Source organism: Streptomyces sp. NBC_00012 (genome assembly GCF_045040875.1).
GTDB lineage: Bacteria > Actinomycetota > Actinomycetes > Streptomycetales > Streptomycetaceae > Streptomyces.
This window is the reverse complement of the sequence record NZ_CP108309.1, coordinates 6,636,006-7,558,751: the sequence shown is the minus strand read 5'-3', so window position 1 is coordinate 7,558,751 and position 922,746 is coordinate 6,636,006. Positions and strand designations below refer to the sequence as shown.

General features: G+C 70.9%; 745 protein-coding genes, 8 tRNA genes, 6 rRNA genes, 21 pseudogenes and 3 riboswitches (2 of these 783 running past the window's edge). Of the genes and pseudogenes, 287 read left to right on the top strand and 493 right to left on the bottom strand.

Features of this window, described 5'->3' with window-relative positions; genetic code table 11:
- A protein-coding gene (locus OHA19_RS34265) for an amino acid adenylation domain-containing protein (RefSeq protein WP_405752751.1) crosses the window boundary here: on the top strand, positions 1-6,969 show its 3' portion. The gene continues 915 nt to the left of window position 1, outside the view; only the last 6,969 of its 7,884 coding nucleotides appear in the window; the start codon falls outside the window, past its left edge; its stop codon occupies positions 6,967-6,969.
- The gene (locus tag OHA19_RS34260) at positions 6,966-10,955 is read left to right on the top strand and encodes an amino acid adenylation domain-containing protein (RefSeq protein ID WP_405710249.1); all 3,990 of its coding nucleotides are present in this window, start codon (positions 6,966-6,968) and stop codon (positions 10,953-10,955) included. The genes OHA19_RS34265 and OHA19_RS34260 overlap by 4 nt, the downstream gene beginning before the upstream one ends.
- Before the next feature lie 294 nt (positions 10,956-11,249).
- Here the strand turns inward: OHA19_RS34260 and sbnB are convergent, their stop codons facing one another.
- From sbnB to OHA19_RS34230, 6 genes are all read right to left on the bottom strand, one after another.
- Complete coding sequence (gene sbnB / locus OHA19_RS34255) at positions 11,250-12,257, bottom strand: 2,3-diaminopropionate biosynthesis protein SbnB (RefSeq protein ID WP_405710252.1); 1,008 nt, start codon at positions 12,255-12,257, stop codon at positions 11,250-11,252.
- 40 nt (positions 12,258-12,297) lie between these two features.
- Complete coding sequence (gene sbnA, locus OHA19_RS34250) at positions 12,298-13,245, bottom strand: 2,3-diaminopropionate biosynthesis protein SbnA (RefSeq protein ID WP_329831196.1); 948 nt, start codon at positions 13,243-13,245, stop codon at positions 12,298-12,300.
- Positions 13,242-14,462, bottom strand: coding sequence for a glutamate synthase-related protein (locus tag OHA19_RS34245; RefSeq protein ID WP_405710256.1), 1,221 nt, complete (start codon positions 14,460-14,462; stop codon positions 13,242-13,244). Before OHA19_RS34245 ends, sbnA begins: the two co-directional genes overlap by 4 nt.
- Positions 14,459-15,475 (bottom strand): asparagine synthetase A, encoded by a 1,017-nt coding sequence (locus OHA19_RS34240; RefSeq protein WP_229846290.1) that lies wholly within the window; start codon positions 15,473-15,475, stop codon positions 14,459-14,461. The genes OHA19_RS34245 and OHA19_RS34240 overlap by 4 nt, the downstream gene beginning before the upstream one ends.
- 72 nt (positions 15,476-15,547) lie before the next feature.
- Positions 15,548-16,861, bottom strand: coding sequence for a methylaspartate mutase (locus tag OHA19_RS34235; RefSeq protein ID WP_405710259.1), 1,314 nt, complete (start codon positions 16,859-16,861; stop codon positions 15,548-15,550).
- Positions 16,848-17,318, bottom strand: coding sequence for a cobalamin B12-binding domain-containing protein (locus tag OHA19_RS34230; protein ID WP_405710262.1), 471 nt, complete (start codon positions 17,316-17,318; stop codon positions 16,848-16,850). The genes OHA19_RS34235 and OHA19_RS34230 overlap by 14 nt, the downstream gene beginning before the upstream one ends.
- 356 nt (positions 17,319-17,674) lie before the next feature.
- Between OHA19_RS34230 and OHA19_RS34225 the strand changes: the two genes are divergently transcribed.
- Entirely contained in the window at positions 17,675-26,503 is an 8,829-nt protein-coding gene (locus OHA19_RS34225) for an amino acid adenylation domain-containing protein (RefSeq protein WP_405752749.1), read from the top strand.
- Positions 26,504-26,562: 59 nt separating this feature from the next.
- Here OHA19_RS34225 and OHA19_RS34220 read toward each other — a convergent pair whose 3' ends face one another.
- A complete protein-coding gene (locus OHA19_RS34220; protein ID WP_405710267.1) occupies positions 26,563-27,558 on the bottom strand; it encodes a LuxR C-terminal-related transcriptional regulator in 996 nt (331 codons plus the stop codon).
- Between the two features lie 309 nt (positions 27,559-27,867).
- On the opposite strand from OHA19_RS34220, the gene OHA19_RS34215 reads away from it, so the two are divergent.
- The 4 genes from OHA19_RS34215 (at position 27,868) to OHA19_RS34200 (ending at position 35,335) form a co-directional block, all read left to right on the top strand.
- Positions 27,868-28,608, top strand: a complete 741-nt coding sequence (locus OHA19_RS34215; RefSeq protein ID WP_189280782.1) for a peptidase E — start codon at positions 27,868-27,870, stop codon at positions 28,606-28,608.
- 249 nt (positions 28,609-28,857) lie between these two features.
- Positions 28,858-31,977 (top strand): type 2 lanthipeptide synthetase LanM family protein, encoded by a 3,120-nt coding sequence (locus OHA19_RS34210; RefSeq protein WP_405710270.1) that lies wholly within the window; start codon positions 28,858-28,860, stop codon positions 31,975-31,977.
- A 110-nt stretch (positions 31,978-32,087) separates the two neighbouring features.
- Positions 32,088-32,321: a hypothetical protein gene (locus OHA19_RS34205; RefSeq protein WP_405752746.1), complete on the top strand. Its 234-nt coding sequence runs from the start codon at positions 32,088-32,090 to the stop codon at positions 32,319-32,321.
- 101 nt (positions 32,322-32,422) lie between these two features.
- Positions 32,423-35,335, top strand: coding sequence for an AAA family ATPase (locus OHA19_RS34200; protein WP_405752743.1), 2,913 nt, complete (start codon positions 32,423-32,425; stop codon positions 35,333-35,335).
- A 188-nt stretch (positions 35,336-35,523) separates the two neighbouring features.
- Here the strand turns inward: OHA19_RS34200 and OHA19_RS34195 are convergent.
- The 23 genes and pseudogenes from OHA19_RS34195 to OHA19_RS34085 form a co-directional block, all read right to left on the bottom strand.
- Positions 35,524-35,595 (bottom strand): annotated as a pseudogene (locus OHA19_RS34195) (hypothetical protein); the annotation flags it as partial.
- 529 nt (positions 35,596-36,124) lie between these two features.
- Positions 36,125-36,553, bottom strand: coding sequence for an SsgA family sporulation/cell division regulator (locus OHA19_RS34190; RefSeq protein WP_405752740.1), 429 nt, complete (start codon positions 36,551-36,553; stop codon positions 36,125-36,127).
- Between the two features lie 97 nt (positions 36,554-36,650).
- Positions 36,651-37,385, bottom strand: coding sequence for an alpha/beta fold hydrolase (locus OHA19_RS34185; RefSeq protein ID WP_405752737.1), 735 nt, complete (start codon positions 37,383-37,385; stop codon positions 36,651-36,653).
- A gap of 198 nt (positions 37,386-37,583) precedes the next feature.
- A complete protein-coding gene (locus OHA19_RS34180) occupies positions 37,584-37,781 on the bottom strand; it encodes an AraC family transcriptional regulator (protein WP_405752734.1) in 198 nt (65 codons plus the stop codon).
- A gap of 679 nt (positions 37,782-38,460) precedes the next feature.
- Positions 38,461-39,318, bottom strand: a complete 858-nt coding sequence (locus OHA19_RS34175; protein ID WP_405752732.1) for an alpha/beta fold hydrolase — start codon at positions 39,316-39,318, stop codon at positions 38,461-38,463.
- 155 nt (positions 39,319-39,473) lie between these two features.
- Entirely contained in the window at positions 39,474-40,721 is a 1,248-nt protein-coding gene (locus OHA19_RS34170; RefSeq protein ID WP_405752729.1) for a PucR family transcriptional regulator, read from the bottom strand.
- Between the two features lie 142 nt (positions 40,722-40,863).
- Positions 40,864-43,713, bottom strand: a complete 2,850-nt coding sequence (locus tag OHA19_RS34165; RefSeq protein WP_405752727.1) for an ATP-binding protein — start codon at positions 43,711-43,713, stop codon at positions 40,864-40,866.
- Between the two features lie 106 nt (positions 43,714-43,819).
- A complete protein-coding gene (locus OHA19_RS34160) occupies positions 43,820-44,434 on the bottom strand; it encodes an FMN reductase (protein WP_405752724.1) in 615 nt (204 codons plus the stop codon).
- Entirely contained in the window at positions 44,431-45,528 is a 1,098-nt protein-coding gene (locus OHA19_RS34155) for an LLM class flavin-dependent oxidoreductase (protein ID WP_405752722.1), read from the bottom strand. The genes OHA19_RS34160 and OHA19_RS34155 overlap by 4 nt, the downstream gene beginning before the upstream one ends.
- A gap of 68 nt (positions 45,529-45,596) precedes the next feature.
- The gene (locus tag OHA19_RS34150) at positions 45,597-46,433 is read right to left on the bottom strand and encodes an alpha/beta fold hydrolase (protein WP_405752719.1); all 837 of its coding nucleotides are present in this window, start codon (positions 46,431-46,433) and stop codon (positions 45,597-45,599) included.
- 139 nt (positions 46,434-46,572) lie between these two features.
- Positions 46,573-49,341, bottom strand: coding sequence for an ATP-binding protein (locus OHA19_RS34145; protein WP_405752716.1), 2,769 nt, complete (start codon positions 49,339-49,341; stop codon positions 46,573-46,575).
- Complete coding sequence (locus OHA19_RS34140; RefSeq protein WP_405752713.1) at positions 49,338-50,225, bottom strand: carbohydrate ABC transporter permease; 888 nt, start codon at positions 50,223-50,225, stop codon at positions 49,338-49,340. Before OHA19_RS34140 ends, OHA19_RS34145 begins: the two co-directional genes overlap by 4 nt.
- On the bottom strand, positions 50,222-51,187 hold the full coding sequence (locus OHA19_RS34135; protein WP_405752710.1) for a carbohydrate ABC transporter permease: 966 nt from the start codon (positions 51,185-51,187) through the stop codon (positions 50,222-50,224). Before OHA19_RS34135 ends, OHA19_RS34140 begins: the two co-directional genes overlap by 4 nt.
- The gene (locus OHA19_RS34130; protein ID WP_405752707.1) at positions 51,187-52,515 is read right to left on the bottom strand and encodes an ABC transporter substrate-binding protein; all 1,329 of its coding nucleotides are present in this window, start codon (positions 52,513-52,515) and stop codon (positions 51,187-51,189) included. The genes OHA19_RS34135 and OHA19_RS34130 overlap by 1 nt, the downstream gene beginning before the upstream one ends.
- Positions 52,516-52,652: 137 nt before the next feature.
- Positions 52,653-53,378 (bottom strand): alpha/beta fold hydrolase, encoded by a 726-nt coding sequence (locus OHA19_RS34125; protein ID WP_405752705.1) that lies wholly within the window; start codon positions 53,376-53,378, stop codon positions 52,653-52,655.
- A 55-nt stretch (positions 53,379-53,433) separates the two neighbouring features.
- Entirely contained in the window at positions 53,434-53,748 is a 315-nt protein-coding gene (locus OHA19_RS34120; protein WP_405752702.1) for a GNAT family N-acetyltransferase, read from the bottom strand.
- Positions 53,749-53,793: 45 nt separating this feature from the next.
- Positions 53,794-54,534 (bottom strand): acetate uptake transporter family protein, encoded by a 741-nt coding sequence (locus tag OHA19_RS34115; protein WP_405752699.1) that lies wholly within the window; start codon positions 54,532-54,534, stop codon positions 53,794-53,796.
- Positions 54,535-54,550: 16 nt separating this feature from the next.
- On the bottom strand, positions 54,551-56,416 hold the full coding sequence (locus OHA19_RS34110) for an amidohydrolase (protein ID WP_405753345.1): 1,866 nt from the start codon (positions 56,414-56,416) through the stop codon (positions 54,551-54,553).
- A 17-nt stretch (positions 56,417-56,433) separates the two neighbouring features.
- Positions 56,434-57,387, bottom strand: a complete 954-nt coding sequence (locus OHA19_RS34105; RefSeq protein WP_405752696.1) for an alpha/beta hydrolase — start codon at positions 57,385-57,387, stop codon at positions 56,434-56,436.
- Between the two features lie 72 nt (positions 57,388-57,459).
- Positions 57,460-57,687: pseudogene (locus OHA19_RS34100) on the bottom strand (DNA starvation/stationary phase protection protein); the annotation flags it as partial.
- An 84-nt stretch (positions 57,688-57,771) separates the two neighbouring features.
- Complete coding sequence (locus OHA19_RS34095) at positions 57,772-58,293, bottom strand: DoxX family membrane protein (RefSeq protein WP_405752693.1); 522 nt, start codon at positions 58,291-58,293, stop codon at positions 57,772-57,774.
- A 5-nt stretch (positions 58,294-58,298) separates the two neighbouring features.
- Positions 58,299-58,961, bottom strand: coding sequence for a hydrolase (locus tag OHA19_RS34090; protein ID WP_405752690.1), 663 nt, complete (start codon positions 58,959-58,961; stop codon positions 58,299-58,301).
- Positions 58,962-59,126: 165 nt separating this feature from the next.
- Positions 59,127-59,399 carry a hypothetical protein gene (locus tag OHA19_RS34085; protein ID WP_405752687.1) on the bottom strand — a complete coding sequence of 91 codons (273 nt, stop codon included), beginning with the start codon at positions 59,397-59,399 and terminating at the stop codon, positions 59,127-59,129.
- 662 nt (positions 59,400-60,061) lie between these two features.
- Between OHA19_RS34085 and OHA19_RS34080 the strand changes: the two genes are divergently transcribed.
- From OHA19_RS34080 to OHA19_RS34020, 13 genes and pseudogenes are all read left to right on the top strand, one after another.
- A complete protein-coding gene (locus OHA19_RS34080; RefSeq protein WP_405752685.1) occupies positions 60,062-61,312 on the top strand; it encodes a PucR family transcriptional regulator in 1,251 nt (416 codons plus the stop codon).
- Between the two features lie 227 nt (positions 61,313-61,539).
- Entirely contained in the window at positions 61,540-62,391 is an 852-nt protein-coding gene (locus tag OHA19_RS34075; RefSeq protein ID WP_405752682.1) for an alpha/beta fold hydrolase, read from the top strand.
- Between the two features lie 193 nt (positions 62,392-62,584).
- Entirely contained in the window at positions 62,585-63,313 is a 729-nt protein-coding gene (locus tag OHA19_RS34070; RefSeq protein WP_405752679.1) for a helix-turn-helix domain-containing protein, read from the top strand.
- A gap of 190 nt (positions 63,314-63,503) precedes the next feature.
- A complete protein-coding gene (locus OHA19_RS34065) occupies positions 63,504-64,475 on the top strand; it encodes an alpha/beta hydrolase (protein WP_405752677.1) in 972 nt (323 codons plus the stop codon).
- Between the two features lie 17 nt (positions 64,476-64,492).
- Positions 64,493-65,215, top strand: a complete 723-nt coding sequence (locus tag OHA19_RS34060) for an alpha/beta fold hydrolase (protein WP_405752675.1) — start codon at positions 64,493-64,495, stop codon at positions 65,213-65,215.
- A 359-nt stretch (positions 65,216-65,574) separates the two neighbouring features.
- Positions 65,575-66,450 carry an alpha/beta fold hydrolase gene (locus OHA19_RS34055; RefSeq protein WP_405752673.1) on the top strand — a complete coding sequence of 292 codons (876 nt, stop codon included), beginning with the start codon at positions 65,575-65,577 and terminating at the stop codon, positions 66,448-66,450.
- 399 nt (positions 66,451-66,849) lie between these two features.
- Positions 66,850-67,575, top strand: a complete 726-nt coding sequence (locus OHA19_RS34050; protein ID WP_405752670.1) for an alpha/beta fold hydrolase — start codon at positions 66,850-66,852, stop codon at positions 67,573-67,575.
- An 82-nt stretch (positions 67,576-67,657) separates the two neighbouring features.
- Positions 67,658-68,521 (top strand): alpha/beta fold hydrolase, encoded by an 864-nt coding sequence (locus tag OHA19_RS34045; RefSeq protein ID WP_405752668.1) that lies wholly within the window; start codon positions 67,658-67,660, stop codon positions 68,519-68,521.
- A 168-nt stretch (positions 68,522-68,689) separates the two neighbouring features.
- Positions 68,690-68,902, top strand: a complete 213-nt coding sequence (locus tag OHA19_RS34040; RefSeq protein ID WP_405752665.1) for a hypothetical protein — start codon at positions 68,690-68,692, stop codon at positions 68,900-68,902.
- A gap of 117 nt (positions 68,903-69,019) precedes the next feature.
- Positions 69,020-69,994, top strand: coding sequence for a hypothetical protein (locus OHA19_RS34035; protein ID WP_405752663.1), 975 nt, complete (start codon positions 69,020-69,022; stop codon positions 69,992-69,994).
- A 206-nt stretch (positions 69,995-70,200) separates the two neighbouring features.
- A pseudogene (locus tag OHA19_RS34030) lies at positions 70,201-70,344 on the top strand (dehydratase); the annotation flags it as partial.
- Between the two features lie 100 nt (positions 70,345-70,444).
- Positions 70,445-70,645 carry a hypothetical protein gene (locus OHA19_RS34025; RefSeq protein ID WP_405752660.1) on the top strand — a complete coding sequence of 67 codons (201 nt, stop codon included), beginning with the start codon at positions 70,445-70,447 and terminating at the stop codon, positions 70,643-70,645.
- A 190-nt stretch (positions 70,646-70,835) separates the two neighbouring features.
- Positions 70,836-71,321, top strand: coding sequence for a DUF4232 domain-containing protein (locus OHA19_RS34020; RefSeq protein ID WP_405752658.1), 486 nt, complete (start codon positions 70,836-70,838; stop codon positions 71,319-71,321).
- A gap of 351 nt (positions 71,322-71,672) precedes the next feature.
- Here the strand turns inward: OHA19_RS34020 and OHA19_RS34015 are convergent.
- From OHA19_RS34015 to OHA19_RS34005, 3 pseudogenes are all read right to left on the bottom strand, one after another.
- Positions 71,673-71,982 (bottom strand): annotated as a pseudogene (locus tag OHA19_RS34015) (GNAT family N-acetyltransferase).
- A 46-nt stretch (positions 71,983-72,028) separates the two neighbouring features.
- Positions 72,029-72,599, bottom strand: a pseudogene (locus tag OHA19_RS34010) (pirin family protein); the annotation flags it as partial.
- Positions 72,600-72,623: 24 nt separating this feature from the next.
- Positions 72,624-72,779: pseudogene (locus OHA19_RS34005) on the bottom strand (hypothetical protein); the annotation flags it as partial.
- 255 nt (positions 72,780-73,034) lie between these two features.
- On the opposite strand from OHA19_RS34005, the pseudogene OHA19_RS34000 reads away from it, so the two are divergent.
- Positions 73,035-73,082: pseudogene (locus OHA19_RS34000) on the top strand (hypothetical protein); the annotation flags it as partial.
- A 20-nt stretch (positions 73,083-73,102) separates the two neighbouring features.
- Here the strand turns inward: OHA19_RS34000 and OHA19_RS33995 are convergent.
- Positions 73,103-74,842, bottom strand: coding sequence for an MFS transporter (locus tag OHA19_RS33995; protein WP_405752655.1), 1,740 nt, complete (start codon positions 74,840-74,842; stop codon positions 73,103-73,105).
- A gap of 184 nt (positions 74,843-75,026) precedes the next feature.
- Positions 75,027-75,335, bottom strand: coding sequence for a hypothetical protein (locus OHA19_RS33990; RefSeq protein WP_405752653.1), 309 nt, complete (start codon positions 75,333-75,335; stop codon positions 75,027-75,029).
- 526 nt (positions 75,336-75,861) lie between these two features.
- On the opposite strand from OHA19_RS33990, the pseudogene OHA19_RS33985 reads away from it, so the two are divergent.
- Positions 75,862-75,999: pseudogene (locus OHA19_RS33985) on the top strand (alpha/beta hydrolase); the annotation flags it as partial.
- A 93-nt stretch (positions 76,000-76,092) separates the two neighbouring features.
- Here the strand turns inward: OHA19_RS33985 and OHA19_RS33980 are convergent.
- Both OHA19_RS33980 and OHA19_RS33975 read right to left on the bottom strand, forming a co-directional pair.
- Complete coding sequence (locus OHA19_RS33980; RefSeq protein WP_405752650.1) at positions 76,093-77,235, bottom strand: low temperature requirement protein A; 1,143 nt, start codon at positions 77,233-77,235, stop codon at positions 76,093-76,095.
- A 50-nt stretch (positions 77,236-77,285) separates the two neighbouring features.
- Positions 77,286-78,653, bottom strand: a complete 1,368-nt coding sequence (locus OHA19_RS33975; RefSeq protein WP_405752647.1) for a dihydrolipoyl dehydrogenase family protein — start codon at positions 78,651-78,653, stop codon at positions 77,286-77,288.
- 242 nt (positions 78,654-78,895) lie between these two features.
- Here OHA19_RS33975 and OHA19_RS33970 point away from each other — a divergent pair, with 242 nt between their 5' ends.
- Together OHA19_RS33970 and OHA19_RS33965 are read left to right on the top strand one after the other, a co-directional pair.
- Positions 78,896-79,474 (top strand): Dps family protein, encoded by a 579-nt coding sequence (locus OHA19_RS33970; RefSeq protein ID WP_392188338.1) that lies wholly within the window; start codon positions 78,896-78,898, stop codon positions 79,472-79,474.
- Positions 79,475-79,626: 152 nt separating this feature from the next.
- On the top strand, positions 79,627-80,193 hold the full coding sequence (locus tag OHA19_RS33965) for a LysR family transcriptional regulator (RefSeq protein WP_405753343.1): 567 nt from the start codon (positions 79,627-79,629) through the stop codon (positions 80,191-80,193).
- On the opposite strand, the pseudogene OHA19_RS33960 reads toward OHA19_RS33965, so the two are convergent.
- Positions 80,133-80,528 (bottom strand): annotated as a pseudogene (locus OHA19_RS33960) (HEAT repeat domain-containing protein); the annotation flags it as partial. The gene OHA19_RS33965 and the pseudogene OHA19_RS33960 overlap by 61 nt on opposite strands.
- Positions 80,529-80,721: 193 nt before the next feature.
- Here OHA19_RS33960 and OHA19_RS33955 point away from each other — a divergent pair.
- Positions 80,722-80,880, top strand: a pseudogene (locus tag OHA19_RS33955) (IS5/IS1182 family transposase); the annotation flags it as partial.
- 500 nt (positions 80,881-81,380) lie between these two features.
- On the opposite strand, the gene OHA19_RS33950 reads toward OHA19_RS33955, so the two are convergent.
- From OHA19_RS33950 to OHA19_RS33870, 17 genes are all read right to left on the bottom strand, one after another.
- Positions 81,381-81,506, bottom strand: coding sequence for a hypothetical protein (locus OHA19_RS33950; RefSeq protein WP_351073232.1), 126 nt, complete (start codon positions 81,504-81,506; stop codon positions 81,381-81,383).
- An 87-nt stretch (positions 81,507-81,593) separates the two neighbouring features.
- On the bottom strand, positions 81,594-82,598 hold the full coding sequence (gene ilvC / locus OHA19_RS33945; RefSeq protein WP_405710279.1) for a ketol-acid reductoisomerase: 1,005 nt from the start codon (positions 82,596-82,598) through the stop codon (positions 81,594-81,596).
- A gap of 152 nt (positions 82,599-82,750) precedes the next feature.
- Positions 82,751-83,323, bottom strand: a complete 573-nt coding sequence (gene ilvN, locus OHA19_RS33940; protein WP_405710282.1) for an acetolactate synthase small subunit — start codon at positions 83,321-83,323, stop codon at positions 82,751-82,753.
- 14 nt (positions 83,324-83,337) lie between these two features.
- Positions 83,338-85,242 carry an acetolactate synthase large subunit gene (locus tag OHA19_RS33935; protein WP_405710284.1) on the bottom strand — a complete coding sequence of 635 codons (1,905 nt, stop codon included), beginning with the start codon at positions 85,240-85,242 and terminating at the stop codon, positions 83,338-83,340.
- 136 nt (positions 85,243-85,378) lie between these two features.
- Complete coding sequence (locus OHA19_RS33930; protein WP_405710287.1) at positions 85,379-86,155, bottom strand: 4'-phosphopantetheinyl transferase family protein; 777 nt, start codon at positions 86,153-86,155, stop codon at positions 85,379-85,381.
- 43 nt (positions 86,156-86,198) lie between these two features.
- Positions 86,199-87,491 (bottom strand): MFS transporter, encoded by a 1,293-nt coding sequence (locus OHA19_RS33925; RefSeq protein ID WP_405710290.1) that lies wholly within the window; start codon positions 87,489-87,491, stop codon positions 86,199-86,201.
- Positions 87,476-88,954, bottom strand: a complete 1,479-nt coding sequence (gene argH, locus OHA19_RS33920; protein ID WP_405710292.1) for an argininosuccinate lyase — start codon at positions 88,952-88,954, stop codon at positions 87,476-87,478. The genes OHA19_RS33925 and argH (OHA19_RS33920) overlap by 16 nt, the downstream gene beginning before the upstream one ends.
- The gene (locus OHA19_RS33915) at positions 88,951-90,216 is read right to left on the bottom strand and encodes an ATP-grasp domain-containing protein (protein WP_405710295.1); all 1,266 of its coding nucleotides are present in this window, start codon (positions 90,214-90,216) and stop codon (positions 88,951-88,953) included. Before OHA19_RS33915 ends, argH (OHA19_RS33920) begins: the two co-directional genes overlap by 4 nt.
- Positions 90,213-91,259, bottom strand: coding sequence for a PLP-dependent cysteine synthase family protein (locus OHA19_RS33910; protein WP_405710298.1), 1,047 nt, complete (start codon positions 91,257-91,259; stop codon positions 90,213-90,215). The genes OHA19_RS33915 and OHA19_RS33910 overlap by 4 nt, the downstream gene beginning before the upstream one ends.
- A 1-nt stretch (position 91,260) precedes the next feature.
- Complete coding sequence (locus tag OHA19_RS33905) at positions 91,261-92,178, bottom strand: kinase (RefSeq protein WP_405710301.1); 918 nt, start codon at positions 92,176-92,178, stop codon at positions 91,261-91,263.
- Between the two features lie 186 nt (positions 92,179-92,364).
- Complete coding sequence (locus OHA19_RS33900; protein ID WP_405752643.1) at positions 92,365-99,450, bottom strand: amino acid adenylation domain-containing protein; 7,086 nt, start codon at positions 99,448-99,450, stop codon at positions 92,365-92,367.
- Entirely contained in the window at positions 99,447-101,042 is a 1,596-nt protein-coding gene (locus OHA19_RS33895) for an amino acid adenylation domain-containing protein (RefSeq protein ID WP_405752641.1), read from the bottom strand. Before OHA19_RS33895 ends, OHA19_RS33900 begins: the two co-directional genes overlap by 4 nt.
- On the bottom strand, positions 101,009-110,794 hold the full coding sequence (locus tag OHA19_RS33890) for an amino acid adenylation domain-containing protein (protein WP_405752638.1): 9,786 nt from the start codon (positions 110,792-110,794) through the stop codon (positions 101,009-101,011). The genes OHA19_RS33895 and OHA19_RS33890 overlap by 34 nt, the downstream gene beginning before the upstream one ends.
- A 113-nt stretch (positions 110,795-110,907) precedes the next feature.
- Entirely contained in the window at positions 110,908-112,176 is a 1,269-nt protein-coding gene (locus OHA19_RS33885) for a glutamate synthase-related protein (RefSeq protein ID WP_405710307.1), read from the bottom strand.
- Positions 112,173-113,189 (bottom strand): asparagine synthetase A, encoded by a 1,017-nt coding sequence (locus OHA19_RS33880; protein ID WP_405710309.1) that lies wholly within the window; start codon positions 113,187-113,189, stop codon positions 112,173-112,175. The genes OHA19_RS33885 and OHA19_RS33880 overlap by 4 nt, the downstream gene beginning before the upstream one ends.
- Positions 113,186-114,592 carry a methylaspartate mutase gene (locus OHA19_RS33875; protein ID WP_405752635.1) on the bottom strand — a complete coding sequence of 469 codons (1,407 nt, stop codon included), beginning with the start codon at positions 114,590-114,592 and terminating at the stop codon, positions 113,186-113,188. The genes OHA19_RS33880 and OHA19_RS33875 overlap by 4 nt, the downstream gene beginning before the upstream one ends.
- The gene (locus OHA19_RS33870; RefSeq protein WP_405710315.1) at positions 114,589-115,041 is read right to left on the bottom strand and encodes a cobalamin B12-binding domain-containing protein; all 453 of its coding nucleotides are present in this window, start codon (positions 115,039-115,041) and stop codon (positions 114,589-114,591) included. The genes OHA19_RS33875 and OHA19_RS33870 overlap by 4 nt, the downstream gene beginning before the upstream one ends.
- A gap of 261 nt (positions 115,042-115,302) precedes the next feature.
- Between OHA19_RS33870 and OHA19_RS33865 the strand changes: the two genes are divergently transcribed.
- Both OHA19_RS33865 and OHA19_RS33860 read left to right on the top strand, forming a co-directional pair.
- The gene (locus tag OHA19_RS33865; RefSeq protein ID WP_405710318.1) at positions 115,303-115,584 is read left to right on the top strand and encodes a hypothetical protein; all 282 of its coding nucleotides are present in this window, start codon (positions 115,303-115,305) and stop codon (positions 115,582-115,584) included.
- A 141-nt stretch (positions 115,585-115,725) separates the two neighbouring features.
- Positions 115,726-115,938 (top strand): MbtH family NRPS accessory protein, encoded by a 213-nt coding sequence (locus tag OHA19_RS33860; protein WP_093549323.1) that lies wholly within the window; start codon positions 115,726-115,728, stop codon positions 115,936-115,938.
- Between the two features lie 235 nt (positions 115,939-116,173).
- On the opposite strand, the gene OHA19_RS33855 is transcribed toward OHA19_RS33860, so the two are convergent.
- Together OHA19_RS33855 and OHA19_RS33850 are read right to left on the bottom strand one after the other, a co-directional pair.
- Complete coding sequence (locus OHA19_RS33855) at positions 116,174-117,100, bottom strand: ornithine carbamoyltransferase (protein WP_405710322.1); 927 nt, start codon at positions 117,098-117,100, stop codon at positions 116,174-116,176.
- Between the two features lie 79 nt (positions 117,101-117,179).
- A complete protein-coding gene (locus OHA19_RS33850) occupies positions 117,180-118,541 on the bottom strand; it encodes a helix-turn-helix domain-containing protein (RefSeq protein WP_405710325.1) in 1,362 nt (453 codons plus the stop codon).
- A gap of 601 nt (positions 118,542-119,142) precedes the next feature.
- On the opposite strand from OHA19_RS33850, the gene OHA19_RS33845 reads away from it, so the two are divergent.
- Positions 119,143-121,833 (top strand): BTAD domain-containing putative transcriptional regulator, encoded by a 2,691-nt coding sequence (locus OHA19_RS33845; RefSeq protein WP_405710328.1) that lies wholly within the window; start codon positions 119,143-119,145, stop codon positions 121,831-121,833.
- Between the two features lie 124 nt (positions 121,834-121,957).
- On the opposite strand, the gene OHA19_RS33840 is transcribed toward OHA19_RS33845, so the two are convergent.
- Together OHA19_RS33840 and OHA19_RS33835 are read right to left on the bottom strand one after the other, a co-directional pair.
- Positions 121,958-122,317, bottom strand: coding sequence for a hypothetical protein (locus OHA19_RS33840; RefSeq protein WP_405752633.1), 360 nt, complete (start codon positions 122,315-122,317; stop codon positions 121,958-121,960).
- 150 nt (positions 122,318-122,467) lie between these two features.
- The gene (locus tag OHA19_RS33835) at positions 122,468-122,854 is read right to left on the bottom strand and encodes a hypothetical protein (RefSeq protein WP_405710333.1); all 387 of its coding nucleotides are present in this window, start codon (positions 122,852-122,854) and stop codon (positions 122,468-122,470) included.
- Between the two features lie 321 nt (positions 122,855-123,175).
- On the opposite strand from OHA19_RS33835, the gene OHA19_RS33830 reads away from it, so the two are divergent.
- Genes OHA19_RS33830 through OHA19_RS33800 form a run of 7 tightly spaced genes read left to right on the top strand, consistent with a single transcriptional unit; the run spans position 123,176 to position 143,118 of the window.
- Entirely contained in the window at positions 123,176-124,522 is a 1,347-nt protein-coding gene (locus OHA19_RS33830) for an MFS transporter (protein ID WP_405710336.1), read from the top strand.
- Positions 124,506-128,036 carry an amino acid adenylation domain-containing protein gene (locus OHA19_RS33825; protein ID WP_405752630.1) on the top strand — a complete coding sequence of 1,177 codons (3,531 nt, stop codon included), beginning with the start codon at positions 124,506-124,508 and terminating at the stop codon, positions 128,034-128,036. The genes OHA19_RS33830 and OHA19_RS33825 overlap by 17 nt, the downstream gene beginning before the upstream one ends.
- A complete protein-coding gene (locus tag OHA19_RS33820) occupies positions 128,021-129,073 on the top strand; it encodes a MupA/Atu3671 family FMN-dependent luciferase-like monooxygenase (protein ID WP_405710342.1) in 1,053 nt (350 codons plus the stop codon). Before OHA19_RS33825 ends, OHA19_RS33820 begins: the two co-directional genes overlap by 16 nt.
- Positions 129,073-133,809, top strand: a complete 4,737-nt coding sequence (locus tag OHA19_RS33815) for an amino acid adenylation domain-containing protein (protein ID WP_405710345.1) — start codon at positions 129,073-129,075, stop codon at positions 133,807-133,809. The genes OHA19_RS33820 and OHA19_RS33815 overlap by 1 nt, the downstream gene beginning before the upstream one ends.
- Positions 133,806-137,768 (top strand): non-ribosomal peptide synthetase, encoded by a 3,963-nt coding sequence (locus tag OHA19_RS33810; RefSeq protein WP_405752627.1) that lies wholly within the window; start codon positions 133,806-133,808, stop codon positions 137,766-137,768. The genes OHA19_RS33815 and OHA19_RS33810 overlap by 4 nt, the downstream gene beginning before the upstream one ends.
- Positions 137,769-137,773: 5 nt before the next feature.
- Positions 137,774-141,073 carry a non-ribosomal peptide synthetase gene (locus tag OHA19_RS33805; RefSeq protein WP_405752625.1) on the top strand — a complete coding sequence of 1,100 codons (3,300 nt, stop codon included), beginning with the start codon at positions 137,774-137,776 and terminating at the stop codon, positions 141,071-141,073.
- Complete coding sequence (locus OHA19_RS33800) at positions 141,070-143,118, top strand: beta-ketoacyl synthase N-terminal-like domain-containing protein (protein ID WP_405710354.1); 2,049 nt, start codon at positions 141,070-141,072, stop codon at positions 143,116-143,118. Before OHA19_RS33805 ends, OHA19_RS33800 begins: the two co-directional genes overlap by 4 nt.
- Before the next feature lie 89 nt (positions 143,119-143,207).
- Here OHA19_RS33800 and OHA19_RS33795 read toward each other — a convergent pair whose 3' ends face one another.
- From OHA19_RS33795 to OHA19_RS33785, 3 genes are read right to left on the bottom strand one after another with little or no spacing between them, the layout of a single operon-like run.
- Positions 143,208-143,960 carry a thioesterase II family protein gene (locus OHA19_RS33795; protein WP_405710357.1) on the bottom strand — a complete coding sequence of 251 codons (753 nt, stop codon included), beginning with the start codon at positions 143,958-143,960 and terminating at the stop codon, positions 143,208-143,210.
- Between the two features lie 60 nt (positions 143,961-144,020).
- The gene (locus OHA19_RS33790; protein WP_405710360.1) at positions 144,021-144,509 is read right to left on the bottom strand and encodes a hypothetical protein; all 489 of its coding nucleotides are present in this window, start codon (positions 144,507-144,509) and stop codon (positions 144,021-144,023) included.
- 19 nt (positions 144,510-144,528) lie between these two features.
- A complete protein-coding gene (locus OHA19_RS33785; RefSeq protein WP_405710362.1) occupies positions 144,529-144,762 on the bottom strand; it encodes a hypothetical protein in 234 nt (77 codons plus the stop codon).
- Positions 144,763-144,942: 180 nt separating this feature from the next.
- On the opposite strand from OHA19_RS33785, the gene OHA19_RS33780 reads away from it, so the two are divergent.
- Both OHA19_RS33780 and OHA19_RS33775 read left to right on the top strand, forming a co-directional pair.
- Complete coding sequence (locus tag OHA19_RS33780; RefSeq protein ID WP_405710365.1) at positions 144,943-145,644, top strand: TetR/AcrR family transcriptional regulator; 702 nt, start codon at positions 144,943-144,945, stop codon at positions 145,642-145,644.
- Between the two features lie 101 nt (positions 145,645-145,745).
- Positions 145,746-146,195: a hypothetical protein gene (locus OHA19_RS33775; protein WP_405752623.1), complete on the top strand. Its 450-nt coding sequence runs from the start codon at positions 145,746-145,748 to the stop codon at positions 146,193-146,195.
- A gap of 48 nt (positions 146,196-146,243) precedes the next feature.
- Here OHA19_RS33775 and OHA19_RS33770 read toward each other — a convergent pair whose 3' ends face one another.
- Positions 146,244-146,624, bottom strand: coding sequence for a hypothetical protein (locus OHA19_RS33770; RefSeq protein ID WP_405710370.1), 381 nt, complete (start codon positions 146,622-146,624; stop codon positions 146,244-146,246).
- Positions 146,625-146,704: 80 nt separating this feature from the next.
- Here OHA19_RS33770 and OHA19_RS33765 point away from each other — a divergent pair, with 80 nt between their 5' ends.
- The gene (locus tag OHA19_RS33765; RefSeq protein ID WP_405710373.1) at positions 146,705-148,924 is read left to right on the top strand and encodes a prolyl oligopeptidase family serine peptidase; all 2,220 of its coding nucleotides are present in this window, start codon (positions 146,705-146,707) and stop codon (positions 148,922-148,924) included.
- A gap of 54 nt (positions 148,925-148,978) precedes the next feature.
- Positions 148,979-149,431, top strand: a complete 453-nt coding sequence (locus OHA19_RS33760; RefSeq protein WP_405710376.1) for a Rieske (2Fe-2S) protein — start codon at positions 148,979-148,981, stop codon at positions 149,429-149,431.
- 42 nt (positions 149,432-149,473) lie between these two features.
- Here the strand turns inward: OHA19_RS33760 and OHA19_RS33755 are convergent, their stop codons facing one another.
- The gene (locus OHA19_RS33755; RefSeq protein ID WP_405710379.1) at positions 149,474-150,127 is read right to left on the bottom strand and encodes a cysteine hydrolase; all 654 of its coding nucleotides are present in this window, start codon (positions 150,125-150,127) and stop codon (positions 149,474-149,476) included.
- A gap of 114 nt (positions 150,128-150,241) precedes the next feature.
- On the opposite strand from OHA19_RS33755, the gene OHA19_RS33750 reads away from it, so the two are divergent.
- The gene (locus OHA19_RS33750) at positions 150,242-150,718 is read left to right on the top strand and encodes a pyridoxamine 5'-phosphate oxidase family protein (RefSeq protein ID WP_405710382.1); all 477 of its coding nucleotides are present in this window, start codon (positions 150,242-150,244) and stop codon (positions 150,716-150,718) included.
- Positions 150,719-150,778: 60 nt separating this feature from the next.
- Here OHA19_RS33750 and OHA19_RS33745 read toward each other — a convergent pair whose 3' ends face one another.
- The 4 genes from OHA19_RS33745 to OHA19_RS33730 form a co-directional block, all read right to left on the bottom strand.
- The gene (locus OHA19_RS33745; protein ID WP_405710385.1) at positions 150,779-151,417 is read right to left on the bottom strand and encodes a response regulator; all 639 of its coding nucleotides are present in this window, start codon (positions 151,415-151,417) and stop codon (positions 150,779-150,781) included.
- Positions 151,414-152,646 carry a sensor histidine kinase gene (locus OHA19_RS33740; RefSeq protein ID WP_405710388.1) on the bottom strand — a complete coding sequence of 411 codons (1,233 nt, stop codon included), beginning with the start codon at positions 152,644-152,646 and terminating at the stop codon, positions 151,414-151,416. Before OHA19_RS33740 ends, OHA19_RS33745 begins: the two co-directional genes overlap by 4 nt.
- Before the next feature lie 5 nt (positions 152,647-152,651).
- A complete protein-coding gene (locus OHA19_RS33735) occupies positions 152,652-154,841 on the bottom strand; it encodes an MMPL family transporter (protein ID WP_405752621.1) in 2,190 nt (729 codons plus the stop codon).
- 123 nt (positions 154,842-154,964) lie between these two features.
- The gene (locus OHA19_RS33730; RefSeq protein ID WP_405710394.1) at positions 154,965-155,873 is read right to left on the bottom strand and encodes a LysR family transcriptional regulator; all 909 of its coding nucleotides are present in this window, start codon (positions 155,871-155,873) and stop codon (positions 154,965-154,967) included.
- A 74-nt stretch (positions 155,874-155,947) separates the two neighbouring features.
- On the opposite strand from OHA19_RS33730, the gene OHA19_RS33725 reads away from it, so the two are divergent.
- The gene (locus tag OHA19_RS33725; protein ID WP_405752618.1) at positions 155,948-157,207 is read left to right on the top strand and encodes a DMT family transporter; all 1,260 of its coding nucleotides are present in this window, start codon (positions 155,948-155,950) and stop codon (positions 157,205-157,207) included.
- Here the strand turns inward: OHA19_RS33725 and OHA19_RS33720 are convergent.
- Entirely contained in the window at positions 157,198-158,529 is a 1,332-nt protein-coding gene (locus OHA19_RS33720; RefSeq protein ID WP_405710400.1) for an aminotransferase class I/II-fold pyridoxal phosphate-dependent enzyme, read from the bottom strand. The genes OHA19_RS33725 and OHA19_RS33720 overlap by 10 nt on opposite strands.
- Before the next feature lie 35 nt (positions 158,530-158,564).
- Between OHA19_RS33720 and OHA19_RS33715 the strand changes: the two genes are divergently transcribed.
- Positions 158,565-159,263, top strand: a complete 699-nt coding sequence (locus tag OHA19_RS33715; RefSeq protein ID WP_405710403.1) for a pyridoxamine 5'-phosphate oxidase family protein — start codon at positions 158,565-158,567, stop codon at positions 159,261-159,263.
- Between the two features lie 152 nt (positions 159,264-159,415).
- Here the strand turns inward: OHA19_RS33715 and OHA19_RS33710 are convergent, their stop codons facing one another.
- Together OHA19_RS33710 and OHA19_RS33705 are read right to left on the bottom strand one after the other, a co-directional pair.
- A complete protein-coding gene (locus OHA19_RS33710) occupies positions 159,416-160,444 on the bottom strand; it encodes an EamA family transporter (protein WP_405752616.1) in 1,029 nt (342 codons plus the stop codon).
- A 115-nt stretch (positions 160,445-160,559) separates the two neighbouring features.
- The gene (locus OHA19_RS33705; protein WP_405710408.1) at positions 160,560-161,150 is read right to left on the bottom strand and encodes a Clp protease N-terminal domain-containing protein; all 591 of its coding nucleotides are present in this window, start codon (positions 161,148-161,150) and stop codon (positions 160,560-160,562) included.
- Positions 161,151-161,394: 244 nt separating this feature from the next.
- Here OHA19_RS33705 and OHA19_RS33700 point away from each other — a divergent pair, with 244 nt between their 5' ends.
- Together OHA19_RS33700 and OHA19_RS33695 are read left to right on the top strand one after the other, a co-directional pair.
- Complete coding sequence (locus tag OHA19_RS33700) at positions 161,395-161,616, top strand: hypothetical protein (protein ID WP_405752613.1); 222 nt, start codon at positions 161,395-161,397, stop codon at positions 161,614-161,616.
- A gap of 61 nt (positions 161,617-161,677) precedes the next feature.
- Positions 161,678-162,109: an SRPBCC family protein gene (locus tag OHA19_RS33695; protein WP_405710413.1), complete on the top strand. Its 432-nt coding sequence runs from the start codon at positions 161,678-161,680 to the stop codon at positions 162,107-162,109.
- Positions 162,110-162,192: 83 nt separating this feature from the next.
- Here OHA19_RS33695 and OHA19_RS33690 read toward each other — a convergent pair whose 3' ends face one another.
- On the bottom strand, positions 162,193-162,801 hold the full coding sequence (locus OHA19_RS33690) for a PadR family transcriptional regulator (RefSeq protein ID WP_405752610.1): 609 nt from the start codon (positions 162,799-162,801) through the stop codon (positions 162,193-162,195).
- Positions 162,802-163,106: 305 nt separating this feature from the next.
- Here OHA19_RS33690 and OHA19_RS33685 point away from each other — a divergent pair, with 305 nt between their 5' ends.
- The 3 genes from OHA19_RS33685 to OHA19_RS33675 all read left to right on the top strand — a co-directional run bounded on the left by OHA19_RS33685 (position 163,107) and on the right by OHA19_RS33675 (position 165,152).
- Positions 163,107-163,712 (top strand): DUF6188 family protein, encoded by a 606-nt coding sequence (locus OHA19_RS33685; protein WP_405710419.1) that lies wholly within the window; start codon positions 163,107-163,109, stop codon positions 163,710-163,712.
- Positions 163,606-163,965, top strand: a complete 360-nt coding sequence (locus OHA19_RS33680) for a nuclear transport factor 2 family protein (protein WP_405710422.1) — start codon at positions 163,606-163,608, stop codon at positions 163,963-163,965. The genes OHA19_RS33685 and OHA19_RS33680 overlap by 107 nt, the downstream gene beginning before the upstream one ends.
- Before the next feature lie 269 nt (positions 163,966-164,234).
- Positions 164,235-165,152 carry an aminoglycoside phosphotransferase family protein gene (locus tag OHA19_RS33675; RefSeq protein WP_405710425.1) on the top strand — a complete coding sequence of 306 codons (918 nt, stop codon included), beginning with the start codon at positions 164,235-164,237 and terminating at the stop codon, positions 165,150-165,152.
- Between the two features lie 119 nt (positions 165,153-165,271).
- On the opposite strand, the gene OHA19_RS33670 is transcribed toward OHA19_RS33675, so the two are convergent.
- The gene (locus OHA19_RS33670; protein WP_405753341.1) at positions 165,272-165,676 is read right to left on the bottom strand and encodes a GNAT family N-acetyltransferase; all 405 of its coding nucleotides are present in this window, start codon (positions 165,674-165,676) and stop codon (positions 165,272-165,274) included.
- A gap of 350 nt (positions 165,677-166,026) precedes the next feature.
- Positions 166,027-166,881 carry a hypothetical protein gene (locus OHA19_RS33665; protein ID WP_405752608.1) on the bottom strand — a complete coding sequence of 285 codons (855 nt, stop codon included), beginning with the start codon at positions 166,879-166,881 and terminating at the stop codon, positions 166,027-166,029.
- A 144-nt stretch (positions 166,882-167,025) separates the two neighbouring features.
- Here OHA19_RS33665 and OHA19_RS33660 point away from each other — a divergent pair, with 144 nt between their 5' ends.
- Both OHA19_RS33660 and OHA19_RS33655 read left to right on the top strand, forming a co-directional pair.
- Positions 167,026-167,403, top strand: a complete 378-nt coding sequence (locus OHA19_RS33660; protein ID WP_189280303.1) for a nuclear transport factor 2 family protein — start codon at positions 167,026-167,028, stop codon at positions 167,401-167,403.
- Positions 167,404-167,478: 75 nt separating this feature from the next.
- On the top strand, positions 167,479-168,450 hold the full coding sequence (locus OHA19_RS33655) for a transposase family protein (RefSeq protein ID WP_405752605.1): 972 nt from the start codon (positions 167,479-167,481) through the stop codon (positions 168,448-168,450).
- Between the two features lie 201 nt (positions 168,451-168,651).
- Here the strand turns inward: OHA19_RS33655 and OHA19_RS33650 are convergent, their stop codons facing one another.
- Positions 168,652-169,308, bottom strand: a complete 657-nt coding sequence (locus OHA19_RS33650; RefSeq protein ID WP_405753339.1) for a maleylpyruvate isomerase N-terminal domain-containing protein — start codon at positions 169,306-169,308, stop codon at positions 168,652-168,654.
- Positions 169,309-169,488: 180 nt separating this feature from the next.
- On the opposite strand from OHA19_RS33650, the gene OHA19_RS33645 reads away from it, so the two are divergent.
- Positions 169,489-170,310 carry a PhzF family phenazine biosynthesis protein gene (locus tag OHA19_RS33645; RefSeq protein WP_405710436.1) on the top strand — a complete coding sequence of 274 codons (822 nt, stop codon included), beginning with the start codon at positions 169,489-169,491 and terminating at the stop codon, positions 170,308-170,310.
- Positions 170,311-170,396: 86 nt separating this feature from the next.
- On the opposite strand, the gene OHA19_RS33640 is transcribed toward OHA19_RS33645, so the two are convergent.
- Positions 170,397-171,176, bottom strand: coding sequence for a CPBP family intramembrane glutamic endopeptidase (locus OHA19_RS33640; protein WP_405710439.1), 780 nt, complete (start codon positions 171,174-171,176; stop codon positions 170,397-170,399).
- 184 nt (positions 171,177-171,360) lie between these two features.
- Here OHA19_RS33640 and OHA19_RS33635 point away from each other — a divergent pair, with 184 nt between their 5' ends.
- Positions 171,361-173,151 (top strand): substrate-binding and VWA domain-containing protein, encoded by a 1,791-nt coding sequence (locus tag OHA19_RS33635; RefSeq protein ID WP_405710442.1) that lies wholly within the window; start codon positions 171,361-171,363, stop codon positions 173,149-173,151.
- 72 nt (positions 173,152-173,223) lie between these two features.
- Here the strand turns inward: OHA19_RS33635 and OHA19_RS33630 are convergent, their stop codons facing one another.
- Positions 173,224-174,729, bottom strand: coding sequence for a glutamate-cysteine ligase family protein (locus OHA19_RS33630; RefSeq protein ID WP_405710445.1), 1,506 nt, complete (start codon positions 174,727-174,729; stop codon positions 173,224-173,226).
- A gap of 482 nt (positions 174,730-175,211) precedes the next feature.
- Here OHA19_RS33630 and OHA19_RS33625 point away from each other — a divergent pair, with 482 nt between their 5' ends.
- Both OHA19_RS33625 and OHA19_RS33620 read left to right on the top strand, forming a co-directional pair.
- The gene (locus OHA19_RS33625) at positions 175,212-175,805 is read left to right on the top strand and encodes a hypothetical protein (RefSeq protein ID WP_405710448.1); all 594 of its coding nucleotides are present in this window, start codon (positions 175,212-175,214) and stop codon (positions 175,803-175,805) included.
- A 320-nt stretch (positions 175,806-176,125) separates the two neighbouring features.
- A complete protein-coding gene (locus OHA19_RS33620; protein ID WP_311203086.1) occupies positions 176,126-176,332 on the top strand; it encodes a DUF5999 family protein in 207 nt (68 codons plus the stop codon).
- An 87-nt stretch (positions 176,333-176,419) separates the two neighbouring features.
- Here the strand turns inward: OHA19_RS33620 and gcvP are convergent, their stop codons facing one another.
- Positions 176,420-179,305, bottom strand: a complete 2,886-nt coding sequence (gene gcvP / locus OHA19_RS33615) for an aminomethyl-transferring glycine dehydrogenase (RefSeq protein WP_405752602.1) — start codon at positions 179,303-179,305, stop codon at positions 176,420-176,422.
- Between the two features lie 194 nt (positions 179,306-179,499).
- Positions 179,500-179,596: riboswitch (glycine riboswitch) on the bottom strand.
- A 113-nt stretch (positions 179,597-179,709) separates the two neighbouring features.
- Here gcvP and OHA19_RS33610 point away from each other — a divergent pair.
- Positions 179,710-180,078 (top strand): PRC-barrel domain-containing protein, encoded by a 369-nt coding sequence (locus OHA19_RS33610; protein ID WP_351264653.1) that lies wholly within the window; start codon positions 179,710-179,712, stop codon positions 180,076-180,078.
- Here OHA19_RS33610 and OHA19_RS33605 read toward each other — a convergent pair.
- The 13 genes from OHA19_RS33605 to OHA19_RS33545 form a co-directional block, all read right to left on the bottom strand.
- Positions 180,003-181,487, bottom strand: coding sequence for a DNA polymerase IV (locus OHA19_RS33605; RefSeq protein ID WP_405710456.1), 1,485 nt, complete (start codon positions 181,485-181,487; stop codon positions 180,003-180,005). The two genes, OHA19_RS33610 and OHA19_RS33605, sit on opposite strands and share 76 nt — an antisense overlap.
- A 57-nt stretch (positions 181,488-181,544) precedes the next feature.
- Complete coding sequence (locus tag OHA19_RS33600; RefSeq protein ID WP_405710459.1) at positions 181,545-182,162, bottom strand: MerR family transcriptional regulator; 618 nt, start codon at positions 182,160-182,162, stop codon at positions 181,545-181,547.
- A gap of 168 nt (positions 182,163-182,330) precedes the next feature.
- The gene (locus tag OHA19_RS33595) at positions 182,331-182,804 is read right to left on the bottom strand and encodes a bifunctional nuclease family protein (protein ID WP_006123076.1); all 474 of its coding nucleotides are present in this window, start codon (positions 182,802-182,804) and stop codon (positions 182,331-182,333) included.
- A 53-nt stretch (positions 182,805-182,857) separates the two neighbouring features.
- Positions 182,858-183,601 (bottom strand): MerR family transcriptional regulator, encoded by a 744-nt coding sequence (locus OHA19_RS33590; protein ID WP_405710462.1) that lies wholly within the window; start codon positions 183,599-183,601, stop codon positions 182,858-182,860.
- 17 nt (positions 183,602-183,618) lie between these two features.
- A complete protein-coding gene (locus OHA19_RS33585) occupies positions 183,619-184,407 on the bottom strand; it encodes an FHA domain-containing protein (protein WP_405710465.1) in 789 nt (262 codons plus the stop codon).
- Positions 184,408-184,597: 190 nt separating this feature from the next.
- Positions 184,598-185,386, bottom strand: coding sequence for a DUF881 domain-containing protein (locus tag OHA19_RS33580; protein ID WP_405710468.1), 789 nt, complete (start codon positions 185,384-185,386; stop codon positions 184,598-184,600).
- Between the two features lie 5 nt (positions 185,387-185,391).
- Positions 185,392-185,724, bottom strand: coding sequence for a small basic family protein (locus OHA19_RS33575; protein WP_003970459.1), 333 nt, complete (start codon positions 185,722-185,724; stop codon positions 185,392-185,394).
- Positions 185,721-186,644: a DUF881 domain-containing protein gene (locus OHA19_RS33570; protein WP_405710471.1), complete on the bottom strand. Its 924-nt coding sequence runs from the start codon at positions 186,642-186,644 to the stop codon at positions 185,721-185,723. The genes OHA19_RS33575 and OHA19_RS33570 overlap by 4 nt, the downstream gene beginning before the upstream one ends.
- Positions 186,645-186,742: 98 nt before the next feature.
- Positions 186,743-189,238 carry a sugar phosphate nucleotidyltransferase gene (locus tag OHA19_RS33565; RefSeq protein WP_405710473.1) on the bottom strand — a complete coding sequence of 832 codons (2,496 nt, stop codon included), beginning with the start codon at positions 189,236-189,238 and terminating at the stop codon, positions 186,743-186,745.
- A gap of 113 nt (positions 189,239-189,351) precedes the next feature.
- Positions 189,352-189,960, bottom strand: coding sequence for a CDP-alcohol phosphatidyltransferase family protein (locus tag OHA19_RS33560; protein WP_405710475.1), 609 nt, complete (start codon positions 189,958-189,960; stop codon positions 189,352-189,354).
- Positions 189,961-190,107: 147 nt separating this feature from the next.
- Positions 190,108-190,224 (bottom strand): 5S ribosomal RNA (gene rrf, locus OHA19_RS33555).
- Positions 190,225-190,300: 76 nt separating this feature from the next.
- A 23S ribosomal RNA gene (locus tag OHA19_RS33550) occupies positions 190,301-193,425 on the bottom strand.
- Positions 193,426-193,723: 298 nt separating this feature from the next.
- A 16S ribosomal RNA gene (locus tag OHA19_RS33545) occupies positions 193,724-195,249 on the bottom strand.
- Together the 16S, 23S and 5S rRNA genes form the textbook arrangement of a ribosomal RNA operon.
- 680 nt (positions 195,250-195,929) lie before the next feature.
- On the opposite strand from OHA19_RS33545, the gene OHA19_RS33540 reads away from it, so the two are divergent.
- Positions 195,930-196,379: a PTS glucose transporter subunit IIA gene (locus OHA19_RS33540; RefSeq protein WP_405710478.1), complete on the top strand. Its 450-nt coding sequence runs from the start codon at positions 195,930-195,932 to the stop codon at positions 196,377-196,379.
- A 76-nt stretch (positions 196,380-196,455) separates the two neighbouring features.
- A complete protein-coding gene (gene ptsP, locus OHA19_RS33535; RefSeq protein ID WP_405752599.1) occupies positions 196,456-198,126 on the top strand; it encodes a phosphoenolpyruvate--protein phosphotransferase in 1,671 nt (556 codons plus the stop codon).
- 65 nt (positions 198,127-198,191) lie between these two features.
- On the opposite strand, the gene OHA19_RS33530 is transcribed toward ptsP, so the two are convergent.
- Together OHA19_RS33530 and OHA19_RS33525 are read right to left on the bottom strand one after the other, a co-directional pair.
- Positions 198,192-199,127, bottom strand: a complete 936-nt coding sequence (locus OHA19_RS33530) for a hypothetical protein (protein WP_405710484.1) — start codon at positions 199,125-199,127, stop codon at positions 198,192-198,194.
- A 68-nt stretch (positions 199,128-199,195) separates the two neighbouring features.
- Positions 199,196-201,172 (bottom strand): acetoacetate--CoA ligase, encoded by a 1,977-nt coding sequence (locus OHA19_RS33525; RefSeq protein WP_405710487.1) that lies wholly within the window; start codon positions 201,170-201,172, stop codon positions 199,196-199,198.
- A gap of 222 nt (positions 201,173-201,394) precedes the next feature.
- Between OHA19_RS33525 and OHA19_RS33520 the strand changes: the two genes are divergently transcribed.
- The gene (locus tag OHA19_RS33520) at positions 201,395-203,755 is read left to right on the top strand and encodes a glycoside hydrolase family 31 protein (RefSeq protein WP_405710490.1); all 2,361 of its coding nucleotides are present in this window, start codon (positions 201,395-201,397) and stop codon (positions 203,753-203,755) included.
- 117 nt (positions 203,756-203,872) lie between these two features.
- Here OHA19_RS33520 and OHA19_RS33515 read toward each other — a convergent pair whose 3' ends face one another.
- Complete coding sequence (locus OHA19_RS33515) at positions 203,873-204,406, bottom strand: NUDIX domain-containing protein (RefSeq protein ID WP_405710493.1); 534 nt, start codon at positions 204,404-204,406, stop codon at positions 203,873-203,875.
- A 57-nt stretch (positions 204,407-204,463) separates the two neighbouring features.
- On the opposite strand from OHA19_RS33515, the gene OHA19_RS33510 reads away from it, so the two are divergent.
- The gene (locus OHA19_RS33510; RefSeq protein ID WP_405710496.1) at positions 204,464-205,270 is read left to right on the top strand and encodes a M15 family metallopeptidase; all 807 of its coding nucleotides are present in this window, start codon (positions 204,464-204,466) and stop codon (positions 205,268-205,270) included.
- A 171-nt stretch (positions 205,271-205,441) separates the two neighbouring features.
- A pseudogene (locus OHA19_RS33505) lies at positions 205,442-205,803 on the top strand (Mpo1-like protein).
- 104 nt (positions 205,804-205,907) lie between these two features.
- On the opposite strand, the gene OHA19_RS33500 reads toward OHA19_RS33505, so the two are convergent.
- Genes OHA19_RS33500 through OHA19_RS33485 form a run of 4 tightly spaced genes read right to left on the bottom strand, consistent with a single transcriptional unit; the run spans position 205,908 to position 210,192 of the window.
- Positions 205,908-206,513: a GTP-binding protein gene (locus OHA19_RS33500; RefSeq protein ID WP_405710501.1), complete on the bottom strand. Its 606-nt coding sequence runs from the start codon at positions 206,511-206,513 to the stop codon at positions 205,908-205,910.
- A complete protein-coding gene (locus OHA19_RS33495) occupies positions 206,494-206,916 on the bottom strand; it encodes a DUF742 domain-containing protein (RefSeq protein ID WP_405710504.1) in 423 nt (140 codons plus the stop codon). The genes OHA19_RS33500 and OHA19_RS33495 overlap by 20 nt, the downstream gene beginning before the upstream one ends.
- A gap of 7 nt (positions 206,917-206,923) precedes the next feature.
- A complete protein-coding gene (locus OHA19_RS33490) occupies positions 206,924-207,367 on the bottom strand; it encodes a roadblock/LC7 domain-containing protein (protein ID WP_405710506.1) in 444 nt (147 codons plus the stop codon).
- The gene (locus OHA19_RS33485) at positions 207,364-210,192 is read right to left on the bottom strand and encodes a nitrate- and nitrite sensing domain-containing protein (protein WP_405710509.1); all 2,829 of its coding nucleotides are present in this window, start codon (positions 210,190-210,192) and stop codon (positions 207,364-207,366) included. The genes OHA19_RS33490 and OHA19_RS33485 overlap by 4 nt, the downstream gene beginning before the upstream one ends.
- A gap of 478 nt (positions 210,193-210,670) precedes the next feature.
- Here OHA19_RS33485 and OHA19_RS33480 point away from each other — a divergent pair, with 478 nt between their 5' ends.
- Complete coding sequence (locus OHA19_RS33480) at positions 210,671-211,141, top strand: hypothetical protein (protein WP_405710512.1); 471 nt, start codon at positions 210,671-210,673, stop codon at positions 211,139-211,141.
- A 108-nt stretch (positions 211,142-211,249) separates the two neighbouring features.
- Here the strand turns inward: OHA19_RS33480 and OHA19_RS33475 are convergent, their stop codons facing one another.
- From OHA19_RS33475 to OHA19_RS33440, 8 genes are all read right to left on the bottom strand, one after another.
- A complete protein-coding gene (locus OHA19_RS33475) occupies positions 211,250-216,061 on the bottom strand; it encodes a hypothetical protein (protein WP_405752596.1) in 4,812 nt (1,603 codons plus the stop codon).
- A gap of 109 nt (positions 216,062-216,170) precedes the next feature.
- The gene (locus OHA19_RS33470) at positions 216,171-217,100 is read right to left on the bottom strand and encodes a hypothetical protein (RefSeq protein WP_405710518.1); all 930 of its coding nucleotides are present in this window, start codon (positions 217,098-217,100) and stop codon (positions 216,171-216,173) included.
- Positions 217,097-217,264: a hypothetical protein gene (locus OHA19_RS33465; RefSeq protein ID WP_405752594.1), complete on the bottom strand. Its 168-nt coding sequence runs from the start codon at positions 217,262-217,264 to the stop codon at positions 217,097-217,099. The genes OHA19_RS33470 and OHA19_RS33465 overlap by 4 nt, the downstream gene beginning before the upstream one ends.
- Complete coding sequence (locus tag OHA19_RS33460) at positions 217,261-218,787, bottom strand: hypothetical protein (protein ID WP_405710521.1); 1,527 nt, start codon at positions 218,785-218,787, stop codon at positions 217,261-217,263. Before OHA19_RS33460 ends, OHA19_RS33465 begins: the two co-directional genes overlap by 4 nt.
- Positions 218,788-218,916: 129 nt before the next feature.
- A complete protein-coding gene (locus OHA19_RS33455; RefSeq protein ID WP_405710524.1) occupies positions 218,917-222,594 on the bottom strand; it encodes a hydantoinase B/oxoprolinase family protein in 3,678 nt (1,225 codons plus the stop codon).
- Positions 222,591-223,787 carry a glycosyltransferase gene (locus OHA19_RS33450; protein ID WP_405752591.1) on the bottom strand — a complete coding sequence of 399 codons (1,197 nt, stop codon included), beginning with the start codon at positions 223,785-223,787 and terminating at the stop codon, positions 222,591-222,593. Before OHA19_RS33450 ends, OHA19_RS33455 begins: the two co-directional genes overlap by 4 nt.
- A 146-nt stretch (positions 223,788-223,933) precedes the next feature.
- Positions 223,934-225,352, bottom strand: a complete 1,419-nt coding sequence (locus OHA19_RS33445) for a HEAT repeat domain-containing protein (protein ID WP_405710527.1) — start codon at positions 225,350-225,352, stop codon at positions 223,934-223,936.
- Positions 225,353-225,572: 220 nt separating this feature from the next.
- Complete coding sequence (locus tag OHA19_RS33440) at positions 225,573-225,965, bottom strand: ankyrin repeat domain-containing protein (RefSeq protein WP_405710530.1); 393 nt, start codon at positions 225,963-225,965, stop codon at positions 225,573-225,575.
- 314 nt (positions 225,966-226,279) lie between these two features.
- Here OHA19_RS33440 and OHA19_RS33435 point away from each other — a divergent pair, with 314 nt between their 5' ends.
- Together OHA19_RS33435 and OHA19_RS33430 are read left to right on the top strand one after the other, a co-directional pair.
- Positions 226,280-226,474, top strand: a complete 195-nt coding sequence (locus tag OHA19_RS33435) for a hypothetical protein (RefSeq protein WP_018103962.1) — start codon at positions 226,280-226,282, stop codon at positions 226,472-226,474.
- A 37-nt stretch (positions 226,475-226,511) separates the two neighbouring features.
- Positions 226,512-228,134 (top strand): hypothetical protein, encoded by a 1,623-nt coding sequence (locus OHA19_RS33430; protein ID WP_405752588.1) that lies wholly within the window; start codon positions 226,512-226,514, stop codon positions 228,132-228,134.
- Between the two features lie 57 nt (positions 228,135-228,191).
- Here the strand turns inward: OHA19_RS33430 and OHA19_RS33425 are convergent, their stop codons facing one another.
- Positions 228,192-229,691 (bottom strand): PLP-dependent aminotransferase family protein, encoded by a 1,500-nt coding sequence (locus OHA19_RS33425; protein WP_405710536.1) that lies wholly within the window; start codon positions 229,689-229,691, stop codon positions 228,192-228,194.
- Between the two features lie 102 nt (positions 229,692-229,793).
- Between OHA19_RS33425 and OHA19_RS33420 the strand changes: the two genes are divergently transcribed.
- The 4 genes from OHA19_RS33420 (at position 229,794) to OHA19_RS33405 (ending at position 233,359) form a co-directional block, all read left to right on the top strand.
- Positions 229,794-230,528, top strand: a complete 735-nt coding sequence (locus OHA19_RS33420; RefSeq protein ID WP_405710538.1) for a YitT family protein — start codon at positions 229,794-229,796, stop codon at positions 230,526-230,528.
- Complete coding sequence (locus OHA19_RS33415) at positions 230,525-231,289, top strand: glycerophosphodiester phosphodiesterase (RefSeq protein WP_405710541.1); 765 nt, start codon at positions 230,525-230,527, stop codon at positions 231,287-231,289. Before OHA19_RS33420 ends, OHA19_RS33415 begins: the two co-directional genes overlap by 4 nt.
- 46 nt (positions 231,290-231,335) lie before the next feature.
- Complete coding sequence (locus tag OHA19_RS33410; protein WP_405710543.1) at positions 231,336-232,709, top strand: MFS transporter; 1,374 nt, start codon at positions 231,336-231,338, stop codon at positions 232,707-232,709.
- 275 nt (positions 232,710-232,984) lie between these two features.
- On the top strand, positions 232,985-233,359 hold the full coding sequence (locus tag OHA19_RS33405) for an RNA polymerase-binding protein RbpA (RefSeq protein WP_405710545.1): 375 nt from the start codon (positions 232,985-232,987) through the stop codon (positions 233,357-233,359).
- A gap of 126 nt (positions 233,360-233,485) precedes the next feature.
- Here the strand turns inward: OHA19_RS33405 and fxsA (OHA19_RS33400) are convergent, their stop codons facing one another.
- The 4 genes from fxsA (OHA19_RS33400) to OHA19_RS33385 form a co-directional block, all read right to left on the bottom strand.
- Entirely contained in the window at positions 233,486-234,076 is a 591-nt protein-coding gene (gene fxsA, locus OHA19_RS33400; protein WP_405710546.1) for an FxsA family membrane protein, read from the bottom strand.
- Between the two features lie 98 nt (positions 234,077-234,174).
- Positions 234,175-234,942: a polyprenol monophosphomannose synthase gene (locus OHA19_RS33395; RefSeq protein WP_405710548.1), complete on the bottom strand. Its 768-nt coding sequence runs from the start codon at positions 234,940-234,942 to the stop codon at positions 234,175-234,177.
- 551 nt (positions 234,943-235,493) lie between these two features.
- Positions 235,494-237,140 (bottom strand): amidohydrolase, encoded by a 1,647-nt coding sequence (locus OHA19_RS33390; RefSeq protein ID WP_405710550.1) that lies wholly within the window; start codon positions 237,138-237,140, stop codon positions 235,494-235,496.
- Between the two features lie 46 nt (positions 237,141-237,186).
- Positions 237,187-237,627: an Lrp/AsnC family transcriptional regulator gene (locus OHA19_RS33385; protein WP_266735596.1), complete on the bottom strand. Its 441-nt coding sequence runs from the start codon at positions 237,625-237,627 to the stop codon at positions 237,187-237,189.
- A 204-nt stretch (positions 237,628-237,831) separates the two neighbouring features.
- On the opposite strand from OHA19_RS33385, the gene OHA19_RS33380 reads away from it, so the two are divergent.
- Complete coding sequence (locus OHA19_RS33380; RefSeq protein ID WP_405710551.1) at positions 237,832-238,239, top strand: hypothetical protein; 408 nt, start codon at positions 237,832-237,834, stop codon at positions 238,237-238,239.
- A gap of 422 nt (positions 238,240-238,661) precedes the next feature.
- Here OHA19_RS33380 and OHA19_RS33375 read toward each other — a convergent pair whose 3' ends face one another.
- Positions 238,662-239,834 (bottom strand): acyl-CoA dehydrogenase family protein, encoded by a 1,173-nt coding sequence (locus OHA19_RS33375; protein ID WP_405710553.1) that lies wholly within the window; start codon positions 239,832-239,834, stop codon positions 238,662-238,664.
- A 375-nt stretch (positions 239,835-240,209) separates the two neighbouring features.
- On the opposite strand from OHA19_RS33375, the gene OHA19_RS33370 reads away from it, so the two are divergent.
- The 3 genes from OHA19_RS33370 (at position 240,210) to OHA19_RS33360 (ending at position 246,321) form a co-directional block, all read left to right on the top strand.
- Positions 240,210-241,475, top strand: coding sequence for a glycoside hydrolase family 18 protein (locus tag OHA19_RS33370; protein WP_405752585.1), 1,266 nt, complete (start codon positions 240,210-240,212; stop codon positions 241,473-241,475).
- 287 nt (positions 241,476-241,762) lie between these two features.
- Complete coding sequence (locus tag OHA19_RS33365) at positions 241,763-245,086, top strand: right-handed parallel beta-helix repeat-containing protein (RefSeq protein ID WP_405710557.1); 3,324 nt, start codon at positions 241,763-241,765, stop codon at positions 245,084-245,086.
- A complete protein-coding gene (locus OHA19_RS33360; protein WP_405710558.1) occupies positions 245,083-246,321 on the top strand; it encodes a S8 family serine peptidase in 1,239 nt (412 codons plus the stop codon). The genes OHA19_RS33365 and OHA19_RS33360 overlap by 4 nt, the downstream gene beginning before the upstream one ends.
- A 71-nt stretch (positions 246,322-246,392) precedes the next feature.
- Here OHA19_RS33360 and eccCa read toward each other — a convergent pair whose 3' ends face one another.
- Positions 246,393-250,337 (bottom strand): type VII secretion protein EccCa, encoded by a 3,945-nt coding sequence (gene eccCa / locus OHA19_RS33355; RefSeq protein WP_405721261.1) that lies wholly within the window; start codon positions 250,335-250,337, stop codon positions 246,393-246,395.
- A gap of 296 nt (positions 250,338-250,633) precedes the next feature.
- On the opposite strand from eccCa, the gene eccD reads away from it, so the two are divergent.
- The 16 genes and pseudogenes from eccD to OHA19_RS33275 all read left to right on the top strand — a co-directional run bounded on the left by eccD (position 250,634) and on the right by OHA19_RS33275 (position 278,317).
- Positions 250,634-252,034 carry a type VII secretion integral membrane protein EccD gene (gene eccD / locus OHA19_RS33350; RefSeq protein ID WP_405753337.1) on the top strand — a complete coding sequence of 467 codons (1,401 nt, stop codon included), beginning with the start codon at positions 250,634-250,636 and terminating at the stop codon, positions 252,032-252,034.
- An 18-nt stretch (positions 252,035-252,052) separates the two neighbouring features.
- Positions 252,053-253,606: a type VII secretion protein EccB gene (eccB, locus tag OHA19_RS33345; protein ID WP_405710560.1), complete on the top strand. Its 1,554-nt coding sequence runs from the start codon at positions 252,053-252,055 to the stop codon at positions 253,604-253,606.
- Between the two features lie 102 nt (positions 253,607-253,708).
- Positions 253,709-254,074: a hypothetical protein gene (locus OHA19_RS33340; protein ID WP_329814344.1), complete on the top strand. Its 366-nt coding sequence runs from the start codon at positions 253,709-253,711 to the stop codon at positions 254,072-254,074.
- A 109-nt stretch (positions 254,075-254,183) separates the two neighbouring features.
- Positions 254,184-254,507, top strand: a complete 324-nt coding sequence (locus OHA19_RS33335) for a WXG100 family type VII secretion target (protein WP_329814345.1) — start codon at positions 254,184-254,186, stop codon at positions 254,505-254,507.
- Between the two features lie 13 nt (positions 254,508-254,520).
- The gene (locus OHA19_RS33330; RefSeq protein WP_405710562.1) at positions 254,521-254,964 is read left to right on the top strand and encodes a type VII secretion system-associated protein; all 444 of its coding nucleotides are present in this window, start codon (positions 254,521-254,523) and stop codon (positions 254,962-254,964) included.
- Positions 254,965-255,130: 166 nt separating this feature from the next.
- The gene (locus OHA19_RS33325) at positions 255,131-257,773 is read left to right on the top strand and encodes an AAWKG family protein (RefSeq protein ID WP_405752583.1); all 2,643 of its coding nucleotides are present in this window, start codon (positions 255,131-255,133) and stop codon (positions 257,771-257,773) included.
- An 8-nt stretch (positions 257,774-257,781) separates the two neighbouring features.
- Positions 257,782-258,276 (top strand): YbaB/EbfC family nucleoid-associated protein, encoded by a 495-nt coding sequence (locus tag OHA19_RS33320; protein WP_405710566.1) that lies wholly within the window; start codon positions 257,782-257,784, stop codon positions 258,274-258,276.
- Between the two features lie 7 nt (positions 258,277-258,283).
- The gene (locus tag OHA19_RS33315; RefSeq protein ID WP_405710568.1) at positions 258,284-258,628 is read left to right on the top strand and encodes a hypothetical protein; all 345 of its coding nucleotides are present in this window, start codon (positions 258,284-258,286) and stop codon (positions 258,626-258,628) included.
- A gap of 19 nt (positions 258,629-258,647) precedes the next feature.
- Positions 258,648-271,322, top strand: coding sequence for a hypothetical protein (locus OHA19_RS33310; RefSeq protein ID WP_405752580.1), 12,675 nt, complete (start codon positions 258,648-258,650; stop codon positions 271,320-271,322).
- Between the two features lie 65 nt (positions 271,323-271,387).
- Entirely contained in the window at positions 271,388-272,005 is a 618-nt protein-coding gene (locus OHA19_RS33305; protein ID WP_405710572.1) for a type VII secretion system-associated protein, read from the top strand.
- The gene (locus tag OHA19_RS33300) at positions 272,002-273,468 is read left to right on the top strand and encodes a hypothetical protein (RefSeq protein ID WP_405752577.1); all 1,467 of its coding nucleotides are present in this window, start codon (positions 272,002-272,004) and stop codon (positions 273,466-273,468) included. Before OHA19_RS33305 ends, OHA19_RS33300 begins: the two co-directional genes overlap by 4 nt.
- A gap of 132 nt (positions 273,469-273,600) precedes the next feature.
- Positions 273,601-275,049, top strand: coding sequence for an argininosuccinate synthase (argG, locus tag OHA19_RS33295; protein ID WP_365476827.1), 1,449 nt, complete (start codon positions 273,601-273,603; stop codon positions 275,047-275,049).
- Positions 275,050-275,262: 213 nt separating this feature from the next.
- Positions 275,263-276,636 (top strand): alkaline phosphatase, encoded by a 1,374-nt coding sequence (locus OHA19_RS33290; protein ID WP_405710576.1) that lies wholly within the window; start codon positions 275,263-275,265, stop codon positions 276,634-276,636.
- A 131-nt stretch (positions 276,637-276,767) separates the two neighbouring features.
- Positions 276,768-277,454 (top strand): annotated as a pseudogene (locus tag OHA19_RS33285) (oleate hydratase); the annotation flags it as partial.
- Positions 277,450-277,980, top strand: coding sequence for an oleate hydratase (locus OHA19_RS33280; protein ID WP_405710578.1), 531 nt, complete (start codon positions 277,450-277,452; stop codon positions 277,978-277,980). The pseudogene OHA19_RS33285 and the gene OHA19_RS33280, both read left to right, overlap by 5 nt.
- Complete coding sequence (locus OHA19_RS33275; RefSeq protein WP_405752575.1) at positions 277,907-278,317, top strand: oleate hydratase; 411 nt, start codon at positions 277,907-277,909, stop codon at positions 278,315-278,317. Before OHA19_RS33280 ends, OHA19_RS33275 begins: the two co-directional genes overlap by 74 nt.
- Positions 278,318-278,517: 200 nt before the next feature.
- Here the strand turns inward: OHA19_RS33275 and OHA19_RS33270 are convergent, their stop codons facing one another.
- The 3 genes from OHA19_RS33270 to OHA19_RS33260 form a co-directional block, all read right to left on the bottom strand.
- Positions 278,518-279,399 (bottom strand): geranyl diphosphate 2-C-methyltransferase, encoded by an 882-nt coding sequence (locus tag OHA19_RS33270; protein ID WP_405710580.1) that lies wholly within the window; start codon positions 279,397-279,399, stop codon positions 278,518-278,520.
- Positions 279,400-279,415: 16 nt separating this feature from the next.
- Complete coding sequence (locus OHA19_RS33265; protein ID WP_405710582.1) at positions 279,416-280,726, bottom strand: family 2 encapsulin nanocompartment cargo protein terpene cyclase; 1,311 nt, start codon at positions 280,724-280,726, stop codon at positions 279,416-279,418.
- Positions 280,727-280,830: 104 nt separating this feature from the next.
- Positions 280,831-282,243 (bottom strand): family 2B encapsulin nanocompartment shell protein, encoded by a 1,413-nt coding sequence (locus OHA19_RS33260; protein WP_405710584.1) that lies wholly within the window; start codon positions 282,241-282,243, stop codon positions 280,831-280,833.
- A gap of 994 nt (positions 282,244-283,237) precedes the next feature.
- Between OHA19_RS33260 and OHA19_RS33255 the strand changes: the two genes are divergently transcribed.
- Positions 283,238-283,447 (top strand): hypothetical protein, encoded by a 210-nt coding sequence (locus OHA19_RS33255; RefSeq protein ID WP_405710586.1) that lies wholly within the window; start codon positions 283,238-283,240, stop codon positions 283,445-283,447.
- Here OHA19_RS33255 and OHA19_RS33250 read toward each other — a convergent pair.
- From OHA19_RS33250 to OHA19_RS33240, 3 genes are all read right to left on the bottom strand, one after another.
- The gene (locus tag OHA19_RS33250) at positions 283,434-283,973 is read right to left on the bottom strand and encodes a DOMON-like domain-containing protein (protein WP_405752572.1); all 540 of its coding nucleotides are present in this window, start codon (positions 283,971-283,973) and stop codon (positions 283,434-283,436) included. The genes OHA19_RS33255 and OHA19_RS33250 overlap by 14 nt on opposite strands.
- A gap of 282 nt (positions 283,974-284,255) precedes the next feature.
- Positions 284,256-285,074 (bottom strand): inositol monophosphatase family protein, encoded by an 819-nt coding sequence (locus tag OHA19_RS33245; RefSeq protein ID WP_405752569.1) that lies wholly within the window; start codon positions 285,072-285,074, stop codon positions 284,256-284,258.
- A complete protein-coding gene (locus tag OHA19_RS33240) occupies positions 285,071-285,469 on the bottom strand; it encodes an NUDIX hydrolase (RefSeq protein WP_405710592.1) in 399 nt (132 codons plus the stop codon). The genes OHA19_RS33245 and OHA19_RS33240 overlap by 4 nt, the downstream gene beginning before the upstream one ends.
- Positions 285,470-285,919: 450 nt before the next feature.
- Here OHA19_RS33240 and OHA19_RS33235 point away from each other — a divergent pair, with 450 nt between their 5' ends.
- Both OHA19_RS33235 and OHA19_RS33230 read left to right on the top strand, forming a co-directional pair.
- A complete protein-coding gene (locus OHA19_RS33235; protein ID WP_405752567.1) occupies positions 285,920-286,900 on the top strand; it encodes a diiron oxygenase in 981 nt (326 codons plus the stop codon).
- Complete coding sequence (locus OHA19_RS33230; protein WP_405752564.1) at positions 286,866-288,119, top strand: MFS transporter; 1,254 nt, start codon at positions 286,866-286,868, stop codon at positions 288,117-288,119. The genes OHA19_RS33235 and OHA19_RS33230 overlap by 35 nt, the downstream gene beginning before the upstream one ends.
- Before the next feature lie 52 nt (positions 288,120-288,171).
- On the opposite strand, the gene OHA19_RS33225 is transcribed toward OHA19_RS33230, so the two are convergent.
- Together OHA19_RS33225 and OHA19_RS33220 are read right to left on the bottom strand one after the other, a co-directional pair.
- The gene (locus tag OHA19_RS33225) at positions 288,172-289,083 is read right to left on the bottom strand and encodes an ArsR/SmtB family transcription factor (protein ID WP_405710597.1); all 912 of its coding nucleotides are present in this window, start codon (positions 289,081-289,083) and stop codon (positions 288,172-288,174) included.
- A gap of 10 nt (positions 289,084-289,093) precedes the next feature.
- Positions 289,094-289,879: a hypothetical protein gene (locus tag OHA19_RS33220; RefSeq protein WP_405710599.1), complete on the bottom strand. Its 786-nt coding sequence runs from the start codon at positions 289,877-289,879 to the stop codon at positions 289,094-289,096.
- A gap of 784 nt (positions 289,880-290,663) precedes the next feature.
- Here OHA19_RS33220 and OHA19_RS33215 point away from each other — a divergent pair.
- Genes OHA19_RS33215 through OHA19_RS33200 form a run of 4 tightly spaced genes read left to right on the top strand, consistent with a single transcriptional unit; the run spans position 290,664 to position 294,118 of the window.
- The gene (locus OHA19_RS33215; protein WP_405710600.1) at positions 290,664-291,890 is read left to right on the top strand and encodes an aspartate aminotransferase family protein; all 1,227 of its coding nucleotides are present in this window, start codon (positions 290,664-290,666) and stop codon (positions 291,888-291,890) included.
- Positions 291,891-291,930: 40 nt separating this feature from the next.
- Entirely contained in the window at positions 291,931-292,632 is a 702-nt protein-coding gene (locus OHA19_RS33210) for a hypothetical protein (protein ID WP_405710602.1), read from the top strand.
- A 6-nt stretch (positions 292,633-292,638) separates the two neighbouring features.
- Entirely contained in the window at positions 292,639-293,571 is a 933-nt protein-coding gene (locus tag OHA19_RS33205; protein ID WP_405710604.1) for a nucleoside-diphosphate kinase, read from the top strand.
- A gap of 4 nt (positions 293,572-293,575) precedes the next feature.
- Positions 293,576-294,118, top strand: a complete 543-nt coding sequence (locus OHA19_RS33200) for a tyrosine-type recombinase/integrase (RefSeq protein WP_405752562.1) — start codon at positions 293,576-293,578, stop codon at positions 294,116-294,118.
- Here OHA19_RS33200 and OHA19_RS33195 read toward each other — a convergent pair.
- Positions 294,066-295,436 carry a peptidase C39 family protein gene (locus tag OHA19_RS33195; protein WP_405710607.1) on the bottom strand — a complete coding sequence of 457 codons (1,371 nt, stop codon included), beginning with the start codon at positions 295,434-295,436 and terminating at the stop codon, positions 294,066-294,068. The two genes, OHA19_RS33200 and OHA19_RS33195, sit on opposite strands and share 53 nt — an antisense overlap.
- A 222-nt stretch (positions 295,437-295,658) precedes the next feature.
- On the opposite strand from OHA19_RS33195, the gene OHA19_RS33190 reads away from it, so the two are divergent.
- Positions 295,659-296,288, top strand: coding sequence for a hypothetical protein (locus tag OHA19_RS33190; protein ID WP_405752559.1), 630 nt, complete (start codon positions 295,659-295,661; stop codon positions 296,286-296,288).
- Between the two features lie 361 nt (positions 296,289-296,649).
- Positions 296,650-298,563, top strand: coding sequence for an AAA family ATPase (locus tag OHA19_RS33185; RefSeq protein WP_405710610.1), 1,914 nt, complete (start codon positions 296,650-296,652; stop codon positions 298,561-298,563).
- Positions 298,564-298,668: 105 nt separating this feature from the next.
- Here OHA19_RS33185 and OHA19_RS33180 read toward each other — a convergent pair whose 3' ends face one another.
- The 10 genes from OHA19_RS33180 to ribD all read right to left on the bottom strand — a co-directional run bounded on the left by OHA19_RS33180 (position 298,669) and on the right by ribD (position 307,195).
- Complete coding sequence (locus OHA19_RS33180) at positions 298,669-299,775, bottom strand: hemolysin family protein (RefSeq protein WP_405710612.1); 1,107 nt, start codon at positions 299,773-299,775, stop codon at positions 298,669-298,671.
- On the bottom strand, positions 299,772-301,121 hold the full coding sequence (locus OHA19_RS33175) for a hemolysin family protein (RefSeq protein ID WP_405710613.1): 1,350 nt from the start codon (positions 301,119-301,121) through the stop codon (positions 299,772-299,774). Before OHA19_RS33175 ends, OHA19_RS33180 begins: the two co-directional genes overlap by 4 nt.
- A 185-nt stretch (positions 301,122-301,306) precedes the next feature.
- Positions 301,307-301,771 (bottom strand): PH domain-containing protein, encoded by a 465-nt coding sequence (locus OHA19_RS33170; RefSeq protein ID WP_405710615.1) that lies wholly within the window; start codon positions 301,769-301,771, stop codon positions 301,307-301,309.
- 35 nt (positions 301,772-301,806) lie between these two features.
- Positions 301,807-302,655 (bottom strand): ATP phosphoribosyltransferase, encoded by an 849-nt coding sequence (gene hisG, locus OHA19_RS33165; RefSeq protein ID WP_266917320.1) that lies wholly within the window; start codon positions 302,653-302,655, stop codon positions 301,807-301,809.
- A gap of 63 nt (positions 302,656-302,718) precedes the next feature.
- Entirely contained in the window at positions 302,719-302,991 is a 273-nt protein-coding gene (locus OHA19_RS33160) for a phosphoribosyl-ATP diphosphatase (protein WP_018524273.1), read from the bottom strand.
- 34 nt (positions 302,992-303,025) lie between these two features.
- The gene (ribH, locus tag OHA19_RS33155) at positions 303,026-303,511 is read right to left on the bottom strand and encodes a 6,7-dimethyl-8-ribityllumazine synthase (protein ID WP_266745064.1); all 486 of its coding nucleotides are present in this window, start codon (positions 303,509-303,511) and stop codon (positions 303,026-303,028) included.
- A gap of 29 nt (positions 303,512-303,540) precedes the next feature.
- Positions 303,541-304,839 (bottom strand): bifunctional 3,4-dihydroxy-2-butanone-4-phosphate synthase/GTP cyclohydrolase II, encoded by a 1,299-nt coding sequence (locus OHA19_RS33150; RefSeq protein WP_405710617.1) that lies wholly within the window; start codon positions 304,837-304,839, stop codon positions 303,541-303,543.
- Positions 304,836-305,480, bottom strand: coding sequence for a nicotinamide mononucleotide transporter family protein (locus OHA19_RS33145; RefSeq protein ID WP_326764489.1), 645 nt, complete (start codon positions 305,478-305,480; stop codon positions 304,836-304,838). The genes OHA19_RS33150 and OHA19_RS33145 overlap by 4 nt, the downstream gene beginning before the upstream one ends.
- Positions 305,477-306,094 carry a riboflavin synthase gene (locus OHA19_RS33140; RefSeq protein WP_405710619.1) on the bottom strand — a complete coding sequence of 206 codons (618 nt, stop codon included), beginning with the start codon at positions 306,092-306,094 and terminating at the stop codon, positions 305,477-305,479. Before OHA19_RS33140 ends, OHA19_RS33145 begins: the two co-directional genes overlap by 4 nt.
- Entirely contained in the window at positions 306,095-307,195 is a 1,101-nt protein-coding gene (ribD, locus tag OHA19_RS33135; RefSeq protein WP_405710621.1) for a bifunctional diaminohydroxyphosphoribosylaminopyrimidine deaminase/5-amino-6-(5-phosphoribosylamino)uracil reductase RibD, read from the bottom strand.
- Positions 307,196-307,354: 159 nt separating this feature from the next.
- Positions 307,355-307,485, bottom strand: a riboswitch (FMN riboswitch).
- A 268-nt stretch (positions 307,486-307,753) separates the two neighbouring features.
- On the opposite strand from ribD, the gene OHA19_RS33130 reads away from it, so the two are divergent.
- Positions 307,754-310,078 (top strand): chitinase C-terminal domain-containing protein, encoded by a 2,325-nt coding sequence (locus OHA19_RS33130; protein WP_405752556.1) that lies wholly within the window; start codon positions 307,754-307,756, stop codon positions 310,076-310,078.
- 89 nt (positions 310,079-310,167) lie between these two features.
- Here the strand turns inward: OHA19_RS33130 and OHA19_RS33125 are convergent, their stop codons facing one another.
- On the bottom strand, positions 310,168-310,908 hold the full coding sequence (locus OHA19_RS33125; protein WP_405710625.1) for a hypothetical protein: 741 nt from the start codon (positions 310,906-310,908) through the stop codon (positions 310,168-310,170).
- A gap of 230 nt (positions 310,909-311,138) precedes the next feature.
- A complete protein-coding gene (locus OHA19_RS33120) occupies positions 311,139-312,638 on the bottom strand; it encodes a DUF4246 domain-containing protein (protein WP_405710627.1) in 1,500 nt (499 codons plus the stop codon).
- Between the two features lie 230 nt (positions 312,639-312,868).
- Between OHA19_RS33120 and OHA19_RS33115 the strand changes: the two genes are divergently transcribed.
- Positions 312,869-313,918 (top strand): aldo/keto reductase, encoded by a 1,050-nt coding sequence (locus OHA19_RS33115; protein WP_405710629.1) that lies wholly within the window; start codon positions 312,869-312,871, stop codon positions 313,916-313,918.
- A 97-nt stretch (positions 313,919-314,015) separates the two neighbouring features.
- On the opposite strand, the gene OHA19_RS33110 is transcribed toward OHA19_RS33115, so the two are convergent.
- Complete coding sequence (locus OHA19_RS33110) at positions 314,016-315,206, bottom strand: ROK family protein (RefSeq protein WP_405710631.1); 1,191 nt, start codon at positions 315,204-315,206, stop codon at positions 314,016-314,018.
- Between the two features lie 157 nt (positions 315,207-315,363).
- On the opposite strand from OHA19_RS33110, the gene OHA19_RS33105 reads away from it, so the two are divergent.
- On the top strand, positions 315,364-316,596 hold the full coding sequence (locus tag OHA19_RS33105) for an MFS transporter (protein WP_405710633.1): 1,233 nt from the start codon (positions 315,364-315,366) through the stop codon (positions 316,594-316,596).
- 310 nt (positions 316,597-316,906) lie between these two features.
- Positions 316,907-318,292, top strand: a complete 1,386-nt coding sequence (locus OHA19_RS33100; RefSeq protein ID WP_405710635.1) for a uracil-xanthine permease family protein — start codon at positions 316,907-316,909, stop codon at positions 318,290-318,292.
- A gap of 218 nt (positions 318,293-318,510) precedes the next feature.
- Here OHA19_RS33100 and OHA19_RS33095 read toward each other — a convergent pair whose 3' ends face one another.
- The gene (locus tag OHA19_RS33095; RefSeq protein ID WP_405710636.1) at positions 318,511-318,807 is read right to left on the bottom strand and encodes a hypothetical protein; all 297 of its coding nucleotides are present in this window, start codon (positions 318,805-318,807) and stop codon (positions 318,511-318,513) included.
- A gap of 516 nt (positions 318,808-319,323) precedes the next feature.
- Here OHA19_RS33095 and OHA19_RS33090 point away from each other — a divergent pair.
- Positions 319,324-319,473: pseudogene (locus tag OHA19_RS33090) on the top strand (hypothetical protein); the annotation flags it as partial.
- Positions 319,474-319,547: 74 nt separating this feature from the next.
- On the opposite strand, the gene OHA19_RS33085 reads toward OHA19_RS33090, so the two are convergent.
- The 15 genes from OHA19_RS33085 to OHA19_RS33015 all read right to left on the bottom strand — a co-directional run bounded on the left by OHA19_RS33085 (position 319,548) and on the right by OHA19_RS33015 (position 344,183).
- A complete protein-coding gene (locus tag OHA19_RS33085) occupies positions 319,548-320,282 on the bottom strand; it encodes a thioesterase II family protein (protein WP_405710639.1) in 735 nt (244 codons plus the stop codon).
- 1 nt (position 320,283) lies between these two features.
- Positions 320,284-322,125: an asparagine synthase (glutamine-hydrolyzing) gene (gene asnB / locus OHA19_RS33080; RefSeq protein ID WP_405710640.1), complete on the bottom strand. Its 1,842-nt coding sequence runs from the start codon at positions 322,123-322,125 to the stop codon at positions 320,284-320,286.
- A 37-nt stretch (positions 322,126-322,162) separates the two neighbouring features.
- On the bottom strand, positions 322,163-322,906 hold the full coding sequence (locus tag OHA19_RS33075; protein ID WP_405710642.1) for a methyltransferase domain-containing protein: 744 nt from the start codon (positions 322,904-322,906) through the stop codon (positions 322,163-322,165).
- A gap of 44 nt (positions 322,907-322,950) precedes the next feature.
- On the bottom strand, positions 322,951-323,736 hold the full coding sequence (locus tag OHA19_RS33070) for a class I SAM-dependent methyltransferase (protein WP_405710644.1): 786 nt from the start codon (positions 323,734-323,736) through the stop codon (positions 322,951-322,953).
- A gap of 68 nt (positions 323,737-323,804) precedes the next feature.
- Positions 323,805-325,070, bottom strand: coding sequence for an MFS transporter (locus tag OHA19_RS33065; protein WP_405710646.1), 1,266 nt, complete (start codon positions 325,068-325,070; stop codon positions 323,805-323,807).
- Positions 325,071-325,092: 22 nt separating this feature from the next.
- On the bottom strand, positions 325,093-326,913 hold the full coding sequence (gene asnB, locus OHA19_RS33060; RefSeq protein WP_405752553.1) for an asparagine synthase (glutamine-hydrolyzing): 1,821 nt from the start codon (positions 326,911-326,913) through the stop codon (positions 325,093-325,095).
- Positions 326,913-328,064: a GNAT family N-acetyltransferase gene (locus tag OHA19_RS33055; protein ID WP_405752550.1), complete on the bottom strand. Its 1,152-nt coding sequence runs from the start codon at positions 328,062-328,064 to the stop codon at positions 326,913-326,915. Before OHA19_RS33055 ends, asnB (OHA19_RS33060) begins: the two co-directional genes overlap by 1 nt.
- A complete protein-coding gene (gene panD, locus OHA19_RS33050) occupies positions 328,061-328,480 on the bottom strand; it encodes an aspartate 1-decarboxylase (RefSeq protein WP_405710650.1) in 420 nt (139 codons plus the stop codon). Before panD ends, OHA19_RS33055 begins: the two co-directional genes overlap by 4 nt.
- 49 nt (positions 328,481-328,529) lie before the next feature.
- Positions 328,530-333,533: an amino acid adenylation domain-containing protein gene (locus tag OHA19_RS33045; protein ID WP_405752547.1), complete on the bottom strand. Its 5,004-nt coding sequence runs from the start codon at positions 333,531-333,533 to the stop codon at positions 328,530-328,532.
- Positions 333,530-338,122, bottom strand: coding sequence for an amino acid adenylation domain-containing protein (locus OHA19_RS33040; RefSeq protein WP_405752545.1), 4,593 nt, complete (start codon positions 338,120-338,122; stop codon positions 333,530-333,532). Before OHA19_RS33040 ends, OHA19_RS33045 begins: the two co-directional genes overlap by 4 nt.
- 94 nt (positions 338,123-338,216) lie before the next feature.
- A complete protein-coding gene (locus OHA19_RS33035) occupies positions 338,217-339,992 on the bottom strand; it encodes a non-ribosomal peptide synthetase (protein ID WP_405710655.1) in 1,776 nt (591 codons plus the stop codon).
- Positions 339,989-341,206, bottom strand: a complete 1,218-nt coding sequence (locus OHA19_RS33030) for an aminotransferase class V-fold PLP-dependent enzyme (protein ID WP_405710657.1) — start codon at positions 341,204-341,206, stop codon at positions 339,989-339,991. The genes OHA19_RS33035 and OHA19_RS33030 overlap by 4 nt, the downstream gene beginning before the upstream one ends.
- Positions 341,203-342,525 (bottom strand): phenylacetate--CoA ligase family protein, encoded by a 1,323-nt coding sequence (locus tag OHA19_RS33025; protein WP_405752542.1) that lies wholly within the window; start codon positions 342,523-342,525, stop codon positions 341,203-341,205. Before OHA19_RS33025 ends, OHA19_RS33030 begins: the two co-directional genes overlap by 4 nt.
- A 58-nt stretch (positions 342,526-342,583) precedes the next feature.
- Entirely contained in the window at positions 342,584-342,775 is a 192-nt protein-coding gene (locus tag OHA19_RS33020; protein WP_405710661.1) for an MbtH family protein, read from the bottom strand.
- Positions 342,762-344,183 carry a class I SAM-dependent methyltransferase gene (locus OHA19_RS33015; RefSeq protein ID WP_405752540.1) on the bottom strand — a complete coding sequence of 474 codons (1,422 nt, stop codon included), beginning with the start codon at positions 344,181-344,183 and terminating at the stop codon, positions 342,762-342,764. The genes OHA19_RS33020 and OHA19_RS33015 overlap by 14 nt, the downstream gene beginning before the upstream one ends.
- 410 nt (positions 344,184-344,593) lie before the next feature.
- On the opposite strand from OHA19_RS33015, the gene OHA19_RS33010 reads away from it, so the two are divergent.
- The 4 genes from OHA19_RS33010 to OHA19_RS32995 are packed head-to-tail and all read left to right on the top strand — an operon-like array spanning position 344,594 to position 349,808.
- A complete protein-coding gene (locus tag OHA19_RS33010) occupies positions 344,594-345,637 on the top strand; it encodes a MupA/Atu3671 family FMN-dependent luciferase-like monooxygenase (RefSeq protein ID WP_405710665.1) in 1,044 nt (347 codons plus the stop codon).
- Positions 345,637-346,749, top strand: a complete 1,113-nt coding sequence (locus tag OHA19_RS33005; RefSeq protein WP_405710667.1) for a hypothetical protein — start codon at positions 345,637-345,639, stop codon at positions 346,747-346,749. The genes OHA19_RS33010 and OHA19_RS33005 overlap by 1 nt, the downstream gene beginning before the upstream one ends.
- Positions 346,750-346,770: 21 nt before the next feature.
- Positions 346,771-348,150 (top strand): DUF6002 family protein, encoded by a 1,380-nt coding sequence (locus OHA19_RS33000; RefSeq protein WP_405710669.1) that lies wholly within the window; start codon positions 346,771-346,773, stop codon positions 348,148-348,150.
- A complete protein-coding gene (locus tag OHA19_RS32995; protein WP_405752538.1) occupies positions 348,150-349,808 on the top strand; it encodes a DUF885 family protein in 1,659 nt (552 codons plus the stop codon). Before OHA19_RS33000 ends, OHA19_RS32995 begins: the two co-directional genes overlap by 1 nt.
- 251 nt (positions 349,809-350,059) lie before the next feature.
- Here the strand turns inward: OHA19_RS32995 and OHA19_RS32990 are convergent, their stop codons facing one another.
- From OHA19_RS32990 to OHA19_RS32965, 6 genes are all read right to left on the bottom strand, one after another.
- Positions 350,060-350,992, bottom strand: coding sequence for a GNAT family N-acetyltransferase (locus OHA19_RS32990; RefSeq protein WP_405752535.1), 933 nt, complete (start codon positions 350,990-350,992; stop codon positions 350,060-350,062).
- Entirely contained in the window at positions 350,989-353,148 is a 2,160-nt protein-coding gene (locus tag OHA19_RS32985) for a peptidase C14 (protein ID WP_405752533.1), read from the bottom strand. The genes OHA19_RS32990 and OHA19_RS32985 overlap by 4 nt, the downstream gene beginning before the upstream one ends.
- Before the next feature lie 63 nt (positions 353,149-353,211).
- Positions 353,212-354,051 (bottom strand): SDR family NAD(P)-dependent oxidoreductase, encoded by an 840-nt coding sequence (locus OHA19_RS32980; RefSeq protein ID WP_405710674.1) that lies wholly within the window; start codon positions 354,049-354,051, stop codon positions 353,212-353,214.
- A gap of 188 nt (positions 354,052-354,239) precedes the next feature.
- Positions 354,240-355,085 carry an amidohydrolase family protein gene (locus OHA19_RS32975; RefSeq protein ID WP_405710675.1) on the bottom strand — a complete coding sequence of 282 codons (846 nt, stop codon included), beginning with the start codon at positions 355,083-355,085 and terminating at the stop codon, positions 354,240-354,242.
- Positions 355,082-356,269 carry a mandelate racemase/muconate lactonizing enzyme family protein gene (locus tag OHA19_RS32970; RefSeq protein ID WP_405710677.1) on the bottom strand — a complete coding sequence of 396 codons (1,188 nt, stop codon included), beginning with the start codon at positions 356,267-356,269 and terminating at the stop codon, positions 355,082-355,084. The genes OHA19_RS32975 and OHA19_RS32970 overlap by 4 nt, the downstream gene beginning before the upstream one ends.
- A complete protein-coding gene (locus tag OHA19_RS32965; protein ID WP_124718885.1) occupies positions 356,269-357,639 on the bottom strand; it encodes an aspartate aminotransferase family protein in 1,371 nt (456 codons plus the stop codon). The genes OHA19_RS32970 and OHA19_RS32965 overlap by 1 nt, the downstream gene beginning before the upstream one ends.
- Positions 357,640-357,930: 291 nt before the next feature.
- Between OHA19_RS32965 and OHA19_RS32960 the strand changes: the two genes are divergently transcribed.
- The 10 genes from OHA19_RS32960 to OHA19_RS32915 all read left to right on the top strand — a co-directional run bounded on the left by OHA19_RS32960 (position 357,931) and on the right by OHA19_RS32915 (position 369,766).
- Positions 357,931-358,788, top strand: coding sequence for an IclR family transcriptional regulator (locus tag OHA19_RS32960; protein WP_405710679.1), 858 nt, complete (start codon positions 357,931-357,933; stop codon positions 358,786-358,788).
- Positions 358,789-358,995: 207 nt separating this feature from the next.
- Entirely contained in the window at positions 358,996-361,143 is a 2,148-nt protein-coding gene (locus tag OHA19_RS32955) for a peptidase C14 (protein ID WP_405710681.1), read from the top strand.
- Positions 361,144-361,170: 27 nt separating this feature from the next.
- Positions 361,171-362,427, top strand: coding sequence for a Gfo/Idh/MocA family protein (locus tag OHA19_RS32950; protein WP_405710683.1), 1,257 nt, complete (start codon positions 361,171-361,173; stop codon positions 362,425-362,427).
- Between the two features lie 83 nt (positions 362,428-362,510).
- Positions 362,511-363,773 carry an extracellular solute-binding protein gene (locus OHA19_RS32945; RefSeq protein WP_405752530.1) on the top strand — a complete coding sequence of 421 codons (1,263 nt, stop codon included), beginning with the start codon at positions 362,511-362,513 and terminating at the stop codon, positions 363,771-363,773.
- Positions 363,774-363,887: 114 nt separating this feature from the next.
- Positions 363,888-364,793 carry a carbohydrate ABC transporter permease gene (locus tag OHA19_RS32940; protein WP_405710687.1) on the top strand — a complete coding sequence of 302 codons (906 nt, stop codon included), beginning with the start codon at positions 363,888-363,890 and terminating at the stop codon, positions 364,791-364,793.
- 2 nt (positions 364,794-364,795) lie between these two features.
- Positions 364,796-365,755, top strand: a complete 960-nt coding sequence (locus OHA19_RS32935) for a carbohydrate ABC transporter permease (protein WP_331749745.1) — start codon at positions 364,796-364,798, stop codon at positions 365,753-365,755.
- 6 nt (positions 365,756-365,761) lie between these two features.
- Positions 365,762-366,790, top strand: coding sequence for an NAD-dependent epimerase/dehydratase family protein (locus OHA19_RS32930; RefSeq protein WP_405710689.1), 1,029 nt, complete (start codon positions 365,762-365,764; stop codon positions 366,788-366,790).
- An 8-nt stretch (positions 366,791-366,798) separates the two neighbouring features.
- Positions 366,799-367,854: a dihydrodipicolinate synthase family protein gene (locus OHA19_RS32925; RefSeq protein WP_405710691.1), complete on the top strand. Its 1,056-nt coding sequence runs from the start codon at positions 366,799-366,801 to the stop codon at positions 367,852-367,854.
- Positions 367,838-368,860: a hydroxyacid dehydrogenase gene (locus OHA19_RS32920; protein WP_405710693.1), complete on the top strand. Its 1,023-nt coding sequence runs from the start codon at positions 367,838-367,840 to the stop codon at positions 368,858-368,860. Before OHA19_RS32925 ends, OHA19_RS32920 begins: the two co-directional genes overlap by 17 nt.
- A 57-nt stretch (positions 368,861-368,917) precedes the next feature.
- The gene (locus OHA19_RS32915) at positions 368,918-369,766 is read left to right on the top strand and encodes a fumarylacetoacetate hydrolase family protein (protein WP_405710695.1); all 849 of its coding nucleotides are present in this window, start codon (positions 368,918-368,920) and stop codon (positions 369,764-369,766) included.
- 19 nt (positions 369,767-369,785) lie between these two features.
- Here OHA19_RS32915 and OHA19_RS32910 read toward each other — a convergent pair whose 3' ends face one another.
- The 5 genes from OHA19_RS32910 to OHA19_RS32890 all read right to left on the bottom strand — a co-directional run bounded on the left by OHA19_RS32910 (position 369,786) and on the right by OHA19_RS32890 (position 376,199).
- Positions 369,786-371,477, bottom strand: a complete 1,692-nt coding sequence (locus OHA19_RS32910) for a flavin monoamine oxidase family protein (protein ID WP_405752528.1) — start codon at positions 371,475-371,477, stop codon at positions 369,786-369,788.
- A 47-nt stretch (positions 371,478-371,524) separates the two neighbouring features.
- The gene (locus tag OHA19_RS32905) at positions 371,525-372,322 is read right to left on the bottom strand and encodes a carbon-nitrogen hydrolase family protein (protein WP_405710699.1); all 798 of its coding nucleotides are present in this window, start codon (positions 372,320-372,322) and stop codon (positions 371,525-371,527) included.
- A gap of 197 nt (positions 372,323-372,519) precedes the next feature.
- A complete protein-coding gene (locus OHA19_RS32900; protein WP_405710701.1) occupies positions 372,520-372,975 on the bottom strand; it encodes an Lrp/AsnC family transcriptional regulator in 456 nt (151 codons plus the stop codon).
- Positions 372,976-373,086: 111 nt separating this feature from the next.
- Entirely contained in the window at positions 373,087-374,544 is a 1,458-nt protein-coding gene (locus tag OHA19_RS32895) for an aldehyde dehydrogenase family protein (protein ID WP_405710703.1), read from the bottom strand.
- A 188-nt stretch (positions 374,545-374,732) separates the two neighbouring features.
- Positions 374,733-376,199 carry a GuaB1 family IMP dehydrogenase-related protein gene (locus OHA19_RS32890; protein ID WP_405710704.1) on the bottom strand — a complete coding sequence of 489 codons (1,467 nt, stop codon included), beginning with the start codon at positions 376,197-376,199 and terminating at the stop codon, positions 374,733-374,735.
- 307 nt (positions 376,200-376,506) lie between these two features.
- Between OHA19_RS32890 and OHA19_RS32885 the strand changes: the two genes are divergently transcribed.
- Entirely contained in the window at positions 376,507-377,529 is a 1,023-nt protein-coding gene (locus OHA19_RS32885; protein ID WP_405752525.1) for a terpene cyclase, read from the top strand.
- A gap of 96 nt (positions 377,530-377,625) precedes the next feature.
- On the opposite strand, the gene OHA19_RS32880 is transcribed toward OHA19_RS32885, so the two are convergent.
- The 4 genes from OHA19_RS32880 to fmt all read right to left on the bottom strand — a co-directional run bounded on the left by OHA19_RS32880 (position 377,626) and on the right by fmt (position 382,115).
- A complete protein-coding gene (locus OHA19_RS32880) occupies positions 377,626-378,642 on the bottom strand; it encodes a sugar-binding transcriptional regulator (protein ID WP_405721270.1) in 1,017 nt (338 codons plus the stop codon).
- 152 nt (positions 378,643-378,794) lie between these two features.
- A complete protein-coding gene (rpe, locus tag OHA19_RS32875) occupies positions 378,795-379,478 on the bottom strand; it encodes a ribulose-phosphate 3-epimerase (RefSeq protein ID WP_405710707.1) in 684 nt (227 codons plus the stop codon).
- 198 nt (positions 379,479-379,676) lie between these two features.
- Positions 379,677-381,110, bottom strand: a complete 1,434-nt coding sequence (locus tag OHA19_RS32870; protein ID WP_405752522.1) for an RsmB/NOP family class I SAM-dependent RNA methyltransferase — start codon at positions 381,108-381,110, stop codon at positions 379,677-379,679.
- Between the two features lie 72 nt (positions 381,111-381,182).
- Positions 381,183-382,115 (bottom strand): methionyl-tRNA formyltransferase, encoded by a 933-nt coding sequence (fmt, locus tag OHA19_RS32865; RefSeq protein WP_405710711.1) that lies wholly within the window; start codon positions 382,113-382,115, stop codon positions 381,183-381,185.
- Positions 382,116-382,344: 229 nt separating this feature from the next.
- On the opposite strand from fmt, the gene OHA19_RS32860 reads away from it, so the two are divergent.
- Positions 382,345-382,893 carry a hypothetical protein gene (locus OHA19_RS32860; RefSeq protein WP_405710713.1) on the top strand — a complete coding sequence of 183 codons (549 nt, stop codon included), beginning with the start codon at positions 382,345-382,347 and terminating at the stop codon, positions 382,891-382,893.
- Positions 382,894-383,045: 152 nt separating this feature from the next.
- Here the strand turns inward: OHA19_RS32860 and OHA19_RS32855 are convergent, their stop codons facing one another.
- The 14 genes from OHA19_RS32855 to pyrR form a co-directional block, all read right to left on the bottom strand.
- Positions 383,046-385,190, bottom strand: coding sequence for a primosomal protein N' (locus OHA19_RS32855; RefSeq protein WP_405710715.1), 2,145 nt, complete (start codon positions 385,188-385,190; stop codon positions 383,046-383,048).
- A gap of 123 nt (positions 385,191-385,313) precedes the next feature.
- Positions 385,314-386,522: a methionine adenosyltransferase gene (gene metK, locus OHA19_RS32850; protein ID WP_405710717.1), complete on the bottom strand. Its 1,209-nt coding sequence runs from the start codon at positions 386,520-386,522 to the stop codon at positions 385,314-385,316.
- Positions 386,523-386,765: 243 nt separating this feature from the next.
- On the bottom strand, positions 386,766-387,968 hold the full coding sequence (gene coaBC, locus OHA19_RS32845) for a bifunctional phosphopantothenoylcysteine decarboxylase/phosphopantothenate--cysteine ligase CoaBC (protein WP_405710719.1): 1,203 nt from the start codon (positions 387,966-387,968) through the stop codon (positions 386,766-386,768).
- A 132-nt stretch (positions 387,969-388,100) separates the two neighbouring features.
- Positions 388,101-388,373: a DNA-directed RNA polymerase subunit omega gene (gene rpoZ / locus OHA19_RS32840; protein ID WP_003970369.1), complete on the bottom strand. Its 273-nt coding sequence runs from the start codon at positions 388,371-388,373 to the stop codon at positions 388,101-388,103.
- Between the two features lie 78 nt (positions 388,374-388,451).
- Positions 388,452-389,069, bottom strand: a complete 618-nt coding sequence (gmk, locus tag OHA19_RS32835) for a guanylate kinase (protein ID WP_405752520.1) — start codon at positions 389,067-389,069, stop codon at positions 388,452-388,454.
- A 38-nt stretch (positions 389,070-389,107) separates the two neighbouring features.
- Positions 389,108-389,431 (bottom strand): integration host factor, encoded by a 324-nt coding sequence (locus tag OHA19_RS32830; RefSeq protein WP_014157387.1) that lies wholly within the window; start codon positions 389,429-389,431, stop codon positions 389,108-389,110.
- 244 nt (positions 389,432-389,675) lie between these two features.
- Positions 389,676-390,515, bottom strand: coding sequence for an orotidine-5'-phosphate decarboxylase (gene pyrF, locus OHA19_RS32825; protein ID WP_405710723.1), 840 nt, complete (start codon positions 390,513-390,515; stop codon positions 389,676-389,678).
- The gene (locus OHA19_RS32820) at positions 390,512-391,621 is read right to left on the bottom strand and encodes a quinone-dependent dihydroorotate dehydrogenase (protein WP_405710725.1); all 1,110 of its coding nucleotides are present in this window, start codon (positions 391,619-391,621) and stop codon (positions 390,512-390,514) included. Before OHA19_RS32820 ends, pyrF begins: the two co-directional genes overlap by 4 nt.
- Positions 391,622-391,684: 63 nt before the next feature.
- Entirely contained in the window at positions 391,685-394,993 is a 3,309-nt protein-coding gene (carB, locus tag OHA19_RS32815) for a carbamoyl-phosphate synthase large subunit (protein WP_405710727.1), read from the bottom strand.
- The gene (gene carA / locus OHA19_RS32810; protein WP_405710728.1) at positions 394,986-396,128 is read right to left on the bottom strand and encodes a glutamine-hydrolyzing carbamoyl-phosphate synthase small subunit; all 1,143 of its coding nucleotides are present in this window, start codon (positions 396,126-396,128) and stop codon (positions 394,986-394,988) included. The genes carB and carA overlap by 8 nt, the downstream gene beginning before the upstream one ends.
- Positions 396,125-396,703 (bottom strand): hypothetical protein, encoded by a 579-nt coding sequence (locus OHA19_RS32805; protein ID WP_405710730.1) that lies wholly within the window; start codon positions 396,701-396,703, stop codon positions 396,125-396,127. Before OHA19_RS32805 ends, carA begins: the two co-directional genes overlap by 4 nt.
- On the bottom strand, positions 396,700-397,986 hold the full coding sequence (locus tag OHA19_RS32800) for a dihydroorotase (protein WP_405752517.1): 1,287 nt from the start codon (positions 397,984-397,986) through the stop codon (positions 396,700-396,702). Before OHA19_RS32800 ends, OHA19_RS32805 begins: the two co-directional genes overlap by 4 nt.
- A 2-nt stretch (positions 397,987-397,988) precedes the next feature.
- On the bottom strand, positions 397,989-398,975 hold the full coding sequence (locus tag OHA19_RS32795; protein WP_405721273.1) for an aspartate carbamoyltransferase catalytic subunit: 987 nt from the start codon (positions 398,973-398,975) through the stop codon (positions 397,989-397,991).
- A gap of 93 nt (positions 398,976-399,068) precedes the next feature.
- Positions 399,069-399,653: a bifunctional pyr operon transcriptional regulator/uracil phosphoribosyltransferase PyrR gene (pyrR, locus tag OHA19_RS32790; RefSeq protein WP_405710733.1), complete on the bottom strand. Its 585-nt coding sequence runs from the start codon at positions 399,651-399,653 to the stop codon at positions 399,069-399,071.
- Between the two features lie 221 nt (positions 399,654-399,874).
- On the opposite strand from pyrR, the gene bldD reads away from it, so the two are divergent.
- Positions 399,875-400,375: a transcriptional regulator BldD gene (bldD, locus tag OHA19_RS32785; RefSeq protein WP_014044812.1), complete on the top strand. Its 501-nt coding sequence runs from the start codon at positions 399,875-399,877 to the stop codon at positions 400,373-400,375.
- A gap of 193 nt (positions 400,376-400,568) precedes the next feature.
- Here bldD and nusB read toward each other — a convergent pair whose 3' ends face one another.
- The 13 genes from nusB to OHA19_RS32720 all read right to left on the bottom strand — a co-directional run bounded on the left by nusB (position 400,569) and on the right by OHA19_RS32720 (position 413,773).
- On the bottom strand, positions 400,569-401,000 hold the full coding sequence (gene nusB / locus OHA19_RS32780; protein ID WP_072484538.1) for a transcription antitermination factor NusB: 432 nt from the start codon (positions 400,998-401,000) through the stop codon (positions 400,569-400,571).
- A 2-nt stretch (positions 401,001-401,002) separates the two neighbouring features.
- Entirely contained in the window at positions 401,003-401,569 is a 567-nt protein-coding gene (efp, locus tag OHA19_RS32775) for an elongation factor P (protein ID WP_405710735.1), read from the bottom strand.
- A 50-nt stretch (positions 401,570-401,619) separates the two neighbouring features.
- Entirely contained in the window at positions 401,620-402,726 is a 1,107-nt protein-coding gene (locus OHA19_RS32770) for an aminopeptidase P family protein (RefSeq protein ID WP_405710737.1), read from the bottom strand.
- A gap of 93 nt (positions 402,727-402,819) precedes the next feature.
- Positions 402,820-403,641: a Pro-rich N-terminal domain-containing protein gene (locus OHA19_RS32765; protein WP_405710739.1), complete on the bottom strand. Its 822-nt coding sequence runs from the start codon at positions 403,639-403,641 to the stop codon at positions 402,820-402,822.
- A 126-nt stretch (positions 403,642-403,767) separates the two neighbouring features.
- Complete coding sequence (gene aroQ / locus OHA19_RS32760; protein ID WP_405710741.1) at positions 403,768-404,208, bottom strand: type II 3-dehydroquinate dehydratase; 441 nt, start codon at positions 404,206-404,208, stop codon at positions 403,768-403,770.
- A complete protein-coding gene (gene aroB / locus OHA19_RS32755; RefSeq protein WP_405710743.1) occupies positions 404,205-405,851 on the bottom strand; it encodes a 3-dehydroquinate synthase in 1,647 nt (548 codons plus the stop codon). Before aroB ends, aroQ begins: the two co-directional genes overlap by 4 nt.
- Positions 405,848-407,032: a chorismate synthase gene (aroC, locus tag OHA19_RS32750; RefSeq protein ID WP_405710744.1), complete on the bottom strand. Its 1,185-nt coding sequence runs from the start codon at positions 407,030-407,032 to the stop codon at positions 405,848-405,850. Before aroC ends, aroB begins: the two co-directional genes overlap by 4 nt.
- A gap of 145 nt (positions 407,033-407,177) precedes the next feature.
- Positions 407,178-408,014 (bottom strand): shikimate dehydrogenase, encoded by an 837-nt coding sequence (locus OHA19_RS32745; protein WP_405710745.1) that lies wholly within the window; start codon positions 408,012-408,014, stop codon positions 407,178-407,180.
- A complete protein-coding gene (gene mltG, locus OHA19_RS32740; RefSeq protein WP_405752514.1) occupies positions 408,001-409,719 on the bottom strand; it encodes an endolytic transglycosylase MltG in 1,719 nt (572 codons plus the stop codon). Before mltG ends, OHA19_RS32745 begins: the two co-directional genes overlap by 14 nt.
- Before the next feature lie 95 nt (positions 409,720-409,814).
- Positions 409,815-410,300, bottom strand: a complete 486-nt coding sequence (gene ruvX / locus OHA19_RS32735) for a Holliday junction resolvase RuvX (RefSeq protein ID WP_405752511.1) — start codon at positions 410,298-410,300, stop codon at positions 409,815-409,817.
- Positions 410,297-412,966, bottom strand: coding sequence for an alanine--tRNA ligase (gene alaS / locus OHA19_RS32730; RefSeq protein WP_405710750.1), 2,670 nt, complete (start codon positions 412,964-412,966; stop codon positions 410,297-410,299). The genes ruvX and alaS overlap by 4 nt, the downstream gene beginning before the upstream one ends.
- The gene (locus tag OHA19_RS32725) at positions 412,966-413,328 is read right to left on the bottom strand and encodes a DUF6167 family protein (protein WP_405752508.1); all 363 of its coding nucleotides are present in this window, start codon (positions 413,326-413,328) and stop codon (positions 412,966-412,968) included. Before OHA19_RS32725 ends, alaS begins: the two co-directional genes overlap by 1 nt.
- 7 nt (positions 413,329-413,335) lie before the next feature.
- Positions 413,336-413,773, bottom strand: a complete 438-nt coding sequence (locus OHA19_RS32720) for a DUF948 domain-containing protein (RefSeq protein WP_405710754.1) — start codon at positions 413,771-413,773, stop codon at positions 413,336-413,338.
- Between the two features lie 206 nt (positions 413,774-413,979).
- Here OHA19_RS32720 and OHA19_RS32715 point away from each other — a divergent pair.
- A pseudogene (locus OHA19_RS32715) lies at positions 413,980-416,182 on the top strand (ATP-binding protein).
- Positions 416,183-416,199: 17 nt separating this feature from the next.
- Here the strand turns inward: OHA19_RS32715 and rpsD are convergent.
- On the bottom strand, positions 416,200-416,814 hold the full coding sequence (gene rpsD, locus OHA19_RS32710; protein WP_093541052.1) for a 30S ribosomal protein S4: 615 nt from the start codon (positions 416,812-416,814) through the stop codon (positions 416,200-416,202).
- A 188-nt stretch (positions 416,815-417,002) separates the two neighbouring features.
- Here rpsD and OHA19_RS32705 point away from each other — a divergent pair, with 188 nt between their 5' ends.
- Entirely contained in the window at positions 417,003-417,704 is a 702-nt protein-coding gene (locus OHA19_RS32705) for a DUF2470 domain-containing protein (RefSeq protein ID WP_405710756.1), read from the top strand.
- A 24-nt stretch (positions 417,705-417,728) separates the two neighbouring features.
- On the opposite strand, the gene OHA19_RS32700 is transcribed toward OHA19_RS32705, so the two are convergent.
- The 4 genes from OHA19_RS32700 to OHA19_RS32685 form a co-directional block, all read right to left on the bottom strand.
- Entirely contained in the window at positions 417,729-419,108 is a 1,380-nt protein-coding gene (locus OHA19_RS32700) for a replication-associated recombination protein A (RefSeq protein WP_405710758.1), read from the bottom strand.
- Positions 419,109-419,177: 69 nt separating this feature from the next.
- Positions 419,178-419,813, bottom strand: a complete 636-nt coding sequence (locus OHA19_RS32695; RefSeq protein ID WP_405710760.1) for a vitamin K epoxide reductase family protein — start codon at positions 419,811-419,813, stop codon at positions 419,178-419,180.
- 511 nt (positions 419,814-420,324) lie between these two features.
- Positions 420,325-421,587 carry a histidine--tRNA ligase gene (hisS, locus tag OHA19_RS32690; protein ID WP_405710762.1) on the bottom strand — a complete coding sequence of 421 codons (1,263 nt, stop codon included), beginning with the start codon at positions 421,585-421,587 and terminating at the stop codon, positions 420,325-420,327.
- A 13-nt stretch (positions 421,588-421,600) separates the two neighbouring features.
- Complete coding sequence (locus tag OHA19_RS32685) at positions 421,601-422,287, bottom strand: MBL fold metallo-hydrolase (RefSeq protein WP_266917225.1); 687 nt, start codon at positions 422,285-422,287, stop codon at positions 421,601-421,603.
- A 150-nt stretch (positions 422,288-422,437) separates the two neighbouring features.
- Between OHA19_RS32685 and OHA19_RS32680 the strand changes: the two genes are divergently transcribed.
- The 3 genes from OHA19_RS32680 to OHA19_RS32670 all read left to right on the top strand — a co-directional run bounded on the left by OHA19_RS32680 (position 422,438) and on the right by OHA19_RS32670 (position 425,548).
- On the top strand, positions 422,438-423,229 hold the full coding sequence (locus tag OHA19_RS32680; protein WP_405710765.1) for a peptidylprolyl isomerase: 792 nt from the start codon (positions 422,438-422,440) through the stop codon (positions 423,227-423,229).
- Between the two features lie 184 nt (positions 423,230-423,413).
- Positions 423,414-424,643: a DUF349 domain-containing protein gene (locus OHA19_RS32675; RefSeq protein WP_405710767.1), complete on the top strand. Its 1,230-nt coding sequence runs from the start codon at positions 423,414-423,416 to the stop codon at positions 424,641-424,643.
- A gap of 299 nt (positions 424,644-424,942) precedes the next feature.
- A complete protein-coding gene (locus OHA19_RS32670) occupies positions 424,943-425,548 on the top strand; it encodes an ALF repeat-containing protein (RefSeq protein WP_405752506.1) in 606 nt (201 codons plus the stop codon).
- 61 nt (positions 425,549-425,609) lie between these two features.
- On the opposite strand, the gene OHA19_RS32665 is transcribed toward OHA19_RS32670, so the two are convergent.
- The 15 genes from OHA19_RS32665 to pgsA all read right to left on the bottom strand — a co-directional run bounded on the left by OHA19_RS32665 (position 425,610) and on the right by pgsA (position 440,928).
- Entirely contained in the window at positions 425,610-428,189 is a 2,580-nt protein-coding gene (locus OHA19_RS32665; RefSeq protein ID WP_405752503.1) for a RelA/SpoT family protein, read from the bottom strand.
- A 168-nt stretch (positions 428,190-428,357) separates the two neighbouring features.
- Positions 428,358-428,909: an adenine phosphoribosyltransferase gene (locus OHA19_RS32660; RefSeq protein ID WP_405752500.1), complete on the bottom strand. Its 552-nt coding sequence runs from the start codon at positions 428,907-428,909 to the stop codon at positions 428,358-428,360.
- Positions 428,909-430,012, bottom strand: coding sequence for a protein translocase subunit SecF (secF, locus tag OHA19_RS32655; protein WP_405752498.1), 1,104 nt, complete (start codon positions 430,010-430,012; stop codon positions 428,909-428,911). Before secF ends, OHA19_RS32660 begins: the two co-directional genes overlap by 1 nt.
- Before the next feature lies 1 nt (position 430,013).
- Positions 430,014-431,768: a protein translocase subunit SecD gene (secD, locus tag OHA19_RS32650; protein WP_405752496.1), complete on the bottom strand. Its 1,755-nt coding sequence runs from the start codon at positions 431,766-431,768 to the stop codon at positions 430,014-430,016.
- Positions 431,769-431,914: 146 nt separating this feature from the next.
- Positions 431,915-432,394 carry a preprotein translocase subunit YajC gene (gene yajC, locus OHA19_RS32645; protein WP_405752493.1) on the bottom strand — a complete coding sequence of 160 codons (480 nt, stop codon included), beginning with the start codon at positions 432,392-432,394 and terminating at the stop codon, positions 431,915-431,917.
- 165 nt (positions 432,395-432,559) lie between these two features.
- A complete protein-coding gene (ruvB, locus tag OHA19_RS32640) occupies positions 432,560-433,633 on the bottom strand; it encodes a Holliday junction branch migration DNA helicase RuvB (protein ID WP_405710781.1) in 1,074 nt (357 codons plus the stop codon).
- 85 nt (positions 433,634-433,718) lie between these two features.
- Positions 433,719-434,345, bottom strand: a complete 627-nt coding sequence (gene ruvA, locus OHA19_RS32635; RefSeq protein WP_405710783.1) for a Holliday junction branch migration protein RuvA — start codon at positions 434,343-434,345, stop codon at positions 433,719-433,721.
- Complete coding sequence (gene ruvC / locus OHA19_RS32630; RefSeq protein ID WP_405710785.1) at positions 434,342-434,914, bottom strand: crossover junction endodeoxyribonuclease RuvC; 573 nt, start codon at positions 434,912-434,914, stop codon at positions 434,342-434,344. The genes ruvA and ruvC overlap by 4 nt, the downstream gene beginning before the upstream one ends.
- Before the next feature lie 124 nt (positions 434,915-435,038).
- Positions 435,039-435,791 (bottom strand): YebC/PmpR family DNA-binding transcriptional regulator, encoded by a 753-nt coding sequence (locus OHA19_RS32625; protein ID WP_405710787.1) that lies wholly within the window; start codon positions 435,789-435,791, stop codon positions 435,039-435,041.
- Positions 435,792-435,852: 61 nt separating this feature from the next.
- On the bottom strand, positions 435,853-436,446 hold the full coding sequence (pdxT, locus tag OHA19_RS32620) for a pyridoxal 5'-phosphate synthase glutaminase subunit PdxT (RefSeq protein WP_405710789.1): 594 nt from the start codon (positions 436,444-436,446) through the stop codon (positions 435,853-435,855).
- A 6-nt stretch (positions 436,447-436,452) separates the two neighbouring features.
- A complete protein-coding gene (gene pdxS / locus OHA19_RS32615; RefSeq protein WP_405710791.1) occupies positions 436,453-437,373 on the bottom strand; it encodes a pyridoxal 5'-phosphate synthase lyase subunit PdxS in 921 nt (306 codons plus the stop codon).
- 169 nt (positions 437,374-437,542) lie between these two features.
- On the bottom strand, positions 437,543-438,040 hold the full coding sequence (locus OHA19_RS32610) for a hypothetical protein (protein WP_124719377.1): 498 nt from the start codon (positions 438,038-438,040) through the stop codon (positions 437,543-437,545).
- Between the two features lie 124 nt (positions 438,041-438,164).
- Positions 438,165-439,325 (bottom strand): glycosyltransferase family 4 protein, encoded by a 1,161-nt coding sequence (locus OHA19_RS32605; protein WP_405710793.1) that lies wholly within the window; start codon positions 439,323-439,325, stop codon positions 438,165-438,167.
- Positions 439,322-440,257, bottom strand: a complete 936-nt coding sequence (locus OHA19_RS32600) for a phosphatidylinositol mannoside acyltransferase (RefSeq protein WP_405710795.1) — start codon at positions 440,255-440,257, stop codon at positions 439,322-439,324. The genes OHA19_RS32605 and OHA19_RS32600 overlap by 4 nt, the downstream gene beginning before the upstream one ends.
- Positions 440,254-440,928, bottom strand: a complete 675-nt coding sequence (pgsA, locus tag OHA19_RS32595) for a phosphatidylinositol phosphate synthase (protein ID WP_405710797.1) — start codon at positions 440,926-440,928, stop codon at positions 440,254-440,256. The genes OHA19_RS32600 and pgsA overlap by 4 nt, the downstream gene beginning before the upstream one ends.
- A 265-nt stretch (positions 440,929-441,193) precedes the next feature.
- On the opposite strand from pgsA, the gene OHA19_RS32590 reads away from it, so the two are divergent.
- Both OHA19_RS32590 and OHA19_RS32585 read left to right on the top strand, forming a co-directional pair.
- A complete protein-coding gene (locus OHA19_RS32590; protein ID WP_405710799.1) occupies positions 441,194-443,419 on the top strand; it encodes an elongation factor G-like protein EF-G2 in 2,226 nt (741 codons plus the stop codon).
- Positions 443,420-443,566: 147 nt separating this feature from the next.
- Positions 443,567-445,237, top strand: a complete 1,671-nt coding sequence (locus tag OHA19_RS32585; protein ID WP_405710801.1) for a hypothetical protein — start codon at positions 443,567-443,569, stop codon at positions 445,235-445,237.
- A gap of 77 nt (positions 445,238-445,314) precedes the next feature.
- Here the strand turns inward: OHA19_RS32585 and OHA19_RS32580 are convergent, their stop codons facing one another.
- Positions 445,315-445,875: an HIT family protein gene (locus OHA19_RS32580; protein WP_405710803.1), complete on the bottom strand. Its 561-nt coding sequence runs from the start codon at positions 445,873-445,875 to the stop codon at positions 445,315-445,317.
- Positions 445,876-445,941: 66 nt separating this feature from the next.
- Here OHA19_RS32580 and OHA19_RS32575 point away from each other — a divergent pair, with 66 nt between their 5' ends.
- Positions 445,942-446,619 carry a potassium channel family protein gene (locus tag OHA19_RS32575; RefSeq protein WP_405752490.1) on the top strand — a complete coding sequence of 226 codons (678 nt, stop codon included), beginning with the start codon at positions 445,942-445,944 and terminating at the stop codon, positions 446,617-446,619.
- A gap of 33 nt (positions 446,620-446,652) precedes the next feature.
- Here the strand turns inward: OHA19_RS32575 and thrS are convergent, their stop codons facing one another.
- The 3 genes from thrS to OHA19_RS32560 form a co-directional block, all read right to left on the bottom strand.
- The gene (gene thrS, locus OHA19_RS32570) at positions 446,653-448,629 is read right to left on the bottom strand and encodes a threonine--tRNA ligase (protein WP_405710807.1); all 1,977 of its coding nucleotides are present in this window, start codon (positions 448,627-448,629) and stop codon (positions 446,653-446,655) included.
- A gap of 148 nt (positions 448,630-448,777) precedes the next feature.
- Positions 448,778-450,043, bottom strand: a complete 1,266-nt coding sequence (locus OHA19_RS32565; protein WP_405710809.1) for a hypothetical protein — start codon at positions 450,041-450,043, stop codon at positions 448,778-448,780.
- Complete coding sequence (locus OHA19_RS32560; RefSeq protein WP_124718814.1) at positions 450,043-450,609, bottom strand: DUF4365 domain-containing protein; 567 nt, start codon at positions 450,607-450,609, stop codon at positions 450,043-450,045. The genes OHA19_RS32565 and OHA19_RS32560 overlap by 1 nt, the downstream gene beginning before the upstream one ends.
- A 189-nt stretch (positions 450,610-450,798) precedes the next feature.
- Between OHA19_RS32560 and OHA19_RS32555 the strand changes: the two genes are divergently transcribed.
- Positions 450,799-451,524 carry a 3'-5' exonuclease gene (locus tag OHA19_RS32555; RefSeq protein WP_405752488.1) on the top strand — a complete coding sequence of 242 codons (726 nt, stop codon included), beginning with the start codon at positions 450,799-450,801 and terminating at the stop codon, positions 451,522-451,524.
- A gap of 79 nt (positions 451,525-451,603) precedes the next feature.
- Here the strand turns inward: OHA19_RS32555 and OHA19_RS32550 are convergent.
- A tRNA-Val gene (locus OHA19_RS32550) sits at positions 451,604-451,675 on the bottom strand.
- Between the two features lie 39 nt (positions 451,676-451,714).
- Positions 451,715-452,161, bottom strand: coding sequence for an SRPBCC family protein (locus OHA19_RS32545; protein ID WP_405710813.1), 447 nt, complete (start codon positions 452,159-452,161; stop codon positions 451,715-451,717).
- Between the two features lie 83 nt (positions 452,162-452,244).
- Between OHA19_RS32545 and OHA19_RS32540 the strand changes: the two genes are divergently transcribed.
- Positions 452,245-454,800 (top strand): SCO7613 C-terminal domain-containing membrane protein, encoded by a 2,556-nt coding sequence (locus tag OHA19_RS32540; RefSeq protein ID WP_405752486.1) that lies wholly within the window; start codon positions 452,245-452,247, stop codon positions 454,798-454,800.
- A 363-nt stretch (positions 454,801-455,163) separates the two neighbouring features.
- Here the strand turns inward: OHA19_RS32540 and OHA19_RS32535 are convergent.
- Both OHA19_RS32535 and OHA19_RS32530 read right to left on the bottom strand, forming a co-directional pair.
- Positions 455,164-455,235, bottom strand: a tRNA-Val gene (locus OHA19_RS32535).
- Between the two features lie 54 nt (positions 455,236-455,289).
- Complete coding sequence (locus OHA19_RS32530) at positions 455,290-455,781, bottom strand: TIGR02611 family protein (RefSeq protein WP_405710817.1); 492 nt, start codon at positions 455,779-455,781, stop codon at positions 455,290-455,292.
- A gap of 190 nt (positions 455,782-455,971) precedes the next feature.
- Here OHA19_RS32530 and OHA19_RS32525 point away from each other — a divergent pair, with 190 nt between their 5' ends.
- Positions 455,972-456,385: an SsgA family sporulation/cell division regulator gene (locus OHA19_RS32525; RefSeq protein WP_003959770.1), complete on the top strand. Its 414-nt coding sequence runs from the start codon at positions 455,972-455,974 to the stop codon at positions 456,383-456,385.
- A gap of 309 nt (positions 456,386-456,694) precedes the next feature.
- Positions 456,695-457,282: a CGNR zinc finger domain-containing protein gene (locus OHA19_RS32520; RefSeq protein ID WP_405710819.1), complete on the top strand. Its 588-nt coding sequence runs from the start codon at positions 456,695-456,697 to the stop codon at positions 457,280-457,282.
- A gap of 4 nt (positions 457,283-457,286) precedes the next feature.
- Here OHA19_RS32520 and OHA19_RS32515 read toward each other — a convergent pair whose 3' ends face one another.
- The 3 genes from OHA19_RS32515 to OHA19_RS32505 all read right to left on the bottom strand — a co-directional run bounded on the left by OHA19_RS32515 (position 457,287) and on the right by OHA19_RS32505 (position 459,335).
- Positions 457,287-457,442, bottom strand: a complete 156-nt coding sequence (locus OHA19_RS32515; protein WP_389868185.1) for a hypothetical protein — start codon at positions 457,440-457,442, stop codon at positions 457,287-457,289.
- A gap of 282 nt (positions 457,443-457,724) precedes the next feature.
- Positions 457,725-458,744 (bottom strand): LacI family DNA-binding transcriptional regulator, encoded by a 1,020-nt coding sequence (locus tag OHA19_RS32510; protein ID WP_405710821.1) that lies wholly within the window; start codon positions 458,742-458,744, stop codon positions 457,725-457,727.
- A gap of 135 nt (positions 458,745-458,879) precedes the next feature.
- Entirely contained in the window at positions 458,880-459,335 is a 456-nt protein-coding gene (locus OHA19_RS32505) for a hypothetical protein (protein ID WP_405710823.1), read from the bottom strand.
- Between the two features lie 202 nt (positions 459,336-459,537).
- Between OHA19_RS32505 and OHA19_RS32500 the strand changes: the two genes are divergently transcribed.
- Complete coding sequence (locus tag OHA19_RS32500) at positions 459,538-460,053, top strand: DsbA family protein (protein WP_405752483.1); 516 nt, start codon at positions 459,538-459,540, stop codon at positions 460,051-460,053.
- 12 nt (positions 460,054-460,065) lie between these two features.
- On the opposite strand, the gene OHA19_RS32495 is transcribed toward OHA19_RS32500, so the two are convergent.
- The 3 genes from OHA19_RS32495 to OHA19_RS32485 are packed head-to-tail and all read right to left on the bottom strand — an operon-like array spanning position 460,066 to position 462,807.
- Positions 460,066-460,899: a GNAT family N-acetyltransferase gene (locus tag OHA19_RS32495; RefSeq protein ID WP_405752480.1), complete on the bottom strand. Its 834-nt coding sequence runs from the start codon at positions 460,897-460,899 to the stop codon at positions 460,066-460,068.
- Positions 460,900-460,951: 52 nt separating this feature from the next.
- Complete coding sequence (locus OHA19_RS32490) at positions 460,952-461,773, bottom strand: aminotransferase class IV (RefSeq protein WP_405710829.1); 822 nt, start codon at positions 461,771-461,773, stop codon at positions 460,952-460,954.
- Complete coding sequence (locus tag OHA19_RS32485) at positions 461,773-462,807, bottom strand: chorismate-binding protein (protein ID WP_405721276.1); 1,035 nt, start codon at positions 462,805-462,807, stop codon at positions 461,773-461,775. Before OHA19_RS32485 ends, OHA19_RS32490 begins: the two co-directional genes overlap by 1 nt.
- Before the next feature lie 163 nt (positions 462,808-462,970).
- Between OHA19_RS32485 and OHA19_RS32480 the strand changes: the two genes are divergently transcribed.
- The 5 genes from OHA19_RS32480 (at position 462,971) to OHA19_RS32460 (ending at position 463,415) form a co-directional block, all read left to right on the top strand.
- Positions 462,971-463,043, top strand: a tRNA-Gly gene (locus tag OHA19_RS32480).
- Between the two features lie 37 nt (positions 463,044-463,080).
- A tRNA-Cys gene (locus OHA19_RS32475) sits at positions 463,081-463,154 on the top strand.
- Between the two features lies 1 nt (position 463,155).
- A tRNA-Val gene (locus OHA19_RS32470) sits at positions 463,156-463,227 on the top strand.
- Between the two features lie 18 nt (positions 463,228-463,245).
- Positions 463,246-463,317: transfer RNA gene (locus OHA19_RS32465), tRNA-Val, on the top strand.
- A gap of 23 nt (positions 463,318-463,340) precedes the next feature.
- Positions 463,341-463,415, top strand: a tRNA-Val gene (locus tag OHA19_RS32460).
- 147 nt (positions 463,416-463,562) lie between these two features.
- On the opposite strand, the gene OHA19_RS32455 is transcribed toward OHA19_RS32460, so the two are convergent.
- From OHA19_RS32455 to OHA19_RS32445, 3 genes are all read right to left on the bottom strand, one after another.
- Entirely contained in the window at positions 463,563-463,835 is a 273-nt protein-coding gene (locus OHA19_RS32455; RefSeq protein WP_388587924.1) for a zf-TFIIB domain-containing protein, read from the bottom strand.
- A 68-nt stretch (positions 463,836-463,903) separates the two neighbouring features.
- On the bottom strand, positions 463,904-464,875 hold the full coding sequence (locus OHA19_RS32450) for a phosphotransferase family protein (protein ID WP_405752478.1): 972 nt from the start codon (positions 464,873-464,875) through the stop codon (positions 463,904-463,906).
- A 251-nt stretch (positions 464,876-465,126) separates the two neighbouring features.
- Entirely contained in the window at positions 465,127-465,333 is a 207-nt protein-coding gene (locus OHA19_RS32445; protein ID WP_405710833.1) for a hypothetical protein, read from the bottom strand.
- A 613-nt stretch (positions 465,334-465,946) separates the two neighbouring features.
- Between OHA19_RS32445 and OHA19_RS32440 the strand changes: the two genes are divergently transcribed.
- Positions 465,947-467,269 (top strand): serine/threonine-protein kinase, encoded by a 1,323-nt coding sequence (locus tag OHA19_RS32440; RefSeq protein WP_405710835.1) that lies wholly within the window; start codon positions 465,947-465,949, stop codon positions 467,267-467,269.
- Positions 467,270-467,381: 112 nt separating this feature from the next.
- Here OHA19_RS32440 and OHA19_RS32435 read toward each other — a convergent pair whose 3' ends face one another.
- The 11 genes from OHA19_RS32435 to OHA19_RS32385 all read right to left on the bottom strand — a co-directional run bounded on the left by OHA19_RS32435 (position 467,382) and on the right by OHA19_RS32385 (position 480,585).
- Entirely contained in the window at positions 467,382-468,056 is a 675-nt protein-coding gene (locus OHA19_RS32435; RefSeq protein WP_405752475.1) for an aspartate/glutamate racemase family protein, read from the bottom strand.
- Entirely contained in the window at positions 468,053-468,397 is a 345-nt protein-coding gene (locus OHA19_RS32430) for an MFS transporter (RefSeq protein WP_405753335.1), read from the bottom strand. Before OHA19_RS32430 ends, OHA19_RS32435 begins: the two co-directional genes overlap by 4 nt.
- A 236-nt stretch (positions 468,398-468,633) precedes the next feature.
- Positions 468,634-469,203, bottom strand: coding sequence for a heme-binding protein (locus tag OHA19_RS32425; protein WP_405752473.1), 570 nt, complete (start codon positions 469,201-469,203; stop codon positions 468,634-468,636).
- A gap of 346 nt (positions 469,204-469,549) precedes the next feature.
- A complete protein-coding gene (locus OHA19_RS32420; RefSeq protein ID WP_405752470.1) occupies positions 469,550-470,437 on the bottom strand; it encodes a TrmH family RNA methyltransferase in 888 nt (295 codons plus the stop codon).
- Positions 470,438-470,502: 65 nt separating this feature from the next.
- Complete coding sequence (cobA, locus tag OHA19_RS32415) at positions 470,503-471,759, bottom strand: uroporphyrinogen-III C-methyltransferase (RefSeq protein ID WP_405710841.1); 1,257 nt, start codon at positions 471,757-471,759, stop codon at positions 470,503-470,505.
- Positions 471,760-471,951: 192 nt separating this feature from the next.
- A complete protein-coding gene (cobT, locus tag OHA19_RS32410) occupies positions 471,952-475,425 on the bottom strand; it encodes a nicotinate-nucleotide--dimethylbenzimidazole phosphoribosyltransferase (protein WP_405752467.1) in 3,474 nt (1,157 codons plus the stop codon).
- Between the two features lie 333 nt (positions 475,426-475,758).
- On the bottom strand, positions 475,759-476,997 hold the full coding sequence (gene cbiE, locus OHA19_RS32405; RefSeq protein WP_405710845.1) for a precorrin-6y C5,15-methyltransferase (decarboxylating) subunit CbiE: 1,239 nt from the start codon (positions 476,995-476,997) through the stop codon (positions 475,759-475,761).
- 108 nt (positions 476,998-477,105) lie between these two features.
- A complete protein-coding gene (locus OHA19_RS32400; RefSeq protein ID WP_405710847.1) occupies positions 477,106-477,753 on the bottom strand; it encodes a GNAT family N-acetyltransferase in 648 nt (215 codons plus the stop codon).
- Between the two features lie 138 nt (positions 477,754-477,891).
- The gene (locus OHA19_RS32395) at positions 477,892-478,758 is read right to left on the bottom strand and encodes a MetQ/NlpA family ABC transporter substrate-binding protein (protein ID WP_405710850.1); all 867 of its coding nucleotides are present in this window, start codon (positions 478,756-478,758) and stop codon (positions 477,892-477,894) included.
- A gap of 97 nt (positions 478,759-478,855) precedes the next feature.
- Complete coding sequence (locus OHA19_RS32390) at positions 478,856-479,527, bottom strand: methionine ABC transporter permease (RefSeq protein WP_405710852.1); 672 nt, start codon at positions 479,525-479,527, stop codon at positions 478,856-478,858.
- Positions 479,524-480,585 carry a methionine ABC transporter ATP-binding protein gene (locus OHA19_RS32385; protein ID WP_405710853.1) on the bottom strand — a complete coding sequence of 354 codons (1,062 nt, stop codon included), beginning with the start codon at positions 480,583-480,585 and terminating at the stop codon, positions 479,524-479,526. Before OHA19_RS32385 ends, OHA19_RS32390 begins: the two co-directional genes overlap by 4 nt.
- A 646-nt stretch (positions 480,586-481,231) precedes the next feature.
- Here OHA19_RS32385 and OHA19_RS32380 point away from each other — a divergent pair.
- A complete protein-coding gene (locus OHA19_RS32380) occupies positions 481,232-481,591 on the top strand; it encodes a hypothetical protein (RefSeq protein WP_405710855.1) in 360 nt (119 codons plus the stop codon).
- Positions 481,592-481,593: 2 nt separating this feature from the next.
- Positions 481,594-482,031 carry a hypothetical protein gene (locus OHA19_RS32375; RefSeq protein WP_405710857.1) on the top strand — a complete coding sequence of 146 codons (438 nt, stop codon included), beginning with the start codon at positions 481,594-481,596 and terminating at the stop codon, positions 482,029-482,031.
- Between the two features lie 45 nt (positions 482,032-482,076).
- On the opposite strand, the gene OHA19_RS32370 is transcribed toward OHA19_RS32375, so the two are convergent.
- The 3 genes from OHA19_RS32370 to OHA19_RS32360 all read right to left on the bottom strand — a co-directional run bounded on the left by OHA19_RS32370 (position 482,077) and on the right by OHA19_RS32360 (position 484,456).
- Positions 482,077-482,580 carry a GNAT family N-acetyltransferase gene (locus OHA19_RS32370; RefSeq protein ID WP_351252418.1) on the bottom strand — a complete coding sequence of 168 codons (504 nt, stop codon included), beginning with the start codon at positions 482,578-482,580 and terminating at the stop codon, positions 482,077-482,079.
- Positions 482,581-482,616: 36 nt separating this feature from the next.
- Positions 482,617-483,183, bottom strand: coding sequence for a sigma-70 family RNA polymerase sigma factor (locus tag OHA19_RS32365; RefSeq protein ID WP_405710859.1), 567 nt, complete (start codon positions 483,181-483,183; stop codon positions 482,617-482,619).
- Between the two features lie 94 nt (positions 483,184-483,277).
- Complete coding sequence (locus OHA19_RS32360; RefSeq protein ID WP_405710861.1) at positions 483,278-484,456, bottom strand: glycerophosphodiester phosphodiesterase; 1,179 nt, start codon at positions 484,454-484,456, stop codon at positions 483,278-483,280.
- Between the two features lie 234 nt (positions 484,457-484,690).
- On the opposite strand from OHA19_RS32360, the gene OHA19_RS32355 reads away from it, so the two are divergent.
- A complete protein-coding gene (locus OHA19_RS32355) occupies positions 484,691-485,362 on the top strand; it encodes a lysophospholipid acyltransferase family protein (RefSeq protein ID WP_385326612.1) in 672 nt (223 codons plus the stop codon).
- A gap of 96 nt (positions 485,363-485,458) precedes the next feature.
- Here the strand turns inward: OHA19_RS32355 and OHA19_RS32350 are convergent, their stop codons facing one another.
- The 5 genes from OHA19_RS32350 to argH (OHA19_RS32330) all read right to left on the bottom strand — a co-directional run bounded on the left by OHA19_RS32350 (position 485,459) and on the right by argH (OHA19_RS32330) (position 491,156).
- A complete protein-coding gene (locus tag OHA19_RS32350; protein ID WP_405710862.1) occupies positions 485,459-487,003 on the bottom strand; it encodes an MFS transporter in 1,545 nt (514 codons plus the stop codon).
- Positions 487,000-487,551, bottom strand: coding sequence for a TetR/AcrR family transcriptional regulator (locus OHA19_RS32345; RefSeq protein ID WP_405710864.1), 552 nt, complete (start codon positions 487,549-487,551; stop codon positions 487,000-487,002). The genes OHA19_RS32350 and OHA19_RS32345 overlap by 4 nt, the downstream gene beginning before the upstream one ends.
- 111 nt (positions 487,552-487,662) lie before the next feature.
- Complete coding sequence (locus tag OHA19_RS32340) at positions 487,663-488,556, bottom strand: sigma-70 family RNA polymerase sigma factor (protein ID WP_405752465.1); 894 nt, start codon at positions 488,554-488,556, stop codon at positions 487,663-487,665.
- Positions 488,557-488,640: 84 nt separating this feature from the next.
- Complete coding sequence (locus tag OHA19_RS32335; protein ID WP_405710867.1) at positions 488,641-489,612, bottom strand: aldo/keto reductase; 972 nt, start codon at positions 489,610-489,612, stop codon at positions 488,641-488,643.
- Between the two features lie 110 nt (positions 489,613-489,722).
- On the bottom strand, positions 489,723-491,156 hold the full coding sequence (argH, locus tag OHA19_RS32330; protein WP_405710869.1) for an argininosuccinate lyase: 1,434 nt from the start codon (positions 491,154-491,156) through the stop codon (positions 489,723-489,725).
- Positions 491,157-491,421: 265 nt separating this feature from the next.
- Here argH (OHA19_RS32330) and OHA19_RS32325 point away from each other — a divergent pair, with 265 nt between their 5' ends.
- Together OHA19_RS32325 and OHA19_RS32320 are read left to right on the top strand one after the other, a co-directional pair.
- Positions 491,422-492,024 (top strand): pyridoxamine 5'-phosphate oxidase family protein, encoded by a 603-nt coding sequence (locus OHA19_RS32325; RefSeq protein ID WP_405710871.1) that lies wholly within the window; start codon positions 491,422-491,424, stop codon positions 492,022-492,024.
- 55 nt (positions 492,025-492,079) lie between these two features.
- On the top strand, positions 492,080-492,781 hold the full coding sequence (locus tag OHA19_RS32320) for a L,D-transpeptidase (RefSeq protein WP_405710873.1): 702 nt from the start codon (positions 492,080-492,082) through the stop codon (positions 492,779-492,781).
- 25 nt (positions 492,782-492,806) lie between these two features.
- Here the strand turns inward: OHA19_RS32320 and OHA19_RS32315 are convergent, their stop codons facing one another.
- The 5 genes from OHA19_RS32315 to argC are packed head-to-tail and all read right to left on the bottom strand — an operon-like array spanning position 492,807 to position 497,625.
- Entirely contained in the window at positions 492,807-493,343 is a 537-nt protein-coding gene (locus OHA19_RS32315) for an arginine repressor (RefSeq protein ID WP_405710875.1), read from the bottom strand.
- Between the two features lie 10 nt (positions 493,344-493,353).
- Positions 493,354-494,550 carry an acetylornithine transaminase gene (locus OHA19_RS32310; protein ID WP_405710877.1) on the bottom strand — a complete coding sequence of 399 codons (1,197 nt, stop codon included), beginning with the start codon at positions 494,548-494,550 and terminating at the stop codon, positions 493,354-493,356.
- Positions 494,547-495,449, bottom strand: coding sequence for an acetylglutamate kinase (gene argB, locus OHA19_RS32305; RefSeq protein WP_405710878.1), 903 nt, complete (start codon positions 495,447-495,449; stop codon positions 494,547-494,549). The genes OHA19_RS32310 and argB overlap by 4 nt, the downstream gene beginning before the upstream one ends.
- Entirely contained in the window at positions 495,446-496,600 is a 1,155-nt protein-coding gene (gene argJ / locus OHA19_RS32300) for a bifunctional glutamate N-acetyltransferase/amino-acid acetyltransferase ArgJ (RefSeq protein WP_405710880.1), read from the bottom strand. The genes argB and argJ overlap by 4 nt, the downstream gene beginning before the upstream one ends.
- Positions 496,597-497,625, bottom strand: a complete 1,029-nt coding sequence (gene argC / locus OHA19_RS32295) for an N-acetyl-gamma-glutamyl-phosphate reductase (RefSeq protein WP_405710882.1) — start codon at positions 497,623-497,625, stop codon at positions 496,597-496,599. Before argC ends, argJ begins: the two co-directional genes overlap by 4 nt.
- A 193-nt stretch (positions 497,626-497,818) precedes the next feature.
- On the opposite strand from argC, the gene OHA19_RS32290 reads away from it, so the two are divergent.
- The 4 genes from OHA19_RS32290 to OHA19_RS32275 all read left to right on the top strand — a co-directional run bounded on the left by OHA19_RS32290 (position 497,819) and on the right by OHA19_RS32275 (position 500,426).
- Positions 497,819-498,340 carry an ATP-binding protein gene (locus OHA19_RS32290; RefSeq protein WP_405710884.1) on the top strand — a complete coding sequence of 174 codons (522 nt, stop codon included), beginning with the start codon at positions 497,819-497,821 and terminating at the stop codon, positions 498,338-498,340.
- Positions 498,341-498,486: 146 nt separating this feature from the next.
- Positions 498,487-498,984, top strand: a complete 498-nt coding sequence (locus OHA19_RS32285; protein WP_405710885.1) for a peptidylprolyl isomerase — start codon at positions 498,487-498,489, stop codon at positions 498,982-498,984.
- Positions 498,985-499,094: 110 nt separating this feature from the next.
- Positions 499,095-499,604: a hypothetical protein gene (locus tag OHA19_RS32280; RefSeq protein WP_405752463.1), complete on the top strand. Its 510-nt coding sequence runs from the start codon at positions 499,095-499,097 to the stop codon at positions 499,602-499,604.
- 78 nt (positions 499,605-499,682) lie between these two features.
- On the top strand, positions 499,683-500,426 hold the full coding sequence (locus OHA19_RS32275; RefSeq protein WP_405752461.1) for a Clp protease N-terminal domain-containing protein: 744 nt from the start codon (positions 499,683-499,685) through the stop codon (positions 500,424-500,426).
- A gap of 255 nt (positions 500,427-500,681) precedes the next feature.
- Here the strand turns inward: OHA19_RS32275 and OHA19_RS32270 are convergent, their stop codons facing one another.
- Together OHA19_RS32270 and OHA19_RS32265 are read right to left on the bottom strand one after the other, a co-directional pair.
- Entirely contained in the window at positions 500,682-501,257 is a 576-nt protein-coding gene (locus tag OHA19_RS32270) for a histidine phosphatase family protein (RefSeq protein ID WP_405710891.1), read from the bottom strand.
- 145 nt (positions 501,258-501,402) lie between these two features.
- The gene (locus OHA19_RS32265; protein WP_405752458.1) at positions 501,403-502,872 is read right to left on the bottom strand and encodes a PLP-dependent aminotransferase family protein; all 1,470 of its coding nucleotides are present in this window, start codon (positions 502,870-502,872) and stop codon (positions 501,403-501,405) included.
- On the opposite strand from OHA19_RS32265, the gene OHA19_RS32260 reads away from it, so the two are divergent.
- Positions 502,871-503,929 carry a DMT family transporter gene (locus tag OHA19_RS32260; protein ID WP_405752455.1) on the top strand — a complete coding sequence of 353 codons (1,059 nt, stop codon included), beginning with the start codon at positions 502,871-502,873 and terminating at the stop codon, positions 503,927-503,929. The genes OHA19_RS32265 and OHA19_RS32260 overlap by 2 nt on opposite strands.
- A gap of 14 nt (positions 503,930-503,943) precedes the next feature.
- Positions 503,944-504,156 carry a DUF1918 domain-containing protein gene (locus OHA19_RS32255; RefSeq protein ID WP_405710897.1) on the top strand — a complete coding sequence of 71 codons (213 nt, stop codon included), beginning with the start codon at positions 503,944-503,946 and terminating at the stop codon, positions 504,154-504,156.
- A gap of 103 nt (positions 504,157-504,259) precedes the next feature.
- On the opposite strand, the gene OHA19_RS32250 is transcribed toward OHA19_RS32255, so the two are convergent.
- Positions 504,260-505,540, bottom strand: a complete 1,281-nt coding sequence (locus OHA19_RS32250) for a glycoside hydrolase family 10 protein (RefSeq protein WP_405710899.1) — start codon at positions 505,538-505,540, stop codon at positions 504,260-504,262.
- Positions 505,541-505,739: 199 nt separating this feature from the next.
- Between OHA19_RS32250 and OHA19_RS32245 the strand changes: the two genes are divergently transcribed.
- Positions 505,740-506,600 carry a 3-hydroxybutyryl-CoA dehydrogenase gene (locus OHA19_RS32245; protein WP_072484448.1) on the top strand — a complete coding sequence of 287 codons (861 nt, stop codon included), beginning with the start codon at positions 505,740-505,742 and terminating at the stop codon, positions 506,598-506,600.
- Between the two features lie 72 nt (positions 506,601-506,672).
- On the opposite strand, the gene OHA19_RS32240 is transcribed toward OHA19_RS32245, so the two are convergent.
- The 9 genes from OHA19_RS32240 to infC form a co-directional block, all read right to left on the bottom strand.
- Positions 506,673-507,203, bottom strand: coding sequence for an NUDIX domain-containing protein (locus tag OHA19_RS32240; protein WP_405710901.1), 531 nt, complete (start codon positions 507,201-507,203; stop codon positions 506,673-506,675).
- 114 nt (positions 507,204-507,317) lie between these two features.
- On the bottom strand, positions 507,318-508,667 hold the full coding sequence (locus OHA19_RS32235; RefSeq protein WP_405752452.1) for a transcriptional regulator: 1,350 nt from the start codon (positions 508,665-508,667) through the stop codon (positions 507,318-507,320).
- 422 nt (positions 508,668-509,089) lie between these two features.
- On the bottom strand, positions 509,090-511,603 hold the full coding sequence (gene pheT, locus OHA19_RS32230; protein ID WP_405710905.1) for a phenylalanine--tRNA ligase subunit beta: 2,514 nt from the start codon (positions 511,601-511,603) through the stop codon (positions 509,090-509,092).
- The gene (gene pheS, locus OHA19_RS32225; protein ID WP_405710907.1) at positions 511,603-512,730 is read right to left on the bottom strand and encodes a phenylalanine--tRNA ligase subunit alpha; all 1,128 of its coding nucleotides are present in this window, start codon (positions 512,728-512,730) and stop codon (positions 511,603-511,605) included. The genes pheT and pheS overlap by 1 nt, the downstream gene beginning before the upstream one ends.
- A 198-nt stretch (positions 512,731-512,928) precedes the next feature.
- Positions 512,929-514,089 (bottom strand): ATP-binding protein, encoded by a 1,161-nt coding sequence (locus tag OHA19_RS32220; RefSeq protein ID WP_405710909.1) that lies wholly within the window; start codon positions 514,087-514,089, stop codon positions 512,929-512,931.
- Positions 514,090-514,178: 89 nt separating this feature from the next.
- Positions 514,179-515,009 (bottom strand): TrmH family RNA methyltransferase, encoded by an 831-nt coding sequence (locus OHA19_RS32215; RefSeq protein WP_405710911.1) that lies wholly within the window; start codon positions 515,007-515,009, stop codon positions 514,179-514,181.
- Positions 515,010-515,131: 122 nt separating this feature from the next.
- Entirely contained in the window at positions 515,132-515,515 is a 384-nt protein-coding gene (gene rplT / locus OHA19_RS32210) for a 50S ribosomal protein L20 (RefSeq protein ID WP_072484442.1), read from the bottom strand.
- A 109-nt stretch (positions 515,516-515,624) separates the two neighbouring features.
- Entirely contained in the window at positions 515,625-515,819 is a 195-nt protein-coding gene (gene rpmI, locus OHA19_RS32205; protein ID WP_072484441.1) for a 50S ribosomal protein L35, read from the bottom strand.
- Positions 515,820-515,940: 121 nt separating this feature from the next.
- Complete coding sequence (gene infC / locus OHA19_RS32200; protein ID WP_405710915.1) at positions 515,941-516,639, bottom strand: translation initiation factor IF-3; 699 nt, start codon at positions 516,637-516,639, stop codon at positions 515,941-515,943.
- A 342-nt stretch (positions 516,640-516,981) separates the two neighbouring features.
- Here infC and OHA19_RS32195 point away from each other — a divergent pair, with 342 nt between their 5' ends.
- Complete coding sequence (locus OHA19_RS32195) at positions 516,982-517,344, top strand: DUF1844 domain-containing protein (RefSeq protein ID WP_405710917.1); 363 nt, start codon at positions 516,982-516,984, stop codon at positions 517,342-517,344.
- 76 nt (positions 517,345-517,420) lie between these two features.
- Here OHA19_RS32195 and OHA19_RS32190 read toward each other — a convergent pair whose 3' ends face one another.
- The 3 genes from OHA19_RS32190 to OHA19_RS32180 all read right to left on the bottom strand — a co-directional run bounded on the left by OHA19_RS32190 (position 517,421) and on the right by OHA19_RS32180 (position 520,378).
- On the bottom strand, positions 517,421-518,197 hold the full coding sequence (locus OHA19_RS32190; protein WP_405710919.1) for an SseB family protein: 777 nt from the start codon (positions 518,195-518,197) through the stop codon (positions 517,421-517,423).
- Between the two features lie 70 nt (positions 518,198-518,267).
- Positions 518,268-519,458 carry a type VII secretion-associated serine protease mycosin gene (mycP, locus tag OHA19_RS32185; RefSeq protein WP_405710921.1) on the bottom strand — a complete coding sequence of 397 codons (1,191 nt, stop codon included), beginning with the start codon at positions 519,456-519,458 and terminating at the stop codon, positions 518,268-518,270.
- Complete coding sequence (locus tag OHA19_RS32180) at positions 519,455-520,378, bottom strand: hypothetical protein (protein ID WP_405721282.1); 924 nt, start codon at positions 520,376-520,378, stop codon at positions 519,455-519,457. The genes mycP and OHA19_RS32180 overlap by 4 nt, the downstream gene beginning before the upstream one ends.
- A gap of 514 nt (positions 520,379-520,892) precedes the next feature.
- On the opposite strand from OHA19_RS32180, the gene OHA19_RS32175 reads away from it, so the two are divergent.
- Complete coding sequence (locus OHA19_RS32175; protein ID WP_405710923.1) at positions 520,893-522,095, top strand: amino acid deaminase/aldolase; 1,203 nt, start codon at positions 520,893-520,895, stop codon at positions 522,093-522,095.
- 15 nt (positions 522,096-522,110) lie between these two features.
- Here OHA19_RS32175 and OHA19_RS32170 read toward each other — a convergent pair whose 3' ends face one another.
- Positions 522,111-523,043, bottom strand: coding sequence for a DUF2510 domain-containing protein (locus OHA19_RS32170; protein WP_405710925.1), 933 nt, complete (start codon positions 523,041-523,043; stop codon positions 522,111-522,113).
- Positions 523,044-523,267: 224 nt separating this feature from the next.
- Between OHA19_RS32170 and OHA19_RS32165 the strand changes: the two genes are divergently transcribed.
- A complete protein-coding gene (locus tag OHA19_RS32165; protein ID WP_405710927.1) occupies positions 523,268-523,996 on the top strand; it encodes a FadR/GntR family transcriptional regulator in 729 nt (242 codons plus the stop codon).
- Positions 523,997-524,183: 187 nt separating this feature from the next.
- Here OHA19_RS32165 and OHA19_RS32160 read toward each other — a convergent pair whose 3' ends face one another.
- A complete protein-coding gene (locus OHA19_RS32160; protein WP_405710929.1) occupies positions 524,184-525,140 on the bottom strand; it encodes a phosphotransferase family protein in 957 nt (318 codons plus the stop codon).
- A 69-nt stretch (positions 525,141-525,209) separates the two neighbouring features.
- A complete protein-coding gene (locus OHA19_RS32155) occupies positions 525,210-526,133 on the bottom strand; it encodes a LysR family transcriptional regulator (RefSeq protein WP_405710931.1) in 924 nt (307 codons plus the stop codon).
- Between the two features lie 70 nt (positions 526,134-526,203).
- On the opposite strand from OHA19_RS32155, the gene OHA19_RS32150 reads away from it, so the two are divergent.
- The gene (locus OHA19_RS32150) at positions 526,204-527,364 is read left to right on the top strand and encodes a TDT family transporter (RefSeq protein WP_405710933.1); all 1,161 of its coding nucleotides are present in this window, start codon (positions 526,204-526,206) and stop codon (positions 527,362-527,364) included.
- On the opposite strand, the gene OHA19_RS32145 is transcribed toward OHA19_RS32150, so the two are convergent.
- From OHA19_RS32145 to OHA19_RS32130, 4 genes are all read right to left on the bottom strand, one after another.
- Complete coding sequence (locus tag OHA19_RS32145; RefSeq protein ID WP_405710935.1) at positions 527,303-528,010, bottom strand: helical backbone metal receptor; 708 nt, start codon at positions 528,008-528,010, stop codon at positions 527,303-527,305. The two genes, OHA19_RS32150 and OHA19_RS32145, sit on opposite strands and share 62 nt — an antisense overlap.
- A gap of 11 nt (positions 528,011-528,021) precedes the next feature.
- Positions 528,022-528,567: a helix-turn-helix domain-containing protein gene (locus tag OHA19_RS32140; RefSeq protein ID WP_405710937.1), complete on the bottom strand. Its 546-nt coding sequence runs from the start codon at positions 528,565-528,567 to the stop codon at positions 528,022-528,024.
- A gap of 160 nt (positions 528,568-528,727) precedes the next feature.
- Positions 528,728-531,370, bottom strand: a complete 2,643-nt coding sequence (locus tag OHA19_RS32135; RefSeq protein ID WP_405710939.1) for an ABC transporter permease/substrate binding protein — start codon at positions 531,368-531,370, stop codon at positions 528,728-528,730.
- Complete coding sequence (locus tag OHA19_RS32130) at positions 531,363-532,436, bottom strand: glycine betaine/L-proline ABC transporter ATP-binding protein (RefSeq protein ID WP_405710941.1); 1,074 nt, start codon at positions 532,434-532,436, stop codon at positions 531,363-531,365. The genes OHA19_RS32135 and OHA19_RS32130 overlap by 8 nt, the downstream gene beginning before the upstream one ends.
- Before the next feature lie 334 nt (positions 532,437-532,770).
- Here OHA19_RS32130 and OHA19_RS32125 point away from each other — a divergent pair, with 334 nt between their 5' ends.
- Together OHA19_RS32125 and OHA19_RS32120 are read left to right on the top strand one after the other, a co-directional pair.
- Positions 532,771-533,679, top strand: a complete 909-nt coding sequence (locus OHA19_RS32125; RefSeq protein WP_405721285.1) for a 5'-3' exonuclease H3TH domain-containing protein — start codon at positions 532,771-532,773, stop codon at positions 533,677-533,679.
- A gap of 46 nt (positions 533,680-533,725) precedes the next feature.
- Positions 533,726-534,568: a siderophore-interacting protein gene (locus OHA19_RS32120; protein WP_405710943.1), complete on the top strand. Its 843-nt coding sequence runs from the start codon at positions 533,726-533,728 to the stop codon at positions 534,566-534,568.
- A gap of 63 nt (positions 534,569-534,631) precedes the next feature.
- On the opposite strand, the gene OHA19_RS32115 is transcribed toward OHA19_RS32120, so the two are convergent.
- Positions 534,632-535,372 carry a MerR family transcriptional regulator gene (locus tag OHA19_RS32115; RefSeq protein WP_405710945.1) on the bottom strand — a complete coding sequence of 247 codons (741 nt, stop codon included), beginning with the start codon at positions 535,370-535,372 and terminating at the stop codon, positions 534,632-534,634.
- Positions 535,373-535,526: 154 nt separating this feature from the next.
- On the opposite strand from OHA19_RS32115, the gene OHA19_RS32110 reads away from it, so the two are divergent.
- Both OHA19_RS32110 and OHA19_RS32105 read left to right on the top strand, forming a co-directional pair.
- A complete protein-coding gene (locus OHA19_RS32110; protein ID WP_405721288.1) occupies positions 535,527-536,456 on the top strand; it encodes a hypothetical protein in 930 nt (309 codons plus the stop codon).
- Positions 536,453-536,923 (top strand): ABA4-like family protein, encoded by a 471-nt coding sequence (locus tag OHA19_RS32105; protein WP_405710947.1) that lies wholly within the window; start codon positions 536,453-536,455, stop codon positions 536,921-536,923. The genes OHA19_RS32110 and OHA19_RS32105 overlap by 4 nt, the downstream gene beginning before the upstream one ends.
- Positions 536,924-536,932: 9 nt before the next feature.
- Here OHA19_RS32105 and OHA19_RS32100 read toward each other — a convergent pair whose 3' ends face one another.
- From OHA19_RS32100 to OHA19_RS32090, 3 genes are all read right to left on the bottom strand, one after another.
- Positions 536,933-537,712: an ABC transporter permease gene (locus tag OHA19_RS32100; protein WP_405710949.1), complete on the bottom strand. Its 780-nt coding sequence runs from the start codon at positions 537,710-537,712 to the stop codon at positions 536,933-536,935.
- Positions 537,709-538,758 (bottom strand): ATP-binding cassette domain-containing protein, encoded by a 1,050-nt coding sequence (locus OHA19_RS32095; RefSeq protein ID WP_405710951.1) that lies wholly within the window; start codon positions 538,756-538,758, stop codon positions 537,709-537,711. The genes OHA19_RS32100 and OHA19_RS32095 overlap by 4 nt, the downstream gene beginning before the upstream one ends.
- Positions 538,759-538,956: 198 nt before the next feature.
- Positions 538,957-539,637, bottom strand: a complete 681-nt coding sequence (locus OHA19_RS32090; RefSeq protein ID WP_405710953.1) for a PadR family transcriptional regulator — start codon at positions 539,635-539,637, stop codon at positions 538,957-538,959.
- Positions 539,638-539,861: 224 nt separating this feature from the next.
- Here OHA19_RS32090 and sigK point away from each other — a divergent pair, with 224 nt between their 5' ends.
- The 5 genes from sigK to OHA19_RS32065 all read left to right on the top strand — a co-directional run bounded on the left by sigK (position 539,862) and on the right by OHA19_RS32065 (position 545,217).
- A complete protein-coding gene (gene sigK / locus OHA19_RS32085) occupies positions 539,862-540,446 on the top strand; it encodes an ECF RNA polymerase sigma factor SigK (protein WP_405752449.1) in 585 nt (194 codons plus the stop codon).
- A gap of 152 nt (positions 540,447-540,598) precedes the next feature.
- Positions 540,599-542,029 (top strand): cryptochrome/photolyase family protein, encoded by a 1,431-nt coding sequence (locus tag OHA19_RS32080; RefSeq protein WP_405752446.1) that lies wholly within the window; start codon positions 540,599-540,601, stop codon positions 542,027-542,029.
- Positions 542,022-543,644, top strand: a complete 1,623-nt coding sequence (locus OHA19_RS32075; protein WP_405752443.1) for a molybdopterin-dependent oxidoreductase — start codon at positions 542,022-542,024, stop codon at positions 543,642-543,644. Before OHA19_RS32080 ends, OHA19_RS32075 begins: the two co-directional genes overlap by 8 nt.
- A 49-nt stretch (positions 543,645-543,693) precedes the next feature.
- Positions 543,694-544,674, top strand: coding sequence for an ADP-ribosylglycohydrolase family protein (locus OHA19_RS32070; protein WP_405752441.1), 981 nt, complete (start codon positions 543,694-543,696; stop codon positions 544,672-544,674).
- Between the two features lie 99 nt (positions 544,675-544,773).
- Positions 544,774-545,217: an SPW repeat protein gene (locus OHA19_RS32065; RefSeq protein WP_405710966.1), complete on the top strand. Its 444-nt coding sequence runs from the start codon at positions 544,774-544,776 to the stop codon at positions 545,215-545,217.
- An 88-nt stretch (positions 545,218-545,305) separates the two neighbouring features.
- Here OHA19_RS32065 and OHA19_RS32060 read toward each other — a convergent pair whose 3' ends face one another.
- From OHA19_RS32060 to OHA19_RS32040, 5 genes are all read right to left on the bottom strand, one after another.
- A complete protein-coding gene (locus OHA19_RS32060) occupies positions 545,306-546,379 on the bottom strand; it encodes a DUF917 domain-containing protein (protein WP_405710968.1) in 1,074 nt (357 codons plus the stop codon).
- Positions 546,372-547,967: a hydantoinase/oxoprolinase N-terminal domain-containing protein gene (locus OHA19_RS32055; RefSeq protein WP_405710970.1), complete on the bottom strand. Its 1,596-nt coding sequence runs from the start codon at positions 547,965-547,967 to the stop codon at positions 546,372-546,374. The genes OHA19_RS32060 and OHA19_RS32055 overlap by 8 nt, the downstream gene beginning before the upstream one ends.
- A gap of 49 nt (positions 547,968-548,016) precedes the next feature.
- The gene (locus tag OHA19_RS32050; RefSeq protein WP_405710972.1) at positions 548,017-549,450 is read right to left on the bottom strand and encodes a purine-cytosine permease family protein; all 1,434 of its coding nucleotides are present in this window, start codon (positions 549,448-549,450) and stop codon (positions 548,017-548,019) included.
- A gap of 87 nt (positions 549,451-549,537) precedes the next feature.
- On the bottom strand, positions 549,538-550,878 hold the full coding sequence (locus tag OHA19_RS32045) for a hydantoinase/oxoprolinase N-terminal domain-containing protein (protein WP_405710974.1): 1,341 nt from the start codon (positions 550,876-550,878) through the stop codon (positions 549,538-549,540).
- Positions 550,875-551,921, bottom strand: a complete 1,047-nt coding sequence (locus OHA19_RS32040; RefSeq protein WP_405710976.1) for a DUF917 domain-containing protein — start codon at positions 551,919-551,921, stop codon at positions 550,875-550,877. Before OHA19_RS32040 ends, OHA19_RS32045 begins: the two co-directional genes overlap by 4 nt.
- A 100-nt stretch (positions 551,922-552,021) precedes the next feature.
- Here OHA19_RS32040 and OHA19_RS32035 point away from each other — a divergent pair, with 100 nt between their 5' ends.
- Together OHA19_RS32035 and OHA19_RS32030 are read left to right on the top strand one after the other, a co-directional pair.
- Positions 552,022-553,587 (top strand): PucR family transcriptional regulator, encoded by a 1,566-nt coding sequence (locus OHA19_RS32035; protein WP_405710978.1) that lies wholly within the window; start codon positions 552,022-552,024, stop codon positions 553,585-553,587.
- Between the two features lie 67 nt (positions 553,588-553,654).
- Positions 553,655-554,920, top strand: a pseudogene (locus tag OHA19_RS32030) (allophanate hydrolase); the annotation flags it as partial.
- A gap of 257 nt (positions 554,921-555,177) precedes the next feature.
- Here the strand turns inward: OHA19_RS32030 and OHA19_RS32025 are convergent.
- The 12 genes from OHA19_RS32025 to OHA19_RS31970 form a co-directional block, all read right to left on the bottom strand.
- On the bottom strand, positions 555,178-558,012 hold the full coding sequence (locus tag OHA19_RS32025; protein ID WP_405710980.1) for a DEAD/DEAH box helicase: 2,835 nt from the start codon (positions 558,010-558,012) through the stop codon (positions 555,178-555,180).
- A gap of 45 nt (positions 558,013-558,057) precedes the next feature.
- Positions 558,058-558,966, bottom strand: coding sequence for a diacylglycerol kinase (locus OHA19_RS32020; protein ID WP_405752439.1), 909 nt, complete (start codon positions 558,964-558,966; stop codon positions 558,058-558,060).
- Positions 558,967-558,983: 17 nt separating this feature from the next.
- A complete protein-coding gene (gene tatC, locus OHA19_RS32015; RefSeq protein ID WP_405721291.1) occupies positions 558,984-559,874 on the bottom strand; it encodes a twin-arginine translocase subunit TatC in 891 nt (296 codons plus the stop codon).
- Between the two features lie 110 nt (positions 559,875-559,984).
- Positions 559,985-560,278 (bottom strand): Sec-independent protein translocase subunit TatA, encoded by a 294-nt coding sequence (gene tatA, locus OHA19_RS32010; RefSeq protein ID WP_405710984.1) that lies wholly within the window; start codon positions 560,276-560,278, stop codon positions 559,985-559,987.
- Positions 560,279-560,539: 261 nt separating this feature from the next.
- Positions 560,540-560,737 (bottom strand): hypothetical protein, encoded by a 198-nt coding sequence (locus OHA19_RS32005; protein WP_093541254.1) that lies wholly within the window; start codon positions 560,735-560,737, stop codon positions 560,540-560,542.
- A gap of 100 nt (positions 560,738-560,837) precedes the next feature.
- Entirely contained in the window at positions 560,838-561,113 is a 276-nt protein-coding gene (locus OHA19_RS32000; RefSeq protein ID WP_405710986.1) for a hypothetical protein, read from the bottom strand.
- A gap of 19 nt (positions 561,114-561,132) precedes the next feature.
- Positions 561,133-562,089, bottom strand: a complete 957-nt coding sequence (locus tag OHA19_RS31995; RefSeq protein ID WP_404171907.1) for a helix-turn-helix transcriptional regulator — start codon at positions 562,087-562,089, stop codon at positions 561,133-561,135.
- 17 nt (positions 562,090-562,106) lie between these two features.
- The gene (locus OHA19_RS31990; RefSeq protein ID WP_405710989.1) at positions 562,107-563,060 is read right to left on the bottom strand and encodes a helix-turn-helix transcriptional regulator; all 954 of its coding nucleotides are present in this window, start codon (positions 563,058-563,060) and stop codon (positions 562,107-562,109) included.
- A 113-nt stretch (positions 563,061-563,173) separates the two neighbouring features.
- Positions 563,174-563,548 (bottom strand): FKBP-type peptidyl-prolyl cis-trans isomerase, encoded by a 375-nt coding sequence (locus OHA19_RS31985; protein WP_405710991.1) that lies wholly within the window; start codon positions 563,546-563,548, stop codon positions 563,174-563,176.
- 43 nt (positions 563,549-563,591) lie between these two features.
- Positions 563,592-564,539 (bottom strand): FKBP-type peptidyl-prolyl cis-trans isomerase, encoded by a 948-nt coding sequence (locus OHA19_RS31980; RefSeq protein WP_405710993.1) that lies wholly within the window; start codon positions 564,537-564,539, stop codon positions 563,592-563,594.
- Positions 564,540-564,665: 126 nt separating this feature from the next.
- Positions 564,666-566,027, bottom strand: coding sequence for a Pup--protein ligase (gene pafA, locus OHA19_RS31975; RefSeq protein WP_093894153.1), 1,362 nt, complete (start codon positions 566,025-566,027; stop codon positions 564,666-564,668).
- A 9-nt stretch (positions 566,028-566,036) separates the two neighbouring features.
- Entirely contained in the window at positions 566,037-567,296 is a 1,260-nt protein-coding gene (locus OHA19_RS31970; RefSeq protein WP_405710994.1) for an MFS transporter, read from the bottom strand.
- Positions 567,297-567,433: 137 nt separating this feature from the next.
- Between OHA19_RS31970 and OHA19_RS31965 the strand changes: the two genes are divergently transcribed.
- Positions 567,434-568,474 (top strand): LacI family DNA-binding transcriptional regulator, encoded by a 1,041-nt coding sequence (locus OHA19_RS31965; protein WP_405710996.1) that lies wholly within the window; start codon positions 567,434-567,436, stop codon positions 568,472-568,474.
- 68 nt (positions 568,475-568,542) lie between these two features.
- On the opposite strand, the gene prcA is transcribed toward OHA19_RS31965, so the two are convergent.
- From prcA to arc, 6 genes and pseudogenes are all read right to left on the bottom strand, one after another.
- Entirely contained in the window at positions 568,543-569,355 is an 813-nt protein-coding gene (gene prcA / locus OHA19_RS31960; RefSeq protein WP_405710998.1) for a proteasome subunit alpha, read from the bottom strand.
- Positions 569,356-569,413: 58 nt separating this feature from the next.
- Positions 569,414-570,259 (bottom strand): proteasome subunit beta, encoded by an 846-nt coding sequence (prcB, locus tag OHA19_RS31955; protein ID WP_405711000.1) that lies wholly within the window; start codon positions 570,257-570,259, stop codon positions 569,414-569,416.
- A pseudogene (locus tag OHA19_RS31950) lies at positions 570,211-570,401 on the bottom strand (endonuclease domain-containing protein); the annotation flags it as partial. The pseudogene OHA19_RS31950 and the gene prcB, both read right to left, overlap by 49 nt.
- A gap of 101 nt (positions 570,402-570,502) precedes the next feature.
- A complete protein-coding gene (locus OHA19_RS31945; RefSeq protein WP_124718707.1) occupies positions 570,503-570,721 on the bottom strand; it encodes a ubiquitin-like protein Pup in 219 nt (72 codons plus the stop codon).
- Between the two features lie 121 nt (positions 570,722-570,842).
- Complete coding sequence (dop, locus tag OHA19_RS31940) at positions 570,843-572,354, bottom strand: depupylase/deamidase Dop (protein ID WP_405711003.1); 1,512 nt, start codon at positions 572,352-572,354, stop codon at positions 570,843-570,845.
- Between the two features lie 234 nt (positions 572,355-572,588).
- Entirely contained in the window at positions 572,589-574,355 is a 1,767-nt protein-coding gene (gene arc, locus OHA19_RS31935; RefSeq protein WP_384755825.1) for a proteasome ATPase, read from the bottom strand.
- A 241-nt stretch (positions 574,356-574,596) separates the two neighbouring features.
- Here arc and OHA19_RS31930 point away from each other — a divergent pair, with 241 nt between their 5' ends.
- Positions 574,597-574,908: a ferredoxin gene (locus tag OHA19_RS31930; protein ID WP_405711005.1), complete on the top strand. Its 312-nt coding sequence runs from the start codon at positions 574,597-574,599 to the stop codon at positions 574,906-574,908.
- 39 nt (positions 574,909-574,947) lie between these two features.
- Here OHA19_RS31930 and OHA19_RS31925 read toward each other — a convergent pair whose 3' ends face one another.
- The 3 genes from OHA19_RS31925 to OHA19_RS31915 form a co-directional block, all read right to left on the bottom strand.
- Positions 574,948-575,526, bottom strand: coding sequence for a hypothetical protein (locus tag OHA19_RS31925; protein WP_405711007.1), 579 nt, complete (start codon positions 575,524-575,526; stop codon positions 574,948-574,950).
- 247 nt (positions 575,527-575,773) lie between these two features.
- Complete coding sequence (locus tag OHA19_RS31920) at positions 575,774-576,679, bottom strand: tRNA (adenine-N1)-methyltransferase (RefSeq protein ID WP_124718703.1); 906 nt, start codon at positions 576,677-576,679, stop codon at positions 575,774-575,776.
- A 62-nt stretch (positions 576,680-576,741) separates the two neighbouring features.
- Positions 576,742-577,992, bottom strand: coding sequence for a site-2 protease family protein (locus tag OHA19_RS31915; RefSeq protein WP_405711010.1), 1,251 nt, complete (start codon positions 577,990-577,992; stop codon positions 576,742-576,744).
- Between the two features lie 171 nt (positions 577,993-578,163).
- Here OHA19_RS31915 and OHA19_RS31910 point away from each other — a divergent pair, with 171 nt between their 5' ends.
- Together OHA19_RS31910 and OHA19_RS31905 are read left to right on the top strand one after the other, a co-directional pair.
- Positions 578,164-579,009, top strand: coding sequence for a PD-(D/E)XK nuclease family protein (locus OHA19_RS31910; RefSeq protein ID WP_241196458.1), 846 nt, complete (start codon positions 578,164-578,166; stop codon positions 579,007-579,009).
- Between the two features lie 10 nt (positions 579,010-579,019).
- A complete protein-coding gene (locus OHA19_RS31905) occupies positions 579,020-579,691 on the top strand; it encodes a response regulator transcription factor (protein ID WP_327276133.1) in 672 nt (223 codons plus the stop codon).
- Between the two features lie 48 nt (positions 579,692-579,739).
- On the opposite strand, the pseudogene OHA19_RS31900 reads toward OHA19_RS31905, so the two are convergent.
- The 3 genes and pseudogenes from OHA19_RS31900 to metH form a co-directional block, all read right to left on the bottom strand.
- Positions 579,740-581,342, bottom strand: a pseudogene (locus OHA19_RS31900) (ABC transporter substrate-binding protein).
- A 364-nt stretch (positions 581,343-581,706) separates the two neighbouring features.
- Complete coding sequence (locus OHA19_RS31895; protein WP_405711012.1) at positions 581,707-582,408, bottom strand: HAD family hydrolase; 702 nt, start codon at positions 582,406-582,408, stop codon at positions 581,707-581,709.
- Between the two features lie 120 nt (positions 582,409-582,528).
- A complete protein-coding gene (metH, locus tag OHA19_RS31890; protein WP_405711014.1) occupies positions 582,529-586,041 on the bottom strand; it encodes a methionine synthase in 3,513 nt (1,170 codons plus the stop codon).
- 239 nt (positions 586,042-586,280) lie between these two features.
- On the opposite strand from metH, the gene OHA19_RS31885 reads away from it, so the two are divergent.
- From OHA19_RS31885 to OHA19_RS31865, 5 genes are all read left to right on the top strand, one after another.
- Positions 586,281-587,045: an IclR family transcriptional regulator gene (locus OHA19_RS31885; RefSeq protein WP_405711016.1), complete on the top strand. Its 765-nt coding sequence runs from the start codon at positions 586,281-586,283 to the stop codon at positions 587,043-587,045.
- A 236-nt stretch (positions 587,046-587,281) separates the two neighbouring features.
- A complete protein-coding gene (locus OHA19_RS31880) occupies positions 587,282-588,073 on the top strand; it encodes an MIP/aquaporin family protein (protein WP_405711018.1) in 792 nt (263 codons plus the stop codon).
- A gap of 56 nt (positions 588,074-588,129) precedes the next feature.
- On the top strand, positions 588,130-589,656 hold the full coding sequence (glpK, locus tag OHA19_RS31875; protein WP_405711019.1) for a glycerol kinase GlpK: 1,527 nt from the start codon (positions 588,130-588,132) through the stop codon (positions 589,654-589,656).
- A gap of 6 nt (positions 589,657-589,662) precedes the next feature.
- Positions 589,663-591,273 carry an FAD-dependent oxidoreductase gene (locus OHA19_RS31870; RefSeq protein WP_405711021.1) on the top strand — a complete coding sequence of 537 codons (1,611 nt, stop codon included), beginning with the start codon at positions 589,663-589,665 and terminating at the stop codon, positions 591,271-591,273.
- Between the two features lie 248 nt (positions 591,274-591,521).
- The gene (locus OHA19_RS31865; RefSeq protein ID WP_037700470.1) at positions 591,522-592,193 is read left to right on the top strand and encodes a FadR/GntR family transcriptional regulator; all 672 of its coding nucleotides are present in this window, start codon (positions 591,522-591,524) and stop codon (positions 592,191-592,193) included.
- A gap of 57 nt (positions 592,194-592,250) precedes the next feature.
- On the opposite strand, the gene OHA19_RS31860 is transcribed toward OHA19_RS31865, so the two are convergent.
- From OHA19_RS31860 to OHA19_RS31840, 5 genes are all read right to left on the bottom strand, one after another.
- Positions 592,251-593,303, bottom strand: coding sequence for an ABC transporter permease (locus OHA19_RS31860; protein ID WP_405711023.1), 1,053 nt, complete (start codon positions 593,301-593,303; stop codon positions 592,251-592,253).
- Positions 593,300-594,820, bottom strand: coding sequence for a sugar ABC transporter ATP-binding protein (locus tag OHA19_RS31855; RefSeq protein ID WP_405711025.1), 1,521 nt, complete (start codon positions 594,818-594,820; stop codon positions 593,300-593,302). Before OHA19_RS31855 ends, OHA19_RS31860 begins: the two co-directional genes overlap by 4 nt.
- Positions 594,821-594,822: 2 nt before the next feature.
- Positions 594,823-595,863 (bottom strand): sugar ABC transporter substrate-binding protein, encoded by a 1,041-nt coding sequence (locus OHA19_RS31850; protein ID WP_405711027.1) that lies wholly within the window; start codon positions 595,861-595,863, stop codon positions 594,823-594,825.
- 142 nt (positions 595,864-596,005) lie between these two features.
- Positions 596,006-596,785: an SDR family NAD(P)-dependent oxidoreductase gene (locus OHA19_RS31845; protein WP_405752436.1), complete on the bottom strand. Its 780-nt coding sequence runs from the start codon at positions 596,783-596,785 to the stop codon at positions 596,006-596,008.
- Positions 596,782-598,137: an L-fuconate dehydratase gene (locus OHA19_RS31840; protein ID WP_405711031.1), complete on the bottom strand. Its 1,356-nt coding sequence runs from the start codon at positions 598,135-598,137 to the stop codon at positions 596,782-596,784. The genes OHA19_RS31845 and OHA19_RS31840 overlap by 4 nt, the downstream gene beginning before the upstream one ends.
- Before the next feature lie 256 nt (positions 598,138-598,393).
- On the opposite strand from OHA19_RS31840, the gene OHA19_RS31835 reads away from it, so the two are divergent.
- Positions 598,394-599,464 (top strand): PAC2 family protein, encoded by a 1,071-nt coding sequence (locus tag OHA19_RS31835; RefSeq protein WP_405711033.1) that lies wholly within the window; start codon positions 598,394-598,396, stop codon positions 599,462-599,464.
- A gap of 63 nt (positions 599,465-599,527) precedes the next feature.
- On the opposite strand, the gene OHA19_RS31830 is transcribed toward OHA19_RS31835, so the two are convergent.
- From OHA19_RS31830 to OHA19_RS31810, 5 genes are all read right to left on the bottom strand, one after another.
- A complete protein-coding gene (locus OHA19_RS31830; RefSeq protein WP_405711035.1) occupies positions 599,528-602,572 on the bottom strand; it encodes an NPCBM/NEW2 domain-containing protein in 3,045 nt (1,014 codons plus the stop codon).
- Between the two features lie 134 nt (positions 602,573-602,706).
- Positions 602,707-603,936 (bottom strand): cysteine--1-D-myo-inosityl 2-amino-2-deoxy-alpha-D-glucopyranoside ligase, encoded by a 1,230-nt coding sequence (gene mshC, locus OHA19_RS31825; protein WP_405711037.1) that lies wholly within the window; start codon positions 603,934-603,936, stop codon positions 602,707-602,709.
- A gap of 154 nt (positions 603,937-604,090) precedes the next feature.
- Entirely contained in the window at positions 604,091-604,954 is an 864-nt protein-coding gene (locus OHA19_RS31820; protein WP_405711039.1) for an SCO1664 family protein, read from the bottom strand.
- Positions 604,918-605,508, bottom strand: coding sequence for a DUF3090 domain-containing protein (locus OHA19_RS31815; protein ID WP_405711041.1), 591 nt, complete (start codon positions 605,506-605,508; stop codon positions 604,918-604,920). Before OHA19_RS31815 ends, OHA19_RS31820 begins: the two co-directional genes overlap by 37 nt.
- 104 nt (positions 605,509-605,612) lie before the next feature.
- A complete protein-coding gene (locus tag OHA19_RS31810; protein ID WP_405711043.1) occupies positions 605,613-606,311 on the bottom strand; it encodes a histidine phosphatase family protein in 699 nt (232 codons plus the stop codon).
- Positions 606,312-606,370: 59 nt separating this feature from the next.
- On the opposite strand from OHA19_RS31810, the gene corA reads away from it, so the two are divergent.
- Positions 606,371-607,366: a magnesium/cobalt transporter CorA gene (corA, locus tag OHA19_RS31805; RefSeq protein ID WP_405711045.1), complete on the top strand. Its 996-nt coding sequence runs from the start codon at positions 606,371-606,373 to the stop codon at positions 607,364-607,366.
- 23 nt (positions 607,367-607,389) lie between these two features.
- Here the strand turns inward: corA and OHA19_RS31800 are convergent, their stop codons facing one another.
- Both OHA19_RS31800 and OHA19_RS31795 read right to left on the bottom strand, forming a co-directional pair.
- A complete protein-coding gene (locus OHA19_RS31800) occupies positions 607,390-608,178 on the bottom strand; it encodes a ferritin-like domain-containing protein (RefSeq protein ID WP_405711047.1) in 789 nt (262 codons plus the stop codon).
- Positions 608,179-608,438: 260 nt separating this feature from the next.
- Positions 608,439-609,488: an LLM class F420-dependent oxidoreductase gene (locus OHA19_RS31795; protein WP_405711050.1), complete on the bottom strand. Its 1,050-nt coding sequence runs from the start codon at positions 609,486-609,488 to the stop codon at positions 608,439-608,441.
- Positions 609,489-609,628: 140 nt separating this feature from the next.
- Here OHA19_RS31795 and OHA19_RS31790 point away from each other — a divergent pair, with 140 nt between their 5' ends.
- Together OHA19_RS31790 and OHA19_RS31785 are read left to right on the top strand one after the other, a co-directional pair.
- On the top strand, positions 609,629-610,612 hold the full coding sequence (locus tag OHA19_RS31790; RefSeq protein WP_405711052.1) for an aldo/keto reductase: 984 nt from the start codon (positions 609,629-609,631) through the stop codon (positions 610,610-610,612).
- Positions 610,609-613,080 carry an ATP-dependent RecD-like DNA helicase gene (locus tag OHA19_RS31785; protein ID WP_405752433.1) on the top strand — a complete coding sequence of 824 codons (2,472 nt, stop codon included), beginning with the start codon at positions 610,609-610,611 and terminating at the stop codon, positions 613,078-613,080. Before OHA19_RS31790 ends, OHA19_RS31785 begins: the two co-directional genes overlap by 4 nt.
- Positions 613,081-613,179: 99 nt before the next feature.
- Here the strand turns inward: OHA19_RS31785 and OHA19_RS31780 are convergent, their stop codons facing one another.
- A complete protein-coding gene (locus OHA19_RS31780; RefSeq protein WP_405711056.1) occupies positions 613,180-613,830 on the bottom strand; it encodes a hypothetical protein in 651 nt (216 codons plus the stop codon).
- 47 nt (positions 613,831-613,877) lie between these two features.
- Between OHA19_RS31780 and OHA19_RS31775 the strand changes: the two genes are divergently transcribed.
- Entirely contained in the window at positions 613,878-614,066 is a 189-nt protein-coding gene (locus tag OHA19_RS31775) for a DUF5703 family protein (RefSeq protein ID WP_030918345.1), read from the top strand.
- Positions 614,067-614,132: 66 nt separating this feature from the next.
- Here OHA19_RS31775 and OHA19_RS31770 read toward each other — a convergent pair whose 3' ends face one another.
- From OHA19_RS31770 to OHA19_RS31760, 3 genes are all read right to left on the bottom strand, one after another.
- Entirely contained in the window at positions 614,133-614,864 is a 732-nt protein-coding gene (locus OHA19_RS31770) for a chaplin (RefSeq protein ID WP_405711058.1), read from the bottom strand.
- Positions 614,865-615,002: 138 nt separating this feature from the next.
- Positions 615,003-615,236: a chaplin ChpH gene (gene chpH, locus OHA19_RS31765; RefSeq protein WP_405711060.1), complete on the bottom strand. Its 234-nt coding sequence runs from the start codon at positions 615,234-615,236 to the stop codon at positions 615,003-615,005.
- A gap of 164 nt (positions 615,237-615,400) precedes the next feature.
- Positions 615,401-616,726 (bottom strand): M20/M25/M40 family metallo-hydrolase, encoded by a 1,326-nt coding sequence (locus OHA19_RS31760; protein ID WP_405711062.1) that lies wholly within the window; start codon positions 616,724-616,726, stop codon positions 615,401-615,403.
- Between the two features lie 184 nt (positions 616,727-616,910).
- On the opposite strand from OHA19_RS31760, the gene OHA19_RS31755 reads away from it, so the two are divergent.
- From OHA19_RS31755 to OHA19_RS31735, 5 genes are all read left to right on the top strand, one after another.
- Positions 616,911-616,995: transfer RNA gene (locus tag OHA19_RS31755), tRNA-Leu, on the top strand.
- Between the two features lie 174 nt (positions 616,996-617,169).
- Positions 617,170-620,055 (top strand): glycoside hydrolase family 2 TIM barrel-domain containing protein, encoded by a 2,886-nt coding sequence (locus OHA19_RS31750; RefSeq protein ID WP_405752431.1) that lies wholly within the window; start codon positions 617,170-617,172, stop codon positions 620,053-620,055.
- 88 nt (positions 620,056-620,143) lie between these two features.
- A complete protein-coding gene (locus OHA19_RS31745) occupies positions 620,144-621,211 on the top strand; it encodes a hypothetical protein (protein WP_405752428.1) in 1,068 nt (355 codons plus the stop codon).
- Positions 621,212-621,255: 44 nt separating this feature from the next.
- The gene (locus tag OHA19_RS31740; RefSeq protein ID WP_405752425.1) at positions 621,256-622,425 is read left to right on the top strand and encodes a hypothetical protein; all 1,170 of its coding nucleotides are present in this window, start codon (positions 621,256-621,258) and stop codon (positions 622,423-622,425) included.
- A 99-nt stretch (positions 622,426-622,524) separates the two neighbouring features.
- Positions 622,525-623,460, top strand: coding sequence for a pseudouridine synthase (locus tag OHA19_RS31735; RefSeq protein WP_405752423.1), 936 nt, complete (start codon positions 622,525-622,527; stop codon positions 623,458-623,460).
- A 13-nt stretch (positions 623,461-623,473) separates the two neighbouring features.
- Here the strand turns inward: OHA19_RS31735 and OHA19_RS31730 are convergent, their stop codons facing one another.
- Together OHA19_RS31730 and OHA19_RS31725 are read right to left on the bottom strand one after the other, a co-directional pair.
- Positions 623,474-624,103 carry an MBL fold metallo-hydrolase gene (locus tag OHA19_RS31730; RefSeq protein WP_405711071.1) on the bottom strand — a complete coding sequence of 210 codons (630 nt, stop codon included), beginning with the start codon at positions 624,101-624,103 and terminating at the stop codon, positions 623,474-623,476.
- Positions 624,103-625,188, bottom strand: coding sequence for an S-(hydroxymethyl)mycothiol dehydrogenase (locus OHA19_RS31725; RefSeq protein WP_405711072.1), 1,086 nt, complete (start codon positions 625,186-625,188; stop codon positions 624,103-624,105). The genes OHA19_RS31730 and OHA19_RS31725 overlap by 1 nt, the downstream gene beginning before the upstream one ends.
- 364 nt (positions 625,189-625,552) lie before the next feature.
- On the opposite strand from OHA19_RS31725, the gene phsA reads away from it, so the two are divergent.
- Positions 625,553-627,376 carry an O-aminophenol oxidase PhsA gene (gene phsA, locus OHA19_RS31720; RefSeq protein WP_405753333.1) on the top strand — a complete coding sequence of 608 codons (1,824 nt, stop codon included), beginning with the start codon at positions 625,553-625,555 and terminating at the stop codon, positions 627,374-627,376.
- 83 nt (positions 627,377-627,459) lie between these two features.
- On the opposite strand, the gene OHA19_RS31715 is transcribed toward phsA, so the two are convergent.
- Positions 627,460-628,161, bottom strand: a complete 702-nt coding sequence (locus OHA19_RS31715) for a FadR/GntR family transcriptional regulator (protein WP_405711076.1) — start codon at positions 628,159-628,161, stop codon at positions 627,460-627,462.
- A 144-nt stretch (positions 628,162-628,305) separates the two neighbouring features.
- On the opposite strand from OHA19_RS31715, the gene OHA19_RS31710 reads away from it, so the two are divergent.
- Positions 628,306-628,815, top strand: coding sequence for a gluconokinase (locus OHA19_RS31710; RefSeq protein WP_405711078.1), 510 nt, complete (start codon positions 628,306-628,308; stop codon positions 628,813-628,815).
- An 8-nt stretch (positions 628,816-628,823) separates the two neighbouring features.
- Entirely contained in the window at positions 628,824-630,221 is a 1,398-nt protein-coding gene (locus tag OHA19_RS31705; RefSeq protein ID WP_405752420.1) for a gluconate:H+ symporter, read from the top strand.
- Here the strand turns inward: OHA19_RS31705 and OHA19_RS31700 are convergent.
- Positions 630,210-630,887 (bottom strand): cytochrome b/b6 domain-containing protein, encoded by a 678-nt coding sequence (locus OHA19_RS31700; protein ID WP_405711082.1) that lies wholly within the window; start codon positions 630,885-630,887, stop codon positions 630,210-630,212. The genes OHA19_RS31705 and OHA19_RS31700 overlap by 12 nt on opposite strands.
- Positions 630,829-631,494: a molybdopterin-dependent oxidoreductase gene (locus OHA19_RS31695; protein ID WP_405721295.1), complete on the bottom strand. Its 666-nt coding sequence runs from the start codon at positions 631,492-631,494 to the stop codon at positions 630,829-630,831. Before OHA19_RS31695 ends, OHA19_RS31700 begins: the two co-directional genes overlap by 59 nt.
- Positions 631,495-631,710: 216 nt before the next feature.
- On the opposite strand from OHA19_RS31695, the gene OHA19_RS31690 reads away from it, so the two are divergent.
- Entirely contained in the window at positions 631,711-632,160 is a 450-nt protein-coding gene (locus OHA19_RS31690; protein ID WP_405711084.1) for an ASCH domain-containing protein, read from the top strand.
- Between the two features lie 181 nt (positions 632,161-632,341).
- On the opposite strand, the gene OHA19_RS31685 is transcribed toward OHA19_RS31690, so the two are convergent.
- The gene (locus OHA19_RS31685; RefSeq protein WP_405752417.1) at positions 632,342-633,997 is read right to left on the bottom strand and encodes an FAD-binding dehydrogenase; all 1,656 of its coding nucleotides are present in this window, start codon (positions 633,995-633,997) and stop codon (positions 632,342-632,344) included.
- 202 nt (positions 633,998-634,199) lie between these two features.
- Here OHA19_RS31685 and OHA19_RS31680 point away from each other — a divergent pair, with 202 nt between their 5' ends.
- The 6 genes and pseudogenes from OHA19_RS31680 to OHA19_RS31655 all read left to right on the top strand — a co-directional run bounded on the left by OHA19_RS31680 (position 634,200) and on the right by OHA19_RS31655 (position 637,971).
- Positions 634,200-635,093 carry a DMT family transporter gene (locus OHA19_RS31680; protein ID WP_405711088.1) on the top strand — a complete coding sequence of 298 codons (894 nt, stop codon included), beginning with the start codon at positions 634,200-634,202 and terminating at the stop codon, positions 635,091-635,093.
- Between the two features lie 67 nt (positions 635,094-635,160).
- Complete coding sequence (locus OHA19_RS31675) at positions 635,161-635,790, top strand: TetR/AcrR family transcriptional regulator (RefSeq protein ID WP_405711090.1); 630 nt, start codon at positions 635,161-635,163, stop codon at positions 635,788-635,790.
- 75 nt (positions 635,791-635,865) lie between these two features.
- Positions 635,866-636,639, top strand: a complete 774-nt coding sequence (locus OHA19_RS31670; protein ID WP_405711092.1) for a glucose 1-dehydrogenase — start codon at positions 635,866-635,868, stop codon at positions 636,637-636,639.
- Positions 636,640-636,673: 34 nt separating this feature from the next.
- Positions 636,674-637,191: pseudogene (locus OHA19_RS31665) on the top strand (NUDIX domain-containing protein).
- A gap of 76 nt (positions 637,192-637,267) precedes the next feature.
- On the top strand, positions 637,268-637,663 hold the full coding sequence (locus OHA19_RS31660; protein ID WP_405711096.1) for a YidH family protein: 396 nt from the start codon (positions 637,268-637,270) through the stop codon (positions 637,661-637,663).
- A complete protein-coding gene (locus OHA19_RS31655) occupies positions 637,660-637,971 on the top strand; it encodes a DUF202 domain-containing protein (RefSeq protein ID WP_405711098.1) in 312 nt (103 codons plus the stop codon). Before OHA19_RS31660 ends, OHA19_RS31655 begins: the two co-directional genes overlap by 4 nt.
- 28 nt (positions 637,972-637,999) lie before the next feature.
- Here OHA19_RS31655 and OHA19_RS31650 read toward each other — a convergent pair whose 3' ends face one another.
- Both OHA19_RS31650 and OHA19_RS31645 read right to left on the bottom strand, forming a co-directional pair.
- A complete protein-coding gene (locus OHA19_RS31650; protein ID WP_405711100.1) occupies positions 638,000-638,944 on the bottom strand; it encodes an NADP-dependent oxidoreductase in 945 nt (314 codons plus the stop codon).
- 83 nt (positions 638,945-639,027) lie between these two features.
- Positions 639,028-640,317, bottom strand: coding sequence for a glucarate dehydratase family protein (locus tag OHA19_RS31645; RefSeq protein WP_405752414.1), 1,290 nt, complete (start codon positions 640,315-640,317; stop codon positions 639,028-639,030).
- A gap of 152 nt (positions 640,318-640,469) precedes the next feature.
- On the opposite strand from OHA19_RS31645, the gene OHA19_RS31640 reads away from it, so the two are divergent.
- A complete protein-coding gene (locus OHA19_RS31640; RefSeq protein ID WP_405711103.1) occupies positions 640,470-641,492 on the top strand; it encodes a phosphotransferase family protein in 1,023 nt (340 codons plus the stop codon).
- Positions 641,493-641,500: 8 nt separating this feature from the next.
- The gene (locus tag OHA19_RS31635) at positions 641,501-642,715 is read left to right on the top strand and encodes an acyl-CoA dehydrogenase family protein (protein WP_405711105.1); all 1,215 of its coding nucleotides are present in this window, start codon (positions 641,501-641,503) and stop codon (positions 642,713-642,715) included.
- 21 nt (positions 642,716-642,736) lie between these two features.
- Here the strand turns inward: OHA19_RS31635 and OHA19_RS31630 are convergent, their stop codons facing one another.
- On the bottom strand, positions 642,737-647,350 hold the full coding sequence (locus tag OHA19_RS31630; RefSeq protein ID WP_405711107.1) for a HEAT repeat domain-containing protein: 4,614 nt from the start codon (positions 647,348-647,350) through the stop codon (positions 642,737-642,739).
- A gap of 61 nt (positions 647,351-647,411) precedes the next feature.
- Positions 647,412-647,576, bottom strand: coding sequence for a hypothetical protein (locus OHA19_RS31625; RefSeq protein WP_405711109.1), 165 nt, complete (start codon positions 647,574-647,576; stop codon positions 647,412-647,414).
- Positions 647,577-647,650: 74 nt separating this feature from the next.
- Here OHA19_RS31625 and OHA19_RS31620 point away from each other — a divergent pair, with 74 nt between their 5' ends.
- Positions 647,651-648,541: a LysR family transcriptional regulator gene (locus tag OHA19_RS31620; RefSeq protein ID WP_405711111.1), complete on the top strand. Its 891-nt coding sequence runs from the start codon at positions 647,651-647,653 to the stop codon at positions 648,539-648,541.
- A 32-nt stretch (positions 648,542-648,573) separates the two neighbouring features.
- Here the strand turns inward: OHA19_RS31620 and OHA19_RS31615 are convergent, their stop codons facing one another.
- The 3 genes from OHA19_RS31615 to OHA19_RS31605 are packed head-to-tail and all read right to left on the bottom strand — an operon-like array spanning position 648,574 to position 651,616.
- A complete protein-coding gene (locus OHA19_RS31615; protein ID WP_093541408.1) occupies positions 648,574-649,167 on the bottom strand; it encodes a TetR/AcrR family transcriptional regulator in 594 nt (197 codons plus the stop codon).
- Positions 649,168-649,196: 29 nt separating this feature from the next.
- Complete coding sequence (locus OHA19_RS31610) at positions 649,197-650,855, bottom strand: class I adenylate-forming enzyme family protein (protein WP_405752411.1); 1,659 nt, start codon at positions 650,853-650,855, stop codon at positions 649,197-649,199.
- The gene (locus OHA19_RS31605) at positions 650,852-651,616 is read right to left on the bottom strand and encodes an SDR family oxidoreductase (RefSeq protein ID WP_405711115.1); all 765 of its coding nucleotides are present in this window, start codon (positions 651,614-651,616) and stop codon (positions 650,852-650,854) included. Before OHA19_RS31605 ends, OHA19_RS31610 begins: the two co-directional genes overlap by 4 nt.
- Before the next feature lie 185 nt (positions 651,617-651,801).
- Between OHA19_RS31605 and OHA19_RS31600 the strand changes: the two genes are divergently transcribed.
- Complete coding sequence (locus OHA19_RS31600) at positions 651,802-653,067, top strand: exo-beta-N-acetylmuramidase NamZ domain-containing protein (RefSeq protein WP_405711117.1); 1,266 nt, start codon at positions 651,802-651,804, stop codon at positions 653,065-653,067.
- Positions 653,068-653,124: 57 nt separating this feature from the next.
- On the opposite strand, the gene OHA19_RS31595 is transcribed toward OHA19_RS31600, so the two are convergent.
- On the bottom strand, positions 653,125-655,947 hold the full coding sequence (locus tag OHA19_RS31595; RefSeq protein ID WP_405711118.1) for a penicillin acylase family protein: 2,823 nt from the start codon (positions 655,945-655,947) through the stop codon (positions 653,125-653,127).
- Between the two features lie 229 nt (positions 655,948-656,176).
- Between OHA19_RS31595 and OHA19_RS31590 the strand changes: the two genes are divergently transcribed.
- Positions 656,177-656,788: a hypothetical protein gene (locus OHA19_RS31590; RefSeq protein ID WP_405711119.1), complete on the top strand. Its 612-nt coding sequence runs from the start codon at positions 656,177-656,179 to the stop codon at positions 656,786-656,788.
- 73 nt (positions 656,789-656,861) lie between these two features.
- Here the strand turns inward: OHA19_RS31590 and soxR are convergent, their stop codons facing one another.
- The gene (gene soxR, locus OHA19_RS31585) at positions 656,862-657,341 is read right to left on the bottom strand and encodes a redox-sensitive transcriptional activator SoxR (RefSeq protein ID WP_405711121.1); all 480 of its coding nucleotides are present in this window, start codon (positions 657,339-657,341) and stop codon (positions 656,862-656,864) included.
- Positions 657,342-657,473: 132 nt separating this feature from the next.
- On the opposite strand from soxR, the gene OHA19_RS31580 reads away from it, so the two are divergent.
- Entirely contained in the window at positions 657,474-657,935 is a 462-nt protein-coding gene (locus tag OHA19_RS31580) for a MaoC family dehydratase (RefSeq protein ID WP_405711123.1), read from the top strand.
- Between the two features lie 43 nt (positions 657,936-657,978).
- Here the strand turns inward: OHA19_RS31580 and OHA19_RS31575 are convergent, their stop codons facing one another.
- From OHA19_RS31575 to OHA19_RS31565, 3 genes are all read right to left on the bottom strand, one after another.
- Complete coding sequence (locus tag OHA19_RS31575) at positions 657,979-658,602, bottom strand: TetR/AcrR family transcriptional regulator (protein WP_405711124.1); 624 nt, start codon at positions 658,600-658,602, stop codon at positions 657,979-657,981.
- Positions 658,603-658,683: 81 nt separating this feature from the next.
- Complete coding sequence (locus tag OHA19_RS31570; RefSeq protein WP_405711126.1) at positions 658,684-658,974, bottom strand: YiaA/YiaB family inner membrane protein; 291 nt, start codon at positions 658,972-658,974, stop codon at positions 658,684-658,686.
- A 91-nt stretch (positions 658,975-659,065) separates the two neighbouring features.
- Complete coding sequence (locus OHA19_RS31565) at positions 659,066-660,217, bottom strand: acyl-CoA dehydrogenase family protein (RefSeq protein WP_405711128.1); 1,152 nt, start codon at positions 660,215-660,217, stop codon at positions 659,066-659,068.
- Between the two features lie 65 nt (positions 660,218-660,282).
- Here OHA19_RS31565 and OHA19_RS31560 point away from each other — a divergent pair, with 65 nt between their 5' ends.
- From OHA19_RS31560 to ppk2, 4 genes are read left to right on the top strand one after another with little or no spacing between them, the layout of a single operon-like run.
- On the top strand, positions 660,283-660,957 hold the full coding sequence (locus OHA19_RS31560) for a TetR/AcrR family transcriptional regulator (protein WP_405711130.1): 675 nt from the start codon (positions 660,283-660,285) through the stop codon (positions 660,955-660,957).
- A 24-nt stretch (positions 660,958-660,981) separates the two neighbouring features.
- Positions 660,982-661,695, top strand: a complete 714-nt coding sequence (locus OHA19_RS31555; protein ID WP_405721297.1) for an ArsR/SmtB family transcription factor — start codon at positions 660,982-660,984, stop codon at positions 661,693-661,695.
- A 33-nt stretch (positions 661,696-661,728) separates the two neighbouring features.
- Positions 661,729-662,706 (top strand): DMT family transporter, encoded by a 978-nt coding sequence (locus tag OHA19_RS31550; protein ID WP_405711132.1) that lies wholly within the window; start codon positions 661,729-661,731, stop codon positions 662,704-662,706.
- Positions 662,672-663,724: a polyphosphate kinase 2 gene (gene ppk2, locus OHA19_RS31545; RefSeq protein ID WP_405752408.1), complete on the top strand. Its 1,053-nt coding sequence runs from the start codon at positions 662,672-662,674 to the stop codon at positions 663,722-663,724. The genes OHA19_RS31550 and ppk2 overlap by 35 nt, the downstream gene beginning before the upstream one ends.
- 31 nt (positions 663,725-663,755) lie before the next feature.
- Here ppk2 and OHA19_RS31540 read toward each other — a convergent pair whose 3' ends face one another.
- Both OHA19_RS31540 and OHA19_RS31535 read right to left on the bottom strand, forming a co-directional pair.
- On the bottom strand, positions 663,756-664,838 hold the full coding sequence (locus tag OHA19_RS31540; protein ID WP_405711135.1) for a Zn-dependent alcohol dehydrogenase: 1,083 nt from the start codon (positions 664,836-664,838) through the stop codon (positions 663,756-663,758).
- Positions 664,839-664,889: 51 nt separating this feature from the next.
- Positions 664,890-666,278 carry an aldehyde dehydrogenase family protein gene (locus OHA19_RS31535; RefSeq protein WP_405752405.1) on the bottom strand — a complete coding sequence of 463 codons (1,389 nt, stop codon included), beginning with the start codon at positions 666,276-666,278 and terminating at the stop codon, positions 664,890-664,892.
- A 157-nt stretch (positions 666,279-666,435) separates the two neighbouring features.
- On the opposite strand from OHA19_RS31535, the gene OHA19_RS31530 reads away from it, so the two are divergent.
- Positions 666,436-666,603 (top strand): hypothetical protein, encoded by a 168-nt coding sequence (locus OHA19_RS31530; protein ID WP_405711139.1) that lies wholly within the window; start codon positions 666,436-666,438, stop codon positions 666,601-666,603.
- Positions 666,604-666,625: 22 nt separating this feature from the next.
- Here OHA19_RS31530 and OHA19_RS31525 read toward each other — a convergent pair whose 3' ends face one another.
- From OHA19_RS31525 to OHA19_RS31490, 8 genes are all read right to left on the bottom strand, one after another.
- The gene (locus tag OHA19_RS31525) at positions 666,626-668,512 is read right to left on the bottom strand and encodes an ABC transporter ATP-binding protein (protein ID WP_405711141.1); all 1,887 of its coding nucleotides are present in this window, start codon (positions 668,510-668,512) and stop codon (positions 666,626-666,628) included.
- A gap of 81 nt (positions 668,513-668,593) precedes the next feature.
- A complete protein-coding gene (locus OHA19_RS31520; RefSeq protein WP_405752402.1) occupies positions 668,594-669,850 on the bottom strand; it encodes an MFS transporter in 1,257 nt (418 codons plus the stop codon).
- A gap of 2 nt (positions 669,851-669,852) precedes the next feature.
- Positions 669,853-671,292, bottom strand: coding sequence for a CitMHS family transporter (locus OHA19_RS31515; protein ID WP_405711143.1), 1,440 nt, complete (start codon positions 671,290-671,292; stop codon positions 669,853-669,855).
- 132 nt (positions 671,293-671,424) lie between these two features.
- On the bottom strand, positions 671,425-673,734 hold the full coding sequence (locus OHA19_RS31510) for a molybdopterin-dependent oxidoreductase (RefSeq protein ID WP_405752399.1): 2,310 nt from the start codon (positions 673,732-673,734) through the stop codon (positions 671,425-671,427).
- A 217-nt stretch (positions 673,735-673,951) separates the two neighbouring features.
- Positions 673,952-674,572, bottom strand: a complete 621-nt coding sequence (locus OHA19_RS31505) for a TetR family transcriptional regulator (protein ID WP_405711147.1) — start codon at positions 674,570-674,572, stop codon at positions 673,952-673,954.
- 51 nt (positions 674,573-674,623) lie between these two features.
- Positions 674,624-675,907 carry a hypothetical protein gene (locus OHA19_RS31500; protein ID WP_405752397.1) on the bottom strand — a complete coding sequence of 428 codons (1,284 nt, stop codon included), beginning with the start codon at positions 675,905-675,907 and terminating at the stop codon, positions 674,624-674,626.
- A complete protein-coding gene (locus OHA19_RS31495; RefSeq protein ID WP_405752394.1) occupies positions 675,904-676,716 on the bottom strand; it encodes a hypothetical protein in 813 nt (270 codons plus the stop codon). The genes OHA19_RS31500 and OHA19_RS31495 overlap by 4 nt, the downstream gene beginning before the upstream one ends.
- A 128-nt stretch (positions 676,717-676,844) precedes the next feature.
- Positions 676,845-679,088: a right-handed parallel beta-helix repeat-containing protein gene (locus tag OHA19_RS31490; RefSeq protein WP_405752391.1), complete on the bottom strand. Its 2,244-nt coding sequence runs from the start codon at positions 679,086-679,088 to the stop codon at positions 676,845-676,847.
- Positions 679,089-679,242: 154 nt separating this feature from the next.
- Between OHA19_RS31490 and hmgA the strand changes: the two genes are divergently transcribed.
- Genes hmgA through OHA19_RS31475 form a run of 3 tightly spaced genes read left to right on the top strand, consistent with a single transcriptional unit; the run spans position 679,243 to position 682,721 of the window.
- Positions 679,243-680,571: a homogentisate 1,2-dioxygenase gene (gene hmgA / locus OHA19_RS31485; RefSeq protein WP_405752388.1), complete on the top strand. Its 1,329-nt coding sequence runs from the start codon at positions 679,243-679,245 to the stop codon at positions 680,569-680,571.
- Positions 680,572-680,620: 49 nt separating this feature from the next.
- Positions 680,621-681,397: a GntR family transcriptional regulator gene (locus OHA19_RS31480; RefSeq protein WP_405752386.1), complete on the top strand. Its 777-nt coding sequence runs from the start codon at positions 680,621-680,623 to the stop codon at positions 681,395-681,397.
- A gap of 49 nt (positions 681,398-681,446) precedes the next feature.
- Positions 681,447-682,721 carry a type ISP restriction/modification enzyme gene (locus OHA19_RS31475; protein ID WP_405711155.1) on the top strand — a complete coding sequence of 425 codons (1,275 nt, stop codon included), beginning with the start codon at positions 681,447-681,449 and terminating at the stop codon, positions 682,719-682,721.
- Positions 682,722-682,738: 17 nt separating this feature from the next.
- Here the strand turns inward: OHA19_RS31475 and OHA19_RS31470 are convergent, their stop codons facing one another.
- A complete protein-coding gene (locus OHA19_RS31470; protein ID WP_405711157.1) occupies positions 682,739-683,446 on the bottom strand; it encodes a TetR/AcrR family transcriptional regulator in 708 nt (235 codons plus the stop codon).
- A 64-nt stretch (positions 683,447-683,510) separates the two neighbouring features.
- On the opposite strand from OHA19_RS31470, the gene OHA19_RS31465 reads away from it, so the two are divergent.
- On the top strand, positions 683,511-684,488 hold the full coding sequence (locus tag OHA19_RS31465) for an ATP-binding cassette domain-containing protein (RefSeq protein ID WP_405711159.1): 978 nt from the start codon (positions 683,511-683,513) through the stop codon (positions 684,486-684,488).
- Between the two features lie 71 nt (positions 684,489-684,559).
- Positions 684,560-685,312 (top strand): ABC transporter permease, encoded by a 753-nt coding sequence (locus OHA19_RS31460; protein WP_405721303.1) that lies wholly within the window; start codon positions 684,560-684,562, stop codon positions 685,310-685,312.
- Positions 685,313-685,675: 363 nt separating this feature from the next.
- On the opposite strand, the gene OHA19_RS31455 is transcribed toward OHA19_RS31460, so the two are convergent.
- Positions 685,676-685,939: a hypothetical protein gene (locus OHA19_RS31455; protein ID WP_405711161.1), complete on the bottom strand. Its 264-nt coding sequence runs from the start codon at positions 685,937-685,939 to the stop codon at positions 685,676-685,678.
- Positions 685,940-686,238: 299 nt separating this feature from the next.
- Positions 686,239-687,048, bottom strand: coding sequence for an SGNH/GDSL hydrolase family protein (locus OHA19_RS31450; protein ID WP_405711163.1), 810 nt, complete (start codon positions 687,046-687,048; stop codon positions 686,239-686,241).
- A 261-nt stretch (positions 687,049-687,309) separates the two neighbouring features.
- Here OHA19_RS31450 and OHA19_RS31445 point away from each other — a divergent pair, with 261 nt between their 5' ends.
- On the top strand, positions 687,310-688,404 hold the full coding sequence (locus OHA19_RS31445) for a DUF5925 domain-containing protein (protein WP_405711165.1): 1,095 nt from the start codon (positions 687,310-687,312) through the stop codon (positions 688,402-688,404).
- A 23-nt stretch (positions 688,405-688,427) separates the two neighbouring features.
- Here the strand turns inward: OHA19_RS31445 and OHA19_RS31440 are convergent, their stop codons facing one another.
- Complete coding sequence (locus OHA19_RS31440; protein WP_405711167.1) at positions 688,428-688,805, bottom strand: GntR family transcriptional regulator; 378 nt, start codon at positions 688,803-688,805, stop codon at positions 688,428-688,430.
- Positions 688,806-688,885: 80 nt separating this feature from the next.
- On the opposite strand from OHA19_RS31440, the gene OHA19_RS31435 reads away from it, so the two are divergent.
- On the top strand, positions 688,886-689,806 hold the full coding sequence (locus tag OHA19_RS31435) for a GNAT family N-acetyltransferase (RefSeq protein WP_405711168.1): 921 nt from the start codon (positions 688,886-688,888) through the stop codon (positions 689,804-689,806).
- Positions 689,787-690,284, top strand: a complete 498-nt coding sequence (locus OHA19_RS31430) for a DUF402 domain-containing protein (RefSeq protein ID WP_405711170.1) — start codon at positions 689,787-689,789, stop codon at positions 690,282-690,284. Before OHA19_RS31435 ends, OHA19_RS31430 begins: the two co-directional genes overlap by 20 nt.
- Before the next feature lie 136 nt (positions 690,285-690,420).
- Here OHA19_RS31430 and OHA19_RS31425 read toward each other — a convergent pair whose 3' ends face one another.
- The 5 genes and pseudogenes from OHA19_RS31425 to OHA19_RS31405 all read right to left on the bottom strand — a co-directional run bounded on the left by OHA19_RS31425 (position 690,421) and on the right by OHA19_RS31405 (position 695,607).
- Complete coding sequence (locus OHA19_RS31425; protein ID WP_405752383.1) at positions 690,421-691,962, bottom strand: trifunctional class I SAM-dependent methyltransferase/NUDIX hydrolase/VOC family protein; 1,542 nt, start codon at positions 691,960-691,962, stop codon at positions 690,421-690,423.
- A 118-nt stretch (positions 691,963-692,080) separates the two neighbouring features.
- Entirely contained in the window at positions 692,081-692,974 is an 894-nt protein-coding gene (locus tag OHA19_RS31420; RefSeq protein ID WP_405711173.1) for an esterase/lipase family protein, read from the bottom strand.
- A 127-nt stretch (positions 692,975-693,101) separates the two neighbouring features.
- A pseudogene (locus tag OHA19_RS31415) lies at positions 693,102-693,430 on the bottom strand (hypothetical protein); the annotation flags it as partial.
- A gap of 28 nt (positions 693,431-693,458) precedes the next feature.
- Positions 693,459-694,580, bottom strand: a complete 1,122-nt coding sequence (locus OHA19_RS31410; protein ID WP_405711174.1) for an FAD-dependent oxidoreductase — start codon at positions 694,578-694,580, stop codon at positions 693,459-693,461.
- Positions 694,581-694,635: 55 nt separating this feature from the next.
- Positions 694,636-695,607 carry a Clp protease N-terminal domain-containing protein gene (locus OHA19_RS31405; protein WP_405752380.1) on the bottom strand — a complete coding sequence of 324 codons (972 nt, stop codon included), beginning with the start codon at positions 695,605-695,607 and terminating at the stop codon, positions 694,636-694,638.
- 68 nt (positions 695,608-695,675) lie between these two features.
- Here OHA19_RS31405 and OHA19_RS31400 point away from each other — a divergent pair, with 68 nt between their 5' ends.
- Positions 695,676-696,035: an excisionase gene (locus OHA19_RS31400; protein WP_405711178.1), complete on the top strand. Its 360-nt coding sequence runs from the start codon at positions 695,676-695,678 to the stop codon at positions 696,033-696,035.
- Positions 696,036-696,044: 9 nt separating this feature from the next.
- Here OHA19_RS31400 and OHA19_RS31395 read toward each other — a convergent pair.
- The 3 genes and pseudogenes from OHA19_RS31395 to OHA19_RS31385 form a co-directional block, all read right to left on the bottom strand.
- Positions 696,045-696,134 (bottom strand): annotated as a pseudogene (locus OHA19_RS31395) (IS5/IS1182 family transposase); the annotation flags it as partial.
- 49 nt (positions 696,135-696,183) lie between these two features.
- On the bottom strand, positions 696,184-697,152 hold the full coding sequence (locus OHA19_RS31390; protein WP_405711180.1) for a hypothetical protein: 969 nt from the start codon (positions 697,150-697,152) through the stop codon (positions 696,184-696,186).
- Between the two features lie 5 nt (positions 697,153-697,157).
- Positions 697,158-700,673, bottom strand: a complete 3,516-nt coding sequence (locus tag OHA19_RS31385; protein ID WP_405752378.1) for a DNA polymerase III subunit alpha — start codon at positions 700,671-700,673, stop codon at positions 697,158-697,160.
- A 181-nt stretch (positions 700,674-700,854) separates the two neighbouring features.
- Between OHA19_RS31385 and OHA19_RS31380 the strand changes: the two genes are divergently transcribed.
- Positions 700,855-701,895, top strand: coding sequence for a DUF3533 domain-containing protein (locus tag OHA19_RS31380; protein ID WP_405711184.1), 1,041 nt, complete (start codon positions 700,855-700,857; stop codon positions 701,893-701,895).
- A 125-nt stretch (positions 701,896-702,020) separates the two neighbouring features.
- Here the strand turns inward: OHA19_RS31380 and OHA19_RS31375 are convergent, their stop codons facing one another.
- Positions 702,021-703,058: a hypothetical protein gene (locus tag OHA19_RS31375; protein WP_405752375.1), complete on the bottom strand. Its 1,038-nt coding sequence runs from the start codon at positions 703,056-703,058 to the stop codon at positions 702,021-702,023.
- Between the two features lie 180 nt (positions 703,059-703,238).
- On the opposite strand from OHA19_RS31375, the gene OHA19_RS31370 reads away from it, so the two are divergent.
- The 6 genes from OHA19_RS31370 to OHA19_RS31345 all read left to right on the top strand — a co-directional run bounded on the left by OHA19_RS31370 (position 703,239) and on the right by OHA19_RS31345 (position 709,768).
- Entirely contained in the window at positions 703,239-704,645 is a 1,407-nt protein-coding gene (locus OHA19_RS31370; protein ID WP_405752373.1) for a hypothetical protein, read from the top strand.
- Between the two features lie 54 nt (positions 704,646-704,699).
- Positions 704,700-705,974 carry an AAA family ATPase gene (locus OHA19_RS31365; RefSeq protein ID WP_405752371.1) on the top strand — a complete coding sequence of 425 codons (1,275 nt, stop codon included), beginning with the start codon at positions 704,700-704,702 and terminating at the stop codon, positions 705,972-705,974.
- Positions 705,971-707,215, top strand: coding sequence for a DUF2201 family putative metallopeptidase (locus OHA19_RS31360; protein ID WP_405711191.1), 1,245 nt, complete (start codon positions 705,971-705,973; stop codon positions 707,213-707,215). Before OHA19_RS31365 ends, OHA19_RS31360 begins: the two co-directional genes overlap by 4 nt.
- Before the next feature lie 146 nt (positions 707,216-707,361).
- Positions 707,362-707,874, top strand: coding sequence for a hypothetical protein (locus OHA19_RS31355; RefSeq protein ID WP_405711193.1), 513 nt, complete (start codon positions 707,362-707,364; stop codon positions 707,872-707,874).
- A 251-nt stretch (positions 707,875-708,125) separates the two neighbouring features.
- Positions 708,126-708,623, top strand: coding sequence for a phospholipase (locus OHA19_RS31350; RefSeq protein ID WP_405711195.1), 498 nt, complete (start codon positions 708,126-708,128; stop codon positions 708,621-708,623).
- A 269-nt stretch (positions 708,624-708,892) separates the two neighbouring features.
- A complete protein-coding gene (locus OHA19_RS31345; protein WP_405711197.1) occupies positions 708,893-709,768 on the top strand; it encodes an alpha/beta fold hydrolase in 876 nt (291 codons plus the stop codon).
- 54 nt (positions 709,769-709,822) lie between these two features.
- Here the strand turns inward: OHA19_RS31345 and fxsT are convergent, their stop codons facing one another.
- The 4 genes from fxsT to fxsA (OHA19_RS31325) all read right to left on the bottom strand — a co-directional run bounded on the left by fxsT (position 709,823) and on the right by fxsA (OHA19_RS31325) (position 717,779).
- Positions 709,823-713,752, bottom strand: a complete 3,930-nt coding sequence (fxsT, locus tag OHA19_RS31340; RefSeq protein WP_405711199.1) for an FxSxx-COOH system tetratricopeptide repeat protein — start codon at positions 713,750-713,752, stop codon at positions 709,823-709,825.
- Complete coding sequence (gene fsxC, locus OHA19_RS31335; protein ID WP_405711201.1) at positions 713,736-715,097, bottom strand: FxsC protein; 1,362 nt, start codon at positions 715,095-715,097, stop codon at positions 713,736-713,738. Before fsxC ends, fxsT begins: the two co-directional genes overlap by 17 nt.
- A 203-nt stretch (positions 715,098-715,300) precedes the next feature.
- Positions 715,301-717,547, bottom strand: coding sequence for a radical SAM/SPASM protein FxsBH, inactivated beta-hydroxylase extension form (gene fxsBH, locus OHA19_RS31330; RefSeq protein WP_405711203.1), 2,247 nt, complete (start codon positions 717,545-717,547; stop codon positions 715,301-715,303).
- Between the two features lie 67 nt (positions 717,548-717,614).
- Positions 717,615-717,779: an FxSxx-COOH cyclophane-containing RiPP peptide gene (gene fxsA / locus OHA19_RS31325; protein WP_405711204.1), complete on the bottom strand. Its 165-nt coding sequence runs from the start codon at positions 717,777-717,779 to the stop codon at positions 717,615-717,617.
- Positions 717,780-718,035: 256 nt separating this feature from the next.
- On the opposite strand from fxsA (OHA19_RS31325), the gene OHA19_RS31320 reads away from it, so the two are divergent.
- Entirely contained in the window at positions 718,036-718,932 is an 897-nt protein-coding gene (locus OHA19_RS31320) for a DUF4231 domain-containing protein (RefSeq protein ID WP_405721306.1), read from the top strand.
- Positions 718,933-718,968: 36 nt separating this feature from the next.
- On the opposite strand, the gene OHA19_RS31315 is transcribed toward OHA19_RS31320, so the two are convergent.
- From OHA19_RS31315 to OHA19_RS31280, 8 genes are all read right to left on the bottom strand, one after another.
- Positions 718,969-719,448 carry a hypothetical protein gene (locus OHA19_RS31315; RefSeq protein WP_405711206.1) on the bottom strand — a complete coding sequence of 160 codons (480 nt, stop codon included), beginning with the start codon at positions 719,446-719,448 and terminating at the stop codon, positions 718,969-718,971.
- Positions 719,449-719,659: 211 nt separating this feature from the next.
- On the bottom strand, positions 719,660-720,559 hold the full coding sequence (locus OHA19_RS31310; RefSeq protein ID WP_405711208.1) for a S1 family peptidase: 900 nt from the start codon (positions 720,557-720,559) through the stop codon (positions 719,660-719,662).
- 253 nt (positions 720,560-720,812) lie between these two features.
- Positions 720,813-721,628 (bottom strand): DUF1684 domain-containing protein, encoded by an 816-nt coding sequence (locus OHA19_RS31305; protein WP_405711210.1) that lies wholly within the window; start codon positions 721,626-721,628, stop codon positions 720,813-720,815.
- Positions 721,629-721,632: 4 nt separating this feature from the next.
- Positions 721,633-722,913 (bottom strand): NtaA/DmoA family FMN-dependent monooxygenase, encoded by a 1,281-nt coding sequence (locus OHA19_RS31300; protein WP_405721308.1) that lies wholly within the window; start codon positions 722,911-722,913, stop codon positions 721,633-721,635.
- A gap of 17 nt (positions 722,914-722,930) precedes the next feature.
- On the bottom strand, positions 722,931-723,998 hold the full coding sequence (locus OHA19_RS31295) for an LLM class flavin-dependent oxidoreductase (protein WP_405711212.1): 1,068 nt from the start codon (positions 723,996-723,998) through the stop codon (positions 722,931-722,933).
- Positions 723,999-724,344: 346 nt separating this feature from the next.
- Positions 724,345-725,097 carry an amino acid ABC transporter ATP-binding protein gene (locus OHA19_RS31290; RefSeq protein ID WP_405721310.1) on the bottom strand — a complete coding sequence of 251 codons (753 nt, stop codon included), beginning with the start codon at positions 725,095-725,097 and terminating at the stop codon, positions 724,345-724,347.
- Positions 725,098-725,280: 183 nt separating this feature from the next.
- Entirely contained in the window at positions 725,281-727,125 is a 1,845-nt protein-coding gene (locus tag OHA19_RS31285; RefSeq protein WP_405711214.1) for an FAD/NAD(P)-binding protein, read from the bottom strand.
- Positions 727,122-727,988 (bottom strand): amino acid ABC transporter permease, encoded by an 867-nt coding sequence (locus tag OHA19_RS31280; RefSeq protein ID WP_405711216.1) that lies wholly within the window; start codon positions 727,986-727,988, stop codon positions 727,122-727,124. Before OHA19_RS31280 ends, OHA19_RS31285 begins: the two co-directional genes overlap by 4 nt.
- Positions 727,989-728,478: 490 nt before the next feature.
- Between OHA19_RS31280 and OHA19_RS31275 the strand changes: the two genes are divergently transcribed.
- Positions 728,479-729,414, top strand: coding sequence for an ABC transporter substrate-binding protein (locus tag OHA19_RS31275; protein WP_405711218.1), 936 nt, complete (start codon positions 728,479-728,481; stop codon positions 729,412-729,414).
- A gap of 15 nt (positions 729,415-729,429) precedes the next feature.
- On the opposite strand, the gene OHA19_RS31270 is transcribed toward OHA19_RS31275, so the two are convergent.
- Entirely contained in the window at positions 729,430-730,665 is a 1,236-nt protein-coding gene (locus OHA19_RS31270; protein WP_405721312.1) for a DUF5685 family protein, read from the bottom strand.
- Positions 730,666-730,973: 308 nt separating this feature from the next.
- Here OHA19_RS31270 and OHA19_RS31265 point away from each other — a divergent pair, with 308 nt between their 5' ends.
- Positions 730,974-731,414 carry a cell division protein SepF gene (locus OHA19_RS31265; RefSeq protein ID WP_266736239.1) on the top strand — a complete coding sequence of 147 codons (441 nt, stop codon included), beginning with the start codon at positions 730,974-730,976 and terminating at the stop codon, positions 731,412-731,414.
- Between the two features lie 21 nt (positions 731,415-731,435).
- On the opposite strand, the gene OHA19_RS31260 is transcribed toward OHA19_RS31265, so the two are convergent.
- Both OHA19_RS31260 and OHA19_RS31255 read right to left on the bottom strand, forming a co-directional pair.
- Positions 731,436-732,632 (bottom strand): acyl-CoA dehydrogenase family protein, encoded by a 1,197-nt coding sequence (locus OHA19_RS31260; protein ID WP_405711220.1) that lies wholly within the window; start codon positions 732,630-732,632, stop codon positions 731,436-731,438.
- Positions 732,633-732,705: 73 nt separating this feature from the next.
- Positions 732,706-734,409, bottom strand: coding sequence for an MFS transporter (locus OHA19_RS31255; RefSeq protein WP_405711222.1), 1,704 nt, complete (start codon positions 734,407-734,409; stop codon positions 732,706-732,708).
- A gap of 533 nt (positions 734,410-734,942) precedes the next feature.
- Here OHA19_RS31255 and OHA19_RS31250 point away from each other — a divergent pair.
- Positions 734,943-735,950, top strand: coding sequence for a phosphatase PAP2 family protein (locus OHA19_RS31250; RefSeq protein WP_405711223.1), 1,008 nt, complete (start codon positions 734,943-734,945; stop codon positions 735,948-735,950).
- 114 nt (positions 735,951-736,064) lie between these two features.
- On the opposite strand, the gene OHA19_RS31245 is transcribed toward OHA19_RS31250, so the two are convergent.
- The 4 genes from OHA19_RS31245 to OHA19_RS31230 form a co-directional block, all read right to left on the bottom strand.
- Positions 736,065-736,280: an I78 family peptidase inhibitor gene (locus OHA19_RS31245; RefSeq protein WP_405711225.1), complete on the bottom strand. Its 216-nt coding sequence runs from the start codon at positions 736,278-736,280 to the stop codon at positions 736,065-736,067.
- Between the two features lie 411 nt (positions 736,281-736,691).
- Positions 736,692-737,651: a helix-turn-helix transcriptional regulator gene (locus OHA19_RS31240; RefSeq protein ID WP_405711227.1), complete on the bottom strand. Its 960-nt coding sequence runs from the start codon at positions 737,649-737,651 to the stop codon at positions 736,692-736,694.
- A gap of 58 nt (positions 737,652-737,709) precedes the next feature.
- Positions 737,710-738,552, bottom strand: a complete 843-nt coding sequence (locus OHA19_RS31235; RefSeq protein ID WP_405711229.1) for a transferase — start codon at positions 738,550-738,552, stop codon at positions 737,710-737,712.
- Positions 738,549-739,832 carry a glycosyltransferase family 4 protein gene (locus tag OHA19_RS31230; RefSeq protein WP_405711231.1) on the bottom strand — a complete coding sequence of 428 codons (1,284 nt, stop codon included), beginning with the start codon at positions 739,830-739,832 and terminating at the stop codon, positions 738,549-738,551. The genes OHA19_RS31235 and OHA19_RS31230 overlap by 4 nt, the downstream gene beginning before the upstream one ends.
- 365 nt (positions 739,833-740,197) lie before the next feature.
- Between OHA19_RS31230 and OHA19_RS31225 the strand changes: the two genes are divergently transcribed.
- Together OHA19_RS31225 and OHA19_RS31220 are read left to right on the top strand one after the other, a co-directional pair.
- Complete coding sequence (locus tag OHA19_RS31225; protein WP_405711233.1) at positions 740,198-741,001, top strand: hypothetical protein; 804 nt, start codon at positions 740,198-740,200, stop codon at positions 740,999-741,001.
- A 137-nt stretch (positions 741,002-741,138) separates the two neighbouring features.
- Positions 741,139-741,486, top strand: coding sequence for a hypothetical protein (locus tag OHA19_RS31220; protein ID WP_405711234.1), 348 nt, complete (start codon positions 741,139-741,141; stop codon positions 741,484-741,486).
- Between the two features lie 86 nt (positions 741,487-741,572).
- On the opposite strand, the gene der is transcribed toward OHA19_RS31220, so the two are convergent.
- The 6 genes from der to OHA19_RS31190 all read right to left on the bottom strand — a co-directional run bounded on the left by der (position 741,573) and on the right by OHA19_RS31190 (position 746,692).
- Positions 741,573-743,042, bottom strand: coding sequence for a ribosome biogenesis GTPase Der (der, locus tag OHA19_RS31215; protein WP_072484253.1), 1,470 nt, complete (start codon positions 743,040-743,042; stop codon positions 741,573-741,575).
- Between the two features lie 67 nt (positions 743,043-743,109).
- Positions 743,110-743,766: a lysophospholipid acyltransferase family protein gene (locus OHA19_RS31210; RefSeq protein ID WP_405711236.1), complete on the bottom strand. Its 657-nt coding sequence runs from the start codon at positions 743,764-743,766 to the stop codon at positions 743,110-743,112.
- The gene (gene cmk, locus OHA19_RS31205) at positions 743,763-744,464 is read right to left on the bottom strand and encodes a (d)CMP kinase (protein ID WP_405711238.1); all 702 of its coding nucleotides are present in this window, start codon (positions 744,462-744,464) and stop codon (positions 743,763-743,765) included. The genes OHA19_RS31210 and cmk overlap by 4 nt, the downstream gene beginning before the upstream one ends.
- Positions 744,465-744,591: 127 nt before the next feature.
- Positions 744,592-745,677 (bottom strand): prephenate dehydrogenase, encoded by a 1,086-nt coding sequence (locus OHA19_RS31200; RefSeq protein ID WP_405752369.1) that lies wholly within the window; start codon positions 745,675-745,677, stop codon positions 744,592-744,594.
- Positions 745,674-746,036 carry a chorismate mutase gene (gene aroH / locus OHA19_RS31195; protein ID WP_266736258.1) on the bottom strand — a complete coding sequence of 121 codons (363 nt, stop codon included), beginning with the start codon at positions 746,034-746,036 and terminating at the stop codon, positions 745,674-745,676. Before aroH ends, OHA19_RS31200 begins: the two co-directional genes overlap by 4 nt.
- A 212-nt stretch (positions 746,037-746,248) precedes the next feature.
- A complete protein-coding gene (locus OHA19_RS31190; RefSeq protein ID WP_405752367.1) occupies positions 746,249-746,692 on the bottom strand; it encodes a YidB family protein in 444 nt (147 codons plus the stop codon).
- A 144-nt stretch (positions 746,693-746,836) separates the two neighbouring features.
- On the opposite strand from OHA19_RS31190, the gene OHA19_RS31185 reads away from it, so the two are divergent.
- Entirely contained in the window at positions 746,837-747,532 is a 696-nt protein-coding gene (locus tag OHA19_RS31185; protein WP_405752364.1) for a DNA polymerase beta superfamily protein, read from the top strand.
- A 71-nt stretch (positions 747,533-747,603) separates the two neighbouring features.
- On the opposite strand, the gene OHA19_RS31180 is transcribed toward OHA19_RS31185, so the two are convergent.
- The 14 genes from OHA19_RS31180 to OHA19_RS31115 form a co-directional block, all read right to left on the bottom strand.
- The gene (locus OHA19_RS31180) at positions 747,604-748,446 is read right to left on the bottom strand and encodes a DNA polymerase beta superfamily protein (protein ID WP_405711246.1); all 843 of its coding nucleotides are present in this window, start codon (positions 748,444-748,446) and stop codon (positions 747,604-747,606) included.
- Between the two features lie 3 nt (positions 748,447-748,449).
- A complete protein-coding gene (locus OHA19_RS31175) occupies positions 748,450-749,472 on the bottom strand; it encodes an ADP-ribosylglycohydrolase family protein (RefSeq protein ID WP_405711248.1) in 1,023 nt (340 codons plus the stop codon).
- Positions 749,469-750,203 (bottom strand): NUDIX hydrolase, encoded by a 735-nt coding sequence (locus tag OHA19_RS31170; RefSeq protein WP_405711250.1) that lies wholly within the window; start codon positions 750,201-750,203, stop codon positions 749,469-749,471. The genes OHA19_RS31175 and OHA19_RS31170 overlap by 4 nt, the downstream gene beginning before the upstream one ends.
- Positions 750,200-751,279 (bottom strand): AAA family ATPase, encoded by a 1,080-nt coding sequence (locus OHA19_RS31165; protein ID WP_405752361.1) that lies wholly within the window; start codon positions 751,277-751,279, stop codon positions 750,200-750,202. Before OHA19_RS31165 ends, OHA19_RS31170 begins: the two co-directional genes overlap by 4 nt.
- Entirely contained in the window at positions 751,276-751,929 is a 654-nt protein-coding gene (gene pnuC, locus OHA19_RS31160; protein WP_405752358.1) for a nicotinamide riboside transporter PnuC, read from the bottom strand. Before pnuC ends, OHA19_RS31165 begins: the two co-directional genes overlap by 4 nt.
- A gap of 127 nt (positions 751,930-752,056) precedes the next feature.
- Complete coding sequence (locus OHA19_RS31155; RefSeq protein ID WP_405752356.1) at positions 752,057-753,175, bottom strand: pseudouridine synthase; 1,119 nt, start codon at positions 753,173-753,175, stop codon at positions 752,057-752,059.
- Positions 753,175-753,822 carry an SMC-Scp complex subunit ScpB gene (gene scpB, locus OHA19_RS31150; RefSeq protein WP_405711257.1) on the bottom strand — a complete coding sequence of 216 codons (648 nt, stop codon included), beginning with the start codon at positions 753,820-753,822 and terminating at the stop codon, positions 753,175-753,177. The genes OHA19_RS31155 and scpB overlap by 1 nt, the downstream gene beginning before the upstream one ends.
- Positions 753,819-754,877: a segregation and condensation protein A gene (locus OHA19_RS31145; RefSeq protein ID WP_405752354.1), complete on the bottom strand. Its 1,059-nt coding sequence runs from the start codon at positions 754,875-754,877 to the stop codon at positions 753,819-753,821. Before OHA19_RS31145 ends, scpB begins: the two co-directional genes overlap by 4 nt.
- A gap of 108 nt (positions 754,878-754,985) precedes the next feature.
- Complete coding sequence (locus OHA19_RS31140; protein WP_405753332.1) at positions 754,986-755,606, bottom strand: hypothetical protein; 621 nt, start codon at positions 755,604-755,606, stop codon at positions 754,986-754,988.
- Positions 755,603-756,721, bottom strand: a complete 1,119-nt coding sequence (locus OHA19_RS31135; protein WP_371094705.1) for a ParA family protein — start codon at positions 756,719-756,721, stop codon at positions 755,603-755,605. The genes OHA19_RS31140 and OHA19_RS31135 overlap by 4 nt, the downstream gene beginning before the upstream one ends.
- Before the next feature lie 369 nt (positions 756,722-757,090).
- Positions 757,091-758,206 (bottom strand): alanine dehydrogenase, encoded by a 1,116-nt coding sequence (ald, locus tag OHA19_RS31130; protein ID WP_405721318.1) that lies wholly within the window; start codon positions 758,204-758,206, stop codon positions 757,091-757,093.
- A 143-nt stretch (positions 758,207-758,349) separates the two neighbouring features.
- On the bottom strand, positions 758,350-760,413 hold the full coding sequence (locus OHA19_RS31125) for a tetratricopeptide repeat protein (protein ID WP_405711261.1): 2,064 nt from the start codon (positions 760,411-760,413) through the stop codon (positions 758,350-758,352).
- Positions 760,414-760,663: 250 nt separating this feature from the next.
- Positions 760,664-761,290, bottom strand: coding sequence for an NUDIX domain-containing protein (locus tag OHA19_RS31120; protein WP_405711263.1), 627 nt, complete (start codon positions 761,288-761,290; stop codon positions 760,664-760,666).
- Positions 761,291-761,379: 89 nt separating this feature from the next.
- Complete coding sequence (locus tag OHA19_RS31115; protein ID WP_266736283.1) at positions 761,380-763,065, bottom strand: CTP synthase; 1,686 nt, start codon at positions 763,063-763,065, stop codon at positions 761,380-761,382.
- Positions 763,066-763,446: 381 nt separating this feature from the next.
- Here OHA19_RS31115 and OHA19_RS31110 point away from each other — a divergent pair, with 381 nt between their 5' ends.
- Positions 763,447-765,273 carry a glycoside hydrolase family 15 protein gene (locus OHA19_RS31110; RefSeq protein WP_405711265.1) on the top strand — a complete coding sequence of 609 codons (1,827 nt, stop codon included), beginning with the start codon at positions 763,447-763,449 and terminating at the stop codon, positions 765,271-765,273.
- Positions 765,274-765,280: 7 nt separating this feature from the next.
- Here the strand turns inward: OHA19_RS31110 and OHA19_RS31105 are convergent, their stop codons facing one another.
- Positions 765,281-766,162 carry a sulfurtransferase gene (locus tag OHA19_RS31105; protein ID WP_405711267.1) on the bottom strand — a complete coding sequence of 294 codons (882 nt, stop codon included), beginning with the start codon at positions 766,160-766,162 and terminating at the stop codon, positions 765,281-765,283.
- Positions 766,163-766,376: 214 nt separating this feature from the next.
- On the opposite strand from OHA19_RS31105, the gene OHA19_RS31100 reads away from it, so the two are divergent.
- Complete coding sequence (locus OHA19_RS31100) at positions 766,377-768,002, top strand: PucR family transcriptional regulator (RefSeq protein ID WP_405711269.1); 1,626 nt, start codon at positions 766,377-766,379, stop codon at positions 768,000-768,002.
- 42 nt (positions 768,003-768,044) lie between these two features.
- On the opposite strand, the gene OHA19_RS31095 is transcribed toward OHA19_RS31100, so the two are convergent.
- From OHA19_RS31095 to OHA19_RS31070, 6 genes are all read right to left on the bottom strand, one after another.
- A complete protein-coding gene (locus OHA19_RS31095) occupies positions 768,045-769,139 on the bottom strand; it encodes a glycosyltransferase family 4 protein (RefSeq protein ID WP_405711271.1) in 1,095 nt (364 codons plus the stop codon).
- 187 nt (positions 769,140-769,326) lie between these two features.
- Positions 769,327-770,094, bottom strand: a complete 768-nt coding sequence (locus OHA19_RS31090) for a hypothetical protein (RefSeq protein WP_405752351.1) — start codon at positions 770,092-770,094, stop codon at positions 769,327-769,329.
- Between the two features lie 149 nt (positions 770,095-770,243).
- A complete protein-coding gene (recN, locus tag OHA19_RS31085) occupies positions 770,244-771,989 on the bottom strand; it encodes a DNA repair protein RecN (RefSeq protein WP_405711275.1) in 1,746 nt (581 codons plus the stop codon).
- 108 nt (positions 771,990-772,097) lie between these two features.
- On the bottom strand, positions 772,098-773,003 hold the full coding sequence (locus OHA19_RS31080) for an NAD kinase (protein WP_405711277.1): 906 nt from the start codon (positions 773,001-773,003) through the stop codon (positions 772,098-772,100).
- The gene (locus OHA19_RS31075; RefSeq protein WP_405711279.1) at positions 773,000-773,815 is read right to left on the bottom strand and encodes a TlyA family RNA methyltransferase; all 816 of its coding nucleotides are present in this window, start codon (positions 773,813-773,815) and stop codon (positions 773,000-773,002) included. The genes OHA19_RS31080 and OHA19_RS31075 overlap by 4 nt, the downstream gene beginning before the upstream one ends.
- 7 nt (positions 773,816-773,822) lie before the next feature.
- Complete coding sequence (locus tag OHA19_RS31070; RefSeq protein ID WP_405752348.1) at positions 773,823-774,161, bottom strand: hypothetical protein; 339 nt, start codon at positions 774,159-774,161, stop codon at positions 773,823-773,825.
- Between the two features lie 43 nt (positions 774,162-774,204).
- Here OHA19_RS31070 and OHA19_RS31065 point away from each other — a divergent pair, with 43 nt between their 5' ends.
- The gene (locus OHA19_RS31065; RefSeq protein WP_388592412.1) at positions 774,205-774,552 is read left to right on the top strand and encodes an SCP2 sterol-binding domain-containing protein; all 348 of its coding nucleotides are present in this window, start codon (positions 774,205-774,207) and stop codon (positions 774,550-774,552) included.
- A 53-nt stretch (positions 774,553-774,605) separates the two neighbouring features.
- Here the strand turns inward: OHA19_RS31065 and OHA19_RS31060 are convergent, their stop codons facing one another.
- On the bottom strand, positions 774,606-775,448 hold the full coding sequence (locus OHA19_RS31060) for an ABC transporter ATP-binding protein (RefSeq protein WP_405752345.1): 843 nt from the start codon (positions 775,446-775,448) through the stop codon (positions 774,606-774,608).
- A gap of 150 nt (positions 775,449-775,598) precedes the next feature.
- Complete coding sequence (locus OHA19_RS31055; protein ID WP_405752342.1) at positions 775,599-776,627, bottom strand: HAD hydrolase-like protein; 1,029 nt, start codon at positions 776,625-776,627, stop codon at positions 775,599-775,601.
- A gap of 72 nt (positions 776,628-776,699) precedes the next feature.
- On the opposite strand from OHA19_RS31055, the gene OHA19_RS31050 reads away from it, so the two are divergent.
- Complete coding sequence (locus OHA19_RS31050) at positions 776,700-777,977, top strand: DUF1015 family protein (RefSeq protein ID WP_405711287.1); 1,278 nt, start codon at positions 776,700-776,702, stop codon at positions 777,975-777,977.
- Between the two features lie 58 nt (positions 777,978-778,035).
- Here the strand turns inward: OHA19_RS31050 and OHA19_RS31045 are convergent, their stop codons facing one another.
- The 6 genes from OHA19_RS31045 to OHA19_RS31020 form a co-directional block, all read right to left on the bottom strand.
- Positions 778,036-778,779, bottom strand: coding sequence for a tetratricopeptide repeat protein (locus tag OHA19_RS31045; protein ID WP_405711289.1), 744 nt, complete (start codon positions 778,777-778,779; stop codon positions 778,036-778,038).
- On the bottom strand, positions 778,764-780,050 hold the full coding sequence (locus OHA19_RS31040; protein WP_405752339.1) for a hypothetical protein: 1,287 nt from the start codon (positions 780,048-780,050) through the stop codon (positions 778,764-778,766). Before OHA19_RS31040 ends, OHA19_RS31045 begins: the two co-directional genes overlap by 16 nt.
- Positions 780,051-780,271: 221 nt before the next feature.
- Positions 780,272-780,388: ribosomal RNA gene (rrf, locus tag OHA19_RS31035) — 5S ribosomal RNA — on the bottom strand.
- Between the two features lie 133 nt (positions 780,389-780,521).
- Positions 780,522-783,646, bottom strand: a 23S ribosomal RNA gene (locus tag OHA19_RS31030).
- A gap of 309 nt (positions 783,647-783,955) precedes the next feature.
- Positions 783,956-785,481 (bottom strand): 16S ribosomal RNA (locus OHA19_RS31025).
- A gap of 662 nt (positions 785,482-786,143) precedes the next feature.
- Complete coding sequence (locus OHA19_RS31020) at positions 786,144-786,785, bottom strand: DNA-3-methyladenine glycosylase (protein WP_405711292.1); 642 nt, start codon at positions 786,783-786,785, stop codon at positions 786,144-786,146.
- 73 nt (positions 786,786-786,858) lie between these two features.
- Between OHA19_RS31020 and OHA19_RS31015 the strand changes: the two genes are divergently transcribed.
- The 3 genes from OHA19_RS31015 to OHA19_RS31005 all read left to right on the top strand — a co-directional run bounded on the left by OHA19_RS31015 (position 786,859) and on the right by OHA19_RS31005 (position 788,898).
- Complete coding sequence (locus OHA19_RS31015; protein ID WP_405711294.1) at positions 786,859-787,641, top strand: sporulation protein; 783 nt, start codon at positions 786,859-786,861, stop codon at positions 787,639-787,641.
- Positions 787,642-787,693: 52 nt separating this feature from the next.
- Positions 787,694-788,224 (top strand): YbhB/YbcL family Raf kinase inhibitor-like protein, encoded by a 531-nt coding sequence (locus OHA19_RS31010; RefSeq protein ID WP_405752336.1) that lies wholly within the window; start codon positions 787,694-787,696, stop codon positions 788,222-788,224.
- Positions 788,225-788,391: 167 nt separating this feature from the next.
- Positions 788,392-788,898, top strand: a complete 507-nt coding sequence (locus OHA19_RS31005; RefSeq protein ID WP_266421215.1) for an HNH endonuclease — start codon at positions 788,392-788,394, stop codon at positions 788,896-788,898.
- Positions 788,899-788,958: 60 nt separating this feature from the next.
- Here OHA19_RS31005 and OHA19_RS31000 read toward each other — a convergent pair whose 3' ends face one another.
- From OHA19_RS31000 to OHA19_RS30985, 4 genes are all read right to left on the bottom strand, one after another.
- The gene (locus tag OHA19_RS31000) at positions 788,959-789,726 is read right to left on the bottom strand and encodes a sulfite exporter TauE/SafE family protein (RefSeq protein WP_405711299.1); all 768 of its coding nucleotides are present in this window, start codon (positions 789,724-789,726) and stop codon (positions 788,959-788,961) included.
- A gap of 61 nt (positions 789,727-789,787) precedes the next feature.
- Entirely contained in the window at positions 789,788-790,717 is a 930-nt protein-coding gene (locus OHA19_RS30995; protein ID WP_093895790.1) for an SPFH domain-containing protein, read from the bottom strand.
- 146 nt (positions 790,718-790,863) lie between these two features.
- Complete coding sequence (locus tag OHA19_RS30990; RefSeq protein ID WP_405752333.1) at positions 790,864-791,292, bottom strand: NfeD family protein; 429 nt, start codon at positions 791,290-791,292, stop codon at positions 790,864-790,866.
- 99 nt (positions 791,293-791,391) lie between these two features.
- A complete protein-coding gene (locus tag OHA19_RS30985; RefSeq protein ID WP_405711303.1) occupies positions 791,392-792,189 on the bottom strand; it encodes an ABC transporter ATP-binding protein in 798 nt (265 codons plus the stop codon).
- A gap of 142 nt (positions 792,190-792,331) precedes the next feature.
- On the opposite strand from OHA19_RS30985, the gene OHA19_RS30980 reads away from it, so the two are divergent.
- Positions 792,332-793,117, top strand: coding sequence for a hypothetical protein (locus OHA19_RS30980; RefSeq protein WP_405711305.1), 786 nt, complete (start codon positions 792,332-792,334; stop codon positions 793,115-793,117).
- A gap of 95 nt (positions 793,118-793,212) precedes the next feature.
- On the opposite strand, the gene OHA19_RS30975 is transcribed toward OHA19_RS30980, so the two are convergent.
- From OHA19_RS30975 to OHA19_RS30965, 3 genes are all read right to left on the bottom strand, one after another.
- A complete protein-coding gene (locus OHA19_RS30975; protein ID WP_326764833.1) occupies positions 793,213-793,461 on the bottom strand; it encodes a chaplin in 249 nt (82 codons plus the stop codon).
- 209 nt (positions 793,462-793,670) lie between these two features.
- Positions 793,671-794,315, bottom strand: coding sequence for a response regulator (locus OHA19_RS30970; protein WP_405711307.1), 645 nt, complete (start codon positions 794,313-794,315; stop codon positions 793,671-793,673).
- Positions 794,308-795,453 (bottom strand): GAF domain-containing sensor histidine kinase, encoded by a 1,146-nt coding sequence (locus OHA19_RS30965; RefSeq protein WP_405711309.1) that lies wholly within the window; start codon positions 795,451-795,453, stop codon positions 794,308-794,310. Before OHA19_RS30965 ends, OHA19_RS30970 begins: the two co-directional genes overlap by 8 nt.
- Before the next feature lie 597 nt (positions 795,454-796,050).
- Between OHA19_RS30965 and OHA19_RS30960 the strand changes: the two genes are divergently transcribed.
- Complete coding sequence (locus tag OHA19_RS30960) at positions 796,051-796,821, top strand: transglycosylase SLT domain-containing protein (RefSeq protein ID WP_405711311.1); 771 nt, start codon at positions 796,051-796,053, stop codon at positions 796,819-796,821.
- 95 nt (positions 796,822-796,916) lie between these two features.
- On the opposite strand, the gene OHA19_RS30955 is transcribed toward OHA19_RS30960, so the two are convergent.
- On the bottom strand, positions 796,917-799,481 hold the full coding sequence (locus OHA19_RS30955; RefSeq protein ID WP_405711312.1) for an FHA domain-containing protein: 2,565 nt from the start codon (positions 799,479-799,481) through the stop codon (positions 796,917-796,919).
- Between the two features lie 421 nt (positions 799,482-799,902).
- On the opposite strand from OHA19_RS30955, the gene serB reads away from it, so the two are divergent.
- A complete protein-coding gene (serB, locus tag OHA19_RS30950) occupies positions 799,903-801,180 on the top strand; it encodes a phosphoserine phosphatase SerB (protein ID WP_405711313.1) in 1,278 nt (425 codons plus the stop codon).
- Between the two features lie 226 nt (positions 801,181-801,406).
- Here serB and OHA19_RS30945 read toward each other — a convergent pair whose 3' ends face one another.
- From OHA19_RS30945 to OHA19_RS30930, 4 genes are all read right to left on the bottom strand, one after another.
- Entirely contained in the window at positions 801,407-801,925 is a 519-nt protein-coding gene (locus tag OHA19_RS30945) for a histidine phosphatase family protein (protein ID WP_365464445.1), read from the bottom strand.
- A 74-nt stretch (positions 801,926-801,999) separates the two neighbouring features.
- Complete coding sequence (locus tag OHA19_RS30940; protein WP_405711315.1) at positions 802,000-802,206, bottom strand: hypothetical protein; 207 nt, start codon at positions 802,204-802,206, stop codon at positions 802,000-802,002.
- A 152-nt stretch (positions 802,207-802,358) separates the two neighbouring features.
- Entirely contained in the window at positions 802,359-802,469 is a 111-nt protein-coding gene (locus OHA19_RS30935) for an SGM_5486 family transporter-associated protein (RefSeq protein WP_093539771.1), read from the bottom strand.
- A 26-nt stretch (positions 802,470-802,495) separates the two neighbouring features.
- On the bottom strand, positions 802,496-803,797 hold the full coding sequence (locus tag OHA19_RS30930; protein ID WP_405711317.1) for a CynX/NimT family MFS transporter: 1,302 nt from the start codon (positions 803,795-803,797) through the stop codon (positions 802,496-802,498).
- A gap of 157 nt (positions 803,798-803,954) precedes the next feature.
- Here OHA19_RS30930 and OHA19_RS30925 point away from each other — a divergent pair, with 157 nt between their 5' ends.
- Positions 803,955-804,629 (top strand): FadR/GntR family transcriptional regulator, encoded by a 675-nt coding sequence (locus OHA19_RS30925; protein WP_405711319.1) that lies wholly within the window; start codon positions 803,955-803,957, stop codon positions 804,627-804,629.
- A 259-nt stretch (positions 804,630-804,888) separates the two neighbouring features.
- Here OHA19_RS30925 and OHA19_RS30920 read toward each other — a convergent pair.
- The 4 genes and pseudogenes from OHA19_RS30920 to fabG all read right to left on the bottom strand — a co-directional run.
- Positions 804,889-806,088 (bottom strand): annotated as a pseudogene (locus OHA19_RS30920) (IS4 family transposase); the annotation flags it as partial.
- A 98-nt stretch (positions 806,089-806,186) separates the two neighbouring features.
- Complete coding sequence (locus tag OHA19_RS30915; protein WP_405711321.1) at positions 806,187-806,597, bottom strand: hypothetical protein; 411 nt, start codon at positions 806,595-806,597, stop codon at positions 806,187-806,189.
- A 167-nt stretch (positions 806,598-806,764) separates the two neighbouring features.
- A complete protein-coding gene (fabI, locus tag OHA19_RS30910) occupies positions 806,765-807,532 on the bottom strand; it encodes an enoyl-ACP reductase FabI (protein WP_405711323.1) in 768 nt (255 codons plus the stop codon).
- 5 nt (positions 807,533-807,537) lie between these two features.
- Positions 807,538-808,257 (bottom strand): 3-oxoacyl-[acyl-carrier-protein] reductase, encoded by a 720-nt coding sequence (gene fabG, locus OHA19_RS30905; RefSeq protein ID WP_266736337.1) that lies wholly within the window; start codon positions 808,255-808,257, stop codon positions 807,538-807,540.
- Positions 808,258-808,488: 231 nt separating this feature from the next.
- Here fabG and OHA19_RS30900 point away from each other — a divergent pair, with 231 nt between their 5' ends.
- From OHA19_RS30900 to tyrS, 3 genes are read left to right on the top strand one after another with little or no spacing between them, the layout of a single operon-like run.
- Positions 808,489-810,012, top strand: coding sequence for a TldD/PmbA family protein (locus tag OHA19_RS30900; protein WP_405752330.1), 1,524 nt, complete (start codon positions 808,489-808,491; stop codon positions 810,010-810,012).
- Positions 810,009-811,403 carry a metallopeptidase TldD-related protein gene (locus OHA19_RS30895; protein ID WP_405711327.1) on the top strand — a complete coding sequence of 465 codons (1,395 nt, stop codon included), beginning with the start codon at positions 810,009-810,011 and terminating at the stop codon, positions 811,401-811,403. The genes OHA19_RS30900 and OHA19_RS30895 overlap by 4 nt, the downstream gene beginning before the upstream one ends.
- 58 nt (positions 811,404-811,461) lie before the next feature.
- Positions 811,462-812,727, top strand: coding sequence for a tyrosine--tRNA ligase (gene tyrS / locus OHA19_RS30890; protein WP_405711329.1), 1,266 nt, complete (start codon positions 811,462-811,464; stop codon positions 812,725-812,727).
- A 75-nt stretch (positions 812,728-812,802) separates the two neighbouring features.
- Here the strand turns inward: tyrS and OHA19_RS30885 are convergent, their stop codons facing one another.
- Positions 812,803-813,078 carry a GlsB/YeaQ/YmgE family stress response membrane protein gene (locus tag OHA19_RS30885; RefSeq protein ID WP_405711331.1) on the bottom strand — a complete coding sequence of 92 codons (276 nt, stop codon included), beginning with the start codon at positions 813,076-813,078 and terminating at the stop codon, positions 812,803-812,805.
- A 245-nt stretch (positions 813,079-813,323) separates the two neighbouring features.
- Between OHA19_RS30885 and OHA19_RS30880 the strand changes: the two genes are divergently transcribed.
- On the top strand, positions 813,324-813,689 hold the full coding sequence (locus OHA19_RS30880; RefSeq protein WP_405752328.1) for a DUF3099 domain-containing protein: 366 nt from the start codon (positions 813,324-813,326) through the stop codon (positions 813,687-813,689).
- Positions 813,690-813,936: 247 nt separating this feature from the next.
- Positions 813,937-814,203 (top strand): hypothetical protein, encoded by a 267-nt coding sequence (locus OHA19_RS30875; protein WP_405711335.1) that lies wholly within the window; start codon positions 813,937-813,939, stop codon positions 814,201-814,203.
- A gap of 15 nt (positions 814,204-814,218) precedes the next feature.
- Here OHA19_RS30875 and moaA read toward each other — a convergent pair whose 3' ends face one another.
- From moaA to OHA19_RS30860, 3 genes are all read right to left on the bottom strand, one after another.
- On the bottom strand, positions 814,219-815,208 hold the full coding sequence (gene moaA, locus OHA19_RS30870) for a GTP 3',8-cyclase MoaA (RefSeq protein ID WP_405711337.1): 990 nt from the start codon (positions 815,206-815,208) through the stop codon (positions 814,219-814,221).
- Positions 815,209-815,399: 191 nt separating this feature from the next.
- The gene (locus OHA19_RS30865) at positions 815,400-817,040 is read right to left on the bottom strand and encodes a cation acetate symporter (RefSeq protein WP_405711338.1); all 1,641 of its coding nucleotides are present in this window, start codon (positions 817,038-817,040) and stop codon (positions 815,400-815,402) included.
- Positions 817,037-817,402, bottom strand: coding sequence for a DUF485 domain-containing protein (locus OHA19_RS30860; RefSeq protein WP_405711340.1), 366 nt, complete (start codon positions 817,400-817,402; stop codon positions 817,037-817,039). The genes OHA19_RS30865 and OHA19_RS30860 overlap by 4 nt, the downstream gene beginning before the upstream one ends.
- Positions 817,403-817,693: 291 nt before the next feature.
- Here OHA19_RS30860 and OHA19_RS30855 point away from each other — a divergent pair, with 291 nt between their 5' ends.
- Entirely contained in the window at positions 817,694-819,229 is a 1,536-nt protein-coding gene (locus tag OHA19_RS30855) for a S8 family peptidase (protein ID WP_405711342.1), read from the top strand.
- Positions 819,230-819,370: 141 nt separating this feature from the next.
- On the top strand, positions 819,371-820,819 hold the full coding sequence (locus tag OHA19_RS30850) for a CoA transferase (protein ID WP_405711343.1): 1,449 nt from the start codon (positions 819,371-819,373) through the stop codon (positions 820,817-820,819).
- Here the strand turns inward: OHA19_RS30850 and OHA19_RS30845 are convergent.
- From OHA19_RS30845 to OHA19_RS30835, 3 genes are read right to left on the bottom strand one after another with little or no spacing between them, the layout of a single operon-like run.
- Positions 820,809-821,852: a zinc-dependent alcohol dehydrogenase family protein gene (locus OHA19_RS30845; protein ID WP_405711344.1), complete on the bottom strand. Its 1,044-nt coding sequence runs from the start codon at positions 821,850-821,852 to the stop codon at positions 820,809-820,811. The two genes, OHA19_RS30850 and OHA19_RS30845, sit on opposite strands and share 11 nt — an antisense overlap.
- Before the next feature lie 21 nt (positions 821,853-821,873).
- Entirely contained in the window at positions 821,874-822,563 is a 690-nt protein-coding gene (locus OHA19_RS30840; protein WP_405711346.1) for a lysoplasmalogenase, read from the bottom strand.
- Positions 822,560-823,438 (bottom strand): sterol desaturase family protein, encoded by an 879-nt coding sequence (locus OHA19_RS30835; protein WP_405711348.1) that lies wholly within the window; start codon positions 823,436-823,438, stop codon positions 822,560-822,562. The genes OHA19_RS30840 and OHA19_RS30835 overlap by 4 nt, the downstream gene beginning before the upstream one ends.
- A gap of 149 nt (positions 823,439-823,587) precedes the next feature.
- Here OHA19_RS30835 and OHA19_RS30830 point away from each other — a divergent pair, with 149 nt between their 5' ends.
- Positions 823,588-826,683: an NACHT domain-containing protein gene (locus OHA19_RS30830; RefSeq protein ID WP_405752326.1), complete on the top strand. Its 3,096-nt coding sequence runs from the start codon at positions 823,588-823,590 to the stop codon at positions 826,681-826,683.
- Positions 826,684-826,688: 5 nt separating this feature from the next.
- Here OHA19_RS30830 and OHA19_RS30825 read toward each other — a convergent pair whose 3' ends face one another.
- From OHA19_RS30825 to OHA19_RS30790, 8 genes are all read right to left on the bottom strand, one after another.
- On the bottom strand, positions 826,689-827,402 hold the full coding sequence (locus tag OHA19_RS30825) for a VIT family protein (RefSeq protein ID WP_405711353.1): 714 nt from the start codon (positions 827,400-827,402) through the stop codon (positions 826,689-826,691).
- Positions 827,403-827,453: 51 nt separating this feature from the next.
- Positions 827,454-828,068, bottom strand: a complete 615-nt coding sequence (locus OHA19_RS30820; RefSeq protein ID WP_405711355.1) for a hypothetical protein — start codon at positions 828,066-828,068, stop codon at positions 827,454-827,456.
- On the bottom strand, positions 828,065-828,385 hold the full coding sequence (locus tag OHA19_RS30815) for a hypothetical protein (protein WP_405711357.1): 321 nt from the start codon (positions 828,383-828,385) through the stop codon (positions 828,065-828,067). Before OHA19_RS30815 ends, OHA19_RS30820 begins: the two co-directional genes overlap by 4 nt.
- Positions 828,364-833,559, bottom strand: coding sequence for a caspase family protein (locus tag OHA19_RS30810; protein ID WP_405711359.1), 5,196 nt, complete (start codon positions 833,557-833,559; stop codon positions 828,364-828,366). The genes OHA19_RS30815 and OHA19_RS30810 overlap by 22 nt, the downstream gene beginning before the upstream one ends.
- Before the next feature lie 87 nt (positions 833,560-833,646).
- Positions 833,647-834,876 (bottom strand): amidohydrolase family protein, encoded by a 1,230-nt coding sequence (locus OHA19_RS30805; protein WP_405711362.1) that lies wholly within the window; start codon positions 834,874-834,876, stop codon positions 833,647-833,649.
- A complete protein-coding gene (locus OHA19_RS30800; RefSeq protein ID WP_405711364.1) occupies positions 834,876-836,153 on the bottom strand; it encodes an amidohydrolase family protein in 1,278 nt (425 codons plus the stop codon). Before OHA19_RS30800 ends, OHA19_RS30805 begins: the two co-directional genes overlap by 1 nt.
- A gap of 10 nt (positions 836,154-836,163) precedes the next feature.
- On the bottom strand, positions 836,164-837,048 hold the full coding sequence (locus tag OHA19_RS30795) for an SDR family NAD(P)-dependent oxidoreductase (RefSeq protein ID WP_405711366.1): 885 nt from the start codon (positions 837,046-837,048) through the stop codon (positions 836,164-836,166).
- On the bottom strand, positions 837,045-837,845 hold the full coding sequence (locus OHA19_RS30790; RefSeq protein ID WP_405711368.1) for an acetoacetate decarboxylase family protein: 801 nt from the start codon (positions 837,843-837,845) through the stop codon (positions 837,045-837,047). Before OHA19_RS30790 ends, OHA19_RS30795 begins: the two co-directional genes overlap by 4 nt.
- 134 nt (positions 837,846-837,979) lie before the next feature.
- On the opposite strand from OHA19_RS30790, the gene OHA19_RS30785 reads away from it, so the two are divergent.
- The 6 genes from OHA19_RS30785 (at position 837,980) to OHA19_RS30760 (ending at position 843,523) form a co-directional block, all read left to right on the top strand.
- A complete protein-coding gene (locus OHA19_RS30785) occupies positions 837,980-838,651 on the top strand; it encodes a TetR/AcrR family transcriptional regulator (RefSeq protein WP_405711370.1) in 672 nt (223 codons plus the stop codon).
- 29 nt (positions 838,652-838,680) lie between these two features.
- Positions 838,681-839,679 carry a DEDDh family exonuclease gene (locus OHA19_RS30780; protein WP_405711372.1) on the top strand — a complete coding sequence of 333 codons (999 nt, stop codon included), beginning with the start codon at positions 838,681-838,683 and terminating at the stop codon, positions 839,677-839,679.
- A gap of 63 nt (positions 839,680-839,742) precedes the next feature.
- The gene (locus OHA19_RS30775) at positions 839,743-839,976 is read left to right on the top strand and encodes a hypothetical protein (RefSeq protein WP_388581272.1); all 234 of its coding nucleotides are present in this window, start codon (positions 839,743-839,745) and stop codon (positions 839,974-839,976) included.
- A gap of 71 nt (positions 839,977-840,047) precedes the next feature.
- Positions 840,048-840,863: an SURF1 family protein gene (locus OHA19_RS30770; RefSeq protein WP_405711374.1), complete on the top strand. Its 816-nt coding sequence runs from the start codon at positions 840,048-840,050 to the stop codon at positions 840,861-840,863.
- Positions 840,864-840,962: 99 nt separating this feature from the next.
- Positions 840,963-842,762, top strand: a complete 1,800-nt coding sequence (locus tag OHA19_RS30765; RefSeq protein WP_405711376.1) for a glycoside hydrolase family 15 protein — start codon at positions 840,963-840,965, stop codon at positions 842,760-842,762.
- A gap of 5 nt (positions 842,763-842,767) precedes the next feature.
- Positions 842,768-843,523 (top strand): SDR family oxidoreductase, encoded by a 756-nt coding sequence (locus tag OHA19_RS30760; RefSeq protein ID WP_405711378.1) that lies wholly within the window; start codon positions 842,768-842,770, stop codon positions 843,521-843,523.
- A 49-nt stretch (positions 843,524-843,572) separates the two neighbouring features.
- On the opposite strand, the gene amaP is transcribed toward OHA19_RS30760, so the two are convergent.
- From amaP to OHA19_RS30735, 5 genes are read right to left on the bottom strand one after another with little or no spacing between them, the layout of a single operon-like run.
- Positions 843,573-844,151: an alkaline shock response membrane anchor protein AmaP gene (gene amaP, locus OHA19_RS30755; protein WP_405753330.1), complete on the bottom strand. Its 579-nt coding sequence runs from the start codon at positions 844,149-844,151 to the stop codon at positions 843,573-843,575.
- A 5-nt stretch (positions 844,152-844,156) separates the two neighbouring features.
- A complete protein-coding gene (locus OHA19_RS30750) occupies positions 844,157-844,843 on the bottom strand; it encodes a DUF6286 domain-containing protein (RefSeq protein ID WP_405752323.1) in 687 nt (228 codons plus the stop codon).
- On the bottom strand, positions 844,840-845,193 hold the full coding sequence (locus tag OHA19_RS30745; protein ID WP_405721324.1) for a hypothetical protein: 354 nt from the start codon (positions 845,191-845,193) through the stop codon (positions 844,840-844,842). Before OHA19_RS30745 ends, OHA19_RS30750 begins: the two co-directional genes overlap by 4 nt.
- 2 nt (positions 845,194-845,195) lie before the next feature.
- Positions 845,196-845,387 (bottom strand): hypothetical protein, encoded by a 192-nt coding sequence (locus OHA19_RS30740; protein ID WP_405711381.1) that lies wholly within the window; start codon positions 845,385-845,387, stop codon positions 845,196-845,198.
- Positions 845,388-845,419: 32 nt separating this feature from the next.
- Positions 845,420-845,896, bottom strand: a complete 477-nt coding sequence (locus tag OHA19_RS30735; RefSeq protein WP_405711383.1) for an Asp23/Gls24 family envelope stress response protein — start codon at positions 845,894-845,896, stop codon at positions 845,420-845,422.
- 92 nt (positions 845,897-845,988) lie between these two features.
- On the opposite strand from OHA19_RS30735, the gene OHA19_RS30730 reads away from it, so the two are divergent.
- The gene (locus OHA19_RS30730) at positions 845,989-846,690 is read left to right on the top strand and encodes a hypothetical protein (RefSeq protein WP_405711385.1); all 702 of its coding nucleotides are present in this window, start codon (positions 845,989-845,991) and stop codon (positions 846,688-846,690) included.
- A 173-nt stretch (positions 846,691-846,863) separates the two neighbouring features.
- Here OHA19_RS30730 and OHA19_RS30725 read toward each other — a convergent pair whose 3' ends face one another.
- The 3 genes from OHA19_RS30725 to OHA19_RS30715 all read right to left on the bottom strand — a co-directional run bounded on the left by OHA19_RS30725 (position 846,864) and on the right by OHA19_RS30715 (position 849,967).
- On the bottom strand, positions 846,864-847,655 hold the full coding sequence (locus OHA19_RS30725; protein WP_405711387.1) for an enoyl-CoA hydratase/isomerase family protein: 792 nt from the start codon (positions 847,653-847,655) through the stop codon (positions 846,864-846,866).
- Between the two features lie 150 nt (positions 847,656-847,805).
- Positions 847,806-848,027, bottom strand: coding sequence for a helix-turn-helix domain-containing protein (locus OHA19_RS30720; protein WP_018518904.1), 222 nt, complete (start codon positions 848,025-848,027; stop codon positions 847,806-847,808).
- Positions 848,028-848,368: 341 nt separating this feature from the next.
- The gene (locus tag OHA19_RS30715; protein ID WP_405711389.1) at positions 848,369-849,967 is read right to left on the bottom strand and encodes an ABC-F family ATP-binding cassette domain-containing protein; all 1,599 of its coding nucleotides are present in this window, start codon (positions 849,965-849,967) and stop codon (positions 848,369-848,371) included.
- A 276-nt stretch (positions 849,968-850,243) separates the two neighbouring features.
- Between OHA19_RS30715 and OHA19_RS30710 the strand changes: the two genes are divergently transcribed.
- The gene (locus OHA19_RS30710; RefSeq protein ID WP_405711391.1) at positions 850,244-851,134 is read left to right on the top strand and encodes a neutral zinc metallopeptidase; all 891 of its coding nucleotides are present in this window, start codon (positions 850,244-850,246) and stop codon (positions 851,132-851,134) included.
- 139 nt (positions 851,135-851,273) lie between these two features.
- Positions 851,274-851,687, top strand: a complete 414-nt coding sequence (locus tag OHA19_RS30705) for a VOC family protein (protein WP_405711393.1) — start codon at positions 851,274-851,276, stop codon at positions 851,685-851,687.
- A gap of 42 nt (positions 851,688-851,729) precedes the next feature.
- On the opposite strand, the gene OHA19_RS30700 is transcribed toward OHA19_RS30705, so the two are convergent.
- The 3 genes from OHA19_RS30700 to OHA19_RS30690 all read right to left on the bottom strand — a co-directional run bounded on the left by OHA19_RS30700 (position 851,730) and on the right by OHA19_RS30690 (position 855,108).
- Entirely contained in the window at positions 851,730-853,040 is a 1,311-nt protein-coding gene (locus OHA19_RS30700) for a hypothetical protein (protein WP_405721327.1), read from the bottom strand.
- 184 nt (positions 853,041-853,224) lie between these two features.
- Positions 853,225-854,352, bottom strand: a complete 1,128-nt coding sequence (locus OHA19_RS30695; RefSeq protein ID WP_405711395.1) for an alpha/beta hydrolase — start codon at positions 854,350-854,352, stop codon at positions 853,225-853,227.
- A 96-nt stretch (positions 854,353-854,448) separates the two neighbouring features.
- Positions 854,449-855,108, bottom strand: a complete 660-nt coding sequence (locus OHA19_RS30690) for a class II aldolase/adducin family protein (protein ID WP_405711397.1) — start codon at positions 855,106-855,108, stop codon at positions 854,449-854,451.
- A 209-nt stretch (positions 855,109-855,317) separates the two neighbouring features.
- Here OHA19_RS30690 and OHA19_RS30685 point away from each other — a divergent pair, with 209 nt between their 5' ends.
- The 7 genes from OHA19_RS30685 to OHA19_RS30655 all read left to right on the top strand — a co-directional run bounded on the left by OHA19_RS30685 (position 855,318) and on the right by OHA19_RS30655 (position 863,869).
- Positions 855,318-856,583 (top strand): anion permease, encoded by a 1,266-nt coding sequence (locus OHA19_RS30685; protein WP_405711399.1) that lies wholly within the window; start codon positions 855,318-855,320, stop codon positions 856,581-856,583.
- Positions 856,584-856,605: 22 nt separating this feature from the next.
- Positions 856,606-856,836 carry a hypothetical protein gene (locus OHA19_RS30680; RefSeq protein WP_124718378.1) on the top strand — a complete coding sequence of 77 codons (231 nt, stop codon included), beginning with the start codon at positions 856,606-856,608 and terminating at the stop codon, positions 856,834-856,836.
- A 151-nt stretch (positions 856,837-856,987) separates the two neighbouring features.
- Positions 856,988-857,119, top strand: a riboswitch (cobalamin riboswitch).
- 144 nt (positions 857,120-857,263) lie between these two features.
- Complete coding sequence (locus tag OHA19_RS30675) at positions 857,264-858,292, top strand: cobalamin biosynthesis protein (RefSeq protein ID WP_405711401.1); 1,029 nt, start codon at positions 857,264-857,266, stop codon at positions 858,290-858,292.
- Positions 858,289-859,806 carry a cobyric acid synthase gene (locus OHA19_RS30670; protein WP_405711403.1) on the top strand — a complete coding sequence of 506 codons (1,518 nt, stop codon included), beginning with the start codon at positions 858,289-858,291 and terminating at the stop codon, positions 859,804-859,806. The genes OHA19_RS30675 and OHA19_RS30670 overlap by 4 nt, the downstream gene beginning before the upstream one ends.
- A gap of 58 nt (positions 859,807-859,864) precedes the next feature.
- Positions 859,865-861,880, top strand: a complete 2,016-nt coding sequence (locus OHA19_RS30665; protein ID WP_405711405.1) for a putative cobaltochelatase — start codon at positions 859,865-859,867, stop codon at positions 861,878-861,880.
- Positions 861,880-862,479 (top strand): cob(I)yrinic acid a,c-diamide adenosyltransferase, encoded by a 600-nt coding sequence (gene cobO / locus OHA19_RS30660; RefSeq protein ID WP_266916730.1) that lies wholly within the window; start codon positions 861,880-861,882, stop codon positions 862,477-862,479. The genes OHA19_RS30665 and cobO overlap by 1 nt, the downstream gene beginning before the upstream one ends.
- Before the next feature lie 10 nt (positions 862,480-862,489).
- Entirely contained in the window at positions 862,490-863,869 is a 1,380-nt protein-coding gene (locus OHA19_RS30655) for a cobyrinate a,c-diamide synthase (RefSeq protein ID WP_405711407.1), read from the top strand.
- A gap of 84 nt (positions 863,870-863,953) precedes the next feature.
- Here OHA19_RS30655 and OHA19_RS30650 read toward each other — a convergent pair whose 3' ends face one another.
- Positions 863,954-864,676, bottom strand: a complete 723-nt coding sequence (locus OHA19_RS30650) for a ZIP family metal transporter (protein ID WP_405711409.1) — start codon at positions 864,674-864,676, stop codon at positions 863,954-863,956.
- 80 nt (positions 864,677-864,756) lie between these two features.
- Here OHA19_RS30650 and cobC point away from each other — a divergent pair, with 80 nt between their 5' ends.
- Positions 864,757-866,442: an Rv2231c family pyridoxal phosphate-dependent protein CobC gene (gene cobC / locus OHA19_RS30645; protein ID WP_405711411.1), complete on the top strand. Its 1,686-nt coding sequence runs from the start codon at positions 864,757-864,759 to the stop codon at positions 866,440-866,442.
- Positions 866,443-866,608: 166 nt separating this feature from the next.
- On the opposite strand, the gene OHA19_RS30640 is transcribed toward cobC, so the two are convergent.
- Positions 866,609-867,715 (bottom strand): SCO1860 family LAETG-anchored protein, encoded by a 1,107-nt coding sequence (locus tag OHA19_RS30640; RefSeq protein ID WP_405711413.1) that lies wholly within the window; start codon positions 867,713-867,715, stop codon positions 866,609-866,611.
- Between the two features lie 324 nt (positions 867,716-868,039).
- On the bottom strand, positions 868,040-869,116 hold the full coding sequence (locus OHA19_RS30635; RefSeq protein ID WP_405721330.1) for an amidohydrolase family protein: 1,077 nt from the start codon (positions 869,114-869,116) through the stop codon (positions 868,040-868,042).
- A 134-nt stretch (positions 869,117-869,250) separates the two neighbouring features.
- On the opposite strand from OHA19_RS30635, the gene OHA19_RS30630 reads away from it, so the two are divergent.
- The 6 genes from OHA19_RS30630 (at position 869,251) to OHA19_RS30605 (ending at position 875,088) form a co-directional block, all read left to right on the top strand.
- Complete coding sequence (locus OHA19_RS30630; protein ID WP_405711415.1) at positions 869,251-870,357, top strand: pyridoxal-phosphate-dependent aminotransferase family protein; 1,107 nt, start codon at positions 869,251-869,253, stop codon at positions 870,355-870,357.
- Positions 870,358-870,761: 404 nt separating this feature from the next.
- A complete protein-coding gene (gene ectA / locus OHA19_RS30625) occupies positions 870,762-871,226 on the top strand; it encodes a diaminobutyrate acetyltransferase (RefSeq protein ID WP_405721332.1) in 465 nt (154 codons plus the stop codon).
- A 110-nt stretch (positions 871,227-871,336) separates the two neighbouring features.
- On the top strand, positions 871,337-872,605 hold the full coding sequence (ectB, locus tag OHA19_RS30620; RefSeq protein WP_405711416.1) for a diaminobutyrate--2-oxoglutarate transaminase: 1,269 nt from the start codon (positions 871,337-871,339) through the stop codon (positions 872,603-872,605).
- Positions 872,606-872,672: 67 nt separating this feature from the next.
- A complete protein-coding gene (locus OHA19_RS30615; protein WP_093539722.1) occupies positions 872,673-873,071 on the top strand; it encodes an ectoine synthase in 399 nt (132 codons plus the stop codon).
- 3 nt (positions 873,072-873,074) lie between these two features.
- Entirely contained in the window at positions 873,075-873,968 is an 894-nt protein-coding gene (thpD, locus tag OHA19_RS30610) for an ectoine hydroxylase (protein ID WP_405711419.1), read from the top strand.
- 103 nt (positions 873,969-874,071) lie between these two features.
- Positions 874,072-875,088: a VOC family protein gene (locus tag OHA19_RS30605; RefSeq protein WP_405711421.1), complete on the top strand. Its 1,017-nt coding sequence runs from the start codon at positions 874,072-874,074 to the stop codon at positions 875,086-875,088.
- 1 nt (position 875,089) lies between these two features.
- Here OHA19_RS30605 and OHA19_RS30600 read toward each other — a convergent pair whose 3' ends face one another.
- Positions 875,090-876,166: an alkene reductase gene (locus OHA19_RS30600; RefSeq protein WP_405711423.1), complete on the bottom strand. Its 1,077-nt coding sequence runs from the start codon at positions 876,164-876,166 to the stop codon at positions 875,090-875,092.
- Between the two features lie 154 nt (positions 876,167-876,320).
- Between OHA19_RS30600 and OHA19_RS30595 the strand changes: the two genes are divergently transcribed.
- Positions 876,321-876,824 carry a MarR family winged helix-turn-helix transcriptional regulator gene (locus tag OHA19_RS30595; RefSeq protein WP_405752320.1) on the top strand — a complete coding sequence of 168 codons (504 nt, stop codon included), beginning with the start codon at positions 876,321-876,323 and terminating at the stop codon, positions 876,822-876,824.
- A 16-nt stretch (positions 876,825-876,840) separates the two neighbouring features.
- Here OHA19_RS30595 and OHA19_RS30590 read toward each other — a convergent pair whose 3' ends face one another.
- The 5 genes from OHA19_RS30590 to OHA19_RS30570 all read right to left on the bottom strand — a co-directional run bounded on the left by OHA19_RS30590 (position 876,841) and on the right by OHA19_RS30570 (position 881,449).
- Positions 876,841-877,902 carry an aminotransferase class V-fold PLP-dependent enzyme gene (locus OHA19_RS30590; protein WP_405711427.1) on the bottom strand — a complete coding sequence of 354 codons (1,062 nt, stop codon included), beginning with the start codon at positions 877,900-877,902 and terminating at the stop codon, positions 876,841-876,843.
- Positions 877,903-877,995: 93 nt separating this feature from the next.
- Positions 877,996-878,715 carry a DsbA family oxidoreductase gene (locus tag OHA19_RS30585; RefSeq protein WP_405711429.1) on the bottom strand — a complete coding sequence of 240 codons (720 nt, stop codon included), beginning with the start codon at positions 878,713-878,715 and terminating at the stop codon, positions 877,996-877,998.
- 90 nt (positions 878,716-878,805) lie between these two features.
- Positions 878,806-879,321, bottom strand: coding sequence for a hypothetical protein (locus tag OHA19_RS30580; RefSeq protein ID WP_405711431.1), 516 nt, complete (start codon positions 879,319-879,321; stop codon positions 878,806-878,808).
- On the bottom strand, positions 879,321-879,926 hold the full coding sequence (locus OHA19_RS30575) for a DUF1349 domain-containing protein (protein WP_405721335.1): 606 nt from the start codon (positions 879,924-879,926) through the stop codon (positions 879,321-879,323). The genes OHA19_RS30580 and OHA19_RS30575 overlap by 1 nt, the downstream gene beginning before the upstream one ends.
- A 2-nt stretch (positions 879,927-879,928) precedes the next feature.
- The gene (locus OHA19_RS30570) at positions 879,929-881,449 is read right to left on the bottom strand and encodes an aldehyde dehydrogenase (NADP(+)) (protein WP_405711433.1); all 1,521 of its coding nucleotides are present in this window, start codon (positions 881,447-881,449) and stop codon (positions 879,929-879,931) included.
- 205 nt (positions 881,450-881,654) lie between these two features.
- On the opposite strand from OHA19_RS30570, the gene OHA19_RS30565 reads away from it, so the two are divergent.
- From OHA19_RS30565 to OHA19_RS30540, 6 genes are all read left to right on the top strand, one after another.
- Positions 881,655-882,425, top strand: coding sequence for an IclR family transcriptional regulator (locus OHA19_RS30565; RefSeq protein WP_405711435.1), 771 nt, complete (start codon positions 881,655-881,657; stop codon positions 882,423-882,425).
- A 2-nt stretch (positions 882,426-882,427) separates the two neighbouring features.
- On the top strand, positions 882,428-882,901 hold the full coding sequence (locus OHA19_RS30560; RefSeq protein ID WP_405711437.1) for a GNAT family N-acetyltransferase: 474 nt from the start codon (positions 882,428-882,430) through the stop codon (positions 882,899-882,901).
- A gap of 90 nt (positions 882,902-882,991) precedes the next feature.
- The gene (locus OHA19_RS30555; RefSeq protein ID WP_405711438.1) at positions 882,992-884,032 is read left to right on the top strand and encodes a hypothetical protein; all 1,041 of its coding nucleotides are present in this window, start codon (positions 882,992-882,994) and stop codon (positions 884,030-884,032) included.
- The gene (locus OHA19_RS30550) at positions 884,029-885,282 is read left to right on the top strand and encodes a sensor histidine kinase (RefSeq protein WP_405711440.1); all 1,254 of its coding nucleotides are present in this window, start codon (positions 884,029-884,031) and stop codon (positions 885,280-885,282) included. The genes OHA19_RS30555 and OHA19_RS30550 overlap by 4 nt, the downstream gene beginning before the upstream one ends.
- On the top strand, positions 885,279-885,950 hold the full coding sequence (locus OHA19_RS30545; protein WP_405711442.1) for a response regulator: 672 nt from the start codon (positions 885,279-885,281) through the stop codon (positions 885,948-885,950). Before OHA19_RS30550 ends, OHA19_RS30545 begins: the two co-directional genes overlap by 4 nt.
- A gap of 64 nt (positions 885,951-886,014) precedes the next feature.
- Positions 886,015-887,466 carry a peptidoglycan D,D-transpeptidase FtsI family protein gene (locus tag OHA19_RS30540; protein ID WP_405711444.1) on the top strand — a complete coding sequence of 484 codons (1,452 nt, stop codon included), beginning with the start codon at positions 886,015-886,017 and terminating at the stop codon, positions 887,464-887,466.
- A 320-nt stretch (positions 887,467-887,786) separates the two neighbouring features.
- Here OHA19_RS30540 and OHA19_RS30535 read toward each other — a convergent pair whose 3' ends face one another.
- Together OHA19_RS30535 and OHA19_RS30530 are read right to left on the bottom strand one after the other, a co-directional pair.
- Positions 887,787-888,971 (bottom strand): hypothetical protein, encoded by a 1,185-nt coding sequence (locus tag OHA19_RS30535; RefSeq protein WP_405711445.1) that lies wholly within the window; start codon positions 888,969-888,971, stop codon positions 887,787-887,789.
- Positions 888,968-889,927: a 5-dehydro-4-deoxyglucarate dehydratase gene (locus OHA19_RS30530; RefSeq protein ID WP_405711447.1), complete on the bottom strand. Its 960-nt coding sequence runs from the start codon at positions 889,925-889,927 to the stop codon at positions 888,968-888,970. Before OHA19_RS30530 ends, OHA19_RS30535 begins: the two co-directional genes overlap by 4 nt.
- Positions 889,928-890,270: 343 nt before the next feature.
- Here OHA19_RS30530 and OHA19_RS30525 point away from each other — a divergent pair, with 343 nt between their 5' ends.
- The 3 genes from OHA19_RS30525 to OHA19_RS30515 all read left to right on the top strand — a co-directional run bounded on the left by OHA19_RS30525 (position 890,271) and on the right by OHA19_RS30515 (position 892,657).
- A complete protein-coding gene (locus OHA19_RS30525; RefSeq protein WP_405711449.1) occupies positions 890,271-891,080 on the top strand; it encodes an NAD-dependent epimerase/dehydratase family protein in 810 nt (269 codons plus the stop codon).
- 64 nt (positions 891,081-891,144) lie between these two features.
- Complete coding sequence (locus OHA19_RS30520) at positions 891,145-891,363, top strand: hypothetical protein (protein WP_405711451.1); 219 nt, start codon at positions 891,145-891,147, stop codon at positions 891,361-891,363.
- A 76-nt stretch (positions 891,364-891,439) separates the two neighbouring features.
- Positions 891,440-892,657, top strand: coding sequence for a TerD family protein (locus OHA19_RS30515; protein ID WP_405752317.1), 1,218 nt, complete (start codon positions 891,440-891,442; stop codon positions 892,655-892,657).
- Positions 892,658-892,771: 114 nt separating this feature from the next.
- Here OHA19_RS30515 and OHA19_RS30510 read toward each other — a convergent pair whose 3' ends face one another.
- The 4 genes from OHA19_RS30510 to OHA19_RS30495 all read right to left on the bottom strand — a co-directional run bounded on the left by OHA19_RS30510 (position 892,772) and on the right by OHA19_RS30495 (position 898,279).
- Positions 892,772-893,002 (bottom strand): hypothetical protein, encoded by a 231-nt coding sequence (locus tag OHA19_RS30510; RefSeq protein WP_037711258.1) that lies wholly within the window; start codon positions 893,000-893,002, stop codon positions 892,772-892,774.
- 78 nt (positions 893,003-893,080) lie between these two features.
- Entirely contained in the window at positions 893,081-894,661 is a 1,581-nt protein-coding gene (locus OHA19_RS30505) for a TROVE domain-containing protein (RefSeq protein ID WP_405711455.1), read from the bottom strand.
- A 497-nt stretch (positions 894,662-895,158) separates the two neighbouring features.
- Positions 895,159-896,625, bottom strand: a complete 1,467-nt coding sequence (locus OHA19_RS30500) for an alkaline phosphatase PhoX (RefSeq protein WP_405711457.1) — start codon at positions 896,623-896,625, stop codon at positions 895,159-895,161.
- A gap of 190 nt (positions 896,626-896,815) precedes the next feature.
- Positions 896,816-898,279 (bottom strand): hypothetical protein, encoded by a 1,464-nt coding sequence (locus tag OHA19_RS30495; protein WP_405752314.1) that lies wholly within the window; start codon positions 898,277-898,279, stop codon positions 896,816-896,818.
- 252 nt (positions 898,280-898,531) lie between these two features.
- On the opposite strand from OHA19_RS30495, the gene OHA19_RS30490 reads away from it, so the two are divergent.
- On the top strand, positions 898,532-900,388 hold the full coding sequence (locus OHA19_RS30490) for an endonuclease/exonuclease/phosphatase family protein (protein WP_405752311.1): 1,857 nt from the start codon (positions 898,532-898,534) through the stop codon (positions 900,386-900,388).
- Positions 900,389-900,393: 5 nt separating this feature from the next.
- On the opposite strand, the gene OHA19_RS30485 is transcribed toward OHA19_RS30490, so the two are convergent.
- Positions 900,394-901,107 (bottom strand): antibiotic biosynthesis monooxygenase, encoded by a 714-nt coding sequence (locus OHA19_RS30485; RefSeq protein WP_405711461.1) that lies wholly within the window; start codon positions 901,105-901,107, stop codon positions 900,394-900,396.
- A 138-nt stretch (positions 901,108-901,245) separates the two neighbouring features.
- Between OHA19_RS30485 and OHA19_RS30480 the strand changes: the two genes are divergently transcribed.
- Entirely contained in the window at positions 901,246-902,379 is a 1,134-nt protein-coding gene (locus tag OHA19_RS30480) for a lipid II:glycine glycyltransferase FemX (protein WP_405711462.1), read from the top strand.
- A 181-nt stretch (positions 902,380-902,560) separates the two neighbouring features.
- On the opposite strand, the gene OHA19_RS30475 is transcribed toward OHA19_RS30480, so the two are convergent.
- Positions 902,561-903,238 (bottom strand): DUF4232 domain-containing protein, encoded by a 678-nt coding sequence (locus OHA19_RS30475; protein ID WP_405753329.1) that lies wholly within the window; start codon positions 903,236-903,238, stop codon positions 902,561-902,563.
- Between the two features lie 153 nt (positions 903,239-903,391).
- On the opposite strand from OHA19_RS30475, the gene dapA reads away from it, so the two are divergent.
- Positions 903,392-904,276 carry a 4-hydroxy-tetrahydrodipicolinate synthase gene (dapA, locus tag OHA19_RS30470; protein WP_405752308.1) on the top strand — a complete coding sequence of 295 codons (885 nt, stop codon included), beginning with the start codon at positions 903,392-903,394 and terminating at the stop codon, positions 904,274-904,276.
- On the opposite strand, the gene dapD is transcribed toward dapA, so the two are convergent.
- Positions 904,273-905,262, bottom strand: coding sequence for a 2,3,4,5-tetrahydropyridine-2,6-dicarboxylate N-succinyltransferase (gene dapD / locus OHA19_RS30465; RefSeq protein WP_405752305.1), 990 nt, complete (start codon positions 905,260-905,262; stop codon positions 904,273-904,275). The two genes, dapA and dapD, sit on opposite strands and share 4 nt — an antisense overlap.
- Positions 905,263-905,593: 331 nt before the next feature.
- Here dapD and OHA19_RS30460 point away from each other — a divergent pair, with 331 nt between their 5' ends.
- Entirely contained in the window at positions 905,594-906,481 is an 888-nt protein-coding gene (locus tag OHA19_RS30460) for a winged helix-turn-helix transcriptional regulator (RefSeq protein ID WP_405711467.1), read from the top strand.
- A gap of 88 nt (positions 906,482-906,569) precedes the next feature.
- Here OHA19_RS30460 and OHA19_RS30455 read toward each other — a convergent pair whose 3' ends face one another.
- Both OHA19_RS30455 and OHA19_RS30450 read right to left on the bottom strand, forming a co-directional pair.
- Positions 906,570-907,106 (bottom strand): TetR/AcrR family transcriptional regulator, encoded by a 537-nt coding sequence (locus OHA19_RS30455; RefSeq protein WP_405711469.1) that lies wholly within the window; start codon positions 907,104-907,106, stop codon positions 906,570-906,572.
- A complete protein-coding gene (locus OHA19_RS30450) occupies positions 907,106-907,426 on the bottom strand; it encodes a DMT family transporter (protein ID WP_405711471.1) in 321 nt (106 codons plus the stop codon). The genes OHA19_RS30455 and OHA19_RS30450 overlap by 1 nt, the downstream gene beginning before the upstream one ends.
- A gap of 112 nt (positions 907,427-907,538) precedes the next feature.
- Between OHA19_RS30450 and OHA19_RS30445 the strand changes: the two genes are divergently transcribed.
- The gene (locus OHA19_RS30445) at positions 907,539-908,633 is read left to right on the top strand and encodes a hypothetical protein (RefSeq protein WP_405711473.1); all 1,095 of its coding nucleotides are present in this window, start codon (positions 907,539-907,541) and stop codon (positions 908,631-908,633) included.
- Between the two features lie 31 nt (positions 908,634-908,664).
- Here the strand turns inward: OHA19_RS30445 and OHA19_RS30440 are convergent, their stop codons facing one another.
- From OHA19_RS30440 to OHA19_RS30400, 9 genes are all read right to left on the bottom strand, one after another.
- Positions 908,665-910,059: a DUF3616 domain-containing protein gene (locus OHA19_RS30440; RefSeq protein ID WP_405711475.1), complete on the bottom strand. Its 1,395-nt coding sequence runs from the start codon at positions 910,057-910,059 to the stop codon at positions 908,665-908,667.
- A 146-nt stretch (positions 910,060-910,205) separates the two neighbouring features.
- Positions 910,206-910,544 carry a metal-sulfur cluster assembly factor gene (locus OHA19_RS30435; RefSeq protein ID WP_093539690.1) on the bottom strand — a complete coding sequence of 113 codons (339 nt, stop codon included), beginning with the start codon at positions 910,542-910,544 and terminating at the stop codon, positions 910,206-910,208.
- Positions 910,541-910,996 (bottom strand): Fe-S cluster assembly sulfur transfer protein SufU, encoded by a 456-nt coding sequence (gene sufU, locus OHA19_RS30430; RefSeq protein WP_072483050.1) that lies wholly within the window; start codon positions 910,994-910,996, stop codon positions 910,541-910,543. Before sufU ends, OHA19_RS30435 begins: the two co-directional genes overlap by 4 nt.
- Before the next feature lie 25 nt (positions 910,997-911,021).
- Complete coding sequence (locus OHA19_RS30425) at positions 911,022-912,278, bottom strand: cysteine desulfurase (RefSeq protein WP_266420966.1); 1,257 nt, start codon at positions 912,276-912,278, stop codon at positions 911,022-911,024.
- Positions 912,275-913,039, bottom strand: coding sequence for a Fe-S cluster assembly ATPase SufC (gene sufC / locus OHA19_RS30420; protein ID WP_326764929.1), 765 nt, complete (start codon positions 913,037-913,039; stop codon positions 912,275-912,277). Before sufC ends, OHA19_RS30425 begins: the two co-directional genes overlap by 4 nt.
- A 7-nt stretch (positions 913,040-913,046) precedes the next feature.
- Positions 913,047-913,364 (bottom strand): bifunctional 3-phenylpropionate/cinnamic acid dioxygenase ferredoxin subunit, encoded by a 318-nt coding sequence (locus tag OHA19_RS30415; protein WP_093539686.1) that lies wholly within the window; start codon positions 913,362-913,364, stop codon positions 913,047-913,049.
- The gene (gene sufD / locus OHA19_RS30410; RefSeq protein ID WP_405711478.1) at positions 913,364-914,545 is read right to left on the bottom strand and encodes a Fe-S cluster assembly protein SufD; all 1,182 of its coding nucleotides are present in this window, start codon (positions 914,543-914,545) and stop codon (positions 913,364-913,366) included. The genes OHA19_RS30415 and sufD overlap by 1 nt, the downstream gene beginning before the upstream one ends.
- A 56-nt stretch (positions 914,546-914,601) precedes the next feature.
- The gene (sufB, locus tag OHA19_RS30405; RefSeq protein ID WP_405711480.1) at positions 914,602-916,023 is read right to left on the bottom strand and encodes a Fe-S cluster assembly protein SufB; all 1,422 of its coding nucleotides are present in this window, start codon (positions 916,021-916,023) and stop codon (positions 914,602-914,604) included.
- Complete coding sequence (locus OHA19_RS30400; protein WP_405711482.1) at positions 916,020-916,760, bottom strand: helix-turn-helix transcriptional regulator; 741 nt, start codon at positions 916,758-916,760, stop codon at positions 916,020-916,022. The genes sufB and OHA19_RS30400 overlap by 4 nt, the downstream gene beginning before the upstream one ends.
- 137 nt (positions 916,761-916,897) lie before the next feature.
- On the opposite strand from OHA19_RS30400, the gene OHA19_RS30395 reads away from it, so the two are divergent.
- From OHA19_RS30395 to OHA19_RS30385, 3 genes are all read left to right on the top strand, one after another.
- Positions 916,898-917,824, top strand: coding sequence for an ABC transporter ATP-binding protein (locus OHA19_RS30395; protein ID WP_405752303.1), 927 nt, complete (start codon positions 916,898-916,900; stop codon positions 917,822-917,824).
- Positions 917,821-918,588, top strand: a complete 768-nt coding sequence (locus OHA19_RS30390; protein ID WP_405752300.1) for an ABC transporter permease — start codon at positions 917,821-917,823, stop codon at positions 918,586-918,588. The genes OHA19_RS30395 and OHA19_RS30390 overlap by 4 nt, the downstream gene beginning before the upstream one ends.
- Before the next feature lie 118 nt (positions 918,589-918,706).
- Complete coding sequence (locus OHA19_RS30385) at positions 918,707-919,720, top strand: COX15/CtaA family protein (protein ID WP_405752298.1); 1,014 nt, start codon at positions 918,707-918,709, stop codon at positions 919,718-919,720.
- Positions 919,721-919,818: 98 nt separating this feature from the next.
- Here the strand turns inward: OHA19_RS30385 and OHA19_RS30380 are convergent, their stop codons facing one another.
- Positions 919,819-920,175, bottom strand: a complete 357-nt coding sequence (locus OHA19_RS30380; RefSeq protein WP_405711490.1) for a hypothetical protein — start codon at positions 920,173-920,175, stop codon at positions 919,819-919,821.
- A gap of 110 nt (positions 920,176-920,285) precedes the next feature.
- Positions 920,286-921,239, bottom strand: coding sequence for a heme o synthase (locus OHA19_RS30375; protein ID WP_405711491.1), 954 nt, complete (start codon positions 921,237-921,239; stop codon positions 920,286-920,288).
- A 450-nt stretch (positions 921,240-921,689) separates the two neighbouring features.
- Here OHA19_RS30375 and tkt point away from each other — a divergent pair, with 450 nt between their 5' ends.
- Positions 921,690-922,746, top strand: partial view of a transketolase gene (gene tkt, locus OHA19_RS30370; protein WP_405752295.1) — the 5' portion only. The gene runs 1,031 nt beyond the window's last position; 1,057 of the gene's 2,088 nt are visible here — the first part of the coding sequence; it begins with the start codon at positions 921,690-921,692; its stop codon lies beyond the right edge, outside the window.

Genomic DNA, 922,746 nt, shown 5'->3' with positions numbered 1-922,746 from the left:
ACCCCGATCGCGGGCCGCAACCGGGCCGAGATCGAGGATGTCGTCGGCTTCTTCGTCAACACATTGGTGATGCGGACCGACCTGTCCGGTGACCCGACCTTCGGCGAGCTGATCGACCGCGTCAAGGACACGGCCCTGGGGGCTTTCGACCACCAGGACCTGCCGTTCGAGCGGCTGGTGGAGGAGCTGGCGCCGGAACGGGATCTGTCGCGCAACCCGTTGTTCCAGACCATGTTCGTCCTTCAGGCGCCGGGGAGCGCGGACGGCGAGGCATGGCAGCTGGCGGGCGTGGACGTCGAGCCGGTCGAGATCGAGCGGGGTGTGGCCAAGTTCGACCTGACGCTGACCGTTGTCGAGTCGTCGGACGGCCTCCGAGCTGTGTTGGAGTATCGGACGGATCTGTTCGATCGGGCGAGGATCGAGCGGATGGCCGGCCATCTGGCCACACTCGCCGCCTCTGTGGCAGCTGCCCCTGACGCACGGTTGTCCGAGTTGAACATGCTGACGGCGCGGGAGCGGCAGGAGATCCTGGTCGACTGGAACGGGAGCACCGGCCCTTACCCCGACACGGCGACCATCCACTCACTCATCGAGGACCGCGTCACTACCGACCCGGATTCCATCGCCGTCACCCACGGCGCCGAGCAGTGGACCTACGCCCAGCTCAACGCCCGCGCCAACCAGCTCGCCCACCACCTGCGCACCACGGGCATCACCCCCGACACACTGATCGCGGTCTGCCTCGACCGCTCCCCCGAACTGATCGCCACCCTCCTCGGCATCCTCAAGGCCGGGGCAGCATTCGTACCCCTCGACCCGGACTACCCCACCGACCGCATCACCTACATGGTCGAAGACGCAGACGCACCCCTGATCATCACCAGTACACAGCACAGTGACCGCCTTCCGACCGGCACCCCGCGTCTTCTCGTCGACACCGAATGGCCCGACGCACCCATAGACAATCCCGTCCCGCTCGCCACACCCGACGACCTCGCCTACATCATCTACACCTCCGGCTCGACGGGCAGGCCGAAAGGTGTGGCCCTGGAACACCGGGGCGTCGTCAACTACCTCCACTGGTGCGACCAGAACTACCCCGTCGAGGAACCGGGCGGCATCGGCACCATCCTCTACTCCTCGGTCACCTTCGACCTCACCATCACCGCCCTCTTCCTCCCCCTCATCCAAGGCACCCAACTCGCCATCCCCCACACCCAGCCCGATCAGACCGCCTTCGACGCCGCCATCGACCTCATCCTCACCAACACCCCGATCAGCTTCCTCAAAGCAACCCCCTCCCACCTCGAAATCCTCGCCACCCACCTCAACACCCAAAACGCCACCCACCACATCACCACCATCGTCGCCGGCGGCGAAAACCTCACCCCCACCCTCGCCGCCCAACTCCTCGACACCAGCACCACCACAACCACCATCAGCAACGAATACGGCGCCACCGAAGGCTCCGTCGCCAACGTCATGAGCCTCACCACCACACCCGACCCCAACGGCCACACCACCACCCTCGGCCGCCCCATCACCAACACCACCACCTACGTCCTCGACCACCACAACCAACCCGCACCCATCGGCATCCCCGGACACGCCCTCCTCGGCGGCATCTGCCTCGCCCGCAACTACCACAACCGCACCGACCTCACCACCCAACGCTTCACCCCCAACCCCCTCCACACCCCCAACGACCCCCGCACCTACCACACCGGCGACCTCCTCACCTGGCGCCCCGACGGCACCCTCGAATTCATCGGCCGCATCGACAACCAAATCAAACTCCGCGGCTACCGCATCGAACTCGGCGAAATCGAAAACGCCCTCAACACCCACCCCCACATCCACACCACCACCATCACCCTCCGCGAAGACACCCCCGGCGACAAACGACTCACCGCCTACATCACCACCACCCCCGGAAGCAATCCGAACTCCGACGAACTACGCACCCACCTCCAACACCAGCTCCCCGACTACATGATCCCCGCCACCTACGTGACGCTGGACCAGCTACCCCTCACCCCCAACGGCAAAGTCGACACCAAAGCCCTCCCCGCCCCCGGAACACACCGCCCCGACCTCGCCACCACCTACACCACCCCCCGCACCAACACCGAACACGTCATCACCACCATCTGGTCCGACATCCTCGGCATCGACACCATCGGCATCCACGACAACTTCTTCGAGCTCGGCGGGCATTCGCTGCTCGCGATACGGGTGACGTCCCGGCTGCGGCAGCAGCTCGGCATCGACGTGCCGGTGCGCACTCTCTTCACCTCACCCACCCCGGCGACTCTGGCCGCGGCCATGCGCGAGCTGGCAACGGCCGATGAGGCGCCGCTCGTACCGGTCGACCGTACCGAAGGCTCTCTGCCGTTGTCCTTCGCCCAGCAACGGCTCTGGTTCCTCGATCAGTTGACGCCTGAAAGCGCCGAGTACCTGGTGCCCTTCGGCCTGCGCATCCGGGGTGAGCTGAACGTCGGCGCCTTGGGTGCAGCGTTCACGGCTCTGGTGGCCCGGCACGAGATCCTGCGGACCCGGTTCGTCACCGACGATTCCGGTCGCCCTTCGCAGATCGTGGACGCGCCGTGGTCGGTCACCCCGGTAGTGCACGATGTCCGGACCGTCGCCGCCCTTGAGGACAGGGAGCGCACCGCACAGGAGATCATGGGAGCGGAGGCGCGTCGCCCGTTCGAGCTGGACGGAGGACGGCTGCTGCGCGTGGACCTGGTGCGAGTCGCGGAGGACGACCAGTACCTCTTGATCACGCTGCACCACATCGTGTCGGACGGCTGGTCCTCCGGCATCCTGGCGCGCGAGCTGCGTGAACACTACGCGGCGGCCCTGGCCGGGCGCGAGGTGGCACTCCCGGTACTCACGGTGCAGTACGCGGACTTCGCCGTCTGGCAGCGGGAACAGCTCACCGGCGACTTCCTGGACGAGCAGTTGGCGTACTGGCGGGAGCGCCTGACCGGCGTTCCGGTGCTGGAACTGCCCACGGACCACGGGCGTCCTACCGAGCGCGAGGGCGCCGCGGGAGACAGTGTGCACTTCACCCTGCCGGCCGAGGTGGCGGAGCAGCTGCGGTCGACGGCGGGACGGCAGGGTGCGAGCCTGTTCATGGCGCTGCTGTCCCTGTTCCAGATCGTGCTGGCCCGCTACGGCCGCCAGGACGACATCGCGGTGGGCACCCCCATCGCGGGCCGCAACCGCGCCGAGACCGAAGACCTCATCGGCTTCTTCGTCAACACACTGGTGATGCGGACCGACCTGTCCGGTGACCCGACCTTCGGCGAGCTGATCGACCGCGTCAAGGACACGGCCCTGGGCGCGTACGACCACCAGGACCTGCCCTTCGAGCGGCTCGTCGACGAACTGGCCCCGAACCGCGACCTGTCCCGCAACCCGCTCTTCCAGACCTTGTTCGTTTTCCAGAACACTCCGGACGGGGACGCATGGAGCCTGCCCGACCTCGAAGTCGAGCAGGTCGGGGTGGGCGGCCAGGACGCGAAGTTCGACCTTCAGCTGACGGCGGCGGAGTCGGACGGTGAGGTGCTGGCGGCGCTGGAGTATCGGACGGATCTGTTCGATCGGGCGAGGATCGAGCGGATGGCCGGCCATCTGGCCACACTCGCCGCCTCTGTGGCAGCTGCCCCTGAAGCACGGTTGTCCGAGTTGAACATGCTGACGGCGCGGGAGCGGCAGGAGATCCTGGTCGACTGGAACGGGAGCACCGGCCCTTACCCCGACACGGCGACCATCCACTCACTCATCGAGGACCGCGTCACTACCGACCCGGATTCCATCGCCGTCACCCACGGCGCCGAGCAGTGGACCTACGCCCAGCTCAACGCCCGCGCCAACCAGCTCGCCCACCACCTGCGCACCACGGGCATCACCCCCGACACACTGATCGCGGTCTGCCTCGACCGCTCCCCCGAACTGATCGCCACCCTCCTCGGCATCCTCAAGGCCGGGGCAGCATTCGTACCCCTCGACCCGGACTACCCCACCGACCGCATCACCTACATGGTCGAAGACGCAGACGCACCCCTGATCATCACCAGTACACAGCACAGTGACCGCCTTCCGACCGGCACCCCGCGTCTTCTCGTCGACACCGAATGGCCCGACGCACCCATAGACAATCCCGTCCCGCTCGCCACACCCGACGACCTCGCCTACATCATCTACACCTCCGGCTCGACGGGCAGGCCGAAAGGTGTGGCCCTGGAACACCGGGGCGTCGTCAACTACCTCCACTGGTGCGACCAGAACTACCCCGTCGAGGAACCGGGCGGCATCGGCACCATCCTCTACTCCTCGGTCACCTTCGACCTCACCATCACCGCCCTCTTCCTCCCCCTCATCCAAGGCACCCAACTCGCCATCCCCCACACCCAGCCCGATCAGACCGCCTTCGACGCCGCCATCGACCTCATCCTCACCAACACCCCGATCAGCTTCCTCAAAGCAACCCCCTCCCACCTCGAAATCCTCGCCACCCACCTCAACACCCAAAACGCCACCCACCACATCACCACCATCGTCGCCGGCGGCGAAAACCTCACCCCCACCCTCGCCGCCCAACTCCTCGACACCAGCACCACCACAACCACCATCAGCAACGAATACGGCGCCACCGAAGGCTCCGTCGCCAACGTCATGAGCCTCACCACCACACCCGACCCCAACGGCCACACCACCACCCTCGGCCGCCCCATCACCAACACCACCACCTACGTCCTCGACCACCACAACCAACCCGCACCCATCGGCATCCCCGGACACGCCCTCCTCGGCGGCATCTGCCTCGCCCGCAACTACCACAACCGCACCGACCTCACCACCCAACGCTTCACCCCCAACCCCCTCCACACCCCCAACGACCCCCGCACCTACCACACCGGCGACCTCCTCACCTGGCGCCCCGACGGCACCCTCGAATTCATCGGCCGCATCGACAACCAAATCAAACTCCGCGGCTACCGCATCGAACTCGGCGAAATCGAAAACGCCCTCAACACCCACCCCCACATCCACACCACCACCATCACCCTCCGCGAAGACACCCCCGGCGACAAACGACTCACCGCCTACATCACCACCACCCCCGGGGCCACCACCCCCACCACACACGAACTACGCACCCACCTCCAACACCAGCTCCCCAACTACATGATCCCCGCCACCTACGTGACGCTGGACCAGCTACCCCTCACCCCCAACGGCAAAGTCGACACCAAAGCCCTCCCCGCCCCCGGAACACACCGCCCCGACCTCGCCACCACCTACACCACCCCCCGCACCAACACCGAACGCACCCTCGCTTCGGTGTGGGGCGACATCCTCGGTATCGAGACCGTCGGTATCCACGACAACTTCTTCGAGCTCGGCGGCGACTCGATCATCAGTATCCAGATGATCGCCAGGGCGAAGAAGTTCGGCCTGCACCTCACCCCTCGCCTGATCTTCAAGCATCAGACCATCGCCGAGATCGCGGTCCACGCCGGCGCGACCACTCCGGTCGACGCGGAGCAGGGCCGCGTGGTGGGTGACGTGCCTCTGACGCCGATCCAGCACTGGTTCTTCGAGAAGGAACTGCCGGCCTTCGACCACTTCAACCAGGCCGAGCTGCTGGCCACCGACGCTTTGGACCCCGATGTTCTCCGGCTGGCGCTCGCTGACCTGATCGAGCATCACGACGCCTTGCGTTTGCGGTGCGAAAGCGGTGAGGACGGCTGGCGACAGTATCTGGACGAGCCGGTGGACACCGGAATCCTCGACGTCCATGACCTGTCCGATGTCTCCGACAGCGACCTCGGCGCGGTGTCGCTCGGTATCGCGGAGGAGACGCAGCAGGGCCTCGACCTGGCAAAGGGACCGCTGATGCGGTGCGCCCTGCTGGAGCTGGGAGCGGCGCGGGGGCAGCGGTTGCTCATCGCCGTACACCACTTGGCGGTCGACGGGGTCTCCTGGCGGATCCTCCTGGAGGACCTGGGGAGTTGCTACGAGCAGCGCGCCGTCGGCGGGGCACCACGTCTCCCCGCGAAGACGACATCCTTCCGGGCCTGGGCGGAACGGCTGCGCGGGTTCGCGACGTCGGACGCGGCAGATGCCGAGTTCGCGTACTGGGCGGAGGCGAAGCCCGGCGGGCGGGTTCCGCGCGACCGGGACGGACGGAACGACCTGGGCTCGGCGTCCACCGTCGCTGTGGCCCTCACCCCTGAGGAGACGCGCGCCCTGCTGCGGGACGTGCCCCGCGCCTTCAACACGCGGATCAACGACGCGCTCCTCACCGCTCTCGCCCACGCGCTGAGAGACTGGACCGGTGACGACGAGACGCTGATCGGTCTGGAGGGGCACGGCCGCGAGGATCTCTTCCCCGACGTGGACGTGTCGCGAACCGTCGGGTGGTTCACGTCCGTGTTCCCCGTCGCGCTGCGGCTGGCGCCCGGCGCCGAACCGCTCGCTTCGCTCGACTCCGTCAAGGAGCAGTTGGGCCGGATCCCGAACAACGGCGTCGGCTACGGCATCCTGCGCTACCTCGGGGCGCCCGAGGTGGCGTCCGTTCTGGGCGAACAGCCGGTCCCTGAGGTCAACTTCAATTACCTGGGACAGTTCGCCCGGGACCTTCCGGGCATCGGGCAGTACGCCCCTGCGAACGAGCCCAAGGGACACTCGATCAGCCCTGACGGCATGCGCTGGAACGTCCTCGACGTGACCGCGGCCGTCGAGGGCGACACGTTCGGGGTGTACATCGGCTATTCGGCCGCGCTGCACGACCGGCAGACCGTCGAGCGACTGGGTGACGGAATGATCAACCACCTGCGCGGGCTGATCGCCGGCAGCGCCGAAGGCCCCGCCGACTCCCGGACCACCCCGGGCATCCCCCTCACCGACGTCGGTGACACCGACATGGCCGCGATCCTGAAGAGGTTCTCGATATGAGCACGCACAACGTGGAAGACGTCTACGGGCTCTCGCCCCTGCAGTTCGGGATGCTCTTCCACTCACTGGAGGACACGTCCGACACCCGGCCGTACATGGTGCAGATGACGGAAGAGGTCGAAGGTGCCTTCGACGAAGCGCTGTTCGCACAGGCGTGGCAGCAACTCGTCGACCGGCACTCGATCCTGCGCAGCGCGTTCGTGTGGGAGGGCGTGTCGGAACCCGTGCAGGTGGTGCAGCGCAAGGCCCCCGTTCCGTTCGCGGTGCGGGACCTGCGCGGCCTGCCCGACCAGGAACAGCGGCTGGATGCCTTCCTGGCGGAGGACTGGGAGCGCGGCTTCGACCTTTCCCGGGCGCCGCTGGTGCGGGTGACTGTGCTGCGGACGGCGGAGGAACGGCGCTTCGTCGTGTGGTCGTTCCACCACATCCTGCTGGACGGATGGAGCGTGCAGATCCTCCAGAAGGAGTTGTTCGCCCTCTACCGCAGGCTGCTCGACGGTACACCGGCCGCGCTGCCGCCGACCGTGCCGTACCGTCGCTACATCGAGTGGCTCAATGCCCAACGGGGCGATGCCTCGGCGGACTTCTGGACGAACTATCTGGCGGGGATCACCGAGCCGACCGACCTGCACGTGGACCGGGACACCGGGGACACAGGTGTCGGGGAGTTCGAGGTGCACGCCTCCCCCGACCTGTTCGCGCAGGCTCGCGACTACGCCAGGTCCCAGCGGATCACGATGAACACTCTGGTGCAGGGGCTGTGGTCGATCCTGCTCTCCCGGTACAGCCGCCGCGACGAGGTACTGTTCGGCTCGACCATCTCGGGCCGCTCGATCGCGCTGCCGGGCGTGGACTCGATGATGGGGTTGTTCATCAACACGCTTCCGGTGCGAGGCCGGCTCACGGGTGAGCTGGGGGTCTCGGACTGGCTGCGGGATCTTCAGGACGAGCAGTTGGAGATGCGGCAGTGGGAGTACTGCCACCTGGTCGATGTACAGAAGAACAGCAGCATCCCCCGGGGGGAGCCGCTGTTCCGGTCCATCCTGGTCTTCGAGAACTACCCGGTGGTCCAGAAGCCGTCGGACTTCCCCGAGGGGCTGACCCGGCGCCTGGTCAACTGCGTGGAGCGCACGGGCTATCCGCTCACGCTGGTCGCTTCGGCGGGGCGTGCCCTGGAGTTCCGGTTCGTGTACGACCGGAACCGGTTCGACGCGGCGACGATCGAGCGGATGGCCGGCCACCTCCGGACCCTGCTGGAGTCCGTCGTAGCAGCTCCCGAAGGGCGTATCGGCGAGTTGAACATGCTGACGGCGCGGGAGCGGCAGGAGATCCTGGTCGACTGGAACGGGAGCACCGGCCCTTACCCCGACACGGCGACCATCCACTCACTCATCGAGGACCGCGTCACTACCGACCCGGATTCCATCGCCGTCACCCACGGCGCCGAGCAGTGGACCTACGCCCAGCTCAACGCCCGCGCCAACCAGCTCGCCCACCACCTGCGCACCACGGGCATCACCCCCGACACACTGATCGCGGTCTGCCTCGACCGCTCCCCCGAACTGATCGCCACCCTCCTCGGCATCCTCAAGGCCGGGGCAGCATTCGTACCCCTCGACCCGGACTACCCCACCGACCGCATCACCTACATGGTCGAAGACGCAGACGCACCCCTGATCATCACCAGTACACAGCACAGTGACCGCCTTCCGACCGGCACCCCGCGTCTTCTCGTCGACACCGAATGGCCCGACGCACCCATAGACAATCCCGTCCCGCTCGCCACACCCGACGACCTCGCCTACATCATCTACACCTCCGGCTCGACGGGCAGGCCGAAAGGTGTGGCCCTGGAACACCGGGGCGTCGTCAACTACCTCCACTGGTGCGACCAGAACTACCCCGTCGAGGAACCGGGCGGCATCGGCACCATCCTCTACTCCTCGGTCACCTTCGACCTCACCATCACCGCCCTCTTCCTCCCCCTCATCCAAGGCACCCAACTCGCCATCCCCCACACCCAGCCCGATCAGACCGCCTTCGACGCCGCCATCGACCTCATCCTCACCAACACCCCGATCAGCTTCCTCAAAGCAACCCCCTCCCACCTCGAAATCCTCGCCACCCACCTCAACACCCAAAACGCCACCCACCACATCACCACCATCGTCGCCGGCGGCGAAAACCTCACCCCCACCCTCGCCGCCCAACTCCTCGACACCAGCACCACCACAACCACCATCAGCAACGAATACGGCGCCACCGAAGGCTCCGTCGCCAACGTCATGAGCCTCACCACCACACCCGACCCCAACGGCCACACCACCACCCTCGGCCGCCCCATCACCAACACCACCACCTACGTCCTCGACCACCACAACCAACCCGCACCCATCGGCATCCCCGGACACGCCCTCCTCGGCGGCATCTGCCTCGCCCGCAACTACCACAACCGCACCGACCTCACCACCCAACGCTTCACCCCCAACCCCCTCCACACCCCCAACGACCCCCGCACCTACCACACCGGCGACCTCCTCACCTGGCGCCCCGACGGCACCCTCGAATTCATCGGCCGCATCGACAACCAAATCAAACTCCGCGGCTACCGCATCGAACTCGGCGAAATCGAAAACGCCCTCAACACCCACCCCCACATCCACACCACCACCATCACCCTCCGCGAAGACACCCCCGGCGACAAACGACTCACCGCCTACATCACCACCACCCCCGGAAGCAATCCGAACTCCGACGAACTACGCACCCACCTCCAACACCAGCTCCCCGACTACATGATCCCCGCCACCTACGTGACGCTGGACCAGCTACCCCTCACCCCCAACGGCAAAGTCGACACCAAAGCCCTCCCCGCCCCCGGAACGCACCGCCCCGACCTCGCCACCACCTACACCACCCCCCGCACCAACACCGAACACGTCATCACCACCATCTGGTCCGACATCCTCGGCATCGACACCATCGGCATCCACGACAACTTCTTCGAGCTCGGCGGGCAGTCCATCAGCGCGGTGCGCGTGGCCTCCCGGGTCCGGGAGGCGGGTCTGCCGATCGCCCTTCAGCAGATCATGCGGCATCCCACGGTGGCCGAACTGGCCGCCGTGCTGGACGCCCCGGAGACCGGGGCCGCCGGCGGACTGGTCGTACTCCTCTCGTCCGAAGCCGACCCCACTCTGCCCCGGCTGTTCTGCGTACACCCGGGCGGCGGGAGCACGCATCCGTACAAGGCGCTCGCCCAGCGCCTGGCCGGGGCGTTCACCGTGTACGGCATTCAGGCGCCGGGGCTGGACGCGAGCGAGTCGCCGCTCCTCGGCTTCGAGGCCATCGCGGACCGCTACTGGCGGGAGATCCGCCGGGTGCAGCCGGAGGGCCCGTGCACGATCCTCGGGTGGTCGACCGGTGCCGTGATCGCGCACGCGATGGGGGTGCGGGCCCCGCAGGCGGTGGCCGCGCTTCTCCTGCTGGAGCCGGCGGTGACCGGCGACGACCAGCAGGACCGGTTCCAGCGGCACGCAGAGGTGTACCGCCGGGTGAACGCCTTGTGGCAGCGGGGTCAGGACGAGTCCGGTGTCCAGCGCGCGTGTACCGAAGGGGAGATGAAGCGCCTGGCCCCGGAAATGAATATCGAGGAAGCCGCGATCACGCTGGACGAGTGGTTGCCCTACTCGGTGCTGGAGACCGAGGTGCGCTCGCTCGCCGCCTACCGGCCCGTGAGGTCGGCGGCCCCGGCAACGCTGTTTGTCAGCGACACTGTGCGCGAAGGCAGCGGCGACGAGGTGCCGCAGGCGCGGTACATCACGCACTGGCGCGAGCTCTACCCGATGGGTCTGGACATCCGTCCGATGCCGGGTCGCCACATGGAGATGGTCAAGGGTGAGGAGCAACTGTCCGTGCTGGTCGCCGTGGTGCGAGAGGTCGTGACGGACGGCTTCGGCCGGGAGGCGGGGCTACTGCTGCCGGTCTGACGGCTATCACGCCGCCCGAAACCGCCCTCCGCTCGTGCGGGGGGCGGCTGCCCGTTGTCAGGGGCGACGCCGACGGTTTCCGGTGAGGGGCCTGCCGAACGCGGCAGGCCCCTCACCATTGCAGGCCTCCTCATCGGGTGCGGGCCCGTGTTCGTGTGCAGGCCCCTCACCCGATGCCGTCCGCGCCGCCGGCGGCGCGGCCCATACCGAACGCACCGGCCCCGGGCTCCCTCCGCGTACTGCGGGAGGAGCCCGGGGCCGGGGCGAGACGTCGACTGCGACGGTCTGGTCAGCTCACCACCGTGTCAGCTCCGGGAAGAAGCCGGGAACTTCGGTGGCACGGCCGCTTTCCAGGGCTGTCCGGTAGATGTGGCAGCCGACCGCCAGGTCCAGGACGCCGAGGCCGAACGGCGAGAAGACGATGGGGCGGTCCCGGTCGAGGATGACCTTGCCGCGCAGGACGTCGGCGAGGGTGCCGTCGATGAAGTCGCGGGTACCGTACTCCGTCTCGGTGAGGTGGGGTGAGGTCTGAGCGGTGAGGCAGTGGTCGATGTCGTCGAGGACGTTGTGGCACTTGATCATGACTGTGGGGTGGATGTCGCGCAGGGACAGGTTCAGGATGAGCTGGTCCGGAAGCAGGGGCTGGCCGTCCGCCAGCCACGGCGCCGGCGCGGTGGTCGCGAGGACCACCAGGTCGGCGGTGGCCAGGGCCGCGTCGATCTCGGAGACCGCTCTGGTCTGCCACCCGTGGGCTTCGGCCGCGTAGGTGGCGAACTTCTCGGCGTACGAGTCCACATGGTCGTGGACGAGACACTCGCCGACGTTGAGTCCACGGGCCGCGAGGAAGTCGGAGACCGTACGGCCGATGACGCCGGCGCCGACGAAGAGCACCGTGCGGGGCGCGTCGTCGGGGGCCAGGGTCTCCACGGCGAGTGCGGCGGAGGCCGCCGTACGGGCGGCGCTGATGCGGGACGCCTCCAGGCAGGCGAACGGGTATCCGGTCTCGGCGTCGTTGAGGAGCAGGACCGCGGAGGCGCGGGGCAGGTTCTGCCGTACGTTCTCCGGGTAGCTGGCGATCCACTTCAGGCCGGAGACCGGTGCCTCGCCGCCCAGGTGGGCGGGGAGGGCGATGATGCGGGCGCCGGGGTTCTCGGGGAAACGCAGGAAGTAGCTGTCGGGGTTCACGGTGTCGCCGCGGCTGTGCTGGAGGTAGGTGTCCCGCACGATCTCCAGGATCTCGGACGGTGCGGAGGTGATGACGTCTCGGGCGACGGCGCCATCTATCACATGAAAAGCAGACATCGGCATTCCCTTTCGCGGGCGGGGCGCGGGGCGGTGGTGGTCACGCGAGGACACCGAGGTGTTCTTCCACCCAGGCGTCGTTGTAGACCGTGCCGAGGTAGCGCTCGCCCAGGTCGGGTGAGATCGCGGCGATACGGGAGCCGGCGGGGAACGCGTCGGCGTACTGGCGGATCGCGGCCAGGACGGATCCGGTGGAGCCTCCGACCAGGAGGCCGTGAGTGCGGGCGAGCAGTCGGCACTCGTGGACCGCGTTCTCCTCGGCGACGAGCACGACGTCGTCGGCAAGGCCGGGTTCGAAGAGCTCGGGGACGCGGCTGGCGCCGATTCCGGGGATGAGGCGGGGTCCGGGCGGTGCCCCGAAGATGACAGAGCCGACGGCGTCCACGGCGACGATCCGGGTGTCCGGGGAGAACTCGCGCAGGTACCGCGAGCAGCCGACGAACGTGCCGGTGGAGCCCGCGCCGACGAACAGGTAGTCGATCTGCTGGAGCTCCTTGAGCAGGGCGCGCGCGGTCTGCTCGTAGTGGGCGCGGGGGTTGGCCGGGTTGGCGTACTGGTTGAGCCACACCATGGCGGGGTCGGCCTCGACGCGGCGCCGGATGTGGGCGATGCGGGACTGGAGGAAGCCGCCGTTGGCGTCGACGGTGTCCACGACGACGACCTCGGCGCCGAGGGCGCGCATGTGGTCGATGCTGGTTGCGTTGGTGTTGGGGTCGACCACGCAGGTGAAGGCGTATCCCTTGGTGGCGCAGATGGAGCTGAGGGCGATGCCGAGGTTCCCGGAGGATGATTCGATGACGCGGGCTCCGGGGGTGAGTACGCCACGGTGCTCGGCGGTCTCGACCAGGCTCAGTGCCGTCTTGAGCTTGACGGAGCCGGCCGGGTTGAGCCCCTCGATCTTGAGGAAGACCTCGGCGCCCGGTGCCATCCGTGGCAGGCGGACGAAGAGGTCGTCGGTGACTATCTCGTACGTGTGCTCGTAGATCACGACTCGGGCCTCCACAGGTCCTCGGGGCCGGTCTCGTCCGCCGCGTATCTGCCGAGGGAGCTGACGGCCATGCGCATCTCCAGGGCCATGGCGTCCAGGAGGCGTTCGAGTCCGTGTACGGGGTCCTCGTCGGCGGCTACCAGCGCGGCGCGGCCGAGGCCGACGGCGCGGGCGCCGAGGGCGAGCAGTTTCACGGCGCGGATACCGTCCCAGACGCGTCCGCTGGCGAGCAGGGTGCGGCCGGCGGGTTCGACGCGGCGCAGGCACTCGGCCAGCGGCAGTCCGACATGGCCCAGGAAGCCGGTGGGGGCCCACCCGGTGCCGCCCTCGGCTCCGTCGACGGTGACGGCGTGGGCACCCGAATCCCAGGCGATGTCGGCGGCGTGGCCGACGTCCCTGCCGGGGAAGAGCTTCACCCAGCAGCGGGCGCGCGGGTAGTTGTTGCGCATGAGCTGGATCTGCCGGCGGAAGATCTCGTCGGTGAAGGTACCGGGGCTGGAGCAGCGCAGGACCGCTCCGCCGTCTGTGAGGCGTTCGACGGCGTACTGTCCTTCGAGGTCGGCGGCGACCGCCTCGCTGACCATGGTGAGGCCGCCGAGTCCTGGCTTGGCGCCCTGACCGACCTTCATCTCGAAGCCGAGGCGGCCCGAGGCGAGGAGTCCTGAAACGGCGGAGTCGCTGTAGACGTGGTTCCAGACCTCGGAGTCGGCGTCCTCGGTGCTCTGCTGGACGCAGAGGCCGCCGACGCCGTCGGGCAGTTCCTCGCAGTAGGCGAGGATGCGTTCCAGCAGTCCCTTGCGGTGGTCGTCGCCGCTGCTGCGGAAGCCGTTCATCGGGGCGACGTTCTCCCCGATGACCATGGGGATGCCGAGGCGCCCGGCCTGGCGGCTGAGGGCGAGGCTGGTACCGGCGACGCGGGTGGAGCCAAGGGCCGACACGTACACCGGCAGCGGGGCGTCGAAGCCGCCGAGGCCGGTGGTGAGGCGGACGTCGGAGTAGAGGGGCTCGCGCCCGAGTTCGACGAGCTGGGCGAGGCGGCCGGGCATGAAGACAGGCGGCGCCAGGCGCAGGGCGTCGATCTCGTCGCCCGGCTCGCGCGTCCCGCCGAAGACGGCGGTGCCGTAGCTGTCGAGGGGCGGGAAGACGGCGGCGGATCCGTCGCGGGCACGGGCGCGGATGGCGTCCTCGGGCAGGCCGGGTGCGGTCAGGTACGTCACGGGGACACGACCCCCGCGAGCTTGGGGAAGGCGGTCGCCTGCCATACGGAGTCGAGGCCGGCGACCCAGCGGGTGAGGCGTTCCAGGCCGATGCCGAAGCCCCCGCTCCGGGGAATGCCGTGCCGGGCGACATCGAGGTACCAGGCGTACTTGGCGGGGTTCTCGCCGGTCTCCCGCATCCGGGTGACCAGGGCGGCGTATTCACTCTCGCGCTCGCTGCCGCTGCACAGTTCACCGCAGGACTCGGGTGCGATCAGGTCGAAGTTGAGCAGGGTGCCGGGCTCGGCCGGGCTCTCCTTGTCGTAGAAGCCGCGAGAGCCCTTGGGGTAGCCGACGACGAAGAACGGGGCTTCGGCCTGGCGGGAGACGCGCTCCTCGGCCTCCCACTCGATCTCCGTGCCTTCGGCCTGCGGGTAGCCGTCGCGGCGCAGCCGCTCGACGACCTCGCCGTGCGGCACACGGGCGAACGGCCGGGCGACGAACCGGCGCAGGGTGTCGGGATCGCGGCCCAGTACGGCGAGTTCGGCGCCGCACTCGTCGGCGACGGTGGTGACCGCATGGCGGACGAGACCCTCGGCGATGTCCATGGCGTCGTCGCGGGTGGCGCCCGCGTACTCGACGTCGATCTGCCGGAACTCGGCGAGGTGACGGTTGGTCGTGCTGGTCTCCACCGGTTCCAGGCGGACGTTGGGCGCGATGAGGAAGATGCGGTCGTACGCCAGCAGGGACGCCTGCTTGTAGAGGATGGCGCTGGTCATCAGCTTGTAGCGGTGGCCGTAGAAGTCGACGTCGACCTGCTTGGCGCCGCGCGAGCCGGGGTCGGTGACGGGACCGATGATCGGGTGGGCCATTTCCACCGCGTCATCGGCACGCAGGTAGGCGCGGGCACCCGCGACCAGGGCCTGCTGGACGCGTAGGGCCGCCCTGGTGCGCGGGTCACGCAGGTGTTCCAGCGGCGAGGGCAGGGCGGGAGCGGCGGCGAACGCCAGGGAATGATCGATCTGGAGTGTCATGTCGGTCCTTGTCCGGTCGACGTACGGTTCACTGGCCCGAGAAGGGCTTCGGAGGGGGAGGGTGACGAGCGGTCAGCTCGCTCGGGCGAGCGAGACGGCGGGCGCGTCGTAGCGGGTCTTGACGTGCTGGAGCGCGTACATCAGTCCCGACGAGGTCAGGCGGCGGGAGCTGTGCACGGCGGCGGTGGGGCCGAGCGGCAAGGAGCCGGTACGGGACCACTCCAGCCGGCCCTGCTCGGAGATGACGCTGCGGGTGCGGCCCGCGTTGTCGGGGTGCAGGCAGAAGGGGACGTCGAGGTAGCCACGGGCGAAGGCCCGGATCAGGGCCTGCCCGAGGTCGTCGTGCAGGCCGAGGACGGCCTCCACGAGAGCGCGGGCCTCCTCCTCGACGCCGGTGGACGGCGGTGGTGCGGTGCGCCGCACGGACCGCGCGGCGTTCGTGGCCGTCTCCAGCGCCGTGACGTTCTCGGCGACCGACGGAATACGGGCGGCCTCGGCGGCCGTCTTGACGATGAGGCGCGCGGCTCCGGTCCGTACCGCGAGCCGGGCGGCGTCCGCGACGAGGGCCAGCGCGCCGGGCCTGGTCTCCGGATAGACGCCCATGTAGGCGTAGACGACCACGTGCCAGGAGGTGTCCGGGAGATGGTCGGCGGCCAGGGCGCGCAGCGCGTGGACGGCTTCCTCGTCCTGCTCCGGGCTGGTCTGCTGGGCGTAGCTCAGGGAGACGCTGCGCAGGCCGTGCTGCCGGAAGAACATCCCTTCCAGTACGGAGAGGGCGATGAGCAGCGAGGGCGGGCAGAGCTGGCCCAGCATGCAGCCGCCGAAGCTCTCCAGGTGCGGTTCGACGCCGGACACCCGGAGCGCGGCCAGCGTGCGGCACGCCTCGCGCCATGCCCGTACGGACGTGGCCAGCGAGGTACGCCCGTAGGGCAGGCAGTAGGAGACGGGGCCGCCCTCGGTGGCGTCGAGCCCGGCGTCGATCAGTGCCTCGACGATGCGGCCGGGCCGCGCGGAGCCGTGCCGCACCTGGACGGGGAAGTCCTCGCCATGGACGCCGTCGAGCAGCCCGGTGGTGGTGGCGACGGGCATGCTCACGAGCGGGTATCCGTTGAGCGGGTGCCCCTGGGCAGCGGCGCGGGCGGCGGCGGCGTAGTCGCCGACGCGGGTGAAGCTGTCGAGGGTGAGGGTGCCGACGGTGGTGGCGGCGGCGCCACGGGTGGCGAGCAGTCCCGTGCGCATCCTGGCGGGGTCGGCGAACCCCATACGGGGCTGGACGACGAGCGTGCCGGAGCGTGCGGCGTCGGCCATGAAGCGGTGGAAGGCCCCACCGTGGGCGGGGCCGGGGCGCGGCGTCGCGCTGCCGCGGGCGGGATCAGCGGACGGCATCGGCGTAGGCCCTTCCGTGTCCGCGCTGCGAAAGGGAGTCGAGCAGGGCAAGCAGGCGCGGCACGGCGTTCGGCCCGATCAGGACGGCATCGAAGCCGGCCTCGGTGAGCGCGGGATGGGCGTCAGGGTCGACGGACCCCTCGGTGTCGAGCTTGCCGCCGATGACGAGCGGCACCCGTACCAGGGCGGGCACGGCACGCACCGCGCGGGCCAGGGCCGGGGCCTCCTCGGCGCCGTGGCCGTTGACGGTGCTCACGACGATGAGGTCGGGGGGCCGTGCGGCGGACTCGGTGACCAGGGTGTCGACCGGGACGCAGGCACCGAGGTTGCTGACCTCCCATCCCTGTTCCTCCAGCAGGAGGTGGAGGAACAGCAGGTTCCAGGTGTGCGCGTCCGAGGGGATGGTGCTCAGGACCACGCGGGGCGGGCTCTCCGGGGGCTGGTGACGCTGGTACACGAACGGCTTTCCTCTCGACACCGTAGGGGCCGCGATCACTGCGATCGGGCCAGTCATCCGGGGCATGCCCTGCCCTGATCGATTCTCCGAAGTCCCTTCCGTCTTGCGGACGTTCGGCGGCACTTCGGGGAGTCGGCTCCGGACGTCCGGGCTGTCGGCGGGTGACGTCGTCCATCGTGGCCAGCGGTGTTCCCCCGCGGCACTGGGCACTTGTGGCCAGCCGCCGGGGCGTCACTTGTGCCCACTGGGGGCGCCCGTGCCCGCGTCCTAACGTGCTCACCGCGGACGTCCTTCCGGCGCCGAACCGCTTGTACCGCTTGTACCGCTGACAACGTGCTGACGATGGGGAGTGAACGGTGGCTGATCACCAGGTGGAGGAGTGGCGGCACGCGCTGGCGGGCCTGGAGCCGCTGGAACTGCCGGCGGACCGGCGCCCGTCGGACGGCGGGCCGGGTCCCTCGGACCGGGTCGTCTTCGACGTACCCGCCGTGACGGCAAAGGCGCTGTCCGCGACGGCGCACGAGCGGGGAACGGATCTGCCGACGGCCCTGCTGACGGTGTTCCAGGCACTGGTCGCACGGCACTCCGGCCGGGGCGATGTCCCGGTGGTCGTGTGGGGTGACGACGGACGGGTACGGGCCGTACGGGGCCCGGACGGCGACCCGCTGTTCGAGGACGCGCTGACACACGTCGCGACGGCCCTGCGTGCGCGGCGTGGCCTGCCCTACGCGCGGCTCACGGAGGCGGCCGGCGGTGCGCTGGACGATGCCCCGTGCTTCGCGTGGCACACGGCAGGCGAGGCTCCGGCCATGCTCGCGCCCACGGCGCAGGTCACCCTGGAACTCGCCGCCGACGGCGACGCGCTGCGTGGTGTCCTGGGCTACCGCACGGACCTGTTCGACCGGGCCACGGCGGAGCGCCTGGCGGACCACTTCGGCGTCCTCGCCCGGTCCGCCGCCGAGGCACCGGGGACGCGGCAGGCCGCGCTGGAGATGCTGACGGCGACTGAGCGGACGCGGATCCTCACCGAGTGGAACGGCGCCCGCTCCGCGTTCCCGGACACGTCGACCGTCCACCGGCTGGTCGAGGAGCGGGCCACCCGGCAGCCGAACGCGGTCGCCCTGGAGCATGGCGGGCAGCTGCTGACCTACCGTGCGCTGGACGAGCGGGCGAACCGGCTCGCGCGCCGTCTCGGCGAGCGGGGCGTCGGACCCGGCGCGCTGGTCGCGGTGTGCCTGGACCACGGCGCCGATCTGGTGTGCGCCCTGCTCGGGGTACTCAAGTCCGGTGCCGCGTATGTGCCGTTGGACCCGTCTTACCCGGCCGAGCGGCTGCGCTACATGGTCGGTGACAGTGCGGCGCCCGTGGTGGTCACGCAGTCCGCACACGCCTCCCTGTTCGCGCCGGGACCCGAACTGCTGCTCACCGACAGTGGCTGGCCGGACGGCGACAGCTCGGCCCCGGTGGTCGAAGCAAGCGCCGACGACCTGGCCTACGTCATCTACACCTCGGGCTCGACGGGCCGTCCCAAGGGCGTCCGTGTGGCGCACCGGGGTGTCGTCAACTACCTGCACTGGTGCGACCGCAACTATCCGGCCGCGCCCGGTGCCGAAATCGGCTCGTTGCTGTGCTCGTCGGCGGCCTTCGACCTGACGGTCACCGCGCTGTTCCTCCCGCTGGTGCAGGGGCTGCGCCTGACGATACCGGTCCCAGGTCCTGGGCAGACCGTGTTCGACGCGGCCTTGGATCTCGTGGCGTGCGGCGCGCGGATCAGCTTCCTCAAGGCGACGCCCTCCCATCTGGAACTGTTGGCCGCCCGGCTGGAGCGGGGCGGGTTGCGGCACGGCATCGCGACGGTGGTGGCGGGCGGCGAGGACCTGACACCGGCGCTGACCCACCGGGTGCTGGTGAGCGGCGCGGACGACACGGCCGTCGTCAACGAGTACGGGCCGACCGAGGCGACCGTGGGCAACGTGGTCAGCCGGACGGTGTCGGTGGACCCCGCGGCGGAGCACGTGCCGATGGGCCGCGCGATCGACAACACCGAAGTCTTCGTGGTCGGCGCGCACGGCGAGGTCCAGCCGGCGGGCGTGCCGGGCGAGTTGCTGATCGGCGGGGTGAACGTGGCCCTCGGCTATCTGGGGCGGCCCGATCTGACGGCGGAGCGGTTCGTGCCCCACCCGTTCTCGGCGGATCCGGACGCCCGGGTGTACCGCACCGGGGACCTGGTGAAGTGGCTGCCGGACGGGCGACTGGTCTACCTCGGCCGGATCGACGACCAGGTCAAGCTGCGCGGCCACCGGGTGGAACTGGGCGAGATCGAGAACGCCCTGCTCGCCCGGCCGGGTGTGGCGGCGGCGACCGTCGTGGTCCGCGAGGACGTCCCGGGCGACAAGCGCCTGGTGGCGTATCTGGTGGCGGCGGGCGATGCCGGTCCGGCGGCGTCCGGTCTGCGCCGGGCCCTGGCGCGGGTTCTGCCGGAGCACATGGTGCCCGCCCGGTACGTGACGCTGGAGCGGCTTCCTCTGACGCCGAACGGCAAGGTGGACCGTAAGGCGCTGCCTGCGCCGCAGGGCCACCGCCCGGAGCTGCCCGTGGCGTACACGGCGCCCAGCACAGCGACGCAGGTGGCGGTCGTCGGTATCTGGGCCGAGTTGCTGGGCGTAGACCCGGTGGGCATCGACGACGACTTCTTCGAGCTGGGCGGGCACTCTCTGCTGGCCGCCCGGGTCGCTTCCCGGCTGCGCCGGGACCTGGGCGTGGACGTGTCCCACCGCACCCTGTTCGAGGCGTCGACCCCCGCGCTGCTGGCGACCGCCCTCGACGCGCTCGCCCCGGGCACGGTGACGGCGATGCCGCGCGCGGACCGGCCGGCGGGGCCGCTGCCACTGTCATTCGCCCAGCAACGGCTGTGGTTCCTGGACCAGTTGGAGCCGGGACGAGCGGAGTACGTCGTCCCTGCCGGGCTGCGGGTCACGGGCCGCTTCGCACCGGACGTGTTCGGAGCCGCGCTGACGGCGCTGGTGGCCCGGCACGAGATCCTGCGGACCCGGTTCGTGGCGGACGGCACAGGCCGTCCGGTCCAGATCGTCGAGGCGCCGCGAGAAGTGGCCGTCGAGGTGCGCGACGCACGGGGCCTCGGTGGCGACGCGGCGCTCGGCATCCTGCGCGAGGCGGCGGGAATGCCGTTCGACCTGGCGGCGGGGCCGCTGCTGCGAGCGGTGGCGGTGCGTGTCGCCGAGGAGGAGTGGCTGCTGCTGATCGCGCTGCACCACATCGTCTCCGACGGCTGGTCGGAGGGTGTCCTGGCACGGGAGCTGCGGGAACTGTACGGGGCGGCGGTCGCGGGCCGTGAAGCCGGTCTCGTACCGCTGGAGCTCCAGTACGCGGACTTCGCGGCCTGGCAGCGGGAGGCCCTGGACGGGCCGGCGTTGGACGGACAGGCAGCGTACTGGCGCGACCGGCTCGCCGGCCTCCAGCCGCTGGAGCTGCCGACCGACCACCGCCGTCCGGCCGAGCGGTCGGGCCGCGGTGACGCGGTCGCCTTCACCGTGCCCGCCGACGTGGTCGAAGTGGCCCGGCGGACGGCGGCGGGGCACGGCGCCAGCCTGTTCATGTCCCTGCTGGCGGTGTTCCAGCTGCTCATGGCGGAGTACAGCGGGCAGGAGGACATCGCGGTCGGCAGCCCGGTCGCCGGTCGCAGCCGGGCCGAGACCGAGGAGCTGATCGGCTTCTTCGTCAACACCCTCGTGATGCGCACCGACCTGTCCGGCGATCCGACCTTCGGTGATCTGCTCGACCGGGTCAGGGACACCGCACTCGGTGCGTACGACCACCAGGAGCTGCCGTTCGAGCGGCTGGTGGAGGAACTGGCGCCGGAGCGGGATCTGTCGCGCACCCCGCTGTTCCAGACCATGTTCGTGCTCCAGAACACACCGGACGGGAACGCGTGGGAGCTACCGGGTCTTGAGGTGGAGCCGTTCGCGGTGCGGACGGAGGAGGCCAAGTTCGACCTGACGCTGTTCCTGACCGAACGGCCCGACGGTTCGCTCGACGGAAATCTCGTGTTCGCCGTGGACCTGTTCGAACGCGCGACGGCGAGACGGCTGGCCGGTCACTTCACCACGCTGCTCGAAGCGGCGGTCTCGGGCCGGAGGCAGCGGCTGTCGGAGCTGGAGGTGCTGGTCGGCGCCGAGCGCCGGCGCGTGCTGACCGAGTGGTCCGGGACGTCGTCCCTCTCCCCGGACACCGCCACGACGGCGCACCGGCTCGTCGAGGAGCGCGCCGCGCAACTGCCCGGTACGGCAGCGGTACGGTCGGAGACCGGGGAGCTGACGTACCGGGAGCTGAACGAGCGTGCCAATCGGCTCGCCCGGCACCTGCGGTCGCTCGGTGCCGGGCCCGGCCGGGTGGTCGCCGTCTGCCTGGAGCGCGGGCCCGACCAGATCACCGCGCTGCTCGCGGCGCTGAAGTCGGGGGCCGCGTACGTGCCCCTTGACCCGGAGCTGCCGGCGGACCGGCTCGCGTTCATGATCGAGGACTCCGGAGCTGCGCACGTGGTGACCGACGCCGCGCACACGGCCCGGCTGCCCCGCACACCCCATCGCTTCCTCACCGACCGGGACTGGCCGCGCATCCAGGATCTGGCGCCGCACGACCCGGAACCCGCCGCCGCCCCGCACGACCTGGCCTATCTGATCTACACCAGCGGCTCCACCGGCCGCCCCAAGGGGGTACAGATCGAGCACCGAAGCCTGGTCAACCTGATCCACTGGACGGTGGAGAGCTTCGGCGCGGCGCCGGGCCGCCGGGTCGCGCATCTCGCGGGAATCGGCTTCGACGCGGCGGCGTGGGAGCTGTGGCCCGCGCTGGCGGCCGGTGCCACCGTGTGCGTCCCCGACGACACGGTGCGGCGCACGCCTGAGCTGCTCCAGCGCTGGCTGGCCGGGCGGCGGGTGCACGGCACATTTCTCTCCACACCCATGCTGGAGGCGCTGGCCGCGCTGGACTGGCCGGAGACGACCTCACTGGCGTACGTCCTCACCGGCGGTGATGCGCTGCGTCTGCCGACCGGGCTGCGGCTGCCGTTCCGCGTCGTCAACAATTACGGGCCGACCGAGTCGACGGTGGTCACAACATCCGCCGAGGTGGTGCCGGGGGTACCGGTGCCGCCGATCGGCCGGCCGGTACGCAACACCGTCGTCCATGTCGTCGACCGGCACGACCGGCCGGTGCCGATCGGAGTCCCGGGTGAACTCCTGATCGGTGGTGCCGGGTTGGCACGCGGCTACCAGGGGTTGCCGCAGCAGACGGCGGAGCGGTTCATCACCGTGGACATCGACGGCACACCCCGGCGGGTCTACCGCACCGGGGACCGGGTGCGGTGGCTGCCCGACGGGCAGCTGGAGTTCCTGGGACGGCTCGACGACCAGGTGAAGCTGCGCGGTCACCGCATCGAACCGGGCGAGATCGAATCGGTGCTGCTGGCCGGTCCCGACGTCACGGGCGCGACCGTCGTCCTGCGTGAGGACATCCCGGGAGACAAGCGCCTGGTGGCGTACGTCGTCCCGGACGGGCCGGCACCGACCACCGAGGGACTGCGCGCCCGGTTGCGCCGCGATCTGCCCGACTACATGGTGCCGTCCGCCTTCGTGGTGCTGGACCGGCTGCCGCTCACCGCGAACGGCAAGGTGGACCGGCGTGCGCTGCCCGCGCCCGGGCCCCGCTCGCCCGGGGAGAACGTCGCGCCGCGCACACCGGCCGAGCGCGCGGTGGCGGCGGCCTGGTCACAGGTGCTGGACACGGACGTCACCAGTGTCGACGACAACTTCTTCGAGCTGGGAGGCCATTCGCTGCTGGCCACGCAGGTCACCTCGCGGCTGCGGACCGCACTCGGCGTGGAGGTGCCGGTACGGGCCGTGTTCGCGGCGCCGACGGTCGCCGCGCTGGCGGCCGTCGTGGCGGAGCTCGACACGGACGATGCGGATCGCATCACGCCCGCTTCCCGGACCGGCGGTCCGCTGCCACTGAGCTCCGCCCAGCAGCGGCTGTGGTTCCTGGACCAGCTGGAGCCGGGACGCGCCGAGTACGTCGTACCGTTCGCGCTGCACGTCCGTGGCGTACTGGATGTGACGGCGCTGGACGCGGCGCTCACCGGAATGGTGGCACGGCACGAGATCCTGCGGACCCGGTTCGTCCCCCAGGACGGTGAGCCGGGGCAGGTCATCGACCCCCCGACGCCGGTGGAAGCAACCGTCCACGACCTGCGCCACGTCGTCGATCCGGAGGAAAGGAGCTCGGCGGCACGGCGGTTCGCGGAGACCGAGGCGGGTCAGCCGTTCGATCTGGCAACGGGTCCGCTACTGCGCGCCCGTCTGGTGCGGCTCGCCGACAACGAGGCGTACCTCCTGCTGACGGTGCACCACATCGCCGCCGATGGATGGTCGGAGGGAGTCATGGCGCGGGAGCTGCGCGAGAGGTACCAGGCGGCGGTATCGGGGGTGGCGCCAACCGGTCTGCCCGAACTGCCGCTTCAGTACGCGGACTTCTCCGTGTGGCAACGAGAGCGACTGGCCGGTGGCGTGCTGGAGGAGCAACTGGCGTACTGGCGGGACCGGCTCACCGGGCTGGAGCCGCTGGAGCTGCCGAGCGACCACCGCCGTCCGGCGGGGCCGCCCGAAGGCGGCTCCACCGTGGCGTTCGAGGTCCCGGCGGGGGTCGCCACGCGACTGCGGGCGGCGGCGACGGCGAACGACGCGAGCCTGTACATGGTGCTCCTGGCGGCGTTCCAGGTGCTTCTGGCCAAGTACAGCATGCAGGACGACATCGCGGTCGGCAGCCCGATCGCCGGCCGCAACCGGGCCGAGACCGAGGAGCTGATCGGCTTCTTCGTCAACACCCTGGTGATGCGCACCGACCTGTCCGGCGACCCCGCCTTCACCGAGCTCATCGACCGGGTCAAGGACACCGCGCTCGGCGCGTACGATCACCAGGATCTCCCCTTCGAACGACTGGTGGAGGAGCTGGCGCCCGACCGCGACCCGTCGCGAAACCCACTGTTCCAGATCTTGTTCGCTCTGCAGAACACGCCGGACGGCCACACGTGGAGCCTGCCGGGGCTGGAGGTGGAGCCGTTCGCGGTGACACTGCCGGACGCCAAGTTCGACCTGAGTCTGATGATGTCCGAGGGCCCGGCCGGCAGCCTGCGCGGGACCCTGGAGTACCGCACCGACCTCTTCGAACGGGACACCGTCGACCGGCTGGCCGGCCACTTGGGCACGCTGCTGGAGGCGGTCGCCGATGCCCCCGGGGCCCGGCTGTCGCAGCTGTGCATGCTCACCCCTGCCGAGCGGCGGAAATCACTCATCGAGTGGAACGACACCGCCGCCGCCTGTCCGGACACGGCCACCCTGCACGGCCTCTTCGAGGAGCGGGCGGCCCAGCAGCCGGACACCGTGGCCGTCGAGTGGCCGCAGGCCACATTGACTTACGGCGAGCTGAACGCGCGCGCCAACCGGATCGCCCACCACCTGCGGACCCGGTACGGGGCGCGGCCGGACATGCCGGTGGCGGTGTGTCTGGGCCGCGGGGCCGATCTGGTGACGGCGGAGCTGGCGGTACTGAAGGCCGGGGCGGCGTACGTGCCGCTGGACCCGGAGTACCCCGTCGAGCGGCTGGCGTACATGGTGCGGGACACGCAGACCCCGGTCGTCCTCACCCACGCCGCGTATGCGGACCGGATCCCGTCCGGCGTCCCCCTGCTGCTGCTCGACGAGTGCGACGCCGAAGGGGGCCCGCTGGACGGCGATCCGGTCACCGACCCGGAGCCGGCCGCCGCCTCTCACAACCTGGCCTATCTCATCTACACCAGCGGCTCCACCGGCCGGCCCAAGGGTGTCCAGGTCGAGCACCGCAGCCTGATCAATCTGGTCCACTGGACGGCGGGCGAGTACGGCCTTGAGCCGGGGCAGCGGATCGCACTGCTCGCGGGGATCGCATTCGACGCGGCGGCGTGGGAGCTGTGGCTCGGCCTCACCAGGGGTGCGACCTGCTGCGTCGCCGCCGAGAAGGTCCGGCTCGCCCCGCAGCTGCTGCGGGACTGGCTGGGCGAGCAGGGCGTCCACGCCACGTTCCTGTCCACGCCGATGCTGGAGTCGTTGTCGGCGCTCCACTGGGGCCCGGACAGCACCCTCGACTACGTACTGACCGGCGGCGACCGGCTGCGCATGCCACCGCGCGCCCGGCTGCCGTTCCGCGTGATCAACAACTACGGCCCCACGGAGACCACGGTCGTCGCCACCTCCACCGTATGCGTCCCCGGGGACGCCGTTCCGCCGATCGGCAGGCCGGTCGCCAACACCCGGTGCTTCGTGGTGAACCAGCACGGCACTCCGCAGCCGGTCGGCGTTCCCGGTGAACTCCTCGTCGGTGGCCTGCAGGTGGCGCGCGGATACCTGGGGCGCCGCGATCTGACGCGGGAGCGGTTCGTCCCGTTCGAGGCCGAGGAGGTGGGCGGGCGGGTGTACCGCACCGGCGACCTGGTCCGGTGGCGGCCGGACGGACAGCTGGAGTTCCTGCGCAGGATCGACCACCAGGTCAAGATCCGCGGCAACCGCATCGAACTGGGCGAGATCGAGGCCAACTTGATCAACCATCCCGGTGTCGGCGAGGTCGCCGTGATCGTCCGCGAGGACACGGCCGGCGACAAGCGGCTGGTGGCCTACCTGGTGGCCGCGGGAGCGGACGCTCCGAGCATCGCGGAACTGCATGCACACCTCGGGTGCCATCTGCCCGACTACATGGTCCCGGCGGCGTTCATGGTGCTGGAGCGGCTGCCGCTGACCGCGAACGGCAAGGTGGACCGGGCGGCGCTGCCGGTCCCGGACGGCAGGCGGCCGGACCTCGGAACGTCCTACACGGCGCCGCGCAACACCGTCGAGCGGCACATCACGGCCGTCTGGACGGAGCTCCTGGGCATCGAACGCATCGGCGTCCACGACAACTTCTTCCAGCTGGGCGGGCATTCGCTGCTCGCCACTCAGGTCGCGTCAAGGCTGCGGAAGGCATTGCGGGTCGACGTACCGGTACGGGCGGTGTTCGACCACCCGACCCCCGCCGAACTGGCGCAGAACATCGCGGACCTGATGATGGCGGCGATCAACGCACAGTTCGCGCCGGCCGGATGACGGCGTACGCCCCCACCGCGTCGGCGACGGTGGGGGCGTACGGTCACGCACAGGACGCGTCAGACCATGTCCTCGACCTGGATACCACCCTGGGCGATGGCCAGTGCGCCGAGCTGGAAGCGGCTCTGCGCACCGAAGCGATCGGTCAGCTTCTCGGAGAGCCGGCGGACCGTGCGCAGCGAGACGTCCATCCTGCGGGCGGCGGCGGCGTCGGTGAGGCCCTGTGCCCAGAGTCGCAGCACGTGCTGCTCCTGGAGGGAGAGACCGCCTCGGGTACGCGGGCGCGCCTCGGCCAGCGGCAGCGCCTCCTGCCAGAGGCGGGTGAACAGGGCGGCGAACGCCTCGGTGACCGACTCGACGCCGCACACCATGGCGCCGACGATGGACCGGGCGCTGACGACCGGAACCACGGCGTGGGTGCGGTCGCAGAGGATCATCCACGCGGGCAGCGACGGCAGCGTACGGATCGAACCGATGCTGTCGTCCTTCCCCCGCACGCGGCCCATCGCCTCGGGATCGTTGCGGACGCTCTCCAGGACGATGGTACGGGCCGCCGTGCCGCGCCGTCGCAGTATCTCGTCGATGGGCCGGGCGGACTCGGCGACGGGCACGGCGAGCCGCTCGGTGGGGCCGACGGTCAGCCACTCCTGCTCGCACCCTTCGGCGAGTTCCGCGACGCGCCGCCACACGGCGTCCGCACCGGCCAGCCACTCGACACCCGGCATGCTGTCCCGGCTGCCGCGGGCGTGCTCGGACAGCAACCGGGTCACTTCCAGCCGGCTGTCCTCCACCTGGAGCCGATGGCGGGCGAGTTCGTCCTGCTGCCGGGCGAGCATCGCTGCCAGGCCCACCCCCGGGTCGACCGGCCGCAAACCGGTGGCGGTGTCGCCGGGGACCACGAGCAGGAGGGCGGACAACCGCTCCAGCCGCTCTCTGACCGTGTCCTCGGCCTCCTTCAGCTGCTCCGCCAGCTCGGTGACTCCGGCGCCGGGCAGGTCGACCATGGCGAGATAGACGCTCCGTGCGAGGGAGTCGATACCCAGAGAGGTCCGCATGTCCTTCACTCCTGTTGTCTCGGCCGTACGGCACCTGTTGGTCACGAATCGAATCGGACGACGCTCCACGGTCCAGGGCGGAACGGTCCCATGCCGCTGCGGGAGTCCGTCGGCCAGGCATCAGTAGACGGGAGGCCGGGCGGCGGCGGATGCGGGCGGACCACCCACGTTGTGGCGGATGCTCCCCACAACGTGCGGCCGGTAAGGGCGGGGCGCCGCGCAAGGGCAGGCGGCCCGCCCGTCCGCGGCGTGCGGTCCCCGGTACCTTGCGGCGCTCACCCGTTCGCGGCAGGGGCTACGATCGCGCGCATGCCTGCCTCGCAGCCGACCGTCCTGGCCACCTCCGGAGGGCATCGCGCCGGTCCCCGTGCGCGGGTGCTGTTCGACTCCCTGGTCCACCACGCGGTCGACCTGTCAGGGGTGGACGGCCGCCGTCCGCGCATCCTGTACCTGGGCACGGCGGTGGGGGACGCGGAGCACGTCACCGCGCGCATGCACGAGGCGGCCAGGGTGGCGGGTTTCGACCTGACGCCGCTGCACCTGTTCCCCATGCCGAACGTGGACGACGTGGAAGGCACGCTCCTCGACCACGACGTCGTGTGGGTCATGGGCGGGTCGGTGGCGAATCTCCTGGCGGTGTGGCGAGTGCACGGCCTGGACCGGGCGCTGCGGCGCGCCTGGCAGGCGGGAGTCGTGCTGAGCGGGGTGAGCGCCGGGTCGATCTGCTGGTTCGAGGGCGGCGCGACCGACTCGTACGGACCGGATCTGCGGCCGGTGGTGGACGCGCTCGGCTTCCTGCCATACGGCAACGGTGTCCATTACGACTCCGACCCGGGCCGCCGTCCGCTGATCCACCGGATGGTCGCGGACGGCACCCTGCCGACGGCGCACTGCACCGACGACGGAGTGGGACTCATCTATCACGGCACCCGGCTCGTCGAGGCGGTCACGGAATCGGCGGGCAAAGGGGCATACGTGGTGACGTGCGAGGGTGACGGGGTGCGGGAGGAGCGTCTGGAGCCGCGCCTGCTGCCGCCGACCCGGTACTGACTCCTTCCGCGCGGGCGGCCCCGCAGCGGTGGGGCCCTACCGCCGGGACGGGCGTTCCGGCGGGCCGTACGAAGCACAGGCACGGGGGTACGGGCCGTGACCTGCGGGTTCGGCCTCCGGCACCGGGAACACAGGCCACATGCCCGCAGGTTCGCCGGCTCGGCCCCCACCCACCGGCGGGGGGCCATCGGAGAACATGGGGGACACACCCCCATGCGAAGGCCGCGCGGTATCTGCGACGTTCTTCCTGTGACCGAATCAGCCGCACCCACGATGCCCCGAAGCGCGCACCTGCCGCTCGCCTGGTGGGCCCCAGCGCTCTCCCTCGCCGAGCGCGTCGGCGCCCCCGGCCGTCCCGCGGCGTCACCCATGACCGCCACGTCCGGCCGTGCCCCGTGGGCCGCCGGGGACACGGTGGGCTTCGCGGCGCGGCTGGCCCACCTGGGTCTCGACGAACTTGCCGTGTGGGCCCTCGTCGGCGAGGCGCCGGAACATCTGGCGGACCGCGCCGGCACTCCACGCTGGGCCGGTTACGTCGAAGAGGCCCTGGATCGTGCCGAGGCCCTGGATCGCGCTCACGACGCCGCCCGGCCGGTGCCGGGTGGCGACGCCACCGGGCCCGAGGTGTTCGCACCGGTCGTGGCACCTCTGGTGGTGCCGGCCTCGGACGCCCTCGACCAGCAGCTGGCGCTGCTTCCTTCAGCAGAACGGAAGATTCTGCGCGCCTCGTTCGAGCAATGGCTGCTGAACCGGATGTCCCGGCAAGCGGCCCGCACACTCGTCCGCGAGCTGGACGGCGCCCGGCGCGCCGGACGGCTTCCCGGGGCCACGCCTCGTGATCGCTTCGCCTCCTTCCTCGCCGCCAGCAGCAGCGCGGACGGCCTGCGGGCGCTGTTCACCGCCTATCCGGTGCTGGCCCGGATGCTGGGCCGGACTGCACTGGACGCGGCCGACGCGGTCGCCGAACTGGGCCTGCGGCTGCACACGGACCGCGAGGAACTGGTGAGCGTCCTTCTCGACGGACGCGATCCCGGCCCGCTCACCCGCATCGAACTGGGCCGTGGCGACGCCCACCGCGGGGGGCGCTCGGTAGCGGTGCTGGAGTTCACGGACGGATCACGGGTGGTGTACAAGCCGCGTCCGTTGGGGCACCACGCCCTGCTGGACGACCTGACCCACTGGCTCGCCGGCCGGGTCGACGGCCTTGAGCTGTGCACCCCGCGCACTGTTCGGCGGCAGGAGCACGGCTGGCTGGAGTTCATCGAGCACCGCTTGTGCGCCTCGGTGACCGAGGCGGACGCCTTCTACCGGCGCCAAGGCGCACTGCTGGCTCTGCTGTACGCGGTGGACGGCGCGGACGTGCACTACGAAAACCTCATCGCCGCCGGTGGCCAGCCGGTTCTGGTGGACGCCGAAACCCTGCTGCACACCGGGCTGCCGCAGGCCACCACGACCGAGGCCGACCCGGCCGCCGACGCCCTCCAGGCTTCCGTGTACCGAACGTGCCTGCTGCCCTATCTGCTGATCGGTGAGCACGGCGCGCTGGACATCTCCGCGCTGGGACGAGCCGAGGAAGGCACGTACCCGAGCGAGGGCCTGCGCTGGGAGGACAGCGGACTGGACACCATGCGAGTCGTACGAGGTCCAGTGGTCAGTCCGGCCGCACAGAACCAGCCGCTGCCCGACGGGCACCGCCTCCAGGGCGCCGATCACCGCGCCGCGCTGCTGGACGGATTTCGCACCACGTACACCGCGATCCGTGCGCACGGCGGGGAACTCACCGAGCCGGGCGCCCTGTTGGCCCGTCACGCGGACAGCCCCGCACGGCTGATCGTCCGCTCCACCCGGCTGTACTCGACCCTGCTGGAGGAATCCACCCACCCTGCGCTGCTCGGCGACGCGCTCGCCCGGGACGCCGCGTTCGCGGTGCTGTGGACCGAGTCGGCGCACGACCCGGCACGCGGCCGGCTGGTGGAGCACGAGACCGAGGACCTGTGGCGCGGGGACATCCCCCTCTTCGTCCACCTGCCGTCCGGCTCGGGGGTGCGGACGGCCGGAGGGACCTGGGTGGCGGACCTGCTGCCGGTGGCGAGCCTGAGCGCGGTCCGCGCCAAGATCGCCCGGATGGACGAGGTCGACTGCCGGGACCAGGAATGGATCGTCTCGGCCGCGCTGGCCGCACGCGCGGCTGGCTCCCCGTTGGTCCGGCCGCGCTCCGAGCTGGTGCCGGCTCCCATGCCGGCGGTGGTGCCGGAGCCGTCACGGCTGCTCGCCGCGGCCTGCGGGATCGCCGACGAGATCGCCGCCCGCGCCGTGCGGTCCGGCGGCCGGACCAACTGGATCGGCCTGGAACGCCTGCCGGGCGGGCACTGGTCGGTCCTCCCGATGGGCGCCGGACTCGCCCAGGGATACACCGGAGTCGCGCTCTTCCTGGCCCAGGCCGGACTGCTCGCGGGCGCCGACCGCTACACGGCGCTCGCCCACGAGGCGGTACGGCCGCTGCCGGCCCTGCTGAAGATGCTGGCCACCGACCCCGAACTGTGCGTCGCGGTCGGACCGGGAGCGTACAACGGGCTCGGCGGCATCCTGTACGGCCTGGTACGGCTGTCGACCCTCCTCGACGCCGACCTGGCGGACTCGCTGCCCGACGCGCTCACCGCACTCGAACACGCCGTGGCGGGCTGCGTGGACCCCGGGTTCGCGGACGGTGCGGCCGGCGCCCTGGCGGCGGCGGTCGCCGCCCACGACGCGACGGGCTCCCGCCGGACCCTGGAACTGGCCGACGCGGTGGCGGACGCCCTGGCCCCCGCGGCCGCGCAGGGCGGTGGCACCGCAGAGTTCGCCGAGGGCGCCGCGGGCATCGGCTGGGCGCTGTGGCACCACGCGGACCACCGGGCGGACGGAAAGGGACACCCGGAGGTGGCGGCCGGGCTGCTGCGCTCGGCCAACGCCGCGCCTGACGCCGCCGCGCACAGCCCGTCGTGGACCACCGGCCTGCCCGGGATCGCCGCCGCCACGGCGCATCTGCCGGAGCGCGGCGACCTCGCCGCCCGGCTGGCCGCCCTCGGCGACGGCCCCGACCTCAGCGCGGGCCACGGCGCCTTCGGCGCCCTGGAGGCCCTGTCGGTCCTGGCCGACCGGGGCGACGCCACGGCGTCCGACGCTCTGACCCGCACCGCCGGCCGGGTGCTCGCGACCGTCGAGGCGCAGCAGCACCGCTGCGCCACCCCCGATCAGGTGTCCTCTCCCGGAATGCTGACGGGCCTCGCCGGCATCGGCTACGGGCTGCTCCGTCTCTGCTCCCCCGCCCGTGTCCCGTCCGTGCTCCTGCTGGAGCACTCCTGCCCGAGCCCCCTGCCCGTCTGTTGAGTGCGAGCGCCCCCGGTCAGCCGGACCCGGCTCTCTTTCCGCTCCTCTCCGCCCTCTCGTAGTCTCCCCTTCCTCTCATCCACGCACTTCCACACGAAGGAGCTCTCCCCATGAACCAGCACTTCAGCCGCGCCGCGTCCGTATCCGCCGCCCACGTGACCGACGCCGCCGACACCGATGCCCTCACGTCTGCCGCCGAGGAGCAGGACGTGGCCGGCGGCATCACCCTCTCGGGCCGCAACCGCGCTTGCGCGCGCGCCCGTATTCTGGCCGGAATGGTTCTCACCAGCGGCATCGTCATCACGCTGAGCTCGATCGACACCTCGGTGTCCGCGCCCCAGTAGCCGCCCCCGGACCGGCCCCCGGCCGGCTCGGCGGGCCGGGGGGAATCGAAATCCGAACGGCACGATACAATTCCAGAATTTCTGATTTATGCTTCGAGATCATGCGCTCCCAAGCACCTTCCCTCATCGGCCGAGATGCCCAACTGGGGCTGCTCGGGCGCGCGTTGTCCGACGCCCAGCAAGGGCGCGGTGGAGTGGTCTTCCTGGTGGGTGAAGCCGGAGCCGGCAAGTCCCGGCTGGCGGCCGAGGCCGTGGGCAGCGCGCTCGGGGTCGGAATGGGCGTCCTGCGGGGACGCAGCAGCACCACCGGCCCAGTGGTGCCCTTCCGGCCACTGACCGAGGCGCTGATGTCGCTGTTCCGCACCGGTGAACCGCTGGACGAACTGCCCCTGGGGCCGTACAGACCGGTGCTGGGACGACTGATCCCCGACTGGAACACCGGCGCAGGCGACAGCAGTTCGATGGTGATCCTGGGCGAGGCCGTGCTGCGCCTGCTCATGGCCACCGACAACGGCCGGGGCCGGCTCCTGGTGCTGGAGGATCTGCACGACGCCGACCCCGAGACACTGGGTGTCCTGGAATATCTCGTGGACAATCTGGAGTACAGCCCGGTCCTGCTGCTCGCCACCGTCCGCACGGACTTCAGCGACGCCCTGGATCTCGCACAGTCGGCCCGCCGACGCGGCGTGGCCTCGGTCGTGGAACTGCCGCCACTGACCCGCCCCCAGGTACGCGAACTGGTGGCGGGTCAGTTGGGCACCTCCCCGGAGGAGGTGCCCACACCCGTGCTGGAGCGGTTGTGGGAGGGCAGCGCAGGCAGCCCCTACCTGGTCGAGGAGCTGCTCCAGTCGATGATCAGCGCGGGCACCCTGGTGCAGGGACCGGACGGCTGGCGAACGGTCGGTGACCCGCGTGGCGATGTCTCCTCCGCTCTGGCCCGGGGAATCCTGCGCCGCATCGACCGGCTGGGCGCGGAGGGCCTGACGCTGCTGTCGGCGGCGGCCGTACTGGGCAGACGGTTCCCGCTGACCGTGCTCCAACGGATGACGGGAGTCGACGACCGGGCACTCCTCAGCCATCTGCACGCCGGAGTCGCCGCTCGCCTGGTGGTCCCGGACGAGCCCGCTCCCGACTGGTACTCCTTTCGCCATTCACCCACCGTGGAGGCCCTGTTCACCCAGCTGACGCCCAGCCAGCGTGCGGAACTGGCGCGTCAGGGCGCGGAAGCGGTGGAGAAGCTGCACCCTCAGTTACCCGGCGAGTGGTGCGCGCTCGCGGCGGGGCTGCGGTCCGAGGCGGGCGAGGACGCGGCGGCCGGCAAGCTGTTCACGGAGGCGGGGCGGCGGGCCCTGACGGCGGGAGCGCTCGGTTCGGCGGTGACCTTGCTCAGCCAGGCCGAAACCCTGCTGGCGCGGGCCGGCGACCCGCAGGAGCGGGCGGGCGCGCTGGAGCACCTGCTGCCCGCGCTGGCCGAGTCCGGCGACTTCGACCGGGCCTTGGGCCTGGTCGAGCATCTGCACGCCCTGGACAGCGCAGGGCTGGGTGCGTCACGTCTGGCAGTCCTGCACACCCGGTTGGCCAAGGTGGCGCACACGGCGGGGCGCTGGAGCGACGGGAACCGGCAGATCGACCGGGCCCGCGAGGTGCTGGGGGCGAACCCGGACGGTGCGGCGACAGCGGCCGTCGACGTCACCGCCGCCTATCTCGCGCTGGACACCCCGGGCACCGACCGCATCCAGCACGCGGAGAAGCTCGCCCGCTCGGCGGCCGACGCCGCCGAGCGCTACGCGCTGCCCTCGGTCGCCTGCCAGGCGTGGGAGCTGCTGGCGACCGTGGCCCGCGAGCGGGACCCGTCCGAGTCCCGGGCCATGCTCGAAAAGGCCCTGTCGACGGCGGAACGGCACCAGCTCCCACTGCGGCGGATGTACGCGGCGACCCGTATCGGCGGCAACGACTGGCTGGCGGAAGGTGACACCGCCGGGCTGCTGTCCGCCCGGGAGGAGGCTCTGCGGCTGGGCTCGATCAACATCGTGCACACCGTGGACGGCATCCTCGTCCTGGACGGGGTGATGCGGGGCGCGCGCGAGGCGACGCGGCAAACCGCCACCGAGGGTCTGACGATCGTGCGCAGGCTCGGGCTCGCCCCGGCCGTCCGGTACCTCCTGATGTCACTGGCCTCGCTGGAGGCGCACCAGGGCGACCGGCAGGCGATGGAGGCCGCTCTCGACTCGTTCGCCGAATGGGAGGGGGCGGGCTCGCAGGAGGAGCCGCTCACGCTGGGCATGGCCCGTGCCTTTTGCGCCCTGATGGAGGAGGACCGGGACCTGGCACGGGCGGAGCTTGGGGCTGTGTCGGCGCTGGAGCGGCACAACCCCACCACTTACCACCTGAGCGGCACGCACGGGGTGGGGCTGCTGCTGGACGTGCTGGCCGGTGACGCGGACCGCGCCCGGCAAGAGAGGGTAGCCGCCACGGCGGTCGGACGAATGCGGTGGAACCGCCAGTTCGTCACGCTCGCGGATGCCGTCCTGCTCGGCCGGCAGGGGCAGGGCGAACGGGCGGCCGAGCGCATCGGTGCAGCGCTGCGCGATGCCGCCGCGTACCCGGCCGCCCTGCACCTGGGCCTGCGGCTGGTCGCGGACGCGGCGCACGAGGACGGCTGGGGTGAGCCGGTCGCCTGGCTCAGACGGGCCGAACACCACTTCCACGAGCAGGGGGTGCCCGCCGTCACGAATGCCTGCCGGGCCGCCCTGCGACGGCTGGGTGCCCCCGTGCACCAGCACCGCAGCGGCACAGACGGCATCCCCGAACAACTGCGGGCCCTCGGCGTCACCGTGCGGGAGTACGAAGCGTTCCGGCTCCTCGCCGACCGGCTGAGCAACAAGGACATCGCCGACCGGCTGTTCATCTCCCCCCGCACGGTCGAGAAGCACATCGCCAGTCTGATGAACAAGACGGGCGCGGCCGACCGCGCGGACCTGTGTGCGCGGTCGACCCGACTGACGAAGTCGTGATGCAAGTCTTGGCCTGTTTCGCTCAGGGTGCGGCTGAGATTCGGGTAGAAACGCAAAGATGCCTTCCCGCGCCGGGACGAGGGACCTTTCCAGGGGTTCCGTCGTCGCCGGAGGAAGGCACTTTCTGCATGAAGGATGGGGTCGAGGAAGGTCAGCCGGATCAGGTCGCGCTCGGCCGAGGGCTGGACGCCGAAGTCCGTCAGCAGCGCGGCAGCCGCCCGGTTCCAAGCCAGGACGTCCGTGCCGCGGTGCAGCACCATGGCGGGGACGTCGCGCATGGTGTCGAGCAACTGCCGCAGCAGTGGGGCGACTCCAGGCCGACCTGGCTGTCGCGGCGCGAAGGGCGATCCCCGCAGGGGCGCCCGGATCATCGTGCGCCTGGCCACCGATCCGGCTTTCGCCGACACCAGCGGAGGCTACTTCTCCGTGCGCGACGCCAAGGCGCTGCAGTGCCCCGAACCCGGCCGCAGCGAGCGCGTGCAGCGGGAGCTGTGGGTGCAGACGGTGGCGCTGCTCGCCGGCCTCGGCGCTCCGTAACGGAAGTCGGGGCCGAGGCCGGACAATGAGACCCTGACCAGGCAATATGCCCCCGCCCCTGGATAGGGTGGCACGCCCTGCACGCAATCACATCTCACCATTTCTCACGCGCTTGGGCCAAAACCCCGTGCAGGCCCTCCCACGTCGTGGCGGCTCTGCGGAAATCCTCTACGTCGGCGGGGCCGGAGCACGAGCATCGGCCCATGGCGCGGGAGGCGGGGGGGGTTCCTCCTGGACGAGGGCCTCTACCCACTATGAATCCGCATTCTTGACGCCCGCCGGAAGGAGCTCCGTCAACATCCGATCGAGTGCGGTGTCGATCTCCTCGCCGCAGTACTCCTCGGCTGACCGCGTCCTGACCACGAAGTCACGCACATCGGCCGATGCCATCCTGACGACACACCAGGCCCGTCCCGAGATGAGTTCGACGTCCGTCTCGTCCTCACCATGCGGACGGACTCGCACATCACCCTCGCCCGACGGAAGGATGAGCCCAGTGGCAAGCAGATCCCGACCGAACACCCAGGTGGCGACCGGCGGCTCGTTCTCGGTCACGTGGAAATCCATCCGAATCGCCAGCGGATCGTCCGGAAAGTGTCGCATAAGCAGGGGCACTTCATGCCATTCACCCACCACCGACTGTACTGTCACGTTGATTCTCTTCTCAACGGGGAGTCTCATGCCAATTCCTTTCGCCACACTCGAAACTACGGGTTCTCCGGATGGCGGCGAGCCTCCCCAAGCACGCGATCTTGACCTCGTGCGCACACCTTGGAGATCAGGGCCGGCCCGGTCGGCTCGTCGCCCGTACCGCGTCCCGGATCAGGTCGGCAACCTGCTTGGGTTCGGACAGGGCGACGGCGTGGGAGGCGTCCGGGAGCTCGACGACGACGGCCCCGGCGCGCTCAGCGCCGAAGCGCTGAACATTGGGGTTGATCGCGCGGTCAGCCCCGGCCACCAGGGCCCAGGACGGCTTCGTCCGCCACGCGGCCACAGAGGCCGTCTCGGTGAAGGCCACAGCGGCGAGCGGGCGTTGGGCAGCTGCCAGGACCCTGGTGACGTCCTCGGCCACATCCGCGGCGAAGACGGAGGGGAAGGCCGCCTCGTCGATGGTGACCTCAACGGCTGAGTCGCCGTCGAGGTAGGGGTACGTCCACTTCTTCAAGTTGCTCGCCAGCAGGGAATCGGGGAAACGCCCCTGCAGCTCGCCGAGGCTCTCGCCCTCATGCGGTATGTACGCGGCGACGTACACGAGCCCGACGACGTTCTCCGCGGCGCCGGCCACGGTGATCAGCGCGCCGCCGTAGGAGTGACCGACGAGTATGACGGGGCTGTCGATCTGGGAGACGACGTAGGCGACGTAGGCGGCGTCGGAGGCGAGGCCGCGCAGTGGGTTCGGCGGCGCGATCACCGGGATGCCGCGGCTCCGCAGTTCCGAGATGACGCCTATCCATGCTGCCGCGTCGGCGAAGGCGCCGTGCACGAGGACGACAGTGGGGGTGGGGGTGGTCATGGGGAGATTCTCTTCTCGGTGTCAGGTCGCGTGTGGGGCGTCGCGCAGTATGCCGAAGGCGCCCACGGTAGAGCCGAGGGGACGACATCCCTTGCGCACCGGCGCATCACCGCTGTCATGACAGCGCACTGACCCCACGCATTCCCCCCAGGCGATGCGGGGCCATGGAGAGTCGGTGCGGGGGGCTCCTACGGTGGCTCAGGCAGGAGTCGGGCCGAGGACTCCTGCAGCGGTGTGCGAGACCGGCGACGGTGAACGGGGAACGCGGGCGCCGGTGACCGTCGCGGCGAAGAACGAGGTCGCCGGCGATTGCCATTCGCTGGGGGACATGCCGTACGCGCCCCTGAAGGTGCGGCTGAAGTGCGAGGGGCTGCTGAAGCCCCAACGGTGTGCCACCGCGTCCACGGTGAATCTCCGGTTTGACCGGGCTCAACTCGACCTGCAGGACTCGAGCCTGCGTCGCCGTACCCATTGGCTCACCGTGATGCCGTCGTGCTGGAAGCAGCTTGTGCAGATACCGGACGGAGATGTGGTGGGCACGTGCGATCGACTCCGGTGAGAGGTCCGGGTCCATCAGATGCTCTTCGATAAAGGCCTGGATCCGGGACAGCATCTCCGCCACGCGACCCGTCGGCCGCCTCGTCCGCCGTGCTCGTCTCCAGGAGTTCCATGACCAGTACGGAGAGGAGGTGAACGGCCGTCCGGGAGAGCCGGTCCCCGATCGTGGACCGGCGGAACTCCGCCTTGGCGGCGAGCGAGGACAGGAAGTCCGACACCAGCGTGCCCGGCCCCTCTCCGCCGCGCACGGGCACACCCACCACCTGGTCCAGTTCCGACTCCGTGACTCCCAGATAGCAGAAGGGTATCCGGAAGAAGGTCATCCGGCTGTCGTCGCGGACCTCACCAGGTGACGCCGGGCCGGGTCATAGAGGACCAGGTCGTTCGGCTCCAAGACGCCCTTGGCGCTATCGCGGACAATCGTGACCGGCCCGCGGACATGCATGCCGAGGTAAAGGAATTTCCTTCCTGTCCCCCTCGCCCGGCATTCCGGAAAGACTCTGAACAAGGGATCGGGTCACCGGAACTCCACACCGTATGGTTCCTCGGCCAGGAACTTCTCGACCACTGCGTTGAACGCGGCCGGGTTTTCGAGGAAGGGGAAGTGCGAGCTCGCCACGTCGAAGGGGAAGACGTGCAGTCGCGCATCGGGAATCTGCTCGGCGATAAAGCGCTGCGAATCGGGGTGCACATGGCTTCCCTCACAGCCGATCACCAGGGTTGGCACATCGACCCGGGGAAGCACGTCGCGCCAGTCCTGAGCGCAGTGGTCGAACAGCAGAGGTACGCCAGCGTAGGCGGGTGTCGCGGTGATCTGCTCGGCGACGAAGGCGAGCATCTCCGGGTCGGGCTCGCCGGAGAACATGCCGCGTACGAAATCGGCACGCACTTTGTCGCCGCCCGGCGCCGCGAGTGCGGCGCCCAGAGCGAGAAGCGCCGACACGTCGAAGATGGCGCCGGAGTCCTGCTGCTCCCGCTTGGTCATCCAAGGAACGGCGGCGACGGCTGCCGGCTGGTCCACGGCGACGAAGCGCCGGATCCGTCCGGTGCCGTACTGGTCGATGAAGCTCCACCACACCGAGACGCCCATGGACCAGCCCAGCGCGTCGAACCGCTCCAGCCGGAGATGGTCGACGAGTTCGAGCACGTCGCGCGAGAGGCGAGCGATGCGATAGCCGTGATGCGGCTTGTCGGACAGCCCGTGGCCGCGCAGGTCGATGGTGACGACGCGACGGCCGGGGGACAGATCCGCGACCTGGTGGCGGAACATCTCCTGCGTCTGGCCCCAGCCGTGCAGCATGACCAGGGGCACGCCCTCTCCACCACCGTCTCGGTACGCGAGCCGTGTCCCGTCCGTCGTGATCAGTTCTCTCATGGCATCTCTCCTGGCCGCGGTCTGGCTGTCGAGCCCGCCTCGTCCCCACAGTGTCGGATGCGGCGCGGCGCCGTTGCCACCGCGTGCTGTAGGAACCGGGCGGGAGGTCATTCGCATTTCGTTGAAGCGGTGCCGGCCACGAGACCGGGCGGGGATCACGCGCCCCCGTCGTCGCCCGTGGGGAGGAGTTCCTCGATCTTGAGCCCCAGGTGCAGAGTGAGCCGGTGTGTACCGTCGTCCAGGTCGAGTCCGGTGATCTTCTCGATCTGGCGCAGGCGGTAGTAGAGCGACGTGCGGTGAAGTCTCAGCGCGTCCGCGGTCTTGGGGATCGAGCCGGCGTGTTCGAGGAAGCACCGCAGAGTGTCCCGCAGCCGGTCGCCGCCGTTGGTCTCGTTCAGGGTGCGGAGCGGCTTCGGGACGAGGGACTCGTTCAGGGCGTGCTCCGGGAGTTGGAGGAGCACGGCGAACTCCCCGAGCAGGTCCCAGTCGCCCATGCTCTTCAGGGAAGGCAGCCGGCGCGCAGCGCGAGCCGCCACGAGCGACTGCTCGTACGACCTCCACGCGTCGTGCACGCCCAGGTGCCGCCCGCCGGCGCCAATCACGGGGGCCGCCGAGGGGTCCAGGAACGTGGTGAGTTCCTCAAGGATGCGGGCGGACTGGGCGGCGACCTCGGCCGGACCGGAAGCCCGGTCGCTCAGCTGGACCAGGATCGCCCGCTCCTGGTCGATCGCGATGAAGCCCTGCGCCGATCGTGTCTGCCGGAAGCCTTCCAACGTCCCCCACAGGGCTGCCTCGGCCTGCCGCACGGGCTCCGTGCCGCGGCACAGCTGGACGACGGTGACCAGGACGTGCTCGGCATCCCCGAGCAGCCCGGACTCCATCGCCCGCCGGCGTGCGGCGGTAGACGTGGCGACGTTGGTGTCGATCAGCTCCAACACCAGGGTCCGCTCGTCGGACTTCTGGGTGTCGGCGGCGAGGTGTTCCGCGTACATCTGTGCGGCCATGGCCTCGGCCGCCCGCGCAATGGCTTCGGTCTCCTGCTCCGCGAGCGCCTTTTCCGGCGCGACCACCATCAGAAGCCCGAGGAGGTACCCGCGCTCTCGCAGCGGCACGACATAGCGGGGAAGCAGTCCGAGATCGTCCCGGCCCTCGATGAATCCGGGCTTCGGCCACTGGGCCACGCCCTGGGCCAGGACGTATCGGACGGTCGCGTTGTCGGCGCGGCCCTGCAGTAGTGTGCCGATGCGCACCGGGTCCTCGTCACCGAAGTGGCGGCTCGTGCAGATCACGCGAACCAGCGGGTCATCGACCGCGACGGACCGGCCCAGCTTCTCGGCGAGTTCGTCGACAAGCACCTGAAGCCCGGGGCTGCCAGGACGGGCCCGCTGAGGCCTTCCGGTCATGCACTGTTCCTCTCTTGACCACCTGTGACCTGCGGATCTTTTCTCCTTTCCGCAGCTCTAGATCATTCTGAGGAAGCGACGACGTCAGCACATCGCACGAATCGTCCACGGGGGCACGACATCGACAGGGGATACGAAGCAATTACTCTCCGCTGTCGCGAGTCCCTACCAGCCGTGCCAACTCCGTTCGCGAGGTGATGTCGAGCTTGGTGAAGGCGCGGCGCAGGTGCGAACTCACCGTGTGCGGCGAGAGGGAGAGCCTCTCGGCCACCTGAAGGTTCGTCAGTCCTTGGGCCACGAGCCGTGCCACACGGACCTCGGACGCCGTCAGCTCGGGCCATTCCTTGATGTATCCGGCCGACGAGGGCGGCCTGCGCACGCCCGCGGCCCGCAGACGTCGACGGACGCGTGCGACGTCCCGCTCGGCGCCTGCTTGCGTGTAAAGGGCGAGGGCCTTGTCCAGGTACGGCACCGCTTCGGAGACACGGGTGGCGGCGAGCCTGCGGCCGGCGTCCTCCAACGCCGACGCCCGGGCGATCGGCCGGGGGCAGTCCTCGTGCAACCGGACCGCGCGCAGGAGGTGACCGAAGTCGTTGTCGTGCAGCCCGCGGGCGTGCGCGGCCGTGGCGGCGAGGATCGTGACGTCGGGGTTGCGCGCGGCCCGTCGCTCGGCCACCGCGACCGCGAGCGCGGCCCGCTCGCGTGCGCCGGCCCGGAGCGCCATGCGGACGAGGACGGGGGCGTCTGCGGGGTCGACCGGGCCGACGAGGGAAGGCCGATCCTCGGCGAGCGCCGCCATCACGTCGTCGAGTGCGGCCATGGCGTGGCCGGGCCGGCCTTCGCAGTCCGCCAGCAGGGCCAGCATCCAGGAGCCCATGTTGCGGACGAGCGGTGCACTGTCGCTTCGCATCCGCCGCGCATCGGCCGCGTACCCTCGTACGGCCTCCTGGTCGCCGGTGTGGAGTGCGACGCGCATCAGCGTGTACGAGAGCGTGAGGTCGGCGAGGTTGCCCATGCCGAGTTCGTCCGCCATCGCGGACGCGGCTTCCGCCTCGGCCCGGGCGTCCGTCAGCCGTCCGGCGTCGAGGAGGACTCGGGTACGGATCATGAGCCACATGCGTGTGGCGGCCGCATGGCCCACTTTCCGGGTGTTCCAAAGGCCGGCCTGCGCGACGGCCAGCGCCTCCGCGGAGCGGCCGGCCGCGTTCAGCAGGAAACCCTGCCACAGGGCCTCCGGAACCCACCCGGAAGGCACGATCCCCATCTCGGCAACCCGGTCCACCTGACGGAACGCCTCGTTCCAGTCCATCCGGTGGAAGCTGATGATCGAGTCGACCACCCTGAAGGTGGCCTCGGCGGCCCGGTCCCCGGCCGCTTCGACGGTCTCCAGCGCCTCGGCCACGGCCTGCTCGGCCGCCTCGTTGTCGCCCGACATCGACAGGCTGAGACAGAGCAGCGCGAGCAGTCGGGCACGCAGGGCCGCCGGGATCCCGGGCAGTGCCGCCCCGGCACGGGCCTGCCGGACCGCCTCGGAGAAGTCCAGCTCGCACGACAGGCGCGCCAGGCCGAGACGTATCCGTGCCTCGTCCTCGGGCCTGAGGCCACCGGCCGACAGAGCCGAGGTCCCCAGGTGACGGGCCCGGGCCCGCTGCCCCGTCTGCCAGAGCAACGGGATCGTCTCGGCGATGACCGTCGGCCGTTCTGGAGCGTCCGCCGCGGTGAGTTCCAGCGCTCTGATGCTGAGGTCCGCGGCTGATCCGGGAGCGGTGGCCGCGAGTTCCGCCGCAGCGGTGCGCAACCGGTCGACGGCCGCCCGATCACCGTCCGCGCCGCCGACCGGTGGCGTAGGGGGGTCGACCTGGAGTGTCGCGCTCTCCAGTAGCGCCTCGGCCTGACGGCGCAGGGTTCGGCGCACGGAGAGTGGAAGACCGGCTTCCAACGCCTCGCGGATCAGCTCGTGGCGGAATTCCAGATGATCGCCCGTTTCGGTCAGCAGATCGGAATCGAGGGATTCCCGCACTGCGGTGATCAGTGCCGCCGACGACCTGCCGAGCAGTTCGGCAAGGAGGCCCACGGTGACCGGGCGGCCCGCGACGGCTGCCGTTTCCACGAGTTCGCGAGCCGCGTCGGACAGCAGATCGAGGCGGCGCCCGACGGAGGGCAAGGAGCGGATGGGGAATGCGCGGGCGGGGAGGATTCCGGCCGACAGCCGGGCCGTGCCGTTGTCGACTGTCACCACCCCCTCGTCCCGCAGCCCGCCGAGCAGCTCGGTCAGCAGCTGCGGAACGCCGTCGGCGCGGCGGGCGACGCGGAGGACGTCCGGGTCGGGAACCGCACCCAGGACGTCCTGCGCGATCTGCGCGACCGCCTGGTCCGCGAGCGGGCCCAAGGCTACTTCGTGCGCGCCCGCCTGCTGGATCCTGTCCAGTGTCGTACGCACGCCCGGCGGCACGACGCTTCCGCTGCGCACGGCCACCAGCCACAGGATCGCGTGCGGCGAGAGTCGGGCCGCCAGGGTGTGAAGGGTGAGGAGCGTCAGGTCATCACACCACTGGAGGTCGTCGAGGATGATGAGCAGGGGCTCGCCCCGCGCCGCCTCCCGCAAGCGGTCCATCAGTTCCTGGAGCAGCCAGAACCGCTGGCTGGGCACCGTGGCAAGCTCCCGGAGCCGGGCGGCGTCCGGCAGCGGCTTCTCCCCGGAGATCAGCCCGTCCAGCAGCGGGGCGAGCGGCACGAACTGGTCGTCGGGGTCCGCTCCCCCGTGGAACACCCGCATCCCACGCCCCTTCGCGGATGCCGAAGCCTCCGCAAGGATCGTGGTCTTGCCACTGCCCGCGGGGCCTTCGACACGGACGATCCCGCCTTCGCGGCGGGCCAGCGAGTCAAGCCGCTCCTCGATGAACCCCACCTCCGTCTCCCTGCCGCGGACCGCCGCGCCCACGCCGCCGAGGTGCTCGGGAAATGGCCATGTTGTCAATCGGGTCACTCTCATTCCGCCGCCCGGGGCCGCACCGGATGGGACTCGGTTCCGGGTGCGGTAACGGCGGATCAGTATGAAGCATGGGACCGGCCCGATCTCCCCGAGGGTGTCCCCGGCCTCAGTCGAAGCGCAGGTCGGCGAGTTGCCGTTCGAGCGCGGTGACGTCGTCCTCGGGCTCGGCACGGGCCGGGCGGGCGGCCATGAGCGCGGCCAGCTCGCCGCCAGCCCGCCGGATGCGCGCGGGAAGACCGTCGGTGTACTCGTCTCCCCCTGATCCCCAGTCCTCGGACGCCGCGTACACCGCCGTGGGGACGACGGCGGCGCGCAGATAGGCGAAGAGCGGGCGCAGGGCGTGCTCCAGGACCAGGGAGTGACGGGCGGTACCACCCGTCGCCGCGATCACGACCGGTTTCCCGGTGAGAGCGTCCGGGTCGATCAGGTCGAAGAAGGACTTGAACAGCCCGCTGTAGGAAGCCGTGAACACGGGAGTCACGACGATCAGGCCATCGGCCTCCGTCACCGCGTCGATCGCCGCGGCCAGTCGGGACGGTGGGAAGCCGGTTACAAGGTGGTTGGCGACGTCGCGGGCCAGTTCGCGCAACTCGATGACCTCGGTCGGCACGGTATGCCCCTGGGCCGCGAGTTCGCCGCGGGCGGACTCGATGAGTCGGTCCGCGAGCAGGCGGGTGGAGGAGGGGGTGCTCAGCCCCGCGGAGACGGCGATCAGCTTCATGCGGCGCTCACTTCCCGCGTCGTCGCGGTGGCGGCGCCCCGTGCCGGGTGCGTCGGTGCGTTCGGCACGTCGGCCGGGCGTCCGTTCGCGAACTCCTTGCGCAGCACGGGCACGACCTCTTCGCCGAGGATGTCGAGCTGTTCCAGGACGGTCTTCAGGGGCAGGCCCGCGTGATCCATCAGGAAGAGCTGGCGCTGGTAGTCACCGACGCTCTCCCGGAAAGTCAGGGTCCGCTCGATGACCTGCTGGGGAGAGCCCACGGTCAGCGGGGTCTGCTCGGTGAATTCCTCCAGCGACGGGCCGTGGCCGTACACGGGAGCGTTGTCGAAGTACGGGCGGAACTCCCGTACGGCGTCCTGGGAGTTCTTCCGCATGAAGACCTGTCCGCCGAGACCCACGATGGCGTCCTCCGGACGGCCGTGGCCGTGGTGAGCGTACCGGCGCCGGTACAGCTGGACCATGCGCCTGGTGTGGTCCGCCGGCCAGAAGATGTTGTTGTGGAAGAAGCCGTCGCCGTAGAACGCGGCCTGCTCCGCGATCTCCGGGGACCTGATGGATCCGTGCCAGACGAATGGCGCGGCGCCGTCCAGCGGCCGGGGTGTCGAGGTGAAGGCCTGCAGGGGCGTACGGAACGTGCCCTCCCAGTCCACGATGTCCTCGCGCCACAGCCGCCGCAGCAGCGCGTAGTTTTCCTTGGCGAGGTTGATGCCCTGGCGGATGTCCTGCCCGAACCACGGGTACACGGGCCCGGTGTTGCCACGCCCCAGCATGAGGTCGACCCGGCCGTCGGCCAGGTGCTGGAGCGTCGCGTAGTCCTCCGCGATCTTCACCGGGTCGTTGGTGGTGATCAGCGTCGTGGCGGTGGACAGGATCAGCTTCTCGGTGCGGGCGGCGATGTAGCCGAGCATGGTGGTCGGGGACGACGGTACGAACGGCGGGTTGTGATGCTCGCCGGTCGCGAAGACGTCCAGGCCGACCTCCTCGGCCTTGAGCGCGATGGCGATCATCGCCTTGATGCGCTCGTGCTCCGACGGCGTGCGGCCGGTGGTGGGGTCGGGTGTCACGTCCCCGACGGTGAAGATGCCGAACTGCATGGGGTCTCTGCCCTCCTGGATCTGCCTGGGTCCTGCGGATGCGGGCCGTGGAAGCGGCGGGTGCGGCGTCACTTCGACAGGAAGGCGAGGAGGGCCGTGTTGACCTCCTCCGCATGGGTCCACAGGAGGCCGTGCGGGGCGCCTTCGATCTCCACGTAGTCGGCGGACGGGAGCATCTGGTGGAACGGGCGCGCCGTTCCCTCGGCCGGGAGGATCCGGTCGGCCGTGCCGTGCAGGATGAGCGCCGGGACGTCGATGGCGGGGATGTCGGCGCGGAAGTCGGTGTACCAGGTGGAGGGCGCGGCCGCGGCTGCGAAGGAACCGCCGCCTGCCGCGACGTTCCAGCTGTTGCTCACCGCTTCGGCGCTGATCCTGGTGCCGAGGTTCTCGTCGAGGTTGTAGAAGTCGTTGAAGAAGGCCGTGTAGTAGGCGTACCGGTCGGCCTTGACGGCGGCGACGACTCCGTCGAAGAACTCCTTGGGGGCGACACCGCCCGGGTTGTCGTCGTTCTTGAGCAGGAAGGGCTCAAGCGAGGCCAGGAAGGCGACCTTGGCGACCCGGCCGGAGCCGTACGCGGACACATAGCGGGCGACCTCACCGGTGCCCATGGAGAACCCGACCAGGACGGCGTCGCGAAGGTCGAGGGTCTCCATCACGGTGTTCAGGTCGGCGGCGAAGGTGTCGTAGTCGTACCCGGCCGTCGGCTGGCCGGACTGCCCGAATCCGCGGCGGTCGTAGGTGATCACGCGGTAGCCGGCATCGAGCAGGGCAGCGCTCTGCCGCTCCCAGGAGTGTCCGTCGAGCGGGAAGCCGTGGATGAGGACGACCGGCTGACCGGCGCCGTGGTCCTCGTAGTACAGGTCGATTGCGGTGGAGTTCTCCTGGCCCACGGTGATGTACGGCATGGGGTGCTTCCTCGATTCGGGTCGGCTGGTCCGCGCATCGGTGCGGCGCGGACTGCCGTCACGCTACGGTCGGCACGGCGCCGCCTGTTGTCGCGTGACGCACCACGCCTTGCCCAGGTGCGCAGAGTTCCGCCCGGAATCAACCGGCGTCGGCCGGCTCGACGTCGGCTCCCGCCAGCACGAGCCGGGTCAACTGGACCCTGGAGCTGACCGAGAGCTTGCGGAAGATCGACGCCAGATGGGTGTTCACCGTGTGCGGGGAGACGAACAGAGCGGCGGCGGCCGACCGGTTGGTGTGCCCCGCGGCGACCAGCCGGGCGACCTTGCGTTCCGAGGCGGTGAGCGCGGCCCAGCCCTGGGTGGGACGCGGCCGAGCCGCGGTGCGCCGGTTGGAACGGATCATGGCTTGGTCCAGGACCGCCCGGACCCGGTTGGCCTCGGAGCTGGCTCCCGCCTGCGTGTACGCCTCGTACGCCCTGGTCAGCGCAGGTATCGCGGCGCCGTCGCCGGTGGTCAGCAGAGCGCGCCCGAGGTCGGCGGAGGCGGCTGCGAGGTGCAGGGGGCGGGGTCCGGCCCGGAGAATCCGGACGGCCTGCTCCAGGAGTGCGTCGTCGGAATTCACCAGGGCGGTCGTGTGGGCGGCGATTCCGTTCGGGGTCGGCACGGAAGGGTTACGGGAGGCGTGCTCGGCCGCTTGGGCCGCGAGGTCCTCGGCCAGGGACCGGTCTCCGGCACGCAGGGCGATCTGCACGGCTTCGACGAACCGTGTGCGCAGAAGCCGCCATCGGACGAACGGGCTGTCCCGCTGGGCGGACCAGAGCAGCGCGGCCGCCGCCGCATGGTCGCCGTCGGCGTCCGCGAGAACGGCCTCAAGGTACTGATGAGCGGCGTGGTTGCCCATGTTCGGCCGGTCGGCCACGGCTGCCCTGACCACGCCGACGTGTTCCTCGGCGGCTTCGCGGTCGCCGCGCAGCATCGCAAGCCGGCCCCGGTTGACACGTATGTTGACGAGGTTGCCGGGCACGCGGATGTCCGCTTCCAGCCGTTCGGCGGTAATGAAGTCGGCTTCCGCGTCGTCGAGCCGCCCAAGTTCCAGGTTCAGGCTTCCTTGGGCCCACATCAGCATCGCGGGGCGCAGGGGTTCGCCGTCCGCCGTCCTCAGCAGCTGCCGGGCGCAGTCGAATTCGTCCATGTGAACCCGTGCGACGACCTCCTCGGGCAGAAAGGCCGCGTCGAACGCGCTCAACGCCATGTGATGGTCGACGGCGGCGGCGCATTCGCCCGCGTTGAGCGCGATCTCGCCGAGGCCCCACAGCGCGACGACGCGGGCCTCTCGGTCACCCGCGCGCTCCGCCTCGGCGAGCGCCCGCTCTCCGGTCCTGCGAGCGGCCGCGAGGTCGCGTCCGCGTGACTGGGCCAGTGCCTGCCGCGCGGTCAGACGAGCCGATGTCACCGGGTCGGTGACGACGGCCAGCGCCGCCGTCGACCGGCGGGCCAGCTCGGGGATGTCGTCGAGGTGCCACAGTGTGTCGCCGAGTACGGACTGCAGCCGGGCGTAGACCCCCAGGGGCGGCAGTCGGGCCAGCAGCACGTCGCCGGTCTCCCGTGCCTGGGTGTACCGGCCCGCGCGGGTCAGTGCGGTGATGGCCTGCTCTCCCGCTCCGAACGCCACGGGGTCGTTGGGCGGCACCAGTTCCAGGGCACGCAGCGCCAGGTCGGCGGCGAGGTCGGGCATGACGGCGAGTACGTCCGCGGCGGCTCTGCCGAGCAGCCCGACCGCCTCGTGATCACCGGGTTCGGCGCTCTTCAGCAAGTGCGGGACCGCGTCGACCGAGGTCCGCCCCGCCGCGACGAGCCGGCTCGCCGCCTCCCGGTGCAGTGCCCTTCGTACCGAGGGAACGAGGTCGCTGTACACGGCCTGGCGGAGCAAATCGTGGCGGAACACGAGGCGTTCGCCGTCGTCATCGAGGAGCCCGGCGGCGATCGCCTCCTGCAGTTCGCCGATGAGGCCGGTCGCGCTCCGGCCGCACAGGGCCGCGGCGTCGGCGAGCTGGAACGAGCGTCCCAGGACCGAGCCGATCCGCAGGAAATCGAGCGTGCCCGGCCGGAGCCCGGCCAGCCTGCCGCGTACGCCGAGCACCAGCCGCTCCGGCGGCTCCGTCCCGTCCGCGCCCGACGCCGCGATGCCCATGAGCATCTCGGCAGCGAGGAGCGGGTTGCCGCCCGACCCGTCGAGGAGATCCGTGACCTTCTCCGGTACGTCCCCGCCGAGCACGTCGCATGCCAGCTCGGCGAGGGCCTCGCCGGACAGCGGACGCAGGGGGAACGTCGTCGTCCGCGGTCCGTTCCCGCGCAGGTCCGGGTCCTCCCTGCCCGCGAGCAGCCACAGGACCGGGGAGGTGAGCAGTCGTGCCGGCATGACGTTCAGCGCGAACCGGCTCAGCGGATCGGTCCACTGCACATCGTCGATCGCGATCAGTACGGGCGTGCCCGCCGAGCGCTCCTCGATCAGCTGGGCCAGCCGTTCGACGAGCCAGATGCGCTGATCGTGGTGGCCCGCGAGATGCGCGAAGTCCTCGGCGGACACCAGGGGCGGGTCGCCGTGCAGGAGGCCCGAGGTCAGCGAGGCGAGCGGTGCCAGCTCATGCAGTTCCTCGGCGTGTCCCTGGCTGACGACGAAGCCGTGGGCCCGTGCGATCGAGACCGTCTCCTCCAGCAGTACGGTCTTCCCGATCCCCGGCTCCCCCACGAGCAGAGCGATCGCGCCGCCGTCACCGTCACGCACGGCCCCGACCAGGGCACGCAGCTGCTCCAGCTCGGCTTCCCGGCCTCGCAGCCCGGGCCGGCTCAGCCTCGTGCCCGTGGTCTCCTCGTCCCCTCCTGATGCGGACGTCTCCACCGCGGTCATCCCTTGACGGAGCCCGCGAGCAAACCCCGGGCGAAGTGCCGCTGGAGAGAGAAGAACACCAGCACCGGGACGAACGCCGACACGAACGCTCCTGCCGTGAGCCGCTGCCACTCGTTGCCACGCGTCCCGGCCAGTCCGGCCAGTCGCACCGTCACCGGCGCGGTCTCGGCCGTCCCGCCCGACAGCGCCAGCGCCACCAGCAGGTCGTTCCACACCCAGACGAACTGGATGATCGCGAATGTGACCAGGGCCGGGCGGGCCAGCGGCAGGACGATCCGGAGCAGAAGCATCGCGTGCGACGCGCCGTCGACCCGGGCGGATTCGATCAGGTCTCGCGGCAATCCGGCCAGGTAGTTGTGCAGAAGGAACACCGCGAACGGCAGGGCGAAGACCGTGTGGGCGAACCAGACGTGGCTGAACCGGGCCGGTCCGGTGAGGTCCCAGGCAGGCAGGAACAGCCATCCCTGGGAAAAGAGCTTCAGCAGGGGGACGAGCGCCATCTGGAGGGGCACGATCTGGAGCGCGAAGATGCCGACGACGAGTGCGTCGCGTCCCTTGAAGTCGATCCATGCCAGGGCGTAGGCGGCGAAAAAGGCCAGGACCAGGGGAAACAGCACCGACGGGAGGGCGATGACGATCGAGTTGACGAGGTGGTCGGCGAGCTGCCCCGACGCGTTCCCGCCTCCGAACAGCACCTCGCCATAGTTGTCGAGCGTGACCTGAGGCGAGCCGAGCATGGTCCACCAGCCCGTCGTCTTGATCTCGTCCTCGGGACGGAACGAGGAGAGGAAGAGACCGAGGGTCGGCGTCGTCCAGAGGACCGCGATCACCACGGCGGTCAGCGAGAAGGCGCGGGAGACGAGGCGCTCCCGGACACGGCTCATCGCGCGCTCCGCTGCGCTCGGACCTTGTAGGCGACGGCCGGGGTGACCAGGGCGAAGAGGAGCACGGCGAGAGCCGCGCCGCGGCCTGTCTGGCCGTAGCGGAAGGCCTGGTCGTACATCTCGTGGGCGATGACACCCGTGTCGAACTGACCGGCGGTCATGGTTCTGACGATGTCAAAGGCCTTGAAGGTGCCGATCAGCTCGGCGAGGACCACGACGAGCAGCGTGGGTCTGATCAACGGCAGAGTGATGTGCCAGAAGATCCGCCGGGGTGACGCGCCGTCCAGTCGGGCCGCCTCGGTGATCTCGCCGGGAACCGCCGTGATCGCGCCCGCCAGCAGGACGGCCGCGAAGCCCGCCTGTGTCCACACCATGGCCACGATGAGGAACAGGACGTTCCAGGGAGAGTCCACGAGCCACTGTCTCGGCGTGCCGCCGAACGCCACGACGAGCTGGTTCAGCAGTCCGATCTGGTCCGCCCCGGCAGGCCGGTAGGCGTAGACGAACTTCCAGACGAGGCCGGCGCCGACGAACGAGATCGCCATCGGCAGCAGGACGAGGGACAGGGCGGGTGCCCGGAACCGCGACCGTACGACGGCCGCCGCGTAGAGAAGTCCGACCGCCGTCACCAGCAGGGGCACCAGCACTACCCAGAGCAGGGTGTTGCGCAGCGCGACAAGCGCCTCGGGATCGGTGAACATCCACGCGTAGTTGTCGAGTCCGACCCATGCGTCCCCCTCCCCGTCCATGAACGACAGCAGCAGGGTGCGCAGACCGGGAAGGAGGAGACCGACCGTCAACAACAGCAGCGCGGGAGCCAGCAGCAGGAAGGCCGGCCCCCGCCGCCGCATCGGCCTCTGGTGCACAACAAGGAGGATCAGACAGACGACCGCTGTGAACGCGCCTGTGCCCTGGAGAAGGTGCAGCAGCTTGGGCTGCTGTGCGACAACATCGAACGACATCAGGGGCGCGGCCAGGACCGTTCGACGGAGTCGGCCATCGCCTTGGTGCTCTCTCCGCCGATCCAGTCGACGGCGCCCTTCCAGAACGTCCCGGCACCCACCGCCGCGGGCATCAGGTCCGAACCGTCGAACCGGAACTGCGTCCGGGGATCCTGGAGCAGCTGGATCGACAGCTTGTCGACCGGACCGGCGGCGTCGGCCGGATCCACGCCCTTGCGCGCCGAGACGAAGGGACCCCTCTTCATGCGCGCGTTGGCGAAGTCCGCGGTCGCCAGGTACTCCTGGAAGGCCCGGACCTCGGGGCGGTCGGAGAACGCGGCGGTGAACACCCCGCCGCCGAGCACCGGCCGGCTGGTCCTGTCCGTTCCCGGCAGGAGGAAGGCGAACACGTCCTTGTCCGGCCCGATCTCGGTACCGTCCGGCCAGTGCTCGGCGTAGAACGAAGCCTGGCGGTGCATCGCGCAGTCGCCGGACAGGATCGGCGTGCCGCCCTCCTGGTAGGCGATCGAGGCCATCGACCGCGCCGGACCGTACCCGCCGTTGGCGTACCGGTCGTTCTTGAGGACGGATCCCACCGTGTCGATGGCCCGGATCACTCTGGGGTCGTTGAACGGAATCTCGTGAGCGACCCACTGGTCGTAGACGTCCGGCCCGAGCTGGCGCAGCAGGACGTCCTCGATCCAGTCCGTCAGGGGCCAGCCGGTCGCCTCACCGGATTCGATGCCCGCGCACCACGGCTTGCCCCCCGATGCCGCGACCTTCTCCGTCACGTCCATCAGCTCGGACCAGGTGCGGGGAACGCTCAGTCCCCTGTCCCGGAAGAACTTCGGCGAGTACCAGACGAACGACTTCACGTTCGCGACCAGCGGAGTGCCGTAGAGGGTGCCGTCCACGGTCGCGTAACTGTTCCAGTCCGCCGACCAGCCCTGCTTCGCCAGGGACGCGAGCCCCGCACTCGCGGGCTTGAGCTTCCCCGCGCGCGCGAAGCGTTCCAACAGCCCCGGCTGCGGGAAGAACGCCACATCGGGCGCGTTCCCGCCCTCGACCCGGATCTGGATCTGGGCCTCGAACTCCCCGTCTCCCTCGTACGCGACGTCGATCCCTGTGCACTTCGCGAAGTCCGCCCAGGTCTCTTCGAACAGATCCGCTTCCCTGTCCCGATTCTCCGCGTAAACGGTGACCTGCGTGCCGGGGTGCTTGCCATATCGTGCGTACAGTCCGCAGTCCTTGCCCTCGTGAGGCTGAGAACCGCTCTTCGGCGCACCGCAGGCGGTGACCGTGACTGCGAGGGTTGTGACGGCGAGCGCGAGTCTCGCGCCGAACCTCATGGGTGTACTTCCTCCGATCGCCCACCAGGTGTTTCTTGGTGGGCGACCGGAGGCTACCAGCGCTCGGACATCATCGCCCAATCGTTCGAGCCCACCCCGAGGGGTGGGCTCGAACGGGCCCTGAGCCGGAGCGCGCGTCAGGCAGCGGTGGACCGGACCGCGTCCTGGATCAGCTCGGCCACGCGCTTGGGCTGGGCGAGCATGACCAGGTGCGAGGAGTCGACCTCGATGATGGTCATGCCGGCACGCTCGTAGCCGTAGCGCTCCACATCGGGGTTGATGGTCCGGTCGGAGGTGGCGATCAGGCCCCACGCGGGCTTACTCTTCCACGCTGCGGCCGGCGCCGTCTCCGTGAAGGCGCGCGCGGCCAGAGGGCGCTGGGAGACGGCGAGCACCGCGGCGAACTCGGGGTCGACATCCGCGGCGAAGAGAGCGGGGAACCTCTCGGCCTCCACCGAGACGTCGGTGCCGGTCTCGTCCGATCCCGCCACGGGGAGCGGCGTGTGGACGAGCGCGTCGGCGAGGCCGGAGTCGGGGAAGCGTCCTTGCAGCTCGCCGAGGCTCTCGCCCTCCTCCAACGCGTATCCGGCCAGGTAGACCAGTGCCCGGACGTTGTCCTCCATACCGGCGACGGTGATGACGGCGCCGCCGTAGGAGTGCCCCACCAGGATCACGGGGCCGGGGATGGCACGTACTACGGAGGCGATGTACGCGGCGTCGTCGACCAGGCTGCGGTTGGGCACGGCCGGAGCCACCACCTTCAGACCGGCGGCGGTCAGTTCGGGAATGACACGGGCGTAGCCGGAGGCGTCAGCGAAGGCGCCGTGGACCAGCACGACGGTGGGGCTGACGGGTCGGGACATGAGTGAACTCCTCGGTGCGTGGGCTGTGGTGTGGAAGGTCGGGCGTCGGCGTGCTTCAGAGGCCGAAATGTGCGCGGCGCGCCTCAGGCACCAGGTCGGCGTACTCGGGGTGCTTGCCGATCCACCCCCGGATGAAGGGGCAGTACGGCAGGACGTGCAGCTCGCGTGCCCGGGCGTCGTCGAGAGCGCCCCGGGCGAGCAGCCCGCCCAGGCCCCGGCCGGCGAACCCGGGATCGGTCTCGGTGTGGATGAAGGCGATCTCGTTCTCCGAGAGGTGGTACTCGGCGAAGCCCGCGGTCTCGGTGCCGTCGTCGCCGGCGAGGATCTCGTACCGGGACTTCTCGGGGCGGTCCACTACCTGCGGTTCCATGGGTGCTCCTGTGTGGTTGCGGTGTTCGTGCGGCGGCGTGTGCGTTCAGAGCGTGCGGCGCACGCCCGCCTGGCGTTCCAGGTTGCGGAGCTGGACCGCGAGGTCGCCCTCGACGGCGGCGTGGGCCGGGCCACTGCGGCCGATGGGCAGCACCTCCTCGCTGCGCATGTCCTCCAGCATCAGGGCGAACGCCGCATACATCGCGACGAGCGCCACCACGAGGCCGAGGGCCCCGGACGTGCGCGTGAGCCATTCGGCGCCGGTCAGCCCCGACAGACCGGTGGCTGCCCAGCGGGGCACGGAAACCACGAGGACGAACCACAGGGCGCGCTTCGGCCGCGTCACGGCGGTCATCAGTGCCCCGAAGCAGAGGAGCGCCAGATTGAAGACGCCCAGCACGCGGAGGCTCTCTGCTGCGCCGCTGAACATGACGAGCGCGTAGGCCAGCCAGCTGCTGGCGAACGTGCCCATGAGCGTCGCAGCGATCACGTCCCGGGCTCCGAAGGCCAGGATGCTCACCAGGAATTGCAAGGCGAAGGCGGGTAGCACGCACAGGGCGACGGCCCTTCGGGCTTCGGTCTCGAAGAGCCCGAGCTGCAGGCATCCCGTCATCACTGAGGCGATCGCCACCGTGAAGAAGCCCAGCGGCATGGGTGAGGCGATGGGGTGCAGGTTGATCCGGGTCATCGACCGGAGGTCCGGTTCGAAGCGGCGTCCCGGTGGTGTGTCCGGCTGGTTGCCCGGCGCGTCGTCGGTGCCGGCAGCGGAGGCGGAAGCGGTACTCATCTGGTGGTTTCCTCGTTCAGTGCTCGAAGCAGGGGTCGTAGAACGGCAGAGGCGCTTCGGGAGCGGAGCCACGTGCGACGCGCCACTGGCGGTGCTGCTCGGACTCGGCGACGGCCTCGGCCACGAGCGACGCCTGGCGAGCACCGCCCTGGTAGCCGCCGAAGTGGGCCACCGGGCTCCACGCCGGATTGACCGGCGGGAGGGCCTCGTCGAGCCCCTCGTACTCCGCGCTCGCGTAGACGATGCGGCCGCCGACGACGGTGAGCACGGACTCGATGTCGGGGATAGCAGCCTCGGGCACGGTGAGGTAGTCGTCGGACAGGATCGCGAGGTCGCCGTAGCAGCCTTCCCGCAGGACTCCCTTGACGTCCTGCTCACCGGTGAGTCGCGCCCCTCCGCGGGTGTAGAGGCCGAGGGCGGTCTCCCTGCTGATCAGGTTCTCGGCCGGGTAGAGCGCCGTGCCGCCGACGGTGCGCCCGGTCACCAGCCAGTGGAGCGCGACCCATGGGTTGTAGGAGGAGACGCGGGTGGCGTCGGTTCCGGCGGCCACGGTCAGGCCCCGGTCGAGCATCGCCCGGACCGGCGGGGTGTGTGCGGCGGCCTCGGCGCCGTAGCGGTCGCGGAAGGCGGTGCCCTGGAAGGACATGCGGTTCTGGACGGACAGGGCGCCGCCGAGGGCCGCGATCCGGTCCAGGCTGTCGGCCGAGACGGTCTCCGCGTGATCGAAGAGCCAGCGGTTGCCGCCGGGGAAGAGTCCTTCCGCCGCGAGCTTCTCGAAGACGGCCAGATCGCGCCGGATCGTCTCGTCGTAGGTCGCGTGGAGCCGGAAGCCCCAGCCGTTCTCCATCAGGAGCCGGACGGCCCGCTCGAACTCGGCCTCGTACCCCGCGGCGAGTTCGGGCCGGGGTTCGGAGAAGTTCTCGAAGTCGGCGGCGGCCCAGGTCAGGTTCTCGCCCGCGCCGTTCAGCCGGAGCCACTCGTCCCCGTCCTCGGGTTTCACCATCTCGGTCCAGCGCTTCAGGTCGGCGAGCTCCTGGCCGGCTGTCTGCGGGAACAGGTGATAGGCGATGCGCAGGGAGAGTTCCCCCGACCGGGCGAGGTCGACGACCGTGGCGTAGTTGTCGGGGAAGTTCTGGAATCCGCCGGCGGCGTCGACCGCGGAGGTCAGTCCGAAGCGGTTGAGCTCGCGCAGGAAGTGTCGCGTCGACGTCCGCTTGTCGGCCTCGTCGAGGGCCGGCGCTTTGGCCAGGGTCGAGTACAGGATGAGGGCGCCCGGAGCGGCGAGGAGGACCCCGTTGGGTTCGCCGTCCCGGCCCCGTACGATCTGCCCCCCGCGCGGGTCGGGGGTCTCTCGGGTGAATCCGGCGGCCCGCACCGCTGCCCGGTTCATCAGGGCCGACTGGTACAGGTGCAGGACGAATACCGGGGTGTCGGGGGCGGCGGCGTTCAGCTCGGCGACGGTGGGCATCCTGCGCTCGGCGAACTGTTCGGCGGTCCAGCCGCCGACGACCCGGATCCACTGCCCCTTGGGGGTGCGGCCAGCCTGCTCGCGCAGCATGGCGAGGGCCTGCCGGAGGCTGCGCACCCCGTCCCAGCGCAGTTCCAGGACGTAGTTCAGGCCGCCCCGGATGACGTGCAGGTGCGAGTCGTTCAGGCCGGGGATCACCCGGCGCCCTAGGGCGTCGACGACCCTGGTTCCCGGGCCGACGAGGTGGGCGAGGTCGTGGTCGTCGCCGAGGGCCGCGACCCGGCCGTCGCGGATCGCGACGGCGCGGGCCTCGGGGCGGTCGGGGTCACCGGTGAACACCTTCGCGTTGCGGACGAGGAGGTCGGCCTGCGGGTGTTCCTGCCGCGGGCCGGGCACGAGGCCCGCCACAGGCATGCTCATCGACGGCCCCATCACGCCAGGGCCTTGCGCAGGGTGTCGATCGCGACACCGATGGCGAGTTCCGCGGCCTGCGTCTCGCGCAGCGCGTTCAGCATGACGAAGTCGTGGATGACCCCCTGTACGCGCAGGGCGGTGACGGGGACTCCGGCGGCGCGGAGCTTCGCCGCGTACGCCTCGCCCTCGTCGCGCAGAACATCGGCTTCGGCGGTGATGACCAGGGCGGGCGGCAGGCCGGTCAGCTGCTCGGTGGTGGCGCGCAGCGGCGAGGCGGTGATCTGGGCGCGCTCGGCCTCGTCGGTCGTGTACTGGTCCCAGAACCACTGCATGCCGTCGCGGCGCAGGAAGTAGCCGGTGGCGAACTGGTGGTAGGAGCCGGTGTCGAAGCTCGCGTCGGTGACCGGGTAGAAGAGGACCTGGTGGGCGATGCGGACGTCGCCGCGCTGCTTGGCCATGAGGGTGAGGGCAGCAGTCATGTTGCCGCCGACCGAGTCGCCGGCGACGGCGATCCGGGTGCCGTCGAGCTCCTTGTGGTGTCCCTCGCGGGCGATCCACTGGGCGACGCTGTAGTTCTGCTCGATGGCGACCGGGTAGCGGGCCTCGGGCGAGAGGTCGTACTCGGGGAAGACGACGGCCGCCCCGGTGCCGACGGAGAGTTCGCGGACGAGCCGGTCGTGGGTGTGGGCGTTGCCGAAGACCCAGCCCGCACCGTGGATGTAGAGGATGACGGGCAGGGGGCCGGTGGCACCGCGCGGGCGCACGATCCGCGCGCGGATGTCGCCGGTCGGACCGCCGTGGACAGTGATCCATTCCTCGTCGACGGCGGGCAACAGGACGCCTTCACCGCTCTGGACGTCGTCCACGGCCTTGCGGCCCTCCGCCACGGGAATCTGGTAGAGGAACGGCGGCTGGGCGGTGGCCTCGGCGAACGCCTGGGCGGCGGGTTCGAGGGTCGGCCGGTTCGGCATGAGGGGTTCTCCTTCGGAGGGTGTGCGGAATGGGACGGGCGTTCAGCGGGTGCCGCGCCCGGCATCGAGCAAGGTCGCCCCGCGCATGAGCCAGTGGTGCTTCTTGTAAAGGGAGTACCGGATCCGCGTGTCGGCGAGTACGCGGTTCAGCCGCTGGCAGGCGTACATGCGGGTGTCGTGGCCGAGGCCGATCGGCAGCTGCTTGAGCGTGCCGACCGCCTGGGTTTCGGCGCCCTTCTGGTGCAGCAGCGGTCGGCCGCCACCGCGCGGGGGATGCGGTGAGTCGGCGGTTTCCTTCAGGTGCTCCTGGTCGGATGAGTGGGAGGGCCCGGCCCCCCGCGCGGGGGACGCGGGGCGGCCGGGCCCGGTCAGCGCGGCTCGCGCTCAGCGCCCACCGTGGGCGGCAGCCTGCGGCGCCGCCGGGGCCGGCCGATGCAGTACAAGCCGGGTGAGCAGCCCGCTGCCGAGACCCGCCACGAGAGCGACGCCCGCCCACCACAGCGGATACGGCGTGAGGCCGAGGGCCGCGTCGAGCGACCAAGCGCCTGGTCCGGTGGCAGCGAGAGCGGCGGCGGTACCGATGAGGACGAGCGGGTACTCGTACCCGTCGTTCTGCACCCAGAGGCCGTTGTGCCATTTCACGGTGAGAGCGACCGTCATGACTCCAATGGCCCCGGTCGCCGCGAGCGGGGTCAGGAGGCCGGCGGCGAGCAGCAGACCCGATCCGATCTGGCCACCGCCCGCCGCCAGGGCGGTAAAGGCTCCGCCGCGGAAACCGTCGGCACGGAACTCCTCCGTTCCGCCCTCGAGTCCCCTGCCGCCCAGGTGCGAGCTGATCTTCTGCACCCCATGGCCGGCGACGAGCAGGCCTACCAGCAGACGCAGGATCAGAATGCCGGTGTCCAAGGAGATCAGCCGGCCGCGTGCGCGCCGATGACGCTCTGCGCGTACACGACACCCAGGCCGTACGCGCCCGCGTGGGCCTTGACGATCTCCATGACCGCGCCGTACGTCTCCTGACGCGCCCAGTCACGCTGCAGCTCCAGCAGCACCTGCACCCAGGTCACCGGCACCGCGCCGGCGGCGATCATCCGCTGCAGCGCGTGCTCGTGGGCGGCCGGGCTGACGCCGCCGGAGGCGTCGGAGACCACGTACACCTCGTAACCCTGCTCCAGCGCGGACAGCGCGGGCAGCACCAAGCAGACCTCGGTCCACAGGCCCGCCAGGATGATCTTCTTGCGCCCGGTCGCCTTGACCGCCGCCACGAGCGCCTCGTCCTCCCAGGCGTTCATGGTCGTGCGGTCGATGACCTCGTGCTCGGGAAACACCTCGGCAAGCTGCGGCAGCAGGGGGCCGGAGAACGACTCGGCTGCGACCGTTGTCAGGACGGCCGGCACATCGAACGCCTGAGCCGCCTTGGCGAGACCCACGGTGCTGTTGATGATCGCGGCGCGGTCGCCGCTCCCGGTGCCGAAGAACATCTGCGGCTGGTGGTCCACGAAAAGCATGACCGCGTTGTCGGGCGTGAGCAGGTCCGCGCTGGGGGCAGCCTGCACCTTGTTGATGTCGAACATGAGGGGTCCCTTCGGAACAGTCGGTATCGCGCCCGCCGCGTTCCTGCGGCTCGGCACACCCCAAAGCTATGACCGGCCCGACCAACCGACTTTTCTCCCTGCGCCCAGGAGTTGGCACGACAGTGCACTACCCGCTAAGGACCGGGACCACCGTCCACTCCTCGATCACGCCACGTGCGCCATCGCCCTGCTGTCGCCGCCTGCCTCGACCGGATAGACATCGAGGTCGATCTCCTCCGCCGCATGGAAGCGGAAGGTCGCAAGCACCTCGTCTACCGGCCGGACCCGCAGCTCAGCGCACTCGGCGTCAGCCAAGCGGGTACTCGGCAGCAGCGAGCCGGAGCAGAACGGTGCCCGCACCGGATGCGGCACCCGTCGTAGCCCGAAGAGTGCAGAAGGCGGCGCACCGGTCCGCGGACCGCGGTTGTTGGCCTTCACGAGCGGGACGGCCGTGGTCGGCGTCGCCCTGGGTGGAGTCGCCGCGTGGCAGGACTGTGATGAGTCACGTCGAGATGGCGGACAAACTGCTGATCGAGCCAACGGGTGGACCTGGCCGAAGCCGACGTCCGGGAGACATATCGGGGGCACGGCAGTCTCTGACGAGCCGCCAATTACCTTGTGGCTCATGCCGGAACGCCGGCGCCGAGCCTGGCAGCAGCCCAACCCGGGCCGCAGCTCGGCCGTCAGCGCCATAAGCAGGCCGGCGCCGAGTGGGAACCCTGTTCCGGACTGCCGGCTCCGCGTTCGCCACCCTCGCCCACCCGGCGTCCCCGGTGCTCTGCCTTGCCCGACGACGGGCCGATGCCTCCTTCGCCATGCTCCGCGACAGAACGTTCTGTACCAGCGGCTCAGCCAGGAGGACACAGGGCCCGTGCGAAGCCGCGCCGCCATGCTGCCCGGCTCCACGCCCCGACGCGGCTCGCTGTCCCTTGGCCAGAACCCGGTCGGTATCCGCACGGCCCTCCACACCAGCCCCCTATGGCTGTCCACGGCCGCAAATCGGACACGGCGGGACGAGCTGCGTGCCGCACCTCACACTGTCGAAAATTTGGAGTCCCGGATTCACGCCTTGTAGAAAGAGGGTCAAGGGAAGGATCACCATGGCCGAACGGCTGCAACGGGCTCGGGTGGGCAGCGACGCACTGCAGGAACTCGTAGAGGAGCTGGCCGAGAGGCTGCAGCGTTCCGTGGTCCTCGACGACCCGCTCGTCAGGTTCATCTGCTCCAGCAGGCACTTTGAGGACGCGGATCCGGTACGCGTCCGCAGCCTGCTGCAGGGCCTCGCGGACAGCGAGATCATCCGGTACGTACTCGACCAGGGCGTTGCCCAGTGGGCGAAGCCGGGGTATATCGAAGGCCGAGACGACCTGGGACTGCTTCCCCGCTACTGCGTGCCGCTGCGAGAACGCGGACATCTTCTCGGCCTGCTCATGGTCATCTCCGCTGACAAGAACCTGACAGCGGACGAGACGGCCGCCATCGCCAAGTCGGCCCAGGTCATCGCGGCCCAGATGTACGCGGAACATGTGGCCGACCATGCCGAGGAGAGCGGCGCGCAGGAACTGCCCTGGGCCCTGCTCAACTCGAGCCCCGCCGCGCGCGGTGCCGCCCAGCAGCAGATCCTGGACACCGGCGTGCTCCCGAACGCCCCGCACGCCGTGGTCAGCGTCGTTCAGGTGGCTCGGTCCCACGAGCCACCCGGGCAGGTCGAGAACGCGCTGCGTGGTGCGCTGGAGAGTTTCCGCCGCACACGGTCGGCGCACGGCGCCGTCGCGGTCACCACCGACCGCGCGGTCCTGCTCCAGCTGAGCGAGCAGTCGCTGGATCCGCGGGAACTGAAGGAGCAGTCCCGTCGGATCATCGAAGCCCTCGACACCTTCCTGGACTCCACCGCCGCTCCTGTGCTCGGCATCGGAGGGCGTCAGACCGGCCTGGCCGACGCGTGGGTCTCCTACGAGCAAGCACTCGTGGCAGCCCGCGCGGCCCGACGGATGCCCCACTCCGAGCGCGTCGGCGACTGGGAGGAACTGCGGGAGTTCACGGTCCTCCTGCAGCTTCCGGATCATGCCCTGAACGCATCCCTGCTGCCCAAGCCGCTGCGCGCCCTGCTCGCGGCCGCCGGGGGACATCGTCTTGAGGAGACCCTGCGGTCCTTCCTGGAGCACGCCGGCTCGGTTCCGAGGACCGCGGAAGCGCTGCAGATCCACCGCACCTCGCTGTACTACCGGTTGCGGCAGATCCAGGAGATCACCGGGCTGGACCTGGACAGCGGCCCGGACCGGCTGGTCCTGCACCTTGGCCTGCGTATCCGGGAACTGCTGCAACCGGACGGGCACGCCACCACCGACTGAACGGACCGACCGCCACCCCCTGCCCCGCCTGTCGGTTCCACTGCTACGAAGTGACGTGGTTTTCGTCGGCCAATCCCTACGGAGCGCGGTGGTGGCGACGGACCTGCTCGAACGACAATGGGTTCAGGCGCGAGCCGACTACGACGTCGGCCGGCCATCGCATGGGTTGCCGACACGGCGATGCAAGGTACGCCGTGAAGGCTTGGCAGGAGAGTGAGGCAGGGACCATGGGCGAGCTGACGACGAACGACCGCGTGCGGCTGACCTACCGGGACAGCGGGGGCGAGGGCGTTCCCCTGGTCATGCTGCATGGCTGGGGACAGACCCAGGCGATGTTCCGACACCAGATGGACGGTCTCACTCCGGCCCGCCGCGTCATCACACTGGACCTCAGGGGCCACGGGCTCTCGGATAAACCGCGGCACGGCTACCGCATTGCCCGGTTGGCCCGTGACGTCCTCGAACTCGTCGATCACCTCGACCTCGATCGTTTCGACGCGCTCGGCTGGTCGATGGGTGCCTCGGTGTGGTGGAGCTTCATCGACCAGTACGGCACCAGCCGGATCCGCCGGTTCGTCGCCGTGGACCAGCCCGCGGCCGTGGCGGCCGTTCCCTGGCTGACCCCTGAGGAGCAGCGGGACTCCGGCGCCATCTTCGATGTGGCCGGGCTACTGGAACTCGGCGCCGCACTGGCGGGCCCGGACGGCGAGCAGGTGCGTGACGACTTCGTGCGCGGCATGTTCTCCGGTGACCCCGACCGCGACCTCATCGCGTTCGTCGCCGAACAGATCAAGTCGACCCCGTCCTACGCCGGGGTGCCCCTGCTCTACGACCACTGCGCGCAGGACTGGCGCGACGTCCTTCCCCTAGTGGACGTGCCGACCCTGGTGATCGGCTGCGAGGGAAGCCATGTGAGCCCAGCCTCGCAGCAGTTCATCGCCGGCCGGATCCCTGACGCGCGGCTCCATGTCTTCCCGGCCAGTGTGGCCAACTCCCACTTCCCCTTCCTCGAAAACCCGCCTGCCTTCAACGCGGTGGTCGACACCTTCCTTTCCGAAGTGGCGGACGCGATCCCGTAAATCCCGCGCAGTACGCGGGCACTTCACCTCACATTGACGAACGACGGCACGACTGGAGCTCATAGTGACCAGGTCGGTCATTTCACGCATGCCGAAAAACGCAGAAAAGCACACTACTCAAATACCCCAAGGCGCAGATTCCGGACACTGCAGAACTCTTCCCTGGGCATCGCAGAAAGGAGATGACGCATGCTTGTACCTAGGACTCAAACGCCTCTCACCGGAGACGTTTCCTCATAGGGAGGCTCAGCCCTCCCCGGCGGCCGGTGACCTTGTTCTCCTCGACGCCCTGCGCCCCGAGCACCTGGTACGCGGCAATGAATTCGTGTTCTTCCGCATCCCCTGCTGCTATCTGGGGATCGCACAGGCCGAGGTGCGGCACCTGACGGGCCTCCAGGTCAGCGGAGCCGGCGGTGTCGCGGCACTGGTGTCGAAGTTCCTGGCCGCGCTGATCGGCGAGGACGGGCTGTGGAACTCGATGAACGGCAAGCGGCTCGCCCTCAACGCCGTGGACGTCATCGCCCTGCTCGTTGCCGAACTCCTCGCGCCCTACCGGTCCGATTCCACCGAGAACGGCAGCGAGATGCTGGCCCGCATACGGTCGTACATCGAAGAGAACCTGATGGACCCAGACCTGTCACCGGAGTCGATCGCGCGCGCCCACCACATATCCGTCCGCTACCTGCACAAACTGTTCCAGGGCGACGGTACGACGGTGAGTACGCATGTACGGCAGCGCAGGCTCGCCGCCTGCCGCCTCGACCTCGGCCGGCTGCCGAACCGCAGGCGCTCCGTGGCCGCGGTCGCGCAGAGCTGGGGCTTCGCCAGCCCCTCCCACTTCAGCCGTCTCTTCCGCCAGACCTACGGCGAGTCACCCAGCGAATGGCAGGTCTCGGCTTCCGTCCAGGAACGGAATCTCTGACACCTGCGTCCGGCACCGCCGACGGGCCACTTGAGTGCGCTACGGCGCCAGCACTGGTGCGCGGGCGCGTCATCCGAGGAGCCACGGCGTCTTAGCGTGGCGCCGTGAGCCGCGAGACGCTCCGTCGCGCGCGGCCCTTCCCCCTTCCTGCCGGCAGGTCCGGCACACCATCGGAAACAAGGAGTTCGGTATGTCCCACACTGTCGAGCCGGTGCAGCCGGTGCTGGAGACGGCGGCAGCTGCTTTCGCCGAAGCGACCGCCAATCCGCCCTATCTGTTCGACCTGCCGCCCGCCGAGGGCCGTAAGGCAGTCGACGAGGTGCAGTCCGGCGAGATCGACAAGCCGCAGATCGACGAGGAATGGATCACCGTCCCGGGCGGTCCGACGGGCAGTGTCCGCGCACGCATCGTGCGCCCCGCCGGCGTGGAAGGGGCCCTGCCGGTGATCCTCTACATCCACGGCGCGGGCTGGGTGTTCGGCAACGCCCACACTCACGACCGCCTGGTACGCGAACTCGCCGTCGGCGCGAACGCCGCCGTGGTCTTCCCCGAGTACGACCTCTCCCCCGAGGCCCGCTACCCGGTCGCCATCGAGCAGAACTACACGGTGGCCCAGTGGGTCGTGACCCAGGGCGCGGCCAGGGGACTGGACGGTTCGCGGCTGGCCGTGGCCGGTGACTCCGTCGGCGGCAACATGACCGCTGCCCTCACCCTCATGGCCAAGCAGCGCGGCGACGTCCGCATCGCCCACCAGGTCCTCTTCTACCCGGTCACCGACGCGAGCTTCGACACCGGCTCCTACCACCAGTTCGCCACCGGCTACTTCCTGCGCCGCGACGGCATGCAGTGGTTCTGGGACCAGTACACGACCGACGAGGCCGAGCGCGCCCAGATCACCGCTTCCCCGCTGCGCGCCACCACCGAGCCGCTCACCGGCCTGCCCCCGGCCCTGGTCATCACCGCCGAAGCCGACGTCCTGCGCGACGAGGGCGAGGCCTACGCCAACAAGCTCCGCGAAGCCGGCGTGCCCGTCACCGCCGTCCGATTCCAGGGCATCATCCACGACTTCGTCATGCTCAACGCCCTGCGCGAGACCCACGCCGCCCAAGCCGCCATCACGCTGGCCGCCGACAACCTGCTCACCGCGCTGAACACGGTGTGAGAAGAGAGAGTCCACACATGTCTCCTGCTCCTCCCACGGTCGTCCTCGTGCACGGCGCCTTCACCGACGCGGCGGGCTGGCTCGGCGTGATCGACGAACTCCAGCGCGACGGCATCGCGGTCCTCGCGGTGGCCAACCCACTGCGCGGCCTGACCTGCGACGCCGCCTACCTGGCCTCTGTGGTCTCCCAGATCGACGGTCCGGTCATCCTGGTCGGCCACTCCTACGGCGGTGCGCTGATCACCGTGGCGGGCACTGCGGACAACGTCGTCGGACTCGTCTACGTTGCTGCCTACGCCCTCGAAGAGGGCGAGAGCCTCAGCGAGTTGCAGGACCGCTTTCCCGCTTCTCCGCTCGTCGGCAGCCTGAAGCAGTGGACCTACCCGGCCGACGGAGGGAAGATCGCCACCGAGGTCAGCATCGCCCCGGAGGCATTCCCCTCAGTCTTCGCCGCCGACGTCTCCCCGTCCATCGTCAGGGTGCTGGCTGCTACCCAACGTCCGCTGGCCACCTCGACGTTCACCGAGGCGGCCTCTGCGGCGGCCTGGCGGACGAAGCCTTGCTGGGCGCTCGTGGCCGGCGCGGACCAGGCGATCAATCCCGAGGTCGAACGCTTCGGAGCCAAGCGGGCCGGGGCGACAACCGTCGAACTGGAAGGCGCTTCCCACGCGGTCGCCGTCTCCCGGCCGACGGCGGTGGCGGACCTGATCCGCGATGCCGTTCGCGCGACGAGTGGTTGATGCACGCGGCCGCAGGACGTGAGAGGGCAAGGCAAGTACCTCACGTTCTGGAGGAGTTCACCGCAGGCCTCGCCCGGTAGACGGCGTACCCCCATTCGCCTGGCACGGCTCCACTCCACTTACCGGAGATCGCCAATCAGGCCGCGCACCACAGCGACGGCTTCTTCCACCACTCTCTGGTCGGCCGACCACACCAATTGCGGACGTCCAGGCAGGCCGGAACGAGCGGAAGGCCGGGGAACCGGCACGCATGAGTGAACCGTCGACGGCCGAAAGCACCGCCTCGCCGCATTGCGGCCCACCGAGTGAGAGGCCGGGCCCCGCCCGGCATGCCCATCCCCCGACCCGAGTGGACACGCATGGCAGACCTGACAGGCATGACACATCACACCGCCGTACTCAACGGGATCAAGCAGCACTGGGTGAGCGCGGGACAGGGCCCGCCGGTCTACCTGCTGCACGGCTTCCCCGAGACCTGGTACGGCTGGCGGAAGCAAATACCCGCACTGGCCGAGCGGTCCACCGTGATCGCACCGGACCTTCGCGGCTACGGAGACACGGAAAAGCCTGCCTCCGGCTACGACAAGCGGACCATGGCCAACGACATCGTCGCGCTGATGGACCATCTCGGCCACGAGCGGATCGCCCTCGTCGGCCACGACCGCGGGGCACGCGTCGGCACCCGGTTCGCCAAGGACCACCCAGAACGCATCGACCGTTTCGTGGCCATGGACAACATCCCCACCCGGGTCATCGCCGAGACCTATGACGTGAACCTCGCCCGGCAGGGCTACTGGTTCTTCACCTTCCTCGGCGTACCCGACCTCCCCGAGGCTCTGATCGCGGGCCGCGAGGAAATCTGGCTCACACACTTCTACCGCAGCTGGTCGTACGACCCCGACATGCTCACTCCCGAGGAGATCGCGGTCTACGTGCGCGCCTATCAGCAGCCCGGCGCTGTGCGGGGATCCTGCATGGACTACCGCGCGGCGCCCCAGGACGTCGCCCAGGACCAGGAGGACGCCGACCAGCTCATCGACTGCCCCGTACTGACCATGTGGGGCGAGGACTTCAGCGCCGTCGGACAGGCATACGACGTCCTGGACGTATGGAAGGGAATCGCCCGCGATGTCCGCGGCGCGCCCATCGCCCGGTGCGGGCACCTTTGCCAGGAGGAACGCCCCGACGTCGTCAACCGGGAACTCCTCGACTTCCTCGCGGACTGGAACGGCTGACCGGGGCGCCGCAGCCCGAACTCGGGGAACAGCTCAGCGGAGCGTGGGCCGGGGCCGATTGCGGCCCCGGCCCACTTCCGTGCCAGAGCAACGCCGCCCAGCCTGTGCCCGCCCGACAACGTGGGCACGCACAGGCCACAGCCAGGGCGCGGACAGGACAAACACGCCGCCCGGCGGTCCCTAGAGTTACTCACGTGTCAGCGATCTCCCGCTCGACAAGACCGCAACGCGGAGTCCGACGGGAACCCTCCGACTGAGTCCACCGCCGCCCGGTCAGTGCACACCGCAACCGATCCCGAGGCCGGCCCGCGACATCTCACGGCAAAGGGCCACCACGGTAGCCCCGACTCGGCCGACAGACCGCGCGACAGCCCACCCCATTGATGAGGGAGTTTCCCCATGCCCCGTTCCGACAAGCCGACCGTCGTCCTCGTGCACGGCGCCTTCGCCGACGCCTCCAGCTACGCCCAGGTCATCCCGCGGCTGATCGCACGCGGCCTGGACGTGGTCGCCCCGGCCGTGCCCAACCGGAGCCTGATAGGGGACGCCGCCTACGTCGCCTCCATCGTCCGGCAGATACCCGGTCCGGTCGTCCTGGTGGGCCACTCCTACGGTGGCGCGATCATCACGGTCGCCGGCACCGAGGACAACGTCAAGGCACTGGTCTACCTGGCCGGTTACGCCTTGGAGAAGGGCGAGAGCCTCGGCGAACTGCAGGGCCGCTTCCCGGACAGCGACCTTGCCGCCGCACTCGTCTACACCCCCTTCCCGATCGAGGGTTCGGCCACGCCCGGCACCGACGTGTCGGTCCGGACCGACAAGTTCCCGGCCATCTTCGCCGCCGACGTCGACCTGCGGCTCGCCGCCGTCCTCGCCGTATCCCAGCGCCCGCTGGCCGCGCAGGCCTTCGCCGACGCGGCCCCGGCCGCGGCTTGGAAGACCAAGCCTTCCTGGGGCCTGGTCGCCTCGTCCGACCACACCATCAACCCCGACGTGGAGCGCTACGGCTACCAGCGGGCCGGCATGACCACCGTCGAGGTCGACTCCTCCCACCTGGTGATGCTCGCCCACCCCGAGCGCGTCGTCGACCTGATCGAGGAAGCCGTACGGGCCACCTCCGACTGACCCCATGCGCACCCGCTCGCGCCCGTCCGACCGACCGGCCGTCACGCCACGGCCGTCTCCACCCCTTCGCAGAGAGCAAACGATGAACCCACCGATCTCACGGCGCACCGTGACCGTGTCCCTCCTGGCCGGCGCAGCCGCCCTGGGTACCGCCGGTGTCGCGCATGCCGCGCATCCCGTGCAGCCGGCGCCGGCCGACCGTTCGGCCGAACGGCACGGGCGCCCGGCCGCGCCCACCATTATCCTGATACACGGCGCGTTCGCCGACGCCTCCAGCTGGAGCGCGGTCGTCGAACGCCTGCAACGACAGGGCCACCGTGTACTGGCACCGGCCCTGCCACTGCGCGGACTGGCAAGCGACTCCGCCTACATTCGCAGCGTTCTGGACAGCGTGACCGGACCGATCGTGCTGGTGGGGCACTCCTACGGCGGAGCGGTCATCAGCCAGGCCGCGGCCGACGCCCCGCAGGTCAAGGCACTCGTTTACATAGCCGCCTTCGTTCCCGACATCGGGGAGAGCGCGCTCCAGCTCACCGACAAGTTCCCCGGCAGCACCCTGGGACAGGCCACCGCCACCCAGTACTACCCGATGCCCGACGGCGGACAGGGGGAGGAACTGGTCATCAAGAAGGACCTGTTCCGCAAACAGTTCGCGGCCGGTGTCCCCCGAGCGACCGCCCAGGTCATGGCCGCGGGACAGCGTCCGATCACCCTGGCAGCTCTCCAGGAGCCGGCCACCGCGGCCGCGTGGAAGAGGATCCCCAGCTGGTACCTCGTGGCCACCGAGGACCGCAACATCCCGCCGGCCGCCGAGCGCTGGATGGCCGAGCGCGCCCGCGCCCGCACGGTCACTGTCCGCGCCCCGCACGCAGCCTCCGTGAGCGATCCCGGCCCTGTCACCGGCCTGATCCTGCGGGCGGTCCGTTCCGTCCGCTCCGGCCACTGACCGGACGCATTCCTCGCCCACGTCGGCAACATTCCGCAAGAGGACATGGTGCCGGGACCGTGGCCGTCCGGCCGCGGTCCTCCTCCTCGCTTCCTCATGGCCGGCCTCACCTCGCGACGTGCCGCACGCGTTGCCGACCGAACACTTTGCAATGGAACGGAGAGCCGTATGGCACTGCTCGGTCCAAAACCGGGAAAGCTGCGCCCGCGGCAGACCCAGGGCCCAGCTACCGACCGGGTGCCCGACGAGCGGGCGTCCGGTACTCCCAATGCCCTGCGGGAGGACCTCGGCCGCGCACCTCAGCGCTGGCTGGCCGTCGGCGACGAGCTCGTCAGCTCCGTCCAGGGCATCGGCGAACTGCGACAACCGTTCGTCGGCTGACCTCTACAAGGTCCGCGACGCGCGGCAACTGACGTCTCAAGCGTCCCGCGCACCAGCGGCCCCAGCGGCGAAATCCCACAGCCCCCTGCAATCAGAGAGAAAGAGAAGAGAGCCCACATGCCCAGATTCCTGACAGGGACGCGCACCGGCCTCCTGGCCTCGGCCGTGGCGGCGGCCCTCGCCATGACCGCGGCCGGCCCGACGACCGCGGCCACCGCCGCCCCGACGCCGGACGTGCGCTTCGTGGCACACCTGGACATCGCCGATGGACAGCGACCGGAGAACATCACCCTGGAGCCTGGCGGCAGCGCCGTCGTCACCTTCGCCTACAGCCGCCAGGTGGCCCGCATCCACCCCGACGGCCGGGTGCACGTCCTCGCCACTCTGCCCCAGCCTCAGGCCGGCGCCGACACCCCTGCCCTCTCCTCGCCCTTCCTCGGCGGAATCGTCCGTGCCCACGACGGGACGCTGTACTTCTTGTACGCCACCGGCAGCAGCGACCTGACCGGCCTGTGGCGCCTACGCCCCGGCGGCGCCCCGCAGCGCATCGCCGCGCTCCCGGCCGACGGCCTGCCCAACGGCCTGGCCCTCGACCGGCACGAAGGCCAGCTGTACGTGGCCGACTCGGTCCTCGGCACGGTTTGGCGAGTGCCCGTGACCGGGGGCACGCCCACCCGGTGGGCCACCGCGCCCGAACTGGCAGCCGCCGGATTCCTCGGAGCCAACGGCATCAAAATCCACAACGGGGCGGTCTGGGTATCCAACCTGGACAAGGGCACCGTGCTGCGTATCCCGGTCACCCGGTACGGCATCGCCGGCCCCGTCGAGACCCGGGCCACCGGCCTGATCAACATCGACGACTTCGCGTTCACCGGCCACGGCGACACCCTCCTGGCCGCGATCAACGCGGACAACGAGGTGGCCCTGGTCAGGCCGGGCGGCAGCCACACCGTCGTGATGACCGGCGCCGACGGGCTGGAGAACCCGACCTCGCTCGCCGTACGCGGCAACACGGCCTATATCGCCAGCGGCGCCTACTTCACCAACAACGACCCCAACCTCCTGGCCGCCCGGATCAACCCCGCCCAATAAGCCGGCCCCGCGCCCGTGCCGCCGCACATGCCCGGTGCGGCGGTACGGGGCCCGTAGGCCATCAGATCTGCCGTACGACGAGCGGGTGGAGCGGCGGCCGCACGCGGCAGCACCCAACACCGCAGAAGAGGACAGAGTTGATGGACCAGTAGGACACGCAGCAGGCGGCAGCCGCCGCACCGCCCGCGTTCGACCCCGCCGCATTCCTGGTCGTCCCGGCCAGAACCTTCGAGGACCTACGCATCGGCGAAGTCTTCCGAGCCCCCAGCCGCACCCTGACAGACGCCCACGCCGCGGCCTTCCAGACAGTCTCCGCAGACAACCACCCGGTGCATTACGACGCCGAATGGGCACGCAGGCACGGCCACTCAGCACCGGTGGTGCACGGCCTGCAGGTGCTCGCCTTCACCGCGCCGGGCGCCACCCTGTTCCCCCCACTTCATCGGAGAGGTGTTCATCAGCTTCCTCGAACTGTCCTGCACCTTCCTGGCCGAAGTGCACTCCGGAGACACCCTGTACCCGGCGCTCACCATCACCGGCCTGGAGCCTCAGGGCGACAACGGTGTCGTGGTCACTGCGGCCACCATCCACAACCACCGCGGCGAACTTGTGCTGTCCGGCCAGCACAAGTACCTCCTGCGGCGTCAGTGAATCCTGAGGAAACAACGTGACACACCGTAGAACCCTCCTTGCCGCGCTCGTCTGTTGTGCCGCGCTGACCGGGTGCACGAGCCACACACCGGGCGGCGGCCCGCCTGAGGTTGGCTCCACGTCCCCGACGTCGTCCGTAGTCAGCCCAGGATCCGTCGACGGCGGCACCTCCGGTTCCTCCAGCGAGCCGATGGCGACGCCGCCCGCGTCCGGCGGCACGGGGACGACGGTGCCATCTCCGACCGAACCGACGGTGAGACGCTGTCATACTTCCGAATTGAAGGCGTCCGTCGGCCCCAACCGTCCCGGAGCCGGGCAGTCAAGCTTCGCTATCGTTTTGACCAATGGATCCCGCCGCACCTGCACGCTGTACGGCGTCCCGGGCGTGGCGTTCGTCAATGGCGCCGGTGAGGCCGTCACCCCGGACCCCGAGCGATCCACCGGTCAGCAGGGACAGGCTGTGACGCTCAGCCCGGGAGACAGCGCTTGGTCGACGCTGGCATACACCAATCCAGCGATTACTGGCGCCACCGCTGTCACCCCGGCGGCGCTGCTCGTCACCCCGCCCGACGAGACTGCTCCGATCTCAATCCGCTGGACCGGGGGCAAGGTCTCCAACACAGGGAAGGCGTCGGTGCCCCGGGTGAGCCCCCTCATGCCAGGCAATGGCGCCTGACTGCGCCGAGCGCGGGAGCGGCTCCCGCAATCGGTGGTGCCGAAGCGTGGACCAGGGGCGTCCATGCGAGACGTCAACTCCCATGTGGAGACCGTACTTTCGGCAGCGTCGACTGCGCATCCGCGCCGAACCGAACCGCGGCACCGAACGTAGTCCGGTCACCGGCCGTGGCTTGAGCACATGAAACGGTCCCGTCCCCGGCAGAGCGTACGGCGGGGACGGGACCGGAACTGCCGGTGCCGGCGGTCCATGCTCATGCGGTGCTCCCGCCTTGATGTCACCGATCCCGCTCCGCCTCCGAGCCGCCGGTCCGGACGTACCGGGGCTCGGAGAAGGTGGCGGCACGGGGCGTCAGTGCTGCAGCACGGTGTCCAGCCACTTCAGGACCTCGAGGGTCACCGGTCGGTGATGCCGGCGAACTCGTCATGCTTCTTGAGCGACTTCGCCACGTAGGGGCAGACCGGCACAATGCGCTTCCCCGAGATGCGTACGTCGTTCAAGGGCCTGCCTGCTGTACGAGTATCGAGGCCAAGCCCTGTCCGGCGAAGACGTCGTCGATTTCGGTGTGGTAGAAAACGCGCTGGTCGTCGCGGTACCAGTACGCGGTGAAGCCTGCAGTTTTGCCGTCGACCAGGATTTCGTAACGGTGTTTGGGGTCCACTCACTGGACAGTCGGAGCGGCGGCAGGCTGCGTCAGCGTATACCTTTCATTGGCACGTCGGGTTCTTGCGCGGTGCGATGGTGGCGTTGGGAAGGACAGGCGCGGGAAGACGGTCGCAGTCATAACCATCGACCTTTCCGAAGCGGTCGGATGCGCTCTGCCACGCTTCCCTGGCCTCGACGATGTCTTCGTGGCTCCGGCCGATGAAATTCCACCACATGACGATCTGTTCCTCGAACGGCGTCCCGCCGAGCAGGACCACCCTCGCAGCGGTATCCGTCTCGTTCGCCAGCGTCAGTGTGTCGCTTCCCGAACCGAGGTAGCCCAACTCCGGCGGGCGCAGGATTGTTCCAGCGATACGGACATCCCCGTGGTCGACGAGTAGACCGTGCTCGAAGCCGGTGTCGATGGCGAGCGTGGTCGTCGAGCCCGGCTCAAGGATGAGTTCGGCACCGAGCAGCGGCGTGAAGGTCCGCACCGGAGAGGTGTCACCTGCCAGCGTCCCCAGGAACACCCTGACTTCGGCACCGTCCACCCGGAACGTAGTGCTGGAAGTCACGGCCGGTGTGCCGGTGTTCTTCGGGCAGCGCCAGGTGGAAGCCGATGGTGCGGGGAGACAGGTAGAGCCGGGCACCGATGTCCCGGTTGGTCAGTCCCTCTGCAGCGAGTTGGGCGATCTGCAGTTCTTGCGGCGTCAGGTCGGCCACGGCTTCGGGCGCTGCCGAAGGCGCCACGGCCACGCCCGCCGAGCGGAGTTCGGCACTCGCCTCCGAGACGGCGTTCCAGCAGCCGCGCATCGGCGACCGGCTCGGATCGCACCGACGCCTCAGGCGTCGGTGCGCAGACGCTTTCACAATCCGGACCTTCATCGAACTGCATCTGGCTGATCCGGATCTGTCGCCGGAGTCGATCGCACTCGCCCACCACATCCCCGTCCGCTATCTGCACAAGCTCTTCCAGAGCGAGGGCACGACAGTGAATCAGTTGATACGGCTGCGCCGGCTCGCAGCCTGCGGTACGAACTCGGCCGGGCACCGGATCGCAGGCTCGCCGTGGCTGCCGCGGCGCACCGTTGGGGTTTCGCCAGCGCGTCACACTTCAGCCGGGTCTTCCGGGCCGCCTACGGCATGTCGCCCAGTGAGTGGCAGGCTTCGGCGTGGGCTGACTCGGACGCGCCCGTTCCTGGCCGTTCTCCCGGTGGGCATCGACGCCCCGGGGTTGTCATCGTGTCGCCCGTCTCGGGCACCACGGGTCCTGCGGCGGCGTCGAAGGCATGGGTCACCTCCGGTGTGGTGCCCTCGACGAGCAGTCGGCGGGCCCTCTCCTCGTGACGGCGGTCGGTGGCCGTGAGCCGGCTGTGGTGCTGGGCGAGATGCTCCGACCAGGACGCGACCAGGTAGTTCTCGACGAATCGGCCCGGATCGCTGCCGTCCTGGTAGAGGCCCCAGGTGAGGGCTCCTGTGCGTCGGCGTGAACGGGCCACATGGTCCATGCAGTCGATGAAGGCGGCCCTGTTCGCGGCCACGATCCGGTACACGACGGAGACCAGCACGGGGCCGTCGGCCGGTTCGGGCTCGAACACCAGGGGTGGAACGGGCCAGTGGTCGGACGGGGACGGGTCGATGCCGTCCGTGCCGTGCAGCGGCCAGCGGCGCACACTCACCGCGCCGAGCAGCAGCAGACCGCTGCCGGCCAGAAGGGAGACGGTCAACCCCGGCCCGTCGGCCAGCGCACCCCACAGAGGTGCCGCCAGCGCCTGCCCGCCCTGGAAGACCAGGAGATAGACGGCGAGTCCCCGGGCCCTGACCCAGCCGGGCAGCCGTGCCTGGACAGCCGCGTTGAGGGTGGACAGCACGCCGATCCAGGCCAGACCGGCGGGCAGCAGCACGACCGCCGCGAGCCACGGGACCCGGACTGTGGCCAGTACCGCCAGGACTCCGGCGAAGACGAGGGCCCCTGCGGCCAGAGTGCCGTTGACGCCCAGAGCGCGGCGGATCGCGGGCAGCGCGAAGGCCCCGCCCACAGCACCGGCTCCGACCGCACCGAGCAACACCCCGTACCCGCCCGATCCCAGGCCGAGGGAGCGGCTCGCGACCAGTGGAAGCAGCGACCACAGCGCGGCCCCTCCGGGGATGAACAGCACCGTGCGCAGCAGGACTCGGCGGACGCCGGGCGCGTTCCACACGTAGCGGCGGCCGGCGTGCAGAGCCGTCAGGAGCTTCTCGCTCTGAGCAGTCGGCGGTTCCGCCCCGGGCCGTCTCCACAGTGCGAGAACGGCCGCGGTGCCGAGGTAGGAGGCGGCGTTGAAGGCGAAGACCCAGCCCGCGCCCGCTGCCGCGACCACCGCTCCCCCGAGTGCCGGGCCGAGGGCGCGAGCGAGGTTCATGTTCACGGCGCCGAGCGCGGCCGCCTGTCCCAACTGGCGGCGTTCCACGAGTTCCGGCTGGATGGCCTGCCAGGCCGGGCCCATCAGAGCGGTACCGCATCCCAGCAGGAAGGTGAGACCGAGCAGCAAAGCCGGAGTGAGCGCGTCCGCGAACGCCAGAACCGACAGCGCGGTGGAGGCGGCGAGCATGGCGAACTGAGCGGCCAGCAGCACCGTACGGCGGTCGAAACGGTCGGCCAGCACGCCAGAAGGCAGAGCCAGCAGCACGACGGGAAGACTGGACGCGGTCTGCACGAGCGTCACCAGGGCGGCGTCCTGGCCGATCAGCAGCCACTGGGCGCCCACGGTCTGCATCCAACTACCGATGTTGGAAACCAGTTGTGCGATCCACAGCGCCCGGAAGACACTCGCCGCGAGCGGGGCCCAGGCTGAATCGGACTCCGGGAAGTCTTTCGGTGGCAGTGCGGTGTTCACATCGGTCCCTAGCGGTATGGGGCACGGACACCTTTCTTCCGGCGGTGTCCCGGGTGCCGTGCGGGCGCGGCCGAGGGTGGCTGCGAGGACGGTCGCGGGTGCCCGTCGGCTGGGAGTGCAGCGTCTGTGGTCCCACGGCTCACTGACGAGGGCGTCGGCCCCTCCTGCGGGGTCGGCGCCGAGTTCACGCCTGCGGCTTGACCCGGGGGCCGTCGGAGGCCGAGAGGCGACGGGCAGCCGCGGACGTCACCACGAGCAGCACCAACGTCAGGACCAGGACCAGGACGAGTCCGGTGTGTGCCAGAAGCGCGGCGCCGGCGAGGGCTCCGAGGAATATGGCCAGTACGGACAGGATCCGCGGGCCGGACCGGAGTGCGGCCCCGCCGGCAAGCGCGCCGACGAGGAACGCGGCCATCGACACGACAGAGGCGAGCACGGGCAGGCCGTCGGCACCTGCCAGGGCGAACCCAGGGAACACCACGTTGCCGATCACGCTGGCTCCGCGGGGTTGTCGGTGGCGCTGGGCACCAGCCCACCGACCGGCATCGTAAACACCTTTCGACAACCTCCTGCGGTATGAACAGCGTCGATTTCCATCTGCATCGGCTTCCAACTGCAGCGACAGCGGCGGGCAGAGAGAGTCGGGAGAACACGCAACAATGCGTCTACGCTCAACCGAAGAGAATTCCGGGTGGGCCTTCTGTGCGATGCACAGCACCAACTCCGGCAACCTGCAACTGCTTCGCCACCAGGCTATTTCGAGCCGAAGCATCCATGTGTCCCGGCAGTGCACAGCATTCGTTCCGACAGTGCACTGCGTCTCCTGTCCATGCACTGTGGGGTCAACTCCGGTGCACCGACGGTCAATCTCCGCCGCCTTCAGGGTTTTAGTGGCGATCGAACAGCCTCGCAGATCTCCATATCTGGCATAGAGTCGCCCCGCCGGAGGGACCAGCACATCGCATGAAACTCAGGAGACTCACAGGCTTCGGCCGCCGCGTGGAGGACCAGGCGATCAACCCGAGGTCGAGCGCTTCGGAGCCAAGCGGGCCGGGGCGACGACCGTCGAGATCGAGGACGCCTCGCACGCCGTGGCCGTGTCCCGGCCCAAGGAGGTCGCCGAACTGATCCGCGATGCGGTACGCGCGACGAGCTGACGAGGCGGCGGGCGGTAAGGCGGCCGCGCGGCGGCACTCATCACACGGTGAGTGCCGCCGCGCGGCCCTTCGGTCCCGGCACAGGGTGAGATCTCACCGCGGGCTTCTGCACCGCTGATCCACCGTGACCACCACGACCAGGACCGCCAGCAGCGCACCGGCGGCGAGGGCAGGTGCCGGAAGGAAAGCGGCCAGCAGGACGCCGACGGCCGCGACGGGATACGGAATCCACTCGGCCACGGTTCCTTGATGGGGCTGGAGGTGTACGGCCCAGACGGTGATCAGGAAGACGGCCGCGGGGACGGTGACCGCCGCGCCCGCGGCCAACGGCGAGGCGTCCGTGCGTCGCGTGACGTGATCGGCGTACGCGGCCAGGCCGGCTCCCTCGGCGGTCGCCGAAGCGAAGATCAAGTAGTGGCCGTAGGCCCAGGTGAATCTCTTGCGGTGGGCCTGGTGCGTCGTGGCAAGCAGGGCGTGCGCGGATCTTGCGAAGTACAGCCACCACATGGCGTAGGCCATGAACAGGCCACCGGCCGCCACCGCGTACAGCGAACCGGTGCCCTGGTGCCGGTCGAAGGCGCCCCGGACGGCGACGGTGGCCGCCGCGACGGACTCTCCGAGGACGATGAGGGTGAAGAGTTCGTAGCGCTCGGCAATGTGGCGCGGATGCCATGGGGTCATCCCGGCGGACTGCGCCCACACCGGGACGGAGACCTCGGCGATGATCAGCACCACAATGCCCGGCAGCCGCGCCGATGCCGGGAGACCGAGCAACCCGACCCACCCGATCTGGCATACCGTCACCCCAACGGCGAAGCGCAGTGGGGTCGGCCGCCGAGCGGGGTCGGACCACGCGGCGCGCAGCCACAGGGCGGCCAGCGCCGTGCGCAGCACGACGTATCCGATGGTGATGACCCGCAGGTCACCCTCCTCGAACGCGCGGGGAACGCCTGCGGCGAGCACGAGCGACCCCGTGATCTGGACCAACACCGTCAACCGGTACGGGACGTCGTCCGTGTCGTAGGCGGAAGCGAACCAGGTGAAGTTCATCCACGCCCACCAGATGGTGAAGAAGACCAGCGCGAAGCGCAGGACACCGGTGGCGTACTCCCCGCCGGTCAGCGCCTCGTGCAGACTCCCGGACGCCTGCGCCACCGCGATCACGAAACACAGGTCGAAGAGAAGCTCCAGCGAGGTGGCGGCCCTGTGCGGCTCGCCGGGGTCGCGGCCCGGCATGGTGCGCCATCGCCTGGGCGCCGGGGCCGCGTGGGCGATCGAGGGGCGGCTCAGCGGAGGGCTCCGAGCGCGGCCTCGACCGTCCGGTGGAAGGTGGGATACGTGTAAATCATGTGCTGGAGCCGGTCGACGGGTATCTCGGCGTGGACGGCCACGTTCAGTCCGTAGAGCACCTCGCCTCCCGCCGGCCCCGCCGACGTCGCGCCGATCAACACGCCCCGGTCCGCGTCCTCCACAAGCTTGATGAGCCCCTCGTTGCCCGGCCCGTGGATCCAGCCTCGCATGGAGAAGGCGATGGGCAGCACACTGGTGCGTACCCGCAGACCCCGCTTACGCGCCTGCCGCTCCGTCAACCCGACGGCCCCGATCTCCGGATCGGTGAAGGTGACGCGGGGCAGCGCCCGGTAGTCGGCGTCGGGACCGGGCTGCCCGAGGATGTCCCGGACGGCGATCTGCGCCTGGTACATCGACACATGGGTGAAGGCGCCTCGGCCTGTGATGTCGCCGACCGCCCACAGCCCCTCCCCCGCCCGCATCTGCCCGTCCGTGTTCACGGCTCCCGCCGTTGGATCCAGCCCCATCGTGTCGACCGCCAGCGCGGCCAGGTCGGTGTGGCGCCCGGTGGCGACCAGAAGCCGTTCGGCACGAAGCGGCTCCCCGTCACCCTCAAGGCGGACGGTGAACTCGGTGCCGTCATGGCTGACCTGCCGTGCCCGAGCACCCGTGAGTACGGTGACTCCGTCCGCCCGCAGTACCTCCGCGGCCAGCTCCCCGGCTTCCGGTTCCTCCTGCGACAGCAGCCGGTCCTGCCCCTCGATCACCGTGACCGCGCACTTGAAGCGGGCGAAGACCTGGGCGAGTTCGACACCGATGGCGCCCCCGCCGAGCACGACCATCGACTCCGGCAGCTCCTTGGCCGCCATGGCATCCCTGTTGGTCCAGTACGGCGTTGCCTCGAGGCCCGGCACCGGGGGGATCCGGGGCCGCGTGCCGGTGGCCAGCACGACACCGCGCCGGGCTTCGAACGTGCGGTCGCCGACCGCCACCCGGCGCGGCCCGGAGAGACGGCCCGTCCCCCGGACGAGCCGGCCGCCCTTGGCCGCGAGACGGCCGGCAGCGGCCTGGTCGTTCCAGTCGTCAGTGGCCTCGCCGCGGATACGCCCGGCGACCCTGCCCCAGTCCGGAGTCACGACCGCTTCGCCGGCGAGGGCGGGCACCCGGCCCGCCTCGGCGAGCAGATTCCCAGCCCGGATCATCATCTTGCTGGGCACGCACCCCCAGTACGGACACTCGCCCCCGACGAGTTCCGCCTCGACCCCCACCACGTCCAGTCCAGCTTCGGCCAGCGTGCCCGCGACGTACTCACCACCCGGCCCCAGCCCGACGACCACCACATCCGCCTGCTCGTTCGCGCTCATGCCTGCCTCTCCTCGTTCCTCGGGCTCCACGAACGTGGGCCGTCCTGCCGAGGCTAGATCGGCCGGCCGAAGGCCCGTGCCCGACAGCGCACGGGGGCTTGCCCGAAAGCGAACGCTTGGCACGGGACACCGCGCACTGTGCACTGGCGGACACCACCGCATGCGCTCCCGGTCAATGCGCCTTCGTCGGGGCACCTAGCGTCACTCGGGTACGCACAGCACGGCACCACAGGAGGCGAACCATGACCACCAGTACCAAGCCCGTGAGCAGCAGCCAGCCGTGGCTGCACCAGAGGGGCGAGGTGATCCAGGAGTTCGGCACCGTCAAGCAGTTCCCGATCGGTCTGTCCTACGAGGCGCGGATGTACTCCTGCCAGCGCCTGAACAAGGTCCTGGCGGACACTCAGATCCTCTACGGCCTCTACAAGAAGCATCACTGGCTGATGCGCGGCGCGACCTTCTACCAACTGCACCTGGTCCTCGACAAGCACGCGGGGGAGCAGCTGGAAATCGTCGATACCATCGCCGAACGCGTCCAGTCCCTGGGCGGCGTCGCGGTGGGCGACCCCAGGCACGTCGCGGAGATCACATCGATCCCGCGGCCTCCGGACGGAGTGGAGGAAGTGCCGGCGATGCTGTCACGGCTGCTGGAAGCCCACGAGACCATCCTCGTCGAGGCCCACGACGCCGCCGCCCGGACCGGTGAGCTGGGTGACGACGGCACCAACGATCTCCTGGTCTCACAGGTGATCAGGACCGGGGAACTGCAGACCTGGTTCCTGGCCGAGCATCTGGTCGACACCCCGCTCGTCCGCGCCTGAAGGATCCCGCCGGCCCGCGTCCGAAGGTGCCGGAGCGCGTGCCTGAAGGAACATAAGTCGGCCCCGGACGACGACATCGTCCGCATACGACGCAGCAAGGATCGTACATCGTCGTCTCTGTATTGGACGGAGTGCTGTTCGACCGGGAGCGGATGATGGATCTCCGGCAGATGAAGGTCGTCGTCGCGGTGGCGGATGCGGGCAGGTTCACGGCGGCGGCAAGGCGGCTGCACGTGGTCCAGTCCGCCGTGTCCAGCACGGTCCGGGGCCTCGAACGTGAGCTGGGCACGCCGTTGTTCGACCGCACGACGCACCGCGTCGCCCTGACACCGGCCGGCGAGGCGTTCGTCCCCGCCGCACGCGCGGCGCTCCGCGCCGCCGAACTGGCACGGGAGGCGGTCGACGCCGTACAGGGACAGCTGCGCGGGCGGGTGACGGTCGGCACAATGCAGGGGGTCTGGGCGGGTCTCCACCACGCCCTGGCCGCGCTGCGGGCGGAGCACCCAGGTGTGGTGGTCCAACTGAGGCAGGCGGCGGTGGCCGACATCCGGCAGGCGCTGCGCGAGGGCACGGTGGATCTGGCCGTGGTGGCGCTCGACCGCCAGCACCTGCCCGATGGCTGGACCGACTCGTGCCCGACCTGGATGTCGAGGTCGTTCTCGTCCTCGGGTACGAGGACGACCGCGACGCGCCACGCGGTCCGCGCGACCTCGTCGTAGGCGTCGCGCAGCATGTCGCGCGTGATCCAGGTCCACGCGCTCTTGTCGCCGACCTTGGAGAGCGTATGCAATGCCTGGCTGCGGGCCTGAGTGCGCTCAGAGTCGAGTTCCTGGCGAATTCGGGGCAGCGTGGTCTCCGGCAAGAGGCGAGTCAGCGCCCAGGGCAACATGTCTCGCACGAAGAAGTCCGGCCCGACCGCGCACCGCTCGACGAGCGTCTCCAGGAAGCCGGGGTCGGGGTTCGAGCCGACCGCGAGGGCCGCATGAAGCCGTACCGAAGAGTCCTCGGCGCTTAAAAGGTCGTTTTCACCTTGGATGCCCGTGTATCTATCGATTTTCGGAGTGCGGGATCGTGGCGCTGGTGAGGCTACAGGTGTGGTTGAGGCCTGTTGGCCAGGTGGGGTGACAGTAGGGGCGGGAGGCGGTCCGCGCCTGTCGCATCCCATGATGTCCAGTCTTCGGGGGTGTGCTTCCGTCGCCGTTGCCGTGCGCCTGGGCGCACTCGGTCCGGAGCGGTACGCCAGGAGCATGCCTGCGCGACGTCCGTACCCGAGTGATCTTTCCGATGTTCGCTCGGAGTTGATCGAGCCGGTCCTTGCCGCCTTGCGATTCGAGCGCCGGGGCAGGGCCGTAGACTTCGGCCGACCACCCGAGCACGACCTGCGCGACATCCTGGACGCGATCTTGCGGACCGCACAGGCGTGCAGCGGCGCTACGTCGCGTTCTCCCACAGGCGTATCACCAACACCGTCGATGCACGTGGACAACAACGCCGCCACCTGCACAAACGGCCTCGCCCTAGACCACATGGACGCCTTAAGCCCCTTCGGACAACCTGTGCCAGGTGGGACCGGTCACGGCCCAGGGCGGACAGCCGTCTCGCTATCAGTGGCCGGACGCAGCGCCTTCGAAGGGACGGGTACGCACAGGGCGGAGATCTTGGAGCCGAGATCACCCCTGGGATGCCGGCTGAGCGCCCGCTACAGTCACTCAGCGTGCCTGCGACAGCGCCAAGTTTCGTCTTCCGCCGTCCGTCACGGCAGCCCTCCTTGGGGAGAATCTGGGGAGGATCAGCGCTGATGGGGAGCGTCTGGGGAGAATCGACTACATGAGACGGCACGCCCCTGAAAGACCCTGAAAGATTCATCTGCGCTGGTCAGAGGCGGCTGAAGCTGCATCGCTCCAGGTCAGCGCGACGTGGTAGACAACTTCATGACATAGGTTCCGAGGTCGTCGGCCTCGACGATCCCGGGCAGCGATCCGCCCTCCCGCAGGGGCGTGACGTAGCGGGTCGCTGTGACTTCGGTGAGCATTGGCCCAGGCTATCCGGCGCACGGCGCGGCGCCCGGTCCCCGTGGGCGCCTTCGCGCACCGGGGGCCGGACGTCCGGGGCGTCGGTGTTACGCGTCCTCGTCGTTGACCCAGCTCATGAGCTTGCGCAGCTCGCGGCCGGTGGTCTCCAGGAGGTGGTCGCTGTCGGCCTTCTTGTACTCGTTGTACTTGGGCAGACCGTTGTGGTACTCGGCCATCCAGTTCTTGGCGAAGGTGCCGTCCTGGATCTCCGCGAGGATCTTCTTCATCTCGGCCTTGGTGGCGTCGGTGATGATCCGCGGGCCGGTGACGTAGTCGCCCCACTCGGCGGTCTCCGAGATCGACCAGCGCATCTTCTCCAGGCCGCCCTCGTACATCAGGTCCACGATGAGCTTCAGCTCGTGCAGGCACTCGAAGTAAGCGATCTCCGGCTGGTAACCGGCCTCGGTCAGCGTCTCGAAACCGGCCTTCACCAGAGCGGCGGTGCCACCGCAGAGCACGGCCTGCTCACCGAACAGGTCGGTCTCGGTCTCCTCGGTGAACGTCGTCTTGATGACGCCGGCGCGGGTGCCCCCGATGCCCTTCGCGTACGACAGGGCGAGCGCCAGGCCGTTGCCCGAGGGGTCCTGCTCGACGGCCACGATGCACGGAACGCCGCGGCCCTCCTCGTACTGACGGCGGACCAGGTGGCCCGGGCCCTTCGGGGCGACCATGCAGACGTCGACATTGGCCGGCGGCTTGATGAAGTCGAAGCGGATGTTCAGGCCATGGCCGAAGAACAGCGCGTCGCCGTCCTTGAGGTTGTCCTTGACGGACTCCTCGTAGACCTGGGCCTGGATCGGGTCCGGGACCAGGATCATGATGACGTCGGCCTCGGCCGCGGCCTCGGACGGCGTCACCACGCGCAGGCCCTGCTCCTCGGCCTTCGCCCTGGACTTCGACCCCTCGTGCAGGCCGACCCGGACGTCGACACCCGAGTCACGCAGCGACAGCGCGTGGGCGTGGCCCTGGCTGCCGTAGCCGATGACCGCGACCTTGCGGCCCTGGATGATGGACAGGTCGGCATCGTCGTCGTAGAACAACTCGGCGGGCATGGTGCTTCTCCTTGATTCCTGGAACGTGAGGGTGTGCGGACGGGAAAGAGAAAGGTGGTGGTCTGTACCGAGCGCTGCTAGGGCCTCTCGTTTGGATCATGCCGGGCTCGCGTGCCCCGGTGCCTGATCCGGCCTGATCCAAACGAAAGACCCTAGGCGCTCCGCGCGCCCGCCGTATCCTCGGTGGCCGCCGGGGTCAGTCGGATCGGCCGGGCCTCGCGGGCGGCGCGGTCGGCCAGGGCCCGGGAGCCGCGGCCGATCGCGATCGCGCCGGACTGGACGAGTTCCTTGATGCCGAAGGTGGCGAGCATCCGGAGCATCGCGTCGAGCTTGTCGCCGGAGCCGGTCGCTTCGAGGGTGACGGCGTCGGGCGAGACGTCGACGGTTCTGGCCCGGAACAGTTCGGCGATCTGGATGATCTGGGCCCGGGTGCCGTTGCCGGCGCTCACCTTGACCAGGACCAGTTCGCGCTGGACGGCGGAGTCCGCCTCCAGTTCGACGATCTTCAGGACGTTGACCAGCTTGTTGAGCTGCTTGGTGACCTGTTCCAGGGCCAGTTGGTGGTCGACCCGGACGACGATGGTGATGCGGGAGAGCTCGGGATGCTCGGTGGTGCCGACCGCGAGCGAGTCGATGTTGAAGCCGCGACGCGAGAACAGGGCGGCGACACGGGCGAGGATGCCGGGCGTGTCCTCGACCAGGACGGAGAGCGTGTGCTGGGACATGTCAGAGGGTCCTCTCAGTCGTCCGCGCAGTCGCCGAAGTCGGGGCGTACGTCGCGTGCGGCCATGATGTCGTCGTTGGAGGTGCCGGCAGGGACCATCGGCCACACCATCGCGTCCTCGTGGACGATGAAGTCCACCACGACGGGGCGGTCGTTGATCGCGTTGGCCTTGTCGATGATCGCGTCGAGCTCGTACGGGTTCTCGCAGCGCAGGCCCACACAGCCCATCGCCTCGGAGAGCTGTACGAAGTCCGGGACCCGGGTGCCGTGGTTGGTGGCGGATCCCACTCCTCGGGTCGATCCGGTGGTGGCGTTGGTGGCGCCGTCGTGCAGCACGGTGTTGGAGAACCGCGCACCGTAGAACAGGTTCTGCCACTGGCGGACCATCCCGAGCGCGCCGTTGTTGATGACCGCGACCTTGATCGGGATGTTGTTGAGTGCGCAGGTGACGAGCTCCTGGTTGGTCATCTGGAAACAGCCGTCGCCGTCGATCGCCCAGACCGTCCGCTCGGGGCGGCCGGCCTTGGCGCCCATCGCGGCCGGCACCGCATATCCCATCGTTCCGGCGCCGCCCGAGTTGAACCAGGTGCCCGGTTCCTCGTGCGGGAGGAACTGCGCCGCCCACATCTGGTGCTGGCCCACCCCGGAGGCGAACAGCGTTCCCTCCGGGGCCAGTCGGCCGATCCGCTCGATGACCTGCTGCGGGGAGAGCAGCCCGGGGTCGGCGGGCAGTTCGTAGCCGCGACGGTACGTGGCCCGCCAGTGGTTCAGCTCCCGCCACCAGGCCGGATATCGCGTCCGGGCGGCCTCGCCGACCCGCTCCTCCTCCCGTTCACCGCGCACGGCGGCGGTCAGGGCGGCCAGGACCTCGCGGGCGTCCCCGACGATCGGCACATCGGCGACCCGGTTCTTGCCGATCTCCGCAGGGTCGATGTCGGCGTGGACGACCTTGGCGTACGGGGCGAAGCTGTCCAGCCTGCCGGTGACGCGGTCGTCGAAACGGGCTCCGAGGGCGACGATCAGATCGGCCTTCTGGAGCGCGGCGACCGCCGCGACGTCCCCGTGCATTCCGGGCATGCCCACGTGCTGCGGGTGGCTGCCGGGGAAGGCGCCCAGCGCCATCAGAGTGGTGACCACGGGTGCCCCGGTCAGCTCGGCCAGGGTGCGCAGTTCGGCCGTGGCCCGTGCCTTGATGACTCCCCCGCCGACGTAGAGGACCGGGCGGCTCGACGCGCTGATGAGGCGGGCGGCCTCGCGGATCTGTTTGGCGTGCGGCTTGGTGACCGGACGGTAGCCGGGCAGGTCCGTCGTCGTCGGCCAGCGGAAGGTGGTGGCTGCCTGGAGGGCGTCCTTGGTGATGTCGATGAGCACCGGTCCGGGGCGGCCGGTCGAGGCGATGCGGAAGGCCTCGGCGACCGTGCGCGGGATGTGGTCGGCGTTCGTGACCAGGAAGTTGTGCTTGGTGATCGGCATAGTGATGCCGACGATGTCCGCCTCCTGGAAGGCGTCCGTGCCGATCGCCCTGGAGGAGACCTGACCGGTGATGGCGACCAACGGCACCGAGTCCATGTGCGCGTCCGCGATCGGGGTCACCAGGTTGGTGGCGCCCGGACCCGAGGTCGCCATGCAGACCCCCACCTTGCCTGTGGCCTGTGCGTAGCCGGTGGCCGCGTGCCCGGCGCCCTGCTCGTGGCGGACCAGGACGTGGCGGACCCGGGTCGAGTCCATCATCGGGTCGTAGGCGGGCAGGATCGATCCACCGGGAATGCCGAACACGGTTTCCGCGCCGGCCTCTTCGAGCGAGCGGATGAGCGACTGGGCGCCCGTCACGTGCTCGGCGCCGGTGTCGGGCTGCCCGGTGGTGCGGGGCAGCACTTGCGGGAGGAGGGCCGCGGGGGCCTGCTGCACAGCGTTTGACATCGTCAGTTCCAAAAGTCCGTAGGGATGTTGGCGAGGACGGATCGGTGATCGGCAGCCGCGGCGGGAGCGGCCGGGTGGTGCGTGCCCGCCGCCGGGTGATCACCGAATCGGTGCACCCGGCGGACCCGGCGGGTGGTCAGGGCGGGGTTCTTGCCGTCTGGAGCGCGTCGCAGGTGTGCCGTACGAGGTCGAGGCCGGCGAGCCTGCGGACGAGCGGACCTTCCACGGTCAGCTCGCCGCGTACCGCCACGGCCGCCGCATAGCCCCGGTCCACGGGTACGTCGAGCAGGGTCCAGCCGGACGGCGGGTACGGGCCCTCGGGGCGTCCCGAGCCGACGTAGTCGAGGGCGGGGTCGCGGCCGAGTCCTGTGCCGAGGCCCTTGAGGTAGGCCTCCTTGCGGGTCCACAGCCGGGCCAGGGCCCGGGGCCGGGCCGGCGGGCTCAGCGCCGACAGCTCGGCCTGCTCGTCCACGTGCAGCATCGCCGCGAGGTCGGCGGTGCCGTCCTCGTCCGGCACCAGTTCCACATCGACCCCGATGGGGGCCGCCGCGGTTCCGACGACGGCGAGATCGCCGCGGTGGGACAGCGAGAAGAACAGCCGGTCGTCGGCGTCGAGCACGGTGGGCCGGCCGTGCGGTCCGCCGCAGCAGGGGCAGGTGTCCCGGCCGAGGTGGACCTCCTCGGGGCGCAGGCTCAGGTACGAGCCGAGCAGCCGGCGAAGGGCGACATGCGCGGCCGTGAACCGGGTCCGGTCGGCGGCGTGCATGAGGGTGGCGGCACGTTGACGCTCGGTCGCGTCGAGTACCTGTTCGTCCAGGATGCCGATGGGGACATCCGAGACCCTCAGAAGCCAGAGGTCGAGCGAGCCGGGGGGTGGCAGCTCACGGACGACCCACGGCAGGGTTTGTTCCACGGGGTCTCTCCTGTTCGTACGAGAGTGACAGGCGAGTCGGGTCTCACGACGTGGCCGGCGCGACCGGCAGGTCCCGCCTCCGGCGCAGTGGTCCGATCAGGAGGAGCAGCGGGGTCAGGGCGAGTCCCGCGGTGAGCAGCCACAGGGTGGACCGCAGGCCGAGGGCCGTGCCGAGGATCCCGCCGAGCAGCGAACCGAAGGGAATGGCTCCGAAGTTCGCGACCGAGACACTGGCCGAGACGCGGCCGAGGAGCTGGGGCGGACAGTAGCGCTGGCGGAACGCACCCTGGATCACGTTGGCGAGTACGACGCCGAGCGAGAGGACCGCGCTCCCGACCACCAGTGCGGACAGGGTCCAGCCCATCCTGGTCAGGGGGATGAGCAGGGCGAACGGGGCGCTGGCAATGGTGGCCACCAGCAGTCCGCGGGCCGATCCGAACCGTGCGATCAGGCGTTTCGCGGTGGTGGCTCCGAGGATCCCGCCGATGCTGCTCGACGCGAGGAGCCAGCCGGTGGCGCCTTCGGGTACCCCTAGCTCACGGATGATGAAGACCGGCAGGATCGCCGCCTCGGCCGTCAGCAGCAGGTTGGTGGCGGTGCCGTACAGGGTGAGGACGCGTAGGTACGGGTCCTTGAAGGTGTAGTGCAGGCCCTCCTTGATGTCCTGTCGCAGGGCCCGGTGCCGCTCGGGTTTCTCCGGGAGCTGTTCCTTGCTCCGGATGCCGAGCAGGCACAGCGCGGAGACGAGGAACGTCGCCGAGTTGACGAGGAGACCGGAGGTGGCGCCGAAGGCCTGGGCGAGCAGTCCGCCACCGCCCAGCCCCGCGACCTGGGCCACCGATTCACTGCCCTGGAGCTTGGCGTTGGCCTCCTGGAGGTCCTCGGGTCCGACGATGGAGGGCAGGTAGACCTTGTACGAGATCCCGAAGAACACCGCGGCGAAGCCGTTGACCAGTGCCACGGCCAGCAACTGGGTCATCGTCAGGACCCCGAGCCAGCCCGCCACCGGAACACTGGCGAGCAGCACGAGCGGGACCACGTTGCAGATCAGCATGATCGGCCGGCGTCGCAGCCGGTCCACCCAGGCGCCGGCGGGCAGGCCGATGAGCAGCCAGGGCAGCCAGGGAGCGGCCGCCAGCGCACTCACCCACAGGGTGCTCGCGTCGAGCGTCACCACGGCCACCAGGGGCATGGCGACCCCGGTGATGTTGATGCCGACGCGGTTGGTCGTCTCGCCGGTCCACAGCAGCCGGAAGTCGCGGTGGCGGAGCAGTCCGCTGCGCGGCGCTTCCCGGTGTTCGGTGCCCGGTGCGCGTTCGGTCAGGCGGGCCGACATGACGTCACCGCCTCGGTAACGGCCTGCGACAGCAGCCTGCCTGCGTCGGACCAGCGGGTGCGCCGCTCGGCCGACTCAGCCTCGAGCGCGTCCCGTCGGGTGTTCAGGGCGCGGATCCCGTCGGCCGTGGAGCCGGGGCCGCCACCGTGGGCGCACGCCGCGGCCACCCGGTCGGGGGCCAGCCCGCCGTCGTCGACGGCGGCGAAGCGGGCCGCGTCCACCAGCGAGCGGCCGGATTCCAGAGCGCCGAGCACGGTCTCGCCGACCAGATGGTGCGCGGCCCGGAACGGCGTTCCGTCCAGGACGAGCCGTTCCGCCAGGTACGTGGCGGAGGTGAAGCCGTCCACGGCCCGGTCCGTCATGCGTTCGCGCTCCGGTTCGGTGCCCGCCACCACCAGGCTCAGCAGCGTCACCGCGTCGGTGGTGCTGCTCAGTCCGGGCCAGAGGTGCCGTACGGCCTCGGTGCCGACCGCGATGGCGTTGGTGTAGCCGCCGGTGGTCATCGCGGACGCCGCGCCGACGAAGGCGCCGAGGCTCGCGGTGGACCTGCCCTGGATGTGTTCGAGCAGGAACGGATTGCGCTTCTGCGGCATCATCGAGCTGGAGCCGACGAGGGTGTCCCCCACCCTCAGCAGCCCGAACTCCTCCGAGGTCCAGGTGCTCAGGTCCCGCCCGGCGCGGGCCAGTGAGACACCGAGGACGGCGCAGGCGGACAGCAGGTCCAGCACGAAGTCCCGGGAGGCCACCGCGTCCACCGAGTTGGGGGCGGCGGAGACGAAGCCGAGCAGTTCGGCGGTGCGCCGGGGGTCGATGGGTACGGAGGTCCCGCCGATCGCGCCGGCGCCCAGCGGGTTGACATCGAGCTGGCGTCCGGCGTCCAGCAGCGACTCGTGAGCGCGCAGCACCGCACCGGCGACGCCGGCCAGGTAGTGGCCATAGCTGATCGGCACGGCCGGCTGGCCGTGGGTGTAGGCGGGCATGATCACGTCGCGGTACTCCTCGGCCTTCGCCAGGAGCACCCCCGCGAGCCGGTCGACCGCGTCGAGCAGGGCCAGATAGGGACCGCGCGTCTTCAGCCGGGTGGTGGTGGCGTTGAGGTCGTTGCGGGACCGCCCGGTGTGCAGGATGCCGCCGGTCTCGTCGCCCAGCTTCCCGATGAGGTGTCCCTCGTAGGCGAGGTAGACGCCGCGCGGCATCGGGGTGGCCCGGACCGGTGCGAAGTCCTGTCCGCGCAGTTCCTCGACGGCACGAAGCAGGGCGGCGGCCCGGCCTGCGTCCACGATGCCGCGCTCGGTGAGCATGATCAGGTGGGCGCGGTCGACCTCGCTGATGCAGCGCAGCTCCTCGCCGAGCCCGTCCGCGGTGTCCGGCAGGTACTGGTCGTAGACGATGCGGTGCGCCTCGGCGTCGAGCGCGGCCTTGAGCCGGCCGGTGTCGACGCCGTGCGCCGTCGCTGCGGTCATGCGAATGCCTCCTCTGTGTGCAGGTCCGCGTAGGTCACGGCCTCGCCGAGCAGCGCCACGGCCCGGTCGGCGGCCTCGGCGGCCCGTACCGAGCGGTCGGCGACGGCGATGGCGTGGCCGACGCGGCCCCGGAAGTCCTCGGCGGGACCGACGGGTTCGCCCGGGGCGCGGTAGAGCACCGCCTCGACGGTGCCCGGGACCGTCCGGGCCCTGGCCACGGCTTCCGTCAGTGCGGCGGGCCGGGCGACGATGCCGTCCTGTTCCGCGGTGAGGAACCGGATCGAGGCGCGGGCGTATCCGGTGCGTTCCAGCTCGGGAGCGGTACCGAGGGCGGCCAGCACCTGGGCGCGGACCAGGTCGATCCCGCAGGCCCTGCGGACCAGTTCGGGGATCATGCCGCCGGCCAGCCTGGGGTTGACCTCGATGACCTGGGCGGTCCGGGGCCCGGTCAGGCGCAGTTCCACATGGGCGGCTCCCCAGCCGAGGCCGAGCGCCCGCACGGCGCGCACCGCGGACTCGCGCAGGGCGATCTCCTGTTCGCCGGGGAGCGCGGCGGGCACGTCGTGGCCGATCTCGACGAAGACCGGCAGCGCGCCGACGTGCTTGGCGACGGTGACGACGGCGTCGGTGCCGAACACCTCGACGGAGTACTCCGGTCCGGTCAGGTACTCCTCGACCAGGATCCGGCTCGGTGCGGCGATGCCCCGTTCGTTCACGGTGGCGGCGAGCAGCGTCCCGGCGTGCTCGGCGACCTGGTCGAGGTCGGTGCAGAGCCGTACGCCCAGACTCCCCGAACCCTGCACCGGTTTGACCACCACGGGCAGTCCGATGGAGCGGGCCGCGGCGAGTGCGTCGGGGACCTCGGAGACGACGGCGAAGCCCGGCGAGCCGACGTCCGCGTCGGTGAGCATCCGGCGCTGTTCGGCCTTGTCACGGCAGGCGCGTACGGCTTCGGCCGACGGGCCGGGCAGGCCGAGCCGGTAGGCCAGGGCGGCGGCGGCCGGCACGTAGTACTCGGAGCTGGTCAGGACGCCCGCGACGGTGGCCTCGTCCTCCAGCGCACGGACCGCCGCCCACAGTGCGGCCTCGTCGGAGGTGTCCACGACGACCGTCCGCAGCCGGTCCTCGGCGGCGTACGGGTAGCGGTCCGGGTCCGCGCACAGCAGCACGGGCACGACACCCAGTTCGGCTGCTCGCCGTGCGAACAGCCGTCCCGTACCGGTGGTGTTGCTCTCCACCAGGAGCAGCAGACGCTCGCTCATGAGCCGACCACCGGCATCACCACGTCGTCGAAGCCGCGGCGGGCCCACAGCAGCCGGGACCAGGCGGCGGTGGCGTCCAGCGGGTGCTCGACGGTGAGCGGGCCGTCGACGGCGGGGGCGGGGACGATCCCCTGCTCGCGCAGCCAGTTGTCGTTGTAGACCGTGGACTGGTAGCGGTACCCCTCGTCCGGGAGCACCATCACGACGGTGCTTCCCGGGTTCTGCTGGGCCCACCACGATGCCACCTGGAAGGAGGCGCCGCTGGTCGGGCCCATGAACAGGCCGTGTGCGCGGTAGAGCTCGTGGGTGGCGTGGAACGCCTCGGGTGCCGTCACCCAGTGGACCTCGTCGTACGCCGCGTGCTTGACGTTGCCCGGGTGGATGCTGCTGCCGAGCCCGCGCAGCATGCGGGGCCCGTCCGGGCTGCCGAAGATGATGCTGCCCTGGGTGTCCACGCCGACCAGGTGCAGTGCGGGGCCGGTCTGGCGCAGCGCTGCGGCGAGTCCGCCGGTGGAGCCGCCGGACCCGACCGGGCCCACCAGGCAGTCCACGGTGCCGACGGTGTTGCCGATCAAGTCGGCGACGACGCCGTACGCGCCCGGGTTGTCGGGGTTGTCGTACTGGCCGGGGACGAAGGCGTCCGGGTGCTGCCGGCGCAGCTCGGCCACGCGGGCGAGCCGTGCGCCCTGGATGCCGCCGGGCTGGCCGGTGTGCTCGACGATCTCCACCGTCGTGCCGAGCATTTCGAGCCGAGTGCGCAGGTCCCGGTCGATCGCCGAGTCGCCGACGATGGTCAGCGGGTAGCCGCGCAGCCGGCAGACCATGGCCAGGCCGAGGGCGAAGGTGCCGGAGGAGGTCTCGATGATCCGGGTGCCCGGGGAGATCAGGCCGGCGGCCTCGGCGCGGTCGAGTATGTAGCGGGCGGGCAGCAGCTTCATCAGGCTGAAGGCCGCCGCGTAGAGGTTGTCGGTCACCTTGATGATGCGTGGCAGCTCCGTCGCCTCCACGATCGAGGAGTGAGCCTTGGGGAGAGTCGTCGTCATGTCAGTCACCCGTTGTGTAGTTCCACTGCTCGTGAATTCCGAGCTCTTGCAGGAGGTCCTGGGCCAGGCCGGTCCGCGCCTCGGCCTCGGGGTCGTCCCGGTCGAAGAGGAGTCCGGCGATGTCCCCGCTGTGTGCCGCCTGTACGCCGACGGCTCCGGTGGTCCGCGCGATGTCCTGGATTCGGTCGAGGTCCGGGATCGGCAGATGACGCTGGTTGATCTCCGTGCTGGCCGTGGCCACCGAGCCGAGCAGGGCCACGTCCTTCATCTGGATGGCCTCCCGGAGCATGGCCTGCAGCCGGGTGAAGAGGTCGATCTCGTCCTGCCCGTAGCGGGCCGGTGAGAGGGTCAGGGTGTCCACGCCACGCCCCCCGCTCTCGGGACGTGAGCCGAAGCCGAGGACCCGCAGGGCCGGCATCCGGTAGCCGAAGTCCTCGATGACCGTGCCCTCGCGCTGAGCGAAGAGGACGGTGGACTCCTCGAACATGAGCGAGTCGGAGGCGGTCTCCGCGCGTACCGCGATCCGGGCGACGTCCTGCGGCGGCAGCGGGCTGACGAACGCGTCCTTCACCGCCCAGATCGCCGCGAGCACATCGCTCGTGGAGGAACCGAAGCCCCGGCACAGCGGTACGTCGCCGGTGAGGTCGAGGTGACCGCCCGGCAGTTCGGCGCCCGGCGGCGTCACGGCGCGCACCGCGAGCTCGGCCGCGCGCCGGGCCTTGCCCTTCCAGTCCGGCGTCACGGTGACCTCGGCGCCGGGAGCGGGGATGAAGGTGGCGCGGGTCGCGTGAATGGTGCAGGGAAGTGTGACGAGGCCTCGGGTGAGCCCGCCGTCACCGGTGAACACGCCTTGCAGGATCTCGCCGTGGTGGACGGGGGCTGAAGCTACCCCGACACGCCAGCCGGAATGATCAACCATTTCCTTGACTTTCTGTTGCCGGGAGCCGTGGCCTGCGGATGGCTTCACGCTATGCAGGCCGGAACCCGTCGCCCGGCGGCATGAGCGGCAGCCCGCGGGCAATTGGGCGCCCGGGGGCGGCGACGCACGCGAAGGTGCCCGGGACCGCCGTGGTGGCGGGCCCGGGCACCTGGGTGCGGCTCCGAGTCAGTGACGCGCTCCTCGCAACTCCTCGGCCAGCACCTTTCCGATCTCGCGCAGCGGCTCGGCCGTGGTCATGTCCCAGTGCTCGCAGTCGATGTCGTGCTCCTCGACCCGGCCCGTGACATGGGGTGCCCAGGCGTCGGCGCCGCCGGTCGCGGCCGGTGTGCGGGCGGCGTCGAAGAACACCGCGTCGCCGCCGAACCGCCGCCGGGGAACGTATCGATAGCGCATCTCCAGGTTGCCCGCCGTGGCGGTCACCACGGCCGCGGCCTGGGCCGGTTCCAGTGCGCCCAGGATCGCGTCCTCGGCGCGCAGCACGGCGGCCAGTTCCTCGGCGTCCGGGGCGGTGTCGGCGCAGCGCACGTCGAGTTCGGCGCCGCGGCCGCCGAGCAGGGCGGTCAGCACCTCCCGGCCGGTGATGGCGGGTGGCCGGAATCCGTCGGGCAGCGGGTAGGAGTCGAGCAGTGCCAGGAGGGCCACCTCCTCGCCCTGCTCCTCCAGGCGGGCGGCGATCGCGTGGGCCACCAGCCCGCCGAACGACCAGCCCAGCAGGTGGTACGGGCCGTGGGCCTGGACCGAGCGGATCTCGGCCACGTAGCCGTCCGCCATCTCCTCGATGCCGGCCGGCCGGTCCGACGGGCTGGTCAACTCCTTTGCCTGCAGCCCGATCAGCGGCCGCCGTCCGCCGATGTGCCGGAGCAGTCCGGCGTACGACCAGCTCATCCCGGAGATCGCGTGGACGCAGAACAGCGGGGCACCGGTGTCCGTGGCGCTCGCGGCCCGAATCGGCAGCAGCGTCTCCATGGGGTCGCCGCCCGTGTTCGTGGCGATGTGTTCGGCGAGGAGTACGGGGGTCGGGTACTGGAACAGGTCCCGGATGGTGACGCGGGTGTCCCAGATGGAGCGGATCCGGCCGATCAGCCGGGTGGCGAGCAGGGAGTGGCCGCCGAGTTGGAAGAAATGGTCGTCGATGGTGACCGACGTCAGCCCCAGGGCCTCCGCGAAGAGCCCGCACAGGACCTCTTCCGCCGGGGTGCGGGGCTCCCGGCCGCCGGTGGTGCCGGCCTGCGGCGGTTCGGGCAGCGCACAGCGGTCGAGCTTGCCGTTGACCGTCAGGGGCAGCGCCTCCAGCGGTACGAACATGGCCGGAACCATGTACTCGGGCAGGGCCGCCACCGCGTGCCGGCGCAGCTCGGGAAGGTCCGGCCGGCTGCCTTCGGTGGGCACCACGTACGCCACCAGCCGTTTGTCACCGGGCCGGTCCTCGCGGATCAGCACCGCCACCTGGGCGAGGGTGGGGTGCCGCAGCAGCGCCGATTCGATCTCACCCGGCTCGATGCGGAAGCCCCGCAACTTGATCTGCTGGTCGGCCCGGCCGAAATACTCCAGCTCACCGTCCTGGTTCCAGCGGGCCAGGTCACCGGTCCGGTACATCCGCGAGCCGGGTGCGCCGTGGGGATCGGCGACGAATCGTTCGGCGCTCAGTGCGGGCTGTCCGATGTAGCCGTGGGCGAGGCCGTGTCCGGCGACGTAGAGCTCGCCGGGGACGCCCGGCGGCAGCATCCGGAGGTTCTCGTCCAGGACGTAGGCGTGCTTGCCGGCGATCGGCCGTCCGATCGGGATGGCGGGCGCCGCTCCGGTGAGGGTGTGGGTGGTGGTGAAGCCCATGCTCTCGGCCGGTCCGTAGCCGTTGACGAGGTGGAGGTGGGGGTGGTCGGCCAGTGCCTTGGCGGTGTGGGCGGGTGAGGCCGCCTCACCGGCGGTCATGGCCTCCTTGACCCGGGAGAAGACCGCCGGGTGCTCGTCGAGCATGTGGTTGAACAGGCTCGCCGACATCTGCAGGGTCGTGATGGCGTGCCGCTCGACCAGCTCCGCGATCTGGTGCGGGTCGGTGTGCTGTCCGGGCTGAAGGACGCAGACGCCGCCGTGCAGGAGCGGTCCGAAGACCTCCAGGGCGAAGGCGTCCCAGGACACCGGCGAGCTCTGCAGATAGGTCTGGCCGGGTCCGAAGTCCAGGTAGTCGGGGCCGATGAACGTGGCGGCCAGCGCCCGGTGCGAGGCCGCGACGCCCTTGGGGACTCCGGTCGATCCGGAGGTGAACATCACGCAGGCGATGGACTCCGGGTGCCCGCCCGTCTCCACGGGTGTCCCCGGCAGGGTGCTGATCGCGGGTATCTCCGCGGTGAGGTCGATCAGGGTGGCCGGGGTCGACAGGGCGGTCAGGTGGGCCTGGGTGACCAGTGCCGCCGGGTCGGTCTGCCCGAGCACGGTGTTCAGCCGGCCGGCCGGGAACTGCGGGTCGAGCAGGGTGTACCCGGCCCCTGCCTTCAGTGCGGCGAGCAGGGTGGCGATGAGCTGCGGGGAACGCTCCAGGTGGATGGCGACGATGCTGCCCCTGGTGACGCCGCGCGCGGTCAGGTGGCGGGCCAGCCGGTTGGACCAGATGTCCAGCTCCTGGTACGTCACCCGCTGTTCCTCGTGTACCAGCGCCACCTCGTGCGGCGTGCGGGCGGCCTGCGCCGTGAACAGCGCGTCGAGTCCGAGGCCGGGCGCCGAGGACTGTGCCCCGCTCCACTCCCGCAGCTGCGCCCGCTCGTGCCCGGAGACCATCTCCAGCTCCGCGAGGGGCAGATCGGGGGTGGCGACCGCGCCGGTGAGGAGTCGGGCCAGACGGTCCGCGGTGGCCTCGATGGTGCGTGCGTCGTACAGGTCGGTGGTGTACTCGATCAAGATGTCGAGGCCGTCGGGCCGGCCGTCCGCGGCGCGGTTCTCGGCGAACGCGAAGGTGAGGTCGAACTTCGCGACGGCGACCGGCGGGATGGCGAACTCGCTCTCCAGTCCGGCGAGTCGGGGGGCGTCGTCGCTGGTGTCGCCGACGGTGAGCATGACCTGGAAGAGGGGGTGCCGGGCGGTGGTGCGCTCGGGGTTGAGGGCCTCGACCAGCCGGTCGAACGGCAGGTCCTGGTGGCTCCAGGCCGCGAGGTCGGTCTCCCGGACCCGGGTCAGCAGCTCACGGAAGCTCGGGTCGCCGCTGGTGTCGGTGCGCAGGACGAGGGTGTTGACGAAGAAGCCGACGAGGTCGTCCAGCTTCTGGTCGGTTCGGCCCGCGACGGGTGAGCCGAGCGGGATGTCGTGCCCGGCGCCGGAGCGGGACAGCAGGGTCGCCACGGCCGCCTGGGCCACCATGAACAGGGTGGTCCCGGTGTCCTGGGCCAGCGACATCAGGGCGGTGTGCAGCTCGGCGGGGCAGTGCACGGCGTGTGTACGGCCCTGGTTGGAGGCGACGGCGGGGCGGGCGTGGTCGGCGGGCAGGGTGACTTCCTCCGGCAGGTCGGCGAGCACCCCGCGCCAGTGGTCGAGCCGGCGTTCCTCGTCCCGCTCCAGGATTCGTTGCTGCCAGAGGGAGTAGTCGGCGTACTGGACCGGCAGCGGCTCCCACGCGGGGGCGGTGCCCTCGGTGCGGGCCTCGTAGGCGGTGGCCAGGTCACGGAAGAGCGGTCCGTTGGACCAGCCGTCGGAGGCGATGTGGTGGATCACCAGCATGAGGACGTGGTCCTCGGCCCCGAGCTCCAACAGCTGTGCCCGGACGGGGATTTCGGACGCCAGGTCGAAGGTCCGGCCGGCCTGGGCGGCCAGTCGGGCGGTGAGTTCCTCCTCGGTGGTGGTGATCAGGGGGAGGTCGATGGTGGTCGGGGGCAGGATCTGCTGGTGGGGGGTGCCCTCGTGGGTGGGGAAGACGGTCCGCAGGCCCTCGTGACGGGTGGTGATGTCGGTGAGGGCGGCCTGAAGGGCCTGGCAGTCGAGCCGGCCCTTGAGCCGCAGGGCGAGCGGGATGTTGTAGGTGGCGGACGGGCCCTCCATCTGGTCGAGGAACCACAGCCGCTGCTGCGCGGACGACAGCGGGACGATCTCCGGCCGCTCCTCCGCCAGCAACGCCGGCCGCCGCTCGCCACTGCCCTCGGCCGCGATCCGCTCGGCCAGCTGCGCGACCGTCGCGTACTGGAACAGGTCCCGGATGGTGATCTCGGTCTCCCATACGGCCCGGATGCGGCTGATGAGGCGGGTTGCGAGCAGGGAGTGCCCGCCGCGCCGGAAGAAATGGTCGTCGATGGTGACCGACGGCAGTCCGAGAACGGCCGCGAAGAGACCGCACAGGACTTCCTCGGCGGGCGTCCGGGGCGCGCGGCCGCCGGTGTCGGCGCTCTGCTGGGGTGCGGGCAGGGCGCGTCGGTCGACCTTGCCGTTGACGGTCAGGGGAATCTCGTCGAGCACGACGAAGGCGGACGGGACCATGTACTCGGGGAGCGCGCCGGAGATCTCGCGGTGCACCGCGTCGGTGTCGATCCGGGCGCCTTCGGCGGCGACGAGGTAGGCGGCGAGGCGTTTGTCGCCCGGCCGGTCCTCCCGGACCACGACCGTCGCCTGCCCCACCGCTTCCTGAGCGGTCAACGCGCTCTCGATCTCGCCGAGTTCGATGCGGAAGCCGCGGAGCTTGACCTGCTGGTCGGCACGGCCCAGGTACTCGAGGGAACCTTCGAGGTTCCACCGCACCAGGTCACCGGTCCGGTACATCCGCGCACCGGCCGGACCGTACGGGTCCGCGACGAAGCGCTCCGCGGTCAGCGAGGCGCGGTTGAGGTAGCCCTGTGCCAGACCGGCCCCGGCGATGTACAGCTCGCCGGGAGCACCCGGCGGGACCAGCCGCAGTGCGGCGTCGAGTACGTACGGGCGGTGGTTGTCGAGCGGCTCACCGATCGGGATGGCGCCCGCGTGGTCGAGCGGACGGAGGATGTGGTGGGTGGTGGCGAAGGTCGTGGTCTCCGTCGGACCGTAACCGTTGACGACCGTGATGTCCGGGCAGCGGTCCATGACCCGGCGCACCGCCTCCGGCGCAACCACATCACCACCCGCCCACACCTCACGCACCCCGGCGAACGCCCCCGGCGCCTCCTCCGCCATGACGCGGAACAGACCGGCCGTCATCCAGAGCGCGGTGACCCGGTGCTCGGCCAGCAGCCGTTGGTAGTCGGTGGGGGCGAGATGGCCTCGCGGTGCCACCACGACCGTGCCGCCGTTCAGCCACGGCACCCAGATCTCGTACGTCGACGCGTCGAAGGCGGCCGGCGAGTGGAACAGCACCCGGGTGTGGTTGCCATTGGCGTACATGGTCTGCGCCGCCAGGTCCGCAACGTTGCGATGGGTGACCGCGACACCCTTCGGCACACCCGTCGAACCTGAGGTGAACATCGCGTACACCGGCTGGTCGGGGTGGATGGTGTGGGCGGGGGCGGCGGCGGGCAGCCCGGCGAGGTCGGTGGTGTCGCCCAGGACGATGATCCGCGCGTCGGCGTCCAGGACGACCTGGTGGTCGGCGAGGGCCGGGTCGGTGAGGAGGACGGGTGCCCGGGTGTCGGCCAGGATCTGGACGAGGCGGCTGTCCGGGTCGGTGGTGTTGAGCGGGGCGTACACGGCACCGGCCTTGACCACGGCGAGCAGCGCGGTGAGCAGGTCGGTCGAGCGCTCCATGAGGACGGCGACCACGTCGTGCTGCTTGACTCCGGCGTCGATGAGGTGGTGGGCCAGCCGGTTGGTGATCTCATCGAGTTCGGCGAACGTCAGATCGCGGTCCTCGTCCACCAGCGCTGTCGCGTCCGGGGTACGGGCCGCCTGCGCGGCGAACAGCTCCGCCAGGCTCGTGCCGGAGGTGCCGGTCGCGGTGCCGCTCCGCTCCTCCAGGAGCAGCCGCCGCTCGTGCTCGCCGAGCAGGTCGAGGACCGAAAGCGGGGTGTCGGGCGAGGTGACCACGGCCTCCAGCAGCCGGTTCAGCCGCGCCATGAGGGCGTCGATCGTCCGGGCGTCGTAGAGGTCGGTGGCGTACTCGATGGTGATGTCCAGGCCGTCCGGACGGCCGTCGCGGGTGCGGTGCTCGGCGAAGCCGAAGGTCAGGTCGAACTTGGCGATCTGCAGGGCGCTGTACTCGGTACGGGCGTCGAGCCCCGGGAACCCGACGACGTCCGAGCCGGCCTCGCCCATGGTGAGCATCACCTGGAAGAGCGGGTGGCGGGAGGCCGAGCGCTCGGGGTTCAGCACCTCGACCAGCCGGTCGAAAGGCAGGTCCTGGTTGTCCCAGGCCGCCAGGTCCGTCCCGCGGACCCGGGAGAGCAGGTCACGGAAGCTCGGGTCGCCGCTCAGGTCGGTGCGCAGCACCAGGGTGTTGACGAAGAAGCCGACCAGGCCGTCGAGCGCCTCGTCGATGCGGCCCGACACCGGGGAGCCGATCGGGATGTCGAGGCCGGCGCCGGAGCGGGACAGGGCGGTCGCCACTGCGGCCTGGACCGCCATGAACAGGGTGGCACCGGATTCCCGCGCGAGGTGGGTCAGACCGATGTGGATCTCGGCGGGCAGGTGGACGTCGCAGGTGGCGCCGATGTACGAGGCGGAGGCCGGGCGCGGCCGGTCGGCCGGCAGGGTGGCCTCCTCCGGCAGCTCGGCCAACGCCTTGCGCCAGAAGTCCAGTTGCCGGGATCCGGCGCTCTCCGGGTCGTCACCCTCGCCGAGCAGTTCCTGCTGCCAGAGGGTGTAGTCGGCGTACTGGACCGGGAGCGGTTCCCAGCCGGGCACGGCACCCCGGGCGCGTGCCTCGTAGGCGGTGGCGAGGTCCCGGAGCAGGGGCGCGGTCGAGCCGCCGTCCGACACGATGTGGTGCATCACGATGAGCAGGACGTGCTCCTGCTCGCCGAGCGTGATCAGGCGGGCCCGGATCGGCAGGTCCACCGCCAGGTGGAAGACCTGGGCGGACTCCTCGGCGAGAACGCCGGGCAGCGTCGCGGCGTCGGCCGGGACGACCGGGAGCGGGAGCTCCACGTCCTCCTCGGCGAGGATGTGCTGGTACGGGGTGCCGTCCTGGTCGGGGAAGAGGGTGCGCAGGCTCTCGTGTCTGGCGACCAGGTCCAGAAGTGCCGAGTGAAGTACCGGGCGGTCGAGTTCACCGCTGAGCCGTACGGCGAGCGGGATGTTGTAGGTGGTCGACGGCCCTTCCATCTGGGCGATGAACCACAGCCGCTGCTGGGCGAATGACAGGGGAATCACTTGGTCACTCCCATCCGGCGCATCGGCCGAAGTCTGGGCCGTGCGGCCCCGGCGCCGTCGAGCTTCTCGACGAGCGTGGCCACGATCGGGCTTTCGAAGAGGGTCGCCACGGAGAGTTCGACCCTGAGTACGGTGCGGATCCGGCCGACGAGCCGGGTGGCGAGGAGCGAGTGCCCGCCGAGGTTGAAGAAGTGGTCGTCGATGGTGACCGACGGCAGTCCCAGGATCTCCGCGAAGAGTCCGCAAAGGACTTCTTCCTTTGCGGTGCGCGGTGCGCGCCCGGTGGCTTCGTTGCCGAACTGCGGTGCGGGCAGGGCGCGTCGGTCGACCTTGCCGTTGACGGTGAGCGGGATCTCGTCGAGCACCACGAAGGCGGACGGGACCATGTAGTCGGGAAGCAGCCCGGACACCTGCTTCTGTACGTCCCCGGGTTCGATCCGGGAGCCTTCCTCCGCGGTGATGTAGGCGGCGAGGCGTTTGTCGCCCGGCCGGTCCTCCCGGACCACGACGGTGGCCTGGGCCACGCCGGGCCGGCCGGCGAGAACGGTCTCGATCTCCCCGAGTTCGATGCGGAAGCCGCGGAGCTTGACCTGCTGGTCGGCACGGCCCAGGTACTCGAGCGAACCTTCGAGATTCCACCGCACCAGGTCACCGGTCCGGTACATCCGCGCACCGGCCGGACCGTACGGGTCCGCCACGAACCGGTCCGCGGTCAGCACCGGACGGTCCAGATACCCCTGCGCCAGACCAGCACCCGCGATGTACAGCTCACCCGGTGTGCCCGGCGCGACCAGCCGCAGACCCTCGTCCAGGACGTAGAGCCGATGGTTGTCGAGCGCCTCACCGATCGGGATCGCACCCGCGTAGTCCAGCGGACGGTGAAGGCGATGGGTGGAGGCGAAGGTCGTGGTCTCCGTCGGACCATAGCCATTCACCACGGTCAGGTCCGGGCAGCGGTCCATGACCCGGCGCACCGCCTCCGGCGCAACCACATCACCCCCCGCCCACACCTCACGCACCCCGGCGAACGCCCCCGGCGCCTCCTCCGCCATCACCCGGAACAGACCCGCCGTCAACCACAGCGAGCTGATCCGGTGCTCGGCCAGCAGCCGCTGGTAGTCGGCCGGGGCCAGATGCCCTGCGGGGGCTACGACGAGGGTTCCGCCGTTCAGCCACGGGACCCACATCTCGTACGTCGACGCGTCGAACGCCATCGCCGAGTGGAACAACACCCGGGAGTGGTTGCCGTTCGCGTACATCGTCTGCGCCGCCAGATCCGCCACGTTGCGGTGCGTGACCGCAACACCCTTCGGCACACCCGTCGAACCCGACGTGAACATCGCGTACACCGGCTGATCCGGATGCACCGAGACACCGGGGTCCGACTCCGACGCATCAACGCCGGACAACGAATCCAGCACCCGCACACCCTCCGGCAACACCAACGAACCCGGATCCCGGTCCATCACCAGATGCGTGACCCCCGACTCCCCCACGATCAACTCGACCCGATCCGCCGGATACCGCGTATCCAACGGCACATACACCGCACCCGCCTTCACCACACCCAACGTGGCAACCACCGCACCCACCGAACGCTCCTGGAACAACGCCACCCGGCCGCCCGGACACACCCCTCAGCAATCAGCCGACGCGCCACACCATTGGCCAGCCCATCCAGCTCCCGATACGAAAGCTCACGCCCCTCACCCACCACCGCAACCGCATCCGGCGTCCGCGCCACCTGCGCCCCGAACAACCGCCCAAGACCCGCGTCCGGACCACCCGTCACCGCACCGGCCCACTCCCCCAACAACAACCCACGCTCACCAACCGACAACAACTCCAACTCACCCACCGGCACATCCGGCGCCGACGCCGCAGCACCCAACAACCGCACCAGACGCTCACCCGCCAACTCCACCGAACGAGCGTCATACAGATCCGTCGCATACTCGATCGTGATGTCCAACCCACCCGGCCGACCATCCACCGAACGATGCTCCGCGAAGCCGAAGGTCAGATCGAACTTGGCGATCTCCACCTTCGAGAACTCGTACGCCGTTTCCAACTCAGGGAGTTCGGGAGCGTCGGCGAACATGTCGCCGACGGTGAGCATGACCTGGAAGAGGGGGTGCCGGGCGGTGGTGCGCTCGGGGTTGAGGGCCTCGACCAACCGGTCGAACGGCAGGTCCTGGTGACTCCAGGCCGCGAGGTCGGCCTCCCGGACCCGGGTCAGCAGCTCACGGAAGCTCGGGTCGCCGCTCAGATCCGTCCGCAGCACCAGAGTGTTGACGAAGAAGCCCACCAGGTCGTCGAGCGCAGGGTCGGTTCGGCCCGCGACGGGTGAGCCGAGCGGGATGTCGTGGCCGGCGCCCGAACGGGACAACAGGGTCGACACCGCTGCCTGGGCCACCATGAAGAGTGTGCTGCCGGTGTCCTGGGCCAGCGAGGTGAGCGAGTCGTGCAGGTCGGTCGAGCAGTGCACGGTGTGTGTGGTGCCCCGGTTGGACGCGGTTGCCGGCCTGGGCCGGTCGGCCGGGAGCGTGACCTCCTCCGGAAGGTCCGCCAATGCAGCGTGCCAGTAGTCGAGTTGGCGTTCCTCGTCGCTCCCCAGGAGCCGTTGCTGCCAGAGGGAGTAGTCGGCGTACTGGACCGGCAGCGGCTCCCACGCGGGGGCGCTGCCCCCGGTGCGGGCCTCGTAGGCGGTGGCCAGGTCGCGGAAGAGCGGTCCGTTGGACCAGCCGTCGGAGGCGATGTGGTGGATGACCACCAGCAGGATGTGCTCCTGTTCGCCGAGTGACAGCAGGTGAGTGCGGATCGGTGACTGGACGGCCAGGTCGAAGGCGGCCGAGGAGAGCTCGGCCAGTCGGGCGGTGAGTTCCACCTCGGTGGTGGTGATCAGGGGGAGGTCGATGGTGGTCGGGGGCAGGATCTGCTGGTGGGGGGTGCCCTCGTGGGTGGGGAAGACGGTCCGCAGGCCCTCGTGACGGGTGGTGATGTCGGTGAGGGCGGCCTGAAGGGCCTGGCAGTCGAGCCGGCCCTTGAGCCGCAGGGCGAGCGGGATGTTGTAGGTGGCGGACGGGCCCTCCATCTGGTCGAGGAACCACAGCCGCTGCTGCGCGGACGACAGCGGGACGATCTCCGGCCGCTCCTCCGCCAGCAACGCCGGCCGAGGCAGTTCGCCGCTGCCCGCGGTGACGCACTCCGAGAGAGCGAGCACCGTGGGGTTCCGGAACAGGTCCTTCACCCCGAGTTGCACCCCGAACGCCCGCCGGATGCGGCTGATCAGCCGGGTGCCGAGCACGGAGTGGCCGCCGCGGTGGAAGAAGTGGTCGTCGATGGTGACGGACGGCAGTCCGAGAACGGCCGCGAAGAGGCCACAGAGCACCTCTTCCTGCGGTGTGCGCGGGGCACGCCCATTGGTGGTGTGGGAGATCTGGGGTGCGGGCAGGGCGCGTCGGTCGACCTTGCCGTTGACGGTGAGCGGGATCTCGTCCAGGACGACGAAGGCGGACGGGACCATGTACTCGGGCAGGGCGTCCGCGGCATGACCGCGCAGCTCGGCCACATCGATCCGGGCACCGTCCGCGGCGACGAGGTAGGCGACGAGGCGTTTGTCGCCCGGCCGGTCCTCCCGGACCACGACCGTCGCCTGCCCCACCGCTTCCTGAGCGGTCAACGCGCTCTCGACCTCGCCGAGTTCGATGCGGAAGCCGCGGAGCTTGACCTGCTGGTCGGCACGGCCCAGGTACTCGAGCGAGCCTTCGAGATTCCACCGCACCAGGTCGCCCGTCCGGTACATCCGCGCACCGGCCCGGCCGTACGGGTCCGCCACGAAGCGCTCCGCCGTCATGCCCGGGCGGCCGAGGTAGCCGCGGGCGAGACCGGCACCGGCGATGTACAGCTCGCCGGGGGTGCCCGGCGCGACCAGCCGCAGACCCTCGTCCAGGACGTAGAGCCGGTGGTTGTCGAGCGGCTCACCGATCGGGATGGCGCCCGCGTAGTCCAGCGGACGGTGGATGCGGTGGGTGGTGGCGAAGGTGGTGGTCTCCGTCGGACCATAGCCGTTCACCACGGTCAGGTCCGGGCAGCGGTCCATGACCCGGCGCACCGCCTCCGGCGCAACCACATCACCACCGGCCCACACCTCACGCACCCCGGAGAACGCCTCCGGAACCTCCTCGGCCATCACCCGGAACAGACCGGCCGTCAACCACAGCGAGCTGATCCCGCGCTCGGTCAGCAGCCCACCCAGGGTCCCGGGGTCGAGGTACCCGGGGGGTGCCACCACGACCGTGCCGCCGTTCAGCCAGGGCACCCAGATCTCGTGCGTCGACGCGTCGAAGGTGTGCGGCGAGTGGAACAGCACCCGGGTGTGGTTGCCGTTGGCGTACATGGTCTGCGCCGCCAGGTCCGCCACATTGCGATGGGTGACCGCGACCCCCTTCGGCACACCCGTCGAACCCGACGTGAACATCACGTACAGCCACTGGTCGGGGTGGGCGTCGGGCGCCGGGGGCGTCGACGGGAGGTGGGCGAATCCGGTGGTGCCGTCGAGCACGACGGTCTCGGCGGCGGTCCGGGCCACGATCGGGTGATCGGCGAGCGCCCGGTCGGTGAGCAGGACCGGCGCCCCGGTCTCCGCGAGAATCCGGAGCAGACGGGTGTCAGGGTCCGCGGTGTTGAGCGGGGCGTAAACGCCTCCGGCCTTGACCACCGCGAGCAGCCCGGTGAGCAGCTCCGCCGACCGCTCCATCAGAACGGCGACGACGCTCTCCGGCCGGACCCCGAGGCCCACGAGGTGGTGGGCCAGCCGGTTGGTGTCCTCGTCCAGTTCCGCGTAGGTCAGCTCCCGGTCGCCGTCGACCAGGGCGATCGCGTCCGGGGTGCGCGCGGCCTGCGCGGCGAACAGCTCCGCGAGACCCGCGCCGGAGGAAGCGGTGACCGCACCGTTCCACTGCTCCAGGAGCTGGTGACGCTCGTGCGCACCGATGAACTCCAGCTCGCCCACCGGGATTTCGGGACGTTCGACGGCATCTCCCAGCAGTCGTACCAGCCGGGCGGTGACTGCCTCGACGGTGCCGGCGTCGTACAGGTCGGTGGCGTACTCGACCCTGATGTCCAGTCCGCCGGGGCGGCCGTCGTCCGTGCGGTGTTCGTGGAAGGAGAAGGTGAGGTCGAATTTGGAGATGTCCAGCGTCGTGAAGCCCGACTCGGCTGTGATTCCCGGGAGTTCGAGGGTGGGAGTGACGGCTTCCTGGAGGGTGAGAACGACTTGGAAGAGGGGGTGGCGGGCGGTGGAACGCTCGGGGTTGAGGGTCTCCACCAGCCGGTCGAAGGGCAGATCCTGGTGGGCCCATGCCGCCAGGTCGGCGTCCCGGACCCGGGTCAGCAGCTCACGGAAGCTCGGGTCACCCGTCAGATCCGTGCGCAGCACCAGGGTGTTGACGAAGAAGCCCACCAGGTCGTCGAGGGCCTGCTCCGAGCGGCCCGCGATCGGGGCGCCGATCGGGATGTCCTCCCCCGCACCGGAACGGGACAGCGTGGTGGCGACGGCGGCCTGGGCCACCATGAACAGCGTGCTGCCGGTCTCCCGGGCCAGCCGCGTCAGCCCGTCGTGCAGTTGGGCGGGGACGTGGACGCTGTGGGTGTTGCCGCGGTAGGTGGCGACCGCCGGGCGCGGACGGTCGGCCGGCAGGGTGGCCTCGTCGGGCAGACCGTCCAGGGTGTCGCGCCAGAACTCGGACTGCCGTTCCCCGTCCGCGGCGAGCAGTTCCCGCTGCCAGAGGGTGTAGTCGGCGTACTGGACCGGCAGCGGCTCCCACGCGGGGGCGGTGCCCTCGGCGCGGGCGGTGCAGGCGGTGGACAGGTCCCGCAGCAACGGGGTGGTGGACCAGCCGTCGGAGGCGATGTGGTGCATCACCACCAGCAGGACGTGCTCCTGGTCCCCGAGCGCGAACAGGACTGCGCGGAGCGGCAGTTCTGATTCCAGATCGAAGCTGCGGGCGGCGTGCACCCCGAGTTCCGCCTCCAGAGTGGCCTCGGTCGCCGCGACGACCGGCAGCTCCACCCGGACCTCGGCCGCCGGGAGCTGCCACTGGTAGGCGGCGTCGTCCGCCATCCCGAAGAGGGTGCGCAGCGATTCGTGGCGCACCACGAGGTCGGTGAGCGCGAGCCGGAGGACCTCCGGGTCGAGTGCGCCGGTGAGGCGCAGGGCGAGTGGGATGTTGTACGTCGCCGACGGCCCCTCCAAGTGGTGCAGGAACCAGAGGCGCTGCTGGGCCGAGGAGAGCGGCACCCGGTCGGGCCTGACCGCCTCCCGGAGCGCGGGCCGCCGCACGGCTTCGCCGCCCGCTTCCACGTACTCGGCCAGCCCGGCCACCGTGGGGCCCTGGAAGAGGTCCCGGACGGTGATCTGGACGCCGAAGGTCTGCCGGATGCGGCTGATGAGGCGGGTGGCGAGGAGCGAGTGCCCGCCGAGGTTGAAGAAGTGGTCGTCGATGGTGGCCGACGGCAGTCCCAGGACTTCCGCGAAGAGGCCGCACAGGACCTCCTCGACCGGCCCCCGGGGCGCGCGCCCGGCCGTGTCGGCGCTCTGCTGGGGTGCGGGCAGGGCGCGTCGGTCGACCTTGCCGTTGACGGTGAGCGGGATCTCGTCGAGCACCACGAAGGCGGACGGGACCATGTAGTCGGGAAGCGTGCCGGCGATCTCGCGGCGCACCTCGTCGGTATCGATCCGGGCGCCTTCGGCGGCGACGAGGTAGGCGACGAGGCGTTTGTCGCCCGGCCGGTCCTCCCGGACCACGACCGTCGCCTGCCCCACCGCTTCCTGAGCGGTCAACGCGCTCTCGACCTCGCCGAGTTCGATGCGGAAGCCGCGGAGCTTGACCTGCTGGTCGGCACGGCCCAGGTACTCGAGCGAACCTTCGAGATTCCACCGCACCAGGTCACCGGTCCGGTACATCCGCGCACCGGCCGGACCGTACGGGTCCGCCACGAACCGGTCCGCGGTCAGCACCGGACGGTCCAGATACCCCTGCGCCAGACCAGCACCCGCGATGTACAGCTCACCCGGTGTGCCCGGCGCGACCAGCCGCAGACCCTCGTCCAGGACGTAGAGCCGATGGTTGTCGAGCGCCTCACCGATCGGGATCGCACCCGCGTAGTCCAGCGGACGGTGAAGGCGATGGGTGGAGGCGAAGGTCGTGGTCTCCGTCGGACCATAGCCATTCACCACGGTCAGGTCCGGGCAGCGGTCCATGACCCGGCGCACCGCCTCCGGCGCAACCACATCACCCCCCGCCCACACCTCACGCACCCCGGCGAACGCCCCCGGCGCCTCCTCCGCCATCACCCGGAACAGACCCGCCGTCAACCACAGCGAGCTGATCCGGTGCTCGGCCAGCAGCCGCTGGTAGTCGGCCGGGGCCAGATGCCCTGCGGGGGCTACGACGAGGGTTCCGCCGTTCAGCCACGGGACCCACATCTCGTACGTCGACGCGTCGAACGCCATCGCCGAGTGGAACAACACCCGGGAGTGGTTGCCGTTCGCGTACACCGTCTGCGCCGCCAGATCCGCCACGTTGCGGTGCGTGACCGCAACACCCTTCGGCACACCCGTCGAACCCGACGTGAACATCGCGTACACCGGCTGATCCGGATGCACCGAGACACCGGGGTCCGACTCCGACGCATCAACGCCGGACAACGAATCCAGCACCCGCACACCCTCCGGCAACACCAACGAACCCGGATCCCGGTCCGTCACCAGATGCGTGACCCCCGACTCCCCCACGATCAACTCGACCCGATCCGCCGGATACCGCGTATCCAACGGCACATACACCGCACCCGCCTTCACCACACCCAACGTGGCAACCACCGCACCCACCGAACGCTCCTGGAACAACGCCACCCGGCCGCCCGGACACACCCCTTCAGCAATCAGCCGACGCGCCACACCATTGGCCAGCCCATCCAGCTCCCGATACGAAAGCTCACGCCCCTCACCCACCACCGCAACCGCATCCGGCGTCCGCGCCACCTGCGCCCCGAACAACCGCCCAAGACCCGCGTCCGGACCACCCGTCACCGCACCGGCCCACTCCCCCAACAACAACCCACGCTCACCAACCGACAACAACTCCAACTCACCCACCGGCACATCCGGCGCCGACGCCGCAGCACCCAACAACCGCACCAGACGCTCACCCGCCAACTCCACCGAACGAGCGTCATACAGATCCGTCGCATACTCGATCGTGATGTCCAACCCACCCGGCCGACCATCCACTGAACGATGCTCCGCGAACGAGAACGTCAGATCGAACTTGGCGAACCGCAGCCAGGTGAACTCCGACTCGGTGTCCAGCTCCTCGGCGACGAGCGTCGGTGTGGCCGCGTCGGTCAGTGTCAGCATCACCTGGAAGAGGGGGTGCCGGGCGGCGGAGCGGTCGGGGTTGAGGGCCTCGACCAACCGGTCGAACGGCAGGTCCTGGTGGCTCCAGGCCGCGAGGTCGGCCTCCCGAACACGGGTCAGCAGCTCACGGAAGCTCGGGTCGCCGCTCAGATCCGTCCGCAGCACCAGGGTGTTGACGAAGAAGCCCACCAGGTCGTCGAGGGCCTGGTCCGTCCGGCCGGCGATCGGTGAGCCGAGCGGGATGTCGTGGCCGGCGCCCGAACGGGACAGCAGGGTCGACACGGCCGCCTGGGCCACCATGAACACCGAGGCGCCGGACTCGCGCGCCAGCTCCGCGAGCGAGGAGTGGATCTCCTCGGAGCAGTGCACGGTGTGGGTGGCGCCGCGGTAGGACGCGACGGCCGGCCGCTGCCGCACGGCGGGCAGGTTGACCTCGTCCGGAAGGTCGGCCAAGGTCCGGCGCCAGTAGTCGAGTTGGCGGGAGGCGACGCTCTCCTCGTCCGCCGGGTCACCGAGCAAGCCGCGGTGCCAGAGCGCGTAGTCGGCGTACTGGGCGGGCAACGGCTCCCAGGCGGGGCGCTCACCGCGTGAGCGGGTCGCGTAGGCGGTGCTCAGGTCGCGCATCAGCGGCTGGTAGGACCAGCCGTCGGAGACGATGTGGTGCATGACAACGAGAAGTACGTGGTCGCGCTCGTCGAGGCTGAACAGCCTTGCGCGGAACGGCAGATCGGCCGCCAGGTCGAAGATGCGCTCGGACTCGGCAGTGAGCAGTGCGGCAACCTCCTCCTCGGTCGCCGGGGTGACCGGCAGCTCCACCCGGACGCTGTCGGCGGGCAGGATCCGCTGGTACGTCTGTCCTTCTGCCTGGCCGAAGACGGTGCGCAGGCTCTCGTGGCGTCCCGCGACATCGGTGAAAGCCGACTCCAGGGCGGCTACGTCGAGTTCGCCGCGGACCCGGACGGAGAGAGGGATGTTGTATGTCGCCGAGGGGCCCTCCAACTGGTCGAGGAACCAGAGCCGTTGCTGGGCCGCCGAGAGCGGCAGCGGCTCCGGGCGCTCCTGGGCGGTCAGGGCCGGGCGGGCGGACTCGCCGCCGCCGGTGGCGACGTACTCGGCAAGCAGCGCGACGGTCGGGTAGTCGAAGAACTGCCGCAGCGTCAGCTGGACGTCGAGGGTGGTGCGCACCCGGCTGACCAGCCGGGTCGCCAGCAGCGAGTGGCCGCCGGAGGTGAAGAAGTCGTCGTCGATGCCGATCGACGGCAGGCCGAGGGAGTGGGCGAAGAGTCCGCAGAGGACTTCCTCGACCGGGTTGCGCGGGGCCCGGCCGCCCGGTGCCGCGACGACCCGGGGGGCGGGCAGAGCGCGCCGGTCCAGCTTTCCGTTCGGGGTCAGCGGCAGGGTTCCCATCGGGACGACCGCCGAGGGCACCATGTACTCGACGAGCTGTTCGGCGGCGTACCGGAGGAGTTCCGCTCCGTCCAGGACGCCTTCCTCGGCGGGTACGGCGTAGGCGACCAGGCGCTTGTCGCCGGGCCGGTCCTCGCGGACGATGATCGCGGCCTGGGCCACGGAGGGGTGGCGGACCAGCACGGTCTCGATCTCGCCGAGCTCGATGCGGTTGCCGCGCAGCTTGACCTGCTGGTCGGCTCGGCCGAGGAAGACGACCTCGCCGTGTTCGTTCCAGGCGGCCAGGTCGCCGGTGCGGTACATGCGGCCGCCGGCCGGTCCGTACGGGTCGGCGGTGAACCGCTCGGCGGTCAGGGCGGGCAGCCGGGCGTAGCCCTGGGCGAGGTGCGGACCCGCGACGTAGAGCTCGCCGGTCTCGCCCGGGGCGGTGTGGCGCAGTTCGCCGTCCAGGACGTACATGGCGGTGTTCACCATCGGGATGCCGAGGTGCAGCCGGTCGAGGGTGCGGACCTCGGGGGTGAATGCCTGGTAGCTGCAGAAGACGGTCGCCTCCGTGGGACCGTAGACGTGCACGATCGTGGTGTCCGGGCAGTGGTCGAGGGCCCGTTGGAGGGCGGTGGCGGACAGCACGTCGCCGCCGGTCCAGATCTCGCGCAGCTGCCCCAGGGCGTCGATCGCCTCGCTGGCCATGGCGTCGAAGAGGGCGGTGGTGAAGTAGGCGGCGGTCGCCCGGTAGCGGGTGATGGCGTCGGCGAGCTCGCCGATGTCGATCTTCGGGGCGGACAGCACGACGGCGAGTCCGCCGCGCAGCAGCGGTACCCACAGCTCGTAGGTGGAGGAGTCGAAGGGCAGCGGCGAGTAGGCGAGCACCCGCTCGTGGGCGGCGGCGCCGAAGCCCGGGTCCAGGGCCAGTTCGACGACGTTGCGGTGGGTGTTCACGACGCCCTTGGGGGTGCCGCTGGAGCCGGAGGTGAACATCATGTACAGCGGTTGGTCCGGGTGGACCGTGACCTCGGGCCCGGTGGTGGCCGTGCCGGCCGTGGCGCCGGTGTCGTCGAGCCGCAGGGCGGGCAGGCCGTCCGCGAAGCCGGTTTCCCCGGCCGGGCGGTCGGTCACCAGGAGGGTGGCCCCGGTGTTGGAGAGGATCCAGGCGAGGCGTTCCTCGGGCTGGCGGGGGTCGAGGGGTACGTACACGCCGCCGCTCTTGAGCACGGCGAGAACCGTGATGACGTAGGCGAAGGAGCGGTCGAAGAGGAGGCCGACGGCGTCGCCGGGCCGGACGCCCCGGGCGACGAGGCGGTGTGCGAGGGCGTTGGCCGCGCCGTCCAGCTCCCGGTAGGTGAGACCGCGGTCCTCGCGGACGAGAGCGACGGCCCGCGGGGTGCGGGCGGCCTGCGCGGCGAAGAGAGTGTGCAGCGCACCCTCGGGGAGGTTCTCGGCAGTGTCGTTGTACGCGGCGACGTGCGCGGGGACGACGCCGAGGGAGAGAGCTGGATCTGCTTGCGGCTGGGACATCTCGACACCTTCTCGGTAGCTCGGATCTCGTGGTCTCGCGGCGTGCCGGGAGACCGACGGAGCCACGGTGGATGACGTGCGGTTGGTGCGAAGCGGGGCGGTGGGGCGGGGAATCAGCCGGTACGGGGGGCCGCAGCGGCGTCGTTCGGCAGCAGGACGTCGTCCGCTTCCAGGGCGTTCGCGTGGTACTTGCCGACGGAGCTGATCAGCAGCCGGAGTTCCAGGGCGATGGACTCGACCAGCCGGACCAGGCCGGCTTCGGCGTCCTCGTCCACGGCGAGCAGTGCGGCCCGGCCGAGGCCGACGGCGCGGGCGCCGAGCGCCAGTGCCTTCGCGGCCCTGCCGCCCTCCCAGATGCGCCCGCTGGCGAGCAGGCAGTGGTCGGTGCGGCCGATGCGGGTGAGGCACTCGCCGAGCGGGAGCCCCACCTGGCCGAGGAAGGCGGTCGGCGCCCATGCGGTGCCGCCCTCGGCGCCGTCCACGGTGACGGAGTCCGCGCCGGCCGCCCAGGCGGTCGCCGCGGCGTGGGCCACGTCGCGGCCGGGGTGCAGCTTCACCCACACCTTCGCGCGGGGGAAGTTGTTCCGCATGAGCCGGATCTGCTGGCGCAGGATCTCCTCGGTGAAGGTGCCGGGGCTGCTGATCCGCAGCACCGAGTCGCTGTCGGCGCCGAACACCGGGTCCATGGCGTACTGTTCGGCGACCCTGCCGCCGGCCTCGCGGCCGAGGACCGTGAGACCGCCGAGGCCGGGCTTGGCGCCCTGGCCGACCTTCAGCTCGAAGGCGAGCCGGCCGGTGGCGAGCAGCGGCTCGGACACCGGGTCGCTGTAGACCAGGTTCCACACCTCGGCGTCGGCGTCCTCGGTGGACTGCTGCACCACCACGCCGCCGTGCTCGCCGTCGGCGGCGGCCGTGTAGGCGGCGATCCGGCCGAGCAGTGGGGAGACCCCGGAGTCGGCGGCGGCGCGGTAGCCGTTGACCGGGACCACGTTCTCGCCGATGACCATCGGGATGCCGAGTTGTCCGGCCTGCCGTCCGGCCGCCTCGCCCAGGTCGTGGCTGGCGACCTGCGTCGAGCCGAACGCGGACACGTAGAGCGGCAGCCTGGAGGCGAACCCGCCGATCAGCGTGTCCAGTTCGACGTCCGTGTACAGCGGCTCACGGGCCAGGTCGATGAGCTTCTTCAGCCGCTCCGGCATGAACACCGGGGGCACGATCCTGGCGCGCTCCAGCAGGTCGTACGGGTCCTGGCCGGCCGGGATCGCGCCCAGCAGGCCGCTGCCGTAGGACTCCAGCACGGGGAAGGCCCCGGCCGCTCCGGCCCTGGCCCGGTGCCGCACCTGTTCCTCGGGGAAGCCCGCAGCGCTCAGTACGGCGCTCATGCGGACACCACGCCGGGGAGCTTCGGGTAGGCGCTGGCCTCCCAGGCCGCGGTGCGGCCGGTGACGTACCGGGTGAAGCGCTCCAGGCCGATGCCGAAGCCGGAGCTGGCGGGGATGCCGCGGCGGGCCAGGTCGAGGTACCAGCCGTACTTCGCGGGGTTCTCGCCGGTCTCGCGCATCCGGGTGACCAGGGCCGCGTAGTCGTGCTCGCGTTCGCTGCCGCTGGCCAGTTCGCCGTAGCCCTCGGGGGCGATGAGGTCGAAGTTACGAAGGACGCCGGGGCGGTCGGCGTCCTCCTGGTCGTAGAAGCCCCGCGAACCCTTGGGGTAGTCGACGACGAAGAACGGACGGCTGGTCTTCGCGGAGAGGATCTCCTCGCCCTCCCAGTCGATCTCGGCGCCGGGGTCCTGCGGGTGTCCGAGCGCCACCAGGTCCGCGGTGGCCTCCTTGTGCGTGGTGCGGTCGAACGCTCCACGGACCACCTCGCGGAAGGCGTCCCGGTCCCGGCCGAGGAGCTCCAGGTCCGCGGGCATCTCGCGGACGACCTCGTCGACGACATGGGCGACGAGCCGCTCGGCGAGCTCCATCGCGTCCTCGCGGCGGGCGTCGCGGATCTCCACGTCGATCTGGTGGAACTCGGCGAGGTGGCGGTGCGTGACGGCCGTCTCCAGCGGTTCCAGGCGGACGTTGGGCGCGATGTAGAAGATCTTGTCGAAAGCCAGCAGCGACGCCTGCTTGTAGAGGATGGCGCTGGTCATCAGCTTGTACTTGTGGCCGTAGAAGTCGACGTCCACCTGCTTGGAGCCCCTGATGCCCGGGTCGGTGACCGGTCCGATGACCGGGGGCAGCAGCTCCTGGAACCCCTGCGCGGTCAGGAACGCGCGGGTCGCCGCGAGCATGCGGCTCTGCACCCGCAGCGTGGCGCGGGTCGGCTCGGCGATCAGGTGCTGGTCGGGAGAGGACGGGAACGAGGGTGCGACGCGGCCGTCGGACTCGGCGATGGTGCTGGTCATGGTGCTACCTCCTGGGTGTGCTGCCGATGGGCTGCCGGGCGACGGGCCGCCGGGGGAAGCGGGGAGCGGGATGCGTGCTGGGGAAGGGCGCGGTCGTGGCGGCGCTGTACGAACGAGAGGGCGTCGAACAGCCCGGCGGCGGTGAGCCGCCGGCCGCGGTCGCGGACGGGCCCGAGGGGCATCGCCCCGATCTCGGACCAGGTCAGGCGGCCGGACCCGTCGATGTGACTCCGGGTGCGGCCCGCGTTGTCGGGGTGCAGGCAGTAGGGGACGTCGAGGTATCCGCGGGCGAAGGCCTTCAGCAGGGCCTGGCCCAGGTCCTCGTCGAGATCCAGTACCGCGTCGACCAGGGCACGGGCCTCGGCGTACACGGCGTTGTCCGCCGCGTCGGTGTACGGGGCGGGGGTGTTTTGGGGGTGTGCGCCGGTCGCCGTGCGGTGCCGGGCGGCGGCCCGTGCGGCGACCCGCAGGGCCTCGACGTTCTCCGCCACGGTCGGGATGCGGTGCGCCTCGGCCGCCGTCTTCACGATCAGCCGGGCCGCCCCGGTCTCCACGGCCAGTTCGGCCGAGCGCTCCAGGAGGTCCAGGGAGCCGTGCCGGGTCTGCGGGTAGAGGCCCATGTAGGTGTAGAGGACTATGTGCCAGTCGGTGTCCGGCAGGAACTCGCCCGCCAGCCGGTGCAGCGCGTGCATCGCGTCACGGTCCTGGTCCGCGTTGGTCTGCTGGGCGTAGCTGAGCGAGATGCTGCGCAGCCCCGCCCGGTGGAAGAAGAGGGCCTCCAGCGCGCTGATCGCGACGAGCAGTCCGGGCGGGCACAGCTGACCGAGCATGCAGCCGCCGAAGGTCTCCAGGTGCGGTTCCGCCCCGGTGCCGCGCAGTCCGGCCAGGAAGTCGCAGCTCTCCTGCCAGTTGCGTACGGAGTCCAGGAGCGGGGTGCGTCCGTAGGGCAGGCAGTAGGAGACCGGGCCGCCCTCCGTGGCGTCCAGGCCCAGTTGGGCCAGGGCGGCGACGATGCGCTGGGGGCGGGCCGAGCCGTGCCGGATCTGCACCGGGAAGTCGGCGTCGCAAACACCTTCGAGGACCCAGCGCGAGGTGTGCGGGCTGTAGGAGGTGATGGGGAATCCGTTGAGGGGGACGCCGCCGTTCAGTGCGCGGGCCGCGGACGCCTCGTCGTTGACCCGGGTGTAGCTGTCGATCGTCATGGTGCCGACGACCGCGTCGGCGGCCCCCTTGGTGGCCAGCAGGCCGGCCCGCATCAGCGCGGGGTCGGAGAAACCCATGCGGGGCTGCACCACGAGGGTGCCGCTGGCCTGCGCCCCGGCGACGAACCGGCCGAAGGAGAGCGGTCGCCGGTGCACGGTGGTGCGGTGTTCGGCGGGCGCCTCCTGGACCGGCGCGGTCATCGTTCCACCTCCATGGGCAGTGAGCCGACGTAGGACTCGAAGGCGGCGATGTCGACGCCGTCCTGGAAGACCGCGTCGAATCCGGCTCTCATCAGGGCGTCGGCCTCTTCCTCCCCGTCCCCGGACACGCCGAGCTTGCCGCCGATGACCGCGGGCAGGCCGGTCAGCTCCCAGCGCGAGCGGATGGCCCCGATCAGCGGTTCGGCGTCGTTGAAGCCGTGCCCGTTGACGCTGCTGACGACCAGGAGGTCGGGCTGGAACTTGCAGCAGGACTCGACGATCTCGTCCTCGGGTACGCAGGAACCCAGATTGACGACCTTGTGCCCGAGATCTTCGAGCAGCAGTTGGATGTAGATGAGATTCCAGGTGTGCGCATCGGATTGCAGTCCGGTGACAACAACGTCCAGCGGCCCGGATCGATGACGAGCCGCCCATTCCGCAGGCTTCATTGTTCGCTTCGTCCACATCATTGGATGACAAGGGGAGAAAGAGGTCCGGGCTGCCCCGGAACTTCCTTTCGGCCATAACCGTAGATTCGCTCCGGAGGCGTTTCCGGCGTGAGCGGCGGCAACTGGGCGGCAGCAGAGGAGCAGTTGACCGATTGCCCGGTGCCGGGCGGACGGCAGGACGTGAGACTGGCCGCACTGCACCCGCAGAATTCAGCGCCCGGCCCGTTGCACACCGCCGGCGAACGACCGAGGAGTCATGACATGGCAGAGACCGGCCACAGCGACCGTGCGGCGGACGTGCTCGCGGACGTGCTGGCGGAGGTACGGGAACGGGTCGACCGGCGGGAAGCGCTCGGCGAGGCCCAGGTCGCTGTGCTGGAAGCCGCGGTGAACATTGTCCGCGCAGGTCAGCCAGGGATCGAGGTGATGCCGGTGGAGCGTTCGGAGCTGGTGCGCGAGGCGCTCGGCGCGGTGCGCGCGGCCACCGTGGCGACCGGGGTCGCCCTCACGTACGCGCATCGCACGGCCCGGGTGCCCGCCTGATCGCGCGGTCCGTGGTGCCGCCGATCTGCCTGGGCTTCTGCCCGGCGCGCCGTTCCGCGGCTCCTAGTCTTTGATGCAGCCGAAAAACTCAGGCACACCTGACGACTTCACGAATAACTTCGTCCAACCGAGGTGGAAATCATGGCAACCAACCCGTTCGAGGACTCCCAGGGCCGCTATGTAGTGCTGGCCAACGAAGAGGGTCAGTATTCGCTGTGGCCGGCCCGGATCCAGCAGCCGGCGGGCTGGGAACTGGTGAAGGACGAGGGCAGCAAGCAGGAATGCGGCGAATTCATCGAGGCGAACTGGACCGACATGCGGCCGCGTTCCGTGGTTGCGGCCATGGGTGGCTGAACCCATCGGTTCTCCCGTTCCGGAAGGGCGGGTGCGAGGCGCGAGGCGCGCCCGCACCCGCCCTTTTCGCACGCTGACCGGCGCAGAGCAGAAGGAACTCCCGGCGGTCATGGGGCGTGGGCCCATGACCGCCGGGAGCCGGGTGGGGTCGGGTCGGGTCGGGTCGGGTGGAGACGGGTGGAGTGGGGTCGGGTCGCGTGGGGGCGGGTCGCGTGGGGTCGGGTCGGGCAGGCGGTCAGCTCTGGATGCCGCGCACGCACCATTCCAGTACCGCCGCGGCGGCGGTCATCTTGTGGTGGGCCTGGCGCCAGGCCCGGCTGGACGCGCCGTCGAGCACCTCGTCGGTGACCTCCTCGCCCCGGACCGCGGGCAGGTCGTGCAGGACGACGGTGCGCGGGCCGGCGAAACGGTCCAGGAACGCGCGGTTGATCTGGAAGCCGTCGAAGTCCTTGAGCCAGTCGGGGTTCTCCTTCGTCACCCCCATGGTCTGCCACCGGCTGGTGTACACCGCGTCCACCGGGCCTCTGACCTCGTCGGCCGTCACGACCTGGCTCACCAGGGCCTTGCCGCCGCTGAGTTCGGCCGCCAGGTCCAGGGTCTCCTTGGGCACCTCGTACCCCTGCGGGCACAGCAGGGTGAGGCGCAGGCCGGGGGTGAGGGCGGCGGCGAGGGCGAGGGCGGCGCCCGAGCTGTTGCCCTCGCCGACGGCGAGCAGGTGCAGACCGTCGAGCGAGCCGAACTCCTCCGCCAGCGTGGCGAGATCGGCGATGGCCTGGGTCGGGTGCTCGTCCAGGCTCAGGGCGTTGACGACGGCCAGGTTCGCGCTGCTTCCGAGCCTGCGGATCTCCTCCACGTCGCCGTTGGTGCGTACGACCAGGGCGTCCAGGTACTGGCCCAGGACCCGGGCGGTGTCCTCGACCGTCTCTCCGGTGCTGAGCTGCAGCTCGTTCGGGCCGAAGGTGATCACGTCGGCGCCCAGGCGGGTCGCCGCGCTCCAGAAGGAAGTACGGGTCCGGGTCGAGGACTTGCGGAAGTACAGACCGACCTGTCGTCCGGCCAGCGGCTTCGGCACGATGCCGTCCCGGCCGAACGAGACGGCGCGCCGGACGAGGTGGTCCAGCTCGGCGGGCGTCAGGTCGGCGAGGGAGATCAGGTTGCGCATGGGTGCGGTGCCTTTCATGAGGGCGGGAACGGGGTGGAGCGAGGAACGGGGAACGGGGTGATGTGTGCGGTGGTGGTACTCACTCGCTCAGGGCGGCGGCGAGAGCTGCGGGCGCCGTCTCCCGCTCCGCGTCGAGCGCCGCGCGGACCAGGTTGAGCACGGTGAAGCCGACCGGGTCGCCCGCCGTCGTGGGGAGCCGGCGGATCAGGCCGCGGACCAGCAGGGCGTGTACGTCGCGGGCGGCTTCGGCCAGCGAGGTGCCGCAGGCACGCGCGGCATCGTCCACCGCCCACGGGTCCTCCAGCGTCGCCAGCGTGCGCAGCAGCTCGGCGGCCTGCGGGTCGAGCCCGGTCACGGCTGCGGTGAGCCGCTCGCCCAGGGTGGGGCCGGCGGCGGGATCGGCCGGGGTGACCCCGTCGAGCAGCACCAGCGGTGTGGTGCGGGCGATGTCCAGAAGTTGTTGCGGGGAGTACAGCAGCAGCCACGAGGCCGCGGCTTCCAGCGCCTGCGGCATTCCGTCCAGGGCCCGGCAGATGTGGGCAACGGTGGTGACGACGGAGTCGGTGGGAAGGAAGTCGGGCCGCATATAACTGACATGGGAGAGCGTCAGCTCGATGGCATGGCGGTCCGCCACGAGGGAGCCGCCCACCGCCTCGGCGGCGAGATCGGCAACGGTCGGCACCGGGAGCGGGGCCAGCGGCAGCAGCCGTCCACCGGGCAGCTGGACCGGCCGGTTGGTGGTGGTGAGTATTTTCAGGCGCTCGCAGGCCCGCAGCAGACTCAGCAGCCGAGGGGTGACAGATGGTGACGCATCGTAGCCATCCAGGACGATCAAGGTGGCCTTGGACCCTATGAGCGCGGCCAGTTCCTCGAATTCCTCGCCGTCGCGGACAAGTGCGCGCACCCATCCGGTCACGGTCGATTGCGGAGTACCGGGGGCCGCTCCGGTGGTTTCCGCCGCATCGTCCAGGGATACCCACAGCACCGGAACCCGGTCTCGGGTGTGGATCACGGATGCGGCCTCCTGGGCGAGCCGTGTCTTTCCGACTCCCGGCAGCCCGACAAGGGTCAGCAGGCGCTCGTGATCCGTGCGCAACCGGGCCGTCAGCGCCTCCAGTTCCGGACGCCGCCCGATCAGCGGGCGCAGCGGAGGGGGCGGCGTGGCCAGGCCGACTCCGTAGATGTCCTGGAAGACGCGCCCCACCGCCTTCGCGTCGACGGCGAGTTCGAGCTCGACACGTCGCGCGTCGCTCAGCCGCATGGCATTGGCGAGGAGCTTCAGCGTTTCCCTGCGCGGGTGCTGAACCCGGCCGAGTTCCAAATCACGAATGGCCCGCACGCTCACGGTGGAAAGGCCGGCGAGCTGTTCCTGCGTCAGTCCCGCCCGCCTGCGCGCATTCTGCAGCAGAACGTCGAGCCCGGGCGCGGGCTGGGAATTCATCATTGTCTCCTCGGTCTCCACATGCTCGGAAAACGCAATGGCCGGTTACCCGGCCGCCCAGGACTGTCCGGAACACACAGCGCGGCGAAGGATCTTTCCCGGTCCGCTCACGCTCCGTTCGCTCCGTACTCTCCGTGGCAGCGAAGGCCTGCCGTCGATGAACAGCATTCATCGAGCCATTCCCGAAATCTTCCCGGTGCGGTACCGCGAGTTCCTCGTGGCAGGGACTACGATCGCCTCGCGCTGGGGAAGCGCTGCGGGTGCGCAGAGCTGAGGGGGAGGATGCGTGTCATCTACGGAAGAGTTTCGGCTGCGCTTCAACATTCTTGGCCCGATTGAGGGTTGGTCCAACGGGACGCGCCTCCGGCTGGGCGGAGTCATACAGGAGCGAGTTCTGGCCACACTGCTCCTGGAGCCCGGAAAAGTGCTTCCGGTATCCCGTCTGGTCGAGGCGGCCTGGGACGAGGAACCGCCCACGACGGCTCCGCACCAAGTGCGCAAGGCAGTCGCGGATCTCCGAAGACGGATACCCGGGGGCGCCGGCGTTCTCCTCACCGACGGCCCCGGGTATCGCGTCGCCCACGAACAATGTGAAATCGACGTGGCCGAATTTGGCCTACTGATACGCAAAGCGAAGCTCGCGGCTTCCGACGGCCGCACAGCCGAAGCCGCGGAGATATTGCGCGGAGCCCTGGCGCTCTGGCGAGGACCCGTTCTGTCGGGGAGCGGCGGCCCGGTCATCGAGGCGGCGTCGACATCCATCGAGGAGCGCCGGCTGACCGCGGCGGAACAGCTCTTCGAACTCCACCTCGCACTCGGCGATTCGGCCGAACTCGTCGTCGAGCTGCGGGAGCTGGTCCAGCAGCATCCCCTGCGCGAGTCCCTGCGCGGCCAGTTGATGATCGCCCTGTACCGGTCCGGGCGGCAGGCCGAGGCCCTGGACGAGTACGGCAAGGTACGCGGACTCCTCGCCGAGGAACTCGGCATCGACCCCGGCCCCAACCTCACCAAGCTGTACGAGGGAATCCTGCGGGAGAGCCCCGAACTGGCCGGCCCCGAGCCGGCCGCCGCCCCGGTGGTGACCGTGGCGCTGCCGGCGGAACCCCCCAGCACCCTCCCGTACGACCTCGCGGACTTCACCGGACGGGACCGGGAGTTGGCCGAAATCCTGCGTGGTGCCGAGGCCGGCGGCGAGCAGGGTCCCCAGATCGTGGCCATCGACGGCATGGGCGGCTGCGGCAAGACCTCGCTCGCGGTACGGGCCGCGCACCGGCTCGCCCCCGAGTACCCGGACGGGCAGCTCCACATAGACCTGCGCGGACACACGCCGGGCGACCAGCCGGTGACCGCGGGCATCGCGCTCGACAGCCTGCTGCGTGCCGTCGGTGTCCCGGGCAACCTCATCCCCGACGACGTGCCCGCCCGCACTGCGCTGTGGCGCGCCACCCTGGTCGGCAAGCGGCTGCTGATCCTCTTCGACAACGCGGCCGACGCCGCCGCCATCCGCCCGCTGCTGCCCGTCTCCCCCGGCAGCCTCGTCATGGTCACCAGCCGGGCCCGGCTGGTCGATCTGGACGGCGCCCGGTGGATCTCGATCGGGGTGATGCCGCCCGAGGACAGTGCGATGCTGGTGGCCGAGACGCTCGGCGCCCAGCGCGTCGCCGCCGAGCCCGAGGCCGCCGCGGAGATCGCCCGGCTCTGCGGCCATCTCCCCCTCGCCCTGCGGATCGCCACCGCCCGGCTGCGCAACCGCCCGCGCTGGACCCTTCAGTACCTGGCGGAGCGGCTGCGCGACGAGACCCGGAGGCTCGACGAGCTCAGCTCGGGCGCCCGCAGCGTCTCCGCCACCCTGCGCCTGTCCTACCAGGCCCTGGACGAGGAGTGCCGGAACGCGTTCTCGACGCTGGCCCTGCACCCGGGCAGCGACATGGACATCCACGCCGCCGGTGCGCTGCTGGGTTCGGGCGCCCGGGACGCGGAGGACCTGCTGGAGATGCTGCTCGACGTGCACCTCGTGCAGCAGCCGGAGATCGGTCTCTACACCTTCCACGATCTGGTCCGCAGCTTCGCGCACAGCCTGCTCGTAGAGTCCCCCGAGGACTCCGTGGCGGTGGAGCGGCTGCTGGGCTATTACCTCACCGCCACCGAGGTGGCGTGCGATCTCCTCTATTCCGGGCGGCGTCGGCGCAGTACCGGCATCGAGCCCTCCAAGGCCGAACTGCCCGACCTCAACACCCCCGAGGCGGCGCGGAAGTGGTTCCTGCGCGAGCAGAGCTCGCTCCTCGCGGCGGTCACGCTCGCCGAGCGCCGGGGGTACGACCGCTATGTGGTGTGCCTGGCACGCAATCTCGTCTTCCAGCTCAACGACCTGGGGCTGCTGGAGGAGTTCGGTGAGCTGAGCCGGGTCGCGGTCACCGCTGCCGGCCGGCTCCAGGACCTGGCGCTGCTGGGGGTGAGCCTGTCCAACCTGGGCGTCGCCTGCTGGAAGCTCGGCCGTCTCTCCGAGGGGCTCGAAGCCGCCCGGGAGAGCCGGGACGTCGCGATCCGTCTCGGTGATCTGCACACCCAGGCGCACAGCGAGAGCATCCTCGGCCAGTTCAACAGTCTGCTCGGTGACTTCTCCGCGGCCCTGGGTCATATGGAGACGGCGATCGCGCACGAACGCGACCTGGACATGCCGCGCGCGGAGGCCGAGAGCCTGACCATGCTCAGCACTCTGTACGAGCAGTGGGGACGGTACGAGGAAGCGCGGGACGCGGCCCGGCGCTCGGCCGAACTGAGCCGCCAGCTGGGGCAGCACGAGGGGCTTCCCGGCGCCATCACCGACCTCGCCTTCGCCCATGTCGGCCTGGGGGCGTACGAGGAGGCCGACCGCTGCCTGGCGGAGGCCCGCGCACTGTACGGGGACGCCGGCAACGAGGTGAACCTCGCCCTGACCCTGGCGTTGTCCGCCGATGTGGAGAACCGGCTGGGCATGCCGCCGCGTGTCCCGGACCAGGCGGAGCTCGCCCTCGACATGATGCGGACGAATCCCTCGCCGCTGCGCCGGGCCAAGGTGGAGAACATCGTGGGCCGGCTGCGCAGGCGGCAGGGCGATGCCGCGGCGGCCCTCGCGCTGCACACCCATGCCCATGAGCTCGCCTCGTCCCTCAGTTACCGCATCGAGCAGGCCTACGCCCTCGCGGGCATGTCCGACGCCCTCGGCGACACGCCGGAGTCGGATCGGTACCGGACGGAGGCCGAGCGGCTCTTCGACGGGATGGGCGTTCCGGCGGATCACCGGCGCAGCTGACGACCGGCCGCCATCGCAGGAGGCGTCGCCGTCGCCGTACGGGACAGCCCTTGCTCCTGGACGGACAGCGACGAGCCCCGCACCGTGGTCCGGTGCGGGGCTCGTGTGTCGAGGCGGGGTGGGCTCACATGACGGGGGAGGTCGGGCCCTTGTCGTCGTCGGTGCCCGTGGTACCGATCACCGTCGGACCCTTGTCGTCGTCCGTGCCGGTGGTACCGATCACCGTCGGACCCTTGTCGTCCGTGATCGTCCGAGCGATGACGGTCGGGCCCTTGTCGTCGGCGAGCACATGGGTCCCGATGACCGTCGGACCCTTGTCGTCGTCGGTGCCCGTGGTGCCGATGATCGTCGGGCCCTTGTCGTCGGCGAGAACCTGCTGAATGCCCCGGGCTTCGTGCGCCTGCCCCGCCTCGACCACCGTGCCGATACCGAAGGCCAGCGTCGCCGCGATGATCCCGAAGAGTCCAGCAAGCTTGCGTCCCATTGTCCCGCCCCTAAGTGGTGTTTGTGAGGTTCTGCGGTGTTCCGCTTCCCGACACCACTGATGTTGCTGATCGGCGTTCCCGGTCCGTTCCTGCCCCGATCCCGCCTCCGGGAACTGCCGCGGGAACGGGACCGGAAGCCGCCTGTTCCGCTATTCCACGTCGAGCTGGCAGGCGGCGACGCGGGGGCCGAGTGGAGTGAGGACCACGCGCGTACGGGCCGTTCCCGACTCGTGGCCGGCCAGGTCGAGCAGCGATCTCACCAGGGAGCGGAGCACCGCACGCTCCGACTCGTCCAGGACCGCCGGACCGGCACCGTTCCCGGGTGGCCACGTGACGATCCGGGCCACCATGTGCATGCCGTTCTCGGTTCTGGTCTCGACGCTGAGCTGGGGCCCCTCCCAGGACTCCGGCGCGGTGTACGGATGGGACCTGACACCGGACGCCACACGCTCGGCCCACCGTTCCACGGTGGACAGGTCCTGGAGGGCCTGGCGCAGTTCCGTCCCGTCGGGCGAACGATCCCTGGGGTCCTTCACGTGAGTACTCCTTCTGCAGACAACTACGCGACGACCCTTGCCTTCCCGGCTCCCGCATCCCTCCCGATCCGTTCCCTCTTCCTTCCCGTTCCCGCGTTCGCGAAGGGAACGCAGCGGTAATCGGCCGCCGCATGATGACCCCGTTCGATTCGGACAGGGATCCGTGGTGATCCGCAGAGGACGCGACATCCTGGGGGATTGAGGCGTGGCAACCACACCGTTCGACGGCTCCGGCACCGTGTGCCGGATGTCGGTGCACAAGGGATCCGGTTCCTGATGGGCACCCGGATATCAACTGACATTCCCGGCCGATTCTCGGGAATGGGCCCCTTTCTCCTCGTCTGGTCCGGTCAGGCGGTGTCCCTGGCGGGCAGCGCGGCGGTCCGGTTCGCCTTCATCGTCGAGGTCTGGTCGGCCGGCGGGCAGGCGACCGCCGTCACCATCCTGTCGTTGTGCGCGATGCTGCCACAAGCCGTTTTCAGTCCGATTGCGGGCGCAATCATCGACCGTATACCCAAGCGCTCCGCGCTCCGGATCGCCGATGCCGGGGGACTCCTCGTCGTGGGCACCCTGGCCCTGTTCCACTACCTCGGCGCCTTCCAGGCCTGGCAGGTCTATCCGGCCACCGTTCTGCTCGGCGTCTGCGCCGCCTTCCAGTTCCCGGCCCTGTCCTCGGCCGTTCCCCTTCTGGTCCGCAAGGACCAACTGGACCGCACCAACGGGCTGTTGGCCGGTGCGAAGAGTGCCGCCGGGATCGGCGGCCCCGCTCTGGGCGGTCTGCTCGTCGCGCTCTTCGGGATCGGCCCCACGCTCCTGGTCGACCTGGCCAGCTACGCGTTCGCCCTGATCGGCATCCAGATCGTGCGCTTCAAGGGCGACCGGGTGACGAAGAATCCCGACGCACCGCGCCGCCGGATCACCGCCGATGCCGTCGAAGGGCTGCGCTACCTGTTCCGGGTGCCCAGCCTGCGCGACTTGATCGTCAACTTCTGTGTCGTCAACCTCGTGATGGTCTTCGGCTTCGCCCTCATCTCACCGATGGTGCTGCTCCGGGCCGGCAACGGAGCACTCGCCGCGGTCAACACCTCGGTCGGCATCGGCGGAGTGGCCGGTGCCCTGCTCATGGCCGCCTGGGGCGGACCCGCGAACCGGGGCCGGGGCATGATGCTCGGCGTGGTCGGCATGTGCCTGTCCGCCCTGGTGGTGATGGGCCTGGTGGGCAATGTGACCGGCTGGTGCCTGGCCATCCTGGTCGGTGCCCTGCTCATGACGGTGGTCAATGCCTCGATGCAGACGATCGTGCAGACCAAGGTGCCCCACGAATGGCAGGGCCGGGTCTTCGGCGCGGTGATGTTCCTGTCGCAGATCTCCGTGCCGCTGGCCATGGCGGTCTCCGGTCCCCTCGCCGATCACGTCTTCGAACCGCTGGCCGCCCGGGGCTCCGGGCTCTTCACCGTGCTCGGCCCCCTGGTCGGCGACGGTCCGGGCAGCGGCATGGCCGCCATGTTGTTCCTGGCCGGTATCGGCGGGACCGGGGTCGCCCTCTGGGGACTCGCCAGCCGCTCGATCAGGGACATCGACACCCTGCTGCCCGACCTCGACGCACCGCAGGACCAGGTCGAGCAGAGCGAGCCACTGGGAGGTGAGCGCGATGAGGTGCGTGCATGAACTGTTCGAGGAGCAGGCGGCGCGGACACCCGGCGCCACGGCGCTGATCGACGGCGGCGAGCGGGTCGACTACGCCGGACTAGACGACCGGGCGGACCGGTTGGCGGGCCTGCTGGCCACGCGGGGCATCCGGCCCGGCGACACGGTCGGCGTGTACCTGGAGCGCTCCACCGCACTCGTCGTGACGATCCTCGGCATCCTCAAGGCCGGGGCGGGCTACGTGATGCTGGACCCCGGGTTCCCCGCCGAACGGCTGCGGGCGATGGCCGAGGACGCGGGGGCCGCCGTGGTCGTCACGGCCCGCGACGCCGCGCCCGGGATGCTCGACGTGGCCCGGGTGCACATCGAGGACGCCGCCGGGGCCCGGCCGCTGCCGCGCGGCGCCGTCCCGGCCCGGCCCGACGACATCGCCTGCGTGATGTTCACCTCCGGATCGACCGGCCGGCCCAAGGGCATCGCCGCGCCGCACCATACGATCACGGCCACCCTCACCGGGCAGAGCTTCGCGTCCTTCGGCCCCGGCGCGGTCTGGCTCCAGTGCGCGCCACTGTCCTGGGACGCGTTCGCCCTGGAGCTGTGGGGGCCGCTCATGAACGGCGGGACCTGCGTCCTGCACCCCGGGCAGCGGCCCGAGCCCTTCCTGATGGCCCGGCTCGTCGCCGAGCACGGCATCACCTCCATGTACCTGTCGGCCTCCCTCTTCAACGTCGTCGTGGACGAGTACCCGCAGGTGATGGACGGGTTGCGGGAACTCGTGGTGGGCGGCGAGGCCATGTCGGTGCCGCACGCGGCCCGCGCGCTGGAGCACCGGCCGGAGCTGCGGCTGAGCAACGGATACGGCCCCGTCGAGTGCATGGTGTTCCTCACCGTCCACCCGGTGAGCGCCGCCGAACTCGCAGCGGGCCCGGTGCCGATCGGCCGTCCGCTGGCGGGCAAGCGGCTGTACGTCCTCGACGAAGAGCTCCGTCCGGTGCCGGACGGGCGGACCGGTGAGATCTACGCCGCCGGGGCGGGCATCGCCCGTGACTACTGCGGACGGCCCGTGCTGACCGCCGAACGCTTCGTCGCCTCCCCCTCCGGTGAACGCGTCTACCGCACCGGTGACCTCGGACGGCGGCGTGCCGACGGCGTCCTGGAGTATCAGGGCCGGGCCGACAGCCAGGTGAAGATCCGGGGCTTCCGGGTGGAGCCGGGCGAGGTCGAGAGCGTACTGACCCGGCACCCCGGCATCGACCGGGCCGCGGTCGTCGCCCATGAGCACCCGGCGGGCGACCGCCAGCTCATCGCGTACGTCGTACCGAGCGGCGGCGCCCGACAGGGCTTCCGGGAAGCGGAGTTGCGTGCCTACGCCCGCGGTGTGCTGGCCGACTACCTGGTCCCGGCGGTCTTCGTTCCGCTGGACGAGCTGCCGCTGACCCCCAGCGGAAAGCTCGACCGGGCCGCCCTGCCGGAGCCCGGAACCGCTACGGCCGCCGTCGGCCGGGCGGCGCCGGGCGGCACCGTGGCCACGCTGTGCGAGCTCTTCGCCCAGATGCTGCACACCGACCGCGCCGGCCCGGACGACGACTTCTTCGCACGCGGCGGCCACTCCCTGCTCGCCGCCCGGCTGCTGGGCCGGATCCGTGGCGTGCTCGGCGTCGAGATCGACATCCGCGGGCTCTTCGAGGCGCCCACCCCGGCGCTCCTCGCCCCGTTCGTCGACACCGCTCCCCCGGTGCGCCCCTCGTCGAGTGCTGTGCCCGGCGACGCCTCCGGGGCACTCCCGGTGTCGCACGCGCAGCACCGGCTGTGGTTCCTGGACCGGATCGGGGCCGGCGCCGCGTACAACCTGCCGATGCTGGTCCGACTGCGGGGCCCGGTCGACGCGGCCGCGCTGGACGACGCGCTGGCCCGGGTCGCCGAGCGTCACGAGGTGCTCCGGACCGTCTTCGAGGAGTCCGACGGCTCCCCCGTACGCCGGGTGCTGAGCGGGGCGGCCGCCCGGCCTCCGTTCCGGCAGCTTCGTACCACCGGGGACTCGATGGACCGGGAGATCGAGCGGGAGGCCGGTCACCGCTTCGATCTGCGTACCGAACTCCCGATGAGGGCGACGCTGTTCACCTCGTCGGAGCGGCCGGACGAGCACGCGCTGCTGGTGCTGGTCCATCACATCGCCGGGGACGGGTGGTCGCTGCGGCCGCTCTTCCGCGATCTTTCCCGCGCCTACGAGGCACGGGTCCGGGGCGCGGACCCGGCAGGGCTTCCCCCGCTCGCCCTCCAGTACGCGGAGCACGCCCGTCACCAGCTGGACCGGCTCGGCTCGCCGTCCGATCCGCACGCATTGGCCGCCCGTCAGCTCACGTACTGGCGCAAGGAACTGGACGGGCTGCCGGCCGATGGTCCGCTGCTGCCCCGCCGCGCCGGACGCCCCGCCGTACCCGGTCCGGCCGCCCGGGTGGTGGTGCGCCGGCTCGACGCGGCGGCGCACGCCCGGGTAGTCGAATCGGCCCGCGTCCGGGGCGCCACGCTCTTCATGGCCCTGCACGCGGCGCTGGCCACCGTGCTGGCACGGGCCGGCGCGGGCGAGGACCTGGCGATCGGCGCCCCGGTGGCCGGGCGCGCCGGGGACGGCAGCGTCGAGGACGTGGTCGGGTTCTTCGTCAACATGCTGGTGCTGCGCACCGATCTGTCCGGCGACCCCACCACGGCCGAAGTGCTCGCCCGGGTGCGGGAGACGGACCTCGCCGCGTTCAGCCACCAGGACGTGCCGTTCGAGGACGTGGTGGGCGCGCTCAACCCGCCGCGTCCCCCGGGCCGTCAGCCGTTCACCGATGTGGTCCTGGCGCTCCAGAACAACGCGCGGGCCGAGGTCACGCTGCCCGGCGCCGAGCACGGCGTCGAGGTCGTGCGCACCGGCGCAGCCCGGTTCGAACTCCTGGTGGACGTCACCGACTCCACCTCGGACCGGGGCGCGCCGGACGGGCTGACGCTGACGTTCGAGTACCGCGGGCAGGCGCTGGAGGCGGAGTTCGTCCAGTGGCTCGCGGACGCCCTCTCCGAGGCCCTGGAGGCTGCCGCGGCCGCGCCCGACACCCCCTTGTCGCGGCTGGGCCTGCCCGCCCCGCCGCGACTGGCCGGCGAGAGCGACCGGATCGCGGCACCGGACCGGCGCCGGTCCGTCACCGAGCGCCCGATGACGGCTCTGGAACAGGAGATCGCCGCCGTGTGGTGCGAGGTCCTCGGAGTGCCGGGCGCCGGCCCGGACGACGACTTCTTCGCACTCGGCGGCAACTCGCTGCGCGCCGTGCGCGTCGTGGCCCGGCTCGGTGCCGGGCGGCAGTTGACCGTGGCCCAGCTGTTCGCGGCGCCCACGGTCGCCGCCTTCGCCGTCGAGCTGGAACGTGCGGCCGCCCTGCCCGCGCCCGCGTCCGCCTCCCCCATCCCGCGCCGCCCCCGGGTGCCGCGCCGCCCGCAACCCCAGACCCAGCCCCAGACCGGAAGAAAGCAGGAGGAGTGGCAGTGGACCTCAGTGTGATGTTCTTCGGTGCGGACAGCACCACCGCCGGCGAGGCCCGGCACACCGAGACGTACGAGGACATCCTCGCCGTGGCCCGGACCGCCGACCGGCTCGGCTTCCACGCCGTCTGGACCCCCGAGCGCCACTTCCAGCAGGTGGGGCAGGTCTTCCCGAGCCCGCCGGTGCTCAGCGCGGCACTCGCCGTCGCCACCGAGCGGATCGGGATCCGCGCGGGCAGCGTCGTCCTGCCGCTGCACCACCCGCTGAGCGTGGCGGAGGACTGGGCCGTCGTGGACAACCTCTCGCACGGGCGGGTGGGCCTGTCCGTCGCCACCGGCTGGCACTCCAAGGACTTCACGCTGGCCCCCGAGAGTTACTCGGACCGCCGGCGGACCGCCCTGGAGACGATCCCGCGGCTGCGGTCGTTGTGGGCGGGCGAGCCCGCCGAGTACCCCGACGGCACGGGCACCCCGGTCTCCGTCACACCCCAGCCCCGCCCGGTGCAGGACACCCTGCCGCTGTGGATCACCACGTCCGGCAACCCGGAGACCTGGGAGGCCGCCGGACGGCTGCGCGCCGGAGTGCTGGGTGCGACCGTGGGACAGAGCCGGGACGAGCTGGCCGAGAAGATCGCCCGCTACCGCGCCGCCTGCGCAGAGGCCCCCGACCAGCGGGGCACCGACGCCCACGGGCGGGTCACGCTGATGGCCCACACCTACGTCGGCACCGATGACGCGGAGGTCCGCCGGATGGCGGGCGCCCCGCTCAAGACCTATCTCGCCTCGTACGTGCGCCAGACCGCGGCGAACCGCTCCGCGGACGCCACGACCGCGAGCCTCACCGAGGAACAGACCACGATGCTGGCCGACTTCGCATTCGAGCGCTATCTGAGCTGGGGCAGCCTGCTCGGCTCCCCCGGTCACTGCGCCAAGATGCTCGCCGATCTGGCGGAGCTGGGCGTCGACGAGGTCGCCTGCTTCATCGACTTCGGCATCGGACGGGACGACGTACTGGCCGGGCTGCACCGGTTGGCCGAACTGAAAGAGAACCTGTGATGAGCGCCCCCACCGTCTCGCGCACCGCCCCGGTCGCGGCATTCCCCTCCATGGCCGACCGGTTCGTCGCACTCGGCCGGGAACAGCGGGTCCGGCTGATGCGCCGCCTGCTGGAGGCGGGTCGGGCCCGCGAGATACCCGCCGTCATACCGCCGCGCGACCCGGCCCGCCGGGTGCCGCTCAGCCCCGCGCAGCACGACCTGTGGGTGTACGACTCGCTGTATCCCGGTACCCCCGCGCTCAACCTGTGCGCCGCCTACCACTTCGAGCGGCCCGTGGACCCGGCACATCTGGAGGCGGCGCTGACGCTGATGCAGCGTCACCACGACATCCTGCGGACCCGGATCGTGACGGACCCGTCGGGCGAACTGCACGTCGAATTCCCGGACGACGGGACCTTCGACCTGGAGCGCGAGGATCTGCCGGGCACCGGCGGGACGATCGACGCGGCCTTCGAGACCTTCCGCAGCCGCCCCTTCGACCTCGGCCGGGACAAGCTGATCCGGGCCCGGTTCGTCCGGGTCGACGAACGGCGCTCCACACTGATGCTGAGTCTGCACCACACCATCAGCGACTGGTGGTCGTTCGACGTGCTGCAGAACGAGTTCGCGCAGGCGTACGGCGCGCTGCGCGACGGCCTGGAACCGCCCCTGACCCGCCCGGCCGCGCAGTACGCCGATTTCTCCTCCTGGCAGAGCGAGTTGGCGGAGTCCGGGGTCTTCGCGAGCCGGCTCGACTTCTGGCGGCGCTATCTCGCCGACCCGCCCGGCCCGCTGACCGTGCCCGGCAGCACCGGCGTCACCGGGGACGAAGGCATCGCGCAGGTGCCCTTCCACATCGACGCAACCACCACCGCCGCCGTGCGGGCCCTGGCCCGGGAGCGCGGCGCCTCGGTCTACGTCGTCCTCATGGCCGCCTTCGCCGTCCTGGCGCACCGGGTCAGCGGCGCCGACGACCTGGTGATCGGTACTCCCATTGCCAACCGCGCGGCCAAGGGCCTCGACCGGGTCATCGGCTATGTCATGAATGCCGTGCCGACCCGCTGGAAGGTGGATCCGGACCGGTCCTTCGCCGATCTGCTCGCCGGGTTCGCGGTCGACTTCCCGGATCTGATGGCCAACGCGGACGTGCCCGTGGGCCGGATCGTTTCGGCCGCCGCGCCCGAGCGCAGCGCGGGCCGTGCCCCGCTGTACCAGTGGGTGTTCATGCACCTGACGCAGCAGCCGAGCGTCTCGGTGATGAAGGAGTTCGCGGAGCCCGAGCGGATCCACACGGGCGGCGAGCACGACCTGGTCGGCGTGGTGAAGGACAGCGGTGACGGCATGGAGGGCAGCTTCGGGCTGCGCACCGATGTCTTCGACCCCGCGACGGTGGCCCGCTGGACGCAGTGCTACGTCGAGCTGCTGAAGCGGATCACCGCCGACCCGACCGCGCTCGTCGGGGACATCGACCTGGTCCCGTCGGCGATGCGCGGTGAGCTGCTCGCCGGTTCCGCCGGGCCCGTCGTCCCCGCCCCCGTCCCGCTGCCGGAGCTGGTCACCCGGCAGGCGGCCCGCACGCCGGACGCGCCGGCCGTCGAGTCCCCCGCGTACACCCTGAGTTATGCCCAACTGGACGACCGGGTGGCCCGGTTGGCCGGGCATCTGGTGAGCCGGGGGGCCGGCCCCGGGCGGATCGTGGCGCTCGCCCTCGCCCGTGGCAGCGACTGGCCGGTGGCCGCACTGGCCGTGCAGCGGGCCGGCGCCGCCTATCTGCCCCTCGACCCCGCCCATCCGGCCGAGCGCATCCGCCGGGTGCTCGCCGAGGCCGCGCCGGTGCTGCTGGTCACCGAACCCGGCGCCGCGCCCCTGGACACCGGTCTGCCGACCCTGGTCCTCGACGAGCACGCCTGGGCCGGGGAGCCGCTGCCGCCGGGTGGTCCGCAGCCGCACGACACCGCCCATGTCATCCACACCTCCGGCTCGACCGGCACCCCCAAGGGTGTGGTGGTCGACCACGCCGGGGTGGCCGCGCTGACCCGGAGCCTGGTGGAGGGCATCGCGCTGGACGCGGACAGCCGGGTGCTCCAGCTGGGGCCGCCCTCCTTCGACATCTCCGTCGGCGAACTGTGCATGGCCTTCGGCTCCGGCGGAACGCTGGTGCTGCCGCCCCGCGGTCCGCTCGTGGGCGAGGATCTGGGAACGGTACTGACCGAGCGGCGGATCTCCTGCGCGTTCATTCCGCCGTCGGTGCTCGCGACCGTGCCGGCCGGGCCGCATCCGCAGCTGCGCGCCCTCGTCGTCGGCGCCGAGGCATGCCCGCCGGAGCTGGTGGCCCGCTGGGCCGTCTCGGGGCGGCGCTTCCACAACGCGTACGGGCCCACCGAGTCGACCGTGGTCGCCACCGTCTCCGGACCGTTGGAGGCCGACGGGACGGCGCCGCCGATCGGCACACCGGTGGCGGGCACCACCGCCTACGTCCTGGACGAACGGCTCCGGCCCGTACCCGCCGGGGCGGGCGGTGAGCTGTATCTGGCGGGTGCGGCGCTCGCCCGGGGCTACCTGGGCCGTGCCGCGCTCACCGCCGAGCGGTTCGTCGCCGATCCCTACGGTCCGCCCGGAAGCCGCATGTACCGCACCGGCGACCTCGCCCACCGCGACGACCACGGGAACACGTACTACCTCGGGCGCGGTGACGAACAGGTGAAGCTGCGCGGGCTGCGCATCGAGCCCGGTGAGGTCGCCGCCGCACTCGCCGAACACCCCACCGTGGAACGGGCGGTGGCCGTCGTACGGCACGACCGGGGCGGCACGGCACAGCTCGTCGCGTACGTGGTGCCCACGCCGGGAGCGGCGATCGACGAGAACGGGCTGCTGCTGCACGCCTCCGGGCGGCTGCCCGCGGCCATGGTTCCGGCCGCCGTGGTGGCGCTGGACGCGCTACCGTTGTCCTCGCACGGCAAGCTCGACCGGGCCGCCCTGCCCGCGCCCGCCACCCGGACCACGGACATCGCCCGGCTCCCCGGGTCGGCGCGCGAGGAGGTCCTCTGCGGACTCTTCGCGGAGCTGCTGGACGTCGAACAGGCCGGTGCCGACGACGACTTCTTCCGGCTCGGCGGCGACAGCATCATGGCGATCCAGCTCGCCGCGCGGGCCCGGGCGGCCGGTCTGGTGCTCTCGCCGCACGATGTGTTCACGGTACGCACCCCGGCCCGGCTGGCCGTGCTGGCCCGTACGCCCGACGGCGACGCCCCCGAGGAGGAGGACACCGGGGGCGGGCGGCTGCCTCTCACCCCGGTGATGCACTGGTGGCGCGAACAGGTCCGGGACACCGCCGCGTTCACCCAGTCCATGCTGTTCCCCCTGGCGGCCGGCACCCGGCTCGCCGCGATCGAGGGGGCCGTCTCCGTACTGACCGCGCGCCACGCCGCGCTGCGGATGCGCCTGGTGTGCGAGGACGACACCGGCTGGGAACTTCACGTGCCCGAGAAGGGCGGCCCCCGCGGTGCGCGGGCCTTCCGGGTGGCCGTGCCCGCGGACGCCGATCTGCACTCCCGGGCGACGGAGCTCGCGCGCACCATCACCCTGCGCCCCGAGGAGGGCGAAATGGTGCGGGCGGTGTGGCTCGACCCCGGCCCGGACCGGGCCGGTGCCCTGCTGCTGACCGTGCACCACCTGGCCGTGGACGGCTTCTCCTGGCGGGTGCTCGGGCAGGAGCTCGCCGCGGCGCTGGACGGCGGCCCCGAGGGTGACACCGCGCCCGCGAGGACGGCCTCGTTCACCCGGTGGTCCCGGCTGCTCTCCCAGGAGGCAGGGCTGAGGATCGGCGAACTCCCCTGGTGGAAGGCACAGCTGGCGGACGACACGGCCCGGCTCACCGACGGCCGTCGGGCGGGTGGCCGGCGGGAGACCCTCACCTTCGATCTCGACCCCGGGCTCACCCGCAGCGTGCTGATCACCTTGCCGGGCACCTTCAACTGCCGCCCCGACGCGGTGATGCTGACCGCCCTGACCGCCGCGGCCGTCCAGCGGCGCGGCAACGGGTCCTCGCTCGTCGTCCATCTGGAGGGCCACGGGCGCGAGGCCGTCTCCGCCCCGGTCGACGTGTCCGGCACGGTCGGCTGGTTCACCACACAGTACCCGGTCCGCCTGGACATCGGCGCGGCGTCGGTGGCTCCCGGCGGCCGGCCGGGAGAGGCCCTGAAGTGCGTCAAGGAGCAGCTGCGTGCGGTGCCCTCGGGCGGGCTCGGCTGGGGGCTGCTGCGCTACCTCCACCCGGAGACCGGCCCGGCACTCGCCGCGCTCCCCGCACCCGATGTCCGCTTCAACTATCTGGGCCGGTTCGCCGCTGCCGACGCGGCGGGCGGGCGGCTGCTCGAACCCGGCCCGGACGCCGTGCCGCTGGCGCACAGCCTGGAAGTGGATGTGCTGGCCCGGGAGGAGAACGGCGAGCCCGTGCTGGAGGCGAGCTTCTCCTACCCGTCCGGAGCGTTCACCGAGGACGAGGTACGCGCACTGGCCGGGGCGTGGTCCGAGGCGCTCGGCGTCCTCGCCGAGCACTGCGGGCCGGACGGCGGGGCCGGCCATGCCCCGTCCGACTTCCCGCTCGTCGACCTGACCGGGGACCAGCTCGAACTGCTCACGCAGGAGATGGACTTCGGCGACCTCGACACCGACCTCGACACCGGACTGGACGCCGGACTCGGCTCCGGACTCGACGACACCGGCCGCACCGGCCGCGAAGGGGAGCGACGATGAACGCGCGCATCGCGGACGTGCTGCCGCTCTCCCCGCTGCAGGAGGGCCTGCTCTTCCACTCCGCCCGGCAGACCGAGGGCCCGGACCCCTATCTGGTGCAGGCCCGCTTCCTGATCGGCCCCGCGATCACCGGAGACGCGGTACGGGCCGCGGTCGCCGCGCTCCTGGACCGGCATCCGAACCTGCGCGCCTGCTTCCGGCACGAGCGCCTCGACCGTCCGGTCCAGGTCGTGCCCAAGGCGATCAGGGTCCCGTGGGCCGAGGTGGACCTGACGGGTCTCGCCCCCGACGAGGCAGACGCGCGGACCGAGGAGGTGCTGCGGAAGGACGCGGCGCTCCGCTTCGACGTGGCCCGCCCGCCCCTGGTCCGTGCGACGTTCCTGCGGCTCGACTCGGGTGCCGAACTGATCGTGTCCTTCCACCACATCCTGCTGGACGGCTGGTCGATGCCGGTCGTCGAGCGGGACCTCGCCGCCCTCGTGGCGGGCCGGCCGCTGCCGCCCGCCGCACCCTACCGGGACTACCTGGTGTGGCTGGGCGGTCAGGACCGGCACAAGGCCGAGGCCGCCTGGTGCGAGTCGCTGGAGGGCGTGCAACGGCCCGCGCTGCTGGCCCCGGCCGGACCCGACACGGTGCCCGACCGTTCGCGGCTGTGGCTGGCCACCGACCTCACCGAGAGGCTGGTCCGGCGGGCCGCCACGGCGGGCGTCACCCTCAACACCCTGGTCCAGGTCTCCTGGGCGCTGGTCCTGGCCCGGCTGACCGGATCGCGTGACCCGGTCTTCGGCGCCGTCGTCTCGGGCCGCCCGCACGACCTGCCCGGCGTCGAGTCCATGGTGGGCCTGTTCATCAACACCCTGCCGGTACGGGTGCGGCTGCGGGACGGCGAGCGGGTGGACGAGCTGCTCCGCCGGATCCAGGACGAGCAGTCCCGGCTGCTGGAACACCACCACGCCCGCGCCGCCGAGGTGCAGCGCGCCGTGGGGGCCGGTGAGCTCTTCGACTCGGTCATCGCCTTCGAGAACTTCCCGCGCGGTTCCGGCAGCGACGACGGTCCCGACACCGTCCGCCTGGCGAAGGTGAAGGACGCGACGCACTACCCGGTCACGATCGCGGCGGTCGCCGAGGACCGGCTGCTGCTGTCGGTGAGCTGCCGCCGGGGCATCTCGGCGACCGCGGTCACCGAGCGCCTCGCGCACGTGCTGGAGCAGCTGGCCGACTCGCCGCAGACGCCGGTGGAGGACATCGACGCCCTGCCCGTGGCGGAGCGGCACCACCTGCTGGCCCTGGCCGACGGCCCGGCCCGCGCACTCACCGGACCCGCCACCCTGACCGGGCGGTTCGCCGACCGGGTGGCCCGCACCCCGGACGCACCGGCTGTCGACACCGACGGCGAGACGCTCAGCTACGCCGGGCTCGACGCCGCGTCGGACCGGCTGGCCGGCCGCCTGGTCCGGGCCGGGGTGGCGCCCGGCGACACCGTGGCCCTGCTGCTGCCCCGCTCGGCGTCCCTGGTCGTGGCACAGCTCGCGGTCCTCAAGGCGGGCGCCTGCTGGCTCCCCCTGGACCCGGCGCACCCGGCACAGCGGCTGGCCCGGCTGCTGGCAGCGGCAGGACCCGCCCTGGTGCTCACCGGGGGGACCGACCCGGCCGCCGCCCGGCTGCCCGCCGGTGTCTCGGTGCTGGACATCACCGAGACGTCCGGGCCCATCCCCTTCGACCGGGTCGACACCCATCCCGGGTCCGCCGCCTGTGCGATCTACACCTCCGGCTCCACCGGTGAGCCCAAGGGGGTGGTCGTCCCGCAGCGGGCCATCACCGAACTCGCCGCCGACGGCCGCTTCGCGGGCGGTGCCCACGACCGGGTGCTGCTGCACAATCCGTACACGTTCGACGCCTCGACCTACGAGGTGTGGGTCCCGCTCCTGAACGGCGGGGCCGTGGTCGTGGCCCCCGCCGAGGCGGTCACCCCCGAACTGCTGGAGCGGGTGGTGCGCGAACGGCGGGTCACCGCGCTCATGCTCACCCCCGAACTGCTGCGCACCGTCGCGGAGATCGCGCCCGGCGCGCTGTCCGGGCTGCGTGAGGTGTGGTCCGGCGGGGACGTCCTGGCGCCCGGCACCGTGCTCCGGATCCGGGAGCACTGCCCGGACACCGTGGTCGTCAACGGCTACGGACCCACCGAGACGACGGTGTTCGCCACCGCGCACACCGCCGGACGGTCCGCGGACCGTCCGGGGGCCGTCCCCATCGGGCGCCCCCTGGACAACACCCGCGCCCATGTCCTGGACGCCCGGCTGCGCCCCGTCCCGGTGGGCGCCGCCGGTGAGCTCTACCTCGGCGGCAGCGGTCTCGCGCAGGGCTACCTCGGGCGGCCGGCGGCCACCGCGGAGCGGTTCGTCGCCGATCCGTACGGACCGCCCGGCAGCCGCATGTACCGCACCGGGGACCTGGCCCGCTGGACGCCGGACGGCGTCCTGGAGTTCGCGGGCCGGGCCGACGACCAGGTCAAGGTGCGCGGCTTCCGCGTGGAGCCCGCCGAGGTCGAGGCCGCGCTGGCGGGCTGCCCCGGCGTGGCACGTGCCGTGGTCGGCGCCCGGCGGGACGCGGCGGGCGGCAAGCTGCTGGCCGCCTGGCTGGTGCCGGCCGGGGGCGGGGGCGGGGGCGGGGAGGAGCAGTGGCAGCGGACCCTCGCCGCGGTGCGGGCGCGTGCCGCCCGGCAGTTGCCCGCGCACCTGGTGCCGACCCTGTGGGCCCGGATCGACGAGGTGCCGCTCACCCGGCACGGGAAGGCCGACCGGGCCGCGCTCCCCGACCCCGGACCCACCGGGGAACCGGTGGCCCGGCGGGCGCCGCGCACTGCGCGCGAGCGGGAGCTGTGCGCGCTGTTCGGCACGGTGCTCGGTGTCCCCGCCGTCGGGCCCGACACCGACTTCTTCCAGGCGGGCGGCCATTCGCTGACCGCGCTGCGCCTGAAGTCGAAGATCGAGACGGTGCTCGGCGTACGCATCCCGGTGTCCGCCCTGTTCGACGCTCCGACCCCGGCCGGTCTCGCCGCCCGGCTCGACGCCCCGCCGTCCACCGCCAGCCCCGTCGCGCGGACACCGCTGCGCCCCACCCGCGAACGCCCCCGGTCCGCGACCGCGCCGGACGACCCGCACCACAACGGCCTGGAGCATGTGCTCACCCTGCGGACCGGTGGCGACCGCACCCCTCTCATCTGCGTGCACCCGGGGCTCGGTCTCAGCTGGTCGTACGTGAATCTGCTGCCGCACCTGGCTCCGGACCGTCCGGTGCACACCCTGCAGAGCCCGGCGCTGCTGACCGGTGCCGCCGGACTCCCGGCCACCATCGGCGAGATGGCCGACCTGTATCTGCGCAGCGTCCGTGAACTCCGGCCGCGGGGACCGTATCTGCTGCTCGGCCGGTCCTTCGGCGGTCCACTCGCCCATGAACTGGCGGTGCGGCTGCGCCGGGCCGGCGAGGAGGTCGGGATGCTCGCGGTGGTGGACGCCATACCGATGCCGGAAGCGATCAGGGGCACCCCACTGGACCCCGCCGCCGTCGAGGAGGAGATGCTGCGCATCCTGCTCCACTCCCATGCGCCGCAACTTCCGTTGCCGGACAGGCCGTTGGAGCGTTCCACCTTGTTCGCCCGGGCCCGCGAGGGCGCCTTCGACGGCCTCTCGGAGGCGCAGCTCCACACCCTCGTCGACACCGGGGCGCATCACACGCGGCTCGTACGGAACTGGCACCCGTCCCCCTACGACGGCGCGACGACGCTCTTCTCCGCGACGCACGACGACTGGCCCACGACGGCCGAGAAGACCGAGGCCTGGCAGCGCGTGACCGCCGCGCTCGACGTGCACGAACTGGACTGCGGTCACAGCGACGTACTCACTCCGGGCCCGGCGGCCGAGATCGCCGCGGTCCTCGAAACCGCCCTCCGAGGGGACTGAGAACCATGACCGTCGACGCCATCGAGCTCATCGACCTCTATGCCGGGGAGGGCGGCGGGGACGAGGAGTACGAGTTCCCCGCCTCCGACGCCCAGAGCCGCCTGCTGGTCCTCGACCAGCTGAACCCGGGCTCCCCCCAGTACAACGTGCCGGTCGCCTTCGCGGTGCACGGGCCCTTGGACACCGACGCGTTCGGCCGCGCGCTGGATGCGCTGGTCGCCCGTCACGAAGCGCTGCGGACCGTCTTCCGGACCGCAGACGACGGCACCCCGGCGCAGCGCGTCTCGGCCCTCGGGCGGGTGCCGCTCACGGTCCGGCGGGGCGTGTCCGCCGCCGGTGCGGACGCCCTGGTGCGCGCCGATGCCGCCCTCCCCTTCGACACCGCCGCCGGGCCGCTGCTGCGCTGCACCGTGTACGCCGTCGACGACGGCAGCCACCGGGTGCTCCTCGTCGCCCATCACCTGGTCTGCGACGGCTGGTCGCTCGGGCTGATCCTGGACGAGCTGTCCGAGGGGTACCGGCACGAGGCCCAGGGACTGGCGTACCGGCCGGCCGAACTCCCGCTCCAGTTCCCCGACTACGCGGCCTGGCAGCGGGAGCGTGCCGCGGACGGCGCGTTCGAGACCTCCGTGGAGCACTGGGCCGACCGGCTGCGCGGCGCGCCCACCGCCATGGAGCTGCCGCTGGACCGCCCGCGCCCGCCGGTGCGCACCGCCGCGGGCGGCACCGAGCGATTCCTGCTCGGCACCGAGGTCAGGGAACGCCTGGCCGAGGTGGCCGCGGTCCAGGGCGCCACCCCGTTCATGACGATGCTCGCCGCGTACACCGCGTTCCTCTCCCGGCTCTCGGGCGGCGAGGACCTGGTCGTCGGCTACCCGTCGTCGGGGCGCGAGCGGCCCGAGCTCCAGGAGATGGTCGGGATGCTGACCAACACCCTGGCGATGCGGGTGGACCTGTCCGGCGACCCGTCCCTCGACGAGCTCACCCGCCGCGTCCGGGCCTCGGTGCTGGCGGCGCAGCCCTATCAGGACGCGCCCTTCGAGGCGGTGGTCGACACCCTTGCCCCGGTCCGCGAGACCAGCCACGACCCGGTGGTGCAGGTGGCTCTCAGCTACGACGACGAGGCCACGTCCCAGCTGCGGCTGACCGGCGCCACCACCGAACGGCTCGCGCTGACGCTGGACACCGCGAAGTTCGACTTCCACCTGTTCGTGGAGCGGTGGGGCGCCGGACTCGCCGCCCAGTTCATCTACCGCAGCGACCTGTTCGACGCCGCGACGGTCCGCCGCTGGACGGACAACTTCCGCACGTTGCTGGCCGGTCTCCTCGCCGACCCGTCCGCACCGCTGTCCTCCGTGGACCTGGTGCCGGCCGACGAGCGCCGTCGCACCATCGCAGGCGCCGACCGCCTCACGGAGGCCGCGCCGCTCGACCGCCTGGTGCCCGACCTCATCGCCGACCGGGCGGCCGAACGCCCGGATGCCACCGCCCTGGTCTGTGGCGGACTCCGCCTCAGCTACGCCGAACTGCTCACGCGGGCCGACGCGCTCGCCGCCCGGCTGCGCGCCGCCGGGGTGCGGCCCGGCTTCCGGGTCGGTCTGCTCCTGCCCCGCTCGGCCGACCAGGGCATCGCGGCCCTCGCCGTGCTGCGCGCGGGTGGGGCGTACGTACCGCTGGACCAGGCCCAACCGGAGGCCAGGCTCCGGCACATGGTGGACAGTTCGGGCACCGGGCTCCTACTGGCCTCCCGGGAGACCGCGGAGAAGGCGGCGGGCCTGGAGGTGCCGTGCATCCGGGTCGACCGTCCGGCCGTCACGGACCCCGTCACACCGGGTCCGCCCACGGCGAGCGGCACCGCACCGGCCCCCGAGGACCTCGCCTACGTCCTGTTCACCTCGGGCTCCACCGGCATCCCCAAGGGCGTCGCCGTCGAGCACCGGGCACTGGTCAACCTCACCCGGGCGGTCCGGCACTCCTTCCCGGTCGATGCCGGCGACCGGGTGCTGCAGTTCGTGTCGTTCGGCTTCGACGTCGCCGTGTCCGACCTCTTCTTCCCCTGGGTGGCCGGAGCGGAGCTGCACGTCCCTAGCGAGGACGAGCGGATCGGCGAGGCGCTGCTGGAGCGGCTGCGGGACTCCCGCATCACCTATGTGTTCCTGCCGCCGTCCGCCGCGATGCTGCTCCCCGACCTGACCGGACAGCTGCCCGAGCTGCGGACCGTCGCGGTCGGCGGCGAGGCGTGCCCGGCCGAACTGGTGGAGCGGCTCAGCGCGCCGGGGCGGCGGATCGTGAACGCGTACGGCCCCAGCGAGGTGACCGTCTACGCGACCACCGGGGACCTCTCCCCCGGTGAGCCCGTGGTGCTCGGCGGCGCCGTGCCCGGGGCCCGGGTCTACGTGCTCGACGAGCTGCTCCGGCCGGTCCCCGCCGGGGTCGCCGGTGAGATCTACGTGGTCGGCGCCTCGCTGGGGCGCGGCTACATCGGCCGGCCCGCCCTGACCGCCGAACGGTTCGTCGCCGACCCGCACGGCGCACCGGGCACCCGGATGTACCGCACCGGCGACCTCGGCCGGATCGACGCGAAGGGGCTCATCCACTACCTCGGGCGCTCCGACCTCCAGGTCAAGCTGCGCGGCGTACGCGTCGAGCTCGGCGAGATCGAGACCCTGCTGGCCGGTGCGCCGGGCGTCGCCCTGGCGGCGGCCACCGTCCGCGGCACGGGCACCGCGCAGCGGCTCGTGGCGTACGTCGTGGGCCGGGACGGGACGGCGCCCCCGGACGCGGAGCTGCGCGCCCATCTCGCCCGGCGGCTGCCGGGGTCGATGGTGCCCGAGGTGTTCGTGCGCCTGGACGAGATGCCGCTCAGCAGCAACGGCAAGATCGACCGGGCCCGGCTTCCGGAACCCGCCACCGTGCGATGCCGGCCGGACGGTTCGACCACCGTCGCGGGCACCGCGACCGAGCAGCTGGTGGCCGGCCTGTGGGCCCGGGTGCTCAACCTCGAACTCGTCGCCGTCACCGACCACTTCTTCGACCTGGGCGGCAATTCGATCCGGCTGCTGAGCGTCCTGTCCGCCCTGCGCGAGCTGGGTACGTACGGCGAACTCGGCCTGGTCGACCTGTTCCGTCACCCCACCGTCAGCGCCCTGGCCGCCCACCTCGACCGGGCGTCCCTCGGGGCCGCTGCCGGATCTCCCGCCACCGTTCCCCCCGCCGACACGGCCGCCGCGCGCGGCGGTGACCGGCACGCACGACGCACCGCCGCCGCCCGACGACTCAACTCCCGGAAAGGCTCCACACGATGACCGAGAACGCAAGCGCCGCAGAGCCCCTCGCAGCCGACTCCGCGATCGCGGTCGTCGGGATGAGCGGCCGCTTCCCCGGCGCCCCCGACCTGGACACCTACTGGGAGAACCTGCTCGGCGGGCTCTGCTCGGTGACCGATTTCACCGAGGACGAGCTGATCGCCGACGGCGCCGATCCGCAGGAGGTGCGCCGTCGCGACCACGTACCGGCCAAGGGCCATCTCGCGGACGCGGACCGCTTCGACGCGGAGCTGTTCGGTTTCAACCGCACCGAGGCCGCGGCCCTGGACCCCCAGCACCGGCTGCTCCTCCAGACGGCCTGGGCAGCGCTGGAGGACGCCGGCCGCAGCCCGCTGGGCGGGTCGGCACGTACCGGCGTGTACGTCGGCGGCGGCCCCACCGAGCACATGCTGGCCGCGCAGACCGACCCTCGGCTCGCCGCGTCCGTCGGGGCGCTCCAGGTGCGGATCCTCACCGACCGCGAGTTCCTCGCCCCCTGGGTCTCCTACCGGCTGGGCCTGGAGGGCCCGAGCCTGACGGTGCAGACGGCCTGCTCGACCTCGCTGACGGCGGTGCACCTCGCGGTGCAGTCCCTGCTGCTCGGCGAGTGCGACACGGCGCTGGCCGGGGGCGTCGCCGTGGACACGGTGCGCAAGCGGGGCTACGTCCACCAGCAGGGCGGCATCTACTCGCCGGACGGCCGCTGCCGGCCCTTCGACGAGCGGGCCGGCGGGACCGTTCCCGGCAATGGAGTGGGCGTGGTGGTACTGCGCCGGCTGTCCGACGCGCTCGCCGACAACGACCCGATCAGGGCGGTCGTCCGGGGCAGCGCCGTCACCAACGACGGAGCCACCAAGGTCGGGTTCACCGCGCCCGGCGTCGACCAGCAGACCGCCGCGATCGTGGAGGCTTGGGCGGCGGCCGGTCTCGACCCGGCCGACGCCCAGTACCTGGAGGCGCACGGCACGGCCACCGCGCTCGGTGACCGTATCGAGGCGGCGGCGGCGACCGCCGCGTTCAAGGGGGCGCTGGGCACCGGGCGGATCGGGATCGGCTCGGTGAAGTCGAACATCGGTCACCTGGACGCGGCGGCGGGCGTGGCCGCGCTGATCAAATCGGTACTCATGCTGGAGCACGCGACGCTGGTGCCGAACGCCGACGCCGGCCGCCCGCACCCCGAACTGGGCTTCGACGACTCACCGTTCCACCTGGTCGGGCGGGCGACCCCCTGGCCTGAGCCCGAGCACGGCCCCCGGCGGTCCGGGGTGAGCTCGGTCGGCATCGGCGGCACGAATGTGCACGTGGTCCTGGAGGAGGCGCCCCCGCGTACCGATGCCAAACAGCCGGAGACCGAGCGCGCGCCGGAGGTCCTGCTGCTGTCCGCCCGTACCCGGGAGGGCCTCACCTCGGTGGCCGGCCGGCTGGCCGGGGCGTTGCGGGCCCCGGGCGCCCCGTCCCTCGCCGACACCGCGCACACGCTCCACGTGGGCCGTGCCCCGATGGCCGTGCGCGGCTATGTGCGGGCCGGAAACCTGGCCGAGGCGGCGGACCTGCTGGCCGAGCTGGCCTCGGGCGGTGCGGTGGGGCTCGGCGGGCCCGATCCGCTCGGCGATGCCTGGCTGGCGGGCGAGCAGGTGGAGCGGGAGGGGGCCGGCCGGCGGGTCGCGCTTCCGACGTACCCCTTCGCCGGTGAGAGCCACGGCGCGTACCGCCTCGTGCCCGTCGCACCGGTCGCACCCGGCGGGGAGCAGCCGGGGCAGGGCGGCCAGTGTGCCGACCTGGAGCGGGACATCCGCGCGCTGATCGCCGAGGCGCTGGGGCTGGAGGACGCCGACGACCCGGAGATGACGTACTTCGCGGCCGGCGGCGACTCCCTGACCGCGGTCCATCTGGTCGGCTGTCTCCGGGACGACTTCGACCTCGATGTCCCGATCACGCTGTTCCTGGAGCAGCTGACGCTGCACGAGATGGCCCGCCGGATCGTCACTGCGCAGGACGGGGACGACTCCCTCGACGCCCTGCTCTCGGAGTTCGAGGCGGAGTGAGCGACGAGGCACAGGGCTTGGGCCCCGCCCCGGAAGGGTCGGGGCCCAAGCCCTGTGCGCCGTGCTGTGCTGTGTCGCGCTGTGCTGTGTCAGACGCCCGTACGCACCGTTCGTCCGGGCACGTGCGCGGCAATGAGCTCCGCGACGCGGGGCAGGTGGTCGCCCAGGAAGAAGTGGCCGCCGGGCAGTACGTGCCGCTCGAAGGGCCCCTCGGTCTCCCGCTCCCACGCCTGTACGGCCTCGACGGCGACCCGGGGGTCGTTGTCGCCGGTCAGTGCGACGACCGGGCAGCGCAACGGCGGCCCGGGGACATGGACGCTGCGGAACAGCATGGCGTAGTCGGCGCGCAGCGGCGGCAGTGCGAGTGCGAGGATCTCCGGTTGGGCCAGCAGCTCTTCGTCCGTGCCGGACAGCAACCGCATCTCCCTGATCAGTTCGTCGTCGCTGGGCAGTTCGGGCAGCCGCCCGCGCCGCGGCAGCGACGGGCCCCCGCAGCCCGAGACGAACAGCGCCGCGGGCTCCCGTCCCACTGCCGCAAGGCGCCGTGCGGTCTCGTACGCCAGGAACGCGCCCATGCTGTGGCCGAACAGAATCAGCGGCCGGCCCCCGCTCGCGGGGAGCGAGGACAGTACCCCGTGCACGACCTCGCCGAACCGTTCGGCGAACGGTTCGGCGACGCGGTCGTGCCGTCCGGGGTACTGCACGACCAATGCTTCCGCGGTCCCCGCGACCTGCGTCGACAGCGGGACGTAGCCGCTGGCCGAACCACCTGCGTGCGGGAAGCACAGCAACTGTGCCGCGGCGTCGGGGGCCGGGCGGAAACACCGTATCCAGTTGTCCACGACATCCCTTCTCTCATGTTCTCGGTCCGGCCGTCGACCGGCTCCGTGAACGGTATCGGCTCATTGCGCGGCGGCGGTCCAGTTCTCCAGTTGTTCACGGGTGGTCGCCGGGTCCGCGACGAGAACGGCGAGTTCGTCGTCGCGGGGTTCCAGTGTCGTCAGGGCCGGGCAGCGGTGGCAGGCCTCGACACCGACCTGGTTCCACCACTTGCAGTGCGGGCGGAGGTGGCACCGTGGCACCGCGGCCGGGCCGGGCTCGGCCGGCACGGTGGTGATGCGTTCGATCAGCCCGCAGGCCTCGCCGACCCGGTTCGCGCAGTCCGACACGCAGTGCGAGGCGAACCGGAGCACCCGGTTGGGGGCGATCCCCTCCGGGATACTGCCGAGAACATCGGCGGCGGGTACGGGTTCGGCCAGGTAGGCGACCTGGTCCCGCTCCCCGGACCGCACGCCGAGAACAACGCTCTCCGGGCGGCTCGCATCGCCGCTCGGACACCATCTGAGGGGGCTTTCCCGCCCGTCCCGGGCAGGGTCCGCAGTGCTGTCCACGGTGCTCACCTCCGATTCGTCAGCAGGAACGCGGGCCGGTCGAGTTGAGCACCATGCCGCCGATGACACCATCGGTGACGGCACCCTTCTCCTGCTCGGCCGCGACCGCCTGGGCGATGCTTCTGGCGAGCTGCTCCTGGCCGGTGATCCGCGCCGGACGCTCGGCAGCGGCGGCACCGGTGGTACCGCCCACCGTGACGAGACCGGCAACGAGGGCTGCGGCAGCGGCCGCGGTGCGCATGCTGTTGTTCATCCCTGTCCTCCAAGGCATCGGTGATGGCTTGCAGGAACCGACGCTAGGGTCCGCTGCGCGCCGCGATCGGCAGTTACGGCGGCGACTTGGAGGCGCGGGGGCTCGGGGGCTCGTTCCGCCGCCGGGCACAGGTCCACCCGCCGGTTGCTCATTGGTCGCGCCGCCAATAGTATCGCCGGTATGTCGTCAAGCCCTCAGCGGAAGCGGATCCGGAAGTCCCCGGCGGACCGGCGTGCGGAAATCGTCGACGCGGCGGCGGCCATCGCCCTGACCGAAGGGCTGGAGTGCATCACGCTGCGCCGGATCGGCGAACAGCTCGGCGTCCGCCCCGGTCTCATCAGCCACTATTTCCCGGCGGTCGAGGACCTCGTGGCCGAGGCGTTCGGCACCGCCGCCGGCGCCGAACTGAACACGCTGCTCCCGGCGGCCCCGACCGCACAGTCGCCCACGGACCGGCTCGCCCGCTTCTTCGCGCTCGCGACGGGCGCCGCGTACGACGACATCAGCCGGCTGTGGATCAACGCCCGGCACCTCAGCCGCTACCGCCCCGCCCTGCGCGACCGGGTCGGCCGCCAGGAGGCGCTGTGGCGGGGCCGCCTGGAGGACCTCGTCCGGGACGGCGTCGCCGTCGGCGAGTTCCGCACCGCCGATCCGTATGTGGCGACCATCCAGATCCTGGTCGTCATCGACGGCCTCGGCGCACACGCCAACACCGAGGCGGCGGAACGCCCCGAGGCGGTCACACGGATGGCCGTCGGCACGGCCGAACGCGAACTCGGCCTGGAGAGCGGCACGCTCACCAGGCGCAGTGCCGCGCTCGACGTCGCCCGCGGCGACGCACTCGCGCCGTCCGCCGCCAACGGCACCCCGGACACGGCCTGAGAGCTGTCCCGCCCTCAGCCGGCGTCAGCCAGTGGCGGAGCCACGACCGCCGGAACCCGCGTACGGGTATCGATATCGGAGGCGGCTCATAGAGTCCTGCCATGAGCGACCCGGTCAACAGAACACTCCTCGAGACCGTCACTCCCGCCCCCGTCGCACGCTCCGCGGTGGAGGGCGGGCCGCTGCCCATCGACATGGCGGCCGTCCGCCGGGGCGCGGAGGCGATGCGCGCGACCCTGTCCGAAGCCTGCCGGGCCGCCGGGACTCCCGACGACAGCGGCTGGCTGACGGAGTTCACCCGGCCGGACTTCGGCAGCTTCCAGGACCTCGTCGCCGAAGTGCGTACCGACCCCGATCCCGACCACGTGCCGCTGATACCGCGGTTGTGCGGCCGGCTGCTCGGCGACGACGCCCGTACGAACCGCTCGCTGATCGGCGGCCAGGAGATCCGCGAGCCGTTCTTCCACCATGGCGACCTGCTGGTGAAGGGGCACCTCGATGTGGTGGCCCCTTCGTGGTCACCGGTTCGCTCTTCGTCGAGGGCTGTCTGACCGACTGCGGCCCCGACTAGCGGACCGGACGCCGCGGCGCACCGACCCCTACCGGTGCAGCTCCGCCAGGACTCTGCCGCGCAGCAGCTCGTACTCCTCACGGAGCCGCACGATCTCCGCCGGCCGTACGATCACCTCCCCGCCGACGACGATCTCCTCCGGGCTGAACTGCTCGCGGGTGAGATCGACTTCGACGCCCATGCCCAGCCGGTTCCACCAGTGGTAGTCCACCCGCCGGCCGTCCACATGGACCTCGCCGCGGATCAGATCGCCGCCCAGGAGGTCGTGCACCACGAGTGCGGTCACTCCGCACTGATCGCGCGCCGGATTGTCCGGGGTCCACTCCGCCCGGTGTGCCGGTGTCGTGGTGTCCGCGCCCCAACTCCTGCGAACGGCCTGCTCGAGGTCGCTGAAACTGCTCAGTGTCATACCCCTCAGCGTGGCAGACACCTCTGACAGTCCATGCCCCTCGCTCCGTCGCCGGGAGAACCACCTGTCATGGTGTCGCCATGATTCCGACAAGCGGTGCCGCGACCGATGACACGACGAACGACACCCATCGGTTCCCGGAGCAGTTCGGGCGAACCCACCGGTTCTCGCTCGGGGTACCCCGAGCCTTCACCGTCTCACCGGACGGCGCACGGGTGCTCTTCGTACGTTCCACGTCCGGTACGGACCAGGTCAGCCGGCTCTGGCTGTTCGAGGACGGGAAGGAGCGGCTGCTCGCCGATCCGCTCGGGGCCGGGCACGGCGGTACGGCGGGCGGTCGGGTACCGCCTGAGGAACAGGCCCGCCGCGAACGGGCTCGCGAGACGTCGTCCGGTGTGGTGTCCTACGCGACCGACGCACAGGTGCGGCTCGCGGCCTTCGCACTCGACGGCGAGCTCTGGGTCGTACGGACCGACGGGAGCGCTCCGCGCCGGATCCGGACCGCCGGTCCGGTGGTCGATCCCCGTCCCTCGCCGGACGGCACGCTGGTCGCGTACGTGTCCGGTGGCACGCTGCGGACCGTCACGACGCAGGGGGCGGACGACCGGGTGCTCGCCGCCCCGGACGGCCACCGGGTGACGTACGGGCTGTCCGACCACGTGTCGGCCGAGTCGATCCACCGCCCGCGCGGCTACTGGTGGTCGCCCCGGGGCGATGCGCTGCTGGTGGCGCGGGTGGACACCTCGATGGTGCGGCGCCGGTACATCAGCGATCCGGCCCATCCGGAGCGGCCCCCGCGCGAGATGGCGTACCCGGCGGCGGGCACGGCGAACGCGGAGGTCTCGCTCCACCTGGTGCGGGTGTCCGGGGAGCGGCTCGCGGTCCGGCTGCCGCGCGAGGCGGACGCGGACCACCCCGAGGGGGCGTGGACGGACCGGTCGTTCGAGTACGTGGTGTCGGCGGCGTGGGACGGGCACGGGCCGCTGGTCTCCGTGCAGACGCGTGACCAGCGTTCGGTGCACGTGCTCGCGGTGGATCCGGGCACGGGAGGGACGAGCGTCCTGAGCCGTGCCCACGACCGGGCGTGGGTCGCGCTGCGGCCCGGGACGCCGTCGCGGCTCCCCTCCGGTGCGCTCGTCGTTCCCGCGCGGCCGGGCGGCGACACCCAGGGGCTGGAGATAGGCGGGCTGCCGACGCCCCCGGGGCTGGAGGTCCGCGAGGTGGTCGGATCCAGCGGCGACCGGCTGTTCTTCACCGCGAGCGAGGAACCGACCGAGATCCATGTCTGGTCGTACGGGGCGGCGGCCCGCGGTGACGGCGCCGGCGTTCCCGTGCGGGTCAGCGAGGCCCCCGGCGTGCACACGGCCGCGGTCGGCGGTCCCACCGTGGTGCTGGACAGCAGGACCCCGGACGGTCAGACGGTGACCGTGCTGCGGAACGGAACGCCCGTGGGCCGGATCGCGGTCCTCGCCGAGACTCCGCTGGTCGTCCCGCGGCCCGCGGCGCTGAGCCTGGGGAAGCGGGAGCTGCGCAGCCGGCTGTATCTGCCGTCGTGGCACCGGCCGGGCGACGGCCCGCTGCCGGTGCTGCTCAGCCCGTACGCCGGCCACGGCATGCAGGTCGTCCTCAAGGTGCGTTCCTGGTTCGTGGCGGTCGCCCAGTGGTTCGCGGAGCAGGGTTTCGCGGTGCTGGTGACGGACGGCCGGGGCACTCCGGGACGTGGTGAGGCCTGGGAGAAGTCGGTGCACGGAGACCGGCTGACGGCTGTGCTCGACGACCAGATCGACGCGCTGCACGCGGCCGCCGCGCGGTGTTCCGCGCTGGACCCGACCCGGGTCGCCATGCGCGGCTGGTCGTTCAGCGGGTATCTCGCCGCTGCCGCCGTGCTGCGGCATCCGGACGTCTTCCACGCCGCGGTGGCCGGTGCCGCACCGGCCGACCGGCGGCTCTACGACACCCACTGGGAGGAACGGTTCCTGGGCCACCCGGACGTTCTGCCGGAGAACTACGAGCGCAACTCGCTGCTCTCGGAGGCGGCCGGGCTGACCCGCCCGCTCATGCTGGTGCACGGACTTGCCGATGACAATGTGGCCGTCGCCCACATGCTGCGGTTCTCCGCGGCGCTGCTGGCCGCGGGCCGGCCGCACACGGTGCTGCCGCTGTCCGGGGCCGGTCACCTGGTCACCCGGGAGGCGGCGGGCAACCTGTTGCTGCTGGAGCGGGACTTCCTCGGGAAGTCCCTGGGTGTTGAACACGGGGGTCCCGCCGCGCGTACCCCTGGTCGTACACCGAAGTCGTGAACACCTGAGTCGTGAACACCTGAGTCGTGAACACCGTGGAAGGGAAGAGCCATCATGAGCACAGCGCAGAACCACGAGGGCCGTCCAGGGCGGCGGGCCGTTGTCGCCGCCGGCGGAGCCCTCCCCGTCGCTGCCGTACTCACCGCCTGCGGCAACCAGAAGGAATCGGGCGGTTCGGATGTGGTCCAGCCCGCCGACAGCGGATCGGACGGCGGTGACGCCGCCCTGGCGCGGACGGCCGACATCCCCGAGGGCGGCGGAAAGGTCTTCGCCGACCGGGGTGTCGTGGTGACGCAGCCGAAGGCGGGCGAGTTCAAGGCGTTCTCGTCGAAGTGCACCCACCAGGGGTGCGCGGTGTCGCGCGTCGCGGACGGCACCATCGACTGCCCTTGTCACGGCAGCAGGTTCGACGCGTCGACGGGCGCCGTGGCACACGGCCCCGCCACCGAACCGCTGCCCGCCATGACGATCGCGGTCTCGGGCGGCTCGATCAGGCTCACATCCTGATCGTCCCGGCTGGCGGCACCGGCAGCACGAGGATCCCGTCCCTCAGGAACCGGCGCTGCGGGACGTGCGGTTCGGCCAGCAGCCCAGCACCTCGTCGGTGGTCGTGATCGTGGCGACGAGGGCGAGCGTGTTGCGGATCATCGCGGGGGTGTAGTCGGCAGGTACCCCCGCGATGGCGTCGGACGGCACCACGGCGGTGTAGCCGAGGTTCACCGCGTCGAACACGGCGTTGGGGACGGCGACGTTGGCCGAGACCCCGGTGACGACGAGGGTCCGGCAGCCGAGGTTGCGCAGCAGCGCGTCCACATCGGTGCCGGCGATGGGCGAGAGGCCGTGCAGCCTGCGTACGACGAGGTCCTCGTCGGCCACTTCGATCGGTTCGGCGATCCGTACCGCCGTGGTGCCGCGGTGCTGTTGCACGGGCAGCCGGCCGGCGGCCCGGAAGAGCCGGGCGTTGCTGTTGGCGCCCCGCCCGTCGGGGCGGCGTTCGGCCACCGCGTGCAGCACCTGGACGCCGGACTCGTGCGCGGCCGCCACCAGCCGGGCGACGCGGTGCAGGGCGCCGGAGGAGCGGGCCTCGTCGGCCAGTTCGGGCAGTGCGCTCCCCGGACCCACGACCCCCTGCTGGCACTCGACCGTCAGGAGCACGGTGGTGGCCGGATCGAGCTGCTCGACGAGCCGGTTCTTCGACGGCACGGCTGACCCCTTTCTGCTGCGGACGGGGCGCGCGAGGCTAACCGCCATTGCGCGATGAGGGAAGAGACCCCATGATTTCTGACACACAGTCAGACAATGGGAGGGGGCGCCCACATGGCCGCCATTCAGCGACGGGGCCGTCGGATCATGATGACGGACGCCGACCGCGACGCCTATCTCGCCGAGCAGCGCACCTGCCGGGTCGCCACCGTGTCCGCGGACGGCCGCCCGCACGTCGGCGCCCTCTGGTTCACCTGGGACGGAACCTCGCTCTGGCTGTACTCGATCACCCGCAGCCTGCGCTGGTCCCAGCTGCGCCAGGACCCGAGGATCGCGGTGGTCGTGGACGACGGGGTGGAGTACGGGGAGCTGCGCGGCGTCGAACTCTCCGGCGAGGCCGTACCCGTGGCCGAGGCCCCCCGCACCGGCGAACCGTGCCCCGAACTCACCGTTCCGGAGCGACTGTTCGCGGCGAAGTACTTCGCAATGGACACCATGCCGCACGACGGCCGCCACGCCTGGCTGCGGCTGACGCCGCAGGCCATCACCTCCTGGGACTTCCGGAAGCTCGCCGGCCCGCCCACGGCGTGAGAGCGGCCCTCCCGCGACCGCACCCGCGGTCCCGCGCGTCGGGCCCGCTCCGCGGCATCTTCAGGGACGCCTCAGCAGCCCCCGTTCCATGGCCACCACCACCGCCCGCGTCCGGTCGCTCACGTCGAGCTTGGCGAACAGGCGCAGGAGATGGGTCTTGACCGTGGCCTCCGCGATGACGAGGCGTCTGCCGATCTCGGCGTTGGTCAGGCCGTCGGCCACCGCGTCGAGCACATCGGTCTCGCGGGCGGTGAGCGGCTCCTGGGCCGGGCGCCGCATCCGCGCGAACAGCTTCTCGGCCACCCGGGGCGCGAGGACGGTCTCGCCACGCGCCGCGGAGCGGATCGCGTCGGCGAGCTGTTCGCGGGTGGCGTCCTTCAGGAGGTAGCCGATGGCGCCCGCCTCGACCCCGCGCTCGATGTCCTGATCGGTGTCGTACGTCGTCAGGATCAGCACCCGGGTGCGCGGGTACCGGGCGACGATCCCGCTGGTCGCCCCTACCCCGTCCAGCACCGGCATCCGCAGGTCGACCAGGGCCACGTCGGGGTCGTGCCGTGCCACCAGGTCGAGGGCCGCCCTGCCGTCCCCCGCCTCCCCGACGATCTCGATGCCGTCCTCACCGGCGAGCAGGGCGACGACACCCGCCCGCATGACGGTGTGGTCGTCCACCACGACCACCCTGATTCGTCCGCCGGTCATCGCGTCCCCTCTCCTTCCGCATCGTTCCCCGGATCGCCGTCCCCGGGCACCGGCTCCAGAGGGATCACCCCCAGGACCCTGGTGCCGTCGCCGACCGAGCTGGTGACCGTGAACCGGCCGCCCAGTTCCGCCAGTCGTTTGCGCATCCCGTCGAGCCCGAATCCCTTCGACTCCTCCGGCACGAATCCGACGCCGTCGTCGGTGACCTCCAGCTCCGCCCCATGCGGCCCGCGGGTCAGCAGCACGCCGACCGTGGAGGCGCACGCGTGTTTGCGCACGTTGGCCAGGGACTCCTGCGTACAGCGCAGCAGCGCGATCCGGGTCTGCTGGTCGCACTCCACGTCCGCCAGATCGCCGGCCACCGTGAGTCCCGTGTCCTCCGCGAAACGGTCCAGGATGCGGCGCAGGGTCTGCGCCACCGACCCGGCCGCAGCCACGCCCCGCTGCTGGGCCGAGCCGACCAGTTCCCGGGCCTCGGCGAGGTTCTCCCGGGCCGTCGACTCGATCGAGCGGAGCTGCTGGGCGCTCCGGACCGGCTCCGCGTCGAGTCCCGCCCGCGCCGCCTCCGCCAGTACGACGATCGACGCGAGGCCCTGCGCGAGGGTGTCGTGGATGTCCCGCGCCATCCGTTCCCGTTCGTCGGCCGCGCCCTGGCGCTGGTGCGCCTCGGACAGCTCCGCCTGGGTCCGTTCCAACTCGACGATCAGCCGGGCGCGTTCGGCGCTCTGCGCGACCACCGAGTGCGCCCACAGTCCGATCAGGACCCCCACGGCGACGACGATCAGGGTGGACACCATGGTCTCGCCGAAGAACTGCAGCGACGAGCCCTCCCGGAACCAGCTCCCCGTCAGCGTCGCCGCCGTCGCCAGCCCCAGGAACCCCATCGAGGTCCTGGGGGTCCGTCCGAACATCCAGTAGTGCGGCAGCGTCACCATGAACAGCGCCGCGTAACTGCCGCCCAGATGGGCGAGCCCGCCGAGCGCGAGCACCAGCACGGAGAGGTAGCCGTGCGGGCGGACGACGGGATTGCCGGGGAAACGGTCGAGCAGCGTGTAGCAGAGCACCACGCAGCCGAGCAGCGCGAGCGCCGCGTACCGGTCCCGGACGGACCCGTCCATGGCGGCGAGCCCGGCGGCCATCGCGACGAACAGCACCCAGCACACGGCGTTCCAGCGGCGCAGCGATGTGGTCCACAGGGCGTCGGCCGAGGGCCCGGCGAGAACGGTCATGCCGATCAACGTACTTCGGCCAGTGACTCGTCGCGGACGGTCCGGTCCGATTCGGCCGGGGCGGGGCGCGACGGCCACCAGGTCGCCTCGCCCAGCAGGAGCAGTGCCGCCGGCAGGATCATGATGCGGACGACGAAGGCGTCGAGCAGCACGGCCGCCGCGAGCACGAAACCGATCTGCTTCATCTCGATGATGTGCAGCAGGACGAAGCTCACGAAGACGGTCGTCATCACGACCGCGGCGCTGGTGACCACGCTCGCCGACGTACGGATCCCGTCCAGGACCGCCTGCCGCGTGGGGACACCGGCGAGCACGGCCTCCCGGATCCGGCTCACCACGAACACCTGGTAGTCCATGGAGAGTCCGAAGAGGATCACGAAGAGAAAGAGCGGGACGCGGGAGCCGATCGAGCCGGTGGAGTCGAAGCCCAGCAGTCCCTCGGCCCAGGTGCCCTGGAAGACGAGGACGAGCAGTCCGAGCGCGGCCGCGGCGGAGAGCAGGTTGAGTACCACCCCGATCAGGCCGAGCACCACGGAACGGAAGGCGTACACGGTCATCGCGAAGGTCACCAGCAGCAGCGCCCCGAGGACGAGCGGGATCCTGCCGTTCTGATGGGCCGGGTAGTCGGCGTACCGGGCGACGTCCCCGCTGACGCCGTACTCCGCGCCCGGGACCCGTCCGACGGTGGCGGGCAGGTACTCGTCGCGCAGGTGGTCGAGGGAGTCGCGGGCAGGGGCCGAATCGCCGAGGTGCGGCACCTTCAGCCGCAGCACGCCGATCCGGTGATCGGCCGAGGCTTCGACGCGCGGACCACCGGCGAACAGCGGGTCCTTGTCCGCGAGCCGCGCCAGTTCACGCAGCGCGCCGGTGACCTCCCGGCTGCGCGAGGCGTCGGCGCGCACGACGACATCGTGCGTCACCCGCTGCCCGGGGAACGCCTCGTTGAGACGGTCGTACACCCGCATCGCGGGAATCTCGCGGGAGTGGGTGTCCCGGCTCATCTCCGTGATGTTCAGTCCGGCCAGTGGCAGGGCGAGCGCGAGCAGGGCGAGGACCGGGACGCAGAGCGTGGCGAGGGGGTGCCGGGCGGCGGGCCGCAGCAGTGCCGTCCAGATCCGGCCCGCACCCTCGCGGCGGGGGCGCGGGGCGGGCTTCCCGTGCTCCGCCCGGCGCCGTGCCCGTCGTTCCGCCCGCTTCCCGAGCACGGTCAGCAGCGCGGGCAGCGCCGTCAGGGAACTGGCCACGGCAACCAGCGTGACCACGATGGTGCCGGTGGCGAGCGAGGAGAAGATCACGTCGGAGGCCAGATACAGCGTCGCGGTGGAGATGACGACCGCCAGCCCCGACACCACGACCGCCCGGCCCGACGTGGCCGCGGCCAGTTCCACCAGCGCCTCGGTGCTCAGCCGGCCACCGCTGCGGGCCCGTTCCTCGCGCTCCCGTTTGAGGTAGAAGAGCGTGTAGTCGACCCCGACGGCAAGACCGATCATCAGGATGACGTTCGTGCCGACCCCGGCGTCGGGAGAGAGGTGCGAGACCACCATCGACAGTCCGATGGCCGCCGCGATCGACGAGAGTGCGAGCAGCAGCGGCACCGCAGCCATGACGACCGATCCGAAGACGACCAGCAAGGTGACCAGGGTGACGGGAAGGGTGATCTTCTCGGACAGGGCCAGGTCGTCTCCGCGCTGCCGGTCGACCCCCTTGCTGATGGAAGGGCTTCCCGTCTCCTCCAGCAGCAGCCCGGGGCGGGACTCCTGAACGGCCGAGGTCTGTGCCGCGACCGCGTCGACCTTGTCCTTCGCGTCCCGCTCCTCGCCCTTCAGCGCCACCTCGACCATGAGGATCCGGCCGTCGCCGGACCAGAGTGGCGCGGCCACGTCCGCGACCTCCGGCAGCTTCTTCATCCGGGCCGTGAGATCACGCGCGGCCGCCTCGGTGGCCCGGGTGTCGGGGGCGCCCGACCGGGTGGAGATCAGCACCTGCTCGGTGGAACGGCGCTCCAGGTGTCCCTCGGCCGCCATGGCCTCGGCCCGGCCCGCCTCGCCGACACGGTAGTCGGCCGTCTTCGCGTTGTTGGTGCCGACGGCTCCGCCGACGACCAGGCAGAGCGCCACGAACACCAGCCAGCCGACGACCGCCCGCCAGGGGTGCCGCGCGCTTCGGCGCGCCATGCGCACAGTGAATGAATTCATGCCCGAAAGCCTTGCTGAACAGGGCAGTTGACGGACAGAGGTGTCAGGTTGAACCTGCCGTCCACCGATCGGTGGACCCCGGTGCTGGGGGAAACCCCCGCACGCCGCGCCGGTGCCCCCGGCTCACGGCGCGTCCAGCTCCCGGCCCGCCGCGCGCAGGGCGGCCACCGCGGCCCTGATCGACGGACGCCGGTCCGCGTCGGTACGCCAGACGGCGTGGACGTGACGTCGCATCTTCTGCCGTACGGGCACGAGCCGCACCCCGTCGGGTACCGGTCCGCGGCCCAGCCTCGGCGCCACACAGACGCCCATCCCGGCGGCGATCAGGGCGAGTTGGGTGTGGTGCTCGCCCGCCAGGTGCGCGATGCGCGGTTCGATGCCCTTGGAGCGGAGGGTGAACATCAGCCAGTCGTAACAGAATTCGCCCTCGGGCCAGGACACCCAGTCGTCGTCGGCGAAGTCCTCCAGGTCCACCTCGTCCCGGTCGGCGAGCCGGTGGCCGGCCGGCATCGCGATATCCGGCGCGTCGTCCAGGAGTTCGGCCTTGGCCAGGCCGGCGGGCACGGGCAGCCGCTTGTTGCTCCAGTCCAGCACCACCGCGAGGTCGGTGTCACCTCTGATCACCGCACGGATTCCGTCCTCGGGCTCCAGTTCCCAGGTACGCACGCGCAGCTCGGGGTGGTCCCCGCGCAGCGCGCGGAGCGCCGCGGGGAAGAGGCCGCGCGCCGCGGTCGGAAAGGCGGAGAGCCGGATCTCGCCCACCACCGCACCGCGCTGTGCCTCGATGTCGGACTGGGCCAGCTCGACCTGGGACAGGATCCGGGCCGCGTGGTCGGCGAGCAGCCGGCCGGCGTCGGTGAGCCGGACCCCGCGACCGTTCCTGGCCAGCAGCTGCTGCCCCACTTCGCGCTCCAGCTTCGCCATCTGCTGGGAGACCGCCGACGTGGTCACGTGCAGCCCCTCGGCGGCGCCGCCCACGGAACCGTGCCGGGCCAGTGCGTCCAGGGTACGCAAGCGCTCCAGATTCAACATGTAAGCAATGCTACGCAGACCCTCGTACAAAGTCTCGCTTGTCCTACGGGGTCGGGGCCGCCATCGTTGACTCCATGAGCGCCACCGCCGCACCCGGAACCACGCCTCCCACCGAGTCCGACACCCCGCCCACGCCCACGCCCACGAGTACGACGAGCTGGACGAGCACGGCCGGCGAGACGGCAGGGACGGGCGGGACGGCGGGGGCGACCGCACCGGCCGGGGCCACGCCCCCGAGCCCGGCCCCGGCGCCTGCCGCCCGTCCGGCGCTGGACTGGCGGCTCCGCTTCGGCGCGCTCTCGCTCATCTGGGGCTTCAGCTTTCTGCTGATCAAGGTAGGTACCGAGGGATACGCCCCGTTCCAGGTCACCCTGGGCCGTCTGCTGTCCGGCACCGCGGTGCTGGCCGTCGCGATGGCGGTCCGGCGTGAGCGGCTGCCCCGGGGTGCCCGCACATGGGGGCACCTGGCCGTCGCCGCGTTCTTCCTGAACGCGCTTCCGTTCTCGCTCTTCGCCTATGCCGAGCTGACTATTCCGTCGACCCTGGCAGGCATCTGCAACGCGACATCGCCCCTGTGGGGCATGGCTCTGTCGCTCGTCGCGCTCTCCGAGGACCGGCCGACCCGCCGCCGGGTCGCGGGACTCGGGCTCGGCTTCCTCGGCGTGCTGACCGTACTGGGTGCCTGGCAGGGCTTCTCCGGCTTGGACTTCACCGGGACCGCGATGGCCCTGCTCGCCTCCCTCAGCTATCCGATCGGCTGGATCTACGTCCGCAGGACCCTGGCGGGCAGCGGCTCGTCGACGCTGGCGCTCACCGGCAGCCAGCTCTTCCTGGGTACGGCGCAGATCGCCCTGGTGACCCCGCTGTTCACCTCGGCCCCCGACGGATTCCCGCTGCTCCCGACCCTGGCCGTGGTCGCCCTCGGGGCGCTCGGCACCGGCCTCGCGGTCCTGTTGCAGTACGGCCTGGTGGCGGAGGTCGGGCCGACGACCGCGCAGATGGTCACCTACTTCATCCCGGTCATCGCCACCGCCGCCGGGGTGATCGTGCTCGGCGAGCAGCTGAGCTGGAACACACCGGTGGGCGCCCTCGTGGTCCTGGCGGGCGCCGCCCTCACCCAGAGCCGGGCCCGGAGCGGCCGGCCGTCCGCCGGCCGGTCACACAATGCCGGAGCCGCGACCGGGGTGGAGACCGGAGCCGGGGAGAACGCCGGGACCGGGGCCAGGGAGAAGGCCGCGACCGGGACCGAGACCGGGGCCATGGAGAAGGCCGCGACCGGGGCCGGGACCGGGGCCAGGACAAAGGCCGCGACCGGGGCCGGGGATCACCCGTAGGTCAGCGGCTTCACCGGCCCCGCCGCTGCCGCCACCGCATCCGCCAGTGATCCGATCTCGTCCTCCGCCAGCGACGAGACGGTGAGCCGGATCCCCTGGGGCGCGGCCAGCCGGAACCGCGCCCCGGGCGCCACGGCCCAGCCGGCGTGCAGCAGCCTTGCCACGGCACCGGTCTCGTCGCCGACCGGCACCCACACATTCATCCCGCTGCGTCCGTGGGCCGCCACGCCCCGCTCCGCCAGCGCCCGCACGAGACCGTCCCGCCGTTTCGCGTACGCCCTCGCCACCTCCCCCGGATCGACGGCGCCGGAGATCCACAGGTGCACCACGGCCCGTTGCAGCAGCCTGCTGACCCAGCCGGGGCCCAGCCGCTGGCGCCCCGCCACCCGGTCGGCCGTGACCGGGTCGCCGGTCAGTACGGCGACCCGCAGATCCGGTCCGTACGCCTTGGCGACGGACCGCACGAAGGCCCAGCGGTCCGTGGCGCCCGCCAGGGTATGGAGCGGCAGATCGACGATGCCGTGCCCGTGATCGTCCTCGATCAGGAGGACACCGCGGTGGCCGGCGAGGACTCCGCGCAGCTCGAAGGCGCGTCCGGCGGTGACGGCCGCGCCGGTCGGATTCTGCGCGCGGCCGGTGACCACGAGCGCGCGGGCACCGGCCTTCAGCGCGTTCTCGACGGCGTCGGGCACCGGGCCCTCGTCGTCGACCGCGACCGGCACAGGACGCAGCCCCAGCGCCGGTACGAGATCCAGCATGCTGCCCCAGCCGGGGTCCTCGACGGCCACCGCGTCGCCGGCCCTGAGGTGCGCGACGAGAACGCGCTCGATCGCATCCAGCGATCCGGAGGTCGCGACCACGGGCCCGGCCGGCACCCCGTCCGCGTCGAGCGCGGCACGGGCGAGCGCGGCGAACTCCGGGTCCACCGGCGCCTGCCCGTACATCCCGGGCTGCCGCGCGTACTCCTGCGCGACCGCCGCGAAGGCATCCCCCAGCGCGGGCAGCAGCACCGGATCGGGGTTGCCCGCGCCCAGATCCCGCACGCCCTCCGGCGCCTCGACCCGGAGCGAACCCCGCGCCGTACTCGCGGGGCGCGGCCGCACCCTGCTGCCCCGGCGCCCCGCAGTCTCGATCACCCCGCGCTCGCGGAGCGTCCGGTACGCGGCCGCCACCGTATTCGGGTTCACCCCCAGATGATCCGCCAACTCCCTCATAGGAGGCAGCACTTGACCGGGTTCGAGCTCACCGGAACCGACCCCGCGCTCCACACTGGCGGCAATCTCCGATGCGCGCCGCCCAACAATCCGATACTCTCCTAGCACAAACAAGATTATGCACTAGTGCAATGGAGTACGCAATGTCGGACACCGCATCGCCGCAGACCACGGCCTCGGACGCCGCAGCAGCCGGATACGAGCCGACCGAGCGCACCATCCCGACCCGTTCCCGCGAACGGGCGGCATACGACCGGGAGGTGGTCCACTCGATACTCGACGAGGCATACCTCTGCCACCTCGGCTTCGTCCGTGACGGCGCACCCGTCGTCCTGCCGACACTCTTCGGCCGGATCGGCGACCGGCTCTACGTACACGGCTCGACGGGCTCCCGTCCGCTGCGCGAGGCGGGCCGGACCGATCCCGGTCTGCCCGTGTGCCTCACGGTGACGCATGTCGACGGGCTGGTGCTCGCCCGCTCCGCCTTCCACCACTCGGTCAACTACCGCTCCGTGGTGGTCCACGGCGTCGCGCACACGGTCACCGATCCCCAGGAGCGGCGGACCGCCCTAGACGCCATCGTCGACCATGTGGTGCCCGGCCGGTCCGCCGATTCCCGGCCCGCCGACGAGAAGGAGCTGGCCGCGACCGCGGTGATCCGGCTGGACCTGCGGGAGGTGTCCGCCAAGATCCGCACGGGTGGCCCCAACGACGAGCCCCGCGACCTCGCGCTCCCCCACTGGGCAGGTGTCGTCCCACTCGCCCGCGGCTACGCGACGCCGCTGCCCTCGGACGACCTCGACCCCACGATCGGCGTGCCGGACTACATCACCGAACTCTGACGCGCACCAGCCGACGGGCCCGCCACCGGCCGACGGGCCCGCCCGCGTCGCGGCAGAACATTGCACCGGCCGACAAGCATCCCGTCCGAAACGGGCCGGAGGCGGGCGCCGGCAGCTACCGATCAGCGCATCTCACCTGTGGGATCGCCGCATCACGTGGCGGCACGACCGGCGGACAGCTCCCCCTCGGCAGCGGCCCGGCCGCTGTCCGGTCCCTCGGCAATCCCCGCACCCGGTCCGGACACGACGGGACCCGAGGGCGTCCGCGGCATCGACGACTGGGCGATGAAGGCACCGATCAGGACCATGGCGCCGCCGACGAGCTGGGGCGCCGAAAGGTGCTCGCCGAGCATCACCCAGGCGAGCACTGTGGCGATGACCGCCTCGAGACAGGCGACCACACCCGCCACCGCGGGAGAGAGCAGCCGCACCGAGATCACCCCGGTGACGTACGCGATCACGGTCGCCAGCAGCACGATCCAGACGAGCAGCAGCCAGGCCGGAACATCCGTGCCGTCCATGCCGGCCGTGCCGCTCAGGACCGACCAGTCCATCCCCCAGGGCTGTGCGACCACGGTGAGAACGGCCGCGCCGATCAGCAGCCCGTAGGCGATGACCCCGACCGGATGCGGCGGTTCGACACCGTCCGCGCCGTCCGCACTCCCCTGGTCCGACAGAACGAAGTAGCCGACCTGACAGCAGGCGGCACCGAGCGCCAGCAGCAGTCCGACCACGTCGAAGCTCAGCCCCGACCAGACCTCGACGACGCACGCCAGTCCGCCGACGGCGAGCACCACGCCGACCGCGGCCCGCCGGGTGACCGGCCTGCGCTGGACGAACCGGACCCACCCGAGCACGAGCGCGGGCGCCAGGTACTCGACGAGAAGCGCGACCCCGACGGGGATCCTGGAGATCGCGGCGAAGTAGAAGGCCTGCACACCCGCGACGGCGAGCAGCCCGAAGCCGAGCAGCAGAACCGGCCGGCTGCGCACCAGATCCCGGTGGCGCCAGGCCACCGGCAGCATGACCAGCGCCGCGCCCGCCACCCGCAGCCACACCACATGGAGCGGATCGAGCCCTGCCTCGATCATCGGCTTGGCCGCCACCCCTGAACCACCGAATGCGAACGCCGAGGCCAGGGCTAGTCCCAGGCTGGCGCTTCTCCCCTGAGACGCGTACATCGGCCCATCATGACAGCTGCGGTCAGGGGCGTCACCCCCGGTCACCCCTGACATGCCCACCGTCGGGCGGGCGGCTCCACACCGACCGTCCCCGCCGGCCGCCGGGACCGGACGCTCAGCCTCCGCCCTCCGGCACACCCTGCCCGGCGACATCCGCGACCCGGCCGGCGAGCCGGTCCGCGTCGACCCCACCCCGTACCAGCACCTCCACGGCCCGGCACTCGTGATCGGTGGCCAGTGCCGCGAGCAGATCGAGCCCTCCGGCCCGTGCGTCGCCGCGCGAATCCGCCCGGTCGAGCGCGCCGGCCATCGCAGAGGCCGCCGCGGGCGACCAGCTCTCCATCCCCATGTCCCGCACGACGGAACCGGGGGCCGGGACGACGGAACCCGGGGCCGGGACGACCGGCACGGTGCCGGAGTCCTCGACCGAACCCTGCCAGCGAAGCCCGTATCCGATACTGCGCTGGACGAGGTAGCCGAGCACCCTGGCCAGTTGGGGCCCGCCCTCGAAGGCCGCCCGCACCGCTGGGTCCGATTCGATGAGGGAGTGCAGCAGATGCGCCGTGTCGATCTGCCGGTCACCGTCGCGCAGCGCACGCCTGCGGGCGCCCGTCACCACGGCGGCCAGCTCCACGGTGAGTCTGGCGTCGAGCTCGGCGCGGTTCGTTACGGGCTGCTGAGGGATCCGCGGCGTCCGGTTCTGCACATCTCTCACCCCATCAGTTCCGCAGCGCGAATACATCCCCGGATGGGCCCATCCAGGCATCCCACGCAAGTTGGGCACACCCGAACGATTTCTCCTCCTTGCGGATGAGATCTCGCCATCTCTGGATCCGATCGGAGAAAAGGGCGCGCGCCGCCTTGCCACGCGCCCCCCGGGCAACCGGGAGTCGCCTCCGGACGTCCCACAGGCCATACCCCATGCGACAGCCGGAAGGGAGCCCGCGGACGTGTCCTGGTTGGTCGCCCTGCCGGCACTCGACGGACGGGAGTACGTGTACCGGGTCCACGCCCCGGCCGACGCACTGCGCGCCGACCTCTTCTGGGCCGCGTTCCACTGCCACGACGACGGTCCACACCCCCGCGCCTTCGACCGGTTCGACGCCGCTCTGATCTGGCGCGCGGGAGCGGAAGGAAACGATCAAATAGATCTGACAGTTCATCAGTATTGAATGTTCTGGCCGCTGCGGCTACGTTCCGCGACACCGTAACCCGCCGAGAAGGGGTGGTCGCATGGCCGAAGTCAGTGCAGAGGCGCGCATCGAAGCACCGGCCGAGAAGGTGTGGGCCCAGCTGACGGACTTCACCGCGTACGGCCAGTGGAACGCCACCCACACCAGCTTCCCCAAGGGCGGTCCGGCGACACTCGAACTCGCCGCCACCTACGAGGAGAACATGAAGCTCATGGGCTTCCCGGCCGAGGTGACCTGGACGGTGGCGGAACTGGAGACCGCTCGCCTGCTGACCACCAAGGGCAAGGGCCCGATGGGCGTCAATCTGGCCATGCGCTACTCGCTGACCCCCGACGGGGATGCGACCACGGTCCGCATCGACGGGGAGTTCACCGGCGCCGCGGTCTCCCTGATGGCCGGAAAGCTCAAGGACTCGGCGACGGCCGCGCTCGTCGAGTCACTGCGCAAACTGGGCGGGCTCATCGCCGCCTGACACCGCCGGGCCGTCGGAAAGGGCCCCGCGGCTCGGCCGCGAGGCCCTTGACGCCCCGCCCACGGGCAATCGCACCCACAGGCTCAGTGCTCGTCGGCAAGAATCAGGTACAGCTTCTTACGGGCGTCGTTGATGACCGCGAGGGCCTTCTGCCGCTGGCCGACCGAGCCGGTCTTCCAGACCTGCCCGAACGCCTCCATCAGGCCGAACCCGGCCTGCCGGATCTCATTGGCGCTCTCCCAGTCGACACCGCGCCCGACTTCCTCCCAGGGCGCCTCGGGCCCCGACTCCGCCTCGGTGCGGCCGGCGTCGGTGAGCGTGAACAGCTTCTTGCCGCCCTCGCTCGCGCTGACGATCAGGCCCTCGTCCTCCAGCAGCTGAAGGGTCGGGTAGACCGAGCCCGGACTGGGCCGCCAGGCCCCGCCGCTGCGCTCACCGATCTCCTGGATCATCTCGTACCCATGCATCGACCGGCCCTTCAGCAGCGCCAGGATCGAAGCACGTACGTCACCACGCCGCGCCCTCCCCCGACCGCCACCCCGACCGCGCCCGCCCCCGAAGGGGCCACCCCCGAACGGCGGCCCGAACTGCCCGAAGGCCGCACGCCGCCCCTCGAAGTCACCACGCCCCTGACCCGGCCCGCAGTGACCATGCCCATGCCCGAACTCTTGCCCGTGTCCATGTGAACGCATCGCTCTGCCCTTCCTATCGTTGATCTGTCGCGATGCTTCAACGATATATCGGAACCGATCGCCTGACAATCCTGAGGGAAACGTGGGCCTGTCCCGTCTCACTCAATCGAGTCGCCTTCTCGACGAACCGAGTCGTTCGGGCTTCTGTCTCAGCGAACCCAGGCGCGCGGCTGAGTGCGCTGGGGTGCCGGGTGGCTGTACCGGCTGGGACCATGGCCTCATCCGGAGTGAGCTCGATAGTGATCTGCTCGTTGTCCACAGCCGGAACGTACTTCTAGCCATGCCGCCCTGGCTCCGAAAATCCCATGGCTCTCGACTGTCCGATCAGCCAAGGTGCAGTGGTGAGCGCTGAAAGGACTCCCGTCGAACACGAGGACCGGTGGGCCCTGCCCCTTCGCGGGATGAAACTCACCGAGATCACCGTGGACTTCCGACTCGTGCTGGTCCTCGACTCGGACGGGGCAGTCGCACTGGAAGCACCCGTCGACCTCTCGCACCGGACACCCCACGCCAACCCGTCCGTGCTCCTGAAGCCGGAATCACAGGACGTCGCAGCGGCCCTCGCGCTCTTCGGAGCGAAGGTCCTGTCGGCGGTCGCGGACCGAGCCGTTCGGGCTTCCGTCTCGGCGAACCTGGTCGCATTGAGTGGGCATCGATTCACTCCACGGACGTTGACCGCACTTCGGGCCGTCCCTACGGTGAGTTGGCCAACAAGTGTTGAACGAATGGAATGGCCCCTGTGTCGCATCTGGATACACCTGCCGCTCGCACCCTCGCGAGGTGCTGACCTGCTATCACCAGGCCATGCTCGACAAGTCCCCGGACGATCTCGCCGATCTCTATGCCGTGGACGCGGTGCACGAATTCCCGTTCACCTCCCCCGGTTTCCCCCCGCGCTACGAGGGGCGTGAGGCCGTGCGCGCCGGATACCGGGCGGCCTGGGGCGCCAGCCCCGCCCAGATGCTGGAGGTCAGGAAGATCGCGACCTACGAGACAGACGATCCGGAAGTGATCATCGCCGAGCACGTCGTGGTGGGAACGGTGGCGGCCAAGCCCACCGAGTTCGCCGTCCCCGGCCTCTTGATTCTCCATGTCCGCAACGGACTGATCACGCGAGTCCGCGACTACATGGACGGCTTGGGAGTCGTCGGCGCCAGAGAATGAGGGGCCGGACCGGTGCGGCGGTAACCCGGCTCGGGCTCGGGCCGGAACGGCACTCAGTTTGTTCCGGCCCCGACCCGCGAGTTCTTCTCGACGAACCAAGCCCCTGCGTCTCACCCGATCCGGTCCACTCAGGTCGGCGCGGGCGCGAACGACCGAATTCGTCGAGGTCAGGACGCAGGCCCTGTCCTGAGTCCGTTCCATCGAGGTTCGGGGGCACGGAGTGCCGTGCGTCACAAGCGGTCGGCCACTGTCCCACTACCGTGGCTCGTATGACTCACTCCGAGATCGAGATCACCGCGGATCTGGTGCTGGACCTGCTGCACGACCAGCACCCCGACCTGACCGATCGCCCAGTGCGGCTCGGCGCGCTCGGCTGGGACAACCAACTGTGGCGGCTCGGCGACGACCTCGCTGTCCGGTTGCCCTGGGCGACGCAGTCGGCGGACGAGCTGCTGCGCAAGGAGTACGACTGGCTGCCCGGCCTCGCCCCGCACCTTCCCCTTCCGGTCCCCGTCCCACAGCGCATCGGCGAACCCTCCGAGCGCTTTCCGCGGCCCTGGATCGTCACCACCTGGGTGCCGGGCACGCCCGCCGACCGCGCCCCGGCCACCCGCGCCGCGGAATCGGCCGATGCCCTGGCCGCCTTCCTGACGGCCCTTCACCGGCCCGCCCCCGACGAGGCTCCGACCGGCCGTGACCGCGGAGGACCGCTGGCCGACCACGCCGAACAGTTCACCCAGCAACTCACCTCGGCCACCGAGCAGGGGCTGATCCCCGACCCCGACGCCGTCCGCGCGGTCTGGGAGGACGCCGCCGCCGCGCCCGACTGGTCGGGCCCGCCACTGTGGCTCCACGGCGACCTGCATCCCGCCAACGTCCTTACCGAGGACGGGACTTTCTGCGGTGTGATCGACTTCGGCGACCTCTTCGCGGGCGACCCGGCCTGCGACCTCGCCGCTTCCTGGATGCTGCTGCCGGACGACGCCGTCGACCGCTTCCATGCCGCCTACCGACCGGCCCCGGACCCCGCCACCGTGCGTCGCGCCCGGGGCTGGGCAGTGATCAAAGCGCTCGTCTGCATCCTCATCGGAGAGGCAGGCGTCCACGGCCGCCCCGGCGGCAAACCCACCTGGGGCCCGCCCGGACACTCCTCGCTGAGACGCCTCATCGCAACGGCCCGCCGCTGATCACGCGCCACCTGCCGTGCCGACGTCCATGGCACGCACGGCTCCGGCAGGGGGCCGGCCGCTCGTCATGACGGCCCTGATCGCCCGGCCCGGCGAGCCTGCGCGGTCACCACACCAGGTCATTCCGTCCGGAAGTCCGTGGCAGCAGCGATCTCGATGCTGAGTTGGGAGCCCAGCTCCTCGAAGCCCAACGCGGCCGCAACCCGCCGTGAGGCGGGAGGGCGCGCCCTCCATTGCGGCAGCAGCCCGACAGCCAGGGCATGCGCGACCGCCGCGGAGCCTGTCACCCGCGCCAGTCCGCGCCCTCGCGCCTCCGGCGCTGTCAGTACGCCGATATGAGCCGTCCGACGCGGCCAGGCCCGGTATCCCGCAGCGGCGAGCACCCGGCCACGCTCGCGAACCACGAACCCGGGCATCGTGCCAGTCGGAGCGAGCCACTGCCCCCACTGTCCCGGAAACGACTCTGCCGGATCTGCGTCAAGGACGTGATGCCGACTACGCCCCACACCCGCGAGCCGTACCATCCGCAGAGCCCGTCCCATGAAATGACCGACCGACGCCCATGACCGCCGACTCGCCCTTGACCGGACGCACATGGATCTTCCAGATTGTCGCCGGACATCCCAACTCCGCGATCACGCAGGGCTCATGACCGCAAATGCCCATCGACGGCGCACCGGCCGGCCGGGACCGTCGATGGGCAACTCGGAGTTGACGGTGGTCTTCCGCATGGCCGGCCGGGCGCACCGGGGACGCGAGAGGGAACACAGTGAGTACGACGACGGACCTGGCCCTGGCCTACAACCCCGCCTTCCTGGGCCTTCGCTTCCTGCTGGAGGTCTTCGCACTCTTCTGCTTCGGACTGTCTCGCTTGTCAGGGAGCGGCGACGAGTTCGCCGAGTCGCACGGCGAGCCACGGCCTGCGTCCGCCTGCCCGCATCCGGCCGCAGGCGATCGCCTTCCAGATCGGCGTGCGCCGGAAGGAGACCAGCAGGAACGTGACCGGCGCCGCCGTGATCGTGCAGTCGTACGCGCGCGGCGGGGCGTCGCGGGTCACCGTCATCGTCCCGTCCTCGACGACGACCGCCAACCGCAAACCGCCCTTGATCCTCAGGTCGAACGCGATGCTGACGCCCCGCGCCTTCGCCGTGTCCAGGGCCGGAGTCATCATCGCCGGCATCGACTGTCCGAGCACCAGGCGCGCCTCGTCCGGTCCGATCTCCCAGGCGAGTCCGGCTCCGCGCGCGATGTCCAGGCCGTGCACAAGGCTCTCGCTGAGCATCAGACCGGTCACCGTGGCCAACGTGGTCGTCGTCCCCTGCCCGTACCAGGGCGCGATGACGGGTGTGCCGGGGGCGAGGCCCTCGGTGATCCGCAGGAACATCTCGCCCCGCTCGGCGACGAAGTCGCCGGGACAGGCGTGCCCGTCGCCTCCGAAGAGGTCGATGGACTTGGCGTTCATGGCCGCGATCCGCTCGACGAACAGCGAGTCGTCCGACGGCAGGACCGTGTCCCACTCCACGGAACCGTCGGAGACGATGGAGCAGTACGCGAGATGCACGGCCGCGAGATGCGTACCGACGTCGCCCACCGTCCGCACCGGAACACCGGAGGACGCTTCCGGATCAGGGACGTCGCCCAGCCGAACCAGTCGCGGGACCACGGCACGCAGCGCGGAGCGGGTCTTCTCGTGCTCGGTGACGGGATCGAATCCCGGGACGGTGCCCATGCCACTCCCCCATGCTGTGGACGGGTCCGCAGATTACGACATTGGGATCTATTAGCGGCAGAGCGGCTGCTTGAGGGGCGATGTGCCGGGTCGCCTCTGGGCTCCCAGGGCCGGGGTGTCAGTGGTTCATGCAAGGGTGCCCCCATGGAACCTTCGGGAGTGATTGAGGCATTGTGGGATCGGATCCAGGCGCGCGATTGGTCAGGTGTCGCCGACTTGGTCGCAGAGGACGTCGTGGTCGAGTGGCCGGTCAGCGCGGAGCGCATCGTTGGCAACAAGAACTTCGTCGCGGTGAACAGCGAATACCCGGGGGGCTGGTCGATTCGGGTGCTGCGGATCGTGGCTGACGGCAGCGAGGTGGTCTCCGAAGTCGAGGTGCCGCATGATGAGTTCGGCGTGTTCCGCGTGGCCTCGTTCTGGACCATCCAGCAGGGACGGATCGTGCGTGGCCGGGAGTACTGGACGAGTGTTGGGGCTGATCCGCGCCCGGAGTGGCGGGCGGCTCTGGTTGAGCCCATGTGAAGCGGTTGCCGCTCGCAGCGACGTTCCGGCTGATTTGGTCGTGCCGTAGCAAGGGCCGTGCGGGTTAGGTGAGTTGTGAAGCTGACCTGGGCCCGCGCGGCCTGCTCCCATCCTGCCCTGTCTGGTGTCTCCCGCGCACACTTCGGCGAGTTGTTCGCCGAACTCGCCGCCCCGTGGGAGGCCGCGCGGCAGTCCGGACTTCGCGAAGCCCGAGGTGGGGAACGCCGCAGGGCGGCCGGCGCCGGGCGCAAGCCGAAGCTGGTCTTCTGCGACCGGCTGCTTCTTGCCCTGGTGCACCTGCGCCATCAACTGCCGCACGAGGTCCTGGCCGAGCTGTACGGCGTCGACCGCTCGACCGTCTCGACGGCGATTCGGCAGGTGCGGCCGTTGCTTGCGGCCCGGGGCTTCGCAGTGCCCGACCGGCCTGGAGTGCGGCTACGGACACTGGAGGACGTCTTCGCCTACGCCGAGGACGTCGAGCTTCGGCTCGACGGCGCCGAGACCCAGGTCAGATGCCCGCGGGCGGGCCGACCCGGGCGGCGGGCCTTCGTCTCGGGCAAGCGCCGACAGAACACGATCAAGACCACCACGTTCAGCGACAGGCAGGGCCGCATGCTGCTGTCCGGGGTGGTCCGGCCCGGCCGGATGCACGACCAGACGGCCCTGCGCACCAAGGGCTTCGCCGAACAGCTCCGACTCCACCCCTCGGTGATGTCCCAGGTCGACGCCGGGTACGCGGGGCTGGCCAAGGAGTTCCCCCGCCAGGCTACCGCCCCGCCCAAGAAGCCGAAGAACGACGCGTGCGACGGTGACAAGCGGGCCTGGCACGAGGCGCGGCGGCACCAGTCCTCAGCCCGGATCTGTGTCGAGCACACCAACGCCGAGCTGCGGCAGTGGGCACCCCTGCGGCGCTTTACCGGACGCCGTGAAATCTTCGAGGAGACCAACCTGGCGATCGCTGGCCTGGTCTCCGACCGCTCCGCACAGCGGCCCACCCGGCGCCGGACGAGCACCGCACTCATCCTCGTCCGCAACGACGCCTGCTGATCACACCAGCCGAACCGCCAGGCCAGCACGTCCCGACCTCATTTTCCCCCGAGGTCGTTACCGCCGGGTAGGTCGGTTACGACAGGACTCCCACGAACCCGGAGCCACCGTGCCGTCACTGCCGCGCTGCGACGGCCGGGCCCTCAAGGCACGGAAGAACCTCGGCCAGGCCGGGGAGATGCGATTCGGTCTGCCTGCACGTCATCCGAGAAAGAGCGGGAACCGGGCGGCCTGCCCGCCCAGCGCCGCCTTCTCCGCGCCCGTCGCGGTACGCCGCCCCGTACCGACCAGCAGCGCGTCCTTGTCGGAGAACGACGTGGGGAACGCCACCCCGGCCATGCTCTCCAGCATCTCGCGGGACCGGGCGAGCCCCTCCGCAGGCGGTTCGGCCGCGCCCGGAATATGCGCGACGAGGTCGAGGTGGTGCAGCGTCCACTCCAGGACGTACGCGCGGAGGTAGTCGCCCGCGGTGAGGACCACGTCGCGGGTGCCGACCCGGAGGTCCGGGTCGGCGAGCACGGCGGCGCGGCCTGCGGCGGAGCCGACATCGTCGAGGTGGAACCTGAGCAGGCGCGGCTCCTCGTACGCCGCGGCCAGCCGGACGATCAGCGCATCCAGCGGGTCGTCTCCGGTCGGCGGCGTCTTTGAGACGTTCCAGTAGGTCACCGCGTCGTGGGTGGGTTCCGTTCCGGCTGGGGTCACAAGGGTGATCAGGACGTCCTGGGCATCGATGACCAGATGACACACCAGGTCCCTCACGAGCCAGCCGGCACAGCCTGACGGTCGCTCGAAGTCCTCGTCAGGAAGCTCGGCGACCGCCGTGCGCAACGCCGTCCAGGAGGGTGAGAAGAGATCCACATCGGCAAGGTAGTGCGGTTCGGCGAGAGGGGACAAGCACATCGGAACGGCCGCCACCGTCGACGCTCCGGCACCGGGCACCACTTGAGGGCTGTCGGCAATCAGGTCCGGTCCCGCAGAGGTCCAGTGACACGCAATTGGACTTGGCGCACGGCTTCGCACCGTACGTATGGTCACGGCATGAGGATTCGAATCGTCGACACGTTCACCGACCGCCCCTTCACTGGCAATCCGGCGGGAGTCCTGGTCCTGGATTCCGACCACTTCGCCGACGACGATCGTCTCCTGCGGGTCGCCATGGAAGTGAACCTCTCCGAGACCGCCTTCGCCCATCCGCTGCCCCCGGGCGGCGAGGCCGACTGGGCGCTTCGCTGGTTCACCCCGACCACGGAGGTCGACATGTGCGGGCACGCCACCCTCGCCACCGCACACGTCCTGCACACCACCGGGACCGCGAGCGGCACAGTGCGCTTCGCGGCCCGGTGCGGGATCCTCACCGCGACCGCCCGCCCGGACGGCGCGATCACCCTCGACTTCCCCACATCCCCGTTGGCGCCCGAGGCCACCCCAGCCGGGCTGGCCGCCGCCCTGGGCGCGGAACCACTGTCCGTGCACGACACCGGCCCGCACATCGGCGACCTGCTCGTCGAACTGCTCGACGAGGCGACCGTACGAGGGCTGACCCCCGATATCGCCAGGCTGGCCGATGTCTCCCGGCGGGGCGTCATCGTCACGGCCGCCGCGGAGGACCCGGCCCGCGGCTACGACTTCGTCTCGCGCGGCTTCTTCCCGCGCGTCGGGATCGACGAGGACCCCGTGACCGGCAGCGCACACACCGCGCTGGCACCCTTCTGGTCGGCCCGCCTCGGCCGGGACGAACTGACCGGGCTGCAGGCCTCCGCCCGTTCCGGCCTGGTACGGACCACATTGCGCGGCGACCGTACGCTGCTTACGGGCGATGCCGTGACGGTCATCGACGGCGAACTGCTCACATCACTCTGACCCCGGACGAGGGTGCGGGGCCCTGCGGACCGCTCCGCCACTCCCCCGACTCCACTGCCCGCACCCGTCCCGTGACCTCACAGCCTTTACGGCGTGGGCAACCAGCCCACCTTGCCCGCCAGCAGCGCGTATCCGACGAACGCCCCGATATCCAGCAGCGCATGTGCCGCGACCAGCGGCCCGACCCGCCCCCAACGCCGGTACAGCAGCACGAAGACGACGCCCATCACCATGTTCCCGATGAAGCCGCCGATCCCCTGATACAGGTGGTACGAGCCGCGCAGCACCGAACTGGCGACCAGGGCCGCCACCGGCGTCCACCCCAACTGCCCCAGTCTGCGCAGCAGATACCCGACGACGATCACTTCCTCCACGACGGAGTTCTGGATCGCGGAGAGGATCAGGACCGGAAATTTCCACCACACGTCGGGCAGTGACTCCGGGACCACGGTCAGGTTGAATCCGGCGGCCCTGGCCACCAGGTAGAAGGCGAGTCCGGCGCTTCCGATCCCCGCCGCGATCATCGTGCCGCGTCCCAGGTCCGGCCACGGCCTGGTGCGGTCGAACCCGATGGCCCGCAGACCGGCGCCTTCCCTGATCAGCAGATGCGCCACCAGGGCGACGGGCACCAGCGCCGTCGTGATGCCGAAGAGTTGCCAGGCGAGATCCAGCCATGGGCGCCCTGGAGCGTACGAGCTGTTGAGCGTTGCCGCCTGATCCTTCAAACCCCCTGGTTTCGTCAGCGATCCGACAAAACTGATCAGGGCAGACACCCCGCTGGCACCCAACGAGAGAGCCAGCACGAGAACCGTCTCGGACCGCAGGATTCGTCGCGAGAAAGCCTCCTTGGGGAAAGAATCAGCCATAAGCCCCGCCTCCACCTGTACACCTGCCTTGAGTTGTGCATTCATGCCTCATCCTGCTCCCCCTCCGGCTAGGGTCTCGAATGCAGGTACGAAGATCATGCGCGACAAGCCGGGGGACAACCACCATTGCCGATGGTGTGGTCCCCCTTTTCCTTGTTCATCCTCAAGGAGGGGCACCACCGACATGGGACGTCACAGCTTGCCCGACGACTACGCCGGAGACGGAAGCGGGGACGGATCACCGCCGCGCCGTCGGCGAACCGTCGCGATCGCCACCATGCTCGTCGTCGCGGTGGCTGCGGGAACGGCGGTAGCGGCGCAGGGCGGACTTCTGTCGTTCTCGAAGAGCTGCGAGGACTCCGCCGTACGTCTGTCCATGATGGCCTCCCCGGACATCGCCCCCGCCGTTCGCGCCATCGCCGACAAGGCGCGCAAGGACGAGGTGCGTTCCGACGGCCGCTGTCTGTACGTGACGGTGGTCGCCCGCGACTCCTACAAGGTCGCCGACGCCCTCACCAGCGACACCCGTACCCCGGACTTCCAGGTCTGGCTGCCCGACTCCGACCTCTGGCTCGACCGGGCCAAGGGCACCGGCGACGGCGTTCCGATCACACCGGGCGACTCCATCGCGTCCTCCCCCGTGGCCCTGGCCATGGTCCCGTCCGCGGCCAAGCGCCTCGGCTGGCCGAAGAAGAAGTACTCCTGGGCGGAGCTGACGGCCGCGGCCATGGATTCGGACAAGGTGCGCCTCGGCTCGGCCGACCCCGCACGCAGTGCCACCGCTCTGCTGGCGCTCGCCGGCATCGGCGCGTCCTCCGAGAAGCAGGGCGGAGACAGCGACACCAGGGTCGCGGCGACCGCCAAGCTGCTCGCGCAGCGCATGTCGGACGGTGACACCCAGGTGCTGGAGACACTGGCACAGAGCGATTCGGGCGCCGAACAGGGCAACCCGGAACGCAACCAGGCCGTGCTCCTGTCCGAGCAGGCCGCGTTCGCCCACAACGCGGAGGCGTCCGGCGGCGGAAAGCTCGACCTCTTCTACCCCGAGGACGGCACGCCGCTGCTCGACTATCCCTACACACTGGTCAACGAGACCAGGATGAGCACGTCCGAGAGCCGGGCGGCGCTGCGGTTCAGGACGCTGCTGGACGAACCCGCCTCGCAGGCCACGCTGGAGAAGCACGGTTTCAGGGACGTCGACGGCACGGCCGACGAGGCGGTGGTCGCTCCGGCGGGTGGCAGGAAGCCCCAGCCGTACGCCACCGCGGCCGCCGCCGCGCCGACCGCCGAGGAGCTCCAGCAGACCCTCGGCATGTGGACGATCACGGTGCAGAGCGCCCGGCTGACCACGGTCGTCGACGCATCCGGGTCCATGGCCACGATCGTCCCGGGGCGCAACCAGTCCCGGATGGACGTCACCAAGGCGTCCCTGATCCAGGCCCTCAACCAGTTCACCCCGAACGACGAGATCGGCCTCTGGGAGTTCGCCACCGCGCTCGACGGCGACAAGGACTACCGCAAACTGGTGCCGGCCACCCGGCTGGGCGATCCCGCGAAGGGCGGCGGCACCCACCGCGAGAAGCTCTCCGCGGCCTTCGCGGCTCTGAAGCCCGTACCGGGCGGCGCGACCGGTCTCTACGACACCATGCTGGCCGCCTACAAGGACGCCCAGGCGACCTATGTGAAGGGCAAGTTCAACGCGGTCGTGATCCTCACCGACGGCTCGAACCAGGACAGCCTCTCCATCTCCCGCAGTGCCCTGATCGCGGAACTGAAGCGGATCGCCGATCCGCAGCGTCCGGTGCCGCTGCTCGCCATCGCGGTCGGTCCCGAGGCCGACCGCGAGGAGGTCAACGAGATAGCGAAGGTGACCGGCGGCGGTGGCTACCAGGTCATCGACCCGGCCGAGATCCAGACGGTGATCCTGCAGGCCATCATGACGGCCGGCCAGAGCACTCACACCGTCCAGGAGTAGCCCCGGGCACGGCCGGTCCGGGACCGGCCCCACCGCACGGGAAGCCGGGCGACGGCATCCGCGGTCCCGGGGTCATGGCCTGGGAACACCCGTCGGCCAGCTGTGCACCGGCTCCCCGCTGTGCATCAGCTCGGCGTACCGCCGGGTCGTCGCGGCCAGCGCCGCGTGCCGGTCGAGCCCGGCCTCCCGTGCCCGGTGGTAGGTGTCCGTCTGCCAGGACGCTCCGTTCACCCGTCGCTTGCAGCGCTCCTCGATGACCCCGAGGTAGCGGTCACGGTCGGCGGGCTCGATGTTCCAGGCATCGAGCCCCGCCGCGGCCAGCGGCAGCAGCTCGTCCCGTACGAGCTTGACGGCGGGCACCCGGGTGAGCCCGCCCGCACGGCCGGGACGCGGCCAGATCAGCTCCGCGTCGATGCCCCGGCGGCACGCGGTGTCGAAGTTCTCCGCCGCGGCGGAGAACGGCAACCGCGTCCACACCGGACGGGACTCCTCGGCGAGCGCCCGCACGAGCCCGTAGTACAGAGCCGCATTGGCGATCAGGTCGGTGACCGTGGGCCCGGCGGGCAGGACCCTGTTCTCCACCCGCAGGTGGGGTACGCCGTCGGCCAGCCCGTACACGGGCCGGTTCCAGCGGTAGACCGTGCCGTTGTGGAGCACCAGTTCCTGCAACCGCGGCACCCCGCCCTCGTCCAGGACCCGCAGCGGCTGCTCCTCGTCGCAGATCGGGAGCAGCGGCGGGAAGTAGCGCAGGTTCTCCTCGAAGAGCTCGTACGCCGAGCCGATCCACCGCTCGCCGAACCAGGTCCTGGGCCGCACTCCCTGGTTCTGGAGTTCGGGCGGCCGGGTGTCGGTGGCCTGTTGGAAGAGCGGCGGCCGCGATTCCCGCCACAGCTCCCTGCCGAACAGGAACGGCGAGTTGGCGCCCAGTGCGATCTGCACCCCGGCAACGGCCTGGGCGGCGTTCCACACGGCTGCGAATCGCCCCGGTGTCACCTGCAGATGGAGCTGGACGGAGGTGCAGGCGGCCTCCGGTGTGATCGAGGCGGAGGTGGACACCAATCGCTCCACGCCCTGGATATCGAGGGAGAAATCCTCGCCCCGGGCGGCCACCATTTGATCGTTGAGCAGTGTGTAGCGGTCCGCGTCCGAGAGGTTCGCCGCGACGAGGTCCTCACGGCGCAGGGTGGGCAGAATACCGATCATCATGATCCCGGCATCGACCTCGCCCGCCTTCCGGTGGGCATATCCGAGCCCGGCCCTGAGCTCTTCGGCCAACTGGTCGAAAACCCGCCCGTCCAGTCGGTGCGGGACTATGTTCACTTCCAAATTGAACATCCCGAGTTCCATCTGGAAATCTCGGCTCGCGATGCGCGGGAGGACCTCCCCATTCGTCATCTTCGGCATGCCGTCGGCGCCCGCGAGATTCAGCTCGATCTCCACGCCCATGAGGTTGCGCGGCCGGTCGAACCTCCGCTCCGCCAGCAGCCGCTCCAGTCCCTCCAAGCACTGGTGGAGCTTTCTCCGGTACCCCTGCCGATCGGACAGGTCATAGGCGCCGGCCACGACCTTCTCCCCCATCGGAGCGTCCCTCCCTCAAGTGGGCGGCCCGCGGCCCAGGCCGCTCGCGTCACGATCGATAATGCCCAGGCCGGGTGATCCATAACGCCCCCTCGAACGCCGCAGACCCAGTAATCTGAGTGCGCCCGCCCGAGGCACATTCCATGGGCATGATGCAGCACGGGTTTCCCCGCCCGGCGCATGGTGAATACCCCGTCAGGTTTCAGCCGTCCCCGCCGGGGGAAAAACCCCAGACGGCGGCTGCGCCGCTGACGCGGAATCAGCAGATTCTCCGCATAATAAAGTCCCGATACCGACTTGTCGGCAATATCTGCGACGGCTAGTGGAATCACCGCGTGAACACGTGTCGTATAAACTCCGCGGACGAGGCAGAGAGTTGACGCACCGGCCCAGTCACCGGCCTCCTCTGGCCCCGCATGCCGACAGCGCCGTCTGCACCCGCCCACGCACCACCGTGTCTCCGAAGTGAGAGGCGACCCACTATGCCGCTGCATGTTCCCCCGGCTCCCGCGCCCGCTCTGCGCAGCGTTCTCGCGGCACTCGGTTCACCCACCGCAGTCCGCGAGGCCCGCACTCCAGCCCTCCGATCCGCCGAGGGACCGCTGAGCCCCGAACTCCCGCTCCCCGTCCATGTACTGGACCGGATCGGGCCGGGCGGACTCGCTCCCGCCACCAGGCTCGCCGCATGGCGGTTCCTGATCAGCAGCTCGGAGCAGCCCGTCGCCGCCGCGGACACCATGCTCACTCCGGACGGCTGGACCTTCTCGCACTTCTTCGAGGGCCCCTACATCGCCTCGACCGAACTCGCCCTGCGCCAGGCCGAGACAGTCACCAGCCACTACCAGCCACGGCTGCTGTCCATCCCGGAGCTGTACATGCTCGCGCTGTGGCTGCACGGCGACGCCGAGGCCGACGCCGCCGGCGGGGCGCTCGCCCCCGCCGATCTCCTGGTCCCGCTGGCTCCGGCCCCACCGGGCATCGCGGCTCATCGCCCGCACCGGGTCGCCGATCTGCTCCGCGTGATGACCCTGCGCATCACCCCCGGCCCCGGCCCCCTGCTCGGATCACCTGCCTGAGAACCGGACCCCCGTACGAGAACGCTGTGCCCCGCCACCGTCCCTGGTGGCGGGGCACGGCGCTGAAGGGGCGCACTTCGATGCCCGTCCGGACTAGCCCGGTCCGGTCACCCCGAACCACCCGAAGTGACAGTGCAGTTGCGGTGAACCGTCCGTGCGGGTGACGCGTCCTTCGAGTAAGGAGAAGTGCTGCTGCGAAATCCCTGCGGAATGACGCCCGTGGGGCAACACTGGGACCGGACCGATCGATACGGGGGGCGGCTATGAACACCTCATCCAGCCGCAGGACATTCACTACAACGCAGCGAAAGAACCCAGCCATGTGCCAGCACCAGCCACCATGCCCGACCGCCGACTCAGCCGACCGGGAAGCCGCCCGTCTGACGGCCCACCACCCGGAGCAGGGCTGGAGCCTGCTGTGCAACGGAGTCCTGCTCTTCGAGGACACCGGTGAGCTGCTCCCCGACGGCCAGATCATCGCTCCGCACCGGCCCCTGGGGACCGACCGGGTGATGAGGGCCGCCTGACCGCGGCCGGTAAGAGCTGGGGCCGGCCCGGAGAATCCTCCGAACCGGCCCCGACGCATGTCCGCGTCACTCCTCCGCGCTCACGACTCAGTTGTCGTACTCGTCCAGCGGCGGGCAGGAGCAGACGAGGTTACGGTCACCGAAGGCGCCGTCGATCCGGCGCACCGGCGGCCAGTACTTGTCGGCGGCCGAGACCCCGGCCGGGAAGACCGCCACCTCACGGCTGTACCCGTGCTTCCACTCCCCGCCCAGCATCGCCGCGGTGTGCGGAGCGTTGTGCAGCGGGTTGTCCTCCGCGCTCCACTCGCCGGAGGCCACCTTCTCGACCTCGCCACGAATGGCGATCATCGTGTCGCAGAACCGGTCGAGCTCCGCGAGGTTCTCGCTCTCGGTCGGCTCGATCATCAGCGTCCCGGCAACCGGGAACGACATGGTCGGCGAGTGGAAGCCGTAGTCGATCAGACGCTTGGCGATGTCGTCAACGCTGACGCCGGTGGACTTGGAGATCGGCCGCAGGTCCACGATGCACTCGTGCGCGACCAGACCGGCCGGGCCGTTGTACAGGATCGGGTAGTGCGGCTCCAGACGCTTGGCGATGTAGTTGGCCGCGAGCACGGCGACCTGCGTCGCGCGCTTCAGGCCCTCCCCGCCCATCAGGCGTACGTACGCCCAGGAGATGGGGAGGATGCCGGCCGAGCCCCACGGGGCGGCCGAGATCGGTCCGACACCGGTCTCGGGGCCGGCGGCAGGCTGCAGCGGGTGGTTCGGCAGGTACGGGGCGAGGTGCGCGCGCACCCCGACCGGGCCGACGCCGGGGCCGCCACCGCCGTGCGGGATGCAGAAGGTCTTGTGCAGGTTCAGGTGCGAGACGTCGCCGCCGAACCGGCCCGGCTTGGCGAGGCCCACCAGCGCGTTGAGGTTGGCGCCGTCGACGTACACCTGGCCGCCGGCGTCGTGCACCTCGGCGCAGATGTCGGCGACGTGCTCCTCGAACACGCCGTGCGTCGACGGGTACGTGATCATGAGTACGGCGAGCTCGTCGCGGTGCTTCTCGATCTTGGCGCGGAGGTCCTCGATGTCCACCTCACCGTCGTCGGCGGTCTTCACCACGACGACCTTCATGCCGGCCATGACGGCGCTGGCCGCGTTGGTGCCGTGCGCGGAGGACGGGATGAGGCAGACGATGCGCTGGTCGTCACCGTTGGCCCGGTGGTACGCCCGCACGGCCAGCAGGCCCGCGAACTCGCCCTGCGACCCCGCGTTCGGCTGGATGGAGACCGCGTCGTAGCCGGTGACCTCGGCGAGGCGCTCCTCCAGCTCGCGGATGAGGGTGAGGAAGCCCTGCGCCTGCTCGGCCGGCGCGAAGGGGTGCAGCGCGCCGAACTCGGGCCAGGTGATCGACTCCATCTCGGTGGTCGCGTTCAGCTTCATGGTGCAGGAGCCGAGCGGGATCATGCCGCGGTCCAGCGCGTAGTCCCGGTCGGCGAGCTTGCGCAGGTAGCGCAGCATCGCGGTCTCGGAGCGGTGCTGGTGGAAGACCGGGTGGGTGAGGATCTCGTCGGTGCGCAGCAGCGCCTCGGGCAGCGTGTCGGCGGTGGTGGCGTCCAGCGCCTCTATGTCCCCGTCGGCGCCGAAGGCGGCCCAGACGGCGGCGATCTGCGTACGGGTCGTGGTCTCGTCGCAGGCGAGGGAGACCAGGTCGGCGTCGACGAACCGCAGGTTGACCCCGCGCTCGCGGGCGGCGACGACGGTCTCGGCAGCCCGGCCCGGGACGCGCACGGTGAGGGTGTCGAAGAAGGCGCCGGTCACGACGTCGACCCCGGCGGCGCGCAGGCCCTCGGCCAGGATCGTCGCGTAGCGGTGGGTGCGCCCCGCGATCGTCCGCAGCCCGTCCGGGCCGTGGTACACCGCGTACATTCCGGCCATGACGGCGAGCAGCACCTGGGCGGTACAGATGTTGCTGGTGGCCTTCTCGCGGCGGATGTGCTGCTCGCGGGTCTGCAGGGCCAGCCGGTAGGCCTTGTTGCCGTCCGCGTCGACGGAGACACCGACGAGGCGGCCTGGAAGGCTGCGGGCGAACTTCTCACGCACGGCCATGAATCCGGCGTGCGGTCCGCCGAAGCCCATCGGCACACCGAAGCGCTGCGTGGTGCCGACCGCGATGTCCGCGCCCAGGTCACCGGGCGAGGTGAGCAGGGTCAGGGCGAGCAGATCGGCGGCGACCGTGACGATCGCACCCAGCTCGTGGGCCTGGTCCATGACGGGCTTGATGTCCCGGACGGCTCCGGAGGCACCCGGGTACTGCACCAGCACGCCGAAGACACCGCGCTCGGCGATCTCCACCGGGATGCCCTCGGACAGGTCGGCGACGACGACCTCGACACCGGTCGGCTCGGCGCGGGTCTCGATGACCGCGATCGTCTGCGGCAGGGCGTCGGCGTCGACCAGGAAGACACCGTTCTTCACCTTGCCGACACGCCTGGAGAGAGCCATGGCCTCGGCGGCCGCGGTGCCCTCGTCGAGCAGCGAGGCGCCGGAGGTCGGCAGCCCGGTCAGCTCGGCGACCATCGTCTGGAAGTTGAGCAGCGCCTCCAGCCGGCCCTGCGAGATCTCCGGCTGGTACGGCGTGTAGGCCGTGTACCAGGCGGGGTTCTCCATGACGTTGCGCAGGATCACCGGCGGGGTGAAGGTGCCGTAGTAGCCGAGCCCGATCATCGGGGCCAGCACCTGGTTGCGGTCCGCGAGCTCGCGGAGCTCGGCGAGGACCTCGGCCTCGGTGCGCGCGGCCGGCAATCCGAGCGCCTCGGCGCTCTTGATGACGTCGGGCACCGCTGCAGCGGTGAGTTCGTCCAGCGAGCCGTAACCGACCTGGGCGAGCATCTTCGACTGCGCCTCGGCATCGGGTCCGATGTGGCGCTGCTCGAACGGAATGCCCTGCTCCAGCTGGGAGAGCGGAGTGCGACGGGGGGTCATGGTGGAGGCCTCCTGGTCTGTCACGACCTGCGAGGGGCACCACGGCGTGGGTGCCCGAACGGCCTCCCCCTCTGTCATCTCAACCTGAGAGCTTCACCGGCGCGCGCTGCGGCGTACCGGCTTTCACCGTCGGTGAGGAAGGGACTCGCACCGGCACTCGGCCGCACGAAACCCGCCCTGCTTTCCAGAGTGACCTCGTCCGTGCGGTACGGGGGCCTGAGAGATTCCGGGGAGGATTTGCTCCTTCGGCGCCTTCGGATCAGCTCCGGAGGACTCTCCCGCACGGGGTCAGCAGCCATGACCAGCCTACCAGCGGGGTTCGTGGCTGATTTCTCGAGTGGCCAACCACCCGGATCTGCCTTTTTGTAGTGCTTGTGGAGTAGCCGCGACCAGTGGGAGGGACCGTGCAGACCGACATCGATCCGCGCCGCCTGATCGGCCGCAAGGCGTTCGACCGCAAGGGCACCAAGATCGGGACCGTGGACGAGGTGTACCTCGACGACGCGACCGGTGTGCCCGAGTGGGCAGCCGTACGTACCGGACTCTTCAGCCGGGACGCGTTCGTCCCGCTGGAACCCAGCGAATTCGTGGAGGACACGCTCCGCATCCCCTTCGACCGTGCACTGATCAAAGACGCACCGGACTTCGGTGTCGGCCGCCATCTCTCGCCGGAACAGGAGCTACAGCTCTACCGGCACTACGGTCTGGACTCCCCGCCCGAGGAGATCGGCCCGGACAGGGACTTCGGCAGGCTGGCAGGCCAGGACGAGTAGTCCACCGGGTCCCGCACCAGAGGCAGCGGGTCGGCGGGCCGCAGTTCCGGGTCGTCGATCCGGAACGTTCGCACCCGGCCGGGCTCCGATCCGGGCTCCTCGAACCGCACCGTCACCCGGCCGACACCACTGCCCTGCACCCAGCCATGGCCGTACGCCTCATGGTGTACGTCGTGGCCGGCGGGCCAGCGCCGTGCGGCGCGCTGCTCGGCGGTCTCCGGGGCATCCGCCCCGGGGTCGCCCGGCGGCTCGCCCCCGTCGTCCCCCGCCGGTGCCGCCCCCTCCGCCGATTCCTCGGCCGATTGCCTGGCGGCCTCCTCTGCCGCGGTCCGCTCACCGGCGGCCTGGGCGAAGAGATCCTCCTGGGTGTAGTCGGCAAGCCCCGTCACGCCCACTCCCAGGAGCCGGACTCCCCCGGTGGTGTCAACGGCCTCCAGGAGCCGTGCGGCGGCCTCACGGACCACTGTGGGGTCGTCCGTGGGCCCACGGAGGGTCTCGGACCTCGTGAGGGTGGAGAAGTCGTACCGGCGCACCTTCAGCACCACGGTGCGCCCGGACCTCCCCGCGCCCCGCAGCCGCTCGACGCACCGGTCGGCCAGCCGCTCGACCTCCGTCCTGATCCGCACCCGGTCGTGCAGGTCGGCGTCGAAGGTGTCCTCGACGGATACCGATTTCGCGTCCCGCTCAGCGACCACCGGCCGGTCGTCGTACCCGAACGCCATGCGGTGCAGCGAGCCGCCGTGCGCCTTACCCAGCAGGCGTACGAGTTCGTCCTCGCCCGCCTCTACCAGATCGTCGACCGTCGTCATCCCCGCACGGCGCAGATGATCCGCCGTCGCCGGCCCGACACCGGGAAGGGTCCGCACCGACATGGGCGCGAGCAGCTCCCGCTCCGTGCCCGGCTCTATGAGCAGCAGGCCGTCCGGCTTCGCCTCCTCCGAAGCGATCTTGGCCAGCATCTTGGAGCCGGCGAGCCCGACCGAGCCGGTGAGCCCGGTGACCGCCTTGATGGCCGTACGCAGCTGCTCGCCGATCTCCAGCGCCGAAGCCGCGTCATCGGCCGTCCCCCCGGCCTCCAGGTCCACGAAGGCCTCGTCGAGGCTGAGGGGCTCCACCAGCGGTGAGAGCCGGGCGAGCAGCTCCATCACCTGGTCGCTCACAGTCCGGTACAGCTGGAAGCGCGGCACCAGATAGGCCGCGTTGGGCGCCAGCCGCCGCGCCTGCGCCGTGGGCATCGCCGAGTGCACCCCGAAGCGACGAGCCTCGTACGACGCGGTGGCGACGACTCCGCGCGGCCCGAGCCCGCCCACCACGACCGGCTTTCCGAGCAGGCTGGGCTTCGCCGCCTGCTCGGCAGAGGCGTAGAAGGCATCCATGTCCAGATGCAGGATGGTGGGCGCGGCTCTCACATCAATCGATGCTGCCCTACGGCACTGACAATCGCCTCGCCCGAACCAGGTGCCGCGTCAGCCGGCGCGGTTGCGCCGCCGCGCGAGCTCATCGGTGGGGTTGTTCCCGATGAGGGTCTCACCGGTGTCCACCCGCTCCCCGTGCAGCTGCGAGAGGGCGGCGTCGACGTCCTGCCACACCACACCCACCGCGATGCCGAAGACCCCCTGCCCGCCCTGGAGCAGGCTGACGACCTCGTCGGGCGAGGAGCACTCGTAGACCGTCGCCCCGTCACTCATCAGCGTCATCCGCTCGAGATCCTGGAATCCGCGGGCCCGTAGATGCTGAACCGTGGTGCGGATGTTCTGGAGTGCCACGCCGGTGTCCAGGAAACGCTTCACGATCTTCAACAGGACGACGTCCCGGAAGCTGTAGAGCCGCTGCGTGCCGGAGCCGTACGCCGGACGCACGCTCGGCTCCACCAGCCCCGTGCGCGCCCAGTAGTCGAGCTGCCGGTAGGTGATCCCGGCTGCCGCGCAGGCGGTCGGCCCGCGGTAGCCGATGTCGTTGGCCGAAGCCGCTCCTTCCCCCGCCACCGCCGCCGGTTGAACCGGTTGCACGATGGTGTGGTCGGCTGTACTCCCCTGCTGCGGATACGGCCCACCCGCTGCCGTACCGTCGCCGCTGCTTCTCACGCCGACCTCCGTCCTTGACCTGCCATCTCGAAGGTAGGCAGTCACTCGGGGTGCGTCAACGATCGCCACACTCGGCACGCCGAGTGATAATCACCCTGAGGGTGGTTTCCCGTGTCTCTCGAGCGGGAAAGGCTTGCCGGATGCGCTGACGGTGACCCCGAAGAACGGTCACTGACTGTTGGTGCCGAAATCCTCCGGGGAGATCTGATCGAGGAACTCGCGGAACTTCTCCACCTCATCCTCCTGCTCGTCCGGGATGGCGATGCCGGCGTCGTCCAGCACTCCGTCACTGCCGTAGATCGGCGTTCCGGTGCGCAATGCGAGCGCTATGGCGTCGGACGGCCGGGCGCTCACCTCGACCCCGCTGGCGAAGACCAGCTCCGCGTAGAAGACCCCTTCCCGAAGGTCCGTGATGCGGACCTCGGTGAGCTCCTGGCCGACGGCCTCGAGCACGTCCTTGAAGAGATCATGGGTCAGCGGCCTGGCCGGAGCCATGCCCTGCTGGGCGAAGGCGATCGCGGTCGCCTCACCAGGACCGATCCAAATGGGGAGGTACCGGTCGCCTCCCACTTCACGCAGGAGCACGATCGGTTGGTTGGAGGGCATTTCCACCCGGACACCCACAACGTCGAGCTCGTTCACACAGCAACCCTAGGACGTGCCCGGCAGGTTTGGGTAGTCGGGCACCCGCTCGATCAGTGGAGCCGGATGTGCAGGGCGCTCTGCACAAGGGCCGAATGAAGCCTCACGGACAGCTCCGCAAGTTCTTTCGCGGTGGCCTCCGCATGGGCTCTGGTCTGCGGATTCCGGTGCAGCCGCAAGGGTGCGACCACCTGCTCGATGAGCCCGACCTCGCGATCCGCAGCAGCTCGCATGGCACGCAGGTGACGCGGCTCCAGGCCGAACCTGCCCAGATCCGCCACAAGCTTGGCCACGGTGACCATCTCGGCGTCGTAACCGCCCTCGGCGGTCGGAACCACCAGGCCGTACGACTCCCACTCGTCGAGGTCGCTCTCGGTGGCCTCGGCGGCCGCCAGCAGCTCCGCACGGCCGATCCGGGCCGCGGTGGCCCGTCCCGCCTCCGCGTCCCAGCCGCCGTCGACCAGATCCCGCGGGCCGCCCCCGGAAGGCAGGGCGGCCCGTTCACCACGGGCGAGGGCATCCAGATGCTCACGGATGACCTTCAGCGGGAGGTAGTGGTCCCGCTGCATGCGCAGCACCTGAGCCAGCCGCTCCACGTCGGCGCCGCGGAACTTGCGATAGCCGGAAGGGGTCCGTTGCGGCTCGACGAGCCCCTCGGCCTCCAGGAATCGAATCTTCGAGATCGTGACCTCGGGGAACTCGTCCCGTAGCCGCAGGAGCACCGCGCCGATACTCATCGGACGGTCGTCGGCGGAGGCGGTGCCGGCCACGGCACCGCCCGTCGGTGTTCTCAGCATGGACCTTCCCTGACGGGTCAGATACCGCGCTGGCTCGCGTAGAAGACCAGCCGGTACTTACCGATCTGCACTTCGTCGCCATTGGACAGGGCAACGGAGTCGATGCGCTCACGGTTGACGTAGGTGCCGTTCAGGCTGCCCACGTCCCCGACCGTGAAGCTGCCGTCGGGGCTCCTGCGAAACTCCACGTGCCGCCGCGACACTGTCACGTCGTCGAGGAAGATGTCGCTCTGCGGGTGGCGGCCGGCCGTGGTCAGCTCACCGTCCAGCAGGAAGCGGCTGCCGGAGTTCGGACCACGACGCACCACCAGGAGCGCGGAGCCGAGCGGAAGGGCGTCTACGGCCGCCTGCGCCTCGGGCGAGAGGGACGGGACGGCCGTCTGCCCGGTGGCCTCAGCCTCGTATGCCTCGAGACCGGAGATGGAGATGGTCGACGTCGTCTCCGAGGCACGCTCGGGGACCCCGCCCCGCAGCGGCGCACCGCAATTGGAGCAGAAACGGCTGGCCTCGGCATTGCGATGCCCGCACCTCGTACAGACCGGCATGGACGAACCCTCCTGCCTGGGGGCGAACTCTCCACCCGTACTCGAGGTCGACGATTCCCCGAAACCTATGCGGCCGGGACCAGCAGGGTCAACAGACGACGCGCCGGATGCTCCCGAATTGTCACTGTCCGTACCCGACACCTGATCACGGAAGAGCGGGCGCTCCGTGCCCTGCTCCTCCGGCTGGCCATGACGCGGCGCGCGATGGCGGGCGGCCTCGTCGCGAGCGCTCTTGCCGAACAACTTCCCAAACAACTTCACGGGCGATTCCCCTTGACCGAAATAGACCCGCCCGTGGGGCAGGACGAACCCTGAATGAACACACCTGCCGACCCGGACATCTTCACAACGTCCGTATCCACTCGACAGTTTCCACCACGCACCACCAATACGATGCGGCGACCCCCCGCAACCTTGCGCCCGTCTCTTCCGCCCCTTCCACGCCGCCGCCTCACGGGGACGACGACCGAGCGTAGTCAGGCTGCTTCGCCGGTCGCAAGGCGTCCACGACGATGTCCTCGGCCTGCTCCACCTGCGCGGTGGCCTGCTCCTTCTCCAGCGTCTGCACCACGCCGCCGGGGATGTTCAGCGCCGGCTCCAGATCCTGGGGCTTGCCGATCACCTTGAAGACGTACGGCGCGGTGATCTTACGGTCGTCAACCCTGACGTTGCCGCCGTCACCGGAGAAGTACGTATTGGCCACCACACGCACTCCGTTGACCTCGATCGCCTCGGCGCCCGCCGCCCGCAGCTCCTGGAGCGCGTCGAGCAGCATGTCCGCCTTCACCCCGTCCCCGGGGTCGTTGACGGTGAGCGTGATCCCGGGCCCGTGTGCCGCCACGGTGCCCGCGAGAACACCGAGTTGCCGCTCCTTCTCCACCGTCTGCTTACGCGCCTCCTCAGCCTGGTCGGAGCTGTTCTCCAGCTCCGTGCGCTGAGCGCCCAACCGCTGCTTCTCGTCCTCCAGACGCTGGGTCCGGTCGTCCAGCTCGTCGAGGATCCGGACCAGGTCTTCCTGCCGGGCACCCCGCAGCGCGCTGTTGTCACTGTTGGACCGCACCTGAATGGCCAGGCCGAGACCGAGCACGAACAGCAGTACCGCGACGATGAGTTGGGCCCTTGTCACCCGCGGGGGCCAGAGTCCGGCGATGAGCCGCTGACGACCGGTGAGCTGGTTGGCGGGGCCTGCCGCGCGCTCTGCGGCGTGCTCCGTCTCGTCGGGAAGTTCTTCGTTACTCATCGGCCTCAGGCCCGGAAGACGTGCCGGCGGATGGCCGCGGCGTTGGAGAAGATCCGGATCCCGAGCACGACCACCACACCGGTGGACAGCTGCGCACCGACGCCCAGCTTGTCGCCCAGGAACACGATCAGCGCGGCCACCACGACGTTCGAGAGGAACGACACGACGAACACCTTGTCGACGAAGATCCCGTCGAGCATGGCGCGCAGACCACCGAAGACTGCGTCGAGAGCAGCCACGACGGCGATCGGGAGATAGGGCTCGACCACCGCCGGCACTTCGGGCCGGACCAACAGTCCGACCACGACTCCCACGACGAGGCCCAGTACGGCGATCACGATGTGCCCTTCCCTGTGTCTGCCGCACCACTGCCGGTGTCTGCGGCCTTGTAAGGCTCTGCTGTACGTACGATCAGGCTCGGCGCGACCGGAAGGCTCACCTTCTGCTGCACGGACATGCTCGTCCGGATGCTGAAGGTGTCCTTGAGCGCCTGAAGATACTGGCCGTCGGCACTGTCCTGGAACTCGGTGCCGAGTTGCTTCCCGTTCCCCACCGCAAGCACCGTGTAAGGCGGGACGAGCGGCCTGTTGTCGACCAGTATGGCGTCGCCCGCCGCTCGGATCGCCGACAGGGCCGTCAGACGCTGCCCGTTGATCGCGATCGCCTCGGCGCCGGACTGCCACAGGCCGTTGACCACCCTCTGGAGGTCCCGGTCGCGGACCCGTCCGGTGTCGGCGAACCCGCTGCTCTCCCTCGGCCCGCCGCCGCCCTGATCCGTGTCCTTGGCGTCGTCGACGACGAGCTTCACGCCGGGCCCCTCCACCGGGGTCGCCCCGGCGAGGAGTGCGACCCGCTCCCCCTGATCCCCGCCGTGCTTCTCCAGCGCCTTGCGCTGACGCCTGCCCACGTCGCCCCGGAGCTTGTCCACCTGCGACTCCAGGCTGTCGGCCGCCGCCGTCTCGTCATCGATGCGGTCGATCAGCTCCTGGCGCTCCTTGGCGAGGACCGGCGCCGACACGCGAGCCTCCGCGGCCCCGAGCGTGACGACGAGGGCGGCCAGCACCAGGCACGCGGCAAGGCCGAGCTTCGACTTGAGCGTACGGGGCAGGCCCGCGCTCCCGTCAGCCTTGCGACGCGCCGAGGCCTCGGCGTATCCGTCGTCCAGGCTGTGGTCCATCACATTGGTCAGCAGCGACATGGATGCGTCGGGACGCGCGGGAGGCGAGGCGGTGCTCCGATCGGGGGACTGCTGCGACATGCCGCACATCGTCGCACGTCGCCACGGCTAGCGCCGAATGGCCCCACCGGTGTGCCCGCAGACGCCGACGGGCACCCCCGGACACACCGGAAGAACCGTCACTGACCTGCGCTGTCCACGACTGACGCCCATTCGTCCAGCAACGCCTGCGCGGAGGCGTCGTCCGGACCTTCGGCCCACAGATGGGTGACCGCTTCGGCCCGGTCCGGCAGCACCATCACCCACCGTCCGTCGGCCTCGACCACCCGCACCCCGTCCGTGGTATCGACACTACGGTCACCCGCGGCCTCCACGACCCGTCGCATGACCAGACCCTTGACGGCCCAGGGGGTGGCGAGATCACGGCGCAGGACATGGGCGCGCGGGATGCGGGCATCGATCTGACTCAGGGTGAGCTGGGTCCTGGCCACCAGGCCGAGGAGCCGCACGAACGCAGCCGACCCGTCGAAAACGCTGCTGAATTCGGGAACGATGAAGCCCCCACGCCCGTCTCCACCGAAGATGGTGCCTTCCTCACGCGCCACGCGGGTCAGATCGTCGGGCGATGTCGTCGTCCATTCGACCTGCGTGCCGTGGTACGCCGCGACCTGCTCGGCGACTCGTGTCGTGGTGACCGGCAACGCCACCCGCCCGCTGCGCCGCTCGGCCGCCACGAGGTCGAGCATCACGAGGAGCGCCCGGTCGTCCTCGACGATCCGGCCCTGCTCGTCGACCAGGGAGAGCCGCTCACCGACCGGGTCGAACCGCACGCCGAACGCGGCCCGCGCCGAGGAGACGATCTCGCCGAGCCGTACGAGTCCGGCGCGCCGGGTCTCGGCTGACTCGGTGGGTCGTGATTCGTCGAGGCCGGGATTGATGGTCAGCGCGTCGACACCGAGGCGTCCCAGCAGACTGGGCAGTACGAGCCCGGCACTCCCGTTGGAGGCATCGACGACCACCTTGAGACCCGCTTCGGCGACCCCCGCGGTGTCCACGTTCCGCAGCAGCGATCCGGTGTACGAGTCGAAGACGCTGGACGGGAAGTACAGATCGCCGATCTCGCCCGGGAAGGCACGCCGGTATTCCTGACGTGCGTAGACCCGGTCGAGTTTCCGCTGCCGTGCCTGCGACAGGTCCGCTCCGCGCTCGTCGATGAACATGATGTCGACCGAGTCGGGCACGCCGGGAGACGTACGGATCATGATCCCGCCGGCGCTGCCCCGCGCGGTCTGCTGGCGCGCGACGGGCAGCGGTACGTTCTCCAGGTCCCGGACGTCAATGGCGCTGGCCTGAAGGGCCGAGATCACGGCTCGCTTGAGGGCACGGGCACCGCGGGAGTGGTCACGCGCGGTGGTGACCGTCGAGCCCTTCTTCAGGGTCGTGGCATAGGCACCGGCGAGCCGGACCGCCAGTTCCGGCGTGATCTCGACGTTCAGGATCCCGGACACGCCACGGGCGCCGAAGAGATGAGCCTGTCCGCGCGATTCCCAGATGACCGAGGTGTTGACGAAGGCGCCGGCCTCGATGGTCTTGAACGGGTACACACGGACATTGCCCTGAATGATCGACTCCTCACCGATCAGGCATTCGTCCCCGATGACCGCGCCGTCCTCGATGCGTGCCGCCCGCATGACGTCGGTGTTCTTGCCGATCACGCAGCCACGCAAATTACTGTGCTGCCCGATGTAGACGTTGTCGTGCACCACGGCCTTGTGCAGGAATGCACCGCTCTTGACGACGACGTTCGATCCGATGACCGTGTGCTCGCGAATCTCCGCATCGGCTTCCACCTTTGCGTAGTCCCCGATGTAGAGAGGTCCTCGGAGAACCGCGTCGGGATGTACCTCCGCGCCTTCCGCGACCCATACGCCGGGAGAGATCTCGAAGCCGTCGATGTCAACATCGACCTTGCGTTCAAGGACGTCGGCCTGTGCCTTCACATAGCTCTCGTGGGTGCCGACATCCTCCCAGTAGCCCTCGGCGACATAGCCGTAGATGGGCTTGCCTTCCTTCATGAGCTGCGGGAAGACATCGCCGGACCAGTCCACCGAGACGTCGGCTTCGACGTAGTCGAATACCTCGGGCTCCATGACGTAGATGCCGGTGTTGACGGTGTCCGAGAAGACCTGCCCCCAGGTGGGCTTCTCCAGGAAGCGTTCGACCTGGCCGCCCTCGTCCACAATCGTGATGCCGAATTCCAGAGGGTTCGGCACACGGGTCAGACACACCGTGACCAGACCGCCCTTTTCCTTGTGGAAGGCGATCAGATCACTGAGATCGAAATCGGTGAGAGCGTCGCCCGAAATTACGAGGAAGGTGTCGTCCTTCAGTGCTTCCTCGGCGTTCTTCACACTCCCCGCAGTACCGAGGGGTTTCTCCTCGTTGGCGTAGCTGAGCTCCATCCCGAGCTCTTCGCCGTCCCCGAAGTAGTTCTTGACCAGCGAGGCGAGAAACTGGACCGTTACGACGGTCTCATTCAGCCCGTGCCGCTTGAGCAGCCGAAGCACGTGCTCCATGATCGGCCGATTGGCGACGGGCAGAAGCGGCTTGGGCATGCTCGAGGTCATGGGGCGAAGGCGTGTGCCTTCGCCGCCAGCCATCACGACGGCCTTCATGTCGGAAACGTCCTCCTTGAAGAGACGACGGTCTAGCCGACTTCGCCCGTCAGGGCACCATCCGGGTCATCAGCGGCGGGCCGGCCACACTGCACGGCACCGCATCAACGAGCTCAATCGGCTGCTGCATCCGCCTTGACGAGGCGGCGTACCTGAACCACGTAGAGGATCCCTGCCCACCAATAGAGCGTTGTACCCCAACCTGCGAACGCCCATCCGAAAACAGCGGCCAGCGATGCAAGCCAACCACTTCCATCGCTGAGCAGCAACAAGGGAAACGCGTACATCAGGTTGAACGTGGCCGCCTTGCCCAGGAAGTTCACCTGGGGCGGCGGATAGCCGTGACGCCGCAGGATTCCCACCATCACGAGGAGCATCAGCTCACGTGCAACAAGTGCTGCAGTGAGCCACAGCGGCAGGATCTCCCGCCAGGTGAGGCCGACGAGGGTCGAAAGAATGTAGAGGCGATCCGCAGCAGGATCAAGGAGCCGGCCGAGGCTGCTGATCTGGTTCCACCGGCGAGCGAGCTTGCCGTCGAGGTAATCGCTGATACCGCTGAGCATCAACACCAGCAGGGCCCAGCTGTCGCTCTGAGGTCCGCCGAACACGGGGCGAAGAATCAGCCACAGGAAGAGCGGAACCCCGACAAGGCGAGCCATGCTGAGGATGTTGGGGATGGTGAGTACCCGGTCCGTCTGAACCCGAGTCTCCTGGACCTCCACCCGGGGGCCTCCTGTGAAGAAAGTGCCAATGATGCCCCCTGACCTTACCCTCAGCCACCGTTCCCGGGTGCACAGGGGTGAGGCAAGGGCCTCGTAAACGCAGAAAAGCCCCGTGCCACAAAGGGCACGGGGCTTTCTACAATGATTGTTCGGCGGCGTCCTACTCTCCCACAGGGTCCCCCCTGCAGTACCATCGGCGCTGAAAGGCTTAGCTTCCGGGTTCGGAATGTAACCGGGCGTTTCCCTAACGCAATGACCACCGAAACACTATGAAATAAACAACACCGGAACAACACGGCCGTTCGTTATTTCAGAACTAACACAGTGGACGCGAGCAACTGAGGACAAGCCCTCGGCCTATTAGTACCAGTCAGCTCCACCCGTTACCAGGCTTCCACATCTGGCCTATCAACCCAGTCGTCTACTGGGAGCCTTAACCAATCAAGTTGGTGGGAATACTCATCTCGAAGCAGGCTTCCCGCTTAGATGCTTTCAGCGGTTATCCTTTCCGAACGTAGCCAACCAGCCATGCCCTTGGCAGAACAACTGGCACACCAGAGGTTCGTCCGTCCCGGTCCTCTCGTACTAGGGACAGCCCTTCTCAATATTCCTACGCGCACAGCGGATAGGGACCGAACTGTCTCACGACGTTCTAAACCCAGCTCGCGTACCGCTTTAATGGGCGAACAGCCCAACCCTTGGGACCGACTCCAGCCCCAGGATGCGACGAGCCGACATCGAGGTGCCAAACCATCCCGTCGATATGGACTCTTGGGGAAGATCAGCCTGTTATCCCCGGGGTACCTTTTATCCGTTGAGCGACAGCGCTTCCACAAGCCACTGCCGGATCACTAGTCCCGACTTTCGTCCCTGCTCGACCCGTCGGTCTCACAGTCAAGCTCCCTTGTGCACTTACACTCAACACCTGATTGCCAACCAGGCTGAGGGAACCTTTGGGCGCCTCCGTTACTCTTTAGGAGGCAACCGCCCCAGTTAAACTACCCATCAGACACTGTCCCTGATCCGGATCACGGACCCAGGTTAGACATCCAGCACGACCAGAGTGGTATTTCAACGGCGACTCCACAACCACTGGCGTGGCTGCTTCAAAGTCTCCCACCTATCCTACACAAGCCGAACCGAACACCAATATCAAACTGTAGTAAAGGTCCCGGGGTCTTTCCGTCCTGCTGCGCGAAACGAGCATCTTTACTCGTAGTGCAATTTCACCGGGCCTATGGTTGAGACAGTCGAGAAGTCGTTACGCCATTCGTGCAGGTCGGAACTTACCCGACAAGGAATTTCGCTACCTTAGGATGGTTATAGTTACCACCGCCGTTTACTGGCGCTTAAGTTCTCAGCTTCGCCGACCCGAAAGTCAGCTAACCGGTCCCCTTAACGTTCCAGCACCGGGCAGGCGTCAGTCCGTATACATCGCCTTACGGCTTCGCACGGACCTGTGTTTTTAGTAAACAGTCGCTTCTCGCTGGTCTCTGCGGCCACCCCCAGCTCATGGAGTAAATCCAATCACCAGTGATGGCCCCCCTTCTCCCGAAGTTACGGGGGCATTTTGCCGAGTTCCTTAACCATAGTTCACCCGAACGCCTCGGTATTCTCTACCTGACCACCTGAGTCGGTTTAGGGTACGGGCCGCCATGAAACTCGCTAGAGGCTTTTCTCGACAGCATAGGATCATCCACTTCACCACAATCGGCTCGGCATCAGGTCTCAGACTATATGCACGACGGATTTGCCTACCGTGCGTCCTACACCCTTACCCCGGGACAACCACCGCCCGGGCTGGACTACCTTCCTGCGTCACCCCATCGCTTACCTACTACCACCTTGGTTCATCGGCTCCACCACTACCCTCAACTCCGAAGAGATCGGGCCGGCTTCACGGACTTAGCATTAATGGGCTCAGTACTGGGCGTTTCAAAGCGGGTACCGGAATATCAACCGGTTGTCCATCGACTACGCCTGTCGGCCTCGCCTTAGGTCCCGACTTACCCTGGGCAGATCAGCTTGACCCAGGAACCCTTAGTCAATCGGCGCACACGTTTCTCACGTGTGTATCGCTACTCATGCCTGCATTCTCACTCGTGAACCGTCCACAACTCGCTTCCGCGGCTGCTTCACCCGGCACACGACGCTCCCCTACCCATCCGTACTCCCGTTGGGGATTAATGTACGAATGACACGACTTCGGCGGTACGCTTGAGCCCCGCTACATTGTCGGCGCGGAATCACTTGACCAGTGAGCTATTACGCACTCTTTCAAGGGTGGCTGCTTCTAAGCCAACCTCCTGGTTGTCTCTGCGACTCCACATCCTTTCCCACTTAGCGTACGCTTAGGGGCCTTAGTCGATGCTCTGGGCTGTTTCCCTCTCGACCATGGAGCTTATCCCCCACAGTCTCACTGCCGTGCTCTCACTTACCGGCATTCGGAGTTTGGCTAAGGTCAGTAACCCGGTAGGGCCCATCGCCTATCCAGTGCTCTACCTCCGGCAAGAAACACACGACGCTGCACCTAAATGCATTTCGGGGAGAACCAGCTATCACGGAGTTTGATTGGCCTTTCACCCCTAACCACAGGTCATCCCCCAGGTTTTCAACCCTGGTGGGTTCGGTCCTCCACGAAGTCTTACCTCCGCTTCAACCTGCCCATGGCTAGATCACTCCGCTTCGGGTCTTGAGCGTGCTACTGAAACGCCCTATTCGGACTCGCTTTCGCTACGGCTTCCCCACACGGGTTAACCTCGCAACACACCGCAAACTCGCAGGCTCATTCTTCAAAAGGCACGCAGTCACGACTGCATGTGCAAGCACATACAGCGACGCTCCCACGGCTTGTAGGCACACGGTTTCAGGTACTATTTCACTCCGCTCCCGCGGTACTTTTCACCATTCCCTCACGGTACTATCCGCTATCGGTCACCAGGGAATATTTAGGCTTAGCGGGTGGTCCCGCCAGATTCACACGGGATTTCTCGGGCCCCGTGCTACTTGGGTGTCTCTCAAACGAGCCGTCAATGTTTCAGCTACGGGGGTCTTACCCTCTACGCCGGACCTTTCGCATGTCCTTCGCCTACATCAACGGTTTCTGACTCGTCCCACGGCCGGCAGACCGCAGAAGAGAGATCCCACAACCCCGCATGCGCAACCCCTGCCGGGTATCACACGCATACGGTTTGGCCTCATCCAGTTTCGCTCGCCACTACTCCCGGAATCACGGTTGTTTTCTCTTCCTGAGGGTACTGAGATGTTTCACTTCCCCTCGTTCCCTCCACACTGCCTATGTGTTCAGCAGCGGGTGACAGCCCATGACGACTGCCGGGTTTCCCCATTCGGACACCCCCGGATCAAAGCTCGGTTGACAGCTCCCCGGGGCCTATCGTGGCCTCCCACGTCCTTCATCGGTTCCTGGTGCCAAGGCATCCACCGTGCGCCCTTAAAAACTTGGCCACAGATGCTCGCGTCCACTGTGCAGTTCTCAAACAACGACCAGCCACCCATCACCCCGCTCCGAAGAACAGGTTCACTGGGGCCGGCAACTGAAGGCGACCATACGGCCGTACCCTCAGATACCCAACAACGTGCCCGACCCGACCTGCCGTCCCCCACGTTCCACGCCGAAGCAGTACTAGTGAAAAACAACCTGTCGTGCCGAATAGTCAACGTTCCACCCATGAGCAACCACCGTCGAACATTTGCCGACGTAGTGGCCTCTGACCAGGCAAGCCCGGTAAGAAGTGCTCCTTAGAAAGGAGGTGATCCAGCCGCACCTTCCGGTACGGCTACCTTGTTACGACTTCGTCCCAATCGCCAGTCCCACCTTCGACAGCTCCCTCCCACAAGGGGTTGGGCCACCGGCTTCGGGTGTTACCGACTTTCGTGACGTGACGGGCGGTGTGTACAAGGCCCGGGAACGTATTCACCGCAGCAATGCTGATCTGCGATTACTAGCAACTCCGACTTCATGGGGTCGAGTTGCAGACCCCAATCCGAACTGAGACCGGCTTTTTGAGATTCGCTCCGCCTCGCGGCATCGCAGCTCATTGTACCGGCCATTGTAGCACGTGTGCAGCCCAAGACATAAGGGGCATGATGACTTGACGTCGTCCCCACCTTCCTCCGAGTTGACCCCGGCAGTCTCCTGTGAGTCCCCATCACCCCGAAGGGCATGCTGGCAACACAGAACAAGGGTTGCGCTCGTTGCGGGACTTAACCCAACATCTCACGACACGAGCTGACGACAGCCATGCACCACCTGTACACCGACCACAAGGGGGGCACCATCTCTGATGCTTTCCGGTGTATGTCAAGCCTTGGTAAGGTTCTTCGCGTTGCGTCGAATTAAGCCACATGCTCCGCTGCTTGTGCGGGCCCCCGTCAATTCCTTTGAGTTTTAGCCTTGCGGCCGTACTCCCCAGGCGGGGAACTTAATGCGTTAGCTGCGGCACCGACGACGTGGAATGTCGCCAACACCTAGTTCCCAACGTTTACGGCGTGGACTACCAGGGTATCTAATCCTGTTCGCTCCCCACGCTTTCGCTCCTCAGCGTCAGTAATGGCCCAGAGATCCGCCTTCGCCACCGGTGTTCCTCCTGATATCTGCGCATTTCACCGCTACACCAGGAATTCCGATCTCCCCTACCACACTCTAGCCTGCCCGTATCGAATGCAGACCCGGGGTTAAGCCCCGGGCTTTCACATCCGACGTGACAAGCCGCCTACGAGCTCTTTACGCCCAATAATTCCGGACAACGCTTGCGCCCTACGTATTACCGCGGCTGCTGGCACGTAGTTAGCCGGCGCTTCTTCTGCAGGTACCGTCACTCTCGCTTCTTCCCTGCTGAAAGAGGTTTACAACCCGAAGGCCGTCATCCCTCACGCGGCGTCGCTGCATCAGGCTTTCGCCCATTGTGCAATATTCCCCACTGCTGCCTCCCGTAGGAGTCTGGGCCGTGTCTCAGTCCCAGTGTGGCCGGTCGCCCTCTCAGGCCGGCTACCCGTCGTCGCCTTGGTAGGCCATCACCCCACCAACAAGCTGATAGGCCGCGGGCTCATCCTTCACCGCCGGAGCTTTCAACCCCGTCCCATGCGGGACAGAGTGTTATCCGGTATTAGACCCCGTTTCCAGGGCTTGTCCCAGAGTGAAGGGCAGATTGCCCACGTGTTACTCACCCGTTCGCCACTAATCCACCCCGAAGGGCTTCATCGTTCGACTTGCATGTGTTAAGCACGCCGCCAGCGTTCGTCCTGAGCCAGGATCAAACTCTCCGTGAATGTTTTCCCGTGATCGGGACAACACAACACGAGAGCGGAACGACCGGACGGAATAAGACCGGTCGTTCACAGCGTCCTCGCTGTGTAATTGCCTACCGGGTCAGTGACCCCGTAGGACTTTCAAAGGAACCACCAACCTGCCGAAGCAGGCCGGGGTATCAACATATCTGGCGTTGACTTTTGGCACGCTGTTGAGTTCTCAAGGAACGGACGCTTCCTTTGTACTCACCCTCTCGGGCTTTCCTCCGGGCTTTTCCCTTCGGTCTTGCGTTTCCGACTCTATCAGACTCTTTCGTGTCCGATTCCCGGTCGAAGCGGGCCCTGCTTTCGCTTTCCAGTTCTTCGCTTTCGCGTTTCCCTTTCCGGCGAGTCCGACTCTATCAGTCCTTTTCGCTTTCCCTGACCAGCTCCTGCAGACATGCAGGTGCCGAGTTTGGGTTAGAGTCAGGGCTTAAAAATCGCCGCCGACCCCCGACTCAAAGTCGTGTTGGGGCCAGGCAGGAGTACGACAGTACAGGCCGCCGGGAGTCGAGGCAAATCGTTTCCGGTGTGCCCCTAAGGCCGCGAACCACTATGACTCGGGCGGAACCGGGACTTCTTATGACTTACGCTGCTGAGCAGCACGCCGTCGCCCGCAGGTTGTGACGGCGCCGATCAAGCTCCACCCCTGGGAGGCCCCTATGACCACTGTGACGTCCCCTCTCGCCGGACGTGCCATCGGACTCGCTGCGGTACCGGACCCGGTCTTCTCCGGCGCGATGGTGGGTCCTGGAACCGCCATCGACCCCGTGCGCGAACCGTCCGAGGCGGTGTCGCCGGTCGACGGCATCCTTGTCTCCCTGCACCCGCACGCCTTCGTCGTCGTCGACGACAGCGGGCACGGAGTGCTCACGCACCTCGGCATCGACACCGTTCAGCTCAACGGCGAAGGGTTCGAGCTGCTCGTGAACAAGGGGGACAGGGTCACGCGCGGCCAGGGCATCGTGCGCTGGGACCCCGCGAGCGTCGAGGCGGCCGGCAAGTCGCCCGTGTGCCCGGTCGTCGCGCTGGAAGCCACCGCCGAATCCCTCTCCGACGTCCGTGAGGACGGCGACGTGAAGGTCGGCGACACCTTGTTCGGTTGGCAGTGACGGACTCGGCTCGATGACGGCCGACTGGATATCCACCGCGGCGGCACGGACCACCGCACGACCGGAGACGGGTGAAATGGAGACAACGCTGCGAGGCGTCGGTGTGAGCCACGGAGTGGCGATCGGCGAGGTGCGTCATATGGGTACGGCGGTGCTCGAACCGCCGGCCAGGCAGATCCCCGCCGAGGAGGCCGAGCGCGAACAGGGGCGTGCTCGCCAGGCCGTGGAGGCTGTGGCAGCCGACCTGATCGCGCGCGGCAACCTGGCCGGTGGCGAGGCTCAGCACGTGCTCGAGGCCCAGGCCATGATGGCGCAGGACCCCGAGCTGATGGCCGATGTGGAACGGCGCATCGCCGTCGGCAGCACCGCCGAGCGTGGCGTCTACGACGCGTTCGCCGCCTACCGGGCGCTGCTCGCCAACGCCGGGGAGTACCTGGCGGGGCGCGTTGCCGACCTCGACGACGTGCGCAACCGGATCGTGGCGCGGCTGCTCGGTGTGCCGATGCCCGGTGTGCCGGACAGCGACGAACCCTATGTGCTGATCGCGCGGGACCTGGCGCCCGCGGACACGGCGTTGCTCGACCCGGCTCTGGTGCTCGGTTTCGTGACCGAGGAGGGCGGACCGACCAGCCACAGCGCGATCCTGGCCCGCGCGCTCGGGGTGCCCGCCGTGGTGGCGCTCCCCGGTGCCGGTGAGCTGGCCGAGGGCACGGTCATCGCCGTGGACGGCAGTACCGGTGAGATCTTCGTCGAGCCGAGCGCCGAGAAGCGTGCGGAGATGGAGAGTGCCGCCGCGGCGCGCAAGGCCGCACTGTCGGCTTCGTCCGGTCCGGGTGCGACCTCCGACGGCCACAAGGTCCCGCTGCTCGCCAACGTCGGCGGCCCCGGAGATGTACCGGCGGCGGTCGAGGCCGGTGCGGAGGGCGTGGGGCTGTTCCGTACCGAGTTCCTGTTCCTGGACGACAGCAAGCAGGCACCGTCCGAGGAGAAGCAGGTCGCGGCGTACCTGGCGGTGCTGGAGGCGTTCCCCGAGGGGCGTGTCGTCGTGCGGGTGCTGGATGCCGGGGCCGACAAGCCGCTGGACTTCCTGACGCCGGCGGACGAGCCGAACCCGGCGCTGGGTGTGCGCGGGCTGCGGAGCCTGCTGGACCACCCCGACGTGTTGCGTACCCAGCTGACCGCGCTGTCGAAGGCGGCCCAGGGGCTGCCCGTACACCTTGAGGTCATGGCGCCGATGGTGGCGGACCGTGCGGATGCCAAGGCCTTCGCCGACGCCTGCCGCGAGGCCGGACTGCAGGCGAAGTTCGGCGCGATGGTGGAGATTCCGTCCGCCGCGCTGCGGGCGCGTTCGATCCTGCGGGAGGTGGAGTTTCTTTCGCTGGGGACCAACGACCTGGCGCAGTACACCTTCGCCGCCGACCGTCAGGTGGGTGCGGTGTCGCGGTTGCAGGACCCGTGGCAGCCCGCGCTGCTCGATCTGGTGGCGCTGTCGGCGGAGGCGGCCAGGGCCGAGGGCAAGAGCTGTGGTGTCTGTGGTGAGGCCGCCTCCGATCCGCTGCTGGCCTGTGTCCTGACGGGGCTGGGTGTGACGTCGCTGTCGATGGGTGCCGCGTCCATTCCCTACGTCCGCGTGGCGCTGGCGAAGTACACGCTCGCGCAGTGCGAGCGTGCCGCTGCCGCCGCTCGTGCGGCGGACTCCGCCGAGGAGGCGCGGGTCGCGGCTCAGGTGGTGCTGTCGGGCGAGTAGTTCCTGCGGCGTTCTGTGGTGAAGGGGCTCCCCGCCCGATGGTGGCTGGGAGCCCCTTCGGCCTGTCAGTGGTGCGATTCCGGTTCGTCGGCGCCGAGGTCGAAGCCGGCGCAGTACTCCACGTGGGGCTCCGGGGCGACCGGTTCGCCGGTGTCGGCGTCGGTGCAGTAGGCGCTGAAGACCTCGCCCGCGCTGAGCGGGACCAGATTGCCGCGGGCCAGACGCCAGCCGTGCACCCGGTCCTGGGCTCCGGAACGGGTCGTTCGGAGTACGACTCCCCCGGGCCTTTCGAGGGCGATGCCCACGGCCAGCACCGTGACGAACTCTGCTCCTTCATCGGTTTCGAGCCGAGCGGGCCCGGTGCTGTCCCGCTCGGTGTGCAGGACAGCGAGCAGGTGCTCGTTGTCGGTGGGGGTGCTGCAGACCAGGTGATGGGTGCCGGCGCCTGCCGTCTCCAGGATGCGGAGCAGCAGGTGCGAGGCCCGGTCGAAGGCCGCATGGCCGACGTCCTTGCCGCAGTCCGCGCATTCGCCGAGGCCGGCCAGGATCATCGTGGCGTACTCCCAGGTGGCCCGGCGGACGGCCCGGCTGACCAGGAGCGGGATCAGGGCGTCGATGGGTTGTCCGGTGTAGGCGACGGTGGCGCCGGCCGAGGCGATTTCGGCCGTGAAGCGGCTGCGGCTGGCCGGGGCGTCGGGAACGAGTCCCGACTCGGCGCAGTACTCCGCGTACTCCTCCGGGTCGAAGAGCGCGACCGTGGCGTGCATGCCCTGTGCCGAGAGTGACCTCAGCAGCGTTTCGACCTGCTGGAGATAGATGGTGTGGTCGTCGAAGGTGAAGGTGCGGTAGCGCCGCATCGCCGCGAAGTCCTGCTCGTCGGCCAGGAGGCCGATGGTGCTGGGTGCTTCGCGGCGCAGCGTGCGTCGCATGGATTCGCCGGACCGGCGGTACCCGGCGGTCCGGCCGTACTCGCTGTCCCCGTTGTTCCTGATGTGCGCCATGACTCCCCCAAGTGCACTGTCGATCATTGCTCACTCAGAGTAATCATGGTCACTGACAACGGAGACGGTCAGTGACGCTTGCGGGCGAGGTCCTCGTAGAAGTGGAGGAGTTCGAGGTTGTCGATCGAGCCGGGGTTGACCGCCTTGGCCAGGGCCGTGCCCTGCAGGAGGCGCTTGACCGGGACCTCGATGCGCTTGCCGGTGAGGGTGTGCGGGATGCCGGGTACTTCGATGACCTCGTCCGGGACATGGCGCGGGGAGAGGTTCTCCCGGATGGTCCGCTTGATGCTGTCGCGCAACGCGTCGTCGAGCCGCGCGCCCTCGGCGAGGTGGACGAAGAGCGGCATCCAGTAGCCGCCGCCGGGCTCTTCGAGGCCGATGACGAGGGATTCACGGATCTCGGGGAGCCGTTCGACGGCCTCGTAGATGTCGGCGGATCCCATCCGTACGCCCTGGCGGTTCAACGTGGAGTCGGAGCGGCCGTGGATGACGACCGAGCCGTGTTCGGTGATCGTGATCCAGTCCCCGTGGCGCCAGACGCCGGGGTACATGTCGAAGTAGCTGTCGTGGTAGCGGCTGCCGTCGGGGTCGTTCCAGAACCGGATGGGCATGGACGGCATGGGTGCGGTGACGACGAGTTCGCCGACCTCGCCGATGAGCGGTTTGCCCGCGGGGTCCCAGGACCGGAGGTCCGTGCCGAGGCAGGGGGCCTGGAGTTCGCCGATGTGGACGGGAAGGGTCGGGACCGCGCCGGCGAAGCAGCTGCACACGTCCGTGCCGCCGCTGACCGAGGCGATCCACAGATCGTCGTCCACCTCGTCGTGGAGCCAGCGGAAGCCGTCGGGCGGGAGCGGGGAACCGGTGGTGGCGACGCACTGGACGCGGGAGAGGTCGAGGTCGCGGCCGGGATGGATGCCGGCTTTCCGGCAGGCCATGACGTAGGCGGCCGAGGTGCCGAAGAGGGTCGCTCCGGTCTGTTCGGCGACGCGCCACTGGGCACTGACGTCCGGGTAGCCGGGGCTACCGTCGTACAGCACGAGGGTGGTTCCGGTGAGGAGGCCGGAGACGAGGAAGTTCCACATCATCCAGCCGGTGGAGGTGTACCAGAAGAAACGGTCTTCGGGGCCGAGGTCGCAGTGCAGGCCGATCTGCTTGAAGTGTTCCAGCAGGATGCCGCCCTGGGACTGGACGATCGCCTTGGGGAGCCCGGTGGTGCCGGAGGAGTAGAGCACCCAGAGCGGGTGGTCGAAGGGGAGCTGCTCGAAGACGGGCTCGGTGTCGGCGGAGGTGAGGGCGGACCATTCGAGGGCACCCTCGGGAGCCGCCGTGCCCAGCAGCGGGATGTGGACGACGGCGCGCAGGGTGGGCAGTTCGCGGCGCAGCTCGGCGACCGTGTCGGCGCGGTGGTGTTCCTTGCCTCCGTAGCGGTAGCCGTCGACCGTGAAGAGGACGACGGGTTCGACCTGCTGGAAGCGGTCGAGGACGCTGCGGGCGCCGAAGTCCGGTGCGCAGGACGTCCAGACGCCGCCGACGGCCGCTGTGGCGAGGAAGGCGACGACGGCCTCGGGGATGTTGGGGAGGTAGCCGCTGACACGGTCGCCGGGGGTGACACCGAGGGCACGGAGTTCGGCGGCGAGGGAACCGACCCGGCGGCGGAGTTCGGACCAGGAGACGGGGATCTGGGTGTGGGTCTCGTCGACGTGGAGCAGGGCCGGGGCGTCCGCGCGCAGGGGGTCCTCGGCGGTGCGCAGCGCGTGCTCGGCGTAGTTGAGGGTGGCGCCGGGGAACCATTGGGCGCCGGGCATGGTGCGGTCGGCGATGACGGTCTCGTACGGGGTGGAGAACCGCACGTCGAACCAGTCGGCGACGGCCCGCCAGAAGGTGTCGAGTTCGTCGACGGACCACTGGTGCAGCGCCGGGTAGCCGCCCTCGGCGGGTGCTCCGTAGTGCTGGGACGCCCAGCTCTGGAAGCGGGTGACGGCTGCGGCCGCGATGCGGTCGGGGCCGGGCTGCCAGAGGGGGGACTCGTTGGCTGCTGCGGTCATGGGGCGGCTCCCTGGCTGTACGGGTACGCGGGATGGGCGTGGGCCCGCGCACACGTGCTGGGGTGTGCGCGTGAGGCGGCTTTTACGGACGATGCCATGTGATCGTCTTTCGCACCAGGGTTCCCCGCCCATGGCCGAGTGTCCGGACATGTGGTCCGGCCATGGGTGAACGGAAGTTGAACGGAGCCCGCGCCCGCCCCGCCGGATGGCAGGCTGAGCTGCATGGACGGTCGTGACCTGGTGCGCTCGGTGAAGATGGTCGGTTCGGTGCGGGGGCTGAGCGCGGTGCGCTCGGCCTGGCGGCGCCGCAGTGCGGATGCGCGGGCGCTGCCCCGGCGCGGCGCGGAGCGCGCGCGGGTGCCCGGCCTCGTGGTGGGCGCGGAGCCGGAGCCTGGCGGGGGTGTGGTGCGGTTCGCCCGTTCGGAGTTGCGGGTGCGGGTGGCGGTGGGCGGTGCGGTGTTCTGGGGCTGGGACGGGGCGGAGCCGTTGCCGTCGTACGCGCTGCCCGGTGCGGCGCCCGAGCCGGATCCGCGGGCCGAGCTGGAGCCGGACAAGGACGGCGGCTGGCAGGTGGTGTCGGAACGGCTGACCGTCGCGGTGTCGCGGCACGGGGCCGTGGAGCTGCGTACTCCGGGCGGGGTTGTGCTCCGGCGGGAGCTGCCGCCGCGCTGGTGGGAGCCGGTGGCGGGGGGCGATGCCCGGTGGGTGCAGCGTTCCGAGCTCCCGGCGGACGCACGGTTCTTCGGGCTCGGGGGCCGGGCGTCGGGGCCGCGGCTGCGGGACGGTGTGTACGGCTTGTGGAACACCGATCCCGGCGGGCGCTTCGAGCCCGGTGACGATCCGCTGTATCTGACGATGCCGGTGCAGCTCGTGGTCTGTGACGCCGGGACGCATCTGGTGTTCCACGACAACACCTGGTCGGGGCGGGTGACTCTGCGCGAGGGCGAGGAGGGGGCGGGCTCCGGCCATGACCGGCCCGGGATGTGCGAGGTGCGGATGGACGGGGGGCCGTTGCGCTGCTGGGTGGTGGCGGGTACGCCGGCCCGGGTGCTGCAGGGCTGGACGGCTCTCACGGGTGCTCCGGCGGTGCCGCCGTCCTGGGCGCTGGGTCCGCAGCATGCCCGGTGGGGGTTCGGGAGTGAGCGGGAGGTGCGCCGGGTCGTTGCCGGCTACCGGGAGCGGGGGCTGCCGCTGTCCGTGCTGCATCTGGACATCGACCACTACGACGCGCACCGGGTGTTCACCGTCGATCAGGGGCGTTTTCCCGATCTGCCGGGTCTGGCGAAGGAGTTGCGGGAGGAGGGCGTGCGGCTGGTGTCCATCGTCGATCCCGCGGTGAAGACGGAGCCGGGGAACGCGGTGTTCGACGCGGGGGCGGCGGTCGGGGACCTCGGCGCGTTCGTCCGGGACGCGCGGGGGCGGGTGGTGCGCGGGGAGGTGTGGCCGGGCGAGTGCGTGTTCCCGGACTTCACCGATCCGCGGGTGCGGGAGTGGTGGGGCGGTCTTTACGAGGAGCGGCTGGCGCAGGGGTTCTCGGGTGTGTGGCACGACATGAACGAGCCGGTGTCGTTCGCGGCGTTCGGGGATCCGTCGCTGCCGCGGTCGGCTCGGCACTCGCTGGAGGGTGTCGGGGGCGATCACCGCGAGGCCCACAACGTCTACGCGCTGGCGATGGCGCGTGCCGGGTACGAAGGGCTGCGCCGGCTGCGGCCCGAGGAGCGTCCCTTCCTGTTCTCGCGTTCCGGCTGGGCGGGGATGCAGCGTTACGGGGGCACCTGGTCCGGTGACGTGGCGACCGGCTGGCCGGGGCTGCGTGCCTCGTTGGCGCTGGTCCTCGGGCTGGGGCTGTGCGGGGTGCCGTACTCGGGGCCCGATGTGGGCGGGTTCGACGGGTCGCCCTCGCCGGAGCTGTATCTGCGGTGGTTCCAGCTCGGTGCGTATCTGCCGTTGTTCCGTACCCATGCGGCAATCGACGCGGGGCGGCGTGAGCCGTGGGAGTTCGGGCCCCAGGTGCTGGAGCACGCGCGGGCGGCGCTGGCGGAGCGAGAGCGGCTGCACCCGTACTTCGTGACCCTTTCGCGGCTGGCCGGGCTGACCGGTGCCCCGTACGTGCGGCCGCTGTGGTGGCGTGCGCCCGGGGACCGGGCGTTGCGGGAGTGCGAGGACGCGTTCCTGCTGGGAGACGCGCTGCTGGTGGCTCCGGTGCTGGAGCGCGGCGCGGATCGACGGGCGGTGCGGTTGCCGCGGGGGCGTTGGTACGACACGGCGACCGGTGAGGTGTACGAGGGGCCGGGGCAGGTGCTGATCGACGCGCCGCTGTCGCGGGTGCCGGTGCTGGCGCGGGCGGGTTCGGTGCTGCCGGTGCGGGGTGCGGACGGTGGGGTGGAGCTGGAGGTGTGGGCTCCGGCGGCGGGGCGCAGCGGGAGCGGGCTGGTGGTGCGGGACGCGGGGGACGGCTGGGAGAGGGCGGAGGTCGAGCGGTACACGTCGCGGCTGGCGGGCGGGCGGGTCGTGGTCGAACGGGAGGGCTGGGAGGGTGAGGAGGGGGCGGTGGGGTATCCGGTGCGGGTGCGCGGTCTGTAGCGACCGTCAGGGAAAGCGACCGTCCGGGAAGGAGTGCCCTCGGGCCGGGGTGCCCGTCGACCGGGGTTCCCTTCGGCGGGCTCTGCCCTCACTGCCGGGCGGGGTCCGTGGTGCCGGTCAGCGGTAGGCGCCGTCGAACCAGTTGCGGACGGCGCGGGTGTGCAGGGGGAAGGCCAGCTCGGCGGGTGCGCGGAGCAGTCGGAAGCCGGACGTCTCGCCGGTGGGCCTGGAGGGCGGGAGCTCGGTCGCGGGGCGTTCCGGGAGGAGGCCGAAGAGGAGCAGGTGGCCGTCCGGGGCGCTGAGGGCGTCGGCGAGGCGGACCTCCCGTTCGTCGGCCACGATGCCGGTCTCCTCGCCCAGTTCCCGTACGACCGCGTGCTGCCAGTCCTCGTCGTGGTCGATGTAGCCGCCGGGGAGGGCTAGGCCGCCCGGGTGGGGCGGGATGGTGCGGGTGATCACGACGAGTCCGGCGCCGTCCCGGCCAGTGACGGGGAGGAGGGCCACGGCGACCGGCAGTGGGTTGCGGTAGGCGGTGCTGCCGCAGGCGGTGCAGGTGCGGGGCCAGGGGGCGGATTCGGCCCAGAGTGCTCCGCAGCTGTCGCAGTGCGAGTCCTTGGCCGGCTTCTCGGGGTTGCTCCTGGGTGCGGACACGCGCGGACTGTACCGGATCCTCCGGCGGACTCCCCCGTACTACTGGATTATGTGCCCATGACAGGTCTCGCTTCCGCTTTCCGTGCCCTGACGGCCGCTGCCGCCGCCCTGCTCACCGTCACCGCCGCCGCGCCCACGGCCCGGGCCAGGCCCGAGCCGAAGGCACCCGAGGAGTTCGTCGCGCTGAGCTCGGTGGATCCGACGATCATCCAGGAGATGCGCTACCCCACCGCCCACAACTTCATGGGTGTCGCGGTGGACGGCTACCGCAATCCGCTCTGCATCCTGACCCGGCCCGCGGCCCGGGCGCTGCACGACGCGCAGGCCCGGCTGCTGCGCCGGGGCTACTCGCTGAAGGTGTACGACTGCTACCGGCCGCAGCGAGCGGTCGACCACTTCGTACGGTGGGCGAAGGACCTAGACGACGAGACCATGAAGGGCGAGTTCTACCCCCGGGTCGACAAGACACGGCTGTTCGCGGACGGTTACATCGCGGAGAAGTCCGGGCACAGCCGCGGCAGCACGGTGGACCTGACGCTGGTGAAGCTGCCCGCCGCGCCGACCCCGCCGCACCTGCCGGGTGACCGGCAGGTGCCCTGCTACGCGCCCGCGGCCGAGCGGTTCCCGGACAGTTCCGTGGACATGGGCACCGGCTTCGACTGCTTCGACACGCTTTCCCACACCGACGATCCGCGCGTCCAGGGGGCGCAGCGCGCCAATCGGCAGTTCCTGAAGAAGACGCTCACGGACGCCGGTTTCGTGAATCTGGCCGAGGAATGGTGGCACTACACCTTCAAGCCCGAGCTGTTCCCGGACACCTATTTCGACTTCCCGGTGGCCCGGCGGTCCGTCGCCGGGCACTGACGCGTTCACGCGGAAGCGGACGGCCGGGGCCACCCCCGTGGGTCCCGGCCGTCCGCTTCTTCCTCTCCGACGCGGATCGGCCGTTTCCGGTTGCGGTCCGGGACCGTCCCGTAAACCCTGTCGTACGCCCTCGGGGATTGCGGGACGGCCCTGAGTAACTACGGTGCCCGTATGTCACAGCAGACGTTCGATTCGTACGAGGAGTTCTGGCCCTACTACGTGGCGATGCACTCCAGGGCCGCGACCCGGTGGGTCCATCTGACCGGCACCCTGACCGGGCTCGCGGTCTCCGCCTACGGTCTGGCACGGGGGCGCAAACGGTACCTGGCCGCGTTGCCGCTGATCGGGTACGGGACCGCCTGGCCCGCGCATTTCCTGATCGAGAAGAACAATCCGGCCACGTTCGGGCATCCCGCCTGGTCGCTCCGTGGCGACGTGCAGATGATCCGGATGATCTGGCGGGCCGCGACCGGGAGCTGGCTGAGACCGCCGCCAAGTGGCTCGCCGACAACGAGTGCTGCCAGGAATGTTGACGGCCTGTCGTCGCGGGAGAAAACTCCTCGCTCAGTGAGGCGACGACGCACGGCCCGTACCCCGGTCGGCGGGGGTACGGGCCGTGTCGTTCACAGAACGGGCGTCACGTGGCGGCGGGCTCACGGACGCGTTCCGCGCGGGCCACGGCGTGTTCGACGACGCCGACCAGTACGTCCCGTACGGAGCCTCGGTCGCGCGCGTCGCACATGAGCACGGGCACCTCCGGGTCCAGGTCCAGCGCCGCCTGCACCGTCTCGACGGGGAACTCGTCGGCCCCCTCGAAGCAGTTGACGGCGACAGTGAACGGAATGGCTCTGCGTTCGAAGTAGTCGACCGCGGCGAAGCAGTCCTCCAGCCGACGGGTGTCGGCGAGCACGACGGCCCCGAGCGCGCCCTGGGCCAGCTCGTCCCACAGGAACCAGAAGCGGTCCTGCCCCGGGGTGCCGAAGAGGTACAGCACCAGGTCCTCGCGCAGCGTGATCCGGCCGAAGTCCATGGCCACCGTGGTGGTGGTCTTGGCCTCCACGCCCGCCAGGTCGTCCACCGGACGGCCCGCCTCGCTGAGTCTCTCCTCCGTGCGCAGCGGCCTGATCTCGCTCACCGCGCCCACCAGGGTCGTCTTGCCCACTCCGAAGCCGCCCGCCACCAGGATTTTCAGGGTAACGGGCTCAACGGGCCGCTTCTTGCGGCTAGAGCGCCCGAAGGCCATTGATCACCTCGCGAAGAATGTTCACGTCCGGCAGCTCGGCCGGCGGAACGGGACGGGTCACATGCACCAGCTCGTCCTCGACGAGGTCGCCGACCAGTACCCGGACCACCCCGACCGGGAGGTCCAGGCCGGCCGCGAGCTCCGCGATCGACTGGGGCATGCCACTGCAGAGTTCGACGATCTCCACGTGTTCCGGGGAGAGCGTCTGGTCCCGGCCGGGGTCGTCGGCCTCGGGTTCGGGGACGACGATCGCGATCAGGTCGAGCCGATGACGGGAGGCGCTGCTGGTTCGGCCCCGGGTCATCGCGTACGGACGGACCACCGGTCCCGCATCGGCGTCGTACCAACGCGAGGCCTGCGGGTCGGCGGGCGTCGCCGGAGATTGGGTGGAGTCAGCGCTCACCGTCCACTCACCCCCCGGCGGACAGACCGGTCGTCCGGGGGGCGTTGGCCAGGTGGGCACCGACGCGCTTGACCATCAGAGTCATCTCGTAGGCGACCTGGCCGACGTCCGAGTCGGCGTCGGCCAGCACCGCGAGACAACTGCCGTCACCGGCCGCCGTGACGAAGAGGAACGCCTCGTCGAGTTCGACGACGGTCTGGCGGACCCGGCCCACTTCGAAGTGCCGTCCGACGCCCTTGGCGAGGCTGTGGAATCCGGAGGCGACGGCCGCCAGATGTTCGCTGTCCTCGCGGGTCAGCTCCTTCGACGTGCCGGTGGCGAGGCCGTCGCTGGAGAGCACCAGCGCCTTGTGGATGCTGGCGACGCGTTCGACGAGTTCGTCGAGGAGCCAGTTGAGCTGGCCGGAGCCCTGTCGTGCGGCGTTGGTTGCTGCGACGTTCGGTGCGGTCATCGACCGTCCCCTCCCGGAGTGGTTCCTTGTGCTGTCTCACCGGGGCCGGTCACGTCCTCGGCGTTCTGCCGACGGCCGCGCTGCCAGCCGCGTTGGAGCGAAGCCATCCGGCTGCGCACCTCTTCCGCATCACGTTCGAAGTCCTGGTCCGGTTCCGTCCGCGCCGGTTCGGGATCGCGGACGGCCGCTTCCTCGCGCAGTTGCGGGGCGAGACTGGCCTGCCGGACACGGCGGGGCAGACCGCCCACGGTCTCCCGGGGGCCCGGGGCCACGGGGGACGCGGGCTGCTCGGATGTGGCGGGCCCGGTGGGCTTCCGGAAGCCGGTGGGCTGCCGGGGTTCGGTGGGCGTGGCGCCGGATCGGGGCCCGCCCGCGTCGGTGGCGCCGGGCTTGACGTCCCGCCCGGCGGTCGTGGGATGGGCGCGGCCCGCCTCGTCGACCCGGCGGCCGTTGTCGGTGACCAGGGTCGGCGGCTTGCGGCGGGGCAGAGGCACCGGACCGCCGGGACGCATCGGCCGTACGCCGGCCGGCGACTGCGACTCCTGGTCCGTGGCCTGCTGGTGCTGTTCTCGGTCGGCTTCGCGCCGGAGATCACGGGAGCGGAAGATGCCGCCGCGTTCGCTCTCGGTGTCGTCGAGGTCGGAGGCACCGCCCAGCAGGGGTTCGAGCAGCGGGTCGAGCACGGGGTCGCTCTCGAAGCCCAGTGTTCCGACGGGGCCTTCGAGCTCGACCGGCCCGTCCAGGAGTGCCGGGTCGACCAGGCCGGTCGGAACGGGGGCGAGGCCGGAGGGCCTGCCGGTGGCCCGGCGGTCCGGTGCGCCGTCCCTGCGGTCCTGGCCGCTGCCGGACGCGTCACCGGCTGCCCGGCTACCGCTGCCGATCGCCCGCTCGGCCCGGCGGTCGAGACGGAACCCGGTGCCGTGGGTCTCCGGGGCGTCGGTGAGCAGTGCCGCCGGGATGAAGACGACGGCGGTCGTGCCACCGTACGGAGAGGTCTGCAGCGAGACGCGGACGTTCTGGCGCTGGGCGAGACGGCTGACCACGAACAGGCCGAGCCGGTCGGTGTCGGACAGTTCGAACTCGGGGGTCTCGGCGAGCCTGAGGTTGGCGTCCAGGAGGATGTCGGGTGCCATGCCGAGGCCGCGGTCGTGGATTTCGAGCGTGAAGCCGTTGGCCACGCGTTCGCCGAGCACCTGGACCGCGGTGTGCGGGGGCGAGAACACGGTCGCGTTCTCCAGGAGTTCGGCGATCAGGTGGGTGAGGTCGGCGACGGCGGGGCCGCCCACCCCGATCCGGGCCAGCCGGCGGACCTCGATCCGTTCGTAGTCCTCGACCTCGGCGACCGCCGCCCGCACCACGTCCATCAGCTGGATCGGCTTGCGCCACTGGCGGGACGGGGCCGCCCCGGAGAGGATCACCAGACCCTCGGCGTGACGTCGCATGCGGGTGGTCAGATGGTCGAGGCGGAAGAGGTCGGCGAGTTCATCGGTGTTCTCGGTACGGCGCTCCATGGCGTCCAGGAGCGTCAGCTGCCGGTGCAGCAGCACCTGGTTGCGGCGGGCGAGGTTGACGAAGACCTCCGACACGCCGCGCCGCATGTCGGCCTGCTTGACGGCGGCCTCGACGGCCGCCCGCTGCAGGGTGTTGAGGGCCTGGCCGACCTGACCGATCTCGTCCCGTTCGTACTGGAGGTGCGGGGCTTCGGTCTCGACGTCGACCTGTTCCCCGGCGGCGAGCCGGCGCATCACGCTCGGCAGGCGTACGCCGGAGACCTCATGGGCATCCTTGCGGAGCCGGGAGAGGTCCCGGATCAGTTCACGGCCGATGCGTACGGAGACGAACACCGAGGCGATCAGGGCGAGGAACCCGAGGACGCCCGCGATACCGGCCTTGATCAGGATGCTGTAGCCGGCGGGCTTGCCGCGGTCCTTGAAACGGTTGTTCATCTCCGTGGAGTCGTTGGCCAGCCGGTCCAGGACCGGTGGGGCCGCCTCCTGCCAGCGCTCGGCGTCGACGGCGCGCGGGTCCTGGGTGGGGCCGACCTCGATGAGGGTCTTCTCCGCCGTCCGCAGCGGTTCGCTGTCCGGGCTCGCCCAGTACTGCTCCACGCGTTGGCGCTCCGAGGCGGGAAGCGCGTCGACGTTGATCTCGTAGAGCAGCTTGCGGTTGGCCACGAGGTCGGATATCTGGCGCAGTTCGGCTGCGGTGAGCCGTCCGGCTATGAGGGACGAGGCGACCAGGGCGTCTTCGCGCGAGAGCATTTCGCGGGCTCGCGAGATGCCGACCAGCCCACGGACCTGCTTGTCCATCGACACGTTCTCCATCGTGCGGAGACCGGTGAGGAAGCGATAGCAGGGGTCTATGAGCCGGCCGTAGAACTCCATCGCCTTGGAGCGGTCGATGGAGCGCCGGTCGACCGAATCACGCAGCGCGCCGAGTCCTTCGACCGTGCCGAGGATCGAATTCAGCTGGGCGTCGTCGTCGGAGCTCAGCGCGTCGCGGATGTCCTTCTGCCGGGCGCCGTCCTTGACACTGTTCAGGACGCGGTCGGTGGCCGCTCGTTGGCGTTGCAGGAGCGGGAGGGCGTTGGAGGCCCTGGGGTCGGCGAGGAAGACAAGGGTCTGGCGGCGCTCGTCCTGAATGGCCCGGACGGTGTCCTCCAGCGGATGGCCGACCTTCTCCACCAGGGTGCCTGCGCTCAGCAGGTTGCCGGCCTCGCGTCCCGTCAGAAAGGTGGCGAATCCCCAGAGTGCGATGAGGGAGATGAGCGGCACCAGCAGCAACGCCACGATCTTCCTGCGGATGGACTTTCCGCGAAAGCGCATGGACTCCCCCAGCTCGACCCCGCGGGGCGAGGGTCGTGTTCCGTCAATAAACGGCGCGAGCCTACTACTGACGGGGTAACAACTCGAAGAGACATCCGGACGATTTTCGGCCGCACTGTCTGGTGTTGATCGTGGGTTGTCCTGGTATTCCCGGCAATGAAATTCGCGAAAGCGGCAGAAGAGACCCGCCAGGGCTTCATGCCGCTCGGTGAGGCAGTTGGCTGGAATCCTTCGCTTCACACCGGTTCGGGGGAATCTTCACGGCCGTTCACTCGTCTCTCTGTACGGGGCAGGGGTAACACGGGGAGAGCCGGGGCCGGTCAGGCGGGATCATGGTCCGGGGGGCGCCATGCGCGTTCCGCCGGGCACACTGCGCGGGGCAGGGGTTGCAAGGCAGGGCGGTCCGATCCTCCCGCGTAGAAACGGCGCATGCCGGGCAGCAACCCTGAAGTGGGACAGTGGTGGGGAGTTGAGAGCCTTGAAGACGGAACAACGTCGGGGCACGGTGTCGCCGGCACCGGCCGCGACGGCGAACTCGGCGGTGGGCGGGGCGAAGATCCCGCGCCAGCAGTTGTGGGTGGAAGAACCCGCGCCCCGGAGGCGGATGCCGGACCCGGTCCGCAGGTCCGCCGTGCGCGCCGTTCTCATCATGTCGCTGACGATCATCCAGGCCATGGTGGCGTTCCTGTGCACGCTGGCCGGGTCCTGGCCGGCCTTTCCGATGGTGCTGAGCAGTGTGGGCAGCACCGTGGTCGCGACCTGGTCGGTGCTGGACGTATGGGTGACCAGGCAGGTCTGGAATCAGCGCAACGGCGTGGTTTCGGTGCCGAGCAGTTCGGCGCGGCAGTTGCGCCGTGAGCGTCGCAGAGCACGGCGAGCGGCGCGGGCCGCGCAGCGGGACGAGGCGCGGATACGCCGCCGGGGCGCGGAAGGCCTCTCCCAAGCCTGAGCGCCCTCGGGCCGCGGGCGTGCCGGCGCTGCCGGCCCGTCCCGCCCATCCCCTTCTCGTCCGGTCCTGCCGCAGGAACGCCCTCGCGCGTTCCTGCGGGTCCCGCCCCTACTCGTCGGAGGAAGCCGCAGCGGGGGCCGGGGCGGTGTCGGGAGATGTGGTGGCGCGCTTGAACATGCGGGTGGCGGTGATCTCGCCGTGCACCGTCTCGCCGTTCGGGTCCTGCTGCGGCAGTCCGGGGCGCAGGTGCTCCTCCACGCTGATGTATTTCAGCCCGGCGCGCAGGTCCGCGTCGTTGCGCAGCCGGATGACCAAAGGGAATTCGGCGAGCGCGGTGGTGTCGAACAGCCCGGTCGTGTAGAGGAGTTGTACGCCCAGGGCATCCGACACCGCACGCTGGAGCTCCAGCAGATAGGTGGCGTTGGCCCGGCCGATGGGGTTGTCCAGGAAGAGCGTGCCCGCGTGCCGGTGCTGGTGCCGGTCACGGCCCCGGTCGTTGCTGCGCAGCGCGGCCATCGTGCAGTACAGGGCGATGGCGGCGGTGAGGAGCTGGCCACCGGAGAAGACGTCGCCCATCTGCCCGACCGGGACGCGCTCGGCGCGCAGCACCGCGTCCGGCTTGAGGATCTCCACGGCGATGCCCTTGGGCTCCAGCGCCGCCTGCACCCCGCGCAGCAGCAGGGACATGCCGTCCCTGCGCAGGTCCGAGTTCTTCTTCAGCGCGGCGCGGGTCGCCTCGTCGACGACCTCGCCGAGCCGCTCGGCGAGCGTCGCCTGGTCGGGTTCCTCGAAGCGGATGCGGAGGAATTCCTGGCCCGACCACTCCCCCAGTCCCTCCGGGAGCCGGGAGAGCCGCTGGGCGGAGCGAAGGGTGGTGAGCGCGGATTCCACGAGGCCGCGGAGCCGGTCAACGATGGAGTCGCGGTTGCGCTCCAGCTGGGCCAGCTCGTCGGTGAGTACCCGGAGCCGGGGCGCGAAGGCGGCGGCCCACTTCTCGGCGTGCTCCGGCAGCGCCGCGGCCGGCAGCTCGCGGATCTGCTGGCGAGCGGGGGTGCGGACCTGTTCGTAACGCGTGGAGTTGGCGTGCCGTACGAGGACGTCGCTCGCTTCCCGTACGGCGCTCTCGGCGGCGGACAGGTCGGTGGCGCAGCCGCGCAGTGAGCGACGGGCCTCAGCGGCGGACTGCCGGGCCTCGTCGAGGCTGCCCGGGTACGGCTCCGGGGCCTCGGTTTCGTCGTCCGCGCCGTGGTCCCGGAGCAGGTCGCGCAGGAGTGCCGCCGTCTCGTCGAAACCGCCTGCCGAGTCCTCGGCGGTGCGGTGGGCGTGCAGCAGTTCGGCGTGGGCGGCGCGGGCGGTGTCCAGGGTCGCGGTGGCGGCGGCGAGTTCGGCCGTGGCGGTGCGCAGGAGGGCTTGGGCCCGGTCGGCGTCAGCGGGTACCAGCTCGTCGGGGAGCTCGGTGTGGTGGGACTCGCCTTCGGCCGGGGCCAGGCGCTCGGCCTCGCCACGGAGCCGGCCCAGCTGCTCGCTCGCCGTGGAGGCCCTGGTCTCCAAGAGCTGGACGAGGGACTCGGCACGGGCGGCGGCCGCCTGCCGGGACGGGCCGTCCGCGCCGTCGGTGCCTTCGAGGAGCTGGGCGGCGCGGGTGCGGACCTTGTTGGTGAGCCGGTCCAGTTCGGCGAGGGCGGCGCTCTCGTCGCTCTCCGCGCGGGCCTGTTCGGCGCGCAGATCGGCGCCGACGCCGACCTTCTCGTACAGCTGGGACGCTGCCCGGTACGCCTCGCGCAGCGCGGGGAGTGCGGGGCGCGGGCTGTCGTCCCCGGGCTCCGGGAGGTGCTCCGGGGCGCCCGCGATCTCCGCCCGTTCGGCACGCAGGGCGCGGGCGGTACGGCGGGCGTCGTCGGCGGCGCGCTGGGCGGCCCGGCGGTCCTCGTCGGCGGCGCGGGCCCGCTCCAGGCAGACGGTGGCCCGGGCTTCGGACTCGGCCGCCTCGTCGACGAGTTCACGGAGCTTCACCTGCCAGCCCGCGCGTTCGCGGAGCCGGTACGCGAGGCCCGCGAGGGCGTCGGCGGCGCGGCGGGCCCGCTGGGCGGCCTCCTGGCGCTCCTCGCGGACGCGGGCGGTGTCAGCGGCGGCCTCGTCCGCCTCGGCGCGCACCGTGCGGGCCTCGGCGAGCTCGGCCTCGGCGGTCTCCGCCGCCGTCCGGGCGGTACGAGCGGCCTCGGCGAGCTCGGCGAGCATGCCGGGCGGGCAGTCGGCCCGCCAGGAGCCGATGCGGGCGGCGAGGGAACGGTCGGCGGTGAGGCGGGCCGCGAGGGTACGGATGTCCTCGTCACGGGCCGCGGCCCGGCTCCTGAGGGCCTGGCGCTCCTCGTCGGCCGCGTGCTCGTCGTGCATCGCCGGGTTCGGCGGGACGAGGAAGACCCCTTCCGTGCTCGCCGCCGAGCCCGTGCCAGCGGCCGGGACGGGGGCGAGCAGCGCGGCGGCGGTGCCGACGGCGACCGCGGAACGCGGCAGCAGTGCGGCACCGCTGAGGACCTCGCGGGCTCGGGCGTGCGAGTCGGGGTCGGTGATGACGACGCCGTCGACGAGTTCGGGGCGGGCGGCGAGTACGGCCGCGTGGTCGGCGGGGTCGACGGCCTGGGCGAGGTAGCGCCAGCCGGGCAGGGCGGGGATGCCGTGCTCCCCGAGGTATTCGACGGTGGCGAGGACGTCGGGGCCGGGCGGCAGCAGTCCGCCGTCGCCGAGTGCGCCGAGGATGCGGGAGTCGTCGGCGGCCGCGGTGCGCAGTTCGAAGAGGCGGCGCTCGGCGGAGGAGATGCCCTGGTCGAGCAGCTCGCGCAGTTCCTCGGCGCTGCGGTCGAATTCCTGCGCGGTGAGCGGCTGTTCGGGGGCGATGACCGGTTCGGCCATGACGGTGTGGGTGCCCTGTGGCGCGTGGGCGGGCCAAGTCGCCTCGCCCGTCCGGCCGGTCGCGTCCTCGGCGGTCCGTCGGTCGGCGGTGTCCGCTCCGTGCGGGGCGTCCGGGTCCGTTCCGGCCGCGCCCCGGCGGGGCCCGGGCACGCCGGCGCCGTGGCCGGTGGGCAGGCCCAGCAGGTCGGCCAGCCGGTGGTCGGCGGCGATCGACTCGGCGGCCCTGAACTCGGCCTCGTAGGACTGTTCCGCGGCCTGGGCGGCGTCGGCGGCGCGCGCCGCCGCGAGCTCGGCGCGGCTCTCGGCGGCCGCGGCCTCCCTGGCCGTGTCGGCCGTCGAGCGGGCGGCCTCCCTGGCCGTGTCCCACGCGGCGACGGCGGAGGTCTCGGCGTCGCTGGCGGCGAGGGCGGCGCGTGCCGGGTCGGCGTCCGGCGCGGTGTCGTCGAGCCAGCCGGCCCGCACCGCCTGTGCAGTCTCCTGCTCGACCTCGGCGAGGCGCTGGCGCAGATGTCCGGCCTCGCTGCGGGCGCGCTGGGCCTCGGTGGCGGCGGTGGTGGCGTCCCGGTGAGCGGTCTCGCCCGCGTGCTGGAGGGTGTCGGAGCGCCCCTCCTCCTCGTTGGCGACGGCTTCGCCCGCCTCGGCGGCGGTGTGCAGCGCCTGTACGAGGTCGGCGGCGGTCTTGGCGCGGGCGGCGAGCGCGGGCGCGGCGTCCCGCTCGGCCTCGCGGATGGCGACGGCCACCCGTGCGGAGCGGTCGGCTGCGGCGCGGTGGCGCAGGACGGCCTCGGCGGCCTGCCAGGCGGAGTACAGGGTGCGGGCGTCGACCAGTTCACGGCGCTGGGCGGCGGCGCCCTTCTCCGCCGCGGTCAGGGCCAGCGAGGCGTGCCGGTAGGCCAGTTCGGCGGCGATCAGGGCGCTGTGGCCACGCGCCTGTTCGGCCGTGGTGACGGTGTGCGCGGCGCCCGTCACCTGCTGGGCCAGCTCGGCGGTCCGGCCGCGTTCCTCCCGGGCGCGGGCGGAGAGCCTGTGGGCGAGCGTGCGGGTGCGGCGCTCGGCGCCCGCGTGGACGTCCCGGGCACGGGAACGGGTACCGGCGGCCTCCACGATCCGGCCGAGCAGGTCGACCGAGCCCGCGGTGAAGTCGCGCTCCGCGGTCAGTTCGGCGCGGCGGCCCAGCTTGTTGCCGAAGCCGCTCACCAGATCGGCGAGGCCGTCGGTGTCGCGGGTGTCGGTGACGGCGCGGAGCAGCAGGTCGGTGAAGTCGGAGTCCTTCTTGACCGCGAAGAGGCCTGCCGCCTCGCCCTCGTCGGCGTTCATCTCGCGCTGGTAGCGGAAGAGTTCGGGGTCGAGCCCGAGATCCCCGAGGTGCTCGTTCCAACGGTCGTGGATCTCTTCCCAGTGCACATCGAGGTGCTGGTAGAACTTGCCCGCCTCGGTCAGGGCGTCACGGAAGCCCTTCATCGTGCGCCGTCTGCCCCGGGCGCCGGAAACGCCTTCGGCGGGCCGGCGCACGGAGGTGGCCTCGGCGACCGGCAGGGAGTCCAGGCTGAGGCCGGGTCCGGGGCGGAAGGAGTACCAGGCCTCGGCGAACTTCCGGGGGTCGTTGGAGACCTGCCTGCCGCGCCATTCGCTGACCTTGCCGACGACCACGCACTCGCCGGTGAGGGTGTGCTGCCACTCCAGGGCGACATGCCCGCAGTCGTCGGCGAGCAGGAACTTGCGCAGCACGCCGGAGCTGGCGCCGCCGAGGGTGTTGCGGTGGCCGGGCAGCATCACCGAGAAGATCAGCTTCAGCAGCACCGACTTGCCGCCGCCGTTCTCCAGGAAGAGCACACCGGCGGGGGCGGGGCGGCGCGGCGGGCCGACCGGCTCCTCCTCGAAGAACTCCGCCTGGGCCGGCGCGGGGTTGGGCACGGGCTCGCCCACTCCGCGCAGGTCGAGCACGGTGTCGGCGTAGCGCGCGCCGGCAGGCCCGATGGAGTAGAGGCGGACCCGGGACAGCTCGTACATGGCGGCGGACTCTCGTCGTTCAGGCAGCGGGAGGGAGACGGCGGTGGTGGTGGGGCGGGCCGGTCAGGCGCCGTAGGGCGGACCGGCCGGACGTGGCTGGGCGGGCCGGTCAGGCGTGGAAGGGCAGACCGGCGTCGGCGGCCAGCTCCAGGTCGTCGGCGTCGGGTGGCGGCAGCAGCGTCGCCGTGCCGTCGGTGACCGGTACGACGCCGAGTTCCAGCAGTTCGGCCATGGCGGCGCCGCCGGCCATGTCGCGGACCTGGAGCTGGTAGCGGGCGGTGGTACGGAAGGCGCCGCCGGCGTCGTCGCCGGTGCGCTGGAGGAAGCCGGAGTCGGTGAGGAAGGCGACGGCCTTGCCGACGATGCCGGTGGTGGAGCCGGCCAGGCGGCGGGCGTCCTTGGTGGCGCCGGTGGAGCTGCGCCGGGCGTAGATCCGCCAGGCCGCTTCGAGTCCGGGGGCGTCGGTGGCCGGGTCGGTGTTGTCGCCGTGCTCCTCGGCGCGTTCCTCCAGGCGGTGGCACGCCTGACGTACGAAGGAGTCGACGCCGTTGACCGTGATCCGGCCGATGTACGCGTCGTCGGCGAGGTCCTCGGGCCGGGGGAAGGCCATCGCGGCGACGGCCAGGTGTGCGAGCCCGTGCAGGAAGCGGTCGGCGGAGTCGGAGGAGGCGCGGCGGGCGTAGTCGCCCATGCGGACGGCGAAGACCGATTCCTCGCCGGCGGTCACGGCCATGCCCGCGCGGGTGGAAACCTCCAGGACGACCAGGCCGAGTCCGGTCGCCACGGCGTCGGCGAGCCGGGCGAAGGCGGGCTCCTCCCGGTAGCGGCGGAGCAGTTCGGCGTATTCGGCGTCGCGGGCGGGCAGCAGCTTGGGCTGGAGGCCGAAGGCCACGAGCCGGGCGGCGTCGGCCGCGTCGGCCGGGGTGACGGAAGGCGTGGCCGCGGGAGCCACAGGGGCGGCGGGGCCGGTGCCCTCGGTCGCGTCCGCGGCGGTCGGCTCGCTCCACGCGTCGGCGTGCTGTGCGCGGTGGTCGCTCACGACTGTCGCTCCTTGCTGCGGAAACTCTTCGGTACGGGGTGGACGGCGCCGGTTGTCGCGGTGGTGGTCCCGGGCGGCACGGTCCGATCCGTGCCCGTCGCGCGGGTGCCGGCGCCGGCCTGCCGCGCCGGCGCGCGGTGTGCCGCGCACGCCAGGCCGGTCATGACGCCTCCGTGCGGTCGGCTGCCATTCCGGCCGCGTCCAGCAGGGCCGTGCCGACGATCAGGTCCGCGCCGCCGAACTCCGGGTCGTCGAGCTGCGTGCCGTCGTCGACGGAGAACAGCAGCCGCTGTTCTCCCTGGCGGTAGGCGGTGCCGACCGGCGGGCTCGCGGCGTGCACCGCGAGCAGGGCGACCAGGTAGGGCAGTTCGGGATCGAGGCGCCGGGCCTCGGCGAGGAGTCCGGAGAGCCGTCGCGGGGCGTCGTGCTCCAGGTCCAGGAGCTCCATGGCGCTCGCGAGCTGCTCCTCGCTGAACCTGCTGTCGTCGGGGGTGGCGATCAGATCGGGCTCGGGCATCTCGGCGCCCAGGTGTTCCCGCTCCAGGGGCGGGGTGAGCAGCATGTCGACCAGGTCGCCGACCCGGACCGAGGTGGGGGTGCGCAGTCCGGTGCCGTGGGCGAAGTAGGCGTCGGTGACGCGGATCGCCTGTTCGACGGGGAGCGGCAGCAGCGGGGCGACCAGCTGGCCGTACAGGTCGAGGCCGGTGCGGGCGGTGGGGGTGGCGAACGCCTGCCGGTCCTGCTCGGCACGGAACAGCGGTCCGGCTTCCAGCAGGCGGGACTGGAGCTGGGTGTGGCGGCGGATGCAGTCCTTGACGATGTCGACGAGCTCGGCGGCACGGCGTTTGTGCTCGGGCTCCTCCGCCTCGTCGCGCGCCCTGCGGATGTTGGTGAGGATCGCGTTCTCGTGGCGGTAGCGGTCGGCGACGTGGTCCAGCGCTTCGGCGATCATGTCGGGCACCGCGTTGAGCCAGTCGACGGCGCGGACGTTGCGCCGGGTGGCCTCCAGGGTCTTGCGGAGGGTCTCCGCGTACTGCACGGTGCGGTAGCGGGCCTGCTCGGCGGCGAGCTGGGCGTCCGCGAGGCGGCCCCGGCTGATGAGGACCTCCAGCTTCACCTCGGCGGCGATCTGGGCGCTGGTCACGTCCGTGTCGAGGGCGCCCACCAGTACGTTGACCGCTTCGTCGGTGGCCCGGAGGTAGACCGTGCCGCCGTATCCCGGGACCTCTTCGATCAGCTTGAAGTCGTAGTCGCGGCGGACGTACACCCCGTCGGGGCCGAAGGTGCCGTACACCGCGCGGAATCCGCGGTCCACGCTGCCGACGTTGATCAGGTTCTCCAGCACCCAGCGGGCGACCCGCTCGTGCTCGGCCACCGGGCGGCGCGGGGCCTGGGCGGCGACGCGGGGCAGCAGTCTCGTCACTATCTGGTCGTGGTCGGCACCCGTGTCGAAGTCCATGTTGAGGGTGACGAGGTCGATCGCGGCGAGCGCGACCTCGGCCATCGCGTAGACCGTGTACTCACCGGCCAGATTCGCCTTGCGCACATCGAGATCGTGCAGCGGCGCCGTGCAGGCGAGCGCGCGCAGCCGCCGCGAGAGCCCCTCGTCGGCGGCCGGGCCCGGGGCGGGCCGCGGCCCCGCGCTGAGCTGGGGCGCAGCGTTGTCCGTGTAGGCAGGCGAAGTCACGGTGCACAGATTAGGTCCTCGGACTGACAACGGTCGAAACGGCGCAGAAGCGACCCCTGGCCCCGGGCCTCCCGGCCGTGGCGCCGCAGCCCGCTCCGCACCGTCGCCGCAGGCCGGCCGGCAGTGGTGTCAAGGCCGTTCCACGCCGCCCTCCGCACCGCTTTCCGCACCGTCGTCGCCGCCCGGCTCCGGGGTTCCGTAGCCCCCGCCGCCCGGTGTGCGCAGCACCAGTACGTCTCCGGGCTCCAGCTCGGCGGTGTCGCAGCCGCGCAGCGGGGTGGCCTCGCGGTCGTCCGGGTGCTCGATGTGCTGGTCGCCCGGTGCACCGGGCCCGCCGCCCGCCATGCCGTACGGCCGGACCCGGCGGTGGCTGGAGAGCAGCGCCACGGTGACGGGCTCCAGGAAGCGGATCCGGCGCTCCACGCCGCGCCCGCCGTGCCAGCGCCCGCTGCCGCCGCTGCCCTCGCGCACCCGGAAGCTCTCCAGCAGGACGGGGTAGCGCCATTCCAGGACTTCGGGGTCGGTGAGGCGGGAGTTGGTCATGTGGGTCTGTACGGCGTCGGCGCCGTCGAAGCCGTCGCCCGCGCCGGAGCCGCTCGCCACGGTCTCGTAGTACTGGACGCGTTCGTTGCCGAAGGTGAGGTTGTTCATGGTGCCCGAGCCCTCGGCCTGGATGCCGAGGGCCGCGTACAGCGCGCCGGTGACGGCCTGGGACGTCTCCACGTTTCCCGCGACGGTGGCCGCCGGGTGTACGGGCGCCAGCATGGAGCCTTCCGGGATCCGGACCTCCACGGGTTCGAGGCAGCCGCTGTTGAGGGGGATGTCTTCGTCGACCAGGGTCCGGAAGACGTACAGCACGGCCGCCATGACCACGGATCTCGGCGCGTTGAAGTTGCCGGGCTGCTGCGGTGAGGTGCCGGTGAAGTCGACGACCGCGCTGCGGGCGGCCCGGTCCACGGTGACGGCGACCTCGATGACCGCGCCGTTGTCGGTCTCGTAGCGGTAGGCGCCGTCGCGCAGTCCGGCGATGATCCGGCGGACGGACTCCTCGGCGTTGTCCTGCACGTGCCGCATGTACGCGGCGACGGCGTCGGGCCCGAACTGTTCGGTCATGCGGCGGAGTTCGGCGATGCCCTTCTCGTTGGCGGCGATCTGGGCACGCAGGTCGGCGAGGTTGGCCTCCGGGTCGCGGGAGGGGTACGCGGCGGTGGTGAGCAGTTCGCGCGTCTCGTCCTCACGGAGCCTGCCGTCACGTACCAGCAGCCAGTTGTCGAACAGCACCCCCTCCTCGTGGATGGTCCGGCTGAAGGCGGGCATGGAGCCGGGAGTGATGCCGCCGATCTCGGCGTGGTGTCCGCGTGAGGCCACGAGGAAACGGAGCTCCGGCCGCTCGCCGTCGGCCCTGCCGGCCCCGTCGAACACCGGTGTCACCACGGTCACGTCGGGCAGGTGGGTTCCCCCGTGGTACGGATCGTTGATGGCGTACACGTCGCCGGGACGCATCGTGCCGCCGTTGCGCCGCAGCACCTCCTTGATGGACTCCCCCATCGAGCCGAGGTGGACGGGGATGTGCGGGGCGTTGGCGATCAGGTTGCCGTCCGCGTCGAAGAGCGCGCAGGAGAAGTCGAGCCGCTCCTTGATGTTGACGGAGTGGGCCGTGTTCTCCAGGCGCACGCCCATCTGCTCGGCGATCGACATGAAGAGGTTGTTGAACACCTCCAGCATGACGGGGTCGACCCGGGTGCCGACGGCGGTGCGGTCCGGGCGCGGGCGGGCCCTGGTGAGCAGCAGATGGCCGGTGCCGTCGAGAGCGGCCTGCCAGCCCGGATCGACGACGGTGGTGGCGTCCGCCTCGGCGATCACTGCGGGGCCGGTCACGGTGTCGCCCGGGCTGAGGTCCTCGCGGTGGTGGAGCGGGGTGTCCTGCCATCGGCCGTCGGCGAACATCCGCACGGTGTCGCGCGGTCCTGGCCGAGCGTCCGGGCCGGGTGTGCGGCCGGCCGGGCGTGGCCGGTGCCGGCCCGCCGTTCCGGTCGCCTCGACCGACACCGCCTCGACGACCAGGGGCTTGTCCATGGTGAACGCATAGCGCGCCCGGTGCTCGGCAGCGAACGCCTCGGCCATGGCGGAGGCGGTGTCCAGGTCGACGGGGAGGCTGGAATCCGTACCGGCGTAGCGCAGCAGCACCCGGGCGTGGGTACTGATCGCACTGTCGGGGACGGCGTCGGCGCGCAGTTCGGCGCGGGTCCGGGCGGCCAGTTCGTCGCAGAGTCCGCCGAGCTCGCTCCGGGTCTCCTCGTTCAGCTCCGCCTCCACCGACTGCTCGCGCATCGCGGTGGCGTCGGCGAGGCCGATTCCGTACGCGGACAGCACGCCCGCCAGCGGCGGTACGAGGACCGTGTCGATGCCCAGCGAGTCGGCGACGGCACAGACGTGCTGGCCGCCGGCGCCGCCGAAGCCGGTCAGGGCGTAGCGGGTGATGTCGCGCCCGCGCTGCACGGAGATCTTCTTGACCGCGTTCGCCATGTTGAGGACGGCGATCTCCAGGAATCCGGCGGCGGTCTCGGCGGTCGAGCGCCGGGTCCCGGTGGCGCGTGCGACGTCCTCGGCGAGCGTGTCGAAGCGTTCGCGGACCAGGTCCGCGTCGAGCGGGAGGTCTCCGTCGGGTCCGAACACGGCCGGGAAGTGCGCGGGCTGGATCCGGCCGAGCATCACGTTGGCGTCGGTGACGGTCAGCGGACCGCCGCGGCGGTAGCAGGCCGGGCCGGGGATCGCGCCCGCCGAGTCGGGGCCGACCCGGTAGCGCCGGCCGTCGAAGTGCAGCACGGAGCCGCCGCCGGCCGCGACGGTGTGGATGCTCATCATCGGGGCGCGCATCCGTACCCCGGCGACCTGGGTGCCGAGTTCGCGCTCGAACTCGCCCGCGTAGTGCGAGACGTCCGTGGACGTGCCGCCCATGTCGAAGCCGATGACCCGGTCGAATCCGGCCTGTTCGGAGGTGCGGGCCATGCCGACGACGCCGCCGGCGGGCCCGGAGAGCACCGCGTCCTTGCCGCGGAAGTGGGAGGCCTCGCGCAGTCCGCCGTTGGACTGCATGAACATCAGCCGGATGCCGCGGAGTTCACCGGCGACCTCGTCGACGTACCGGCGCAGGATCGGCGAGAGGTAGGCGTCGACGACGGTGGTGTCGCCGCGCGGTACGAGCTTGATCAGCGGGCTCACCTCGTGCGAGCAGCTGACCTGGGTGAAGCCCGCCTCGCGGGCCGCGTCGGCCACGGCGCTCTCGTGTCCGGTGTGACGGTATCCGTGCATCAGGACGACGGCCGCGCTGCGCAGTCCGTCGGCGCGGGCCGCCCTCAGCCGTTCGGTGACCGCTTCCCGGTCCAGTGGGGTGACGATCCGGCCTCGGGCGTCGATCCGCTCGGGGACCTCGATCACCCGCTCGTAGACGGCCTCGGGCAGCAGGATGCGGCGGTCGAAGAGGTGCGGCCGGTTCTGGTACGCGATGCGCAGGGCGTCCCGGAAGCCCTCCGTGATGACCAGGACGGTCGGCTCGCCGTGCCGCTCCAGCAGGGCGTTGGTGGCGACCGTGGTGCCGATCCGCACGGCGGCGACCCGGTCGGCGGGGACCGGGTCGGTGGGTCCGAGGCCGAGCAGCACCCGGATTCCGGCCACGGCGGCGTCACGGTAGCGGTCCGGGTCGTGGGAGAGCAGCTTCCGGGTGACCAGGTGCCCGTCCGGATCCCGCCCCACGACATCGGTGAACGTCCCGCCTCGGTCGATCCAGAACTCCCAGCGTCCGGTCATCCCTCCATACTGGCCCGCGGCATGGACAACGGCCCAGAGGGCACGGCCCGTTTCGGCTGTACGGCGTCCAGTGCGCTGCGCAGCGCCTCCTCGGCCCGTCGGTCGAGGCGAGCGCTGGTCCCGCACGCCCGGTGCCGCAGCTCGGCCCCGGCCAGGCAGAGCAGCTGGGGCAGCAGATCGGTGCTCCGGCGGGCCAGCCAGCCGGAGCCGGCGACGGCCGGCCGGAGCCATGAGTCGAGGCGGCTCGGGGGCGGCTGCCGGGGGTCGAGCCCGGGGGCGGCGCCGAGGGCCAGGCCCCGGGCGGCCAGCAGCCGGTGGAAACCCGCCGCGACGATACGGTGCCCGCGCTCGGCCGGATGGAGCCGGTCGGGGCTCCACAGCGAGCGGTCGTCGACCCAGGTCCGGTCCGCCATGTGCAGATGGACGGCGTCGTAGCGTTCGGACAGGGCGTGGACCACGCCGTTCACCGCGTCCTGTCGCCGGGCCAGTGGTCTGCCCAGCGGTGCGGGGAGCCCGAGCACGGCGCCGGAGTCGGGCAGCGCGCAGGCCCCTGCGAGGAGTTCGACGTGCTTCTCCGGGGCGAGCCGCCCGACGTACCCGACGATCGTCTCCCCGCCGGGCGCAAGCCGGCGGCGCAGCGGCTCGTCCCGCAGTGCGGGTTGGAATCGCGCGGTGTCGACACCTCGTGGCCAGAGCCGCACCCGGGGCACGCCGTGCCCGGTGAGGTCGCGCAGCGCGGCGGTGGACGGGGCGAGGGTGCGGTCGGCGTTCTCGCCGGTGCCGAGATAGGTGCGGGCGTAGCCGGCCAGATCGGTCTGGTAGACGGCCACGGCCGGCAGCCCGAGCCGGGCGGCGGCCGCCATGCCCCGTGCGCCGAGCACGAACGGGCCGGCGAGGTGGACGAGTTCGGCGCGGTGGGCGGTGAGGGCGGCGGTCAGCCGTCTGCTCGGGAGCGCGATCCGGACCTGGGGGTAGCCGGGCAGGGGGAGGGACGGGACGCGCACCACGGGGCAGGGGGTGTCGGCGTCGAAGGCGTCGGAGGGGTCCGGGCGGGACGTGGTCGTCGCGGCGGCCGGGGCTATGACGAGCGGTTCGTGGCCTCGGGCGACGAGGTGACGGGCCGTCTGCAGGGTGCAGTGGACGACGCCGTTGACATCGGGCGGGAAGGATTCGGTGACGATGACGACACGCATATCCGTGTTGTCGCCACGCCGGGCGTGACCGGCCGACTTGGATCTTTCCGCCCGGGGAACGTCCCGTGAGCGTTTGAGCCGGGGCGCGTGCGCCGCCCGCCCGTTCACGCCGCGCGCCCCCCGACGCGCGTCGCTGTACCGCTCGGTCAGACCGTCGGGGTGTCGGGCCCGATCCTGCTGCGTACCGCCGTCTGCACCTCGGCTTCTTCGGCCGGGTCGGCGGCGAGGCGGCGGAGTCGCTCGGCGACCCTGATGTCGCCGGTCTCCGCGTGGAGTGCGGCCACCTCGCGGGTGGTCTCCTCGCAGTCCCACAGGCACTCGACGGCGAAGCCGGTGGCGAAGGACGGGTCGGTGGCGGCCAGGGCACGGGCCGCCCGGCCGCGCAGATGTGACGAGGAGGTCTCCCGGTAGATGTGACGCAGTACGGGTGCGGCACAGCCGATGCCGAGCCGTCCCGCGCCGTCGACGAGGGTCCACAGCCGTGGTGCGTCCGGTCCGTCGCCCCGTACGGCCTCGCGGAGTGCGCCGAGGACGAGTGGGGCGTCCTGGGCGCCGCCCCGGCAGGCGAGCACACCGGCCGCGGAGGCGCCGAGCGCGTCGGGCCGCCGGGCCCAGCTCCGGGCGCGGTCCACCGCCGCGTCGCCGCACATCCGCTCGAAGGCGGCGACGGCCGCGTCGGCGACGGTGCGCGAGGCGCCGGCCGCTCCGGCCTCGATCAGGTCGAGCACGGCCGGGTCCCTGGCCTCGGCCAGGTAGTGCAGGGCGGCACAGCGTGCGCCCTCCGGGCCGCTGCGGGCGGCCTCGACGATCGTGGGCCGGTCCTCGGGGCCCGCGACGGCGGTGAGGCAGCGGGCGGCCGGCACATGGAGGGTGCTGCCGCGTTCGAGTCCCTGCTGGGCCCAGTCGAAGACCGCCTGGACGCTCCAGCCCGGGCGGGGGCCGCCGGGGCGCATCTGGCGCTGCCAGCGGTCGAACGAGCCCTGTTCCGAGGCTGCCCTGATCCTGGCGCCGACCGCGTCGCGCGGGTCGTCCGCCCAGAGCCGCCAGGGGCGGGGTTCGTAGGCGTCCCGTACGGCGGCGGCCAGCTCGGCGGCGCCGTCCTCGGTGGCCGGGAACCGGCCGAGCACGGGGACGGCGAGGGATCGGAGCCCCGCGTCGTCGTCGCGCAGGGCGAGCTCGTCGAGGGCCCAGGCCCAGTTGGCACCGGTCGCGGCGTACCGCCGCAGCAGGGCCAGGGCGTCGCCGCGTCCGTACGAGGCGAGGTGGCCGAGCACGGCGAGGGCAAGCCCGGTGCGCGAGTCGTCGGTGTCGAGGTGGTCGTCGGGATCGCACAGGTGCCGCTCGATCTCTTCGATGCCGCCGTCGAGGTCGAGATAGAGGCGTGCGTAGTAGAGGGAGCGGTTCTCCACCTGCCAGTCGTGACGCGGATCGCTCAGGACGCAGTGGTTGAGAGCCGCCAGGGCCTCGGGGCGTGGTGCGGCGAGCGCGTGGAGCGTGCCGTCGCCACGGCCCCTCTGCAGCAGGCCGAGCAGGGTGCCGCTCGGCGCTATGAACGGATCAAACATGGGAAAAAGCCTCACATCAAGCTGTCGACGCAACCGGGACTGTGCAGTTCCAAGTGCCGGGTGGGCACTACGCCGCGCAGCAACATGATCGGCCGACCGCCGTCTTCTGCTTGGTGTAGACCATCTTCCTCTGCCTCTCGTCGGTGGCCCGGAGCCGGGCCCGCGACGTCATGATGACCCAGCCATTTCGCCACCGCGACCACATTTACGGCGTACCCGGTCAGCGGGAGCCGAAGAGTTCCAGCAGGTCGGCCTTGCCGAACATGCGGGCCGTGTCCAGGGCGGAGGGCGTTCCGGCGGCCGGATCGGCCCCTGCCGAGAGCAGCGCCTCGATCACCGCGTCCTCACCCTTGAAAACGGCCCCGGCGAGCGGCGTCTGGCCGCGGTCGTTGGCCCGGTCCGGGTCGGCGCCCCGGCCGACGAGGGCCGTGACGACGGCGGCGTGGCCGTGGTAGGCGGCGAGCATCAGCAGCGAGTCGCCCCGGTCGTTGGTGAGGTTGACGGGGACGCCCGCGTCGACGTACGCGGCGAGCGCGTCGGCCTCACCGCGGCGAGCGAGGTCGAAGACCTTCGTCGCCAGCTCGACCACCTCGGGATCGGGTGTTTCGCTCATCGGACGGACCGCCTTCCATTAACCGGTTTCACCGCTGTCGACCTGCCGGGGCGTACGCCGTGGGGGCCGTACGAGTGAATCGACAGGGTACTGCCCGGCCGGGCACATGACCCGGCCCACCCGTGGCAAAGGATCACGAATGGTGCGCCGGAACAGTACGCGACATCGAACGTTCCGCCCCACCGGGACCACCTTGGCGGCCATTCAAGTGAAAATAATGACTTTTCACCCAAATGCAGCTTTTATCGTATAGATACTTCCGGTGAACCTGGAAGGACTCATGGTGACTGTCCCCCCAACCAGGAGAACCACTCATGATCCTGTCCATGTCAGGCGTCGTCATCCTCGGCATCATCGTCTTCCTGTTCTTCAGGAAGGACGGCCTCAAGGCCTCGCACGCCCTCGTCACCGCCCTGTTCGGCTTCTATCTGGCGGGCACCGCCATCGCACCGAGCATCACCGCGGGAGGCGCGAGTCTCGCCGGCCTCCTGGGCGGGATCAAGTTCTGACCCTCCGCGACCGCTCCCACCCCTTCAGGAGACCGACGTGGCCCGGCGACCACTCCCCCGCATTCTGAGCAGCGGCAGCGCCTCGATCACTCGCAGTCGCGAGTTCGCGCGCACGGCCGCCGACAACGCCACGGACGTCCTCCATCCGCTGATCACGATCACCCGTGGTCTGCGGCTGCTGGCCGCAGCCGGACGGCAGAAGTGGGCCGCGACGCCCAAGGACAAGCGTGGCCCCACGCTGTGCCTCGTCGCGGCCTGCGTCCTCGCGTTCGCGCTCATGCCGTACGGGGGCCTGATCGCCCTGGTCACGGTGATGGGCGCCGCCGCCTGGGCGGGGCGGGAGCGGACCCCTGCGAAGACCGGCCCCGACGAGGCGGAGACCGCGCGGCTGCGGTCCCTGTACGAGGCGCTCGTGCCGTACTTCTCGGTGGCCGACGACCCCGGTCCGCTGTTCTCCCACGGCGGCGACTGGGAGAAGGCCTTCAGTGGGTACGAGTTCGACACCGACGGGCGGCTGACCCGTCTCCAGGTGACGTACCCCGCCTACTTCACCGACAGCGAGGCCGCCTCCCGGGCCCGGATCGAACGGCTGCTGCACGCCAAGTCCGGCCGCGGCCGCGAATACCACTTCGCCTGGGACGAGGAGGGCAACCGGCTCGTCATGAGCGTCCTCGGCGCCCTGCCCACCTCGGTCTGCGCCCAGCGCTTCGTCACCGCGCCCGGCGAGACCGTACTGGGCTTCACCGACGGCGACGCGGTGCAGCGCACGGTCCCGGTCCACGACGGCGATGCCACCCGCGACGCCCCTCCGGTCGTCTGGCGGACCGGCGCCCGCTCCACCGAGCCGCATCTGCTGGTGATCGGGCAGCCCGGCAGCGGCACCACGACCCTGCTCCGCTCCATCGCCCTGCAGGCGCTCCAGCACGGCGACATCCTGATCGTCGAAGGCAGCGGAACCGGCGAATACGCGTTCCTGACCGGGCGCGACGGCGTACTGGCCGTGGAGTGCGGGCTCGCCGGCGCACTGGCGACGCTGGAGTGGGCGGCCCACGAGACGGAGCGCAGGCTGATCGCCGCGAACCGGGCCCGGCAGTCCGGCCACCCCACGCCCGACGACACCCGACGCCCGCTCTGGATCCTGCTGGACCGCCCCGGCACCCTCGGCCACCTGGCCGCCGCCGACGGCGGGCCCGATCCTCGGGAGCTGCTCCAGGTGCCGCTGCGGCACGGCAGGGCGGCCAACGTGACCGTCGTCCTGTCCGATCAGTTCGACGGCCTGGACGCCCTCGGCGAGACCGTACGCACGCACTGCCGGGCCCGGGTGGTGCTCGGCAACTGCTCCCGCGAGCAGGTGGAGTCGGTGCTCGGGACCGAGCCGCACACCACCCCCGCCCCCGATGTCCCGCCCGGCCGTGGCTACGCGCGGCTCGGCACCGGTCCGGTGCTCCGGCTCCAGGTCCCGGCCACGCCCGATCCGTACGACGAGGCGACCGGCGAGGCGCAACGGCAGGCGGTCCTCGGGCTGCTGCCCGAACGGCAGGCCCCCGTCGAGGCGGCCGTGCCGGCCGAGACCCCCGTGCCGGCCGGGACGGGCGCGCCGGAGCCGGTGCTGCCGCGCACCGTGGCCGTGGCCGCCGACAGCATGGCGGTCACCGACTGACCCGGCCCGCCCGGGGGTGACGGACCGGCGGTCCGTCACCCCCCGTCCGTTCCCGGATCAGGCGACGAACGTACGCGGCGTCTCGACCCCCGCGCCCGCCCCCGATCCGACCAGCTGCGCCGCCGCCGCGAGCCGTACCGCCGCCTCGTCCGCGACCGGCCCCGCGACCGTGAACGGCAGCCGCACGTACCCCTCGAAGGCGCCGTCGACCCCGAACCGGGGGCCGGACGGAACGCGTACCCCGACCCGCTCCCCGGCCACTGCCAGCCGGGAGCCGGAGAGGCCGCCGGTCCGCACCCAGAGCGTCAGGCCGCCGCGCGGCACCGAGAACTCCCAGTCGGGCAGCTCCCGGCGGACCGCGGCGACGAGCGCGTCCCGGTTCTCCCGCGCCTGTTCGCGCCTGACCTGCACGGCCTCCTCCCAGCCGCCGGTGCGCATCAGCCAGTTCAGAGCGAGCTGTTCGAGGACGGGGGTGCCCATGTCGGCGTAGGCGCGGGCGGCCACCAGGCTGCGGATCACGTCCGGGGCGGCGCGCACCCAGCCGATCCGCAGGCCCGCCCAGAAGGCCTTGCTCGCCGATCCGACGGTGATCACGGTGGAGCCTGCGGGATCGAAGGCACAGACCCGGCGGGGCATCCGCACATCGGGATCGAGGCAGAGCTCGTTCATGGTCTCGTCGACGACCAGGACCGTACCGGCGGAACGGGCCGCCTCCACCAGGTCACGCCGCTGGTCCTCACCCGCCAGCGCGCCGGTGGGGTTGTGGAAGTCGGCGACGACATAGGCGAGCCGCGGTGCCGCGTCCCGCAGCACCTGCCGCCACCGGTTCATGTCCCAGCCGCCGAGCCCCTCCTCCATCGCCACCGGCACCAGGCGGGCGCCCGCCTCCCGCATCAGCTGAAGAATGTTGGCGTAGCTCGGGGACTCCACCGCGATCCGCTCGCCCCGGCCCGCGAAGAGGTGGCAGATCGCGTCGATCGCCCCCATCGCACCGGTGGTGACCATGATCTGTTCGGGCATGGTCGGGATGCCGCGTCCGCTGTAGCGGTCGGCGATCATCTGCCGCAGCGCGGGCAGCCCCGCCGGGTAGTCGCCGTGGGTGTGGGCGTACGGCGCGAGCTCCTCGATGGCGCCCTGGACCGCCCGGGTCAGCCACGGTTCGGGCGCCGGCAGCGAGGCGCAGCCCAGGTCGATCATCGAGCCGAGCGACTCCGGGGGCAGCGGTTCCAGTCCGCGTGCGGGCAGCGGATTCCCGGCGGGCACGGCGGTCCAGCTGCCGGCTCCCCGGCGGGACTCCAGGAACCCCTCGGTCCGCAGCGCCTCGTACGCTGCGGCGACGGTGGTGCGGCTGACGGAGAGGGCGAGCGCCAGTTCGCGTTCGGCGGGGAGCCTGGCGGCGACGGGCACCCGGCCTTCGAGGACGAGCAGACGGATCCCGTCGGCCAGCGCACGATAGGCGGGCGGCCTGCGGGCGCCCGGTCCGGCGGGCCGGGGCTGCTGGGCCCGGAGCTGCCGGGCGAGCTGGGCTGCGCCCACTGCCGAAGTCCACTGAGCCATGGAAATCAGTCCACCTTCCTCGGATTGGCCATAGTTGGCAGCCAATCCCCTGCCACAGAGTGACATGCGGCAGTCCACCATCACCACACCAGGGGGCACCCCTTGACCATCACAGCCGTCCCTCGCGGGGCGCACCTCACCCGACGGCTGATCCAGCTGTACGCCGGTCTCGCGCTGTACGGGGCGAGTTCGGCGCTGCTGGTCCGCGCCGGTCTGGGGCTCGAGCCCTGGGGCGTGCTGCATCAGGGGCTGGCCGAGCGCACCGATCTGTCCATCGGGGTCGTCTCGATCATCGTCGGCGCGGCCGTGCTGCTGCTGTGGATCCCGATCAGGCAGCGTCCGGGCCTGGGCACCGTCTCCAATGTCTTCGCGGTGGGCATAGCCATGGACGGCACGCTGGTGCTGGTGCCCGATGTGCACGGCCTCGCCGCGCAGATCGCCGTGATGGTCGCGGGGGTCGTGGTCAACGGCGTCGCCACGGGGCTGTACATCGCGGCGCGGTTCGGGCCCGGTCCGCGTGACGGGCTCATGACCGGGCTGCATCTGCGTACCGGCCGCTCCATCCGGCTGGTGCGGACGCTGATCGAGGTGGCGGTCGTGGTGACCGGCTTCCTGCTCGGTGGCACCCTCGGCGCGGGCACGGTCGTGTACGCCCTGGCCATCGGCCCGCTCGCCCAGTTCTTCCTGCGGCTCTTCACGGTCGGCGGGAAGCCGGTGGCGCGGAGCAGCGACGGAGAAGAACCCGGGGCCGGCGGGGAGGAGGCCGTCGCACCCGCGCCGGACAGCGACACCGCCGTCACCGCCCGGACACCGGAGCAGTCCATACTTCCGAAGTGACCTCAGTACGCCACCCCTATCTGGACCATCCCGCGACGATCCCCTTCGCCCATCGCGGCGGTGCGGCGGACGGGATCGAGAACACCACCGCAGCGTTCCGCCGGGCGGCCGATGCCGGGTACCGCTACTTCGAGACCGATGTGCACACCACGTCGGACGGCCGCCTGGTGGCCTTCCACGACTCCACCCTGGACCGGGTGACGGACGCCCGGGGCCGGATAGCCGAGCTCCCGTGGAGCGAGGTGCGGCAGGCCAGGGTGGCGGGCCGGGAGCCGCTCCCCCTCTTCGAGGAACTCCTGGAGACGTTCCCCGGGGCCCGCTGGAACGTCGACATCAAGGCCGGGCCCGCCCTGGCCCCGCTGATCGAACTGATCCGCCGGACGAACGCCTGGGACCGGGTGTGCGTCGGCTCCTTCTCGGAGGCCCGGGTCGCCAGGGCCCACCGGCTGGCGGGCCCCCGGCTCGCGACCTCCTACGGCGTCCGCGGCGTGCTGGGCCTGCGGCTCCGCTCGTACGGAATACCGGCGGCGCTGCGGGCGGGCGCGGTGTGCGCCCAGGTGCCGGAGAGCCAGAACGGCGTCCGGGTGGTCGACCGGCGCTTCGTGCGCGAGGCGCACGCGCGCGGGCTCCAGGTGCACGTCTGGACCGTGAACGAACCCGATCGGATGGCAGCGCTCCTCGACCTCGGTGTGGATGGCATCATGACCGATCACATCGAGACGCTGCGCACGGTGCTGAGCGAGCGGGGAGCCTGGGCCTGATGCCGGCCGTGCGACGTCTTCACGGGGAGAGACGAGGGGGTGCGGGTTGAGCGCCGAGACCGCGGAAACCGCTGGGCCGACGGAACCGACAGCGGATTCCGACGATGCCGCGAGCCGCAGACGTGAACAACGCGGCTGGTATTTCTACGACTTCGCCTGCTCGGTCTACTCGACGAGTGTCCTGACGGTCTTCATCGGCCCCTATCTCACCTCGATAGCCAAGGCGGCCGCCGACGCCGACGGCTTCGTGCACCCGCTCGGCATTCCGGTCCGCGCCGGGTCGCTCTTCGCCTACGCGGTCTCGGTGTCCGTCGTGGTCGCAGTGATCGTGATGCCGATCGTGGGCGCCGCCGCGGACCGTACCGGGCGCAAGAAGCCGCTGCTCGCGGCCGCCGCCTACACGGGGGCCGCCGCCACCACCGGCATGTTCTTCCTGGACGGTCACCGCTATCTGCTGGGCGCCTTCCTGCTGATCGTGGCGAACTCCGCGATCTCGGTGTCGATGGTGCTCTACAACGCGTATCTGCCGCAGATCGCCGGACCGGAGGAACGGGACGCGGTCTCCTCGCGGGGCTGGGCCTTCGGATACACCTCGGGCGCGCTCGTCCTGGTCCTGAACCTGGTCCTGTACACGGGCCACGACTCCTTCGGCCTGTCCGAATCCGACTCGGTACGCATCTGCCTCGCGTCGGCGGGCCTGTGGTGGGGTGCCTTCACCATCGTGCCGCTGCGCAGGCTGCGCGACCGGCATGTGGCGCCGGGCGGCGAGGGGACGGTCGGTTCGGGGTGGCGGCAGCTGATGGCCACGCTGCGCGACATGCGCCGCCATCCGTTGACGCTCTCCTTCCTGCTGGCGTACCTGGTCTACAACGACGGTGTGCAGACGGTGATCTCCCAGGCGTCGGTGTACGGCTCGGAGGAGTTGGGCCTCGATCAGACGACCCTGATCACGGCGGTGCTGCTGGTGCAGGTGCTCGCGGTGGCCGGAGCCCTGGGGATGGGCCGGCTGGCCCGGACGTACGGCGCGAAGCACACGATCCTCGGCTCGCTCGTCGTCTGGACGCTGATTCTCGTCGCCGGATATTTCCTCCCCGCCGGGGCGCCGGCCTACTTCTATGTACTGGCGTCGGCGATCGGCCTGGTCCTGGGCGGCAGCCAGGCGCTGTCGCGCTCACTGTTCTCCCACCTGGTACCGCGCGGCAAGGAGGCCGAGTACTTCTCCGCCTACGAGATGAGCGACCGCGGACTGAGCTGGCTGGGGCCGCTGGTGTTCGGGCTCGCGTACCAGCTGACCGGCAGCTACCGGGACGCGATCATCTCGTTGGTGATCTTCTTCGTGGTCGGTTCCGTGCTGCTCGCGAGGGTGCCGGTCCGGCGGGCCGTGGCGGCCGCGGGCAATCCCGTTCCGGAACTCATTTAGACGTTGAAGTGAAAGGCCGGTAGTGTACGCCTTTGGCCTGCCCGGAGGACCGTTACTGCGGGCGGAAGAAGCCGAACTGTTGGGTGACAACTTCCGCCAGATGTGACAAACCGGGCATCGCTGGGTACTTGAAACCCTGGGAAACCTGAAATAGCAGCGGCACGACGGGCGACACATGACCGGCAACGGGAATCTTTACCGCCGACCGGACGTTGACCGGATGACGACGACAGCGACACCTGTCCTGTGGGCGACAAGCCCGGGAGGCACGATTCATGAGTGAGCGAGCTCTCCGCGGCACGCGACTCGTGGTTACCAGCTACGAGACGGACCGCGGCATCGATCTGGCCCCGCGCCAGGCGGTGGAGTACGCATGCCAGAACGGACATCAATTTGAGATGCCGTTCTCGGTAGAGGCGGAAATTCCGCCGGAGTGGGAGTGCAAGGCGTGCGGCGCCATGGCACTCCTGGTGGACGGGGATGGCCCCGAGGAGAAGAAGGGCAAGCCTGCGCGCACGCACTGGGACATGCTCATGGAGCGGCGCACACGCGAGGAGCTGGAGGAAGTGCTCGCCGAGAGGCTGGCGGTTCTGCGCTCCGGAGCCATGAACATCGCCGTACATCCGCGGGACAGCAGGAAGTCTGCCTGACCGCGTAACACCTCGGTACGACAGAGCCGCGGGCCGTGACACGCAATGTGTGTCACGGCCCGCGGCTCTGTCGTACCCGGAATCCGTCCGGCGGCCGTGTCCTGCCTCGGCCGCCGGACGTCCGGCTCAGGGGGTCAGTGGCGGCCGGGGACCCTCGTCGGGGCGTGCGCCCGGTCCTGTGCCGTCCTCGCGGATGACCTCACCCTGGACGATCTTTCCGTCCGGCCGGTGAATGCGGGCCTGCTGGAAGGCGTCGGAAAGGCTGCCGGGGGTCGCGGCGCGCATCCGGCGCTCCAGCGACCGCTCCGTGTACCGGCCCAGCCGGGAACGGACCGGCGGCACCAGCAGCAGGAGTCCCGCCACGTCCGAAACGATGCCGGGGATCATCAGCAGCAGGCCGCCGAGCATCAGGAAGCCGTTGCCGCTGCCGCCCGAACCGTCGGCCGGCGGGGCAGCGGCGGCGCCGGACTGCCCCGGCATCTGCTGGAGTGTCTGGGTGAGATTGCGGAAGGCCCGGCGGCCGGCCCGCTTCATCACGGCGGCACCCAGCACGATCCCCGCCACCAGGAGCAGCAGCACGGTGAAACCGCCCGCCGCGTCGGCCACGACGGTGAGCAGCCAGATCTCCAGCACCGCCCAGGCGGCGATGGCAAGGGGGACGAGGGTTCGGGCGCGAGAGCGCTTGGGGGCGGTCGGGGGCGGTGTGCCGGTCGTCATGGTCCCCAGTGTGCCCGTACGGGCGTCCGAACGGCACAAGGGGGTGATCATGGGCGCCGGACCTTGTGCCCGCCGCCGGGCGCGGCGGGCGCGGCGGATCAGATCGCCTTGCGGCCCAGCACCCGGTTCGTACGGGAGGTGACGCCCCAGGAAGTGACCCGCCAGAGGGCCTCGACCAGAATGTCACGGCTCATCTTCGAGTCGCCGATCTCCCGGTCGACGAAGGTGATCGGCACCTCGACGACGTGGTAGCCGGCCTCGATGGCCCGGCGGGCCAGGTCGACCTGGAAGCAGTAGCCCTGCGAGGCGACCTGGTCGAGGCCGATGCCCTCCAGGGTCTCGGCGCGGAAGGCCCGGTAGCCGCCGGTGACGTCCCTGGTCCGCAGCCCGAGAAGGAGCCGGGAGTAGGTGCTGCCGCCGCGGGAGATCATTTCGCGGGACTTGGGCCAGTTGACCACGCGTCCGCCCGGCACCCAGCGCGATCCGAGCACCAGGTCGGCGCCCTTGAGCGCGGTGAGCAGCCTGGGCAGCTCCTCGGGCTGGTGGGAGCCGTCGGCATCCATCTCCACGAGCACGCCGTAGCCGTTCTCGGTGCCCCAGCGGAAGCCCGCGAGATAGGCCGCGCCCAGCCCTTCCTTGCCCTTGCGGTGCAGCACCTGGACCTGGCTGTCCTCGGCGGCGATCTCGTCGGCGACCTTGCCGGTGCCGTCCGGGCTGTTGTCGTCGGCGACCAGGATGTCGGCGTCCGGCACAGCGGCGCGCACCCGGCTGACGATCGGCTTGATGTTCTCGGCCTCGTTGTAGGTCGGAATGATCACCAGGATTCTGCCGAGCGGGCCGTACCGCCGCTGACCGCCGTCGTTCACTTACTGCCCCTTAAGTCCGTACGCAGATGCACACCATATCCAGCGGGCGGGGGCCGCTCTCCGACGCGGTCGGGCGGGGGTGGGCACCGCCGGGGACAGAAGGACGGAAGTACGGACAGAAACCCGGGTACGAGCGCGGACGGAAACTACGGATGGGGGCCCGGCGCCCTTCGGGCCGACCTGGGACCCGCTGGCTGCGGGTCGACCTAGAGCCGTTGTCTACTGAACGTCCGGGCCCCACCCGGGTCGCACCGCCGTCCGGATGAAACCTTCCCTCGCCCCCGAGGCGCGGGCGCTGAACCTGGCTGTCAGTGGTGGTGCGCCGGTGCGGCACACCGCCCCATGACCCAGCGGCGTTCGACGACTGCGTGGAGGTTTAACCGGTCGGACGTCCTGTGGTGGACCCGGCCGAACCTACCGGCCGGTGGGCGCGTTCTGTCAATAGCCGTCTGACCTGCAATATTTACGAAACTTGCCTGGTCAGTAGCGAAGATCCGCAGGTCGCGGCGGAACGGGGACCACCACGGGTGACGATGCGAAACGGCCGGACGTCACTCGTTCGGCCGCTCGTAGACAGTTCGTCCGAAGACCACGGTCCGCAGGCAGACCGGCAGATCGACGCCGGGGGTGAGATCCGGCAGGCCCGGCGTGCCCGAGCGGGGGTCGGTCGACCAGCGGGCGACCCGGTCGTCCGGGGCCTGGACCACCAGGTCAGCGGTGCGCCAGACCGCGTAGTCGGCCGGGGCGCCGGGCACCAGGGTCCCCGCGTCGTCCCGGCCGACGGCCCGCCAGCCGCCCCGGGTGTGGGCGGTGAAGCCGGCCCGTACGGAGATCCGGTGCTCGGACGTGCGGTGGAAGGCGGCGGCCCGTACGGTGCCCCACGGGTCGAGCGGGGTCACCGGGCTGTCGGAGCCGAAGGCGAGGGGCACACCGGCCCGCAGGAGTGCCGCGTACGGGTTGAGGGTCCTGGCCCGCTCGGCGCCGAGCCGCTGGGCGTACATGCCCTCCTCGCCGCCCCAGGCGGCGTCGAAGGCGGGCTGGACGGAGGCGGTCAGCCCCAGCTCCGCGAACGCGGCCACGGTCTCGGGGGTGAGCATCTCGGCGTGCTCGACACGGTGCCTGGCGCCCCGGATCCGGGGCAGTCCGAGCGTCTCGGCGGCGGCCCTGACCCCGTCCACCACGGCGGAGAGCGCCGCGTCCCCGATGGCGTGGAAACCGGCCTGGAGCCCCGCCTCGGTGCACGCGGTGACATGGGCGGCGATCTGCGCCGCGTCCAGATGCGCGGTGCCGGTACCGCCGGCCGGGCCGTCGGCGTAGGGCTCGTGCAGGCAGGCGGTGTGCGAGCCGAGCGAGCCGTCCACGAAGAGGTCCCCGGCCGCTCCGACGGCGCCGAGTTCCCGGATCCGGCGGGCGTCCTTCTCGTCGGCGACCTGCTCGGCCCAGTAGCCGAAGACCCGCGGCCCGCGCTCCGCGGCGGCGAGCCCGAGCAGGCCGGCGAAGTCCTCCTCGTCGGAGATGTGGGGGCCGCCGCACTCGTGGACGGTGCCGATGCCGAGCGACGCGGCGCGGAGCAGTGCGGCGCGCTGTGCGTCGGCGCGCTGCCGCGGCGAGAGGGCGCCGTGGGCCGCGGAGCGGACCGCGTGGTGCGCGGCACCGGTCAGCGGGGCGTCGGGGTGGTAGCCGGTCAGCCCGGTGACGCCCTGGACCAGGTCGAGCAGGGCGGTGGTGACGACCGCGGAGTGCACATCGACACGGGGCAGGTAGACCGGGCGCCCGCCGGCCGCCGCGTCGAGCTCCCCGCGCGACGGGGGGCGCTGCTCCGGCCAGCGGGTGGCGTCCCATCCGTGGCCGAGGACGACCCGGTCCTCGGGGTGCGCGGCCACATGGGCGCGCAGCAGGCCGAGCGCCTCGTCGAGGGTCCGGGCACCGGACAGGTCGAGGCCGGTCAGGGCCAGGCCGGTCGACGTGGTGTGGACGTGGGCGTCGGTGAACGCCGGGGTCACCAGCGCACCGTCGAGGTCGACCACTTCGTCGACGCCGCTCGCGAAGGCGTCGGCGGCCCCTTCCGAACCCACCCAGGCGACGTGGCCGCGTTCGACCACCATGGCGGTGGCGAAGGGGTCGGCGGGGCTGTGGACGTCTCCACCGCGCAACAGCACGGTGCGGTGTTCGCTCTGGGGGGCGGTGCTCTGGGTCATGGGACCAGTCTGGCGCCTGCCGGGAGCCGCGCCGCCCGCGACCCCCTCAGATCCGCGGCGGCCGTGCCTCGTACGGCGTGGACAGGACGACCGTGGTGCGGGTGGAGACACCGGCCAGCGAACGGATCCGGGTGAGCAGGTGCTCCAGCTCCAGTGGTGTCGCGACGCGCACCTTGAGGATGTAGTTCTCGTCGCCCGCGACGCTGTGGCACGCCTCCAGCTCCGGGACGTCGGCGAGCCGCTCGGAGATGTCGTCCGGCGCGCTCGGGTCGAAGGGCTTCACCGAGATGAACGCGGTGAGCGGCAGGCCGACGGCCTCGGGGTCCACGACCGCGGCGTAGCCCCGGATCACCCCGCGCTGCTCCAGCCTGCGGACACGCTGATGAACGGCCGATGTGGACAGGCCCGTGGCCTTGCCCAGGTCGGTGTAGCTCATCCGCCCGTCCTTGACGAGCAACTCCACGATCTGTCGGTCCAGCTCCTCCATACGGATCAACCTATTGCCCCAGGTCCCTCCAGGCACAGCGGCGGGGGCCCCGGAAGGGGCACCTGCGGCGAGCATGTGACGAATGCCACAGGTTTACGGGGCGGTAGCCGACCCCCTCGCGGTTACGGCCGACGCGCGACGGGAAGTGCTTGCAGTGGTCGAGGCCGTGTCACCTGGTCGGCCCACCTGAGGGGGGAATTTCCCATGCAGAGCCTGAAGCTCACCGGACGTACCGAACCGGATCCCGTCGAGGACGTCGCTGCCGTCGAGGACATCGCTCCCGACGCGTACGACACCTTCGAGATGTACCGGGTGATCTGCCCGGACTGCGCACAGCCGATCGCGCTGCTGGCGGACGAGGACGTACTGCCGGAGCACGCGCTGTGCCCGACACCGTGGAATCCGTTCGTGCTGACCGTGTGCGCCGGTACCGGCCGCGCGGCGGCGCAGGCGCGGCCGGCCGACGAGTCGCTCGACGTCCAGGAGCAGGAGACGGGCCTGCTGTTGACGCTCCCTCAGGGGCTCGACTGGAGAATGCAGCCGTTCTCGCACGCCTGCGGTCCCGGCTCTCGCCCGCTGCGGGTGCCGCAGATGCGGCGTCACGCAGCCTGACGGCAGCCCCCGCACGCGACCGGCCCGGACACGTGCGGGCCCGCCCGGCATTTCTGCGCCGCACCACGACGGCCCGGCCGACGTGGTGCCCGCGGTGAGAACGTCCGCCGCCCGGGGACGGGACGAACGGGCTCTCGAATCGGCCGGACAGTGACCGGGGCCCGCCCCGCACCGTTGGCCAGCTATGACCCTGCTGCATTCACCGGCCGGTCCCGGCCGCCGCCGTCTCGCCGCTCCCACCGCCGAAGAATCGGTTCCGCAGCCCGTGGCTCCCCGGTCGGTTCCGCACTCCACCGATCCGCCCATCTACCGGGCCCTGCTGCGTCATTGGGAGGGTGCGGACCGCACCCTGCCGGGCCGCCATGACCAGGAGTGGAACCGGATCACGGCGACGCCCGTGTGGTCGGACCGGCCGCTGCGGGTCAGCGCGTCTCAGGACCCGCGAGGTGGCGTGCGATGACCATCCGCTGGATCTGATTGGTGCCCTCGACGATCTGCAGCACCTTCGCCTCGCGCATCAGCCGCTCGACGGGGAAGTCGAGGGTGTAGCCGTATCCGCCGAGCACCTGGACGGCGTCCACGGTGACCCGCATGGCGAGGTCCGTGCAGAACAGCTTGGCCATGGCCGCCTGGCGCGAGAAGGGCTTGCCCTCGTCGCGGAGCCGGGCCGCCTCCAGGTAGAGCGCCCGGCCGGCCTCGATCTGGGTGGCCATGTCGGCGAGCATGAAGCGCAGCCCCTGGAAGTCCGCGATCGGGCGGCCGAACTGCTGCCGTCCGGTGGCATAGCCGACGGCCTCGCTCAGGGCCGCCTGGGCGACGCCGATGGCGCAGGCGGCGATGCCCAGGCGCCCGGAGTCGAGTGCGGACAGGGCGATCGCGAAGCCCTGGCCCTCCTCGCCGATCCGGCGCGCGTCGGCGACCCGTACGCCGTCGAAGTTCAGCTGGGCCGTGGGCGAGCCCTTCATGCCCATCTTCTTCTCGGGGGCGGCCGCGTTGAGCCCCTCGGCGTCCCCGGGGACCAGGAACGCGGTGATGCCGCGGGGGCCCTCGACCCCGGTGCGGGCCAGGACCGTGTAGAAGTCGGCGATGCCGCCGTGGGTGATCCACGCCTTGGTGCCGGTGATGACCCAGTCGTCGCCGTCCCGTACGGCCTTCGTGCGGAGCGATGCGGCATCGGAGCCGGAGGCGGGCTCGGAGAGGCAGTAGGCGCCCAGCAGGCCGCCTCCCAGCATCGCCGGGAGGTGTTCGGCCCGCTGCTCCTTGGTGCCGTATCCGGCGACCGCGTGGCAGGCCAGGGAGTGGACGCTGACGCCGAGGCCGACGGTCAGCCGGGCGGCCGCGAGCTCTTCGAGGACCTGGAGGTAGACCTCGTACGGCTGGTCGCCACCGCCATGGGCGGAGTCGTAGGGCAGTCCCAGCAGTCCCGACTCGGAGAGCAGCGAGAAGACCTCGCGCGGGAACCGGCCCGCTTCCTCCTCCTCCGCCGCCCTGGGCGCGATCTCTCGCTGGGCGATGTCGCGGACGAGCGCGACGAGCTGCCTGGACTCCTCGGTAGGCAGACGGCGTTCCACCAAATACGGGGCACGGTCGGACATGACGGCGCTCTCCTCCCTGTCGGGCGTTGCGACGGTCGCGCGCGAGGGGTGTGGGCGGCGCCGCCGGGGGCTTCCGGGCCCTGGCCCGGACAAGCACTGCTACCCAGCCGACGCCGGCTCCCTCGGATTACGAGAGCTGCTGGCCAGCGGCTGTGGCGGCTCGAGTATGCCCGATCGGACGATATCCGTCACTGGGCCACCGGGCGACTCGGCGCCGGGCACGACGATCACCGGAAATGGTCCGAACCATTGACCTCACTGGTCTAGTCCATCTACGGTCCCAGAGGAAACGGCCTTTGCACGTTCATGCCAAGTCCATGAGATGGCCGACTGACAGCCCCCACAAGCGAGTTCCCTCCCCCACGAGGAGACAAGATGTTCGGTACGCACCGTCCCCGCGCCCGCCTCCGGGCGTTCGCCGCAGCCGCCTGTACCGCCGCCCTCGGCGCCACCCTGCTGGGTGTCGCGGGCACCGCGTCGGCCGGCACACCCCCCACCACGCGGGCAGCGGCCCCCGTCGACGCAGCCCCCACGGCGGACGGCGACAAGGTGGTCGGATACTTCACCAACTGGGGTGTCTACGGCCGCAATTACCACGTCAGGAACATCGAGACGTCCGGCTCGGCCGACAAGCTCACGCACATCAACTACGCCTTCGGCAACGTCACCGGAGGCAAGTGCGCGATCGGCGACTCCTACGCCGACTACGAGAAGGCGTACACCGCCGACCAGTCCGTCGACGGCGTCGCCGACACCTGGGACCAGGACCTGCGTGGCAGCTTCAACCAGCTGCGCAAGCTGAAGAAGCTCCACCCGGACCTGAAGATCATCTGGTCGTTCGGCGGCTGGACCTGGTCCGGCGGCTTCGGTGACGCCGCGAAGAACCCGGCCGCGTTCGCCGAGTCCTGCTACAACCTGGTGGAGGACCCGCGCTGGGCCGATGTCTTCGACGGCATCGACATCGACTGGGAGTACCCCAACGCCTGCGGCCTGACCTGTGACACCAGCGGCCCGGCCGCGCTGAAGGGCCTCACCTCGGCGCTGCGTTCCAAGTTCGGCAAGGACTACCTGGTGACGGCCGCCATCACGGCCGACGGCTCCGAGGGCGGCAAGATCGACCTCGCCGACTACGCCGGCGCCGCCCAGTCCCTGGACTGGTACAACGTGATGACGTACGACTTCTTCGGCGCCTGGGACGCCAAGGGCCCGACCGCCCCGCACTCCCCGCTCACCTCGTACAACGGCATCCCGAAGGCCGGCTTCAACTCCGCCGACGCCATCGCCAAGCTGAAGGCCCAGGGCGTCCCCGCGTCCAAGCTGCTGCTCGGCATCGGCTTCTACGGCCGCGGCTGGACCGGCGTCACCCAGGACGCCCCCGGCGGCACCGCCACCGGCGCCGCACCCGGCACCTACGAGGCCGGCATCGAGGACTACAAGGTCCTCAAGAACAGCTGCCCCGCCACCGGCACCGTCGCCGGCACCGCCTACGCCCACTGCGGCACCAACTGGTGGAGCTACGACACCCCGGCCACCATCGCCACCAAGATGAACTGGAAGAACCAGCAGGGTCTCGGCGGCACCTTCTTCTGGGAGCTGAGCGGTGACACCGCCGAGGGAGAGCTGATCAAGGCGATCAACTAGGGTCTTTCGTTCGGATCGGGCCGGATCAGGCACCGGGGCACGCGAGCCCGGCGTGATCCAAACGAGAGGCCCTGGTCACAGCACCGAGGACGGGGCGGGGGCAGTCGGCCCTCCGCCCCGTTTCCTCCGTGATGGGGTGATCCGGGCCCGGGTCAACAGGGCGTGGTTCACGCGGCGTTCCCGCTCCGGCCGAAGCTCTCGCGGATCACTCCGGCATGATGGAGCCGCACCCGCTCCGACAATGTGTTCCCAGGACCGCGGTGTGGCCCCAAGGAGGAGGATTCCGCTTGTCACGCCAGGTTCTGACGGTCTGTCCCGAGCGGCCCGACGGCTTTCGAACGATCGGTGAGGCGCTGGCCAGGGCCCGCAACGGCGCTGTGATCAGCGTCCGTTCCGGCACCTACGCCGAGAGTCTGGTCATCACCGTCCCCGTCACCGTCGTCGCCGAACAGTCCCGCGGCAGCGTCGAGATATGCCCGCCCCACGGCAGTGCGGTGGTTCTCCAGGCCGAAGCCGTGATGCTCACCGACCTGGTGCTGCGCGGCCGCGACGAGGAGCTGCCGGTCGTGGACGCGCCGCGCGGCCAGATCGCGATGGACGGCTGCGACATCACCGGTGCGTCGTGGACCGCCCTGCTGGCCCGCGGGTCCGGCTCGGTGGCGCTGCGGGACTGCCGGGTGCGCAACCCACGCGGCGCCGGGCTGGTGGTGACCTCGGCGGTGGAGAGTTCCGCCGAGTCCTGCACGGTCGAGCACCTGGGCACCTCGGGCGTGGTGATCGGCGAACGCGGCCGGATCACGCTGCGCGGCTGCACCATTCGCGACGCCCGCGCCAACGGGGTGCTCGCCAACGGCGAGGGACAGGGCTCGGTCGAGGAGTGCGACATCTCCTCCACCGACAAGCCGTCCATCGCGCTGGAGGAGCAGAGCACCACCCAGGTCCTGCGGACCGTGGTCCACGACACCGGCGTCGGCATCCACCTCTCGTCGTCGGCCCGGACGGTCCTGGAGGACATCCGGGTGACCGGCACGAGCGGGCCGGGCATCGTCCTGTCCGGCGGCACCGATCCGCTGCTGCGCCGTTGCCGCACCGCTCGCACGAAAGGTCCCGGCCTGCTCGTCTCGGACCGGTCCCGGGGCACCTTCGAGGACTGCTGGCTGGATTCGGCCGAGGACGCCGCGCTGCACGTCCGGGGCTCGGCCTCCCCGGTGCTGATCGGGCTGACCGTCCGGGACAGCGTGCAGACGGGTGTGCTGCTGGAGGAGGAGTCGGTCGCCGAGCTGGACCGCCTCGAAGTGCTCGACGCGGGCGACGTGGGCGTATGCATACGCAGCGGCGCCAATCCGCTGGTGCGCCGGGCCAGGATCGGCGCTGCCAAGGGGCACGGAGTGGAGGTCGTCAAGGACGGCCGGGGCCGGCTGGAGGACTGCGAGATCGAACGGCCCGGCAGCGCCGGGATCCGGGTCGCCGACAACGGCAACGTCTACGTCGGCGGGGGCGCCGTCCACGGTGCCGCGCACGGCATGTCCGTGGCGGCAGGCGGCAGCGTCGCCGTCCGGGACTGGGACGTCCGGGAGTCCACGGACACGGGGGTGGTGGTCGAGGACGGCGGTGAGCTGACCGCGACCCGGCTGCGGATCGCCGCCGCCGCGGGGCACGGAGTGCTGCTGGCCCAGGGCGGCCGGGGCGCCTTCACCGCCTGCGAGGTGAGCGGCTCGGGCCGGGACGGCTTCCGGGTGGAGACCACGGCCGCGGTGTCGGTGGTCAACTGCACCGCGCGGGACAACGAGGGCGGCGGTCTGGTGCAGGCCCTGCCGGGCGAGCGGCTGGCGGTGGAGAACCTGACCAGTACGGACAACGGCAAACGGGACGCCTGGGGGCTCGGCGAGGCAGAGGGGACCGATCCGGCCGGTACGGGCGCCTCCGGCGACGGCTCCGGCGCGCCGCGCGAGGACGGCCCGCTGGCCGAACTGGACGCACTGATCGGCCTGGAGAACGTCAAGCACCAGGTGCGGACACTGGTCAATCTGATCCAGCTCGCCCAGCGGCGTGCCCGCCTCGGTCTGCCGGCCCCGCCGATGAGCCGGCACCTGGTCTTCTCCGGGCCGCCCGGCACCGGCAAGACCACGGTCGCCCGGCTCTACGGGGCGATCCTCGCCGAACTGGGCGCGCTGCCCTCCGGCCATCTGGTGGAGGTGTCGCGCGCGGACCTGGTGGCGCAGATCGTCGGCGGCACCGCCATCAAGACCACCGAGACCTTCAAGCGTGCGCTGGGCGGGGTGCTGTTCATCGACGAGGCGTACAGCCTGCTGTCGGACGGGCGGGGCTCCGGCGCCGACTTCGGCCGCGAGGCCGTCGACACACTGCTGAAGCTGATGGAGGACCACCGCGAGGACGTCGTCGTGGTCGCCGCCGGGTACGCGGACGAGATGCGTGACTTCCTCGGCTCCAACCCGGGTCTCGCCTCGCGCTTCTCCCGAACGGTCGAGTTCGAGAACTACGCCGTGCCCGAACTCGTCGCGATCATCGAGAGCATGTGTGCCCATCACCGCTACGAGCTCGACGAGTCGACGCTCGGCGCACTCGCGGCGCACTTCGAGCGGATGCCCCGGGACGCCGGCTTTGGCAACGGCCGGGCCGCCCGGCAGGTTTTCGAGGAGATGGTGGACCGTCAGGCGTACCGGCTGGCCGCGCTCCCCGACGCCGACGAGCAGGATCTCACCCGGCTGCTGCCCGAGGACGTCGGCGAGGAGGCCGCGGCGTCCGGACAGCCGGCCGACGGCGGGGCGGAGAGCGACCCGCTGGCCCGGCTCGGCGACATGGTGGGTCTGGCCGCCGTCAAGCGTGACGTCACCGACCTGGTCAATCTGCTGGCCACCGCGAAGAAACGCGAGGCGGCCGGGCTGCCCGCGCCGCGGATCAGCCACCATCTGGTCTTCACCGGGCCGCCCGGCACCGGCAAGACCACGGTCGCCCGGCTCTACGGCGAGCTGCTGAAGTCGCTGGGTGTGCTGCCGCGCGGCCAGCTCGTCGAGGTGGCCAGGGCGGACCTGGTCGGCCGGTACGTGGGACACACCGCCCAGCTCACCCGGGAGATGTTCGACCGGGCCAGGGGCGGGGTGCTGTTCGTCGACGAGGCGTACGCCCTGACTCCGGAAGGGTCCTCGGGCAGCAGCGACTTCGGGCGCGAGGCGGTGGACACGCTGCTGAAGCTCATGGAGGACCACCGCGACGAGGTGGTGGTGATCGTCGCCGGCTACACCGGCGAGATGGAGCGCTTCCTCGCCTCCAACCCCGGTCTCTCGTCGCGGTTCTCGCGGCGGGTGGAGTTCGCCGACTACTCCTCGGACGAGCTGGTCACCATCGTCCGCCAGCACGCGGCCGCGTCGGGATACGAGTGCGGGCCGGGTGCCGGTGCGGTCATGCGGGAGTACTTCGACGCACTGCCCAGGGACCGTTCGTTCGGCAACGCGCGGCTCGCCCGGCAGGTCCTGGAGGGCATGATGACCCGTCAGGCGGGTCGGCTGAGCGCCATGGCGGCGCCCGGTCTGGACGATCTGCGGCTGCTGCTGCCGGAAGATGTAGTGCGCCCGCAGGCGGTGCCCGAATGACGCCGGGCGGCGGTGTGCGACGCGGTTTCGGACGCCGCACCGGACGGGTTCCCGCCGCGGCGTTCCTGGCCGCGGCGATGGTGCTGCCGGTGGCCGGCGCGGCCGCCGCGGCCGACGGCGAGAAGGTCAGGCTGCCGGTGATGCCCGCGCGTCTCGATGCCGGTGATCCGTGCACTGGCGGTTCGAAGGCGCGGGCCACGGCGGTGCCGTGGGAGCAGCAGAACCTCCAGCTCGCCCGTACCTGGGAGTTCGGCCGGGGGGCGGGGGTGAAGGTCGCGGTGGTGGACACCGGGGTCTCGGCACAGGCGCCGACGCTCGCGGGCCGGGTCTCGGCCGTGGGCTCGGCCGGGGAGGACTGCGTGGGCCACGGGACGTTCGTGGCCGGGCTGATCGCGGCGGCGCCCGCGAAGAACGTGCGCGTCGCGGGGGTCGCCCAGGAGTCCCGGATCATCGCGGTACGGGGCACGGACGAGCGCGGGACGGCGACCGCGTCCTCGGTCGCCGACGGGATCCGGGCGGCCGCCGACGCGGGGGCGAAGGTCATCCAGGTCTCCCCCGCGCTGGCCGCCGACTCGGCCGGGCTCCGTTCGGCCGTGAAGTACGCGGCCTCCCGCGACGCGCTGATCGTGGCCGCCGCGACCCCCGACCCGGCGGGTCCGTCGCCGGGCCGGGAGCCCGAACCGCCGCGCGACTATTGGCCCGCCTCGGCGCCCGGGGTCCTCTCCGTCATCGACATGGACGCGCGGGGCACCCGCCCGGACACCGCGCCGGCCACCCGCGGCGCGGATCTCGCCGCCCCCGGCGACGGGGTCGTGGGCGTGGGGCCGCGCGGAACGGGGCACTTCATCGGGTCGGGGGCCTCGTTCGCCGCCGCCTACGCGGCGGGCGCCGCCGCGCTCGTACGGTCGGCGTATCCGGACCTGTCGGCCGCCGGGACGGCGGAGCGGCTGACCCGTACCGCCTATCCGGCGGATGTGCCGCGCCTGGATCCGTACGCGGCCGTCACCTCCGTGCAGGACCCGGCGGCGCGCCCCCGGGTGGAGCGGGACGACTCCGTGGCGCTGCCGCCGGGCAACGGCAGCGGGGGCGCGACCCGCAGGGCGGTGTGGATCGCGGTGGCGGGCGGCTCGCTCGCTCTGCTGGTCGCGTGGGTGGCGCTGGTCGCACCCCGCGGCCGTTCGCGCGGCTGGCGCCCCGCGGAGCGCCGTCGGGTGGCGGCCGCGCCGGGCGACTGAGCGCCCGTACGCGACGGCGAAGGGCCCCGGGGCCACGGCATCCGCCGTACCCCGGGGCCCTTCGCCGTCGCTCAGCCCGCGAGCGGCTCCCCGGCCTCCCCGGCCAGTGCGGTCTGCACGAGGGTGGGCTTGCGCCGGACGATGTACTGGGCGCGGCCCGGCGGCAGGTTGCGCGGCTTCACATTGCCGAACACATAGCCCTCGGACGGCGGGCAGGACAGCAGCATGCCGGGCGTATTGACCTCATCCAGGCGGCGCAGCAACTGGTCGTTGAGGCCGCGGCCCGCGCCGGTGGCCGAGCGGATCGCCACCACGTGCAGACCGACCTCGTAGCCGAGCGCGAGATGGTCCAGCAGCGGGGCGAACGGGTGGTCGTAGGAGCCGGTGCCGCTGACCATGTCGTAGTCGTCGACCAGGACGAACAGGCGCGGCCCGGTCCACCAGTCGCACTGCCGCATCCGGGACGGGGCGATGTCCGGACCGGGGAGCCTGGTCTTGATCGCGCGGGCCGCGCCGCCGACCAGTTCGCGCAGCGAGTCGATGGCGACGACGTGTCCGAGGCGGTATTCCTCGGGTACGGCGTCGACCAGTTCGCGACGGTAGTCCACCACCAGGATGCGAGCCTCGGCCGCGGTGTACCGGGCGGTGATGGAACGGACCAGCAGACGCAGCAGGTTGGTCTTGCCGCTCTCGCTGTCGCCGATGCCGATCAGGTGCGGGTTGCGGCCGAAGTCGTGCCAGACCGGCGAGAGGGTCTCCTCGTCCAGGCCGATCGGGACGCGCAACCCCTCGGTGCGCTCGGGCTCGGGGAGTTCCGCGGCCGGGAGGCGGTGCGGCAGCATCCGTACCGGAGGGGCCGGCGGGCCCTGCCAGTGTTCGGCGATCCGGCCGACCAGGTCGGCGACGCCTTCGGCGAGGTCGTCGGCGCTGTCCCGCCCGTCGATGCGGGGCAGGGCGGTCAGGAAGTGGAGCTTGCCCTCCATGGTCAGGCCGCGTCCGGCGCCGCGCGGCACGGTGGCTGCCTTGCGGATGTCGATCATCGAGTCCATCGGGTCGCCGAGCTTGAGTTCCAGCCGGGTCAGGGCCTGGTCGCGGACCTGGGCGGGGAGCTCGATCCAGCGGGAGGTGGTGACGACGATGTGGACGCCGTAGTTGAGGCCGCGGGCGGCGATCTGGTGGAAGGTGGGGATCAGCGAGTCGAAGTCCTGCTTGACCGTGGCCCAGCCGTCGACGACCAGGAAGACGTCGCCGTGCGGCTCCTCGGGGAACTCTCCGGCGGCCCGGCGGCGCCGGTAGGAGGCCATCGAGTCGATGCCCCGGTCCTGGAAGAACTGCTCACGTTCGTTGAGCACCGCGGTCACCTCGGCCACCGTACGGCTGATCCGTTCGGTGTCGAGCCGTCCGGCGACACCGCCGACGTGCGGCAGTCCCGAGAGTGCGGAGAGCGCGCCACCTCCGAAGTCCAGGCAGTAGAACTGCACTTCGCGCGGGGTGTGGGTGAGGGCGAGCGCGCTGATCAGGGTCCGTACGGCGGTCGACTTGCCGCTCTGCGAACCGCCCGCGATCGCGACATGGCCGCCGGCGGCGGAGAGGTCCACCGTCAGCGGGTCGCGCCGCTGCTCGAACGGCATGTCGACCAGCCCCAGGGGCACCTTGAGCGTGCCCGGCCCCGACGTTCCCGCCGGGGTGAGGCCCCGTGCCGGGTCGGGCTCGGGCGACGGCAGCAGCAGGTCGAGCGCGGGCGGCAGGTCCAGCGGCGGCAGCCACACCTGGTGGGCGGCCGGTCCGGAGTCGCGCAGCCGTTCCAGGGCGACGGAGAGCAGTGTGTCGCCGGTGCCGGGCTCCTCGGGCGCGGCGGCGGGTTCGGGGTCCGGGGTGCGTGCGGGGGCTCGCGGCACGACCCAGTCGGTGGTCCAGGGCATCACCTGACTGGCGACCCTGGCCTGGACGGCGGCGCCACGGCGCTTGCGGTACGGGCCGGAGACGTAGGCCGCCCGGAACCGGGTCAGCGCCTCGACCCCGCTCTTGAGGAAGCCGCTGCCGGGCTGGGAAGGCAGCTGGTAGGCGTCGGGGACGCCGAGCACGCCTCGTGACTCCATGGCGGAGAAGGTGCGCAGCCCCACCCGGTAGGAGAGGTGGCTCTCCAGCTGGTGCATGCGGCCCTCGTCCAGACGCTGGGAGGCGAGCAGCAGATGGACGCCGAGCGACCGGCCGAGCCGCCCGATCATCACGAAGAGGTCCATGAACTCGCGGTGCGCGGAGAGCAGTTCGCTGAACTCGTCGACGACGACGAAGAGACTCGGCAGCGGTTCGAGGTCGGCCCCGGCCGCGCGGGCCTTCTCGTACTCCAGCGCGGAGGTGTGATTGCCGGCGCTGCGCAGCAGCTCCTGGCGGCGGATGAGTTCACCGTGCAGGGCGTCCTGCATGCGCTCCACGAGGGCGACTTCGTCGGCCAGGTTGGTGATCACCGCCGAGGTGTGCGGGAGTTCGTCGAGTCCGAGGAAGGTGGCACCGCCCTTGAAGTCCACCAGGATGAAATTGAGTGTTTCGGAAGAGTTCGTGAGAGCGAGGCCGAGCACCAGGGTGCGCAGCAACTCGCTCTTGCCCGAACCGGTGGCGCCGATCAGCATGCCGTGCGGGCCCATCCCGCCCTGCGCGGACTCCTTGATGTCCAGCTCCACCGGGACTCCGTCGGCGCCGACCGCGACCGGGACGCGCAGCCGCGCCGAACCGGTGGAGCGTTCCCAGAGGGTGGCCGGCTCGTGCCGGTACAGATCGGGAATGCCCAGCAGGGCGGTGAGTTCGACGTCGGTGTCCAGTGGCTGCGCGGCGTCCGACGACAGGCTCATCCGGTACGGCGCGAGCAGCCTGGCCAGTGCTTCCGCGGAGCCGGGTCCCATGACGTCGGGGCGGCCGAGGAGGGTGGTCTGTTCCTTGCGGCTGCGGTCGGTGCGGACCAGGTGCAGGCTGTCCGGCTGGACGTCGAGGCGCAGCGTGGTGCGCCCGGGACGCCAGCTGAGGGCGCCGGACAGGTCGAGAACGACGGCGTTGCGCAGGCCGGGTCCGTCGAGGCGGTGGCCCGCTGGCACGGTGGTGCCGTCGACGACGATCACGGTGAAGGGTTCGTCGCGGCCCGGCACGGCCTCGGGGTCGAATACGGGCCGCTCGGAGAATTCCGCGCCGAGGATTTCCTCCAGGTCACGGAAGGTGGACGCGACCAGCCTGGAGGGGCCGGCGCCGTCCTGTTCCTGGGCGTGCTGGCTGTGCGGGAGCCATTTGACCCACTCCCATTCGGCGCGCTTCTCGTCGGCGACGCAGAGCGCGATCCAGAGCTCCTCCGGCGGGTGGAAGAAGGCGAGCTGGGACAGGACCGCACGGACGGTGTCCCGTACCGCCCGGTCGTCGCCGCGGAACAGGATCCGGGTCCAGGACCGCAGATAGAGACCGGTGGGCTGGTCGGGAACGACTCCGTACGCCTTGATGAAGCGGCGCAGCGCGTGGGCGCAGAGCGGTTCGAGGTCCTCGACCGGTTTGGTCGCCGTGGGGGTGAGGCGCAGCGCGAGCTGCTGGTCGCCGACGGCTATCCGCACCTCGGCGAAGTCGTCGTCGGAGACCCGGCGTTCCCACAGCCGGGTGGAGCGCACCATGGTGCGCAGCACCCTGGGTTCGGGGTGTCGCCAGGCGAGGGCCTCCTGCTGGTCGCTGACCGCCTCGTGGACGCTGCGCCGGATCTGGGACAGATAGCGCAGGTAGTCCCGGCGTTCGCCGCGGAGCCGCTGCTTGCGCTCGCCGCCCTTGCGCATCATCTGACCGACGAGCATGGCGGCCGAGGCGGTGACCATCATGCCGAGTGCCAGGTAGGTGAAGACGCTGCTGCCGCCGCCCGGACGCATGAACATCAGCATCATGGACACCGACATCATGGCCATCGGCAGATAGGTCCAGATCGCCGAGGAGTCAGGAACCGTCTCCGGCAGGGTCGGTGGCTCCTGGAGGTTCAGCTCTCCTTCGGGCATGTCCGGGCCGCGACGGCGGGCTGGGCGGCGGAAGAGGACCACACTCAACGAACAGACTCCTTCGACGACGGCGACGGAAGGCCGCGGACAGCGGCGGACCGCCCGCCGTGACGGGTGGACCGGACCGGTGGGGCGCACGGGAGTGCCGACGGGCGCACAAGCCGGACGGTTACGGACCAACAGGGACTCGGATGAGGTCCGTTGACGTGGTCCGGATGATGATCAGTAGTCTGCATCCGATCACCAAGCGCGTCCACGTCGCATCCGACAAGTCCCCGAGAACGCGAGCCCTGACCTTGACCGACAGCTCCGTGGCGGGCCTGTGCCGCCTCACCATACGTGCCCCCGAAAAGACCATTGACCTTGCGGTGCCCGCCGATGTCCCGGTGGCCGATCTCCTTCCCACCGTGCTGCGTTACGCGGGTGAGGAACTGGAGGAGAACGGCCTGGACCACAGCGGCTGGGTGCTGCAACGGCTGGGCGGACCGGCCCTGGACGACGAGGGAACCCTGGAGACCCTGGGCCTCAAGGACGGCGAGGTGCTGTATCTGCGCCCGCACACCGACGCCCTGCCCGAAGTACGGCTGGACGACCTGGTCGACGGCATCGCCAGTGTGGTGCGCGACCGGCTGCAGGGCTGGAACGCCGATTCCAGCAGGCGGCTGCTGCGCGCCCTGTGCGTGCTGACACTGCTGGCCGGACTGGCCCTGCTGGCCTGGCCGGGGGGCCCGGTCGGTGTACGTGCCGCCGGGGCGGGCGCGGTGGGGGCGCTGTTGCTGGCCGGGGCCGCCTCGGCGAGCCGCGCGGTGGGCGACGCGGCGGCCGCCTCGGTGTTCGGGTCGATGGCGAGTCCGTATCTGGCGCTGGCGGGCTGGCTGCTGCCGGGTGGCGATCTGGGCGGCCCCGACGTGCATCAGGTGCTCGGCGCACGGCTGTTGGCTGCGGGGGCCGCCGGTGCCGGCGGTGCGGTGCTGGGGCTCGCGCTCGCGGCCGTGTCCGTGCCGTTCTTCCTGGCGACGGCGGTGTTCTGGTGCGCCGTCGCGCTGGGCGGGGCGCTCGCCGGGCCCGCCGGTCTGACGATGGACGGTGCGGCGACGGTGCTCGCCGCGCTGGCCGTGGTGCTGGGCGGTTTCGTACCGGCTCTGGCGTTCAAGCTGGCGGGGATGCGGATGCCGGCGCTGCCGACCAACTCCCAGCAGTTGCAGGAGGGCATCGAGCCCTACGCCGGTGGTGACGTGACCACCCGTACGGAACTGGCGAGCGGCTGGATGACCGCGCTCTACGGAGCGGCGGGCACCGTCTGCGCGGCCTGTCTCCTGGTGCTGGCCGACGGCCCGAACCTGCCGGAGACCCTCACCGCTTCGGTGCTCTCGCTGCTTCTGCTGCTGCACGGACGCGGCATGGTCAATGTGCCGCAGCGTCTCGCGCTGCTGCTGCCCGGGGTCTGGGGTGCGCTGCTGCTGACCGTGGCGCTGGCCGCGTCCCTGTCTCCCGACGAGCGGCCGCTGCTGGTGGCGGGGCTGGTGGCCTGTACCGCACTGCTGGCGATCGTGTCGTGGACGGTGCCGGGGCGGCGGCTGGTGCCGTACTGGGGCCGCGCGGCCGAACTGCTGCACTCGGCACTGGCGATCAGCCTGCTGCCGCTCGCGCTCTGGGTGCTCGGCGTGTTCGCCGCACTCCGGGCGATCAACGGCTGACCCGGAAGGTATTGCCACATGCAGTCCAAGCGTGACCAGGTCCAGGCCCACACCTTCGTGATGGGCCGGCTGACCTCGGGGATGCTGCTCGCCGACCCGGACGCCCCGGAGAGCCCGCTGGGGCGGACCACTCGCGGGGTGCTGATCGGTGTGGTGATCACCGTGCTGGTGGCCGCCGGTTCACTGGTGTACGGCTTCATGTCCCCCGGTGGCAACGACGCGTGGCGGGCGTCGGGGACCCTGGTGGTGAACCGGGACACGGGAGCCCGTTACGTGTACGTGGCGGGCCGGCTGCGTCCGGTGCGCAACTACGCCTCCGCGCTGCTCGTCGGCGACGGCAAACTGAAGTCCGAGGATGTGAGCACCGCGTCGCTGAAGGGCACGGCGGTGGGCGCCCCGGTCGGGATACCGGGCGCGCCGGACTCCGTACCGGGCGTGGCGGACCTGGAGAAGGATCCGTGGCAGGTGTGCTCGGTGCTCGCCTCGGAGGCCGGCGCGGAAGACTCCGGCGGCTCCGCGCATCCGACCGGTGCCTTCACCGCGCTGGTGGCCGGTGCGCCCGTCGAAGGGCGGGGCATGGGTGCGGGGCAGGGTCTGGTGGTGTCGGGTCCGGACCGGGCACGGTATCTGGTCTGGCAGGGCAGCCGGTTGCGGCTGGACCGGAGCGGGAACGCCGCGGTGTCGCTGGGGTACGGGTCGGTGACGCCCCGGCCGGTGTCCGCCGCGTTCCTGGACGCGTTGGTGCAGGGTCCGGATCTGGTTCCGCCCGCCGTGCCCGGCCGCGGTGGGGCGGGGCCGTCGTTGGGCGGGCGTCCCTCGAAGCTCGGGCAGGTGTTCCAGTCGCGTACGCCGGGGGCGACGCGCCAGTACTACCTGCTGCGCAAGGAGGGCCTGGTGCCACTGACGGAGACCGGGGCCGCGCTGGCCCTGGGTTCCGCCGAGACCAAGGACGACGCGTACGGCGGTGCGGCGCCCGCCGCGGCGGTGATCGGTGCGGCCGAGGTGAAGGCCCGGCTGGCACCCGGCACGGAGGGCAGCGAGCCCGTTCCGGCCGGCCTGCCGCGGACGCCGCCGCGCGCCGAGCCCGTACCGGCGGGCTGGGCGGCCTGTGCCCGGGTACGGCCCGACCGCGGGGACGGCACGCGGGTGACCGGTGCGCTGGTTCCGCTCACCGCGCTGCCCCCGGCCTCCGCGGCATCGCCCGAGAACATCGCCCCGGCCTGTCTGCCAGTGGACGCGACGGTCGTACGGCCGGGGCACGGCGCGCTGGTCAAGGCGCTCGGCGCGGGCGGCACCGATGTCGGCTCCACCACCTACTTCGTCGCCGACAACGGGGTGAAGTACCGGCTGCTCTCCCAGGCGGCGCAGAAGGCGCTGGGGTACGACGGTGCCTCGGCCCAGGCACTTCCGTCCCCGCTCCTGGCGATGCTGCCGTCCGGCCCCGATCTGAGCCCGGAAGCGGCCACGGCGGGACGCACCGTGGGCACGACGGCACCCTCGTGCCCGCAGGTGGCGGGGGAAACGGGCGGCCGTGAGGACAACGGGACCTTGCCGTCGGGTAAAAGAAGTTGACTGATCCTCAGGAAAAGCTCAGATGCGGCCAACGATCATTGAGCACGCCACGGATCTGATCATAGGATCACGGCCATCCAGCAGTTGAGCATGGGAGACACCGTGGCAGACGCAGACGCGCAGGCGGGACCGGGCGGCAACCTCCAGCAGTCGAGCGAGAGCTCGACCCGGAACGGCATTCAGGCACTTGAGGCCGCCTACAGCGGAATCCTCAAGTCCCGCCAGGACGTCGACGACACCCGCAACAACCTGAGCAAGGGCTACCAGGGCAGCGACGGCGGCCAGTACGGGGTCCTGCTGAAGCAGTGGGACGACCAGGTCAACATCATCCTCCGCAACCTGGAGGACATGGTCGACAAGCTCAACACGAGCCTGGTGGAGCACGGCAAGACGCAGGGATCGTCCAACGACGCGATCAACCAGGCCTACAGCGCCTCGCAGAAGGCGTTCGACGACCTCATGGCGTAGGACCGCCCCGGACGGCGTCATCGCACCGTCCATCCCGCCGGCCGTCCGGCACCCCTCGCCGCCCCTGCGGCGAGGCATCCTTCCCAGGCAGCGAAGCGAGGTCTCCCCGATGCCCGACAACCTGACAGACGGCTACATCCTGGTCGACTACGGCCACATGAACAACGCCGGCGACGACATGGTCCGCCAGACCCAGGCGATCGCCCGGACGCTCGCGTCCCTGGAGGCGGAGCTCGCCGAGCTGCGCAAGACGTGGTACGGCTCCGACGCCGACACCTACCGTCAGAAGCAGGCCGCCTGGGACCAGGCGGTGCGGAACATGGAGACGCTGCTGAATTCGCACGCGGCCCTGCTGACCGACATCTCGGGCAACTACAAGTACAGCGAGAACTCGCTGTCGCAGATGTGGTCCGAGATCTCCATCGGCCGCTGAGCGAGGGCATCCGATGGCCGATCTGACCCACCTCGACGGCAAGACCCTCAAGTCGTTCGCGGAGAACGACGTCACGGATTTCCAGACGGCACTGGACAAGATCCGCAAGGACGATCCCAACGGCCTCAAGGCGCTCAAGAGCATCCTCGACGGACGCACCTCGCCCACCACGCTCCAGCAGGACCCGGCGCTGGCCATCGGCCTGCTGGGGACGGACGACAGTGTGCACGGCCAGTCCCTGGTGAAGGCGGTCAAGGCGGCGGCGGGTTCGGTCGACGACATCTTCGAGAATCAGCAGACGCTCTTCAAACACATCAAGAGCGACCTGCTGACGACCATCGAGAAACTGCTCAGCACCCAGGGCAAGAGCCTCGAATCGATCGACGGTGCCGCGCTGCTCGACATCTTCTCGGACGTGGACAAGGACCTGAGCCCGACCACCACGACCGGCGCCTGAGAGGCTGCCGGGCGACCTCCGACAGCCTCTGCCCCGGCCTCCCCCTCGGGGGCGGCCCGTCCCCGGCGATCGCCCGGGCCGCTCCCGGCGGTCCGGGCCGACCCTTCTCCGTACAGACTCCACTCCGCCCGCCCCGACCCTCTTCCTCGCCTCCGGAGCGTTCCGCATGTCGACCCCGACTTCACAGAGCTACGACGCCGACGACTACTGGGGGCAGGCCGTCACCAAGCTGACCGGCTATCCGATGCCCAGCCGGAAGGGCCTGTTCACCGGCCTGAGCAGCAAGGAGAAGAGCCCGCTCTTCCGGATGAGCCTGGACAAGATCGGTGTCCAGTCGGTGGTGAACGCGGCGACGCAGGGATCGCTGAAGAGCTCGGGCCAGGACTACGACCTGTACTTCTACTCCAACAGGAACGGCCACGTGGAGATGTACCACGCCCGGCTGGTCTTCATCGGCTCCTTCATGTCGGAGAACGGGCGCAGCCGGGGGCTGGAGGCCAACGAGTCCCTGAGCGGTGGCAAGTACAAGGGAAAGTACGGCGACGACTTCGACATCGGCCCCCTGGGGCAGTACATGGGAGGGCCGGGGGCGGCGCTGGGCGCTCTGATCGGCTCGAAGACCACGCAGGGCGCTTCCTTCAACGGCGCCTCGGTTCCGGACGCCAACGTGGTGGATCTCAATTCCTTCCAGAACACCGCTCAGGCCTTCGACCGGGCCGCCCAGTTCTTCGTGGACCAGACGGAGATCCTCGCGGCGTGGGAGAAGTCGCTGGGAAGCGAGCAGTCCTCCTGGAAGGGCCAGGCAGCGGGAATTTTCTGGCAGCTGGTCCATCAGCTCCACGGAAACTACGACAACTACAAGGAGCAGCTCGGCGCGGGCGGCACGTTCGACGCCGTCGGGGAACCCGCGTTCACTCCGAAGTCCAATCATTCCAAACAGCTGATGGCGGCCCAGCAGACGCTGCTGACCCAGGGGAAGTCCCTGCAGACGGCGTGGAACGCGTGGATGGGGCGCAACGAGCACGACCCGCACTACTTCCTGATCAAGGTCCTGGACGACATCCTGACCTGGCTGACGGCGCACAACATCCCGTTCATCTCTGCGACGACCACCCAGGGGAACGTCATCAACCCCAACTCCACCACGACGTACTCCACCAAGGACGGTTTCCAGGAAGCCCACCCGAGCTACGGCGACCTGACCGACATCCAGAACTGGGCCAAGGTGGGCGAGGAAGCCGTACGGCAGTGGAACGAGTTCATCGAAACGCCCCACCCGGACATCGCGGGGCTCGAACTCGGCCTGAACGGAACGGCGCAGCAGGTGCTGTCCGACCTCAACAACAACTGGATCGACGCCACCACGCCGTTCGAGTCGCCGCTCACCACCAAGAACACCGGGTCGCTGACGGAGTTCTACACCAAGGAGAAGACCGACAAGGCCAAGGAGGACGCGGACAAGAACAGCAAGGATCTCAACACGGCGCTGGACAACCTCAACAAGGGCATCGGTGACATGGGGAACAACGTCACCAAGTCCCTGAACGACTTCGGGGGCGGCGGGCCCGGCGGCATCAAGGACCTGCTCGGCAACAACGAGACGAAGGATCTCAACCCCGGGTCGGGCAACGGTCTCGACGACAAGCTCGGCAAGGACCTGACCAGCGATCTCAACAACATCGACAAGCCGGGCAACGAGGACTTGACCCAGGGCAACGGGAACTCCACGCACACCGGCCCGTTGAATCCGCTGCTCCCCCCGCCCAAGCTCCCCGGCAACACGGTCCTGGGGCCCGGCGGCGGGACCACCTCCCTCGACAAGAACCGCAGCCTGGTCACGACGTACCCCAATGGCGACCGGGTCACGTACGACCCGAAGACCGGCAAGTACACCGTCACCCCCCACCAGGGGAAGACCACGGTGCAGGACCTCAACCCGGGCCAGAGCGTGACCAACCCGGACGGCAGTGTCACCAAGCTGAACAAGGACGGCACACTCACCACCACGTTCAAGGACGGCAGCCGGCAGGTCGTCGATCCGGAGACCGGCAAGGTCACCACCATCGACAAGAACGGCAAGGAGACGGTCAGCGACCTCAACCCCAAAACCGAGCTCGAGTGGCCGCCGAACCGCAACAACCACCTCCCTCCGCCGCCGACCCATCAGGACCTCAACCAGGACCTCAACAGGGACCTCAACCGTGACCTCAACAGGGATTTCCGGAGCGACCTCGACCGGGATCTCAACTCCCTCGGCGGGAACTCCCACACCTCGTTGAACGACTCCACCTCGGGCGGCGGTCAGAACCGGTCCGGCGGGGGCGACTACGAGGAGTACGACAGCACGTTCCACCCGGGCGGAACGCTCGGTGCGCCGCCCGGCACCTCGGACACCCTGTCGACAGGCACGGGGACGGGCACGGGCACGGGCGCGTCGTCGGACGGCTCCACCCCGCTCAACCCCATGATGCCGATGGGCGGCATGGGCGGGATGGGAGGGATGGGCGCCGGCGGGCAGGCGGGCGGTTCGTCGGGCGAACGCGTCCGCAACGTCCTGACGGAGAGCAGCCCCGGTACTCGCGGCGGGACGTCGCGTACGGGCGGCCGACGCGGCGCCGACGAGGAGCGCAGCGCCCGCAGGACCCGCACCGCCACCAGCTCCACGGCCGTCGCAGGCGGGGCTGCGGGCGGCACCCAGGGCGGGCAGGCGACCGGCAGCGGTGAGCGCGACCGGGTGCACTGGGTGGCCGAGGACGAGGACGTGTGGGGCGCGGAGGAGGGCGGCACGCCCACGGTGATCGGACGGTGAGCGGCGCGATGAACGAGGCGTCGGAGGACTCGGGACGCGGCGAGGTCTCGCCGTACGCCCGGTCCGTGGAGGCGCGGCTCGCCGCGGCGATGGCCGAGCTGGAGGCCACCGAGAAGGGCGTGGCGAAGGCCGAGGCCGAACTCCGGCAGGCGACACGCACCGTACGGTCGGCGGACCGGTCGGTGGAGGTGACGGTCGGGCCCCAGGGCGAGCTGACCGCGCTGCGCTTCCTGGAACAGAAGTACCGGACCATGTCGCCGGGTGAACTGTCCGGGGCGGTGCTGGAGGCATTCGGGCGGGCCCGCGCGGAGATGGCCCGGCAGGTGATGGAGACCTTCGAGCCGTTCACCCGGCCGAGCACCGGGGCACCCGAGTTGACGGGTGTGGACATCGACTGGGCGCGGATATTCGGGCCCGAGGTGCTCCAGGACCCGGACGAGCGGGCCCGGCAGGACTCGGGACGTCGGCTGCGTGACGAGATCGACGAGGACGAGGAGCGCTGAACACAGCATGAGCGACGGTTACTACGCCGAACCCGCCCGTATCCAGGCCGGGTTGCGGCAGATGTTCTCGATCAGCACCTCGATCGGCTCGATGGTGGACGACTTCGTCATGGATGTGCGGGCGACGAGCGACTGGCCGGGCCAGGACGACAGCTTCGCCAAGGAGGTCATCCCGCAGGAACAGAAGGAGCGGGAGAGCAGCAGCGGGACCGCGATCGCCCTGTCCGACGCGGTGAACGGCGTGGCACACGGGACCTCGGTCAACCTGGCCTCGATCAAGTCCAACCAGAACAACATCCTGGACGCCATCCGCGACCACCGGATCAAGCCCAACACCAGCGGAAAGCGCTGACGGCAGAGAGCACGGCCCCATGTCGATCAAGGCGACGCCCGAGCTGAACAATCTGCTGTTCGTCCTCATCGGCGAACGGCTGTTGCAGGCTGACGAAGACCTGGCGTACGCCAGCCGGCGGCCGTACCACCGGCTCGCCGACCGTCTCACCGACCTGTCCGGTGAGATCGAGCAGTCGGTCGTCGGGATCAGCAGGTCGCTCCCGCCCAAGGTGGGCGCGAACTACCTCCAGTCGATGAAGCTCTTCATCGACAACGGGGGTACCAACCATCTCCGGGACTTCTCCGACCAGCTGAAGACCATCGGTGACGGGCGCACCGAGACGTCGATGAACATCACCGAGTCCAAGTGGCAGATCATCGCCGAGCTGATCCGGCTGATGATCGAGCTGCTGATCATCGCTGTGCTGGCGTTCTTCTCGGGCGGGGCCTCGGCGAGCGACACCGCAGTGGCGAAGGCGCGCAGCCGGGTGGTGCTGCTGACGGTGCTGGACACACTGCTGCAGCGTACGCATCTGATGCCGAGCCTGAGCGAGGCGTTCCAGGAGGCGTTCCAGACCTTCGCGGTGCGTCTCGCCATGATGCTGGCGGGGCCCGACGGGCGACGGCCCAAGGGTTTCGACTGGAAGGCCATCGCGCAGGACGGTGTCTTCGGCGCGTTCGCGGGGTTCTTCCACGGTGTGTTCTCGTCCGGGCTCGGCAAGCTGCTCAAGAATTTCACGGGCTCGGGCCCGGTCAAGAACCTCACCAAGGACGTGACCGACAAGGCTCCTCGGCCGAAGACCTTCTCCGCGAAGAACCTGGGCAACACCGCACTGAACGACACAAAGGACTTCCTGACCTCCGGTGGCTCGGAGGCCGTCGCAGAGGTCGTGGCCGGTGGCCTCATGACCGGGAACTGGACGACCAGCTGGGACACCTTCCTGGGATCGGGGATCAGCAGCAAGGCCGAGTCCCTGCTCGGGAGCGGCGCGTCCAAGCCCGGTACCTGGGTGAAGAACAATTTCGCCGGGACGAACGTGCCGACGTCGAGCCAGGCGGACGACGAAGGCACGGGGACGAAGTCCGGGAACGGAACGGACTCCGGTGCCGGAAGCGGGAGCGGAGCCGGCAGCGGGAGCGGGAACACGAGCACGACGGGGAAGGGATCGACGACCGGGACCGGCGGGGCCTCGGGAGGCGGGAAGAACAACAGCACGACGAACGGCTCCGGTTCCCAGGACCAGACGGACTCGACCGAACAGACGGGGCAGAAGGAACAGCCCGAACAGACGGGGAACAACGACGAGGAGACCGGACCCGAGTCGACGTCCCCGTCGAAGGGCACCACGGGCCCGTCCGGACCGGCCACCAAGGGGTCGGTCAACACCTCCAGCAACGCCGACAACACCGACAGCACGAACAATACGGTCGACACAGACGCCACAGACGCCACGGACGAGGAGACCCAGCAGCCCTCCGACGAGCGCACGGTGCCCCCCACGGGATCCGATGCGCACACCGGTCCGTCCCACACGTCCAACACCCCCCACACCGGCAACAACTCCTCCGACAACGCGCGCGGCGGCCCGATCCGGAACAACGTCCCCGACACATCGCAGGACGAGCAGACGCCGAACGCGCAGTCGGACACGGAGAACGGTTCGGACCAGGACCCGAAGAACGGTTCGGACCGGAGTTCCGAGCACGACTCGGAGAAGGAGCCCGCAGCACCGACCACGCCGACGGACGCGGAGAACGACGACCCGGAGAACGACACCGAGCCCAGCACGGGCCTGCTCACCGAGGACGGCACCTCCGACACCGACGCGTCCCTGTCCGAAACGCAGGCCCCGTCCCAGTCGCAGGCCACCCCCCACGCCGTCACGGTGCCGGAGCATCAGCTGTGGACGCGGCTCCTCGGCACCCCCGGCAACCCGCCGCAGCAGCTGCTCGACGAGATCGCCGCCCACCGTCGGGGGAACGCGCCGTCACCACAGGAGATCGACCTCCGCAGAGAGCTGCACGAGAAGCTGAACGGTGCCGGGGGCGGTGTCACGATCTACGTCGACGACGCGGCCAACTTCGGCCATCAGGCTGCCGCCACGATGCTGATGGACTCCCTCGACGAACTGGGCTACAAGGGGCCCATCACCGCGATCGCTCCCGAGAGCGTCCAGCAGAAACTCAAGCTCCTGCTGAGTGACGACCTCAATGCCCGCGTCAACTGGCAGACCCGGACGTTCGACCCGCACCAGCGTGCGACCGACCCCCGGGCGTCCGGGAAGCCGGGGGCCCAAGGCCTGGTCATGGTCGCGGCGAGTGACCGGCTCGACGACGACGCAGAGGCGGCGGAGCGGTTCCTGAACTTCCTGGGAACCGACCGGGCGATCGTACTCAAGCCCTATGCCTGGGACACCTCGCACCGCTATCTGTACAGCAGGCCGTCCGCGAACGACGCAGTCGAGATCAGGGATCTGGAGAGCACCGAGCCGTCCGAGGACGCGGGAAACGCCCTGGCTTCGGACGCTCTGTTCAACTTCCACACCCCGCTCCTCACCCTGGACGAGCTCACGGACCTGATCGACCGACGCGTCACCGACCCGGCCGTAGCCGCCGGACTCAAAGCGGTCGCCCGTGCCGTTCACGAGAACGGCACCGAGGTCATGCCGGTCTACGGCCTGCACAACGTGACCGACTCGGGCCGGGTGTCGGCGCTCAGCTCCCTGGCCGCCGGGATCACCAGGGCCGGGATCGACAAGCCATCCGTGATTCTGTCGTTCGGCCGCACCACGGTCGACTTCGCCCCCGCCCACACCGATGCTCACCTGAGCCGGACCGAGATCGACGCCGGCGACCTCGACCAGCAACTCGCCCGGCTCGGGCCGGGCGACGTCCTCATCGTGCAGTCTCCGGGCCTCCCCCAGGACGTGTTCCGGCAGGTCTTCCAGCTCGGCACGCTTCCGGCGGTGCTGGAAGGCGCCAACACCACGAACCTGATGCAGTTGCTGGGCCGCCCGTATTTCTCGGCCCTGACCCATCACACCCCGTACGACAGGCTCGACCCGGTCGCGGCAGATCATCTCGGCCAGGTGACCAAGGCCATCACCCACCCCAGCCAGTGGGGCCGCAAGGCCGCGAAGCTGACGAGCGAGCAGCCGACGCCCGAATGGGAGGCGTTCAACAACGTGCGCATGGCCCAGTCCGTGATGCCGTCGCTGCCCCAGGACGGGGAAGGACGAGTCCTGACGCGGGACGAGATGAACCGCCTCCTGGCGAAGGGGGTGCTGAGCACCAAGGACCTGGAGTCGCTGCTCGGTGACGGCGACGACGTCAAGGCCGTGGTGAAGGACCCGTACACCGGCCTCGGAGTGACCATCACCAAGGATCAGTACGCCTCGGTCCTGACCCGGCTGCAGAAACGCCGGGACGAGCATGTCGTCAAGGTCCGCAGCACCATGGACCTCTTGTCCGTCGTTCCGGAGGAGAGTGCGACCGAGGTCATCGCGGAGGCCATCGGTGAGCTGATGCGGCCCGGCTCCCGGCTGCACACCTATTTCGGGAACCTCCGGGCCAAGGCACACGAACCACACAACGACCAGACGCTGCAGGCCCTTCGTCTGGCCCTCACCGATCGTCCGGCGTTGCCCCGGACCGAGTCTCTCGACCATGACGAGAGCCACGAAGACGACGAATCGCAGGAAGAGCCGCGCTGGCGGACCGACTGGGACCGGCGGGAGGAGTCCGACGACGAATCCGACGACGACCGTTCATCGAGCTCCGGCAGCATCCGGACGCGGACCGTCAGCCGGCAGGAGAGCACGGCCGAGGAGCAGAGCGAGGACGAGGGCGGGGAATCCAGGGCCACGGTTTCCCCGGCCGAGATCGCCGACGACGGCTCCGAAATCGACGTCAGTCTGGGCCTGTTCGGCGACACCACCACCACGCCAAAATCCGACGACGAATCCGAAATCGACATCAGCCTCGGCCTGTTCGGCGACACCACCACCACGCCAAAATCCGACGACGAATCCGAAATCGACATCAGCCTCGGCCTCTTCGGCGACACCACCACCACGCCGAAAACCGACGACGAATCCGAAATCGACATCAGCCTCGGCCTCTTCGGCGACACCACCACCGAGTCGGTGTCGGAGATCTCCCCGGCCGTCGATACAGCCGCCGTCAGTTCCGCCACGCCACCTCCCCGGCTCCTGCTCAGGTCCGCCCGCTCGGCCGGTGACCACACAGTCGACTCGGACGAAATCGTCCGGCAGACGGTCGCGAACGACACATCCGACTCGTCGGTCCTGGCCTCGTACACGCAGGCGGACTGGGCGCAGCGGAGTGGGCGTTTCAACACCGTCATCGCCTCCACGACCTTCCAGGACCACCATCACCAGGAATCGTCCATGTACCGCCGGCCGCGCCGACTGCCCTGGGGCGGCCAGAAGGTGTCCTTCTTCGCGGCGCACGGCACTCCCACACGGGTGACGCTGACGCGGGAGGACGGGACGACCGTGGTGATCAGCGGCCGGGAGCTCGGTCGCTACCTGGAGCACTCCGCCGACCTCGGTCCGAAGGACCGTCCCATCGTGCTGTACGCCTGCTCCACCGGCGCCTCACCCACGCACGGCGGGCTGTCCGTCGCCCAGCACGTCGCCAATGTGACGGGCCGGCCGGTGTACGCACCCACCACGACGGCGGGTACGGCGATCGGCTCCGATCAGCAGATACGCCCGGTGCTCTTCCGGGACAGCGACGAGAACCCCGGTCACTGGATCTCCTACGCTCCCGAGCCGGCCGGCGCCGAACTCACCGCGCTCGCCCGCACAGCCGGACTGCATCCTCCGGCGGACACCACGAACACCTCGGACGCCGCAGGCGTCGGGAACTCCACCGGAGCCACGCCCTCCGAGGACGCCCCCGACGTCTGGGCCACGATGCGCACGCTCCAGCTGGTGCGCACCCTGCGCGGCACCTTCGGTACGCAGATCGCGCAGTCCCCCGATCACGACTCGTTGCTGGCGGCACTCGGCGCACTGGACAAGGAACGTTTCGGCGGTAACGACAGCGTCTGGGAGCCGTACCGTGACGGGCGGATGACACCCGATCTGCTGCGCCGCATCACCGAAGGTCTGTCAGGGACCGACACCCCGGGCCTGAACCGGTACTCCGCTCTGTTCGACCGGGTCGGCGAGGCATCCGCCGAGACCGGACCGGCCGCCGCCGAGCGGCAGGACGACCTCCGCTCCCCATCCCACGACATCACGCAGGACGCGCTCGACCCGCCGCAGACACAACAAGAATCACAACAGGCGAACCAGCAAGAGAACCAGCCGCTGGTACCGGCGTCCCCCACGCAGACCAACACCTCCGCCGACGCCGTCCAGCTCGTCGTGGCCGAGCTCGCCGAACAGCGCCCGGCCACCGTCGACAACCAGATGGTGGTGGCACCGCGCGAGGGCGCGGTCCAGCAGTTCCCGGGCGGCCTGAGCCTTCCCACGTACATCACCGGAGACGGCAGGAACGCCGATTCGGCCTTCACCTACGGTGAGAGCCAGGTGATCCAGCGCGGTGTCGACAACGTGCTCACCCGTATAGCCACCTCGGCACTTCCCGTCCCTGCCAGACGCCCCGGTGCCGTCGGGAACAACCCGCTCGGCGAACTGGAACAGGCCCTGAAGCAGATGCCCCATCTGTTCCACGGGGACGGCTGGCTCTCCACCCCGTTCAAGGACACCACCGGACGCGTCCGCCAGCTGCGGGTCTCCCAGCGCCCGCAGGCCCCCTGGTCCGTGATCACCAACGAGAAGGGCGCGCCGATCACGCTGGACCCGGTCAAGGTGGACCAGATCCATCGCAGTCAGATCACCTCCGGGAAGTCCGAGACGGCCAGTTCTTCGCGGCAGTTCGGCGTGTCCGTCCCGCTCGGCCCACCGATCGGCCCGGCGAACATGTTCGGGCGGGTGGGCCTCACCCTGGGCTTCACGAAGTCCGTCGACTTCAACCTCCAGGACCAGACCCTGAGCCAGGTCGAGAGCCGTCACTCCGACGAATCGCATCTGTACCTGGGCGATGTGATGTACACCGTCGAGTTGACGGACCCGGCGCCCGAGAAGCACGGGAAACTGAAGAGGATCACCGAGCGGTTCAACCGGCCGGGGACCCGACCCGCGGTACAGACCCAGGACGGGTCGGCCGCCAGGATCACGTTCGGTGTGAAGGACGGGCTGTTGCTGCGTCTCCCCGACAACTTGACCGCCGAACACAACCGTGAGCACGCGCCTCATGAGATGACGCTCAACGAGCACAGTGACTACCGCACGGTGCACACCGAGGGATACGGCTCCGTCGCGGACATCCACACATGGGCGGTGGGCAACGCCGGAGCCGTCGTCGGATCGGCGATGCACGCGGAGATCACCCGGTTCTTCAGCTCGGAGAACTTCATCCGGACCGCGGACCGGATGACGCACGGTCCGGTCACCAGCCAACCCCTGTTCACGGATTCCGGCGAACCCGCCGGCGTCTTCGTCGTGGACAAGATCGTGCCGGGCAGGGCCACCCACCTCTCGGGAACGACCGCGGCCGAACTGCGGAACGCGATTCAGCGGGTCATCAAGAACGACCGCAGTACGTCCACCGCGTACAGCCAGGACCTCCAGTTCACCGTCGGCCCCAGCTTCTCCTTCGACGAGTACGCGACAAGCGCGGTCCAGCCACGCGTGCAGGCGGCGGGCTTCGCGCAGTTCGGCAACCGCTCCACTCGGACCACCGGATTCGGCGGTTCGGGCAGCCGCAAGATCGTCGGACGTGCCAAGAAGGTCCGCACCGAGCTGTACCTCGTGGAGAAGGAGGTCCACGTCCGCAGATCCGGGGGGAAAGGCAGCCAGACGTTCACCGTGCGGACCCTCGACCGGATGACCCGCGCGGAGGCGCGCCGCCTCGCCGGATGGGACGACGGCACGACCCTGCGCACCCGCTCGGCCCAGCTCTCGGCCGGCAATACCTCCGTGGCCGAGGGGAGCAACAACAACAGCGACGTCATCACGTCCGTGACTCCCCACACGGGCGAGCCGCTGCCTCCGGTCTATCTGCCCGAGGACCGTCCGACACTGCTCGGCATGGCGAGGCTGGAGGCGTTCCTTCCCGACAGCGACAACGGCAACGACGACCGCAACGACGAGGAGGGCAACGAGGAGGGCAACGAGGAGGACGCCGCCCAGGGCGCGTCCACGACGCCCGCGCCCCCGCCCCCCGCCTCGTTCCTCACCGAGCTGACGAACAGTGTGATCGCGGCCGTCGCCGAACAGCACCCCGGTCTCGTCGCCCCGCTCGCCGACTTCACGGATCCTGCGGACAAGACGAAGGGATGGCGGGGCAGGAACCACTTCAACGCCGCCCTGCAGAACACCCTGAGTGTCATGGACGCCCTCAGCCATCACAGCGTGGCGGGACAACTGGAGTCCTTCGCCGCCGACGGGCTGCGTATCCGGCTGGTCGACATCACCGGAACCAAGCGGAAATACCGCTGGATCCAGGTCAAGGGCGACCTGACCGGACGCCGCTACGAGGGCACACGCAACGAGCTGATCCTTCGAAGCAGCACACCCGGCACTCAGCGACTGGACAGCTCCGGCACGGTCTCCCACACCAGGGAGTTCGGGATCGACGTCGGAGTATCGGCGCGCGAGAGCAACGCCGACTCCTTCAAGCAGCCGATCAACAGCGGTGTGCTCACCCCGGCGGGCCGGTTCGCCTGGCAGAAGGCCCGGAAGACCGGCTCCGGTGCCACGGTTTCGTACGAACCCCTGCACGCCACGTCGGGCCCGTCCCATGTGTTCAGCTACCAGCTGTCGGTGACCGTCACCAGCGGTGGGTACTGGCGGTTCCGCGAACCGCTGCGGTTCCTCGGCGTGCTCGGTACGGGGCTCTCCGTCGGGCGCAATGCGGAGACCGACCTCATCGGCGGCACGGCACGCCGTCCGGCGGTGACCGGGCGGATCCTGCTCGACGTTCCCGATGAGCACATTCCACCGAACCCGCTGAACCCGCAGCAGAACCAGGAACAGGGCCAGGAACAGGAACAGGAACAGGAACAGAATCCGAGCCGTCCCGCCCCCGTCCCCACCCTCCTGAGCACCAAGGAGGTCCAGGATCTGCTGGACGGTGACACGGACGACACGGCGGAAACGGACGAGAACACGAACAGTGGCGCGGGCGCCGACGGCGACGCCGACGTCCACGAACTCACGGAACTGCCCGGCCCTCTGACTCCGTTCGACGATCTGCCCCACCAGGTCATCGCCGTCGCCGGCAGCTCCGAGCTGAGCCAGGCTGTCGAGACGACACTCAAGGACGGCTCCGGCAACGCCTGGCAGTTCAGCCTGTACGGAGCCGCACCGCACGATGCGGTGATACGTCAGTTCCAGCCGCAGGTCCTCGCATCGTTCCTGGACCAGTCGGTCACCCGCGCGGGCATGCGCATGGTCGAGTTGTTCGGCGCCGGCCCGTACGTCAATCGGATCGGCCGGCTCGTCCACCGGGTCTCGTTCCGGAATCCGGTCGTGCAGTCGAAACCCGTAGCGGTGGAGACCGAGTTGACGCTCGGTGCCGAGACCCAGGTCTCCCATGCGAAGACATCGGTCACGGTGGCCAAGCTGAATCTCGGATTCGCCTACGCGCGCAGCCACGACCAGGGGCCTTCACTGGTCGGTACGTACGGACTGATCCTGAACGGGGCTTGGGCCAAGGGCCGCACCGCGACGGTCACGAACACGGTCTCGGTGGAGAACGACCGGGACGACGAGAACCTCAAATACCTGGTCACCGCCGACATCCAGCACGAGGTCGGCTTCACGACAAAGTCCAACGGGCTGGCCGGCCCCCTGCGCACACTGCTGCCGATACTGAACTCGCACTACGCGGGATTCAAGCTGAACGTACCCGGCGGATGGCTCGGCCACATCCCGGAGAAAACCGCACACCGTCTCGGACTGGTCGGCCAGGGGCTTCCTCCTGTCCCCCTCTACAAGGAGAACTCCTGGTCACCTGCGCCCTGGCTGAAGGACACACCGTTCGGTTCGTTCCCGGTCAACTCCCTGGACTCCTCCCGGGCCGCGCGGGACTTCGCCGAACTCCTCAAGTCGCAGGGGGTCGACGACGCCGGGCGGGACCACATCCTGGACCTGGTGTCGCCGCGCGCACTGCTCGCCCTCCGGCAGCAGATGGCCGCCGCCCGGAGCGGGGTCACAGCGGTGACCCGCACCGCCTGGACCAAGCTCGGCCAGGTGTCCATCGGCTCGCAGCGTGCCACGGTGCGCATCGAACTCACGCAGGAGAAGACCGAGTTCGACGGGATCGATCACAGCGTCACGTTCCAGGAGACGCTGGGCATGACCGAGACCGTGGAAGTGAACGGCGTCAAGGCCGTCACCACGACAACCGGTTTCTCCGTCACCGAAGCGGTGCGGACCCAGAACACCGCCGCCCCCACCGCCGGGCCGAGCCTCTCCGAGTCGCTCGCCGTCACCCAGCAGAAGACGGTCACCACGTCGGCGAGCCGTATGAAGAACTACACGTTCTACCCCAACGAGCCGTTCGCCGACTTCCTCACCACGTACCGGCTCCGCATGGTGCTGGTGAACTCCGACGGAACGGAACTCACGTCGGGGGACCTCCCGATCGGCACACTGCGGGAGCAGCTGCCGCTCAGCCTGGCCATGCCGGACATGAACGACGACGCCGTGCAGCACAACGTCGCGTCCTCGACCCAGCACAACGTCGCGTCCTCGACCCAGCAGAACACCTCGGTCTCGCAGCAGGAGATCACCGTCGAGGAAACACAGCCGCTGGAGAACACCGACAGCAATCCGCTGGAGGAGCAGGACCCGGCTCCCCGGATCACGCTCCGGCGGCCCGGACAGCTCACGACCGAGGACATCGAGAACTGGCGGCGAGAGGGTGGGACGGAGGTGTTCACCATGCCCTCCAACGGCTTCATGCCCCGCCGGATCGCCGGCACCGACACGGCGCTGGACGCCGCGCACCTCGCCATGGCCAAGGCGTTCAACACCAAGCTCCCGCACCTGCCCAAGTCCACCGGCCCCGTGGAGCTCACCGGCCCTCAGTTGACGGAGGCCGCGGCCAAGGCCCGGAGGTCGGGCCTCGCCCCCCAGGGACTGGCCTCGGGGCAGGCCCTGGCCGACGGGCTCGCGAGCACCCAGACGTCAGCCTTCTTCGCCAACACCGCGACGTCCAACGGCTATCTGGCGGCCACGATGCACGATGCCGGTATCGCCCTGGACACCCAGGGCAGCTACCGGCTCTTCTCCCGCCCCCAGCTGAATCAGGCGGTACTGCTGAGCGTGGCCGCGGATGCCACGATGGAGAGCCCCGAGCGGCAGACAGCGAGTTCGGACGTATCGATCACGGAGACGGGCGGGCAGAGCACGACGCTCGGAGCGTCCGTCGGCACATCCGTACCGTCGGTCGGCACCGTCTCGCCCGCGCCGACGGGCAGCGGGGGGAACACCGGCGAGTCCGGGACCCTCAAGATCGCCTCGGCCGACGGCACCCAGCAGAACATCAAGCCCAAGACGGGCCGGGCGTTGCTGTTCTCGATTCCCACGGACTGGCTGGGCGAGGCAACGATCGCCCACGGCAAGCTCGCCAGTGTCTTCGTCCAGGGAAGCAAGTCGCAGGTCGTCGAGTACCGGACCAATGTCATGGCCTGGGTACGGGAGGACGTGGCCCGCGAACTCGGACTGATCGACGACACGACCTTCCCTGCCGATGTCACCGCCGCCTGGACAGCGGTGGCCGCGGCGAGCAAGGCATGGGTGGACGCGGACAAGGCGTACTGGAAGGTCCGGCGCGCAGCCACCGAGTCGACGGGGGACGATCAGGCCGCAGCCGAGCGGCTGGAACAGATGGAGCAGCTGGCCGCCCGCTCGCGCGACGCGATGCGGGAGTTCCGCCGGGTGCGGGCGGAGACGGATCGCCTCACCCAGTGGTTCCACAGCGCACCGCGCCGCGGCCCCCAGCCTCCCCCGGTGGAGTTCACGGCCCCCGGGTCGCCGAGCCCTGAGACCCCCAAATTCACCGTCCCGGACACGACGCAGGACTCCTCCGACGCCGTGCAGACGCTCGTCTCCCCGGAGGGTGACACCTACACGCTGCAGGACGTGCCCAAGGACGGCGCCGCCTTCTTCCACGCGCTCGGGACAGGACTCCGACACACCGGCACACCGTTGCCGGTCCCGGACGGCAACTCCGAGAACACCGCGACATCCCCCGCCGGGCTGCTCGGACGGATGACAGACACCCTGACGAACGACTCGGGCGATCTGCTGGACTTCACGACCCCGGACCTCCTCGACACATTCGACCCGCAGGAGCTGGACGGCGGCGGCCCCACGTTCACCGAAGGGTCTCCCGAGGCCCGCGAGTTCGCGGATCCCGCACGCACCCTGCCGCTGTACGCGCGGCTGTCGCCCGACGAGCGCAGGGCACTCGCGCTGGCGCAGCTGCGGCGCCCCGGCGACTCACCCGACGACACCGGCTGGGACCACGGGGCCGCGGACCTGCTGCCCGCGCTCGCCGCCCGGACCTTCGGCGTCAGGGTGACGGTCGTCCGGGACGACGGCACGTTCCAGGATTTCGATCCCGGTACCGCCGACGAGCCCACGCGTCGTGTCGTGCTGTACCTGAAGGACCGCCACTACCAGGCGGCACTGTCCCCTGTGCTCACGGAGTCCGAGTCGGACACGGAGGACGACAGCTCAGGAGAGAACAGCTCAAGGGACGACGACCAGCACAACGACCAACAGGACAACGGCGAACAGGACAACCAACACGACGAGCAACAGAACAACCAGCAGAACAACCATCAGGACGACCAGCACGACAACGGGCACAACGACACGAACATGCCGGTGTCCGAGACCACCACGGACAACGACAGCGACGCGTCGGAGTCCGGCTACTTCGCGGACGTCGAGTCGAGCGCCCCGTCGCACACGCAGCAGGACACACTCCGATCACCAACACCCCACCCCGTCGTCGAGCCCACCGCCGACGACGTGGAGGAGGACCCTTCGGAGACGGACTACTACGCGGACAGCGAGTCGAGCACGCCCCCGCGGGCGCGACGGCGCGCACCCCGACGGTCCGCATCCCGGCCGTTCGTCGAACCGACCACGAACCGCGGCCGGAACCCTTCGGAGACGAGCTACTACGCGGACAGCGAGTCGAGCACCCCGCCACGGACACGGCAGCACACGCCTCAGCGGTCCCCGTCCCCATCCGTGGTCGAGCCCGCCACGGACGAGGCATCGGCACCGCCGCTTCCCCCCGCGGCCACAAGCGACGCCGACAACACCGAAGGGGACTCGGACAATTCCTCCGCCGACGTCCTCGCCCGTGTCCTCGACGACCACGGGGTGCGGGACATCGTCGTACGGCAGGTGAATCTGCGCCCTCTCAATGACCCGCTCAAATCCGCGATGGCCTCGCTGGACCTCGCACCCCAGGGGCTGTCCATGCGTGCCTTGGAGCTGACCGACATTCAGATGCTGAGAGTGCTCGCCCACCACCGTCATCTGTCCCCGGAGGCAGTACAGGAACTGCTCAAGTACCCGCCGTACGCGGCGATCCTCCAGCACGACGACGAGGATGCTCAGGCGTCGGCACCCATCACCACGACGTCATGACGGACACGAACCGAGGCACACAGATGCAGCACACCGACGGGCCGGCCGGTAAGGAACTTCCGCCCGTGCCCGACCACATCCGCGAAGCCGCGCGGGAGGCGCCGGACCACTGGATCGGCGTCGTCGACCCCGCCTGGACGGACGATGCCGCCCCGCCGCCCTGGGCAGTGGCCGGGGAGTGGCGGTCCGGGCTCGACGGCGAGGTCGTGGAGTGGCAGTCCAACGACGACTACCGGCCGTCCCCGATCGCCCTGGGCTGGCCCGAGCCGACCGATCCGGTCGATGCCGCCGTGCAGCTGGCCGTCACCGGGTACGGCCCGCTGAGCGATGCCGTCGAGGCGCTGGCAGGCGCGGAGGCGGCGGTGCTTCGGGCACCGGACGGAGGCCCGTTGACAGTCGCCGGTGCCGACGGTTCACCCGCGATCCCGCTCTTCACCGCCGTGCCCCACCAGCCGTTCGAGGGCGCCCTGGCGCACGACACGGTCGCCGTCGCCGATCTGGTGCGCGGCCTCGCAACGGACCAGGTACGCCTCTCGGTCAACCCGGCAGGCCCGGCACGCATCCTGCTGGACGCGCGTCAGGTACTCGACGCCGTCCGGCCCACCGTCCCCACACCTGCCACCGCTTCCACCGATTCGCCCCACCAGCTCCCCACCAGTCCCGTCACCCAGAGGACCCCATGACCACGTCCAGGAACGAAGAAACCGCGGCCGCCTCCGAGCCGGAGCCCCACGCCACCTCGGAGGCCGCCACGGGCGAGACCTCGGTACGGACCGCTCGCGCGGCGTCCGGCGAGGGCAGTGGCACGGCGGGGGCGGCGGAGCCGTTCGCCGCTCCGGAAGAGACGGCCGGAGCGGCGCCGAAGAAGCCCGCCGAGGCATCCGGCGAGGCGTCCGGCGAGGTGTCTTCCACGGAGGAGAAGGGCGCCGCGCCCGTACCCGCGGGAGCGGCGACACGAAGCTCCGGGGCGGCGGCACAACCCGGGCGGAAGAATGCGCAGGAAGAAGAGACGGAGAGCGGGGGCGCCACCACCGCCACCGGGGGCGCGACCACCACTGCCACCGCCGAGGGCGGGGCCGCGACCGCCGAGGCAGAAGCGGAGGCGGAGGCCACCGCGACCATGACCGCCACCACCACGGCCGACGCTCCCGAGAAGACGGGGCGTCCGAACAAGGCGCTCCTCGCGGGCGCCGCCATCGCCGGTGTCCTGCTGGTGACGGTCCCCTTCCTGGTACATGTCGGAGGTGGCAACGACGGCAAGCGCTCGGCAGGCGGCGGCGAGGCCCCCGGCACCATGCTGGGTTCCGGCAAGGGGGACATACCCGGCGCATTCGCGTCCGCGGCGCCCTCCCCCCGCAAGGTCGACGGCAAGCAGGTTCCGGGCGGCAAGGACAGCGAGAACACCAAGGGCGGCGGCCCTTTCGCCGACGGCGCGCACGGCTCCACCCCGCTCAACGAGGGCGGCGGCTCCACGGGCGGGAGCACCGCGCACGGCGACAACTCCGCGCGGAAGTCCGGTGACGGCACGAAGACCACGGCCGGGAAGACCACGACGAACAAGACCGGCACGGGCGGCGCGGCGGGCGGTTCGGGCGCCACCACGGAGAAGTCCGCCCCCCAGTCGACCGTGGTCTACACCGGCGTCGCCGGTCCCGGCTGCGCCACTCCGGCCGGTGGCGGTTACCAGCAGGACGGCTACTTCTCCGACGGCAGCGCCGGCTGGTACACCCGGTCGTCCGGCGGCTGGTCGGGCAACGGCTGCAACGGCCGCTACGTCGCCGTCCCCATGTCCGGGGACACCGGCGTCGACGCGAAGAGCCGCGTCAAGTGGTGGTGGAAGCCCGGCACCCAGGCTCGCACCTGCCAGATCTCGGTATACATCCCGAACAGCAACACCTCGCTGTACGTGGGCGGGCACCCCACGAAGTACCACGTGCTGGTGAACGCCAACGACCGCTCGACCATGTACAGCAGCTTCACGATCAACCAGGTCGCCCACCGCGGCCAGTGGGTCGACGCGGGCACCTTCGCCCTGAAGGGCTCCACGATCGGGGTGAAGCTGCTCGACCGTGGCGACGACTGGTCCAAGGGGTGGGAGAAGGCGCACCACGCCGCCGCCCAGATAAAGGTCACCTGCCGCTCCTGACGATCCGCCGCTCCGGGCGGCGTGTCGCTTCGGGCGGTGGATCACGGCGGGCCGGCCCCGGCCGGGGCCGGCCCGCCGTGATCCACGACGCCGGATGTTGCATGATCATGCGAAGCGGTGCATAATCTTGCCATGTCCAAAGTCCTCACCTCACTCCCCACCGGCGAGCGCGTCGGCATCGCCTTCTCCGGCGGGCTCGACACCTCCGTAGCCGTCGCCTGGATGCGCGACAAGGGCGCCGTCCCCTGCACGTACACCGCCGACATCGGCCAGTACGACGAGCCCGACATCGCGTCCGTGCCCGGCCGCGCCTCCGCGTACGGCGCCGAGATCACCCGGCTCGTCGACTGCCGTGCCGCCCTGGTCGAGGAAGGGCTTGCGGCGCTGTCCTGCGGCGCGTTCCACATCAGGTCGGGCGGCCGTCCGTACTTCAACACCACGCCGCTGGGGCGCGCCGTGACCGGCACGCTGCTGGTACGGGCCATGCTCGAGGACGGGGTGCAGATCTGGGGCGACGGCTCCACGTTCAAGGGCAACGACATCGAGCGGTTCTACCGCTACGGCCTGCTCGCCAACCCCCACCTGCGGATCTACAAGCCCTGGCTCGACGCGGACTTCGTCACGGAGCTGGGCGGCCGCAAGGAGATGTCCGAGTGGCTGCTCGCACACGGGCTGCCGTACCGGGACTCGACGGAGAAGGCGTACTCCACGGACGCCAACATCTGGGGCGCCACGCACGAGGCCAAGACCCTGGAGCACCTCGACACCGGCGTCGAGACGGTCGACCCGATCATGGGCGTGCGGTTCTGGGACCCGTCGGTCGAGATCGCCACCGAGGACGTCACCGTCGGATTCGACCAGGGCCGCCCGGTCACCGTCAACGGCAAGGAATTCGCCTCCCCGGTCGACCTGGTCATGGAGGCCAACGCGATCGGCGGCCGCCACGGTCTCGGCATGTCCGACCAGATCGAGAACCGGATCATCGAGGCCAAGAGCCGCGGCATCTACGAGGCCCCCGGCATGGCGCTGCTGCACATCGCCTACGAGCGCCTGGTCAACGCGATCCACAACGAGGACACCCTGGCCGCCTATCACAACGAGGGCCGGCGACTCGGCCGGCTGATGTACGAGGGCCGCTGGCTGGACCCGCAGGCGCTGATGATCCGCGAGTCGCTCCAGCGCTGGGTCGGCGCGGCCGTCACCGGCGAGGTGACGCTGCGGCTGCGGCGCGGCGAGGACTACTCGATCCTCGACACCACGGGCCCGGCGTTCAGCTACCACCCTGACAAGCTCTCCATGGAGCGGACCGAGGACTCGGCGTTCGGCCCCGTGGACCGGATCGGCCAGCTCACCATGCGGAACCTGGACATCGCCGACTCCCGTGCCCGGCTGGAGCAGTACGCGGGCCTGGGCCTGGTCGGCGGCGGCCACCCGACGCCGATCGGCGCCGCACAGGCCGCCTCGACCGGTCTGATCGGCGCCATGGACCAGGGCGGCGCCCAGGCGATCGCCTCCCGGGGCGAGGCCACGGACGAGGAGACGATGCTGGACCGCGCCGCGATGGAGTCCGGCACCGACTGACACCGGACCCCGGCCACCGGCCGCACGTATCCGGGCAGCGGGCCCCGGCGGATTCCCTTCCGCCGGGGCCCGTCGGCGTACGGCGAGCGGACACACGCTCCTGATGCCATGTCCCGGCAGGACCGAAGCGGCTTCCACGTCACCGGTGGTTCACCCGCCGCTGATGAGGTGATCCCCGTCGGTGCTCCCCGCCGTCCGGATCAAGGAGATTCCATGCCCAGTCAGCGCCTGTCCCGCAGCCACCTGATAGCCACCGGTGCGGTCCTCGCCGCCACCGCCACCGCCGCGGTCGCCCTCACGGCGACGGCCGGTGCGTCCGGCACGAAGGAACACGCGAAGGACGCCGTCAAGGGCGGCAAGGCGAAGAACGTCATCCTGCTCATCGGTGACGGCATGGGCGACTCGGAGATCACCCTCGCCCGCGACTACACGGTGGGCGCGGCCGGCCGCCTCGACATGGACAGGTTTCCGCTGACCGGCGCGTACACGACCTACGCCGTGCACGCGGACGGTACTCCGGACTACGTCACCGACTCCGCGGCCAGCGGCACCGGCTGGGCGACCGGCGTGAAGACCGTCAACGGCCGGATCTCCAAGACGCCGGGCACCGACAAGGCCGTGCCGACCATTCTGGAACTGGCGCAGAAGGGCGGGTACGCGACCGGCTCGGTGACCACCGCCGAACTGACCGACGCCACCCCGGCCGTCCTCGCCTCGCACGCCACCGACCGCTCATGCCAGGGCCCCGCCGACATGGCGAAGTGCCCCACCGACACCATCGCCGAGGGCGGCCCCGGTTCCATCGCCGAGCAGAGCGTGAACCACAAGGTCGACGTCCTCCTCGGCGGCGGCAAGCAGCGCTTCGACCAGAAGGTGACCGAGGGCCGGTACAAGGGCCTGACCGTCACCGAGCAGGCCCGGAAGCTGGGCTACCAGGTCGTCACCGACAACGCTTCCCTGAAGGCGGTCAAGGGCGGCAAGCCGGTGCTCGGGCTCTTCGCGCCCGGCAACGTTCCCACCGAGTGGACCGGCAAGGCCGCCGCGGTCGGCGGGACCGACCCGCAGCGCTGTGTCACCTCCAACCCGAACCGTCCCGCCGGCACCCCGAACCTCGCCGACCAGACCACCAAGGCCATCCAGCTCCTGGAGGCGAAGCAGAAGCGCGACCACGGCAAGAAGGGCTTCTTCCTCCAGGTCGAGGGCGCGTCGATCGACAAGCAGGACCACGCGGCCGACCCGTGCGGCCAGATCGGCGAGACCGCCGCGTTCGACCGCGCGGTGAAGACGGCGCGCGCGTACGCCGCCAAGCACCCCGACACCCTGGTCGTCACCACCGCCGACCACGGCCACAGCAGCCAGATCGTGCCCCTGGAGGCCCAGCCGCCCGGTCTGACCTCCACGCTGATCACCGACGAGGGCCAGCAGATCAAGGTCAACTACTCCACCAACACGCCCGGCCAGTCGCAGGAGCACACCGGTACCGAGGTCCGGATCGCGGCGCAGGGCCCGCAGGCCTACCGGGTCCTGGGCGTCACCGACCAGACCGACCTGTTCACCACGCTCCGCGAGGCACTCCGGGTCCGCTGACCCCCGGGGAACCGCCCCGGCCCCGTCGGTGCATGCGTCATGCCGACGGGGCCGGGGCGGCGCCGTGACCGGCCCGGGCCACCGGGTACGGCCGCGGCGCCGCGCTCCGGGTCTACCTCGTCGGAGGCGGCGTGGCCTCGCTCGCCGCAGCCGCCTTCCTCGTACGGGACGCCGCAGTGCCCGGCGAGAACGTGCACATTCTTGAGCAGCTGCCGATCCTCGGCGGATCGATGGACGGAGCCCCCGCCCCGACCTCCGAGGGCGGATACGTCACCCGTGGCGGCCGGATGTTCGAGGAAGAGCACTACGTGTGCCTCTGGAACCTCCTGGAGACCATCCCGACCCTGGGCGATCCGGCGATCTCGGTACGGCAGGAGATGCTCGCCTTCAACATCGAGCACCCCACGAACGCCAAGGCCCGGATCATCAATGGCGACCGCACCATCGCCGACGCTTCCCAACTCGGTCTGGACACCCGGGATCGCGTCGACATGACCCGGCTCCTCGCGCTGCCCGAGCGGGTGATCGGTGCGCGTCGTATCGACGACTTCTTCCAGCCGCACTTCTTCGCCACGAACTTCTGGTGCATGTGGCGCACGACGTTCGCGTTCCAGACCTGGCACTCGGCGATCGAGCTGAAGCGTTACTTCCTCGCCTTCGTCCAGGAATTCGACCGCATCCACACGCTGTCCGGGGTGCGGCGCAGCAAGTACAACCAGTACGACTCCGTCATCCGTCCGATCCAGGAGTGGCTCACCGCCCGGGGCGTGCGGACCGAGTTCGGGGTGACCGTCGCCGACGTCGACTTCTCCGATGCCGCGGCCCGCAGGGCCTCCCGGCTCCACCTGGAGCGCGACGGCGCCGAGGCGGGTGCGATCCGAGCTGGGCAAGGACGACTACGCGTTCCTGACGATCGGGTCGATGACGGCCGACACCACGTACGGCGACCGCACCACCGTTCCCGAGCTGATCCGCGACAAGCGGGACGGTTCCTGGCGGCTGTGGGAGTCGATCGCCAAGAAGGCCCCGGACTTCGGCCGCCCGACCGCTTTCTGCGGCAATATCGACGAGACCAAGTGGGAGTCCTTCACCCTCACCATGACCGGCAGCACTCTCCTGGACCGCATCCAGGAGTACACCGGCAACGTCCCCGGCGAAGGCGCCCTGATGACCTGGAAGGACTCCAGCTGGCTCCTTTCGGTCGTCGTGCCGGCCCAGGCCGCACTTCCGGGACCAGCCGGAGGACACGTACACGCTGTGGGGATATTCCTTGTTCGGCGACGTCCCCGGCGACCATGTGCCGAAGAAGATGGACGACTGCACAGGCACCGAGATCCTCGATGAACTCCTCGGCCACCTCGGTTTCGACGACATCGCGGACGAGGTCCGGGCCACCACCAAGGTGACCACGGTCCAGATGCCCTACATCGACGCTCAGTTCCAGCGTCGCACTGTCGCCGACCGGCCTCTGGTCGTCCCCGACGGCGCGGAGAACTTCGCGTTCCTGGGCCAGTTCGTCGAGATCCCCGAGGACGTCGTCTTCACGGTCGAGTACTCGGTCCGCGCGGCCATGCTCGCGGTCCACCACCACTTCGGCGTCGACAAGAAGATCCCGGCGATGTACCACGGCCTCTCCGACCCGAAGATCGCCTGGTCCGCGCTGAGAACGGCCCTCGCCTGATACGGATGCCGGGGTCGCCGGGCCGTCCGCCGCAGACAGCGATCACCACTCGGCGGGCATTCCCCGCCTCCGGACCTTGTTCACGGAAGCTGGGCAATCCCGCCGAGGGTTCCCCTCCGCAGGCCGAACTCCTGCGGAGGGGAACCCTCATGGCCCCACGGTGTCAGGACACCGGGCCCCTGAGTTCGGCCGGCAAGCGGTCAGACGCGGTCGGCTGCGATGAGGAGGTACTGGAAGGACCCGTCCTTGTAGGAGTTGATGAACGCGTCCTCGATTCCCGTGACCAGCGAAGACGTGGCCCGCAGCTCCCAGTAGGGCAAGGTGTCGGGGGTGAGGTCGATGACGGCCTGCGGCACGAGGCGATTGTCGGCCATGGCACGCAGGTACTCCCGGCGCGAGTGGATGTTGCACTCGAAGTGTGCGTTGATCTGCGAGACCCACTTCGAGGGCTGACCGTACCGCGGGTTCCAGCAGCCGGTGACCGTCACGTAGCGACCGCCGACCGTGAGGACGCGGGAGTGTTCGGCGAAGAGGTCGTGCAGGTCGACGTACATGCTCGACTCGTTGTTCCACGAAGCCGCGGCCGACCCGGTCTCGAAGGGCGTGGCGAGCATGTTGCAGACGCGGGCGCGGACGTGGTCCTCGAAGCCAAGTTCACGGGCACGTCCGTTGGCGAAGTCGGCCTGCTTGGCCGACAGTGTGACACCTTCGACCTTGCATCCGAAGCGCTGGTGCGCCATCACCATCGTGCCGCCGCGACCGCAGCCCGCGTCCACCAGGGTGTCGTCACGCCCGATGTCGCCGAGCTGCCCCAGGAGGAACTCGGCCTGCGCCGACTCCAGTCGGTGGAGCTCGGAGATCAGCTTCTTCTCCCGCTCACTGTCCTCGGGGGCGCCGAGTGCGGTGTGGTCGACCTCACCGATGCCGTAGTGGTGGTGGTAGAGGCCGTCGACAGCGCCGAGACGCAGGTTCACGGGCCTGGCCTCCCCGTCCCAGTAGCGGGCGATGTCCCCCTGGTAGGGCGTCGCCGGGTGAGGGATGCGCGGGGAGGTGGCGGTGGCGGTGAGCTCGGTGTTGGGCACAGGTGAATCCATTCTCTTACCAGAAATCGGGCAGGCTGTAGCGATAGGTATTGGACTGGTGCCAGTGGTGGTTGCCGTCGACCCATGCGGCCACGCCCCGCAGGAAGCGCTGCACGTTCGGGGCGGGGCAGGCGGCGGCCAGGGCCGAGGCCTCGGTCTCGAAGTCGTGCATGAGGTCGTTGTGGACCTCGATCGACTTCAGATATGCCTCCCGGTCGGAGAGACCCTCACGCTCGGCGATCACGACGGGCAGGTTCAGGTGCTGCCCTGGAGCGTCGAGTTCCTTGGTGTACGAGTACAGGTCGTTCACGATGGTCGTCGCGTTTCCCGCGAGAGCGATGACCTTCTGCATGGCGGCCTGGGCGTGCAGGTCCGCCGGCAGTTCGTAGCCGCCGACGGTGTCGGTGATGGTGGGGCAGGGCCGGAAGTTGTTGAACTGGCGCATCGCCAGGTACTCCCACACCTCCGGGACATGGTCCAGCTGGGCCCAGGCCGCTTCGGCGAGGTACCCCATGTGCAACCGGGCCATGTCGTGCCGGAGCCGGTCCGCCTGGGAAGGGCTGGCCGCGCGGACGAAGTACTCCATGGCGGAGCGGTAGGCGCGCCGCGGCGCGTCCGCGTGGAGCGACTTCGCCCACTGCGGCTGGTACTCCTCCGTCGTGTACAGGGGGTCGAGGGCGGTGTGCGCCAGCAGAAGGCGCTCACCGAGGCCGACGGGCGAGCCCCCGTGATCCTCGCAGTAGCAGTCGTCCACCGCGTTCTCGGCCACCATCAGGCGCGTGGCGAGCATCAGGTGGTCGACGGTGGGGGCGTCCGGATGGCAGCCGACCATGTAGCGACCCACGGAGAAGCCGTCGAACTGCTCCTCCCAGTCCTCGGGATACAGGGCGACCTCGTCCAACGCCCAGGACTTGATCCTTCGGCTGACCTCCTCGACCCGCACCGGGTCGGGCTCGGGCACCGGGTGGTAGTAGAGGCCCGGGACCGGCACGCCTTCCGTCGTTCCTGCCGCCGGGGCCGAAGGCGTCGGCAGCTCCTCCCGCGGGACCATGCGCAGGCCCGCCGTGCCCAGACCGCTGGGGCCGCGCAGGATCCGGTCCAGGTCGGCGGCCGGTGCCGGCGCCCCGGCTGCCGGGGTGCCGAGGGGAGGCGCGGAGGGCGCGGAAAGCGCAGGTGCGGCGGGCAGGGAAGGCGCGGCGGGCAGGCCGCCGACGGCGGCCTCGATATCGCAGGCGCGGGCCGCGGCGGCAGCCAGTACGTGCGCCCCGAAGCGGGAAGCGGCCTCGGGCAGGCTCGACTGCGGCGGTGGCAGCTCAGGCACGGGCATCCATGGCTCCTCGGTGGGTGGGCGGCTGTCCCGAAGCCCTCGGGCACGCCCGACCTCTCCGGAGGATCCGGGGTGTCGCACACATGCCTTCCGGGCCGGGGCCGTTACTTGGGCCAGCGCGCGATCTGCACGTTCTCCAGCACGCCGACCGCATCCGGCACGAGGATCGCTGCGGAGTAGTAGGTGCTGACGAGGTAGGAGATGATCGCCTTCTCGTCGATGCCCATGAAGCGGACCGACAGACCCGGTTCGTACTCGTCCGGCAGTCCTGTCTGGTGCAGTCCGACGACGCCCTGGTTGTCCTCGCCGGTACGCATGACGAGGATCGAGCTGGTCTTCTCCGGCGTGACGGGGATCTTGTTGCAGGGGAGGATCGGGACCCCGCGCCAGGCCGGGACCTGCTGGCCCCCGAGATCGGTGTGGTCGGGATAGATCCCGCGCGCGTTGAACTCACGCCCGATCGCCGCGATCGTCCGGGGGTGCGCGAGGAAGAACTTGGAACCGCGGCGTCGGCAGAGCAGTTCGTCCATGTCGTCCGGGGTCGGCGGGCCGGAGTGCGTCTGGATGCGCTGCTTGAAGTCGGCGTTGTGGAGCAGGCCGAACTCCCGGTTGTTGATCAGCTCGTGCTCCTGGCGCTCACGCAACGCCTCGATCGTGAGCCTGAGTTGCTCCTTGGTCTGGTTCATCGGCTCGTTGTAGAGGTCGGCGACCCTCGTATGGACCCGCAGAACGGTCTGGGCGACCGAGAGTTCGTACTCGCGCGGATGCAGTTCGTAGTCGACGAACGCGCCGGGCAGCTCGTGCTCTCCGACGTGGCCGGCCGACATCGCGATCTCCGCCTCGCCGCGATGGTTCTGCCGCCGGTGGGAGAGCGACGAGAACTCTTCGACATGGGCCCGGAGGCCCGGCGCCGTGGACAGCACTGCCGCGAAGTCGGCGCGTGACAACGTGAGCAGCGTGCCCGAGGTCTCGGCGGTGACCGTGCGCTCCCACCGGGCGTCCTCGTCCAGGAGGGTGTCCTCCCCGAACCGGTCGCCGTCGGCGAGTACGTCCAGAGCGACCTCGTCACCGTAATTGCCGACGGAGGTCTGGTTGACGCGGCCGTGGGCGATCAGGTGGAGCTTGTCCGCGGGCGTCCCGCGCTCGACCAGCGTCTCGCCCGCCCGGAAGTCGTGCTGGATGCAGCGGCCGGCGAGTGCGGTCAGCACCTCCACGTCGTCGAAGCCGCGCAGCAGGGCCAGTTCACCGAGCTCACGGGGGATCACCCTGACGTGGGCGCCGTCCTGCACGAACTCCACACTCCCGTCGCCGACGGTGTAGGACAGGCGACGGTTCACCCGGTAGGCCCCGCCCCGGGCCTCCACCCAGGGGAGCATCCGCAGCAGCCAGCGGGAGGTGATCTCCTGCATCTGCGGGGCCGATTTGGTCGTGGTGGCGAGGTTGCGGGCAGCCGCCGTGCCCAGGCTGGATTGCCGGGGCGGTTCCGGTCGTGCTTCCGGGCTCGAGTCAACAGTCATCGGGCGAGCGCTCCTTGGGAAGGGCGGTGACACGCGTATGTGGACGCCATCGGGCAACAGCTGACGAAAGGGGTATGTGAACGGGAATCCGTCCAGATCCAGGGGAACCCTAGTAGCCGCTTCGCTCCCCCCAGCAAGGAAAGCCGCCGACATTAACTCGATACGATGATCGTGTCTGCACGATGTTTGCCTGGGTACCGACCTGATTCGGCCGCAATCGTCGGCGCGTCCCGGCCAGCAGCCGATTCGGACCCGGCGATGCGGTACCGACGGCCCCGCGTAGCCTCAGCCCCGAAGCGGCCGGGAACAGCCCGATCCCGGCCCGACGTCCCGGAGAAGTCCATGAGATGCTGCCGCGCCCCGCTGCCCGGCATCTCCCAGCCGGCCGTCAGCCCGTGACCGATGGTGCAATCCCTGATGCCTCAAACCCCTGAGTGCGCTCCTGGCCACCGTGCGGTGCCACCGTGTGACGTTTCCGCTGATCAGAATAGGTGCACCGGGTTGGGCCGCGCCCTTCCGTGCTGCACTGTCCAGAGACGTCCGTCCACCGGCCGTCCACCGACGCGCATCGCCGCTCAGCACGTAGTGACCATGCGGTGGCTTGCCGACACCACAGACGCTCATCCGGCCACCCGGCCCTGTGCCCTTGTAAGGATTCGACAGGCCCTGTGGGTCGGCGTCTCACCGGAGGCCGTGCCTTCTTTCTGACGGCCCGCCCTGATCGTCCAGCACCGCCCCAGCCCTCGGCGTGCCGCTGTACCAGCGTGCCCAAACCCAGAAGGAGCTGGGCACATAGAAGGTTTTCGTAGCTGGTGACCGCTTGGGCCGGGAGCGTGACCTGGTGCCTTTACGGCGAGATGCTGGGGTATGCCGAACGAGGTCTTGGCCTCCTGTTCCAGCAACTCGTCTGCGTAATAGTCGAGTTGGCCGTCGCTGTCGACGGCGTCGCGGTGGTCGCCGCGCGTGCCCGGGACGGGCCGACATCTCGTGCGGGATGTGGGCGCACATCCGTGTGGCCGCCCAGCAGGGCATGGCCCTGACAGGCAAGGCAGGCTCCCGCCTGCTGCACCACCTGCATCAGGCACTGAGCTGGGCCACGCCGCTCAACTGTGTGATGAGGGTGCCCGATCCACCGCTGCCCGGGCTGAGAGTGCTCGCCGTCGACGACTTCGCGCTGCGGCGACCGATCGTCACATGGCGATGAAACTGTCCGGATGATGGAAATCGGGTTTCGGCGAGACGTGCTTCAGAGCCCAACGGCTGAGATCGCCGTTGTCGTCCTCGACTACGGCAGAAAGGGCCATGCGGCGGGCGTGCGGTAGGCCATGCATATCCAGTCGTACGTCCAAATGCAGCCGATCCGGCTCCCTGGTGAAGTGCACCCGGGGAGGCGTGGACAGATGCACCTGCGCCCCGTTCTGGTGGTAGTCGTCGAACGTATAGAGAGCCCATTCAGTGGACGGCGAGACGTTGAGCTCGTAGTAGGCCAGGGAGTCGGGCCACTTGCGCACGAACATCTCGAAGCAGGTGTGCTTCCACAGTTCGTCTGTATGACGCGGACTGCGCGTGGCGGGGATACGCAGGCGGGAGAGGTCCGCGTACAGCGTGTACCGCAGGGTGAACGTTCCCTGTACCGGTTCCTCCACCTGCACGTCGAGCGCCCGCACGATGCCGAAACCGGAAGGTGTGAAGGGCCTCAGGGAGAACCTGCGCGGAAGGCGTGAGGTCATGTAGTCCCATTCTGGAGAACTTCAGGAGGAAACGAGTCAATCCTCGGAAAGGATTTCTTCTGCGGAATCGAGGATGATCGCGACCGCCTCGTAGCCGGGCAGGATGAAACGGGTCTCCGCCTGCGCCTCGATCCCGCCTTCCAAGACGGAAGCAAATCTTTCCCATTGGGCCGCCAGGGGTTCGCAGCGGGATGCGACTCTACTGGCGGTCTGCGCGGCGGTGCTGGAACTTGGGGACTCCAGTTCGGGCGGCCGGGGATGCGCATTTCCCGCAACAGGGAATTACGTTCGCGTGATATCGATGACAGTCCTGTGGAAATCGGGGGCGCAGGCCAGCATCGAGTACACCTGCGTGACCTTTGTCAGGGGGTTCCGGTAATCCGGAACGTCGCCCTCCATCGTGGAGAACGTTCCACCGGCTTCCTGGATGATGACGTGTGGGGCGACGCAGTCCCAGATGCGGTTGCGGCGGTGCATGGAAGCCGCGTACACACCCTTTGCGACCATCATGCAATCGAATATGCTGTTACTCATGCGGATCCCTCGGCAGCGGGATGCGATGCTCGCCATTGTTCGGTAGTCGAGTTCCGTCTCCGGCGGATGAAAATCCATGCCGTAGGCGACCAGTTGTTCTGCCATGTCGCCCCCGGCTTTGAGTTCGAGTTCATTTCCATTCACGTAGGCGCCGTGCCCGACCGCGGCGACATATGTCTCGGAGAGAGCGGGAAGACTCACCCCGCCTGCCACCGGCCTGCCGTGCTCAAGAATCCCGACCATGATACCGAACAGAGGGCTTCCCGCAGCGAAATTGGAGGTTCCGTCGATGGGGTCGATCACCCATGTGATGGCAGAGGTCCCCCTTACCGTGCCCCACTCCTCATCGATCTTGCTGTCATGCGGGAACCGTTCATGGATCCGGCTTTTGAGTTTTTGTCCGATGGCCAGGTCGGCGTCTGTCACGACCTGGTTCGGATCGGCGTCCTTGATGCGGAAAGCCAGGCCTCGCGGGAAAGATAGGGCTATTTCGGCTGCTTCCCGGAGCAAAGATTCCAGGAAGGTCAGATACTCCTGCAGGGGGGGTCGGGAGGCGGTGGAGGTCACCGGGAGACGCTCGCGAATCTGGTGTAGTGTTCCAAAATTGGCACTTCCGGTGCGATCAGGTCGGCCGGCAAGTCACTTGTGACGAAAAGTCTTGCCTCAGAAACTTCCGAGGGATCCTGCTTGAGGTGCGACCAGTCTCGAGCTGTGGCTGTGTAGACCGCGGTCAAATTGAAGACCCGATCCCCGTTGGGATACTGGTAGTACTGTTCTGGCCCGGAGAAGACGTTCATCAGTTTCAGCTCGTCAACCTCCAGTCCGACCTCCTCCATAACCTCTCGCCGCGCGGTCTCCTCCAGGGACTCTCCCGGATCCATAAATCCTCCCGGCAGTCCCCATCCTCCGGTGTCGGCGCGCTCCATCAGCAAGACTCGGCCGCCGGAATCCACGACGATCACGGCAGCTCCGGGCAGAATAAGTGGACGCGTGCCCACACATGCGCGCAATTCTGAAATATAGCTCAATTCGAGATCCTTTGAAATTTATAGACACCTTCGCGATGAGTCACCAGGGTAACTACCCGCATACGGCGAAGCACAGCGATTCGTCATCCACCGAATCTCCCGATTTGTAGATGCTCCGCGTCGAGGAGACACTCCGTCCTGCCCGTGGCTGATCACACCCACTTTGACCTGCGCAAATCTGGCGCGCGGGAGGTTCGTTCGGTCGCATCGCGATCAGGAATGCCGAACGGTGTTTGCCTGGACGCCTTGACAGTTCGCCGACCTCCTTCAATCATGAGCGGACTTGCAAGGCATACCTGACCCGACGGGCTCGGCCCTCTGGAGACCTTGAGCCGGAGTCAGGCGGCAGCCAATTTTCCGCACATCCGAGAAGGGCGCACTTTCATGAGCGATGTCCATTCCCAGGAGCTCGGGATCGAGAACATTGAATCCGAGCCGCATGTGGGCCCGAGCACTCTAAAGCGCCTCATTGTCTCCTGGCCGCGACGGGCCAGCATCCGCACGGACATGTCCGCCTTCATGAAATCCGAAAACGTTGCATCGGATGTACTGGACTATCCGGTACACCTCATTCCCTTCGCCGAGCACCCGCGCTTCCTCGATGCTCCGGAGGCGTCGCGCCGGCTCGTGAACACGTTGGCGTGGCAGGCCTACAACGCCCGGGTGATCGCGGCTGAGGAGAACGTCGCCAATCCCACCTTCGAGATGCTCGCGCGCGGAGTGTTCCCCGGCATCGATCGGTACGAGGCCAAGGAGGCAGTCCAGCAGTCGCACATCGACGAGGTGTGGCACACCTATATGCACATGACGGCGATGCAGCGTACGAAGGAGGCTCGCAACCTGACCCTGGAGCCGGACTACTCCCATCCGGTGACGAACAGGCGTCTGTTCGAGCTCACCGCGCAGCGGAGTGAGAAATGGGAGCAGGACATCCTGTTCCTGGTTTGGACGGTGGTTGGCGAACTCCACATCAACAACTTCCTGGAGTTACTCGCACAGGACAAGACGATTCATCCGATGCATTCGCTCGTGACGCGCCTTCATGCCAGGGACGAGGCGGCGCATGGGCCGATCGTGGCCGAACTGATGAAGGACGTCTTCGTCCACCTCACCAAGGAGCAGCGCGACCTCTTCACCGGTTCTGTCGGGGACGCGATCCGGGCCCTGGCGGCACAGGACTACGAGCTGTGGTCTGAGATTCTCCAGTTCGTCAGGATCCCCGGCGCGGTTGAGATCATCGCCGACACGCACGGCCTGCCGGGCACGGACATGATGTTCACCGACTTTTCCACGGTGGAGCGTCTCGTCCGCGAGTTGGAGATCGAGGAGCGTGTCGACTACGACTTCTCGAGGACGGCACAGTAGCGTGGTTCAGCCCATCGAAGCGCATCAGCCACTCGATCGGCTCTGGTCCCGGGATTTCACGCTCTTCTTCGCGGGCCGGACCGTATCGGTCTTCGGCGACCAGATGCTTCTTCCGACCACGATCACGGTGGCGGTACTGCAGGCCGGGTACGGGGTCACCGGAGTGGGCTACGCGCTCGCCGCCTATACCGCTCCGCTGGCCATCTTCGTCATCTTCGGCGGTGTCATCGTCGACCGGTTCACTCCGGTGCGCGTGATGGTCGCCGCAGACGTAGCTCGGCTGATTATTCACAGCGCTCTCGCGGTGGCATTCGCGGTCGGCAGGCCCACCCTCTGGCTGATCCTCATGATCCTTGCGCTGAGCGGGTGCGCCGCGGCGGCCTTTCAGCCCGGTTTCGGCAGCGTCATTCCGCGGATCGCCCGTGACGTCCAGAAGGCCAACGCGGCGATTCGCGTCACGGAATCGCTGGCGACAGTGGCCGGACCCGCCGCGGCCGGGCTGCTTCTCGTCCTCGCGTCCATTCCGGTCGTCATGGCGATCGACGCCGCGACGTTCGGTGTCAGCGCCGTCTGTCTGCTCGCCGTGCGGCTGAGGACCCCGCGCGTGCAGCGACGGACGTCCCTCCGGCGCGACCTCGTCCAGGGGTGGCAGGAGTTTCGAGCGCGTACGTGGCTCTGGAGCGTGATCGTGGTCTTCATGCTCTTCCAAGTGACCGTGAACGGTCCCTTCTTGACCCTCGGGCCGAGTCTCATCACCATCGAGCACGGAGAGAAAGCCCTCGGTCTCATCATGTCGATGTTCGGGGTAGGCGCCGTTCTGGGTGGTCTGGTCGCCGCTCGCCTCAAGCCGCGATATCCCTTGCGGGCCGGTGCTGTCGGTCTGGCCGTCGGCACCCTTGCCATCTTGGTGGTCGCCATGCAGCTGTCCCCGCCGTTGCTTGCCGGCGGATATCTCCTGGACGGTGCGGGCTCCGCGTTCTGGCTGGTCATGTTCCACACGAGCGTGCAGACGAAAATACCCTCCGACATCCTGGGAAGAGTGCACGCCTATGATGTCGCCGGATCCGTGATCATGCGACCGATCGGACAGGTCGCCGCCGGACTGGTAGCCCTCTCGCTCGGCGCGGCGCAAGTGCTGTACTTCTCCGCGGCGATGCTGATGGTCACCGCCTGCCTGCTGCTCGCCATTCCAGTGGTCCGCAACCTGCCCAGGGACTGACCGGGTCAGCTGCCTGACGTGCGCTTCTCACTTCAGGCCGTCGGCACAGGACTCAGCCGCCGAGTTGGGCGAGCAGGACGGCACCGGAGTCCGCCAACTCGTAGAGCACGCGCGGGCCTATGCGATGGCGCCCTACGAGGCCCGCCGAGTGGAGCACGGCCAGGTGCTGGGACACGGTGCTCGGCGCCAGGCCGGTGGAGCTGGCCAGTGCCATGGTCGTGGCCGGTGTATGCAGACCGCGCAGGACTGACGCCCGTCCGCGCCCAAGAATGGTTGTCAGCCTGTCGTTCTGGCGCACCTCGTCGGCGGGCCTGCCCGCGGCGCCGGCAGGCCCGCGGAGAATCGCGGCGTTCTGTGCCTGATAGGAGAACGCAACCGTGTCGCGCAGGGTTGAGAAGATCCTCGTGCCGCGCGCGAACAGCACGGGAACAATGATCAAGCGGCCGTCCGTCATGCACCAGTCCAGATCGGCCTGGTGCGGAACGCTCAACTCGGGGCGTTCCCAACGAACCCGTCCTCCTAATTCGTGCAGCATCATGGCCGCGCCCCCGGTTACCAGGGTACGGCCGCGCACCAGGATCTCTTCTTCCAACGCGCCCCGCATATCGGGCCAGTAGGCCGCGATCGCAGCGCTCCAGTAGTCCCCTGTGAGCTCGGCGAACCTGTTGTGTCCCGAGGCTCGAAGAACCTCCAGTTCGTCCTCGATCGAGGACGAGGAGCAGTGGGGGATCGGCGTGAGAGAGGACGACAGGCCCACCTGGTGCACTCGCACCATGCCGACCAGCTCTTTGTGCAGCGCGGGCGAAACCTGACGCCGTGCGGTCGCGAGCCACTTCGCGTAAGGGTGTGGAATCTCGCTGCGATATCGAATGGTCAACGCCAGGCTGGAAACGGCCTCCCACAACGGGCTGATAGCGATACGTACCCGTCCGAGAGTTAGCTCATCGAGCTGTATCCGGATCACGAGGCGTCGCTCAGACCTCTATCTTGAGCGACAGGTCCTGACACAGGGCAAGAACCTCGTTGATCCACCTCGACGGGTCGGCGGGATCAAAGCCCTGCATCGTCTCGAGTTCCCAGTACTTGTCAAAGCTGAGCGCCGTGGGCTTGGCCTCTCGGAAGCGGCGTGACCGCCACTTGATCAGGTGGCTTCCGAACTGCCCCTGCTCCTCCAGCAACGCGTCGACTGTGTAGCCGAGGGCTTGCCGCGCCGAGAGCACGGCACTGTTCAGATCGCCGCCCTCCAACTGCCCGAGGCTGTCTTCGATGGCCCGGTCCGCTTCGCCGAGGGACCGGGTGACGAGGATGGACTGAAAGGCGGAAGCCTCTAGTTCGGCGCGACGCCGCAGCACCCAGTCCTCACCGTACAACGGCCGACACGTCGCCAGTCGTCCGAGGAGCACTTCCTCCCGCGGCGGCAGCATGTCACCGCTGTTGGCGCGGACCTGGTCGAAGCCGGTCCAGGAGAGCTTGGCGAGCAACTGGTCGAACTGGGTGTCCACCCAGTAAGCGAGATCCCAGTCGCGGTTGTCGGAGTGGAAGGTGTGCCACTGCACGACCGAGGGCTCGAGGAGCACCGAGGTCTCGACACAGTCCGGGCCCGTCCACGGTTCCGTGCTCACCATGCAGATGTCGAAATCGCTCTTGTCGTTGCCCCAGCCGTTGGCGGACGACCCGACGAGAAAGGACGCCTGGCAGCTTTCCGGCACCAACTGCCGTTCGATCAATGTATCCCAAATCCGGGCAACATCTACCTGCATCTGGATCTCCGTTGGAATGAGTGAATACGGACAACTGAAACTGGCGGCCAGGCTAACGACGCCGCGTAACGGTGTACATCGATTCGTCGCGGGCCGAATCGATCCCATTCGCGGCCCTGTTCGCCGCAGCGTGTGTGGGCGGGCGGGGGATCCGCTTCGCGGGATGGGGTCTTTACAGCGAATGGCCGGGCGGCCCCGGGCGTCTCAGCCCGGGGCTCCCACAGAGTGAACCGCCGGCGAGGTACTTCGGGCTGAGGTCCTTTCCCGACGGGTGCAGCTCGATGCTCATACGAGATTTTCATAGCCGGTGATCGCCCAGAGGCTGTCGGTGGCGGGTTGTCGGGGGCTTCGGCGGGAGTGGGCGACGAGGATGACGCTTGTGGAGCAGCCGGATGCCGACCCATCCCGGGTACGCGCGGCGACCACCGCGACGCCGTCGACTACGACGTCCAACTCGGGGCCTTTTTAGGCCAGTTGATGGAGCACGTGATCACCAATGGTCTAGATCTTTCACTGCCGGACAGCCATAATCCCTGGGCGCGAACGCACCGACCACGACTACGCCGGCGTCGTCGAGCGTGCAGCCGCAACTTCGAGGCCTGGCACGCCATTTTTCGACCCCTCTGCCCATATGACCGTCCGCTAACGCCCGTTGTCTTCGAAGGCTTGCCTTGCCATCCGTCTCGGCTCACGGCCCGACGGTCGCCCTGTGCCTGCCCGGGAAGACCTACAGCAACCGGAAGTGATCGTGTATCGCGACGATTCGAGCGCCGTCTACTACCCCGTGTCAGACCTCAGAATCACCAGCGGCAGTGGCGTCCACATCAGAGACTCCGACGGCCGCGAGTACATCGACTGCGCGTCCGCCACCTTCAACCTCAGCCTGGGATACGGGCATCCAGCTGTCGTCAACGCGATGAAGGAGCAGGCCGACCACCTGGTCCACGCCACGTCCAGCTTCCAGACGGATGTGATCAACCGGCTCTCCGCCCGTCTGGTGTCACTCGCACCCAAGCGACTTTCCAAGGCCCACCTCAAGGTGTCCGGCGGCTCCACGGCCAACGAGGGGGCCATCAAAATGGCGCAGCACGCCACCGGGCGGCGCGACGTCGTTACCCTTTTCCGTAGCCATGTGGGCCAGACCATGGCCATGGCTGCGCTATCCGGGAATGCCTTCCGCAGGAAGTCCTTACCACTGGTGGGTATCGGCGGCCTCCAGGTGCCCGACCCGTACTGTCTGCGTTGCTTCTACGGACAGCAGCGCGACAGTTGCGGACTGATGTGTGTGGATCGGCTGGCCGACTTCCTGGAGTACGCGAGCAGCGGAAGCGTCGCGGCTGTCCTCGTCGAGCCCATTTCCGGCAACGGCGGCAACATCGTGCCCCCCGACGGCTACTTCGCCAGGCTGCGCGAGCTGTGCGACACGTACGGCATCAAGCTGATCCTCGACGAGATCCAGACCGGCATCGGACGCACAGGCCACATGTTCGCCGCGGAACACTTCGGCGTGGAGCCCGACGCCATGACCGTCGGGAAGGGGCTCGGGGGCTCCGGCGCGCAGGTCGCGGGCATCCTCGCCAGCGACGAGCTGAGTGGCCTTCCGGCTAACGACCACTCGTTCACGTACGGGGCGAACCTGATGTCCGCGGCCGCTGCCCTCGCCACGCTCGACGTCATCGACGACCCCGCCTTCCTCGCCAACGTCCGGGCCACCGGATCACTGATCCAGGAACGCCTGAAAGCCGTCCAGCCCTCGCTGCCGTGCGTCGCGGAGGTGCGTGGCGTCGGTCTGATGATCGGCGTGGAGATCGTGGACACGGACGGCGCTCCCAGCGCCGTCCTCACCAACTTCCTCGCAAACAAGGCGATGGAGTACGGACTGATAGTCCGCACCTCCCGCTACGGACACGGCAATGTGCTGAAGATCCGGCCTCCGCTGATTCTCAGCATGGACGAGGCTCACTTGATCTGTGACCGGTTCGAAGCGCTGCTGCGCGCCCATGGTCACTGAGCCTCTTTCCCGCACCTCATTCCCGCAAGGAGAAACTCCGATGGATAAGAACTTGGGCTTCCGGGACTTCGGCGTCGACGTCGTGGTCAAGCTGGGAGGCAGCCTCCTGGCCGACTTCGACCGGGCCCGCGAGCTGGGCGAGACCCTGTCGCGGCTGGCTGCCACACACCGGGTGGTCGTCTTTCCCGGTGGTGGCCCCATCGACAACTACATCGAAGACGTGGACCGCACACTCCACTTCCCCGCGGATATCCACCATCAGCTCTGCGCCCGTGCCCAGGACCAGACCGGATTGATCTTCTCGACCCTCTGCCCCGGCTCGAAGGTCTTCACCCGGCCCGTCGAGGTCTCCTCCGTCCTCGATGAGAAGCGTGTGGCGATCATGCTGCCGATGGAGCAGATCATCGGCCTCGATGTCTTCGAACGGTCCTGGGTCATCACCTCCGACTCGATGGCCGCATGGTTCGCTCGCTTCTTCGGTGCGCGGAGGTTCGCCATCCTCACCGACGTCCCGGGAATCCGGCGCCCGGAGGGCGACGGCACCTACCTGGAGCGCCTGTCGACGGTGGACGCGGCGGCCATGGGGCGGACCAGCATCGACGAGTGTCTGCCACCCTTCCTTGAGGCCAACGGCATGTCCTGCACGGTCCTGAACGGGCAGGACCATGCATCCGTCGAGAACTGGTTCCAGGGCATGCCCGCTCCGGGAACCGAGGTGTACCCGGCGGGCGTGGGGAACTGAGTCGGCATGAACGTCGTACACACGGGCGTCGGGCCCTTCGTGCCTGAGCGGAACTCCGGCTTCGTCCTCTTCTCCCCCGACGCGACCGGTTCGGGACGGCAGTGGCCTGCCCTGCGCTACCTCGACACCCTGGGCATCCGCATCAAGGGCGTCGCCCTGCCGCGGCCCACCTCGGAGCAGATCGCGGCGCTGTACGGGAAGAACCGCAGAGACCGGGCACCGGAAGCTGAGGATCTGCTGGTCGACCGGCTCTTCGCGGCCGGGCCGAGTCTCGCCTGCTGGCTCGTCTCCGACCACCTCGACACGCCTTCCTTGACCGACACGCTGCGCGCCTTGAAGGGGCCTTCGGACCCGGCGGCTTGCCATCCCGGGCATCTCCGCCATGTTCTCGGCGCCGAGAATCGGCTCATGAACGGGGTGCACTCCAGTGACTCCCTGGAAGAGGCCCTGGCCGAGCTCGATGCTCTGGGGGTCACGGAGTTCGAGGCGTTCCCCGGCCCCGGTGACGAGGCCGCCGGCACGCGCCCGGCCAGTGCGCTGGCCGTGGCCTGTCACGTTCGGCGCCGTATCCTGGATGCCGCCCTCGACGTCCCCGTACCCGAGGCACATTCCCTGCAGAATCAGGCGGAGGAGCTGGCCGGGCGGCGGATCAAACCGGCTGGGGTCCTGACGTCTCTCAGTGCGCTGTGGGACCGCCAGCACGCGGCGGTCGAGGCCACCGGGGTGGGGAACAGGCGGGCGGTCATCGACTGCCTTGCCCAGGTCACGGAGGCCTGCTCAGTACGGTTCGACGCGGACATCCTGACGGCCGCGGCAGCCCCTTACGGTGTCACCCCGTCCGGCTGGGAGGACCTGGTTCTTCGTTGCCAGGCGACCACCGGGGTTCCGGCGAGCTGGCACAGCCCCGCCGAGCCCCCGGACCTGCCGGCCACGCTCTGAACCTTTGTCCCGCATCACGGCCCGGGACCGCTCGACGAGCGGTCCCGGGCCGTTTTACGGCCCTGTCGGCGTCGGCGACCTCCAGCACGTGATCGGACTGACCGAGACCGACATGGTCAACCGTCTCGGCACACTGGCGCGGCGCAGGTTGGTCGACTGGTGCCGGGACAACGACGAGAGGTCCGCGTGGGCGGAGAAGACCACCTGGCCGACCGCCGACCGCGCAGCACGAATACAGGAAGCGCGCCGCGATCTCCTGCGCAAGTCGTGGGGCCGCGCCATCAGGCGGCTCGATCTGCCCGTATACAACCCGCACGACTTGCGGCACAAATGGACCACCGTGGCCCTGACGAACGGTGTGTCCGTCCACAAGGTGTCCCGCCGGCTCGGACATCGCTCGATCGAGGTCACGGTGGACCGGTACGGCCACCTCACGCAGGACGGCCAGGAGCGCTGCCGTCAGGTCGTCGAGACGGCCGTGGGGCCGTACATGCTCACAGCAGGCCGAGCGACCGCAGTGCGCGGTGCTGGCTCGGTGCCGGCCTAGCAGGCCAGTAGACGTAGCAGACCCCGCCCGTACCGCTCCTGACCTTGCCGTTCGCGTCGTAGCGCTTGGTGCGGAGCCAGATGTTCTCCCACTCCCGGCGCCGGTAGATCCGACGCACCGCCTCATTGTCCGGCGAGGCCGGGTCGTTCGCGATCACGTCGCCGTCGGCGGTGAAGCCGATCACGGTCATCAGGTGGCCGGAGGTCCCGTACCCGGCGCCGGTCAGCTCCTCCTTGAGGAAGGACTGTGACGTTATGACCGGGATGCCCGCGCAGACCAGCGTCTCCAGGTCCTGGAGCGAGTCCAGCCGGGTCACCACCGAGCTCATCTCGTCGTACGTCGCGGCGTACGCGGCGTTGAACGGCCAGTTGCCGCAGCCCTCGTACTGGTAGTCGTAGGTGAACCGGGCGGCGTGGCAGACCTGCGGGTCGGCCAGGCCGGGCTTGACCCAGGCGAGGTCCTCGGCGGTCGGCCGGCGCCCCCAGTACTCGATGATCATCTGCGAGGAGGTGGGGCTGCACCATGCCTCGCCGCCGTTGTCGTACTCGGGGTACTGGCCCGCGTGGACGTTCTGCGAGTAGCGCGGCACCCGCAGCTCGCGGACGAGGCCGGGGGTGCTGGCCGGCACGGTGAAGCGGTCCGGGATGTCGGAGGCCATCGCGCCGAGCCGCCGGACCGTGGGCGTCAGGCCGGTGCCCGGGGTGCGGTGGAGGGTGAGTCGCAGCCGGTAGGAGACCAGTCGCAGTCCGCTCGCCGGGTCGTCCATCGAGAAGGTGTCGGTCCAGATGGAGCTCTTGCCGTCGCTCTGGTCGTCCACGGAGGTACGGCGGATGTCGCCGTCGCCCGCGGCCCAGCGCCCCATCACGTACCAAGGGCTCGGGGTGCCGTCCGAGTAACGGCCCTGGAGCTCGATCTGGATCCAGGTACCGGCCGGGGTCTCCGCGTTCCAGGAGGCGATCACCTCGGTCGCCGGGACCGAGGACCGGTGGAGCGGGGAGGTCCAGGTCGCGTACTCCCAGCTGGCGGTCGTACCGGTGTGCGGGTCCGTGTAGTCGGTGCGCCCCGCGGCGTGGTCGATCACCAGCCCGGGGCGGCGTCCGGCGACAGCGCGCGTCCCGGCTCCGGAACCGGCGCGCCAGTCGGTGTAGGTGTGCCAGAAACGGTTGTCCACGGCAGGCGCCTCGACCGAAGGAGCATAGGGCGGGGCGGCGGAAGGGGCGGCGGCGGTCGCGGAGCCGGCGGACGACACCGCCCCGGCGGTGGCCGCTGCCGCGAGCGCGGCGGTCAGCACGGTTCGGCGTGAGGTCGGTCTGTTCATGGGCGAGACCCCCGGTCGTAAGCGGAATGGGGCTGCAAGGTGCACGACAGTGCGCCAACTATTGCGGGTCGTGGCAGGATCCGGCCAGCGATTCGGCTCGCACCGATGAACCAATATTGGTCTGGTCCACTGGCGCGACCTGCGACTGATCCACTGGCGTGACCTGCGGCTGCCGCGGACAGGACCGTCGCCCGCCCGGGACCGGCTCGTAGGCTGGTGGCCATGAACGACCTCTCGCTCCTCGCCGGACGGCTGCGCACCCTGGCACCGTCGTGCGGACCGGTCCGGCTGATCGCCGTCGACGGCCACGCGGGCTCGGGAAAGAGCACCTTCGCCGCCCGCCTGGCCGCCGCGCTCGGCGGCGCCCCCGTCCTGCACCTGGACGACATGGCCACGCACGAGTCCTTCTTCACCTGGGTGGACCGGCTGCACGATCAGGTACTCGTACCCCTGGAGCGCGGCGAGTGTGCGCGGTACGCGCCGTACGACTGGACCGCGCGGAGCTTCGGAACGCCGCGCGGCCTGGAGCCCGAGCCGGTGGTCCTGATCGAGGGGGTCGGGGCCGGCCGCCGGGCGCTGCGGCCGCGGCTGGCCCGGCTGCTGTGGATGGACCTCCCCGCCGCACAGTCCTGGGAGCGCGGCCGCCACAGGGACGGTCCCGCGCTCTCGGGCTTCTGGGACGGGTGGACGGCGGCCGAGGCACAGCACTTCTCGGCCGACCCTTCCCGGCCCCACGCGGACACTCTGGTAAGGCAGTTGCCTGTGGGGTACGAGTTGCTGGAGAGGCCCGGCGCAGCAGCAGGAACGAACCATTCCGTCACGGACCGTGAGCACATTGCGCCGTCGTGCTGAATGGTGAGAAATCGCCCCGGAAGTGCCCCAACTCCGCTTGACCCGGGGGCGGTACAGGTCTTACGTTCTCAATGTGCGGCTTTTCGGAGCCCCCACGAACGCGAAGCCCCCGATTGTTCCCCCGTGATCGGGGGCTTCGTTCTGCCCTCGCATCCCCTCCCCCACACCGGCCCGACGAATTCCGCTCACCCTGGGTCACGGCTCCCCTTCGGCCTGCGGCGCTCTTAGTCGCACACTCCCTGCGCAGGTACGATGCCTCTCGGTGCGGTCAATTCCCGTCCGTGGCAAAGTGATTCGGCGCGCCCGGATGGGCAGAATCGTGCGGCGGGACATCCTGGGGGCACGGTTTGTGGGGGACCAGATGGACATCGGCACGCAGGGCGCACAGGCCCCGGCCGACCTCGCCTGGCTGCGCGGCGTGGACGCCTACACCATGGGCGCCTACCCACAGGCCGAAGAGGAGTTCAGGGCCGCGGTCCGGCTCGATCCCGGCATGGCGGACGGCTGGCTCGGCCTCCATGCGCTGAGGGTCGACACGACGACGGCGCTGCTGCGCATGTACCGCCATCGCGAGCGCTTCGGTGAGCAGCGCACCCGCCACAGGCGCACGCTCAACTCCTGGTACTGGCTGGGCTGGTGGGTGCAGCCGGTACTGGAGAGCGCACGCGACCTGCTGCTGGCGCACGCCTCGCACTGGCTGGACGGCCGCCACGTCCCCGAGCTGGACCGTGCCCTCGCGGGCCTGCCGCCGGTGGACGCGGACCCGCAGGTGCGTTTCCTGCACGCCTGCCGCTCGTACCTGGTCAAGGACTGGGAGCTGCTCGTGCGGAACACCGAGCAGTTGGTGGACGATCCGCTGCTCGGCATCGAGGCGGGGCTGTTCGGCGGCATGGCCCGGGTGCGTCTGGAGATGTACGGGCAGGCCGAGCCGCTGCTGTCCACCGCGCTGATGCGCTGCCGCAGCGAGCAGCCGCAGCGCAAGGAGCTGCGCTACTGGCTGGCCCGCGCGCACGAGGGCACCGGTCGCAGCGCCGCCGCCCTGCCGCTGTACCGGGCGGTGCACCGCATCGACCCGGCGTTCATGGACACCTCGGCGCGGCTCGCCGCGATCGCGGACTACGACGGCCTGGAGGGATCCGACGAGGCCGCGGGCCTGGCCGCCGTGTCCCTGGCCGGGCTCGGCACGGACGGCACCGCCTCGGAGGCACAGCCGGAGGCGGATCCGCTGCTCGGCGCCGATCCGGTGGACGGCCGGGAGCTGCGGCCCGGCGGTGAGGCGTCCGGCCCTCCGGGCGTCGTGATGCCGCCGCCGTCCGGCGGGGCGCGGCGCCGGGGGGCGGCGCCCGGACAGCCGCTGTCCCCGTTCCCGGCGGGGCCCAGCGATCCGGTGCTGCTTGCCGAGGCGCTGGCCGAGCTGGAGCGGATGGTGGGCCTGGAGCCGGTGAAGCGCCAGGTCAAGGCGTTGTCCGCGCAGCTGAACATGGCGCGGCTGCGGGCCGGTCAGGGGCTGCCCGTGCAGCCGCCGAAGCGCCACTTCGTCTTCTCGGGCCCGTCCGGGACCGGCAAGACCACGGTGGCCCGCATCCTGGGCCGGGTCTTCTACGCGCTGGGGCTGCTCGGCGGTGACCATCTGGTCGAGGCACAACGGGCGGATCTGGTGGGCGAATTCCTCGGCCAGACCGCGGTCAAGGCCAATGAGCTGATCGACTCGGCGCTCGGCGGGGTGCTCTTCGTCGACGAGGCGTACAGCCTCGCCAACAGCGGCTACAGCAAGGGCGACGCGTACGGCGACGAGGCACTGCAGGTCCTCCTCAAGCGCGCGGAGGACAACCGGGACCATCTCGTGGTCATCCTCGCGGGCTACCCGGAGGGCATGGACAGGCTGCTGGCCACCAACCCTGGGCTCTCCTCGCGCTTCACCACCCGGGTGGACTTCCCGAGCTACCGGCCGCTGGAGCTCACCTCGATCGGCGAAGTGCTGGCGGCGGATAACGGCGACGTGTGGGACGAGGAGTCCCTGGACGAGCTGCGTTCCATCAGCGGCCATGTCGTCGAGCAGGGCTGGATCGACGAGCTGGGCAACGGCCGGTTCCTGCGCACCCTGTACGAGAAGAGCTGCGCCTACCGCGATCTGCGGCTCTCCGGCTACGCGGGCGTACCGAGCCGGGACGATCTGGCCACCCTGCGGCTGCCGGACCTGATGCAGGCGTACGGCGAGGTGCTGTCCGGCCGGGGTCCGGTGGACCGGGGGCAGCAGGAACCGCCGGCCCTGTGAGCCACGGTCTGCCGGAGGGGCCGGGCGACGGCCCCTCCGGCAGCCGATCGATACGCCTAGGGCCTCTCGTTTGGATCATGCCGGGCTCGATCCAAACGAAAGACCCTAGCGAACCGCCGCGGTGAGTTCCCCGTAGCCGGTCGTCGTGCCCGCGGGTTCCGCCGCCCGGCGTGGTACCGCGATCCGGTGGGCCGGGTCGCGTACCTCGCCGACGAGCATCTCCAGGACGTCCTCCATGGCGACCAGGCCGAGGATCCGGCCGGAGGCGTCGGCGACCTGTGCCAGGTGCGTGGCCGCCCTGCGCATCACGGTCAGGGCGTCGTCCAGGGGCAGCTCGGCCCGTACGGTCGCCATCGGGCGCCACACGTGCTGGGGGACGGCCCGCTCGCCGTCCTCCAGGTCCAGCACGTCCTTGACGTGGAGATAGCCCATGAACGGACCGCCGCCCTCCGCGCACACCGGGAACCGCGAGTAGCCCGTGCGTACGGTCAGCTCCTCGATGCGGTGCGGGGTGACGGACGGGTCCACGGTCACCAGGGAGGCCCGGCGGAGCAGCACATCGGTGACGGGCCGGCTGCCCAGCTCCAGTGCGTCCTCCAGCCGCTCCTGCGCCTCCGGTTCCAGCAGTCCGGCCTGGCCGGAGTCCTCCACCAGCCGGTTGAGCTGCTCGCTGGTGAAGACGGCCTCCACCTCGTCCTTCGGTTCGACGCCGAAGATCCGCAGCACCAGCCGGGCACAGGCCCCCAGTGCGGCGGTGACCGGGCGGCAGAGCCGGGCGAAGCCCACGAGGCCGGGGCTGAGCCAGAGCGCGGTCTTCTCCGGCGCCGCCATCGCGAGGTTCTTCGGGACCATCTCGCCGATGACGAGGTGGAGGAAGACCACGAAGACGAGTGCCAGGACGTAGCCGAGCGGGTGGACGAGGCCCTCGGGCAGGTGGATCGCCTGGAAGACCGGCTCCAGCAGATGGGCGATCGTCGGTTCGGCGACGGCGCCGAGGGTCAGTGAGCAGACGGTGATTCCGAACTGGGCGGCGGCCATCATCTGCGGCAGGTTCTCCAGGCCGTACAGCACCTGGCGGGCCCGGGCCGAGCCGGCCGCCGCGAGGGGCTCGACCTGGCTGCGCCGTACGGAGACGAGGGCGAACTCGGCGCCGACGAAGAAGCCGTTCGCCAGCACGAGGAGTGCGGCGAAGAGCAGTTGGACCAGGCTCATCGCACGGCCTCCAGGACATCCTGGGCCACCGGGGCCTCGGCGGTGCGGACGAAGCGGACCTTCTCGGCGCGGTAGTGGCCGACCTGGCGGACGGAGATCCGCCAGCCGGGCAGCTCGGCCCGGTCGCCGGGGGCGGGGATGCGTCCCAGCAGATCGGCGACGAGTCCGGCCACGGTCTCGTACGGTCCGTCGGGGACGTCGAGTCCTATCCGGCGCAGGGTGAGGACCCGGCAGCTGCCTTCGGCGTCCCAGGCCGGGCGGCCGTCCTCCGGGGCGGCGGGGGCCAGCTCGGGCCGGTCGGCGCCCTCGGCGTCGTGCTCGTCCCTGACCTCGCCGACGAGCTCCTCGATGATGTCCTCCAGGGTGACCACTCCGGCGGTGCCGCCGTACTCGTCGACCACCACGGCGATCGGCTGCTCGTTGCGCAGCCGCTGGAGCAGCTGTTCCACGGGCAGCGTCTCCGGGACCAGCAGCGGCGGTACGGCGATCCGTCCGGCGGAGGTCCGCAGCCGGTCCTGGGCGGGCACGGCGAGCGCGTCCTTGAGGTGGATCATGCCGACGACCTCATCGATCCGCTCCCGGTAGACGGGGAAGCGGGAGAGGCCGGTCGCGCGGGTGAGGTTGAGGACGTCCTGTGCGGTCGCCGAGGACTGCAGGGCGCTGACCTTCACCCGTGGGGTCATGACGTGCTGGGCGGTGAGTCCGGCGAGCGACAGGGTCCGTACGAAGAGATCCGCGGTGTCCTGTTCGAGGGTGCCGGCCTCGGCCGAGTGCCGGGCCAGGGAGACCAGCTCCCCGGGGGTACGGGCGGAGGCCAGCTCGTCGGTGGGTTCGACGCCCAGCAGCCGCACCAGCCTGTTGGCCACGGTGTTCAGCAGGCTGATCACCGGCCGGAACGCGGCGGAGAAACGGTGCTGGGGGCCGGCGACGAACCGGGCGACCTGGAGCGGCCGGGAGACCGCCCAGTTCTTGGGCACGAGTTCACCGATCACCATCTGGACGGCGGAGGCCGCCATCATCCCGATCACCACGCTGACGCCGGGGACGGCACCGTCGGGCAGACCGGTCGCGGTGAGCGGGCCGTCCAGCAGCTGGGCGAGTGCCGGTTCGGCGAGCATGCCGACGACCAGTGAGGTGATGGTGATGCCCAGCTGGGTGCCGGAGAGCTGAAAGGAGAGTTCACGCAGGGCTTCGACGACGGTACGGGCCCGCCGGTCGCCCTCGGCGGCGGCGCGCTCGGCGTCCGGCCGCTCCACCGTGACGAGCCCGAATTCGGCTGCCACGAAGAATCCGTTGGCGAGGATGAGAAGGAATGCCGCGCTGAGAAGCAGCAGGGGGGTGGTCATGCCGCCGCCTCCGGGGAAGGGGCGGCGCAGGTACTACCGGACGATCCGTCCATTGCTGGAAGGAGTCACTCCTTGGGTCGCAGGAAAGCCCCGCCGGTCTCATGGACCTCTGGGTGCGGGGCGGGGGCGCAGGGGCACCGCCGCCCCCCAGAGTAATCAAGAAGAGGCCGTACGGGGCAGGGGGCTCAGCCGATGTCCGTTCCGGTGCCGTGGCTCTCGGCGAGGGCACGCAGCGTACGGGCGTCGCGGATGGCCTGCTGCTTGGCGATTCCCGGCTGGATGCCGAGGGCGGGCATGCTGGTCCCGTCGCTGAGGTCGAGAAAGACCCAGGGGTCGCCGACGCGCAGGTTGACCCGGAGGATCTCCGCCCAGGACAGCCGGCGCGTCCGGGTGAGATTGACCACCGTCACCCCGTCCTCGTTCGCGACGACCTTCGGGCGGCTGAGCAGCGCGAGCACTGCGAAGAACAGCAGCGCCGTGAAGACGAAGCTGGCCCGCTCCCCCGGACTCAGCTGCTCCAGGGTCAGCGCTACGGCGGTGATGACGACGAACATCACCGCCCCCACGGTCAGCAGGACCACCCGGGTTCGGGTCGGCCGGAACGTGACCGGGAGAGTGGGGAGTTCGGGCCGGGGTGCGGGGGCGGACATGGTGTTCTTCTGTCTTCCGGGTGATCGCCCGGCCGTCAGAGGCGGCAGGCGTGGATGGCGGTGGTGAGGATGGCGCGGGCGCCGAGGTCGTACAGGTCGTCCATGATCCGCTGGGCCTCCCGGGCGGCGACCATGGAGCGGACGGCGACCCAGCCCTCGTGGTGCAGCGGCGAGATGGTCGGCGACTCCAGGCCCGGGGTGAGGGCGACCGCGCGCTCCAGGTGCTCGACGCGGCAGTCGTAGTCCATCATCACGTAGGAGCGGGCGACCAGGACGCCCTGGAGGCGGCGGAGGAACTGCTGCACCTTGGGGTCGTCGTCCGGTGCGCCGGTGCGGCGGATGACGACGGCCTCCGACTTCATGATCGGCTCGCCGATCACTTCGAGTCCGGCGTTGCGCAGGCTGGTGCCGGTCTCCACGACGTCGGCGATGACCTGGGCGACACCGAGCTCGATGGCGGTCTCGACCGCGCCGTCGAGGTGGACGACGGAGGCGTTGACGCCGACGTCGGCGAGGTGCTTGGCGACGATGCCCTCGTAGGAGGTGGCGATCGTCATGCCGTCGAAGTCCTGCGGGCCCTCGGCCGAGCCGGGCTTGGTGGCGTAGCGGAAGGTGGAGCGGGCGAAGCCGAGCTGGAGGATCTCCTCGGAGTCCGCGCCGGAGTCCAGCAGCAGGTCGCGGCCGGTGATGCCGATGTCGAGCCGGCCGGAGCTGACGTAGATCGCGATGTCGCGCGGCCGCAGGTAGAAGAACTCGACCTCGTTCTCGGGGTCGACGAGGACGAGCTCCTTGGACTCCTTGCGCTGCTGGTAGCCGGCCTCATGGAGCATCGCCATCGCAGGCCCGGAGAGTGAACCCTTGTTGGGGACGGCGATGCGCAGCATGAGGTCAGGTTTCCTTTGCGAGGAGGGAGTCTTCTGCGGATGTACGTGGTGCGAGGGTGGTGCTCAGAGGTGGGCGTAGACGTCGTCGAGCGAGATTCCGCGGGCGACCATCATCACCTGGACGTGGTACAGCAGCTGGGAGATCTCCTCGGCGGCCGCGTCCTTGCTCTCGTGCTCGGCGGCCATCCAGACTTCGGCGGCCTCCTCGACGACCTTCTTGCCGATGGCATGGACGCCCTTGTCCACGAGCTCGGCGGTACGGGAGGTGGAGGGGTCGCCGTTGGCGGCCTTGAGCTGCAGCTCGGCGAAGAGCTCTTCGAAGGTTTTGTTCGCCATGATGGTCTTAGAGTACGGGGTCGTCACCCTGTGCTCAGCGCCAGGGCTCGCTGACCGTGCGCAGCGTGGCGGCGGTGGCGACCGCCGCGGTGACCGCTTCATGCCCCTTGTCCTCGTTGGACCCTTCGAGACCGGCCCGGTCGAGCGCCTGCTCCTCGGTGTCGCACGTGAGTACGCCGAAGCCGACCGGTACTCCGGTGTCGACGGCGACCTGGGTGAGGCCGTTGGTGACGCCGTGGGACACGTACTCGAAGTGCGGGGTGCCGCCGCGGATGATCACGCCGAGCGCCACGATCGCGTCGTAGCCGCGGCCCGCGAGGACCTTGGCGACGACCGGGAGCTCGAAGCTGCCGGGCACCCGGAGCAGGGTCGGCTCGTCGATGCCGAGCTCGTGCAGGGCGCGCAGGGCGCCGTCGACGAGGCCGTCCATGATCTTCTCGTGCCACTGCGCGGCGACGACCGCCACGCGCAGGTCACCGCAGTTGCGTACGGACAGTTCGGGTGCGCCCTTGCCGCTCATGTCTCTCCTGTCGCTCGTTTCCGTGATCGTTACTGGTTGCCGCAGGTCGACGCCGTGGCGGTGTCGAGCCAGGGCAGGTCGTGCCCCATGCGGTCGCGCTTGGTGCGCAGGTAGCGCAGATTGTGTTCGCCGGCCTGGACGGGCATCGGCTCGCGGCCGGTGACGGCGAGCCCGTGGCGCAGGATCGCGGCCGTCTTGTCGGGGTTGTTGGTCATCAGCCTGAGGCTGTGGACGCCGAGGTCCTTGAGGATCTGGGCGCCGGCCGCGTAGTCGCGGGCGTCGGCGGGCAGGCCGAGCTCCAGGTTGGCGTCGAGGGTGTCGATGCCGCGCTCCTGGAGTTCGTAGGCGCGCAGCTTGGAGAGCAGGCCGATGCCGCGGCCCTCGTGGCCGCGCAGGTAGACGACGATGCCGCGGCCCTCGTCGGTGATCCGGCGCATGGAGGCGTGCAGCTGGGGTCCGCAGTCGCAGCGCTGGGACTGGAAGATGTCGCCGGTCAGGCACTCGGAGTGGACCCGGACCAGGACGTCGTCGCCGTCGCCGAGGTCGCCGTGGACGAGCGCGACGTGCTCGACGCCGTCGCTGGTGGAGCGGTAGCCGTACGCGGTGAACGCGCCGAAGGCCGTCGGCAGCCGCACCTCGGCCTCGCGGCGGACGGTCGGCTCCGAGCTGCGGCGGTAGGCGATCAGGTCCTCGATGGAGATGATCGTGAGGCCGTGCTTGCGGGCGAACGGGACGAGCTGGGGCAACCGCAGCATCACACCGTCCTCGCCGGCGATCTCCACGATGGCCCCGGCGGGCCGCAGCCCGGCGAGCCGGGCGAGGTCGACGGCGGCCTCGGTGTGGCCGTTGCGGACCAGTACGCCGCCGGAGCGGGCGCGGAGCGGAAAGATGTGGCCGGGCCGTACGAAGTCGCCGGGACCGGCCTCGCCGCCCGCCAGCAGCCGGAGCGTGGTGGCCCGGTCGGCGGCAGAGATGCCGGTGGTGACGCCGTGGGTGCCGGACGCGTCGACGGAGACGGTGAATGCGGTGCGCATCGACTCGGTGTTGTGGTCGACCATCTGCGGGAGTTCGAGCCGTTCCAGCTCGTCGTTCTCCATGGGTGCGCAGATCAGCCCGCGGCATTCGCTCATCATGAACGCGACGATCTCGGGGGTGGCCTTCTCGGCGGCGATGACGAGGTCGCCCTCGTTCTCCCGGTCCTCGTCGTCGACGACCACGACGGGCCGTCCGGCGGCGATGTCCCGGATCGCCTGCTCGACGGGGTCGAGGCGGAGGTCCTCGGCGCCGCCTCGGTGTTCCGGGTGCAACCAGGTGGGCTGGGCAGTCATGCCGTGGCTCCTTCCAGAGCGGGTGTCCGCGAACGCAGCCACCAGTCGCGCATGCCCCACAGGACCAGGGCGCCGTACACGACGTAGATGAGACCGGAGAAGGCGAGCCCGCTGTGGAAGTTCAGCGGTACGCCGACCAGGTCGACCAGCAGCCAGGCGAACCAGAACTCGACCATGCCGCGGGCCTGGGCGAGCATCGCGACGAGCGTTCCGGCGAATATGTACGCGTCCGCCCACGGGCTCCAGGAGAGCGAGGGGAACGCGGTGAACAGGCCGCCGACCGCGAGGGTGCCGACCGCGGCACCGCCCAACAGGTAGCCGCGCTCGCGCCAGGTGGCGAACCGTACGGCGATGGAGCCGTCCTGGGCCTGCTGCCTGCCCCGGGTCCACTGCTGCCAGCCCCAGACGGCCACGGCGATGACGACCAGCTGCTTGCCGACGCTGCCCGCCTGGTGCACGGAGGCGTTGGCCGCGACCAGGACGACGCCGGACAGCAGCTGGGCGGGCCAGGTCCAGATCGAGCGGAGCCAGCCCAGGGTCAGCGCGATCAGACCGACGGTGTTGCCGATCATGTCGGACCAGATGATGTGCTGTCCGAAGACGGTGAACGCCTCCGAGTTCAGCCAGTTCAGGGCGGTCACTTCGCCGGCTCCTCGGGTTCCTGCGCGGGGTTGCCGAGCAGTCGCTCGACGTACTTCGCGATGATGTCCACTTCGAGATTGACCGGGTCGCCGGGCTCCTTGATGCCGAGCGTGGTCAGGGCGAGCGTGGTGGGGATGAGGCTGATGGTGAAGTAGTCGGGTCCGGCGTCCACGACGGTGAGGCTGACGCCGTCGACGGTGATCGAACCCTTCTCCACCACGTAGCGGCTCAGGTGCGCGGGGAGGGAGACCTTCACGATCTCCCAGTTCTCGGAGATCCTGCGCTCGACGATGTGCCCGGTGCCGTCGACATGGCCCTGGACGATGTGTCCGCCGAGCCGGCCGCCGACCGCCATGGGGCGCTCCAGGTTGACCCGGGAGCCGGTGTCCAGGGCGCCCAGGCTGGACCGGTCGAGGGTCTCGGCCATCACGTCGGCGGTGAATTCGCCGTCGCCGAGGTCGACGACGGTGAGGCAGACGCCGTTGACGGCGATGGAGTCGCCGTGCTTGGCACCTTCGGTGACCACGGGACCGCGCAGGCGGAAGCGGGAGGCGTCGGCGAGCTTCTCGACGGCGGTGACTTCACCCAGTTCTTCGACAATTCCGGTGAACACTCAGTTTCCCTTCCGGGCAGGGCCGGGGACGGCGGTGATGCGCAGATCGGGGCCGATGCGGACGGTCTCGGTCACATCGAGGCGCAACGCCTCGGCGATGGTGGAGATTCCGGCGTCGGCGAGGGCCGCGGGGCCCTCGCCCAGCAGTACGGGGGCGAGATAGCCGACGACCTTGTCGACCGTTCCCGCGGCGACGAAGGCCCCGGCCAGGGTCGGGCCGCCTTCGAGGAGTACGGAGCGGATGCCGCGCCCGTGCAGGGCACGGAGCAGTGCGGGGATGTCCAGGCCAGGGCCGGTGGCGGCGCGCGGCAGCCGCAGGACGGCGGCTTCGGGCAGGTGCCCGGCGTCGGCGTCCTCGGCGACGGCGATCAGGGTGGGCGCGGTGCCGTCGAGGACCCGGGCGCCGGGGCGTACGGCGGTGGCGCCGGTGTCGACGACCACTCGCAGCGGCTGCGCGGCGCCCTCGATACCGCGTACGCCGAGCTGCGGGTCGTCCGCGCGGGCGGTGCCGGAGCCGACCACCACGGCGTCGGCCTCGGCACGCAGCCGGTGGACGTCGGCGCGGGACTCGGCGGAGGTGATCCAGCGGCTGGTGGCGTCGGCGGCCGCGATCCGGCCGTCGAGGGTCGCCGCGTACTTCCACAGGACGTACGGGCGGCCCAGGCGCACCGAGGTGAGCCAGGCCGCGTTGCCCGCCTCGGCCTCGTCGGCGAGGAGCCCCTGCTCTGCCTTGATCCCGGCCGCGCGCAGGGTGTCGCCACCACCGGTGGCCTGCGGGTCCGGGTCGCCCACGGCGTAGACGACGCGGGCGACCCCGGCCTCGATGAGCGCCTGGGCGCAGGGGCCGGTGCGGCCGGTGTGGTTGCAGGGTTCGAGGGTGACGTAGGCGGTGCCGCCCCGGGCCCGGTCGCCCGCCTCGCGCAGGGCGTGTATCTCGGCGTGCGGTCCGCCGGCCCTCTGGTGGAAGCCTTCCCCGGCCGGGCGGCCCGCGGCGTCGAGGATGACGCAGCCGACCACGGGGTTGGGGCTGGTGAAGCCGAGAGCGCGGGCGGCGAGCGTGATCGCACGGCGCATTGCGGTGATGTCGGCTGCGGTGTCCACCGGGTCCTCCTGCCTCTTCGGGCACGGACTCCGGGGCCTGTCGATGACGACAGATGAAGCGGGAACGCCACGGGGGAACGCCGGAAATGCCGGAAAACACGGATGGATCGGTCGCCCGAAATCCATCCGCCGACGGCGGCGTACCCGCGAAACGGCCCGCCGCGCACTGCCTCCCATCCGGACTTTAACCGTCGGTCCAGGAATCCCACCTGGTCAACCGGCCGCTGGATGCGGACGGGTCGCGGACTATAACCGCCGGTTCGGAATTGCACCGACCCCGGAGTGCGCTGCTGCTGGTACACGATCAGTGTGCCACGCCGCGCGGTGGGCCATGCGGGTGAGTATCTGTGGACTGGCTCACAGGACGCCCGTGCCGGACGGCACGGCGAAAGAAGTTGACCCTTAAAGGTCCAGACCTATTGACGCACTGGTCTAGTCCTTTTAATCTCTGCGTCACCTCCGAGGAGCGGTCCCGCGGTGTGCGCACACTCGGGGCACCAACACGACCCACCCCTTTGCCAGTTGTGTTCTGCCGAACCTCCCCGGGAGGAACCGAACGTGCTGTCCCCCACTCGTGCGAGAGCCACCCTGCTCGCAGCCGGCGCGGCCGTAGCCGCGCTGCTGATGGGCTCGCTCGCCGCCACCCCGTCGGCCGCCGCCGACCAGGAGTCCTGTCGCCCCGACGGGCGCTACGCGACGCCCGGTGTCGCCGTCCCCTACTGCTCCGTCTACGACACCGAGGGCCGCGAGAGGATGGGCGCCGACCACCAGCGCCGGGTCATCGGATACTTCACGAACTGGCGGACCGGCAAGAATGGCAAACCCGCCTATCTCGTCCCCGACATCCCCTGGGGCAAAGTCACCCATTTGAATTACGCGTTCGCCCATGTCGACGGCACCAACAAGCTCTCGGTCGGCGCCGACGGGCCGGACAACGCCTCGACCGGCATGACCTGGCCGGGTGTCGCGGGCGCCGAGATGGACCCTGACCTCCCGTACAAGGGCCATTTCAATCTGCTCAACAAGTTCAAGAAGAAGCACCCGAACGTGAAGACCATGGTGTCGGTGGGCGGCTGGGCCGAGACCGGCGGCTACTTCGACGACAGCGGCGGGCGGGTGGACTCCGGCGGCTTCTACTCGATGGCCACCAACGCCGACGGCTCGGTCAACCAGGCGGGCATCGACACCTTCGCCGACTCGGCTGTCGCGTTCGTCAAGAAGTACAGCTTCAACGGCGTCGACATCGACTACGAGTACCCGACGACCATGAAGGACGCGGGCAACCCGCTGGACTGGACGCTGTCCAACGCGCGCCGGGCCGGTCTGGTCAAGGGCTACGCCGCACTGATGAAGACGCTGCGCGAGAAGCTCGACCGGGCATCCGCCGCCGACGGCACCCACTACCTGCTGAGCGTGGCCGCACCCTCGTCCGGCTATCTGCTGCGCGGGATGGAGACCTTCCAGGTCCAGAAGTACCTGGACTACGTCAACATCATGTCGTACGACCTGCACGGCGCCTGGAACGAGTACGTCGGCCCCAACGCCGCGCTCTTCGACGACGGCAAGGACGCCGAACTCGCCCAGGCGGGCGTCTACTCGACCTCGCAGTACGGCGGCACCGGCTATCTCAACACCGACTGGGCGTACCACTACTTCCGCGGTTCGATGCCGTCCGGCCGGATCAACATCGGCCTGCCGTACTACACCCGCGGTTTCAAGAACGTGCAGGGCGGCACGGACGGGCTGTGGGGGCGCGCCGCCACCACCGACTGCCCGGCCGGCGCGGGCCTGACCAAGTGCGGTGACGGTGCCGTCGGCATCGACAACCTCTGGCACGACCAGGACGCCGACGGCAAGGAGTCACCGGCCGGTTCCAACCCGATGTGGCACGCGAAGAACCTGGAGAAGGGCATCGTCGGCGACTACGTCACCGACTACGGATTCCCGGCCGGCACCACGCTCACCGGCACCTATGCCCGCAAGTACGACTCGACGCTGGTCGCGCCCTGGCTCTGGAACGCCGAGAAGAAGATCTTCCTGTCCACCGAGGACGAGCAGTCGGTCGCCGCGAAGGCGGACTACGTCGTCGACAAGGGCATCGGCGGCACCATGATCTGGGAGCTCGCGGGTGACTACGGCTGGGACGCCGGGAAGGGGCAGTACGGGCCGGGCTCCACGCTGACCTCGACGATGTACGACACGTTCAAGTCGGCCACCCCGTACGGCGCGAAGCGGTCCACCGTCGATCTGCCCACCCAGGCGCTCGACATCGATGTGTCCTTCGACCAGTTCCCGCTCGGTGACTCCAACTACCCGATCAGCCCCAAGCTCAAGATCACCAACAACACGAAGGCGCCCCTGCCCGGCGGCACGGAGTTCCAGTTCGACTACGCGACGTCCGCCCCGGCCAACGCCAAGGACCAGTCGGGCTTCGGCACGACGATCGTGCGCAGCGACCACACCGCCGTCGGCAACGTCGGCGGACTCAAGGGCGACTACAACCGTGTCTCGCTGAAGCTGCCGGGCTGGCAGAGGCTGGCTCCCGGTGCGTCGGTCCAGGTCGACTTCGTCTACTACCTGCCCGCCTCCACACCGTCGAACTGGACGGTGACCTTCGGCGGGAAGTCGTACGCCCTCGCCGCCGACCTGGCTCGCGGCACCACCTTGGTCGACCCCGGCACGGGCACGTCGACGGCGTCGCCGGACCCGACGCCCGGTGGCGGCGGCTGCACCGCGCCCGCCTGGAGCGCGGGCTCCGAGTACGGCGCCGGTACGGCGGTCGCCCACGGCACCCGCCAGTGGAAGGCCAAGTGGTGGACAAAGGGCGACGAGCCCGGCTCCACCGGTGACTGGGGTGTCTGGCAGGACCTCGGGGCCTGCTGACCCTCCCCCGTACCGCTCGGCGGTGACCGGATCGCCCCCGGTCACCGCCGGGCCGATCCACCCGGGCCGGCCCCGGCCCGGCGGACGGCTCAGGAGTGACAGAGCAGGTCGAGGACGACGGCCTCGGCGTCGAGGTTGTCGAGATAGCGGTTGGCCCGATCCCAGTAGCCGTCGGTGCCCGCGTCCGTCCACGAACCGTCGAGGGTGATCAGTGCGAAGCCGGGCACGGCGCACCGGACCGACCACAGCCGGGTCTCCTCGAATTCTTGCGCGAAGTACGCGACCGGGTCGTTGAGCAGGAACGACGTGTCGAAGTGCGGGTCTCCTGCGACGGCCCGCCGTGCCACGTCCTGCACCAGCGGCTGGGCCAGATGCTCCCTCTTCGCGTCGGCCAGGGAGTACTGGTCCGGATCGGCCTCGTGCTGTGCGACGAAGTCGGTGAGCGGGCGAGCCGGGGGGTGCACCGCGGTCAGCCCGTTCCAAGCGGCGAGCAGCGCTTCGTACTTGTGGGACGCCCGTTTCCGCATGCCCTCGAAATCGAGCAGACCCCGAGGTCCGCCGTAGCACTCCAGGGGCCCGAGGTGATCGAGCTCGGCCTTCCTGCGCGGCACGGTCGAGGCCGTGACGAGCCTGCGGTCGCCATCGTGCCGGGGCAACACGAGGTAGGCGTTGCCCGCACCGGAGTGGATGGCCCACCCGTCCCACTGGCCCACCGGGTTCCAGTCCTCGGTGAGGTTGATGTCGTAGGGCGCCATGGTGGCGGCCACCGCCCGTGGAACCTTCCGTGGGGCGGTGGGAGGCAGGCACACAGTGGCGAAGAACTTGGTCATGGCCGGGAGCCTAGGACCTGTCCCCGCAGGTGATCGACGGGATTCCGCACCGCGTGCGGAAACGTGCCGACGACGGCACCGCGGCGCCGTCATCGGCTGTCGCCGGTCTCATGCCCGAGCGCACCACCGCTGACCGCGAAGACGCCCCGGGCCCCAAGCTGCCCGTCGCCCTCGGCATGCCGGGCGAGGTTCCGCCGGAGCTGGTGACAGGGAGTGGCGATGGCGATGGCTCAGTGCTCACACAGGGAGAACTCTCGCTCGTAGAGCTGCTCGTTGTGTTCGTCGATGAAGAATTTGCGTTCCTGCATGAGTTGTTCGCGGTATTTCATGGCCTGCTCCAGTGTCATGGTCGATGTGGCAGACCATGGCTGTTGCGGCGGTACATCGGATGTCGAGACAATCGTTTCCGACGGATCGACCAGGAAGAACGCAAGGATTTTGCGATGTCCCGGCAGGGTGGGATCCGTGAGGCGAAATGAGCCGACGCGGTGTTGCAGGATGTTCGGGAATGCCAGGCAGCGGCCCGCCGGGGTCGATGCCGACCCCAGTACCTGGTTCAGTGGGTCCTCGTTGTCCAGCCCATAGACCTCGCTCACACCGGTGTCGTCGTTCTGTTCGTAGTCCGGGTCGTCGAGTGCCGCCCGGAAACTCAGCCGACTTTCGGTGATGTTCTCGCTGTCCCAGTAGTAGATTCCGGTCGAGACGATCCGCTCGTTCATCATCCCCTCGACATGCCAGGAACCGCCGGGGTACTCGGGCTTGTCCGGGGTGAGATGAATAGTGGCGAGCTTGACGATGACCTGGAGACGACGGCCGCGCAGGTCGACGCGGGCGGAGTCGTCGGGCAGCGCGGGCGGGACGAAGACCGGGGCGTCCGGGACGACCGGGCGGCGGTCGTCCCACCAGTTTTCCTCGGCCTTCTCCCAGGCAGCGTAGGCGTCACTGTCATTGTCGTCGGAGGGTTCGACCGGCTTGCCCGGGGCCTCGTCGTACCACGTGTAAGGATCGGCCTCGATCCGCAGGGGCCGCGGATGGCGCAGATCGGTGAGCACGTTCTCCAGCAGCGGGCGCAGGCGCGCGAACAGGACCGGCAGGGCGGAGGCGAGTTCGCGATGAGCCACGGGGTGGACATTGTTGACGTACGAACGGAAGACGGCGTCGCCGTCGTCGCCAACCTCGGCATCCGTGGGCAGCCACTGGAATTTCTCCGAGAATTCGTACCGCGATCGGCCGGCTTCCGGGCTCCGCCATGCCCGCTCGGGTGCTCCGCTCACCTCTCGCACGAGGCAGAACAGTGAGGGATGAACCAGATCCAGCACCTGGCCATTGGATCCCGGATGCCAATCCTGTTCCGCTTCGGGGACCTGCTCCAGAACCCGAACCGCCTCGCGCAGCCTGGACCTGAGCTCTTCGTCGACCAGTGTGTCCGACTGCCACACCCCGTCGACGGCGGACACCTCGATTCCGGATCGCCCGTCCCGCAGCCGGGCGTAGTGCGCCAGTTCGGCAAGTACATAATTGATCTGAGCTTCGTTCAGGCCCTGAGCCACCGCTTCTCGCGTCCACCTGGCGACGATTTCTGGGTCGTTCATCTTGTCGAACCACCCTGGCTTCGCCCGAATATGGGCGCTGCACTGCATCATCTGAAGTTCCCGAAGTGTTCGGGGCTTCGCGAACGATATTGCGCGGGAAGCAACAAAGGGCAGTGGGAAAGCAGACAGGTCAGTCAATTCTCTCGGTCCTCCCGGTCGGTGTGCGGCGGCGGGAAGGATACTTCAGCGGACTGACACGGCAGCCGCGGTCCTGGCCGTGACCCTGCACAACGCCTGCCCGCGCGCTCCCACCACTCGCCATGGCGTGCCCCTCGACGCTGAACTCCGGCCTCTTGACTTCGAGTCCGCTCCAGCTCATAGGCTCCGCCGGACGATCCGCAGCCCGCACCACCAGCCCAGGAGTCCTCTTGCGATATCGCATGCTCGGCAGAACCGGCATCGAGGTCAGCGTCCACTGCCTCGGCACGATGATGTTCGGCGCAATCGGCAACCCCGACCACGACGACAGCGCCCGGGTGATCCACACCGCCCTCGACGCCGGCATCAACTTCGTCGACACCGCCGACATGTACTCCGCGGGCGAGAGCGAGGAGATCGTCGGCAAGGCTCTCAAGGGCCGCCGCGACGACGTCGTGCTCGCCACCAAGGTGCACTTCCCGATGGGCGAGGGCCGCAACCGCGGCGGCAACTCCCGGCGCTGGATCATCCAGGCGGTGGAGAACAGCCTGCGACGCCTGCAGACCGACTGGATCGACCTCTACCAGGTCCATCGCCCCGACGAGAACACGGACATCGAAGAGACGCTGTCGGCGCTGAGCGATCTGGTCCACCAGGGCAAGATCCGCGCCTTCGGTTGCTCGACCTTCCCCGCCGAGGACCTGGTCGAGGCCCACCACGTCGCCGAGAAGCGCGGCCTGCTGCGCCTGCGCACCGAGCAGCCGCCGTACTCGATCCTGGCCCGCGGCATCGAACGTTCGCTGCTGCCGGTCTGCGAGCGCTACGGCATGGGCGTGCTGACCTGGAGCCCGCTCGCCGCCGGCTTCCTGTCGGGCAAGTACCGCAGAACGCAGCCGGTCGACATGACCACCGGCCGCGCCGCCCGGCAACCGTTCCGCTTCGACCCCGAGCTCCCGCAGAACGCCGCCAAGTACGAGGCCGTGGAGCAACTGGCCGAGCTGGCGGCCGACCTCGGCTGCTCGCTGCCCGAACTGGCCGTCGCCTTCGCCGCGACACACCCCGCCGTCACCTCGGTGATCATCGGCCCGCGCACGCCGGACCAGCTCGAGGGCCTGTTGAAGGGCGCACAGCTCACTCTCGACGACGCGACCCTGGACCGCATCGACGAGATCGTCCCGCCAGGAACGGACATCTACCGCGCGGACGCCGTCTGGACCCCGCTGTCCCTGGCCGACCCGGCACGCCGGCGCCGACCCCTCACGGAGCGTTCCGCACATTGACCGGTTCGATCGGGTTCGGAGCCGGACGGTGAAGGCCGCGGCGGTTGCGGGGCGACCCTAGCCGGACGGTGAAGGCCACGGCGGTTGCGGAGCGGCCCTAACCGGCCGGTGTGAACAGCTCGTCCTGGGCCGCGTCCCGGGCGGCGAGCAGCGCACCGCGCAGTACCGCCGCGCCGCCCAGCCGACCGGCCCTGACCTCGGTGCGCAGCGGTGACATCAGGGCCAGCCGCTCCTCGACCCGTTCCGCGAGCGCGGCACCGCCCGCGTGGCCGACCTCGCCCGCCAGCAGCACACAGCCGGGGTCGAGGACCGAGGCGATGGCGGCGGCGCCCAGCGCGAGCCGCTCGGCGAGGGTGTCCAGGAACGCCTCGTGCTCGCCCTCCCCCGCCAGGGCCGCCCGGACGGCCGCCGCTGCTCCCGGTTCCTTGTCTCCCTCGGCCTCGCCCGCGGGCACGGCGATGCCGTGGGCGGCGGCCAGTTCGCAGACCGGGGCGGAGCCGACCAGTGAGTGGAAGCCGCCGTCGCAGTTGAGCGCCGACGGCGTAGCGGCCGTGCCGGGCACCGGCAGGAAGCCGATCTCGCCCGCTCCGCCGGAGGCTCCCCGGCGGAGCTTCCCGTCCAGCATGACGGCGGCGCCGACGCCGTGGCCGAGCCAGAGGAGCACGAAGGTGTCGCGGTCGGCGGCCGCGCCGCCGCGGTGTTCGGCGACGGCGGCGAGATTGGTCTCGTTCTCGACCAGTACGGTCGCGGGCAGCCGTTGCTGGAGCACCCGCACCAGTCGCCGGTGCCAGGCCGGCAGCCCGCTGGTGTCGCGCAGCTCGCCGGTGACCGGGTCGATCAGCCCGGGTGCGCCGATGCCGACGCTGTGCAGCGGGCCGGCGCCTGCCTCACGCGCGGTGCGCTCCAGGAGTGCGGCGGCCTGTTCGGCGGCTGCCTCGGTGTCGGTGTCGCTGCCGATGGGCAGGGTCGCCTCGGCGAGCGTCGTGCCGAGGAGGTCGGCGACGACCACGGCGACGCTGCGGGTGCGTACGTCGAGTGCGGCGAGATGGGCGCGGTCGGCGGCGATCCCGTACAGCCGGGCGTTGGGGCCGCGGCGCTCGGCACCGGCCTCGCCCACGACCCGGATCAGACCGGCCCCCTGCAACCGTTCGACGAGGTCGGCGACGGTGGGCCGGGAGAGGCCGGTCAGGGTCTTCAGCTGTGCGGCCGTCAACGGGCCGTCCTGCTGGAGCAGGCGCAGGGCGAGCCGGTCGTTGATGGCCCGTGCGGTGCTCGGTGATGCGGGCATGCCGGGATCCTTCCAGATCGCTGACGTACTGGACGCACAGGCGCACTATTTATCAGGCAGGGTTCCTGATAGTTTACTGCGCGCACCGTGGAGACGGGCACCGGGATCACCGGAGACAGCGGGTTCCAAGAGAATTTCCAAGGGAGGGCACGGAGGTATGACAGCGGATTCCACAGAAGCGGGCTTCGGCATGGCGCAGGTGAGGCGGGCCAGGTTCGCCGTCGCCGCGGTCTTCACCGTGCACGGCGCGGTGACCGGCAGCTTCGCCACCCGGGTGCCCTGGATCCAGGACCACGCCGGGGTCAGCGCCGGCCAGCTCGGTCTGGCTCTCGCCTTCCCGGCGATCGGCGCCTCACTCGCGATGCCGCTGGCCAGTGCGATCAGCCACCGCTTCGGCGCCAAGGCCGCGCTGCGCGGACTGCTCGCCCTGTGGACGCTGGCGCTGATCCTGCCCGCGCTGGCACCCAACCTGCTGACGCTGTGCGCGGCGCTCTTCGTGTACGGGGCCTCGGCCGGCATGTCGGACGTGGCGATGAACGCCCTCGGCGTCGAGGTGGAGAACCGCCTCGACAAGTCGATCATGTCCGGGCTGCACGGGATGTGGAGCGTGGGCGCCCTGATCGGTTCGGCCGCGGGCACGGTGGCCGCGCATCTGGGCACCGACGCCCGGCTGCACCACGTGCTGGCCGCGCTCGTGCTCACCGCACTCGGCCTGATCGCCTGCCGGGACGTACTGGATCTGCGCAGCGAGCCGGACGAGGAGCCGCCGCCGCGCTTCACGCTGCCGCCGAAGTCGGCCCTGATCATCGGCGCGGTGGGCTTCTGCGCGGTGTTCGCGGAGGGGGCCAGCCTGGACTGGTCGGCGGTCTATCTCCGGGACATCATGGACACCTCCGCCGGACTCGCCGCGGCGTCCACGACGGCGTTCGCGCTGACCATGGCGGTCGCCCGGATCGCCGGTGACAAGGTCGTCGACCGCTTCGGCGCGGTCAGGACCGTACGGTTCGGCGGTGTCCTCGCCACGGTCGGCGGACTGCTCGTGGTCACGTCGCCGAACGCGGTTCTGGCGATGAGCGGCTTCGGGCTCCTCGGCCTCGGTGTGGCCGTGGTCGTCCCGCTCGCCTTCGCGGCGGCCGGGCGCAGCGGGCCGAACCCGAGCCAGGCGATCGCCGGCGTCGCCACCATCACGTACACCTCGGGACTGATCGCTCCGTCCGCGATCGGAACGCTCGCCGAGGCGACCTCGCTGGTCGTGTCGTTCGGCCTGGTGACGGTGCTGGCGTTCGGCCTGGTCCTGGGGGCCGGGGTGCTGCGGGCGGGCGACCGCAGGCCGGTGCCGCCCTCGGACGCAGGCGCCCCGAGCTCGGCTGCCGCCGAGCCGCGTCCCTGACCCCTCGGACCGGCGGACGGCACCTCCCGCTCCCCGCCTCACCTGCGTCGTCAGGAGTGTCACAGCCCGGCCGCGAGCACTCCGCGGCCGGGCATTACCATGTCGCTGATCATTTCCGCGGCAGCGACGTGCCAGGCGAAGGCCGCAGAATCCGAAGACGCAGGTCGAATCCCCACCTTCACGGCCAGTCCTGTCGGCATGCGCCTGAACCGCGTGTTCCGCTGACCCTGCACGAGGTCGTCAGTCTCGAGCCCCCGGTCCGGCCGGCGGATCTCGGGACCATCCCAGCAACACATCGAGGAGCAAGACCATGGCGGGCTTCGGCTGGAAGCTGCACGGCGACGGCAAGAGCCTCTCGCCCGGTGAGGTCGTGAGACCGGACGAGCGACTCACCTGGGGGCGCACCGTCGGTCTCGGCGCCCAGCACGTGGTCTCCATGATCGGAGCCTGCTTCGTCGCCCCCGTCCTGATGGGGCTCGACCCCAACCTCGCCGTGATGGCCTCCGGCGTGGCCACCATTCTCTTCCTGCTGATCACCCGCGGTCATATCCCGAGCTACCTGGGCAGCAGTCTGTCGTTCATCGGTGTCGCCGCCGTCATCAGCACACAGGGGGGTGACGCGGCGACCCTCACCGGCGCGCTGCTGGTCGTCGGCGCGGTCCTCTTCCTGTGCGGGGCGGTCGTTCGTGCTCTGGGCGCCCGCATCATCCACGCCGTCCTGCCTCCGGTGGTCACCGGTGCGGTGGTCATGCTCATCGGGTTCAACCTGGCTCCGGTCACCGCCGGTACCTACTGGCCCCAGGATCAGTGGACAGCACTTCTGACCATGCTGTTCACGGGTTTCGCCCTGGTTGTGCTGCGCGGCTTCTGGTCCCGTATCGCGATCTTCCTCGGGCTGGCCTTCGGGTACGCCGTCTCGTGGGTCTTCGACCGCGCGTTCGGCAAGATCCACTCCCCCGCGGGCGGCGCCGAGTCCGTCGACCACTGGCGCCTCGACCTCTCGGGCGTGTCCAAGGCGGACTGGATCGGCCTGCCCGCCTTCCATGCCCCGAGCTTCTCGCTCTCGGCCGTTCTGGTCGCCCTGCCCGTCGTCATCGCCCTCGTCGCCGAGAACGCCGGACACGTCAAGGCCGTCGGTGAGATGACGGGCGAACCGCTCGACGACAGGCTCGGCACCGCGATCATGGCCGACGGTGCGGCGACCGTGCTGTCGACGTCCGTGGGCGGCCCTGCCACGACCACGTACGCCGAGAACATCGGTGTCATGGCCGCCACACGTGTCTACTCGACCGCCGCCTACTGGTGCGCCGCCGGCTTCGCGATCCTGTTCGGGCTCTGCCCCAAGTTCGGTGCCGTCGTGGCCGCCATTCCCGGCGGTGTCCTCGGCGGGATCACGGTCATCCTCTACGGCATGATCGGCCTGCTGGGTGCCCAGATCTGGGTTCGTTCCCGCGTCGACCTCTCCAATCCCCTGCACCTGGTGCCGGTGGCCGCGGGTCTCATCGTCGGCATCGGCAATGTGAACCTGAAGCTCACGGACAACTTCCAGCTCAGTGGCATCGCGTTGGGGACGCTGGTCGTCCTCATCGGCTACCACGTCCTGCGCGTCATGGCTCCCGCCCACGCGAGGGACGAGCCACCGTTGCAGGAGCCGGGCAACCCGGGCTACGACCGGGGCTTCCCGGACGGATCGTGACCGCAGGCGGCGCTGGTGAGCCGCAGCGGAAACGGCCCGAACACCCGCCGACGGACTCGTTGCGTCAGCGGCTCCGAGTGCCCGGACGGTGAGACCGTTCCAACAGGAAGCGGCCTCACCGGTCCGGGCGCCACAGGGCAGGTCACGATCTGTCTGGATCCGCTCCGTCACCATCGACAACATCGTGGAGTCGCTCATCGCGTCCGGGCCCGAGGGGTTCAGACGTCGACTGACACGTACTCCTTGCCCTTGTCGTTCTCGATCACGACCTTCTGCACGTCGTCCATGGGGACGGCCGCCGAGCCGTCGAGGTCCACGCCCTTCTCCTCATCGGCGACGAGCCGGCTGCCCGCGATCTCGCGGCTGCCGTCCTTCGCGACGACCACCACGCGGCAGCGCTCGCCCGCCGGGATGCCCGCGACCGAGGCGTTGAGGCGGATCCAGTCGACGGCCGGGGTCAACCGGAGCCTCATCTCGCTGCCGGTCGAGGCGCTGCGTCCCTCGAGGACCTTCATGCTGCCCGGCTGCGACGGTGGCAGGGTCGCCGCGACCGAGGGGGTCGGCGGGTTCGCCTCCGGGGTGCGATCGCCCGTGTTCTGGCCGATCAGGACGCCGCCGCCGAGGACGGCTGCCGCCGCGACCGCCGCGACCGCGCCCAGGACCGCTCTTCGCCGCAGCGTCTGCCCGGCGCGTTCGCCAAGGAATCCCTGGTCTTCTCCGGGAGCCCCGGCAGGTCCTCGGTGATCCGCGTCTTCAGGGCGTCCATCGCCTGGCCCTTGCCCCGGCGCAGCGCCCCGTCGTCGCGCCGCGGCTCGACCGCCTCGTCCGCCCCGTCGCCCAGCTCCTGATAGGTCCTGGCCAGTGTTCTGATGGCCTCCGGGTCCCGGGGGTCGGATCCTCCCCGAACCCGAGCACCTCCCAGCCCGTGGTGTGCCGACGCGCCATGTCCAACTCATCTCGGCTACACGCCCGTTCGGCACCTCCTGACGGGGCGTCCCACGTTTTGGTCCGACCCGAAGCTGATCAGCCCGTACACCCGCCCCGACGGCACGAAGCAGCTCACCATCGACTGCTGGCCGCTCTACTGGTTCACCGGCGACAAGAAGCCCGGCGACACCAACGGCCAGGGCGTGAACGGTACTTGGTTCACCGTGCGGCCCGACGGCAAGCTGGCCAAGTAGTCGCGCCGGACCGGGGAGGGGACCGGGGCTTCCCGGGCGGGCCGTGATCAAGGGCGGCGGCCCGGTCCCCCGGCTCAGGACACCCGGTCGTCCTGGGCGCGGTCGGCCAGAAGCGCGCCGAGTTCCCCGGCCAGCCGGTCGGTGTGGGTCATGTAGAAGTAGTGGCCGCCCGGAACGAGACGGAGCGTGAAGGAGACCGACGTGTGCGCGCCCCAGTCCGAGAGTTCCGGGACCGTCACCCCCGGATCGTCCGTGCCCTGGTAGGCGATGACCGGCACGGGGAGCGGGCCCCGGGGCTCGTGGACGTACTTCAGGCCGAGCTCGTTGTCGCGGCGCGTCTGGCGCAGCAGGATGGCGTGCAGTGCCGCGGGCATGCTCTCCCAGTCGAGTTCCGGCGGCCAGAAGCGGCGCATCCCGTCGAGAACCTCTTCGTCCGAGAGCTTGTCCAGGGCCTCGAAGGCCGGGGCCACGTCGGGGGGCTGCCGGCCCGAGACCAGGAGCGCGCGGGTCGGCGGAAGACCTCGTTCCAGGAGCTGCCAGACGAGTTCCAGGCCCACGATGGTGCTGAAGCAGGTCGCGAACACGGCGTACGGGCGCCCGGCGATGCGCGGTTCGAGCTCGGCCGCCAGCTCGGCGGCGAGGCCCGGCACGGTGAGCTCGCGCGGTGCCCGCGTGCGGCGGCCCCGGCCCGGCAGGTCGGGAACCACCAGGCCGGTGCCGGCGGGCAGGGCCTTGCGCAGCTGGGCGAACATGCCCGCGCCGCCACCGCCCGCCGGAAGCGCCACGACCAGCGAGGTCTCCTCGGACACGTCAGATGTCGAGGGCGACATCGTAGGTTTCGAGCCAGTTGTTGATCTCAATGAGACCCTCCAGAACGATGCGTCCCCCCGCGAGGGAGTCCTGTCCGTCGGAGCCCAGCTCCGCGACCGCCGCCGGGTTGAGCAGCGCGGTGAGGGGCGCTTCCGGCCGCCCGGCGATCTTGCCGAACTCGGCGATGACCGAGGCGTCGTAAGCGGGATCCTGGGTGCGCGGGAAGTGGCTCTTGCGCCGGTCGAGCACGGTGCCCGGCAGTAGATCGCGGGCGGCTGCCCGGAGCAGGCTCTTCTCGTGCCCGTCGAAGGACTTGAAGCTCCACGGCACGTTGTACACGTACTCGATGAGCCGGTGGTCGCAGAACGGGACGCGGACCTGGAGGCCGGATGCCATGCTCATGCGGTCCCGCCGGTCGAGCAGGATCTGGGAGAAGCGCGTGAGGTTGAGGTAGGTGATCTCGCGCATCCGCCGCTCCAGGCGGCTCTCCCCCGCCAGGACGGGCACCTCGGCCAGGGCCTCCTGGTAACGGCGGGCGTGGTAGCCGGTGATGTCCAGCTCCGCGTAGAGGGCGGGGTCCATCAGGCCCGCGCCGGAGGCATCGTCCTCGGAGTGCCGGGCCAGCCACGGGAAGGTGTCGGCCTCGACGACGGCGGGGTCCTGGAACCAGCTGTACCCGCCGAAGAGTTCGTCGGCCGACTCGCCCGACAGGACCACCGAGCTGTGTTCGCGGACCGCTCGGAAGAGCAGGTATCCGGAGGTGCTGAGGTCGCCCATGCCCGCGGGCAGGTCCATCGCCCGCAGTACGCCCGTGCGCGCGTCGGCGTCGGTCAGCTCGGAGCTGTCGAGCACCAGGGTGGCGTGTTCGGTTCCGCAGTGGTCCACGACGTCCCGGATGAACGGTCCGTCGGGTGTGGCCCGCATGTGACTGGCGCGGAAGTGGTCGGCGTACCCGACGAAGTCCACGGAGAACGTGGCGAAGCGGCCCCCGCCGTGCTCTGCGGTCCAGGAGGAGGCCAGCGCGGTGAGCGTACTGGAGTCCAGTCCGCCGGAGAGCAGCGAGCAGACCGGGCTGTCGGCCACCAGTTGCTCGCCGACCGCGTCGGCGAGCAACCGGCGCACGGTCCGGACGGTGGTGTCCAGGTCGTCACCGTGCTCCGCGGCGGTCAACTGCCAGTAGCGGCGGATCCGGACGCCGTCCCGGCCGATGCGCAGCACATGGCCGGGACGCAGTTCGTTGAGTCCGTCCATGACGGCGTGGCCGGGGGTCTTGCCGGAGGAGATGATCTCCCGGAGCCCGTCGGTGGTGAGCCGCCGCTCCAGTTGCCCTTGTTCGAACAGCGCCTTGGGCTCCGATCCGAAAAGCAGGAAGGAAGCGCCCCGGTGATAGTAGAGCGGCTCCACCCCCATGCGGTCGCGGACCAGCAGCAGCTCCTCGGTACGCAGGTCCCAGAGCGCGATCGCGTACATGCCGACCAGACGGTCGACGAAGGCCTCGCCCCACTCCAGGTAGGCACGGGCCAGGAGTTCGGCGGCGCCCTCGGTACGCAGCCGGTGTCCGCGGCCCTTCAGTTCGGCCCGCAGGTCACCGGCGTTGAAGACGGTCCCCGTGCAGACGGCTGCCACCAGCGGGACACCGTCCTCGGCGACGACGGACACCTCGCCCGTTCCGCCCGGGTCGGCGGCTGCGAGCCGGGTCTGGCCCAGCGCCGCATGGCGGGTGGTCCAGTGGCCGACGCCGTCCGGGCCGCGGTGGGTCAGGCTCTGTGTCATCCGCCGGACGGTGCCGTCCTCGGCGATGAGGTCGCGGGTGAAGTCCACCCAGCCGGTGATGCCGCTCATCTGGTTCCCTCTGCAGTGTCGAAATCGGATCCGTGTGTCACTTGAGCGCCAGGAATCCCTCGAAGCAGACGTACTTCTGGACGGTCATCACATCGACGAATCCGGCCCGGGAGAGCAGATCGAGGTTGCCCTGCGTGGAGAAGGGTTCAAGGACCCGCTTCAGGCTGCGGCTCTTGCCGACGATGTCGTCCGGGGTGTAACCCTGTTCGAGTTTGTACTCGGTGTAGAGCTGGGTCATCACGTCCTGGAAGCGGGCATCGGGGCCGCGGACCTTCTCGAACATCAGGAGTGCGCCGCCCCAGTTGAGGGCCTGGTAGATCTCGTCGAGCACGGTCTGGCGGAACTTGGGCGGCACGAACTGCAGCGTGTAGTACATGACGACGAGGTCGGCCTTCTCCCAGGTGACCTGGGAGAGGTCCTGGTGCTGGATCTCGATGCTGTCGATGTCGCGGCACTTGCGCCGGGCGATGGTCACCATGTCCTGCTCGCAGTCGACGCCGATGATGCGCGGCGACTTGTCCGCGTGCCTGCGGGCGAGCCGCTCGGTGAGGCTGCCGGTGGAGCAGCCCAGGTCGTAGACGGTGCTGTCGGGGCCGACGAAGAAGTCGGAGAGCCGCTCCACGAGTTCGTGGCCGGTCTCGTACAGCGGAACGCTCTTGGAGACGTGCCCGTCGAAGTTCTTGCTCGCCTCGCCCGCGAAGTTCCAGCCGGCGTTGGACGCCTGTATGCCGTCGCCCACGACGGCCGCGGCGGGTCCGGTCAGTTCGGTCGGTGCGGTCATTTCGGTGCCTTCCTCGATATGGATGGAGCGGAACGTGCGGAGACTCAGTCCTCCTTCGTCGCGACCCAGACGAGGTGGTTGGAGGCGGACCCGAAGGGCCGCTTGTCGTAGCCGCCGTAGGTGTGTTCCAGACGGAAGCCCGCCTGCTCGATCAGCCGGCGCAGTTCGGCGGGGTGGCGGTAGTAGAGCGTCTGCGTGGAGTGCCGCCGCTCCAGTACCAGGCCTTCTTCGTCGAGCGTCTCCGTGATCCGTCGCCTGGTGGCGATCTGCCGGACCTCGTCGATGCTGGAGGCGTCCCAGATCGCCACGCGCTGCCCGCTGACGGGGTGACGCACCTCGCAGGTGAAGTGGAGCCTGTTCTGCATGTCGGCGGCGGCCGGTGCCCGCAGTACGGGCACCCCCGCCGCCCAGCGGCCGCCGGGGGCGACATGGGCGCGGACGGTCTCCAGGGCCGCGCTCAGCGCGTCGTCGTCCTTGAGGAAGAACAGCGGCTGACCGCCCATCATCACGAGCGGGAACTCCCGGTCCAGGCGCGCCGTGCACATGTCGCCCTCGACGAACGACACGGCTCCCTCGAGGCCTTCGTCCTTGGCCTTGGCCCGCGCCCTGTCGAGCATCGCGGGGGCCAGGTCGATGCCGACCGCCTCGCCCGCCGCCCGGGCGACGGGCAGGGTGATCCGGCCGGTGCCGCAGGCGAGTTCGAGGACCGGGCCACCGGTCTCCTCGGCCAGGTCGGCGAAGAACCCGACGTCGGGCTGGCCGACGCGGAAGGGCAGTACGTCGTAGACCTCCGCCTCCAGGGCGAATGCCGCAATCATGTCCGAGCTCATGGTTCTTCGTTCCTCCGGGTTTCGGTGCGTTCGTGGCAGGGGCTTCCGGGCGGCCGGCGCCGCACGGGTCACGCCTGGGCGGGCATCTTCCGCAGGCCGCGCAGCGGCGACAACGAGCTCCAGACGACGGCGGTCATGGACCCGATCGCGCCGACGAGGAGGGTGGTGCGCAGGCTGGTCGCCTCGCCGAGCAGGCCGCCGGCGAAGATTCCGACCGCCACCAGGCCGTAGCCCAGGAAGCGGTACGTGGCGTTCACCCGTGCCAGGAATGCTCTGGGGGTGTAGGCCTGCCGGACGCTGGTGATCATGATGCCGCCGATGGTCCAGCCGTACCCGGCTACCGCGAAGCACGCGATGAGCCAGGGAATCGCGATGGCGTGGCGCTCCGGGCTGAACGCGACCATCGTGAACGGGATCGAGGCGATCACCGACGAGGCGATGATGACGCGCCCCGGTCCGATGCGCTCGCTCAGCCGGCCCACGGTCATCGAGCCCACGAGTCCGCCGACCGCGGCGGCGGAGACGATGCCGCCCATCAGCCCGGCGCTGAGGCCGAGTTCCCGGATGGCGAACAGCGGGAACATGGCGACGACCCACTGGCTGAACATGTTGAAGAGCGCGCCAATGCCCACCAGCGAGCGCAGCACGGGATCCCCGAGGGCCGTCTGGAGCCCCTCCTTGAGGGAGGTGAGGCCGCTCGGCCTGTGCTCTGGCTGCTCGGGAACCTTCTCGTCGATCCGGATCGCGGCCAGGCAGCCGCCCGAGACGAGGAAGCTGAGCGCCTGTCCGAGCAGGGTGATCGGCGCGGTGAGCCACTGCACGAGCACACCGGCGAGGCCGGGGCCGCCGACCTGGGCCACCGAACCCGAGGCCTGGAGCCACCCGTTGGCCTTCACCAGCTGTTCCTGCGGTACGAGGCTGGGAAGCACGGTGGTGTAGCTGATGTCGAACAGCACCGTGCCCGCGCCGAGCAGGAAGACCGCGGCGACCAGTACGGGCAGCGTGAGCAGGTCCGCCAGCGCGAGCGACACCACGGCGATCATCAGCGCCGCGCGCGTCAGGTCCGCCCCGATCATCACGGGTATCCGCCGGCGCCGTTCGATCCAGACGCCGGCCCACAGCGAGAAGAGCAGGAACGGCAGCCAGCGCGCCGCACCGATGATGCCGAGTTCCCCCGCGTCGGTGTCCAGGACCAGGATGGCCAGGAGCGGGAGCGCCATTTCGCTGATCTCGTAACCGATGAGCGCCGCAGACTGCCCGGTCCAGAGCTTCACGAAGTTGCCCTGCCGGGTCAGCGGCGGGTGGGTCGGTTCGATGCTCTTCTCTTCTTGCACTGCTGTGGCTCCAGATGGATGGTCAGTCGGTGAATGAGACGTTGTACGTACGCAGCCACCGGTCGACCTCGATGAGCGGCAGCAGGAAGTGCAGATTGTCGGCCATGGTCAGCATCTTGGTGTCCCCGTAGGCGAGTTCGCGCACCTTGGCACCGTCCAGCATTCCCGCCAGGGGCGAATCGCGGTCCGCCACGAGCGCGTCGAGAGCGGCGCGCTGTGCCTCGGCGTGGGCCGGGGCGAAGGTCGCCGGGTAGCCGCTCTTGCGCCGCGTCAGAACCGACTGCGGCAGCAGGTCCTCGGTGGCAGACCGCAGCAGGCTCTTCTCGCGCCCGTCGGAGACCTTCATCTTCCAGGGGACGTTCCACACGTATTCCAGGAGCGTGTGGTCGCAGAACGGGACCCGCACCTCCAGGCCGACGGCCATGCTCATCCGGTCCTTGCGGTCCAGGAGGTAGAGCAGCGGGCCCTGCAGGCTGAGGTGGAGGACCTCGCGCATCCGCGCCTGAAGGCCCGACTCCCCCGGGAGTCTCGGCACCCGGGCCAGCAGGGTGCGGTAGCGGTCCTGTTCGTCGTCCTGCGGGCGGATCCGCGCCTGCACGCCGGGGGCGAGGCAGTCGGTGAGCCTGGGCGCGTTGCCGAGCCAGGGGAAGGTGTCGCCGAAGACGCTCGCGCGGTCGAAGAACCACGGGTAGCCGCCGAACACCTCGTCGCCCGCCTCGCCGGACAGGGCGACCGTGGAGGTCTTCCGGATCTCCTGGAAGAGCAGATACATGGAGGTGTCGAACTGACCGAGGCTGGGCATGTCGCGTGCCGCCAGCGTGGCGGGCACGTACTCGGGGAGGATCGCGGGGTCCAGCGTCACCATGGTGTGGTCGACGCCCAGGTGGCGGGCGGCGGCCAGCGCGAAGGGGGTGTCCCGTTCGGGGCGCAGGGCGGTGGCGCGGAAGTCCTCCTCGGCGCCCTCGAAGTCGACCGAGTACGACCGCAGCGCGTGCGGCTGGTTGCGGGCGGCGAGCGCGGTGATGGCGCTGGAGTCCAGGCCGCCGGAGAGCAGGGAGCACAGGGGCACGTCGGCCACCATCTGGTGGGCGACGACGTCCTCCATGATCTCGCGCACCCGGCGCACGGTGGTGGGGTAGTCGTCCCGGTGCTCGCGGCTGACCAGCCGCCAGTACGGGGTCTCGTGCGCCCCGGAGCGGTCGACGCGCACGAGGTGGCCCGGCTGGACCTGCCGCATGTCCGTGAACGGCGTCTCCCAGGGCATCGCCAGGCGCGGGTTGAACAGGATGGGCAGCTTCGCCTCGCTGGTGCGGGCGGTGAAGAGCGGGTTCGCGAGGATCGCCTTGGGCTCGGAGCCGAAGAGCAGCCCGCCCCGGTAGGCGTGGTAATAGAGCGGCTTCACACCGAGCCGGTCGCGGACGAGGATCAGCTCTTCGCGCCAGGCGTCCCAGATGGCGAACGCGTAGATGCCCTGGAGCCGGTCCACGAAGCCGGCCCCCCATTCCAGGTAGGCGCGCAGCACGACCTCGGTGTCGGAGGAGGTGCGGAAGTGGTGGTTGCGGCCCTTCAGTTCGGTCCGCAGCTCACGGAAGTTGTAGAGCTCGCCGCTGTAGGTCAGCACGACGGGCGCGTCGGAGCCCCGGCGCTGCGTCTCCATCGGTTGCGCGCCGCCCGCCGGATCGACGACCGCGAGCCGGCGGTGGCCCAGTGCCACATGGGGGCCGAGCCAGATTCCGGAGTCGTCGGGGCCCCGCCGGTGCATCGAGCCGGTCATGGCCTCCACGGTCGTGTGCTCAAGACCGAGATTCCGGTTGAAGTCGATCCAGCCGGTAATGCCGCACATCACAGACCCCCTTCGCTGCGTTTGAGTACGTAATCGCTCTGCCGGGCCGGCAGCCCGGCGAGGAAGGCGTCGAGATCGATGAGGCGCTGGCCGTCGACGCCGGGGCACTGCCAGCGCAGGTCGAGCCGTGGCGGCCGGTCGGCGTCGTGGAAGTGGACGGCCCACAGGGCGCCGTCGTCGTCGAGGGTGAGCATGGGGTTGGCGACCAGGAAGTCGCGCACCTGCGGACTGTCACGCAGGACCCGTACCAGCAGCCGCCGGTCGTGGAAGTGGTTGGGCGGCAGCGAGATGTGCGGATGCATCTTCCGCTTGAACTGGAAGGTGCCCTTGCTGAGGAACGGCTCGCCGCCGGACAGGTCGACCCGGGTGAAGCCCTGCTCGGCGGCCCACTGGAGGATCAGGATGAACAGCGCCATGTAGGTGCCGGAGCGGTACGCCTCCTCGCCGCCGCCGTCGACCCCGGCGAGCCGGATGACGAGGGTGCGCCCCTCCAGCCGGCACAGCATGCCGGCCACCCGGCGGCCGGACTCGCACAGGAAGAACATCGCGCCGTGCCGGAAGATGCACGCCCGGGCGCTCTCCTTGGCCTCCGAGCGGGCGGCGTCCCCGTGCCGGCGGCCCATGGTCGGCACGTGCATGTGGTCGTAGAAGGAGTCGAAGTCGGCTTCGTTCCGCGAGACTTCGAGGGTGCGGACCCGGGAGCGCAGCTCACGGGCGTGCTGCTGACGGGCCTTGCGGGAGATCCGCCGGAGCACGGCGGCAGCGGGGTCGTCGGCGGCCTCCAGGGGCACGGTCAGCGTGATGCGGAACGGCAGCAGCAGGCTGTGCCGGGGCAGCGGGTCGGGCACCCTGCTCCGCCGGTGGCCGACGGCGAGGATGTCCGTGTCCGCGGCGGCCCGGCCACCGGCCAGTTCCGCCCAGGAGGTAGTGGTCCGGGTGCGGACCGAAGGGGTTCCACGCCGCTGCTCCAGGAAGGGCAGTACGTACGTCAGCTCATGATCCAGGCCCGCGTACGCCAGCACCGGGCCCTGGCCCTGGGGCACCGACCGGGTGAGCCGGGGCCGGGCCAGCGCCTCGGCCGCGCCCCGGGCCCCGAGGACGAGCGCGCCGCCACTGTTGTTCCAGGCGTACCGCCAGGACCGTGGGATCACCGACTCTCCACTGCGTCGCCCGGCGTCAGACCGTGGCCCTGCGGCACCCCGGACAGGGACGGGTCGAGGGAGTCGACCCGGTTGTCGGCGTCCACGAAGACGACGCCGGGCTTCATCGAGCGGGCTTCCTCGTCCGTGACCTGGGCGTACGAGATGATGATGACGAGGTCGCCCTTCTGCACGAGCCGGGCCGCCGCGCCATTGACCCCGATGACGCCGCTGCCGCGCTCGCCCTCGATGACGTACGTCTCCAGGCGGCTGCCGTTGTTGATGTCCACCAGGTGGATGAGTTCGCCGGGCAGCAGGTCGGCGGCGTCCATGAGGTCGGCGTCGATGGTGAGCGAGCCGACGTAGTTGAGGTCGCACTGGGTGACCGTTGCTCTGTGGATCTTCGACTTCAGCATCGTCCGGAACAAGACAGGCGTCCTCTCGAATTCACTGCGGTTTCCATGGGATTGGGCCGTGTCACTCGGTTGCCAGCAGCAGCCGCACCTCTTCGTCCGACATGCTCAGGATCTCCAGCGCCGCCGCTGCCCGCCCCTTCAGGTAGCCGCGCGGCGCGAGTGCCTCCAGCGCGGTGGCCACGCCCCTGGGGGTGGGGTCGGAGTACAGCGCCCGCAGTGGCAGGGTCACCGCGAGCAACCGGTTGATCCGGACCAGGAGTCGGGCCGCGAGCAGCGAATGGCCGCCGAGAGCGAAGAAGCTGTCCCCGGTGCCGACCGGGCGGGCCGGGGAGAGTACGTCGGTCCAGAGCGTGACGAGCAGCTCTTCCAGGGCGTCGCCGGGCGGCGGGCCGCCCGGCGCGGCGCCGGTCCCGGTGTCCGCGGGGGCCGGCAGCATCCGGACGTCGACCTTGCCGTTGACGGTCAGGGGCAGCGCGTCCAGGGCGACCAGCGCGGACGGCACCATGTAGTCGGGCAGCCAGGAGTGCAGCTCGCGCAGCAGGCCCTCCTCGGACGGTGCGGGGTCCGCCGGGGTGTAGTAGCCCACCAGGCGTTTGTCGCCGGGCACGTCCTCGCGTACGACGACCGCACAGCCGGCCACGCCCGGCCGGCGGGCCAGGGCGGCCTGGACCTCGCCGAGTTCCACCCGGAAGCCCCGCAGTTTGACCTGGTGGTCGCCGCGGCCGAGGAAGAGCAGCTCCCCGTCCGGCAGCATCCGTACCTGGTCGCCGGTGCGGTAGAGCCGTCCGCCGACGGCACCGCTGAGGGTGTCGGGAACGAACTTCTCGGCCGTCTGTTCCGGACGTGCCAGGTAGCCGCGGGAGAGGGCCTGCCCGCCGAGGAGCAGTTCCCCGGCGACACCGACCGGGACGGGCCGCAACGCCTCGTCGACGACGTACACCGGGCAGCCCGGAAGCGGGCGGCCGATGGTGGGCGGTCCGTCGCCGGTGATGGGGCGGCCGGTGACATTGTTCGTCTCGGTGGGTCCGTACACGTTGAACGCCCGCCAGGGGCCGGCGCCGAGGCTGCGCCACAGGCTCTCCGACACCGCCTCGCCCGCGACGATCACCCGCATCGGGTGCGGGACCCGGCCGAGGCCGTCGGCGAGGACGAGCAGCTCGGCGTGCGACGGTGTGCAGTCGAGGATGTCGATGTGCTCGCGGGCGAGCAGTTCCACGAAGCGGTCCGGGTCCTCACGGACCTCGTCCGGGACGATGACCAGCGTGGCGCCGCGGAACATCCAGCCCAGCTGCTGCACCGAACCGTCGAAGAACACGGGCGCGTTCATCGTCACCCGGCGCGGCGGTTCGGCGTCCCGGCCCAGCAGCGTGCCCAGGGCGCGGAACATCCGGGCCTGGGCGCGGTGGCCCATGGCGACACCCTTGGGGGTACCGGTGGAACCCGAGGTGTAGATCACGTACAGCAGCTGGTCGGGGGTGGCACGGCGGCCGGGGCGCGTGGGCGGGTACGCCGCGACACTCTCGCCGGCGTCCAGGCGCAGCTCGGGGCAGTGGCCGGCGAACCGGCCCTCGTGCCGGGCCTGCGTCAGGACGGCGGTGGCCTGCGCGTCCTTGAGCATGAAGCTCAGCCGGTCGGTCGGCAGAGCCGGGTCCAGCGGCAGATAGGCGCCGCCCGCCTTGAGCACGGCGAGGAGGCCCACGATCATCTCCACCGACCGCTCCAGGCAGAGCGCGACGACGCTCTCGGGTCCGGTTCCGCGCTCGACCAGCCAGCCGGCCACCCGGTTGGCGCGTTCCTCGAGCTCCCGGAAGGTCAGCGTGTCCGTTCCGCAGACCACGGCGACCGCCTCCGGTGTGCGATCGGCCTGCTCCTCGAACAGCTCGTGCACGCACTTGTCCTCGGCCAGGTCGAGGTCGTCGGCGTTCCACTCCACCAGGAGCCGTTGGCGTTCGTCGGTGCCGAGCATGTCCAGTTCCGGCAGCGGCGTGTCCAGGTCGTCGGCCAGCGCTTCGAGGAGGCGGATGTAGTGCCCGGCCATCCGGCGTGCGGTCGCGGCGTCGAACAGGTCCGTGCTGTGGTTGAGCGCGCCCCTGACCCGGCCCCCCTCCTCCTTGATGTCGAGGGTGAGGTCGAAACGAGCTGTGCGGGGACGGACGTCGAGGACGTCGAGGGTCAGGCCGGCGCCCTGCGCGGAGGACGGGGGCAGGTTCTCGAAGTCGAACATCACCTGGAACAGGGGGGTGCGGCTGAGGTCCCGCTCCGGCTGGAGTTCCTCCACCAGCCGGTCGAAGGGGACGTCCTGGTGGTCGTACGCGCCCAGGCAGCTCTCCTTGACCCGGGCGAGGAAGGAGCGGGCCGTGGGGGCGCCGGTCAGGTCGGCGCGCAGCACCAGGGTGTTGACGTAGAAGCCGATGAGGGGGTCCAGTTCGCTGCGCGAGCGGTTCGCCACCGGGGTCCCGACCACCAGGTCGTTCTGTCCGGAGTACCGGGCGAGCAGGATCTCGAAGCCGGCGAGCAGGACCATGAAGAGGGTCAGCCCTTCGGACCGGCAGATCTCCCGCAGCCGGTCGGCCAGTCCGGGCGGCAGGTCGAACTCCTCGTCACGGCCGTGGAAGCCGGGCTCGGCGGGACGCGGCCGGTCGGTGGGGAGATCCAGCAGCGGCGGAACTCCGGCGAGCCGCTCACGCCAGTAGTCGAGCTGGGCGGCGACCTGCGCGGAACCCTGCCGGTCCGCTTCCCACAGGGCGTGGTCGGCGCATTGCACGGGCAGTGCGGGCAGTGCCGTGCCGCCCGCGTAGAGGTGCGCGAGTTCCTGGACCAGGATCCGTACCGACCAGCTGTCGAAGACGATGTGGTGGACGGTGAGCAGCAGTACGTGCTCGGCTGCGCCGGCCCGGAGCAACCGGGCGCGCAGCAGCGGTCCTTCGGCCAGGTCGATGGGGTCGAGCACGGCCGCGTCCACCCGGCGGCTCAGCTCCGCCTCGTCCAGGTCCGGTACGTCCTCGACGGGCAGCGGCACCGGAGCCGGGTCGGTGACGACCTGGTGCGGGGTGCCGTCCGCCGCCGGGAACACGGTCCGCAGGACCTCGTGCCGCGCGACGATCTCCGACAGGGCGGTGCGTAGGGCCTCCGGGTCCAGTGTGCCGCGCAGCCGGATCGTCAGGGGCAGGCGGTAGGCGGGGCTTTCGGGCTGGAGCTGGTCCAGGAACCACAGCCGTTCCTGGTTCGCCGTCAGGGGCACCGACCCGGTGCCGGTGCGCGGCAGAACGGGTTGCGTGGCGGCGGAGCCGGCGGAGTGGACGAGGGCCGCGAGGTCCCCGATGCGGGGGGTTTCCAGCACCGTGCGCGGTGTGGTTTCGGCGCCGAACTCGCCGCGGATGCGGGCGGCCAGCCGCATCGCCAGGAGCGAGTCGCCGCCGAGGGCGAAGAAGTCGTCGTCGGGTCCGATGTGCGGGACGTCCAGGAGTTCGGCGACCATCGCGGCAAGCCGCTCATGGGCCGGGTCGGCGAAGCCGGGCCGGTTCTGGCCCACCGGCCTGCCCGGGGCGGCGTCGGGGGCGGGCAGGCGGTCACGGTCGATCTTGCCGATGCCCGGATGCCGCGGCATGGCGTCCAGGGTCACCACCGTCGCGGGGATCATGTAGGCAGGCAGCCGGCCGGCGAGCGCCGTCCTGATCTCCTCGGCCCGTGCCGGTGTGCCGTCGGTGGTGACATAGGCGGTCAGCCGCGCCGCGCCCGCGTCGCCGTGTGCGACGACCGCTGCCTCGTCGATGTGCGGCAGGTGGCTGAGGGCGTGCTCGATCTCGCCGAGCTCGATGCGGTAGCCGCGGATCTTCACCTGCCGGTCCAGGCGGCCCTCGAACTCGATGGCGCCGTCCTCGCGCAGGTGGACCAGGTCCCCGGTCCGGTACAGGCGCGCGCCCGCCTCGCCGCTGAACGGATCGGGCACGAAGCGCTCGGCGGTGAGGGCGGGGCGGCCCGCGTACCCCCGGGCGAGCCCGGTGCCGCCGATCAGCAGCTCGCCGTGACCGCCAGGGGCCACCCGGCGCATGTCCTCGTCGACCACGTAGGTCCGTACGTTCGTGATCGGCTCACCGATGGGCACGGACGGGCCGTCGCCCGGGCGGTCGGCCGCGTACGAGGTGGCGTTGACCGTGGCCTCGGTGGGTCCGTACACGTTGTGGAACGCGATGCCGGGCAGCGCCTCGCGGCACCGCAGGACGAGTTCGTCGCGCAGTACCTCGCCGCCGGTGAGGATCCACCGCATCGCGGTCCCGTCGAACTGCCCGGTGTCGAGCAGGGTGGAGACCACCTGCGGGGTGAGGTTGACCGCCTCGACCCCATGGGCGAGCAGCAGGTCCCGCAGCTCGAGTCCGGCCGCGGTCAGGTCCGGCGGTGCCATGACCACGGCGCCGCCGCTCGCCAGTGGGGCGTACAGGTCGATCATCGACGCGTCGAACGCCGCGGAGACGCCCTGCAGGAATCGGACCGGGTGACCGGCCAGAAGCTCGGTGGTGATCCAGCCCACTTGGTTGACGATCGCCTCGTGGGTCACCATCACCCCCTTCGGGACGCCGGTGGACCCCGAGGTGTAGATCAGGTACGCGAGCGAACCGGGCAGCGCGTCGCCGGCGCACCGGCCGGCGGATCCGGCGTCCGGCAGCGGCTCGTCCTGGTCCATGCAGATCACGGCCGGTGCGCCGAGGCCCTCGGCGAGGCCCTGCCGGGTCACCACGAGCCGTGCCCCGGCGTCCGCGAACACGAAGGCGGTCCGGTCGGTCGGCGTGAGCAGCGGATCGACCGGCAGGTACGCGGCCCCGGCCTTGAGAATGCCGAGCATCGCGACGACCAGGTCCAGCGACCGTTCCAGGCACAGGCCGACGACGTTCTCCCGGCCTATGCCCTGCCGGCGCAGCCGGTGGGCCAGCCGGTTGGCACGTTGCTCCAGTTCCCGGTAGGTCAGCTTCTCCTCGTCGCAGATGACGGCGACGGAGTCGGGCGTGCGATCGGCCTGGCGCTCGAAGAGTTCGTGCAGACAGCCGGCGGCGGGGCGTTCGTCGGTCACCGCGATATTCCGTTCAGCCGGGAGAGGGGTGCGTCCGGGGCCCGCAGCATCTCCGTGATGATCTGGGCGTAGTCGGCCAGCAGACGCCGGGCCGTGGCCGGTTCGAAGAGGTCCGTGCAGTACTCCAGCGCCAGGACGATCACGTCGTCCCGCTCCTTGACGAGCAGGGACAGGTCGAAGCGGGCCACGCCCTGTTCGGCGTCGAACTGATCGACGGTGAGCCCGCTCAGCTCCGGTTCGTGGTCAGGGGTGTTGGCGAGGGCGAACATGACCTGGACGAGCGGGGAGCGGCTGGGGTCGCGCGGCGGTCGCAGTTCCTTGACGAGTTCCGCGTACGGCATGTCCTGGTTGGCGTACGCGCCGATCGCCGTGTCACGCACCCGGTCCAGGACATCGAGGACCGAGGGGTCGCCGCTCAAGTCGGTGCGCAGCACGAGGGTGTTGACGAAGAAGCCGATCAGCGACTCGATCTCGACGCGGTTGCGGTTGGCGACCGGGGTGCCGACGACCACGTCCTCCTGGCCGCTGTAGCGGGCGAGCAGGATCTTGAAGGCGGTCAGCAGGACCATGAACATGGTGACCTCCTCCCGCTTGCACAACTCCCGCAGCCCCTCCGTGAGCTCCGCGGACAGCACGGTCGCCTCGTGCACGCCCCGGTGCGACTGGACGGCGGGGCGGGGGTGGTCGGTGGGCAGTTCCAGGACCGGCGGCGCACCGTCCAGGGCCTCGCGCCAGTAGTCGGCCAGGTCCTCCAGCACCCCGTCGGCGAGCCAGTCCCGCTGCCATACGGCGTAGTCCCCGTACTGCACCGGAAGGTCGGGGAGCTTCGGGCTGCGGCCCTCGGTGCGGGCCGCGAAGCACTCGGCGAGCTCGCGCAGGAAGACGCCGAGCGACCAGCCGTCGAAGACGGCGTGGTGGATCGTCAGGACCAGGACGTGGTCCTGCGGCGCGACCCGGAGCAGGCAGGCCCGCACCAGCGGCCCCTTGGCCAGGTCGAAGGGGGCCCGGGTCTCCTGTTCGGCGCGGGCGACCAGCGCCTCCCGGTCCGCGCCCGGCATGTCCTCCTCGAACCAGGGCAGCACGAAGGCCTCGTCGACCGACTGGCGGGGCCTGCCTCCCACCGAGGGGAACGAGGAGCGCAGCGCCTCGTGCCGGGCGACGACGTCCTCCACCGCGGCACGCAGCAGCCCGGCGTCGAGGGCGCCGCCGAGGCGCAGGACCAACGGCTCGTTGTAGGCAACCGTGCCGGGGCGCAGCTTCTCGAAGAACCACAGGCGTTCCTGGGCGATGGCCAGTGGCAGCGGCGCGTCGCGCGGGGCCCGCGGAATGGCGAAGAAGTCGAACTCCTCGGGGCTGTCGGAGCCCTCGCTCTCCACGGGCCGGCCGGCCAGCACGACGGGCAGGAACGCGGCGACGGTGCGCGCGGTGAACAGGGCGCTCAGCGGCAGCTCGACCCCGAACGTGGAGCAGACCCGGGAGATCAGCGCGACGGCGAGCAGCGACTGCCCGCCGAGTGCGAAGAAGTCGTCGTGGATGCCGATCCGCTCCGCGGGCAGGTCCAGCACGCCGGCGAACAGGTCGACGAGCTGCTGCTCCTGGCCGGAGCGGGGTGCGACGTAGGAGTCGTCGGAGCCGGAGCGGTGGTCGCCGGGCGCGGGCAGCGCGTTCCGGTCGATCTTGCCGTTGGCGGTCTGGGGCAGTTGCTCGAGCTGGACCAGCAGCGCGGGGACCATGTACTCCGGCAGCCGTTCGGTCAGCCACTGCCGCAGGTCCGATGTGCGGAGCTCGGGCTCGGGGGCCGTGAAGTAGCCGATGATCCGGGCGTCGCCGGGTCGGTCCTCGCGCAGCACCGCGACGGCGCTGTCGACATCGGGGTGCTGGAGCAGCACGTTCTGGATCTCGTTGAGCTCGATCCGGAAGCCGCGCAGTTTGACCTGGTGGTCGGAGCGGCCGAGGAACTCCAGGCGGCCGTCCGCGCGGTACCGCACGATGTCGCCGGTCCGGTAGAGCCTGCCGCCGTCGCCGCCGTACGGGTCGGGCACGAAGCGCTCGGCGGTCAGGGCGGGCAGGTTGACGTAGCCGCGGGCGACGCCCCGGCCGCCGATGCACAGTTCGCCGGGCACGCCCAGGGGAACGAGCTCCATGGCCCGGTCGACGACGTAGACCCGGGTGTTGGCGACCGGCCTGCCGATCGGGACGGTGCCCTGGCCGCCGGAGGCCCGGTCCAGGGCGGTGGCCAGGGACCACACCGTGGTCTCGGTCGGCCCGTAGACGTTGTGGACCCCGGCGACGAGCGGCAGCAGCCGGTCCAGCAGTTCCGGCGGTAGGGCCTCACCGCCGCACAGCACCCGCACCTTCCGGTCGCCGGCCCAGCCGCTGTCCAGGAGCATCCGCCACAGCGAGGGGGTCGCCTGCATGGCGGTGGCACCGCAGGCGGTGATGAGGGGGCCGAGGAGGCGGCCGTCCGAGACGGTCTCTCGGTCGGTGAGGACGACGGTCGCCCCGCGGGCGAGCGGGCCGAGCAGTTCGAGCGCGGCGATGTCGAAGGCCGGGGTGGTGACGGCGAGCAGCCGGTCGCCGGGGCCGAGGCCGATCTCGTCGCAGAGGCCCTGGATCAGGTTGACGACGGCCCGGTGCTCGATCGCGACGCCCTTGGGCACACCGGTGGAACCGGAGGTGTAGATGACGTACGCGAGGGAGCCGGCGCCCGCCGTGGCGGCGGGGGGACCCGCCGGCGTCGGGCCCGCGTCCGTCCGGTCGACGCCGAGCGTCGCTGTTCCTTCGGGGAGCCGGGCGGCGAGCCGGTCCTGGGTGAGGACGAGGCGGGTGCCGGAGTCGTGCAGCATGTGTGCGAGGCGGGGCTGCGGCTGGGCGGGATCCAGCGGGAGGTAGGCCGCACCGGCCTTGAGGACGGCCAGCAGGCCGGTGATCAGCTCGGGGCCGCGGTCGCAGTACAGGCCGACGACGGACTCGGGGCCCACGCCCCGCTCGGACAGCCGGTGGGCGAGCCGGTCCGCGGCGGCGTCGAGCTCCCGGTAGGTGAGGCGGGCCTCGCCGTGGACGACGGCGGTGGCGTCCGGCGTACGGGCGGCCTGAGCCTCGAACAGACCGTGCAGGGTCTCCGGAGCACCGGGCCAGGAGCGCTCGGTGGCGTTCCACCCTTCGGCCAGCAGACGCCGCTCCTGGGCGGGGATCAGCTCGAGGGAGGAGATCCGCTCGCCCGGCCCGGCGTCGACCATGGACCGCAGCAGCACCAGGTAGTGGTCCCAGAACCGCAGGACCGTCTCGCGGTCGAACAGGTCGGTGGCGTATTCCAGGCCGCCGACGACCTCGTCGCCCTCCTCCCGCAGGAACGCGGAGAGGTCGAACTTGGCGACGCCGGGCTCGACGGAGAGCGGCCGGACGGTGAGTCCGGGCAGCTCCGGTTCGTGCTCGGGGGTGTTGGCCAGGGCGAACATGACCTGGACCAGCGGCGAGCGGCTGAGGTCGCGCTCCGGGCGCAGCTCTTCCACCAGCCGGGCGAACGGCAGGTTCTCGTTGGCGTACGCGCTGATCGCGCTGGAGCGCACCCGGCTCAGCAGTTCGCTGACGGTGGGGTCGCCGCTGATGTCCGTGCGCAGCACGAGGGTGTTGACGAAGAAGCCGATCAGCGGCTCGGTCTCGGCGCGGTTGCGGTTGGCGATCGGGGTGCCGACGACGACGTCCTCCTGGCCGCTGTAGCGGGCGAGCAGTACGTCGAAGGCGGCCAGCAGGACCATGAACAGGGTCACGTCCTCGCGGGCGCAGACCACCCGGAGCCCGCTGACGAGGTCGGCGGGCACGGCCACCAGCTCATGGGTGCCCCGATGGGTCTCCACGGCCGGGCGGGGGCGGTCGGCGGGCAGTTCGAGGACGGGCGGCGCGCCGTCCAGGGCCTGCCGCCAGTGGTCGAGCAGCTCCCCGAGGACGTCGCCGTCCAGCCAGTCGCGGTGCCACTCGGCGAAGTCACCGAACTGGATGGGGAGTTCGGCGAGGGCCGGCGGCCGGCCCTCGGTGCGGGCCGTGAAGCACTCCGACAGCTCGCGGTTGAACACGCCCACCGACCAGCCGTCGAAGACGATGTGGTGGAAGGTCAGGACCAGGAGGTGGTCGTCCGCCCCCGAGCGCAGCAGGCAGGCTCGCACCAGCGGCCCCTTCGCCAGGTCGAAGGAGGTGCGCGACTCCTCCTCCGCCCGGGCGAGCACGTCCTCCTCGCTCAGCCCCGCCACGTCCCGAACGGCCCACGGCAACTCGGCCTCGTCGCGGATCACTTGGCGCGGGCGCCCGGCCACCGAGGGGAACACCGACCGCAGCGCCGCGTGTCGCGCCACGACGTCGCCCAGCGCGGCGCGCAGCACCTCCGTGTCCAGGGCGCCGCTCAGGCGGAGGGCCAGCGGCACATGGTAGGTGGGCTGGCCGGGGTGCAGCTGCTCCAGGAACCACATCCGTTCCTGCGCGAGGGAGAGCCGGCTCTCGCTCCTCGCGGACTTTTCGATCGGCGCGTCGCCGGGCCGGTCGAGCCCGCGGCTGCGGAGCAGCTGCAGAAAGAGTGCGTCGCGGTCCTGGGACATGGCCAGGGCTCCTTTCACATTGCGCGGATGGACCGGGCCGGCCCGTTCTTCGGGAACGGGCCGCCAGGGCGGGGACGGACGGGACGGACGGGGCTCAGTCCGCCGTCTCTTCCCCCAGCGCCGCAGTCGCCAGGGCCACGACGGTCCTGACGGTCGGCTCCTCGAAGAACTCGCCCAGGGACACCTCGATGCCCAGGTGCTCGCCGACCGCGCTGACCATCTCGACGGCGAGCAGCGAGTGCCCGCCGAGCTCGAAGAAGCTCTCGTCCGGACCGAACTCGTCGATGTCCAGACAGCTGCGCCAGAGCCCCGTGATGAACGGTTCGACGCCGTCCTGCACCGTGGCGGGTTCCTCGCGCCGGGAGCCCTTGGCTCCGCGTTCCCGGAGGACGAGCTCGCGGACGGCGGCCCGGTCGGTCTTGCCGCTGGGCAGGAGCGGCGGGCGCTCGCCCAGGAAGACCTGGTCCGGCACGAGGGCCGCGGGCAGCCTGCGCTGGGCGGCCCCGCGCACCTTGGCCGGGTCGACCACCGCGCCCTGTGCCGGGAAGACCATCGCGACCAGCGCCGGGCTGTCGTCCCCGACGACCGCGGCGACCGCGGCGACGACGTCGTCGTCCAGGGCCAGGACGCTCTCGACCTCTTCGAGTTCGACCCGGATGCCGCGCAGGTTCACCTGGAGGTCCGCACGGCCGCGGAACTCCAGGGCTCCGTCGCCGCGCCGTACGACGAGGTCGCCGGTGCGGTACATGCGCGCGCCCGGCACGCCGCGATACGGATCGGGCAGGAACCGCTCGGCGGTGAGGCCGGGCCGTCCGAGGTATCCGGTCGCCACGCCAGGACCGGAGATGAAGAGCTCCCCCTCGGTGCCGTCCGGCACCACGGCGAGCTCTTCGTCGAGCACGTACAGCCGGGTGTCGTCGATCGCCGTGCCGATGGGTACGGGGCCGGCGGCATCGTCCGCCTCGTAACGGTGGAACGTCGAGTCCACGCAGGTCTCGGTGGGGCCGTACTGGTTGTAGAGGGTGGCGTCCGAGAGCGAACGGAACCGCCGTGCCAAGTCGTTCGTGAGGGTCTCGCCGCCGGAGAAGAGGACACGGAGCGTGTCGCAGCCGGCGAAGGCCTCACGGCCGACGACCCCGGCGAGCACGGACGGCACGAAGTGCGCGTGGGTGATCCGCAACCGCTTGATCGATTCGGCCAGCTCGTGGAAGTCCGGGTAGTTGGCCGGCTCCGGCGCGACCAGGGTGGCGCCGTGGGCGAGGGTGGCGAAGACCTCCCACGCGGAGAAGTCGTAGATGTAGCGGGTGTGGTGCAGGACGCGGTCTCCGGCGCCGAGCGGGTAGACCCGCCGGCCCCAGGCGATGCGGTTGGCCAGGGCCCGGTGAGGGATCAGGACGCCCTTGGGCCGGCCGGTGGAGCCCGAGGTGTAGATCACCGAGACCGGGGATTCGGCCGGAACGGGAACCGGGGGGTGCGGGGTGTCGTGCGCGGAGGCATCGAGCACGGGCATGGCAGGTACGCCGAGCGTGGCGAGAGGGGCGGCGGCCCCGGTGTGCACCACCAGCCGCGCGCCGGAGTCCTCGACCATGGCCCGCAGTCGGTCGCCGGGCAGCGAGGGGCACAGGGGTACGTAGGCGGCTCCGGCCATCGCGACGGCGACGAGCGCGATGACGCCTTCCTGCGAGGGGCTCGCCAGAACGCCGACCGGTGCTCCGGTGACGACGCCGCGGGCGCGGAGCCGGGCGGCGAGTGCCTCGGCCCGGCGGCCGAACTCGCCGTAGTCGAGGGTGCCTGCCGGGCCCTCGATCGCCGTGTCCCCGGGGGACTCGGCGATCGTCCTGCGTATCAGGTCCAGGACGGATCCGCTCATCGCTGCCCCCGCACGTAGTCGAGGACGTCGTCCAGGGCGGCGAACAGCACGTCGATGTCATCCCTGTCGTTGTAGAGATATCCGGAGACCCGCAGTACCTCGTCGTCGGTGAACCGGTCGACGAAGGGCTGGGCACACAGGTGGCCGGTCCGGCACAGCACCCCGTAGGAGTCGCTGAGGATCTTCGCGATCTCCTTGAGGTTGTGGACGCCGTCGATGGCGAAGCTCAGGATCGCGGCGCGGTCGGCCGGCTCGCTCGGGCCGAGTATGCGCAGGTGGGGACGTTTGAGCGTCTCGCCCAGCATGGCATCGGCGAGTTCGGCGTCGTGCCGGGCGAGTTCATCGAAGCCGATGCCGCTCAGATAGTCGATGGCGGCGTGCAGCCCGTACGCCTCGGCGATGGCCGGGGTGCCGGCTTCCAGGGAGTGCGGGACCTTGCGGATCGTGTGGCTCTCGGCGTCCACCCAGTCGACGACTCCTCCGCCCAGGGCGGTCGGGCGCAGCCGCTGGAGGTGCTCGTGACGTCCGCAGAGCACGCCGATGCCGGTCGGGCCGAGCATCTTGTGCGCGGAGAAGGCCAGGAAGTCGATGTTCTCGCCGCCGACCCGGCGGTGCCCGGCGGACTGCGCCGCGTCGACGACGGTGAGCGCGCCGGCCTCCTTGGCCATCGCCGCCATCTCGGCGACGGGGGCGTAGACACCGGAGACGTTCGAGCAGTGGGTGAGTACGACGACGGCGGGGCGGGCCCGCAGGAGTTCGGCGTACTGGTCGAGGTCGACGGCCCCTGACCCGTCGACGGGTATGGAGCGGACATCGGCCACGCGCCGCCAGGGAAGCAGGGCCGAGTGGTGGGCGTCGAACGGGACGAGAACGATGTCGTCGCGAGTCAGCCCGAGGCCCGAGGCCACCGTGTTGATGGACGCGGTGGTGTTGGCGGTGAAGACGACCTCGCTGCTGAGGAAGCCGGTGAACTGGGCGGTCCGGGTCCGGGCGGCCTCGAAGTCGTCCGAGGCCTGCTCGGAGAGGAAGTGCTTGCCGCGGTGGATGTTCGCGCCGACCTCGTGGTAGTAGCGGACCATCTCGTCCGTCACCTGGCGGGGCGTCAAGCTGGTGGCGGCGCTGTCCAGGTAGACGATCCGCCGGCCGTCGATGGTCTGCCGAAGAAGCGGGAAGTCGTCACGACATCGCTCGGCAAGCGTGGGCTCGATGCTCATTGTTCTCCCCCGTTGGAACCCGGCTGAGTGGCCTCTGAGACGCAGGAGGCGAATTTGCCCGTGCGGGCCGCCGGAATGTACGGCACGGACTCGATCGCGAGGGACGTCGCCGTGCCCAGCGTGTCCAGGAGGCGGTCGCGCAGCGCCTTCTCGTCGACGCGTGCCCCGGCACTCGGGATGTACCGGAGCTCCATCGCGCCGTTCGCCGGCTGACGCAGCTGGTACACGTCGATCGGCAGGTCGGCGCCGACGGCGCGGTCCACGTCCCGTGGGCTGATCAGGGCCGAGGCGCCGTCCTTGACCACCTTGATCATGGAGGTCCGGCGTCCCTCGTGCGTGGCCTGCGGCAGGTCGCTGCCGCAGACGCAGGGCTCTTCGCCGAGTGAGTAGATGTCGCCGGTGCGGTAGCGCAGGTGCGGGGAGATCCGGTCGCCGAGACTGGTGGCGACGAGCTCGGCGCGCTCGCCCGGCCCGGCCGGCCGGTCGCCCACCAGGAACTCGGCGAAGAACGCACGGTTGTTGACGTGCATGCGCCCGGCCGGGCACTCGATCGCCACCCAGCCGAGTTCGGTCATCGACACGATCTCCGCCATCGGCATGTCCGCACCGAAGAACTCCTGGAGCTGGCGGCGCGCGACACCGGTGACCAGGGTGTAGGTCAGGGCGACGGCCGAGACCTGCGGCGGCTTGAGCCCACGGTCCTTCAACTGACGTACCAGGAAGGCCAGGTGGGTCGCGTCCGCGTAGAACCAGTGCGGATCGAACTCCTCGATCTCGTCGATGGCCTGCTGCACCAGCTGGTCCGGGGTGGCGAGCACATCGTGCGACACCGGCAGGACCAGCGTCCCGTCCGGCAGCGTGCGGTCCTGGATCGTGGTGAAAGGGGTCGCACATTCGACATCCGAGCAGTTCGGTGCCGCGTAGCGGATCGGGCGGTGCGAGCGGCAGCGCGCCAGGGCCTCGCCCAGCTCCTTATTGGCGGAGAGCGTTGCCCGCATGCGCTCGGCCAGCGCATACGTATGGGTAATCGTGGTCAGTCGTTCACCGCCAGTACCGGAGCTCTGGCTCTTCAAGGTCAGCGGGTCCCTGAGGGTCTTGCCGCGGGCGAGTACGCCCTGGGGGAAGTTCCGCCGGTAATCGATCTTCTGCGTGGTCGGAATCCGGCGAAAGTCGTCCGCTGTCCGAACATCCGCCAGCCGGATGCCCGACTCATCCAGGTGTCCGGCGAAGAAGGGAACCTGCTCGTAGGCGAACGAGACCTCCGCCAACGCCTTCTTGAAACTGCTCGACCGAAATCCGAAGTCCGTCACTGATGCCAAAGCCGTGCTCCCACTCCTGAAAGCCCACTGATGTCAGGTCGTCCGGCACCGGCCGGCGTCACTCGCCCATCTGCCTGATCAGGCTCAGCGGGCGAAGGTCGGTCCAGGTCTCGCCGATGTGGGCGAGGCACTCGTCCTTGGTGCCGTGCGTGCCCTCGTCGGACCAGCCCGGTGCGAGTTCCCGGCCGACGGGCCAGATGCTGTACTGCTGCTCGTGGTTCACGACCACTCGGTGATCAGCCCCGGTCATCAGCAAGTTCCTCCGTTATCACAAATGTGGTCTGGGGAAGCGGGATGTTCTCGAACATCTTGGCCAGATATGCCTGGAGCGATGCCGCGAATACGGCGGTGCTCTCGCTGTCGAGGGCAGCGACGCTCCGCTCGGGAGACGGCCCGGAATCGACAGCGGCGGGACTCAGGGAAAAATGCGTGTCCGCCGGAATTCGGGAAGGCAGCGCGAAGGCTGCATCGAAGTCCCCGTCCGAATTTTCGGCCGACCAGGTTGTCCGCACCTCATATCCGAGGCGCTTCCCCAGCATATGACATTCTTCCGGGTCGAGTCCGGATTCCGGTACACCGATATCGCGCAGTATTTCCATGACAGAACTCATGGGTGCGCCCTCTTCGAGAGCCCGCAGCGCGCCGGACTCGTTCCTGACCCGGGTATTGGGTATGCCGTTCAGACGCAGTACGGCGGGATTCTCCCCGGCGAGGAAATCTTCCAGTGCGGCGATTTCACCGATCTCGGCTCCCCAGCCCAGCCGGACCGAATCTTCGAGCGGAAGTGTCCGGGCCGGGTTGCGGCCGATCAAAACATCGTATCGATAGCGCGTCAGTTCATTGTGATGGATTCCACGGCGCAGCCGGACATCGATCAGGGAGATGCCCTCGATCCGTGCCGGTAATCCGGTGAAGAACTCCGGGTCGAGAAGAAGCTCGCGTTCCTTCAGCAACTGCTGTTCGATGGAGCGCCCGACACTCGCGGCGGTGGCTCCGGGATCCGACCGGTAAAGCTCGGCGGCGGCGTAGAGGCTGCGCCGCAAGCGGCGGTTCCTGATGTCGCCCAGCAGGATGAACCCGCCGGGGGCGAGGGCGGCGAGAGCGCCCTCGATCACATCGGCGAGGTAGTCCGCGTCGGGGAAGTACTGGACGACCGAATTGAGGATGACGGTGTCGAAGTAGCCGGATGGCAGGCCCGTGAAGTCGTGCGCCGACTGGTTCCTCACCTCGACCACGCCGCTGAGCTGCGGGTTTCTCCCCACAGCACGGGCCAGGATGTCCACCGCGTCGCGGCTGAGGTCAGTGGCCCAGTAGCTCTCGCACCGGGGGGCCACCCGGGAGAGGATCAGCCCCGAGCCGGCGCCTATCTCCAGGATCCGGCGGGGCCGCATCCCCAGAACGGTGTCGACCGTGCCGGTGCGCCACTCTTCCATCTCCGCGCGGGCTATGGGTTGCCGATCGTAACTGCTGGTCCATTCGGAGAAGTTCTCGCCGAATTCCTGAGAATCCGGCTGGGCCTCATAGACCGAACCATAGATCATACGCCATTCGTCGAGACGACGTTCCTGGGCGGATTTACGCATGGATTGCAGTGCGCGTTCGGCTGGGACCACGGTTACTTCAAGGCTCTGATTTCCCCCGTCGTCCGGCCGTTCCACGATGGCCACCTTCGCGACGCCTGCATGCCGTAAAAGAGCCGATCTAATATTCCGAGGATCAAACCCTAAGCGGGTGCGACTCCCCCGACCTACGCGACCATCCCCACTCAAGCTCGCCCCCAGTTACTCAAGCTTTCACGAAGTTGAAACAAACGTGGGGCCAGTGTTACTTCGGGCCAGAAGCCCTGTCAAGCATCGACCTGTCACACCGGCACACACCCACCACGTAAGCGGAACGGAACCTTCATTTCCACTTCAACCGGTACGTCCTTCTTCATCCATTTTCACCCATTTGGGACCTCCTACGGAAAACCCTTGACGTGCCACTACGAACTACGCCAAGATCTTTCTCCGTTACGGAGAATGTCCCACATCCGCGCTGCAGCGGCACAGTCGCAAGGAACGGCCTAATGGACTTCAGCCTCTTCTATTTCTCAGCTGATAGCGCCGGAAGCGAACAAGACCGCTACGAGTTACTCCGTGAAGGTGCCCGGTTCGCCGACACACACGACTTCTCGGCAGTGTGGACACCGGAACGTCACTTCCATCAATTCGGCGGGCTCTACCCGAACCCGGCGGTGACGGGCGCGGCCGTCGCCGCCATGACCGAACGGATCGGGATCCGGGCCGGCAGCGTCGTGGCCCCGACCCATGAACCCGCCCGCATCGCCGAGGACTGGTCGGTGGTCGACAACCTCTCCCGCGGCCGGGTCGGTGTCTCCTTCGCCTCCGGCTGGAGCGCGATCGACTTCGCCTTCACGCCCGACAACTATCCGCGGCGCAAGGACTTGATGTTCGAGTACGCCGAGGAGGTCCGCCGCCTGTGGCGCGGCGAACCGCTGTACGTACTCGACGGGGCCGGCGACCCCACCGAGGTGAAGGTGTTCCCGCCGCCCGTCCAGCCGGAGCTTCCGGTCTGGATCACCAGCAGCGGAGACGTGGACACCTTCCGGCGCGCGGGGCGGATCGGTGCGGGACTGCTCACGCATCTCCTGGGCCAGGATCCCGACGAACTGCGCGTCAAGGTCGAGGAGTACCGCTCCGCGTTCCGTGAGGCCACCGGCGGCGGCCGCGGCCACGTGGCCCTGATGGTGCACACCTTCCTCGGCAATGACGAGGACGCGATCCGGGAGAAGGTCCGGGGCCCGCTCTCCGACTACCTGCGCTCGTCCCTCGACCTGTTCGTGGGCTCCCGAAGCGCCGCCGCCCTCAAGCTCGACCCGTCGGGCATCCGGGCGGCCGATACCGACTTCCTCGTCGAGCGGGCCTTCGAACGGTACTTCGACGAGAGCGGCCTGCTCGGCAGCGTGCCGAAGGCCCGGCGCATCGTCGAACGACTACGCGGGGCCGGGGTGGACGAAGTGGCTTGCCTGATCGATTTCGGGCTGCCCAACTCCGAGGTCCTCGACGGTCTCAAGCACCTGGACCAGCTCCGGCTGGAATGTAGCGCCTGATGCGCGCCCACGGAGAGACGTCGCCGCACGGGCCGATCATCGCCGTCATCGGGACCGGCGGCCTGGCCCGCGCGGTCTGTTACGCGCTCGCCGCCGCCACACAGCCCGTCCGAGTCCTGGTACTGGGCCGCGACCCGGTGAAGACCGCCGAGATCTGCTGGATCAGCGGCGCCCGCGCGATCGGCACCAGCGACGCCCCGCCCGCGGTCACCTTTCAGCCGGTGACCGTCGACCTGGCCGCCGCCGGTGCCCTGGCCGAAGCCCTCGCCGAGGCCCGCCCCACGGCCGTTCTGGTGGCGGCCTCCCGGCAGTCCCCCTGGGAGCGGATCAACGCCCCGTCCGCCTGGACCGCGCTGATCCAGCGGGCCGGCTTCGGGCTGACCCTGCCGCTCCAGGCGGTGTTCGCCCGAGAGGCGGGCCGGGCACTCGCCGAGCACCACCCCTCCGGATGGCTGCTCAACGGCTGCTTCCCCGACGCCGTGAACCCGGCCCTGGCCGGCCTCGGCGTGGCCCCGCTGTGCGGGATCGGCAACGTGGCACTCACCGCCACCGGCCTCCAGTCGGCCCTCTCCCTCCCACAGCAGCACCGGCTGCAGGTCCTGGCCCACCACCTGCACCTGCACTCACCGCCGCCCGGCGTCGAGGAGGTACGGGCCTGGATCGACGGACAGCCCGTGCCCGGGGTCGGCGATCTGCTCGGCCGGCAGCGCGCGGCCTCGCGCGCGGAGCTCAACCACGTCACCGGATTCGTCGCCGCCCGGCTGCTGACCGAACTGCTCGCCGGGCGCGAGGTCCGGGCGAACCTGCCCGGCCCGCTGGGTCTGCCCGGCGGCTACCCGGTGCGGATCACGGCCGACGGCCCCACCCCGCGCGTCGAGCTGAACCTTCCGGAACAGCTGAGCCGCGCCGAGGCCGTCGCGTACAACGAGCACGCCGCCCGCCACGACGGCGTCGTCATCGAGGACGGCCGTATCCACTTCACCCGTACCGCACCTGGTGACCTGCCCTCCGAGTTGTCCGGCGGATTCCCCGTCACCGACCTGGCGGAAGCCGCCCATTGCCTGGCCGCATTCCGGGACCACCTGCGCGACCGCGCCCAAGGGGTCCCGTAAACCACCTACCTAGGAGCCACCATGTCTGTGACCAGCTTCGACGGGGCCTCATCCGCACGGTCGGCCAACCTCATCCTCGACTACTACGACCAGGTCGAACGGACGATCCCCGGGATCGCCAGCGACATCGGCCCGGCGCGCGACGACGACGCCGCGTTCAAGCCGGGCTTCCGACTGCCCGAGCTCGACGACGGCCTGCGGCGCTTCTTCGCCGCTGCCACCGTCGAGTGGCGCGAGCTCGGCGGCTACGGAGAGCACCGCCTGCACCTGATGGACCTGACCGGCAACCCCGGTACGGGCACCACCAAGACGTTCCCGTCCCTGCTCATGGTGGCGCGCGCGGTCGAGTACATCCGCCGCTACGACGAGAGCGTCACCATCTTCTCGCCGACGTCGGCCAACAAGGGCACCGCACTGCGCGACGCGGTACTGCGGGCCATCGATGCCGGTCTGGTCACGCCGGAACAGCTGCGCGTGGTGATCATCGCCCCGGCTGCCTGCCGGTCGAAGCTGCGCGACAGCCGGCTGTCGCAGGACCCGACGCTGCGCGCGCTGAACCCGATGTTCCTCTACACCGGGCAGGAGTCCGAGCAGGTCAAGGCCGTCGGCCGTGAGTTCATCGACATGTACGCCACCGAGGCGTCCAAGCGCCTCAACACCCGCCTCTGGTACACCCTGGAACTCTCCAACTACCTGATCGCCGACACCGCACGCGCCTTCTTCGAGCAGCAGGCCCTCCCGGACGGCGGGGCCGGCCGGGTCCACGCGCACGCCGTGTCCAGCGCCTTCGGCCTGCTCGGCTACCACGAGGGCCGCGCCGCCCTCGAACGGGCCGGACTGGCCGGCGAGGACGCCCGGCCGGAGAGCCTGCTCGTCCAGCACCTGGGCACCCCGGACATGGTGCTGAACCTGGCGCACGGCGACTTCAGCCGCGACGGCATGCCGGCGTACGAGCTCGGGGACGGCCTGTACCACCAGTGCGCCGACCCGCGCTTCCCGCAGGTCACCGCCGACCCCGGCGAGGTGCTCGACCCGACCTTCTACACCCACCGCCCGGTCACCTCACCCGCCATGAACGAGCTGATCCGCCGGTACGGCGGCAACGGCATCGTGGTCTCCGGCGAGGAGTGCCGGCAGCGCTACGAAGGGCTGCGGGACCGGCTCGCCGGCACCGGCTGCGCACTGCCCGCGGACCCCGCGTCGCTGCGCGAGTGGTCACTGGTCATGGGCCTGACCGGAGTGATGAACGCCGTCGACCGCGGCCTGATCGGCGGCACCGGCAAGGACATAGTCGTGCACGGATCGGGTGCCTACAGCACGTCCGACTACCAGCCGCTGGAGCACTTCACCGAGATCTCCGGCCCGCAGGACATCGCGTCCGCCCTCTACGGCCGTTCGTGATGTCGCGAACGTCGGACGAACTCCAGTTCCTGGCCGCGGAGTTCTGGAACTGGCGGGCGGCGACCGCTCCCGACTCCGGCGACGACCTGCCTCGTCTGGAGCGCCCGCCCGGCTGGGCACCCGACTGGTCGGCGGGCTCCGTCGCGGCCCGCCGACGGCGCATGGAGCAGTGGTACGAGCGCCACCGCCGCCTGGACGTCGCCGATGAACCGGTCTCCGTACAGGTCGACTTCCGCCTCCTGGGATGCGCGCTCGACCGGGTGCACTGGGAGCTGGAACTCCTGCGCGGCTGGCAGCGCAACCCCTGCTTCTACATCGACCAGAGCCTGGTCCCGGTCTACAACCTGCTGCTGGTCTCCACTCCGTTCACGGCCAGCCGGGCGGACGACGTCGTCCGGCTGCTGCACCACGTACCGCAGGTGCTGCGCCAGGCACGGGAGAACCTCGCGGACACCGCGGCCGAGCCGTTCGCCGTGTCCGCCCTGCGCAAACTCGAGGACGCCGGCACCCAGCTCACCGACGCGATGAGCGCACTGGTCCCGTACCTGCCGGCAGCGCAGGCGGCCGAACTGCCCGCCGCCGCCGAGCGGGCCGCCACGGCGGTGGGAGAGTTCGCGGACTGGCTGCGCGCGGCACTTGCGGGGTTCCATGCCGACGGTGCGGCGGGGAGCGCGGCCATGGAGTTCCTGCTGCACCGCGTGTCGCTGCTGCCGTACGGCGCGGACCGGCTGCGTGAGCAGGCCAAGCAGGAGTGGACCCGGGCGGTCGCGACGGAGGCCGTCCTGCGGCAGCGGCTGCGGGGCCACGCCGGAACCGAGAAGCAGCACAGCGCGGCCGAGCAGCTCGATCTGGCGCGAACCCAGGAGCACGAGATGCGCCGCTTCTACCGCGAGCGCGGACTCCTGGGCCAGCCCGAGTCGCTGCGCCACTACCGCTTCGCGGTCTGCCCTCCGTACCTGGCCCCCCTCACCTGGCTCGGCATCCCCGACGACCTCACCTCACCGTCCCGCGCCCATGAGGACGCGGTGCGTTACGTTCCCGCCGACACGGACGCGGAACTGCCGTACTTCGAACGGGCCGCGGCGATCGATCCGCGGACGGCGATCGTCCACGAGGGCGTCCACGCCCAGCAGTTGGCCCTCTCGTGGGACCACCCGAATCCGGCTCGCCGAAACTTCTACGACTCCGTTCCCAACGAGGGGATCGCTTTCTACAACGAGGAGTTGATGCTGATCTCGGGCGCCTGCGACTCCAGCCCCACCGGCACCGAGTTCATCGTCAACGCCATGCGCCTGCGTGCCCTGCGGGTCGAGATCGACCTCGACCTCGCCCTGGGCGTACTCACCGTCGACGAGGCCGTCGGCCTGCTGTGCCGGCTGGTGCCGATGGACGAGGCGACGGCCTGGGCCGAGGCGGTGTTCTTCCTCGGCAACCCGGGGCAGGGGCTGAGCTACCAGACGGGAAAGCTGCAACTCCTGGAGCTGCTCGCGGAGGCGGCGGGCCGGGGTGGCTTCGACCTCGAAGCGTTCCACGACCGGCTGTGGCGGGAGGGGAACACCCCCTTCGCACTCCAGCGCTGGGAGCTGCTCGGCCTGCGGGACCAACTCGACGCGGCGGACCGCCACGCGGGCGCCGCCGGTGACGGACAGGGGGCCTAGGGCCGTTTGGATCATGCCGGGCTCGCGTGCCCCGGTGCCGCACCTCGCCGCGTTGTCGTCAGTCACCGACGCTCCGCGTCGACTCCCTCCTCCGCCTTGCGACGCACGGCACCGGACCCCGCTCCCCGATCCGGCCCGATCCAAACGGAAGACCCTGGGCCGGCGGCTCCCTCCGCGCCCTGCTCGAACGCGGCCGAGAGCTCGCGGAAGCGGCTGTCGTCGCACGCCCGCCAGGGATTGCGGGACGGCCCTCAGAAGCAGTCGCCGTACCAGTGGACCGCACCGGGCGCCGTGACCGTGGCCCGCACCGACTCCTCGGTGGCGAGCAGCGGGCGTGCCATGCCCACGTGCTCCGTCACCTGCCGGGCGTCCGCCAGCAGGGCCGGCAGCGCGGCCCGGGCCCCGGGGCCGTCGGGGAGCCGGACCCGGGCCCGGCTCAGTCCGGCCGCCCGGCCCCGTTCGCCGGCGGCGGCGTACAACTGGCCCAGGCACTCGGCGGCGCCCGCGAACTCCCGCACCTCCAGGTACTCCCCCTCGTGCTGGGCCACGAGCATGCCGGCGAGCGCCCCCGACGCCGGGTCCTGCGCAACCAGCCACCGCTCCGCCGGGCCGTACCAGGCGGGCACCCGCACCGCCCAGTCCTCCGCCGCCCGCACCGAGCTGAGCGGCCGGTCCGCGTTGTACGCGTGGTGCAGCGCGGCCAGCTCCGCGGCGTCCTGCGCGGTGGCGGCACGGATCCGGAACCGCCCGGCGGCGGGTGCGGGCGAGAGCCGCCCCTCGGTGTACGTACTGCCGAACTCCTGCCATCCCGAGCCCCGGTAGACGCCCGGCGTCCCGGTGAACAGCAATGACCAGGCGCACCGTTCGGCCGTCATGGTGTGCTCCGCCGCCACCAGCAGCCGCCGCACCAGGCCCTGGCCGCGGGCCTCGGGACGGGTCGCGACGCTGCCGATGCCACCGACCCGTTGCGGGATGCCGTGCGCGTCGCGGATCAGCCTCGGTACGTAGACGACGACGGCGTCGATCCCGTCACCGGCGGCGTTCTGCGCGACGAAGGTGTGCCGGTGGCGGTCCGGGTCGAGGGCGTGCAGGGCGGTGATCTGCGGTGCGTCGAAGCAGCGCCGCCACAGGGCGGCGAGCGCCGGGTCGTCGGCCGGGGTGGCGGTGCGGATCGTGGCGGTCACAGGGTCAGGTTCCCGTCCGTGCGCACCTTGTCGCCGTTCGCGGGCATGGCGGTGCGCTTCGTGCCGTGCTCCACGCAGGTGGTGTGCAGGAGGGAGTCCAGGGCGTCCGGGGCGAGGTGGAGCGTGCCGCCGGTGAAGCGGCTGCCGGTCGCCGCGTAGTGGTTGGTTCCGTCGGCGATGCGGACATGGGCGGTGTCCTGGCCGGTGGTGGAGCTGCTGAGACCCTCGATGTCCCAGGTGAGTCTCCCGGCGCCGGCGGCCCGGCCGAGCAGCGCCTTGGCCTTGTTGCTGCCGGTGAGGCGGGCGCCGCCGGTGACGGTGATCCGCTGGTCGCGCACGGCGCTGAGCTCGATGCCGGTGTTGTCGTATCTGCCGCCGTCGATCCGGAGCTCCGCCGATCCGACCGAGAGCGGGGCCGCGTTCTCGGCGCCGGTGACCGTGCAGTCGGTGAAGTGGACGGGCCCCGCCCCGCGCAGGATCGCGCCGTCGACGCCCGTGAACGTGCAGCGTACGAAGTGCACGGGCGCGGTGACCGGGGTCTGGACGAGGACGGCTCCGGCGGCCGGCTCGAAGGAGCAGTCGCTGATGGTGGTCGGCCGGGTGGAGCGGGCGGACCGCTGGGCGACGGCGAAGGTCTTCGCAGTGCAGCCGCGCACCTGTGCGCCGTCGGCGTTGACGGTGAGGGTACCGGCCTGGTCGAAGGTGGGGCGGGCGATCACCGTGATGTCCTCCAGGGTCAGATCGGTGATCTTGGTGTTGGCGGTGAACCAGGAGCAGACATGTCTGCGGACGGTGATCCGTTTCGCCGAAATCCCCCACTGCGCCCCGGAGTTGGCGATGTCCATCAGCCCGGAGTTGCCGTCGAAGAGCAGATCGTGCTCGTACTGCCCGTGCGTCGTGAAGGGGTTGCCGCCCGCGTCGTCGCCGTCGCCGTGGCAGTTCACGACGGTGCAGTAGGCGGAGGCGGTGAGGTCGTTGAGGTGGCGGACATTGCTGGTCGTGCAGTCCGCGACCCGCCCGTACAGGCAGTAGATCTGCTGGGTGAGGTAGCCCGCGCCGCCGTACTCGACGGTGGGCGGGTTCTTCAGGGAGCAGTCCTCGGTGCGGAAGCGGGTGCACCAGCGGCGCATGATGACCGGCCAGAAGGTGCCGGTGGCGTGGATCCCGGAGACGTCGCAGCCCACGGCGTACTCGAAGCTGACCGGGTGGGAGCCGGTGTACTCGTCGGGCCCCGCGCCCTCGAAGACCATGTTGCGGATGTGGGTGCCCTGGACCGGTTCGACACGGGTCCAGGTGAGCTTGCGGCCCGCGGCGAGTTCCCAGCCGTTGAGGTAGCCGATCCGGATGTGTCCGGCGTCGACGATCTCAGTGATCTCGACCAGCTTCTGCAGCTCGCGTTCGTCACCACCGCCGCCCGCGACGGGGGCCACCTGCACGGCCCACCACTGGCCGACCCCGAACGCCTTGGCGTCGGGTACCGGGAAGGTGTCGGTGAGCTCGATGACCTTCCCGGAGAGCGCGTGTTCGACGGTGGTGTCGGTGACGGTGCCGCGGAAGGAGAGGACGGCGCCGAAGGGGTTGTCGTGGGTGTTCTTCTCGATGCCTTCGGTGCGTATGCGGTGGCCGCCGAAGTCGAGTTCGATGTTGGAGCGGTTCCAGAGGTGGCGTTGGGTGAAGAGGAGGTCGGTGTGGGCTTCGATGCGGTGGACGCTCTTGTCGGCGATCATCGTGTCGAGTGCGGCGTCGGCGGGGGTCTTCGCGTCGAAGTGGCCGAAGGTGCGGAAGTCGAGGGTTCCGGTGTGGAGCTGGTGCCAGCGGCCGGTGCCGGTCTTCGCGGGGGCTATGACGGTGCCGCCGTTGTGTGCGGCTTCGGACTTCCTGTCCCATCGCACGGCCATGGAGCCGCCGTCGCCGGGGGTGTGGTATCCGGCGATCAGGACCTGGGTGCCGTCGTCGAGCGGCTTGGTGTTCAGCGCCCGGAGTCCGGCGACGGTGTCGACACGGAGCACGTCACCGGTGGGGGCGGGTGCGGCCTGGGCGGAGCCGGCGGCCACGGCCGAACCGGCCATGACCAGACCGGCCAGACCCGAAGCCCGCAACAGATTCCGGCGGGACGAGGCGGAGGACGGAGCGGGGGACGAAGCATTGACGGACATGACGGAGGTGCTCCTCGCGTTGTCGATGCGTGCTCGGTGGGACCGACTGCCGGTCGGTCGCGGTCAGATCGTGTTGCGGTACTGCGGCATGAAGCGCATACGCGGCATCTGGTCGGCCAGCACTCCCCCGTCGACGACGATGCGCGCCCCGGTGAGATACGCCCCGGCGTCCGAGGCCAGCAGCAGCAGCGCGCCCACGCATTCGTCGGGCTGGGCGTACCTGCCGAGCGGGATGCGCTCGCGGTACGCGGCTTCGAAGGCCTCCCGGTCGAAGGGGAATTCGCCGTCGATGGGGGTCTCGACCATGCCGGGGGCGAGGGTGTTGGCGGTGATGCCGTGCGGGGCGAGTTCGACCGCCAGGGTCTCGGTGAGCAGTTGGGCGGCGGCCTTGGAGGCGTTGTAGTGGGCCAGGCCGGCCTCCGCCACCAGGGCGTTCTTCGAGGTGATGGTGATGATGCGGCCCGCGACCGAGTCCGCCGTCATGTGTTCGGCGATGCGCTGGCTGAGGAAGAACACGGCGTCGACGTTGACCCGCATGATGTGCGACCAGCTCGCGGGGGTGATCTCGTTGAAGCGTTCCAGCGCCGCCGTGCCCGCGTTGTTGACCAGGATGTGCAGCGGTCCCGCCTCGGCACGTACGGCGTCGACGAAGCCGGGCAGCGCGTCGATGTCCGCGAGATCCTGGCCGTACGTCCGGCAGCCACGGCCGAGTGACTCGATCGCCGCCGCGGTCTCGGCGACACCCTCGGCACCGGGCAGGTCGACGAGGACCAGATCGGCGCCCGCCTCCGCCAGACCGACGGCGAAGGACCGGCCCAGGCCCCGGGCGGCGCCGGTCACGACCGCGGTGCGGCCGGTCAGATCGAAGCGGTCGGTTCCGCGGGGCGGGACGGCTGCGGTCATGGCGGGGTTCCTCCAGGCGGAGCGGTACGGAGAGGGGTGGGTCGGGTCCGGTACTGATCGCCGGAGGGGTCCGGGCCGCCGCGCTGGGACACTTGGGTGATGGGCGCGGCGGCCCGGCTGCCGGTCGGTACCGGGCGACAGGGGGATGACCCCGGCACCGTACCGGCAGGTTCGGAGGAACGGCCGGATCAGCCGTTCAGTCCCAGCAGGTCCAGCGACGGCCGGTGGATGATCTCCTCCACGGCGTCCACGTCCAGCGGCGGCAGCCCGGGGATGCCGGGGATGCGGGCGATCTCCCGCAGCCCCTTCACCGAGTCGTCGACCGTCGTGAACGGATAGTCGCTGCCGAACATCAGCTTGTCGAAGACCCCGTAGTCCTGGACGAGCCGGAGGCTGTGCCAGAGCTGGAAGGGCCGGTAGTGCAGGGCGCTGATGTCCGCGTACACATGCGGGTGCTTGCGGATGACCGCGATGCACTCGCCCTCGAAGGGGTGGCCGAGGTGGGCGAGGACCATCCGTAGTTCCGGATGGCGGATGGCGACCGCGTCCAGGTGGCGGGGCATCGCCCACTCCAGCGGCGCGCTCGACACGAAGGTCGTGCCGGTGTGCACCAGGAGCGGGAGTCCGTGCCGCTCGGCGTAGGTGTACAGCTCGTCGTACTCCTCGGCGGCCGGGTCGAAGCCCGCGTACATCGGCATCAGCTTGATGCCGCGCAGGCCCAGTTCCTGGTGGCCGTGGCGCAGCTCGTCCTGCCAGCCGGGCTGGGTGGGGTCGAGCGAGAGGTAGCCGATGAGCCGGTCGGGGTGTGCTCCGGCGTACGAGGCGACGGCGGCGTCGTCGACCCAGAGGCCGCTGCGCCGCGCCTTGCCGCCGACGACGATCGTGCGGGTGCCCTCGGGTGCGGTGGCGGCGTACTCCTCCCACTTCACCGTGAGGTCGACCTCGCCCGCGTGGGCGCGGGCGGAGTCGGACCTGAACGGGTCGGTGAAGTCGTGGCTGTGCCGGAAGAGGTGCGAGTGGACGTCGACGATCATGTCCGGTTCCGCTTCTCCCAGCCGTCCGCGAACATGTTCCAGAAGCGGTGGCTGGGCGGGTGCTCCTCGAAGACCTCGTCGACGAGCTCGACACCGAGACCCGGTGCGGTCGGCAGGCCGATGCGGCCGTCGACGATCGGGAGGGTGCCCTTGAGTGCGTCGAAGACGTAGTCCTCCAGGAGTCCGTCGAAGGTTTCGAGGATCTTGAAGTTGGGGATCCCGAGCGTCGCGTGCACCGAGACGGTGGTGCAGAGCGGCGAGTTCGAGTTGTGCGGGGCGACGAGCATGCCATGGGTATCGGCGATCGCGGCGAGTTTCCTGACCTCGGTGAAGCCGCCGGCCATGGAGAGGTCGGGCTGGATGATGTCGACGGCGTTCGTCGCGAAGAGCTGCTTGTACTCGTAGCGGTTGTGGAAGTGCTCACCGCCGGAGATCGGGAACGCGGCGCGCTGTCGCAGCTCCGCGTAGCGCTCGATGTGCGTCCACGGCATCGGCTCCTCGAACCAGCCGATGTCGAAGGGCTCCAGCTCGCGCACCAGCCGGGCCGCGGTCGGCATGGCGAATCGGGCGTGGCCCTCGATGAAGAGGTCGACGTCCGGTCCGATGGCCTCGCGGACGGCGGCCACCAGGTCGACGGAGCGGCGCAGTTCGGCGCGCTCCAGGTCATGGAGGCCGGGGCCGAACGGGTCGAATTTGAGGGCGGTGAAGCCCTTCGCCACGGTCTCCTTCGCCTTGGCCGCGAAGGTCTCGGGCTCACGCTCGCCGGTGTACCAGCCGTTGGCGTACACGCGTACGTCGTCGCGGCAGGCACCACCGGTCAGCCGGTAGGCGGGGACGCCGAGCGCCTTGCCCATCAGGTCGTACATGGCCTGGTCGAGGCCGGACAGGGCGATGCCGCCCATGTCGCCGCCGCGCAGGAAGTCGCCCTGGTAGACGCGGAGCCAGAGCTCCTCGATGTCGAAGGGGTCGGCTCCGATGAGGTGTCGCTGTGCCAGTGCCTCGGTGAGGGCGCAGACCTCGCGGACCCGGTAGGGGTGGGTGATCTCGCCGATGCCGCTCAGGCCCTCGTCGGTGTGGACCCGGACATAGCCGAAGTCGCGCCAGGAGGTGCCGAGCATCAGGGTCTCGACGCGGGTGATCCGGCCCGCGGGGCCCGCCGGACGGGTACGGTTTACGGTCAGCATCAGCGGGTCGCCCCGCCCATGGTGGAGGTGTTCTCCAGGTCGCGGGCGCCGCCGTCGGCGAGCACGGCCTTGACCGCGGCCTCGGTGCCCTCGATGAGACGGTCCACGTCGGCGTCGGTGTGGGCGTAGCTGATGTGGCTGCGCTTGAGGTTGAGCGGCAGCTCGAACAGACCGTGGTCGAGGAGCTTGCGGCGGTAGCCGACGAAGAGCGAGGCGTCGTTGTTCAGCAGGTCCGCGTAGGTGCGGGGGGCCTCGCCCGGCATGAAGTAGCTGACGAAGACGGAGCCGTAGCCGGTGACGACGGCGGGGACGCCGAGACGCTCGTACAGTCCGGTCAGTTCGGTGCGGACGCGCTCACCGAGCCGGAAGACGTGCTCGTGGACCGGCTCCTCGCGGAGCTTGCGCAGGGTGGCGAGGGCCGCGGCGACGACGGACGGGTGTCCGTTGTACGTGCCGGCGAAGAAGGCGGGGGCGCCGGGGCGGGTGGAGAAGAGGTCCATCAGGTCGGCGCGGCCGCCGATCGCGCCGACCGGGGCACCGTTGGCGATGGCCTTGCCGAGGGTGGTGAGGTCGGGGGTGACGCCGGAGATCTTCTGCCAGCCGCCGATGTCGTGGCGGAAGCCGGTGATGACCTCGTCGAAGATCAGGATGCTGCCGGCCTTCGTGGTCTCCTCGCGCAGCGTGGTGAGGAACTCCTGGTACGGCAGGAGCGCGCCGACGTTGTGCGGGACGGGCTCGACGATCACGGCGGCGATGTCGGAGCCGTGCTCGGCGAAGGTGCGGCGGACGGCCTCGCTGTCGTTGAACGGCAGGACGAGGGTGGCTTCGAGGACCTCGGGCAGGATGCCGGTCGAGATCGGGTCGTGGCCGCCGACCTTCTCGGGTGCGGAGATGACGTTGAGGCTGACCGCGTCGTGCCAGCCGTGGTAGCAGCCCTGGAACTTGACGACCAGGCGGCGGCCGGTGGCGGCGCGGGAGACGCGCAGCGCGTGGAACGTGGCCTCGCTGCCGGTGCTGGTGAGCAGCACCTTCTCGATCGAGGGGATCAGCTCGGTGAGCTGTTCGGCGAGGAGGACCTCGCCCTCGGTGACACCGACGCCCATGTGGCCGAGGGTGGCGCCGGCCTCCGCGGTGGCGCGGGCCACGTCGGGGTCGTTGTGGCCGAGCAGGGGCGGCCCGAACGCCGAGTGGAAGTCGGTGTACTCGCGTCCGTCGGCGGTACGGAACCGCGCGCCGTCCGTACCCGTGACGACCAGGTCGGTCAGTCCGGGAACGCTGCGCTGACCGCTGTTCACGCCGCCGGGTACGACCTGGCGGGCGCGCTCGGCGAGTCGGGCTCCGGATTCGTTGCCCACCGGGCCTGAACTCATATCGCTTGCTCCTTGCGTCGAGAGTCGTCGGTCTTCGCAGGCCCTGCCCGGCCCGTGAATCCCTGGCGCCATCCGCCCGGCAGTCGCCGCAGGAAGGGGATGATCCGTGGTGCTTGGGGTGGTGCGTTTCGCTTTTTCCGAACGCTGTTCTGTAGAGCAGAACAGTGCCTGGATATTACGTCCGGCCTCGGGGCCGGTCAAGACCTTTCCGGGCCCCAGAAGGCCCGTTTCCGCGCCTTCTTCACAGAGAACGCGCATTCCGGCCCCCCTGAGGGACTAGGCTGTTCTGCTATGACGAACAGTGCTGCCCCAGAAGAACCGAAGTACTGGGTCAAGAGCGTGGCCAGGGCAGCGGACATCCTCGAGGCGCTCGCCGCCCCCGCGCAGGGGAACGGCCTGAGCGTCACGGAGGTCGGCCAGGCCTGCTCCATCTCCAAGAGCGCCGCCTTCGGCATGCTCCAGACCCTGCGCGCCTACGGCCTCGTCTCGGACGACGGCGAGGGCATGAACCGCCGCTACCGGCTCGGCATGAGCCTGGCCCGGCTCGGCGACCGGGCCCGCTCCCAGGTGTCGCTGCGCGGCGTCGCCCACCCGGTGCTGCGCGAGCTGACCCGGACCACCGGAATGGCATCCAGGCTCGCCGTCCCCGAGGACGGCCACGCGGTCGTGGTGGACCAGGTGGAGCTCGACCAGCGCGTCCGGCTCGATCTGCGGATGGGGCAGCGCGAGCTGCCGCACTGCACGGGCCTGGGCAAGGCGCTGCTCTCCGCCGTGCCGCCGAGCGAGGCGGCCGCGGTCGTCGAGCGGTTCGGGCTGCCGCGGCGCACCTCCCGCACGATCACCGACCCGGCGACCTTCCTGTCGCATCTGCGCGACATAGCCCGGGTCGGTTACGCCCTGGACGACGAGGAGGACGCCGAGGGCATCATCTGCATCGGCGCGCCGGTCTTCGACGACCGTTCGGTGTGTGCCGGGGCCGTCTCCATCACCGGCCTGAAGCTCGGCCTGCCGGCCTGGCGCTACCAGGAACTGGGCGGCCAGGTGCGGGACGCGGCCCGCCGGATCAGCGTCTCGCTCGGCTGGGTCGACGACGCGGACGGGGCCGAATCGGACACCGACGCGTCGCATTCCGACGAATTCGGGTCTTGACCAAACGGCTCAACCCGCCGTAGGTTCCCTGCCAACCGCGATGACACTCCATGGTCACCGGCGATTTACCCCTTCCGACCCGGTTCCGGCGCCTGCCCATCGCACCTGAACATCCAACGGCCGGACCCTTTTCAGCCATCCGCCTCATGGCAGTCCCCCGCAGGAACGCTCCCTCACTTGTCGCACTTCTCGGAAGGCGAAGTCCGCATGAGCGTTCCGCACCACCACACCTCCGCCTCGTCCCGCCGGAATCTGTTGCGGGCTTCGGGTCTGGCCGGTCTGGTCATGGCCGGTTCGGCCGTGGCCGCCGGCTCCGCCCAGGCCGCACCCGCCCCCACCGGTGACGTGCTCCGTGTCGACACCGTCGCCGGACTCCGGGCGCTGAACACCAAGCCGCTCGACGACGGCACCCAGGTCCTGATCGCCGGATACCACACCCCCGGCGACGGCGGCTCCATGGCCGTGCGATGGGACAGGAAGTCCGAAGCCGCACACAACGGCGGCACCGTCATAGCCCCCGCGAAGACCGGCACCGGCCGCTGGCACCAGCTCCACACCGGAACCCTCGACTTCCGCACCTTCGGCCACTTCGACGCGAAGACCCCCGCCGACGCCGCACTCGACACGATGATCGCCGACAAGAGCGTCCACCGCATCGAAGCCCACACCGACCTCCTCTTCACCCAACGCCACCTCTGGAACCGCTCCAACATCGAACTCGACTTCGGCGGCCACCGCATACGCACCGAAGGCATCGAGAAGAACACCCACGACAACCCCTTCGGCGCCGTCCTCTCCTTCCGCGGCACCGTCACCGACACCACCGTCGAACACGCGCTGAGCGCCGCGATGCCGGACCTCTCGGACCTCTTCGAGGTCGGCGACTCGTCGAAGTTCGCCGTCGGCCAGTGGTGGGCCGTGGAGATCGACGCCCTGGCGGGCAAGTACGAGAAGGAGATCCAGCGTCTCGTCCAGATCACCGACGTCGTGGACTCGACGCACGTCCGGGTCAACTACCAGATCGGCTGGGACCTGGCCGCGGGCCGCAAGCTGAGCTGGACCCGCATCGAGCCCGTCGACCGCGCCCACGTCCGCAACATGGTCTTCGAGGGCTGGGGCGAGGACGAGATGACCGGCTCGCACCCGGTCGCGTACGAGTACGCGGTGCGCTGCGACGTCTCCGGGATCGAGGCCATCGGTACCTTCTGGCCGGTCGTGATGCGCCGCTGGTGCACGTACTACCGCACCGAGCAGTGCTCGCTGACCAACCCGAAGTCCGTCACCTACGGCGGCGCGGGCTACCTCACCCAGCAGATCTACTGCCTGTACGGACACGTGGAGGACTGTCACACCTCCAACGCCCGTCACCTCAACGACTTCACGGCCTCCGCCTACTGCTACGTCACCAACTGCCACGGCGACGGTGACGACGAGGGCCCGTTCGTGACGCACGGTCAGTTCGAGCACGACCTCGTCTACACCGGCAACTCCGGGCTGATGACCTTCGCCAACTCCGGTGCCGCCTGGGGCGGCAGGGCCAAGCGGATCACCGTACGCCGGCACGCCTGCTCCTGGTTCGTGGCCCGGGTCAAGATCACCGATCTGACCCTGGAGGACGTCCTGGTCATCGGCAAGAAGTCGCTCGCCGGCTCCGGAATGCTCTGGGTCAACGCCGACGGTGTGCAGATGCGCGGCTGTACGGCCACCGGTCCGCTGATCGTCTCCCGGGCCTCGGACCTCTCCGCCCGGCCCAATGTGATCGCCGACTCCTCGTTCGCGTTCGCGGCGGGCGCGGAGATCACCCAGGCCAACGTCACCGCCCCGCTCACCATCCAGCGCAGCGTCCTGAAGGGCGTCGACGGCGCGGTCCTCAACGGCACCGGCCCGCTCACCCTGGACCAGTGCACGCTGACCGGGTCCAAGGACACCGCCCCCGTCTCGCTCGCGCACGCCGACATCACCGTGCTCGGCGGCGAGCTCCGCGACACCGGGCTGAAGCTGACCTCGGCGAAGGACCAGCGGCTGCGCGTCGACGGCACCCGGCTGAGCGGCACCAACAAGGACGGCGCCCTGCTCGCCCGCACCGGCTCCGGGCGGACCGTCGACTGGCAGCTCACCGGCCTCGACTCGACCGCGCCCAAGGGCACCGCCCATGTTCTGGTCACCGAGGGCCCCAACCGCTACCGGGCCACCGGCTCCACCTTCACCGGCGGCCGGCTCGAACTGCGGCCCGCGGCGTTCACCGGCGACAGCCACCTGCTGCACACCGGCTGCGTCGAGGACGGCACCGAGCGCACCGCACTGCCGGACGAGGGCGAGCGCGTCGCCCACACCGCGGCCACGCTGCGCATCTGATCACCCCATCGAGCACCAGGGATTCCCGTGTCCACGCATACCCCGATCACCGGCCGGCCCGTACGGGTCGCGCTCGTCGGCGCCGGCAACCGCGGTCTGACGTACGCCGAGTGGATCAAGGCGCACCCCGAGCGCGCCGAGCTCGTCGCCGTCGCCGATCCGCGCCCCGCGGCGCGGGCCGCGGCCGGCGCACCCGTCGAGTTCGACGACTGGCGTCCGCTGGTCGAGAACCGCATCGCCGACGCCGTCGTCGTCGCCACCCAGGACCGCTTCCATGTGGAACCGGTGCTGGCGCTGGCCGAGGCCGGTTACGCGATCCTCGCCGAGAAGCCCCTCGCCCCGACCGAGGAGGAGACCCGGCGGATCGTCGAGGGCGTGGAGCGGGCCGGAGTCCTGTTCGCGGTGTGCCACGTCATGCGGTACACCCCGTACACCGACCTGGTGAAGGAGGTCGTGGACTCCGGAGTGCTCGGTCAGCTGGTCTCCCTCGACCATCTGGAGCCGGTCGGCTGGTGGCACTACGCCCACAGCTATGTGCGCGGGCCGTGGCGCAGCGAGAAGGACTCCTCCCCGATGCTGCTCGCCAAGTCGTGCCACGACCTGGACTGGATCACATACGTGATGGGCGGCCGGATCGAGCAGGTCTCCAGCTTCGGCGGGCTGAAGCACTTCCAGCCTTCGAACGCCCCGGCCGGGTCCGCCGAGCGCTGCCTCGACTGTGCGGTCGAGCCCGACTGCCCGTACAGCGCGCTGAAGCTCTACATGCCGACGCTGCGCGAGAAGGGCGCGGTCTGGCCGGTCACCCATGTCACCGAGGCGAAGGACGAGGCCGGTCTCGTGCAGGCGCTGCGCGAGGGCCCGTACGGCGTCTGCGTGTACCGGAGCGACAACGACGTGGTCGACCACCAGGTCCTGGCCATGCAGCTGACGGACGGGGTGACCGCGACCTTCCAGATGGTGGCGTTCACCGAGCAGACGCACCGCCAGACCCGGATCTTCGGCTCGCACGGCTGGCTGATCGGCGACGGCGAGCGGGTCACGGTGCAGGACTTCCGTACCGGCGAGACCACCGTCCATGAACTCGGCGCGTCCGGTTCGAACGCGGCCGACGGGCACGGCGGCGGGGACGCCGCGCTCGTCGAGGCGTTCGTCACCGCCGTCGCCACGGGTGACGCCGGGGCGGTCCGCTCCGGTCCCGCCACCTCGCTCGGCAGTCATCTCGCGGCGTTCGCCGCCGAACGTGCCCGGCACACCGGCACCGTCCAGACGGTTCCGGCGCAGTGACTCCCCCTGAAGGGCCGGTCGTTCGGACCGGACCGGGCTCGCCCTCTTCCCGCCCCACCCTCACGTCCTCGGAGGACCACCTCATGTCCCGTCTCCTCACCCGCCGTTCCAGAGTCCGCGCCGTCGCCGCCCCCGTGGTGGCCACCGCGCTCGCCGCCGGTGTGCTGGCCGGCTGTTCCGGCAGCGGCAGCGGCAGCGACGACAACACCGTCACCATGTGGACCTACCCGGTCATCTTCGACGAGGCCAAGAACAAGGCTTACTGGGACGGCCTGGTCAAGGCGTTCGAGAAGGAGCACTCCGGCGTCAAGGTGAAGGTGGAGACCTTCCCGTGGGCCAACCGCGACACCGCGCTGGCCACCGCGATCGCCTCCGGCAAGGGCCCGGACGCGGTCTACCTGATCCCCGACCAGCTCCCGAAGTACGCCAAGAGCATCGTTCCGGCCGACGACTACATGCCGGCCGACGCCAAGTCGGACTACACCGACTTCGCGCTGAAGTCCGTCACGGTCGACGGCAAGGCGCTCGGCACCCCGGTCCTGACCAGCGCCAACCCGCTGATCTGCGACAAGCGGGTGTTCGCCGCGATCGGTGAGAAGAGCTACCCGACGAGCTGGGCGGAGCTGGAGGCACTGGCCCCGAAGCTGAAGGAGAAGGGCTACTACGCCACCAGCTACAGCGGTGACACCCAGCAGACCCTGAACATGACCTTCTACCCGCTGCTGTGGCAGGCCGGCGGCGACGTGTTCTCCGAGGACGGCAAGAACGTCACCTTCAACGACGCGGCCGGCGTCAAGGCGCTGACGTACCTGAAGAAGCTGGTCGACGGCGGCTACACCGACAAGGACCTGGTCACCACCACGCCCAAGCTGGAGCAGACCCCGACCGCCAAGGGCAAGGTGGCCTGCACCTGGCAGAACACCCCGGCGGACGTGGAGCCGTTCTGGGGCAAGGAGAACATCGTCGTCCAGCCTCCGCTGAAGGACGCGAAGTCGGTCGGCTACGGCACCGTCGGCGCGCTGTCGATGCTGAAGGGCGCCGACAAGAAGAACACCGGCGACTGGCTGAACTTCGTCGCCGAGTCCAAGAACGCGGCCGGCCTGCAGAAGGGTGCGGGCTACTTCCCGGCCCGCAAGTCCGGCGGCGACCTGTACCCGGGCGACGCCCTCCAGACCGCGGTCGGCGCCACGCTGCCGACCATGGACGTGGGTCCGCTCCAGGACAAGGCACGTGAGGTCCAGGGCGTGCTCGCGCCGGAGATCCAGGCGGCGCTGCTGGGCAAGAAGAGCCCGCAGGAGGCGCTGAACGCCGCGCAGAAGGCCGCACAGGCGATGCTCGGCCGCTGACCGGGCGCGGTGCCCGGGTCAGGCCGCACCCCGACCCGGGCACCGTTCCCTCCTCCCGGGGGGGCACTCCCCCCCCGACCCCCCGCAATTCCCCCGTACCGCAAGGAGATCCCCGTGGCAGTCGTCGCGGAACCAACCCGCCGGGGCCGTCGCAGCGGGCCGCAGGCGCGCCGCGAGGCCCGGATCGGCCTGCTCTTCGTCCTTCCGTGCTTCCTGCTCTTCCTGGCGTTCCGGTTCGGTCCGGGCATCGCCGGGGTGCTGATGAGCTTCACCGACTACTCCCTGACGGGCGGTGGCAGTTTCATCGGGCTGGACAACTTCACCCGCCTGTGGGACGACCCGCTGTTCTGGCAGGCGCTGAAGGTGACGGTCCTCTACACCGTGCTCGCGGTGCCGGGCACGCTGATCGCGTCGGTGTCCCTGGCGCTGATCACCCGCCGCGCGTTCCGCGGCGCCAAGTTCTTCCGTTCGGTGTTCTTCCTGCCGGTCGTCACCTCGCTGGTGCTGGCCGCCACCGTCTTCGTCTGGATCTTCTCGACCGGTGGGCCGTGGTCCACCCTGATGAGCTGGTTCGGGATGTCCGAGGGCTCCTGGCTCTCCGACGACGTGCTGGTGCTGCCCGCGCTCGCGATCATCGGCGTCTGGTCCCGCTTCGGATACGGGATGCTCATCCTGCTGGCCCGGATGCAGGACATCCCCCGCGAGCTGGAGGAGGCGGCGCTCACCGACGGCGCGGGCCCCTGGCAGCGGTTCCGGTACATCGTGCTGCCGCAGCTCAAGCCCGCCCTGTTCTTCCTCGCCGTGATCGAGACGACGGCCTCGTTCCAGGTCTTCGACGCGGTCTACACCATGACCGGCGGCGGCCCCGCCAACGCCAGCTACACGCTCGTCTTCCAGCTCTACGACGCGGGCTTCAAGTACTTCGACCTGGGTTACGCCTCCGCCATCGGCGTCGCGCTCTTCGCGCTGACCGTGGTGGTCGCGGTGATCCAGCGGCTCGTGATCGGGAAGGACCAGTGACCATGACCGCAGCACCCGCCCAGACCGAGACCCCGCCCGGGACCCCGCCCGCGCCGAAGGCCCCCGCGACCCCCGACCGGGCCGCCCGCCGCGCCGAACGCAAGCTGCGCAAACTCTCCGAGCAGGACACCGTCCCGTACGGCATGCGGCCCACCCGGGCCGGCCGGATCGGCCGCGCCGTCCTGCTGACGGTGGCCGCGATCGTGACGATCTTCCCGTTCTACGCGATGGTCGTGCTCTCCCTGAAGCCGTCCGCAGCGGTCGAGTTCCCCGGCAGCCTGCTGCCGTGGCCGCTGACCGGCGAGGCGTACGACACCGTCATGAACGCCCAGGACGTACCGCGCTGGCTGTTCAACACACTGATCTACTCGGTCGTCTCCGTCGTCGGCGTGCTGCTGCTCGCCTCGCTCGCCGGGTACGCCTTCGCCAAGAAGCGCTTCCCCGGCCGGGAGACGATGTTCTGGTCGTTCCTGTCGATGGTGATGGTCCCCTACCACGTCACGATGATCCCGACCTTCGCGATGATCGCGAAGCTGGGCGGCGTGGACACGTACTGGGGTCTGATCGTGCCGACCCTGGCCAACGCCCAGGCGGTGTTCCTGATGCGGCAGTTCATCCAGGGACTGCCGGACGAACTCTTCGAGGCGGCCCGGCTGGACGGCTGCAACGAGTGGCAGATCTTCTACCGGATCGTGCTGCCGCTGCTGAAGCCGATCCTGGCCACCCTCGGAGTCTTCGTCTTCCTGTGGCACTGGAACGACTTCCTGTGGCCACTGGTCATCGGCCAGTCCACCGACATGCGCACCCTCACCGTCGGCATCGCCTCGCTCCAGCAGCAGAACGTGCCGCTCAACGTGGTGCTCTCCGGCTCCGTCATCGCGTTCGTGCCCATCTTCGCCGCGTACATGGTGGGCCAGCGCTACTTCACCGAGGGCGTCACCGCGTCCGGAATCAAGGGATAGCTACGAATGTTCACCGATGAGGCCGCGCTCGAAGAGCGGCTCGCCACCCCCTCCCCCGCGCTCGTCGCCGATCTCGGCCGTCTCGAAGGCGATCTGCTGGTGCTCGGCGCCGGCGGCAAGATGGGCCCCAGCCTGTGCCGGCTCGCCCGCCGCGCGCTGGACGCCGCGGGCCGCCAGGACGTCACCGTGTACGCGGTCTCCCGCTGGTCCGACAAGTCCGCCGCCGACGAGCTGGAGGCCGCCGGGGTCTCCACCGTGGCCTTCGACCTGATGGACCCGGCCGCCGATCTGGCAGAGCTGCCGGACGCCGGGAACGTCGTCTTCATGGTCGGCGCCAAGTTCGGCTCCGCCGGGGCCCCTTCGCACGCCTGGGCGGTGAACGCCGCGATGCCGGACCGGGTGGCGCGCCGCTGGTCGCAGGCGCGGATCGCCGCGTTCTCCACCGGCAATGTGTACCCGCTGGTACCGGTCTCCTCCGGCGGCTGCACCGAGAGCGACCCGGTCGGTCCGGTCGGCGAGTACGCCATGTCGTGCCTGGGCCGGGAGCGGATCTTCGGCCACGCGGCACTGACCCGTGGCACCAGGGTCGCCAACATCCGCCTCAACTACGCGGTCGACCTGCGCTACGGCGTCCTCGCCGACATCGCGTACCGCGTACAGGCCGGCGAGCCCGTCGATGTGACGACCGGTCACGCCAATGTGGTCTGGCAGGGGTACGCCAACGAGGTCGCGCTGCGCTCGCTGCTGCACGCCACCGACGGCGAGGCGTTCACCCTCAACCTCACCGGCCCCGAGACCGCCTCCGTACGGCGGCTCGCGCACTGGTTCGGTCAGGAGTTCGGCAAGGAGCCGGTGTTCGCCGGCGAGGAGGCGCCCACCGCGCTGCTCTCCGACGCGAGCCGCTGCCACGCGCTGTTCGGCTACCCGGACGTCACGCTGCGCACCCTCGTCGAGTGGCAGGCCGACTGGCTGCGCCGCGGGCTGCCGCTGTCCGGCAAGCCCACCAAGTTCCAGGTCCGTGACGGAAGGTTCTGATCCACTCCATGTCCACTCCCTCCCCGGTGTCGACCCCCGCCCTGGACGCGCTCGCCCACGGTGCGGTGATCCCCGCGCATCCGCTCGCCCTGCACGACGACGGCTCCTTCGACGAGCGCCGGCAGCGTGCGCTGACCCGCTACTACCTCGCCTCGGGCGCGGGCGGCGTCGCCGTCGCCGTGCACACCACCCAGTTCGAGATCCGCGAACCGGAGGTCGGCCTGTTCCGGCCGGTCCTGGAGCTCGCCGCCGAGACGATCGACGCCGAGGCCGGCCGTCCGTTCATCAAGGTCGCCGGTGCCTGCGGCTACACGGCGCAGGCCGTGTCGGAGGCCGAGACCGCCGCCGAGCTCGGCTACGACGCGGTGCTGCTCAGCCCCGCCGTGCCCGGCGCGGACGAGAAGGGGCTGCTGGAGCGGGCGCGGGCGGTCGGCGAAGTCCTGCCGGTGATCGGCTTCTACCTCCAGGAGGCGGTCGGCGGACGCTATCTGTCGCCGCACTTCTGGTCCTCGTTCACCGATCTGCCGAACACGGCCGCGGTGAAGATCGCCCCGTTCGACCGCTACCGCACCGCCGATGTCATACGGGCCGTGGCCGCCGCCGACCGGGCCGACGAGGTGGCGCTGTACACCGGCAACGACGACGACATCATCGGTGATCTGCTCACCCCGTACGAGACGGCGGCCGGCCGGCCGCGCTGGTTCGCGGGCGGGCTGCTCGGCCAGTGGGCCGTGTGGACCGGCTCCGCGGTGACGCTCCTGGACGATGTCCGAAAGGCCCGCGGCGGGGACCACGAGGCGATGGTGCGCTGCCTGGCCCGCCGCCCCGAGCTGACCGATGCCAACAGCGCGGTCTTCGATGTGCGCGGCGCGTTCCGCGGCTGCATCGCCGGGGTCCACGAAGTGCTGCGCCGCCAGGGCCTGTTGGCGAACATCCGGTGTCTGGACCCGGCCGAGACGCTCTCCCCCGGACAGGCCGAGGAGATCAGCCGGGTGGCCGCGGCCTACCCTTGGCTGACCGATGACGCCTTCGTTGCGGAGCACCTCGATGCCTGGCTCTCCTGATCCTGACGGCCGCTCCCGGGTGGTCGTCGCCGTACCGCCGGGCCTGCGCGCCCAGTTCTTCACCGCCGAGGTGTGGCGGGAGCTGGAGCGGGCGGCCGAACTCATCGTCGTCGACGACCACCGCGCACGGGCGGCGGTCGCGGCCGCGCTGCCCGGCGCCCGTGCGCTGATCACCTCGTGGCGGGCGCCGAAGGTGGACGCCGGGCTGCTGGAGCATGCGGACCGGCTGGAACTGGTGGCGCACACCGGTTCGGCGGTCGCCCCCTATGTCACCGAGGACGTGTTCCGGCGCGGCATCCTGGTCACCCAGGCCGGTGACGAGATGGCCCGCCCGGTCGCCGAGGTGGCGCTCGCGTTCACGCTCTCGCTGCTCCACCGCGTCCACCGCTTCGACCATGCCCTGCGCGGCGGGCAGGAGTGGGCGGCGGCGAGCGAGGCCCCGCCGCGCCACGAGATCCACGGCAGCGACATCGGCGTGATCGGCGCCTCCCGCACCGGGCGCGCCTACATCGCCCTGGTGCGGGCGATGGGGGCACGGGTGAGCGTCACCGACCCGTACCTGTCCGCCGCCGACGCCGAGGCACTCGGTGTGGAGTCCGTACCCCTCCAAACGCTGCTCTCGCGCAGCAGGGTCGTGGCCGTGCACGCGCCGGTCACCGAGGAGACCCACCGGATGATCGGCGCCGAGCAGCTGGCGCTGATGCCGGACGGGGCGGGTCTGGTGAACACCGCCAGGTCGTGGCTGGTCGACGAGGACGCGCTCCTCGCCGAGCTGGCCACGGGCCGGCTGGACGCGGCGATCGACGTCTTCGACGCCGAGCCGCTGCCCGTGGACCACCCGTTCCGTGCCCTGCCGAACGTGCTGCTCACCCCGCACCAGGCGGCGGGCAGCGTCGAGTGCCGGCAGCGGCTGGGCGCCAGCGCCGTCAACGAGGTGCTGCGGCTGCTCGCCGGGCGCCCCCCGGTGCACGCCGTCACCGCCGACGCCCTCGCCCGTCTGCACTGAGAGCAGTACAAGGGCCGAGCGCCCTCAACACCCGTACCGTTCAGGAGATCTCACCACATGCGACTGATGCGCATCGGCGAGCCGGGCCACGAGCGCCCGGTCCTCGTCTGTCCCGAGGGCCGTCACTACGACCTGTCCGGCATCACCGACGACATCGACGGCGCGTTCCTCGCCGCGCTCGCCGACAACCCGCACCTGATGCCCGCCGAGCCGGTGCTCCCGGAGACCGACATCACCGGTCAACGGATCGGAGCCCCCGTGGCCCGGCCCTCCGCGCTGCTCTGCATCGGCCAGAACTACGCGGCCCACGCGGCGGAGTCGGGGGCCGAGCCGCCCGAGCAGCCGATCCTCTTCTACAAGTCGCCGAACACCGTCGTCGGCCCGTACGACGACGTGCTGATCCCGCGCGGCTCGAAGAAGACGGACTGGGAGGTGGAGCTGGCCGTCGTCATCGGCCGCCGCGCCTCCTACCTCGACTCCCCCGCCGACGCCGCCGCGCACATCGCGGGCTACGCCGTCAGCAACGACGTGTCCGAACGGACCTTCCAGCTGGAGGAGTCGGGCGGGCAGTGGTCCAAGGGCAAGAGCTGCGCGACGTTCAACCCGCTGGGCCCGGTGCTGGTGACGGCCGACGAGGCCGGCGACCCGCAGCAGCTGCGGCTGCGCAGCTACGTCAACGGTGAGTCCCGGCAGGACTCCTCCACCGCGGACATGATCTTCAGCGTGGCGCACCTGGTGCACCACCTGTCGCAGTATCTGGTGCTGGAGCCCGGCGACATCATCAACACCGGAACCCCGCAGGGCGTGGCGCTGTCCGGCCGCTTCCCCTACCTGGGCCCGGGCGATGTGATGGAGGTCGAGATCGCGGGCCTCGGCCGGCAGCGCAGCGTCTGCCGGCCCGCTTGACGGAAGGCCGTAACGCCTCTCAGTCCTCCGGGAGCTCGACCGGGGCGATGTCGTCGAAGACGTCGCCCGGGCCGGGGTTCGTCGCATCGGTCGCGCCGCCGAACCGGGTCATCACACCCCACACGGCGTTGAGCGCGGTCTGTACGGCGCCCTCGGCCCAGCCGGCCGTCCAGGAGATGTCGTCGCCCGCGAGGAACAGGCCCCGGCGGTCGGCGGGCAGCCGGTCCTGCATGAAGTGGGTGAACAGCCGCCGCTGGTAGCGGTAGTGGCCCGGCAGGTTGGCCTTGAACGCGCCCATGAACCACGGCTCGTTCTCCCAGGACACCGTCACCGGGTTGCCGATGATGTGCTTCCTGATGTCGACGTCCGGGTAGATCTCGCCGAGCGACTTGAGCATGACGTCCATGCGCTCGTTCGGGGAGAGCGGCAGCCACTTCAGGCTGTCGTCGCACCAGGTGTACGAGAGGCAGATGACGGCGGGCTTGTCCGGGCCGTCGTCCAGGAGGTACGTCCCCCGGGTCATCCGGTCGGTGAGCGTCATCGACATGGTGTCCCGCCCCGTGGCCTCGTCCTTGTCGAGCCAGAACGGCCGGTCGACGGGGACGAAGAGCTTGGACGACTCCATGTAGTGGGTGCGCTCCATCGCCGTCCAGTGGTCGATCGGGAAGAGCGCGTCGTCGCAGTCGATCTTCGATAGCAACAGCCAGGACTGCCCGGTGAAGATCGCGGCCGGGTAGGTGCGGATGTCGCCGGTGGCATCGGTGACGGTGATCCGGTTGCCGGCGGTGCGGTTCAGCCGGGTCACGGCGGGGCGCGGCTCGCCGTTGTGCAGCGAGGACAGCGATGTGCCGAGCGGCCAGTGGACGATCTTCTGCGGCTCGCGGTCCCAGAGCCGCAGCGGGAGCTGCTGGCTGCCGCCGACGATGCCCCGGTGGTGGTCGTCCGCCTCGGTGTAGACGACGCGGAGGATCTCCAGGATGGAGTTGGGGAAGTCGGTGTCCCAGCCGCCGGTGCCGAAGCCGACCTGGCCGAAGATCTCCCGGTGCCGGAACGACTTGAAGGAGTCGGAGTCGCAGAGGAATCCGTAGAAGGTCTGGTTGTCGAGCTTCTGGACGAGCTTCGCCCAGATCTCCCGGATGCGCGGCACATCGCGCTCACGCATCGCGCGGTTCATGTCGGAGAAGTCCGCGCCCTCCTCCAGGCAGCGGTTCCAGGCGTCCATCACATCGCGGTAGACCTGCGGCAGGTCGTCGATGGTCCGGGCGTAGTGGGACTCGCCCTTGAGGTCGACGACGGTCGAGGGGGTGGCCGGGGAGAGCGGGTTGGGGAACGGCCTCGTCTCCAGGCCGACCAGGTCGATGTAGTGCTGGAGCGCGGTGGAGGACGGCGGGAAACGCATCGCGCCCATCTCGGCGGTGAGTTCCGGGTCACAGCCGTCGAAGCCGACGGTGCGCAGCCGGCCGCCGATCTCGTCCGCCTCGTAGACGACGGGCTTGAGCCCCATCTTCATCAGCTCGTACGCGGCGACGATGCCGGAGAGACCGCCGCCGATGACGGCGACCTCGGTGCCGTGCTCGGTCGCGGGTATCTGCCCGATGCCCGCGGGGTGCGCCAGGAAGTCGTCGTACGCGTAGGGGAAGTCCGGCCCGAACATGGTGATCGGCTCGGCGGCGTCGGTGTGCTGGACGGCGTTGGGCACCGTGGACGTCATGGGGTAGGGACTCCTTGCGCGAATGACAGTGGAACGGTGGGGCGGGCTCAGACGAGGGAGCCGTACAGGCCGGGGCGGCGGTCGCGCAGATACGGGTTCGCGGTCCGCGAGGCGCTCAGCAGCGCGGGGTCCACCTCGCCGACGACCAGTTCCTTCCCGCGGCCGGCCCGGCTGCGGACGGCGCCGTCGGGACCGGCCAGGCAGCTCAGCCCGACGAACTCGAACTCGCCCTCCGGACCGGTCCTGTTGACGTACGCCACGTACATCTGGTTCTCGAAGGCGCGGACCGGCACGAGGGACTCGGCGACGAACTGGAAGGGGTGCATCTGCGCGGTGGGCACCAGGAGCAGATCGGTGCCGGCCAGTGCGTGGGCGCGGACGTTCTCCGGGAACTCGACGTCGTAGCAGATCATGATCCCGATGCGTACGCCGTCCAGCTCTGCCTGGACCACCGTCTGCTCGCCCGGGGTGAACCACTCGTGCTCGAAGGAGCCGAAGAGATGGGTCTTGCGGTAGTTGGCGAGCGGCGTCCCGTCAGGGCCGATGAGCTGTGCGGCGTTGAAGACCCGCTCGCCCGCGCGCTCCGGGTACCCGTAGAGGACGGCGAGTCCGTGCCGGGCGGCGATCTCACCGACGGCCAGGGCGGACGGCCCGTCGGCCGGCTCGGCCAGCCGGGGCACCTCGGCCCCGATCGCGTAGCCGGTCAGGAACAGCTCGGGGCAGACCAGGAGCCGCGCTCCGGCGTCCGCGGCCCGCCGCGCCGCTCCGTCGAGCACCTCGATGTTCTCGGCCACGTGCCCGGGGAGTCCGGAGTTCTGGAGCAGGGCGGTGCGCAACGGCGGCATGGCTGACCTCGGACGGTGCGGGCTGGCGGGGACGTATCGAAGGTACGGTCCGCCGCTCGTGGGGGACAAGGCGCGAGTGTTGCGCGTGCACCGTCGATCCATTGCGTGCCCGGGGCCACCGGCGGCGATTCATTGCGTGGGGCGTCTTCGCAGGTCAAAAGGGTGACGTGGGTCTCATGCGGCCCGGCGCGCGGAACCTACTCCGGCGCGCCCGACGAGTACCGCCGCAGCAGCGGCGACAGCACCAGGACGGACTTCGTCCGCTCCACGTACGGCTCGCCCGCGATCCGCTCCAGGACCTGCTCGAAGTGGCGCATGTCGGCGGCGAAGACCTGCACGATCGCGTCGGCCTCCCCCGTCACCGTGGAGGCCGACGCGATCTCCGGATAGCGCGCGAGCCCCAGCTTGATCGCCTCCGGCGAGGTGTTGCGGCTGCAGTAGATCTCGATGAACCCCTCGGTCTCCCAGCCCAGCGCGGCCGGGTCGACCCGGACCGTGAAACCGGTGATGGCGCCCTCGGCGCGCAGCCGGTCCACCCGGCGTTTCACGGCGGGCGCGGACAGGCCGATCATCGCGCCGATGTCCGCGTAGGAGCGCCGGGCGTCTTCGGCGAGGGCGTGGACGATGCGTTCGTCGAGGTCGTTCAGGCGCACTTCGGGCGGTTCACTTCTCTGCGATGGCCGGTGTCGGGGGCGGCACGGGCCGCCCCCGAAGTAGACCATGACGGCGCCCGCCCGGGCGCGCTCACGGCGGTGTGCGACCGGTCAGAACGGGAACCGCGAACGGCCGTGCTGCACCGAGATCCACTTCTGGGTGGTGAAGGCCTCGATCATGGCCTCGCCGTTCAGCCGGCCGAGGCCGGAGCTCTTCTCGCCGCCGAAGGGGACGATGGGCTCGTCGTGGACCGTGCCGTCGTTGATGTGGATCATGCCGGTGTGGATGCGCTGCCCGACCCGTACACCGCGCTCGATGTCGCCGGTGTGCACCGCGCCGCTCAGGCCGTACGGGGTGTCGTTGGCGATTCGTACGGCCTCGTCCTCGCCGTCGAACGGGACGATGAGCGCGACCGGCCCGAAGATCTCCTGGGACAGGACGGGGGAATCGGCGGCCAGTCCGGTCAGCACGGACGGGCTCACCAGATTGCCGTCGGCCCGGCCGTGCAGCAGGGCCGTCGCACCGGCCGCCACGGTCTGGTCGACGAGCGAGGAAATGGCCTCGGCCTGCGAGGAGTTGATCAGCGGGCCGATCACGGTGTCCGGCTCGGCCGGGTCCCCGACCTTGAGCGAGGCGACCTTGGCGACGAACTTCTCGGTGAACTCCTTCTCCACCGCCCGGTCGACCAGGATCCGGTTGGCGGCCATGCAGACCTGGCCCTGGTGCACGTACCGGCTGAAGACGGCCGCGTCCACGGCGTAGTCGAGATCGGCGTCGTCGAGGACGATCAGCGCGCTGTTGCCGCCGAGTTCGAGCACGGCGCGCTTGAGGTTCGCCGCGCAGACCGTGGCGACGTGCCGCCCCACCTTGTCCGAGCCGGTGAAGGAGATGACCTGCGGTACGGGGTGCTCCAGCAGGGCGTCGCCGATCTCCGCGATGTCGGTGACCACGACGTTCAGCAGGCCGGCCGGCAGCCCGGCCTCCTCGAACACCTTCGCCACCAGTGTGCCGCCGCAGACCGGGGTGTTCTGGTGCGGCTTGAGCACCACCGCGTTGCCGAGCGCCAGGGCGGGGGCGACCGACTTCAGGGACAGCAGGAATGGGAAGTTGAAGGGGCTGATGACGCCCACGACACCGACGGGCACGCGGTAGACGCGGTTTTCCTTGCCCTCGGTCGGCGAAGGCAGTATCTGCCCGGAGGGCCGCAGCGCGAGCTGGACCGACTCCCGCAGGAACTCCTTGGCGAGGTGCAGCTCGAAGGCGGCCTTCAGCCGCGTGCCGCCCAGCTCCGCGACGATCGCGTCACCGATCTCGGACTCGCGCTCCTCGACGACCCGCAGTGCCCGCTCCAGCACGGCCCGCCGGGCGTACGGGTTGGTGTCGCCCCAGGCCCGCTGGGCGTCCTGCGCGGACCGGTACGCCCGGTCGACCTCGTCGGCCGTGGCGACCGTGATCGAGGCGAGCTTCTCACCGTTGTACGGGTTGAAGTCGATGATGTCCCAGGACCCCTTGCCCGGCCTCCACTCTCCGTCGATGTACTGATGGGCCAGGTCGGTGAAGAAGGACATGAGATCCCTTACCACTGAGGAACGAGCGGCTGATTGGGCTTCATGTTACTTAGTCCGAACGGCAATTGGGGCGGCGTCGGACGACCGGAAGCGGTCATCCGCACAGCCCGTCGCAGAAGCCCGGAAACGCAGGTGCCCCTCCGGGCCGGAGCGGCCGGGAGGGGCACCTGTGTCATCGCGCCGCGGGATCAGTTCCAGCTGGCGTGCAGCGGCTTGCCCTCGGCGTATCCGGCGGCGCTCTGCACCCCGACGACCGCCTTCTCCGCGAACTCCGCGAGGGAGGCCGCACCGGCGTAGGTGCAGGAGGAGCGGACACCCGCGATGATCGAGTCGATCAGGTCCTCGACGCCGGGCCTGGCCGGGTCGAGGAACATCCGCGAGGTGGAGATGCCCTCCTCGAAGAGCGCCTTGCGGGCCCGGTCGTAGGAGGACTCCTCCGACGTACGGTTCTTCACGGCGCGCGCGGACGCCATGCCGAAGGACTCCTTGTAGAAGCGGCCGTCGGCGGACTGCTGGAGATCGCCGGGCGACTCGTACGTACCGGCGAACCAGGAGCCGATCATCACGTTGGACGCGCCGGCGGCGAGCGCCATGGCGACATCGCGCGGGTGCCGGACGCCGCCGTCCGCCCAGACGTGCTTGCCGTACTTCTTCGCCTCGGCGGCGCACTCCAGTACGGCGGAGAACTGCGGCCGGCCCACACCGGTCATCATCCGGGTGGTGCACATGGCGCCGGGTCCGACACCGACCTTGATGATGTCCGCGCCGGCCTCGATGAGGTCGCGCACGCCCTCGGCGGCGACGATGTTGCCCGCGACGATCGGGACCTGCGGGTCGAGCCCGCGGACGGCCCGGACCGCGTTGATCATGGACTCCTGGTGGCCGTGGGCGGTGTCCACGACGAGCGTGTCGACACCCGCGTCGAGGAGCAGCTTGGCCTTGCCCGCGACATCGCCGTTGATCCCGACGGCGGCGGCGATCCGCAGCCGGCCGTCCGCGTCGGTGGCGGGGGTGTACAGCGTGGCGCGCAGAGCGGCCTTGCGGGTGAGGATGCCGACGAGCCGGCCGTCCGCGTCGACCGCGGGGGCGAGCTTGCGGTTGGCACCGTCCAGCTTGTTGAACGCGTCACGCGGGTCGATGTCCGCGTCGAGCAGCACCAGGTCCTTGGACATGACCTCGGAGAGCTGGGTGAAGCGGTCGACGCCGGTCAGGTCGTGCTCGGTGACGACACCGAGCGGCCGCTGTTCCTCGTCGACGACGACGCCCGCGCCGTGCGCGCGCTTGGGCAGCAGCGAAAGGGCGTCGGCGACCGTCTGGCCCGGGGTCAGCACGATCGGCGTGTCGAGCACCAGGTGTCGCGTTTTCACCCAGGAGATGACGTCGGTGACGACCTCGATCGGGATGTCCTGCGGGATGACGACGATGCCGCCGCGGCGGGCGATCGTTTCGGCCATCCGGCGGCCCGCGATGGCCGTCATGTTCGCGACGACGAGGGGGATGGTGGTGCCGGTGCCGTCGGGCGAGGAGAGATCGACACCCTGGCGGGAACCGACTGCCGAACGGCCCGGGACCATGAAGACGTCGTCGTACGTGAGGTCGTACGGGACCGAGGGGGACTCTGTGTAACGACCAGTACCGGGCTCAAGAAAACGCATAACGCTCATTTTTTCATATGAAACGGAGCAGGTCGCTTCCACGAAGACACAACAAAGGGCACCCGCGTTCATATGTTCCTCCGAGGAAACCGGGCGGGCGTCCCGGGCAAGTGGAACCTGCCTTGCCGGCGGACCCTACCCGAAAGGCATTCGAATCATTCGCGATCATCTTCCCTGGACCTGGTGACAAGGGGTCGGGTAGCTTCAAACCCGCAGGTCCCGTGGGTCTCGACTACGCCCCGGAGGAACAGCCGGAAGGGTCACAACTTCCGGTACCCGTACGACCGGAGAGGATCACGACCCACCCGTGGAGAGCGAACTGCCGGACATCTACTGCCCGTTCCCCCAGCGCACCAACCCGCATGTCGGAGCCACCCGGGCCCATCTCGGCGAGTGGACCCGCAACACCGGTCTGGTGCACCGTGATTCGGCCAGGGACCGCTTCGTGCAGGCGGACTTCGGTTCCTTCGTCGGCATGGTGTACCCGACCGCCGACAGCAAGAATCTCGACCTCGTCGCGGACTGGTTCGTATGGCTGTTTCTCGTCGACGACCAGCTCGACGACGGCCATCTCGGCCGCAGCCCGGAGCGCGTGCGGGACGTGGTCGAGCTGATGCGGACCGTGATCGAGGGCGGCGCTCCGGCCCCACTGCCGGACGGGCGGCTGCCCGCCGCCGTGGTCGCCCTGGCCGACCTGTGGGAACGGACGACGCCGACAGCGGCCCCGCACTGGCGCACCCGGTTCGGATGGCACCTGACCACGTATCTCACGACGACCACCACCTGGGAGGCGGGGAACCGGGCCGCCGGGGTGGTGCCGTCCGAGGAGACGTACATCGCCAAGCGGCGCCACACCGGCGCGATACATGTCTGCATGGACCTGATAGAGATCGTGGCCGGGATCGAGGCTCCCGAGTCGATCCACAACGACTCCCGGTTCATCACCGCGCTGGAGGCCTCCTGCAACGTCGTGTGCTGGGCCAACGACGTGTACTCGTACGAGAAGGAGCAGGTGCTCGGCGAGATCCACAATCTCGTCCATCTGGTCCGGCACCATCGCGGCTACGGCGAGCGGCAGGCGCTCGGACACGTCTGCGCCGAGATCACGACGGAGACGGAGCGCTTCCTCACCGCCCAGGCCGAGCTGCTGGGGGCGTACCCGCAGCTGTCCTGGATGCTCACTCCGTACCTGGAAGGCATGCAGAGCTGGATGCGCGGCAACCTCGACTGGTCGCGGCAGACCCCGCGCTACAACCCGGCCGATGTGAGCCAGTACGAGGAGCCGGAGGAGTACCTGGAGGCGACGGTCCTGGGCATGGCCCGGGACTGAGCCGCCGGACAGGGCGATGCCCGGACGACGCGCGCGTCGTCCGGGCATCGCCCTGTCCGCGACCGGTGGGGGCGGCGGGGGCCGCCCCCATGTCGCTCAGACGCCGTCCGGGTCGGCCCGCTCCAGCGCCGGCCGCTGCGGTGCCGCCGACTCCGTCAGCAGGTAGTCGGCCGCCGCCGTGTCCGTCACCAGGCTGGTGACCAGGCCCGACCTCAGCACCGCTCCGATCGCCGCGGCCTTGCGCTGGCCGCCCGCGATCGCCACCACCTCCGGGATCCGGCGCAGCCGGTCGGCCTCGACCGTGATGCACCGCTCCCCCAGGTCCCGGCCGACCCGCCGTCCCTCGGTGTCGAAGAGGTGCGCCGACATCTCCGCGGCGACGCCGAGCGAGGCGTAGTGCGCCCGCTCCTCGTCGCTGAGCATGTCGTGCACGGTCGAGATGCCCGGCTCCCAGGAGCCGATGGAGACCGCCGCGACGGTCACCTTGTCGAAGTACTCGAAGGCGCGGGCGATCCCGGTCTGGTGTCGCAGCGCGGCCGCCGTCGCCGGGTCGGGCAGCAGCATCGGCGCGTAGATGGGGTGGGCCTCGCCGCCCGACACCTGGGCCGCGCGCCGGACCGCCTCGACGGAGCCGCGCTCGGCCGTCCCCGCGTCGTACACCCCGGTGAGCTGGACGACCGTGCACGGCGGCAGCCGGTCGAGCGCCGCGGCCATGTGGATGGTGGATCGGCCCCAGGCCAGCCCGAGCACATCGCCCTCGTTCACCAGTTCGCCGAGGAGATCGGCCGCGACCTCGCCCAGGTTCTCCGGGTCCGGTGCGTCGTCCTGTTCCTCGGCCGGTGACTCGACGACGACCGCGTGGCGCAGCCCGTAGCGGGCGCGGAGCGCGTCGGAACGCTCGGCGTCCAGTTCGGCGGGGACGCGGATCTCGATCCGTACGAGGTCGCGCTCGAGAGCCGTCTCCAGAACCCGGGCCACCTTGAAGCGGCTGACGCCGAACTCCTCGGCGATCTGGATCTTCGACTTTCCCTCGAGGTAGAAGCGACGGGCCATGGCCGCCGCCTGCACCAGCTCCGCGGGCCCCATCCGCAGGGCGGACCGGCCCGCCGACATTGCAGACACCGCGATCTCCTCACTGCTGTTCACACTCTCGATACGCCGTTCATCCTGTCAGATCCGGCGTTCCTTGATCGGTCCCGTCGGACCGAGTTCATCTGTCCTTGGCCGGGCCGTCCCGAAATCGGGTACGGGAGCCGGTTCCGGTGTCAGTGACCGCACGCCCAGGCCGCCGAGGCGGTGGCCCCGTCGGCCTGGGCACGCAGGGCCCGCACGGCTTCGGACGGGTCCGTCGCCCCGTACACCGCCGAACCCGCGACGAAGACGTCCGCGCCTGCCTCGGCACACCGCTCGATGGTGGAGGCGGAGACGCCGCCGTCGACCTGGAGCCACAGTTCGAGGCCGTGCTTGGAGATCAGCTCACGGGTGCGGCGGATCTTCGGCAGCATGATGTCCAGGAAGGCCTGGCCGCCGAAGCCCGGCTCCACCGTCATGATCAGCAGCATGTCGAGCTCGGGGAGCAGGTCCTCGTACGGCTCGATGGGCGTCGCGGGCTTGAGCGCCATGGAGGCGCGGGCGCCCTTGGCCCGGATCTCCCGCGCCAGCCGTACGGGGGCCGCCGCGGCCTCCGCGTGGAAGGTGACGGAACCCGCGCCGGCCTCGACGTACCGGGGCGCCCAGCGGTCCGGGTCCTCGATCATCAGATGGCAGTCCAGCGGGGTGTCCGTGGCCCGGCTGAGCGATTCGACGATGGGCACGCCGAGGGTCAGATTGGGCACGAAGTGGTTGTCCATCACATCGACGTGGAGCCAGTCGGCCCCTTCGACCGCCTTCGCCTCCTCGGCGAGACGTGCGAAGTCGGCGGACAGGATGCTGGGGTTGATCTGGGCCATGCCCCCAGCCTGCCATGTTCCGCGCCACTTCCCCGCCCCGGTGCGGGCCAAAGCCTCACGGGATCATTACAGTTCGCGCGATCCGGCTGCCCCCGGCCGCACGATCCGGGCGTTTCGGTCCCGGGCGGGCGGTTCGGGGGCCCGCCGCCGCCGGAACGCGCGGGAACGGGCACGGGCCCCCGAGGCCCGTCGAAGGGGTCAGGCGGTACGTCGCAGCAGTGCCAGGTACATCGCGTCGGTGCCGTGCAGATGCGGCCACAGCTGGACGTCGGGGCCGTCACCCAGCGCGGGCACGCCCGGCATCAGCGGGCGCGCGTCCACCCACTCGGCCGCCACGGGCTCACCGCCGCGCCCCTTGAGCACGTCCTCGACGACCACCCGGGTCTCCGCGAGGTGCGGCGAGCAGGTCGCGTATCCGACGACGCCGCCGACCCGCACCGCCTTCAACGCCTCGCGCAGCAGTCCGCGTTGGAGCGGGGCGAAGTTCTCCAGGTCCTCCTTGCGGCGGCGCCAGCGCGCCTCCGGGCGGCGGCGCAGGGCGCCGAGGCCCGAGCACGGCACGTCCATGAGGACCCGGTCGAAGCTGCCGGGCCGCCACGGCGGGCGGGTGCCATCGGCGGTGATCACCTGGTACGGGCCGGGGTTGCCGGCCAGCGCGCGCTCGACGAGACGGGCCCGGTGCGGCTGCTTCTCGGCTGCGAGCAGGGCGGCGCCCCGTCCGGCGGCGAGCGCGGCGAGCAGGGCGGCCTTGCCGCCGGGGCCCGCACAGCCGTCGAGCCAGCGGCTGTCGCCGCCCTCCACGGGTGCGTCGGCGAGGGCGGCGGCCACCAGCTGGCTGCCCTCGTCCTGAACCCCGGCCCGGCCCTCCTGGACGGCGGTCAGCGCGCCGGGCTCGCCGCCCTCCGCCATCCGTACCGCGTACGGGGACCAGCGGCCCGGCAGGCCGTTCTCGTCGCCGAGGGCGGTGAGCAGCTCATCGGTGGTGGAGCGGCCGGGCCGGGCGACCAGGGTGACCTCGGGCCGCTCGTTGTCCGCTTCGAGCAGGTCCTCGATCCCGGCGCGGCCACCGCCCAGCGCGTCCCACAGCGCGGAGACGATCCACCGCGGGTGCGAGTGCACGACCGCGAGGTGGTCCTCGGGGTCCTCCTCGTACGAGGGGGCCACCTTGGCCACCCAGCCGTCGAGATCGTCCGCGGAGACCTTGCGCAGCACGGCGTTGACGAACTTGGCCCGCCCCTCGCCGAGCACCACCCGGGCCAGCTCCACGCTGGCGGAGACCGCGGCGTGGGTGGGGATCCGGGTGCCGAGCAGCTGGTGCACGCCCATGTCGATCACGTCCAGGACCGGCGGGTCGACCTCGCGCAGCGGCCGGTCGATACAGGCCGCGACGATCGCGTCGTACGTGCCCTGGCGGCGCAGCGTCCCGTAGACCAGCTCGGTCGCCAGCGCCGCGTCCCGGTTGTCGAAGTCACCCTTGGCGCGTGCCTTCTTCAGCAGCGGGGGCAGGACGAGGTTGGCGTACGCGTCCCGTTCGTCGACGGCCCTGAGGGCTTCGAAGGCGAGGAACCGGACGGGATCCTTCTTGGGGCGGCGATGCGGCTTGGCGGGACGGCGACGCTGCTGGTCGTTCACGTGAAAGGTGCTCCGCTGATGGTGAGAGGACGAACCCTCCCAGCCTACGTCGCCGCCCCGGCCCCGGAGGGCTCAGCTGCCCAGCAGCTCGCCGTGGGCGATCCGTACCCCGCGGGCCCAGTCGGCGGCCCGCATCGGCTTCTTGCCCTGGGGCTGGACCCAGAGCAGCTCGACCGCGTGCGATCCGGTGCCCACGTACACGTTGTTCTTGGCCGCCGACAGCTCGCCGGGCGCCAGATCCGCACGGTCCAGCACGGGCACCGCCTGGATCAGCTTCAGCCGCTCCCCCCGGAACAGCGTCCACGCGCCGGGCGCGGGGGTGCAGCCGCGCACCACACGGTCGACCCGCAGGGCCGGGGCGGACCAGTCCACCTGGGCGTCCTCGACCGTGATCTTCGGTGCGAGGGTGATCCCGTCTGCGGGCTGCGGCACGGCGTGCAGGGTGCCGTCCTCGATGCCGTCCATCGTGGCGACGAGCAGCCCCGCACCGGCGAACGCCAGCCGGGTCAGCAGGTCGCCGCTGGTGTCGGTGGGACGCACCTCCTCGGTGAGCACGCCGTACACCGGGCCGGAGTCGAGCCCCTCCTCGATCAGGAAGGTCGACGCGCCGGTCACCTCGTCCCCGGCCATGACCGCGTGCTGAACGGGGGCCGCGCCGCGCCAGGCGGGCAGCAGCGAGAAGTGGAGGTTGACCCAGCCCCGGGCGGGGACGGTGAGCGTCTCCTTGGGGAGCAGCGCACCATAGGCGACGACCGGGCAGCAGTCAGGGGCGATCTCCCGCAGCCGGGCGAGGAAGTCCTCGTCGCGCGGCCGGGCGGGCTTGAGCACCTCGATGCCGGCCTCCTCGGCGCGCTCGGCGACGGGGCTGGCGACCAGCCGGCGGCCGCGCCCGGCGGGGGCGTCGGGCCGGGTCACGACGGCGGCCACCTCGTGCCGGTCGGAGGCGATCAGGGCGTCCAGGGCGGGTACGGCTACCTCGGGGGTGCCTGCGAAGACGAGCTTCATGGGTGGCTGACTGCCTCTCGGGCCGGAACGTACGGTGACGAGCAACGCACCAGTCTATTGGCCCGGCGGCCGGGGGGCGTACGCATGGTCGCGCGCCCCTCTGAAGGGCGTACGCGCCCCTGAAGCGTGACCAGATCCACAGCTGAGGCGTTGGTCAAGAGAGATTGACCGAAGCGAGCCGCCACGGTGCGGCCCGATCCCTTTCAACGCCGGTTCGAGAGGCTTCTTCATGGCCGACCACGCAACCCACGACGCCCAAGCGAGGGCCACTCTGCATCTGTTGGTGCGGGACATCGAGCGGGTCCGGCGGCAGGTGGACGCGCTGCGCACGCTCACCGCCCAACTGGGCAACGTCTACCGTCCGCGCCGCTCCGGCCCGTCCACGGGCTTCGTCGTCTACGGCAGGGCCCCGGCCCCCACTGTCAGGCTGGCCCAGGAGCTGCGCGACAGCGTCGAGACCCTGGTCACCGCCGCGGTCGACTTCGACCGCTCGCTGGGCTTCTCCTGGGACGCGGTGGGCTCCGCACTCGGGGTCACCAAGCAGGCGGTGCACCGCCGCTACGGCGCACGCCGCAACGCCCGCCAGCCGGGAGCGGCCGAATCCGGCGCGGAGACCGCGGTGCCGCGTCCCCTGCCGGGCTCCCCCAACAACCCGGCCGCGCTGCCGCCCGTCGTACCTGCCGCGCGCTCCATGCCGCCGCAGCCGTCGGCGGAGCGCCCGTCACCACTGCGCGAGGACCTGCGCCCCGGTGTCTTCCCCGGCCCGCGCAACGGCTGACCGCTCCGCCCACTGCCCCGCCGCGCGCGACGCCCGGCGGGGCAGCCATATGTACCCGCACCCGAGCACCGGACGGCCCGGGCGCCGGGCACTTCGCCGGACATCCGGTGCCCGCCGGGCCGCCGCTCCGCGGGGCCGCCCGGCCCGCCGTCTCACCCGATGTCCGGCGGGTCCACCCTGATCCGGACCTGCTCGCCGCTCCCCCGGGACATCCGGGCCGCCTGTGCGGCCTTCAACGCGGCAGCCAGTGCCGCCCCGCTGCCCGGAGGCACCCTGAGCAGCGCCCGCTCCCAGGACTCCCCCCCGGGTGCGTCACCGGGTCTGCGGGGCCTGCCCGGTCCGGGGACCGGCATCGGGACCGGGCCCAGCACCTCGACGTCCGGCGGCAGCTCGGCCGCCGCGAGGAACGCGGCCAGCGCCTCGGGCGTACCGGTCACCGCGGCCATCCGGGACACCGGGGGGAAGCCGAGCTCGGCCCGCTCCGCCAGCTCACGGCGGGCATGGCCGACCGGGTCCCAGCGCACCAGGGCCTGCACCGGCCGCAGCGTCGGCTCCGCGACGACCACCACCGTGCCGCCCTCCGGCTGCCCGCGCACCAGCGAGGCCGCGGCCGTCCAGCGGCGCAGCGCTTCCTCGCCGGCCCGCAGGTCGGGGCGGCCGACCATCGCCCAGCCGTCCAGCAGCAGCGCGGCCGCGTAGCCGCCCTCGGCCACGGGCTCGGCGCCCGGGGTGCTGACGACCAGCGCGGGCACGCCCGGCACCGAGTCGAGGACGTGGTCACGGCCGGAGGTCCGCACCGGCACGGCAGGGAACGCCCGGCCGAGCTCCTCGGCCGTCCGGCGGGCGCCGACGATCTGGGCCCGCAGCCGGTTGGAACCGCAGGCGACGCAGTGCCAGGCGGTCTCGGCCCGTCCGCACCAGGCGCAGTCGAGCCCCTGCTGGTCCGGTGCCTCCAGCGGCCCCTGGCAATGCCGGCACCGGGCGGGCTCGCGGCAGCGCTCGCAGGCCAGCCGGGGCGCGTACCCCCGGCGCGGCACCTGGACCAGGACGGGGCCGCTGCGCAGCCCGTCCCGTACCGTCTGCCAGGCCAGGCTGGGCAGCCGGGCGGCCCGCGCGGCGCCGTCCCGCGCCAGCTCGCCGTCGCCGACCGTACGGACCAGGGGCGCCGCGGTCCGCAGCTGTTCCCGGTCCGCGCGCAGCGGCAGCGCCCAGCCGCTCTCCACCAGCTGGGCGGCCTCCACCGTGCAGCTCGTGGAGCCGAGCAGGAACGCGCAGCGGCCGTGCGCGGCCCGCAGTTCGAGCACCTCACGGACGTGCGGGAAGGGGGCGTTGTCGTCGCTGTGGCTGGAGTCCCCGTCGTCCCAGACCGCGACCAGGCCGAGGTCTGCAACCGGGGCGAACATCGCCGCTCTCGTCCCGACCACCGCCCGTACCGAGCCGCGCCGCACGGCGAGCCACTCGCGGTACCGCTTCTCCGGTCCGGAGTCGGCGGTCAGCAGTGCGTGGCGCCCCGGGCCGAGCAGCCCGGTGAGCGCGGCATCCACCCGCCCGGCGGTCCGGCCGTCGGGGACGACGACGAGGGCACCGCGCCCGGACGCGAGGGTCGCGGCCATGGCCCTGGCGATCTCCTCGGGCCAGTGGGGCCCGGGCAGCGCGGTCCAGACGGCCCGGGGCGCACCGCCCTCGGCGAGCGCCCGCAGGAACGCGGGCCCCTGCGCGTACCGCTCCCAGCTCCCCGCCGACGGCGCGGGCGGCGGTGGGAGGGGCTCCGGCGAGGGCCTGGACTCGGCCCTGCCGTTCCGGGGCGGCACGGCGAGCTGGAGCACATCGGCGAGGCTGCCCGCGTAGCGGTCGGCGACGGCCCGCGAAAGCGCGAGCAGTTCGGGGCCCAGCACCGGTTCGGGCGATACGACGTAGGCGAGCGCGGCTAGGGCGCCCGTGTAGTCCGACTCGGCCAGCCGCTCGACGAGGAAGCCGTCGATCAGCCCGCCGCCTTCGCGCCGGCCGCCGCGCACATTGCGTCCCCCGGCCCCGAAGCGGACCCGCACCCGCACTCCGGGCCGGGCCTCGGCGTCGAGCTCCTCGGGCACCGCGTAGTCGAAGTACTGGTCGAGGTGGAGCACGCCCTTGTTGACCAGCACCCGGGCCACGGGCAGTTCCTTGGCGAGCGCGGCGCCGCGCCAGGTCCTCGGCTTGGCCCGCGGCACCTTGGCCTTGCGCACCGTCTCCCGGATCAGCGCAAGCTGCTCCGGGGGCCCGTCGCCGGGGTCCGCGGGTCGCTCGTTGTCGCTGCTCACAGCCAAATTCCTACCAGACACGACTGACAGCGGCCCCGTCGAGGCGCCGAGGCCCGACGCGCCGGGGCCCGGACACCATGTGCGGTGTCCGGGCCCCGGCGCAGCGACGGTGAGCCGGCCGGCCTACAGCCCGGCCGCCGCGCGCAGCGCGTCCACGCGGTCGGTGCGCTCCCAGGTGAAGTCGGGCAGCTCACGGCCGAAGTGGCCGTAGGCCGCGGTCTGGGCGTAGATCGGACGGAGCAGGTCGAGGTCGCGGATGATCGCGGCCGGGCGGAGGTCGAAGACCTCGCCGATGGCGTGCTCGATCTTCTCGGTGTCGACGACGGCGGTGCCGAAGGTCTCGACGAACAGGCCGACCGGCTCGGCCTTGCCGATGGCGTAGGCGACCTGCACCTCGCAACGGGCGGCGAGGCCCGCGGCGACGACGTTCTTGGCGACCCAGCGCATGGCGTAGGCGGCCGAGCGGTCCACCTTCGACGGGTCCTTGCCCGAGAAGGCACCGCCGCCGTGGCGGGCCATGCCGCCGTAGGTGTCGATGATGATCTTGCGGCCGGTCAGGCCGGCGTCGCCCATCGGGCCGCCGATCTCGAAGCGGCCGGTCGGGTTGACCAGGAGGCGGTAGCCGTCGGTGTCCAGCTTGATGCCGTCCTCGATCAGCTGCCCGAGCACGTGCTCGACGACGAACTCGCGGATGTCGGGCGCGAGCAGCGAGTCGAGGTCGATGTCGCTGGCGTGCTGCGAGGAGACGACGACCGTGTCGAGACGGACGGCCTTGTCACCGTCGTACTCGATGGTGACCTGGGTCTTGCCGTCGGGGCGCAGGTACGGGATCGTCCCGTTCTTGCGGACCTCGGAGAGCCGGCGGGAGAGCCGGTGCGCGAGGTGGATCGGCAGCGGCATCAGCTCGGGCGTCTCGTCGCACGCGTAGCCGAACATCAGACCCTGGTCGCCCGCGCCCTGCTTGTCGAGCTCGTCCTCATCGCCCTCGACCCGCTTCTCGTACGCGGTGTCGACGCCCTGCGCGATGTCCGGGGACTGCGCCCCGATGGACACCGAGACACCGCAGGAGGCGCCGTCGAAGCCCTTCTTCGAGGAGTCGTAGCCGATCTCGAGGACCTTGTTGCGTACGAGGGTCGGAATGTCGGCGTAGGCCTTGGTCGTGACCTCACCCGCAACATGCACCAGACCGGTGGTGATCAAGGTCTCGACGGCGACGCGGGACCGGGGGTCCTCGTGGAGCAGCGCGTCGAGAATGGTGTCGCTGATCTGGTCAGCGATCTTGTCGGGGTGACCCTCGGTGACGGACTCCGAGGTGAAGAGACGGCGGGACACATCGCTCCCTGGGGTTGCAGCGGCTGCTGGCTGATCATTTGGCGGACGGCCGGGAGCTGCGCCCGGCACGGTCCGGGGTCAGTTTATCGGTCGCCCCCGTCCGGCGGACAACATGTCTCGCCCTTTGGGAGTTCTGTGACCTGCGGCACGGCCTTGAGGAGCGGGCCGATTCCCCTCGGGCGACGCCATTTCCGCCGATATTCCAAGGGATTTCGGCCCGGCCACGGGCGCGTCACAGGATTTTCATCCGAGACGTGAAGACACGAGATCCCAGACCGTGTCGGCGAGCGCCTCCTTGGGCCCGTACGGCACCTGGGTCTCGCCTCCGTCGGCGGCGAGCACCACGGCCTCGTTCTCCTCCGAACCGAAGGTCCGGCGCTCGCCCACCTCGTTGACGACGAGGAGGTCGCAGCCCTTGCGGCGGAGCTTCTCCCGGCCGTTGGCGAGGACGTTGTCGGTCTCGGCGGCGAATCCGACGACGATCTGCTCCGGCCGGGCGCGTTCGCCGGCCACCTCGGCGAGGATGTCGGGGTTACGGACCAGCGTGATGGGCGCGGGCTCCTGGCCGTCCTTCTTCTTGATCTTCCCCGTGGCGTACTCGGCGGGGCGGAAGTCGGCGACCGCCGCCGCCATCACGACCACGTCGGCGTCCGCCGCGGCTTTCAGCACGGCCTCGCGGAGCTGCACGGCGGTCCCCGCGTGCAGGACGTCGGCGCCGGCCGGGTCGGGCAGTCCGGTGTTGGCCTCGACGAGGGTGACCCGGGCGCCGCGGGCGACGGCGGTGCGGGCCAGGGCGTAGCCCTGCTTGCCGGAGGAGCGGTTGCCGAGGTAGCGCACCGGGTCGAGCGGCTCGCGCGTACCGCCCGCGCTGATCACCACATGGCGGCCGGCCAGGTCGGGCTCGACGGGCCCGCGGGCCAGTACCCGGCGGCAGACCTCGAAGATCTCCCCGGGGTCGGGCAGCCGGCCCTTGCCGGTGTCGACACCGGTCAGCCGTCCGACGGCGGGCTCGATCACGACGGCGCCCCGGCGGCGCAGCGTGGCGACGTTCTCCTGGGTGGCGGGGTGCTCCCACATCTCGGTGTGCATGGCGGGTGCGAAGACGACGGGACAGCGGGCGGTGAGCAGCGTGTTGGTGAGCAGGTCGTCGGCGAGGCCATGGGCCGCCCTGGCGAGCATGTCGGCGGTGGCGGGGGCGACGACCACCAGATCGGCGCCCTGCCCGATCCTGACGTGCGGCACCTCGTGGACGTCGTTCCAGACCTCGGTGGATACCGGGTGGCCGGAGAGCGCGGACCATGTGGCGGCTCCCACGAAGTGCAGCGACGACTCGGTCGGTACCACGCGCACGTCGTGACCGGACTCGGTCAGCCGGCGCAGCAGTTCGCACGCCTTGTACGCGGCGATGCCTCCGCTGACCCCCAGAACGACCTTCGGCTTGTCCACTGCGTCTCCCCGCACTCGGATACGAACACCCCCATGCTGCCTCACCGCGCCCGGTCCGACGCTGTCGCCCCGGACACACCTCAGGCCCGGCGGTTGTGGCCGCCGGGCCTGAGGTGAAGGAGCAATTCCTGCTTACTGCGCGGGGCCCTCGATGGCCTCGGAGGTGAGCAGGCCCGCGTTGATCTCGCGGAGCGCGATCGAGAGCGGCTTCTCGTGCACGTGGGTGTCGACGAGCGGACCGACGTACTCCAGGAGACCCTCGCCGAGCTGCGAGTAGTACGCGTTGATCTGGCGCGCGCGCTTGGCGGCGTAGATCACGAGGCTGTACTTCGAGTCGGTGGCCTCGAGGAGCTCATCAATCGGCGGGTTGATGATGCCCTCGGGCGTGGTGATGGAAGAGGACACTCTCTGCCTTCCGAAGGGGGTAAAGATCAAAGAGATCTTTGACGGTGCGGAGTTCCGCGGTGGCGCGTACCGACTTCGTCAGTCGCTGTCGGCACGGTGGCCGAAAACCTCCAGCATCAAGGCTAGCAGCTCACGGGCCACGTCCTCGACGGAGGTGTTGACCAGTGTGGTGTCGAACTCGGACTCGGCGGCCAGTTCGATCTTGGCGGCGGCGAGCCTGCGCTCGATCACCTCGGGCGCCTCGGTCCCGCGGCCGGTGAGCCGGCGGACCAGCTCCTCCCAGCTCGGCGGGGCCAGGAAGACCAGCTGTGCGTCCGGCATCGACTGCCGGACCAGCCGGGCACCCTGGAGATCGATCTCCAGCAGCACCGGCTCGCCCGCCTCCAGGCGGTCGAGCACGGCGCGGCGGGGCGTGCCGTAGCGGTTGCCCGCGAATTCGGCCCACTCCAGCAGTTCGCCGTTGGCGATCAGCTTGTCGAACTCCTCGTTGTCCACGAAGAAGTAGTGGACACCGTTGCGCTCGCCGGGGCGCGGCTTGCGGGTCGTCGCCGACACCGAGAGCCAGACCTCGGGGTGAACCTTGCGCATATGAGCGACGACCGTGCTCTTACCGACCCCGGAGGGGCCGGAGAGCACGGTCAGCCGCGGACGTACGTCCGGGGGTACGGGGGACGTCCCCCGGGATGTTGCAGCCATGGAGCGATTATCCAGGTTCTCAGGAGTGCCTGAGAACCTCAGGCGGCGCTGCCGCCGAACTCACGCTCCAGGGATGCGATCTGGTTGGACCCGAGACCCCGGACCCGGCGGCTCTCGGAGATGCCGAGCCGCTCCATGATCTGCTTGGCGCGGACCTTGCCCACGCCCGGCAGGGACTCCAGAAGGGCGGAGACCTTCATCTTGCCGATGACGTCGTTCTCCTGGCCCTGCTTGATGACCTCGTGGAGGGAGGCGCCGGAGTGCTTGAGTCGATTCTTGACCTCGGCCCGCTCCCGGCGAGCCGCGGCGGCCTTTTCGAGCGCGGCTGCGCGCTGTTCAGGGGTAAGGGGCGGAAGAGCCACGCCTACGTCACCTCGGATGTCGATCTGTCGGATACGGACCGGTGAGGAAGCTGAGCGCTCCACACCAGGTGAGCGACGGACAACTTGTGTACGTCGGCTCTCGACGGAGACTAGCGGCCAAGGCCGCCGGAGTCAGCGAGAACCAACGAAAAGTCCTGGTCAGCCTTGGCCGACCAGGACATTCCAGGCATAACAACCGAGTTTTTTGGTCAGGAAAGAGTCAACACCCGGTTACGTGGCATGGTCAGCTACCCGCCACGGCTTCCCGGATCTCGTCCGTGAGCCGTTCGGCGGCCTCCCGCAGCCCCGCCGTCTCCGGTCCCCGGCTCAGTACGGCGCGGCTCACGCTGGGCACCACATTGCCCACCGACGCGCCGAACACGCCGGGCAGATCCGCGGGCGTCGCGCCCTGCGCCCCGATCCCGGGGGCGAGCAGCGGGCCGTTGATCGCCAGGTCCGCCCCCGCGTCACCGAGCGTGGCTCCGACCACCGCGCCCACGGAGCCGAGCGGGGTCATCCCCACGTTCTCGGCGGCCATGTGGTCGAGCATGACCTGGGCCAGCGAACGGCCGTCGGCGGCGGTGGCGCGCTGCACCTCGGCGCCCTCCGGGTTGGAGGTGAGGGCCAGCACGAAGACGCCCGCGCCGGAGAGGACCGCCGCGTCGAGCGCCGGACGCAGCGAGCCGAAGCCGAGGTACGGCGAGACGGTGACCGCGTCCGAGAACAGCGGCGAGTCCTTCTCCAGGTAGGTCGCCGCGTAGGCGCCCATGGTGGAGCCGATGTCGCCGCGCTTGGCGTCCATCAGCACCAGCGCGCCGGCCGCCCGCGCCTCCTGGACCGCCTTCTCCAGGACGGCGATGCCGCGCGAACCGAAGCGCTCGAAGAACGCGGACTGCGGCTTGAGCACGGCGACCCGGTCGGCCAGTGCCTCCACGACGGTGCGCGTGAAGCGTTCGAGCCCGGCGACGTCGTCGCTCAGGCCCCAGGCGGTGAGCAGCGAGGCGTGCGGGTCGATGCCGACGCACAGCGGGCCGCGGGTGTCCATGGCGTGGCGCAGGCGCGCGCCGAATGGTTCGGGGCTCATGCGGTGGCCTTCCTGGTCTCTGCGCCGACGGCCTCGGCGAGGGTGGCGTACGGAGAGGCGGCCAGGCGCGCGGCCAGGCCCTTGTGGATGGCGCGGGCGTAGAACGGGCCCTCGTAGATGAAGGCGCTGTAGCCCTGGACCAGCGTGGCGCCGGCCAGGATGCGCTGCCAGGCGTCCTCGGCGTTCTCGATGCCCCCGACGCCGACCAGGGTGATCCGGTCGCCGACACGGGCGTAGAGGCGGCTCAGCACCTCCAGGGAACGGGCCTTGAGGGGGGCACCGGAGAGCCCGCCGGTCTCCTGGACGAGGGACGGCGAGGACTTCAGGCCGAGGCCCTCGCGGGCGATGGTGGTGTTGGTGGCGATGATGCCGTCCAGGCCCAGCTCGACCGCGAGGTCGGCGACCGCGTCGACGTCCTCGTCCGCGAGGTCCGGGGCGATCTTGACGAGCAGCGGGACCCGCCGTCCGGTGACGGTCCGGTCGGCCGCCTCGCGCACGGCGCTGAGCAGGGGCCTCAGCGCCTCGGTGGCCTGGAGGTTGCGCAGCCCCGGGGTGTTGGGCGAGGAGACGTTCACGACGAGGTAGTCGGCGTGGGCGGCGAGCCGCTCGGTGGACTTCACGTAGTCGCCGACCGCTTCGGCCTCCGGCACGACCTTCGTCTTGCCGATGTTGACGCCGACCGTGGTCCGGAAGACCGGCCTGCGGGCGGCCAGGCGGGCGGCGACGGCGGCCGAGCCCTCGTTGTTGAAGCCCATGCGGTTGATCAGCGCGCGGTCCGCGACGAGGCGGAAGAGGCGCTTCTTGGGGTTGCCGGGCTGCGGCTCGCCGGTGACCGTACCGATCTCGATGTGGTCGAAGCCGAGCATCGACATGCCGTCGATCGCCACGGCGTTCTTGTCGAAGCCGGCGGCGAGGCCGAACGGGCCGTGCATCCGCAGGCCGAGGGCCTCGGTGCGCAGCTCCTTGTGACGGGGCGCGAGCGCGGCGGCGACGAAGGTGCGCAGCACGGGGGTCCGGGCGGTGAGACGGATCCACCGGAAGGCCAGGTGGTGGGCCTGCTCCGGGTCCATCCGCTTGAAGACCAGGCGGAAGAAGAACTTGTACATCGGGGTGTCCTCGGTGTCCTCACGGAGAGGGGGACACCGTTTCCGGTGTCCCCCTGTCGGCTGCTAGTCGCGGGCCGCGGTCAGATGCTCGGCGTGTTCCTGGAGGGAACGGACGCCGACGCCCCCGTGGGTCAGTGCGTCGATGCCCTGGACGGCGGCGGCGAGCGCCTGGACCGTCGTCAGGCACGGCACGGACCGGGCCACGGCCGCGGTACGGATCTCGTAGCCGTCGAGGCGGCCGCCCGTTCCGTACGGCGTGTTGACGATGAGGTCGACCTCGCCGTCGTGGATCAGCTGGACGATGGTCTTCTCGCCCTGCGGGCCCACGCCCTCGGACTGCTTGCGCACGACCGTGGCGTTGATGCCGTTGCGCTTGAGGACCTCGGCGGTGCCGGAGGTGGCGAGCAGCTCGAAGCCGTGGGCGACGAGTTCGCGCGCCGGGAAGATCATCGAGCGCTTGTCCCGGTTGGCGACCGAGATGAAGGCGCGGCCCTTGGTGGGCAGCGGTCCGTACGCTCCGGCCTGCGACTTGGCGTACGCCGTGCCGAAGACCGAGTCGATGCCCATGACCTCACCGGTGGAGCGCATCTCCGGGCCGAGGACGGTGTCGACGCCGCGGCCGTGGATGTCGCGGAAGCGCGACCACGGCATGACGGCCTCCTTGACGGAGATCGGCGCGTCGAGCGGCAGGGTGCCACCGTCGCCGCTGGCCGGGAGCAGGCCCTCGGCGCGCAGCTCTGCGACGGTCGCGCCCAGCGAGATGCGGGCGGCGGCCTTGGCGAGCGGGACCGCGGTCGCCTTCGAGGTGAAGGGGACGGTGCGGGAGGCGCGCGGGTTGGCCTCCAGGACGTAGAGGATGTCGCCGGAGAGCGCGAACTGGATGTTGATCAGTCCGCGTACGCCGACGCCCTTGGCGATGCCCTCGGTGGAGGCCCGCAGCCGCTTGATGTCGTAGCCGCCGAGCGTGATCGGGGGCAGCGCGCAGGCGGAGTCGCCGGAGTGGATGCCGGCCTCCTCGATGTGCTCCATGACGCCGCCGAGGTAGAGCTCGGTGCCGTCGTAGAGCGCGTCGACGTCGATCTCGATGGCGTCGTCGAGGAAGCGGTCGACCAGGACCGGCCGGGTGGGGCTGATCTCGGTGGACTCGGCGATGTACGAGGAGAGCCGCGCCTCGTCGTACACGATCTCCATGCCGCGGCCGCCGAGCACGTAGCTGGGGCGGACGAGGACGGGGTAGCCGATCTCGTCGGCGATGGCCTTGGCCTCGTCGAAGGTGGTGGCCGTGCCGTGCTTCGGGGCCGGGAGCCCGGCCTCGGCCAGGACGCGGCCGAAGGCGCCGCGGTCCTCGGCTGCGTGGATGGCCTCCGGGGACGTGCCGACGACCGGCACGCCGTTGTCCTTGAGCGCCTGCGACAGGCCCAGCGGGGTCTGGCCGCCGAGCTGGACGATGACACCGGCGACCGGCCCGGCGAGGGTCTCCGCGTGCACGATCTCCAGCACGTCTTCCAGCGTCAGCGGCTCGAAGTACAGGCGGTCGGAGGTGTCGTAGTCGGTGGAGACGGTCTCCGGGTTGCAGTTGACCATCACGGTCTCGTAGCCCGCGTCGCTCAGCGCGAAGGAGGCGTGGACGCAGGAGTAGTCGAACTCGATGCCCTGGCCGATGCGGTTGGGGCCGGAGCCGAGGATGATCACCGCTGGCTTGGTGCGGGACGCGACCTCGTTCTCCTCGTCGTAGGAGGAGTAGAAGTACGGCGTCTTCGCGGCGAACTCGGCGGCGCAGGTGTCGACCGTCTTGTAGACCGGGCGGATGCCCAGCGCGTGCCGCACCTCGCGCACCACGTCCTCGCGCAGGCTGCGGATCTCGGCGATCTGCGCGTCGGAGAAGCCGTGCCGCTTGGCCTCGGCGAGCAGTTCGGGGCCCAGCTCGTCGGCGGCGGCGAGCTCGTCGGCGATCTCCTTGATCAGGAAGAGCTGGTCGACGAACCAGGGGTCGATCCTCGTGGCGTCGAAGACCTCTTCCTGGGTGGCGCCGGCCCTGATCGCCTGCATGACGGTGTTGATCCGGCCGTCGGTCGGGCGGACCGCCTCGGCCAGCAGTTCGGCCTTGTCGCCGGGCTCACCGACGAAGGAGAACTGCGAGCCCTTCTTCTCCAGGGAGCGGAGCGCCTTCTGGAGCGCCTCGGTGAAGTTCCGGCCGATCGCCATGGCCTCGCCCACCGACTTCATGGTGGTGGTGAGGGTGGAGTCGGCCGAGGGGAACTTCTCGAAGGCGAACCGCGGGGCCTTGACGACGACGTAGTCGAGGGTCGGCTCGAAGGAGGCCGGTGTCTTCTCGGTGATGTCGTTGGGGATCTCGTCGAGCGTGTAGCCGACGGCCAGCTTGGCGGCGATCTTGGCGATCGGGAAGCCGGTGGCCTTCGAGGCGAGCGCGGAGGAGCGGGAGACGCGCGGGTTCATCTCGATCACGATGACCCGGCCGTCGGTCGGGTCGATGGCGAACTGGATGTTGCAGCCGCCGGTGTCGACGCCGACCTCGCGGATGATCGCGATGCCGATGTCGCGCAGCCGCTGGTACTCGCGGTCGGTGAGCGTCATCGCCGGGGCGACGGTGATCGAGTCACCGGTGTGGACGCCCATCGGGTCGAAGTTCTCGATGGAGCAGACGACCACGACGTTGTCGTTCTTGTCGCGCATCAGCTCCAGCTCGTACTCCTTCCAGCCGAGGATGGACTCCTCCAGGAGCACCTCGGTGGTCGGCGAGAGCGTGAGGCCCTGTCCGGCGATGCGGCGCAGCTCGTCCTCGTCGTGGGCGAAGCCGGAGCCGGCGCCGCCCATGGTGAAGGAGGGGCGGACGACGACGGGGTAGCCGCCGAGCGTCTCGACGCCCTTGAGGACGTCGTCCATGGAGTGGCAGATGACCGAGCGGGCGGACTCGCCGTAGCCGATCTTCGCCTTGACGGCCTCGACGACGCCCTTGAAGAGGTCGCGGTCCTCGCCCTTGTTGATGGCCTCGACGTTGGCGCCGATGAGCTCGACGCCGTACTTCTCCAGGACACCGTTCTCGTGCATGGAGATCGCGGTGTTGAGCGCGGTCTGGCCGCCCAGGGTGGGCAGCAGCGCGTCGGGGCGCTCCTTGGCGATGATCTTCTCGACGAACTCGGGGGTGATCGGCTCGACGTACGTGGCGTCGGCGATCTCCGGGTCGGTCATGATCGTCGCCGGGTTGGAGTTCACCAGGATGACGCGCAGGCCCTCGGCCTTGAGGACACGGCAGGCCTGGGTCCCGGAGTAGTCGAACTCGGCGGCCTGGCCGATGACGATCGGGCCGGAGCCGATGACCAGGACGGACTGGATATCGGAGCGCTTAGGCACGCTGGCCCTCCATCAGGGAGACGAAACGGTCGAAGAGGTACGCGGCGTCGTGCGGGCCGGCGGCTGCTTCGGGGTGGTACTGGACGCTGAAGGCCGGCTGGTCGAGGAGCTGGAGCCCCTCGACGACCTGGTCGTTCAGGCAGACGTGGGAGACCTCGGCGCGGCCGAACTTGGTGTCGGACACCTTGTCGAGCGGGGCGTCGACGGCGAAGCCGTGGTTGTGCGCGGTGACCTCGACCTTGCCGGTCGTGCGGTCCTGCACGGGCTGGTTGATGCCGCGGTGGCCGTACTTCAGCTTGTAGGTGCCGAAGCCGAGTGCGCGGCCCAGGATCTGGTTGCCGAAGCAGATGCCGAAGAGCGGGGTCTTGCGCTCCAGGACGCCCTGCATGACGGAGACCGGGTGGTCGGCGGTGGCCGGGTCGCCGGGGCCGTTGGAGAAGAACACGCCGTCGGGCTGCACCGCGTACACGTCTTCCAGGGTGGCGGTGGCGGGCAGCACGTGCACCTCGATGCCGCGTTCGGCCATCCGGTGCGGGGTCATGCCCTTGATGCCGAGGTCGATCGCGGCGACGGTGAACTTCTTGGTGCCGATCGCGGGGACGACGTACGTCTCCTTGGTGGCGACCTCGGCGGAAAGGTCGGCGCCGACCATCTCGGGGGCCCGCAGGACCCGGGCCAGCAGCGTGGCCTCGTCGGCTACGGCGTCACCGGAGAAGATGCCGACGCGCATGGCGCCGCGCTCGCGCAGGTGGCGGGTGAGCGCGCGGGTGTCGATGCCGCTGATGCCGACGACGCCCTGGCGCTCCAGCTCCTCGTCGAGCGAGCGCTGCGAGCGCCAGTTGGAGGGGACCCGGGCGGGGTCACGGACGACGTAGCCGGAGACCCAGATCCGTCCGGACTCCGGGTCCTCGTCGTTCACCCCGGTGTTCCCGACGTGCGGGGCGGTCATCACGACGACCTGGCGGTGGTACGAGGGGTCGGTCAGCGTCTCCTGGTAGCCGGTCATGCCGGTGGAGAAAACCGCCTCGCCGAAGGTCTCCCCCACGGCCCCGTAGGCGCGGCCGCGGAAGGCGCGGCCGTCCTCCAGGACGAGTACGGCGGGAGCTTTCGCGGCTCCCCGGGTGGAGATCGTCATCGTGCGGTGCCTTCCGTAGTGCTGGTGAGTTGGTCGATGGCCTCGACCCAGGCCGGATGTTCGGCGGAGCGGTCGGAGCGGAATCCGGAGTCGATCAGCTTGTCGCCGTGCGCCCAGGTGATGATCAGCAGGCCGCCCTCGGGGAGGACCTTGCCGGCGATGCCCTTGTCGAGCCGGGCCTCGCGCAAGGCTGCGGCCGGCACGAAGAAGTCGGCGGCCCCGGGCCGTACGACGTCGAGGCCCTGTTCGGTCAGGGTGAGCTCGACGCGGCTGCGGGTGCCGAGGCCATGGGCGACGATCCGGTCGAGCCACTGCCCGGCGGTGGTCGAGGCGTGGTACCGGCCGGTCAGTGTGAGCAGCTTCTCGCCGTCCGCGAACCCCTCCGGGGTGGCGGCGAGCTCCGGCAGGCCGGACTGGAGGCTGCCCCGCCACTTCCATCCCTGGCGCATCAGCCAGTAGACGAAGGCGATGAGGACGATCAGTCCGATGACCCAGCTGATCCGGGCGGACCAGTCGGTCACCTCGGCCGACTTCCGGTCGGCGGCGAGCTGGTACAGGGGGGTGAGTGATGTCACGCGAGTTTCCCGTCGACGACCGTGGCACGGCCCCGCAGGAAGGTGTGGGTGACTCGGCCCGGCAGCTCGCGCCCCTCGTACGGAGTGTTGCGGCTGCGGGAGGCGAAGCCCGCGGGGTCCACGACACCACGGTAAGCCGGATCGACCAGGGTGAGGTTGGCGGGTTCGCCCGCCGAGACGGGCCGGCCGTGTCCGTCGAGCCGTCCGATGGCGGCCGGGCGGAACGACATCCGGTCGGCGACACCCGCCCAGTCGATCAGCCCGGTCTCGACCATCGTCTGCTGGACGACGCAGAGCGCGGTCTCCAGGCCCACCATGCCCATGGCGGCGGCGGCCCACTCGCAGTCCTTGTCCTCGTGCGGGTGCGGGGCGTGGTCGGTGGCGACGCAGTCGATGGTGCCGTCGGCGAGCGCCTCGCGCAGGGCCATGACGTCGGCCTCGGTGCGCAGCGGCGGGTTCACCTTGTAGACCGGGTCGTAGGACCGTACGAGCTCGTCGGTGAGGAGCAGGTGGTGCGGGGTGACCTCGGCGGTGACGTTCCAGCCCTTGGACTTGGCCCAGCGGACGATCTCGACGGAGCCGGCGGTCGACAGGTGGCAGATGTGCACCCGGGAGCCGACGTGGGCGGCGAGCAGCACGTCGCGGGCGATGATCGACTCCTCGGCGACGGCGGGCCAGCCGCCGAGACCGAGTTCGGCGGAGACGACGCCCTCGTTCATCTGGGCGCCCTCGGTGAGGCGCGGCTCCTGGGCGTGCTGGGCGACGACGCCGTCGAAGGCCTTCACGTACTCCAGCGCGCGGCGCATGATCACCGCGTCGTCGACGCACTTGCCGTCGTCGGAGAAGACCTTCACCCCGGCGGCCGAATCGTGCATGGCGCCGAGCTCGGCGAGCTTCTTGCCCTCCAGGCCGACGGTGACGGCGCCGATCGGCTGCACGTCGCAGTAGCCGGACTCCTTGCCGAGCCGCCAGACCTGCTCGACGACACCGGCGGTGTCGGCGACCGGGAAGGTGTTGGCCATGGCGTGCACGGCGGTGAAGCCGCCGACGGCCGCGGCCTTGGTGCCGGTGAGGACGGTCTCGGAGTCCTCGCGGCCGGGCTCGCGCAGGTGGGTGTGGAGGTCGACCAGGCCGGGCAGGAGGATCTGTCCCGCGGCCTCGACGACGGTCGCGTCGCCGGCCTCGATGCCGGTGCCGACCTCGGCGATGGTCTCGCCGTCGATCAGGACGTCCTGGGGTTCGCCGCCGAGGACCTTCGCGCCGCGGATAAGGATCTTGCTCATGGTTACTTGTTCTCCTCGGTACGGGACGGGGCGGCGGGGGCGGCGGATTCGTACCCGCCCAGCAGCAGGTACAGGACGGCCATGCGGATCGAGACACCGTTGGCGACCTGCTCGACGACCGTGCACCGGTCGGAGTCGGCGACCTCGGCGGTGATCTCCATGCCGCGCACCATCGGGCCGGGGTGCATGACGATGGCGTGCCCGGGCATCCGCGCCATGCGGTCGGCGTCGAGGCCGTAGCGGCGGGAGTACTCGCGCTCGGTCGGGAAGTACGCGGCGTTCATCCGTTCACGCTGCACACGCAGCATCATCACCGCGTCGGACTTCGGCAGCACCTCGTCGAGGCTGTAGCTGATGTCGCACGGCCACCGCTCGACGCCGACCGGGACGAGGGTCGGCGGGGCCACCAGGGTGACGTGCGCGCCGAGCGTGTTCAGCAGGTGGACGTTGGAGCGGGCCACCCGGCTGTGCAGGATGTCGCCGACGATGGTGATCCGGCGGCCTTCGAGGTCCCGGCCGAGACCGCTGTCGGTACCGACCAGGCGGCGGCGCATCGTGAAGGCGTCCAGGAGGGCCTGGGTGGGGTGCTCGTGGGTGCCGTCACCGGCGTTGACGACGGCGCCGTCGATCCAGCCGGAGGTGGCGAGGCGGTACGGGGCGCCGGAGGCGCCGTGCCGGATGACGACGGCGTCGGCACCCATCGCCTCCAGGGTCAGCGCGGTGTCCTTGAGCGACTCGCCCTTGGAGACGGACGATCCCTTCGCGGAGAAGTTGATGACGTCGGCGGAGAGGCGCTTGGCGGCGGCCTCGAAGGAGATGCGGGTGCGCGTCGAGTCCTCGAAGAAGAGGTTGACGACGGTACGGCCGCGCAGGGTGGGGAGCTTCTTGATCGGCCGGTCCGCGACCCTGGCCATCTCCTCGGCGGTGTCGAGGATCAGGACGGCGTCGTCGCGGGTGAGATCGGCGGCCGAGATGAGGTGGCGCTTCATCTGGGTGTTCTCCGGGTGGCTGGAGGATTCAGGCATGCGGGCGTGCGGAAGCAGCCGTACGGGCTCGTGGTACGCCGTACGGGTGTGGAGGGGCTACTGCTCGCCCGTCGCGGCGGTCCGCTCGACACCGAGCAGCACGGCGTCCCGGCCGTCCTCCTCGGCGAGCTGGACCTTGACCGTCTCCCGCAGCGACGTGGGGAGGTTCTTGCCGACGTAGTCGGCGCGGATCGGGAGTTCGCGGTGACCGCGGTCGACGAGGACCGCGAGCTGCACCGCGCGGGGCCGGCCGATGTCGCCCAGAGCGTCGAGGGCGGCGCGGATCGTGCGTCCCGAGAAGAGGACGTCGTCGACGAGCACGACCAGGCGGCCCTCGATGCCCTCGCCGGGGATGTCGGTGCGGGCCAGGGCGCGCGCCGGGCGCAGCCGCAGGTCGTCGCGGTACATGGTGATGTCGAGGGAGCCGACCGGCATCTTTCCGCCGGTGATCTCTTCGAGCTTCTCGGCGAGCCGGCGGGCGAGGAACACGCCTCGCGTCGGGATGCCGAGGAGGACCACGTCGTCGGCACCCTTGGCGCGTTCGACGATCTCGTGGGCGATCCGGGTCAGTACCCGGGCGATGTCGGGAGCCTCCAGAACGGGGCGTGCCGCATTGCCGGTGGCTTCGTGCTGTGCGTCCATAAGAAACGGACCTCCTTCTCCGTCTCACGGGACGGACCTTAAAGGACGTCGAAATTGCGTCAACCACGTTACCAGGGCTTGCGCCGGCCCCCGCCCCCACCCCTGGGGGGTGCCGGTCCGGACCATTCGGCTTGACGCATCCAAGTAACGCTGCGTAACCTCACAGTGAGTTACCAGCAACGCGGCGGAGCCGCGAAATGTCCCAGCGTCCGGGGAGCCTTATGTCCAGCGAATACGCAAAACAGCTCGGGGCCAAACTCCGTGCCATCCGCACCCAGCAGGGCCTCTCCCTCCATGGCGTGGAGGAGAAGTCCCAGGGCCGCTGGAAGGCCGTGGTGGTCGGTTCGTACGAGCGCGGCGACCGTGCCGTGACCGTACAGCGCCTCGCTGAGCTCGCGGACTTCTACGGGGTTCCGGTCCAGGAGCTCCTGCCCGGTACGACGCCCGGCGGTGCCGCCGAGCCGCCGCCGAAGCTCGTCCTGGACCTGGAGCGTCTCGCCCACGTCCCGCCGGAGAAGGCCGGTCCGCTGCAGCGCTACGCGGCGACGATCCAGAGCCAGCGCGGTGACTACAACGGCAAGGTGCTCTCGATCCGCCAGGACGACCTGCGCACACTGGCCGTGATCTACGACCAGTCGCCGTCCGTGCTCACGGAGCAGCTGATCAGCTGGGGTGTGCTGGACGCGGACGCGCGTCGCGCCGTGGCCCACGAAGAGGGCTGACGCCCCACTGCTGACGCCCCACTGAAGAAACGTACCGCCGTGTCGGCGCGGTTCACCCCAACGGGTGCTCGCGCCGACACGGCTTTTTCGTGCGTGAGGTGCGTGTGCGGTGGCCCGCGCGTGACGGGCCACCGCACGCCGAAGGGCCCACGATCGCTCGACCGTGGGCCCTTCGTTGGCTGAACGCCGCCGGCTACTGCTCCCGGCGGAGGTTCGGCTTGAGGTCCTTGAAGCGGGCCAGCAGCCCGTTCACGAAGGACGGGGAGTCGTCGGTGGAGAACTCCTTGGCGAGCTGGACCGCCTCGTCGATCACCACTGCGTCCGGGGTGCCGTCCACCCAGATCAGCTCGTAGGCACCGAGCCGCAGGATGTTCCGGTCGACGACCGGCATGCGGTCGATCTCCCAGTCCACCGCGTAGGTCACGATGAGGTCGTCGATCCGGTCCGCGTACTGCGCGTACCCCTCGACGAGCTCCATCGTGTACTCGGTGACCGGCGGCTGACGGTTGTCGGCCCGCGAGTGCCGCACCCAGTCCGCGAGGACCGTCTGCACGGACTCGCCGCGCTGGTCGGCCTCGAAGAGGATCTGGAAGGCGCGCTTGCGGGCCTTGTTCCGGGCAGCCACGGTTAGCTGTTCACCCGGCCGAGGTAGTCGCTGGTGCGGGTGTCGACCTTGACCTTCTCACCGGTGGTGATGAAGAGCGGCACCTGGATCTGGTAGCCGGTCTCCAGGGTGGCGGGCTTGGTGCCACCGGTGGAGCGGTCGCCCTGGACGCCCGGCTCGGTCTCCTGGATGACGAGCTCGACGGCGGCCGGGAGCTCGACGTAGAGCACCTCGCCCTCGTGCTGCGCCACGGAGGCGGTGAAGCCCTCGATCAGGAAGTTGGCGGCGCTGCCGACGGCCTTGCGGTCGACCATGAGCTGGTCGTAGGTGTCCATGTCCATGAAGACGAAGTACTCGCCGTCCATGTACGAGAACTGCATGTCGCGACGGTCGATGGTGGCCGTCTCGACCTTCACACCGGCGTTGAACGTCTTGTCGACGACCTTGCCGGAGAGCACGTTCTTGAGCTTGGTGCGCACGAAGGCCGGGCCCTTGCCGGGCTTGACGTGCTGGAACTCGACGACGGACCAGAGCTGGCCTCCGTCGAGCTTGAGCACCAGGCCGTTCTTGAGGTCGTTCGTGGAAGCCACGGTTGCGGAATCTCCTGGACTGAAGCTGGTGGAACGACCGAGGATGCGCGCTAGAGCGCGAGCAGCTCCTTGGTCGTAATGGTGAGTAGCTCGGGTCCGCCGTCCGCCTCGGGGCGCACGACGAGCGTGTCATCGATCCGGACTCCGCCCCGGCCCGGGAGGTGGACCCCCGGTTCGACGGTGACCGGCACACAAGCGTCCAGTTTACCCATGGCCGCAGGTGCCAACTGCGGGTCCTCGTCGATTTCCAGTCCCACCCCGTGCCCGGTCCAGGGCGCCAGGCCCCCGCCGTGCCCCGCCGAGTCCAGGAGATACCGGGCCGCGCGGTCCACGTCGCGGTAGGCGGCGCCCGGTACGAGGGCCTCGCGCCCGGCCCGCTGAGCGGCGAAAACCAGGTCGTAGAGCTCGATCTGCCAGTCGGCGGGCGCCGTCCCGATGACGAACGTTCGGCCGATCTCGCAGCGGTAGCCGCGATAGTTGGCACCGAGGCAGACGGAGAGGAAATCTCCTTCCTCCACCCGCCGGTCCGAGGGGCGGTGGCGGCCCTGCCCCGAGTTCGGGCCGGTGGCGACGGAGGTGGCGAAGGCGGGGCCGTCGGCGCCGTGGTCCACCAGACGGCGCTCCAGCTCCAGGGCGAGATGCCGTTCGGTGCGGCCCACCAGAATGGATTCGAGGAGTTCGCCCAGGGCCTGGTCGGTGATCTCGGCGGCGATCCGCAGGCAGGCGATCTCCTCCTCGTCCTTGACCACCCGCAGCTGCTCGACGGTGGCCCCGAGATCGGCCAGCCGCAGCCGCGGGGCGACCGAGCCCATGGCCCGGTGGCGGGCCACCGTCAGATGGTGCTCCTCGACAGCCAGCGAATCCGCGCCCGAGGAACCGGCCAGATCGGCGGCCGCGACCGCCGGATCGCCGTCGGAGGGGGGCAGCAGGGAGACCCGCAGCTGATCGTCGGTGCGCCCGTCGGCCGGGTCGCCGCCCGTGGCCCGGGGCGAGATCAGGACGTCCCCGCCGGGTCCGAGCAGCAGCACGGCGCCCGGGGGCGCGCCGCCCGCGAGATAGCGGACGTTGGCGGGGCGGGAGACCAGAGCGGCCGCGGATCCGACGGCGGCGCACCGGTCGCGAAGCAGCCCGCGGCGGACGGCGTACACCTCTGACATGTCACGAGCCTACGAGCGGTGGCGCGGGCCTGCTCGGTCAGCGCACCCGACCGGGGAGGCGGCCGCGCAACTGGAGCAGTGCCCGGTGACGGTTCACCAGGTGGGCGGGCTGGCTATGGAGCGGGCGAGTATGTCGTCCAGAACGCGGGCGGTGGTCTCCACGTCGTACGTCGAGTTGTCGATGATCGGCAGGCCGGAGCCGTACCAGCCGGCCATCCGGCCATGAATCCTGGCGACCTCCTCGTCCGAGAGGCGGCGGTTCCCGCTGCGGGCGGCGTTGCGCTCCAGCACGATCTCCAGGCCGGGCAGCAGGACGACGGGCAGGAGTCCGGGGCCGACGTGGCGCTTCCAGCCGCCGAGTCCGACGACCGGCCGGTCGGGGAAGACGGCGTCGTCGAGGATGCAGGAGATGCCGTTGGCGAGGAAGTTGCGGGCGGCGAAGCCGCAGGTACGGCGGGCCAGGCGGTACTGGGCCTCGGAGTGGTCGTTCCACCCGGCCTGCGGGTCGGCGAAACCGGAGCAGACCCATTCACGGACGTCATCGAGGCTGACATGGGCGGTGGGCACCCGGCGGCGGCTGGCCCAGAGCTTGGCCACGGTGGTCTTGCCGGCGCCCGCGGGGCCGATCAGGAGGACCGCGAGGGTCGCGCTGCCGGTGCCGGGCTCTGCGGCCGGCGCGGGAAGCGGGACCGGGCCGCCGGGCGGCAGCTGGACGTGTCCCGTGGTCTCCCTGGCGGGCGGACCCGGGGCGTGGTGCGGGGCGGGCCCGCTCCACCCGCCCGGCGCGGGCGGGGTGATGGGCGGCGGCCCCGGCGGACCGGGGTGGCCGGGGTGCTGGGCCTGGTGCGACCAGCCGACAGGTCCGCTTCCGGGTCCTTGGGGCGGCGGCAGCGGGGCCCCCACTGCGTGCTGCATCCGGTGCCACTCCGTCTCGTACAGGCAACTGGCGCTGGTGGAACGGCAACCGTACCGTCCCCGGCCGCCGCTGGGACAACGGCCGGGGACGCGCAACAGTGCCCGGATGGCCGGGAAACCGGTCCGTCAGCCGGCCAGCTCGTCCGCGAGGGCGCGCAGGGCGAGGCGGTAGGAGCCGATGCCGAATCCGGCCACGGTCCCCGTGGCGACCGGCGCGACCACGGAGTTGTGCCGGAATTCCTCCCGCGCGTACGGGTTCGAGATGTGCACCTCGATCAGCGGGGCGGTGCGCTGGGCCGCCGCGTCCCGCATCCCGTACGAGTAGTGGGTGAAGGCACCCGGGTTGAGAACGACCGGAATTGAACCGTCCGCGGCCTCGTGGAGCCAGCGGATCAGCTCGCCCTCGTCGTTGGTCTCTCGGACGTCGACGTCGAAGCCGAGCTCCTTGCCGAGCGCCTGGCAGGTGTCGACGAGTCCGGCGTAGGACGTGGCACCGTACACATCGGGCTCGCGGGAGCCGAGCCGGCCGAGGTTCGGGCCGTTGAGGACGAGTACCCGGCGGGTCACGCCGACACCTCCCCGTAGGCGGCCAGCAGCACGGCCGGGTCGGGGCCCTCCAGGACGGTGGGCTTGCCGAGGCCGTCCAGGACGATGAAGCGCAGCAGGTCGCCGCGGGACTTCTTGTCGACCTTCATGTTCTCCAGCAGCTTGGGCCACTGGTCGCTGCGGTAGGTGAGCGGCAGTCCGACGGACTCCAGGACGGCGCGGTGCCGCTCGGCGGTGGCGTCGTCGAGGCGGCCGGCCAGCCGGCCCAGCTCGGCGGCGAAGACCATGCCGACCGAGACGGCCGCGCCGTGCCGCCACTTGTAGCGCTCGTTCTTCTCGATGGCGTGGGCCAGGGTGTGGCCGTAGTTGAGGATCTCCCGCAGCCCGGATTCCTTCAGGTCACCGGAGACGACCTCGGCCTTGACCCTGATGGCTCGTTCGACCAGCTCGGCGGTGTGCGGTCCGGTCGGCGTCCGGGCGCCTTCCGGGTCCGCCTCGACGAGGTCGAGGATGACCGGGTCGGCGATGAAACCGGCCTTGATGACCTCGGCCATGCCGCTGACGTAGTCGTTCACGGGCAGCGAGTCCAGCGCCGCGAGGTCACAGAGGACCCCGGCCGGCGGGTGGAAGGCGCCGACGAGGTTCTTGCCCTCGGCGGTGTTGATGCCGGTCTTGCCGCCGACGGCCGCGTCGACCATGCCGAGCACGGTCGTCGGTACGGCGACCCAGCGCACCCCGCGCAGCCAGGAGGCGGCGACGAAGCCCGCGACGTCCGTGGTGGCGCCGCCACCGATGCCGACGATGACATCGGTGCGGGTGAAGCCGGTCTGGCCCAGCGCCTTCCAGCAGTAGGCCGCGACCTCGACGGTCTTGGCCTCCTCCGCGTTGGGCAGCTGGATCGCGATGGCCTCGTAGCCCTGGCCGGCGAGGTCCTGACGGACCGCCTCGCCGGTCTCGGCGAGCGCCTCGGGGTGCAGCACCGCGACGCGCTTGGCACGGTCGCCGATGAGCGCGGGCAGCTCGCCCAGCAGTTGCCGGCCGACCAGCACCTCGTACGGGTCGGTGCCCGCGCTGCCTGCGATCGGGATACGGGTGGGGCCCTGCTCGGTCATACGTGTGTTCTCCCGGCCGGGGGTGACGGGGTCGCCCGTGCGCTCCGGCAGTTCCAGTGCGTCGAGGACCGCCTGGGCGACCTCTTCGGGGGTCCGCTCGTCGGTGGCGACGGTCGCCCGGGCCACCTCGGTGTACAGGTGGCGGCGGGCGTCCATCAGCTCGCGCCACTGACGACGCGGGTTGACGGCGAGCAGCGGGCGCGCGGTGTTCAGCCCGACCCGCCTGACGGCCTCCTCCACGTCCATCGAGAGATAGACGACGGGGCGGCCGGCGAGCAGCGCGCGCGTCGTCGCGTCGAGCACCGCGCCGCCGCCGAGGGAGAGGACGCCCGTGTGCTCGGAGACCGCAATGTGCACCGCGCGCCGCTCCAGCTCGCGGAAGTGCTCCTCGCCCTCGTCGTAGAAGATCTCCGGGATCGGCTTGCCGGCCGTGGCCACGACGTCCGCGTCGGTGTCCCGGTAGGTGGTGCCGAGCCGGTCGGCGAGCAGCTCACCGACCGTGGACTTGCCGACTCCCATCGGGCCGACGAGGACGATCAGCGGGCCGCTCATCGGATCTGGAGGTGGTCGAGGTACGACTGCACGTTGCGGTGGGTCTCGGCGACGCTGTCGCCGCCGAACTTCTCCGCGACGGCGTCGGCCAGGACCAGGGCGACCATCGCCTCGGCGACGATGCCCGCGGCCGGAACGGCACAGACATCGGAGCGCTGGTGGTGGGCCTTGGCCGGCTCTCCGGTGACGACGTCGACGGTGGCGAGCGCGCGCGGCACGGTCGCGATGGGCTTCATCGCGGCACGGACCCGCAGCAGCTCGCCGGTGGTCAGACCGCCCTCGGTGCCGCCGGAGCGGCCGGAGGCGCGCTTGATGCCGTCCTCGGTGACCAGGATCTCGTCGTGCGCCTTGGAGCCGGGGACCCGCGCCAGGTCGAAGCCGTCACCGACCTCGACCCCCTTGATGGCCTGGATGCCCATGAGGGCCGCGGCGAGCCGGGCGTCGAGACGGCGGTCCCAGTGGACGTGCGAGCCGAGGCCGACGGGCACCCCGTACGCCAGCACCTCGACGACGCCGCCGAGGGTGTCGCCGTCCTTGTGGGCCTGGTCGATCTCCGCGACCATTTCCTTGCTCGCGTCGGCGTCCAGGCAGCGCACCGGGTCGGCGTCGAGCTTCTCGACGTCGGCGGGCGTCGGGTAGACGCCGTACGGCGCCTTGGCCGCAGCCAGCTCGACGACGTGGCTGACGATCTCGATGCCGGCGGTCTCCTTGAGGTACGACCGGGCTACGGCGCCGAGCGCGACGCGGGCCGCCGTCTCCCGGGCGCTGGCGCGCTCCAGAATCGGCCGGGCCTCGTCGAATCCGTACTTCTGCATGCCTGCGAGGTCGGCGTGGCCGGGCCTCGGACGGGTCAGCGGGGCATTGCGGGCCAGCGCGGCCAGCTCCTCGGGGTCGACCGGGTCGGCCGACATGACCTGCTCCCACTTGGGCCACTCGGTGTTGCCCACCATCACGGCGACCGGGGAGCCCATGGTGAGACCGTGGCGCACCCCGCCGAGGAAGGTGACCTCGTCCTTCTCGAACTTCATCCGCGCACCGCGGCCATAACCGAGCCGCCGCCGGGCCAGTGCGTCCGCCACCATCTCCGTGGTGATCGGGACACCGGCGGGAAGACCCTCCAGCGTCGCCACGAGTGCGGGGCCGTGCGACTCCCCCGCGGTCAGCCAGCGCAACCTGCTCAACGGTGCTCCTCATGCTCGCGCCTGGAACTGCGACGGCGCGACCGGGTGCGCGGCCCTGGCCCGCCGCCCTCGATCCTCCCACGGTCCGGGGCCCCGGCCCGCCGCCGGTCCATCAGACGGACGGATCAGCGGGTCGGAAGGACGGTCAGCGGGCGGCCAGCGCCTGCTCGCCGGCCCGGCGCATCGCGGCCAGCGGCGCCGGGGAACGGCCCGTCATCTGCTCGACCTGGAGAACGGCCTGGTGCACCAGGAGATCGAGACCTCCGATGACTGGGCCGCCATGAGCCGCCCAGGCGGACGCGAGTCCGGTGGGCCAGGGCTCGTACAGCACGTCGAAGAGCGTGCCGGGACGCTCCGGCACGTCATCCATCAGCCCGTCGGTGGCCCCGGCCGGGGTCGTCGCGACGACCAGCGGGGCGCGCAGCGACTGTGCGGCCTCCGCCCAGTCGGCGATCCGTACATCGACCCCGAGCCGCTCTCCCCAGCCGCGCATCTCGTCACCGCGCTCGCGGCTGCGGACGTAGGCCGTGACCGGTCCCGTGCAGATCTGCGAGAGCGCCGCGAGCGCGGACGAGGCGGTGGCTCCGGCGCCGAGCACGGCGGCGGACTCGGTCTTCTCGACGCCGCGCTCGCGCAGGGCGGCGATCATGCCGGGGATATCCGTGTTGTCGCCGACGCGTCGGCCGTCCTCGGTGAACACCAGCGTGTTGACGGCCTCGACCGAGGAAGCGGTCGCACTGATCTCGTCCAGCAGCGGGATGACCGCGCGCTTGAGCGGCATGGTCAGCGCGAACCCGGCCCACGTGTTGTCCAGGCCCTCGATGAAGCCGGGCAGCGCCTGCTCGTCGACCTCGAACCGGTCGTACGACCAGCCGTCGAGGCCGAGTTCGGCGTAAGCGGCCCGGTGCAGGACCGGGGAGAGCGAGTGGGCGATCGGGGAGCCGAGAACGGCGGCCCGGTGGCGCCCGTCAGCCGAGGCCATGCTTTTCCTTGAACTTGTCGTTGAGCTTCTCGTGCTCGGCGGCCGTCTTGGTGAACTGGGTCTTCTTGCCGTCGAGCGAGATGAAGTACATCCACCCGTTACCGGTGGGACTGAGCGTGGCCCGCAGGGCTTCATCGCCCGGATTGCTGATCGGACCCGGCGGAAGTCCCGCGTGGTAATAGGTGTTGTAGGGGTCCGGGTTGGTCAGGATCTCATTCGAACTGATCTTGATCTTGCTCTGCTTCTTGAGGTAATTGAAAGCGGAGTCGAATTGGAGCTTGCGGTTCGTGGCAGTGTTGTCGGGCTTCAAGCGGTTGTAGACGACTTCGGCCATCTTGCGGAAGTCGTCGTGCGTGAGCCCCTCCGCCTGAACCAGGCTGGCGACCGTGAGGACCTGCCAAGGGCCGTCCAACTTGTACTTCTTGGCGGTTCCTTCGAGGTCGAGCTTCTCGTACTCCTCGTTGGACCGCGAGACCATCTTCTTGAGGATCGCCTCCGGCTTGGTTTCCTTCGTGACCGGATACGCGGCCGGGTAGAGGAATCCTTCGAGCGGGTCCTTGATGTCCTTGTTGTCGCTCGCCCAGTCCGGCAGACCGAGGTCGGACGCATCGGACTTGGCGATCCCCTTGGTCGTTCCCTTCTTGAGGCCCAGCTTCTTGTCGACCAGGTCGTAGACGGCGACATTGCGGAACCCCTCGGGAATCACGAGAAGGTTCTGGCTCTTCGGGTCGACCATCATCTTCACGGCCTCGGCCGCCGACATCTTCTCGTGAAGGAGATACACCCCGGCCTGGATCGACTTCCCCTTGGGGTTCTCGGTCTGCGCGGAGACGAACGCGTCGACACTCTTGACCACACCCTGCTTCTTCAGGATGTTGCCGATGTCGGACCCGAACGCGCCCTTGGGGATCTCCACCTCGACCGACCCCGAGCCGCTGCCCGCGTAGTCGGGCGCCGCGCCGAACTTGTCCTTCCAGTACGAGTAGCCGAAGTAGCCCACCCCGCCGAGGCCGCCGACCAGGACCAGCGAGACGACCAGGCAGGCACAGCCGCTGCGGCTCTTCTTCTTGCCCTTGCCACGGCGCTCGTTGCCGCCGCGGCTGCCGCGGCGCGACTCACGCGGGTCGTCGTCGTAGTCGTCGTCCTTGCCGTCGCCGTTGTCATCGCGGTCGCGGTTGTCGTCGGCGCCCGTGAAGAACGGGTGGGTCTCCTCCGGCTGGACCTCCGGGTCCCAGTCGGGAGTCTGCGTCGGGGCCTGCTGGGGAGCGGCCTCACGACGGCCCGGGGGCTGCGGCGGCGGATAGGCCTCCGGCGTGCCGTAGTAGTCGTGCGTCTCGCTGTAGCCGCCCTGTCCCTGTCCCCCGCCGTACGGGTCGGCCGCCGGCTGGGGGTCGTACGGCACCGCGGCGGGCTGCTGCCCCGTGTCCCAGCCACCGTTGTCGTACTGCGGCTGCTGCGGCTGCTGCGCGTATGGGTCCTGCGGGACTCCGTAGCCGGGCTGCTGCTGGTAGTGCTGCTGCGCGTACGGGTCCTGAGGTTGTTGCGGCTGCTGCTGCCCGTACGGATCGTGAGGGTAGGGCTGCTGCTGTCCGCCGTACTGGTTCTGGCCGTGGGCAGACTGCTGTCCTCCCCATCCCTGGTCCCCGTACAAGGGGTCCTCGGGATGCCACGGTTCGGAGCCGGGGCCCCGGCCATACTCAGTCATCGATCCCCTAGAGCCGCGAGACGACGTTCCGTCTCTTGCTGTGCGGTGTTTGTTCGAAGCACCGCCGCATCGCGCGGAACGTTACCGTATCGCGATCAGGCAACCACTTCGACGCCTTCGCCCGGGGCCCGGCCCGACGCGCGTTCGGACTCCAGAGCGTTCTGAAGGATCACCACAGCGGCAGCTTGATCGATGACGGATCGGCCTTTCTTGGACTTCACGCCCGAAGCGCGCAGCCCCTGACTGGCCGTAACTGTGGTCATCCTCTCGTCCACCAGTCGCACCGGAATGGGTGCGACCGCGCGGGCGACCTCCTGGGCGAAGACCCGGATCTTGGCGGCGGCGGGTCCCTCACCGCCGCCGAGGGACCGCGGCAGGCCGATGATGATCTCGATCGGCTCGTACTCCTCGACGATCTGTCCGAGCCGCCGGTGGGCCGCCGGGACATCACGTCCCGGAACGGTCTCCACCGGCGTGGCGAGAATCCCGTCGGGGTCGCACGAGGCGACCCCGATCCGGGCGTCCCCGACGTCGATCGCGACACGACGACCGCGGCGCATCTGCGTCATTCCCGTCGTCACGCCGTCTCGGTGACGAGGCGTTCGACGGCGGACACCGCGGCGCCGATGGCCTCCGGGTCCTGGCCGCCGCCCTGGGCGACGTCCGGCTTGCCGCCACCGCCGCCGCCGAGGGTCTTGGCCGCGGTACGGACCAGGTCTCCGGCCTTGAGACCACGCTCGCGGGCGGCCTCATTGGTGGCGATGACGGTCAGCGGGCGGCCGTTGGCCGTGGTGAACAGGGCCACGACGGCCGGACGGCCGCCCTGGATGCGGCCCCGGACATCGAGGACGAGCTTGCGGAGATCGTCGGCCGTCGTGCCGTCGGGGACCTGGCCGGTGACCAGGGCGACGCCGCGTACGTCCTTGGCGGACTCCACCAGTCCGGCGGCGGCCTGGAGGACCTTCTCCGCGCGGAACTTCTCGATCTCCTTCTCGGCGTCCTTCAGCTTGCCGAGCATTCCGGCGATCTTCTCCGGGAGCTCCTCGGGACGCCCCTTGACCAGCTCCTGGAGCTGGGCGACGACCGTGTGCTCCTTGGCGAGGAAGTTGTACGCGTCGACGCCGACGAGGGCCTCGATGCGACGCACACCGGATCCGATGGACGATTCGCCGAGCAGCTTCACCAGGCCCAGCTGGGCGGTGTTGTGGACGTGCGTACCGCCGCAGAGCTCCTTGGAGAAGTCGCCGATGGTGACGACCCGGACGCGCTCCCCGTACTTCTCGCCGAACTCGGCGATGGCGCCCTGCTTCTTGGCCTCGTCGATCGACATGACCTCGGCCTGGACGTCGAGTTCGCGCGAGAGCACGTCGTTGATCTTCTGCTCGACGTCGGTCATGACCGAGCCGGGAACGGCGTTCGGCGAGCCGAAGTCGAAGCGGAAGCGGCCGGGCTGGTTCTCGGAACCGGCCTGGGCGGCCGTCGGGCCGAGTGCGTCACGCAGGGCCTGGTGCGTGAGGTGCGTGGCGGAGTGGGCGCGGGCGATGGCACGGCGGCGCTTGACGTCGATCGAGGCGAGGACCGGAGCGCCGACGGTGACCTCGCCGACCTGGACGACACCCTTGTGGACGTGGACGCCGGGAACCGGCTTCTGGACGTCGCGGACCTCGATGACGGCGCCGGTGTCGAGCCTGATCCGGCCCTGGTCGGCGATCTGGCCGCCGCCCTCGGCGTAGAACGGGGTGCGGTCGAGGACCACCTCGACCTCGTCACCCTCGGACGCGGCCGGGGAGGACACACCGTCGACGAGGAGGCCGACGATGGTCGACTCCCCCTCGGTGGCGGTGTAGCCGGTGAAGTCGGTGGCGCCGGAGCTGTCGGCGACCTCGCGGTAGGCGGACAGGTCGGCGTGGCCGGTCTTCTTGGCGCGGGCGTCCGCCTTGGCGCGGTCCCGCTGCTCCTTCATCAGGCGGCGGAAGCCCTCCTCGTCCACCGAGAGGCCCTGTTCGGCGGCCATCTCCAGGGTGAGGTCGATCGGGAAGCCCCAGGTGTCGTGGAGCAGGAACGCCTTGTCGCCGGCGAGGACCCTGCCGCCGGCGGCCTTGGTCTCGGTGACGGCGGTGTCGAGGATGTTGGTGCCGCCCTTGAGGGCCTTGAGGAAGGCGGCCTCCTCGGCGAGGGCGACGGTCTCGATGCGCTTGCGGTCGGTGATGAGCTCCGGGTACTGCTGCCCCATCGTCTCGATCACGACGTCGACCAGGTCCTTGACGACCGGTCCGGTGGCGCCCAGCAGCCGCATGTTGCGGATGGCCCGGCGCATGATCCGGCGCAACACGTAGCCGCGGCCCTCGTTGCCCGGCGTGACGCCGTCGCCGATGAGCATCACGGAGGTACGGATGTGGTCGGCGACCACGCGGAGCGAGACGTCCGAGCCGTGGTCCGCGCCGTACCGGACGCCGGTCAGCTCGGTGGCCCGGTCCATGACGACGCGCAGGGTGTCGGTCTCGTACATGTTCTGTACGCCCTGCAGGATCATGGCGAGGCGTTCCAGGCCCAGACCCGTGTCGATGTTCTTCGACGGCAGGTCGCCGAGGATCGGGAAGTCCTCCTTGCCGTCACCGGCGCCGCGCTCGTACTGCATGAAGACCAGGTTCCAGATCTCCACGTACCGCTCGTCGTTGACGGCCGGGCCGCCCTCGACGCCGAACTCGGGGCCGCGGTCGTAGTTGATCTCGGAACAGGGGCCGCAGGGTCCGGGGACGCCCATGGACCAGAAGTTGTCCTTCTTGCCCAGCCGCTGGATGCGCTCGGCCGGCACACCGATCTTGTCCCGCCAGATGGCCTCGGCCTCGTCGTCGTCGAGGTAGACCGTGATCCACAGCCGCTCGGGGTCCAGGCCGAAGCCGCCGTCCGCCACGGAGCTCGTCAGAGCCTCCCAGGCGTAGCCGATGGCGCCTTCCTTGAAGTAGTCGCCGAAGGAGAAGTTGCCGCACATCTGGAAGAACGTGCCGTGCCGGGTGGTCTTGCCGACCTCTTCGATGTCCGGCGTACGGACGCACTTCTGCACGCTGGTGACGCGCGGGGCGGGCGGCTTGACCTCGCCGAGGAAGTACGGCTTGAACGGAACCATGCCCGCGGGGACCAGCAGCAGAGTCGGGTCGTCCGCGATGAGCGACGCCGAAGGGACGACGGTGTGACCGCGCTCCTCGAAGAAGCTCAGCCAGCGGCGACGAATTTCAGCCGACTCCATCAGTGGTCCTCATTCCGGTTGTACGACTTGTAGGGGAGCTTGCGGTGTTCGGTGGCCCCGAGGGACCTTTCGGGTCCGACGGGCTCGGACGCCTCGACGACGTAGTGCCGCCGGATCGGGAGGTCCTGGTCGACCGGCGCCTCCAGGCCCAGCACCTCGCCCAGTTCGGCTTCGCGGCGGGCCATGGACTCGCGGACGTCCAGGGCGAAGTCCTTGAGCTTGTGCCCCGTCTCGATCGCCCGGTCCGCGGCCTGCGCCGCGAGGCTCTCGGGGGTCAGCTGCTTGAGCTTCCGGTTGACCTTGGCGGTGGCCCAGACACCGGCGGCGGCGCCTGCGGTGAACCAGAACGTACGGCGGAACATGGCTGCGTCAGTCCTTCGATCCGCGGGAGTTTCTGCCGTTGCGCTTCCGTCCGCGCGCGGACGGCACGGTGCGGCCGACGACCACCGCGCGGCGGGCGGGTTCCGGTTCGGGGTCGGCCCTGCGGCCGATCGCCCGCCGCACCCCGTAACCGAAGGCGGCGACCTTGACGAGCGGGCCGCCGAAGGTCGAGGCGACGGTGGTGGAGAGCGCGGAGGCGTTCGAGGTGACTTCCTGCACGTCCGTCGCGATCGCGTCGACCTTGTCGAGCTGGGTCTGCGCGGAACGCACGGTCGCGGAGGCGTCGGCCAGCAGCGGGACGGCCTGCTCGGTCACGTCCGCCACGAGCTTGGTGGTCGCCCTGAGCGTCTGGGCCAGCCTCACCAGCACGACGGCGAGGAACGAAACCAGGATCGCCCAGAAGACGGCCACCAGGATCCCGGCCACCTCTCCACCGGACACAGTGCACCGCTCTCTAGCTTGTCGCTGTCTCTGTCTGTCTCTCCGGCGACGGCCGTCGCAGCGGCCGGTCGTCGTCCCCCGAGCCTATCGCGCCGGTGGTCGCACCCCGTACCGCATTACCCGCGGAAAAGACGGGCGTTGCCATAAGGAGATTGTACGGAGAGCTTTCGGGCCAGTACTCTGCGTGTCTCATGCGACGCCCCCAGCGCTCCGTTCCGTCCCCCCACGATCCGAGTGCCCCCACCGCGCCCGGACATCTCCCGGCGGAACTGAACAGATTCGTGGGACGGGAGAACGAACTCGTCCGTCTCGCTCAGCTCCTGGACGAGTCCAGGCTCGTCACCATGGTCGGCGTGGGCGGCGTGGGCAAGACCCGCTGCGCCGCCCGGATCGCCGCACTTCTGGAGAAACGGTACTGCGACGGTGTCCGGATGGCCGAGCTCTCCGCCGTCCACGACCCCGAACTGCTGGAACACGCTCTGGTCGACGCCCTGGGCCTGACCGACCACACCAGCAGACCGCCCCGCACGACCCTCGTCGAGCACCTGGCCGGGCGTCGGCTCCTCCTGGTGATCGATGGCTTCGAGCACCTGGTGGACGCCTGCGCCGAACTCGTACGCGTACTTCTGCGCCGGGCTCCGCACCTGCGAGTGCTGGCCGCCGGGCGGCTGCCGCTGGAGCTGGGCGGGGAGGTCGTGTTTCCGCTCCCGCCGATGACGGACGAGGACGCGATGCTGCTCTTCGCCGAGCGGGCCGTCGACGTACGGCCGGACTTCCGGCTGACCGACGAGAACCGCTCGACCACGCTGGAGCTGTGCCGCCGCCTGGACGGCATCCCGCTCGCGCTGGAGCTGGCCGCCGGACGGCTGCGCGCCCTGTCCACCGTCCAGGTCCTGCAACGCCTGGACGACCGCTTCCGGCTGCTGACCGGTTCGAGCCGCAGCGCGCCGGCACGCCACCAGACGCTCCGCACGGCCATCGGCTGGAGCCATGAACTCTGCGCTCCGGAGCAGCGGTTGCTCTGGGCGCGGCTCTCGGTCTTCGCCGGACAGTTCGACCTGGAGGCCGTCGAGTACATCTGCACCGGCGCCGATCTGCCGGCCGAGTCGGTGCTCGACGTGCTCTCCGGGCTGCTGGCGCAGTCCGTCGTGCTGCGCGAGGACTCGGCACACGGCACCCGCTACCGGATGCTGGACACGGTGCGGGAGTACGGCGCCGAGTGGCTGGCGGCCACCGATGACACGGACCGGCTGCGGCGCCGGCACCGGGACTGGTTCCTGGGGCTGGCGACCTGGTGCGAGCTCGACTGGTTCAGCCCGCGCCAGGGCGAGGTGGCCGCCCGGGCCGAGAGCGAGCTGCCGAATCTGCGTCAGGCGATGGAGTGTTCGCTGGAGATCCCGGGCGAGGCCCATCTCGCGCAGTATCTGGCGGGCACCCTGTGGTTCCTCTGGGTGGGCTGCGGGCGGCTCTCGGAAGGCCGCCGCTGGCTGGACCACGTACTGGAGGAGGACACCCCGTACGACTCCTCGCGGCTGAAGGCTCTGTGGGTGCTCGGGTACGTGGCCGTGCTGCAGGGCGATCCGGTCGGTGCGGTCTCCGCGCTGCAGGAGTGCCGGGACGAGGCGGAGCGGGCCGGTGACTCCACGGCGCTCGCGTACGCGGTGCACCGGACGGGATGCCTGGCGCTCGTCACCGACGACATGGCCAGGGCCCAGGAGCTGCTGGACGACGCGCTGCGCCGCTACCGGGAGCTCGGCGAGCTGAACAGCAATGTGCTGATGGCCCAGATCGAACTCGCGATGGCGGTCGGCTTCCAGGGCGATCTGGACGGGGCGGCCGCCATCTGCGACGAGGTGAGGGAGATCTGCGAGGACCACGGGGAGCGGTGGGCCCTGTCGTACGCGCTGTATGTGCTGGCCTTCGCGGCGTTGCAGCGCGACCGGCCGAAGCGGGCCCGGGAACTGCTCGGCCAGTCGCTGGCGATCAGTCACGCCTTCCACGATCTGCTCGGCTCGACGCTCGCCCTGGAGCTGCTGGCACTGATCACCGCCGTCGAGGGCGATCCGGCGGAGGCCGCGGTTCTCCAGGGAGCCGCCGACCGGATCTGGCCATCGGTGGGGCTGCCACTGTTCGGATCGGTGCACTACGGGCAGCCCCGGGCGCGCTGCGAGGAGCTGGCCCGGCGGGAGCTGGGCGACAGCCGGTACGAGGCGGGGCTGCGCGCGGGCGGGCTGCTGGATCCGGACGCGGCGGTGGCCAGGGCTCTGGCGAACGGCCCCGCGGGCCGCGCGGACACTCCGGAGCGGCTGCCCGGGACGCTGCCGGGTCCACGGGAAAACGCTCAGGCCCGCCGCCTCCCGTACATCCGGGAGGGGCGGGCCTGAGCGCTGGTGAGAGCGGCTACGCCTGGATCAGCGGGCGTAGTACTCGACGACGAGCTGCTCGTCGCAGATCACGGGGATTTCCTTGCGGTTCGGGTCCCGGTCAAGGCGGAAGGCCAGGGCCTTCAGGTTCACCTGCAGGTAGCGCGGGGTCTCACCGTCGGTGTCGTAGCCACCCTCGCGGGCCACCTGGAAGGGGTGCTTGTCGCGGCTGCGCTCGCGGACCATCACGATGTCGTCGGGACGGACGCGGAACGACGGCTTGTCGACCTTGCCACCGTTGACCTCGATGTGACCGTGCACGACCATCTGACGGGCCTGGTAGATGGTGCGGGCGATGCCCGAACGCAGGACCAGCGCGTCGAGACGGCGCTCGAGCTCGACGACCAGCGCCTCGCCCGTCTTGCCCTCGGCCTTCTTGGCGCGGTCGTACGCGCGCGCCATCTGACGCTCGCTGATGTCGTACTGGGCACGCAGACGCTGCTTCTCCAGCAGACGGACCTTGTAGTCCGAGTTCTGCTTGCGCCCACGGCCGTGCTCGCCCGGCGGGTAGGGGCGGGCCTCGAAGTACTTGACGGCCTTCGGCGTCAGCGCGATGCCGAGCGCGCGGCTCTTCTTGACCTTGGGACGCGACTGGTTAGGCACGTTCTCCAGACCTCCGTTGTAGGTTAGGTTAGGCTCACCTTACTTGAGGAGATCGCATGTCTCGCCCGGGGAACACCAGTCACATCACGGACAGCACTGACAGCGTCGACACCTCTCGGGGTGCCGATACGACGGAGGACCGATCAGATCGTGGTCAGCCGCGTCCCAGCGGGCTTGAAAACACTCGGATGCCGTCAGCAGCCGAGCGCACACGAACTCTCGTACAGAGTACCTGCTCGTCGGTACTGCTCATCCCCGGGCCGGCGACGGCGGCCTCGGATCAGCTGATGCCGCTCGCCACGAGCGTCGGCCCCGACGGCGATCTGTTCCTCGAGCTCCCCGCCGATTCCCCGGCCGTACGGACCGCGACGCACGCCGAGGACGACGAGCTGACGGCCGTGCTGGAGATCACGGACGTCGCCCCGGTCTCCGTCCCGCACCGGATCCGCGGCCGCGCGTGGGTCTCGGGGCGGCTCACCGCCGTACCCGGCCTGTCGGGGCCCGGCCGGATGACGCTTCGGCTGGAGACGGGCGAGGCGTACGTCGACGATCTGTGGGGCGCCGAAGAGGTCGGGCCGGAGGCATTCCGGGACGCGGCACCCGATCCGCTGATCGGGTACGAGGCGGAGCTGCTGCAGCATCTGCACACGGCGCACGGCGAGCAGCTGGCTTCGCTGTGCGGGCTGCTGGGCGAACGGACGAAGGGCCGCTGCCCGGCCCACCTGCCTTCCGTCGTACCGCTCGCGCTGGACCGGCACGGGCTGCGGCTGCGGCTGTGCGAGGACCGGGGGCAGTGCTACGACGTCCGCTTCGAGTTCCCCGCGCCGGTGCGGGACGCCGACGAACTGCGCGACGCCATGTACACGCTCTTCGAGGCCGCGGCGCACTGAACGGGGGCGCCGCCCCGTGCGGCCTCAGCCCGCGGACGGGCCGGTGCCGTCGCCGGCCGTGCGGCCGAGCCGCTCACGGACCCGCTCCACCACATCCGCGTAGCGTGCCTCCGCGCCGTAGCGCGTGGGACGGTAGTAGTGCTTGTCGCGCACCGCGTCCGGTGCGTACTGCTGGGTGGCGATGCCGCCGGGGACATCGTGCGGATACACATAGCCCTGGGCGTGGCCCAGCTTGGCGGCGCCCTTGTAGTGGCCGTCGCGCAGATGGGCCGGGACAGGCCCCGCCAGGCCGTTGCGCACGTCCTCCTGGGCGGCGGAGATCGCCAGCGTCGCCGCGTTGGACTTGGGGGCGAGAGCCAGGGCGATGGTGGCATGGCTCAGGATGAGCGCCGCCTCCGGGAAACCGATCATGGCGACCGCCTGGGCGGCCGCGACGGCGGTGGGCAGCGCCGTGGGGTCGGCGAGGCCGATGTCCTCGCTGGCCGAGATCATCAGCCGTCGCCCGATGAACCGGGGGTCCTCCCCCGCCTCGATCATCCGGGCCAGGTAGTGCAGCGCGGCATCCACGTCGGAGCCGCGGATCGACTTGATGAGCGCGCTCGCCACGTCGTAGTGCTGGTCGCCGTCCCGGTCGTACTTGACGGCCGCGCGGTCGACGGTCTCCTCCAGGGTCAGGAGGCTGATCTCCTTCTCCTGCTTGGCCAGCGCGGCACCGGCCGCGGCCTCCAGTGCGGTCAGCGCCCGGCGGGCGTCGCCGCCCGCGATCCGCAGCAGATGTGCCTCGGCCTCCTCCGGCAGCGTCACCGCGCCGCCGAGCCCCCGCTCGTCGGCCAGGGCGCGCCCGAGCAGCCCGCGCAGATCGTCGTCGGTGAGCGATTCGAGGGTGAGCAGCAGCGAACGGGACAGCAGCGGCGAGATGATCGAGAAGTACGGATTCTCGGTGGTCGCCGCGATCAGCGTCACCCAGCGGTTCTCCACCGCCGGCAGCAGGGAGTCCTGCTGTGCCTTGGAGAAGCGGTGGATCTCGTCGAGGAAGAGGACGGTCTCCTTGCCGTAGCCGCCGGTGGCCCTGCGGGCGCCCTCGATGACGGCGCGCACTTCCTTGACGCCCGCGGTGATCGCGGAGAGCTCGACGAAGCGCTTGTTGGTGGCCTTGCTGACCACGTACGCCAGAGTCGTCTTCCCGATGCCGGGCGGGCCCCAGAGGATCACCGACGACGGGCCTGCCGGCCCGCCGTTCCCCTCGCCGACCAGGCGGCGCAGTGGCGAGCCCGGCTTGAGCAGATGCTGCTGGCCGACGACCTCGTCGAGGGTGCGGGGGCGCATCCGGACAGCCAGTGGGCTGCTGGACGGGTCCTTCTCCTGGCGGTCTTCGGCTGCTGCGGTAAAGAGGTCGGGCTCCACGTTTTGAAGCCTATGCCACGACACTGACATCCCCGCCGGGCCGGTCGCCCGGCAGAGCCCTGGGGTCCGTCAGCTGGTCCAGAAGTCCCACCAGCGGGTCAGGATCAGCATGCCGATGACGCCGACCCACAGGACCGGCGGCACCCAGTGGAACTCCGTCAGACCATTGCGCAGCCAGTTCGGCGCGGGAATGATCCGGTGCTTGATGTTGTGCGTGGTGACGTAGCAGAACATGAAGATCGTGGCGACCCAGGCCAGGCAGCACCAGAGGCAGAGCGAGTTGATGTTGTAGAGCGACTGGTACTGGAGCCAGGTGCAGAAGCCGACGCCGAACAGGGTGCCGGCGTTCATCCCGAGCCAGTACCAGCTGCGGAAGCGGGCGCCCGCGAGCAGTGCCAGCCCGATTCCGATGATCACGGGGTAGGTGGCCATGCCGAGCATCGGGTTCGGGAAGCCGAAGGCGGCCGCCTGCTCGCTCTTCATGATGTTGCCGCAAGCGACGACCGGGTTGAGGCTGCAGCCCGGTGTGAAGTTGGGGTCCTCCAGCAACTTGAACTTGTCGATGGTGATGACCCAGGCGGCGAGGAGTCCGGCGGCACCCGTGATCACCAGCAGCAGTGCGAGCGCCCGACTGCCGCCGATCGTCTTCTTCCCGCCGTCCTCGTCCTGTTCGGAGGAGGGATGGTCAACCGCTGCAGTCGTCATATCGCCGTTCCATCAGTGAGTGGCCTGCTGGGCACGGTCATTGTGCCGTACCACGGCACAGATCTTCTGTTCGATGGACATAAAGGTGTACCCGAAGGTCTGCGCACGACCGGCGCGGAACGCGGAGGTCTGCGCCGGCTCCGCGCCATGACCGAATTCGCGGTGGAGGTACGCGGACCGGGGAAGCGCTACGCCGAACCGACCGCCACGGACGGCCCGGACCTGGGGATCCGGCCGGGCGAGGGCTTCGGGAGCCCCGGGCCGAACGGGGCGGGAAGATCACGACCGGGGACCCGCAGGGCCGTCGCAGCCGTGACGAAGAGTCCGTCACAGCGCTCGGCGTCGATCCGGCCCGTACCGACCGACGTTGGTGTTCCCGGGCCGGCATCGCCTGCCAGGATGAATCCGCACCCGCCGAGTTGACGGTACGTGAGGCGGTGGCGCGCTTCCCCGCTACCGCCCGAGGTCGGGGGGCCGACGGAAGGATCCCGCCGGCCACCCCGACGACGCCTCAGGCCAGGCGCTCGCGGACCGCCTCGACCGCGCCGGACAGCGGCACGGCCGTCTGCTCGCCGGACTCCATGTCCTTGAGCTGGACGACTCCCTCGGCCAGGTCACGCTCGCCCGCGACGATCGTGAAGCGGGCCCCCGAGCGGTTCGCGCTCTTCATCGCGCCCTTGAGGCCCCGGTTCCCGTACGCGAAGTCCGCCGCCACACCCTCGCGGCGCAGCTGCGTCACGACGCCGAAGAGCACCCGGCGGGCCTCCTCGCCGAGCGGTACCGCGAAGACGCTTGTGGCGGCGGGCAGTTCGAGCTCGATGCCCTCCGCCTCCAGCGCGAGCACCGTACGGTCCACGCCGAGCGCCCAGCCGACCGACGGGAGCGCCGGTCCGCCGATCATCTCGGACAGACCGTCGTAGCGACCGCCGCCGCCCACCGCGGACTGCGAGCCGAGCCCGTCGTGGACGAACTCGAAGGTGGTGCGGGTGTAGTAGTCGAGGCCGCGGACGAGCTTCTCGTCGTCCTCGTAGACCACACCCGCCGCGGAGAGCAGGTCGCGCACCTCCTCGTGGTACGCCTTGCAGGCGTCGCACAGGTAGTCGCGCAGCACCGGAGCACCGGTCAGCTGCTTCTGCACCTCGGGCCGCTTGTCGTCGAGAACCCTCAGCGGGTTGATCTCGATGCGGCGGCGGGTCTCCTCGTCCAGGTCGAGCTCGCGCAGGAAGCCCTGGAGCGCGTCCCGGTAGACGGGGCGGCACTCCTTGTCGCCCAGCGAGTTGAGCAGGATGCGGAAGTCACGCAGACCGAGCGCGCGGTACGCCTGGTCGGCCAGGATGATCAGCTCGGCGTCCAGCACCGGGTCCTCGGCACCGATCGCCTCGGCACCGACCTGCGAGAAGTGGCGGTAGCGCCCCTTCTGCGGCCGCTCGTATCGGTAGTACGAGCCGGAGTACCAGAGCTTCACGGGGAGATTGCCGAGCTTGTGGAGGTTGGCCTCCAGTGCGGCTCGGAGCACGGAGGCGGTGCCCTCGGGGCGCAGGGCCAGCTGGGAGCCGCCCTTGGTGGTGAGGGTGTACATCTCCTTGGTCACGATGTCGGTGGACTCACCGACACCGCGGGAGAAGAGCGCGACGTCCTCGAAGCCGGGTGTCTCGATGTAGCCGTAGCCGGAGTTCTTCAGGGGTGCGGCGATCGCCTCGCGCACCGCAAGGTACTTGGCGGAGTCGGGCGGAGTCAGGTCGTACGTGCCCTTGGGGGCCTTGAAAGTGCTCACGGGAATTCTCTCGTCACATTCCTCGTCGGGGCGCGTCCATGCCGTTCAGGAACGGATTCGAGGCGCGCTCACGGCCGATGGTCGTCTGGGGTCCGTGGCCCGACAGCACCACGGTCGAGTCGTCGAGCGGCAGGCACACACGGGCCAGCGACTCGAGCAGCTCGGCGTGGTCGCCGCCGGGCAGGTCGGTGCGTCCGACGGAGCCGGCGAAGAGCAGGTCGCCCGAGAAGAGGATCTGCGGAACATCCGCGGCCTCGGGCATCCTGAACGTCACCGACCCCTTGGTATGGCCGGGCGCATGCGCGACACCGAACTCCAGACCGGCCAGCTTCAGCAGAGCACCGTCGCTCAGCTCCTTGACGTCGTCCGGCTCCCCGATCGTCAGCTCGCCCATGAGCGGCATCCCGATGGAGCGGCCGAGGGCCTTCTCCGGGTCACTCATCATGTAGCGGTCCTCGGGGTGGATCCAGGCGGGGACGTCGTGCGCGCCGCACACGGGGACGACCGAGGCGACGTGGTCGATGTGGCCGTGGGTCAGTACGACGGCGACGGGCTTCAGCCGATGCTTCTTCAGTGCTTCCTCGACTCCGGCCGCGGCCTGGTGGCCCGGGTCGATGATCACGCACTCCTCGCCTGCGGCCGGGGCGACCAGATAACAGTTGGTCCCCCAGGCCCCTGCGGGGAACCCGGCAATGAGCACGATCGTCCTTAAATGGTCGTCCGACGGCGGATGGCGACTGAGAAGGTCGCGGCAGTTCAGAGCCTACCGGCGCTCCTCATTCCACAGCTAACCCATATACGGTACGGGGCAGCCAAGGCCCCATCACACGACCTACAAGGAGATCACCCGGTGGTCAGCAGCGATCAGCGGCGGCGGCAGCTCGCCAGGGAGAAGTTCGAGCGGCAGCAGCAGCGCCGGGAGGAGGCCCGCCGCAGGACGAGGCGGCTGACGGTCGTCATCGCGTCCGCGGTGGCCGTGGTGGCGGTCGTGGGCGTGGGCTCGTACCTCGCCCTCGGCGACGACGACAAGAAGGACAAGGCGGACGCCGCCGCGAGCGCGAGCCCGTCGGCCGAGGCGTCGCCGGCACCGAGCGAGAGCAAGGCGCCCGAGCCCGCGATGAAGATCGACAAGAAGGCCGAGTACAAGATGTCGCTCGGGACGAGCCAGGGCGACATCGCGTTCACGATGGACGCGGCGAAGACCCCGCACACCGCCAACTCCTTCAAGTCGCTGGCCGACAAGGGCTTCTTCGACGGCACCAAGTGTCACCGGCTGACCACGCAGGGCATCTTCGTCCTGCAGTGCGGTGACCCCAAGGGCGACGGCACGGGCGGTCCCGGCTACACCATCCCCGACGAGAACCTGACCGGGCTGGGCAAGCCGGCCAAGGACGGCATGGTGACCTATCCGGCGGGCACGGTGGCGATGGCGAACGCCGGCCCGCAGACCGGCGGCAGCCAGTTCTTCCTGGTGTACAAGGACAGCAAGCTTCCGCCCAACTACACCCCGTTCGGCACGATGGACGACGCCTCGCTCAAGGCCGTCAAGGACATCGGCGCGGCGGGCGCGGCCGGCGGTGTCCCCGACGGTGCGCCGAAGAAGGAAGTGAAGATCACCAAGGCGGCTGTCGACAAGTCGTGACCGGCCGGCCGACCGGTGGCGGCGAGCGCGGGACGGATTTATTTCGGCCGCGCTGAGTGCGGACAGCCGGGCGGCCGGTCGCCTAGATTGGGCGTTGTGCAGGGCGGGCGCTGCCCGCCCCAGGAAACTGTGGACGATGCCAGGGGGGCGAACCCTCTCGCGGGCATCAGGTGGAGGAGGCGCTGTGAGCAGCGACCCGTGGGGCCGTGTCGATGAGACCGGCACCGTGTACGTGCGGACAGCCGACGGCGAGCAGGTCGTCGGATCGTGGCAGGCGGGTTCCCCCGAGGAGGCTCTGGCCTACTTCGAGCGCAAGTACGAGGGCATTGTGGTCGAGATCGGCCTCCTCGAACGGCGGGTGAAGACCACCGACCTGTCGGCGAAGGACGCGACGACCGCCATCGAGCACTTGCGTCTGCAGGTGGACGAGCATCACGCCGTCGGTGACCTCGACGCGCTGCGCAAGCGGCTCGACGCACTCGTCGCGACGGTCGACTCGCGGCGCGAGGAGCGCAAGGCCCAGAAGGCGAAGCAGACCGACGAGGCGAAGCACGCCAAGGAGGCTCTGGTCGCCGAGGCCGAGGAGCTGGCGCAGAGCGAGCAGTGGCGCTCCGCGGGCGAGCGGCTCCGTGCGCTCGTCGACACGTGGAAGGGCCTGCCGAGGCTCGACCGCAAGTCCGACGACGAGCTGTGGCACCGCTTCTCGCACGCCCGCTCGGCGTTCTCCAAGCGCCGCAAGGCACACTTCGCATCGCTGGACGCCCAGCGCGAGGAGGCCCGCAAGGCCAAGGAGAAGCTGGTCGTCGAGGCGGAGTCGCTCTCCGGGTCCACCGACTGGGGGACCACGGCCGCCCGCTACCGCGACCTGATGACGGAGTGGAAGGCGGCGGGCCGCGCCCAGCGCGAGGCCGAGGACGATCTGTGGAACCGCTTCCGCGGTGCCCAGGACGTCTTCTTCGCCGCCCGCGGCGAGGTCTTCGCCGAGCGGGACGCGGAGCAGGGCGAGAACCTCAAGCTGAAGGAGGAGCTCGCGGTCGAGGCCGAGCGGCTGGTGCCGGTGAAGGACCTGAAGGCGGCCAGGGCCGCGTTCCGGGCCATCAACGAGCGCTGGGAGGCCATCGGCCACGTACCGCGTGACGCCCGCCCGAAGGTGGAGGGGCGGATGCACGCGGTGGAGCGGGCGCTCCAGGAGGCCGAGGAGTCGGAGTGGCGGCGGACGAACCCGGAGGCGCGTGCGCGCGCCGCGGGTCTGACCGGTCAGCTGCAGGCCGCCGTGGACAAGCTGCGTTCGCAGATCGACACGGCCCGCGCCTCGGGCAACAACGCCCGCGCCGACAAGCTCGCCAAGGAGCTGGAGGGCCGGCAGGCGCTGCTGGACCAGGCTCTGAAGGGCCTTGAGGAGTTCGGCGGCTGACACCTCCTGACTCTTCGCCCGAGGGGCTTCCCTGCGTTCGCGCGGGGAAGCCCCTCTCGCGTGCCCGGGCCGTACGCGGCGTTCACCGGTCCCGCCGTGGTGTCGTCACAGCGCGACTGCCGCACGGCGTGGCCCCGGCCGCGACCCGCTGTGCGCGGTCGGCAGCGAGGAGTCGTGGTCACTGCCGGAACCAGGCAGTGATCCGCAGCCGGGGCAGGGACGACAATCACCGCACCGGCGCGCTTCGTGCGGCTGCCGGAATCCTCCGAGATCACCACGTCCTTGAGGCAGGTCCACAGATGAGACTGACCCGTGCCGCTCTGACCGTCGCGGCCACCGCTCTGGCCCCGGCGCTTCTGCTGACCGGCCCGGCCTTCGCCGCCGGGAAAGCTTCCCCGTCCACCGCGTTGTCCACGGCACCGGCGGCCGACGGCTCCGGCACACCGGTGGGTGAGATGTCCGACGACGACCTCCGGATCGCGATCCTGCGCATCCTGGCGGACGAGGACAGCGGCAGGAGGGTCGTCCGGGAGGCCAACGAAGCCCTGGACATCGGCACCACGGAAGCCATGCGGTACTTCCTGGAGACCGGCTACCCCCTGGCCCAGGCCGAGGACGACCAGGTCGCCCTCTTCCGCATCCTCGCCGACCCGGACTCGGGCAAGCGGGTCACCAAGGAAATCAACCAGCTCCTCGACAGCGGGGCCCCGCAGGACATACGGCAGTGGCTGGAGACCAGCTACCGCCTCGCCCAGGCCGAGGACGACCGCGTCGCCCTCTTCCGCATCCTGGCCCGCCCCGACATCAGCGAAGCACTTCGCGCGGCGGTCGGCGAGGCGATCGACGGCACGCCGGAGGAGATGCGGTACTTCCTGGAGTACGGCCAGTACGAGGTCGACGCGTAGCCGGGCACCGTCCGCCGGCGGCGGAGGCCGGAGCCTCACCGCCGGCGGGTGCCGGTCCGTGCTACGGCCTGCGGGCCGAGGTCACCCGGTAGACGTCGTAGACGCCCTCCACGCCGCGTACCGCCTTCAGTACGTGGCCGAGGTGCTTCGGGTCGCCCATCTCGAAGGTGAAGCGCGAGGTGGCCACCCGGTCCCGGGAGGTCTGCACGGCCGCCGACAGGATGTTGACATGCTGGTCGGACAGGACGCGGGTGACGTCCGAGAGCAGCCGGGACCGGTCGAGGGCCTCGACCTGGATGGCGACCAGGAAGACCGAGGACTGGGTCGGCGCCCACTCGACCTCCAGGATCCGTTCCGGCTGCTGCGACAGCGAGTCGACGTTGACGCAGTCGGCACGGTGCACGGAGACGCCGCTGCCCCGGGTGACGAAACCGATGATCGGGTCGCCGGGGACGGGCGTGCAGCAGCGGGCCAGTTTGACCCAGACGTCGTCGACGCCCTTGACGACCACGCCCGGATCGGCGTTGGAGCGGCGCTTGTTGCGGCTGCGCGAGGGCGGCGAGCTCTCGGCGATGTCCTCGTTGGCCTCGTCCTCGCCGCCGAGCGCCTGGACCAGCTTCTGCACGACCCCGGCGGCCGCGACATGTCCCTCTCCGATCGCCGCGTACAGCGACGAGATGTCGGGGTAGCGCATCTCGTGGGCCAGGGTGACCAGGGAGTCGCCGGTCAGGATGCGCTGGATCGGCAGGTTCTGCTTGCGCATGGCACGCGCGATGGCGTCCTTGCCCTGCTCGATCGCCTCGTCGCGGCGCTCCTTGGAGAACCAGGCCCGGATCTTGTTGCGGGCGCGGGGCGACTTGACGAAGCCCAGCCAGTCCCGGGAGGGTCCGGCGCCGGCCGCCTTGGAGGTGAAGACCTCCACCAGGTCGCCGTTGTCGAGCGTCGATTCGAGCGGCACGAGCCGCCCGTTGACCCGTGCTCCTATCGTCCGGTGGCCGACCTCCGTGTGCACCGCGTACGCGAAGTCGACCGGCGTCGCACCCGCGGGCAGCGCTATGACGTCGCCCTTGGGTGTGAAGACGAAGACCTCGTTGCGGGAGAGGTCGAAGCGCAGCGACTCCAGGAACTCGCTGGGGTCCTCGGTCTCCTTCTGCCAGTCCAGGAGCTGGCGCAGCCACGCCATGTCGTTGACGGTGTCCTGGCTCCGGCCGCCGCCCGTGTTCTTGGGGACGTCGGTGCGCACCTTGGAGGCGCCCGCGACGGCCTCCTGCTTGTACTTCCAGTGCGCGGCGATGCCGTACTCGGCGCGGCGGTGCATGTCGAAGGTGCGGATCTGGAGTTCGACGGGCTTGCCGCTGGGACCGATCACCGTGGTGTGCAGCGACTGGTACATGTTGAACTTGGGCATCGCGATGTAGTCCTTGAACCGGCCGGGAACCGGATTCCATCGCGCGTGGACGGTGCCGAGCGCCGCGTAGCAGTCGCGGACCGTGTCGACAAGTACCCGAATTCCCACCAGGTCGTAGATCTCGGCGAAGTCCCTGCCCCGCACGATCATCTTCTGATAGACGCTGTAGTAGTGCTTCGGCCGCCCGGTGACGGTGGCCTTGATCCGGGCGGCGCGCAGGTCGGCCTGGACCTCGTCGGTCACTATGGCGAGGTATTCGTCGCGCTTGGGGGCCCGCTCGGCGACGAGACGGACGATCTCGTCGTACATCTTGGGGTAGAGGATCGCGAAGGCGAGGTCCTCCAGCTCCCACTTGATGGTGTTCATGCCCAGGCGGTGCGCCAGCGGGGCGTAGATCTCAAGCGTCTCGCGGGCCTTCTTCTCCTGCTTCTCCCGCTTGAGGTAGCGCATGGTGCGCATGTTGTGCAGCCGGTCGGCGAGCTTGATGACCAGGACCCGGGGGTCCTTGGCCATGGCGACGACCATCTTGCGCACGGTCTCGGCCTGGGCGGCCTCGCCGAACTTGACCTTGTCCAGCTTGGTGACGCCGTCGACGAGCAGGGCCACCTGGTCACCGAAGTCGCGGCGCAGGGTGTCCAGGCCGTATTCGGTGTCCTCGACCGTGTCGTGCAGCAGCCCGGCCATCAGCGTGGCCGGGTCCATGCCCAGCTCGGCGAGGATCGTCGTGACGGCGAGCGGATGGGTGATGTACGGGTCGCCGCTCTTGCGCTTCTGGCCGCGGTGCCAGCGCTCGGCGACCTGGTAGGCGCGCTCGATCTGACGCAGCGTGGACGTCTCGATCTTGGGGTCGTTGCTGCGGACCGCGCGCAGCAGCGGTTCGAGGACCGGGTTGTACGGGCTGGAACGCTGCACGCCGAGACGGGCCAGCCTGGCCCGCACCCGGCTGGACGAGCCGCCGGAGCGGGTCGCGGAGGCGCTCGGCGGGACCGGTCTGGCCGCGGGCTTCGCGGGGGGCTTCGGGGCGGACGCGGCCGGGGAGACGGGTGCGGTCGGCTGGACGGGGGAAGCGGGCGCGGCCCCGGGCGCCGGGCCGCTCGCCCGGTCCGGGCCCGAACCGGGCTCGGGGGCCGGGGGCTTCGGCTTGTCCGCGGGCTGCTTCTTCCCGGGCGTGGCTGAGGCCGCCGCGGGCTTGTCGGGCTGCGGGGCGGCGACTGGCTGGGCCTCGTCTGGCAAGAGCGCTCCTCGTGCGGATCCGGGTACCCGGAGAGGCCATCGTATCGACCCTGCGGCCGGTCCTCCCCCGCGGACCGTGAGACTCCTGACAACGCGGGACGGGCACCCGGTTGTTCCCGGGTGCCCGTCCTGTTCGCACGATCCGCTGCCGCGTACGGTCGGTGCTGCTCAGACCGTGATCAGAACCTCCAGCGGCGCGCCCCGCAGGCCCTGCTCCAGCCGGGCCCGGCCGGGGAGGAAACCGAGCTCCATGAGCACCGCGACGCCCGCGACCTCGGCGCCGGCCCGCCGGATCAGCTCCAGCGAGGCCTCGGCGGTGCCGCCGGTGGCGAGGATGTCGTCGATGACCATGATCCGGTCGTCGGCGGACAGGTCCTCCGCGTGGATCTCGATCTCGGCGGTGCCGTACTCCAGCTCGTACGCCTGGCTGAGCGTGGCTCCGGGCAGCTTCCCCGCCTTGCGGACGGGTACGAAGCCGAGCCCGGCCCGGACCGCGACCGGGGCGGCCAGGATGAAGCCGCGTGCCTCCAGGCCGACGACCTTCGTGGCGCCGTGCCGTACGCACAGCTCCGCGAGGGTGCCGGTGAGGGCCGCGAACGCCGTCGGGTCCGCGAGCAGCGGGGTGATGTCCTTGAACAGCACACCCGGCTTCGGGTAGTCCGGGACGTCGCGGATCCGGCTGAGCAGGAGCTCGCGGGTGCTCTCGGTGGTACTGGTCATCAACGCTTCCCCGGGGTCCGGCCGTGGCCCCTGGGGGGCTGCTGGCGCTGGCCGACGACCGCGGCGGCGGGGGCGGCGTCCCGCGGGTGGTCACCGTCCGACTGCTCGTCCTCGGCGGACTCGCCCTTGGCGGCGGCAGCCGCGCGCTTGGCGAGGACCCGCTTCTTCAGAGCCTTCATCTGCGGGTCGCGTTCCTTGAGGTCGGCGACGAGCGGGGTGGCGATGAAGATCGAGGAGTACGCGCCGGCCGCGAGGCCGACGAACAGCGACAGCGAGATGTCGTTCAGCATGCCGGCGCCGAGGACGCCACCACCGATGAAGAGCAGACCGGCGACGGGGAGCAGGGCCACGACGGTGGTGTTGATGGAACGGACCAGCGTGCCGTTGATGGAGCGGTTGGCGATCTCACTGTACGTCCAGCGGGTCTGCTTGGTGATGTCCCCCGTGCTCTCCCTGAGGCTGTCGAAGACGACGACCGTGTCGTAGAGGGAGTAGCCGAGGATGGTCAGCAGACCGATCACGGTGCCCGGGGTGACTTCGAAGCCGACCAGGGCGTAGATGCCGACCGTGATGGTGATGTCGTGGATCAGCGCGACCAGGGCCGCGATGGCCATGCGCCACTCGAAGGCGATGGCCAGGTAGATCACGACGAGGACCATGAAGATGCCGAGGCCCGTCCAGGCCTTGTTGGCGATCTGCTCACCCCAGCTGGGGCCGACCAGGTCGGCGGCGATCTTCTCCGTCGGGATGTCGAGGTCCTTGGAGAGCTGGTCCTTGATCTGGTCGGACTTCGCGGTGTCGACTCCGCTGACCTGAATACGCAGACCACCGCTGTTGCCGAGCTTCTGGACGATCGCCTGGTGACCGGATGCCTCCGTCGCCAGATCCTCCGCCTCGGAGACGCTGACGCTTGTCTTCGGGGTGGTGAAGACCGCGCCGCCCTTGAACTCGATGCCCATGTTCAGGCCGCTGACCGCCAGGCCGACGATGGCCGTGATGGTGATCAGGATCGAGATCCCGTACCAGATCTTGCGCTTGCCGATGAAGTCGTAGCCGACTTCGCCGCGGTAGAGACGGGCGCCGAGACTGCCGAGTCGCGACATCTCACGCCTCCTTCGGGTGGTCGGTGGGGGCGTTGACACGGCGCGAGCGGCGCAGCGGCGGCTTGGCGCCGAGCCGCTTCGGGTCCAGACCGGACCACGGGTGACCGCTGGAGAAGAACTTCGTACGAGCCATCAGCGTCATGACGGGCTTGGTGAAGAGGAACACCACGACCACGTCGAGCAGGGTGGTGAGTCCCAGCGTAAAGGCGAAGCCCTGGACCTTGCCGACGGTGACGACGAAGAGCACCGCGGCGGCGAGGAACGACACGAAGTCGGAGACCAGGATGGTGCGCCGGGCGCGCGGCCAGGCACGCTCGACGGCCGGGCGGAGCGTACGGCCCTCGCGGATCTCGTCGCGGATCCGTTCGAAGTACACGATGAAGGAGTCCGCGGTGATACCGATGGCCACGATGGCGCCGCAGACCGCCGGGAGGTTCAGCGCGAAGCCGATGGCCGGGCCGAGCAGCGACATGATCGTGTAGGTCAGGATGCCGGAGACCAGGAGGCTCAGGAGCGCGATGAACGCGAGGCCCCGGTAGTAGGCCACCAGGTAGATGACCACCAGGGCCAGACCGATGGCACCGGCGATCAGACCGGCCTGGAGCTGCTCACCGCCGAGCGCGGCGGTGACCGTGGTGACGCTCTGCTCCTTGAACGAGAGCGGGAGCGCACCGTAGGAGAGCACGTTGGCCAGGTCCTCGGCGGACTGCTGGGTGAAGCTGCCGGAGATCTCGGCGCTGCCGCTCAGTGTCGTGCGCACGGAGGGCGCGGAGACGACCTCGCCGTCCAGGGCGATGGCGAACTGGTTCTGCGGGGGCTGCTGCGCGGAGAGCTTCTTGGTGATCGTCTGGAACTGCTTGGAGCCCTTCTTGGTGAACTCCATGTTGACGACCCACATGCCGCGCTGGTCGAAGCCGGCCTTGGCGTTGTCGACCTCGGTGCCCGACACCTCGGACGGGCCGAGGACGTACTTCGCGTCACCCTCGGAGCTGCATGCGACGACCGTGTCGGTGGGCTTGGCGCCCCGTGCGGCCTCGGCGCGGGACGCCTTGCTGGAGCAGTCGAGCGCCGCGAACTTCTTCTGCAGCTCGGCGGCGGCCTGGTCGGCGGCGGACGCCGACGGCGTGGCGTCGGCCTTGGGCGTGGCGTCCGCCTTCGGCGTGGTGCTCGCCTTCGGCGTGGGCGTGGAGTCGGCCTTGAGGGCGCCGGTGACCGCGCGGCCCTGGGTGGTGGCGCTCGCGCTCGGGGTCGACGAGGCCTTCCCCTTGTCCGCGGTGGGGGCGCTCGGGCTGCCGGACGGGGTGGGCTTGCCGGACGACGAGGCGCTGGGCTTCGGGGTGGGCGTGCCCTGGGCGACGGTCAGCACCGGCCGGAAGTAGAGCTTGGCCGTGGTGCCGACCTGCTCCCGGGCCTGGGCGGAGTTCGTGCCCTTGGGGATGTTGACGATGATGTTGCGATCGCCCTGTGTCTGGACCTCGGCCTCGGAGACGCCAAGACCATTGACACGGCGCTCCATGATCTGGACGGCCGTGTCCATGTTGGTCTTGTTGATCGCCGATTCCTGGCCCGGCTCGCTCTTCGCCTCCAGCGTGATGGACGTGCCGCCCGCCAGGTCGATGCCCAGCCGTGGGGTCGGCTGATCGGCCAGGAACATCCCGCCGGTGAGCGCGACCATGGCGATCAGGATCAGAGCCAGGGAACGCCCCGGCCTGCCCTGACCGCCGGCCGGCGCTCGCCTCTTCTTCGGTGCTGCCACCTTCTCGTTTCTCCCTGTCCAACCGCCCCGCGCCGGGTACGCGCCCGAGCGGCCACGAAGTGTAGTGGGGACCCGCCCCCGCAGAAGATCGCACGGACCGGGGAACGCCGGACGCCGGTGGGCTCACGGCATTCCCCGGGCGTGGCTTACTTCGCGTCGGCCTCGCCGTCGTCCTTGCCCTCGGACTTCTTGCCGGACTCCGCGTCCTTCGGCTCGGCGTCGTCGGCCTTCTTGCCGAGGTCGATGCGCGCGTCGTCCGGGGCGTCCTTGTCGGCATCGGCCTCGGTCAGCGAGGAGGCGTCGTCCGGGACGACGGTGCCGTCGAGGTCGAGGCCGCTCTCGTCGTCGCCGTGGACGATGCGGTTGTACTCCGCGTCGTCGAGGACGGCGCCGATGGCGTTCTTGGCGTAGATGGCGTGGACGCCGGGCGCGATCTCAAGGAGAACCGTGTCGTCGTGCAGCTCCTTGACTGTGGCGTACATGCCCCCGATCGTCCGGACGCCGGTGCCGGGCTGCATCTCGTTGCGCATCTGGGCGGCGGCCGCCTGCTTCTTCTTGGCGGACCGCGTCATCAGGAACATGGCCCCGATGAGCACGATGAAGGGGAGGAGAGTCACGGGATTCACGGGACGAGTTTCCTTCGCACGACCGCGCTGGAAGGCGGCCTGTATCTACGGGGGTGGGTACACCGACCTGTAAGGGCGGCATCGGCGGAGTCTAAGCGAGTCCGCATCGATGGAACAACGCCCGGAGTCGCCCGGCGGTTCCTGCGCCGGTCAACCTGTGACAGATCACGCCCCGAACAGGCCCTGTTGTCCCTTTCCGCCTTGCGGCGGAGGCACCAGACCCAAATGGGCCCAGGCGGCGGGGGTCGCGACCCGCCCCCGCGGCGTCCTGGCCAGCAGTCCCTCCCGGACCAGGAAGGGTTCCGCGACCTCCTCGACGGTCTCGCGCTCCTCCCCCACGGCGACCGCGAGAGTGGACAGCCCGACTGGTCCGCCGCCGAAGAGCTTCAGCAGGGCACCGAGCACCGCACGGTCGAGCCGGTCGAGGCCTCGGGCATCGACCTCGTACACCCCGAGGGCGGTGGCGGCGACCGGACGGTCGATCTTTCCGTCGGCCTTGACCTGGGCGTAGTCCCGGACGCGGCGCAGCAGCCGGTTGGCGATCCGGGGGGTGCCGCGGGAACGGCCGGCGATCTCGGCGGCGCCGTCCGCGTCTATCTCCACGTCGAGGAGGCGGGCGGAGCGGTGGATGACGCGTTCCAGCTCGGTGGGTGCGTAGAACTCCATGTGGCCGGTGAAACCGAAGCGGTCGCGCAGCGGCGGCGGCAGCAGTCCGGCCCGGGTGGTCGCGCCGACCAGGGTGAAGGGCGGCAGTTCCAGCGGGATCGCGGTGGCTCCGGGGCCCTTGCCGACGATGACGTCGACCCGGAAGTCCTCCATCGCCATGTAAAGCATCTCCTCGGCCGGCCGCGACATGCGGTGGATCTCGTCGAGGAAGAGGACCTCGCCCTCCTGGAGGGAGGAGAGGATCGCGGCGAGATCGCCCGCGTGCTGGATGGCCGGGCCGGAGGTGATCCGGATCGGGGCGCCCATCTCGGCCGCGATGATCATGGAGAGGGTGGTCTTGCCGAGGCCGGGGGCGCCGGAGAGCAGGACGTGGTCGGCGGTGGCGCCACGGGCCCGGGCCGCCTTGAGGACCAGGTCGAGCTGTTCGCGCACCTTCTCCTGGCCGACGAATTCGTCCAGGTCCTTCGGTCGCAGTGCCGCTTCGACCGCGGTGTCCTCACCGTCCGCGTCGGCGTGGACGAGGCGCTCGTCGAGCCGCTCGTCGGTGTCGGGTCCGGTCTCGTCCCAGTTCATTCAGTCTGTCCCGCCTCGGGTGTTTCGGTGCCGTGCGGTGCCCGGCCCGGCGTCGGGGGTGGTCCCCGGGGGTGTGGCGCTCCGGTCAGCGCGCGCGGTTGAGGGTCTGGAGCGCGGCGCGCAGCAGCTGCGGCACGGGGGCCCGTCCGCCCTCGGCGATGGCCGCCTCGGCCTGGGGCGCGACGGCGGTGACCGCCTCGTCGGCCTCGCGGGTGGCGTAGCCGAGGCCGATCAGGGCGGCCTGGAGCTGATCGCGCCAGGAGGTGGTGACGGCGGTGCCGATGCCCTGGCGGCCGATGTGGGCGCCGACGGGCTCGCCGAGTCTGTCCTTCAGTTCGAGGAGGAGTTTCTGCGCGCCCTTCTTGCCGATGCCGGACACGGCGGTCAGCGCCTTCTCGTCGCCGGTGGCGACCGCGGTGCGCAGGGCGTCCGGGCTGTGGGTGGCGAGCATGGCCTGGGCGAGCCGGGGCCCTACCCCGCTGGCGGTCTGGAGCAGCTCGAAGACCTGCCGCTCGTCGTCGTCGGCGAAGCCGTAGAGGGTGAGGGAGTCCTCCCGTACGACGAGGGAGGTGGCGAGCCTGGCCTCCTGGCCGATCCGGAGGGCGGCGAGGGTGTTCGGCGCGCACTGGACGGCCATGCCGATGCCGCCGACCTCGATCACGGCCGTGGTCGGGGCGAGCGCGGCGACGGGGCCGCTGACGAAGGCGATCATCGGGGGACCTTCCGGACGGGGACTGCGGGTGTACGGGGGACGCGCGGGGCGCGGGCCGCGGCGGCTGCCGCGTGGGCCTGCTGGAGGCGGTTGACGGCGGGGGCACGCCAGATGTGACAGATGGCGAGGGCGAGGGCGTCGGCCGCGTCGGCCGGTTTCGGCGGGGCGTCGAGCCGCAGCAGCCGGGTGACCATCGCACCGATCTGTGCCTTGTCGGCGCGGCCGCTGCCCGTGACGGCCGCCTTGACCTCGCTGGGGGTGTGCAGGGCGACGGGGATGCCGCGGCGCGACGCGCAGAGCATGGCGACGGCGCTGGCCTGGGCGGTGCCCATGACCGTACGGACGTTGTGCTGGCTGAACACCCGCTCCACGGCGACGAATTCGGGCCGGTGCTCGTCGAGCCATTCCTCGATGCCGCGCTCGATGGCGACCAGCCGGTGGCCGAGCTCCGCGTCGGCCGGGGTGCGCACGACCCCGACGCCGAGCATCGTCAGGGGGCGGCCGGCGACGCCTTCGACGACGCCGACACCGCACCGGGTCAGCCCCGGGTCCACACCCAGCACCCGCATGGAAGGCCCCCTCCGTACCGATCGGTCAACTGTTCCCGCAGGCTATCGGCTCGCACTGACAATGCGACGGGCCGACGGGGTGTGTCCCCGTCGGCCCGTCGCTGAAGGCTGCGCAGAGCGCGGCTCAGGCGTCGACCTTCTCCATGACCTCGTCCGAGACGTCGAAGTTGGCGAAGACGTTCTGCACGTCGTCGCTGTCCTCCAGCGCGTCGATCAGCTTGAAGATCTTGCGCGCGCCTTCCTCGTCCAGCTCGACCTGCATGGTGGGCAGGAAGTTGGCCTCGGCGGAGTCGTAGTCGATGCCGGCCTCCTGGAGCGCGGTACGGACCGCGACCATGTCGGTGGCCTCGCTGACGACCTCGTACGTGTCACCGAGGTCGTTGACCTCCTCGGCGCCCGCGTCGAGGACCGCGTCGAGGACATCGTCCTCGGTCAGCTCGCCCTTGGGAACGATGACGACGCCCTTGCGGTTGAAGAGGTACGAGACCGAACCCGGGTCGGCCATCGAGCCGCCGTTGCGGGTCATCGCCACACGCACGTCGGAGGCGGCACGGTTGCGGTTGTCGGTGAGGCACTCGATGAGCACCGCGACACCGTTCGGGCCATAACCCTCGTACATGATCGTCTGGTAATCGACGCCGCCCGCTTCGAGACCGCCACCGCGCTTGACCGCGGAGTCGATGTTCTTGTTCGGTACGGAGCTCTTCTTCGCCTTCTGGATCGCGTCCACGAGGGTCGGATTTCCCTCGGGGTCCACACCGCCGGTGCGGGCCGCGACCTCGATGTTCTTGATCAGCTTCGCGAAGAGCTTGCCGCGCTTGGCATCAATCACGGCCTTCTTGTGCTTCGTCGTAGCCCATTTAGAGTGGCCGGACATCTGCCTTCTCCTTCGCGTCACCAAAAACGATTCGAACCCGAGAGATCCTACCGGGATCGAATCAGCCGACTGCGCGCACCATGTCCACGAACAGCGCGTGAACGCGGTGGTCTCCGGTCAATTCCGGGTGGAAAGACGTGGCCAGGGCGTTTCCCTGACGTACGGCGACGATATGGCCGCCGTGCTCCGCCACCACCTTGGCCTGCGCGCCGACCGACTCCACCCAAGGGGCGCGGATGAACACGCCCTCCACGGGTCCGTCCTCGATGCCGGCGACCTCGACGGCCGCCTCGAAGGACTCGTTCTGCCGCCCGAAGGCGTTGCGGCGCACGATCATGTCGATCCCGCCGACCGTCTCCTGGCCCGAGCGCGGGTCGAGGATCTTGTCGGCGAGCAGGATCATTCCGGCGCAGGTGCCGTAGACGGGCATGCCGTCCCGTACCCGCTCGCGCAGCGGTTCCAGCATGCCGAACAGGGCGGCCAGCTTGGACATCGTGGTGGACTCGCCGCCGGGGATGACCAGGCCGTCGACCTCGGCGAGTTCCTCGGGACGCCGGACCGGCCTGGCCAGGGCGTCAGCCGAGGCCAGGGCGATCAGGTGTTCCCGTACGTCGCCCTGGAGAGCCAGGACTCCGATCACAGGGGTGTCGCTCATCAGTGATTACCAGCCACGGTTGGCGTAGCGCTCGGCCTCGGGCAGGGTGTCGCAGTTGATGCCGACCATGGCCTCGCCCAGGTTCCGGGAGGCGTCCGCGATGATCTTCGGGTCGTCGTAGAAGGTGGTGGCCTTCACGATCGCGGCGGCGCGCTTGGCCGGGTCGCCGGACTTGAAGATGCCGGAGCCGACGAAGACGCCCTCGGCACCGAGCTGGCGCATCAGCGCGGCGTCGGCGGGGGTGGCGACACCGCCCGCGGAGAACAGCACGACGGGCAGCTTGCCGAGCTCCGAGACCTCCTTGACCAGCTCGTACGGGGCACGGAGCTCCTTGGCGGCGGCATACAGCTCGTTGTTGTCGTAACCGCGCAGACGGGCGATCTCGTTCTTGATCTGGCGCAGGTGGCGGACCGCCTCGACGACGTTCCCGGTGCCGGCCTCGCCCTTCGAGCGGATCATGGCCGCACCCTCGGCGATCCGGCGCAGGGCCTCGCCCAGGTTGGTCGCGCCGCAGACGAACGGGGTGGTGAAGGCGAACTTGTCGCTGTGGTTGACCTCGTCGGCCGGGGTGAGGACCTCGGACTCGTCGATGTAGTCGACGCCGAGGGACTGAAGGACCTGGGCCTCGACGAAGTGACCGATACGCGACTTCGCCATCACCGGGATGGAGACGGCCTCGATGATCTCCTCGATCATGTTCGGGTCCGACATCCGGGCCACGCCGCCGTCCTTGCGGATGTCGGCCGGAACCCGCTCCAGGGCCATGACGGCCACGGCGCCCGCGTCCTCGGCGATCTTCGCCTGCTCGGCGTTGACGACGTCCATGATCACGCCGCCCTTGAGCTGCTCGGCCATGCCGCGCTTGACGCGCGCGGTGCCGGTGGCCGGGGAGTCTGCGGGCTGCGGGGTGGTGGGAAGCGTGGACATGGATCGACCTCACTCGGAGAAAAAGTTGCTGAAAAGCGCTGCTTCGCGCAGTCCTGAGCAAACTCTCCGGGAGCAGTCCACTGCAAGGGCCAATGGCAGGCCGGTGGATCGTTTTGAACGCGTACGGGACGACATGTGGCCCCCGTCACGCCCGAATGCGGCGGTCCGGTCAGCTGACGGGGCGGTCCGCAAGGGCCACCGGCGGTTCGTCGTCCATCTCGAAGGCCAGCGGGAAGGGGGCGTGTCCGGCCAGCCGGAACCACCGCACCTTGCGGTGCCGGCGCAGCGCGCGGGCCGCGCGCACCGCGTCGTTGTGGAACCGCCGGGCCATCGGGACGCGGCGCACGGCGGCGGCGAGTTCGAGCGCCGCCTCCTCACCGCCGGGGATCTCCTTCACGGCCTCCACCTGCGCCGGCTCGCCGAAGACCGCCCGCAGCGCGGTGCTCAGTTCGCTCTCCGCGACCTCGCGGTGTTCCTCCTCCGCCTGGCGGGCGGCGTGCGCGGCCTCGTACAGGACGATGGAGGCGGCCGGATCGAGGACACCGGACGTGGCGAGTTCCTGGGTGACCGACGCACGGCGCAGGAGTTGCGCGTCGAGGGCGGCCCGGGCGGCGTCGATGCGGGTGTGCAGCCGGTCCAGCCGTCCGGCGGTCCAGCTGAGGTACATACCGATCGCGACGACCGCGACGGCGATCCAGATGAGGGTTTCGATCACGGGCGGCAAGGCTACCGGTGGGGCACGGACGGCGTGGCCGCCCGGCCCCGGATCCCCGGCCCCCGGTCGGCGGCCCTCACTCCCGCGCCAGTCCGAACCGGGCGCGCAGCCCCGTGCGCTCGTCGGCCGCCACCGAGGCCGCGCCGTCCGTCACCGTCTCGTACACCGCCAGGATGTCCGCCCCGACCGTCGACCAGTCGAACCGGCGCACATGCGCGGTGCCCCGCTCGCGCAGCTCCGCACGCCGCTCCGGGTCCCCGAGCAGCCGGATCGCCGCCGCGGCCAGCGCGTCCGCGTCCTCGTTGGTGAAGAGTTCGCCCGCCGCGCCCAGATCCAGCACCTGGGCGAAGGCGTCCAGGTCGCTGGCCAGGACCGGGGCACCGGCCGACATGGCCTCGACCAGGATGATCCCGAAGCTCTCGCCCCCGGTGTTGGGTGCCACGTACACGTCGACGCTGCGCAGCAGCCGCGCCTTGTCCTCGTCGCTCACCATGCCGAGGAACTCGACCCGCTCGCGCATCGCCTCGGGCAGTGCGGCGACGGCCTCCTCCTCGTCGCCCCGGCCGGCCACCAGCAGCCGGGTGTCCGGGCGGGCGGCGAGAATCGCGGGAAGCGCCCGCATCAGGACCGGCAGGCCCTTGCGGGGCTCGTCGATGCGCCCGATGAAGCCGATCGTGCCTCCCTGCCACTCGGCCCTGGGCTCGGCGGCGGCGAAGAAGCCGACATCGACGCCGTTCGGGATGACGACCGCGTCCCCGCCCAGGTGCTCGACCAGGGTGCGGCGCGCGTACTCGCTCACCGCGATGCGCGCGCTGATCTTCTCCAGTGCCGGCTGGAGGATCGGGTACGCCGCGATCATGGCCCGGGAGCGCGGGTTGGACGTGTGGAACGTGGCGACGATCGGCCCCTGCGCGGCCCAGCAGGCCAGCAGCCCCAGCGACGGCGAGGTCGGCTCGTGGATGTGGATCACGTCGAAGGTGCCGTCGTGCAGCCAGCGGCGCACCCGGGCGGCCGAGAGGAAGCCGAAGTTCAACCGGGCGACGGAGCCGTTGTACGGGACGGGCACGGCCCTGCCCGCCGTCACCACGTACGGCGGCAGCGGCGTCTCGTCGTCGGCGGGCGCCAGCACCGACACCTGGTGGCCCAGCCGGATCAGGTGTTCGGCCAGGTCGCGGATGTGGAACTGCACACCGCCCGGTACGTCCCAGGAGTACGGGCACACGATGCCGATCTTCACGTCCGGTCCTCCCGGGGCTCCAGATCGGCGAGCCAGAGCCGTTGCAGCATGTGCCAGTCCTCCGGATGGTCGGCGATTCCGACGGCGAAGGCATCGGCCAGCGCCTGTGTCATCGAGGACGTCTTCTCCGTACGGTCACCTGACTCGGGCGGCTCGACCGGCGCATGGATCCGCGCCTTCATCACGGGCGTGTCGTCGTAACTAAGTGTAACCGGAAGCAGCAGCGCCCCGGTCTGCTGGGCCAGCAGCGCGGGCCCGGCGGGCATCCGCGCGGTGTCGCCGAAGAAGGTCACCTCGACGCCGGAGGCGGACAGATCGCGGTCGGCGACCAGGCAGACCAGCCCGCCCGCGCGCAGCCGCCTCGCCAGGGTGCCGAACGCCGCCCCGCCGCTGTGCGGCAGTACCTCCATGCCGAGACCCTCGCGGTAGGCCACGAACCGGTCGTACAGCGTCTCGGGCTTGAGGCGCTCGGCGACCGTGGTGAAGGGCACCTTGAGATCGGTGGTGACCCAGGCTCCCGCCAGGTCCCAGTTCCCCAGGTGCGGCAGGGCGAGGATGACGCCGCGGCCGGTGTCGAGGCCGTCGGTCAGCCGGTGCGCGTCGGTCACGTCTATGGACGCCTTGATCCGTGCCGGACTCCAGGTTGGCAGCCGGAACGACTCCATCCAGTAGCGCATGTACGAGCGCATCCCGGCCCTGGAGAGTTCGGCCAGCCGGGCGGGTGACGCCCCGGGCACGACCCGTGCCAGATTCGACTCCAGCCGCAGCACGCTCTTGCCGCGCCGCTTCCACACCTGGTCGGCGATGGTGCGGAAGAGAGCCCGGGCGACCGGCTCGGGGAGCTTCTTGACGGCGCTCCAGCCGAGGCCGTACAGCCCGTCGGTCAGCCGGTCCCGCAGACCGTTGCGCGGCTGGGCCGGATCGTCGCTCACTGTGCGGTCCCGCTCCCCGGCCGCGCGGCGGCGGCCTCGGCCGCGTCGGCCTCCGCGGACTCTCGGCGCACGGTCACGACCCGCTGCACCAGCGTGATCAGGCTGCCCACGGCGACGATCCACAGCGCGATCGGCAGCAGGACCTGGATGCCCGGGACACCGAACTTGTGCAGGCCCGCGAATCCGGCCGCGACCAGCGAGATCACCAGCCGCTCGGCGCGCTCCACGAGACCGTTGACCGCGACCGGCAACCCGATCGACTCGCCGCGCGCCTTCGTGTACGAGACCACCTGGCCGCTGGCCAGACAGAAGATCGCCACCGCGCAGAGCACGTTGTCGTCGCCGTTGCCCGCGTACCAGAGCGCGAATCCGCCGAAGATCGCCCCGTCGGCGACCCGGTCCAGCGTCGAGTCCAGGAACGCGCCCCAGCGGCTGGAGATGCCGGCCTGCCGGGCCATGTTGCCGTCGACGAGGTCGGAGAAGACGAAGATCGTGATGACGATCGTGCCCCAGAAGAACTCCCCCATCGGGAAGAAGACCAGCGCACCTGCCACCACCCCGGCCGTACCGATCAGAGTGACCGCGTCGGGGCTCACGCCCAGACGGAGCAGCAGTGCGGCGAACGGTGTGAGGACACGCGTAAAAAATGCACGCGCGTACTTGTTCAGCATGGCCTTCCCGAGGGTCGGTGGGCCGAGCGGCCCCTACGGCCACCGGCTGGCCCATCGTAGTCACGCCCGCCGGACTCCACCGTCCGGGCACCCGGCGTCGCGCGGCGGCGTGCCATGTATGGACGCGGCCCGGCACGAGTGGAAAGCTCGAATTACCGCGGGCGTCGCCGTAGCCGCCGCGGCGGCTCCCCAGTGCCCGTGCAGCTCTCCCCACACCGCGTCGGTATTCCCTCCGCATCGCACCACTACCTGGGAGGCACGCATCATGGGCGACAAGGCACACGCACACACCGGGGCCGCCGGCAGGGCAGCGACGGCCGGCCGGCCCTCATCCGTACGGAATGTCGTGCTGGTCGGTCACAGCGGCTCCGGAAAGACCACGCTCGTCGAGGCCCTCGCACTGACTGCGGGCGCGGTCAACCGGGCCGGACGGGTCGAGGACGGCACCACCGTCTCCGACTACGACGAGATCGAGCACCGCCAGCAGCGTTCCGTACAGCTCTCCCTGGTCCCCGTCGAATGGGGCGGGTACCGGATCAATCTTCTGGACACCCCCGGCTACGCCGATTTCGTCGGCGAGCTCAGGGCCGGTCTGCGTGCGGCGGACGCGGCCCTTTTCGTTGTGTCCGCCGCCCAGGAGGCCGACGCGGTGGCCGGCACCACCCGCGCCGTCTGGGAGGAGTGCGCGGCCGTCGGCATGCCGCGCGCCATCGTCGTCACCCACCTGGACACGGCACGCACCTCGTTCGACGAGATGACCCGGATCTGCGGCGAGATCTTCGGCGGCGACGACCCCGATGCCGTGATCCCGCTCCATCTGCCCGTCCACGGCACCGAGGGCGCCGACGGGCACGCCCCGCTCACCGGGCTCACCGGACTCCTCACCCAGCGGATCTTCGACTACTCCTCGGGCGAGCGGCAGGAGAACGCGCCCGCCGAGGAACAGCGGCCGGCGCTCCAGGAGGCCCGCAACCGGCTGGTCGAGGGGATCATCGCCGAGAGCGAGGACGAGACCCTGATGGACCGCTACCTGGACGGGGCCGAGGTCGATGTCAAGACACTCGTCGACGATCTGGAGCGCGCCGTGGCCCGGGGCTCCTTCCACCCCGTCCTCACCGCTGCCCCCGCCGCCCCGGGTGCCCGCCAGGGCGTCGGCACCGTCGAGCTGCTGGACCTGATCACCGGCGGATTCCCGACCCCGCTGGAGCGCCCCGTCCCCGACGTCACTCCCCTGCACGGGGCGTCACGGCCGGTCGTGACCTGCGACCCGGACGGCCCGCTCGTCGCCGAGGTCGTCAAGACGGCCTCCGACCCGTACGTCGGCCGGGTCTCGCTGGTACGCGTCTTCTCCGGCACCCTGCGTCCCGACGAGACCGTCCACGTCTTCGGCCACGGCCTCACCGACCCAGGCCACGAGCCCCGCCCCTTCCACGAGGCCGAGGTACGCGTCGGCGCGCTCTCCTCCCCGTTCGGCAAGCAGCAGCGCCCGCTCACCGCGTGCGCCGCGGGGGATCTGGTCAGCGTCGCCAAGCTGGGCGGCGCCGAGACCGGGGACACGCTCTCCGACCCGGACCTGCCGCTGCTGCTGGACCCCTGGGCCACGCCGGACCCGCTGCTGCCGCTCGCCATAGAGGCGCACAGCAAGGCGGACGAGGACAAGCTCTCCCAGGGACTCGCCCGGCTGGTCGCCGAGGACCCGACCATGCGCCTCGAACAGAACCAGGACACCCACCAGGTGGTGCTGTGGTGCCTGGGCGAGGTCCACCAGGACGTGGCGCTGGACCGGCTGCGCAGCCGGTACGGCGTCCAGGTCGACGCCGTACCGCACAAGGTGTCGCTCCGCGAGACCTTCGCCGCACCGTCGACCGGGCGAGGCCGTCATGTGAAGCAGTCCGGCGGCCACGGCCAGTACGCCATCTGCGAGATCGACGTGGAGCCGCTGCCCGCGGGTTCGGGCATCGAGTTCGTCGACAAGGTGGTCGGCGGAGCGGTGCCCCGTCAGTTCGTACCGTCCGTAGAGAAAGGTGTGCGCGCACAGGCCGCCCGCGGGGTCGCGGCCGGCCATCCGCTCGTCGACGTGCGCATCACGCTGCGGGACGGCAAGTCGCACTCGGTGGACTCCTCCGACGCGGCGTTCCAGACCGCGGGCGCGCTGGCCCTGCGCGAGGCCGCGGCGGACACTCGCATCCAGCTCCTCGAACCCGTCGCCGAGATCCGGGTCCTGGTCCCCGACGACTATGTCGGGCCGGTGATGAGCGATCTGTCCGGGCGGCGCGGCAGAGTGATCGGAACCGAGCAGTCCGGCGCCGGCCGCACCCTCGTACGGGCCGAGGTGCCCGAACTGGAGATCGGCAGGTACGCGGTCGACCTGCGGTCCCTCTCCCATGGCGCCGGCCGGTTCGACCGGGCGTACGCCCGGCACGAAGCAATGCCCCCGCAGCTCGCCGAACGCCTCCGGGGACAGCAGGAGAACAACCCGAACGACTCGTGATCAGCCATGCCGCCCGTCTTTGTCCACAGGGGCGGGCGGCGCAGCGATCCGGACGATACGCTTTGGTCCCAGCTCAGAAGGTGTGCCGGGCACGGCAGTTGGGAAACAGCCGCAGGAGCAATTCCTCGGCGGCGAGTGGGGGCGACAGTGGCCAGCGACGGATTCGATTTCTCTCCCGGAGCACAGATCCCGCTCCAGGGTTCGGGCGGACAGGCGGTGGCGACGAACGCCCTCGCCTCCGCCGCATACCGCGACAGTCCGGTGGAGAAGATCCTTGACGCCAACAGCGAGTGGCACAAGTCCGAAGTCAAGGTGGGCCGTTCCAAGCTCTTCAAGTCCGACTATTTCAAGCCCAATCTGGGCGAGGCGTTCTCCCGCGCCGTCCAGGAACGCATGCTGGGCGGCGCCCGCAAGGCCCTCATCCAGTCCTTCGGGACGGACCCGCAGACCGTCGTCGAGCACTGTCTGTCCGCGTCCCGCCTCCGCAAGAGCCGCGACACCAAACTCACCGCCGTCACGGCCCTGTTCGGCTTCCTCTTCCTGCCCGGCATGATCCTGTGGGTCCTCGCGTTCCGACTGCGCGACTACCTCGGCAACACCAAGGACAAGGCGCTCTCCGCCCTGGGCGGCGCGCTGCTCCCGGTCATAGGCATCGTGGCGCTGGTCTTCCTGGTCGGCCTGCCGCTCACCGGGTTCCTGGCGCTCTACGTCCGCGCGATGATCATCGCCCCCGTCATCGGCTGGTTCATCGCCAAGCGGATCGCCGAGACCTCCGCCAAGGACATGCGCGCCCGTTGGGAAGGGCTGCTCTCCGGCGGCGGCGTCAGCGCCAAGATCCCCGAGGCCGTGCCGAAGAACCCCAACGAGACCTCCCGCGAGGCGCTCCGCCAGGGCCTGGAGAAGCTCACCGCCGAGCAGCAGTCCAACTCGGTCTTCTATGCGGGACCCAAGGGAATCCTCGGCATGGGCACCCGCTGGGGCAGCTGGCAGCTCGCCGAGGAGCTCGTCTCCAAAGACCCCGGCAAAGAGTTCCACCAGTTCCGCAGCTGGGACCTGATCCGGGCCATCCACGACCAGCTCAAGGTGCTGGAGCGCGGCCCGCTGAACACCGGGGGGTTCCCCACCCCGTCGGTCACCCACTGGATCGTGTCCCCCGTCGGGGAGAACGCCGACTCCGTCTCCCGCCCCGCAGGCGAGGACGTCGCCACCTTCCAGGTCAAGCCGCACGAGATACAGCGGATCTGCAACCACCAGCAGTTCGGCGGTGGTGACCGGCACTATCTGGGTGTCCAGTTCACCCTCTGGGACGGCCAGTTGGTCATCACGATGATGATCACGGTCACGGTGCTCTACGAAACCCTGCGCATCGAGGTCACCGGGCATGCGCTCGGCCCGGTCCACTCGCTCTTCACCAGCAAGCCCGCGGCCAAGACCAAGACGGTCAACAAGACCGTCCGGTTCTGGGAGACCCGCGACATCACTCTCCCGCTGGTCGAATCCAGCGAGGTCGTCCGGCTCGCCCTGCGCGCCCCGTTCACCTGGTACCCGCCGCTGCTGGACTACCTGGGCGGCAAGATCGCCCTGCCCGAGCCGTTCGGCCTGCGGCACGCCTGGGCCGAGAAGCCGTGGCGCCATCGCTTCATGGCGGACGACGCGATGCGGGCCGCGACGCCGGTCCTGCGCGCCGTCCACAACGCCGCCCTGCGCGTCCTCGCCGAGAACGGCGTCGATACCGAGCGCTTCGACAACCGCTCGATGATACTGAGCGGCGCGGTCCAGGACCCGACCCCGCGCAAGGCCGATCTGTACGACGCGTAGCCGCGCACCCCGACGCGCGAGGGCCGCCCCGGCAGGAACTGCGGCCGGGGCGGCCCTCGCGGAAGCAACTGCCGGGATCAGCCGGCCGGCCAGGCGTCGGCCAGCATCTTGCGCGTATCGGCGAGCAACTGCGGCAGCACCTTCGTGTGGCCGACCACCGGCATGAAGTTGGTGTCACCACCCCAGCGCGGCACCAGATGCTGGTGCAGGTGCGCCGCGATACCGGCACCCGCCACCGAACCCTGGTTCATGCCGATATTGAATCCGTGTGCCCCCGAAGCCGTCCGCAGGGCCACCATCGCCCGCTTGGTGAAATCGGCCAGCTCCATGGTCTCCGGGCCGTCCAGCTCCGTGTAGTCCGCGACATGCCGGTACGGCACCACCATCAGATGGCCGCCGTTGTACGGATACAGGTTCAGCACGGCGTACACGTGCTTGCCGCGGGCGACGACGAGCCCGTCCTCGTCCGAACTCGACGGGATCCCGCAGAACGGACAGCCGTCGCCGGCCTCCGGACCGGTCGGCTTGTTCTCACCCTGGATGTACGCCATCCGGTGGGGCGTCCACAGGCGCTGGAACGCGTCGGGCGTTCCCACTCCGATCTGCTGCTCCGGCTCACTCGTCATGGCGATCAGCATATTGCTTCACTCCCGGGGTGCGTGTCGCCGGGGCCACACCCGTCGGCGTACGGCGATGCTGAGGCGATGAGTGACCGGGCCGCCGACTCCACCCCTCCTCGCCTCCGGCGCTGGGAGCAGCGCACGGAAGTGCCGCTCCTCGGAGTCTCCCTGCTCTTCCTGCTCGGCTACGCGGTCCGCGTCCTCGCCCCCGAGGACATCGGGCCCTGGCGGGACCTCGCCCTCCTCCTGGTCGGCACCACCTGGCTGGTCTTCGCGGCCGACTACCTCGTGCGGTTCCTGCTCAGCGGCCTCGGTCACCGCTTCTTCCGGGTGCACTGGCTGGACACTGTGGTGCTGCTGCTTCCGCTGCTGCGGCCGCTGCGGCTGATCCGGGTCTACTCCGCCGTCCAGCAGCGCCGGGAGCAGCCGCGGCTGAGCCTGTACGCCCGCGTGATCAGCTACGCCGGAGCGTCCGCCCTGCTGCTCGGCTTCTCCGCGTCGCTCGCGGTCTACCACCAGGAGCACAAGGTCCCGGACTCCACGATCCACACCTTCGGCGACGCGGTGTGGTGGGCGTGCGAGACGCTCACCACGGTGGGGTACGGGGACGCGGTGCCGGTCACGCCGGGCGGCCGGGTCGTCGCCGCGGGTCTGATGGTCTGCGGGCTGGCGCTGCTGGGGGCGGTGACGGGGTCGTTCTCGTCGTGGCTGCTCCAGGTCTTCCGGCGGGAGGACGAAAAGAAGCCCCCGGAGAGCGGGTAGCTCTCCGGGGGCCTCTCACCCGCAAGGTGTCCGTCAGACCTGGACGCGGTCCTCGACGGCCTTCTGGATCTTGGCGATGGCGTCCTCGACCGGGATGCCGTTCTCCTGCGATCCGTCGCGGTAGCGGAAGGAGACGGCGCCGTTGGCCATGTCCTCGTCGCCCGCGATGATCATGAAGGGCACCTTGGCCTTCTGCTGGTTGCGGATCTTCTTCTGCATCCGGTCCGAGGAGGCGTCCACCTCGACCCGCAGCCCCTTCTTCCGAGCCTTGGCCGCGAACTCCTGGAGGTACGGGATGTGCGTGTCGCCGATCGGGATGCCCACTGCCTGGACCGGGGCCAGCCACACCGGGAACGCGCCCGCGTAGTGCTCCAGCAGCACCGCGAAGAAGCGCTCGATGGAGCCGAACAGGGCGCGGTGGATCATGACCGGGCGCTGCTTGGTCCCGTCCGGGCCGGTGTACTCCAGGTCGAAGCGCTCCGGCAGGTTGAAGTCGAGCTGCACGGTCGACATCTGCCAGGTACGGCCGATGGCGTCCTTGCACTGCACGGAGATCTTCGGGCCGTAGAACGCGGCGCCGCCCGGGTCCGGGACCAGCGGCAGACCCTGCTTCTCGGCGACCTGGCGCAGCGTCTCGGTGGCCTCTTCCCAGATCTCGTCGGAGCCGACGAACTTCTCCGGGTCCTTGGTGGAGAGCTCCAGGTAGAAGTCGGTCAGACCGTAGTCACGGAGCAGGTTCAGGACGAAGGTGAGCGTCCGGTCGAGCTCCTCCGCCATCTGCTCCTTGGTGCAGTAGATGTGCGCGTCGTCCTGCGTGAAGCCGCGCGAGCGGGTCAGACCGTGCACCACGCCGGACTTCTCGTACCGGTACACCGTGCCGAACTCGAAGAGGCGCAGCGGCAGTTCGCGGTAGGAGCGGCCGCGCGCGTCGAAGATCAGGTTGTGCATCGGGCAGTTCATCGGCTTGAGGTAGTAGTCCACCCCGTCGTCGAGCTGCATGGGCGGGTACATGCCGTCGGCGTACCAGTCCAGGTGGCCGGACTTCTCGAAGAGCTTGCCCTTGGTGGCGTGCGGGGAGTAGACGAACTCGTAGCCCTCCTCCTCGTGCCGGCGGCGCGAGTAGTCCTCCATGGCGCGGCGGATGATGCCGCCCTTGGGGTGGAAGACCGCGAGACCGGGGCCGATCTCGTCCGGGAAGGAGAAGAGGTCCAGCTCGTTGCCGAGCTTGCGGTGGTCGCGCTTGGCGGCCTCCTCCAGGAACTCCAGGTGTGCCTTGAGCTCGTCCTTGGTGGGCCACGCGGTGCCGTAGATGCGCTGGAGCATCGGGTTCTTCTCGCTGCCCCGCCAGTACGCCGCGGCGTTGCGCATCAGCTTGAACGCCGGGATGAAACGGGTGGTCGGCAGGTGCGGGCCCCGGCAGAGGTCCTTCCAGCACAGATCGCCGGTCTTCGGGTCGAGGTTGTCGTAGATGGTCAGCTCGCCGCCGCCCACCTCGACGTCGGCGCCGTCGTCCGAGGACGCGGAGCCCTTGATGCCGATGAGCTCCAGCTTGTACGGCTCGTCCGCCAGCTCCTCGCGGGCGGCCTCGTCCGTCACGACCCGGCGGGAGAACTTCTGGCCCCGCTTCTGGATCTCCTGCATCTTCTTCTCGATGGCCTTGAGGTCCTCGGGAGTGAAGGGCTTCTCGACGTCGAAGTCGTAGTAGAAGCCGTCCTTGACCGGCGGACCGATGCCGAGCTTGGCCTCGGGGAAGAGCTGCTGCACGGCCTGCGCCATGACGTGCGCGGTGGAGTGCCGCAGGATGTTCAGGCCGTCCTCGGAGGAGATCTCGACGGGCTCGACGACCTCGCCGTCGGCGACGGCGTACGCGAGGTCCTTCAGCTCGCCGGCGACCCGGGCGGCGACCACGGTGCGCTCGCCGGGAAAGAGCTCGGCTGCCGTAGTGCCCGTCGTCACCACGCGCTCTTCCCGCTCGGAATCGCGTTGGATGATCACACGGACGTCTGACACCGGTCTCTCCTGACTCAGGGGGAACGCACGCGTTCGTAGTGCGCGTGCGATACGAATCGTACCGAGCCGCGGGCCCCCTCTGCGAAACGGTTTGGGCAGCCGGCCCCACGGCTACCCCGCGGGGCCCTCCCGGACAGGCCCCAGGGCCCTATTCGCTGGTGCACGCCTCCTCGAAAAGGTCGACGTTCTCCTGGAGCGACTTCATCAGCCGGTCCCGTTCCGCCTCGTCGACCTGCACGGGCACGACGTGCGAGGTCCTGGTCAGCCGCCGGAAGCCGCCGCGGCTCTCCAGCCGCCCCTCCACCCGGATCGGCAGCCCCACCAGATGGGCGTGGCCGGCGATCCGGTACGCCTCCTCGTCCAGCTCCAGCCGTACGTGCGGCACCTCGGCGCCCGCCAGCACCCGCAGCCGCACGATCCCGGGGCCCCGCGGAGCCGAGCGGCGCATCCGGACGACCGCGCCGGTGATCCGTACCGTCACGGCCGGCTCGTCGTGGAGGTAACGGGCGCCCGCCCGGCGCAGGGCCGGCAGATCGCCCGGTGAGAATTCCACCGGCTCGGGCCGGGCCGGGCAGCCCTCCGGGGTACCGGCGGCGGGCGCCCACTCCAGGGCGATCCCGGCCCCTTCCGAGCCCCGGACGAGTGCGATGACGGCCTCGGTCAGCTCCCGGCTGACGCCCGCCTCGACGGCGGTGTCGAAGGCTTCGTAGCCGCCGGTGGCCCGTTGGTAGTCCACGGCCTCCCGGGTGGCGTGCAGCGCCTGGTAGAGCCGTACGGCGACGGCACGGCCCGGTTCGACCGGCACGAACGCGGCGAGCTCCCGGCCGCCGGGCGCGGGCCCGACGAGGATGCCTTCGAGCGCGGCCCGGGCCCTGCGGCGGTGACGTGCGCCGTGGTAGCCGGTGTTCGCGCGTACGGCGAGGGCTCCGGCGAGCAGTATCTGCCGGGCGGCGGTGTGCAGCCGCTCGGCCCCGGCCCAGCCCGTGGCGCCCGCGACCGCCTCGGGGATCTCGCGCCACCAGCGGATCTCGTCGCTGGGCACGGCGAGGGAGACCAGCACCTCGCGGGCGGAGGGCGCGGCGCTGCGGGCGAGCGCGGTCAGCGCCTCGGCGAGGAGGTCCTCGCTGTCGGGGAAGGCGGTGGTGTCGGGGACCAGGAGGCTCGTCCCGCCGCCGGGCGGGGCCGGCGGGCCCGGTGGGGTCCACCGGCTGTAGTGCCCGGCCGCCCCGCCCCGGCGCTCCCAGCCGTGCCGCCCGAGCAGGGCGCCGAGGACCGCGGGGTCGACACGGGCCGGGTCCGGGACGTCGCCCGGGAGCCGGGCAGCATCGGGCCACGGCCCCGCGGACTCGGCGGGGTGCGGGCGGGTGGCTGACGGGATCGCTCCGTCGGCGTACTCGTCCATCGGCCGGTGCATCAAGGTCTCCCTCCCGCCCCTACGCGGGTCATGATCTCGCAGAGCGCCCGGTCGTCGAAGATGCGCGAGGTGGGGATCCGCACGGTGGTCCGGTGCCGGCCGGTCACCGCGTGACCGGCCAGGTTGGTCCAGTAGCAGCAGTGCCGCAGGTCGAGCCGGTCGTGCCCGGCGCGCAGCCAGTCGTCCTGGCTGCGCGGCACGATCATCACGACGAGGATCTTGTGCACCGACACGGGTGTCCGGGCGAGCTTGACGAGGTGGGCGTTGTCGAGCGTGAAGGCGAACGTCGGTCCCGGCGGGTTCGGCGGGATCTGGTACGTGCACTTGAGCTGAACTTTTATGGTCACTTCGTCGTCCACGGCATGGCCTGGGGCGCCGTGGCTGACGTGCCAGTCGATTCCGTTGTCGGGGAAGGGCTGCGACAGGGAGCACCCCGCCGCGGCCGCGACCGCGTGCAGATAGCCCACCTGGAGCGTCTCCATGCAGGCGGTGGTTGCGAGTGTGCCGCGCAGCGGTTCGATCCGCTGGGACAGCAGCCCGCTCGGTTCGGGCTGCGCGAGCGCCATGGCTGCGTGTGCCTTCCGGGCTGTGCCGATCGGTTCTCCGGGCGGGGCGACGGCCAACTACCGTTCTCCCCACCTGTGTTGTCACCGCACGGGACGGCCCGCAAACGGCGTATCAGGCAATGGGTGCGGGTATCACCGGACCGGGCAGAGGAATCACACATCTGCCGTTCGGGCACGAGGAGTTCGGGGATGACTCACTGGTACGAGGGGCCGCTGGCCGCTTTTGACACCGAGACAACAGGAGTCGACGTCGAGGGGGACCGGATCGTCTCGGCCGCCCTGGTCGTCCAGGACGCCGCGGGCGGGCGGACGCGCGTCACCCGCTGGCTGGTGAATCCGGGGATACCGGTGCCCGTGGGGGCGACCGAGATCCACGGCCTGACCGACGATCACCTTCAGCGCCACGGCCGCTGGCCGGCGCCGGTGGTGGAGGAGATAGCCCGCGCGCTGGCCGAGCAGTGCGCGGCCGGGCGCCCGCTGGTCGTGATGAACGCGCCATTCGACCTGACGCTGCTGGACCGCGAGCTGAGGCGTCACCGCGCCTCGTCGCTCGGGACGTATCTGCAGAACTCCCCCCTGTGCGTGCTGGATCCGCGCGTGCTCGACAAACATCTGGACCGCTACCGCAAGGGGCGCCGGACCCTCACCGATCTCTGCGAGCTGTACGGAGTGGTGCTCGACGGCGCCCATGACGCGGCGGCCGACGCGGCGGCCTCGCTGGAGCTGGTACGTGCGGTGGGGCGGCGGTTCTCGTCCCGGCTGGAACGGCTGACCCCGCCGGAGCTGCACACCCTGCAGGCCGTGTGGCATGCGGCGCAGGCGCGTGGACTGCAGGCGTGGTTCGCGAAGAACGGCACGGCGGAGGCGGTGGATCCGGCCTGGCCGCTGCGTCCGGAGCTGCCAGCCGCTGCGTGACCGGGCGCCCGGACGCCCCCGCTCGTGCACACGCAGAAGCCGGTCCGTCGATTCTGCTGACGGACCGGCTTCTTCCGGGTGGGCGATACTGGGTTCGAACCAGTGACCTCTTCGGTGTGAACGAAGCGCTCTCCCACTGAGCTAATCGCCCCGGAACGGGTTGAACCATACAGGGCTCTGCGGGTCCGGTTCAAACTGCTTCCAGCCTGGCCGTGAGGCCCCGCCGCCCGGCACGCATCATCAGGGCGTGATTGGCCCGGAACACCGGGCGTCCGGGCACCGCCAGCAGCCGCATCAGCCGCCGGCGCACCTCGACCTCCTGCTCGTAGACGGCCCGGCTGCCACCGCCGCACGCGGTGACCGTCCAGCGGACCCAGCCGTCCAGATCGCCGCTGAGCGTCGCCTCGATGACCCTGGCCCGGGGGTCGCGGCGGCGTTCGCGGACGGTCATGACGAGGTCGTACGGGAGGAGCGAGCGGATGCGGGTGGTGCCGGTGGTGCCGTCGACCGGGGTGACCTCACGGACCTGCGGCCACCAGCGCGGATAGTCATCGGCTCGTTCGAGGATCCCGTACACGGCGTCGGGCGGGGCGGGAAGGTCCCAGATACTCACAAATCGGTAGTGGCTCCAGTCCATGGGCCCAGTCTGCGCGTACTCAGCCGGGCAACTGAGTATCCGAGCGCATGTCCGAACCTGTGGCTCGCGCCACACTCGCGTCCATGGAACATGTGCCGCCACCCGCCGAGGAATTGGCGCTCCTCGATCGCGAACTGGCCCGGCTGGACGCCCGCCGGTCCCAGTTGCTGGTTCGCCGTGCCTGGCTGCTGAGCGTGCTGACGCCACCCGCCGGACCTTCCGCCATGCCGCCGGCTCCGCAGTTCGCCGGCCCGTTCGGGCCGCCTCCGACGGCTCGGCCCTCGGCGCCTTTCGCGGCTCCGTCCGGGCCTCCCGCATCACAGGCCGGACCGCGCAGCGCGCAGAATGTGCTGCTCACCCTGGGCGGTCTGCTGCTGACGATCGCGGCGATCGCCTTCACCCTGGTCAGCTGGGGCCACATGGGGATCGGCGGCCGTTCGGCGGTGCTCGCCGTGGTGACGCTCGCGGCGCTCGCCGCCCCCGCCGTGCTGCTGCGTCGCGGGCTGTCCGCGACGGCCGAGTCGCTGGCTGCCCTGGCGTCCGTGCTGATGATCCTCGACGCCTACGCGCTGCACCGGGTCGCGATGCCGGATGCCGACGGGCCCGGTTTCGCCGCGGCCGCCTCGGCGGTACTGGCGGTGCTGTGGGGCGGGTACGGGCTGCTGCTCGGCCGGCTGCGGCTGCCACTGCCCCTGGCAGTGGTGAGCGCTCAGCTGCCGCTGCTGCTGTGGGCCTGGTCGGCGGGTGCGGGTGCCACGGCGTTCGGCTGGGCGCTGCTGCTGACGGCGGCGCTGGACTGCGCGATCGCGGTGCGGGGGCCGGGCCTCGCGGTCCGGGTGACGGCCTGTGTCGGCTGCTGGACGACGGGCCTGCTGGGACTGCTGGTGGCCCTGACGCAGTCGGTGTCCGCCGACGTGGCGTCGGGCGCGGTGGCGCCGGCCGTGCTGCTGCTCGCGGGCGCGGCACTCGCGCTGTTCGGGGCGTGGCGCGCGCCCAGGGGTCTCGCGGTGGCCGGCGGTGTGCTGGCCGGGCTGTCCGGGGTGGCCGCGGTGGGTGGCGTGCTGCGTGCCGGGGTGGACTGGAACTGGTCGGTGCCGGTGTATCTGCTGTGCGGTGCGGTGCTGCTGGCAGCCGTGCGCGCACCGCTGCCCCGTCCGGTCGGGCAGGGGCTGGTGTGGGCCTCGTCGACGGTGACTGTGGCATCGGTGCTGGCTTCGGCGCCGCCGGTCGGCATGTCGCTGATGGGTACGGCGTCGCAGCTGGCCCGCGTGTGGTCCGGCGCTCCGGACGCTGGCGTCCGGGCCGCCCTGGGCACGGAGGGACTGGCGTGGTCCCAGCTGACCGCGGCCCCGGTGGTGCTGCTGGTGGTGGCCGGCCTGCTCGGGGCGGCGCACCGGTCGTGGGACCGGCTGGTACGGGCGGCCGGTCCGGTGGTCTCGCCGGGTCCGGCCTGGCGGAACGCGGCGGGGGCCACGGCGACGGCGCTCTGCTGGGCGGGGCTCACCGCGCTGCCCGCGGTGCTGGGGCTGTCGTACGCGGCGGCCGTGTCGGCGCAGTCGGTGCTGACCGCCGCGGCGTTCGCGGTGGCGGTACGGGCGCTGCGCCGCGGGACGGGCGCCGTGGGGACGACCGCGCTGGTGTGCGGACTGGCCGGTGCGGTGAGCGCGGGTCTCCTCTCGCTCGCGGCACAGGCCGCGACGTACGCGGTGTTCGCGGTGCTGCTGCTGGTGCTCGGGGCCGTCGCGGTGCTGCTCGACGGCGCGGCGATGCCGACGCGGCAGTTGCCGGACGCTCGGGCGGTACGTGCGGCGGCGGCCCTGCGGATCACACAGGCGGTACCGGCGTGCGGGGCCGTGGTGTGCGCGATGGTGCTGGCCCGTGCGGCCGGGGCGTCGCTGGGACTTGCCGGATATCAGGCGGCGCCGCTGATGCTGGCCGTTCCCGGGGTGACGGTGCTGCTCGGGGCCCGGCTGCGAAACCGCCCTTCGGCGCTTCCGGTCGAGCTGACCGGCGCCCTGTCGGCCGTGGTGGCGGTGATCATGGCGGTGCCGGACCGGCCGTTCCTGGCGCTGGTGCTGGCGCTGAGCGGAGTGCTGGCGGCGGGCACGGCCGTACGGGCCGAGCGGCGGCCGGTGGCCGGGTACCTGGCGGTGGCGCTGTTCGTCCTGGCGACCTGGGTGCGGCTCTCGGCCTCGGGGGTGTCGGAGCCGGAGGCGTACACGCTGCCGGTCACGGTGCCCGCCCTGGCCGTCGGCGTGCTGCGCCGGCGTCGCGACCCGGAGGCGTCGTCATGGACGGCGTACGGGGCGGGTCTCACGGCGACGCTGGTCCCGAGCCTCTTCGCGGCGTGGGTCGATCCACACTGGCTGCGCCCGCTGCTGCTCGGTGTGGCGGCCCTGGTGATCACCCTGGCGGGTGCCCGGCTGAGGCTCCAGGCACTGCTGCTGGTCGGTGGCGCGGTGCTGGCCCTGGACGCCGTGCACGAACTGGCTCCGTACGTGGTCCAGGTGGTCGGCGCGCTGCCGCGCTGGCTGCCTCCCGCTCTCGCCGGGCTGCTGTTGCTGGTGGTCGGTGCGACGTACGAGCAGCGCCTGCGCGATGCGCGGCGGCTCAAGGAGACCGTGGGCCGGATGCGCTGACGGTACGTCGCACGGGAAGCGGCGGCGCGAACTCGCCCGTGAAATCGAGCAGTTCGCGCCCGCCGTCACCGCTGCGGGAATTCCGGCGGAGTTCTCGAATCGTCCTGGGCATTGCTCACGGATGCCGGGGGCCGAACTCTTTCCGGGAATTCCCGTGGCCGCGGGAGCGCTCCGACCGCGATATCCGGATAGCTCTCCTCGATTTACGGACCCGGACCGTCCGCCACCGCATGGATTGAATCGTTCACGTAAGCGCTTGTGAATCGTTCCGAAGGCATCCGCGAGGCCCCTGCGGGCCGGCCGGGAACGGCAAACGCAGAGGGCCCGTGAGACTCTCTGGTCTCACGGGCCCTCTGTCCGGGGTGGGCGATACTGGGTTCGAACCAGTGACCTCTTCGGTGTGAACGAAGCGCTCTCCCACTGAGCTAATCGCCCGGGCGCAGGCCAAACATTACCCCATGTCAGCGGCGCCCCATGACCACCCCCGGGTCACTCGTGGATCTTCCACGGCATGGTGATGCCGAACTTCCAGACGTAGATCCCCACCAGCACCGCGATGATCACCAGGCCGATCGACGTGAGGATGATGTTGCGCCGCCGGACCTTGGGGTCGAGCGCCCGCTGGGCCGCCTCGGTCACCTTCCGCCTGGTCCAGCGGAGCACCAGCTGCGCCCAGACGAACTCGGTCGCCCAGATCGCCATGCCGCCGAAGATCACCAGCCAGCCGGGGCCGGGCAGCGGAAGCATGATGATGCCCGCCACGACCACGGCGAGGCCGACGATGAAGACACCGACCTGCCAGCTCAGGTGCAGCGTCCTGGACGCCTTGATGAACCCGGGCGCCCGGGAGCCGAGATCCCGCTCCTTGGTCACACCCTCGGTGACTTCACCCGTCACGCCGTCCGCCCTGTCCCCCGCACCGGACACCGGTGCCGCCGACTCGGCGTCCCCGTTGTTCCGCACGTCACGCTCCGCATTCATGACAGCCAACCTACCGGAACGGCCTTCGTCACCGGAATGGCCGCATAACCGAAAGTTACACACCGCCGTACGAGCTACCTGAAGGAACACAAAAAGGTCAGAGGGGTTTACAACGCCACCGTAGGTGGCATGTCGATTTCGCCGACGTGCGAATCCCCGAGCGCACACTGAGCGAAAGGCCCTGGCGCTTATGAACACCACGGTCAGCTGCGAGCTGCACCTGCGCCTCGTTGTGTCGAGCGAGTCCTCACTGCCTGTTCCCGCGGGCCTGCGGTATGACACGGCCGATCCGTATGCCGTGCACGCCACCTTCCACACCGGAGCGGAGGAGACGGTCGAATGGGTATTCGCCCGCGACCTCCTTGCCGAGGGGCTGCACCGGCCCACCGGCACCGGAGACGTCCGCGTCTGGCCATCCCGTAGCCACGGCCAGGGCGTCGTCTGTATCGCGCTGAGCTCCCCAGAGGGCGAAGCCCTGCTCGAAGCCCCGGCGAGAGCCCTGGAGTCGTTCCTGAAGCGGACCGACGCCGCGGTTCCACCAGGCACCGAGCATCGTCACTTCGACCTCGATACGGAGCTCTCACACATCCTGGCCGAGAGCTGAGCCAGGCCGAGAGCTGCGCGGCGCCGTCCGACTCGGGGAGACGGCGCCGCGCGGAAAACTTCATATGGCTGACACCGGCGCCGTCATCACGGAATCCACCGTGGTGACGGCGCCGGTGCGCGCCCAGGACTCATGGCGCCCGCCTCACGCCCCGGACGGACACTCACCGGCTTGAAATACGCATCCATGGCCGGTATCCGCTCCACGCGCCCCCCACAGGCCCTCTCGGGCCGCTGTGCGCCGCGGCCGAGCCAGTAGAGTCAGCCCGCATCGGCGGACACCCGCCCGCCGCAGGCAGGGAGCTGAAGCGTGCTGATCCCCCACGACACCCGGAGCGCCCTCGACACGGTGGTCGAACTGATGAACACCGCACCCGAGAGCGAACCACCGGCGAGCGGGCAGCCGGAGGACGAGCGGAGCGACGGCCTCGCCGACATCGCGGCGCTCTACGACTTCGCGCGGCGCCATCGCATCAGCGGCGTCGGCGAGCTCCACGAGAAGGACCTGCGAGCCGTACGGGACGTACGGGCACGCTTCGCCGAGATCTTCGCGACGGACGACGCGCAGACCGCCGCCTCACTCGTCAACGCGCTCGTCGCCGCCGCCGGCACCACGCCGCAGCTCAGCAATCACGACGGCTACGACTGGCATGTGCACTACTTCGCCCCGGACGCGTCGATCGCCGACCACCTCGCGGCCGACTGCGGCATGGCACTGGCCTTCATCGTGGTGGCGGGCGAGCAGGAACGGCTGCGGCGGTGCGAGGCACCGGACTGCCGGCACGCCTTCGTCGATCTGTCCCGCAATCGCTCCCGCCGCTACTGCTCCAGCCGCACCTGCGGCAACCGTCTGCATGTCGCCGCGTACCGGGCACGCCGCAAGGAAGCGGCCGGCTGACCGTTCACAGCATGAAGAGATCGTGCACCGCGGCCATCAGCAACAGGCTGCCGACCACCGCGAGGAAGATCATCAAAGGGGGCTGGGAAAGCGCGAAGAGGCAGCCGCGCGGCTCTTCGGCAGGGCTTGCGGGGACATCGCCCCGGGTGGTGTCGACCATCTCAGGACGATCATGACTCAGTCCGGCCCCCGTTGGCGATCAACACGCCTTTTCGTACCGGGAGTTCACCCACCCCGGACGGGTCGGGATTCGCTCCGGCGTCCGATCTCCCGCCACACATTCGGTGCCGCATCGGGAGCGCCCCGTCCCCAACTCCCCCGAACAGAACCCGAGGACACCGACCGACACCGGGCGCGGCGGGCCCGGACGGTCAACGCCGCCTCGTACACGGCGAATTCTGGATACGGCCGCACACACCCCAGCGGTCCGCGCCCCGCGGCCTCAGCACGGCGTCGAGCTGGAGGCCCGCACCACGAGCTCCGGCTGGAGCACCACACTGCGGTGTTCGTGAGTACCGTCCACGTCGTCCGACTCCTCCAGCAGGAGTTCCGCGGCCATCCTGCCCATCACGACCGCGGGCTGGCGGACCGAGGTGAGCGGCACGGCAGCGGCGGCGGCGAACTCGATGTCGTCGTACCCGACGATGGCGATGTCCTGCGGCACCCTGACGCCCGCCGCGTACAGCGCCTGGAGCACCCCCAGCGCGAGCAGGTCGTTGGCGCAGAACACCGCGGTCGGCCGGGGAACGAGGCCGAGCAGCCGGGCCCCGGCATCGCGGCCCGCCGCCACGTCCAGCCGGCCTGAAGGAATCTCGACGAGCGCCTCGGGCGGCAGCCCGGCGTCCGCGAGGGCCGCCAGGGCGCCTTCGCGCCGGTCCCTGATCTGATGGAGGTCGCCCGGGCCGCTGACGTACGCCACCGAGCGGTGACCGGCCGAGACCAGATGGCCGACGGCGAGGGCGCCGCCGCGGACATCGTCGACGGAGACCGCGCAGGTCCCCGTGCCGGACGCCACCCGGTCCACCAGCACATAGGGGATCCGGTGCCTGCCGAACGCCTCCAGGTTCCGGCCGGTCGGGTCGGCCGGGGTGACCAGGACGCCGCAGACCCGCTGTTCGGCGAAGAGCCCGAGGTACTCGGCCTCCTCCGCCGGACTCTGGTCGCTGTTGCACACCATGACGCCGAGACCGGCCTCCCGGGCGGCGCGCTCGGCGCCGCGGGCCACGTCCACGAAGAACGGGTTGCCCATGTCGAGGACGAGCAGGGCCATGATCCGGCTGCGGCCCGCCCTGAGCTGGCGCGCCGACTCGCTGCGTACGTAACCGAGTTCCTCGATGGCTGCGAGCACCCGGGCGCGGGTCTCCGGCAGCACCGCCTCGGGCCGGTTGATCACGTTGGACACGGTGCCCACGGAGACTCCGGCCCGCCGGGCCACATCCTTGATCCCTGCCACACGCGCCACTTGCCCTGCCCCACTGATGCCTTCGGCCGCACCGGACCGCGGCGTGTCCCCATCGTACGGACGGCGTCGCGGGCCGCTCCGCTCCCGTACCCCACGAATCCGCCGCCCCTGCCCTCCCGAGGGCCGGGGCGGGGGTCAGATGCCGTGCTTCTTCAGGATGGCCTCGATGTCGCTGAAGTCCTCGCCCGGAGCGGCGGACTGCTGCCGGGACTTCGCCTTCGGCTGCGTCCCCGTCCCCGGGAGCCCCGCCCCCAGGGACGGCGCCGAGGCCGCGGGGGCGACCGCTTCGCCCTGCGCCGCCCGCGCAGCGGCCCTGCGCTCCTTGCGGGTGCCGCCGCCGCGCCGCTCGACCGCCCGAGTCGTCGTGAACAGCAGCCAGGCCACCGCGAGCAGCCCGAAGCCGAGCCAGACGCTCGGCTTGAAGGCGATCCCGGCGACCCAGTCCACGATCCCGGTCAGGACCAGGGCGATCGGGACCAGGGAGTAGGCGGCGATCCGGGTCGCGGCGAGGAAGCGCTTTCGCCAGGCGGTGACGGCGGCGATGCCCAGGCCCGCCGCGGACACCGCGGAGCAGATGGTCTCGGCAAGCATCGGAGCCTCCAGGCGCACGGGGAAACGTCCCTTCCATCCTGCACCGATGACCGGCCCGGTGGCCACGATCCCGGACCGCATCAGGGACATTTCAGGGCCGGGATCCTCCCCAGGTGCCGATCCGCGGCGCACCGGACGCCCGGAGCCCGGCCGGACCGGGTGCCGATTGGGAGGCTCGCGCGGGCCCTGGGAGACTGGCCGCATGAGCGATTCCACCCCTGCGGCCCCCGTCGTCCTCGACGTCTGGTGCGAGCTCCAGTGCCCCGACTGTCACCAGGCCCTCACCGATGTGCACGCCCTGCGGGCCAAGTACGGCGACCGGCTGGAGGTGCGGCTGCGGCACTTCCCGCTGGAGAAGCACAAGCACGCCCACGCCGCCGCACAGGCCGCCGAGGAGGCGGCGGCCCAGGGGAAGGACTGGCCGTACGTCGAGGCGGTCCTCGCCCGTACCGCCGATCTCGGCCGCACCGGCGAGCCGCTGCTCATCGAGGTGGCACGGGAACTCGGCCTGGACGCCGAGGAGATGGACACCGCCCTGATCGACGGACGCCACATGCTGATCGTCGACGCCGACCAGGCCGAGGGCAAGGCGATCGGGGTAACCGGCACCCCGACGTATGTGATCGGCGACGAGCGGCTGGACGGCGGCAAGAGCCAGGACGGCCTGCGCGAACGGATCGAGGAGATCGCCGACCGGCTGCTCGCCGAGCGGGGCTGAGCGGGCCCGCCCTCAGAGGTTCTTGGCCAGGTTGTACTGAGTCGTCCGGTATCCGAGCGACTCGTACAGCCGCAGGGCGGGTGTGTTGGCGGCGAACACATGCAGACCCAGCCGGCGGGCGCCCGCGGCCAGCGTGATGTGCTCCGCCTCCTGCATCAGGGCACGCCCGTGGCCGCGCCCCCGGTGCTCCTCGCCCACCTCGACGTCGAAGACGAAGCCGGTCGCCTCGCCGCCGGCCTCGCTCACCGACACCCACACATGGCCGACGACCGTGTCCCCGGCGACCAGGACGTGGAAGTGCATGCCCGCGCTGTCCAGGCCGTCCGGCAGGTTGCGGGCGTGGTCGGCCCGGGACTTCTGCATGGCCTGCTCGGCCGGGATGCCCTCGTCGATCCAGGACTGCGCGTACGTGTCGATGCTGGTGCGCCGCCAGACCATGAATTCCTCGGCTGTCATCTCCCTGGCCACGACCCCGTCCGGGAGTGCGGGAGCCGCCGGGCCGAGGTCCTTGAGCATGTTGCGGCTGCGGTCGGTGTAGCCGAGTGCGGCCGCCAGGCGTCGGGCCCCCTCGTTGCCCTCCGGGACGGACAGGCGCACCAGGCCGCAGCCCCAGCCGCGCAACACCTCCTCGGCGGCGAGCGCGGCAATGGTGCCGCGGCCCCGCCGTCGGCTCGGTTCGTCGATGTTCAGGGAGAGCAGCACGCCCGTGGACGCGCCGAACGCCGCGTCGGTGCCGATCTCGACGGAACCGACGGGCCGTCCGTTGTCGCACACGTCGTACGCGCTGTTCTTCGCACCGTCGGTGCCTTGCTGGAGCGGCCGGGTCGGCCGAAGGGTCGTGGTCATCGGAGATGTTCTATCCGCTGGGGCCCGGCCCGTCACCCCGATTTCGGGCGCTCTACGGGTCGAGGTCGTTCCCGGCCCGCTCGTCGAAGATCCGCATGGCCTTGGCGGTCACCGGTCCGGGCGCGCCGGGCAGCTCACGACCGTCCACCCGGTGGACGGCCTGCACATCGCGCAGGGTGGAGGTGAGGAAGATCTCTTCGGCCCGCTCCAGGATGTCGAACGGCAGCTCGGTCTCCTGCGCGCCCGCCCACTCCACGGCCAGCGCACGGGTGATTCCGGCCAGACAGCCGGAGGCGACCGGCGGGGTGTGCAGCTGCCCGTCGAGGACGACGAAGACATTGGAGCCGGTGCCCTCGCAGAGCTGGCCGACGGTGTTGGCGAAGAGCGCCTCCGTGGCGCCGTGCTGGTGGGCGCGTGCCAGGGCCACGACGTTCTCGGCGTACGACGTGGTCTTGAGGCCGGTGAGCGCACCGCGCTCGTTGCGTGTCCAGGGGACGGTGATCACGGCGGTGGTGTCGGGGCGGCGGGTCGCCTGACCGAGGGCGACGACGAGGCCGGGTCCGGCGTCGCCGCGGTCGGAGCCGAGCGGGGACAGCCCTCCGGTGTAGGTGATGCGAAGCCTGCCGAGTGCCATCGGATTGGCGTCGATGACTTCGGCGCAGGCCCGGCGGACCTCGTCGAGGTCGGGGTCGGGAAGTCCGAGGCCGCGGGCCGAGCGGGTCAGCCGGTCGAGGTGGCGGGTGAGGGCGAAGGGCCTGCCGTCGATGGTCCTGACCGTCTCGAAGATGCCGTCCCCCACGGTGAGCCCGTGGTCGAGCACGGACACCCTGGCGTCTTCGGCGTCGCGCAGTTCACCGTTGACCCAAATCCTCATCACGCGGTCCTTCCGGTTGTTTCGTGAGCGCCCGACGCTACAGCGAGCAGTCTGGACGCCTTGAGCTCGGTCTCGTCCCACTCGCGTTCCGGGTCGGAGCCCCAGGTGATGCCGGCCCCGGTGCCGAAGCGGAGGACCGGGGCGGGACCGGTCCGGTCGGTCCAGAAGGTGCGTATGCCGACGGCGAGCGAGGCGGTACGGCGGTCGGCGTCGACCCAGCCGATGCCTCCGCAGTAGGGCCCGCGCGGTGCGGTCTCCAGCTCCTCGATGATCCGCAGGGCGCTGGATTTGGGTGCCCCGGTGACGGAGCCGGGCGGGAACGCGGCGCCGAGGAGCTCGGGCCAGCCGGCACCCTCGGCGAGTTCCCCGCGCACGGTCGAGACGAGGTGGACCAGGCCGGGATGCTTCTCGACCACGCAGAGATCGGGAACGGTGACCGATCCGGTGGCGCAGACCCGGCCCAGGTCGTTGCGGACCAGGTCGACGATCATCACGTTCTCGGCGTGGTCCTTCTCCAGCAGATCGCCCTCGGTCCGCCCGGTGCCCTTGATCGGTCCCGACTCGACGGTCCGCCCGTCCCGCTTCAGGAAGAGCTCGGGGGACGCGGTGGCGATCTCCACGCCGTGCGCGGGCAGCCGAATCGTTCCTGCGTACGGGGCGGGATTACCGCGTGCCAGCAGCGCCGTCAGCGCGTCCACGTCCGCCGCGCCCGGATCGGGCAGTGGCGCGGTCAGCACCCGGCAGAGGTTGGCCTGGTACACCTCGCCCGCCGCGATGTACTCGCGGATCCGCCGTACGCCCGCGATGTACGCGGCGCGGTCCAGGGACGAGGTCCAGTCACCGGCCGCGGGCCCGCGCCAGGCGCCCCGCACGGGAGCGGGCACCGCCCGCGTACGTACGGAGCCGAAGCGGGCGCAGACGAGGCGGCCCTCGAAATCGGCGGATACGGCCCAGAAGCCGGAGGATTCTAGGGCTGCGGGATCATTGGTCACGTCCCGCAGATCGGACGCGACGAGGCCGCCGAAGCGGGCCATTGGAGCGAGGTCGTGCACGTCGTCGAGTCTAGGGCGGCGCGTGATGACCTGCGCCGGGGCAAGCGCACCTCAGCACGCTGCACAAACGCGTTTTTGTACTGGCCCGGGAATCCGCTAGAGTTCAACACGTCGCCGGGACGCGCAAGCGGACCGGGAAAGACAAGCGGACGTAGCTCAGTTGGTAGAGCGCAACCTTGCCAAGGTTGAGGTCGCCAGTTCGAACCTGGTCGTCCGCTCGCATAAAGTGGGGGATCTTCCCGAACCCCCACTCGTGGTGGAGTGGCCGAGAGGCGAGGCAACGGCCTGCAAAGCCGTCTACACGGGTTCAAATCCCGTCTCCACCTCCAAGGACGATTAGCTCAGCGGGAGAGCGCTTCCCTGACACGGAAGAGGTCACTGGTTCAATCCCAGTATCGTCCACTGATCCGCAAGGATCCCGCGCGATTAGCTCAGCGGGAGAGCGCTTCCCTGACACGGAAGAGGTCACTGGTTCAATCCCAGTATCGCGCACGCAGTACACGCAGGTTCACCCTGCGCGATTAGCTCAGCGGGAGAGCGCTTCCCTGACACGGAAGAGGTCACTGGTTCAATCCCAGTATCGCGCACCAGCAGAAGCCCCGGCCGTTCCGACGACCGGGGCTTCTTCGTTTCCGGAGGTCGTCGGCTCCGGCGTACGCCTACCGGTGCGGACGCACTGCGGGCCCGGACGAGACGCGTCCGGGCCCGCGGTCAGGCACTCGGCGGTGGTGCCCCGTTCAGGACGAGAAGAGCATGCGGCCGAAGCTCTTGTGCCGGTAGTGACCGCCGTGGTGCTGCGGGGCACCCCAGGCGGGTGCCGGGGCGGACGGGTACGCCTGCGGGGCCGGCGGTGCGGGCGGGGCCTGCTGCGTCCACTGCGCCTCGATGCGGGTGAGGGACTCCAGCTCGCCGTAGTCGAGGAAGATTCCCCGGCAGCCGCTGCACTGCTCGATCTGTATGCCGTTGCGGTTGTACGTGTGCATCTGTGCGTGGCACTTGGGACACTGCATGGTTCGGCTCACTCCTCGCCGTCGGGTCGCCGTCGCCGGAATTCATGCCCGTCGACGGTCGGTTCAGCCTACGACGAGTGTTCGGCGCCCAACTCGGGCGGGAGAGATGCAATTCGGGCGCAGGCGTCGATCATTGTCTGTTCCACCTCATCCGGAGTCCGGTCTTCCACGGCGGACTTGGCGAAGGCCAGCGCGGCGGCCTGGACGGTCAGCGCGCGGGCCGGGACGTCGAGGTCCGGCCAGGGATCGCCCTCGGCGCGGACGGCGGGGCCGCCCGCCGCCCGGTAGGCGTCCAGGAAGCGGAGCCAGACCTCGGGGGGCAGGATCCCGGCCGCGTACCAGGCGGCGGGGCGGGCCAGGTCCCAGGCGGGATCGCCGAGACCGGCGTCGTCGACGTCGATGAGCAGCCAGGGTCCGTGCGGGGCCGGATGGCGGACGAGCTGGCCGAGGTGCAGATCGCCGTGGCAGAGGAAGCGCGAGCGGTGCGGGGGTGCGGCGGCCTCGTCGCGGGCCCAGGCCGGCAGACGGTGCCAGGATTCGAGTACGGGAGCGGTGGCCGGGTCGCCGGGCCGGGCAGCGCGCATCCGGGCGACGGCGAGCGCGGTCTTCGCGGGGCCCCGCATGGGCGGGAGCGCCAGGGTGGGCGGGGCCGGGGTCCGGTGCAGCCCGGCCAGCAGAACGGCGGCCTCCTCCCAGGGGGCGGCGCCGGGGTCGACGGGGTCGACGGGCCGGCCGTGGGGCCAGAGCGTGACGGGGCGGCCGTGGATGGTGGCGGGCGGCTTCGAAGGGCCGGGGATCAGCGGGGCGAGCAGGATGCCGGTGAGACGCGGGTCGTTCGCGAGGGTGAGACGGGTGAGCAGGCCGGGGGTGTCCGTGCCGGGGGCGTGGGCCTTGGCGACGACGGCCCCGCTGCGGACCACCGTGCCGTCCTCGCGGTCCGCGAGCACCGCCGGGGGCGGGCAGGCGCAGGGTTCCCCGGGCTGTTCATGGGCGGCACGGTGGGCGAGATCGCCCAGCGCGCGTACGACTGCGGTGGTCACGGTCTCCCCCGGTGGCGAACTGGTACGGGCGGGCCCGGTGCGGACCGGGCCCGCCGATGAGCGTACGCGCGCCGGGAGGAGTCGCGGGCGGCGGCGACCGCCGCCGCGTCGGGGACGCCCCCGGAAAGCGCGATGTCCGGTCAGCTCCCCAGCTGACCGGACAAACGCTGCCGTCCGCCGCACCCCCGTCCCCACGGGGTTGTTGGCCGGATGTCCCGGTCCGGACCGCTCTTCCGGACCCGGGGCGCCGCTCAGCGCCCCAGCATCACGCCCACGGACGACGCCTGTGTGACCACTGCGTCCCAGCCGCCGAAGACGACCACGAGCAGGGCCGCCAGAGGAAGAACCATCGCCGTTGCCACGAGTGGGTGGCGCGTACCGGAGGACGGGCGGCCGCCGAACGAGGCATGGGCCCTGCGTCCTGCGCGGGTCATGGTCCGCGTTGCCGTGTCCGCCATGGTTCCTCTCCTGACTTGATGTGGGGCGGCGGGCGTGTGACCTCGGGGGACGAGTATTGCGCCCGCCGCTTGACCTCAACATTAAGGACGCACGGCGCTGCGGGCGTCATGCCCGCGTACCGATTGCCGGGCCTCCCGGAGGATGAGCCCCGGACCGTCGTTGTACTCCCCTGGGTGGAGACCGGGCGCCCGGCCCTGGGGACATCCCGGAGGGGTGACCGCACGGGCGGCGAACTTCGCGCGGCGCCGGAGTCGTTGGACAGGGCGTCCCACCGGTACGCACGGCGACGCTCACCGTGACTTCACTCACCCTTGCCTCCCCCGGTTCCCGACGGCCGGGCCGCCCGCCCCGACGGAGGCCGCGAGCCCCGTCCGGGCCGAGGCCGACGCCGTACGGCGGATGCCCGGGCACGGCTCCAACCGCCCTTCCCCGAAACCGCCTTGGGCCCGGGTCCGTCCGGCACGGGACGCGCCCCGGCCCCATGTCCCGTCAGGGAGCGTGCCGCGCAACGACAATCGATCGACCGGTGAGGGCGCGGCCTCTGAGCGCCCCGGGCGCCGGGTACGTAAGCTGTGCCTCGTCAGGCGGACCAGGCAGCGGGGATGGGCAGACATGGCGATGATGCGGCTCCGGCGCGAGGACCCGCGTGTCGTCGGCTCGTTCAGACTGCACCGGCGGCTCGGGGCGGGCGGCATGGGTGTCGTCTACCTGGGTTCGGACCGGCGGGGCCAGCGGGTGGCGCTGAAGGTGATCCGCCCGGATCTCGCGGAGGACCAGGAGTTCCGCTCCCGTTTCGCGCGCGAGGTGTCCGCCGCACGGCGGATCCGTGGCGGCTGCACGGCGCGCCTGGTGGCCGCCGACCTGGAGGCGGACCGTCCGTGGTTCGCCACGCAGTACGTTCCGGGGCCCTCGCTGCACGACAAGGTGGCCGAGGAGGGCCCGCTGTCGGCGGCCGAGGTGGCCTCGATCGGCGCCGCGCTCTCCGAGGGGCTCGTCGCGGTGCACGAGGCCGGGGTCGTCCACCGCGACCTGAAGCCGTCGAACATCCTCCTCTCGCCCAAGGGCCCCCGGATCATCGACTTCGGGATCGCCTGGGCGACCGGGGCCTCCACCCTCACCCACGTCGGTACGGCGGTGGGCTCGCCCGGGTTCCTCGCACCCGAGCAGGTGCGCGGCGCGGCCGTGACACCCGCGACCGATGTGTTCTCGCTCGGTGCCACGCTGGCGTACGCGGCCATGGCCGACTCGCCCTTCGGGCACGGCAGTTCCGAGGTGATGCTGTATCGCGTGGTGCACGAGGAGGCTCAGCTGCACGATGTGCACGACGCACTCGCACCGCTGGTGAGCGCCTGCCTGGCGAAGGATCCGGAGGAGCGGCCGAGCACGCTCCAACTCTCCATGCGGCTCAAGGAGATCGCGGCGCGGGAGGCACAGGGGCTGCACGAGAGCCGGCCGCCCGTGCAGCGTTCGGCACAGGAACTGGACCGGCCGACCGGCCGTCTCGACGGCCCGTACACCGAGCAGCAGACGCGGCGTGCGGCTCCTCCCGCGCCCCGTCAGCAGAAACAGAAGCAGCCGCAGGGCAGCAGACCGCCCTCGTCGTCGCGGGCCGGGTCGCCGCGGACCGGTGGTTCGCGCTCCCAGCAGCATCAGCCGTCGCGCAACACCACCCGGTCCGGGCGGCGCCCGCAGGGTACGAACGGTGCGAAGGGCCGGCCGGGAACGCGGCCCGGGACCCGTACGACTTCGACGGGGCTGCGTCCCGCCAATCCGCGGCTGCTGCGGCAGCGGCTCGTCGTCTTCGTCGTGGTGACGCTGCTGGTGGCGCTCGGCATCGCGGCGGCCCAGGGCTGCCAGGGGCCGACCCGGGGGCTGGGTACCGATCAGGGCGACGGCCGGACGCAGAGTCAGAGCCTGGTGCCTGCCGGGCCCTGATCCGGTGGACGGGCCCTCGGGCGTGCCCGGTGCGGCCGGTCCGTGACGGCCGGGGGCGCCCCCGGCCGTCACGGCCTCCTTCGGCGTCCTCCGCTGCCGGGAACGCCCCGCCTCAGCTGCGTTCGAGCACCCGCCGTACCTCCCGGCAGGCGGCCGGGACCGGCCCGATGACCGGCACCGGGAAGCGCCCTTGCACGGCTTCGGCCGCCTCCCCCAGCGGACCTCCGCCGATGATCACGGCCTCGGCCCCGTCCTCGGCGATGCAGGCACCGACCGCGTCGGCCAGCCGCTCCCGCATCACCTCGGGGGCGGCGGCCAGCTCCAGGGGGTCACCCGGCGTGAGGCGGATGCCGGTGTACTGGGAGGAGCGGCCCAGGCGGTCGACCCGCGCGGCGATGGCGGCGGCCAGTCCCGGCGTGGTCGTGGCGATGCCGAACCGACGGCCGCCCGCCGCGGCCTCCGCCATGGCGGCCTCGGCGATGCCCACGACGGGCACATCGGCCCACGCACGCAGTTCCTCGATGCCGGGATCACCGAACGCGCCGACCACCAGGGCCTTGACGCGCTCGCCCTCCGGCCCGGCGAGGGTGGACCGCGCCGCGGCGAGGACCTGCGGCCCGGCAGCCCGCAGTACGTCCTCGTCCACCAGCATCGTGGGGCCGTCGGCCACGGTGACTCCGAGGACCTCGTAGCCGTCGTCGGAGCGCAGGGTCCGCCTGGCGATGGCCGCCATCATCTCGGTGGTGGCCACCGAGGTGTTGGGATTGATCAGGGCCACGACGGTCACCGGGTGCTTCCCGTCGTATCGTCCGCGGGCTGCCCCGTCGGTGCCGGGACTGACTGTTCCGCCGTCTCCTCCATGGACCGGCCGAAGGTCTCCGGCGGGAATTGGACGGACACGGCGAGGCCCACGAAGAGGATGCCGATCAGGGTGAACATCCCGGCCATCCCGTACGCGTCGAAGGCGGCGCCCGCGAGCATCGGCGTCAGCCCGCCCGCCAGGGAGCCGAGGGCCAGGATGATCGACGTGCCGAACGCCCGCACCCTGGTGGGGAACCGCTCGGGCGCGAAGATCCAGATCGTGGTGTTCAGCGTGATGATGCAGCAGTTGACTGCCGCGCCGAGGATGAGGATCAGGGCGACGCCGTTGGCCAGGAAGCCGAAGCAGAAGGCCTGTTGCAGGGCGGCGGAGCTGCTCGTACGCCTCGCAGTGGAGCGCTCCGCCGGCGTGCGGCGGCGTCTCCGGGTCGGCCTGCGACGTGCGCAACCGGCCCGGCCCGCACGGAAATCGACGAGGCCGTTGCCCCGCGTCCGTCAACGCTGGGCAACGGCCTCGGCCGGTATTGCGGAACCTCCGCTCCGTGCTACTTGTCCAGGGCCGCCGCGCCGGCCCTGGCGAACTTCTCGTCCAGGTCACCGGACGGGGCTCCTGCGACACCGATGCCCGCGATCGGCGCGCCCTCCGCGTCGACCGGCACGCCGCCACCGAGGAACAGGGTGCCGGGGATGTCCTTCAGCGTCGGGGTGTTCTCCAGGCGCTTGACCAGCTCGGAGGTGGGGGCGTTCCAGGAGACGGCGGTGAACGCCTTCTTCTCGGCCGCCTCGTAGGACTGCGAGCCGGCACCGTCGCCGCGCAGGGTGACGACGGCGTTGCCGTTGCGGTCGGCGACGGCGACGGCGACGGCGACGGCGACACGCTGGTTCTCCTTCGCGGCAGCGTCGAGAACGGCCTGTGCGGCCCGGCAGGCCGCGTCGATGCTCAGGTGCGTGGACCGGGCCAGGTTCTCGCCCGCCGCCTCCGACCGGGCGGCAGCGCTCGGGGACGACCCCGCGTTGGCCGAGACCACGGCGAACGTGCCGAGAGCGGCGGCGCCGGCCAACGTACCGCCGATGACGAGGCGCATACGCTTCGTGGTCTTCCTGGCGTGCTTCATTCCGGTCACTCCTGTGATGGATGAGGGGTGCGGCTCCGTCCGCTCGGGGGAATCCGGCGTTCGGGCCCGCCGGCTCCTGCCGTCCCGTTCTGATCAAGGTTGCGGCCGGACACACGCCCACTCCGTCGACGTACCGGCTCCATGTGACGAGCGGGAAGGCTGACACCGGGGTCATCTGATCGGTGACCCCGGCCCGACCGGCTCGGGCAGGCGGACAGACGGACAGGCAGGAGGAGGGGAGGAAGGAGAAGCGGGCGCATGCCGGAGGGGGTGGGGCCGGGCGCAATGGCCCGCCGTCCGGGGCGGACGGGGCGGCTCCGGGCGCCGGACGGGAGGTGCGCCGGAGTCAGGCCGCACCCGGCCGGGTGGCGTAGAAGGCGACGGCCGAGGCGGCTGCCACGTTGAGCGAGTCGACACCGGCGTCCATCGGGATGCGGACGTGCTCGTCGACCGCGGCGAGGGTACCGGGGGCGAGGCCGGCTCCTTCCGTGCCGAAGACCAGCGCGAGCTTCTCGTCCTTGCGCGCGGCGAGTTCGTCGAGGGTGATCGCTCGTTCGCTCAGGCAGAGGGCGGCGAGCGTGAACCCCGCGGAACGCAGGACCTCGACATCCTTCGGCCAGGACTCCAGCCGGGTCCACGGCACCTGGAGGACCGCCCCCATCGAGACCTTCACGGACCTCCGGTAGAACGGGTCGGCGCAGCGAGGGGTGAGAAGGACCGCGTCGATGCCGAGAGCGGCGGCGTTCCTGAACGCGGCGCCCAGGTTGGCGTGATCGACGATGTCCTCGAACACGGCGATACGCCGCACCGCGCGCTCGCGCCTGCCCGACGGCGGCACTGCTCCCGGGTCGGTGCGGTCGTCGGCTGCCGCCGCACCGAGGGTCGCGCCCAGCAGTTCGTCGGCCGTCGGCAGCGGCTTGCGCTGCATCGAGGCGAGCGCGCCTCGATGCACGTGGTAGCCGGTGACCCGCTCGGCGATTTCGGGACTGACCGCGTACACCGGGGCCGGGACCTCGTCGATGACGTCCCGCATCAGGTCGACCCACTTCGCCGAGAGCAGCATCGAGCGCATCTCGTACCCGGCGTGCCTGGCCCGCCTGATGACTTTCTCGCCCTCGGCGATGAAGAGCCCTTCGGCGGGCTCCCGCCGGCGCCGGAGTTCGACATCGGTCAGTCCGGTGTAGTCGTGCAGTCGGGGGTCGTCGGGGTCGTCGACGGTGATGAGATCAGCCACGGGTTCGATACTGCCTTGTCCGGTGTGTGGTGCCAACGGCTCGGAAGAAGATCCGTTACCGCCGGTTACTCGGTGGGGAGCGGTGCCGCGCCCGTGCCGACCCCGACGACGTCGCCGATGACGATGACGGCCGGGGGACGTACTTCCTCGGCGGCGGCACGTTCGGCGACGGTCGCCAGGGTCGCGTCGACGCGGCGCTGGGATGCCGTGGTGCCCTCCTGGACCAGGGCGACCGGGGTGTCCGGGGACTTGCCGTGGGCGACGAGGGCCTCGGCGATGACGCCGATCTTGTCGACGGCCATCAGCAGCACCAGGGTGCCGCGCAGCTGTGCGAGCGCCGCCCAGTCGACCAGCGAACGCTCGTCGTCGGGGGCGACATGGCCGCTGACGACGGTGAACTCATGGGCGACCCCGCGGTGGGTGACGGGGATTCCGGCCGCGCCGGGCACGGAGATCGAGCTGGAGATGCCGGGGACGACGGTGCACGGGATGCCTTCGGCGGCGAGCGCCTGGGCCTCCTCCATGCCCCGGCCGAAGACGAACGGGTCGCCGCCCTTGAGCCGTACGACGGCCTTGCCGGCCTTGGCGTGCTCGATGAGCGCCTGGTTGATCGCCTCCTGCGCCATGAAGCGGCCGTACGGGATCTTCGCCGCGTCGATCACCTGGACGTGCGGCGGCAGTTCGTCGAGCAGGTCGCGCGGGCCGAGCCGGTCCGCGATGACCACATCGGCCTCGGCGAGGAGGCGCCGGCCGCGCACGGTGATCAGGTCGGGGTCGCCGGGGCCGCCGCCGACCAGCGAGACGCCGGGGGTGGGCCGGGTGCGGTGGTGCGGGGCGGCGAGCGTGCCGTCGCGCAGCCCCTCGACGATGGCGTCGCGGACTGCGGCGGAGTGGCGCGGGTCGCGTCCCTGGGCGTCGGTGGACAGGACGGCGACGGTCACCCCCTCGCTGCGGCCGGTGGCCGGGGTCCAGGCGGTGGCCACATCGGCGTTGTCGCTGCGCACGCACCAGGTGCGGGTGCGCTCGGCCTCGGCGGACGCGGCGTCGTTCGCGGCGTCGTCGTCGGAGGCGATCAGCGCGTACCAGGTGTCGGTCAGGTCGCCGTCCTCGTACCGGCGGCGCTCCCAGCGGATCTCGCCGGCGTCGGCCATCGCCTCGACGGCCGGGGTCGCGGACGGCGATACGAGGGTGATGTCGGCGCCGGCCGCGATGAGCGTGGGGAGGCGGCGCTGCGCGACCTGGCCGCCGCCTACGACGACGACGCGGCGCCCGCTCAGGCGGAGTCCGACGGGGTACGCGGGGTGATCGGCGTGCTCGGCCATGGCGGTGCGGACTCCTCGTGCGGTGCGGGGTGCGGGCCGCTGCGACGGTGGAGCGGCTGTGACGTGCGGTTTCGTGGGTGTGGGTCCACGATACGGGGTGCGGGGGGGCGCGGTCGGGGCCTGTCCCCGCCCGGTATCAATGGCTCCGGCCCGGCGCGCGGGGCGCCGGGCCGGTTCGGCCGTGGCCGCGTACTACTTCTCGGTGACGCCTGCCGAGTCGAACGTCGCGACTTCGTGCATCGCCCTCGCCGCGCTCTGCACGATCGGCAGCGCCAGCAGCGCTCCGGTGCCCTCGCCGAGGCGGAGGTCGAGGTCGACCAGCGGGCGCAGGCCCAGCTTGTTGAGAGCGGCGACGTGGCCGGGCTCGGCGCTGCGGTGGCCCGCGATGCAGGCGGCGAGGGCCTCCGGGGCGATCGCCCTCGCGACCAGGGCCGCGGCACCCGCGCTGACGCCGTCCAGGATGACGGGCGTACGGAGCGAGGCGCCGCCCAGCAGGAAGCCCGCCATCGCGGCGTGCTCCAGGCCGCCGACCGCGGCGAGCACCCCGATCGGGTCGGCCGGGTCGGGCTGGTGGAGTTCGAGGGCGCGGCGGACGACGTCCACCTTGCGGGCGTGCATCTCGTCGTTGATACCGGTACCGCGACCGGTCACCTCGGCCGGGTCCATGCCCGTGTACACGCAGATCAACGCGGCCGACGCCGTGGTGTTGGCGATCCCCATCTCACCGGTGAGCAGGCCCTTGTTGCCTGCCGCGACCAGATCGCGGGCGGTCTCGATGCCGACCTCGATCGCCGCGAGCACCTCTTCGCGGGTGAGCGCGGGGCCGGTGGTGAAGTCGGCCGTTCCGGCGCGCACCTTGCGGGGCAGGAGACCGGGCGTCGCGGGCAGCTCCATGGCCACGCCGACGTCGACCACACACACCTCGGCGCCCACCTGGGCCGCGAACGCGTTGCAGACCGCGCCGCCGCCGAGGAAGTTGGCGACCATCTGGCCGGTGACCTCCTGCGGCCAGGCCGTGACGCCCTGGGCGTGCACCCCGTGGTCACCCGCGAAGATCGCGACGGCCGCGGGCTCCGGGATCGGCGGCGGGCACATCCGGGAGAGTCCGGACAGCTGCGCCGCGATGATCTCCAGCATGCCGAGTGCGCCGGCGGGCTTGGTCATCCGCTTCTGGCGTTCCCACGCCTCGCCGAGCGCCTTGGCGTCCAGCGGGCGGATGTTGGAGATGGTCTCCTGGAGCAGGTCGTGCGGCTCCTCGCCGGGCAGGGCACGGCGGCCGTAGGTCTCCTCGTGGACGACCCAGGACAGCGGGCGGCGCTTGGACCAGCCCGCCTGCATGAGCTCGGGTTCCTCGGGGAACTCGTCGACGTAACCGACGCACAGGTACGCCACGACTTCGAGGTGCTCCGGCAGGCCGAGGGCCCGGACCATCTCACGCTCGTCGAAGAAGCTGACCCAGCCGACGCCGAGCCCCTCGGCGCGCGCGGCGAGCCACAGGTTCTCGACGGCGAGCGCGGAGGAGTACGGGGCCATCTGCGGCTGGGTGTGCCGGCCGAGGGTGTGGCGGCCGCCGCGGGTGGGATCCGCGGTGACGACGATGTTCACCGGGGTGTCGAGGATGGCCTCGATCTTCAGTTCCTTGAACTGCTTGGCCCGGCCCTTGGGCAGCGACTTGGCGTAGGCGTCCCGCTGACGCTGTGCCAGTTCGTGCATGGAGCGACGGGTCTCCGCGGAGCGGATGACGACGAAGTCCCAGGGCTGCGAGTGACCGACGCTGGGCGCCGTGTGCGCGGCTTCGAGGACGCGGAGCAGGACCTCGTGCGGGATGGGGTCGCTGCGGAAACCGTTGCGGATGTCGCGGCGCTCACGCATGACGCGGAGCACCGCCTCGCGCTCGGCGTCGTCGTAGCCGGGGGCCGGCGGACCGGCCGGAAGCGCGGCCTCGTCGGACTCGGACGCCTCCGGGTTCTCAGGGGCCTCGGCTTCGGCGGCTCCGGCGGTTTCCGGCTCGGGAGCAGGGGCCGGGGCCGCCTCGGCGGTCTCCTGGGCCGGGGCTTCGGTGGGCAGGGCCTCGGGCTGCACGGAGTCCGGGTGGCCGGTCTCCACCTGGCCGGTCTCCGCGGCGGCCGTGGCCTCCGCCGTCTCCATGGCCTCCGTCGTCGCTGCGGGCTCCGCGAGGGGGACGGCCTCCACGGTGTCCGTGGGGGGCGTGATGTCCGGGGTCTCGATGACCTCCGGACCCTGTTCGGGCTCCGGCTCGGACACCGTCAGAATCTCGGCCTCGGGGGCGGGGACGGGCTCGGCGGCCTCGGCGATCGCCACGGGCTCGACCTGCTGCACGGGCTCGACCGGCCCGGCGTTCGCAGCGGGCTCGGAAGGCTCGACGGCTGCCTCCGCCACGACGGGCGCCACCGGCGTCACGGGCCCCATGGCGATCGGCACGCGCTCGGGCTCGGCCTCGGGTGCGGCCTCGGCCACCGGCTCCGCCTCGGCGCTCTCCTCGACCACGGGGGTCGGGGCCAGGTGCGGAGTCGTCGGCACCGAACCCTCCACGGGCACGAACTGCCCCATGGGGACGGCCTCCGCGATGTCCTGCGGCGCGATCGCTTCGGCGGGGATCTCGGCCGGGCTCTCGGTCGGGGTCTCGGCGGGCGGCTCGACCGCGACCGGCACCGGTGCCGGTACCGGTACCGGTTCGGCGGCGGGAGCGGCCACGGCCTCCGGTGCCACGACCGCCGCGGCCTGAACCGGCTGCGCCGCAGGCGCCTGCACCGACTCGGCGACCGGCTCGGCAACGGGCTCGGCGACCGGCGCCGGAACGACCTGCTCCGGGGCCACCTGCTCCGGAACGACCGATTCTGCTGCCGCCGGCTGGGGATCCTGGGCCCCCCACGGGCTACCGCCCTGCGGCAGGATCTCGCCGAGCTGCGGGCCCGGCAGAGCCGACGCGTCGTCACCCGGCAGTTCGAAGTACTCCGGGCCCGTGGTCGGCGGTCCGGCGTGCCGCGTGGGGGCCTGGGTACGGGCCTGCGGCTGGGGAGCGCCCGCGGGGCCGCGGTCGGCGAGCGAACGCACCACTCCCCCGGTCGGAGTCCCGCCGTAGGACGGTGTGCCGTCGGGCGCGACCGGGCCGCGGTGCAGCGGCCGGCGTACCGGTGTCTGGGGCTGGGCCTGGGCGGCCGGAGCCGGGGTGGGCGACGGGATGCGTACACCCGTCAGGTCGACCGAACCGGAGTCGCGGCCACCGGACTCGTGCGTCCCCGGGCCGGTGGCGGGCAGCGGTTCCGCGACGGCCTGCTGGGCGGCGTACACCTCGGCGGCCTGGGCCAGGACGGGCTCCTGCACCTGGACCTGGACGGGGCCCTGCGGCTGCGCCGGGGTCTCGCCGGCCGACTGGGCGTAGGGCGGCTGGGCCTGGTAGGCAGCCTGAGCGGGCAGCGGTGCCTGGACGGCGACGCCCTCGGGGTACTGGCCCGGGGCCGGTACGGCCTGCGGGTCGCTCCAGGCTCCCTGCGGGCTCGGCATCAGGAGGAGGTCGTCGTCCTCGGAGACATGCTCGGAGGGAGCGAGGTAGGTGTAGGCATCCGGGGCGGCGACGCCCGGCTGCTCCACCGTGCCTGCGTTCTCCGGCAGTCCCTCACCCGGGATCTGGCCGGTGTCACTCATGCGTACCCCTCGCCCATCGTCAGTGCTCCTTCGGCCCTTCGCCCGGGACGCCCGAACACGGCACGCCGGCGCTCGTCAACAAGAACGAGCGGGCTCGCCGCGCGGCACGAGTCGGTCGCGGACATACTGCATTCTCGCGGCCGTTCGCCGCCGCGGCAGCTCATTTCGCCACGGCCCGCTGTGGACTGCGCCACGTCGCGCGTCCCCCGGTTCTGCCGTACCACAACGGGGGCCAAAACGGTCCCCCTTTCCGGACATTGACGAACGAAGCGACGAACGTCCGGGCGCGGTGCAACGATCGGCCAGCCTACCTCTCGCTGTACGCCGACCGGGTCACGGGGCGAGGTCGGAACGCAGTGCCGACAAGAGAAACACGACCGAGCGTTCGCGCTCCGACCATGCTGCCGTGTCGAGTTCGACGGACTGGAGCAGCGAGCACCGGACCGTGTATCCGTTTCCGCCCAGGGCGGCGCCGAGCGCCTCGGCCTCGTCCCGCGTCGACGCATGGGTCACGATGCGTTCCGGCCGCCGTTCGGTGACGGCGGTGACGACGGGGACTCCGCCGCCGCCGATCCGAACGACATCGGGTTCCGGCAGCCGTTCCAGCACATGGGGGGCGCGGCCCTCGACCACCTGGAGCTGCACTCCGAACGCCCGTGCCGCCGCGGCGGTCCGGGCGCAGGCGGCCGGGTCGCTGTCGACCGCGAGGACCGCCGCACCGAAGCGGGCGGCCTCCACGGCCAGGGCACCGCTGCCGGAGCCGATGTCCCAGAGGAGGTCGCCGGTCCGGGGGCCGAGGCGGGCCAGCTGGGCGGCGCGCAGCCCCGGGGACTCGCCCTCGCCGCTCTCCGCGCCGGTCCCGGTGGCCTCGCCCGCGTACGCCTCGGCGGGCAGTGCCCAGCCGCGTACGTCGTGGGGGTGTGCGGAAAGGCCGCCCGCGATCCAGGCTCCGGCGGCCTGCGGTTCGGGTCCGCCGCCGATGACGACGACCACGTTGGGGTCACGCCAGACGTGGTCGGCGGCCTTGTCGGAGGTGACGACGGTGACCTGTTCGCGGCTGGTGCCGAGCTCCTCGCAGATGACGAAGGTGCGGTGGACGCCTTCGAGGAGCAGGGCGAGTTCGGCGGGGCCGGCGCCGGGCGAGGTGAGGACGGCGACCTTGTGGTGGGCTCGGCAGACGTTCACGGCGCGGCGCAGTGTGCGGGGGTGGGCCACGACCGTCCGGGCGTCCTCCCACGGCATTCCCGCGCGGGCGAAGGCGGCGGCGACCGAGGACACGGCCGGGACCACCTCGACCTCCAGCCCGTGTTCGGGTGCGCGGAGGTTGCGTACGACGCCGAAGAATCCCGGGTCCCCGTCGGCGAGGACCACGGCGCTGCCCCGGTGGCCGGCGATCCGGCGGGCGGCCAGGTCGATCGAGCCCAGGCGGATGCGTTCGGCGTTCGCCGGGACTTCGGGAAGTGCGAGGTGGTGGGCGGCTCCGGCGACGAGCGTGGCGGCCGAGAGGGCGGCCGTGGCCGCTCCGGTCAGTGGCGAGCCGTCCCAGCCGATCACGGTGACCCGATCGGCCATCTGTCGTCAGTCTCCTGGAGTCGTCGCAGGTTGGATGGTGGTGCTGGGTGGGCGCAGGGTGAGAGTACCCGGTCCGTACGAGCGTGGTGTCGGGGCCCCTTCGCGGGGTCAGTTCCAGTCGTTGTAGGCGCCGTAGCCGCCCGCGTCGGCGAGCTGTTCGGCGACGCCTTCGAGGTCCTCGGGAAGCAGGCCCCAGACGATCAGGTCGGTCCGGATGTCGGTCCAGCCCCCGTCCGTGCCGTTGTCGGTCCGGGTGCGCGCTATCCGGGCGTTGCGCAGGACGCCCTCGCTGATGCAGCCGAGCTTCTGGGCGACCTGCTGGGAGGCGGTGTTGTCGGCGGCGGTGCGCAGTTCGATGCGTTCGAAGCCCTGGTCGCGGAAGAGCCACTGGGCCAGGGCCAGCACGGATTCGGTGGCGTATCCCTCGCCGCGGGCCCAGGGGGCGGTGATGTAGGCGGCTTCGGTGGCGCGGGTGCGCCAGTCGGTGTTGCGGAGCCGGACCGAGCCGACCAGCCGCTGGGTGAGGAATTCGGTGACGGCGAGGACGATGCCGTCGCCCGTGGTGCGCTGGGCGGGTGCGATCCTGCGGATCCAGCGTTCGGCGTCGACCTGGGTGTAGGGGTGCGGGGCTTCGGTCCAGGCGATGACGAGTTCGTCGTTCATCATCTCGATGTATGCGGGGGCGTCCGCCATGTCGAAGGGGCGCAGCACCAACCGGTCCGTGCTGATGGAGATGTCCGGAAAGGTGGAAGTCATGCGCAGCTCCATACCGAAGACCGTTAAAGGCACAGCATGCAGCATCGGGCCGGTGCCGCGCATGGGCGGGTCCGCACGGCGGAGCCCCGCGCCCCCTTGTGGGTGCGCGGGGCTCGTCGGACAAATGCCCTGCCGGTGTCAGGACTTGGCGGCGGTGCCGAAGGCCGGGACGACCGAACCCTGGTAGGTGTCCTCGATGAACTTCTTGACCTCGTCGGAGTGCAGGAGCTTCACGAGCTTCTGGACGCGGGGGTCCTGCTCGTTGCCCTTCTTCACGGCGATGATGTTGGCGTAGGGGTTGCCGTCGGCCTTTTCGAGCGCCAGGGAGTCCTTGGCGGGCTTCAGGTCGGCCTCGATCGCGTAGTTGCCGTTGATGACGGCGGCATCGACGTCGTTCAGGGCGCGGGGCACGGTGGCGGCCTCCAGCTCCTTGAACTCCAGGCCCTTCTTGTCGGTGATGTCGCTCAGCTTGGCGCTGGTGCCGACGCCGTCCTTGAGGGTGATGAGGCCGTTCTCGGCGAGCAGCTGAAGCGCGCGGCCCTCGTTGGTGGTGTCGTTGGGGACGGCGATGGTCTGGCCGGCCTTGATGCCCTTGAGGTCCTTGACCTTCTTGGAGTAGAGGCCGAGGGGCTCCAGGTGGACGGTGCCGACGGAGACCAGGTGGGTGCTCTTCTTCTTGTTGAAGTCGTCCAGGTACGGCTGGTGCTGGAAGAAGTTGGCGTCGACCTGGCCGGTCTCGGTGGCGGTGTTCGGCAGGACGTAGTCCGTGAACTCCTTGACCTCCAGCTTGAGACCGGCCTTCTCGGCCAGGTTCTTCTTGACGAAGTCAAGGATGTCGGCGTGCGGCGTCGGGGACGCGGCGACGACGAGCGCCTTGGAGGTGTCGGCCTTGGCAGCGGTCTCGCTCTTGGCGCCCGGGTCGGACGAGGTGCCGCAGGCGGTGAGGCCGAGGGCGATGGCGGCGGTGGCGGCGGCAGCCGCGGTGATCTTGATGTTCTTACGCACGAAAAGTGCCTCTTTCTGGTGGTGATGGTGGTGCGCCCGGACAAGGAGTTCGGGCTTGTGAGCGGAGTGGAAGTCTCAGAGGCTGCCCGGCAGCCGCTCAGGTGGCGGCGCGGCCCCGGCGGGCCAGCAGGCGTATGGCCAGGTCGCCGATCAGCTGGATCACGGTCACGATGACGATCAGCACCGCGACGGTGATGAGCATGAACCGGTTGTCGAAGCGCTGGAATCCGTAGGTGACGGCCTTGGAGCCGAGCCCTTCGCCGCCGACCGCGCCGGCCATCGCGGAGTAACCGATGAGCACGATGACGGTGGTGGTGACGCCGGAGACGAGCGAGGGCAGCGCCTGCGGCAGCAGGACCTTGCGGACGATCGTCGGGATGGATCCGCCCATCGACTGGACGGCCTCGACGAGTCCGTGGTCGACCTCGCGGACGGCGGTCTCGACGAGCCGGGCGAAGAACGGGATGGCGCCGACGGAGAGCGGCACGATCATCGCGGACGGGCCGATGAAGGTGCCGACGACCCAGGTGGTGAAGGGGATCAGGGCGATCAGCAGGATGATGAACGGCAGCGAGCGGCCGATGTTCACGATCACGCCGATGACCTTGTTCACCGGGGCGTTCCGGAGCAGTCCGCCCTTGTCGGTGAGGACCAGCAGGACGCCGAGCGGCAGCCCCACGAGCACGGTGACGACCGTGGACCAGAGCACCATGTAGAGGGTGTCGATGGTCCCCTGGGTGAGCAGCGGCTGCATTTCGGACCAGGTCACTTCGCCACCTCCTTGGTGAGCGGGGCGGGGGTCTGTACGGGGATGGCGGGGCTGTCGTGCTCCACGACCTCGGCCTGGAGGCCCTGCTCGCGCAGGAAGCCGATCGGGACGACGTTCTCCTCGAAGCGGCCTGGCAGCTCGATGCGCATCCGGCCGATCTGCTTGCCGCCGACGGTGTCCATCGCGGCGCCCAGGATCGAGATGTCGATGTTGTACGTGCGGGAGAGCTGGGAGATCACCGGCCGGCCGGCGGCGTCGCCGTGGAAGGTGACGTCGACGACCGTGCTGTCGGGGCCGGAGGCCGCGCCGCCGACGGGGAACAGTTCGTGGGCCAGTTCGGAGCCGGGGGTGGCGAGCAGTTCGCCGACGGTGCCGGACTCGACGACGCGGCCCTTCTGCATCAGCGCGGCGGAGTCGCAGATCGTCTTGACGACGTCCATCTCGTGCGTGATGAGCAGGACGGTCAGGCCGAGCTGCTGGTTGAGGTCGCGCAGCAGCTGGAGGATGGAGCGGGTGGTCTCGGGGTCGAGTGCCGAGGTCGCCTCGTCGGAGAGCAGGACCTTGGGGTCCCCGGCGAGGGCGCGGGCGATGCCGACGCGCTGCTTCTGGCCGCCGGAGAGCTGGCCCGGGTACGCCTTGGCCTTGTCGGCGAGGCCGACCAGGTCGAGGAGTTCGAGGGCCTTGCGGGAGCGGTCCCGGCCCGGGACGCCGAGGATCTCCAGCGGGAGTTCGACGTTGGCCTGGACGGTGCGGGAGGCCAGCAGGTTGAAGTGCTGGAAGACCATGCCGATGCGGCTGCGCGCCTCGCGCAGCTCCTTGCCGGCCCGGTGGCCGCGCCCGGCGAGTGCGGTGAGGTCCTGGCCGGCCACGGTCACGGTGCCGGAGGTGGGGCGCTCCAGGAGGTTGATGCAGCGGATCAGGGAGGACTTGCCGGCGCCGCTCTGTCCGATGACGCCGTACACCTCGCCCTCGCGGACGTGCAGGTCGACGCCGTCCAGGGCGGTGACCTCACGGCCGCGCGACTGGTAGACCTTCGTGAGGCCCGAAGTGGTGATCACAGGGGTTTCCGTCACTGTCGAGTGCGCGGCGCGGTGGCCGCCGGGCACGGGGCATTCGTCTGATGAGCCTGTTTGGACGTTTCGATCGGACGTTCCAAGCTGGGGTCTCGGCACGGCTCCGGGCGGCGGGTGGCCGGGCAGCGGTGCTGGGGCAGGCTCGTTCCGCTGGATGCGGACGGCTCGGCTCGGTCTCGCTTCGGGGCGCGAGGATCGGGCGGGGGCCCTCAGAAGGTGCGCATTCGACACATACAACGAGCACCGGGCGTCGTGATCGCCTCGGTCGCAAGGATGCGGTTGCTCGTCGTGGTCATGGGCCAAGTAAAACAGACGTAACGTTCCGCCCGACCAGCCTGTCCGAATAGCGGACAGACGTGGATGGTGCGGTGAGACGGCTCCGCCGGTCGCCTTGGTTCCCGCTCCCACGGCCGTGACCTGCGCCGACAGGGTGGGGCGGCCGAGGAGAGGCGATCGGCGACGGCATCCGCGACCGGCCCGGAACGGTCACGCGCTGTGGCCAAGGCCACGACCCCCGCCCCGGGCACCGGTCCGCCCCGCACCGCTCCGGGGGCAGGGGCGCGGGGTGCGCTCGGGGAACAGGGACGGGGGCGCACGCAGGGGGCCGTTTGGTCCGTAATACCCTCACCACATGCTTGACGCCCTGACGGTCGCGGTCGCCGTGACCGCGCTCGCCCTCACCGCCTGGTGCGGATTCGCCGCATACCGGGACCAGCCGACCAAGGACTGGCACTTCATCGGGATGGCCGTGGTCTCGCTGCTGGCGCTGGCCCAGCTGGTGGTGGGAATCGTGCAGCTGTCCCGGGGCGAACGGCCCGATCAGGGCATGACGATCTTCATCGCGTATCTGATCGGGGCCTTCCTCGCGGTGCCCGCGGCCGGATTCCTCTCGCTGACCGAGCGGACCCGGTGGGGTTCGGTGACGGTGGCGGCGGGCGCGATCGTGCTGGCCGTACTCGAGGTACGGCTCTACGACATCTGGGGAAACTGACCGTGACCGACACCGATCGAACCCCCGCCGCGGCCACCGGCGAGAAGCAGCCCTTCGACCTCGGTACGGGTCCGGGCCGGGTACTGGTCTGGTTCTACGGGGTGTTCACCGTCGCCGCCGCCTCCCGCTCGATCGTCCAGATGATCCTGGACTTCGGCAAGGCACCGCTCGCCTATGTGCTGTCGGCCGTCGCCGCGCTGGTGTACGGGTTCATCACGTACTCGCTGGTGCGCGGGGGCGAGAAGGCGCGCAGGACAGCGCTGGTGTGCTGCGCGGCGGAGCTGCTGGGCGTGCTGGTCGTCGGGACCTGGACGATGGTGGAGCCCTCGGCGTTCGCGGACGCCACCGTCTGGTCCGACTTCGGCATGGGCTACCTGTTCATCCCGGTGATCCTGCCGATCACCGGGATGATGTGGCTGCGCCGGGCCAGGAACGCGTAGCCGGGGCCGGGGAGCTCGCCGCCGGCCGAGAAGCGCGTGGCCGGCTCAGGCGCTGGCGACGTACGCCGGTTTCGTGGCGTCCTTCTCCAGCAGGATCATCAGGACGCCGTCCCGGCCGGTCTCGTTGCCCACCGGGGCGTATCCCGCCCGCCGGTAGAGCCGCAGATTGCTCTCGCTGCGGTGGCCGGTGTGCAGCCGGAACAGGGTGGCCGACCGCTCGTCCGCGAGTCCCGCCTCCGCCGCCCGCAGCAGTCGGGCGCCGAGACCGTGCCCCTGGAGCCGGGGGTGGACGCAGAGCCTGCCGATCTCCCCCGCGCCGTCCTCGCCGACGGCCCCCCGGACCGAGCCCACCACCTCGTCGCCCAGCCGCGCCACGAACACCAGGTTCGTGGCGATCTCGGCGTGCAACGAGTCGAGGGTCTGGACGAGCGGGTCGATCCGGTAGTTCCCGTACAGCTCCGCCTCGCTCTGGAAGCAGAGGTACTGGAGTTTCAAGATCTGTTCGGCGTCCTGTGCCGTCGCCGCCGAGATGATCACGCTCATGCCCATCCGCGCATGCCTCCGCCCACCTGATCCACCGGTTGTCTAACGCTCCTTTCCCCGCAGTTCAGGAGCAGCAACCTCCGCCGCGAGCATTCTGCGCAGACATCCAAGGCAACGGGAACGGATCGGACCCAAACTCCCCTGTGACATACCCAACTTCCCTGCGATTTCCCGGTAGGTGGGATCGCCGGGCGCGAGCATCGCCCCCAGCAGCCGGGCGCACCTGCCGGGCAGCCGGTCCACCGCCGCGCGCAGCGCCCGGCGTTCGTCGGCACCGAGGGCGAGCCGCTCGGGGCAGCCGGCCGGATCGGCGGTGGTCTCGTCGCGGTAAGGGCGTTCGTGCCGGGTGGTGCGTCGGGCCCTGCGGGCCTCCGCCCGTACCGCGTCCCGCACCCAGCGCGCCGGGTCCACCGGTGGCCCCTCCCCCGCGAGCCGCTCCAGCAGCCGCAGCCAGACGGCCTGTTCGAGGTCGGCCGGTTCGACCGCCGCACCCGTCATCGAGGCTGCCGCCTCGGCCCTGGCCTCGGCGCTCACCAGCGGGTACAGCGCACGGACAACGGTCACGGGGGCGGGGGCGGGTCCCGCCGGAGCAAGATCGAGAAGCGTCATGCCCCGGCCGACGCGCCCGTGGCGGCGGCCGGTTGCCGTACCCGGCGAGCACCACCCGACCGGGGCAAGCCCCGGCCGGGTGCTGACGCGGGGGTCACTTCGCGTTGTGGTCCGCCGCGGCGAGCAGGGCGGTGTCCGGGTTGTCGGAGAAGATTCCGTCGATGCCCGTCGCGAAGTACGCCTGGAACGCGCCGAACGCGTCGCCGTAGGCGTTCGGGTCCGTGCCGCGCCGGAAGTCGGCGGGCAGGAAGCTGTTCTCGTTGCGCATGGTGTAGGGGTGCAGGACCAGGCCCTGCGCGTGCGCGTCCTTGACCAGGGTGGTCGGTGCGGTGAGCCGCCCCGAGGCGTCCTTGGGGATGACCAGGTCCAGGGTGGGGCCGATGCCCTGGGCGAAGGAGGCCATCCACTTCAGCCCCTCGGGCTTCACCAGGTCGGCGACGGTGCGCGGGTCGCCGGAGGTCACGAAGTCCCAGGGGCGCTCGCCCGCGCCGGAGAGCAGTACGACGCGCGGGGTCGCGACGAGCCGGGACAGCCGCTGGATGCTGCCGGGCTCGAAGGACTGGAGGATGAGCGGCGACTGCTGACGGTGCCGGTTGTAGCGGCGCAGCAGCTTGGCGAGCGGCTCTTCGAGGCCGAGGCCGAGGCCGCGGAAGTAGGTGGGGTGCTTGGTCTCGACGTACAGCCAGACGGGCTTTTGGCGCCTGCGGCCCTCCCGGTCGGCCCAGCGCAGCACCTCCTCGAAGGTGGGGATCTCCCAGCGGCCGTCGTAGAGCGTGTTCTTCTGACGGGTGCCGGGGATGCGCTCCTTGGCCCGCAGCGTCTTGAGTTCGGCGAGGGTGAAGTCCTCGGTGAACCAGCCGGTGAGGGAGACACCGTCGACCTTCTTGGTGGTCCTGCGGTTCGCGAACTCGGGGTGGTCGGCGACATCGGTGGTGGCGGTGATGTCGTTCTCGTGACGGCATACGAGATGGCCGTCACGGGTCGGCACCAGGTCCTGCTCGACTATGTGCGCGCCCATGTCGAGCGCCAGCTGGTAGGAGCCGAGGGTGTGCTCGGGCCGGTAGCCGCTGGTGCCGCGGTGTCCGATGACGGTGGGCACCGGCAGGTCGAGGCGGAAGCCGTGGCCGCCACGCCGTTCGGAGACACGGCCCGCGGTGCGGTCCGCGGCGTCGGCCGGGCCGCCGGCCAGTCCGAGGGTGGCGGTGCCCAGTACGGCGGCTCCCGCTCCCAGCATGGTTCTGCGACCGGGACCGGTCTGCGCGCGCTCAGTCATGAATGCTCCTCGCGTGTGATGTCAGGCACCTGTCGGACGGGGCCCGAGCGTAAGCAGCAGTACCGTCGTGGAGGCAGCCCCTGGACGAACATGGCGGAAACTCACGTCAACGCCACGTATCCGCTCCGTGAACCCGATGTGCGATCTGTGAGCGGCCGCGAGTATCGTCCTCACCTGCATGGACCGTCACGCTCCCGTACCTCGGCCGGCCCGGCCACTACACCGGAGGACCCGTTGTCCCGACACGCACTCATCAAGGCAGTGCTCGGACCGATCTTGCGCCTGATGTTCCGCCCCCAGGTGGAAGGTGTGGAGAACATTCCCGGGGACGGTCCGGTGATCCTCGCGGGCAACCATCTGACGTTCATCGATTCGATGATCATGCCGATCTGCTGCGACCGGCCGGTGTTCTACATCGGCAAGGACGAGTACGTGACGGGCAAGGGGATCAAGGGCCGGGCGATGGCCTGGTTCTTCACCGGCTGCGGCATGATCCCGGTGGACCGGGACGGCGGGCGCGGCGGTGTCGCGGCGCTGATGACGGGCCGTCGGGTGCTGGAGGAGGGCAAGGCGTTCGCCATCTACCCCGAGGGCACCCGCTCCCCCGACGGCCGCCTGTACCGGGGTCGTACGGGCATCGCCCGGCTGACGCTGATGACGGGCGCGCCGGTGGTGCCGTTCGCGATGATCGGCACGGACAAGCTCCAGCCCGGCGGGGCCGGCCTGCCGCGTCCCGGCAAGGTGACGGTCCGATTCGGTGAGCCGATGGAGTTCTCCCGGTACGAGGGCATGGACCGCGACCGCTATGTGCTGCGGGCGGTGACCGACTCCGTGATGGCCGAGGTGATGCGGCTGTCCGGTCAGGAGTACGTCGACATGTACGCCACGAAGGCCAAGGCCGCGTGAGCTGAGGCGCGACGCGCCGACAGCAGAACATGCGGAAGGGCCCGTACCACCGGGAAACCGGGGTACGGGCCCTTCCACGTGTCCGGGTCGCGGCGGCTACTGGTGCACGATGCCGTCCTCCAGCTTCTGACCGCGCAACAGGAACCAGGCGGCCGCGGCCGTCGCCAGCAGGACCGCCGCGCCGACACCCGCGGCGAGCCCCAGCCCCTCGACGAACGACTCCTGCGCCGCGGAGATCAGCGACTGTCCCTGCTGGGCCGGCAGTCCGTGGGCCGCCTCGACGGCGCCGCCGAGCGATTCGTGGGCCGCGGCCGAGGGGCCTGACGGGACCCCCTGGGGTGTGTCGAACTCCTGGTAGACACCGGTGACGATGGAGCCGAGCAGGGCGATACCGAGGGCCGCGCCGAGTTCGTACGCCGTCTCGGAGACCGCGCCGGCGGAGCCCGCCTGCTCCTTCGGGACGCTGGAGAGGATCACGTCGGAGGTGACGGTGAAGGCGAAGCCCGCGCCCACGCCGACGACGAGCAGCACCGCGCCGATGAGCGGGTAGGAGGTCTCCTTGTGGATCAGGGTGACCGCGGCGAGCGCCAGGCCGATCGCCGCGAGTCCGCCGCTCACCACCGAACGGACCGAGAAGCGGCGGGCCACCCGGCCCGCGATCAGACCGGCGACGACCGCGCCGACGGCCGCGGGCAGTTCGGCCAGCCCGGCCTCCAGCGGCCCGCGCCCCTGCACCAGTTGGAGGAACTGGGACAGGAAGAAGACCAGTCCGGACAGGCCGAGGATGGTCAGCAGGTCGGCGAGGACGGCGCCGGAGAAGCCCCGGTGGTGGAAGAGCCGCATGTCCAGCAGGGGCGCGGGCAGCGTGAGTTGCCTGCGTACGAACCAGCAGAGTGCTGCCACACCGCCGATGCCGGCGGCGATGTTCCCCGCGCTCGGGCCGTGCGCCGCCAGCTCCTTGATGGCGTACACGACGCCGATCATGCCGACGAAGGAGAGCGCGACGCTGGCCAGGTCCCAGGGGCCGTGGGCCGGGTTCCTGGACTCGGGGATCATCTTCGCGCCGACGACCACGAGGACCGCCATGACCGGCAGGTTGATCAGGAAGACCGAGCCCCACCAGAAGTGCTCCAGCAGCAGTCCACCGACCACGGGGCCGACGGCCGCTCCGGCGGAGGCCATCGCTCCCCAGATCCCGATGGCGAGGCTGCGCTCGCGCGGGTCGTGGAAGAGGTTCCGGATCAGGGCGAGCGTGGACGGCATCAGGGTGGCGCCCGCGACACCGAGCAGTGCCCTCGCCAGGATCATCATCTCGGGGGTGTGCGCGTAGGCATTGAGCACGGAGACCGCGCCGAACGCCGTCGCGCCGCACAGCAGCAGCTTCTTGCGGCCGATGCGGTCGCCGAGGCTGCCCATCGAGACCAGGAGGCCGGCGATGACGAAGGAGTAGACGTCGCCGATCCACAGCAGCTGAGTACCGGTCGGTTCGAGGTCCTCGGTGAGGAACGGGGTCGCCAGGCCGAGGACGGTGGCGTCGATCGCCACGAGCAGCACCGCGAGGACGAGCACGGCCAGGGCGATCCACCGCCCGGGACGGTGCAGTTCGTCCGGGGATGCCACGCGCTGTTCGATACGGCTCATTGCTCCACGCTCCGGCGTGCACCGCCGAGCAGCAACTCGACGATCATGTACTGGAAGTCCTGACTCGCGACCCGGCCGTCCTGGACTGCCCAGGCGCCGCTGGAGATGAGGCCGTAGAGCGCCTCGGTCAGCCAGGCGGGGGTGAGATCGATGCGGAACTCGCCGCGCTCCTGGCCCCGTCTGAACAAGGCGGAGACCCGGGCGTCGAGGCGGTTCCAGCCCTCGTTGACCTCTTCGCCCTCGAAGAGCTGGTTCTCGGTGACGAGGAAGGAGAGCAGGCCGGCGCTCGGCTCGACCGCCGCGACCAGACGGCGCAGTGCCTCCGGCGCGGCGCCCTCGTCGAGGGCGGCGGCGTCCAGAGCCGCTTCGAACTCCTGGATGCCCAGGTTCTCCAACGCTCTGACCAGGGCGTCCCGTCCGGCGAAGTGCCGGTGCAGGGTGGCGCGGCCGATGCCTGCGGCCTTGGCGACCTCGTCCATGGTGGCGGTGGATTTGCGGGTCAGCAGAGCGGCGGCGCTGCGCAGCACCTGTTCACGATCGAGACTCATGAGACAATTGTAGACCACATGAGACATGAATGTCTCAACTATCAACCGCAGGCCGGCGGTCGCGGCGCGGTGCGAACCGCTGCCCGCGCCGCGAGCCCCCGGCCGGCCCCGTCAGTCGCCGAGGACCGTCAGATCGAGGCCGGGCAGGCGGGACGGGTCGTCGATCACGGACATCTCGACGATTTTCCCCCGGGCGACCGTGAAGACCATGACCGCGAACCGCCGACCCTCGTGCGCGGCGATGACGGCCGGTTCGCCGTCGACCAGCGCATGCTGCGCCGACCGCGCGAACGGCGCGAACATCATCGCCTGACGGGCCACGGCCGCGGCACCACGCACCAGGCCCGGGGCACCGTCGGCACCGGCGTCGGACCGCACCACCACATCCGGATCGAGCACGGCCAGGAGGGCCTCGAATTCACCGTCACGGGCGGCCGCCAGGAAAGCGTTGACGACCTCGCGCTTACGGGCGAGGTCCGGGTCCGTAACCGGGCCCGCGCCCTGCACCCGGCGCCGTGCCCGGCTGGCGAGCTGCCGGGCCGCGGCCGGGGTGCGGTCCACGACACCGGCGATCTCGTCGAACGGCACGGCGAACATGTCGTGCAGCACGAAGGCGAGCCGCTCGGCGGGGTCGAGCGTTTCGAGCACCACGAGCATCGCGAGACCGACCGAGTCGGCCGTCAATGCCTGCTGCTCGGGGTCGGCCCCCGGCCGGCCACCGAGGTCCGGGCCGGGGGCCGGCTCCTCGGGCGCCCCCGTGCCGAGGGGCTCCTCACGGCGGGAGCGGCGGGAGCGGAGCAGGTCCAGGCACACCCGCCCGACGACCGTCGTCAGCCAGCCGCCCAGGTTCTCGATCGCCCGGTCGTCCGAACGGCTGAGCCGGATCCACGCCTCCTGGACGGCGTCCTCCGCCTCACTCGCCGAGCCGAGCATCCGGTAGGCCACGGCCTTCAGCCGGCCCCGGTTCTCCTCGAACCGCTCCGCCAGGAACTCATGTCCGTCCACAGTCACATTCCTCCGTCGTGTTCCGTCACAGCACTGACGGACGGAACCCCGCCGATGTGACGGACGGCCCGCGCCGCTCTCCGGTCAGCTCCAGGGCAGCCCGGCGCGGTGCCGCCAGTACGCCTCGGGCTCCTCCACCAGCGCGTCGAGCCGGGCGCGCCGCTCCTCGTCGAGATCGACGACGGCCGCGTGCAGGTTCCCGGCGAGCTGGCCGACGGTCGCCGCGCCGGAGAGCACCACCCCGGCCCAGGGCTGGTGCAGCACCAGGGCCAGGGCGACCGCGTCGCTGCCGAGACCGGCGTCGCCGGCGATCTCCCGGACCACGGCGGGGGCCTGGGTCCCGGCGAGCCGTCCGTTGGCCATGGCCTCCTTGACGATCACGGTGAGTCCGGCCGCATGGGCCTCGGCGAGCGCCGTGCCGGCCGAGGTCTCCAGGGCGTTGTAGGTCGCCTGCACCGTACGGAAGAGCGGCTCGCCGTCCACGGTGACGGTGAGGGCGGCCCGGATGGCGTCCGCCTGGGCGGGCCCGCTGGTGGAGAGGCCGACGCTGACCCCTTCGGCGGCGAGCGCGGCCAGCCGGGCGTGCAGTTCCTTGTCGGTGAGCGCCGGGCTGTCGGCGGTGACCGAGTGGATCTGGTACAGGTCGAGGCGGTCGCCGAGCAGCGCGTCGGTCTCGGCCCGCTGGCGCAGGAAGGCGGCGAGGCTGTGGTCCTTGACCTCGTGTGCCTCGGCGTCGACGCTCCAGCCGGCCGTGTAGGTGTAGCCCCACTTGCTGCCGATGACGACATCGTCCACCTCGGGGCGGGCCGTCAGCCACTCGGCCAGGAACTCCTCCGAGCGGCCGTAGGAGCGGGCCGCGTCGAAGTAGCGGACGCCCTGCGCGTAGGCGGCGTCGAGCAGCTCGTGGGTGCGTGCGCGCATCGCCTCGACGCTGCGGTCCCCGGGCAGATCGCGGTCGCGGTGGAGATTGATGTAGCCGGGCCTGCCGACCGCCGCCAGGCCGAGCCCGATGTGGGCGGTCGGAGTCGTCGCTGTGGCCAGCCGGGCGAAAGGCATCGTGGGCTCCTCCTCGGTCGGTGCGCTCCCGTCAACGTAACCCAGCGCACGGAAACCGGAAGGCGGGGAGCGTACGTACGCCCCCCGCCCGGGTGCCGCCCTCGTCGCGGTCAGTTCTTCGCGGTGGCCCACGCCTGCTGGACGTCGAGGTCGGCCTTCACCTCGGCGAGCTGGACGGCCACGGCCGACGGGGCCGTACCGCCGCGGCCGCTGCGGGACGCGAGCGCACCGGCCACGTCGAGGACCGTGCGGACCTCGGGGGTGAGGTGCTCGGAGATCTTGGCGAACTGCTCGTCGGTCAGCTCGTCGAGCTCGATGCCGTGCTGCTCGCACTCCTTGACGCACTCACCGGCGACCTCGTGGGCGACGCGGAACGGCACGCCCTGCTTGACCAGCCACTCGGCGATGTCGGTGGCGAGCGAGAAGCCGGCCGGGGCCAGCTCCTCCATGCGCGCGCGGTTCACGGTGAGCGTGGCCATCATGCCGGTGAAGGCGGGCAGCAGGACTTCCAGCTGGTCGCAGGAGTCGAAGACCGGCTCCTTGTCCTCCTGGAGGTCGCGGTTGTACGCGAGCGGGAGGGCCTTCAGCGTGGCCATCAGACCGGTCAGGTTGCCGATCAGCCGGCCGGACTTGCCACGGGCCAGCTCGGCGATGTCCGGGTTCTTCTTCTGCGGCATGATCGAGGAGCCGGTGGAGAAGGCGTCGTGCAGGGTGACGAAGGAGAACTCCTTCGTGTTCCAGATGATGATCTCCTCCGCGATCCTGGAGAGGTTCACACCGATCATCGCGGTGACGAAGGCGAACTCGGCGACGAAGTCGCGGGAGGCCGTTCCGTCGATGGAGTTGCCGACGGAGCCGTGCTCGAAGCCGAGGTCGGCGGCGACCGCCTCCGGGTCGAGACCGAGCGACGACCCGGCCAGCGCGCCGGAGCCGTACGGCGAGACGGCGGTCCGCTCGTCCCATTGGCGCAGCCGCTCCGCGTCTCGGGACAGGGACTGCGCGTGGGCCAGGACGTGGTGGGCGAAGAGCACCGGCTGGGCGTGCTGGAGGTGCGTACGGCCGGGCATCGCGACGTCCGGGTGCGCCTCGGCGAGGCCGACCAGCGCGCCCTGGAGGTCGGCGATCAGGCCGCCGATGATCCGGGCGTGGTCGCGCAGGTACATCCGGAAGAGCGTGGCGATCTGGTCGTTGCGGGACCGGCCGGCCCGCAGCTTGCCGCCGAGGTCGGGGCCGAGGCGTTCCAGCAGCCCGCGCTCCAGCGCGGTGTGGACGTCCTCGTCGGCGATGGTGCCGGTGAAGGAGCCGTCGGCGACATCGGCTTCGAGCTGGTCGAGGCCGGCGATCATGCGGCTCAGCTCGTCCTCGGTGAGCAGGCCCGCCTTGTTCAGCACGCGCGCGTGGGCGCGGGAACCGGCGATGTCGTACGGCGCGAGCCGCCAGTCGAAGTGGACGGAGGCGGACAGCTTGGCCAGCGCCTCGGCCGGACCGTCGGCGAAGCGGGCGCCCCAGAGACGTACGTCGCTGTTGCCGTTGCCGTTGCTCACTGCGTGCTCCTCGGAAGAACAGGGTGATGGGTGTGCGACCGCCTCCCCGCGCGGAGGGCCGGAGAGGCGGTGGCGTAACTACCGGGGGTCGGGCGAGGTCACGCTTCGCCGTCGCGCCGCCCGAGTGTTGGGTATAACTATGCAGAGCTCCGTATGTTTTGTCAAAGCTATGCGACCCTCCCCCACCGGCCCGCCGGCCGTCCCGGGTGTCCCATGGGCTGAAATCACCTCGTCGGCACCGGAGTCGGCAACGACAATGACACCCATGGGTAAAACGTATGAACGTATCGACGGTCGGCTCAGGACCTTCATCGAAGAGCAGCACATCTTCTTCACGGCGACGGCGCCCCTGGACGGCGAGGGCACGGTCAACCTCTCCCCCAAGGGCGTCAGCGGCTCGTTCGCCGTGATCGACGAGCTGACCGTGGCCTATCTGGACTTCGCGGGAAGCAATGCCGAGACCGTCGCCCACCTCCGCGAGAACGGCCGCATCACACTGATGTGGTGCGCCTTCCAGGGGCCGCCGAACATCGTGCGGGTGCACGGCCGCGGTGAGCCGGTGTTCCGGGACGACCCGCGGTTCGGCCCGCTGCTCACCCACTTCCCGGACGTGGACCCCGCCCTCCACGGGCTGCGCGCCGTCATCGTGGTGCGGGCCGAACTGATCCGGGACACCTGCGGCTACGCGGTGCCGTTCATGTCGTACGACGAGGACCGGTCGCTGCACGCCCGGCGCTTCGCCCGCGAGGACGACGCCTCGCTCGGCGCCTACTTCGAGAAGAAGGACCACATCGCGTCGAGCATCGACGGGCTGCCGGGGCTGCCGCTCCCGCTGCCGGCCATGCCGCCGCGGGCGGGGCGCGATTGAGCCGTACGGAGCAGATCCGCGGGTGGCGTCCGGCCAAAGGGTCTACCGTCCGGGCATGCGCAGATCCCTGGTGACCTTCTCGGTACTGCTCGCGCTGACGGGCTCCGTCGCGGCCCGGCCCGCAGCCGCGCCCCCGCTCCCGGACCGGATGGCCGACACCGGCGGCGGCACCCAGCTGATCACGGCCGAGGCCCCGGCCGAGGGCTCCACCACGGGCACCGTGACGTGGTGGAACCTGCGCCGGGGCACCTGGGTGAAAGGCGGGTCCGCACCGGCCCGCTTCGGCGCCAACGGCCTGGCCGAGGGGGCGTCGCGCAAGCAGGGCACGAACACCACCCCCACCGGCCTGTACGACCTGCCGTACGCCTTCGGCGTCAAGCCCGCCCCGGCCGGCACCGTCCACCCCTACCGTCGGGTCAGCGACCGGTCGTGGTGGTGCCAGGACAACGCGGCACGGGCCTACAACCGCTGGGTGGAGCCACGGCCCCAGGACTGCCGGGCGGGCGAGGCGGAGCATCTGATCGCGTACCCGACGCAGTACGCCCGCGCGCTCGTCATCGGGTTCAACTACGAGCGGCCGGTGCGGGGTCGCGGCGCTGGGATCTTCCTCCACGTCAACGGGCGTGGCGCGACCGCCGGTTGCGTCTCCGTACCGGCGGCCGCGATGGACCGGATCCTGGACTGGGTGAACCCGGCCCGCCGTCCGCACATCGCGATCGGGACCAGGTCCGGCCCGACCGCGATCACCCGCTACTGACGCGGCCCGGCCGACACCGGTCCGCTCAGCGCTCGTTCTGCGCCAGTCGCAGCAGATGGTCGGCGAGCGCCTGGCCGCCCGACGGGTCGCGGCTGATCAGCATCAGGGTGTCGTCACCCGCGATGGTGCCGAGGATGTCGTGCAGTTCGGCCTGGTCGATGGCCGAGGCGAGGAACTGGGCCGCGCCCGGCGGTGTGCGCAGCACCACGAGGTTGGCCGAAGCCTCCGCGGAGATGAGCAGTTCGGCGGAGAGCCGCCGCATCCGCTCCTCCTTCGCGGACCCGCCCAACGGCGCCTGCGGGGTACGGAATCCGCCCTCGCTCGGCACCGCGTAGATCAGCTCGCCGCCGGTGTTGCGGATCTTCACCGCGCCCAGCTCGTCCAGATCGCGGGAGAGCGTCGCCTGGGTGACGCTCAGCCCGTCGTCGGCGAGGAGCTTGGCCAACTGGCTCTGCGAGCGCACCGGTTGCCGGTTCAGGATGTCCACGATCCGGCGGTGGCGTGCGGTGCGGGTCTGCGGCACGGACGGCCCGCCGTACTCGGTTTCCTGCGCCTCGGTCATCGTCGTCGCCTCATTCTCCGGATCGTCCGTCCCCTTGTGCCGCGTCGAGAGCGCCGGGCAGTGCCCGGAGCAGCGCGTCCACTTCCGCGTCGCCGATGATCAGCGGCGGCATGAGCCGCAGGACATCGGGGGCGGGCGCGTTCACCAGGATTCCGGCGCTCTGAGCCGCCTGCTGCACCTGGGGCGCGAGGGGCTCGGTGAGCACGATACCCAGCAGCAGTCCGGAGCCCCTGACGTGGGAGACCAGCGGGTGGCCGAGACCCTCCACGCCGTCCCGGATCTTCTCGCCGAGCCGCTTGACCCGGTCCAGGACGCCGTCGGCGGCCAGGGTGTCCAGGACGGCGAGACCGGCGGCGCAGGCGATCGGGTTGCCGCCGAACGTCGTGCCGTGCTGGCCCGGCTTCAGCAGATCGGCGGCCGGGCCGAAGGCCACGGTCGCGCCGATCGGCAGTCCGCCGCCCAGACCCTTGGCGAGAGTGACGACATCGGGCTCGATGCCCTGGTGGGCCTGGTGCTCGAACCACTGGCCGCAGCGGCCGATACCGGTCTGCACCTCGTCGAGCACCAGCAGGGTGCCGGTGGCGCGGGTGATCTCCCGGGCGGCCTCCAGATACCCGGCGGGCGGTACGACCACACCGTTCTCGCCCTGGACCGGCTCGATGATCACCAGCGCGGTCTCGGTGGTGACGGCGGCCCGCAGGGCCTCCGCGTCGCCGTACGGGACGTGCGTGACGTCACCGGGCAGCGGGAGGAACGGTTCGCGCTTCTTGGGCTGGCCGGTCAGTGCGAGCGCGCCCATGGTCCGGCCGTGGAAGCCGCCGTCGGTGGCGACCATGTGGGTCCGCCCGGTCAGCCGGCCGATCTTGAAGGCTGCCTCGTTGGCCTCGGCACCCGAGTTGGAGAAGTAGACGCGGCCGCTCCGGCCGAAGAGCTGGAGCAGCCGTTCGGCGAGCAGGACGGGCGGCTCGGCGATGAAGAGGTTGGAGACATGGCCGAGGGAGGCGATCTGGGTGGAGACGGCCTCGACCACGGCGGGGTGGGCGTGCCCCAGCGCGTTCACCGCGATACCGCCGACGAAGTCGAGGTACTCGGTGCCGTCGGCGTCCCACACCCGGGCGCCGTCGCCCCGGACCAGGGACAGCTGCGGGGTCCCGTAGTTGTCCATCAGCGCCTTGCCCCAGCGCTGTGCGAGTTCCTGGTTGCTCATGACTCCCCCTGCGCGTCGGGCACGACCATCGTGCCGATTCCTTCGTCGGTGAAGATCTCCAGCAGGATCGAGTGCTGGACCCGGCCGTCGATCACACGGGCGGTCTCGACGCCGTTGCGCACGGCGTGCAGGCAGCCCTGCATCTTCGGCACCATGCCGCTGGAGAGTTCCGGCAGCAGCTTCTCCAGCTCGGCCGCGGTGAGCCGGCTGATCACGTCGTCGCTGTTGGGCCAGTCCTCGTAGAGGCCCTCGACATCGGTGAGGACCATCAGCGTCTCGGCGTTCAGCGCGGCGGCGAGCGCGGCAGCCGCGGTGTCGGCGTTGACGTTGTAGACGTGGTTGTCGTCGGCGGAGCGGGCGATGGAGGAGATGACCGGGATCCGGCCGTCGTCCAGCAGCGCCTGGATCGCCCCGGTGTCGATGGCGGTGATCTCGCCGACCCGGCCGATGTCGACGATCTCGCCGTCGATGGTGGGCCGGTGCTGGGTGGCGGTGATCGTGTGGGCGTCCTCGCCGGTCATGCCGACGGCGAGCGGGCCGTGCTGGTTGAGCAGGCCGACGAGTTCGCGCTGGACCTGGCCGGCCAGCACCATCCGTACGACGTCCATCGCCTCGGGCGTGGTGACGCGCAGGCCTGCCTTGAACTCGCTGACCAGGCCCTGCTTGTCGAGCTGGGCGCTGATCTGCGGGCCGCCGCCGTGCACGACGACGGGCTTGAGGCCGGCGTGCCGCAGGAACACCACGTCCTGGGCGAAGGCCGCCTTCAGCTCGTCGTCGATCATGGCGTTGCCGCCGAACTTGATGACGACGGTCTTGCCGTTGTGCCGGGTCAGCCAGGGCAGCGCCTCGATGAGGATCTGTGCCTTCGGGAGTGCGGTGTGTTTCCGCGCCGCGCTCATGAGCTGTACGCGCTGTTCTCGTGGACGTAGTCCGCGGTGAGGTCGTTGGCCCAGATGACGGCGGACTCGGTGCCGGCGGCGAGGTCGGCGGTGATCCCGACCTCCCGGTAGCGCATGTCGACCAGGTCGCGGTCCTCGCCGACGCCGCCGTTCTTGCAGACCCAGACGCCGTTGATGGCGACGTTCAGCTGGTCGGGCTCGAAGGCGGCCTTCGTGGTGCCGATCGCGGAGAGCACCCGGCCCCAGTTGGGGTCCTCGCCGTGGATGGCGCACTTGAGCAGGTTGTTACGGGCGATGGAGCGGCCCACCTCGACGGCGTCGTCCTCGGTCGCGGCGTTGATGACCTCGATCCGGATGTCCTTGGAGGCGCCCTCGGCGTCACCGATGAGCTGGCGGGCCAGGTCCGCGCAGACGGTCCGTACCGCCTCGGCGAACTCGCCCTCCTCCGGGGTGATTCCGCTCGCCCCCGAGGCCAGCAGCAGCACGGTGTCGTTGGTCGACATGCAGCCGTCGGAGTCGACCCGGTCGAAGGTGGTGCGGGTGGCGGCGCGCAGCGCGGTGTCGAGTCCGGCGGCGTCCACGTCGGCGTCGGTGGTGAGGACGACCAGCATGGTGGCGAGGCCCGGGGCGAGCATTCCCGCGCCCTTGGCCATGCCGCCGACGGTCCAGCCCTCGCCGCCCGCGACCGCGGTCTTGTGGACGGTGTCGGTGGTCTTGATCGCGATGGCGGCCTTCTCGCCGCCGTGCTCGCTGAGGGCGGCGGCGGCCTGCTCGATGCCGGGCAGCAGCTTGTCCATCGGGAGCAGTGTGCCGATCAGCCCGGTCGAGGCGACCGCGATCTCACCGGCGTTGTGGCCGGTGAGCACCTCGGCGGCCTTCTCTGCGGTGGCATGGGTGTCCTGGAAGCCCTTGGGTCCCGTACAGGCGTTGGCGCCACCGGAGTTGAGGACGACGGCGGTGACCTCGCCACCCTTGAGCACCTGCTCCGACCAGAGGACGGGGGCGGCCTTGACGCGGTTGGAGGTGAAGACGCCCGCGGCGGCACGACGCGGACCGTGGTTGACCACGAGGGCCAGGTCCGGGTTACCGCTCTCCTTGATTCCCGCGGCGATGCCCGCCGCGGAGAACCCCTGTGCTGCCGTGACGCTCACGGTGCGACTCCGATCGTGGAAAGACCTGTGTCCTCGGGAAGTCCGAGGGCGATGTTCATGCTCTGCAGGGCGCCGCCGGCGGTGCCCTTGGCGAGGTTGTCGATGGCGCTGATCACGATGATCCGGCCCGCCGCCTCGTCAAGAACAACCTGGATCTGTACGGCGTTGGAACCGTGGACGGACGACGTGGCGGGCCACTGCCCCTCGGGGAGCAGTTCGACGAAGGGCTCGTCGGCGAACGCCTTCTCGTACACGTCACGGACCGACTCGGCACTCACGCCGGGCTTCGCCTTCGCACTGCAGGTGGCGAGGATGCCGCGGGGCATCGGCGCCAGGGTCGGCGTGAAGGAGACCGTGACCGGTTCGCCGGCCGCCGCACTGAGGTTCTGGATCATCTCCGGGGTGTGCCGGTGGCCCCCGCCGACGCCGTACGGCGACATGTTGCCCATCACCTCGGAGCCGAGCAGATGCGGCTTGGCCGCCTTGCCCGCCCCGGAGGTGCCGGACGCGGCGACGATCACGGCCTCGGGCTCGGCCAGCTGGGCCGCGTACGCCGGGAAGAGCGCGAGCGAGACGGCGGTCGGGTAGCAGCCGGGCACCGCGATACGCTTGGACCCCGCCAGCGCAGAGCGTCCGCCCGGCAGTTCCGGCAGACCGTAGGGCCAGGTACCCGCGTGCGCCGAGCCGTAGAACTTCTCCCAGTCACCGGCGTCCTTGAGCCGGAAGTCGGCCCCCATGTCGACGACCAGCACCTCGTCGCCGAGCTGCTCGGCGACGGCGGCCGACTGTCCGTGCGGGAGGGCGAGGAAGACGACGTCGTGCCCGGCGAGGACCTCGGGAGTGGTCGGCTGAAGCACCCGGCCGGCGAGCGGCCGCAGGTGCGGTTGCAGCGTGCCGAGCTTCTGTCCCGCGTTGGAGTTGGCGGTGAGCGCCCCGATCTCGACCTGGGGGTGAACCAGCAGGAGACGGAGCAGCTCCCCACCGGCGTATCCGCTCGCCCCTGCCACTGCCGCACGTACCACCATCGAAATCCTCCTCGTCGATGGCATGACTATACGCATGCCCGCACTTTTATGCAAAGCTTTCGGGGTGTCGCCCGGCGATCGCCACATCGGCCGGAGAGCCGATACGCGATCCTCGCGGCCGGTACCGCCCCGAGGTGCACCGGATCCCCGCCCCGCCCGTTCGCACGAGCCGCGAGGCGATAACGTCGAACCCATGATCGTATGGCTCAACGGCACCCACGGCGCCGGCAAGACGACGACCAGTGCACTCGTGCAGCAACTGATCCCGGATTCACGGGTGTTCGACGCCGAGAAGGTCGGCGTGACACTCATGGACATCACACCGGGGCTGCCCTGGACGGGCAACTTCCAGCACTGGCCGCCGTGGCGGCAGCTCGTGGTCGAGACCGCCCGCCACGTACTCGACTACACCGGTGGCACCCTGGTGATGCCCATGACCGTCCTGGTCGAGGAGTACTGGCGCGAGATCAGCACGGGCCTCGCCCAGCACGCCATTCCCGTACGGCACTTCGTCCTCCACGCCGACCAGGACACGCTCCGCGGGCGCATCGAGGGGGACACCGTCATGGGCCCCTCCTCGTTCCGTCTCGAATACCTCGAGCCCTACGCCGAGGCGGCCCGCACCTGGCTGCACGGTGAGGCGGAGGTCGTAGACACCACACACCTCACACCCGCCCAGGCCGCCCTGCGGATCTCGGAGGCCGTCAGGAGCTGAGGCCCGATCGCCACGCGGAGGCCGCGCCGCGGTGTCATCCACCCCGTGGGCCGGAACGGTCCGGCGGGCCCCGGCACCGCCCCCCGGCGGGGCTGCGACCCGTGCCCGCCCGTCGACGCCGGAGGCGTCGATGTCAGGATGGTTCCATGACGAGCAAGGTTTACTTCGACATCACCATCAACGACGAGCCCGCAGGGCGGATCACTTTCAAGCTGTTCGACGACATCGTTCCCAAGACGGCGGAGAACTTCCGCGCGCTGGCGACCGGCGAGAAGGGCTTCGGTTACAAGGGGTCCTCGTTCCACCGCATCATCCCCGCCTTCATGCTGCAGGGCGGCGACTTCACCGCGGGCAACGGCACCGGCGGCAAGAGCATCTACGGCGCCAAGTTCCCGGACGAGAACTTCAAGCTGTCGCACACCAAGCCGGGCCAGCTGTCCATGGCCAACAGCGGCCCCGACTCCAACGGCTCGCAGTTCTTCATCACGACGATCGTGACGTCGTGGCTGGACGGCAAGCACGTGGTGTTCGGCGAGGTCGACGACGAGGCCGGACTGGACCTGGTCAAGAAGATCGAGGCCCTCGGCACGCAGAGCGGCCGCCCGCAGGCGAAGATAACCATCGCGGACAGCGGCGTCCTCTGAGCCGCACCCGCAACCGCTGAATCGAGCGCGCCGCCCGGCAGTCCCGCCGGGCGGCGCGCTCAGTCGTACCGGCGGCCGGACCGCCTCGGCCCCCTCGGTACGGTGCCGGGATGGGGAACACATTCCACGGCGGGGGCCGCAGCCTGTCCATGTCCAACGGAGGCACGGACGTCTTCGTCGACGTGCTCGTGTTGGCCGTGTCCGATCTCGCCGAGAGCGTCTGGCAGTACCGCTTCGCCACCCTGCTGACCTTGCAGGACCAGGGCGCCATGGGGCGCGGGGTGGTCGGATTCGACCTGGAGGAGATCGACTGGGGCAGCTCCACCGATGAGCGGGCCACGGCGAAGGACTTCATCCTGCGAGTGATCGATCTGGCGCTGCGCAGGCACCGGTGGGACGAGCTGGGCTACGAGCCGCCCTTCGCCGAGGGATATCTGCGGCAGTACCGGGAGATGGTCGTGACGTTCGACCCCGCCGGCGCCGAGCGGCAGAGCGGCAGGTTCCCCTTCCCCGGCCCGGAGGAGGCCGCCATGGCCTCGTGCGTACGGCACCGCGTGCTGTGCGCGCCGGCGTACTGGGACGCATGCGTCTTCTGCAACCGATCCATGGCGCCCCGCTGATTCCGTGGCGCATCGCCCCACCGACCTCACCGTCAACCAATGGTTGACACCTCGCCACTGTCAACCTAAGGTTGACGCATGGTGAATCCCGTACGCCCGACGCATCCCGTGCGCCTCGACGACCTGATCGAGGCCATCAAGAAGGTTCACACCGACGCCCTCGACCAGCTCTCGGACGCGGTGATCGCCGCGGACCACCTCGGTGACGTGGCCGACCACCTGATCGGACACTTCGTGGACCAGGCCCGCCGCTCCGGCGCCTCCTGGACCGACATCGGCAGGAGCATGGGGGTGACCAGGCAGGCCGCCCAGAAGCGGTTCGTGGCCAAGGACCCCGGCGAGGTGTCCGATCTCGACCCCAGTCAGGGGTTCAGCCGCTTCACCCCGCGGGCCAGGAACGTCGTGATGGCCGCACAGAACGAGGCCCGCTCGGCGCGCAACGACGAGGTGGGCACCGTGCACCTGGTGCTGGGGCTGCTCAGCGAGCCGGAAGGACTGGCTGCGGCGTTCGTCAAGGCCCAGGGCATCACCCTGGAGGACGTCCGCCGGGCCGCGACCGAGGCGCTGCCGCCGGCCGCGGCCGGCGAGCTGCCGGAGATGGTCCCGTACGACGCCGGGGCCCGCAAGGCGCTGGAACTGACGTTCCGGGAGGCCCTTCGGATGGGCCACAACTACATCGGCACCGAGCACATCCTGCTCGCGCTGCTGGAACAGGAGGACGGTACGGGAGTGCTGACAGGCCTCGGCATCGACAAGGCGGCCGCCGAGGCGGACATCGCCGAGGCCCTCGCCCTGCTCACCGCCCCGAAGGAGGACGGCTGAGCGGGGCGGCACCGGCCGCCGTGTGACGGACGGCGGCCGGTGCGCGGTCCCCGCCGGCCGCGGCGAATTCCGGCCAGCGCGCGACGACCGGGGCACCGCGACCGTGGTGGCCCCGGTCGACGCGGGCACGGCGCACTGAGCGGGCGGCTCTCGTCCGCGGGCCGTGCGCCGACCAGGGATTCCGGCTCCCGTCGGCCGGGCTCCCGCTCCCCGGAGGCCGCGCGGGCCCGGGGCGCCGGCCGTCGCGGCGGGCGGTCAGCGGACTCCCGCTTCGAGCCGGAGGCTCCAGCGGCCCGGCACTCCGGTGAGAGTGACCGTGGAGAGCGGCCCGACATCCACGTTCCAGTACGTGGACGGCGGGGCCTTGAGCGCGTACACGAGCGCGGCCCGGACGACCGCCGGTTCGGCGACGGCGACGATGGCTCCGTCGCATGCGGGGCGGGTGTCCAGCCAGCCCCCTATCCGCGAGATGAAGGCGAGCAGCGGTTCGCCGCCGTGGGGAGCGGAGCGCGGGTCAGCGAGCCAGGCGTCGACGCCCGCGGGTTCGCACGCCGTGACATCGGCGAGGGTGCAGCCCCGCCAGCGGCCCATGTCGCAGTCGCGCAGGGCCGGCTGGACGAGCGGGGCGAAGCCGAGTGCGTCGCCGGTGGCACGGCTGCGCGGCGTCGGTGAGCAGTAGCGCAGCTCGGCGGCGCCCAGCGGCATGAGGGCGGGCGCGGCGAGCCGTATCTCGTACAGCCCGGTGTGGTCGAGCGGCCGGTCGTCGTCGAAGCGCTCGGCGAGCAGGGTGGAGCTGCGAGCCGCGGCGACCAACGAGACTCTGGAAGTCATGGCGGTGATCGTGGATCCGAACACTCTTCCGGTCAAGAGGGCCTTCACAAGTCCGTGCGCCGCGGTCGAGGTGAGGCGGATCCCGCGGCACCCGCCCCCGATTGGCTGGAACCGCCCTTCTCATGGGGCGTGCGGGCATCCCCGGTCAGGGCCGGCGACCACCGCCGGAACCGCTCAGGACTTCGTCGCAGGCGGTGCGCAGCCGGCGGATCCCCTCGGCGATCTCGGCCGCCCCGGCGGCCGCGGCAAAGCTCAGCCGGATCTGCGGGGACGGGGGCTCGGCGCAGAAGTACGGGCGGCCGGGGGCGATGGCGACACCTGCGCGCAGGGCCGCCGACACCACCGCGGACTCGTCCGTACCGGCCTCCGACTCGGGCAGGCGCAGCCACAGACTGCCGCCTCCGGCGGGGATGTGCGCGAGCGTGAGGTCGGGCAGCTCCAGGCTCAGGGCCGTTGTCATGGCGGTGCGGCGGTTCCGCAGCCCGGCCGACACGGAACGCAGGTGGTGACCCCACGCCGGGGATCCGACGAGTTCGAGCGCGGCCTCCTGGAGCGGCCGGGGGACGAAGAAGCTGTCGACGACCTGGATGGCACGCAGCCGGCCCAGCACGGGCCCGCGGGCGGCGAGCGCCCCCACCCGCAGGCTCGGCGAGGCGATCTTGGTGAGGGAGCGGACATGGACGACCACCCCGTCCGGGTCGTCGGCGGCCAGCGGTGCGGGCAGCGGCCCGGCGTCGTCGTGGACGAGCCGGCGCGCGAAGTCGTCCTCGACGACGAAGGCGCCCGCCGCACGGGCGATCCGGACGACCTCCGCGCGCCGTCCGGGGGCGAGGACCGCGCCGGTCGGGTTCTGGAAGAGCGGCTGGCAGACGAAGACGCGGGCGCCGGTGGCCCGGAACGCCGCGGCCAGCAGCTCCGGCCGTACGCCGTCGGCGTCCACGGGCACCGGCACGGGCCGCAGTCCGGCGGCGCGGGCGACCGCCAGCATGCCGGGGTAGGTGGGCGACTCGACCAGCAGCGGGGCGCCGGGCGGGGCCAGCGCGCGCAGCGCGGTGGCCAGGGCGCTCTGGCCACCCGCGGTGATCAGCACGTCGGCGGCGGTGAGCGCGGGCCCGATCTCGCGGGCGAACCAGGCACGCAGTTCGGTCAGGCCGTCGGTGGGCGGCCGGTCCCAGGCGCCGGGGCGGCGGCCGGCCCGGGCGAGGGCGGCGGCGAGCGCCCGCTCCGGCTGGAGGGAGGAGTGGAGGTAGCCGCCGTTCAGCTCGATGACTCCGGGCGGCGGTGCGGCGAGCGTGACCAAAACCCCGGAGGCGTCGACGGTGCGCGGCACCGCTTCGGGCCCGCCGTCGCCGCTGAGGGAGACCTCCTGCCAGGAGGTGTCGCCCGGCGGGGGTACGTCGGTACGGGGCTGCGCCCGGAAGGCACCGGAGCCGGGCCTGGTGACCACGAGGCCCTCGGCGACGAGCTGTGCGATGGCCCGGGAGACGGTGACGGGGCTGACCCGGAAACGCTCGACGAAAGCTCGACTGGACGGCAGCTTTCCCCCGGGTGAGTAGCGGTTCAGTTCACTCCTGAGAGATCCGACGAGGTCGGCGACGCTGCTACGCTCGTGCATGAGAGCCAAGAGTAGCGCTATCGACCAAAGCTCGATAGCGGTCGATCCATCGCCCGATATCGACCTCGCCACCGGAACCAGTACCGGCAGCAGCACCGCCACCGGCCACAATCCGCAGCGCGGCGGTCTCGTGCTCGCCGGGCTCGGCGTCTTCACCTTCTCGCTGACCTTTCCCGCCACCGCCTGGGGCCTGGAGAGCTTCGGCCCCTGGTCGCTGGTGGCGCTGCGCACCCTCCTCGGCGCGGTGATCGCGGGCGGCGCGCTGCTCCTGGGGCGCGTCGCGATGCCGGACCGCCGGCACCGGGCCGGCCTCGTCGTCGTCGCCGCGGGCGGGGTGGTCGGCTTCCCGCTGCTGACCACGCTGGCGCTCGAGACCTCGACGACCTCGCACGCGGCCGTGGTCGTGGGGCTGCTGCCGCTGACCACCGCGGTGTTCTCCTCGCTGCGGACCGGAGCACGGCCGCCCCGCGCCTTCTGGATCGCGGCGCTGGCCGGGGCGGCCGTGGTGATCGTGTTCACCGTGCAGCAGAGCGGGGGCGCGCTTTCCGGTGGCGATCTCTGTGTCTTCGGCGCGCTGCTGATCTGTGCGGCCGGGTACACGGAGGGGGGCAGGCTGGCGCGGGTGATGCCGGGCTGGCAGGTGGCCGCCTGGTCGCTGGTCCTCTGCCTGCCGCTCGCGGTGGTGGGGGTGGCGGTCGCGTTGCCGGCCGAGCCGGTGCGGCTGACCGCGCACGGGGTGATCGGTCTGGTCTGGGTGGCGGCCGGTTCGGCCTTCCTCGGTCTGTACGTCTGGTACCGCGGGATGGCGGAGATCGGGGTGCCCCGGGCCAGCCAGCTCCAGCTCGGGCAGCCCCTGCTGACCCTGCTGTGGTCGTTCCTCCTGCTCGGCGAGACGGTTCCGGCAGCGGCGCCGGTGGCCGCTGTCGCGGTGCTCGTCTGCATCGCGGCCACCCAGCGGGCGGGGCGTGACGGGCGTCCGCGGCGAGCGGCCCGTACTCCCCACCGGGCGAAGTCGGCTCCGGGCCATAGACTTGTCGACATGGACCGCCACCCGTGAGGAGGTCAGTCCCGATGGAGGCACACACGGGCGACCAGCTGCTGATACACGGCAGGACCGTGGGGCAGCACGACAAGGTCGCAGAGATCGTCGAAGTGCTCGGGGCCGGGGGCACTCCCCCGTACCGCGTCCGCTTCGAGGACGGACACGAACACCTGGTTTCACCCGGTCCCGACAGCGTCGTACAGCACGCCGACACCCGGAAGCAGGCCCCGGAGACTCCGTAGCGGCCTCCGGCGGTCGGCACTGCTCCTCGCCCCCGGGCCGGGGGCGGGCCGGTCGGTTCCCGAGCCCGCCCCGATCATCCGTTGCGTCCACTCCGCCCTTCGGTCAGCGGGGTGGGCGCACCCTGTTGCGGTAGTGGTCGCCGACCACCCGGTCCATGGCCCCGATCCGGTCCCGGACCACGTCCTTCCCGGAGAAGTAGACGTGACCGCGCACCTGGTCGTACCCGGCGGCGAAGTCGATGTGCCGGGAGAGTTCGGCGGGGTCCTGCCAGGCGGCGGGCTGGGCCGGGTCACCGGCCTTGTAGAGCGCCTCCCCCACGAACAGGTCGACGCCCGTTCCGCGTACCACCTCGTCCCACCAGGGCAGCAGCTTGGCGTAGTCGGCGGCGGCGAAGCCGATGTTCCAGTAGATCTGCGGGCAGATGTAGTCGATCCAGCCCTTCCTGACCCAGCCGCGGGTGTCGGCGTGCAGGTCGTCGTAGGTCTGCACCCCCGCCTTGGTGTCGGAGCCGAGCGGATCGGTCGAGGCGTTGCGCCACACCCCGAACGGACTGATCCCGAACTGGACGTTCTTCTTGATCTTCTTGATCCGCTCGGCGGTCTCGCGCACCAGCTTGTCGGTGTTGTCGCGCCGCCAGGCGGCCTTGTCCGGGAAACCCGCGCCGTACTTGCGGTACGTGGCGTCGTCGTCGAAGACCTGCCCGGCCACGGGGTACGGATAGAAGTAGTCGTCCCAGTGCACGGCGTCGATGTCGTAGCGGCGGACGGCGTCCAGCATCGCGTCCTGGACGAAGCGGCGGACCTCCGGGATCCCGGGGTTGTAGTAGAGCTTCCCGCCGTACGGCAGGACCCAGTCGGGGTGCACCCGGGCCGGGTGGGTGGCGGCCAGCCGGGACGGGTCGGTGTGGTTGGCGACCCGGTACGGGTTGAACCAGGCGTGCAGTTCCAGGCCGCGGCGGTGCGCCTCGCGGACGGCGGTGCCCAGCGGGTCCCAGCCGGGGTCCTTGCCCTGGACGCCGGTGAGGTATTGGGCCCACGGCTCGTAGGGCGAGGGCCACAGCGCGTCGGCGGTCGGCCGGACCTGGAGGATGACGGTGTTCAGCCGCCGCTCGACGGCCTCGTCGAGGTACGCGATCAGTTCGGCCTGCTGCGCGGCCGCAGTCAGGCCGGGCTTCGAGGGCCAGTCGAGATTGGCCACGGTGGCGACCCACATGCCGCGCAGTTCGCGCCGGACGACACGACGGTGGTCGCCGGAGCGCTCCGGCACTCCGGTCCGCCGGGCCGGATCCGCGACGGCCTCACCCGCCATGGTGACGGTGCTCACCACCCCCGCGACCAACCCGGCCGCCCCCGCCACAAAGCTCCTTCGGGCCATTTGCCGCATTTCTCTGCACCTGCCGTCTCTCTGTCATCGTCGTCAACGGTTCGTAGCCCCTGTATTCAGGCGTAACGCAGAGCATGCCCGCCCCGGCCCACGATGACCCGTAGGCCGCGGAGTAACGTCGGGGGGTCGGGGCGGGCACCGGAATCAGACGGGAACCTGCGACACGCAGAACAGCGAAAGGCACGAGGTGACGGACTCTATGGCCGACATTGCACGCGTCGGAGTGGTGGGCTGTGGCCAGATGGGCGCGGGTATCGCGGAGGTGTGCGCGCGCAGCGGTCTCGAGGTCATGGTGGCCGAGACCACCGGCGAGGCACTGGAGATCGGCCGCACCCGGCTGCACAACTCCCTCTCGAAGGCCGCCGAGCGCGGCAAGATCACTGCCGAGGAGCGCGACGAGACGCTCGCCCGGCTGAGCTTCACCACGGACCTGGGCGAGTTCGCCGACCGCGACCTCGTGATCGAGGCCGTCGTGGAGAACGAGCAGGTCAAGACCGAGATCTTCCAGGTGCTCGACCAGGTGGTGACCCGGCAGGACGCGATCCTCGCCTCGAACACCTCCTCCATCCCGCTGGTGAAGCTGGCCGTGGCGACCTCCCGCCCGGACCAGGTCATCGGCATCCACTTCTTCAACCCGGCCCCGGTGCAGAAGCTCGTCGAGCTGATCCCCGCGCTGACGACGTCCGACGAGACGGTGAAGCGCTCCGAGGCCCTGGTGCAGGACGTGCTGGGCAAGCACCCGATCCGCGCCCAGGACCGCTCCGGTTTCGTCGTCAACGCGCTGCTGATCCCGTATCTGCTCTCCGCGATCCGGATGTTCGAGTCGGGGATCGCCAGCCGTGAGGACATCGACAACGGCATGGAGCTCGGCTGCGCCCACCCCATGGGCCCGCTCAAGCTCTCCGACCTGATCGGTCTCGACACGGTGGCCTCGGTCGCCGACTCGATGTACGCGGAGTTCAAGGAGCCGCTGTACGCCGCTCCGCCGCTGCTCCAGCGCATGGTGGACGCGGGCAGGCTCGGCCGCAAGACGGGCTCGGGCTTCTACCCGTACTCCTGATCCTTCCTTCGTGCCCGTACGGGGCCGGTCCGGGCGATCCCCGGCCGGCCCCGTACGCGGTTGTGCGGTGCCTCACCCCAGCCGTAAGTGACGGAGCATCATCAGCCCGGCGGCCATTCCGGCGGCCGGTACCTCGCCACGGGCGATCAGGTCGGGCATCTGCTTGAGCGGTATCCACTCGCGGCGCGAGGACTCGAAGGCGTCGCTGGGCGGGCCGGTCCAGTCGGCCCGTTCGGACCAGTAGAGGTGGTGACGGGCGTCGATGAGGCCGTTCGACGGCTCCACGGTCAGCAGCGGGCGCAGCGGACCGGGGCGCCAGCCGGTCTCCTCCTCCATCTCCCGGGCGGCGGCCGCCGCGCTGTCCTCGCCGTCCTCGACGACGCCCGCTGCGAGCTCCCAGCCCCAGCTGTCCGTGATGAACCGGTGCCGCCAGAGCAGCAGCACCTCATCGGCCTCGTTGACGACGGTGGCCGCCGCGACGGGGCGGAGGCGGATGAGGTAGTGGTCGAGATGGCGGCCGTCAGGGATGACCACGTCCGCCAGATTGACTCGGAACCAGCGGTTCTCATACACAGTTTGTTCGTTCAGGTTCGTCCATTGCACGGTTCTGCCACCTTTCGACAAGTAGGTGGCAACATCGCAGCAGGAGCAGGAACGGAAGGGAACATACCGGTACCTGCGGGTCCGCACTCCCTGATGCCCGCTCCGGCTCCGCGCTCACAGCGGTACGCGCAACGCCCCGTCGATCAGTTCGGCGGCCCGCCCCGCGTCGGCGCAGCCACTCGCGACCAGGTCCTCGCGCACGGCACGCAGCCGGTCGCGCAGCCGTCGCGACTCCATGCCCCCGGCCTGCTCCGCCATCTCCACGGCGGTGGCCGCCGCCCGGTCCGCCTCGCCCTGACGCAGCTCGATATGGGTCAGCATGGCCAGCCGGTGCACCCGGCCCCGGTCGTGCGCCGGGATCCGTACCGCCTTCGCCGCGTGCTCCCGGGCACCCGGCAGATCACCGATGCCGAGCAGCGCCTCGGCCACCTGCACATCGACCAGTCCCGGCTGGACGTACCCCGTCTCGTCCGGCTCCTGGCCCGGCCTGATGCGCCCGGCCTCCGACTCGGCGCGCCGGATGCACTCCCGGGCCCCGCTCGCGTCGCCGAGGCGGGCGTACGCCTTGGCCTGCATCGCGTACAGGTCGGCGGCGAGCGCCGGGCTGATGTGTCCGGTGGCGGCCCGCAGCGCCGCCTGGGCGAAGGCCACGGACTGCCGGTAGTCGGCGAGGAAGAGCGACTGGTTGACCAGCAGGGCGATCACATAGCCGCCGAGCCCCCGGTCCCCGCTCGCCTTGGCAAGCCGCAGCGCCTGGTGGAAGTAGCGCTGGGCGAGCCCGTGCGCGTCGGAGTCGTACGCGCAGATCCCCGCGACCGCCACCAGACCGCCCGCCGCCCGGTACAGCCTGCGGCCCATCGCGTCGCTGTAGCCGCCGCGCAGCAACGGGGCGGCCTCGGCGTTGAGGAAGCCCACGATGCGGGACCGGGTCGCGATTCCGCCTGCCCGGCGGTACATCAGTTCGTAGTGGGTACGGGCCGCGCGCAGGGTCACTATGTCGGCCGTGGAGACCCGGGTCGTCCCGTCGCGGGAGACATCGGTGTCCTCCGGCGGGTTCTCCCACTCCCAGACCGGCATCACCGCCGTGGTGCCCGTGACGGCGGCCGGGGCGAAGGCGTGCGGGCGCTGCGCCTCGTCGGAGCGCCACAGCGCGGTGGCCCGCTCGACGAAGCCGGGGAGCGAGGAGCCGGGCACGGGCGATCCGGTGCCCGGGGCCGCCATGCCGATGTCGTCCAGCGAGACGGGCCTGCTCAGCCGGTTGCCGAGCACTTCGCAGACCAGGTCGGGCACCTGGCCGCGCGGGCGCTGGCCCTTCAACCAGCGGGCCACCGCGGTGTGTTCGTACCGCAGGCGCAGTCCGCGGGAGCGGCCGGCCCGGTTGATGTGCGCGGCGAGACCCGCCCTGGAGACGCCCGCCTCCTCGATCAGGGCAGCCAGCAGAATGTTGGGCTCCGTTGCCCCCATGTGCCCCTCCGGTGGTTCGGCACGCCTAGGCGTGTCGCACCAGTGGAGCACGATTCACACGGGGTGTGAACGCAATGCCCGAACCGTCCCGCTGCGCACCCTGTTGCGCCGGCGCGCGGATCGGTTGAATCAGTCGTCTCGCAAGAGGCGGACGGGTCGTCTGCTCCCCCTCGTACAGCACGACGACCCGCACCGCGCCGTCCGCTCTGCCGACCTGCCCGACACTCCGTGGCAGCGCGGACGGCGCCGGACCGCACGGCCCACTGCCCACGGATCGGAGGGTTGCTGCGGGATCGGCCCGGAGCCGGGTTCCCCCGGGCCGCGCCGGGGCCCGCGTGCGGTCCACGCCGTTCGGCGAGCATGGCAGGAGGGGCGCATCCGGTGACCGGATGCGCCCCTCCTCGCCGTCTGTGTACGGAACGCTACGCGCCCCGCAGCACCGCGCCCGTCCGCTCGGCGGCCAGGGCCACCGCCGCGTCGCGCGCGGCCGAGGCCTCGTCCACGGTCAGCGTGCGGTCCGCCGCGCGGAAGCGCAGCGCGTACGCGAGCGACTTGCGGCCCGCACCGATCTGCTCACCGGTGAAGACATCAAACAGCCGCACCGATTCGAGCAGTTCGCCCGCACCCTCGCGCAGCGCCCGCTCCACATCGGCGGCCGGGACGTTCTCCGCGACGATCAGCGCGACGTCCTGGGTCGCCACCGGGAAGGTGGAGATCCGTGGCGCCTGGAGCGCGCCGTCGACGGCCTGCTCCAGGACGTCGAGCTCGACCTCCATGGCGCAGGTGCGCTCGGGCAGGTGGAGGTCCTTGACGACCCGCGGGTGCAGCTCACCGGCGTGCCCGAACAGGGTCTCCTCGCCGTTCACCATGACGTACAGCGCGGCGCAGCGGCCCGGGTGCCAGGGAGCGTGCCGGTCGCTGCGCACGGTCACCTCGACACCGGCCTCGTGGGCGATCGTGCGGGCGGCCTCGATGGCGTCCGCCCAGTCGGCCGGGCGGCCCTTGCCCCACCAGCCGGCCTGCTCACGGGCGCCCGCGAGGACGGCCGCGGCGCGGCGCGGCTGGCGCGGCAGCGCGGCGTCGAGCGAGGCGATCTCCTCGTCGGTGGGACGCCGGTCGACGGGCAGCCGGACGGGCTTGGTCTCGTTGCCGGTCGGCCGGAAGACCAGGCCGGTCTCGAAGAGAGCGAGGTCGTGGCTGCCGCGGCCGTCGTTGCGCCGCAGTGCGCCGAGCAGGCCCGGCAGCAGCGTGGTGCGCAGCGCCGGCTCCTCGTCGGAGAGCGGGTTGACGAGCTTGACGGTACGGCGGCGGGCATCCTCGGCGTCGAGCCCGAGCTGGTCGAGCACGGCCTCGCCGATGAACGGGTAGTTCAGTGCCTCGACGTAGCCGGCTCCGGCGAGCGCCCGGCCGACCCTGCGGTACAGCCGCTGGCGGTCGGTGAGCCCGCGGCCCGACGGCGGGGTCGGGAGGGTGGACGGGAGGTTCTCGTAACCCTCCAGCCTGATGACCTCTTCGGCCAGGTCGTTCGGCTCGCTGAGGTCGGGACGCCAGGACGGCACGGTGACGATCAGCTCGTCCTGCCCGTAGACGTCGCAGCCGACCTCCTGGAGGCGGCGTACGACGGTCTCGCGGCCGTAGTCGACGCCGGCCACCTTGTCGGGATGGTTCGCGGGCATCGCGATGGTGCGGGGCGCCGACGGTGCGGTGACCTCGGTGACCCCGGCCTCGGCGGTGCCGCCGGCCAGCAGCACCAGCAGGTCGACGGTGCGCTGCGCGGCGGCCGCGGCGGCCTGCGGGTCGGAGCCGCGCTCGAAGCGCTTGGACGCCTCGGAGGACAGCTTGTGGCGGCGCGCGGTCCGGGCGATCGCGATCGCGTCGAAGTGCGCGGCCTCGATGACGACCTCGGTGCTGCGGTGCTCGCCGTCCTGGACGTCCGCGATCTCGGTGTTGGCACCGCCCATGACGCCCGCGAGGCCGATCGGCCCGCGATTGTCCGTGATGACCAGGTCCTCGGCGTCCAGGACGCGGACCGTGCCGTCGAGGGTGGTGAGCTTCTCGCCCTGCTGGGCGCGGCGCACCCCGATCGGCCCGTCGACACGGGTGCGGTCGTAGGCGTGCAACGGCTGGCCGAGTTCCAGCATCACGTAGTTGGTGATGTCGACGGCGAGCGAGATCGGGCGCATCCCGGCCTTCTGCAGCCGGCGCTGCAGCCAGATCGGGGAGCGGGCCTCGGGCTGGAGGCCGACCACGGTGCGCGCGGTGAACCGGTCGCAACCGATCGGGTCGGCGACCTTGACCGGGTAGCCGTACGCGTTCGGCGCGGGCACGTCCAGCAGGGCCGGGTCACGCAGCGGCAGCCCGTACGCGATGGCGGTCTCGCGGGCGACGCCGCGCATGGAGAGGCAGTAGCCGCGGTCGGGCGTGACGGCGATGTCCAGGACCTCGTCGACGAGCTGGAGCAGCTCGATCGCGTCGGTGCCCGCCTCGTGCTCCGGCGGCAGCACGATGATGCCGTGCGTGCCGTCGTCGCCCATGCCGAGCTCGTCGGTGGAGCAGATCATGCCGTGCGAGGTCTTGCCGTACGTCTTGCGGGCGGCGATCGCGAAGTCACCGGGCAGCACGGCGCCCGGGAGGACCACGACGACCTTGTCGCCGACGGAGAAGTTGCGGGCGCCGCAGACGATCTCCTGCGGCTCGCCGGTGCCGTTGGCGCTGCCGACGTCGACCGTGCAGAAGCGGATGGGCTTCTTGAAGCCCTCCAGCTCCTCGATGGTCAGTACCTGTCCGACGACCAGCGGGCCCTTGAGGCCGGCGCCGATCTGCTCGACGGTCTCGACCTCCAGACCCACGGCGACGAGCTTGGCCTGTACGTCACGGCCGGTCTCCGTCGCCGGCAGGTCGACGTACTCCCGCAGCCAGGAAAGCGGGACGCGCATCAGATCTCCATCCCGAACGGCCGGGTGAACCGGACGTCACCCTCGACCATGTCTCGCATGTCTTCTACGTTGTGGCGGAACATCAGCATCCGCTCGATGCCGAACCCGAAGGCGAATCCGCTGTACTTCTGGGGATCGACACCGCAGGCGATGAGCACCTTGGGGTTGACCATGCCGCAGCCGCCGAGCTCGATCCAGCCCTCGCTGCCGCAGGTGCGGCAGGGGCGGTCCGGGTTGCCGACGGACGCGCCGCGACAGACGTAGCAGACCATGTCCATCTCGGCGGACGGCTCGGTGAACGGGAAGAAGTTCGGCCGCAGCCGGGTCTTCATGTCCGGGCCGAAGAGTGCCTGGACCATGTGGTCGAGGGTGCCCTTGAGGTCGGCCATGGTGAGGCCCTCGTCGACGGCCAGCAGCTCGATCTGGTGGAAGACCGGGGTGTGCGTCGCGTCGAGCTCGTCGGTGCGGTAGACGCGACCGGGGCAGACGACGTAGACCGGCGGTTCCCGGTCGAGCAGGGAGCGGGCCTGGACCGGCGAGGTGTGGGTGCGCAGCACGACCCCGGACTCGTCGTTCCTTGCGCCGTCGGGGCCCTGGACGAAGAAGGTGTCCTGCATCTGCCGGGCCGGGTGGTCGGGCACGAAGTTCAGGGCGTCGAAGTTGAACCACTCCGCCTCGGCCTCGGGGCCCTCGGCGACCTCGTAGCCCATGGCCACGAAGACGTCCGCGACGCGCTCCATGATGGTCGTCAGCGGGTGGCGGGCGCCGGCCGGGGTGCGGTCGTAGGGCAGTGTGACGTCCACCGCCTCCTCGACCAGCACGCGGGCGTCCCGCTCGGCCTCCAGCTCCGCCTGGCGGGCGGCGAGGGCCTTGGAGACGGCGCCGCGGGCCTGGCCCACGCGCTTGCCCGCCTCGGCCTTGGCCTGCGGCGGCAGTGCGCCGATCTCGCGGTTGGCGAGCGACAGCGGTGAGGTACCCCCGGCGTGCGCGGTCTTCGCCTGGGCGAGCGCGTCGAGGTCGCCGGCGGCGGCGAAGGCGGCGAACGCCTCGTCCCGCATGCGCTCGATCTCTTCCGGTTTCAGTGCCTCGACCTCGACTGGGTCGTACGACTTGTTCGGTGCCGACATCTCTTCCCGTGCTTCCGATTGGCTGATACTGCGCTTACCGGGGAAGGCCCCGGACCCCCATGGCCCCGATCGACGACTGGAGGACGCAAAGGTGCCAAAGGTCGAGTCTAAGGGCCACAGGACGTGTGGGAGGTCCGTGGGCCGCTCGGGCCCGCCCGTCGCCCGCCACCACCCTGCCCGATTGCTCCGCAAACGCCTCTAGTTCATATAGGCCGGCGTGCTCACGGGCAGAATAAATCGGAATTCCGCGCCGCCGCCGGGGCCGCGGCCGACCGTGATCGTGCCGCCGTGCGCCTCGACGATGCCTTTGACGATGTAGAGGCCCAGGCCCGTGCCGCCGCGCTTGCTCCCCCGCCAGAAGCGGGTGAAGACACGGCCCATCGACTCCTCGGGGATGCCGGGGCCTTCGTCGCTCACGGTGACCGCCGTTCCCTTCTCGTCGCTCTTCGCGGGTGCGGGTGCGACTTCAATGGTGACGGTTCCCTCGCCGTGGCGCACCGCGTTTTCCAGGAGGTTGCCGAGCACCTGGTCGACCTTGTCCGGGTCGGCCCAGACCGCGGGCAGCGGCTGGCAGGTGCGGACCAGGAAGCGGTCGGGGTTCTGGCCGGTCGCGGTGAGGGCCTGTACATGACGCTCGACGGCGATGGAGAGGTCCACCGGCTGGCGCCGCAGCTCCAGGCGTCCGGAGTCGATCCGGGAGATGTCGAGCAGCTCGGCGATGAGCCGGGTGACGCGGCCGGCGTCGGCGTCGACCGTCTCCAGCATCAGGCGCTTCTGGTCGTCGGTGAACCGCTCCCACTTGGCGAGGAGGGTCGCGGTGAAGCCCTTCACGGAAGTCAGCGGGGAGCGCAGCTCATGGGCGACCGTGGCGATCAGCTCGGCGTGGCTGCGTTCGTTGCGGCGGCGGGCCTCGGTGCCGCGCAGCGAGACCACCACCCGGCGCACCGGTCCCCTCGGGTGCTCGCGCACGTAGCGGGCGGAGACCAGGACCTCCCGGCCGCCGGGCAGCAGCAGATTGCGTTCGGGCTGGCCGACCCGGGTGGCGAGGCCGCCGTAGGGATCGGTCAGGGCCCACCAGCGGCGGCCCTTGAGGTCTTCCAGCGGCAGCGCGTGCTCCAGGGAGCGGCCGAGGGCGGCGGCACGGGGCATCGCGGTGATCCGGGCGGCCGCGGCGTTGAAGCAGACGATCCGGCCGGTCTCGTCGGCAATGACCAGGCCGTCGGGCAGGTGGTCGGGATCGATCCCCAGGTCGACGGCTCCCGGCTCGGGGCTCCCGGCCGCGTCGTCCGCCTCGTCGGCGGATTCGGCGCACACGACGGCCGCATGTGTCTCGCGCGGCGTGCTCATGCCGACAGCCATATCCCGTACCCCACCTCTCGAACCGGCGCAGTGGGCCCCCGAGTTCGCCACCCTACTAGTCGTCGGTGACGCGGCGACACCCTGCGGTGTCACCGCGGGCGCTGGGCCCTCGCGGAGGCGTACAGACAGACGGCCGCCGCCGTCGCGAGGTTGAGGCTCTCCGCCCTGCCGTGGATGGGCACCCGCACGACCGCGTCGGCCAGTGCCCGGGTCTCCTCCGGCAGGCCCCAGGCCTCGTTGCCGAAGACCCAGGCGGTCGGCCCGCCCATGGTGCCCGCGTCGAGCTCGTCGTCGAGGTCGTCGTCGCCCGCACCGTCGGCGGCGAGAATCCGTACGCCCGCTGCCCGCAGCCCCTGCACGGCCTGTTCGACCGGGACGCCGACGGCGACCGGCAGGTGGAAGAGCGAACCGACCGAGGCCCGGACGGACTTGGGGTTGTAGAGGTCCACCGACGCGTCGGTGAGCACGACGGCGTCGGCGCCCGCCGCGTCGGCGCAGCGCAGCACCGTCCCGGCGTTCCCGGGGTCGCGTACGTGGGCGAGGACGGCGACCAGCTTCGGCTTCGCGGCGAGGATCGCGTCGAACGGGGAGTCGAGGAAGCGGCAGACACCGATCAGCCCCTGCGGGGTGACGGTCTGCGAGACGTCGGCGAGCACGTCGCTGTCGGCGAGGTGCACCCGGGCGCCGGCCGCGTGGGCGGCGGCGACGATGTCGGCGTACCGCTCGGCGGCCTCGACGGTGGCGAACAGCTCGATCAGGGTCGGCTCGCCGTCGCTGCCGCGGTGCTCGGCGGCCTCGCGCACGGCCTGCGGCCCCTCGGCGATGAACCTGCGCTCCTTGCCGCGGAAGTTGCGCTTGGCCAGCCGCCGGGCGGCGGTGACGCGCGGCGATCGCGGGGAGATCAGTTCGGGGGTGCCCATGGTCGGCGGCGAGCCTCTCTGCGTACGGAGGTGGCGGACGTACGGAATGTGCCGTGCAACGCACCGGACCCGCAGACGGCGAGCGCCTGCGGGTCCGGAACGGAAAGACAGTGCGACCTGGATCAGGCGGCCTTCGGGGCGTTGACGTCGCTCGGGAGGGCCTTCTGGGCAACCTCGACGAGGGCGGCGAACGCGTTGCTGTCGTTGACCGCGAGCTCGGCCAGGATCTTGCGGTCCACCTCGATGTTGGCGGCCTTCAGACCCTGGATGAGGCGGTTGTACGTCATGCCGTTCTGGCGGGCAGCGGCGTTGATGCGCTGGATCCACAGCTGACGGAAGTCGCCCTTGCGCTTCTTGCGGTCGTTGTAGTTGTAAACGAGGGAGTGGGTGACCTGCTCCTTCGCCTTGCGGTACAGGCGGGAGCGCTGACCGCGGTAGCCGCTGGCCTGCTCGAGGATTGCCCGGCGCTTCTTGTGAGCGTTTACTGCCCGCTTGACGCGTGCCACTTTTTAACTCCTTGTAGCGGGGCCGTGGTTGGACTCACACGGCCCGGAAACGAATTGGTCCCGGTCTCAGTCGAGTTCGCCGCCCACGGGTTCACCGCGGGCCGCGGACTCACTTGCCGAGAAGCTTCTTGATCTTCTTGGCGTCGGACGGAGCCACTACGACCGTGCCGGTCAGCGAGCGGGTCTTCTTGGACGACTTGTGCTCAAGAAGGTGGCGCTTGCCTGCGCGCTCACGGAGCACCTTGCCGGAGCCGGTGATCTTGAAGCGCTTGCTGGCACCGCTGTGCGTCTTGTTCTTCGGCATCGCGCCGTTCTCTCCTCGTCAGTGGCGCCCCTCGCGGTGCGGGCACCGGGCAGCAGGGGCGTCAGGTCTTGGTGGGAATTCCGGGGAGACCCGGGGCCGCCTGGATGGCGGCCCCCTGAGGTCAGGCCTCGGAAGGTGTCTCGGCCGGAGCCTCGGGCTGCGCTTCGACAGCCTCGTCCGCGGCCTCGGCGTCGGGGGTGGAACCCTGACGCTCCGCCTTGCGGGCGGCCTGGGCCTCGCGGGCCTCGGCCATGGCTTCGGTCTTCTTCTTGTGCGGGCCCAGAACCATGATCATGTTCCGGCCGTCCTGCTTCGGGTTGGACTCGATGAAGCCGAGTTCCTCCACGTCCGAAGCCAGACGCTGGAGCAGTCGGAAGCCCAGCTCGGGGCGGGACTGCTCACGACCACGGAACATGATCGTGATCTTGACCTTGTCGCCCTGCTTGAGGAACCGGACGACGTGACCCTTCTTGGTGTCATAGTCGTGCGGGTCGATCTTCGGCCGGAGCTTCATCTCCTTGATGACCGTGTGCGCCTGGTTCTTGCGCGCCTCACGGGCCTTCATGGCCGACTCGTACTTGAACTTCCCGTAGTCCATGAGCTTGCACACGGGCGGACGGGCGGTCGCCGCCACCTCGACCAGGTCGAGGTCGTACTCCTGTGCGAGTTCCAGGGCCTTGGCAAGCGGAACAATCCCGACCTGCTCGCCGCTGGGACCGACAAGTCGCACCTCGGGAACGCGAATCCGGTCGTTGATGCGGGGCTCGGCGCTGATGGATCCTCCTCGGTAGCACCACGCGGCCGCCTGGCGGACAGCCACGTAACGTCTCTCTCATGAGACCAACCGCACAGGGGAAAGAAAAATGCCCCGGACGGGACACAGGCGGGGCTCCTGGAACAACCGGAACCACCGCGGTCAACCGCGGGGCGCATCGGGCGGTCCCATCGTCCGTACGGAACGATGGCCACCGCCTGACCGGATGACCCGCCGCCCCGGAGGACGGTCAGGTGGGAGATCGGAGCCTCCACTTGTGGGCTGGGCACATGGTTGCCCAGCCGGTCGTTACACAAGGTTAGCAGCTCCCCCGGGCGGACGCTAACCGGCGCTCGCCCACCGCTCCCGCGGACGGGACGGCAGTGGCGTGGGCCTATCGTATGGCGCATGAGTGACGCGACCCCCACCAGTGATTCCCCCGGCTTCGACGACATGACCCGCGACATCGCGGAGGTGCCCGCGGTCGAGGTGATCGTGACGGTCGCGGTCAATCTGATGAGCGCCGCCGCCGTGAAGCTCGGACTGACCGAGGACGGCGACGAGCACAAGGACCTCGACGAGGCCCGCAAGCTGGTGCACGCGCTGGCCGGGCTGCTGGACGCCAGCGCCACCGAGATCAGCTCCTTCCACGCGGCCCCGCTGCGGGACGGCCTGAAGTCACTGCAGCTCGCGTTCCGCGAGGCTTCGCTCGTACCGGACGAGCCCGGTCACGGCCCCGGCGAGAAGTACACCGGCCCCGTCTTCGGCTGAGCCCCTTTCCTGTTCCCGCGACGCAATCGAGTCCCCTGCCCACCCGGGCAGGGGACTCGATTGCGTCCTACCGCGATCAGCGCGTGAAGAGCGGCTCGCCCGGTGCCGCGGCGTCGGCCGGCAACAGCGCCAGGTCCAGGCCGCGCACCAGGCGGGCGCGCAGGACCTCGTCGGCCGCCAGCACCTGCGCGACGCGGCGGGCCGCTTCGGCGGGGTCTGCGCCGGGTTCGAGGACCAGGGCGAGGGTGCCGTCGGCCCGGCCGGGTCCGAGGTGGGCCCGGAGCACCGAGGGCTCGGCGGCGACCGCGTCACGCACCGCCGAGGTGACGGCGGGGTCGTCCAGCGGGTCGGCGCTGGTGCGGCCCTCGGCGAGGGCGAGCAGCGCGGGGCCGGTCAGCTCGAACGCGACCGGGCCGGCGAGATCGAGGACCACCGTGTCCGCCTTCTCGTGCGCGGCGGCCTGCAGCGCCTGGTGCAGGGGTACGGCGACGGGGCGTGCCTGCGGATCCCAGCGGGCCAGCGAGTCGGTCGAGGTGAAGGCGGGCAGGGCCCGGCGGTCCCCGGCCTGGAGGGTGGGGACGGCCATGTCACTGGTCTTCTCGCGACGCAGCCCGCTCGCCCGGCTGCCACCACTGCCCTTGCCGGACGCTGCGCGGCTCGCCTCATCGTCCTCTTCCACCTCCCCGAGCACGGCGACGACCGGGACGAGGAGCCGGGCGCCCTTCAGGGCTTCGAGTACCGGGCCGAGGGCCTTGCGGTTCTCGGACCAGGCGGCCAGAGCCGCCGCCAGTGCCGGGTCGGCCGTGCCGTCGTCGTCGGAGTATCCGGGGTCCGGAATGTTCTTCTGCGCCACGGGGCGAGCCTAGTGCCTGGGCCGTGCCGCCCTGCCGACAGGTCCGTACGGGGCCGCTGAGCCGGGGCGGTCAGCCCCGTACGGCGAAGGGGCCTCGGCCCCTGTCGCGCCAGAGCACCACTGCCAGGGCCAGCAGGACCGCGCCGAGGCCGCCCGCGCCGGCCGCGAGCCAGCCCGCGCGGCCGCTGCCGTGCTGCTCGGGGGTGGGACCGGAGCCGAAGTAGCGCTTCCGGTAACCGGTCTCGGTGGTTTCGGCGCGCAGACCGGCGGGGCGGACATCGGCGCCGGCCTCGATCGCCGCTGCCGGGTCGACGATGCCGTACCCCCGGGCGTCGTCCCGGCCGGACGCCGGGGCGCCGCGGGCCGTGTCCGCGAGGAGCTTCTTGATCTGGGCGGGCGTCAGCCCCGGGTGCGCGGCGCGGACCAGTGCGACGGCGCCGGAGACGAACGCGGAGGCGGCGGAGGTGCCCCACTCCACGTAGTACTGCTCGTCGGGCGCGGCGACGACGATGTCGACACCGGGTGCGCTGACGGTGGCGTACCAACGGCGGGTGGAGAACGCGGCATGGGTGCCGTACCGGTCGACGGCGGCGACCGCGATCACACCGGGGTAGGCGGCGGGGTACGAGATGTGGTCGCCCTTCTCGCCGCCATTGCCCGCGGAGGCGACGACGACCGCCCCCTTCTTCAGCGCGTACTGGATGGCGGCGTCCTCGCCCGGGTCGGGGTGCGCGGACTTGCTGTCGTCGCCGAGCGAGAGGTTGATGACGTCGGCGCCGTGGTCGGCGGCCCAGCGGATGCCGTCGGCGAGGGCCGTGCCGCGTGACTCCCGGGCCTTGGCGCGGGCCGGGTCGGAGGCTTCGAGGATCACCCGGACCGGGAGGATCTTCGCCTCCGGCGCGATGCCGAGCACTCCGTCGGTGCGCCCCGTCCCATGGCCGTGACCTGCGATGATGCCTGCCATCGCGGTGCCGTGGCGAGCCCAGGAGCGGTCACCGCGGCCGGCGCCGAAGCCGATCATGTCCTTGCCGGGCAGTACTTGGCCGGACAGATCGGGCAGGTTGCCGTCGACCCCGGTGTCGACTACGGCGACGGTGATTCCCTTCCCCTTGGTGGTCCGCCACGCCTGGTCGGTGTGGAGTGCCTGGAGGCCCCACTGCTGGTCCCGGATGGCATCGGCCCTGGCCGGTACCGCGGGCAGGAGCGCGAACGCGGTGGCGGCGCAGACCGCGCCCAGGGCACGGCGGGTGCGGCGGCTCATTCCGATTTCTCCGTGAGGTCGGTGACGGTCCCGCGCAGACCACGCTCGATCCGGTCGGCGATGCCCTTGGCCTCGTGGCCGAGCCCGGCCTGGGCGGCGGCCGTCGTGGCGTTCGCGGCCATGGCCCTGTCGACGGGCTGCGGGTCGGCGACGGTGCGCCCGTCGGCGAAGCCGGACACGGCGAACACGACGACGGGCACCTCGGTCAGCACGTGGACGGTCCAGCTGGCGCGCTGCCGGTCGCCGAATCCGGCGGCGACGGTGCCCTCGACGGGGTAGGTGCGGGGCATCAGGTCGGTGCGCCGGCCGAGGTGCTGGCCGGTGAAGCGGGTGCTCAGCGCCTTCATCGCCGCCTCGTCGCCCTCGGTGAAGATCACCCCGACCGTGGTGACACTGCTGGCGGTGGCGTCGGTGTAGGTGGCGCGGAGCATGCGCTCGCAGCCGACCGGGCCGAGGGTCCGGGCCAGCAGCGGGTCCAGGGCCGCCCGGCAGCCGCTGTCCGGGGCGACGGCGATCCGGGTCCAGACCCGGTCGGCGCCGCCGGGGCCCGCGCCGTCACCGGTCAGGGTGCGGGGGAAGAGGGTGTCGACGGGGACGTTGTGCCAGGCGGTGCGGCCCACGGTGTAGGCGCTGCGGGCGGCGGCGTCGGCCGAGGAGTCGCTGGTGAGCCAGGCGCCGGTGGCCGCGCCGCCGATCAGCCCGAGCCCGAGCACGACGCAGGCGGCGGCCGTCGCAGTCCTGGCGGGGTGCCGGGTACGGATCGGGCGCAGCCGGGTGGTGGTCTCGGCGGGCGTCTCGGGGTGGGGGACGCGGTACGGGTACGAGTACGAGTACGGGTACGGCTGCGGCTGCGGCTGCGGGAAGACGTGGGCCGACCCGTTCGGTGGCGGAACCGCTCCCGGGCGCGGGGTGAGGTCCACGGCGCCGACGGGCCGCCGTCGCGTCACGGCGGGCGGCTGGTCGCGGCGTGGCGGGGCGGTCATGGGCGGGGCCGCGACAGGCGGGGCGGGGCGCGGCGGAGTGGCGGGCACTTCTGCTGCGGGGGCCGGGGGCACCGGCCTCAGCCGGGCCGTGGTCTCCACGGGCGGGACGGCGGCCTCGGGAGGGCCAGCGGCCACGGCCGGAGGTGTGTTCCGGTCCGTCGGAACGGGTGCGTCCGTGGCGGCCGTCGCGGGGGCCTGCGTCGGGGGCGTCGGGGGCGGGGTCGTGGGGCGGGGCGGGACAGGAACGCGCTGCGCCTCGGTACTCATCCGCCCCCCTGGTCCCGTTCCGTACCGCGCGCGGATCGACTTCACAGGCAGGCCCGTTGATTGCCGCGTGCCGTCACTCTACGGGGTGCGACGGCCCCGGCGGGAGCGGGCGACTCCCCGCCCCGGACGATCTGCGCAGATCATCCCCCTACCCAGCGGTACGGACGTCTGGCAAGCTGCGGCCATGACTGCCCGTGCCGCTGACCGGACCCGTTACAACCGGGCCACCGCCCATCTGGACGCCCCGATCGCCATTGTCGATCTCGACGCGTTCGACGCCAATGCCGACGATCTCGTCCGCCGGGCGGCAGGGAAGCCGATCCGGGTGGCGAGCAAGTCGGTGCGCTGCCGGACCCTGCTGGAACGGGTGCTCGCGCGCCCCGGTTTCGCCGGGATCATGTCGTTCACGCTGGCGGAGTCGCTGTGGCTGGCGCGGGCCGGGTTCGAGGACGTGCTGCTGGCCTATCCGACGGCCGACCGGGCCGCCCTCGCCGAGCTGGCCGCCGATCCGAAACTGGCCGCCGCGGTGACGCTGATGGTCGACGACCACGCGCAGTTGGAGCTGATCGACGCGGCGCGGGCGGGTGGCCGCGAGGAGATCCGGGTCTGCCTGGAACTGGACACCTCGCTCCAGCTGCTCGGCGGCCGGGTCAGGATCGGAGCCCTGCGTTCGCCGCTGCGCTCCCCCGCCCAACTGGCGGAGCTGGCACGCTCGGTGGCGCGGCGGCCGGGATTCCGGCTGGTGGGCCTGATGGCGTACGAGGGCCATATCGCCGGGGTCGGGGATTCCGTCGCGGGGAAGCCGCTGCGCTCCCGCGCGGTCCGGCTGATGCAGGCCGCGGGCCGCAGGGAGCTGGCTGTCCGGCGGGCCGAGGTGGTGCGCGCGGTACGGGCGGTGGCGCCGGACCTGGAGTTCGTGAACGGCGGTGGCACGGGCAGTGTGCAGCACACGGCGGCCGAGCGCGCCGTGACCGAGATCGCGGCCGGGTCGGGGCTCTACGTACCGAGGCTGTTCGACAACTACACGTCGTTCACGGCCCGTCCGGCGGCGCTGTTCGCCCAGCCCGTGGTGCGCCGGCCCGGTGTGGGGGTGGTGACGGTCCTCGGTGGCGGCTATCCGGCGTCCGGCCCGGCCGGCCCGGACCGGCTGCCCGTCCCGTACCTGCCGGAGGGGCTTCGCTACGACCCGCAGGAGGGGCCCGGCGAGGTGCAGACCCCGCTGCTCGGTGCGCCGGCCGACGATCTGCTGATCGGCGACAAGGTGTGGTTCCGGCACGCGAAGGCCGGTGAACTGTGCGAGCGCTTCGACGAGTTGCAGCTGATAGAGGGCGACCGGATCACCGCGACGGTGCCGACGTACCGGGGCGAGGGCCGTACATTCCTCTGAGCCTCACGGCCCGGCTCAGTGCTCGATCGCGCTGCCCACGCCGCCGCTCGTCGCGCTGTCGCCGATCGGCCGGATCGCCTTGGTGATGGTGTCCATGAGCGAGAGCGGCGGTCCGTCGGGGCCCGCGTCGAAGGCGTAGCGCACGATGATCAGCGACTCGCTGCCGATCGCGGACGGGAAGACGAGCGACTGCACGTAACCGCCGGGCCCCTTGGCCGTGTTGACCCGCCAGCGCACCTGGTAGCCGGCCCGTCCGGCGACGCTCACGGACGCGGAGTCGAGTACCTCGTGGGAGGTGATGCCGCCGTGGATCCGGTCACCGACGATGTTCTTCTCGTAGGCGCCGTCGGCGGCGGTGGCGATGTCCTGCTCGGCGAGCTTCTCGGCGGAGGTGATGTCGGTGGCGCTCGCGACGCGGCTGGTCACCGTGCCGTGGTAGCAGAAGTCGGAGGAACTGCCGGGGCAGGCGTAGGAGTCGACGGTGCGCATGGTGAGGACCTGTTCGGCGGTCCTGACGGGCTTCTCCCAGCCGTCGGGGATCGGCAGGGTGATGCCGTTGAGCTGGTCGACGAGGACCTTCGGGTCGCCTTCGGCCGGTGAGCCGCTGGGTGACGGGGTGTCCGTGGCCGTGGTGGGCGGCGGTACGGAGACGCTCGGCCCGGCCTCGGGCCGCGTGCCGTCGTCGTCCCTGCCGAGCAGGACGGCGCCGGTGACGGCGGCGCCCACGACGATCAGCCCGGCCACGGCGAGCGCGACGACGCGGGTGCCGCCCCGGCCGGGTGCGGTGACGCCGTTGCCGGGTGCGGTGGCGACCGGCTCGGGCGGGCCGAACGCCTGCGGAGCGGCGGCGGGGCGGGTGTGCGCGGTCCACGCCGCGCCGTCCCACCAGCGGTCGGTGCCCGGTGCCGCGGCGTCCGGATACCAGCCGGGCGGTGTCGCGTTGGTCATCCACACACTCTAGGGTTCGGCCACCGGCACCGACCGATGATTGTCCGACTGTCCGATTCATCCGTGGTGCCGGCCGGTCCACGAGCGGTAGCCGGTCCCACGGCGGGCGCCCCGCACCCGGCCGACCGGCCGGAAGACCTAAGCTGTGAAACTTAAGGTGTGAGGCTCAACCATTACTGGCCGGCCGCCGACGGTCGGCCACTGGCCCGGAAGGGGAACGGGGCATGGCCGGGGAAAGCGAGTTCATCGACCGCCTGATGCCCGTACTGCGGCCCGTCCGGGCGGGGAACGGCTTCGAGGAGGCGCTGGAACAGATACTCCAGGTGATCAGGCTCGGGCTGGTGCCGGGCGGCGGCCGACTGCCGGCCGAGCGCGATCTCGCCGAGCTGCTGGGGATCAGCCGGGTCACCCTGCGCGAGGTGCTGAAGGTCCTCCAGGACCAGGGCCTGGTGGAGAGCAGGCGCGGCCGGTACGGCGGTACGTTCGTGCTGCGGCGCGCCGGCAGCCCCGGCGAGGACGAGCTGCGGCGGCGGATCGCGTCCGTCGACATCGAGGACGTGCTGCGCTTCCGTGAGGCGCTGGAGGCCGGGGCGGCCGAGCTCTGCGCCGCGCAGGGGCTCGACGACGAGGGCGCGGACCGGCTGCGTGCCGCCCTGACGGCGACGCACGAAGCGCCGCTGCAGGACTACCGCAGGCGCGACACCCTGCTCCATCTGACCCTGGCCGAACTGTCCGGGTCCGCGTCGCTGACCACTCAGTACGCGGCCGTCCGCGCCACCCTGAACGACCTGCTGGACTGCATACCGCTGCTGGTGCGGAACCTGGAGCATTCGCAGCACCAGCACACCAGCCTCGTCGAGGCGGTCCTCGACGGGGACGGGGAGGGCGCGCGCGCGGTCATGCGCGAGCACTGCGCGGGTACGGCCGCGCTGTTGCGCGGGTTCCTGACCTGAGTCGCGGATCCCTGACCCAAGTCGCGGATTCCTGATCCGAGCCGGGGGGCCTGATCCGAGTCGGGGATTCCCGGCCCGAGTCGCGGATTCCCGACCCGCGCGGGGTAAGCGCGCCGTCTTCCTCCGGTGCGGCGCCGGGGAGGACGTAAAGGTATCCACGCTCACCATTGGAGCCGCGGGAGCCGCCTCAAGGAGCGGTGTGCCCGAGCCTGCCGCGCAGCCACCGCAGCGCCGCCGCGCCCTGGGCTCCCTGGAAGGCCCGCAGCGTCGGGAGGCCGGGTGGGGCCGGTTTCAGTGCAGCCGCCACGAAGTAGCCGGTCAGCGCGGTGAGTACCGCTGTCACTCCCGCCGGGTCGGCGTCCCGGCCCAGCGGGTGGGTGGTGAAGACGGTCTCCGGGTCGGGGCCGCCCTGCGCCGCCACGCACGGCAGCATTGTCAGCAGGTCGAACCAGGGGGCGGCCCTCAGCGCGTGGGGCCAGTCGACGAAGACCACCCGGTCGTCGGTGAGCAGGATGTTGTCGGCTCGCAGGTCGCTGTGGGCGAGGCTGTCCCCCGTGGCCGGTTCCGCCCAGCCCGACTCCAGCTCCGCGAGCAGGCCGAGGTTGCGCGCCGCCCACGGATCGAGCCGGCCGGTGTCCCCGTCGGCCAGCAGGGTGCGCCAGCCACTGAACATCCCGGCCTTGCGGTCGGCCGCGGCGGGCGCGTCGATCGGTGCCGGGGTCAGTGCCGCGCCCAGCTCGCCGACCGCCGTCAGGACCCGGTCCAGTTCGGCGGCGTCCCAGGGGACACGGGGCTGGCGGCCGTCGATGTCCTGGAGGACGAGGGCAACCCGGGTGCCGTCGTCGTACGAGCCGAGCAGCCGGGGCGCCGGGATGCCGGGCGGGAGCGCCGCGGTGAGGCGGGCCTCGGCGCGGTGCAGGTCCGGGCTGCCGGGGTTCGTCTCGGCGCTCACCGCCTTGACGAACGCGCGCCGTCCGTCCGCGAGCCGGACGCGGGCGGCGACCCCCGGCGAGAACCCGCCGCTCTGGCTGCGCGCCTCGACGATCCGGCCGCCGAGGATGTCCTCGACGGCGTCACGGACGGGCGCGGGGAGGTCGGCCCAGTGATGCCGGACGCCGGTGGCGGGTGGAGCGATCACGTTCATCCGCGCATTCTTCGCCACGCGGCGGGGCGCCCGCCAGCGCTTTCGCCCGGGTGGGCGGGACCCGGGGCGTCAGGTGTCCCGTCCCGTCAGTGACAGCAGGTCACGGGCCGGGCCCGTTGGACGGTGACCCGAGGGCCAGACCGCGCGCAGCTGGCGCCGCAGGCGTACTCCGGCGACCGGGACCTTGACGAGCCGGCGCGAGGACAGTTCCTCGCCGAGGGCCAGTTCGCTCAGGACGCACGGCCCGGCGCCGCTCTCCGCCGCTCCCTTCACCGCGGTCGTGGAGGAGAGTTCGAGCAACGGCTGGGCGAGGCCGCCGTGCACGGCGAGGGCCGCGTCCAGGACCTGGCGGGTGCCGGAGCCGTGTTCACGCAGGATCAGCGGGGTCACGGCCAGTTCCTGTGGGGTGAGGGGGGCCAGGCGGCGGGCCCAGGCGTGTGACGGCGCGACCACGACGACGAGGCGGTCATGGGCGATGACCGTGCCGTCGAGCCCTTCCGGCGCGGACAGGCCCTCCACGAATCCGAGGTCCGCCTCGCCGGCCAGCAGCCGGCCCGCCACCGCCGCCGAGTTTCCGGCCAGCAGCGAGACCGCCGTGTCCGGCCGTTCCGCGCGCAGCGCTATCAGCCATCCGGGCAGCAGGTATTCGGCGATGGTCATGGAGGCGGCGACCCGCAGCCTGGAGTCCCGCCGGTCGCGCAGCGCCTGCGCGCCCGCGTCGAACGCCTCGGCCGCCTCGATGATCCTGCGCGCCCAGTCGGTGACCAGTGCACCGGCGTCGGTGAGCCGGGAGCCGCGCGGCGAACGGTCCAGCAGGGCCACGCCGAGCTGGCGTTCCATGGACCGGATCCGGCTGCTGGCGGCGGGCTGGGTGACGCCGACGTCGCGGGCCGCGCGTCCCAGGCTGCCGTGCCGGGCGACGGCGAGCAGGAGTTCCAGCGCCCCGAGGTCGGGGATGCGGTGGGAGAGAGGAACATGCGCTTCGCCGGTCATAAAGCCACCTTATGACCTCATAGATACGGACTCCCTGGTGGAGCCCGGCCCTCGCCGGGAAAATCGTGGCATGGCCATCTTTCCGCAGACGCAGCAGGCACAACAGCCCTCGGCCCCGTTTCCGACCGCCGAGCGGCTGCCCGCCCTGCGGTACCTCGGCCCCAACTGGTACGCGGCCGTGATGGGCACCTCGATCGTCGCGAGCGCGGGCGTCGCGCTGCCGGTGCACGTGCCAGGGCTGCGGGCCGCCTGCACGGTGGTGTGGGCGCTCGCGGCGGTCGCGCTCGCCGCGGTGCTCGCGGCCCGGACCGGGCACTGGATCGCCCACCGCGACCAGGCCCGCAGCCATCTCCTCGACCCGGCCGTCGCCCCGTTCTACGGCTGTCTGTCGATGGCTCTGCTCGCGGTCGGCGGTTCGACGATGGTGGTCGGGCAGGACGTGATCGGGCACCGGGCGGCGCTCGCCCTGGACGTGGTGCTGTACTCGGCGGGCACGCTGATCGGGCTGGCCGCCGCGGTCGCGATCCCGTACCTGATGGTCGTACGCCACCGGATCGAGCCGGGCACCGCGTCACCGGTCTGGCTGCTGCCGGTGGTGGCGCCGATGGTCTCCGCGGCTCTCGGTCCGCTGCTGGTGCCGGAGCTGCCGGCCGGACAGTGGCGGGAGGCGATGCTGCTGGCCTGCTACGCGATGTTCGGTCTGAGCCTGCTGGCCACGCTGGTGATGCTGCCGCTGATCTTCGCCCGGCTGGTCCACCAGGGGCCGCTGCCGCTCGCGCTGACGCCCACGCTGTTCCTGGTCCTCGGCCCGCTCGGCCAGTCGACGACCGCGGTCAACCAGCTCGCCGATGTGGGACAGGGTGCGATCGGGGCACCGTACGCCTCGGGGCTCGGGGTGTTCGCCGTGCTGTACGGGGTGCCCGTGATGGGGTTCGCGCTGCTGTGGCTGGCGCTGGCCATCGCCATGGTGATGCGGGCCGCACGCAATGGCATGACCTTCGGCATGACGTGGTGGGGCTTCACCTTCCCCGTCGGTACGTGTGTCACCGGCGCCGCCGGTCTGGCCCGGCACACCGGGCTCACGGCGTACACCTGGCTGGCCGTCGCGCTGTACGTGCTGCTGGTGGCGGCCTGGGCGGTGGCCGGGGTGCGGACGCTGCGCGGGCTGTTCAGCGGAGCGCTGCTCGCAGCACCGCAGGCGCCCGCACCAGTGACGGCCCGTACCACGTGAGGTACCGCCCGTCGACGAGTGCGGCGGGCAGCACGGGGAAGGCCTCGGGCCCGTCGTCGGCGGTGAAGCGGTACGGCTCGTCGGGCAGGACGACCAGGTCGGCTCCCGCCGCGTTGAGCACGTCGAGCGGGATGCGGGGGTAGCGCTCGACATGGCCGGCGTACACGTTCTCGACGCCGAGCCGGGCCAGCAGGTCCCCGGCGAAGGTGTCACGGCCCAGCACCATCCAGGGCCTGCGCCAGATCGGCACGATCGCGCGGCGGGGCGCACGGGGCGGCGGCAGCGCGGCCCAGGCCGCCTCGGCCTCGTCCAGCCAGCGCGGCCTGGCCAGCCCGCAGGCGGTGACCAGGACCCTGTCCAGCTCCTCGAAGGCCTGGTCGAGGGTGCGGATCTCCGTGACGAGCACCTCGGTCCCGGCGGCCCGGAGCGCCGCGAGGTCGGGCTCGCGGTTCTCCTCCTCGTTGGCGACGACCAGATCGGGCCGGAGCGCGAGGACCGCCGCCACATCGGGATTCTTGGTGCCGCCGATCCGGGCCGCGGCCAGCCCGGCCGGATGGGTGCACCAGTCGGTGGCGCCGGCCAGCAGACCGGGCGCCGTGACGGCGAGGGCCTCGGTGAGCGAGGGGACCAGGGAGACGACGCGCACGAAGGCCCCGCTCAGCGGCGCGGGTCGTAGGTGGCGTCGATGTGCTCGGCGACCGCGACGACCAGCAGCCTCGTGCCGGGCACGGTGGCCCGCCAGCGGTGCCGCACCCCGCCGGACAGGAAGAGGGTGTCGCCCTGCTCCAGCCGGTAGGCCTGCCCCTCGGCCTCCACCTCGGCGGCGCCCCGCACCACGTACATCACCTCGTCGTTGCGGTGCTGGAACTCGCGCCCGAGGTCGAGTTCGCCGGTGAACTCCAGGGCGCTGAGCTGATGGCGTCCGCGCACCACCCTGCGTACGCCGTCGTCCTCGGCCCCCCGTACGACATCGACGGCGCGTGCCGAGTCCGCTGCGGCGCGCAGCCGTGCCGTGGTGGTCTCCAGGGCTTCGGCGACCCGGTCCAGCGACCGGGCGCTGGGCCTGGCCCGCTCGTTCTCGATCTGGCTGAGGAACGGCACGGACAGACCACTGCGGCCGGCGACCGCGGCCAGCGTGAGCCCCAGGGTCCTGCGCCTTCGGCGGACCGCGGCGCCCACGCGGAGTGCTTCCTTCTCGTCCATGTCCGGCTCCCTCCCGACTCGCCATCCTTCCGGCTGCCAGCACATTACGCATACGGTTGCGCAAGGTCGGCCGGATGGCGATCCTCCGAAAACCCCGAAAGGGCGGGCCCGCCGTCGGCGGTGCCCACCCTTTCCGGTGCTTCGGAGCCTGCGGGAAGCCCTACTGGGGAGCCATCGTGTCCGCGATGCCCGGGTTCTTCTCCATCCAGGCCTTCACGGCCTCCTCCTCGTGCCCCGCGCCGCGCTTCTGGATCTGGTTCTCCAGACCGGCGAGCTGGTCCTCGCTCAGCTTGAAGTCCTTGAACCACTTCGTCAGCTGCGGGTAGTTCTTCGGGAAGTCCTTGGACGCGATGGTGTGCAGCCGGTCACCGTTGCCGAAGGCCTTCTCGGGGTCCTTCAGCTTGGTCATGCCGTACTCGCTGTACGCCCAGTGCGGGGTCCAGAGCAGCACCGCGATGGGCTCCTTCTTGGCGTACGCGCGCTTCAGCTCGGCGAGCATGCCGGGCGTCGAGGAGTCGAGGACCTTGTACTCCTTGTCCAGGCCGTACGCCGGCAGCACGTTCTTCTTGAGGTTCTCCATCGTGGCGGTGCCCGGCTCGATGCCGACGATCCGGCCCTTGAACTGCGAGCCCTTGCCCTTGAGGTCGGCGAGGGACTTGACGTCCTTCACGTAGGAGGGCACCGCGACCTCGATGGACGTCGGGCCGTACCACGACCCGAGATCGCTCAGCTGTGAGCCGTACTTCTGCCAGTAGTTCTTCTGCGTGTACGGCAGCCAGCCGTCGAACTGCACGTCGATCTGGCCGCGCGACATCGCGGCGTACATCGGGCCGACCTCGAACTGCTTGAGGTTGATCCTGTAGCCGCGCTCCTCCAGGACCGCCTTCCACAGGTACGTGGCGGCGATGTCCTCCTCCCAGGGGAACCAGGCCATCTCGACGGCGCGGTCGCGCTCGTCCTTGCCGTTCGTGCCCTTGGCCTTGGCCTTGGCGGCACCGTCGACCGGGGTCCACTTGTCGGCGACGCCCGGGTTGGCCTTCAGCCAGACGCGGACGGCCTCCTGCTCCTTGCCGGAGCCGGACTTCTGGATCTGCGCCTCGAGGCTGGTGAGCTGGTCCTCGGTCATCTTGAAGTTCTTGAGCCAGCTGCCGACCTCGGGGTTGTCGGCGGAGAAGCCCTTGCGGGCCAGGGTGTGGATGCCGTCGCCCTTGCCCCAGAGGTTCTTGGGGTCCTTGAGCTTGGTGAGCTCGAACTGGTTGTAGGCCCAGTGCGGCGACCAGAGCGGAACGACGATCGGTTCCTTCTTGGCGTACGAGCGCTTCAGCTCGGCCAGCATCGACGGCGTGGAGCCGTCGACGACCTTGTACTCCTTGTCCAGGCCGTAGCCCGGCAGGATCTTGTCCTTGAGCAGGCCCGTCTCACCGGCGCTCGGCTCGATGCCGACGATCCGGCCCTTGAACTGCGAGCCCTTGCCCTTGAGGTCGTCCAGCGACTGGACGTCCTTCATGTACGAGGGGACGGCCAGCTCCAGGGAGGTGGGGCCGAACCAGGAGCCCATGTCCTCCAGGCGGTCCTTGTACGTCTTCCAGTAGCTGGCGTGGGTGACCGGGAGCCAGGAGTCGGTCTCGAAGTCGATCTGGCCGTTGGCCATACCGGTGTAGAGCGCGCCGGCCTCGTACTGCTTGGCGTCGACCTCGAAGCCGCGCCGTTCCAGCATCTCCTTCCAGAGGAAGGTGGAGGCGATGCCCTCGTCCCACGGGATGTAGCCCATGCTGATCTTCTTGCCCGCGCCGATGTCCGAACCGTCGGCGGTGTTCTTCTTCTCGTCCGAGCCGGAGGAGCCGAAGATGCCCAGGGCGCCCGCGACGAGCGCGAGGACGACGACCCCGGAGATCGCGACGACGGGCTGCGGGCGGTGGTTCCAGATCTTGAAGCCGCCGGCCATCGCCTGCGCCCTGGCGAGCGCGCGGCGGGCGAGCGGGGAGACCTCGCGGCCGAGGGCGCCGGTCATCCGGTCCAGGTACATCGCCACGATGACGATGGAGATGCCCGCCTCGAAGCCGAGGCCGACGTCCACGTTGCCGATGGCGCGGTAGACGGCGCCGCCGAGGCCGCCGCCGCCGACCATGCCGGCGATGACCACCATGGACAGACCCAGCATGATGACCTGGTTGATGCCCGCCATGATCGTGGGCAGCGCGAGCGGCAGCTGGACCCGCAGCAGGGTGTTGCGCTTGGTGGTGCCGAAGGCCTCGGCGGCCTCGACGAGCTCGCCGTCGACCTGGCGGATGCCGAGCTCGGTCATCCGGACGCCCGGAGGCAGCGAGAAGATGATGGTGGCGATGATTCCGGGCACCACGCCGACGCCGAAGAAGATGACGCCGGGGATCAGATAGACCATGGCGGGCATGGTCTGCATGAAGTCCAGGACCGGCCGGGTCACCGCGCTGACTGTCTTGGAGCGGGACGCCCAGATGCCCAGCGGTACGGCCAGCACCAGCGCGATGATGGTGGCGACGAGCACCAGGGTGAGGGTGTCCATCGCTTCGTCCCACAGCTCGACGGAGTCGATGACGGCGAAGCCCACGAAGGCGAGCACACCGGCGAGCAGGCCGCGCAGCCACCAGGCGATGACCGCGACGATGCCCGCGAAGAGCAGCGGCGCGGGGGCGGAGAGAACGGCGGCTATGCCGTCGAACATGTTGCTGACTATGGAGCTGATCGCGTCGAACAGCCAGGCGAGATGGCTCTGCAGCCAGTCGACGGCGGAGTCGACCCAGTCACCGAGCGGAAGCCTAAACACTGGCCACCTTCTTCGTGACGGTCGTGCCCGCCGGGACGTCCTGCGGAGCCTCGGCGGGGGTCATCGGTTCACCGAGGACGGCGAGCAGCCGGGCGCGCGGGACGACGCCGACGAGCTTGCCCTCGGCGTCGGTCACGGCGACCGCGACCCCGCTCTGCGAGCAGGGCGTGAAGAGCTCGATGATCGGCGTGGACTCGGTGACGGTGGCCGGGGCGGCCGCGAGCACGTCGGCGGCGGTGCGCAGCTCCTTGCCGTCGTCCGTGCTGGTGCCCATGACGGTGTGCGGCTCGGCCATGATGGCGCCCGCGGTCAGCACCCGGGTCCGGTCGACGTCCTGGGTGAAGGAGGCGACGTAGTCGTTGGCCGGGGTGACGAGGATGTCCTCGGCGGTGCCGAGCTGGACGATCTTCCCGTCGCGCATCACGGCGATGCGGTCGCCGAGGCGCATGGCCTCGTTGAGGTCGTGGGTGATGAAGACGATGGTCTTCTTCAGCCGCTTCTGCAGTTCGAGCAGCTGGTCCTGCATGTCGCGGCGGATCAGCGGGTCGAGTGCGCTGAAGGACTCGTCCATCAGCAGCAGGTCGGCGTCGGTGGCCAGGGCGCGGGCCAGGCCGACACGCTGCTGCATGCCGCCGGACAGCTCGTCGGGCCAGGACTTCTCCCAGCCGGCCAGGCCGGTCATCTCCAGCGCCTCGGTGGCGCGCTTCTCGCGCTCGGCGCGCGGTACGCCCTGCACTTCCAGGCCGTACGCGGCGTTCTCCAGCACACTGCGGTGAGGGAAGAGCGCGAAGTGCTGGAACACCATGCTGATCTTGGTGGAACGGACATGGCGCAGCTCGGCGGGGCTCAGGGCGGTCAGGTCCTGGCCGTCGAAGAGCACGCGTCCGGCCGTGGGCTCCAGAAGTCCGTTGAGCATGCGCAGCAACGTGGACTTTCCGGACCCGGACAGACCCATCACGACGAAGATCTGTCCCGGCTCGACGGTGAACGAGGCGTCGATCACCGCTGCGGTCGTTCCGTCGGCGCGCAGCTCGTCGCGGTCTGCGCCGCCTTCGAGCTTCTGCACGGCTTGATCGGGTCGTCTGCCGAACACTTTGTACAAGCGTTCAGCTTGCAGCCTTGACACATACACCTCGCGGGTTGAACCGAAAAACGGTCTGCCACCCCCTCCGGCAGACCGTGGAGCGGCGCGGATTCGGCCCGCATGGCACGTGCACTAATTGAAACTGGTACGTGATCCGCTCCGGCTGCGCGCCTGCCCCCGCTTACAGAACCCAAACACAAGAGTGACCCAGGTCACACATGAACGATTGATTGCGGCCACCTGTCGCCCTTGCTTCCGCGCCCCTGCGGCCGGTGTCGGTGGGGTGCGGCATCATCGGGGGGTGACGCGACGCCTGATGCTCCTCGACACCGCCTCCCTCTACTACCGCGCCTACTTCGGGGTCCCCGACTCGGTACGCGCCCCGGACGGGACACCGGTCAACGCCGTGCGCGGGCTGCTCGACTTCATCGGGCGCCTGGTGCAGGACCACCGGCCGGACGACCTGGTCGCCTGCATGGACGCGGACTGGCGGCCCCACTGGCGGGTCGAGCTGATCCCGTCGTACAAGGCACACCGGGTCGCGGTGGAGACCGCCGAGGGGCTGCCGGACGAGGAGGAGACCCCCGACACCCTGGCCCCGCAGGTGCCGGTCATCGAGGACGTGCTCGACGCGCTCGGCATCGCCCGGGTCGGTGTCGCGGGCTACGAGGCGGACGACGTGATCGGCACGCTCGCCGGCCTGGCCACCGGCCCCGTGGACATCGTCACCGGCGACCGGGACCTCTACCAGCTGGTCGACGACGCACGCGGGGTCCGGGTGCTCTACCCGCTGAAGGGCGTCGGCTCGCTCCAGCTGACGGACGAGGCGTGGTTGCGGGAGAAGTACGGCGTGGACGGCTCCGGCTACGCCGATCTCGCCCTGCTGCGCGGTGACCCGAGCGACGGACTGCCGGGCGTCCCGGGCATCGGCGAGAAGACCGCGGCCAAGTTGCTGGACACCTTCGGCGATCTGGCCGGGATCATGGCCGCCGTCGACGACCCGAAGTCCAAGCTGACGCCGTCGCAGCGCAAGCGGCTCGACGAGGCGCGGGCGTACGTCGCCGTCGCGCCGAAGGTGGTCCGGGTCGCCGGTGACGTACCGCTGCCGGAATTCGCCCCCGCGCTGCCCGCCGGGCCGCGCGATCCCGCCACCCTGGAAACCCTCGCCAAGCGATGGGGGCTGGGTGGTGCGGTGCAGCGCCTGCTCTCCACTCTGCAAAGCTGAGGTGTTAGCTTAGGTAAGCCTAAGCAATCGGAGCAGGGAGAACCTCGTGGCAGAACGACCGGCGCGGCAGGCACCCCGGGCACAGGGGGCCGAGGTGCTGCGCACCGAGCGGATCACCCCGCACATGGTGCGCGTGGTGCTCGGCGGCGAGGGCCTCGCCGGCTTCGAGCTCGCCGGCTTCACGGACCACTACGTCAAACTCTGCTTCGCCCCCGAGGGTGCCGACTATGCGCACCCCTTCGACATGGCCCGCATCCGCGAGGAGCAGCCCCGCGAGCTGTGGCCCACGACCCGTACGTACACGGTGCGCTCCTGGGATCCGGCCACCCGTGAGCTGGCGATCGACTTCGTGGTCCACGGCGACGAGGGCCTCGCCGGGCCCTGGGCGCTGCGGGCGGCCCCGGGCGACCAGGTGACCTTCCTGGGTCCGGGCGGGGGCTACGGCCCGGCCGCCTCGGCGGACTGGCACCTGCTGGTGGGCGACGAGAGCGCGCTGCCGGCCATCGCGGCGGCCCTGGAACAGATGCCCGCGGGTGCGGTGGTACGCGCGTTCGTCGAGGTGGCGGACGCCGCCGAGGAGCAGAAGATCGTGACGCCGGACAGCATCGGGGTGACCTGGCTGCACCGCGGGGACCGCCCGGTCGGCGAGGCGCTGACCGCCGCCGTGAAGGGGCTCGATTTCCCCGCGGGCGAGGTCCAGGCGTTCGTCCACGGCGAGGCGGGCTTCGTGAAGGAGATCCGCCGCCATCTGCGCCTGGACCGCGGGATCCCGCTCCCCCGGCTGTCGATCTCGGGCTACTGGCGGCTCGGCCAGAACGACGACGCCTGGCGCTCGGTCAAGCGCGAGTGGAACGCCCAGGTGGAGCGCGAGCAGGAGAGCGCCGCGTAACACCGGATCGCCCAGGTACGCCCCGGCCCCCGGCCGGGGCGTACCCGCGTCCGGGCCACCGGCTCACCCATCGGCACCCGGCACCCTCGCGCTTTCCGCACCCTCGTCGGCCGGACCGCCCGCCGCGTCACCGTCCGGGCCGACCGCCCCCTCGCTGCCCCGACCGCCCGCCCCTTCGTCGCCGTCGTAGGCACGCGCGGACGCGTCCACATGCGCGAGCCGTCTCAGCGCACTGAACATGGCCTCGCCCAGCACCGTGCCCACCACCACGCTCTCCACCAGTTCCTCGCGCGCCACCCGCCGTCCCACATAGTCGAGGTCGGCCCGCGCGACCGGTTCGGCGGCGGCCGCGTAGTCGTCGAGCAGTTCGACGAAGCCTCCGTGCCCGGCCCTGCGGAGCGCGACGATCACCCCGGCCAGGGACTCGCCCGCCGGGCCGTGCGCCTCGACCCGCCAGCCCCGCCGCTCCACCAGTTCCGCCACCTCGTCGCGGGCGTCATCCAGTTCGGGCCCCACCTCGCCCTCGTGCGACGGGGTGAGGCGCTTCGCCGCGGCACTCAGCACCTTGTGCACCGGCTGCGCCGGGTCCTCGACCACCCGCAGCACATCGCCGATGGCGGCCAGCGAGAGCCCCCCGACATCCAGCAGGGCGCGGATCAGACGCAGCCTGCGCTCGTGCCCGGAGTCGTAGCTCGCCTGGTTCGGGCTGGTCAACCGCCCTGCCGGCAACAGCCCTTCACGTACATAGAACTTGATCGTCGGCACCGGGACCCCGGACCTGCTGCTCAACTCGCCGATGCGCACCGCGTGTTCTTCCTTCCGCGCTTGCCAATCCCCCGACCATCATAGATAGTTCCGCTATCGGATAGCAGCAAGTGCCACTATCCATAATCTCTGAGGGGTCCTCATGTCTTCCTGGCGTTCCTGGCATCGCCCGTTAGTCCTCTTCGCCGCGGCGATGGCCGTCATGACGGTCGTCTCGGGCATCGGCCTCATAGCCGACGACCGGGTCCTGGCAGGCGCGCCGATATGGTTCAAACCGTTCAAGTTCGCGGTCTCGTTCGTCGTGTACGCACTCGCCCTCGCCTGGATGCTGACGCTGGTCACCCGTGGCCGACGAATCGGCTGGTGGGCCGGGACCGTGGTGGCGCTGTCCAGCCTGGCCGAGATGGCGATCATCACCGGACAGGTGATCCGCGGGAAGCGGAGCCACTTCAACCACGCCACACCGTTCGACGAGACGCTGTTCAGCGCGATGGCCGTCACCGTCGTCATCCTGTGGACCAGCACCCTGGTCATCGCGGTCCTGCTGCTGCGCGCCCGGATCGCCGACCGCGCCTCCGCCTGGGCGATTCGCTCGGGTGTGCTGCTCGCCCTGGTGGGCGCCGGATTCGGTTTCCTGATGACGCAGCCCACCCCCGAGCAGCGGGCGGCCGGGAACCTGGACACCGCCGATGTGATCGGCGCGCACTCCGTCGGCGTACCGGACGGCGGCCCGTCGATGCCGCTGACCGGCTGGTCCACGACCGGCGGCGATCTGCGCATCCCGCACTTCGTGGGAATGCACGCGCTCCAGCTGCTGCCGCTCTTCCTGCTCGCGCTGGTCGCCCTGGCCCCGCGCTTCCCGCGGCTGCGCGACCCGCGGGTCCGGCTGCGGCTGGTGCTGGTGGCTTCGGGGGCGTACGCGGCGGTCGTCGCGCTGGTCACCTGGCAGGCGCTGCGCGGCCAGCCGCTGAACCACCCGGACGGTGCGACGCTCGGTGCCGCCGCGCTGATCCTGGTCGCGAGCGCCGTCGGCGCCCTGGGGGCGCTGAGGCCGGCTCCCGCTGGGCAGCAAACAGGCACCAGCCCTGAATCCGCTTCCACCCAGAAGGAGTTCGCGTCATGACCGGTGCGCTCTTCGAGATCTCGTTCTTCCTGGCAGCACCGTTCTGGCTGCTCATGATCCTGGCGCCCAACTGGCCTCCCACGGCACGCCTCGCCGCCTCACCGCTCACCGTCCTGCCGGTGCTGACGCTCTACCTGATCATGGCCGTGCCCGTCTTTCCCGAGCTCTGGGACGCGGTGCGCAGCCCCGACATCGACACCTTCCGCGACCTGACGGCGCTGGCGAACGGGGCCGGGGCGATCTGGGCGCAGGTGATCGCCTGGGATCTGCTGCTGGGCCAGTGGATGTACCTGGAAGGGCGCCGGCTGGGGATCTCGCCGCTGGTGATGGGGCCGTTGCTGGTGCTGACGATCGTGCTGTCACCGTTCGGACTGCTGGTCTTCCTCGCGATGAGGGCGGTGCTGAAGCCGAGGGCCCGGCCCGGGAACGCGGTCCCGGACCGGGCCGGCGGTACGACTCCGTCGTAGGCGCGCCCGTCAGACGGACTTCTGGTACGAGCGGAACGTGCGGGTCGACAGCCCGACCGCCACCACCGCGAGGAACAGAAGGGCTCCCCCGCGGCTGAGGACCACGTCCCGGTCCGGGGCGGCGGTCAGCGCGGAACGGCCCGCCACCATCGCCCAGTCGACCGGGTTGAAGTCGGCGATGTGCCGCATCCAGGACGGCATCTGGCTCGGGGCCATGAAGGAGGAGGAGAGGAAGGTCAGCGGCAGCAGCAGAAAGGTGTTGATGCCGATGATCGACTCACGCCGCCGGACCAGCATGCCCAGGGCGTTGGAGAGCGCGCCGAAGACCGTACCGAGCAGGACCGAGGCGACGACCAGGATCAGCAGTCCGCCCACGCCGCCCGGGTAGGAGGCCCCGGCGGCCCAGCCGAGCAGCACGATGATGACGGACTGCGCGGCGGTGCCGATGCCGTTCTGCACGACGTTGGCGTTCATCAGCGCGTTGCGGCTGACCGGCGTGGTCAGAAAACGGTTGAGGGTGCCCCGCTCGATCTCCTCCAGGGTGCCCATCCCGGACCACATGCTCGATCCGAGCGCGCTCATCACCACGATGCCCGGGATCAGGTAGTCCAGGTACGACGTGGTGCCGAAGCCGCCGAGCTCGACGACCTTCTTGAAGAGGTTGCCGAACAGGAACAGCCAGATCACCGGCTGGATCAGGGAGATCGCCAGGAAGACCGGCTGCCGGATGATCCCCATGAGCTGGCGCTGCGTCATGTACCAGGTCTGGGCGAGTGCCCGACCGCTCATCGGTTGCCTCCGGCGTGGGTGGGGACGGGGGCCCGCCGGGCGTCCGCGCCCTCGGCTTCGGCCTCGGCGAAGCGGCGACCGGCGTAGCGCAGATAGACGTCGTCGAGGGAGGGGCGGGCCACGGTGGCGGCGGCGACCGCCGCACCGGCCCGCTCCAGGGCGGCGAGCAGGACGGGGACGGCCGCGGCGCCGTCCCCGGCACGTACGCTCACCCGGCGGCCGTCGACCAGCACCTCGTGCACGCCGGGCAGCCGGCCGAGCGCGAGGGTGATCACCGCGGTGTCGCCGTCGGCACGCAGCTCCATGTGGACGGCGTCGCCCCGGAGTTCGCCCTTGAGCTCGTCGGGGGTGCCTTCGACGACGATCCGGCCGCGGTCGACGATCGCGATGCGCTCGGCGAGCCGGTCGGCCTCGTCCAGGTAGTGCGTGGTGAGGACGATGGTCAGCCCGTCGTCGCCCGCCAGCCGGGCGATCTCGTCCCACATCGCGGTGCGGGCCTCGGGGTCGAGTCCGGTGGTGGGTTCGTCGAGGAAGAGCACCTCGGGACGGTGGACCAGGCCGAGCGCCACGTCGAGGCGGCGCTGCATCCCCCCGGAGTACCCCTGGACCCGGCGGTCGGCCGCTCCGGCGAGGTCGAAGCGGCCCAGCAGCTCATCGGCGCGGCGCCGGACGTCCGCGCCCCGCATCCCGTACAGCCTGCCCTGGAGCAGGAGGTTCTCCCGGCCGGTGGCGACCGGGTCGGCGCCGGACTTCTGGGCGACGACTCCGATGGCGCGGCGGACCCGGTCGGGGTGGCGCAGGACGTCGTGTCCGGCGACGGTCGCGGTGCCGGAGTCGGGGCGGGCCAGGGTGGTGAGGACCTTCACGGTGGTGGACTTTCCGGCGCCGTTGGGGCCGAGCAGTCCGAAGACCGTGCCGGCCTCGATGCCGAGGTCCATGCCGCGCAGGGCGGTGACATCGCCGGGATAGGTCTTGATCAGGTTTCGCGCCGCTACCGCGGGCGCACGGGTGCTGTTCCGCGCCGCTGCGGGCGCACGGGTGCTCATGACAGAGCTCTCCTGTGGGTCGGCGGGGTGCTCGGGGGCACCGAGCACTCGGGTATACCGAGCCGGATCCGCGTGAAGAGCGCCGGGCTATCCTTGGTGTGCCGCACCTCGATCGCCCGGTTCGCCTTCACGGCGTGACCGGTCCGGGGTTCGGGACCCCGGCGGTCGCTGCTCCAACAGCTCCCGTCGGGGTCCTTCTCACTCCGGGTCCTGCGTTGGGCCCTTGCTCTCCGGGTCCAGGACGATCTCCTCCGCGTCCAGGTCCTGCCAGTCCTGCGGGACCTGGCCGGTCTCGTGGAAGGACTTCCACTCCTCGATGCCGCTGATCGTCTCTTCGGTCAGCTCGTCGCGGAAATTCTTGATCCACTCCAGCTGCGCGTCGATCATGTGGAGCTGGTACTCGGTCTCGATGACGAAGACGCGGGGCAGCTTCTCCCCCAGCCGGCCGAGGACACCCCGCAGGGCCGCCGACCGGATCGCCAGCGCCGACCCCCGGGTCTCCATCAGCTCCGCCACTTCCTGCGGCGGCAGTACCGGCAGCAGCGCCAGCGCCGTCTCGAAGACCGGGTACTCGGCGGCGGGGACGGCGAGCAGATCGGAGAGCCAGTCCAGCATCTCCGCGCGCCCGGCGTCGGTGATGCCGTAGAGCGTGCGCTCGGGGCGGTTGCCCTGCCGCTGGACGCCGGCCACCTCCACGTACCCGTGCTTCTCCAGGTTCTGGACGACGGTGTAGAGGGAGCCGAAATTGATCTTGACGCTGTGTTCCTTGCCGCGTCGCCGAAGCGTCTGGGCGATTTCGTACGGATGCATGGAGCGCTCGGCGAGCAGCACCATGACCGTGAGCGCCAGCGGATTGCTGAGCTTGCGCCGCTTGGCCACCGCCCCCACCTTCCCTGCCTGGACTTAACTCGTCATCGAATACTCGTGGGCGAACATATCGCGTTCACCCAGACGCGTCAACCAAGATGTATCGCGAGTTCCGGGAGACGTGGAAGGATCTCGCGCACCGATCCGGCCCGGCCCGGCCCGCATCGACCGATCCGCGCTGCCGTCGGTTCCCGGTCCTGTCGGGCAGCCGATGCGCGACCAGAGAGGAAGCCCGCGTGAAGGAAGCCGTGCACATCGGCGGAGCGCCGTCGGCGGGGCCCGATCTCCAGGAGCTGCTGGGGCTGGTCGCCCGGGGTGACCAGGAAGCCTTCGCCGCGGTGTACGCCGCGGTCAGCGGGCCCGTCCTCGCGCTGGTACGGAACGTGCTGCGCGATCCGGCCCAGTCCGAGGAGGTCGCACAGGAGGTCCTGGTCGAGGTGTGGCGGTCGGCGGCCCGCTTCCGGCCCGCCCGCGGCAGCGCGATGAACTGGGTGCTGACCCTTGCGCATCGCCGGGCCGTGGACCGGGTGCGCTCGGCCGAGGCGTCGGCGGCCCGTGAGCGCGCGGCGGCGCTGCTGGACCGTACGCCCGCCTACGACCAGGTCACCGAGCAGGTGGAGACCCGGCTGGAGCACGAACAGGTCCGCCGCTGCGTGGGGCGGCTCTCCGAGGTGCAGCGCCAGTCCGTGACCCTCGCCTACTACCGGGGGTTGAGCCACCGCGAGGTGTCGGAGCTGCTCTCCGTGCCGCTCGGGACGGTCAAGACACGGCTGCGCGACGGACTGATCCGGCTGCGCGACGGCCTCGGGACGAGCACCTGAGCGGCGCCGCCGGACTCGCCGGCCGCGTGACCGGGGCCGACTCCCGGCCCCGTCAGGCGAACCGCGCCCGCCGCAGGGCGCCGTGACAGCCCGTCGCGCGGCGACGGCACGACCGGCACCCGCATGACCAGCACCGGAAAGGACACACCGCCATGACTGTCTCCGTCGCACTGTTCACCTCCGACCTGCGGGTGCACGACAACCCGGTGCTGCGGGCCGCGGTACGGGAGGCGGATGCCGTCGTTCCGCTGTTCGTGCGGGACCGGGGCATCCAGCGGACCGGCTTCGACGCGCCGAACCGGCGGGCCTTCCTCGCCGACTGCCTCGCCGACCTCGACGCGGCTCTGCGCGACCGCGGCGGACGGCTCGTCGTCCGGGACGGCGACGTGGTGGCCGTCGCCCGTGCCGTGGCCGTGGAGACCGGTGCGCGGAGTCTGCACGTCGCCGGCGGAGTGAGCGGGTACGCGACGCACCGCGAGAGCGGGCTCCGTACGGCCCTGGCGGCGGTCGGATGCGCCCTGCACGTCCACGACGCGGTGGTCACCGCGGTCGCCCCGGGCCGCGTCGTCCCGGCGGGCCGCGATCACTACGCGGTGTTCACCCCGTACTTGCGCCGTTGGCAGGAGGCGGGGGTACGGGGAACGCTGGCCGCGCCACGCGCGGTGCGGCTGCCGGACGGAGTGGAGCCGGGACCGTTGCCGGAGCGGGCGGCGGTGGCCGGCGTCTCCCCCGGGCTCGCCAGGGGCGGCGAGTCGGCCGGACGCCGGTTGCTGTCGTCCTGGCTGCACGGCCCGCTGGCCGGCTACGAGAACGGCCACGACGATCTGGCCGGTGACGCGACCTCCAGGGTCTCCCCCCACCTCCACTTCGGCTGTCTCTCGGCGGCCGAAGTGATCAACCGGGCGAGGCAGCGGGGCGGGCCGGGCGCCGACGCGTTCGTACGGCAGCTGGCGTGGCGGGACTTCCACCACCAGGTGCTCGCCGCACGGCCGGACGCCGCCCGGGAGGACTACCGCACCCGGCACGACCGCTGGCGGCACGACGAGGACGAGATCGAGGCCTGGCGCACGGGGCGCACCGGCTACCCGCTGGTCGACGCTGCGATGCGGCAACTGGCGCACGAGGGCTGGATGCACAACCGGGGCCGGATGCTCGTGGCCGGCTTCCTCACCAAGACGCTGTACGCGGACTGGCGGGTGGGTGCCCGGCACTTCCTCGACCTGCTGGCCGACGGCGACCTGGCGAACAATCAGCTCAACTGGCAGTGGATGGCGGGCACCGGCACCGACACCCGGCCCAACCGGGTCCTGAATCCGGTGGTCCAGGGCAAGCGGTTCGATCCGCGCGGCGTCTACGTGCGCCGCTGGGTGCCGGAGCTCGCGGAGCTGGCGGACTGCGAGATCCATGAGCCGTGGAAGCTCACCGGGCCGCGCCGGGCCGCGATCGAGTACCCGGATCCGCTCGTCGGCCTGTCGGAGGCACGGGCCCGGTTCGAGCGGGCACGCGGCCTGGACCGACGCGCACCCGATCGGGTGAGGGACCAATCCGCCCGGCGCGGGGCGACGAATCCCGGTCGTGAGTGAAGACCGAGACGATGCACAGCGGACCGGGACAGCCAGACCCCGGCGACCGGGCGCGACGCGCGCCGCCCTCGCCGCGCTCAGCGGTCTGATCGCCGGGTTCTGCGCCCTGGCGGTCGCCGAGCTGGCCGCGGCTCTCGTACGTCCCGAGGCGGGCCCGGTCACGGCGGTGGGCAGTGCGGTGATCGACCGTACTCCCCCGGCCGTGCGGGACTTCGCCGTACGGAACTTCGGCACCGCCGACAAGCTGGTGCTCCAGCTCGGCATCCTGGTACTCCTGGCGCTCTTCGCCATGGCGATCGGGGTGCTGGCGCTGCGGCACCGGCGGATGGGGTCGGCCGCCGTCCTGGTGTTCGGCCTGGTCGGGGCCGTGGCGGCGGCAGGGCGGCCGGAGGGCATGCCGGCCGACGCGCTGCCTTCGGTGGTGGGTGCCGCGGTGGCGGTGGCGGTGCTGTACCTCCTGGCCGGACGGCTCGTATCATCGCCCGGTCCCGCGGCCGGCGAGCGGGACGAAGGAGCGAACGGCGGCTTCGACCGCCGCGGCTTCGTGGTCGCGGCCACCGCCACGGCGGCGGCCTCCGCCGGCGTGGGACTCCTGGGCCGGCGGCTCACCTCCTCCGTCCAGGCAGGAGCCTCCGCCTCACGTCATGACCTGGTCCTCCCGGCCCCGCGTTCCGCCGCACCGGCGGTGCCGGCCGGCGCCGATCTGAGGATCCGGGGGCTGAGCCCGTTCATCACCCCGAACCAGGACTTCTACCGGGTGGACACGGCTCTGGTCGTGCCACGCGTCGACGCCGGCACCTGGCGGCTGCGGATCCATGGCAGGGGTGTGGCCCGGCCCGTCACCGTCGGCCTCCACGACCTGCTGCGAAGGGAGGCCCTGGAACGCGACATCACCTTGACCTGCGTGTCCAACGAGGTCGGCGGACCCCTGGTCGGCAACGCCAGGTGGCTCGGGGTGCGACTGGCCGGCCTGTTGCGCGACGCGGGAGTACGCCCCCCGTCGGAGGGCGGCCCCGCCGACCAGATCGTGGCGCGTTCCGTGGACGGCATGACGATCGGTACACCGGTCGAGGCGGTCATGGACGGGCGCGACGCGATGCTCGCCTTCGGCATGAACGGCGAACCGCTGCCCTTCGAGCACGGCTTCCCGGTCCGGATGGTCGTACCCGGCCTGTACGGATACGTGTCGGCCTGCAAGTGGATCGAGGACATCGAGCTGACCACGTTCGCCGCCTACGACGCCTACTGGGTCCGGCGGAGCTGGGCCCAGCAGGCACCGGTCAAGACCGAGTCACGGATCGACACCCCCCGCCCGCTCGCCTCCCCGAAGGCCGGCACCGTACCGGTGGCCGGGGTGGCCTGGGCCCAGCACCGCGGCATCTCCGGGGTCGAGGTCCGGGTGGACGGCGGGAAGTGGCACCCGGCACGGCTGGCCGCCGCGGACACCCGGGACACCTGGCGCCAGTGGGTGTGGGAGTGGCCCGCCACATCCGGCCGTCACACCCTGGAGGTCCGCGCCACCGACGGAACCGGCGCCACCCAGACCGGCGTTCGCACGGGCACGGTGCCCGACGGTGCGACCGGCTGGCACTCGGTGACGGTCGACGTGCGATGAACCCGCGTACGGCGGGAGGCCGTCCTGGGGCAGCCCGTACGCTGACCGGATGAATCCTCCAGGCCCCGTGGAACGCCAGGACCGGGTGGCGGGCGCCGTCGTCGGTTCGGCGGTGGGTGACGCGCTGGGCGCACCCTTCGAGTTCGGGCCCGCCGGTGTGTACACCGCCCGCTTCCCGGACGGCGTCGGCACGATGTGCGGGGGCGGCGGCTGGGATCCGGGGGAAGCCACGGACGACACGCAGATGGCCGTGCTGGTCGCGGAATCGCTGCTGGAACGGGGCGGTCTCGACCTTCCCGACATGTTCGGCCGGTTCCGCCGCTGGGCGGCGGGCAACCCGAAGGACATCGGGCTGCAGACCGAGGACGTCCTGACGAGCGGTGCGCAGTGGGACCTCGCGGCGGCGCTGCACTTCCAGGTCAACGGGCGCGCGGCGGGCAACGGTTCGCTGATGCGGGCGGCCACCTCCGCCGTGTATTTCGCGGCGCGGGGCCGTCCGGCGACCATGGACGCCGCCCGCCGGATCGCCTCCCTCACCCATGGCGACCGGGCCGCCTGGGAGGGCACCGCCGTGCTCCACGAGCTGATCCGGGTGGCGCTGGACGGCGGTGATCCGCTCTCCGCCGTCCCGGACGCCCTGGCGGACGTGCACGAGGATCACCGCGAGCGCTGGGCCGGCGTCCTCGCGCCCGACTGGCGCCCGGAGGCCGCGACGGAGTTCAACGGTGCGGTCTGGCCGTGCCTGGGCACCGCGCTGTGGGCGCTGCGCACCACGGATTCGTACGAGAACGCCCTGGCCACCGCCGTGGACGTGGGCGGGGACACCGACACGGTGGCCGCCGTGACCGGCGCCCTGGCGGGTGCGGTGTACGGCTTCGAAGCGATCCCCGGGCGCTGGACGGAGCCGCTGCACGTGCCGCTGCCGGGGTACGGGGACCGGGTGCTGCGTACGCCCGGCCTGGTGGAGCTGGCCCGGCGGCTGGGCGGTGCATCACCGCGTGCGGTTCGTACGGATTCTCGCGAGCCCTGAATCTACACATAAGGGAGATATAAGCGCAGAATGGCATAGCAGGCCGCTTGTCGCAGACAGAAAACGGGTCGGTCTGCAGGAGCGAAGGAGACGAACCCCATGTCAAACATCTCGCACACCGGCCGTGACATGGCCAGTCACCCCGATGTCTCCGAAATGCGCGATCGCTATGCCCGCATGCTCGGTGGCCGCGATGTGGCCCTGGTGGACGCACCGGTGTTCCTCGTCGGTCTCTACTGCGCCGTCTCGCCGTGGGTGCTGCACTTCACGGCAAGTCAGTCCACACTCGCGACGCACAACCTGATCATGGGTATCGCGATCGCCGCGCTGGGCCTCGGGTTCACCGTGATGCCGGAGCGCATGTACGGCCTGAGCTGGGCCATCTGCGCGATGGGGATCTGGACGATCCTCTCGACGTGGATCGTCGGCAGCAGCCCCGACCTCGGCATCGTCCTCAACAACGTCATCATCGGCGGCCTGACCATACTGCTGGGCCTGGCCTGCGTCGCCGTGTCCATGAAGAGCGGCAAGCGGGCGGTCTGAGACAAGGGATCACTCGGCGGAAGGGATGCCCCGGCCGGTCCGCTCCGCGCGGACCGGCCGGGGCCGTCGCGGCCGGCCGGCCCGTGGGTCAGCTCTCCCGGAACGGCAGGTAGTCCACGTCGTACCCGAAGTAGCGCGGCCCGGCGAGCGCCAGGCCGCCCGGGGTGGTCCAGCGCGGGTCGCAGGGCGCCGCGAGGACGCTGACGCGCAGGCCGTAGCGCAGTCCCTCCGTGGTCACCGGATCGCCGGTGTCGGTGTCCAGCACGCAGATCAGGTCGGGCGTGGTGGCGACCGTCTCACCGTCCCGGGTGGCGAGCAGGTGCTCGTTCTGGAAGCCGAGTTCGAGCACCCGGCCCGCGTCGTCGCCGATGCCCTCGATCCGGGCGCTGCCCCGGGCGAAGCCGCCCTCGGTGCGGCGGCCGACGTCGATCACCTTGCCGGTCAGCAGATGGGTGCCGGACAGCATGGTGCGGGCCGCGAGCACCGGATCGGTGTGCGCCGCGCGCGCCTCGCGCACCGCCGCGCCGAGCCGCTCGGCGAGCGTCAGCGTGGCGGGGACGAGCCCGTCGGCGAGCTGGTCGCCGCGCATCACGGTGTCGGCGCTGGAGATCTGGCAGCCGAGCTCCACGCAGACCGCCCTGGCGATGCGCTCGGCGGCGTGGTTGGAGACGGCGTCGACGATGATGCTGTTGCCCTTGTCGTCGGCGAGCGCCATCGGGGTGTTGGCCACCCCGATCAGTCCGGGCAGCACCATCTGTGCCTCGGGGAAGGCACGGCCCATGGCGTCGCCGTCGACCAGCGGCAGCCCCGCCTCCGCGGCGCAGGCGATGGGCAGCATGGAGTTGACGCCGCCGACCTCGATCGGCGCGATGTGGGTGGCGGCCCGGCCGATGTGCTTCTCCAGGGCGCGCAGCGCGGCCACCTCCTCGCCACCGGCGGGGACGCGTTCCAGCAGCACCGTCGGTGCCCCCATCCCGGAGACGGGAACCACCGTCGCGTCGTCCGGCACCTCGTCGAAGGCGACGAGCCGGACCGGGCCGTACTTGCGGATGGCCTCACGGGCCAGGAGCTTGCCGATGTACGGGTCGCCGCCCCCGCCGGTGCCGAGGATGCCCGCGCCGCGCGCGATGTCGTCCAGGTTGTCGAGGTTGATCTCACGCATGTGACGCTGCTCCATGGGTGTCGCGCGCCCCGGCCGGGGCGTGGGTGGTGCCGATGCCGTTCAGGTCGAGGTCGCCGACCGCCTTGACGCGGATACGGGTCGCGCCGCCGGGCAGGTAGGCCAGCGGGACCTCCTCCACGTCGACGATGCGGACCGTGCCGGGCCTGGCGCCGGCGCTCTCGGCCCGGCCCACGGCCTCCTCGCGGGCCTCGGCGAGCACGGCGTCCCTGCGCCCCTCCGGGACCTGGAAGACCCGGTCGACCTCTCCGCCGACCTGGGCGATGGCGGCGCCCACCGCGTTGGCGACGTCGAAGTGGCCGGGGCGGCGCACATCGTCGAAGCCGGGCAGGGCCGCGGGCACCAGCACGCTGCCGCCGCCGACCGCCACGACCGGCAGTGGCCCCGCCGAGGTGCGCATCCGGTCGACGGTCTCCGCCAGCCGCTCCGCGATCCGGTCGAGCGCGCGGGCGGTGAACTCCGGATCCAGGTGGGCGACCCGGGAGCGGTCGCCGATGTCGGCGCGGCCCGCGGCGACCGCGAGATCGGTGGCCGTCAGGGTGTCGCCGCCGAAGACCAGTGCCTCCTCGGTGAGCCGGAAACCGACCGATCGGGGACCGGTCTCGCCGTCGGGCGACACCAGGGAGCCACCGCCTATGCCGAGCGAGAGGACGTCGGGGATACGGAAGTTGGTCCGGATGCCCGCGGCCTCGCTCTCGCCCGCCGCCTCGCGTGGGAAGCCGCCGGCCAGGATGCCGACGTCCGCGGTGGTGCCGCCGACGTCGACGACCGCGCAGTCCCCGAGACCGGACAGGAAGGCGGCGCCGCGCATCGAGTTGGTGGGCCCGGAGGCGAAGGTGGCCACCGGGTAGGCGCGGGCGAAGTCCACGTCCATCAGCGTGCCGTCGTTCTGCGACAGGAAGAACGGGGCGGTCAGCGACACCTCGGCGAGCGACTTGGCGAACGACTCCACGATCGCGGCCGCCAGGTCGCGCAGCGCCGCGTTGATGATCGTGGCGTTCTCACGGGCCAGCAGTCCGACCCGGCCGAGTTCGTGCGAGAGCGAGAAGTGCACGCCGGGGCCCAGTTCGGCGCCGAGGATCTCGGCGGCCCGGCGCTCGTCCTCCTCGGCGACCGGGGAGAACACCGACGAGACGGCCACCGAGGTCAGTCCGCGCGCGGCGATGTCGGCGGCGGTGCGCTTCAGCTCCTCGGGGTCGAGCGGCGACAGCGGCCGTCCGTCGAACTCCCGCCCGCCGTGGCAGAGATAGCCGTGCCCGCCGACGGCCGCCCGCTGCCGCCGCGGCCAGTCGGTCATCGGCGGCAGAGCGGCGGTGGCGGGCAGACCGAGGCGTACCGCGGCGACGGGGGCGAGCCGGGCGCCCTCGATCAGCGCGTTGAGGAAGTGGGTCGTACCGATCATCACGGCGGTGACGGATTCCATCGGCGGGTCGAGGGCCCGGATCGCCGCGGTCACGCCGGAGGTGATGTCGGAGGTGGTGGGGGTCTTCGCGGTGGCGATGATCCGGTCGTCGTCCCCCAGGAGGGCGGCGTCGGTGTTGGTGCCTCCGACGTCGATTCCGATGCGCATGGTGTGTCTGTCTTTCGTAGGGGGTGGGGTGTTCGGGTGGGTGTGCGGGTCAGGCAATGGCCTTCGGCGACCAGGCCGTGCCGGATTCCGCCTCGATCGCCGCCGCGGGACGTACGGGCTGTTCGAACGGCAGGTCACGGGCGCCGCGCACCAGGCCGAGCTTGCCGAGGACGACATAGCCGAGCCCGGCCAGCAGCAGGGAGTTGAGCGCCGGGATGCCCCACCACTGGTAGTGGTCGCCGAGCCAGCCGAACAGGGAGGCGGCGGCCCACAGGGCGATCGTGGCGGGCACCCAGCTGGGTTCGGTCTCGGGCAGCCGTCCGGCAGCGCGCGAGGCGTCCAGCTGCGGGCGCCACTTCTTCACCACGAAGTACTCGGCGACCATGATCCCGGCGACGGGCGGGGTGAGGACGCCGAGCACCGTGAGGAAGTCCGTGAACCGGTCCAGGATTCCGGCGGCCGCGGCGAGGCTGCCGAGGACACCGATCGTGACGGTGGTGCCGACCCGGTTGAGCCGGACCTTGAAGAGCGCTTCGACCGCGCCGATCAGGCCGAGCGACGACGAGTACAGATTCCAGTTGTTGATCTTCACGGTGGCGGAGACCAGGACGATGACGCCGATGACACCGCAGGAGGACGTGATGATCGCGATCAGGTCGGAGGACTTCACCGCGTAGGCGAGCAGCACCCCGCCCAGGACCAGGACGTACTCGCCGAGGCTGATGCCCACGACCGTCTGCTTGACGACGTCGCCGGTGTTGCGGTTGAAGCGGGTCATGTCGGGGGTGGTGACCGCGCCGACAATGTACGAGCCGGCGACGATGGTCGCGCCGGTGGCGATGGACATGTGGGCGCCGAACGGCGCCGAGGCCACCATGTCACCGACGTTGTGCCGGGAGAACTCGACCGTCATCGCCCAGCCCGCGAGGCCGAGGAAGGCGGGAACGGTGACGAAGGCGGTCCAGCCCATGGCGCGGAAGCCGCGCAGGACGAGCGCGGTGACACCGAGCCCGCAGATCAGGCACCAGGCCCAGACCGGCAGCGCGGGGACGATGGAGTGCAGCCCGGCCGCGAACACCGCCGTCTGCACACCGAACCAGCCGAACAGGCTGACCGCGATGACGAGTCCGATGAGGGTGGAGCCGTAACGGCCGAAGCCGGTCCAGCGGACCATCATCGAGGTGGACAGGCCCTCCCGCATACCGGCGATGCCGACGAATATGCAGACGATCTCCAGGATCACCGAGCCGAGCGTGAACGCCCAGAAGGCGCCCCAGAAGGAGAGTCCGGCGCCGAGCGCGGCACCGAGCAGGAACTGCGTCAGGTCGGAGAGCTGGCCGAAGCGCTGCACGGCGACGTTGAACCAGGAGTAGCGGGCCGCGCGCGGCACCCGCTCCAGCGGGTAGTCCTCGTCCTGCTGCGCCTGGGGCCGGGCCTGGGCCGGTGGGGATGGCTCTTGGTGCACATCGAACTGCTGGGTCATGGGGACGGGTCCTCGGGATGCGCGGGCGGGCAGGAGGGGGCAGCAGCACGGCGCCGGGCCTGCTGCGGTGGGGCGGGGAACGGGGGTTCAGAGCGGGAGGGGCGGTCCGACGGCGCGGGCCCGCAGGAGCACCGCCCCGGGCAGGTACGGCACCGGAAGGTCCGGTTCCGAGTGGGTGCGTACGCGCCTGGGATCGGCCCCGGCCCGTACGGCGCCGGCCCGGGCCAGGTCGCGTACTTCGTCCCGTACCGCGTCGAGCCGTCGGCCGGGTCCCCGGCGGACGATGCGGTCGTACTGGCCACCGACCGGGCTGGCCGCCGCGCCGAACGCCCCGGCGACGCCGCCGTGTCCGGGCCGTACGACGTCGAACCCGGCCAGCACCTCGGCGGGTACGCCGCCCGCACCGCCGCCGACCAGGATCAGCGGGAGGAGCCCGGCGGCGGGGCGCATCCGGTCGGCGGCCTCGGCGAGTTCGCGGTGGGCGTCGGCACGGACGGTGATCAGGTCGGGGAAGCGCACGCTGACCGGGACGCCGCCGATGCGTTCGCCGGGGCCGGCCTCCTGGGGGTAGCCGCCGGTCAGCGCCCCTACCCTGGCACGGCGTTCACCGATGTCGGCGACCACGGCGTCCCGGAGCCCGGCCAGGAGCCCGGCGCCGCGGATGGTGCAGGCGGGTCCGCTGCCCAGGCTGAGTCCGGGCTGACGGCGCAGGTACTCCAGGCTCATCAGCGTGCCGTCGCTGCGGGTGACGAGGACGGCGGCGCCGGGGGCGAGGCCGAGCCGGGGCAGTGTGGCGGTCAGCTCGTCGGCGACCCGGGCCACGAGTACGGACAGGGCCGCGTCGAGGACCGTGGCGTTCTCACGGGCCAGCAGATCGAGGGTGCCGACGTCGCTGGAGAGCAGGACGGTCGTGTCGGGCCCCGTCTCGGCGCGCAGGATCTCGGCGGCCTCCCGCTCCTGGCCGCCGTCGACCGGCGAGAACACGGCGGTCACGGCGAACGCCTCGGCGCGTCCGGCCAGCGAGGCACCGAACCGGGCGACGGCGTCCCGGTCGAGCGGCGTGGTGTCACGGGGCGCCAGACCACCCCCGCCCCGCACGTTCGCGGTGCCGGCGCACACGGCGTCGCGCAGCGCCTCGGGCCAGCCGAAGAGCGGCCGCACGGCGTCGGCGGCCGCACCACCGACCCGCAGCACCCCGACCCGGGCGAGCCCGTGCCGCTCCCTGACCGCGCGGGCGGCGACCCGCAGGCCCACGGCGAGCTGGGTGGCCCGGCCGCGCAGCTCGGCGGGGAGCGCGCGGACGGCGGCGGCGAGCGATCCGACGGCGTCCCCCGCCACCGAGGGCACCTTGACGGCCCGCACCGCCCGGTCGCCGTCGAGGAGCACGGCATCGGTGTTGGTGGGCCCGACATCCACACCGAGGATCATGAGGTGCCTCCCTGGGCCCGGCGCTCGACCGCGGCACCCGCGAGGCCGGCCAGACCGAAGGCCGACGGCCCGGCGAGCCGCAGCCCCCCGGGGGTGTACCAGGCGGGGTCCGAGGGGAGCGTGACGAGGTGGACGCGCAGTCCGTAACGGACCTCCTCGACCGGGACGGCCCAGCCGGTCGCCACGTCGACCAGGGCGATCACGTCCGGTACGACGGCGAGCGGTGTGCCGTCCTCCAGGGCCGCGACGAATTCGCTGCGGGCCTCGACGAGCACCAGCCGGCCCGCGTCGGGGCCGCCGCCCTCCAGCAGCACGCCTGTGGCGTCGTCACCGTCGGCGCCCTCGGTGGCGTACCTCCGGACGGAGGAGACCTTGCCGGTCAGCAGCGGGGCCGGTCCTTCGCCGCGGCCGAGGGCCAGGGCGCGCGTGACCGATCCGGCGACGGCGTGCCGGGCCGCCTGCCCGGCGGTGAGGGGGTAGTCGGTGGACGCGGCGCGCCCGCCGAAGGCGACGACGGCGGCGCGGGCGAACTGTTCGAGGTGCGCGCCGTCCACATCGTCGACCACGACGGTGTGGCCGTGCTCGTCGGCGAGGACGGCCGGCCCCGGGCGCAGCCCGGCCAGCTCCAGGACGTTCTGGTCCATCCGGGGAAAGGCCCGGCCCATCGAATCGGCGTCGAGCAGTGGCAGCCCCAGCCGGGCCGCCCAGGCGACGGAGACGCAGCCGTTGAGGCCGCCGATCTCACTGCTCATCACGGCGGCGACCGGGGCGCCGTGCAGCGCCTCGAAGCGGTCCCGCAGCCGTGCGGGCTCGTCCCTGCCGCCGATCCGTTCGGCGGCGACGGCGGGCGATCCCACCAGCCCCACCGGCATGACCAGTGCCTCGGCGGGCAGCGCCGCCGGGTCGACGACGGGCACCGGACCGCACTCCTCGATCGCCTGTCCGGCGACGGGAAGGGCCACATCGGCGGGTCCGCCGCCCCCTGATCCCAGGACGGCACAGCCCCGCGCGAAGTCGGCGAGTGCTCCGGCGTCCACGTGCATGAATCCCAGCGTACGGAGACGGATCGCGCCCCCCATGGGCCATCGGCCCGTGATTCGACGACCAGGTGTGCTCATGGCACATCGGCGGCACACTGGGGGGATGGCGAACATCCTGGAACTCCTCTCCTCCCCCGGGCTCGAAGCGGTCCGCCCACTGGTGGGCCCGCTCGACGCGGTGGAGGTCACGGGAGTGCGGCTGGAGCCGCGCCCGGACCGGCTCGCCGCCATCCCCGCCGGGACGGTCGCCGTGCTGCTGGCCCCGGTGCCGGGGCATCTGCTGGACGTGGCGGTGCGGGACGCGGCCGCGGCGGGGGCCGCCGCACTGGTCCTGACGGGCGTGGCCGAGGCTCCGCGCGGACTGCCCGCCGAGGTGACGGCCACGGCGCGGGCGCTCGCCGAGCGGGGCCGGGTCGCGGTGCTGTACGCGGAGGAGGACCTCGCGGCTCTCGTGGTGGCCGTGGAGCGGGCGGTGGCCGGGTCCGCGGCGGACGCGCTGGCCCGGGTCGCGGCCGCGGCACGGGAGGTGACGGCGGTCGCGGGCGACCCCGACCGGGTGGCCGCGGCGGCCGGCCGCACTCTGGGCGTACCCGTGGAGCTGCGCGCCGCCGGTCCGGGCGAGGAGGGCGCGGCCGCCGCGGGCCCGGACGGCGAGATCCGGCTGGCGGCCCCGGCCCGCCCGGGTCACGCGGGTACGGCGGTGCGCTCGGTCCTCGCGCTGGCGGCGCTCGCCGCGGCGGGCGGCGGGCACGGCGACGTACCGGTGCGCTCCCGGGGCCGGCTGCTCGCCGAACTGCTCGTGGTCCCGCAGGACCAGGCCGCCCGGCTGGCCGCCCGGGGCCGGGCGCTCGCACTGCCGGTGGACGGCTGGCACATCGCGCTGCGGGTCGAGGCGGGCGGCCTGGACGCCTCGAACCGCCCCAAGGCCCTGGACGCGGTCATGTCCCAGGCGTTGACCCTGCTGCGGGCCTGGGACGGGGCGGCGGCCCCCGGCAGCGCCGCCGTCGCCCCGTCCGCCTCGTCCCCGCAGTCCGCCGACTCCGTCCAGTGGAACGCCGCGCTGGTCGACGACGCCCTCGTCCTGCTCAGCACCTGGCCCGCGGACCCGGGGACGCACGGGCGGCGCACCACCCTGGCCCGCGCCCGCCGGGTGGTGGACCGGCTGGCCGCACTGCGCCCGGAGGCCGGTCTGCGGTGCGGCGTGGGCGCACCGCACCGGGGCCCGCTGGGCATCCGTACCTCCGCCCGGGAGGCCCGTGCCGCGGTGCCGCGCGGTGCGGGGCCCGCGGTGGCGGCGCACGACGCGGTGGGCCTGGACCGGATGCTGCTGGAGTGGTACGCCTCCGACACGGCACGCGAAGCGGTCAGCGAACTCCTCGCCCCGGTACTGGCGTTGGGACCGGAACGCGCCGAACCACTGCTGCGCACGCTCCAGGGTTATCTGGACCACAACAACTCGCCCGCCCGTGCCGCGGACGCGCTCCATCTGCACCGGAACGCGGTGGGCGCCCGCATCCGCAAGATCGTCCAGCTGACGGGCGCCGACCTGAACGAGCCGGATGTCCGCCTCGCACTCCAACTGGCCTGCCGTGCGGGCCTGTCCGCTCCCCCCAACGAGCCGGCCACCCCCGCCGACGGCCCGACGACCGGACGCGATGGCGCCCCATGACGCATGGCCCCGCCCCACGGACAAGGGCCCGAGGCAATAGGACAGGACAAGAATCCGAGGACCGACCATGGCGACAACCTCCCTCGTCCTCAACCGAGTCCGGGACGCCCATGCCCGTATCGACGCGGTGCGGCGCCCCGAGCTCTGGATCGGTCTGCGCCCCCGGCACGACGTGGAGGCGGAGGCCGCGCGGCTCGACGCCCGCCTGGCCTCGGGCGAGCGGCTCCCCCTCGCGGGCCGGCTGCTGGCCGTCAAGGGAAACATCGACGTGGCCGGCCTCCCCACGACCGCGGGCTGCCCTTCGTACGCGTACGAACCGGGCTCCGACGCCCCGGCGGTGGCCCGGCTGCGCGCCGCCGGTGCCCTGGTGATCGGCACGACCAACATGGACCAGTTCGCCACGGGCCTGACCGGCACCTGTTCCCCGTACGGCGCGGTGGCCTGCGCGTACGATCCCGACCGGATCGGCGGCGGCTCCAGCTCCGGTTCGGCGGTCGCCGTGGCCCTGGGCATCGCGGATCTCGCCCTGGGCACCGACACCGCGGGCTCCGGCCGCGTCCCCGCCGCGTTCAACGGCGTCTTCGGCCTGAAGCCGACCCGCGGTCTCGTACCGACGGACGGTGTGGTCCCCGCCTGCGCGAGCCTGGACTGCGTCACCGTCTTCGCCCGTACGCTCCCCGAGGCCGAGCGGGCGATGACCCTGATGGCCACCCCGGCCCCGCACCCCGACCGCTTCCGTGTCCCGGGCCCCTGGCGGATCGCCGTCCCGCCCACCGGGCAGCTGGGCGCTGCCCCGGGCTGGACGGCGGCGTACGAGTCGACGGCCGCCCGGCTCCGCGCGGCGGGCGCGGTGCTCCGGACAGTCGATCCGACGCCGTTCACCGAGGCAGCCGCGATGCTGTACGACTCCGCGTTCGTCGCCGAGCGTTACACCGCGGTCGGCGCGTTCATCGACTCCATGCCCGACGCTCCCGGCCTGGACCCCACGGTGGCGGGGATCATCGCCGGGGCCCGTGACATCCCGGCACATCGTCTCTTCGCCGATCAGGCCCGGCTGGCCGGGCTCCGTGCCGACGCGACGGCCGCGCTCGGAAACGCGGACGCCCTCCTGCTGCCCACCGTGCCGGAACACCCCACGCTCGCCGAGGCCGTGGCGGACCCGTCGGCCGTCAACGCCCGTCTCGCCCGGTTCGCCGGCTCCACCAACCTGTTCGACCAGTGCGCGGTGGCGGCCCCCGCCGGTGAAGCGGACGGCCTGCCGTACGGCGTGATGCTGATCGGCCCGGCACACACCGACGAACGCCTGGCCCGCATCACCGAACTCACCGGACCAGCCCCGCCCATCACCCCCGCATCCAGCCCCTCCGACGCCCCATAGCCAGCCCCTCCAGCGCCCCGCATTCAGCCTCTCCGACGCTCCGTAACTAACCAGCCCCTCCGGCCCCATATTCAGCCCCTCCGGCGCTTGAGGAGCGGGGGTCCGGGGGCAGAGCCCCCGGTCACGGGAAGGGGCGGGCAGGGGAACGACCCTCAGCAGGCCCACCCCCGCCCCCGTACCCAGCACCGACGGCACCGCACCCCGCACGAACCTCACCCCACGGAGCTGTACGCCACAACCCCCCGCAACACCGCGTCCACCGCCTTGTGCGCATTCCGAGCCACGGAACTCCCGTCCCGCGGCGCCGCGGCGGCAATCTGCCCCAGCACGTCGATCACCTGCTTGCACCACCGTACGAAGTCCCCGGCCGGCATCTCCGCCTCGCCCAGCACCTCGTCCAGCGTCCGCCCCGACGCCCACATGTAGACCGCCCAGGCGAAGCCCAGATCGGGTTCGCGCTGCCCGACACCCTCCGCCTGGTTGATCTTGAAGTCCTCTTCCAGGGCATCGAGCCGGCCCCAGATCCGGACCATCTCGCCCATCGCGGTCTTCGCGGGCCCCGACGGCAGCTTCGGCGCCACCGCGTCATCCGCCTGCCGCGCCTCGTACACCAACGCCGAGACGCAGGCCGCGAGTTCGGCAGGGTTCAGCCCCTCCCACACACCCGCCCGCAGGCATTCGCTCGCCAGCAGATCGAGCTCGCCGTAGAGCCGCGCCAGCCGGCGCCCGTGCTCGGTGACCTCGTTGCCCCGCAGATAGTCGAGCTCGGTGAGCAGCGCGACGATCCGGTCGAAGGTGCGGGCGATCGTGTTCGTCCGCCCCTCGATACGCCGCTCCAGCTGCCTCGTGTCGCGCTGCAGCCGGTGATACCGCTCGGCCCACCGCGCGTGGTCCTCGCGCTCGTCGCACCCGTGGCAAGGGTGCGCGCGCAGCTCCGCCCGGTAGCGGGCGATCGCCCGGTCGTCGGCCGCGACGGACCGCCCCTTGCGGTGCCGCTCCGGAACTATGTGCCCGGCCTTGGTCCGCAGCGCGGAGGCCAGGTCGCGGCGCGACTGCGGGGAGCGCGGGTTGAACGACTTCGGCACCCGCATTCGCTCCAGCGCCTCCACCGGAACCGGGAAGTCGATCGAGGCGAGCCGCTTGACCTGGCGCTCGGCCGTGAGCACCAACGGCCGTGGCCCGTCGTGGTATTCGAGCCCGCGATGGCCGTGCCCATTGGTCCGCCCGGCGGGCAGCCCCGGGTCGAGCACCAGCGCCAGCCCGGCGAACTTGCCGGTGGGCACATGGATGACATCGCCGGGCTTGAGCCTCTCCAGGGACGCCGCGGCCTCGGCCCGCCGCTGTGTCGCGCCCTGCTTGGCCAGATCGGTCTCACGGTCCTTGAGGTCGCGGCGCAGCCGCGCGTACTCCTCGAAGTCACCGAGGTGGCAGGTCATGCCCTCCCGGTAGCCCTCCAGCCCCTCTTCGTTCTTCTGGACCTGCCGGGAGATGCCGACCACCGACCGGTCCGCCTGGAACTGCGCGAAGGAGGTCTCCAGCAGCTCGCGCGAACGGTGCCGCCCGAACTGCTGCACCAGGTTGACGGCCATGTTGTACGAGGGCCGGAAGCTGGACCGCAGCGGATACGTACGCGTACCCGCGAGTCCGGCCAGCGCCCCCGGATCCATGCCGCGCTGCCACAGCACCACCGCGTGGCCCTCGATGTCGATGCCACGCCGTCCGGCCCGCCCGGTCAGCTGGGTGTACTCGCCGGGGGTGATGTCGGCGTGCTGCTCGCCGTTCCACTTGACGAGCTTCTCCAACACCACCGAGCGCGCGGGCATGTTGATGCCGAGGGCGAGCGTCTCCGTCGCGAAGACGGCCTTGACGAGCCCGCGCACGAACAGCTCCTCGACGACCTCCTTGAACGTCGGCAGCATGCCCGCGTGGTGCGCGGCGATGCCCCGCTCTAGCCCTTCGAGCCACTCGTAGTAGCCCAGGACATGGAGATCCTCGCCGGGAATGGACGCGGTCCGCTCCTCGACGATCTCGCGGACCAGGCGCCGCTTCTCCTCGTCGTTGAGCCGCAGTCCGGCGTGCAGGCACTGCTGCACGGCGGCCTCGCAGCCGGCCCGGCTGAAGATGAACGTGATGGCGGGGAGCAGCCCTTCGGCGTCCAGCCGGTCGATGACCTCGGGCCTGGCCGGGGTCCAGATCCGGCTGCGCTGACGCCGCTCGCGCTCCCGGTCCGCCTCGCGGACCATCTTGCCGCGGCGGCGCTCACGCGGGTTGTACCCCCGCTGGTTCTCCATCCGGGCGAGCCGGACGAGGTCGGGGTTGACCTCGCGGCGTCCGGCGCCGCGGCCGCCGTGGTCGGTCTCCTCCTCGAAGAGGTCGTACATCCGGCGGCCGGCCAGGACGTGCTGCCAGAGCGGCACGGGCCGGCTCTCGGAGACGATCACTTCGGTGTCACCGCGGACGGTGTCCAGCCAGTCGCCGAACTCCTCCGCGTTGGACACGGTCGCCGACAGCGACACGAGTGTCACGGAGTCCGGGAGGTGAATGATCACTTCCTCCCAGACGGCGCCCCGGAAGCGGTCGGAGAGGTAGTGCACCTCGTCCATCACCACATGACCGAGACCCCGCAGCGCCTGCGAGCCCGCGTACAGCATGTTCCGCAGCACCTCGGTGGTCATGACGACCACCGGGGCATCGGCGTTGACGCTGTTGTCGCCGGTCAGCAGGCCGACCTTATCCGGCCCGTAACGCTTGACCAGGTCGGTGAACTTCTGGTTGGACAGGGCCTTGATGGGCGTGGTGTAGAAGCACTTGCGGCCCTGTTCGAGTGCGAGGTGCACGGCGAACTCGCCGACGATCGTCTTGCCCGAGCCGGTCGGGGCGGCGACGAGCACTCCCTTGCCTGCCTCCAGGGCCTCACAGGCCTCGATCTGGTAGGGGTCCAGATCGAATTCGTACAGCTCGCGGAAGGGCGCGAGTGCGGTGGCCTGCTCGGTGGCACGGGCCCGAGAAGCCTGGTATCGCTCAGCTGGTGAGAGGTCCTCTGTCATCGTGCTTTCGAGCCTACCCGCCACCTCTGACAGCAGGCGCGATCTTTAAATCCCGCCGGAAGAACCCGGTGCGAGCACCCGCACCGCACCGGGCACGCAGCGCGCGGTGAGCGGCAGGGCCCCGAGCGGTTCACCGTCCGCGTACGCGGTGACACCCGCTGCGACCAGCTCGATCGAGGAAACCCGGTGCACGGTGACCTTGGGGTGGCTGAGGTGCGTTCCCTTGTAGACGCGGGGGAAGACCTTGAGCAGGGTGGCCCGGCTGCAATCCCCGACAACGGTCACGTCGAACAGCCCGTCGTCCATGACGGCGTCCGCGCAGATCCGCATGCCTCCGCCGTACGTCGACCCGTTGCCGACCGCGATGAGCGTCGCCTCGGTCTCCCTGACCGGTCCGTCGTCCAGCCTGACGCGGTACGGAATGGGCTTGAACGCGGCGAGTTCGGCGAGGATCGCGAGGTCGTACTTGAACCGTCCGCCGACCCAGCGCATCCGGTTCCCGCGGTCGTTGACCCGGGAGTCGAAGCCGGAGGCGAGCACCGACCCGAACCACCGCTCACCGACCCGGCCGAGGTCGATCTCGCGGACGCCGCCGCCCTTGAGCGCCTCGGCGGCCAGCCGTCCGGCGGCGGCCGGATCCCGTATCGGCAGCCCGAGCGCGCGGGCGAAGTCGTTGCCGGTGCCGACGGCGACGACCCCGAGCGGGGTCATCGTTCCCGCGACGGCCTGCAGGGCGAGGGACATCATGCCGTCCCCGCCCACGGCTATCAGCGCACCGGTCCCGCCCGCGACGGCCTCACGGGCCCGCCGCAGGGCATCGTCGGCATCCTCACCGAGAACCGTACGCACGGAGAATCCGGCGTCCCGCAACGCGGACGCGGCCGGCTGCGCGGCGTGCGCGCCCCGGCCGCGTCCTGCGGTGGGATTGACGAAAAGGGTGATCTCGCTGGTCACCCGGGGACCCTACAAGGTCAGGTGATGTCGTCGTAACCGTTCACGCGGTCCCGGTCCGAACTCGCCTGTGCGGGCAACGCCCGGGAGGACGAGACCGATTCGATCCCACCGACGTCCTCGGGGGTGAGATCCAGCTCCGATGCCTCGTCGTCGTCCAGTTCGGCGTCGGGATCGGCACGGCGTCGCCGCTTGTCGTTCAGCAGGGAGAAGCCGACAGCCATGAAGTACAGGACCACGATCGGACCCGCGAGCGCGATCATCCCCACGGGGTCGGTGGTAGGAGTCGCCACTGCCCCGAAGACGAACACCCCCATGACCACACCGCGCCACCAGCCGAGCATGCGACGCCCGGTCACTATGCCCGTGAGGTTCAACATGATCAGGAGCAGCGGCAGCTCGAAAGCCGCTCCGAAGATGAGCACCATCCGGACCGTGAAGTCGAGGATCTTGTCCATCGGGAGGATGTTCGCCGACCCGTCGGGCGTGATGCCCAACAGGACACGCATGCTGATCGGCAGGATCGTGTAGGCGAGCGCGGCACCACCGAGGAACAGCGGCACTGCGGCCGCCACGAAGGCGTAGGTGTATTTCCGCTCGTGCTTGTGGAGCCCGGGCGCCACGAACGCCCACAGCTGGTACAGCCAGATCGGGCTGGCGATGATGACGCCGGCCATGAGGCTGACCTTCACCGTCGTCGTGAAGGGGGAGAGAAGGTCGGTGTACGCGATGACCGCGCACGCGCCCCCCGTCGTCTCGCCCAGCCCCTTCTCGCAACGGGGCACGGGAGCAGAGAGGAACTCCATCAGCGCCTGGCTGTAGAAGGCTGCGGCGATCGTCACGACGACGATGGCCAGCATGCCCTTCGCCAGCCGGTTACGCAGCTCACGCAGGTGCTCCACCAAGGGCATGCGGCCCTCTGGGTCCGTCTCCTGCTTGCGGGCAGACTTGAGCAACCCACGTCCTCATCTCGTGCAGCAGGCCCTCACTGATCAGGGCGCCTGCGTCGGCCCGGTTCTTGTCAGCGCTTGGTCGAGTCGGTCGGCTCCGCGACCGGACGCGAGCTGCTCACGTCTCCGGGGGCGGCCTTGATGGTGCGCTGGGCGGCCTGGTCCTGGGCGGCGTCGTTGGCGGCCGGCTCGGCCGGGGTCGCCGACGGACCACCCTCGGACTTCATGGCCTTGGCCTCGCTCTTGAGGATGCGGGCCGACTTGCCGAGCGAACGAGCCATGTCAGGAAGCTTCTTCGCGCCGAACAGCAGAACAATGACGACGAGGATCAGGATGATCTCGGGAGCGCCGAGCCTTCCGAACATATGTGTGTACCTTCTCACCGAGGCAGCAGGGGTGGGGCGGATCGAACCTCGGACGGACGTCCGACCTTCGTACTGTCAGCGATCGTATCCCGCAGGAGTAAACGCAGGGCAATACCCACGCATCCTTGCGATTACGGCCCACGCCTCGCTCTCCGGGCCGCCTTCAGCAGCGTACCCCTCGAACCCGGGAAACTGGAGGCCGTGCCCGCTCCGATCGATCAGCCCTGCTCACAGCGTGGATCGGGTGGAGAAGCGGTACGGCTAACGCAGCGCCTCGCCGGTGGCGGCGAGGTCCGTCGCCGCCCTTTCGAGGTCCTCCGCGGCCCGGTTGATGCGCTGGGTGGTACGTGTCACCTGATGCCCGAGCCGCTGGGCCTCGATGAAGACCTTGACGGCCAGCACACCGAGAACGGCGATCCCGAGGAACCCCAGGGCGATGGCGAGCATGGGCCAGAACATGCGCAGAGCCTCGATGTGTCTAGGTGTCAGAAGTGCTCGGCACCGGCGGGCGGGAGCGTTCCGGAAGCGGGTGAGGAAGAGAAGGGGACGACGGCCGGGGTCAGCACTGGAGGCCGGCGTGCAGGCGCAGCGTCCGCACCCCGCCCCTGGTGAGGAGCTCTACTATCCGCTCCCCCGCGGGCTTGCGGACGGACGCACCGCACTGCGGGCAGGTGAAGGAGTAGAACGTCGTCCGGCGGCTCGCGCCCACCGCGAGGCGAATGGCGCCCGCGGCCAGTTCGAACCGTTCATGGCAGTCCGGGCAGGCGGCCTTGAACCGGACGGACTCGGGCACCACCACGGTCGGAACACCTGACACCACAGACATATTGCTCATATCTCCCTCAGGTTTCCGCTCAGGCCGGTTCGTCGTACGCGGCGAGCGCCGCACGGGCCGCCTGCTGTGCGCTTCGCGCCAGCTCCGGCGGGGAGACGATGCGGCCTTCGCCGCCCAGCCGCAGCGCGAGCCTGCGCAGCGAGGCCGGGTCGGGGGTGCGCAGGGTGATCCGCAGCCCGCCGTCGGGCAGCTCCCGTGCGCTGTCGTGCGGGTAGTACTCGGCGACCCAGCGCCCGCCGGGGCCCACCTCGACGACGACTTCCGGGTCCTCGGCGGCCGGCTGGACGAGCCCCTCGGACAGGTCCCGCAGTTCCAGCTCGGGCGGTGCGGCGGGCTCGTCCAGCAGCCGGATCTCGGCGACCCGGTCGAGCCGGAAGGTACGCCGGTCCTCGGACGACCTGCACCAGGCCTCCATGTACGTGTGGCCCACGGCGAACAGCCGGATCGGGTCCACCTCGCGCTCGGTGAGTTCGTCGCGCGCGGGCGAGTAGTAGCGCAGCCAGAGCCGGCGCCGCTCGGAGATCGCCCGGTCCACATCGGCGAAGACGCCGCCCTCGGACTCGAAGGTGACCGAGAGCCGCGAGCTCGCCGCCCCCACCTCACCGGCCGCGGTCTCCAGCTTCGCGGTGGCCCGCAGCAGCGCCTGCCGGTCGCTCTCGCGCAGCCCCGGCAGCGTGGCCACGGCACGGGCGGCGACCAGCAGGGCCGTCGCCTCGTCGGCGGCGAGCCGCAGCGGCTCGGCGACGTCGTCCGGGTTGTGCCACCAGATGCGGTCACCGTCGGTGTCGATGTCCAGCAGGTCGCCGCCGCGGAAGCTCGTCCCGCACATGGGCAGCACGTCAAGGTCCGAGATCAGCTCGTCCTCGGTGATCCCGAAGGCGCGGGCGACGTCCTGGACATGGGCGCCGGGGCGCTCACGCAGATACGTCACCAGGGAGAGCATCCGGCGGGTCTGGTCGATCGCGTTCGTGGCCATGGGTTGCCGTACCTCTCTCAGTCCTTGGCCACGGCGCGCAGCCGGTCCATCACATCGGCCCGCAGATCGGCGGGTTCCTGTACGACGACGTCCGGGCCGAACTCGACGAGCCAGGCATCCAGGCCGTGACCGTACGGAATCTCCAACTCGTCCCACCCGTTCCCGAGTTCCCGGACCGACACGGCGCGCGAGCGCAGCGGGTAGCCGGCCCCGGTGCGCAGCCTGATCAGCGCGGTCCGGGTCGCCGTCTCCCCCGCCCAGCTCTCGACCGTCTCGCGTACCGTCACGACGTCGGGCACCTCGGTGGTGAACGCCCCGGCCCTGGAGCGGACCCGGCCGGTGATCCGGGAGAGCCGGAAGACCCGCTCGGCGCCGCGGTCCCGGTCCCAGCCGGCCAGGTACCAGTGTCCGCGCCAGCACTCCAGGGTCCATGGCTCGACCTGGCGCTGTTCCGGCGTGGCGGCGTTGCCCTTGCGGTAGTCGAAGGTGACCGGGCGGCGGTCGCGGCAGGCCAGCATCAACGGCTCGAACGCCGCCTCGTGGACGGGGATGCGCGGTTCGAGAGCGCTGTGCACCTCGTACGCGTCCTCGGCCTCCGGCATGCCGGCGGCCCGCAGCTTCTGGAGCGCGCCGCTGGCCGCACCGGCCAGCCGCGCCTGCTGCCAGACCTTGGCGGCCAGCCCGAGCGCGGCGGCCTCCTCGGCGTCCAGCGTGATCGGGGGCAGCCGGTTCCTGTCACGGCGGGCGAGATATCCCGTGTCGCCGTCCAGGTTCTCCACGGTCTCGATGATCAGACCGAGCTCGCGCAGATCGTCCTTGTCGCGCTCGAACATCCGGTTGAAGGCGTCGTCGGAGCCCGCCTCCAGATAGGCCTCGATGGAGCCGCGCAGCTCGCGCTTGCTGAGCGGGCGGCGGGTCCCCAGCAGACACAGCGCCAGGTTCATCAGCCGCTCGGCCTTGGCAATCGCCATCGATGCCCTTTCTGTTTCGCTCTACGACGCTCGACCGTACCGCTACGCGGTGTCGGGACAAAAGCGAGGGCCCGTGCCTGGCGGCACGGGCCCTCGTATCGCACGGACGCGGATCAGACGGCGACCAGGTCGCAGACGAAGATCAGCGTCTCGCCGGGCGCGATGCGGCCGCCACCGGCACCGCGGTCGCCGTACGCGAGGTGCGCGGGGATGGTCAGCCGGCGACGGCCGCCGACCTTCATGCCCTGGACGCCCTGGTCCCAGCCTGCGATGACCTGGCCGGCGCCGAGCTGGAACTGCAGCGGGTTGCCGCGGTTCCAGGAGGCGTCGAACTCCTCGCCGGTGGAGAAGGCCACACCGACGTAGTGAACGGAGACGAAGTCGCCCGCCTTGGCGACCGGGCCGTCGCCCTCCCAGAGGTCCTTGATCTCCAGGTCGGACGGCGCCTCGCCTTCCGGGAAGTCGATCTCGGGCTTCTCGATGCTCACTGACTTGCTCCTCTTGATGATGAACTGGGCAACCGGGACAGTCTTACATCTTCGCCAGGAGGTCCACGGCGAAGACCAGCGTGGACTTGGCGGGGATGGACTGCTGCGCCTTGTCACCGAAGCCCTGGTCCGGCGGGATGACGAGGAGCACCCGGCTGCCGATCTTCTTGCCGACCAGACCGTTCTTCAGGCCCTTCAGCGTCACCTGGGCGAGCGGGAAGGTCTGCGTCTTGCCCGCGGCGTAGGTGCTGTCGAAGGTCTTGCCGTCCTTCCACGTCATTCCGACGTAGTTCACGACGACGCTGTCGGTGTCCTTCACGACGTCGCCCTTGGACTCCAGGATGTAGTTGGAGACGAGCTTCGCCGGCGGGTCGCTCTTGGTCGGAATGGTGACCTTGGGGGCCTTGCCGTCCGTGTTGGTGCCGACCTTCGGCAGGTCGATGTTGTCCTGGGCGACCTCGGTGCCCTTGGCCGAGGCCGGGATCTGCGTCGCCTTCAGTACGTCGACGACGAAGACGAGCGTGGCCTTGGGCTTGATGTCGCCCTGGCCCTGGTCGCCGTATGCGAGATCCGGCGGGATGACCAGCTGGACCCTGCTGCCGACCTTCTGGCCGACGAGGCCCTTGTCCCAGCCCTGGATGACCATGCCGGCGCCGAGGGTCAGATCGAACGGCTGCTTGCGGTCGAAGCTGTTGTCGAACGGCTTGTCGGAATCCCAGGACTGACCGAGGTAGTTGACCTGGATGGCGTCGCCGTTCTTGAGCGTGGCGCCGTCTCCCTGGCTGACGACTCTGGTCTTCAGCTCCTTGGGCGGGTTCCCCATGCCCTTGGCCAGGGTCGGCTTCTCACCGAATTTCGCGCCCGCGGTGATCGCGGGGAACCCGTCCTTCGTCGCGGGGGAAGCGGAAACGGAATCGGAGCCCTTTTCGTCGCCGCAAGCCGCTGTCAGCAGCAACAGGGGGACGACGAGAAGGCCGGCAAGTCGGCGCACTTGTTCCTCAGATCTCAGACGGCACAGTTGGTTGAGTCCCCGACACTCTAGGGCGTACGCAGGGCCCCGTACGAGGAACGTACGGGGCCCGCGTCGCGTCGGTGGCCGGGATCCTGCCGTGCCGGCTCACATACCCGCGATCAATTTCTCCACCCGGTCGTCCACCGAACGGAACGGGTCCTTGCACAACACGGTGCGCTGCGCCTGGTCGTTGAGCTTGAGGTGGACCCAGTCGACGGTGAAGTCCCGCCGCTGCTCCTGCGCCCTGCGGATGAAGTCGCCGCGCAGCCGCGCCCTGGTGGTCTGCGGGGGCACGGACTTGCCCTCGAAGATCTTCAGGTCGTTGCAGACACGGGCGGCCTGTCCCTTGCGCTCCAGCAGGTAGTACAGGCCGCGACGACGGTGGATGTCGTGGTACGCGAGGTCTATCTGGGCGACCCGCGGATGCGACATGGTCATGTTGTGCTTGGCCCGGTACCGCTCGATGAGCTTGTACTTCATCACCCAGTCGATCTCGGTCTCGATCCGGTCGAGGTCCTCGGCCTCGACCGCGTCGAGCGTACGGCCCCAGAGCTCCAGGACCTGGGCGACGGTTCCGGTGCGGATGCCACGGCGGTCGACGAAGTCGACGGCCTTCTCGTAGTACTCGCGCTGCACCTCGATGGCGGACGCCTCACGGCCACTGGCCAGGCGCACCTTGCGCTGTCCGGTGGTGTCATGGCTGACCTCGCGGATCGCCCGGATCGGGTTCTCCAGCGTCAGATCCCGCATCACCGTGCCCGCTTCGATCATGCGGAGCACCAGGTCGGTCGCGCCGACCTTCAGCAGCATGGTCGTCTCGGACATGTTGGAGTCACCGACGATGACGTGGAGCCGGCGGTACCGCTCCGCGTCCGCGTGCGGTTCGTCACGCGTGTTGATGATCGGGCGGGAACGCGTGGTCGCGGAACTGACGCCCTCCCAGATGTGCTCGGCACGCTGGCTGACGCAGTAGACGGCGCCCCTGGGGGTCTGCAGCACCTTGCCCGCGCCGCAGATCAGTTGCCTCGTGACGAGGAAAGGAATGAGGATGTCCGCGAGCCGGGAGAATTCTCCGTGCCGTGCCACGAGGTAGTTCTCATGACATCCGTAGGAGTTTCCCGCCGAGTCGGTGTTGTTCTTGAAGAGATAGACGTCGCCCGCGATTCCCTCCTCGTGCAGGCGGCGTTCGGCGTCGACGAGCAGGCCTTCGAGAATGCGCTCGCCGGCCTTGTCGTGGGTGACCAGTTCGGTCAGGTTGTCGCATTCGGGGGTTGCATATTCCGGATGCGATCCCACGTCGAGGTAGAGGCGGGCGCCGTTCCGCAGAAAGACATTGCTGCTGCGGCCCCATGACACAACACGGCGGAAGAGGTAGCGCGCCACTTCATCAGGGGACAGTCGGCGCTGTCCCCTGAACGTGCACGTGACGCCGTACTCGTTCTCCAGCCCGAAAATGCGGCGGTCCATGACTGAACATTACGCCTGATGGCCTGAGCTGAAACCGGGTTCGACAGCACCGTTTCGATCATTTTCCGATCCCCGTACGGAAACGGCCGTACGCCCGGGAACTGCGAGTACCCTTCCCGTCGCCAGCAGAACGAGCAGCGCCGCCACCCCACCGGCCCCCGCCACGGCGAAGCTCCACGAGGTGCCGCCCAGCTCGACGGCCGGGCCCGCCACGGCCGTTCCCGCCGCCGCGCCCACCCCGAAGGTCGTCACCAGCCAGGAGAACGCCTCGGTCACGGTGCCCCGCGGCGCGTGCCGGTCGACCACGATGAAGGAGCAGGCGATCGCGGGCGCCAGAAAGACTCCGGCCACTGCCGCCAGTGCGGTCATGGCGACCACTCCGGGGGTCAGCATCAGCGGCAGATAGCCCAGCGCCAGCAGCGCGACGATGACCCGCAGCCGGCGCTCCGGCGCCCCGGCCCACTGCCGCGCCCCGTAGACCGCGCCGCCGGTCAGCGCGCCCAGGCCGAGCGCGGCCATCAGCCAGCCGTACACCGACTCCCGGCCGTGGTCGTCGGCGTAGGCCACACCGGCCACCGTGATCGAACCCAGCGCGAGCCCGACGAAGAAGAACGACCCGAGCAGCGCCAGCAGCCCCGGCGAGCGCAGCGCACCCAGCCAGTGCGCCTCGCGGGGTGCGGAGCGCCAGGTCCGGGAGGGCTCGGAGAGGACGACGGAGAGCGCCCCCAGGACGCCCAACGCGTTGATGACCAGCAGTGCGGCCGCGGGCGACCACAGGGAGACCAGCACCGTCACCAGCAAGGGGCCCACGGTGAACATGACCTCCTGGGCGACGGCGTCCATGGCGTACGCCCGGTGCACCCGCTCCTGGCCGCCCAGCACGCTCGGCCACAGGGCCCGCAGGCCGCCCTCCAGCGGCGGTGTGAAGACTCCTGCCACCGCCACGGCCCCGTAGGCCAGCGGGAGCGATCCCAGGCCCACCAGGGCCAGCAGGGCCATGCCCAACGCCGACACCACGGCGGCCGGGAACTGGACACGCGGCTGGCCGTACAGGTCCACGGCGCGGCCCAGCAGCGGCTGGCCGACCGCGGTGGCCAGCCCGTACACGGCCGCGAGCGCTCCGGCGAGGGCGTAGCTGCCGCCCTCGGCGCGGGTGAACAGCACGATCGCGACGGGGGCGGTGCCGTTGGGCAGCCTCCCCACCAGGGTTCCCGCCAGCAGGCGGGCGGCATGCCGCGCCCGGAGGATGTCCAGATATCCCGCGGCCATGTCCTGTCGCCCCTCTCCCTCCGGCACCCTTCCGGCGCCCAGAGGTTTTACGTATAACGTCGAAGTTCATACGTACCATGTGCCCAGTCCGCAGGTCCACTTCACGGCGCCTGCCCCCGACCGGCCCGGAGGCCCGAGTGACCAGCGCACCACAGCCTGCCCCGACCCGGCCCACCAGCCGCGATGTCGCGCGGGCCGCAGGCGTCTCGCAGGCCACCGTCTCCCTCGTGCTCGGCGGCAAATGGCCGGGCAGGGTCTCCGAGGCCACCGCCGAACGCGTCCGGCACGCCGCCCACGGCCTCGGCTACCGGCCCAATCTCGCCGCCCGCAACCTGCGCCTCGGCCGTACCCGGACCGCGCTCCTGGTCGTCCCCGCGCTGACCAACGAGTTCTTCGCACGCGTCTACACCGGCGCCGCCGAGGTCGCCGCCGAGCACGGCTTCGGCGTCGTCCTCTACCCGTCCCCCGAGGGCACCGGGCCGGCCCGGGACCCCTTCGCCTCGGCGAGCGCCTCCCTGGACGGCGTGATCGCCTCCTCCATGGCCGCCGGAGCTCTCGACGCGCTGCGCGGCGCGGGGCTGCCGCTGGTCATGCTCGACAGCGATCCCGCGGACACGGGGGTCGCGGCCCGTGTCAATCTGGACATCGCCGACGGAATGCGGCAGGTCGCGGAGCACCTCCTGGCCCTCGGCCACCGTCGCTTCGTCCACCTGGCGTCGGCCGTCGGCTCCTGGACGTTCGCGGTGCGCGGCCGGGCACTGCACGAGGCACTGCGGACGGTGCCCGGCACCTCCCTGCGGACCGTCGCGGCGGCGCTCGACGTCCACGCGGGCCGCGTCGCGGCGGAGCACACTCTCACCGCCCCGGGGCCCCGGCCCACCGCTCTCGTCTGCGACGACGACATCCTCGCCGCGGGTGCCTGCAAGGCCGCCCGCAGACTGGGCCTCCGGGTGCCCGACGACCTGTCCGTCACCGGGTTCGACGATCTGGCCCTGGCCACGGCCGTCGAACCGGAGCTCACCACCGTGCGACTGCCCGCCGAGCAGGTCGGGGAGCGTGGCATGGCCGCCCTGCTCGCGGCCCTGGACGACCGGCCGGCCGAGCCCGGCAGCCTCCCCGTGCACCTGGTGGTCCGCGGCTCCTCGGCGCCCCCGCCCCCGGACGCTCCGCAGGCATGACCGTGCCCCGGCCCGCCGGGAACGGCGTACCGGGGCACGGTCACAGCGGTGGACCGTCCTTCGACGGACTACTCCACGTCACCACCGGAGTCGGCGGAGCCGGTCGCGTCCGGAGCGGCGGCGGATCCGGTGCCCTCGCCCTCCTCGGTGTCGGACGGGGCATCCGTCGGCGCGGAGCCACCGTCCGCCTCCAGCAGCCGCGCCAGCTGCCTGCCGACGATCCGCTTGAACTTCCGCTGCTGGGGCCGCGTACGGTCCAGGACCGCGACCTCCAGCCGCTCGGCGGGGATCTCCCGCTCGCTGCCGTTGGGATCGCGCGACAACGCCTGCACCGCCAGCTTGAGCGCCTCGGCGAGCGTCATCCCGTCGCGGTGCCGCTGGTCCAGGAAGGTGCTGATCTGCTCGGCGTTGCCGCCGACCGCGACCGAGCCGTGCTCGTCGACGATCGAGCCGTCGTGCGGCAGCCGGTAGATCTGGTCGCCCTCCGGGTCGGTGCCCACTTCGGCGACCACCAGCTCCACCTCGTACGGCTTCTCGGCCGCACTGGAGAAGATGGTGCCCAGCGTCTGCGCGTACACGTTGGCCAGCCCACGGGCCGTCACATCGTCACGGTCGTAGGTGTATCCCCGCAGATCGGCGTAGCGCACGCCGCCGATACGGAGATTCTCGTACTCGTTGTACTTACCGGCGGCAGCGAAACCGATCCGGTCGTAGATCTCGCTGAACTTGTGCAGCGCACGGGACGGGTTCTCGCCGACGAACACAATGCCGTCGGCATACTGCAGCACAACCAGGCTGCGACCACGGGCGATGCCCTTCCGGGCGTATTCCGCCCGGTCGGCCATGGCCTGCTGAGGTGAGACATAGAACGGCGTCGACACCGGTTATCCGTCCCTTTCTGTCAGTGACGAGAGCATCGAAGAAGCAGCGGAACGGAGGTCAGAGCAGCGCGGCGCGCGGGCCGTCGGGCTGCTCCAGCCGGCGCTCCAGGACCGAGCGCGCGATCTCGGAGGACTCCGCCTCGTCCAGCCTCCGGAAGCCTTCGTCGGTGATGACGGTGACGATCGGGTAGATCCGCCGGGCCACATCGGGTCCGCCGGTCGCCGAGTCGTCGTCCGCGGCGTCGTACAGCGCCTGTACGACCAGGGTGAGCGCCTCCTGCTCCGTCAGCTCCCCGCGGTAGAGCTTCTTCATCGAGCTCCGGGCGAAGACCGAACCGGAGCCGGTGGCCGCGTACCCGTGCTCCTCGGAACGGCCGCCGGTGACGTCGTACGAGAAGATCCGGCCCTTCTCACGGTCGACGTCGAAGCCGGCGAAGAGCGGCACGACGGCGAGGCCCTGCATGGCCATCGCCAGATTGCTGCGGATCATCGTGGAGAGCCGGTTCGCCTTGCCCTCCAGGGAGAGCTGGGCGCCCTCGACCTTCTCGAAGTGCTCCAGCTCCAGCTGGAAGAGCTTGACCATCTCCACGGCCAGTCCGGCCGTGCCGGCGATGCCCACCGCCGAGTACTCGTCGGCCGGGAAGACCTTCTCGATGTCGCGCTGGGCGATCACATTGCCCATGGTCGCGCGCCGGTCACCGGCCAGCACCACACCGCCGGCGAACGTCACCGCGACGATCGTCGTCCCGTGCGGCGCCTCGATGGCCCCCTGGAGGGGCGGCAGGTTCCGGTTGCCCGGGAGCATCCCGGGCGACTGGTCGGACAGGAAATCCATGAACGAAGAGGATCCCGGCGTCAGGAAGGCAGCTGGTAGACGCCCGGTGCTACGAGTGTTGGCTTCCACGCGTTTCCCTCCAGGTAAGCGACGGCCCTGAGCAAGGCGTCAGGATCGTCTCCCAACTTGCCGATGGCCGAATTGCAGTTGATGCGGTTACGCCACGGACCCTACCCGTCCGGCGGCGGTGATCCACATGAACGGCGGGGGCGGCTGCACGGCTCGCGATGCCGCTTGCGCCCGCGCGGTACGGGCCGGACCGGCCCGTACCGCGCGCACTGCTCTCCATGCCCCCGCGTTCACACTCGCGAACTACTGTCCACCCTTTTGAACGAAGGACCGCACGAAGTCCTCCGCGTTCTCTTCCAGCACGTCATCGATCTCGTCCAGAACCGAGTCGACGTCGTCGCTCAGCTTCTCCTGGCGGTCCTTGAGGTCCTCGGAGACCTGCGCGTCCTGCGCCTGCTCCTCGACCTCCTCGGTGGAACGAGTCGCCTTCTGCTGTCCGCCGCCGGTGTCCTTGGTCGCCATATAGCTCACCCCGCTCGGTTCGAAGCACTTGATCAGACCCTACCCACGGGCTCCGACATCGGCCCGGTACTTTCTCTCAACGTCCGGGGGTCATCCCGATGATTCCCCGATCCCGGCCCTTTCAGCCGCCCGACAGGACCTGGACCAGCTCCTCCGCCGTGCGGCAGCGGTCCAGCAGCTCCTTGACGTGATCGCGGGTACCGCGCAGCGGTTCCAGGGTGGGTACCCGTTGCAGCGAGTCATGACCCGGCAGGTCGAAAATGACCGAATCCCAGGAGGCCGCCGCGACGTCGTCGGCGTACTGCTCCAGGCAGCGGCCGCGGAAGTAGGCCCTGGTGTCCTCCGGAGGCCTCGTACGGGCCTGCTCGACCTCGTTCTCGTCCAGCAGCCGCTTCATCTTCCCGCGGGCCGCCAGACGGTTGTACAGGCCCTTCTCGGCCCGCACGTCGGCATACTGCAGATCCACCAGGTGCAGCCGCGCCGCGTCCCAGTCCAGGCTGTCACGGCGGCGGTAGCCCTCCATGAGTTCCCGCTTGGCGATCCAGTCGAGCTCGCCGGACAGACTCATCGGGTCGTTCTCCAGCCGGTTGAGGGTGTCCTCCCAGCGGATCAGGACGTCCTTGGTCTGCTCGTCGGCATCCGCCCCGTAACGCTCCTCGACGTACTTGCGGCCCAGCTCGAAGTACTCCATCTGCAGCTGCACCGCGGTGAGGGTACGGCCGCTGCGCAGCGTGATGAGGTGCTTCAGGGTCGGGTCGTGGGAGACGTGGTGCAGGGTGCGCACCGGCTGGTCGACCGCGAGATCGACGTTGATGAAGCCGTCCTCGATCATGGAGAGGATCAGGGCGGTGGTGCCGAGCTTGAGATAGGTGGAGATCTCCGAGAGGTTCGCGTCCCCGATGATCACATGGAGCCGGCGGTACTTCTCCGCGTCGGAATGGGGTTCGTCGCGGGTGTTGATGATGGGGCGCTTGAGCGTGGTCTCCAGCCCGACCTCGACCTCGAAGTAATCGGCGCGCTGGCTGATCTGGAAGCCGTGCTCGTGGCCGTCCTGGCCGATCCCCACGCGTCCCGCCCCGGTGACCACCTGGCGGGAGACGAAGAACGGGGTCAGATGGCGCACGATGTCGGAGAACGGGGTTTCCCGCTTCATCAGGTAGTTCTCGTGCGTGCCGTACGAGGCGCCCTTGTTGTCGGTGTTGTTCTTGTAGAGGTGGATCGGCTGGGCGCCGGGGAGCTGGGCCGCGCGCTCGGCGGCCTCGGCCATGATGCGTTCGCCGGCCTTGTCCCAGAGGACCGCGTCCCGCGGATTGGTGACCTCCGGGGAGCTGTACTCCGGGTGTGCGTGGTCGACGTAGAGGCGGGCCCCGTTGGTGAGGATGACATTGGCGAGGCCGATGTCCTCGTCGGTGAGCTGGCTGGAGTCCGCGGTCTCGCGGGCGAGGTCGAAACCTCGCGCGTCCCGCAGCGGATTCTCCTCCTCGAAGTCCCAGCGGGCGCGGCGCGCCCGGTGCATCGCCGCTGCGTAGGCGTTGACGATCTGGGACGAGGTGAGCATGGCATTGGCGTTGGGGTGGCCGGGGACGGAGATCCCGTACTCCGTCTCGATGCCCATTACTCGCCGTACGGTCATGCGGCCCTCCTTGCCCGGCGGCGCTCCCTTGAGGGGCGGCGCTCAAGTACCGCTGCTTGTCGGTGCGCGTGCACTGCCCGTCCACACACTGCGCGACCGGGCGGTACGCAAGAGCCTAGAGCGCCTCTGTGCTGGTGGGGAGATCAATTACGTCATTGCTGCGGTGTCGCGTGAACGGGACCGAAAGCAACCGGCTGCGGATGCCCGGCCGGGCATCCGCAGCCTGACTGCGTTCTACAGGTACTGCCCGGTGTTCGCCACCGTGTCGATGGAGCGACCGGTGTCCGCGCCCTGCTTTCCGGTGACGAGCGTGCGGATGAAGACGATCCGCTCGCCCTTCTTGCCGGAGATCCGGGCCCAGTCGTCCGGGTTGGTGGTGTTCGGAAGGTCCTCGTTCTCCTTGAACTCGTCCACGCACGCCTGGAGGAGGTGGGAGACGCGAAGGCCCTTCTGGCCCTGGTCGAGGAATGCCTTGATGGCCATCTTCTTGGCCCGGTCGACGATGTTCTGGATCATCGCGCCGGAGTTGAAGTCCTTGAAATACAGGACTTCCTTGTCGCCGTTTGCGTACGTCACCTCGAGGAAGCGGTTCTCCTCGGATTCGGTGTACATCCGCTCGACGACCGACTGGATCATGGCGTGCGCAGCGGCTTCCTTGGAGCCGGTGTGCTCCGCGAGGTCGTCGGCGTGCAGCGGCAGCGAAGGCGTGAGGTACTTCGCGAAGATGTCCTTCGCGGCCTCCGCGTCCGGGCGCTCGATCTTGATCTTCACATCGAGACGGCCGGGTCGCAGGATCGCGGGGTCGATCATGTCCTCGCGGTTGGAGGCGCCGATGACGATGACGTTCTCCAGGCCCTCGACGCCATCGATCTCGGCGAGCAGCTGGGGGACGATGGTGTTCTCCACGTCCGAGCTGACACCGGATCCCCGGGTACGGAAGAGGGACTCCATCTCGTCGAAGAAGACGATGACGGGCGTGCCCTCGCTCGCCTTCTCACGGGCACGCTGGAAGACCAGGCGGATGTGCCGCTCGGTCTCGCCGACGTACTTGTTGAGGAGCTCCGGGCCCTTGATGTTGAGGAAGTAGCTCTTGCCCGTGGGCTGGCCGGTGACCTCGGCGACCTTCTTGGCAAGGGAATTGGCGACGGCCTTGGCGATGAGCGTCTTGCCGCAGCCGGGGGGACCGTAGAGCAGGATGCCCTTCGGCGGACGCAGTTCGTGTTCCTTGAAGAGGTCGGGGTGGAGGTAGGGAAGTTCGACCGCGTCCCGGATCAGTTCGATCTGGTCGCCCAGGCCGCCGATCTTGTCGTAGTCGATGTCCGGTACCTCTTCGAGGACGAGCTCTTCGACCTCGCTCTTGGGAACCACTTCGTAGACGTAGCCGGACCTCGGTTCGAGCAGGAGGGCGTCGCCGGGGCGGATGGTGATGTCCAGCAGCGGCTCGGCGAGCCTCACCACCCGTTCCTCGTCGGTGTGCCCGATGACCAGGGCCCGCTCGCCGTCCTCAAGGATTTCCTTGAGGGTGACGATGTCCCCGGCCCGCTCGAATTCCATGGCGTCGACCACGTTGAGCGCTTCGTTGAGCATGACTTCCTGGCCGCGCCGGAGGTCTTCGAGCTCGACACTCGGGCTGACGTTCACCCGGAGCTTTCGGCCCCCGGTGAAGATGTCGCAGGTGCCGTCCTCATTGCCCTGCAAAAACACACCGAAACCGGCCGGCGGCTGTGCGAGCCGGTCGACTTCTTCCTTGAGGGCCACGATCTGGTCGCGGGCCTCGCGCAGTGTGTTGGCGAGCCGCTCATTCTGTGCGGACACGCCTGCCAGGTTGGTCTGCAACTCGACGATCCGCTCTTCGAGAATCCTCGTATGGCGCGGAGAGTCGGCGAGCTTACGTCGCAGGACGGCGATTTCCTGCTCGAGATAGGCGACCTGGCCGGCTGGGTCTTCGGACCCCCGCCCGGGCCGGATGCCGCGGTTGATGTCGTCGTCGTGGGCTGCCACGGTCCTCACCTCCTCCAAGGGGAGCTGGACGCTTCCTGACCCTACCTGGGTGGGTGATGATTGAAACCCCTAGATCACAAAGACTGCGGGGCGTGTCCGATCTTCACCCGTGCGTTCCCGCTCGTGTCAGGGGAATACCCACCCTTCAACATCGGAAAGCGGCCGGTTGTATCGTCGAACCGTTCAACACCCGTCAGGGCTGGCATCTTTTGGTTCGGATACGCAGGGAACGGCAGGAGAAATGACCGTGCAGCAGGACGCTCCCATCGGTGGCGACACGCAGGACCTGGAGGTCTGGATCGACCAGGACCTCTGCACGGGCGACGGTATCTGCGTCCAGTACGCACCCGAGGTGTTCGAGCTGGACATCGATGGTCTGGCCTATGTGAAGAGCGCCGACGACGAGCTGCTGCAGGACCCGGGCGCGACGACGCCCGTTCCGCTGCCGCTCCTGCAGGACGTGGTCGATTCGGCCAAGGAGTGCCCGGGCGACTGCATCCACGTCCGTCGCGTCTCGGACAACGTCGAGGTGTACGGCCCCGAGGCCGCCTGATCCGGTGGTCGCGGGTCTCCGGTCACGCGCGGTGACCGGTCAGGCGTTGCCCGGGGCAGCCTGGGTGGCGCGGACGAACGCGCCGCCCCGCCACTGCCAGGTGACCCGCTCCTGCTGGTCGGGGCAGCAGCGCGCCACCTCGTCGGAGGAGTAGCCGAGCAGGGTGGCCGAAATGACTCCGTCACGCACTGCGAAATCGCCGATGCTCATCGCCTGGGCGGGGTCCACCAGGGTCGCCACGACCCGCGGTGCGGCCCCGCTTCCGCGTGTGAGGACGTAGACCCCGCTGGGCGGGGTGCCGGAGCCGGCCGCGCAGTGGACCACCGCGACGGTCTCGGGCCGGCCGTCACCGTCGAGGTCGCCGGTGGCCTGCTTGGCCACGGTGCTCTCGACTCCGCCGCACTCCAGGGGGAAGTCCGCCCGTGCCGGGTCGGGGGCGGCGACGGTCGTGGTGCCGTGCTGCGCCGTGGTGCGGTGGGGGGTGGAGGCCGAGGCCGTGGGGTCCGGCTGGAGCAGGCCGGCGGCCGCGACCACGGCGGCCATGGCCGCCGCTGTGGCGAGCCAGTGCAGCGGCTTGGTGTCGGTGTGCGCGAGGTCCGGGAGCTCGGAGGTCTGCACGCGGGATGTCTCCTGTGGTTCCTGTGGATCGAGGACGCCCGGGTGGGCGGCGCCACCGGTGGGACTGCCGCGGCGGCATGGGGTGGCCAGCATCGTGCCACACCTCACGGACCAGCGGAACGGTGGGGTCGGCACGGATTGCGGGGCCGCCGAGGACGGTGTCCCCGTAGCGGCAACGAAAGGGCGCCGCCGCCGAGTTCCCGGGTCGGTCCGGGAACTCGGCGGCGGCGCCGGTGCGTTGCGCGGGTCAGCCGCGGGAGGAGCCGCTCTGGCTGCCGGGACCGTCGTAGTCCTCGCCGTAGGCGCCCTTGGCGGGGCGGCGGCGGCGCAGCGGGGCCTCCACGCCGTCGGCCAGGCGGCGGGCGGTGACGAGGAAGCCGGTGTGGCCGATCATGCGGTGGTCCGGGCGGACGGCCAGGCCCTCGACGTGCCAGTTGCGGATCATCGACTCCCAGGGCTGCGGCTCGGCGAAGCAGCCGATCTCACGGATGGACTCGACGGTCCGCGCGAGCTGGGTGGTGGTGGCGACGTACGCGCAGAGGATGCCGCCGGGCACCAGAGCCTTGGAGACGGCCTCCAGGCACTCCCAGGGGGCGAGCATGTCGAGGACGACCCGGTCGACATCGGTGTCCGACAGGTTGTCCTGGAGGTCGCCGACGGTGAGCTGCCAGGCCGGGTGCGGTTCGCCGAAGTAGCGTTCCACGTTCTGCTGGGCGATCTCGGCGAAGTCCTCGCGGCGCTCGTAGGAGTGCAGCATGCCCTGGTCACCGATGGCGCGCAGCAGGAAGGTGGAGAGCGAGCCGGAGCCGACGCCGGCCTCCACGACGCGGGCGCCGGGGAAGATGTCGGCGAAGGCCAGGATCTGCCCCGCGTCCTTGGGGTAGACCACGGCGGCGCCGCGGGGCATGGACAGGACGTAGTCGGGGAGCAGGGGGCGCAGCGCGAGATAGGCGACGTTTCCCGTGGTTCGGACAACACTGCCCTCGGGGGCACCGATCAGCTCGTCGTGCGGGAAAGAACCCTTGTGGGTGTGGAAGTTCTTTCCGGCTTCGAGCGTGAAGGTGTAGTGGCGTCCCTTGGGATCGGTGAGCTGGACCTGGTCCCCGACCTTGAAGGGCCCGCGTCGGCGGGCGGCACCGGTCGGTTCAGACATGTGACCAGCCTACCGGTGATTCCCCCGGCTCCGACCGCGAGCCCGGGGCGGGGGCGGGGCGGTCAGGCGGCCGGCCTGGCCAGAGCCGCGACGAACGCGCGTTCGACGTCGGCGGTGGAGAGGACGCCGTAGATCTCACCGCTTTCTTCCAGGACCAGGTACTCGGTGGCCGGGCTGGCCTTGAGCCTGTCCAGGAGCGCTTCGCCCGACAACTCGGCGGAGACCTTCATGCCTTCGGTGAGGTCCTGGGCGAGGCCGCTGACGGCGACCCAGGGGCGGCGGTGCTCCGGCACGGCCACGATGGCCGTCTCCCGGACGATGCCCTTCGGTTCGCCGTGGCCGTCGACGACGACGAGGGCGCGGGCGCCCGCCTCGTTGGCCCGGCGCAGCGCCTCGGAGAGCGGGGTGGCGGACTCCACGGGGACGGCGCGCCGGGTGAGCGTGCGGGCGCGCAGCTCGGGGAGGTGTTCGCGCAGCCGGGCCATGCGCAGGCTGTTGCCCGCCCCGGTCCAGATGATCGCGGCGAGGATGGCGGCGAGCAGCGCGTCGGTGATGGTGTCCATGCCGCTGAGGTCGCCGGGGTCGTTGCCGAAGGTCCCGGTGTGGGTGAGCAGCGGCAGGCCGATCAGGGTGATGACGGCGAGGGCGCGGCCGACCCAGGCGGCGGCGACGGTGCCGCTCATCGGCTTGCCGGTGATCTTCCAGACGACGGCGCGGAGCATGCGCCCGCCGTCCAGCGGGAGGCCCGGGAGGAGGTTGAAGGCGGCCACCAGGAGGTTGGAGATCATCAGGCCGGCGAGCAGGACCCCGGGCACGGTGCCGGGCGCGACGAACATCATCCCGATGTAGAAGACGCCCGCGAGCACCAGGGAGAGCAGCGGTCCGACGAAGGCGAGCACGAACTCGCGGCCCGGGGTCTCGGACTCCTTCTCGATCTCGGAGACACCGCCGAAGAACTGGAGCTGGATGCGGCGCACCGGCAGCTTGTAGCGCAGTGCCACGACGGTGTGGGCGAGTTCGTGGACGAGCACGGAGGCGTAGAAGGCGATCGCGAAGAAGAGGGAGACCAGGTAGCGCGCCGTGCCGAGCTCGGGCAGCACCCGGTCGAGCTGGCCGCCGAAGACCCAGGTGATCAGCGCGGCCACGAGGAACCAGCTGGGCGCGACGTACACCGGCACGCCGAAGGGGCGGCCCATGAGAATGCCGCCTCCGGGCTCTTCGGGGCGCTGCGGCCCACCCTTTCCGGGGCCGGTTCCGGGGGTCGTTCCCCCTGCACCGGGCTGCGGCCGCCCGCTGTCGCCGCTCTCGTCCACGGGGTCCCTTCGGTCGGTGCCCTACGGCACGATCATGCAGTGTTCGAGGCTGTGTGGTCGATGGTATGCCGCCCGCTGTCAGTGGCGGGCCGTAGGGTCTTCGACATGACCTCCCTGCCGCGGCCCGCTCAGCCGCCCTCGTCCCTGTCGCCGTCGCGGGCGAGCGATTTCATGCAGTGTCCGCTGCTGTACCGCTTCCGGGTCATCGACAAGCTGCCTGAGAAGCCCAGCGAGGCGGCTACCCGGGGCACGCTGGTCCATGCGGTGCTGGAGCGACTGTTCGACAACCCCGCGGTGGAGCGCACGGCGGGCCGGGCCACGGCGCTGATCCCCGCCCAGTGGGACCGGCTGCTGGAATCCAGGCCGGAGCTGTCGGAGCTGTTCGCCGAGGATGCCGGGGGCGAACGGCTGGCGCGCTGGCTCTCGGAGGCGGAGAGCCTGGTGGAGCGGTGGTTCTCGCTGGAGGATCCGACGCGTCTGGAGCCCGCCGAGCGGGAGCTGTTCGTCGAGACGGAGCTGGAGTCGGGGCTGCGGCTGCGAGGGGTGATCGACCGGATCGACGTGGCGCCGACGGGCGAGGTCCGGATCGTCGACTACAAGACGGGGAAGGCGCCGCGCCCGGAGTACGCGGAGGGCGCACTCTTCCAGATGAAGTTCTACGCCCTGGTGATCTGGCGGCTCAAGGGTGTGGTGCCGCGCCGGCTCCAGCTCGTCTACCTCGGCAGCGGGGACATCCTCACGTACGACCCGGTGGTGGCGGATCTGGAGCGGGTCGAGCGCAAGCTGCTCGCGTTGTGGGACGCGATCCGGCTGGCCACGGAGACGGGTGAGTGGCGGCCCCGGCCGACGAAGCTCTGCGGCTGGTGCGACCACCGGTCGGTCTGTCCCGAATTCGGTGGCACTCCCCCGGTCTATCCGTTGACGGCCCGCCCGGCCGAGGCGGAGCAGGATGTGCAGGGCAGAATGGATCCGGTCCGTGCTGAGGCCGGCCGGCCTGTGGCCCTCGAAGGACCTTGAAGGAGACCCTGTGGCTATCCGCGTCCTACTGGTCGACGACCAACCGCTGCTGCGCACCGGCTTCCGGATGATCCTGGAGGCGGAAGGCGATCTCGCGGTGGTGGGTGAGGCCGGTGACGGCCTCCAGGCTCTCGACCAGGTGCGGGCGTTGCAGCCCGATGTGGTGCTGATGGACATCCGGATGCCGCGGATGGACGGCGTCGAGGCGACCCGCCAGATCACCGGACCGGGCCGCGACGGCCCGGCGAAGGTGCTGGTGCTGACCACGTTCGATCTCGACGAGTACGTGGTGGAGGCGCTGCGCGCCGGTGCCAGCGGCTTCCTGCTGAAGGACGCTCCGGCCAATGAGCTGGTGCAGGCCATCCGGGTGGTCGCGGCGGGCGAGGCGATGCTCGCCCCGAGCGTCACCCGTCGGCTCCTCGACAAGTACGCGGACCACCTGCCGTCCGGCGAGGAGCCGGTGCCCGACACCCTGCACACGCTGACCGACCGCGAGGTCGAGGTGCTGAAGCTGGTGGCCCGCGGCCTGTCGAACGCGGAGATCGCCGCGGATCTGTTCGTCAGCGAGACGACGGTCAAGACGCATGTCGGCCATGTGCTGACCAAGCTCGGGCTGCGCGACCGGGTGCAGGCCGCGGTGTACGCGTACGAGAGCGGTCTGGTGCGCCCCGGCGCCCAGTGACCCGCGCGGTGGGTGTCCCGGCCGGGCAGTGCCGGGGCACCCCCTGGCTCAGCGCGGGTCCTTCGCCAGCTCCCACAGCTGGAGTTCGGCGGAGGCGTCGACCGCCCATTCGACGCCGGTGAGACCCTCGCGCGAGGCGACGTACTGCTTGCCCTGCCAGATCGGCAGTACGGGCACGTCGGTGGCGACGGACCTCCTGGAGCCGCTGGAAGGTCTTGGCCGCGGCGCTGCGGTCGGTCTCGCGGCGGGACTGCGGGATGAGCGTCTTCTGCGCCAGGACCGACTTGTACGACGAGTTGAGGAAGTTGTTCCGGCCGAGGAACGGCGCCATGAAGTTGTCGGGGTCCGGGAAGTCGGGGAACCAGCCCATGCCGTAGATGGCGTAGTCGCCGCGGACCTGAGCGGGGCGGAATTTCTCCCAGGCGGTTCCCTTGACGGTGACGTCGAACAGCCCGGTGTCGTCGAACTGCTTCTTCAGGGCCTGGAATTCGGCGGCGGTACCGGCGCCGAAGTGATCGGTCGTGTAGTGCAGGGTGAGCTTCACCGGAGTGCGGATGCCCGCCGAGCGCAGGATCGCCGCGGCCTTCGTGGTGCTGGGATCGCCGTACTTGTTGTAGAACGAGTTGGTGTGCCCGGTGATGCTGGAGGGGATCAGCGAGTACAGCGGTTCGGCCGTGGCGCCGTACACCTTGCTCGCGATCTCTCCGCGGTCGATGACCTGGGCCATGGCCTGACGGACCGCCTTGTCCTTGACGGCCGGGTCCTTGGTGTCGAAGCCGAGATAGCGGATGGCGAGGCCGGGCATCTCGGTGAGCTTGACACCGCTCTCGGGCTTCTCCAGCAGTCCCTGGGCCTGTGCGGGCGTCATGGTGCGGCTCATCATGTCGATCTTCTTGCTGTCGAGCGCCTTCCCCATCGCGGTCGCGTCGGAGAACAGGTCCAGCTCGACCTTGTCGTTCCGCACCTTCAGATCCCCCTTGTAGTGGGGGTTCCTGGTGAAGCGGATCTTGACGACCTTGTGGTGCCGGGTCTCCGCCTTCATCGTGTACGGACCGGAGCCGTCCACCCGGAATCCGGTCCGCGCGGACTTCGCCGGGTACACGCTCCGCGGCACGATCCCGGCGACGGGGGTGGCGAGCTTGTACGGGAACGTGGCGTCCGGTGTACGCAGGTGGAAGACGACCTCCCGTTCACCCTTCGTCTCGATCGTGTCGATGTTGTCGAGCAGGGCGACCGGCCCGTTGGCGGCATGGATGCCGATGACCCGGTCCAGGGAGTACTTCACGTCGTCGGCGATGACCGGCCTGCCGTCGGCGAACTTCAGGCCGCTGCGCAGTTTGCAGCGATAGCTCTCGTTCTGGGTGTCCGTGAAGACGCAGCTCTCGGCCGCTTCGGGCACCGGCCGGCCGCCGCCACGCGGCACACGCATCAGGGTCTGCACGGTCTGCCGGAGCACGTTCCACACGCCGGCTTCGTAGCCCATGGCGGGATCGAGCGGCGCGGGGTTGTCCTTGGAGGCGACGATCTGGTCCGTGGCGCCGACGACGATGGTGTCCTTGCCATCGCCCCCGTCCCCCGACGCACCGCAGGCGGCGAGTACGGGCGCGAGCAGGCCGATGACGGCCGGCAACACCAGAGTCTTGCGGTTCATCTTGGACGCTCTCCCTCATCCGGGCATTGAGAAAGCGACATTAGTAGGCATCGTCAGCAATGCCGGACCGGAGAACTGAGGGCGTGTAATCGGATGGTGATGGGAATTAACGGCGAGCCATTTTCCCGCGCCAGGATCGTTTCGCAGATATCCGTACGAAGTGGGGCATCCAAGCGCACCAAAACGGACACCTCGGGGGATCTTGAGAATCACCCCGACCGATTTCGGGTGACAAGGCTCACGCCCGGGACCGCGCGAATCCTTTATTGGATCACCGGCTTGCCCACGTGCGTGCGACAGGAAATGCACCATCCACCGCCGAGAGTTTTTCTATTCATTCACAGAAATACTCTCGGTATGCGGATCAACGCTTTCCCGTGACCAGGCCCCGGAGAAAGGCGAGGTCGACTTCTTCGAGCGACCGTACGACCACCCGGCCGGACGCGGGGGCGATGGGGGCCACGGACGGCACGGCGACCACCCGGCAGCCCGCCGCCTCGGCGGCCGCGACACCGGTCGCGGTGTCCTCGATGACCGCACAGAACTCGGGATCCGCGCCGAAGCCGGAAGCGGCGGTGAGATACGGCTCCGGGTGCGGCTTCGTACGGGAGACCTCGTCGCCCGCGACGGTGAGGGCGAAGTGGTGACGGCCCACCGACTCCAGCACCCGGTCGATGATCCGCCGGTGCGAGGCGGAGACCAGGGCCGTGGGAATCTCGTGCCTGGCCAGTTCGGCCAGCAGCCGGGCCGCGCCCGGCATCAGCGGCACACCGCGGCCGATGCGCTTCTCGAAGCGGTCGTTGAGCAGCACGGTCAGCTCGTCCAGGGTGATGTCCGCACCGGTGACGTCCACGAGGTAGCCGGCACTGCGGGTCATCGGCCCGCCGACCACCACGTCCCGCCAGGCTTCGTCGAGCTGGTGTCCGAGCTCGGCGAAGACCTCCACCTCCGCGTCCCACCAGAACCCCTCGGTGTCGACGAGGGTGCCGTCCATGTCGAGGAGGACGGCCTGGAGCGCGGCACCTTCGGCCGTGCGGGTCAAGGACGCGGGGATCGTGCTGGTCATCCGGCACACCTTCCGTGAGGGACGAGAAGGCCGGCCGCCATTTCCCGTGGGAAGGGCGACCGGCCTGCACTGGGCCGACAAGTGTACGACTTGTACTGCCACCTCGCGTTGAACGGCGTCTTACCGCGCGTTGAAGTACTTCGCCTCGGGGTGGTGGATGACGATCGCGTCGGTGGACTGTTCCGGGTGCAGCTGGAATTCCTCCGAGAGATGCACCCCGATCCGCTCGGGCTGGAGCAGCTCGGCGATCTTCGCCCGGTCCTCCAGATCGGGGCAGGCGCCGTAGCCGAGGGAGAAGCGCGCGCCCCGGTACTTCAGCGCGAACATGTCCTCGACATCGGACGGGTCCTCGCCGCCGAAGCCCAGCTCCGAGCGGACCCGGGCGTGCCAGTACTCGGCGAGGGCCTCGGCCAGCTGTACGGACAGGCCGTGCAGCTCCAGGTAGTCACGGTAGGAGTTGGCCTCGAAGAGCTTCGCGGTCTCGCCGCCGATCTTCGAGCCGACGGTGACGACCTGGAGACCGATCACGTCCGTCTCGCCGGACTCCTCGGGGCGGAAGAAGTCCGCGAGGCAGAGACGGCGGCCGCGGCGCTGGCGGGGAAAGGTGAAGCGGGTCCGCTCGGAGCCGTCCTCGTGGAGCAGGATCAGGTCGTCGCCCTTGGACACGCACGGGAAGTAGCCGTGGACGACGGCGGCTTCCAGGAGGTTCTCGGTGTGGAGCTTGTCGAGCCAGCCGCGCAGGTGCGGGCGGCCCTCGGTCTCGACGAGCTCCTCGTAGGTGGGTCCGTCGCCGGTGCGGGCCTGCTTGAGTCCCCACTGGCCCTTGAACAGGGCGCCCTCGTCGAGCCAGGACGCGTATTCCTTGAGCTGGATTCCCTTGACGACGCGGGTGCCCCAGAAGGGGGGCGTGGGGATCGGGTTGTCGACGGCGACGTCGGAGCGTACGCCCTCCTCCGGCTCCGCCACTTCCAGGACCGCGGTGTCACGCTTGGGCACCCGGCGCTGCTTGAGTTCGGGCAGGACCGCTCCGGGGACCCCGCGCTTGACCGCGACCAGCGCGTCCATCAGCCGCAGGCCCTCGAACGCGTCACGGGCGTAGCGGACCTCGCCCTCGTAGATCTCGTGGAGGTCCTGTTCGACGTAGGCCCTGGTCAGGGCCGCGCCGCCGAGGATGACGGGGTACTCGGCGGCCAGCTTGCGCTGGTTCAGCTCCTGGAGGTTCTCCTTCATGATCACGGTGGACTTCACCAGGAGGCCGGACATGCCGATGACATCGGCCCGGTGCTCCTGTGCGGCCTCCAGGATCGCGGAGACGGGCTGCTTGATCCCCAGGTTGACCACGTTGAAGCCGTTGTTCGACAGGATGATGTCGACGAGGTTCTTCCCGATGTCGTGGACATCCCCGCGGACGGTGGCCAGGACGATGGTGCCCTTGCCCTCGGCGTCCGACTTCTCCATGTGCGGCTCCAGATGAGCCACCGCGGTCTTCATCACCTCGGCCGACTGGAGCACGAACGGCAGCTGCATCTGCCCGGAGCCGAACAGCTCACCGACGACCTTCATGCCCTCCAGGAGGGTGTTGTTCACGATGTCGAGAGCGGGCGTACCGGTGAGCGCCTCGTCGAGGTCGGCCTCCAGGCCGTTCTTCTCGCCGTCGATGATGCGGCGCTGGAGCCGCTCGTCCAGCGGCAGGGCCAGCAGCTCCTCGGCCTTGCCGGCCTTCATCGACTTCGTGCTGACGCCCTCGAACAGCTCCATGAGCTTCTGGAGCGGGTCGTACCCCTCGGCGCGGCGGTCATAGATCAGGTCGAGGGCGACCTTGACCTGCTCCTCCTCCAGACGCGCGATCGGCAGGATCTTCGAGGCGTGCACGATCGCCGAATCCAGGCCGGCCTTCACGCACTCGTCCAGGAAGACCGAGTTCAGCACGACCCGGGCGGCCGGGTTGAGACCGAAGGAGATGTTCGACAGACCCAGTGTGGTCTGCACTTCGGGGTGCCGCTTCTTCAGCTCACGGATCGCCCCGATCGTGGCGATGCCGTCCCCCCGGGACTCCTCCTGACCGGTGCAGATGGTGAAGGTCAGGGTGTCGATGAGGATGTCCGACTCATGGATGCCCCAGTTGCCGGTCAGGTCCGCGATCAGCCGTTCGGCGACAGCGACCTTGTGCTCGACGGTGCGGGCCTGGCCCTCCTCGTCGATCGTCAGCGCGATCAGCGCGGCACCGTGCTCCGCGGCCAGCGCCGTGACCTTGGCGAACCGCGACTCGGGGCCGTCCCCGTCCTCGTAGTTGACGGAGTTCAGAACAGCCCGGCCACCCAGCTTCTCCAGACCGGCCCGCAGGACCGGCAGCTCGGTGGAGTCGAGCACGATCGGGAGCGTGGAGGCGGTGGCGAAGCGCCCGGCCAGCTCCTCCATGTCCGCGACACCGTCCCGGCCGACGTAGTCGACGCAGAGGTCGAGCATGTGCGCGCCCTCGCGGATCTGGTCCCGCGCCATCTCCACACAGTCGTCCCAGCGGGCCTCCAGCATCGCCTCACGGAACTTCTTCGACCCGTTGGCGTTCGTACGCTCACCGATCGCCAGGTACGACGTGTCCTGGCGGAACGGCACGGTCTGGTACAGGGAGGCGGCGCCCGGCTCCGGACGGGGCGCGCGGGGGGTGAGCTCGGAGCCGCGGACGCGCTCGACGAGCTGACGCAGGTGCTCGGGGGTCGTGCCGCAGCAGCCGCCGACCAGCGAGAGGCCGTACTCCTGGACGAACGTCTCCTGGGCGTCGGCGAGCCCCTCGGGACCGAGCGGGAAGTGCGCCCCGTCCTTGGTGAGCACCGGCAGTCCGGCATTCGGCATGCAGAGCAGCGGGATCCGGGAGTGGCGCGTGAGGTAGCGCAGGTGCTCGCTCATCTCGGCGGGGCCGGTCGAGCAGTTCAGACCGATCATGTCGACGCCGAGCGGTTCCAGCGCGGTCAGCGCGGCCCCGATCTCGGAGCCGAGCAGCATGGTTCCGGTGGTCTCGAACGCCAGCGAACACAGCACCAGGAGGTCGCTGCCCATCGCCTCCAGTGCGCGCCGTGCGCCCAGTACGGCGGCCTTGGTCTGCAGCAGGTCCTGCGTCGTCTCGATGATGAGCGCGTCCGCGCCGCCGGCGATCAGGCCCTCGGCGTTCTGCTGGAAGCCGTCCCGCAGCACGGTGTAGGGAGCGTGGCCCAGCGTCGGCAGCTTCGTACCCGGGCCCATCGATCCGAGCACCCACCGCTGCTGCCCCGTCGACGCGGTGAACTCGTCGGCGACCTCGCGGGCGATGCGCGCGCCGGACTCGGAGAGCTCCTGGATCCGCTCGGCGACGTCGTACTCGCCCAGGGCGGAGGCGTTGGCCCCGAAGGTGTTCGTCTCGACGCAGTCCACGCCGACCGCGAAGTACTCCTCGTGCACCGAACGCACGATGTCGGGGCGGGTGACGTTCAGGATCTCGTTGCAGCCCTCGAGGTCCTGGAAGTCCTCGAGGGTCGGGTCCTGTGCCTGGAGCATGGTGCCCATGGCACCGTCGGCCACCACCACTCGGGTGGCGAGCGCCTCGCGGAGGGCTTCGGCTCGGTTCCGGCTGTCGGCGGAAGGGGTCGGCGACGAGGCCATGGATGTACTCCCTGGGATGCGACGGCTGTCGGCTTTGCGTCTTCGGTGGAAGGCGCACCAGGCCAGCCTAGCCGGGCGGCGCCCGGGGCCGTCACTCCGTCCCACGGAGCGGACTGCATGCTGTGCGGGGGGATGTCCCGATCGGAGCGGTGTCGCGGTTTCGGCACACGATCGAGCAATGGTCGGCATCGACCGATAGTGTTCAGCATTGTCGAACCGAGGTGGAGGAGTACGGCGCGATGGCCAAGAACATCCAGTCGCTGGAGCGGGCGGCGGCGATGCTGCGTCTGCTGGCAGGTGGCGAGCGTCGGCTGGGGCTCTCCGACATCGCCTCTTCACTGGGCCTGGCCAAGGGCACCGCGCACGGCATCCTGCGCACGCTCCAGCACGAGGGCTTCGTCGAGCAGGACACCGCGTCCGGCCGCTATCAGCTGGGCGCCGAGCTGCTGCGCCTGGGCAACAGCTATCTGGACGTGCACGAGCTGCGGGCCCGCGCACTCGTGTGGACGGACGACCTGGCCCGCTCCAGCGGCGAGAGCGCCCATCTGGGCGTGCTGCACCAGCAGGGCGTCCTCATCGTCCACCACGTGTTCCGCCCCGACGACAGCCGGCAGGTCCTGGAGGTCGGGGCCATGCAGCCGCTGCACTCCACGGCACTGGGCAAGGTGCTCGCCGCGTACGACCCGGTGGCGCACACCGAGGCGATGGAGGCCGAGCGGCAGCCCTTCACACCGCGCACCGTCACCGATGCGGAGGAGTTCGAGGCGATGCTCGACCTGATCCGGGCGCGCGGCTGGGCGGCCGACGTGGAGGAGACCTGGGAGGGCGTGGCCGCGGTGGCCGCCCCGATCCACGACCGGCGGCGGATGCCGGTCGGCGCGGTGGCCGTGACCGGTGCCGTGGAGCGGGTCTGCGCGGACGGGGAGCTGCGCCCCGAACTGATCGCCGCGGTGCGCGACTGCGCCCGGGCGGTCTCCCGGGACCTGGGCGCCGGGCGCTTCTGAGCGCTGCGGCGGCCCGCCACCCGGTAACGATCGAGTTATAGGCCACACAACCCTTGACGCCCGATTCACCTGGGGGAAGCATTGCCGTTCATCGGTCGGCATTGTCGAACACCAAACGGAAACAAGCGTTAGGGTGTGACAGCGCCAAGGGCCGGAAAACGCCCTCCCACGAGGGCGCGGACCACCGGAGGGACCCGGGGTTCGGCTTCCCTGGACGAAGGACAAAGGAGTCGCGGGTGTCCAGCTCCGACATCTTCATCGGCGAGACCATAGGTACCGCCGTGCTCATCCTGCTCGGCGGCGGTGTCTGCGCAGCCGTCACTCTCAAGCGCTCCAAGGCGCAGAACGCCGGCTGGCTGGCCATCACCTTCGGGTGGGGTTTCGCCGTGCTGACCGGCGCTTATCTGGCCGGTGGCGTTTCCGGCGCGCACCTCAACCCGGCGGTCACCATCGGTCTCGCGATCGAGGGCGGCACCAAGTGGAGCGACGTTCCGCTGTATCTCGTCTCCCAGCTGTTCGGCGCGATGATCGGCGCGGTGCTGGTCTGGCTGACGTACTACGGGCAGTTCCGGGCGCACCTCACGGATCCGGAGATCGTGGGCGCCCAGACGGGTGAAGAAGGCATGGTCGACAAGGCCGCCGCCCCGAAGGCCGGCCCGGTCCTGGGCATCTTCTCCACCGGCCCCGAGATCCGGCACGCCGTGCAGAACCTGGTCACGGAGATCATCGCCACCGTCGTGCTCGTCCTGGCGATCCTCACCCAGGGCCTGAACAACGAGGGCAACGGTCTGGGCACGCTCGGCGCGATGGTCACCGCTCTGGTGGTCGTCGGTATCGGCCTCTCGCTCGGCGGCCCGACGGGCTACGCGATCAACCCGGTTCGCGACCTCGGTCCGCGTATCGTGCACGCGCTGCTGCCGTTGCCGAACAAGGGCGGTTCCGACTGGGGCTACGCGTGGATCCCGGTCGCCGGACCGCTCATCGGCGGCGCGATCGCGGGCGGGCTCTACAACGTCGCCTTCGCCTGAGCCGTGGCGCACAGAGCCCCGACCCTCACGACCACACAGACCTCCGGGAGCACACCGTGACCGACGCACACACCACCGGCCCGTTCATCGCGGCCATCGACCAGGGCACCACCTCCAGCCGCTGCATCGTCTTCGACAAGGACGGCCGGATCGTCTCCGTCGACCAGAAGGAGCACGAGCAGATCTTCCCGAAGCCGGGCTGGGTCGAGCACGACGCGACCGAGATCTGGGAGAACGTCCAGGAGGTCGTGGCCGGTGCCATCGTCAAGGCGGGCATCACCGCCGCCGACGTGAAGGCGATCGGCATCACCAACCAGCGCGAGACCACGCTGCTCTGGGACAAGAACACCGGTGAGCCGGTCCACAACGCCCTCGTCTGGCAGGACACCCGGACGGACGCGCTCTGCAAGGAGCTCGGCCGCAACGTCGGGCAGGACCGTTTCCGCCGTGAGACCGGGCTGCCGCTCGCCTCGTACTTCGCCGGCCCCAAGGTCCGCTGGCTGCTCGACAACGTCGAGGGGCTGCGCGAGCGCGCCGAGCGCGGCGACATCCTCTTCGGCACCATGGACTCCTGGGTCATCTGGAACCTGACCGGCGGCACCGACGGCGGCGTCCACGTCACCGATGTCACCAACGCCTCGCGCACCCTCCTGATGAACCTGCACGAGATGCAGTGGGACGAGCGGATCCTCCAGTCGATGGAGATCCCGGCCGCGGTGCTCCCCGAGATCCGTTCCTCCGCCGAGGTGTACGGCAGCGCCAAGGGCGGCGTGCTCGACGGGGTCCCGGTGGCGTCCGCGCTCGGTGACCAGCAGGCGGCCCTCTTCGGCCAGACCTGCTTCTCCGAGGGCGAGGCCAAGTCCACATACGGCACCGGCACCTTCATGCTGATGAACACCGGTGAGACGCCCGTCAACTCGTACAACGGGCTGCTGACGACCGTGGGGTACCGGATCGGCGACCAGAAGCCGGTCTACGCCCTGGAGGGCTCCATCGCCGTCACCGGTTCGCTGGTGCAGTGGATGCGCGACCAGATGGGCCTGATCAAGTCCGCGGCCGAGATCGAGACCCTGGCCTCCTCGGTCGAGGACAACGGCGGCGCGTACTTCGTGCCCGCGTTCTCCGGTCTGTTCGCGCCGTACTGGCGCTCCGACGCCCGCGGTGTCATCGCCGGTCTGACCAGGTACGTCACCAAGGCGCACATCGCCCGTGCCGTCCTGGAGGCCACCGCCTGGCAGACCCGCGAGATCACCGACGCCATGACCAAGGACTCGGGGGTCGAACTGACGGCCCTGAAGGTCGACGGCGGCATGACCTCCAACAACCTGCTGATGCAGACGCTCGCCGACTTCCTGGACGCACCCGTGGTGCGGCCCATGGTCGCCGAGACGACCTGCCTCGGCGCCGCCTACGCCGCCGGTCTCGCCGTCGGCTTCTGGCCGGACACCGACGCGCTGCGCGCCAACTGGCGCCGGGCCGCCGAGTGGACCCCCCGCATGGACGCGGACACCCGCGAACGTGAGTACAAGAGCTGGCTCAAGGCCGTGGAACGGACCATGGGCTGGCTCGAAGACGAGGAGTAATCAACCATGACCACCCTGCAGAGTGTCCCGGCCCTCGGGACCCACCTGGCCTCCGGCTCCCTCCCGAGCCGTGCCGAAACCCGGGAGCAGCTGTCCAAGGCGGCGTACGACCTCCTGGTGATCGGTGGCGGCATCCTGGGCATCTCCACCGCCTGGCACGCCGCGCAGTCCGGGCTGCGGGTGGCGCTGGTGGACGCCGGCGATTTCGCCGGCGCCACCTCCTCCGCCTCCTCCAAGCTGCTCCACGGCGGTCTGCGCTACCTGCAGACCGGCGCGGTGAAGCTGGTCGCGGAGAACCACTTCGAGCGCCGTGCGGTGTCCCGCCAGGTGGCCCCCCACCTGGCCAATCCGCTCACCTTCTACCTGCCGGTCTACAAGGGCGGCCCGCACGGCGCGGCCAAGCTCGGCGCGGGGGTGTTCGCCTACTCGGCGCTCTCCGCGTTCGGTGACGGGGTCGGGCACGTGATCAGCCCGGCGAAGGCCAGGCGCGATGTGCCCGAGCTGCGTACGGACAACCTGAAGGCCGTCGCGGTCTATGGCGACGACCAGATGAACGACGCCCGGATGGCGCTGATGACGGTGCGCGCGGCCGTCGACGCGGGTGCGGTCGTCCTCAACCACGCGGCGGTGACGGGGCTGCGGTTCACCAAGGGCCGGGTGACCGGCGCCGAGCTCGAGGACCGTCTGGACGGCACGGAGTTCGGCGTCAACGCCCGTCTCGTGCTGAACGCCACCGGGCCGTGGGTCGACCACCTGCGCAGGATGGAGAACCCGGACGCGGCGCCCTCCATACGCCTGTCCAAGGGCGCGCACCTCGTACTGAAGCGCACCCGCCCGTGGAAGGCCGCGCTGGCCACCCCGATCGACAAGTACCGCATCACGTTCGCCCTGCCGTGGGAGGACATGCTGCTGCTCGGCACGACGGACGAGGCGTACGAGGGCGATCCCGCGGATGTCGCGGTCAACGAGAAGGACACCGCGCAGATCCTCGACGAGGCGGCGTTCTCCATCCGGGACCAGCAGCTCTCGCGCGATCTGATCACGTACTCCTTCGCCGGTCTGCGGGTGCTGCCGGGCGGCCCCGGCGACACGTCCAAGGCCAAGCGCGAGACAGTCGTGACGGAGGGCCGCGGCGGGATGCTGTCGGTCGCGGGCGGCAAGTGGACGACGTTCCGCCACATCGGCCGTACGGTGATGAACAAGCTGGCCGCGCTCCCCGGCCACCCGCTCGCACAGGACATGGAGCCGATCTCGCACCTGCCGAAGAAGCTCCCGCTGCCCGGCATCGCCAACCCGAACGCGGTGGCGCACCGGCTGCTGATCGACGGCGGCACACCGGGTCCCCGGATGTCGGCCGACACCGCGCGGCACCTCGCCACGCACTACGGTTCGCTCTCCTTCGACATCGCCCGGATGGCGAACGAGAACCCGGCGCTGGCCGAGCGCATCCACCCGGACGCGCCGGAGATCTGGGCGCAGGTCGCCTACGCCCGTGACCACGAGTGGGCCGAGACCGCGGACGACGTGCTGCGCCGCCGGACGACTCTGACGATCCGTGGCCTGGCGACGGACGAGATCCGGGCCGGCGTCGAGTCCATGCTCGGCGACCGGGGCTGACCGCTGCGGACACGCGGCGAGGGGCGGCTCCCGCGGGGGAGCCGCCCCTCGCCGCGTGTCCGCAGCGGCACGGTCGGTATGTCCGCAGCGGCACGACCGGCCGACGCACCACCCGGCCGCCGGCTGCCCGTGCCCCGGACGACCTGCGGCAGACCTGGTTCATCCGCCTCTTCCGACCCGCATAATGAAGAGATACATCGGATGTCTGAACCCAGTTCTGATTCCAGTCCCGATCCAGGAGGACCGTCATGGCTGTCACCGACGAGGCGATCGAGAAGATCAAGGGAATGATCGTCTCGGGTGCGCTGCGCCCCGGCGACCGGCTCCCCAAGGAGAGCGAACTCGCCGCGGAGCTCGGGCTCTCGCGCAACTCGCTCAGGGAGGCGGTGCGGGCCCTCTCACTGATCCGCATCCTCGATGTGCGCCAGGGCGACGGCACCTATGTGACCAGCCTCGATCCGCAGTTGCTCCTGGAGGCGCTGAGCTTCGTGGTGGACTTCCACCGCGACGACACGGTGCTGGAGTTCCTCGCGGTCCGCAGGATCCTGGAGCCCGCAGCGACGGCGATGGCCGCCACCCGGATCAGCGAGGCTCAACTGGACGTGCTCAGCTCGCAGTTGGATGCGTTGGGAGCGCAGCCCTCGGTGGAGGAGCTGGTCGCCTGCGATCTGGAGTTCCACCGCGGCATCGTGCAGTCGTCCGGGAATTCGGTGCTCTGCTCGCTGCTCGACGGGCTGTCGGGGCCGACCACCCGGGCCCGGGTCTGGCGCGGTCTGACGCAGGAGGACGCGGTCAGCCGCACCCTCCATGAGCACCGGGCGATCGTGTCGGCGCTGCGGGACCGCGACGCGGAGGCCGCGCGTGCCTGGGCGACGGTCCATGTGGCGAGCGTGGAGCAATGGCTGCGGTCGACGCTGTAGCGCGGAACGGGGCGGGTGGGGACTCCTCCCCCACCCGCCCCGTCCGGGAAGCGGGCGTCAGTCCTGCCTCTCGCCGCTCGCGAAGCGCGAGATGACCAGGGCGACGATGATGATCGCGCCGTTGAGGAACTGGTTCCACAGCGCCGGGACACCGCCGAGGGTCATCACATTGACCACCAGCTGAAGTGTCAGCACACCGGTCAGCGCGCCGAACAGCGTGCCGCGACCGCCCTTGAGGCTGATGCCGCCGATGACCGCGGCGGCGAACACCTGGAAGATCCAGCCGTTGCCCTGAGTCGCCGCGACCGATCCGTAGTGACCGGTGTAGAGGATGCCCGCGAAGGCCGCGAGCAGGCCGCCGACGGCCAGCACGATCCAGGTGACCCGGTCCACCCTGATGCCCGCGGCGCGCGCCGCCTCCGGGTTGCCGCCGATGGCGTACAGCGAGCGGCCGTGGCGCAGCCAGGCCAGCGCGGCGCCGCCGACGGCGAACAGCGCGAGGCAGATCCAGACCGCGGCCGGCGCGCCGAGCCACTCGCTCTTGCCGAGGTAGCGGAAGGACTCCGGAACGTCGGTGATGGACTTGCCCTCGGTGATCCCGATGTGCAGGCCGCGCAGCATGGTGAGCATGCCGAGCGTGGCGATGAAGCCGTTGACCCTCAGCTTCAGCATCAGGAAGCCGTTGACCGCGCCGATGGCCAGGCCCACCAGCAGGCAGAGCGGGATCGCCGACCAGGTGGGCAGCAGACCCAGGCCCGCGAAGCGGCCGCCCTCGGCGGGCAGCACCAGCCACATCGCGACGACCGGCGCGATGCCGATCGTCGACTCCAGCGACAGGTCCATCCGCCCGCAGATCAGGATCAGCGCCTGGCCCAGCACCAGCAGGCTCAGCTCGGAGGACTGCTGGACGACGCTGATCAGGTTCTCGGAGGTCAGGAACACCGGCGAGACGATGAAGCCGATCACCATCAGCACCAGGATCACCGGTACCAGGGAGAAGTCGCTCCACCTGATCAGCTTCAGCCGGTCCAGCGGCCTTTCGCCGGTCAGGTAGCCCTTCGGCCCGCTGTCGATGCCGTCGGCCGCCAGGGGCCGTACTGTGCCGGTCATTCCCTGTCCCCCACACCTTCCATGGCGGCGACGAGCTCCCCGTCGTTCCACCCGCTTGCGAATGTCGCGACCACGCGTCCGTGGAACAGGGCCAGCACCCGGTCACAGACCCGCAGATCGTCCAGCTCGTCCGAGATGATCACTGCGGCGTTCCCTTCGTCGGCGACCCGTCGCACGACTCCGAGCAGCGAGTCCTTGGACTTGATGTCCACGCCCGCGGTGGGCCGGACCGCCACCAGCACGCTGGGTTCACGGGCCAGCGCCCTGGCCACCACCACCTTCTGCTGGTTGCCGCCGGAGAGCCCGGAGACGGGCTGCTCGGGCCCCTGCGTCTTGATGTCCAGCGAGGCGATCATGGAGCGTGCGAACTCCCTGGTACGGGAGGGCAGTACGGTCCCCCACGGGCCCAGCTGGTCGGTGACGGTGAGCGTGGCGTTCTCGGCGACGCTGCGTTCCAGGACGAGGCCCTGGTCGTGCCGGTCCTCCGGGATGTAGCCGATCCCGGCGTCCAGCGCGTGCGGCACGCTGCCGGAGCGCACAGCCCTGCCGTGCACCCGGACGGTGCCGCCGCCCGCCTTCCGCATGCCGGCCAGGGTCTCCCCCAGGGCCGTGTTGCCGCTCGCCGCGGAGCCGGCCAGGCCGAGCACCTCGCCGGGGCGGACCTCCAGGTCCAGCGGTTCGAACTGGCCCTGAACGGTGAGTCCTTCGGTACGCAGCACGGGGGCGGCCGCCCCGTCCCGCGCCGCGGACCCGGTACTGCCCGCGTGCCAGGCGGTGGCACCGGCGGACTGCTCGCCGGTCATCGCCGCCACCAGCTCCGCCTTGGCGATGCCGGCGACCGGGGCGGTCAGGACATGGCGGGCGTCACGGTAGACGGTGACCGCCGTGCACAGCTCGTACACCTCCTGGAGGTGGTGGGAGATGAAGAGGAACGCCACTCCCTGGCTCTGCAGTTCCCGCAGCTTGTCGAAGAGCCGCCCGATGCCCCGGGCGTCGAGCTGAGCGGTCGGCTCGTCCAGGACGATCAGCCGGGCGCCGAAGGACAGCGCCCTGGCGATCTCGACGAACTGCCTCTGTTCCACGGCGAGATCGCGCGCCCGGGTGTTGGGGTCGACCTGGACGCCGTATTCGGCCAGCAGCCGCTCGGCGCGTCTGCGGAGCTTCCCCCAGCTGATCCAGCGGGCGTTGTCGTCGAAGCGGTTGAGGAAGAGGTTCTCCGCGACGGTCAGGTCCGGGACGACCATGGACTTCTGGTAGACGCAGGCGATCTTCGACTGCCAGGCCGTGGTGTCCCCGAAGGCGGGCGTGGGCTCCCCGCCGAACGTGACCGTGCCCGCGTCCGCCTTGTGGAGTCCGGTCAGGACACTGACCAGCGTCGACTTGCCGGCGCCGTTGCGGCCGACCAGGGCGTGCGACTCACCGGGCTGCACGGTGAGCCGGACCCCGTCGAGCGCCACGGTGGGCCCGAAGCGTTTGACAACGCCTTCCGCCTGTACGGCAGGTGGTGCCTGGTCCATGGCTAGCTCTTCTTCTCCAGCTGGTTGGCCCACAGCTTCGGGTCGTCGACGTTGTCCTTGGTCACCAGCGGCGCGGGGAGCTGGTCCTCGAAGCCGTTCGGGATCTTGATGATGTTGGAGTCGTGGTCGGTGGGGCCTTCCTTGAAGGTCTTGCCGTCCAGAGCCGCCTTGGCGTAGTACAGCGCGTACTTCGCGTAGAGGTCGGCGGGCTGGGAGATCGTGGCGTCGATCTTCCCGGCCTTGATGGCGTCGAACTCCTCCGGGATGCCGTCGTTGGAGATGATCGTGATGTGTCCCGGCGTACCGGCCGGCTTCAGCAGCTTCTTCTGCTCCAGGAGGGCGAGGGTGGGCTGCAGGAAGACCCCGCCGGCCTGCATGTAGATGCCGTTGATGTCGGGGTTGGCGGCCAGGGTGGACTGGAGCTTGGCGGAGGCGACGTCGCCCTTCCAGTCGGTGGCCAGCTCGAAGACCTTGATGCCGGGGAAGTCCTTGTCCATGCAGGCCTTGAACGCCTCGGAACGGTCGCGGCCGTTGATCGAGGAGAGGTCGCCCTGGAACTCGACGACCTTGCCCTTGCCCTTCAGCTGCTCGCCGAGGTACTTGCAGGCGTTGGTGCCGTACGCCTTGTTGTCGGCACGCACCACCATGTAGATGTTGCCCTTGTCGGGGCGGGTGTCGACGCTGACGACCGGGATCTTCTTCTCGTTCAGCGTGTTGAGCGACTCGGCGATCGCGCCGGTGTCCTGCGGCGCCATCACGACGGCCTTGGCGCCCTGGTCGGTGAAGGTCTGGACGTTGGCGACCAGCTTGCCGATGTCGTTCTGCGAGTTGGTCAGCGGCAGCGCCTTGACCTCGCCCTCCTTGACGCCCTTCTCCACGTAGTTCTGGTACGAGTTCCAGAAGTCGCTGTCACTGCGCGGCAGGTCGATCCCGACCTTCCCGCCGCCCGCGCCGTCGTCGGTGGACTCGCGGTTGCAGCCCGCGAGGGCGGTGACTGCCAGCAGTACGGCGCAGGCCGCCGCACTCGTCGTACGCACTCTCATTGGTGTCCCGTTCCTTTGTGAGTACCGGCTCGGAGCTCTGTCGGCAAAGCGGAGGTGCATCGTGAGCGGAGGTGCATCGTGGCGGAGGTGCATCGTGCGCGGGGACACGGCCCGTGACGCGGCTCGAGCCGCGCTCCCCCGGTCAGCTCTCGGCGGGACGCAGGCGCAGTCCCTGCATGCCGCCGTCGACGGCCAGTGCCGTGCCGGTGACCGAGGCGGCGGTCGGGCTCGCGAGGTAGACGATCGCGGCGGCCACCTCGTCGGCCGACACCAGCCGCCCCAGCGGCTGGCGGGCGTTGAGCGCGGCCCGCTCGGCGGCCGGGTCGTCGGCCTGACCGAGGAGCCGGCCGATCCACGGGGTGTCCGCCGTACCGGGGTTGACGCAGTTGACCCGGATGCCCTCGCGGACGTGGTCGGCGGCCATCGCCAGCGTCAGCGAGAGCACCGCGCCCTTGCTCGCGCTGTACAGAGCACGCTGCGGCAGCCCGGCGGTCGCCGCGATGGAGCAGGTCTGGGTGATCGACACGGCGCCTGGGCGGTCGGCCGCCGCGCGCCGCAGATGGGGCATGGCGTGCCGGGCGGTTCGGACCATGCCGAGGACGTTGATGTCCAGGACCCGGGTCCACTCCTCGTCGGCGTTGTCCTCGACGGTGCCGACGGATCCGATGCCGGCGTTGGAGACGACGGTGTGCAGCGCGCCCAGTTCGGCGGCGGCCCGGTCGACCGCCTCGCGCACCGCGTCGTCGTCGGTGACGTCGGCCTTGACGGCGAGGACGCCCTCGGGGGCGCCCGCGGTCTCCCGGTCCAGTACGGCGACCCGGGCGCCGCGCGCCAGCAGCATGGTCGCGACGGCGGCCCCGATGCCGGAGGCACCGCCGGTGACCAGGGCTCCCATTCCCTCGAAGTCTCTCGTCGCGGTCATCGGCCGGCCTCCTCGGTGGTGCGGCGGGACTGCCATACGGCGCCCTCCGGATAGCGGTGTGCGTCGATCGACTCGGGGAGCATCCGGGCGGAGAAGCCCGGGGCGCTCGGCGCGGTGTAGCGGCCCGACTCGATCACGGTGGGATCGGCGAAGTGTTCGTGGAGATGGTCGACGTACTCGATCACGCGGTTGTCCCGACTCCCGGAGACCGCCACGTAGTCGAACATCGAGAGGTGCTGCACCAGCTCGCAGAGTCCTACCCCGCCCGCGTGCGGGCAGACCGGTACGCCGTACTTGGCGGCGAGCAGCAGGATCGCCAGGTTCTCGTTGACGCCCGCGACCCGGGCCGCGTCGATCTGGACGAAGTCGACGGCCCCGGCCTGGAGCAGTTGCTTGAACACGACCCGGTTGGCGACGTGTTCGCCGGTGGCGACCTTGACCGGCTGGCCCGCGCGGACGGCGGCGTGGCCGAGGATGTCGTCGGGGCTGGTCGGTTCCTCGATCCAGTGCGGGTCGTACGGGGCGAGCGCGGTCATCCATTCGACCGCGTCCGAGACGTCCCAGCGCTGGTTGGCGTCGACGGCGATCCGGATGTCCGGCCCGACGGCCTCGCGGGCCAGGGCGAGTCTGCGGACGTCGTCGCTCAGGCTGCCGCCGACCTTCAGCTTGATCTGGGTGAAGCCGTCGGCGACGGCCTCCTTCGCGAGCCCGACCAGCTTGTCGTCGCTGTAGCCCAGCCACCCGGGCGAGGTGGTGTACGCCGGGTACCCCTCGGCGCGCAGCCGCTGGGCGCGTTCGGCCCGGCCGGGTTCGGCGGCCCGCAGGATCTCCAGGGCCTCGTCGGGGGTGAGGGCGTCGGTGAGGTAGCGGAAGTCGACGAGGGAGACGAGCTCCTCGGGCGTCATGCCGGCGAGGAACTCCCAGACCGGCCTGCCCGCGAGCTTGGCGGCCAGGTCCCAGGCGGCGTTGACGACCGCACCGGCCGCCATGTGCATCACGCCCTTCTCCGGGCCGAGCCAGCGCAGTTGCGAGTCGTGGGTGAGCTCGCGGTGCAGTGCGGCGAGATCGGCCGCGGTGCGGGGCGCCGGACGCCCCACCAGGTAGGGGCGCAGCGTGTCGATGGCGGCGGCCATCACCTCGTTGCCGCGCCCGATGGTGAAGCAGAAGCCATGTCCCTCGATGCCGCCACTGCCAGTGTCCGGTCCGTCCGTGCGGTCCGGGACATCGGTGCGCAGTACGACGTAGGCAGCCGAGTAGTCGGGATCGGGGTTCATGGCGTCCGAGCCGTCCAGTTGTTCCGAGGTCGGAAAACGGATGTCGTGGACCTCGAAATCCGTGACGGTCTGACTCATGTGCGCCCCCAGGGGAATAACATCGGACCTCTGTTCTGGTCATCCGATGTATAGCGCCACGAAGACCCCAGCGTCCAGCGCCTGAACGAAATCTACGCATCACAGCTCGGATGTATCCCGTATCTGATGCCCCGATTCGACCGGTGATACGCCCGTGCGGGCCGGGTTCGCCCGGCTGTGCACGGAGGCTGCGGCGCAAGTGGCCGGAAGCCGTAAGGTTGATGGGTACACAAGGGAACTTCGGAAGGAGGCCTGGGTGATCGAGCTCGAGGGGGTTCCCGAGCTGATCGACCCGGTCATGGTGGCCGCGTTCGAGGGATGGAACGACGCAGGGGACGCCGCCTCCACGGCGGTCGCGCACCTGGACCGGGAGTGGAAGGGCGAGGTGTTCGCGGCGCTGGACGCCGAGGACTACTACGACTTCCAGGTCAACCGGCCGACGCTCTGGCTGGACGGCGGGGTGCGCAAGATCACCTGGCCGACCACCCGGCTCTCCGTGGTCCGCGTCGGCGGGGAGAAGCCCCGCGATCTCGTCCTGGTCCGCGGTATCGAACCATCCATGCGCTGGCGCTCGTTCTGCAACGAGATCCTGGGTTTCGCCCATGAGCTGGGCGTGGAGATGGTGGTGATCCTGGGCGCCCTGCTCGGCGACACCCCGCACACCCGGCCGGTTCCGGTCAGCGGAGTCACCTCCGATCCGGATCTGGCGCGGACCATGGACCTGGAGGAGACCAAGTACGAGGGGCCGACGGGCATCGTCGGCATCCTCCAGGAGGCCTGCACGCACGCGGGTGTGCCCGCGGTGAGCCTGTGGGCGGCGGTGCCGCACTACGTGTCGCAGCCGCCCAACCCGAAGGCCACGCTCGCGCTGCTGAACCGCCTGGAGGACCTCATCGGTCTGCGCATCCCACTGGGCGAACTGCCCGAGGACGCGCGCGCCTGGCAGCTCGGCGTCGACCAACTGGCCGCCGAGGACAGCGAGGTGGCCGAGTACGTGCAGACGCTGGAGGAGGCCCGGGACACCGCCGAGCTGCCCGAGGCGAGCGGCGAGGCCATCGCCCGGGAGTTCGAGCGCTATCTGCGCCGCAGGGACCCTGGTCCGGGCCAGGCGCCGGGCGGGCACGCGACGGACAGCGGCGACGCCACGTACCTGCGTGACACCTCCAGCGGCCGTACCCGTCCGCCGAAGCCGGTCCGCCCCGAGGCCGGGGGCGATACGGGACCCGGCGCGCCGCCCGCGGACGGTCCCGGCCGCGAGGGCGACGTCGACGGGGACCGGGACGGCGAGGGACCGCAGGGTCCGCCGGAGGACTCCCCGGAGGACTGACGGGACCGGTGGAGCGCCGGGCGGGTACGTGACCGCCCGGCGCTCCCGTGCTGTCCGGGACATTCAGGAACAGGTGAACCGGGCCCCGGCCCAGTCCCCGTGGTCACCGGTCTTGGAGCCGTTGGTGTCCGTGACCTTCAGGTGCACATGGCGCGCACCGTCGAGCTTCACGTCGACCGGCACGGTCGCCGAGGCTCCGGTCACCTTCGGGGAGGTCCACAGCACCTTGCCGTCCGCCTCGACGGAGAAGGCCACTTCGCCGTAGCCGTTGATCTCGTCGTCGATCCCCGCGTCCGCGGTGAACGCGGTGCAGCGCCCGCCGAGGTAGACCTCGATGTCGGAGTCGGCGTGGGTGCCGATCCCCTTCTCGTACGTCTTCCCGGCCAGGGTCAGCGGGTGCCCGTCGGTGGCGCCCGACTCGCCGTTGCTGCGGTCGCGTTCGGCCGGTCCGTAGCCGTTGGTGGACTTCAGCCACACCAGGTCGCTCGCCCAGGCCTCGCCGGTGGGCGGCGGTGGCATCACCCCGGCGGCGAACCGCTGGGTGGCGGTGCGGGATTCGCCGGCCGACCGGTAGCGGACGAGGGCGGTGATCCGCGCCTCGCCCGCCGTGGCGACCTTCGCGGGGGTGACGGAGACCTCGACCCGACGGGTGGTGCCCGCCGGGATCCGGTCCACCTTCGCGGGCGCCGCGACCTGCCAGCCCTCGGGGACGTCCAGGCCGACCTCGGCGTCCGTGACATCGGCCCGGCCCGCGGTGACGTCGACGAGGACGGTGCCCTCGGCCCCGGCGCCGACCTCCTGCCCGGACGGCGCGGAGACCCCGGCGTTCGCCGCGGCGGTCCGCCCGCCGACGGCGCTGGTGTTCTTCAGCTTCACGGAGAATGCCTCGGCGGTGGAGAGCGGCGCGGTCTTGATCTTCACGACGCCGCCGCGGTCGTCCCGGTCGTACCACCAGCCCTGCTTCGCGGCCTTGTACGCGGCGGCGGAGTCCAGCCGGGGCAGCTTCCCGTCGAGCTCGACCGCGCTCGGGGCTGAGCCGGTGTGCACGCTGAACTCGTACGGGCGCTTGCCCTGCTTGCCGGTGAACTCCCCCTTGCTCGCGCCGATCCGTACGGTCACGTCGCCCGCGCCCCGGACCGGTGCGTCCACGTCGGCCCGCTGGGTGGCGTACTTGCCGTCGCGGTGCTGCCGGGTGACGCCGTCGTCCTCGTACAGCGTGAAGGACGACTTGCCCTGCGGGTAGACGTCCCAGGCGAGCGCGGAGCCTGCGGTGCGGTCCTTGTACGAGCGGATGCCCGGCCACATCGGCACACTGGCACCGCCCCTGACGAACAGCGGCAGGGTGTCGAGCGGGGCGCTGTAGTCGTCGAGAGTGACCGGCCCCTCGTAGGTCCGCCCGCTCCAGTAGTCGGTCCAGGTGCCCTTCGGCAGGTAGATGCCGTCGCGTTCGGTGCTGTCCTGGTAGACCGGGGCGACGAGGAAGTCCTCGCCGGACATGAACTCGTACTTCGCCGCGTCCGTCGCCGCCTTCGGGTCGTCCGGGTATTCGAGTACGAGCGGGCGGACCATGCCGACGCCGGTCTTCGTCGCCTCGTGCGCGTAGGAGTACTGGTAGGGCAGCAGCGACTCCTTGAGCTTGAGGTAGTCGCGGTTGACGGTGGTGTACGGCTCCCCGTACCGGAAGGGCTGCTTGTCGCTGGCCGCCCAGCCGTCCATCGTCATCGTGGTCCCCAGGAACATCTTCCACTGGAGGTCACGGGTGTAGGTCTTGGCGCTGCCGCCGAAGATGCCGTCGACGTCGCCGGTGGTGTAGGCGAGACCGGACATCGTGGCGCCCGCGTAGGTCGGGATCTGCCAGCGGATGTAGTCCCAGGTGCCGTACTGGTCGCCGGACCACTGCACTCCGCAGCGCTGGGCGCCCGACCAGCTCTCGGGGGCGTAGGTGAAGCCGCGGGCGTCGCTGTTGTCCTCGATGCCCTTGTACGCGTCCTTGCAGCCGTCCAGGGCGAACTTGTAGCCGGCGCCGATCCAGGCGACGTCCAGCTTGGCGACCCGCTGGCCGGCCTTGACCTGCTCGGCGAGCTTGTCGATGCCGTCCTGGGTCCACAGGCCGAGCTGCATGTCGCGGTTTTGGAGGCCCTTCGCGGTCTCGGCGAGGTCCTCGTATCCGCAGCCGTAGCCGTCGTTGACGAGCATCCAGCCGTTCGGCATGTCGTTCTCGACGTAGCCGTCGGCGACCTTCAGGGCGTCCAGGGTGTGGCGCTCACCGCGGTTGGCGTTGTGGAGGTAGCAGTCGGCGTCGCCGATCTCCATCCCGTACACGGGCGGCAGGAACGGCTTTCCGGTGAGCTTCGTGTACTGCCCGATGACGTCCTTGGCGCTGTCGCCCGCGAAGTAGTACGCGTCGAAGCGCTGCTCCTTCGCGCTGGTGGTCACCGGGTCGGTGAAGGCGTAGGTGTTCGGCGCGTAGGTGTTGCGGAAGACGCCGTAGCCGGCCGAGGAGAGGTAGAACGGCACCGAGTTGGGGTGGCCGCCGTCGTCCCAGTCGTAGTCGACGCCGACCTCGACGGTCTTGTCGCGGTGCGAGGTGTTGCCCCGGCCGTTCTGCATGCCTGCGCCGTAGAACTGCTCGTCCGCGCCGCGGGCCAGCGTCTGGGTGGTCCTCTCGCCGTCCCAGCTCAGCCCCTTGGCCTCGGACCAGACCTGGCTGCCGTCCGCCCGGTACAGGGCGAACCGCAGGGGCGACTTGTAGGCGCGCAGGGTGACGCGGCCGGTGGAGAGTTCGTAGCGGTCGCCCCGCTCCTTCCACCGGGTGCGCGGCGGGGTGCCCTGCGGCAGGACGATGTCGTCGCCCGTCGGGTCCGAGAACGTGCCGCCCGGAGCGAGTTCGATGCGGAAGGTCTCGTCGGAGACGAAGCTGACCCGGGCCTCGGCGGCACCGGCCTTCAGGTGGTAGACGGATCCGTCGGCGGAGAATTTGGTGAGGTCGCCGACCGTGGTGTCCGGCTCGGCGGCGCCGGCCTGGGCCGCACCGGGGCCCGAAAGGACGGCGATCAACCCCAGCAAGGCTGCAACTGCCGCCGCTCTGATGCGCGTTGATGATTGCATAGAGCGCTTTTAGCGCAGCATCGAGCACTTGACCATGGACAAAACGGAACCGGCCCTGAACTTCGTCGAGAAGTCCAAGGCCGGTTCGTCCGGAACGTCCGGTGGATATCAGCGGGTTGCCACCCTGTGCGGCGCTACAGGGCGACGCCCAGCAGCGCGTCGACGGTGCGCGACACGAGGCCGGGCGCGCCCTCGTCCGTACCGCCCTCGGCGTTCTGACGCTCGGCCCAGCGGTCCACGGCGGCCAGTGCGGCCGGCGCGTCCAGGTCGTCGGCGAGGGCCTCGCGGACCTCCTCGACCAGGGCCTCGGCGGGCAGTCCGTCGGGCCGGGAGACGGCGGCGCGCCACCGGGCCAGGCGCTCCACCGCGTCGGCGAGCACCTGGTCCGTCCACTCCCAGTCGGACCGGTAGTGGTGCGACAGCAGCGCCAGCCGGATCGCCGCCGGGTCCACGCCGTCGCGGCGCAGCCGCGAGACGAAGACCAGATTGCCCCTGGACTTGGACATCTTCTCGCCGTCCAGGCCGACCATTCCGGCGTGCACATAGGCCTGGGCGAAGGGGTGTTCGCCGGTCAGCACCTGGGCGTGCGAGGCGCCCATCTCGTGATGCGGGAAGGCGAGGTCGGACCCGCCGCCCTGGACGTCGAAGCCCATGCCGAGGTGGTCCAGGGCGATGGCGACGCACTCGATGTGCCAGCCGGGCCGGCCGGGGCCGAGCGAGCCGCCGTCCCAGCTCGGCTCGCCCTCGCGGGCGGCCATCCAGAGCATCGGGTCGAGCGGGTTCTTCTTGCCGGGGCGCTCCGGGTCGCCACCGCGCTCGGCGGAGAGCAGCCGCATCGCCTCGGCGTCGAGGTTCGAGACCTCGCCGAAGTGCGGGTCGGCCTCGACGGAGAAGTACACGTCGCCGTCGAGCTCGTAGGCGGCGCCTGCGTCGCGAAGCCGTTCCACCAGCGGAACGATGCCGGGTATCGCCTCCACGGCACCGATGTAGTGCTTCGGCGGAAGCATGCGCAGGGCAGTCATGTCCTCGCGGAACAGGGCCGTCTCGCGCTCGGCGAGCTCGGTCCAGTCCTGGCCGTCGCGCACGGCCCGCTCCAGGAGCGGGTCGTCCACGTCGGTCACGTTCTGGACATAGTGAACCTGCCGCTTGGTGTCGAGCCACACGCGCTGAACGAGGTCGAACGCGTTGTAGGTCGCCGCATGACCCATGTGGGTCGCGTCGTACGGCGTGATGCCGCAGACGTAGATGCGGGCGACGGGACCGGGGTCAAGGGTGATCCGTCCGCCGGTCGCGGTGTCGTGGATCCGAAGGTCGCGGCCCTTGCCAGGCAGGGCGGGGACCTCAGAAGCGGGCCAGGCATGCATGCCACGAGCGTAACCGGATGCATGTTCCGGATACGAACCGGATGCCGGATCTTGACCGAAGAGGCGCTCTTGCGCCGGGCGTCGCCATCTGCTTCGGGAGGCGGTCCCGGCACCCCGGTCCGCGCCGCCTGCCGCCGCGTACCCGCTGCTCCGCTCAGACCGGAGGCCAGGGGATCGACGGCCATTCCCCGCTCGGCACCGGGTGCCTGCCGGTGGCCCTGAGCCCCGCCACACGACCCCGCAACGCCTCGATCTCGACCTCGGTGATCAGCTCGGCCAGCCGGGTGACGAGCGGGGTTCCCGGCGCGAGTTCCGCGCCCAGCCGCTCGACGACCTCGACGGCCTCGGCCGTCAGCGGCTCTCCCGCCCAGCCCCAGAGCAGCGTGCGCAGCTTGTCGTCGGCGTTGAATGTCACACCGTGGTCGATGCCGTAGAGCCGGCCGCCGGAGGCGGGCAGCAGATGGCCGCCCTTGCGGTCGCCGTTGTTGATCACTGCGTCGAGGACGGCGAGCCGCCGCAGCCTGGCATCGTCCGCGTGGACCAGCAGGGCCGTCCTGCCCTCACCGACCTCGGCCTGGGCGACGGCCTTCCAGCCCTCCCCCGGCTCCTCGTCCTCGACGAGCGCGAGCAGCGGCGGCTCGCCCGACTCGCCCTCCTCGCCGTCCGCGTCCGTGCGGGGTGTCGCGTCGATCCACAGCTGGCACATGCCCTCGCCGTACGGACCGTCCCTCAGCACGGTGGGCGGCACCAGGCCCCAGCCGGTCGCCTCGGACATCTCGTACGCGGCCACCTCGCGCCGGGCGAGCGTGCCGTCCGGGAAGTCCCACAGGGGCTGCTCACCGGCCACCGGCTTGTAGACGCAAGGAGCCTCCTCGCCATCACGCGAGACCGTGCAGTAGAGCACCGCGTTGGACGCGCCGCGGATCTGTCCGAGGACGGTGAGCTCCCCCTCGGTGAGCAGATCGATCAGTTCGGTGCCGGTCAGGCTCCGCGACGGTATCCGTTCTGGCGCGGGCATACGTGTCCTTCCGGGTCGAGCGGCAGGCTGCACAGCGGGCACGGCGGACGTCCGGCGTTCACGACGTCCAGGGCGCGCTTGGCGAAGGCCCGGGCCTTCGCGCCGCTGAGACGGACCCGGAGCATCGGCGGGCCGTTCTCCTCGTCCTGGAGCAGCCGTTCCTCGGCCTCGGCGAGATCCTCGTCGGACTCCACGTCCAGCTCGACCAGCGCCTGCGCCTCGACGATCATGCGCTGTTCCTCGCCGTCCCAGGCGAGCGCCATCGTGCCGACCCGGAACTCCTCCTCGACGGGGACGTCCAGGGGCGCGGTGTCGGTGACGTCCATCGGCGCCACGGCGGGCACCGGGGAGTTCCCGCCGGTCCGCCGCACCACCTCGTCGAGCAGCTCGTCGATCCGCTCGGCGAGCGCGGCGACCTGGGTCTTCTCCAGGGCCACGCTGGTGACACGTCCGCCTGAGGATGCCTGCAGGAAGAACGTACGACGTCCAGGCAGCCCGACCGTACCGGCCACGAAACGGTCCGGGGGGTCGTAGAGGAACACCTGACGGGACACGTCCTGTCTCCCTTGAACTCGACGGTGGATGAGGGGCGGCCGGGGCCCGGGGCATTCCCCGGGGCAAGGCGCCTACGGAGCGTCCACCCTACTGCGCGAAGCGATCAGGGCGCCCCAGCGCCGCCCCCGACCGCCGCGTCCGCGTCCGAGTCCGCCGGGAGCGGGTGTTCGCGCGGCGCCAGCGGGGCGAGATCCCCGGTGTCGCCGAGCCGCAGCAGGAAGGGCCGCAGCCTGGTGTAGCGGATCGCGGTGACCGAACAGGGGTCGGCCTGGATCCGCTGGAAGAGGTCGAGGTGCATGCCGAGCGCGTCGGCGACCAGGGCCTTGATGATGTCGCCGTGCGAGCACATCACGTAAACGGCGTCGTCACCGTGCGCGGCCTCGACGCGGGCGTTCCAGTCCCGTACCGCGTCGACCGCGCGCGCCTGCATGCCGCGCATCGACTCGCCGCCGGGGAACGCCGCCGCCGACGGATGCTGCTGCACGACGCCCATCAGCGGTTCGTCGGCGAGCTCCGCGAGCTTGCGCCCCGACCAGTCGCCGTAGTCGCACTCGCTGATCCGGTCCTCGGTGTGCAGCTCCAGCCCGGGCCGGGCGGCGAGCAGCGGCCGCAGGGTCTCCCGGCAGCGCTGGAGCGGGCTGCTGACGGCGGCGGCCAGCGGCAGTCCGGCCAGCCGTCCGGGCAGGGCCGCGGCCTGCTCGGCACCGCGCTCGTCGAGCGCGATCCCGGGGGTGCGGCCCGCGAGCACCCCGGCGGTGTTGGCGGTGGAGCGTCCGTGGCGTACGAGGATCAGGGTGGGCATACGGGCCAGCGTAGGCCGCCGCCGCCGACGAGGTGCGCCCAGGACCGCGGCAGGGAAGAATGCGCGCCGTGATCGTGGACTGTGCCATCTACCGGGACGGGCGCCGCACCGAGGGCCCCGCCGACCTCTCCGAGGCCCTCGACGAGGCTCGGGCCGCCGGTGACGCGTTCCTCTGGATCGGGCTGCACGAGCCGACGGAGAAGGAGTTCGACCTCGTCAGCAGCGAGTTCGGCCTGCATCCGCTGGCGGTGGAGGACGCCCTGAGCGCGCACCAGCGCCCCAAGCTGGAGGTGTACGACGACTCGCTCTTCGCGGTCATCAAGCCGGTGGTGTACGAGCCGAGCAGCGACACCGTCACCACCGACGAGCTCATGGCCTTCATAGGCGATTCGTTCGTCGTGACGGTCCGGCACGGGGAGGGCGCGCCGCTCGCCGCGGTGCGCCGCCGCCTGGAGGCCGAACCGGAGGTGCTCAAGCACGGGCCGACCGCGGTGCTGTACGCGATCAGCGACGCGGTCGTCGACCACTACATCGAGGTCGCGGGCGAGCTCCAGGTCGACCTGGAGGAGCTGGAGACCGAGGTGTTCGCGCCGACCGGCGTCGGTGACACGAAGAGCACCGCGGCCCGCATCTACACCTTCAAGCGGCAGATCCTGGAGTTCCGCCGGGCCGCGGGGCCGCTGAGCTCCCCCATGGCCCGGCTGGCGAGCGCGGACGTGCCGTTCGTCCACGAACACTCGCAGCCGTTCTTCCGGGACGTCAGCGACCATCTGACGCGCGCCAACGAGTACGTGGAGGGGCTGGACCGGCTGCTCTCCGACATCCTCTCGGCCCATCTGGCCCAGGTGGGCGTGCGGCAGAACGACGACATGCGCAAGATCTCGGCCTGGGCGGCGATGGCCGCCGTACCGACGATGGTGGCGGGGATCTACGGCATGAACTTCGAGCACATGCCCGAGCTCCGCTGGGTGTGGGCCTATCCGGCGGTGATCGCGCTGATGGCCGCGGCGGTCTTCGCGCTGTACCGGCAGTTCAAGCGCCGCGGCTGGCTCTGAACCGGTCCGGGCCCCGCACCGGTTCAGGCGAACCCGGGCTCCGGCGCCGCCGGACCACCCAGCGCGTCGCGCCGCTCGGGCTGCTCCAGGCGCACCATGCGCCGCCACCCGGCGAATCGTTCGTACGCGTAGACGGCGTGGATCCCGGCGGCCAGCACCGCCGATTTGGCCCGGGGCCAGCCAAGGATGCGGCCCATGTGGTCCATCACGGCGAGGCTGACGTCGCGGTACACCCGGATCTCGGCGAGCGCGCACTCGCGCAGGGTGCGCTGGATGGTGCGGCCGTGTCCGGCCCGGGCCAGGCGGAGCAGTTCCTCGTGGCAGTACGCCAGGTGGTTGTCCTCGTCGTTCGAGATCATCTTCACGGCGCGGCCGAGGTCGGGGTGGTCGGCGAAGTGCTTGCGCAGCAGGGCCATCTGTTCGGAGGCCCGTTGCTCGGTGACCCGGCTGTGGGCGAGGTAGGTGATGATGTCGCGCTCGGAGAGCCGTTCCTCGCCCCGCAGCTGCTCATGGGCCAGGCCGATGCCGTGCTTCTCCAGCAGCATCGTGTAGTCGGTCTCGTGCGGGACCTCCGCCGGCTGGAGCCCGCGCTTCCTGAGCAACGCGTTGAAGATCCGGCCGTGTTTGTCCTCGTCGGCACCGTGCCGTGCGATCTTGGGCGCCAGGGCGCGCTGGCTCTCGGGCACCAGGACGGCGATACGGCCGTTCTCCCAGCCGCCCTGGGACTCCCCGCCGGCCGCGATGGAACAGAACAGCCGGAACGACTCGTCGTCGTCGAGAATCTCCTGGAACAGGTTCCTTGCCGAGAGCATCACTGCCACCTCCGTGCCGCATCCGCCGAGCCACAGTCAAGTGCGGCACACCCACCCGGGCAACAGGAACGAGCCCGGGCTGCGCCGGATGGGGCGCTTCCCGGCGTAACCGCCCGGCCGCGCGCGCGTTGATACGCGTAACGGCCGTGGCGGGGAGACCCCGAGCCCCCACCACGGCCGTAGTGCTGCTCCCGGACCCCCGGGAGGACCCCGCGACGGACGGCAGTTCGACGACAGGACCCAGCTACGGGACAGAGCCCTTAGGCGAGCCCGGAGCGCTCCAGCGCGTCCGTACCGGCCCTCAGGGCCGTGAGCCGCTCCTCCAGCGTGAATCCGGCCGGGGCGAGGGTCAGGGTCGTGACACCCGCGGCGGCGTAGGCCTGCATCCGCTCGGCGATCCGCTCGACCGGACCGAGCAGCGTGGTCTGGTCGATCAGCTGGTGCGGTACGGCGGCGGCTGCGCCGTTCTTGTCGCCGGACAGGTACTTGTCCTGGATCTCGGCGGCTTCCTTCTCGTAGCCCATGCGCTGCGCGAGCTGGTTGTAGAAGTTCTGCTTCCGGCTGCCCATGCCGCCCACGTACAGGGCGGTGTACGGACGGAACACGTCCGCGAGGCCGTTGACGTCGTCGCCGACGGCGAGCGGCAGGGTCGGGCAGACGTCGAAGCCCTCCATGGTCAGACCGGCCTTCTCCCGGCCCGCCCGCAGGTACTTCACCGCGGTGTCCTCCAGGTGCTCGGCGGAGGGGAAGATCAGCAGCGCGCCGTCGGCGATCTCGCCGGTCTGTTCCAGGTTCTTGGGGCCGATCGCGGCGATGTAGAGCGGGATGTGCTCGCGCTGCGGATGGACGGTCAGCTTGAGGGGCTTGCCCGGACCGTCCGGCAGCGGCAGCGTCCAGTGCTGTCCCTCGTACGAGAGCCGCTCGCGGGACATGGCCCTGCGGACGATCTCGACGTACTCCCGGGTGCGGGCCAGCGGCTTGTCGAACTTGACGCCGTACCAGCCTTCGGAGACCTGCGGTCCCGACACGCCGAGGCCGAGCCGGAACCGGCCGCCGGAGAGCGAGTCGAGGGTGGCGGCGGTCATCGCCGTCATGGCCGGCTGGCGAGCCGGGATCTGCATGATCGCGGAGCCGACGTCGATGGACTCGGTCCGGGCGGCGACCCAGGACAGCACGGTCGGCGCGTCGGAGCCGTACGCCTCGGCCGCCCAGCAGACGTCGTACCCGAGCCGGTCGGCCTCCTGGGCGACGGCGAGATTGTCGCCGTCCATTCCCGCGCCCCAGTAACCGAGATTGATGCCGAGCCGCATAGCCGCTCCCCTTACCGATCAGTAACGTCTCTGGGTTCCGGACTCTAGCGCGCGACGGCGCGATCCGGCAGGGGCGACTTGACGCCGCGCTGTCCACAGGCTTCCGCCGAGTGGGGTTCTGGCCAGTAATCTCAGCGCCCATGGAGCAGAGGCATCTCGGCCGCACCGGCCTTCGAGTGTCCCGGATCGGGCTCGGCACCCTCACCTGGGGCCGGGACACCGATGAGCACGACGCTGCCGAACAGCTGAAAGCCTTCTGGGAGGCGGGCGGCACGCTGGTCGACACGGCCGATGTGTACGGCGGTGGGGAGGCCGAATATCTGCTCGGGCAGCTCATCGGCGGCCTGGTGCCACGGCACGATCTGGTCATCGCGACGAAGGCCGGCAGCGTGGCCGACCCCTACCACCGGTTCGACGGATCGCGCGGGCATCTGCTGGCCGCGCTGGACGCCTCCCTGGAACGGCTCGGCACGGACCACGTGGATCTGTGGCAGATCCACGCCTTCGACCCGGTGACCCCGCTGGACGAGACGCTCCAGGCGCTGGATCTGGCGGTGTCCAGCGGGCGCGCCCGGTACGCGGGGGTGTCGAACTTCTGCGGCTGGCAGCTGGCCAAGGCAGCGACCTGGCAGCTCGCCTCGCCCGGGGTGCGCACCCGGCTGGCGAGCACGCAGATGGAGTACTCGCTGCTGCAGCGGGGGGTGGAGCGCGAGGTGCTGCCCGCCGCCCTCGATCTCGGTGTCGGGCTGCTGCCCTCCTCCCCGCTGGGTCGCGGGGTCCTCACCGGGAAGTACCGGTCGGGCACTCCGGTGGACTCGCGCGGTGCCTCGGAGCTGCTGGCCCCGTTCGTCGAGCCGTATCTCGACGATGCCGCGAGCCGCGTGGTGGACGCGGTGGCGACGGCGGCGGACGGGCTGGCCACGACGCCGCTCCAGGTGGCTCTCGCCTGGGTGCGGGACCGGCCCGGCGTGGTGGCCCCGATCGTCGGCGCGCGCAACGCGCGGCAGCTCACGGAGGCGTTGTCAGTGGAGGCGCTTAGTCTTCCTGACGAGATCTGCCAGGCGCTCGACGATGTGTCGGCGCCCGTGCACCGCTATCCCGACCAGGACTGGAGCACGCTGTGACTGCGCTTCCCCGGGGGGAAACCCCCGGCTCCCCGGCCGCCGACGACGACACCGTCGTCGCGCCGCCCTCCGCCGTGCCCGCCCCGTCCGCCGGGGACGGGACGGGGACGGACGGCGGCGCCCCCGGGCCCACCGGGGCGGGCGACACGGAGCCGGCCCCCGGGACCGGCGAACCGGCCGGAGCGACGGACGGTGGGACCGACGGCGGAACCGACGCTGCGCCGGAGGGCGAACCGGACGGAGCCAAGGACGACGTGACGGACGCGGCCGACGGCTCCGGAAGCGGGACGACGGACGACGAGCCGGCCGGAGCCACGGACGGTGGGACCGACGGCGGAACCGACGCTGCGACGGACGGTGAACCGGACGGAGCCGAGGACGACGCTGCGGGCAGCGGGCCGGACGCGGCAGGCGGGACCGGGGCGGACGCCCCCGCGCCGCTCTCCGAGGCCGAGACCGAGCTCGCCGCCCAGCGTGAGCTCCGGGAGCGGATCGAGAAGCGCAAGGCCGAGAAGGACGGCCCCATCGCCGCCGGGGGGAAGCTGAGCGGCAAGGCGGCCGACCTGTTGGCGGCCGTACGGGCGGTGGAGAGCGGCGAGCAGTCCGCCACCTCGTTCTTCGACTCGCCCGCACCCGCCGCCCCCCGCCGGACCGCGCCCGAGCCCGCTCCGGTCCGCCCCCGCGCCCCCGAACCGGTGCGGGCGCCGCAGAGCGCCTCGCCGGAGGCCGTCGCCACGACCGCCGCCGTGCTGGCCGAGGGCGGGGCTCCGGCCGCGCTGGCGGGACCGGCGGCCGAGGCCCTCGGGGCACATGCGGCCGAGGTCCTGCGCGCGGACCCCTGGCAGCTGCTGGCCGTGCCGGGAGTCAGGCCCGAGCAGGCGGACGGGTTCGCGCGTGCCCTGATCGGTGCCGAGTGCGGTCCGGACGACGGGCGGCGGACCGCCGCCCTGGTCGGCTGGCTGCTGGAGCGGGCCGCGCTCCGGGGCCACACCGCGCTGGACGCGTCGGAGGTACGGGCCGCGCTCGCCGAGCGTTCGGTGACCGATCCCGGCGCGGCCGTGCAGCACGCCATCGCCGAGGGAGTCGTCCTGGTCTTCCAGGACGACGAGGAGGACGAGCAGGACCACGGCGAGCAGGGGGCCGGGGCAGCCGTGGAACCCGGCGAGGACTCCGGCGCGAGCACCGAGCCTGCCGGGCAGGAGCCGGTGCAGGTGCTGCTGGGCCTCGACCGCTACGCACTCGCCGAGGAGAGCCTCGCCGACGGCCTGGCCCGGCTGGTCAACGCTTGCGAGAAGGACGCCGACTGGACGCAGGCGGCCTCGGCCGCGAGCTCTCCCTCCGCTGCCGAGCTCATCCGTGCGGTCGCGGCACACGGCCTCGTGGCACACACCGGTGGCGAGGCCGCCCGGGCCGAGCCCGCCGCCCTGATCACCGCGGCCCGCGCCCTCGGGCTGCGCGCCCTGGGCACCACCCACAGCTCCGACGGCAGGCGCCGGCTGGCCGCGGCGACCGGCGCCCCGGAGACGGCCGTCACCCTCGCCGGTCTGCTCTCGGGCGAGCAGGGCCCGGGGCGCGACGAGGAGGGGGCCGTCGCCGTCGACCTGCTCGTCGTGCTGGACGCCCCGCAGCTGGACGTGGAGACCGCCGCCATCCTGGTCGAGTCGCTGGCCGACGGCACCCGCCTGGTGCTCAGCGGCGATCCCGGTGTGCTGGGATCGGCCGGTGCGGGGCGGGTGTTCGCGGATGTGCTGGCGGCCCGCGCGTGCCCGCAGATCGTCTCCCGTACGCCCGATCCGGGACCGATCGGCGAGCTGGTCTCCGGCATCGGCATCGGCGAGCTGAACCAGGTCGAGGCACCCGGCAAGGAGGTGGTGATCGTCCCCGTGCGCGATGCGGGCGAGGCGGTGCACCGCACCGTGCAGCTGGTGGCCGACTCGGTGCCGCGCGCCATCGGCGTACCGTCGTCCGACACCCAGGTGATCACCGTCGGCCACGGCGGCTCGGCGGGCACCCGGGCGCTGAACGCGGCGCTGAAGCAGCGGCTCAATCCCGGACCCGGCCGGTTCGGCGGCTTCGACCCGGGCGACCGCGTCGTCCACATCCCGGCGCCCGGCAGGGCCGAGCCCGCGGTGGTCGTCTCGGCGGACGCCGAGGGCCTGCATCTGGACTGCGCGGGCACGGAGGTCGTCGTGGCCCAGGAGCGGGTGGAGTCCTCCGTGCGCCATGGCTGGGCCCTCAGCGCCCACCAGGCGGCCGGAACGAGGTGGCCCGCGGTGGTCGTCGTGCTGCCGGGCGACGCGGCGCAGGGGCTGAGCCGCTCCTGGGTGTACACCGCCTTCAGCCGCGGCGAGCGGCATCTGTCCGTGGTGCACGGAGTGGATCAGGCGCTCCCGCGCGCGGTCGCCCAGCCGCCGTCCCAGGACCGCACGACGCGGCTGCGCCCCCTGCTGGAGACCCCGCCCCGCTGACCGGGCCCCGGGAACACCCGGGCCGGACGGGCGGGCTCGGCGCCGAGCCCGCCCGTCCGGCCGACGGATCACAGACTGTCCGCCGCCGGGCGGCTCGGGTCAGACAGGGTCCAGGCGGGCCGGTTCCTCGTCCGGCTCGTCCTCGTCGAAGACGGCGCTGACGTCGAAGCGGCAGACCACCAGTTGCGGATCCGCGTCGTCGAACGGCGCGCCGAGCCACTCCCCCGCCTCGGGGAGCTCCTCGGCAGCCGTGACCCAGAGCGTGGAGTCCCCCTCCTCCAGCCCGAACTCCGTGTGCCGGGAAGCGATCTCGTCGGGTTCGTACTCCCCGAAGAGCACACCGAGCGCCGCGTGGACGCTGGAGCCGACCACCGCGGCGCTGCCACCGCGTTCGTCCGGGTCGAGGTCGGCGATCCGCTGGGCCTGAGCGAGCAGCCTCGGCGGCTCCACCACCGCGTAGTCGCGCCGGATCAGCACACTGAGTGCGTTCGGCTCCTCGGGGCCGGTGTACGGCGGCAGCGAATCCTCCCCACCCGGGATCTCGAAGGGAGTGACTTCGTCGTATCGGTCGTAGAGCAGCTCGTCGTAGAACTCGGCGGCAGCGGCCAGTGCGTTGAACGCGTCATAGACGGCCACGTCGTCGTCCCCGGTCCGGCGTTCGACGGCCGCGAGGTGGTGGTCGAGCGCGGCTTTGACCGCCTCGGCGGCGGCGCGTACCTCGGCAGCCGTGGGCTGCGCAGCATCAGACATAGTGCAGACGCTATCCGTACACGGGCTCTGCCCGCACAATAGATGCGATGCCGGAATACGAATTTGTCGATGTGTACGTACCGCGCGGGGTGTCCCGGAAGGAGACCGCCCGTCTGCTGACCGACCATGCCGAGTACGGTCACTGGGAGTTGGACCGACTGACGCTGCGTCGCGACGGCAGCCGGAGGGTGCGCCTGCGGCGGCGGATCATCCGCCAGCTCCGGGCCACCTGGTAAGCCGGAGCGGGCCCGGCATCCGCGGGCCCGCTCCCTTCGTCCTGCTCGCGTCGCCGTGCCGGTCCGCTAGGCGGAGGCCCGGGCGCGGCGGTAGAGCACCGTGCCCGCACCCGCCAGCAACAGGCCCGCGCTCGCCGGGATCAGCAGGTCGAGCCCGCCCGCTCCGGTGTGTGCGAGCTGTGCGACGTTCTGGGTCCCGGGCACGTTCGGTACGGTCCGCGGTCCGGGAGCCGGGGGTTCGGTGACCGGGGTGACCGGGGGCGGGGTGCCGATGGGCGGCGTGACGGCGTCCGGGCCGTTTTCGCAGTCGTTGCCGAAGGTTGGGTTGAGCAGACCGCCGATGGTGATGCTGTTCCCACAGGCGTTCACGGGGATGTCGATGGGCGCCTGGATGCTGTTGCCGGACAACACCCCCGGCGAGCCCGTCGCGACGCCCTGGGCCGTCGCCCCGCCGCCGATCGGGGCCCGGTGCTTGCCCGTACCGGGCCGGCTCGCCTGGGTGAGGTCGCCGGAGACGTGGCTGCCGGAGACGTGCTTGCCCTGGGAGTCGTCCTGCGAACCGTTTCCGCAGGTGTTTCCGAACGCCGGGTTGAGCAGCGCCACGACGTCCACGGAATTGCCGCACACGTTGACCGGCACGTGGACCGGAATCTGTACCGAATTCCCTGACAGCACCCCCGGGGAATTCGCCGCCTCGCCGGACGCTCCCGCGTCCGCGTGTGCGTAGCCGCCGCTCAGCGCGAGCGCACCGCCCGCTGCCGCCATGGTGATCAGGCCTTTGCGCGTGACCTGTCGCATAACTTGTTTCCTGCCTTCTGCCTTCCGGAAAACCCCCGGACTTGACCGTGCGGGGGCCGAGTACCCAGCGGCCCCGGAGTGCGTGGTGCGCACTCCGGGGCCGACCGGATTCAAACCCTTGCGGGTTGACGCACGACGTCAGGCGTTGGTGCAGGTGTTGCCGAAGGCGGGGTTCAGCAGCCCGATCACGGAGACCGTGTTGCCGCACACGTTCACCGGCACGTGGATGGGCACCTGGATGTTGTTGCCCGAGAGCACGCCGGGACTGCCGACTGCGGCGCCCTGGGCACCGGAGTCCGCGACGGCCATGCCCGCACCCGCGAGCACCAGACCACCAGTGACAGCCGCAGCAGCGACGACCTTCTTGATCATTATTCCTCCTAGTTGGCAATGCGGTCCCAGCCGCGGACCGCATCACCTGTAACGAGGAAGAGGTAATCGAGCTACGAGCGTACGGCCCCTTTCACTCGTTCCGGTCAAATGCGCACACGCTGACGATTGTTGGTGCGGGAAGTCGGCGGAAATCCGGCAAGGCGTCAGGAGTTGTCGATGAAACGGTCGAGCACCCGCACCCCGAACTTCAGACCGTCCACCGGCACACGCTCGTCGACACCGTGGAACATGCCCGCGAAGTCGAGCTCCGGGGGCAGCTTCAGCGGGGCGAATCCGAAGCAGCGGATACCCAGGTCGTCGAAGGACTTGGCGTCGGTGCCGCCGGAGAGCATGTATGGCACGGCACGGGCGATCGGGTCCTCCGCCTTCAGGGCGATCTGCATCGCGTCGACGAGCGAGCCGTCGAAGCTGGTCTCCAGCGCCTTGTCGCCGTGCACGTCCTCGCGCTTCACACGCGGGCCGAGGATCCGGTCCAGATCGGCCAGGAACTCGTCCTCGAAGCCGGGCAGGAAACGGCCGTCGACATGGGCGACGGCCTGGCCGGGGATGACGTTCACCTTGTAACCGGCGCCCAGCATGGTGGGAGCGGCGGAGTTGCGGAGCGTGGCGCCGACCATCTTGGCGATGCCGCCCAGCTTGGCGAGCGTGGCCTCCATGTCCTCCGGGTCGAGCGGGGTGCCGAGCGCGTCGGACAGCTCGTCCAGGAAGGACCGTACGGTCTTGGTCACCCGGACCGGCCACTTGTGCCGCCCGAGCCGCCCGACCGCCTCGCAGAGCTCGGTGATCGCGTTGTCGTCGTTGGTCATCGAGCCGTGGCCGGCGGTGCCGTCCACGGTGAGCCGCATCCAGTGCATGCCCTTCTGGGCCGTCTCGACGAGGTAGAGCCGCAGCTTCTCGTTCACCGTGAAGGAGAAGCCGCCGACCTCGCCGATCGCCTCGGTGACCCCCTCGAAGAGGTCGGGGTGCTTGTCCACGAGGTACCGCGCACCGTACGTGCCGCCCGCCTCCTCGTCCGCGAGGAAGGCCAGCACGATGTCGCGCGGGGGCTTGCGGCCGCTGCGCATCCGGTCGCGGACGACCGCGAGGGTCATCGCGTCCATGTCCTTCATGTCGACCGCACCGCGGCCCCACACGCAGCCGTCCGCGACCTCGCCCGAGAACGGGTGGTGCGTCCAGTCGTGGGCATTGGCCGGAACCACGTCGGTGTGACCGTGGATGAGCAGCGCGGGCCTGGACGGGTCCTCGCCCTCGATCCGCGCCACGGTCGAGGCGCGGCCCTTGTGGGACTCGAAGATCTGCGGCTCCAGCCCGACCTCGGCGAGCTTCTCGGCGACGTACTCGGCCGCGCCCCGCTCCCCCGGTCCCGAATGGTCCCCGTAGTTGCTGGTGTCGATCCGGATCAGCTCACGACAGAGGTCCACGACCTCGTCCTCGCCGGAGCCGGTCCGAGCCGTGTTGGTCTCGCTCACGCTGCTTCCTTCCACCGTCGCTGGGGTGCTCCCCCTCATCCTCCCGCGCCCGGCCCGCACACCCAAGGGCACCCAGCCCTCGTCGTGCGCCCTTCACACGGTCCGGGGCGTGATCGAGCACCCCCGAATGTTTGCTATTGTTTTCCACGTCGGAACGGGCCGGAGCCCGCGAGACAAACACCCGGTCCGGGTGGCGGAATGGCAGACGCGCTAGCTTGAGGTGCTAGTGCCCTTTATCGGGCGTGGGGGTTCAAGTCCCCCCTCGGACACAGAGCACGTGCCGGTCAGGAGCGATCCTGACCGGCACTTCTGCGTTGCGCCGACGCGGTCACGCGGGGGCCGGGCAGGGGCCCGCGGTCGGACACCCTTGTTGCATCGGTTCATCAGTCGCTAGCGTCCGGAGCGCCGGCCGCACGGAGGGCCTTCACCGAGCGAGGAGTCCCATGAACCGCACACATCCCCCTGCCCTGCCCTGGTACGAGGACATCGGTCCCGGATCGGGCGGGCTGGAGCCGCGGGCCTGGTACGCGGGGTCGGACGCCGGGCGGATGTCGCTGAACGGGGAGTGGCTGTTCCGGCTCTCGCCGGGCGCCGACGGCCTGGACGAGTCGTTCGCGCGTCCCGGGTTCGACGCCTCGGGGTGGGCGACGGTCGCGGTTCCCGGGCACTGGGTGCTCCAGCGGGCCGGTGGGGCTCCCGCGTACACGAACGTGGTGTACCCCTTCCCGGTCGATCCGCCGAGGGTGCCGGACGAGAACCCGACCGGTGATCATCTGCGGAGCTTCGATCTGCCGGCCGGGTGGCCCGGGGACGGGGAGGTGGTGCTCCGTTTCGACGGGGTGGAGTCCTGCGCCCGGGTCTGGCTCAACGGCCGGGAGCTGGGCGATTTCAAGGGATCACGGCTGCCGCACGAGTTCGCCGTCGGCGGGCTGCTGCGGCCCGAGGGCAATGTGCTGGCCGTGCGGGTGCACCAGTGGTCGTCGGGGAGCTATCTGGAGGACCAGGACCAGTGGTGGCTGCCCGGGATCTTCCGGGACGTGACCCTGCTGGAGCGGCCGCGGGGTGCGCCCCGGGACTTCTTCGTGCACGCCGGGTACGACCACCGCGACGGGTCCGGGACCCTGCGGGTGGAGTGCGAGGGGACCGACGGGCGGGTCCTCGTGCCCGAGCTGGGGATCGATGTCGCGACGGGTGAGGCGGTGACCCTCGCGGTCGAGCCGTGGACGGCCGAGACGCCCCGGCTGTACGACGGGGAGCTGGTGACCTCCGGTGAACGGATCGGGCTGCGGGTGGGGTTCCGGAGTGTCGTGGTCGAGGACGGGCTCGTCCGGGTCAACGGGCGGCGGGTGCTGTTCCGAGGGGTGAACCGGCACGAGTTCCACCCGGAGACCGGGCGGACCGTGGACGCGGCGACCATGCGGCGCGACCTGGTGCTGATGAAGCGGCACAACATCAACGCCGTGCGGACCAGCCACTACCCGCCGCATCCCGCCTTTCTCGATCTCTGCGACGAGCTGGGGCTCTGGGTGATCGACGAATGCGATCTGGAGACGCACGGCTTCGCCGGCCTGGAGTGGCGCGGCAACCCGGTGGACGACGGGCGGTGGACCCCGGCGCTGCTCGACCGCGCCGCGCGGATGGTGGAGCGCGACAAGAACCACGCCTCGGTGATCATCTGGTCGCTCGGCAACGAGTGCGGGACGGGGCGCGGGCTCAGCGCGATGGCCGGGTGGATCCGGGCGCGCGATCCTGAGCGGCTGGTGCACTACGAGGGCGATCTCTCCTGCCGGGACGTCGACCTGTACTCGCGGATGTACCCGACGCACGCCGAGGTCGAGCTGATCGGCCGCCGGGCGGAAGAGCCGTTGCCCGACCCGGAGGCGGACGCGCGACGGCGTGCGATGCCGTTCCTGATGTGCGAGTACGCGCATGCGATGGGCAACGGTCCGGGCGGACTCTCCGAGTACCAGCGGCTGTTCGAGCGGTACGAGCGCTGTCAGGGCGGATTCGTCTGGGAGTGGATCGATCACGGCATCGCGCACCCCGAGCACGGCTTCGCCTACGGCGGGGACTTCGGCGAGGAGCTGCACGACGGGAACTTCGTCTGCGACGGGCTACTCTTCCCCGACCGCACTCCCTCCCCCGGGCTGATCGAGTACAAGAAGGTCATCGAGCCGGTACGGGTCGAGCTGCTGGGCGGTGCGGACTCGGTCCGGATCACCAACGGGTACGACTTCGCGGGAACGGCCCACCTGGACTTCGAGTGGTCGCACGAGGTGGACGGGGTGCCCGCCGGATCGGGCACGCTCGACGTGCCGGAGCTCGAACCCGGCGCGTCGGCCGAGGTGCGGCTGGTGATGGACGGCGCCGGGGTGTGGACCGTACGGGCGGTGCTGGCCCGGGACACCGCCTGGGGCGAGCGCGGACACGTGGTGGCGTGGGGGCAGGCGGAGACGGGCGCGGCCGTCTCTCCCGCCGCCGCGGTGGGTGCGCGGCCGGAGCGGGGCGAGGCGCTGATCACGCTCGGGCCCGGGGTCTTCGACGCGGCGACCGGGGCTCCGGTTCGGCTGGGCGCGGTGCCGATGGAGGGGCTGCGGCTGGATGTCTGGCGGGCCCCGACCGACAACGACAACGGTGCGGCGTGGCAGCCGGACGAGCGGTACGGGGAGCGGTGGCGGGAGTCGGGGCTGCACCGGATGCGGCACCGGGTCGACGCGGTCGAGGCCGGCGAGGACGCCCTGGTCGTACGGACCAGGGTGGCGCCGGCCGGGGACGGACTGGGGCTGCGTGCCGCGTACCGGTGGACGGCCGACGGGGAGCGGCTGGGGCTGACCGTTTCCGTGGTGCCGGAGGGCGAGTGTCGGGTGCCGCTGCCCCGGCTGGGCATCCGGTTCGGGCTGCCCGCCTCGTACGACGCGGTGCGCTGGTTCGGCGGCGGGCCCGGAGAGGCGTACCCGGACACCCGGGCCGCATCGGTGCTCGGCCGGTGGCGGATGTCCGTGGACGAGATGCAGACGCCGTACGTGCGGCCCCAGGAGAACGGCGCGCGGGCCGACGTCCGGTGGGCGGAGCTGACGGACGGCAGCGGGACGGGCGTACGGGCCGAGGGAGGTGCGCCGTTCTGGTTCAGCGCGCGGCGGTGGACGAGCGAGCAGCTCGATGCGGCCGGGCACGTACCGGAGTTGCGGGCCGGCGGGACCGTCTGGGTCAATCTGGACCACGCGGTGCAGGGGATCGGTTCGCAGTCGTGCGGGCCGGGGGTGCTGCCGGAGTACCGGCTCGACGCGCGGGCCGCGGAGTTCTCCTTCGTGTTCTCGCCGCTGGCCTGAGCGCGGGGGCGGGGCCCGGTCCGAGCCCCGGGGCGACGACGTACCATCGGGGCTTTGCGCGATCTTGGTACTTCGCAGGGGGAACGTGATGGGCGGCAGGCGCGGGCGGCGCGGGGCGGTACTGGCCGGGACGGTCGCGGGGGCGGTGCTCGCCTCCGGCATCGGGCTGTGGGCGACGGACAGTTGGACGTTCCGGGACAGTTACTGCTGGGGGGCGTGGGAGCAGGGCAGCGGTGCCGCCTTCCTCGGTGAGGACGGGCTCGCCAAGTCCGGCTCGCAGCGGCGTTCCACGGAGACCGCGCCGCCCTCGGCCGGCCGCCACCGGGCCAGTTGTACGGTCACGGTGACCTCCACGGTTGCGGACGACGACTCGGACGAGCCGCTCAGGTTCAAGGAGCAGGTCACCGTCGAGTACGGTCCGGTTCCTTCCGGGGCCGAGGAACACCGTGCCTGGATAGGCCGGTACTTCGACGGGTCCGCCTCCCGGCTGCCCGACGGGCTCGACGGGCTGGTCTCCGGTGACCGGGCCATGCTGGTCCTGCCCAGTGCCTGCGATGTGGACGGCCGGCCGTCCACGGTGACCATCCGGAGCGAGAGCACCGGCGACGGCCATCTGGGCAAGCTCGCCATGCCGTTCACGATCGGCAGCCGGTCCGATGTCACCCGGATGCTGCTGGACGCCGCGAACACCGGTATGCGCGAGGCCGGTTGCGCTCCGGGCGAGCCGTTGGACATGACGTCGCCCTTCGTCACGGTCGCCGAGGGCGAGGAGTCCGCCGGAAAGCCGCTGTGCCGGATCCCCGGTGTGACCTTCGGGTTCGGCCCGGGCTCCAGGTACCGGCAGCAGGTGGGGGTGGTCGACGAACGGCTCCAGACCTGTTCGGTGGTGTGGAAATCGCCGGGGATGCCCGACGAACCGGCGGCGCAGTACGTGATGGTGGGCGACTCGCGCATGGCGGCGCTGTTCGCGGGGCTGCCCGAGGGCGCCGGCAACGGGCTCGTGCGTACCGAGTGCGACGGGCGGCAGACCGTGTTCTACGGGAACGTCCAGTCCGGGCTGGAGGGTTCGGGGCGGCCCCACGACCGGCAGGTGTTCACGAACTTCACCGAGTCCGTGGGCAAGCGCATCGGATGCGGGGGCGGTGAGGGCGCGTGAACGGCAAGGAGACCGGAGCGACGGAAGAGAACGGGGCAGCGACTGTGGACACGAACGGGAACGGGAACGGCGATGGGGCCACGGTTGCTGAGGAGCGGGCCCCGGAGCCCGTCCCCGACCGCGTTCCGGCGCTGCGGCGTCTGCTGCGCAGCCGTACCGCCCGTGCCGTCACCGCCGCCGGGCTGGCCGGCGCGCTCCTGGGCGCCGGTGCGGTGGCCTGGCGGACCGACACGCTTCCGCTGGCCGGTCCCGCACCCTGTTGGGACTCGCTCGCGGACGCGACCATGTCGGACCTCTTCGGCGACCGCAGGACCGAGGTCGAGGAGCAGTCGCTGCAGGCCGGTCCGGGCGACTGGAAGGCCATGTACGGGCAGTGCCGCATCACCAGTTACAAGGACGACGCGGCCCGCCGTCAGGTGACCCTGCGGGTGCACCAGCTGGACGGGCTGCGGGGCACCGACGCGCACGAGTGGCCGCGGGAGTACCTCGCGGCCGGTCTGGTGCCGCTCGGCGACGGGCTGCCAGGCATGACCTCGGCCTCGCGGGCCTGGCTGGCGCTGCCGCAGAGCTGTACCGGACGCGACGAGTTCACCGGCCCCACGGTGGTGGACATCGCGATGGGCCCGGCCGGGCTCGAAGGCTCGGCGGAGTACGACCGGGAGGACCGGGCGGCACTGACCCGTGCGCTGGTGGAGGCCACCAACGGGGTCATCCGTGAATTCGGCTGCTCGGGCACCTATCGGACGCCCCATGACCTGCCCTCGCTCGTGACGGAGCAGGACACGCGGGCCGACGCCTTCTGCAGCGTCAAGGGGCTCACCCTTCCCGCGGCGTACCGCGAGGAGCTGGCCCGGACGCGTGTCGGCGGCGGCGATGGCGGGCCCGCCCGGGTCTGCGAGGTCGGTGACGCCTCCTCCCCGTCGCTGCGGATGACGACGGTGACGGACGCGGCGCTGAGCGAGATCTTCCACCGGGACGTACTCAAGTCCGGTCTGCCCGTCAAGGGCCCCAAGGGCTACGGCAAGCTCAACGGGGGGCGGGCGCTCTACCGGGCGTCCTGCCAGACCGGTCACGTGGTCTTCATGGTGGAACAGTTCGAACGGACGGACGACGGCGGTTTCGGCCTCACCCGGGAACTACTGCCCGGCTATGTCGCCGCCGAGGCCGAGCGCATCGGCTGCGGTCCGGAGAAGGTGACGCTGCCGGACTCGTGACGGCGCCGGCCCGTCGACCGGCGATAATGTGCGGACATCCCGGGCGACGGAGCGAGGAGCCGGCACCATGAGCACCGCCGTAGTGGTCGGCGTTCCCCGATGAGGGGGCGCGCGAAGCCTCCGGCGGCGCCGCTGCCGCAGCGGGACGGGATCGATCCGGTCCGGCTGCGGCTCCCGGAGGATCCGGACGGGGCGTGGCCGACGGTGCGTGATCATCTGCTGGCGCGGTTCGCGGACGCGATCGGGGTGCGGCGGGTGGACGCCATGTTCGCCGAGGGCCGCTTCGTCTCGGTGCGGGGCCCGGTGTCCGGCGACGAGCCGTACACCGCGGGCCGGTACATCTGGTTCCACCGGGATTTCGCGCCGGAGGAGCCGGTGCCGTTCCCGGTCGGGGTCGTCCACCGCGACGAGCACCTCGTCATCGCCGACAAGCCGCACTTCCTGGCGACGACGCCGCGCGGCCGGCACATCACCGAGACCGCGGTGGCCCGGCTGCGCCGTGAGCTGGACCTGCCTTCGCTCCAGCCGGCGCACCGGCTCGACCGGCTGACCGCAGGGCTCGTGCTGTTCGTCGTACGGCCCGGTGAGCGGGGCGCGTACCAGACGATGTTCCGGGACCGCCTGGTGCGCAAGGAGTACGAGGCGGTGGCGCCGTACGATCCCGCGCTGGTCCTCCCGCGGACCGTGCGCAGCCGGATCGTGAAGGAGCGCGGGGTCATCGCAGCCCGCGAGGAGCCGGGCGAGCCGAACAGCGAGAGCCGGATCGAGCTGCTGGAGCACCGGGAGGGGATCGGCCGCTACCGGCTGCTGCCCGCCACCGGGCGGACCCATCAGCTGCGGGTCCATATGAGCGCCCTGGGGCTGCCGCTCGTCCACGATCCGGTCTATCCGGACCTCAAGGCGGAAGGGGCTCCGGACGACTTCGCGCGCCCACTCCAACTCCTGGCCCGGGTACTGGAGTTCACCGATCCGGTCACGGGCGAACCGCGCCGCTTCGAGAGCGGGCTGCGGCTCTCCGCGTGGCCGGACCGGTGAGCGTCCGCGGTTCTCAGTGACCGCGGGCGATCCACTCGTCCAGGTGCGGGGCCTCCGCGCCGATGGTGGTGGAATCGCCGTGTCCGGTACGGACGGTGGTCTCCGGCGGGAGCGTGAGCAGCCGGTCCCCGATCGACGCGACGATGGTCGGGAAGTGGGAGAAGGACCGTCCGGTGGCGCCGGGGCCGCCCTGGAAGAGCGTGTCCCCGGTGAAGACGGTGGACATCTCGGGGGCGTAGAGGCAGACGGCGCCCGGGGCATGACCGGGGGTGTGCAGGACCTTGAGCGCTGTTCCGGCGATCTCCAGCTCCTGGCCGTCGGTCAGTTCGCCGTCCGGGAGCCGGTCCGGGTGGGTCTGCTTCCACAGCGGCAGGTCGTCGGGGTGCAGCAGGACCGGTGCGCCGGTCGCCTCGGCCAGGGCCGGGGCGGCGTCGATGTGGTCGTTGTGCGCGTGCGTGCAGACGATGGCGCGCAGCGTACGGCCGTTCAGCGCGGCCTCGATGGCGGCGGCGTCATGGGCGGCGTCGATGACGATCGCCTCGGTGTCGTCGCCGACGATCCAGACGTTGTTGTCGACGTCCCACTGCCCGCCGTCGAGGGCGAAGGTGCCGGAGGTGACGAGGTGGTCGATGCGGGCGGCCATCAGAGGACCACGACCGAGCGCAGCACGTCGCCGTCGTGCATCCGGGCGAAGGCCTGCTCGACATCGCCGAGTCCGATGGTCTCGGTGACGAACGCGCCGAGGTCGATCCGGCCCTGCTGGTGCAGGTCGATCAGCATCGGGAAGTCGCGCGAGGGCAGGCAGTCGCCGTACCAGGAGGACTTGAGCGAGCCGCCGCGCCCGAAGACGTCGATCAGCGGCAGCTCCAGCTGCATCTCGGGGGTGGGGACGCCGACCAGGACGACGGTGCCGGCGAGGTCGCGGGCGTAGAAGGCCTGCTTGTACGTCTCCGGGCGGCCGACCGCCTCGATGACGACATCCGCGCCGTTGCCGTCGGTCAGGGCGCGGATCGACTCGACCGGGTCGGTGGAGCGGGAGTTGACGGTGTGCGTGGCGCCCATCGTCTTCGCCGTCTCCAGCTTGCGGTCGTCGATGTCCACGGCGATGATCTTCGCCGCGCCGGCCAGCCGGGCGCCGGCGATCGCCGCGTCACCGACACCGCCGCAGCCGATCACGGCGACCGAGTCGCCGCGGCCGACCTGTCCGGTGTTGATGGCGGCGCCGATGCCCGCCATGACGCCGCAGCCGAGCAGGCCGGCGACGGCCGGGGAGACCTCCGGGTCGACCTTGGTGCACTGACCGGCGGCGACCAGGGTCTTCTCGGCGAACGCGCCGATGCCGAGGGCCGGCGACAGCTCCGTGCCGTCGAGCAGGGTCATCTTCTGCTTCGCGTTGTGGGTGTCGAAGCAGTACCAGGGACGGCCGCGCAGACAGGCGCGGCACTGGCCGCACACGGCACGCCAGTTGAGGACGACGAAGTCGCCGGGGGCGACGTCCGTGACGCCCGCGCCGACGGACTCCACCACACCCGAGGCCTCGTGGCCGAGCAGGAAGGGGAAGTCGTCGTTGATCCCGCCCTGCTTGTAGTGGAGGTCGGTGTGGCAGACACCGCACGCCTGGATCTTCACCACGGCCTCGCCCGGGCCCGGGTCCGGGATCACGATCGTCTCGATCCGTACCGGTTCGTTCTTCCCCGGTGCGATGACCCCTTGCACCTGCTGCGACATACCGTGGTCTCCCTGTTTCCGTCTCTTTGCGAAGATCGATCGCGAACAACCGTACGCCCCCCGCGAGGGTGTCACGGCGGCGCGCCGCGTTGGCGGGAAAGAGCTGCTGTCAGCCCGGCGGGCCGTACCGGTTTTGGTCAGATCACGCATTTCACTGAACTGCCACGGTTTCTGGGCGGTCCTTCGATGCACAGGGGCCGCCGAATCAGTACCTGCGGGGGCAGGGGTCGCGCGGTCCACGAGCAGTGGAATTACGGATCATGGGGGAAGTGCCTTGACCGAGATCGTCGAGATCACAGAGAAGCCGGGACAGACCGGCCAACGGACCGGCGGACCGGGACCGGGTTCCGGAGCGGCCGCGCCCGTGGCACCGGTCGGCGGACTCGTGCCGTACACCGACGAGTTGCCCGTCCCGCCGGTGCTGCGCCCGCAGACCGGTGACGTGCTCCGCGAGACCGAGATCGCCCTGTCGCCCACCTGGGTACGGCTGCACTCGCAGCTGCCGCCGACCCTGATGTGGGGGTACAACGGCACGGTGCCGGGACCGACCATCGAGGTGCGACGCGGGGAGCGGGTCAGGATCGCCTGGACCAACCGCATCCCCAAGGGCAGCGAATACCCGGTCACGGCGGTGGAGGTCGGCCCGGTCAAGCAGGGCGAACCGGCACCGCACAACCGTCCCGGACGCGACGGCGTCGAGCCGAACCCGGATGTCGCCGCGCTGCCCGCCTGGACGGTGACGCATCTGCACGGCGCGCAGACCGGCGGCGGCAACGACGGCTGGGCGGACAACGCGGTCGGCTTCGGTGACGCGCAGCTCTCGGAGTACCCGAACGACCACCAGGCCGCCCAGTGCTGGTATCACGACCACGCCATGAACATCACCCGGTGGAATGTGTACGCCGGGCTCGTCGGCACCTATCTGATCAGGGACGACGAGGAGGACGCGCTCGGTCTGCCGTCCGGCGACCGGGAGTTGCCGCTGATCCTCACCGACCGCAATCTGGACACCGACGAGGACGGCCGGCTCAACGGGCGGCTGCTGCACAAGACGACGGTGCTCGTGGAGGCCGATCCGGAGACCGGGAAGCCGGTGTCGCTGCCGTTCCTCGGCCCGTACACGACGGTCAACGGCCGCATCTGGCCCCATCTGGACGTGGACGACGCGTGGTACCGCTTCCGGCTGGTCAACGCGTCCAATGCCCGAATTTACGATCTGGTGCTGGTCGACGACGAGAAGAACCCGGTCCCGGGCGTGATCCGGCAGATCGGCAGTGACGGGGGGCTGTTGCCGCGCCCGGTGCCGGTCGACTTCGACGAGGTGCTGCCGCAGCTGACGATCGCTCCGGCCGAGCGGATGGATCTGCTGATCGACTTCTCGGCGCTGGCCGGGCGCCGGATCCGGCTGGTCAACCGCGGCAAGATCGCGCCGGGCGTGCCGGACCCTGCGACGAACGTGCCGTTCCCGCAGGTGATGGAGTTCCGGGTGCGGGAGACGGGGCAGCGGGACGGTTTCGAGCTGCCCGAGGTGCTGTCCGGTTCCTTCCGGCGGTACGAGCACGGCCAGGTGGAGCACGGGCACCGGCTCGTGGTACTGACGGTGCCCGGCACGGTCGGCGGCGGCGGTCACCCGGAGATCTGGGAGATGGCGGAGGTAGAGGACGCCGCCGATGTGCAGGTGCCCTCGGACGGTGTCATCCAGGTCCGGGGCGAGGACGGCACGGTGCGCACGTACCGCAGGATCTCGCGGACCTTCAACGACGGTCTCGGCTTCACGGTGGGCGAAGGCGCCTACGAGCAGTGGTCGTTCCTCAACCTGGGCGGTCCGACGCATCCGATGCACATCCATCTGGCGGACTTCCAAGTGATGGGCCGGGAGGCGTACGAGCTCGACGGCTTCGACCCGGCGGTCGGCGGAACCCGCTCCCCCGTGGCGTTCGACCATGGCACCACGATCCCGACGGCACCGAACGAGCAGGGCTGGAAGGACGTCTTCCGGGTTCCCGCGGGGCAGTTGGTGAAGGTGCTCGGGAAGTTCGACGGGGCGTACGGGCGGTTCATGTACCACTGCCATCTGCTGGAGCACGAGGACATGGGCATGATGCGGCCGTTCGTCGTGATGCCGCCCGAGGCGATGAAGTTCGACCACGGAGCCGGGCACGGCGGCCACCACGGGCACGGCGGCTGACCGGAAACGGACCGGCGGCCCCCGCGGAATCCCTCCGCGGGGGCCGCCGTGTGTCCGGGGAACGGGAGCCCGGGGTCCGGGCTCTAGGGGGCGAGCACGTCCAGCTCGTGCAGGGCGCCGACCGCGATCTCCTTCGTCAGCCGCTCCGCCGCCACCGCGTCACCCTCGCGCACCGCCTCGGCGAGCCGGACGTGGAGGGTGACCGCGGCCGGATCGGGGTCCTCGAACATCACCTGGTGATGGGTGCGGCCCGCCAGGACCTCGGCGACGACATCGCCGAGCCGCGCGAACATCTCGTTGCCGGAGGCGTTGAGCACGATCCGGTGGAACGCGATGTCGTGCTCCAGATAGCCCTCCAGCTGCTGGCCGCGCGAGGTGGCGACCATGCCGAGCGCGCACTCGGTGAGGGCCGCGCACTGCTCGGGGGTGGCGCTGCGGGCGGCGAGGCCGGCCGCGACCGGTTCGATCGCCGAACGCAGCACCGTCAGGGAGCGCAGCTGGCGCGGGCGGTCGGCGCCGGCCAGCCGCCACCGGATGACCTGCGGGTCGTAGACGTTCCACGCCTCGGTCGGCCGCACCGTCACGCCGACCCGGCGCCGGGACTCGACCAGGTGCATGGACTCCAGGACGCGGATCACTTCCCGTACGACGGTGCGCGAGACGTCGAAGCGCTGGGCCAGCTCATCGGTGCGCAGCACCTGTCCCGGCGGGTGCACCCCGGCGGCGATCTCCAGACCCAGGGTGTCCAGCACATGTGTATGCAGCCCGGGGCCCCGTGTGGTCATGAGCACAGCCTACGGGGCGCCTTTCAGGAACAAAAAGTACGACGTTTACGTCACAGCATCTTGAATAAGTCGTACGTATGGGTTTCAGTAGCGCGACGGACCGATGTCGAGGAAGACGTCGAACAAGACTGCGAGGCACCACCAATGAGCACCCCCCACGTCGTCGTGGTGATGGGCGTAGCAGGGACCGGCAAGACCACGATCGGCCCCCTGCTCGCCGCCGGACTCGGCGTTCCGTACGCAGAGGGCGATGACTTCCATCCCGCGGCGAACATCGCCAAGATGTCGGCCGGCATCCCGCTGGACGACTCCGACCGGTGGCCCTGGCTCGACGCGATCGGCCAGTGGGCGCACAGCCGGGCCGGGCTCGGAGGAGTGGTGAGCAGCTCGGCGCTCAAGCGGGCCTACCGGGACCGGCTGCGCGCCGAGGCACCCGGCGCGGTCTTCCTCCATCTGACCGGCGACCGGGCTCTCATCGAGAAGCGCATGGCGGAGCGCAAGGGGCACTTCATGCCCACCGCGCTGCTCGACTCGCAGTTCGCCACCCTGCAGCCGCTGCAGGAGGACGAGGCCGGTGTCTCGGTCGACGTGTCCGGCACCCCAGAGGAAATCACCGAGCGAGCCGTCGCCGCGTTGCGCCGGCTCGATAACTAAGGATCACCGTGACCAGTCTCAGCGTCGAGATGTTGGCAGCGGACGCCGTCGAACCGATCACTTCGGCAGGCAACGCGCAGTTGGGCATCGCTGTCCTGGCGGGCATCGCCGTCATCGTTCTGCTCATCACCAAGTTCAAGATGCACGCGTTCCTCGCGCTGACCATCGGCTCGCTGGCGCTCGGCTCGTTCGCCGGTGCCGCTCCGGCCAAGACGATCGCCAGCTTCACCGCCGGTCTCGGCTCGACCGTCGCGGGTGTCGGTGTGCTGATCGCGCTCGGCGCGATCCTGGGCAAGCTGCTGGCCGACTCCGGCGGCGCGGACCAGATCGTCGACACCATCCTGGCCAGGGCGAGCAAGCGTTCCATGCCGTGGGCGATGGTGCTGATCGCCTCGATCATCGGTCTGCCGCTCTTCTTCGAGGTCGGCATCGTGCTGCTGATTCCGGTGGTGCTGCTCGTCGCCAAGCGCGGCAACTACTCGCTCATGCGGATCGGGATCCCGGCCCTGGCCGGTCTCTCCGTGATGCACGGCCTGATCCCGCCGCACCCCGGCCCGCTGGTGGCGATCGACGCCCTCGGCGCCAACCTCGGGGTCACACTGGCGCTGGGTGTGCTGGTCGCGATCCCGACCGTGATCATCGCCGGGCCGCTCTTCTCCCGTTACGCGGCGCGCTGGGTGGACATCAAGGCCCCGGAGAAGATGGTTCCGCAGCGTCCCTCGGAGGACCTGGACCGTCGTCCCAGCTTCGGCGCCACCCTGGCGACGATCCTGCTGCCGGTCGTGCTGATGCTGGTCAAGGCCCTGGTCGACATCGTGGTGGACGACCCGGAGCAGGGCCTCCAGAAGGTCACCGATGTGATCGGCTCGCCGCTGATCGCACTGCTGGCGGCCGTCATAGTCGGCATGTTCACGCTGGGCCGGGCAGCCGGGTTCTCCAAGGGCCGACTCTCCACCACCGTCGAGAAGTCCCTGGCCCCGATCGCCGGTGTGCTGCTGATCGTGGGTGCGGGCGGCGGTTTCAAGCAGACCCTGATCGACGCCGGCGTGGGCCAGATGATCCTGGACTTCTCCAAGGACTGGTCGATCCCGGCGCTGCTGCTGGGCTGGCTGATAGCCGTCGCGATCCGGCTGGCGACCGGCTCGGCGACCGTGGCCACCATCTCGGCGGCCGGTCTGGTCGCCCCGCTGGCCGCCGACATGTCGACGTCCCACGCCGCCCTGCTGGTGCTCGCCGTCGGCGCGGGCTCGCTTTTCTTCAGCCATGTCAATGACGCCGGATTCTGGCTGGTGAAGGAATACTTCGGCATGAGCGTCGGCCAGACGGTGAAGACCTGGTCGGTGATGGAGACCATCATCTCCGTGGTCTCGCTGGCCTTCATCCTGCTGCTGTCGCTAGTCCTCTAGCGCGCGGCCGCCCGCACGGTCCTCCCCCCACAGCGCATGCTGTGACCGTGCCCAATGGCGCTCGACCGACCCGGTGCGCATGCCACGGCGTGCCTCCGGGTCGGCGAGCGCCATTGCCATGTGTCCGGCCAGCACGATGCCGACCGCGAGCGCCAGCCAGTCGTGGACGAAGGTCGCCCCGGTGCGCCACGGCAGCGGCGCGAGGCCGGTGAACCACATCAGCAGGCCGGTGCCCGTCATCACCAGCGTCGCGCCCGCGATCCAGGCCGCGTACAGCTTCTGCCCGGCGTTGAACTTCCCGGCCGGCCGGGAACCGGGCCGGTGGTCGCGGCGGCGCACGGCCCGCAGCCACTGCCGGTCGTGCGGCCCGAAGCGGTTGAGCCGGGACAGGTCGGCCCGCAACGCCCGGGACAGCAGGCCGGCCAGGACCGGCACCGGGGTCAGCACCCCGGACCACTCGTGCACGGTGACCACGAGGCGACGGCGGCCGACGAGCTCCGCGAGCTGGGGTACGTACAGACAGGCCGCACCCGCGACGCACACCAGCATCAGCGTCGCCGTGGTCCGGTGCACCCAGCGCTCCGCGCGGGTGAAGCGCTGGACCCGGTCAGACGGTGGGGGCGTCGTCGCGGCCGTTGGACCGGCCGACCCAGGCGTCGACGTCATAGCCGAGCTCCTCCCAGTAGCCGGGGCGCACGGAGTCGGTGACGGTGATCCCGGAGAGCCATTTCGCCGACTTGTAGAAATACATCGGGGCCACGTAGAGCCGGACCGGCCCGCCGTGCGAGTGGGTCAGCGGGCTGTCCCGCAGGCGCAGCGCTACCAGCACATCGGGGCGGCGGGCCTGCGCGAGGGTGAGGCTCTCGCTGTAGGCGCCGTCGAAGCAGGTGAAGCGGACGGCTTTCGCCCCGGGACGTACGCCCGCCGCGTCCAGCAGCGCGGAGAGCCGGACCCCTTCGAAGGGCGTCGCGGGCACCCGCCAGCCGGTGACGCACTGGACGTCACGGACCGTGCGGGTCTGCGGCAGGCGCTTGAGATCGTCCAGGGAGTACGTGGCCGGGCGGTCGACCAGACCGTCCACGGTCAGCCGGTACTCGTCCGCGCTCTTCTCCGGGACGGAGGAGGCGACGGAGTAGTAGCGGAAGCCGCCGCCGTTGGGCAGCAGCCCGGTCAGGCCGGTGGGGTCCTTGTCTGCGACCGCGCCGAGACCGGATTCCAGTGTGCGTTGCAGCACGGGCGCCGCGACGACCCCGGCGGCGCCCAGGCCGAGCATGGCCAGGACGAGACGGCGGCCCACGGGGGTGCCTTCGGCATCGGGCGGGCGACTGTTCACCAGGACATTCGACCAGTTGCGGCCGCCGGTCGCCAGGGGCTGGGCACCGCTCGCCCGGACCCGCGGCCAACTTCGCCCGCCCGGCATGGAGTTGGCCGCCCCGGCCCGGTACTCGTCCCGGCGCCGCACCTCGGGGGACATGTCAGACTTGGCGTCATGTCGAACCGTGAACCCCTCAAGCCCTTCCTGCTCGCCTTTCCCGGACCCCTGCGCGACCAGCTGGTGGGGGCGGTGCTCGCCGGTACGAAGGTGTCGACGACCGGGCTGCTCGCGGAGTACGAGGCGGAGAAGGAGGAGCTGCCTCCGGTGGGTGAGCGCTCCGCGCTGATCGACTCGGACGGCCGGGAGACCGCGGTACTGGAGGTGACGGAGGTACGGGTGCTGCGCCTGGGCGACGTCGACCTCCAGCACGCGATCGACGAGGGCGAGGGCGACACGTCGGTCGCCGGATGGCGTGCGGGGCACGAGAAGTTCTGGCACAGCGAGGAGATGCGGGAGGCGCTCGGCGACCCGGAGTTCACCGTCGACGACGACACCATGGTGGTCGCCGAACGGTTCCGGGTCGTCGAGCTGCTGGACCCCGTCATGGGGGCGGAGGATCGGTAGGCGCGGAGGATCGGTAGGGGCGGAGGAGTGGTAGGCGCGCCGGGGCGGTACGCCGTGGCGCGCCGCCCCGCCCGGTCCCCCTAGGGCCTCTCGTTTGGATCATGCCGGGCTCGCGTGCCCCGGTGACGCACCTCGCCACCGGACCCCGCTCCCTGATCCGGCCCGATCCAAACGAAAGACCCTAGCCGACCGCCTTCGCCGCCGCCCGGCCCGCCGCGCGGCCGGAGAAGATGCAGCCGCCCAGGAAGGTCCCCTCCAGCGACCGGTAGCCGTGCACTCCGCCGCCGCCGAAACCGGCCGCCTCCCCCGCCGCGTACACACCGTCCAGCGGGGTGCCGTCCTCGCTCAGCACCCGGGAGGACAGGTCCGTCTCCAGGCCGCCGAGCGACTTGCGGGTCAGGATGTTCAGCCGTACGGCGATCAGCGGGCCGGCCTTGGGGTCGAGGATGCGGTGCGGCGCGGCCGTGCGGATCAGCTTGTCGCCGAGATAGGCGCGGGCCCCGTGGATCGCGGTGATCTGGAGGTCCTTGGTGAAGGGGTTGGCGACCTCGCGGTCGCGCGCGGTGATCTCGCGGCGCAGTTCGGCCTCGTCGATCAGCGGTTCGTCGGTGAGCGCGTTCATGCCCCGGACGAGCGCGGCGAGGTCGTTCTCGACGACGAAGTCCACTCCGTTGTCCATGAACGCCTTCACCGGGGCCGGTACGTCGGCACGGGCCCGGCCTATGACGTCACGGATCGACTTCCCGGTGAGATCCGGGTTCTGCTCGGATCCGGAGAGCGCGAACTCCTTGCCGATGATCTTCCGGTCGAGGACGAACCAGGTGTGGTCGTGGCCGGACCTCATGATGTGTTCGAGGGTGCCCAGGGTGTCGAAGCCCGGGAAGAGCGGGACCGGGAGGCGCTTACCGGTGGCGTCCAGCCAGAGCGAGGACGGTCCGGGCAGGATCCGGATGCCGTGCTTGGCCCAGATCGGGTTCCAGTTCTCGATGCCCTCGGTGTAGTGCCACATCCGGTCGCGGTTGATGTGGTGGGCGCCGGCCTCCTCGGCGATGCCGAGCATCAGCCCGTCGACATGGGCGGGGACGCCGGAGAGCATCTTCGCGGGCGGGGTGCCCAGCCGGGCGGGCCACTGCTTGCGTACGAGGTCGTGGTTGCCGCCGATGCCGCCGGAGGTGACGATCACCGCCTGGGCCCGCAGCTCGAACGTGCCGGTGGCCACCCGGCTGCTCGCGGTGCCCCGGGCCGCCGCGCTCGGCTCCAGCACCTCGCCGGTCACCGTGTCGACGGCGCCCGCGGTGCGGCCGAGGCCGGTGACCCGGTGCCGGAACGCGAAGCGTACGAGGCCCTTGGCAACGCCCGCGCGGACCCGGCGCTCGAAGGGGGCGACGATGCCGGGGCCGGTGCCCCAGGTGATGTGGAAGCGGGGTACGGAATTGCCGTGGCCGTTCGCGTCGTAGCCGCCGCGCTCGGCCCAGCCGACGACCGGGAAGATCCGCAGCCCCTGGGCGTGCAGCCAGGACCGCTTCTCACCGGCGGCGAAGTCGACGTACGCCTCGGCCCACTTCCGCGGCCAGTGGTCCTCCTCGCGGTCGAAGCCCGCCGTGCCGAGCCAGTCCTGGAGGGCCAGCTCATGGCTGTCCTTGACCCGCATCCGGCGCTGCTCGGGCGAGTCGACGAGGAAGAGACCGCCGAAGGACCAGTGCGCCTGGCCGCCGATCGACTGCTCGGGCTCCTGGTCGAGCAGGATCACCGAGCGGCCCGCGTCGACCAGCTCGGCGGTGGCCACCAGGCCCGCGAGCCCTGCCCCGATCACGATCACATCAGCGTCGTACGCCATGGGTTCCATCCTTGTCGGGCGATCCGGGCACGGCCACGGTCCGGCTCCGTCGCGGTGCCGGAAGTTACTCGTGCGTCAGATCTTCGGCACCGGCCGCTGCGGCGTCAACCGCCCGGTCGGCGGCGCCCCGGCCGCATCCCCGGGACTCAGGCGCTATCGTCGGTACAAATCACCCACTTCTGGCCTGACTCGAGGTAGAAGCGTGTCGGTGCTGGTCCTCGTGCTCGCCGTGAGTGCCGCCTGCTGCCTGGGATTCGGATTCGTCCTGCAGCAGGCCGCCGCCGCGCATGCCCCGAGGAGCGACTACCTCTCGCCCCGGCTGCTGCTGGACCTGATGCGGGTGCCGAGCTGGCTGGCCGGGATCGGGCTGATGGTCTGCGGCATGGTGCTGGGCGCCCTGGCCCTGGGCAAGGGCGAGGTGTCCGTCGTCGAACCCCTCCTCGCGACCAATCTGCTCTTCGCGATGGCCCTGTCACGCCATCGCACCGGTCAGCGGCTCGGCCATCAGGGCTGGGCCGGTCTCTGGCTGCTGGCCGGCGGGGTCACCGCCTTCCTGCTGGCGGGCCAGCCGCAAGGCGGCGAGGCGGTGACCAGCCCGCTGCGGCACTGGCTGGTGATCGGCGTGGTCGTGGGGAGCGCCCTGCTGCTCACCGCCGTCGCCAGACGCTCCCGGTCCGGGGTCGCCCCCGCGCTGCTCGCGGTGGCGGCCGGGCTGCTGTACGGACTGCAGGACGCGCTCACCCGGGTCAGCGGCCAGCGGCTGTCCGACGAGGGGTGGGCGTCGCTGGTGACGGGGTGGCAGCCGTACGGGGTGGTGGTGCTGGGGGTGACCGGGCTGCTGCTGGTGCAGAGCGCCTTCGAGACGGGGCCGCTCCGGGTCTCGCTGCCGCCGCTGACCGCCGCCCAGCCGCTGGCCGGGATCGCCTGCGGGGTCGGCTTCCTCGGCGACCAGCTGCGCACCGACACCGGCGCGCTGGCCTGGCAGGCGGCCGGCCTCGTGTCGATCGTCGTCGGGATCGTGCTGCTCGGGCTGCATCCGGCGATGCCGGAGGGGCCGGTGGGCGGGCGACGCGAGAAGAGCCTCCAGCCGAACTGAGCGGGGTCCGCCCGGTCGGCGGAGCTCTCGACTGGTTTTTAATAATGCCCAGCATTATAATGGCGCCATGACGCGAACCTCCGGACAGGAGACCAGGGACAAGCTGATCCGCGCGGCCGAGGAGGTCTTCGCGGCGCAGGGCACGGACGGCGCCCAGCTGCGGGACATCGTCCGGCTGGCAGGTCAGAGCAACCCTTCCGCGATCCAGTACCACTTCGGCTCCCGGGCCGGGCTGCTCGACGCGGTGATGGCGGGCCGCCAGGCCCGTACCGAACAGGTGCTGGCGCCCCTGCTCGACGGGCTGGGCGAGGACTGCGGTGTACGGGAGCTGCTGACCGCGCTGATGGCGGCCGAGGCGAGCCTGCTCGCCGACGACCGCGGCCGCCGCTGTCTGCGGGTCTCGGCCCAGCTCACCCATGAGACCGGGCTGCGGACCGGCCGGCTGCACCCCGCCCTGGACGGCACCGCCTACGGGCGCCTGATCGGCCGCATCGGGGACCGTCTGGGCGAGCTGCCCGGCCCCGTGCGCCTGGAGCGCCTCGATCTGGCGCTCACCCTGATCGGCGCGGCGCTGGCCGACCGCGCCCACCAGCGTCTCGACGGCATCGAACCGCTGACCGGCGACGAGTTCTTCCTCGCCGATCTCGTCGAGACCACCACCGCGTTCCTGCACGCCCCCGTGCCGGGCCACGCGTGACCACCCGCACCACTCATCACCCGCACCGCATGCCACCCGCACCACTTGGTATCTGCACCACATGAAGGAAGCGACATGACCGACAAGAGCAAGCTCAGCGACAAGACCGTCATCATCACCGGCGGCGCCCGGGGCCTGGGTGCCGAGGCCGCCCGCCTCGCGGTGGCGGGCGGCGCCAACGTGGTGATCACCGACGTGCTCGACGAGGAAGGCGCCGCCACCGCCGCGGAGCTGGGGGCGAACGCCCGCTTCATGCACCACGACGTGACCTCCGAGGAGGACTGGCAGCGGGTCGCCGAGTTCGCCGTCGCCGAGTTCGGACGGATCGACGGCCTGGTCAACAACGCCGGGGTGTCGACCGGACAGCCGCTGGAGACCGAGACCGTCGAGCACTTCCGCAAGGTCATCGACATCAACCTGACGGCCGTCTTCATCGGCATGAAGACGGTGATCCCGGTGATGAAGGAGAACGGCGGCGGTTCGGTCGTCAACATCTCCTCGGCCGCCGGTCTGATGGGCCTCGCCCTGACTTCCAGCTACGGTGCCTCGAAGTGGGGCGTACGCGGTCTGACGAAGGTCGGCGCGGTGGAGCTGGGCACGGCGAAGATCCGGGTGAACTCGGTGCACCCCGGCATGGTCTACACGCCGATGACCGCGGCCGTCGGCATCCAGCAGGGCGAGGGCAACTACCCGAACACCCCGATGGGCCGGGTCGGCGAAGCGCCGGAGATCGCGGAGGCGGTCGCCTTCCTGCTCTCGGACGCCGCCTCGTACGTCACCGGTGCCGAGCTCGCCGTGGACGGCGGCTGGACCACGGGCCCGACCGTCAAGTACGTCATGGGGCAGTGATCGTCCCCGGCGGGCCTGATGTTGGATGAGGAGCATGACTCCTTCTGACGAGATCCTGGACATCGTCGACGAGAACGACGTGGTCGTGGGGCAGGCCCCGCGCGGTGAGGCGACGCGCGGGGCCTTCGCCATCGCTGCGTCTTCATCGAGGCCCGGGACGCGGCGGGCCGGCTCTTCGTCCACCGCAGGACCCCGGGCAAACTAGTCTTCCCGTCCCGCTACGACGTTTTCGTCGGCGGTGTGGTCGGCGCCGGTGAGTCGTACGACGAGGCGGCACTGCGAGAGGCCGAGGAGGAGCTGGGGGTGTCCGGACTCCCCCGGCCGGAACCGCTCTTCAAGTTCCTCTACGAGAGCGCCGAGCACTCCTGGTGGTCCTACGTCTACCAGGTACGGTGCGAGCTGCCGGTGAACCCGCAGGTGGAGGAGGTCGCCTGGCACGCCTTCCTCACCGATGACGAGCTGGCCCGGCGGATCGGCGACTGGGAGTGGGTGCCGGACGGCCTGGAGGCGTACCGCCGGCTGCGCGATTTCCGGGCCGGGGCGGCCTCCTGAGCGGGACGGTCTCCTGGCCCGGACGGCCCCTGAGCGGGGCAGCAGGCACCGGTAGAACGGAAGTTAAGGTTCACATGTGAACGAGTTCGTACAGAGCCTGCGGCTGTGGTTCGCGCCGCAGCGCATCCGCGATGAGGGCGAAACCCCCGACTACCGGTTCTCGCTCGCCAACGAGCGCACCTTCCTCGCCTGGATCCGGACGGCTCTGGCATTGATCGGCGGCGGGTTCGCGGTCGATCAGTTCCTTCCGGAGCTGGCATGGGGGATCCGGGCCGCTCTGGCGCTCGCGCTGCTGGCGGCCGGGGTGCTCTGCGCGCTGCGGGCGGTCAACCACTGGGTGCGGTGCGAGCGGGCGATGCGGCGCGGGGAGGACCTGCCGGTCTCGCGGTTCCCGACGCTGCTCGGTCTGGCCGTCGGGGTCGTCGCCGTGGCGATGGTGGTGGTGGTCCTCTTCGGCTGGGAGGGCCGGTGACCCCGGCGGACCGCGACCCCGGGCTGCAGCCCGAGCGCACGCGGCTGGCCTGGCGGCGCACGACGCTGTCGTGCACGGTGGTGGCGTTGCTGGCCGTCAAGCAGGCGCTGCACGCCGGGGCGGGCCCGGCCGCGATCGTGGCGGTGTCGCTGAGCGTGCTGGCCTGGCTGGGCTTCCTGCGGGTGGCGCATCTGCGGGTGCTCGGGATGGGGACCGCGCGGCCGCGGCCGCTGTCGGCACGCGGCGCGCTGACGGCGGCGGCGTGCACGATCGCCCTCGCGGTGTTCGCCGCGGCCATGGTGTTCTGACCCGCCGCGCGAGCGGGCGCGGGGGCCGTCAGAGGTCGGGGACCTCCCAGGGGACGGTGACGACGATCTTTCCGCGGGTGCGCCCCTGCTCGTTCAGCCGGTAGGCGTCAGCCGCCTGTTCCAGCGGGAAGACCCGCTCCACATGGACCGAGACGATGCCCTGCTCGGCCAGTTCGGCCAGATGGGTGAGATCCTTGGCGTCCGGGCGTACGTAGGCGTAGTGGCCGCCGTACGCGAGGACCTCGCCGTCCGCGATGGAGGCCAGGCGGCCCCCGGGCTTCAGCACCTCGGCGGAGACCCGGAGTGCCTCCCCGCCGACGGTGTCGAACGCGGCGTCGAAGCCGTCCGGGGCCAGGGCCCGCAGCCGGTCGGCGAGGCCGTCCCCGTAGGCCACCGGTTCGCCGCCGAGCTGCCGGACGTGGTCGTGGTTGTGGTCGCTCGCGGTACCGATGACGCGGGCGCCCGCGTGCCGGGCGAGCTGGACGGCGAACGAGCCCACCCCGCCGGCCGCCGCGTGGACGAGGACCGTCTCGCCCTCCCGGATCCGCAGGGTGCGGTGCAGGACCTGGTAGGCGGTGAGACCGGCCAGCGGGAGCCCCGCGGCCTCCTCGAAGCTGAGGCTCAGCGGTTTGCGGGCGAGGGTGCGCACGGGGGCCGCCACGTATTCGGCGAAGGTGCCGCGGCAGAGGAAGTCCTCCCGCACATAGCCGATGACCTCGTCGCCGACCGCGAACTCGTCGACGGCCGCGCCCGGCTGCACGACGACACCGGACACGTCCCAGCCCGGGATCACCGGGAACACGGCCTGCAGTGCGGCGTCGAGGTGGCCCTCGCGGGCCTTCCAGTCGACCGGGTTGACGGCCGCGGCCCGCACCTTCACCAGGACGGTGTCCGGGCCGACCTTGGGGTCGGGCCGCTCGCCGTACTCCAGGACGTCGGCCCCGCCGTACCCGCTGTAGCTGATCGCCTTCATGCCCCGACCATCGGTGCGGGTCCGGGCACCCGCAAGTCAGGCCGCCGCCGGGACGACCGGTCCCTCACCAGCGCGGGATCGGCTCACCAGCGCGGGATCGACGGTGTCCGCCACTCCGGCTCGGCCTTGCGCATCGCGGCCGCGTCGTCGCGCTCGCGCATCGTGCCGTCGTCGTCGAGCCAGCGCCGGTGCAGAGCGGCCAGGCGCTCGCGGTCGAGTTCGACGCCGAGACCGGGCGCGTCGGACACGGTGAGCCGCCCGTCCTCGAAGACGTGGCGGGCGGTGATGACGTCCTCGGTCTGCCAGGGGTAGTGGCTGTCGCAGGCGTAGTCGAGGTTGGGCACGGTGGCCGCGACATGGGTCATCGCGGCGAGGCTGATGCCGAGGTGGGTGTTGGAGTGCATGGAGAGTCCGACGCCGAAGGTGCGGCAGATCCCGGCCAGTTCACGGGTACGGTGCAGCCCGCCCCAGTAGTGGTGGTCGGAGAGGACCACCTGCACGGCGCCGCGGGCGAACGCCTCCGGCACCTCCGCGAGGGTGGTCACGCACATGTTGGTGGCCAGTGGTACGTCGGTTCCTGCGGCGACCCGGGCCATCAGGTCGGTGCCGCTCGCCGGGTCCTCCAGATATTCGAGTACGTCCTTCAGCTGCTCAGCGACGTACAGCGAGGTCTCGGCCGACCAGGCGCCGTTGGGGTCGAGGCGCAGCGGCTGCCCGGGGAACGCCTCGGCCAGGGCCCGGATCGCGGCGATCTCCCGGTCGGGTTCGAAGACCCCGCCCTTGAGCTTGAAGGAGGAGAAGCCGTACTCGCGGGCGAAGCGCCGGGCCTGGGCGACGACGCCGGCCGGGTCGAGGGCGGCGCCCCAATCGTCCCGTTCGCCCCCGTCGGGGTGGGCGGCCCAGCGGTAGAAGAGATAGGCGCTGTACTCGACGCTGTCGCGGACCTTCCCGCCGAGCAGGGCGTGCACGGGGAGGCCGAGGGACTTGCCGAGCGCGTCCAGGCAGGCGACCTCGAAGCCGGAGACGACGGAGAGCCGGAGCTTGTCGGCGGTCTGGACGCCGCGCAGTCCGCCCGCGTCGACCCGGTCGTCCGCCGCGCGCGAATCACCGCACACCTCGTCGGCCAGAGCGAACAGACCGTTCAGATCGCTGACCGGGCGTCCGGCGAGCGCGGTGGCGAGCGGCCGGGCGAGTTCGAGGTACTTGCCGTCCCCGTACGTCTCGCCGACGCCGGTGACCCCGCCGCGGGTGACGACCTCCACTACGAGCCGCGGGGTGTAGGGCTGGTGGACGCCCTGGGTGTTGAGCAGCGGCGGGTCGGCTATCAGGATCGGGGTCAGCCGGACTTCGTCGATCAGCAGCTCTGTATTCATACGTGAACCCTATTCAGAGATACGACTGAACGCCAGACTCCGGGCCGATCGGAACCGAGCCCCGCCACCGGATCCCGGGCGCCCACTGGACGACATACCGACTGGTCGGCATGATGGTTCCCGACCGTCCTTTCACCCCGGAGGTGCGCACGATGAGCCCAGTCCACCCGCCAGGTCTCGACCTCGACCGGCTGCGCGGACATCTCGACCGCGAGCGGCCGGGCCTGGTGAGCGGACCGCTCGAAGCCATGATCATCGAGGGCGGCCGGTCGAACCTGACGTACATCGTCACGGACGGCACCGGCCGCTGGGTCGTCCGCAGGCCCCCGCTGGGCCATGTGCTGGCCACCGCGCACGACATGAAGCGCGAGCACCGGGTGATCAGCGCCCTGCACGCGACGGCCGTCCCGGTGCCCGAGCCGGTGCTGCTCTGCGAGGACGACTCGGTGACCGGGGCGCCCTTCTACGTCATGGAGTACGTCGAGGGCACCCCGTACCGCACCGCCGAGCAGCTCGCCCCGCTGGGTGCCGAGCGCACCCGGGAGGCGGTCCTCGGGCTCGTCGACACCCTGGTCGCGCTGCACGCCGTGGACCCCGGGTCCGTCGGGCTCTGCGACTTCGGGCGGCCCGAGGGCTTCCTCGACCGGCAGCTGCGCCGCTGGGGCAAGCAACTGGACGCCTCGCGGGACCGCGAGCTGGCAGGCATCGACGAGCTGCACGGAGCGCTCGGGCGCGAGCTGCCCCTCTCCCCGACGCCCACCGTCGTGCACGGCGACTACCGGCTGGACAACGTCCTGATCGGCTCCGACGACCGGATCAAGGCCGTCCTCGACTGGGAGATGTCGACGCTCGGCGACCCGCTGACCGACCTCGGCCTGCTGGTGATGTACAGCTCCGACCTCGGTCTGGCCGATTCGCCGGTCTCCACCACCAGCGGCGCGGCGGGCCACCCCTCCCCCGCCGAACTGATCGAGCGCTACGCCGCCCGCTCCGGCCGGGACACCTCCGCCATCTCCTGGTACACGGCGTTCGCCTGGTTCAAGCTCGCCGTGATCCTGGAGGGCATCCACTACCGCTACACCCTGGGCCGGACCGTCGGCGCCGGCTTCGACCGCATCGGCGACCTCGTCCCCGTCTTCATCGAGCACGGCCTCACCACCCTCCAGGAAGGCTGATCACCCCCATGGACTTCGCATTCGACGCCCGCACCGAAGAGCTGCGCGGCAGGCTGCTCGCCTTCATGGACGAGTACGTCCACCCAGCCGAGAAGACCGCGGACGAGCAGCGCGCGCTGCTGGCCTCGCCGTGGGACACCCCGCAGATCGTCGAGGACCTGAAGGCCGAGGCGCGCAGGCAGGGTCTGTGGAACCTCTTCCTGCCGGACGCGGAGTACGGGGCGGGGCTGACCAACCTCCAGTACGCACCGCTCGCCGAGATCACCGGCCGTTCCCCGCAGTTGGCGCCGACCGCGCTCAACTGCGCGGCCCCGGACACCGGGAACATGGAGGTGCTCTTCCAGTTCGGCACCGACGAGCAGAAGAAGCGGTGGCTGGAGCCGCTGCTCGCCGGTGGGATCCGCTCGGCCTTCGCGATGACGGAGCCCGAGGTCGCCTCGTCCGACGCGACGAACATCGAGACCCGGATCGTGCGCGACGGCGGTGACTACGTCATCAACGGCCGCAAGTGGTACATCTCCGGGGCGATGAACCCGGACTGCGAGATCTTCATCGTGATGGGCAAGACCGACCCCGAGGGCGCCGACATCCGCCGTCAGCAGTCGATGATCCTGGTCCCCCGCGACACCCCCGGCCTCGAAGTGCGCCGCGCCATGCAGGTGTACGGGTACGAGGACCACTACCACGGCGGTCACGCGGAGGTCGTGTTCACCGATGTGCGGGTGCCGGCCGGGAATCTGATCGGCGAGGAGGGCGGCGGCTTCGCCATCGCCCAGGCACGGCTGGGACCGGGCCGGATCCACCACTGCATGCGGCTGATCGGCATGGCCGAGCGGGCCATCGAGCTGATGTGCCGGCGGGCGGTCTCCCGTACGGCCTTCGGCAAGCCGCTCGCCCAGCAGGGCGTCGTGCAGAACTGGATCGCGGACGCGCGGGTCACGGTGGAGCAGCTGCGGCTACTGGTGCTGAAGACCGCGTGGCTGATGGACACGGTGGGCAACCGGGGCGCGCACACGGAGATCCAGGCCATCAAGATCGCCACCCCGCGCGCGGTGGTCGACATCCTCGACCGGGCGGTGCAGCTGCACGGCGCTGGCGGGGTGGGCCAGGACTTCCCGCTGGCCGAACTGTGGGCGGCGGCACGGACGTTGAGGCTGGCGGACGGCCCCGACGAGGTGCATCAGCGGTCGTTGGCACGGCGGGAGATCAAGCGGTACGTGTAAGGGCTGTCCCGGAGGATCGCCTCAGCCTTCACCGGCCCTGATCCGGTCCAGTACGTCCGTGTAGCGGGGGCGTCTGTCGGGCCGGGCGTGGGCGGCGGCCCTGCGGAGGGCGGGGATCGCCGCCCCGCCCAGTTCGACGAGCGCTTCGGCCGCCGTAGCGCGCACGACGGCGTGCGGGTGTCCGAGCAGTTCCGTCACGGCGGGGAGCGCGGGCTCCCAGCCCGCCCGGCAGAGCGTACGGATAGCCATGCGCACCACGTCCGGACGCGGGTCGTCCAGGAGGAGTTCGGTGTGGCGCAGGTGAGCGGGCCGGCCGAGCATCGTCCGTGAGGTCCGATGGGCGCACAGCCGGACCTTGGATCGGGGATGCGTGAGCAACTCGCCCAGCAGATCGGCGAGTCCGCGGTCCCGGTCCGGCTCCGGGCCGGTGTGCGTCCCGGCCAGTTCCGTGAGTGCCCGGCAGATCTGCTCCGGTGAGCCGGTCGTGGCCAGGTCCAGCAGTTCCCGCCGGGTCGGGCGCTGCCCCGATCCGGCGGGGACGACCGCGTCACGGTCACGGAGCGCCGCCAGTGCCGCCGCGTCCTCCCGCACCGCGTCCGGCCCGCGCAACGGGCCCTCGACGAGCAGGAGCCGGTCCGCGAGTTCACCGCGTCCTTCGGCACGCAGCCGTCGGCAGGTCCGCGTCAGCGCGGGGGTGCGCAGCAGCGGACGGCCGACGAGCAGGTCCAGGAAGCCCCAGGTCCCGGCGTCGAGGCGGTCACCCAGGGCTCCGGCCAGCACGTCGGCGGGGCAGGCGCGCAGCGCGTCACCGACCGCACGGGCGACCGCGGGCGGGGCGTGCTCCCACCACTCCAGCAGCAGCGGGACCAGCCGTTCCAGTTCCCACGGATCGAGCCGGGCGGTGAGCGCCACCCGGTCGGGCAGGATGCCGTCCCCGCGCAGCTCCGTCTCGTCGATCGCGCCCAGTACGCGGGCCGGGCCGGCGCCGGGACCGCCACTCAGCTCGATCCGGCCGCGGAGGTACGCGCGCAGCACCGGCAGCCCGGCCTCCGGTTCGGGCCACCGCGCCAGCGCCCGGGCGGCTGTCTCCCTGCGGTCCGCGGCGGGCGATCCCAGCATGGACAGGAGCCGTTCCCGCAGGGCGGCCGAACGGGGCTGGTCCAGGTCGTCGACGCGTACGTGCCGTGGCGGCGGGGTCGGCGCGTGGGCGGTCTCGGTGATGGTCCAGGGCGGTGCGCCGAGCGGCTGAAGCAGCGTCATCCAGTCAGTCAGCGCGTCCCGGACCCCGGGCTCGGCATCCCGGTGGGCCTCGATCAGCGCACTCAGCCGGTCCCGCGAGGGGACCGCGCCGTCGTCCCTCCGGCGGAACTCCTCCAACGTGCCCGGTGTGCGGACCGCCTCGTCCAGCGCGGCCCGCCATGCCCGGGCCCCGGCGGGCACGGCCTCGGCCGCGTCCGGCGCCGGTACGGCGAAGGCCTCACGCAGCACGGCGGTTTCGGCCTGCCAGGGGTCGGCGCCGAGCCGGGCGTCCGCGAGGGCCCGGTCCAGGTCGGCGCGGACCGGAACCGCACCGAGGCGGCGCAGCAACGTCAGCGTGGACCGGCTCGGCGTCGCCGGTGCGGGGCGCAGTGACCGTACCGCGGCGACGGCGGCCGGTTTCCCGGTGGCCGGCAGCATCGGCGCGACCGCTTCGAGCAGGGCGATCAGGTCGTGCCGGTCGCCGTCCCGGGCGTCGGCGAGCGCGTCCAGCAGGACCGGGGCGGACCGGGCGAACGCCGTGAGCTCCGCGTCCCGGGGCCCGTCCCGGGGCTCGTCGCGGAGCCGAAGCGCGAACCGCACCACCTTGTTCCGCGCCGCTGCGCCCCCGGGGCCCGGTCGGGAGGCGGCGAGCCGGAGCCAGTCGGCCAGCATCGGCCGGAGCTGTTCCGACTGGTCGGGGCGGAGCGGCTCGTCCCGTTCGGCGACGCGCAGCGCGACCACCGGATCCCAGCCCCCGGTCACCAGCGACCTGACGTCACGGTCCGCCGCACCGGCCGCCGATGACGGCCGTTCGCCGGCCGGCCCGGTGATCCCGTGCCCGGCCATGACTGCCGCCAGGTCCTGCGTCGTGCCGGAGGCCAGTCCGACCCGGCGGGACGCCACCAGCGTGAGCAGCGTGACCGCCGCCGGTGACTCCTGGTCGTGCAGCGCGAGGACGGAGCGTGCGGTGAGGTCACCGTTCAGGCTCTCCAGCAGCAGCTCACGGGCGCCGACGTCGCGGCTGTGCTCGGCGGCGGCGATGACCGTAGCCGCGCAGGCGTCGCCGAGGACGGCGCGCAGGGCCGCGACGATGCTGCCGCGCAGACCGGGGTTGCTGTCGTGTCCGAGTCGGAAGAGGAGCTTCGGGAGCGACGCCGGGGTGCCCGCGCGGACCAGCGCCTCGGCCGCCGTCTTCCTGATGTTCATGTTCGGATGGTCGAGGCAGGCGGCGATCGCGGCGCTCGCCCAGTGGGCGCGGGCGTGGCCCAGGGCGAGCAGCGCCTGCCGGACGGTCTGGACGTCCGGCGCGCCGGTCAGTGCGATCAGCGTCGCCGACAGGGCCTGGGCGTCCTCGCCGGTGGCGTCGCGGGCAAGCAGGGCGATGACGTGCTTGCGTACGTGGCGGTCGCGGTGGCGCAGCAGCCGGTGCACCCGGGCACGGGTGCCGGTCCAGGGGGTCCTGAGCAGCAGTTCGAGCAGGATCGCCTGCTCGCCGTCGGACAGTCCGGGCCTCTCCAGCAGGTCCAGGGCCATGGTCGCGGCGAGGGCGTTCCCCGCTTCCCGCGCGTCCGAGGCGCCGAGCAGACAGACCGGCCGGATCGCGCCCCGCTCGTGGAGCCTGCGGCCCAGGGCGCTCACCGCGTCCAGGACCTCCTGCGGCACCACCGGCTCACCGGCCGGCTGTCCGTACTCCCCCGTCCGGGCGGCCGCGGACGGCTCCCCCGCCGCGGCCTGCTCGGCCACGATGCGTAGCAGCAGGTCGGCGATGACCGGGAGGGTGCCGGCGTTGCCGTGGGCCGCCAGCCGGCACAGCGCCGCCACCGGCGCGTCCGGGTCCAGGTGGGAGCTCAGCAGGGCCAGTTCCCGCTCGTCCGGGCCGCCGAGTCCGGCCGCGACACGGGGCGGCAGATCGACGGGGTCGAGCCGTGCGAGGAGCTCGCCGCGGAGCGCCGGATCACGGTTGAGCAGCCACAGCAGTTCGAGGGCGCGGCTGCGTACGGCGCGCAGATGGGGCGCCGTCCCGCCCGCGGTGAGGCCGAGCCCTTCGCGCAGGGCCTCCGCCGTGCGGTCCCCGCCGATCGCCTCCAGGGTGTCCAGGGCCGCGGCCGGGACGACGGGCAGCAGGGCGATCACGGCCTCTTCGGCGGCCTCGTGGCGCAGTTCGCGGATCGCGTCGAGGAACGGCCCGGGGGCGGGGGCGGCGGGTAGGACGTGTGCGACCGCGTCCCCGACCGGGAGATCAACGGCCCCCTGTCCGGCCAGGGCCACCAGCAGGGCCAGCCGTCGCGGCCAGCCCGGATCGTCGGCCGGTACGTCCGTCAGTACCCGGAGCGTCTCCTTCCGGGCGGTGAAGAGGACCGTCGCCACGTCGCGGGGCGGGATCGAGTGATCGGCCAGGGCCAGGCCGACGACGGCGGGGACGTCCGGGCCGTCCGGGAAGTGCCCGCGCCGGTGGAGACCGCGCAGGCAGGCCATGGCCGGTCCGCCGAACAGCAGGGGATCACCCGCGGCGACGGCCGTCAGCTCGCCGATGTCATCGCGCTCCGCCAGATCGCCGAGCAGTTCCATCCCGCGCCGGCGAAGGCCCGGCGGGAGGCCCGGATCCTCGACGACCTGGCGCAGCAGGTCCTGGTGGCCGTGGCGCGCGGCGGCCGCGAGGGCGGCGTCGGCCACCTCGAGCCGGACACCCGCCGGTTCCCGCACCGCGTCCTTTGCCCCTCCCTCCGTCTCTCCCCGCTCCGGACCGGCGGCGAGGAACGGGGCGAGGAGTGCGGGCGACAGCGGACCCGTCGCCGCCCACGGTTCGGCGAGCTCGCCCAGCGCGTCGGCGACGACCGGGGCGCTGGGCGCTCCCAGCAGACCGATCAGGTCCTCCCGGACCAGCGCCGGGGCCAGCAGTCCGGCGTGCAGCCCCTCCCGGGCCAGCCGCAGCGCCTCCCCCTGGAGCACCGGATCGCCGCTGCCCGCCAGCTCGTCCACGAGCCGCGCCGGCCGGTGCGTACCGGTGATGTCCGCCCCTCGCACGGCCTGGTAGAGGAGTTCGCCCGGAGCCTCGTCGCGGAGCACTCCGGGATCGTCCAGCACATCGGCGCGCAGCCAGGCGATCCGCACTGCCGCCGGCAGCTGCCCGGCCGTGCGCCACGGCGGCCGGGGACGGCCCCGCAGGCGGTGGCCGAGCCGCTCGTGGAGCCCGGCCAGCAGGAGGTCGGCCTCCGGCGGTCCGGTCAGCGTCGCGGGCAGCAGGCCGACGAGTGCGTCCAGCTCCGCGTCGTCGGACGGGAGGCACTCGGTGACGCGCTCGGTCAGCAGGACCAGCCCGAGATGGCGCTGCCCCGGGTCCTCGTGCCCGACCAGTCGCGCCAGTGCGTGGAACCGTTCGTCGGCCGGCGTCTGCATCATCGGATGCTAGCCGGGCGCTTTCCGGCCCCACCAACGGGTTTCGGGCCCACGTTCGTGCTCAGTAGCCGCCGGACCCCACATGGTCCGCCAGCGCCAGGTCACGGACGAAGGCCCTGACCCGCAGCAGGCACCGGGCGGCGAGACGTACCGCCGGCGCGTGGCGTGGACCGTACGCCGCGGTCCAGAGCGCGGGGACGTGTGCGGACGGCTGGATGTGAGTCATGTCTCCAGCTTCGGCCCGCATCCATGATCGGTCCAACAGATGGTTCAGCTGGCTGCGATCGATACCGTAGATGGATGGAGCTACGCCAACTCCGCCATTTCATGGCGGTCGTCACGCACGGCGGTTTCACCGCTGCGGCCCGTGCCGAGCTGATCGTGCAGTCCGCGCTGAGCACCTCGGTGCGCAACCTCGAACGGGAGCTGGGGGCCGAGCTGTTCGACCGGGCCGGCCGGCGGGTGATCCTCACCGAGGCGGGCCGGGCACTGCTGCCGGCGGCCCGGTCGGTGCTCGCCGGGACCGAGGCGGCACGGCACGCGGTGGCGGCCGTGGCGGGGCTGGTGACCGGCCGGGTCAGGATCGGCACCATCCAGACGCTGACCTGCGTGGATCTGGCGTCCGAGCTGGCCTCGTACCACCGGCGGTGGCCGGGGGTACAGATCTCGCTGCGCGAGGCGACCACACCGGAGCTGGTCTCGGAGCTGCGGGCCGGTGAGCTGGATCTCGCCTATCTCGCGCCGGACGCCGCCGAACTCCCCGAAGGCATCGTCGGGTTCGCGACCTGGCACGAGGACCTGGTGCTGATCACCGCGCCGGGCCACCGGCTGGCGACCGCCGGGCGCACCCTGGTCAAGGACCTGCGCGACGAGCCGTTCGTGGACTTCCGCGCGGGCACCGGTCTGGAGACCGCGGTGCGGAGGCTGGCCGCGCACTGCGGGCTGGAGCGCCGGATCACCTGTGACGTCACCCAGATCCGCCTGCTCGTCGATCTCGTCCGCGCGGGGATCGGCGTGGCGATCGTGCCGCGGCGGATCGGCGAGGACGCGGGGCTGCCGTGTGTGAGCATCCGCCAGCCGGAGCCCGGCCGGACCGTGGTCCTGGCAGGGCGGGCGCCCCGGCCCCGCAACCCGGCGGCGGAAGCACTCCTCGGCCGGCTGACGGGGCCGGTCGGAGCAGAGGACGTGTAAGTGCTGTCCCGTGATCCCTGGCGGGACAGCCCTCAGGGCCGCAGCGCGCGCAGCAGCAGGTCGGCCAGATGGTCGGCGACCTCCTGCTGGCTGAGCGGGCCGTCGGGCCGGTACCAGGTGGACAGGTGGTGGACCGAACCGAAGTGGTAGTCGACGATCAGGTCGGCCGGGGTGGCCGTGGAGAACACTCCGCTGCGCTGCCCCTCCTCCACCAGGGCCCGGAATCGCTCGTGGTAGCGGCGCCGTTCCACCCGGACCTGCTTGTTCTTCTCCGGGCTCAGGTGGTGCATGGACCGGAAGAAGATCGAGGCGTCGTCGAGGTTCTCGATGGTCGTGACGACCACGTCCGCCGCGGCGTCGCGCAGTCGCTGCTCGACGGGGGCGTCGGCGTCGGCGAAGGCGTCGAGGCGCTCCTGCTGGAGGCGGAGCACCCGGGCGTAGACCTCCTGGAGGAGGTCCTCCTTGGAGCCGAAGTAGTGGTAGAGCGCCCCCTTGGTGACACCCGCCGCCTCGACGATCTCCTGGACCGAGGTGCGGTCGTAGCCCTGCTCGGCGAAGAGCCGGGTGGCGGCGGCCAGCAGCCGCTGAGGGACGGGAGCCGTGTCCCCGTCCGTCGCCTTGGCCATTGCCGCCACCTTCCTTCCGCGTGAATCGGTCATCGGAGGGAACGCAGTTCCCGCCTGAGGATCTTCCCACTCGCCGTCTTCGGAAGTTCGGCCAGGATCTCGACCTCGCGCGGGTACTTGTAGGCGGCGAGCCGTTCCTTGCAGTACGCGCTCAGCTCTTCCGGCTCGGCCGAGGCGCCTGGGCGCAGGCTGACGTAGGCGCGGACGGTCTCGCCGCGGTAGGTGTCGGGGACACCGACGACGGCCGCCTCCCGGACCGCCGGATGGGTGTAGAGGACGTCCTCCACCTCGCGCGGCCAGACCTTGAAGCCGGAGGCGTTGATCATGTCCTTCTTGCGGTCGACGACGTAGAGCCAGCCCGCGCTGTCCATGAAGCCGATGTCGCCGGTGCGCAGCTCGCCGTCCGGGAACGCGGCGGCGGTGGCCTCGGGCAGCCGCCAGTAGCCGGAGACGACCTGCGGGCCGCGGACCGCGATCTCGCCCTGCTCGCCGAAGGGGACCTCCGCGCCGTTCTCGTCCAGGATCCGGACCACCGTGTCGGGGCCGGGGACGCCGACGGACAGGGTCCCGGAGACCGGGTCGACGGGGGCCTCGCGCTCCGGCGGCACGGAGGCGCAGGGAGCGGTGCACTCGGTGAGGCCGTAGCCGTTGCGGATGTACGGGCCGAAGCCGGACCGGAACTTCTCGACCAGTGCGGGCGGCAGCGGTGCGCCGCCCGAGGAGATGACCCGGAAGGAGGCGAAGTGCCCCGGGGTGGCGCCGGGGTGGGCGGCGAGCGCCATGAAGGCGGTGGACGGGCCCACGGTGTAGGCGGGGCGGTGTTCGGCGAAGGCCTCGAGGACGACGCCGGGGTGGAAGCGGTACGCGAGGACGAGGGTGCCCGCGTTGGTGAGGCAGGCGGCCAGCTGGCACACCATGCCGGTGATGTGGAAGAGCGGGGCGAGCGCGAAGTAGGAGGAACCCTCGGCGACGGGGTGCCCGGTCCGCTGGCGCTCGGCGTTGACCATGATGTTGCCGTGGGAGTTCATGGCGCCCTTGGGGGTGCCGCTGGTCCCCGAGGTGTAGCTGATCAGCGCCACGTCGTCGGAGGCGGGTTCGCGGCCCTCGGGGACCTCGAGGCCCTGCCGGGCGACGGCCACCAGGTCGTCGGTGTCCCCGGGCACGGGCAGCCGCTCGAAGCCGAGCACCCGTGCGTCGTTCTGCGTCTGGAGGTCGAGCTCGCTGGTGGTGAGCGCGATCCGTACCGTCGGGGCGCCTGCCGCGGTGTCCCGCAGATACGCCTCCCAGGCCCGGTCCGCGCAGATCAGCGCGGTGGCCTCGGCGTCCTTCAGTACGTGGCCGACCTCGCCGGACTTGTACATCGGGTTGAGCGGGACGACCGTGGCGCCGGCCTTCCAGGCGCCGAGCAGCGCGATCACGAACTGCGGGGTGTTCTGCAGCATGATCGCGACCCGGTCGCCGCGCTCCAGGCCCTCGGCGGCGAGGTGTCCGGCCACCGAGTCGGAGAGCGCGTCGGTCTCGCGGTAGCTCAGGCGTCCGTCGAAGTAGACGAGCGCGGGGTGCTCGGGGCTGCGGGCGGCGGAGTCCCGGAAGGCGTGGACGAGGGACGCGGCCGGGGCGACGGGGGCCCGCTGGGCCTCGCTGAGCAGCGCGGTCCAGGGCCTGGCCGCGTAGATGGACTCGGTCATGCGCCGGTCTCCTCCCACTTGCGCTGAAGGTGGTTCATACTGCCGAGCCAGTGGTCGGTGTCCTTGCTGCGGGCCCGGTAGTACCCGGCGACCTCGGGGTGCGGCAGGACCAGGAAGCGGTCCTCGGCCATGGCGTCGAAGAGCGCGTCGGCGACCGCCTCGGGCTCGATGGCGCCGGGGGCGAGGACGAGCTCCCCGGCGGATCCGGCGGCGGTGAGCATGTCCGTCCGTACGCCCTGCGGACAGATCGCGTGGACCTTGACGCCCCGGTGGCGGTAGGTGAGCGAGAGCCATTCCGCGAAGGCGACGACGCCGTGCTTGGTGACGCTGTACGGCACGGCGCCGATCATCGTCAGCAGTCCGGCGGCGGAGGCCGTCGAGACGAAGCGGCCGCTGCCGCGTTCCAGCCAGTCGGGCAGCAGCACCCTGGCCGCGCGGACATGGGCCATCACATTGACGTCCCAGGCCGCGGCCCAGACCTCCTCGTCCGCGAAGACGTCGCCCGGCGAGGCGAGGCCGGCGTTGGCGCAGTAGACGTCGACGGTGCCGTCGAGCGCGTCCCTGGCGGCGTCCACGATCCGTGAGGCGTCACCGGCGACGGCGACGGCGCCGATCTCCTCGGCCAGCGCCTCGATCCTCGCCGCGTCGAGGTCGTTGACCACGACCCGTGCGCCCTCCGCGGCGAACCTGCGGGCCAGCGCGGCTCCGATGCCGCCTCCGGCCCCTGTGACCACCACTCCCGCGCCCTGCACCGCACTCATCGGGTCCCGCCTCTCTCAGCCGACTGCCCTGGCAGACTAACCAGTCGGTATGCCGGAGCGGAAGGGCTGGAGACCGCTCCGGCGGCACTCCTGTCGCACCTGTCCCGTCCGGCTCGTTCCGTATGGCCTGAACGCGCGCTAGCGTGCGTGACCATGACAGACGTCGCGATCATGGAGGTAGCCGAATGAGCCTGACCAGACGTGGTTTGCTGGCCGCCGGCGGTGCGGTGGGGGCCCTCGCGGCAACGGCCGCCGGGACCGGGGCCGCGAGCGCCGCCCCCGCCGCGGGCAAGGGGCACGGCCGGGTCCGTACCGGCTTCGACCGGCTGGCGGCGGACGGCTACGCGCTGCTGAAGGGCGAGAAGGTCGGGGTGGTCACCAACCCGACCGGGATCACCTCCGACGTGCGCCACATCGTCGATGTGATGCACCCGGACGAGCGGGTGGACCTGATCGCCGTCTTCGGACCCGAGCACGGTTTCCGCGGTACCGCGCAGGCGGGCGGTTCGGAGGGGCGTTACGACGACCCGGCGACCGGACTGCCGGTCTACGACACGTACCTGAAGAGCGGGCAGCCGCTCGCCGACGTCTTCACCGCGTCCGGCGTGGACACGGTCGTCTTCGACATCCAGGACGCGGGCGCCCGCTTCTACACGTACATCTGGACGCTGTACGACTGCATGGAGGCGGCGGCGCTCGCGGGGAAGCGCTTCGTCGTCCTGGACCGGCCGAACCCGGTGACCGGGCGGGCGGCGCTCGGCCCGGTGCTCGACCCGGCGTTCGGCACCTTCGTGGGCCGCCGGGAGATCGCGCAGGCACACGGCATGACGGTCACCGAGCTGGCCCTGTTCTTCAACGCCCGGTTCCTGGCCGAACGCCCGGTGGACCTGCGCATCGTGAAGATGTCCGGCTGGAAGCGCTCGGACTTCTTCGACATGACCGGGCTGCCGTGGGTGCCGCCGAGCCCCAACATGCCGACGCCCGACACCGCGCTCGTCTACTCGGGGACCTGCCTGTTCGAGGGCACCAACCTCTCCGAGGGGCGCGGCACGACCCGGCCGTTCGAACTGCTCGGCGCGGAGGGCGTCGACCACCGCTGGGCGGCGGCCGCGAACGCGCTCGGCCTGCCCGGGGTGGCGTTCCGCGAGGCGTACTTCGCGCCGACGTTCTCCAAGTTCCAGGGGAAGACGGTCGGCGGTGTGCAGCTGCACGTCCAGGACCGCGAGGTCTTCGATCCGGTACGCACGGGGATCGCGCTGCTGGTGACGGCGAAGCGGACCTGGAGCGGGTTCGAGTGGCGCTCGGACAACTGGATCGACAAGCTCACCGGCAACACCCGGGTCCGCACCATGATCGACGCGGGGGCCGACACGGACGAGGTGGTGGGCGCCTGGGCGCAGGATCTCGCCGCGTTCCGGGCCGCACGGAAGCAGTATCTCCAGTACCGCTGAGACGGCGCCGGGCGGGCCCGAGGAGTCCGGACCCGCCCGGCACAGCGCTTCAGCCCCCTACCGGTGGGCGGGGAACTCCACCACCTGCTGGTACGTCGGGCGGTTCTGCCAGTGGATCGCCTTCTGGCCGATCCCGCCGAGCGGCCGGTGGACGATCGAGTCGGAGCACCACTGCTCGCCCGCCTTGCAGTTGCCGTCCCCGGGGTAGACCTCCGTCGCCGGCTCGGCCACGGCCTGCTTCAGGGACGCGAGCAGCGCGTCACGGCAGCTGCCCGCATCGCCGTCGCCGCAGTACGTCCTGGCCAACGGCCCCTTGACCGACTGCCCCAGGACCTGGCGCAGGTCCTTGTCCACGAACCCCCACCAGCCGTACTGGAACGCGGAGCCGCTGTGCGCCCCGCTCGGCCCGTGGCTCGCCGCCGGCGACTCGTCGGTGGCGAGGGCGGCGGTCAGCGCTTCGTACAGGCCGTCGCCGAGCCCCGGCCGGAACTCGGCCTCGACCAGTTTCGGCCACCACGCGTCCATGATCCGCACCGCGTCGGCGTGGGTGTAGGTGTGCGAGCCGGGGCTGTTCTCCCTGCGCTGCGAACCCGCAGCCCGCCAGGACTCCAACTGCTGTACGGCGCTGTTGAGTTCGGGATCGGTCACCGGCTGGGAGCGGATCACCTTCAGCAGCTCGGGCAGCAGCTGCTCGCCGCGCAGATCGGTGACGGCGGCCTCGGCCATGGCCCGGGTGAGGGAGGCGCGGGTCACCCCGCCCTCCTCGACCAGCTTCGCCACCCGGTCGTCCAGCAGATCGCCCCGGTGCACGGCGCTGAGACCGAAGCCCGCGGCGGCGTACCCCTTGGCCTGCCTGTTGTTCCAGGAGACGTAGTAGTCCTGCCCGCTGGAGTGCGGGTGCTCGGCGAACGGCGTGTACGCGGCGGTGTTGGCGGCCGGTTCGTACCCCTGCCACTCGTAGGCCCGCTCGGCCCGCACCGGCAGTGCCGGGTCGACGCCCTCGGCGCGCACCGGGTTCATGCCGCTGTTGTAGTAGGCGGCGGTGCGGGAGTCGGCGTAGAACCAGTTGAAGGCGTAGTCGATATTGCTCGCCGCCCGCTGGAAGGAGTCGGCGTCCTTGACGTACGACGGGTCGTTCAGCATCTGGAAGCCGATGATCGAGTCGGCCTCGTGGCGGTAGGTGGTGCGCAGCGAGGTGTACGCGACGGGCTTGCCGCCCACGGTGGCGCGGTGGGTGACGATGCCGTAGTCCGTGCGCCGGACCTGCATCCGGTAGGAGCCCTTCGCCGTGGAGTCGGCGACGGTCGGTTTCCAGGAGTTGGTGTGCTCCAGCGTCTCCATGGCGGTGCAGGTGCCGCGGTAGAGGTAGTGCGTGGAGTCCTTGGCCGGCGTGGAGCCGTCGGGCTCGCACAGGTCGACGGCGTAGGTGTCGGTGATGTCCTGGCCGGCCGAGGTGGCGCTCCAGGCGTAGTCCTGGCCGCGGCCCATCTGGATGTACATGCCGACACCGGCGAAGGAGACACCGCGGGCGCTGATGCCCGGCCCCTGGAGCTCCTGGAGCATCATCAGCTGCGGGGCGAAGTAGCCGGTCTGCGGGCCGAACACGGCGATGGGATTCCCGCTCGCGGTGTGCTTCCCGGAGACCAGCAGGGCGTTGGACATGCCGCGCTTCTGGGCGCCGGAGCCCGAACCGGGCAGCGAGCCCTCAGGGATGACGCCGTCGTCGTAGATGCCCTGGGCCTTCTTGAGCGGGGCCGGGGCCTTGACCGGGTCCTTCCTGTCGGTGCCCGCGGAGCCGGTGCGGTCGTATATCAGAGGTTCCGCGGTGACGGACCCGGCGTCGGGCAGCGCGGTGCCACGCGCCTTGCCGGGCTTGCCCGCGTACGGGAACGAGGTGCCGTCATGGACCGTCAGCACCGCCTCGGGGTCCTCACGCTGGCGGAAGGACTCCCAGACCTCGGTGCCTTCGACGACGCCGTACTTCTGCTGGGCGGCCAGCAGCGAGAGCGCCGCCTGCACCTCCCCGCCACCGCCGCCGCCGAACTGGCCGCCGACCACCGAGGCGATGGAGATCAGGTCGGTCAGCTTGAACGGCTGGATCTCACCGACGTTGGTGACGGCGTCGATCTTGCCGGTGAGGACGTACTCGCCCGGGAAGTAACGGCCGTTCTTGGACTTCTCCCGGTAGGCGTTGATGCCGTCGACGTACGCCTGGGCATCGTCCATGGCCTGCTCGCCGCGGGTACCCTCGTGGGTCCTGATGTACTCGACCTGGGCTTCGAGATCGGCCTCGGTGTACGGGGCCTGCGGCCAGAACTGCTGCTCCAGGCCCTGGTTGGCGAGGGCGCCGCCGGCGAACGAGGTCAGTTCACCGCGTCCGATGTGGCGGAAGAGGTCCATCAGCCAGAGCCGGTCCTGTCCGGCGGCGAAGCCGGCGCCGAACTCGGTGCCGTAGCGGGTGGTGCCCTTGATGTGCGGGACACCGGACGCCTTGTCGCGGGTGATCGTGACGTCGTCCCGGGGTGAGGTGACCGACTCGACCTGGTCCTCGGGCACACCGAACGAGGCGTCGTTGAAGAAGTCGGTCAGCTTCTGGTCGGTGAGACCCGGAAATCCGGCCACCAGGCCGTTGTAGCGGTCGAGTTGGTCGTCGCTGTGCTTGGGGTGCGTACCGAACGCCTTGTTGCCGAGAATGTCGACGAGGGTGGCGTTGCCGTTCTCCCCGGGCGGCAGGATGTCGTCGCACTGCCCCTGGCAGTAGTCGGTGACGGGGTCGGGTTCCGCGGCACCGGCCTGTGGCGAGGCCGCGAGCAGAGTGGTGCCGAGTGCGAGAACCGCCGCGAGGGCGGCGGCTCTGGACTTGACGGTGCGTGGGGGCATGCGTGCTCCTCCGAGAGGCCGATGCGCCGGAGGTTACTGACGGTATGACCCGTCGGTAAGGTGAGTGGTAGTCACCTTTTCCGAATCGTCACATGGCACCGTCCACCGCGGCCCCGCGGCGGCGGACCGCGCCGAATTCCGGACAACATCAGCCTTCGCGGGATCCGAACGGAGCGGCCGTACGTCCATTCCTCGACGCCGAAGTACGAGCGACGGAGGTGACGGTGCGGTGGCGGGATTCCGGAGTCTTGCGAGACAGGTCCGCGATTCACGGAGCGATCTGGCACTGCGGCGGTATTCGCTGCGCAAGTGCCTGGAGAGGTTCGCCCCTTACGGACATCGGGCGACCTGGGACCATCTGTGCGTGCGGCACGGTATCGGGCCCGAGGACCGGTCGCCCGATCCGGCGCGGCTGATGCGCGCGCTGGACGAACTGGAGGCGGCACGGGCGGTCTGGCTCGGTTACGAGGCGGGGTTCGCCGAGCGCCGCAGGCGGGAGAAGCACGACGGGCTGCGCCGGCCCGGGACGTTCGACGACTGGCACCGGCGCAGCTGGGGCGGAAACGGGGTGGCCCGCTGCGAGGACCCGGCGCTGCATCCGTCGGCACCGCTCGCCGAGGTCCTGAGCCGGCTGATCGCGGCGCTGGAGTCGGACCCCGGCACGGTCTGCCCGGTCTGCGCGGGCGCCGCGATCCGCTGGCGGCAGGATCTGCGGTGCGCCCCGTGGTCGGGGCCGGTCTGTACGGACTGCGGGATCGTGGTGCCGCAGCCGGTGCTCACCCCGGGGACGCTGACGAAGGCCCGGAACACACCGCGGCGGGACCTGGCATCGGTGGCGTGACGCGGGCGTCCGGCCCGGCCGCGCCCGCCCGGCCCCCGGACGGGCGGCGTCCGGAGCCGAGGGCCGACGGCCCTCAGACGCACTCCGTTGGCGGGCCCTCCGGCTCCGGCATCAGGCGCGAGCCGCTCATCCGGCTGCCCGAGACATCGTTCGGGTTGGAGAGCACGCAGTTCTCCAGCGACAGACAGCCACAGCCGATGCAGTCGGTGAGGTGGTCCCGCAGCCGCCCCAACCGCGCGATGCGGTCGTCGAGTTCGGAGCGCCAGGCCGCGGAGAGCCGTGCCCAGTCGTCGCGGTTGGGGGTGCGCTCCTCGGGGAGTTCGCCGAGGGCGTCCCGGATGGTGGCGAGCGGGATGCCGACCCGCTGCGCGGCGCGGATGAACGCCACCCTGCGCAGCGCGTCCCTGGTGTAGCGGCGCTGGTTGCCGCTGGTACGGCGGCTGCTGATCAGGCCCTTGGCCTCGTAGAAGTGCAGGGCCGAGACAGCGGCGCCGCTGCGCGCGGAGAGCTGTCCGACCGTGAGCTCATGGAGCGTCTGTGGGATCTGGGGCACCCCTCCAACCCTACTGTCCCGTCCGCGGCCGGGTCCGTCGTTGACAGGAACGCACCCGCCAACCATGCTGAGCAAGCGCTTAGAAAGTGCGATGAGGAATGGCCCAGAGCTGGAAAGGCAGGGACCAGGGACATGGCAGAGCCGAGGATCTTCACGTCCGCGCAGGAGCTGAGCGACGGAGTGGGCGAGCAGCTGGGGCACAGCGACTGGCTGGAGATCGAGCAGAAGAGGATCGACCTCTTCGCCGAGGCCACCGGTGACCACCAGTGGATCCACGTGGACCCGGAGCGGGCCGCCGCCGGGCCGTTCGGCACGACGATCGCGCACGGCTATCTCACGCTCTCGCTGCTGCCGACGCTCGTACCGCAGATCATGCGGGTCGAGGGCATGAAGATGGGCATCAACTACGGGACCAACAAGGTCCGTTTCCCCTCCACCGTGCCGGTGGGCTCGCGGCTGCGCGCGTCGGCCGTCCTGAAGAGCGTCGAGGAGGCCGGGGGCGGGGTGCAGGTCACCGCCGTCGTCACGGTCGAGCGCGAGGGCGCCGACAAGCCGGTGTGCGTGGCGGAGTCGGTGTCGCGCTACTACTTCTGACCCGGCGCCGCGCCACCACTGGTGACGACGCGGCCCGCCGTCGCTACCGCTTGGCCGCGACCATGCGCAGCACGAGGTCGGCATAGAGTGCGCCGACCTCGTCCGGCGTCCGGCTGCCCTGCCCGTTGAACCAGCGCGCCACGTCGATGCAGAGCGAGAGCACGGCGAGTGTGGTGCCCGGCACGTCGGGGACGTCGAACTCCCCCGCCTGCACGCCTTCGCCGATGATCCGGCGCACCACCGCGTCGCTCCTGCGGCGCAGTTCGACGATCTCGGTGCGGTGTTCCTCCCCGAGGGCGTCGAGTTCGTACTGGACCACGCGGGCGGTGGTGTGCCGCTCGGCGTGCCAGCGGACGAAGGACCGTACGGCCTCGGCCAGCCGCTCGGCCGCCGTGCCCCCGCTGTCGGCGGCCGCCTCCAGGACGAACAGGGCGCGGTCGTGGCCGATCCGGCTGATCCGGTGGAGCAGTTCTTCCTTCGTCTTGTAGTGGATGTAGAGCGCGGCAGGACTCATCCCCGCCCGGCCCGCGATGTCGCGGGTGGTGGTGGCGTGGTACCCGCGCTCGGCGAAGGCGTCGACGGCGGCGACGAGCAGCCGCCTGGCCGCCTCGGGCGTCACCTCGGCCCACGGCGCGCTGTCGCCGTCGGTCTCCTCCGCCGTGCTCATCGTCACTCGCCCCTCTCATCAGCAGGACGAACACCATACCCCGAACCTGAGCAAGCGCTTAGGGTTCGTCCGGCGGGATCGTCAGAGCTTCTGGAAGGGGTCGTGCTCGGCGAGGATCTTCTCCAGCCGGGCCTGGTCGACCCGGCTGACGATCTGCCCCGCTTCCTGCCGGTCACGGATGACCTTGGCCAGGGTGAAGCAGGAGGTGACGAGGTAGAGGACGCCGATCGCGAGGAATCCACGGACCCAGGCGTCGGCGTCCAGGAAGTAGATACCGAGACTCACCGCACCGATCGCCACCCCGAAGGAGGCGACGGCCTGACCGTAGAAGGCCGCGGTGCCCTGCTGCTTGACCGATGTTGTCTCACTCATGGCGCCCAGCATCGGCCGAGGTGGCGTGCGCCACATCCGCTCCCGTACTCAGCCAGGTACTCAGACGCCCGTTCGAGCCGCGACGCGGGGCTCAGAAGGCGGAGACCCCCGTGAGCGCGCGGCCGATGATCAGCTTCTGGATCTGGCTGGTGCCCTCGTACAGCGTCATCACCCGGGCATCGCGCAGCAGCTTGCCGACCGGGTACTCGTCGATGTAGCCGTAGCCGCCGAAGACCTGCAGCGCGTTGTTGGCGGCGCGGACGGCGGCCTCGGATGCGAAGAGCTTCGCCTTGGAGGCGGCGGTGGCGAAGTCCTCGCCGCGGTCGATGAGGTCCGCCACCCGCCAGGTCAGCAGCCGGGCGGCGTCCACGTCCACGGCGATGTCGCTGATGAGTTCCTGGACGAGCTGGTAGCTCGCGATGGACTTGCCGAACTGCTCGCGCTCCCCGGCGTAGCCCACGGCGGCGTCCAGTGCGGCCTGGGCGATGCCGACGCAGCCGGCCGCGACCGACATCCGGCCCTTGGCCAGGGCGGACATGGCGATGGAGAAGCCCTTGCCCTCCGGCCCCAGGAGCGCCGGGGCGGGCACCCTGACGTCCTCCAGGACCACCTCGGCGGTGGCCTGGCCGCGCAGGCCGAGCTTGCCGTGGATGGTGCGGCGGCCGAGGCCGGGGGTGCCGGTGGGGACCAGGAAGGCCGATATGCCCCTGTGGCCGGGGGTGTCATTGGTGCGGGCGAAGAGCAGCACCACGTCGGCCCAGGTGCCGTTGGTGATGAACATCTTGCTGCCGTTGATGACGTACTCACCACCGTCACGGACGGCCTTCGTCGTCAGGTTCCCGGCGTCCGAGCCGGTGCCGGGCTCGGTGAGGCCGAAGCAGCCGATCGCCTCGCCCGCGGTGAGCCGGGGCAGCCAGTGCCGCTTCTGCTCCTCGTCGCCCCACGCGGCAATGGTCTTGGTGACGAGGCCGAGGGAGACGGAGACGATGCCCCGGACCGAGGAATCGCCGCGCCCGAGCTCCTCGGTGACCAGGCAGTAGGAGAGGTGATCGCCGCCCGAGCCGCCGTACTCCTCGGGGACGGTCAGCCCGAGGAACCCCACGGAGCCCAGTTTCTTCACGATCGACTTGTCGACGTTCTCGGCCCGGTCCCACGCCACGACGTGCGGGGCGATCTCACGGGCGACGAAGTCCTTGGCGAGCTGCCGGACGGCTTCCTGCTCCTCGCTGAGCTCCAGGTTCATCCTTCGACTCCCACACTTTAATTAGCACTGCTAGTTTTTCGCTTGCAGGCCCTACTATGTGCGGCATGGCCCGACCGCGCAAGCCCCTCCTCAGCAGAGACCGCATCGTCGAGACGGCGAGCGCACTCGTGGACTCCGAGGGGCTCGACGCCGTGTCCACCCGTCGGCTCGCGGCCGAACTCGGGGTCAGCGGACCCTCGCTCTACAACCACTTCCGCAACAAGGACGAGATCCTGGACGCGGTCGCGAACTCCGTTTCCGCACAGGTCGATCTGTCGATGTTCGACGAGTCGGACACCCGCGACTGGTGCGCCGCCCTGCACGACTGGGCCGTCTCCTATCGTGCGGCGCTCGCCGAGCACCCGCACATCGTTCCGGTGCTGGCCCAGGGTCCCGGCCGCCGGCCGGCCGGACTCCGGGTCGCCGACGCGGTGTTCGGCGCGATGGTCAGGGCCGGCTGGCCGCCCGCCCAGGCCACGTACATCGGGGCCCTGATGCGCTACTTCATCACCGGTTCGGCACTGGGCTCCTTCGCCCGCGGCTTCGTCGACGACGAGACGGCGTACGACCCCGCCGACTACCCGCACCTCGGCCAGGCCCACCTGCTGGCCGAGCGCCGCCAGAAGGTCGACGAGGGGGCCTTCGAGACCGGACTGCGGGCCCTGGTGGACGGCCTCCGGGCCCAGTACGAACTGCTGGAACCGGGCACAACGGTTCGGCCCGCACCGAAACGTTCCTGACGCATCCTGGTTCCCATGGCACGCATGACACACCCCGACCCGGCCGCGCCCCGGCTCGCCGCCCTGGCCGCGCTCCTCGCCGACGAGACCCGCGCAGCCTTCTGCCTGGCCCTGCTCGACGGTCGTGCCTGGACCGCCGGTGAACTGGCCCGGTACGCCTCCGTGGCACCGTCGACCGCCAGCGAGCACCTCGGCAGACTCGTCGCGGGTGGAGTGCTGGCCGAGGAGCGGCAGGGCCGCCACCGCTATCTGCGGCTGGCCGACGAACGGATCGCGCACCTCGTCGAGGACCTGGCGGCCCACGTCGTCCCCGGCTCCGTGGCCGAGCGGCCGCGCACCCTGGGCGCGGTGAGCGCGGGCAGCGCGATGGCCCGCGGCCGCACCTGCTACGACCACCTCGCGGGGCGGATCGGCATCGCGATCGCCGACGCCATGACCGTACGCGGACTGCTGGCGCAGGACACCGGCTTCGCGCTCACCGGCGAGGGCCTGCGCTGGTTCGACGAGCTGGGCATCGCTCTGGAGACCGGTTCGCGGCGTCCCCTCGTACGGAGCTGTCTGGACTGGACGGAGCGCAGGCCACACCTGGCCGGGGTCGCGGGCGCCGCGCTGTGCCGCCATGCGCTGGAAGCCGGGTGGTGCGTACGGATCGGGTCCGGGCGTGCGGTGAAGGCCACCCCGGCCGGGGAGCGGGCACTGTACGAACGCCTCGGCATCGAGCCGGCAACAATTCGGTAGGTGCCGAACGGTCACGGCCCTACCGTCTGAGCCATGACTGCGCCCCCGATCCCCTCCCCCGCCGCGCACCGCGACCGGCGGGCCACCGCCGCGGCCTGCACCACCGTGCTGCTCTGGGCCTCCGCCTTCGTCTCCATCCGCAGCGCCGGCGAGGCCTACTCGCCCGGTGCGCTCGCCCTCGGCCGGCTGCTCGCCGGCTCGCTGGCGCTCGGCGTGCTCCTGGTGGTGCGGCGCGAGGGGCTGCCTTCGCGGGCCGCCTGGCCGGGGATCATCTGGTCCGGGCTGCTCTGGTTCGGGCTGTACATGGTGGTGCTCAACTGGGGTGAGCAGCAGGTCGACGCGGGCACGGCCGCGATGGTGGTGAACATCGGGCCGCTGCTGATCGCGCTGCTCGGTGCCCGGATGCTGGGCGAGGGGCTGCCCGGCAGGCTGCTGGCGGGCATGACCGTGTCCTTCGCGGGCGCCGCGGTGGTGGGGCTCTCGATGTCGGGTGAGGGCGGTGCGTCGGTGCTCGGCGTGGCGCTGTGCCTGCTGGCCGCCGTGGCGTACGCGACCGGGGTGGTGCGCCAGAAGCCCGCCCTGCGGCACGGCTCCGCGCTGCAGATCACCACCTTCGGCTGCCTGGTCGGCACCGTCGCCTGTCTGCCGTTCACCGGCGCACTGGTCTCCGACGCCGCCGACGCACCGCTGTCCGCCACCCTGAACATGGTCTATCTGGGCCTCTTCCCGACCGCGCTGGCCTTCACCACCTGGGCCTACGCGCTCGCCCGGACCACGGCAGGACGGATGGGTGCCACCACGTACGCGGTGCCGGCGCTGGTGGTGCTGATGTCCTGGCTGGTGCTGGACGAGGTGCCCGCACCGCTCACCGTCGGCGGCGGACTGCTCTGCCTGGCCGGGGTGGCGGTCTCCCGGATGCGTCCGCAGACTGGCCTGACGCGGAAGAATCCGGCACGGCCGGTGGAGGGACACCGACATGACGCGGAACACCGGGAAACCGACCGGCGCTGAGCGGGCGGGGAAGAAGGGCGCGGAGAAGAAGGGCGCGGAGAAACCGGCTGGGGCCCGGGAGGCCGTGCCGGCATCGCTCACCGAGGCGGCCCGGTACGGCGGGCCCGGGCTCGAAGGCTTCCGGGTGACCGACAGCGGCGACGACGATCCGGTCCTGGTGACGCCCGAGGGCCGGGCCCGGGACGCCTGGCGGGAGAACTACCCGTACGACCAAAAGCTCGGCCGCAGGGCGTACGAGACGTCCAAGCGCGCCCTCCAGATCGAACTGCTCAAGCTCCAGCACTGGGTGAAGGACCGCGACGAACGCCTCGTCATCCTCTTCGAGGGACGGGACGCGGCCGGCAAGGGCGGCACCATCAAGCGGTTCACCGAGCACCTCAACCCCCGTGGCGCGCGGGTGGTGGCGCTGGAGAAGCCCACCGAACGCGAGCGCACCCAGTGGTACTTCCAGCGGTACACGGCGCATCTGCCGTCCGCCGGGGAGATCGTGCTGTTCGACCGTTCCTGGTACAACCGGGCCGGTGTGGAGCGGGTGATGGGGTTCTGCACCACCCGCGAGTACCTCGAATTCATGCACCAGGCACCGGGCTTCGAGCGGATGCTCGCCCGGGACGGCATCCACCTGGTGAAGTTCTGGTTCTCCGTCTCCCGCAACGAGCAGCGCAACCGGTTCATGATCCGCCAGATCGATCCGGTACGGCAGTGGAAACTCAGCCCGGTCGACCTCGCCTCGCTGGACAAGTGGGACGCGTACACGGAGGCCAAGGAGCTGATGCTGTTCCACACGGACACGGCGGACGCGCCCTGGACCGTGGTGAAGAGCAACGACAAGAAGCGGGCCAGGCTGGAGGCGATCCGGCATGTGCTGCACCGCTTCGACTACCCGGACAAGGACACGGCGGTGGCCCACGAGCCGGACCCGCTGATCGTGGGCCCGGCCTCCCGGCTCTTCGAGCAGGGCGAGATGGACGCCCGGCTGCTCACCACGGACAGGGCGGTGACCCGGCCCACGGCCTGAGGGCCCGACCGGCGGCCGTCGCGGCCGGCTGTCAGAAGACCACCAGGGCCCGTCCCCCCTTGCCCGCGATCATGTTGTCGAACGCCGCCGGGATGCCGTCGAGGGTGATGCGCTCCGTCACCAGGGCGCCCAGATCTAGCCGGCCCTCCCGGACATGGGCGGCCAGGACGGGCAGGTCCCGGGCGGGGTCGCAGTTGCCGTAGACGCAGCCGGAGAGGGTGCGGCCCCAGTGGAAGAGCTCCAGGGCGTTGAAGGTGACCTCCTGGTCCTTGCCGCCGATGCCGACGACCGTGGTCCGGCCGCCGCGCCGGGTCGACTCCCAGGCGGTACGGATGGTGACGGCGCGGCCCACGCACTCGATGGCGGCGTCCACCCCCTGCTTGCCGGTGAGCGCCCGGATCTCGCGCGCGGTGTTCTCCGAGGCGACCACGTAGTCGGTGGCGCCCGCCCGGCGGGCCAGCTCCTCCTTATGCGGGGAGACGTCGACCGCGACGATGCGCGAGGCACCGGCGATACGGGCGGCCTGGAGCGCCGCCAGCCCCACTCCCCCGGCGCCGAACACCGCGACCGTCTCGCCCTCGCGGAGCTTCGCCGAGTGGTGCACGGCGCCGTAGCCGGTGAGGACCGCGCAGCCCAGGAGGGCCGCGTCGGTGAGCGGGATGCCGTCCGGCACGGGCAGGACGCAGCCGGCGGAAACGACCGTCTCCTCGGCGAACGCGGCGACGTTGAGACCGGGGTGCAGTTCACCGCCGTCGTCCGCGCGCCGGGCGTGCACGGCGCCCGCACCGTTCAGGGCGTTCGCGCAGAGCCAGACCTCGCCCAGCGCGCAGGCATGGCAACTCCCGCAGGAAGGCGCCCAGTTGAGGACGACGCCGTCGCCGGGTGCCACATGGGTGACTCCCTCGCCGACCGCGACGACGGTGCCCGCGCCCTCATGGCCGAGAACGGCGGGGACGGGCACCCTCATGGTGCCGTCGGACAGCGAGAGGTCGGAGTGGCAGACGCCGGCGGCGGCGAGAGCGACCCTGACCCGGCCGGGGCCGGGCTCCGGGAGTTCGATGCCGGTGATCTCCAGGGGAGCTCCGACGGCGGGCAGTACGGCGGCGCGGACCACGAACAGACTCCTTGACGGTGGGCGACGGAGGAACGGGGCGGTGCGGATCGGTCAGAACTGCAGGGACTTGGTCTGGAGGTACTCCGCGAGCCCGTGGGAGCCGAGTTCGCGGCCGACGCCGGACTGCTTGTAGCCGCCGAACGGGGCGAGCGGGTTGAACCGGCCGCCGTTGATGTCGACCTGCCCGGTGTCCATCCGCCGGGCGAACGCCACCGCCTCCGCGTCGTCGCCCGCCCAGACGGCGCCCGCGAGGCCGTACACGGTGCCGTTGGCGATGCGCAGGGCGTCGTCCTCGTCCTCGTAGCGGATGAGCGAGACGACCGGACCGAAGATCTCCTCCTGGGCGACGGTCATCTCCGGGGTGACATCGGCGAACACGGTCGGGCTGACGAAGTAGCCCTGTTCGCGCGGGGCTTCGGGGCCGCCGGCGACCAGTCGGGCGCCCTCCGCCACGCCCCTCTCGATGTAGCCGCGCACCCGTGCGTGCTGCTTGGCGTTGACGAGGGGGCCGATGCGGTCGCCGTACTTGGCGGCCGCCTCCGCGGCAAGCGCGACCGCCTCGTCGTACTGCGAGCTGTGCACCAGCATCCGGGTCCAGGCGCTGCACGTCTGGCCGGAGTTGCCCATGACGTTGGCGACGCCGACGCCTACGGCCTTGGCGAGGTCAGCGCTCGGCAGGATGACGTTGGCGGACTTGCCGCCCAGTTCGAGGGCGACGCGCTTGACGGCTGCGCCGGCCGTGGCGCCGATCTGCTTGCCGACGGCGGTGGAGCCGGTGAAGGAGACCAGGTCGACGCCGTCGTGCTCGGCCAGGGCCTGTCCGGCGACCGGGCCGAGGCCGGTGACCAGGTTGAACACGCCCGCGGGGATGCCCGCCTCATGGACGGCCTCGGCGAAGAGCTGGGCGGTCAGCGGGGTGTCCTCGGCGGGCTTGAGGACAATCGTGCAGCCCGCCGCGAGCGCGGGGGCGACCTTGGCGACGATCTGGTGCAGCGGGTAGTTCCACGGGGTGATCGCGCCGACGACGCCGACCGGCTCGGCGTACACGGTGGAGTTGCCGACCTTCTCCTCGAAGGCGTACGAGGCGGCGAGCTCGGCGTACGAGCCGGCCACCAGGATCGGCACGCCCGCGTGCACCGCCTGCGAGAACGGCAGCGGCGCGCCGAGTTCGGCGGTGACGGTCGCGGCGATCTCGCCCTTGCGGGCGACGAGCACGTCACGCAGGGCGGCGACGCGCGCGGCGCGCCCGGCGGGCGGGGTGGCCGCCCAGCCGGGCAGCGCGGCGCGGGCGGCCCGTACCGCGGCGTCCACGTCCTCGGCGGTGCCCGCCGGGACATGGGCGATGATCTGCTCGTTCGCCGGATCGACCACCTCGATCGCATCCGTGCCCGCGGCGGCGCGCCACTCGCCGCCGATGTACATCCCGTCGTGGGCCTTCATCGCGTTCCTCCCGAAGTGCCGTTGCTACGGCGTAGTCGTACGCGCCCCAAACTAGCGCTGTTAGTTTTTGGGCGCCAGGGGCCGCTTCCATGGCCACTGTCACGGTGACACGCCCTGCGCCGGTAATCCGGCCGCCCCGGCCGGTAATACGTCCGCCGTGCACGCGGCCGCGCTCGCGGCGCCGGGCCGGGAGGCGGCGGCACGCGAGGAGTTCGCGCGGGCCGCGGCCCTGGCCGGGGAACTCCCCTGTCCCGCAGGGGCGCTCGCGGCGGACGAGGCCGGCGGTGCGGACCGGACGGCCGCACGTACCGGGTTCCCCGGCTGACCGATGGTAGGGACGGCCGTTGTCAGCCGAGCTCCGCGTGTTCCGCGCCGGGGGTCTCGAACTGGGTGCGGTACAGCTCCTCGTACCGGCCGCCCGCCGCGAGGAGTTCGTCGTGCGTGCCCCGCTCCACGATCTGCCCGTTCTCCACGACCAGGATGAGGTCGGCCGTCCGCACGGTGGAGAGCCGGTGGGCGATCACGACCGCGGTGCGTCCGGCGAGCGCCTCGGCGAGTGCCTCCTGGACGGCCGCCTCGGAGGTGTTGTCGAGGTGGGCGGTGGCCTCGTCGAGGATGACGACGCGCTGGCGGGCCAGGAGCAGCCGGGCGATGGTGAGGCGCTGGCGTTCGCCGCCGGAGAGCCGGTAGCCGCGTTCGCCGACGACGGTGTCGAGCCCGTCGGGCAGCGAGGCGACGAGCCCGTCCAGGCGGGAACGGCGCAGTGCGTCCCAGAGGTCCTCCTCGGTGGCTCCGGGTCGGGCGAGCAGCAGGTTGGCGCGGACCGACTCGTGGAAGAGGTGGCCGTCCTGGGTGACCATGCCGAGGGTGTCGCGCAGGGTGTCGGCGGTCAGGTCGCGTACGTCGACGCCGCCGATGCGTACCGAACCCTCGTCGGTGTCGTACAGGCGGGGCAGCAGTTGGGCGATGGTCGACTTGCCCGCGCCGGAGGAGCCGACGAGCGCGACGGTCTGGCCGGGTTCGGCGCGGAAGGAAATGCCGCGCAGCACTTCGCCGCCGCCGCGGGTGTCGAGGCTCGCGACGTCCTCCAGCGAGGCGAGCGAGACCTTGTCGGCGGAGGGGTAGCCGAACCGCACCTGGTCGAACTCCACGGACACCGGGCCGTCCGGAACCGCCCGTGCGTCCGGCTTCTGGTCGATGAGCGGCTCGAGGTCGAGCACCTCGAAGACCCGCTCGAAGCTGACGAGCGCGCTCATCACCTCGACGCGCGCCCCGGCGAGTGCGGTGAGCGGTGCGTAGAGCCGGGTCAGCAGGAGGGCCAGGGCCACGACCGCGCCCGCGTCGAGCTGCCCGCGCAGTGCGTAGAACCCGCCGAGCCCGTAGACGAGGGCCAGCGCCAGAGCGGACACGAGGGTGAGGGCGGTGATGAACGCGGATTGGGCCATGGCCGTGCGTACGCCGATGTCACGCACCCGGCCGGCTCTGACGGCGAATTCGGCGGACTCGTCGGCCGGGCGGCCGAAGAGCTTGATCAGGGTGGCGCCGGGTGCGGAGAAGCGCTCGGTCATCCGGGTGCCCATAGCGGCGTTGTGGGCCGCGGCCTCCCGCTGGAGCCTCGCCATCCGGGAACCCATCCGGCGGGCCGGCAGTACGAACACCGGCAGCAGCACCAGGGCGAGCACGGTGATCTGCCAGGAGATGGAGAGCATCACGCCGAGCGTGAGCAGCAGCGTCACGACATTGCTGACGACACCGGACAGGGTGTTGCTGAAGGCCCGTTGGGCTCCGATGACGTCGTTGTTGAGGCGGCTGACGAGTGCGCCGGTGCGGGTCCGGGTGAAGAAGGCGACCGGCATGCGCTGCACATGGTCGAAGACGGCGGTGCGCAGATCGAGGATCAGGCCTTCGCCGAGGTTGGCCGAGAGCCAGCGGCTGACCAGGCCGAGTGCGGCCTCCGCGACGGCGATCACGGCGATGAGGATGGACAGCCGCGTGACGGTGCCCGACTCCTTGCCGGCCACGATGGCGTTGACGACGCGGCCGGCGAGGACGGGGGTGGCGACCGCGAGCAGTGCCGTCGCCACGCTCAGGATCAGGAAGAGGGCGACCCGCCGCCGGTGCGGGCGGGCGAACGCGGCGATGCGCCGCAGGGTGGTCCGGTCGAAGGGACGTCGGTCCGCTTGCGCGTTCATGACGTTGTGGAGCTGTGTCCACGCCGTGGTTTCCATACTCATGTGAGGAACGTACGACCTCCAGCGGACTTGAGGTCAACGGAACGGATTCCCGCCCGGCGGGACGTCCGGGGGCGGCGGGGGTCAGGCGCGGTTCCGGTCGGTGGGGCGCCGCCGGGGCCGAGGTGCCGGTACGGCCGGGGCGGCACCGGCCTTCCGGTCCTGCCGCCCGCTCCGTACGCCCAGCCCTGCCGCCGCGAGCAGGAGGGAGCCGAGCATGACGAACGGTGCCGCGGTGCCCGCCACCCCGGCGATCAGACCGGCGGACGCGGGGGCCGCGACCTGCCCCAGACGGTTTCCGGTCAGCCGGAGGGCGAGCGCGGTGGACCGGGCCTCCGGCGGGGCGGCCTGGACCACGGTGGTCATCGAGAGCGGCTGTCCGACCCCGAGACAGAAGCCGAGCACGGCGAGCATCACGGCCAGCACGGCCACGGGTACCGGCAGGGCGATGCCCGCGCAGAGCACTCCGGCCAGCAGGCAGGTCGTGGTGAGCAGCGCCGTGCGGCCCAGGATGCGGAGCATCGGGGTCATCACCAGCCGGCAGGCGATGGTGGCGGCGGCACGCAGACTGAGCAGCAGCCCGATGGTGGCGGGGGCGATGCCCCGGTGCTCGCCGACGACGGGCAGATACGCGGTGAGGATGTCGGTCGCGGAGAGCACGGCGAGACTGATGAAGATCCCGGCCGGGACCCCGCGGGCCCGCAGGATGCGGCCGACGGGGACCTTCGTGGCCGGCCCCGCCCGGCGGGCCGCGGGCGCGGACCGGTGCTCGATGCGCCAGAGCGAGCCGAAGGAGACGGCGGCGACGGCCGCCGAGACGAGCAGGGCGAGTGCGCTGGTACGGGCCATGGCGCCGTCCCGCTCGGAGATCAGGTACCCGGCGGCGATCGGGCCGATGAGCTGGCCGAGGGAGGCGCCGATGGTGAAGTGCCCGAAGTTGCGGTCCTGTTCGGCCGGGGCGGACTGGCGGGCGACGATCGACTGGGCGCCGATGACGAAGCACAGGTGGCCCAGCCCCATCACCCCGCTCCAGGCCGCCATCGCGGCGAGCGAGCCCGCCCGGCCGCTCAGGGCGCAGCCGCCCGCGATCAGGACGACGCCGAAGGGCAGCAGGGGCGCGCACCGGCCGTGGTCGGTGCGGCGCCCGAGCGGGACGGCGGCGAAGAGCGGGAGGAGGGCGTACACCCCGGTGATCACCCCGATGGCGCGCTCGTCCGCACCGAGCGAAAGAGCCCGGTAGGAGACGGCGGGCCGCGCCATCGACACCGCCCCCTGCGCGAAGGCGAAGGCGATGACGAGGCGCAGCAGCCAGCCCCTGCCGGGCTCCTGGAGGGTGCGCACGGTCAGATGATGCCGAACAGGAGACCGGCGCAGAGCACCACCAGCGAGGTGAGCGCCGCCCACTTGACGGTGAACCTGGTGTGGTCGCCGAATTCGACCTTCGCCATGCCGACGAGCACGTAGACGGCGGGGACGAGCGGGGACGACATGTGCAGGGGCTGACCGACCAGGGAGGCGCGGGCGATCTCCAGCGGGGAGACACCGTGGGCGGCACCCGCCTCGGCGAGCACCGGGACGACGCCGAAGTAGAAGCCGTCGTTGGACATGAAGTACGTCAGCGGGATGCTGAGGATGCCGGTGACGATCGCCATGTGCGGGCCCATGCCGGCGGGGATCGCGCCGACGAGCCAGTCGGCCATGTGCTCGACCATGCCCGTGCCGGAGAGCACGCCGGTGAAGACGGCGGCCGCGAAGACCATGCCGGAGACGTTGAGGACGTTGTCTGCGTGGGCGGCGATCCGGGCGCGCTGGTCGGGCATGTGGGGGAAGTTGACGGTGAGGGCGAGGGCCGCGCCGAGCAGGAAGAGCACCGGGATCGGCATCAGTTCCATGATCATCGCGGTGAGCAGGGCGATGGTGAGGCCCGCGTTGAACCAGTAGAGCTTCGGGCGCAGGGTGGCCCGGTTCGGGTCCAGGCCCTTGAAGCCCTCGTCCCCGTCCGCATCCGCGTCCGCGTCCGGTCCCGTGCTCTGCGCCGTGTCGCCGTCGGCGCCCGTGCCGGATCCGCCGGAGCTCTTGCGGGTACGGTCATTGCCGCCGCCCGCCCCGACCAGCACGGTCTCCGGCTCCGCGGCCGTCTCGGTGGCCAGTGCCTCGTCGAGGGTGAGCATGCCGAGCCGCTTGCGCTCGCGGCGGCCCAGCACGACGGCGAGCAGCAGGACGGCGACCAGTCCGATGCCGAGCGCCGGGATCATCGGGACGAAGATGTCGCCCGCGTCCAGCTTGAGCGCGGTGGCGGCGCGGGCGGTGGGACCGCCCCAGGGAAGGGTGTTCATGACACCGTTCGCCGTGGCGGCGACACCGGTCAGCACGACCAGGCTCATCTTGAGGCGCTTGTAGAGCGGATACATCGCCGAGACGGTGATCATGAAGGTGGTGGAGCCGTCACCGTCCAGGGAGACGATGGCGGCGAGCACCGCCGTACCGACGACGATCCGCATCGGGTCGGCCTTGCAGAAGCGCAGGATGCCCCGCACGATCGGGTCGAAGAGGCCGACGTCGATCATCACGCCGAAGTAGACGATGGCGAACATCAGCATCGCGGCCGTCGGGGCCAGATTGCCGACGCCTTCGATGACGTAGTCACCGAGCTTCGCGCCCTGCCCGACCGCGACGCAGAACAGCGCGGGGATCAGAACCAACGCCGCGATCGGCGACATCTTCTTCAGCATGATCAGGACCAGGAAGGTCGCAATCATGGCGAAGCCGAGGATTGTCAGCATGTGGATACCTATCGCTCACCCTTGAACTCCCACCGGACTCGGCGGTGCGGATGACGTTAGGGCTCGACTCGAAGCGTTAACAAGACGTTGACATGCGAGCAATACGAGCAAAACCCCAGGTCAACGCGGGGGTCATGGCCTGGGCACAACCGGCGTCCCCATCGGTGCGACGGTCGCCGTCGCGGGCTCGGGTGTCATGGCGGGGGTCACCGTCACCGGGAACCCGTTGAGCACGGCGGTGCCGGAGAGCGGGTCGAGCCGGGTGCCGTCGAGCAGCTGATTGACGTTGACACCGGGGCGGGCGGCGGCGACGGAGAGCCGGGTGCCGGGGCGGTGGTGGCCCCACCCGTGCGGGAGGCTCACCACTCCCGGCCGTACGGCGTCGGTGATCTCGACGGGGGCGGTGACCGTGCCGCCGTCCGATGCGACGGTGGCCCGGCCGCCGTCCACCAGCCCCAGCCTGGCCGCGTCGGCGGGGTGCACCTGCAGGGTGCAGACGTTGGAGCCGCCGCTCAGTTCGGCGATGTTGTGCAGCCAGCTGTTGTTGGAGCGCAGATGGCGGCGGCCGACGAGGACGAGCGCGTGCGGTCCGTCCCGGTCGGCCAGTGCGTCGCGGAGCCTGGGCAGGTCGGCGGCGATCGGTTCGGGGAGGAGTTCGACGCGCCCGCTGCGGGTGGTCAGGACCTCCGGGATCCGGGGCCGGAGCGGTCCGAGGTCGATGCCGTGCGGATGGTCGAGCAGGCGCTCCAGGGTGAGGCCGTCCGGGTCGGCGCCGAAGCCGTCGCCGTACGGGCCGAGGCGGAGCATCAGATCGAGGCGCCGTTCGGGTCCGGTGCGGCCGGTGAGGGCGGCGGCGAGCGGGGCGGGGCTCCGGCCGTGCACGGGCGAGTGCGGGTCGGCCACGGCCCTGGTCAGCGTCCGGTCGATGACCAGGTCGTCCACCGCGGACGGGTCGGCCCCGTGCATCCCGGAGACGGCGAGGACGAGTCGGGCCAGGATCTCGCTCTCGTCGAGCAGACCGTCCTCCAGGGGCACGGCGGGCCGGGTGTAGCGGACCTGATTGCGCACGGCGAGGGCGTTGAACGCGAAGTCGAAGTGGGCGCTGCGCGAGGGCGGCGGCGGGGGCAGCACGACATCTGCGTGGAGCGAGGTCTCGTTGAGGTACGGATCGATGCTGACCATGAAGTCGAGCCCGCCCAGGGCCCGGTCGAGCCGGTCGCCGTCCGGTGCGGAGAGCACCGGGTTGGCCGCGAGCACGATCAGGGCGCGGATCCTGCCCTCCCCCGGCGTCTCGATCTCCTCGGCGAGCGCGGCCACGGGCAGTTCGCCCTTGGCCTCGGGGTGGCCGGAGACCCTGCTCGTCCAGCGCCCGAGGGCGAAGCCCTTGCCGGGGGCTGCGGGGCGGGGGGCGCGGGCGGTGGCGGAGAGCGGGAAGAGCGCGCCGCCGGGGCGGTCGAGGTTGCCGGTGAGGATGTTGAGTACGTCGACGAGCCAGCTGGCCAGGGTGCCGTGCTCGACGGTGCAGCTGCCGATGCGTCCGTAGACCGCGGCGGCGGGGGCCGCGGCCAGTTCGCGGGCCATCGTACGGATGGTGGCGGCGTCCACGCCGCAGGCCGGGGCGACCGTCTCGGGGGCGAACTCCGCCATCGCGGCGGCCACTTCGTCGAGCCCCTCGACATGCCCGGCGAGCGCGCCCGGGTCGGTGAGCTTCTCGTCGAACAGGACATGGGCGAGCGCGGCGAGGAGGAGGGCGTCGGTGCCGGGGCGGATGGCGACGTGCCGGTCGGCGAGGCGGGCGGTGCGGGTGCGGCGCGGGTCGACGACGGTGAGGGTGCCGCCGCGTCGGCGCAGCGCCTTGAGCCGGCCGGGGAAGTCGGGGGCGGTGCAGAGGCTGCCGTTGGATTCGAGGGGGTTGGCGCCGAGGAGCAGCAGATGGCCGGTGCGGTCGAGGTCGGGCACCGCGATGGCGTTCGGATCCCCGAAGAGCAGTCCGCTGGAGACGTGCTTGGGCATCTGGTCGAGGGTGCTCGCGGTGAACAGGGCCCGGGTGCGCAGGGCGGAGAGCAGCGCGGACGGGTAGAGCGCACCGGCCACGGTGTGCACGTTCGGGTTGCCGAGGACGACGCCGACCGCCTGCTGCCCGTGCTCCTCGGCCAGGGCGGGCAGAGCGCGGGCGATCGCGTCGAACGCCTCGCTCCAGGTCGCCTCCGTCAGGACACCGTCCCGGCGGACGAGGGGGGTGCGCAGCCGGTCGGGGTCGGCGTCCAGCCCGCCGATGGACGCGCCCTTGGGACAGATGAAGCCGTGGCTGAGCACGTCCTCCCGGTCGCCCCGGGCGCCGGTGACCCTGGTCCCCTCGATGGTGAGGCTGAGTCCGCAGGTGGCCTCGCACAGGGGGCAGATGCGCAGGGCGGTACGGGAGCTGCTGAGGTCGTGCGGCATGGGCCCTCCCCGGGGCGGCGACAGCGGTGGCGCGCGTACGTGGGCAAGCACGGCGAGCATACCGACCGGTACGCACGGCGGGGAGGTGTCGTCGCGACGGAGCTGCCGGGGCGGTCACGAAGTCGCGGAGCCGGGGGGCGAGTCGGGAGTCGGGGCCAGGGGCAGGGAGTCGGGGCCGGGGGCCGGAGTCGGGAGTCGGGGGGCTCCGTCGTCCTCGTCACTCCAGTACGCGCGCCAGATAGGCCCGCAGCATGGTGCGGGTCTCGTCGATGATGGCCCGGTCTCCCGACGGGTCGGCGCGGAAGGCGAGTTGGAGGAGGGCGTCGGCGGCCTCGACGCAGACCAGGACGGTGCGCGACAGGTCCTCGCCGGAGGCGCCGCCCAGGTGACCGGAGAGGAGTTCGGCGAGCCGGCCGGCGACCCGCTGGTTGGCGTCGTTGGCGGGGTCCTCCTCGGGGGCCGCCGCACCGAAGTCGACGAGGGCGAATCCGGCCACGGAGCGCTTCATCGCCAGGTACTCGTCCAGCACCGCGTCGATGGCGCTGCGCCAGTCCGTGGCCGGGATGGCGGCCAGGCGGCCGGTGATGCGTTCGGCATAGCTGTCCAGATTGCGCCGGGCCAGCGCATCGGTCAGCGCGCGCTTGTTGGAGAAGAACCGGTACACGGAGCCGATGGGGACCCCGGCACGGATGGCCACGGCCCGGGTGGACAACTGCTCATAGCCGGTCTCGTCGAGGAGTTCGGCGCAGGCGTCGAGTATCCGGGCGAGGCGTTCGGCGCTGCGCTGCTGCACGGGGGCGCGGCGGAGGTTCGTGTTCGCATGGGGCACGGGGTCCATGATGCCGTGGGTCTCCTCTGCGGCGGTGGCCGCCTGCTTGCGGCGCGGTTCTCAGGCGATGAGCAGTGACAGCCCGCCGATGGTGTAGGTGATCATCAGGACCAGCAGCGGGAGTTGCCCCGCGACGGCGCGGCCGGACGGGAAGAGGCGTACGGAACGGTCGTGGGCGGCGATGACGCCGAGTACGTGGCCGAGGAGGATCGCGGCCACCTGGAGCGTGGCGACACCGCCGGGCCCCAGGGGCGGCTCGGGCGGGGACGGATCGTCAGCGCCGAATGCCACCATGACCGTGCGTGGACCTTCGGTGACGAAGAGTGTGAAGTAGTGGGCGATCAGATAGCCGAGGGCGATCGGGACGAGCGAGTGGGCGAAGGCGGTGAGGGGGTGGCTCAGTCGACCGGAGATCAGCCGGACGGCACCGGCACAGAGGGCATAGAGGGCGGCGACGAGGGCGACGGCACCCAGGAGCCCCAGGGTGGCGACGGTGGTGCGGCCCAGCGGTGAGGTCTGGACGGTGGTGATCCAGGACGGGGAGTCCGAGAAGCTGTCGTAGGCGGTGGAGCCGAGCATGACGCAGACGGTGGCGACGAGTCCGGGGGCCTGCGGGGTGGCGTCGAGCCCGTTGAACGGGGAGCGGAGCACGAGGCGGCGGTCGGCGGGGCGGCGGCCGAGCGGGGAGAGCCGGGCGAGCAGCCCCGAGTAGACCTCGAAGGCGTCCCCCCGGTCGAACCAGCCGGCGCCATGGCGGGCGGCGCCCGCGAGGTGGACGGCGGCGTAGCCGGCGAGGAAGAGCAGGAGGGTGGTGGCCGACGCGGGATCGGGGGCGACGAGTTCGAGCCAGGTGAAGGCGAGGAGCCCGGCAGCGGCGGGCCACAGACCGAGCCGTACGGGAAGGGGGCGGCCCGCGGCGGGGTCACGGCCCAGGGCACGGCAGACGAGGAGGTGCACGGTGCGCAGCGGGTTGATCAGCCGCCAGACGGGACCGAGGAGGAGCGAGGCCGGTACCAGCCCGACCCAGAGGAGTACGTACACGGCGCCGGGGCCCGGGTTGCGGTCCGGGTCGTCCGGGCCCAGGAGGAGTTGGAGCGTGACGTACAGGGCGGCGGCGACGCCGAGTGCCCGCAGGGCGATACGGGTGGGGCGGGCGTCGGCAAGGCACTGGACGGTGGACGGGAGCGGCCGGCCCGCCCGGTCGCCCCGGAACCGGGAGGCGGACCAGAGCAGGCCGAGCGCGAGGAAGGAGACGAAGAGCGCGACGAAGGCACCGGCGAAGGCGTAGAAGGGCGACAGCGGAAGGTCGTGCTGGGCGCCGATGCCGTGGGCGAGGACGCTCACCGTACGACGAGCTGGGTCAGGAGCAGCTCGGACTCGTGGGTCTCGACCTCGAAGAGCCCGCTGCGGTCGGCGGTGAAGGTGAGGGTGACCGTTCTGCCCGCGGGCAGCCGGGCCTCCTTGTCGTAGCCGTGGACATGGAGGGTGTCGGCGCGATCGCTGCGCACCCGGAGCTGGACGGTACGGCCCTTCCGGAGCTCGGTGCGGCCGGGGTCCGGGCTGACCTTGCCGTGGGAGATGACGATCTCGACCGTCGTGTCGGGCCGCGGTGTCGCGGGGCCGCTCCTTTCGGGGTCGGTGGCCGCCCCCGAGGGGGTGGCCGGGGAGAGGGGGGTGGTGGCCTGGACGGGGGCGGAGTTCACGGCCCAGGCGGTGTGGTCGTCGGCGTAGAGCCGTGCGGTGAGTTCCTTGCCGCCCCCTGCGCCACGGACGAGGGAGGCGGGGAGGTGGAACCAGGGGCCGTACAGGCGGGCGAGGGGGTGACCGTCGAGGAACAGCCGGGCGTGGCCGCGCCCGAGGAGTGCGGCGCCGCCCACGCTGTCCGGGGTGAACTTGAAGTTCCGTACGGAGAGGCGGACGTTCCACCCGTCCTCGGAGTCCGGCCGTACGGCGACCGACACCGAGGGGGCGCCCTCGGCGTCGACCTGGCGCAGCCGGCTGCCTGAGCCGTCGTCGGCGGCGAGCAACTTGCCGACGCTGCCGCCGGCCTGCTCATGGCTGGTGCCGGGTTTGTGGTGGGTGGTGGCCCGCCCGCCACAGGCGCTCGCCCCGAGGACGAGGGCGCCCGCGGTGAGCAGGGTGACGGCGGCCACGACCGGCCTGGCGGCCCGGCGCGGCCGAGTGGCCGGGGTCGGGCTGACGGCCGGAGTCGGTCGGGCGGACGTGTTCGGGCTGACGGCCGGAGTCGGTCGAGCGGCCCGCAGAGGCCTGTGGGAACGCTTCACGACGCGTCTCCTTCCGGAGCGGGCGCAGGGGCAGGCGCGGGGGCAGAAGCAGCAGGAGCAGTGCCCTGCGCGGAACGCGGGGCCGGCCCTTCGGCCGACGCGTCCGGAGAATCAGCGTGGCCGGACGCGTCCGGGGAATCAGCTTGGTCCGACGCGTCCGGGGAATCAGCCCGATCCGGCGCGTCCGGGGAGCCGGCGGCATCGGGCGAGTCCGGGGAAGGGGAATCCGAGGCATCGGTGGTGTCCGCTTCACCGTGGCGGGCGGCGGCGACCACGGCCCACACCACCCAGACCACGCCGAGCAGTCCACGCACCCAGGCCGGGCTGAGCGGAATCCACGGAATCATGAACACGGCCTTGTCCACGGCGTCCAGCAGCGTCAGCGCACCCAGCACCACCGTGGTCCAGCCCAGCCAGGGCCGCTCCCTGCGGAGCACGAGGCCGATCCCGGTCCACCACACCCCGGTCAGCAGCAGCGCCAGCGCGGGCACATAGGAAGCGGCCAGCCCCATCGTCGACCCGGCCACATCGAGCCCGAGGCCGATCACACCGAGCCCCGTGACCACCGTGGCGAGCCGGCTGCCGCGCAGTCTGCGCCACCACAGCACCCCGCCGACCAGCGTGAGCACCACCGCGACCGTCAGCGCCACCTGCACCTCGATGCGCTCGATGCCCCGGGCCCCGTACCAGTCGCAGCCGGCCGGCAGCCGGCGCGCCTGCACGTTGTAGTCGGCGCAGACCAGCAGCTGGGCGAGCTTGACCGGTTCGCCGACGAGCCGGTCGGTGGGCCAGGACACGGCGCCGCGTTCGGAACCGCAGGCGGGCAGGGCGCGCGGGGAGGAAGGCCCGGCGTCCGGCTGCCAGCAGTTGCTCTCGCCCTGGCCGTCCCACCACACATCAGTGCGGTTGGGCCGGGAGTTGCCCGCCTTGTCCTTGCCCAGGTGATTGCCCGCGTACCGGTTGTGGTGCGAGGTGTCGGCCTGCTTGGACAGCGCCTCCTCGCCACGGATGAAGGCGGGGACGGCGGTCAGGACGAAGGCGGCGCGCTGCTGCCCGTAGATCCAGTTGTTCTCGTACCGGTTCCAGTTGCCGCCCGCGGTGATGATGCCGGAGCCGGGCGGCATGGAGATCTGCGGGCAGACGACGCCCTCCTCGTAGCCGCGGTCCACGGGCGGTTTGGCGCAGGTGCCGTCGGCGACGTAGGGGTAGTAGTCGGCGTTGTTGTCGTGGATCAGGTTGCGTTCGAAGCGGGCGTGGTTCTGCGGCAGACCGGGGTGGCCGGGGAAGGCGCTGTCCATCGAGGCGCCGCCCATGTTGTGGTCGAACTCGTTGTCGTGGACGTAGACGGAGTCGCCCGCCGTGCCGGAGTAGCCGACCATGTTGTGGTGGCTGCGGCAGCCGGTGATCTCGATGGAGTAGCGCGGCACGTCGTAGCCGTAGCCGTCGTTGATGTTCGACGCGCTGCCCGGGTAGATGCCGGAGTCGCCGTTCCCGTACGACTCGCAGTTCTTGTACAGCCCGTGGTCGCTGGCGAAGGTCAGGAAGCCGTACTCGTCATTCCACCGGGTGAGGACGGAGTCGATGACGAAGCCGTCCTGGGCCAGGACGTACAGGGAGTTGAAGGTGGTGCGCTGGGCCGTGAAGTTCCGGAAGTAGATACCGTCGGAGCCGTCCGCGCGGATCGCGTTGAGCTTCTGGTACTTGGCGTCGACGACCACGTCCGTGCGCTCGGCACCGGTGCCCTCGATCTGGAGGTCCTTCTTGCCGAGGATGGCCACCAGGTTCTGGTTGTGCGGGCACCGCGCCTGCTGGGCGTACGACAGGATCTGGTAGCCGAGCTGCGACTTGGGTGCCTTCAGCCGGGCGCACTCCCCCGCCGGCTTGGGCAGCGAGGGCTCCTCCTCGTACAGGCCGGGCAGGACGGCGATGTTCATGCCGGGCCGGTCCACCGCGTCGACGGCCTGCTGCAGATGGCGGTAGCCGGACTTCCGGCACCGTTCGAAGAGCTTCAGGTTCCGGTCCCGCAGCGCGGCCGGGAAGCCGGACACACGGCGTTCGAAGTCCGCCCGGTCGCTCTTGCAGACCAGCAGATCGGGCTCGCCGGTGCGGTACACGGGGACGCTGCCGGTGCCGTCGGGCAGGGTGACCGGACGTTCCTCGTGCGCCTGGGCGGCCGGGGCCGCGAGGAGGGCGGCGGCGAGCGCCGCCAGGATCACCAGAAGTCTTCGTGTCCACGACATGTGCGGGAGAGTAGAGCATTGTTCACCTTTTTGAACCCCCCGTGCACCAGGCATTTGGACATCCGGGAACCCGTGTGCGTCACGAATGCCGTTGACTCACCCCGATTCGATTCCTACGGTTACCCATAGGATTCCTTCGGCACCGGGAGCGCACATGGGCGGCATCGAGCAGGCGAGGAAGACGGCGGAAGCGCTGGAGCATTCCGCCGGTTTCGGCAATCAGCACAGCTCGGAGGCGGTCGCGGGCGCACTGCCGCACGGCCGCAACTCCCCCCAGCGGGCGCCCCTCGGGCTCTACGCGGAGCAGCTGAGCGGCTCGGCCTTCACCGAACCCCGCGCCCACAACCGCCGTTCCTGGCTCTACCGGATCCGTCCGTCGGCCGCGCATCCCCCGTTCGTCCGCATCGACAACGGCGCGATCCGGACCGCCCCGTTCACCGAATCCGTGCCCGACCCCAACCGGCTGCGCTGGGACCCGCTCCCCGAGCCCGCGGCCGGGACGGACTTCCTGGCCAGCTTGTGGACCCTCGGCGGCAACGGCGACGCGGCGCAGCGCACCGGCATGGCCGTGCATCTCTACCACGCCGATTCGTCCATGACGGACCGGGTGTTCAGCGATTCGGACGGCGAGCTGCTGATCGTCCCCGAGCGCGGCGGCCTGCTGCTCCGTACCGAACTGGGCCTGCTGCGCGCCGAACCGGGGCATGTCGCGCTGATCCCGCGCGGCGTCCGTTTCCGGGTGGAGCTGCTCGACGCCACCGCCCGCGGCTATGTCTGCGAGAACTACGGCCAGCCGTTCGCCCTCCCCGACCTCGGCCCGATCGGCGCCAACGGCCTGGCGAACGCCCGGGACTTCCTCGCCCCCGTCGCCGCGTACGAGGACGACGACCGCCCGGTGGAGGTGGTCAACAAGTTCTGCGGGAACCTCTGGTCGGCGACCTACGACCACTCGCCGCTCGATGTGGTCGCCTGGCACGGCAACCACACCCCGTACGTCTACGACCTGCGCCGGTTCAATGTCATCGGCTCGATCAGCTACGACCACCCCGACCCGTCGATCTTCACGGTGCTGACGTCGCCGTCCGACACCCCCGGCCTGGCCGGGGTCGACTTCGTCGTCTTCGCGCCGCGCTGGCTGGTCGGCGAGGACACCTTCCGGCCGCCGTACTTCCACCGCAATGTGATGAGCGAGTACATGGGCCTGATCGAGGGCGCGTACGACGCGAAGACGGCCGGCAAGGGCGGCTTCGTCCCGGGCGGCGGCTCGCTCCACAACATGATGTCGGCGCACGGCCCGGACCGGGAGACCTTCGACCGGGCCAGCGAGGCGGAGCTGAAGCCGCAGAAGATCGACGACGGTCTCGCCTTCATGTTCGAGACCCGCTGGCCGGTGACGGCGACGGAGCAGGCGGCGACCGCCGGACACCTGCAGCACGGCTACGACGACGTGTGGCAGGGTCTGAGCCGCAACTTCAGGCCGTAGACGACGGCACCGCTCCCCGACCCGGCCCGGTCCGAACGAAAGGCCCCAGGTGCCTCAGACGCCCAAGATCTCCCCGGGGCCGGTCTTCGCCCCCGACTCGCTGGTGCTCAACCGCAAGCTGCCGCTGTGGTACCAGGTCTCACAGTCCTTGCGCGCCTCGATACTGGGCCGCGCCAAGGACGCCTCGGCGCGGCTGCCGACCGAGGAACAGCTCGCCGCGCATTACGGCGTCAGCGTCCTGACGATGCGCCAGGCGCTCAAGGAACTGGAGACGGAAGGGCTGATCAGCAGGCACCGGCGGCGCGGCACCTTCATCGAGCCGCGCGCCCGCCGGGTTTCGCCGGTCCGGCTGCTGGGTTCGATCGACGCGATCGTGGCCCAGCAGTCGGGCGAGCGGGCCTCCGTGCTCGGCCACGGCCCGGTCTCCGTGCCGGGGGAGCTCACCGAGTACTTCCCCGACTGCGCCGAGCTGGTCAGCTACCGCCGGCTGCGCCGCGACGGGGACAGCGACGAACCCACCAACTGGGCGGAGAACGTGGTGCGTCCGGAGGTCGCGGCCCGTCTGGACGTCGCCGATCTCGAACGCTGGCCGATGACCAAGGTGCTGCGCGACCGGGTCGGCGTCCGCATCTCGCGCATCACCGACACGGTCGAGGCCCGGCTGGCCGACCCGGCCACCGCCGGACTCCTCCAGGTCCCGCTGCTGAGCCCGATCCTGTTCTACACGGGCGTGACGTACGACGAGAGCGGCCAGGTGGTCGACGTGGCGCAGATCCGCTACCGGGGCGACCGGTTCTCCTTCTCGGTCACCCTGGAAGCGCACTGACCCACCGGTCCCCCGAAGCCCCGGCCCGCACCGCGCGGGCGCGGATACGATGCCCAGGAGGGCGGGCGGACGTGGCGACGGGGAGGACGACACGGTGGCGGCACGGGCGGCGGGCGGCTCCGGTGATGCCGGGGACGTGGAGGCCCCGCTCCTCGACGACCTGATGCCCTGGTCCGTGCGGCCGCTGCGCACCGGACGCCCCTGGGTGATCGCCCCCGACGCCGCCTCCCTCGAGGCGCGCTGGGAGCGGCTGGTGCGGGCCCCGGCCGGCGAACGCGAGCGGCTGTTCCGGGCGACCCGTTCCCGCACCCCGCGGACCCCGGTGGCGGCACTGCCCGGACAGACCACCGGAACCGGCCGGTTCGCCCGCGAGGAGGGGCCCTGCCCGAAGCCGGTACGGATCGCGCACGGCCCGTTCGACGAGCAGTGGCTGCTCCCCGACCACCGCCTGATCGACGCCGCCCGCCCCGAGCTGTGGCGGGTCGCCGACGGGCACCAGCTCTTCGCCGTGGAGCACGGGTACGTGCCCCGGGACACCGGCCCCGCCCTGTCGGTGACGGCGCTGCTGCCGGACGGCCACTCCCCCGCGGGCCGGCCCGGCCGGATCCGGCCGCTCTACCGGCGCCCCGGGGGCCACGAACCCAATCTGGCACCCGGGCTGCTGGCCCTGCTGCGCGCCCGCCACGGGGACTCGGTGACCGCCCGTTCGGTGCTGGCCTGGGTGCTCGCGGCGGCCCGCCACTCCCCCGCCGGGTGCGTGGTGCCGCTGCCCGCCGACACCGCTCGCTGGTCCGCCGGGGTGGAGCTGGGCCGGGAGCTGCTGCGGCTGCAACTGCGAGGGGCCCGCGGCGCGGAGCGCCCGCGGCTGCCCGGCGGGCGGCGGCCCTATGTGCGGGCCGCGGTTCCGCCCGTACCGGCCGGGCTGGAGTACGACGCGGACAGCCAGACGCTCACCGTGGGGACGGGCCGCATCTCGCCGGTGCCGGCCGGGGCGTGGGAGTTCCGGGTGGGCGGGGTCCGGATGCTGGAGCTCTGGTTCGAGCGTCGGTCGGCGGCCGGCGCGGAGGGTGCGGACGGCCTGGAAGCCATACGGCCCCGGGCCTGGCCGCAGGAGTGGACCTCGGAGCTGCTGGAGCTGATCACCCTGCTCGCCCTGCTCGACGGAGTCCGGCCCCGGCAGGAGGGCCTCGCCGACGGTCCGCGGATCACCGCCACCGAGCTCCGGACGATAGGCGTCCTGCCGGTCGCGGCCACGGCCCGGCGGCCCGCGTCGGTGCTCGGCCATCAGGAGGAGGGCCCGGACGGGCAGTTCGCGCTGCTGTGACGGGGCGCCGGGCAGGGCTACCGGTCGAAGGAGCCCAGCACCCGGTTCAGCGCCCGGTCGAAGACCCCGTCCAGATCGATCGGTCCCGGGTCCTCGGCGAACCCCGCCGCCATCCGCGGGTACTGTCCGGTCGCGATCTGGCTGATCAGATAGCCGGTGCGCGCGGCGTTCTCCTGCTCCTCGGACCAGGGCAGCGACCGGCTGCGCTCCGCCGTGGCGATCTCGTTGGCCACATAGGTGGTGACCACTCCGTTGACCATCGCGATGAGTTCCATCTTCTCGCCGAACCGTGCCTCGACCCCGTCCAGGCAGCTGAGCGCGTACTCCAGGTACCGCAGCGCGTTCGGACTGAAGCCGTACACGGGTGACATCAGCCGGGGCACCCAGGTGTGGCGGTGCATCATCGCGCGGGTCTGGTGGGCGAGCGCGACGAGGTCGGCGCGCCAGTCGCCGGACGGCTCGGGGAAGTCGTACCCCCCGCTGACCGCGTCGAGCATCAGCTCGTGCAGGTCCTCCTTGCGCGGCACGTAGTTGTAGAGCGACATCGTGCCGCAACCGACCTCCGCCGCGACCTTGCGCATCGACACCGCGTCGAAGCCCTCCGCATCGGCGATACGGACGGCGGCCGCCGCGATGTCCGCTCGGCTGAACGCGGGCCTGGGGCCCCGGCCCGCACGCTCGGGGCGCGCCCAGATCACTTCGGGTACAGCGGGTCGCCCCACCATCGATCATCACCTCGCCCACCATCGTAGTTACGTACACCGTACGTAGTGCGGTACGGTGGGTCGCATGACGACTACGTACGCTGTACTTAGTGAAGGTCTGGAGAAGCGATACGGCGATGTCCACGCGCTGCGGGGGCTCGACCTCGCGGTCGCCGAGGGCACCGTCTGCGGAATCCTGGGGCCGAACGGTGCGGGCAAGACCACCGCCGTCCGGGTGCTCACCACGTTGACCGCGCCGGACGGCGGCAGCGCCCGGGTGGCCGGCCACGACGTGGTGCGCGAGGCGGGCGCGGTGCGGGCGGCCATCGGGGTCACCGGGCAGGACGCCTCGGTCGACGGCGAGCTGTCCGGCCGGCAGAACCTGCGCCTCTTCGCCAAGCTGCAAGGCTTCCGCGCCCCCGCGGCACGCACCCGCGCCGACGAGCTCCTCGAACGCTTCGAGCTGGCCGAGGCGGCCGACCGCCCGGCCCGCACCTACTCGGGCGGCATGCGCCGCCGCCTCGACCTCGCCGCCAGCCTGCTGACCCGCCCGCGGGTGCTCTTCCTGGACGAGCCGACCACCGGCCTCGACCCGCACAGCCGCAACCAGATCTGGGCGGCGGTCCGGGAGCTGGCAGGCCGGGGCACCACCGTGCTGCTCACCACTCAGTACCTGGAGGAGGCCGATCAGCTGGCCGACGACATCGTGCTGATCGACCGGGGCCGGGCCGCCCACCGCGGCACCCCCGCCGAGCTGAAGTCCCGCATCGGCAGCTACGCCGAGGTGGTCGTCGCCCACGAGTCGGCGCTGGTCCCGGCGGCCGGCGTGCTCGACCAGCTCACCGGCGCCGAACCGGTGCTCGACCACGAGCGGCGGACCGTGGGCGCCGTCGCGAACGACGCCTCGCTCACCCTCCCCCGTATCGTCCGCGAACTCGACGCGGCGGGCGTACCGCTGGTCGACGCGAGCCTGCGCCCGCCGACGCTCGACGAGGTCTTCCTGCGCCTGACCGACCGGGGCGACGTCCGCACCTCCCCGCCACTGAAGGAGACGGCAGCATGAGCAGCACGACGCTGATCCACGAGCGGCCCGCCGCGCCCGCCACGAACACGCCCGTCGCCGACGGCCTGGCCATGCTGGGCCGCCATCTGCAGCGGATCAAGGCGGCCCCGGGCGTGGTGATCCTGACCCAGACCATGCCGATCACCATGCTGCTGTTCTTCGGGTACGTCTTCGGCAGCGCGCTGGCCATGCCCGGCCAGGAGTACCGGGCGTTCCTGGTGCCGGGTCTGCTGGCCGCGACGGCGGCGGGCGGCATCATGACCGGGATGTTCCAGTCCGCGCAGGACTGCCATCGCGGGGTGATGGACCGTCTCCGCACACTGCCGATGAGCCGGCCCGCCGTTCCGTTCGGCCAGACCACCGCCGACCTGCTGACCACGGCCGTCGGCATGGTCCCGCTGATCCTGGTCGGGCTCGCGGTCGGCTGGCGGATCGAGGGCGGCCCGCTCGCCGCCCTGGGCGCCTTCGGGCTGTTGCTGCTGTTCCGCTTCGCCACGTCCTGGGTGGGCTGCTGGCTGGGCCTGCTGATCCGCAACGAGGAGGCGGCCGGACAGCTGGGCAGCACCACCTTCGTCCTGCCGCTGCTGTCGAGCGCGTACATCCCGACCGGCAATCTGCCCGACTGGCTGCGGACGGTCGCGGAGTGGAACCCGATCAGCGCCGTGGCCTCGGCCGTCCGCGACCTGTTCGGCAACGCGTCCCCGGCCGCCGACGCCGCCTGGCCGGTCACCCACCCGGTGGCCGGGACGCTCGCCTGGTCGGTGGTGCTCCTGGCGGTGTTCGTCCCGCTGTCCGTACGGCGTTACGCACGCGGCGGCGAGTGACCTCGTCCGTACGGCGTTACGCGAGCGGCGGCGAGTGACCTCCTCCGCCTTGCGATGCACGGCACCGGACCCCGCTCCCTGATCCGGCCTGATCCAAACGAAAGACCCTGGCTCTCCGGCCATGCGTACGGCCCAGAAGTGATTCGACACCGAAGTGCTTCCAGAAGGTCCCGCCGTCACCCTCCGATGCCCCGCGAACACACTGAAGCGCTGCTGTGGGCCCCGGGGAGACGGGAGGGCGGACAGCAGCGCAGCGCCGGGACGGTGTGGTCGCCCACGGCCCCGAGCGGGGGGCCGGGCGACAGACCCTGGCCGGGGAGCCCGGGCGGAGGACCGGTCGAGCGGTCGTGACGGGCCGTCGGGTCAGCGGCGGCTGCCGAAGAGTGAACGCCTCAGTCGTCGCAGCGGCGCGAAGAGCGAGACCCGCGCACTCTTGCTCCGATGACGGTGGGCGGCATCGCGCGAGGTGAGCTCGCGCATCAGCAGGGTCGCCTCCGCAGCCTCCCGCTGTGACACGGCAGGGCCGCCGAGCACCGCGAGATGGCGGTCGAGGCGCGAACTCGTAGCACCGCTCCCGCATGTGATGGCAGGCACACGCGGCCTGCTCCGCATCGCTATCTGTTCCATGTCACTCCCCACCCGTACGAGGGCACCCGGCCCGGCCAGGTTAACCCTATCGCCCCGCGGCGACACTCGTGTATCCCGGTCACGGGATTCCGCACACACATACAGAGGTTGACACCTCACTCGTGAATCCGCCCGATTTCAGGGCGAGTTGGACAGACCGGAAACGGACGGGGCACTCCGGCCACGGTCCCGCCCACGGACCGAGGCCGTCCCTGCGCCCCGCCGGAAGGAGACCCCGGCGAACAGGGGCCTCCTGCCCGCCGGAAGGCCGAACGGGCCCGGCGCACGAGGCGGTGCTGTCAGGCCGCCGAGTCGAGGGCGGGCAGGTAGCCGCCCGACTGTCCGGCGGCGGTGGGGTGGTAGGACTCACCGATGTTGAGCCAGTTGACGCTGTGCAGCCAGGCACTGCCGGAGCAGATCTCGTGACCGGTGAACCTCCCCGCGACATCGGTGAACGCGAAGCCGTGGTCGGCCGCGCGCTTGGCGGTCATCGAGTTGAGATAGTCGGCCGCGTCGTTGATCGCCGTACGCACCTTGTCGCTCAGACCGACGGCGCAGCTGCCGCCGATCTTGTAGAAGCGCGGGTAACCGAGCACCACGACACGGGCTGACGGCGCCTTGGCCTGGATCGCCGAGTACACCGAGTCGAGGTTGCCGGGCAGGGTGGTCCCGACATAGCTGCGGGCCGTGGCGATCCGGTTGAGGCAGGTGGCCTCCGACTGGAGGACACAGGTGGTCATGACATCGGCGAAGCCCGCGTCATTGCCGCCGATGGAGATCGAGACCAGGTCGGTCGAGGAGTTGAGCGGGCCGAGCTGGTTGGCCCTCACATCACCCGTACGAGCGCCGGAGCAAGCGGCGAAGGAGAACGAGGCCGGCGAGTTGGCGGCGGCCCAGAGCACGGGATACGCCTTGGTGCTGCGCTTGCACTCGCCACTGGCGCTGTCGTAACTGCCGGATCCGACACCCGAGGAGTACGAGTCGCCGAGGGCTACGTAGTCGACGGCATTGACGGAAGGGGCGGCGTCGGCGGTGGCCGCTCCGGTCAGGGCGAGTACGGCACCGAGCAGGAGCGAGGACGAGAGCGCCGAGAGTCTGGACAGTTTCATGGAGCCTCCCTGGGACCGACCGGCGGGATCTCCGCCCGGTCTGCCGAGTACGTGGTAGCAGTACCGGCACCCCCACCGGAAGTGTGCATGCCAACTTGTGTCCATGAATCGAGTGCCCCTGCACGCCCCTTGAGCCCGCGTCGCATCCGTGACCACCAGCGGGATCACGTCGCCCCGGGGCGACGGGCCGTCAGCGGGCGGAGGGAGGAAGACGGTGAAACCCGGGTGCGCCGGGTACCCCCGTGCCGGATCATGGGCGCCATGTCCGCCAACCCTGAGTCCGCTCTGCCGATCCGGCTCAACGTCGACGACAGCGATTCCCCGTCGGACGTGGTCGACGCGCTGTTCCTCGGCCGTTTCGCGACGGGCGAGCAGCCTTACTCGCACAGTTCCTCGCTGGAACGCGTCAAGGCCGGGGCGACGTTGCTGCCCCCGGCCGCCAAGGTGCTGCGCGCCGCCCGCGACGACGACCGCAGTGCCACGCTCGCCGAGGGCGACGGCTGGACGCTGCTCATCTCGCGGTGGAGCCGCGGCGCCGACGTCACGGTCACCGCGACCAGCCCGGAGCTGGCCCGGCAGATCCTCGAACGGGCGACGGACGGCGCCCTGGACGAGCCGGAACCCCAGCCCGAGAACGTGACGATGGGCTTCTGGTACGTCTCCCCGCGCCGCGGCCCGCACCGCACCACCCGGCAGATCGCCGCCGGCACCTGGGACGAGGTCCGCGGCAACTACACGAAGCCGGTGGCCGAGGCCATGGACCGGCTGATGAAGGTCACGCCCGACGACATCGCGGGCCGGCTGCTCCTGCTGCACGGTCCGCCGGGCACCGGCAAGACGTCCGCGCTGCGCACACTCGCGCGCTCCTGGCGGGACTGGTGCCAGGTCGACTGCGTGCTCGACCCCGAGCGGCTCTTCAACGACGTCGGCTATCTGATGGACATCGCGATCGGCGAGGACGAGGGCACGTCCAAGGGCCGTTGGCGGCTGCTGCTGCTGGAGGACTGCGACGAGCTGATCCGGGGCGAGGCCAAGCACACCGCGGGCCAGGCGCTGTCCCGGCTGCTGAACCTCACCGACGGACTGCTCGGGCAGGGCCGCAACGTGCTGGTGGGCGTCACCACCAACGAGGACCTGGAGCGGCTCCATCCGGCCGTGGTCAGGCCCGGCCGCTGCCTCGCCAGGATCGAGGTGGGGTCACTGACCCGGGACGAGGCGGTGTCCTGGCTGGGCACGGAGGAAGGGCTCGGCCGCGAGGGCGCGACGCTGGCCGAGCTGTACGCGCTGCGTCGCGGCAGCGGTCCCGCGTCGGTGCCGAAACAGGACTCCGGAGCGGACGCGGGCCTGTACCTCTGACAGGCCGTCGCCCCGCTCCCGGCTCACTGCGTCCCGTACGCCGACCGCACCGCGTCCCGCACCAGGGACAGCGCCTCGTCCCGGGACAGGCCGAGCCGCCTCGCCTGCTCCGCGTACTCCTGTGCCGCGGCGGCCGCGTGACGGTCCGCCGCGTCACCGGCGGCAGCGATGAACGTGCCGTTGCGGCCACGGGTCTCGATCACTCCGTCGGCCTCCAGCGCGCGGTACGCCTTCGCGACGGTGTTGGCGGCGAGGCCGAGTTCCCCGGCGAAGCCGCGCACCGTGGGAAGTCTGAAACCGACGGGCAGCGCACCGGAGCGGGCCAGTTCGGAGATCTGCGTGCGCAGTTGCTCGTACGGGGCGGTACCGGCGTCCGGATCAAGAGCGATCTTCAGGGTCACGCCCCGATTCTCCCCCACGTCCGCCGCACCACCGGAAATTCAGGCGCGGCCGGTGGCGGCCCACGCGTAACGTCCGGCCCATGACTGTCATCGTTCGTGACTTCCTCCCGACCGACGCGGAGGGCTGGGTACGGGTCCGGCGTGCCGCTCTGCCCTACATGGTGACGACACCCGAATCCGTCATCTCCGAGCTGGCCTCCGCCCATCCCGACAAGCGTTCCCGGCCGCTGGTCGCCGAGGTGGACGGGGAGCTCATCGGCACCGCGCAGGTCGGCATCGTCCACGACAGCCCCGAACCCGGCCAGGGGTTCTGCAACGTGTACACGCATCCGGACCGCACCGGGCTCGGGGCCGGTGCGCTGCTGCTGCGCACGGCCGAGGAGTACCTGGCGCGCGAGGGCGCGACGGCGGTCTACACCTGGGTGCTCGAAACCCCGTCGAACCTGGCCTTCGCCGAGAAGCGCGGCTACACGCCGAGCCGCCCGGCGCACTTCCTCCACCTCGATCTGACGGACGGATCGCTGCCGCCCCGTCAGGAGCTCCCGCCGGGCGTCGAGCTGCGTACCGCCGCGGACTTCGCGGACGACCCGCGCCCGCTCTTCGAGGCCGACGCGGAGACCACCGCCGACGAGCCGAGCGACACCCCGGCTCTGCTGTCCGACTACGAGGACTGGCTGAACCACACGTGGCGGGCCCCCGGGCTCGACCACGAGCTCACCTCGGTCGCGGTGGTGGACGGGGAAGTGGCGGCGTTCAGCGCCGCGCAGACCGACGGCCTGACCCGGTACATGTCCGGGATGACCGGCACCCGCCGGGCGTACCGCAACCGGGGCCTCGCCAAGCTCGCCAAGAACGACTCGCTGCACCGGGCTCGCGCCGCCGGATATACGGACGCGTACACCGGCAACGACGCCGACAACGGGCCGATGCTGGCGGTCAACCGGTGGTTCGGCTACGAGATCTGTGCCACGGAGGTGCGCCATGTCCGCAAGCTCGGCTGAGTCCGCTCTGGTGGTCGCTCTGGTGAAGGCCGGACGAACCAAGATCCGCTACCCGGCGGACGTGGTACGCGACGACGGCACCCGGGTGACGGTGCGCGCGCCGTGGGCGGCGCCGGGGGTCCGCGACTTCGGCTTCGTGCGGTTCGAGCCGGGCGATGTGTTCACCGAGCACTACTGGCGCGACCGCTGGTTCGCCGTGAAGGAGGTCCGCACCGGCGCGGGCGGACTCAAGGGCTGGTACTGCGACATCACCCGTCCCGCCGTGCTGCGGGACGGGGAGCTGCTGGTGGAGGACCTGGACCTGGACCTGTGGGTGTCGGCGGACGGCTCGTCCGTACTGCGGCTGGACGAGGACGAGTTCGAGGAGAGCGGTCTGGCCGCACGCGACCCCGCGGCGGCCGACGCGGCGCTCCGGGCGCTGGACGAGCTGGAGCACCTGGCCCGCACGGAAGGCTTCGCGGCACTGCTGGCGGCCTGACCGGCCGGCGGGGCAGTGGCCCCGGGCGTGCGTGCCGGGCGCCGAGCGGCAGACGGCCGACGGCAGACGGCAGACGGCAGACGGCAGTCCGACGACGGGACGGCCCCGCACGCCAGCCGGGGATTTCGGACAGCCCTCAGTCGCGGCGCTGCGCCCACACGTCGGTGTACGGCTCCGGCTCCGCCGGTGCCGGGCGGGGCTGCCGGACTCCGGCGACCAGCTCCACCTCGTACCCGGCGGCGTCCTCCAGGTAGGCGGCGGTGTGCCCTTCGCCGCCCGCGTGCGGGTAGCGGTCCGGGAAGAGGGGCCGCCAGCCGTGCTCCGGGGCCCTTGCCACCAGTGCGTCGAGGGTGGCCCGGTCGCGGACGTGGAACGCCAGGTGGTTGAGCCCGGGTCGGTGCCGGTCGTGCGGCCCCGGGGCCAGATCGGGTGACTGCTCGACCACGACATAGCCGTCGCCGCGTCGCCAGCTGCGCCCGTGTTCCCAGCGCTGGTAGGGGACATGGCCCAGCTCTCCCAGGAGCCAGCCCCACCCCCGCTCGGCCACCGCCAGATCGGGCACCCAGAGCTCGATGTGGTGCACCCCGCCGGACCGGGCCGCGGGCAGCGGAACGGCGCGGCGGATGCCGTTCGGCTCGTACGCCACGGCGTCGCCGTCCTCGTGCCAGTGGATCAGGAAGTGCTCCCCCGCCCGGTATCCCTCGAACCCCGCCCGGCAGTAGGCGACGGCATCGTCCGGGAGGGCGTCCAGCGGGAACCAGGCCAGCTCGGAGCACTTGTCCGGTTCGCGGTTGTACGGCGGGCGGTCGGGGTCGTACTCCGCCTCGAAGAACCAACCGGTCCGGGGAGCACCGCCGGGGCCCCGGTGCTGCATGACCAGGGCGACCCGCAGCTCGTCCGCGCCGAGTTCGACACCGATCTCCTCGGCCGCCTCACGGATCATCGCCTCGCGGACGTCCTCGCCGTCCTCGACGTGTCCGGACGGGGCGTTGAACAGCCCGTCCGCGTATCCCGTGCCGGCCCGGCGGGCGAGCAGGACCTCGGGGCCGCGGCGGAGGATCAGGTGGACGTCGACGACCTCGGTGTGCCGGTGCGGCGGTTCGGCGCGGGCCACCAGGGCGTAGCGCTCGTCGTCGACCCGCTTGCCCCACAGATCCAGATCGCCGGAGAGCGGCTCGTGGCTGACGCGTTCGGTGAACTCCGAGAGAATTCCGGCCAGTTGCCCGACGGAGAGGCCGACGCCGTTCCAGACGCCTTCGATCAGGATCAGCCGGCCGCCGGGCCGCAGCAGGGTGAACCAGTGGCGCAGCGCCGCCGTCGGGTCGGGCAGCAGCCACACCACATGTCTGACCATGATCACGTCGAACCGCTGATTGCCGACCGGCGGCCGGGCCGCGTCCCCGAGCGAGATCTCGGTGCCCGTCCCGGCGAGCTTGGCCCGCGCCTGCTCCACCATGCGGGGGGAGCGGTCGACGGCGGTGACCCGGTGGCCCTGCCCGGCGACGAGCAAGGCCAGGCTTCCGGTGCCGCACCCCAGGTCGAGCACCTCGGAGCGCTCGGCGGGCAGCCAGCTCTCCAGCCGCCGCGCCCAGGCGTGCCGGACCACCGGGTCGAGCAGTCCGTGGTCGGGTTCCTCGTCGAAGGAGTCGGCCGCGGAGTCCCAGTCGATCGTCGTCATGGGTAGATCGTGCCAGTCGCCGCTGACGGCGGTACGGAGGATCCGCCGACCGGGACCGCCCGGATCCGGCGGTGCGAGGGGTCCGGGACCGCCCGGACCCCTCGCACCGCGGCTTCTGCTACCCGACGGCCGAGGCGCAGGTGGTGGGGGTGGCGTGCGCCGGGTCCAGTGCGTTCGCCACCTCGTGGTAGGCGACCCGGTCGACGGTGCCGATCGCCACGTGTTCGGAGAGGTCCACCGGGCACAGGTCCTGGAGCAGGACGTTGCGCACGTCCGGCCCGTCCAGGAACTGCGTGCGGTACGGGGTCACGACCTCGTCGTACCTGGTCGCGATGACGGTGTAGTGCACTCCGGGCACGGTGTCGGGGACCGAGTTGAGCTTGGTGATGAACGGGGAGCCCGCCACCTGGTCGGCGAGACCGGGGGTGCCGGCGTTCAGCAGGTCCTCGGCTCCCGGGAAGTACGGCAGCAGTTTCGTCAGACCGAGCAGGGTGGTGCCGTGGTTGTCGGGCGCGATCCCGATCAAGGCGTTCACCCTGGCGGCCCCGCCGAGGAACTTCAGGTAGTAGTTCGGCATCATGCCGCCCTGCGAGTGGCCCACGAGGTCGGCCTTGTCCGCGCCGGTGGCGGCGAGCACCTTGTCGACGAACGAGGCGAGCTGTCCGGCCGACTTGTCGACCGGGCCGAGTCCGTTGAAGACCGGCACACCGGGCAGTTGCCCGTAGTCGAGCGAGTAGACGCAGTAGCCCCGGTTGACCAGGTAGGGGGCGAGGACCAGCCAGTTGTCGATCGAGTTCCCGAAGGTTCCGTGGACCAGGACGACGGGGCGGGGATGGGCTGCGGACGGCTTGCAGGAGTAGTCGTTCCAGCCACGTGAGGTGGCCGTGGCGGCGGTGGGGGTGGCTGCAGCGGCAGTGGCCGTGGGGGTGGCGGCTGCGGCGACGGCGAGGAGCAGTGCGGCGAGGGTTCTCCGCGCGCGTGGGGTGCGCGACGCACGTGTCCAGGGCAGCATCGTGTGGTCTCCTTGCGGATCAAGGGAGTTGCGATGTCTGTACACCTGCGGCCCGGACCACAGATCTGACTGCTGATTCATCCGTGTTCCCGTGCCAAATTACGCGCGAGTAGGGCGGCCTGGGAAGTTACGCGTCGGTAAAAAGTGATGATCCACCAGTCGGGCGAGCACGGCGGAGCGATCGGGCCGTGAACCGCCCCGGCATCACGGCCCGTGGGACGAACCTGTCCCGCAGCCGGTCCGCCACCGCCTCGATCCGGCGGGCCCGCCAGGGTCGAACGACAGCTGGTGAGCGGCCCGCTCACGCCCCATCACCCGCTCCGCGCGCAGCGCGATCCCCCGCGCCCGGGCCCGCTGCAGGGCGAACGAGTCATGGATCCGGTACACGGGTGCGATGAGCTCCGCGGAGTGGGCGGTGGATTCCCGGAGCGTACGGCTGCGGGTCGGCGTCGAGTGCCGGTTGCCCGGTCGTATGCGGTTGCCTTCAGCCCGGTTGGAAGAACGCGAGCATTTTCCGGCCGGCGTCGGGCGACGCCAGGATCTCCTGGACGTACGCGGACTGCCGACCGGCGACGCTGGTGCGTTCGAACATCTCGCGTTCGTATTCCTTGACGGCGGCGGGGAGGTCGTCCGGGTGCGCGGCCAGCGCGAGGCCGAGCAGGGCGCCGTCGAGCAGCGCCATGTTGGCGCCCTGCCCCACCGGCGGCATCAGGTGCGCGGCGTCGCCGAGCAGCGTGACGCCTGGCCTCGACGGCCAGGTCAGGCCGACCGGGAGCGTGGTGATCGCCCGTGGCAGGACCGTGTCGTCGCAGGCTGCGATCAGCGCGGTGAACCGTGGGTCCCAGCCGGTGAACAGGTCGATCAGCCGCATCCGGGCGGCGGCCGGGTCGCCGAACGGGATCCCACTGGTGGCGAACCAGTCCTCGGCGGTGTTGTGGAAGCTGAGGCCGATGCGTACGCAGCCGTCGCCGTTGCGCTGTGCCGACAGGGACTGTCCGTTGCCGAGCACCCAGTAGTTGCCGCGCCCAACCATCGCCGCGAGGTCGGGGTGGGTGCGGTCGATGTCGGGGATACCGAGCTCGACGACGTTCTGGCCAGTGTGCGCCGGTCGGGCGTCGGTGAGCAGTGCACGGACCCGGGAGTTCGCGCCGTCGGCGCCGACCAGCAGGTCGTACGTCGCACTGCTGCCGTCGGCGAAGTGCAGCAGACCGTCGTCGGCGGATTCCAACGCGTGCCCCCAGCGCACCACATGTTCGGGCAGAGAGCCCAGCAGCAGGTCGCGCAAATCGGCACGGTCGACCTCGGGTCGCTCCAGCGGGGCGTCGTCGGGCGTGTCCTCCTGCAGCAGCAGGGTGCCGTCCGGCTCGAGAAGACGCAGGTCCTGGCCTGCACGGCGGGCGATCGCGTGGAACTCATCGATCAGGCCGGCCTCGCGCATCGCCTGCTGCCCGGTCCCGGAGTGCAGATCGAGCATGCCGCCCTGACCGCGCGCGCCGCGTGACGGTTCACGTTCGTACACGACGGCGTCGATGCCGTTCACGTGCAGCACACGGGCAAGGGCCAGGCCGCCCAGGCCTGCTCCGACGATGGCGATGGTTGCGCTCACCGGGCCCGCGTCCTCGCCTGTCCACCGACCGGGTCCGGCCCGCTGATCAGCCGGTTCACCGGCGGAGCCGGGGTGCGAGCACCGTGCGCACGGCCTTGGCCACGTTGCTCGCGGCGGATCCGTCCTCGTCATCGGGTTCCGGTTCCAGCATGCGCTGGATCTGCTGCAGCAGCTGATTGGTCGACCGCCAGAGCGGGACGAACATGCCGGCGACCGGTCCGACGCCCTGGATCGGGCCGTCGGACAGTTCGGTGACCTTCTTGGCGATCGTGACCGTTGCCGGATCCCGCAGGATCAGGTGCACCTCGTCGTCGACCAGCCGGATTTCCATCTTGCGCGCGGCGGCTTCCTCCGGGTTCGCGTCCGTGGTCGTCTCCGGATCCAGTTCGTCGATCTTGGCGGCGACCGCGTCCGGGTCGACCCCGAGTTCGCGCAGCACCCTGGCCGCCATGCTGTTCTCCGCCCGCAGCATCGCCTCAAGCAGGTGATGGCTGCCGACCGGTGCGCCACCGGCCAGCGCGCTGGCGGTGGAGACGGTGTCCTCGGTGGCAGGCGTGCCGGCCGGCCATGGGCCGGCCGCGACGTCCTGTGATCCCTCCACCGATGCCAGCACCGCGGCACGGACCTTGCTGATCGGATTGATCCGCTCGGCAAGCACCTTCGCGCCGACGCCCTCACCCTCCCTGACCAGGGCGAGCAGGATGTGTTCCGTACCGATGTCGTTGTGGTGCAGCTGCTGCGCCTCGCGCAGGGCCAGCTCCAGCGTCTTCTTCGCGCGCGGCGCGAACGGGATATGGCCGCTCAGCTCCTTTGTGCCGGGCTTGACCACCGCGGCGATATCGGCCTGCGCCGTCTCCTTGTCGTACCCGAGCTCGTACAGAACCTTCACCGCCATGCCGTCCGGCACGTCGAGCAGCCCCAACAGGATGTGCTCCGTGCCGATGTGGTTGTGCTTCAGCAGCCTCGCCTGCTCCTGGGCCCTGACGACCACCTGGCGGGCTTTCACCGTGAACCTTTCAAATGTCATGGTTCCATGGTGCCAACCCTGTCAATACAGTGTTATTGACAGGGTCACCATGCTGAAGGGAGGGTCTGATGGAGACACCGTCGGACTGGGAGGACCGGCTCGCGCGCTGGCAGAATGAGCTGGAGCTGTTCGAGCAGCTGGACGAGACACCCTGGGTCACACTGGCCAGGGCGGAAGCCGAGACCGGCGTTTCCCGCTCGGCTCTGCGGTCCTGGTACCGCAACGGCGAGATCCGGTCGAAGCTGGTGGACGGCCCGAACGGGCCGCAGCGCCTGGTCCAGCTGGACGCGGTGATCGAGCGCGCCGCCGCGTCACCGCGCATTCAGCGCAGGGCGGAACGAGAAGTCAGCCTGGAAGCCCAGGTCACCTTGCTACGGCACCGGGTCGACCAGCTCGAGCTGCGGCTGGCCGCGCTGGAGCGAAAGTGACTGCTCGCGGCGACGGTCACCCTCGCGGGTGACCATGGGCATGGTGACCCGCTCGACCGGGGCGTGAGGCAGGTCGAGTGCGGCAGGACAGGGAGCCAACAGGGCTCCTGTTCAGGCGAGTTGAGACTCGAAGGCAGCTGTGGCGCTGTCACCGTCGGACGAGGGTCGCCGGCCCCACCGAGCCAGGCCATCTTGCGGCAATACGGTCGAGGACCGGTTCGAGTCGACGGGCGCTTTCCGTCTGCCGATCGAAGGTGAGCTGCTGGCTGGAGAGCCGAACGGTTGCCAGGTCCTCGACTCTCAGGGAAAGGGCTGTTACCCGTGCCCGCTGAAGTCCCAAGGCATCGTGCAGCGCTTGTGCGGTGCCCGCCAGTACCGGAGTGTGAGCCGTGGGTTCTGGAAGCACTCGTCTCCGGGTGGTCGTGGACCGATCCGCGTAATGAACTGTGAGTGCAAGCGCGCGGGCCACCTGGCCGTCCGTTCTCAATTTCCTCCCGATATCAACGGCAAGTCCGAGCAGTGCGCCGCGGCGTACGGATCCATCGATCTCATGCCTGCCGAATCGCGTTTCAGCGCTGGCCGACTTGGGCGGAGCGTGCGGCACCACGCGTGTCCGGTCAATACCATGGGCCCGTTCGTGCACAAGACGCCCCATCTTCGCACCCAGGATCCTCTGCAGGGTGGCCTCAGAAACTCCTGCCGCCTTACCGATACTGTCCAACCCGTACTCGCAGAGCACGCGAGCCGTCTTCGGTCCCACTCCGTACAGGGCCGCCACTGGCTTTGGATTCAGGAAGCCGGATATTCCCTGCGGGGTGTCCGTGACACAGCGAACGGCACCAGGCGGTCCGTGATGCCCGGCCATCCTGGCGAGCATGGGATTGGGAGCCACACCGACAGCACAGTCAAGGCCGTACAACGCCAACACGCGCACACGCACGAGTCGCGCAATCCCAACAGCGTCGCAATCGAAATAGCGGACGCTCCCACTCACATCCGCCAATGCGGCGTCGGGAGGAACGGCCTCGACGACCGGAGTGATGTCGCCCAGGACCTGAAGGAGCGTCTCCCACGTTTCCCAAGGCGGTCCCGGCGCCTGGATATAGATAATGGCCATCTCCATCACCCTGCGCTTCCAGGACTGGAATGCCAGAACTTGCCGCCTTCCATGGAGTCACCGCCAGCGGGCCTGAGATCCGCCCATGGATCCATCTCGACGCCGTTGGCCACTTGAATCGTTCGGCCACGCTTTCCCGGCTCAGGGGCAGGGCGCTCCTGGCGCTCCGCCAAACGGTCCGCCACAGCATCGAGCCCTCCGGACCGGCGCAACTCCGCCAGTTCCATCAGATCCCACGCGGCAGAGCCGACAACACTGAGCGAACGCGGCCCACGGCGTTGGACTTTCCCGCGGACCAGCAGCAGCCAGCTGTGAAAGACCGTGTGTGCGCAGTCGGCTTGGCTGTCGGCGAAGAAAGCCAGATCTGTCAGGCCAGTCGCGTCGTCGAGGGTGACGAAGATGATCCGCTGCGGCTCCCGCGCGGTCGCTTCCCCGTACGGGCTTGACTTGGTGCGGTGAAGGACCGGCGGGGTCTGGGTGGCCGCCTTGGCGCCCGCGACCAGCACGGTGTCCCCGTGCCGTGCCTCGCGCAGCCGCTTGGCGGAGACCACGCCGAGCTCCTTCAGGAAGACGTGGTGATCGTCCATCAGGTGGCGGGAGACATCCATGCTCAGGACGCCCAGCTCGGCGCTGAGCCGTTCCGTGTCGTCGAGGTCGGGCAGGCCGATGGAGCCGGTCCGGTGTCCGCCGTCGAGCGGCAGCTGCCCGCCCGGTCCACCGCCGGATCCCGCGCCCCGCTGGGCGCGGTGCAGTTCGGACAGGTGTAGCAGCAGATCGCGGCGGTTGGCGCCGAACGCGTCCAACGCGCCCACCCGGGCCAGCCGTTCGGCGGCCGGCCTGCCCGGCCTGGCGCGCTGCCAGAAGTCGAGCAGCGAGGTGTAGGGCTGTCCGGCCTCGATCCGGGCGACCTCGGCCGCGCCGATGCCGTGAACGTCCGAGAGTGCGAGCCGCACCCCCCAGATGCCCTTCCCTCCCCCACCATCGGACACCAGTTCGATTCGATGGGTGGCCGCCGACCGGTTCACATCCAGTCCCAGTACCGGCACCCCGCGCCGCCGCGCGTCCGCGAGCAGCAGCCGCTTCGGGTACATCCCGGGGTCGTGGGTGAGCAGTCCAGCGTAGAAGGCCGCCGGGTGGTGCGTCTTGAGCCACGCCGACTGGTACGTGGGCACGGCGAAGGCGACCGCGTGCGCCTTGCAGAAGCCGTAGCTGCCGAACGCCTCGATGATCTCCCAGGTCCGGGCGATCGCTTCGGCGCCGTACTTCCTCTCCGCCGCCCGCTGCGCGAACCACACCTTGATCCGGTCCTGCGATCCGGGGTCGGACAGCCCGCGCCGCACCCGGTCGGCCTCGTCCCGGCCGCAGCCGGTCATGATGTCGACCATCTCGATGATCTGCTCGTGGAAGACGACCACTCCGTACGTCTCGCGCAGCGGTCCCTCCAGATCGGGGTGCGGGTAGCGTGCGGGGGCCCGGCCGTGCCTGGCCTCGATGAACGGCCGCACCATGTCGGCGGCGACCGGCCCGGGGCGGAACAGCGAGATGTCGACCACCAGGTCGTGGAAGCCGGCCGGCCGGAGCCTGCCGACCAGGTCGCGCTGGCCCGGCGACTCGATCTGGAAGCAGCCCAGCGTCTCGGCGCTCCTGATCAACCGGTACGTCTCCGGGTCGTCCGGCTCCACGGCGTCCAGGTCCACGGCCCGCCCCGAGGCCCGCCCGATCTCCGCGACCGCGTGCGCCATCGCCGACTGCATCCGCACACCCAGCACATCGAGCTTGAGCAGCCCCAGGTCCTCCACGTCCTCCTTGTCGAACTGCACCATCGGGAAGCCGTCGCCGCTGGTGGGCACGACCGGCGTACGGCGCAGCAGCGTGGCGTCCGAGAGGAGGACCCCGCACGGGTGCATGGCGATGCCGCGCGGCAGTCCGTCCAGCGCCTCCACCAGCTCCCAGAGCCGTCCGTACCGGTCCTTCTCCCGTGCCACTTCGCGCAGTTCGGGCAGTTCCTCCATGGCCGCGCGGGCGTCGCGGGCCCGGATGTGCGGGAAGGCCTTGGCGAGCCGGTCGGTCTCGGCCGGGTCCATGGAGAGCGCGGCACCCACGTCCCGGACGGCGTGGCGCACCCGGTAGGTCTCGGGCATGGCGACGGTCGCGACCCGCTCGGCGCCGAAGCGCCCGATGATCGCGCGGTAGACGTCGAGCCTGCGGGCGGACTCCACGTCGATGTCGATGTCGGGCAGCACGAAGCGGCGCCTGGACAGGAAGCGCTCCATCAGCAGCCCGTGCTCGACCGGGTCGGCGTGCGCGATCCCGAGGAGATGGTTGACCAGGGATCCCGCCCCGGAGCCCCGGGCGGCGACCCGCACCTTCATCTCCCTCACGTCGTCCACCACTTGAGCGACCGTCAGGAAGTAGGAAGCGAAGCTGTGGTGGGCGATGATGTCCAGCTCCTGGTGCATCCGCTCCCAGTAGTCGCGCCTGCGGTCGTAGCCGCGCAGCACCATGCCGGCGGCTGCGCGGGAGGCCAGCACCCGCTGGGCGGTGCGCCGCCCGGCGCCGACGAGTTCCGGTTCGGGGAAGTGGACGGAGCCGAGACCGAGGTCGCCCTCGGGATCGACGACACAGGCGTCGGCGGTGCGCCGGGTCTCCGCGAGCAGCCGCGCCCCGGCGTCCTTGCCGAGACCGGCGGCGGAGGCGATCCGCCCGGCGGTCTCCGCCATCGCGCGGGCGTCCTTCAGCCAGCGTTCCCCGCTGTCGAGCGGGGCACGGCGAGGGTCCACGGGGACCAGCCGGCGGGCCGCGTCGAGTACATCGGCGACCGGGCCCTGTCCGGCGTCGGCGTACCGGACGGCGTTGGTCAGCACGGCCCGCACCCCCTGCTCGGCGGCGAGGCCGACGGTACGGGCGGCGAGCCGCAGCGAACCGGGCCCGGCGCCTTCGCGCCCGTGGTGGACGGCTTCGAGGCGCAGGTCGTCGCCGTAGATCTCCCGCCAGCCGGCGAGCAGCGCGGCGGCCCGGTCCGGGCGGCCTGCGGCCAGCGCCCTGCCGACGTCGGAGGCGGGGCCGAGCAGCACGGTGAGCCCTTCGGCGGGCAGCTCGGCCCGGCCGACCAGGGGCTGTCCGGCGCCGTCGGGCGCGGGGGCGTGGGCGGCGGTGACGAGACGGCACAGTTCCGCCCAGCCCCGGGCGCCGTCCCGGGCGAGGAAGGTGACCCGGGGTGCGGATTCGTCGATGAAGGCGCCGCCGCGGACCGGGGTCCGCGGCCGCTGTGCGGACCCGCCCTCTCCCGTATGCTCCGCCGTCGCGGTCCCCACCGCGAGCTCCACCCCGAAGAGCGGCCGTATCCCGGCTTTTCCGCAGGCCTTGGCGAAGCGGACCGTGCCCGCGAGGGTGTCGCGATCGGTCAGCGCCAGCGCGTCCATTCCCCGCTGGGCGGCACGCTCCACCAGCCGTTCCGGGTGCGATGCCCCGTACCGCAGGGAGAACCCGGAAACGGTATGCAGATGCGTGAACCCGGGCATCTGCACCTCCTGGACCGATCCGTACTCACCCCCCTTGTCTCCACCATAGACCAAGTTTCGAACATTCGTGCGATAGCAAGGGTGCGGCTCCCTCCCGGACCGGCGGCCCGCGAGAGGTCCGGTCAGCCGTTCGGCCCAGCCCCGCCTGCACGAACAACCGGCGCCCCGGAGCGTGGGGGGCATGACTTTCGCTGACGAGGTGAAGAACGCCGTCACTCCACGGGCCGCACTGCTCGTCATCGGTGTGCTCGGACTGCAACTGCTGTTCATCGCGTCCTACGTCGGGGCGCTGCACAAGCCGAAGCCGACGGACGTGCCCTTCGGCCTCGTCGCGCCCCGGCAGATCTCCGCACAGCTCCTCACCGAGCTGAAGGATCTCCCCGGCGGCCCGCTGGACCCCCGCACGGTCGCCGACGCGGCCACGGCCCGTGAGCAGATCCTCGATCGCAAGATCGACGGCGCCCTGATCGTCAACCCCCGGGGCACGACCGACACCGTGCTGGTCGCCTCCGGCGGCGGCACCTCGCTGGCCACCACCCTGACGAAAATCATCACGGAGGTAGACCGGACCCAGCAGCGCACGGTGCGGGCCGTGGACCTGGCCCCTGCCTCCGACCAGGACTTCAACGGGATCTCGTCGTTCTACCTGGTCGTCGGCTGGTGCGTCGGCGGCTACCTCTGCGCCTCGATCCTGGCGATCAGCGCGGGCGCCAAGCCCGCCAACCGCCGGCGCGCGGTGATCCGGACCGGCGTCATGGCGCTGTACTCGATCGCGGGCGGAATCGGCGGCGCGATCATCATCGGCCCGATCCTCGGCGCCCTGCCCGGAAGCTTCTGGGCCCTGTCGGGCCTGGGCGCACTGACCGTCTTCGCGGTCGGCATGATCACCCTCGCCCTCCAGGCCCTCACCGGCATCGTCGGCATCGGCCTGGCCGTCCTGATCGTGGTGATCGCGGGCAACCCGAGCGCCGGCGGCGCCTACCCGCTGCCGTTGATCCCGGACTTCTGGCGGGCGATCGGCCCCGCGCTGCCGCCCGGGGCGGGCACCTGGGTGGCCCGCTCGATCGCCTACTTCAAGGGCAACGCCGTCACCGGCTCCCTGCTGGTGCTGTCCGCGTGGGCGGTGGTGGGCACGGCCATCACACTCCTGGTCGCCGCGAACCGCAGCCCGGAGCAACTCAGCGGCGAACGGCCACCGTTCGGTTCGACGCCCGCCGCCTGACCCTCCCGCACCGCTCCCCACCCGCGAAGACGGCCCCTCTCACCCCTGGAGACGCCGGAGCACCCCCGGCGCGAGTGGGCGCCGGAAGCCGGCGCGCGCACCGTGCCGGGACCCGCCCGGCGCCGTCACCCGAGTGACCGTGCCAGCTTCTCCAGCCTGCGGGCGAGCCCATCCCCCTGGGCCGCGACCTTCGTGGCCTTGCCGGACCAGTAGTCCGGGCCCGTCAGCCGCCCGTAGCGCTCGATCCACCCTGCGGCCTCACGGTCCAGCCGCTCGGCCTTCGTCCGTACGTCGGCGTCCGCCGATGCCGCGAGAGCGTTCAGCTCGTCCACCAGACGCTGAACCTTCCGCACGAGTGGACTGGTACGCGGGCCGGACCGCCGGGCCGGACCGGCGGTGGACCGCGGCCCGGGAGCGACCGCCGAAGGCTCCGGGGCCGTCTCCACGACGGGGCGGCGGCTCGCACGCGGCCGCCTTTCCACGCCCGGAACCCGCAACCCCTCGGGCGTCATCGCACAGGCGTCGAGCGGCACCCAGTCGGTGCTGCTCCGCCCCTCCTCCGCCCTGATCCGGATACTCCGCGCCACGCCCTGCGTCTCGAAGCGGAAGCGGAGCACATGGCCGGTTCTCCCGTACATCTCCTCCATGGTCTCCGGATGGGCGGAGCCTGGCCCGAAGACCCAGTCCAGGCTTGCCGCGTCGCGTTCCAGCTCCTCGCTCGCCGAACGCCATTCGGGGTGCGTCAGCCGCCGGAACTGGAAGCGCACCCGCTGCCGGCTGTCACGCACCCGGAAGTCGACGGCGTCACCCGGACCCGAACCCTGGTCACGCAGCACGGCCCGCGCGCCGACCCCGCTTCTGCGGGCCCAGAGGGCGAGGTCCTGCTTGATGAAAAGGTGGTCCGCGCCATTGGCGCCGTTGGCCTCGCGGTGGCAGGAGGTGTGCGGCGCGTGGGCGAAGTGGCAGACCTTGTCCACATAGAGCCGGTCGGACAACTTACCGCCGCAGCCACCGAGTTGAGTGCCGCACCAGTAGGTGTACGCCGGATGCCTCCGCCGCAGACGCCGGAGCTCTTCGGCCTCCTGCGGCAGCACGATCCCCAGGCCCGATGCGGCGTTCCCGATGACCGCGGTCTGCACCAGCCTGCGGTCCGGTTCAGCCATGACACTCCTACCCCTGACAGCTCACACACCCCACCCCCACCCGCGCTCACATTGAAGCATGCGCTCAAGGGCCGGCCCGGATACACCTGGCGTCCGGGGAGAAGGGGAGCTACGCTGCCCCGCGATGACAACTCACTCTGTTAACAGATTGGGGGCCCCGTCCGCGCAAGGTGAGTGCTGATGCTCACTCAGGACGCGAACAGGGATTCCCGGCTTTCCTTCTGGGCGCGCGTGCGAGAGTTCGCCGTGCCGCCCTCCATCATCGAGACCGCGACCGCCCGCCGTCATGTCGGCGACTGGGCAGGGGCATGCGCCGCCGCGGGTGTCGATGTCGACCTCAGCCCTCGGTCCGTGGCGCGCACCCACGGCCGGGAACTCGCGTCCCGGCTCCGGGACGATCTTCGCCATCTGGCTCCCGACCTGTTGCGCTGGCACCTGCCGAGGATCGCTCCTCGCGGGCTGCTGCGGCCGGGCCTGACGGTCACTCTGGCCCGGTACGACACCGAAGGGCCCGGCGGCGTGCGTCCGGTGCACCTGGTGGTGCGGACCCCGCCCGCCTGGGCGGATGCCGGGCAGCGGATCGGGCTCGCGCTGTGGGACGGACCGGACTCCGGCACCGAGGCCCGCCGCCATCCGCACCACCGCCCGAACCCTCGGTTCCGCCTCGATCTGCACCGCCATCTGTGGGATGCGCGCAGGGCCGATGAGCTGCGGGCCCGGTCCGGGGCCGATGGGCCGGCCGCCGGCCGGCGGGACGCGGTGCCTTTCGAGGTGCTGGAGATGGTGCCGCCCGCACGTCGTTGCGCCGTCGACCGGTGGGCGGACGAGGCGGGGATTCTGCTCCGGGCCGAGGGTCGGTCCGCCGGGACCGTCGCCGTGCGGCTCGGGGGACGGCACCGGCTGCTTCTGGACCTGGTGCCGGAGCGGGACGGTCCCGGGCCGCCCGCGCTGCGGATCGCGGCCGCGACCACGGCCACGGACAGCGGCGCCTCTGCCTCGCCGGTGCTGCCCGACGCCGCGACCTGGGTGCTGCCCGACCTCGATCTGCTCCGTACCGGGTCGATCGAGGCCGGGCGGCTGCACCCGCTGGTCCTCGCGGCCCTGGTGCCGGATCATGTGCCGGCCGCCGCGACGCCGCCCGCGGACCGGGCAGGACAACCGCGCTTCGTGGAATGCCGGGGAGCCCGGCACCGGATCGGCCTGGTCGACGGGGTACTGGCCCCGCTGGACCACGATCCGGCCGAGATCCGCCGGGAGGAGCTGCTGGTCGCGCTGACCGGCACTCCGCTGCCCTGCCTCCAGGCCATCGACGAGGCGCACCGCCGTCCGGACTGCCTCACCGGTGTGCGCGAACGCCTGGACCACGGCGACATCGCCGGTGCGCTGGCCGTCGTCGAGGGTCTCCTGGGCCCCGGCGCGCTGCTGCGCAGCGGCGAACTGCGGGACGAGCTGGAGGCGGCCGCGCGGCGGCGGATCACCTACGGGCTGTTCCGGGCGGGCCTGGCCGAAGGGCCCGACCGCCTCCACCCGTACCACCGCCGGCCCGGTCACCGTCGCGCGCACCCGCGCAACGCCGCCCTGCGCTGACCCCGGAACCCCAACTTCCGTACGCCTCACCACGAACCCACAGGTGATTCAGACATGCTCACACGCACCCCTTTCGTCACGTCCGGCTCTCCCTCCGGCCAGGACCGCGCCTCCCAGCTCGGCATCGCCGGTGAGCTGACGGCCCTGCTGCGCGACACCACCACCGAACCCCGCCCCGACATCCAGCTGGAGGCCCTGGCCCTGGCCGTGGCCGCCGATCTGCCCGTACTCCTGTGGGGCGAGCCCGGCATCGGCAAGACCGCCGCGCTCGCACAGCTCGCCGTGTCCCTGGACCTACCGCTGACCACGGTCATCGCCAGCGTCCATGAACCGTCCGACTTCTCGGGGCTGCCCATCGTGGGGGACGATCCCGCGGAACAGGGCGTGCCGATGGCCCCGCCGGACTGGGCGGTGCGGCTGGTGCGGGCGGGCCGGGGGCTGCTGTTCCTGGACGAGCTGTCCACCGCACCGCCGACCGTCCAGGCAGCCCTGCTCCGCCTCGTACTGGAGCGGCGGATCGGCGCACTGCAACTGCCGCCCGGGGTACGGATCGTGGCTGCGGCCAATCCGCGTTCCTCGGCGGCCGACGGCTGGGAGCTGAGCCCGCCGCTGGCCAACCGGTTCGTGCATCTCCAGTGGACCCACGACCACGAGGTGGTGGTGCGCGGCCTCGGCGGGACCTGGCCCAGGGCGACACTGCCGCGGCTCGCCCCCGAACGGCTGCCGGAGGCCGTGGACTTCGCCCGTCGCGCGGTGTGCGGGCTCCTCACCGCCCGCCCGGCGCTCGTGCACCGGCTGCCCAGCGGCGAGACACGGCGGGGCGGTCCCTGGCCGTCGCCCCGGAGCTGGGACATGACGCTGTGCCTGATCGCGTTCGCGACCGCGGCCGGCTCCTCCAGGGACGTGCTCTCCCTGCTGGTCCGGGGCGCCGTGGGGGACGGTCCGGGGCTGGAGCTGCTGGCGAGTCTGGACCGGATGGACCTGCCGGACCCCGAGACGCTGCTCGCCGACCCGGCGGGGGCCGACCTGCCCGAGCGGGGCGACCTGCGCCAGGCGGTGCTCGACGGTGTGGTGGCGGCGGTCCGCAATCGCCCGGAGAAGCCCCGCTGGGACGCGGCATGGGCGCTCCTGGTCCGGGCGTTGGAGACCGGTGCCCCGGACGTGGTGGTCGTCCCGGCGACCACGCTCGCCTCGCTGCGCCGGGAGGACTGGGACGTTCCGGCATCGATCGAGCAGCTCGCCGGAGCGGTGTCCCTGTCCCGGCGGGCGGACCGGGCGGCGGCCCGGACCGCGGACCGGGCCGCCGCGGCGGCGAAGGCCGGCCGATGACACCCGACGCGCCGGGGGCGCTCGACCTCGACAAGCTCTTCGCCGCCCGGCTGCAGGCCGTCCGGGCCCGCCCCTACCTGGCGACGGCCCTGTTCGCCCTGCGCATCGTGGAGTCGCGGCGGGTACCGACGATGGCCGTCGACCGGCACTGGCGGTGCTACGCCTCGCCCGGTTTCGTGGACCGGACCCCGGTGGAGGAACTGGCCGGGGTGTGGGTGCACGAGGTGTCGCACCTGTTGCGCGACCATCACGGGCGCAGCGACCGGGTCGCGCGGCAGCAGGGGCTGACCGGTCCCGCGGAACGGCTGCGGATGAACATCGCCGCCGACTGCGAGATCAACGACGACGTGTTCGGCGAGGGGCTGGTCCGGCCGGAGGGCGCCGTCGATCCGGCCTCCCTGGGGCTCCCCGAGGGGCAGCTCATGGAGGACTACCTGCGTCGGTTCCGGCTCGGGCCGCATACACAGGACCTGGCCTGGCTGGACTGCGGCAGCGGTGCCGACGGGCTGGAGCGGGAGTGGGACCTCGGGCCGGACGGCGCACACGGCCTCAGCGAGCAGGAACGCGACGCGGTCCGGTTCCGGGTGGCGCAGGGCATCACCGGCCGTCCGGGCAACGCCTCGAAGGGGTGGAAGCGGTGGGCGGAGGAGGCGTTCCACCCACCGCAGCCGTGGCGGGAGCTGCTGGGTGCGGCGGTCCGATCGGCCGCCTCCGGGTCCGGCGCGGGCGAGGACTACACGTACGGCCGCCCGTCGCGGCGCTCGGCCGGTGTGCCCGGCGCCGTGCTGCCGAGCCTGAGGCGCAGGCCGCCCCGGGTCTGCGTGGTCATCGACACGTCCGGGTCCGTCAGCGACACCGAACTGGGCAGCGCGCTCCTGGAGGTCGCCGCGATCTCCCGCGCCGTCGGCGGCCGCCGCGACCTGGTCACCGTCCTCCCGTGCGACGCGGCGGCCAGGATCGCGCACCCGCTGTGCCGTGCCGAGGGAATCCCGCTGGTGGGCGGCGGGGGTACGGATCTGCGCACGGGCTTCGCCAGGGCCCTGCGACTGCAGCCACGGCCCGATGTCGTCGTGGTCCTGACCGACGGCCAGACCCCCTGGCCGAGTACGCAGCCGGCGTGCCGGACGGTGGTGGGTCTGTTCCCCCGGCTGTGCGACGAGGACGATCCGTACTACGTACCGGGCTCCCCGCCCGAGTGGGCACGCACGGTGGTCATCGGGGCGGCTCCCGCGGCGCGGTGAGGACCGAGCCGCCAGGATCACGGGCCCGCCCCAGGGGCTCCGGCGACCGCTGTCACCCCTTCGTCCGGCCCGGCGCACCGTCCCGGGTACTGTCCGCTTGTTCGAATCAGGCCCCGTATCCCGGGGTTGCACGTGGGAGAGTCGTCATGAGTGGAGCGGGACCGGCGGAGCGTATGTGGAAGCCGGGCAACGAGGAGGGCGGGGCGCTCGCGGGCCGGTGGTGGCAGTGGGCCATTTCCGCGCCCGACGACCGGAGTCCGGTCAGGGACACGACGGGTGAGCATGCCGCCTGGGACCAGCCGGACGACCTCTGGTTCCTGGCCGGCACCTACGGCGGGCGGGTGGTGCGGCGCTGTGCGATCCCCTCGGACCGGCCGGTCTTCTTCCCCGTCCTCAACATGCAGCACCCCCGTTCGTACTCGAGGGTGCCCCAGCGCATGACGGCCACGGAGGCCACGGCCTCGCTCAACAGCGTCCCGCTGCCGTTGCAGGAGTTCACCGCGCCGTTCAGGACCGGGCTGACCCAGCGTTACGCCTGGGGCATCTGGGGCGGCTTCGAACCACTGACTCCCGGCGAGTACGTGCTGGAGATCAAGGCCGCGGCCACGAACGGCTTCTGGGTCGACACGACCTACCACCTGGAGTCGAAGGCCTTCTGATCCACCGGCCGCAGGGACGGGCGGCGGGTTACGCACTGCCGCCGCAGGGACGGGCGGCGGCTTCCGGATGGCCGCCGCCCGGCACACGGACGAATTCCCGGCGTCCGGCCGACGCGACAGCCGGGTCGATCCGCCCGATCCCCCCGGACAGCCCCTGGGCGTGGCGCGCGCATGGCATCATGCTGAGCGATCTCGTGAGACCACGAGGAGCACGGTCAGCACAACTCCCTTTAATTTTGCGGAGGTTGCTCATGCGTCGCCGATTCACCGTCCCGCTTGCCACAGCCGCTCTGTCGCTTCCCCTCGTTCTGCTCCCTGCCGCGTCCGCCTCGGCCGCCCCGGCGGACAAGCCCCAGGTCCTCAGTTCCTGGACCCAGACGAGCCTCTCCAGCTACAACTCCTGGAACTCCGCCCGCAACAACCAGGGCGCCTGGGCCGCGTACGGCTTCGACTGGTCGACCGACTACTGCAGCAGCTCGCCCGACAACCCGTTCGGCTTCCCCTTCCAGAACGCCTGCGCCCGCCACGACTTCGGCTACCGCAACTACAAGGCCGCGGGCAGCTTCTCCGCCAACAAGTCCCGGATCGACTCCGCGTTCTACTCGGACCTCAAGCGCGTGTGCGCCGCCTACTCCGGAGCGAAGCTCACCGCGTGCAACAGCACGGCATGGACGTACTACCACGCCGTGGACATCTTCGGCGTGGCACCGGCGAAGGCGGGTTCCGCAGGACTCGCCCGAGCCGCCTGACCAGCGCCCGCACCTCCCCCTGAACGCGACAACGGGCTCGTCCGCATCGGCTGGGGTGATGCGGGCGAGCCCGCCACTCCCCCTCGGCCGATCGCCGCCGGCGGGCTCGCAGCCGCCCGCGGCAGCTGAGTCCTACCCCTCCCGCATCATCCGCCGCCCTCCAGTGGGTTTCCAACTCCGCGACCTGGTAAGAGCTCTGATGAGCCATCATCGAATCGGGCGGGAAGCGGCGGGCACTCGGTGCCCGCACCATACGGAGGAGGCACCAAGTGCGTAGTCGGGTGCGCGCGGCGGACGGGCGGCATCTGGTGGTGGAGCGACTCGGGGATCCTCGCGGCAGACCGGTCTTCCTGCTGCACGGGATGCCCGGCAGCAGGCTCGGTCCGGCTCCGCGCGGCATGGTCCTGTACCAGCGCAAGACCCAGCTGATCACCTACGACCGGCCGGGCTACGGCGAGTCCGACCGGCTGCCGGGCCGCTGTGTCGCCGATGCCGTTCAGGACGTACGGGCCATCGCCGACCACCTCGGGCTCGAACGGTTCGCCGTGGTGGGCCGCTCCGGTGGTGCCCCGCACGCGCTGGCCTGCGCGGCGCTGATGCCCGAGCGGGTGACCCGTACCGCCGCACTGGTGGGGCTGGCCCCCTGGGGGGCCGACGGTCTCGACTGGTTCGACGGGATGGCCGCCTCCAACGTACTGGCGTACTCCACGGCCGCGGCCGATCCGGACGGGCTCGCGGAGTCGTTCATCTCGCGGTCCGCGGTGATCAGGAAGAACCCGGTCCAGCTCATCGACGATCTGCGCCAGGAGCTGACCGACTCCGACCGGCTGGTGGTCAACGACGCCGGGGTCCGCACCATGCTGCTGCGCAACTACCGTGAGGGGCTGCGCACTTCGGCCTGGGGCTGGATCGACGACGCGCTCGCGTTCAGCAATCCGTGGGGGTTCGACCCGGCGGACATCACGAGCCCCGTGATGCTGTGGCACGGCGAGAAGGACGTGTTCTCGCCGGTGGGCCACTCGCGCTGGCTGGCCGAACGCATCCCGAACTCCACCGTCGTGGTGGAACCGGCGGCAGCGCACTTCGACGCGCTGCACGCGCTGCCCAGGATCCTCAACTGGCTGCTGGACCCGCCCGCCGGATGACGGGCAGGGCCGGCGGTCCGGGAGCGTCCGGTGACGGCCGGACGCTCCCGGGGCTCATACCGCCGTCGGCTCCAGTTCGCGCTCGAACCGGTCGTCGTCCCGGGCGATCCGGGTCATCGGATGGTCGTCACCGAGCTGGCGGGCCAGCTCCTCGACCGTCTCGGTCCTCAGCCGCAGCGCCTCGTCCTTGCGCCCCATCGCGTCGAGCGTGACCGCCATGTTCGACGTCATGGCCAGGGTCTCCGGGTGATGCGCCCCCAGTACCCTCCTGAGCTGCCCGGACACCTTCTCCTCGGTCTCCAGCACCAGATCGAGATCGCCCCGCTCCGCCGTCGCGTTCGCCAGGTTCATCACGCAGAACAGGGTGTTGGGGTGCTCCGGCCCGTACACCTCCCGCATCGAGGCGACCACCCGGGTCAGCACCCGCACCGATTCCTCGGACGCGCCGGTCCCCGACTGGTAGACGCCGAGGTTGTTCAGCGCGGCCAGGGTGTACGGGTGTTTCTCCCCCGGTACCTTCATGTACTGGTCGACGACCTCCTGTGCGGTGTCCCTGGCCTCGGTCGCCTCGCCGGCCGCGAACAGGTCGGCCGCCAGATTGAGATCGCAGGCCAGCGACTCCGGGTTGGCGGAGGTGTACTTGGCCCGGTACCTGGACCGGGTGGCCACCGTGAGCCTGCGGGCATCCTCCAGTCTGCCCGCGCGGCGCAGCGACACCGCGAGGCTCTTCGCCGCGCTCAGCGTGCCCGGGAAGGCCCGGCCGAGCGTGGCCTTGTAACTGTCGTACGTACGGCTGAGGATGCCGACCGAGTCCTCGTACCGTCCGACGTCCCGCAGGTCACGGGCCAGGTTCATGGCCGAGGAGAGGCTGTAGGGGTGTTCCGCGCCGAGCACCTCGACGCGCCGGTCGAAGACGTCCTGGTCGATCTCGCGGGCCTTGGCGTACTGGCCGATGGATCGCAGGGTGAACGCCAGGTTGTTGGCCGCGGCCAGCGTCCTCGGGTGCGATTCGTGGAAGATCTGGTTGAACCCGTCGGTGGCCTCGGTCGCCAGCTCGATCGCCCTGGTGTACTCCCCGAGCGTGCCGAGGTCGGTCGCCAGGCTGCTGGTGCTCATGTACGTGTGCGGGTGCTCCGGGCCCAGGACCTCCCGCTGCGTCGCCAGGGTGATCTCGTCGAGCTCCCTGGCCTCCACGTAACGACCGCGCGAGCGGTAGATGTTGGAGAGGTGGAAGCAGAGGTAGAGGTACTGGATGTCCCGCTCCCCCAGCGTCTGACGCCAGATCTCGCGCAGCTCCTCGCAGACCGTCGTCGCGGTCCGGAAGTCACCGCGCTTCCAGAGGTAGCGGACCCGGTCGATCAGCAGCCTGCGGGCCTCGGGCTCCTTGCAGTTGCGCGCGTCGGACGGGCCGAGGTGCGGCCAGATGGTGGCGAACTGCGGCCAGGTCGAGGGGTTGTCGATCGGCTCGTCGTCGTCGGGCCGGGCGCCCGCCAGGATGCGGTGGACGGCGTGCCGGGCGTCCTGCTGCTCCTCCTCGGTGAGCTGCGCCCGGATGACGGCCTGGACGAGCCGGTGCACCTGGATGGAGTTGGACACCTGGTCGACCTTGGCGAGGGCGAACCGGCCGATCTCCCGGATGACCCGGCCCAGCACCAGCTTCTCCTGGAGCGAGGCGTCGTACGGCTTCAGCGCCTCAATCATCTCCTTGCTGTACAGGAGGTTCCCCGAGATGGGCTCGGGTGCGAAGAAGGCGCAGAGCTGGAGCAGCCGGACCGCGGCGGGCGAGCGCTCCTTCAGCCGCTGGATGGAGATGTTCCAGGTCGCGGCGACCGGCTCCGGGTATCCGGCCGGCTGGTTGAGCGCCAGGACCTCGGGGGCCTGCTGGGCCAGCTGTTCGAGGTAGGTGTCGATCGGGGTTGCGGTCTCGGCGATCCAGGCCGCCGCCTGCTCGACGGCCAGCGGCAGGTCACCGACGGCGGTGGCCACCTGGGCGGCGTCCTCGTCGCTCAGCCCCGGGGCCCGGCGCTGGAGGTGTTCGATGGACTCCTCGCGCAGGAAGACATCGACCGGCAGCGCGTCGCCGTGCTGGGACCAGGCCTGGTTGCGCGAGGTGACCAGGATGTGGCCCGAGCCGCCCTGCGGGAAGTAGCGCCGGAGCCGTTCGGGGTCGTCGGCGTTGTCGAAGACCAGCAGCCAGCGGTCCGAGGGCACGCCCCGCCGCAGCAGGTCCACGGCCTCCTGGGAGGCGGCCGCCATGTCGTCGCCGCCCTGGGCACCCAACCGGACCGCGAGCTCGGCGAGCGCGGCCACCACGTCGTCGGTCTGCTCGGAAGATATCCACCAGACCAGGTCGTAGTCGGCCATGAACCGGTGCACGTACTCCAGGGCGACCTGGGTCTTGCCGACGCCGCCGAGTCCGTACAGGGTCTGCGGCTGCGGCAGCACCACGGCCATGCCGCCGCCGAGCTGGTCACGCATCCGTTCCAGGACCAGGGAGCGGCCGGTGAAGCCGGGGTTGCGCGGCGGGGCGTTCCAGATCCTGGGGACGGTGCCCGGGAAGCGCGGTCCGGGCGACACGGCGTCGGTGAGCTGTACGGGCCGGTCCAGGGCGCGGAGCAGGGCGGCGGTGGCGTGCACCTCGTCGAGCCGGAAGAGGTCGACGGGGTTGCGGTCGATGTAGGGCGCGGAGAGCCGTACGTCACCGACCCTGAGCGGCAGCAGATGGCGCCGGCCGCCGCCGGGGTCCTCCGCCACGGCCCGGTCCCAGAGGTTCACCGCGCGCTGGGACTTGAGGTAGGCGCTGGAGAGCAGCACCACGGTGCGGGCGGCGTTCTCGGCGGGCGCCTGTTCCACGGCCTCCCGCTGGGCGGACACGTCGCGCGGCACGACGCGGAACCCGGCCCGGGTGAGGACGGACTCGATCCAGTCGGCCCACATCCGGTTCTCCGCCACATAGCTGAGGAAGAGATCGGCCGGCAGCGCGGGCCTGCGCCGGGTGAACGCGTCCCGGATGCGCAGCCGCACCTCCTCGCCGACCGGCGGCATCGAGGTGATCTGCTGGTCGGTGATGACGGCTGTGAGCCGTTCGAAGGCGGAGAGCAGCGAGTTGCTGAGGCCGGCCTCGTCGCCGAAGGTGGCGAGGGTCTCCTCGTAGGCGTAGTAGGGGCGGTACGGGATCTCCACCGCGCCCCAGTAGGCGGTGAGTTCGTCCCCGGACAGGTCGCGCGGCAGCCGGTCGAACTTCAGCCGGGCCAGCGCCCGTCCGGCATCCGCCTTCTCCTTCTCGCCCTCGTCGATGCGCATCGGGACGGGGAAGATGGAGATGGGGCGGCCGGTGTAGCGCTCGGAGATCTGCCGGGCGACGGAGGCGGCGCCGTCGATGGACTGGTCGCTGAGCGTGAAGCAGTCGACGAGGACATCGGGGAGGTGGACGGTGCAGATGTCGGCGATGTCGCTGAGGCCGGTCCGGCTGTCGATGAGGACGTAGTCGTAGTTGGCCTTCATGTCGTCGCGCAGGGCGTCGAAGAAGTGGCCGCCGCCGAGCCGGTCGTAGAAGTTGTCCCAGTCGAAGGTGGAGACGGTCGCGGAGTACTCGCGGTTCTGCCGTCCGGCGGAGACGAAGTCGAGCGTGCCGCCCTGCGGGAACTCCCAGCCGAGCGCCTCGGGGGCCAGGGAGACGGCGTGCGGCTGGATCCGGGCGTAGTCGCGGTGCCAGTCGTCGGCGCGCTGGACGGGACTGGTCGCGGCCCAGGCGTACTCGGTGATCAGATCGATGACGCCGGTGGTGGCACCGAGTGTCGACGGGTCGAGGAACGGATGGAAGAACCGGTGGAGTCCGGGTGCCTCCAGGTCCCAGTCGACGGCCAGTACCCGTTTGCCGTTGGCGGCGAGTATCCAGGCGGTGTTGGCCAGGGCCATGGTGCGCCCGGTGCCGCCCTTGTACGAGTAGAAGGTGACGATGCGCCCGTCACGACTGGCCGTCATCCGTGTCCTCCGCATCCGTCGCAGGGTCGTGTGTCTCGGGGATGTAGTTCGTCTGCGCCATCGGCCCCATCAGCCGTGTCCGTTCGGTGTGTCCGCCTCCGGTGGCGGGTGGGTACACCGCCGCGTGTCTCAGGTACTGCTGGGCCGCCACCTCGACCACCTGCGGCAGGATCTGCCCGAAGGCCTCCATGCTGGGGACGCCCTTGGCGGCGGCCCGGCAGTAGGCCCGTCCCTGGCGCATCTTGGTCGGCATGGTCTGTTCGAGCTTCTCGGTCAGTTCGGCCTCGGCCGCCATGCTCTCGTGGTCCTCCCGGTTCCACGGCACGATCATCGTCACCCACGGGCGGTTCTCGGCGTCGAAGGCGGCGAGCCGCCGGCACCGGTCCTCGTCCTGCAGGGCCCAGCGGTCGACGAGCAGGATCTCCGGTCTGCTGGGCGGCTGCTTGCCCTCCGCGTGCCCGGTCTCCTCGTCGAAGGATGAGATGGTCGCCTGGTAGTTGAGGGAGCGCACCAGGTCCTCGGCGACATAGGCCAGCGGCCGGGCCGCGGCCGGGTGGTAGGGGTTCCAGTCCTGCGGACTGTCGCCGTAGTAGTCGGCACAGCGTCCCGCGGGCAGGTCGTGCCGGGTGGCGGCGGCGATGGTGACCTGCATCGGACGGGGGCCGCCCACCGAGCTGTTGGGCGGGCCGAAGGCACTGGGCGCCAGCCGGTAGTCGACGGGGCGGCCGGTGCCGATCCTTATGGTGTCGGCGACGTTGACGATGCGCTTGGCGAGTTCGTACACCGCGCGCTCGTACTCCTCGGCGAAGAGCCGGAGTTTGATCAGTCCGTAGAGTCCGTCACTGACGTAGCGGTCTCCGAAGTCTCGGTGGTTGAACTGCAATCGCTCGGCGGGGCCGGGGAGTTGACTCGGGGGTACCGGGACCCAGAGGGCCGGGACGATCGCCTCGGCCCGTTGGTTGGAGCGGGCCCGGTGATGGATGGCGCGCTGCGCGAAGGCGTACCACTCCTTGCCGCACATCTCGCTCGCGAAGTAGCGCGGCGAGAACAGCGGAACGAACACCCGGCAGGTGGCGAGCACCTCACCGAGCCGTTCCGACCAGCCCTCGCCGGAGCGTATCTCGCGGTCGATGAACCCCGCGGGCGCGCCCGCGGGCAGATCCGTCATGGCCATCACATGGTCACAGAGATCCTTGAAGAGGCGTTCGACCCACATATCGGGGTCCGTTCCACGGCCGTAGCCCGGTGTATGGGCATAACTCAAGAAGAAGTACGGCCGATGGTCCGCCGCTCGCTGCTGCGTTGTTGCGTGCACACGACCCCCGTCCTGTGTGAGCACCCGCATCCGGGGACTGAAGTGAATGCGAGCGAATTCATCATTCCGGAGCGGACGTTGCTCCACCCCCATGGCGTTCGGTCATTCAACGCCGGTTTTCAGTCATACGTTCCCGGCTTCAGCCGAACATTTCCTTGATCGAATTCCGTCTGCGGTTGTTCCTCCCAGTTGTCCCGTGTGTGACGCCCCCCGACCGAACCGGAATTCGACCCTCAGATCTCTTTTCGCATCAGATCCAACAGCCGCTTTCCGCTGACGGTGAGCTCGGCAGCACCCTCCAGCGTTTCGAGGGCCTGCGGTACGCCCTCCAGACAGCGTGGCTCGAATGCGCCCAACGCCATCCGTTCATAGGTCTCAGCCAGCAACCGGGAAAACGGAACTGGTTCTTCCTGCCAGGGAATCCGATGTTCCCAGGCGCCGTCCGCCGCGTAAAGATCCGTGACATCGGCCAGCGCCTGCAATTCGGCCCGCCGCGATCCACGCAGCAACGCGAGTGCCAGGTCCTCGGCGCTGCCGTCCACGGCGATACCCAACGCGCCGCGGCCGTGCCGCCCCACGGCGGGTTCCGTCGCGGCGTGACCGGTGAGCGGCGTGAGGGTGGTGAGGCGCCCCGCCATCTCCGCGGCCCGCAAAGGCGCCTTCGCCTCGATCAGCGTCCAGGCGTCGCCGACCCTGGCCATCAGGTCAGCGGCGGCCCGGTCGTCGAGCGCGGCCGCTGCCGGCGCGGCGAAGCAGTCGCGGTACGGGTCGAGGTCGTCGATCGCCAGGTCGGGCGCCGGGCCGGACGCTCCGCCGGGCACCACGAGCCGGCGCACCGGCCGCCAGCCGGCACCGGCCGCCGGCGACAGCGCGACCCGCCGCTCGGCCGGGACGCCCTCGTCCCGCCGGACCAGGAAGCCTCCCTCGACGGCACGCACCCGCGCCGTGCCGCGCTCCCCCGCTGCGCCGATCCGCAACTCACCGAGACCCGGCAGGACCAGCCTGCCGTCCGCGTAGTTCACGCCCACGGGGATGTCGAGGCCGGCCCGTACGGCGGCAGCAGCCAGACAGGCCGTCAGCCGCAGCGCCCGCTCCACCGCCCCCGGCCGCTCGTGGAGCGCCTCCAGCGCACGGAGCAGCCAGGTGCGGGTGTACGGGTGGGACAGCACCTCGTCCAGGCCGCGGGCCCCCTCCTCGGAGGACTCGATGACGGCGGCCAGCTCCCAGGCCCGGGTCCAGCGCTCGTCGCCGTACTCCTCGACGTCGGCGTTCAGCCGGGCCAGCAGCATGCGGGTGAGGTCTCGCTGGGAGGCGGCCAGCTCCACCGGGTCGGACACCTCGGGTGCGACGAGGGACGCCGCCGTGCGGGCCTCGATGCCGCGCACCAGGGCGGCCAGGTCCTCGCAGTACACGGAGGGGTTGTCGAACTCGCCGGACGGCCCGGCGGAGCGGTACCGGTGGGTGTAGAGGCCGCCGCCGCACGAGCGCACGACGGGACAGAGGCGGCAGGTCTCGCTGACACCGGCCAGCCCGAGCTGACGGGCCCGCACCCCGGGGTGGGCCGCCACCTCGTCGAAGGTGTGGGTGAAGACGTCGAACCCGGTGGCCGCGGCGCCCTCGTAGGCGCTCTTGAGCGAGTCGACCTGCTCCAGCTGGCCGTCGGTCTCGACGACGACGAGGTCGGTCGGGGCGAGCCCCAGGGACTCGGTGAGGCTGGGGCCGCCGCTCAGCGTGGACAGCACCGAGGAGAAGAGCCGCACCGGCACCGGCCGACCCTGCTCCTGCCAGCGGTCGAACACCGCGAGGAGCCATTCGGCGTAGGCGGTGGGCGAACCGTCCGGGCGGGGCGGCGGATCGTCCCAGGTCGCGTGCGGGAGCAGGAAGTCGATGAGCGGCGGTTCGAGCTCGATGAGCGCGTCGAGGACCGCGACCGGATCGTTCTCGATGTCGATGGTGCACAGGAGCCCGAGATCGAGGTGGCGGTAGCGCTCCTGCCGGAGCAGTTCCACGGCCTTGAGGACCCGGGAGTGACTGCTGCGTCCGTCGGCGTAGCGGCGGTGCCGGTCGTTGGCGGCCCGGTCGCCGTCGAGGGAGATGCCGACCCTGACATGGAACTCGTCGAAGAGGTCGAGATACCGCGGACTGAGCTGGAGTCCGTTGGTGTGGATACGGAGGTCGAGCTCCGCGACGCCGTCGAAGGCGGAGGTGAGCACTTCGCAGACTCGCCGCAATCGGGCGGGCCCCGCCAGTAGAGGCTCCCCTCCGTGCAGGATCACTGACACGGAGGGCAGTGCATGTGCCTTGGCATGCTCGGCCAAGCGTTGAGCAGTCCGGAAAATGACATCATCAGAGATTGTTCTGGGCCGGGTTCGCCAGCTCTGATCTGCATGTTCATAGACATAGCAATGGTCACAAGCAAGATCGCACCTGCTGTGAACCTTGAGAACGACTTCACGGAAAGGGACCAGGGGTCCTGTCATTCCACCAGTCTAGCCAGCCCGAAGGGGTGCTCGGAGCTTCGGTTCACGAGGTGTCCGGCGGGTTGTTTCAGAGCGCCGAGTTGAAGGTCGATGCCTGGGTGGGGCGACCGGCGGACACGGCGTGCACGCGACCGAGCTTCCGGGCAGCAGCAGTGCCGCGGACATCGATCTGGGCGAGCGGCACACGCTTCTTCGCAACGGCGAAGGAGAGGGAGGATTCTGAGGTGTTCACGGCCGTCCTTGAGGGGATTTGTTCCGATGGAATGGTTCCGGACAGGAATGCAGCAACAGTATCTGCACCATTGCAGTGTCCGGCGGCACGACTTTACTCTCATGGCCTCGGTTGGCAACTGAGGACGGCCACTTGGAACGAGAGCGTCACACAAGGCCGTCCCGAATCGAACGGAACCATCGATTCCGCCATTGAAGTGACGACATAACCGCAGACGGGAGTGAACATGACGGCGCTTCCCGGGCCGCTCCAGAGCATGGTCTTCAGGAACGCCGACCTGCCGGCGCTCTTTCACCATACGGACGAGATCGCCATCGCGAGGCAGCGGGAGGCCGTGAACACCACCCGCATTCAGCTGATCCTCCTGGTCACGGGGACGGCACCGGCCGCGATCCCCTGGCACGCCGAGCTGGGTGACACGTTTCAACTCGTCGACGCCGCAGGCGTGTTGGCCTACCTGGGTGTCCTGATCACGACGTACCTCTCCGCCCGGCGCAAAGCAAAGTCGCATTGGCAACTCAACCGCTCGGCGGCCGAGTTCATCAAGTCGATGTGCTGGCGTTACTCGGTGCACGGATCGCCTTTCGACACCGGCACCCAGCACCCGGAGGCGGTGTTCGCGAACCGCCTCGAGGAGGGCCTTCAGGAACTGCGCAAAGTGGGGTGGACCGACCCCCGCGACCTGACGGCCGATTCGGGCGGGCTGATCACCGACTCGATGCGCGAGTTACGGGACAAAGCGTTCACCGTACGCAAGGAGACGTACGTGCGTGACCGCCTCATCGAGCAGAGAAGTTGGTACCGCAGGCGTCAGGATGTGTCCCGGCGGGCCACCCTGGTCTGGTCGACCACCATCGCCGCGCTGACCGCGCTCGCCCTGGTGTTCGCCCTGCTGCGGACGTTCTCCGTCACCCAGTCCTTCGCCCTGACGGGGGTGCTGTCGGCGGCGGCGGCCGCCTGTCTGGCGTGGAGCGAGATGCGCCGTCACCACCCGCTGATCTCGGCCCACTCCCTGGTGGAGCAGGACCTCGAGGCGATGCAGGTGGCGATGGAGACCACACTGACCGAGCGCCAGTGGCCGGGCGCGGTCTTCGAGACCGAGCGCGTCGTCTCCCCGCAGCACACCGACTGGCTTGCCCGGCACCAGATGTGACGTGATGCCAGTGGAGCCGGACGGCCGCTCGGGCGGTCAGCCCCGCTCCACGCCCTCGCGCCAGATCACCGTGACCGGACGGCCCAGACTGCGGGCGTACGTCACGATGTCGCCCGTGCCGCCGAGGCCACGGGCCGGCCTGCCGTCCCACACCGCGAGCAGCCGGTCGCAGTGGTCGGCGATGTAGGCACCCGCCGCGTAGTACGCCTCGTCGGTGGAGTGCGGGTAGTCGAGCCGGACCTCCCGGGCCGCCCGGTCCTTGAGGGCCCGGTAGCGGGCGAGTTCGGCCGCGTCCTCGAAGCAGGACTCGTAGTCGCCGCTCGGGATCACCACGGTCAGCTCGGCGCCGCGGGCCAGGGCGAGGTCGGCGAAGATCTGGTCCGCCCCCACCGCCAGGCTGGAGAGGGCCTCCATGGAGCCTTCGTGGCCGCGGAGCGCCGCGCGTAACCCCGCGAGCACATGGGCGTGGGCCTCCTGCGGAATGGTGCGATGACCGGTCACTCCGATGCGCTTCACGGACCTGGAACCCCCTGAGGTGTCTGCCGGGGGCCCGGGGGACGTCCCCCGGCCGGCGCAGCGCCCGCCCCCGTTGCTCCTGCGTGACCGACCTGCCCCACATCCTCTCAAAAGCCGCGGGGTGAGCGGGAGCCCCCGCCCAGCATTCGGGCAGGGGCTCCGTCGCGGTCGGCCGCTTGTTCGAGGGCCGGGCCGGGGGTGTGGCGGAGGGTCAGTAGACGCTGACCCCGTACGCGCTGAGCGCCTCGGTGACCGGCTGGAAGTACGTGGTGCCGCCGGAGGAGCAGTTGCCGCTGCCGCCGGAGGTAAGACCGATCGCCTTGGAGCCGGAGTAGAGCGGACCGCCGGAGTCGCCGGGCTCCGCACACACATTGGTCTTGATCATGCCGTAGACGATGTCGCCGTTGCCGTAGTTGACGGTGGCGTTGAGGCCCGTGACGGAGCCGCTGTGGATGCCGGTGGTGGAGCCGCGGCGGGTGACGGACATGCCGACCGTGGCATTGGCCGCGCTGGTGATGTCGACGCTGCCGACGGTGCCCTCATGGGCGACCGAGGCATTGTCGTACCGGACCAGGCCGTAGTCGTTGGTCGGGAAGCTGGAGCCGACCGTCGGGCCGATGCTGGTCGAGTTCGACGAGTTGGTGTACCAGGGCGGGTTGCCGTCGGTGCAGTGACCGGCGGTCAGGAAGTAGTAGGTGCTGCCGCTGCGGACGTTGAAGCCGAGGGAGCAGCGCCAGCCCGGGGCGTAGATCGCGTCGCCGCCGGAGAGCAGTTTGCTGATCTTCCCGGCGGTGCGCTCGATCTTCAGGGCGCCGGAGTTGACCCCGGCGGACTGCTTGATCTGCTCGATCTCGGCCTTCGAGACCGTGCGGTCGACGGTGACCACGAGCTTCTTGCTCACCGGGTCGACGTTCCACGCCGTGCCCGCCACGTCGGCGCCGAGCACGGCGTCGCTCGCGGCGGAGAGCTGCGCGGCGCTGAAGGTGGTGTTGGTGTCCGCCTGGGCGCTGGGGACGGCGAGGGCGGCGACGGCGACGAGGCCCGCGGCGATGGCGACGGCCCTGGTGCGTCTCGCGGTGCCGCTGAGGGGGGTGGTGCGCTTGATCCTCACTTTTCATTCCTCCCGAGGGGAAGTCGGGGATCCGCCTGTGGGGTGGTCGGACCCGTGAGGCGCAGTCGTTCGCACGGCCGTTCGCCCGAACCACAGGCATGCCGTGTTCCTGACAAGCGCTGCTCGGGAGTATTCAAGGTGTCAACTTGTGGCGCAAGGGGGCCCTCTGGCCTGAACTTGTCGCGCCGCACGGAACGGCCCCGGCGGCACAGGGGCCGCCGGAGCCGTCACCCCGAAGAGATATGACGATACGTCAGTTGGCGAGGCGGTTGCGCTCCCCCGCCTCGACGGCGATGGAAAGGGTGTTGCCCGGCGGCGGGAAGGGGCAGATGAAGTGGTCCGCGAAGGCGCACGGCGGCAGCAGCGCACGGTTGAGGTCGACCATCACACTGCCGTCCTCCGCGGGGGCCGCGGGCCGCAGGAACCGGAAGCGGTAGCTGCTGTTCCCGCTGGTCGCGTCGGCGAAGACCGCCCAGAGCGAGCCGTCGGGCTCGACCGCGACGTGCAGCGTGTGCTCCGCGCCGTCGGCCTCGAAGGCGATCTCACCGGCGAGCCCGAGACCGCGCTCGACCCCGTCAGCGTTCTCGACCCGGACCGTGCGGGCGCTCTCGTACGGGCGGAAGGTGCCCTGGAGCACCCAGCGGGGGTCGTACCCGGTGGCCTCGATGGCCCGGAAGGCGCGCCGCGCCGGGGAGTCCGGGTCGAAGTCCCGTACCGCCCAGAGCCCTTCGCGGCTCAGCACGACCAGCCGCCGCTCGCCGTGCGCGACGCGGGACTCACCGATCGGGCCTCGGTCGGCGGTGAGGCGGACCTGGCCGGTGAAGGGCTCGCCGTCGACGGTCAGCCCGTCCGCGGCACGGGCGCTGAGCACCAGCTCGTCGCCGTCCTCCCGCCATTGCCCGGGTACTCCGGGGATGCGGCCCTCCGGGTGGTCGGAGAGCCAGTGGGTGCCGGTGAGGGAGAGCGGTCCGTAGGGGCCGGCGACCGTGGCGGTGCGCTCCTCGTGCCAGTGCTTCCAGTCCTGTGCCGCCTGCTCGGGTCCGTGCGGCTGCTGTGCGTCCGTGCTCATGCGGTCAACCCTTCCATACCGGCTCGGCGAGCCCGAGATGCGAGCGCAGTGTGGGACCGGTGTACCGGGAGCGGAACGCCCCGCGCTCCTGGAGGAGCGGGACCACCCGGTCGACGAAGTCGTCCAGGCCGCCGGGGGTGAGATGCGGTACGAGGATGAATCCGTCGGCGGCGTCGGCGGCGACGAACTCGGTGAGCTGCTCCGCGACCGTTCGCGGGCTGCCGATGAACGACTGCCGGCCGGTGGTCTCGATGACGGTCTGCCGGATGGACAGCCCCTTCTCCTTCGACAGCGCACGCCAGCGCGCCGCGACGGCGAGCAGGTCGCCGTGCTTGACCCGGCCCTGGACCAGCGAGGATCCGGGGTCCGGGTCGATCTCGGGCAGCGGTCCGTCGGGGTCGTAGGAGGAGAGGTCGCGGCCCCAGATCTGTTCCAGGGCCAGCAGCGCGTTCTGCGGGGAGACCTGCCTGCGGCGGATCTCGGCCGCCCGCTCCTGGGCCTCGGCGTCGCTGTCGCCGAGTACGAAGGTGACGCCGGGCATGATCTTCAGCTCGCCGGGTTCCCGGCCGTACTTCGCCAGCCGCGCCTTGACGTCGGCGTAGAACGCGCGGCCCGACTCCAGGGTGCCGTGCCGGGTGAAGACGATGTCGGCGGTGGACGCGGCGAACTCGCGGCCGTCCGGGGAGTCACCGGCCTGGATGACGACCGGATGGCCCTGCGGGGAGCGCGGGACGGTGAACTCGCCCTCGATGGCGAAGTGCTGCCCCCGGTGCCTGAACGGGCGCGGGGTGCCGTCGGGGGTCCAGGTGTCCCACAGCTCGCGGGCCGTGGCGACGAACTCGGCGGCCCGGGTGTACCGGTCGGCCCGGTCGAGGTAACCGCCGCGCCGGAAGTTCTCCCCGGTGAAGGCGTCGAAGGAGGTGACGACGTTCCAGGCGGCCCGGCCCTCGCTGAGGTGGTCGAGGGTGGCGAGGCGGCGCGCCAGTTCGTACGGCTCGTTGAAGGTGGCGTTGACGGTGGCGGCGAGACCGAGCCGGTCGGTGACGGCCGCCAGCGCGGCCAGCACGGTGAGGGATTCGGGGCGGCCGACCACGTCCAGATCGTGGATGCGGCCGTTGTGCTCGCGCAGCCGCAGCCCCTCGGCGAGGAAGAAGAAGTCGAACCTGCCGCGCTCCGCGGTGCGGGCGAGGTGCTCGAAGGAGGCGAAGTCGATCTGGCTCCCGGAGCGGGGGTCCGCCCAGACGGTGGTGTTGTTGACGCCCGGGAAATGGGCGGCGAGATGCATCTGCCTGGTCGCGGCGGTCATGCCTGTTCTCCTTCGAGGGCGTACCGGTTGGCGGGGCGGGCCAGCCCCAGGTGCTCGCGCAGGGTGCCGCCGGGGTAGAAGGTGCGGAACAGGCTGCGGTGCTGAAGCAGCGCCACGGTCCCGTTGACGATCCGTTCGAGGTCGCGCCCGGGGGTGATGGGTGTGAGGTGGAAGCCGTCCGCCGCGCCGTCACGGTGCCACCGGGTGATCAGTTCGGCGAGGTCGACCGGGCCGCCCCGGTAGTACGAGCCGCCCGCGGCGAGCGGTGGGCTGCTCTCCAGTCCCGGTTCCGGGGCGGTCTCGGCGTCGCCGAGGTCGACGGTGAGCGCGACCAGGACCCGGAGTGTGCCGGGGTCACGTCCGTGCGCCGCCGCCCGTCGGCGCAGGTCGCTGCGGGCCGCGGCGGCCTGCTCGGGGGCGGTGACCCGGACCAGGACGACATCCGCGTGGCGGGCCGCGGTCTCCCGGGCCGGGCCGCTCGTCCCGTCGACGACGGTGACCGGGCGGCCCTGCGGGGGCCGGGGCACGATCGCCGGGCCCCGGACGGAGAAGGAGGCGCCCTCGAAGTCGATGTGGTGCAGTTTGTCGCGGTCGATGAAACGGCCGGTGGCGACGTCCCTGATCTCGGCGTCGTCCTCCCAGCTGTCCCACAGCCGGGCGCCCACCTCGGCGCTGTCACCGGCCTCGCGCCACAGTTCGTCGGCGGGCGCCGCCGGACGCCGGCCGAACAGCCGGGCCTCGGCCCCGGTGGTCGACACATCGGCCTGCCAGCCCGCCCGGCCGCGGCTCACCCAGTCCAGGGTGGCCACGGCCGATGCCACGTGGAACGGCTCGGTGTGGGTGGTGGTGACGGTGGGCACCAGGCCGATCCGGCCGGTGGCGGGCGCGACCCGGGAGAGCACGGCGAGCGCGTCCGGGCCGGGTCTGGCGAAGGAGTCGCCGAGCGTGACGAAGTCGAGGGCGCCGTGCTCCGCGAGCCGGGCGAGGCCGGTGTAGTGCCCGTGGTCGTAGCGTGGCGGCCCGCCGATCTCGGCGGCCAGGTGGAGGGGTGCGGTGGCAGTCATGGGTGGGACCTCTCAGGTCTCTTCCGGCTCTCTCGGGGCTCTTCCGGGGCTCTTTCGGCGCTTTTCCGGGCGTCTCGGGGCGTCTCGGGGCTCTCTTCGCGCTCTTCCGGGCCTCCCGGGGCTGCTCGCGGGGCGCCCGCGGGCCTTCGGCCCGTTCCTGGCTCAGCTCCCGGGCCCGGGCAGGCGCGGCGGGTTGGTCTCGGACCCGGTGACGGCCTCGACGGTGAGCCCCCCGCCCTTCGCCTTCCACGCCTCGGCGTACGAGCCGTTCCGCACGAGGCGGTCGATGGCGGCCGCGTGCGGCGGACGGACACGGGGGTACTCCTCGGAGCGGGCATGGGCGGGTTCACAGGACCTTGGACAGGAAGGCCCGGGTGCGCTCGTGGCTCGGGCGGTCGAGTACGTCGCCGGGGGTGCCCTGCTCGACGATCCGTCCCTCGTCCATGAAGACGACGGTGTCGGCGACCTCGCGGGCGAAGCCGATCTCGTGCGTGACGACGATCATGGTGGTGCCCTGGATCGCCAGGTCCTTGATGACATCGAGGACTTCACCGACCAGCTCGGGGTCGAGCGCCGAGGTCGGCTCGTCGAAGAGCAGCAGTTTCGGTTCGGGGGCCAGCGCGCGGGCGATGGCGACCCGCTGCTGCTGTCCTCCGGAGAGCTGCTTGGGGTACGCACCCGCCTTGTCGGCGAGTCCGACCCGGGCGAGCAGCTCCTCCGCGGCGGCCACGGCCTGTTTCTTCGGGCGGCCGAGGACGGTGACCGGGGCCTCGACGATGTTCTCCAGCACGGTCAGGTGCGGGAAGAGATTGAAGTTCTGGAAGACGAAGCCGATCCGGGTGCGACGGCGCAGCACCTCGCGCTCGCGGAGCTCGTACAGCTTGTCGCCGGCCCTGCGGTAGCCGACCAGGGTGCCGTCGACGCTGATCCAGCCGTGGTCGACCTTCTCCAGGTGGTTGATGGTGCGCAGCAGTGTGGACTTGCCGGAGCCGGACGGGCCGAGGACGACGGTGACCTCTCCGGTCCGTACGGTCAGGTCGATGCCGCGCAGCACTTCGAGGCTGCCGAAGCTCTTGTGGACGGAGCGGATCTCGACCATGGCGTCGGTGGATCCGGTGGTGGTGCTCTCCGGGCCGCCGGCGAGCGCTTCATGGCCGGCGGCGGGAGCAGTGGTGTGCGGTCCGGTCGCCTTGTCGATGAGTGGATCTCTGGTGAGGGGCATGAGGGTCCTTGGGCTGCGGTGTACGAGGGCGGGGGGCGGGCCATGCCTTCCTGGGAGCGGTCAGCCGTGGCTGCGGGCCAGGTCCCGGAGGAGCACGAGCGCCGTGCGGGCGGTGGCGTCGTTCTGCCGGAAGGCCGGACCGCCGGTGCGCGGCCGGGTGAACGCCCCGCCCGCGCGGGCGGTGGTGAACGGGCCGAGCGCGAAGCGGCGCGGGTGCGGCCGGCCGTCGCGGCCCAGGATCCGGCCGTTGTCGGGGGCGACCGGGAGCAGCCCGGTGGCCGTGGCGGCGGCCCCGTCCTCGTACAGCTCCTTGAGCAGCGGGCTGCGGGTGCGTTCCAGGGTGGGTTCGGGCAGCCGGGCCTCGACCAGGGTGCGGGCCGCTACCCGCTGTCCCGGCACGGTGGCGCTGCCCGCCAGGAAGAGACCCCGCCTCTCGTCGGCCTCGACGGTCATTCCGGCGCCGAGGAAGCGGACGACACCGGCCCGGGAGAGCGCGAGGAGCTGGTGCAGCCGGGGGCCGGGCGGGCCGGAGGCGAGATAGCTGAAGAAGCCGTGCCACCAGCCGCCGATGTCACCGAGCCGGGTCAACTGCCCATAGACGGACAGCAGTCCGAGGAAGACGGCGAGGTCCGGACTGTGGCCGGGATCGTGGCGGCGTTCCAGGTCGGCGGTGATGTATCCGCGCAGTCCCTCCTGGAGTGCGTCGAACGAGGGGTGGCGCACCCCGTCCAGCGGGTGGTCGAGCGCTTCGAGGTCGAGCCGGTCCGCGGGGTCGGGGACGGCGGCCGCGACGAGGGCGGCCAGTCCGGGGCCTGCCGGGTCGGCGGCGGCGTACTCCGCCTCGAAGCCGGCCCAGTCGCCGGTGGTGCGCTCGGGGTGGGCGGTGAAGAGCCGGTGGTAGTGGGCGTAGCCGAGCTCTTTGTCGACATGTGGCCACACATCGCGCCGGAAGTCGACCGGCCGCTCCGCCTTCAGCAGCGCCTCGGTCAGCTCCGGGCCGAGGAAGCGCGGCAGCGGCGGCCGTTCGCCCTCCCAGCCGTAGCCGATCTTGGAGTGGTACGGGACGCCCCGGCGCGAGCCGATATGGAGCAGGGGCTCCCGGCCGGACGGCACGTACTCGCCGTCCTCGTACCGTCCGCCACGCCCCTCGGTGAGCAGCACCATCAGGTCGACGAAGGCGAGCCCGAAGCCCCGTACGATGACCGGCTCGCCCGCGGGCACCTCACTCAGGTCGGCGTCGGCGGTGAAGTCCGGCGGCAGGTGGACGAGCCCGTGCCGGTCCGCGAAGCCGGCCAACTCGACCTGTTCCGGCTCCGGTTCGGCGTCGAGGTGGCCGATGGCGACGACGACGGCATCGGCGAGCAGCGGTGTGCCGCGCCCCTCCAGCCAGACCCGCTGTCGGCCTTCGGGCGGCCCGCTGACACGCAGGGCGCTGCCCCGGTGCCAGTGGACGGTGACGCCTTCCGGGAGGGCGGCCACGGCCCGCTCGTACACCCAGCGCAGATAGACGCTCTGCAGCCGTCTGCTCGGGAAGTCGGAGCCCTCCAGCACCTTGATCTCGTCGAGGAGTCCGGGATCCACGTCGGCCCCGTCCGGGAGCGCCGCGCGCCCGTCCCGGATGTCCGCCGCCCAGGTGTGCAGCGCGGGACCGGGACGGACCGGCCCTTCCTGCCGGACGGTGTCGTCGGTGAACATCGTGACGTCCTCGGCCATGGAGTTCATCCGGAGCAGCGGCGACTGGTCGTGCCGCCAGATCCGTCCGCCACCGGGCGGGTACGGGTCGACGAGGTGGATGGTCAGCGTGCGTTCCCCGTACAGGGCGGGGGCGTTGGCGGCTATGCGCTCGATCAGGCCGGTGCCGCGCGGTCCGGCGCCTATGACCACGAGCGCCGGTGTCCCGCTCACCGGGCACCCGCCGTGCCGCGCGCGTAGTGCCGCTCGACGTAGTGCTGGCCGATGCCGAGCAGCGAGGTGACCACGGCGTACCAGATGGTGGCGACCAGCAGCAACGGGATGACCTGATAGGTGCGGTGGTACACGAGCTGCACGGAGTACAGCAGGTCCTGTACGGCGATGATGCTGACGATCGAGGTGCCCTTGAGGGTTCCGATCAGCATGTTCCCGGCGGGCGGGACGATGGAGCGCATCGCCTGCGGGAGCACGATCCGGTGGAACCTGCGCCAGGGCCCGAGGCCGAGCGACTGGGCGGCCTCGATCTGCCCGCGTTCGACGGAGAGGATGCCGCCGCGGACGACTTCGGCGGCGTACGCGGCCTCGTGCAGGGTGAGTCCGATGACGGCGACCGTGACCGGGCCGAGGAGGTTCACCGTGCGGACGCCGAGGATCTCCGGGTACAGCGCTCCGATGTTGAACCAGAACAGCAGCTGGACCAGGATCGGGGTGGACCTGAACAGCCAGACGTACCCCCAACCGACCGCTTGCAGAACGCGGTTCGCGGAGAGCCGGAGAACGGCCAGCAAGGTGCCGAGGGCGAAGCCGAGCACCATGACCAGCGCCGTGAGCCAGAGGGTGAGGCCGAGGCCGCGCAGTACCGCGGTGGTGGTGAAGTAGTCGGCGACGACATCCCACTGGAAGGCGTCGTTGCGGGCCACGGAGCCGAGCACCGAGGCGAGCAGTGCCAGGACGGCAACGGCCGCTGTCCACTGGCCTGTTCGGCGCACCGGGACGATCCGGAGCCGGTCGGTTCCGTCGCTCTTCGCGAGCGGGGCGGGGAGAGAGGGAGGGAAGGTTTCTGTCAGCGCGGGCATGCGAGGGCTCCGTGGATGCAGAGATCGAACACGGGGCGTGCCTTCAGCCCGGACACAACACGGACCGGGCCCCTCAGCGCCGGTCCGCCTCCGAGATAAGCGCTGTCCGCCGCGCGTTGTCAAGCTCGTCCACACTGTGAGCCGTACGCCGGGGCTCGGTTGACGGACCACCGGATGCCTGTTCCACTGGGGCCATGTATTCGCAGCAGTGGCTGGTCAAGCGCTCCCACATCGACTTCGGTCGCGTGTGGTCCTCCTCCTGTTGAGCCGACCCCCTGCTCCTCCGCGTCTCCCCCTGTGTTTCCGCGTGTCTCTGCCCGGCGCCGCGCGTCGCGCCTGAGCGCGTATCCCCGCGTGTCCTCCCGTACACAACACCGTTCCCCCCTCCCCTCGCTCCGCCGCCCTTCCTCGCCCCGGCCGCGGGCCGCCGCGCGCTGCCCCGACGCCGGCGCGCCTGCTCATGGCCGACGAATCTGGAGAACCACGCCTCATGCCCCGGACCCGGCACACCGCTGCCTTCGCACTGATCACCGCCGCCTCTCTCGCCCTCACCGCGTGCGGATCCGGCGATCCGGCGGCCGCACCGGCCGGCGCCGCCGCCGGCAAGGGCGAGGTGCCGACGACCGATGTCGTCTCCTCGGTACGCGAGGACGAGGCGGCGGCGAAGCTGCTGCCCGCCGATGTCCGCGCCGCCGGGACCCTGACCATCGCCGCGAGTGTCGGCAACCCGCCGGGCTCCACCTACCTCGCGGACGGAAGGACGGTGGCCGGTACGGACATCGACTTCGCGGACGCGGTGGCCCGGAAGCTCGGGCTGCGCCTCACCCGCGAGGTGGCCTCCTTCGAGGCGATCCTCCCGGCGCTCGGCAGCGGCAAGTACGACGTGGGCACCGGGAACTTCGGGGTGACCGAGGAGCGCCGCAGGACGATCGACTTCGTCACGTACATCAACGACGGCCAGGGGTTCGCGGTCCGCGACGACAGCAGGCTGAAAAGGGTCACCGATCTCACCCAGCTCTGCGGCCTGACCGTGGGCACCGGCGCGGGCACCACCTTCGAGGTGACCCTGGAGGAGAACCGACAACTGTGCTCCGACGCGGGCCGCAAGCCGTACGACGTGAAGACGTACAACGACCAGGGCGCCACCTGGGCCTCGCTCCAGCAGGGCCGCAGCGATGTGGTGATGTCCACCATCAACGGGCTGCGGTACGCGGTGCGACAGCAGGAGGGTGTGCGCTTCCTCAATGAGTTCAAGCGTCTCGACGTCGGCTTCGCCTTCAAGAAGGGCACCGGGCTGGCGCCCGCCTTCCGGGCCGCGGTGAACGGCCTCAAGGCGGACGGCACCTACGACCGGATCCTTGAGAAGTGGGGCATCGGCGCATCCGCGATCAGGACCTCGCAGATCTCGCCGCCCGAGATCAGGTGATCCGGGCCCCCGCCCTCAGCAGCTGCAGTCGCAGTCGCAGCAGTCGCACCCATCGCAGCAGTCCCCGCAGTTGCTGCAGCAGTCGCAGGCATCGCAGGCGTCGCCGCAGTCGCACTGGCTGCACAGTCCGTCGCGGCGCCGATGGCTCCACGGGTCCTCGAAGGTGCCGCAGCACATCTGGCAGGTGCAGGCCAGCCCCGCCCACACCAGACAGCCCGTGATCAGACCGCGCCGGTCGCGCGGCGGCTCGGGCGGTGGCTGCGGCGGACCGGCGGGACCTCCCGGGCTCGGCGCGTACGGATTGCCCGGCACCGGGCCGAAGGATCCGGCCGGCCGTGCGGCTGACGGGCCGCCAGTTCCGTCCAGGAGCACGGCGCCCGCCTGGTGCGAGCACGCCGTGGTGCCGAAGGCCCGGTCCACCGACTGCCGCAGTTCGTGCGCCAGCAGCACGTGGGCCAGCTTGTCGTCGGTGAATTCCGCGTCGCGCAGCGCCAGCCGTACGCCGTGCAGCGCGTCGTCGCACAGCCGACGGGCCTCCGCCCGCGAGGTGCCGGTCGCGGTGAGCGGGTTCCAGGCACCCGACGCCGCGTCAGCTTCCTGGTCCTCCACGGCGTCCAGCAGATGGGCCAGGCGCCCGAAGAGGCGGCCGGCCTCGGCGAGCGGTCCCGCGTTCTGCGGCTTGCCCGCGAGCACCGCGGTGTGGGCGAAGGCGGCCGCGGTGGCGGTCTCGGTGGGTTCGGTGACCGTGAGCAGCGGGGTGCCGGGCCCGGCGATCAGCTCGATGCCGGTCTGCCGGTCGACGGCGTCCACGAGCAGCGCGGTGTCGAAGCCGAGCTGTGCGCCGGTGCGCGCGCCGGCCCGGTCCCAGCCGGCGGCGACCCGGCGCGCGGCGGCGGCGACCGGGCGGCGCCTCAACAGGCCGTCGCCGTCCGCGACGTGGTCCCGGACCTTCGCCGAGGCCAGCACCAGGGAGACGGCGGCGGCCAGCCTGGCGCCCTCGCCGCGGGCGACCGGGGCGGTCCGCATGGCGCGCAGCGGACAGGGCCCCGCCGTGCGCCGCCATCCGGTGGTGCGCTCGGACTGAGCCTCCGTCAGAACGGAGACGATCAGGCCGTCGTAGTTCGTGACGATCCGGGCGAACTGCCCGTGATCGGAGCGAAGTGCGAGGCAGAGCCCGCAGAGATGGGCCATCCACTCGGTCCGCAGCCCCTCGGACAGCCGATGGGTGCAGGGCCTGACTATTCCGAACACGACGATCCCCCGAGAGTCGTTCACCTTCGCGCCGAGCTCGTGCGGCTGCGCGAGGTGCATCGTATCGAGCAGTCCGTTCACCCGTACGTCCCCCATGTCACCCATACGGCCTGGGGCATCATATTTTCTTTCTTTCTGACTCCTTATACGGGAGGAAACCTGACATATCGCCACATCTTCTGTGCCAGTACCGTCACGAATCCCCTGCGCGCCGACTATCCACTTGGCGCACGATCCGCATCATGGACGACCATAGGGATACGAAAGAGATGCGGAACGCCACGGAACCGCGGTGAGAGGAGGCGTCCATGGGATCGGTGCGCAAGGCGAGTGCCTGGCTGGGCCTCGTGGAGGACAACGACGAGCGGTACTACGACGACGAGTACGCCGAGGGCGCGCAGACCGGGACCGGTGGCCAGGCCTGGGTGACCGACCCCCGGGTGCAGGTCGCGTCCGAGACGGCCGAGGAGACGGGCCGCCGGATCGCCACCGTCACCCCGGACAGCTTCCGGGACGCACGGGCCATCGGAGAGCTCTTCCGGGACGGTGTCCCGGTGATCGTCAACCTCACGACCATGGACCCCACCGACGCGAAGCGTGTCGTGGACTTCGCCGCCGGGCTGATCTTCGGACTGCGCGGCTCGATCGAGCGCGTGGCCACCCGGGTCTTCCTGCTGACCCCGGCCGACACCCAGGTGGTCAGCGAAACCGCCGGCCGGTCGGCCGACGGCTTCTTCAACCAGAGCTGAGCAGGGCGCTCGCCGGACGGTCTAGCGGAACGCGTCGAGACCGGTGAGCGCCTTGCCCAGCACCAGCTGGTGCATCTCCACGGTTCCCTCGTAGGTGAGCACCGACTCCAGATTCGTCGCGTGGCGCATCACCGGGTACTCCAGCGAGATCCCGTTGGCGCCGAGGATCGTGCGCGAGGTACGGCAGATGTCGATCGCCTCCCGCACATTGTTGAGCTTTCCGAAACTGACCTGCTCCGGGCGGAGCCTGCCCGCGTCCATCCGCCGGCCCAGATGGTGGGCGAGCAGGATGCCCTTGTGCAGCTCCACGGCCATGTCCGCGAGCTTGGCCTGGGTGAGCTGGAAGCCACCGATCGGCCGGTCGAACTGCTCCCTCGTCCTCGCGTAGTCCACGGCCGCCTCGAAGCTGGCGCGGGCCGCGCCCATCGCACCCCAGACGATGCCGTAGCGGGCGTGACTGAGACAGCTGAGCGGGCCGCGCAGGCCGGTGACGCCCGGGAGCACGGCATCGGCGGGCAGCCGCACCTCGTCCAGGACCAGCTCGCTGGTGACCGAGGCGCGCAGCGACCACTTGTGCTTGATCTCCGGTGCCGAGAAGCCCGGGGTGTCGGTCGGCACGGCGAATCCGCGGATTCCGTCGTCGGTCTGCGCCCAGACGACGGCGACCCCGGCGACCGAGCCGTTGGTGATCCACATCTTGCGGCCGGTGAGCACCCAGTCCCCGCCGTCGCGCTTGGCGTACGTACGCATCCCGGCCGGGTCGGAGCCGTGATCCGGCTCGGTGAGGCCGAAGCAGCCGATGATCTCGCCGGCCGCCATGCCCGGCAGCCAGCGCTGCCGCTGCTCCTCGGAGCCGAAACGGTGGATGGCGTACATGGCGAGCGACCCCTGCACGGAGACCAGGGAGCGGATCCCGGAGTCCGCCGCTTCCAGCTCCAGGCAGGCCAGTCCGTACTGGACCGCGGTGGCGCCGGCGCAGCCGTACCCCTGGAGGGACATGCCGAGCGCGCCGAGCGAACCGAGCTCACGGGCCAGCTCCCGGATGCCGGGCAGCTCGCCGCTCTCGTACCACTCGGCGATGTGCGGCAGGACCCGGTCGGCGGCCCAGTCCCGTACGGCCTGGCGGATCGCGAGGTCCTCGGCGCTGAGCAGATCGTCGATGCCGATCGGGTCGGCGGGGTCGAAGGGCGGGAGCTTCGACGACTCGGTGGTGGACATGAGGGCGCCTCCGGCGGCTCGCTCGATGCTGAAACTAGCAGTGTTAGTTATAGCCTCGCGCCGACGTTACGGCTCAGTGTGCCGCTCGTCCAGAGCCGGTCGCCTCGGCGGGTCGGCGCCGGGCGGGCCGCGGCAGGGGCCGCTGCGCACGGCCCGGGGCGGGCACCTCGCGCGCCGCGGGGCACTCCCTCGCCCCGCCCGCGTCGGCCGCCTGCTCCGGGTCGTCGGGCACCGCCGCCGGGCAGTCCATCGCCCGCGGCAGCCGCAGCGCCGCCAGCGCCCCGGCCAGCAGCAGCGCGGCACTGACCAGCAGGGTGACATGCAGCCCGGTGATGAATGAGTGGCGCGCCGTGGAGCGCAGCACCGCGCCCAGCGGACCGCCCAGCTGTTCCGCCACCTGGTACGCCTCACCCAGCGAGTGGGCGGCGGCCGCACGGGCCCCGGCTGGGACACCCGCTTCGGGAAGCTTCGAGAGCCCTGGGGCGTAGGCGGCGTTCATGACACTGCCGAGCAGGGCGATCCCCATGCCCGCGCCCAGTTGGTAAGAGGTCTCGCCGATGGCCGCCGCCCCGCCCGCACGGTCGACCGGGGCCTCGCTGAGCATCGATTCGTACGCCCCGAAGAGCGTGGACTGGAGTCCGAAGCCGAGGGCGACGAAGGCCGCCGTCAGCAGCACCGGCCGGTCGTGCTGCCCCATCGCGGTCAGGATCAGCACCGAGACGGCCGTGAGCACGAAGCCCCAGCCGACCATCCGGCGCGGACCGATACGGCGCAGGGTGTACGAGCCGGTGGCGCCCGCGGCCATGGCCGCGAAGGTGAGCGGAAGCAGTCGCAGACCGGTCTGCAGCGGGCTCAGCCCGAGGACGAGCTGGAGGTACTGCACGGCTATGAGCTCAAGACCGACCAGGGCCAGCATGGCGAGGACGATGCAGCCCACCGCGGTGGAGAACGCGGGCCTGGTGAACAGCCCCATGTCGATCAGCGGATGCGTACGCCGCTTCTGACGGCGCACGAACACGATGAGCAGTGCCGCCCCGATCAGCAGCGGGGCGAGCGTGGCCGGGCTCAGCACCTCACCGGCGCCCGCCCGCTTCACCCCGAGGACCACGCCGAGCACTCCGGCGGCGGCCAGCAGCGCGCCCAGCACGTCCCACGGGCCGTCGTGGCTGCCGCGTGACTCGGGCAGCAGCAGCCGTCCGACCGGCAGGATCAGCGCCATCAGCGGGACGTTGATCAGGAAGACCGAGCCCCACCAGAAGTGCTCGACGAGGAAGCCGCCGATGACCGGCCCGGTGGCGGCACCCACGGCGGCGACCGCGGTCCAGATGCCGATCGCCGCGGCACGTTCACGCCGGTCGGGGAAGACCTGCCGGAGGATCGACAGCGTCGCCGGCATGATCATCGCGCCGCCGACCCCGAGCAGCGCACGCGCCACTATGAGTACCGCGGGGCTGTCGGCCATCGCGGCGATCGCGGAGGCGACACCGAAGAGGGCGTAGCCGAGCAGCAGGACGCGACGGCGGCCGACCCGGTCCCCGAGGGTGCCGAAGAGGATCAGCAGCGAGGCACAGACCAGCGGGTAGGCGTCGACTATCCAGAGCAGAGCGACCGCACTGGGGTTCAGGTCCTCGGTGACGGCGGGTACGGCGACGTGGAGCACGGTCGAGTCGAGCGCCACGAGCAGGAGGCTGAGGCAGAGGACGACGAGGACGACCCATCGATTGGCACCGTCGGCCACCGGGCGCAGCCGCATTCGGGCTGTGGTCGTCCCTGACATGCATGTCCCTCCCAAAGGTTCCTCGCGCTCGGCGGGCCAACCGGGGATGCGGCGGTCCGCCGCTCCTCATGGCCCGGCATCGACGGGCGAGTGGCCGTCAGCGTACGCGAGTTCGGAGCCCTCACACGTGGTCCACCTCATACCCGGTCGAACCGCGGCGTGTGGCGTACGCCACGCCGACCCGCCGTCCGGACCTGCGAGGACACCCGGCGCTCCTGGAACGGGACGGTACTCGGTGGCCCCCGCGGAGCACCCGCCGGGCCCGTGCCGAAAGCGGCCGGTGACCGGACCGGCACGGTCCGTTCCACCTCCTTCCGGGCGCGGATAAATTCATACCGGCACCTCCTGCGCTTTTCTGCCCACGCCCAAACACCCTTCCGAAATGCGTGCGAAATCAATAGTGCGAAGGGCCGCCGAGATGCACGCGCGGGTCAGGAATTAAGACCGCACTGAGACATAGTCCACATCACATCGTCATCACGAAGAGACCGGAACGCCCTGGTCTCTCACTAACTCGCTGTAACGTCGATTGGGTGCGTACCGACATCTTTGCCCGGCTGGACCGGGAGCCGGAGCCGCCGAAGATAGAGCCACCGCGGATGAGCCGTCACCGCATCGCGCTCTTCGGCGGGACGTTGGCGTTCTATCTCGCCATCGTCATTGCCGTGCTGGTCTCGTCCTGGCTGGTGACCCTGGACTGGAAGGTCATGCTCTTCCGGCCGTATCAGCAGTGGCCGGAAATCCATGCCTTCCTCGACTACTACATCGTGCTCGGCCAGCGTGGTCCGACCGCCACCATGGTCGCCTGCTGGCTCGGCTGGCGCTCCTGGCGGCAGCACACGCTGCGCCCCTTGCTGACGCTGGGCGCGGCGCTGCTGCTGCTCAATGTGACGGTCGGCGCGGTCAAGATCGGCCTGGGCCGCCTCGGCCCGCACTACGCGACCCAGATCGGCTCCGCGGAACTCTTCGCCGGCGGCGATATATTTCCCTCCGGTCACACCGCCAACGCGGTTGTGACCTGGGGAATCCTCGCCTATCTCGCCACCACCCCCCGGGCCCGGCGCTACCTGTCGGCCATGTCGGCGATCGTGTCGCTGGGCGTCGGCCTCACCACCGTCTATCTCGGTACGCACTGGCTCAGCGACGTCCTGCTGGGCTGGGCCGCGGGGCTGCTGATCATGCTGGGCCTGCCCTGGGTCGAGCCGCTGATCACCCGGGCCGAGGCATGGGTCTTCGCCCAGCGCGAGAACCTGCGGGGATTCGGCCGCCCCGTCCCCTCCGTACCCGTCGCGGCCGGAGGCCCCCGGACCGTCCTGCCACCGCAGCCGGACGGCGGCGACGCCCCGGCCCACGCCCCGGCGCTGGAGCCGGTCGCCGCGGGTGGCACGGCCACCCGTACGCGCGCACACGCGTCGCACCCGGCGCATGTGGTGCGCTCGGAGCGGACCCCGGTCACCCCGGCCGGCAGCCGGCGCCCGCCGCACGCCGACCGCACGCCGCGCGGCGGCACGAGCCCGGCCCGCCCGGTGGCCGGCGGCTGAGACCCGGCGCGGGAGCCGGTACGCACAGCCGCTCCCCGGACACGGAAGAAGGCCCCGACCGACGTCGGGGCCTTCTTCCGTACCGGTGCCCGGGGTGCCGGGCCGCGGGCGGTCTCAGCCCACCCAGCAGCGGGTGACGCGGGCTCCGTCGACCTCGAAGTTGATCCGTCCGCTCCGGAACTCCATGGTGATGATCGCGCCCGGCGGCAGGGATCTGACGGTGGTCCAGCCATGGCTGCGGGCCCGCCGTTCGGCGGCGTCGGCGGCCAGGCCGACGTACTCGTCGGGCGCGTCGTCGGGCTGGGCGGAAGGGGTCGGTATGGGTGCCATGCCCCTCACCGTAGGCGGCCGCGGGCGGCGGCGGAAGCCGGGGCGCCCGCCGTCGCAGGGCATCCTCACGTTCCCCGCCGGTCACACTTGTGTCACAGGATCACGACACGCGCGCGGTACGAATCACGCCACCCGGACAGGCGGCCCGGGACCGGACACACAGTAATCACACAACCCGGAGAACGAGCATTCGGAAGGCATGGAATCGGAGCGGAATATCCCGTATCGAGGGGATGTAATTACCGCACCGAATAGCGTGCGTAAATGAGCATGTCGCCGGGAATTCACGCTTCCTTATGGCAGCCTTATCCTCTGGTCACAATATTCACGCCGCGGTACGGGACGGCCGTCGACTGCCACCGGTATAGCGGGCAACCCCGGCCGTCCGTATGGCGTTGCCACAGCCGGTACTCACTCCAGGGCCCTGGTCAGCCGGTCCCTGGCCACCCTGATCGCGTCCCTCAGCTCCGGTGGTTCGACGACCTCGAAGTCGATCCCCAGCATCATCACGTGGATGACCAGCACGTCCGGCGTGACCGCCCCGGCACGCAGCAGACAGGTGTCCGCGTCGACCGCCTCCAGCACCCCGGCCGAGGGCGGGATCCGCTCGGCCGCACGCTCGATCCCCGCCTTCAGCCGGATCACCGCCCGCGTCGGGTACACGGCCGTGGAGATCCCGTTCGAGACGTAGGCGGCCAGGTCCTCGGCGGGTGCCTCGCGCAGGACGAACCTCGGTCCGTGCGGCGGCGTGGGGGTGATCCGGTCGGCCCGGAACGTACGCCAGTCCGCGCGGTCCACGTCCCAGGCGACGAGGTACCAACGGCGCTCGGTGCACACCAGCCGGTGCGGTTCGACGGTCCGCCGAGAGACGGAGCCGGAGTGGTCCCGGTACTCGAAGCGCAGCCGCTCGGCGTCCCGGCAGGCACCGGCGAGCTCGGTCAGGACGCCCGCGTCGGCGACCGAGGCGCCGGGCCCGCGAAGCAGCGGCACGGTGAAGGTGTTCAGCGCGTTCACCCGGCGCCTGAGCCGGTCCGGCAGCACCTGTTCGAGCTTGGTCAGGGCACGTACGGAGGTCTCGCCGATGCCCTCGACGCCGTTGCCCGCCGCGGTCCGCAGGCCGACGGCGACGGCGACGGCCTCCTCGTCGTCCAGCAGCAGCGGCGGCAGCTGGGCCCCGGCGCCGAGCTGGTACCCGCCACCGGTGCCGGGGCTGGCGTTGACCGGGTAGCCCAGTTCGCGCAGCTTGTCGACGTCGCGCCGGACGGTGCGCGGGGTGACGCCGAGCCGGTCGGCGAGATCCGCGCCGGACCAGTCGCGGTGGGCCTGGAGCAGTGAGAGCAGTCGCAGCAGCCGTGCCGAGGTCTCCAACATGGCGGCGAGTCTGCCAGGGATTGCGGACAGCCCGCGTCCGCAATCCCTGGACCGGCCTTCAGGGCGCCGGTTCCGGTTCGAGCCGTACGCAGAGGTCGTTGTCGGTGGAGTAGCAGGGCGTGGCCCGGCTGCCCTCCCCGGTGTCGCGGCCCGGGTAGACGAAGATCTTCTTGCGGTCCCAGACGTCGTCGAGGATGCGGGAGATCCGTACGTCGCCGGCCGGTCCGTCCGCCGCCCCGGGGACCAGCCAGAGCGTCCACAGCTGCGATGCGGTGACGGCCCCGTCGGCCAGCCGGTCCAGGGGGAGCGTGAAGGCGAAGGCACCTTCCTCCCCGGTGACCGGCACCCGCAGGACCCGGCCGCCGGCGCCGGGCTGTCGTGCCTCGACGCGGGCACCGGCGCCGAGGCCGGTCCCGTACAGCGTGCCCTCGACCGTCATCGCGTGCCCGTCGAGGGTCACCGGTCCGGCCTCGGCATGCGGTGCGCGGAGCCAGCAGCGCACCGCGAGCCGGCCGTCGAGGGTCGGGTACGGGATCCGGACCGCGATCCGCCCGCTCCCCGGCGCGTGGTCGACGAGCAGCCGCAGGTCCCGGATGCCGGGCTCGACGGCCACCGCCCCGTCGTCGTCCGCGCCGGACTCCCGCAGGTAGACGTCCCAGCGCCCCTCGGCGGGTTCGACCGCCCCCGGCAGCACCGCGCGCAGCCGCCCGTCGCGCAGCGGACTCAGCGGCAGCCGTACGGTGTCGCCGTCGCCCGTGCCCTTGGCACCGCGCAGCCGGAGCAGCAGTTCGGGCGCCGCCTCGTCCTCGCGGCGGCCGAGGTCGAGATCGAAGGTGATCCCGCCGCCGGGTCCCACGGTGCAGTCGGCCCGCGGTGTCCTTCGCCCTGCGGAGTCGGTCATGCGGTCTTCCCCTTGCGGATCACGGCAGCTGCCTTGTATCGCAGGGCGTACGCCCCGTCCAGCACGGTGCCCCGGGCGCGGTGCAGTGTGGTGCCCAGCGCTCCGTGCGAGCGGTCGCGCGGGCCCCGCGAGGCGAGTTCGGTGAAGAGCCGTTCATGGCGTTCGGCGATCCGTGACGGGTCGAACCGCTGCGACGCGGCCAGCGCGGCGCGCCCCGCGCGGTGCCGCGCCTCGTCGTCACCGATCAGACCGAGCAGCGCGTCGGCCACGGCCGCCGTGTCACCGACGGGCACCAGCCGGCCGTCGGTGCCGTCGTCGATGATCTCGCGGGGGCCGTGCGGGCAGTCGGTGGCGACGACCGGCAGGCCGCAGCGCATCGCCTCGACGATGGTCATGCCGAAGGACTCTCGGTCCGAAGTGACCGCGGCGATCGAACCCTTGGGCCACTCGGCCTCCAGCGGGTTGACCGGTCCCATCAGGAACACGTGGTTGTGCAGACCGAGTTCGCCGATGAGCGCGAGCAGCGCCGCCCGTTCGTTGCCGGTCGCGTCGCCGCCGCCGTAGATGCGCAGCCGCCAGTCCGGGCGGACCGCGACCACGTCGGCGAACGCCCGGACGAGCAGGTCGTACCGCTTGACCTTGTGCAGCCGGCCCGCGGCGATCACCCACTTCCGGTCGCCGTCGGCAGGCGGGACCATCGGTTCGGGCACGCTGTTGGCAATGGCCTCGATCCGTACGCCGGGCAGCTTGAACCCGGTCCGGTAGGCCTGGGCGTCGGCCTCGGTGACCGTGGTGATCGCGTCGAGCAGCGGGTAGCGGTGTGCGATCTCGCGACGGAGCCGGTAGCTGTGGCTGTCGAGGGTGAGGTGCTCCTGCCCGATCCGTACCGGGCCCCGGCGGGCCTGCCTGCTGATGTGCACGTTGAGTCCGGGCCGGGTGCCGACCACCACGTCCGCCTCCAGGGAACGCAGGTGGTCCGCCACCCGTGCGTCGGACAGCCTGCTGTACTGCCGGTACCTGCTGTCGCCGCGCGGGAACACGGTCGCGGGGCGGGCGTAGTCGGCGGCGTCACCGTCGTACGTCGGACTCTTCTTCCGCAGATCGACGAGGTGGCTCATGCGCACCCCTTCGGGAGCACCCAGCGCGGGAACGTCACGGTGGCGGAAGACCGAGACGATCTCGATGTCGTGGTGCCCGGCCAGCGCCCCGGCGAGATTGAACGTCGTACGGATCGTGCCCCCGACCCCGTATGCGTTGTGGAGCAGGAAAGAAATGTGCATGAAACGCCATATCTCCCGGTTCGGCTGATCAGCGGCAGGCTGCACTTGCCATGACGACGCAGGCAGGTCGGCGGTTCACTCCGTGTACGGGCGAATTTCGGCCAGCGGTAACTCGCCCACTTTCCCGCTTTGTCGCTTTATTGCTGTACCCGGCGCACCGCCATATCGTCGAGTCGACCACGTCGAGAGCCCCCGGACCGGCACGAACGGTCCCCAAGCGCTCCCCCGGGCCCCGGGATTCACCTTCCGGGCCGGTTGGTTCGATTACGTTCCCTTTCTCGCGTGACCCCGGCCGCGGCTCGCCCGTTGTCATTTCCATGAGCCGGGAACCGCCCGGCGCACGTACCGAGTTCGAGGAGCCACCCGTGCCGCGCATGCTCGACGTCAGCGAGGACGTACGCGCCGAGATCGGCGACGCCGAAGCCGACCGGCTGCTTGTCGGCGACAACGCCCCGGGCAGTTACGACTGCACTTCCTGCCGCACCCCCGGAGACTCCGAGCAGGAGCGCACCAGCACGGTGCTCTTCGTCGGCGACGAGACCGCCGTCCTCGCCTTCGCCCACGCGACGTGCATCCCCTCGCAGGTCGTCCAGGTCGCCGAGGAGCAGCTCCAGGGCGCCGTGCGCAGCATCACCGGCGGCGAGGGCCCGGACTCCGCCACCGGCGCGGGCGTGCCGCAGGGCATCCCCACCGAACAGGCCGTCCTCGGCATCACCAGCGGTCTCGTCCTGATCGACGACGAGCTCCACCCGGCCCTCGTCGTCGAGCCCACCGGTGCGATCGCCCGGCCGGGCACGGACGGCAGCCGGGGCGACGAATTCCTCCAGCTGCTGCTGGAGCAGGGCTTCCACCCGGCCCACCGGATGGACCAGGTGCCCGCCGTACTGCACGGCTGGTCGATCCTGCTCGCCATGGGTCAGCTGCACGCCGTGCTCCAGCCGGGCACCGGCGGCGGCGCACCGGTCGCCTGGTGGCAGGCGCACGCGCCGCTCCAGGTCACCGAGGGCTGGCGGACCGCGGCCAACAAGTCGCAGACCGTCCTCGTCTTCGCCGCCCCGGCCGGGGCGATCGGTCAGCAGCCCCGCGAGGACCTGTTGCGCGACGCCCTGGACAAGGCCGCTGCCGAAGGGCTCCTGGTCGCCGCCGCGATGCCGCTGGCCGGGACCTGACCGTGGGCGTCGGCTCCTCGCACAGGCGGCGAACAGCTATTTCTCCGCCGCGCCCGCATCCGACCGACACCGGTGTCGTTGGCACATACGTGCACTCATACGACTCCTCCCACCAGCGCCCGAGCCCGATCCCTGCCATGCGGCCCTCGCAGGAGCCATCGGGCGGTCAGTCCCACACCCCGATCTACGACGCGCTGTACTCCGAGTACCGCCGTTCGTTCCGGGCGCTGCCGGGTGACCGGAGCGGCGAGGAGAATCTCGGTTTCGTGGCCTTCGGCACCGGTCTCTTCGGCAGCCGCCTCCCGCTGAGCGGCCACCCCGGCCACTCCGCCGGTTTCTCCACCGGTCTCGCCGTGGCGGGCGGTGCCACGGGACACGGCACCGGTGCCGGTACCGGCACCGGTTCCTGGCAGCGGGTGGGCCGGCACTCCGGGCGCACCCAGCCGGCAGCCCTGCCCCCGGGTTCGCGGGGCGCCCGCCCGTAGGTGCGCGGGGCGCCCGCCCGCATGGCAGAGCCCCGGGCCGTCTCGGACGAGAGACGGCCCGGGGCTCTGCCATGCGGGCGGGCGTGCTACTTGTTGCGGCCGCGCTTCTCGCGGACCCGCACCGAGATGTGGATCGGGGTGCCCTCGAAGCCGAACTCCTCACGCAGCCGGCGCTCGACGAACCGTCGGTAGCCGTGCTCCAGGAAGCCCGAGGCGAACAGCACGAAGCGCGGCGGCTTGGTACCGGCCTGGGTGCCGAAGAGGATCCGGGGCTGCTTGCCGCCGCGGACGGGGTGCGGGTGGGAGGCGACGATCTCGCCGAGGAAGGCGTTCAGCCGGCCGGTGGGAACGCGCGTCTCCCAGCTGGCGAGGGCGGTCTCGATGGCCGGGACGAGCTTCTCCATGTGCCGGCCGGTGACGGCCGAGACGTTGACCCGCGGCGCCCACGCGATCTGCGCGAGCTCCGTCTCGATCTCCCGCTCCAGGTAGTAGCGGCGCTCCTCGTCGAGCTTGTCCCACTTGTTGTACGCGATGACCAGGGCGCGCCCGGCCTCCACGGCCATGGTGATGATGCGCTGGTCCTGGACGCTGATGGACTCGCCCGCGTCGATCAGGACGACGGCGACCTCTGCCTTCTCCACGGCGGCGGCGGTACGCAGCGAGGCGTAGTAGTCCGCGCCCTCCTGGAGGTGGACGCGGCGGCGGATACCGGCCGTGTCGATGAACTTCCAGGTGATGCCGCCGAGCTCGATCAGCTCGTCGACCGGGTCGCGGGTGGTGCCGGCCAGCTCGTTGACGACGACGCGGTCCTCGTTGGCCACCTTGTTCAGCAGCGAGGACTTGCCGACGTTCGGACGGCCGATGAGCGCGATCCGGCGCGGGCCGCCGATCGCGGTGCCGAAGCGCTGCGCCGGCGCCTCGGGAAGCGCTTCGAGCACGGCGTCGAGCAGATCGCCGGTGCCGCGGCCGTGCAGCGAGGAGACCGGGTGCGGCTCGCCGAGACCCAGCGACCACAGGGCGGTGGCGTCCGCCTCGCCGCTCTGTCCGTCGACCTTGTTGGCGCAGAGCACGACGGGCTTGCCGGCCCGGCGCAGCAGCTTGACGACGGCTTCGTCGGTGTCGGTCGCGCCGACCGTCGAGTCGACCACGAAGACGACCGCGTCGGACGCTTCGATGGCGTACTCGGCCTGGGCGGCGACGGAGGCGTCGATGCCCAGCACGTCCTGCTCCCAGCCGCCGGTGTCGACGACCTTGAAGCGGCGGCCGGCCCACTCGGCCTCGTAGGTGACGCGGTCGCGGGTGACGCCGGGCTTGTCCTCGACGACGGCCTCGCGGCGGCCGATGATCCGGTTCACCAGCGTCGACTTGCCGACGTTGGGGCGGCCGACGACGGCGAGCACGGGCAGCGGCCCGTGACCGGCCTCGTCGATGGCACCCTCGACCTCTTCGAGGTCGAAGCCCTCCTCCGCGGCGAGCTCCATGAACTCCGCGTACTCGGCGTCGCCAAGCGCTCCGTGCTCGTGGTCCGAGCCGTCGGAGTGAATCTGGTCGTTCATGAAGTCCGTTCCTCTTTGCATCATCATCGATGGGCCACGACTGCGCGGCCCACTACTCAAGTCTTACCTAGCGCCCGGTGAAACGCCTGGCCTCGTCCAGGTGGGCGGTCAGCCGCGCCTGGATCCGTACCGTCGCCTCGTCCAGCGCCTTGCGCGTACGGCGCCCACTGCCGTCGCCCGCCTCGAAGGCCTCGCCGAACACGACATCGACCCGGCTGCGCAACGGCGGCAGTGCCGATATCAACCGTCCGCGGCGCTCGGTGCTTCCCAGGACGGCCACCGGCACGATCTGCGCCCCGCTGCGTACCGCGAAGTACGCGAGCCCGGCGCGCAGGGAGGCGAAGTCGCCCTCGCCCCTGGTGCCCTCGGGAAAGATCCCGAGGGCACCGCCGTCCGCCAGCACGCCCAGGGCGTCGGTGATGGCGGTGCGGTCAGCGGTCGTGCGGTCCACCTTCAGCTGACCGATTCCGCGCAGGAACGGGTCGAGCGGGCCGACGAACGCCTCCTTCTTGATCAGGAAGTGGACGGGCCGGGGCGCGGTGCCCATCAGCATCGGACCGTCGATGTTGTGCGAGTGGTTCACCGCGAGTATGACGGGTCCGGTGGCGGGGACCCGCCACGCACCGAGGACACGGGGCTTCCACAGCCCGTACATCAGCCCGATGCCGATCCCCCGCCCGACCGCCGCTCCGCGCGGCGAGGGACGGCCCGTGGCCTGGGTCACTTCGTGGCCCGCTTCTCCTCGACGAGGGTGACGACACACTCGATGACCTGCTGAAGGGTCAGCTCGGTGGTGTCCACCTCGACGGCGTCGTCCGCCTTGGCCAGCGGGGAGGTCTTGCGGCCGGAGTCGGCCGCGTCCCGCTTGATCAGCGCTTCCTTGGTGGCGGCGAGGTCGGAGCCCTTGACCTCTCCGCTGCGCCGGGCGGCGCGCGCCTCCGGGGAGGCGGTGAGGAAGATCTTCAGGTCGGCGTCGGGCAGCACCGTGGTGCCGATGTCACGGCCCTCGACCACTATGCCCCGCTCGGCCGCGGCGGCGATGGTGCGCTGGAGCTCGGTGATCCGGGTGCGCACCTCGGGGACCGCGCTGACGGCGCTGACCCTGGAGGTGACCTCCTGGGTACGGATCGGGCCCGCGGCGTCCTCCCCGTCGACGGTGATCGTCGGGGCGGCCGGGTCCGTGCCGGAGACGATGACCGGCTTGGCGGCCGCGGTAGCCACCTCCACCGCGTCCTGGACGTCGATGCCGTTGTTCAGCATCCACCAGGTGATCGCCCGGTACTGGGCACCGGTGTCCAGGTAGCTCAGGCCGAGCTGCGCGGCGACGGCCTTGGACGTGCTCGACTTGCCGGTGCCGGAGGGCCCGTCGATGGCGACGATCACTGCGGCCGGGGCCGTACGGGTTTCCACGGTGGTGGACACCTTCCTGGTACACGGGGTGGGCGGGACGGGGGCGCGTGCGAACCCGCCCCGCACAAGGTTACCGAGTGTCGGGGCGGGCCTCCGCACCCCTGTGGACAACGGCCTCCCGGTTCCGCCGCGCCCCGGCCTACTGCCGTATCGACCAGCCGCGCTCGCGCAGTACCTCGCTCAGTGCGGGGACCGCGCTCGGCTCGACCATCAGCTGGACCAGGCCGGCCTGCTGCCCGGTGGCGTGCTCGATGCGCACGTCCTCGACGTTGACCCCGGCCTGTCCGGCGTCGGCGAAGATCCTGGCCAGTTCACCCGGCCGGTCACTGATCAGCACGGACACCATCTCGTACGCGGTGGGCGCGGTCCCGTGCTTGCCGGGCACCCTGACCCGGCCGGCGTTGCCCCGGCGCAGGACGTCCTCGATGCCCTCCGTGCCCTCGCGGCGCTTGTCGTCGTCACCGGACTCCAGGCCGCGCAGCGCCCGTACCGTCTCGTCCAGGTCGGCGGCCACCCCGGCCAGCACGTCGGCGACGGGGCCGGGGTTGGCGGAGAGGATCTCCACCCACATCCGGGGGTCGGAGGCGGCGATCCGGGTGACGTCCCTGATGCCCTGGCCGCAGAGGCGTACGGCGGTCTCGTCGGCCTCCTCCAGGCGGGCGGCGACCATCGACGAGATCAGCTGCGGGGTGTGGGAGACCAGGGCGACGGCCCGGTCGTGCGCGTCGGCGTCCATGACCACCGGGACGGCCTGGCAGAGCGCGACCAGCTCCAGGGCGAGGTTGAGGACCTCGGTGTCGGTGTCACGGGTCGGGGTGAGGACCCAGGGCCGGCCCTCGAACAGGTCCGCGGTGGCAGCGAGGGGGCCCGACCGCTCCTTGCCGGCCATGGGGTGCGTACCGATGTACGGCGTGAGGTCGAGGCCGAGCGCCTCCAGCTCGCGGCGCGGGCCGCCCTTCACGCTGGCGACGTCCAGGTAGCCGCGGGCGATGCCGTCCCGCAGGGCGGTGGCCAGCACCGTGGCCACGTGGGCGGGCGGCACGGCGATGATCGCCAGGTCCACCCGCCCCTCGGGCGCCTCGTCCGTACCCGCGCCCAGCGCGGCCGCGGTGCGGGCCGACTGGGGGTCGTGGTCGACGAGGTGGACCCGGATGCCGCGCCCGGCGAGGGCGAGGGCTGCGGACGTGCCGACGAGGCCCGTTCCGATGACGACGGCGGTTCTCACTGGGCGATGTCCTTGCGGAGTGCGGCGGTGGCACCGAGGTACACGTGGGCGATCTCGGACTTGGGAAGGTAGGTCTCGACGTGCGCGAGGACGCGCACCACTCGGGGCATGGCGCCCACGATGTCCAGCTCCTGGGCGCAGATCAGCGGTACGTCGACGATACCGAGGCCGCGTGCGGCGGCGGCCGGGAAATCGCTGTGCAGGTCCGGGGTGGCTGTGAACCAGATGCTGATCAGATCGTCCGCGACGAGGCTGTTGCGTTCGAGAACGGCGGTCAGCAGGGCGCCGACCTGCTCGTCCATGTGTCCGGCCTCGTCCCGCTCCAGCTGGACGGCTCCGCGGACCGCTCGTACCGCCACGTCGTGCTCCTCGGTTCTTCGTACGTCTCGCGCCTGCTGTCCGCCTGCGTGATCCCTCTGTCCGGTCAGCCTAGAGGGGTGACGGGGCCGGCGGTCCGGGGTGCTCTGTCCGTGAGACGGGGCGGGCACGCGGTCGCGGCCCGGGGCCTGCCCGGCACCGATCCTCCGGACAGGCCCTCGGGCCGCTGGTGCTTTCGGAACCTCCGGTTCCGTCAGAGCTGCTGCTCGCGGACCAGCTCCTCGATCGAGCGGCCCTCCGGCACCTCGCCCGACGGGGTCAGTCTGTCGACCGCGGTCGGCAGCGACCGGGCGATCTGGTCGGCCGCCTGTTCCGTGCTGACCCCCGCCTCCCGGGCGACCTTCCGCAGGGTCTCGTCGGGCAGCGCCTCGGCGATCTGGGCGCCGCTGACCGCCTGGTTCTCCCCGGTGCCGACCCAGGACTGCGCCTGGTCGACGAGGCCGGACCTGGTGAGCATCCCTATCAGCCCTTCGAGCGCGTTGCCGCCGCCCGTACCGCCCTGGCCGCCCGCACCGCCCTGGCCGCCGCCGAGTGCGCCCAGCAGCGCGCCGAGGATGTTCCCCGCGCCGCCCGAGCCACCGCTCCGGCCACCGTCCAGCAAGCCGCCGAGCAGACTGCCGAGATCGTTTCCTGCCATGGTTCTGCCTCTCCAGAGGGGATGATTTATCGACAATGTCGATCAGAACCCGGGCTTGTGCCACTTGAGCGGGGCACCTCGCGCCGGGGCCGCGGCGCCGAAATCCCCGGTGCGACCCGGCCCCGCTCACGTACCCTCGCCGGCATGATCACCCCTGACCCCGAGGCCCTCGTACGCGATCACACGGTCTACTCCTGTGTGATGGGCTCGCGCGCCTTCGGGCTCGCCACGGAGGGGAGCGACACCGACCGGCGGGGTGTGTTCCTCGCGCCGGCCCCGCTGTTCTGGCGGTTCGAGAAGCCGCCGACACATATCGACGGCCCGGCACCGGAGCAGTTCTCCTGGGAACTGGAGCGCTTCTGCGAGCTGGCGCTGCGCGCCAACCCCAATGTGCTGGAGTGCCTGCACTCGCCGCTGGTGGAGCACGTCGACGACGTGGGCCGTGAACTCCTCTCCCTGCGCGACGCGTTCCTGTCCCGGCTGGCCCACCGGACGTTCGTCCGCTACGCGTCGGGCCAGCGCAAGAAGCTGGAGGCGGACATGCGGCAGTACGGGGCGCCGCGCTGGAAGCACGCCATGCATCTGCTGCGGCTGCTGGCCTGCGGCCGGGACCTGCTGCGCACCGGCGAGCTCACCATCGAGGTGGGCGCGGCCCGCGAGGAGCTGCTGGCGGTGAAGCGGGGCGAGGTGCCGTGGGAGGAGGTCGAACGCCGCATGAACCGCCTCACCGAGGAGAGCGAGGAGGCCGCGCGGAACTCCCCGCTCCCCCCTCAGCCGGACCGGACCCGGGTGGAGGACTTCCTGATCCGCACCCGCCGGGCGTCCGTGGACCGGCTCTAGGGTCTTTCGTTTGGATCGGGCCGGATCGGGCACCGGGGCACGCGAGCCCGGCATGATCCGAACGGGAGACCCTAGCCCCTGTCTGCCCAGGGCTGTCCCGTAATCCCTGGCACGCCGGCTACGGGACAGCCCTCAGGAGGCCCCAGCCGCGCCCGCACCACGAGGTCGTGCAGCGCGTCGAACCCGCCGGCCGCCGCGGGAAGCCCCGATGCCGCCTGGGCCTCGTCCAGCACCCCGTGCAGCGCCTCGACGTCCCGCGACACCGCCGCTCCGTCCACGCTCTCCGCTCCCCCGTGCTCCGCCTCTGCCTTCGCCTCGATCAGCTCGGGCAGGTACGCGGGCGCCGCCACCTCCCCGAGGAGGGTCGGCAGATGGGCCCGCACCTCACCGCTGCGCATCAGGTGGATCCCGGTGAGCAGCGCCCGGAACGTGTACAGCAGCGGCTTCAGTTCACCGGTCTTCCCGAAGAGCCGCCACTGGGTACCGGCGAACCCCCGGTAATGGTGGGCGTGGTTGCGGGTGACCACGCCCGGTGCGAGCTCCACCAGTTCCGCGTGCGGCTCGCTGGTGTGCACGACCAGCGGCGAGAGCAGCTGTTCCAGCACATAGCCGTTGGGCTTCAGCATCAGCCGGACGAACTTCCGCAGGTCGTGCGTGACGAGATCCATCTCGACCCCGTCCCGGTCCCACATCCGCGAGCGCGTCTCCTCGGCCTCGCGCAGTCCCACGAGGTCCTCCGCGGGCAGGAGATGGACCCCCCGAAGGTCCACATCCGAGTCCTTGGAGGGGAACCCGTACAGATGCGCCCCGGAGACCGTGGCGAACAGCAGCGGGTGGCTCTCCTCGGCGAGGACCGGGCCGAGGTCGGTCACCGGCAGCCCGGCTTCCTCGAGGTGTTCGGTGTCCATGCTCATGGATCAAGAGTCCCAGAGTGCCCCCAGCGACAGCAGATCGCTTCGGTACTCGATCCGTTCCGCCCATTCCTTGGGCCAGGCCCCGGCCCCCAGGTGTGCCCCGGCGAACGCACCGGTCAGGCAGCCGAGGGAGTCCGAGTCGCCCCGGGTGCAGGCGGCGCGGCGGAGCGCGGTGACGGGGTCCTCGGGGAAGAGGAGGAAGCAGTGCAGGGCCGTGGCCAGGGCCTCCTCGGCGATCCAGCCGTCCCCGGTCAGCTCGCAGGGGTCGGTCTCCGGGGACGGGTCGCGCAGCGCGTCCTGGACGCGGGCCAGGGCGGTCAGGCATTCGTCCCAGCCGCGCTGGATGTACAGCTCGGGCGAGGAGTCGCCCGCGTACCGCCAGAGGTCGCCGAGCCAGCGCGTGAGGTAGCGGCCGCTGTTCTCGTACGCGTAACTGCGCAGCTGCCCGATCAGGCCCATCGGCTCCGCCCCCTGCGCCAGCAGGTGCACCGCACGGGCCGTCAGGTCGGACGCGGCGAGCGCGGTCGGGTGCCCGTGGGTGAGGGCCGCCTGCAACTGGGCGGCGCCGGAGCGCTGTTCGTCGCTGAGTCCGGGGACGAGCCCGACCGGCGCGACCCGCATGTTGGCGCCGCAGCCCTTGGAGCCGGTCTGGCTCGCCTCCTGCCAGAGCCGGTCGCTGTCCAGCAGCCGGCAGGCGGTCATGCAGGTGCGGCCGGGGGCGCGGTTGTTGTCGGGCGAGTGGTACCAGTCGACGAACTCCTCGCGCACCGGGCGGGTCAGCCGCAGCGGGGTGAGCAGTCCGCGGTCCATGGCGGTGCGGATGCCCCGCCCCAGGGCCAGCGTCATCTGGGTGTCGTCGGTGACGATCGCCGGCTTCGGCAGCCGCATCGCGCGCCACGGCCCGCACTTGGCGAGGATCGACGGGACGTTGTTGAACTCGGTCGGGAAGCCCAGGGCGTCGCCGAGCGCGAGCCCGGTCAGCGCACCGGTGGCGGCCTGTTTGGTGATGGTCCTGGTCACGATCACGTGCTTCTTCCTTCCGGTCTCAGCAGTGGAGGGTGCAGGGCGGTAGCGGCACCCGCCCGGTAGAGCGCGGCCGGCTTTCCCCGTCCGCCGGTGCGGCGCGGCGATCCCTCCACGGCCTGGACGAAGCCGGGCGTGGTGAGGACCTTGCGCCGGAAGTTGGGCCGGTCCAGCTCGACGCCCCAGACCGTCTCGTACACCTGCTGGAGTTCCCCCAGGGTGAATTCGGACGGGCAGAAGGCGGTGGCCAGACAGCTGTACTCGAGCTTGGCGCCTATCCGGTCGTGCGCGTCGGCGAGGATCCGGTCGTGGTCGAAGGCGAGCGGGCCCGGTGCCCCGGCGTCCCACCACCGGGCGCCTGCCGCGTCGCCGCCGCCGCGCGGTTCGGGCAGGTCGGGCACGAGTGCCGCGTACGCGACGGAGACCACCCGCATCCTGGGGTCGCGGTCCGGGTCGCTGTAGGTGCGCAGCTGTTCCAGGTGGAGGGCGCCGGCGGTGCCCTCGGTCAGTCCGGTCTCCTCGGCGAGTTCCCGGCGGGCGGCGGACTCGGCGGACTCCCTCGGCAGCACGAAACCGCCGGGCAGTGCCCAGTGCCCCTTGTACGGGTCCTCGCCGCGTTCGACGAGCAGGACGTGCAGCCGGCCGTCGCGGACCGTGAAGACGGCGAGGTCGACGGTGACCGCGAAGGGTTCGAAGGCGTGCGGGTCGTACCCTTCGGGGGCTGCGGTGCTCATCGGTGCTCCGGCAGGGGCGCGGCGAAGTTCCAGCTGTCGGCGAGCAGCGCGTCCACGGCGGCCACCGCGGTGGCCAGGCGTTCCTGGCGGCCTCCGGTGAGCTCGATGAACTCCCTTCCCGTACGGGTGAGTTCGGCCCGGAATCGATCGGTCATCCAGGGCCGCAGCTCCTCGCCGTCGCGCAGTCCGTCGTCCTCGAAGGCGACGCCCTCGTGGTCGGTGAGCAGCCACAGGTGGTGGGTGACCCGGTCGGCCGTCTCCTCGACGAGCGGATTGCGTCCGCCGATGTACCGCTCGTGCCAGACGGTGGTGGCGAAGGAGTCGGTGTCGCAGAAGAGCACCGGCGACCCGGTGCGCGCGGCGGCCTCCTCCCTGGCGTTCTGTGCCCCGGCGATCAGCGGGAAGTCGTCGGTGGTGAAGCTGACGTCCTCCCACTGGGCACCGGGCCACCGCTCGCGCAGGGCGGCCAGCTTCTGTTCGCTGAACTCCCGCCCGTACTCGGCGACGTATCCCGTCCGCGCCCAGACGCCGCCGCGCGCGCGGTAGTGGTCGGTGAGCGCGCGGGCCATGGTCGTGGTGCCGGTGGACTCCGCGCCGAGGACGACGACCCGGCGGGCGAGGGCGGCCCGTACGGGCGGCTCCAGGAAGTCCCAGCAGCCGACCGGGTCCTTGCGCACGGCGGTGCCGGAGACCGGGAACACCGTGCGGTCGGGGTCGACACAGACGGATTCGGCACCGAACCGGCGGGCGAGTTCGTCCCCGTACGACTCCGAGGTGAAGACGGCGTCCACCGGCTCGGGCACGGCGCCGGTGAAGACGGCCATGTGCGCGTCCCAGATCGCCGGGTCGTGGAGGTCCATGCGGGTGTCGTCGACGGCGCCGACGACCCGTACGTCCGGGTGCACCTCCCGCATCCAGGCCACCCGGTCGGCGAGCGGCACGGACTCGACGGAGGCGGCGCAGACCAGGACGGTCAGCCGTTCGCAGCGGTCCTGCGCGGTGCGGACGAGGTGGTGGTGGCCGGCGTGCGGCGGGTAGAACTTGCCGAGGACCAGCCCGTGCCCGAAGCGCTTCATGCCGCCACCTGCGCCAACCGCGGCCGCTGTCCGGTGAGATCACGCTTCCAGTTGCGCAGGCCGATCAGGCAGAGCGTCAGGAAACCGACGTACAGCAGGGAGGTCAGATAGAGCTCCTTGTACGCGTACAGCGGGATGTACACCACATCGGCGGCGATCCAGAGCCACCAGGACTCGACGAGTTTGCGGCACTGCCCGTACGTCGCCGTCAGGGACAGCGCGGTCGTCAGGGCGTCCCAGAAGGGCACGGTCGAGTCGGTGGCGTGGTCGAGCAGGACGGTGAGGGCGACGGTCCCCACCACCCCCGCCACGAGCAGCCAGGTCCATTCGGTGCGCGTGGTGCGCCGCACCGGCAGGTCCGGTGCGCCCGGTCCACCCCCGTGGGTCCAGGTCCACCAGCCGTACACGGCAAGGGCGATGAAGACGATCTGCAGGCCGGCGTCGGCGTACAGACCGGACTGGGTGAACAGCAGGATGAAGAAGAGGTTGTTGGCGATGCCGATCGGCCAGTTGGCGAGGTGCTGGCGGGCCACGAGCCATACGCACAGCGCCCCGCTGCCGAAGCCGAGCACCTCGGTCCAGCTGACCGGGGTGTCGAGCACCGTCACCAGGGGTTGTTGCAGGGGATCGAGGAAATCCGCGAGACTCACGCCCGCCTCCTTAATAGTCACTCTGACTATAAAGGTGGAACGGGCGCGGCAAAAGGCCCGCGGCCGGTTCCTGTTCGAAATTCGAGGACAGGAACCGGCCGCGGGCCGTGGAGTGGACGCAGGAGGGTTACAGACCGACCTCGCGCATCAGCATGCCCACCTCGGTGTTGGTGAGGCGGCGCAGCCAGCCGGACTTCTGGTCGCCCAGCGGGATCGGCCCGAAGGACGTCCGTACGAGCCGCTCGACCGGGAAGCCGGCCTCGGCCAGCATCCGGCGGACGATGTGCTTGCGGCCCTCGTGGAGGGTCACCTCGACCAGGTAGTTCTTGCCGGTGTTCTCGACGACCCGGAAGTGGTCGGCGCGGGCGTACCCGTCCTCCAGCTGGATGCCGTCCTTGAGCCGCTTGCCCAGGTCGCGCGGGAGCGGACCCTGGATGGCGGCCAGATAGGTCTTCTTCACACCGTACTTGGGGTGGGTCAGACGGTGGGCCAGCTCGCCGTGGTTGGTGAGCATGATGATGCCCTCGGTCTCGGTGTCCAGCCGGCCGACGTGGAAGAGCCGCGTCTCACGGTTGGTGACGTAGTCGCCGAGGCACTGGCGGCCGTCCGGGTCCTCCATCGAGGAGACCACACCGGCGGGCTTGTTCAGCGCGAAGAAGAGGTAGGACTGGGCGGCGACGGTCAGACCGTCGACCTTGATCTCGTCCCTGTGCACATCGACGCGCATGCCCTGCTCGAGGACGATCTCGCCGTTGACCTCGACGCGGGCCTGCTCGATCAGCTCCTCGCACGCCCGGCGCGAGCCCATGCCGGCCCTGGCGAGGACCTTCTGCAGCCGCTCGCCCTCCTGCTCGGCGCCCGGGTGGGTCTTGGGCGTGCTGATGTCGGCCTTGCCCGCGTACCGGTCCCGGTTGCGCTGCTCGATCTTGGCGTCGAGCTCACGCGGACGGGACGGGGCGCCCTGGCGACGGGGACCGCCGCTGCGGCCGCTCCCCGCCTGCGCGGGCTTCGGGCCGCCCTTGGCGCCGCCGCGGGCCGCCGCGCCGCGCCCCTTGCGGGGGCCGTCGCCGCTCTTCTCCCCGGCGGAGCCCACGTCGTAGCGGCGCTCCTCGGGGCGGGGCCGGCGGGGACGCTGCTCCTGCTTGCCGTCGCGCCCGGCGCCTGCGCCGGCGCCGCGGGGATTCCGGCTGCCGCCGCTCTTGCCGCCGCCGCTGCCGCTTCCGCTGTTCCTGCCACTGCTTCGCATCAAAATTCCGTCTTGTCGTCTGCGTGAGTATCCGGGGTGTCCGGTGCGTCCGGATCGAACGACGGCACACCCTCTAGCGTCTCAGCCTCGATCGCGTCCGCCTCGGGGAGGAAGGGCGCGAGCTCCGGGAGCTCATCCAGGCCACGCAGGCCCATCCGCTCCAGAAAGTAGTTCGTCGTCCTGTACAGGATCGCACCTGTTTCGGGTTCCGCGCCCGCTTCCCCCACCAGCCCCCGCTGCAACAGGGTCCGCATGACCCCGTCACAGTTCACGCCGCGGACCGCGGAGACCCTGGAACGGCTGACCGGCTGGCGGTACGCGACCACCGCGAGGGTCTCCAGCGCCGCCTGGGTCAGCCGGGCCTGCTGGCCGTCCAGGACGAAGCCCTCGACGGCCTCCGCGTACTCGGGGCGGGTGTAGAAGCGCCAGCCGCCCGCCACCAGCCGCAGCTCAAAACCGCGCCGCTGCACGGTGTACTCGTCGGCCAGCTCGCGCAGCGCGTCGGCGACGGCCCTGCGCGGCCGCTCCAGCACCTTGGCGAGGTGCTCCTCGGTGGCGGGCTCGTCGACGACCATGAGGACGGCCTCCAGCGCGGGCCTGAGATCGAGATCCGCGACGGTGGAGCCGGTCTTCTCCTGCTGACTCATGCCTTCACATCCTCCTGGACATCCCTTGTCCCGTGGTCGAACTCGTCCGTGACGACGGGGCCGGCCCCCTCTCCCCCGGCCCAGCGCACCAGCAGCTCGCCGAGCGCCACGTCCTGGTCGAGCGCCACGGCCTTCTCCCGGTACAGCTCCAGCAGCGCGAGGAACCGGGCGACGACGGTGAGGGTGTCCGGGGCGTCCTCGGTGAGCGTACGGAAGCTGATCTCGCCCGCCTCCCGCAGCCGCGCCACCACGATCTCGGCCTGTTCGCGCACGCTGACCAGCGGCGCGTGGATGTGGTCCACGTACACCTGCGGCTCGGGCTTCGGCTGCATAGCCTTCACCGCCAGCGCGGCGAACCCCTCCGCCCCGATGCTGATCACGACCTCGGGCAGCAGCTCGGCGTGGTGCGGCTCCAGCCCCACGGTGCGCGGGAACCGCCGCCCCTCCGACGCCAGCCGCTCGCTGAGGATGTCCGCGATGCGTTTGTACGCGCGGTACTGGAGCAGCCGGGCGAAGAGCAGGTCCCGCGCTTCGAGCAGCGCCAGATCCGCCTCGTCCTCCACCTCGGCGGCGGGCAGCAGCCGGGCTGCCTTCAGATCGAGCAGGGTCGCGGCGACGACGAGGAACTCGGTGGTCTGGTCCAGGTCCCAGTCCGGCCCCATGGCGCGGATGTGCGCCATGAACTCGTCGGTGACCTTCGACAGCGCGACTTCGGTCACATCCAGCTTGTGCTTGGCGATGAGCTGGAGCAGCAGGTCGAACGGCCCCTCGAAGTTCGCCAGCCGGACGGTGAACCGCCCGTCGTCGGCGGGCCCGGGAGACGCGGCGGGCCCGGGAGGCGCTGTGAGTGCGGAGGGTGCGACAGGCGCCTCCGGCGCCTCGGACGACTCGGGCACCTCCGGTACCGCAGGCACCTCCCGCACCACAGCTTCGGGCGGTGCGGGGGCCTGCGCCCCGGCGCTCCCGGCGGCCACCGGCTCCGGCGCGGGCCCGCCGCCCGGGCCGCGCCCCAGGGGGCGGCGTGGGGTGCGGGCGGGCTCGTCGGTCGTCGGCATGAAGGTCCAGGGGCAGCGGGATACGGGCGGCGGGCCGTGGCCCGTACGGAAGGGCCGGACCGCTCGTCCGGCGGCCGCCCACCGGGCAGGCTACCGGCGCCGCACCGGTCAGCGGCCGCGCAGCCGCCGTACGAGGATGCTCGCGTCGCCCCGCGACTCCAGATCCGCGAGCACCACCGCGACCGCCTCACGGACGATCCGCCCGCGGTCGACGGCGAGCCCGTGCTCCCCGCGCAGCACGAGACGGGCGTGCTCCAGGTCCATCAGTTCCTCGGCCGAGACGTAGACGGTGATCTTCTCGTCGTGGCGCTCGCGGCCACTGGGCCGCCGGTTCGCCCCGCGCCCGCCCCCACGCCTGCGCTGCTGCTGGACGGCAGGGGCCGGAACCGCCTCCTGCGTGGACGAGGACGCGGCGGGTGAGGGCGCGGCCGTCGGTACGGACTGCTGGGGCCTGCGGCCCGCCTGCGCGGCCACCGCGACCCGGTCGGCGTCGCGGCTGCGCGGCTCCCCCGCGTCGGCGTCCGCCGCGGAGTGCTCCTCGCGCGAGGAGTCGTCGGCGGCCTGCGCCGCTTCCGTCCCGGATCCGTCCGCCCCGGAATCGCTCTCCCCGGCCGGACCCGGCACCCGGGCCTCGCCGTTCGCCTTGCGTCGCCGGTCCGCGGGGGACGAGGCCTGGAGCCCCATTCCTCCGGTGGTACGGAACAGTTCGTCGGCCCCGGGCAGACTCACTCGGCGTGACACCGGGCGAGCACCTCCCTGGCGAGCTGGCGATAGGCGGCGGCACCGACCGAGTTGGAGGCGTACGTGGTGATGGGCTCACCGGCGACCGTGGTCTCCGGGAAGCGCACGGTGCGCCCGATGACCGTGTGGTAGACGTGATCGTCGAATGCCTCGACGACGCGCGCGAGGACCTCACGGCTGTGCACCGTACGGGAGTCGTACATGGTGGCGAGGATGCCGTCGAGCTCCAGATCGGGGTTGAGGCGCTCCTGGACCTTCTCGATGGTCTCGGTGAGCAACGCCACACCACGCAGCGCGAAGAATTCGCACTCGAGCGGCACTATGACCTTGTGGGCGGCCGTCAGGGCGTTCACGGTGAGCAGGCCGAGCGACGGCTGGCAGTCGATCACGATGTAGTCGTAATCGGCCATCAGCGGCTTCAGGGCGCGCTGCAGCGTGGACTCCCGGGCCACCTCGCTCACCAGCTGCACCTCGGCAGCCGACAGGTCGATGTTGCTGGGCAGCAGGTCCATGTTCGGGACCGCGGTCTTCAGCAGGACCTCGTCGGCCGACATGCCCCGCTCCATGAGCAGGTTGTAGACCGTGAGGTCGAGCTCCATCGGGTTGACGCCGAGCCCGACCGACAGGGCTCCCTGCGGGTCGAAGTCGACGAGCAGGACGCGTCGTCCGTACTCCGCGAGTGCGGCACCCAGGTTGATGGTCGACGTGGTCTTGCCGACGCCGCCCTTCTGGTTGCACATCGCGATGATCTTCGCGGGGCCGTGGTCGGTCAGCGGGCCCGGGATCGGGAAGTAGGGCAGGGGCCGGCCGGTCGGGCCGATCCTCTCGCGGCGCTGGCGGGCAGCGTCGGGCGCGAGGGTGGCCGCGTACTCCGGATCGGGCTCGTACTCGGCGTCGGGGTCGTAGAAGTGCCCCTGGGGCACCTCGTCGAAGTCGGCGAAGTGGGCGGTTTCCCGGCCACTCTCGTTGCCGGCCATGGCGTTCACGTGTAGGCCGTCCATCATCTGGGGGGCTGTCGTCATGTGCTGTTGGGTGGCGAAGGTGCGGACAGCGACGGAGCCGACAGCCTCCAGCCCGATCGGGCTCTGGCCCCGCGCAGGCATCCCTGGATGAACACCCCCGGGAGTAAATGTCGACTCATTCACAAGTCGTCTTACCTCCTTGGACGTGACCAGGAAACTTATCGATAGGTCAGCGTGGCACCATGCCGACGATTGGCGACTCTATGGCGTGTCACCGCTCCGCAGCAACACAATCCGCCGGACCCGGCCCGATGTGTCGGCAATCGAACACGTCCCTGTCAAGGGCGTGCGGCCACCGGGGCGCAGATTTAACGGGTGTACGAATCGGTTAAAGGGTTACGTTCGAGACGAGTTGAACGGGGCCGCCGAAGGGGCCCGGCATGCGTACGGCCGGACCTTGCTGGGCAAGGTCCGGCCGTACGCATGAGGTTGACGGAAGGAGTTGACCCGTCAGCCGAGGAGCGAGCTCAGCTCGACCTGCTCCAGGCCGTGCGCCTCGGCCACCTCGCGGTAAACAACCTGCCCGTCATGGGTGTTGAGGCCCCTGGCGAGCGCGGCGTCGCGGCGCAGCGCCTCGACCCAGCCGCGGTTGGCGAGCTCCAGGATGTACGGCAGCGTGGCGTTGGTGAGCGCGTACGTCGAGGTGTTCGGAACCGCGCCCGGCATGTTCGCGACGCAGTAGAACACCGAGTTGTGGACCATGAAGGTCGGCTCGGCGTGCGTCGTCGGGTGCGAGTCCTCGAAGCAGCCGCCCTGATCGATCGCGATGTCGACAAGTACACTTCCGGGCTTCATCTTGGCGACGAGCTCGTTGGTGACCAGCTTCGGCGCCTTCGCGCCGGGGATCAGCACGGCGCCCACGACGAGGTCGGCCTCGATGACGGCCTTCTCCAGCTCGAAAGCGTTGGAGACGACGGTCTTCACCTTGGTGCCGAAGACCTTGTCGGCCTCGCGGAGCTTGTTGATGTCCTTGTCGAGCAGCGTGACGTGGAAGCCGAGGCCGACAGCGATCTGCGTGGCGTTCCAGCCCGAGACGCCGCCGCCGATGACGACGGCCTCGGCGGGCGCCGTGCCCGGGACGCCGCCCGGCAGCACGCCGCGGCCGCCGACCGAGCGCATCAGGTGGTAGGCGCCGACCTGCGGGGCCAGCCGGCCCGCGACCTCGGACATCGGGGCGAGCAGCGGGAGCGCGCGGTTCGCGGTCTCGACCGTCTCGTAGGCGATGGCCGTGGTGCCCGACTCGATCAGCGCGTCGGTGCACTCGCGGGAGGCGGCGAGGTGCAGGTAGGTGAAGAGCGTCTGGTCCTTGCGGAGGCGGTGGTACTCCTCGGCGACCGGCTCCTTGACCTTGAGCAGCAGGTCGGCGGTGGCCCAGACCTCGTCGGCGGTGGGGAGGATCTGCGCCCCGGCGGCGACGTACTCCTCGTCCGTGATGGAGGAGCCGGCACCGGCGTTCTCCTCGACGACGACCTGGTGGCCGTGGCGGACGAGCTCGTGCACACCGGCAGGCGTGATCGCCACGCGGAACTCGTTGTTCTTGACTTCGCGGGGGATGCCGACCTTCACGTCGATCACGGTCCTTGGCTCAGAGGGTTACCCGGGCATAGTCATACATACCCGGATAGACACTACGTAAATGGAGACACCGCGAACACACGCGGCAGAGCCAGTCTAATGAAGGGTTTCGTGCTGTCTAGCCTTACAAAGCATTATTTTTCTGTCACCGCACTACGGATTTCGCAGGTCACACCCTCCTGGCCCAGCAATCTGTCGGCCAGACCCCGGTGCAGCCCGGCCGCAGCCGGGTCACCGAGCCTGTCGAGCGTGTCGGCCAGCCGGAGCTCCAGCGCCGCCTGGAGTCGTACGTCACCCGCCCGCCTGGCCCACTCGACGGCCTCCTGACAGGTGTGCAGGGACTCGTGCGGCCGGCCCGCGTACTCCTGCACCCGCGCCGCCTCGCTGAGCGCCCGCGCCTGGGCCGGCACGTCGCCGAGCCTGCGGTACCCGGAGGCCGCGGCGCGCCAGTTCCGCAGCGCCTCGCCGTACCGCCCGGCATAGGTGTGGACGGCGCCGAGCCGCCCGTACAGCCGTGCCTCGTCGGCCCGCTCCCCCTGGGTCAGCCGCTGCGCCAGCGCGCGGCCGTACCAGTCGGAGGCCCGCTGGAAGTCCCCCAGCTCGGCATAGGCGCCACCTACGGATTCCATCGCGCGCCCGGTGGCGTACGGGTCCTTCGCGGCCCGTCCGGCGTCCAGCGCGGCCCGGTAGCGGGCCAGCGCCTCCCGGGTACGGCCGGTCCTGGCGTCGAGGTCGGCGAGGTTGAGCAGCGCGGCGGCCCGCTCGCGCGGCAGCTCGCGCCGCTCGGCGACGGCCAGCACCAGGCCGTGCAGTCCGTACAGCTCGGGTGCGGCGGCCTCGGTGCCCTGGTGCACCGCCAGCGCCCGCACCAGGGCGGCCACCAACCGCCTTGCCAGGGTGTCGAGTTCACCGTCCTCGACGGCGATCCGGGCCGAGGCCAGCAGGGCCGGCCGGCGGATCCGCAGCCATTCGGCGGCCGCCTCGGGGCCCGGGAAGCGCAGCGAGCGCGGGAGTCCGGCGAGCTTCCGGCGGGCCGGGGAGCCCTCGGGTTCGGTGACCGCCCGGCAGGACTGGAGCAGCCGTACGGTCCGCTCCAGCATCCGGGCCCTGGCGAGCTGGAGCTCCGCCGGCCGGTCCCTGGCCTCCAGCAGTGCCCGCAGCAGCGGCGCGAGGCAGCCGGGCACCTCGTACTGCGGCTGGTCCGCCCCGTTGGTGTGCAGCAGCCCCAGGGCCACGAAGTCGTCGAGGGTCGTCTGGGCGGCCGAGACGGAGCAGCCGGCCAGCGCGGACGCGGTGTGGGCGTCGGCGAGCCCGGCGGGGGCGAGGGCGAGCAGTCGCAGTATCCGGGCGGCCGTCGGCGGCAGCGAGTCGTGGACCAGCCGGAAGGCGCGGGCCAGCGGGCGGGAGCCGGTGGACTGCTCCGTGTCGTCCGGCAGTTCGCGCAGCTGCTTGGTGACATCGGCGACCGATGCCATGGGACGGGCGGCGAGCCAGCCGGCGACCATGACCAGGGCGGCCGGCAGCCCGCCGCACTCCTCGGCGAGGCTCTCGGCGGTGCGCGGGTCGACGGTGATCCTGACCTGCCCGATGACGCGGGCGAGCAGCCGTACGGCGGAGCCGGTGTCCAGGCCGCCGATGGTGCAGGGGCGGACACCCGGGATGCCGGTCAGCGGGCCGCCGGAGGTGGCGACGACCAGGCAGTCCGGGTTGTCCGGCAGCAGCGGGTCGACCTGCTCCGCGTCCGCCGCGTCGTCCAGGAGCAGCAGGGCGCGGCGCCCGGCGAGCTCCTCGCGGACCATCCCGGAGAGTTCGTCCCCGTCCGCGCCGGGCGGCCCGGTGACACCCAGCTGGTCGAGCAGCTCGCGGGCGGTGCGCTCGGTGGGCACCGGTACGCCGCCGGGGTCGGTGAGCCGGGCGCGGAGCAGTCCGTCGGGGTGGTCGCCCTCGGCGAGCAGTCCGCGGGTGAGTTCGCCGGCGAGCGCGGTGCGTCCGGATCCGGGGCGTCCGGCGATCAGCAGGACCCGGGCGCGGGCGGCCTTGCGGCCGGCCAGGGTGTCCAGGCCGGCTCGTTCGATGTCGGCCCGCAGTGCCTTCAACTCGCGGGTGCGGCCGAAGAATTGGGGTGGGGCGGTCCGGGACGGCTCCTCGGTTCCCGCTGCCTCGGCCGGGCCGCTGGTGTCCACCGCCTGATCCGTCACGGGCCACGCTCCACTTCGCTGCACGCGTCGCCCGCCGGGACTCCGGTCAGGGCATTGTGAGCGTAGTTCAGGCGTGTGGACGTTTTCCCTCGAGCGCGACTGAGCACGACGCGGAGGTCCCCCGATCGGATCAGCCTCTTGTCCGATCGAAGGACCGTGATGTGCACCGTCCGGCGGGTTCCAGGCCCTGCCGCCGAACTGCCGTCGTCACCCGGAGGGCGGCCGGTCCGACGTCAGGGCCTACGCCCCGTCAGGCCTCGAAGGGACGGGCCGGCCACGGCGCGTCGGCCGGGCGCAGCGAATCGATCCCGTCACCGGCGAGCACCGCCGCGAGCGAGAGGACGCCCACCACGAGGCAGTTGTTGTGCAGTTCCCCCGCGAGCACGCCCCGTACCAGCTCCTGGAGCGGCACCCGGGCCAGCTCCATGTCGGCCTCCTCCTCGGAGACCTCGAAGCGCTCCCCGTCGGCCTCCGAGAGGTTCCGGGCCAGGAAGATCCGTACGGCTTCGTCGCAGCCACCCGGTGTGGTGTAGACGTCGGTCAGCACCCGCCAGTCCTCGGCCTTGACGTACGCCTCCTCGTAGAGCTCGCGCTCCGCCGCGTGCAGCGGGTTCTCACCGGGGACGTCGAGCAGTCCGGCCGGGATCTCCCAGAGCTTGTGGCGCACCGGGTGGCGGTACTGCCGCAGCACGACGACCCGGTTGTCGTCGTCCAGCGCGAGCACGGCGACCGAACCCGGGTGGACCTGGTAGTCGCGGCGTACGACCGTGCCGTCCGGCATCACCACTTCGTCGGTGCGGACGCTGGTCTTGTTGCCGGTGAAGGGCGTCTCGGTCGCGGTGACCTGCCACTCCTCGGGCGTGTCCTGGAAACCCATCTACGTCCTCCCACGAAAAACAGAAACCGGGGTACGCGTCCTCGGAGGACGCGTACCCCGGTCAACGTTAACGCCTGTGCGGCGCCGGACTACTTGCCCGAGGGCTTGCCCTTGCCGTCACCGGCCGCGGCGCCCGTCTTGCGCGCGACGGCCGCCTTCACCAGGCCCGCGAAGAGCGGGTGCGGGCGGGTCGGGCGGGAGCGGAGCTCCGGGTGCGCCTGGGTGGCGACCAGGTAGGGGTGGATCTCGCGCGGGTACTCGACGTACTCGACGAGCTTGTTGTCCGGAGAGGTGCCGGAGAAGACCAGACCGGCCTTCTTCTCCAGCTCGGCCCGGTAGGCGTTGTTGACCTCGTAGCGGTGGCGGTGGCGCTCCTCGACGTACGGCTCGCCGTCGTACGCCTCGCGGACCAGCGAGCCCTCGGCGAGCTTCGCCGGGTACAGGCCGAGCCGCATGGTGCCGCCCAGGTCGCCCGCGCCCTCGACGTACGCCAGCTGCTCCTCCATCGTCGAGATGACGGGGTGCGAGGTGGCGGCGTCGAACTCGGTGGAGTTGGCGTCGGGGATCTCGGCGAGGTTGCGCGCCGCCTCGATCACGATGCACTGGAGGCCGAGGCAGAGGCCGAGCAGCGGCACCTTGTTCTCGCGGGCGTACTGGATGGCGCCGATCTTGCCGTTGACACCGCGGTCGCCGAAGCCGCCGGGGACGCAGATCGCGTCGACGTCACCGAGCTGCTTCGCGGCACCCGCCGTGGTCTTGCAGTCGTCCGAGGCGACCCACTTGACCTTGACCCGCGCCTTGTTGGCGAAGCCGCCGGCCCGGATGGCCTCGGTGACCGAGAGGTAGGCGTCGGGCAGGTCGATGTACTTGCCGACGAGCGCGACGGTGATCTCGTGGTCGGGGTTGTGGACGCGGTCCAGCAGGTCGTCCCACGTCGTCCAGTCGACGTCGCGGAACGGCAGGTCGAGCTTGCGCACCACGTAGGCGTCCAGGCCCTCGGTGTGCAGCACCTTCGGGATGTCGTAGATCGACTTGGCGTCCACACAGGCCACCACGGCGGCCTCGTCGACGTCGCACATCAGCGAGATCTTGCGCTTGATGGCGGTCGGCACGTCGCGGTCGGCGCGCAGCACGATGGCGTCGGGCTGGATACCGATGTTGCGCAGCGCGGCGACGGAGTGCTGGGTCGGCTTGGTCTTGAGCTCGCCGGACGGGCCGATGTAGGGCAGCAGCGAGATGTGCACGACGAAGACGTTGTCCCGGCCGACCTCGTGGCGGACCTGGCGGACGGTCTCCAGGAACGGCAGCGACTCGATGTCGCCGACCGTGCCGCCGACCTCGGTGATGACGACGTCGACGTCGTCGGTGGCCATGCGGCGGATGCGGTGCTTGATCTCGTTGGTGATGTGCGGGATGACCTGCACGGTGTCACCGAGGTACTCGCCGCGCCGCTCCTTGGCGATCACCTGCGAGTAGACCTGGCCGGTGGTGACGTTGGCGGAACCGTCGAGGTCGACGTCGAGGAAGCGCTCGTAGTGGCCGATGTCCAGGTCGGTCTCGGCGCCGTCGTTGGTGACGAACACCTCACCGTGCTGGAACGGGTTCATCGTGCCCGGGTCGACGTTGAGGTAGGGGTCGAGCTTCTGCATGGTGACCCGAAGGCCGCGCGCCTTGAGCAGGGCACCGAGGCTGGAGGCAGTCAGACCCTTGCCGAGGGAAGAGGCGACACCCCCGGTGACGAAGATGTGCTTGGTCGTCGTGGATGTGGGCTGCATAGCCAAAGGGGGCTCCCGTGGTCGCGATCGTGAGGTGCGTACCGGCGTTTTCGTCCGGAGACTCCGGAGGCGCCGTCGCTGCGGTTCGGGGGCCTCGTCTGCGGTTGCGGACGACCACCGGTCCACGGGCTACCAGGGTATCAGCGCCGAGGGGAGCCTGCTTCCGGCCGCATCCCGGCGCCCACCTCGCATGATCACCACGAGTGCCCGTACACACACCCGTTCGGGTCAGACCGGTTGCCGAGACGGTCGCGCGGATCACCTGGGTGCGTCGTATCCTGCTCGGACACTTGCCCCGGGCGAGGTGACGCGTTCGCGGGTTCCCCCACAACAACCCCTTGCGACGACCTCTTGACCCGCAGTAATGCCCTACGGGGCGACATGGCCGTTCGACTGGAGACGCACGTGGCCGGGCGCATCGAGGATTACGCACTCATCGGAGACATGCAGACCGCCGCCCTGGTCTGCCGGGACGGCACAGTGGACTGGCTGTGCCTTCCCCGCTTCGATTCGCACGCCGTCTTCGCGGGACTTCTGGGCACCGAGGAGCACGGCTTCTGGCGCCTGGGCCCGGCGCGGGCGGACGGGGAGGAGCCGCCGTCCGCGGACCGCCGCCGCTACCGCGGGGACTCCCTCATCCTGGAATCGGAGTGGGACACCCCGCGCGGAACGGTCCGGGTGACCGATTTCATGCCGCCCCGTGACGGTGCGCCGCAGGTGATCCGGATCGTGGAGGGGATCAGCGGCCGGGTGCCGATGCGCTCCGAGCTGCGCATGCGGTTCAGCTACGGACGGGTCACCCCCTGGGTGCACAAGGTCGACGGCCGCACGGTCGCCGTCGCCGGCCCTGACTCCGTCTGGCTGGACACCCCCGCCGACACGTACGGCGAGAACCTCACGACGTACTCCGACTTCACGGTCGCGCCGGGTGACCGGGTCGCGTTCACGATCAGCTGGCAGCCCTCGCACCACGAACCGCCCGGCCTGCCGGACCCGGACGGTTCGCTGGACGCGACCGCGGATTTCTGGCGCGAATGGGTCGAGCAGTGCACATACCACGGCCCCTACCGCGAGGCCGTGGTGCGCTCCCTGATCACCCTCAAGGCCCTGACGTACGCGCCGACCGGCGGCATCGTCGCCGCGCCCACCACCTCCCTGCCGGAGGACATCGGCGGCTCCCGGAACTGGGACTACCGCTACACCTGGCTGCGGGACGCCGCGATCACGCTCTCCTCGCTGCTGCGCACCGGCTACCGCGAGGAGGCCCGCGCCTGGCGCGAGTGGCTGCTGCGGGCGGTCGCCGGCGACCCGGAGAACCTCCAGATCATGTACGGCATCGCGGGCGAGCGCGAGCTGGGTGAGGCCGAGCTGGACTGGCTGCCCGGTTACGAGAACTCGGCCCCGGTCCGGGTCGGCAACGGTGCGGCGGGCCAGCTCCAGCTGGACGTGTACGGCGAGGTCACCGAGGCACTCCACCTCGCCCACATGACCGGCCTGACCCGCAACGACTACGCGACCGGGCTCCAGCTCAAGCTGATCGAGTACCTGGAGAAGCACTGGGACGAGCCGGACGAGGGCATCTGGGAGGTGCGCGGGCCGCGCCGCCACTTCGTCCACTCGAAGGTGATGGCCTGGGTCGCCGTCGACCGCACCATCAAGCTCATCGAGTCCGGGGACGCGGAAGGACCGCTGGAGCGTCTGCACGAGCTGCGCGACGAGATCCACCGCGATGTCTGCGAGCGTGGCTACGACCCGGAGCGCAACACCTTCACCCAGTCGTACGGTTCGAGGGAACTGGACGCCTCGCTCCTACTGATCCCCCAGATGGGCTTCCTGCCCCCGGACGACAAGCGCGTGATCGGCACGATCGAGGCGATCCAGCGCGAGCTGTCCACCGAGGACGGCTTCGTACTGCGCTACCCCACCTCGGGCGAGGACGCGGGCGTCGACGGCCTGGAGGGCGACGAGGGCGCGTTCCTGGCCTGTTCGTTCTGGCTGGCGGACGACCTGGCGATGATCGGCCGGGTCGACGAGGCCCGCCAGCTCTTCGAACGGCTGCTGTCCCTGCGCAACGATCTGGGCCTGCTCGCGGAGGAGTGGGACTCCCGGCTCCAGCGCCAGGTGGGCAACTTCCCGCAGGCCTTCAGCCATGTGCCGCTGATCGACACGGCGCTGCGCCTGACGGCGAGCGGGGCGTACGTCGGCTGAGGCCGGGTCACGGGGCGGGCGGAGACCCGTCCGCCCCGGTCACCACGGGCCGCCGCGAGGGCAGCCCCCATTCGCTCCAGGACCCGTCGTACACGGCCTGTCCGCGGTACCCCGCCAGTTCGGCCCCCAGGGCCAGTACGCACGCGGTGACCCCCGATCCGCAGCTGACGACCAGCCGCTCGCGCTCTCCGGCGAGGGCGGCGAACACGGCGCGCAGCTCGTGCGCCGGGCGCATCCGCCCGGCGCGCTGGAGCTCCCCGAAGGGCAGGTTGACCGCCCCCGGCATGTGTCCGGCACGCAGTCCGGGCCGGGGTTCGGCGACACTGCCTGCGAACCGTTCCCGGGTCCGGGCGTCGAGGACCACCGCCGCGGGGTCGGCCAGGGCCGCCGCCACCTCCTCGGCGCCGACGAACATTCCCGGGCGTGGCCGTGCGGTGAAGTCGCCGGGCGCGGGGACGGGCTCGGGCCGGGTGTCCTCCAGCGGCAGCCCGGCGTCGGACCAGGCGGGCAGACCGCCGTCGAGCACCGCGACCCGGTCGAAGCCCATCGCCCGCAGCATCCACCAGGCCCGCGCGCTGGAGTAGATTCCCGCGCCGTCGTGGACGACGACGGTGTCGGAGCCGTTCACGCCGAGGGAGCGCAGCTCCTCGGCGAACCGGCCGGCCCCGGGCATCGTGTGGGGCAGCGGGCCGGAGTGGTCGGACAGCGCCCCGTCGATGTCGAAGGCCCGCGCTCCCGGGATCCGCCGCGCGCCGCCCCGGTGCGCGCCGACCGAGGCGTCGAGGACCACCAGTCCCGGCCCGCCGAGCCGCCGCGCCAGCCAGTCGACCCCTGCCAGCGGGCCGGGAAGCTCCGGACCGCTCGGGTAGGCCGTCACGTCGTCGCCCACGTCTGCTCCAGGTCCGGTCCGGATGTCGGGGCCGCCCGGCATCCGGGCCCGATCGGCCGGGACCGCGCGGCGTCCACAAGATCGCAGCGGCGATCGTCCCGTGTCAACAGCGGTTCGGCGGCTCCCCCGACGACGCCTCGGGCGCTCCGGGCCGGTACCTTCCTGATCAGGGCGACCGTCGTCCGATCCGGGTGGAAACGCGAGGCCAGAGCCAGTGGAGACGCAAGGCGGAATCACCGTGCAGCGAGCCCTCGAACTGCCTGGGCTGCGCGGCGGGCTGCCGGAGGTGGTGGCCGGCGCGGACCGGCTGAACCGTACGGTGCGCTGGGTGCACGCGGGCGAGGTCCCCAACATCGCTTCGCTGCTCAAGGGCGGCGAGCTGCTGCTCACCACCGGTCTCGGGCTCGGCACCCGCCCCGCCGAGCAGCGCGCCTTCGTCCGCAGGCTCGCCGACCGGGGCATCGCCGCCCTGGTGGTGGAGCTCGGGCCGCGCTTCAGCAGACTGCCCGCGTCGATAGTGGACGCCGCCCGCGCCGCGGGGCTGCCGCTGGTGCAGCTGCACCGCGAGGTGCCGTTCGTGACGGTGACCGAGGAGATCCACACCGAGATCGTCAACGGTCACTACGCGCTGCTGCGGCAGGCCGAGGACGTGCACCGCAGGTGTACGGAGGCGCTCCTGGGCGGCGGCGGGGTGCCCCAGGTGCTCGGCATCCTGGCGGACTTCGCGGCCAATCCGGTCTTCCTGGAGACGGCGGACGGCCAGCTGCTGTACGCGGCGGGCCCCGGGTCCGGCCCGGTCTCTGCCGATCCGCTCCAGGTGTGGGACGGGATGCGCGGCGGCCGGGCGGCCCGTGAGGCGCCGCCCACCGGTTCGGTGCTGGTGGATGTGCCGGGCGGCGGCCCGGGTACCGGTTCGGTACGGGCCAGGCTGGTGCTGCTCGCCGTGTCCGGGCCGCTGGTGACCGTGCACCGGATGGCGGCGGAGCGGGCGGCGGGCATTCTCGCCGTGGTGCTGATGCAGGCCCGCCAGGAGGAGGAGCTCGCGGCCCGTGGCAGGGGCGACTTCCTGACCGATCTCGCCGAGGGCCGGATCACGCCGGAGGACGCGCCCGCGCAGGCCCGCGTACTGGGTTTCAAGTCGGCCGAGATGCCGCTGCTGCCGGTGGTGATGCGACTGGCCCCCGAGCTTTCGGTGTCCGGGAACTGGGCGTTGCTGGCGCGGGCGGTGCTGGAGGAACTCTCGTCGGTGGGGGTGCCGGTGCTACTGGGCGTGCGGCCCGTGGAGGGCCGGGTTCCGGTGCTGCTGGGGCTGCGGTCCGAGTCGGAGCGCACGGCGGTCGCGGACCGGGTCGCGGCGGCGCTGCGGGCCGGTGTGGAGCGGGCCGGCCTGGAGCGGGCCGGATCGCATCCGCCGGTCGTGGTGGTGGGTGTGGCGGGCGGCTGGGCGGCGGCCGGCGCGGGGCTGCGGCACGCGGCGGAGACGGCGACGGCCGCGCACGGCCTCAGCGACCGGCCCTGGTACGACGCCCGGCGCCTCGATATCGATCTGCTGCTGTGGCGGCTGCGGGACCACCCGGACCTGGCGGCGTTCGTGGACCGGGCGATCGGCCCGCTGCGCGATCACGACCGCACCTCGCGCCCGGCGCTGCTGCCGACGCTGGAGACGTATCTGGCCCACGCGGGCCGCAAGGCGGAGACGGCACGCGAGCTGCATCTGAACCGTCAGACGCTTTACAACCGGCTGGCCCGCATCGGCGAGCTGCTCGGCACCGACCTGGACGACCCGCAGGCGGTACTGGCGCTGAGCCTGGCTCTCCGGGCCCGCCGCCACACCCCGTGATCGAGCCCCCGCCGCACCCCGTAACCGAGCCCGGCGGCTGGCTCACCGCGTCCGCACCACCAGCGGCTGGGTCAACTCGTCGTACACACTGAGCACTTGGGCGATCGTGTCGTCCTCGGTCGGCCAACTCGCCGCCTGCGCAAGCCCGTCGGCCACCATCTCGGCGCGCCGCCGGGGATCCCCGAGCAGCCGGGCCACCGCCCGCGCGAGCGCCTCCGTGTTGCCGTACGGCACGAGCTCCGCCGCGTCCCCCACGAGTTCGGGCACACCGCCGACCGCGGTGGCGACCAGTGGGACGCCGAGCCGCAGCGCTTCCTGGGCCGACACCGAACGCGCCTCCCAGCTGCTGCACAGCACCGCCAGATCCGCCGCGGCGAGCAGTTCGGCGCGGTCGTCCCGGCTGCCGACGAGCCGGACGGGCAACTCCTCGTTCCTGATCCGGCGCTGGAGGGCTGACCGTTCGCGGCCCTCGCCCACGATGACCAGGAGCGGCGCGGGGTCGAGCTCGCGCCACAGCCGTGCGGCGTCGAGCAGCGCACCGTAACCGTGATGCGGTACGAGACTTCCGCAGGCGATGATCAACGGCCTTTCCACCGACCCGAGTTCGGCCCGCGCCTTGCCCGCGTGCGCGGTGGCGGGCAGCTGGGGGACGGGGGCGGAGACGGGTGCGAGCCGCGCGTCGCGCGCGCCGCGGCGCCGGGCCCGGTCGACCAGGTCGGAGGTCGTGCCGAGCACAACTGCCGCCGCACGGGCGGCCCTTCGCTCCATCAGCCGGATCAGCCGGCTGCGGGCCCCTTCGACGTGGGGGCGGGCGTGCCAGGTGACGACCAGCGGAACACGTCGGCCACCGAGCGCGAGAGCGGCGCGCACGGCGGCGTGCGGCCCGTGCGCATGGACGACGTCCGCCGTCAGGCAGGCGGCGCGCAGTGCGGCGACTGAGGCGGGGTCACTGCGCCGGGGTACGGGGGTGAAACCGGCGCCCGTACCGGAGTAGTCGTAGGCGTGGTCCAGTTCGGCCGGGGCGCAGACGGTGACATGCACGCCCCTCGCCACGAGTCCCGCGGCCAGCGAGCTGACGTGGGCACTGCTGCCCGCGCTGCCGCCGCCCAGGACTTGGACCGTACGCAGCTGTGACACGTTGATTGGCTCCCGGGGCTCCCGAGTCGGCGGTGATGGCATCGCCAAGGATGCCAGTCCGTACGCGCGTTCCGGCACAATCGAGCCGCCGTTGCGGCCCGCACCGCAACAACCGGATCCGGCCTACCACTCGCACGGGTGAGAAACCGGCACGTTGTTGCCGTGCCCGCCCCTGCCGCCTCCTCCGTCAGCGGTCCGCCGGCACCCGGGCGAGCCGGTGGCTGATCCGGTCCCCGTACGCCGCCGCGACGACCAGCCCCGCAGCATGCGCGGCGAGTCCGGCCCGGCCTCGGCCCGCGACGATCGCCACCCCGAGGGCGGCCCCCAGGGCGTGGACGCCGGTGTCCCCCAGCATGGTCCGCTCCCCCAGGTCGTCGGCGACGAGCGCGGCCACGGCGCCCATCGGCGCGGCGGCGAGTCCGCCCTGCGGCAGCCCCGGCGCCCCGAGGGCGAGCACGGCGGCGGCGGCCGCCGCGGGCCGTACGTCGATCAGATTGACGAGATGGGCGGTTCCGGCGATCACGACCGCGGCGAGCACCCGGTCGACGGGCCGCTCCTTGAGCAGCGCACCGGCCGCGAGCCCGGCGGCCCCGGTCCCGAAGAGCTTCACCGCGCCGGAGGTCACCTCGCCGTCCCGCAGCGCCCCCAGGTGGGCGCGGAAGCCGCGGCGCGGATCGTCCGCACCGACGAGGTCGTCGTACGCACCACAGCCGCCGGCCGCCAGCACGGCGAGCACAGCGGCGCCCCGGGTGCGCGCCGGGAGCGGGAGGACGGCCGCTCCGGCCGCGGTACCGAGGGCGGCGGCCGGCCCCGCGTACAGATCGACGGTTCGGCCCGCGTAGTTGCTCCGCTGCCATCGCGGGCGCGGCCGGGCTCGCAGCGCCCGGTACACGCCCCCCGCGACGACGACGGCGACGGCACCGGACTTCGCGGCCCTGCTGAACGCTGCTCCCATGCGCGCCACCCTACGCAGCGGCCCGCCCCGGCCGCCGAGCGGTCGTCCGGCGGCCGGACCCGCCACGGGACAGCCGCTACCCGTCGGCCCGCGCCGCGGCCAGCAGCTCCTCCGCGTGGCCGGCGGCCGGACCCGCCACGGGACAGCCGCTACCCGTCGGCCCGCGCCGCGGCCAGCAGCTCCTCCGCGTGGGCCCGTGCCGTCTGGGAGTCCTCCTGGCCCGCGAGCATCCGGGACAGTTCCCGCACCCGGTCCTCGCCCTCCAGGACCGTGACCCCACTGCTGGTCACCGACCCGTCGACGGTCTTCTCGACCAGCAGCTGCCGGTCCGCGAAGGCCGCCACCTGCGGCAGGTGCGTGACGACGACGACCTGGGCGGACCTGGCGAGCTTGGCGAGCCGCCGCCCCACCTCGACCGCGGCCTTGCCGCCGACGCCCGCGTCGACCTCGTCGAAGAGGTACGTGGGTACGGGGTCGGCGCCCGCGAAGACCACCTCGACGGCGAGCATCACCCGGGACAGCTCACCGCCCGAGGCACCCTTGGCGATCGGCCGTGGCTGGGCACCGGGGTGCGGGGCCAGCAGCAGTTCGACCTCGTCGGCGCCGGACGGCCCGTAGACCACGCTCCGTCCGTCGATCTCGATGCCGGACGCCTCGTCGGCCGCCTCGGTCTGCCGGATGTCGAAGGAGACCCGGGCGTGCGGCATGGCCAGCGAGGCCAGTTCCGCGGTCACCGCTTCGGCGAAGAGCGCGGCCGCCCGATTGCGGGCGTCGGTCAACGCCTGGCCGAGGCCGGAGAGTTCGTCCCGCAGCGCGTCGCGTTCGGCGGTCAGCTCGCCGATCCGGTCGTCGTCGCCCTCCAGCTCGGTGAGCCGGGCGGCGCCCTCCTGGGCCCAGGCGAGCACGGCGCCGATGTCCTCGCCGTACTTCCGGGTGAGCGCGGTGAGCGCCGCGCGCCGCTCCTCCACCGCGGCGAGCCGCAGCGGATCGGCGTCCAACTGGTCGGCGTACCCGGCCAGTTCGCCCGCCACGTCGGAGAGCAGGATCGAGATCTCGCCGATCCGGTCGGCGAGCGCCGCCAGTGCCGGGTCGTGGGCGCGCACGGCGTCCAGGGACCGTCCGGCGGCGGCGACCACGGTCGTGGCGTCGACGCCCTCCGGATCCTCCGGATTGCCCGCGAGCGCGGTGTGCGCGAGAGCCGCGGCGGAGGCGAGCGCCTCGGCGTGGCCGAGCCGTTCGGCCACGGCGGCGAGGTCCGTGTCCTCGCCCGCCAGTGGTTCGACCGCGGCGATCTCGCCCAGCCCGAAGCGCAGCAGATCGGCTTCCTGCGCGCGCTCCCGGGCCCGCGTGGTCAGCTCGTCGAGCTCCGTGACGACGGCCCGCAGCCGCCGGTACGCCGCCGCGTACCCGGCGTGCGGTCCGGCGACGCCCTCGCCCGCGTACCGGTCGAGCGCCTGTCGCTGCCGGGCGGGCTTGAGCAGCCCCTGCTGGTCGGTCTGGCCGTGCACGGCGACGAGCTCGTCGGCGAGTTCGGAGAGCACCCCGACCGGCACCGAACGGCCGCCCAGATGCGCCCGGGAGCGCCCCTCGGCGGAGACGGTACGGCTGATCAGCAGCGCACCGTCCTCGATCTCGGCCCCGGCCTCCTCGGCCCGCAGGGCGACGGTGTCGCCGTCGGACACCGTGATCCGCCCCTCGACGACGGCGGCCTTGGCCCCGATCCGTACCAGGGCGGGGTCTGCGCGCCCGCCGAGCAGCAGCCCGAGGCTGGTGACGACCATGGTCTTGCCTGCGCCGGTCTCGCCCGTCACCGCGGTGAAACCGGGTGACAGCTCCACCACCGCGTCGTCGATGACTCCGAGCGACCGTATCCGCATCTCCTCCAACACGGACACGACCTTACGAGGTCCGGGCGCCGATGTGCGACGGACCCCGCCTCCCGAGGGTCACTCTCCCGTGTATCACGATCCCATCCGCAACACCTCCGGGGGAATGTCCGACGGTCAGTGCGGTGCGCCCCGCCACCCCGAGACCGGCAGGGCGAACTTCGCGACCAGCCGGTCGGTGAACGAGGCGTGGTGCAGCCGCGCCAGCCGTACGGGCACCGCGCCGCGCCGGACCTCGACCCGTGCGCCCGCGGGCAGTTCCACGGTCCTGCGGCCGTCGCACCACAGCACTCCGTGCGGGGTGTGCTGCTGGACCTCGACGGCGAGCACGGACGTCGGGGAGGTCACCAGCGGTTTGGCGAACAGCGCGTGGGCGCTGATCGGCACCAACAGCAGCGCCTCGACCTCGGGCCAGACGACGGGGCCGCCCGCCGAGAAGGCGTACGCGGTCGATCCGGTCGGGGTCGCGCAGACGATCCCGTCGCAGCCGAACCCGGTCACCGGACGGCCGTCGATCTCCAGGACGACCTCCAGCATCCGCTCGGGCGACACCTTCTGCACGGCCGCCTCGTTGAGCGCCCAGTCGGTGTGGACGATGTCGCCGTTGCTGTGCACCAGGACATCGAGGGTCATGCGTTCCTCGACCTGGTAGGCGCGGGTGACGACCCGGTCGACGACCTTGTCCAGGTCGTCCCGTTCGGCCTCGGCGAGGAAGCCGACCCGGCCGAGGTTGACGCCGAGCATCGGCACCCCGGACGCGCGGGAGAACTCCGCGCCGCGCAGCAGCGTCCCGTCCCCGCCCAGCACGATCAGCAGTTCACAGCCGTCCACGGCCTTGGGCGTGGTGTCCGTGACCGTCTCGACGGACGGCGGCAGCGGCAGATCGGCCGCTTCGGTGGCAAGTACCCGTACGCCGAGGCCACTGCGCAGCAGCCCCTGTACGACCAGTTCGGCACTGCGGATAGCGGCCGGGCGGCCGGTGTGTGCCAGAAGAAAGACAGTTCGTGCCGCATTCGTCGTCAACGAGGCCCCTCCGCCACTGCACGGTCGACATCTGCGGGATCGAGCTCAGGTGCTCCTGCCCGCAGCCAGAGAAAGTACTCGACATTTCCCGAGGGCCCCGGCAGCGGGCTCGCCGTCACCCCCCGCACCCCGAGCCCCAGCGCCCAGGCCCGGCGTGCCACCTCCCGTACCGCTTCGGCCCGCAGCTCGGGGCTGCGCACCACGCCGCCGCTGCCCAGCCGCTCCTTGCCCACCTCGAACTGCGGCTTGACCATGAGGACCAGGTCCGCGTCGGGGGCGGCGCAGCGCGCCAGGGCGGGCAGCACAAGGCCCAGCGGGATGAACGACAGATCGCCGACCACCAGGTCCACCGGCTGCCCGTCGATCGCCTCCAGCGTCAGCTCCCGCACGTTGGTGCGGTCCTTCACGGTGACGCGTTCGTCGGACTGGAGCGACCAGGCGAGCTGCCCGTAGCCGACGTCGACGGCGACGACATGGCCGACGCCGGCCCGCAGCAGCACATCGGTGAAACCACCGGTCGACGCCCCGGCGTCCAGCGCCCGCCGCCCCTCGACCTCCAGTCCGAGAGGTACGAACGCGGCGAGGGCGCCCGCCAGCTTGTGCCCGCCGCGCGAGACGTACTCGGGGTCGCTGTCGTCCTTGATCACGACGACGGCGGCGCTGGTCTCGACCTGGGTGGCGGATTTGGTCGCGGTGTTCCCGCCGACGGTCACCCGCCCCGCGGCGATCAGCTGGCTCGCGTGCTCGCGCGAGCGGGCGAGCTTACGGCGTACAAGCTCGGCGTCGAGGCGGCGACGTGCCACTCCTGCCACGTTCGGTTCAGCTCCTGTTGTCGTACGAGGGCATCGGTGCGGGTACCGGTGCGGGTGTGGGACCTGCGTCCAGCGCGGTCAGCGTTTCGCGCAGCCCACGGTGTACATCCTCGTACACCTCGATGTGTCCGTCCGCCGGGAGGTGGTCCGCATCGGCGAGACGCTCCAGCTCCGCGTCCACCGCGGCGTTGCCCGTGGGGGTGCGCACGACGCCGAGGGGCGCGGGCCCGGCGGGCTCCGGCGGGGCCGCGGCGGCCGGGGCCGGGCCTTCGCCGGACGGATCCGGTGCGGCGTTCCGGGGCGCTGTTCCGGCTGCCGTCCCCGGTTCCGGCATCGAGTCGCTCATGCGGGAAACGCTACCGCGAAGGGCTGCGGTACCGTCGATCACGATGGCGACCATGGCGGAGTGCCGCAGCGCACTCGACAGACTTTCCGACAACCTCGCGGGGGCCGACGGCGACGTGCGCGGCGCGGCCGCTCTCGACCGCTCGCTGAGCTGCCACATCAAGGACCTCGACATCACCTTCACCGGCCGGCTGGCCGATGGCCGGATCCAGGTCCTGGACACGGTCGACGGCGGGCCCCGCGAGAAGGCCGAAATCCGGCTCGCGATGACCGGCGACGACCTGGTGGCCATGGTGGACGGCGAGCTGAATTTCGCCAAGGCGTGGGGGTCGGGCCGGGTCCGCCTGGAGGCCGGCTTCCGTGACCTGCTGAGACTCAGATCGCTCCTGTAGCCGGGCAGGGGCTTCCACGACCGCCGGGCCCGGCGGTGTTCCGGCCCTGCCCGTCAGCCCGCGGCCGACGCCCCGGCGGACGCCTCGCGCCGCACACCCGCTCCGCCGCCGCGCGGCTTGCGCGCGGCCGGTACCACCAGCGGGGTCCCGGTCTCCGGGTCGTCGATGACCTGGCAGCGCAGTCCGAAGGCCCGCTCCACCAGTTCCGCCGTGACGACCTCGCCCGGTGCCCCCTCCGCGATCACCTCGCCCTCCCGCATCGCGATGAGGTGGGTGGCGTACCGGGCGGCGTGGTTCAGATCGTGCAGGACGGCGACCAGGGTGCGCCCCTGTGCCTCGTGCAGCTCCGCGCAGAGGTCGAGGACATCGATCTGGTGCTGGATGTCGAGATACGTCGTCGGCTCGTCGAGCAGCAGCAGCGGCGTCTGCTGCGCCAGCGCCATGGCGATCCAGACGCGCTGCCTCTGCCCGCCGGACAATTCATCGACATATCGATCGGCGAGCGCACCGACCCCGGTCGCCGACATCGATTCCTCGACAATGCGCTCGTCGTCCGGCGACCACTGCCGCAGCAGCCCCTGGTGCGGATACCGGCCACGCCCGACGAGGTCGGCGACGGTGATGCCGTCCGGCGCGATGGAGGACTGCGGCAACAGCCCCAGCGTCCTGGCGACCTTCTTCGCCGGCATCCCGTGGATCGCCTGCCCGTCCAGGAGCACCCGTCCACTGGCCGGCTTCAGCATCCGCGCGAGCGCGCGCAACAGGGTCGACTTGCCACAGGCGTTGGGGCCGACGATCACCGTGAACGAGTTGTCGGGAATCTCGACCGAGAGATTCTCCGCGATGACCCGCCGGTCGTAGCCGAGGGCCACCGAGTCCGCGGTGAGGCGCTGCATGGTCGTACTCCCGGAGTCGGAGGTGATCGGGTGCGGGGTTCGTCCGGACGACAACACACCGAGCAGGACAAAGTTAGGTTAGCCTACCCTGCTCTACACTGATGCGGCCGGGCGCCTCCCCGCTGTTGGCACGGCCGGGCCCCTCCTCCGCTACAGCCCCAGCCTGGCGACCGCCTTGCCCGCGTCCAGCCCGCACGAGCCGTCCCCGGCGTACGACCACGCCGCCCCGCAGAGCGCCCGCAGCCCGTCGAGCACGTCCCCGTCCCCCACCAGCACCAGCTCGTCCCCGCGCACCGACGCCGTCCACTCCCCGCACACGAAGCCCTCGGCCCTCTCCGCCACTTCGGGCTGCCCGGTCAGCAGCCCCCGCAGATCGGCGTCCACGTACGTCGGCCGGTGCTCCGGCACCGCGGCGACCAGCTGCGCCGCGTCCGTCACCCCGGTGAGCACCAGCAGGGAGTCCACCCCGCCGTTGAACGCGCCCTCGATGTCCGTGTCCAGCCGGTCGCCGACCACCAGCGGACGCTCGGCCCCGGTCCGCAGCACCGTCTCCCGGTGCATCGGCGGCAGCGGTTTCCCGGCAACCTGCGGCTCGGCCCCGGTGGCGATCCGTACGACCTCCACCGCCGCGCCATTGCCCGGTGCGATCCCCCGGGCGCCAGGGATCGTCAGATCCGTGTTGGACGCGAACCACGGCACCCCGCGCGCGATCGCGTACGCCGCCTCGGCGAACCGCCCCCAGGCCATGTCGGGGCCGCCATACCCCTGCGCCACCGCGACCGGCTCGTCGTCCGCCGACTCCACCGGCACCAGACCGCGCTCCCGGAGCGCGACCCGCAGCCCCTCGCCGCCCACCACGAGCACCCGCGCCCCGGCGGGCAGCTGGTCGGCCATCAGCCGGGCCACCGCCTGCGCCGAGGTGATCACGTCGGCGGACTCCGCAGGTACGCCGAGTTCGGTCAGGTGGGCGGCCACCGCGGCCGGCGTCCGCAGGGCGTTGTTGGTCACGTACGCCAGGTGCATCCCGCCGTCCCGCGCCGCCCGCAGCGAGTCGACGGCGTGGACGATCGCGTGGCCGCCCGCGTACACCACCCCGTCGAGATCCAGCAGCGCCGTGTCGTACGCCTCGTTCAACGCGGTGCTGCTGCCACTTGGCCTGTTCGTGTTCGCCTGACTCATTCTTTGCGCTCCTCGTCCCATGCTTTTCGTTCCGATCATCGCGCATCCCGTCCGCACACATACGATGCAGAAATGAACACATCAGGTCCGGCCGGCCAGGGACTGCGTCTGATTCCGTTCCGCGGCCTGCGGTACGTCCCCGAGCGGGTCGGCAGTCTCGCTGCGGTGACCTCACCGCCGTACGACGTCGTCGTCCGCCCCGACGGGCTGCACCACCTGGAGTCGGCGGATCCGCACAACATCGTCCGGCTGATCCTGCCGCAGGCGGACACGGCGGCGGCCCGTCACCAGCAGGCTGCGCAGACCCTGAAGCGCTGGCTTGCCGAGGGCGTCCTCGCACCGGACAGCGAGCCCGCGCTGTACGTCTACGAGCAGCGTGACGCCGAGATCCTGCAACGCGGCGTCGTCGGAGCGCTGGCGCTGTCCGCCCCCGCCGACGGCATCGTCCTGCCGCACGAGGACGTGATGGCCCATGTCGTCGAGGACCGGGCCGACCTGATGCGCACCACCGCCGCCCACCTCGAACCGCTGCTGCTCACCTACCGCAGCAACGACGACGGCTCGGGCGCGACCGCCGTGATCGAGCGGACCACGGACCGCCCACCGCTGCTCGCCACCACCACCGAGGACGGCTACCACCACCGGCTCTGGGCGGTCACCGACCCGGCCGACCGCGCCGAGATCGAGACCGACCTGGCCCGCCACCAGGCCCTGATCGCCGATGGCCACCACCGCTGGGCCACCTATCTCCGCCTCCAGCAGGAGCACACCGCTCCGGGCCCCTGGGACTTCGGCCTGGTCCTCCTCGTCGACACGGCCCGCTACCCGCTCCGGGTCCGCGCCATACACCGGCTGCTGCACCGCCTCCCGGTCGCCGACGCACTCGCCGCGCTGGACGGCCTCTTCCGCATCCGCGACCTGGACGGACCTCTCCCCCGGGCCCTGGACGCACTCGCCGAGGCGGCCGCCGAGGGCAACGCGTTCCTGCTCGCCGGCGACGGGGGCTTCCACCTCATCGACCGCCCCGACCCCGGACTGCTGTCCCGGACGATTCCCACCGACCGCCCGGCCGCCTGGCAGACCCTCGACGCCACGGTCCTGCACTCGGCGCTGCTCGACCGCATCTGGCGGATTCCCGATGCCCCGGAACACATCGCGTACATCCACGACACCGCGGCCGCAGTGGAACAGGCCGAACGTCACGACGCGACGGCGGTCCTGATGCATCCGGTACGCGAGGAAGTCGTCCGGGACCTCGCCCGGCAGGGCGTCACCATGCCCCGCAAGTCGACCTCCTTCGGCCCCAAGCCGGCCACCGGCCTGGTCCTGCGGAGCCTCGACCTCGGCTGACCCGACAGCGACAAAAAAAGGGCGGCACCCCTCCTGGGGTGCCGCCCTCTCTCATGCCTTACGCCTCGGACGTACGGTCCTCGTCCTCGCTGTCCTTCGCGGTGGCAGCCGACCCGGGAGCCTCGCCGGCCTCGGCATCGACCTCAGCCTCGGCGTCGTCCTCATCCTCGTCGAGAGCATCGACGAACTCGACGCCGTCCATCTCGGCGAGCCGGTCGGACGCATCGGTGGAGCCGTCCTTGTCGGCCTCCAGCGCCTTCCCGAACCACTCACGCGCCTCGTCCTCGCGCCCGGCCGCCAGCAGCGCGTCGGCGTACGCGTAGCGCAGCCTGGCCGTCCACGGGTGCACGGCGTTCGACGCGAGCTCGGAGCTCTGCAGCGTGACGATGGCCGCGTCGAGCTGGCCCATGTCCCTGCGCGCCCCAGCGGCAACCAGACGCATCTCGACCTGTCCGGCCTTGTCGAGCTTCTGCACCTCGGGCTCGCCGGCCATGGCCATCGCCCGCTCGGGCCGCCCCAGTCCACGCTCGCAGTCGGCCATGACGGGCCACAGCTCCACGGACCCGGTCATCCGCTTGGCAGCCCGGAACTCCGCCAGCGCCTCCGAGTACTTCTGCGTGGCGTACGCGGCGAACCCGGCCGCCTCACGCACCGCGGCGACCCGCGAGGCCAGCCGAAGCGCGATCCGCGAATACGCGTACGCCTGCTCCGGGTCCTCGTCGATCAGCCGGGCAACCATGACCAGGTTGCGCGAGACGTCCTCGGCCAGGGTCTTCGGCAGGCTCATCAGCTCCTGCCGCACGTCCTTGTCGATCTCGTCACCGGTGACGTCCTCGGGAATCGGAAGCCGCTTGATCGGCTCGCGGTCCCGGTCGTCCCGCCGCTCGTACCCACCACGGTCGTCGCGCCCGCGGTAGCCACCCCGGGCCCCACGGTCGTCCCGCTGCCCGCGGTATCCCCCACCGCGGCTGTCGTCCCGGCGGAAACCGCCACCGGAACCGCCACCACGGCTGTCATCGCGACGGAAACCGCCACCACGGCTGTCGTCGTCACGGCGGGGCCCACGCGGCCGGTCATCACGCCGCTCGAACCCACCCGACGGACGCCCACCACGCTCATCATCCCGACGCGGCCCACGATCATCACGGCGGAAACCACCACGTTCATCGTCACGACGCGGCCCACGGTCCCGATCACGGTCGTCCCGACGGAACCCACTACCGGACCCACCACCGCGACTGTCGTCCCGGCGGAAACCGCCACCGGACCCACCACCACGGCTGTCATCGCGACGGAAACCGCCACCACGGCTGTCGTCGTCACGGCGGGGCCCACGCGGCCGGTCATCACGCCGCTCGAACCCACCCGACGGACGCCCACCACGCTCATCATCCCGACGCGGCCCACGATCATCACGGCGGAAACCACCACCGGACCCACCGCCACGGCTGTCATCGCGACGGAAACCGCCACCACGGCTGTCGTCGTCACGGCGGGGCCCACGCGGCCGGTCATCACGCCGCTCGAACCCACCCGACGGACGCCCACCACGCTCATCATCCCGACGCGGCCCACGATCATCACGGCGGAAACCACCACCGGAACCGCCACCACGGCTGTCATCACGGCGGAACCCACCACCGGAACCGCCACCACGGCTGTCATCACGCCGAGGTCCACGGTCGCGGTCGTCGCGGCGGAAACCGCCACCACGGCTGTCGTCGTCACGGCGGGGCCCACGCGGCCGGTCATCACGCCGCTCGAACCCACCCGACGGACGCCCACCACGCTCATCATCCCGACGCGGCCCACGATCATCACGGCGGAAACCACCACCGGACCCACCGCCACGGCTGTCGTCCCGCCGGAACCCACCACCGGAACCGCCACCACGGCTGTCATCACGGCGGAACCCACCACCGGAACCGCCACCACGGCTGTCATCACGCCGAGGTCCACGGTCGCGGTCGTCGCGGCGGAAACCACCGCCACCGCTTCCGCCGGTGGGCCGGCTGTCATCACGCCGGTAGCCACCACGGTCGTTGTCTCGACGCGGCCCACGATCCCGGTCACGGTCGTCCCGACGGCCGCTGAAGCCGCCTCGGTCACCACCGTCCCGTCGACGCGGCTCGCGCTCCGAACGATCGTCGGGAGAGTTGGTGGACATCGGCGTGACTCCTGTCATCGGGTACTACAAGACATTCTGGCGCAGCCGGACATCCGACGCGCTTCGACAAAACAAAAGGACCCTTGGTCCCAGCATGAACGCTGGGACCAAGGGTCCTTGAAAGATTGTTCGGCGGCGTCCTACTCTCCCACAGGGTCCCCCCTGCAGTACCATCGGCGCTGAAAGGCTTAGCTTCCGGGTTCGGAATGTAACCGGGCGTTTCCCTAACGCAATGACCACCGAAACACTATCGGGCCATCCCGCAGAGCGGGATATCGGCACTTAGCGAACAAGCACACTTTTCAATTAAGTAGTGAAGCTGTTCAACCGGTGCGACTGTTCGCAACCCGGGAACAACACAGTGGACGCGAGCAACTGAGGACAAGCCCTCGGCCTATTAGTACCAGTCAGCTCCACCCGTTACCAGGCTTCCACATCTGGCCTATCAACCCAGTCGTCTACTGGGAGCCTTAACCAATCAAGTTGGTGGGAATACTCATCTCGAAGCAGGCTTCCCGCTTAGATGCTTTCAGCGGTTATCCTTTCCGAACGTAGCCAACCAGCCATGCCCTTGGCAGAACAACTGGCACACCAGAGGTTCGTCCGTCCCGGTCCTCTCGTACTAGGGACAGCCCTTCTCAATATTCCTACGCGCACAGCGGATAGGGACCGAACTGTCTCACGACGTTCTAAACCCAGCTCGCGTACCGCTTTAATGGGCGAACAGCCCAACCCTTGGGACCGACTCCAGCCCCAGGATGCGACGAGCCGACATCGAGGTGCCAAACCATCCCGTCGATATGGACTCTTGGGGAAGATCAGCCTGTTATCCCCGGGGTACCTTTTATCCGTTGAGCGACAGCGCTTCCACAAGCCACTGCCGGATCACTAGTCCCGACTTTCGTCCCTGCTCGACCCGTCGGTCTCACAGTCAAGCTCCCTTGTGCACTTACACTCAACACCTGATTGCCAACCAGGCTGAGGGAACCTTTGGGCGCCTCCGTTACTCTTTAGGAGGCAACCGCCCCAGTTAAACTACCCATCAGACACTGTCCCTGATCCGGATCACGGACCCAGGTTAGACATCCAGCACGACCAGAGTGGTATTTCAACGGCGACTCCACAACCACTGGCGTGGCTGCTTCAAAGTCTCCCACCTATCCTACACAAGCCGAACCGAACACCAATATCAAACTGTAGTAAAGGTCCCGGGGTCTTTCCGTCCTGCTGCGCGAAACGAGCATCTTTACTCGTAGTGCAATTTCACCGGGCCTATGGTTGAGACAGTCGAGAAGTCGTTACGCCATTCGTGCAGGTCGGAACTTACCCGACAAGGAATTTCGCTACCTTAGGATGGTTATAGTTACCACCGCCGTTTACTGGCGCTTAAGTTCTCAGCTTCGCCGACCCGAAAGTCAGCTAACCGGTCCCCTTAACGTTCCAGCACCGGGCAGGCGTCAGTCCGTATACATCGCCTTACGGCTTCGCACGGACCTGTGTTTTTAGTAAACAGTCGCTTCTCGCTGGTCTCTGCGGCCACCCCCAGCTCATGGAGTAAATCCAATCACCAGTGATGGCCCCCCTTCTCCCGAAGTTACGGGGGCATTTTGCCGAGTTCCTTAACCATAGTTCACCCGAACGCCTCGGTATTCTCTACCTGACCACCTGAGTCGGTTTAGGGTACGGGCCGCCATGAAACTCGCTAGAGGCTTTTCTCGACAGCATAGGATCATCCACTTCACCACAATCGGCTCGGCATCAGGTCTCAGACTATATGCACGACGGATTTGCCTACCGTGCGTCCTACACCCTTACCCCGGGACAACCACCGCCCGGGCTGGACTACCTTCCTGCGTCACCCCATCGCTTACCTACTACCACCTTGGTTCATCGGCTCCACCACTACCCTCAACTCCGAAGAGATCGGGCCGGCTTCACGGACTTAGCATTAATGGGCTCAGTACTGGGCGTTTCAAAGCGGGTACCGGAATATCAACCGGTTGTCCATCGACTACGCCTGTCGGCCTCGCCTTAGGTCCCGACTTACCCTGGGCAGATCAGCTTGACCCAGGAACCCTTAGTCAATCGGCGCACACGTTTCTCACGTGTGTATCGCTACTCATGCCTGCATTCTCACTCGTGAACCGTCCACAACTCGCTTCCGCGGCTGCTTCACCCGGCACACGACGCTCCCCTACCCATCCGTACTCCCGTTGGGGATTAATGTACGAATGACACGACTTCGGCGGTACGCTTGAGCCCCGCTACATTGTCGGCGCGGAATCACTTGACCAGTGAGCTATTACGCACTCTTTCAAGGGTGGCTGCTTCTAAGCCAACCTCCTGGTTGTCTCTGCGACTCCACATCCTTTCCCACTTAGCGTACGCTTAGGGGCCTTAGTCGATGCTCTGGGCTGTTTCCCTCTCGACCATGGAGCTTATCCCCCACAGTCTCACTGCCGTGCTCTCACTTACCGGCATTCGGAGTTTGGCTAAGGTCAGTAACCCGGTAGGGCCCATCGCCTATCCAGTGCTCTACCTCCGGCAAGAAACACACGACGCTGCACCTAAATGCATTTCGGGGAGAACCAGCTATCACGGAGTTTGATTGGCCTTTCACCCCTAACCACAGGTCATCCCCCAGGTTTTCAACCCTGGTGGGTTCGGTCCTCCACGAAGTCTTACCTCCGCTTCAACCTGCCCATGGCTAGATCACTCCGCTTCGGGTCTTGAGCATGCTACTGAAACGCCCTATTCGGACTCGCTTTCGCTACGGCTTCCCCACACGGGTTAACCTCGCAACACACCGCAAACTCGCAGGCTCATTCTTCAAAAGGCACGCAGTCACGACTGCATGTGCAAGCACATACAGCGACGCTCCCACGGCTTGTAGGCACACGGTTTCAGGTACTATTTCACTCCGCTCCCGCGGTACTTTTCACCATTCCCTCACGGTACTATCCGCTATCGGTCACCAGGGAATATTTAGGCTTAGCGGGTGGTCCCGCCAGATTCACACGGGATTTCTCGGGCCCCGTGCTACTTGGGTGTCTCTCAAACGAGCCGTCAATGTTTCAGCTACGGGGGTCTTACCCTCTACGCCGGACCTTTCGCATGTCCTTCGCCTACATCAACGGTTTCTGACTCGTCCCACGGCCGGCAGACCGCAGAAGAGAGATCCCACAACCCCGCATGCGCAACCCCTGCCGGGTATCACACGCATACGGTTTGGCCTCATCCAGTTTCGCTCGCCACTACTCCCGGAATCACGGTTGTTTTCTCTTCCTGAGGGTACTGAGATGTTTCACTTCCCCTCGTTCCCTCCACACTGCCTATGTGTTCAGCAGCGGGTGACAGCCCATGACGACTGCCGGGTTTCCCCATTCGGACACCCCCGGATCAAAGCTCGGTTGACAGCTCCCCGGGGCCTATCGTGGCCTCCCACGTCCTTCATCGGTTCCTGGTGCCAAGGCATCCACCGTGCGCCCTTAAAAACTTGGCCACAGATGCTCGCGTCCACTGTGCAGTTCTCAAGCAACGACCAGCCACCCATCACCTCACCCTTGCAGGCAAGTTCACTGGGGCCGGCGTTTGAAGGCAACCTTGCGGCCATACCTTCAGACACCCAACAGCGTGCCCAGTACCCGGAATTCATCCGACCCGCTTTCCACGCTCCGAGGAGCAGTACTCACGACCCGTTTGAACCAACAGGTACTGAATAGTCAACGTTCCACCCATGAGCAACCACCGTCGAACATTTGCCGACGTAGTGGCCTCTGACCAGGCAAGCCCGGTAAGAAGTGCTCCTTAGAAAGGAGGTGATCCAGCCGCACCTTCCGGTACGGCTACCTTGTTACGACTTCGTCCCAATCGCCAGTCCCACCTTCGACAGCTCCCTCCCACAAGGGGTTGGGCCACCGGCTTCGGGTGTTACCGACTTTCGTGACGTGACGGGCGGTGTGTACAAGGCCCGGGAACGTATTCACCGCAGCAATGCTGATCTGCGATTACTAGCAACTCCGACTTCATGGGGTCGAGTTGCAGACCCCAATCCGAACTGAGACCGGCTTTTTGAGATTCGCTCCGCCTCGCGGCATCGCAGCTCATTGTACCGGCCATTGTAGCACGTGTGCAGCCCAAGACATAAGGGGCATGATGACTTGACGTCGTCCCCACCTTCCTCCGAGTTGACCCCGGCAGTCTCCTGTGAGTCCCCATCACCCCGAAGGGCATGCTGGCAACACAGAACAAGGGTTGCGCTCGTTGCGGGACTTAACCCAACATCTCACGACACGAGCTGACGACAGCCATGCACCACCTGTACACCGACCACAAGGGGGGCACCATCTCTGATGCTTTCCGGTGTATGTCAAGCCTTGGTAAGGTTCTTCGCGTTGCGTCGAATTAAGCCACATGCTCCGCTGCTTGTGCGGGCCCCCGTCAATTCCTTTGAGTTTTAGCCTTGCGGCCGTACTCCCCAGGCGGGGAACTTAATGCGTTAGCTGCGGCACCGACGACGTGGAATGTCGCCAACACCTAGTTCCCAACGTTTACGGCGTGGACTACCAGGGTATCTAATCCTGTTCGCTCCCCACGCTTTCGCTCCTCAGCGTCAGTAATGGCCCAGAGATCCGCCTTCGCCACCGGTGTTCCTCCTGATATCTGCGCATTTCACCGCTACACCAGGAATTCCGATCTCCCCTACCACACTCTAGCCTGCCCGTATCGAATGCAGACCCGGGGTTAAGCCCCGGGCTTTCACATCCGACGTGACAAGCCGCCTACGAGCTCTTTACGCCCAATAATTCCGGACAACGCTTGCGCCCTACGTATTACCGCGGCTGCTGGCACGTAGTTAGCCGGCGCTTCTTCTGCAGGTACCGTCACTCTCGCTTCTTCCCTGCTGAAAGAGGTTTACAACCCGAAGGCCGTCATCCCTCACGCGGCGTCGCTGCATCAGGCTTTCGCCCATTGTGCAATATTCCCCACTGCTGCCTCCCGTAGGAGTCTGGGCCGTGTCTCAGTCCCAGTGTGGCCGGTCGCCCTCTCAGGCCGGCTACCCGTCGTCGCCTTGGTAGGCCATCACCCCACCAACAAGCTGATAGGCCGCGGGCTCATCCTTCACCGCCGGAGCTTTCAACCCCGTCCCATGCGGGACAGAGTGTTATCCGGTATTAGACCCCGTTTCCAGGGCTTGTCCCAGAGTGAAGGGCAGATTGCCCACGTGTTACTCACCCGTTCGCCACTAATCCACCCCGAAGGGCTTCATCGTTCGACTTGCATGTGTTAAGCACGCCGCCAGCGTTCGTCCTGAGCCAGGATCAAACTCTCCGTGAATGTTTTCCCGTGATCGGGACAACACAACACGAGAGCGGAACGACCGGACGGAATAAGACCGGTCGTTCACAGCGTCCTCGCTGTGTAATTGCCTACCGGGTCAGTGACCCCGTAGGACTTTCAAAGGAACCACCAACCTGCCGAAGCAGGCCGGGGTATCAACATATCTGGCGTTGACTTTTGGCACGCTGTTGAGTTCTCAAGGAACGGACGCTTCCTTTGTACTCACCCTCTCGGGCTTTCCTCCGGGCTTTTCCCTTCGGTCTTGCGTTTCCGACTCTATCAGACTCTTTCGTGTCCGATTCCCGGTCGAAGCGGGCCCTGCTTTCGCTTTCCAGTTCTTCGCTATTCGCGCTTCCCTTTCCAGCGGTTCCAACCTTACCAGACTCTTTTTCGTTCCGTTTCCGGTCCGAATTTGAATTCCGGTGGCCTTGGAGGGGCCTTGCCTTTCGGCGTGTCCACTACGTTAGCCGATTTCCTTGGCGGCTCATAATCGAGTCGAAAGGGATTGAATTACGGCATGCCGAATTCGCACCCGCCAGGGTGATTCGTAGGTAGTGGTTGGTCGCTCCGGGATGCTCGGATGCGGTCCGATGGACCTCATCGACAGCAGTACCCGTCTCAAGCGGCTCGGGCTACATTAGGCGTCCCCCAAGGGCGAGTCAAGTTGCGCGGCGGCGTGGCACATGGGCCCTGTAGGGGCTCACCGTGGGGTCCCCGTCGATCCAGAAGCGCCAGGGATGCGCGGCGCCGTCGCCGCCCACTCCGGTGCGGGGGCCGTTGCGTACCTGGTCACGTGGTGGTGGGGTGCCGTGCAGTACGGACAACGGGGCGCCCGGATGGGCGATGGCGTCGGTGCCGTTCAGTGCTCGGTCGACATCGAGGGCAGTGGCCAGGCGGGCCGGGCCTTTGGCCAGTTCCTTGTCGTTGCGGGCCGAGTTTCGACGTTCGCGGGTGAGCTCGGCGCCGACCTGGATGTCACCGGCTCGGAGCAGGACCCCGCTCGCCCTGCCTTCGGGACCGCACACCAGGTTGAGGCAGTGCCACATGCCGTAGGTGAAGTAGACGTACGCGTGGCCGGGCGGTCCGAACATGACGCTGTTGCGTGCGGTGCGGCCTCTGAAGGCGTGAGATCCGGGGTCGATCTCGCCGGCGTACGCCTCCACCTCGGTGAGGCGGAGCTCGATGGGTCCGTCCGGTGTGGCCCGCACCAGGGTCCGGCCCAGGAGGTCGGGTGCCACGTCCAGTACGGGGCGGTCGAAGAAGTCGCGTGTCAGCGGCGTACGGTCCAAGCCCTCGATCATGGCGGTCGAGGGTACCGGGAACCGACTACGGTCGTGGCGCGTATGTAGGGGTCAGGACCAAGGAGGAGTAAACATGGGCTTCAAGCGGCTGCTCGCGAGCATGGGTGCCGGTGGCGCTTCGGTGGAGACCGAGCTTTCCGAGCTCAATGTCGTACCGGGTGGGGTCGTCCAGGGCGAGGTGCGGATCCAGGGCGGTTCCGTGGATCAGCAGATCGAGGGACTTTCCGTGGGTCTGCAGGCCCGGGTCGAGGTCGAGGGCCAGGACACGGAGACCAAGCAGGACATCGAGTTCACCAAGCTTCGGCTCGGTGGCGCGTTCGAGGCGCGGGCCGGTGCGGTGCACGTCGTACCCTTCGGGCTCGAAATTCCGTGGGAGACGCCGATAACGATGTTCGCCGGTCAGCATCTGCACGGCATGAACATCGGCGTGACCACGGAGCTGGAGATCGCGCGGGCGCTGGACTCGGGCGACCTGGACCCGATCAATGTGCACCCGCTGCCGGCTCAGCAGGCCATTCTCGACGCTTTCGGACAGCTCGGCTTCGGTTTCCGCAGCGCGGACATGGAGCGCGGTCACATTCGCGGTACGCGCCAGCGGCTGCCGTTCTACCAGGAGATCGAGTTCTTCCCGCCGCAGCAGTACCGCGGGCTGAACCAGGTGGAGCTGACGTTCGTCGCGGACGACCGTGAGATGGATGTCGTCCTGGAGATGGACAAGAAGCCGGGGCTCTTCAGCGAGGGCAGCGACTCGTACCGCGCTTTCAAGGTCGGGCTGAACGACTTCCAGGGGACCGACTGGGCGGCGTACCTCAACCAGTGGCTGGCGCAGGTCGGCGGTCAGCGCAACTGGCTCTAGGGTCGGTGGGAGATCTGCTGACAGCAGTAGAGCGATCAGGAGAGGTACTGACGTGACCGAGCCGAAGAGGGCGCCGCTGCCGCACGACTTCCATCCGGAGGTGCCGTCGTTCACAGTGGTGAGCGAGGATCTCGCCCCCGGCGCCGTGCTGGCGGACGCTCAGGTGTTCGCTGCCGGGAACACCTCGCCGCAACTGCGGTGGGAGGGGTTCCCGGCGCAGACCAGGAGTTTCGCCGTGACCTGCTTCGACCCCGATGCTCCTACCGGCAGCGGGTTCTGGCACTGGGTGGTCTTCGACATCCCGGCGTCGGTCACGGAGCTGTCGGCCGGTGCGGGCAGCGGGAAGTCCGAGGGGCTGCCCGCCGGCGCCGTGCAGGTCCGTAACGACTACGGGTCGAAGGAGTTCGGCGGTGCCGCGCCACCGGCCGGCGAGCACCACCGTTACGTGTTCACGGTGTATGCCGTGGACACCGAGAAGCTGGGTGTCGACAGCAATGCGTCGCCCGCGGTCGTCGGATTCAATCTTCGGTTCCACACGCTGGGCCGTGCTCAGCTGATCGGTGAATACACCGGTCCCGCCTAGTACTGGCCCTGCACTGGGTGAGCCCAGAGTTCCCCTGCTGTTTGCCCTGCCCTGGTCTTGGAGAGATCAGGGCAGGGCAATTTTTATTGCGTTGTCCATCACGGCCCGCCCGGCCAGAGTTGATCCGGGCCTGCCAGGGGGCGGGCTGCACACGGGAGGTGGGCGAGATGCGGGACACGCTGGTACTGAACGCGAGCTTCGAGCCGCTGTCGACGGTGACGCTGAATCGTGCGGTGGTGCTGATTCTGCAGGACAAGGCCGTGGTCGAGCAGTCGCATCCCGATCTCCGCATGCGTGGCGCCGCCGTGGACATTCCGGTGCCCCGGGTGATCAGGCTCTGCCGGTACGTACGAGTGCCGTTCCGAAGACATGCCCCGTGGTCCCGGAGGGGTGTGCTGATACGGGACCAGCACCGGTGCGCGTACTGCGGGCGGCGGGCCAGCACCGTCGACCACGTCGTGCCGCGCGCCCAGGGGGGTCAGGACACCTGGCTCAACACGGTGGCTTCCTGTGCCGAGGACAATCACCGCAAGGCGGCCCGGACGCCGGAGCAGGCGGGGATGCCGCTGCTGCGTCAGCCGTTCGTGCCGTCTCCGGCGCAGGCGATGCTGCTGGCGCTGGGCGCCGGTGAGCGGTCGGAGCTGCCGGAGTGGCTGGACCGCGCCGCGGCGTAATCGGCGTACGCATTTCGTCGTGGCGGGAGCCCGCCTCCGGGGGAGGCGGGCTTCAGTGTGTCAGCGGAGCAGCAGCTGGACGATGGCGGCCGTGCCGACCGCGACGATGAGGACGCGCAGGACCGTGGGGCTGAGGCGGCGGCCTATCCTGGCGCCGATCTGGCCGCCCAGCGCGGAGCCGACCGCGATCAGTACGACGGCCGTCCAGTTGAAGTCGGCGACGAAGAGGAAGAAGAGCGCGGCGATGCTGTTGACCACGGCGGCCAGGACGTTCTTGACGGCGTTGAGGCGCTGCATGGTGTCGTCGAGCAGCATGCCCATCAGGGAGAGGTAGATGATCCCCTGGGCGGCGGTGAAGTAGCCGCCGTAGACGCTGGCGAGCATCAGTCCGGCGAACAGGAGCGGTCCGCCGTCGGGGTGGGTGGGGGCGCCGCTGTGCTCGCGTCGGCGCTGGACCGCTTTGCTGATGCGTGGTTGCAGGATGACCAGGACGAGAGCCAGGGCCACCAGGATCGGCACGATGGTCTCGAAGGCCGTGGAGGGCAGGGCCAGCAGGAGGGTGGCGCCGGTGAGGCCGCCGATGAGTGCGCCGACGGCGAGCTTGAGGACGCGGCGGCCCTGTCCTTTGAGCTCTTCGCGGTAGCCGATGGCGCCGCTGACGGAGCCCGGGATCAGGCCGAGGGCGTTGGAGACGGTCGCCGTGACCGGGGGAAGTCCGGTGGCGAGCAGCACGGGGAAGGTGATCAGCGTTCCCGAGCCGACGATCGTGTTGATCGTGCCGGCGCTGATGCCCGCGACGAAGACAGCGAGCATCTCCCAGATGTTCATTGCGAATCCCCCGTGCATGATCGGTGCTTGGTGCACTGATCATGCACGGGGCGTGTACGCGTCAGTCGACCGGGGGCTGTTCCCGGCGTTCCTTGCCCGTGTCGAACCCGGGGGCGCCGTTGCCGAGGTTGCCGAAGGCGCCGCTGAGACCCTTGAGGGCGTCACCGATCTCGCTGGGCACGATCCAGAGCTTGTTGGCGTCGCCCTCGGCGATCTTCGGGAGCATCTGGAGGTACTGGTACGAGAGGAGCTTCTGGTCCGGGTCGCCGGCGTGGATGGACTCGAAGACCGTGCGGATCGCCTGGGCCTCGCCCTCGGCGCGCAGGGCCGATGCCTTGGCCTCACCCTCGGCGCGCAGGATCGCGGACTGCTTCTCGCCCTCCGCGGTGAGGATCGCGGACTGGCGCGTTCCTTCGGCCTGGAGGATCGCGGCTCGCTTGTCACGGTCGGCGCGCATCTGCTTCTCCATCGAGTCCTGGATGGAGGTGGGCGGCTCGATCGCCTTGAGCTCGACGCGGTTGACCCGGATGCCCCACTTGCCGGTCGCCTCGTCGAGGACACCGCGCAGGGCGGCGTTGATCTCCTCGCGGGAGGTCAGGGTCCGCTCCAGGTCCATGCCACCGATGATGTTGCGGAGCGTGGTGACGGTGAGCTGCTCGATCGCCTGGATGTAGCTGGCGACTTCGTAGGTCGCGGCCCGTGCGTCGGTCACCTGGTAGTAGATGACGGTGTCGATGTTGACGACCAGGTTGTCCTGGGTGATCACCGGCTGGGGCGGGAACGGCACGACCTGTTCACGGAGGTCGATGCGGTTGCGGATGGAGTCGATGAATGGAACGACGATGTTCAGGCCTGCGTTGAGCGTGCGGGTGTAGCGGCCGAAGCGCTCCACGATTGCGGCGCTGGCCTGCGGGATGACCTGGATCGTCTTGATCAGGGCGATGAAGACGAGCACCACCAGAATGATCAGAACGATGATGATCGGTTGCATCGTGTTCCTCATTGCCCTTCGGTTGCCGACGGATCGCGATGATCGAGGTCGAGGTCGTGGGAAGGGCCGGAAGCTGTACCGGCCCCGATCTCATGATGATCGACTTCGAGTCTGACAGAACACGCTCTGCCTTGTGGGTGGTTCGGTCACATGACGACTGCCGTAGCTCCGTCGATGTCGACGACATCGACCTGTTGGCCGGGGTCGAAGCTCTGGCCGTCGTCGAGTGCTCGGGCGGACCAGACCTCCCCGGCCAGCTTGATCCGGCCGCCGCTGCCGTCGACCCGTTCCAGGACGACTGCCTGACGGCCTTTCAGCGCATCTATGCCGGTGGCGAGTTGGGGCCGGTCGTCGCGATGTCTGGCGGCGATCGGGCGGACCACGGCGATGAGCGCCACGGAGACCACGACGAACACCAGTACCTGGGCCACGATGCCGCCGCCGAGTGCCGCGACGACTGCCGCCGCGACCGCTCCGACGGCGAACATGCCGAACTCGGGCATCGCGGTCAGGACGAGGGGGATGCCCAGTCCCACCGCGCCGATCAGCCACCACACCCACGCGTCGATGTCCACGTGGTCATGGTAGAACCGCGAACACCCTCGCGGACAGGGCGCAAGCCGACCGCTGCGCCCGTTGGGCCCTTCGGGCCGGAAGTCGTCGCCGGCCGTGGCCTACGAGAGCGGCAGTCCGTGGGCCGTGTAGCGGTCACCGGCGCGCTCGACGACGAGCGGCAGACCGAAACAGAGGGAGAGGTTGCGGGAGGTGAGCTCGGTCTCCATGGGACCCGCGGCGAGCACCTTGCCCTGGCGGATCATCAGGACGTGGGTGAACCCGGGAGCGATCTCCTCGACATGGTGGGTGACCATGATCATGGAGGGGGCGTACGGGTCGCGGGCCAGTCGGCCGAGGCGACGGACCAGGTCCTCGCGTCCGCCGAGGTCGAGTCCCGCGGCCGGCTCGTCGAGGAGCAGCAGTTCGGGGTCGGTCATCATGGCGCGGGCGATCAGGGTGCGCTTGCGCTCGCCCTCGGAGAGGGTGCCGAACTTCCGGTCGAGGTACTCGGTCATGCCGAGCCGGTCGAGGAAGGCGCGGGCGCGCTCCTCGTCGACGGCCTCGTAGTTCTCGTGCCAGGTGGCGGTCATGCCGTACGCGGCGGTGAGCACCGTCTGCAGCACGGTCTGGCGCCGGGGCAGCTTCTCGGCCATGGCGACGCCCGCGATGCCGATGCGGGGGCGGAGCTCGAAGACATCGGTGCCCACGCCGCCGAGCTGCTCGCCGAGGACCTTGGCGGTGCCGGTGCTCGGGAAGAGGTAGCTGGACGCGATGTTGAGGAGGGTGGTCTTGCCGGCGCCGTTGGGGCCGAGGATGACCCAGCGCTCCCCCTCCTTGACCGACCAGGAGACGTCGTCCACCAGAGCGCGTCCGTCGCGGACCACGGATACGTCCACCAGCTCCAGTACATCGCTCATGGCGCGTTGTCTCCCCATACAGTGTCGAGATCGTCGGTACCTGTGGGCACAGCTCCCAGGGAAATCTACGCCACCTCGCGAGTGCTCCCGGCGCTGGGCCCGAGTGACGACAGGCCCCGGGCCCGTTCCCTAGGGTGTTCCCATGCTTTCGGAACCACGCTCAGGGCTGTTGGCCGCTTGGGGAAACGCGCTTCTGGCGGGACTGGTGTCGCCTGACGAGGCGGCGCTCGCCATCGTCGGGGAGGACGCGGTGCATCGCGTCGAGGGACTGCCGGGCGAGGCGGGGCCGGTCGGGCTCACGCTGGCGCTCGGGCGGTTGCGGGGTCTGGGGGTGACGGGTTTCCGGGTGGCGCTGCCGGCGCCGGGTCATCCGCTGGGGCTGAGCGGTCCGCCGGACTTCAACGCGCGGGCGCTGGAGGCCGAGGAGGCGGTGGTGGCCTTCGGTGCGCCGTACGGGCTGGTTCCCGAGGTGCGCGAGGTAGGACCGGCCGGGGATCTGCACGTCGAGGTGGTGTGGCGTTGTCTGCCGGTACGGGAGGCGCCGCCGGCCGATGTGCCGTCGCTGGGCGAGGCGGAGCGGGAGCTCGCCGAGGCGTTGCGGGACGCGACGGCGGTCCTGTCGCGGTTGGACGTGGCCGGTTCGGGGCCGGTGGCCGAGGCGGCGGTGGACGCGTACCGGGCGCGGGCGGAGCGGGGGCGCGAGGTGCTGGCTCCGGGATATCCGCCGCGGGCGGTGCGGGTGCTGGAGTTGGCGCAGCGGGTGGGGCTGCTGATCTCGGTGGCGTACGAGAACGGGCACGGCGGGGCGGTGAGCGCTTCGGAGATCGCGGCCCGGGGCGAGGCGCTGCAGCCGGTTGAGCGGGTGGCCCGGCGGGCGCAGGTCGCCGCGTACAACGCGTATGTGGAGGAGCGCGAGCGGGAGCGGTAGGGCCTGCCGGGCGGATGGCGGGGTCGCCGGACGGGCTCGGTGCGCCCGTCCGGCGAGGTGTGACCGTGGAGCCGGTCAGCCGGTCATGGGGCCGGTCAGCCGTTCAGGCCGAGGTTGCCGAAGGCCGGGTTGAGCAGGCCGACCACGTTGATCGTGTTGCCGACCACGTTCACCGGGACGTCCACTGGCACCTGGACGACGTTGCCGCTGACCACGCCCGGGGAGTGGGCCGCGACACCGTCGGCGCCCGCGCCGTGTCCCGTGGCGGAGGCCGCGCCCGCGCCGGCGGCGATGATTCCACCGGCGATCATGGTGACGGCAGCGGCCTTCTTCAGGTTCTTCACTTCAGGATCCTCCTAGCGTGGCTGCGGCCAGCCGCCGCAGCGCCCTGGAGAACGCCTCGGAGCCGAACAGGTTGCGCCGTCCGGGTGACATACACCCGACAGTATGAATCTCAGCCCGGAGCGAGACGGCCCGCTTCGTCGCCCGCCCGCTTCGCCGCCGGGCTGCTTCGTCGCAGGCTCGTTCCGTCGCCGTTCGCTTCCGCCGCCGGTCAGCCCGCCGCCCCATGCCGGACGGCCCACAGGGCTGCCTGGGTCCGGTCCGAGAGGTCCAGCTTCATCAGGATGTTCGAGACGTGGGTCTTGACGGTCTTCTCGGAGAGGACCAGCGCTCGCGCGATCTCACGGTTGGAGCGGCCGTCGGCGATCAGGCCCAGCACCTCCCGCTCCCGTTCGGTGAGCGTGCTCCCCCGGCCCGTACCGCTGCCCGAGTCCTCCTGGGCGAGCAGGGCCCCCGCGACCTCCGGCTGGAGCAGGACGTGGCCCGCGTACACCGAGCGGATCGCGCCTGCCAGGGCGTCCGGGTCGACGTCCTTGTAGACGTAACCGGAGGCTCCGGCGCGCAGGGCCGGGACCACGGTGCGCTGTTCGGTGAAGCTGGTGACGATGAGGACCTTGGCCGGGTTCTCCAGCTCGCGGAGCCTGCGCAGCGCCTCGATGCCGTCGGTGCCGGGCATCTTGATGTCCATCAGGACGACATCGGGCCGGAGTTCCTCGGTCCTGGCCACCCCCTCGGCGCCGTCGGCCGCCTCGCCGACCACCTCTATGTCGTCCTGGATCTCCAGGAACGTACGCAGACCACGGCGGACCACCTGATGGTCGTCGACCAGCAGCACCCTGATGATCCTGTCAGCCACCGGGTACCTCCATCTCGATCGTGGTGCCCTTGCCGGGCGCCGATTCAACGATGAGCCTTCCGCCGACGCCGTTCGCGCGGTCCCGCATCGACACCAGGCCCAGATGCCGGCCCGCCTGCCGGGTCGCCGTGGGTTCGAAGCCGCTGCCGTCGTCGGTGATCCGCAGCAGCGTGCCGCTGCCGTGCCGGGCCAGTGTGACGCCGACGTGCGCCGCCCCGGAGTGGCGCAGCGCGTTGTGCAGGGCTTCCTGGGAGACCCTCAGCAGCGCCTCCTCCTGGGCGGCGGGCAGAGCCCGTATGCCCAGGCTCTCGAAGGTGACCCGGGCCGCGTGGGCCCGGTCCAGGACCTGGATCTGGGTCCGGAGGGTGGCGACGAGGCCGTCCTCGTCGAGCGCGGCGGGGCGCAGCTCGACGACGGCGGCGCGCAGTTCGTCGACGGCTTCCGCCGCGAGTGCGGCGACCTGCTGGAGCTCCCCCTTGGCGCGGGCCGGGTCGCGGTCCACCAGGGTGGCGGCCGCCTGGGCCGTCAGCCGCAGCGAGAAGAGCTTCTGGCTCACCGCGTCATGCAGCTCGTGGGCGAGCCGGGAGCGCTCCTCGGCGATGGTGAGCTCGCGGCTGCGTTCGTAGAGCCGGGCGTTGGTGAGGGCTATCGCCGCGTGCTGGGCGAGGATGGCCAGCAGTTCCTCGTCGTCGGCGGTGAAACCGCAGCTGCCCTCGGGTTTGGGGCAGCGCTTGTTGGCGAGGAAGAGCGCGCCGATGACCTCCTCGCCGTCCCTGATCGGCAGACCGAGGAAGTCGGACATGTCGGGGTGGGCGGCGGGCCAGCCCTCGAAGCGGGGGTCCTTGCGGACATCGGCGAGGCGCTCGGGCTTCGCCTCGTGGAGCATCGAGGCGAGGATGCCGTGCTGTCTGGGCAGCGGGCCGATGGCCTTCCACTGCTCGTCACTGACGCCGTCGACGACGAACTGGGCGAAGCCGCCGTGGTCGTCGGGGACGCCCAGGGCCGCGTACTCGGCGTCCAGCAGTTCGCGGGCCGAGGCGACGATCGTCTTCAGGACGTCACGCACTTCGAGATGCCGGCTCATGGCGAGCAGCGCGGCACTCACGGCGGCGAGACCCGACGGTGGGCGATGGCTCATGGCCTCACCGTACCGGCGGGATTCGAACGCCGTATCGGCCTGTGGACGGCCGCCGATTAGGGCGCAGGGACTAGGTCCGTCCGCCGGGCCGGCTCATGCGTCCGCCTGCCGGCGGGCGCGCGGCCGCGTGTAAGGAAGGAGCGGCCCCCTCGCGTGTACGGGAGGAGCGGCCCCCCTTGTACGCCGCGTGGACGGGAGCAGCCCCCTGTACAAGGGCGGGCCCCTCCTCCGCGGGAGCCGGCCCGTACACAGGGGTGGTGGCCGCGTCGGATGCCCTCATTCGATCCAGAGCCTCACACTCCGAATTGCTGAAGCAACGGTTGGTGAGGTTGTTACCCGCCCGATGTGAGGCCGCGCATAGGACCCACGTCACTTACGAAGCCTGCTAGTGGACACATAGGCGCCACATCAATGGTTATGAGCACGGTCCGACACGTTCGAGCGCGACCCCGGTCCACTATCCGGGTTCGTACGTCACACCTTTGCCACCAGATTTTGCGGGCGCTAAGAATTGCTCTCGTCCCCGACGGAGATGCGAGGCCGCTTCCCGTCTTCGTCCTCCGTGAGGACTCCCGCGATTCGAAGAGGTATGCCTGCATGTCCATGTCCAGCATCCCCGGCCGTCGTCGTCGACTGAACAAGACCCAGAAGCTCTCCGTCGCGGGCATCTCCGCCATGGCCGTCGCCGCGCTCTCGTTCTCGCTCGTCCCCGCCAACGCCGACCCCAAGCCCGAGGCCGCGACCCCCGTGTCCGCCGCCCCCGTGGTTCTCGCGTCGGCCGCCGGAACTCCGCAGGCCAAGGCCGTGCAGGCCAGCATCATCGAGCAGCACTCCACCGCCGAGAAGCTGGTGAAGGCCGCAGACCTCGCCAGGGCCAAGAAGGCCGCCGCCGCGAAGGCGAAGGCCGCCGAGGCCGCCAAGATCAAGGCCCGCGCCGAGGCGAAGGCCAAGGCCAAGGCCGCCGCCAAGGTGAAGGCGAAGGCTGTCGTCGCCGAGCGCACGCAGACGCAGGCCGCCAGCCGCTCCGAGGCCCGCACCCCGGTGTACGCCAACAACCTGGACGGCTGGATCAGGGAGTCCCTGGACATCATGCGGGCCCACGGCATCCCCGGCTCGTACGACGGTCTGCACCGCAACATCATGCGCGAGTCGACCGGCAACCCGAACGCGGTCAACGGCTGGGACATCAACGCCCAGAACGGCACCCCGTCCTGCGGCCTGCTCCAGGTCATCCAGCCGACGTTCAACGCGTACCACGTCCCGGGCACCTCGTGGAACATCTACGACCCGGTCGCCAACATCACGGCCGCGGCCAACTACGCAGCCGACAAGTACGGCTCGATGGACAACGTCAACAGCGCGTACTGACCGGCGCCGCGTATCGCCGGACAGCATCCGCACACGCCGAAGGGCGGCACCCCGCGCGGGGTGCCGCCCTTCGGCGTCCGGTGCCGGTGGCCGCGCTACTTGCGCATGACCTCCGGCTCGTGGCGGCGCAGCAGTCGCGCGACCACGACGCCGCAGATGATGCCGAGCAGCAGGAGTACCGAGATGTTGATCCCCCACTGGGTGGCCGAGTGCTCCCACAGCGGGTCGAGATCGGTCGGGTTCTTCGGGTCCCACGGCGCCATGAGGTGCGAGAGGTCGAGCGTCGTGCCCGCGCCGGCGATGGCCCAGCGGGACGGCATCAGCCAGGCGAACTGCTCCAGGCCGGGCGAGCCGAACACCTGGAAGAGGATGCCGGTGAAGACGACCTGGACGATCGCGAACATGACCAGCAGCGGCATGGTCTTCTCGGCGGTCTTCACCAGTGAGGAGATCACCAGGCCGAACATCATCGAGGTGAAGCCGAGCACGATGATCGTCAGGCAGAGCTCGACGGCCGGCGGCATGATCAGGCCCTCTTCGGGCAGCTCGCGGGTGGCGAAGCCGATGCCGCAGATGATGACGCCCTGGATGGCGGTGATCACGCCGAGGACGATCACCTTGGACATCAGATAGGCGGAGCGGGACAGGCCGGTGGCCCGTTCCCGTTCGTAGATGACGCGTTCCTTGATCAGTTCTCGTACGGAGTTGGCCGCACCGGAGAAGCACATGCCGACCGCGAGGATCAGCATGATCGTTCCGGCGGCTCCGTTGAACCGGGACGGCGGCTTCGGCGGGGCCAGACCGAAGTCTGCCGGGATGACCACGCTGACGACGCCGAGCACGGCGGGCAGGATCACCATCAGGCCCATGAAGCCCTTGTCGGACGCGATCACCGAGACGTAGCGGCGCATCAGCGTCCACAACTGGGCCGACCAGCTCTGCGGCTTCGGCGGGCGCATCTGCTGCGGGGGCGGCATGTGTACGGACTGTGCGGCGACGGCGTCGATGTCCGCGGCGTACATCTGGTAGTGCTGCGATCCGCGCCAGCGGCCCGCCCAGTCGTAGTCGCGGTAGTTCTCGAACGCGGAGAAGACGTCGGCCCAGGTGGTGTAGCCGAAGAAGTTGAGCGCCTCCTCCGGCGGGCCGAAGTAGGCGACGGATCCGCCCGGCGCCATGACCAGGAGCTTGTCGCAGATCGCCAGCTCGGCGACGGAGTGCGTGACGACCAGGACGGTACGGCCGTCGTCGGCCAGGCCGCGCAGCAGCTGCATGACGTCGCGGTCCATGCCCGGGTCGAGGCCGGAGGTCGGCTCGTCCAGGAAGATCAGCGACGGCTTGGTGAGCAGCTCCAGGGCGACGGAGACACGCTTGCGCTGACCACCGGAGAGCGAGGTGACCTTCTTGTCCTTGTGGATGTCGAGCTTGAGCTCGGCGAGGACTTCGAGGATCCGGGCCTGGCGCTCGGCCTCGGTGGTGTCCGCGGGGAAGCGGAGCTTGGCCGCGTACTTGAGGGCCTTGGTGACGGTGAGTTCCTTGTGCAGGATGTCGTCCTGCGGGACCAGACCGATGCGCTGCCGCAGCTCGGCGAACTGCTTGTACAGGTTCCGGTTGTCGTAGAGGACGTCGCCCTGGTTGGCGGGCCGGTAACCGGTGAGCGCCTTGAGCAGGGTGGACTTTCCGGATCCGGACGGGCCGATGACCGCGATGAGCGACTTCTCCGGGACGCCGAAGGAGACGTCCTTGAGGATCTGCTTCCCGCCGTCGACCGTCACCGTGAGGTGGCGGGCGGAGAAGGAGACCTCACCGGTGTCGACGAACTCTTCGAGCCTGTCGCCGACCAGGCGGAAGGTCGAGTGACCGACGCCGACGATGTCGTTGGGGCCGATGAGCGCGGAGCCGGACTTGGAGAGCGGCTGACCGTTGACGTACGTGCCGTTGTGGGATCCGAGGTCACGGATCTCGAAGCGGCCGTCGGGCGTCGCGTGGAACTCGGCGTGGTGGCGCGAGACCTGGAGGTCCGAGACGACCAGTTCGTTCTCCAGCGCACGACCGATGCGCATGACCCGGCCGAGGTCCAGCTGGTGAAACGTGGTCGGGCTGCGGTCTCCGTACACCGGCGGAGCCCCCGCGGCTCCGCCCGCGCCGGGCGTCCTCGCCATGCCCTGCTGCTGCGGGACCTGGGGTTGTACGGGCTGCTGCGGCGGCACTCCCTGGGGGGCCTGCTGCGGCCAGCTCTGCTGCGGCTGCTGCGGAGCGGGGGCCTGCTGGCCGCCCCAGCCGGCGCCGCCCTGCTGGGGCTGCTGGACCGGTGCCTGCTGGGCACCCGCACCCTGCCCGCTGTACGCATCGGCACCCGCCGCGGCGGTGAGACTCAGCCGCGGGCCGTCAGTGGCGTTGCCCAGGTGCACGACGGAGCCGGGGCCGATCTCCAGCTGCTGGATCCGGTTGCCCTGCGCATAGGTGCCGTTGGTGCTGCCGTGGTCCTCGATGAACCAACTCCGGCCACCCCAGCTGATCGTGGCGTGCCGCCACGACACCCTGGCGTCGTCGATCGTCAGGTCGCCCTGCGGATCGCGCCCGAGGGTGTACGACCTGGACGGATCGAGCGTCCAGGTCCTGCCATTCAATTCCAGTACGAGTTCCGGCACTCCGCGCCCCACTAGTTGTCCCCCGAGTTGCCCCCGTCACAGGGGGCCTAGGGATGCTGAACATCGTGAGGAACTATTCCAGGAGCAGTCCCCGATACGAAAGTCGGGCGGGGTGAAGACCCCGCCGAGACCTGCATCGTTACGGTGCCGACACGAACACGGGGAACGGCGTGCGGCCAAAGGGAGCAGTGCGCGGCAAGCGACCCGAGTGCGTACGAATCACCCATGATCGGGGCATCCCGACCACCCCGGTCCCGCCACTTCCCGACCGCCCCCGGCCCGCCGCGTCCCGGCCGCGGCAACTGGCTGGATCCGGACGCGCGCGGTCCGTCACCTCGGGCCTGCGCCGGGCGGGGGTACGGGTCCGACGCGCTGTCCGGTCCTCGGGACGGGGCTCCGGAGCCCCGGCGCGGACCGATACGGTGGAAGCACCATGAGCGCATCTCAGCCACCTCGGTCCCCCTCGTCTCCTGAGTCCCCCGAGTCCCGTACTGAGCCCCCCGAGTCCCGTCGGGGCGCCGACACCCCCACCCTTCTCGTGAAGATCTTCGGGAAGGACCGCCCGGGTATCACCGCCGGGCTCTTCGACACCCTCGCCGCCTACTCGGTCGATGTCGTCGACATCGAGCAGGTCGTCACCCGTGGCCGCATCGTCCTGTGCGCACTGGTCACCGCCCCGACCGCGGGCGGCACCACCGAAGGCGATCTGCGGGCGACCGTGCACAGCTGGGCCGACTCGCTGAAGCTTCAGGCCGAGATCATCTCCGGTATCGGCGACAACCGGCCGCGTGGTGACGGGCGTTCCCACGTGACGGTGCTCGGGCACCCGCTGACCGCGGAGTCGACCGCCGCCATAGCGGCCACGATCACTTCCACCGGCGGCAACATCGACCGTATCTTCCGGCTCGCGAAATACCCGGTCACGGCAGTCGAGTTCGCGGTGTCAGGCACCGCGACCGAGGAGCTGCGGACCGCGCTGGCGACGGAGTCCGCCGACATCGGTGTCGATGTCGCGGTGGTGTCGGCCGGGCTGAGCCGCCGGGCGCAGCGGCTGGTCGTCATGGACGTCGACTCGACGCTCATCCAGGACGAGGTCATCGAGCTCTTCGCCGCCCACGCGGGCTGCGAGGACAAGGTCGCCGAGGTGACCGAGCAGGCGATGCGCGGCGAGCTGGATTTCGAGCAGTCGCTGCACGCGCGGGTGGCGCTGCTGGCCGGGCTCGACGCGTCGGTGGTGGACAAGGTACGCGCCGAGGTGCGGCTGACACCGGGCGCGCGCACCCTGATCCGTACACTGAAGCGGCTCGGCTACCAAGTGGGCGTGGTCTCGGGCGGGTTCACCCAGGTCACCGACGATCTGAAGGAACGGCTCGGGCTCGACTTCGCCTCTGCCAACACCTTGGAAGTGGTCGACGGAAAGCTCACGGGACGGGTCGTCGGCGACATCGTCGACCGGGCGGGCAAGGCCCGGCTGCTGCGCAGTTTCGCCGAGCAGGCCGGGGTGCCGCTGGCGCAGACCGTCGCGATCGGTGACGGTGCGAACGACCTGGACATGCTGAACACCGCCGGGCTCGGGGTGGCCTTCAACGCCAAGCCGGTGGTCCGCGAGGCGGCACACACCGCGGTGAACGTGCCGTTCCTGGACACCGTGCTGTATCTGCTCGGGATCACCCGCGAGGAGGTCGAGGCCGCCGACGGTCTCGTCGACTGACGCGTTCGCCGGCGTTCCCGGCACGGTGGCACGTAGGTGCTCCCGGCACGGTGGCACGTACCGAGCAGGGCCCCGGTGCTTTCCGCATCCGGGGCCCTGCTCCGTACGACGGCCGTGCGACGGCCGTGGGGCGCCCTCGGGTCGATCATCGGGCCGGCCATCGTGCCGGTCATCGGGGCAGCCAGTCGGGTCGGTCGCCAAGGGCTGCCACTGGTTCGGTCGCCGGTCAGTCGTTGGGCGTCCAGTACTCGACCAGCTTGCCCACTCCGTGCTCCACGCCCTTCCAGGAGCCGGTGAACTCGACGACGGCGAACGCGGCGGTGGGGAAGCCACCGCGGGTCATCCGGGCCAGGGCGTCGCCCTCGGACGATTCCGAGAGGGCGTCGGCGACCGCGTGCATGCCGGGGTTGTGGCCGATGACCAGGAGGTTGTGCACGTCGTCGGGGGTCTCGTTGATCAACGCGATGAGCTCGCCGAGGGACGCCTCGTACAGCCGGTCCTCGTACACGGTCCTGGGGCGCTGCGGCATCTCGTGGACGGCCAGCTTCCACGTCTCGCGCGTCCGGGCCGCGGTGGAGCAGAGGGCCAGATCGAGGGCGATCCCGGAGTCGACGAGCTTGCGGCCCGCGACGGGGGCATCCTTGCGGCCGCGCTCCGCGAGCGGTCGCTCGTGGTCGGAGTCCTGCGACCACTCCGCCTTTGCATGCCTGAGAAGGACGATCCTGCGAGGTGTATCGACGCTCATACACCTCAGCTTCGCATGAAATGTGCCGCCCGGCGCAGGGTGTTGACGGGCTTCCACGGGGTGCGCGGGCGACGTCAGCCGGTCACCAGGGCCATGATTCGCGCGAGCAACCGGCTGATCGCCGGGTCGGCGGTCGCGGCGTGCGCCTCGCCGGATCCCATGATCAGCAACAGCAGCGCGGCGAACGCGATCGCGGGCAGCGCGATGGCCCACCACGGCAACCGGACCTCGACGACGCCCGTGGCCGGGTGGGTGGACGGGGTGTGCGTTCGGGCCGGCATGTCCGCCTCCGTGGGTCATCGGTACCGATACCGAAAACCTACGGATCCGGAACGGCCGGACCCATCCGGCGACCCACCCACTCCACCCTGACCCTGGCCCCCTAGGGGATGGTGGTGCCAGCCCTACCATCGACGGCCGGCGTCCGGGCGGCTCACGGGGACGCGATCGAGGCGATCACTGCGACGATCACGGTGATCAGCAGCATCGCGCCGAGCACGACGAGGAGCTTCTTCTGACCGTTCTGGGGATTCGGGTCGAGCACAGGAGACATGGGGCCAGTCTCGCACTTCAGCATTCGTCCTCGATGGTCCGGTCCCGCCCGGCCAGGATTCCGACCGCCATCTGCGGCACCATGAGGGCCGCCATCAGCGTGATCGGCAGCTCCCAGCCGCCGCTGTGCTGGTAGAGCACACCGATCAGCAGCGGTCCCGGGATCGAGATCAGATAGCCGACGGACTGCGCGAACGCGGACAGCCGGACCACTCCCGCGCCGCTGCGGGAGCGCATGCCGATCATGGTCAGGGCGAGCGGGAAGGAGCAGTTCGAGATGCCCAGGAGCACCGCCCAGGCCCAGGCCCCGCCGGCCGGTGCGAGGTAGAGGCCCGCGTAGCCGATGAGGCCGCAGCTGCCGAGGAAGACGACGATCGCGCCCTGGTTCCTCATCCGGGTGGCGACACCCGGGATGACGAAGGCGAGCGGCACGCCCATCGCCATGGTCACGGCGAGCAGCACACCCGCCGTACCGGCCGAGACCCCGGCGTCGCGGAAGATCTGCGGCATCCAGCCCATGGTGATGTACGCGGCGGTGGCCTGCAGCCCGAAGAAGCAGGCGAGGGCCCAGGCGGTACGGCTGCGGGTGATCTTCAGGGCGGGGGCACCCGACTGCTGGGCGGCCTGCTGTCCCGGGGCGCGGATCCGGTCCCGTACCAGCGGGATCCAGGGCAGGATCGCGGCGGCGGCGAGCACCGCCCAGACCCCGAGCCCGAGCCGCCAGCTGCCGCCCAGCGCGCTGGTCATGGGCACGGTCACCGCGGCGGCGAGCGAGGTGCCGAGGGCCAGGGCCATCGAGTAGAGCCCGGTCATGGAGCCGACCCGGTCCGGGAACCAGCGCTTGACGATCACCGGCATCAGGACGTTGCTGACGGCGATGCCCATGAGGGCGAGGGCGCTCGCGGCGAGGAAGCCGGCCGTCCCTCCGACGAGCGGCCGGATCACCAGACCGGCGGTGATGGCGATCATGCCGGCGCAGACGACGGCTCCCGGGCCGAAGCGGCGGGCCAGGCGCGGCGCCATGATGCCGAAGATCGCGAAGCAGAGCGGCGGTACGGAGGTCAGGACACCGGCGACGCTGCCGCTCATGTGCAGCCCGTCGCGTACCTCTTCGAGGAGGGAGCCGAGGCTGGTGATGGCGGGGCGGAGGTTGAGCGCGGTGAGGACCAGCCCGACGACGACCAGGCGGAGGAGCCAGGGAGAGGCCCCGTCGGCGGCGGGTGCCGTCCGGGGGGCCTGCAGAGCCTGTGCGGCCGGGGTTTTCGTGGGGGCGTCCACCGTGGTGGCGGAGGTCAGGGTCCGGGTCTCGTCGTCGGGCATGAGGCCCATCATAGAATCATGGGATGATTGATTGTCCAATCCTTCGGGAGCCGTACTGAGACCGGGCTCCTCTGAGACCATTCGCGGCAGGCGGAGCGATCCCCCGCCACTCCCGTCCCCCTCTTCCGTCACCCCAGCAACCCGACCAAGGAGCACCATGACGCTGACGTCTCCGCGGCGTTCGGCCCTCGCCGACCAGGTGATCGCCCAGCTCAGGAATCAGATCACCTCGGGCGAGTGGCCCGTGGGTTCACGCATTCCCACCGAGCCCGAGCTGGTGGAGCAGCTGGGGGTGGCCCGCAACACCGTCCGGGAGGCCGTGCGCGCCCTCGCGCACAACGGGCTGCTCGACATCCGGCAGGGTTCGGGAACCTATGTCGTCGCCACCAGCGAACTGGCCGGGGTGATGCACCGCCGTTTCGCCTCCGCCGATCCGCACCATGTCGCCGAGCTGCGTTCCACCCTGGAGTCGTCGGCGGCGAGACTGGCCGCCGCCCGGCGCACCGAGCGGGATCTGAAGCAGCTGGACGCGCTGATGGCGCGCCGGGAGGAGACCTGGGCCTCGGGCGACGCCGAGGCGTTCGTCGCGGCGGACGCGACGCTGCATCTGGCGGTGGTCGCCGCCTCGCACAACGACGTGCTGACCGGCCTCTACGCCGACCTGGGCGATCTGCTGCGCGACTATCTCCGGGGCGACATCGGTCATGAGCTGCGGCCGGAGAACCACATGGACCACGGCCGGCTGGTCGAGGCGATCCGGGCGGGCGACGGGGAGACGGCGGCGGCCGAGGCCGCGAGCCATGCGTTGAGCTGTCTGGTGGACCGGGTCTAGTGACCTGGGGAGTCTGCGTCCCGGTCGGACGGTGGACCGGGTCTAGCGACAATACCGTTCAGTTAGTGGCTTGGATGGTGATGTGGGGGCTGTGTTTGGGCTGGGGCCAGTGTGTGTGGTGGGAGCGTTTCGCGGCCCATTTCAGGACTTTGCGTTTGACGACTCGGGGGTGTGAGCGTTTTCGGCGTGTTGGGTTGAGGTGTTGGGTGAGCCATCGGATGGCGTGATGCCAGATCGCGTCGGCTGCGTCAGCGCCCGGAGGGGGAAATGCGCTCTGCGCGACTGAACGGCGAGCGATGCGGAGGGCTTTGACGAAGGAAACTCTGTCGGGGTCGTGGCCGGAGAGTGCGGCAGTGTCGGCCATCAGGGTGCGGATGGCGTAGTGGCAGCACAGGTGTCCCCAGATTTCTTGCTGGACAAGGTCGGGGGCTTTCGAGCGCAGTACCGCGCGGGGCCCGCGCTGGTGGGTTTTCAGCTCGTCGAAGGTGGTCTCGATCTCCCACCGTTGGGCGTAGGCGGCTGCGAGGTCCTCGGCGCCGGCCTCGGCAGGGTCGAGGATCGTGGTCAACAGCCGGTACTCCTCGGCGTTGTCCCGGCCGTCATCGACCGTGTAGTCGATCACTCTGACCGTGAGCGGCTCCGTCGTGGCCCGGTTCGTGCCCGACGTCGGGACGATCCGGGCCAGCCAGGACCCATCGGCCAGGGTTTCCAGATACCGGGGCCGCAGGTTCGTCTTCACTCGCCAGAGCAGATCCGCACCCGTGGCCGCGGCCTGCTGCCAGAGGCGGAACCCGTAGAAGCCCCGGTCTGCCAGGACCAGCTGGCCCGGCTCCAGCCGCCCGACGAGCTGCCGGGACAACTCGATCTCCGACACGCTGCACGGGCCGGTGGCAGCGTCGAAGACCACATGGGTGCCGCATTCCGCCAATGCCACCAGGCGGGCCTGCGGAAACGCGGCCCGCTCCCCCCGGCTGGAAGCGGGCCGCCCGAAGAACTCCGCGTTGGCTGCCGTGTCTGCCACATCCAGGCACGTCCCGTCGATCGCCACCAGGCGACGCCCGGCCAGCCACGACCCCGGCGTGCCAGGCCCCGCCAGCGGACGCGCAACCCGAGCGAAGAGATCCCGCACCGGCTCGAACCCCAGACGAGACCTGGCCTGGAAGATCGCCGACTTCGAGGGCGGCGTGAACGACTCCGACCACCCCGACGCCCACGACAGCCCGTCCGTGAGCTGCGCGAACACATCCTCGTAGGAGCCATCCGAATACAGCGCCATCCCGATCGAGAAGTACGCCATCACCCGTGCGGGCAACGACCGGTGACGCCGCTCGGTACGCCCCGCCTCCTCGATCACCGCGTCAACCACATCCGCGGGAAACACCCGCGTCAGCAACCCCACAGACACCAAATCCGACAACCGGACATCAGACGACGGCTTCACCCAACCAGAACGCGGCATCCCCCACGATAACCCAGAAGCACTTAACTGAACGGTATTGGGTCTAGCGACCTCGGGGGCTGCCGTCCCGGTCAGGCAGTGGACCGGGTCTAGCCGGTCTAGCCCTGGGGGCCCGCCGTCCCGGTCAGGCGGTGGGCCGTGCCCTGCACCCGGTGCGTGACCCAGGCGGAGCCGACTTCCTTCCAGCAGCGGTCGTCGATCCGCACGGTCCGCCCGGGACCCACGTCCACGGGGGCGGCGTCGGCGTCTATGTCCCACCAGCGGCGGCATTCGGTGTGCAACTGCACGCGGTCGGTGGAGGGGTACGGGTTGTGGCAGTAGGCGACGACCCGGGAGCCCCGGACCGACGTACGGCATTCGGATCCGGCGGGGTCGGGGGTGGGAGCGGCGGGGGTGGACGCCCCGGCTCCCATCCGCCCCGCCACGGATATCCCCACCGGGGCCGCGAGGCCGGCGACGGCTATGGAGGCCGCCAGCAGGGCGCAGGTCCGGCGGCGTGTGGCGCGCACGGCGACCTCCTCCCCGTAGCCTGACCCGAAGTCCGGTTCACCACATTCTGCGGCGGATCGACCGTCTTTTCGACTTGAGCGGGCCGGAACCGGGCCCGGACGCGACACAGCCGCGTACTGCCTGCTCGGAGGCGGTACGCGGCTGTGTCGGAGCCTGTCCTGCGGGGTCAGGCACCCATCATGTGCACGCCACCGTCGACGTGGATGATCTCGCCCGTGGTCTTCGGGAAGAAGTCCGAGAGCAGCGCGACGATGGCGCGGCCGGCCGGCTCCGGGTCCGTCATGTCCCAGGACAGCGGGGAGCGGGTGTTCCACACGTCCGCGAGCTCGGTGAAGCCCGGGATGGACTTCGCAGCCATGGACTTGAGCGGTCCGGCGGAGACCAGGTTGCAGCGGATGTCGTCCTTGCCCAGGTCGCGGGCGAGGTAGCGGGAGGTGGCCTCCAGCGCGGCCTTGGCCGGGCCCATCCAGTCGTACTGCGGCCAGGCGAACTGCGCGTCGAAGGTGAGGCCGACGACCGAGCCGCCGTCGTTCATCAGCGGCTTGCAGGCCATGGCGAGGGACTTCAGCGAGAACGCCGAGACGTGCATCGCGGTGGCGACGGACTCGAACGGGGTGTTGAGGAAGTTGCCGCCGAGCGCGTCCTGCGGCGCGAAGCCGATGGAGTGGACGACGCCGTCGAGCGAACCGAGCTCGTCCCGGACCAGACCTTCGAGCCGGTCCAGGTGCTCGGTGTTGGTCACGTCCAGCTCGATGACCTTGGCCGGCTTCGGCAGCTTCTTGGCGATGCGCTCGGTCAGCGTGGGCCGGGGGAACGCGGTCAGGATGACTTCGGCGCCCTGTTCCTGGGCCACCTTCGCGGCATGGAAAGCGATGGACGACTCCATCAGCACACCTGTGATGAGGATGCGCTTGCCGTCGAGAATTCCGCTCATGGTGATCAGTGACCCATGCCCAATCCGCCGTCAACGGGGATGACGGCTCCAGTGATGTACGACGCGTCGTCGGAGGCGAGGAAGCGCACCGCGGCGGCGATCTCCTCGGGCTGCGCGTAGCGGCCGAGCGGCACCTGGGACACGATGCCCTTGCGCTGCTCCTCGGTGAGCACCTGTGTCATGTCGGTGTCGACAAAACCGGGCGCGACGACGTTGAAAGTGATGTTCCGCGAGCCGAGTTCACGGGCCAGCGACCGGGCGAAGCCGACCAGACCCGCCTTGGACGCGGCGTAGTTCGCCTGCCCGGCCGAGCCGAGCAGTCCGACCACGGAGGAGATGAGGACGACGCGGCCCTTCTTGGCGCGCAGCATGCCGCGGTTGGCGCGCTTGACGACCCGGAAGGTGCCGGTGAGGTTGGTGTCGACGACGGACGTGAAGTCGTCCTCGGACATCCGCATCAGCAACTGGTCCTTGGTGATACCGGCGTTGGCGACCAGCACCTCGACGGGACCGTGCTTCTCCTCGATCTCCTTGTAGGCCTGCTCCACCTGTTCGGCGTCCGTGATGTCGCAACGGACCGCCAGGCACCCCGCTTCGGTGAGTTCCTGGGGCGGCTCGCCGGAGCGGTAGGTGATCGCGACCTTGTCGCCGTTGTCGGCGAAAGCGCGGGCGATGGCGAGGCCGATGCCCCGGTTTCCTCCGGTGACGAGAACCGAGCGGCTCAACGGATCACCCTTTCCCTAGCGGTCTGGTACGTCGAAAACCTATCGGTACCAGGTGCTCCACGAGCAATCGGCCCCTGACAGCGCCTTCCCCCGGGCACTGTGGGGTTCCTACAGAAGGTCGTCCGTCGGACCGCGCCGCGTCCGGGCCGCGGCAGACGGCATCCGATATCACCGGTGCGGTCACCGTCCGGCGTGATTCACTTCCGTGGTGTATCGAGAAGGGAATCTCCTGTGCCCCACGAGGTAGATCAGTCGTTCCTGGCCCTGCCGCTGCGGGCCCTCGCCGACGCGGCGCTCGCCCGCGCGCGGGCGCTGGGCGCCATGCATGCGGACTTCCGTCTGGAGCGGGTGCGCAGCGCGTCCTGGCGGCTGCGGGACGCCCGGCCCTCCGGTTCCTCGGACACCACCGATCTCGGCTACGCGGTGCGGGTGGTGCACGGCGGGGCGTGGGGGTTCGCCTCCGGGGTGGACCTGACGATGGACGCCGCGGCGAAGGTGGCCTCGCAGGCCGTCGCCATGGCGAAGCTGTCGGCGAAGGTGATCGCGGCGGCCGGCTCGGACGAGAGGGTCGAGCTGGCGGACGAGCCGGTGCACGGCGAGCGGACCTGGGTCTCGGCGTACGACACCGATCCGTTCGAGGTGCCGGGCCAGGAGAAGACGGGGCTGCTCGCCGAATGGAGCAGCCGGCTCCTGGGTGCCGAGGGTGTCGCGCATGTGGACGCCTCACTCATGACCGTCCACGAGAACAAGTTCTACGCGGACACGGCGGGCACCGTCACCACCCAGCAGCGGGTGCGGCTGCATCCGCAGCTCACCGCGGTCGCCGTGGACGGCACGACCGGTGAGTTCGACTCGATGCGGACGATCGCCCCGCCGGTGGGCCGCGGCTGGGAGTACCTGACCGGGACCGGCTGGGACTGGGACGACGAGCTGGCGCGGATCCCCGGGCTGCTGGCCGAGAAGATGCGGGCGCCGAGCGTCGAGGCGGGGACGTACGACCTGGTCGTCGACCCGTCCAACCTCTGGCTGACCATCCACGAGTCGATCGGCCACGCCACCGAACTGGACCGGGCGCTGGGGTACGAGGCGGCGTACGCCGGGACCTCGTTCGCCACCTTCGACCAGCTGGGGAAGCTGACGTACGGCTCCCCCGTGATGAATGTGACCGGTGACCGCACCGCCGAGCACGGGCTCGCGACCATCGGGTACGACGACGAGGGCGTCGAGGCGCAGTCCTGGGACCTGGTCAAGGACGGGACGCTGGTCGGGTACCAGCTGGACCGGCGGATCGCGAAGCTGACCGGGCTGGGCCGTTCCAACGGCTGCGCGTACGCGGACTCGCCGGGCCATGTCCCCGTCCAGCGGATGGCCAATGTGTCGCTGCGGCCGGACCCGGGCGGGCTGTCCACGGAGGATCTGATCGGCGGGGTGGAGCGCGGTATCTATGTGGTCGGCGACCGGTCCTGGTCGATCGACATGCAGCGCTACAACTTCCAGTTCACCGGCCAGCGGTTCTTCCGGATCGAGAACGGCAGGCTGGCCGGGCAGTTGCGCGATGTCGCGTACCAGGCAACAACGACGGACTTCTGGGGCTCGATGGAGAAGGTCGGCGGCCCGCAGACGTACGTCCTGGGCGGCGCCTTCAACTGCGGCAAGGCCCAGCCGGGCCAGGTCGCGGCCGTCTCGCACGGCTGCCCCTCCGCCCTCTTCCGGGGCGTGAACATCCTCAACACGACGCAGGAGGCCGGACGATGAGCCGCGTCAGCAAGCCGCACGAGATCGTCGAGCGGGCGCTCGAACTGTCCACCGCCGACGGCTGCGTGGTCATCGCCGACGAGGAGTCGTCCGCGAATCTGCGCTGGGCCGGCAACGCGCTCACGACGAACGGGGTGACGCGGGGACGGACCCTGACCGTCATCGCGACCGTCGACGGCGCGCAGGGCACCGCGTCCGGTGTGGTGTCGCGGTCCGCGGTCACCGCCGACGACCTGGAGCCGCTGGTGCGGGCCGCCGAGGCCGCGGCACGCGGGGCCGGTCCGGCGGAGGACGCGCAGCCGCTGGTCGCCGGGGTGCCCGTGTCGCCCGACTTCACGGACGCACCGGCCGAGACGGGCTCGGACGTCTTCGCGGAGTTCGCCCCGGCGCTCGGCGACGCCTTCGCCCGCGCCCGCTCCGGCGGCCGTGAGCTGTACGGCTTCGCCAACCATGAGCTGACCTCGACCTACCTCGGGACGTCGACGGGGCTGCGGCTGCGCCACGACCAGCCGACCGGCACGCTGGAGCTCAACGCCAAGTCCCCCGACCGCACCCGTTCGTCCTGGGCCGGCCGCTCGACGCGCGACTTCAAGGATGTGGACCCGGCCGAGCTGGACGCGGAACTGGCGCGGCGGCTGCGCTGGGCACAGCGCCGTATCGAGCTGCCCGCCGGGCGGTACGAGACGCTGCTGCCGCCGGCCGCCGTCGCCGACCTGCTGATCTATCAGCTGTGGTCGTCGGCCGCGCGGGACGCCGCGGAGGGCCGGACGGTGTTCTCCAGGCCGGGCGGCGGGACGAGGATCGGCGAGCAGCTCTCCGGGCTGCCGCTGACGCTCCTCAGCGACCCGAACGCACCGGGCCTGGAATCGGCTCCGTTCGTGATCGCCCACGCCTCCGGGGACAGCGCCTCCGTCTTCGACAACGGCCTGCCGCTGACCCCGACCGACTGGATCCGGGACGGCAGGCTGGAGCACCTGACGACCACCCGGCACACGGCGGGGCTGACCGGGCAGCCGGTCGCGCCGGCCGTCGACAACCTGGTGCTGGAGGCCGGCGGTGAGCGGTCCCTGGAGGAGATGGTGGCCGCGACGACCGGGCGCGGGCTGCTGCTGACCTGCATGTGGTACATCCGCGAGGTCGATCCGGCCACCCTGTTGCTGACCGGGCTGACCCGCGACGGGGTGTATCTCGTCGAGGACGGCGAGGTCGTCGGCGAGGTGAACAACTTCCGGTTCAACGAGTCGCCGGTGGACCTGCTGTCGCGGGCCACGGAGGCGGGCCGTACGGAGAAGACGCTGCCGCGCGAGTGGGGCGACTGGTTCACCCGGGCCGCGATGCCCGCGCTGCGGATCCCCGACTTCAACATGAGCTCGGTGAGCCCGGGCGTCTGACCCGCCTAGACTGAGCGGGAAACCATTACCCCTGAACATCACGAGGAGCACCGGAACCGTGACGGACATCGTCGACGAGCTGAAGTGGCGCGGGCTGTTCGCCCAGTCCACTGACGAGGACGCACTGCGCAAGGCTCTCGCGGACGGTCCCGTCACCTTCTATTGCGGCTACGACCCCACCGCGGCCAGTCTGCACGTCGGCCACCTGGTGCAGGTGCTCACCATGCGCCGGCTCCAGCAGGCCGGTCTGCGGCCGCTCGCCCTGGTGGGCGGGGCCACCGGTCAGATCGGTGACCCGCGGCCGACCGCGGAGCGCACGCTGAACGATCCGGAGACGATCGCCGGCTGGGTGACGCGGCTGCGGTCCCAGATCGAGCCGTTCCTGTCGTTCGAGGGCGAGAACGCGGCGGTCATGGTGAACAACCTGGACTGGACCTCGGGCATGTCCGCGATCGAGTTCCTCCGGGACATCGGCAAGCACTTCCGCGTCAACAAGATGCTGACCAAGGAGTCCATCGCCCGGCGGCTGGAGTCCGACGAGGGCATCAGCTACACCGAGTTCAGCTACCAGCTGCTCCAGAGCATGGACTACCTGGAGCTGTACCGGCGCTACGGTTGCACCCTCCAACAGGGCGGCAGCGACCAGTGGGGCAACCTCACCGCGGGTCTCGACCTGATCCACCGTCTGGAGCCGGGCGCCGAGGTGCACGCGCTGGCGACGCCGCTGATGACGAAGGCGGACGGGACCAAGTTCGGCAAGTCCGAGAGCGGGGCCGTCTGGCTCGACCCTACGATGACGACGCCGTACGCGTTCTACCAGTTCTGGCTGAACGTGGACGACCGGGACATCTCCCGGTACATGCGCGTCCTCAGCTTCCTCAGCCCCGCGGAGCTGGAGGAGCTGGAGAAGGTCACCGAGGAGCGCCCGCAGGCCCGGACGGCGCAGCGCACGCTGGCCGAGGAGCTGACGACGCTGGTGCACGGTGCCGATCAGTGCACGGCGGTCATCGCGGCGTCGAAGGCGCTCTTCGGCCAGGGTGAGCTCGGCGAGCTGGACGAGGCGACGCTGAGCGCCGCGCTGTCCGAGGTGCCACACGCACAGGTCACCGAGCTCGGCCCGCTGGTGGACCTTCTGGTGGAGGTCGGCCTGGCGCCGAGCAAGTCGGGTGCCCGCCGGACGGTGAAGGAGGGCGGTGCGTACGTGAACAACGTCAAGGTCTCGGACGGCGAGAGCGCGCCGGCCGACGAGGAACTGCTGCACGGGCGCTGGCTGGTGCTGCGCCGGGGCAAGAAGAACCTCGCCGCCATCGAGGTCACCGGCTGATCCCGGGCACACAACGCACCGCGGCCGGACACGCATGACGCGTGTCCGGCCGCGGTGCGTTGTGTGCCCGGTGGGTCAGGTCTTCTGTCTGGTGCCACGGAACGAGGCCCACAGCATGTCGCCGACGCCGACGACCACCACCGCGCCGATCAGCTGGAACAGGTGACGGATCCAGTCGATGCCCCTGGTGTCGTTGACACCGATCCAGGTGGCGACGGCATTGCCGAGGACACTGCCGATCATGCCGAAAATGATCGTCAGCCAGAGTGGGATGTTCTGCTTGCCGGGCAGGATCGCCTTCGCGATCAGACCGAGCACCAGACCCACGATGATTGCCCACAACCAGCCCATGTCGCCTCCTCGCGCGACGCGATGTCGCATGTGCCGCCCAGTCTCGGCCCGCGGGGCGTACGCCGCATGCCGGAAGGGGCCGTACGTGCGGCGCGGATACCGATATGTACGAACAGGGCGTGCCCCGGTCTCGATGCCGCCGGGCCCCGGGCGTACCGTGGTTGCGGTCCGCCCGGGGAGCGTCCGGTGCGGGAATGAGGTGCCCCCGGCCCGTCAGGCGCTGGGGGAAGGGTGATGGAGACGTGATGCGGAAGCAGAGCGGCGGCGAGGTTTTCCGGATCACGGGGGCCCGGCAGGGGCTCGCGGACGATGTGCGCGGCAGGCAGCGGCGCTATGTGATCTCGATGTCCGTACGGACGGTTTCGGTGGTCCTGGCCGCGGTGCTGTGGAACGTCGAGCGCTACGTCGCGATCGTGGCGCTCGCCCTCGGTGTCCTGCTTCCCTACGTGGCCGTGGTCATCGCCAACGCGGGCCGGGAGAACACCCCTTCGCTGCCGTCCACCTTCGTACCGGCGCCGATGCGGCCGGTGCTCGACGCGGCGCCGGTGGCCAGTGCCGCGGAACCCGGTCCGGAGGGCGACGGGGTACGCCGCGACGGGGAATCGACCTGAGCCCGATTGAGTGCGCGTTGCATCCGAGGCTCAGGAAAACCTCAGATCAATCATGAAGTTACGGTGCCCCGCACCCCGGTCTGCGTGACATACTTCGTAGGCGCTCCGCATCCCCCGTCGGAGCGACGGACCGACGCCGGGCAGCTCCCCCCGTGGCTGCTCGGCGTCGTTTTTTCTCCGGCCGGGGATGCACCCGGCAGCCCGGGCCCGCACCGGTCTCCGACCTGGGGCCTCTAGGGTTGAGTCCGTGAACTCCCCTGAAACCGCGGCCGACAGCGCCGCCGCTCCGATCTGTTCCGCCAAGGGCTGCCGGGCCGACGCCGTATGGGTGCTGGCCTGGAACAACCCGAAGCTGCACACCCCGGAGCGCCGCAAGACCTGGCTGGCCTGCGAGGAACACCGGGAGCACCTGTCCTCGTTCCTCGACGTCCGGGGCTTCCTCAAGGAAGTCGTGACACTCGCCGAGTGGGAGTCGCGCACCGAGGCGGACCCGGGCGGCCCCTCCCGCCCCTGACCACCGGAGCGTCCCTCAGCCGCCGATCGCCGACATGGGCCGGTCGGGCTGAAGGAAGGACGGGTCGTCCAGACCGGATCCGGCCTTTTTTCCCCACATCGCGAGTGTCCAGATCCGGGCGATCTCCTCGTCCGGCGCGTCCGAGCGAAGGGCGCCGCGCAGGTCGGTCTCCTCGCGGGCGAAGAGGCAGGTGCGCACCTGGCCGTCGGCGGTGAGCCTGGTCCGGTCGCAGGCCCGGCAGAAGGGGCGGGTGACGGAGGCGATGACGCCGACCCGCTGGGGGCCGCCGTCGACGATCCAGCGCTCGGCGGGTGCGGAGCCGCGCTCCCCGGTGCTCTCCTCGGTGAGGGTGAAGCGGGTGCGCAGCGACTGGAGTATGTCGCCTGCCGTGATCATGCCGTCGCGCTTCCAGCCGTGCTGGGCATCGAGCGGCATCTGCTCGATGAAGCGGAGCTCGTACCCGTGCTCGACGGCCCAGGCGAGCAGCTCGGGGGCCTCGTCGTCGTTGAGCCCCGGCATCAGGACGGTGTTGACCTTGACCGGGGTGAGCCCGGCGTCGCGGGCGGCTTCGAGGCCGGCCAGCACGTCGTGGTGGCGGTCGCGGCGGGTGAGGGTCTTGAAGACGTCGGGGCGCAGGGTGTCCAGCGAGACGTTGACCCGGTCCAGTCCCGCGGCCTTGAGCGCGGTGGCGGTGCGCTTCAGACCGATGCCGTTGGTGGTGAGCGACATCCTGGGGCGCGGGCCGAGGGCGGCGCACCGCTCGACGATGGAGACGAGCCCGGGGCGCAGCAGCGGCTCCCCGCCGGTGAAGCGGACCTCCGTGATGCCGAGCCGGGTGACGGCGATGTCGATCAGCCGGACGATCTCGTCATCGGTGAGGAGGTCGGGCTTGGCCAGCCACTGCAGACCTTCTTCCGGCATGCAGTACGTGCACCGCAGATTGCACCGGTCGGTCAGCGAGACGCGCAGGTCGGTGGCTACCCGGTCGTAGGTGTCGATGAGCATGTGGGCCCCCTCCCCGATTGTTTCCCGGCGCCGATTCCGCTCTCCGTACGGCCCTTCCGGCTGACTCCTCCGAGACTACGCGAGAGCTGTGACATCGGCGGGGCCCGTTTGACACGAGGTGCGGCGCGGCCGTGTCGTAGGGTCCTACGACACGGCCGCGGAGTGGGAGGGACGCCCGGGGCGCCGCTCGCTCAGTGCGCTCCGACGCCGGTGAGCGACTTGACCTCCAGTTCGGCGTACTTGCCCTTGTCCGGCTCCTCCTTCGAGAGGAGGGAGCCGACCCAGCCGAGCAGGAAGCCCAGCGGGATGGAGATCAGGCCGGGGTTCTCCAGCGGGAACCAGGCGAAGTCGACGCCCTTGAACATCGACGTCTTCGGGTTGCCGGAGACGACCGGCGAGAACAGCACCAGGATCACCGAGGTCGCCAGACCGCCGTAGATCGACCACAGCGCGCCCTGGGTGGTGAACCGCTTCCAGAAGAGGCTGTAGAGGATGGTCGGCAGATTGGCGGAGGCGGCGACGGCGAACGCCAGCGCCACCAGTCCGGCGACGTTCATGTCACGGGCGAAGGCGCCCAGGGCGATCGCGACCGCGCCGATGAGGACGGTGGCCCAGCGGGCCGCCCGCATCTCCTCCTTCTCGGTGGCCTTCCCCTTGCGGATGACGTTTGCGTAGATGTCGTGCGCGAAGGAGGACGAGGAGGCGAGAGTGAGTCCCGCGACGACGGCGAGGATGGTGGCGAAGGCGACGGCCGAGATCACGGCGAGCAGTACGGCGCCGCCGGTGGTGCCGACCCCGCCGAGGTATTCGGCGAGTTGCGGTGCGGCCGCGTTGCCGGCCGGGTTCTTCGCCTTGATCTCGTCGGGGCCGATGAGGGCCGCGGCGCCGAAGCCCAGGGCGATCGTCATCAGGTAGAAGGCGCCGATGATGCCGATGGCCCAGTTGACCGACTTACGGGCGGCCTTGGCGGTCGGCACCGTGTAGAAGCGGATCAGGATGTGCGGGAGGCCGGCGGTGCCGAGGACCAGGGCGATGCCGAGCGAGAGGAAGTCCAGCTTCGAGGTGCCGGTGGCACCGTACTTGAGGCCGGGCTCCAGGAACGCCGCGCCGTGGCCGCTCTTCTCGGCGGCCGTGCCCAGCAGGTCGGAGATGTTGAAGTCGAACTTCAGCAGCACCAGGAAGGTCATCAGGATGGCACCGGCGATGAGCAGTACGGCCTTGACCATCTGCACCCAGGTGGTGCCCTTCATGCCGCCGATGGTGACGTACACGATCATCAGTACGCCGACGAGGGCGACGATGAGGATCTTGCCCGCGTCGCTGGTGATGCCGAGGAGCAGGGAGACCAGGACGCCCGCGCCCGCCATCTGGGCCAGCAGGTAGAAGATCGAGACGACGATGGTGGAGACGCCGGAGGCGGTGCGGACGGGGCGCTGGCGCATCCGGTAGGCGAGGACGTCGCCCATGGTGTAGCGCCCCGAGTTGCGCAGCGGCTCGGCGACCAGCAGCAGGGCGACGAGCCAGGCGACGAGGAAGCCGATGGAGTACAGGAAGCCGTCGTAGCCGAAGAGGGCGATGGCCCCGGCGATGCCGAGGAAGGACGCGGCGGACATGTAGTCGCCGGAGACCGCGAGTCCGTTCTGGAAGGCGGTGAACTGGCGGCCGCCCGCGTAGAAGTCGGAGGCGCTCCTGGTCTGCCGTCCGGCCCAGACCGTGATGCCCAGGGTCGCGGCGACGAACACGGCGAAGAGCGTGATGATCAGCGGCCGGTGCTCGGTGGTCGAGGAGGAGGCCAGCTGAACGGCGGTGTGCGAGTGGTACGCGGCGCTCATGCGTCGGCCTCCATGCGGGACTTGATGGCCTCGGCCTTCGGGTCGAGCTTCGCGGCCGCGTGCCGCGAGTAGAGCCAGGCGATGAGGAAGGTGGTGACGAACTGGGCGAGGCCGAACACGAAGGCCACGTTGATGTTGCTGTACACCTTGGTGCCCATGAAGCCGCCCGCGTAGTTGGAAAGCAGCACGTAGAGCAGGTACCAGAGGACGAACGCGATGGTCAGCGGAAAGGCGAACGAGCGGTAGGAATGGCGCAGTTCACCGAACTCCCCGCTCTCCTGCATCTCGATGAAGTCCTCGGTGGTGGGCTGGGCAGGGCGGGTGTCCGTACTGGCCTCGGGCGGGGGTGCATCGGTAGCCACGGAATCTCCTCTCGACGCGGGTGCGGTGGTGTCGGTGACGGTGGATCTCACTGGGAACGCTGGGTGCCGGGGGGTGTCGGTGCACCTCCCCCGACAACGGCACGGAGAGCGCGGCGAAGCGGTTCATCGCGGCTCCGTACTTCTCCCAGGCGCCGTTTCACATCCGTCCGGCCGAACCCGGTCCCGCGAACTCATTGAACAGTGGGGATGATCAGCGATAACTTCCTGGTCATGTACGCGACTGGATGCGCCCCGTGTCCGGTCGACCGGCACGGATGATGTGGAGACCCCATGGCTCATCTGGGTTCCAGACGGACGCGCGCACTGTCGTTGCCCGTCGGATTGGCACTCACGGCTTCGCTCGGCTTCCTGCCGACGGCGGCCGCCTCTGCCGCACCCCTGGACGCGCAGCCCGCGGCTGCGGTGTCGACGGACGGCCCGAAGCTCTCGTACGTGGTCAACACGCGGGGCGGTCACGGGACCGTCAAGCAGGTGAAGAAGGCGATAGCCGCGGCCGGCGGCACGGTGGTGGTCGCCTACGAGCAGATCGGCGTCATCGTCGTCCACTCGCAGAACCCGGACTTCGCGCAGTCGATCCGCCGGGTCAAGGGGGTCGATTCGGCCGGGGCCACCCGCACCAACCCGATCGTTCCGCAGGCCACCACGGACACCGGGGTCGAGCAGCCGCTGAGCGCCGCGCAGGCGAAGGCCGCGTCGGCCCGGGCGACGGGCGACCAGGATCCGATGGAGCCCCTGCAGTGGGATCTGCCCGCCATCAAGGCGGACCAGGCGCACAAGCGGACGCTCGGCAGCAGCAAGGTCACGGTCGCGGTCATCGACACGGGTGTCGACGACACCCACCCGGACCTGGCGCCGAACTTCGACCGCGGGGCGTCGGCGAGCTGCGTCTCCGGAGCGCCGGACACCACGGACGGGGCCTGGCGTTCGGCACCCACCGAGAGCAACCACGGCACGCATGTCGCGGGCACCATAGCCGCCGCGAAGAACGGCGTCGGCGTGACGGGTGTCGCGCCGGGCGTCAAGGTCGCCGGCATCAAGGTGGCGAACCCGGACGGCTTCTTCTACACCGAGTCGATCGTCTGCGGCTTCGTCTGGGCCGCCGAGCACGGTGTCGATGTCACCAACAACAGCTATTACACCGACCCGTGGATGTTCAACTGCAAGAACGACCCGGACCAGGGCGCCCTGGTCGAGGCCGTCGCGCGTGCCACTCGGTACGCGGAGCGCAAGGGCACGGTCAACATCGCCTCGGCCGGCAACAGCAGCTTCGACCTGGCCTCCGACGCGATCGAGGACACCACCAGCCCGAACGACACCTCGGCCGTCACCCGGACGATCAACCCGCGTGAGTGCCTCGACATCCCGGTGCAGCTGCCGGGCGTCGTGACGGTCTCCGCGACCGGTGCCAAGGGCCTGAAGGCCTCGTACTCGAACTACGGGAACGGCGTCATCGACGTCGCGGCCCCGGGCGGCGACTCCACGGTCTACCAGACGCCCGCCCCGCCGGCCACGAGCGGACTGATCCTGTCCACGCTGCCGGACGGCAAGTACGGCTACAAGGCCGGTACGTCGATGGCTTCCCCGCATGTCGCGGGTGTCGCGGCCCTGATCAAGTCGACGCACCCGCGCGCCTCGGCGGCGGCGGTGAAGGCGCTGCTGCTCGCGGAGGCCGACGCCACCGCGTGCGGCGCCCCGTACGACATCGACGGTGACGGCAAGATCGACGCCGTCTGCGAGGGCGGCAAGAACAGCAACGGCTTCTACGGTGCCGGTGTGGTGAACGCGCTGAACGCGGTCCGCTGGTAGTCGGAACGCGGCGCGGCGGGAGGGCCGGCCCGGAGTCTTCGACCGGCCCCTCCCGCCGCCTTTCCCGGGCCCGGCCGGACCGCTGCCGCGCCGTCCCCGGACCCCTTCCCGCCAGGTGGCACTCAGTGCCATAGTGCGGGGATGAAGCACGCACATCTGTCCGGCACCGAGCAGGCCTGGGCGGCGCTCGGCGGTGACCCCGCGCTCCTCACGCACCTCGGGTCTTCCACGCGCCTCGGGACGGGCGGCTCCGACGGGCTGCTCCCCGCCCGGCTGCCCGTCATGGAGCTGGCCCGTTCCGCCGTCGCGGTCTGCTCGCTGGCCGCCGCCGAACTGGCCGCGCGCCGCACCGCGCGCCCCGTGCCACTGGTCCGGATCGACGACGGCGCGGTGGCCACTGCGTTCACCAGCGAACGTCATCTGCGGATCGACGGGCGCGCGGCGACCACCTTCGCCCCGCTGTCGCGGTTCTGGCGCACGGCCGACGGCTGGGTACGCACCCACGCCAACTACCCGCACCACCGGGCCCGGCTGCTCAGCACGCTGGGGCTGCCCGCAAGGACCCCGGACGGCATCGCCGTGGACACCGCCGCCGCCTCGTTCGCCGGGCGCCCGAGCGAGGAGATCGAGCGGACGGTGTACGCGGCGGGCGGCCTGGCCGTGGCCGCCCGTACGCCCGGTCAGTGGGCGGCCGACCCCCGGGGCGCGGCGCTCGCGGGCACACCGCTGGTGGGCCGGGACCGTATCGACGGCGCTCCGGTGCGCCGGACGGCGGCGCTCACCGGCGGACCGCTGATGCCCGCCGCCGGGTTGCGCGTGCTGGATCTCACCCGGGTGATCGCGGGGCCGGTCGCCACCCGTACGCTCGCGCTGCTCGGCGCGGACGTCCTGCGGATCGATGCCCCGCAGCTGCCGGAGAGCCCGGACGCGCACAGCGACACCGGTTTCGGGAAGCGGTCGGTGGAGCTGGACCTCGAAGGCCGCTCCGGCAGAGCGGCCTTCGAGGAGCTGCTGGCCGACGCGGACGTGGTCGTCATCGGCTACCGGCCCGGTTCGGTCGAACGGTTCGGTCTCACGCCGCAGTCCCTGGCCACGCGCAGGCCGGGGCTGGTGATCGGGCGGCTCTCGGCCTGGGGGCACGGTCCGTGGGCGCGGCAGCGCGGCTTCGACAGCCTGGTCCAGGTGGCCACCGGTATCGCCTCCGTGGAGGCCGCCGGGCCCGGGGGCCCGCCCGGGGCGCTGCCCGCCCAGGCGCTCGACCACGGCACCGGCTATCTGCTGGCCGCCGCCGTGCTGCGGGCGCTGACCGAGCAGCACGACGAGGGCGGCTCCCGGCTGGTCACACTCTCGCTCGCCCGTACCGCCGCCTGGCTGCTCGACGAGCTGCCGGACCGCCGGGAGCCGAAGCCGGATGCGACTGCGACTGCGGATCCGTCGTACGACCCGGAGAAGTGGCTCACGGAGACGGACGGTCCGCTGGGCCGGCTGCGGCACGCGCTGCCGCCGGTCGCCTTCGACGGCTCCCCCGCCGACTGGTCGCGCCCGCCCGGCCCGCTGGGGGCGGACGCGCCCGCCTGGCTCACGGCTTGATGAGCACCTTCAGCGCCGTGCGCTCGTCCATCGCCCTGTAGCCGGCGGGGACGTCGTCCAGACCGACGGTCAGGTCGAAGACGGGCGACGGGTCGATCGTGCCGGCCAGGATGTCGGGGAGCAGCTCCGGTATGTAGGTGCGCACGGGGGCGACGCCGCCGCGCAGGGCGATGTTCCGGTCGAACATGACGCCGAGGTCCAGGCCGGTGCCGCTGCCGTGCGGCACGCCGACGTAGCCGATGGAGCCGCCGTCGCGGGTGATCCCGACGGCGGTGCGCATCGACTGTTCGGTGCCGACGGCCTCGATCACGGCGTGTGCGCCCTCGCCGCCGAGCAGTTCCCGCACGGCTTCGACGGCTGCTTCGCCGCGTTCGGCGACGACGTCCGTGGCGCCGAAGGTGCGGGCGATGTCCGTGCGTGCCCGGTGGCGGCCGAGCGCGATGATCCGCTCGGCACCGAGCCGCTTGGCGGCCATGACGCCGCAGAGTCCGACCGCTCCGTCACCGACGACCGCGACCGTGGAGCCGGGCCTGACGCCCGCGCCGACGGCGGCGTGGTGTCCGGTGCCGAGCACGTCGGACAGGGCGAGGAGCGCGGTGAGCAGGTGGTCGTCGGCGGCCGCGGCGGCGGGGAGCTTGATCAGCGTGCCGTCGGCCAACGGCACGCGCACGGCCTCGCCCTGGCCTCCGTCGGAGCCGACCGAGCCCCAGAATCCGCCCTGCGGGCAGGAGGTCGTCAGCCCCTCGGCGCAGTAGGCACAGGTGCCGTCGGACCAGACGAACGGGGCGACGACGAGGTCACCCACGGCGAAGCCGGCCACCTCGGAACCGGCCTCCTCGACGATCCCGAGGAACTCGTGCCCGATGCGCTGTCCGGGCTGCCGGGCGGACTCGCCCCGGTACGCCCACAGGTCGCTGCCGCAGATGCAGGCCCGCAGGACCCGCAGCACCACATCGGTGGGCCGCTGAACGGAGGGATCGGGCACCTCCTGCACGCGTATGTCGTGGGGGGCGTGGATGACGGTGGCGCGCATGGGTGGGGATCCTTGCCGGTCTCAGCTGCTGATACTCCGTTCACGGTACGCCCCGGGGGTGACACCACCCCATTTCGGCCCCGGTGCGAGCGCTCCGGCGGTCAGCAGGAACTGCGCCGCGATGTAGGTGAGCATGACCCAGAAGTCGGGGGCGGGCAGCTGCGGCCAGTCGGCGATGCCGGTGGCGATCAGCGCGTCGGAGAGCAGGAAGAGCGCCCCGCCGGTGGCCGCGTACCGGCCGAGGGTGCCGGCGCGGTACGCCATCGCCGTGAGCAGCAGGCTGTAGCCGGTCATCGGGATCCGCAGGTCCGCGGGCAGTCCGGGCCAGAGCAGTGCGACGAAGGTGGTCAGGACGGCGGCGTACGCGATCCCGGCGGGCAGCGAACCACGGGCCCGTCCGAAGAGCCACAGGTAGCAGACGTGTCCCGCGGCGAAGGAGCCCATCCCGATGAGGAAAGCGGCATCGGCGTCGGGCAGCAGGAACGTGTCGCCGCCCCAGCCGAACAGGAGCGCCGCGATGAGCAGCCGGGGTCCGCGCCGGGCGGCGGCGTACCCCGCCAGCAGCGGCATCAGCAGGGGCTTGGCGACGACGTGGGCGATGTGCACACCGGCGAGCACGCCGACGAGGTCCACGGCCGAGGCCACGAGGAAGGCGATGAACAGCGGGCGTACGAGACGCTCCCGCCGGTCCGGTACGGCGTCCGTGCTCATCCGGCACTCTCCTGGGCGGGGGCGGGCGTACGGGCGGCCGTTCCGGCCGGCTGCCAGCCGGGCCCGCGGAAGATCCGCCCGGCCCGCTCGCTCCAGCTGCCCGCCGACCGCACGTCACGGGCGATGGCGGCGTACTCGTGGGTGGCGACGCGGAGCGGATTGAAGGTGTCGATGTTCTTGGTGAGCCCGAACACGGGCCGCTCGGTCTCGGCGGTGAAGGACCCGAAGATCCGGTCCCACAGGATCAGGATGCCGCCGAAGTTCCGGTCCAGGTAGCCGCCCTGCGAGGCGTGGTGCACCCGGTGGTGGGAGGGCGTGTTCAGTACGTACTCGAAGGGCCTGGGGAGCTTGTCGACGCGCTCCGTGTGCACCCAGAACTGGTAGACGAGGTTCGCCGACGAGCAGAAGGCGAGCGCCGCCGGATGGACTCCGCACGCGATCATCGGCAGGTAGAACGGCCAGACGGTCAGCGAGGTCCAGGGCTGGCGCAGCGCGGTGGAGAGGTTGAACTTCCGGCTGGAGTGGTGGACCACGTGGCAGGCCCAGAGGATCCGGATGACGTGGTGGCCGCGGTGCGACCAGTAGTAGAAGAAGTCCTGCGCGAGCAGCATCAACAGGACGGTCCACCACAGCACGGGGACGCGGAGCGGGGTCAGCTCGTAGACCGCGGTGTAGATCGCGACGATGGGCACTTTCCACAGCAGGTCGAAGACCAGGCTGCCCAGCCCCATGGTGATGCTGGTGACGGCGTCCTTCGCCTCGTATCCGGCGGCGTCCTCGTCGGGGTGGAAGTGGTGGAGGGCCATTTCCAGAACAGTGAGCAGGACGAATGCCGGTATGGACCAGAGCACTACATCGGGCAGGTTCGGCGACATGCCAGCACCGTAGAGCCGCAGGTCGGCCGGGGACTAGACGTTGTTACCAACAAGTATGCGAGACGCGGTGTCAGCAGTCTTTGGTGACTTCTGCCAATGCCGGCGTCGTACGATCCCTGTACTGGAGCTTCCATGGGGGAGGAACTGCCGTGCAGGGTCTGGAAGTTGCACTGGTCCGGCTGGCCACCACGGTGATCGGCACGGTCACCAGGTCGCTGATCACGCCGAGGCCCGGCGCGGGCCTGATCCCCGATCGGGTGCGCCCCCTCCCCCGCCCGGCGAAGCCGGACCGGCTGGCGAAGGTGCTCGGTGGCCGGCTGGCCCAGTCGTACTCCGGGCTGCCGGAGCACGAGCGACTGGCCGCCGTGGAGGCGGTACGGGACACCTTCGCGACAGCGGGCGAGCTGACGGCGGACCGGCTGTTCGCCGTGGACCTGGATCCGGAGCGGCTGGCCGCCGAGCTGCCGCCGCCCGCCGCGGGGCTGTCGGAGCGTGCGGCCGGGCTGTACGGGGAGCTGCTCGGCCGGTGCTGCGCGCATGTCGTGGAACAGCTGACCGCCGAACCGTCCTTCGCGGCGCGCGCGGCGGTGGAGCAGACCCGAACCGCACAGCGGACACAAAAACTGGTGGAGGACGTACGGGAACGGGTCGGCCCGCGCCCTGATGCCGCCGCCCTGGACTTCGAGCGGCGGTACGCGGAGTTCATGGCCGCGACGCACTGCCGGATGGGCCTGTTCGGGCTGACGCTCGGGCGGTCGACGGCCGAGTGGCCGCTGGAGACGGCCTACATCAGCCTGACGGTGAGCGGGAACGGTGCCCGGCAGGACTGGCTGGAGCACTCCGCCACGGTGACGGTCTCCGTCGAGCAGGCGCTGTCCGGGACGGACCGGCTGCTGCTGCGGGGCCCGGCCGGTTCGGGCAAGAGCACGCTGGTGCAGTGGCTCGCGGTGAACGCCGCCCGCCGTACGTTCGGCGCCGACCTTGCGGACTGGAACCGCTGTGTCCCCTTCGTGCTGCGGCTGCGCGCGTTCACCTCGCACGGGACGCTGCCGGCGCCCGAGGAGTTCCTGCGCGCGGCCGGAGTCCCCCTGCACGGGGCGGCACCGGCCGGCTGGGTGGACGGCCTGCTGGCCTCGGGGCGGGGCCTGGTGCTGGTGGACGGGGTCGACGAGGTCCCGGCGCGGTTGCGCCGGCGTACCGAGAAGTGGCTGAAGGACCTGATCACGGCGTACCCGGAGTCCCGGTACGTGGTGACGACCAGGCCGTCCGCGGTTCCGGAGAGCTGGCTGTCCGGCTCCGGTTTCGAGGCGCACTCGCTGCTGTCGATGAACCAGAAGGACATCCGTTCGTTCATCGGCCACTGGCACACCGCCGCCCGGTCCGAGTGCCTCTCCGACGAGCAGCGCGAGCAGCTCGACGGGTACGAGGCCTCGCTGCGGCGCGCGGTGGGAACCCGCCGCGACCTGGGGCGGCTCGCGACGAACCCGCTGATGTGCGCCCTGCTGTGCGCGCTGAACCGGGACCGGCGGATGCAACTGCCCCGTGCCCGCAAGGAGCTGTACGATGCCGCGCTGGACATGCTGCTCGTGCGGCGCGACACGGAGCGCGAGATCGTCGGGGTCGAGGGCGTCGACCTGACCCGGGAGGAACAGACGGCGCTGCTGCAACGGCTGGCGTACTGGCTGATCCGCAACGGTCAGGCGGAGGCGGACCGCGACGAGGCGCTGGCCATGGTGGCCGAGTGGCTGACGGCGATGACCCAGGTGCGGGGGACCGCCGAGGAGGTCTTCTCCCATCTCCTGATCAGGAGCGGCCTGCTGCGCGAACCCGCGCCGGGGGCGGTGGATTTCGTGCACCGGACGTTCCAGGACTACCTGGGGGCCAAGGCCGCGGTGGAGGCCCGCGACTTCGGGGTGCTGGTCAGGAACGCGCACGACGACCAGTGGCACGACGTGGTGCAGATGGCGGTGGGCCACGCTCGCCCCGACGAACGGGCCCAGCTGCTGCGGCAGTTGCTGAAGCGCGCGGGCCAGACGCGCAAGCACTGGCATCGGCTGCTGCTGCTGGCGGCGGCGAGCCTGGAACACGCACCGGAGCTGGACCCGGCGGTACGTACCGAGGTCCAGGAGCGGACGGCGGAGCTGGTTCCGCCGCGCACCGCAGCGGAGGCGGTGGCGCTGGCCGAGGTCGGCGAACTGGTCCTCGAATTGCTGCCGGGGCCGGAGGAGGTGGAGGGCGAGTACGCGGCGGGGTACGTGGTGCTAGCGGCTGCCTTGGTGGGCGGTGACGCGGCGTACGAGGTGGTCAAGGGGTATCGGAACGACGAGCGGGGCTGGGTGGTAGCCCAGTTGTGCGACGCGTGGGGCTCGTTCGATACCGATGACTACGCCCAGGAAGTGCTCGCGGCGAGGACCTGGGACGAGGTCAGCGTGTCTGTGGCGAACTCCGACCAGATGGCGGCTCTGCGGTACCTGCCGGAGGCTCGGGGGGTTCACTTGCGGGGCAGTCACCCGGACCTGTCCCCGCTGACCTCCCGCCCCGGGATGGAGAGACTCTTCGTCTACGACAACAAGGAACTGACTGACATCTCCCCGATGGCCTCGATGCGATCACTCACGGAGGTGGGTCTCAGCGCGTGCCCCGGGGTCCGTGATCTGAGCGCGCTGTCGGACCTTCCGCTGACCTGGCTCTCACTGCACCGGCTGCATCCCGATGTGCCGAAGGAACAGCTTGAGCCACTCACGGAGGTCCGCGATCTCTGCCTGGGACATCTCTTTCCTGTCAGCGACATCGGTGAACTGGCCCTGAGCCGTGGGCTCAGAACGCTGACCCTGCCCAGGAGTGTCAGACGCATGGGCCTGGAGGGCGTGGAGCGATGGACCGAGCTGGCGAAGCTCAGCCTGGAAAGCCCACGGCACCTGCAGTACGTGTGCCGCACCCCGTTCTTCCAGCGACTCGACCAGCTCACTCTTCTCCAGCAGAACCTCCCGGACCTGGCCGTCCTGGCCGGCCTCACCGCCCTGAGAACGCTCACCCTCAATCACTGCTGGCTCCCGGGCGGGCTGGCGCCTTTGCGGGACCTGCCCGCTCTGACGCATGTGCGTCTGTACGCCCCGAAGGATGAGGACCCACTCGACCTGACCCCCCTGGCCGGTCTCGACCAGCTCGCGATCACCCTCGGCAGCGAGACGAGGTCCACCGGCACCGAACTCTTCCCGCCCGAGCGGATCGTACGGCTCCACTAGAACCCTCAGACCCCCACCGCCCCCAGCAACTCCCCCGCCCCATAGGTCACCGCCATCGCCATCGCTCCCCCCGCCATGTTCCGCAGCACCGCCGGCCCCACCCGCGCCTCGCCCAGCCGGGCGCTCCACCAGCCGGTGAGGGCCAGCGCCGCCAGTACCGACAGCACGGTCACCAGGAGCCGCAGCGACGCCGGGGGCAGCACGATCGCCAGCAGCGGCAGCAGCGCGCCGACCGTGAACGCCAGGAAGCTCGCGCCCGCCGCGTGCCACGGGTTCGTCAGCTCGTCCGGGTCGATGCCCAGCTCCACCACCGCGTGGGCGCGCAGCGCATCGCGTTCGGTGAGCTGGAGGGCCGCCTCCCTGGCGACTTCGCGGCTCAGGCCCTTGCCCTCCAACAGGCCGGTCAGCTCGACCAGTTCCGCCTCGGGGGCCTCCTTCAGCTCCTGCTTCTCCGTCGCCAGCGCGGCCATCTCCGAATCGCGCTGGGTGGAGACCGACACGTACTCGCCCGCGGCCATCGACATGGACCCGGCCAGCAGCCCGGCCAGGCCCGCCGTGAGCAGGGCACCGCGGTCGCCGGTGGCGCCGGCCACGCCGACGACCAGGCCCGCGGTGGAGACCACACCGTCATTGGCTCCGAGGACCGCGGCGCGCAGCCAGTTCAGCCGTGCGCCGAGCCCGTTGCCGTGCGGTTCGTCGTGCGTCCGGATATCCGTCACCCGGGGATGGTCTCACCCCGCGCGGCGACCGGGCGCGTATCGACACCAGGCTCAGCACTGTGGTGTCGGCGTGAGGGACCGGACCTCACCTGCCGGTATGCGCCGCGGCTTCCCCTTGCCGCTCACCTTGATGGTCACCGCGTCGCCATTGCTCAGCACCAGTTCGCCGCATGTGATGGCGGCGGGCGTGGAGACCAGGACCTTCGGCCCTGACGGCTTCTCGTCCTTGGCCGCTTCGGCCGGTACGACCCAGGAGACCGCGATGGCCGCCACGATCGCGGACAGCCCGACGACCGAACAGCGCCGGGCCGTCGTCAGTGCGTCCTGGGTGTCCTCGACCTCGTCCAGCACGGCGGACATCAGCTTGTCCCCGCTCAGCCACATACGCTGCCCGAGCCGACCGTGCGCGGCCCGCACCGCGACGAGCGCTCCGGTGAGCAACAGAGCGAACGCCAGAACGAGGAGCGCCGCCGTCGTCCAGCGCCATGTCGCGGGCATGCCCGCGACGCTTTCGCGCCCCTTGAGGACGAAGACGACACCGACGAGCCCGGTCAGCGCCGTGAGCCCGTTCCGCCAGCCCTCGGCCTGTTTCCGTACGGCGGTGAGCTGTTCGAGCTGTAGCTGCTGGCCGAGCTGCGCGAACCGCTTCCTGGTCAGGTCGGTCATGGCACCGGCACGTCCCAGAAGGCACCGCAGCCGGTGTCCGGCGACTCGGACGGCCGGTCCGGATGCGGGAACCCGCACTGGCAGTAGACCAGGATGCTGCCGGTGAGCGGCTCCGGCGTGCTCCTGCGGCCGAGCCACCGCCCCTTGTACGGACCGAGCACGCCGTACGCCACCCGGAACACGGTGCTCGCGTGGCAGTTCGGGCAGGGGCCCGTGACCGTGTACCAGCGGCCGTCGGCGGAGCGCACGACGGCGGGGCTGCCGGCCGGGGCGAGCTCGTGCTCCCGGAACGGTGTCAGATCGTGGGCCGGTGGCATCCGGTGCTCCTCTCGTGCGCCGCCGCGCGGTACGGCTCCGCGGGCGGTGTGGGCGCGGGGGCGTCGGAGTACGTGTCGGGCACTTCCAGGCCGAACACTCCCGCGTACAGCTTGAGGCGCTCGACGACCGCGGCGGTGGTCCATTCGAGCTCCCGTGCGCTGACGGCGATCCGCTCGCCGGACACCCGGCCGCCGAGCGCCGGGGCGCGGCCGGTGTACTCCTCGGTGAGCAGGATCAGATCCTGCCACAGCGGAATCACGGGGAACTCCGGTCGCTCGACGAGCAGTTCTACTCCGAAGGGGCGGTAGAGCGCGAGCCGGTCCCAGGCCCGGTCCATCGGCCAGCCGAAGCGCGCGGCGACCCGAAGGAGATCGACCGGGCCGACCGGCCGGTCCCCGGCCAGGTCGTCGAGGAACATCGCCGTGTCGTGCTGCGTCGGACGCCACCGCGCCCACTCCGCGGCGGCCATGTCGTCCTGGGGCGTCCAGGGACTGCCGAGCACGGCGAACCGGCTCAGCTCCCGCACGCTGTCTCCGAGCGTGCCCTCCCTGCTCCGGGCGTGCTGCACCAGCCTGGCGACATCGGGCCCCGGCAGCCAGCGCACGCCGTCCGCCGTCCACTCGCAGCTTGCTTCCGCGTCCGCCGCGCTGACCCGCGCCTCGGCCAGGTCTTCGGGCAGGGGCAGCATCTCCGGCTCCACCGCCAGCAACGGGGCCATCTCGACGAGCCTGGCGTACACCGCTCCGAGCGGCAGACCGCGCGCGGAGGCCGCCAGAACGGCGTACGCCGAGTCCAGGCGGGTCGGGCCGCCCACGCCTTTCAGCCACGCCGGATCCCACGTCCATGGCATGAGGAGTCCCATGCCGTCGGGGGGAGCGGCCAGCCAGCGGTCGACGAGCCCCGGGGCGGCCGCGTCCACCAGACCGGATTCCGCGAGGCCTGTCAGCGCTCCGACGATATCGGCGGCATCCGCAGGGGATCTGCGTACATTGACGGCGATCTCGGCGAGCGGCGCCAGATGAGGTGGCACCGATTGACGCCCCTCGTACGTCCCATACCTTTTGCCGACCAGAGCGGGCGCCACCACCAGCGCGGACTCCAGCCCGGTGAAGCGCCTGTCCTTCAGACCGTCCAGGTCGGGAAGGCGCAGCTTCATCGACGTGAACCACGGAGCGAAGCGCTCGTAGACCTCCCCCACCGTCATCGATGCCCTGGCAGAGGCCAGTGCCCAGAATCGCGGGGCCGGGCCGTGCTCCCGCCAGTGCCTGTAGCCGAAGGCGGCTTCCGCGTCCGAGTACATCCGCTCGGAGTCGAAGCTGCCCTCGAGCTCGACCATCTCGGCGTCCGTGGACATCCCGAGCCACCCGTACCGGCGGATCACCTGCTCGTACTCCTCCGCGGAAGGCGGTTCGACGAACCGGAGCAGGCGTTCGTCCCCGGCGAATTCGGGGTGCAGGCGCAACACCTGGATCTCCCGCTCCGTCGCGACCGCGTCGGCGTCCGCCGGAACCGTGCCGATATCCAGGCCCAGCTGCTCCAGAGGAAATCCGGCGGCACTGAACCGCTCGGCCCGCGTCAACGCTTCCCGCCAGGGGAGCCGCGCCCACAGGGAGAAGTGATTCAGTACGGACAACGCGAGGTCGCGGTCCGGCTCCGCGTCCATGGTGTGCGTCGCCCACGCCCTGATCAACGGCGTACCGAATCGTCGGCGGCCCGTGAGCAACTCGCAGTCCACGGAATCGAGTTCCACCGCATACGCGGCATCGAGATCGGGAACGGCGGGAACACGGACGCCGGCGATGGCGTATCTGCGCAGCCTGCGGAGCAGTCCGGCAAAGGTCGTGGGCCGGTCCCCGGGCTGTGGCACCACGGCCTCTTCGAGGCAGATGCGGCTGCCGTAGTCTCCTGCGGCGATCCCGCTCTCCCACGGCACCGGCTGCGGATATCCGGCCAGCGAGTCCGGTGCCGGAACGTCCGCGAATTGGTCGTCCACGGGGATACGGACGGAACGCAGGGCTGCCACCCGCCATGCCACCAGCCCCGGCGGCGCCGACCCGAGGGAGCCGTGGCGACCGTCCCGGGGCTTCGCCCCCGCGTGCAGCACGACGTCCGCCGGAAGGCAGCCGACCCCCCGCAGGGAAACCCCCGCGCCGCGGTCCCAGCTGGTCGTACTGGCCACCACGGCATCCGCTTCGAGGAGCCTGTTGACGAGCAGTCGCGCGTCACCTCGATGGGTGTGCGCGAAGTTCCACAACCACTCCACGCTGAACCAGGACGGGAGTTCCATGTGCTCGGCGAGTTCGCGGACATGGAGCGACACCCAGTCCTCGTCGAACTCGAGAATTTTCGTTCTGCTGGTGTCCAGGTCCGGGGAGTGCGTCTCCCTGAGGTCGACCACGCACCCGTACATCGGTTCGTCCCGGAAGTCGGAGCGCGAGCTGAACGGCATACCCGCCTCGGAGTCACGCTTGCCCGTCGGCGTCCAGATCCCGTCGACGAGCAGACAGCCCGTACCGGGCACCCACCACACGTTCCGGTCGGCCCGGACCGGGCTCGCGGCGTCCCCGTCGTAGTAGAGGACGTCCTTCTCCCACTCCTTGGCCACGGCGCCGTTCCGCTCCACGCGCATGGTGTAGTCGCAGAGCCATACGCGCTTGGCCAGTTCGTTCGCCACGTCGATCGCGTCGCCGTTGAGATAGAGGCGCACCCGGGTCCCGCCTCCCGGCTGGGCGGCGTCGTTCTCCTTGATACGGAAGAGGCTTCCGCTCGACGCGATGTCCACCCGCAGCCCGCGGCTGGATTCCGGGCGGCCGAACTCGTCCGTGACCCGGGTCCAGATGCTGATCTCGTCGGCCAGCATGAAGTAGCTGAACACACCGATGCCGAAACGGCTGTTCGGATAGAGCCTGAGGTCCTTGTCCACCGCGCGCCAGCGGGCCTGTTCCCTCCGGTACTCCCTGGACTGCTCGAACCGGCGGCCCGCACGCGAGAAGGTGCTGCGCAGCGCGGTCTGGCCCATGCCCACGCCGTTGTCCTCGCACTCCACGTACGGCCGGCCGTCGTCGTCGACACCTTGCCGGAATACGATCTCGCCGCCCCAGCCCTGCCGGATGCCCTCCTTCAGCTCGCCGTACCGCACACGCGCGTCGCGGTAGCGGCAGGCGTCGAGGGCGTTCTGGTAGAGCTCGCGCAGGGCCAGGGTCCGGTCGCCGTACAGCTGGGAGCCCATGAGGAGTTCACGCATCTCGTCCTCGGCGAGGCTGAAGCGCATGAGCGGCAGTCCGTAGGCGTCGCCACGGCCGGCGGCGTCGTACTGGGGACGCAGTTTGCGGCAGGTCACGCGTTCGGGAAGGTGAGTGAGCGGGCCTGCGGCCTCGCCCGGCACGAGGTGCTGCTTGATGTGCTGCACGGCGTCGTCGGCCCAGCCGGTCAGCGTCTCCAGTGCGGCATGCACCGCAGGGTGCGGGCATGGCAGGTCCAGGTCGAGAGAGGTCCCGAGGCGGTCTCTGGACCAGCGCAGCTCCTGGACGCCGGCGACCGCCTGGGCGGGGACGAGGCCGTCCGTGACTCCGATGTTGTCCACCAGGACGCCCGGCATGTCGCGGATGTCTCCGCCGAGGAGACCCGCGAGGCCGATCAGCCAGGACAGTTCACGCGGACGCCACCGTTCGGCAGGACCGTTGCGTGGCAGGACCTGCTCCGGTCCCTGCGGCCCGTCAGCGGGTTCGCGCTCCCCGGAGTACGGCTGCGCCGGCACGACGGCGGTCTGGCGGCAGACCCGCATCAGCCCGTCCATGAGCTCCGCGGACCGGGCCGATGTCTCACCGGTACCGAGCAGGGCGGAGGCGAGTGGGGCGAGCAGGCCCGGCGCGTAGGTGTCCCAGAGCTCCTCGCGCCCCGCGACATGACGGTGCATCAACCAGGCGGCGACGGCCCCCGCCTCCTCCTTCGCGCCCCGGCTCGCCAGTTCGCGCCCCTTCCGCCAGACCAGCGGATGCGCGGCGAAGGTGTGCTCGAGGTCGATCCGGGCCTCGTCGCAACCCAGTTCACCCACCGCCGGTTCGAGCCGGAACGGACCGGCGGCCGCCGCCGCCTCCTTGACGCCCATCGCGTAGACGGCCTCGCGGACGAACGGCGCGGCCATGAGCACGGCCAGCTCGGACGGGTCCAGCAGCGGACCGCCATGGGTCACAGAGGGAGCCAGCAGTGCCCGCAGTCCGGTCGTCAGCACCCGTACCGGATAGTCGTCATCGGCCCAGGGGTCGGGGGTCTCGGTCAGTGACTGCGCCCGCAGCTTGGCGCACTCCAGGGCCAATCCCTCCAGGGCCTGCTGCAGTTGGCTCCTGCGGTCCTCGCCGCACTGGGCGGCCGCCCAGAGTGCCGGGTCCCGGATCGCGACGGACCACTCCTCCTGGAGTGTCTTCCCGGTGCAGAGTTCGGTGCCGGCGATCGCCTCGGAGCCGCTCGGCGCGTAGTGCACGGTGGGCCGTTGCTCGTGCTGGGCGGTCCGGGCGAATTCAGCGGTTCTGCGGACGGAGTGGGAGATGACGTCACCGACGGTCCGCGGGGACGTGTCCGAGGCCAGGGCGTCCGCGAGCGCCCTGGTGAAGTGGCTGCCCAGAATTTCGTCCGAACCGCACGTCTGGCCCGCCGCGCAGCCGAAGACGACGGCCACCCGGTCCCGCCACGACGGAAAGTTGGTCGCGGGCCCGCCGAAGGAGCCCTCGCCGTCGGGTTGTTGCGCGTCACGGCAGGCGTCGATGCTGAGCAGGACCGTGCCGGCCCTGCAGCCCTTGAGCAACGTCGTCAGGTCGAGGCCGATCAGGCTGTCGGCGTCGACGTGCGGCGGATCGGTCGACCAGTTGAGCTGCGCCTCCGAGGGCACGAGGTAGTCGGTGCCGTCGACGGACAGCCCGTGGCCGGTGAAGTGGATCAGTACCGTGCCGTCCTCCGGCGCCGTGCAGCAGACCCGGCTGATGGCGCTGATGATCCGGGAACGCAGCGCCGGCCGGTCCGGGGAGAGCCCCAGCGTCTCGACGCTGTATCCGGACGAGCGCAGCGCGGCATCCATCAGCTCGACGTCCCGCTGCACGGCTTGGGTCAAGTCCGGGAAGTGGTCGTTCAGTTCGTACTGCGGCACAGCGATGAGCAATGCCTGCCTGCTGTTCCCCATGGCCGTCGCCTCCCCCGTCGGGCCTGATCGGTGCAGATCACCATGCCACAGGTGAGCGGCGGCCCGGACGGGTTCGGCGACCGCGGGTCACCAGACGCGTACCGAACCGCCCGGTGCGAAGGCGGGGCTGGTCGCGCCCGCCGGGACCTCCTTCAGCGGCTCGGCGATCTCCTCGACCGTCGGGCCGACCTCCGCCGCGACGCGGTCGAGCGCCGCCAGGTCGAAGCCGTAGACGCGGGCCGCGTTGCCGCCGGTCATAGCCGCGACCTCATCGGGCTCCACGCCCGCGTACGCGATCCGCAGGCCCTCCCGCGAGTACGGGGCGGTCCCCTCGTCGTGCGGGTAGTCGCTGCCCCACATGATCTTATCGAGGCCGATCCGGTCGCGCAGCGGCACCTCGTGGGGGCGCATGAAGCTGGCGCCCACGTAGCAGTTGTCGCGCCAGACCTCACTCGGGCTCGCGCCCATCGAGGCGGCCAGGCCCGCACCGAACTTGGATTCCGCGGTGGTCGCCCGGGTCGCCGCCGCGACCAGGCGGCCGTGGTAGTAGTCCAGCATCTCCACGACGCCCGGGATCCAGCCGGAGCCCTGTTCGGTGAGGACCAGTTTCAGTCCGGGGTGGCGGCGGAAGGCCCCGCCGAAGATCAGGTGCCACAGCGCCCGGTGGGAGAACCAGGTCGTCTCCACCATGAAGACGGCACGGGCCGCCGGTTCGTCGCCGAGCGGCGGGGAGGCCGAGCCGCCGTGGTGGTTCACCGGTACGTCCAGTTCCTCGCAGACCGCCCACAGCGGGTCGTACGCCTGCGAGTACAGCTCCGGGACGCCCGAGCCGGGCGGGGCGCCGGGCAGCAGGATGCCGCCGGTGAGCCCCGTCTCCTTGGTGCGGCGGACCTCGCGGACCGCCTCCGCCGGGTCGTTGAGGAGGATCTGCGCCACGCCGGCGCGCCGGCCGTGAGCCTGCCCGCAGAAGTCGGCGAGCCAGCGGTTGTGGGCGCGCAGGCCGGCCCAGCGCTGTTCGTACTCCGCCCGCGACGGGGCGGGCGCCATCAGCGAGGCGGAGGGGAAGAAGGGCGGGATGGTGTTGGGGAAGACGACTTCCGCGACGATTCCGTCCGCCTCCAGCTCGGCGAGGCGGCGCTCCGAGTTCCAGTTGCGGTCGGCGGTGTCGGCGACCAGGTCCTCGTACGGGTTGACGTAGGCCGCCGCCCACGCGTCGAAGTCGTCGTGGTGCTTCGACTCCAGGTAGGGCTTGTAGTCCAGGAGGTCCGCACCCGCGTGGCAGTCGGCGGAGATGACGGTGTAGCGCTCACGGGGCATCAGTCGACCCCCAGGACCGGGAAGTCGTGGCCGGTCAGCCAGTGCCGGCCGGTCTCGCGGGAGCGCGCCCAGGACGCCTCGACCGCCGCCTGGTCGGTGCTCTGGCCCAGGTCGGCGGGGGTGGGGCCGATGCGCTCGGCGATCGGCGCGAGCCTGGCCGTGTCGAAGCCGAACACCTCGGCCGCGGCAAGGCCCAGCATGCGGCGGGTCTCGGCGACGGGGATGTCGTGGAAGGTGTCGCGCAGCCACTGGGCGGTCTTGGGCCAGGTGCCTTCGGGGTGCGGGTAGTCGCTGCCCCACAGGATGTTGTCGACGCCGATCTCGTACCGTTGGGCGAGTTCGCGGCGCTTGGTGTTGGTGGCGCAGATGAAGACCTGGCGGTCGAGGTACTCGTGCGGGGGCCGTTTCAGTTCGGCGAACGGCGAGAGCTTCTTGCCGCCGTGGGCGCCGAGGTAGAGCCGGTCCATGAACCAGAGGAGGTTCGGCAGCCACCAGCAGCCGGACTCGGCGACGCCGAACCTCAGCCCGGGGTGGCGTTCGAAGGCGCCCGACCAGAGCAGGAACCAGAGCGGGCGGGACGGCCACCAGGTGACCTCGGAGACGTAGATCCCGAGATGGTCGCCGTACTCGTGGCGCGGGGCCGCGCCGGAGTGGGTGACCACCGGCATGCCCGTCTCGGCGGCGGCCGCCCACACGGGGTCGTAACGCCGGTCGTGGTAAGGGGCCTTGTCCACCCACATGGAGGGGATCATCAGCGCACCGAGGCCGGAATCCTTCGCCCGGTGGATCTCCGCGACAACCCCGTCGACCTCGCCGGTGACGGGCAGCAGGGCGACCCCGCAGTGGCGTTCGGGGTTCTGCGAGACGAAGTCCGCGAGCCAGCGGTTGTGGGCCTGCGCGCCCGCCATGCCCAGTTCGGGGTCCTGGTCGCCGGAGAGGCCTAGGCCCACGCCGAACGGGGCGGCGGTCCGGCTGTCGACGGCGTCCGCGTCGGGGAAGACCACCTCGGCCGCCACCCCGTCGCCGTCCAGCTCCTTCAGGCGCCGGGCGGTGTCCCAACCTCCCTTCAGGCCCTCCTCGTTGTCGTGGAACCACTTGTCGGCGAAGGCCTCGTTGCGTACACCGAGGCGGGTCATCTCCTCGCGGCGGCGGGCGCGCCCGGCGAGGAAACCGTCGAATTCCCGGTGGAAGCGGGAGTCGAGATAGGGCCGGTACTCCTCGGTGGGCAGCCCGGCGTGGCAGTCGGAGGAGATGATCAGGTACGGGTCGTCGGTCATCGCTCGCTCCTCAGTCGAGTATGAAACTCTCCAGGTACGACGGGTTGGCGCGCTCCAGCATCGACTGCGACCTGGCGCGGATCTGCCGGTCGCTGTGCTCGCTGTCCGGCAGCATCCAGAAGCGGTCGGCGCGTATCCCGTCCACGACGGTCGCCGCGACGTCCTCCACCGGGGTGAACTCCACCTCGTGGCCCGCCGCCCGCATGGCGGACTCCCACTGGCCGACGCTGCGGTAAGGGGTCCTGCGCGGGCGCTCCTTTGCGTACCGCTCCGGCCGGTTGCGGTGCGACTCCCACAGTCCGGTACGGAGCATGTGCGGGCCGGGGAAGAGCACCGAGGCACCGACCGGCGCGCCCTCTGCCCTCAGATGCGCGTACAGCGACTCGGTCATCGTGACGACGGCGGACTTGGTGACGGCGTACACGGAGGCGGTCGGCAGCGGGGCGATCCCGCCGTCACCGGACGAGGTGTTGACGACATGGCCGGGGCCGCCGCCCGCGATCATGCGCGGGACGAACGCCTGGATGCCGTGGAAGACGCCCCACACATTGACCGCGAACGCCCACTTCCAGTCGTTCGGCTCGTGCTCCCACATCCGGCCCTCGGCGCCGGAACCGACGCCGGCGTTGTTGCACAGCACATGCACGGCGCCGAAGGTGTCGTACGCGGCTTCGGCCAGGGCCTGCACGGAGTCGCGTTCACTGACGTCGACGACCCTGGCCAGTACCCGCGCACCGTCCTGGCGCAGTTCGCCCGCCGCCTTGTCGAGCGCGCCCTCCTCCACGTCGGCGAGGACCACCTTCAGCCCCTCGGCGGCGAACCTGCGTGCCATCGCGAGGCCGATGCCGCTCGCGGCGCCGGTGACGACGGCGACCTGCCCCTCCTGGAGTCTCATCGGACGCTCCCCTCCGGCGGGCCGTCGTGGATCTGCTGCGGATCGTCGTAACGCTGGTGGACGTACGGCAGCAGGGCCTTCGCACTCACCTTCGCCACGGCCCTGCCCCGCTGGTCGCTGGTCTTCTCGCCGATGGTGAGGTCGACCAGCCGCCGTACGGGGAGGTCGGCGACCGGGTCGTACACCGACTCGCGCAGCACCACGTCGCCCGAGACGCGTTCCAGCCTGCGGACCTTCTCGTGACGGGTGCAGTGGACCAGGACGGGGTCCGCGTCAAAACCCTCGCCGTCCACCGCGGGCAGGTACTTGAAGTAGAAGTCGAGCTTGTCGGCCGGTGCGGGCAGGGGGAGCGGTCCGCTCACCGCGCCGCGCACCTCGACGAACTCGATGCCGTGCCGGGCGAGCGCGGCCCGGACGACGAGGCCCTCGCGTTCGACGGTCACCTCGCCGAGCTTCTTCGGTTCGCCGAACACCTCGCGGCCGCCGATCAGCGCCCGCTCATGGGTCATCGGCATGACGAGCGGATACCAGCCCTCGTGGCCGTCGTGGACGGCGGCGACGGCCACGGAGCCCGCGCCGAGCGGGTAGCCGGGCAGCTCGACCGTACTGATGTTCGCCCGGACGAGCGGGCGCCCGGAGGGTTCGAGGGGCGGCGGGAGGACGGCCGCCACCGCGTCGGGGTCGCTCTCCCAGAGGGCCACCACACCGGTGGACCAGATGTCGGGGAGTGTGGAGCGGGCCGCGCGGGCCGCGGAGATCTCGGCCTCGGTGCGCGCGCCGTACCGTACGCGTGCCATGCCGTACCACCCTTCTCGGTCGTCCGTGAATCGGTTCTCGGTTCTCCGTGCCGGGTTCTGTAACACAGTTACACCGACGTCGATGAAGGGTAAATAGGCATGCACGTAACGGAGTTCGAGAATCAAGGAGCGCTGTGGCGCGTTCGTCGCTGACCCGCGAAGAGGTCCTGGACACGGCCGCCGCCCTGGTGCGGCGGCACGGCCCGCAGGCCCTCACCATGCGTGCCCTGGCCGCTGAACTGGGCACCGCGGTCACGTCGATCTACTGGCACGTCGGCAATCGCGAATCGCTGCTGGACGCCCTCGTCGAGCGCACCGTGCGGGAGATGGGCACCCTCCGCCCGGCCGGCCGGACCCCGGCGGCCCGCATCGTCTCCGTGGCCCGCGGCCTGCGCCGCGAGCTGCGGGCCAGGCCGCATCTGATCGCGATGGTCCACGAACGGGGGCTCACCGAGCGGATGTTCCTCCCCGCGCAACAGGCCCTGGTCCACGAGGTGCACGCCGCGGGGCTGCGCGGGGCGCGGGCGGCGGCGGCGGTGCGGGCGGTGCAGTTCCAGACCGTCGGCTTCCTGCTCGTCGAACGCAACCGGGAGCGGTCCCCCGTCCAGTCCCCCGGCGAGGGCGATCTGTGGACCGCTTCCACCGCGGACGACGACCCGGCGCTGGCCCGCGCACTGGCCCGGCCCGCCGACCCGGACCGGCTGTTCGAGGATTCCGTGCGGGCCCTGGTGGAAGGGCTGCTGACGGGCCCCGTACGACAGGGGCCGGGCCGCGGAACCGGGACGCGGGGGCGGACGGCCGAATAGGAGACTGTCAGTCGCGGCCCGTATTCTCTGTGACCATGCTCGACGACCGCCAGACCGCAGCACCGTGGCCGACCGCCTACCCACAGGGGTACGCGGTCGTCGACGTGGAGACCACCGGGCTCGCACGGGACGACCGGATAGTGTCCGCCGCCGTCTACCGCCTGGACGCGCAGGGCAATGTCGAGGACCACTGGTACACCCTCGTCAACCCCGAGCGCGATCCCGGCCCGGTCTGGATCCACGGCCTGACCAGTGAGGTGCTCGAAGGCGCCCCGCTCTTCCCGGAGGTCGCCGCGCAGCTCTCCGAGCGGCTCGCGGACCGCGTCCTCGTCGCGCACAACGCGGCTTTCGACTGGTCGATGCTGGCCCGGGAGTACGCACGGGCCTCGATCGTCGCCCCCGTGGAACAGCGGCTGTGCACCATCGCGCTCGCCAAGGAGCTGCGGCTGCCGCTGCCCAACCACAAGCTGGCGTCGCTGGCCGCGCACTTCGGCGTCGTGCAGCAGCACGCCCACCACGCCCTGGACGACGCCCGGGTGCTGGCCGAAGCGTTCCGGCCGAGTCTGCACGCGGCGGCGCAGGGCGGGGTGCGGCTGCCGCTGCTGGAGTGCCGGCCGCTGACCGAGTGGTCGGACTCCCCGGTCACCCCGCGGATCGGCTATCAGCCTTCGTACGGTCAGAACAGCTGGCGCGCCTCGCGCAAGCGCCCGGCGTGCCCGTATCCGAACCCCGGGCGGTACCAGAAGGACAAACCCCTCATGCAGGGCATGCGGGTGGCCTTCTCCGGGGACACCTCCGTCGACCGCGAGCTGCTGGAGGACCGGGCCGTGGAGGCCGGGCTGCATGTGGCGACCAGCGTCTCCCGGCTGACCAGCCTGCTGGTCACCAATGACCCGGACGCGGCGACGTCGAAGACGGTCAAGGCGAAGTCGTTCGGCACACCGATCCTGGACGAGAGCGCCTTCACCCATCTGCTGCGCGATGTGGCGCCCGCCACCGCCCAGGTGCCCGCGCCGTCATCGGAGTGAACCGGCGGCGACTCGCCCGCCCGCCGCTCGCCGCCGCGGCCCCGGCGTCCCACCCTGTGGCGCATGGCACGTTGTGAGGTTTGCGGAAACGACTACGGCATGTCGTTCGAGGTGCACGCGCAGGGCGCGATCCACGTCTTCGACTGCTTCTCCTGCGCCATCCACCGCATGGCGCCCATCTGTGAGCACTGCCGGGTCCAGATCATCGGCCAGGGTGTCGAGGTCGACGGGCACTGGTTCTGCGGCGGGCACTGCGCCCGCGCCGAGGGGAAGGTGGGCATCATCGACAAAGTCTGAGCAGCCCTCGCCGCGCCCCCTTCCCCGACCCCTGCGCGTAGCACCTCACGGCACAGTTGTACCGTCGTGGGGTGTACCGCTTCCTGTTGACCCGGCAGTGGCTGATCCTCGCCCTCCTCGCCCTCGTCCTGATTCCCACCATGGTCGAGCTGGGCTTCTGGCAGCTGCACCGGCATGAGCACAAGGTCGCGCAGAACTCCCTGATCTCCCGCAACCTCAAGGCGAAGCCGGTCCCGGTCGCCTCCCTCACCGCTCCGGGTCACACGGTCCCGCGCTCCGACTACTGGCGGACGGTGACCGCCACGGGTACGTACGACACCGCCCATCAGGTGGTCGTACGCCGCAGGACCTCCTCCGACGACCGGATCGGCGTCCATGTGCTGACCCCGCTCGATCTCAAGGGCGGCGGCACGGTCCTGGTCAACCGCGGCTGGGTGCCCGCCGCCGCGAGCCAGCAGGCCTTCCCCGACGTACCGGCCGTGCCCCGGGGCGAGGTGACCGTCACCGGACGGCTCAAGGCCGACGAGACGACCAGCGCCAGCGGCATCAAGGACATCTCGGACCTGCCGGACCGCCAGGTGATGCTGATCAGCAGCACCCAGGAGGCCGAACGGCTCTCCCGGCCGGTGCTCGGCGGCTACATCGAACTGACCGCGCCCGAGCCCGCCGGCGACTCCCCGGAACCGATCGAGGCCCCCGACGACAGCTCGATCGGCCCGCACATGGCGTACGCCGTGCAGTGGTGGCTCTTCGCCGCCGGGGTCCCGGTCGGGTTCGTGGTCCTGGCCCGCAGGGAGAAGCGCGACCGGGCGGACGCGGCGGCGGAGGCCGCCGCCGGGGAGCAGCAGCCCGCCGAGCCGGAGAAGCCGGAACCCGCCACGGCCTGACCCCCGGTCCGCCGGATGAGGGCGGGGGCGTGCCCGGCCGGGTGACCCTTGCGGCCCGGCTCTGCTTAACGAGGCCCGGGTTCGGGAACACGCCAGAACGTGACCCCACGCATCGAGGACTACGCCCTCATCGGCGATCTCCAGACAGCCGCCCTGGTCGGCAGAAACGGTTCTGTCGACTGGCTCTGTCTCCCCCGCTTCGACTCGGGTGCCTGTTTCGCGGCCCTGCTCGGCGACGAGGACAACGGCCACTGGCGGATCGCCCCGAAGGGCGCGGAGACCTGTACCCGGCGCGGCTACGCGGGTGACTCCCTCGTCCTGGAGACGTTCTGGGAGACCCGCACCGGCACGGTCAAGGTCATCGACTTCATGCCGCAGCGCGACCACGAACCCGACGTCATGCGGATCGTCGAGGGGGTCAGCGGCACCGTCGAAATGAGCTCCGTGATCCGGCTGCGCTTCGACTTCGGCTCGGTCGTGCCGTGGATGCGCCGCTCGCAGGGGCACCGGGTGGCGGTCGCGGGGCCGGACTCGGCCTGGCTGCGCAGCGAGCCGCCGGTCAAGACCTGGGGCCAGCAGTTCTCCACCTGCTCGTCGTTCAGTGTCTCCGCGGGCGAGAAGGTGGCGTTCGTACTGACCTGGCATCCCTCGCACTCGCCCCGCCCCGAACTGGTCGACCCGTACGAGGCGCTGGAGAACACCCTGTCCGACTGGGTGGAGTGGTCCGCCCGGTGCAAGTACCGGGGGCCCTACCGGGAAGCGGTGATCCGCTCGCTGATCACGCTGAAGGCGCTGACCTTCGGCCCGACCGGCGGCATCGTGGCGGCGCCCACCACCTCGCTGCCGGAGGAGATCGGGGGCGTACGGAACTGGGACTACCGCTTCTGCTGGCTGCGGGACTCCACACTGACCCTCGGCGCCCTCGTCTCGGCCGGCTACCTGGAGGAGGCGGCCGCCTGGCGGGACTGGCTGCTGCGGGCGGTCGCCGGGGACCCGGCCGACCTCCAGATCATGTACGGGCTCGCGGGCGAACGCAGACTGCCCGAGGCGGAGCTGCCGTGGCTGCGCGGATACGACAACTCCGCCCCGGTCCGGATCGGCAACGCCGCGGTCCGCCAGCGTCAGCTCGATGTGTACGGGGAGGTCATCGACTCCTTGCGGCTCGCCCGTGAAGCGGGTCTCGACGACAAGCCGCACGCCTGGAATCTGCAGCTCAGCCTGCTCGGCTTCCTGGAATCCACCTGGCGCGAGCCGGACGAGGGGCTGTGGGAGATCCGCGGCCAGCGCCGTCACTTCGTGCACTCCAAGGTGATGGCCTGGGTCGCCGCCGACCGTGCCGTACGCACCCTGGAGAACGATCCCTCGCTGGCCGGCGACGCCGACCGGTGGCGGGCGATGCGGGACGCCGTGCACCGCGAGGTGTGCGAGAAGGGGTACGACCCGGAACGGAACACCTTCACCCAGTCCTACGGCTCACGGAACCTGGACGCAGCGACCCTGCTGATCCCCCGGACCGGATTTCTGCCGCCGGACGATCCCCGGGTGATCGGTACGGTCGACGCGGTCCGGGCCGAGCTGGGCCGGGACTGCCTGGTCCGCCGCTACAGCACGGACGGCGCTTCGATCGACGGGCTGCCCGGCAGCGAAGGGGCCTTCCTGGCGTGCTCGTTCTGGCTGGCCGACGCGCTGCGCCTGACCGGGCGCACCGAGGAGGCCCGGGACCTCTTCGAGCGGCTCCTGGCGCTCCGTAACGACGTGGGGCTGCTCGCCGAGGAGTACGACACCGTCGGCCACCGTCAGCTGGGCAACTTCCCGCAGGCGTTCAGCCACATCGGTCTCGTCGGCACCGCCATGGCACTGGCCGGTGAGGACACGCTGGAGCCCGACGCGGCAGGATAGGGGCCATGGATCTTGGACTGAAGGACCGTGTGTACATCGTCACCGGAGCGACCCGGGGGCTGGGCAACGCCACGGCGCGGGCGCTCACCGACGACGGGGCACGGGTGATCATCACCGGCCGGGACGCGCAGCGCGCCGAGGCGGCCGCCGCCGGACTGGGGCCGGACGCGGTCGGCCTCGCCGCCGACAACGCCGACCCGGCCTCCGCACGGCGTCTGGTGGACGCGGCGCACGAGCGGTTCGGGCGGCTGGACGGCATTCTCATCAGCGTCGGCGGGCCCGCGCCCGGCTTCCTCGCCGACAACACCGACGAGCAGTGGCAGTCGGCGTTCGAGTCGGTGTTCCTGGGCGCGGTACGGCTCGCCAGGGCCGCGGCGGAGGTGCTCGGCGAGGGCGGTGTCATCGGCTTCGTGCTCTCCGGCTCCGTGTACGAGCCGATCCCCGGGCTGACCATCTCCAACGGGCTCCGTCCCGGCCTGGCCGGTTTCGCCAAGTCCCTGGCCGACGAGCTCGGTCCGCGCGGGATCCGGGTGGTGGGCGTGTTGCCGGCCCGGATCGACACGGACCGGGTGCGTGAGCTGGACGCCCTCTCCGGCGACGCGGAGGCCGCCCGGGCGGCGAGCGAGGCGCAGATCCCGCTGCGGCGCTACGGGACCCCGGAGGAGTTCGGCCGGACCGCGGCCTTCCTGCTCTCGCCCGCCGCCTCGTATCTGACAGGCGTCATGGTGCCGGTCGACGGCGGCTCCCGGCACGGTTTCTGAACCGGGGTCCGTCCCCCGGTCGCCGGCCGGCTCGTCCGGCGACCGGCGGTCAGCTCACCCGTTCCGCGCGGTGCTTGACCGCCCTCAGCCGCACCTCGGCCGGCAGCTCGGCCAGCCCCGCCGAGTCCCGCGCATGGGCCAGCGCCTCGTCGGTGAGGCGGCCGAGCGCCACGTCCGGCGCCGCGTGCGGCTCCATCAGCAGGCGGATCCTGGCCTGTGGCGCGCTGCGCCGCCCGGTCAGCGCGACCCGGGCGCCGGCCACCCCGTCCAGCGTCCCCGCCTCACCGGCGAGCACCCCTTCCAGAGCCCGGCCCCGCAGCAGCGCCCCCTCGCCGTCCCCGCTGTCCACCAGCACCTCGGCGAGGCGGGCGCGGCGCAGCTGGGCCAGCAGCCACCACAGGGAGAGGACGACCACGACGGCGAGGGTGGCGATGACCGCCGGCCACCACCAGCCCTGGTCGCGCCAGCGGTTCCGGTCGGCCGCGCTGATCAGCACATCGCCCTTGCCGTACCAGGGCCACCAGGGCGGCACGGCGAGGCCGAGGCCGGCGGCGAGCACCGCGCCGCCGCAGCAGATCAGTACCAGCCCGGCGAGGCCGAGCAGTACCCGGTTGACGGTCCTGAGCAACGGGCTCACCCCTTCTTCGCGGGCCGGCGGACATGTACGGACAGGCTCGGCGGCCGGGCCAGCCCGAGTTCCCTGATGCCGGTCCCGAGCACGGTGTCCAGATCGGCCCGTACGTCGTCGAGTTCCCGGAAGTGCGAGACGGCGCGCACCACCACCCTGCCCCGGCCCATCCGGACCCGTACCGACTGCACTCCGGACACCTCGACGGCCCGGTCGCGCAGGACCAGTGCGGCCGCGGACCGGTCGAGTGCGGCCCGTACGCCGGGACGGTCGCGGCGCATGGGCAGCAGGGCGCGGAGGCCGGGGGTGACGGCGAGCACGAGGAGCCACAGGCCGATGGCCACGGCGAGCGCGGCGGCGGCGAGCAGCCAGGTGTTCTCCAGCGGGCGCTCGGCGAGCTGGCCGGCCAGCGACCGGCGCCACCGCATCGCCGGACGGTCGGCCCGCACCGCGGCCACGTCGTAGAGCAGCAGTCCGCTGCCGCCGAGAACCACGAGCGCGAGGAGCGTCGCGGGGATCCGGCGCGCCGACCAGAAGCGGCCCGCCCCGGCGGGCCGCTTCTGGCGCGCGGGCACCGGGTCGTACGCGGCGGACGAGGCGGACTGGTCGAGTTCGAGCGCACCGCCCTCTTCGACGGGGCCCGGGGTGGGCAGCCGTCGGGTGGGGTGCTCCGGTTCATGGGGCTCGGTCACTGGATCCTCCCCTGTGCCGCGGCGCTCGCTCCCGTCGGATGCAGGCGCTCTACCTGTACGGCCACCTCGGGCACTTCCATCCCCGCCAACGCTCTTACCCGTTCGGCGACATGGCGACGCACCCCGCCGCACTGGCGGCCGATGTCGCAGGGGTATCCGAGCTCCAGGCTCACCCGCACCCGGGCGGTGTCCCGGTGCACCGTGACCGTGGCGCGCGGTGCGGCGCCCTGTTCCGGTGGCTCGTCGATCGCCTCCTTCGCCGCCTGTGCGGCGATCTTCGCGACCACCCGGTCGGCGATCCGGGTCTCCCCGCGCTCACCGGCGGCGATCCGGTCCTTCACCGACAACACCGTCACCGCCGTCGGTCGCCGCGCTCGCGACTCCGGAAGAAGTCACCGAACTCCAGGTCGCCCTCCAGGAGGCGGCCGGCGACGAAGCCGACCGCTCCCAGTGCGGCCACCAGCAGGAAGGCCCCGAATCCACCGAAGTACCCGGCGAATGCGAGCGCCATGCCGGCCACCATGCCGGCCACAGCCATGCTCATCGTGTGCTCCTCAACTGCCTCGCGTCGGAGGTCTACTGGAGCCGTGGCTCGGGCTGGTCCTCGTCGTCGGCCTCGTCGGGCAGCTTCACGTCGCTCACCGCGATGTTGACCTCGACGACCTCCAGCCCGGTCATCCGCTCGACCGCCGCGACCACGTTCTCCCGTACGTCGCGGGCGACGTCGGAGATCGAGACGCCGTAATCGACGACGATCTCCAGGTCGAGAGCGGTCTGGGACTCACCGACCTCCGCCTTCACCCCGCGGGTGACGGACTTGCCGCCGCCGGGGACCCGGTCGCGCACGGCTCCGAAGGTGCGCGAGAAACCGCTGCCCATCGCGTGCACTCCGACCACATCGCGGGTCGCCATCCCCGCGATCTTCTCGACCACGCCGTCGGCGATGGTCGTACGGCCGCGGGTGGCGGGGGCTCCCCCGCCACGCTTGACGAGCGGAGTCGATTCCTTGTCGGGGTTCTCCGGGCGGTTCCGCTGAGTAGTGGTATCGGTCATCGCCATTTTTCCCTTCTGGGCAGGTTGGACCTACTTGCCCACATTAGGTGTGCTTGCCCCGTCCCGCGCCGTGGATGCGGCAGGCTGGGGCAATGACGACGGATGACGGCCCGCACAGGGCGGACGGATGGACAGCGGCGGTCCGGCAACGGCTCGGCCTCGGCCGGCTGCTTCCGCTGGGCGGTCCGGCGGACGGGACCTGGATCGCCGAGCGGGCCGCGGTCACGGTGCTGCGCGCAGCGGTGGCGGGAGCGGGTCCCGGCCCCGTGCTCGGGGAGCTGAGGATCTCGGTGGCCGATCCGGACGGGGCGCCGGAGGCGGAGGTGGAACCGCCGCCGAGCGCGCTGCGGCCGGGCCCGCTGCGGATCGAGGCGGACATGTCGGCCGTGTCCGGTCAGCCGCTGCCCGCCGCGGCCGAGGCGCTGCGCGCGACGCTGCTGACGGCGGCCGGGCAGCGGCTGGGCCTGGTGGTCGCCGCGGTGGACGTCCGGGTGACGGAACTGCTCGACACGGCGCCGGAACGACCGGCGCCCGCGCCGGTGGAGGTGCGCGCCACGGAGGCGGAGGGGGTCGCGGGGACCGTTGCGGCGGGTGTTCCCGGTGTGGTGACGCTGACCCGGGTGCTGGGCCATGCGGTGCACGCGCGGCCGGGCCATGTGCGGGTCGAGCTGGCGACGGCCTCGGACCACCGGGCGCTCGACGTGGGCCGTGCGGTGCGGGGCGCCGTGGCTGCGGCGGTGGAGGGGGATCCCTCGGTCGCGGTGCTGGTCACCGCGGTGGTGACGCAGGGCTGAGCGGGGGGCCGGGCCGATCGGCGGGGGCGGGTCGAGCCGTGGGGGCAGGGCTGAGCGGTGGGGCGGGGCCGGGAGCCGGGGGCTCGGCCGAGTGGGGGGCCGGGCCTCGTCGTGAGGCGGGGGCCGAGTCCCGGTCCGGGGCGGGCCGCCCGCCCCGGACCGGGAGCCCGCTCTCAGTCGGTGATGCCCGCCAGATCGCGCAGCCGGCGGCCCTGCGCGGCGCGTTCGGCGACGCGCTGCTCCTCGAATCCACGGGAGACGGCACCGCTCAGCAGCGCCTTGGTCTCCACGACGGCGTCACGCGGGGCGGCCAGCAGCGCGCCGGCCAGATCGCGGGCGGCGGCGTCCAGCTCACCGGCGGGGACGACGAGGTTGGCCAGGCCGGTGCGCTCGGCCTCCTCGGCGTGCACGAAGCGGCCCGTGGCGCAGATTTCGAGCGCGCGGGCGTACCCCACCAGGTTCACCAGGGGGTGCGTACCGGTGAGGTCGGGTACCAGACCGAGGCTGGTCTCGCGCATGGCGAACTGCACGTCCTCGGCGACGATCCGCAGATCGCAGGCCAGGGCGAGCTGGAAGCCGGCACCGATCGCATGCCCCTGGACGGCCGCGATCGACACGATGTCGTTGCGGCGCCACCAGGTGAACGCCTCCTGGTACTCGGCGATGGTCGCGTCGAGCTCGGCCTCCGGGCCACGCGCCATGTCGAGGAAGGACGGCTCGCCGTCGAACCCCTCGGGGGTGAACGCCTGCCGGTCGAGCCCCGCGGAGAAGGACTTGCCCTCACCGCGGAGCACAACGACCCGCACGCTGCCGGGCAGCGCCCGTCCGGCCTCCGTCAACGCCCGCCACAGAGCGGGGGACTGAGCGTTGCGCTTGGCCGGATTGGCGAGGGTCACCGTGGCGACCGCGTCGTCGACGGTGAGTCGTACGCCGTCCTTGTCGAGCACAGAGTCGAGCGAGGTCATGGGGCGCCTCCGGATCGGTTCAGTCAGCATGCAGAGCTAAGTGACTGAACAGTAACCACCCGGTCGGCATCGCTGCCGACCGGGTGGCCACCGCCGAAAGCCGGTGGGCCCCGGGGCGGGCCGGACGGCCTGCCCCGACCGCCTGGGCCGTCAGGCCGTGGCGGCCTTCTTGCCCCGCGTCGCTCCGCCGCGTCCCCGCAGCGTGACTCCGGACTCGCTGAGCATCCGGTGGACGAATCCGTAGGAGCGGCCGGTCTCTTCGGCCAACGCCCGGATGCTCGCACCGGAGTCGTACTTCTTCTTCAGGTCTGCCGCGAGCTTGTCGCGCGCGGCGCCGGTAACCCGGCTGCCCTTCTTCAGAGTCTCGGCCACCCGTGCCTCCTCATGGGAAGTGCGCTCTGGACTCTCATGATCACCCCTCGGGAGCTTCCTGGCCACCCATTCGGCAAGGTCCGTGCAACCGGGTTCCCGGCCGGGGAACGGGCCGGCACGACCGGAATTCTGCATTCCGCGGGGCTGTGGCACCGGGCGGGGCAAGGCCCGGGACCGAACCGGCAGGTCAGGGCCACACGGGGTGCGCGGCCGCCATACGGGTGCGCCCGGCAGGTATCTGCCGGGCGCCGCGCAGGGGTACGAGACGTACTCACGCAGATGATGGATCACACGTAGGCCGAATGATCCAGACGAAGTGGATCAGACGGCGGCGGGCCGGATCAGGCCAGCGCGACCAGGTCCTGGTAGTCCGCGCCCCACAGGTCCTCGACACCGTCCGGCAGCAGGATGATGCGCTCCGGCTGGAGTGCCTCGACCGCGCCCTCGTCGTGCGTGACGAGGACCACGGCGCCCTTGTACGTACGCAGCGCGCCGAGGATCTCCGCGCGGCTGGCCAGGTCGAGGTTGTTGGTCGGCTCGTCCAGCAGCAGCACATTGGCGGAGGACACCACCAGGGTCGCCAGGGCGAGACGGGTCTTCTCGCCGCCGGAGAGGACACCGGCGGGCTTGTCGACGTCGTCGCCGGAGAAGAGGAAGGAGCCCAGCGTCTTGCGGACCTCGACCAGGTCGAGGTCGGGCGCCGCGGAGCGCATGTTCTCCAGGACGGAGCGGTCCGGGTCGAGGGTCTCGTGCTCCTGGGCGTAGTAGCCGAGCTTGAGACCGTGGCCCTCGATCACCTTGCCGGTGTCGGGCTCCTCGGCGCCGCCGAGGAGCCGGAGCAGGGTGGTCTTGCCCGCGCCGTTGAGGCCGAGGATGACGACCCGGGAGCCCTTGTCGATGGCGAGGTCCACATCGGTGAAGATTTCCAGCGAGCCGTACGACTTGGACAGGCCCTCCGCCATCAGCGGGGTCTTGCCGCACGGTGCGGGCTCGGGGAAGCGGAGCTTGGCCACCTTGTCGGAGACCCGGACGGCCTCCAGACCGGAGAGCAGCCGCTCGGCACGCTTGGCCATGTTCTGCGCGGCGACGGTCTTGGTGGCCTTCGCGCGCATCTTGTCGGCCTGCGAGTTGAGGGCCGCAGCCTTCTTCTCGGCGTTCTGCCGCTCGCGCTTGCGGCGCTTCTCGTCGGCCTCGCGCTGCTGCTGGTAGAGCTTCCAGCCCATGTTGTAGATGTCGATCTGCGAGCGGTTGGCGTCGAGGTAGAAGACCTTGTTGACGACCGTCTCGACGAGCTCGGCATCGTGGGAGATCACGATGAAGCCGCCGCGGTAGGTCTTGAGGTAGTCGCGCAGCCAGACGATCGAGTCGGCGTCGAGGTGGTTGGTCGGCTCGTCGAGCAGCAGGATGTCGGCGTCCGAGAAGAGGATGCGGGCCAGCTCGACGCGGCGGCGCTGACCGCCGGAGAGCGTATGGAGCGGCTGTCCGAGCACCCGGTCGGGCAGGCTGAGCGCGGCGGCGATGGTGGCGGCCTCGGCCTCGGCGGCGTAACCGCCCTTGGTGAGGAACTCCGTCTCCAGGCGCTCGTACTTCTTCATCGCCTTCTCGCGGGTGGCGCCCTTGCCGGTCGCCATCCGCTCCTCGTTCTCCCGCATCTTGCGCAGGATCTCATCGAGGCCGCGGGCGGAGAGGATGCGGTCGCGGGCCAGCACGTCGAGGTCGCCGGTGCGGGGGTCCTGCGGGAGGTAGCCCACCTCGCCGGAGCGGGTGATGGTGCCGCCGACGGGGCTGCCCTCGCCCGCGAGGCACTTGGTGAGTGTGGTCTTGCCCGCTCCGTTGCGGCCGACGAGGCCGATGCGGTCGCCCTTGGCGATACGGAAGGAGGCGGACTCGATGAGGATGCGGGCGCCGGCACGCAGCTCGACGCCGGAAGCGGTGATCACGGTAAAACTCCAGGGCGGATTGGACGGCGGACGGGACGAGGGCGGAGGTGTCTCGACGCCGCTAATGCACAAGGAGAATTGCCATACGGGCCATTCTACTGGCGGCGTGCAACTGCTTTTCCGCATGCATCCACGGCACTTGCCCGGCGGTCGCCCCGCGTCGCCGCCCCACTCCACCGCGCAACAGAAAAGGGCATAGCGGTGTGAACTATCCGATACTCGGCGAAGGCATGGAGGCGGTGGGAGCACCGCGGCCGGAGCGGAGGGTGGTGCCCCATGCAGTTCGACGACGACGCCGACCTGGACACGTCCGAGGTCCAGGATGTGCGCGGCAGCCGGATTCCGGGCGGCAGGGCCACCGTGGGCGGCGGAATCGCCGGTCTCGTCGCACTGATCCTGGGGCTGCTCTTCGGCGTCGGCCCCGAGCAGCTCGGCCTGTCGGACGGCGGTCCGGACACGGCGCCGACCGCGTCGACGGCGGCGCAGGTGCAACAGTCCTGCCGGACCGGGCAGGACGCGAACACCAGGGACGACTGCCGGACCGTGGCCGTGGTCAACAGCGTGCAGGACTTCTGGCGGCAGGAGTTCCAGCGGCGCCGGGGCACCTACACACCGTCGCGCACCGTCCTGTTCAGCGACCGCATCGGCACCGCGTGCGGCTCCGCCACCTCGGCGGTCGGGCCGTTCTACTGCCCGGGCGACCGGCAGGTCTACCTGGACCTGGGCTTCTTCGACGAGCTGCGGACGAAGTTCGGCTCCAGCGGCGGCCCGTTCGCCCAGGCCTATGTCGTCGCCCATGAGTACGGGCACCATGTGCAGGACCTGATGGGGACGCTGGAACGGTCCCAGGACGGCCGGACCGGCGCGAACAGCAACGCGGTCCGGGTGGAGCTCCAGGCGGACTGCTACGCCGGGGTCTGGGCGCATCACGCGACGACCACGCCGGACGAGTCGACCGGGCGGCCGCTGATCACCTCGCTGACGCAGGCGGACCTCCGGGACGGGCTCGACGCGGCGGCCGCGGTCGGCGACGACCGGATCCAGGAGAAGTTCCAGGGCCGGGTCACGCCGGAGTCCTGGACCCACGGCTCGGCCGCGCAGCGCCGGCAGTGGTTCACCACCGGCTTCCGCAGCGGCGACATGGCCGACTGCAACACCTTCCGCTGAGCCCCAAAGCCGTGCCGGACGGGAACCAAGCCGTGCCGTGCCGCGCAGGAGCCGTGCCGGGCCGTTGTCGGTGGCGGATGGAAGACTGAGACGCAGATCACAGAACAGGGTCACGGAAGTACGAAAAGGGGTGAGCGTCATGGCAGGCGCACCGGCCGGCGTTCCGACGATCTATCCGACGATTCTGTACGACGACGCGAGGGCCGCGATCAGGACCTTGACGGAGGGCCTCGGCTTCACCGAGGAAGCGGTGTACGAGGGCGAGGGCGGCCAGGTGCTCCATGCCGAGCTGTCCTGCGGCAACGGCAGGGTGATGCTGGGCTCCAAGGGCCGCGAGGGCGTCTTCGCCAAGGCGATGCAGGGCGCGGGCCCCGCCGGTGTCTACGTCGTGGTCGACGAGGTCGACGCGCACCACGCCAGGGCGGTGGCGTACGGGGTGGAGATCCTGATGCCGCCCACCGATCAGGACTACGGCTCGCGCGACTACACGGCGCGGGACGCCGAGGGCAATGTGTGGAGCTTCGGTACGTACGCACCGGGCTCGGCGGGCTGACGGCCGGACGGGCCCGGGGCAGGGCCTGTCCGGCGCGCGATGTCAGGCGCCGCCGGTGTGCACCTGGAACGCGGCCCGGCGCACCGCCTTGGCCAGCGCCGGGTCCGGGTGCGCGGCGGCCAGGGCCACCAGCACCTGCACGGTGCGCGGGTGGCCGACGGCCCGGACCTCGTCCAGCAGGGCCGGCACCGTGCCCTGGACGGCCGAGTCGAGATGGCGGACCAGCAGCCCGGCCTCGCCGTGGTCGGCGACGGCCGCCGCGGTGTCGACCCAGAGCCAGGTGGCCTCCTCCCGGCTGAGGACGTCCTGCGCGTCCTCGGGGTCGGTCCCGTCGTACTCGGCCAGCCAGAGCAGCGCGTAGGGGCGCAGCGAGGGATCGGCGGCGACGGAGCGCACCTCGGGCTCGGCCGGGGCGCCGACGACCCGGAGCGCCTCGAAGGCCAGCCCCCGCAGGAGCGCGTCCTCACCGCGGGCGACGGCAAGGAGTTCCGCGACGGCGCTGCCGACGGGGCGGGCGGCCAGCCAGGCCCGGTATTCGTCGCGGGCCGGGCCGGGGGTGAGCCGGGCGCAGCCGAGCAGCATGTCGGCGGCGGACTGCTCGATGTTCCCGGCCGGGCTCTGCGCCGCGACGCAGATCTGTTCCAGCTTGACCCAGACCGCCCAGTTGCCGAGCGGGGTGAGGGTGGCGTGGCCGGCGCCGAGGGTCAGTGCCCCGACGGCCGCCAGGCCTTCCAGGGCCCAGTCCAGCAGGAGCGCCACCAGGGCGGCGGGGTGCGCGGCGGGCGCGGTTTCGGCCGGTGCGGGCAGCGGCTGGGGGCCGTAGGGCACCTCGCAGCGCTCCTCGCGCAGTTCCGCGACGCGCTGGCCGAGCAGGTCCAGCAGAGCGGGCACGGTGACCGGGCCGGCCGAGAGCTGAAGAAGGGAGAGGACCTGTGGCACGGCTTCGACGGCCTCGGCGACCGCGGTGGACTCGATGTCCGCGGGCGCCGGGTGGACGAGCGACCAGGCGTCGAAGAGCGCCACCCAGCCGCGGAGCACGGCGGAGTCGTCGCGGTCCCAGGCGCGCAGCCGCCAGCCGGGGCGTGCGGTGTCGCCGTGCAGTTCGACGAGGCCGGCGAGCCTGGCCCGGTCCCAGCCGGAGCGCACCTGGGCCGGGGACAATTCCAGAGCTGTCGCGGCCCGTTGGAGTGCCTGGACAGCGAGCGGTGGTGCGCCGGGGATCGCGCCGTCGGCCGCCCAGCGGGCGATCCGTACGGCATCGGCGAGGGCCGTCCTGGCCTGCCGGGCCAGTTCCGACCGGGGCGGAGTGCCCTCCGGTGGGCGGGGCGCCGGCCTGGTGCGCCGGGTGGTCACGGCCTTGCGGGCGGTCGCAAGGGGTCGCGGGCGGACAAGTCGCAGCCTGGAGTCGCGCGGGTTACGGGACGTCACGGGGAGCAGTCTTGCTCCTGACGGCCCGAAAGCCCAAACGGAACCCGGATTACCGGTGGGGGCCGGTGGGGCGGGCCCCGGGACCAACCGGCCGATCCCCCTCATCAGGTCACATCAGGGGCGTGAGAAAGCGGCGCAGTGTCTCTTCGTAGTGGGCCGGATCGGCATTCCACATCGCCGCATGCGGAGCCTGCGGCACCGTGTGCAGGGCGATCAGCTCGGGGCGGCGGGCGGCGAGGTCGCGGGAGGGCTGCCAGGGGGCGAGCCGGTCGTCGGGCCCGTGGAAGATCAGGGTCGGGACATGCAGTGCCGGGGCGAGGGAGCCGTCCAGCAGCCGGGCGCCGTGCAGTCCGGTCTGCCCCTCGGCGGCGCGGACGGCAAGCGGCAGCAGGGCGGCCGGGACACCGCGGGCGACGGCCAGGGCGCGCAGCGTGGCGGCCCAGTCCAGCACCGGCGAGTCGAGGACGAGGCCGCAGATCCGGTCGCGCAGCGCGGAGTTGACGGCCGCGAGCAGCGCCATGGAGGCGCCGGTGGACCAGCCGTGCAGGACGACCTTCTCGGCTCCGTACCGCACGGCGAAGCGGATCGCGGCGTCCAGGTCGCGCCATTCGGATTCGCCGAGATGAGCGAGGCCGTCGGGGGACCTCGGGGCTCCGGCGTCGCCGCGGTAGGCCAGGTCGAGCACGGGCAGCCGCAGGCCGTGCAGGAACCTCATGACGTTCATGGGGTGTTCCCTGGTGGTGCCGATGCCGTGCACGGCGATGACCCAGGTGTCGCGGGGGCCGGGCACGAACCAGGCGGGCAGGGTGCCGAGTTCGCCGGGGATCTCGACGTCCCTGTGGTCCAGGCCGAGGGCCGAGAACGGGTCGCCGCTGTGCAACTGCGGGGTGACACGGACCTTCGCACCGGTCTCCAGGCTGCCGCGGTCGACGCGTTCCAGTCTGCGGACCACGGTGTCGGGGGCGTGGTGGGCGTGCTCGATCACCGGGCCGACCACGGCGTGGACGTCCTTGCCCGTCAGTCCGTATGTGCCGGGCCGCAGAGCGGTGAAGGAGCGGGTCAGGGTGACCTGCCCGGCCGCCGTGGCGTGCACGGTGAGTCTGCGGTCGGCGGGGAGGGGGCGTCCCGACGGCGCCCTGAGGGCGGCGTCGCTGGCGTACCGGCCGGCCGCGACCGCTGCCGCACCGACGCCGAGGATCGTGGTGACGGCTGCTGCCGTGACTGTTGCCGGGCGCACCGCTTCAGTGTCGTGGCGGGTGCGTGACCCTGCCAGCGGACGGGGCCGTCCGGTGGACCGCGACGCCCGGTGGACCGGGCACGGGACAGCCCTGGGTCAGCCCGGTTGTCCGTATCCCTTCAGCGCCTCCTGGACGTCGTGCAGCTGCTCCGGGGAGAGCAGGTTCGGGCTGCGTCCGGGGACGGAGCTCGCGGCGAGCCAGAGCCGACAGAGCCATTCCAGCTGGGCGGTCCTGTCGTACGCCTGGTCCAGGGTGGATCCGTAGGTGACGGTTCCGTGGTTCTGGAGCAGGCAGCCGGTGCGGTCGCGCAGGGCGGCGAGCATGTTCACGGCCAGTTCCTCGGTGCCGTAGCGCGCGTAGGGGGCGACACGGACGAGGCCGCCCAGCATGGCGGCGGCGTAGTGGACCGACGGGACCTCGGAAACCAATGTGGAGACGGCGGTGGCGTGCACCGCGTGGGTATGCACGACGGCGGCCGCGTCGGTGTTCCGGTAGACCGCGAGGTGAAGCGGGAGTTCGCTGGTCGGGGCGAGTTCGCCGAGTACCCGGTTGCCCTCCGGATCGACACCGACGGCGTCCTTCGGGCCCAGCCGGTCGTACGGCACTCCGCTCGGCGTGACCAGGATGGTGTCGCCGACCCGTGCCGAGACGTTTCCCGAGGTCCCGACGACGAGGCCCTCGGCCGCCGTACGCCGGGCGGTGGCGACGACACCGTCCCAGGCCCGTCCGATCGCGTCCTGCTGCTGATCGCTCATGCGCCGATCCTGTCAGCCGCGGAAGCGAACGGGTATGCGATCGACCACAGCCGCGCCCCGCGGAAAAGCCGGGCCACACCTACGCGGGGCGTAAGCGGAATGCTTCGGCTCCGGTTTGGAACACCACAACGCCCTGCCCAGTTCATCTTCCGTTCACCCAGGTTGCCTACGGTCCACATGCCAATGACGTCGAACGATTGCCTGGGTAAATGGAACACATCACGCTGCTACTCGCGATTGTGATCGTGACAGCTCTAGTGTTCGATTTCACGAACGGTTTCCACGACACCGCGAACGCGATGGCGACCACCATCTCGACCGGTGCACTCAGACCGAAGACAGCGGTGGCCATGTCCGCCGTTCTCAATCTCGTCGGCGCTTTCCTGTCGGTGGAGGTCGCCAAGACGATCTCCGGCGGGATCATCAACGAGGACGGGCTGCGAACAGAAGTCATCTTCGCGGCACTCGTCGGCGCCATTCTGTGGAATCTGCTGACCTGGCTGGTCGGACTGCCGTCCAGCTCCTCGCACGCCCTGTTCGGCGGTCTGATCGGCGCGGCAGTGATGTCGGCGGGCTGGTCGTCCGTCAACGGCGGCACCGTCGTCACCAAGGTGCTGCTCCCCGCCCTCGCCGCCCCGATCGTCGCCGGTCTGGCCGCGCTGCTGGCCACCAGGCTGACGTACCGGATCGGCGGCAAGGTCCGCAACGACGCCCAGGAGAAGGCCACCGCCAAGGGCTACCGGGCCGGCCAGATCGCCTCGGCCGGACTGGTCTCGCTCGCCCACGGCACCAACGACGCGCAGAAGACCATGGGCATCATCACCCTGGCCCTGGTCACCGGCGGCGTCCTGCACCCGGGCGCCAACCCGCCGGTCTGGGTCATCGTCTGCGCCGGTACGGCCATCGCGCTCGGCACCTACCTGGGCGGCTGGCGCATCATCCGCACCATGGGCAGCGGCCTCACCGACCTCAGGCCGCCGCAGGGCTTCGCCGCCCAGACCAGCGCCGCCACGGTCATCCTGGCCTCCTCGCACCTCGGCTTCTCGCTCTCCACCACCCAGTCCTGCTCCGGCGCCGTGATGGGCGCGGGCCTCGGCCGGCAGGGCGGTGTGGTCCGCTGGTCCACCGCCACCCGGATGTTCGTCGCCTGGGGTCTGACCCTGCCGGCCGCCGGTCTGGTCGGCGCGGGCGCGGAGCTCCTGACCAAGCAGGGCACCTGGGGTGTCGTCGTCGTCGCGGCGCTGCTGGTCGTGGGCTCCGGTGCCATCTGGCTGGTGTCCCGCCGCAAGCCGGTCGGCCACGGCGACGTCGCCCCGTCGGAAGGCGACGCCGAGCCCGCGGGCGTCGTCACCACGGCCATCGCCGCCGTCAGCCCGCCGCCCACCGTGGCCGCGGCGCCGTCCCAGAACCTCATGACCACCATTCCGGCCCCGGCCGGAACCACCCAGGACCCGGCGCGACCCGCCACCGTCTGAACCGGCCGTCTAAGGATTCAGCATGAACATCGACTGGGCAGCCCTCGGCTCCGTATTCGGCGTCTCCCTCGTCGTCACCGTCGCGCTGGTGGGCCTCTTCACCCTGGGCATCGTCGGCCTCTCCAAGCAGCCGGAACCGGCGGCGCAGGGCGGCTCCGGCGGCTCGCTGCTGCTGGCCCGCGCCGGCGCGTACGTCTGCTTCGGGCTGTGCGCGGCGGCCGTCGCGTACGGGATCTATCTGATCGTCGCCTGAGCCACTCCCGCGCACGCTCCCCCGTCGGGCCGGACACCACAGGTGTCCGGCCCGATGTGGGTCTCAGCACACTGCGCCGCCGCAGGTCAACGGCAGGTTGACGGGCGTTCGCAGAGCGTGGTGGACTGCCGGAGCCAATTACGGCGACAGCAGAGGAAGCCGGTGCGAATCCGGCGCGGTCCCGCCACTGTCACCGGGGAGCGGTCCCCCACACCGGAAGTCACGGCTCGCGCGAGCGGGCTGGAAGGCCGGGGAAACCGCGGATCCGGGAGCCAGGAGACTCTCGTCGCCGGTCACGTCGAACCAGGGCGCGGACCCTGAGTGAGGACATATCGCCATGCCCGGCTGCCCTGCGTCCGCTTTTCCGGCGCTCTCGACGAGAGCCTCCTGCACAAAGGTCCGCCGAGGCGCGACGGCCGGCTGATCCGTGCGAGCCGACCGCATCTTCGCGTACGGCGCCACGGCCGGTCTGATCGGCGATCTGCTGCTCGGTGACCCCCGCAGGGGACATCCGGTCGCCGCCTTCGGGCGGGCCGCGGCGGGCGTCGAGCGCCGTCTGTGGCGCGATCACCGCGGCTGGGGCGCGCTGCACACCCTCGTCTGCGCCGGAGGCGCCGCGGGCGGTGCCGCGCTGCTCACCCGTGCCGTGCACCGCAGCCCCGCCGCCTCCGTGGCGCTGACCGCTGCCGCCACCTGGTCCGTCGTCGGCGGTACGTCCCTGGGGCGCGAGGCACGGGCCATCGGCGGTGCCCTGGCCGCCGGTGACATCGAGCTGGCCCGTGAGCGGCTGCCACACCTGTGCGGGCGCGACCCGCACTCCCTGGACGGACCGCAGATCGCCCGCGCCGTGGTGGAGTCCGTGGCGGAGAACACCTCGGACGCCGTGGTCGGCGCCCTGGTGTGGGGTGCGCTGGCCGGGGTCCCCGGGCTGGCCGGTTTCCGGGCCGCCAACACCCTCGACGCCATGGTCGGGCACCGCTCGCCCCGGCATCTGCGCTACGGCTGGGCCTCGGCCCGCCTCGACGACCTCGCGGGCTGGCCGGGCGCCCGGCTCACGGCCCTGCTCGCCGTGGCCGCCGGGGGGCGGCCACGTGGAGCGGTCCGCGCCTGGCGGGCCGATGCCGCCAAGCACCCGAGCCCCAACGCGGGCCCGGTGGAGGCCTCGTTCGCGGGTGCGCTCGGCGTACGGCTCGGCGGAACCCTCGCGTACGGCGGCCGGGTCGAACACCGCCCGGTGCTCAACGGGGAGACGGGCCGGGCCGTGGAGAGCGCGGACATCGAGCGCGCGGTGCGGCTGTCGCGCCGGGTGAGTGCGCTGGCGCTGGGCGTCTGCGTGGCGGGGCGGCTCGGTGCGGCCCTCGCAGCGCGGCGGATCGCGGGGCGCCGGGGCACCGGAACCGACGTGACGGGACGTCGCCCCGCAGGACCTCGCATCACAGGACGGAGCAACGCATGAGCGGCGGGCTGCTGGTCGCCGGAACGACCTCCGACGCGGGCAAGAGCGTCGTCACGGCGGGGATCTGCCGCTGGCTCGTGCGCCGGGGCGTGAAGGTGGCGCCCTTCAAGGCGCAGAACATGTCGCTCAACTCGTTCGTCACCCGCGCGGGCGCCGAGATCGGGCGCGCCCAGGCCATGCAGGCCCAGGCCGCCCGCGTCGAGCCGACGGCACTGATGAATCCGGTCCTGCTCAAGCCCGGCAGCGACCGCTCCAGCCAGGTCGTCCTGATGGGGAAGCCGGTCGGCGAGATGAGCGCGCGCGGCTACCACGGAGGCAGGCAGGAATCGCTGTTCTCCACGGTCGTGGACTGCCTGGAGCAGCTCCGGAGCACCTACGACGCGGTGATCTGCGAGGGGGCGGGCAGCCCGGCCGAGATCAATCTGCGGCGCACGGACATCGTGAACATGGGCATCGCGCGGGCGGCGCGCTTCCCGGTGGTGGTCGTCGGCGACATCGACCGCGGTGGCGTCTTCGCCTCGTTCTTCGGTACGACGGCGCTGCTCGCCGAGGAGGACCAGTCGCTGATCGCCGGTTATCTCGTCAACAAGTTCCGCGGCGACGTGTCGCTGCTGGAGCCGGGCCTGGAGATGCTGCGGGACCTCACCGGCCGGCCGACGTACGGAGTGCTGCCCTTCGCCCACGGCCTCGGCATCGACGAGGAGGACGGGCTGCGGGTCTCGCTGCGCGGGGCGGTGCGCGAGTCGGTCGTCGCGCCGCCCCACGGCGAGGACGTGCTGCGCGTCGCGGTGTGCGCGGTGCCGCTGATGTCGAACTTCACCGATGTGGACGCGCTGGCCGCCGAGCCCGGCGTCGTCGTCAGGTTCGTGGACCGCGCCGAGGAGCTGTCCGACGCCGACCTGGTCGTGGTGCCGGGCACCCGCGGGACCGTGAAGGCGCTGGCCTGGCTGCGCGAGCGCGGCCTCGCCGACGCGCTGGTGCGGCGCGCGGCCGAGGGCCGGCCGGTCCTCGGCATCTGCGGCGGTTTCCAGATCCTCGGCGAGCAGATCGAGGACGAGGTCGAGTCGCGGGCCGGGCAGGTGGAGGGTCTCGGCCTCCTCCCCGTACGCATCCGCTTCGACCGGGAGAAGACCCTGGCCCGGCCGGTAGGCCAGGCGCTCGGCGCGCCGGTCGAGGGGTACGAGATCCATCACGGCGTGGCGGACGTGCGCGGCGGAGAGCCGTTCCTCGACGGCTGCCGGGTCGGCGCCGTGTGGGGCACCCACTGGCACGGCTCGCTGGAGAGCGACGAATTCCGCCGCCGCTTCCTGACCGAGGTCGCGCGCGGCGCGGGCCGGCGTTTCGTCCCCGCTCCGGACACCTGTTTCGCGGCGCTGCGCGAGGAGCAGCTCGACCGCCTCGGCGATCTCGTCGAGGAACACGCGGACACCGATGCGTTGCTGCGGCTCATCGAGTCGGGCGCGCCGTCGGGGCTTCCCTTCATCGCCCCCGGAGCACCGGGAGGGCGCCGGTGAACGGCGCGGGCCGAGGCCGCCTTTTTCATGACCATTCATTCACAGGAGGGATCGCCCCGTGAGCACGCATTTCCCGTTCACCGCCGTCGTCGGGCAGCAGGACCTGCAACTCGCCCTGCTTCTCAACTCCGTAGCGCCGAACATCGGCGGCGTCCTCGTGCGCGGGGAGAAGGGCACCGCGAAGAGCACCGCCGTGCGCGCGCTCTCGGCGTTGCTGCCGGGGGTGGACGTCGTCCCCGGGTGCCGTTTCTCCTGCGCCCCCGAGTCGCCCGACCCGGCGTGTCCGGACGGCCCGCACGAAGCCGGGACCGGCGTGTCGCGGGACGCCCGCATGGTGGAGCTGCCGGTCGGCGCGTCCGAGGACCGGCTCGTCGGGGCGCTCGACATCGAGCGCGCGCTGGCGGAGGGCGTGAAGGCGTTCGAGCCGGGCCTGCTCGCCGACGCGCATCGCGGGATCCTCTACGTCGACGAGGTCAATCTGCTCCACGACCACCTCGTGGACCTCCTGCTGGACGCGGCCGCGATGGGTGCCTCGTACGTGGAGCGCGAAGGCGTCTCCGTACGGCATGCGGCGCGTTTCCTGCTCGTCGGGACGATGAACCCCGAGGAGGGCGAGCTGCGGCCGCAGTTGCTCGACCGTTTCGGGCTGACCGTCGAGGTCGCCGCGTCCCGGGAGACCGATCAGCGGGTCGAGGTGGTGCGGCGACGGCTCGCGTACGACGACGAACCGGCGGCCTTCGCCGCCAAGTGGGCCGACGAGGAGGACGCGTTGCGGGCGAGGATCGTCGCCGCGCGCGCCCTGCTGCCCGAAGTGCGGCTCGACGACGCGGCGTTGCGGCAGATCGCCGCCACCTGCGCCGCCTTCGAGGTCGACGGGATGCGCGCGGACATCGTGATGGCGCGGACGGCCACCGCGCTGGCCGCCTGGGCGGGACGTACGGAGGTGCTCGCCGAGGACGTACGGCAGGCGGCCCTGCTCGCGCTCCCCCACCGGCGCCGGCGCAATCCGTTCGACGCGCCGGGCCTCGACGAGGACAAGCTCGACGACACACTGGAGCAGAACGGCGGCGAGGACGAGGACCCGGACCCGGACGGCCCCGGTGGCGGCCGCCCCCCGCAGGGCGACGGACCCGACACTCCGCCGGGCCCCGGTGGCGAGGCCGGCGACGCGCCCGCGCCGTCCGTACCCGAGCAGGGTCAGGGTCAAGGGCAGGGGCAGTCCGCCGGGAGCGGTGACCGGCGGCCGGTGGGCGCCGCCGAGCCGTTCCGCACGAAGATGCTGAGCGTTCCCGGTCTGGGCGAGGGCGCGGCGGGGCGCCGCTCCCGGGCCCGTACCGAGCACGGGCGTACGACCGGCGCGCGGCGTCCGCAGGGCGCCCTGACCAAGCTGCACCTGGCGGCGACCGTGCAGGCCGCCGCCCCGCACCAGCGGACGCGGGGACGCTCCGGGCGCGGACTGGTGGTCCGGCGGGACGATCTGCGGCAGGCGGTCCGGGAGGGGCGCGAGGGGAACCTCGTGCTCTTCGTGGTGGACGCCTCCGGGTCGATGGCTGCCCGGCAGCGGATGGCCGCGGTGAAGGGTGCGGTCCTCTCGCTGCTGCTGGACGCGTACCAGCGGCGGGACAAGGTCGGGCTGGTCACCTTCCGGGGCAGGGACGCCGAGGTGGCGCTGCCGCCGACGTCGTCGGTGGACGCCGCGGCGGCACGGCTGGAGCTGCTGCCGACCGGTGGGCGTACCCCGCTCGCGGCCGGGCTGCTCAAGGCCCACGAGGTGCTGCGGGTGGAGCGGCTGCGCGATCCGTCGCGGCGGCCGCTGCTGGTCGTGGTGACCGACGGGCGGGCGACCGGGGGGCCCGATCCGGTGGCGCTGGCGTCCCGGGCGGCGCGGCTGCACGAGGCGCAGGGCGTGGCGTCCGTCGTCGTGGACTGCGAGTCGGGGCCGGTGCGGCTCGGCCTCGCGGGAAGCCTCGCCCGCGATCTCGGGGGCAGTGCCGTCACGCTCGAAGAGCTGCGGGCCGACTCGATCGCCGGGCTCGTCAAGGACGTTCAGGAAACCAACAGGAGGGCCGCGTAATGCCGCAGGGACAGCCGACCACCGTGCCCGACGACGGGCTCACGACCCGTCAGCGCCGAAATCGTCCGCTGCTGATGGTGCACACCGGCATCGGCAAGGGGAAGTCGACGGCGGCCTTCGGGCTCGCGCTGCGCGCCTGGAATCAGGGGTGGCCGATCGGCGTCTTCCAGTTCGTCAAGTCGGCGAAGTGGAAGGTCGGCGAGGAGAACGCGCTGAAGGTCCTCGGAGCCAGCGGCGAGGGCGGGTCCGTCGTCTGGAACAAGATGGGCGAGGGCTGGTCGTGGGTGCAGCGCGACGGCCAGATGGACAACGAGGAGGCGGCGCGCGAGGGCTGGGAGCAGGTCAAGCGCGACCTGGCCGCCGAGACGTACCGGCTGTACGTCCTCGACGAGTTCGCGTACCCGATGCACTGGGGGTGGGTCGACACCGACGAGGTGATCGAGGTGCTGCGCGACCGCCCCGGTGCGCAGCACGTGGTCATCACCGGGCGCAACGCGCCGCAGAAGCTGCTGGACGCCGCCGATCTGGTGACCGAGATGTCGAAGGTCAAGCACCCGATGGATGCCGGTCAGAAGGGCCAGCGGGGCATCGAATGGTGAGGGAACGGCAGTGAACACTCCTCGTCTGGTGATCGCCGCGCCCTCGTCGGGGAGCGGCAAGACCACCGTCGCCACGGGGCTGATGGCGGCCTTCGCGGGGCGCGGCCTCGCCGTGTCCCCGCACAAGGTCGGGCCCGACTACATCGACCCCGGCTACCACACGCTGGCCACGGGCCGGCCGGGGCGCAACCTCGACGCGTACATGTGCGGTCCCGACCGGGTCGCCCCGCTGTTCGCGCACGGGGCGCTGGGGTGCGACCTGGCGGTGGTCGAGGGCGTGATGGGGCTGTACGACGGTGCGTCGGGGCAGGGCGAGCTGGCGTCGACCGCCCAGGTCGCGAAGCTGTTGCGGGCGCCCGTGGTGCTGGTCGTCGACGCGTCGTCGCAGTCGCGTTCGGTGGCCGCGCTGGTGCACGGTTTCGCCTCGTGGGATCCGCAGGTGCGGCTCGGCGGGGTGATCCTGAACAAGGTCGGCTCCCCGCGGCACGAGGCGCTGCTGCGGGACGCGCTGGACGAGTCCGGTCTGCCGGTGCTGGGGGTGCTCCACCGGGCCGATCAGGTGGCCGTGCCGTCGCGTCATCTGGGTCTGGTGCCGGTGGCCGAGCGGCGGGGCGACGCGGTGGGCGCGGTCGAGGCGATGCGGGAGCAGGTGGTGGCGGGGTGCGATCTGGAGGCGCTGATGGCGCTGGCCCGCTCCGCGCCCGAGCTTCCGGGTGAGGTGTGGGACGCGGCGGAGACGATCGACGGCTGCGGCGGGCCCGTCGCCCTGCCCGCTCCCGCCGGTGGCCGGTCCCCGGTCGTCGCGGTGGCTTCCGGCGCCGCGTTCACCTTCTCGTACGCCGAGCACACCGAGCTGCTCACCGCCGCCGGGGCCGAGGTCGTGCCGTTCGACCCGTTGCGGGACGAGGCGCTGCCGAAGGGCACCCGGGGGCTGGTCGTGGGCGGGGGCTTCCCGGAGGTGTACGCGGGTGAGCTGTCCGCCAACGCGGCGCTGCGCGAGGCCGTGGCCGGGCTGGCGGAGTCCGGGGCTCCGGTGTCCGCCGAATGCGCCGGGCTGCTGTATCTGGCGCGTTCGCTCGACGGGCTGCCGATGTGCGGGGTCCTCGACGCCGAGGCGCGGATGTCGAAGCGGCTGACGCTCGGCTACCGGGAGGCCGTGGCGGTCTCCGACAGCGTGCTGGCGGCCCCCGGCACCCGGGTGCGCGGGCACGAGTTCCACCGCACCGTGCTGGAGCCGGGTGCCGGGGCCGATCCGGCGTGGGGCATGCACCAGCCGGAGCGGCGGGTCGAGGGGTACGTGTGGCGGGGCGTGCACGCGAGCTATCTGCATACGCACTGGGCCTCGGCACCCGGCATGGCCCGCCGGTTCGTCGAGCGGTGTGCGGAGTGAGCCGGTGCGCGGAATGAGCCGGGGCCCGGTGCGGGCAGGCGGACGGGGCGGGCGGCGGTGAGGCGGCCGGGTGCGGTCCGGCTCTCAGCCCGCGATGCCCACCACGAGCCAGATGAAGCCCACCCCGGCCACGGTGCACAGCAGTGTGGAACGGGCCGGGTGCCGGTGGTGTGCCTCGGGGAGGATCTCGGCGGCGGCAAGGTAGAGCAGCGCGCCGCCGAAGAAGCCGAGATAGCAGCCGAGGAGTTCCGCCGGAAGGGTGAACAGGAGCGTCGTCGCGGCTCCCACGATCGGCGCCAGCGCGTCCGCGAACAGCATGATCAGGGCCTTGCGGCGGGCGTTCCCGTACAGGCTGGTGATCGTGTACGTGTTGAAGCCGTCGGCGAAGTCGTGCGTGATGACGGCGAGCGCGACGGCGGCTCCCATGCCCGCGCCCACCTGGAAGGCCGCGCCGAGTGCGACGCCGTCCATCAGGCTGTGGCCGACCATCGCCGCCGCCGCCGTGAGCCCGACCTGGGGCACCCGCTCCTCGCCCGCGCCGTGTGCCGCCTGGCGTACCGCGAGCAGCCGCTCCACGAGGTGGGCGACGAGGAAGCCGCCGACGAACAGCAGCAGGGCGGCCGGGACGCCGAAGACGGGTTCGCCCGCGGCCTCGATCGCCTCCGGCAGCAGGTCCAGGCCGACCACTCCGAGCATCAGTCCGCCGGCGAAGCCGAGCACCAGGTGACGGCGGTCGGTGACGCGCTGGGCGACCCAGCCGCCTGCCAGGGTCATCAGGAACGCGCCGAGCGCGACGAACACCGCCATGCGCTCTTGCTAGCCGATCGACCCCGGTGCGCGCATCTCAGCGCGCCCCCGTTCCCGCACTCCTCGTGAAAGGCCGCTCCATGTCCGAAGCCGACGTGCCCGCCGCGTCGCTCGCCGTCGGGGTCGGCGCGTCCAGGGGCGCACCGGTCGACGAGATCCTCGGGCTGGTCCGGGACACCCTGCGCGAGGCCGGACTCTCGCCCCTGAGCATCGCGGAGTTGGTGACCGTGGACGCCAAGGCGGACGAGCCGGGCATCGTCGCCGCGGCCGCGGCGCTCGGCGTCCCGCTGCGGACTTACCCGGCCGGGGAGTTGGCCCGGATCGAGGTGCCCGGCCCGTCCGGCGCACCGCTCTCCGCCGTCGGGACGCCGTCGGTCGCGGAGGCCGCCGCGCTCGCGGCGGGGGGTGAGCTCCTGGTGCCCAAGCGGAAGTCGGCCCCGCGGGGGCGGGCGCCGATGGCGACCTGTGCGGTGGTGCGACGCGGTCCGCCCGGACGGGCGGGCGACGCCCTCCCCGCACCGGACGTACCTCCCGGTCCCGGCCGTTGCGTGAAGCCCGGTGCCGGGCGCATAGTCGTTCTGCCGTACTCAGAGGATCGACCGGGACGGCCGCGGCAGCCGGCCCCCGTCCCCACGACGACGGCCATCACCACCATCACCCCCACGGCGGTCATGCACACTCCCATCGAAAGACCCGACGCGACAGGCGCGGGCGCGCACGATCTGCGGCACCACGGTGACGCGGAAGTACGGGGACGGGACCGGGATCTGACCGATCTCGCCGTCAACGTACGGGCCGGCACTCCCCCGGCCTGGCTGAGGGAGCGGATAGCCGGGTCGCTGGGCTCGCTCGCCGCCTACCCGGACGGCCGGCCGGCCCGGGCTGCGGTCGCGGACCGGCACGGGCTGCCGGTGGAACGGGTGCTGCTGACGGCGGGCGCGGCGGAGGCGTTCGTGCTGATCGCGCGGGCGCTGCCGGTCCGCCGCCCGGTCGTGGTCCATCCGCAGTTCACCGAGCCGGAGGCGGCGCTGCGCGCGGCCGGGCACGAGGTGGGGCGGGTGCTGCTGCGGGCCGAGGACGGGTTCCGGCTGGACCCGTCGGCGGTGCCCGAGGACGCGGATCTGGTGGTGGTGGGCAATCCGACCAACCCCACATCGGTGCTGCATCCGGCGGCGACGGTGGAGCAACTGGCACGTCCCGGCCGGACGCTGGTGGTCGACGAGGCGTTCATGGACGCGGTGCCGGGCGAGCGCGAGACCCTCTGCGGGCGTACGGACGTCCCGGGGCTGGTCGTACTGCGGAGCCTCACCAAGACCTGGGGGCTCGCGGGCCTGCGGATCGGTTATGTGCTGGCGGAGCCCAGGACGATCCGCGCGCTGGAGGAGACCCAGCCGCTGTGGCCGGTGTCGGCCCCGGCGCTGACTGCTGCCGAGGCGTGCATGGAGCCGCGGGCCCTGGCCGAGGCGGCTGCCGCCGCGGAGCGGATCGCGGTGGACCGGGCCCATCTGGTGGCGGGGCTCAGGGAGTTCACCGAGGTGCGGGTGGCGGAGCCGGCCGAGGCGCCGTTCGTCCTGGTGCGGCTCGAGCGGGCCGCCGAGGTGCGGGAGCGGTTGCGGATGCTGGGGTTCGCCGCGCGGCGAGGAGATACGTTTCCCGGACTCGGTCCTGAGTGGCTGCGGCTGGCGGTGCGCGACCGCGTCACGACCAACCGTTTCCTCCAGGCGTTCGACCAGGCACTGCAGACGCTGGGCGCGGCCGTGCGCTGACGGCCCGCCGCCCGCACTCCGTCGCGCGCCCGCGGAGAGCGGCGCACCGGGAAGCACGCCCAGCGCAAGCTCCCGCACTCCGTCGCGCGCCCGCGGGGAGCGGCGTCCCGTCACACGTACGCCGCTCCCCGCTCCTCTCCCGCCGCCCTCGGGCGGTCGGGAGGGGTCAGCCCTGAGCGCGCCGCCTGGCCACGACCACCGCCCCGGCGCCGGCCGCCAGCAGTACGGCCGCGCCGCCCGCGATGTACGGAGTTGCAGAGCCGCTGCCCGTCTCCGCGAGGTTCGAGTCGACGGCCGGTTCGTTGCCGGTGCCGGTGCCTGTCTGAGGCTTCACTCCCCCGCTGTTGCCACCGCCGTCGCTGTTGCCGCCGCTTCCGCTGCTGCCGCCGTCACCGGATCCGCCGCTCGAACCACCGTTGCTCGAACCACTGTTGCTCGACCCTCCACCGCTCGTACCGCCGTTGCTCGAACCACCGTCGGTCGACCCACCGTTGCTGGACCCGCCATTGCTCGACCCGCCGTTGCTCGACCCGCCGTTGTCGCCGCCGCCCGGTCCGGTCGCCTTCGGCGTCTGGCAGGTCGCCTCGGCGAGCGTGATCTCGCCGCGCACATCGGCGACGTTCAGCTTGAGCGGGTTGACGGAGACCTTCAGCTGCAACGCGGTCGCCGCGGCGGTGCGCGAGGTGGTGTGCGTCTTCGAGAGGTCGAGGGTCACCTCACCGACGGCCGGGACCGCGACCCGGGTGGTGCCGCCCGCGGTGAGGTCGATGCGCTTGCCGAGGACCGACACGTGTCCCAGCACGTTCGACTCGGCAACCGGCTTCCTGCCCACCTCGCAGACCGCCTTGGACGTGACCTTCTCCACCTCGATCAGCGGGAGCAGCGGCAGTCCGGGAACGTGGACCCGGGCCTTCGCCACATTGCTGTAGCCCTCGGCCCGGTGTTTGTCGACGGTCGCGTTCGCGGTGGCCACATCGGCGGCGAGCACGCTGACCGGCCGGCCGCCCTCCACGCCGTCGAGCCGCACGCTGAGCGCGGTCTCCTTGGCGTCGGCGGGTGCCTGCACCGCGTTGAGCGTGGCCCTGAGCGGCACGTCGATCGTCTTGTTCAGGAGCGAGACGTCGAGTGCGGTACGGAGCACGACCGCGCTCGCCTTCCCGCCACCGGTGGTCGTGGTGGCCGCGGTGGCGGCCTGCGCCGGGGCGGTGACCAGCAGGGCGACGGGAGCGGCGGCGACCGCCAGGGCGGCCAGGCGGAAGGTGTTGCTGTTCAAAGTGGTGGAACCCCCACAAGAGACATGGAGCCACCGGTGCCGTCCAATGGGGGACATCGAGAGCTCCGGTGGCCTCGACCCCGAAAGCTTTACGCACGGAGGGTGAACCGGCGGGCACCTGACGTGAGTTCACCCCAAAGGGGTGTTTCCGTGCCTGTATTCGAATATCTCGGCACGTTCGTTCCTGCGGCTCACCCGATCCGCTGAGCGCGCACCGCACCGGAGCCCACTGCGCCGGGGTACGCGCAAAGGTGTTTCAACGACAGGGCAGGGATTCGGTAACCGCCCGTCAACATGGCGCACCCCGCCGCTGGGCCGCCGGACTCAGCCGATCACCCGCCCGTTCAGCACCACCCGCCGCGGCGCCGCGAGCACCCGTACGTCCGCCCGCGGATCCTCGTCGTACACCACCAGGTCCGCCGGGGCGCCCTCCTCCAGCACCGGCCGCCCCAGCCACTGCCGGGCGCCCCAGGTCGTCGCGGAAAGCGCGTCCAGGGCCGGGATGCCCGCCTTCACCAGCTCGGCGACCTCGTCCGCCACCAGCCCATGGGCGAGCACACCGCCCGCGTCGGTGCCGACGAAGACCGGGACCCCGGCGTCGTACGCCGCGCGCACCGTGTCGTAGCGCCGTTCGTGCAGCCGCCGCATATGGGCCGACCAGCGGGGGAACTTGGCCTCGCCGCCCGCCGCGAGCGAGGGGAAGGTGGCGATGTTGACCAGGGTGGGGACGATCGCCACCCCGCGCTCGGCGAAGAGCGGAACGGTGTCCTCGGTGAGCCCGGTGGCGTGCTCGATGCAGTCGATCCCGGCCTCGACGAGATCGCGCAGCGAGTCCTCGGCGAAGCAGTGCGCGGTGACCCGGGCGCCGAGCCGGTGCGCCTCGGCGATGGCCGCTCCGACCGCCTCACGCGGCCACAGGGCCGTCAGATCGCCCACTTCCCGGTCGATCCAGTCGCCGACCAGCTTCACCCAGCCGTCGCCGCGGCGCGCCTCCTGAGCGACGTACGCGACCAGTTCGTCGGGCTCGATCTCATGGGCGTAGTTCCGGGTGTACCTGCGGGGCCTGGCGATGTGCCGGCCGGCCCTGATGATCTTCGGCAGGTCCTCCCGGTCGTCGATCCACCGGGTGTCGGCCGGCGACCCCGCGTCCCGCAGCAGCAGCGCACCCGCCTCCCGGTCGGCGAGGGCCTGCTTCTCGCTGGTCGCCGCGTCCACGGCGCCGTGGTGGTCGAGCCCGACGTGGCAGTGGGCGTCCACCAGGCCCGGCAACACCCAGCCGGTAACGGTCACCGCCCCGTCCGCGCCGGCCGGCCGGCCGTACGAGATCCGTCCGCCGACCACCCAGAGCTCGTCCCGGACGTCGTCGGGGCCGACGAGCACCCGCCCCTTCACGTGCAGCACCTGCGATGCCTTGTGATCACTCATGGGCAGCACTGTACGAGGCGGCGCGCGGGGCCCTCGGTACGCTTCGACGGAAGCACCGCCCGTACGCGACACCGCGCACCGAGCCGATCCGACCCGAAGAGAGCACCACCGTGACGCACCCCTTCCTCGACCTCGCCCCGCTCACCGCCGCGCACTTCGCGGCCATCGAGAAGCGGGTGGCTCGCCTCCTCGCCACCGAGCAGGACGTCGTCATCATGCAGGGCGAGGCGCTGCTCCCCCTCGAAGGCTGCATCCGGGGCGGCGCCCGGCCCGGCTCGACCGCGCTCAACGTCGTCACCGGGCCGTACGGGCAGACCTTCGGGAACTGGCTGCGGGACTGCGGCGCCAACGTGGTCGATCTCGCGGTTCCCTTCCACACGGCGGTCACCGCCGACCAGGTCGCGCGGGCGCTGGCCGATCACCCGGAGATCGACTTCGTCTCCCTGGTCCACGCGGAGGCCGCGACCGGCAACACCAACCCGGTCGCCGAGATCGGTGAGGTGGTCCGTTCGCACGGGGCGCTGTTCATGCTGGACGCCGTCGCCTCGGTGGGTGCCGAGCCGCTGCTGCCGGACGTGTGGGGGGTCGACCTCTGCGTGATCGGCGCGCAGAAGGCGATGGGCGGCCCGGCCGGGGTGTCGGCGGTGTCGGTGAGCGGGCGCGCCTGGGAGCGGATCGCCGCCAACCCCGAGGCCCCGCGCCGCTCCTACCTCTCGCTGCTGGACTGGAAGGAGCGCTGGATCGACGGCGGCCGCAAGGCCCTGCTGCACGCCCCCGCCCAGCTGGAGATGCTGGCGCTGGAAGCCTGTGTGGAGCGCATCGAGACCGAGGGCCTGGACGCGCTGATGGCCCGTCACGCCGCGGCCGCCGCAGCGACGCGCGCGGGTGCCGTGGCGCTCGGGGGTGGCCTCTCGCCGTACGTGCACGAGGCCGCGAAGGCGGCGCCGGTCGCGACGACGCTGCGCGCCCCCGAAGGGGTCGACGCGGCCGAGCTGGTCGCACGGGCGCTCGCGGCCGACCCCTCGCTGCCGCTGATCGCGGGCGGGGGTGCGCTGTCCAAGGAGATGATCCGGGTCAATCACTACGGTGTGGATGCGACGCGGGGCGCGGTGCGGTCCTCGCTCGCGGCTCTGGGGGCGGCGCTGGCCGATGCGGGCCGGCAGGTCGACTTCGAAGCTGCCCGCAAGGCCGTTTCGGAAACCTGGCCGAGCGAATAAATCCGGGCCGGGAGCCAATATTCACCGAATGCGGGGAGCTGCTTTATTCAGAGCAGCTCCCCGCATTCTTCTGCCCGGTTTCCCGGACCCTAAACACTCGAGTTTCCAGAGGCTCCGAGCGAGTCCGAACCACACAATTCCGTTGCGTCGCCCGAGAGTTACAACCATGTGACCTACTCCACAGCGCGACCGTTATGCCGGATAAATAGCACCCAAAGCAGAGTAAAACGAAGCCCGTTCGCGCCGGGGCACGCGCCCGCGTGATAACACAGCGGACCATCTCACCCAACCCCTCGCGTCGATGCAATTTGGAAATTTGCTGGGTAAATTCAATTTGCATGACCGCCGCACCAGCAGATTTTGCAAGTGCCCGAAACGAATTCATCACCATCGACACCCCACGAGTGGAGGACGGGGCCGCGATCTGGCGCATCGCCCGCGACTCCGAGGTCCTGGACCTCAACTCCTCGTACAGCTACCTGCTGTGGTGCCGTGACTTCACGGCGACCTCCGTGGTCGCCCGGGGCGAGACCGGCGAGCCCGTCGCCTTCGTGACCGGGTACCTCCGGCCGGACCGTCCCGGAACGCTCGTCGTCTGGCAGGTGGCCGTCGACCACGCCCACCGCGGGGCGGGGCTCGCCGGGAAGCTGCTGGACGCGCTGACCTCCCGGGTCGCCGCCGGACAGGGCCTGGCCTCGGTCGAGACGACCATCACCCCGGACAACACCGCGTCGGACCGGCTGTTCACCTCCTACGCGCAGCGCCACGACGTGGCCCTGGACCGCGAGGTGCTCTTCGACGGCGGGCTGTTCCCCGAGGGAGACCACTTGCCCGAAGTCCTGTACCGCATCGGCCCGTTCCACGCCTGAGCCGTCCGGCTGCCACCCCCGTACGTCCGGCCCCGGACCGGCGGGGCGCCGCCACGCCCGAGCACCCCCGCACCGCCGACCCCACCCCCCTCTCGAGCAGGAGATCCCCTGTGACCATCACCCCGCCCGCGCTGAGTGTCTTCGAGACCCTGGAGTCGGAGGTACGGAGCTACTGCCGCGGCTGGCCCGCCGTGTTCGACCGTGCGCAGGGCGCCCGGCTGACCGACGAGGACGGTCACAGCTACCTCGACTTCTTCGCCGGCGCGGGGTCGCTCAACTACGGTCACAACAACCCGGTGCTGAAACGCGCGCTGATCGACTACATCGAGCGCGACGGCATCACCCACGGCCTGGACATGGCCACCACGGCCAAGCGGACCTTCCTGGAGTCCTTCCAGAACAACGTGCTGCGCCCGCGCGACCTCCCGTACAAGGTGATGTTCCCCGGGCCGACGGGCACCAACGCGGTCGAGGCGGCGCTCAAGCTGGCCCGCAAGGTGAAGGGCCGCGAGTCCATCGTGTCCTTCACCAACGCCTTCCACGGCATGTCGCTCGGCTCGCTCGCCGTCACGGGCAACGCCTTCAAGCGGGCCGGCGCCGGCATCCCGCTCGTGCACGGCACCCCGATGCCGTTCGACAACTATCTCGACGGCAAGGTGCCCGACTTCCTCTGGTTCGAACGGCTCCTGGAGGACCAGGGCTCCGGGCTCAACAAGCCCGCCGCCGTGATCGTCGAGACGGTGCAGGGCGAGGGCGGCATCAATGTGGCGCGCCCCGAGTGGCTGCGGGCGCTGGCCGACCTGTGCCACCGCCGCGACATGCTTCTGATCGTCGACGACATCCAGATGGGCTGCGGGCGCACGGGTTCGTTCTTCTCGTTCGAGGAGGCCGGCATCGTCCCCGACATCGTGACCCTGTCGAAGTCCATCAGCGGCTACGGACTGCCCATGTCCCTCTGCCTGTTCAACCCGGAACTGGACATCTGGGGGCCGGGCGAGCACAACGGCACCTTCCGCGGCAACAACCCGGCGTTCGTCACGGCCGCCGCCGCGCTGGACGCCTACTGGGCGGACGGCCAGATGGAGAAGCAGACCCTGGTCCGGGGTGAGCAGATCGAGCAGGCGCTGCTCTCGATCTGCGACGAGCACTCCGCCCTCGGCGCGCGGTACCGGGGCCGAGGCCTGGTCTGGGGCCTGGAGTTCACGGACGAGGCACGTGCCGCCGCGATCTGCGCCCGCGCCTTCGAGCTGGGCCTGCTGGTGGAGACCTCCGGCCCGCGCAGCGAGGTCGTGAAGCTGCTGCCGCCGCTGATCGTCACCCCCGACGAGCTGGACGAGGGCCTGCGCACACTGGCCCGCGCGGTCCGCGACACCGTCTGATTCCGGACCCGCCGCGGCGCGGGTCCGACGAGAAGCACCACCGCAGAGAGAAAGGTACCGACCCACCGTGATCGTCCGATCGTTCAGTGACATCGAGAACACCGACCGGCATGTGAAGGCCGCTTCCGGCACCTGGGAGAGCAAGCGCATCGTGCTCGCGCAGGAGAAGGTGGGCTTCTCCCTCCACGAGACCACGATGTACGCGGGCACCGAGACGTCGATGTGGTACGCGAACCACATCGAGGCCGTCCTGTGCGTCGAGGGCGAGGCCGAACTCACCAACGACGAGACCGGCGAGAAGCACTGGATCACCCCCGGCACGATGTATCTGCTGAACGGCCATGAACACCACACCATGCGGCCGAAGACCGACTTCCGCTGCGTCTGCGTCTTCAACCCGCCGGTCACCGGGCGGGAGGAGCACGACGAGAACGGTGTCTACCCGCTGCTGACCGAGGAGGGCTGAACCATGACCACCGCTGGACGCACCGATCTCTACCCCACGCGCGGCACAGCCGAGATGACCACCCCCCGCCAGGACCCGGTGATCTGGTCCCCGCCCGGCGCCCCCGGCCCGGTGGCCGTGCAGGACCTCCAGGGCTTCGAGCGCGACGGCTTCCTCACCGTCGACCAGCTGATCACCCCCGACGAGGTCGCCGGGTACCACGCCGAACTGGACCGGCTGATCGCCGATCCGGCGGTGCGGGCCGACGAGCGCTCGATCATCGAGCCGAAGTCGCAGAAGGTGCGGTCGGTCTTCGAGGTCCACCGGATCAGCGAGGTCTTCGCCCGACTGGTCGCCGACGAGCGGGTGGTGGGCCGGGCCCGGCAGATCCTCGGTTCGGACGTGTACGTCCACCAGTCCCGGATCAACGTCAAGCCGGGCTTCGGCGCCTCGGGGTTCTACTGGCACTCGGACTTCGAGACCTGGCACGCCGAGGACGGGCTGCCGAACATGCGGGCGGTGTCCGTGTCGATCGCGCTGACCGAGAACCACGACACCAACGGCGGGCTGATGATCATGCCCGGTTCGCACAAGTCGTTCCTCGGCTGCGCGGGCGAGACGCCCAGGGACAACTACAAGAAGTCACTGAAGATGCAGGACGCCGGAACCCCGTCCGACGAGGCCCTGACGAAGATGGCCGACCGGCACGGCATCAAGCTCTTCACGGGCAAGGCGGGTGCGGCCACCTGGTTCGACTGCAACTGCATGCACGGCTCGGGCGACAACATCACCCCGTACCCGCGCAGCAACGTCTTCATCGTCTTCAACAGTGTGGAGAACGCCGCCGAGGAGCCGTTCGCGGCACCGGCGCGGCGCCCGGAGTTCATCGGCGCGAGGGACTTCACCCCGGTGCGGTGAGGTGACCCGCCGGGAGGGGCGTCATCCGCGCCGACGCCCCTCCCGCTCCTCCCGCGCCGAAATCGCTGGACCGGCACGGCGGTCGGCGGCGAGGGTGGGCCTCATGACCTCACTCGTACGTCACATCACCATCGACTGCTCCGACGCCTACGGACTCGCCCGCTTCTGGTCCGAGGTGCTCGACGCCCCGATCTCCGACCAGGACGCCCCCGGTGACCCCGAGGTGCTCGTCGAGTCCCCCGGTGCCGCGCTGCTCTTCATCCGGGTACCGGAGCCCAGGAACGGCAAGAACCGCGTCCACCTGGACATTCAGCCGCAGGACCGGACCCGCGACGAGGAGGTCGAGCGGCTGCTCGGTCTGGGCGCCACTCTCGTCGCCGACCACCGCAAACCGAACGGGCGGGGCTGGGCGACGCTCGGCGACCCCGAGGGCAACGAGTTCTGCGTCGAGTGCGGTGCGGCGGAGCGGGCGGCCCTGACCGGGACCCGGCTGCCGGTCACGGCGGACGACGTGACCACCGCGGTACGTCTCGCGATCGACGCGCTCCGGGAGTCCCCGGTGGACAAGTGGCACTCGCCGGCGGGGTCGTTGGAGTGGACCTGCTGGGAGACCGCCGAGCATCTGAGCGACGACCTCTTCAGCTACGCGACCCAACTGGGCCCGCAGCGGCCGTCGGTGGACGCGTACGTCCCGTACCGCTGGAGCGCCGACCGCGAGGGCGGTCCGATGAACGCGGTCTTCGCGGACCGGTCGGCCGGAACCGCCGGGCTGTTCCTGACGCTGGATGCCTGCGGCGCGCTGCTCGCCTCGATGGTGCGGACGACTCCGCCCGGGATCCGCTCGTACCACTCCTACGGGGTGTCCGACCCGGAGGGCTTCGCCGCGATGGGGATCGTGGAGACCCTGGTCCACACGCACGACATCGCCGCGAGCCTGGGGGCCGGCTGGACCCCGCCCGCCGGCCTCTGCGACCGGGTGCTGGCCCGGCTGTTCCCGGACGCCCCGAAGGACGCCGACCGGTGGGCCGTACTGCTCTGGGCCACCGGCCGCGGCGAGCTGCCCGGCCACCCCCGCGTCACCTCGTGGAAGTGGCGCAGCGCCCCGCTGCCCCCGGCGTGATCTAGGCCTGGGCTTCCTCCAGCGCCGGGTAGTCGACGTAGCCCTTCGCGTCGCCGCCGAAGAAGGTCGACGGGTCCGGGGTGTTGAACGGGCCGCCTGCCTTCAGCCGGGCCGGCAGGTCCGGGTTGGCTATGAACAGGGCGCCGTACGCGATGATGTCGGCGATCCCGTCGTCGACCAGCGAGTGGTCCTCCGGGCCGGTCGGGCCGTCCGTCAGCGCGTTGAGGACGAACGTGCCGGAGAACTGCTTGCGCAGCGCGAGGGTCAGCTCGCGGATCTCCACCGCCTCCAGGACGTGCAGATAGGCGAGGCCGAGTGGCTCGATCTCCCGTACCAGCGCGGTGTAGAGGGCCGCCGGCGCGGGCTCGTCGATGTCGTTGTACGGGTTTCCCGGCGAGATCCGCAGTCCGGTCCGCTCCGCGCCGATCTCGGCGGCGACGGCCTTGACCACCTCGACAGCGAACCGGATGCGGGCCTCGTCCGAGCCGCCCCACTCGTCGTCGCGCAGGTTGGTGTTGGGGGCGAGGAACTGGTGGATGAGGTAGCCGTTGGCGCCGTGGAGCTCGACGCCGTCGAAGCCGGCGTCGACCGCGTTGCGGGCGGCCGTCGCGAAGTCGGCGATGGTCTGCCGGACCTCGTCGCCGGTCAGTTCGCGCGGGGTGGTGAAGTCCTTCATGCCCGTGCCGGTGAAGAGCTGGCCCGCCGGCCTGACCGCCGACGCGCTGACCGGGGTCAGCCCGTCCGGCAGCACGTCCGGGTGGCCGATGCGGCCCGCGTGCATCAGCTGGGCGAAGATCCGGCCGCCCGCCACGTGTACCGCGTCGGTGACCTTGCGCCAGGACGCGGCCTGTGCCGCGCTGTGCAGCCCCGGGGTGGAGGGGTAGCCCTGGCCCACCGCGGACGGCTGGACGCCCTCCGTGATGATGAGGCCCGCCGAGGCGCGCTGGGTGTAGTACTCGGCGACGAGATTCGTGGCGGTGCCGCCTTCACCGGCCCGGCTGCGGGTCATCGGGGCCATCGCGATGCGGTTGGCGAGCCGGGTGCCGGACAGGTCGATCGGGTCGAACGCGGTGGTCATCGAAGCTCCCGAGGTATTTATGTGGTCGGCCAATTATCTGCGGCGAGTGCCACTGTAGCCCATTACTTGGCCGACCAATGTAAAGTGGGCGGAAAGCCGCCGGAGCCCGGCATCGGAGCCGGGGCCGGAGCGCCGCGCCCCGAGGAGTCACCCCATGAAGGCCGAACCCGCCGGACCCGCAGACCCCGCCTGTCCCGGCCTGCCGAGCGCCGCCCTCGGCGGCCCCGTCAGTCACGCCCTTGCCCGGGTCGCCCGGCTGCACCGGATCGCCGCGGGCAGGCTGCTCAAGGGGCTCGGGCTCTACCCCGGCCAGGAGTTCGTGATGATGTGCCTGTGGGATGCCGGTGCGGTGCGCCAGTCCGAGCTGATCAAGGCCGCCGACCTCGACCCCTCCACCGTCACCAAGATGCTCCAGCGCCTCGAACAGACCGGACACGTGCGCCGCCGCCCCGACCCGGACGACCGCCGGGCCGTCCTGGTCGAGGCCACCGACGACAGCTGTGCGCTGCACTCCGACGTCCAGCGGGCCTGGACGGATCTGGAGGACCACACCCTCGCCGGCCTCGAACCCGCCGAACGCGAGGAGCTGACCCGGCTGCTCGCCAAGGTCGAGGCGAATCTCTGCCGGGAGGCCGGGGACTGCCCCGAGCCCCGCTGATCCCCGGCGGCCGGCGTCAGCCTGCGAGCACGTCCAGGGCCCGGTCCACATCGGCCTCCGTGTTGTACAGGTGGAAGGCCGCGCGCAGGCTGCCCGCCCGGTTCGAGACCACCACCCCGGCCCGCGCGAGCTCCGGTTCCCGCGCACCCAGTCCGGGGACTGCCACGATCGCCGACTCCCCCGGCACCGCCTCGTGCCCCAGCCCGGCCAGCCCCGCCCGCATGCGGGCCGCGAGCCCGGTGGCACGGGCGTGGACGGCCTCCACGCCGACCTCGTTCAGCAGCGCAAGGGACTGCTCGGCGCCGTGGTACGAGAGGAAGGCGGGCGGTTCGTCGTAACGGCGCGCGGTCCGGGAGAGCTGTCCAACTGGACCGTATGTGCTGTTCCAGGGGTCGGCGGCGGCGTACATGCCGGCGAAGACCGGCGGCAGGGTCCGCTGCGCCTCCTCGGTGACGGTGAGGAACGACGCACCGCGCGGGCAGAGCAGGAACTTGAAGCCGCCGGTGACGGTGTAGTCGTACTCCCCGGCGTCCAGCGGCAGCCAGCCGGCCGACTGGGTGGCGTCGAGCAGCGTCCGGGCACCATGGACACCGGCCGCCGCCCGCACCGCCTTCAGGTCGGCGATCCGGCCGTTGGACGACTGCACGCCGGAGAGGGCGACGAGCGCGGTCCCCGGCCCCACCGCGTCGGCCAGCCGGTCCAGCGGGGCGTAACGCATCCTCAGGTCGCCGCGGACCGCGAAGGGGCTGACGACGGAGCTGAACTCGCCCTCCGGCGCCAGGACTTCGGACCCGGGCGGCAGTGCGGCGGCGATCAGCCCGACGTGCACGGAGACCGAGCTGCCGACGGCGACCCGGTCGGCGTCGACCCCGGAGAGCCGGGCGAAGCCGGACCGGGCCGCTTCCACTGCTTCGAAGTCGCCGGAATCGGCCCGGCCGCCGGAGCCGATCGCCTCGGCGAGCGCCCGCACCGCCGCCACGGTCCGCCGGGGCAGCAGCCCGCAGGTGGAGGTGTTGAGGTAGGTCGTCCTCGGTGCGAACTCGGCGTTCACCGCACGGCTGAGCGAAGTATTCTCCATGCGCCCAGCCTGCGGCCCCCCCCACCTCCTGGTCAATCACGAAGAGTTGAGGGGAACACCCGAGCACCGCTTACGCATGCGGCCGGGTCGGGCTCAGGCGTTGCCGCCGGCCTGCGGGACCTCGCAGGCGCCGTCCGCGTCGCACGCCGCGGCGTCCCCGCCGATCGCGGTGAGCGGGCGGTCCTTCCATGCCTGCTCCAGCGCCTGGGCGAAGACCTCGGCGGGCTGGCCGCCGGAAATGCCGTAGCGCCGGTCGAGCACGAAGAACGGCACCGCGTTGGCGCCCAGCTCGGACGCCTCCCGCTCGTCGGCCCGCACCTCGGCCGCGTACGCCTCCGGGTCGGCGAGCACGGTGCGCGCCTCGTCGGCGTCGAGCCCGGCCTCGACGGCCAGCTCGACCAGTACACCGGCGTCGTAGACGGACCGCTCCTCGGCGAAGTTCGCCCGGTAGGCGAGGTTCAGCAGCTCGTCCTGGCGGCCGCGGGCCTTGGCCAGGTGGAGCAGCCGGTGGATGTCGAAGGTGTTGCCGTGGTCACGGCCCTCGGTGAGATAGCCGAGCCCCTCGGCCCGCGCGTTGGCCGCGACGTTCGCCTCCATGCCCTGCGCCTCTTCACGGGTGCGCCCGTACTTCTGCGCCAGCATGTCGATCACCTGGGCGGTGTCCCCCTTGGCACGGCCGGGGTCGAGCTCGAAGGACCGGTGCACGACCTCGACCTGGTCGCGGTGGGCGAACCCCGCCAGGCCCTTCTCGAAGCGGGCCTTCCCGATGTAGCACCAGGGGCAGGCGATGTCGCTCCAGATCTCGACGCGCATGTCTCTTCTTCTCTCCGTGTCCTCGTACGTACCGCTCAGGTGGCGCGGAGGTACCCTCCGCACCTGTACCCAACACGGGAGCGGACCGCCTCATTCCCCGTCGTCGAGCTCGACGATCGGCCGGTCGGCGACCACGGCGGCCAGGATCATCGGCGCGTCGCCGTCGCACTGGTTGAGGGAGACCGCGACCCACCGGCCGTCCACCGGCCCCCACACCCTCAGGTCCCCGAGACAGTCCGTGTCGCACAGCGCCTGGTACAGCGGCGGCATGGGCTCGTCCGCGAGGCCACGGAAGATCGGCACCCGCATGCCCACCGCCCGGTGGGCACCCCAACGGCGCTCCAGCTCACCCACGAGATCGGTGAGATGACCCGCGGCGGCCTCCTCGGCCTCGTCCCACTCGGGCCCGTACACGCCCACGAGGTCGTCGCTCTCCCAGAGCGGCACGATCCGGAATCCCTCGCCCGCGGTCGCGCTCCACTCCCCGGTGTCCGGCTCACCCTCGTCGGCCGTCGGGCCCGTCGCGGGCACGGGCCCGACGAGCAGCGCCTCGATGTCGGACACCGCACGGCCGGTCCCGAACGTCTCCCCCATCCGGGCGGTCATCAGCTTCCGTTCCGCAGGTCGTCCGGGCCCTTCGTGCGGAACGCGATCCGGTCGAAGGCCGCCTCGCAGCCCTCGCCCGTGGGCGACTGGACCAGGAAACCGGCCGACGCGTCGGCCGCGCTCCCCGGCTCGCCGAGGGCGAAGACACGGACGAAGGTCCACTTCTCGCCGTCGGCGGAGGCGTGGAAGGCGAACGCGTCGCCGGTGCGGCTGAGGCGCAGCCAGCAGCTGTCGCCGTCCACGGTGAAGGAGTTGACGTCGTCGGAGTGGCCGCGGGTGACGACCGTGCAGACGGTGGGGCGGTCCGGGGAGAGTTCCAGGCAGATCTTGGCCCACTCCCGTTCCCCGACGTGGAGGTAGAGCACCCCGGCGTCGAAGGCGGCCTCGAAGCCGACCCGCACCCGGGCGATCAGCTGGAAGTCGCCCCGGGGCGCGGGGCCGAGCAGACGGGGCGCGTCGCTCACGGAGTCCAGGGCTTCGCCGCCCGGCGGCACGAACCGGTCCTGGCGGGCGCCGGCGCGGCCGGTCAGGGTGCCGTTCTCGTACGTCCAGTCACCGCTGGGTCCGAACTCGTCGAGCCCGAAGGGGAGTTCGGAGAGGTGCAGGGTCACGCGCGGTGTCCGTCCACCCGGCGGGGAAGGCCCTGGGGGTTGTCCTCGCGGAGCTCCGGCGGGAGCAGTGCCTCGGGGGTGGTCTGGTAGGTGACCGGGCGCAGCCAGCGTTCGATCGCGGTGGCGCCGACCGAGGTGGAGATGGAGGTCGAGGCCGGGTAGGGGCCGCCGTGGTGCTGTGCGGGGGCGACGGCGACGCCGGTCGGCCAGCCGTTGACGAGGACCCGGCCGGCCAGCGGGGCGAGGGCCGCGAGGAGTCCGGGGGCGTCGGCGTCTGCGCCGTCCGTGGCGGTCTGGAGGGTGGCGGTGAGGTTGCCGGGGAGCCGGGAGAGCACGGCGGTGACCTCGTCGCCGGAGGTGTAGCGGGCGATGACGGTGACGGGGCCGAAGCACTCCTCCAGGAGTTCGTCGTGCGGGCCCTCGGTGGCGAGGAGGTGCGCCGGTACGGTGACGAAGCCGGCCGAGACGGTGTGGTCGCCGCCCGCGCCGGGGGTGACCGGGGCCTGGACGCCGGGGAGTTCGGTCCGCTTCCGCACGCCCGCGAGGAAGGCGTCACGCATCCGGTGGTCGAGCAGGACCGCGGCCTCGGTGTCGCTGACCGCGGCGGTCAGGGACTCCAGCAGCCGGTCGCCCGCCTCACCGGCCGGGGCCAGGACGAAGCCGGGCTTGGTGCAGAACTGACCGGCGCCCATGGTCATCGAGCCCGCGAGCCCGGCGCCGATCTCCTCGGCGCGCTCGGTCGTGGCCGCCGCGGTGACGACGACGGGGTTGAGGGAGCCCAGCTCGCCGTGGAAGGGGATGGGGCGGGGGCGGGCCGCCGCGACGTCGAACAGGGCGCGGCCGCCGCGTACCGAACCGGTGAACCCGGCGGCGGCGACCAGCGGGTGCCCGATCAGCTCGATGCCGGCGTCGAAGCCGTGCACCAGGATCAGTACGTCCTCGGGCAGACCGGCCTTGACCGCCGCCCTGCGCAGCACGGAGGCGCACAGTTCGGAGGTGGCGGGGTGGTCGGGGTGCGCCTTGACGACGACGGGGCAGCCGGCCGCCAGCGCGCTCGCGGTGTCGCCGCCGGGGACGGAGAAGGCGAGCGGGAAGTTGCTGGCCGCGTAGACGGCGACGACGCCGAGCGGAACCTTGTAGCGGCGCAGGTCGGGCCAGGGCGGGGTCCGGGTGGCGTCCGCGTGGTCGATGTGGATGTCGAGGAAGGCGCCCTCGTCGACGACCTCCGCGAAGGCCCGCAACTGGGCGGCGGTACGGGCGAGTTCACCGGTCAGCCGGGCCGGCCCGAGCGCGGTCTCGGCGTCGGCCGCCTCGATGACGTGCTCCCCCGCCTCGGTGAGCAGATCGGCCGCGATGCGCAGGAAGGCGGCGCGCACGGTGCGGTCGGCGAGCGATTCACGTACCGCGTGGGCGGCCCGGACCGCACGGTCGACCTCCTCCGCTGTAGCCTCCACCGCAACCTGCTCGCGCGGGTTCCCGGTGCGGGGGTCGACGCTCCAGACTGGTGCTGCTGCCACCGTGATTCCTTCCGCTCCACTGCCGCACATCAGAAGTTGTTCGGTATTCTGAACAGAGTTCCTGATCGTGAATATGCGGCGACTCTATTTCCGGGCACTCAGTGTTGGCAAGAAGCCGCCGGACTCCGGAAGTCACCCAATTCAAGCAGTCGTCGGGGGCGAGAAGTCTCAGGGTTTCGCAAGTGGCTGGAAAGGGCGTAGGGCGATGTCGGTTGCCGAATCTGGTGGGGCACAGGTCAAGTCCGCCGTACGGACGGTGGAACTGCTCGAATACTTCGCGGGGCGGCCCGGCATGCACTCGCTCGCCGCGGTTCAGGAGGCCGTCGGCTATCCCAAGTCCAGCCTGTACATGCTGCTGCGCACGCTCGTGGAGCTGGGCTGGGTGGAGACCGATGCGACGGGCACACGGTACGGGATCGGCGTGCGGGCACTGCTGGTGGGGACCTCGTACATCGACGGCGACGAGGTCGTCGCGGCCGCCCGGCCCACCCTGGACCGGCTCTCCGACGACACCACGGAGACCATTCACCTGGCCCGTCTCGACGGGACGAACGTGGTGTACCTCGCCACCCGGCAGTCCCAGCACTATCTGCGCCCCTTCACCCGCGTCGGCCGCCGGCTGCCCGCCCACTCCACCTCGCTCGGCAAGGCGCTGCTGGCCACCCACAGCGTCGAGCAGGTCCGCAAGCTGCTTCCCGAGACGCTGCCCGCGCTGACCGAGCACACCATCACCGACCGCGAGAAGCTCATCGAGGAGCTGCACCTCATCCGCGAACAGGGCTACGCGGTGGACCGCGAGGAGAACACCCTCGGACTGCGCTGCTTCGGCGTCGCCGTCCCGTACCGCACCCCCGCGCGCGACGCCATCAGCTGCTCGGTGCCGGTCGCCCGGCTCACGCCCGCGCACGAACAGATGGTGAAGGACGCGCTGTTCGACGCGCGGGACCGGCTGACGCTCGCCACCCGGAGGCTCTGACCGTGCGCATCGCCCTGCGCGAGGTCCGGGCGGACGACCTGCCCCTGTTCTTCGCGTTCATGTCCGACCCGGAATCGGTCAGGACCGCCGCCTTCACCAGCGAGGATCCCACCGACCGGCACGCCTTCGACGCCCACTGGCAGCGCATCCTGGCCGACGGCTCCGTCGTGATACGCACGGTGCTCGCGGACGGGGCGGTGGTCGGCAGCACCGGGGTGTACGGACCCCCGGGCGACCGCCAGGTCACCTACTGGATCGACCGGGCGCAGTGGGGCCGCGGGCTGGCGACCGCCGCACTGTCGGCGCTGCTCGACGTCGTACCCGCACGCCCGCTGCACGCACGGGCGGCGGCCGACAACACCGGTTCGCGGCGGGTGCTGGAGAAGTGCGGATTCACCGTCACCGGCACGGACCACGGGTACGCCCACGCCCGCGGCGAGGACACCGACGAGCTGCTGTTCACCCTGTCGGGATGACCTGACGACGATCTGTCTCCGCCGCACGGCGGAGACGGATCGTCACAGGGCACGACGTGCCGGAGCGGACCGCACGGAAGCGTGGTGGTCATGACACAGACACCGCCGTCTCCGCCCGCCGCCGCACCGAGGCCGGCCGCCCGCGCCGCGCTCCGCGCCCTCGCGATCGCCGCCACCCTGCCGTACATCGCGCTCAAGACCGCCTGGATCCTCGGCAGTCGCGTCGGCATCCCCGACGGCAGCCCGCTGCTCGACCACCGCACCACGATGATCGCCGCCAACGCCTTCACGATCCTGATGGACAGCGCCGTCGTGGTCCTCGCCCTGCTGCTCACCCGGGCGTGGGGGCGGCGGGTGCCCACCTGGCTGCTCGTCCTGCCCATGTGGGTGGCGTCCGGGCTGCTGCTGCCGATCATGACCGGGTACCCGTTGCAGCTGGTGGTCGGCCTGGCCCGCGGGGACGGCCCCGGGAGCGGCGGGCCCTCCTTCCTGGACGGCTGGGTCTTCGGCGTCGTCTACGGCGGCTTCATCCTCCAGGGCCTGGCCCTCGGCACCCTCTTCGCGCTGTACACCCGGGACCGCTGGGGCCATCTGTGGAAGGGCGCGCTGCGGGACCTCCCGCCGAGCCCGACCGGGCCCGCCCTGCGGAGCACCGCGGCCATCGCCTCTCTGCTCGCCCTCGCACCGGCCGTCATGCATCTGGTGTGGGCCACCGGCTCGACCGCGGGGCTCGACGAGGGCGGGATCGCGGACCGGAACCACGTCTCGTACGTCATGGAAGCGCTCAACGCCCTCTTCCCCGCCGTCGCCGCCGCCGGTGTGCTGCTGCTCGCCTTCCGCCGCTCCGCGCTCCCCCTCGCCGTGCCGCTCGCCCTGGCCTGGGGCGGCTCCGCGGCCTCGGCCTGCTGGGGCGGGTGGATGAGCCTCGCCGCACTGGCCACGGCCGGGAACCCTTCCGAACAGACCACGCCCGCGATGATGTTGACCTACGGTGTCCAGATGTTGCTCGGAGCGCTGGTGGTCACCCTCGGCGGGCACTTCCTCTCGGAACGTGCGGCCGTCGCGCCCGTCCGGCCGCCCGTCCGCCCCCGGGCGACGCCGGCCGCACGGCCCTCCGGCGCCCAGGCGTGACACTGCTGTTCGGGCACCGGGCCCGGCTGCGCTGGCTGCACCTGATCATCGGTGGCGCGCTGCTGATGCCGTACTTCCTGGCGGCGCTGGTGATCATCGGCCGGCTCCGGCCGGACCCCGGCCCCTTCTCGTCCGTCTCCCACCAGCTCACCGCGTTCGTCTGCGCCCTGCCCATGGCCGCGGTCACCGCGCTCTTCGCACCGGCCCGGCAGCTCTCGGTGGCCGCTGCCCGTGCGCTGTGCGGTGTCCCAGGCGACCGGCCGCTCGCCGACGGGCCGGCCAGGACCCGGCAGGCGCGGGTGCGCACCGCCGGCTGGTTCACCCTGCACCTCGCGCTCGGCGGCATCCTCAGCGGCCTGACGCTGGCCATGCCCCCGCTCGCCGGGACGATCATGGCGCTGCCGTTCTCGCAATCGATGCGCGACTCCCGGGTCTTCGGTCTGCCCGAGGCGCTGGACCGGCCGTGGATTCTCGCCCTGCTCCCCCTCGCCGGACTCGCGATCCTGGTGGCGACGGCCAGCTGCGCGGCACTGGCCGGGGCGCTGCTGGCCGGCCGGGCGCCGGTGCTGCTGGGCCCGACGCCCCAGGACCGGCTGGCCGCGGCGGAACGCCGGGCGGCCGATCTGGCGGTGCGCAACCGGCTCGCCCGGGAGCTGCACGATTCAGTCGGCCATGCGCTGAGCGCCGTCACCCTCCAGGCGGGCGCGGCCCGCAGGGTCCTGGACAGCGACCCGGAGTTCGTCCGCGAGGCGCTGACCGCGATCGAGGAGACCACCCGGCGCACGGTAGGCGAACTCGACTCCGTACTCGGCCTGTTGCGCAGCGGCGAGGACCACGGGAGGTCCGCGGCGACCGGTCCGGCGCTCGGCGCGCTGGACGGGCTGCTGGAGCGTTGCGGGGTTCCCGTCTCCTGTGCTGTGCGGGGCGATACCGGCACGGTCCCGGCCGCCGTGTCGAGGGAGGCGTACCGGATCGTGCAGGAGGGGCTGAGCAACGCGCTGCGGCACGGCGGGCACGGGGTGCCGGTGGAGCTGCGGATCACGGTGCGGGCGGCGGAGCTGGCGATCACCATGGACAGTGCGCTGCCGGAGCGGGCCGCGGTGGTGCGGCCCGGGGGCGGCCGCGGGCTGCGCGGCATCGCCGAGCGGGCCGTGCTGCTGGGCGGCCGCGCGGAGGCCGGACCGCACGACGGCGGGTGGCGGCTGGCCGCCCGCCTCCCCCTGCGTAGGACCGGACAGGAGAACCGATGAGCACGACGGTCCGGGTGGTCCTCGCCGACGACGAGCGCATGGTGCGCACCGCGCTGCGCGTCATCCTGGACGCGGAACCCGGTCTGGAGGTCGTCGGCGAGGCGGCGACCGGCGCGGAGGCGGTGTCCGTGGTGCGGGAGCTGCGCCCCGATGTGGTGCTGATGGACGTGCGGATGCCAGAGATCGACGGCATCCGGGCCACCGAGCAGATCCTCGGCACGCTCGACCGTCCCCCGAGGATCGTCGTCGTCACCACCTTCGAGAACGATTCCTACGTGTACGACGCGCTGGTCGCCGGGGCCGCCGGTTTCCTGCTGAAGCGGGTGGCGGCCGAGGACCTCGTGCGGGCGGTGCGGCTGGTCGCCCGCAGCGACACACTGCTGTTCCCGTCGGCGGTACGGGCGCTCGCGGCCGAGTACCGCAAGCGTGCGGCCGAGCCCCCGCGCTGGGCGTCCCGGCTCACCGACCGGGAGGCGGAGGCGCTGCGGCTGATGGCAGCGGGGCTGACCAACGCGGAGATCGCCGGGCGGCTGGGAGTGGGGCCCGCGACCGCGAAGACGCATGTGGCGGCGGTGCTCGCGAAGACCGGGGCACAGAACCGCACCCAGGCCGTGATCGCGGCGTACGAGTCAGGATTCATCGCCCCGGGCCACGCCGGTCCGGTATGAGAAACCGGTGAGAATCGGCGCATTCGGGAACGGTGCGCGGCGCCCCGCTCGTCGTCCGGGCGGAATGAACAGAGCAATCAGGCGAACCTCGGTCTTCTGCCTGCTGCTGGTCCTCGCCCTGCTGGGGCGGGCGACCTGGGTGCAGGCGTACCAGGCGAAGGCGCTCGCGGAAAACGACCACAACCGGCGGAAAACCATCGCGCAGTACGCGCAGCCGCTCGGCGACATCATCGTGGCCGGGAAGCCGGTCACCGGATCGAAGAGGACGGAGGGCAGTGACCTCGCGTACAAACGCACCTACACCCAGGGCGAGCTCTACTCGGCCGTCACCGGCTACAGCTCGCAGGCGTACGGCGCCACGCAGCTCGAAGGGATCTACAGCCATGTGCTGGACGGCACCGACGACCGGCTGAAGAACCCGCTGGACGCGTTGACGCGCAAGCAGGCGGCGCCGGGCAACGTCCTGACGACGATCGACCCGGACGTGCAGAAGGCCGCGTACGAGGCGCTCGGCGACGACAAGGGGGCGGCGGTCGCGATCGACCCGAAGACCGGCCGCATCCTGGGCATGGTCTCCACCCCCTCGTACGACCCTTCGACGATCAGCGGGACGGCGGACGGCGAGGCCTGGCAGAAGCTGCTCGACGACGAGGACAAGCCGATGGTCAACCGTGCGCTGCGGCAGCCGCTGGCGCCCGGTTCGACGTTCAAGCTGGTGGTGGCGGCCGCGGCGCTGGAGGACGGGCTGTACGGCTCGGTCGACGAGCGCACCGAAAGCCCCAATCCGTACACGCTGCCCGGCACCAGCACCGTCCTGAGCAACGAGAATCCCTCGGCGCCCTGCGAGAACGCCACGCTGCGCACCGCGCTCCAGTACTCCTGCAACAACGTCTTCGCGAAGGCCGCCGTCGACCTCGGCCAGGACAAGGTCAGGGCGATGGCGGAGAAGTTCGGCTTCAACACCGACAAGCTCGATGTGCCGGTGCGGGCGTCCGAGAGCGTCTACCCGTCCGGCATGGACCGCCCGCAGACGGCGCTCACCGGCATCGGTCAGTTCGAGGTCACCGCGACGCCGTTGCAGATGGCCATGGTCTCGGCCGCCCTCGCCAACGGCGGTGAACTCGCCGCTCCGCACATGGTGTCCGCCGTGACCGACTCCAAGGACAACCCGCTCCAGGAGTTCGCGGACGGGGACACCGAACGGGTCGTCTCCGAGTCCACCGCCGAGCAGCTGCGCAGCGCCATGGTGACCGTCGTCGAGGAGGGCACCGGCACCAACGCCCGGATCGCCGGGGCCGAGGTGGGCGGGAAGACCGGCACCGCGCAGAACGGTGTGGGCAACAGCAAGAGCCCGTACGCCTGGTTCACCTCGTACGCGAAGGACGCGTCCAGCGGCAAGGAGGTCGCGGTCGCCGTGGTCGTCGAGGACTCGGGCGCGGCGCGCTCCGAGGTCAGCGGCAACGGCCTGGCGGCGCCGATCGCCCAGAAGATGATGAAGGCGGCGTTGGCGGACTGACGGAGGGACGTGAGCCCGTCCGGCATCTGCCATGGGCCGGTGGCGGACGGCCTCCTCCGCCGGATGCGCGACAGGGCATCCTCCGATGCCGCCGGGCCCGTTCGTGCCGGGGGCCGGCGGCCGGGGTCTACGGGCTACTGCCACCGGTCGGCACGGCGGCACCGGCGACCTCCGCTGGTGAAGGGCCGGCGGGGAAGGCTGACGGACTCCCCCACCGACCCGGCTCATTCACCGGCCTGAGGGCTGCCCCGCACCCAGGGCACTCCCGTAGTCCCTCCGCCCTGCGACGCACCGTATCCGACTCGCACGCCCGCCGGAGATCACGGGGCGGCCCTCAGGTCCGAGAGCGCTCCGGCGACGGTGCGGAGGTCGGGGGCCGAGGCCAGCCCCGCATGGTACAGCCGCAGTTGGCCGGCGCCGAGCGACGCGGCGTGCGCGGCGTCCCGCTCCAGCGTGGCGGGCCTGCCGCCCATCCCCGTGACCACGCCGAAGTTGGCCGCGAGCACCCCGTCGAGCCCGGCGAACGGGCCGAGCACGGCCTCGCGCGCCGTGTCGCCGCCGGTGCAGGGCAGCACCACACCGTCCGCCACGGAGAGGATGTGCTCCGGCTCGACACCCACGTTCGCGCCGGTGCGGTGGGGCTCGGGGTCGGCGTGCAGCAGCACCTGGAACCCCGGCCGGGCCGCCGCCCGCACGGCGGCCACCACGGACTCCTGGAGCGTGCGGGCGACGGTGCCGCGCCACCGGAGAGTGGCGTCGGCGAGACCGGCGCCGAGGAGCTTCCCGATGCCCGCCCGGCCGGTCTCCGGGGAGCCGGCGCCGGCCCAGACCGGTTCCAGCGCACCGCGTACGGCCGAGGCCAGACCGTCGGCGTCCAGGCCGTGCTGGGCGTAGCCCCTCCGGCAGTCGGGGCAGAAGCAGAGCGACATCAGGTACTGCGCCGCGTCCCCCAGCCCGACTCCCGCGATCTTGTCGTGGGCGTGCAGATGCGCGAAGCCGTACCAGCCGCAGGACTCCAGCTCGGTGCCGCTTGCACCGCCGCGCACCGCGGCCTCCGCCGCCAGCGCGATCAGGTACTCGCGGACCGCGGGCCTGGCGATGCACGGCGCCCAGGGGTAGCGGTCGCCGTACGCGTTGACCACGGAGGTGTCCGGATGCTCGGCGCCCATCCGGGAGTTGTGCGCCAGGACCACCCAGGTGTGGACCTCCAGACCGGCGGCGGTGAGGGCCTCCGCGGCCTCGGCGAACGGATCGTCCGAGGCGACCCAGGACTGCTCGTGGGGGCGCAGCTCGCGCCCCGCCCACCGGGTGGCGTCCGGCGGGTAGAGCACCGCGGCGTACTCGGCGGTGACGATGCGGTGTCCGGGGTGGCGCGGGGTCAGCGCCCGGGTGGAGTGGTAGGCGGCGGCGAGCGTCACCTGCTGGACCCCCAGGTCCGCGACGCGGGCGGCCGCGTCCGGGTCGCCGACGACGTCCCACGGGTAGAGGAAGGCCGAGGTCTTCACCCGCGCCGCTCCTGCCCGTACTTCTCCAGCACGGTCCGGCCGCGGGCGACGATCGCGGCGAGCTCCTCGATGTGGGCGGCGGGCGGCTCGGTGAGCGGGGTGCGGACCTCGCCGACGTCCAGGCCGCCCAGCCGGACCCCGGCCTTGACGAGCGAGACGGCGTAGCCGCGGCCCTTGGCGCGCAGCTCGACGAGCGGCCGGTAGAAGTGGTCGAGGAGCGCGCCCGTCAGATCCTCGTCCCCGGCGTCCAGCGCCCGGTAGAAGGCCAGCGCGATGTCGGGCGCGAAGGCGAAGACGGCGGAGGAGTAGAGGGTGACGCCGATGCCCCGGTAGGCCGGACCGGTGAGTTCGGCGGTGGGCAGTCCGTTGAAGTACAGGAAGTCCCGGCCCGGCAGTCCGGTGCGGACGGCGCTGACGATGCGCTGCATCAGGTCGAGGTCGCCGTAGCCGTCCTTGAGGCCGATGATGCCGGGCGTCGCGGCCAGCGCGACGACGGTGGCGGGGGTGAAGACGGCGTTGTCCCGCTGGTAGACGATCGTCTCCAGCGAGGTGGCCGCGGCGAGCGCGGTGTAGTGGCCCAGCAGCCCCTCCTGGTCGGCGACGACGAGATACGGGGGCATGGCGAGGAGTCCGTCCGCGCCCGCTTCCTCGGCGAGCTCCGCGTACTGGATCGCGAGCGCCGTGCCGTATCCGGCCCCCGCGACGACGGGCACCTCTCCGGCGGTCTCCTCGACGGCCGCGGCGACGACGCGACGGAACTCCTGGGGTGTGAGCGCGTGGAACTCACCGGTGCCGCAGCAGGCGAAGACCGCCGCCGCGCCGGCGTCGACGCCGGCGCGCACATGCGCGCGGAAGGCATCGAGGTCGACGGCGCCGTCCGGTCCGTACGCGGTGACGGGGAAGAAGAGCGGCCCGGCGACACGGCCGAGTCGGGCGGCAAGAGGGGCTGAGGTCACTGGCGCTCCCTGAGCGGGTTCAGGCGTGCACAATTATGATCGGCGTCCATATTCATGAACACTCACACGCTAAGGCAGCCTCCCGGCGCAGGTCAAGGAGGGGGACGCCCGAGGCGACCGCCCCCGAGGCCGGAGTCAGCGGCTCCACGCGGGCGGCGCCGCGCCCTCGCCCGCACACTTGACTCCCCGCGCCAGGACTTCTTAGCTAAGGACTGCCCCGTAGTCCACGCATATGAATGCCGTCCATGGATTCGACGTCCGCGGGCAGCCGTCGCAGGCATCGCAGGAGCCGTGCCGTGCGGCGGGCCGCGCGTGCGCACCCACGTACCGAGGAGATCCGCGTATGCCCGCTCCCCGCACCGTCCTGCTCACCGGCGCCGCCGGCGGCCTCGGCACCCTGATGCGCGGACTCCTGCCCGCGTACGGCTACGAGCTCCGCCTCCTGGACGTCGTCCCCGTCGAGGGCGAGCCGGACGCGATCGCCGCCGACCTCGGCGACCGGGAGGCGCTGCGCGAGGCCGTGCGGGGCGTCGACGCGGTCGTCCATCTCGCGGGCATCTCCCTGGAAGCCTCCTTCGACAAGATCCTCAGGGCGAACATCGAGGGCACGTACAACCTCTACGAGGCCGCCCGCGAGGAGGGCGTACGGCGCATCGTGTTCGCCTCCTCCAACCACGTCCTCGGCTACACCCCCCGCCCGCTGCCCGGCGACCCGCTGATCCCCGTCGGCGCCCCGCGCCGCCCCGACACCTTCTACGGCCTGTCCAAGTCGTTCGGCGAGGACCTCGCCCAGCTGTACTGGGACCGGCACGGCATGGAGACCGTCTCGGTGCGCATCGGCTCCTGCTTCCCCGAGCCGACCTCGGTGCGGATGCTCTCGGTCTGGATGAGCCCCGCGGACGGCGCCCGGCTCTTCCACGCCGCGCTCACCGCCGAGGACGTGCGGCACACCGTCGTGCACGGCTCGTCCGACAACACCCGGCTGTGGTGGGACCTGACGACGGCCCGCTCGCTGGGGTACGAGCCGAGGGACGACTCCGAGCCGTACGCGGCCCGGCTCATCGCCGAGCAGGGCGAGCTGGACCCGGACAATCCCGACCACGCCCACCTCGGCGGTCACTTCTGCACCAACCCGCCGATCTGGCCGCGCTGACCACGGCCCGGGGTCACCGAAAACCGCGCGACACGGCGCCCGCACGACGGCAGGATGCGGAGCCATGCCGAGACCTTCCGGATTCCTGTACGAGCAGCACGGCGACGCGAGCGTCACCATCGCCCACCACGGCCGCCCCGCGGGCACCCTGCGCGGCGGCCGCGCGGAGAAGTTCCTGGCCGAGGTGGGGTCGGGGGACGCGCAACTGGTGATGGCCCGCTGGACGGGGGCGTACAAGCACGGCACCGAACGCATCGCCCGCAACCACCCCCGCAACCGCTGACGGGCCGGCGGAAGCGGCCGACGAGGCACGGCGAAGGTAAGGGAACGGCAAAGCGAGGTCGTTCGTTACCCCGGACATGACCGCTATGACCCCCGGCTCGAACATCCCTCTCTCCGCCGCCCGCGTGGCAGTGGACGTCTCCGCACCGGTGCGGCTCGACGTTTCGGGCCTGCTGCTCACCGCAGACGGCAAGGTGCGCTCCGACGACGACTTCATCTTCTACAACCAGCCCAGCGGCCCCGGTGTGACCTACCGCTCCGGCGGCGGCACCGCACCGGACGCGATCGTGGTGGACACCACCGCGGTCCCGCCCGGCATCGAGAAGATCGTCGTCACGGCGAGCCCGGACGCTGCGGGCCAGACCTTCCAGGGCATCGAGCCCACCGCGACCGTGCGCAACGCCGACGACGGCAGCGCGCTCGCCACGTTCACCCCGCCCCGGCTGGGCGCCGAGACGGCGCTCGTGGTCATCGAGGTCTATCTCCGCAACGGCGCCTGGAAGGCCCGCGCGGTCGGCCAGGGCTACGCGAACGGGCTGGCCGGCATCGCCACGGACTTCGGCGTCTCGGTCGAGGAGGAGCCCGCCGCCGCACCGGCACCCGCGCCCCTGGCACCCCCGGTGCCCGCCGCCGCCCCGGTGGACCCCCGGATCGCCGCGCCCCCGGTCCCCCCTGCCCCGCCGGCCCCGCCCGCCCCGGCGCCCGCAGCCACCACCGGGAAGATCAACCTCGACAAGGGGCGGGTCAGCCTCCAGAAGAACCAGACGGTCTCCCTGGTCAAGGGCGGCCGGCCGCTGCTCTCCCAGGTCAAGATGGGTCTCGGCTGGGAGCCCGCGTTCCGCGGCAAGGACATCGACCTCGATGCCTCCGTGATCGCCTACGGCCCCAACCGGAACCACCTGGACAGCTGCTACTTCGGCAAGCTCTCCATCCTGAACGGCGCGATCAAGCACTCCGGCGACAACCTCACGGGCGAGGGCGCGGGTGACGACGAGGTGATCGTCGTGGACCTGGGCCGGATCCCTGCGGAGGCGACCGGCCTGGTCTTCACGGTCAACTCGTTCACCGGTCAGAAGTTCACCGAGGTCGCCAAGGCCTACTGCCGGCTGATCGACGCGACCACCGGCGAGGAGCTGGTCCGCTTCGACCTGACCGGCGCCGAGCCGCAGACCGGCGTGATGATGGCCAAGCTGATCAAGCAGTTCTCCGGCGAGTGGGAGATGACGGCGATGGGCGACTTCGTGAAGTCGCGCACCGTCCGCGGCATGGTGAAGCCCGCCGCCCAGGCGCTGTAGCGCGGCAGCGGGCTCCCGGGACGGCTTCAGGGGTACCTGCGGGTGCAGGTACCCCTGAAACGGGAGAGCCGGACGGGGAGGCGACGCGGACGCTGCGCGTGCTCGCCGCCTCTCTCAGAGCTTGGTCAGCTTGGAGTACGGGCTCAGGATCCTCCCCTGGCGCCCCGAGAAGTCGATGAGCACCGCGTCGTTGTCGCCCTCGACGGCGAGGACGCGGCCGAGTCCGAACTGATCATGCGACACCCTGTCGCCCACATCGAACAATTCGACCGGTGGGGCCGCCTGGGCCGGGCGGTTGAAGGGACTGGAAGGCAGGTGGCGCCGGGATCCGGCTGACTGTTTCATTACCTTGAGTATGCGCCCTGGGAACGCCCGGCGCCATGCCCGTTCACCGCAGGGGCCCCACTGATACCGGATTCGTGATCAGCGGATCCACGGCCAGTCCGCGTCCCGGCCCGCTTCCAGCAGCGGCACCATGCGGAACGCGGCGTCCGAAAGACCCCCGAAGGTGTGGCGCGCTCCGTCGCCCGACGGGGCGTGTCCGACCCGGTATCCGGCCAGGTTCCAGGTGTAGACGGGCACGGTGGCGGGCACCGCCGCGGTGGCGTCCGCGGCGTACGAGAACGACGCCTGCTCGTCGGTGACGATCAGCACCCGGTCATGGCCCCGGTAGTGCCGGCGCACCGCCTCCGCGGTGTTGGTGCCGCCGAGGTCGCCGAAGCGCTCCAGGACCTTCAGCACCGACTCGCTCCGGCGATATGCCACCGGCGCACTGTCCGTACCGAACTGCACCAGATCGGCGTCGGCCGCCCGCAGTGCCACCGCCGTGCCGAAGATCGCGGCGGCGTCGGCCCGGTTGAGCTGCGAACGGTCCGAGAGCGGCGACCACATCGAGCCCGAACGGTCGACCAGGACCAGCGTCCGCCCCGGCAGGACGGGCACATTGTCCAGCGAGTGGCCGAGCGCCTGCTCCAGCGGGTGGGCCCAGCGCAGCGAGGGCGCGTGCTGATAGGCGGCGAGGTAGCGGAACGGGAACTGCTGGGACGCGGCGACCGCCGCCGGGTCGCAGATCCGCTCGGCCACCCGCGCGGCGACCTCGTCCGAGACGCCCGCCTCGTCGAAATTGCGCAGATTGCGGATGAGCGCCATCGCGCCCATCGACGGGATCACCGCTTCCCAGGCCGTGGCGTCCATCGGCCCCTGCAGCCAGCCCGCCAGGGCCTCCCAGGTCATGCCCGCGGCGGCCAGCCGGTCCGCCGCTTCGGCGCTCTCGACCACGGCCCGCCGCTCCCCGGTGGGCAGCTCCATCAGCGCGCGGTGGGCGTTCAGGACCCGGTCGGAGACCGGCACCACGGCCGCCTCGGGGTGGTGGCGGCGGTCGAGGGCGTACCGGAACAGCTCGCCCTGCCACGGCTTCTGCGGGTCGGGCGAGGCGTGCACCAGGTTCAGGATGTCGCCGAAGCGGTAGCCCTTGGACGCGGTGTCGTACTTCAGCAGCGACCTGCCGTTGTAGAGCCGGCGAACGGCATCGGCGATGCCGCGCTTGACCGGCTTGGGCACGGCCCGGCCGTAGCGGGAGGTCCAGTACCCGAGGAGTTCCCCGGGCTCGTCGGCGCGCAGCAGGACGGAGTCGACGACCTGGCGGTTGGACGGTCCGTCCTCGGCGCCCGCGTCCAGTCGCGCCTTCACGTACTCGGCGGCGCCGATGATCGAGGCGGTACGCATCCGGCCGTCGCGGCGCAGCCAGTGCAGCAGGCCCGCGGTCCACTCGGGGTCACCGACGGCGAGGATACGCACCAGCTCCGTGAAACGGCTGTCGCGCTGCTCGGCGTTCTCGTAAAAGGTCTCCTGCGAAACGAAATTGGCGACCGCGAGCAGAAAGAGCTCGGAGCGGTTGTCGCGCAGATATCCCCGGCCGCCCTGATGGGTCGGCGCGGTGTGTCCGGTCGTCCTCACGGGCGAGGTGGCACGGGGCCTGGTAGTGCGGGTATTGAAGCGAGCCATGTGAATTCCCCCGAATTCATTGGGAGAAGGCACAGCGGAAAAGGGTGCCCGAGATCAGGAGTCGGCGACGGGCTTACTGATGCTCTACCCGATTGAGCTACCGGCCGTGGCCGGGCGGGACTCGAACCCGCAACCGTCAGTTCAATGGAAGTATCCGTCGCCTGCGCACCGGGCACCCCCCGGTGTCTGTGCCTCCCGAGATCAGAGTCGGCGGCGGCGGTTTCTGGACAAGAAGTAGCCGCAGCCTGCGCACCGGGAGGTGCAATGCAGTCATTGCTGATGAAGTTGTGGTGCCCAGAGATCAAGGTCGGCGGAACCGACGAAGGTACTCTACCGACTGAGCTACACCGGACCGAAATCCGATGGCGGGACTCGAACCCGCGACATCCCCATTAAGAGTGGAAGTAGGTCCTGCCTGCGCACCTGGGCACAGACAGGACTCTAGAGGGATACCCGGCCGGTGCGCGAAGGAATTACGCGCGCCGGTCGACGGGCCGTCAGCGGCGGTTCGGCTGGCGCTTCCACGGGCCGGTGATCGCGAGCATGATGCCCGGCGTCTGGATGTTGGCGTACAGCGTCCTGCCGTCGGGCGAGAACGTGACACCGGTGAACTCGCTGTACTCCGGCTCCGCCTCGCTGCCGATGTTCAGATCGTTGCGCGCGATCGGGTACGTACGGCCGCTCTCGGTCGCCCCGAAGAGGTGCTGGATGCCCTCGCCGTCCTCGGCGATGACCAGGCCGCCGTACGGCGAGACGGTGATGTTGTCCGGGCCGTCGAACGCGCCGTCCTTCGACGGGTCGGCGTTCACCCCGAGGAGCACCTTCAGCGTCAGCGTGCGGCGCTTCGGGTCGTAGAACCAGACCTGGCCGTCGTGCTGGACGGGGCTCTCGGAGCGGGCGAACGAGGAGACGATGTAGGCGCCGCCGTCGCCCCACCACATGCCTTCGAGCTTGCGGGCCCGGGTGACCTCGCCGTCGGCGAACTGCTTGCGCACCGAGACGGACTTGGCGTCACGGTCGGGTACGTCGACCCAGTCCACGCCGTACACCGTGCCGATCTTGGTGGCGCGGGACAGGTCGTCGACGAACTTGCCGTTGCTGTCGAAGCACTTGGTGGCCTGGAGGACACCGGCGTCGTCGGCGAGCGTGCGCAGCTTGCCGCGGCCGTGCCGGAAGCCGTGCGGCGGGACCCAGCGGTAGAGCAGTCCGTTGGGGCCCGAGGCGTCCTCGGTCAGGTAGGCGTGGCCCTGCTTGGGGTCGATGACGACGGCCTCGTGGGCGTACCGGCCGAACGCCTTGATCGGACGCGGGTCGCGGTTGGCGCGCTTGTCGTACGGGTCGACCTCGAAGACGTAGCCGTGGTCCTTGAGCAGGCCGTTCTTGCCGGCCTTGTCCTCGGTCTCCTCGCAGGTGAGCCAGGTGCCCCACGGGGTAGCGCCACCGGCGCAGTTGGTGGACGTGCCGGCGATGCCGACCCACTCGGCGGTACGGCCGTCGCGGCGGGTCTCCACGACGGTGCAGCCGCCGGCCGCGACCGGGTCGTAGACCAGGCCCTCGGTGAGCGGCACCGGGTGCTCCCAGCCGGCCCGGACGCCGCTGAGCTCGTGGTTGTTGACGAGCAGGGTGACGCCGCGCGGGCCCTCGAAGCTGGCCGTGCCGTCGTGGTTGGAGGGGGTGAACTCGCCGCTCTCCAGCTTGGTGACCCCGCAGTGGGTGATGACCTGGTACGAGAAGTCTGCGGGGAGCGCGAGGATGCCCTCGGGGTCGGCGATCAGCGGCCCGTAGCCGGGCTCGCGGTCGTGGCCGTGGCCGTGCCCGTGACCGTCGTGGCCGTTGCCGTGCTTCGGGTCCCCGGCGGCGAGGGCGCCCGGCGCGGTGGCCAGTGCCGCGACGGTACCGGTCAGTGCGATGCCGGCACCGGTGAGGGCGGACTGCTTGGTGAATTCCCTGCGCGTGAAGGGCATCACGTACTCCTGGGTCGACTGGGCGGGTTGTTGGCGCGCCCACAGTCGCGCCCCCGCACCAACGCCAGTTGAACTGCGGGCGACGCGGAGGGGCATCCTTCCTGTGCAGTTGGCCGGAAGGGATGTCCCGAAGTCGCCGTTCACCGCGGACCGGACCGTTCGCGCCGCCGGTGCCGAACCCGGCCGGAGGTCAGGCCCCCTTGCGCGACCGGGCCTTGAACGCCGCCTTGCGGGCCTCCTTGGCCTTCTTCTTGTCGCTGTGCAGCCGCCCCATCGCTTCGAGGACGTCGGCGGTCGCCGGGTGCGCCACCCGCCACGCCTCGTCGAAGAAGCCGCTGTGCTGGCCCGCCAGTCCTTCGACCAGGTCCTGGAGCTCGTCCAGATCGCCATCGGTCTCCAGCTGGGCCGCGATCGTGTCGATGGCGAGCCAGAAGATCATCGGCTCCGGCGGTGCGGGGACGTCGGCGGCACCCAGCTCGGCGAGCCAGACCCGGGCGAGGCCGCCCAGTTCCGGGTCGTCCAGCACCGCGCGCACCGCGGGCTCCGCCTCCGCGCCGACCAGGGCGAGGGCCTGCTGGCAGTGCAGCCTGCGCAGCGGTGCCTGCTGGTCCGTGCCGCGGGACGCCGCCAGGAGTTCGGCGGCCGCGCCGTCCGCACCGCCGCGCCGGGCGAGCCACAGCTCGACCTCGCTGCGGGCCGCCGCCTCGGGGTAGTAGGCGACCCCGCCGAGCAGCGAGTCGGCGCCCTTGTCCGCGAAGTCGCCGATCGCCGGGGCGTCCACCCCCGCCTCCAGCATCCGGCTCCGCAGGCCGTAGAGGCCGAGGGGGGTCAGCTTCACCATTCCGTACCGGGTGACGTCCTCGTCGTCGGCCGGCGGGGTGACGTCCTCGTCCTCCTCGACCAGCAACGCCTCATCCACCGGGCGGTACTCGACGATGCCGATGGGTTCGAGGACCCGGAACTGGTCGTCCAGGCGCATCATCGCCTCGGACACCTGCTCGAGGATGTCGTCGGTGGGTTCGCCCATGTCGTCGGGGACGATCACCGACGCGGCGAGGGCGGGCAGTGGCACGGGGACCGGGTCCGTGCCGCCGTGGCCGTCCCCGACGGTGAGCAGGTAGAGGTTGCCGAGGACCCCGTCGAGGAACTCCGCCTCGACCTCCGGGTCCCAGTTCAGGGATTCGAAGTCGATCGAGCCGTCCTCACCGACGAGATCGGCGAGGTCGTCGAAGACGGGCGCGGTGGCGTCGGCGTGGACGGCCTCCAGGCCGTCGAGCCAGATCGACAGGACGTCCTTCGGTGAACCGCCCGTGACCATTGCCAGGTTCTCGCCGGCGCGGGCGGTCCCCTCCGCCTCCGGTCCGGCGTCCTCGCCGGGATCCTCGACGTCGACGAGCCCCGCGTCGACCGCGAGCCGCCACGCCTCGCTCGCCTCCGCCGCCCCGTCCTCGTCGGGCGCCAGGCCGATGTGCTCGGCCGCCGCGGGCAGTTGGGCGTCGACGAGCTCGCCGCCGGCGCCGACCCGGGTCTCCGGGCCCGCCCAGCGGGCGAGCCGGACGGCGCGGGCGAACAGCGGCGCGGCGAGCGCGTCCCGTGCCAGCTCGGCCTCGGTGCGCAGCCGTACGGGCGGCAGGGTGGGGCGCTCTGCGGACATCAAAATGGTTCTCCTCGGGAGCACGTATCGGGCGTACCGGACGTACGGATCAGGCGTACCGGATGCACGGGCCGGGCATGCCGGCCGTACGGATCGGGCGGCCCAAGCGTAGACGTATTTCGCCCCATGCCGCCCGGTTCATGCAACGGACAACGGCAGTCCACCCGGCAGACCTTGACAACCCCCTTGCGCACACAAGAGATTGACGCGCGTAGATCTCCGTTCCGACCCTCGATACCCCCGGAGCCCGTGATGCCTGCCGCATCGTCCAGAACCACCGCTGTCTGCGCCGTAGTCACCGCCGCCCTCGCCGCCGGTCTCCTCACCGGCGCCGCGACCACCTCCGCGTCCGCCTCCACCACCGCCCGCTCCGTGGACGGCCAGGTCCGGATCCACGACATCCAGGGCTCCACCCGGATATCCCCGCTCGTCGGCCAGCAGGTCGCCGACGTGGCGGGCATCGTCACGGGTGTGCGGACGTACGGCACGAAGGGCTTCTGGTTCCAGGACCCGAACCCCGACGCCGACCCCGCCACCAGCGAGGGCGTCTTCGTCTACACCGGCTCCGCGCCCACCGTCGCGGTCGGTGACGCGGTCACCGTCTCCGGCACGGTCACCGAGTACGTCCCGGGTGGCCTCGACTCCGGCAACCAGTCGCTGACCGAGATCAGCAAGCCCACCGTCACCGTGGTGTCCTCCGGCAACGCCCTGCCCGCGCCGGTGCGGGTCTCGGAGCGCTCGGTCCCCTCCCGGTACACCCCGGAAGGTGACCCCGCCGCGGGCGGCTCCATCAACGCGCTCCCGCTGCGCCCGTCCCGCTACGCCCTCGACTACTACGAGTCGGTCGAAGGCATGAACGTCAGCGTCGGCACCTCGCGGGTCGTCGGCGCCACCGACACGCACGCCGAGCTGTGGGTGACGGTGAAGCCGCGCGAGAACGACGCCCGCCGCGGCGGCACCGTCTACGGCTCGTACGGCTCGCAGAACACCGGCCGGCTCCAGATCCAGTCGCTGGTGCCGCTGGCCCAGCAGCCCTTCCCCAAGGCCGACGTCGGCGATGTGCTGACCGGTACGACCGAGGGCCCGCTCGACTTCAACCAGTACGGCGGCTACACGCTGACCGCCCGCACCATGGGCACCGTCACCGGTGAGGGACTGCGACGGGAGACCACCCGCAAGCAGCGCGGTGGCGAGCTGGCCGTGGCGACGTACAACGTCGAGAACCTCGACCCGAGCGACCCGCAGGAGAAGTTCGACGCGCTCGCCGCCGCGGTCGTCGACAACCTCGCCTCGCCCGACATCGTGGCGCTGGAGGAGATCCAGGACAACAACGGCGCGAAGAGCGACGGCACGGTCGCCGCCGATGCGACGGTGAAGAAGTTCACCGACGCGATCGTGGCGGCGGGCGGCCCGGCGTACGACTGGCGCTCCATCGACCCCGAGGACAAGAAGGACGGCGGCGAGCCCGGCGGCAACATCCGTCAGGTGTTCCTCTTCAACCCGGAGCGGGTCTCGTTCACCGACCGGGCCGGCGGCGACGCGACGACGGCGACCGATGTCGCCCGGGAGCGGGGCCGCGCCGCCCTGACCCTCTCCCCCGGCCGGATCGACCCGGCGAACCCGGCGTGGGAGAACAGCCGCAAGCCGCTCGCCGGAGAGTTCAGCTTCCGCGGCCGCACGGTCTTCGTCGTCGCCAACCACTTCGCGTCCAAGGGCGGCGACGAGTCCATCTTCGCGGAGCACCAGCCGCCGGCCCGTTCCTCGGAGGTCCAGCGGCACGCGCAGGGCCGGGCGGTCAACACCTTCGTCAAGAAGCTGCTGAGCGTCCAGAAGAACGCGGATGTCCTGGTCGTCGGTGACATCAACGACTTCGAGTTCTCCGGCACGGCCGAGGCGCTGACCGCCGGTCGTGTGCTGTACCCGGCGATCAAGTCCCTGCCGCGCTCGGAGCGTTACAGCTACGTCTACCAGGGCAACAGCCAGGTGCTCGACCAGATCCTGACCAGCCCGTCGATCGACGACTTCCAGTACGACAGCGTGCACATCAACGCCGAGTTCGCCGATCAGAACAGCGACCACGACCCGCAGGTGCTCCGCTTCCGCCCGTAGCGGTGCTACGCGCCCGCGCTCGGCCGGATGCTGAGCGCGGGCGTGTACCGGTGCACCCCGCCACCGGTCACCCCCGGGTACGACTGCACCCGTGCCCACTGCGGCGTACTCGACCCGACCCCGGCACCGGGGGCGGCCAGTGCGTCGATGTGGGCCCGGGCGCTCTCCCATTCGGCGTAGTTGAGCACCCGCGTCCCGTCGGTGCTCACGTGGAAGTGCCCGGAGATGCCTCCGGGGGCGGGCGCCGGGTCGGTGCCGAGCGCCTCGAACACGGTGTCCACCCAGTCCCGTTGCCGCGCCTTGTCCGCACCGTCGAACTCCACGTCGACGATCACGACGCACCCCGGATCCCGTCCGGCGCTCTCCGGCCGCAGCGCGGACCGGTAGAGCTCGAAGGTGTGCAGTCCGAGCCGCCGGATGCCCGGCACGGCGGCGTCGATGTCCGCGTTGCGCTCGTCCCTGCCGTGCCGGAAGAAGTCCTCGTACGCCTGATCACCACTCCACTGGCTGTAGTGGAACAGGGTCCTGCCGTCCTCACCGGCATGGACGGTGTACGAAAGAAGTCCCGGATGCGGCCAGTCCCGGCTCTCCCACGCCTCGCGGATGGCCTCGACCGTCCGCCGCATGCGCTCCGGGGTGCCGGTGTCCCAGGTGCTCGCCTTGACGGGTCCGACGTCGTTACGGGCAAGATCGGGACCGGATTCGAATCGCACGCTCATGACGGGGCCTCCCTGGCGGGCGCACCGGGGGTGGCGCGCCGTTGCCGACCACCCTGATACGTCAAGTCCGCTTGAGGTCAACAGCACGCCCCGTCGACACCGTCGGTCCCAACGACAGCACAACGAACGGAGTACCGCATGGCACCGCACCTGAGGACGATCGGCCGCGAGGAGCACCTGGCGTTCGTCGCGAGCCGTCCGGCCGTGAGCCATATGCAGGTTCCGTCGTGGGGCGATGTGAAGCCCGACTGGCGTGCGGAGAGCATCGGCTGGTTCGACCGGGACGGCGCGGGCCGGGAGCGGATCGTCGGGGCCGGGCTCGTCCTGTACCGGCCGATCCCCCGGGTGAAGCGCTATCTGGCCTATCTGCCGGAGGGTCCGGTCATCGACTGGCACGACGGCGGTCTGCGTGAGTGGCTGGATCCGATGCTGGCGCATCTGAAGGCGCAGGGCGCGTTCTCGGTGCGGATGGGCCCGCCGGTGGTCGCCCGGCGCTGGGACGCCCGGACGGTGAAGGACGCCATCGCCGACCCGGCCGCCGGACGGCTGCGCGACGTTCCTCCGGACGCGCGGGAGCCGCAGGCCGCCGAGGTCGTGGAGCAGTTGCGCGGGCTGGGCTGGCGGCGCGGCGAGGAGGAGAGCGAGGACGGATTCAGCGCGGGGCAGCCCCGGTACGTCTTCCAGGTCCCGTTCGCCGGGCTGTCGCTGGAGGAGATCCGGGGCAATCTGAACCAGCAGTGGCGACGTAACATCAAGAAGGCGGAGAAGTCGGGCGTCGAGGTCGTCGAGGGCGATTACGAAGACCTCCCGGCCTTCTACGAGCTGTACCGCGAGACGGCCGGGCGCGACCGCTTCATCCCCCGCCCGCTCGGCTACTTCCAGCGGATGTGGACCGCGCTGCGGGCCGAGGACCCCGACCGGATGCGGCTCTACCTCGCCCAGCACGAGGGCGAGACGCTCTCCGCCGCGACGATGCTGACCGTCGGCAACCACGTCTGGTACTCCTACGGCGCCTCGACCGGCCGCAAGCGCGAGGTACAGCCCAGCAACGCGATCCAGTGGCGCATGATGAGCGACGCGCACGAACAGGGCGCGGCCGTCTACGACCTGCGCGGCATCACCGACACCCTGGACGAGAGCAACCATCTGCTGGGTCTGCTGCGCTTCAAGGTGGGTACCGGCGGCCGGGCCGCCGAGTACATCGGCGAGTGGGACTACCCGGTCAACAAGGTGCTCCACAAGGCCTTCAGCCTCTACATGGCGCGCCGCTGACCGTGCCCGGGGGCTGTCCCGCAGACCCTGGCGGGCGTGCGCCGACAGCCCTCGGCCGGTGGGCCGCAGGCCGGGCGCCGGGTGCTCCGGCGCCCGTGCCAGACTCCGGAGCATGAACCTCCGCTCCGCCACCCGCGCCGATCTGCCCGCCGTCCTCGCCCTCTGACCCGGGGCCGGGGCGCTACCGGACGGAGCTGCCCCGCCACGCGGTCATGTTGAGCTCGTCCAGGAGCCGTACGTCGCTCCCCTCCAGCGGGAAGGTGCGCGCCTCCAGCCCGGGGGCCGGTGCGATCTCCAGGGCGTCGCCCTCGATGAGGTCGCCGCCGGTCGGGGTGGAGACCCAGGCCAGGAGCGAGCGTGCGGTCTCCCCCGGCTTGAGCATGACCTCCTTCGGCCCGGGGTCGCTGCCCATGTAGGAGGATCCGGGGTTCACCGGGACCGGCAGCGGGTCACCGGCCTCGTCCAGGGCCCGGACGGACGGGTAGCCGTCGACCCGGTACGGCTTGCTGCCGCAGTTGGTGAGGGTGAGTCCGACGGCCCGGTGGCCGAGCGCCGCCTCCACCTCGCCCATGCCGACGACGACGCCGGAGGACGGGCAGCCGGCCGGGACGGTGGGTGTGGGCGCGGGCCCCTGCGCGCCCGGCCGGTCGGAGACCCCGGTCGAGACGCTGGGGAACGGGGTCGGCAGCTTGTCGGCGTGCACCCGGTACGGATCGCTGGGCGTCGGCTCCGGCTCGCCCTCGCCCGCCGGCACGAGGAACCCGGCACATCCGGAGAGCGTCAGGCCCAGCACTCCGGCCAGCAGCCCGGCAGCCAGCGGCCCCCGTCTCCCGGTCCCCGCCCACGCCGGTCCTCGCATGCTCACGCGCCCACCCCGATCCAGGTCTGCCATACAGTCGTTCGATCATGTCAGACCCGTGGGCGTGGACCCGCGACTGTTCAGTCCTGCTTGCCGCCCACCCCAAGCAGATCTAAGTGGACCTTCACGGTCCGGTCGGCGGACACTTCGGGGATGACCGCACCAGTGACCCCCTTCGGGCGCGCGCTCTGCGCCATGATCACGCCGTTCACCGACTCCGGCGAGCTGGACCCGGACGCGGCCGGGAAGCACGCCGCCGCCCTGGTCGCCGACGGATGCGACGGACTGGTGCTCAGCGGCACCACCGGCGAGTCCCCGACCACCACCGACGCCGAGAAGACCGAGCTGCTGCGGGCGGTCCGGGCGGCGGTCGGCGGCGGTGTGCCGATCGTCGCCGGGGTCGGCAGCTCGGACACCCGGCACACGATCGCCCTCGCCCGACAGGCCGAACAGGCGGGCGCGGACGGCCTGTTGGTGGTGACGCCGTACTACAGCCGACCGCCACAGGCCGCCGTCGAGGCGCATTTCCGGCGCGTCGCCGACGCGACCGGCCTCCCGCTGATGCTGTACGACATCCCCGGGCGCACCGGCACCCGCATCGAACCGGAGACCCTGCTGCGGCTCGCGGAGCATCCGCGCGTCGTGGCCGTGAAGGACTGCGCGTACGACCTGCTGGGCTCCACGAAGGTGATCGGCGCGACCTCGCTGGCGTACTACTCGGGCTGCGAGGAGCTGAACCTGCCGTTGTACGCGGTGGGTGCGGCGGGCTATGTCAGCACCGTCGCCAATGTGGCACCCCGTGCGCTGCGGGCGGTCCTGGACGCGTTCGACGCCGGGGACACCGCGCGGGCCGCCCGGCTCAACCACCTGGTCCTCCCGCTCGCCGAGGCGATGATGGGCTCCGGGCTGCCCGGCACGGTCACCGCCAAGGCGCTGCTCGACGCCGGACCGGTCCGCGAACCGCTGCAGCCCGCCGGGCGCGGGGCGACCGACGGGCTGCGGAGGGCTTACGAGGAACTGCTCGCCGCCACGGGTTAGTTGTGGCTGTGCAGGACGTCGTTGAGACCGTCCCAGACCGCGTTGTTCGGGCGGGCCTCGACGGCGCCGGAGACCGAGTTGCGGCGGAAGAGGATGTTCGAGGCGCCGGAGAGCTCACGGGCCTTGACGATCTGGCCGTCCGGCAGCGTGACGCGGGTGCCGGCCGTGACGTAGAGCCCGGCCTCGACGACGCACTCGTCGCCGAGCGCGATCCCGACGCCGGCCTCGGCGCCGATCAGGCAGCGCTCGCCGATGACGATGCGCTCCTTGCCGCCGCCGGAGAGGGTGCCCATGGTGGAGGCGCCGCCGCCGATGTCGGAGCCGTCGCCGACGACGACACCCGCGGAGATGCGGCCCTCGACCATCGACGTGCCGAGGGTGCCCGCGTTGAAGTTGACGAAGCCCTCGTGCATGACGGTCGTGCCGGCGGCGAGGTGCGCGCCGAGCCTGACCCGGTCGGCGTCGGCGATCCGGACGCCCTTCGGCGCGACGTAGTCCGTCATCCGGGGAAACTTGTCGACCGAGGTGACCTGGAGGTGCAGGCCCTCGGCTCGGGCGTTCAGCCGCACCTTCTCGACGTCGTCGACCGCGACCGGGCCGAGCGAGGTCCAGGCGACGTTGGTGAGGAGGCCGAAGAGCCCGTCCAGGTTCTGGCCGTGCGGCCGGACGAGTCGGTGCGAGAGGAGGTGCAGGCGCAGGTACGCGTCGTGCGCGTCCAGCGGCTTGTCGTCGAGCGAGGCGATGACCGTACGTACGGCGACGGTCTCGACACCGCGGCGGGCGTCCACACCGATGGCCTTGGCGGCGCCCTCGCCGAGGAGGTTGACGGCCTGGTCGGGGGTGAGCCGTTCGGTTCCGGCCGGGCCCGGCTCGGCGGTGAGCTCGGGGGCGGGGAACCAGGTGTCGAGAACGGAACCGTCGCCGGCGATGGTGGCGAGGCCGGCGGCGACGGCGCCGGTGGTGCGAGCAGGAGTCGTGTCGGTCATGACACGAAACCTAACCGGCGATGCACCACCGGGGCCAACCGGTCTCGCCGGATGGCCGCGGCCCGGCCCGGGAGCCGGGACCTGCCAGGTCAGCCGGGCCGCGTCTGCCGTTCGGGCACCGGTACGACCGGCAGCCACAGCGTGCGCGGCGCTTCCGGCACGACCCCGGAAAAGCTCGTCCCGGCCCCGGAAAGCTCGTCCCCAGCACCCCCGCCAGTAAGTTCCCCTTAGGAACGGACTATGGCACCATGGTTTCCTGCAGGTCGATCCGGTGAGCCGCGGATCAGGTCGATCCGGTGGCGGCGAATACGGGAGACAGACGGAGGAGCCCATGCCTCAGCGCACCAGCCTGGCCGACGCCGACTGCGCGATCGCCCAGGCGCTCGATGTCGTGGGCGACTGGTGGACCCTGCTGATCGTCCGGGACACGGCGCGCGGGGTGCACCGCTTCGACGCGCTCCAGCAGGAGCTGGGCGTGTCCCGCAAAGTGCTGACCGAGCGGCTGCGGCTGCTCGTCGAGGCGGGGGTGCTCTCCCGCGAGCCGTACCAGGACCGGCCACCCCGGTACGAGTACCGGCTCACCCCGCGTGGACGCGCGCTGCTGCCCGTACTGATCGCGCTCCAGGACTGGGGAGACACCTGGGTGCTGGGGGAAGGGGAAACGATGGCGACCACCGCGGAGGCCTCGAGGGAGGCGGCCCGGGTGCACGCTCTGGTGGGCACCCGCCTGCCCGAGCTGCGACTGCTGGACCATGACGGCGCGCCGCGCGACCCGGTCGCCGCCACCCCGTACACCGTCCTGTACTTCTTCCCCGGCGCCTACGCCCGCCGGGACGCCTACCCGCCGGGCTGGGCCGAGATCCCGGGCGCGAGCGGCTGCACGCTCGAATCGTGCACCTACCGCGACCAGTTGGCCGAGTTCACCGCGGCGGGCGCGACCGTGCACGGGGTCTCCACCCAGCGCCCGGACGAGCAGCGGGCCTTCGCGGACGCGGAGCGGCTGCGGTTCCCGCTGCTGTCCGACGCGGAGCTGGAGCTGACGGCGGCGCTGCGCCTGCCCACCTTCCGCGCGGGCGGCGTCAGCAGGCCGAAGCGGCTGACGCTGGTGGTGGACCGCGACCGGACGGTCCGCGAGGCGCTGTATCCGATCACCGACATCGAGGCGAGCGTCCGGGCGGCCCTGGCGGCGGTACGCAACGCCGTCCCGTCCGGCGCGTGAGGGGTGCGCCGGACGGGACGGCCCCTGGCGTCGGCCCCGCCCGGCGCTCCAGGACGTCAGCCCCGCCCGGCGCTCCCGGCCGGAGCCGTCATCCGGCGATCCGCCGCAGCATCTCCCGTGCGTTCGCCTCGTCGTACTCGCCGCCGGTGAGCAGTACCTGCAGGCAGATCCCGTCCATCAGCGCGATCAGCGCCCGCGCGGTGGCCGGATCGGTTCGCCGGGACAGCAACTCGGCGGTGCCGTCGGTCCACTCGGCGGCGACGGGCCGCAGCGCGGGTTTGCGGAGCGCGGCGAGATACAGCTCGTACTCCAGCTCGGCCCGCCCGCGCCCGCCGGAGAAGTACTCCCCCAGCAGCCGGGCCAGCTCCCCGGCGAGGTCGGCCGCCGGGTCGGCCAGCGCCTCGCTCTCCCGCATGACCTCGGCGAAGTTCTCGTTCGACCGGCGCAGCGCCGCGATCAACAGCTCGTCCAGCGAGGCGAAGTGATACGTCGTCGAACCGAGCGGCACATCGGCCTCGGCCGCGACGGAGCGGTGGCTCAGCCCCGCGATGCCCTTGGCGCCGACCACCCTGATCGCGGCATCGATGATGCGGTCGCGCCGCTCGGGGTCGTAGCGGCGCGCCATCAGTGGGCCCCGCCCAGGTTCAGCACCACCACTCCGGCGATGACCAGCGCTATGCCCGCCAGTTTGACCGGGCTGCCGGACTCGCCCATGAAGAGGATGCCGATGGCGGCGACCGCCGCGGTGCCGATCCCCGCCCAGATCGCGTAGGCGGTGCCCACCGACAGCGTCTTCAGCGTCCGGGCGAGCAGGCCGAAGGCCACGAGGTATCCCACGACACTGATCAGCGAGGGCCAGAGCCGGGTGAAGCCCTCGCTGTACTTCATGGCCGTCGTGCCGGCCACCTCCGCTGCGATCGCCGCGGCCAGCAGTCCGTATCCCATGTGTACGAGTGTACGCATCGCCGCCCGTGCGACGGTACGAGCGCTTTCGGCCAACCGGGACGCTACGGTGTCCCGACCAGCACACCGGACAACGACACATGACGGAGCAGCAGTGGCGCAGGACGCAGGGTGGGGCGGCGGAGCACCGTACGGAGGCATCCCGGGGCCGCCGGGATGGGGCGGCTGGGCACCCCCGAAGCCCGGGGTGATACCGCTGGCACCGCTGAAGCTCGGGGACATACTCGGCGGCGCCTTCAGCACGATGGGACGCTACTGGAAGCAGCTGTTCGGCATCGGCGCGGCCGTGTACGGCGGGGCGGTGGTGGTCATGGCCGCCTCGGCCCTGATCGGGTATTCCGCGGTCAGCGGCCATCTGCACAGGGTCATCTCGCTCAGCGCCCACGAGGACCCGACGTCCTCCGACATGGTGCCGATCGTGGTCGCCTTCGGCGCCGTCTGGCTGGTCTCCGCGATCGCGTTCTCGGTCGGTACGGCCATGATGTACGCGACCGTTCCCACCGTTCTCCAGGAGGCGGTGCTCGGCCGGCCGACCACCTTCTCCGCCGTCTGGCGCCGGGCCTGGTCCCGGGTGCCGTCGGTGTTCGGGACGGTGGTCCTGACCTTCCTGGTCGCGATGATCCCGCTGGCCCTCATGATGGTCGGATTCTTCGCGTTCGTGATCGGCGCCATCTCCCTGACGCACAACGGCAGTGTCGTGCTGTGGACCTCGCTCGGCTTCCTGGGCGCACTGGCCACCGCCCCGCTCGCCGTCTGGCTCTGGGTGAAGTTCTCCCTGGCGCCCTCGGCCGCGGTGTTCGAGGGACAGTCCCCGGTGGCCGCCCTGCGCCGCTCCTCGCAGCTGGTGCGCGGCGACTGGTGGCGGGTCCTCGGGATCACCCTGCTGGCCCTCGCGATGGCCGCCGCGGCGAGCTACATCATCCAGATCCCGTTCTCGTTCCTCGGCATGTTCTCCGGCATCCTCGGCGGAACGACCCTGGACGAGGACCCGAACCCGGCCGCGATCGTCTTCGCCATGAGCGGCTACCTGGTGGTCTTGGCCCTGGGACAGCTGATCGGCCAGTTCATCGCGGCGACGTTCCCGCAGCTGGTGACCGGACTGCTCTACGTCGACCGGCGCATGCGCACGGAGAACCTGGGCCCGGTCCTGGCCGAGGCGGCGGCCGTACCGCCACCGTACGGCCCTTAGGACCGGGCCCGGTCCGGGCCCGGCCGGGCCGTCAGCCGCCGACGGTGAACCGGACGGCGCGGGACTTCTTCCATTCGGCGTGGTCGAGATCCTTCGCCTCCGTGCCGTCCCCGTACAGATCGGCGGAACCCGCATCCGTGATCAGCTGCGCCCGGGCGCCGGGAACGGTGAGGTCGGGAACGTCCACCACGGCCTCCCAGCCGCCCGGGTCGGCGGTCGGCAGATCGGCGCGCTTGACCGGGGCGTGCGAGGCGACCCCGTCCCAGGCGTAGAGGGCGTACGGGTCGGAGTTGTCGTCGGCCGCCCAGGAGCCGGCCACGATCAGGTACTGGTCGGCGGCGTTCTTGCGGATGTCCCGGATGCTGAGCCCGCCGAGGTCCAGCTCGATCGGCTCGCCCATGACCGCCTTCGCCCCGTTGCCTGCCACCTTGTCGAAGTTGGTGACGGGCACGATCAGGGCCTTGCCGCCGGCCTTCGGCGGGACGAGCGGTGCCCGGAAGCCGAGGTACGCGGTGGTCATCGAGCCGGGCGCGAACTCCAGGCCCTCGATGTTGAACCCGTCGATCTGTTTGGGCGCCTCACCGTCCGCCGTCCCCGCGGCGAAGCCGAGCCGGTCGCCGTTCGCCTCGTCCCAGGCGACGAGGTCGTCACGGAGCTTCCCGTACGAGCCGCCCACCTTCAGCTGAGTGGCGGCGCCCGAGCCGGTCACCGTCGTGGTGAAGACGGTGTTGCGGTCGGACTTGTACTCGCCGTCCTTGTTGTTGCCGAGCGAACCGGTCCAGTAGATGGTGTTGCCGACCCGGGCCGCGCCCTCGATGTCGACCTCCTTGTCCGCCCCCAGCTTCGAGCCGACGTCCCAGCTCTTCACGGGCGCGCCGGACGCGGAACGGTCGTACAGGCGCAGCGTGTTGGACTCGTCGTCGGCCACGACCATGTGACCGCCGCCGACGTCGACGGCTGCCGAGGCGTCGGAGGAGCCGGTGAGGTAGCGGGTGTCGGCGGCGTTCTGCACGGCGGCGGAGGCGGCGTAGTGCAGCTTCTTGGTGGCGGTCTGGCCGCCGAGTCCGGTGACCTTGATCGTGAGGTCGGTGTAGCCGCGCCCGTGTGCGGCGACGGAGAGCTGCCGGGTGGTGCCCGTACCGGTCACGGTCACGTCCCCGGTCCCGGCGACGGACGACTTGGAGCTGGCGGACGCCGCCACGCCGAGCGCGCTCGCGTCGGCTCCGCTCTGCGCGACGGTGACGGTCACCACCGGGTCACCGGTCGCGCCGACGGCACCGGAGAGGTAGGAGGCCGAGAAGGAGATCGTCGGCGCTCCGTAACTCGCCGCGTGCGCGGGGGCGTTGAGCCCCAGCGCGGCCAGCAGGAGCACTCCGCTCGCGGCGGCGGCCAGCCTGCGGTCGGGGAGCGAAAACTGATGCAGCACGGCATGCCTCTCGTCGGCGGGGTGTCGCGGGTAGGTTCCGGTACCCGTGCCAACGACGGACACACATCATGAGTACGGCAGGCGAAACAACGACGAAAAACGGCCCCCGGCGCGAAGCCGGGGGCCGTTCATCGTCGGCAATGGGCTCAGACGTTGAAGCCCAGGGCGCGAAGCTGCTCGCGCCCGTCGTCCGTGATCTTGTCCGGGCCCCACGGCGGCATCCAGACCCAGTTGATCCGCAGCTCGTTGACGATGCCGTCGGTCGCGGACTTCGCCTGGTCCTCGATGACATCGGTCAGCGGGCAGGCCGCGGACGTCAGCGTCATGTCGAGGGTGGCGATGTTGGCGTCGTCGATGTGGATGCCGTAGATCAGGCCCAGGTTGACCACGTCGATGCCCAGCTCGGGGTCGACCACGTCGTACAGGGCCTCGCGGACCTCCTCCTCGGAGGCCGGCTTCGTGGTGAGAGTCTCGTTGTCGCTCATGCCGTCTTCCCTTCGGACAGCGCTTTCGCCGTCGCGTCCTTCCACGCCATCCAGCTCAGCAGCGCGCACTTCACCCGGGCCGGATACTTCGAGACACCGGCGAACGCGACCGCGTCTTCCAGCACCTCCTCCATCGCGTCGTCCGGCTCCAGCTGGCCCTTCGACTGCATCAGCTCCAGGAAGGTCTCCTGGATCTTCTGCGCCTGGCCCAGCTCCTTGCCGACCAGCAGGTCGTTCAGCACGGAGGCACTGGCCTGGCTGATGGAGCAGCCCTGACCCTCGTACGACACATCGGCGATGGTCTCGCCGTCGTACTTCACCCGGAGAGTGATCTCGTCGCCGCACGTCGGATTGACGTGGTGCACCTCTGCGTCGCCGTCCCGCAGGCCACGCCCGTGGGGGTGCTTGTAGTGGTCCAGGATCACTTCCTGGTACATGGAATCAAGCTTCACCAGTCAACCCTCAGCCGCTCGCCCATTATCCGAAAAAGTTCCGTACGTGCTCCAGACCGTCCACCAGGGCGTCGACCTCGGCGGGCGTGGAGTACAGATAGAACGACGCTCGCGTGGTCGCAGGAATTCCGTACCGCAGGCAGACCGGCCGTGCGCAGTGGTGTCCGACCCGGACCGCGATGCCCTGCTCGTCGAGCACCTGGCCCACGTCGTGCGGGTGGATGTCACCGAGCGTGAAGGAGATCGTCGCGCCGCGGTCCTCGGCCGTCGCCGGACCGATGATCCGCAGGTCCGGGACCTCCAGGAGCCGCTTCACCGCATATTCGGTGATCGCGTGCTCGTGCCGGTAGATCTTCTCCATGCCGATCGCCGAGAGGTAGTCCACGGCCGCGCCGAGGCCGACGGCCTGGGCGATCGGGGGCGTACCGGCCTCGAACTTGTGCGGCGCGGGGGCGTACGTCGACGAGTGCATCGACACGGTCTCGATCATCTCGCCGCCGCCGAGGAACGGCGGCAGGTCCTCCAGGAGCTCCTGCCGTCCCCAGAGCACGCCGATGCCGGTCGGGCCGACCATCTTGTGACCGGTGAAGGCCACGAAGTCGGCCTGCAGCGCCTGCACGTCCAGCACCATGTGCGGGGCGGCCTGCGAGGCGTCGATGCAGACCAGCGCGCCGACCTGCTGGGCCCGGCGGATGATCTTCTCGACCGGGTTGATCGTGCCCATGATGTTGGAGACCAGGGTGAAGGAGACGATCTTCGTCTTCTCCGTGATGATCTCCTCGATGTTGGACAGGTCGAGGCGGCCGTCGTCGGTGATGCCGAACCACTTCAGCTTCGCGCCCGTGCGCTGCGAGAGCAGCTGCCACGGCACGATGTTGGAGTGGTGCTCCATCTCCGTGGTGACGATCTCGGTGTCGTGGTCCACCCGGTAGGGCTCGTCGGCCCAGCCGAGCATGTTGGCCACGAGGTTGAGCGACTCGGAAGCGTTCTTGGTGAAGATCACCTCGTCGCGGCTGGGTGCGTTGATGAACGCGGCGACCTTGTCACGGGCGCCTTCGTACAGCGCCGTGGCCTCCTCCGCGATCGTGTACACACCGCGGTGCACATTGGCGTTGTGCCGCTCGTAGTACTCGTTGAGGGCGTCGAGCACCTGGCGCGGCTTCTGCGAGGTCGCAGCGCTGTCCAGGTAAACGATCTTCTTCCCGTCGTGGACCGTACGATCCAGCAGGGGGAAGTCCTTGCGGATCGCCTCGGTGTCGAGGAGGCCCGGCAGCTGTGTCACGCGGAAGCGCCACCCTTCACATATGCCTCGTAGCCCTCGTTCTCCAGCTTGTCGGCGAGCTCGGCGCCGCCGGACTCGGCAATGCGGCCGTTGGCGAAGACGTGCACGAAGTCGGGCTTGATGTAGCGGAGGATCCGCGTGTAGTGCGTGATCAGCAGGGTGCCGACCTCGCCGGTCTCGCGGACCCGGTTGACGCCCTCGGAGACGATGCGCAGTGCGTCGACGTCCAGACCGGAGTCGGTCTCGTCGAGGATCGCGACCTTCGGCTTGAGGAGCTCCAGCTGAAGGATCTCGTGGCGCTTCTTCTCACCGCCGGAGAAGCCCTCGTTGACGTTGCGCTCGGCGAACGCCGGGTCCATCTGGAGCCGGCCCATCGTCTCCTTGACCTCCTTCACCCAGGTACGCAGCTTGGGCGCCTCGCCGCGGACGGAGGTGGCGGAGGTGCGGAGGAAGTTGGAGACCGAGACACCGGGGATCTCGACCGGGTACTGCATCGCGAGGAACAGACCGGCGCGGGCGCGCTCGTCGACGGTCATCTCCAGGACGTCCTCGCCGTCCAGGGTCACCGAACCGCTGGTGATCGTGTACTTGGGGTGACCCGCGAGGGAGTACGCGAGGGTGGACTTGCCGGACCCGTTGGGGCCCATGATGGCGTGCGTCTCGCCCTGCTTCACGATCAGGTCGACGCCCTTGAGGATCTCCTTCGTGGCGTTGTCGGCCTCGACGGAGACGTGCAGGTCGCGGATTTCAAGCGTTGCCATGGGTGACTCAGGACTCCTGGGTGACGGAGACGAGCACATCGTCCCCTTCGATCTTGACGGGGTATACGGGGACGGGGCGCGTCGCGGGAAGGCCGGACGGCTTGCCGGTGCGCAGGTCGAAGCTGGAGCCGTGCAGCCAGCACTCGATCATGCAGTCCTCGACCTCGCCCTCGGACAGTGAGACGTTCGCGTGCGAGCAGATGTCGTTGATCGCGAACACCTCGCCCTCGGTACGGACGACGGACACCGGGACGCCGTCGAGCTCCACCCGCTTGGGGGTGTCGTCCTCCAGCTCGCTCAGCGCACAGGCTTTGACGAAGGCCATCAGACGGAAGCCTTCAGCTCGGCCTCGATCTTCTCCAGCAGCCGCGCCTCGACGTCCGGCAGACCGATCTGCTGGACGAGCTCGGCGAAGAAGCCGCGCACGACGAGGCGGCGGGCCTCCTCGGCGTCGATGCCCCGGGACATCAGGTAGAAGAGCTGCTCGTCGTCGAACCGGCCGGTCGCCGAGGCGTGGCCTGCGCCGACGATCTCGCCGGTCTCGATCTCCAGGTTCGGCACGGAGTCGACCCGCGCGCCGTCCGTGAGGACGAGGTTGCGGTTCATCTCGTAGGTGTCGGTGCCCTCGGCCCTGGCTCGGATGAGGACGTCACCGATCCACACGGCGTGTGCGCCGTCGCCCTGGAGCGCGCCCTTGTAGGCGGCGTTGGACTTGCAGTGCGGGGTGTTGTGGTCGACCAGGAGGCGGTGCTCCTGGTGCTGGCCCTTGTCGGTGAAGTACAGGCCGAAGAGCTCGGCCTCGCCGCCGGTGCCCGCGTAGCTGACGCGCGGGTGGAGCCGGACGAGGTCGCCGCCGAAGGTGACGACGATCGACTTGAACGAGGCGTCCCGGCCGACCAGCGCGTTGTGCTGGCCGACGTGGACCGCGGTCTCGTCCCAGTCCTGTACGGAGACGACGGTGAGCTTCGCGCCGTCTCCGAGGACGTAGTCCACATTGGCGGCGAGCACCGCGTCACCGGTGTGGTCGATGACGACGACGGCCTCGGCGAAGGCCCCGAGCTCGACGACCTGGTGGCCGTAGGCCACGCCGCCCTCGCCGTGCACCGCGATGCGGATCGGCTCGGTGAGCACGGCCTCCTTGGCGACCGTGACGACGGACGCCTGCTCGAAGGAGGAGTACGCCTGGGCGGCGACGCGGTCCACCGGGGTGCCGGCCTTGCCGAGCCGGGAGTCGTCACGTCCGACGGTCTCGACGGTGACGCCCTCGGGGGCCTCGATCGCCACCTTCACGCCGCCGCCGGTGGCGACGGCCGTGCCGTCGTGCAGCCCGCGCAGCCGCTCCAGCGGCGTGAACCGCCACTCCTCCTCACGGCCGTGCGGGACCGGGAAGTCCGCGACGTCGAAGGACGGGGGCGCGCTCATGCGCGTGGCGACGGTCGACTCGGCGGCCACCGCGATGGATCCGGTGGTGGTGGAGCCCGCCGGGATGTTCTGAGCCTCAGCCATGGCTGTCGTAGTGCTCGCTTTCTCTGTCGAAATCGGAGGTTCGGTCGTCGGGCCTGTCAGCCGACCGACCCCTCCATCTGCAGCTCGATCAGCCGGTTGAGCTCAAGGGCGTACTCCATCGGCAGCTCCTTCGCGATCGGCTCGACGAAGCCGCGCACGATCATCGCCATCGCCTCGAACTCCGTCAGACCGCGGCTCATCAGGTAGAAGAGCTGGTCCTCGGAGACCTTGGAGACGGTCGCCTCGTGCCCCATCGACACGTCGTCCTCGCGGACGTCGACGTAGGGGTAGGTGTCGGAGCGCGAGATCGTGTCGACCAACAGCGCGTCGCAGAGCACGTTGGACTTCGCGCCGGGCGCTCCCTCGCCGATCTCGATCAGACCGCGGTAGGAGGTACGGCCACCGCCTCGCGCCACCGACTTGGAGACGATGTTGGAGGAGGTGTTCGGCGCCATGTGGACCATCTTGGCGCCGGCGTCCTGGTGCTGGCCCTCGCCCGCGAAGGCGATGGACAGGGTCTCGCCCTTGGCGTGCTCGCCCATCAGGTAGACGGCCGGGTACTTCATGGTGACCTTGGAGCCGATGTTGCCGTCGACCCACTCCATGGTCGCGCCCTCGTAAGCGACGGCGCGCTTGGTGACCAGGTTGTAGACGTTGTTCGACCAGTTCTGGATCGTCGTGTAGCGGCAGCGGCCGCCCTTCTTCACGATGATCTCGACGACCGCGGAGTGCAGCGAGTCGGAGGAGTAGATCGGGGCGGTGCAGCCCTCGACGTAGTGGACGTAGGCGTCCTCGTCGACGATGATCAGCGTCCGCTCGAACTGACCCATGTTCTCCGTGTTGATACGGAAGTAGGCCTGGAGCGGGATGTCGACGTGCACACCCTTGGGCACGTAGATGAACGAGCCGCCCGACCACACGGCCGAGTTCAGCGAGGCGAACTTGTTGTCGCCGACCGGGATGACGGTGCCGAAGTACTCCTTGAAGAGCTCCGGGTGCTCCTTCAGCGCGGTGTCGGTGTCGAGGAAGATGACACCCTGCTCCTCCAGGTCCTCACGGATCTGGTGGTAGACGACCTCGGACTCGTACTGCGCGGCGACACCGGCGACCAGGCGCTGCTTCTCCGCCTCCGGGATGCCGAGCTTGTCGTAGGTGTTCTTGATGTCCTCGGGCAGGTCCTCCCAGGACTCCGCCTGCTTCTCGGTGGACCGCACGAAGTACTTGATGTTGTCGAAGTCGATGCCCGACAGGTCGGAGCCCCAGTTCGGCATCGGCTTCTTGTCGAAGAGCCGCAGGCCCTTGAGGCGCAGCTTCAGCATCCACTCCGGCTCGTTCTTCTTCGCCGAGATGTCGAGGACGACCTCCTCGGAGAGCCCGCGCTTGGCGGCGGCACCCGCCGCGTCGGAGTCGGCCCAGCCGAATTCGTACGTGCCCAGACCCTCGAGCTCAGGGTGGGCAGTCTCCGTAGGGAGCGTCATGCGGGGTTCCTCCCGGCCGTGCTTGCAGATGCTGAATTGGTGGTCTGTGGTGCTGGATGGCCGCTGCGCGGAATGTACGTCGTGCACACACCGTCGCCGTGGGCGATGGTGGCCAGACGCTGCACATGTGTCCCGAGGAGGCTGGAGAAGAACTCCGTCTCCACCTCGCACAGCTGCGGGTACTGCTCGGCGACATGGGCGACCGGGCAGTGGTGCTGGCACAGCTGCTCGCCCTGCTGCGGGCCGGGCGCGCTACGCGCCGTAGCAGCGTACCCGTCGACGGACAAGGCCTTGGCCAACGCCTCGGTGCGGGCCTCGGGGTCCGCGGCCTCGACCGCCGTGCGGTACGTCTCGGACTGGGCCGCGATCCTGGCACGGGCGAAAGCGGTGACCGCTTCCTCGCCCGCGGTCTCGGAGATCCAGCGCAGGGCGTCCGCCGCGAGCTTGTCGTAGGACTGATCGAAGGCGTCCCGGCCGCAGTCGGTGAGGGCGAACACCTTGGCCGGGCGGCCACGGGTCCGAGCCCCGTAGACCCGCTGCTCACGGGCCTCCACGACGCTGTCGGAGACGAGGGCGTCGAGATGGCGGCGGACCGCCGCCTGGGTGAGACCGAGGCGCTTCGCCAGCTCGGCGACGGTGGACGGGCCGTGGTCCAGGATGGAGCGCGCGACCCGGTTGCGCGTCGAGCGCTCTCCGGTCGCGAGTTCCTCCTGCGGAGCCTCGCCAACGTATTTCACAACGCCATTGTTGCGTAATTCATCCGGCCCTGACAACCACGGTCCGAAACGATCTACGGTGCCGTCCATCACTTAGGGTTACCTAATCCGGCCCCGGGAGACGGGCTCGGTTCCACCCCTGCCTAGACTTACCGGCCATGAAGAGCGAGTCGGTCGTACAGATCCGCGGTCTGGTGAAGCGGTACGGCCCCAAGACCGCTGTGGACGGCCTCGACCTGTGTGTGCGCACCGGCACCGTCACCGCCGTCCTCGGCCCCAACGGCGCCGGCAAGACCACCACGATCGAAACGTGCGAGGGCTACCGCCGCCCCGACGCCGGTACGGTGCGGGTCCTCGGCCTCGACCCGGTCGCCGACGCCGCGAGACTCCGCCCCAGGATCGGCGTGATGCTCCAGTCGGGCGGCGTCTACTCCGGGGCGCGCGCCGACGAGATGCTCCGCCACATGGCGAAGCTCCACGCCGACCCGCTGGACGTCGACGCCCTGATCGAGCGCCTCGGCCTCGGCAGTTGCGGCCGTACGTCCTACCGGCGCCTCTCCGGCGGCCAGCAGCAGCGGCTCGCCCTGGCGATGGCCGTCGTGGGCCGTCCCGAGCTGGTCTTCCTCGACGAGCCGACCGCGGGCCTGGACCCGCAGGCCCGCCGCTCCACCTGGGAGCTCGTGCGCGAGCTGCGCACCGACGGGGTGTCCACCGTCCTCACCACGCACTTCATGGACGAGGCCGAGGAGCTCGCCGACGACGTCGCCGTCATCGACGCGGGCAAGGTCATCGCCCAGGGCAGCCCCGAGACGCTCTGCCGCGGCGGCGCCGAGAACACCCTGCGCTTCACCGGCCGCCCCGGTCTCGACATCGGCTCGCTGCTGAAGGCACTGCCCGACGGTTGCGAGGCGGCCGAGATCGTCCCGGGGGCCTACCGCATCTCCGGTGACGTCAACCCGGAGCTGCTGGCCACCGTCACCTCCTGGTGCGCCCAGCACGGAGTGATGCCGTCGGGCATCTCCGTGGAGCGGCACACGCTGGAGGACGTCTTCCTGGAACTGACCGGCAAGGAGCTGCGCGCATGAGCGCCGGTACGTACACCCCGCGGCCGGGCGCCGCCCCGCTGGGCCGCATGATCGCCGCGCAGACCGCCCTGGAGACGCGGATGCTGCTGCGCAACGGCGAGCAGCTGCTGCTGACCGTGATCATCCCGACGCTGCTGCTGGTGCTGTTCAGCGCGGTCGACATCGTGGACACCGGCGCGGGCGAGCCCGTCGACTTCCTGACTCCCGGCATCCTCGCGCTCGCCGTGATGTCCACGGCCTTCACGGGCCAGGCCATCGCCACCGGCTTCGAGCGGCGGTACGGCGTGCTCAAGCGGCTCGCGGCCTCGCCGCTGCCGCGCTGGGCGCTGATGACCGCCAAGACCCTCGCGGTGCTGGTCACCGAGGTGCTCCAGGTGGTGCTGCTCACGGTGATCGCGTTCGCGTTCGGCTGGTCGCCGCACGGCAACCCGCTCGCGGTCCTGCTGCTGCTCGTGCTGGGCACGGCGGCCTTCTCCGGGCTCGGGCTGCTGATGGCCGGGACGCTCAAGGCGGAGGCGACGCTCGCCGCGGCCAATCTGGTCTTCCTGCTGCTGCTGGTCGGCGGCGGGGTCATCGTGCCGCTGGACAAGTTCCCGGACGCGGTGCAGTCGGTGCTCGGGCTGCTGCCGATCGCGGCCCTGTCGGACGGACTGCGCGAGGTGCTCCAGCACGGCGCGTCGATGCCGTGGGGCGACCTCGGCGTCCTGGCGGTGTGGGCGGTCCTGGGGCTGGGCGCGGCGGCGAGGTTCTTCCGCTGGGAGTGAGCCCGGCCGCCGGGAGTGGGCCCGGCCGTCCGCCGCGTGTGAGCGTGCGAACGCGCTCCGTCGACGATTCGGGGTAACTCGTCCCCCTCGTGAAAGCTTGCACAAGCCGCCGCCTACGATGGTGCGCGTGCCCAAGCTGACCCGAGCCGAAGTCGCTCAAGCCGCGCGGAACCCGCTCCTGTACATCGCCGAGCGATGGACCCCCTCCCCCCGTACGGTCCGCCGTGCGGCCATGTCGGCCGTCGTCATGGCCGTGCTCATCGTCGTGACCGGTGGCGCGGTGCGGCTGACCGGCTCCGGCCTCGGCTGCCCGACCTGGCCCAAGTGCACCGACGAGAGCCTCACGGCGACGAGCGAGATGGGCCTCCACGGCGTCATCGAGTTCGGCAACCGGATGCTGACGTACGTCCTGTGCGCGGCCGTCGGGTGGGCGATCATCGCCGCCCGGTCCGCCAAGCCCTGGCGGCGCAGCCTGACCAAGCTCGGCTGGGTGCAGTTCTGGGTGGTCATGGGCAACGCCGTGCTCGGCGGCATCGTGGTGCTGGTCGGCCTCAACCCGTACACCGTCGCGGCGCACTTCCTGCTCTCCACGGCGCTGCTCACCGTCGCGATGGTGACCTGGCAGCGGGTCGGTGAGGGCGACGAGGCTCCCCGGCCGCTGGTCGGCAAGGCGGTCTCCCAGCTGACCTGGCTGCTCGCGGTCGCCGCGGGGCTGCTGGTCGCGGTCGGCACGGTGGTCACGGGCGCCGGGCGGCACGCGGGCGACTCCAGCGACGTGCACCGCATCCCGATCGACTGGAAGATGATCGCGCAGCTGCACGCCGATCTGGCCTGGGTCGTGGTGGCACTGACCGTCGCGCTCTGGTTCGTGCTGAAGGCCGTCGACGCGCCGGCCGGCCCGTTGCACCGCGCCCGTGACCTCTTCCTGGTGCTGATGGCTCAGGGCGTGATCGGGTACGTGCAGTACTTCACCGACACGCCGGAGATCCTGGTCGGCCTGCACATGCTGGGCTCGTGCCTGGTGTGGATCGCGGTCGTGCGGGTGGTCCTGTCGCTGCGCGAGCGCCCCGGGGCCGTGACCCCGGTGCCCGGCCCCGCCGCCGAACAGCCGGAGCCCGCAGCGGCCGGCTGACCACGACGGTCGACTCCCCGTACGGACGACGATCGCCGGACGGTTCCGAGAAGGAACCCGTCCGGCGATCGTCGTCCGTACGGGGAGGAAAGTGCCGGTCAGGCCTTGTCGGAGGGGCCGCCGATCTGGATGCCGGCCATGCGCGTCCACTCGTACGGGCCGGTGCGGACCTTCGCCGCGAACTCCCCGTCGAACTCGTCGTGCATCGTGATCCCGGCCATGCGCGTGGCGCTCTCGGCGACCGCGTACGACGGAGCGACCAGATCGCCCCAGCCGCCGTCCTCGCCCACGAGCACGATGCGGGCGCCACGCTGCCCGATGTAGGCGAGCTGTCCCTCCGCACCGCCGTGCGCCTTGGAGAAGGCACCGATCTGCTTGGCGAGCCTGGCCGCCCTGCGCTCCGCGCGGGCCGCCTGCTTGCCGCTCTCCACCTGGGTCTCTGCCGTCTCAGCCATGGTCAGGATGCTACCGACGGGTAGCTCGACGCGCGACGGGCGGGGTACGTGGCTTGGGCCACGTACCCCGCCCGTCGGCAGGAATTGTCAGCAGGGGCCGGGCAGCGGGACTACCTCAGGAAGGGGTCGACCGCCACGGCGACGAAGAGCAGGGAGACATAGGTGATGGACCAGTGGAACAGCCGCATCTCCTTGAGCTTGGCCCCGCTCACACCGGCCTTGGCCCGGTTCTGCAGGCCGTGCGCCTCCCAGAGCCAGAACCCGCCGGTCAGCAGCGCCACCGCCGTGTAGAACCAGCCGGTGTAGCCCAGCGGGGTCAGCAGCAGCGAGACGGCCACCATCACCCAGCTGTAGATGACGATCTGGCGGGCCACCACCCGGTTGGACGCGATGACCGGAAGCATCGGGACGCCGACCCTGGCGTAGTCGTCCTTCACCTTCATGGAGAGCGGCCAGTAGTGCGGCGGCGTCCAGAAGAAGATGACGGCGAAGAGGATGACGGCCGCCCACGACATGGAGTTCGTCACGGCCGACCAGCCGATGAGGACCGGCATGCAGCCAGCGATGCCGCCCCAGACGATGTTCTGCGAGGTGCGGCGCTTGAGCAGCATCGTGTAGACGACGACGTAGAACAGCAGCGCGCCGAGCGACAGCGCCGCCGACAGCCAGTTGACCAGCAGGCCGAACCAGACCGTCGAGACCGCGGCGAGCGCGAAGCCGAAGGCCAGGCACTCACGCGGGCTCACCATGCCGGTGACCAGCGGGCGCTGCGACGTACGGTCCATCAGCGCGTCGATGTCGCGGTCGATGTACATGTTCAGCGCGTTGGCACCGCCCGCGGAGAGATATCCGCCGACGGTGGTGGCGAGCACGAGCCACAGGTCGGGCACACCCTGAGCGGCGAGGAACATCACCGGAACAGTGGTGATCAGCAACAGCTCGATGATCCGCGGCTTGGTCAGCGCCACGAATGCCTTGACACGGGCCCCGAACGGGCGATGGCCCCCTGGGCTGGGAGTCAAGGCGACCCCTGCGGGTCGGGACTCGACGGCCGTCACGCACACCCCTGACAGAGAAATCCCAGCAAGCTCCGGGCGTGAAGGCCCGGTAAAGACTTGCGCGAACCAGACCACTGTAGACGTTGGGGACAGGCCCTCCTTCGCGGGGGTGGGTCGTGTTGAGGAGGCGCGGAAGCTTGGGTCCCGCTCCCCCGTGTCGCGGCACCCGGGCGGGTGTTCCCGCGCTCGTGATACTGCGCGTGACCAGTGCCCCCGTTCACCGGAGCGGCACAGAAGTACGAGGACACGCTCATCGGAGGGCCCATAAGTAAGGAGAAGCGCTCATCGGAGTGGCGCAGAAGTGAGGCGTCGCGCTCATACGGGAGGCGAACTCCGCAGGCCGCCTGCACCCTGGAAAGCAGCGGAAAATGCTTGTTCCGACGGGGGTAGGCTCGACAACGCCCGGTGCGGTCACAGTCACCGGTTTACAACAGTGGAGAGGAGCCCTGACTCAGGGTGAGCACCAAGCCGACCACCACAGATCTCCAGTGGACCGAATTGGACCAGCGGGCCGTGGACACTGTCCGTGTCCTTGCAGCGGACGCCGTACAGAGGGTCGGAAACGGCCACCCTGGTACGGCCATGAGCCTCGCTCCCGCCGCGTACACCCTCTTCCAGAAGGTGATGCGCCACGACCCCGCCGACGCGGACTGGGCCGGGCGCGACCGGTTCGTGCTGTCGGCCGGTCACACCAGCCTGACCCTCTACATCCAGCTCTACCTGGCCGGGTACGGCCTGGAGCTCGATGACCTCAAGGCCTTCCGCACCTGGGGCTCGAAGACCCCCGGTCACCCGGAGTACGGCCACACCACCGGCGTCGAGACGACCACGGGCCCGCTGGGCCAGGGTGTTGCCAACGCCGTGGGCATGGCCATGGCCTCCCGGTACGAGCGCGGCCTGTTCGACCCGGACGCGGCGCCCGGCACCTCCCCCTTCGACCACATGGTCTGGGCCGTCGCCGGCGACGGCTGCCTCCAGGAGGGCATCTCGGCCGAGGCGTCCTCGCTGGCCGGGCACCAGAAGCTCGGCAACCTGGTCCTGCTGTGGGACGACAACCACATCTCCATCGAGGGCGACACGGAGACCGCGGTCTCCGAGGACACCCTGAAGCGGTACGAGGCGTACGGCTGGCACGTCCAGCGCGTCGACCAGCTGCCGAGCGGCGACCTGGACCCGGCGGGTCTGTACGCGGCGCTGCAGGCGGCCAAGGCCGAGACCGAGCGCCCCTCGTTCATCGCGGCCCGCTCGATCATCGCCTGGCCCGCGCCGCACGCCCAGAACACCGAGGCCTCGCACGGCTCGGCGCTCGGTGACGAAGAGGTCGCGGCGACCAAGCGGGTCCTCGGCTTCGACCCGGAGAAGACCTTCGAGGTCGCCGACGAGGTCATCGCCCACACCCGTGAGGCGCTGGACCGCGGCCGCGAGGCCAAGGGCGAGTGGGAGAAGAGCTTCGCCGCGTGGCGCACCGCCAACCCGGAGCGCGCCGCCGAGTTCGACCGGATCTCCGCCGGCG

What these genes read in the sequence shown, in the direction of transcription:
- OHA19_RS34260 (WP_405710249.1), top strand. Translation starts at nt 6,966, where the DNA reads ATGAGCACGCACAACGTGGAAGACGTCTACGGGCTCTCGCCCCTGCAG.
- sbnB (WP_405710252.1), bottom strand. Translation starts at nt 12,257, where the DNA reads ATGTCTGCTTTTCATGTGATAGATGGCGCCGTCGCCCGAGACGTCATC.
- OHA19_RS34240 (WP_229846290.1), bottom strand. Translation starts at nt 15,475, where the DNA reads ATGACACTCCAGATCGATCATTCCCTGGCGTTCGCCGCCGCTCCCGCC.
- OHA19_RS34235 (WP_405710259.1), bottom strand. Translation starts at nt 16,861, where the DNA reads ATGCCGTCCGCTGATCCCGCCCGCGGCAGCGCGACGCCGCGCCCCGGC.
- OHA19_RS34220 (WP_405710267.1), bottom strand. Translation starts at nt 27,558, where the DNA reads ATGCGGACCTCTCTGGGTATCGACTCCCTCGCACGGAGCGTCTATCTC.
- OHA19_RS34215 (WP_189280782.1), top strand. Translation starts at nt 27,868, where the DNA reads ATGCCTGCCTCGCAGCCGACCGTCCTGGCCACCTCCGGAGGGCATCGC.
- OHA19_RS34205 (WP_405752746.1), top strand. Translation starts at nt 32,088, where the DNA reads ATGAACCAGCACTTCAGCCGCGCCGCGTCCGTATCCGCCGCCCACGTG.
- OHA19_RS34200 (WP_405752743.1), top strand. Translation starts at nt 32,423, where the DNA reads ATGCGCTCCCAAGCACCTTCCCTCATCGGCCGAGATGCCCAACTGGGG.
- OHA19_RS34190 (WP_405752740.1), bottom strand. Translation starts at nt 36,553, where the DNA reads ATGAGACTCCCCGTTGAGAAGAGAATCAACGTGACAGTACAGTCGGTG.
- OHA19_RS34185 (WP_405752737.1), bottom strand. Translation starts at nt 37,385, where the DNA reads ATGACCACCCCCACCCCCACTGTCGTCCTCGTGCACGGCGCCTTCGCC.
- OHA19_RS34175 (WP_405752732.1), bottom strand. Translation starts at nt 39,318, where the DNA reads ATGAGAGAACTGATCACGACGGACGGGACACGGCTCGCGTACCGAGAC.
- OHA19_RS34170 (WP_405752729.1), bottom strand. Translation starts at nt 40,721, where the DNA reads ATGACCGGAAGGCCTCAGCGGGCCCGTCCTGGCAGCCCCGGGCTTCAG.
- OHA19_RS34165 (WP_405752727.1), bottom strand. Translation starts at nt 43,713, where the DNA reads ATGAGAGTGACCCGATTGACAACATGGCCATTTCCCGAGCACCTCGGC.
- OHA19_RS34160 (WP_405752724.1), bottom strand. Translation starts at nt 44,434, where the DNA reads ATGAAGCTGATCGCCGTCTCCGCGGGGCTGAGCACCCCCTCCTCCACC.
- OHA19_RS34155 (WP_405752722.1), bottom strand. Translation starts at nt 45,528, where the DNA reads ATGCAGTTCGGCATCTTCACCGTCGGGGACGTGACACCCGACCCCACC.
- OHA19_RS34150 (WP_405752719.1), bottom strand. Translation starts at nt 46,433, where the DNA reads ATGCCGTACATCACCGTGGGCCAGGAGAACTCCACCGCAATCGACCTG.
- OHA19_RS34145 (WP_405752716.1), bottom strand. Translation starts at nt 49,341, where the DNA reads ATGACCGCGGTGGAGACGTCCGCATCAGGAGGGGACGAGGAGACCACG.
- OHA19_RS34140 (WP_405752713.1), bottom strand. Translation starts at nt 50,225, where the DNA reads ATGAGCCGTGTCCGGGAGCGCCTCGTCTCCCGCGCCTTCTCGCTGACC.
- OHA19_RS34135 (WP_405752710.1), bottom strand. Translation starts at nt 51,187, where the DNA reads ATGTCGTTCGATGTTGTCGCACAGCAGCCCAAGCTGCTGCACCTTCTC.
- OHA19_RS34130 (WP_405752707.1), bottom strand. Translation starts at nt 52,515, where the DNA reads ATGAGGTTCGGCGCGAGACTCGCGCTCGCCGTCACAACCCTCGCAGTC.
- OHA19_RS34125 (WP_405752705.1), bottom strand. Translation starts at nt 53,378, where the DNA reads ATGTCCCGACCCGTCAGCCCCACCGTCGTGCTGGTCCACGGCGCCTTC.
- OHA19_RS34120 (WP_405752702.1), bottom strand. Translation starts at nt 53,748, where the DNA reads ATGGAACCGCAGGTAGTGGACCGCCCCGAGAAGTCCCGGTACGAGATC.
- OHA19_RS34115 (WP_405752699.1), bottom strand. Translation starts at nt 54,534, where the DNA reads ATGAGTACCGCTTCCGCCTCCGCTGCCGGCACCGACGACGCGCCGGGC.
- OHA19_RS34110 (WP_405753345.1), bottom strand. Translation starts at nt 56,416, where the DNA reads ATGCCTGTGGCGGGCCTCGTGCCCGGCCCGCGGCAGGAACACCCGCAG.
- OHA19_RS34105 (WP_405752696.1), bottom strand. Translation starts at nt 57,387, where the DNA reads ATGCCGAACCGGCCGACCCTCGAACCCGCCGCCCAGGCGTTCGCCGAG.
- OHA19_RS34090 (WP_405752690.1), bottom strand. Translation starts at nt 58,961, where the DNA reads ATGTTCGACATCAACAAGGTGCAGGCTGCCCCCAGCGCGGACCTGCTC.
- OHA19_RS34080 (WP_405752685.1), top strand. Translation starts at nt 60,062, where the DNA reads ATGGCCGAACGGCTGCAACGGGCTCGGGTGGGCAGCGACGCACTGCAG.
- OHA19_RS34075 (WP_405752682.1), top strand. Translation starts at nt 61,540, where the DNA reads ATGGGCGAGCTGACGACGAACGACCGCGTGCGGCTGACCTACCGGGAC.
- OHA19_RS34065 (WP_405752677.1), top strand. Translation starts at nt 63,504, where the DNA reads ATGTCCCACACTGTCGAGCCGGTGCAGCCGGTGCTGGAGACGGCGGCA.
- OHA19_RS34060 (WP_405752675.1), top strand. Translation starts at nt 64,493, where the DNA reads ATGTCTCCTGCTCCTCCCACGGTCGTCCTCGTGCACGGCGCCTTCACC.
- OHA19_RS34055 (WP_405752673.1), top strand. Translation starts at nt 65,575, where the DNA reads ATGGCAGACCTGACAGGCATGACACATCACACCGCCGTACTCAACGGG.
- OHA19_RS34050 (WP_405752670.1), top strand. Translation starts at nt 66,850, where the DNA reads ATGCCCCGTTCCGACAAGCCGACCGTCGTCCTCGTGCACGGCGCCTTC.
- OHA19_RS34045 (WP_405752668.1), top strand. Translation starts at nt 67,658, where the DNA reads ATGAACCCACCGATCTCACGGCGCACCGTGACCGTGTCCCTCCTGGCC.
- OHA19_RS34040 (WP_405752665.1), top strand. Translation starts at nt 68,690, where the DNA reads ATGGCACTGCTCGGTCCAAAACCGGGAAAGCTGCGCCCGCGGCAGACC.
- OHA19_RS34035 (WP_405752663.1), top strand. Translation starts at nt 69,020, where the DNA reads ATGCCCAGATTCCTGACAGGGACGCGCACCGGCCTCCTGGCCTCGGCC.
- OHA19_RS34020 (WP_405752658.1), top strand. Translation starts at nt 70,836, where the DNA reads ATGGCGACGCCGCCCGCGTCCGGCGGCACGGGGACGACGGTGCCATCT.
- OHA19_RS33980 (WP_405752650.1), bottom strand. Translation starts at nt 77,235, where the DNA reads ATGCCGGGCCGCGACCCCGGCGAGCCGCACAGGGCCGCCACCTCGCTG.
- OHA19_RS33975 (WP_405752647.1), bottom strand. Translation starts at nt 78,653, where the DNA reads ATGAGCGCGAACGAGCAGGCGGATGTGGTGGTCGTCGGGCTGGGGCCG.
- OHA19_RS33970 (WP_392188338.1), top strand. Translation starts at nt 78,896, where the DNA reads ATGACCACCAGTACCAAGCCCGTGAGCAGCAGCCAGCCGTGGCTGCAC.
- OHA19_RS33965 (WP_405753343.1), top strand. Translation starts at nt 79,627, where the DNA reads ATGATGGATCTCCGGCAGATGAAGGTCGTCGTCGCGGTGGCGGATGCG.
- OHA19_RS33950 (WP_351073232.1), bottom strand. Translation starts at nt 81,506, where the DNA reads ATGCTCACCGAAGTCACAGCGACCCGCTACGTCACGCCCCTGCGGGAG.
- ilvC (WP_405710279.1), bottom strand. Translation starts at nt 82,598, where the DNA reads ATGCCCGCCGAGTTGTTCTACGACGACGATGCCGACCTGTCCATCATC.
- ilvN (WP_405710282.1), bottom strand. Translation starts at nt 83,323, where the DNA reads ATGTCCCAGCACACGCTCTCCGTCCTGGTCGAGGACACGCCCGGCATC.
- OHA19_RS33935 (WP_405710284.1), bottom strand. Translation starts at nt 85,242, where the DNA reads ATGTCAAACGCTGTGCAGCAGGCCCCCGCGGCCCTCCTCCCGCAAGTG.
- OHA19_RS33925 (WP_405710290.1), bottom strand. Translation starts at nt 87,491, where the DNA reads ATGTCGGCCCGCCTGACCGAACGCGCACCGGGCACCGAACACCGGGAA.
- argH (WP_405710292.1), bottom strand. Translation starts at nt 88,954, where the DNA reads ATGACCGCAGCGACGGCGCACGGCGTCGACACCGGCCGGCTCAAGGCC.
- OHA19_RS33915 (WP_405710295.1), bottom strand. Translation starts at nt 90,216, where the DNA reads ATGAGCGAGCGTCTGCTGCTCCTGGTGGAGAGCAACACCACCGGTACG.
- OHA19_RS33910 (WP_405710298.1), bottom strand. Translation starts at nt 91,259, where the DNA reads ATGACGACGACTCTCCCCAAGGCTCACTCCTCGATCGTGGAGGCGACG.
- OHA19_RS33905 (WP_405710301.1), bottom strand. Translation starts at nt 92,178, where the DNA reads ATGGTTGATCATTCCGGCTGGCGTGTCGGGGTAGCTTCAGCCCCCGTC.
- OHA19_RS33890 (WP_405752638.1), bottom strand. Translation starts at nt 110,794, where the DNA reads ATGTCCCAGCCGCAAGCAGATCCAGCTCTCTCCCTCGGCGTCGTCCCC.
- OHA19_RS33885 (WP_405710307.1), bottom strand. Translation starts at nt 112,176, where the DNA reads ATGAGCGCCGTACTGAGCGCTGCGGGCTTCCCCGAGGAACAGGTGCGG.
- OHA19_RS33880 (WP_405710309.1), bottom strand. Translation starts at nt 113,189, where the DNA reads ATGACCAGCACCATCGCCGAGTCCGACGGCCGCGTCGCACCCTCGTTC.
- OHA19_RS33875 (WP_405752635.1), bottom strand. Translation starts at nt 114,592, where the DNA reads ATGACCGCGCCGGTCCAGGAGGCGCCCGCCGAACACCGCACCACCGTG.
- OHA19_RS33870 (WP_405710315.1), bottom strand. Translation starts at nt 115,041, where the DNA reads ATGAAGCCTGCGGAATGGGCGGCTCGTCATCGATCCGGGCCGCTGGAC.
- OHA19_RS33865 (WP_405710318.1), top strand. Translation starts at nt 115,303, where the DNA reads ATGGCAGAGACCGGCCACAGCGACCGTGCGGCGGACGTGCTCGCGGAC.
- OHA19_RS33860 (WP_093549323.1), top strand. Translation starts at nt 115,726, where the DNA reads ATGGCAACCAACCCGTTCGAGGACTCCCAGGGCCGCTATGTAGTGCTG.
- OHA19_RS33855 (WP_405710322.1), bottom strand. Translation starts at nt 117,100, where the DNA reads ATGCGCAACCTGATCTCCCTCGCCGACCTGACGCCCGCCGAGCTGGAC.
- OHA19_RS33850 (WP_405710325.1), bottom strand. Translation starts at nt 118,541, where the DNA reads ATGAATTCCCAGCCCGCGCCCGGGCTCGACGTTCTGCTGCAGAATGCG.
- OHA19_RS33840 (WP_405752633.1), bottom strand. Translation starts at nt 122,317, where the DNA reads ATGGGACGCAAGCTTGCTGGACTCTTCGGGATCATCGCGGCGACGCTG.
- OHA19_RS33830 (WP_405710336.1), top strand. Translation starts at nt 123,176, where the DNA reads ATGGGCCCCTTTCTCCTCGTCTGGTCCGGTCAGGCGGTGTCCCTGGCG.
- OHA19_RS33825 (WP_405752630.1), top strand. Translation starts at nt 124,506, where the DNA reads ATGAGGTGCGTGCATGAACTGTTCGAGGAGCAGGCGGCGCGGACACCC.
- OHA19_RS33815 (WP_405710345.1), top strand. Translation starts at nt 129,073, where the DNA reads ATGAGCGCCCCCACCGTCTCGCGCACCGCCCCGGTCGCGGCATTCCCC.
- OHA19_RS33810 (WP_405752627.1), top strand. Translation starts at nt 133,806, where the DNA reads ATGAACGCGCGCATCGCGGACGTGCTGCCGCTCTCCCCGCTGCAGGAG.
- OHA19_RS33805 (WP_405752625.1), top strand. Translation starts at nt 137,774, where the DNA reads ATGACCGTCGACGCCATCGAGCTCATCGACCTCTATGCCGGGGAGGGC.
- OHA19_RS33800 (WP_405710354.1), top strand. Translation starts at nt 141,070, where the DNA reads ATGACCGAGAACGCAAGCGCCGCAGAGCCCCTCGCAGCCGACTCCGCG.
- OHA19_RS33785 (WP_405710362.1), bottom strand. Translation starts at nt 144,762, where the DNA reads ATGAACAACAGCATGCGCACCGCGGCCGCTGCCGCAGCCCTCGTTGCC.
- OHA19_RS33780 (WP_405710365.1), top strand. Translation starts at nt 144,943, where the DNA reads ATGTCGTCAAGCCCTCAGCGGAAGCGGATCCGGAAGTCCCCGGCGGAC.
- OHA19_RS33775 (WP_405752623.1), top strand. Translation starts at nt 145,746, where the DNA reads ATGAGCGACCCGGTCAACAGAACACTCCTCGAGACCGTCACTCCCGCC.
- OHA19_RS33770 (WP_405710370.1), bottom strand. Translation starts at nt 146,624, where the DNA reads ATGACACTGAGCAGTTTCAGCGACCTCGAGCAGGCCGTTCGCAGGAGT.
- OHA19_RS33765 (WP_405710373.1), top strand. Translation starts at nt 146,705, where the DNA reads ATGATTCCGACAAGCGGTGCCGCGACCGATGACACGACGAACGACACC.
- OHA19_RS33760 (WP_405710376.1), top strand. Translation starts at nt 148,979, where the DNA reads ATGAGCACAGCGCAGAACCACGAGGGCCGTCCAGGGCGGCGGGCCGTT.
- OHA19_RS33750 (WP_405710382.1), top strand. Translation starts at nt 150,242, where the DNA reads ATGGCCGCCATTCAGCGACGGGGCCGTCGGATCATGATGACGGACGCC.
- OHA19_RS33745 (WP_405710385.1), bottom strand. Translation starts at nt 151,417, where the DNA reads ATGACCGGCGGACGAATCAGGGTGGTCGTGGTGGACGACCACACCGTC.
- OHA19_RS33740 (WP_405710388.1), bottom strand. Translation starts at nt 152,646, where the DNA reads ATGACCGTTCTCGCCGGGCCCTCGGCCGACGCCCTGTGGACCACATCG.
- OHA19_RS33735 (WP_405752621.1), bottom strand. Translation starts at nt 154,841, where the DNA reads ATGAATTCATTCACTGTGCGCATGGCGCGCCGAAGCGCGCGGCACCCC.
- OHA19_RS33730 (WP_405710394.1), bottom strand. Translation starts at nt 155,873, where the DNA reads ATGTTGAATCTGGAGCGCTTGCGTACCCTGGACGCACTGGCCCGGCAC.
- OHA19_RS33725 (WP_405752618.1), top strand. Translation starts at nt 155,948, where the DNA reads ATGAGCGCCACCGCCGCACCCGGAACCACGCCTCCCACCGAGTCCGAC.
- OHA19_RS33715 (WP_405710403.1), top strand. Translation starts at nt 158,565, where the DNA reads ATGTCGGACACCGCATCGCCGCAGACCACGGCCTCGGACGCCGCAGCA.
- OHA19_RS33710 (WP_405752616.1), bottom strand. Translation starts at nt 160,444, where the DNA reads ATGTACGCGTCTCAGGGGAGAAGCGCCAGCCTGGGACTAGCCCTGGCC.
- OHA19_RS33695 (WP_405710413.1), top strand. Translation starts at nt 161,678, where the DNA reads ATGGCCGAAGTCAGTGCAGAGGCGCGCATCGAAGCACCGGCCGAGAAG.
- OHA19_RS33690 (WP_405752610.1), bottom strand. Translation starts at nt 162,801, where the DNA reads ATGCGTTCACATGGACACGGGCAAGAGTTCGGGCATGGGCATGGTCAC.
- OHA19_RS33685 (WP_405710419.1), top strand. Translation starts at nt 163,107, where the DNA reads ATGGCTCTCGACTGTCCGATCAGCCAAGGTGCAGTGGTGAGCGCTGAA.
- OHA19_RS33680 (WP_405710422.1), top strand. Translation starts at nt 163,606, where the DNA reads ATGCTCGACAAGTCCCCGGACGATCTCGCCGATCTCTATGCCGTGGAC.
- OHA19_RS33675 (WP_405710425.1), top strand. Translation starts at nt 164,235, where the DNA reads ATGACTCACTCCGAGATCGAGATCACCGCGGATCTGGTGCTGGACCTG.
- OHA19_RS33670 (WP_405753341.1), bottom strand. Translation starts at nt 165,676, where the DNA reads ATGGTACGGCTCGCGGGTGTGGGGCGTAGTCGGCATCACGTCCTTGAC.
- OHA19_RS33665 (WP_405752608.1), bottom strand. Translation starts at nt 166,881, where the DNA reads ATGGGCACCGTCCCGGGATTCGATCCCGTCACCGAGCACGAGAAGACC.
- OHA19_RS33660 (WP_189280303.1), top strand. Translation starts at nt 167,026, where the DNA reads ATGGAACCTTCGGGAGTGATTGAGGCATTGTGGGATCGGATCCAGGCG.
- OHA19_RS33645 (WP_405710436.1), top strand. Translation starts at nt 169,489, where the DNA reads ATGAGGATTCGAATCGTCGACACGTTCACCGACCGCCCCTTCACTGGC.
- OHA19_RS33640 (WP_405710439.1), bottom strand. Translation starts at nt 171,176, where the DNA reads ATGGCTGATTCTTTCCCCAAGGAGGCTTTCTCGCGACGAATCCTGCGG.
- OHA19_RS33635 (WP_405710442.1), top strand. Translation starts at nt 171,361, where the DNA reads ATGGGACGTCACAGCTTGCCCGACGACTACGCCGGAGACGGAAGCGGG.
- OHA19_RS33630 (WP_405710445.1), bottom strand. Translation starts at nt 174,729, where the DNA reads ATGGGGGAGAAGGTCGTGGCCGGCGCCTATGACCTGTCCGATCGGCAG.
- OHA19_RS33625 (WP_405710448.1), top strand. Translation starts at nt 175,212, where the DNA reads ATGCCGCTGCATGTTCCCCCGGCTCCCGCGCCCGCTCTGCGCAGCGTT.
- OHA19_RS33620 (WP_311203086.1), top strand. Translation starts at nt 176,126, where the DNA reads ATGTGCCAGCACCAGCCACCATGCCCGACCGCCGACTCAGCCGACCGG.
- gcvP (WP_405752602.1), bottom strand. Translation starts at nt 179,305, where the DNA reads ATGACCCCCCGTCGCACTCCGCTCTCCCAGCTGGAGCAGGGCATTCCG.
- OHA19_RS33590 (WP_405710462.1), bottom strand. Translation starts at nt 183,601, where the DNA reads ATGCTGAGAACACCGACGGGCGGTGCCGTGGCCGGCACCGCCTCCGCC.
- OHA19_RS33580 (WP_405710468.1), bottom strand. Translation starts at nt 185,386, where the DNA reads ATGAGTAACGAAGAACTTCCCGACGAGACGGAGCACGCCGCAGAGCGC.
- OHA19_RS33570 (WP_405710471.1), bottom strand. Translation starts at nt 186,644, where the DNA reads ATGTCGCAGCAGTCCCCCGATCGGAGCACCGCCTCGCCTCCCGCGCGT.
- OHA19_RS33565 (WP_405710473.1), bottom strand. Translation starts at nt 189,238, where the DNA reads ATGAAGGCCGTCGTGATGGCTGGCGGCGAAGGCACACGCCTTCGCCCC.
- OHA19_RS33540 (WP_405710478.1), top strand. Translation starts at nt 195,930, where the DNA reads ATGACCACTGTGACGTCCCCTCTCGCCGGACGTGCCATCGGACTCGCT.
- ptsP (WP_405752599.1), top strand. Translation starts at nt 196,456, where the DNA reads ATGGAGACAACGCTGCGAGGCGTCGGTGTGAGCCACGGAGTGGCGATC.
- OHA19_RS33530 (WP_405710484.1), bottom strand. Translation starts at nt 199,127, where the DNA reads ATGGCGCACATCAGGAACAACGGGGACAGCGAGTACGGCCGGACCGCC.
- OHA19_RS33525 (WP_405710487.1), bottom strand. Translation starts at nt 201,172, where the DNA reads ATGACCGCAGCAGCCAACGAGTCCCCCCTCTGGCAGCCCGGCCCCGAC.
- OHA19_RS33520 (WP_405710490.1), top strand. Translation starts at nt 201,395, where the DNA reads ATGGACGGTCGTGACCTGGTGCGCTCGGTGAAGATGGTCGGTTCGGTG.
- OHA19_RS33510 (WP_405710496.1), top strand. Translation starts at nt 204,464, where the DNA reads ATGACAGGTCTCGCTTCCGCTTTCCGTGCCCTGACGGCCGCTGCCGCC.
- OHA19_RS33500 (WP_405710501.1), bottom strand. Translation starts at nt 206,513, where the DNA reads ATGGCCTTCGGGCGCTCTAGCCGCAAGAAGCGGCCCGTTGAGCCCGTT.
- OHA19_RS33490 (WP_405710506.1), bottom strand. Translation starts at nt 207,367, where the DNA reads ATGACCGCACCGAACGTCGCAGCAACCAACGCCGCACGACAGGGCTCC.
- OHA19_RS33485 (WP_405710509.1), bottom strand. Translation starts at nt 210,192, where the DNA reads ATGCGCTTTCGCGGAAAGTCCATCCGCAGGAAGATCGTGGCGTTGCTG.
- OHA19_RS33475 (WP_405752596.1), bottom strand. Translation starts at nt 216,061, where the DNA reads ATGTACGAGCTGTCCCGGGTCCGCCTCTACTCCATCGGGCCTGCCGGC.
- OHA19_RS33465 (WP_405752594.1), bottom strand. Translation starts at nt 217,264, where the DNA reads ATGACCGGCCTGGCGTGCGCGGCACACCGCGCGCCGGCGCGGCAGGCC.
- OHA19_RS33455 (WP_405710524.1), bottom strand. Translation starts at nt 222,594, where the DNA reads ATGACCGGACGCTGGGAGTTCTGGATCGACCGAGGCGGGACGTTCACC.
- OHA19_RS33450 (WP_405752591.1), bottom strand. Translation starts at nt 223,787, where the DNA reads ATGCGTGTCGTCATCGTCACCGAATCCTTCCCGCCCGATGTCAACGGC.
- OHA19_RS33445 (WP_405710527.1), bottom strand. Translation starts at nt 225,352, where the DNA reads ATGTTTGATCCGTTCATAGCGCCGAGCGGCACCCTGCTCGGCCTGCTG.
- OHA19_RS33440 (WP_405710530.1), bottom strand. Translation starts at nt 225,965, where the DNA reads ATGAGCGAAACACCCGATCCCGAGGTGGTCGAGCTGGCGACGAAGGTC.
- OHA19_RS33435 (WP_018103962.1), top strand. Translation starts at nt 226,280, where the DNA reads ATGATCCTGTCCATGTCAGGCGTCGTCATCCTCGGCATCATCGTCTTC.
- OHA19_RS33425 (WP_405710536.1), bottom strand. Translation starts at nt 229,691, where the DNA reads ATGGCTCAGTGGACTTCGGCAGTGGGCGCAGCCCAGCTCGCCCGGCAG.
- OHA19_RS33405 (WP_405710545.1), top strand. Translation starts at nt 232,985, where the DNA reads ATGAGTGAGCGAGCTCTCCGCGGCACGCGACTCGTGGTTACCAGCTAC.
- fxsA (WP_405710546.1), bottom strand. Translation starts at nt 234,076, where the DNA reads ATGACGACCGGCACACCGCCCCCGACCGCCCCCAAGCGCTCTCGCGCC.
- OHA19_RS33390 (WP_405710550.1), bottom strand. Translation starts at nt 237,140, where the DNA reads ATGACCCAGAGCACCGCCCCCCAGAGCGAACACCGCACCGTGCTGTTG.
- OHA19_RS33385 (WP_266735596.1), bottom strand. Translation starts at nt 237,627, where the DNA reads ATGGAGGAGCTGGACCGACAGATCGTGGAGTTGCTCGTCAAGGACGGG.
- OHA19_RS33380 (WP_405710551.1), top strand. Translation starts at nt 237,832, where the DNA reads ATGCAGAGCCTGAAGCTCACCGGACGTACCGAACCGGATCCCGTCGAG.
- OHA19_RS33375 (WP_405710553.1), bottom strand. Translation starts at nt 239,834, where the DNA reads ATGTCCGACCGTGCCCCGTATTTGGTGGAACGCCGTCTGCCTACCGAG.
- OHA19_RS33370 (WP_405752585.1), top strand. Translation starts at nt 240,210, where the DNA reads ATGTTCGGTACGCACCGTCCCCGCGCCCGCCTCCGGGCGTTCGCCGCA.
- OHA19_RS33360 (WP_405710558.1), top strand. Translation starts at nt 245,083, where the DNA reads ATGACGCCGGGCGGCGGTGTGCGACGCGGTTTCGGACGCCGCACCGGA.
- eccCa (WP_405721261.1), bottom strand. Translation starts at nt 250,337, where the DNA reads ATGCCCGAAGGAGAGCTGAACCTCCAGGAGCCACCGACCCTGCCGGAG.
- eccB (WP_405710560.1), top strand. Translation starts at nt 252,053, where the DNA reads ATGCAGTCCAAGCGTGACCAGGTCCAGGCCCACACCTTCGTGATGGGC.
- OHA19_RS33335 (WP_329814345.1), top strand. Translation starts at nt 254,184, where the DNA reads ATGCCCGACAACCTGACAGACGGCTACATCCTGGTCGACTACGGCCAC.
- OHA19_RS33330 (WP_405710562.1), top strand. Translation starts at nt 254,521, where the DNA reads ATGGCCGATCTGACCCACCTCGACGGCAAGACCCTCAAGTCGTTCGCG.
- OHA19_RS33325 (WP_405752583.1), top strand. Translation starts at nt 255,131, where the DNA reads ATGTCGACCCCGACTTCACAGAGCTACGACGCCGACGACTACTGGGGG.
- OHA19_RS33320 (WP_405710566.1), top strand. Translation starts at nt 257,782, where the DNA reads ATGAACGAGGCGTCGGAGGACTCGGGACGCGGCGAGGTCTCGCCGTAC.
- OHA19_RS33315 (WP_405710568.1), top strand. Translation starts at nt 258,284, where the DNA reads ATGAGCGACGGTTACTACGCCGAACCCGCCCGTATCCAGGCCGGGTTG.
- OHA19_RS33310 (WP_405752580.1), top strand. Translation starts at nt 258,648, where the DNA reads ATGTCGATCAAGGCGACGCCCGAGCTGAACAATCTGCTGTTCGTCCTC.
- OHA19_RS33300 (WP_405752577.1), top strand. Translation starts at nt 272,002, where the DNA reads ATGACCACGTCCAGGAACGAAGAAACCGCGGCCGCCTCCGAGCCGGAG.
- argG (WP_365476827.1), top strand. Translation starts at nt 273,601, where the DNA reads ATGTCCAAAGTCCTCACCTCACTCCCCACCGGCGAGCGCGTCGGCATC.
- OHA19_RS33290 (WP_405710576.1), top strand. Translation starts at nt 275,263, where the DNA reads ATGCCCAGTCAGCGCCTGTCCCGCAGCCACCTGATAGCCACCGGTGCG.
- OHA19_RS33280 (WP_405710578.1), top strand. Translation starts at nt 277,450, where the DNA reads ATGCCGCGGCCCGCAGGGCCTCCCGGCTCCACCTGGAGCGCGACGGCG.
- OHA19_RS33265 (WP_405710582.1), bottom strand. Translation starts at nt 280,726, where the DNA reads ATGCCCGTGCCTGAGCTGCCACCGCCGCAGTCGAGCCTGCCCGAGGCC.
- OHA19_RS33260 (WP_405710584.1), bottom strand. Translation starts at nt 282,243, where the DNA reads ATGACTGTTGACTCGAGCCCGGAAGCACGACCGGAACCGCCCCGGCAA.
- OHA19_RS33255 (WP_405710586.1), top strand. Translation starts at nt 283,238, where the DNA reads ATGTGGGCGCACATCCGTGTGGCCGCCCAGCAGGGCATGGCCCTGACA.
- OHA19_RS33250 (WP_405752572.1), bottom strand. Translation starts at nt 283,973, where the DNA reads ATGACCTCACGCCTTCCGCGCAGGTTCTCCCTGAGGCCCTTCACACCT.
- OHA19_RS33235 (WP_405752567.1), top strand. Translation starts at nt 285,920, where the DNA reads ATGAGCGATGTCCATTCCCAGGAGCTCGGGATCGAGAACATTGAATCC.
- OHA19_RS33220 (WP_405710599.1), bottom strand. Translation starts at nt 289,879, where the DNA reads ATGCAGGTAGATGTTGCCCGGATTTGGGATACATTGATCGAACGGCAG.
- OHA19_RS33210 (WP_405710602.1), top strand. Translation starts at nt 291,931, where the DNA reads ATGGATAAGAACTTGGGCTTCCGGGACTTCGGCGTCGACGTCGTGGTC.
- OHA19_RS33205 (WP_405710604.1), top strand. Translation starts at nt 292,639, where the DNA reads ATGAACGTCGTACACACGGGCGTCGGGCCCTTCGTGCCTGAGCGGAAC.
- OHA19_RS33195 (WP_405710607.1), bottom strand. Translation starts at nt 295,436, where the DNA reads ATGAACAGACCGACCTCACGCCGAACCGTGCTGACCGCCGCGCTCGCG.
- OHA19_RS33190 (WP_405752559.1), top strand. Translation starts at nt 295,659, where the DNA reads ATGAACGACCTCTCGCTCCTCGCCGGACGGCTGCGCACCCTGGCACCG.
- OHA19_RS33185 (WP_405710610.1), top strand. Translation starts at nt 296,650, where the DNA reads ATGGACATCGGCACGCAGGGCGCACAGGCCCCGGCCGACCTCGCCTGG.
- OHA19_RS33180 (WP_405710612.1), bottom strand. Translation starts at nt 299,775, where the DNA reads ATGAGCCTGGTCCAACTGCTCTTCGCCGCACTCCTCGTGCTGGCGAAC.
- OHA19_RS33175 (WP_405710613.1), bottom strand. Translation starts at nt 301,121, where the DNA reads ATGACCACCCCCCTGCTGCTTCTCAGCGCGGCATTCCTTCTCATCCTC.
- OHA19_RS33170 (WP_405710615.1), bottom strand. Translation starts at nt 301,771, where the DNA reads ATGTCCGCCCCCGCACCCCGGCCCGAACTCCCCACTCTCCCGGTCACG.
- hisG (WP_266917320.1), bottom strand. Translation starts at nt 302,655, where the DNA reads ATGCTGCGCATCGCCGTCCCCAACAAGGGTTCACTCTCCGGGCCTGCG.
- OHA19_RS33160 (WP_018524273.1), bottom strand. Translation starts at nt 302,991, where the DNA reads ATGGCGAACAAAACCTTCGAAGAGCTCTTCGCCGAGCTGCAGCTCAAG.
- ribH (WP_266745064.1), bottom strand. Translation starts at nt 303,511, where the DNA reads ATGAGCGGCAAGGGCGCACCCGAACTGTCCGTACGCAACTGCGGTGAC.
- OHA19_RS33150 (WP_405710617.1), bottom strand. Translation starts at nt 304,839, where the DNA reads ATGACTGCCCAGCCCACCTGGTTGCACCCGGAACACCGAGGCGGCGCC.
- OHA19_RS33125 (WP_405710625.1), bottom strand. Translation starts at nt 310,908, where the DNA reads ATGACCAAGTTCTTCGCCACTGTGTGCCTGCCTCCCACCGCCCCACGG.
- OHA19_RS33110 (WP_405710631.1), bottom strand. Translation starts at nt 315,206, where the DNA reads ATGCCCGCATCACCGAGCACCGCACGGGCCATCAACGACCGGCTCGCC.
- OHA19_RS33105 (WP_405710633.1), top strand. Translation starts at nt 315,364, where the DNA reads ATGACAGCGGATTCCACAGAAGCGGGCTTCGGCATGGCGCAGGTGAGG.
- OHA19_RS33100 (WP_405710635.1), top strand. Translation starts at nt 316,907, where the DNA reads ATGGCGGGCTTCGGCTGGAAGCTGCACGGCGACGGCAAGAGCCTCTCG.
- OHA19_RS33095 (WP_405710636.1), bottom strand. Translation starts at nt 318,807, where the DNA reads ATGAAGGTCCTCGAGGGACGCAGCGCCTCGACCGGCAGCGAGATGAGG.
- asnB (WP_405710640.1), bottom strand. Translation starts at nt 322,125, where the DNA reads ATGAGCGGCATCACCGGCTGGGTGGACTTCACCCGCGACCTCATCGCC.
- OHA19_RS33075 (WP_405710642.1), bottom strand. Translation starts at nt 322,906, where the DNA reads ATGACCGCACCGACCGAACTGACCGGACCCGCCGCGGCCGTCGTGGGC.
- OHA19_RS33070 (WP_405710644.1), bottom strand. Translation starts at nt 323,736, where the DNA reads ATGAGCTCGGACATGATTGCGGCATTCGCCCTGGAGGCGGAGGTCTAC.
- asnB (WP_405752553.1), bottom strand. Translation starts at nt 326,913, where the DNA reads ATGTGCGGCATTACCGGCTGGATCGACTTCAACCGGAATCTCGGTCTT.
- OHA19_RS33040 (WP_405752545.1), bottom strand. Translation starts at nt 338,122, where the DNA reads ATGTCCCAGGACCGCGACGCACTCTTTCTGCAGCTGCTCCGCAGCCGC.
- OHA19_RS33035 (WP_405710655.1), bottom strand. Translation starts at nt 339,992, where the DNA reads ATGAGCGGATCCGTCCTGGACCTGATACGCAGGACGATCGCCGAGTCC.
- OHA19_RS33030 (WP_405710657.1), bottom strand. Translation starts at nt 341,206, where the DNA reads ATGAGCATCGAGCCCACGCTTGCCGAGCGATGTCGTGACGACTTCCCG.
- OHA19_RS33020 (WP_405710661.1), bottom strand. Translation starts at nt 342,775, where the DNA reads ATGACCGGGGCTGATCACCGAGTGGTCGTGAACCACGAGCAGCAGTAC.
- OHA19_RS33010 (WP_405710665.1), top strand. Translation starts at nt 344,594, where the DNA reads ATGGACTTCAGCCTCTTCTATTTCTCAGCTGATAGCGCCGGAAGCGAA.
- OHA19_RS33005 (WP_405710667.1), top strand. Translation starts at nt 345,637, where the DNA reads ATGCGCGCCCACGGAGAGACGTCGCCGCACGGGCCGATCATCGCCGTC.
- OHA19_RS33000 (WP_405710669.1), top strand. Translation starts at nt 346,771, where the DNA reads ATGTCTGTGACCAGCTTCGACGGGGCCTCATCCGCACGGTCGGCCAAC.
- OHA19_RS32995 (WP_405752538.1), top strand. Translation starts at nt 348,150, where the DNA reads ATGTCGCGAACGTCGGACGAACTCCAGTTCCTGGCCGCGGAGTTCTGG.
- OHA19_RS32985 (WP_405752533.1), bottom strand. Translation starts at nt 353,148, where the DNA reads ATGTCCGTCAATGCTTCGTCCCCCGCTCCGTCCTCCGCCTCGTCCCGC.
- OHA19_RS32980 (WP_405710674.1), bottom strand. Translation starts at nt 354,051, where the DNA reads ATGACCGCAGCCGTCCCGCCCCGCGGAACCGACCGCTTCGATCTGACC.
- OHA19_RS32975 (WP_405710675.1), bottom strand. Translation starts at nt 355,085, where the DNA reads ATGATCGTCGACGTCCACTCGCACCTCTTCCGGCACAGCCACGACTTC.
- OHA19_RS32970 (WP_405710677.1), bottom strand. Translation starts at nt 356,269, where the DNA reads ATGCTGACCGTAAACCGTACCCGTCCGGCGGGCCCCGCGGGCCGGATC.
- OHA19_RS32965 (WP_124718885.1), bottom strand. Translation starts at nt 357,639, where the DNA reads ATGAGTTCAGGCCCGGTGGGCAACGAATCCGGAGCCCGACTCGCCGAG.
- OHA19_RS32960 (WP_405710679.1), top strand. Translation starts at nt 357,931, where the DNA reads ATGACGAACAGTGCTGCCCCAGAAGAACCGAAGTACTGGGTCAAGAGC.
- OHA19_RS32955 (WP_405710681.1), top strand. Translation starts at nt 358,996, where the DNA reads ATGAGCGTTCCGCACCACCACACCTCCGCCTCGTCCCGCCGGAATCTG.
- OHA19_RS32945 (WP_405752530.1), top strand. Translation starts at nt 362,511, where the DNA reads ATGTCCCGTCTCCTCACCCGCCGTTCCAGAGTCCGCGCCGTCGCCGCC.
- OHA19_RS32935 (WP_331749745.1), top strand. Translation starts at nt 364,796, where the DNA reads ATGACCGCAGCACCCGCCCAGACCGAGACCCCGCCCGGGACCCCGCCC.
- OHA19_RS32930 (WP_405710689.1), top strand. Translation starts at nt 365,762, where the DNA reads ATGTTCACCGATGAGGCCGCGCTCGAAGAGCGGCTCGCCACCCCCTCC.
- OHA19_RS32925 (WP_405710691.1), top strand. Translation starts at nt 366,799, where the DNA reads ATGTCCACTCCCTCCCCGGTGTCGACCCCCGCCCTGGACGCGCTCGCC.
- OHA19_RS32920 (WP_405710693.1), top strand. Translation starts at nt 367,838, where the DNA reads ATGCCTGGCTCTCCTGATCCTGACGGCCGCTCCCGGGTGGTCGTCGCC.
- OHA19_RS32915 (WP_405710695.1), top strand. Translation starts at nt 368,918, where the DNA reads ATGCGACTGATGCGCATCGGCGAGCCGGGCCACGAGCGCCCGGTCCTC.
- OHA19_RS32910 (WP_405752528.1), bottom strand. Translation starts at nt 371,477, where the DNA reads ATGACGTCCACGGTGCCCAACGCCGTCCAGCACACCGACGCCGCCGAG.
- OHA19_RS32905 (WP_405710699.1), bottom strand. Translation starts at nt 372,322, where the DNA reads ATGCCGCCGTTGCGCACCGCCCTGCTCCAGAACTCCGGACTCCCCGGG.
- OHA19_RS32895 (WP_405710703.1), bottom strand. Translation starts at nt 374,544, where the DNA reads ATGTCCTTCTTCACCGACCTGGCCCATCAGTACATCGACGGAGAGTGG.
- OHA19_RS32890 (WP_405710704.1), bottom strand. Translation starts at nt 376,199, where the DNA reads ATGCGTTTTCTTGAGCCCGGTACTGGTCGTTACACAGAGTCCCCCTCG.
- OHA19_RS32880 (WP_405721270.1), bottom strand. Translation starts at nt 378,642, where the DNA reads ATGTCGGCGGGCCGGTCCGCCCTGCGGATGGGGCCCGCGGAGCTGGTG.
- rpe (WP_405710707.1), bottom strand. Translation starts at nt 379,478, where the DNA reads ATGGCCCAGATCAACCCCAGCATCCTGTCCGCCGACTTCGCACGTCTC.
- fmt (WP_405710711.1), bottom strand. Translation starts at nt 382,115, where the DNA reads ATGAAGCTCGTCTTCGCAGGCACCCCCGAGGTAGCCGTACCCGCCCTG.
- OHA19_RS32860 (WP_405710713.1), top strand. Translation starts at nt 382,345, where the DNA reads ATGGCCGACCACGCAACCCACGACGCCCAAGCGAGGGCCACTCTGCAT.
- gmk (WP_405752520.1), bottom strand. Translation starts at nt 389,069, where the DNA reads ATGGCTGCAACATCCCGGGGGACGTCCCCCGTACCCCCGGACGTACGT.
- pyrF (WP_405710723.1), bottom strand. Translation starts at nt 390,515, where the DNA reads ATGAGCCCCGAACCATTCGGCGCGCGCCTGCGCCACGCCATGGACACC.
- OHA19_RS32820 (WP_405710725.1), bottom strand. Translation starts at nt 391,621, where the DNA reads ATGTACAAGTTCTTCTTCCGCCTGGTCTTCAAGCGGATGGACCCGGAG.
- carA (WP_405710728.1), bottom strand. Translation starts at nt 396,128, where the DNA reads ATGACGATCTCCACCCGGGGAGCCGCGAAAGCTCCCGCCGTACTCGTC.
- OHA19_RS32800 (WP_405752517.1), bottom strand. Translation starts at nt 397,986, where the DNA reads ATGAGCAAGATCCTTATCCGCGGCGCGAAGGTCCTCGGCGGCGAACCC.
- OHA19_RS32795 (WP_405721273.1), bottom strand. Translation starts at nt 398,975, where the DNA reads ATGAAGCGCCACCTCATCTCGGCCGCCGATCTCACCCGCGACGACGCC.
- pyrR (WP_405710733.1), bottom strand. Translation starts at nt 399,653, where the DNA reads ATGGACGCACAGCACGAAGCCACCGGCAATGCGGCACGCCCCGTTCTG.
- bldD (WP_014044812.1), top strand. Translation starts at nt 399,875, where the DNA reads ATGTCCAGCGAATACGCAAAACAGCTCGGGGCCAAACTCCGTGCCATC.
- OHA19_RS32770 (WP_405710737.1), bottom strand. Translation starts at nt 402,726, where the DNA reads ATGTCAGAGGTGTACGCCGTCCGCCGCGGGCTGCTTCGCGACCGGTGC.
- OHA19_RS32765 (WP_405710739.1), bottom strand. Translation starts at nt 403,641, where the DNA reads ATGCAGCACGCAGTGGGGGCCCCGCTGCCGCCGCCCCAAGGACCCGGA.
- aroB (WP_405710743.1), bottom strand. Translation starts at nt 405,851, where the DNA reads ATGAGCGGCCCGCTGATCGTCCTCGTCGGCCCGATGGGAGTCGGCAAG.
- OHA19_RS32745 (WP_405710745.1), bottom strand. Translation starts at nt 408,014, where the DNA reads ATGGCCTCGGCTGACGGGCGCCACCGGGCCGCCGTTCTCGGCTCCCCG.
- mltG (WP_405752514.1), bottom strand. Translation starts at nt 409,719, where the DNA reads ATGACTGAGTATGGCCGGGGCCCCGGCTCCGAACCGTGGCATCCCGAG.
- alaS (WP_405710750.1), bottom strand. Translation starts at nt 412,966, where the DNA reads ATGGAGTCGGCTGAAATTCGTCGCCGCTGGCTGAGCTTCTTCGAGGAG.
- OHA19_RS32725 (WP_405752508.1), bottom strand. Translation starts at nt 413,328, where the DNA reads ATGTTCCGCCGTACGTTCTGGTTCACCGCAGGCGCCGCCGCCGGTGTC.
- OHA19_RS32705 (WP_405710756.1), top strand. Translation starts at nt 417,003, where the DNA reads ATGCCGTCAGCAGCCGAGCGCACACGAACTCTCGTACAGAGTACCTGC.
- OHA19_RS32695 (WP_405710760.1), bottom strand. Translation starts at nt 419,813, where the DNA reads ATGACGACTGCAGCGGTTGACCATCCCTCCTCCGAACAGGACGAGGAC.
- OHA19_RS32670 (WP_405752506.1), top strand. Translation starts at nt 424,943, where the DNA reads ATGAGACTGACCCGTGCCGCTCTGACCGTCGCGGCCACCGCTCTGGCC.
- OHA19_RS32660 (WP_405752500.1), bottom strand. Translation starts at nt 428,909, where the DNA reads ATGACCAGTACCACCGAGAGCACCCGCGAGCTCCTGCTCAGCCGGATC.
- secF (WP_405752498.1), bottom strand. Translation starts at nt 430,012, where the DNA reads ATGTCGCGACTCGGCAGTCTCGGCGCCCGTCTCTACCGCGGCGAAGTC.
- ruvB (WP_405710781.1), bottom strand. Translation starts at nt 433,633, where the DNA reads ATGAACTGGGACGAGACCGGACCCGACACCGACGAGCGGCTCGACGAG.
- ruvA (WP_405710783.1), bottom strand. Translation starts at nt 434,345, where the DNA reads ATGATCGCCTTCGTCAGCGGCCCCGTCGCCGCGCTCGCCCCGACCACG.
- ruvC (WP_405710785.1), bottom strand. Translation starts at nt 434,914, where the DNA reads ATGCGGGTGCTGGGTGTGGACCCGGGGCTGACCCGGTGCGGTGTCGGC.
- OHA19_RS32625 (WP_405710787.1), bottom strand. Translation starts at nt 435,791, where the DNA reads ATGTCCGGCCACTCTAAATGGGCTACGACGAAGCACAAGAAGGCCGTG.
- pdxT (WP_405710789.1), bottom strand. Translation starts at nt 436,446, where the DNA reads ATGAGCGACACCCCTGTGATCGGAGTCCTGGCTCTCCAGGGCGACGTA.
- pdxS (WP_405710791.1), bottom strand. Translation starts at nt 437,373, where the DNA reads ATGTCCACGCTTCCCACCACCCCGCAGCCCGCAGACTCCCCGGCCACC.
- OHA19_RS32610 (WP_124719377.1), bottom strand. Translation starts at nt 438,040, where the DNA reads ATGTACCTCAGCTGGACCGCCGGACGGCTGGACCGGCTGCACACCCGC.
- pgsA (WP_405710797.1), bottom strand. Translation starts at nt 440,928, where the DNA reads ATGCTGAACAAGTACGCGCGTGCATTTTTTACGCGTGTCCTCACACCG.
- OHA19_RS32590 (WP_405710799.1), top strand. Translation starts at nt 441,194, where the DNA reads ATGGGCGACAAGGCACACGCACACACCGGGGCCGCCGGCAGGGCAGCG.
- OHA19_RS32580 (WP_405710803.1), bottom strand. Translation starts at nt 445,875, where the DNA reads ATGCTGATCGCCATGACGAGTGAGCCGGAGCAGCAGATCGGAGTGGGA.
- OHA19_RS32575 (WP_405752490.1), top strand. Translation starts at nt 445,942, where the DNA reads ATGAGTGACCGGGCCGCCGACTCCACCCCTCCTCGCCTCCGGCGCTGG.
- OHA19_RS32565 (WP_405710809.1), bottom strand. Translation starts at nt 450,043, where the DNA reads ATGCACCGGCCGATGGACGAGTACGCCGACGGAGCGATCCCGTCAGCC.
- OHA19_RS32560 (WP_124718814.1), bottom strand. Translation starts at nt 450,609, where the DNA reads ATGGCGCTCGCGCAGCCCGAACCGAGCGGGCTGCTGTCCCAGCGGATC.
- OHA19_RS32555 (WP_405752488.1), top strand. Translation starts at nt 450,799, where the DNA reads ATGACTCACTGGTACGAGGGGCCGCTGGCCGCTTTTGACACCGAGACA.
- OHA19_RS32545 (WP_405710813.1), bottom strand. Translation starts at nt 452,161, where the DNA reads ATGGACTGGAGCCACTACCGATTTGTGAGTATCTGGGACCTTCCCGCC.
- OHA19_RS32540 (WP_405752486.1), top strand. Translation starts at nt 452,245, where the DNA reads ATGGAACATGTGCCGCCACCCGCCGAGGAATTGGCGCTCCTCGATCGC.
- OHA19_RS32530 (WP_405710817.1), bottom strand. Translation starts at nt 455,781, where the DNA reads ATGAATGCGGAGCGTGACGTGCGGAACAACGGGGACGCCGAGTCGGCG.
- OHA19_RS32525 (WP_003959770.1), top strand. Translation starts at nt 455,972, where the DNA reads ATGAACACCACGGTCAGCTGCGAGCTGCACCTGCGCCTCGTTGTGTCG.
- OHA19_RS32515 (WP_389868185.1), bottom strand. Translation starts at nt 457,442, where the DNA reads ATGGTCGACACCACCCGGGGCGATGTCCCCGCAAGCCCTGCCGAAGAG.
- OHA19_RS32505 (WP_405710823.1), bottom strand. Translation starts at nt 459,335, where the DNA reads ATGCTTGCCGAGACCATCTGCTCCGCGGTGTCCGCGGCGGGCCTGGGC.
- OHA19_RS32500 (WP_405752483.1), top strand. Translation starts at nt 459,538, where the DNA reads ATGAGCGATTCCACCCCTGCGGCCCCCGTCGTCCTCGACGTCTGGTGC.
- OHA19_RS32495 (WP_405752480.1), bottom strand. Translation starts at nt 460,899, where the DNA reads ATGACCACGACCCTTCGGCCGACCCGGCCGCTCCAGCAAGGCACCGAC.
- OHA19_RS32490 (WP_405710829.1), bottom strand. Translation starts at nt 461,773, where the DNA reads ATGAGGATTTGGGTCAACGGTGAACTGCGCGACGCCGAAGACGCCAGG.
- OHA19_RS32485 (WP_405721276.1), bottom strand. Translation starts at nt 462,807, where the DNA reads ATGGCCCGCTTCGGCGGCCTCGTCGCGTCCGATCTGCGGGACGTGACC.
- OHA19_RS32455 (WP_388587924.1), bottom strand. Translation starts at nt 463,835, where the DNA reads ATGCAGTGTCCCAAGTGCCACGCACAGATGCACACGTACAACCGCAAC.
- OHA19_RS32445 (WP_405710833.1), bottom strand. Translation starts at nt 465,333, where the DNA reads ATGGCGGACACGGCAACGCGGACCATGACCCGCGCAGGACGCAGGGCC.
- OHA19_RS32440 (WP_405710835.1), top strand. Translation starts at nt 465,947, where the DNA reads ATGGCGATGATGCGGCTCCGGCGCGAGGACCCGCGTGTCGTCGGCTCG.
- OHA19_RS32425 (WP_405752473.1), bottom strand. Translation starts at nt 469,203, where the DNA reads ATGAAGCACGCCAGGAAGACCACGAAGCGTATGCGCCTCGTCATCGGC.
- cobA (WP_405710841.1), bottom strand. Translation starts at nt 471,759, where the DNA reads ATGGCCGAGCACGCCGATCACCCCGCGTACCCCGTCGGACTCCGCCTG.
- cobT (WP_405752467.1), bottom strand. Translation starts at nt 475,425, where the DNA reads ATGAGTGACACCGGCCAGATCCCGGGTGAGGGACTGCCGGAGAACGCA.
- cbiE (WP_405710845.1), bottom strand. Translation starts at nt 476,997, where the DNA reads ATGGCCGATCGGGTCACCGTGATCGGCTGGGACGGCTCGCCACTGACC.
- OHA19_RS32400 (WP_405710847.1), bottom strand. Translation starts at nt 477,753, where the DNA reads ATGACTTCCACCTTTCCGGACATCTCCATCAGCACGGACCGGTTGGTG.
- OHA19_RS32380 (WP_405710855.1), top strand. Translation starts at nt 481,232, where the DNA reads ATGCTTGACGCCCTGACGGTCGCGGTCGCCGTGACCGCGCTCGCCCTC.
- OHA19_RS32370 (WP_351252418.1), bottom strand. Translation starts at nt 482,580, where the DNA reads ATGGGCATGAGCGTGATCATCTCGGCGGCGACGGCACAGGACGCCGAA.
- OHA19_RS32365 (WP_405710859.1), bottom strand. Translation starts at nt 483,183, where the DNA reads ATGACGCTTCTCGATCTTGCTCCGGCGGGACCCGCCCCCGCCCCCGTG.
- OHA19_RS32360 (WP_405710861.1), bottom strand. Translation starts at nt 484,456, where the DNA reads ATGACTGAGCGCGCGCAGACCGGTCCCGGTCGCAGAACCATGCTGGGA.
- OHA19_RS32350 (WP_405710862.1), bottom strand. Translation starts at nt 487,003, where the DNA reads ATGAGCCGTATCGAACAGCGCGTGGCATCCCCGGACGAACTGCACCGT.
- OHA19_RS32345 (WP_405710864.1), bottom strand. Translation starts at nt 487,551, where the DNA reads ATGAGTCTCGATCGTGAACAGGTGCTGCGCAGCGCCGCCGCTCTGCTG.
- OHA19_RS32335 (WP_405710867.1), bottom strand. Translation starts at nt 489,612, where the DNA reads ATGCCTTTCGCCCGGCTGGCCACAGCGACGACTCCGACCGCCCACATC.
- OHA19_RS32325 (WP_405710871.1), top strand. Translation starts at nt 491,422, where the DNA reads ATGGGTAAAACGTATGAACGTATCGACGGTCGGCTCAGGACCTTCATC.
- OHA19_RS32320 (WP_405710873.1), top strand. Translation starts at nt 492,080, where the DNA reads ATGCGCAGATCCCTGGTGACCTTCTCGGTACTGCTCGCGCTGACGGGC.
- OHA19_RS32315 (WP_405710875.1), bottom strand. Translation starts at nt 493,343, where the DNA reads ATGACCGAGGCGCAGGAAACCGAGTACGGCGGGCCGTCCGTGCCGCAG.
- OHA19_RS32310 (WP_405710877.1), bottom strand. Translation starts at nt 494,550, where the DNA reads ATGAGCAACCAGGAACTCGCACAGCGCTGGGGCAAGGCGCTGATGGAC.
- argB (WP_405710878.1), bottom strand. Translation starts at nt 495,449, where the DNA reads ATGAGCGCGGCGCGGAAACACACCGCACTCCCGAAGGCACAGATCCTC.
- argC (WP_405710882.1), bottom strand. Translation starts at nt 497,625, where the DNA reads ATGGTGGTACGTGCGGCAGTGGCAGGGGCGAGCGGATACGCCGGTGGG.
- OHA19_RS32290 (WP_405710884.1), top strand. Translation starts at nt 497,819, where the DNA reads ATGATCGTATGGCTCAACGGCACCCACGGCGCCGGCAAGACGACGACC.
- OHA19_RS32285 (WP_405710885.1), top strand. Translation starts at nt 498,487, where the DNA reads ATGACGAGCAAGGTTTACTTCGACATCACCATCAACGACGAGCCCGCA.
- OHA19_RS32280 (WP_405752463.1), top strand. Translation starts at nt 499,095, where the DNA reads ATGGGGAACACATTCCACGGCGGGGGCCGCAGCCTGTCCATGTCCAAC.
- OHA19_RS32275 (WP_405752461.1), top strand. Translation starts at nt 499,683, where the DNA reads ATGGTGAATCCCGTACGCCCGACGCATCCCGTGCGCCTCGACGACCTG.
- OHA19_RS32270 (WP_405710891.1), bottom strand. Translation starts at nt 501,257, where the DNA reads ATGACTTCCAGAGTCTCGTTGGTCGCCGCGGCTCGCAGCTCCACCCTG.
- OHA19_RS32260 (WP_405752455.1), top strand. Translation starts at nt 502,871, where the DNA reads ATGAGAGCCAAGAGTAGCGCTATCGACCAAAGCTCGATAGCGGTCGAT.
- OHA19_RS32265 (WP_405752458.1), bottom strand. Translation starts at nt 502,872, where the DNA reads ATGCACGAGCGTAGCAGCGTCGCCGACCTCGTCGGATCTCTCAGGAGT.
- OHA19_RS32255 (WP_405710897.1), top strand. Translation starts at nt 503,944, where the DNA reads ATGGAGGCACACACGGGCGACCAGCTGCTGATACACGGCAGGACCGTG.
- OHA19_RS32250 (WP_405710899.1), bottom strand. Translation starts at nt 505,540, where the DNA reads ATGCGGCAAATGGCCCGAAGGAGCTTTGTGGCGGGGGCGGCCGGGTTG.
- OHA19_RS32245 (WP_072484448.1), top strand. Translation starts at nt 505,740, where the DNA reads ATGGCCGACATTGCACGCGTCGGAGTGGTGGGCTGTGGCCAGATGGGC.
- OHA19_RS32235 (WP_405752452.1), bottom strand. Translation starts at nt 508,667, where the DNA reads ATGGGGGCAACGGAGCCCAACATTCTGCTGGCTGCCCTGATCGAGGAG.
- pheT (WP_405710905.1), bottom strand. Translation starts at nt 511,603, where the DNA reads ATGCGCGTCCCGCTTTCCTGGCTGCGGGAGTACGTCGACCTGCCGGCG.
- pheS (WP_405710907.1), bottom strand. Translation starts at nt 512,730, where the DNA reads ATGTCGGCACCGAACAAGTCGTACGACCCAGTCGAGGTCGAGGCACTG.
- OHA19_RS32220 (WP_405710909.1), bottom strand. Translation starts at nt 514,089, where the DNA reads ATGGCTGTCGGCATGAGCACGCCGCGCGAGACACATGCGGCCGTCGTG.
- OHA19_RS32215 (WP_405710911.1), bottom strand. Translation starts at nt 515,009, where the DNA reads ATGGGCACCCCCGAACTGATCTCCCCGCGATCGCCGCGCGTCACCGCC.
- rpmI (WP_072484441.1), bottom strand. Translation starts at nt 515,819, where the DNA reads ATGCCGAAGAACAAGACGCACAGCGGTGCCAGCAAGCGCTTCAAGATC.
- OHA19_RS32195 (WP_405710917.1), top strand. Translation starts at nt 516,982, where the DNA reads ATGAGTGACGCGACCCCCACCAGTGATTCCCCCGGCTTCGACGACATG.
- mycP (WP_405710921.1), bottom strand. Translation starts at nt 519,458, where the DNA reads ATGAGCCGCCGCACCCGCCGTGCCCTGGGCGCGGTCTGCGCCGCCACC.
- OHA19_RS32175 (WP_405710923.1), top strand. Translation starts at nt 520,893, where the DNA reads ATGACTGCCCGTGCCGCTGACCGGACCCGTTACAACCGGGCCACCGCC.
- OHA19_RS32170 (WP_405710925.1), bottom strand. Translation starts at nt 523,043, where the DNA reads ATGACCAACGCGACACCGCCCGGCTGGTATCCGGACGCCGCGGCACCG.
- OHA19_RS32165 (WP_405710927.1), top strand. Translation starts at nt 523,268, where the DNA reads ATGGCCGGGGAAAGCGAGTTCATCGACCGCCTGATGCCCGTACTGCGG.
- OHA19_RS32160 (WP_405710929.1), bottom strand. Translation starts at nt 525,140, where the DNA reads ATGAACGTGATCGCTCCACCCGCCACCGGCGTCCGGCATCACTGGGCC.
- OHA19_RS32155 (WP_405710931.1), bottom strand. Translation starts at nt 526,133, where the DNA reads ATGACCGGCGAAGCGCATGTTCCTCTCTCCCACCGCATCCCCGACCTC.
- OHA19_RS32150 (WP_405710933.1), top strand. Translation starts at nt 526,204, where the DNA reads ATGGCCATCTTTCCGCAGACGCAGCAGGCACAACAGCCCTCGGCCCCG.
- OHA19_RS32140 (WP_405710937.1), bottom strand. Translation starts at nt 528,567, where the DNA reads ATGGACGAGAAGGAAGCACTCCGCGTGGGCGCCGCGGTCCGCCGAAGG.
- OHA19_RS32125 (WP_405721285.1), top strand. Translation starts at nt 532,771, where the DNA reads ATGCTCCTCGACACCGCCTCCCTCTACTACCGCGCCTACTTCGGGGTC.
- OHA19_RS32110 (WP_405721288.1), top strand. Translation starts at nt 535,527, where the DNA reads ATGGCCGTCATGACGGTCGTCTCGGGCATCGGCCTCATAGCCGACGAC.
- OHA19_RS32105 (WP_405710947.1), top strand. Translation starts at nt 536,453, where the DNA reads ATGACCGGTGCGCTCTTCGAGATCTCGTTCTTCCTGGCAGCACCGTTC.
- OHA19_RS32100 (WP_405710949.1), bottom strand. Translation starts at nt 537,712, where the DNA reads ATGAGCGGTCGGGCACTCGCCCAGACCTGGTACATGACGCAGCGCCAG.
- OHA19_RS32095 (WP_405710951.1), bottom strand. Translation starts at nt 538,758, where the DNA reads ATGAGCACCCGTGCGCCCGCAGCGGCGCGGAACAGCACCCGTGCGCCC.
- OHA19_RS32080 (WP_405752446.1), top strand. Translation starts at nt 540,599, where the DNA reads ATGACTGTCTCCGTCGCACTGTTCACCTCCGACCTGCGGGTGCACGAC.
- OHA19_RS32070 (WP_405752441.1), top strand. Translation starts at nt 543,694, where the DNA reads ATGAATCCTCCAGGCCCCGTGGAACGCCAGGACCGGGTGGCGGGCGCC.
- OHA19_RS32065 (WP_405710966.1), top strand. Translation starts at nt 544,774, where the DNA reads ATGTCAAACATCTCGCACACCGGCCGTGACATGGCCAGTCACCCCGAT.
- OHA19_RS32060 (WP_405710968.1), bottom strand. Translation starts at nt 546,379, where the DNA reads ATGCGTGAGATCAACCTCGACAACCTGGACGACATCGCGCGCGGCGCG.
- OHA19_RS32055 (WP_405710970.1), bottom strand. Translation starts at nt 547,967, where the DNA reads ATGCGCATCGGAATCGACGTCGGAGGCACCAACACCGACGCCGCCCTC.
- OHA19_RS32050 (WP_405710972.1), bottom strand. Translation starts at nt 549,450, where the DNA reads ATGACCCAGCAGTTCGATGTGCACCAAGAGCCATCCCCACCGGCCCAG.
- OHA19_RS32045 (WP_405710974.1), bottom strand. Translation starts at nt 550,878, where the DNA reads ATGATCCTCGGTGTGGATGTCGGGCCCACCAACACCGATGCCGTGCTC.
- OHA19_RS32040 (WP_405710976.1), bottom strand. Translation starts at nt 551,921, where the DNA reads ATGCACGTGGACGCCGGAGCACTCGCCGACTTCGCGCGGGGCTGTGCC.
- OHA19_RS32035 (WP_405710978.1), top strand. Translation starts at nt 552,022, where the DNA reads ATGGCGAACATCCTGGAACTCCTCTCCTCCCCCGGGCTCGAAGCGGTC.
- OHA19_RS32025 (WP_405710980.1), bottom strand. Translation starts at nt 558,012, where the DNA reads ATGACAGAGGACCTCTCACCAGCTGAGCGATACCAGGCTTCTCGGGCC.
- tatC (WP_405721291.1), bottom strand. Translation starts at nt 559,874, where the DNA reads ATGCCCTTGGTGGAGCACCTGCGTGAGCTGCGTAACCGGCTGGCGAAG.
- tatA (WP_405710984.1), bottom strand. Translation starts at nt 560,278, where the DNA reads ATGTTCGGAAGGCTCGGCGCTCCCGAGATCATCCTGATCCTCGTCGTC.
- OHA19_RS32005 (WP_093541254.1), bottom strand. Translation starts at nt 560,737, where the DNA reads ATGTTCTGGCCCATGCTCGCCATCGCCCTGGGGTTCCTCGGGATCGCC.
- OHA19_RS32000 (WP_405710986.1), bottom strand. Translation starts at nt 561,113, where the DNA reads ATGAGCAATATGTCTGTGGTGTCAGGTGTTCCGACCGTGGTGGTGCCC.
- OHA19_RS31995 (WP_404171907.1), bottom strand. Translation starts at nt 562,089, where the DNA reads ATGGCCACGAACGCGATCGACCAGACCCGCCGGATGCTCTCCCTGGTG.
- OHA19_RS31990 (WP_405710989.1), bottom strand. Translation starts at nt 563,060, where the DNA reads ATGGCGATTGCCAAGGCCGAGCGGCTGATGAACCTGGCGCTGTGTCTG.
- pafA (WP_093894153.1), bottom strand. Translation starts at nt 566,027, where the DNA reads ATGGACCGCCGCATTTTCGGGCTGGAGAACGAGTACGGCGTCACGTGC.
- OHA19_RS31970 (WP_405710994.1), bottom strand. Translation starts at nt 567,296, where the DNA reads ATGGCCGCGGGATATCTGGACATCCTCCGGGCGCGGCATGCCGCCCGC.
- OHA19_RS31945 (WP_124718707.1), bottom strand. Translation starts at nt 570,721, where the DNA reads ATGGCGACCAAGGACACCGGCGGCGGACAGCAGAAGGCGACTCGTTCC.
- dop (WP_405711003.1), bottom strand. Translation starts at nt 572,354, where the DNA reads ATGACCGTACGGCGAGTAATGGGCATCGAGACGGAGTACGGGATCTCC.
- OHA19_RS31930 (WP_405711005.1), top strand. Translation starts at nt 574,597, where the DNA reads ATGACCGTGCAGCAGGACGCTCCCATCGGTGGCGACACGCAGGACCTG.
- OHA19_RS31920 (WP_124718703.1), bottom strand. Translation starts at nt 576,679, where the DNA reads ATGTCTGAACCGACCGGTGCCGCCCGCCGACGCGGGCCCTTCAAGGTC.
- OHA19_RS31910 (WP_241196458.1), top strand. Translation starts at nt 578,164, where the DNA reads ATGCAGTGTCCGCTGCTGTACCGCTTCCGGGTCATCGACAAGCTGCCT.
- OHA19_RS31895 (WP_405711012.1), bottom strand. Translation starts at nt 582,408, where the DNA reads ATGACCAGCACGATCCCCGCGTCCTTGACCCGCACGGCCGAAGGTGCC.
- metH (WP_405711014.1), bottom strand. Translation starts at nt 586,041, where the DNA reads ATGGCCTCGTCGCCGACCCCTTCCGCCGACAGCCGGAACCGAGCCGAA.
- OHA19_RS31885 (WP_405711016.1), top strand. Translation starts at nt 586,281, where the DNA reads ATGGCCAAGAACATCCAGTCGCTGGAGCGGGCGGCGGCGATGCTGCGT.
- OHA19_RS31870 (WP_405711021.1), top strand. Translation starts at nt 589,663, where the DNA reads ATGACCACCCTGCAGAGTGTCCCGGCCCTCGGGACCCACCTGGCCTCC.
- OHA19_RS31865 (WP_037700470.1), top strand. Translation starts at nt 591,522, where the DNA reads ATGGCTGTCACCGACGAGGCGATCGAGAAGATCAAGGGAATGATCGTC.
- OHA19_RS31860 (WP_405711023.1), bottom strand. Translation starts at nt 593,303, where the DNA reads ATGACCGGCACAGTACGGCCCCTGGCGGCCGACGGCATCGACAGCGGG.
- OHA19_RS31855 (WP_405711025.1), bottom strand. Translation starts at nt 594,820, where the DNA reads ATGGACCAGGCACCACCTGCCGTACAGGCGGAAGGCGTTGTCAAACGC.
- OHA19_RS31850 (WP_405711027.1), bottom strand. Translation starts at nt 595,863, where the DNA reads ATGAGAGTGCGTACGACGAGTGCGGCGGCCTGCGCCGTACTGCTGGCA.
- OHA19_RS31845 (WP_405752436.1), bottom strand. Translation starts at nt 596,785, where the DNA reads ATGACCGCGACGAGAGACTTCGAGGGAATGGGAGCCCTGGTCACCGGC.
- OHA19_RS31840 (WP_405711031.1), bottom strand. Translation starts at nt 598,137, where the DNA reads ATGAGTCAGACCGTCACGGATTTCGAGGTCCACGACATCCGTTTTCCG.
- OHA19_RS31830 (WP_405711035.1), bottom strand. Translation starts at nt 602,572, where the DNA reads ATGCAATCATCAACGCGCATCAGAGCGGCGGCAGTTGCAGCCTTGCTG.
- mshC (WP_405711037.1), bottom strand. Translation starts at nt 603,936, where the DNA reads ATGCATGCCTGGCCCGCTTCTGAGGTCCCCGCCCTGCCTGGCAAGGGC.
- OHA19_RS31820 (WP_405711039.1), bottom strand. Translation starts at nt 604,954, where the DNA reads ATGCCCGCGCCAGAACGGATACCGTCGCGGAGCCTGACCGGCACCGAA.
- OHA19_RS31810 (WP_405711043.1), bottom strand. Translation starts at nt 606,311, where the DNA reads ATGCCCACCCTGATCCTCGTACGCCACGGACGCTCCACCGCCAACACC.
- corA (WP_405711045.1), top strand. Translation starts at nt 606,371, where the DNA reads ATGCGCGCCGTGATCGTGGACTGTGCCATCTACCGGGACGGGCGCCGC.
- OHA19_RS31800 (WP_405711047.1), bottom strand. Translation starts at nt 608,178, where the DNA reads ATGCTCTCGGCAAGGAACCTGTTCCAGGAGATTCTCGACGACGACGAG.
- OHA19_RS31795 (WP_405711050.1), bottom strand. Translation starts at nt 609,488, where the DNA reads ATGCGGCTCGGCATCAATCTCGGTTACTGGGGCGCGGGAATGGACGGC.
- OHA19_RS31790 (WP_405711052.1), top strand. Translation starts at nt 609,629, where the DNA reads ATGGAGCAGAGGCATCTCGGCCGCACCGGCCTTCGAGTGTCCCGGATC.
- OHA19_RS31780 (WP_405711056.1), bottom strand. Translation starts at nt 613,830, where the DNA reads ATGTCTGATGCTGCGCAGCCCACGGCTGCCGAGGTACGCGCCGCCGCC.
- OHA19_RS31775 (WP_030918345.1), top strand. Translation starts at nt 613,878, where the DNA reads ATGCCGGAATACGAATTTGTCGATGTGTACGTACCGCGCGGGGTGTCC.
- OHA19_RS31770 (WP_405711058.1), bottom strand. Translation starts at nt 614,864, where the DNA reads ATGCGACAGGTCACGCGCAAAGGCCTGATCACCATGGCGGCAGCGGGC.
- chpH (WP_405711060.1), bottom strand. Translation starts at nt 615,236, where the DNA reads ATGATCAAGAAGGTCGTCGCTGCTGCGGCTGTCACTGGTGGTCTGGTG.
- OHA19_RS31750 (WP_405752431.1), top strand. Translation starts at nt 617,170, where the DNA reads ATGAACCGCACACATCCCCCTGCCCTGCCCTGGTACGAGGACATCGGT.
- OHA19_RS31745 (WP_405752428.1), top strand. Translation starts at nt 620,144, where the DNA reads ATGGGCGGCAGGCGCGGGCGGCGCGGGGCGGTACTGGCCGGGACGGTC.
- OHA19_RS31735 (WP_405752423.1), top strand. Translation starts at nt 622,525, where the DNA reads ATGAGGGGGCGCGCGAAGCCTCCGGCGGCGCCGCTGCCGCAGCGGGAC.
- OHA19_RS31730 (WP_405711071.1), bottom strand. Translation starts at nt 624,103, where the DNA reads ATGGCCGCCCGCATCGACCACCTCGTCACCTCCGGCACCTTCGCCCTC.
- OHA19_RS31725 (WP_405711072.1), bottom strand. Translation starts at nt 625,188, where the DNA reads ATGTCGCAGCAGGTGCAAGGGGTCATCGCACCGGGGAAGAACGAACCG.
- OHA19_RS31715 (WP_405711076.1), bottom strand. Translation starts at nt 628,161, where the DNA reads ATGACCACACGGGGCCCCGGGCTGCATACACATGTGCTGGACACCCTG.
- OHA19_RS31710 (WP_405711078.1), top strand. Translation starts at nt 628,306, where the DNA reads ATGAGCACCCCCCACGTCGTCGTGGTGATGGGCGTAGCAGGGACCGGC.
- OHA19_RS31700 (WP_405711082.1), bottom strand. Translation starts at nt 630,887, where the DNA reads ATGACGTCGACGCCTGGGTCGGCCGGTCCAACGGCCGCGACGACGCCC.
- OHA19_RS31695 (WP_405721295.1), bottom strand. Translation starts at nt 631,494, where the DNA reads ATGCTCGGCCTGGGCGCCGCCGGGGTCGTCGCGGCGCCCGTGCTGCAA.
- OHA19_RS31690 (WP_405711084.1), top strand. Translation starts at nt 631,711, where the DNA reads ATGTCGAACCGTGAACCCCTCAAGCCCTTCCTGCTCGCCTTTCCCGGA.
- OHA19_RS31685 (WP_405752417.1), bottom strand. Translation starts at nt 633,997, where the DNA reads ATGGCGTACGACGCTGATGTGATCGTGATCGGGGCAGGGCTCGCGGGC.
- OHA19_RS31675 (WP_405711090.1), top strand. Translation starts at nt 635,161, where the DNA reads ATGACGCGAACCTCCGGACAGGAGACCAGGGACAAGCTGATCCGCGCG.
- OHA19_RS31670 (WP_405711092.1), top strand. Translation starts at nt 635,866, where the DNA reads ATGACCGACAAGAGCAAGCTCAGCGACAAGACCGTCATCATCACCGGC.
- OHA19_RS31650 (WP_405711100.1), bottom strand. Translation starts at nt 638,944, where the DNA reads ATGAAGGCGATCAGCTACAGCGGGTACGGCGGGGCCGACGTCCTGGAG.
- OHA19_RS31645 (WP_405752414.1), bottom strand. Translation starts at nt 640,317, where the DNA reads ATGAATACAGAGCTGCTGATCGACGAAGTCCGGCTGACCCCGATCCTG.
- OHA19_RS31640 (WP_405711103.1), top strand. Translation starts at nt 640,470, where the DNA reads ATGAGCCCAGTCCACCCGCCAGGTCTCGACCTCGACCGGCTGCGCGGA.
- OHA19_RS31635 (WP_405711105.1), top strand. Translation starts at nt 641,501, where the DNA reads ATGGACTTCGCATTCGACGCCCGCACCGAAGAGCTGCGCGGCAGGCTG.
- OHA19_RS31630 (WP_405711107.1), bottom strand. Translation starts at nt 647,350, where the DNA reads ATGCAGACGCCGGCCGACGAACGGTTCCACGCACTGGCGCGACTGGTC.
- OHA19_RS31625 (WP_405711109.1), bottom strand. Translation starts at nt 647,576, where the DNA reads ATGACTCACATCCAGCCGTCCGCACACGTCCCCGCGCTCTGGACCGCG.
- OHA19_RS31620 (WP_405711111.1), top strand. Translation starts at nt 647,651, where the DNA reads ATGGAGCTACGCCAACTCCGCCATTTCATGGCGGTCGTCACGCACGGC.
- OHA19_RS31615 (WP_093541408.1), bottom strand. Translation starts at nt 649,167, where the DNA reads ATGGCCAAGGCGACGGACGGGGACACGGCTCCCGTCCCTCAGCGGCTG.
- OHA19_RS31610 (WP_405752411.1), bottom strand. Translation starts at nt 650,855, where the DNA reads ATGACCGAGTCCATCTACGCGGCCAGGCCCTGGACCGCGCTGCTCAGC.
- OHA19_RS31605 (WP_405711115.1), bottom strand. Translation starts at nt 651,616, where the DNA reads ATGAGTGCGGTGCAGGGCGCGGGAGTGGTGGTCACAGGGGCCGGAGGC.
- OHA19_RS31600 (WP_405711117.1), top strand. Translation starts at nt 651,802, where the DNA reads ATGAGCCTGACCAGACGTGGTTTGCTGGCCGCCGGCGGTGCGGTGGGG.
- OHA19_RS31595 (WP_405711118.1), bottom strand. Translation starts at nt 655,947, where the DNA reads ATGCCCCCACGCACCGTCAAGTCCAGAGCCGCCGCCCTCGCGGCGGTT.
- OHA19_RS31580 (WP_405711123.1), top strand. Translation starts at nt 657,474, where the DNA reads ATGGCAGAGCCGAGGATCTTCACGTCCGCGCAGGAGCTGAGCGACGGA.
- OHA19_RS31575 (WP_405711124.1), bottom strand. Translation starts at nt 658,602, where the DNA reads ATGAGCACGGCGGAGGAGACCGACGGCGACAGCGCGCCGTGGGCCGAG.
- OHA19_RS31570 (WP_405711126.1), bottom strand. Translation starts at nt 658,974, where the DNA reads ATGAGTGAGACAACATCGGTCAAGCAGCAGGGCACCGCGGCCTTCTAC.
- OHA19_RS31565 (WP_405711128.1), bottom strand. Translation starts at nt 660,217, where the DNA reads ATGAACCTGGAGCTCAGCGAGGAGCAGGAAGCCGTCCGGCAGCTCGCC.
- OHA19_RS31560 (WP_405711130.1), top strand. Translation starts at nt 660,283, where the DNA reads ATGGCCCGACCGCGCAAGCCCCTCCTCAGCAGAGACCGCATCGTCGAG.
- OHA19_RS31555 (WP_405721297.1), top strand. Translation starts at nt 660,982, where the DNA reads ATGACACACCCCGACCCGGCCGCGCCCCGGCTCGCCGCCCTGGCCGCG.
- OHA19_RS31550 (WP_405711132.1), top strand. Translation starts at nt 661,729, where the DNA reads ATGACTGCGCCCCCGATCCCCTCCCCCGCCGCGCACCGCGACCGGCGG.
- ppk2 (WP_405752408.1), top strand. Translation starts at nt 662,672, where the DNA reads ATGACGCGGAACACCGGGAAACCGACCGGCGCTGAGCGGGCGGGGAAG.
- OHA19_RS31535 (WP_405752405.1), bottom strand. Translation starts at nt 666,278, where the DNA reads ATGAAGGCCCACGACGGGATGTACATCGGCGGCGAGTGGCGCGCCGCC.
- OHA19_RS31525 (WP_405711141.1), bottom strand. Translation starts at nt 668,512, where the DNA reads ATGAGTATGGAAACCACGGCGTGGACACAGCTCCACAACGTCATGAAC.
- OHA19_RS31515 (WP_405711143.1), bottom strand. Translation starts at nt 671,292, where the DNA reads ATGCTGACAATCCTCGGCTTCGCCATGATTGCGACCTTCCTGGTCCTG.
- OHA19_RS31510 (WP_405752399.1), bottom strand. Translation starts at nt 673,734, where the DNA reads ATGCCGCACGACCTCAGCAGCTCCCGTACCGCCCTGCGCATCTGCCCC.
- OHA19_RS31505 (WP_405711147.1), bottom strand. Translation starts at nt 674,572, where the DNA reads ATGGACCCCGTGCCCCATGCGAACACGAACCTCCGCCGCGCCCCCGTG.
- OHA19_RS31490 (WP_405752391.1), bottom strand. Translation starts at nt 679,088, where the DNA reads ATGTCGTGGACACGAAGACTTCTGGTGATCCTGGCGGCGCTCGCCGCC.
- hmgA (WP_405752388.1), top strand. Translation starts at nt 679,243, where the DNA reads ATGGGCGGCATCGAGCAGGCGAGGAAGACGGCGGAAGCGCTGGAGCAT.
- OHA19_RS31475 (WP_405711155.1), top strand. Translation starts at nt 681,447, where the DNA reads ATGCCCAGGAGGGCGGGCGGACGTGGCGACGGGGAGGACGACACGGTG.
- OHA19_RS31470 (WP_405711157.1), bottom strand. Translation starts at nt 683,446, where the DNA reads ATGGTGGGGCGACCCGCTGTACCCGAAGTGATCTGGGCGCGCCCCGAG.
- OHA19_RS31465 (WP_405711159.1), top strand. Translation starts at nt 683,511, where the DNA reads ATGACGACTACGTACGCTGTACTTAGTGAAGGTCTGGAGAAGCGATAC.
- OHA19_RS31460 (WP_405721303.1), top strand. Translation starts at nt 684,560, where the DNA reads ATGCTGGGCCGCCATCTGCAGCGGATCAAGGCGGCCCCGGGCGTGGTG.
- OHA19_RS31455 (WP_405711161.1), bottom strand. Translation starts at nt 685,939, where the DNA reads ATGGAACAGATAGCGATGCGGAGCAGGCCGCGTGTGCCTGCCATCACA.
- OHA19_RS31450 (WP_405711163.1), bottom strand. Translation starts at nt 687,048, where the DNA reads ATGAAACTGTCCAGACTCTCGGCGCTCTCGTCCTCGCTCCTGCTCGGT.
- OHA19_RS31445 (WP_405711165.1), top strand. Translation starts at nt 687,310, where the DNA reads ATGTCCGCCAACCCTGAGTCCGCTCTGCCGATCCGGCTCAACGTCGAC.
- OHA19_RS31435 (WP_405711168.1), top strand. Translation starts at nt 688,886, where the DNA reads ATGACTGTCATCGTTCGTGACTTCCTCCCGACCGACGCGGAGGGCTGG.
- OHA19_RS31430 (WP_405711170.1), top strand. Translation starts at nt 689,787, where the DNA reads ATGTCCGCAAGCTCGGCTGAGTCCGCTCTGGTGGTCGCTCTGGTGAAG.
- OHA19_RS31425 (WP_405752383.1), bottom strand. Translation starts at nt 691,962, where the DNA reads ATGACGACGATCGACTGGGACTCCGCGGCCGACTCCTTCGACGAGGAA.
- OHA19_RS31420 (WP_405711173.1), bottom strand. Translation starts at nt 692,974, where the DNA reads ATGCTGCCCTGGACACGTGCGTCGCGCACCCCACGCGCGCGGAGAACC.
- OHA19_RS31405 (WP_405752380.1), bottom strand. Translation starts at nt 695,607, where the DNA reads ATGACATTTGAAAGGTTCACGGTGAAAGCCCGCCAGGTGGTCGTCAGG.
- OHA19_RS31400 (WP_405711178.1), top strand. Translation starts at nt 695,676, where the DNA reads ATGGAGACACCGTCGGACTGGGAGGACCGGCTCGCGCGCTGGCAGAAT.
- OHA19_RS31390 (WP_405711180.1), bottom strand. Translation starts at nt 697,152, where the DNA reads ATGGCCATTATCTATATCCAGGCGCCGGGACCGCCTTGGGAAACGTGG.
- OHA19_RS31385 (WP_405752378.1), bottom strand. Translation starts at nt 700,673, where the DNA reads ATGCCCGGGTTCACGCATCTGCATACCGTTTCCGGGTTCTCCCTGCGG.
- OHA19_RS31380 (WP_405711184.1), top strand. Translation starts at nt 700,855, where the DNA reads ATGACTTTCGCTGACGAGGTGAAGAACGCCGTCACTCCACGGGCCGCA.
- OHA19_RS31375 (WP_405752375.1), bottom strand. Translation starts at nt 703,058, where the DNA reads ATGGCTGAACCGGACCGCAGGCTGGTGCAGACCGCGGTCATCGGGAAC.
- OHA19_RS31370 (WP_405752373.1), top strand. Translation starts at nt 703,239, where the DNA reads ATGCTCACTCAGGACGCGAACAGGGATTCCCGGCTTTCCTTCTGGGCG.
- OHA19_RS31365 (WP_405752371.1), top strand. Translation starts at nt 704,700, where the DNA reads ATGCTCACACGCACCCCTTTCGTCACGTCCGGCTCTCCCTCCGGCCAG.
- OHA19_RS31360 (WP_405711191.1), top strand. Translation starts at nt 705,971, where the DNA reads ATGACACCCGACGCGCCGGGGGCGCTCGACCTCGACAAGCTCTTCGCC.
- OHA19_RS31355 (WP_405711193.1), top strand. Translation starts at nt 707,362, where the DNA reads ATGAGTGGAGCGGGACCGGCGGAGCGTATGTGGAAGCCGGGCAACGAG.
- OHA19_RS31350 (WP_405711195.1), top strand. Translation starts at nt 708,126, where the DNA reads ATGCGTCGCCGATTCACCGTCCCGCTTGCCACAGCCGCTCTGTCGCTT.
- fxsT (WP_405711199.1), bottom strand. Translation starts at nt 713,752, where the DNA reads ATGACGGCCAGTCGTGACGGGCGCATCGTCACCTTCTACTCGTACAAG.
- fsxC (WP_405711201.1), bottom strand. Translation starts at nt 715,097, where the DNA reads ATGCGGGTGCTCACACAGGACGGGGGTCGTGTGCACGCAACAACGCAG.
- fxsBH (WP_405711203.1), bottom strand. Translation starts at nt 717,547, where the DNA reads ATGACAGGACCCCTGGTCCCTTTCCGTGAAGTCGTTCTCAAGGTTCAC.
- OHA19_RS31320 (WP_405721306.1), top strand. Translation starts at nt 718,036, where the DNA reads ATGGTCTTCAGGAACGCCGACCTGCCGGCGCTCTTTCACCATACGGAC.
- OHA19_RS31305 (WP_405711210.1), bottom strand. Translation starts at nt 721,628, where the DNA reads ATGAGCACGGACGCACAGCAGCCGCACGGACCCGAGCAGGCGGCACAG.
- OHA19_RS31300 (WP_405721308.1), bottom strand. Translation starts at nt 722,913, where the DNA reads ATGCATCTCGCCGCCCATTTCCCGGGCGTCAACAACACCACCGTCTGG.
- OHA19_RS31295 (WP_405711212.1), bottom strand. Translation starts at nt 723,998, where the DNA reads ATGACTGCCACCGCACCCCTCCACCTGGCCGCCGAGATCGGCGGGCCG.
- OHA19_RS31290 (WP_405721310.1), bottom strand. Translation starts at nt 725,097, where the DNA reads ATGGTCGAGATCCGCTCCGTCCACAAGAGCTTCGGCAGCCTCGAAGTG.
- OHA19_RS31280 (WP_405711216.1), bottom strand. Translation starts at nt 727,988, where the DNA reads ATGCCCGCGCTGACAGAAACCTTCCCTCCCTCTCTCCCCGCCCCGCTC.
- OHA19_RS31275 (WP_405711218.1), top strand. Translation starts at nt 728,479, where the DNA reads ATGCCCCGGACCCGGCACACCGCTGCCTTCGCACTGATCACCGCCGCC.
- OHA19_RS31265 (WP_266736239.1), top strand. Translation starts at nt 730,974, where the DNA reads ATGGGATCGGTGCGCAAGGCGAGTGCCTGGCTGGGCCTCGTGGAGGAC.
- OHA19_RS31260 (WP_405711220.1), bottom strand. Translation starts at nt 732,632, where the DNA reads ATGTCCACCACCGAGTCGTCGAAGCTCCCGCCCTTCGACCCCGCCGAC.
- OHA19_RS31255 (WP_405711222.1), bottom strand. Translation starts at nt 734,409, where the DNA reads ATGTCAGGGACGACCACAGCCCGAATGCGGCTGCGCCCGGTGGCCGAC.
- OHA19_RS31245 (WP_405711225.1), bottom strand. Translation starts at nt 736,280, where the DNA reads ATGGCACCCATACCGACCCCTTCCGCCCAGCCCGACGACGCGCCCGAC.
- OHA19_RS31240 (WP_405711227.1), bottom strand. Translation starts at nt 737,651, where the DNA reads ATGTTGGAGACCTCGGCACGGCTGCTGCGACTGCTCTCACTGCTCCAG.
- OHA19_RS31235 (WP_405711229.1), bottom strand. Translation starts at nt 738,552, where the DNA reads ATGACCGACTCCGCAGGGCGAAGGACACCGCGGGCCGACTGCACCGTG.
- OHA19_RS31230 (WP_405711231.1), bottom strand. Translation starts at nt 739,832, where the DNA reads ATGCACATTTCTTTCCTGCTCCACAACGCATACGGGGTCGGGGGCACG.
- OHA19_RS31220 (WP_405711234.1), top strand. Translation starts at nt 741,139, where the DNA reads ATGCGGCCCTCGCAGGAGCCATCGGGCGGTCAGTCCCACACCCCGATC.
- der (WP_072484253.1), bottom strand. Translation starts at nt 743,042, where the DNA reads ATGAACGACCAGATTCACTCCGACGGCTCGGACCACGAGCACGGAGCG.
- OHA19_RS31190 (WP_405752367.1), bottom strand. Translation starts at nt 746,692, where the DNA reads ATGGCAGGAAACGATCTCGGCAGTCTGCTCGGCGGCTTGCTGGACGGT.
- OHA19_RS31185 (WP_405752364.1), top strand. Translation starts at nt 746,837, where the DNA reads ATGATCACCCCTGACCCCGAGGCCCTCGTACGCGATCACACGGTCTAC.
- OHA19_RS31180 (WP_405711246.1), bottom strand. Translation starts at nt 748,446, where the DNA reads ATGAGCATGGACACCGAACACCTCGAGGAAGCCGGGCTGCCGGTGACC.
- OHA19_RS31170 (WP_405711250.1), bottom strand. Translation starts at nt 750,203, where the DNA reads ATGAGCACCGCAGCCCCCGAAGGGTACGACCCGCACGCCTTCGAACCC.
- OHA19_RS31165 (WP_405752361.1), bottom strand. Translation starts at nt 751,279, where the DNA reads ATGAAGCGCTTCGGGCACGGGCTGGTCCTCGGCAAGTTCTACCCGCCG.
- OHA19_RS31155 (WP_405752356.1), bottom strand. Translation starts at nt 753,175, where the DNA reads ATGCGAAGCAGTGGCAGGAACAGCGGAAGCGGCAGCGGCGGCGGCAAG.
- scpB (WP_405711257.1), bottom strand. Translation starts at nt 753,822, where the DNA reads ATGAGTCAGCAGGAGAAGACCGGCTCCACCGTCGCGGATCTCGATCTC.
- OHA19_RS31145 (WP_405752354.1), bottom strand. Translation starts at nt 754,877, where the DNA reads ATGCCGACGACCGACGAGCCCGCCCGCACCCCACGCCGCCCCCTGGGG.
- OHA19_RS31135 (WP_371094705.1), bottom strand. Translation starts at nt 756,721, where the DNA reads ATGCCTGCGCGGGGCCAGAGCCCGATCGGGCTGGAGGCTGTCGGCTCC.
- OHA19_RS31120 (WP_405711263.1), bottom strand. Translation starts at nt 761,290, where the DNA reads ATGGGTTTCCAGGACACGCCCGAGGAGTGGCAGGTCACCGCGACCGAG.
- OHA19_RS31115 (WP_266736283.1), bottom strand. Translation starts at nt 763,065, where the DNA reads ATGCAGCCCACATCCACGACGACCAAGCACATCTTCGTCACCGGGGGT.
- OHA19_RS31110 (WP_405711265.1), top strand. Translation starts at nt 763,447, where the DNA reads ATGGCCGTTCGACTGGAGACGCACGTGGCCGGGCGCATCGAGGATTAC.
- OHA19_RS31090 (WP_405752351.1), bottom strand. Translation starts at nt 770,094, where the DNA reads ATGGGAGCAGCGTTCAGCAGGGCCGCGAAGTCCGGTGCCGTCGCCGTC.
- OHA19_RS31070 (WP_405752348.1), bottom strand. Translation starts at nt 774,161, where the DNA reads ATGAGCGACTCGATGCCGGAACCGGGGACGGCAGCCGGAACAGCGCCC.
- OHA19_RS31065 (WP_388592412.1), top strand. Translation starts at nt 774,205, where the DNA reads ATGGCGACCATGGCGGAGTGCCGCAGCGCACTCGACAGACTTTCCGAC.
- OHA19_RS31060 (WP_405752345.1), bottom strand. Translation starts at nt 775,448, where the DNA reads ATGCAGCGCCTCACCGCGGACTCGGTGGCCCTCGGCTACGACCGGCGG.
- OHA19_RS31055 (WP_405752342.1), bottom strand. Translation starts at nt 776,627, where the DNA reads ATGAGTCAGGCGAACACGAACAGGCCAAGTGGCAGCAGCACCGCGTTG.
- OHA19_RS31050 (WP_405711287.1), top strand. Translation starts at nt 776,700, where the DNA reads ATGAACACATCAGGTCCGGCCGGCCAGGGACTGCGTCTGATTCCGTTC.
- OHA19_RS31020 (WP_405711292.1), bottom strand. Translation starts at nt 786,785, where the DNA reads ATGATCGAGGGCTTGGACCGTACGCCGCTGACACGCGACTTCTTCGAC.
- OHA19_RS31015 (WP_405711294.1), top strand. Translation starts at nt 786,859, where the DNA reads ATGGGCTTCAAGCGGCTGCTCGCGAGCATGGGTGCCGGTGGCGCTTCG.
- OHA19_RS31005 (WP_266421215.1), top strand. Translation starts at nt 788,392, where the DNA reads ATGCGGGACACGCTGGTACTGAACGCGAGCTTCGAGCCGCTGTCGACG.
- OHA19_RS31000 (WP_405711299.1), bottom strand. Translation starts at nt 789,726, where the DNA reads ATGAACATCTGGGAGATGCTCGCTGTCTTCGTCGCGGGCATCAGCGCC.
- OHA19_RS30995 (WP_093895790.1), bottom strand. Translation starts at nt 790,717, where the DNA reads ATGCAACCGATCATCATCGTTCTGATCATTCTGGTGGTGCTCGTCTTC.
- OHA19_RS30985 (WP_405711303.1), bottom strand. Translation starts at nt 792,189, where the DNA reads ATGAGCGATGTACTGGAGCTGGTGGACGTATCCGTGGTCCGCGACGGA.
- OHA19_RS30980 (WP_405711305.1), top strand. Translation starts at nt 792,332, where the DNA reads ATGCTTTCGGAACCACGCTCAGGGCTGTTGGCCGCTTGGGGAAACGCG.
- OHA19_RS30965 (WP_405711309.1), bottom strand. Translation starts at nt 795,453, where the DNA reads ATGAGCCATCGCCCACCGTCGGGTCTCGCCGCCGTGAGTGCCGCGCTG.
- OHA19_RS30960 (WP_405711311.1), top strand. Translation starts at nt 796,051, where the DNA reads ATGTCCATGTCCAGCATCCCCGGCCGTCGTCGTCGACTGAACAAGACC.
- serB (WP_405711313.1), top strand. Translation starts at nt 799,903, where the DNA reads ATGAGCGCATCTCAGCCACCTCGGTCCCCCTCGTCTCCTGAGTCCCCC.
- OHA19_RS30945 (WP_365464445.1), bottom strand. Translation starts at nt 801,925, where the DNA reads ATGAGCGTCGATACACCTCGCAGGATCGTCCTTCTCAGGCATGCAAAG.
- OHA19_RS30940 (WP_405711315.1), bottom strand. Translation starts at nt 802,206, where the DNA reads ATGCCGGCCCGAACGCACACCCCGTCCACCCACCCGGCCACGGGCGTC.
- OHA19_RS30930 (WP_405711317.1), bottom strand. Translation starts at nt 803,797, where the DNA reads ATGCCCGACGACGAGACCCGGACCCTGACCTCCGCCACCACGGTGGAC.
- OHA19_RS30925 (WP_405711319.1), top strand. Translation starts at nt 803,955, where the DNA reads ATGACGCTGACGTCTCCGCGGCGTTCGGCCCTCGCCGACCAGGTGATC.
- fabI (WP_405711323.1), bottom strand. Translation starts at nt 807,532, where the DNA reads ATGAGCGGAATTCTCGACGGCAAGCGCATCCTCATCACAGGTGTGCTG.
- OHA19_RS30895 (WP_405711327.1), top strand. Translation starts at nt 810,009, where the DNA reads ATGAGCCGCGTCAGCAAGCCGCACGAGATCGTCGAGCGGGCGCTCGAA.
- OHA19_RS30885 (WP_405711331.1), bottom strand. Translation starts at nt 813,078, where the DNA reads ATGGGCTGGTTGTGGGCAATCATCGTGGGTCTGGTGCTCGGTCTGATC.
- OHA19_RS30880 (WP_405752328.1), top strand. Translation starts at nt 813,324, where the DNA reads ATGCGGAAGCAGAGCGGCGGCGAGGTTTTCCGGATCACGGGGGCCCGG.
- moaA (WP_405711337.1), bottom strand. Translation starts at nt 815,208, where the DNA reads ATGCTCATCGACACCTACGACCGGGTAGCCACCGACCTGCGCGTCTCG.
- OHA19_RS30865 (WP_405711338.1), bottom strand. Translation starts at nt 817,040, where the DNA reads ATGAGCGCCGCGTACCACTCGCACACCGCCGTTCAGCTGGCCTCCTCC.
- OHA19_RS30855 (WP_405711342.1), top strand. Translation starts at nt 817,694, where the DNA reads ATGGCTCATCTGGGTTCCAGACGGACGCGCGCACTGTCGTTGCCCGTC.
- OHA19_RS30850 (WP_405711343.1), top strand. Translation starts at nt 819,371, where the DNA reads ATGAAGCACGCACATCTGTCCGGCACCGAGCAGGCCTGGGCGGCGCTC.
- OHA19_RS30845 (WP_405711344.1), bottom strand. Translation starts at nt 821,852, where the DNA reads ATGCGCGCCACCGTCATCCACGCCCCCCACGACATACGCGTGCAGGAG.
- OHA19_RS30840 (WP_405711346.1), bottom strand. Translation starts at nt 822,563, where the DNA reads ATGAGCACGGACGCCGTACCGGACCGGCGGGAGCGTCTCGTACGCCCG.
- OHA19_RS30835 (WP_405711348.1), bottom strand. Translation starts at nt 823,438, where the DNA reads ATGTCGCCGAACCTGCCCGATGTAGTGCTCTGGTCCATACCGGCATTC.
- OHA19_RS30820 (WP_405711355.1), bottom strand. Translation starts at nt 828,068, where the DNA reads ATGACCGACCTGACCAGGAAGCGGTTCGCGCAGCTCGGCCAGCAGCTA.
- OHA19_RS30815 (WP_405711357.1), bottom strand. Translation starts at nt 828,385, where the DNA reads ATGCCACCGGCCCACGATCTGACACCGTTCCGGGAGCACGAGCTCGCC.
- OHA19_RS30810 (WP_405711359.1), bottom strand. Translation starts at nt 833,559, where the DNA reads ATGGGGAACAGCAGGCAGGCATTGCTCATCGCTGTGCCGCAGTACGAA.
- OHA19_RS30805 (WP_405711362.1), bottom strand. Translation starts at nt 834,876, where the DNA reads ATGCCCCGTGAGCGCTACACCGTCATCTCCGCCGACTGCCACGCGGGT.
- OHA19_RS30800 (WP_405711364.1), bottom strand. Translation starts at nt 836,153, where the DNA reads ATGACCGACGACCCGTACCTGATCATCTCCTCCGACTGCCACGCCGGG.
- OHA19_RS30795 (WP_405711366.1), bottom strand. Translation starts at nt 837,048, where the DNA reads ATGAGACTCCAGGAGGGGCAGGTCGCCGTCGTCACCGGCGCCGCGAGC.
- OHA19_RS30790 (WP_405711368.1), bottom strand. Translation starts at nt 837,845, where the DNA reads ATGGCACGCGTACGGTACGGCGCGCGCACCGAGGCCGAGATCTCCGCG.
- OHA19_RS30775 (WP_388581272.1), top strand. Translation starts at nt 839,743, where the DNA reads ATGGCACGTTGTGAGGTTTGCGGAAACGACTACGGCATGTCGTTCGAG.
- OHA19_RS30760 (WP_405711378.1), top strand. Translation starts at nt 842,768, where the DNA reads ATGGATCTTGGACTGAAGGACCGTGTGTACATCGTCACCGGAGCGACC.
- OHA19_RS30740 (WP_405711381.1), bottom strand. Translation starts at nt 845,387, where the DNA reads ATGAGCATGGCTGTGGCCGGCATGGTGGCCGGCATGGCGCTCGCATTC.
- OHA19_RS30735 (WP_405711383.1), bottom strand. Translation starts at nt 845,896, where the DNA reads ATGACCGATACCACTACTCAGCGGAACCGCCCGGAGAACCCCGACAAG.
- OHA19_RS30730 (WP_405711385.1), top strand. Translation starts at nt 845,989, where the DNA reads ATGACGACGGATGACGGCCCGCACAGGGCGGACGGATGGACAGCGGCG.
- OHA19_RS30725 (WP_405711387.1), bottom strand. Translation starts at nt 847,655, where the DNA reads ATGACCTCGCTCGACTCTGTGCTCGACAAGGACGGCGTACGACTCACC.
- OHA19_RS30710 (WP_405711391.1), top strand. Translation starts at nt 850,244, where the DNA reads ATGCAGTTCGACGACGACGCCGACCTGGACACGTCCGAGGTCCAGGAT.
- OHA19_RS30705 (WP_405711393.1), top strand. Translation starts at nt 851,274, where the DNA reads ATGGCAGGCGCACCGGCCGGCGTTCCGACGATCTATCCGACGATTCTG.
- OHA19_RS30690 (WP_405711397.1), bottom strand. Translation starts at nt 855,108, where the DNA reads ATGAGCGATCAGCAGCAGGACGCGATCGGACGGGCCTGGGACGGTGTC.
- OHA19_RS30685 (WP_405711399.1), top strand. Translation starts at nt 855,318, where the DNA reads ATGGAACACATCACGCTGCTACTCGCGATTGTGATCGTGACAGCTCTA.
- OHA19_RS30680 (WP_124718378.1), top strand. Translation starts at nt 856,606, where the DNA reads ATGAACATCGACTGGGCAGCCCTCGGCTCCGTATTCGGCGTCTCCCTC.
- OHA19_RS30670 (WP_405711403.1), top strand. Translation starts at nt 858,289, where the DNA reads ATGAGCGGCGGGCTGCTGGTCGCCGGAACGACCTCCGACGCGGGCAAG.
- cobO (WP_266916730.1), top strand. Translation starts at nt 861,880, where the DNA reads ATGCCGCAGGGACAGCCGACCACCGTGCCCGACGACGGGCTCACGACC.
- OHA19_RS30650 (WP_405711409.1), bottom strand. Translation starts at nt 864,676, where the DNA reads ATGGCGGTGTTCGTCGCGCTCGGCGCGTTCCTGATGACCCTGGCAGGC.
- cobC (WP_405711411.1), top strand. Translation starts at nt 864,757, where the DNA reads ATGTCCGAAGCCGACGTGCCCGCCGCGTCGCTCGCCGTCGGGGTCGGC.
- thpD (WP_405711419.1), top strand. Translation starts at nt 873,075, where the DNA reads ATGACCACCGCTGGACGCACCGATCTCTACCCCACGCGCGGCACAGCC.
- OHA19_RS30605 (WP_405711421.1), top strand. Translation starts at nt 874,072, where the DNA reads ATGACCTCACTCGTACGTCACATCACCATCGACTGCTCCGACGCCTAC.
- OHA19_RS30600 (WP_405711423.1), bottom strand. Translation starts at nt 876,166, where the DNA reads ATGACCACCGCGTTCGACCCGATCGACCTGTCCGGCACCCGGCTCGCC.
- OHA19_RS30595 (WP_405752320.1), top strand. Translation starts at nt 876,321, where the DNA reads ATGAAGGCCGAACCCGCCGGACCCGCAGACCCCGCCTGTCCCGGCCTG.
- OHA19_RS30590 (WP_405711427.1), bottom strand. Translation starts at nt 877,902, where the DNA reads ATGGAGAATACTTCGCTCAGCCGTGCGGTGAACGCCGAGTTCGCACCG.
- OHA19_RS30585 (WP_405711429.1), bottom strand. Translation starts at nt 878,715, where the DNA reads ATGCGCGTCGAGATCTGGAGCGACATCGCCTGCCCCTGGTGCTACATC.
- OHA19_RS30580 (WP_405711431.1), bottom strand. Translation starts at nt 879,321, where the DNA reads ATGACCGCCCGGATGGGGGAGACGTTCGGGACCGGCCGTGCGGTGTCC.
- OHA19_RS30565 (WP_405711435.1), top strand. Translation starts at nt 881,655, where the DNA reads ATGTCGGTTGCCGAATCTGGTGGGGCACAGGTCAAGTCCGCCGTACGG.
- OHA19_RS30555 (WP_405711438.1), top strand. Translation starts at nt 882,992, where the DNA reads ATGACACAGACACCGCCGTCTCCGCCCGCCGCCGCACCGAGGCCGGCC.
- OHA19_RS30545 (WP_405711442.1), top strand. Translation starts at nt 885,279, where the DNA reads ATGAGCACGACGGTCCGGGTGGTCCTCGCCGACGACGAGCGCATGGTG.
- OHA19_RS30540 (WP_405711444.1), top strand. Translation starts at nt 886,015, where the DNA reads ATGAACAGAGCAATCAGGCGAACCTCGGTCTTCTGCCTGCTGCTGGTC.
- OHA19_RS30525 (WP_405711449.1), top strand. Translation starts at nt 890,271, where the DNA reads ATGCCCGCTCCCCGCACCGTCCTGCTCACCGGCGCCGCCGGCGGCCTC.
- OHA19_RS30520 (WP_405711451.1), top strand. Translation starts at nt 891,145, where the DNA reads ATGCCGAGACCTTCCGGATTCCTGTACGAGCAGCACGGCGACGCGAGC.
- OHA19_RS30515 (WP_405752317.1), top strand. Translation starts at nt 891,440, where the DNA reads ATGACCGCTATGACCCCCGGCTCGAACATCCCTCTCTCCGCCGCCCGC.
- OHA19_RS30510 (WP_037711258.1), bottom strand. Translation starts at nt 893,002, where the DNA reads ATGAAACAGTCAGCCGGATCCCGGCGCCACCTGCCTTCCAGTCCCTTC.
- OHA19_RS30505 (WP_405711455.1), bottom strand. Translation starts at nt 894,661, where the DNA reads ATGGCTCGCTTCAATACCCGCACTACCAGGCCCCGTGCCACCTCGCCC.
- OHA19_RS30500 (WP_405711457.1), bottom strand. Translation starts at nt 896,625, where the DNA reads ATGCCCTTCACGCGCAGGGAATTCACCAAGCAGTCCGCCCTCACCGGT.
- OHA19_RS30495 (WP_405752314.1), bottom strand. Translation starts at nt 898,279, where the DNA reads ATGTCCGCAGAGCGCCCCACCCTGCCGCCCGTACGGCTGCGCACCGAG.
- OHA19_RS30490 (WP_405752311.1), top strand. Translation starts at nt 898,532, where the DNA reads ATGCCTGCCGCATCGTCCAGAACCACCGCTGTCTGCGCCGTAGTCACC.
- OHA19_RS30485 (WP_405711461.1), bottom strand. Translation starts at nt 901,107, where the DNA reads ATGAGCGTGCGATTCGAATCCGGTCCCGATCTTGCCCGTAACGACGTC.
- OHA19_RS30480 (WP_405711462.1), top strand. Translation starts at nt 901,246, where the DNA reads ATGGCACCGCACCTGAGGACGATCGGCCGCGAGGAGCACCTGGCGTTC.
- OHA19_RS30475 (WP_405753329.1), bottom strand. Translation starts at nt 903,238, where the DNA reads ATGCGAGGACCGGCGTGGGCGGGGACCGGGAGACGGGGGCCGCTGGCT.
- dapA (WP_405752308.1), top strand. Translation starts at nt 903,392, where the DNA reads ATGACCGCACCAGTGACCCCCTTCGGGCGCGCGCTCTGCGCCATGATC.
- dapD (WP_405752305.1), bottom strand. Translation starts at nt 905,262, where the DNA reads ATGACCGACACGACTCCTGCTCGCACCACCGGCGCCGTCGCCGCCGGC.
- OHA19_RS30460 (WP_405711467.1), top strand. Translation starts at nt 905,594, where the DNA reads ATGCCTCAGCGCACCAGCCTGGCCGACGCCGACTGCGCGATCGCCCAG.
- OHA19_RS30455 (WP_405711469.1), bottom strand. Translation starts at nt 907,106, where the DNA reads ATGGCGCGCCGCTACGACCCCGAGCGGCGCGACCGCATCATCGATGCC.
- OHA19_RS30450 (WP_405711471.1), bottom strand. Translation starts at nt 907,426, where the DNA reads ATGGGATACGGACTGCTGGCCGCGGCGATCGCAGCGGAGGTGGCCGGC.
- OHA19_RS30435 (WP_093539690.1), bottom strand. Translation starts at nt 910,544, where the DNA reads ATGAGCGACAACGAGACTCTCACCACGAAGCCGGCCTCCGAGGAGGAG.
- sufC (WP_326764929.1), bottom strand. Translation starts at nt 913,039, where the DNA reads ATGGCAACGCTTGAAATCCGCGACCTGCACGTCTCCGTCGAGGCCGAC.
- OHA19_RS30415 (WP_093539686.1), bottom strand. Translation starts at nt 913,364, where the DNA reads ATGGCCTTCGTCAAAGCCTGTGCGCTGAGCGAGCTGGAGGACGACACC.
- sufD (WP_405711478.1), bottom strand. Translation starts at nt 914,545, where the DNA reads ATGGCTGAGGCTCAGAACATCCCGGCGGGCTCCACCACCACCGGATCC.
- sufB (WP_405711480.1), bottom strand. Translation starts at nt 916,023, where the DNA reads ATGACGCTCCCTACGGAGACTGCCCACCCTGAGCTCGAGGGTCTGGGC.
- OHA19_RS30395 (WP_405752303.1), top strand. Translation starts at nt 916,898, where the DNA reads ATGAAGAGCGAGTCGGTCGTACAGATCCGCGGTCTGGTGAAGCGGTAC.
- OHA19_RS30390 (WP_405752300.1), top strand. Translation starts at nt 917,821, where the DNA reads ATGAGCGCCGGTACGTACACCCCGCGGCCGGGCGCCGCCCCGCTGGGC.
- OHA19_RS30385 (WP_405752298.1), top strand. Translation starts at nt 918,707, where the DNA reads ATGGTGCGCGTGCCCAAGCTGACCCGAGCCGAAGTCGCTCAAGCCGCG.
- OHA19_RS30380 (WP_405711490.1), bottom strand. Translation starts at nt 920,175, where the DNA reads ATGGCTGAGACGGCAGAGACCCAGGTGGAGAGCGGCAAGCAGGCGGCC.